Origin of the sequence: Flagellimonas meridianipacifica (assembly GCF_003001695.1) — a bacterium.
GTDB lineage: Bacteria > Bacteroidota > Bacteroidia > Flavobacteriales > Flavobacteriaceae > Flagellimonas > Flagellimonas meridianipacifica.
This window is the reverse complement of record NZ_PVYX01000002.1, coordinates 1-922746: the sequence shown is the minus strand read 5'-3', so window position 1 is coordinate 922746 and position 922746 is coordinate 1. Positions and strand designations below refer to the sequence as shown.

882 protein-coding genes, 6 tRNA genes, 2 other RNA genes, 3 pseudogenes and 1 riboswitch (1 of these 894 only partly in view) are annotated in these 922746 nt (G+C 39.6%); of the genes and pseudogenes, 475 read left to right on the top strand and 418 right to left on the bottom strand.

Features of this window, described 5'->3' with window-relative positions:
- From CLV81_RS14270 to CLV81_RS14245, 6 genes are all read right to left on the bottom strand, one after another.
- Nucleotides 1-330, bottom strand: partial view of a BspA family leucine-rich repeat surface protein gene (locus CLV81_RS14270; RefSeq protein WP_158259129.1) — the 5' end (the start) only. It extends 1002 nt beyond the left edge of the window; the window shows 330 of its 1332 coding nt (coding positions 1-330); its start codon is at nucleotides 328-330; the stop codon falls past the left edge of the window.
- A 195-nt stretch (nucleotides 331-525) separates the two neighbouring features.
- Nucleotides 526-828, bottom strand: coding sequence for a hypothetical protein (locus CLV81_RS14265; protein ID WP_170068336.1), 303 nt, complete (start codon nucleotides 826-828; stop codon nucleotides 526-528).
- A complete protein-coding gene (gene ligA / locus CLV81_RS14260; protein ID WP_106145769.1) occupies nucleotides 825-2822 on the bottom strand; it encodes an NAD-dependent DNA ligase LigA in 1998 nt (665 codons plus the stop codon). The genes CLV81_RS14265 and ligA overlap by 4 nt, the downstream gene beginning before the upstream one ends.
- A 1-nt stretch (nucleotide 2823) precedes the next feature.
- The gene (locus CLV81_RS14255; RefSeq protein WP_106147569.1) at nucleotides 2824-3405 is read right to left on the bottom strand and encodes an LOG family protein; all 582 of its coding nucleotides are present in this window, start codon (nucleotides 3403-3405) and stop codon (nucleotides 2824-2826) included.
- Nucleotides 3406-3407: 2 nt separating this feature from the next.
- Nucleotides 3408-4262 (bottom strand): peptide chain release factor N(5)-glutamine methyltransferase, encoded by an 855-nt coding sequence (prmC, locus tag CLV81_RS14250; protein WP_106145768.1) that lies wholly within the window; start codon nucleotides 4260-4262, stop codon nucleotides 3408-3410.
- Nucleotides 4263-4266: 4 nt separating this feature from the next.
- Nucleotides 4267-4752 (bottom strand): GNAT family N-acetyltransferase, encoded by a 486-nt coding sequence (locus CLV81_RS14245; protein ID WP_106145767.1) that lies wholly within the window; start codon nucleotides 4750-4752, stop codon nucleotides 4267-4269.
- A 29-nt stretch (nucleotides 4753-4781) separates the two neighbouring features.
- Between CLV81_RS14245 and ribD the strand changes: the two genes are divergently transcribed.
- The 4 genes from ribD to CLV81_RS14225 are packed head-to-tail and all read left to right on the top strand — an operon-like array spanning nucleotide 4782 to nucleotide 7908.
- Nucleotides 4782-5831, top strand: coding sequence for a bifunctional diaminohydroxyphosphoribosylaminopyrimidine deaminase/5-amino-6-(5-phosphoribosylamino)uracil reductase RibD (ribD, locus tag CLV81_RS14240; RefSeq protein ID WP_106147567.1), 1050 nt, complete (start codon nucleotides 4782-4784; stop codon nucleotides 5829-5831).
- Nucleotides 5828-6430 (top strand): HAD family hydrolase, encoded by a 603-nt coding sequence (locus tag CLV81_RS14235; protein WP_106145766.1) that lies wholly within the window; start codon nucleotides 5828-5830, stop codon nucleotides 6428-6430. Before ribD ends, CLV81_RS14235 begins: the two co-directional genes overlap by 4 nt.
- Entirely contained in the window at nucleotides 6431-7294 is an 864-nt protein-coding gene (locus tag CLV81_RS14230; RefSeq protein WP_106145765.1) for a DMT family transporter, read from the top strand.
- 8 nt (nucleotides 7295-7302) lie between these two features.
- Complete coding sequence (locus tag CLV81_RS14225; protein WP_106145764.1) at nucleotides 7303-7908, top strand: IMPACT family protein; 606 nt, start codon at nucleotides 7303-7305, stop codon at nucleotides 7906-7908.
- On the opposite strand, the gene CLV81_RS14220 is transcribed toward CLV81_RS14225, so the two are convergent.
- Nucleotides 7905-8303, bottom strand: coding sequence for an acyl-CoA thioesterase (locus tag CLV81_RS14220; RefSeq protein ID WP_106145763.1), 399 nt, complete (start codon nucleotides 8301-8303; stop codon nucleotides 7905-7907). The two genes, CLV81_RS14225 and CLV81_RS14220, sit on opposite strands and share 4 nt — an antisense overlap.
- Before the next feature lie 203 nt (nucleotides 8304-8506).
- On the opposite strand from CLV81_RS14220, the gene dnaA reads away from it, so the two are divergent.
- Genes dnaA through CLV81_RS14205 form a run of 3 tightly spaced genes read left to right on the top strand, consistent with a single transcriptional unit; the run spans nucleotide 8507 to nucleotide 11136 of the window.
- Entirely contained in the window at nucleotides 8507-9931 is a 1425-nt protein-coding gene (gene dnaA / locus CLV81_RS14215; protein WP_106145762.1) for a chromosomal replication initiator protein DnaA, read from the top strand.
- Nucleotides 9932-9947: 16 nt separating this feature from the next.
- Entirely contained in the window at nucleotides 9948-10400 is a 453-nt protein-coding gene (locus CLV81_RS14210; protein ID WP_106145761.1) for a low molecular weight protein-tyrosine-phosphatase, read from the top strand.
- 1 nt (nucleotide 10401) lies between these two features.
- The gene (locus CLV81_RS14205; RefSeq protein ID WP_106145760.1) at nucleotides 10402-11136 is read left to right on the top strand and encodes an SAM-dependent methyltransferase; all 735 of its coding nucleotides are present in this window, start codon (nucleotides 10402-10404) and stop codon (nucleotides 11134-11136) included.
- Between the two features lie 58 nt (nucleotides 11137-11194).
- Here the strand turns inward: CLV81_RS14205 and CLV81_RS14200 are convergent, their stop codons facing one another.
- The 4 genes from CLV81_RS14200 to dapF all read right to left on the bottom strand — a co-directional run bounded on the left by CLV81_RS14200 (nucleotide 11195) and on the right by dapF (nucleotide 14329).
- On the bottom strand, nucleotides 11195-11836 hold the full coding sequence (locus tag CLV81_RS14200; protein ID WP_106145759.1) for a lysozyme family protein: 642 nt from the start codon (nucleotides 11834-11836) through the stop codon (nucleotides 11195-11197).
- Nucleotides 11837-11995: 159 nt separating this feature from the next.
- Nucleotides 11996-13039, bottom strand: a complete 1044-nt coding sequence (gene mltG, locus CLV81_RS14195; RefSeq protein WP_106145758.1) for an endolytic transglycosylase MltG — start codon at nucleotides 13037-13039, stop codon at nucleotides 11996-11998.
- Nucleotides 13029-13562, bottom strand: coding sequence for a GNAT family N-acetyltransferase (locus tag CLV81_RS14190; protein WP_106145757.1), 534 nt, complete (start codon nucleotides 13560-13562; stop codon nucleotides 13029-13031). The genes mltG and CLV81_RS14190 overlap by 11 nt, the downstream gene beginning before the upstream one ends.
- Nucleotides 13556-14329 carry a diaminopimelate epimerase gene (gene dapF, locus CLV81_RS14185; protein ID WP_106145756.1) on the bottom strand — a complete coding sequence of 258 codons (774 nt, stop codon included), beginning with the start codon at nucleotides 14327-14329 and terminating at the stop codon, nucleotides 13556-13558. The genes CLV81_RS14190 and dapF overlap by 7 nt, the downstream gene beginning before the upstream one ends.
- Before the next feature lie 134 nt (nucleotides 14330-14463).
- On the opposite strand from dapF, the gene CLV81_RS14180 reads away from it, so the two are divergent.
- The 11 genes from CLV81_RS14180 (at nucleotide 14464) to CLV81_RS14130 (ending at nucleotide 27356) form a co-directional block, all read left to right on the top strand.
- Nucleotides 14464-15858 (top strand): trypsin-like peptidase domain-containing protein, encoded by a 1395-nt coding sequence (locus tag CLV81_RS14180; RefSeq protein WP_106145755.1) that lies wholly within the window; start codon nucleotides 14464-14466, stop codon nucleotides 15856-15858.
- 122 nt (nucleotides 15859-15980) lie between these two features.
- Complete coding sequence (locus tag CLV81_RS14175; RefSeq protein WP_106145754.1) at nucleotides 15981-17429, top strand: glyceraldehyde-3-phosphate dehydrogenase; 1449 nt, start codon at nucleotides 15981-15983, stop codon at nucleotides 17427-17429.
- A 105-nt stretch (nucleotides 17430-17534) separates the two neighbouring features.
- Nucleotides 17535-18137, top strand: coding sequence for a tRNA (guanine-N1)-methyltransferase (locus tag CLV81_RS14170; protein ID WP_106145753.1), 603 nt, complete (start codon nucleotides 17535-17537; stop codon nucleotides 18135-18137).
- A gap of 210 nt (nucleotides 18138-18347) precedes the next feature.
- Nucleotides 18348-18803, top strand: coding sequence for a GNAT family N-acetyltransferase (locus tag CLV81_RS14165; protein WP_106145752.1), 456 nt, complete (start codon nucleotides 18348-18350; stop codon nucleotides 18801-18803).
- Between the two features lie 15 nt (nucleotides 18804-18818).
- A complete protein-coding gene (trmD, locus tag CLV81_RS14160; RefSeq protein WP_106145751.1) occupies nucleotides 18819-19493 on the top strand; it encodes a tRNA (guanosine(37)-N1)-methyltransferase TrmD in 675 nt (224 codons plus the stop codon).
- A gap of 1 nt (nucleotide 19494) precedes the next feature.
- A complete protein-coding gene (locus CLV81_RS14155) occupies nucleotides 19495-19824 on the top strand; it encodes a hypothetical protein (protein WP_106145750.1) in 330 nt (109 codons plus the stop codon).
- 104 nt (nucleotides 19825-19928) lie between these two features.
- The gene (gene rplS / locus CLV81_RS14150; protein WP_106145749.1) at nucleotides 19929-20279 is read left to right on the top strand and encodes a 50S ribosomal protein L19; all 351 of its coding nucleotides are present in this window, start codon (nucleotides 19929-19931) and stop codon (nucleotides 20277-20279) included.
- A gap of 648 nt (nucleotides 20280-20927) precedes the next feature.
- Nucleotides 20928-23150 carry an NADP-dependent isocitrate dehydrogenase gene (locus CLV81_RS14145; protein ID WP_106145748.1) on the top strand — a complete coding sequence of 741 codons (2223 nt, stop codon included), beginning with the start codon at nucleotides 20928-20930 and terminating at the stop codon, nucleotides 23148-23150.
- An 89-nt stretch (nucleotides 23151-23239) separates the two neighbouring features.
- A complete protein-coding gene (locus CLV81_RS14140) occupies nucleotides 23240-24052 on the top strand; it encodes a DUF4249 family protein (protein ID WP_106145747.1) in 813 nt (270 codons plus the stop codon).
- A gap of 37 nt (nucleotides 24053-24089) precedes the next feature.
- Nucleotides 24090-26498: a TonB-dependent receptor gene (locus tag CLV81_RS14135; protein ID WP_106147565.1), complete on the top strand. Its 2409-nt coding sequence runs from the start codon at nucleotides 24090-24092 to the stop codon at nucleotides 26496-26498.
- Nucleotides 26499-26501: 3 nt separating this feature from the next.
- Nucleotides 26502-27356 (top strand): DUF4249 family protein, encoded by an 855-nt coding sequence (locus tag CLV81_RS14130; protein WP_106145746.1) that lies wholly within the window; start codon nucleotides 26502-26504, stop codon nucleotides 27354-27356.
- A gap of 5 nt (nucleotides 27357-27361) precedes the next feature.
- On the opposite strand, the gene CLV81_RS14125 is transcribed toward CLV81_RS14130, so the two are convergent.
- Nucleotides 27362-28687 (bottom strand): GntP family permease, encoded by a 1326-nt coding sequence (locus tag CLV81_RS14125; RefSeq protein ID WP_106145745.1) that lies wholly within the window; start codon nucleotides 28685-28687, stop codon nucleotides 27362-27364.
- Nucleotides 28688-28712: 25 nt separating this feature from the next.
- Nucleotides 28713-30524, bottom strand: coding sequence for a glycoside hydrolase family 3 protein (locus CLV81_RS14120; RefSeq protein WP_106147563.1), 1812 nt, complete (start codon nucleotides 30522-30524; stop codon nucleotides 28713-28715).
- A gap of 76 nt (nucleotides 30525-30600) precedes the next feature.
- On the opposite strand from CLV81_RS14120, the gene CLV81_RS14115 reads away from it, so the two are divergent.
- Nucleotides 30601-30834 (top strand): DUF6095 family protein, encoded by a 234-nt coding sequence (locus CLV81_RS14115; RefSeq protein ID WP_106145744.1) that lies wholly within the window; start codon nucleotides 30601-30603, stop codon nucleotides 30832-30834.
- Nucleotides 30835-30837: 3 nt separating this feature from the next.
- On the opposite strand, the gene CLV81_RS14110 is transcribed toward CLV81_RS14115, so the two are convergent.
- Nucleotides 30838-31521, bottom strand: coding sequence for a DUF4294 domain-containing protein (locus CLV81_RS14110; RefSeq protein WP_106145743.1), 684 nt, complete (start codon nucleotides 31519-31521; stop codon nucleotides 30838-30840).
- A 102-nt stretch (nucleotides 31522-31623) separates the two neighbouring features.
- Between CLV81_RS14110 and CLV81_RS14105 the strand changes: the two genes are divergently transcribed.
- Complete coding sequence (locus tag CLV81_RS14105; protein WP_106145742.1) at nucleotides 31624-32712, top strand: M42 family metallopeptidase; 1089 nt, start codon at nucleotides 31624-31626, stop codon at nucleotides 32710-32712.
- Nucleotides 32713-32715: 3 nt separating this feature from the next.
- Complete coding sequence (locus tag CLV81_RS14100) at nucleotides 32716-33333, top strand: NUDIX hydrolase (RefSeq protein WP_245912024.1); 618 nt, start codon at nucleotides 32716-32718, stop codon at nucleotides 33331-33333.
- Here CLV81_RS14100 and hisS read toward each other — a convergent pair.
- Nucleotides 33328-34704 carry a histidine--tRNA ligase gene (gene hisS / locus CLV81_RS14095; RefSeq protein ID WP_106145741.1) on the bottom strand — a complete coding sequence of 459 codons (1377 nt, stop codon included), beginning with the start codon at nucleotides 34702-34704 and terminating at the stop codon, nucleotides 33328-33330. The genes CLV81_RS14100 and hisS overlap by 6 nt on opposite strands.
- A 137-nt stretch (nucleotides 34705-34841) precedes the next feature.
- Here hisS and CLV81_RS20720 point away from each other — a divergent pair, with 137 nt between their 5' ends.
- Nucleotides 34842-35444 (top strand): collagen-like protein, encoded by a 603-nt coding sequence (locus tag CLV81_RS20720; protein WP_211298013.1) that lies wholly within the window; start codon nucleotides 34842-34844, stop codon nucleotides 35442-35444.
- 80 nt (nucleotides 35445-35524) lie between these two features.
- On the opposite strand, the gene CLV81_RS14085 is transcribed toward CLV81_RS20720, so the two are convergent.
- The 5 genes from CLV81_RS14085 to rpsF all read right to left on the bottom strand — a co-directional run bounded on the left by CLV81_RS14085 (nucleotide 35525) and on the right by rpsF (nucleotide 40499).
- Complete coding sequence (locus CLV81_RS14085) at nucleotides 35525-35998, bottom strand: DUF6495 family protein (RefSeq protein WP_106145740.1); 474 nt, start codon at nucleotides 35996-35998, stop codon at nucleotides 35525-35527.
- A gap of 76 nt (nucleotides 35999-36074) precedes the next feature.
- Nucleotides 36075-39293: a TonB-dependent receptor gene (locus CLV81_RS14080; RefSeq protein ID WP_106145739.1), complete on the bottom strand. Its 3219-nt coding sequence runs from the start codon at nucleotides 39291-39293 to the stop codon at nucleotides 36075-36077.
- Nucleotides 39294-39394: 101 nt separating this feature from the next.
- Complete coding sequence (gene rplI / locus CLV81_RS14075; RefSeq protein WP_106145738.1) at nucleotides 39395-39847, bottom strand: 50S ribosomal protein L9; 453 nt, start codon at nucleotides 39845-39847, stop codon at nucleotides 39395-39397.
- 12 nt (nucleotides 39848-39859) lie between these two features.
- The gene (gene rpsR, locus CLV81_RS14070) at nucleotides 39860-40156 is read right to left on the bottom strand and encodes a 30S ribosomal protein S18 (protein WP_106145737.1); all 297 of its coding nucleotides are present in this window, start codon (nucleotides 40154-40156) and stop codon (nucleotides 39860-39862) included.
- 4 nt (nucleotides 40157-40160) lie between these two features.
- Nucleotides 40161-40499, bottom strand: a complete 339-nt coding sequence (gene rpsF / locus CLV81_RS14065) for a 30S ribosomal protein S6 (protein ID WP_106145736.1) — start codon at nucleotides 40497-40499, stop codon at nucleotides 40161-40163.
- 236 nt (nucleotides 40500-40735) lie between these two features.
- Here rpsF and CLV81_RS14060 point away from each other — a divergent pair, with 236 nt between their 5' ends.
- Nucleotides 40736-41428: a LytR/AlgR family response regulator transcription factor gene (locus tag CLV81_RS14060; protein ID WP_106145735.1), complete on the top strand. Its 693-nt coding sequence runs from the start codon at nucleotides 40736-40738 to the stop codon at nucleotides 41426-41428.
- Here CLV81_RS14060 and priA read toward each other — a convergent pair whose 3' ends face one another.
- Genes priA through nadC form a run of 4 tightly spaced genes read right to left on the bottom strand, consistent with a single transcriptional unit; the run spans nucleotide 41429 to nucleotide 46150 of the window.
- A complete protein-coding gene (gene priA / locus CLV81_RS14055; RefSeq protein WP_106145734.1) occupies nucleotides 41429-43882 on the bottom strand; it encodes a replication restart helicase PriA in 2454 nt (817 codons plus the stop codon).
- Between the two features lies 1 nt (nucleotide 43883).
- On the bottom strand, nucleotides 43884-44336 hold the full coding sequence (locus CLV81_RS14050; RefSeq protein ID WP_106145733.1) for a DUF2147 domain-containing protein: 453 nt from the start codon (nucleotides 44334-44336) through the stop codon (nucleotides 43884-43886).
- Nucleotides 44314-45291 carry a YihY/virulence factor BrkB family protein gene (locus CLV81_RS14045; RefSeq protein WP_106145732.1) on the bottom strand — a complete coding sequence of 326 codons (978 nt, stop codon included), beginning with the start codon at nucleotides 45289-45291 and terminating at the stop codon, nucleotides 44314-44316. The genes CLV81_RS14050 and CLV81_RS14045 overlap by 23 nt, the downstream gene beginning before the upstream one ends.
- Nucleotide 45292: 1 nt before the next feature.
- A complete protein-coding gene (gene nadC / locus CLV81_RS14040) occupies nucleotides 45293-46150 on the bottom strand; it encodes a carboxylating nicotinate-nucleotide diphosphorylase (protein WP_106145731.1) in 858 nt (285 codons plus the stop codon).
- A 90-nt stretch (nucleotides 46151-46240) separates the two neighbouring features.
- On the opposite strand from nadC, the gene rlmH reads away from it, so the two are divergent.
- Nucleotides 46241-46714, top strand: coding sequence for a 23S rRNA (pseudouridine(1915)-N(3))-methyltransferase RlmH (gene rlmH / locus CLV81_RS14035; RefSeq protein ID WP_106145730.1), 474 nt, complete (start codon nucleotides 46241-46243; stop codon nucleotides 46712-46714).
- On the opposite strand, the gene CLV81_RS14030 is transcribed toward rlmH, so the two are convergent.
- From CLV81_RS14030 to CLV81_RS14020, 3 genes are all read right to left on the bottom strand, one after another.
- Nucleotides 46677-47609, bottom strand: a complete 933-nt coding sequence (locus CLV81_RS14030) for a type IV pili methyl-accepting chemotaxis transducer N-terminal domain-containing protein (RefSeq protein WP_106145729.1) — start codon at nucleotides 47607-47609, stop codon at nucleotides 46677-46679. The genes rlmH and CLV81_RS14030 overlap by 38 nt on opposite strands.
- A 123-nt stretch (nucleotides 47610-47732) precedes the next feature.
- A complete protein-coding gene (serA, locus tag CLV81_RS14025; RefSeq protein ID WP_106145728.1) occupies nucleotides 47733-49625 on the bottom strand; it encodes a phosphoglycerate dehydrogenase in 1893 nt (630 codons plus the stop codon).
- A 170-nt stretch (nucleotides 49626-49795) separates the two neighbouring features.
- Entirely contained in the window at nucleotides 49796-50248 is a 453-nt protein-coding gene (locus CLV81_RS14020) for a methyltransferase family protein (protein WP_106145727.1), read from the bottom strand.
- Between the two features lie 57 nt (nucleotides 50249-50305).
- Here CLV81_RS14020 and CLV81_RS14015 point away from each other — a divergent pair, with 57 nt between their 5' ends.
- The 4 genes from CLV81_RS14015 to CLV81_RS14000 all read left to right on the top strand — a co-directional run bounded on the left by CLV81_RS14015 (nucleotide 50306) and on the right by CLV81_RS14000 (nucleotide 55404).
- Nucleotides 50306-50887, top strand: a complete 582-nt coding sequence (locus CLV81_RS14015) for a non-canonical purine NTP diphosphatase (protein ID WP_106145726.1) — start codon at nucleotides 50306-50308, stop codon at nucleotides 50885-50887.
- Between the two features lie 141 nt (nucleotides 50888-51028).
- Nucleotides 51029-52771, top strand: a complete 1743-nt coding sequence (locus tag CLV81_RS14010; protein WP_106145725.1) for a DEAD/DEAH box helicase — start codon at nucleotides 51029-51031, stop codon at nucleotides 52769-52771.
- A gap of 75 nt (nucleotides 52772-52846) precedes the next feature.
- Nucleotides 52847-53623: a carboxypeptidase-like regulatory domain-containing protein gene (locus CLV81_RS14005; RefSeq protein ID WP_106145724.1), complete on the top strand. Its 777-nt coding sequence runs from the start codon at nucleotides 52847-52849 to the stop codon at nucleotides 53621-53623.
- Between the two features lie 95 nt (nucleotides 53624-53718).
- Nucleotides 53719-55404, top strand: coding sequence for an alpha-amylase family glycosyl hydrolase (locus CLV81_RS14000; protein ID WP_106145723.1), 1686 nt, complete (start codon nucleotides 53719-53721; stop codon nucleotides 55402-55404).
- A gap of 91 nt (nucleotides 55405-55495) precedes the next feature.
- Here the strand turns inward: CLV81_RS14000 and CLV81_RS13995 are convergent, their stop codons facing one another.
- The gene (locus tag CLV81_RS13995) at nucleotides 55496-59080 is read right to left on the bottom strand and encodes a M1 family aminopeptidase (RefSeq protein ID WP_106145722.1); all 3585 of its coding nucleotides are present in this window, start codon (nucleotides 59078-59080) and stop codon (nucleotides 55496-55498) included.
- A gap of 19 nt (nucleotides 59081-59099) precedes the next feature.
- Nucleotides 59100-59984: an ABC transporter ATP-binding protein gene (locus CLV81_RS13990; protein WP_106145721.1), complete on the bottom strand. Its 885-nt coding sequence runs from the start codon at nucleotides 59982-59984 to the stop codon at nucleotides 59100-59102.
- A gap of 274 nt (nucleotides 59985-60258) precedes the next feature.
- Between CLV81_RS13990 and CLV81_RS13985 the strand changes: the two genes are divergently transcribed.
- A complete protein-coding gene (locus tag CLV81_RS13985; RefSeq protein ID WP_106145720.1) occupies nucleotides 60259-61419 on the top strand; it encodes a sensor histidine kinase in 1161 nt (386 codons plus the stop codon).
- A complete protein-coding gene (locus CLV81_RS13980; protein ID WP_106145719.1) occupies nucleotides 61416-62120 on the top strand; it encodes a LytR/AlgR family response regulator transcription factor in 705 nt (234 codons plus the stop codon). Before CLV81_RS13985 ends, CLV81_RS13980 begins: the two co-directional genes overlap by 4 nt.
- A 99-nt stretch (nucleotides 62121-62219) precedes the next feature.
- Here the strand turns inward: CLV81_RS13980 and CLV81_RS13975 are convergent, their stop codons facing one another.
- Together CLV81_RS13975 and CLV81_RS13970 are read right to left on the bottom strand one after the other, a co-directional pair.
- Nucleotides 62220-62747 (bottom strand): SRPBCC family protein, encoded by a 528-nt coding sequence (locus CLV81_RS13975; protein WP_106145718.1) that lies wholly within the window; start codon nucleotides 62745-62747, stop codon nucleotides 62220-62222.
- A gap of 43 nt (nucleotides 62748-62790) precedes the next feature.
- Nucleotides 62791-63444 (bottom strand): TrmH family RNA methyltransferase, encoded by a 654-nt coding sequence (locus CLV81_RS13970; protein ID WP_106145717.1) that lies wholly within the window; start codon nucleotides 63442-63444, stop codon nucleotides 62791-62793.
- Between the two features lie 45 nt (nucleotides 63445-63489).
- On the opposite strand from CLV81_RS13970, the gene CLV81_RS13965 reads away from it, so the two are divergent.
- A complete protein-coding gene (locus CLV81_RS13965; protein WP_106145716.1) occupies nucleotides 63490-64191 on the top strand; it encodes an SIR2 family NAD-dependent protein deacylase in 702 nt (233 codons plus the stop codon).
- Here CLV81_RS13965 and CLV81_RS13960 read toward each other — a convergent pair.
- The gene (locus CLV81_RS13960; protein WP_106145715.1) at nucleotides 64154-64627 is read right to left on the bottom strand and encodes a heme-binding domain-containing protein; all 474 of its coding nucleotides are present in this window, start codon (nucleotides 64625-64627) and stop codon (nucleotides 64154-64156) included. The two genes, CLV81_RS13965 and CLV81_RS13960, sit on opposite strands and share 38 nt — an antisense overlap.
- 32 nt (nucleotides 64628-64659) lie before the next feature.
- Here CLV81_RS13960 and CLV81_RS13955 point away from each other — a divergent pair, with 32 nt between their 5' ends.
- Nucleotides 64660-65232 (top strand): adenylosuccinate lyase, encoded by a 573-nt coding sequence (locus CLV81_RS13955; RefSeq protein WP_106145714.1) that lies wholly within the window; start codon nucleotides 64660-64662, stop codon nucleotides 65230-65232.
- A 45-nt stretch (nucleotides 65233-65277) separates the two neighbouring features.
- Nucleotides 65278-66621 (top strand): adenylosuccinate lyase, encoded by a 1344-nt coding sequence (purB, locus tag CLV81_RS13950; protein WP_106145713.1) that lies wholly within the window; start codon nucleotides 65278-65280, stop codon nucleotides 66619-66621.
- Nucleotides 66622-66814: 193 nt separating this feature from the next.
- On the opposite strand, the gene CLV81_RS13945 is transcribed toward purB, so the two are convergent.
- The 9 genes from CLV81_RS13945 to CLV81_RS13905 form a co-directional block, all read right to left on the bottom strand.
- Complete coding sequence (locus CLV81_RS13945) at nucleotides 66815-67246, bottom strand: carboxymuconolactone decarboxylase family protein (RefSeq protein ID WP_106145712.1); 432 nt, start codon at nucleotides 67244-67246, stop codon at nucleotides 66815-66817.
- 53 nt (nucleotides 67247-67299) lie between these two features.
- Entirely contained in the window at nucleotides 67300-67881 is a 582-nt protein-coding gene (locus CLV81_RS13940) for a Crp/Fnr family transcriptional regulator (protein WP_106145711.1), read from the bottom strand.
- A 161-nt stretch (nucleotides 67882-68042) separates the two neighbouring features.
- The gene (locus CLV81_RS13935) at nucleotides 68043-69080 is read right to left on the bottom strand and encodes an alpha/beta hydrolase family protein (RefSeq protein WP_106145710.1); all 1038 of its coding nucleotides are present in this window, start codon (nucleotides 69078-69080) and stop codon (nucleotides 68043-68045) included.
- A gap of 93 nt (nucleotides 69081-69173) precedes the next feature.
- Nucleotides 69174-69989, bottom strand: a complete 816-nt coding sequence (locus CLV81_RS13930) for a mechanosensitive ion channel family protein (protein WP_106145709.1) — start codon at nucleotides 69987-69989, stop codon at nucleotides 69174-69176.
- Between the two features lie 140 nt (nucleotides 69990-70129).
- Nucleotides 70130-70669 carry a DUF4252 domain-containing protein gene (locus CLV81_RS13925; RefSeq protein WP_106145708.1) on the bottom strand — a complete coding sequence of 180 codons (540 nt, stop codon included), beginning with the start codon at nucleotides 70667-70669 and terminating at the stop codon, nucleotides 70130-70132.
- A 93-nt stretch (nucleotides 70670-70762) separates the two neighbouring features.
- Nucleotides 70763-71296, bottom strand: a complete 534-nt coding sequence (locus CLV81_RS13920) for a DUF4252 domain-containing protein (RefSeq protein WP_106145707.1) — start codon at nucleotides 71294-71296, stop codon at nucleotides 70763-70765.
- Between the two features lies 1 nt (nucleotide 71297).
- On the bottom strand, nucleotides 71298-71840 hold the full coding sequence (locus CLV81_RS13915) for a DUF4252 domain-containing protein (RefSeq protein ID WP_106145706.1): 543 nt from the start codon (nucleotides 71838-71840) through the stop codon (nucleotides 71298-71300).
- 10 nt (nucleotides 71841-71850) lie between these two features.
- Complete coding sequence (locus CLV81_RS13910; protein ID WP_106145705.1) at nucleotides 71851-72270, bottom strand: hypothetical protein; 420 nt, start codon at nucleotides 72268-72270, stop codon at nucleotides 71851-71853.
- Complete coding sequence (locus CLV81_RS13905) at nucleotides 72257-72766, bottom strand: RNA polymerase sigma factor (RefSeq protein WP_106145704.1); 510 nt, start codon at nucleotides 72764-72766, stop codon at nucleotides 72257-72259. The genes CLV81_RS13910 and CLV81_RS13905 overlap by 14 nt, the downstream gene beginning before the upstream one ends.
- Nucleotides 72767-72977: 211 nt before the next feature.
- On the opposite strand from CLV81_RS13905, the gene CLV81_RS13900 reads away from it, so the two are divergent.
- Together CLV81_RS13900 and CLV81_RS13895 are read left to right on the top strand one after the other, a co-directional pair.
- A complete protein-coding gene (locus CLV81_RS13900; RefSeq protein WP_106145703.1) occupies nucleotides 72978-74486 on the top strand; it encodes a S41 family peptidase in 1509 nt (502 codons plus the stop codon).
- A 315-nt stretch (nucleotides 74487-74801) separates the two neighbouring features.
- Entirely contained in the window at nucleotides 74802-75953 is a 1152-nt protein-coding gene (locus tag CLV81_RS13895; protein WP_106145702.1) for a T9SS type A sorting domain-containing protein, read from the top strand.
- Between the two features lie 78 nt (nucleotides 75954-76031).
- Here CLV81_RS13895 and CLV81_RS13890 read toward each other — a convergent pair whose 3' ends face one another.
- Both CLV81_RS13890 and CLV81_RS13885 read right to left on the bottom strand, forming a co-directional pair.
- Nucleotides 76032-76970: an ABC transporter substrate-binding protein gene (locus CLV81_RS13890; protein ID WP_106145701.1), complete on the bottom strand. Its 939-nt coding sequence runs from the start codon at nucleotides 76968-76970 to the stop codon at nucleotides 76032-76034.
- 16 nt (nucleotides 76971-76986) lie between these two features.
- Nucleotides 76987-78846 carry a TonB-dependent receptor plug domain-containing protein gene (locus CLV81_RS13885; RefSeq protein WP_106145700.1) on the bottom strand — a complete coding sequence of 620 codons (1860 nt, stop codon included), beginning with the start codon at nucleotides 78844-78846 and terminating at the stop codon, nucleotides 76987-76989.
- A gap of 69 nt (nucleotides 78847-78915) precedes the next feature.
- Nucleotides 78916-79132, bottom strand: a riboswitch (cobalamin riboswitch).
- 55 nt (nucleotides 79133-79187) lie between these two features.
- On the opposite strand from CLV81_RS13885, the gene CLV81_RS13880 reads away from it, so the two are divergent.
- From CLV81_RS13880 to CLV81_RS13855, 6 genes and pseudogenes are all read left to right on the top strand, one after another.
- The gene (locus tag CLV81_RS13880; RefSeq protein WP_245912023.1) at nucleotides 79188-80345 is read left to right on the top strand and encodes an ABC transporter substrate-binding protein; all 1158 of its coding nucleotides are present in this window, start codon (nucleotides 79188-79190) and stop codon (nucleotides 80343-80345) included.
- Entirely contained in the window at nucleotides 80346-81377 is a 1032-nt protein-coding gene (locus CLV81_RS13875) for a FecCD family ABC transporter permease (protein ID WP_106145699.1), read from the top strand. It abuts the gene before it with no gap.
- Complete coding sequence (locus CLV81_RS13870) at nucleotides 81377-82156, top strand: ABC transporter ATP-binding protein (protein WP_106145698.1); 780 nt, start codon at nucleotides 81377-81379, stop codon at nucleotides 82154-82156. The genes CLV81_RS13875 and CLV81_RS13870 overlap by 1 nt, the downstream gene beginning before the upstream one ends.
- A 60-nt stretch (nucleotides 82157-82216) precedes the next feature.
- On the top strand, nucleotides 82217-83560 hold the full coding sequence (locus CLV81_RS13865; protein ID WP_106145697.1) for a DNA recombination protein RmuC: 1344 nt from the start codon (nucleotides 82217-82219) through the stop codon (nucleotides 83558-83560).
- 3 nt (nucleotides 83561-83563) lie between these two features.
- Nucleotides 83564-83737, top strand: a pseudogene (locus CLV81_RS13860) (6-phosphogluconate dehydrogenase); the annotation flags it as partial.
- Between the two features lie 61 nt (nucleotides 83738-83798).
- Nucleotides 83799-85406: a recombinase family protein gene (locus CLV81_RS13855; RefSeq protein WP_106145696.1), complete on the top strand. Its 1608-nt coding sequence runs from the start codon at nucleotides 83799-83801 to the stop codon at nucleotides 85404-85406.
- On the opposite strand, the gene CLV81_RS13850 is transcribed toward CLV81_RS13855, so the two are convergent.
- Complete coding sequence (locus CLV81_RS13850; RefSeq protein WP_106145695.1) at nucleotides 85403-86587, bottom strand: hypothetical protein; 1185 nt, start codon at nucleotides 86585-86587, stop codon at nucleotides 85403-85405. The genes CLV81_RS13855 and CLV81_RS13850 overlap by 4 nt on opposite strands.
- Before the next feature lie 326 nt (nucleotides 86588-86913).
- On the opposite strand from CLV81_RS13850, the gene CLV81_RS13845 reads away from it, so the two are divergent.
- Nucleotides 86914-88521 (top strand): hypothetical protein, encoded by a 1608-nt coding sequence (locus tag CLV81_RS13845; RefSeq protein WP_146129902.1) that lies wholly within the window; start codon nucleotides 86914-86916, stop codon nucleotides 88519-88521.
- Nucleotides 88522-88728: 207 nt separating this feature from the next.
- Here CLV81_RS13845 and CLV81_RS13840 read toward each other — a convergent pair whose 3' ends face one another.
- From CLV81_RS13840 to CLV81_RS13830, 3 genes are read right to left on the bottom strand one after another with little or no spacing between them, the layout of a single operon-like run.
- Nucleotides 88729-89016: a hypothetical protein gene (locus CLV81_RS13840; protein ID WP_106145693.1), complete on the bottom strand. Its 288-nt coding sequence runs from the start codon at nucleotides 89014-89016 to the stop codon at nucleotides 88729-88731.
- 22 nt (nucleotides 89017-89038) lie between these two features.
- Entirely contained in the window at nucleotides 89039-89230 is a 192-nt protein-coding gene (locus tag CLV81_RS13835) for a hypothetical protein (RefSeq protein ID WP_106145692.1), read from the bottom strand.
- Nucleotides 89227-89976, bottom strand: coding sequence for a hypothetical protein (locus CLV81_RS13830; protein ID WP_106145691.1), 750 nt, complete (start codon nucleotides 89974-89976; stop codon nucleotides 89227-89229). Before CLV81_RS13830 ends, CLV81_RS13835 begins: the two co-directional genes overlap by 4 nt.
- Before the next feature lie 1303 nt (nucleotides 89977-91279).
- Here CLV81_RS13830 and CLV81_RS13820 point away from each other — a divergent pair.
- From CLV81_RS13820 to CLV81_RS13810, 3 genes are all read left to right on the top strand, one after another.
- On the top strand, nucleotides 91280-92458 hold the full coding sequence (locus tag CLV81_RS13820; protein WP_146129901.1) for a hypothetical protein: 1179 nt from the start codon (nucleotides 91280-91282) through the stop codon (nucleotides 92456-92458).
- Nucleotides 92459-92564: 106 nt separating this feature from the next.
- Nucleotides 92565-92855 carry a hypothetical protein gene (locus CLV81_RS13815; RefSeq protein WP_106145688.1) on the top strand — a complete coding sequence of 97 codons (291 nt, stop codon included), beginning with the start codon at nucleotides 92565-92567 and terminating at the stop codon, nucleotides 92853-92855.
- A gap of 99 nt (nucleotides 92856-92954) precedes the next feature.
- Nucleotides 92955-94379 (top strand): KAP family P-loop NTPase fold protein, encoded by a 1425-nt coding sequence (locus CLV81_RS13810; RefSeq protein ID WP_106145687.1) that lies wholly within the window; start codon nucleotides 92955-92957, stop codon nucleotides 94377-94379.
- 7 nt (nucleotides 94380-94386) lie between these two features.
- On the opposite strand, the gene CLV81_RS13805 is transcribed toward CLV81_RS13810, so the two are convergent.
- Entirely contained in the window at nucleotides 94387-94965 is a 579-nt protein-coding gene (locus CLV81_RS13805; RefSeq protein ID WP_106145686.1) for a recombinase family protein, read from the bottom strand.
- Between the two features lie 241 nt (nucleotides 94966-95206).
- Between CLV81_RS13805 and CLV81_RS13800 the strand changes: the two genes are divergently transcribed.
- From CLV81_RS13800 to CLV81_RS13785, 4 genes are all read left to right on the top strand, one after another.
- On the top strand, nucleotides 95207-95737 hold the full coding sequence (locus tag CLV81_RS13800) for a RusA family crossover junction endodeoxyribonuclease (protein WP_106145685.1): 531 nt from the start codon (nucleotides 95207-95209) through the stop codon (nucleotides 95735-95737).
- Between the two features lie 248 nt (nucleotides 95738-95985).
- The gene (locus CLV81_RS13795; protein WP_146129900.1) at nucleotides 95986-96867 is read left to right on the top strand and encodes an SH3 domain-containing protein; all 882 of its coding nucleotides are present in this window, start codon (nucleotides 95986-95988) and stop codon (nucleotides 96865-96867) included.
- Nucleotides 96868-96965: 98 nt separating this feature from the next.
- Complete coding sequence (locus CLV81_RS13790; protein ID WP_106145683.1) at nucleotides 96966-98042, top strand: hypothetical protein; 1077 nt, start codon at nucleotides 96966-96968, stop codon at nucleotides 98040-98042.
- A 260-nt stretch (nucleotides 98043-98302) separates the two neighbouring features.
- Nucleotides 98303-99142, top strand: a complete 840-nt coding sequence (locus tag CLV81_RS13785; protein ID WP_146129899.1) for a hypothetical protein — start codon at nucleotides 98303-98305, stop codon at nucleotides 99140-99142.
- Nucleotides 99143-99665: 523 nt separating this feature from the next.
- Here the strand turns inward: CLV81_RS13785 and CLV81_RS13780 are convergent.
- On the bottom strand, nucleotides 99666-99917 hold the full coding sequence (locus tag CLV81_RS13780) for a helix-turn-helix domain-containing protein (protein ID WP_106145681.1): 252 nt from the start codon (nucleotides 99915-99917) through the stop codon (nucleotides 99666-99668).
- Between the two features lie 109 nt (nucleotides 99918-100026).
- Between CLV81_RS13780 and CLV81_RS13775 the strand changes: the two genes are divergently transcribed.
- Nucleotides 100027-100404 (top strand): hypothetical protein, encoded by a 378-nt coding sequence (locus CLV81_RS13775; protein ID WP_106145680.1) that lies wholly within the window; start codon nucleotides 100027-100029, stop codon nucleotides 100402-100404.
- A gap of 45 nt (nucleotides 100405-100449) precedes the next feature.
- Here CLV81_RS13775 and CLV81_RS13770 read toward each other — a convergent pair whose 3' ends face one another.
- Entirely contained in the window at nucleotides 100450-101046 is a 597-nt protein-coding gene (locus CLV81_RS13770; RefSeq protein ID WP_106145679.1) for a hypothetical protein, read from the bottom strand.
- Between the two features lie 251 nt (nucleotides 101047-101297).
- On the opposite strand from CLV81_RS13770, the pseudogene CLV81_RS13765 reads away from it, so the two are divergent.
- Together CLV81_RS13765 and CLV81_RS13760 are read left to right on the top strand one after the other, a co-directional pair.
- A pseudogene (locus CLV81_RS13765) lies at nucleotides 101298-101507 on the top strand (6-phosphogluconate dehydrogenase); the annotation flags it as partial.
- A 2-nt stretch (nucleotides 101508-101509) separates the two neighbouring features.
- On the top strand, nucleotides 101510-102055 hold the full coding sequence (locus CLV81_RS13760) for an acyl-CoA thioesterase (protein ID WP_106145678.1): 546 nt from the start codon (nucleotides 101510-101512) through the stop codon (nucleotides 102053-102055).
- Here CLV81_RS13760 and pgl read toward each other — a convergent pair.
- Together pgl and zwf are read right to left on the bottom strand one after the other, a co-directional pair.
- Nucleotides 102047-102757, bottom strand: coding sequence for a 6-phosphogluconolactonase (pgl, locus tag CLV81_RS13755; RefSeq protein WP_106145677.1), 711 nt, complete (start codon nucleotides 102755-102757; stop codon nucleotides 102047-102049). The genes CLV81_RS13760 and pgl overlap by 9 nt on opposite strands.
- Before the next feature lie 61 nt (nucleotides 102758-102818).
- Nucleotides 102819-104351 (bottom strand): glucose-6-phosphate dehydrogenase, encoded by a 1533-nt coding sequence (gene zwf / locus CLV81_RS13750; RefSeq protein ID WP_106145676.1) that lies wholly within the window; start codon nucleotides 104349-104351, stop codon nucleotides 102819-102821.
- Between the two features lie 177 nt (nucleotides 104352-104528).
- Here zwf and gndA point away from each other — a divergent pair, with 177 nt between their 5' ends.
- From gndA to CLV81_RS13730, 4 genes are all read left to right on the top strand, one after another.
- Complete coding sequence (gndA, locus tag CLV81_RS13745; protein ID WP_106145675.1) at nucleotides 104529-105938, top strand: NADP-dependent phosphogluconate dehydrogenase; 1410 nt, start codon at nucleotides 104529-104531, stop codon at nucleotides 105936-105938.
- A gap of 9 nt (nucleotides 105939-105947) precedes the next feature.
- Nucleotides 105948-106451: a DUF1569 domain-containing protein gene (locus tag CLV81_RS13740; protein WP_106145674.1), complete on the top strand. Its 504-nt coding sequence runs from the start codon at nucleotides 105948-105950 to the stop codon at nucleotides 106449-106451.
- An 87-nt stretch (nucleotides 106452-106538) separates the two neighbouring features.
- On the top strand, nucleotides 106539-106871 hold the full coding sequence (locus tag CLV81_RS13735) for an ArsR/SmtB family transcription factor (RefSeq protein WP_106145673.1): 333 nt from the start codon (nucleotides 106539-106541) through the stop codon (nucleotides 106869-106871).
- Entirely contained in the window at nucleotides 106861-107319 is a 459-nt protein-coding gene (locus tag CLV81_RS13730; protein ID WP_106145672.1) for an SRPBCC family protein, read from the top strand. The genes CLV81_RS13735 and CLV81_RS13730 overlap by 11 nt, the downstream gene beginning before the upstream one ends.
- 19 nt (nucleotides 107320-107338) lie before the next feature.
- Here CLV81_RS13730 and CLV81_RS13725 read toward each other — a convergent pair whose 3' ends face one another.
- Together CLV81_RS13725 and CLV81_RS13720 are read right to left on the bottom strand one after the other, a co-directional pair.
- On the bottom strand, nucleotides 107339-108043 hold the full coding sequence (locus tag CLV81_RS13725; RefSeq protein WP_106145671.1) for a LytR/AlgR family response regulator transcription factor: 705 nt from the start codon (nucleotides 108041-108043) through the stop codon (nucleotides 107339-107341).
- Nucleotides 108036-109121, bottom strand: coding sequence for a sensor histidine kinase (locus tag CLV81_RS13720; protein ID WP_158259128.1), 1086 nt, complete (start codon nucleotides 109119-109121; stop codon nucleotides 108036-108038). Before CLV81_RS13720 ends, CLV81_RS13725 begins: the two co-directional genes overlap by 8 nt.
- A 208-nt stretch (nucleotides 109122-109329) precedes the next feature.
- Here CLV81_RS13720 and CLV81_RS13715 point away from each other — a divergent pair, with 208 nt between their 5' ends.
- The 8 genes from CLV81_RS13715 (at nucleotide 109330) to CLV81_RS13680 (ending at nucleotide 115180) form a co-directional block, all read left to right on the top strand.
- Nucleotides 109330-110622, top strand: coding sequence for a serine hydrolase domain-containing protein (locus tag CLV81_RS13715; protein WP_106145669.1), 1293 nt, complete (start codon nucleotides 109330-109332; stop codon nucleotides 110620-110622).
- A gap of 97 nt (nucleotides 110623-110719) precedes the next feature.
- Nucleotides 110720-111550, top strand: a complete 831-nt coding sequence (locus CLV81_RS13710; RefSeq protein ID WP_106145668.1) for an ABC transporter ATP-binding protein — start codon at nucleotides 110720-110722, stop codon at nucleotides 111548-111550.
- Between the two features lie 3 nt (nucleotides 111551-111553).
- Nucleotides 111554-112306: a hypothetical protein gene (locus CLV81_RS13705; protein ID WP_106145667.1), complete on the top strand. Its 753-nt coding sequence runs from the start codon at nucleotides 111554-111556 to the stop codon at nucleotides 112304-112306.
- 2 nt (nucleotides 112307-112308) lie between these two features.
- Nucleotides 112309-112677, top strand: coding sequence for a GntR family transcriptional regulator (locus CLV81_RS13700; protein WP_106145666.1), 369 nt, complete (start codon nucleotides 112309-112311; stop codon nucleotides 112675-112677).
- A complete protein-coding gene (locus CLV81_RS13695; protein ID WP_106145665.1) occupies nucleotides 112664-113221 on the top strand; it encodes a GIN domain-containing protein in 558 nt (185 codons plus the stop codon). The genes CLV81_RS13700 and CLV81_RS13695 overlap by 14 nt, the downstream gene beginning before the upstream one ends.
- Before the next feature lie 54 nt (nucleotides 113222-113275).
- Nucleotides 113276-113542, top strand: a complete 267-nt coding sequence (locus tag CLV81_RS13690) for a hypothetical protein (protein ID WP_106145664.1) — start codon at nucleotides 113276-113278, stop codon at nucleotides 113540-113542.
- 54 nt (nucleotides 113543-113596) lie between these two features.
- On the top strand, nucleotides 113597-114274 hold the full coding sequence (locus tag CLV81_RS13685; RefSeq protein ID WP_106145663.1) for a DUF4386 domain-containing protein: 678 nt from the start codon (nucleotides 113597-113599) through the stop codon (nucleotides 114272-114274).
- 72 nt (nucleotides 114275-114346) lie between these two features.
- Nucleotides 114347-115180, top strand: a complete 834-nt coding sequence (locus tag CLV81_RS13680) for a DUF2306 domain-containing protein (RefSeq protein ID WP_106145662.1) — start codon at nucleotides 114347-114349, stop codon at nucleotides 115178-115180.
- 5 nt (nucleotides 115181-115185) lie between these two features.
- Here the strand turns inward: CLV81_RS13680 and carB are convergent, their stop codons facing one another.
- The gene (carB, locus tag CLV81_RS13675) at nucleotides 115186-118038 is read right to left on the bottom strand and encodes a carbamoyl-phosphate synthase large subunit (protein WP_106145661.1); all 2853 of its coding nucleotides are present in this window, start codon (nucleotides 118036-118038) and stop codon (nucleotides 115186-115188) included.
- 102 nt (nucleotides 118039-118140) lie between these two features.
- On the bottom strand, nucleotides 118141-118299 hold the full coding sequence (gene rpmH, locus CLV81_RS13670; RefSeq protein WP_082433296.1) for a 50S ribosomal protein L34: 159 nt from the start codon (nucleotides 118297-118299) through the stop codon (nucleotides 118141-118143).
- A 139-nt stretch (nucleotides 118300-118438) separates the two neighbouring features.
- On the opposite strand from rpmH, the gene CLV81_RS13665 reads away from it, so the two are divergent.
- The 3 genes from CLV81_RS13665 (at nucleotide 118439) to CLV81_RS13655 (ending at nucleotide 121106) form a co-directional block, all read left to right on the top strand.
- Nucleotides 118439-119338, top strand: coding sequence for a DUF6263 family protein (locus CLV81_RS13665; RefSeq protein ID WP_106145660.1), 900 nt, complete (start codon nucleotides 118439-118441; stop codon nucleotides 119336-119338).
- A gap of 4 nt (nucleotides 119339-119342) precedes the next feature.
- On the top strand, nucleotides 119343-119885 hold the full coding sequence (locus CLV81_RS13660; protein WP_106145659.1) for a hypothetical protein: 543 nt from the start codon (nucleotides 119343-119345) through the stop codon (nucleotides 119883-119885).
- A 393-nt stretch (nucleotides 119886-120278) separates the two neighbouring features.
- Complete coding sequence (locus CLV81_RS13655) at nucleotides 120279-121106, top strand: FkbM family methyltransferase (RefSeq protein ID WP_106145658.1); 828 nt, start codon at nucleotides 120279-120281, stop codon at nucleotides 121104-121106.
- A gap of 12 nt (nucleotides 121107-121118) precedes the next feature.
- Here the strand turns inward: CLV81_RS13655 and CLV81_RS13650 are convergent, their stop codons facing one another.
- Nucleotides 121119-122078 (bottom strand): lytic transglycosylase domain-containing protein, encoded by a 960-nt coding sequence (locus tag CLV81_RS13650; RefSeq protein ID WP_106145657.1) that lies wholly within the window; start codon nucleotides 122076-122078, stop codon nucleotides 121119-121121.
- Nucleotides 122079-122104: 26 nt separating this feature from the next.
- Nucleotides 122105-122782, bottom strand: coding sequence for an alpha/beta hydrolase (locus CLV81_RS13645; RefSeq protein ID WP_106145656.1), 678 nt, complete (start codon nucleotides 122780-122782; stop codon nucleotides 122105-122107).
- Nucleotides 122783-122941: 159 nt separating this feature from the next.
- On the opposite strand from CLV81_RS13645, the gene CLV81_RS13640 reads away from it, so the two are divergent.
- On the top strand, nucleotides 122942-123235 hold the full coding sequence (locus CLV81_RS13640) for a GNAT family N-acetyltransferase (RefSeq protein WP_106145655.1): 294 nt from the start codon (nucleotides 122942-122944) through the stop codon (nucleotides 123233-123235).
- Nucleotides 123236-123278: 43 nt separating this feature from the next.
- Here CLV81_RS13640 and mtaB read toward each other — a convergent pair whose 3' ends face one another.
- The gene (mtaB, locus tag CLV81_RS13635) at nucleotides 123279-124607 is read right to left on the bottom strand and encodes a tRNA (N(6)-L-threonylcarbamoyladenosine(37)-C(2))-methylthiotransferase MtaB (RefSeq protein ID WP_106145654.1); all 1329 of its coding nucleotides are present in this window, start codon (nucleotides 124605-124607) and stop codon (nucleotides 123279-123281) included.
- 146 nt (nucleotides 124608-124753) lie between these two features.
- Entirely contained in the window at nucleotides 124754-124879 is a 126-nt protein-coding gene (locus tag CLV81_RS20865) for a hypothetical protein (protein WP_281258022.1), read from the bottom strand.
- On the opposite strand from CLV81_RS20865, the gene CLV81_RS13630 reads away from it, so the two are divergent.
- Together CLV81_RS13630 and CLV81_RS13625 are read left to right on the top strand one after the other, a co-directional pair.
- Entirely contained in the window at nucleotides 124871-125326 is a 456-nt protein-coding gene (locus tag CLV81_RS13630) for a Crp/Fnr family transcriptional regulator (protein ID WP_245912099.1), read from the top strand. The two genes, CLV81_RS20865 and CLV81_RS13630, sit on opposite strands and share 9 nt — an antisense overlap.
- Before the next feature lie 89 nt (nucleotides 125327-125415).
- Nucleotides 125416-126270 (top strand): SMP-30/gluconolactonase/LRE family protein, encoded by an 855-nt coding sequence (locus CLV81_RS13625; RefSeq protein WP_146129898.1) that lies wholly within the window; start codon nucleotides 125416-125418, stop codon nucleotides 126268-126270.
- A 77-nt stretch (nucleotides 126271-126347) separates the two neighbouring features.
- On the opposite strand, the gene CLV81_RS13620 is transcribed toward CLV81_RS13625, so the two are convergent.
- Nucleotides 126348-127523: a GlmU family protein gene (locus tag CLV81_RS13620; protein WP_106145651.1), complete on the bottom strand. Its 1176-nt coding sequence runs from the start codon at nucleotides 127521-127523 to the stop codon at nucleotides 126348-126350.
- Nucleotides 127524-127608: 85 nt separating this feature from the next.
- Nucleotides 127609-127875 (bottom strand): type B 50S ribosomal protein L31, encoded by a 267-nt coding sequence (locus CLV81_RS13615; protein ID WP_106145650.1) that lies wholly within the window; start codon nucleotides 127873-127875, stop codon nucleotides 127609-127611.
- Between the two features lie 156 nt (nucleotides 127876-128031).
- On the opposite strand from CLV81_RS13615, the gene CLV81_RS13610 reads away from it, so the two are divergent.
- The 8 genes from CLV81_RS13610 (at nucleotide 128032) to CLV81_RS13575 (ending at nucleotide 135291) form a co-directional block, all read left to right on the top strand.
- Nucleotides 128032-128550, top strand: coding sequence for a DUF4199 domain-containing protein (locus CLV81_RS13610; RefSeq protein WP_106145649.1), 519 nt, complete (start codon nucleotides 128032-128034; stop codon nucleotides 128548-128550).
- A 42-nt stretch (nucleotides 128551-128592) separates the two neighbouring features.
- A complete protein-coding gene (locus tag CLV81_RS13605; protein ID WP_106145648.1) occupies nucleotides 128593-129552 on the top strand; it encodes a glycosyltransferase family 2 protein in 960 nt (319 codons plus the stop codon).
- A 51-nt stretch (nucleotides 129553-129603) separates the two neighbouring features.
- Nucleotides 129604-131310 (top strand): phospho-sugar mutase, encoded by a 1707-nt coding sequence (locus CLV81_RS13600; RefSeq protein WP_106145647.1) that lies wholly within the window; start codon nucleotides 129604-129606, stop codon nucleotides 131308-131310.
- A 4-nt stretch (nucleotides 131311-131314) separates the two neighbouring features.
- Nucleotides 131315-133141, top strand: a complete 1827-nt coding sequence (locus CLV81_RS13595) for an ABC transporter ATP-binding protein (RefSeq protein WP_106145646.1) — start codon at nucleotides 131315-131317, stop codon at nucleotides 133139-133141.
- Nucleotides 133142-133190: 49 nt separating this feature from the next.
- Nucleotides 133191-133733: an RNA polymerase sigma factor gene (locus CLV81_RS13590; protein WP_106147557.1), complete on the top strand. Its 543-nt coding sequence runs from the start codon at nucleotides 133191-133193 to the stop codon at nucleotides 133731-133733.
- Nucleotides 133734-133765: 32 nt separating this feature from the next.
- Nucleotides 133766-134296 carry a hypothetical protein gene (locus tag CLV81_RS13585; RefSeq protein WP_106145645.1) on the top strand — a complete coding sequence of 177 codons (531 nt, stop codon included), beginning with the start codon at nucleotides 133766-133768 and terminating at the stop codon, nucleotides 134294-134296.
- A complete protein-coding gene (locus tag CLV81_RS13580) occupies nucleotides 134289-134729 on the top strand; it encodes a hypothetical protein (RefSeq protein ID WP_106145644.1) in 441 nt (146 codons plus the stop codon). The genes CLV81_RS13585 and CLV81_RS13580 overlap by 8 nt, the downstream gene beginning before the upstream one ends.
- Nucleotides 134730-134940: 211 nt before the next feature.
- Nucleotides 134941-135291 carry a DUF6515 family protein gene (locus tag CLV81_RS13575; protein WP_106145643.1) on the top strand — a complete coding sequence of 117 codons (351 nt, stop codon included), beginning with the start codon at nucleotides 134941-134943 and terminating at the stop codon, nucleotides 135289-135291.
- A 45-nt stretch (nucleotides 135292-135336) separates the two neighbouring features.
- Here the strand turns inward: CLV81_RS13575 and CLV81_RS13570 are convergent, their stop codons facing one another.
- Complete coding sequence (locus CLV81_RS13570; protein ID WP_106145642.1) at nucleotides 135337-136365, bottom strand: WD40/YVTN/BNR-like repeat-containing protein; 1029 nt, start codon at nucleotides 136363-136365, stop codon at nucleotides 135337-135339.
- A 72-nt stretch (nucleotides 136366-136437) separates the two neighbouring features.
- On the opposite strand from CLV81_RS13570, the gene CLV81_RS13565 reads away from it, so the two are divergent.
- The 7 genes from CLV81_RS13565 (at nucleotide 136438) to CLV81_RS13535 (ending at nucleotide 149471) form a co-directional block, all read left to right on the top strand.
- Nucleotides 136438-137649, top strand: coding sequence for an RsmB/NOP family class I SAM-dependent RNA methyltransferase (locus tag CLV81_RS13565; protein ID WP_106145641.1), 1212 nt, complete (start codon nucleotides 136438-136440; stop codon nucleotides 137647-137649).
- Nucleotides 137650-137923: 274 nt separating this feature from the next.
- Nucleotides 137924-141586: a phosphoribosylformylglycinamidine synthase gene (gene purL, locus CLV81_RS13560; protein WP_106145640.1), complete on the top strand. Its 3663-nt coding sequence runs from the start codon at nucleotides 137924-137926 to the stop codon at nucleotides 141584-141586.
- Between the two features lie 93 nt (nucleotides 141587-141679).
- Nucleotides 141680-143449: an AMP-dependent synthetase/ligase gene (locus CLV81_RS13555; protein ID WP_106145639.1), complete on the top strand. Its 1770-nt coding sequence runs from the start codon at nucleotides 141680-141682 to the stop codon at nucleotides 143447-143449.
- A gap of 127 nt (nucleotides 143450-143576) precedes the next feature.
- Nucleotides 143577-144026: a MarR family winged helix-turn-helix transcriptional regulator gene (locus tag CLV81_RS13550; RefSeq protein ID WP_106145638.1), complete on the top strand. Its 450-nt coding sequence runs from the start codon at nucleotides 143577-143579 to the stop codon at nucleotides 144024-144026.
- A gap of 13 nt (nucleotides 144027-144039) precedes the next feature.
- Nucleotides 144040-146445, top strand: coding sequence for a 3-hydroxyacyl-CoA dehydrogenase/enoyl-CoA hydratase family protein (locus CLV81_RS13545; protein WP_106145637.1), 2406 nt, complete (start codon nucleotides 144040-144042; stop codon nucleotides 146443-146445).
- Between the two features lies 1 nt (nucleotide 146446).
- Nucleotides 146447-147637, top strand: coding sequence for an acetyl-CoA C-acyltransferase (locus CLV81_RS13540; protein ID WP_106145636.1), 1191 nt, complete (start codon nucleotides 146447-146449; stop codon nucleotides 147635-147637).
- Nucleotides 147638-147659: 22 nt separating this feature from the next.
- A complete protein-coding gene (locus CLV81_RS13535; protein WP_106145635.1) occupies nucleotides 147660-149471 on the top strand; it encodes an acyl-CoA dehydrogenase family protein in 1812 nt (603 codons plus the stop codon).
- A gap of 60 nt (nucleotides 149472-149531) precedes the next feature.
- Here CLV81_RS13535 and CLV81_RS13530 read toward each other — a convergent pair whose 3' ends face one another.
- The gene (locus CLV81_RS13530) at nucleotides 149532-150791 is read right to left on the bottom strand and encodes a hypothetical protein (protein ID WP_106145634.1); all 1260 of its coding nucleotides are present in this window, start codon (nucleotides 150789-150791) and stop codon (nucleotides 149532-149534) included.
- Between the two features lie 54 nt (nucleotides 150792-150845).
- Here CLV81_RS13530 and CLV81_RS13525 point away from each other — a divergent pair, with 54 nt between their 5' ends.
- Complete coding sequence (locus tag CLV81_RS13525; RefSeq protein WP_106145633.1) at nucleotides 150846-152291, top strand: pyridoxal phosphate-dependent decarboxylase family protein; 1446 nt, start codon at nucleotides 150846-150848, stop codon at nucleotides 152289-152291.
- Here CLV81_RS13525 and CLV81_RS13520 read toward each other — a convergent pair.
- Complete coding sequence (locus CLV81_RS13520; protein WP_106145632.1) at nucleotides 152281-154086, bottom strand: glycoside hydrolase family 15 protein; 1806 nt, start codon at nucleotides 154084-154086, stop codon at nucleotides 152281-152283. The genes CLV81_RS13525 and CLV81_RS13520 overlap by 11 nt on opposite strands.
- Before the next feature lie 99 nt (nucleotides 154087-154185).
- Here CLV81_RS13520 and CLV81_RS13515 point away from each other — a divergent pair, with 99 nt between their 5' ends.
- From CLV81_RS13515 to CLV81_RS13455, 13 genes are all read left to right on the top strand, one after another.
- Nucleotides 154186-156396, top strand: coding sequence for a bifunctional alpha,alpha-trehalose-phosphate synthase (UDP-forming)/trehalose-phosphatase (locus CLV81_RS13515; protein ID WP_106145631.1), 2211 nt, complete (start codon nucleotides 154186-154188; stop codon nucleotides 156394-156396).
- Nucleotides 156393-157925 carry a nuclear transport factor 2 family protein gene (locus CLV81_RS13510; RefSeq protein WP_106145630.1) on the top strand — a complete coding sequence of 511 codons (1533 nt, stop codon included), beginning with the start codon at nucleotides 156393-156395 and terminating at the stop codon, nucleotides 157923-157925. The genes CLV81_RS13515 and CLV81_RS13510 overlap by 4 nt, the downstream gene beginning before the upstream one ends.
- A 9-nt stretch (nucleotides 157926-157934) precedes the next feature.
- The gene (locus CLV81_RS13505; RefSeq protein ID WP_106145629.1) at nucleotides 157935-158555 is read left to right on the top strand and encodes a TMEM175 family protein; all 621 of its coding nucleotides are present in this window, start codon (nucleotides 157935-157937) and stop codon (nucleotides 158553-158555) included.
- Nucleotides 158556-158557: 2 nt separating this feature from the next.
- Nucleotides 158558-159892 (top strand): M28 family peptidase, encoded by a 1335-nt coding sequence (locus CLV81_RS13500; RefSeq protein WP_106145628.1) that lies wholly within the window; start codon nucleotides 158558-158560, stop codon nucleotides 159890-159892.
- Complete coding sequence (locus CLV81_RS13495; RefSeq protein ID WP_106145627.1) at nucleotides 159889-161526, top strand: M1 family metallopeptidase; 1638 nt, start codon at nucleotides 159889-159891, stop codon at nucleotides 161524-161526. Before CLV81_RS13500 ends, CLV81_RS13495 begins: the two co-directional genes overlap by 4 nt.
- 19 nt (nucleotides 161527-161545) lie before the next feature.
- Nucleotides 161546-163084, top strand: a complete 1539-nt coding sequence (locus tag CLV81_RS13490; RefSeq protein WP_106145626.1) for a M20/M25/M40 family metallo-hydrolase — start codon at nucleotides 161546-161548, stop codon at nucleotides 163082-163084.
- A gap of 11 nt (nucleotides 163085-163095) precedes the next feature.
- Nucleotides 163096-163902 (top strand): arginase family protein, encoded by an 807-nt coding sequence (locus CLV81_RS13485; RefSeq protein ID WP_158259127.1) that lies wholly within the window; start codon nucleotides 163096-163098, stop codon nucleotides 163900-163902.
- Nucleotides 163899-164834 carry a carbon-nitrogen hydrolase family protein gene (locus tag CLV81_RS13480; RefSeq protein ID WP_106145624.1) on the top strand — a complete coding sequence of 312 codons (936 nt, stop codon included), beginning with the start codon at nucleotides 163899-163901 and terminating at the stop codon, nucleotides 164832-164834. Before CLV81_RS13485 ends, CLV81_RS13480 begins: the two co-directional genes overlap by 4 nt.
- Nucleotides 164831-165871: a zinc-dependent alcohol dehydrogenase family protein gene (locus CLV81_RS13475; RefSeq protein WP_106145623.1), complete on the top strand. Its 1041-nt coding sequence runs from the start codon at nucleotides 164831-164833 to the stop codon at nucleotides 165869-165871. Before CLV81_RS13480 ends, CLV81_RS13475 begins: the two co-directional genes overlap by 4 nt.
- 3 nt (nucleotides 165872-165874) lie before the next feature.
- Nucleotides 165875-166666: an ABC transporter substrate-binding protein gene (locus CLV81_RS13470; RefSeq protein ID WP_106145622.1), complete on the top strand. Its 792-nt coding sequence runs from the start codon at nucleotides 165875-165877 to the stop codon at nucleotides 166664-166666.
- Nucleotides 166656-167228 carry a YdeI/OmpD-associated family protein gene (locus tag CLV81_RS13465; protein WP_106145621.1) on the top strand — a complete coding sequence of 191 codons (573 nt, stop codon included), beginning with the start codon at nucleotides 166656-166658 and terminating at the stop codon, nucleotides 167226-167228. The genes CLV81_RS13470 and CLV81_RS13465 overlap by 11 nt, the downstream gene beginning before the upstream one ends.
- An 11-nt stretch (nucleotides 167229-167239) precedes the next feature.
- Nucleotides 167240-167914, top strand: coding sequence for a helix-turn-helix transcriptional regulator (locus CLV81_RS13460; RefSeq protein WP_106145620.1), 675 nt, complete (start codon nucleotides 167240-167242; stop codon nucleotides 167912-167914).
- Nucleotides 167915-167976: 62 nt separating this feature from the next.
- A complete protein-coding gene (locus CLV81_RS13455; RefSeq protein ID WP_106145619.1) occupies nucleotides 167977-168354 on the top strand; it encodes an antibiotic biosynthesis monooxygenase family protein in 378 nt (125 codons plus the stop codon).
- An 86-nt stretch (nucleotides 168355-168440) separates the two neighbouring features.
- Here CLV81_RS13455 and CLV81_RS13450 read toward each other — a convergent pair whose 3' ends face one another.
- Nucleotides 168441-169691 (bottom strand): MFS transporter, encoded by a 1251-nt coding sequence (locus tag CLV81_RS13450; protein ID WP_106145618.1) that lies wholly within the window; start codon nucleotides 169689-169691, stop codon nucleotides 168441-168443.
- 20 nt (nucleotides 169692-169711) lie between these two features.
- A complete protein-coding gene (locus CLV81_RS13445; protein ID WP_106145617.1) occupies nucleotides 169712-170236 on the bottom strand; it encodes a hypothetical protein in 525 nt (174 codons plus the stop codon).
- A gap of 159 nt (nucleotides 170237-170395) precedes the next feature.
- Here CLV81_RS13445 and CLV81_RS13440 point away from each other — a divergent pair, with 159 nt between their 5' ends.
- The 9 genes from CLV81_RS13440 (at nucleotide 170396) to CLV81_RS13400 (ending at nucleotide 180654) form a co-directional block, all read left to right on the top strand.
- Nucleotides 170396-173605 carry a VPS10 domain-containing protein gene (locus CLV81_RS13440; RefSeq protein WP_106145616.1) on the top strand — a complete coding sequence of 1070 codons (3210 nt, stop codon included), beginning with the start codon at nucleotides 170396-170398 and terminating at the stop codon, nucleotides 173603-173605.
- A gap of 13 nt (nucleotides 173606-173618) precedes the next feature.
- Nucleotides 173619-175538 (top strand): S9 family peptidase, encoded by a 1920-nt coding sequence (locus CLV81_RS13435; RefSeq protein ID WP_106145615.1) that lies wholly within the window; start codon nucleotides 173619-173621, stop codon nucleotides 175536-175538.
- Nucleotides 175528-176247, top strand: coding sequence for a DUF2490 domain-containing protein (locus tag CLV81_RS13430; RefSeq protein ID WP_313790296.1), 720 nt, complete (start codon nucleotides 175528-175530; stop codon nucleotides 176245-176247). The genes CLV81_RS13435 and CLV81_RS13430 overlap by 11 nt, the downstream gene beginning before the upstream one ends.
- Nucleotides 176244-177464, top strand: coding sequence for a bifunctional alpha/beta hydrolase/OsmC family protein (locus tag CLV81_RS13425; protein WP_106145613.1), 1221 nt, complete (start codon nucleotides 176244-176246; stop codon nucleotides 177462-177464). Before CLV81_RS13430 ends, CLV81_RS13425 begins: the two co-directional genes overlap by 4 nt.
- Nucleotides 177465-177959: a YdeI/OmpD-associated family protein gene (locus tag CLV81_RS13420; RefSeq protein WP_245912021.1), complete on the top strand. Its 495-nt coding sequence runs from the start codon at nucleotides 177465-177467 to the stop codon at nucleotides 177957-177959. It begins immediately after the preceding gene.
- Between the two features lie 97 nt (nucleotides 177960-178056).
- Nucleotides 178057-178791, top strand: a complete 735-nt coding sequence (locus tag CLV81_RS13415; RefSeq protein WP_106145612.1) for a superoxide dismutase — start codon at nucleotides 178057-178059, stop codon at nucleotides 178789-178791.
- A 107-nt stretch (nucleotides 178792-178898) separates the two neighbouring features.
- Nucleotides 178899-179270 carry a VOC family protein gene (locus CLV81_RS13410; RefSeq protein ID WP_106145611.1) on the top strand — a complete coding sequence of 124 codons (372 nt, stop codon included), beginning with the start codon at nucleotides 178899-178901 and terminating at the stop codon, nucleotides 179268-179270.
- A 55-nt stretch (nucleotides 179271-179325) separates the two neighbouring features.
- Complete coding sequence (locus CLV81_RS13405; protein ID WP_106145610.1) at nucleotides 179326-179856, top strand: RNA polymerase sigma factor; 531 nt, start codon at nucleotides 179326-179328, stop codon at nucleotides 179854-179856.
- On the top strand, nucleotides 179857-180654 hold the full coding sequence (locus CLV81_RS13400; protein WP_106145609.1) for an anti-sigma factor: 798 nt from the start codon (nucleotides 179857-179859) through the stop codon (nucleotides 180652-180654).
- A gap of 166 nt (nucleotides 180655-180820) precedes the next feature.
- On the opposite strand, the gene CLV81_RS13395 is transcribed toward CLV81_RS13400, so the two are convergent.
- Nucleotides 180821-181471, bottom strand: coding sequence for an OmpW/AlkL family protein (locus CLV81_RS13395; protein ID WP_106145608.1), 651 nt, complete (start codon nucleotides 181469-181471; stop codon nucleotides 180821-180823).
- Nucleotides 181472-181649: 178 nt separating this feature from the next.
- Between CLV81_RS13395 and CLV81_RS13390 the strand changes: the two genes are divergently transcribed.
- Nucleotides 181650-182189 carry a mechanosensitive ion channel domain-containing protein gene (locus tag CLV81_RS13390; RefSeq protein WP_106145607.1) on the top strand — a complete coding sequence of 180 codons (540 nt, stop codon included), beginning with the start codon at nucleotides 181650-181652 and terminating at the stop codon, nucleotides 182187-182189.
- A 64-nt stretch (nucleotides 182190-182253) separates the two neighbouring features.
- Here the strand turns inward: CLV81_RS13390 and CLV81_RS13385 are convergent, their stop codons facing one another.
- The 3 genes from CLV81_RS13385 to CLV81_RS13375 all read right to left on the bottom strand — a co-directional run bounded on the left by CLV81_RS13385 (nucleotide 182254) and on the right by CLV81_RS13375 (nucleotide 185048).
- The gene (locus CLV81_RS13385; protein ID WP_106145606.1) at nucleotides 182254-183528 is read right to left on the bottom strand and encodes a tetratricopeptide repeat protein; all 1275 of its coding nucleotides are present in this window, start codon (nucleotides 183526-183528) and stop codon (nucleotides 182254-182256) included.
- Nucleotides 183529-183601: 73 nt separating this feature from the next.
- Complete coding sequence (locus tag CLV81_RS13380; RefSeq protein WP_245912020.1) at nucleotides 183602-184336, bottom strand: hypothetical protein; 735 nt, start codon at nucleotides 184334-184336, stop codon at nucleotides 183602-183604.
- A 19-nt stretch (nucleotides 184337-184355) separates the two neighbouring features.
- Nucleotides 184356-185048 carry a DUF4331 family protein gene (locus CLV81_RS13375; RefSeq protein ID WP_106145604.1) on the bottom strand — a complete coding sequence of 231 codons (693 nt, stop codon included), beginning with the start codon at nucleotides 185046-185048 and terminating at the stop codon, nucleotides 184356-184358.
- 167 nt (nucleotides 185049-185215) lie between these two features.
- Between CLV81_RS13375 and CLV81_RS13370 the strand changes: the two genes are divergently transcribed.
- Nucleotides 185216-186406 carry an LETM1-related biofilm-associated protein gene (locus CLV81_RS13370; protein ID WP_106145603.1) on the top strand — a complete coding sequence of 397 codons (1191 nt, stop codon included), beginning with the start codon at nucleotides 185216-185218 and terminating at the stop codon, nucleotides 186404-186406.
- A gap of 89 nt (nucleotides 186407-186495) precedes the next feature.
- Here the strand turns inward: CLV81_RS13370 and CLV81_RS13365 are convergent, their stop codons facing one another.
- From CLV81_RS13365 to CLV81_RS13340, 6 genes are all read right to left on the bottom strand, one after another.
- The gene (locus CLV81_RS13365; RefSeq protein WP_106145602.1) at nucleotides 186496-187251 is read right to left on the bottom strand and encodes a LytR/AlgR family response regulator transcription factor; all 756 of its coding nucleotides are present in this window, start codon (nucleotides 187249-187251) and stop codon (nucleotides 186496-186498) included.
- Nucleotides 187252-187295: 44 nt separating this feature from the next.
- Nucleotides 187296-187604 (bottom strand): 2TM domain-containing protein, encoded by a 309-nt coding sequence (locus CLV81_RS13360; RefSeq protein ID WP_106147553.1) that lies wholly within the window; start codon nucleotides 187602-187604, stop codon nucleotides 187296-187298.
- 2 nt (nucleotides 187605-187606) lie between these two features.
- The gene (locus CLV81_RS13355) at nucleotides 187607-187915 is read right to left on the bottom strand and encodes a 2TM domain-containing protein (protein WP_106145601.1); all 309 of its coding nucleotides are present in this window, start codon (nucleotides 187913-187915) and stop codon (nucleotides 187607-187609) included.
- A gap of 35 nt (nucleotides 187916-187950) precedes the next feature.
- Nucleotides 187951-188229, bottom strand: a complete 279-nt coding sequence (locus tag CLV81_RS13350) for a 2TM domain-containing protein (protein WP_106145600.1) — start codon at nucleotides 188227-188229, stop codon at nucleotides 187951-187953.
- Between the two features lie 137 nt (nucleotides 188230-188366).
- Nucleotides 188367-189692: a 2TM domain-containing protein gene (locus CLV81_RS13345; protein ID WP_106145599.1), complete on the bottom strand. Its 1326-nt coding sequence runs from the start codon at nucleotides 189690-189692 to the stop codon at nucleotides 188367-188369.
- Between the two features lie 3 nt (nucleotides 189693-189695).
- Nucleotides 189696-190316, bottom strand: a complete 621-nt coding sequence (locus tag CLV81_RS13340; protein ID WP_106145598.1) for a tetratricopeptide repeat protein — start codon at nucleotides 190314-190316, stop codon at nucleotides 189696-189698.
- Between the two features lie 222 nt (nucleotides 190317-190538).
- On the opposite strand from CLV81_RS13340, the gene CLV81_RS13335 reads away from it, so the two are divergent.
- A complete protein-coding gene (locus tag CLV81_RS13335; protein WP_106145597.1) occupies nucleotides 190539-191150 on the top strand; it encodes an FMN-binding negative transcriptional regulator in 612 nt (203 codons plus the stop codon).
- A 4-nt stretch (nucleotides 191151-191154) separates the two neighbouring features.
- On the opposite strand, the gene CLV81_RS13330 is transcribed toward CLV81_RS13335, so the two are convergent.
- Nucleotides 191155-192900: a PorP/SprF family type IX secretion system membrane protein gene (locus CLV81_RS13330; protein ID WP_106145596.1), complete on the bottom strand. Its 1746-nt coding sequence runs from the start codon at nucleotides 192898-192900 to the stop codon at nucleotides 191155-191157.
- Nucleotides 192901-193210: 310 nt separating this feature from the next.
- Here CLV81_RS13330 and CLV81_RS13325 point away from each other — a divergent pair, with 310 nt between their 5' ends.
- Nucleotides 193211-193687, top strand: coding sequence for a GNAT family N-acetyltransferase (locus tag CLV81_RS13325; RefSeq protein ID WP_106145595.1), 477 nt, complete (start codon nucleotides 193211-193213; stop codon nucleotides 193685-193687).
- A gap of 10 nt (nucleotides 193688-193697) precedes the next feature.
- Here the strand turns inward: CLV81_RS13325 and CLV81_RS13320 are convergent, their stop codons facing one another.
- Complete coding sequence (locus CLV81_RS13320) at nucleotides 193698-195860, bottom strand: TonB-dependent receptor (RefSeq protein WP_106145594.1); 2163 nt, start codon at nucleotides 195858-195860, stop codon at nucleotides 193698-193700.
- Between the two features lie 211 nt (nucleotides 195861-196071).
- Between CLV81_RS13320 and CLV81_RS13315 the strand changes: the two genes are divergently transcribed.
- Nucleotides 196072-196491, top strand: a complete 420-nt coding sequence (locus CLV81_RS13315) for a DUF2141 domain-containing protein (RefSeq protein WP_106145593.1) — start codon at nucleotides 196072-196074, stop codon at nucleotides 196489-196491.
- Nucleotides 196492-196725: 234 nt separating this feature from the next.
- Nucleotides 196726-197667 carry a LysR substrate-binding domain-containing protein gene (locus CLV81_RS13310; protein ID WP_106145592.1) on the top strand — a complete coding sequence of 314 codons (942 nt, stop codon included), beginning with the start codon at nucleotides 196726-196728 and terminating at the stop codon, nucleotides 197665-197667.
- 40 nt (nucleotides 197668-197707) lie between these two features.
- On the opposite strand, the gene CLV81_RS13305 is transcribed toward CLV81_RS13310, so the two are convergent.
- Nucleotides 197708-197908, bottom strand: coding sequence for a hypothetical protein (locus CLV81_RS13305; protein ID WP_106145591.1), 201 nt, complete (start codon nucleotides 197906-197908; stop codon nucleotides 197708-197710).
- A gap of 226 nt (nucleotides 197909-198134) precedes the next feature.
- Here CLV81_RS13305 and CLV81_RS13300 point away from each other — a divergent pair, with 226 nt between their 5' ends.
- Nucleotides 198135-199313 carry a D-alanyl-D-alanine carboxypeptidase gene (locus CLV81_RS13300; RefSeq protein ID WP_245912019.1) on the top strand — a complete coding sequence of 393 codons (1179 nt, stop codon included), beginning with the start codon at nucleotides 198135-198137 and terminating at the stop codon, nucleotides 199311-199313.
- On the opposite strand, the gene CLV81_RS13295 is transcribed toward CLV81_RS13300, so the two are convergent.
- The 8 genes from CLV81_RS13295 to CLV81_RS13260 all read right to left on the bottom strand — a co-directional run bounded on the left by CLV81_RS13295 (nucleotide 199282) and on the right by CLV81_RS13260 (nucleotide 204366).
- Nucleotides 199282-199809 (bottom strand): peptide-methionine (S)-S-oxide reductase, encoded by a 528-nt coding sequence (locus tag CLV81_RS13295; protein ID WP_106147549.1) that lies wholly within the window; start codon nucleotides 199807-199809, stop codon nucleotides 199282-199284. The genes CLV81_RS13300 and CLV81_RS13295 overlap by 32 nt on opposite strands.
- Before the next feature lie 350 nt (nucleotides 199810-200159).
- Nucleotides 200160-200738: an NUDIX domain-containing protein gene (locus CLV81_RS13290; RefSeq protein ID WP_245912018.1), complete on the bottom strand. Its 579-nt coding sequence runs from the start codon at nucleotides 200736-200738 to the stop codon at nucleotides 200160-200162.
- Nucleotides 200731-201093, bottom strand: a complete 363-nt coding sequence (locus CLV81_RS13285; protein ID WP_245912017.1) for a DUF4406 domain-containing protein — start codon at nucleotides 201091-201093, stop codon at nucleotides 200731-200733. The genes CLV81_RS13290 and CLV81_RS13285 overlap by 8 nt, the downstream gene beginning before the upstream one ends.
- A gap of 54 nt (nucleotides 201094-201147) precedes the next feature.
- On the bottom strand, nucleotides 201148-201795 hold the full coding sequence (locus tag CLV81_RS13280; RefSeq protein WP_106145588.1) for a Crp/Fnr family transcriptional regulator: 648 nt from the start codon (nucleotides 201793-201795) through the stop codon (nucleotides 201148-201150).
- Complete coding sequence (locus CLV81_RS13275; protein WP_106145587.1) at nucleotides 201792-202445, bottom strand: DUF2461 domain-containing protein; 654 nt, start codon at nucleotides 202443-202445, stop codon at nucleotides 201792-201794. The genes CLV81_RS13280 and CLV81_RS13275 overlap by 4 nt, the downstream gene beginning before the upstream one ends.
- Nucleotides 202446-202509: 64 nt before the next feature.
- Nucleotides 202510-203307, bottom strand: a complete 798-nt coding sequence (locus CLV81_RS13270; protein ID WP_106145586.1) for a TIGR00266 family protein — start codon at nucleotides 203305-203307, stop codon at nucleotides 202510-202512.
- A 136-nt stretch (nucleotides 203308-203443) separates the two neighbouring features.
- Nucleotides 203444-203773, bottom strand: coding sequence for a YegP family protein (locus CLV81_RS13265; RefSeq protein ID WP_106145585.1), 330 nt, complete (start codon nucleotides 203771-203773; stop codon nucleotides 203444-203446).
- A gap of 137 nt (nucleotides 203774-203910) precedes the next feature.
- Nucleotides 203911-204366, bottom strand: a complete 456-nt coding sequence (locus CLV81_RS13260; RefSeq protein WP_106145584.1) for a DUF4442 domain-containing protein — start codon at nucleotides 204364-204366, stop codon at nucleotides 203911-203913.
- Nucleotides 204367-204534: 168 nt separating this feature from the next.
- On the opposite strand from CLV81_RS13260, the gene CLV81_RS13255 reads away from it, so the two are divergent.
- The 6 genes from CLV81_RS13255 (at nucleotide 204535) to CLV81_RS13230 (ending at nucleotide 209174) form a co-directional block, all read left to right on the top strand.
- The gene (locus CLV81_RS13255) at nucleotides 204535-205017 is read left to right on the top strand and encodes a DUF4870 domain-containing protein (RefSeq protein ID WP_106145583.1); all 483 of its coding nucleotides are present in this window, start codon (nucleotides 204535-204537) and stop codon (nucleotides 205015-205017) included.
- A 32-nt stretch (nucleotides 205018-205049) separates the two neighbouring features.
- Entirely contained in the window at nucleotides 205050-205520 is a 471-nt protein-coding gene (locus CLV81_RS13250) for a nuclear transport factor 2 family protein (protein ID WP_158259126.1), read from the top strand.
- Between the two features lie 129 nt (nucleotides 205521-205649).
- Complete coding sequence (locus CLV81_RS13245; protein ID WP_106145581.1) at nucleotides 205650-205979, top strand: PadR family transcriptional regulator; 330 nt, start codon at nucleotides 205650-205652, stop codon at nucleotides 205977-205979.
- An 8-nt stretch (nucleotides 205980-205987) separates the two neighbouring features.
- Nucleotides 205988-207721: a PspC domain-containing protein gene (locus CLV81_RS13240; protein ID WP_106145580.1), complete on the top strand. Its 1734-nt coding sequence runs from the start codon at nucleotides 205988-205990 to the stop codon at nucleotides 207719-207721.
- Between the two features lie 86 nt (nucleotides 207722-207807).
- Entirely contained in the window at nucleotides 207808-208530 is a 723-nt protein-coding gene (locus tag CLV81_RS13235; RefSeq protein WP_106145579.1) for a head GIN domain-containing protein, read from the top strand.
- Between the two features lie 197 nt (nucleotides 208531-208727).
- The gene (locus CLV81_RS13230; RefSeq protein ID WP_106145578.1) at nucleotides 208728-209174 is read left to right on the top strand and encodes a hypothetical protein; all 447 of its coding nucleotides are present in this window, start codon (nucleotides 208728-208730) and stop codon (nucleotides 209172-209174) included.
- A 71-nt stretch (nucleotides 209175-209245) separates the two neighbouring features.
- Here CLV81_RS13230 and trxB read toward each other — a convergent pair whose 3' ends face one another.
- The 3 genes from trxB to CLV81_RS13215 form a co-directional block, all read right to left on the bottom strand.
- Nucleotides 209246-210214 (bottom strand): thioredoxin-disulfide reductase, encoded by a 969-nt coding sequence (trxB, locus tag CLV81_RS13225; protein WP_106145577.1) that lies wholly within the window; start codon nucleotides 210212-210214, stop codon nucleotides 209246-209248.
- Between the two features lie 571 nt (nucleotides 210215-210785).
- Entirely contained in the window at nucleotides 210786-211196 is a 411-nt protein-coding gene (locus CLV81_RS13220) for an EthD family reductase (RefSeq protein ID WP_211298012.1), read from the bottom strand.
- Between the two features lie 137 nt (nucleotides 211197-211333).
- Nucleotides 211334-211594, bottom strand: coding sequence for a hypothetical protein (locus tag CLV81_RS13215; protein WP_106145576.1), 261 nt, complete (start codon nucleotides 211592-211594; stop codon nucleotides 211334-211336).
- Between the two features lie 329 nt (nucleotides 211595-211923).
- Here CLV81_RS13215 and CLV81_RS13210 point away from each other — a divergent pair, with 329 nt between their 5' ends.
- The 5 genes from CLV81_RS13210 to CLV81_RS13190 all read left to right on the top strand — a co-directional run bounded on the left by CLV81_RS13210 (nucleotide 211924) and on the right by CLV81_RS13190 (nucleotide 218181).
- Nucleotides 211924-212232 (top strand): hypothetical protein, encoded by a 309-nt coding sequence (locus CLV81_RS13210; RefSeq protein ID WP_106145575.1) that lies wholly within the window; start codon nucleotides 211924-211926, stop codon nucleotides 212230-212232.
- Nucleotides 212233-212560: 328 nt separating this feature from the next.
- Nucleotides 212561-213136: an ATP-binding cassette domain-containing protein gene (locus CLV81_RS13205; RefSeq protein WP_313790288.1), complete on the top strand. Its 576-nt coding sequence runs from the start codon at nucleotides 212561-212563 to the stop codon at nucleotides 213134-213136.
- Nucleotides 213133-214539, top strand: a complete 1407-nt coding sequence (locus CLV81_RS13200; protein ID WP_106145574.1) for an ABC transporter permease — start codon at nucleotides 213133-213135, stop codon at nucleotides 214537-214539. The genes CLV81_RS13205 and CLV81_RS13200 overlap by 4 nt, the downstream gene beginning before the upstream one ends.
- Nucleotides 214540-214541: 2 nt before the next feature.
- Nucleotides 214542-215972, top strand: a complete 1431-nt coding sequence (locus tag CLV81_RS13195) for a DUF3526 domain-containing protein (RefSeq protein ID WP_106147545.1) — start codon at nucleotides 214542-214544, stop codon at nucleotides 215970-215972.
- Between the two features lie 31 nt (nucleotides 215973-216003).
- Nucleotides 216004-218181: a DUF5916 domain-containing protein gene (locus CLV81_RS13190; RefSeq protein ID WP_245912016.1), complete on the top strand. Its 2178-nt coding sequence runs from the start codon at nucleotides 216004-216006 to the stop codon at nucleotides 218179-218181.
- A 35-nt stretch (nucleotides 218182-218216) separates the two neighbouring features.
- Here CLV81_RS13190 and CLV81_RS13185 read toward each other — a convergent pair whose 3' ends face one another.
- From CLV81_RS13185 to CLV81_RS13150, 8 genes are all read right to left on the bottom strand, one after another.
- Nucleotides 218217-220280: a TonB-dependent receptor family protein gene (locus CLV81_RS13185; protein WP_106145572.1), complete on the bottom strand. Its 2064-nt coding sequence runs from the start codon at nucleotides 220278-220280 to the stop codon at nucleotides 218217-218219.
- A gap of 141 nt (nucleotides 220281-220421) precedes the next feature.
- Entirely contained in the window at nucleotides 220422-223571 is a 3150-nt protein-coding gene (locus tag CLV81_RS13180) for a WD40/YVTN/BNR-like repeat-containing protein (protein ID WP_106145571.1), read from the bottom strand.
- 416 nt (nucleotides 223572-223987) lie between these two features.
- Nucleotides 223988-224554: a DinB family protein gene (locus CLV81_RS13175; RefSeq protein WP_106145570.1), complete on the bottom strand. Its 567-nt coding sequence runs from the start codon at nucleotides 224552-224554 to the stop codon at nucleotides 223988-223990.
- 132 nt (nucleotides 224555-224686) lie between these two features.
- Complete coding sequence (locus tag CLV81_RS13170; RefSeq protein WP_106145569.1) at nucleotides 224687-225814, bottom strand: RNA polymerase sigma factor; 1128 nt, start codon at nucleotides 225812-225814, stop codon at nucleotides 224687-224689.
- Nucleotides 225815-225817: 3 nt separating this feature from the next.
- Nucleotides 225818-226165 carry a YciI family protein gene (locus CLV81_RS13165; protein ID WP_106145568.1) on the bottom strand — a complete coding sequence of 116 codons (348 nt, stop codon included), beginning with the start codon at nucleotides 226163-226165 and terminating at the stop codon, nucleotides 225818-225820.
- Nucleotides 226162-226905, bottom strand: a complete 744-nt coding sequence (locus CLV81_RS13160) for a hypothetical protein (RefSeq protein WP_106145567.1) — start codon at nucleotides 226903-226905, stop codon at nucleotides 226162-226164. The genes CLV81_RS13165 and CLV81_RS13160 overlap by 4 nt, the downstream gene beginning before the upstream one ends.
- A 63-nt stretch (nucleotides 226906-226968) precedes the next feature.
- Nucleotides 226969-227841, bottom strand: a complete 873-nt coding sequence (locus CLV81_RS13155; protein ID WP_106145566.1) for a DMT family transporter — start codon at nucleotides 227839-227841, stop codon at nucleotides 226969-226971.
- Nucleotides 227841-229982 carry a carbohydrate binding family 9 domain-containing protein gene (locus CLV81_RS13150; RefSeq protein ID WP_106145565.1) on the bottom strand — a complete coding sequence of 714 codons (2142 nt, stop codon included), beginning with the start codon at nucleotides 229980-229982 and terminating at the stop codon, nucleotides 227841-227843. The genes CLV81_RS13155 and CLV81_RS13150 overlap by 1 nt, the downstream gene beginning before the upstream one ends.
- A gap of 88 nt (nucleotides 229983-230070) precedes the next feature.
- Here CLV81_RS13150 and CLV81_RS13145 point away from each other — a divergent pair, with 88 nt between their 5' ends.
- The gene (locus CLV81_RS13145; RefSeq protein WP_106145564.1) at nucleotides 230071-230967 is read left to right on the top strand and encodes a LysR family transcriptional regulator; all 897 of its coding nucleotides are present in this window, start codon (nucleotides 230071-230073) and stop codon (nucleotides 230965-230967) included.
- A gap of 135 nt (nucleotides 230968-231102) precedes the next feature.
- The gene (locus CLV81_RS13140) at nucleotides 231103-231492 is read left to right on the top strand and encodes a VOC family protein (protein ID WP_106147543.1); all 390 of its coding nucleotides are present in this window, start codon (nucleotides 231103-231105) and stop codon (nucleotides 231490-231492) included.
- 46 nt (nucleotides 231493-231538) lie between these two features.
- Here the strand turns inward: CLV81_RS13140 and CLV81_RS13135 are convergent, their stop codons facing one another.
- Together CLV81_RS13135 and CLV81_RS13130 are read right to left on the bottom strand one after the other, a co-directional pair.
- Nucleotides 231539-232279, bottom strand: a complete 741-nt coding sequence (locus tag CLV81_RS13135) for a LytR/AlgR family response regulator transcription factor (protein WP_106145563.1) — start codon at nucleotides 232277-232279, stop codon at nucleotides 231539-231541.
- Nucleotides 232276-233316: a sensor histidine kinase gene (locus CLV81_RS13130; RefSeq protein WP_106145562.1), complete on the bottom strand. Its 1041-nt coding sequence runs from the start codon at nucleotides 233314-233316 to the stop codon at nucleotides 232276-232278. Before CLV81_RS13130 ends, CLV81_RS13135 begins: the two co-directional genes overlap by 4 nt.
- 219 nt (nucleotides 233317-233535) lie before the next feature.
- Here CLV81_RS13130 and CLV81_RS13125 point away from each other — a divergent pair, with 219 nt between their 5' ends.
- The 11 genes from CLV81_RS13125 (at nucleotide 233536) to CLV81_RS13075 (ending at nucleotide 241741) form a co-directional block, all read left to right on the top strand.
- Nucleotides 233536-235950: a TonB-dependent receptor gene (locus CLV81_RS13125; RefSeq protein WP_106145561.1), complete on the top strand. Its 2415-nt coding sequence runs from the start codon at nucleotides 233536-233538 to the stop codon at nucleotides 235948-235950.
- Between the two features lie 84 nt (nucleotides 235951-236034).
- Complete coding sequence (locus CLV81_RS13120) at nucleotides 236035-236910, top strand: DUF2911 domain-containing protein (RefSeq protein WP_106145560.1); 876 nt, start codon at nucleotides 236035-236037, stop codon at nucleotides 236908-236910.
- Nucleotides 236911-237039: 129 nt separating this feature from the next.
- Entirely contained in the window at nucleotides 237040-237453 is a 414-nt protein-coding gene (locus CLV81_RS13115; protein ID WP_106145559.1) for a hypothetical protein, read from the top strand.
- Between the two features lie 67 nt (nucleotides 237454-237520).
- Nucleotides 237521-238096: a hypothetical protein gene (locus tag CLV81_RS13110; RefSeq protein ID WP_106145558.1), complete on the top strand. Its 576-nt coding sequence runs from the start codon at nucleotides 237521-237523 to the stop codon at nucleotides 238094-238096.
- Nucleotides 238097-238328: 232 nt separating this feature from the next.
- Nucleotides 238329-238652: an ArsR/SmtB family transcription factor gene (locus CLV81_RS13105; protein ID WP_106145557.1), complete on the top strand. Its 324-nt coding sequence runs from the start codon at nucleotides 238329-238331 to the stop codon at nucleotides 238650-238652.
- A 1-nt stretch (nucleotide 238653) separates the two neighbouring features.
- Nucleotides 238654-239112 (top strand): SRPBCC family protein, encoded by a 459-nt coding sequence (locus CLV81_RS13100; protein WP_106145556.1) that lies wholly within the window; start codon nucleotides 238654-238656, stop codon nucleotides 239110-239112.
- A gap of 11 nt (nucleotides 239113-239123) precedes the next feature.
- On the top strand, nucleotides 239124-239510 hold the full coding sequence (locus CLV81_RS13095) for a DoxX family protein (RefSeq protein ID WP_106145555.1): 387 nt from the start codon (nucleotides 239124-239126) through the stop codon (nucleotides 239508-239510).
- A gap of 3 nt (nucleotides 239511-239513) precedes the next feature.
- A complete protein-coding gene (locus CLV81_RS13090) occupies nucleotides 239514-240152 on the top strand; it encodes a YdeI/OmpD-associated family protein (RefSeq protein WP_106145554.1) in 639 nt (212 codons plus the stop codon).
- 41 nt (nucleotides 240153-240193) lie between these two features.
- A complete protein-coding gene (locus tag CLV81_RS13085; RefSeq protein ID WP_245912015.1) occupies nucleotides 240194-240892 on the top strand; it encodes a helix-turn-helix transcriptional regulator in 699 nt (232 codons plus the stop codon).
- Between the two features lie 36 nt (nucleotides 240893-240928).
- Entirely contained in the window at nucleotides 240929-241339 is a 411-nt protein-coding gene (locus CLV81_RS13080) for a DUF6157 family protein (RefSeq protein WP_245912014.1), read from the top strand.
- Nucleotides 241340-241345: 6 nt separating this feature from the next.
- Nucleotides 241346-241741, top strand: a complete 396-nt coding sequence (locus CLV81_RS13075) for a putative quinol monooxygenase (protein ID WP_106145552.1) — start codon at nucleotides 241346-241348, stop codon at nucleotides 241739-241741.
- Nucleotides 241742-241771: 30 nt separating this feature from the next.
- Here the strand turns inward: CLV81_RS13075 and CLV81_RS13070 are convergent, their stop codons facing one another.
- On the bottom strand, nucleotides 241772-242350 hold the full coding sequence (locus tag CLV81_RS13070) for a hypothetical protein (protein ID WP_106145551.1): 579 nt from the start codon (nucleotides 242348-242350) through the stop codon (nucleotides 241772-241774).
- Nucleotides 242351-242360: 10 nt separating this feature from the next.
- Entirely contained in the window at nucleotides 242361-243335 is a 975-nt protein-coding gene (locus CLV81_RS13065; RefSeq protein ID WP_106145550.1) for a GlxA family transcriptional regulator, read from the bottom strand.
- Between the two features lie 138 nt (nucleotides 243336-243473).
- Between CLV81_RS13065 and CLV81_RS13060 the strand changes: the two genes are divergently transcribed.
- The 15 genes from CLV81_RS13060 (at nucleotide 243474) to CLV81_RS12990 (ending at nucleotide 250329) form a co-directional block, all read left to right on the top strand.
- Nucleotides 243474-243887 (top strand): VOC family protein, encoded by a 414-nt coding sequence (locus CLV81_RS13060; RefSeq protein ID WP_106145549.1) that lies wholly within the window; start codon nucleotides 243474-243476, stop codon nucleotides 243885-243887.
- An 83-nt stretch (nucleotides 243888-243970) separates the two neighbouring features.
- Complete coding sequence (locus CLV81_RS13055; protein ID WP_106145548.1) at nucleotides 243971-244369, top strand: DoxX family protein; 399 nt, start codon at nucleotides 243971-243973, stop codon at nucleotides 244367-244369.
- Nucleotides 244370-244374: 5 nt separating this feature from the next.
- On the top strand, nucleotides 244375-244884 hold the full coding sequence (locus CLV81_RS13050) for a DinB family protein (protein WP_106145547.1): 510 nt from the start codon (nucleotides 244375-244377) through the stop codon (nucleotides 244882-244884).
- 32 nt (nucleotides 244885-244916) lie between these two features.
- On the top strand, nucleotides 244917-245339 hold the full coding sequence (locus tag CLV81_RS13045) for a VOC family protein (RefSeq protein WP_106147542.1): 423 nt from the start codon (nucleotides 244917-244919) through the stop codon (nucleotides 245337-245339).
- A 10-nt stretch (nucleotides 245340-245349) separates the two neighbouring features.
- The gene (locus tag CLV81_RS13040) at nucleotides 245350-245742 is read left to right on the top strand and encodes a DUF1801 domain-containing protein (protein WP_106145546.1); all 393 of its coding nucleotides are present in this window, start codon (nucleotides 245350-245352) and stop codon (nucleotides 245740-245742) included.
- A gap of 4 nt (nucleotides 245743-245746) precedes the next feature.
- On the top strand, nucleotides 245747-246136 hold the full coding sequence (locus CLV81_RS13035) for a VOC family protein (RefSeq protein WP_106145545.1): 390 nt from the start codon (nucleotides 245747-245749) through the stop codon (nucleotides 246134-246136).
- A 5-nt stretch (nucleotides 246137-246141) separates the two neighbouring features.
- Nucleotides 246142-246552 (top strand): SRPBCC family protein, encoded by a 411-nt coding sequence (locus CLV81_RS13030; protein ID WP_106147540.1) that lies wholly within the window; start codon nucleotides 246142-246144, stop codon nucleotides 246550-246552.
- The gene (locus tag CLV81_RS13025; RefSeq protein ID WP_106145544.1) at nucleotides 246552-246986 is read left to right on the top strand and encodes a class I SAM-dependent methyltransferase; all 435 of its coding nucleotides are present in this window, start codon (nucleotides 246552-246554) and stop codon (nucleotides 246984-246986) included. Before CLV81_RS13030 ends, CLV81_RS13025 begins: the two co-directional genes overlap by 1 nt.
- A 4-nt stretch (nucleotides 246987-246990) precedes the next feature.
- Nucleotides 246991-247365: a nuclear transport factor 2 family protein gene (locus CLV81_RS13020; protein WP_106145543.1), complete on the top strand. Its 375-nt coding sequence runs from the start codon at nucleotides 246991-246993 to the stop codon at nucleotides 247363-247365.
- Between the two features lie 38 nt (nucleotides 247366-247403).
- The gene (locus CLV81_RS13015) at nucleotides 247404-247793 is read left to right on the top strand and encodes a VOC family protein (RefSeq protein ID WP_106145542.1); all 390 of its coding nucleotides are present in this window, start codon (nucleotides 247404-247406) and stop codon (nucleotides 247791-247793) included.
- 16 nt (nucleotides 247794-247809) lie between these two features.
- A complete protein-coding gene (locus CLV81_RS13010) occupies nucleotides 247810-248199 on the top strand; it encodes a VOC family protein (RefSeq protein WP_106145541.1) in 390 nt (129 codons plus the stop codon).
- A 19-nt stretch (nucleotides 248200-248218) separates the two neighbouring features.
- Nucleotides 248219-248611, top strand: coding sequence for a VOC family protein (locus CLV81_RS13005; RefSeq protein WP_106145540.1), 393 nt, complete (start codon nucleotides 248219-248221; stop codon nucleotides 248609-248611).
- 54 nt (nucleotides 248612-248665) lie between these two features.
- Nucleotides 248666-249454 (top strand): helix-turn-helix domain-containing protein, encoded by a 789-nt coding sequence (locus tag CLV81_RS13000; RefSeq protein ID WP_106145539.1) that lies wholly within the window; start codon nucleotides 248666-248668, stop codon nucleotides 249452-249454.
- Between the two features lie 71 nt (nucleotides 249455-249525).
- The gene (locus tag CLV81_RS12995) at nucleotides 249526-249879 is read left to right on the top strand and encodes a cupin domain-containing protein (protein WP_106147538.1); all 354 of its coding nucleotides are present in this window, start codon (nucleotides 249526-249528) and stop codon (nucleotides 249877-249879) included.
- Between the two features lie 3 nt (nucleotides 249880-249882).
- Nucleotides 249883-250329: an SRPBCC family protein gene (locus tag CLV81_RS12990; protein ID WP_106145538.1), complete on the top strand. Its 447-nt coding sequence runs from the start codon at nucleotides 249883-249885 to the stop codon at nucleotides 250327-250329.
- A 477-nt stretch (nucleotides 250330-250806) separates the two neighbouring features.
- Here CLV81_RS12990 and CLV81_RS12985 read toward each other — a convergent pair.
- From CLV81_RS12985 to CLV81_RS12975, 3 genes are all read right to left on the bottom strand, one after another.
- Nucleotides 250807-250880, bottom strand: a tRNA-Pro gene (locus CLV81_RS12985).
- 75 nt (nucleotides 250881-250955) lie between these two features.
- The gene (locus CLV81_RS12980; protein ID WP_106145537.1) at nucleotides 250956-251252 is read right to left on the bottom strand and encodes a hypothetical protein; all 297 of its coding nucleotides are present in this window, start codon (nucleotides 251250-251252) and stop codon (nucleotides 250956-250958) included.
- Nucleotides 251253-251392: 140 nt separating this feature from the next.
- Nucleotides 251393-259708 (bottom strand): T9SS type B sorting domain-containing protein, encoded by an 8316-nt coding sequence (locus tag CLV81_RS12975; protein ID WP_106145536.1) that lies wholly within the window; start codon nucleotides 259706-259708, stop codon nucleotides 251393-251395.
- Nucleotides 259709-259855: 147 nt separating this feature from the next.
- On the opposite strand from CLV81_RS12975, the gene CLV81_RS12970 reads away from it, so the two are divergent.
- Nucleotides 259856-260974 (top strand): PQQ-dependent sugar dehydrogenase, encoded by a 1119-nt coding sequence (locus CLV81_RS12970; protein WP_106145535.1) that lies wholly within the window; start codon nucleotides 259856-259858, stop codon nucleotides 260972-260974.
- Nucleotides 260975-260976: 2 nt separating this feature from the next.
- Here the strand turns inward: CLV81_RS12970 and CLV81_RS12965 are convergent, their stop codons facing one another.
- Genes CLV81_RS12965 through CLV81_RS12955 form a run of 3 tightly spaced genes read right to left on the bottom strand, consistent with a single transcriptional unit; the run spans nucleotide 260977 to nucleotide 263065 of the window.
- Nucleotides 260977-261495: a hypothetical protein gene (locus CLV81_RS12965; RefSeq protein ID WP_106145534.1), complete on the bottom strand. Its 519-nt coding sequence runs from the start codon at nucleotides 261493-261495 to the stop codon at nucleotides 260977-260979.
- On the bottom strand, nucleotides 261492-262313 hold the full coding sequence (gene murQ, locus CLV81_RS12960; protein WP_106147536.1) for an N-acetylmuramic acid 6-phosphate etherase: 822 nt from the start codon (nucleotides 262311-262313) through the stop codon (nucleotides 261492-261494). The genes CLV81_RS12965 and murQ overlap by 4 nt, the downstream gene beginning before the upstream one ends.
- 2 nt (nucleotides 262314-262315) lie before the next feature.
- On the bottom strand, nucleotides 262316-263065 hold the full coding sequence (locus CLV81_RS12955) for a DeoR/GlpR family DNA-binding transcription regulator (RefSeq protein ID WP_106145533.1): 750 nt from the start codon (nucleotides 263063-263065) through the stop codon (nucleotides 262316-262318).
- Nucleotides 263066-263245: 180 nt separating this feature from the next.
- Here CLV81_RS12955 and nagB point away from each other — a divergent pair, with 180 nt between their 5' ends.
- From nagB to CLV81_RS12910, 9 genes are all read left to right on the top strand, one after another.
- Nucleotides 263246-265162: a glucosamine-6-phosphate deaminase gene (gene nagB / locus CLV81_RS12950; protein ID WP_106145532.1), complete on the top strand. Its 1917-nt coding sequence runs from the start codon at nucleotides 263246-263248 to the stop codon at nucleotides 265160-265162.
- 14 nt (nucleotides 265163-265176) lie between these two features.
- A complete protein-coding gene (locus CLV81_RS12945; RefSeq protein WP_106145531.1) occupies nucleotides 265177-268179 on the top strand; it encodes a SusC/RagA family TonB-linked outer membrane protein in 3003 nt (1000 codons plus the stop codon).
- Nucleotides 268180-268195: 16 nt separating this feature from the next.
- Entirely contained in the window at nucleotides 268196-269527 is a 1332-nt protein-coding gene (locus CLV81_RS12940) for a RagB/SusD family nutrient uptake outer membrane protein (protein ID WP_106145530.1), read from the top strand.
- 82 nt (nucleotides 269528-269609) lie between these two features.
- Complete coding sequence (locus CLV81_RS12935; RefSeq protein WP_106145529.1) at nucleotides 269610-271124, top strand: glycoside hydrolase family 10-like protein; 1515 nt, start codon at nucleotides 269610-269612, stop codon at nucleotides 271122-271124.
- On the top strand, nucleotides 271121-271603 hold the full coding sequence (locus CLV81_RS12930; RefSeq protein WP_106145528.1) for a GNAT family N-acetyltransferase: 483 nt from the start codon (nucleotides 271121-271123) through the stop codon (nucleotides 271601-271603). The genes CLV81_RS12935 and CLV81_RS12930 overlap by 4 nt, the downstream gene beginning before the upstream one ends.
- Nucleotides 271604-272884 carry an MFS transporter gene (locus CLV81_RS12925; RefSeq protein ID WP_106145527.1) on the top strand — a complete coding sequence of 427 codons (1281 nt, stop codon included), beginning with the start codon at nucleotides 271604-271606 and terminating at the stop codon, nucleotides 272882-272884. It begins immediately after the preceding gene.
- Nucleotides 272877-274496, top strand: a complete 1620-nt coding sequence (locus CLV81_RS12920; RefSeq protein WP_106147534.1) for a glycoside hydrolase family 3 protein — start codon at nucleotides 272877-272879, stop codon at nucleotides 274494-274496. The genes CLV81_RS12925 and CLV81_RS12920 overlap by 8 nt, the downstream gene beginning before the upstream one ends.
- Nucleotides 274486-275151 carry a class I SAM-dependent methyltransferase gene (locus CLV81_RS12915; protein WP_106145526.1) on the top strand — a complete coding sequence of 222 codons (666 nt, stop codon included), beginning with the start codon at nucleotides 274486-274488 and terminating at the stop codon, nucleotides 275149-275151. Before CLV81_RS12920 ends, CLV81_RS12915 begins: the two co-directional genes overlap by 11 nt.
- Nucleotides 275151-276230, top strand: a complete 1080-nt coding sequence (locus CLV81_RS12910) for an anhydro-N-acetylmuramic acid kinase (RefSeq protein WP_106145525.1) — start codon at nucleotides 275151-275153, stop codon at nucleotides 276228-276230. The genes CLV81_RS12915 and CLV81_RS12910 overlap by 1 nt, the downstream gene beginning before the upstream one ends.
- 4 nt (nucleotides 276231-276234) lie before the next feature.
- Here CLV81_RS12910 and CLV81_RS12905 read toward each other — a convergent pair whose 3' ends face one another.
- The 4 genes from CLV81_RS12905 to CLV81_RS12890 all read right to left on the bottom strand — a co-directional run bounded on the left by CLV81_RS12905 (nucleotide 276235) and on the right by CLV81_RS12890 (nucleotide 281016).
- Complete coding sequence (locus CLV81_RS12905; RefSeq protein WP_106145524.1) at nucleotides 276235-277446, bottom strand: multidrug effflux MFS transporter; 1212 nt, start codon at nucleotides 277444-277446, stop codon at nucleotides 276235-276237.
- Between the two features lie 87 nt (nucleotides 277447-277533).
- Nucleotides 277534-279075 carry an acyl-CoA carboxylase subunit beta gene (locus tag CLV81_RS12900; RefSeq protein ID WP_106145523.1) on the bottom strand — a complete coding sequence of 514 codons (1542 nt, stop codon included), beginning with the start codon at nucleotides 279073-279075 and terminating at the stop codon, nucleotides 277534-277536.
- A 6-nt stretch (nucleotides 279076-279081) separates the two neighbouring features.
- Nucleotides 279082-280524, bottom strand: coding sequence for an acetyl-CoA carboxylase biotin carboxylase subunit (gene accC / locus CLV81_RS12895; protein ID WP_106145522.1), 1443 nt, complete (start codon nucleotides 280522-280524; stop codon nucleotides 279082-279084).
- Nucleotides 280525-280530: 6 nt separating this feature from the next.
- Complete coding sequence (locus tag CLV81_RS12890; protein ID WP_106145521.1) at nucleotides 280531-281016, bottom strand: acyl-CoA carboxylase biotin carboxyl carrier protein subunit; 486 nt, start codon at nucleotides 281014-281016, stop codon at nucleotides 280531-280533.
- Nucleotides 281017-281210: 194 nt separating this feature from the next.
- Between CLV81_RS12890 and udk the strand changes: the two genes are divergently transcribed.
- The 11 genes from udk (at nucleotide 281211) to CLV81_RS12835 (ending at nucleotide 291488) form a co-directional block, all read left to right on the top strand.
- Nucleotides 281211-281819, top strand: coding sequence for a uridine kinase (udk, locus tag CLV81_RS12885; protein WP_106147532.1), 609 nt, complete (start codon nucleotides 281211-281213; stop codon nucleotides 281817-281819).
- Nucleotides 281820-282152, top strand: coding sequence for an FtsB family cell division protein (locus tag CLV81_RS12880; RefSeq protein WP_106145520.1), 333 nt, complete (start codon nucleotides 281820-281822; stop codon nucleotides 282150-282152).
- Nucleotides 282145-283518, top strand: a complete 1374-nt coding sequence (locus CLV81_RS12875) for a methylmalonyl-CoA mutase subunit beta (protein ID WP_106145519.1) — start codon at nucleotides 282145-282147, stop codon at nucleotides 283516-283518. Before CLV81_RS12880 ends, CLV81_RS12875 begins: the two co-directional genes overlap by 8 nt.
- The gene (gene scpA, locus CLV81_RS12870) at nucleotides 283511-285580 is read left to right on the top strand and encodes a methylmalonyl-CoA mutase (RefSeq protein WP_106145518.1); all 2070 of its coding nucleotides are present in this window, start codon (nucleotides 283511-283513) and stop codon (nucleotides 285578-285580) included. Before CLV81_RS12875 ends, scpA begins: the two co-directional genes overlap by 8 nt.
- A 135-nt stretch (nucleotides 285581-285715) precedes the next feature.
- The gene (locus CLV81_RS12865; RefSeq protein WP_106145517.1) at nucleotides 285716-286489 is read left to right on the top strand and encodes a ParA family protein; all 774 of its coding nucleotides are present in this window, start codon (nucleotides 285716-285718) and stop codon (nucleotides 286487-286489) included.
- Nucleotides 286490-287404, top strand: coding sequence for a ParB/RepB/Spo0J family partition protein (locus CLV81_RS12860; protein ID WP_106145516.1), 915 nt, complete (start codon nucleotides 286490-286492; stop codon nucleotides 287402-287404). It begins immediately after the preceding gene.
- Complete coding sequence (locus CLV81_RS12855) at nucleotides 287397-288047, top strand: DUF5683 domain-containing protein (RefSeq protein ID WP_106145515.1); 651 nt, start codon at nucleotides 287397-287399, stop codon at nucleotides 288045-288047. The genes CLV81_RS12860 and CLV81_RS12855 overlap by 8 nt, the downstream gene beginning before the upstream one ends.
- A gap of 3 nt (nucleotides 288048-288050) precedes the next feature.
- A complete protein-coding gene (gene dapB, locus CLV81_RS12850) occupies nucleotides 288051-288752 on the top strand; it encodes a 4-hydroxy-tetrahydrodipicolinate reductase (protein WP_106145514.1) in 702 nt (233 codons plus the stop codon).
- A gap of 47 nt (nucleotides 288753-288799) precedes the next feature.
- A complete protein-coding gene (gene lepB, locus CLV81_RS12845; RefSeq protein ID WP_106145513.1) occupies nucleotides 288800-290545 on the top strand; it encodes a signal peptidase I in 1746 nt (581 codons plus the stop codon).
- Nucleotides 290542-291168 (top strand): WbqC family protein, encoded by a 627-nt coding sequence (locus CLV81_RS12840; protein ID WP_106145512.1) that lies wholly within the window; start codon nucleotides 290542-290544, stop codon nucleotides 291166-291168. Before lepB ends, CLV81_RS12840 begins: the two co-directional genes overlap by 4 nt.
- Nucleotides 291168-291488 (top strand): DUF6122 family protein, encoded by a 321-nt coding sequence (locus CLV81_RS12835; RefSeq protein WP_106145511.1) that lies wholly within the window; start codon nucleotides 291168-291170, stop codon nucleotides 291486-291488. Before CLV81_RS12840 ends, CLV81_RS12835 begins: the two co-directional genes overlap by 1 nt.
- Here the strand turns inward: CLV81_RS12835 and CLV81_RS12830 are convergent.
- The 7 genes from CLV81_RS12830 to CLV81_RS12800 all read right to left on the bottom strand — a co-directional run bounded on the left by CLV81_RS12830 (nucleotide 291465) and on the right by CLV81_RS12800 (nucleotide 297660).
- Nucleotides 291465-292478 (bottom strand): endonuclease/exonuclease/phosphatase family protein, encoded by a 1014-nt coding sequence (locus tag CLV81_RS12830; protein WP_106145510.1) that lies wholly within the window; start codon nucleotides 292476-292478, stop codon nucleotides 291465-291467. The genes CLV81_RS12835 and CLV81_RS12830 overlap by 24 nt on opposite strands.
- A gap of 21 nt (nucleotides 292479-292499) precedes the next feature.
- Nucleotides 292500-293363, bottom strand: a complete 864-nt coding sequence (locus tag CLV81_RS12825; protein WP_106145509.1) for a rhomboid family intramembrane serine protease — start codon at nucleotides 293361-293363, stop codon at nucleotides 292500-292502.
- A gap of 1 nt (nucleotide 293364) precedes the next feature.
- Entirely contained in the window at nucleotides 293365-294099 is a 735-nt protein-coding gene (locus tag CLV81_RS12820; RefSeq protein ID WP_106145508.1) for a rhomboid family intramembrane serine protease, read from the bottom strand.
- Nucleotides 294100-295947, bottom strand: coding sequence for a DNA mismatch repair endonuclease MutL (gene mutL / locus CLV81_RS12815; RefSeq protein WP_106145507.1), 1848 nt, complete (start codon nucleotides 295945-295947; stop codon nucleotides 294100-294102).
- Nucleotides 295948-296232, bottom strand: a complete 285-nt coding sequence (locus CLV81_RS12810; RefSeq protein ID WP_106145506.1) for a riboflavin synthase subunit beta — start codon at nucleotides 296230-296232, stop codon at nucleotides 295948-295950. It lies immediately after the preceding gene.
- A gap of 180 nt (nucleotides 296233-296412) precedes the next feature.
- Nucleotides 296413-296895 (bottom strand): 6,7-dimethyl-8-ribityllumazine synthase, encoded by a 483-nt coding sequence (gene ribH / locus CLV81_RS12805; RefSeq protein WP_106145505.1) that lies wholly within the window; start codon nucleotides 296893-296895, stop codon nucleotides 296413-296415.
- Between the two features lie 6 nt (nucleotides 296896-296901).
- Complete coding sequence (locus tag CLV81_RS12800) at nucleotides 296902-297660, bottom strand: tetratricopeptide repeat protein (protein ID WP_106145504.1); 759 nt, start codon at nucleotides 297658-297660, stop codon at nucleotides 296902-296904.
- A 126-nt stretch (nucleotides 297661-297786) separates the two neighbouring features.
- Between CLV81_RS12800 and recF the strand changes: the two genes are divergently transcribed.
- The 3 genes from recF to CLV81_RS12785 are packed head-to-tail and all read left to right on the top strand — an operon-like array spanning nucleotide 297787 to nucleotide 299590.
- The gene (recF, locus tag CLV81_RS12795; RefSeq protein ID WP_106145503.1) at nucleotides 297787-298869 is read left to right on the top strand and encodes a DNA replication/repair protein RecF; all 1083 of its coding nucleotides are present in this window, start codon (nucleotides 297787-297789) and stop codon (nucleotides 298867-298869) included.
- A 1-nt stretch (nucleotide 298870) separates the two neighbouring features.
- Nucleotides 298871-299293 (top strand): lipocalin family protein, encoded by a 423-nt coding sequence (locus CLV81_RS12790; protein ID WP_106145502.1) that lies wholly within the window; start codon nucleotides 298871-298873, stop codon nucleotides 299291-299293.
- A complete protein-coding gene (locus tag CLV81_RS12785) occupies nucleotides 299294-299590 on the top strand; it encodes a DciA family protein (RefSeq protein WP_106145501.1) in 297 nt (98 codons plus the stop codon). It abuts the gene before it with no gap.
- Nucleotides 299591-299637: 47 nt separating this feature from the next.
- On the opposite strand, the gene CLV81_RS12780 is transcribed toward CLV81_RS12785, so the two are convergent.
- Together CLV81_RS12780 and CLV81_RS12775 are read right to left on the bottom strand one after the other, a co-directional pair.
- A complete protein-coding gene (locus tag CLV81_RS12780) occupies nucleotides 299638-300057 on the bottom strand; it encodes a nucleoside-diphosphate kinase (protein WP_106147530.1) in 420 nt (139 codons plus the stop codon).
- A gap of 49 nt (nucleotides 300058-300106) precedes the next feature.
- Nucleotides 300107-301153 carry an alkaline phosphatase D family protein gene (locus tag CLV81_RS12775; RefSeq protein WP_106145500.1) on the bottom strand — a complete coding sequence of 349 codons (1047 nt, stop codon included), beginning with the start codon at nucleotides 301151-301153 and terminating at the stop codon, nucleotides 300107-300109.
- A 78-nt stretch (nucleotides 301154-301231) separates the two neighbouring features.
- On the opposite strand from CLV81_RS12775, the gene CLV81_RS12770 reads away from it, so the two are divergent.
- The 4 genes from CLV81_RS12770 (at nucleotide 301232) to CLV81_RS12755 (ending at nucleotide 305139) form a co-directional block, all read left to right on the top strand.
- Nucleotides 301232-302248, top strand: a complete 1017-nt coding sequence (locus tag CLV81_RS12770; RefSeq protein ID WP_106145499.1) for a DHH family phosphoesterase — start codon at nucleotides 301232-301234, stop codon at nucleotides 302246-302248.
- Nucleotides 302245-302799: a gliding motility-associated peptidyl-prolyl isomerase GldI gene (gldI, locus tag CLV81_RS12765; RefSeq protein ID WP_106145498.1), complete on the top strand. Its 555-nt coding sequence runs from the start codon at nucleotides 302245-302247 to the stop codon at nucleotides 302797-302799. Before CLV81_RS12770 ends, gldI begins: the two co-directional genes overlap by 4 nt.
- A gap of 8 nt (nucleotides 302800-302807) precedes the next feature.
- On the top strand, nucleotides 302808-303920 hold the full coding sequence (locus CLV81_RS12760) for a peptidylprolyl isomerase (protein WP_106145497.1): 1113 nt from the start codon (nucleotides 302808-302810) through the stop codon (nucleotides 303918-303920).
- Between the two features lie 151 nt (nucleotides 303921-304071).
- Entirely contained in the window at nucleotides 304072-305139 is a 1068-nt protein-coding gene (locus CLV81_RS12755) for a DUF3810 domain-containing protein (protein ID WP_106145496.1), read from the top strand.
- Nucleotides 305140-305144: 5 nt separating this feature from the next.
- Here the strand turns inward: CLV81_RS12755 and CLV81_RS12750 are convergent, their stop codons facing one another.
- Entirely contained in the window at nucleotides 305145-305939 is a 795-nt protein-coding gene (locus CLV81_RS12750) for a DUF6503 family protein (RefSeq protein ID WP_106145495.1), read from the bottom strand.
- Between the two features lie 68 nt (nucleotides 305940-306007).
- On the opposite strand from CLV81_RS12750, the gene CLV81_RS12745 reads away from it, so the two are divergent.
- From CLV81_RS12745 to CLV81_RS12570, 35 genes are all read left to right on the top strand, one after another.
- Nucleotides 306008-306811: a TrmH family RNA methyltransferase gene (locus CLV81_RS12745; protein WP_106145494.1), complete on the top strand. Its 804-nt coding sequence runs from the start codon at nucleotides 306008-306010 to the stop codon at nucleotides 306809-306811.
- A gap of 3 nt (nucleotides 306812-306814) precedes the next feature.
- Entirely contained in the window at nucleotides 306815-308047 is a 1233-nt protein-coding gene (locus tag CLV81_RS12740; RefSeq protein ID WP_106145493.1) for a M48 family metallopeptidase, read from the top strand.
- A 44-nt stretch (nucleotides 308048-308091) separates the two neighbouring features.
- Nucleotides 308092-310296, top strand: a complete 2205-nt coding sequence (locus CLV81_RS12735; RefSeq protein ID WP_106145492.1) for a RelA/SpoT family protein — start codon at nucleotides 308092-308094, stop codon at nucleotides 310294-310296.
- 39 nt (nucleotides 310297-310335) lie between these two features.
- A complete protein-coding gene (locus CLV81_RS12730; protein WP_106145491.1) occupies nucleotides 310336-310791 on the top strand; it encodes a Fur family transcriptional regulator in 456 nt (151 codons plus the stop codon).
- A gap of 13 nt (nucleotides 310792-310804) precedes the next feature.
- The gene (locus CLV81_RS12725; protein WP_106145490.1) at nucleotides 310805-312073 is read left to right on the top strand and encodes an adenylosuccinate synthase; all 1269 of its coding nucleotides are present in this window, start codon (nucleotides 310805-310807) and stop codon (nucleotides 312071-312073) included.
- 185 nt (nucleotides 312074-312258) lie between these two features.
- Nucleotides 312259-312702: a hypothetical protein gene (locus CLV81_RS12720; protein ID WP_106145489.1), complete on the top strand. Its 444-nt coding sequence runs from the start codon at nucleotides 312259-312261 to the stop codon at nucleotides 312700-312702.
- 249 nt (nucleotides 312703-312951) lie between these two features.
- Nucleotides 312952-313503 (top strand): AAA family ATPase, encoded by a 552-nt coding sequence (locus tag CLV81_RS12715; protein ID WP_106145488.1) that lies wholly within the window; start codon nucleotides 312952-312954, stop codon nucleotides 313501-313503.
- 104 nt (nucleotides 313504-313607) lie between these two features.
- Nucleotides 313608-314063, top strand: coding sequence for a VOC family protein (locus CLV81_RS12710; RefSeq protein ID WP_245912013.1), 456 nt, complete (start codon nucleotides 313608-313610; stop codon nucleotides 314061-314063).
- Nucleotides 314064-314077: 14 nt separating this feature from the next.
- Nucleotides 314078-314713 (top strand): HAD family hydrolase, encoded by a 636-nt coding sequence (locus CLV81_RS12705; RefSeq protein ID WP_106145487.1) that lies wholly within the window; start codon nucleotides 314078-314080, stop codon nucleotides 314711-314713.
- 86 nt (nucleotides 314714-314799) lie between these two features.
- Nucleotides 314800-315618, top strand: a complete 819-nt coding sequence (locus CLV81_RS12700; RefSeq protein ID WP_106145486.1) for a DNA alkylation repair protein — start codon at nucleotides 314800-314802, stop codon at nucleotides 315616-315618.
- Nucleotides 315619-315798: 180 nt separating this feature from the next.
- Nucleotides 315799-316155, top strand: coding sequence for a VOC family protein (locus CLV81_RS12695; protein WP_106145485.1), 357 nt, complete (start codon nucleotides 315799-315801; stop codon nucleotides 316153-316155).
- Nucleotides 316156-316199: 44 nt separating this feature from the next.
- Nucleotides 316200-316901 carry a DNA alkylation repair protein gene (locus tag CLV81_RS12690; protein WP_158259125.1) on the top strand — a complete coding sequence of 234 codons (702 nt, stop codon included), beginning with the start codon at nucleotides 316200-316202 and terminating at the stop codon, nucleotides 316899-316901.
- Between the two features lie 139 nt (nucleotides 316902-317040).
- Complete coding sequence (locus CLV81_RS12685) at nucleotides 317041-317544, top strand: hypothetical protein (protein WP_106145483.1); 504 nt, start codon at nucleotides 317041-317043, stop codon at nucleotides 317542-317544.
- 1 nt (nucleotide 317545) lies between these two features.
- On the top strand, nucleotides 317546-318301 hold the full coding sequence (locus CLV81_RS12680; protein WP_106145482.1) for an isocitrate lyase/PEP mutase family protein: 756 nt from the start codon (nucleotides 317546-317548) through the stop codon (nucleotides 318299-318301).
- Complete coding sequence (locus tag CLV81_RS12675) at nucleotides 318301-319371, top strand: bifunctional transcriptional activator/DNA repair enzyme AdaA (protein WP_106145481.1); 1071 nt, start codon at nucleotides 318301-318303, stop codon at nucleotides 319369-319371. The genes CLV81_RS12680 and CLV81_RS12675 overlap by 1 nt, the downstream gene beginning before the upstream one ends.
- Nucleotides 319372-319533: 162 nt before the next feature.
- A complete protein-coding gene (locus CLV81_RS12670; protein WP_106145480.1) occupies nucleotides 319534-320100 on the top strand; it encodes a Crp/Fnr family transcriptional regulator in 567 nt (188 codons plus the stop codon).
- A gap of 79 nt (nucleotides 320101-320179) precedes the next feature.
- On the top strand, nucleotides 320180-320737 hold the full coding sequence (locus CLV81_RS12665) for a hypothetical protein (protein WP_146129897.1): 558 nt from the start codon (nucleotides 320180-320182) through the stop codon (nucleotides 320735-320737).
- A gap of 5 nt (nucleotides 320738-320742) precedes the next feature.
- Nucleotides 320743-321837 (top strand): DUF418 domain-containing protein, encoded by a 1095-nt coding sequence (locus CLV81_RS12660; RefSeq protein ID WP_106145478.1) that lies wholly within the window; start codon nucleotides 320743-320745, stop codon nucleotides 321835-321837.
- 133 nt (nucleotides 321838-321970) lie between these two features.
- Nucleotides 321971-322894 (top strand): helix-turn-helix domain-containing protein, encoded by a 924-nt coding sequence (locus CLV81_RS12655; protein ID WP_106145477.1) that lies wholly within the window; start codon nucleotides 321971-321973, stop codon nucleotides 322892-322894.
- A 121-nt stretch (nucleotides 322895-323015) separates the two neighbouring features.
- The gene (locus CLV81_RS12650) at nucleotides 323016-323990 is read left to right on the top strand and encodes an alpha/beta hydrolase (RefSeq protein ID WP_211298010.1); all 975 of its coding nucleotides are present in this window, start codon (nucleotides 323016-323018) and stop codon (nucleotides 323988-323990) included.
- Between the two features lie 25 nt (nucleotides 323991-324015).
- Nucleotides 324016-324861, top strand: a complete 846-nt coding sequence (locus CLV81_RS12645) for an oxidoreductase (protein ID WP_106145476.1) — start codon at nucleotides 324016-324018, stop codon at nucleotides 324859-324861.
- 9 nt (nucleotides 324862-324870) lie between these two features.
- Nucleotides 324871-325566 carry an SDR family oxidoreductase gene (locus CLV81_RS12640; protein WP_106145475.1) on the top strand — a complete coding sequence of 232 codons (696 nt, stop codon included), beginning with the start codon at nucleotides 324871-324873 and terminating at the stop codon, nucleotides 325564-325566.
- 86 nt (nucleotides 325567-325652) lie between these two features.
- The gene (locus CLV81_RS12635) at nucleotides 325653-326192 is read left to right on the top strand and encodes a GNAT family N-acetyltransferase (RefSeq protein ID WP_106145474.1); all 540 of its coding nucleotides are present in this window, start codon (nucleotides 325653-325655) and stop codon (nucleotides 326190-326192) included.
- Entirely contained in the window at nucleotides 326189-326599 is a 411-nt protein-coding gene (locus CLV81_RS12630) for a DUF6463 family protein (protein WP_106145473.1), read from the top strand. Before CLV81_RS12635 ends, CLV81_RS12630 begins: the two co-directional genes overlap by 4 nt.
- 116 nt (nucleotides 326600-326715) lie before the next feature.
- Nucleotides 326716-327762 carry a serine hydrolase domain-containing protein gene (locus CLV81_RS12625; protein WP_106145472.1) on the top strand — a complete coding sequence of 349 codons (1047 nt, stop codon included), beginning with the start codon at nucleotides 326716-326718 and terminating at the stop codon, nucleotides 327760-327762.
- Nucleotides 327763-327898: 136 nt separating this feature from the next.
- Nucleotides 327899-328738, top strand: a complete 840-nt coding sequence (locus CLV81_RS12620) for a CPBP family intramembrane glutamic endopeptidase (RefSeq protein ID WP_106145471.1) — start codon at nucleotides 327899-327901, stop codon at nucleotides 328736-328738.
- Between the two features lie 105 nt (nucleotides 328739-328843).
- The gene (locus CLV81_RS12615; RefSeq protein ID WP_245912010.1) at nucleotides 328844-330271 is read left to right on the top strand and encodes a nuclear transport factor 2 family protein; all 1428 of its coding nucleotides are present in this window, start codon (nucleotides 328844-328846) and stop codon (nucleotides 330269-330271) included.
- A gap of 114 nt (nucleotides 330272-330385) precedes the next feature.
- Nucleotides 330386-331396 (top strand): DUF6090 family protein, encoded by a 1011-nt coding sequence (locus tag CLV81_RS20925; protein ID WP_146129896.1) that lies wholly within the window; start codon nucleotides 330386-330388, stop codon nucleotides 331394-331396.
- 254 nt (nucleotides 331397-331650) lie between these two features.
- Nucleotides 331651-333330 carry an OstA-like protein gene (locus CLV81_RS12600; protein WP_417935441.1) on the top strand — a complete coding sequence of 560 codons (1680 nt, stop codon included), beginning with the start codon at nucleotides 331651-331653 and terminating at the stop codon, nucleotides 333328-333330.
- Nucleotides 333330-334526, top strand: a complete 1197-nt coding sequence (locus CLV81_RS12595; RefSeq protein WP_106145468.1) for an aspartate aminotransferase family protein — start codon at nucleotides 333330-333332, stop codon at nucleotides 334524-334526. The genes CLV81_RS12600 and CLV81_RS12595 overlap by 1 nt, the downstream gene beginning before the upstream one ends.
- A gap of 86 nt (nucleotides 334527-334612) precedes the next feature.
- Nucleotides 334613-336013: a tetratricopeptide repeat protein gene (locus tag CLV81_RS12590; RefSeq protein WP_106145467.1), complete on the top strand. Its 1401-nt coding sequence runs from the start codon at nucleotides 334613-334615 to the stop codon at nucleotides 336011-336013.
- Nucleotides 336014-336036: 23 nt separating this feature from the next.
- On the top strand, nucleotides 336037-336954 hold the full coding sequence (locus tag CLV81_RS12585) for a polyprenyl-phosphate transporter (protein WP_106145466.1): 918 nt from the start codon (nucleotides 336037-336039) through the stop codon (nucleotides 336952-336954).
- Nucleotides 336955-336976: 22 nt separating this feature from the next.
- Nucleotides 336977-338011 (top strand): DUF368 domain-containing protein, encoded by a 1035-nt coding sequence (locus CLV81_RS12580; RefSeq protein WP_106145465.1) that lies wholly within the window; start codon nucleotides 336977-336979, stop codon nucleotides 338009-338011.
- A complete protein-coding gene (locus CLV81_RS12575) occupies nucleotides 337983-338714 on the top strand; it encodes a shikimate dehydrogenase family protein (protein WP_245912009.1) in 732 nt (243 codons plus the stop codon). Before CLV81_RS12580 ends, CLV81_RS12575 begins: the two co-directional genes overlap by 29 nt.
- Before the next feature lie 143 nt (nucleotides 338715-338857).
- Nucleotides 338858-340918, top strand: coding sequence for a DUF349 domain-containing protein (locus tag CLV81_RS12570; protein WP_106145463.1), 2061 nt, complete (start codon nucleotides 338858-338860; stop codon nucleotides 340916-340918).
- 14 nt (nucleotides 340919-340932) lie between these two features.
- On the opposite strand, the gene rny is transcribed toward CLV81_RS12570, so the two are convergent.
- The 4 genes from rny to CLV81_RS12550 all read right to left on the bottom strand — a co-directional run bounded on the left by rny (nucleotide 340933) and on the right by CLV81_RS12550 (nucleotide 343316).
- Entirely contained in the window at nucleotides 340933-342504 is a 1572-nt protein-coding gene (rny, locus tag CLV81_RS12565) for a ribonuclease Y (RefSeq protein WP_106147523.1), read from the bottom strand.
- 52 nt (nucleotides 342505-342556) lie between these two features.
- Nucleotides 342557-342666: non-coding RNA, 6S RNA (gene ssrS / locus CLV81_RS12560), on the bottom strand.
- A gap of 54 nt (nucleotides 342667-342720) precedes the next feature.
- On the bottom strand, nucleotides 342721-343014 hold the full coding sequence (locus tag CLV81_RS12555; protein ID WP_106145462.1) for a cell division protein ZapA: 294 nt from the start codon (nucleotides 343012-343014) through the stop codon (nucleotides 342721-342723).
- A gap of 11 nt (nucleotides 343015-343025) precedes the next feature.
- Nucleotides 343026-343316: a hypothetical protein gene (locus CLV81_RS12550; RefSeq protein ID WP_106145461.1), complete on the bottom strand. Its 291-nt coding sequence runs from the start codon at nucleotides 343314-343316 to the stop codon at nucleotides 343026-343028.
- A gap of 165 nt (nucleotides 343317-343481) precedes the next feature.
- Here CLV81_RS12550 and CLV81_RS12545 point away from each other — a divergent pair, with 165 nt between their 5' ends.
- From CLV81_RS12545 to CLV81_RS12535, 3 genes are read left to right on the top strand one after another with little or no spacing between them, the layout of a single operon-like run.
- Nucleotides 343482-345173, top strand: coding sequence for a M23 family metallopeptidase (locus CLV81_RS12545; RefSeq protein WP_106147521.1), 1692 nt, complete (start codon nucleotides 343482-343484; stop codon nucleotides 345171-345173).
- Nucleotides 345148-347643: a TonB-dependent receptor gene (locus CLV81_RS12540; protein WP_245912007.1), complete on the top strand. Its 2496-nt coding sequence runs from the start codon at nucleotides 345148-345150 to the stop codon at nucleotides 347641-347643. Before CLV81_RS12545 ends, CLV81_RS12540 begins: the two co-directional genes overlap by 26 nt.
- A gap of 20 nt (nucleotides 347644-347663) precedes the next feature.
- Complete coding sequence (locus tag CLV81_RS12535; RefSeq protein ID WP_106147519.1) at nucleotides 347664-348332, top strand: hypothetical protein; 669 nt, start codon at nucleotides 347664-347666, stop codon at nucleotides 348330-348332.
- On the opposite strand, the gene CLV81_RS12530 is transcribed toward CLV81_RS12535, so the two are convergent.
- A complete protein-coding gene (locus tag CLV81_RS12530) occupies nucleotides 348310-349458 on the bottom strand; it encodes a cysteine desulfurase family protein (RefSeq protein WP_106145459.1) in 1149 nt (382 codons plus the stop codon). The genes CLV81_RS12535 and CLV81_RS12530 overlap by 23 nt on opposite strands.
- 99 nt (nucleotides 349459-349557) lie before the next feature.
- On the opposite strand from CLV81_RS12530, the gene CLV81_RS12525 reads away from it, so the two are divergent.
- The gene (locus CLV81_RS12525) at nucleotides 349558-350097 is read left to right on the top strand and encodes a hypothetical protein (protein WP_106145458.1); all 540 of its coding nucleotides are present in this window, start codon (nucleotides 349558-349560) and stop codon (nucleotides 350095-350097) included.
- Here CLV81_RS12525 and CLV81_RS12520 read toward each other — a convergent pair.
- Nucleotides 350091-350633: a Smr/MutS family protein gene (locus CLV81_RS12520; RefSeq protein ID WP_106145457.1), complete on the bottom strand. Its 543-nt coding sequence runs from the start codon at nucleotides 350631-350633 to the stop codon at nucleotides 350091-350093. The two genes, CLV81_RS12525 and CLV81_RS12520, sit on opposite strands and share 7 nt — an antisense overlap.
- 73 nt (nucleotides 350634-350706) lie before the next feature.
- On the opposite strand from CLV81_RS12520, the gene CLV81_RS12515 reads away from it, so the two are divergent.
- The 4 genes from CLV81_RS12515 to CLV81_RS20920 are packed head-to-tail and all read left to right on the top strand — an operon-like array spanning nucleotide 350707 to nucleotide 352071.
- Nucleotides 350707-351024: a DUF2752 domain-containing protein gene (locus CLV81_RS12515; RefSeq protein ID WP_313790287.1), complete on the top strand. Its 318-nt coding sequence runs from the start codon at nucleotides 350707-350709 to the stop codon at nucleotides 351022-351024.
- 11 nt (nucleotides 351025-351035) lie between these two features.
- A complete protein-coding gene (locus CLV81_RS12510; protein ID WP_106145456.1) occupies nucleotides 351036-351362 on the top strand; it encodes a CCC motif membrane protein in 327 nt (108 codons plus the stop codon).
- 36 nt (nucleotides 351363-351398) lie between these two features.
- Complete coding sequence (locus CLV81_RS12505) at nucleotides 351399-351683, top strand: CD225/dispanin family protein (RefSeq protein WP_106145455.1); 285 nt, start codon at nucleotides 351399-351401, stop codon at nucleotides 351681-351683.
- Complete coding sequence (locus CLV81_RS20920) at nucleotides 351670-352071, top strand: DUF2752 domain-containing protein (RefSeq protein ID WP_106145454.1); 402 nt, start codon at nucleotides 351670-351672, stop codon at nucleotides 352069-352071. The genes CLV81_RS12505 and CLV81_RS20920 overlap by 14 nt, the downstream gene beginning before the upstream one ends.
- Here the strand turns inward: CLV81_RS20920 and recQ are convergent.
- Nucleotides 352068-354269: a DNA helicase RecQ gene (gene recQ, locus CLV81_RS12495; protein ID WP_106145453.1), complete on the bottom strand. Its 2202-nt coding sequence runs from the start codon at nucleotides 354267-354269 to the stop codon at nucleotides 352068-352070. The genes CLV81_RS20920 and recQ overlap by 4 nt on opposite strands.
- 191 nt (nucleotides 354270-354460) lie before the next feature.
- On the opposite strand from recQ, the gene CLV81_RS12490 reads away from it, so the two are divergent.
- The 4 genes from CLV81_RS12490 to lptB are packed head-to-tail and all read left to right on the top strand — an operon-like array spanning nucleotide 354461 to nucleotide 357400.
- A complete protein-coding gene (locus CLV81_RS12490; RefSeq protein ID WP_106147515.1) occupies nucleotides 354461-355426 on the top strand; it encodes a KpsF/GutQ family sugar-phosphate isomerase in 966 nt (321 codons plus the stop codon).
- Nucleotides 355426-356262 carry a twin-arginine translocase subunit TatC gene (gene tatC / locus CLV81_RS12485; protein WP_106145452.1) on the top strand — a complete coding sequence of 279 codons (837 nt, stop codon included), beginning with the start codon at nucleotides 355426-355428 and terminating at the stop codon, nucleotides 356260-356262. Before CLV81_RS12490 ends, tatC begins: the two co-directional genes overlap by 1 nt.
- On the top strand, nucleotides 356252-356602 hold the full coding sequence (locus CLV81_RS12480) for a carboxymuconolactone decarboxylase family protein (RefSeq protein ID WP_106145451.1): 351 nt from the start codon (nucleotides 356252-356254) through the stop codon (nucleotides 356600-356602). The genes tatC and CLV81_RS12480 overlap by 11 nt, the downstream gene beginning before the upstream one ends.
- A 57-nt stretch (nucleotides 356603-356659) precedes the next feature.
- Entirely contained in the window at nucleotides 356660-357400 is a 741-nt protein-coding gene (gene lptB / locus CLV81_RS12475) for an LPS export ABC transporter ATP-binding protein (RefSeq protein ID WP_106145450.1), read from the top strand.
- Between the two features lie 5 nt (nucleotides 357401-357405).
- On the opposite strand, the gene CLV81_RS12470 is transcribed toward lptB, so the two are convergent.
- Nucleotides 357406-358122 carry a CDP-alcohol phosphatidyltransferase family protein gene (locus tag CLV81_RS12470; RefSeq protein WP_106145449.1) on the bottom strand — a complete coding sequence of 239 codons (717 nt, stop codon included), beginning with the start codon at nucleotides 358120-358122 and terminating at the stop codon, nucleotides 357406-357408.
- Between the two features lie 104 nt (nucleotides 358123-358226).
- Here CLV81_RS12470 and CLV81_RS12465 point away from each other — a divergent pair, with 104 nt between their 5' ends.
- The 9 genes from CLV81_RS12465 to CLV81_RS12425 all read left to right on the top strand — a co-directional run bounded on the left by CLV81_RS12465 (nucleotide 358227) and on the right by CLV81_RS12425 (nucleotide 371956).
- Complete coding sequence (locus CLV81_RS12465; protein ID WP_106145448.1) at nucleotides 358227-359402, top strand: lipoprotein N-acyltransferase Lnb domain-containing protein; 1176 nt, start codon at nucleotides 358227-358229, stop codon at nucleotides 359400-359402.
- Between the two features lie 14 nt (nucleotides 359403-359416).
- Nucleotides 359417-361291, top strand: a complete 1875-nt coding sequence (locus tag CLV81_RS12460) for an ABC-F family ATP-binding cassette domain-containing protein (protein ID WP_106145447.1) — start codon at nucleotides 359417-359419, stop codon at nucleotides 361289-361291.
- Nucleotides 361292-361293: 2 nt separating this feature from the next.
- Nucleotides 361294-361794, top strand: a complete 501-nt coding sequence (locus tag CLV81_RS12455; protein ID WP_106145446.1) for a hypothetical protein — start codon at nucleotides 361294-361296, stop codon at nucleotides 361792-361794.
- A 234-nt stretch (nucleotides 361795-362028) separates the two neighbouring features.
- Nucleotides 362029-362589: a cob(I)yrinic acid a,c-diamide adenosyltransferase gene (locus tag CLV81_RS12450; RefSeq protein WP_106147513.1), complete on the top strand. Its 561-nt coding sequence runs from the start codon at nucleotides 362029-362031 to the stop codon at nucleotides 362587-362589.
- 122 nt (nucleotides 362590-362711) lie between these two features.
- On the top strand, nucleotides 362712-362936 hold the full coding sequence (locus CLV81_RS12445) for a DUF2795 domain-containing protein (protein WP_106145445.1): 225 nt from the start codon (nucleotides 362712-362714) through the stop codon (nucleotides 362934-362936).
- 133 nt (nucleotides 362937-363069) lie between these two features.
- The gene (gene secA, locus CLV81_RS12440; RefSeq protein WP_106145444.1) at nucleotides 363070-366432 is read left to right on the top strand and encodes a preprotein translocase subunit SecA; all 3363 of its coding nucleotides are present in this window, start codon (nucleotides 363070-363072) and stop codon (nucleotides 366430-366432) included.
- 162 nt (nucleotides 366433-366594) lie between these two features.
- On the top strand, nucleotides 366595-367812 hold the full coding sequence (locus CLV81_RS12435; protein ID WP_106145443.1) for a sensor histidine kinase: 1218 nt from the start codon (nucleotides 366595-366597) through the stop codon (nucleotides 367810-367812).
- A gap of 41 nt (nucleotides 367813-367853) precedes the next feature.
- On the top strand, nucleotides 367854-370370 hold the full coding sequence (locus tag CLV81_RS12430) for a M14 family zinc carboxypeptidase (RefSeq protein WP_106145442.1): 2517 nt from the start codon (nucleotides 367854-367856) through the stop codon (nucleotides 370368-370370).
- 8 nt (nucleotides 370371-370378) lie between these two features.
- Nucleotides 370379-371956, top strand: a complete 1578-nt coding sequence (locus CLV81_RS12425) for an amidohydrolase family protein (RefSeq protein ID WP_106145441.1) — start codon at nucleotides 370379-370381, stop codon at nucleotides 371954-371956.
- Nucleotides 371957-371986: 30 nt separating this feature from the next.
- Here the strand turns inward: CLV81_RS12425 and CLV81_RS12420 are convergent, their stop codons facing one another.
- Both CLV81_RS12420 and CLV81_RS12415 read right to left on the bottom strand, forming a co-directional pair.
- A complete protein-coding gene (locus CLV81_RS12420; RefSeq protein ID WP_106147511.1) occupies nucleotides 371987-372223 on the bottom strand; it encodes a hypothetical protein in 237 nt (78 codons plus the stop codon).
- Between the two features lie 182 nt (nucleotides 372224-372405).
- Nucleotides 372406-373074 (bottom strand): peptidoglycan DD-metalloendopeptidase family protein, encoded by a 669-nt coding sequence (locus CLV81_RS12415; protein WP_106145440.1) that lies wholly within the window; start codon nucleotides 373072-373074, stop codon nucleotides 372406-372408.
- 82 nt (nucleotides 373075-373156) lie between these two features.
- Between CLV81_RS12415 and msrA the strand changes: the two genes are divergently transcribed.
- Complete coding sequence (gene msrA / locus CLV81_RS12410; RefSeq protein WP_106145439.1) at nucleotides 373157-373846, top strand: peptide-methionine (S)-S-oxide reductase MsrA; 690 nt, start codon at nucleotides 373157-373159, stop codon at nucleotides 373844-373846.
- 123 nt (nucleotides 373847-373969) lie between these two features.
- Here the strand turns inward: msrA and CLV81_RS12405 are convergent, their stop codons facing one another.
- From CLV81_RS12405 to CLV81_RS12395, 3 genes are read right to left on the bottom strand one after another with little or no spacing between them, the layout of a single operon-like run.
- Nucleotides 373970-375403 (bottom strand): hypothetical protein, encoded by a 1434-nt coding sequence (locus CLV81_RS12405; protein ID WP_146129895.1) that lies wholly within the window; start codon nucleotides 375401-375403, stop codon nucleotides 373970-373972.
- Entirely contained in the window at nucleotides 375375-375977 is a 603-nt protein-coding gene (locus CLV81_RS12400) for a hypothetical protein (RefSeq protein ID WP_106145437.1), read from the bottom strand. The genes CLV81_RS12405 and CLV81_RS12400 overlap by 29 nt, the downstream gene beginning before the upstream one ends.
- Nucleotides 375961-376503, bottom strand: coding sequence for an RNA polymerase sigma factor (locus tag CLV81_RS12395; protein ID WP_106145436.1), 543 nt, complete (start codon nucleotides 376501-376503; stop codon nucleotides 375961-375963). The genes CLV81_RS12400 and CLV81_RS12395 overlap by 17 nt, the downstream gene beginning before the upstream one ends.
- Before the next feature lie 150 nt (nucleotides 376504-376653).
- On the opposite strand from CLV81_RS12395, the gene meaB reads away from it, so the two are divergent.
- Genes meaB through CLV81_RS12380 form a run of 3 tightly spaced genes read left to right on the top strand, consistent with a single transcriptional unit; the run spans nucleotide 376654 to nucleotide 379552 of the window.
- Nucleotides 376654-377700 carry a methylmalonyl Co-A mutase-associated GTPase MeaB gene (meaB, locus tag CLV81_RS12390; RefSeq protein WP_106145435.1) on the top strand — a complete coding sequence of 349 codons (1047 nt, stop codon included), beginning with the start codon at nucleotides 376654-376656 and terminating at the stop codon, nucleotides 377698-377700.
- A gap of 33 nt (nucleotides 377701-377733) precedes the next feature.
- Nucleotides 377734-378696, top strand: a complete 963-nt coding sequence (locus CLV81_RS12385) for a glycosyltransferase family 2 protein (RefSeq protein WP_106145434.1) — start codon at nucleotides 377734-377736, stop codon at nucleotides 378694-378696.
- Entirely contained in the window at nucleotides 378677-379552 is an 876-nt protein-coding gene (locus CLV81_RS12380) for a lysylphosphatidylglycerol synthase transmembrane domain-containing protein (protein WP_106145433.1), read from the top strand. The genes CLV81_RS12385 and CLV81_RS12380 overlap by 20 nt, the downstream gene beginning before the upstream one ends.
- Here CLV81_RS12380 and CLV81_RS12375 read toward each other — a convergent pair.
- The 5 genes from CLV81_RS12375 to mazG all read right to left on the bottom strand — a co-directional run bounded on the left by CLV81_RS12375 (nucleotide 379549) and on the right by mazG (nucleotide 384271).
- Nucleotides 379549-381207 carry an ArnT family glycosyltransferase gene (locus tag CLV81_RS12375; RefSeq protein WP_106145432.1) on the bottom strand — a complete coding sequence of 553 codons (1659 nt, stop codon included), beginning with the start codon at nucleotides 381205-381207 and terminating at the stop codon, nucleotides 379549-379551. The genes CLV81_RS12380 and CLV81_RS12375 overlap by 4 nt on opposite strands.
- Nucleotides 381204-381773: a phosphatase PAP2 family protein gene (locus CLV81_RS12370; protein ID WP_106145431.1), complete on the bottom strand. Its 570-nt coding sequence runs from the start codon at nucleotides 381771-381773 to the stop codon at nucleotides 381204-381206. Before CLV81_RS12370 ends, CLV81_RS12375 begins: the two co-directional genes overlap by 4 nt.
- A gap of 2 nt (nucleotides 381774-381775) precedes the next feature.
- Complete coding sequence (locus tag CLV81_RS12365; RefSeq protein ID WP_106145430.1) at nucleotides 381776-382003, bottom strand: hypothetical protein; 228 nt, start codon at nucleotides 382001-382003, stop codon at nucleotides 381776-381778.
- 23 nt (nucleotides 382004-382026) lie between these two features.
- Nucleotides 382027-383403 (bottom strand): MATE family efflux transporter, encoded by a 1377-nt coding sequence (locus tag CLV81_RS12360; protein WP_106145429.1) that lies wholly within the window; start codon nucleotides 383401-383403, stop codon nucleotides 382027-382029.
- Between the two features lie 94 nt (nucleotides 383404-383497).
- On the bottom strand, nucleotides 383498-384271 hold the full coding sequence (mazG, locus tag CLV81_RS12355; protein ID WP_106145428.1) for a nucleoside triphosphate pyrophosphohydrolase: 774 nt from the start codon (nucleotides 384269-384271) through the stop codon (nucleotides 383498-383500).
- A 174-nt stretch (nucleotides 384272-384445) separates the two neighbouring features.
- Here mazG and bglX (CLV81_RS12350) point away from each other — a divergent pair, with 174 nt between their 5' ends.
- The 3 genes from bglX (CLV81_RS12350) to CLV81_RS12340 are packed head-to-tail and all read left to right on the top strand — an operon-like array spanning nucleotide 384446 to nucleotide 388891.
- A complete protein-coding gene (gene bglX, locus CLV81_RS12350) occupies nucleotides 384446-386635 on the top strand; it encodes a beta-glucosidase BglX (protein WP_245912005.1) in 2190 nt (729 codons plus the stop codon).
- 4 nt (nucleotides 386636-386639) lie between these two features.
- A complete protein-coding gene (locus tag CLV81_RS12345) occupies nucleotides 386640-387311 on the top strand; it encodes a GDSL-type esterase/lipase family protein (protein WP_245912004.1) in 672 nt (223 codons plus the stop codon).
- Complete coding sequence (locus tag CLV81_RS12340) at nucleotides 387308-388891, top strand: family 20 glycosylhydrolase (RefSeq protein WP_106145425.1); 1584 nt, start codon at nucleotides 387308-387310, stop codon at nucleotides 388889-388891. The genes CLV81_RS12345 and CLV81_RS12340 overlap by 4 nt, the downstream gene beginning before the upstream one ends.
- Nucleotides 388892-388900: 9 nt before the next feature.
- Here CLV81_RS12340 and CLV81_RS12335 read toward each other — a convergent pair whose 3' ends face one another.
- Genes CLV81_RS12335 through ruvX form a run of 3 tightly spaced genes read right to left on the bottom strand, consistent with a single transcriptional unit; the run spans nucleotide 388901 to nucleotide 390384 of the window.
- The gene (locus tag CLV81_RS12335; RefSeq protein WP_106145424.1) at nucleotides 388901-389326 is read right to left on the bottom strand and encodes a DUF5606 family protein; all 426 of its coding nucleotides are present in this window, start codon (nucleotides 389324-389326) and stop codon (nucleotides 388901-388903) included.
- Nucleotides 389327-389378: 52 nt separating this feature from the next.
- On the bottom strand, nucleotides 389379-389969 hold the full coding sequence (gene def, locus CLV81_RS12330) for a peptide deformylase (protein ID WP_106145423.1): 591 nt from the start codon (nucleotides 389967-389969) through the stop codon (nucleotides 389379-389381).
- A gap of 1 nt (nucleotide 389970) precedes the next feature.
- On the bottom strand, nucleotides 389971-390384 hold the full coding sequence (gene ruvX / locus CLV81_RS12325) for a Holliday junction resolvase RuvX (RefSeq protein ID WP_106147509.1): 414 nt from the start codon (nucleotides 390382-390384) through the stop codon (nucleotides 389971-389973).
- A 99-nt stretch (nucleotides 390385-390483) separates the two neighbouring features.
- On the opposite strand from ruvX, the gene CLV81_RS12320 reads away from it, so the two are divergent.
- From CLV81_RS12320 to CLV81_RS12275, 10 genes are all read left to right on the top strand, one after another.
- Entirely contained in the window at nucleotides 390484-391299 is an 816-nt protein-coding gene (locus tag CLV81_RS12320; protein WP_106147507.1) for a 2,3,4,5-tetrahydropyridine-2,6-dicarboxylate N-succinyltransferase, read from the top strand.
- Between the two features lie 255 nt (nucleotides 391300-391554).
- The gene (locus tag CLV81_RS12315; RefSeq protein ID WP_106145422.1) at nucleotides 391555-392415 is read left to right on the top strand and encodes a glycosyltransferase family 2 protein; all 861 of its coding nucleotides are present in this window, start codon (nucleotides 391555-391557) and stop codon (nucleotides 392413-392415) included.
- A gap of 213 nt (nucleotides 392416-392628) precedes the next feature.
- Nucleotides 392629-393738 (top strand): glycosyltransferase family 4 protein, encoded by a 1110-nt coding sequence (locus tag CLV81_RS12310; protein ID WP_106145421.1) that lies wholly within the window; start codon nucleotides 392629-392631, stop codon nucleotides 393736-393738.
- A gap of 1 nt (nucleotide 393739) precedes the next feature.
- Complete coding sequence (locus tag CLV81_RS12305) at nucleotides 393740-394816, top strand: glycosyltransferase (protein WP_106145420.1); 1077 nt, start codon at nucleotides 393740-393742, stop codon at nucleotides 394814-394816.
- Nucleotides 394809-395573, top strand: coding sequence for a glycosyltransferase family 2 protein (locus CLV81_RS12300; protein ID WP_106145419.1), 765 nt, complete (start codon nucleotides 394809-394811; stop codon nucleotides 395571-395573). The genes CLV81_RS12305 and CLV81_RS12300 overlap by 8 nt, the downstream gene beginning before the upstream one ends.
- A 1-nt stretch (nucleotide 395574) precedes the next feature.
- On the top strand, nucleotides 395575-396144 hold the full coding sequence (locus CLV81_RS12295) for an L-threonylcarbamoyladenylate synthase (protein WP_106145418.1): 570 nt from the start codon (nucleotides 395575-395577) through the stop codon (nucleotides 396142-396144).
- Nucleotides 396145-397575 carry a CCA tRNA nucleotidyltransferase gene (locus tag CLV81_RS12290; RefSeq protein ID WP_106145417.1) on the top strand — a complete coding sequence of 477 codons (1431 nt, stop codon included), beginning with the start codon at nucleotides 396145-396147 and terminating at the stop codon, nucleotides 397573-397575.
- Complete coding sequence (locus CLV81_RS12285; protein WP_106145416.1) at nucleotides 397572-398603, top strand: COX15/CtaA family protein; 1032 nt, start codon at nucleotides 397572-397574, stop codon at nucleotides 398601-398603. Before CLV81_RS12290 ends, CLV81_RS12285 begins: the two co-directional genes overlap by 4 nt.
- 26 nt (nucleotides 398604-398629) lie before the next feature.
- The gene (locus CLV81_RS12280; RefSeq protein WP_106145415.1) at nucleotides 398630-399130 is read left to right on the top strand and encodes an IS1096 element passenger TnpR family protein; all 501 of its coding nucleotides are present in this window, start codon (nucleotides 398630-398632) and stop codon (nucleotides 399128-399130) included.
- A 46-nt stretch (nucleotides 399131-399176) separates the two neighbouring features.
- Nucleotides 399177-400235: a nucleoid-associated protein gene (locus CLV81_RS12275; protein WP_106145414.1), complete on the top strand. Its 1059-nt coding sequence runs from the start codon at nucleotides 399177-399179 to the stop codon at nucleotides 400233-400235.
- A 2-nt stretch (nucleotides 400236-400237) separates the two neighbouring features.
- Here the strand turns inward: CLV81_RS12275 and CLV81_RS12270 are convergent, their stop codons facing one another.
- The gene (locus CLV81_RS12270) at nucleotides 400238-401305 is read right to left on the bottom strand and encodes a hypothetical protein (RefSeq protein ID WP_106145413.1); all 1068 of its coding nucleotides are present in this window, start codon (nucleotides 401303-401305) and stop codon (nucleotides 400238-400240) included.
- 74 nt (nucleotides 401306-401379) lie between these two features.
- Here CLV81_RS12270 and CLV81_RS12265 point away from each other — a divergent pair, with 74 nt between their 5' ends.
- The 4 genes from CLV81_RS12265 to uvrB are packed head-to-tail and all read left to right on the top strand — an operon-like array spanning nucleotide 401380 to nucleotide 406932.
- On the top strand, nucleotides 401380-402276 hold the full coding sequence (locus tag CLV81_RS12265) for an ABC transporter ATP-binding protein (protein WP_106147505.1): 897 nt from the start codon (nucleotides 401380-401382) through the stop codon (nucleotides 402274-402276).
- A gap of 13 nt (nucleotides 402277-402289) precedes the next feature.
- A complete protein-coding gene (locus CLV81_RS12260; protein ID WP_106145412.1) occupies nucleotides 402290-403123 on the top strand; it encodes an ABC transporter permease in 834 nt (277 codons plus the stop codon).
- 27 nt (nucleotides 403124-403150) lie between these two features.
- On the top strand, nucleotides 403151-404896 hold the full coding sequence (locus CLV81_RS12255; RefSeq protein WP_106145411.1) for a T9SS type B sorting domain-containing protein: 1746 nt from the start codon (nucleotides 403151-403153) through the stop codon (nucleotides 404894-404896).
- 47 nt (nucleotides 404897-404943) lie between these two features.
- On the top strand, nucleotides 404944-406932 hold the full coding sequence (gene uvrB / locus CLV81_RS12250; protein WP_106145410.1) for an excinuclease ABC subunit UvrB: 1989 nt from the start codon (nucleotides 404944-404946) through the stop codon (nucleotides 406930-406932).
- A gap of 91 nt (nucleotides 406933-407023) precedes the next feature.
- Here uvrB and CLV81_RS12245 read toward each other — a convergent pair whose 3' ends face one another.
- The 6 genes from CLV81_RS12245 to CLV81_RS12220 form a co-directional block, all read right to left on the bottom strand.
- On the bottom strand, nucleotides 407024-407449 hold the full coding sequence (locus tag CLV81_RS12245; protein ID WP_106145409.1) for an Hsp20/alpha crystallin family protein: 426 nt from the start codon (nucleotides 407447-407449) through the stop codon (nucleotides 407024-407026).
- Between the two features lie 116 nt (nucleotides 407450-407565).
- Complete coding sequence (locus CLV81_RS12240) at nucleotides 407566-407967, bottom strand: hypothetical protein (RefSeq protein ID WP_106145408.1); 402 nt, start codon at nucleotides 407965-407967, stop codon at nucleotides 407566-407568.
- A 113-nt stretch (nucleotides 407968-408080) separates the two neighbouring features.
- Nucleotides 408081-408410 (bottom strand): hypothetical protein, encoded by a 330-nt coding sequence (locus CLV81_RS12235; protein ID WP_106145407.1) that lies wholly within the window; start codon nucleotides 408408-408410, stop codon nucleotides 408081-408083.
- Nucleotides 408411-408818: 408 nt separating this feature from the next.
- On the bottom strand, nucleotides 408819-409154 hold the full coding sequence (locus CLV81_RS12230) for a hypothetical protein (protein ID WP_146129894.1): 336 nt from the start codon (nucleotides 409152-409154) through the stop codon (nucleotides 408819-408821).
- Nucleotides 409155-409349: 195 nt separating this feature from the next.
- The gene (sucC, locus tag CLV81_RS12225) at nucleotides 409350-410543 is read right to left on the bottom strand and encodes an ADP-forming succinate--CoA ligase subunit beta (RefSeq protein ID WP_106145405.1); all 1194 of its coding nucleotides are present in this window, start codon (nucleotides 410541-410543) and stop codon (nucleotides 409350-409352) included.
- Between the two features lie 62 nt (nucleotides 410544-410605).
- The gene (locus tag CLV81_RS12220; RefSeq protein ID WP_106145404.1) at nucleotides 410606-411244 is read right to left on the bottom strand and encodes an LON peptidase substrate-binding domain-containing protein; all 639 of its coding nucleotides are present in this window, start codon (nucleotides 411242-411244) and stop codon (nucleotides 410606-410608) included.
- 164 nt (nucleotides 411245-411408) lie between these two features.
- On the opposite strand from CLV81_RS12220, the gene lysA reads away from it, so the two are divergent.
- From lysA to CLV81_RS12205, 3 genes are all read left to right on the top strand, one after another.
- Complete coding sequence (lysA, locus tag CLV81_RS12215; RefSeq protein ID WP_106145403.1) at nucleotides 411409-412650, top strand: diaminopimelate decarboxylase; 1242 nt, start codon at nucleotides 411409-411411, stop codon at nucleotides 412648-412650.
- Nucleotides 412651-412652: 2 nt separating this feature from the next.
- Nucleotides 412653-413066 (top strand): DUF3995 domain-containing protein, encoded by a 414-nt coding sequence (locus CLV81_RS12210; RefSeq protein WP_106145402.1) that lies wholly within the window; start codon nucleotides 412653-412655, stop codon nucleotides 413064-413066.
- Nucleotides 413067-413135: 69 nt separating this feature from the next.
- Nucleotides 413136-413666 (top strand): thioredoxin family protein, encoded by a 531-nt coding sequence (locus CLV81_RS12205; RefSeq protein ID WP_106147503.1) that lies wholly within the window; start codon nucleotides 413136-413138, stop codon nucleotides 413664-413666.
- A gap of 6 nt (nucleotides 413667-413672) precedes the next feature.
- On the opposite strand, the gene guaB is transcribed toward CLV81_RS12205, so the two are convergent.
- Nucleotides 413673-415145: an IMP dehydrogenase gene (gene guaB / locus CLV81_RS12200; RefSeq protein ID WP_106145401.1), complete on the bottom strand. Its 1473-nt coding sequence runs from the start codon at nucleotides 415143-415145 to the stop codon at nucleotides 413673-413675.
- Between the two features lie 148 nt (nucleotides 415146-415293).
- Here guaB and CLV81_RS12195 point away from each other — a divergent pair, with 148 nt between their 5' ends.
- Both CLV81_RS12195 and CLV81_RS12190 read left to right on the top strand, forming a co-directional pair.
- Nucleotides 415294-415644, top strand: a complete 351-nt coding sequence (locus CLV81_RS12195) for a DUF6686 family protein (RefSeq protein ID WP_106145400.1) — start codon at nucleotides 415294-415296, stop codon at nucleotides 415642-415644.
- 161 nt (nucleotides 415645-415805) lie between these two features.
- Complete coding sequence (locus CLV81_RS12190) at nucleotides 415806-416051, top strand: hypothetical protein (RefSeq protein WP_106145399.1); 246 nt, start codon at nucleotides 415806-415808, stop codon at nucleotides 416049-416051.
- 9 nt (nucleotides 416052-416060) lie between these two features.
- Here the strand turns inward: CLV81_RS12190 and CLV81_RS12185 are convergent, their stop codons facing one another.
- From CLV81_RS12185 to CLV81_RS12150, 8 genes are all read right to left on the bottom strand, one after another.
- On the bottom strand, nucleotides 416061-418502 hold the full coding sequence (locus CLV81_RS12185) for a TonB-dependent receptor domain-containing protein (protein WP_313790286.1): 2442 nt from the start codon (nucleotides 418500-418502) through the stop codon (nucleotides 416061-416063).
- Nucleotides 418480-419841 (bottom strand): HTTM domain-containing protein, encoded by a 1362-nt coding sequence (locus CLV81_RS12180; RefSeq protein WP_106145397.1) that lies wholly within the window; start codon nucleotides 419839-419841, stop codon nucleotides 418480-418482. Before CLV81_RS12180 ends, CLV81_RS12185 begins: the two co-directional genes overlap by 23 nt.
- Entirely contained in the window at nucleotides 419841-421001 is a 1161-nt protein-coding gene (locus CLV81_RS12175; RefSeq protein ID WP_106145396.1) for an imelysin family protein, read from the bottom strand. The genes CLV81_RS12180 and CLV81_RS12175 overlap by 1 nt, the downstream gene beginning before the upstream one ends.
- Before the next feature lie 122 nt (nucleotides 421002-421123).
- Complete coding sequence (locus tag CLV81_RS12170) at nucleotides 421124-422431, bottom strand: DUF4856 domain-containing protein (protein WP_245912002.1); 1308 nt, start codon at nucleotides 422429-422431, stop codon at nucleotides 421124-421126.
- A gap of 137 nt (nucleotides 422432-422568) precedes the next feature.
- Entirely contained in the window at nucleotides 422569-423432 is an 864-nt protein-coding gene (locus CLV81_RS12165; protein ID WP_106145395.1) for a hydroxymethylglutaryl-CoA lyase, read from the bottom strand.
- A 20-nt stretch (nucleotides 423433-423452) separates the two neighbouring features.
- A complete protein-coding gene (locus tag CLV81_RS12160; protein ID WP_106145394.1) occupies nucleotides 423453-424109 on the bottom strand; it encodes a LysE family translocator in 657 nt (218 codons plus the stop codon).
- Nucleotides 424102-425157, bottom strand: coding sequence for a quinone-dependent dihydroorotate dehydrogenase (locus CLV81_RS12155; RefSeq protein ID WP_106145393.1), 1056 nt, complete (start codon nucleotides 425155-425157; stop codon nucleotides 424102-424104). Before CLV81_RS12155 ends, CLV81_RS12160 begins: the two co-directional genes overlap by 8 nt.
- A 55-nt stretch (nucleotides 425158-425212) precedes the next feature.
- Entirely contained in the window at nucleotides 425213-425632 is a 420-nt protein-coding gene (locus CLV81_RS12150) for a hypothetical protein (protein ID WP_146129893.1), read from the bottom strand.
- A 96-nt stretch (nucleotides 425633-425728) separates the two neighbouring features.
- Here CLV81_RS12150 and pepT point away from each other — a divergent pair, with 96 nt between their 5' ends.
- Nucleotides 425729-426958 (top strand): peptidase T, encoded by a 1230-nt coding sequence (gene pepT / locus CLV81_RS12145; protein ID WP_106145391.1) that lies wholly within the window; start codon nucleotides 425729-425731, stop codon nucleotides 426956-426958.
- 2 nt (nucleotides 426959-426960) lie between these two features.
- Entirely contained in the window at nucleotides 426961-427554 is a 594-nt protein-coding gene (locus CLV81_RS12140) for a YdeI/OmpD-associated family protein (protein WP_106145390.1), read from the top strand.
- 17 nt (nucleotides 427555-427571) lie between these two features.
- On the opposite strand, the gene CLV81_RS12135 is transcribed toward CLV81_RS12140, so the two are convergent.
- The 4 genes from CLV81_RS12135 to nusB form a co-directional block, all read right to left on the bottom strand.
- The gene (locus CLV81_RS12135) at nucleotides 427572-428921 is read right to left on the bottom strand and encodes a Gfo/Idh/MocA family protein (protein WP_106145389.1); all 1350 of its coding nucleotides are present in this window, start codon (nucleotides 428919-428921) and stop codon (nucleotides 427572-427574) included.
- 94 nt (nucleotides 428922-429015) lie between these two features.
- Entirely contained in the window at nucleotides 429016-429306 is a 291-nt protein-coding gene (yajC, locus tag CLV81_RS12130; protein WP_106145388.1) for a preprotein translocase subunit YajC, read from the bottom strand.
- Nucleotides 429307-429319: 13 nt separating this feature from the next.
- Complete coding sequence (locus CLV81_RS12125) at nucleotides 429320-429805, bottom strand: DUF1573 domain-containing protein (RefSeq protein ID WP_106145387.1); 486 nt, start codon at nucleotides 429803-429805, stop codon at nucleotides 429320-429322.
- Nucleotides 429806-429845: 40 nt separating this feature from the next.
- The gene (gene nusB / locus CLV81_RS12120; protein ID WP_106145386.1) at nucleotides 429846-430793 is read right to left on the bottom strand and encodes a transcription antitermination factor NusB; all 948 of its coding nucleotides are present in this window, start codon (nucleotides 430791-430793) and stop codon (nucleotides 429846-429848) included.
- 168 nt (nucleotides 430794-430961) lie between these two features.
- Between nusB and CLV81_RS12115 the strand changes: the two genes are divergently transcribed.
- The 5 genes from CLV81_RS12115 (at nucleotide 430962) to CLV81_RS12095 (ending at nucleotide 434941) form a co-directional block, all read left to right on the top strand.
- Nucleotides 430962-432713, top strand: coding sequence for an ABC transporter ATP-binding protein (locus CLV81_RS12115; RefSeq protein WP_106145385.1), 1752 nt, complete (start codon nucleotides 430962-430964; stop codon nucleotides 432711-432713).
- Nucleotides 432714-432793: 80 nt separating this feature from the next.
- Complete coding sequence (locus CLV81_RS12110) at nucleotides 432794-433165, top strand: PUR family DNA/RNA-binding protein (RefSeq protein WP_106145384.1); 372 nt, start codon at nucleotides 432794-432796, stop codon at nucleotides 433163-433165.
- A gap of 359 nt (nucleotides 433166-433524) precedes the next feature.
- Nucleotides 433525-434091, top strand: coding sequence for a thioredoxin family protein (locus CLV81_RS12105; protein ID WP_106145383.1), 567 nt, complete (start codon nucleotides 433525-433527; stop codon nucleotides 434089-434091).
- A 7-nt stretch (nucleotides 434092-434098) separates the two neighbouring features.
- Nucleotides 434099-434419 carry a cupin domain-containing protein gene (locus CLV81_RS12100; protein ID WP_106145382.1) on the top strand — a complete coding sequence of 107 codons (321 nt, stop codon included), beginning with the start codon at nucleotides 434099-434101 and terminating at the stop codon, nucleotides 434417-434419.
- A 3-nt stretch (nucleotides 434420-434422) separates the two neighbouring features.
- Nucleotides 434423-434941 (top strand): GNAT family N-acetyltransferase, encoded by a 519-nt coding sequence (locus CLV81_RS12095; RefSeq protein WP_106145381.1) that lies wholly within the window; start codon nucleotides 434423-434425, stop codon nucleotides 434939-434941.
- A 1-nt stretch (nucleotide 434942) separates the two neighbouring features.
- Here CLV81_RS12095 and CLV81_RS12090 read toward each other — a convergent pair whose 3' ends face one another.
- Nucleotides 434943-435485 carry a YfiT family bacillithiol transferase gene (locus CLV81_RS12090; protein ID WP_106145380.1) on the bottom strand — a complete coding sequence of 181 codons (543 nt, stop codon included), beginning with the start codon at nucleotides 435483-435485 and terminating at the stop codon, nucleotides 434943-434945.
- Nucleotides 435486-435651: 166 nt separating this feature from the next.
- On the opposite strand from CLV81_RS12090, the gene CLV81_RS12085 reads away from it, so the two are divergent.
- Nucleotides 435652-436290: a peroxiredoxin gene (locus CLV81_RS12085; protein ID WP_106145379.1), complete on the top strand. Its 639-nt coding sequence runs from the start codon at nucleotides 435652-435654 to the stop codon at nucleotides 436288-436290.
- Nucleotides 436291-436817: 527 nt separating this feature from the next.
- On the opposite strand, the gene CLV81_RS12080 is transcribed toward CLV81_RS12085, so the two are convergent.
- The gene (locus CLV81_RS12080) at nucleotides 436818-437750 is read right to left on the bottom strand and encodes a peptidylprolyl isomerase (protein ID WP_106145378.1); all 933 of its coding nucleotides are present in this window, start codon (nucleotides 437748-437750) and stop codon (nucleotides 436818-436820) included.
- Nucleotides 437751-437948: 198 nt separating this feature from the next.
- Between CLV81_RS12080 and CLV81_RS12075 the strand changes: the two genes are divergently transcribed.
- The gene (locus CLV81_RS12075; RefSeq protein WP_106145377.1) at nucleotides 437949-438371 is read left to right on the top strand and encodes a VOC family protein; all 423 of its coding nucleotides are present in this window, start codon (nucleotides 437949-437951) and stop codon (nucleotides 438369-438371) included.
- Between the two features lie 68 nt (nucleotides 438372-438439).
- Here the strand turns inward: CLV81_RS12075 and CLV81_RS12070 are convergent, their stop codons facing one another.
- Nucleotides 438440-439834, bottom strand: coding sequence for a M20/M25/M40 family metallo-hydrolase (locus tag CLV81_RS12070; protein ID WP_106145376.1), 1395 nt, complete (start codon nucleotides 439832-439834; stop codon nucleotides 438440-438442).
- On the bottom strand, nucleotides 439831-440715 hold the full coding sequence (locus CLV81_RS12065; RefSeq protein WP_106145375.1) for a PPK2 family polyphosphate kinase: 885 nt from the start codon (nucleotides 440713-440715) through the stop codon (nucleotides 439831-439833). The genes CLV81_RS12070 and CLV81_RS12065 overlap by 4 nt, the downstream gene beginning before the upstream one ends.
- A 172-nt stretch (nucleotides 440716-440887) precedes the next feature.
- Here CLV81_RS12065 and CLV81_RS12060 point away from each other — a divergent pair, with 172 nt between their 5' ends.
- Nucleotides 440888-441595 carry a hypothetical protein gene (locus tag CLV81_RS12060; RefSeq protein WP_146129892.1) on the top strand — a complete coding sequence of 236 codons (708 nt, stop codon included), beginning with the start codon at nucleotides 440888-440890 and terminating at the stop codon, nucleotides 441593-441595.
- On the opposite strand, the gene CLV81_RS12055 is transcribed toward CLV81_RS12060, so the two are convergent.
- The 10 genes from CLV81_RS12055 to CLV81_RS12010 form a co-directional block, all read right to left on the bottom strand.
- On the bottom strand, nucleotides 441596-442759 hold the full coding sequence (locus tag CLV81_RS12055; RefSeq protein ID WP_106145373.1) for a sigma-54-dependent transcriptional regulator: 1164 nt from the start codon (nucleotides 442757-442759) through the stop codon (nucleotides 441596-441598).
- Nucleotides 442760-442769: 10 nt separating this feature from the next.
- The gene (locus tag CLV81_RS12050) at nucleotides 442770-443660 is read right to left on the bottom strand and encodes a DUF6268 family outer membrane beta-barrel protein (RefSeq protein ID WP_245912000.1); all 891 of its coding nucleotides are present in this window, start codon (nucleotides 443658-443660) and stop codon (nucleotides 442770-442772) included.
- A complete protein-coding gene (locus tag CLV81_RS12045; RefSeq protein WP_106145371.1) occupies nucleotides 443644-444561 on the bottom strand; it encodes a mechanosensitive ion channel family protein in 918 nt (305 codons plus the stop codon). Before CLV81_RS12045 ends, CLV81_RS12050 begins: the two co-directional genes overlap by 17 nt.
- A gap of 6 nt (nucleotides 444562-444567) precedes the next feature.
- Complete coding sequence (locus CLV81_RS12040) at nucleotides 444568-445908, bottom strand: ABC transporter permease (RefSeq protein WP_106145370.1); 1341 nt, start codon at nucleotides 445906-445908, stop codon at nucleotides 444568-444570.
- The gene (locus CLV81_RS12035) at nucleotides 445901-446833 is read right to left on the bottom strand and encodes an ABC transporter ATP-binding protein (protein ID WP_106147500.1); all 933 of its coding nucleotides are present in this window, start codon (nucleotides 446831-446833) and stop codon (nucleotides 445901-445903) included. Before CLV81_RS12035 ends, CLV81_RS12040 begins: the two co-directional genes overlap by 8 nt.
- A gap of 182 nt (nucleotides 446834-447015) precedes the next feature.
- The gene (dnaJ, locus tag CLV81_RS12030; protein ID WP_106145369.1) at nucleotides 447016-448131 is read right to left on the bottom strand and encodes a molecular chaperone DnaJ; all 1116 of its coding nucleotides are present in this window, start codon (nucleotides 448129-448131) and stop codon (nucleotides 447016-447018) included.
- Nucleotides 448132-448140: 9 nt separating this feature from the next.
- Nucleotides 448141-448719: a nucleotide exchange factor GrpE gene (locus CLV81_RS12025; RefSeq protein ID WP_106145368.1), complete on the bottom strand. Its 579-nt coding sequence runs from the start codon at nucleotides 448717-448719 to the stop codon at nucleotides 448141-448143.
- Nucleotides 448720-448851: 132 nt separating this feature from the next.
- Nucleotides 448852-449814 (bottom strand): TIGR01777 family oxidoreductase, encoded by a 963-nt coding sequence (locus CLV81_RS12020; protein WP_106145367.1) that lies wholly within the window; start codon nucleotides 449812-449814, stop codon nucleotides 448852-448854.
- Between the two features lie 137 nt (nucleotides 449815-449951).
- Nucleotides 449952-450614, bottom strand: a complete 663-nt coding sequence (gene mnmC2 / locus CLV81_RS12015) for a tRNA (5-methylaminomethyl-2-thiouridine)(34)-methyltransferase MnmC2 (protein ID WP_106145366.1) — start codon at nucleotides 450612-450614, stop codon at nucleotides 449952-449954.
- A 2-nt stretch (nucleotides 450615-450616) separates the two neighbouring features.
- The gene (locus CLV81_RS12010) at nucleotides 450617-451087 is read right to left on the bottom strand and encodes a DUF4920 domain-containing protein (RefSeq protein ID WP_106145365.1); all 471 of its coding nucleotides are present in this window, start codon (nucleotides 451085-451087) and stop codon (nucleotides 450617-450619) included.
- A gap of 105 nt (nucleotides 451088-451192) precedes the next feature.
- On the opposite strand from CLV81_RS12010, the gene CLV81_RS12005 reads away from it, so the two are divergent.
- A complete protein-coding gene (locus CLV81_RS12005; RefSeq protein ID WP_106145364.1) occupies nucleotides 451193-452260 on the top strand; it encodes a branched-chain amino acid aminotransferase in 1068 nt (355 codons plus the stop codon).
- Between the two features lie 27 nt (nucleotides 452261-452287).
- On the opposite strand, the gene CLV81_RS12000 is transcribed toward CLV81_RS12005, so the two are convergent.
- A complete protein-coding gene (locus CLV81_RS12000; RefSeq protein WP_106145363.1) occupies nucleotides 452288-452674 on the bottom strand; it encodes a pyrophosphohydrolase domain-containing protein in 387 nt (128 codons plus the stop codon).
- 340 nt (nucleotides 452675-453014) lie between these two features.
- Between CLV81_RS12000 and CLV81_RS11990 the strand changes: the two genes are divergently transcribed.
- The 5 genes from CLV81_RS11990 (at nucleotide 453015) to CLV81_RS11970 (ending at nucleotide 456766) form a co-directional block, all read left to right on the top strand.
- Entirely contained in the window at nucleotides 453015-453194 is a 180-nt protein-coding gene (locus CLV81_RS11990) for a hypothetical protein (RefSeq protein WP_106145362.1), read from the top strand.
- A gap of 16 nt (nucleotides 453195-453210) precedes the next feature.
- A complete protein-coding gene (gene crcB / locus CLV81_RS11985; protein ID WP_106145361.1) occupies nucleotides 453211-453585 on the top strand; it encodes a fluoride efflux transporter CrcB in 375 nt (124 codons plus the stop codon).
- 269 nt (nucleotides 453586-453854) lie between these two features.
- Entirely contained in the window at nucleotides 453855-454193 is a 339-nt protein-coding gene (locus CLV81_RS11980; protein WP_106145360.1) for a P-II family nitrogen regulator, read from the top strand.
- Between the two features lie 29 nt (nucleotides 454194-454222).
- Nucleotides 454223-455506, top strand: coding sequence for an ammonium transporter (locus CLV81_RS11975; RefSeq protein ID WP_106145359.1), 1284 nt, complete (start codon nucleotides 454223-454225; stop codon nucleotides 455504-455506).
- Nucleotides 455507-455623: 117 nt separating this feature from the next.
- Nucleotides 455624-456766 carry an outer membrane beta-barrel protein gene (locus CLV81_RS11970; protein WP_106145358.1) on the top strand — a complete coding sequence of 381 codons (1143 nt, stop codon included), beginning with the start codon at nucleotides 455624-455626 and terminating at the stop codon, nucleotides 456764-456766.
- 56 nt (nucleotides 456767-456822) lie between these two features.
- Here the strand turns inward: CLV81_RS11970 and CLV81_RS11965 are convergent, their stop codons facing one another.
- Nucleotides 456823-457461: a DUF1684 domain-containing protein gene (locus tag CLV81_RS11965; RefSeq protein WP_106145357.1), complete on the bottom strand. Its 639-nt coding sequence runs from the start codon at nucleotides 457459-457461 to the stop codon at nucleotides 456823-456825.
- 82 nt (nucleotides 457462-457543) lie between these two features.
- Here CLV81_RS11965 and CLV81_RS11960 point away from each other — a divergent pair, with 82 nt between their 5' ends.
- Nucleotides 457544-458281, top strand: a complete 738-nt coding sequence (locus CLV81_RS11960; RefSeq protein WP_106145356.1) for a DJ-1/PfpI family protein — start codon at nucleotides 457544-457546, stop codon at nucleotides 458279-458281.
- Here CLV81_RS11960 and CLV81_RS11955 read toward each other — a convergent pair.
- Both CLV81_RS11955 and CLV81_RS11950 read right to left on the bottom strand, forming a co-directional pair.
- Nucleotides 458268-459680, bottom strand: coding sequence for an alpha/beta hydrolase (locus tag CLV81_RS11955; protein ID WP_106145355.1), 1413 nt, complete (start codon nucleotides 459678-459680; stop codon nucleotides 458268-458270). The two genes, CLV81_RS11960 and CLV81_RS11955, sit on opposite strands and share 14 nt — an antisense overlap.
- 80 nt (nucleotides 459681-459760) lie before the next feature.
- Nucleotides 459761-460201, bottom strand: coding sequence for an Lrp/AsnC family transcriptional regulator (locus CLV81_RS11950; RefSeq protein ID WP_106145354.1), 441 nt, complete (start codon nucleotides 460199-460201; stop codon nucleotides 459761-459763).
- Nucleotides 460202-460324: 123 nt separating this feature from the next.
- Here CLV81_RS11950 and CLV81_RS11945 point away from each other — a divergent pair, with 123 nt between their 5' ends.
- Entirely contained in the window at nucleotides 460325-460726 is a 402-nt protein-coding gene (locus CLV81_RS11945) for a hypothetical protein (protein WP_106145353.1), read from the top strand.
- A 9-nt stretch (nucleotides 460727-460735) separates the two neighbouring features.
- Here the strand turns inward: CLV81_RS11945 and CLV81_RS11940 are convergent, their stop codons facing one another.
- Nucleotides 460736-464194 (bottom strand): methylmalonyl-CoA mutase family protein, encoded by a 3459-nt coding sequence (locus CLV81_RS11940; RefSeq protein WP_106145352.1) that lies wholly within the window; start codon nucleotides 464192-464194, stop codon nucleotides 460736-460738.
- Nucleotides 464195-464336: 142 nt separating this feature from the next.
- Between CLV81_RS11940 and purU the strand changes: the two genes are divergently transcribed.
- From purU to CLV81_RS11925, 3 genes are all read left to right on the top strand, one after another.
- Nucleotides 464337-465185 (top strand): formyltetrahydrofolate deformylase, encoded by an 849-nt coding sequence (gene purU, locus CLV81_RS11935; protein WP_106145351.1) that lies wholly within the window; start codon nucleotides 464337-464339, stop codon nucleotides 465183-465185.
- A 69-nt stretch (nucleotides 465186-465254) separates the two neighbouring features.
- Nucleotides 465255-465971 (top strand): DUF4197 domain-containing protein, encoded by a 717-nt coding sequence (locus tag CLV81_RS11930; RefSeq protein ID WP_106145350.1) that lies wholly within the window; start codon nucleotides 465255-465257, stop codon nucleotides 465969-465971.
- A 355-nt stretch (nucleotides 465972-466326) separates the two neighbouring features.
- Nucleotides 466327-467850 carry a helix-turn-helix domain-containing protein gene (locus CLV81_RS11925; protein ID WP_106145349.1) on the top strand — a complete coding sequence of 508 codons (1524 nt, stop codon included), beginning with the start codon at nucleotides 466327-466329 and terminating at the stop codon, nucleotides 467848-467850.
- Nucleotides 467851-468016: 166 nt separating this feature from the next.
- Here CLV81_RS11925 and CLV81_RS11920 read toward each other — a convergent pair whose 3' ends face one another.
- Nucleotides 468017-468520: a hypothetical protein gene (locus CLV81_RS11920; protein ID WP_313790285.1), complete on the bottom strand. Its 504-nt coding sequence runs from the start codon at nucleotides 468518-468520 to the stop codon at nucleotides 468017-468019.
- 7 nt (nucleotides 468521-468527) lie between these two features.
- A complete protein-coding gene (locus CLV81_RS11915) occupies nucleotides 468528-469310 on the bottom strand; it encodes an alpha/beta fold hydrolase (protein WP_106145348.1) in 783 nt (260 codons plus the stop codon).
- A 176-nt stretch (nucleotides 469311-469486) separates the two neighbouring features.
- Between CLV81_RS11915 and CLV81_RS11910 the strand changes: the two genes are divergently transcribed.
- Complete coding sequence (locus CLV81_RS11910) at nucleotides 469487-469681, top strand: hypothetical protein (RefSeq protein ID WP_106145347.1); 195 nt, start codon at nucleotides 469487-469489, stop codon at nucleotides 469679-469681.
- Between the two features lie 9 nt (nucleotides 469682-469690).
- Here the strand turns inward: CLV81_RS11910 and pyrF are convergent, their stop codons facing one another.
- The 9 genes from pyrF to CLV81_RS11865 all read right to left on the bottom strand — a co-directional run bounded on the left by pyrF (nucleotide 469691) and on the right by CLV81_RS11865 (nucleotide 478539).
- Nucleotides 469691-470506 (bottom strand): orotidine-5'-phosphate decarboxylase, encoded by an 816-nt coding sequence (gene pyrF, locus CLV81_RS11905; RefSeq protein WP_106145346.1) that lies wholly within the window; start codon nucleotides 470504-470506, stop codon nucleotides 469691-469693.
- Nucleotides 470507-471583 (bottom strand): peptide chain release factor 1, encoded by a 1077-nt coding sequence (gene prfA / locus CLV81_RS11900; RefSeq protein WP_106145345.1) that lies wholly within the window; start codon nucleotides 471581-471583, stop codon nucleotides 470507-470509.
- A gap of 68 nt (nucleotides 471584-471651) precedes the next feature.
- Entirely contained in the window at nucleotides 471652-472941 is a 1290-nt protein-coding gene (locus CLV81_RS11895; RefSeq protein WP_106145344.1) for a DUF3570 domain-containing protein, read from the bottom strand.
- Nucleotides 472942-472947: 6 nt separating this feature from the next.
- The gene (locus CLV81_RS11890) at nucleotides 472948-473157 is read right to left on the bottom strand and encodes a DUF4266 domain-containing protein (protein WP_106145343.1); all 210 of its coding nucleotides are present in this window, start codon (nucleotides 473155-473157) and stop codon (nucleotides 472948-472950) included.
- 10 nt (nucleotides 473158-473167) lie between these two features.
- Entirely contained in the window at nucleotides 473168-474169 is a 1002-nt protein-coding gene (locus CLV81_RS11885; protein WP_106145342.1) for an FAD:protein FMN transferase, read from the bottom strand.
- Nucleotides 474166-474603: a thioredoxin family protein gene (locus CLV81_RS11880; RefSeq protein ID WP_106145341.1), complete on the bottom strand. Its 438-nt coding sequence runs from the start codon at nucleotides 474601-474603 to the stop codon at nucleotides 474166-474168. Before CLV81_RS11880 ends, CLV81_RS11885 begins: the two co-directional genes overlap by 4 nt.
- 2 nt (nucleotides 474604-474605) lie before the next feature.
- A complete protein-coding gene (locus CLV81_RS11875; RefSeq protein WP_106145340.1) occupies nucleotides 474606-475073 on the bottom strand; it encodes a QcrA and Rieske domain-containing protein in 468 nt (155 codons plus the stop codon).
- Nucleotides 475074-475127: 54 nt separating this feature from the next.
- The gene (locus tag CLV81_RS11870; protein ID WP_106145339.1) at nucleotides 475128-476306 is read right to left on the bottom strand and encodes an AIR synthase related protein; all 1179 of its coding nucleotides are present in this window, start codon (nucleotides 476304-476306) and stop codon (nucleotides 475128-475130) included.
- A 55-nt stretch (nucleotides 476307-476361) separates the two neighbouring features.
- Complete coding sequence (locus tag CLV81_RS11865; protein WP_106145338.1) at nucleotides 476362-478539, bottom strand: glutamine synthetase III family protein; 2178 nt, start codon at nucleotides 478537-478539, stop codon at nucleotides 476362-476364.
- Between the two features lie 214 nt (nucleotides 478540-478753).
- On the opposite strand from CLV81_RS11865, the gene CLV81_RS11860 reads away from it, so the two are divergent.
- On the top strand, nucleotides 478754-479764 hold the full coding sequence (locus CLV81_RS11860) for a glutamine synthetase beta-grasp domain-containing protein (protein ID WP_106145337.1): 1011 nt from the start codon (nucleotides 478754-478756) through the stop codon (nucleotides 479762-479764).
- A gap of 60 nt (nucleotides 479765-479824) precedes the next feature.
- Here the strand turns inward: CLV81_RS11860 and CLV81_RS11855 are convergent, their stop codons facing one another.
- Both CLV81_RS11855 and CLV81_RS11850 read right to left on the bottom strand, forming a co-directional pair.
- A complete protein-coding gene (locus CLV81_RS11855; RefSeq protein ID WP_158259123.1) occupies nucleotides 479825-481345 on the bottom strand; it encodes a carboxypeptidase-like regulatory domain-containing protein in 1521 nt (506 codons plus the stop codon).
- A gap of 102 nt (nucleotides 481346-481447) precedes the next feature.
- Nucleotides 481448-482386 (bottom strand): calcium/sodium antiporter, encoded by a 939-nt coding sequence (locus CLV81_RS11850; protein ID WP_106147495.1) that lies wholly within the window; start codon nucleotides 482384-482386, stop codon nucleotides 481448-481450.
- A gap of 150 nt (nucleotides 482387-482536) precedes the next feature.
- Between CLV81_RS11850 and CLV81_RS11845 the strand changes: the two genes are divergently transcribed.
- Nucleotides 482537-482896, top strand: coding sequence for a BlaI/MecI/CopY family transcriptional regulator (locus CLV81_RS11845; RefSeq protein ID WP_106145335.1), 360 nt, complete (start codon nucleotides 482537-482539; stop codon nucleotides 482894-482896).
- Entirely contained in the window at nucleotides 482896-484842 is a 1947-nt protein-coding gene (locus tag CLV81_RS11840; protein ID WP_106145334.1) for a M23/M56 family metallopeptidase, read from the top strand. Before CLV81_RS11845 ends, CLV81_RS11840 begins: the two co-directional genes overlap by 1 nt.
- A 73-nt stretch (nucleotides 484843-484915) precedes the next feature.
- On the opposite strand, the gene CLV81_RS11835 is transcribed toward CLV81_RS11840, so the two are convergent.
- A complete protein-coding gene (locus CLV81_RS11835) occupies nucleotides 484916-486217 on the bottom strand; it encodes a prenyltransferase/squalene oxidase repeat-containing protein (RefSeq protein ID WP_106145333.1) in 1302 nt (433 codons plus the stop codon).
- 891 nt (nucleotides 486218-487108) lie between these two features.
- On the opposite strand from CLV81_RS11835, the gene CLV81_RS11830 reads away from it, so the two are divergent.
- Nucleotides 487109-487255, top strand: coding sequence for an SsrA-binding protein (locus tag CLV81_RS11830; protein WP_106147493.1), 147 nt, complete (start codon nucleotides 487109-487111; stop codon nucleotides 487253-487255).
- Here the strand turns inward: CLV81_RS11830 and CLV81_RS11825 are convergent.
- The gene (locus tag CLV81_RS11825) at nucleotides 487252-487764 is read right to left on the bottom strand and encodes an adenine phosphoribosyltransferase (protein ID WP_106145332.1); all 513 of its coding nucleotides are present in this window, start codon (nucleotides 487762-487764) and stop codon (nucleotides 487252-487254) included. The genes CLV81_RS11830 and CLV81_RS11825 overlap by 4 nt on opposite strands.
- A 65-nt stretch (nucleotides 487765-487829) precedes the next feature.
- Between CLV81_RS11825 and CLV81_RS11820 the strand changes: the two genes are divergently transcribed.
- Nucleotides 487830-487903, top strand: a tRNA-Arg gene (locus tag CLV81_RS11820).
- A 315-nt stretch (nucleotides 487904-488218) separates the two neighbouring features.
- A complete protein-coding gene (locus CLV81_RS11815) occupies nucleotides 488219-489472 on the top strand; it encodes a site-specific integrase (protein WP_106147491.1) in 1254 nt (417 codons plus the stop codon).
- On the opposite strand, the gene CLV81_RS11810 is transcribed toward CLV81_RS11815, so the two are convergent.
- The 4 genes from CLV81_RS11810 to CLV81_RS11795 all read right to left on the bottom strand — a co-directional run bounded on the left by CLV81_RS11810 (nucleotide 489469) and on the right by CLV81_RS11795 (nucleotide 494778).
- Nucleotides 489469-490680 carry a hypothetical protein gene (locus tag CLV81_RS11810; RefSeq protein ID WP_106145331.1) on the bottom strand — a complete coding sequence of 404 codons (1212 nt, stop codon included), beginning with the start codon at nucleotides 490678-490680 and terminating at the stop codon, nucleotides 489469-489471. The two genes, CLV81_RS11815 and CLV81_RS11810, sit on opposite strands and share 4 nt — an antisense overlap.
- A gap of 150 nt (nucleotides 490681-490830) precedes the next feature.
- Nucleotides 490831-491607: an outer membrane lipoprotein-sorting protein gene (locus CLV81_RS11805; RefSeq protein ID WP_106145330.1), complete on the bottom strand. Its 777-nt coding sequence runs from the start codon at nucleotides 491605-491607 to the stop codon at nucleotides 490831-490833.
- A 31-nt stretch (nucleotides 491608-491638) separates the two neighbouring features.
- Nucleotides 491639-494011 carry an efflux RND transporter permease subunit gene (locus tag CLV81_RS11800; RefSeq protein WP_106145329.1) on the bottom strand — a complete coding sequence of 791 codons (2373 nt, stop codon included), beginning with the start codon at nucleotides 494009-494011 and terminating at the stop codon, nucleotides 491639-491641.
- Between the two features lie 170 nt (nucleotides 494012-494181).
- Entirely contained in the window at nucleotides 494182-494778 is a 597-nt protein-coding gene (locus tag CLV81_RS11795; protein WP_106145328.1) for a TetR/AcrR family transcriptional regulator, read from the bottom strand.
- A gap of 69 nt (nucleotides 494779-494847) precedes the next feature.
- On the opposite strand from CLV81_RS11795, the gene CLV81_RS11790 reads away from it, so the two are divergent.
- From CLV81_RS11790 to CLV81_RS11780, 3 genes are all read left to right on the top strand, one after another.
- Complete coding sequence (locus CLV81_RS11790) at nucleotides 494848-495963, top strand: DUF2652 domain-containing protein (protein WP_245911999.1); 1116 nt, start codon at nucleotides 494848-494850, stop codon at nucleotides 495961-495963.
- Between the two features lie 87 nt (nucleotides 495964-496050).
- Nucleotides 496051-497160 carry an SRPBCC family protein gene (locus CLV81_RS11785; protein WP_106145327.1) on the top strand — a complete coding sequence of 370 codons (1110 nt, stop codon included), beginning with the start codon at nucleotides 496051-496053 and terminating at the stop codon, nucleotides 497158-497160.
- 16 nt (nucleotides 497161-497176) lie between these two features.
- Nucleotides 497177-498013 carry a helix-turn-helix domain-containing protein gene (locus CLV81_RS11780; RefSeq protein WP_146129891.1) on the top strand — a complete coding sequence of 279 codons (837 nt, stop codon included), beginning with the start codon at nucleotides 497177-497179 and terminating at the stop codon, nucleotides 498011-498013.
- A gap of 7 nt (nucleotides 498014-498020) precedes the next feature.
- Here CLV81_RS11780 and CLV81_RS11775 read toward each other — a convergent pair whose 3' ends face one another.
- From CLV81_RS11775 to CLV81_RS11765, 3 genes are all read right to left on the bottom strand, one after another.
- Nucleotides 498021-498635 (bottom strand): DinB family protein, encoded by a 615-nt coding sequence (locus CLV81_RS11775; RefSeq protein WP_158259122.1) that lies wholly within the window; start codon nucleotides 498633-498635, stop codon nucleotides 498021-498023.
- 5 nt (nucleotides 498636-498640) lie between these two features.
- Nucleotides 498641-499369 (bottom strand): alpha/beta hydrolase, encoded by a 729-nt coding sequence (locus CLV81_RS11770; protein ID WP_106145324.1) that lies wholly within the window; start codon nucleotides 499367-499369, stop codon nucleotides 498641-498643.
- 66 nt (nucleotides 499370-499435) lie between these two features.
- Nucleotides 499436-499945, bottom strand: a complete 510-nt coding sequence (locus CLV81_RS11765) for an SRPBCC family protein (protein ID WP_106145323.1) — start codon at nucleotides 499943-499945, stop codon at nucleotides 499436-499438.
- Between the two features lie 138 nt (nucleotides 499946-500083).
- On the opposite strand from CLV81_RS11765, the gene CLV81_RS11760 reads away from it, so the two are divergent.
- From CLV81_RS11760 to CLV81_RS11635, 26 genes are all read left to right on the top strand, one after another.
- A complete protein-coding gene (locus CLV81_RS11760) occupies nucleotides 500084-500962 on the top strand; it encodes an RNA polymerase sigma factor (RefSeq protein ID WP_106145322.1) in 879 nt (292 codons plus the stop codon).
- Entirely contained in the window at nucleotides 500962-501483 is a 522-nt protein-coding gene (locus CLV81_RS11755; protein ID WP_106145321.1) for a DinB family protein, read from the top strand. The genes CLV81_RS11760 and CLV81_RS11755 overlap by 1 nt, the downstream gene beginning before the upstream one ends.
- 138 nt (nucleotides 501484-501621) lie before the next feature.
- A complete protein-coding gene (locus CLV81_RS11750; protein ID WP_106145320.1) occupies nucleotides 501622-502125 on the top strand; it encodes an SRPBCC family protein in 504 nt (167 codons plus the stop codon).
- Between the two features lie 19 nt (nucleotides 502126-502144).
- Entirely contained in the window at nucleotides 502145-502774 is a 630-nt protein-coding gene (locus tag CLV81_RS11745; RefSeq protein WP_106145319.1) for an SRPBCC family protein, read from the top strand.
- A complete protein-coding gene (locus CLV81_RS11740; RefSeq protein ID WP_245911997.1) occupies nucleotides 502774-503187 on the top strand; it encodes a nuclear transport factor 2 family protein in 414 nt (137 codons plus the stop codon). The genes CLV81_RS11745 and CLV81_RS11740 overlap by 1 nt, the downstream gene beginning before the upstream one ends.
- Before the next feature lie 103 nt (nucleotides 503188-503290).
- Nucleotides 503291-504172, top strand: a complete 882-nt coding sequence (locus CLV81_RS11735) for an RNA polymerase sigma factor (RefSeq protein ID WP_106145318.1) — start codon at nucleotides 503291-503293, stop codon at nucleotides 504170-504172.
- A gap of 90 nt (nucleotides 504173-504262) precedes the next feature.
- Nucleotides 504263-504766 (top strand): SRPBCC family protein, encoded by a 504-nt coding sequence (locus tag CLV81_RS11730; RefSeq protein WP_106145317.1) that lies wholly within the window; start codon nucleotides 504263-504265, stop codon nucleotides 504764-504766.
- 55 nt (nucleotides 504767-504821) lie between these two features.
- The gene (locus tag CLV81_RS11725) at nucleotides 504822-505175 is read left to right on the top strand and encodes a nuclear transport factor 2 family protein (RefSeq protein WP_106145316.1); all 354 of its coding nucleotides are present in this window, start codon (nucleotides 504822-504824) and stop codon (nucleotides 505173-505175) included.
- Nucleotides 505176-505378: 203 nt separating this feature from the next.
- Entirely contained in the window at nucleotides 505379-505852 is a 474-nt protein-coding gene (locus CLV81_RS11720; protein ID WP_106145315.1) for a hypothetical protein, read from the top strand.
- Between the two features lie 255 nt (nucleotides 505853-506107).
- Nucleotides 506108-506485 (top strand): hypothetical protein, encoded by a 378-nt coding sequence (locus tag CLV81_RS11715; RefSeq protein ID WP_106145314.1) that lies wholly within the window; start codon nucleotides 506108-506110, stop codon nucleotides 506483-506485.
- Nucleotides 506486-506533: 48 nt separating this feature from the next.
- Nucleotides 506534-508024 carry a S41 family peptidase gene (locus CLV81_RS11710; protein WP_106145313.1) on the top strand — a complete coding sequence of 497 codons (1491 nt, stop codon included), beginning with the start codon at nucleotides 506534-506536 and terminating at the stop codon, nucleotides 508022-508024.
- A gap of 137 nt (nucleotides 508025-508161) precedes the next feature.
- The gene (locus CLV81_RS11705) at nucleotides 508162-508689 is read left to right on the top strand and encodes an SRPBCC family protein (protein WP_106145312.1); all 528 of its coding nucleotides are present in this window, start codon (nucleotides 508162-508164) and stop codon (nucleotides 508687-508689) included.
- A 17-nt stretch (nucleotides 508690-508706) separates the two neighbouring features.
- Nucleotides 508707-509852, top strand: coding sequence for an SRPBCC family protein (locus CLV81_RS11700; protein WP_106145311.1), 1146 nt, complete (start codon nucleotides 508707-508709; stop codon nucleotides 509850-509852).
- 38 nt (nucleotides 509853-509890) lie between these two features.
- Nucleotides 509891-510751 carry a helix-turn-helix domain-containing protein gene (locus CLV81_RS11695; protein WP_106145310.1) on the top strand — a complete coding sequence of 287 codons (861 nt, stop codon included), beginning with the start codon at nucleotides 509891-509893 and terminating at the stop codon, nucleotides 510749-510751.
- A 13-nt stretch (nucleotides 510752-510764) separates the two neighbouring features.
- Entirely contained in the window at nucleotides 510765-511517 is a 753-nt protein-coding gene (locus CLV81_RS11690; protein ID WP_106145309.1) for an SDR family oxidoreductase, read from the top strand.
- Between the two features lie 18 nt (nucleotides 511518-511535).
- Nucleotides 511536-512027 carry an asparaginase domain-containing protein gene (locus CLV81_RS11685; protein ID WP_106145308.1) on the top strand — a complete coding sequence of 164 codons (492 nt, stop codon included), beginning with the start codon at nucleotides 511536-511538 and terminating at the stop codon, nucleotides 512025-512027.
- Nucleotides 512028-512033: 6 nt separating this feature from the next.
- Entirely contained in the window at nucleotides 512034-512951 is a 918-nt protein-coding gene (locus CLV81_RS11680) for a helix-turn-helix domain-containing protein (protein WP_106145307.1), read from the top strand.
- Between the two features lie 240 nt (nucleotides 512952-513191).
- Nucleotides 513192-514019, top strand: coding sequence for an RteC domain-containing protein (locus tag CLV81_RS11675; RefSeq protein WP_158259121.1), 828 nt, complete (start codon nucleotides 513192-513194; stop codon nucleotides 514017-514019).
- A gap of 273 nt (nucleotides 514020-514292) precedes the next feature.
- Nucleotides 514293-514571: a helix-turn-helix domain-containing protein gene (locus CLV81_RS11670; protein ID WP_106145305.1), complete on the top strand. Its 279-nt coding sequence runs from the start codon at nucleotides 514293-514295 to the stop codon at nucleotides 514569-514571.
- Nucleotides 514572-514579: 8 nt separating this feature from the next.
- Nucleotides 514580-515227: a hypothetical protein gene (locus CLV81_RS11665; protein ID WP_106145304.1), complete on the top strand. Its 648-nt coding sequence runs from the start codon at nucleotides 514580-514582 to the stop codon at nucleotides 515225-515227.
- Nucleotides 515211-515867, top strand: a complete 657-nt coding sequence (locus CLV81_RS11660) for a P-loop NTPase family protein (protein WP_106145303.1) — start codon at nucleotides 515211-515213, stop codon at nucleotides 515865-515867. Before CLV81_RS11665 ends, CLV81_RS11660 begins: the two co-directional genes overlap by 17 nt.
- Nucleotides 515868-516014: 147 nt before the next feature.
- Nucleotides 516015-516983, top strand: a complete 969-nt coding sequence (locus CLV81_RS11655) for a hypothetical protein (protein ID WP_106145302.1) — start codon at nucleotides 516015-516017, stop codon at nucleotides 516981-516983.
- A 176-nt stretch (nucleotides 516984-517159) separates the two neighbouring features.
- Nucleotides 517160-518818 carry an ATP-binding protein gene (locus tag CLV81_RS11650; protein ID WP_106145301.1) on the top strand — a complete coding sequence of 553 codons (1659 nt, stop codon included), beginning with the start codon at nucleotides 517160-517162 and terminating at the stop codon, nucleotides 518816-518818.
- A complete protein-coding gene (locus tag CLV81_RS11645; protein ID WP_106145300.1) occupies nucleotides 518811-520361 on the top strand; it encodes an ATP-binding protein in 1551 nt (516 codons plus the stop codon). Before CLV81_RS11650 ends, CLV81_RS11645 begins: the two co-directional genes overlap by 8 nt.
- A gap of 13 nt (nucleotides 520362-520374) precedes the next feature.
- Nucleotides 520375-521802 carry a hypothetical protein gene (locus CLV81_RS11640; RefSeq protein ID WP_106145299.1) on the top strand — a complete coding sequence of 476 codons (1428 nt, stop codon included), beginning with the start codon at nucleotides 520375-520377 and terminating at the stop codon, nucleotides 521800-521802.
- Nucleotides 521802-523751 (top strand): radical SAM protein, encoded by a 1950-nt coding sequence (locus tag CLV81_RS11635; RefSeq protein ID WP_211298009.1) that lies wholly within the window; start codon nucleotides 521802-521804, stop codon nucleotides 523749-523751. Before CLV81_RS11640 ends, CLV81_RS11635 begins: the two co-directional genes overlap by 1 nt.
- Nucleotides 523752-523836: 85 nt before the next feature.
- Here CLV81_RS11635 and CLV81_RS11630 read toward each other — a convergent pair whose 3' ends face one another.
- Entirely contained in the window at nucleotides 523837-524469 is a 633-nt protein-coding gene (locus tag CLV81_RS11630; RefSeq protein WP_245911995.1) for an N-acetylmuramoyl-L-alanine amidase family protein, read from the bottom strand.
- A gap of 208 nt (nucleotides 524470-524677) precedes the next feature.
- On the opposite strand from CLV81_RS11630, the gene CLV81_RS11625 reads away from it, so the two are divergent.
- From CLV81_RS11625 to CLV81_RS11585, 9 genes are read left to right on the top strand one after another with little or no spacing between them, the layout of a single operon-like run.
- Nucleotides 524678-524965, top strand: coding sequence for a hypothetical protein (locus CLV81_RS11625; RefSeq protein WP_106145297.1), 288 nt, complete (start codon nucleotides 524678-524680; stop codon nucleotides 524963-524965).
- A 2-nt stretch (nucleotides 524966-524967) separates the two neighbouring features.
- On the top strand, nucleotides 524968-525252 hold the full coding sequence (locus CLV81_RS11620) for a hypothetical protein (RefSeq protein ID WP_106145296.1): 285 nt from the start codon (nucleotides 524968-524970) through the stop codon (nucleotides 525250-525252).
- Nucleotides 525239-527641 (top strand): TraG family conjugative transposon ATPase, encoded by a 2403-nt coding sequence (locus tag CLV81_RS11615; protein ID WP_106145295.1) that lies wholly within the window; start codon nucleotides 525239-525241, stop codon nucleotides 527639-527641. The genes CLV81_RS11620 and CLV81_RS11615 overlap by 14 nt, the downstream gene beginning before the upstream one ends.
- A 4-nt stretch (nucleotides 527642-527645) precedes the next feature.
- Nucleotides 527646-528233 carry a TrbJ/VirB5 family protein gene (locus CLV81_RS11610; protein ID WP_106145294.1) on the top strand — a complete coding sequence of 196 codons (588 nt, stop codon included), beginning with the start codon at nucleotides 527646-527648 and terminating at the stop codon, nucleotides 528231-528233.
- A 2-nt stretch (nucleotides 528234-528235) separates the two neighbouring features.
- On the top strand, nucleotides 528236-529075 hold the full coding sequence (locus tag CLV81_RS11605) for a hypothetical protein (RefSeq protein WP_106145293.1): 840 nt from the start codon (nucleotides 528236-528238) through the stop codon (nucleotides 529073-529075).
- The gene (locus tag CLV81_RS11600; RefSeq protein WP_106145292.1) at nucleotides 529075-529689 is read left to right on the top strand and encodes a conjugal transfer protein TraK; all 615 of its coding nucleotides are present in this window, start codon (nucleotides 529075-529077) and stop codon (nucleotides 529687-529689) included. The genes CLV81_RS11605 and CLV81_RS11600 overlap by 1 nt, the downstream gene beginning before the upstream one ends.
- Nucleotides 529679-530626 carry a conjugative transposon protein TraM gene (gene traM / locus CLV81_RS11595; RefSeq protein ID WP_106145291.1) on the top strand — a complete coding sequence of 316 codons (948 nt, stop codon included), beginning with the start codon at nucleotides 529679-529681 and terminating at the stop codon, nucleotides 530624-530626. The genes CLV81_RS11600 and traM overlap by 11 nt, the downstream gene beginning before the upstream one ends.
- A gap of 11 nt (nucleotides 530627-530637) precedes the next feature.
- A complete protein-coding gene (locus CLV81_RS11590; RefSeq protein ID WP_106145290.1) occupies nucleotides 530638-531465 on the top strand; it encodes a DUF4138 domain-containing protein in 828 nt (275 codons plus the stop codon).
- A gap of 6 nt (nucleotides 531466-531471) precedes the next feature.
- Complete coding sequence (locus CLV81_RS11585; RefSeq protein ID WP_106145289.1) at nucleotides 531472-531837, top strand: nuclear transport factor 2 family protein; 366 nt, start codon at nucleotides 531472-531474, stop codon at nucleotides 531835-531837.
- A gap of 177 nt (nucleotides 531838-532014) precedes the next feature.
- Here CLV81_RS11585 and CLV81_RS11580 read toward each other — a convergent pair whose 3' ends face one another.
- The 18 genes from CLV81_RS11580 to CLV81_RS11495 all read right to left on the bottom strand — a co-directional run bounded on the left by CLV81_RS11580 (nucleotide 532015) and on the right by CLV81_RS11495 (nucleotide 547573).
- Nucleotides 532015-532602: a hypothetical protein gene (locus tag CLV81_RS11580; protein ID WP_106145288.1), complete on the bottom strand. Its 588-nt coding sequence runs from the start codon at nucleotides 532600-532602 to the stop codon at nucleotides 532015-532017.
- Nucleotides 532599-533102: an RNA polymerase sigma factor gene (locus tag CLV81_RS11575; protein WP_106145287.1), complete on the bottom strand. Its 504-nt coding sequence runs from the start codon at nucleotides 533100-533102 to the stop codon at nucleotides 532599-532601. Before CLV81_RS11575 ends, CLV81_RS11580 begins: the two co-directional genes overlap by 4 nt.
- Nucleotides 533103-533228: 126 nt before the next feature.
- Nucleotides 533229-533564, bottom strand: a complete 336-nt coding sequence (locus CLV81_RS11570) for a DUF1801 domain-containing protein (protein ID WP_106145286.1) — start codon at nucleotides 533562-533564, stop codon at nucleotides 533229-533231.
- Complete coding sequence (locus CLV81_RS11565; RefSeq protein WP_106145285.1) at nucleotides 533561-534094, bottom strand: DUF4199 domain-containing protein; 534 nt, start codon at nucleotides 534092-534094, stop codon at nucleotides 533561-533563. Before CLV81_RS11565 ends, CLV81_RS11570 begins: the two co-directional genes overlap by 4 nt.
- A gap of 78 nt (nucleotides 534095-534172) precedes the next feature.
- Nucleotides 534173-534601 carry a LuxR C-terminal-related transcriptional regulator gene (locus tag CLV81_RS11560; RefSeq protein ID WP_158259120.1) on the bottom strand — a complete coding sequence of 143 codons (429 nt, stop codon included), beginning with the start codon at nucleotides 534599-534601 and terminating at the stop codon, nucleotides 534173-534175.
- A 49-nt stretch (nucleotides 534602-534650) separates the two neighbouring features.
- Complete coding sequence (locus tag CLV81_RS11555; protein WP_106145283.1) at nucleotides 534651-536315, bottom strand: serine hydrolase domain-containing protein; 1665 nt, start codon at nucleotides 536313-536315, stop codon at nucleotides 534651-534653.
- An 82-nt stretch (nucleotides 536316-536397) separates the two neighbouring features.
- Nucleotides 536398-537276, bottom strand: coding sequence for an alpha/beta hydrolase family protein (locus CLV81_RS11550; protein ID WP_106145282.1), 879 nt, complete (start codon nucleotides 537274-537276; stop codon nucleotides 536398-536400).
- 201 nt (nucleotides 537277-537477) lie between these two features.
- On the bottom strand, nucleotides 537478-538341 hold the full coding sequence (locus CLV81_RS11545) for a DUF2262 domain-containing protein (RefSeq protein WP_106145281.1): 864 nt from the start codon (nucleotides 538339-538341) through the stop codon (nucleotides 537478-537480).
- A gap of 85 nt (nucleotides 538342-538426) precedes the next feature.
- Nucleotides 538427-538897: an OsmC family protein gene (locus CLV81_RS11540; RefSeq protein ID WP_106145280.1), complete on the bottom strand. Its 471-nt coding sequence runs from the start codon at nucleotides 538895-538897 to the stop codon at nucleotides 538427-538429.
- Complete coding sequence (locus CLV81_RS11535; RefSeq protein ID WP_106145279.1) at nucleotides 538894-539307, bottom strand: amino acid-binding ACT domain-containing protein; 414 nt, start codon at nucleotides 539305-539307, stop codon at nucleotides 538894-538896. Before CLV81_RS11535 ends, CLV81_RS11540 begins: the two co-directional genes overlap by 4 nt.
- Nucleotides 539308-539336: 29 nt before the next feature.
- Entirely contained in the window at nucleotides 539337-540158 is an 822-nt protein-coding gene (locus tag CLV81_RS11530; protein ID WP_245911993.1) for an AraC family transcriptional regulator, read from the bottom strand.
- Between the two features lie 189 nt (nucleotides 540159-540347).
- Complete coding sequence (locus tag CLV81_RS11525; protein ID WP_106145277.1) at nucleotides 540348-541937, bottom strand: type IV secretory system conjugative DNA transfer family protein; 1590 nt, start codon at nucleotides 541935-541937, stop codon at nucleotides 540348-540350.
- Nucleotides 541937-542965, bottom strand: coding sequence for a MobB family relaxase (mobB, locus tag CLV81_RS11520; protein WP_106145276.1), 1029 nt, complete (start codon nucleotides 542963-542965; stop codon nucleotides 541937-541939). The genes CLV81_RS11525 and mobB overlap by 1 nt, the downstream gene beginning before the upstream one ends.
- A gap of 41 nt (nucleotides 542966-543006) precedes the next feature.
- Nucleotides 543007-543357 carry a BfmA/BtgA family mobilization protein gene (locus tag CLV81_RS11515; protein ID WP_106145275.1) on the bottom strand — a complete coding sequence of 117 codons (351 nt, stop codon included), beginning with the start codon at nucleotides 543355-543357 and terminating at the stop codon, nucleotides 543007-543009.
- 382 nt (nucleotides 543358-543739) lie between these two features.
- Nucleotides 543740-544189, bottom strand: coding sequence for a JAB domain-containing protein (locus CLV81_RS11510; protein ID WP_106145274.1), 450 nt, complete (start codon nucleotides 544187-544189; stop codon nucleotides 543740-543742).
- A gap of 74 nt (nucleotides 544190-544263) precedes the next feature.
- The gene (locus tag CLV81_RS11505) at nucleotides 544264-544599 is read right to left on the bottom strand and encodes a single-stranded DNA-binding protein (protein WP_106145273.1); all 336 of its coding nucleotides are present in this window, start codon (nucleotides 544597-544599) and stop codon (nucleotides 544264-544266) included.
- Between the two features lie 510 nt (nucleotides 544600-545109).
- On the bottom strand, nucleotides 545110-545859 hold the full coding sequence (locus CLV81_RS11500) for a LytR/AlgR family response regulator transcription factor (RefSeq protein WP_106145272.1): 750 nt from the start codon (nucleotides 545857-545859) through the stop codon (nucleotides 545110-545112).
- A gap of 7 nt (nucleotides 545860-545866) precedes the next feature.
- Nucleotides 545867-547573 carry a tetratricopeptide repeat-containing sensor histidine kinase gene (locus CLV81_RS11495; RefSeq protein WP_158259119.1) on the bottom strand — a complete coding sequence of 569 codons (1707 nt, stop codon included), beginning with the start codon at nucleotides 547571-547573 and terminating at the stop codon, nucleotides 545867-545869.
- Between the two features lie 279 nt (nucleotides 547574-547852).
- Between CLV81_RS11495 and CLV81_RS11490 the strand changes: the two genes are divergently transcribed.
- The 6 genes from CLV81_RS11490 to CLV81_RS11465 are packed head-to-tail and all read left to right on the top strand — an operon-like array spanning nucleotide 547853 to nucleotide 553875.
- Nucleotides 547853-548389 (top strand): hypothetical protein, encoded by a 537-nt coding sequence (locus CLV81_RS11490; RefSeq protein ID WP_146129889.1) that lies wholly within the window; start codon nucleotides 547853-547855, stop codon nucleotides 548387-548389.
- A 14-nt stretch (nucleotides 548390-548403) separates the two neighbouring features.
- On the top strand, nucleotides 548404-549384 hold the full coding sequence (locus CLV81_RS11485) for a hypothetical protein (protein ID WP_106145269.1): 981 nt from the start codon (nucleotides 548404-548406) through the stop codon (nucleotides 549382-549384).
- A 2-nt stretch (nucleotides 549385-549386) separates the two neighbouring features.
- The gene (locus CLV81_RS11480; RefSeq protein ID WP_106145268.1) at nucleotides 549387-550430 is read left to right on the top strand and encodes a hypothetical protein; all 1044 of its coding nucleotides are present in this window, start codon (nucleotides 549387-549389) and stop codon (nucleotides 550428-550430) included.
- A 22-nt stretch (nucleotides 550431-550452) separates the two neighbouring features.
- On the top strand, nucleotides 550453-551640 hold the full coding sequence (locus CLV81_RS11475) for a hypothetical protein (protein WP_106145267.1): 1188 nt from the start codon (nucleotides 550453-550455) through the stop codon (nucleotides 551638-551640).
- A 4-nt stretch (nucleotides 551641-551644) separates the two neighbouring features.
- Complete coding sequence (locus tag CLV81_RS11470) at nucleotides 551645-552871, top strand: hypothetical protein (RefSeq protein ID WP_106145266.1); 1227 nt, start codon at nucleotides 551645-551647, stop codon at nucleotides 552869-552871.
- 5 nt (nucleotides 552872-552876) lie between these two features.
- Entirely contained in the window at nucleotides 552877-553875 is a 999-nt protein-coding gene (locus CLV81_RS11465; protein ID WP_146129888.1) for a hypothetical protein, read from the top strand.
- Nucleotides 553876-554254: 379 nt separating this feature from the next.
- On the opposite strand, the gene CLV81_RS11460 is transcribed toward CLV81_RS11465, so the two are convergent.
- From CLV81_RS11460 to CLV81_RS11450, 3 genes are read right to left on the bottom strand one after another with little or no spacing between them, the layout of a single operon-like run.
- A complete protein-coding gene (locus tag CLV81_RS11460) occupies nucleotides 554255-554677 on the bottom strand; it encodes a DoxX family protein (RefSeq protein WP_158259118.1) in 423 nt (140 codons plus the stop codon).
- Nucleotides 554678-554696: 19 nt separating this feature from the next.
- Nucleotides 554697-555542: a DUF5694 domain-containing protein gene (locus CLV81_RS11455; RefSeq protein WP_106145263.1), complete on the bottom strand. Its 846-nt coding sequence runs from the start codon at nucleotides 555540-555542 to the stop codon at nucleotides 554697-554699.
- A 6-nt stretch (nucleotides 555543-555548) separates the two neighbouring features.
- Nucleotides 555549-556802, bottom strand: a complete 1254-nt coding sequence (locus CLV81_RS11450) for a YncE family protein (RefSeq protein WP_146129887.1) — start codon at nucleotides 556800-556802, stop codon at nucleotides 555549-555551.
- A gap of 233 nt (nucleotides 556803-557035) precedes the next feature.
- Here CLV81_RS11450 and CLV81_RS11445 point away from each other — a divergent pair, with 233 nt between their 5' ends.
- Both CLV81_RS11445 and CLV81_RS11440 read left to right on the top strand, forming a co-directional pair.
- Nucleotides 557036-557824, top strand: a complete 789-nt coding sequence (locus CLV81_RS11445; RefSeq protein WP_106145261.1) for a LytR/AlgR family response regulator transcription factor — start codon at nucleotides 557036-557038, stop codon at nucleotides 557822-557824.
- Between the two features lies 1 nt (nucleotide 557825).
- On the top strand, nucleotides 557826-558941 hold the full coding sequence (locus tag CLV81_RS11440; protein WP_106145260.1) for a sensor histidine kinase: 1116 nt from the start codon (nucleotides 557826-557828) through the stop codon (nucleotides 558939-558941).
- 78 nt (nucleotides 558942-559019) lie between these two features.
- Here CLV81_RS11440 and CLV81_RS11435 read toward each other — a convergent pair whose 3' ends face one another.
- Nucleotides 559020-560162 carry a formylglycine-generating enzyme family protein gene (locus tag CLV81_RS11435; RefSeq protein ID WP_106145259.1) on the bottom strand — a complete coding sequence of 381 codons (1143 nt, stop codon included), beginning with the start codon at nucleotides 560160-560162 and terminating at the stop codon, nucleotides 559020-559022.
- A 231-nt stretch (nucleotides 560163-560393) separates the two neighbouring features.
- Here CLV81_RS11435 and CLV81_RS11430 point away from each other — a divergent pair, with 231 nt between their 5' ends.
- Nucleotides 560394-562208: a sodium:solute symporter family protein gene (locus CLV81_RS11430; RefSeq protein WP_106145258.1), complete on the top strand. Its 1815-nt coding sequence runs from the start codon at nucleotides 560394-560396 to the stop codon at nucleotides 562206-562208.
- Nucleotides 562209-562218: 10 nt separating this feature from the next.
- Here CLV81_RS11430 and CLV81_RS11425 read toward each other — a convergent pair whose 3' ends face one another.
- The 11 genes from CLV81_RS11425 to CLV81_RS11375 form a co-directional block, all read right to left on the bottom strand.
- Nucleotides 562219-562860, bottom strand: a complete 642-nt coding sequence (locus CLV81_RS11425) for a transglutaminase-like domain-containing protein (RefSeq protein ID WP_106145257.1) — start codon at nucleotides 562858-562860, stop codon at nucleotides 562219-562221.
- A gap of 62 nt (nucleotides 562861-562922) precedes the next feature.
- Nucleotides 562923-564176: an NAD(P)/FAD-dependent oxidoreductase gene (locus CLV81_RS11420; RefSeq protein ID WP_106145256.1), complete on the bottom strand. Its 1254-nt coding sequence runs from the start codon at nucleotides 564174-564176 to the stop codon at nucleotides 562923-562925.
- Nucleotides 564177-564209: 33 nt separating this feature from the next.
- Nucleotides 564210-565775 carry an aldehyde dehydrogenase (NADP(+)) gene (locus CLV81_RS11415; RefSeq protein ID WP_106145255.1) on the bottom strand — a complete coding sequence of 522 codons (1566 nt, stop codon included), beginning with the start codon at nucleotides 565773-565775 and terminating at the stop codon, nucleotides 564210-564212.
- Nucleotides 565776-565788: 13 nt separating this feature from the next.
- Nucleotides 565789-566706: a dihydrodipicolinate synthase family protein gene (locus CLV81_RS11410; protein ID WP_106145254.1), complete on the bottom strand. Its 918-nt coding sequence runs from the start codon at nucleotides 566704-566706 to the stop codon at nucleotides 565789-565791.
- Between the two features lie 45 nt (nucleotides 566707-566751).
- Nucleotides 566752-567264 (bottom strand): hypothetical protein, encoded by a 513-nt coding sequence (locus CLV81_RS11405; RefSeq protein WP_106145253.1) that lies wholly within the window; start codon nucleotides 567262-567264, stop codon nucleotides 566752-566754.
- Nucleotides 567265-567342: 78 nt separating this feature from the next.
- Complete coding sequence (locus CLV81_RS11400) at nucleotides 567343-567945, bottom strand: hypothetical protein (RefSeq protein ID WP_106145252.1); 603 nt, start codon at nucleotides 567943-567945, stop codon at nucleotides 567343-567345.
- Nucleotides 567946-568079: 134 nt separating this feature from the next.
- Nucleotides 568080-568355, bottom strand: a complete 276-nt coding sequence (locus tag CLV81_RS11395) for an ATP-dependent Clp protease adaptor ClpS (protein ID WP_106147485.1) — start codon at nucleotides 568353-568355, stop codon at nucleotides 568080-568082.
- A 37-nt stretch (nucleotides 568356-568392) separates the two neighbouring features.
- On the bottom strand, nucleotides 568393-569229 hold the full coding sequence (gene prmA / locus CLV81_RS11390) for a 50S ribosomal protein L11 methyltransferase (RefSeq protein ID WP_106145251.1): 837 nt from the start codon (nucleotides 569227-569229) through the stop codon (nucleotides 568393-568395).
- Nucleotides 569230-569235: 6 nt separating this feature from the next.
- Nucleotides 569236-569985: a triose-phosphate isomerase gene (gene tpiA / locus CLV81_RS11385; protein ID WP_106145250.1), complete on the bottom strand. Its 750-nt coding sequence runs from the start codon at nucleotides 569983-569985 to the stop codon at nucleotides 569236-569238.
- Between the two features lie 24 nt (nucleotides 569986-570009).
- The gene (locus CLV81_RS11380; protein ID WP_106145249.1) at nucleotides 570010-571104 is read right to left on the bottom strand and encodes a BT_3928 family protein; all 1095 of its coding nucleotides are present in this window, start codon (nucleotides 571102-571104) and stop codon (nucleotides 570010-570012) included.
- The gene (locus CLV81_RS11375; protein WP_106145248.1) at nucleotides 571101-571643 is read right to left on the bottom strand and encodes a DUF1599 domain-containing protein; all 543 of its coding nucleotides are present in this window, start codon (nucleotides 571641-571643) and stop codon (nucleotides 571101-571103) included. The genes CLV81_RS11380 and CLV81_RS11375 overlap by 4 nt, the downstream gene beginning before the upstream one ends.
- 93 nt (nucleotides 571644-571736) lie before the next feature.
- On the opposite strand from CLV81_RS11375, the gene folP reads away from it, so the two are divergent.
- Genes folP through CLV81_RS11360 form a run of 3 tightly spaced genes read left to right on the top strand, consistent with a single transcriptional unit; the run spans nucleotide 571737 to nucleotide 574170 of the window.
- Nucleotides 571737-572567: a dihydropteroate synthase gene (folP, locus tag CLV81_RS11370; RefSeq protein ID WP_106145247.1), complete on the top strand. Its 831-nt coding sequence runs from the start codon at nucleotides 571737-571739 to the stop codon at nucleotides 572565-572567.
- Between the two features lie 47 nt (nucleotides 572568-572614).
- Nucleotides 572615-573400, top strand: coding sequence for a diadenylate cyclase (locus tag CLV81_RS11365; RefSeq protein WP_106145246.1), 786 nt, complete (start codon nucleotides 572615-572617; stop codon nucleotides 573398-573400).
- A 2-nt stretch (nucleotides 573401-573402) separates the two neighbouring features.
- Nucleotides 573403-574170 carry a DUF3667 domain-containing protein gene (locus tag CLV81_RS11360; protein ID WP_106145245.1) on the top strand — a complete coding sequence of 256 codons (768 nt, stop codon included), beginning with the start codon at nucleotides 573403-573405 and terminating at the stop codon, nucleotides 574168-574170.
- A 1-nt stretch (nucleotide 574171) separates the two neighbouring features.
- Here CLV81_RS11360 and CLV81_RS11355 read toward each other — a convergent pair whose 3' ends face one another.
- Both CLV81_RS11355 and truA read right to left on the bottom strand, forming a co-directional pair.
- Complete coding sequence (locus CLV81_RS11355; RefSeq protein WP_106145244.1) at nucleotides 574172-575944, bottom strand: ABC transporter ATP-binding protein; 1773 nt, start codon at nucleotides 575942-575944, stop codon at nucleotides 574172-574174.
- On the bottom strand, nucleotides 575941-576684 hold the full coding sequence (truA, locus tag CLV81_RS11350) for a tRNA pseudouridine(38-40) synthase TruA (RefSeq protein WP_106147483.1): 744 nt from the start codon (nucleotides 576682-576684) through the stop codon (nucleotides 575941-575943). The genes CLV81_RS11355 and truA overlap by 4 nt, the downstream gene beginning before the upstream one ends.
- Nucleotides 576685-576770: 86 nt before the next feature.
- On the opposite strand from truA, the gene CLV81_RS11345 reads away from it, so the two are divergent.
- The 3 genes from CLV81_RS11345 to CLV81_RS11335 all read left to right on the top strand — a co-directional run bounded on the left by CLV81_RS11345 (nucleotide 576771) and on the right by CLV81_RS11335 (nucleotide 579167).
- Entirely contained in the window at nucleotides 576771-577265 is a 495-nt protein-coding gene (locus tag CLV81_RS11345) for a metallophosphoesterase family protein (protein WP_106145243.1), read from the top strand.
- A gap of 2 nt (nucleotides 577266-577267) precedes the next feature.
- Nucleotides 577268-578236, top strand: coding sequence for an MBL fold metallo-hydrolase (locus CLV81_RS11340; protein ID WP_106145242.1), 969 nt, complete (start codon nucleotides 577268-577270; stop codon nucleotides 578234-578236).
- 70 nt (nucleotides 578237-578306) lie between these two features.
- Nucleotides 578307-579167, top strand: a complete 861-nt coding sequence (locus CLV81_RS11335) for a DUF6503 family protein (protein WP_146129886.1) — start codon at nucleotides 578307-578309, stop codon at nucleotides 579165-579167.
- 75 nt (nucleotides 579168-579242) lie between these two features.
- Here the strand turns inward: CLV81_RS11335 and CLV81_RS11330 are convergent, their stop codons facing one another.
- Nucleotides 579243-579653: a DUF4293 domain-containing protein gene (locus tag CLV81_RS11330; RefSeq protein WP_106145240.1), complete on the bottom strand. Its 411-nt coding sequence runs from the start codon at nucleotides 579651-579653 to the stop codon at nucleotides 579243-579245.
- A 193-nt stretch (nucleotides 579654-579846) separates the two neighbouring features.
- On the opposite strand from CLV81_RS11330, the gene rho reads away from it, so the two are divergent.
- The 4 genes from rho to CLV81_RS11310 all read left to right on the top strand — a co-directional run bounded on the left by rho (nucleotide 579847) and on the right by CLV81_RS11310 (nucleotide 585217).
- Nucleotides 579847-581424: a transcription termination factor Rho gene (rho, locus tag CLV81_RS11325; RefSeq protein WP_106145239.1), complete on the top strand. Its 1578-nt coding sequence runs from the start codon at nucleotides 579847-579849 to the stop codon at nucleotides 581422-581424.
- Nucleotides 581425-581559: 135 nt separating this feature from the next.
- Nucleotides 581560-582234, top strand: coding sequence for a hypothetical protein (locus CLV81_RS11320; RefSeq protein ID WP_106145238.1), 675 nt, complete (start codon nucleotides 581560-581562; stop codon nucleotides 582232-582234).
- Nucleotides 582235-582250: 16 nt separating this feature from the next.
- Nucleotides 582251-582937 carry a hypothetical protein gene (locus CLV81_RS11315; RefSeq protein WP_106145237.1) on the top strand — a complete coding sequence of 229 codons (687 nt, stop codon included), beginning with the start codon at nucleotides 582251-582253 and terminating at the stop codon, nucleotides 582935-582937.
- Nucleotides 582938-583180: 243 nt separating this feature from the next.
- A complete protein-coding gene (locus CLV81_RS11310) occupies nucleotides 583181-585217 on the top strand; it encodes an LruC domain-containing protein (RefSeq protein WP_106145236.1) in 2037 nt (678 codons plus the stop codon).
- Between the two features lie 76 nt (nucleotides 585218-585293).
- Here the strand turns inward: CLV81_RS11310 and rpsT are convergent, their stop codons facing one another.
- From rpsT to proS, 4 genes are all read right to left on the bottom strand, one after another.
- Complete coding sequence (rpsT, locus tag CLV81_RS11305; protein ID WP_106145235.1) at nucleotides 585294-585545, bottom strand: 30S ribosomal protein S20; 252 nt, start codon at nucleotides 585543-585545, stop codon at nucleotides 585294-585296.
- An 18-nt stretch (nucleotides 585546-585563) separates the two neighbouring features.
- A tRNA-Glu gene (locus CLV81_RS11300) sits at nucleotides 585564-585635 on the bottom strand.
- Nucleotides 585636-585691: 56 nt separating this feature from the next.
- Nucleotides 585692-585763 (bottom strand) — tRNA-Glu (locus CLV81_RS11295).
- Between the two features lie 79 nt (nucleotides 585764-585842).
- Nucleotides 585843-587318 (bottom strand): proline--tRNA ligase, encoded by a 1476-nt coding sequence (gene proS / locus CLV81_RS11290; RefSeq protein ID WP_106145234.1) that lies wholly within the window; start codon nucleotides 587316-587318, stop codon nucleotides 585843-585845.
- Between the two features lie 95 nt (nucleotides 587319-587413).
- Here proS and CLV81_RS11285 point away from each other — a divergent pair, with 95 nt between their 5' ends.
- Together CLV81_RS11285 and CLV81_RS11280 are read left to right on the top strand one after the other, a co-directional pair.
- On the top strand, nucleotides 587414-588721 hold the full coding sequence (locus CLV81_RS11285; protein WP_211298008.1) for a hypothetical protein: 1308 nt from the start codon (nucleotides 587414-587416) through the stop codon (nucleotides 588719-588721).
- 38 nt (nucleotides 588722-588759) lie between these two features.
- Nucleotides 588760-590259 (top strand): OmpP1/FadL family transporter, encoded by a 1500-nt coding sequence (locus CLV81_RS11280; RefSeq protein WP_106145233.1) that lies wholly within the window; start codon nucleotides 588760-588762, stop codon nucleotides 590257-590259.
- A 55-nt stretch (nucleotides 590260-590314) separates the two neighbouring features.
- On the opposite strand, the gene CLV81_RS11275 is transcribed toward CLV81_RS11280, so the two are convergent.
- Nucleotides 590315-591763 (bottom strand): T9SS type B sorting domain-containing protein, encoded by a 1449-nt coding sequence (locus CLV81_RS11275; protein WP_106145232.1) that lies wholly within the window; start codon nucleotides 591761-591763, stop codon nucleotides 590315-590317.
- Nucleotides 591764-592065: 302 nt separating this feature from the next.
- On the opposite strand from CLV81_RS11275, the gene folE reads away from it, so the two are divergent.
- The 10 genes from folE (at nucleotide 592066) to CLV81_RS11225 (ending at nucleotide 601308) form a co-directional block, all read left to right on the top strand.
- Nucleotides 592066-592746, top strand: coding sequence for a GTP cyclohydrolase I FolE (gene folE, locus CLV81_RS11270; RefSeq protein WP_106145231.1), 681 nt, complete (start codon nucleotides 592066-592068; stop codon nucleotides 592744-592746).
- A gap of 14 nt (nucleotides 592747-592760) precedes the next feature.
- Nucleotides 592761-594242, top strand: a complete 1482-nt coding sequence (cysS, locus tag CLV81_RS11265; RefSeq protein ID WP_106145230.1) for a cysteine--tRNA ligase — start codon at nucleotides 592761-592763, stop codon at nucleotides 594240-594242.
- Between the two features lie 41 nt (nucleotides 594243-594283).
- Nucleotides 594284-594511, top strand: a complete 228-nt coding sequence (yidD, locus tag CLV81_RS11260) for a membrane protein insertion efficiency factor YidD (protein ID WP_106145229.1) — start codon at nucleotides 594284-594286, stop codon at nucleotides 594509-594511.
- A gap of 114 nt (nucleotides 594512-594625) precedes the next feature.
- Complete coding sequence (gene lgt / locus CLV81_RS11255; RefSeq protein WP_106145228.1) at nucleotides 594626-595588, top strand: prolipoprotein diacylglyceryl transferase; 963 nt, start codon at nucleotides 594626-594628, stop codon at nucleotides 595586-595588.
- 10 nt (nucleotides 595589-595598) lie between these two features.
- On the top strand, nucleotides 595599-596081 hold the full coding sequence (locus CLV81_RS11250) for a DUF192 domain-containing protein (RefSeq protein ID WP_106145227.1): 483 nt from the start codon (nucleotides 595599-595601) through the stop codon (nucleotides 596079-596081).
- Nucleotides 596082-596606: a GNAT family N-acetyltransferase gene (locus tag CLV81_RS11245; RefSeq protein ID WP_106145226.1), complete on the top strand. Its 525-nt coding sequence runs from the start codon at nucleotides 596082-596084 to the stop codon at nucleotides 596604-596606.
- A gap of 39 nt (nucleotides 596607-596645) precedes the next feature.
- Nucleotides 596646-597893: an ATP-binding cassette domain-containing protein gene (locus CLV81_RS11240; protein ID WP_106145225.1), complete on the top strand. Its 1248-nt coding sequence runs from the start codon at nucleotides 596646-596648 to the stop codon at nucleotides 597891-597893.
- A 74-nt stretch (nucleotides 597894-597967) separates the two neighbouring features.
- Nucleotides 597968-599437: a glycosyltransferase gene (locus CLV81_RS11235; RefSeq protein ID WP_106145224.1), complete on the top strand. Its 1470-nt coding sequence runs from the start codon at nucleotides 597968-597970 to the stop codon at nucleotides 599435-599437.
- 72 nt (nucleotides 599438-599509) lie between these two features.
- Nucleotides 599510-600979: a pyridoxal phosphate-dependent decarboxylase family protein gene (locus tag CLV81_RS11230; RefSeq protein WP_106145223.1), complete on the top strand. Its 1470-nt coding sequence runs from the start codon at nucleotides 599510-599512 to the stop codon at nucleotides 600977-600979.
- A gap of 2 nt (nucleotides 600980-600981) precedes the next feature.
- Nucleotides 600982-601308 carry a hypothetical protein gene (locus CLV81_RS11225; RefSeq protein WP_106145222.1) on the top strand — a complete coding sequence of 109 codons (327 nt, stop codon included), beginning with the start codon at nucleotides 600982-600984 and terminating at the stop codon, nucleotides 601306-601308.
- A gap of 47 nt (nucleotides 601309-601355) precedes the next feature.
- On the opposite strand, the gene secDF is transcribed toward CLV81_RS11225, so the two are convergent.
- A complete protein-coding gene (secDF, locus tag CLV81_RS11220; protein ID WP_106145221.1) occupies nucleotides 601356-604322 on the bottom strand; it encodes a protein translocase subunit SecDF in 2967 nt (988 codons plus the stop codon).
- A 182-nt stretch (nucleotides 604323-604504) separates the two neighbouring features.
- On the bottom strand, nucleotides 604505-605431 hold the full coding sequence (gene mdh, locus CLV81_RS11215) for a malate dehydrogenase (protein WP_106147479.1): 927 nt from the start codon (nucleotides 605429-605431) through the stop codon (nucleotides 604505-604507).
- A gap of 248 nt (nucleotides 605432-605679) precedes the next feature.
- On the opposite strand from mdh, the gene CLV81_RS11210 reads away from it, so the two are divergent.
- Nucleotides 605680-606051 (top strand): hypothetical protein, encoded by a 372-nt coding sequence (locus CLV81_RS11210; RefSeq protein WP_106145220.1) that lies wholly within the window; start codon nucleotides 605680-605682, stop codon nucleotides 606049-606051.
- An 81-nt stretch (nucleotides 606052-606132) separates the two neighbouring features.
- Here CLV81_RS11210 and CLV81_RS11205 read toward each other — a convergent pair whose 3' ends face one another.
- A complete protein-coding gene (locus tag CLV81_RS11205) occupies nucleotides 606133-607140 on the bottom strand; it encodes a DUF6588 family protein (RefSeq protein WP_106145219.1) in 1008 nt (335 codons plus the stop codon).
- 72 nt (nucleotides 607141-607212) lie between these two features.
- Nucleotides 607213-609153 carry a DNA topoisomerase (ATP-hydrolyzing) subunit B gene (gene gyrB, locus CLV81_RS11200; protein WP_106145218.1) on the bottom strand — a complete coding sequence of 647 codons (1941 nt, stop codon included), beginning with the start codon at nucleotides 609151-609153 and terminating at the stop codon, nucleotides 607213-607215.
- Nucleotides 609154-609760: 607 nt separating this feature from the next.
- Here gyrB and CLV81_RS20890 point away from each other — a divergent pair.
- Nucleotides 609761-609955 (top strand): hypothetical protein, encoded by a 195-nt coding sequence (locus tag CLV81_RS20890; protein WP_313790284.1) that lies wholly within the window; start codon nucleotides 609761-609763, stop codon nucleotides 609953-609955.
- Between the two features lie 94 nt (nucleotides 609956-610049).
- Here the strand turns inward: CLV81_RS20890 and asnB are convergent, their stop codons facing one another.
- Nucleotides 610050-611720: an asparagine synthase B gene (asnB, locus tag CLV81_RS11190; protein ID WP_106145217.1), complete on the bottom strand. Its 1671-nt coding sequence runs from the start codon at nucleotides 611718-611720 to the stop codon at nucleotides 610050-610052.
- A gap of 240 nt (nucleotides 611721-611960) precedes the next feature.
- On the opposite strand from asnB, the gene CLV81_RS11185 reads away from it, so the two are divergent.
- Nucleotides 611961-612500, top strand: a complete 540-nt coding sequence (locus tag CLV81_RS11185) for a DUF2911 domain-containing protein (RefSeq protein ID WP_106145216.1) — start codon at nucleotides 611961-611963, stop codon at nucleotides 612498-612500.
- A 49-nt stretch (nucleotides 612501-612549) separates the two neighbouring features.
- On the opposite strand, the gene CLV81_RS11180 is transcribed toward CLV81_RS11185, so the two are convergent.
- Nucleotides 612550-614172 (bottom strand): amidohydrolase, encoded by a 1623-nt coding sequence (locus tag CLV81_RS11180; RefSeq protein ID WP_106145215.1) that lies wholly within the window; start codon nucleotides 614170-614172, stop codon nucleotides 612550-612552.
- Nucleotides 614173-614220: 48 nt separating this feature from the next.
- Complete coding sequence (locus CLV81_RS11175; protein ID WP_158259117.1) at nucleotides 614221-615177, bottom strand: OmpA family protein; 957 nt, start codon at nucleotides 615175-615177, stop codon at nucleotides 614221-614223.
- Between the two features lie 300 nt (nucleotides 615178-615477).
- On the opposite strand from CLV81_RS11175, the gene CLV81_RS11170 reads away from it, so the two are divergent.
- Nucleotides 615478-615801 (top strand): carboxypeptidase-like regulatory domain-containing protein, encoded by a 324-nt coding sequence (locus CLV81_RS11170; protein ID WP_106145213.1) that lies wholly within the window; start codon nucleotides 615478-615480, stop codon nucleotides 615799-615801.
- 4 nt (nucleotides 615802-615805) lie between these two features.
- Here CLV81_RS11170 and CLV81_RS11165 read toward each other — a convergent pair whose 3' ends face one another.
- The 3 genes from CLV81_RS11165 to CLV81_RS11155 form a co-directional block, all read right to left on the bottom strand.
- Nucleotides 615806-616894 carry an OmpA family protein gene (locus tag CLV81_RS11165; RefSeq protein WP_106145212.1) on the bottom strand — a complete coding sequence of 363 codons (1089 nt, stop codon included), beginning with the start codon at nucleotides 616892-616894 and terminating at the stop codon, nucleotides 615806-615808.
- Nucleotides 616895-616987: 93 nt separating this feature from the next.
- On the bottom strand, nucleotides 616988-618739 hold the full coding sequence (locus tag CLV81_RS11160; RefSeq protein WP_106147477.1) for a porin family protein: 1752 nt from the start codon (nucleotides 618737-618739) through the stop codon (nucleotides 616988-616990).
- 10 nt (nucleotides 618740-618749) lie between these two features.
- Nucleotides 618750-621770: a tetratricopeptide repeat protein gene (locus tag CLV81_RS11155; RefSeq protein WP_106145211.1), complete on the bottom strand. Its 3021-nt coding sequence runs from the start codon at nucleotides 621768-621770 to the stop codon at nucleotides 618750-618752.
- A 147-nt stretch (nucleotides 621771-621917) separates the two neighbouring features.
- Between CLV81_RS11155 and CLV81_RS11150 the strand changes: the two genes are divergently transcribed.
- The 3 genes from CLV81_RS11150 (at nucleotide 621918) to ppgK (ending at nucleotide 623866) form a co-directional block, all read left to right on the top strand.
- Nucleotides 621918-622601 (top strand): cell division ATP-binding protein FtsE, encoded by a 684-nt coding sequence (locus CLV81_RS11150; RefSeq protein WP_106145210.1) that lies wholly within the window; start codon nucleotides 621918-621920, stop codon nucleotides 622599-622601.
- Nucleotides 622602-622603: 2 nt separating this feature from the next.
- Nucleotides 622604-623020 carry a hypothetical protein gene (locus CLV81_RS11145; protein WP_211298007.1) on the top strand — a complete coding sequence of 139 codons (417 nt, stop codon included), beginning with the start codon at nucleotides 622604-622606 and terminating at the stop codon, nucleotides 623018-623020.
- An 87-nt stretch (nucleotides 623021-623107) separates the two neighbouring features.
- Nucleotides 623108-623866, top strand: coding sequence for a polyphosphate--glucose phosphotransferase (ppgK, locus tag CLV81_RS11140; protein ID WP_106145209.1), 759 nt, complete (start codon nucleotides 623108-623110; stop codon nucleotides 623864-623866).
- On the opposite strand, the gene typA is transcribed toward ppgK, so the two are convergent.
- The 3 genes from typA to CLV81_RS11125 form a co-directional block, all read right to left on the bottom strand.
- A complete protein-coding gene (gene typA, locus CLV81_RS11135) occupies nucleotides 623863-625662 on the bottom strand; it encodes a translational GTPase TypA (protein WP_106145208.1) in 1800 nt (599 codons plus the stop codon). The genes ppgK and typA overlap by 4 nt on opposite strands.
- 105 nt (nucleotides 625663-625767) lie before the next feature.
- Nucleotides 625768-626301, bottom strand: coding sequence for a DUF3575 domain-containing protein (locus CLV81_RS11130; protein ID WP_106145207.1), 534 nt, complete (start codon nucleotides 626299-626301; stop codon nucleotides 625768-625770).
- Between the two features lie 51 nt (nucleotides 626302-626352).
- Entirely contained in the window at nucleotides 626353-628752 is a 2400-nt protein-coding gene (locus CLV81_RS11125) for a TonB-dependent receptor domain-containing protein (protein ID WP_106145206.1), read from the bottom strand.
- A 187-nt stretch (nucleotides 628753-628939) separates the two neighbouring features.
- Between CLV81_RS11125 and CLV81_RS11120 the strand changes: the two genes are divergently transcribed.
- Together CLV81_RS11120 and CLV81_RS11115 are read left to right on the top strand one after the other, a co-directional pair.
- On the top strand, nucleotides 628940-629998 hold the full coding sequence (locus tag CLV81_RS11120; protein WP_106145205.1) for a sensor histidine kinase: 1059 nt from the start codon (nucleotides 628940-628942) through the stop codon (nucleotides 629996-629998).
- On the top strand, nucleotides 629995-630717 hold the full coding sequence (locus CLV81_RS11115; RefSeq protein WP_106145204.1) for a LytR/AlgR family response regulator transcription factor: 723 nt from the start codon (nucleotides 629995-629997) through the stop codon (nucleotides 630715-630717). Before CLV81_RS11120 ends, CLV81_RS11115 begins: the two co-directional genes overlap by 4 nt.
- Before the next feature lie 3 nt (nucleotides 630718-630720).
- Here CLV81_RS11115 and CLV81_RS11110 read toward each other — a convergent pair whose 3' ends face one another.
- Nucleotides 630721-631278 (bottom strand): hypothetical protein, encoded by a 558-nt coding sequence (locus CLV81_RS11110; RefSeq protein WP_106145203.1) that lies wholly within the window; start codon nucleotides 631276-631278, stop codon nucleotides 630721-630723.
- Nucleotides 631279-631349: 71 nt separating this feature from the next.
- On the opposite strand from CLV81_RS11110, the gene kdsA reads away from it, so the two are divergent.
- Nucleotides 631350-632168 (top strand): 3-deoxy-8-phosphooctulonate synthase, encoded by an 819-nt coding sequence (kdsA, locus tag CLV81_RS11105; protein WP_106145202.1) that lies wholly within the window; start codon nucleotides 631350-631352, stop codon nucleotides 632166-632168.
- On the opposite strand, the gene CLV81_RS11100 is transcribed toward kdsA, so the two are convergent.
- The 3 genes from CLV81_RS11100 to CLV81_RS11090 are packed head-to-tail and all read right to left on the bottom strand — an operon-like array spanning nucleotide 632165 to nucleotide 635380.
- Nucleotides 632165-632536, bottom strand: a complete 372-nt coding sequence (locus CLV81_RS11100; protein WP_106145201.1) for a DUF1801 domain-containing protein — start codon at nucleotides 632534-632536, stop codon at nucleotides 632165-632167. The two genes, kdsA and CLV81_RS11100, sit on opposite strands and share 4 nt — an antisense overlap.
- A gap of 55 nt (nucleotides 632537-632591) precedes the next feature.
- Nucleotides 632592-633488, bottom strand: coding sequence for a DUF6999 family protein (locus CLV81_RS11095; protein ID WP_106145200.1), 897 nt, complete (start codon nucleotides 633486-633488; stop codon nucleotides 632592-632594).
- Nucleotides 633489-633499: 11 nt separating this feature from the next.
- Complete coding sequence (locus tag CLV81_RS11090; RefSeq protein WP_211298006.1) at nucleotides 633500-635380, bottom strand: beta-ketoacyl-ACP synthase III; 1881 nt, start codon at nucleotides 635378-635380, stop codon at nucleotides 633500-633502.
- Nucleotides 635381-635484: 104 nt separating this feature from the next.
- Between CLV81_RS11090 and CLV81_RS11085 the strand changes: the two genes are divergently transcribed.
- From CLV81_RS11085 to CLV81_RS11060, 5 genes are all read left to right on the top strand, one after another.
- Entirely contained in the window at nucleotides 635485-636090 is a 606-nt protein-coding gene (locus tag CLV81_RS11085; RefSeq protein WP_106145199.1) for a hypothetical protein, read from the top strand.
- A 3-nt stretch (nucleotides 636091-636093) separates the two neighbouring features.
- On the top strand, nucleotides 636094-636384 hold the full coding sequence (locus CLV81_RS11080; protein WP_106145198.1) for a winged helix-turn-helix domain-containing protein: 291 nt from the start codon (nucleotides 636094-636096) through the stop codon (nucleotides 636382-636384).
- A 51-nt stretch (nucleotides 636385-636435) separates the two neighbouring features.
- Entirely contained in the window at nucleotides 636436-636891 is a 456-nt protein-coding gene (locus CLV81_RS11075) for a hypothetical protein (RefSeq protein WP_106145197.1), read from the top strand.
- Between the two features lie 12 nt (nucleotides 636892-636903).
- Nucleotides 636904-638304: a DUF4153 domain-containing protein gene (locus CLV81_RS11070; protein ID WP_106145196.1), complete on the top strand. Its 1401-nt coding sequence runs from the start codon at nucleotides 636904-636906 to the stop codon at nucleotides 638302-638304.
- A 300-nt stretch (nucleotides 638305-638604) separates the two neighbouring features.
- Complete coding sequence (locus CLV81_RS11060; RefSeq protein ID WP_106145194.1) at nucleotides 638605-639240, top strand: DUF1361 domain-containing protein; 636 nt, start codon at nucleotides 638605-638607, stop codon at nucleotides 639238-639240.
- Nucleotides 639241-639249: 9 nt separating this feature from the next.
- Here CLV81_RS11060 and CLV81_RS11055 read toward each other — a convergent pair whose 3' ends face one another.
- Both CLV81_RS11055 and CLV81_RS11050 read right to left on the bottom strand, forming a co-directional pair.
- The gene (locus CLV81_RS11055) at nucleotides 639250-639510 is read right to left on the bottom strand and encodes a hypothetical protein (RefSeq protein WP_146129885.1); all 261 of its coding nucleotides are present in this window, start codon (nucleotides 639508-639510) and stop codon (nucleotides 639250-639252) included.
- Between the two features lie 101 nt (nucleotides 639511-639611).
- On the bottom strand, nucleotides 639612-640814 hold the full coding sequence (locus tag CLV81_RS11050) for an NAD(P)-dependent oxidoreductase (protein WP_106145192.1): 1203 nt from the start codon (nucleotides 640812-640814) through the stop codon (nucleotides 639612-639614).
- 320 nt (nucleotides 640815-641134) lie between these two features.
- Between CLV81_RS11050 and ssrA the strand changes: the two genes are divergently transcribed.
- From ssrA to CLV81_RS11040, 3 genes are all read left to right on the top strand, one after another.
- Nucleotides 641135-641533: a transfer-messenger RNA gene (gene ssrA, locus CLV81_RS11045) on the top strand.
- 526 nt (nucleotides 641534-642059) lie between these two features.
- The gene (locus tag CLV81_RS20580) at nucleotides 642060-642227 is read left to right on the top strand and encodes a hypothetical protein (protein ID WP_158259116.1); all 168 of its coding nucleotides are present in this window, start codon (nucleotides 642060-642062) and stop codon (nucleotides 642225-642227) included.
- Nucleotides 642228-642280: 53 nt separating this feature from the next.
- Nucleotides 642281-644392, top strand: coding sequence for an alpha-amylase family protein (locus tag CLV81_RS11040; protein ID WP_106145191.1), 2112 nt, complete (start codon nucleotides 642281-642283; stop codon nucleotides 644390-644392).
- A 79-nt stretch (nucleotides 644393-644471) separates the two neighbouring features.
- Here CLV81_RS11040 and CLV81_RS11035 read toward each other — a convergent pair whose 3' ends face one another.
- From CLV81_RS11035 to CLV81_RS11020, 4 genes are read right to left on the bottom strand one after another with little or no spacing between them, the layout of a single operon-like run.
- On the bottom strand, nucleotides 644472-646361 hold the full coding sequence (locus CLV81_RS11035; protein WP_146129884.1) for an ulvan lysase-like protein: 1890 nt from the start codon (nucleotides 646359-646361) through the stop codon (nucleotides 644472-644474).
- Between the two features lie 18 nt (nucleotides 646362-646379).
- Complete coding sequence (locus CLV81_RS11030; protein WP_106145189.1) at nucleotides 646380-648023, bottom strand: arylsulfatase; 1644 nt, start codon at nucleotides 648021-648023, stop codon at nucleotides 646380-646382.
- Between the two features lie 5 nt (nucleotides 648024-648028).
- Nucleotides 648029-649315 (bottom strand): mandelate racemase/muconate lactonizing enzyme family protein, encoded by a 1287-nt coding sequence (locus tag CLV81_RS11025; protein WP_106145188.1) that lies wholly within the window; start codon nucleotides 649313-649315, stop codon nucleotides 648029-648031.
- 1 nt (nucleotide 649316) lies between these two features.
- Nucleotides 649317-650765: a glycoside hydrolase family 28 protein gene (locus tag CLV81_RS11020; protein WP_106145187.1), complete on the bottom strand. Its 1449-nt coding sequence runs from the start codon at nucleotides 650763-650765 to the stop codon at nucleotides 649317-649319.
- Nucleotides 650766-651093: 328 nt separating this feature from the next.
- On the opposite strand from CLV81_RS11020, the gene CLV81_RS11015 reads away from it, so the two are divergent.
- Both CLV81_RS11015 and CLV81_RS11010 read left to right on the top strand, forming a co-directional pair.
- On the top strand, nucleotides 651094-652119 hold the full coding sequence (locus CLV81_RS11015; RefSeq protein WP_106145186.1) for a LacI family DNA-binding transcriptional regulator: 1026 nt from the start codon (nucleotides 651094-651096) through the stop codon (nucleotides 652117-652119).
- A 181-nt stretch (nucleotides 652120-652300) separates the two neighbouring features.
- Nucleotides 652301-653134 (top strand): sulfite exporter TauE/SafE family protein, encoded by an 834-nt coding sequence (locus CLV81_RS11010; RefSeq protein ID WP_106145185.1) that lies wholly within the window; start codon nucleotides 652301-652303, stop codon nucleotides 653132-653134.
- An 8-nt stretch (nucleotides 653135-653142) separates the two neighbouring features.
- On the opposite strand, the gene CLV81_RS11005 is transcribed toward CLV81_RS11010, so the two are convergent.
- The 3 genes from CLV81_RS11005 to CLV81_RS10995 are packed head-to-tail and all read right to left on the bottom strand — an operon-like array spanning nucleotide 653143 to nucleotide 657058.
- Complete coding sequence (locus tag CLV81_RS11005) at nucleotides 653143-654333, bottom strand: Gfo/Idh/MocA family protein (protein WP_106145184.1); 1191 nt, start codon at nucleotides 654331-654333, stop codon at nucleotides 653143-653145.
- 14 nt (nucleotides 654334-654347) lie between these two features.
- The gene (locus CLV81_RS11000) at nucleotides 654348-655679 is read right to left on the bottom strand and encodes a Gfo/Idh/MocA family oxidoreductase (RefSeq protein WP_106145183.1); all 1332 of its coding nucleotides are present in this window, start codon (nucleotides 655677-655679) and stop codon (nucleotides 654348-654350) included.
- Nucleotides 655680-655681: 2 nt separating this feature from the next.
- Nucleotides 655682-657058: a 3-keto-disaccharide hydrolase gene (locus CLV81_RS10995; protein ID WP_417935427.1), complete on the bottom strand. Its 1377-nt coding sequence runs from the start codon at nucleotides 657056-657058 to the stop codon at nucleotides 655682-655684.
- Between the two features lie 408 nt (nucleotides 657059-657466).
- On the opposite strand from CLV81_RS10995, the pseudogene CLV81_RS20915 reads away from it, so the two are divergent.
- Together CLV81_RS20915 and CLV81_RS10985 are read left to right on the top strand one after the other, a co-directional pair.
- A pseudogene (locus tag CLV81_RS20915) lies at nucleotides 657467-657637 on the top strand (NrtR DNA-binding winged helix domain-containing protein); the annotation flags it as partial.
- Nucleotides 657638-657693: 56 nt separating this feature from the next.
- On the top strand, nucleotides 657694-658917 hold the full coding sequence (locus tag CLV81_RS10985; RefSeq protein WP_106145180.1) for a mandelate racemase/muconate lactonizing enzyme family protein: 1224 nt from the start codon (nucleotides 657694-657696) through the stop codon (nucleotides 658915-658917).
- 115 nt (nucleotides 658918-659032) lie between these two features.
- Here CLV81_RS10985 and CLV81_RS10980 read toward each other — a convergent pair whose 3' ends face one another.
- From CLV81_RS10980 to CLV81_RS10955, 6 genes are all read right to left on the bottom strand, one after another.
- The gene (locus CLV81_RS10980; protein WP_106145179.1) at nucleotides 659033-660607 is read right to left on the bottom strand and encodes a DUF7133 domain-containing protein; all 1575 of its coding nucleotides are present in this window, start codon (nucleotides 660605-660607) and stop codon (nucleotides 659033-659035) included.
- 3 nt (nucleotides 660608-660610) lie between these two features.
- The gene (locus tag CLV81_RS10975) at nucleotides 660611-661216 is read right to left on the bottom strand and encodes a fumarylacetoacetate hydrolase family protein (RefSeq protein ID WP_106145178.1); all 606 of its coding nucleotides are present in this window, start codon (nucleotides 661214-661216) and stop codon (nucleotides 660611-660613) included.
- A gap of 75 nt (nucleotides 661217-661291) precedes the next feature.
- On the bottom strand, nucleotides 661292-662392 hold the full coding sequence (locus CLV81_RS10970; RefSeq protein WP_106145177.1) for a WD40 repeat domain-containing protein: 1101 nt from the start codon (nucleotides 662390-662392) through the stop codon (nucleotides 661292-661294).
- A gap of 95 nt (nucleotides 662393-662487) precedes the next feature.
- Nucleotides 662488-665508, bottom strand: coding sequence for a TonB-dependent receptor (locus CLV81_RS10965; protein ID WP_106145176.1), 3021 nt, complete (start codon nucleotides 665506-665508; stop codon nucleotides 662488-662490).
- 57 nt (nucleotides 665509-665565) lie between these two features.
- Nucleotides 665566-666519 carry a FecR family protein gene (locus CLV81_RS10960; RefSeq protein WP_106145175.1) on the bottom strand — a complete coding sequence of 318 codons (954 nt, stop codon included), beginning with the start codon at nucleotides 666517-666519 and terminating at the stop codon, nucleotides 665566-665568.
- A 71-nt stretch (nucleotides 666520-666590) separates the two neighbouring features.
- Nucleotides 666591-667655: a tartrate dehydrogenase gene (locus CLV81_RS10955; RefSeq protein ID WP_106145174.1), complete on the bottom strand. Its 1065-nt coding sequence runs from the start codon at nucleotides 667653-667655 to the stop codon at nucleotides 666591-666593.
- Nucleotides 667656-667912: 257 nt separating this feature from the next.
- On the opposite strand from CLV81_RS10955, the gene CLV81_RS10950 reads away from it, so the two are divergent.
- The 11 genes from CLV81_RS10950 to CLV81_RS10900 all read left to right on the top strand — a co-directional run bounded on the left by CLV81_RS10950 (nucleotide 667913) and on the right by CLV81_RS10900 (nucleotide 680836).
- Nucleotides 667913-668470, top strand: coding sequence for an RNA polymerase sigma factor (locus CLV81_RS10950; protein WP_106145173.1), 558 nt, complete (start codon nucleotides 667913-667915; stop codon nucleotides 668468-668470).
- A gap of 303 nt (nucleotides 668471-668773) precedes the next feature.
- A complete protein-coding gene (locus tag CLV81_RS10945) occupies nucleotides 668774-671611 on the top strand; it encodes a TonB-dependent receptor (RefSeq protein WP_158259115.1) in 2838 nt (945 codons plus the stop codon).
- A gap of 86 nt (nucleotides 671612-671697) precedes the next feature.
- The gene (locus CLV81_RS10940) at nucleotides 671698-672945 is read left to right on the top strand and encodes a mandelate racemase/muconate lactonizing enzyme family protein (protein WP_106145171.1); all 1248 of its coding nucleotides are present in this window, start codon (nucleotides 671698-671700) and stop codon (nucleotides 672943-672945) included.
- Nucleotides 672946-672948: 3 nt separating this feature from the next.
- Nucleotides 672949-674148 (top strand): mandelate racemase/muconate lactonizing enzyme family protein, encoded by a 1200-nt coding sequence (locus CLV81_RS10935; RefSeq protein WP_106145170.1) that lies wholly within the window; start codon nucleotides 672949-672951, stop codon nucleotides 674146-674148.
- Nucleotide 674149: 1 nt separating this feature from the next.
- Nucleotides 674150-675016: a creatininase family protein gene (locus CLV81_RS10930; RefSeq protein ID WP_158259114.1), complete on the top strand. Its 867-nt coding sequence runs from the start codon at nucleotides 674150-674152 to the stop codon at nucleotides 675014-675016.
- A gap of 89 nt (nucleotides 675017-675105) precedes the next feature.
- Nucleotides 675106-675984 carry a class II fructose-bisphosphate aldolase gene (locus CLV81_RS10925; RefSeq protein WP_106145168.1) on the top strand — a complete coding sequence of 293 codons (879 nt, stop codon included), beginning with the start codon at nucleotides 675106-675108 and terminating at the stop codon, nucleotides 675982-675984.
- Nucleotides 675985-676001: 17 nt separating this feature from the next.
- Entirely contained in the window at nucleotides 676002-676709 is a 708-nt protein-coding gene (locus tag CLV81_RS10920; RefSeq protein WP_106145167.1) for an HAD-IA family hydrolase, read from the top strand.
- A 1-nt stretch (nucleotide 676710) separates the two neighbouring features.
- The gene (dhaL, locus tag CLV81_RS10915; RefSeq protein ID WP_106145166.1) at nucleotides 676711-677355 is read left to right on the top strand and encodes a dihydroxyacetone kinase subunit DhaL; all 645 of its coding nucleotides are present in this window, start codon (nucleotides 676711-676713) and stop codon (nucleotides 677353-677355) included.
- 19 nt (nucleotides 677356-677374) lie between these two features.
- Entirely contained in the window at nucleotides 677375-678370 is a 996-nt protein-coding gene (gene dhaK / locus CLV81_RS10910) for a dihydroxyacetone kinase subunit DhaK (RefSeq protein ID WP_106145165.1), read from the top strand.
- Nucleotides 678371-678468: 98 nt separating this feature from the next.
- On the top strand, nucleotides 678469-679929 hold the full coding sequence (locus CLV81_RS10905; RefSeq protein ID WP_106145164.1) for an SLC13 family permease: 1461 nt from the start codon (nucleotides 678469-678471) through the stop codon (nucleotides 679927-679929).
- 622 nt (nucleotides 679930-680551) lie between these two features.
- Nucleotides 680552-680836, top strand: coding sequence for a DUF2188 domain-containing protein (locus tag CLV81_RS10900; RefSeq protein ID WP_106145163.1), 285 nt, complete (start codon nucleotides 680552-680554; stop codon nucleotides 680834-680836).
- A gap of 63 nt (nucleotides 680837-680899) precedes the next feature.
- Here CLV81_RS10900 and CLV81_RS10895 read toward each other — a convergent pair whose 3' ends face one another.
- Nucleotides 680900-681115, bottom strand: a complete 216-nt coding sequence (locus CLV81_RS10895; protein ID WP_106145162.1) for a helix-turn-helix domain-containing protein — start codon at nucleotides 681113-681115, stop codon at nucleotides 680900-680902.
- 103 nt (nucleotides 681116-681218) lie between these two features.
- Between CLV81_RS10895 and CLV81_RS10890 the strand changes: the two genes are divergently transcribed.
- Nucleotides 681219-681545, top strand: coding sequence for a hypothetical protein (locus tag CLV81_RS10890; protein ID WP_146129883.1), 327 nt, complete (start codon nucleotides 681219-681221; stop codon nucleotides 681543-681545).
- Here CLV81_RS10890 and CLV81_RS10885 read toward each other — a convergent pair.
- From CLV81_RS10885 to CLV81_RS10870, 4 genes are all read right to left on the bottom strand, one after another.
- Complete coding sequence (locus CLV81_RS10885) at nucleotides 681542-682837, bottom strand: hypothetical protein (RefSeq protein ID WP_106145160.1); 1296 nt, start codon at nucleotides 682835-682837, stop codon at nucleotides 681542-681544. The two genes, CLV81_RS10890 and CLV81_RS10885, sit on opposite strands and share 4 nt — an antisense overlap.
- 103 nt (nucleotides 682838-682940) lie before the next feature.
- A complete protein-coding gene (locus CLV81_RS10880; protein WP_106145159.1) occupies nucleotides 682941-683555 on the bottom strand; it encodes a response regulator in 615 nt (204 codons plus the stop codon).
- Nucleotides 683552-685309, bottom strand: coding sequence for a tetratricopeptide repeat-containing sensor histidine kinase (locus CLV81_RS10875; protein WP_106145158.1), 1758 nt, complete (start codon nucleotides 685307-685309; stop codon nucleotides 683552-683554). Before CLV81_RS10875 ends, CLV81_RS10880 begins: the two co-directional genes overlap by 4 nt.
- A 1-nt stretch (nucleotide 685310) precedes the next feature.
- Nucleotides 685311-685700: a hypothetical protein gene (locus CLV81_RS10870; RefSeq protein WP_106145157.1), complete on the bottom strand. Its 390-nt coding sequence runs from the start codon at nucleotides 685698-685700 to the stop codon at nucleotides 685311-685313.
- Nucleotides 685701-686164: 464 nt separating this feature from the next.
- On the opposite strand from CLV81_RS10870, the gene CLV81_RS10865 reads away from it, so the two are divergent.
- On the top strand, nucleotides 686165-686998 hold the full coding sequence (locus tag CLV81_RS10865; RefSeq protein ID WP_106145156.1) for a sulfite exporter TauE/SafE family protein: 834 nt from the start codon (nucleotides 686165-686167) through the stop codon (nucleotides 686996-686998).
- Here CLV81_RS10865 and CLV81_RS10860 read toward each other — a convergent pair.
- From CLV81_RS10860 to CLV81_RS10810, 12 genes are all read right to left on the bottom strand, one after another.
- Nucleotides 686940-688784: a carbamoyltransferase family protein gene (locus CLV81_RS10860; protein ID WP_106145155.1), complete on the bottom strand. Its 1845-nt coding sequence runs from the start codon at nucleotides 688782-688784 to the stop codon at nucleotides 686940-686942. The two genes, CLV81_RS10865 and CLV81_RS10860, sit on opposite strands and share 59 nt — an antisense overlap.
- A complete protein-coding gene (locus tag CLV81_RS10855; RefSeq protein WP_158259113.1) occupies nucleotides 688784-689137 on the bottom strand; it encodes an SxtJ family membrane protein in 354 nt (117 codons plus the stop codon). The genes CLV81_RS10860 and CLV81_RS10855 overlap by 1 nt, the downstream gene beginning before the upstream one ends.
- Before the next feature lie 23 nt (nucleotides 689138-689160).
- Nucleotides 689161-689310 (bottom strand): DUF5989 family protein, encoded by a 150-nt coding sequence (locus CLV81_RS20785; RefSeq protein ID WP_245911992.1) that lies wholly within the window; start codon nucleotides 689308-689310, stop codon nucleotides 689161-689163.
- 1 nt (nucleotide 689311) lies between these two features.
- Nucleotides 689312-691222: a GSCFA domain-containing protein gene (locus CLV81_RS10850; RefSeq protein ID WP_106145153.1), complete on the bottom strand. Its 1911-nt coding sequence runs from the start codon at nucleotides 691220-691222 to the stop codon at nucleotides 689312-689314.
- 100 nt (nucleotides 691223-691322) lie between these two features.
- Nucleotides 691323-692165 (bottom strand): endonuclease/exonuclease/phosphatase family protein, encoded by an 843-nt coding sequence (locus CLV81_RS10845; RefSeq protein ID WP_106145152.1) that lies wholly within the window; start codon nucleotides 692163-692165, stop codon nucleotides 691323-691325.
- Nucleotides 692162-693793 (bottom strand): sulfatase family protein, encoded by a 1632-nt coding sequence (locus tag CLV81_RS10840; RefSeq protein WP_106145151.1) that lies wholly within the window; start codon nucleotides 693791-693793, stop codon nucleotides 692162-692164. The genes CLV81_RS10845 and CLV81_RS10840 overlap by 4 nt, the downstream gene beginning before the upstream one ends.
- Nucleotides 693794-693803: 10 nt before the next feature.
- Entirely contained in the window at nucleotides 693804-694706 is a 903-nt protein-coding gene (locus CLV81_RS10835; RefSeq protein WP_106145150.1) for an alpha/beta hydrolase, read from the bottom strand.
- A gap of 4 nt (nucleotides 694707-694710) precedes the next feature.
- Nucleotides 694711-696984, bottom strand: a complete 2274-nt coding sequence (gene bglX, locus CLV81_RS10830) for a beta-glucosidase BglX (RefSeq protein ID WP_106145149.1) — start codon at nucleotides 696982-696984, stop codon at nucleotides 694711-694713.
- A 57-nt stretch (nucleotides 696985-697041) separates the two neighbouring features.
- A complete protein-coding gene (locus CLV81_RS10825) occupies nucleotides 697042-698430 on the bottom strand; it encodes a glucoamylase family protein (protein ID WP_106145148.1) in 1389 nt (462 codons plus the stop codon).
- 12 nt (nucleotides 698431-698442) lie between these two features.
- The gene (locus CLV81_RS10820) at nucleotides 698443-699897 is read right to left on the bottom strand and encodes a RagB/SusD family nutrient uptake outer membrane protein (RefSeq protein ID WP_245911990.1); all 1455 of its coding nucleotides are present in this window, start codon (nucleotides 699895-699897) and stop codon (nucleotides 698443-698445) included.
- Entirely contained in the window at nucleotides 699897-703040 is a 3144-nt protein-coding gene (locus tag CLV81_RS10815) for a SusC/RagA family TonB-linked outer membrane protein (protein WP_106145147.1), read from the bottom strand. The genes CLV81_RS10820 and CLV81_RS10815 overlap by 1 nt, the downstream gene beginning before the upstream one ends.
- Before the next feature lie 233 nt (nucleotides 703041-703273).
- Nucleotides 703274-706033 (bottom strand): helix-turn-helix and ligand-binding sensor domain-containing protein, encoded by a 2760-nt coding sequence (locus CLV81_RS10810; RefSeq protein ID WP_106145146.1) that lies wholly within the window; start codon nucleotides 706031-706033, stop codon nucleotides 703274-703276.
- Nucleotides 706034-706462: 429 nt separating this feature from the next.
- On the opposite strand from CLV81_RS10810, the gene CLV81_RS10805 reads away from it, so the two are divergent.
- The 3 genes from CLV81_RS10805 to CLV81_RS20900 are packed head-to-tail and all read left to right on the top strand — an operon-like array spanning nucleotide 706463 to nucleotide 709771.
- On the top strand, nucleotides 706463-708148 hold the full coding sequence (locus CLV81_RS10805) for a family 43 glycosylhydrolase (RefSeq protein WP_106147473.1): 1686 nt from the start codon (nucleotides 706463-706465) through the stop codon (nucleotides 708146-708148).
- A 31-nt stretch (nucleotides 708149-708179) separates the two neighbouring features.
- A complete protein-coding gene (locus CLV81_RS10800; protein WP_211298005.1) occupies nucleotides 708180-709514 on the top strand; it encodes a sulfatase family protein in 1335 nt (444 codons plus the stop codon).
- Nucleotides 709514-709771, top strand: a complete 258-nt coding sequence (locus tag CLV81_RS20900; protein ID WP_211298004.1) for a sulfatase-like hydrolase/transferase — start codon at nucleotides 709514-709516, stop codon at nucleotides 709769-709771. The genes CLV81_RS10800 and CLV81_RS20900 overlap by 1 nt, the downstream gene beginning before the upstream one ends.
- Before the next feature lie 552 nt (nucleotides 709772-710323).
- Here the strand turns inward: CLV81_RS20900 and CLV81_RS10790 are convergent.
- From CLV81_RS10790 to CLV81_RS10775, 4 genes are read right to left on the bottom strand one after another with little or no spacing between them, the layout of a single operon-like run.
- Nucleotides 710324-711970, bottom strand: a complete 1647-nt coding sequence (locus tag CLV81_RS10790) for a GH39 family glycosyl hydrolase (RefSeq protein WP_106145144.1) — start codon at nucleotides 711968-711970, stop codon at nucleotides 710324-710326.
- 27 nt (nucleotides 711971-711997) lie between these two features.
- Nucleotides 711998-713023 (bottom strand): aldose epimerase family protein, encoded by a 1026-nt coding sequence (locus tag CLV81_RS10785; protein ID WP_106145143.1) that lies wholly within the window; start codon nucleotides 713021-713023, stop codon nucleotides 711998-712000.
- 23 nt (nucleotides 713024-713046) lie between these two features.
- Entirely contained in the window at nucleotides 713047-713868 is an 822-nt protein-coding gene (locus CLV81_RS10780; RefSeq protein WP_106145142.1) for a glycoside hydrolase family 16 protein, read from the bottom strand.
- Entirely contained in the window at nucleotides 713855-715279 is a 1425-nt protein-coding gene (locus CLV81_RS10775) for a sulfatase (RefSeq protein WP_106145141.1), read from the bottom strand. Before CLV81_RS10775 ends, CLV81_RS10780 begins: the two co-directional genes overlap by 14 nt.
- 153 nt (nucleotides 715280-715432) lie before the next feature.
- Between CLV81_RS10775 and CLV81_RS10770 the strand changes: the two genes are divergently transcribed.
- A complete protein-coding gene (locus CLV81_RS10770; protein ID WP_106145140.1) occupies nucleotides 715433-716881 on the top strand; it encodes a family 43 glycosylhydrolase in 1449 nt (482 codons plus the stop codon).
- A gap of 10 nt (nucleotides 716882-716891) precedes the next feature.
- Here the strand turns inward: CLV81_RS10770 and rhaT are convergent, their stop codons facing one another.
- From rhaT to CLV81_RS10715, 11 genes are all read right to left on the bottom strand, one after another.
- Nucleotides 716892-717935, bottom strand: coding sequence for an L-rhamnose/proton symporter RhaT (gene rhaT, locus CLV81_RS10765; RefSeq protein WP_245911989.1), 1044 nt, complete (start codon nucleotides 717933-717935; stop codon nucleotides 716892-716894).
- A gap of 36 nt (nucleotides 717936-717971) precedes the next feature.
- On the bottom strand, nucleotides 717972-719387 hold the full coding sequence (locus tag CLV81_RS10760; protein ID WP_106145139.1) for an L-fucose/L-arabinose isomerase family protein: 1416 nt from the start codon (nucleotides 719385-719387) through the stop codon (nucleotides 717972-717974).
- A gap of 111 nt (nucleotides 719388-719498) precedes the next feature.
- Nucleotides 719499-720971, bottom strand: a complete 1473-nt coding sequence (locus tag CLV81_RS10755) for a sulfatase (RefSeq protein WP_106145138.1) — start codon at nucleotides 720969-720971, stop codon at nucleotides 719499-719501.
- 6 nt (nucleotides 720972-720977) lie between these two features.
- A complete protein-coding gene (locus tag CLV81_RS10750) occupies nucleotides 720978-723773 on the bottom strand; it encodes a family 78 glycoside hydrolase catalytic domain (protein ID WP_106145137.1) in 2796 nt (931 codons plus the stop codon).
- On the bottom strand, nucleotides 723770-726121 hold the full coding sequence (locus tag CLV81_RS10745) for an alpha-L-rhamnosidase-related protein (RefSeq protein WP_106145136.1): 2352 nt from the start codon (nucleotides 726119-726121) through the stop codon (nucleotides 723770-723772). The genes CLV81_RS10750 and CLV81_RS10745 overlap by 4 nt, the downstream gene beginning before the upstream one ends.
- Complete coding sequence (locus CLV81_RS10740) at nucleotides 726118-729288, bottom strand: glycoside hydrolase family 2 TIM barrel-domain containing protein (protein ID WP_106145135.1); 3171 nt, start codon at nucleotides 729286-729288, stop codon at nucleotides 726118-726120. Before CLV81_RS10740 ends, CLV81_RS10745 begins: the two co-directional genes overlap by 4 nt.
- On the bottom strand, nucleotides 729285-730697 hold the full coding sequence (locus CLV81_RS10735; RefSeq protein WP_106145134.1) for a sulfatase family protein: 1413 nt from the start codon (nucleotides 730695-730697) through the stop codon (nucleotides 729285-729287). Before CLV81_RS10735 ends, CLV81_RS10740 begins: the two co-directional genes overlap by 4 nt.
- Before the next feature lie 183 nt (nucleotides 730698-730880).
- Complete coding sequence (locus CLV81_RS10730) at nucleotides 730881-732671, bottom strand: PKD domain-containing protein (RefSeq protein ID WP_106145133.1); 1791 nt, start codon at nucleotides 732669-732671, stop codon at nucleotides 730881-730883.
- A gap of 52 nt (nucleotides 732672-732723) precedes the next feature.
- Complete coding sequence (locus CLV81_RS10725; protein WP_106145132.1) at nucleotides 732724-734187, bottom strand: RagB/SusD family nutrient uptake outer membrane protein; 1464 nt, start codon at nucleotides 734185-734187, stop codon at nucleotides 732724-732726.
- Nucleotides 734188-734197: 10 nt separating this feature from the next.
- Nucleotides 734198-737398: a SusC/RagA family TonB-linked outer membrane protein gene (locus CLV81_RS10720; RefSeq protein WP_106145131.1), complete on the bottom strand. Its 3201-nt coding sequence runs from the start codon at nucleotides 737396-737398 to the stop codon at nucleotides 734198-734200.
- A gap of 226 nt (nucleotides 737399-737624) precedes the next feature.
- The gene (locus tag CLV81_RS10715; protein ID WP_106145130.1) at nucleotides 737625-738677 is read right to left on the bottom strand and encodes a GntR family transcriptional regulator; all 1053 of its coding nucleotides are present in this window, start codon (nucleotides 738675-738677) and stop codon (nucleotides 737625-737627) included.
- Nucleotides 738678-738848: 171 nt separating this feature from the next.
- Between CLV81_RS10715 and CLV81_RS10710 the strand changes: the two genes are divergently transcribed.
- The 8 genes from CLV81_RS10710 (at nucleotide 738849) to CLV81_RS10675 (ending at nucleotide 751973) form a co-directional block, all read left to right on the top strand.
- Nucleotides 738849-740948: a bifunctional aldolase/short-chain dehydrogenase gene (locus CLV81_RS10710; protein WP_106145129.1), complete on the top strand. Its 2100-nt coding sequence runs from the start codon at nucleotides 738849-738851 to the stop codon at nucleotides 740946-740948.
- 84 nt (nucleotides 740949-741032) lie between these two features.
- A complete protein-coding gene (locus tag CLV81_RS10705) occupies nucleotides 741033-742313 on the top strand; it encodes a sugar isomerase (protein WP_106147469.1) in 1281 nt (426 codons plus the stop codon).
- A gap of 12 nt (nucleotides 742314-742325) precedes the next feature.
- On the top strand, nucleotides 742326-743726 hold the full coding sequence (locus tag CLV81_RS10700; protein WP_106145128.1) for an FGGY-family carbohydrate kinase: 1401 nt from the start codon (nucleotides 742326-742328) through the stop codon (nucleotides 743724-743726).
- On the top strand, nucleotides 743723-744874 hold the full coding sequence (locus tag CLV81_RS10695; protein ID WP_106145127.1) for an alpha-hydroxy acid oxidase: 1152 nt from the start codon (nucleotides 743723-743725) through the stop codon (nucleotides 744872-744874). Before CLV81_RS10700 ends, CLV81_RS10695 begins: the two co-directional genes overlap by 4 nt.
- Nucleotides 744875-744910: 36 nt before the next feature.
- On the top strand, nucleotides 744911-746320 hold the full coding sequence (locus CLV81_RS10690) for a purine-cytosine permease family protein (protein ID WP_106145126.1): 1410 nt from the start codon (nucleotides 744911-744913) through the stop codon (nucleotides 746318-746320).
- A 62-nt stretch (nucleotides 746321-746382) separates the two neighbouring features.
- Nucleotides 746383-749628: a beta-galactosidase, LacZ type gene (gene lacZ, locus CLV81_RS10685; protein ID WP_106145125.1), complete on the top strand. Its 3246-nt coding sequence runs from the start codon at nucleotides 746383-746385 to the stop codon at nucleotides 749626-749628.
- Nucleotides 749629-749740: 112 nt separating this feature from the next.
- Nucleotides 749741-750931: a galactokinase gene (galK, locus tag CLV81_RS10680; RefSeq protein WP_245911987.1), complete on the top strand. Its 1191-nt coding sequence runs from the start codon at nucleotides 749741-749743 to the stop codon at nucleotides 750929-750931.
- Nucleotides 750924-751973, top strand: coding sequence for a UDP-glucose--hexose-1-phosphate uridylyltransferase (locus CLV81_RS10675; RefSeq protein ID WP_106145124.1), 1050 nt, complete (start codon nucleotides 750924-750926; stop codon nucleotides 751971-751973). Before galK ends, CLV81_RS10675 begins: the two co-directional genes overlap by 8 nt.
- Before the next feature lie 281 nt (nucleotides 751974-752254).
- Here CLV81_RS10675 and CLV81_RS10670 read toward each other — a convergent pair whose 3' ends face one another.
- The 7 genes from CLV81_RS10670 to CLV81_RS10640 all read right to left on the bottom strand — a co-directional run bounded on the left by CLV81_RS10670 (nucleotide 752255) and on the right by CLV81_RS10640 (nucleotide 760282).
- Entirely contained in the window at nucleotides 752255-754006 is a 1752-nt protein-coding gene (locus tag CLV81_RS10670; RefSeq protein WP_146129882.1) for a patatin-like phospholipase family protein, read from the bottom strand.
- A gap of 393 nt (nucleotides 754007-754399) precedes the next feature.
- Entirely contained in the window at nucleotides 754400-755902 is a 1503-nt protein-coding gene (locus tag CLV81_RS10665) for a hypothetical protein (RefSeq protein WP_106145122.1), read from the bottom strand.
- A gap of 16 nt (nucleotides 755903-755918) precedes the next feature.
- Nucleotides 755919-757460, bottom strand: a complete 1542-nt coding sequence (locus CLV81_RS10660; protein ID WP_146129881.1) for a hypothetical protein — start codon at nucleotides 757458-757460, stop codon at nucleotides 755919-755921.
- 100 nt (nucleotides 757461-757560) lie between these two features.
- Nucleotides 757561-758781: a hypothetical protein gene (locus CLV81_RS10655; protein WP_106145120.1), complete on the bottom strand. Its 1221-nt coding sequence runs from the start codon at nucleotides 758779-758781 to the stop codon at nucleotides 757561-757563.
- A gap of 93 nt (nucleotides 758782-758874) precedes the next feature.
- A complete protein-coding gene (locus CLV81_RS10650; RefSeq protein ID WP_106145119.1) occupies nucleotides 758875-759222 on the bottom strand; it encodes a hypothetical protein in 348 nt (115 codons plus the stop codon).
- A complete protein-coding gene (locus CLV81_RS10645) occupies nucleotides 759219-759683 on the bottom strand; it encodes a hypothetical protein (protein ID WP_106145118.1) in 465 nt (154 codons plus the stop codon). Before CLV81_RS10645 ends, CLV81_RS10650 begins: the two co-directional genes overlap by 4 nt.
- Complete coding sequence (locus CLV81_RS10640; protein ID WP_106145117.1) at nucleotides 759680-760282, bottom strand: N-acetylmuramoyl-L-alanine amidase; 603 nt, start codon at nucleotides 760280-760282, stop codon at nucleotides 759680-759682. The genes CLV81_RS10645 and CLV81_RS10640 overlap by 4 nt, the downstream gene beginning before the upstream one ends.
- A 510-nt stretch (nucleotides 760283-760792) precedes the next feature.
- Here CLV81_RS10640 and CLV81_RS20860 point away from each other — a divergent pair.
- Both CLV81_RS20860 and CLV81_RS10635 read left to right on the top strand, forming a co-directional pair.
- Nucleotides 760793-760927, top strand: a complete 135-nt coding sequence (locus CLV81_RS20860; protein ID WP_281257996.1) for a hypothetical protein — start codon at nucleotides 760793-760795, stop codon at nucleotides 760925-760927.
- Between the two features lie 56 nt (nucleotides 760928-760983).
- Entirely contained in the window at nucleotides 760984-762345 is a 1362-nt protein-coding gene (locus CLV81_RS10635) for an exonuclease domain-containing protein (RefSeq protein WP_106145116.1), read from the top strand.
- A gap of 359 nt (nucleotides 762346-762704) precedes the next feature.
- Here CLV81_RS10635 and aceA read toward each other — a convergent pair whose 3' ends face one another.
- Together aceA and aceB are read right to left on the bottom strand one after the other, a co-directional pair.
- Nucleotides 762705-763982, bottom strand: a complete 1278-nt coding sequence (gene aceA, locus CLV81_RS10630) for an isocitrate lyase (RefSeq protein WP_417935426.1) — start codon at nucleotides 763980-763982, stop codon at nucleotides 762705-762707.
- Nucleotides 763983-764064: 82 nt separating this feature from the next.
- The gene (gene aceB / locus CLV81_RS10625; protein ID WP_106145114.1) at nucleotides 764065-765669 is read right to left on the bottom strand and encodes a malate synthase A; all 1605 of its coding nucleotides are present in this window, start codon (nucleotides 765667-765669) and stop codon (nucleotides 764065-764067) included.
- 127 nt (nucleotides 765670-765796) lie between these two features.
- Here aceB and CLV81_RS10620 point away from each other — a divergent pair, with 127 nt between their 5' ends.
- Entirely contained in the window at nucleotides 765797-767272 is a 1476-nt protein-coding gene (locus tag CLV81_RS10620; RefSeq protein WP_106145113.1) for a helix-turn-helix domain-containing protein, read from the top strand.
- Here CLV81_RS10620 and CLV81_RS10615 read toward each other — a convergent pair.
- The 3 genes from CLV81_RS10615 to CLV81_RS10605 all read right to left on the bottom strand — a co-directional run bounded on the left by CLV81_RS10615 (nucleotide 767269) and on the right by CLV81_RS10605 (nucleotide 770359).
- Nucleotides 767269-768045, bottom strand: coding sequence for an aldose epimerase family protein (locus CLV81_RS10615; RefSeq protein WP_106145112.1), 777 nt, complete (start codon nucleotides 768043-768045; stop codon nucleotides 767269-767271). The genes CLV81_RS10620 and CLV81_RS10615 overlap by 4 nt on opposite strands.
- 2 nt (nucleotides 768046-768047) lie before the next feature.
- On the bottom strand, nucleotides 768048-769028 hold the full coding sequence (locus CLV81_RS10610; RefSeq protein ID WP_106145111.1) for a PLP-dependent cysteine synthase family protein: 981 nt from the start codon (nucleotides 769026-769028) through the stop codon (nucleotides 768048-768050).
- A gap of 89 nt (nucleotides 769029-769117) precedes the next feature.
- Nucleotides 769118-770359, bottom strand: coding sequence for an ABC transporter permease (locus tag CLV81_RS10605; RefSeq protein ID WP_106145110.1), 1242 nt, complete (start codon nucleotides 770357-770359; stop codon nucleotides 769118-769120).
- A gap of 3 nt (nucleotides 770360-770362) precedes the next feature.
- On the opposite strand from CLV81_RS10605, the gene CLV81_RS10600 reads away from it, so the two are divergent.
- Entirely contained in the window at nucleotides 770363-771589 is a 1227-nt protein-coding gene (locus CLV81_RS10600; RefSeq protein WP_106145109.1) for an exo-beta-N-acetylmuramidase NamZ family protein, read from the top strand.
- Nucleotides 771590-771593: 4 nt separating this feature from the next.
- On the opposite strand, the gene CLV81_RS10595 is transcribed toward CLV81_RS10600, so the two are convergent.
- Genes CLV81_RS10595 through CLV81_RS10585 form a run of 3 tightly spaced genes read right to left on the bottom strand, consistent with a single transcriptional unit; the run spans nucleotide 771594 to nucleotide 773825 of the window.
- On the bottom strand, nucleotides 771594-772451 hold the full coding sequence (locus CLV81_RS10595; RefSeq protein ID WP_106145108.1) for an alpha/beta hydrolase family protein: 858 nt from the start codon (nucleotides 772449-772451) through the stop codon (nucleotides 771594-771596).
- 15 nt (nucleotides 772452-772466) lie between these two features.
- On the bottom strand, nucleotides 772467-773309 hold the full coding sequence (locus tag CLV81_RS10590; RefSeq protein ID WP_106145107.1) for a sterol desaturase family protein: 843 nt from the start codon (nucleotides 773307-773309) through the stop codon (nucleotides 772467-772469).
- A 21-nt stretch (nucleotides 773310-773330) separates the two neighbouring features.
- Nucleotides 773331-773825, bottom strand: coding sequence for a YkgJ family cysteine cluster protein (locus CLV81_RS10585; protein ID WP_106145106.1), 495 nt, complete (start codon nucleotides 773823-773825; stop codon nucleotides 773331-773333).
- Between the two features lie 66 nt (nucleotides 773826-773891).
- Here CLV81_RS10585 and CLV81_RS10580 point away from each other — a divergent pair, with 66 nt between their 5' ends.
- Nucleotides 773892-774614 carry a class I SAM-dependent methyltransferase gene (locus CLV81_RS10580; protein ID WP_106145105.1) on the top strand — a complete coding sequence of 241 codons (723 nt, stop codon included), beginning with the start codon at nucleotides 773892-773894 and terminating at the stop codon, nucleotides 774612-774614.
- Nucleotides 774615-774662: 48 nt separating this feature from the next.
- Nucleotides 774663-775583: a hypothetical protein gene (locus tag CLV81_RS10575; RefSeq protein ID WP_106145104.1), complete on the top strand. Its 921-nt coding sequence runs from the start codon at nucleotides 774663-774665 to the stop codon at nucleotides 775581-775583.
- 2 nt (nucleotides 775584-775585) lie between these two features.
- Here CLV81_RS10575 and CLV81_RS10570 read toward each other — a convergent pair whose 3' ends face one another.
- The gene (locus CLV81_RS10570) at nucleotides 775586-776218 is read right to left on the bottom strand and encodes a 7-carboxy-7-deazaguanine synthase QueE (RefSeq protein WP_106145103.1); all 633 of its coding nucleotides are present in this window, start codon (nucleotides 776216-776218) and stop codon (nucleotides 775586-775588) included.
- A gap of 48 nt (nucleotides 776219-776266) precedes the next feature.
- Nucleotides 776267-776722 carry a RidA family protein gene (locus CLV81_RS10565; protein ID WP_106147465.1) on the bottom strand — a complete coding sequence of 152 codons (456 nt, stop codon included), beginning with the start codon at nucleotides 776720-776722 and terminating at the stop codon, nucleotides 776267-776269.
- 56 nt (nucleotides 776723-776778) lie between these two features.
- Between CLV81_RS10565 and CLV81_RS10560 the strand changes: the two genes are divergently transcribed.
- From CLV81_RS10560 to CLV81_RS10545, 4 genes are all read left to right on the top strand, one after another.
- Nucleotides 776779-778290, top strand: coding sequence for a helicase HerA-like domain-containing protein (locus tag CLV81_RS10560; protein ID WP_106145102.1), 1512 nt, complete (start codon nucleotides 776779-776781; stop codon nucleotides 778288-778290).
- 8 nt (nucleotides 778291-778298) lie between these two features.
- On the top strand, nucleotides 778299-778847 hold the full coding sequence (locus tag CLV81_RS10555; RefSeq protein ID WP_106145101.1) for a hypothetical protein: 549 nt from the start codon (nucleotides 778299-778301) through the stop codon (nucleotides 778845-778847).
- 9 nt (nucleotides 778848-778856) lie between these two features.
- Nucleotides 778857-779222, top strand: a complete 366-nt coding sequence (locus CLV81_RS10550) for a cupin domain-containing protein (protein WP_106145100.1) — start codon at nucleotides 778857-778859, stop codon at nucleotides 779220-779222.
- Nucleotides 779223-779284: 62 nt separating this feature from the next.
- On the top strand, nucleotides 779285-779869 hold the full coding sequence (locus CLV81_RS10545; RefSeq protein WP_106145099.1) for a hypothetical protein: 585 nt from the start codon (nucleotides 779285-779287) through the stop codon (nucleotides 779867-779869).
- Nucleotides 779870-780082: 213 nt separating this feature from the next.
- On the opposite strand, the gene CLV81_RS10540 is transcribed toward CLV81_RS10545, so the two are convergent.
- Nucleotides 780083-780451 carry a winged helix-turn-helix transcriptional regulator gene (locus CLV81_RS10540; protein WP_245911985.1) on the bottom strand — a complete coding sequence of 123 codons (369 nt, stop codon included), beginning with the start codon at nucleotides 780449-780451 and terminating at the stop codon, nucleotides 780083-780085.
- A 150-nt stretch (nucleotides 780452-780601) separates the two neighbouring features.
- Here CLV81_RS10540 and CLV81_RS10535 point away from each other — a divergent pair, with 150 nt between their 5' ends.
- Both CLV81_RS10535 and CLV81_RS20705 read left to right on the top strand, forming a co-directional pair.
- Nucleotides 780602-781441, top strand: coding sequence for an alpha/beta fold hydrolase (locus CLV81_RS10535; RefSeq protein WP_106145097.1), 840 nt, complete (start codon nucleotides 780602-780604; stop codon nucleotides 781439-781441).
- Nucleotides 781442-781476: 35 nt separating this feature from the next.
- Nucleotides 781477-781899, top strand: coding sequence for a VOC family protein (locus tag CLV81_RS20705; RefSeq protein ID WP_158259112.1), 423 nt, complete (start codon nucleotides 781477-781479; stop codon nucleotides 781897-781899).
- A 2-nt stretch (nucleotides 781900-781901) separates the two neighbouring features.
- On the opposite strand, the gene CLV81_RS10530 is transcribed toward CLV81_RS20705, so the two are convergent.
- Together CLV81_RS10530 and CLV81_RS10525 are read right to left on the bottom strand one after the other, a co-directional pair.
- A complete protein-coding gene (locus CLV81_RS10530; RefSeq protein WP_106145096.1) occupies nucleotides 781902-782522 on the bottom strand; it encodes a DUF2306 domain-containing protein in 621 nt (206 codons plus the stop codon).
- Nucleotides 782522-784252 carry an alpha/beta hydrolase-fold protein gene (locus tag CLV81_RS10525; protein WP_106147463.1) on the bottom strand — a complete coding sequence of 577 codons (1731 nt, stop codon included), beginning with the start codon at nucleotides 784250-784252 and terminating at the stop codon, nucleotides 782522-782524. Before CLV81_RS10525 ends, CLV81_RS10530 begins: the two co-directional genes overlap by 1 nt.
- Nucleotides 784253-784413: 161 nt before the next feature.
- Here CLV81_RS10525 and CLV81_RS20570 point away from each other — a divergent pair, with 161 nt between their 5' ends.
- On the top strand, nucleotides 784414-784569 hold the full coding sequence (locus tag CLV81_RS20570; protein WP_158259111.1) for a hypothetical protein: 156 nt from the start codon (nucleotides 784414-784416) through the stop codon (nucleotides 784567-784569).
- Here CLV81_RS20570 and CLV81_RS10515 read toward each other — a convergent pair.
- The 4 genes from CLV81_RS10515 to CLV81_RS10500 all read right to left on the bottom strand — a co-directional run bounded on the left by CLV81_RS10515 (nucleotide 784562) and on the right by CLV81_RS10500 (nucleotide 789396).
- Nucleotides 784562-785449, bottom strand: coding sequence for a bifunctional 5,10-methylenetetrahydrofolate dehydrogenase/5,10-methenyltetrahydrofolate cyclohydrolase (locus tag CLV81_RS10515; RefSeq protein WP_106145094.1), 888 nt, complete (start codon nucleotides 785447-785449; stop codon nucleotides 784562-784564). The genes CLV81_RS20570 and CLV81_RS10515 overlap by 8 nt on opposite strands.
- Nucleotides 785450-785480: 31 nt before the next feature.
- Nucleotides 785481-786809 (bottom strand): signal recognition particle protein, encoded by a 1329-nt coding sequence (ffh, locus tag CLV81_RS10510; RefSeq protein WP_106145093.1) that lies wholly within the window; start codon nucleotides 786807-786809, stop codon nucleotides 785481-785483.
- A gap of 124 nt (nucleotides 786810-786933) precedes the next feature.
- The gene (locus CLV81_RS10505) at nucleotides 786934-787410 is read right to left on the bottom strand and encodes a hypothetical protein (protein WP_146129880.1); all 477 of its coding nucleotides are present in this window, start codon (nucleotides 787408-787410) and stop codon (nucleotides 786934-786936) included.
- Between the two features lie 183 nt (nucleotides 787411-787593).
- Nucleotides 787594-789396, bottom strand: a complete 1803-nt coding sequence (locus CLV81_RS10500; protein WP_106147461.1) for a hypothetical protein — start codon at nucleotides 789394-789396, stop codon at nucleotides 787594-787596.
- A 113-nt stretch (nucleotides 789397-789509) separates the two neighbouring features.
- Between CLV81_RS10500 and CLV81_RS10495 the strand changes: the two genes are divergently transcribed.
- The 3 genes from CLV81_RS10495 (at nucleotide 789510) to CLV81_RS10485 (ending at nucleotide 793602) form a co-directional block, all read left to right on the top strand.
- Complete coding sequence (locus CLV81_RS10495; protein WP_106145091.1) at nucleotides 789510-790007, top strand: RNA polymerase sigma factor; 498 nt, start codon at nucleotides 789510-789512, stop codon at nucleotides 790005-790007.
- Nucleotides 790008-790142: 135 nt separating this feature from the next.
- Nucleotides 790143-791057: a FecR family protein gene (locus CLV81_RS10490; protein WP_106145090.1), complete on the top strand. Its 915-nt coding sequence runs from the start codon at nucleotides 790143-790145 to the stop codon at nucleotides 791055-791057.
- The gene (locus CLV81_RS10485) at nucleotides 791035-793602 is read left to right on the top strand and encodes a TonB-dependent receptor (RefSeq protein WP_106145089.1); all 2568 of its coding nucleotides are present in this window, start codon (nucleotides 791035-791037) and stop codon (nucleotides 793600-793602) included. The genes CLV81_RS10490 and CLV81_RS10485 overlap by 23 nt, the downstream gene beginning before the upstream one ends.
- Here the strand turns inward: CLV81_RS10485 and CLV81_RS10480 are convergent.
- The gene (locus tag CLV81_RS10480; protein ID WP_106145088.1) at nucleotides 793599-794504 is read right to left on the bottom strand and encodes a Brp/Blh family beta-carotene 15,15'-dioxygenase; all 906 of its coding nucleotides are present in this window, start codon (nucleotides 794502-794504) and stop codon (nucleotides 793599-793601) included. The genes CLV81_RS10485 and CLV81_RS10480 overlap by 4 nt on opposite strands.
- 86 nt (nucleotides 794505-794590) lie before the next feature.
- Between CLV81_RS10480 and CLV81_RS10475 the strand changes: the two genes are divergently transcribed.
- A complete protein-coding gene (locus tag CLV81_RS10475) occupies nucleotides 794591-795331 on the top strand; it encodes a bacteriorhodopsin-like (protein ID WP_106145087.1) in 741 nt (246 codons plus the stop codon).
- A gap of 64 nt (nucleotides 795332-795395) precedes the next feature.
- Here the strand turns inward: CLV81_RS10475 and argS are convergent, their stop codons facing one another.
- Complete coding sequence (gene argS, locus CLV81_RS10470; RefSeq protein WP_106145086.1) at nucleotides 795396-797174, bottom strand: arginine--tRNA ligase; 1779 nt, start codon at nucleotides 797172-797174, stop codon at nucleotides 795396-795398.
- Nucleotides 797175-797278: 104 nt separating this feature from the next.
- Here argS and CLV81_RS10465 point away from each other — a divergent pair, with 104 nt between their 5' ends.
- From CLV81_RS10465 to CLV81_RS10455, 3 genes are all read left to right on the top strand, one after another.
- The gene (locus tag CLV81_RS10465) at nucleotides 797279-797704 is read left to right on the top strand and encodes a hypothetical protein (protein ID WP_106145085.1); all 426 of its coding nucleotides are present in this window, start codon (nucleotides 797279-797281) and stop codon (nucleotides 797702-797704) included.
- Entirely contained in the window at nucleotides 797701-799125 is a 1425-nt protein-coding gene (locus CLV81_RS10460; protein WP_106145084.1) for an SDR family oxidoreductase, read from the top strand. The genes CLV81_RS10465 and CLV81_RS10460 overlap by 4 nt, the downstream gene beginning before the upstream one ends.
- 110 nt (nucleotides 799126-799235) lie before the next feature.
- Nucleotides 799236-800735, top strand: a complete 1500-nt coding sequence (locus tag CLV81_RS10455) for a peptidase associated/transthyretin-like domain-containing protein (RefSeq protein ID WP_106147459.1) — start codon at nucleotides 799236-799238, stop codon at nucleotides 800733-800735.
- Here the strand turns inward: CLV81_RS10455 and CLV81_RS10450 are convergent.
- The 4 genes from CLV81_RS10450 to CLV81_RS10435 form a co-directional block, all read right to left on the bottom strand.
- Complete coding sequence (locus CLV81_RS10450; RefSeq protein ID WP_106145083.1) at nucleotides 800716-801123, bottom strand: hypothetical protein; 408 nt, start codon at nucleotides 801121-801123, stop codon at nucleotides 800716-800718. The two genes, CLV81_RS10455 and CLV81_RS10450, sit on opposite strands and share 20 nt — an antisense overlap.
- Nucleotides 801124-801430: 307 nt before the next feature.
- Nucleotides 801431-801928: a hypothetical protein gene (locus CLV81_RS10445; protein WP_106145082.1), complete on the bottom strand. Its 498-nt coding sequence runs from the start codon at nucleotides 801926-801928 to the stop codon at nucleotides 801431-801433.
- Between the two features lie 10 nt (nucleotides 801929-801938).
- On the bottom strand, nucleotides 801939-802871 hold the full coding sequence (gene ctlX / locus CLV81_RS10440) for a citrulline utilization hydrolase CtlX (RefSeq protein WP_417935425.1): 933 nt from the start codon (nucleotides 802869-802871) through the stop codon (nucleotides 801939-801941).
- Nucleotides 802872-802877: 6 nt separating this feature from the next.
- Complete coding sequence (locus CLV81_RS10435) at nucleotides 802878-803795, bottom strand: dimethylarginine dimethylaminohydrolase family protein (protein WP_106145080.1); 918 nt, start codon at nucleotides 803793-803795, stop codon at nucleotides 802878-802880.
- 285 nt (nucleotides 803796-804080) lie between these two features.
- Between CLV81_RS10435 and CLV81_RS10430 the strand changes: the two genes are divergently transcribed.
- On the top strand, nucleotides 804081-804548 hold the full coding sequence (locus CLV81_RS10430) for a hypothetical protein (protein ID WP_146129879.1): 468 nt from the start codon (nucleotides 804081-804083) through the stop codon (nucleotides 804546-804548).
- A gap of 54 nt (nucleotides 804549-804602) precedes the next feature.
- Here the strand turns inward: CLV81_RS10430 and CLV81_RS10425 are convergent, their stop codons facing one another.
- The 36 genes from CLV81_RS10425 to rpsL form a co-directional block, all read right to left on the bottom strand.
- Nucleotides 804603-805886, bottom strand: coding sequence for a citrate synthase (locus CLV81_RS10425; RefSeq protein WP_106145078.1), 1284 nt, complete (start codon nucleotides 805884-805886; stop codon nucleotides 804603-804605).
- 128 nt (nucleotides 805887-806014) lie between these two features.
- Entirely contained in the window at nucleotides 806015-807553 is a 1539-nt protein-coding gene (locus CLV81_RS10420) for a glycogen synthase (protein WP_106145077.1), read from the bottom strand.
- Between the two features lie 116 nt (nucleotides 807554-807669).
- Complete coding sequence (gene eno, locus CLV81_RS10415; RefSeq protein WP_106145076.1) at nucleotides 807670-808965, bottom strand: phosphopyruvate hydratase; 1296 nt, start codon at nucleotides 808963-808965, stop codon at nucleotides 807670-807672.
- Between the two features lie 118 nt (nucleotides 808966-809083).
- The gene (gene carA, locus CLV81_RS10410; protein WP_106145075.1) at nucleotides 809084-810196 is read right to left on the bottom strand and encodes a glutamine-hydrolyzing carbamoyl-phosphate synthase small subunit; all 1113 of its coding nucleotides are present in this window, start codon (nucleotides 810194-810196) and stop codon (nucleotides 809084-809086) included.
- A gap of 98 nt (nucleotides 810197-810294) precedes the next feature.
- Complete coding sequence (gene rplQ / locus CLV81_RS10405) at nucleotides 810295-810798, bottom strand: 50S ribosomal protein L17 (protein WP_106145074.1); 504 nt, start codon at nucleotides 810796-810798, stop codon at nucleotides 810295-810297.
- A gap of 60 nt (nucleotides 810799-810858) precedes the next feature.
- On the bottom strand, nucleotides 810859-811851 hold the full coding sequence (locus CLV81_RS10400; RefSeq protein ID WP_106145073.1) for a DNA-directed RNA polymerase subunit alpha: 993 nt from the start codon (nucleotides 811849-811851) through the stop codon (nucleotides 810859-810861).
- 18 nt (nucleotides 811852-811869) lie between these two features.
- On the bottom strand, nucleotides 811870-812475 hold the full coding sequence (gene rpsD, locus CLV81_RS10395) for a 30S ribosomal protein S4 (RefSeq protein ID WP_106145072.1): 606 nt from the start codon (nucleotides 812473-812475) through the stop codon (nucleotides 811870-811872).
- 97 nt (nucleotides 812476-812572) lie between these two features.
- Nucleotides 812573-812965 carry a 30S ribosomal protein S11 gene (rpsK, locus tag CLV81_RS10390; protein ID WP_106145071.1) on the bottom strand — a complete coding sequence of 131 codons (393 nt, stop codon included), beginning with the start codon at nucleotides 812963-812965 and terminating at the stop codon, nucleotides 812573-812575.
- 101 nt (nucleotides 812966-813066) lie between these two features.
- Nucleotides 813067-813441, bottom strand: coding sequence for a 30S ribosomal protein S13 (gene rpsM, locus CLV81_RS10385; protein WP_106145070.1), 375 nt, complete (start codon nucleotides 813439-813441; stop codon nucleotides 813067-813069).
- Nucleotides 813442-813443: 2 nt separating this feature from the next.
- Nucleotides 813444-813560, bottom strand: coding sequence for a type B 50S ribosomal protein L36 (ykgO, locus tag CLV81_RS10380; RefSeq protein WP_010519235.1), 117 nt, complete (start codon nucleotides 813558-813560; stop codon nucleotides 813444-813446).
- 4 nt (nucleotides 813561-813564) lie between these two features.
- On the bottom strand, nucleotides 813565-813780 hold the full coding sequence (gene infA / locus CLV81_RS10375; protein ID WP_011710675.1) for a translation initiation factor IF-1: 216 nt from the start codon (nucleotides 813778-813780) through the stop codon (nucleotides 813565-813567).
- Between the two features lie 3 nt (nucleotides 813781-813783).
- On the bottom strand, nucleotides 813784-815127 hold the full coding sequence (gene secY, locus CLV81_RS10370; RefSeq protein ID WP_106145069.1) for a preprotein translocase subunit SecY: 1344 nt from the start codon (nucleotides 815125-815127) through the stop codon (nucleotides 813784-813786).
- Between the two features lie 9 nt (nucleotides 815128-815136).
- Nucleotides 815137-815589: a 50S ribosomal protein L15 gene (gene rplO, locus CLV81_RS10365; RefSeq protein WP_106145068.1), complete on the bottom strand. Its 453-nt coding sequence runs from the start codon at nucleotides 815587-815589 to the stop codon at nucleotides 815137-815139.
- Between the two features lie 12 nt (nucleotides 815590-815601).
- Nucleotides 815602-815781 (bottom strand): 50S ribosomal protein L30, encoded by a 180-nt coding sequence (gene rpmD / locus CLV81_RS10360; protein WP_106145067.1) that lies wholly within the window; start codon nucleotides 815779-815781, stop codon nucleotides 815602-815604.
- A 10-nt stretch (nucleotides 815782-815791) separates the two neighbouring features.
- Nucleotides 815792-816316, bottom strand: a complete 525-nt coding sequence (gene rpsE / locus CLV81_RS10355) for a 30S ribosomal protein S5 (protein ID WP_106145066.1) — start codon at nucleotides 816314-816316, stop codon at nucleotides 815792-815794.
- Nucleotides 816317-816321: 5 nt separating this feature from the next.
- Nucleotides 816322-816675 (bottom strand): 50S ribosomal protein L18, encoded by a 354-nt coding sequence (gene rplR / locus CLV81_RS10350; RefSeq protein WP_106145065.1) that lies wholly within the window; start codon nucleotides 816673-816675, stop codon nucleotides 816322-816324.
- Between the two features lie 11 nt (nucleotides 816676-816686).
- Nucleotides 816687-817229, bottom strand: coding sequence for a 50S ribosomal protein L6 (gene rplF, locus CLV81_RS10345; protein ID WP_106145064.1), 543 nt, complete (start codon nucleotides 817227-817229; stop codon nucleotides 816687-816689).
- Nucleotides 817230-817247: 18 nt separating this feature from the next.
- Nucleotides 817248-817646 carry a 30S ribosomal protein S8 gene (rpsH, locus tag CLV81_RS10340; RefSeq protein ID WP_106145063.1) on the bottom strand — a complete coding sequence of 133 codons (399 nt, stop codon included), beginning with the start codon at nucleotides 817644-817646 and terminating at the stop codon, nucleotides 817248-817250.
- 19 nt (nucleotides 817647-817665) lie between these two features.
- Nucleotides 817666-817935, bottom strand: coding sequence for a 30S ribosomal protein S14 (gene rpsN, locus CLV81_RS10335; protein WP_054559724.1), 270 nt, complete (start codon nucleotides 817933-817935; stop codon nucleotides 817666-817668).
- A 1-nt stretch (nucleotide 817936) separates the two neighbouring features.
- Nucleotides 817937-818488 (bottom strand): 50S ribosomal protein L5, encoded by a 552-nt coding sequence (gene rplE, locus CLV81_RS10330; RefSeq protein WP_106145062.1) that lies wholly within the window; start codon nucleotides 818486-818488, stop codon nucleotides 817937-817939.
- Nucleotides 818489-818490: 2 nt separating this feature from the next.
- Entirely contained in the window at nucleotides 818491-818802 is a 312-nt protein-coding gene (gene rplX / locus CLV81_RS10325) for a 50S ribosomal protein L24 (protein WP_106145061.1), read from the bottom strand.
- A 13-nt stretch (nucleotides 818803-818815) separates the two neighbouring features.
- Nucleotides 818816-819184 carry a 50S ribosomal protein L14 gene (rplN, locus tag CLV81_RS10320; RefSeq protein WP_106145060.1) on the bottom strand — a complete coding sequence of 123 codons (369 nt, stop codon included), beginning with the start codon at nucleotides 819182-819184 and terminating at the stop codon, nucleotides 818816-818818.
- A 2-nt stretch (nucleotides 819185-819186) separates the two neighbouring features.
- Nucleotides 819187-819444, bottom strand: coding sequence for a 30S ribosomal protein S17 (rpsQ, locus tag CLV81_RS10315; RefSeq protein WP_106145059.1), 258 nt, complete (start codon nucleotides 819442-819444; stop codon nucleotides 819187-819189).
- A 13-nt stretch (nucleotides 819445-819457) separates the two neighbouring features.
- On the bottom strand, nucleotides 819458-819649 hold the full coding sequence (gene rpmC, locus CLV81_RS10310) for a 50S ribosomal protein L29 (protein WP_106147457.1): 192 nt from the start codon (nucleotides 819647-819649) through the stop codon (nucleotides 819458-819460).
- Between the two features lie 19 nt (nucleotides 819650-819668).
- Nucleotides 819669-820088 carry a 50S ribosomal protein L16 gene (gene rplP, locus CLV81_RS10305; protein ID WP_106145058.1) on the bottom strand — a complete coding sequence of 140 codons (420 nt, stop codon included), beginning with the start codon at nucleotides 820086-820088 and terminating at the stop codon, nucleotides 819669-819671.
- A gap of 21 nt (nucleotides 820089-820109) precedes the next feature.
- Nucleotides 820110-820832 carry a 30S ribosomal protein S3 gene (gene rpsC / locus CLV81_RS10300; protein ID WP_106145057.1) on the bottom strand — a complete coding sequence of 241 codons (723 nt, stop codon included), beginning with the start codon at nucleotides 820830-820832 and terminating at the stop codon, nucleotides 820110-820112.
- A 9-nt stretch (nucleotides 820833-820841) separates the two neighbouring features.
- Nucleotides 820842-821249, bottom strand: a complete 408-nt coding sequence (gene rplV, locus CLV81_RS10295) for a 50S ribosomal protein L22 (RefSeq protein WP_106145056.1) — start codon at nucleotides 821247-821249, stop codon at nucleotides 820842-820844.
- Nucleotides 821250-821256: 7 nt separating this feature from the next.
- Nucleotides 821257-821535, bottom strand: coding sequence for a 30S ribosomal protein S19 (gene rpsS / locus CLV81_RS10290; protein WP_106145055.1), 279 nt, complete (start codon nucleotides 821533-821535; stop codon nucleotides 821257-821259).
- Nucleotides 821536-821547: 12 nt separating this feature from the next.
- Nucleotides 821548-822372 (bottom strand): 50S ribosomal protein L2, encoded by an 825-nt coding sequence (gene rplB, locus CLV81_RS10285; protein ID WP_106145054.1) that lies wholly within the window; start codon nucleotides 822370-822372, stop codon nucleotides 821548-821550.
- 9 nt (nucleotides 822373-822381) lie between these two features.
- Complete coding sequence (rplW, locus tag CLV81_RS10280; protein ID WP_106145053.1) at nucleotides 822382-822672, bottom strand: 50S ribosomal protein L23; 291 nt, start codon at nucleotides 822670-822672, stop codon at nucleotides 822382-822384.
- 7 nt (nucleotides 822673-822679) lie between these two features.
- Nucleotides 822680-823309, bottom strand: a complete 630-nt coding sequence (gene rplD / locus CLV81_RS10275) for a 50S ribosomal protein L4 (RefSeq protein WP_106145052.1) — start codon at nucleotides 823307-823309, stop codon at nucleotides 822680-822682.
- On the bottom strand, nucleotides 823309-823926 hold the full coding sequence (gene rplC, locus CLV81_RS10270) for a 50S ribosomal protein L3 (protein ID WP_106145051.1): 618 nt from the start codon (nucleotides 823924-823926) through the stop codon (nucleotides 823309-823311). Before rplC ends, rplD begins: the two co-directional genes overlap by 1 nt.
- A 159-nt stretch (nucleotides 823927-824085) precedes the next feature.
- Nucleotides 824086-824391 (bottom strand): 30S ribosomal protein S10, encoded by a 306-nt coding sequence (rpsJ, locus tag CLV81_RS10265; RefSeq protein WP_007094989.1) that lies wholly within the window; start codon nucleotides 824389-824391, stop codon nucleotides 824086-824088.
- Nucleotides 824392-824404: 13 nt separating this feature from the next.
- Entirely contained in the window at nucleotides 824405-826534 is a 2130-nt protein-coding gene (gene fusA, locus CLV81_RS10260; RefSeq protein WP_106145050.1) for an elongation factor G, read from the bottom strand.
- 8 nt (nucleotides 826535-826542) lie between these two features.
- A complete protein-coding gene (rpsG, locus tag CLV81_RS10255) occupies nucleotides 826543-827019 on the bottom strand; it encodes a 30S ribosomal protein S7 (protein ID WP_106145049.1) in 477 nt (158 codons plus the stop codon).
- A gap of 23 nt (nucleotides 827020-827042) precedes the next feature.
- Nucleotides 827043-827417 carry a 30S ribosomal protein S12 gene (gene rpsL / locus CLV81_RS10250; RefSeq protein WP_031445118.1) on the bottom strand — a complete coding sequence of 125 codons (375 nt, stop codon included), beginning with the start codon at nucleotides 827415-827417 and terminating at the stop codon, nucleotides 827043-827045.
- Between the two features lie 499 nt (nucleotides 827418-827916).
- On the opposite strand from rpsL, the gene CLV81_RS10240 reads away from it, so the two are divergent.
- The 3 genes from CLV81_RS10240 to CLV81_RS10230 are packed head-to-tail and all read left to right on the top strand — an operon-like array spanning nucleotide 827917 to nucleotide 833977.
- On the top strand, nucleotides 827917-831189 hold the full coding sequence (locus CLV81_RS10240) for a SusC/RagA family TonB-linked outer membrane protein (protein WP_106145047.1): 3273 nt from the start codon (nucleotides 827917-827919) through the stop codon (nucleotides 831187-831189).
- Between the two features lie 16 nt (nucleotides 831190-831205).
- Nucleotides 831206-832918, top strand: a complete 1713-nt coding sequence (locus CLV81_RS10235; protein WP_106145046.1) for a SusD/RagB family nutrient-binding outer membrane lipoprotein — start codon at nucleotides 831206-831208, stop codon at nucleotides 832916-832918.
- Between the two features lie 15 nt (nucleotides 832919-832933).
- Nucleotides 832934-833977 (top strand): hypothetical protein, encoded by a 1044-nt coding sequence (locus CLV81_RS10230; protein ID WP_106145045.1) that lies wholly within the window; start codon nucleotides 832934-832936, stop codon nucleotides 833975-833977.
- Nucleotides 833978-834043: 66 nt separating this feature from the next.
- Here CLV81_RS10230 and CLV81_RS10225 read toward each other — a convergent pair whose 3' ends face one another.
- A complete protein-coding gene (locus CLV81_RS10225) occupies nucleotides 834044-834805 on the bottom strand; it encodes a hypothetical protein (protein WP_106145044.1) in 762 nt (253 codons plus the stop codon).
- A gap of 171 nt (nucleotides 834806-834976) precedes the next feature.
- Between CLV81_RS10225 and rlmB the strand changes: the two genes are divergently transcribed.
- Nucleotides 834977-835714: a 23S rRNA (guanosine(2251)-2'-O)-methyltransferase RlmB gene (gene rlmB / locus CLV81_RS10220; RefSeq protein ID WP_106145043.1), complete on the top strand. Its 738-nt coding sequence runs from the start codon at nucleotides 834977-834979 to the stop codon at nucleotides 835712-835714.
- A gap of 1 nt (nucleotide 835715) precedes the next feature.
- Here the strand turns inward: rlmB and CLV81_RS10215 are convergent, their stop codons facing one another.
- Entirely contained in the window at nucleotides 835716-836453 is a 738-nt protein-coding gene (locus tag CLV81_RS10215) for a rhomboid family intramembrane serine protease (protein ID WP_106145042.1), read from the bottom strand.
- A 119-nt stretch (nucleotides 836454-836572) separates the two neighbouring features.
- Between CLV81_RS10215 and CLV81_RS10210 the strand changes: the two genes are divergently transcribed.
- Nucleotides 836573-837850 (top strand): replication-associated recombination protein A, encoded by a 1278-nt coding sequence (locus CLV81_RS10210; protein ID WP_106147455.1) that lies wholly within the window; start codon nucleotides 836573-836575, stop codon nucleotides 837848-837850.
- Here CLV81_RS10210 and CLV81_RS10205 read toward each other — a convergent pair.
- The 6 genes from CLV81_RS10205 to radC are packed head-to-tail and all read right to left on the bottom strand — an operon-like array spanning nucleotide 837847 to nucleotide 843519.
- Nucleotides 837847-838770 carry a hypothetical protein gene (locus CLV81_RS10205; protein ID WP_106145041.1) on the bottom strand — a complete coding sequence of 308 codons (924 nt, stop codon included), beginning with the start codon at nucleotides 838768-838770 and terminating at the stop codon, nucleotides 837847-837849. The genes CLV81_RS10210 and CLV81_RS10205 overlap by 4 nt on opposite strands.
- 12 nt (nucleotides 838771-838782) lie before the next feature.
- A complete protein-coding gene (locus tag CLV81_RS10200) occupies nucleotides 838783-840243 on the bottom strand; it encodes a DUF5723 family protein (RefSeq protein ID WP_106145040.1) in 1461 nt (486 codons plus the stop codon).
- Nucleotides 840240-840794 carry a hypothetical protein gene (locus CLV81_RS10195; RefSeq protein WP_106145039.1) on the bottom strand — a complete coding sequence of 185 codons (555 nt, stop codon included), beginning with the start codon at nucleotides 840792-840794 and terminating at the stop codon, nucleotides 840240-840242. Before CLV81_RS10195 ends, CLV81_RS10200 begins: the two co-directional genes overlap by 4 nt.
- 55 nt (nucleotides 840795-840849) lie before the next feature.
- Nucleotides 840850-841536, bottom strand: a complete 687-nt coding sequence (locus tag CLV81_RS10190) for a YjjG family noncanonical pyrimidine nucleotidase (protein WP_106145038.1) — start codon at nucleotides 841534-841536, stop codon at nucleotides 840850-840852.
- Complete coding sequence (locus CLV81_RS10185; protein WP_106145037.1) at nucleotides 841529-842824, bottom strand: polysaccharide deacetylase family protein; 1296 nt, start codon at nucleotides 842822-842824, stop codon at nucleotides 841529-841531. Before CLV81_RS10185 ends, CLV81_RS10190 begins: the two co-directional genes overlap by 8 nt.
- A gap of 2 nt (nucleotides 842825-842826) precedes the next feature.
- Nucleotides 842827-843519: a RadC family protein gene (gene radC / locus CLV81_RS10180; RefSeq protein ID WP_106145036.1), complete on the bottom strand. Its 693-nt coding sequence runs from the start codon at nucleotides 843517-843519 to the stop codon at nucleotides 842827-842829.
- A gap of 255 nt (nucleotides 843520-843774) precedes the next feature.
- On the opposite strand from radC, the gene CLV81_RS10175 reads away from it, so the two are divergent.
- The 9 genes from CLV81_RS10175 to CLV81_RS10135 all read left to right on the top strand — a co-directional run bounded on the left by CLV81_RS10175 (nucleotide 843775) and on the right by CLV81_RS10135 (nucleotide 849586).
- On the top strand, nucleotides 843775-844320 hold the full coding sequence (locus CLV81_RS10175; protein ID WP_106145035.1) for a GNAT family N-acetyltransferase: 546 nt from the start codon (nucleotides 843775-843777) through the stop codon (nucleotides 844318-844320).
- 112 nt (nucleotides 844321-844432) lie between these two features.
- On the top strand, nucleotides 844433-844957 hold the full coding sequence (locus tag CLV81_RS10170) for a DinB family protein (RefSeq protein ID WP_106145034.1): 525 nt from the start codon (nucleotides 844433-844435) through the stop codon (nucleotides 844955-844957).
- 38 nt (nucleotides 844958-844995) lie between these two features.
- A complete protein-coding gene (locus CLV81_RS10165; protein ID WP_106145033.1) occupies nucleotides 844996-845355 on the top strand; it encodes a nuclear transport factor 2 family protein in 360 nt (119 codons plus the stop codon).
- A 178-nt stretch (nucleotides 845356-845533) separates the two neighbouring features.
- On the top strand, nucleotides 845534-846091 hold the full coding sequence (locus tag CLV81_RS10160) for a DUF1572 family protein (protein WP_106145032.1): 558 nt from the start codon (nucleotides 845534-845536) through the stop codon (nucleotides 846089-846091).
- Nucleotides 846092-846177: 86 nt separating this feature from the next.
- The gene (locus CLV81_RS10155; protein ID WP_106145031.1) at nucleotides 846178-846948 is read left to right on the top strand and encodes an MBL fold metallo-hydrolase; all 771 of its coding nucleotides are present in this window, start codon (nucleotides 846178-846180) and stop codon (nucleotides 846946-846948) included.
- A gap of 67 nt (nucleotides 846949-847015) precedes the next feature.
- Nucleotides 847016-847513 carry a GNAT family N-acetyltransferase gene (locus CLV81_RS10150; protein ID WP_106145030.1) on the top strand — a complete coding sequence of 166 codons (498 nt, stop codon included), beginning with the start codon at nucleotides 847016-847018 and terminating at the stop codon, nucleotides 847511-847513.
- 165 nt (nucleotides 847514-847678) lie between these two features.
- Nucleotides 847679-848392: a DUF4386 domain-containing protein gene (locus CLV81_RS10145; RefSeq protein WP_146129878.1), complete on the top strand. Its 714-nt coding sequence runs from the start codon at nucleotides 847679-847681 to the stop codon at nucleotides 848390-848392.
- 159 nt (nucleotides 848393-848551) lie between these two features.
- A complete protein-coding gene (locus CLV81_RS10140) occupies nucleotides 848552-849136 on the top strand; it encodes a nuclear transport factor 2 family protein (RefSeq protein ID WP_146129877.1) in 585 nt (194 codons plus the stop codon).
- A gap of 78 nt (nucleotides 849137-849214) precedes the next feature.
- Complete coding sequence (locus tag CLV81_RS10135) at nucleotides 849215-849586, top strand: DUF7079 family protein (RefSeq protein ID WP_106145027.1); 372 nt, start codon at nucleotides 849215-849217, stop codon at nucleotides 849584-849586.
- A 20-nt stretch (nucleotides 849587-849606) separates the two neighbouring features.
- Here CLV81_RS10135 and CLV81_RS10130 read toward each other — a convergent pair whose 3' ends face one another.
- Both CLV81_RS10130 and CLV81_RS10125 read right to left on the bottom strand, forming a co-directional pair.
- Entirely contained in the window at nucleotides 849607-850950 is a 1344-nt protein-coding gene (locus CLV81_RS10130) for a UDP-N-acetylmuramate--L-alanine ligase (RefSeq protein ID WP_106145026.1), read from the bottom strand.
- A gap of 65 nt (nucleotides 850951-851015) precedes the next feature.
- Nucleotides 851016-851828 (bottom strand): tetratricopeptide repeat protein, encoded by an 813-nt coding sequence (locus CLV81_RS10125; RefSeq protein WP_158259110.1) that lies wholly within the window; start codon nucleotides 851826-851828, stop codon nucleotides 851016-851018.
- Nucleotides 851829-852032: 204 nt separating this feature from the next.
- On the opposite strand from CLV81_RS10125, the gene CLV81_RS10120 reads away from it, so the two are divergent.
- The 3 genes from CLV81_RS10120 (at nucleotide 852033) to CLV81_RS10110 (ending at nucleotide 853574) form a co-directional block, all read left to right on the top strand.
- A complete protein-coding gene (locus tag CLV81_RS10120) occupies nucleotides 852033-852344 on the top strand; it encodes a cupin domain-containing protein (RefSeq protein WP_106145024.1) in 312 nt (103 codons plus the stop codon).
- Between the two features lie 2 nt (nucleotides 852345-852346).
- Nucleotides 852347-853132, top strand: coding sequence for an SDR family oxidoreductase (locus CLV81_RS10115; protein WP_106145023.1), 786 nt, complete (start codon nucleotides 852347-852349; stop codon nucleotides 853130-853132).
- A 67-nt stretch (nucleotides 853133-853199) separates the two neighbouring features.
- Nucleotides 853200-853574, top strand: coding sequence for a DoxX family membrane protein (locus CLV81_RS10110; RefSeq protein WP_106145022.1), 375 nt, complete (start codon nucleotides 853200-853202; stop codon nucleotides 853572-853574).
- Between the two features lie 140 nt (nucleotides 853575-853714).
- Here CLV81_RS10110 and CLV81_RS10105 read toward each other — a convergent pair whose 3' ends face one another.
- The 8 genes from CLV81_RS10105 to CLV81_RS10070 form a co-directional block, all read right to left on the bottom strand.
- Nucleotides 853715-854440, bottom strand: a complete 726-nt coding sequence (locus CLV81_RS10105; protein WP_106145021.1) for a LytR/AlgR family response regulator transcription factor — start codon at nucleotides 854438-854440, stop codon at nucleotides 853715-853717.
- On the bottom strand, nucleotides 854437-855495 hold the full coding sequence (locus tag CLV81_RS10100; RefSeq protein WP_106145020.1) for a sensor histidine kinase: 1059 nt from the start codon (nucleotides 855493-855495) through the stop codon (nucleotides 854437-854439). Before CLV81_RS10100 ends, CLV81_RS10105 begins: the two co-directional genes overlap by 4 nt.
- 43 nt (nucleotides 855496-855538) lie before the next feature.
- Nucleotides 855539-855877, bottom strand: coding sequence for a hypothetical protein (locus CLV81_RS10095; RefSeq protein WP_106145019.1), 339 nt, complete (start codon nucleotides 855875-855877; stop codon nucleotides 855539-855541).
- A gap of 3 nt (nucleotides 855878-855880) precedes the next feature.
- On the bottom strand, nucleotides 855881-856087 hold the full coding sequence (locus CLV81_RS10090; protein WP_106145018.1) for a hypothetical protein: 207 nt from the start codon (nucleotides 856085-856087) through the stop codon (nucleotides 855881-855883).
- A 252-nt stretch (nucleotides 856088-856339) separates the two neighbouring features.
- The gene (locus CLV81_RS10085) at nucleotides 856340-858589 is read right to left on the bottom strand and encodes a S9 family peptidase (protein WP_106147453.1); all 2250 of its coding nucleotides are present in this window, start codon (nucleotides 858587-858589) and stop codon (nucleotides 856340-856342) included.
- A gap of 222 nt (nucleotides 858590-858811) precedes the next feature.
- Complete coding sequence (locus tag CLV81_RS10080; RefSeq protein WP_106145017.1) at nucleotides 858812-859336, bottom strand: DUF4136 domain-containing protein; 525 nt, start codon at nucleotides 859334-859336, stop codon at nucleotides 858812-858814.
- A 62-nt stretch (nucleotides 859337-859398) separates the two neighbouring features.
- Entirely contained in the window at nucleotides 859399-860400 is a 1002-nt protein-coding gene (gene obgE, locus CLV81_RS10075) for a GTPase ObgE (protein WP_106145016.1), read from the bottom strand.
- Nucleotides 860401-860433: 33 nt separating this feature from the next.
- Nucleotides 860434-861543, bottom strand: a complete 1110-nt coding sequence (locus CLV81_RS10070) for an adenylate kinase (protein ID WP_106145015.1) — start codon at nucleotides 861541-861543, stop codon at nucleotides 860434-860436.
- A gap of 118 nt (nucleotides 861544-861661) precedes the next feature.
- Here CLV81_RS10070 and CLV81_RS10065 point away from each other — a divergent pair, with 118 nt between their 5' ends.
- The 8 genes from CLV81_RS10065 to CLV81_RS10030 all read left to right on the top strand — a co-directional run bounded on the left by CLV81_RS10065 (nucleotide 861662) and on the right by CLV81_RS10030 (nucleotide 868312).
- Entirely contained in the window at nucleotides 861662-862816 is a 1155-nt protein-coding gene (locus CLV81_RS10065) for a 5-(carboxyamino)imidazole ribonucleotide synthase (RefSeq protein WP_106145014.1), read from the top strand.
- A 3-nt stretch (nucleotides 862817-862819) separates the two neighbouring features.
- Nucleotides 862820-863311, top strand: coding sequence for a 5-(carboxyamino)imidazole ribonucleotide mutase (gene purE, locus CLV81_RS10060; protein ID WP_106145013.1), 492 nt, complete (start codon nucleotides 862820-862822; stop codon nucleotides 863309-863311).
- A 49-nt stretch (nucleotides 863312-863360) separates the two neighbouring features.
- Complete coding sequence (locus CLV81_RS10055; protein ID WP_106145012.1) at nucleotides 863361-865391, top strand: M3 family metallopeptidase; 2031 nt, start codon at nucleotides 863361-863363, stop codon at nucleotides 865389-865391.
- Between the two features lie 56 nt (nucleotides 865392-865447).
- Entirely contained in the window at nucleotides 865448-865951 is a 504-nt protein-coding gene (locus CLV81_RS10050) for a GbsR/MarR family transcriptional regulator (RefSeq protein ID WP_106145011.1), read from the top strand.
- Nucleotides 865952-866001: 50 nt separating this feature from the next.
- The gene (locus CLV81_RS10045) at nucleotides 866002-866442 is read left to right on the top strand and encodes a hypothetical protein (RefSeq protein WP_106145010.1); all 441 of its coding nucleotides are present in this window, start codon (nucleotides 866002-866004) and stop codon (nucleotides 866440-866442) included.
- A gap of 11 nt (nucleotides 866443-866453) precedes the next feature.
- Nucleotides 866454-867341, top strand: coding sequence for an SAM-dependent methyltransferase (locus CLV81_RS10040; RefSeq protein WP_106145009.1), 888 nt, complete (start codon nucleotides 866454-866456; stop codon nucleotides 867339-867341).
- Between the two features lie 181 nt (nucleotides 867342-867522).
- A complete protein-coding gene (locus tag CLV81_RS10035) occupies nucleotides 867523-868077 on the top strand; it encodes a sigma-70 family RNA polymerase sigma factor (protein ID WP_106145008.1) in 555 nt (184 codons plus the stop codon).
- A 4-nt stretch (nucleotides 868078-868081) separates the two neighbouring features.
- Nucleotides 868082-868312 (top strand): hypothetical protein, encoded by a 231-nt coding sequence (locus CLV81_RS10030; protein WP_106145007.1) that lies wholly within the window; start codon nucleotides 868082-868084, stop codon nucleotides 868310-868312.
- On the opposite strand, the gene CLV81_RS10025 is transcribed toward CLV81_RS10030, so the two are convergent.
- The gene (locus tag CLV81_RS10025) at nucleotides 868309-869130 is read right to left on the bottom strand and encodes a UbiA prenyltransferase family protein (RefSeq protein ID WP_106145006.1); all 822 of its coding nucleotides are present in this window, start codon (nucleotides 869128-869130) and stop codon (nucleotides 868309-868311) included. The two genes, CLV81_RS10030 and CLV81_RS10025, sit on opposite strands and share 4 nt — an antisense overlap.
- Nucleotides 869131-869254: 124 nt before the next feature.
- Between CLV81_RS10025 and gcvP the strand changes: the two genes are divergently transcribed.
- From gcvP to CLV81_RS10005, 4 genes are all read left to right on the top strand, one after another.
- Nucleotides 869255-872104 carry an aminomethyl-transferring glycine dehydrogenase gene (gene gcvP / locus CLV81_RS10020; RefSeq protein ID WP_106145005.1) on the top strand — a complete coding sequence of 950 codons (2850 nt, stop codon included), beginning with the start codon at nucleotides 869255-869257 and terminating at the stop codon, nucleotides 872102-872104.
- Between the two features lie 164 nt (nucleotides 872105-872268).
- A complete protein-coding gene (locus CLV81_RS10015) occupies nucleotides 872269-873324 on the top strand; it encodes a 3-oxoacyl-ACP synthase III family protein (RefSeq protein ID WP_106145004.1) in 1056 nt (351 codons plus the stop codon).
- Nucleotides 873325-873843 (top strand): class I SAM-dependent methyltransferase, encoded by a 519-nt coding sequence (locus tag CLV81_RS10010; RefSeq protein WP_106145003.1) that lies wholly within the window; start codon nucleotides 873325-873327, stop codon nucleotides 873841-873843. It abuts the gene before it with no gap.
- Between the two features lie 3 nt (nucleotides 873844-873846).
- Nucleotides 873847-874692 (top strand): glycosyltransferase family 2 protein, encoded by an 846-nt coding sequence (locus CLV81_RS10005; protein ID WP_106145002.1) that lies wholly within the window; start codon nucleotides 873847-873849, stop codon nucleotides 874690-874692.
- 6 nt (nucleotides 874693-874698) lie between these two features.
- Here the strand turns inward: CLV81_RS10005 and pafA are convergent, their stop codons facing one another.
- Nucleotides 874699-876369 carry an alkaline phosphatase PafA gene (gene pafA / locus CLV81_RS10000; RefSeq protein ID WP_106147451.1) on the bottom strand — a complete coding sequence of 557 codons (1671 nt, stop codon included), beginning with the start codon at nucleotides 876367-876369 and terminating at the stop codon, nucleotides 874699-874701.
- Nucleotides 876370-876466: 97 nt separating this feature from the next.
- On the opposite strand from pafA, the gene CLV81_RS09995 reads away from it, so the two are divergent.
- A complete protein-coding gene (locus tag CLV81_RS09995) occupies nucleotides 876467-877204 on the top strand; it encodes an MlaE family ABC transporter permease (protein WP_106145001.1) in 738 nt (245 codons plus the stop codon).
- The gene (locus tag CLV81_RS09990; RefSeq protein ID WP_106145000.1) at nucleotides 877204-877971 is read left to right on the top strand and encodes an ABC transporter ATP-binding protein; all 768 of its coding nucleotides are present in this window, start codon (nucleotides 877204-877206) and stop codon (nucleotides 877969-877971) included. Before CLV81_RS09995 ends, CLV81_RS09990 begins: the two co-directional genes overlap by 1 nt.
- Here the strand turns inward: CLV81_RS09990 and CLV81_RS09985 are convergent, their stop codons facing one another.
- The 9 genes from CLV81_RS09985 to porV all read right to left on the bottom strand — a co-directional run bounded on the left by CLV81_RS09985 (nucleotide 877972) and on the right by porV (nucleotide 887569).
- Nucleotides 877972-879426: a DUF389 domain-containing protein gene (locus tag CLV81_RS09985; RefSeq protein WP_106144999.1), complete on the bottom strand. Its 1455-nt coding sequence runs from the start codon at nucleotides 879424-879426 to the stop codon at nucleotides 877972-877974.
- Between the two features lie 2 nt (nucleotides 879427-879428).
- A complete protein-coding gene (locus CLV81_RS09980) occupies nucleotides 879429-880508 on the bottom strand; it encodes a mannose-1-phosphate guanylyltransferase (protein WP_106147449.1) in 1080 nt (359 codons plus the stop codon).
- 76 nt (nucleotides 880509-880584) lie between these two features.
- The gene (locus tag CLV81_RS09975; protein WP_106144998.1) at nucleotides 880585-881184 is read right to left on the bottom strand and encodes a SprT-like domain-containing protein; all 600 of its coding nucleotides are present in this window, start codon (nucleotides 881182-881184) and stop codon (nucleotides 880585-880587) included.
- A gap of 39 nt (nucleotides 881185-881223) precedes the next feature.
- Nucleotides 881224-881901, bottom strand: a complete 678-nt coding sequence (locus CLV81_RS09970; RefSeq protein ID WP_106144997.1) for an SDR family NAD(P)-dependent oxidoreductase — start codon at nucleotides 881899-881901, stop codon at nucleotides 881224-881226.
- A 41-nt stretch (nucleotides 881902-881942) separates the two neighbouring features.
- The gene (locus CLV81_RS09965; protein WP_106144996.1) at nucleotides 881943-882986 is read right to left on the bottom strand and encodes a M28 family metallopeptidase; all 1044 of its coding nucleotides are present in this window, start codon (nucleotides 882984-882986) and stop codon (nucleotides 881943-881945) included.
- 146 nt (nucleotides 882987-883132) lie between these two features.
- Nucleotides 883133-884770: a pyruvate dehydrogenase complex dihydrolipoamide acetyltransferase gene (locus tag CLV81_RS09960; RefSeq protein ID WP_106144995.1), complete on the bottom strand. Its 1638-nt coding sequence runs from the start codon at nucleotides 884768-884770 to the stop codon at nucleotides 883133-883135.
- A gap of 4 nt (nucleotides 884771-884774) precedes the next feature.
- On the bottom strand, nucleotides 884775-885773 hold the full coding sequence (pdhA, locus tag CLV81_RS09955; protein WP_106147447.1) for a pyruvate dehydrogenase (acetyl-transferring) E1 component subunit alpha: 999 nt from the start codon (nucleotides 885771-885773) through the stop codon (nucleotides 884775-884777).
- Between the two features lie 84 nt (nucleotides 885774-885857).
- Nucleotides 885858-886349 (bottom strand): cytidine deaminase, encoded by a 492-nt coding sequence (locus tag CLV81_RS09950; protein ID WP_106144994.1) that lies wholly within the window; start codon nucleotides 886347-886349, stop codon nucleotides 885858-885860.
- Between the two features lie 77 nt (nucleotides 886350-886426).
- Complete coding sequence (gene porV, locus CLV81_RS09945) at nucleotides 886427-887569, bottom strand: type IX secretion system outer membrane channel protein PorV (RefSeq protein WP_106144993.1); 1143 nt, start codon at nucleotides 887567-887569, stop codon at nucleotides 886427-886429.
- 380 nt (nucleotides 887570-887949) lie between these two features.
- On the opposite strand from porV, the gene gldJ reads away from it, so the two are divergent.
- The 11 genes from gldJ (at nucleotide 887950) to CLV81_RS09890 (ending at nucleotide 901349) form a co-directional block, all read left to right on the top strand.
- Nucleotides 887950-889605 (top strand): gliding motility lipoprotein GldJ, encoded by a 1656-nt coding sequence (gldJ, locus tag CLV81_RS09940; protein WP_106144992.1) that lies wholly within the window; start codon nucleotides 887950-887952, stop codon nucleotides 889603-889605.
- 64 nt (nucleotides 889606-889669) lie between these two features.
- Entirely contained in the window at nucleotides 889670-890947 is a 1278-nt protein-coding gene (locus CLV81_RS09935) for a UDP-N-acetylmuramoyl-tripeptide--D-alanyl-D-alanine ligase (RefSeq protein WP_106144991.1), read from the top strand.
- 103 nt (nucleotides 890948-891050) lie between these two features.
- The gene (locus CLV81_RS09930; RefSeq protein WP_106144990.1) at nucleotides 891051-891425 is read left to right on the top strand and encodes a thiol-disulfide oxidoreductase DCC family protein; all 375 of its coding nucleotides are present in this window, start codon (nucleotides 891051-891053) and stop codon (nucleotides 891423-891425) included.
- A 61-nt stretch (nucleotides 891426-891486) separates the two neighbouring features.
- Nucleotides 891487-891885, top strand: a complete 399-nt coding sequence (locus tag CLV81_RS09925; RefSeq protein ID WP_106144989.1) for a DUF2452 domain-containing protein — start codon at nucleotides 891487-891489, stop codon at nucleotides 891883-891885.
- A gap of 185 nt (nucleotides 891886-892070) precedes the next feature.
- Entirely contained in the window at nucleotides 892071-892520 is a 450-nt protein-coding gene (locus tag CLV81_RS09920) for a helix-turn-helix domain-containing protein (protein ID WP_106144988.1), read from the top strand.
- Between the two features lie 394 nt (nucleotides 892521-892914).
- Complete coding sequence (locus tag CLV81_RS09915) at nucleotides 892915-895938, top strand: SusC/RagA family TonB-linked outer membrane protein (RefSeq protein WP_106144987.1); 3024 nt, start codon at nucleotides 892915-892917, stop codon at nucleotides 895936-895938.
- A 12-nt stretch (nucleotides 895939-895950) separates the two neighbouring features.
- The gene (locus tag CLV81_RS09910; RefSeq protein WP_106144986.1) at nucleotides 895951-897372 is read left to right on the top strand and encodes a RagB/SusD family nutrient uptake outer membrane protein; all 1422 of its coding nucleotides are present in this window, start codon (nucleotides 895951-895953) and stop codon (nucleotides 897370-897372) included.
- Between the two features lie 77 nt (nucleotides 897373-897449).
- Nucleotides 897450-898148, top strand: a complete 699-nt coding sequence (locus CLV81_RS09905; protein ID WP_106144985.1) for a hypothetical protein — start codon at nucleotides 897450-897452, stop codon at nucleotides 898146-898148.
- A 77-nt stretch (nucleotides 898149-898225) separates the two neighbouring features.
- The gene (locus tag CLV81_RS09900) at nucleotides 898226-898636 is read left to right on the top strand and encodes a 6-pyruvoyl trahydropterin synthase family protein (RefSeq protein ID WP_106144984.1); all 411 of its coding nucleotides are present in this window, start codon (nucleotides 898226-898228) and stop codon (nucleotides 898634-898636) included.
- 30 nt (nucleotides 898637-898666) lie between these two features.
- A tRNA-Val gene (locus CLV81_RS09895) sits at nucleotides 898667-898741 on the top strand.
- 235 nt (nucleotides 898742-898976) lie between these two features.
- Nucleotides 898977-901349 (top strand): spondin domain-containing protein, encoded by a 2373-nt coding sequence (locus CLV81_RS09890; protein WP_106144983.1) that lies wholly within the window; start codon nucleotides 898977-898979, stop codon nucleotides 901347-901349.
- 134 nt (nucleotides 901350-901483) lie between these two features.
- Here CLV81_RS09890 and CLV81_RS09885 read toward each other — a convergent pair whose 3' ends face one another.
- Entirely contained in the window at nucleotides 901484-901966 is a 483-nt protein-coding gene (locus tag CLV81_RS09885; protein WP_146129876.1) for a hypothetical protein, read from the bottom strand.
- 35 nt (nucleotides 901967-902001) lie between these two features.
- Nucleotides 902002-902511, bottom strand: coding sequence for a Dps family protein (locus CLV81_RS09880; RefSeq protein WP_106144981.1), 510 nt, complete (start codon nucleotides 902509-902511; stop codon nucleotides 902002-902004).
- A 277-nt stretch (nucleotides 902512-902788) separates the two neighbouring features.
- On the opposite strand from CLV81_RS09880, the gene CLV81_RS09875 reads away from it, so the two are divergent.
- Nucleotides 902789-903304 carry a hypothetical protein gene (locus CLV81_RS09875; protein ID WP_106144980.1) on the top strand — a complete coding sequence of 172 codons (516 nt, stop codon included), beginning with the start codon at nucleotides 902789-902791 and terminating at the stop codon, nucleotides 903302-903304.
- 143 nt (nucleotides 903305-903447) lie between these two features.
- Here the strand turns inward: CLV81_RS09875 and CLV81_RS09870 are convergent, their stop codons facing one another.
- From CLV81_RS09870 to nhaD, 7 genes are all read right to left on the bottom strand, one after another.
- On the bottom strand, nucleotides 903448-904962 hold the full coding sequence (locus CLV81_RS09870) for an NADP-dependent isocitrate dehydrogenase (RefSeq protein WP_106144979.1): 1515 nt from the start codon (nucleotides 904960-904962) through the stop codon (nucleotides 903448-903450).
- 226 nt (nucleotides 904963-905188) lie between these two features.
- Nucleotides 905189-905263 (bottom strand) — tRNA-Val (locus CLV81_RS09865).
- Nucleotides 905264-905333: 70 nt separating this feature from the next.
- Nucleotides 905334-906545 (bottom strand): bifunctional folylpolyglutamate synthase/dihydrofolate synthase, encoded by a 1212-nt coding sequence (locus tag CLV81_RS09860; RefSeq protein WP_106144978.1) that lies wholly within the window; start codon nucleotides 906543-906545, stop codon nucleotides 905334-905336.
- A 4-nt stretch (nucleotides 906546-906549) separates the two neighbouring features.
- The gene (locus CLV81_RS09855) at nucleotides 906550-907428 is read right to left on the bottom strand and encodes an energy transducer TonB (protein ID WP_106144977.1); all 879 of its coding nucleotides are present in this window, start codon (nucleotides 907426-907428) and stop codon (nucleotides 906550-906552) included.
- A complete protein-coding gene (locus CLV81_RS09850; protein ID WP_055396910.1) occupies nucleotides 907428-907814 on the bottom strand; it encodes an ExbD/TolR family protein in 387 nt (128 codons plus the stop codon). Before CLV81_RS09850 ends, CLV81_RS09855 begins: the two co-directional genes overlap by 1 nt.
- Nucleotides 907815-907828: 14 nt before the next feature.
- The gene (locus tag CLV81_RS09845) at nucleotides 907829-908521 is read right to left on the bottom strand and encodes a MotA/TolQ/ExbB proton channel family protein (RefSeq protein WP_106144976.1); all 693 of its coding nucleotides are present in this window, start codon (nucleotides 908519-908521) and stop codon (nucleotides 907829-907831) included.
- Between the two features lie 59 nt (nucleotides 908522-908580).
- Nucleotides 908581-909966 carry a sodium:proton antiporter NhaD gene (gene nhaD / locus CLV81_RS09840; protein ID WP_106144975.1) on the bottom strand — a complete coding sequence of 462 codons (1386 nt, stop codon included), beginning with the start codon at nucleotides 909964-909966 and terminating at the stop codon, nucleotides 908581-908583.
- A gap of 232 nt (nucleotides 909967-910198) precedes the next feature.
- On the opposite strand from nhaD, the gene CLV81_RS09835 reads away from it, so the two are divergent.
- The 3 genes from CLV81_RS09835 to CLV81_RS09825 all read left to right on the top strand — a co-directional run bounded on the left by CLV81_RS09835 (nucleotide 910199) and on the right by CLV81_RS09825 (nucleotide 917647).
- Nucleotides 910199-911341, top strand: coding sequence for an acyl-CoA dehydrogenase family protein (locus CLV81_RS09835; protein ID WP_106144974.1), 1143 nt, complete (start codon nucleotides 910199-910201; stop codon nucleotides 911339-911341).
- Nucleotides 911342-911667: 326 nt separating this feature from the next.
- The gene (gene gltB, locus CLV81_RS09830) at nucleotides 911668-916173 is read left to right on the top strand and encodes a glutamate synthase large subunit (protein ID WP_106144973.1); all 4506 of its coding nucleotides are present in this window, start codon (nucleotides 911668-911670) and stop codon (nucleotides 916171-916173) included.
- Nucleotides 916174-916180: 7 nt separating this feature from the next.
- The gene (locus CLV81_RS09825) at nucleotides 916181-917647 is read left to right on the top strand and encodes a glutamate synthase subunit beta (RefSeq protein ID WP_106144972.1); all 1467 of its coding nucleotides are present in this window, start codon (nucleotides 916181-916183) and stop codon (nucleotides 917645-917647) included.
- Nucleotides 917648-917709: 62 nt separating this feature from the next.
- On the opposite strand, the gene CLV81_RS09820 is transcribed toward CLV81_RS09825, so the two are convergent.
- The 3 genes from CLV81_RS09820 to CLV81_RS09810 form a co-directional block, all read right to left on the bottom strand.
- Complete coding sequence (locus CLV81_RS09820) at nucleotides 917710-919443, bottom strand: T9SS type A sorting domain-containing protein (RefSeq protein ID WP_106144971.1); 1734 nt, start codon at nucleotides 919441-919443, stop codon at nucleotides 917710-917712.
- A gap of 558 nt (nucleotides 919444-920001) precedes the next feature.
- Entirely contained in the window at nucleotides 920002-920502 is a 501-nt protein-coding gene (locus CLV81_RS09815) for a hypothetical protein (RefSeq protein WP_106144970.1), read from the bottom strand.
- 196 nt (nucleotides 920503-920698) lie between these two features.
- Nucleotides 920699-922633, bottom strand: a complete 1935-nt coding sequence (locus CLV81_RS09810; protein ID WP_106144969.1) for a helix-turn-helix domain-containing protein — start codon at nucleotides 922631-922633, stop codon at nucleotides 920699-920701.
- Nucleotides 922634-922746: the final 113 nt, after the last annotated feature.

Genomic DNA, 922746 nt, shown 5'->3' with positions numbered 1-922746 from the left:
GTCCACACCATCAGTTACGCTTATGGTGAGTACATGTTGGGTTTTGGTAGCGAAACTCAAAGTTTTCCCGGTTGCCAGACTAAGTGCTCCCGTACTCGATAGCTCAAAAAGAGCATCGCTGTTCGCGTCCAAAGTAAACTCCAAAGAATCACCGTCTGCATCATTAGCATTTACCTGATAAATAATGTCGGTGTCCAGTATATTTTCACTGGTGCTTACTGTCTGGTTAGAAACTACAGGAGCCGTATTGGCTACTGTATTGTCGTCATTGCTGCAGGAGAAAAAAAGCAGAAGAATAAAGGCTGAAAGAATAAATTTTTTAGGTGTCATTTTTAACATTATTAGGGTTATGCATCGCAATTTCCCCTTAGTAAATGTTTATTTTGGGTATGAATTGACGGATGCCCAGTCCGAATTGACGATAGATGCTTTAGGAGCAATATCCAGTTGAAATGAAGCTTTTTTTGGATGAACTACCGGTTTTAAATGGAAAGCATTTGCTGGATACGGGTTGGAAAAGGTATTCTATTCTTCTAGAGCAGCTTCAATCAACCACCTCAATTCTTTTTCCAAACCATATTTAGGAAAAGGCTGTCCCGCTTGCCTATACCAGTAAGCCGCATTCCAATCATCTCCCTCTTTACGGTGCAAATAGGCATGTATCCAACTGCCCATTTGGGTGTGTAGATCTTGGGCAATATTGTGCGAAGCATTCCAGTCCCCTTTGGCATCATACCATAACGCTTTTAATGCTAAGCTCCAATCAGCGGAAGGAAATTTTTCTTCCAAGGTTTGTAGAAATATGGCATAATCTTTTGGACCTTTCATTGTAGCTTCTGCAAGAAATCCTGTTCAGAAATAATGGGAACTCCAAGGGTTTCTGCCTTGGTTTTTTTACTTGGTCCCATGTTGTCTCCAGCAACCAAAAAACTTGTCTTTGATGAAATGGAAGATGATACCTTGCCTCCATTATCTTCAATTAATTTTTTCAATTCGTTTCTACTGATACTTTCAAAAACTCCGGAAACTACAAAGGTCTGACCCTTTAGCTTTTCTGTTTGCCCCTCTAACTGTTCTTCAGAAAGGGAAAACTGTAATCCGTATGATTTTAAGCGGTCAACAATTTGTACATTGGCCAAATTATCAAAAAACTGAACCACACTTTCTGCGATTCTACCACCAATTTCATCAACAGCCACCAATTCTTCTTCGGAAGCATTCATTAGCGCGTCTATATTTTTGTACGCCTTGGCCAATTTCTTGGCAACAGTCTCACCCACGTAGCGAATACCCAATGCAAACAAAACTCGCTCAAAGGGTATGGCCTTGGATGCGGCAACCCCATTTACCAAATTCTCGGCTGACTTTTCTGCCATACGTTCCAAAGGCATTATCTGATTCTTGGTCAGAGTATACAAATCGGCATAATTGGCAATCAGCCCTTCCTTGAATAGCAACTCCACAGTTTCCCCACCCAATCCTTCAATATCCATGGCCTTACGGGATATAAAATGTTGAATGCGTCCTGTAATCTGAGGTGGACATCCTGTATCATTCGGGCAAAAATGCTGTGCTTCTCCTTCTTTTCGTATCAATCTTGTACCACATTCTGGGCAATGCGTAATATATTGTGTTAGAGTTAACCCAGCAGGTCGTTTTGAAAGATCAACGGCAATAATCTTAGGTATAATCTCTCCTCCCTTTTCTACAAAAACCGTGTCCCCTTCACGAATGTCAAGTTTTTCAATCTGGTCTGCATTGTGCAAGGATGCCCTTTTCACGGTCGTCCCGGCCAGCAGAACTGGTGTTAAATTGGCAACTGGGGTAATAGCACCAGTACGACCGACCTGATAGGTAATCTCATTCAGAACAGTTGAAACTTGTTCTGCCTTAAACTTATAGGCCATGGCCCATCTTGGAGCCTTAGCCGTATGCCCCAGTTCATCCTGGTAACGTAAGCTGTTTACTTTAATGACCACTCCATCGGTCTCGTAAGGCAAATCATGGCGGTGTACATCCCAATGTTCAACAAATTCCAAAACCTCATCAATAGATTTACATAATTTGGCAACAGTAGGTACCTTAAACCCCCAGGAGCGGGCATTTTCCAATGCTTCAAATTGAGATGTCAATCCTAACCTCTCCCCTGCTAAACTGTACAACAAACATTCCAATGGGCGCTGTGCCACTAGGGAGCTATCCTGCAACTTCAAACTGCCAGAAGCAGTGTTTCTTGGATTCATATAAGGTTCTTCACCATTGGCAATCCGTTCCCGATTCATTTTGGCAAATCCCTCTAAGGTCAAAATGATTTCTCCCCGAATATCAAATCTTGGAGGGTAATCTCCCTTCAATTGCAAGGGCACGGACTTAATGGTCTTGATATTAGTGGTCACATCATCTCCCTGAAAACCATCCCCCCTTGTGACTGCTTTTATCAATTTTCCATCTTCGTAAGTCAAACTAATGGAAGCGCCATCGTATTTCAACTCGCAAGTATATTCTACTTCTACATTGCCCAAAATACGCTGGATGCGCTTTTCCCAATCTTCCAAATCTTCTTTGGAATAGGAATTGTCCAACGAATACATGCGGTGTTGATGTTGAATGGTCTCAAAATTCTTGGTCACGGCCCCTCCTACCCGTAAAGTGGGAGATGTAGCATCATAAAACTCAGGGTGAGCCTCTTCCAAAGCTTGAAGCTCCTTGAGTTTCATATCAAATTCATAATCGGATATGGTGGACTTATCCAAAACATAATAGTTGTGATTATGCTCGCGAAGCTCATTTCTTAAAGAAGTTATTTTTTCTTGGGTGGTCATTCTATGTTTGCTCTTTTTCAATCCATTTAGTTACACGCTTTGGACTATATGATTTCATTTGTTCCAACAGGTCTTGATATGATTCAGATTGTAAAATCATATCTCGGTTTTCGTGTTTTAAGAACCCTTCTGACACCATATTGTCTAAGAATTGGAACATATGGTCAAAAAAACCTTTGATATTCAACACTCCTATGGGTTTTTGATGAAGCCCCAACTGTGCCCAGGTAACTATCTCAAATAGTTCTTCCAAGGTGCCAAATCCTCCAGGAAGTGCGATAAATCCATCAGAAAGTTCGTGCATTTTTGTCTTTCTTTCGTGCATGGTTTCCACTACAATAAGTTCTGTTAGGTCTTCATGAAAAATCTCTTTCGATTTTAGGAAGGTTGGAATGACACCTATAACCCGACCCCCATTTTGTAAGGCTCCGTCTGCAATTCTACCCATCAACCCAACTTTTGCCCCACCATAGATCAAAGTGATGTTTTGAATGGCAAAGAATTTCCCGAGTTCAGCAGCCTGTTCTGCTACTTGCTCATTCAGTCCCAAACTACTACCACAAAAAACAGCAATACTTTCCATATTCAATTTTGCTTCCCTTTTAGCATTCTGTCGTTTCCAAAAAAATCTTTGCGCAGTTCAATTTCCAAAAAATTATGCGCTTCTAAAAGTGCCTTTGTCTCTTGTCCTAAATATTGATTGATTTCCAAATACAAAAAACCTCCTTTTTTTAAGTTCCTATTTGCAAAGAGCGCTATAGCTTCATAAAACAACAATGGGTTGTCGTCTGGGACGAACAGGGCTTCATCAGGTTCAAACTCTTTAACGTTATTTCGCATTTGAGCTTTTTCTTGGTGACGAACATAAGGTGGATTGGATACGATAATATCAAATTTAGGCTCAAGTTTTAAGTTCAAATCAAGAATACTATGTTGGTGAAACGTAACTTCCGTTTTGTTTTTCGTAGCATTTTCTTTCGCTATTTCAAGTGCCTCCACTGAAATATCGAGAGCATGCATTTCAAGGTTTGGAAGATGCTTTGCCAAAACAACCGCAATACAGCCGCTTCCCGTACCGACGTCTAGAATTTTGATATCTGATGTTTGATAATTTATGTCATCAAGTATCCATTGAACCAGTTCTTCAGTTTCCGGTCGAGGGATGAGAACATGTTGATTTACATAAAATTCCAAACCCATAAAATGTGCCTTCTTTAAAATGTATTGAATTGGCATTTCCCGTTTTAAGGTGGAAAGGGTTTCAAAAAGAGGTTGTTCCTCATCTTTAGTTAGGGCCAGTTCGGGTTGCAAAACCAATATAAAGCGCTCCAATCCCAGATAATGCTCTATGGAAAGATAAAAGAAGTTATCTATCTCTTCCTTAGGATAAAGCTGTCCCAATTCTTTATGAAAAATTGACTTAATTTCTGATAATAGCATTCTGCTAAAGGTATTTAATCATGAACACCGGGCAGGAGTAATGTCCAGTATCACCTAACCGGTCTTCAATAAACTGAAAACCAAACTTTTCATACAGATGGTGGGCCGCTTTCATGTAAGGCATCGTTTCCAGGTAACAAGCTTTAAATTCAAAATCCTTGGCTGAATCCAAACAAGTTTGCATTAACTGTTTGGCCACTCCTTGACCACGCGCCTTTTGAGCTACATACATTTTTTGGAGTTCACAAATATTTTCCTCCACGTTTTGCAGAGGAGCTATTCCGGCACAACCCAAAATCTCACCACTTTTTTCCGCAACAAAATAACTGGACCTAACCTTAGCATACTCATTGTACATGTCATCAAGAGCCTTATCCTCATAGGCAGTACCTACTTTTGGCACACCCATATCCAACAAAATAGAGCGGATAAGAAGCGCAATTTTTTCATTGTCACCTTGTTGTATTTTACGAATTGTAAGCTCCTCCATGGTGTAGTTTAATGTCCTATTTTTGCGTTGTGAAGATACATGAAAAATACATCCGCAGATGTATTCAATTGGGTGAAAACGGATTGGGCAACACAGCCCCAAACCCTATGGTAGGTAGTGTGATTGTTCATAATGAAACCATTATTGGAGAGGGTTTTACCAGTCCTTATGGTGGCCCCCATGCCGAAGTAAATGCGGTAGCATCCGTTTTAGATAAAACCCTGTTGTCCCAATCGACCCTATATGTTACTCTTGAACCCTGTTCCCATTATGGTAAAACTCCACCTTGTGTCAATCTAATCGTAGAACATAAGATTCCGAAGGTTGTTATTGGTATTCAGGACCCTAATGATAAAGTTGCAGGAAAAGGGATTCAAAAATTAAGAGATTCTGGTTGTGAGGTAATGGTTGGTGTTTTGGAAAAGGAATGCCGTAAGCATCATAGACGATTTCTAAGTCTTCAGGAGAAAAAACGACCCTATGTTATTTTAAAATGGGCCGAGACCAATGATGGGTTTATGGCACCAGCATCCTATTCTCGAAGTGGAAATCCTGAGCCTTATTGGATAACCAATACCAACTCCAGGCAGTTGGTGCATCAATGGAGAGGTGAGGAACATGCCATTTTAGTTGGGACACAAACAGTTTTGGAAGATAACCCAAAACTAACCGTTCGCCATTGGACTGGGATCAATCCCATTCGAGTAGTCTTGGATAGAACCTTGAGAATTCCAGACCATTTCAACATATTGAATTCGGAAGCTAAAACCATAGTTTTTACGGAAATTGAAGATGATTCCAGATATGTCAAAGGAATTGAATATGAAATCATTGATTTTTCAAAAAACATGGTCCGTCAGATTTGTGATGTTCTTCAAAAGCATTCCATAACCAGCGTACTAGTGGAAGGCGGGGCCAAAACCCTACAGTCCTTTATTGATGACAGTATTTGGGATGAAGCCAGAATTTTCCAAGGAGATGGGAATTTTGGAGAAGGACTGCACGCTCCAAGAATTAAAGGAACACCAATAGCAAAGAAAAATATATTTTCAGACTCTTTAACCCTACTCGTTCCATGATTAAAAACATTATTCTGGACTTTGGTGACATTTTCATCAACTTAGACAAAGCGGCCACGGCCAAAGCCATAGAACCTTATGGTTTTAAGCAACTCACTCCAGGCTTGGATTCTTTATTTAAAGATTACGAAAAAGGAAGTGTTTCATCCAAGGAATTTCTATCGACGGTATCTACACATTTTCCATCCGCTACGCAAACAGAATTGATAAATGCCTGGAATGCCATTCTTTTGGATTTTCCCATACATCGTTTGGAATTTGTGGAACAATTAGCTAGTGATAACGCCTACAGATTGTTTTTGTTGAGCAACACCAATGACATTCATATCGAGTTTGTAAAACAGCAAATGGGCATGGAAAATTATAATCGGTTTAAGAATGCCTTTGAGGTATTTTATCTTTCCTATGAGATGGGAATGCGTAAACCTGATACTGAAATTTTTCAGTTCGTCCTTGACCAAAATAATTTAAAGGCTTCGGAAACCCTATTTGTGGATGATACCAAAGAAAACACGGATGCCGCGGCCAGTCTTGGTATAGTTTCTTGGAATCTTCAAGTGGGTGAAGAGGATATTACCCAACTCAAATCCCGTTTGTAAATGTTGGCTCTGATTCTTAGTGTGCTTTGCTCTACGCTAATTCTTGTGATATTTAAATTATACGCTACCTACGGCGTGCAGACCTTGTATGCCATTATCGTGAACTATATTACAGCTTGTAGTGCCGGCTTACTCTTTTACACCGGTTCAGTTACCGTTGGTGATATCTTAGAAAAACCATGGGTCTGGGGCACAGTGGCTCTAGGCGTTTTCTTTATACTAGTTTTCAACATTATTGCCAAGACTTCCCAAGTTGCCGGGGTTTCCGTTGCCTCAGTGGCCACAAAAATGTCTTTGGTCATACCTGTTATCTTCGGAGTCTTTCTTTATAAGGAGGAGCTCTCCATGATTCAAATTATTGGTATTCTTTTGGCACTGGCCGCAGTCTATTTTTCTTCTGTGAAAGAAAGTTCTAGACAAATTTCAAAAAAAGTCTTACTACTTCCCTTATTAGCCTTTTTGGGGTCTGGTCTAATTGATGCCTTTATCAAATATTTTGAAGAAATCCATCTAACCGATGAGGAACTTCCTATTTTTTCAGCAGTTGTTTTTGGAGCGGCTGCTCTAACTGGATTGGTTTTTATTGGGATTAATGCTTTTAAAAAACCACTGAAAATCAACACTAAAAATGTATTGGGAGGGATTACCTTGGGAATACCCAATTATTTTTCCATTTTCTTTTTGGTAAAAGCGCTACAGCACGAAAAATTCACCAGTGCCGCAATTTTTACCATAAACAATGTGGCAATTGTAATGCTCTCCACATTGGTAGGTGTTTGGTTCTTTAAGGAATCCATGTCATTCAAGAATTGGGGAGGCATTGTATTGGCCGTATTGAGTATAGTGTTGGTCGCCTTGTTTTAAAAGTTGGTATGGAGGATACATTTAAAACAATATCAAAACCTTCTCAAGAAGTTCTCCATAAAGACAGAAAGAGTAAATTCTTTGGGTATGCTTTTCCACTCTCCAAAGAAGACGAGGTAAAATCTATTTTAGATACTCTTAGAAAAAAACATCCCACGGCAAATCATGTGTGCTATGCCTGGCAATTGGGTGTTGAATCGGTTAAATACAGAGCCAATGATGACGGCGAACCCAATAACTCGGCGGGAATGCCCATTTATGGACAAATTCAATCGTTTGGGGTGACCAATGTATTGGTCGCGGTAGTTCGAATCTTTGGTGGGGTTAAGTTAGGAGTTGGAGGACTCATACAAGCGTATCGCGAAGGAGCTCGACTGGCTTTGGAAACTTCTGAAATTGTGGAAAGGGTGGAATATGCCAAAATCGACTTGATTTTTGAATATCCGGGCATGAATAAAGTCATGCGTATTTTGAAACAGCACCAAATCCACATTCTTTCACAAAAAATGGAACTTAACTGTGAACTGAAAATCTCAGTCCAAAAAAGCAAGGCAGACAAAATGATTGAAATCTTTCAAGAGGTTCAAGGGATAACCGTGAATAAACCCAACTAATCTTCCAACTTCTCTAAAATGTACTTTGGACATCTGGTAGGTTTTCCAGTTTCCATATTCATAAAAACCAAAACTGTATTCCCCTTCACCAATAGCTCTTTCTTTTCATTGAATATTTGATAGTCAAACTCAATTTTTACAGTTGGTGTTTTGACCAGATTGGTTTCGACCGTAAGCAGGTCATCATAGTATGCGGATTTTTTATATTCCAGTTGTAAGGAAATTACAGGTAACATGATTCCATTTTCCTCCATGCTCCTATAACTGATACCTAGAGCTCTTAACCACTCCACTCTACCCATTTCCAAGTATTGTGCATAGTTCCCATGATAAACCACTCCCATTTGGTCTGTTTCCCCGTAACGTACCCGAAAAGAAAATGAATTTAGTCGCATATATTAAGCGAAAAATTTTATATTTAGAGGCTTGGTTAACATTGAGGAAACATGCGAAAAAAAAACAAAACTTTCAACTGGAATTTGATTTTTTTTTTAAAAAGATTGTTCACATATTTGTCGCATCCAACGAGCATCTTTAAACCCTAGATGCTCTTAGCAAATTAGAAATTTAGCTAACCAACAAACAAGGAAAAACTTTTATGAGTGTTACTGCAAATTCCGTATGGAACAAATGTTTGGCTTTTATCAAGGATAATATCCAACCGCAGGCATTCAAAACATGGTTTGAACCTATTAAGCCTATCAGGTTAACAGATAATGCACTGAGCATTCAGGTACCCAGTAAGTTTTTCTATGAATGGCTTGAAGAACATTATGTGAAGCTTCTTAAAGTTGCGCTTACCAAAGAATTGGGAAAAAATGCCAAACTCATCTACATTATAAAGATGGAAAATAAATATGGCAATAAGGAACCTTTCACTGAGCAGATTCCAAGTTCAAATAGAACAGCCATGGCACCTCAGGAACTGGATGTGCCCATAACTTCCAAAAGTCCTGAATTAAAAAATCCATTTGTCATTCCAGGTATTCGAAATATCAAAATTGAGTCACAGCTCAACCCAAGCTACAATTTTGAAAATTTCTTGGAAGGCGATTCCAATAGATTGGCACGTTCCGCGGGTATGGCAGTTGCCAATAAACCTGGTGGTACGTCCTTTAACCCACTTTTGGTTTTTGGGGGTGTTGGTTTGGGAAAAACACACTTGGCCCATGCCATTGGGGTCGAAATAAAAGATAAGTATCCTGAAAAAACGGTTCTCTACATTTCGGCAGAGAAATTCACTCAACAATATATTGAGTCCGTAAAAAAGAATACGCGGAACGATTTCATCCATTTTTATCAGTTGATAGACGTATTGATTATTGATGACGTTCAGTTCCTTTCTGGAAAATCTGGAACACAGGATGTATTCTTCCATATTTTCAATCATTTGCACCAAAACGGGAAACAAGTTATTCTCACATCGGACAAGGCACCAGTAGATATGCAGGATATTGAGCAACGCTTGTTGTCACGTTTTAAATGGGGACTTTCAGCAGAATTGCAAAGTCCAGACTACGAAACTCGAGTTTCCATACTAAAAAACAAGCTTTATCGTGATGGTGTGGAGATGCCAGAGGAAATTGTGGACCATGTTGCTAAAAATATCAAGACCAACATCCGTGAGTTGGAAGGAGCCATTATTTCTTTGATTGCACAATCTTCCTTTAATAAACGAGAGGTTACCTTGGAATTGGCCCAGCAAGTGGTGGAAAAGTTTGTAAAAAACACCAAACGGGAAGTTTCCATTGACTATATCCAAAAAGTAGTATCGGACTATTTTGAAATGGATGTGGCCACGCTTCAGTCCAAAACCCGTAAACGACATATTGTTCAGGCGCGACAATTGGCCATGTTCTTTGCAAAAAAGTTCACTAAAGCTTCCTTAGCCAGTATCGGTTCTCAAATTGGGAAGCGAGATCATGCTACAGTGCTACACGCCTGTAAAACCGTGGATAATCTTGCCGAAACCGACAAACAATTCAGAAAATATATTGAGGACTTGAACAAAAAGTTCTCCTAATTCACTTCTCCAATTCATGAAAACCAAGGTCCTAATGGTCTGCCTCGGAAACATTTGCAGGTCACCATTGGCCGAAGGCATTCTAGCATCCAAAGTAGATAATGAAAAAGTATTTGTGGATTCGGCCGGAACCGCTGGATATCATGTTGGACATCCACCAGACCCCCGTTCAATTGCTGTTGCCAAAACCCATGGTCTAGATATTGGCCATCAAAGATGTCGAAAATTTTCTGTTGTTGATTTTGATGAGTTTGACCACATTTACGTTATGGATAAAAGCAATTTTTCTAACGTTCTTGGTTTGGCCACTGCGGAGCATCAAGCAAAAAAGGTAAAGTTGCTTTTGAGTGAATTGAAAAGTGGTCCCCAAGAAGTCCCAGACCCATACTACGGAGGTGATGATGGTTTTGAGAAAGTGTATCAGCTCATAGAGTCAGCTTGCGAAGAAATCATAAAAAAACTTGATTGAAATGGAGGAAAACAAGCCCAGTCCGAGTTTGGTCGCCGGGAAGGTCTATTTAATACCTACCACCTTGGGGGACAATGCTCCTTTGGAAGTGCTGCCCATTTCCATCAAAAGGACCATTGAAAATATAGACTACTATATTGTTGAGAATGAAAAAACCGCTCGAAGGTTCATCAAAAAGGTAAGCCCAGGAAAATCCCAAGGAGATATAGAAATAGAGACTATCAATAAATACACGGACCCCGCTGTTATCCCTTCATTTTTAGACCCTTGTATTCATGGGGATGATGTAGGTGTGTTATCTGAAGCAGGTTGTCCCGGAATTGCCGACCCAGGTGCGGATGTAGTGCGAATCGCACACGAGAAACGAATTCAAGTGGTTCCGCTGGTAGGACCATCCTCTATTTTGATGGCAATGATGTCAAGTGGTATGAATGGGCAAAACTTTGCATTTAATGGATATCTGCCCATTGAAGTCCCGGAACGCAAAGCCATGATAAAAAGACTGGAACGCCTTTCTCGAGAAACAGGGCAATCCCAAATATTTATGGAAACTCCCTATAGGAATGACAAACTGTTATCGGAACTTACCAAAACCCTTCAAAAAAGTACACGGCTTTGCATAGCTACGGATATTACCTTACCCACGGAATTTATCCAAACAAAAAGTGTTCATGAATGGAAGGAATTGACGATAGATTTGAACAAAAGACCCACCATTTTCATTATTCAGGCATAAAAAAACCCGGAATCAAAATTGAAACCGGGTTATCTCTATTTGTAAGAACGCTTTTGTTTTAAACTTTCGCGTTACGTTTTTGATGAATCTCTGAAACATCATAACCTCCAAATCTCTTCATGTAATAGGAAATTGTAGTTCCATAAGCGTCGGCAACATCCTTTTTACCATAGGACCTCAGGTACTTTTTCACATTACCTGCGCCCGCTAAGTGAGCTGCTGCTATGATACCCGATTCCGTTATTTCGATGCCACGGATGCGCTTACCATTAAACCGCTTAATGTCCCTTCTCAAAATCCATTTGTTCCGGGCCACATTTACTTCAAAAACCCTTTCCTGAAGTGAGGCGTTATTCAAAAAATCGTCGGTGTCATATACACCCATCAATTTCAAAGTGCTTCGTCCAAATTGGTACTTTCCAAGATATCCCAAAGTATTAACTACTTGGTAGCGTCCTTGAGACTCTTTAAAAGCCAAGGCTTCTTTGAAGCCGTTGTACGATTTGCCCAAAAAGGGCGGAGCAATAGCAGTTTCCCTTATCGAATCAAATTCGCTGGAAACCGTAGGTTCAGTTTCTAGTGTCACTCGGAGGTTGTCAGGAACTTTGGGGAATTCCTTCTTGGTTACCGAGTACGAGCCGAAACTCGTTAAAATGACAATCATGGCAAGATGCAAAATAAAACTAATCCATCTTTTCATAATTTACATATTTAAGATTTCAATGCTTAACGCACCGAAATTTTATTTTGGCCGGCAAATATAGTGGGAGACTTTTTGTTAACAAGGTTAAAGCTCCTAATATTTTCATAAATCGGCCCTAAATAACGTTAAATCGTTGAAAATTAACGGTGAAGAGTACTAGCGGTAGGTTTTTTGGGCATTTAGCCAACGAATGTATTGAGCCTTATTCCGGTTGTGTTGCGCTAAAGTTTCGGCGAACTTATGGTATCCAAAGTTCGAAACATCGGCAACAAAGAAGAGATAGTCATGTTTTTCACGATTCAAGACCGCATCAATGGAAGAAATATCTGGCATAGCAATAGGTCCAGGGGGTATACCTTTATATTTATAGGTATTGTAAGGGGAGTTAATTTCTAAATCCCGATATAAGACACGCTTGATAATTGTATCATAATTTCCTGTTTCCTTTTTTATGGCATAGATAACGGTAGGGTCTGCCTGTAGCAGAATTCCCTTTTCAATACGATTCAGGTATACTCCTGCCACCCTGGGTCGTTCATCCACCTTGGCTGTTTCTTTTTGAACTATGGAAGCTAAGGAAATAACTTGTAAGGGGGTTAGTTTCTGGGAATTGGCCTTATCAACACGGTCCTTGTTCCAAAACTTTTGATATTCCGCCAACATTCTATCCCGGAAGCCTTCCGCCGAGGTATTCCAGAAAAACTCATACGTATTTGGAAGATACATGGCTAACTTGGTGTCGTCCGAAAACCCATTTTCGTTTAAAAATGCTGAATTGTTGAAAGTATTGTACAATTGAACGCTGTCTGCCTCCAATTGCACACTTATTCTTCCTGCTAAAGAAGCAAGAGATTCTTGGTTATTGAAAGAAACACGTACCGGAGTATTATTGCTTCTTAGGGAATTGATAATCTCATTGTTGTTCATTCCTGGTGTCAATGGGAATTTTCCTCCTTTAATATTATCCAAATACCCTTTGCGCTTTGCCACTGCTTCGAAAGAAGTTATATCCTTCAATAGAGGTTCCAATTGCTGAGTCACCTCAGAGAATGTAGCATCCGTGGGAATGAAAACATAAGCCGTTTCATTATTGAACTGGGTATTAGGGCTGAAAATGGCAGAGTAAATTTGATAAACAACAAAACCACAGATAACCAAGCCAAGAATGGCTACTGCCCAAAGTATTTTTTTAATGTACATAAGGATTCAATTTTTGGTACATGATTTCATTTTTAAAGCCTTCACGTGTTCGTACCCATCCTTTTTTAGTTCCAATGACTTCAAACCCGAGCTTGGTGAATAGATTGATACTCCTTTTGTTATCCTCCAAGATGTTGGCGTAAATCTGATGCAGATGGAGCGTTGAAAAAGCATACTCACAAAAAAGCGAAATAGCTTCTGCCCCAATCCCCTTGTTTCTATTTTCTGGATTTGAAATGACAATGCCTATACCGGCTCTTGCATTTTTTGGGTCAAAATCAAACAAATCAATCAAACCCAAACAAACATCATCTGCATCACATATGCACAACCTCAACTGCTTCACCTCATAAATATCCAGATGGGCGTTTTCTAGGTAAGACTGTAGAACCTTTTTCGAATATGGTTTGGTAGTACCACTGATTTCCCAGATGGAGGTGTCGTTTTCCAGCTGATAGAGAAAATCGAGGTCCGAAGGCTCAAGCGCCCTAAGTTTAATTCGGGTTCCCTTCAAGTTTACCATTCCACTTCTCCTTTAAATACCTGTTTTGCGGGACCTTTTAGAAAAATATTGGAGTAAGACCCATTTTGCGTATCAAAACTCACCGTCAATTTTCCTCCGGGCATATTTATAAATACCGTATTCGATTCTGTTTTCCCCATTTTGTGCATCGCAATGGCAACAGCGGTCACCCCAGTCCCACATGAGAGGGTCTCATCCTCAACACCACGTTCATATGTGCGGGCATTAAAGGCACCATCCTTTGATTCTGAAACGAAGTTGATATTACTTCCCGTTTTGCCATACATACCATATCTGAGTTTGGCTCCTACCCTTTTAACATCAACCTCTTCCAAATCCTCCACAATCTGTACATGATGCGGCGACCCTGTATCCAAAAAACTGTAGGTAGGTTTTTCCTTTACCTCATCAACATTCCCCATCTTAAGATTGACGATATCTCCGTCAATGGAAGCATAGTGCAAACCATCAATAGCGTTAAAAGAGGTTTCTTTATCAATCATGCCCAAAAAGTGCGCAAAAGCCACGGCACAACGCCCACCATTGCCACAAAGGCTCTGGCTTCCATCTGAATTATAGTATACCATTATGAAATCGGACAATTTGTCATTTTCCAAAAGGATAAGACCATCAGCCCCTATACCAAATCTCCTATCGCAAAGTTGGCTTATAAGCTTGGTATTGTTTTTGGGGAAAATGTCTTGACGATTGTCTATCATGACAAAGTCATTACCGGTTCCTTGATATTTATAAAATTCGGCCTTCATACTTGCGTTCAAAAGAACAAATATAGGGCATTTCTTTAGGGAAATTTTTGTAGTTAAAAGGGAGTTAAACCGGTCAACTCAAAAGTGAATTAATTTAATTTTGTTAAAGCCAAATGTTAAATATTTATTGAATTATGAAGAAAATTGCAGGTTTATTTTTGGTTTCCCTATTTGCAGGAGCAATTACTTTAGGGACGTACATAATATTTTTTGAAAAAGACACGTATAAAATAGTTGAGAACACACAAGGGACCCCTTTTATCAGTACAAGTAGTTTAAGTACCTCACCTAAAGGTGCAGGAATAAATGAAGTTGATTTTACCCTTGCGGCAGAAAAAACGGTGAACTCGGTGGTACACGTAAAAAACTTGACCATTAGCAAGGGCTCCGGGAACAGTCTCTCCGATTTTTTCTACGGATTTGAAAGAAAGCAGACTCCCCAAATAGGAACGGGTTCTGGAGTAATCATCTCTCCTGACGGTTTTATCGTAACCAACAATCATGTTATTGCCAACGCAAGTCAACTTGAGGTTACCCTGAACAACAAGAAAACATATGAGGCCAAAGTAATTGGAGCCGATAAAGACTCCGATATTGCTTTGCTAAAAATCAACGCTGATGAAGCTCTGCCCTATCTTGCCTTTGGTGATTCTGATAATGCCAAGGTGGGCGAATGGGTGCTTGCTGTGGGAAATCCGTTTAGCTTGACCTCTACCGTTACTGCGGGAATTGTAAGTGCAAAAGCACGTTCTTTGGGAAGAGGACAGTCGTTTATCCAAACCGATGCAGCCGTCAATCCAGGAAACAGTGGAGGCGCACTTGTAAACACTAATGGAGATTTGATTGGTATCAACACTGCAATAACCTCACAAACAGGTTCTTATGTTGGCTACGCTTTTGCGGTACCCAGTAATATTGCTAAAAAAGTGATTGAGGATTTAATGGAGTTTGGTAACGTACAAAGAGGTCTTTTGGGTATTAGAGGAGGTGATTTGAATACTGAAATCGCAACTGAATTGGGCCTCGAAGAAATTGAAGGCGTGTATATTTCCGAAATAACAGAAGAATCTGGTGCTTCTGAAGCTGGATTAAAAGAAGGAGATGTCATTAAAAAAGTTGATAACATTTTGGTGCGCAAGTTTTCTGAACTGACTGGGTATATTTCTTCCAAAAGACCAGGGGATGTTATAGAAGTTATGGTGGATAGAAATGGGCAACGGCTTACCAAAAGTGTGCGACTAAAAAAGCAAGAGATTATTACACTGCCCGTGACCTATTTTACGGTTAAGAACCTTTCCAAAGAAGATGTAAAAGAATTTGGTGTGAAGGAGGGTGTAAAAATAATTGATGTCCCCGAAGGTTACAGCAGATATGACTTAAGGGACAAAGTTATCACCGAGGTGGATGGTAAGGAAATAACAAATATCGATGATGCCAAAGAAGTATTCAGTGAAATATCCAGATATGGACGAACCAGTTTCACCATGATAAACAAAAATGGTGAAAAAGAACGTTTGATTTTGCAATAGGCATTAAAAAAATACAAATAAAAAGACACCCTTTTTTGGGTGTTTTTTTATGGAAAAAAGGTTTCACGAAAACGTTTGAAATATCTAATTTTGCCGAAAATTTCTAAATACACAACCTAAAGATGAGCGACATCCGTTCCTACGAAAAAGAACTTGCCTTTCAGGCCGATAGAAGAAAAGCTACAACAGAATTCATTAAAATCATCAGCGACCTTTGGTATGACAAAGCCATAGAGGTCGTACTTTTCAAAAATCAGATTATTGACAAGAATGTAAGTGACATCATTAATCTGCATGAATATGCTGGAGAATTTGTACAAAAACCCATATCCATTTTTGATTCGGTTGAAATCTTAAGAGCCATAAATGATATTAACCTCCCTCCTGCCAAGTTGGATATTGGAAAACTGACTTACGAATATCACTCTGATGAAAACACACATCTTAACGTAAAGGCATTTGTACTTGATAAATTAAAGGATGCTCAAGCTTCCAAGGAGATTAAGCCCAAAGATGTAGTTTTATATGGTTTTGGAAGAATCGGGCGTTTAGTGGCTAGGGAGCTCATGACCAAAACGGGCCGTGGTAGTCAGCTTCGGTTAAGGGCGGTTGTGGTTAGAGGTGCTTTGTCAGAGGAAGTTCTTGAAAAAAGAGCTGCTTTGCTTAAGACAGACTCAGTGCACGGTCAGTTTATGGGAACGGTGGATGTGGATGCTGAAAACGAAGCCCTTATCATAAATGGGACCACGGTGAAGTTTATTAGTGCAGATACCCCTGAAAGCATAGATTATACCAAATACAGTATCTACAACGCCTTGATTATTGATAATACGGGAGCATTTAGAGATATGGCCGCTTTGTCAAGACATTTGGAAGCCAAAGGCGCTGGAAGAGTCTTGCTCACGGCTCCGGGAAAAGAGGTACCCAACATAGTTCATGGGGTCAACCAAAAGGAATTTGATCCTGATAAAACGAAAATCTATTCCGCAGCTTCTTGCACTACCAATGCCATTACCCCCATATTAAAGGTCATCGAGGATTCTTTGGGCATCAAAAAAGGGCATATTGAAACCATCCATGCCTATACTAATGATCAAAACCTTGTGGACAACATGCACAAGAAATATCGAAGAGGGCGTGCTGCCGCGCTTAACATGGTCATTACCGAAACAGGAGCTGGAGCTGCCGTGGCAAAAGCTTTGCCTGGATTAAAGGGTAAGCTTACGTCAAATGCAATTCGAGTGCCGGTACCCAACGGCTCATTGGCTATTTTGAATCTGGAGGTAAAAACCAAAACTTCAATTGACAGCGTAAACACCATTCTTAAAAAATACGCCTTGGAGGGAGATTTAGTGGAACAGATTAAGTATTCCTTGAGCAATGAATTGGTTTCTTCAGATATCGTGGGAGCCTCCGCACCTTCTATTTATGACAGTAAGGCTACCTTGGTCTCTGCAGATGGTAAAAGCTTGGTTCTCTATATCTGGTACGACAACGAATATGGGTATTCGCATCAAGTAATCAGGTTGGCGAAGTACATTTCTAAGGTAAGAAGGTATACGTATTACTAAACATTCTTTAGGGGTTAGGAAAAAAAGGCCTAACTGTTTTTTGATTTTTGGTTTATTACCGTAAATTCGCCCTACCCTCAATCTAAATTAACTTATAAACACACCATGAAGCGTTCTTGTTTGTTCATAACCACCCTTTTACTTTTTAGTTTTATTACAATCAATGCACAGCAATCCGATTCTACTGAAGAGAGTCAGAGTCTTGTTTCCCAATTTCAAGCTTTGGAAAAGAAGTCAGGAAATTATAGTGCAAACGGAATTCGCTACGAGGTCGTCCGGTTAACTGATTTGAACAGAATTAAAAAAAGCATCTTCGATTCCATCAATACAGCCAATGCTTCAATAAGACAACTCACTTCAACCATAGAGGGAAATACAAGTGAAATTGATGGGTTAAATGCCAAGCTCCAAGAAACTACAAGTAATTTGACCCAAGTGACCAACGAAAAAGATAGCATTTCATTCTTTGGAGCTCTTTTGAGCAAGGGAACTTATAAAGGTATTGTATGGGGCATTATCGCAATTCTGACATTGCTCCTTTTCTTGTTCGTATATAAGTTCAGAAACAGCAATTTTCTAACACAACAAGCTAAGAGTGCTTTGGCCGAATTGGAAAAGGAATATGAAGACCACAGGCGAAAAGCACTGGAACGGGAACAAAAGGTAAGTAGGAGACTGCAGGATGAGCTCAATAAGCAAAAGAAATAGTGAAAAGCTTCCTTCGGGAAGCTTTTTTGTTTGACCTCCCCAATCAAATCATCCAAACAGAGTTAATCCAGTTCACTTCCCAAAATATTTCATAGACCACAATTAACTATTTAACGGAACTTTTTAGAAAGGACAAACTCAAAACTTCACCGAAAGGTAAAACCGGTTCTGATGATGAATGCAGAATGGTGAATTGACTACATTTGCCCCATGGAGATAAAAACCGCAAGCCAGAAGGATTTAGAAAGTATAGTACCCTTATTTGATGCATATCGTATCTTTTATGGACAACCCTCTGACTTGGAAGCTGCCCGAACCTTTTTAAATGAACGTTTTGGTCGGAATGAAAATAAATTGTTTTTAGCCCAAAGCAAAGGAGAACCGCTAGGGTTCACCCAACTCTACAAGACATTTTCATCAGTTTCCCTAATGCCATTCTACATACTTAATGATTTGTATGTGGCTTCCAATCATAGAAACAAAGGGGTTGGTAAAGCCCTACTTGAGCATGCCCAATTATTTTGTAAAAAAGAAGGTTTTAAAGGATTGGCTTTGGAAACTGCATTGGACAATCCAGCACAAAAATTGTATGAAACCTTGGAATGGGAACTTGATAAATCCTACTTACACTATTTTTGGACCAATCCAAACCCATCGGGCGTTTAACATTTCCATTCCATTATGAGGATAGATATCATTACCGTATTACCCGAGCTATTGAAAAGTCCATTTGAAGCTTCCATTCTAAAAAGGGCGATTGACAAAGGCATTGTGGAAGTCCATCTTCACAACTTAAGGGACTATGGACAGGGTAACTACAAACAAGTGGATGATTATCAATTTGGCGGTGGGGCAGGTATGGTTTTGATGATTGAACCCATTGATAGATGCATTTCCATGCTAACGGAGCAAAGGGATTATGATGAGATTATCTACTTGACCCCAGATGGCGACACACTGAACCAAGGCATAGCCAATCAGCTTTCGCTGAAACAGAACGTAATCATGCTTTGCGGTCATTATAAAGGAGTGGACCAGCGTGTTAGGGATAAGTTTGTTACAAGAGAAATCTCAGTTGGCGACTACGTACTTTCTGGTGGTGAATTGGGGGCAGCCATTCTTTGCGATGCAGTAATACGCTTAATTCCAGGTGTATTGAATGACGAAACTTCTGCATTGACCGATACTTTCCAGGACAATCTTTTAGCTCCGCCCGTGTACACTAGACCTGCCGAGTACAAGGGAATGGAAGTACCTAAAATTTTGCTTAGTGGAAACACGCCCAAAATAGACGAGTGGAGAGAAGAGCAAGCGTTGCAAAAAACCCAAGAAAAAAGACCCGATTTATTGAAATGATATGAAAGATTATGAAATTCTATATCTGACCGGTGGAGTAATCAGTACAATTCTTCAACTAGTGGTCATTGTTGCGACAGGAATATTGTTGTTTAAAAAAAGAAGTCTGGCCGCGGGTCTTATGTTTATAGGCAGCCTACTTACTGTGCTCTTCTACGGATTTTCACTTTTTGGGAGCACTTTGGTAGCTAGACAGGGGGCTGAGGATTTAGTCAAATTCAATGCTATCTTTAGTATTGTCAATCAAATTCCACATATGCTGTTCGCGATAGGACTCTTACTTTTCATAATCGGATACGTAAAAAAAGGGAACGATTCCAAAAACATTTGATTTTCACTTGGGTATTCCTAAGAAAATGGTACTTTTGCACTCTCAAAATCAACCTCTGACGAAAGGCGTGAAAGTTGACTTTGTTAAATCACAAAAAAAGACCCATGGAATCTTTAGTAAAATTTATTGAAGACGAGTTTATCCAAAAAAAGGATTTTCCAGATTTCTCTTCTGGAGACACCATCACTGTTTATTATGAAATTAAGGAAGGTGAAAAAACTCGTACACAGTTCTTTAAAGGAGTTGTGATTCAGAGAAGAGGAACCGGTGCCACCGAAACATTTACCATTAGAAAAATGTCAGGAACCGTTGGCGTGGAACGTATTTTCCCAATCAACATGCCAGCTCTTCAAAGAATTGAAGTGAATAAGAAAGGAAAAGTACGTCGCTCCAGAATTTTCTATTTCAGAGGATTGACCGGTAAAAAAGCACGTATCAAAGAAATCAGGGGATAGAAAATTCTCCATGTTACCTAATTGTAAAGGGCGCTCGAAAGGGTGCCCTTTTCTTATGAACAATTGTTAATAACCATGGTTTATATATTGTTGATTTTTAAACGGTTATAAAATTTGGATTTTTCAACCTTTATGATAATTTAGTCAAAGAAATATGAAGGAGAGTTAATCAAATTCTTATTTCTTTTTAAAGTCTGACGTTCTTTAAAATTTGTTGTTTCTCTTTTAAATTAGTAACACTACTGATCTCAAAAAGAATTTCGAATTGTGATACGCTTTGGCTGGTCGCAAAGAGAAAATAAATAGATTTTATGTGCGGAAGGAATGCAAATTCTTTCTTGATAGAATCTTGGAGCAACAGACAAACTCTTTAGATGTTGTTTAGTTGAAAAATTAAAGGCATTTAGTGTTGAGTAAACGTCAAAGGGGGCAAAGGATGCAATCAATGGTTGCAAATTTGCGGAAACGTAAGTTTAAAGTCTAATGGCCCTTTTCAGAAAGCCATATCTATGTTCTACATAGATATGGCTTTTGTTTGTTTTGCACCTTCCTTATTTTCTTAGAATTATTTTAACTCCGACTACGTATCCAATAGTCATAAAATAGCCATAACATTGTATATTTGCACCCTCGAATAATTACACCTATATGGCCAATATTTTTTATACCAAAACAGACGAAGCTCCTGCTTTGGCAACCTTATCCTTCCTACCCATTGTAAAAGCATTCACACAAACAGCCGATATAACTATTGAAACCAAAGATATTTCTCTGGCTGGCAGAATTTTAGCCGTTTTTCCTGATTTTTTGAAAGAAGAACAGAGAATTACGGATGATTTGTCCGTTCTTGGTGAATTGGCCAAAACGCCAGAGGCCAATATTATTAAACTTCCAAACATAAGCGCTTCCATTCCACAGCTTAAAGAGGCCATAGAGGAACTACAAAGCAAGGGGTTTGCCCTTCCGGACTACCCCGACAACCCGAAGAATGACCAAGAAAAGGAAGTAAAATCCAGATACGATAAAATAAAGGGTAGCGCAGTAAACCCGGTACTACGGGAAGGAAATTCGGATAGAAGGGCTCCAAAAGCCGTAAAGAACTATGCCAAAAAAAACCCACACTCCATGGGTGCATGGTCTACAGACTCCAAGACCCATGTCGCAACGATGACCCATGGGGATTTTAGAAACAATGAGAAATCTTTGACTCTTCAACATGCCCAAGATGTGAGAATTGAGTTGGTGGGCGATAATGGAGAGAAGACAATTCTTAAAGAAAAGGTATCCCTTCAAAAAGGTGAAATAATCGACGCCACGGTGATGAGCAAAAAGGCTTTGGTAGATTTCCTTAAAACAGAAGTCCAAGATGCCAAAAGTAAAGGTTTATTACTTTCCCTTCATTTCAAGGCCACTATGATGAAGGTATCAGACCCCATCATTTTTGGTCATGCCCTGGAGACCTATTTTTCAGAAGTCTTTTCAAAACATGCAGACACGTTCAAAACCTTAGGTGTAAATCCAAATAACGGTTTGGAAACACTTTTTGAAAAACTACAGGAATTACCTGAAAACAAACGTAAGGAGATAGAAAAGTCCATTTCGGACGCCATCGAAAACGGTCCGGATTTGGCCATGGTGAATTCAGATAAGGGAATAACCAATCTTCACGTACCTAGTGACGTGATTATTGATGCTTCCATGCCTGCCATGATTCGAAATTCTGGAAAAATGTGGGATAAAGACGGAAAACTTCAGGACACTAAGGCAGTTATTCCCGATAGTAGCTATTCTGGAATTTATCAGGCCACTATTGATTTTTGTAAAGAGCACGGAGCATTTGACCCGACTACAATGGGAACCGTACCTAACGTAGGACTGATGGCCCAAAAGGCTGAGGAATATGGTTCGCACGATAAAACCTTTGAAATCCCATCCTCAGGAAAAGTACGAGTAGTACATGATTCTACTGACGAAATCCTTTTAGAGCATGGTGTCGATGAAGGTGATATTTGGAGAATGTGCCAAGTAAAGGATGCCCCGATTAAGGACTGGGTAAAATTAGCAGTTGGTAGAGCTCGTGCCACACAAACGCCTGCTGTTTTTTGGTTAGATCAAGAAAGAGCTCATGATGCTCAACTAATAGAAAAAGTAAATACCTATCTAAGGGAACACGATACGGAAGGATTGGATATTCATATTCTTTCACCTATTGAAGCGACCAAGTTCACGCTGGCGCGAATAAAAGATGGGAAAGACACGATTTCTGTTTCTGGAAATGTGCTTCGGGATTATTTGACGGACCTATTCCCTATCCTTGAAGTTGGAACCAGTGCCAAAATGCTCTCAATTGTTCCGTTGATGAACGGAGGAGGTTTGTTTGAGACTGGTGCAGGAGGTTCAGCACCCAAACACGTAGAACAATTCTTGGAAGAAGGCCATTTGAGATGGGATTCCTTGGGCGAGTTCCTAGCTCTGGGAGTATCCTTGGAGCACTTCGCCGAGAAGAACGGGAATAAGAAAGCTTTGATTCTTTCAGAAACTTTGGACAATGCTACTGAAAAATTTCTGGAAAACGATAAATCACCTTCCCGAAAGGTGAACGAGCGTGATACCCGTGGTAGTCATTTTTATCTTTGTCTATATTGGGCAGAAGAATTGGCAAATCAGGACAAAGACGAGGAATTGAAGCAAATTTTCGGCAATGTCTTTAACCAACTTGATTCCAACCAAGATGTCATTGACAAAGAGCTTATTGAATCACAAGGCTCCTCAATGGACATTGGTGGATACTATTTGCCAGAACCGGAATTGGCATCAAAAGCAATGCGACCTAGTAACACCTTCAACGGCATTTTGGAATCCTTGTCCTAGATTCATCCTTTAAGGATTAAGAAACTGTTAAACCGTGTTTTTTCCGAGTATGATTGTCTATTTTAGACCTTCATAAAATTGCACGTTTAATGCGTAAAGTCTCGCTTTTCATTGCGACCGCACTACTCTTTTTTTCCTGTGAGGATGTAATTGATGTCGAATTACCCACTTCCGAACCCAGACTGGTTGTTGATGCACTCATTGGATTCAACGCGAGCAACGGAGACCCGATAACGGTTGGAGAGGTAAGACTTACCTTGACGGCTCCATTTTTTGATGATGAAGTACCCCCGGCGGAAAATGCTTCGGTTACCATAACCGATGAACAAACCGGAGAGGTTTTTCCACTCACCGAGAGTGAGCCTGGCGTTTTCTCCACAGGATTCCCAACATTGCAGTTTGACAGAGACTATACCTTGACTATTTTATACGATGGTGAAACATATTCCGCGGTTGAAAGACTAAATTCATCTCCTACCATTGACAATGTCGTTCAAGGTGATGGTTTTCTTTTTGACGAAGAAGAAGAAACGGAAGTAATTATTACATTTACCGACATTTCAGGTGAGCGTAACAACTATCTGTTTTCCTTTGGGTTTGATAATTTTTTGGTGATTGAAGATGAGTTTTTTCAGGATAGCGAAATTACATTCTCATATTTCTATGAAGATGTTGAGCCAGGTGACCTACTGCCTATTACACTTTTTGGCATTGATAAAGAGTTTGCTACCTACGCTGAACTTGTACTCACTCAATCTGGTGAAAATGGCGGGGGGCCATTTGCAACTCCCCCAGCTACGATAAAAGGAAATATAGTCAATACCACAAATAGTGATAGGTTCCCATTTGGATATTTTGCTATCAGTGAATTCGATGCTCGATTTATTACCGTTACCGAATAAAATGAATCTAGGAAAACGTCTATCCATTAGCTTCTTCATGAACCATGTCCATCTTTCGAGGAAATGCTTGTCACTCCTTTTTTTTATAACATTTACCATAGTCAGCGCACAGGAGAAATTCACATTGAGTGGAACCATTTCCGAAGCTTCAAGTAATGAAACATTAATTGGGGTAACAATAGTATTTCCAGAGCTAAGGACCGGGGTTACCACCAACGAGTACGGTTTTTATTCAATTACTTTGCCCCAAGGGGAATACGAGGTTATTGTTAGTTATTTGGGTTTTCAGGATGTTAGGGAGAGTGTCAACCTAACGGAAGATATCAAAAAAGACTTTCGCCTAGTTGAGGAAATGTCCGAATTGGATGAAGTAGTGGTAACGGATGATGTGGAAAGATTGGATATCAAAAAACCACAGATAAGTGTAAACAGCCTGTCTTCGCAGACAATAAAGCAAATTCCTGTGGTTTTAGGGGAGGCTGATGTCATAAAATCTTTGATATTATTACCCGGAGTTACCAATGCGGGAGAAGCCTCTTCTGGATTCAATGTTCGAGGTGGGGCGGCTGACCAAAATCTTATTCTTTTGGATGAAGCCATAGTTTTCAATTCATCCCACTTGTTTGGTTTCTTTTCTGTTTTTAATCCAGATGCCATTAAGGATGTAAAATTGTTCAAAGGAGGAATTCCTGCGAGATATGGAGGACGCGTATCCTCGGTGCTGGATATTTTCCAAAAAGAGGGAAACAGTAAAGAACTCAAGGTAAGTGGAGGTATAGGTGCGGTGGCAAGTAGATTACTTGTTGAAGGACCTATTGATAAAGACAGGACTGCATTTCTAATTGGTGGTAGGGCTTCGTATGCCCATTTGTTCCTTCCTTTGTTCGATATAGACAATAGAGCATATTTCTATGATTTGAATACCAAGATAAATCACAGAATTAACGAACGGAACAGTATTTTCTTATCTGGTTACTTCGGTCGGGATTTGTTCAGTATTAACGATAGTTTTGTCAATGTATATGGGAATGCTGTGGGCAATTTTCGATGGAACCATCTTTTTTCGGACAAATTGTTTTCTAACCTTTCTGTAATTTATTCGGACTATTTCTACGGTTTGGAGCTTGATTTTGTTGGTTTCGAATGGGATTCAGGTATTCAAAACTTTAACTTAAAATATGACCTTAAGCATTACCTCAATGATAAGATTACCTTGGATTATGGCTTGAATAACATCTATTACGTTTTTAATCCTGGAAAGATAAAACCTAATCGGGAAGACTCTGGAATTGTTGAGGACCAACTCACAAAAAAGTATGCCAATGAAACTGCTGCGTATGTAAGCGTAGAGCATAAAGTCAGTGAACAATTGAGCTTGAACTATGGGTTGAGAGTCAGTCATTTCAATCGCTTAGGACAAGACGAACTTTTTGTTTACGAAAACGATAATCCAGTCATATTTGATCCATTTCTATTGGTATACAGAGAAGCTGTCCCAATTGATACCATCAATCCTGGAAGAGGTGGCAGCTTAGACAATTTCACGAACTTGGAACCCCGAGTATCTTTGGCGTATAATTTTCAGGGCAAGAGCTCTATTAAGGCAAGCTATACACGTTTGGCCCAATATCTACATCTACTTTCCAACACCAACTCCCCTACTCCTTTGGATGTATGGACTCCTAGTGGTCCATTTGTTGAACCACAACTGTTGGACCAATATGCCGTTGGGTATTTTCGAGACATCAATGAAGGTGAGTTTTCTTTGGAAGTTGAGGCATTTTACAAGGATATCCAAAATAGGATAGATTATATTGATGGAGCGGACCTTATTGCAAACGATGCCATAGAGCAAGTAATACTAAATGGAGAGGCTAGGGCTTATGGATTGGAATTGTTGCTAAGAAAAAACGAGGGTGTTTTCAAAGGATGGTTGGCTTACACCTTATCAAGGTCTGAACAAAGAACCCCGGGAAGAACGTTGCCTTTTGATAATGGTAGATCCAATTTGGAGACAGGTATTAATTTTGGAGAATGGTATAGTACTCCTTTTGACAAAACCCATGATATATCTGTTTTCGCAAGTTATGATGCTTCTGAAAAATGGAATTTCAATGCTAATTTTATTTATCAAACCGGCCAACCTACCAATTTCCCTGAAGGTCAATTTGAATTTCAAGGTTTGACCGTGCCATTTTTTGGACTTCGTAACCAAGAACGTTTACCCGATTTCCATCGTTTAGATATTTCCGCTACCTTAACACCAAAGCGTAACAAAAGAAAAAAAGTGCAATCGGAATGGGTATTTAGTATTTACAATGTTTATAATCGTATGAATGCTGCTTCAATTAACTTTCGGGAAAATGAAGATACGGGACGGAATGAGGCATTGAGGACCTCTATTTTTGGTATCATACCCTCGGTCACCTATAACTTCAAGTTTTGATCAATGAGAAACTTAGCGTTTACATTTATCATCCTGCTCTTCATTTCCTGTGAAGATGTTATAGATGTAGACTTGCCTGAGACGGAAATCAGATTGGTTATAGATGCAATTATAAGGGTAGACGAATCCCAAGAATTCACAACGGCAAGAGTGAAAGTCGCCTTGACAAGTTCTTTTTTTGAAACTAATCCGGTTACCCAGCTTTCCGATATCAACATTATCAATCTTGATGCGCCAACCTTAAACGATGCCAATGTTATCCTATTGACCGAAACTGAGCCGAACACAGGGATTTATGAAGGCATAAAAAATACCGATTTTTTTACTGAAGGGGAGTTGATTCTACAATTGGAACACGAAAACAGAAGATACTTTGCTCGAACCACCTACTCCCCTACAACTCAGATTGATGAGCTAGTTCAAGGTACCGAAACCCTATTTGATGAGGATGATACCGAGGTCAAGGTGACCTTTACGGATAACCCAGAAATGACCAACTATTACGTATTTGATTTTGGGTTTGGAGAGTTCCAAGTAGTGGACGATCAATTTTTTCAGGGGGAACAGTTCCAATTTTCATACTTCTATCAAACGACGCTTAATCCCGGAGATGAAATCAATGTAAGTATTCTTGGGGCAGACCTTGATTTTCATAATTATATGAATCTATTGATAGAGCAGACCGAAGATGATGGAGGCATATTTGACACACCTGTTGCAACGGCCCGTGGAAATATTTTTGATATTACAGATTTGGATAACATAACCGTAGTGGATAACGTTAGCCAACCCGATCTTTTTCCACTAGGATATTTCGCGGTAGTCCAGGAGTTTACCCAGAGCTTGACAATAGAATGAGTTACTTAAGAAAGTATTAAATGTAGAATCATTAAAGCTATCAAACCCGTTAAGCCTTGTATGAACGTAGCTAGAGTGAATCCTTTTAGAGCAGTTTTTACTTCCATATTGGAAAATTGGGACACCACCCAAAAGTAACTGTCATTAATGTGTGAAACCGTCATGGCTCCGGCACCTATTGCCAATACAACAAGAGCTTTATCCGCTTCTGAAACCAAACCAAAACTTGTTAACAAAGGAGCCACTATGGCCGAAGTGGTAATTATGGACACCGTGGAAGAACCTTGCGCTGTTTTTAAAGTAGCAGCTATGGCAAAAATAATAAGAAGGCTGCCCCAACCAGAAATGGAGCTTAGATTGAAGACTTCTGCAATATCAACGGTTCGAAGAACAGCTCCAAAAGCCCCGCCGGCACCTGTTATCAATACAATGGAACCTGCTTGTTTCAAAGCTTCTGGGACCCAATCGGACTTTTTGGCGTTTGGAACTTTTCTGGCCAATCCAAAGGCAAAAAAGACACCAATCAACAGGGCTAGAATTGGATTTCCAATAAAATCGAGAACTAAAAAAATATATCCCTCTCCCAAAGGATAACTCGGATGGTTAACAATGGATTTCATTGCAATCAACAGTATAGGCACCAAAAGGGGCAAAAAAGCCTGAAAAGGACTCAGTGAAAGCGCTTCAACAGGTTCTTCCCTAACCATTTTCTTCTCAACAGCGGATTGCTTCAAGGATTTCCCAGAAAATGTAGCCCATAAGTATCCAGTAAGCGAAACTGGAATGGCAACGCCCAATCCCATCAACAGAACCAAGCCAAGGTCAGCTTCCAAAATGGCCGCAGCGGCCAGAGGTCCCGGAGTTGGAGGAACAAAAACATGGGCAGCATATAAACCTGTGGATAAAGCAATGGCAAAGACCAAAACGGGAACCCCGCTTTTTTGGCTCAATGCTTTGTTCAATCTTGAAAGTATGATAAAACCGGAATCGCAAAAAACAGGAATGGAAACCACAAAACCAGCAAGGTTAATGGCCATGGGGGATTTCTTGTCTCCAACCAGTTTCAGAATCGTTCGCGCTAAAATCTGTGTGGCACCTGTTTTTTCAAGGTAAATGCCAATAATGCTTCCAAAGGCTATAACCAAAGCTATACCTGAAAGTGTCTTCCCTAGACCTTCACCCATACTTTTAACAACATCAGCCGGCGACATACCTAAAAAGAGACCTGCAGCGACGGCAGCAATTGTCAAAGACAACACCGGATGCATTTTAAAGCGGACCGTAGCTAGAATGATAAAGAAAATTGCACCTATCAGTATTAAAAAAATCACTCTTTAAATTAGTTTTATTTTGGATTTAATTATAGGTCATTCCGAATCCAAAAGGATATAGAGGTTTTTCTGAATCCTTGGGTACGTCTTCCAATTGAGATTCGACTGCTTCAATACTGGAAGGAATTTCAACTGGGAGCTTTCCGGAAGGAACAAATTCTCCAAAAACCAACTCCATCAAAATCTCATCCTGGCAATCAAAATCCACAATCAAGCCCTTGGTGGCCTTATTTATCTTCAGAATTACGGCCGGACGATGCATTGTAAATATCGAAATAGTCGGTTTTGTTTTGATTAACTCTAACATTGCATTCTTCTCCTCAGTTGGAAAATCCAATCTACCTTCTTGAAAAACTCGCTGCAGAAAATACCTTGGGCTCTCAACCGGTGTGAAAGGAGTACCAAACTTTAATATTATGACATCTGCTTCTTCGGGAGTATCAACAATTGTCGCATAGTTTTTTATAGCCAAAGAATCAATTCCTTTGGCAAATACCTTTATACCTTTTGACAATGGTAAAATTTTATTTTCATTTTTCAATAGAACTAAAGATTTACGTTGGGCTTCCTTTCCTTTCTCTTTGTAAGATTCGTTTTCAAAAATCTCCAAATTCTCTGGAACTAAATAAGGATTATCAAACAACCCTAAAACGAATTTGTCATGCAAAACTCTTCTGATGGATTCGTCAAGTCTTGACTCGCTTATTTTACCTTCCTTGACCAACTCTACAACCAATTCAGCGCAACTCTCACCTCCGAACATATCCACACCTGCATCAATTATTTTCTTAACTCTTTCTTTGGGTGAAAGATGCTCTACCCCCCACGCCGAAGCAGGTTTCGCCGGATTATCATTTATTAAGACCCAATCAGTGCATACAACCCCATTAAAACCTAGTTTTTTCCTTAGTAAATCCGTAACAATCTCCTTGTTAAAACCGAAGGCAACTTCTTCTTCCGTTACACCTATTGGTTGGCCGTAGTAAAGCATCAACTGAGCGGTTCCTGCTGGCAATGCTCCTTTCGTAAAAGGTATGAGATGATAATCAAACATTCCTCCAGGGTAAACTTGTTCTTTCCCAGTATCAAAATGGGAATCCATACCATCTTTTTGCGGACCACCTCCAGGGAAATGTTTCGTCATGGTGAGTACGCTGTGTGTTCCTAATTTTTCTCCTTGAAAACCTTTAATATAGGCTTTGGTTAATTTAGCACTTAAATCAGCATCTTCCCCAAAAGTAGTATAGACCCGATACCATCGCGGTTCGGTAGCCAAATCGGCTATGGGATGTAGTGCCAGTCTAATCCCCAACGCTTTGTACTCTTGCCGTGAAATATCTCCAAACTCCTTTATCAAATCGGCATCACCTATAGCTCCAAAACCAAGTTCGGAAGGCCATCTTGAATGAAATCGATTTTCCCCAGCAGCTTCATTGAATCGTAGACTATGCCTTGGGTCTGAATAAAAGGTTACTGGAATCCCAAGGCGTGTATTTTCCGCAATTTTCTGCAGTCGATTGTTAAGTTCCAAATTTGCCTTTGGGGTAGCCAACCCTGGCATGTTGATATGACTTATGTTTACCTTTGAAATTAAAGAATCCGCAACATAAACACTTTGTCCCATCTCCACTCCCCATCTGGCGTTGAACATTAAACCCGCTTTTTCTTCAATCGTCATTTGCGAAATCAAATCGTTCACTCTGTCTTGAAGAGGCTGGTCGATATCTTCATAAACATCTAAAGAACCGTTTCCATTTAAATCCCTAAAGCTGGTCTCAATTTTTGTGGAGTTTTTACAGTTGACAAACAAGGTAATTCCTACTAAACAAATCAACATTTTTTTCATGGAATTCGGCTATTTAAAGTTGTTTTATATGGATTTAATATAAAACAATATAATTACTTTAGTCTTTATGCGAACGGATAAGAAACTTTTGGTCAAGGGCATTAAATTTTTAGGGTATACGGCAGGGGTAATGTTCCTCGCCCCTTTTACGATTTATCAAGCCTTTAAGAATGAGGACCACCCTGCATACATTCCGGTTTTGATCATTGGAATCATTCTGGCCATAACCGCAATCTCCTTGGGCTTTTATTCCATGAAGATTTTTATGGACGCACTTTTTGGAAAGAAATCAAAAGAATAAAGGTCATTCCTTTTTTGGGGAAGATGTGTTTTTCCATTTATTGCTTAAAAGCGCATAGTCATAGTCCAGCACTGATTTCTGTCTTTCCAGTTTCTCCGCTGCAAATGCGCGTTGCAAAATATCCTCAATCAGGTAATCCTCGTGGATATATTCAGGATGAAACTCTTCTTTGATGCTTATTTTAAACGCTTTAGCAGTGGTGTTGTACCAGAAGGCCCGCCAACCACTACGCAATTCCTTTACCAGGCTAAATGCCGTTTTTCCTGTTTGTCGGTAAATTAGTTTAATAAGTATTTGCCCTTCGGTCCGGGTGAGTTTTTTCAGTTCTTCTGCAAATTCGCCTTCAATATATTTTTGAACTTTCTTGGTATATCGCTTTTTGTGTCGCCTCTTTTTAATTTTATCCAAACTGTCATTTAACTCTACCAATCGTTCAGCGGCCAATTTGGCATAGGGATAGACCTTTAAGGTCTTCCGTCTTAGAATGTAATAGCGAAGTTTTTCCCTTCTATCCGCAAATTCCAGTTTGCTGAAAATAAATACCTCATCAAGCTCAATGGAACTGCGCAAAATGGAATCCCCTTCAAAGCGGACATAATAATCCGTAACCGAGTCTTTTGATATTTCTTGTGAAAACACGGACCACACCAAAAGCGATACAATAGCGGTGATTTGGTACTTCAACATTAAAATTCTTTAACAAATGTTGGGTTAAAATTAAGGATAAAGCCAAAAATGCGCTATTAAATAAAAGTGAATATTGTTAAGTTTGTTGCTTAATCCGATTACATGTCAAAAGCTAAAATCATTACCGACCAGTCTTTAGAATTCTTTGAAAAATACCTAAATAATGCCTCACCCACAGGCTATGAGTGGGAGGGCCAAAAAATCTGGATGGACTATCTGAAACCCTATGTGGATGATTTCATCACAGATACTTACGGCACTGCTGTGGCGGTAATAAACCCTGAGGCCGAATATAAGGTGGTTATAGAAGGGCATTCTGATGAAATATCCTGGTATGTAAACTACATTACTGACAATGGGTTACTCTATGTAATTCGGAATGGAGGTAGCGACCATCAAATTGCACCCTCGAAGTGGGTGAATATCCATACTAAAAATGGAGTGGTAAAAGGAGTATTTGGATGGCCGGCCATCCATACCAGAAAGGCAGGAAAGGAAGAAGCTCCAAAATTGGACAACATCTTTATCGATATTGGGGCCAAAGACAAGGAAGAGGTAGAGAAAATGGGAGTGCATGTTGGGTGTGTAATCACCTATCCTGATGAATTTCATGTATTGAACAAGGACAAGTTCGTATGCCGGGCTTTGGACAACCGTGCGGGAGGCTTTATGATTGCCGAAGTAGCACGACTCCTTCATGAAAATAAGGTAGAGCTACCATTCGGGCTGTACATCACGAACTCCGTTCAAGAAGAAATAGGACTTAGGGGTGCCGAAATGATTACCCAGACCATAAAGCCCAATGTGGCCATTGTTACGGATGTAACCCACGACACCACTACCCCAATGATTGAGAAAAAGACCCAAGGAGATTGCTCTATGGGCAAAGGTCCTGTAATTTCGTATGCCCCAGCGGTACAGCAAAAGCTTCGCGAACGTATAATAGAAACCGCTGAAGCCAAGGAAATTCCATTCCAAAGGCAAGCATCGTCTCGGTATACCGGAACCGACACCGATGCATTTGCGTACAGTAACGGTGGAGTGGCTTCTGCCCTTATCTCCTTACCGCTACGCTATATGCACACTACGGTTGAGACAGTTCACAGGGACGACGTTGAGAATGTAATCCGCTTGATTTACGAAACCTTATTGACCATAAAATCTGGGGAGACTTTTAGTTATTTTGATTAAATCGTGATTCTCACAAAAGTGGGAATCCATATAAACATTTGGATTGCTGCCTACGTAGGAATGACAAAACAATTCAGTGTTATGGATGAATGGGTGGATATCTTGGATGCCGAAGGAAATCCCACTGGGCAATCTCTTTTAAAATCCGAAGCTCACCGACTGGGACTTTACCATCCCACTGTACATATATGGTGTTATGATAAAAACGGTTTTGTTTTGCTTCAACAACGTGGGCGAAACAAATCTTCTTTTCCATTGAAATGGGATGTATCCGTAGCCGGACATATTGGGACTGGAGAAACTATAAGTTTAGGGGCTGTTCGTGAGGTTCAGGAAGAAATTGGAGTTAAAATCTCAGCTGAGCTTCTGGAAAAAATTGCCGTCTTTAAAACCGAACATCAACATGCCAAAAATTTTCTAGACAGGGAATTCAATCACACTTTTTTATATCATTTATCCCGTCAAACTCCCTTACAAAAACAAGAATCTGAGGTTGAAAGACTGGAATGGTTTCCATTGGAAAGGTTTAAACAATGGGTAAAAACCAAACACAGCGATCTTGTTCCCAATCTAAATCAGAGATACGAAAAAGTAATCTCGGAAATTGAATCCCGTTTATAGCGTTTGAAAGAACGCTTTGGGATTGTCCAAAGCATAGGACTCTTGATTTCCTGTCTTCATATCTTTCACAATGAATTGGCCGGCATTCAGCTCTTTTTCACCCAACAAGATAACATAGGGCACCTTACGCTTATCCGCATATTTAAACTGTTTCTGCACTTTTGAGGTTGAAGGGTACAAATCGGCCCGCAAACCGAAATCACGAAGAGCACTGACCAATTTGAGAGAAGCGACACCTTCTTTTTCACCAAAGTTAAGACAAAGCACATCCAAGGAAGTTTCCAAAGATTCAGGGAACAAACCCAATTCTTCGAGCACCAGATAAATACGGTCCAGTCCAAATGATATACCCACTCCACTCACGTCCTTTAGTCCAAAAATCCCCGTTAAGTCATCATAACGACCTCCTCCTCCAATAGAACCCATCTTAACCGTAGACGGAGCGGCGACTTCAAAAATGGCTCCTGTATAGTAATTTAAACCTCTAGCCAACGTAACATCCAATTGTAAAGAAGCACTATTAAGCCCTAACTCTTCAACATGCGTTTGAATGGCTTGTACTTCCTCAACGCCTTCCATTCCAAGTTCAGACTCGGACAACAAACCACTTAAAATCTCAAGCTTTTCTTCGTTGGTGCCTATCATACTGAAAAGAGGGGCCGCTTTTGCAATGGCATTTTCTGAAATTCCCTTGCTTATCATTTCCGCCTTCACGGCATCCTCCCCTATCTTATCCAACTTATCAAGAGCCACGGTAAAATCTACTAGACGATTTTGGGCACCGATAACCTCTGCGATACCATACAGGATTTTGCGGTTATTGATTTTTATGGTTGTTCCTTCCAATCCTAAATCCGAAAAAACAGCGTCATACAATTGAATCAACTCCACTTCTTGCAATAAGGAATTTGCCCCTACTACATCGGCATCACATTGATAGAACTCTCTAAAACGTCCTTTTTGTGGTCTATCTGCCCGCCAAACCGGCTGTATTTGATAGCGTTTAAACGGAAAATCAATCTCATTTTGGTGCATAACCACATAGCGTGCAAAAGGAACCGTAAGGTCGTAACGTAATGCCTTTTCGGTAATCTTGGGAGCCAAAGAATTAGAATTCTTGGAACTATAGGTTACATCATCCACTTTGGAAATAAAATCCCCAGAGTTCAGGATTTTAAATATTAATCGGTCTCCCTCCTCCCCATATTTTCCTAGCAGGGTTTCCGAATTTTCAAATGAAGGCGTCTCAATAGGAAGAAATCCAAAACGTTCAAAGTGTTTTTTAACTACAGATATGATATGATTTCGTTTTGCAACTTCGGCTGGTGAAAAATCGCGCGTTCCCTTAGGAATGGATGGTTTTTGTGGCATGCATTTTATTTATTGTGCAAATATACATTGTTGAATTCTTCTTATTCATCAATTCGTACAAGGCACAGGTCAATTGAGCAAGAAACTCGCCTTTGATTCAAAGTACATTAGCCGATATAACCCATAAACAAAAAAATATGAAATTTAAATTCGTTTTATCTGTATTGGCAATCTCAACCATCACCCTAATCTCATGTTCAGGTGAAGATGGTGAACAAGGTATTCAGGGAGAGCAAGGAATTCAAGGAGAACAAGGACCGCAAGGAGAACAGGGAGAACAGGGAGTTGCAGGTGATGATGGCAATGCTAATGTGCAAAAACTGGAATTTAATCTTTCCTTTATTCCCGAAGGTGAAAGTGATATAGTGATTGATAATATCTCTGAGTTTACTACAGAGGCATTAGCAAACAATGTTTTGATTACTCACTTGGAATTATCTGATAGCAATGACATTGGCTACGTTTTAATTCCCGGTATTGTTAATATTTTTCAATTGAATATTTCTGTGGAATATATTGAGGAAACTTTGGCTTTGACATTTTACAACCTAGATGGAACCTTAGGAGCATGGCCGGATGTTCCAGAAAACATCACAATTACTTTGCACGTCACCATGGTCGAAACAAATACAGGTTCAATGTCTGGTAAAAGCAAACAAGATGTCCTAAAAGGTTTAAAGAACAGCGGTATAGATGTAAACAACTATCATGAAGTAATGCAGTATTTCGGTTTGGAATAAAATGAGCCTTTTAAGAACTCTTATATAATTTATTGTAAACAAAATCAGGGTTGTCCAAATGACAACCCGATTTTTTTAGTTTAGTGGTCCATAATCTGCTCAAACCATTGGTACAACTCGCCCTTGGTGATAACGGCACCTTGTTGTATTAGACCAAACTTATCTTGGTTTTTATCGGCGGAATACGCCTTGGAAGCTGTAAGGTATTCTACAAAGTCTGATTGAAAGTTGCGCTTAAACCAACCGAAGCCTTCTTGGGTTCTTAAATCAATTTCTGGGTTTAATACCTTGACCGAAAACAGTTTCATTTCCTTTTCGGTTAAATGAAAGAGGTGCATGTGCTGTTCCGAAATGTTTTCCAAGTATTCCACCTTAGCCAAAACGCCTTCCCAAATAAGGTCGCTGAACACGTCTAATTCCTCCTCGGCCACTTCTGGTTTTTCTTCTTTAAGATTAGTCCATTCTTCTGCTGTAATGGATTGGGTAGCCAAAAAATTGATAAATTCAGGATGAAGTTCTTCCAGTTGCTGCTGTGTCAAACGTGCATATTTCATCAAATCCGTTTTTTGATTCCGCAAAAATAAAAAAGGCCGCACTTACGTACGGCCTTATACCTAGTTTTTATTCTCTTTAAAAAATGTAACGTATCCCTACTTGGGCCTGCCATCTTGAAATCAAATCAAAATTATCTACAAAAGTTGAGGTTTGAGAAGGGTCAAAACTATACACTGGAGAAGGATTATCTTGGGAAAAATCAACGGATACTCCTATGGGTTGGGTAGATCTTGGTAACTGAACCACACCCCAATCGGAATTTAGTAAATTACCAAAATTCAAAATATCCACGCTAAGCTGTAACGTATTCTGTCCTTCACCCAAGGCATTGAAATTCAAGTCTTGCAATATTTTAATATCCCATCTGCCGGTCCAAGGTGTTGTGAGGTCATTTCTACCTGCAAAACCACCTCGTCGAGAGCTTAGGTATTCATCCTGTTGAATAAAGGCTTCAAATGCGTCACGCTGTTCCTGTACCGTTGGGTTGGTTGGAAACTGTGGTGCAGTAAAAGCCAACTGCTGCACTTCAGCAGTGGTAGGGATATAAATTAAATCGTTGGTAAACGAACCATCGTTATTGATGTCCCCGGAATATGTATATGAAAAACGCTGACCGGAAGCATACTCAAAAAAGGCACCTATAGAAGTTCCCCATTTTCCATTTCCATAAGACCATTGCTTATTAAGTTGCCCAATGATACGATGTTTGTTTCCAAACAAGCTCGGTGCCAAAGGTGCTTGGTTTACGTTGCCTCTAGCTGGATTCAAATCAAACAGGTCACTAGAAATCTCCGCAGACATAGAGTTCACGTCCAATGCTTCCAAGAAATTATAGGCTACCATTGCATATAAATTGTTCTCGAATTGCTTTTGCAGTTTAAAACTCCAGTTGAAGGAGCGACCCTCGTCTATATTCGAAATAACATAAGCATTGGTAGGTCCACCAAAAATTTGAGCACGGTCTTCAAGCTGATAAATAGGTCTTGAATCGGGACCTGAAAGTGAGCCAGTTGGATTGGCCAGACCAAAATTGTATGTTGTAGCGGCATTCAAATCCTTGGTAAAGATGATGTCGGTAGTTGCAATAATGCCATTATCAAATTTATAATCAATCCCTAAGTTGGAACGCCATACCTGTGGAAACTGAAAATTAGGATTGGTTGGTGTATAGAAAAAGAAATCGGTGTTCTGCACCTGATTTCCTACCCATACAAAGGGAAACCTTCCAGAAAAGATTCCACTACCCCCACGAAATTGAAAGCTTTGGTCTCCCCTGACATCCCAATTGAATCCAAGGCGAGGTGACCACAAAATTGAACTGTCCGGTAAATCAAAGCTATCCAAGAAAATTGGGTCTCCGTTTTCATCAAAATATTGTATGTCAGGAGCATAGGTACCTCCCTCTGACAACAGTCCCCCTTTTCTGTCGATATTTTCCTCAATCAGACCACGGGTGTTGAAATAAAGCGGACGATCCGCACGAATACCATAAGTCAATTTAAAGTTATCCGTGATGTCCCATTCGTCCTGAACGTAAAATGCCAATTGACCAACACTGGTCTCTGCTAAATTCCATCCTCCAGGAGCTCCAATAGGTAATTGGTTGTTTGCATTAAATGTAGCTTCGGCATTTGAAATCGCAGCTCCTATTAAACCATTGTCAACAGCATCCAAGAAAGCATCAACGCTTGCAAAATCCGGTGCAAATGTTCCGACGCCTCCATTTTCGTTGAAGAATACGTACGATCCTAGGTTAAATGAGTTAAAGAAATCAAACTTTTCATAGGAGAAGCCCACAGTTACCGTGTGATCCCCGGAGAAGAAAGTAAGGTTATTGGTTATTTGAAAGACATCTTGCTCCAAACGGTTGTTGATGGAAAAAGGTTCATGTCCTGCTACTATGGCGCGAACTCCATCCTGCAATATGTTAATGTCAGGAGCTGGCGTCGAGAATGGGTCTCGAAAATCATTAAAACTAGTGTATCCTATTTGCAGCTTATTTACTGCAGTACCATTTCCAAGCGTAGAGTTCAATTCTGCTAAAAAAGAGTTGATTTCGTTATTGATTTGGTAACCACTATTGGCAAATTGTAAGGTTGTTGCATCTGGACCCCTTCTACCAATAGCCAAAGGATTGGCCGTTAAATCCCTACTGGCATCCAAGAAATTATAAATCAATGCCAATCGGTTGTTATCATTAATGTTCCAATCCAGTTTAAGGATACCTTTTGTAGACTCAGAGCCCAATAGGTAGTTTTCAAAAGGACCGGTTTCATACCCAAGTCCGGCCAGAGCATCCGAAACCAATTGTAGGTCATCTGCACTGACCCGGGATACATTGTTACCGCCTTGGCCCCTGTCGGCAAAAAAGTTAGACCCCAAATCTTCCCTATCGTCTACTTCAAAATTGGCAAAAAAGAATAGTTTATTCTTTACTATCGGACCTCCAATGCTAATACCGTATTGTGTTTGGGTCAATTCCGGCACAAAAATATCCTCTCCAGACACCTTGCCTCCTGTCAAGTCCTCATTTCTGAAAAATCCATATACAGTTCCATGAAATTCGTTGGAACCACTTTTGGTAACGGCATTTACTGCAGCACCCGTGAATCCGGCCTGTCTTACATCATAAGGGGCCAACGATACTTGAACCTGATCAATCGCATCCAAGGAGATGGGCTGTGCATTTGATTGTCCACCCGGTGTTGGCGCATCCAACCCAAACGGATTGTTGAAGATGGAGCCATCCAACGAAAAGTTATTGAATTGATTGTTTCTACCTCCAAAAGAGATACCATCTGATGATGCCGTAGGTTCCAAACGTGTAAAATCGGCTTGGGAACGACTGATAGTTGGTAATCTACGTAACTCACGGTCTCCTAAACTTGTTTCCGCACCGGTTCGGTCACTACCAAACGTACCAGAAGCGTCTGAAACCACAACTACTTCATCCAAGGCTTGACTATCCGACACCATGGCCACATTATAGTTAAAGGTTTTACCCAAGGACAAGAAGATATCATTCTTGATAACGGTCTTGAAACCTACATAGGAAATAGTAACCTCATACGGTCCTCCAACACGAAGATTTAATAGGTTGTACCTACCGTCTTCATTGGTAATAGCTCCGTAGCGCGTACCCGTAGGAGTGTGCACCGCTACAACGTTTGCTCCAAAAAGAGGAACATTCTGATCATCAACAACAGCTCCCCTGATGTTGGATGTGGTAACCTGTGAAAAAGCGAGTGGGAAAGCCATTAAAAACAAGGCCCCCAAGAGTAAGATTTTTTTCATGATGAGTTAGTTATAATGCTTTTTGAGTAGCTACAAACATAGACAAAAAAAAGAGCTATGCACGCATAGCTCTTAACAAGTTATTAACTAAAACTTGACGTTTATTTCGCCTCAGCAATTACTTCAAAAGGAAAATCCACGATTACCTCTCTGTGCAGTCTTATCTGGGCATGGTAAGGCCCTACCCTTTTAATGGTACCACCTTTAATATTAATAAACTTTCTATCCAATTGGTGTCCTGCTTTTTCCAAAGCTGCAGCCAAGTCAATATTACTTACGGAACCAAACAACTTATCACCAGCACCTACTTTTGCAGGAATTCGGATTTCCAATTGTTTTAGGGCATCAGCCATAGTATTGGCTTCATCGATGACCTTCTTCTCTTTGTGGGCTCTCTGTTTCAGGTTCTCTGCCAAAACCTTCTTAGCCGAAGGTGTTGCCAATGTAGCCAAACCTTGTGGAATCAAGAAATTTCTGCCGTAACCGTTTTTCACTGTTACGATGTCATCCTTAAAGCCTAAATCTTGTACGTCTTCTCTTAAAATAATTTCCATGCTACTACCTTTTTATTTTAACATATCGCCAACGTAGGGCATTAAGGCCAAGTGACGGGCACGTTTTACCGCTTGTGCCACTTTTCTTTGATACTTTAAGGAAGTTCCTGTCAATCTTCTAGGAAGTAACTTTCCTTGCTCGTTTACCAACTTCATCAAAAAATCCGGGTCTTTGTAATCGATGTACTTGATACCTGATTTCTTAAACCTGCAGTATTTCTTCTGCTTGTTGGTCTCAATATTCAATGGGGTCAAATATCTGATTTCCCCATCTTTTTTTGCTTTCGCTTGTTGTTCTATTGATGCCATACCCTTATGCGTTTACTTTTAATTTAGTTCTTCTTTTCTCTGCCCAAGCAATTGCATGCTTGTCCAATTTCACGGTTAAGAAACGCATGATACGTTCATCCCTAATAAATTCCAGCTCGTACGGAGTGATTACACTACCGTCAGCGGTAAATTCAAACAAGTGGTAAAATCCACTTTTCTTGTGTTGAATGGGATAAGCCAATTTCTTTAGGCCCCAATTTTCTTTGGAGACCATTTTGGCACCATTCTTAATTAAGAAATCCTCGAATTTCTTAACTGTTTCCTCTATCTGGGTCTCAGATAAAACGGGATTCAAAATGAAAACAGTTTCGTAATGGTTCATATATACTTATTTTTAAAGGAGCGCAAAATTAATAATAATAAGTTCTCTGCGCAAGAAAAGGATGAAATCTTCGTTTAAAGTGCAAGAGTTATTAACATAATGAACCAAGCAAATCTATATAACGTATATAGCAAAGTACACAACAGAATAGACCATGTTTACATCTTTTGTTGCCTTTAAACGCCATTTTTATGTAATTTGCCGATGATTTAAAACCCTACAAATCACCCCATTCTATGAAATTAAAAAGTATAATAGTTGACGACTCCTCCATGCAGCGAATGGCAGTTGCCAAACTAGTGAACAACCATCCTCACCTAGCCCTGATTGCTGAGTACAGCAATGCCATTGAAGCCAAGAACGGACTCAAAAACCACGAAATCGACCTTATCTTCCTAGATGTTGAAATGCCAATCATTAGCGGTTTTGACCTTTTGGAAGCATTGGAAAACCCGCCTCAAGTAATTTTGATTACTGGTAAGCCTGACTACGCGCTTAAAGCATTTGATTACGATGTAACGGATTATCTTCATAAGCCCATCACTTTGGCGCGCTTTGAAGCTTCTGTGAAGAGAGCTGTGACCAAGTATGAGCAAATGAACCGCGTAGACGAAGATGAGGAGCATATCTTTGTAAAGAGTAACCTTAAAAAGCGTAAGGTTATCTTAAACGACATTAAATGGATTGAAGCATTAGGAGATTACATTAAATTGGTAACCGATGAGGCCAATATCGTAATCCTTTCAACCATGAAATCCTTTGAAAAGCAATTACCCGCTGAAAAGTTTCTTAGGATACATAAATCATATATCGTGAATCTGGAAAAAATTGAGAAGTTCAATAGTAAGAACGTAGAAGTTGGGGGCAGACAGATTCCATTAAGTAGAAACAAAAAGACTGAGCTGGCCGAAGCACTGGCCAACGTATAATTATATATGGTCTACATTGTAGACCAGTCTTACACTTTTATACTTGGAGATAGCATTAAAGGATTTTTCAATTCCTTTAATGCTATTTTTTGTTTGGGATATTGATTGGCTCTTTGGAACCTTAACCAAGATGTTTTTGAGATAGTCTCTGCGTATTCTTGAAACGGGTGGGTACTCTGGTCCTAAAACAGAACATTTCAAAACATTGGTCAATGATTGGGCAAACCATAGTGAAGCCTCGTTAAGCTTATTGAAGTCCTTATCCTTTAAGGTAATTTTTATGATTCGTACCACGGGTGGATATTTGAACTGCTCCCTTTCATAATATTGCTGTTCAAACATTTTGTCATAGTCATTGGTCGTCACTTGCTGGAGTATCTGATGGTAGGGATTGTAGGTTTGAATGAGCACCTTTCCTTGTTTCTGTGTTCTTCCCGCCCTCCCAGCAACCTGGGTGAGCATTTGAAACGTTCTTTCATGCGCACGGTAATCTGGGAAATTCAAAAGGGAATCTGCATTCATAACTCCCACTAGACTTACGTTCCTAAAGTCAAGTCCTTTTACCACCATTTGAGTACCCACTAAAACATCTAGTTCCTGCTGCTCAAAGGAAGTTATCAATTTCTCATAGGCATACTTGCCCCGAGTCGTATCCAAATCCATTCGTCCCACATGGGCTTCGGGGAAAAGGGTCTTTAATTCTTGCTCAATTTGTTCCGTTCCAAATCCTTTTTTGTCCAAAGTGCTACTACCGCATGCCTGACAAGCATTTTGTAGGGCCATATGATACCCACAGTAATGACAACGCAGCTGATTTCTGTTTTGATGATAGGTAAGGCTTACGTCACAATTTGGACATTGAGCCACATGACCACAAGTGGTACATTCCACAATCGGAGCAAAACCTCTTCGGTTTTGAAAAAGTATAATTTGCTCTCCTTGATTTAACGCTTCTTCAATAGCCAAGAACAAAGTTTCCGAAAAGTGGCCCTTCATTCGTTTTCTCTTGACAGCATCTTTTAAATCAACCAGTTTCACATCTGGCATCAGTACCTGACCGTACCTATATTGAATATGGGCATACCCGTATTTACCTTTTTTTACGTTATCCATGCTCTCCACACTAGGTGTTGCCGAGCCCAATATGCACTTTGCGCTATGCAGAGAAGCTAGCACCACCGAAGCATCCCTGGCATGGTATCGGGGTGCGGGGTCAAACTGCTTGAAAGAGTTTTCATGTTCCTCATCAACCACTACTAAACCTAAATCTGAAAAGGGCAAGAACAATGCGGAACGTGCCCCTATAACAATCTGTGCCTTTTCCAAGTTATTGAGCACATTTTGCCAAGCCTCCACCCGCTCATGTATGCTGTATTTTGAGTGATAGACAGCAATTTTATCTCCAAAATAGTCTCTTAACCGCCCTATTAACTGTGAAGTCAATGCAATTTCTGGCAATAAATACAATACCTGCCTGCCTTCTTCAATCACTTTTTCAATGCACTTAAAGTATACTTCTGTCTTGCCAGAAGAGGTAACTCCATGAAGCAAGGCAACCTTGCCCTCCTCAAAACTCGAATCGATGGATTCCAAAGCGTTTCGTTGATACTCGTTCAAAACCACCTCGAGATTAGTGGCTTCTCCATCAAAGCTAACACGGTCCTGTCTTAGCTCATATTCTTCAAGAATCAATTTTTTCACCAAGCTTTTTATCACAGCCCTTGAAACACCGCTTTCCTTGACCAATTCTTTTAGAGGAATTGGTTTTTTGGTTTTTGCGGTTAATTGAAACAGTGCCAACAACACCTTACTTTGCTGGGGTGCCCTTGAAAGGGTTGCAAGCAAAACTTCCAACTGTTCTTCTTGTTCAAAGTCAGGTGCCAACCGCACGAACTTGACCTGCTTAGGTTTGTATTGTTCGTAAAGTTCTTCTTTTAAAAGAACCACTTCCTTTTGAACCAAACGATTCACAAGGGGGAGTACATTTTTTTTGTCAACTATTTCAGCTACCTCAGAAATCTTGAGCAAGGATTGATGCTGTAAGGCTTCATATATCAAAAACTCGTCGTCCTTGAGTGCCATATCATCAATATCGGAATCCTTGTTTGGTAAAATCAAGGTTTCACTCTCCAGTAGAAAGGCGCTTGGGAGCGCAGAGCGAATAACCTCCCCCAAGGTGCACATGTAATATTCAGCAATCCATTGCCAATGCCTAAACTGTATTTCGTTCACCAGAGGGACCTCATCCAAAATTTGATATATGGATTTCGCTTCATAGGCTTCCGGCGCCCTATTATGGACCGAATAGGCCAAAGCAGTATATATTTTTGACTTTCCAAAAGGCACAGCTATGCGCATGCCCCTTTTGATGAATTTGGCTTCTTCTTGGTTAATTTGATAGGTAAAACGTCGCTCCAAAGGAATAGGGAGCACTACATCCAAGAACCATGACATACTATTTCCCTTCCTTTAACCTATGCCATGTTTGTGTACGATACAAAAAGGCTATGTACCCTCTTACTTTAAGCTTATCCGGGTTATCAGAATCCAGCCAAAGTTTACCACGATACGTGGTTCCGCTTTCTGGGTCCAATAGGTTACTGCCCTTATATTCTTGTGAACCGTTCTTTTTGAAGTCTTTGATGATATGCATCCCTTTTACCGGTTGATTTTTTAAATCCCCCTTACAGTTAATGCATACCGCATCTTCCCTACCCTTTTCCAAGACCTGGATGATTTTGGCATTGAGCAGCCCTTTATTTTCGTATACCTCTACAATAGCCTTGGCGACCCCCGTTTTATCATCAATGGTTTTCCATTTTCCAAAAATACCCTGTGCATACATGGACTGGGTCAATACAAAAAGTACGACAAATGCGCTATAATTATTCAGAATGCTTTTTTTCATGTTTCTTTTTCAATGAGTTCAATGTTGCGTTCAATTCAAATCCCAAAAGCAATATATTGGAGTTCAACCAAATAAATACCATAAGAATCAATAATCCTCCTAATGCACCATACAGCTCGTTGTATCGGGCAAACTTCTCCACATATACCCCGAAGAGGTATGATGTTAAGATAAAAAGAAGTGTAGTCATCAATGCTCCAGCCGAAAAGAATCGTGCTTTTTTACCCTCGGCCGTTCCGAAATAATAAAGAATTGCGGTAGTGAAATAGGACAAAATCATAAAAAACAGAATTTTGGCCACCTGTATTCCCAGGGTATCTCCTTTTTCTTGGTCGTATCCCAAGGTCTTTCCTAAATATTCGCTAGTGTACTCTACAACGTAGAATTCAAAATACACATAGGCTACCGCAGAAAAAATCAACAAAATGGAAAGGATGAGACCCACCATTAATGCGTAGGCGTACTGCCTAAAAAAATTACGGGTGAGCTCAACGTGATATGAGTTTTCAAAACCACTAAAAATAGCATTGACCCCATTGGCCACCAAAAAAATGGAAACCACAAAAGCAGATGAGAGCAGCCCTCCCCTTCTCTGGTCCTTGATTTGTTGGTAAATATCCCCAAAGTAATCACTCGTTGCTGTTGGTAGAAAAGATTCCAAAAACAACAGGAACTGACCATCAAAGTTTTCGTTCCCTACACTGGCATAAGGTATGATGAATGGCAAAAGCGTGATTAAAAAAATCAACAGCGGGAAAAGGGCCATGAAAAGACTAAATGCAATGGAACTGGCACGGCTGGACAACGTACCCTCAACAATACCCACCACATACATCTCCAACAAATCATAAAAGGAAAGTCCCTCAAAGGCCTTCAATTTTATTTTCTTTAGCAGCCTAACCACCCAATTGATAACTGGAATTTTTTCTAAGCGTTCTTCAATGGCTACAGACATGCTAGACCGCTTTTAAACTTAAATCCAGATTATGCACCGAATGGGTCAAAGCGCCTGATGAAATATAATCCACTCCGCATTCCGCATATTTTCTAATCGTACTTTCGTTTATTCCTCCAGATGATTCGGTCAAGCACTTATCGCCAATCAATTCGACTGCTTTTCGGGTATCTTCATAATTAAAATTGTCCAATAAGATTCTGTATACTCCGGATGATTGTAAAATCTCCTCCACTTCCTGCAAATTCCTTGCTTCAACAATTATTTTGAGGTCACGTCCTGTGTTCTTTAAGTATTCATGGGTCTTCGCGATTGCCTTGGTTATCCCACCCGCGAAATCAATATGGTTGTCCTTCAACATAATCATATCGTACAGAGCAAAACGGTGGTTTTCCCCGCCTCCTATTTTTACAGCCCATTTTTCCAAAGCCCTAATCCCTGGTGTTGTCTTTCGTGTATCCAAAATTTGGGTCTGGGTACCTTCCAATAAATCAACAAAGAATTTGGTTTTGGTCGCTACGGCACTCATTCGTTGCATGGCATTCAGAACCAAGCGTTCCGCTTTCAAAATGCTTTGCGAACTACCTTCAACGTAAAATGCAATATCACCCTGTTTTACAGTTGTTCCATCACGCAAAATCTCCTCTACCCCAAGATTAGCATCCACAAAAGCAAAAACCTGTTTTGCGAAATTTATCCCAGCAATGATTCCCTCATCCTTTACCAAAAGCTTTGCTTTTCCGTCAGCTGTCTTGGGTATGCAGGCCAAAGAACTATGGTCGCCATCTCCAACATCTTCTCGGATGGCATTCTCTATAATAAAGTCAATTTCTTTCTGAAACTGTTCTTGGGTGATCATTCTAATGGGGTTTGCACGAAAATACTAAAAACATAGTTCTCAAAAAGCGGTCCATTTACATTGTTTAATGGCAAACCTTTACTTTTGATTATGCAGATTACCGTATTGGCCATAGGCAAAACAGATTCCAAAGAACTTGCTTCGTTAATTGATGAGTACAAAAAGCGATTGGGTCGTTACATCAAATTTGAATTATCGGTTATCCCAGACCTAAAGAACAATAAGAATCTTTCGGAATCCCAACAAAAAACTAAAGAGGGAGAGCTTATTCTGACTCAAATTGAAACTTCTGATATGGTAGTACTATTGGATGAAAAAGGAAAACAATTTACCTCGGTTTCCTTTTCCAATTACTTACAGAAAAGAATGAACAGCGGCTTAAAAAGACTCGTATTTGTTATTGGTGGGCCTTATGGCTTTGGTGATATGGTATATGAAAGGTGCAATGAAAAAATCAGCTTGTCTTCCATGACGTTTTCACATCAAATGGTTCGATTGTTCGCTATTGAACAGCTGTACCGTGCGTTTACAATTTTACGGAATGAACCGTATCATCATCAATAGTTTCCTTTTCCTTTCCCGAGGGTTTATACTTATCCAAAAGATGCTCTACCTTACGTAGTATAAAATGATGGGGCTTTTCCTGTTTTGTAGTGTTTTCCAACGATTTGACCATGTTGTCCGATACTGTTTTTAGGTGATCGAGCTCTTCGGATATGAAGCCATAGATTTCTTTCTGTCTTTCCTGATTTTTTTCAACCTTCAGCACATACTGCAAATCGGAAATGTTTTTCATATGTGAGCTGAAAACATGGGACTGATGCCACGCAATTTCTGACAACTTTTTCTTTTGGTCCAAGATTCGATTTATAATAGGATTTACAATAAACAGGAATTCAAAAAGGATGATTAAAATGGAAAAGATGGCCAATTCCAACTCTACTACCATCATAGTGCGAATACCCTTTTCCGATTTTCTTTGAAACATGTTCACTATACCATCCATAATCACCAAAAAACGGTCAACACGATAGCGTACATCACTGAAATTGATAGTATCGAAACTTTTAAAATCCCTAAGTTCTGAATACAACCATTCTACATGGGGCTCTAGTCGGTTAAACTCTCTCAGGATTTCAGGGTCTTCCAATGGCAAAATCTTCAACCCTACACTACCTTCCTGTAAAATACCATTCATTTGGTACAACTTGGTCAGGGTAAGTTTCATTTCGGCATAATCACAGTTATGAAATCTACAAGAATAGAGTTCATTGAGCAATCGTTGGCTCAACATTCGTTGTCTACCTGCAAGATTTACTACCAACGCGGTAGAGCGTTGTTCGCTAAGCGTGTATTGTGTAAGGCTTTGGATTAAGATTGTTAGCAAAACCACGGAAACCACAAGTAAGTAATATGCCCTGAAACCTTTTTTGAAAAGCTTCATTCCCTTAACCTTCATTAATCTATTTTATAAGAATTTGCTTACAAAATAGTTCAAATAGGTCTGGTTGTCCTCAGAAATGTTGTGAACGTCAATTTTGAATAGGTGAAACCTGTTTTCGGAAAGTTTGGATTCTTCTAATTAGTACAATACTCTGAACTTAATCGTGTTTTCCACATTCTTTAGAGCTTTGACCACTTCTTTGTTGTAATCCTTGTCTAAATCTGAAATAACATATCCCACCTCACTATCGGTAGAAAGGTATTGTCCGGTGATGTTCATTTCATATTTTGCCAATACTTCATTGATTTTGGCCATAATGCCAGGCACATTTCGGTGAATATGAAGAAAACGGTGCGAATTGTTCTGTTTAGGCAATCGAATGTTAGGAAAGTTAACGGCATCCACGGTATTTCCTGAATTGATATAGTCCATAATCTTGTTTGGAACAAAATCGGCAATATCGCGTTGTGCTTCTTCGGTGCTTCCCCCAACGTGGGGTGTCAAAATCACATTGGAAAGTCCTTTGAGCGGCGTTTCAAATTCCCCATTGCTTCTTGGTTCAATAGGATACACATCAACAGCAGCACCTGACAATTTTTCTTCCTTCAAGGCATCTGCCAAAGCATCTATATCCACCACAAAACCACGAGAAAGATTGATTAGATACGCTCCATCCCTCATTTGGTTGATTTCGCGTTCTCCAATAAAGTTTTTGTTGGCCTTATTGTCATCCACATGTAGGGTAACCACATCAGAAACAGAAAGTAACTCCTCCAGAGTACTACATTTAGTAGCATTTCCCAATGCCAAACGGTCTGCAACATCGTAATAGTATACTCGCATTCCCATGGCTTCGGCCAATACGGATAATTGCTTTCCTATGTTTCCGTATCCCACTATTCCCAAGTTTTTACCTCTTACTTCCTTGGAATTGAGAGCGGTTTTGTTCCATTGTCCAGAATGTATTTCTGAACTTCGTGTAAAAACGTTCCGCATGAGCATAATGATTTGCCCAATGGCCAACTCTACCACTGAACGTGTATTGCTATATGGCGCGTTGAAGACTACTACTCCTTTTTTCTTGGCGTATTCCAAATCGATTTGAGTGGTGCCAATACAAAAGGCTCCCACTACCAACAGTTTGTTGGCGGCGTCCAGGACCTTTTGTGTTACCTGTGTTTTAGAACGAATACCAAGGACATGAACCCCTTTGATTTTTTCAATAAGCTCATCCTCGGGAATGCTGTTTTTGACCAATTCAACAGAAAATCCATCTTCTGAAAGATTTTCAAAGGCATCTGGATGTACGTTTTCCAACAACAGAATTTTGATTCTGTTCTTTGGGTAGGATAGGTTTCTAGGCAAGTCGTTCACAAAAAGAAATTCATCTAAATTAGGTGCTACATGGTCCGCATTATTGGCGGCTTTGTCCCGATGTACGTTTTCTGTGTAGGCAAAAAACTTATGGGCCAAACCAGCTTCACGCATTACATAATCGCTATATCCATCACCGATTACCTGAACTTCACCCTCTAAATGCAAGTGTTTCAGGCATTCTATCTTTCCATTATGGGAAGCGAGTACGTTGGCTTCATCAAATCCGACAATATTCCCATCTTCATCAAACTTGAATGTATTGGCATATACTCTTTCCGAAGGAATATTATACTCTTCTACAATAGGATCAATAAACTCTTTGAATCCACATGAAATTACATATATATCTTCAGAATACTTTTGAAAAAACTCCTTATTGGAAGCAATGGATTTTGATATTTTCTGACGTAGCTCAATCACCAAGCCATCTAGGTTATCCTTATGTGCATTTAGTAAACGTATACGCCTTTCCAATGATTCGGTAAACGAAATATCACCATCAATTCCCAAATTGGTAATTTCCTGAATTTCTTGAATTACCTCATCTTTATTTGATTTTCCTTGAAGTGTGATTTCCGCTAAAACATCAAGCGCTTCAACCCTAGTCAGGGTACTGTCAAAATCAAAAACGTATTTACGTGCAGCTCCTACCATGAATGCCTAAAGAATTAAGGGGTAAAATTAAGCTTTAATTCTTTTCAAATTCCTGTGAAGCGCAAAATCTGACACCGCTTAATAATTTGTCAAAAAAGCTGTCAAATTATTTGAAGATTTAAAATGTAAGCCCCATTATTGGCACTTCTTTTGAAGATTGCTCAAGAGCCTTAAAACCATCTACGTGTATTCTTTTTATAAATGGAATAGACCTTACCGTACTTTTTTTCCAGTGCCTCCTCCTCGAACCGAATTTGAAAGTGATTCATATAATACACAAAACCTGCTGCGACCAAGGTGTTGAAAGCGTTGCTCAATTTTAAGCCAAAAGCCAAAAGAATTAAAAGCATGGCCAAGTACATAGGGTTTCTAGAATACTTGAAAATGCCATGGGTCACCAGACTGCTTGTTTTTGACAAATCAATTGGGTTTGTGGTCGTTTTCACTTTTTTAAATTGGAAAAGGGCCAAAGCCATAACCAAGACAGCCAGTCCCAACAGTCCTATCGCTAGTTCTCTTCGTCCAAAAAAGTCAAATTGACCTACTGGTAAAAATTGGGCGAGGACATACATCGCTCCTGCAAAAAACAGCATGACCAAAGGGGGAATTATTTTTATTCGCATAGCAATATTCTCAGCTTTCTAAATTACTATTTTTACCCCTCTTTTATAGCCTTAGTTTTGAAACTCGTTTTTGCTACACATAATTCCAAAAAGCTGGAAGAGGTACGAGAAATTCTGCCCGATTCCATTGAATTGTTGTCCTTGGATGATATTGGTTGCCATGAAGAAATTCCGGAAACGGGAGATACCCTTGAAGAAAATGCTAAGCTAAAAGCCGATTACGTGACGCATAATTATGGTTTGGACTGCTTTTCCGACGATACAGGTCTTCTGATTGATGCATTGGATGGAGCTCCCGGAGTATACTCGGCCCGTTATGCCGGTGAGGCAAAAAATGCAGACGCCAACATGGATAAAGTATTGTCTTTGCTCAAAGACAAATCAAATAGAAAAGCACATTTTAAAACCGTTGTCCATTTAAATTTTCAAGGAGATAGTTTTGCTTTTGAAGGTTCTGTGCATGGTGAGATCACCGAAACGCGGATGGGCTCTGGCGGGTTTGGATACGACCCTATTTTTAAACCCGATGGCTATCAGGAAACTTTTGGTCTTCTTCCTTCGAACACAAAGAATAGCATCAGTCATCGTGGAAAAGCTATTCAAAAGCTTATGGGATTTCTAAAAAACCAGACGATTTAGTTTCCAACCTCATTAATTCGATTACCTTTGCCGCTTATTAACGCCGCCGGTATGGGCATGGTGTTGCAAGGGCTTCATAGAGGTATTAAAAAATCGCCCAGGACAACACATCATATTTGCGATTTTTAAATTATACACTTTATGTCAGCATTTGAAGTTTTAGGGCTGGACAAACCCCTATTGGATGCCATTACGGATTTGGGATTCGAAAAACCTTCCGAGGTCCAAGAGAAAGCAATTCCCCTTTTATTAAGTGAAGAAACCGATTTGGTCGCATTGGCACAAACCGGAACGGGAAAGACCGCTGCCTTTGGGTTTCCCATGATTCAAAAAATACAGGCCGAAAGCAGAACCACACAAGGTCTGATTCTTTCACCGACACGTGAATTGTGTTTGCAGATTACCAATGAGCTACAACTATATTCGAAATACATAAAAGGGTTGAATACAGTAGCCATTTATGGTGGTGCCAGCATAACCGAACAGGCCAGACAGATAAAACGTGGAGCTCAAATTGTGGTGGCAACTCCGGGTAGAATGAAGGATATGATTGGCCGTGGTATGGTAGATATTTCAAAAATCGACTACTGTGTTTTAGATGAAGCCGATGAGATGCTGAACATGGGATTCTATGAAGATATCAAAGACATCCTATCCAACACTCCCCAAGAAAAGTTTACTTGGCTTTTTTCGGCTACCATGCCAAAGGAAGTAGCTTCCATTGCGAAAAAATTCATGCACAAACCTAAAGAGATTACCGTTGGTGCTAAAAATGCAGGAGCAACGACGGTACAGCACGAATATTATACAGTAGGTGGTCGTGACAGATATTCAGCCTTGAAACGTTTGGCAGATGCCAATCCAGGGATTTTCTCAGTAATCTTTTGTAGAACCAAAAGGGATACCCAAAAAGTTGCGGAAAAACTAATTGAAGATGGTTATAATGCCGGGGCGCTTCATGGAGATTTAAGTCAAAACCAACGAGATTTGGTGATGAACGCCTTCCGAAAAAAACAGGTTCAGCTTCTTGTGGCTACGGATGTCGCCGCTCGTGGTATTGATGTTGATGATGTTACGCATGTTATCAACTATCAACTTCCTGATGAAATTGAGACCTATACCCACAGAAGCGGACGTACAGGAAGGGCTGGGAAGTCCGGGATTTCCATGGTAATAGTAACACGCTCAGAACTGCGGAAAATCAATGCTATTGAAAAGAAGATCAAGCAGGATTTCATCGCCAAAAAGATTCCTACTGGGATTGAAATCTGTGAGATTCAATTATATCATTTAGCCAATAGAATCAAAGACACAGAAATCAATTCAGAAATTGACAGTTATTTGCCGGCAATTAATGATGTTCTAGAAGGAATTGATCGCGAAGAACTGATAAAAAAAATTGTTTCTGTCGAGTTTACCCGTTTTTATAACTACTATAGCAAAACAAAGGATCTCAACACATCATCTGAAAGTCCGCGTGATAAATCCGGCAAAAGAGATAGTGGTTCTGGCTCAGTCCGTTACTTTATCAATATAGGAGAGCGCGATGGTTACGACTGGATGAGTCTAAAAGACTTTTTACGAGATACTTTAAATTTGGAAAAAGAAGACATATTTAATGTAGATACCAAAGGTAGTTTCTCATTCTTCAATACCGATGCTTCCCTTACAGAATTTATTCTGCAGACCTTCACCGATTTTAAAGTTAAAGGACGGTTTATCAACGTTGAAGTATCCACAAAACCTGGTGGAGGCGGAAAAGGCGGAAAACGTCGTGACAGAAAACAAGGGCATCGAAAGGGAGGAGATGGACAGTCTTTCAGAAGAGGAGGAAAAAACAATAAAGGAAGACGCGGCGGTAAGAAAAGACCGGGTTTTTATTAGTTAATTCTATATTAAAAGCATCGAGGCAACCATAAATTTTTCTTTGTTTAGTATTTTTATGGCCAGTAAGATTGCATGAAAAGAATTCTACCCTTATTATTTTTCCTATTTTCTTTTTTGGGTTTTTCGCAAAACGAGGAAGAGCCTACCATTGAAGGAGAAATTACTGCTAAGGTCATTAATGCCCAAACTAGTTTTCCCATGGAAAGTGTTCACGTAATTAACTTGAACAAGGTAGTGGGTACTATTACCAATCAAGAAGGAAAGTTTACCATTCCCGCAGCTGTTAATGACACTCTATATCTCTCTTTTTTAGGATTTAAGTCGCAAAAAGTTAGGGTTACCAATGATATGTTCAAATTTGAGGGTACCGAAATTGCCCTTACCGAATTGGCTTATGCTTTGGAAGAAGTAATTGTAAGGCCCTACCAACTCACCGGGTATCTGGAAATCGATGTGAAAAACCTTCCCATCAACAATTCGTATCAATATAGTATTTCGGGATTGCCCACCAGTTATGAAGCAGGTAGCAAAAATCCAAGTGCGGTCACCAAGGTGCTGGGAGCTATATTGAATCCTGCCGATTTACTCCGGAATCTCTTTGGTAAAAAACCCAAACAGCTACGTAAACTTCGACAGATGAAGGAAGATGAGGATATCAGAAATCTATTGGCTTCAAAATTTGACCGGGAAACCTTGACCGAACTTCTTCAATTGGAAAAAATGGACATCGATGATATTCTGAGTAACTGTAATTATTCAAAATCCTTTATCTCAACGGCCAATGATTTACAGATTTTGGATGCCATCTCCAGTTGTTATGAGGAATATAAGGTTCTAAACCGTAGATAGTTGGCTAGTTGCCACATATTTCCTCCATTTTCCATTTCTTAAATAAATTTTAAATTTTGCCTTTCATTTTATAGCTTTAGGCAAAATCCCAACGAATGAGAAAACTACTTACTGTTATGTTAGTACTATCTGCCATTTTCGGCTGCAAGAAAGCTGAAAAAAAACCTCAAAAACAAGATTTGATAGTTGAAGATATAACACCAAAAAAACAAGTACCATTTGTTTGGGAAGGAGCCAATGTCTATTTCCTTTTGACCGATCGCTTCAATAACGGTAATCCTGATAAAGATGTGAGTTTCGAAAGAACCGAGGAAACTGCAGTTTTGAGAGGTTTTGAAGGTGGTGATATGCAGGGAATCATCCAAAAAATTGAAGAAGGATATTTTACAGATTTGGGCATAAATGCCATTTGGTTTACCCCTGTGGTGGAACAAATTCATGCGGCAACTGATGAAGGAACTGGAAACACCTACGCGTATCATGGGTATTGGGCCAAAGATTGGACAGCCATAGACCCCAACTTCGGTACTCGAAAGGATTTGGAGAAATTGGTAAAAACCGCTCACGCCAAGGGTATACGTGTTCTTTTGGACGTTGTTCTGAACCATACTGGACCTGTTACCGAGAAAGACCCTGTTTGGCCTTCAGAATGGGTAAGAACAGACCCTGTTTGCGAGTTTACTACCTATGAGAATACCACGGCATGTACCTTGGTAAAAAACTTACCGGATATCTTGACTGAATCGGACAAGGCTGTGGAGCTTCCAGATGCTTTGTTGGCAAAATGGAAGGAAGAAGGTAGGTTAAGCCAAGAACTGGATGAACTACAGTTGTTTTTTGAACGTACAGGATATCCCAGAGCCCCAAGATTTTATATCATCAAATGGTTGACCGATTATATAAATGATTTCGGAGTGGATGGCTTTCGTGTGGATACCGTAAAACACGTAAATGAAAATGCATGGTCCGACCTATACAACGAGGCTACCTATGCTTTTGAGACATGGAAGAAAAAACACCCAGACCAGATTTTGGACGACAATCCTTTCTACATGGTCGGTGAGGTCTACAACTATGGTATTTCTGGTGGACGGGAATTCAATTTTGGAGATAAGAAAATAGACTTTTTTGATTATGGTTTTAAGAGTCTCATCAATTTTGATCTGAAGGTTGATGCCAATGATGACTACGAAAAGGTCTTTAAAAAATACAGCAAACTGCTTCATACCAAACTTAAAGGCAAAAGCGTGCTGAATTACCTCACCTCCCATGATGACGGGAGTCCTTTTGATAAAGAACGTAAGAGACCCATCCGTTCTGCCAATATGCTTTTACTTACTCCGGGAGCTTCACAAGTGTATTATGGAGATGAAACGTCCAGAAGTTTGGTCATTGAAGGAACTGAGGGAGATGCAACCTTGCGCTCATTTATGAACTGGGAAGATTTGGATAGTTTACCACAAACCCAAAAAATTCATAAGCATTGGCAGAAGCTTGGGAAATTTAGAAGAGACCATCCAGCTATTGGAGCTGGAAAACATAAAAGACTTTCCAAATCTCCTTATGTATTTTCACGAACCTATGCCAATGGAGATTATAAGGACAAAGTGGTTATTGGACTTGACTTACCCAAGGGTGAAAAGTCCTTATCCGTAAAAGGCTTCTTCGGTGATGGAACAATGCTCTTTGACACCTATTCCGGCGCGGAGGTAATGGTAAGTAAGGGAAAAGTTACTCTAGAAAACGATTACGATATTGCCTTATTGGAATTGAGGGAGTAATAGCATTTTACTGAATAGTCTGTTGAAATCTGATAAACCCTTTGATGAAATGAGTCAAAGCATTTAATCAATTGTTATTTCTTAGTCGTCCTTATTCTTTTTTCAAAGCGATATATTTAATGTTATCCTCATATACCTTGTCTATTAGAAGACGTCTTGGATCTATTGCAGCTTTAACAGGCAGTGAGTCAAGCTGTATGGTGATTGTTGTTTCTTTTGTATTGAATTTCAAACGCCTTTGTTGATATAATTGTTCTTCTTCTTTGTCCATAAAGAACCCAATGTCAATCCAATCATTAACAGCGGTTTTGGTTTCATTACCTAAACCGTCTGATTTTATTTTTGAACTCTCTATTTCTAGGGTTATACTGTATTTACCATTGTCCAACCTCTCATAATTAGCTTTCTTTAGACGATTGTCATGGAGCGTAATCTCTTTAAACCAATCTTTTATAAGGTGTCTTAGGGAATCCGGAACCTGGGGTGCCAAATGACGTAAAAAATCATGAGAGCTGGGATAAGGAGGTCCGGTGTATTTATATTCATCTAAAAAATTTCTCATAGCGGTATTCACCCTCTCTTCACCTATGTAATCTTGAAGAGCGAATAACACAATGCTCCCTTTGCCATAATGAACATAACCTTGGTTTTCTGTTTTATAAAGAGGGAATTCCTTTTCACGCTTTCCAGTTCTTCCTCGCAAATACCCATCGTGGTTATATTGTAAAAACTTACGCATTTTCATAGGGTTGTTGACGATACTTTTCTGTGTCATTAAAGATGAGTATTCAGCAAAACTTTCACTCAACATCTTAGCTCCCTGCATGTCGGCCCCAATAACTTGATGCGCCCACCACTGATGAGCCATCTCATGAGCAACTACCCAATCGATAACATTATTATCAGTTTCATTCTCAAGATTCATAATAAATCCAAAAGCTTCAGAATAGGGCATGGTGCCAGGGTATGCTTCGGCGAACTTAGCATATCGAGGGAATTCGATAATTCGCGCTTGCTTATGGTGGTAGGGACCAAAGTTTTTGGTATAATACTCTAACGAACGCTGTACTGCGTCAAGCATCATTTCGATGTTAACATGATGTTTTTCATCATAATAGATTTCTATATCAACACCTTTCCATTGACGTTTTGCAATTTTGTATTCAGCCGATAAGAAAGAGTAAAAGTTCAAAGAGGGTGTATCTATTTTGTAGTGGAAATAGTTTCTATTCTGTTCTTTCCATTGGTTTATTAGCGACCCGGGTGCAACGGCAATTTGGTCTGGGGAGGTGGAGATGACAGTTTCAATATTGATAAAATCAGATTCGCCCTTTAAACCATAATTACGCATGTGTGGTTCTCCAACTTCCTTGGTCAATTTAGGCATTCCTTGTTTGGGAGTTAGACCGTATTTTCTACGTGTGTTTTTATCAGTCAATTCCATTTCATCATTGTACCCAATAACCGGAAGAATATCCCTATTCTTGAGAAAGGTGCCATTATGAACAATTTTGGTATTGCCTCTATTGTTCTCAAAACCTTTGGTGATGTACTTGTTATCCAATTTCATTACTATTTTTTGACCAGGTTGTAATGGAGGGGTTAGCTCATAAATGTGATATAGATAATTCTCATCCGTGTATGCAATCGTGGCATTGGGAATTTCCACATTGGAATGCCAACCTTTATTGCCGTAAAGGTGCAAGGAATCAATTGGTTTTGAAGAGGTATTGGTTAATTCTATAACTGCCTTCGCATGCACACTTCTTTTAGAAGGAAAAATGTCGATATAATATTTGGCCTCAGTAATCTTGGGAGAGATAACATTTCTGTGTTTTTCATATTTCTTTTCATATTCGGCGGCTAATTGTTCGTTTGTTGAATTGGAATGATATGGATTTAAGATTTGGGTGTTGTAGTACACGAAACCTGCGACTCCCAACCAGGTAACGATTGTAATGATAACTAGACTTCTATAGCTTTTAGGGACTTCCTTGCTCGCTGCTTTTAGTCGTCTCAGAAAAAGACTTTTAACACCACGGTCCCATAGGGCTCCAGCTACTAGAAGACATATAAAGGCCAATAAAATCCAGTAAAGGTTATACCAAAGAGTTGCTTTAAGTCCTGGACCAAAACCGTCCATATCAGAGTATTGCAAAAAAGGGCCATTAATCATATTCAACATATTGGATTGCACGTCTAAAATTTGAAGTATACTTTCAAAGACAAATAGGATTAAAATAGCAATGAAATAACCTGCATATTTGTTGTTCGACAATACTTGAACCAATATTGTAATTGCGGAGAATACTATAAACAATGGAAGATTACTGTAGAAAAAGTCCAAGAGGTAAACATCCAGTTCAACACGGGTATAACCCTCAAGTAATTGGTAAGCGATTCCTATCCCAATAAAAAAAAGATTAAAAACAACTACCGTAAACAGTAGGGACAAGAATTTTGCAGCCAAAGCAATGAATGAAGTGTATGCGGTGGCATCAATGACTTCGTTAATCTTGGCATCCCTATCCTTCCAAATCAATTCTCCACTAAAGAAAATAGAAATAACAACAAGAAACAGTTTAGTTTTCCCTTCAATAGAATCGATAACTTTATACGTCACGGGATATGACCTTACTCCCAAGTTTTCAAAACCTCCTATAAGGTCAACAATCAAAATAATGGTACAAAAGAGAAATAAAATGATGAACGTGGTACTCTTAATAATACTTAAGAAACTTATGTGAAAAAAGCTTTTGAATTGAATCCAAGAGGTATTTGCAGTAAAGGAGGGATTCAACTTTGGTGAAGTAAAAATGATTTCCCTTTTGAAATCTTCTTGTTTGGCTTTCTTATCCTTTTTGTTTTGCCGCTTAAAGGAAAACGTAAAGTATGACCATAACAATACCATCACACCAAATGAGAACCAGATTAAACGATTTTGCAATAACAATCCTGAAAAACTGGGACTTATGGTATTCTTCTCCAGAGTTGTAAAATACTTGGTTTCAATGTTGTAGGTGTTAATTCCAAAAACATCCAGTAAACCCGCAATGGATTCAGTGTGTATATCAGAAGTAAGCGTAGTAGAAATCAGGTACATACTAATAATCAGTAAGCCTCCCAAAAAAGAAATAGCGGTGCTTCTCCATACATTGGCAAGAGCATAGATAATGGCTCCTGCCAAAAACATATTGGGTAAAATAAACAGCAGGTAATTATTCAAAAACATCTCGAAATTGAACGAACCAAAAAGACTGTTATCCATCCATCCAAAAATTGTATTCATGTAGGTGCCAGTTAGCATTCCAACAAATACACCCAACAATGGCAAAGTAGAAACCAATAATGCTCCAAAAAAACGTCCAAAAAAATACCCAGACTTATATAAAGGTGTTGAAAACAGTATTTCATCAAAACCGTTATTGAAGTCACGTAGCGCCGCATTGTTAAAGAATGTAATTACCATGACGAGAGAAAGCAAGCACAGTACTGTTACATGTTTAGTTAAAGTAAATGGTGAGTTTCGATGAAAATTACCAATTGCACCTCCTATCTGGACTGCATCGCTAACCATGGGAAAAAACTCCATCAACGCAAAAATGAATAGGAAAACGTAGACCAAAGGTTGTCTTAAAGTGTATTTTATTTCCGAAAAAAAGAAGGTTTTAAACATGATTTGTGGAGATGAATAACTATGAGGTTATATTTAGTGAATTGATTTTTGAAAAGAAGACATCTTCTAGATTCGGGTTGACCTGTTTAAAGCCGTTTTTCGGATGCTCCTCACTGAAGACGTGAATTAACGGTTGGCCGCCAACCATTTTATTGGAAATAATTCTGTGGTCTTTGATGTAATCTTCAAGATTATCCCGATGAACCACTTTCTGATATACTTTACCTTTTAGTTCATTAATCGCATTTTGAGGAGAACCCTGATAAACTATTTTACCATAGTTCATAATGGCCATTTTGGTACAGAGCTCCTGTACATCGTCAACGATGTGCGTGGATAGAATCACAATCACTTCCTTTCCCACATCAGCCAATAAATTGTAGAAACGATTTCGCTCTCCAGGGTCTAACCCGGCAGTTGGCTCATCTACGATTATAAGCTTTGGATTTCCAATCAACGCTTGGGCAATACCAACGCGCTGTTTCATCCCTCCAGAAAAGCCTTTCACGGATTTATTACGTTTCTGATATAAATTGACTTTATCCAACAGATGGGCTACCAAAGTTTTTCGTTGGGAGTTGTTAACGATACCTTTTAAAATGGCCAAATGATTCAAAAGTTGTTCTGCGGTAATATTCGGATATACTCCGAATTCCTGTGGTAAATACCCCAGTACTTTTCGAATATCGGCAGGTTGATTTAGAATATCTATGTGGTCCAGGGTTGCAGAACCTAAGTCAGCTTCTTGAAGAGTAGCCAAGGTTCGCATCAAGGAGGATTTTCCTGCGCCGTTGGGTCCAAGAAGACCAAACATGCCGTTTTCCAGTTTCAAGGTTACGTTGTCCAAAGCCTTAACTCCATTGGGGTATGTCTTTGATAAATTGCAAATTGTAAGGGTGCTCATTTTAAGAATACTTATTCAAATTTGACGGATTGTGATATTGTATTTCCAACTTTTAAATCGATTCAAACTTAAAATCAGGCGTTTTCAGCTTCTAATTTTTTTGAGGAGTCCTTTAAAAACTGACATACAAACCTTATAAATCAGGACATACTGGGTTGGGCTAAAAAAAGGTATTGTACAACATAAAAAACTGGGCGTTCGTCATAATTTATAACCAATAAATGAGGACAGTTTTATTTTTGTAATCATAAAGTATTCAATTTTCTCTAGAAAAATGTCAGAAGATTCCAATGTGTCTCAACTTGGTGATTTAATCAAAAAGAATAAACAATCTGTAGTAGTAGGATTTGTTATTACTATTGTATTAACTGTTGCTCTATTTGGAATTAACTTCTGGTATGCTCCCTTAAGCCAAGGAGAATTAAATCCAATTATTTTCGCAACTAGGACAATCGGTTTTCTTTTGATATGGCTCATTGTTACTTTTTTGATTGCCAGATTATCAATACTTAAAGTGCTCGGGGTATTATCGTTACTATTTATAGTGGTAATCACTACAGAATACCTCAGGCTCCCGGTTAACAACCCAATTACAATACCTGCTTTAATTCTTTTTTGGTTGGGTATCTCTTATTTGCTGCTACCGGGTTTTATGAAAAAACATAGGTATATTATCTCTAGTGTCCATGTAGCCGTACTTGTCTATTTTTATAGTTTTAGGACTTCTTCTAATTTTCAAGAAATCCATCTTCAAATTATTGTTTATTATATTACCATTTCCGTATCATTCACTTTTATCTTCTGGATATATCAACAGATAAATTGGTTAATTACGATTAGATTAAATCAAACAAAAACAGAATTGGCTTTATTAAAAAGTCAGGTAAATCCACACTTTTTTTTTAATACTTTAAACAATTTGTATGGTCTTGTTATGGAAAAATCAGATGAAGCCCCTATGGTTATGTTGAAGCTCTCAGATATGATGCGCTATACCATAGATATGGGAAATCAAGATGAAGTAAGCATAATGGATGAAATCGAATATTTGAAAAACTATATTTCCCTACACGAGATTCGTTATCATAAAAACGTGGATATCCAATTTGTTCATGAGGTGGATAAAAACGTTAAAGTAGCCCCTTTGCTTTTCATTAACTTATTAGAAAATGCCTTTAAGCATGGGGTTGAGTCTTCAGTTGGAAATGCCTATGTTCATATAAGCTTAAAAACAAGAAGAAATAAGTTGGCTTTTGAAATCAACAATACCTTTGATAATGCTACAATCCAAAAAGAGAATGGAACGGGTCTCGATAATTTAAAAAAACGATTGAATCATAGTTATCCCTATAGGCATACATTGAATATAGAACAAAAACGGGGTGTTTACGGGGTATATTTAGGTTTATCGTTAAATCCATTCCAGATAGTATGATTACATATGCCATAGTAGATGACGAGCCTATTGCCCATCGAATCATAGAAGGTTATTGTGTCGAATTGACACATTTGCATAAAATAGGCAATGCCTATAATGTCTTTGAAGCTTCTGAAATTATTTCCAAACATCAGGTAGATTTAATTTTCTTGGATATCAATATGCCCAAAATGACGGGATTTGAATGGTTGAAGATGTTGACTAAACCTCCAAAAATTATAGTTACCTCGGCCTACAAAGAGTTTGCATTAGAAGGTTACCAATTGAATATTGTGGATTATCTACTCAAACCATTTTCATTTGCACGCTTTTTAAAGGCCGTTAATAAAGCGAGCATAGTTAATTTGGATAACGGGTTCAAATCAGTAGCTATTTCAGATAATGTCAAAGACAACCGTTTGTTTTTAAAGGGCGATAAAATGTATCACCAAGTTCAAATTGACCAAATTCTCTTTGTTGAAGCCTATGGAAACTACTCCAAAGTATGTTTCGAAGAAAATAGTTTAGTAACCCATGAAAAAATTTCAGGTCTGGAGAACATACTCCCCAGAGAACAATTTTTACGAGTTCATAAATCTTTTTTGGTGGCGAAGGATAAAATTGAGATTATCCAAGGGAACCAAATTGTGATAGGAAAATATAAAATTCCTATTGGCCAAACTTTTAAGGCAAAGGTGAATAGCTTATTGAACAAATAACATCCATACTTCGCATTAAAAAGGATGGAACCTTCAACTAGGCAATCTCTGTTTCATTTTGAACCGATTAAGAACAGCTAAAGCTCAAATGAGAGGTCCCTAGTCTTCCATGATGGACTTTAAGTTGGATAATCCCTCTTCAAAATCACCTCCTACGGCTTTATCCATATTCATAAAGAGCATGAAAATACTTGCTGGGAATTTGTTTTTACCTGAAAAACCCCATGTTACCTTTGTACTGTTTGCTGTCAATTCCTCAGTAGTAAGGTAAGCATCCGAAACAGACTTCCATGGTTTTAAAAACCGAAGTTGAGATTCAATTCGCTCTCCAGCAACAATTTTGGTAATCTCTTGTTCACCTTCACCTACATCTTTATTGCCGTTCCAATAGCTCATGGCACCTACCTCACCATCGGTTCCAGTAAACTTCTTTTCCATATTGGGGTCCTTTTTGTTCCATGGAGACCAGGCATCCTGATTTTTTAAGAATCGTAAATTTTCGAAAACCTCTGCTTTGGGTTTTGATATATCAATAGACCGGGAAACATTATAGCTCTTTGGGGCAATTAATGCTAGAAAAAGAATAAGCAATACAATCCCCCCTAAAATGTAAAGTGCAATAGTCATTTGTTTGTTTTTGAATTGGTTACACCTAAAAATACAAAAAACATCATTCAGTGAGGTATCTGCTGATAATCCCTTCCACATCCTTAATGGACTTTTTGGTCCAATCCAATCGTTTTTCCAAAATTTCTATGGGAGACAGTTGCCAGGGCAACTGTGAGCCCCTCAGCTGTTGGGACAGCTCCTGGATGATAATGGCAGCAGAAACGGAAATGTTCAAACTTTCCGAAAAACCGACCATGGGGATTTTAAGGAACCCATCCGCCAATTGCATTACCTCTTCACTCAAACCTTCTTTCTCTGTCCCAAAAAAAAGGGCTGTTTTTGAGTCCAACCTAAAATCCCTCAAATAATTCGAATCATTATGTGGTGTGGTGCCTATTATTTTATATCCCATTTCCTTTAACGAATCTATACACTCCGTGGTTGTATCATATCGATGGACATCTACCCATTGTTCCGCCCCCATGGCAATGTTCTTGTCCAAACGTTTTCCAAAACGATCTTCCACTACATGCACATCTTGAATGCCAAAGGCATCACAACTGCGGATTACTGCACTGGTATTGTGCAATTGGTAGACATCCTCAATGGCTACTGTCAAAAAACGGGTACGCCGTGCGAGTACTTCCAAAAAACGTTTCTTCCGCCCTTCGGTCAAAAAGCGCTCCAAATAGACCAATAAATCATCCTTGAACATAAGGAACAAGTTAGCAAAAAATGAATTTGTTACTTTTAGGGTAATATGCTGGAAAAACAGAAAATAGTGGTCCTTACGGGTGCTGGGATGAGTGCCGAAAGTGGTTTAAAAACCTTCCGTGATGCCAATGGCCTTTGGGAGGGACATGATGTTATGGAGGTAGCTTCTCCACAGGGTTTTGCACGGAACCCAGAGTTGGTACTGGAGTTTTATAACCAGCGACGACGTCAATTGCTTCAGGTAAATCCCAATGAAGGACATAAAGCCTTGGTTGAACTGGAAGCCAAGTATGATGTAAGCATTGTTACCCAAAATGTGGATAATCTGCATGAACAAGCGGGTAGCAAGCATGTGGTTCACTTGCATGGGGAACTGTTCAAGGTACGCAGCATGGCAAATGAGAACCATATTATGGAATGGAAAAAAGACTTGGTATTGGGTGATTTGGACGAAGATGGTCATCAACTCCGGCCCCATATTGTATGGTTCGGTGAGATGGTTCCCATGTTGGAGACAGCTGCCTATATTACCCAACAAGCTAATATTTTGATTATTATTGGGACCTCAATGCAGGTATATCCAGCGGCTAGTTTAATTCATTATGCGAGTTCGGGAACTCCTATTTACTTCGTAGACCCAAAACCGAATGTTAATCCTTCGGATTTTAACAACCTGACCATTCTTTCCAAAACCGCTGTTGAGGGTGTACCTAGTTTGGTATCTGAGCTACTTGGTAACGTGTCCTAGCTTCGGTTGCCCAATCCATTAATGCCTTTATTTGGTCTTCAGTAAGTCTTGCATCCTTATGTGTCCAAGTGTATTCCTTAAGTGGCATTTCACCATTTTCAACATATTCTATAAATTCATCCAACTTGTGGTCTTTCTTTTTTGCTGTAAGGTTAGGCCACTCCGAAAAATCAAGGTGTTCCTTACCCTCCTCAATATGTCCGTTCATCCAGTAGGAGATTGGAGCAATATTACTATACCACGGATATCTGGTATTGGCACTATGGCAATCATAGCAGGCGTTTTCAAGGATTTTTTGAACTTCTTGACTTGGTTTCGTCTCCTGAACAAAGGCAGTCACATAATCGTTTTCTGCAAGGTTTTTCTCCGGTCGGTAAAACTGCATTCCAACAAAAACAATCAACAGAAAAATTCCTATTTTTTTTGCTATTTTCATGAGCTTAGGTGTTTTGGTAAAAATAGGGTTTTGTGACTGAACAACAATTGTACTCCATATTAAATTCGGGTAGACTATCAAAAGTGAAAATTGATAGTTTGGTCCGTGAGCTTGAAAAACATCCAGGGCTTACTCTACCTTTAATGTCCAAGGTATTTGAAGAAGACAAAATCGATGAATTCAACGCTAGTTGGGTCTTTGACCATCTTCTTAGAAAAAGATTGGTTTACCTACTCCCATATTTTGAAGAATTCACTTTAGGATTAGCCGAAATGAAATCGGAATCCTGTATACGCCCCATGGCACATATTTGCCAGATGGTAACCGAAGCCTATTTCAAGAAAAAGGATAAAACCTTTATCGAAAACATCAAACTCAACCAATTAGAGCGAATTATGACCGCTTGTTTTGATTGGCTTATTGGACAACACAAAATTGCGGCAAAAGTATTCTCCATGACCAGTTTATATTATTTAGGAATGCAATTTGATTGGGTGCATCCCGAATTGAAGCTCGTTTTGGAAGAGACCATAGCAAAAGGTACTTCGGGTTATAAGAATCGCGCCGCAAAAACATTGGATAAGCTAGTGGCCCTGGGATACTAAACTATTTAAGTTTGAGTATATTTGCCGCTTTAAAACCAGAGCCAAATGTCCTTGTCTTCCCTTAACGCCATCTCCCCCATAGATGGCCGGTATCAGAATAAAACAGAAACCCTTCAAAAGTTTTTTTCCGAGAAGGCTTTGATAAAGTACCGTGTTCTTGTTGAAATTGAATATTTCATTGCGCTTTGCGAAATCCCTTTGCCACAACTTGCGGATTTTGAAATCTCAAAATTCGAGGATCTAAAAGGAATTTATCTGAACTTCAGCGACGAGGACGCATCAGCCATCAAAGAGATTGAAAAAACCACCAATCACGATGTAAAAGCGGTTGAATACTTTATCAAACAAAAGTTTGATACGCTTGAGCTAGAAAAATACAAGGAATTCATTCACTTTGGCCTTACCTCTCAGGACATTAATAACACCGCCATTCCCCTCTCCATTAAGGAAGCCATGAATGAGGTGTATGTCCCTTTGTACTTTAAGGTTTTTGAAAAACTGAAGGTTCTGGCATCCGAATGGGCCGATATACCTATGCTCGCCCGGACCCACGGGCAGCCCGCCTCCCCTACTCGTTTGGGAAAAGAAATTGATGTTTTTGTAGAACGGCTGAAAGAACAACTCAATTTATTGAATGATATTCCCAGTGCCGCAAAATTTGGTGGTGCTACAGGGAATTACAATGCCCATAAAGTAGCCTATCCAGAAATAGACTGGAAAGCTTTTGGCAAGCAATTTGTTCAAGAAAAATTGGCGCTGCATCACTCATTCCCAACCACGCAAATAGAGCATTATGATCATATGGCCGCCCTATTTGATGGGTTAAAACGCATTAACACGATTTTGATTGATTTAAATCGAGATATCTGGACATATATTTCCATGGATTATTTCAAGCAGAAAATCAAAAAAGGGGAAATTGGTTCTTCGGCCATGCCGCATAAGGTAAACCCCATAGATTTCGAGAATTCGGAAGGAAATTTGGGCTTGGCCAATGCTGTTTTTGAGCATTTATCAGCAAAACTACCTATTTCCCGGCTACAGCGTGACCTAACGGATAGCACCGTTCTACGAAATGTAGGTGTTCCATTTGCCCATACCATGGTAGGGTTTCAATCCACTTTAAAAGGACTTAATAAATTGGTGCTCAACGCTGAGAAGTTCGAACAAGATTTGGAAGATAATTGGGCGGTGGTAGCAGAGGCCATTCAGACCATACTAAGAAGGGAAGGGTACCCCAATCCGTATGAAGCATTAAAGGGTTTGACACGAACGAACGAAAAAATCACACAAAAAACCATAGCTGATTTTATTGAAACTCTTCAAGTCTCGGTTGACGTAAAAGAAGAGTTAAAAAAAATAACCCCAGCGAATTACACCGGGGTTTGATTGGTTTGATGTTCGATACAAATTGCAACAGTTTCTTGGATAGATTCCACTTATTGGTTTGGATAGGAAAAATAGCGTGTCAGTTTACTGGATTTACATTATTAAAACTAAAGTGCAAGACTCAACGTTTTGCACTTAGCGAGTTATTTTTCAGATACATTCTTACATGCTGACATTACTCATTTTCTACTATCTATTGCATCCTTGTACTTATAGCTATTCTGTTCCAGGCATTTATAGTAGTTGTAGCCATAATAATTGCAATTAGGGTCTGATCAGTAAACAAATGTTGAGCGCGTTGGTATGTTTTATCAGTTAACCCATTCTGATTAATCAATGTAATTTCTTCTGTGATTTTGAGTAAGACTTTTTCCTCGTCCGAAAACAGGTTCGATTCTTTCCAAGCATTGAGCATATGTAAGCGTTGATGCGTTTCGCCAGCCTTAATAGCTTCTTCGGTATGCATATTAATGCAATAAGCACAACCATTAATTTGGGAAGCACGCATTTTAATCAATGAAATTTGTTGTTTGCTTAAAGGTGAATCGTTGAGAAACTGTTCTAAAGCAAACATTCCATCGTATGCTTTAGGTTCAGATTGATAAATATTAACTCTTTGTTCCATTTTGGTATAAATTTTAATTTGAACAAAGGTCACTATAGGAAAGGTTAATCTTCTTAAACCTGTTTAAGAAAAGCTTTTGTTCGAATTTCACTAACATACTCGGGTGTTAAACCAAGAAATGATGCTATAAGATATTGTGGAATTCGTTGTGCAAATTCAGGGTGATGTTTTATAAAATGAAAATAACGTTCCGCTTTGGACGCTTGGTACAAAAATTTGATTCGATATAACGAAGCGCCAAGAGCAATTTGATAAATAATCCTGAAATAACGTTCTACTTTGGGAAACTCAGCCAATAATTTTTCTTGATTTTTTTTTGAAATCGATAATATTCTACAATTCTCTACAGCCTGAATATAGAATACGCTTTCTTTATTACGATGTAAACTTAATAAGTCTGTAATCCACCAATTTTCAATAGCAAATTGAACAGATTGATTTTCTCCTTTTTCATTTATAAAATACATATGTAAGCACCCTTGGACTACAAAAAAGTTGTAGTTGGAAATATTTTTAAAGGAATTTAGATTCTGCTTTTTTTTGACTTCAAAGCATTCAAAATACGTTTCGATTTGCTGAAACTCTTTTTCAGATACTGAAATATATTCTCGTAAATGTTTTAGTAATTCTTTCAAGATTTTTGTTGTTAACTCAGTTTAGAGGTAACGCCATTAAGATAAGATTCGTTCAAATGAATCAATGACATCCACTAATAAGTGAAGTTATAGGTTTTAAGATTAAGAAGCCAACCGTAATGGATGAATACTTCCTTCCAATCCATGAATGAAACGAATTCTTAAAGATACTCCTCAAAAAACGCAAGTGCTAATTCCAATGTTTTTTCGTGTATTTCCCTTCGGTCAACCTCAGGATGGTCCATGGTAATAGCTGGCGCCACTTGTTTACCAAATTCTGTAGGTTCATTTAAGAACACGTAATGACCTACATTTTCATCGTATAAATGGAGTTTGCTGCTTGCAATTAAATTATGATAGTTAAGTGCATTACTCCTAATGGGGGTGTTCCTATCCCCTTTACCTGCTACAATATAAAGTGGCGCTGTGATTTTCTCTGTTTGGTTTTTGGAATAAAATCCAAACCCAACGGCTGGGGCCATTACAAAGAATGCCTTTATCCGACCATCCTTAACCTTATCTTTATACTTCTTATAAGACGAAACAATAAGACTATCTTTTTCGAAATCTATGATTTCATCAGTTTCAGGAAATTCGGGAGGCATTTGCCTATCCTCAGAACTTTGGTTTTCTCGTATGGTTCTATCCACGTATCCGCCTGCTAAAGCGATATTCGTATAACCTCCTAAAGAAAAACCTACGCCCCCTATTTTAGAAGTATCGACCTTTGCCCCTATTTCTTTGTCCTTAAGAATTTGGGTAAGCACATACTGAACATCAATGGCTCTTTCCCACCATTTCACAAATTCTCTGGGTATTTTATTAAAGGTAGAATTCCCATAATGGTCCAAAGAGACAACGATGTAGCCTTCTTTTACCATTTTTTCAACAAACCATGTCAATGAAAATCGATTCCCTCCTGTTCCATGGGAGACCAACAACAATGGAAATTTTCCATCCGCAGTTGAAGCATCCCGAACGGTCTGTATCGTTTTAAAGAGTTCCTTTTGATTTCCTTTGGGCACTGTCTCAGTCGGGCGTTCCAAAGTCGGATACCAAATTTCAGTAAGCAAAGGTCGATTTCTAGTCTCGTCGACATAAGTGACTGATTTTTGCCCAATATGGAATAGTTTTTCCTTCGGTTTGGCTGCCAAAACAAAGAAAACCACAGCCATTAAAGCCACAGGGGTTATTTTCATTTGTTTATTTTTAGGTTTATCAATAGACAAATAAAAAATAGGATTGTTACAGTCCCAAAGTCTTCCCGAAATCAAAAATAAATACTAAGCTACCTATGATTCTTTGTGAATCTCCACCTGATGTGGATATGGAATTTCGATACCCGCGGCATCTAAAGCCAACTTACAGTTTTCGTAGGTTCCAAAATACACATCCCAATAATCTTCAGGCTTGCAAAAGGGTCGCACCGCAAAATTTACAGAGCTGTCCGCAAGCTCCATTACATTTACAGAAGGAGCTGGGTCTTGTAATACCTTGGAATTGGAAGTCAATACATTTAGCAGAACTTCTTTGGTCTTTTTGATATCCTCTCCATAACCTACACCAATCACGGTATCCACGCGTATCTTGCCCTCGGCTGAATAATTGATGATATTTCCATTCGCCATGGCGCCATTGGGTACAATGGCTAATTTATTCTCAGGAGTAGTGAGTTTGGTGGTGAAAATTTCAATTTCCTTGACAACACCCAAAACACCCTGTGCTTCAATCAAGTCTCCTATACGGTAGGGTTTGAAAATCATAAGCAATACCCCTCCAGCAAAATTGGACAGGGACCCCTGCAAAGCTAAACCAACGGCTAAACCTGCAGCTGCGATGACCGCAGCAAAGGTGGTCACATCCACGCCAAGTTGGGAAATTACGATAATGATCAAGAATACCTTAAGTCCCCATGAGATTAGGTTGAGCAGAAACCTCTGCAAGGATTCATCGTATTTGCTTTTAGACATTACCTTTCCTGTGGCACCAATAATTTTTTTGATGACCCAGGAACCAATAATATAAATGAGGATGGCGGCAATCAATTTTAGACCGTATTCTTTGGCCAACTCAATTCCGTAACTTATCCATTCTTGTGCTTTTTCCATAGTACTCCGTTTTTGTTAGTGCTTATGTATGAGACACTAAGGTAGCAAGAAGGTCACAAAAATTCTGATTCCGCACTTTATTAAAAAGAAAAAACGCACTGCAAAAACAGTGCGTTTATTTTATTTCTTTTGACGGAGAATTATCCTTTTAGGAATTTCCCGATTTCTCCCAAGGCTGCTCCATCATAATCAGATTTCTGCAGGGCTTGCATGAGCTGAATGATATGGGCCGGGTTCATATCCTTTCCTAAAACCCGCACCAAGGCAAAGCCCATGTCTTTGCTATCACCGTAAATGATAACTTCGTCAATGGCATCTTCATCACCTAAGTATTTAATGACTCCCCTACCGTACTGCGAATTGATTTTCATTAGTTCCACAAATTCCTCATCCTTAAGAATTTCTTTCACCTTCGCCTTTTCTGCGCGATACTCGGCCACATTCTCCGATGTCTTCTTGAAAGCCAACATATTGAACTTTCGCAAGGATTCCACTGCTTCTTTCTGGGACGATGAAAGGCTTTCCTCATTTAATTTAAGTATACTCGCCGGAACATCCAAAGCAATAAAGTTGGGGTTTTCGGAATTGTCCACATAATACTCTTGAAGACTCTGTTGAGAGGAACAGGAGGCCAAAAGAATGGCTCCCGTTAGAAAAAATGTTTTTACTACATACTTCATTGTTACCTGTTTTTGATTGATTGATGATACTCCAATAGGTCAACATAAATATGTTGACCTGTCGAAGATTTTGTTACATTATTTATTCTTTTCTTAATTCTTTTTTGCCTTGTTCAGATGTTTAGGTAGATTCATTTTCTCTGTGAGGGAACCCACCTTGGTCAAATCAATATCCCCGCTCATGGTCAAAAGTACGGTTTCAACATCATGTTTTTTGTCCTTTTCATCAAGTCCTGTTGCGAACATCAGTAATTCCTCAACATGATTTTCATCTTTTCCATTTTTGATATAAAATCTGAGGTTCGTATCCCCATCTTTTATTTTCATCAATTCTTCCAACCGTGATTTTTTCACATATTGCTTCATTGTTGCCTGCATATCTGCAGAGGCACCTTCATCATCGGACATATATACTTTTATACCATTCACATTTTTAGCAATATCCACAAAATCCTGACTTTCCTCATCTCCATGTTCTTGCATCATTTCAGCAATTAAGGTAAGCATCCCTTTACTTATGGAAACTGTTCCTATTCGCTCTGAATCATCAAATCTATCGAATACTGACTGTGAAATTCCAAAAAATGGAAGAGTCAATACTACAAGCCCAACTACGCACTTTTTCATTCTAGTTGCCATTTTTACCTGCCTTGTTAAGCTCTTCAGGTAGGTTCATTTTTTTGGTCAGGGAATTGATTTTATTCAAATCAATGTCACCTGTCAAAGAAAGAATTACCGTTTCAAACTTTCTTCCATCTGCTTCCATATCCTTAAGACCAGTAACGAACATGAGCAATTCACTAACATGGTCAGAATCTTTACCTTCTTTAATATAAAACTTGACATTAGCGTCTTTATCCTTTACGCGCATCAACTCTTCCATGCGAGAGGATTTAAGGTAACTGCTCACGGAAGCCTTCATGTCGGCACCAATTTTTTCATTATCGGTAGTAAAAACCTTTAAACTCTTTAGGCTACTGGCAATATCCATAAAGTCCTGGGCTTCCTGGTCATCCACTTCCACATCAATCTTTGCCAACAAATTGAACATACTTTTGTTTACCACTACAGATGTAACATCGTCCAAATCCTCAAACTTGTCAAATAAGGACTGTGAAAATCCGGCAAAGGGAAGTACAGCAATTAGAAAAATTAAAATATACCTTTTCATTGTTTTTGTTTTAATCGTTATTGTAAATCTTTTGTTTAGCGGCTTCAAACTCTTGTAAATAGGCTACTTTTTCAGTGCCACGACCAAAGTTCTCTGCAAGAAGTTCAAAAGCCTTTTTGGTTTCTTGGTAAGCAATCTCTGCCTGCTTACGCTCTCGGTATTGATTACCAAAATAAATTCCGAAGGTTAGGATTGCCACCGCAGCAACGGACATCCATTTGTAATAGTTTCTTCTAGGTTTTAATGGCACCTGCTTGGTGAAACGTTCTTCCTTAGCAACGGAAAAATAATTGAACATTGGTCTATGCTGTTCCAAATGGGGTTCTATATTTTCTTGGGAAAAGTATTGCTTAAGTATTTTCTCTTCCGCAATTGTGGTGGTAGCCTCAAAATACTTTTCCAAAAGGTTTTCTATTCTATCCAATTCCATAACTATGTTTTTTTGCCAATTCTTCTCTTACCGTTTTTCGTGCCCGGGATAATGTTACCCTAACTGCTGTTGGTTTCATATCCAATAGTTCACATATCTCTTCAAATTCATATTGCTCTACATCTCTAAGTTGCAATACCATTTTTTGTTGCTCGGGCAGCGTATCCATTATTCGCTCCATCCATCGTACACTATCCTCAGCTTCCAACTGTTTTTGTAAAGAAGTGTTCTCATCTTGATAATTACTGTGCACCAACTTCAAGTTACTGGCCTGTTTCGATTTCAGTCGGTCCAGACAAAAATTCTTGGTCATGGTCATGGCAAAGGCTTCTACATTTTTATAGTCCGCCATACTTTCATTTTTTGACCATAACTTCAGCAACACTTCCTGTGTGGCATCTTCGGCCTCCTCTTTGGATATCAGTAACCGTTTTGCCAAACGATACAGTTTATCCTTAAAAGGCATTACCACATTTAAAAAATCACTTTGTTGCATTGGTTGTTTAGTTATCCGCCTATTTTATTTTAGGCTTCATTATCACGACGACACATATCGAAATTTGTTACAAAAAATTTGAAATGTCCTATTATGTATTTATTTTCAGCCATAAATTGCTAGAATATAGAAACTTCTACCTCTAATTTATAATCCGTTTCTGTTTTACTGGAACGATTGTTGAAGAACTTTCTTAAAAAAGATTTAAGCTATGAAGAAGATATTTAGTCTACTTTTCCTTTTTGCATTTATTTTACTAGGATGCTCTAGTGATGATGATAATGGAATTGAAAACCCAAACCCCAATCCGGTCACCTCAGCTGATTTCCCGGCTCAAAATTTTATGTGGAATGCTATGAATCTATGGTATTTTTGGCAAGAAGATGTTCCCGATTTGGCGGATGACCGATTTTCTACCAGTCAAGAATATACAACTTTCTTGTCCTCCGAATCTGACCCTGGAAGATTTTTCTTTTTGATTTGTAATCAACATGTGGAAATTGTTGGAGACCAAGCTGCAATTGACCGTTTTAGTTTCAGAAGATCTAACTACGAAGATTTAGTAAATAGTCTTTCGGGAGTTTCCAGAAGCAATGGCTTGGAGTTTGGAGTTTCCCGAATTACACCAGATTCTGATAATCTATTTGGCTTTGTATACTATGTAATTCCAGAATCTGACGCAGCGAGCCAAGATATAACTCGCGGTGAATTCTTTACTACAGTAGATGGCACCCAATTAACGGCAAGCAATTTTAGACAATTACTTTTTGGCGAAAATGTCACTTACACCTTGGGTATGGCTGATTTGGAAAATGATGGTTTCACATTAAATGGTAAAGAAGTTACCCTTACGAAAATTGAGAATTTTGTAGAAAACCCCATTCAAGTTGCCACTACACTTGATGTCAATGGCACCAAGGTGGCTTATTTAATGTACAACCGGTTTTTAAGCAGTTTTAATGAAGAGCTCAATGAAGTTTTTGGACAGTTTATCGCCGATGGAGCCACGGAATTAGTATTGGACATGAGATATAATCCAGGTGGTTCTGTGAACACTTCAAGATTGTTGGCCAGTATGGTTCATAGTACGGATTCTGACAAATTATATGTGAGAGAACGTTGGAACAGTAAAATCCAACCTCAACTTTCACCTCAAAATCTAGAAAGTAGGTTTACCGATAGAATTTCTGAAAGCAATCCAACTCCCATTAACTCTTTGGGATTAAGTAAAGTCTATATTTTGACCACCAATGATTCTGCATCAGCTAGTGAATTGGTCATAAATGGCCTCACTCCTCACATGGAAATCATTCAGATTGGAGAAACTACAAGAGGTAAGAACGAATTTTCAATAACCTTGGTTGATGACCCACAAGGTTCATTCATTTACAATCCTGACCGTGAAAATTTCATCAATCCAGATAGCCAATGGGGACTTCAACCCTTGGTTGGACGCAATGAAAATGCACTTGGTTTCTTTGATTATACTGATGGCTTAGCCCCAAACATTGAATTAGAAGAGGATTTGTTAAATCTAGGTACTCTTGGAGATGTTAACGAACCCCTTTTGGCAAGAGCCCTTCAGGAAATCAATGGTGCAATTGCAAGGAAAACATTTGATGTAAAAATGCCTGCACTAATGATGACCAGTTCTAGACTGGAAACTAACTTAAAAGATAATATGTTTCTGGATAGGCCAATACATTTTAAACAGGATTGATAAAAAAGTAGAACTTTTAAATCCTTTTATTAAATATTCTCTACTAACTTCTCGATTCTCTGTTATAACTACAAACATTTGCTGAAGGGTGACTCCAGTATGGCTGTTTTAAGGCCCCTATTGTTTTTTTATTCTTAATCTTAACTGTATACAGCGAACTTAGCTTATCTCTTGGTTAGATTATAATTGTAATACTTCCCGAAACAGGAGTACAATTATAGTACTGTATTTCAACGAAAAAATTGGAATTACATAGACAAATTCAATATTTGTAATAATTTTACTATAGTTGTTAACCCCAAAATTCTTACCAAAATGAAAAAAAGACTACTTTGCTTGTTTAGGATTACTGTACTACTTTCTTTCGTAAATACTTATTCCCAATTTGACGATTTCGGTGATTTTAGAGATGATGTATTTACCTTCCCAGGGGCATCACCCAGTGTTCAGAGCAAGACCACATCTATTGATTCTGAATGTGGACTCCAAAGTTTAACTATTAGATGGTTTCCCGTCCAACAAGAGTTTCGTTACGTAAACAGTTACAGTTTGCAAGTCTTGAACAACGGTTCATGGAGAACTTTAAAAACGGTCAATGCAACAGGTGGTTCATATAATGTCACCTTAACCTCCTTTGAGAATGGATGGAATGATTCCCAGGCAAATTTTAATTTTAGGGTAAGAGTCAATATTAACTTAAATGCTGCCGGCACTTATAATTATAACCAAGGGTCTACTCTCAAGGTAAAAGACTGGTGCTTTGGACCCTTAGCTAGTGTAAGCTTATCTAGTGCTACAATGACAAGTGGAAGTAGAACTTCAAACCTTTTGAATGGAGAAAAACCAACGGTTTATGTTAGCAATGTCGGAGCAAGAGATACGGAATATTTTACTATAGATACAAGATCTGTAATAGGTGGCACTAATGTGGGTTGGAGATCTCCTACTATCCGCACATATATATCTGATTGTCCTACACTGGGTTCGGGATGCAATGGTGGAGACATTGCAACTGTCGAAGTAAACAATGTGGATTTAATTACGATACCATTTCGTGAACCATCAGGCACATCCAGCTTTAGAAGAAGCAGAATAAGACTTAGGGTAAGCAATGGACTATTAATTTTAAGAAACAACAGAACATACTATATCCACGTACGCTATTCCATTAATGGTAATACGACTCGTGGTTTTGCTTGGCCATTTCGGGTAGAATTCAGAAATAATACCTCAGGAGGAGGTGGAGGATGTATAATTTGCCCTGTTCCTATTGAAGATGACTTCAGACTCACTTATGATTTGAATCAAACACTAGAACCATATCAAATTGATATCTACAACATGTCTGGAAGCAAGGTTACCTCCTCCACGGTTACTAGCAAACAACAGGAAAACGAATTGATAGCTGATTTGCCCAAAGCTATATATGTTATCAAAAGTAAAAATGGAACCAGAAAGGTGTATTAGTAATCAAATCATCTCATATTCAGTTCTATTTGCCTAAAAGAATAAAGAAAGCGGCCAATTGGTCGCTTTTTTTTATTCTTATTTCTGAACCAAATGGTTTTCGAGTTTTACATATTTATGTGACAACGTATCGGGAACATCCATTAGTTCAGGGTGAAACAGGGCCGCTAAAACCTCAATTCCATCGACCAAAGTGCCTGCAGAGGATTGGGTAAACATATCGAAGTCCACTACATAAACCAAATCATTCTTGACTGCCTTCAAATCATCCCAACCTTCTTTCTTGGTTAAAATATGAAGCTCCTCCAAGGCTCTATCTACCTTAAATCCACAGGGCGCCACAATCAAGACTTCGGGATTATATCTCACAATCTTTTCCCATGAAGTCACCATACTGTCACCTGAAGGATTGGATAACATATCTATGCCACCGGCATACGCAATCTGATGTGGAATCCAATGTCCGCAGTTGAAAATAGGGTCAATCCATTCCACTAACATGACCCGCTTTGGCAATGCTTTCGTTGCTCGCATCGTATCCACTACAGTATCAATTCTACTATGCAAACCACTTAGATAATCGTAGGCAAGCTCTTCCTTTCCCAAAGCAGTTGCAATGGTCACAGCTGATTGGAAGACATCATCCAAAGATTCTGGGCTTATGGAAATAAGTTCAGGTTGTTTCTTAAGATTGGCCACTGCTGCCGCGGTACAGGCCGTATCAATCTGGCATATATCACACATATCTTGTGTGAAAATGATATCAGGTGCTATACATTCCAACACGGGTTCATCAACATAGTAGAGGTCCATTCCTTGGTACTTACTTGCGGAAAAAAGTGAATCAATTTCTTTACTGGAAAGGTTTTTTCCCTCCAAAATGCACCGTACTACAGGCTCTTTTTCTCTCAAAGCCTGTTCAGGGCATTCAAATGTTACGCCATAAAGGTGGTCCTCCAAACCCATGTCATAGAGCATTTGGGTAACTGCAGGCATAAAAGAACAGACTTTCAACATTGCTCCTATTTAATAATTAAAAGCTCAAATTAAAGCCAGCATTTATGTTTCTTCCTCTGGTTGTAAAACCAATAACCTCAGTAAACTCTTCATTCAAGATATTATTGGCGTTCAAAAAAACTTTTAGCGTATTGGGTATTAACTCGTGGTCCATATACAGGTTAACCAACGAAAATGCATCCAATGCAACATCTTCAAAAATTGAAAAATCAGTATCAATCCGTTCTCCAGTATAGGCATATTGAAGTGAAACATTTGTGGATTCGCAAAGTTGATAGCCCAAAGTCAAATTCGCTTTGTGTCTAGGAATTCTAATCGCATTGTCCCCCTTGCGCTCCGTAAAGGTATAATTGGCATCAATGGTAAACTTCTCTATAGGAATCCACGATACTTCCACTTCTGCTCCATTAACATCAATTTCGTCCGAAATATTAATACTTACAAAGTTTTGATCAAACCCAATTCGATTCTTTTCATTTCTATCAAAGTATACAGCACTTAGTCGCAGTTTGTCGTTTACAAAATATTCCACTCCTCCTTCTAGGGTAGTATTTTCTTCTGGTTCCAACTCCTCATTCCCAAAACTTCCAAATAATTGAATCAAATTAGGTGTGATATAAGAAGTAGCATAGGTACCTAACAACTTTATATAACCATTTTCCGTTGGAAAAACATAAGACGGGTTAACATTATATACCACGTGATTACCATATTCTGAATGATTGTTTAATCGAATTCCGGTATTTAAATTCAAACCGAAATCATAAACATAGACTAAGTTCGCATATGGATCCACTATCGTAAAATTGACTCCATCGTTAAAAGAGGCTTCATCTCTTATATAGTTTACGCCTAAAACAGTGTAAAACTTTTCGTTGAAAACGTACTTGTTATATAGGTCAAAAACAAAGTTTTCCCCTTTGGAGATTGTTTCACCGAAGGTGTTTCTCGTATCAATATCGAAATCGGTATATGCGGCGTTTAATTGTATCGATCCTTTTCCATAACTAAATGTGGATGCAATACCCAAACGTTCTTGATCTTGTTCCAATTGGTTCGGGGCTTCAGCACGGTCAGCATCAAACTCGCTTCTAAACTCGGTCTTGTTTCCATAAATCGAAATATCCAATTTCTCTGAAAACTTATATCCTATGTTGACGTCTGTACTATACTGTGAAAAATCATCCTCTTCATTTTCCGGTGTCACAGCTGCAGAAAGTCCGTTGGAATATCGATTGGAGAAACTTACACCATAAGAGAATTTGTCCAATGTTCCGCTTACCCTGGCACTGTTGGCAAAGTTGGCAAGATTATAGTTTTGGTCCTCAGAAGTTTGGTTTGTACCAACCATCGATTCAAAATTACCAGCGATTTTGTTTTCCGAATTCTTCTTGGTGGTAATATTGATGACCGCTGTGGCAGCATTGGTACCATATATTGTACTTGCAGCGCCTTTTATTATTTCTATGGATTCCACATTGGCGGTTGATAAAAACCGTAAATCATACTCAACGGAAAAAGAAGAAGGATTGGTTACACGAACCCCATCGATTATAACCAATACCTGACGACCTCGACCACCTCTAGCAAATACCCCGAGAACGTCACCGTCCCTACCACGACTGGCCGCAATTTCAATTCCACTCTTCGTATTAATGACCTGAGCTACGGTCCTTCCCTGATTCCGTGCCAATTCCTCTGCAGAAATCCTAATAACGGTCTTACCTGAATTTTCACGTTTCAGTTCAAATCGTGAATCGCTGACCACTACCTCATCCAACTGTTGAACCGAGACAGAGTCTTGTTGTGCATTTTGGGCATAAAAAAATTGACCCGCAAAAAGTGTGGCGCACCACCACAAATGTGTTTTTTTCATTTCGTTTAAGTGAATAAACGGGAGAATAGTATGTGCTTCATACGTAAACCTTTATCCCGAAAGTTTAACATTGTTTGTTTGAATTTGGCAGGTCTCCTGACTTGTTCAATGCTATTCGGCCTTCCCATTCGTTTGAACAGTGGCATTGAAGTAAACAACACCCTCTTACGAGGTGCCAAAATAGGTTTGGCATAAACTTTACAGTTGCGGGAACAGTTCTGGATTTTCAACAGATTCCCTTTTAATCGTACAACGCATTGTACGAACCAAAATTCACGACGAAAGTAATCATTCTGTTTAATCTTTTTTTACAAAAATTAAATAATCTTACTTTTGATGGCATGATGAAAAAATCTTCATTCGGTTTAGTATCCCTTCTGATTTTTACACTATTATTTACTTCCTGTAAGGAAAAAAAGTCTGAATTAGCTCTTAAACAAAATCCAGACACCCCTTCAATTCAATACGCACAAGGTTTTTCCATTGAAAAAAATGCAGACTATACCGTTATCCGTGTTGTTTCAGCATGGCCAGGGGCTTCAGAAGAGTTTAGTTATGCTTTGGTTCCTAGAGAAAAACTAGCATCCATCACATTGCCAAGCGATGCGTATGATGCTATTGTACCAACCCCCGTCGACCGGATGATAGTGACTTCAACCACACATATCCCTGCGATTGAGTCTCTGGGTGCATTGAACACGTTGGTAGGTTTCCCCAGCTCCGATTTGATTTCCTCTACCGAAGCACGAAAGAGAATTGATGAAGGTTCCATTCGGGAATTGGGCACCAATGAAAATATTAACACTGAAATTGCACTTGAAATAAATCCCGAAGTGGTAGTTGGTTTTGGCATTAACGGTACCAACAAAGCTTATGAAACTTTGAAACTATCTGGCATTCCCATTGTGTACAACGGCGATTGGACGGAGCAAACCCCTTTGGGAAAAGCGGAATGGATTAAGTTTTTTGCTCCTTTTTATCAAAAAGAAGCAGTTGCCGATAGTATTTTTAAGACTATTGAATCATCGTATAAGGAGGCCAAGGTACTAGCTCAACAAGCGTTGGACAAACCAACTGTCTTAACCGGAGGGTTGTATAAAGATGTATGGTACGTTGCGGGAGGAAATAGCTGGATGTCTCAATTTTTAAAAGATGCAAACGCCAATTACCTCTGGAAAGACACAGAGGATACCGGCAGTATTGGTTTAAGTTTGGAAGAAGTACTCACGCAAGGACAAAAAGCTGATTTTTGGTTCAATCCATCACTGCATACCGCTTATGAGCAACTGGAAAATGCAAATCCTCACTATATTCAATTTGGCGCCTACATCAATCGTAAAGTCTTTTCCAATGCGGTAAGAAAAGGGGAAACAGGAGGTATTTTATTCTATGAATTGGCTCCTCAAAGACCTGACTTGGTTTTAAAAGATTTGATTTCAATACTTCACCCCGACCTGATGGAAGGGTACGAAACTCATTTTTTCAGCCCTTTGCAATAAATGTCTCCCTCACAGAAATATCGTATTTCATTTCTATGCGTTGCTTTGGCCCTATGTGTAGCTTGGGTCTTGAACATAAGTTCAGGATCAGTTTCCATACCATTTGATGCCATTCTATCTTCCTTTTTAGGAAAACCATTGGAAGTTCCAACTTGGGATTACATTCTTTGGGACTATAGAATTCCAAAGTCGTTTACAGCGATTTTAGTGGGTGGTGGGCTTTCGTTAAGTGGTCTTTTGATGCAAACTCTTTTTAGAAACCCCTTGGCAGGCCCATTTGTTCTGGGCATCAGTTCTGGAGCAAGTTTGGGAGCAGCCCTCTTGTTGATGGGAGCATCGTTGCTTTCTGCATGGGCTTCGTTCTCTTATCTAAATGATATCTCACTCGCAGTGGCTGCGAGTTTGGGAAGTTTTCTTGTACTTATGGTAGTCATTTTGGTGGCCAATCGAGTGAAGGATACCATGGCACTTTTAATCATAGGTTTGATGTTCGGAAGCATTACTTCAGCTATTGTAAGTGTTTTGGCCTATTTTTCAACAGCGGACAATTTGCAACGTTTTATTTTTTGGTCCTTTGGCAGTGTCGGCAATCTATCTCAATCACAAGTTTGGCTATTGACCGGAATCGTAGTTTTGGGAGGGGTGTTGAGCATTTTTTCCATCAAAGCCTTAAATGCATTTTTATTGGGGGAAAACTATGCGGAAAGCTTAGGTGTTTCCCTTAAAAAATCAAGATTTATCGCCATAGTGGCAACAGGCCTGTTGGCTGGGGGCATAACTGCTTTTGCAGGCCCTATCGCTTTTGTTGGGCTGGCCGTACCCCACCTTACCCGACAGATTTTCGATACTATGGAACATCGTATATTGATTCCGGCGGTTTTCCTTTATGGAGCTATTTTGATGTTGCTTTGCGATACCATTGCCCAGTGGCCCAACTCGGCCAACGTTTTGCCAATAAATGCCATCACTACCTTGGTTGGCGCCCCTGTTGTAATTTGGTTATTGATTCGTAAACGAAAAATGATTTTTTAATGGATGTGATAAAAAATCAAATTTTGAATGTTGATAATCTATCTATTGGTTATCCGTCAATTACCATTGCAAAAAACATTTCGTTTTCATTGGAAAAGGGTTCCCTATGCGCCATTGTCGGCATCAATGGTGTGGGAAAATCGACCTTGCTTCGTACTTTGGGAGGGCTTCAAGCCAAAAAATCAGGGGAAATTGAGATTGATAACCAGAAACTGGAATCGTTATCCACACTACAATTAGCACAAAAGCGTAGTATGGTGCTTACGGAGCAGACCACCTCAAAAAATCTCACCGTACAAGAACTGATAGCATTGGGCAGACAGCCTCATACCAATTGGTTAGGACGATTAAGTACAAATGACAAGAAACGTATTCAACAAAGCATCAGAACTTTTTTACTGGATAAATTACGTTACCGCAAATGCCATGAATTGAGTGATGGACAGTTCCAAAGGGTTTTGATAGCGAGAGCCATGGCTCAGGACACCCCTTTGATTTTATTGGACGAGCCCACCACGCATCTTGACCTGCACCACAAGGTTCAAATCCTAAAATTATTGCAGCAGTTGGCTCACGAGCAAAATAAAACCATACTTTTTACCACGCACGAAATTGATTTAGCCATCCAAACCTGTGATTCCATGTTGATATTGGATGGAAATCAGAATCCCTTTGGAGAACCTTGTCAATTGATTGAAGAGAAGCACTTTAATACGCTTTTTCCTTCGGACATGGTCCAATTTGATGCAACAACGGGGACTTACAAGGTTAAAAAGTAAGTTGAAATACCATTTCGCTGAAGTTCGGAATCCGTTATCTTTATCCGTAGAAAATACTGTATGGGTACTGAATTGATTTTTGTGTTGATTGGACTATTGGCCTTGATTGGAGGTGTACTTTTGGGTATGTACGTTCAAAAGCTCAAAACAAAATCTGTGGAAAGTGTTTGGGAAGAACGGGAATCTCAATTGAACAACAATATTTCCACGCTTAACCAAAAGTTAATGGATTCCGATGAAGGGAGAAGGCAGCTACAATCCGAAAAGGAACTACAAAGCAATCAAATTGTGCGTTATCAAGCTGATTTAGAAAATTTACAGCAAAAGCACTCGGAACAAAAGGAAGAACTTGAAAAACTTCAAGAGAAGTTTACCAAGGATTTTGAAATATTGGCTAACAAGATTTTAGAAGATAAATCCAAAAAATTCACGGAAAGCAACAAACAGAACATAGAAAATATTCTTACCCCTTTGAACAAAAAAATAAAGGAGTTTGAAGAAAAGGTTGAAAAATCCCAAAAAGAGAATATTAGCATTCATTCTGCGCTAAAGGAACAACTGCTCAACCTTCAAAATCAAAATCTGAAAATAACACAAGAAGCCGAGAATTTGACCAAAGCCTTAAAAGGTGATAGCAAAATGCAAGGAAATTGGGGAGAATTGGTGTTGGAGCGTGTTTTGGAAAAATCTGGTTTGGAAAAGGACCGTGAATATAGTGTACAGCAAAGTTTTACCCTTGAAGATGGTAGTCGCGTGATGCCGGATGTCATCATAAACATGCCCGATGGCAAAAAAATGATAGTGGATTCCAAGGTTTCGCTAACGGATTACGAGCGCTTTACCAATGCGGATGAAGAGGATAAGCCCAAGTTCTTAAAGGACCATATCAATTCCCTGAGAAAGCATGTGGAACAACTCTCCGCGAAGAAGTATGAGGATTTATATGAAATGGAAAGCCCCGATTTCGTTTTAATGTTTGTTCCCATTGAACCCGCTTTTGCCATTGCCATAAATGAAGATGTATCGCTGTACAACAAGGCTTTTGAGCAAAACATTGTCATTGTTACTCCCTCTACCCTACTTGCCACACTGCGGACCATAGATACCATGTGGAATAACGAAAAGCAGCAGCGCAACGCCATTGAGATAGCACGTCAGGCTGGGGCTTTATATGATAAATTTGAAGGTTTTGTGTCTGATTTGACCAAAGTGGGCAAAAAGATGGATGAGGCAAAGAATGAATATCGCGGCGCCATGAACAAATTGGTCGAAGGACGCGGAAACATAGTCACCAGCATTGAAAAATTGAAGAAAATGGGTGCCAAAGCCAAGAAATCCATTCCAGAGCCTATTCTAAAACGTGCCCAGGAAGACGATTACGAAGAACCCAAACTTGAATTATAAAGCATGCGTAAATTCTTGTTCATTTTAATAACCGTTGTTGTTTTTGGAATAGCAGGTTATTTTGCTTTCATCTATTACGTTCCTTTTAGTGAAGGCTATCGCTCAGGCGAACTCATCAAGTTCAGTCGCAAGGGAGTTTTGGCCAAAACCTGGGAAGGTGAAATCAGCCAATCAATTTGTTTTAAGGGGTAAAATTAATAATTTTGTTGAGATACGCAAGAATCTTAAACAATAGCTTATGCTTGCCATATACACCCGTTTGTCTCGTGAGGACGATGAGAGCAATTCTTTGGAGAACCAGTTAAGGGAAGGAAAAGAGTTTGCATCGAGACAAGATTTATCCTACGAACATTACAATGAGGGCATGGGCATTTCTGGTCAAGCCGACATATCGGACCGACCTGAACTGGAAAGGCTTTTTAAGGACATCAGGAGCGGTAAGATAACCAAGGTCTGGGCAAGGCATCAAAACCGTATAGAAAGGTCGCTAAGGACATTCCTGGACTTTACAGACCTAGTACAATCACATAACATCGAAGTTTGGTTTGCAGGTAAGCAAGTTGACTTTAGCCAGTCTGGTGAATACTTCCATTCTGGACTGATGAGCTTTGTCAATAAATACCAAGCAAGTCTCGCTTCCGAACAAATCAGAAAAGCCGTTGCCCAAAACTTTAGGGAAGGTAAAGCATCTGGGAATTGTCCATTCGGTTATAAGGCCGATGAAAAGGGATATATGGTGGTGGACAAGGAAGCCGCCAAGATTGTCAAAAGGATATTCTCAGATTACAACAAAAGGATTGGAAGCACAACAATATGTGACTGGTTAAATGATACAGGAGTACCCACCCAATCCAAAAGCACCGATAAATGGACACCATCCACAATAAGGTACATCTTAAAGAACCGTGTCTACATCGGGGAAAGAAAATTCAGGGACACCCACTACTCTATCGAACCCATCATTACCAAATCAGTTTTCAACAAATCACAAAAGATACTGGAAGAAAAGGGAGTGTTCATTAAGGGACGGGCCAACAGAGACTATCTTTTATCTGGTCTTGTAAAGTGTGGCGTTTGTGGAGAGAACTTTCATGGTAGAAAGCACAGCAACAAGGCCCATAGGACAGAATACGTCTACTACCGTTGCAACAGTATGAAGTACCGTGGTAAATCATGTGGCAACAAGGCCATAATGCAGAACCACCTCGAAGATTTCGTATGGCACATGGTCGTACTGCATGGTGACCTAGGCCGCAGGGTCGAAGAAAGTCTGGCAGATAACAGTAACAGGGAGAACCTTGAAAACAATATCAGGATTACCGAGAAGAAGATAGCATCACTTGAAACGGAATGGAAGAACATTAGGAGACAGGGCGCAAAAGGAATCTTGACCGATGACGAACTGTTTGAGGAGAAGAACCGAATAGATAGAGAGCGCAACAAGCTTGAAAAGGATATTGTCCATGATATGGAAGAACTATCCAAAATCATAAATGCACTTTCCACGTTGGAGTTTGACCCAACAGTAGTTAGCAAGAACGAAAAAAGCCGTTTGTTCCAAGAACTCATAAAATCGGTTACGGTGGAATACAAAGACAGTTTCTACCATATTACCATCGACTACAATCTACCCATAGAACCAGATACCTACAAAATAGAAAAAGATTACACTGGGGCTTGGAAAGGCGACCACTTAGTTGGATGGGTCGGTTCAAACTTGCATCCTGCCCGTGAAAAAAGAGCGTTGGCAAGAATAATCAAATCAAATGAACAAGATAGATTAAAAGGTATTCCAAGTCAAAAGGAAAAAATGGAAAAAGACATGTCAAAGGGTTTTTTGAATTAGTTGTAGGGAGGCATTTTATCATTAAGTACTCTTGCTAGCAATAATTGAAGTGCAAGTTTTGCTCCATTGGTCATTTCATTTTCCTTCATAAATCGTTTAACCTCCTTTTTCCCAGCCCTAATAATATCCAAACCATCTGTTTCAACTTCACCATCCTTAGCACAACTATAGAAGAATTCTAAATCTTCAAAAGCAAAATCAGGCAAATAGATTAAAGAGGTTATTCCCATCTCAAATTTTTCCCTGCTAAAAATTACATCGAAAAAATAAATGGTCTTTTTAGAAATCTTAGGATTTATGTTTAGCTCCTCCTCCAGACCACGAACATGACAATTAAACAAATCAGGCTGCTTATTATAATCAAAATCTGTTTGAGAAAATGCCTCGTTCATGGAAAAGTGCCACTTATTTTCACTGTGTGTAGTGTAAAGTGAGCGTTTAGCCAAAACTACTTCAGTTTGGTTGTAAAGCATTACAAAAGTACATAGGCCGAATGAACTTAAAAATGGTTTATATTTAATAATCTGCTCCCTTTTTGTTACCTGAGATATTGCATGCCCTTGTTCTTTCAATTCCCTGTAAATAGAGGCAAAAACTCTATAGGTAAAGAAATCTGTTTCATAAGTCCTTATTTTAAGCTTTCTATATTCTTCTTGATTGACGTTTATCGGCCTAATGTCAAATACACCTAACATTTCTCCATTAAAGACCAATCTCCCTGCAGTTTGTTTTTTAAGAAGCTCTTCCGCCACAATATTCGAGTGCCTTTCAATTCGTTCTCTCAGGTCTGGTATCCCCATTTCACTTATTGAATCTTCCATAGAGTATTCACTATCGAAATAGATAGAGTCTCTAAACTTAAAATTTGAGTCGTTACTCAGAAATTTCTCTTTAAACTTTTCTGGAATGACCACAATTAATTTCTTCTTTGAGTTCAAGACTTCAACATCCTCTGCTTTCCAAAAGGGAGTTCCATGTGCCAAAGCAAAAACATCACCATTGTTCATGGATTTCAATGAACTCTTGCGTAGCTTTTTCTTTAACCTATTGGTTTTATACTTGCTAATTACCTTTTCTAAAAGTTTCTCTAGCAGAAATGTTGAAATTATACCCGCAAAAAATATTATTATGGATGATTCAATGGGATAATTGTTAATTAATCGAGATAATTCTTTTATCATTTGAATTTATTTGCAATGCTGCTGTTACCTAACTTTCCTTGTCTTTATTTTAGGGCAAAATCATCTTGATGCCACATATTTCAATATTACAAGATTTAATTGAACCCTTAATGCTATAACTGATTTGTCCTATTCCATTTCGAAACATTCAAGAGGGCTAAAGATAGAATAGGTACTAGTCTTACTGAGATTTTAGTTTTTGATTTGAATCATTTCTATTCTCGAAACGAACTCATTGTTAATATTAAATCAAATTGCTATTAGTTACATATTTCTCATCATTAAAATTTGTAAATTCATGATAGCTGTTTTCCAATTTATTTTAAATGAGTTATTTAACCAGGTCTATAGGTTATCGAGTCCAAAAGCACTTTTTCCCAAAAACGATGGAAGCGAGTCGGGAATTGGCTCAAATGGATACTGCCAAAACAAACAAGGAACTAATTAGATTACAGCAGAAACAAATAACTATTGAAAATAGATATCTCGATAAGATTGATGCAAGCACGGAAGAATTAAGACAAATTAAGAGCATGTTTGCAGCCTACGCTTTAAAAAGCTATGAACAGCTCGAACAAATAAATCGAGGTCTCGGCGATATCAAGCTCGGTTTGGATGTTTTAAATGAGTCAATCCAAAAATCTACAGAACGTATTGTTGATAAATTAGAACTGTTCCAGCAAGAACTTTTGGAGTTACTCAAAAATCGTAGGATGACAGATGCAGATGCTCTTCGTCGATTGGGTAAGCAGCGCTTTGGGGCCACCATTAATTCTGATGGAGAAAATCAACGGGATTTAGAAGAAGCAATTGAATTTTACGAAAATTCAGTAAACGATTTTGTGGGAAAAACAAATCCCTTAAGTTGGTTAGAATTAGGACATACTTATGCGTATAAGGAAGACTTTAATAGAGCTAAGACAGCCTATTTGCAAGCAGATAGATTGAGTAATCAAGGGCATCGAATAATACTTGAAATACGCAACGAAGCCCTGTTTAATCTGGTATTGATAGAAATATCAGAAGAGAATTTTCAAAATGCTTATGAATATATTCAAAGAATAGTTAATTCAGATACCGACCATGATATTTCAATATTTCTGTTAAAAGGTCTAGTTGAAATGAAAATGGGGCTGCCAGTAGACAGTTTTCTAAATATTCAAAAAGCTTTATACAACAGGCCTGAATTAATAAGAGACCTATATACCTATGGAAGTGAAGGAATTTTAATTAACCACAATGATCGGGTATCATTAGTCAAGAGGCTTTGCAATTCGTTAAAAAGTGAAATAGAAGTAAAGTATAAATGGGTTAATAATAATCTTCCTGAATATAACCCGATAATTTCATCACATGGTGAAAGTACAACAACCCAAATTCCAAGGAAACTATTCGACCTGTTCAAAGAGGTTGGCCAAATAGAACCCTATGATTTTTTAGGATTACTAAGCATTTATAATAAGTTCAATTACGAGTATGTCAATTTCAAAAAAGAACTTAGAAGAGCCTTGGAGGCTGCTATTAAGTCTGAAGATTACAATCTTCAAATTGCCGAATCAAAGGTTGAAAATTACGGGTCTACCGAATCAAGAGCTCATCAATCTCTACAAAACGATGTAGATTCTTTCAATAGCAAATCTCAAATCGGGGCTTTTATAGGTTTTATTGTTTTAATGATTGTCCTGGATAGTAGATGGTATTGGCGAATAATTCTAGCTGGAATAATTCTTCTCATTCTTTATGTGATTGCTTATGGATTCTTCAATAATTATTACAATCAAGAATGGGAAGAAAATAAAATTATGCATGAAAATGAGCTTGAGTCTTACCAACAAGATTTGAATAATGTTCGGATTAGAAGAAACCACCTTTCAAAGTTGATGGAAAAACTTAACAAAACTGACTCGAATGAGAAGGGGTTAATCTTGACATAAGAATTTCTTCAAGCTAACATTAAGGCTTAAAAACTATTAATAGATAACTCTTCAATAAACTTTGATTGATTAATGGGTTTTGGTTGTTTGAGAATTCAATTTTGATGCGAACCAAAATTTAAGCCTACTTTAGAAACGGCTTGGTGTCTTTGCTTTAAAATTGACAAAAGTGTCTTAAATCTCTCATTGCGAACCTCAAAATGGACATTATGCCGCTGCCTCTTGTACTCTAAGAAGCTCAAACTTTAGTAAGGCAGCTTTAAGGGCGGATTTATGGTCTGCTCCTCTTGAAATACACCATGCCCATTTTCCAAACGCTTTGTCTGTGGGAAAAGAAATACAGTCGAAACGTCTGTTATATCTTCTTTCAAAAACCTCATAATAGATATGGTCAGTTTCCAAGTCAGTGACCTCATAAATATAGGCTTGGTCACTAATTCCAATTTGTTGAAAGGTTTTAGTGGCGTTGTAATATTTTTGTTTCAACTCTTGCACTTAACTCACTTTAGTTTAGTTACTATATTTTGATTTTGAATCTTTCTTGATCAAATTTTCCCATTTTCGATAGAAACACTTCAAATTCCTTTGCAGCTTCCTCTTCTTCATTAAAAAGACCTAGATATCTATCTTCAAATCTTGCTAACCATTTTCCATTAGGCTCATCCCAGAACACTCCTTCGTATCTGCTTAACTCCCTTGTATGGCTCATGCAGCTTTTATATCTGCCCACCGCCGTTGAACTGTTGAGATTCCCTTACCTGACCTTTTCGCCAATTCAACCTGGGTCATACCCTTTTTATAGATGCTTTTTAATAAGTCCAAAGTTGGTTGCCCTCTCTTTTTTCCAGTAAGTTGATTGGTAATTGTAATCCTTTGATTTAAGGTAAATTTCCGATAAGGATTAAATAGTATTTTATTCTCCCTTCTATAACCCTTTTTAGGGCTTAACCGAATGGCTTGTTGAACTATTTCGTCCAACCCTTCTCCTATAGTTCGCCAGAACTTAGCATAATTTGCATAAGTAATATTATCCTTCTGGATTTGCTTTGGTATTAGAATGTTGTGCTGAAATACCTTGAGTAACGACATCTTGATTTCAGATGGTGTCATATCATGATTACAATAGGTGATGGCACGTCCCACCATATCTAAATGAGGTTTCCAATAGTGGTAATTCACTTTAGTTTTTGGAAACAAGATTGGAGAAATATCAAAGTACTTGACTTTTTTTAGAATGGCATCGTCATCTCCTATTTCGTTCTTATATCTCTTTTGTAGGATGTGTAGGTTATTAACGAAGAAACCAAATCCATTATGGTAGCCATTGATAACCTTTGGGTTCTGTTTAGCTTCTTTATCCGTTCCATTTTCCCTTCGGTAGTTCTGCTGTTCAAAAGCTGCATAATCAGATTCAAATACAGGTACATCACTAAATATGTTCTTCCATTTAGGCATTCTAATAAGATTTGGGATTAATGTCAAAACTGATAATAGTTCAGATATTTAACATTATAGATGATAATACCGCAAATTTAGTTGTTAAAATGCCTTTCACATAATCAATAATTTTTTTTGTGATGACTTTATAACATAGGGGGTGCGAGTGTTTTACACTTTTCTTAATTCGATGTCAAAATTGCATCTTAGGGCTTAATAAAGTGTTAAACCATAAATTAGATTAAAACTAGGGGTATTGGGATTAGACTAAGGGGTGATTTTTTAAATCATTGTAATTCAATTATTTAACGTATTTATTTATAATAAGAGCTGAATGATGTGTTTTACATTAGATTGTACTGAGCATTATCGTAAGGTTTTGGCTAACGTGTATCTCGGACTTGTCAGGAGAGCAAAGTTGTACTTTGATAAATGCGGTGAAGACATTCGAGTGCCGCCAGGCACGAGATTAAGTGATTACACTCTTGGATTTCTGCAAGTTAGCCGTAAGGCTCCAGACTAATCAATCCAAATAATAGCACTTCTAATACGTTCACCGCAATCAAAATAGTACGTATTGGGTAAACCTTGTTATGGTTAGTGGAGCGTAGCGGAACGAATCTAACCGAACAACTAGATAAAACAAGCGAGGTTTACTTATCCAGGTTAACCAATTCTCAACAGATTTACCAAGTGGCGCATATCTTATCAATAAAGGCAAGATGTTTTGGAAATCAATGTCGAGTGCGCCATCAATCGAATCCTGTTTTAACATATTGAGTGAGAGTAATCTTAACTAAAATAGCTCTTTTTAGTTGGTGATAGATTTAAGGCAATTGTCAACCGAAATAAAGGGCCTTTGCATAGTAAGATGCTATGTCCTGATAATTTTAGAAAGAAAATGCTTACATTGTTGCATAGCCATTATCGAAGTATGAATGAAACATACAAAATAAGAGCTAAGGATTTAGTCGTCCAGCAACCTAACAAAGTTGGTATTACTCCAAACTGGGTAATGTCCTATACCCTCCGAAACGATATTTTTAGACTCGAGAGCAACTTAAGGACGGAGTCCGTACCAAGCATCGTTACTATCCAAATTGATAGTTCACAACTACAATATTTGATTTCGACAATTAGAGCGGTTCACAACAACCAAAGATTGAGTTACGAATTAGGTACACATGTTATTTTAGTCGATTCCCAAGTATAGAAAACCCCTAAAATTTTTAAGGTTTTTCTTTAGTCTGAATTCATCCAGAAGCAATATCTTTTAACCTCTCCCCCAACCACATATTATAAACCAAAACCAAACTAACACATGAGAAAACTCCTTTTTTTACTCATCACTCTTTTATGTTTTTCAGGATTTTCCCAAGAAAGATTCAAGCATAGGTATAGAATGAAAAGAAATATTCAACTAATTGATAATGACCAACAGAAGGTAAAAGAGAACAAGAAGAAAGAGCTAGAGGAAAAGCTAAGTGGACTGAAAAAAAAGCTAAATGGACTGGAAGAGCAATCTATGGATTATCTAAAAATGTTTAAAGAATACAAGGAAACTGTAGAGTTTTTGGAGAACGGAACAAAAAATTTAATGAAAGATGGCTTTACCCCATTTGAAAGTCTTGACCCAGTGGACAAAGCTTCCCTCAGAAAAAAACTTGATTTGGTCAAAAACAATGTAACCGCATCAACTGAACTTTTGGGAGTTGATGGAAATAAACTAACAATTAATAAGGAACAAGCAAATAATCCTGATATCGAAGATTTTATCGGACTTTCGAAACCTGTCGAAGCCGAATTGCCTTTCGACGAATGGTGTTTCGGAATTAAAGGAATATGGTGCCGTTGCTGGGAAAAAAAATGGAAAGGCAATGTACTTTTCGAAGAAGACAAACTTTATTTTAATCCGTGGAATTTCAAAAGCGGTAAGTACCCTGATGACAAACTACCACTCTACTATAAATTGGAGGACGGACAAACCATAAAACTCAACTTTCAAGAGATAACAGTAACAACACTAGCATTACCAATCAAATACAGATTTAGAGATGACCCAATAATGGTTCTTAAAGAAAGTGAAGATGGTATGGAACCCATGATAGAAGAAAGGGAAATACCCGAAACATTTTCTACTGGCATCAACATTTCCTTATTCGGTGGTTATACCTTCGGCTCGACAAAATTTAATCGGCGGATAAAAGTTAAGAATCGAGAGATTGTCAGAAAGGTCACTTTTGGTGTACTATTGGGAACGGGAACCGAAACATTAAAAGAAACAAATACTGATGGAACCGAAGAAGCACCTATGGGAAGTGATGAATTAACAATTGGTGTGGCATCCCTGGGCACGGGTTTGGTTTATAGTCGAAATAAATTGGCAATAGGACTTTTCTATGGATGGGATTTTGGTGTTGGCTCAACCTCAAATACGTGGAACTATGACAATAGACCTTGGATTGGTATTGGTTTGGGCTATGATATTTTTAAACTTTAGAAAATGGCACGAATCGAAAATTTCCTATCAGAAATAAAGAGCCGAAATGCTTTTGATTCAAGATTTGAAAAAGCCTCTCTAAAAGAACTTCAAAAAGAAAAGCTTTATGAATGATTCAAAAGCTCTCTTTGACTATTTAGAGGAACGTTGCGCAAGAGGGGAATTAACAAAAACCGTCAACGGCGGCGAAGAGAACCTTACGTACCAGAATACTGGAAAAAATATCCATAATGGACAATGCAATAGATACATTCATACTTACTACGAGAATGGAGAAGTTATAACGGTAATAGACGTAACAAGGGGTATATATCCCCAGTTTGTTTCATGGACTTGCATGAGACATTATGAAGGTGAAATTTTACCAGAGGTATTTGAATGGGCAAATAAAGATTAATAACAATGATTATTTCTGCTTCTTTCGGTGACATCAAATCCTTTATAAATGATTGCAATTCTGTAGTCCTTCTTTTTTTCTGTAAGCAAACTCAATTTTATGCATATAAAACATAGTGAAATTCAAGTACCAATAGATGGTACGGACCCTTATATCAATTGTAAACTTGATAGAAAACATTTGGGGGAAGGATTACTCGAAATCATAAGAGCATATAATTCAGGATTTGTACTAGCAATCGACAACGAGTGGGGTACTGGGAAAACCACTTTTGTCAAAATGTGGAGACAAAGCCTAGTAAATGAAAACTATACTACTATTTACTTCAATGCATGGGAAAATGACTTCCAGAACGAGGTTATATATGTTCTTTTAGCAGAGCTTAATAATCTAAAAGGTTCGGGAGAAGAAAAGTTCTCTAAAGTTCTGGAAAATGCCCTACCACTGTTAAAAAGACTATTCCCATTAGTGTTGAAACATGCGCTTAGTAAAGCCGTAGGAGATGATGCAATAGCCAGTGTTGCTGAAAGTTTTGGTGACTATTCAATCGAAGAATTAAGAAAGGGACTTGACTCTTATAAAGACCAGAAAAAAGCTATTGATAGCTTTAAAACGTCATTGCAAGAATACATAACTGAAATTGATTCTGACAAACCTATTATTTTTATTATTGATGAGCTTGATAGATGTAGACCAAGTTATGCGGTTGAAGTACTTGAAAGGATAAAACACATTTTTGATATCCCGCAAGTTGTGTTTGTTCTTTCTATTGACAAGGTCCAACTAGGAAATGCCATTAAAGGAGCTTATGGAAGTGAAAGTATCGATTCAAATGAATACTTAAGACGTTTTATTGATATTGAATTTAGACTACCCAATCCTAATATTTCAAACTTTACTAGACACCTTATCGATTATTTTCAAATAGATACCTTTTTTAAGTCACCAGAGAGAGGTCAATATCGTGGATTTGAATATGATTCTGAAAATTTCTATAAGATTTGCCTACTCATTTTTGAGAACTTCAAACTTTCTTTAAGGCAGATTGAAAAAATTTTGGGCCACGTTTCTATTGTGATTAAGACATTTAGAGAAAATCACTATGTTTTTCCCGCTCCTCTCTTGTTGCTAACCTACATAAATCTAACTCATAAAAAGATTTATGACGAAATATTAGAGAAAAGGTATTCCCTACAAGAATTTATATTGGCGATTGAGGGAATGTTTCGAAAAATAGTCACTGATGAAAACAGGCGATATTTTGTGTTTCTTCTTGGGCAAACCCTTTGCCTCTACTATAACCATATCAACGGATATCATAACAAAGATTTACTCATTGTCAAGAACAAAGAGACAAATGAAAATGACTTACTAGTAAAATCCAATCTTGATATTTCGGAAAATAATATTGACCTTAAAAATTTTATCGAAAGATTTTTTGTAAGCTTTGATTACAGTGATGTTGGTTTAAATCATTTGCTTTCTCGAATTAGTTTACTCGAAAACATAAAGATTCAGAAATAACAAATCTCTAAAGGACCGCTTTAACTTTTTGTACAGTTCCTAAACTTACATCACAAAGCTTAGCTGTGTTTCTTAGTGACTGACCTTCTTTAAGTCGTTTGATTACTGCAGGGTATTTTGACAAAAACTCATCCTTAGATTCTTTAGAACCTCGAATACGACCTTTGTACTTGCCCTTTGCTCTAGCCATTTCTATACCCTCTCTTTGACGTTCCAACATTGTAGTTCTTTCCATTTCTGAAATATTGGCAAGTACCGAAACGATTAAATTAAAAGCCTGGTTAGGCTTATTATTTACTAGGGACTCAATCCCAAGATTATCAACTTTAACGACCACCTTCTTTTCTTCGAAACACTTTAAGGTATTAAGTACATCCAAGAGGTTGCGACCGAGCCTATCAATTGAGTTTACGGAAATGTGGTCTATTTGTCCATCCGACAAAAGTTTGCTTCCCTCAAGACGCTCTGCAAAGGGGATAGCGCCGCTACAAACATCTATATACAATTTGTCATTTGGGTTTTGCTTAATCAACTGTCGTTCTAACTTCTGGTTTGGTGTACTTACCCTTGCGTATCTTGCTTTCATGTACTAAATATAGGGTGGTAATAATTAATACAAAAGAAAATCAGTATTAGCGTTCGAACTATTCGATTAAGTGTATTAAGAAAAGAGCATGGTTCTAACTTAATACAGCCATAGTCATGATTATTTTCTAATATTTCAACTCTTAAGAAAAAAACTGCATTATTCATTAAGATAATTCTTATTTTAAATTTAAATACGAGTATCTGTATTTTACATACAAGTTTTAAGCAATCCAGGTTAAATGCCAAATCAAAAGAGTCATGTAACGTTTTATCAAAATCCAAAAATTGATTTTCTATTTGGAATTTTTGGAGGGAAGCCAATTCCACCAAAACATGACCAATTCAAGGCAATAGATGCAATAGAAGTTGACGAAAATGGGAATGAAAAAATTTTGAAGGATTTCTATTTGAAAAAATCAGGGAAAAACACGGTAGCTGAATTTGAGAAATTACTTAAAAATACAGCTTCGGGAATTTTCAATGATGACACCCGAATAAGGAAACCAAATGAAGTAGAAGTTGTTATTTCGGTTTCAGCCTTAGAAAAACAATTCAAAATAGTGGATGTGGACAATCTAGCAAAATCAGTTTTAGATGGACTTACTGGAGTTGCATTTGATGACGATTCACAAGTGACCAATTTAATTGTGAATAAACATATCCACCCTTCAAAAACTAATGGAGTTTTTATCGGAATTACCAAATTAACTAAAGATAGACATGGAATATTAGGCAACATAAAACTCTTCCAACAAGAGAAATGGAAGTAAAACCTTCAAACAACAGATGATATACCTCATTAGTGCTTTTTGGGTAACTTTAAATCCCATAATCTGCGGTACGACTAGAATTCAAAAGAAAAAATTAATTGGGTTTTCTTACAATAGAAATCATAGCTGAGGTCTTTAACCAGTTGCTGAAAACGTTTTAAAATTTGGACAAGAAAATAGAAAATATCAAAACTTTGGCTGACACCTTGAAGACTGTTAACATTCATGGAAAGATTGGTGTATCCCCATTGATAAATGATTCTATTATAAAAATGTTGAAATCAGCAAAGTTGCAAAATCAAATGGTTGGTATAACAATTGAACCGAATTTGCTAAAAAATCTTTCTGGATTTAATACACAAATTAGCTCAATTATAAAAGAAAGCAATATTGAAAGATTAGCAGCCCTTCAATCCAACACAATATTTCCCAAAACAGTTTTGGAATCTTTCGCTAAAATAGGAGCTCAACATAAATCAATATTTGCCAGTTTTGATAATATCAAGAAAAGCTTACCCGACACAAGTCAGATAGCAAATCTACAATATGCGTTTACTGGAGTATCTAGCGAATTTGCAAAACTGGCAGTTACTCAGCAAAAGTGGAATTTAATTGCGGACTTTGAGCAGATTACCACTAAGGCAACCTCAATTAATGAGAAAATCGTTGATGACGAGGGTATAACGAAAGAAAATCTAAAAGAGTTAAAGGACTTTTTAGGTAGAATAGAGATTAAAGTTGACCAAATTGACAAGGATGGGGGCTCGATTATTTGGAAAATAATTACAATATTAAGTTTTCTCCTTGCCATTTCTGGCGAGCTAAGAAATTGGACTCCAAAACCTGAATTTGCTACTAAGGAAGAGATAAACGAAGTAATAAAATCCCATTTTATCACTTTTGAGGAAAAAATCAAGGAAAAGAAAGAATATAGAATAACAAGGACCAAATGCAAAGTGAGTCTAAAACCCAGGAAAAATACTTTGATTCTTGATGTTTTGCCAGCCAATTTTGAATTAATTGTGTTAAGCACAAATCATAAATGGGCGTTTGTAAGTTATACAGGCCTGGAAGATGGATTACCACGAACAGGTTGGATATTGAAAAAGTACCTTACGAAGAAGAAGTGAATTGGGAAGTAGGATGCCTCAATTAGAATATGATTCACTATTGGATTCTTAATAACTTTCAATCATGATAAATACTATTTGTAAACATTTAAAACAAAATGTTCTTTAAGAAAAAAATCAAAACATCTCTGGTTGAATTCATATCAGCTTTAAGTAATGGTCAAAGCTCTGTTCTTGATATTCTTGCTTTAAAAGAAAGCAGCTTCAAAAATGAATCCTATGACCAAATTCTAAATAACCCATCGGATATTGCATCTGGCGTAGTAGCAGTAAAAACTAAATTTAATATCAATGCCTTTGGAATATTTGATAGTATACTGATAAAAGAGCATGATAATGGAGATATAAAATACATCTTGTACACAAAAACTCGAGACTATAGTAAAATAATTGAAACCGCAGATACAATCCATTCAATTCTGGGAGAATCGTTGTATAATCCAGAATTACACAGTTCTTTCACAGAAAAAAAGAAAGTTTTGAACTTGACGCAGGGTGCCTACCAATCATTAAATGACGAATTGGTTGATGTCTGGGTGTTGGATAACATTACCATCTTACTGCAATACAGAATTGACCCAATGTTTGAGTTTTCACTTTTTGTAACGAAACATTTACAAAAAGAAATAAATAGGGCCCCGAGAAAAAACTGGACAATTGCCAAATACTTAAAAAATGATTTCAGTTATATCTTTTCAAACTCAGAAGAATCCAAAATTGAGGTTTTGTCAGAGGATGAAACAATTGCCTCCGTGAAATACTTTTATTTATTGGATTCAAAAGAGTTAAATGTATTTGACAAGTTAGAAATCCAACAAGGTGGACATCAGAAAGACTATTCTTTCAAGAAACCCACCCATTTAACATTTACTTCTTCAACGGACATATCATTAGTAAATATGGTAGAAGTAATTGAAAACTTAATAAAGATATATGGTCCAGATAATGGCGGACATGAAGAACTTGAAATCCATGAATTAGACATCCTGGAAGATAGACGCAACTGGACTGGAAGAAGCTGGGATTTTAATGACGTACATGGGATTTATGATTTAGATAATCCAAATGAGAATATGATATATTCTGTTTGGATTAACTATGATGATATTGAAACGGGATTAACCTTGACCATACTGTCATACCATAATTTGATTGAATACTTTGTTTCAGATTAAAATACTTAGTACCAATGACTGAAATTGGTTGTAGTTGTTTTCCAAATATTACAAAAGGCCATTCACAAAAAGGATAGATTTGGTTGGAATAATCATGTTAATGATTCCCCAACGAAGTCATAGCTTATTTCATTAGTAAAAAACTTCGAAACCGAACTACATTGGAAGCTAATTACAAAACTTTCTATAATTACTATTTAAAAGAATATCACGAAGTTCGAGCTATTTATTTAAATCACCTGTTGTCTAATACCGAAAGTTTGAATTCCATAATTCGAGAAGATGAACTTGGAATTGATGACTTCAAAATCCCTTTAACAAAAAACACAAAATTCATATTACAAGCCGATTTGCGACAGAATTATTTCCATTCTATAGAGACCTTTTTTGAGTTTTTTTTCGCTTTTCTGCCCAGAGATGGAAAGATACCTGATAACAGGAACGTCTTAAGAGCTCTTGTCAAATCGAATTGGAGAAAGAACTATAAAAAAATTGAATACATAGCCAATGGAAAATTTAAGATGAGTCTTCTCGACCAAATAGTTCAATTCCTCGACTATGAAGTAAGCATCGGACAGTACCTTTTTTATCTTGGTACTTTCTCAAAGGAAAAATTCGATGATGCTTACCAGGCTAAGGTTCAAGAAAGCATCGAGTCGATAAAAAAGATAATCAAGATTCTAGCTATAGACTTCTCCAAAAGGGATGAATATAATGCTTACAAACACACGATGAGAGTTTTCCCAAACTTCAGCTCGATACATTTTTTAGATGCCGAATCGCTAAAGGAGCAAATTACTTTTGACCTTTCAAACTCTGCCTCCTACCAACTCTATGATGATAATGAAAAAGAGACCATCGTCAAGACCACATTATTTGACCCAGAAAGAGACTATAAAATGACAAAATTGTGCAGTCGTTTAATTCACAATATGATTGAGTTAAGAAGTGCCGTTTTTCGTGACAGAAAGGCTACTGGCAAGAATGAAAAATTAGCAGTTGTATTATTTAACCAAGAAAATATTGAGGAGTCCATCAAGCACAACGTTGAAATACAAGATTTGAGTTTTAGCAGTAAGTTGATAAAAGGCAATGGATAACATTCGGCTTTTTTAACAGAAATAAGCCTTGATTTTCACAAAGCCAAAAAAATAAGTCAGGGGGGATACATCAAAAAAAAGGCTTATAAAATCATTAATGGTTACCAGTCGATAATGACACAATCCCTCAAGTAATTTTCAAAATCAAAAAACCTACAAAATCCCCATACGCACACAAGAGGCACATTTGCGCATAGAAAACAACGACATTTTAAGGGCAATTTTACCATTTTCAGCAAATCGGGGGTTATGATGCATTTTTGTCCATTTTTGAGGAAGTTTTCCAATTTTAGCAAAACCTACAAAAACCCTACCTCTGGTCTAATAGTTTTTTTGATAGATTTAGGTCATAAAACACTTAATATCAAATCTTTGAATCATTAAATTTTTAATGTTTAAAAAAGTGATATTTAACTACACCTCTTGTTTTTCTGAATGTAAAAAAGGGTTAAATCGAGGGGATGGAGGAGGATGCTCAGAGAATTGCTTAAAATTTACCTGAAATCAGTAGTATTTCAGGGTTTTATTCTGATTCTTCGGGTGGGTCTGAGAAAAATTCTGAGATTTCAATCTCTAATGCATTAGATATTTTTATCAGTTGTAAGAAATTTGGAATTCTCTCCCCTCGTTCCAATCGGCCAATCATATTATCATGAACCTTTGCCTTATGCTCCAACTCATCTTGCGTTAAATCACACTCTTTTCTCAATCGACGTAGGCGTCTACCAAAATCGGTTAGTAATTTGACGTCTTCCTTTGATAAATTTTTCGGCATATCCCAATTTGGGCTAACCGTAAATCAATAAAAAACACCATTTGGTGTTATTTTTATAATATTTTGAAGTTTTTTGAGTTTTTGGTAAAAAACATATTTAAATCAAGCCATGAAATCAAAATTCCTTTTCAAAATTATATCAGTAGCTACCTTTAGCGTTTTATTATTTGGTTGTAGTTCAGACAATGAGGACAATCCTGAGGACACCATTGAAATATCTAGAGAACTTCTCATAGGCACATGGACCAGAGATGATGCAGATATTATTCTAGAAGAAGATGGAACTGGTGAATCCGAAGTTTATGACTTTGAAAGTGGTAACAACGATTTACAATTTCGACCTTTAACCTGGCGCTTTGATTCCAATATCTTGACAATTAATTTTTCTGTGACGGGTACTTCTATTTTTCAAATCATAGAATTAGATGGAAGCAATATGCGTTTACAAGATTCTAACGGCGTGCGGAGGGATTATTCGAGAAAATAATAGTCTTTATCAATCTCTTCACGATTGCCCCATACGACTATTTGCTTATTCCAGAACACCCTTCCTCCAAATAAACAAAATTAAGTTTTGTAAGAAGTAGATTCCGTAATAGCACATGAGTATTATACTTATCAAGACAAATATTGCGTTCAGAGACTCGTCCAATTTTACAAGTTCCCAGCCGAATACATAGAACAAATAGGCCCAAAAAATAGTAATAAAGAAATATTGCCATTTCCCTTTGTTCAAATATCTAAAAAACAGATACCTATATAGTTTTAACTTTCTATCCTGGAATTTTTTAAGCTTAAAAAGCTTAATGATTTTAGTGTGAAAAGCATAATCCAAGAACCCCAGCTCATGTGGGAAAATCAAAACAGTTGGCATGTTGTTTAAAAAATAGACGTTAGTCTTTTTATCATATTCTTTTCGCTTTTCTTTAGTCGAATTGTATAGACCATAATACTCCACATAGACATCCAAATTATTCAAGTAAAAATCAACTACCCTATACTTTTTATCATCAGCTTTTAAGTTTTCTACCTTGAACTGTTCGATAAAATTAATGTTAGAATTTGACAAGTAATAAGAAATGAAATCCTCTTCACGAGTAGGTTTATATAGTTTGGCACTTTTCTTCATATAATCCTGAATAAGAGTAAAACTATCAATTAGTTTTCAACTGAAGTAGATTTGTTTTGAGGTTTTGTTTGCGAACTACTATATAAAATTGCAAGCATCATTAGCACTTTGTCACGCCTTTCAGAGTGAGGTAACTTCTGAACCTCCTTATATATTAATTCGATATCATTTTCCATTGTCAAATGATTTCATGTTACCTTTGATAGAAGTGTATGACTAATTCAGAGAATTTTTATTTTAACCCTATAAGTGAAATCAGTCAGGGTATCTCCGGGGCGCAAATCTTTAAATTTTCGGTTCAGGACAATGAACAGGAAGTTATCGAAAAGTTGAAAGATTTTCAGGGGCAGTACGTCAAAGTAACCTACAAGGAAAGATACGGTACCTTCTTTTGGTTGGGCGATACCAAGTATTTTATAATCGATGTGGTTCAGGAGCAATCTCCGCACTTTAGAAAATAACGATGAAGAAGTTTAAAACAGCTAAGGAATCCCGCGTTTCCATTACCGAACTTATGCTCCCGGCCCACTCCAATTTTGGAGGTAAGGTCCATGGCGGCTATATTTTGAGTTTGATGGACCAGATTGCCTTTGCCTGTGCCAGTCGACATTCCCAAAGTTATTGTGTTACCGCTTCGGTCAACCGTGTGGATTTTTTAAATCCCATAGATGTGGGCGAATTGGTTACCCTCAAAGCCAGTATAAACTATACCGGACGCACTTCAATGGTAGTGGGGGTTCGCGTGGAATCTGAAAATATTCAGACAGGAGAAGTAAAGCATTGTAACTCTTCGTATTTTACCATGGTGGCCAAAGATGAAAATGGTAATAATATTGAGGTTCCTGGTCTAATAGTTAAAGACAAACAGGGTATGCGACGCTTTGCCAGAAGTAAGGAACGAAAGCTATCTGCATACGACCGAGACTCTAAATATGCTTCCAAAGCATTTAAGGTAAACCAGTATTTGGAATTTTTGGAAGGCGAAAACGTGAAGTTGGACTTAGATTAGTGAAGCCGCATCCTTATCCAAAAACCAAAGAAGATTCCCAGAGGCTGGATTCACCAGTGAAGCTGGATACTTTTCAAATCCTTCTTTCTTTTGGGTAATTACCTCGATTTTTTCGGCTTTTCCGTGCCCAGTGACCAAAAAGGCCACTTCCTTTGTCGTATTGATAACCTTTCCATTTATGGAAACTCGTTTCTGTCCAGATTCAGGATGGGTGGCCACTACGCAGTGGTCTTCGGCTTCCCATAGTTCAATTTGATGTGGAAAAATTGAAGCGGTGTGGCCATCATCTCCCATTCCAAGAATCACCAAATCAAATTGGGGAACACCCTCCACCCTATCCAGATTGATTTCCAACAAATTGGCATAGCGCATAGCTTCCCCATTGGGGTCACTTTCGCCCAAAATTCGGTGAATGTTTTCTTTAGGTATCTGAATTTTTGAAAACAGATGGTCAACCGTCATTTTATAGTTGCTCTCGCTATCATCTGGAGGGACACAACGTTCATCTCCCCAGTAAAAGTGAATACTGGACCAATCCACTTCGTCTCCATACTTTGAGGCCAAAACATCAAAGACAATTTTTGGTGTACTTCCTCCGGACAATGCAACATGAACTTGGTCTTTGTCCTTTACAAAATCAGCGAAGTAAGACGAAAATGCTGTCGCAACCTCATTCTTGTCCTTATATATTTTTAATTCCATAAATACGTCATATTTGTTCTCTACTGCGCTCGAACTGACATCACATTTTAGACATCAGAATCTAACAAATCACACAATACCCTGGGTCATCGGCTAAATTCTCTCCAGGATTCCGCCAATATCCAAAATCCTCTATGAGTTCATCGGCATTTTCCGGCCCCCAAACTCCTGCAGCATAACCATACATACGCACATCCTTCCCATTTTTCCAATAGTCCAAAATTGGGTCTACAAACTCCCAAGCCGCTTCGACCTCATCGGCACGGGCATAAAGCGTTGCATCGCCTTGCATAGCATCTAGAAGAAGCCTCTCATAGGCTTCCATGACATAGGTTTCCGCCAAACTGGAATAGTAGAAATCCAAGTTGGCACGTTCCACTTTGAAACCTTGCCCGGGAACTTTCACGCCAAATTTCATCAAAATTCCTTCGTCAGGTTGAATACGTATAATCAGCTTATTGTCCTTACTGTTCAGTCCAGAATCACTAAAAATTTGATGATGCGGAGTTTTAAAGTGAATAATTACCTCCGTTACCTTGGTTGGCATTCTTTTAGCAGTCCGAACATAGAAAGGTACCCCGTGCCAACGCCAATTATCCACATAAAATTTTATGGCAGCGTAGGTCTCCGTAGTGGAATCAGAGTTTACTCCATCTTCCTCACGATATCCCTTAACCGATTCTCCATTGATTTCTGAGGCAACGTATTGGGCCCTTATGGTATTGCCAAACAAAGTCTGCTCATCGCGCATTATCCGTAGGGATTTCAATGCCTTCACTTTTTCATTTCGTATTTCTTCCGGTTCATTACCGATAGGAGGTTCCATGACTACTAAGGAAACAATCTGCATCAAGTGGTTCTGGAACATATCCCGGAGTGCACCTGATTTATCATAATATCCACCCCTTTTCTCAACCCCAACACTTTCTGCATTGGTGATTTCTACATGATGGATGTAATTGCGATTCCAAAGTGGTTCAAAAATGCTATTCGAAAAGCGGGTAACCAATAAATTCTGTACCGTTTCCTTGCCCAAGTAGTGGTCTATTCTATAAATCTGGGATTCCTTAAAATACTGCTGAAGACCTTTGTTGAGATTTTTGGCCGTTTCCAAACTGTATCCAAAAGGTTTTTCAACAATAAGCCTCTTCCAACCCAACTCTTGATTGTTAAGACCTACTTCCGCCAGATTTTTCGCAATGGGCTCATACAAACTGGGAGGTGTAGAAAAATAAAATATGTAGTTGCTATCAGTACCTTTTGAAGCATTTAGCGCTTCAATCCTCTTAGCCAATCCACTATATTCTGCGGTATAGTCACTACCCAAGTCTTCATAGAAAAACATGTTGGTAAATCCTTTCAGATAGTTTTCCTTGAGGTCTTCAATTTTAGATTTCAGGTAAGGACTGTCATATACTACTCTATTCCTGAATTCTTCATCTGACATATCGCTTCTACTTGCACCTAGTACTATAAAGTTTTCTGGAAGTTGCTTGGCCACATACAAGTTAAAAAGTGCCGGTATCAATTTTCTGGCAGTGAGATCACCCGAGGCACCAAAAATGACAAGCATTTGGTTATCTGTCTTTTTCATAAGTGTACTGATAGTTGTTGGATTGTTGGTCTTATTTCCCTACAAGTTATAATATGTATGGCAAATACAACCCATTATTTTTTTGAGCAAGACGAATATAACGTTTATTTTAGGTTCATAAATCGACAAATGATTTACTTAGTGTTGTCTTAACATAACAATCTCAAAAAATAGAGCATGGCAAATACTTACGATTTTGGCCTAGTGGGCTTAGGAGTAATGGGTAGAAATTTTATCCTCAACGTAGCCGATAATGGTTTTACTGCCTTCGGCAATGATTTGGATAAGGAAAAAGTAAATGCCCTGATAGAGGAAGGAGGCGATACCGACAAGGTCAATGCCGATGTTGATGCTTCCAATTTTGTGAGCGCCCTGAGCAAACCTCGTAAAATCATGCTTTTGGTGCCTGCCGGAAAAGTTGTGGATATTGTTATTGAATCTCTTTTGCCACACTTGGATGAAGGTGATATTATCATTGATGGAGGGAATTCATTTTTTACCGATACGGATAGAAGAGAAGCTTTTTTAAAAGAGAAAGGCATCAATTTTTTTGGAGCTGGAGTTTCAGGTGGCGCCAAAGGTGCAAGGAAAGGACCCAGTATTATGCCTGGTGGTTCAAGGGATGCTTACCAATACGTAAAACCCATTTTTGAAGCAGTTGCCGCAAAATACAATGGCGAGCCCTGTGTTACGTACCTTGGACCAAAGTCTGCCGGGAATTATGTGAAAATGGTACATAACGGCATCGAGTATGGATTGATGCAACTGACTTCTGAAATATATGACCTTCTAAAAAAAGCCGGAGGGCTTACCAACGAGGAACAACATAAAACCTTTGCTGAATGGAATTCGGGGCGGTTGCAGTCTTTTTTGGTCGAGATTACTTCCGAGATTTTGACACAGAAAGATGATTTGACAGATGGTGATTTGGTGGATATGATTTTGGACAAAGCCAAACAGAAAGGAACCGGAAAATGGACTTCACAAAATGCGATGGATTTGGGTATTCCAGTCCCAACAATAGATATTGCCGTAAGCATGCGGGAGATTTCAGCTCTTAAGGATGAGCGCATCAAAGCAGACGAAATTTATGATAGACCCTCTCCGGAATCCGTTGTAAAAGACACTTTGACCAGCAAAGCAGAAAAAGCGCTGTATTTTGCGTTTATCATGGCCTACGCCCAAGGGATGCATCAACTCGCAGATGCCAGTAAGGAATATGGTTACGAGCTGGACTTGGGAGAAATCGCTAAAATATGGAGAGCTGGTTGTATCATCCGAGCGGCTCTATTGGCAGATATTACCGATGCTTTTAAAGCGCAACCCGATTTACCAAACTTGTTGTTGTCACCTTCATTCACAGAAAAAGTAAAAGAAACTGTTGCCGCTACCCGTGAACTAGTAGCTTACGGGGCCACAAATGGCATACCACTTCCAGGGCTGTCCAATGCGTTGACCTATTTTGATGCTTACACCAGTAGCAGACTTCCTCTGAACATGATTCAGGCGCAACGGGATTATTTCGGCTCACACACCTATGAAAGACTGGACCGAGAAGGAATTTTCCATACGGAGTGGGAAAAGTAGAATGTGTCTATGGCCAAAATGACCCTGCCTTTTAAAGTCAATGATGACCCTGCACGGAAAGAATTCTTGGTAAATCAACTCATAGCAATTCTGGCGGACCTTGGTGAAGACTCGAAACCAAATTGGGGCAAAATGAGTCCCCAACAAATGGTGGAGCACCTAATTTGGACTTTTGACGTTTCTATTGGCCTAATACAAGTGCCCTGCTCTACTCCAGAAAATAAAATTGAAGCTTATAAAAGATTCTTGAAGAGCAACCTTCCAACAAGACAAAATTTCAGGAACCCCATTTTAGGGGATACCTTGCCTGAGTTGCACTTTGAAAACCTAAAAAATGCCATTGAAGGTCTTCAGAAAAAGATAGGGTTCTTTTACGATTCCAATCGCCCAAGTGCAAAAGAGGTACAGAACCATCCTATTTTTGGTCCCCTGAATTTAGAGGAATGGGAACGTAGCCATTACAAACATTGCTTTCATCATCTTCAACAATTTGGGCTCTTAGAAGCAGCATAACAAAAGGATATATTCAAATTTCACATTTAAAGATTTGCGTAACCGAATGATTACATATATGTTTGTAACCATTCAGTTACATTTATAATGCGCAGAGACGTTTTTCAAGCCATAGCGGACCCCGTTCGAAGAGATATCATTCAACACCTTTCACAAAAGGCAATGACCGTGAATGTGGTGGCAGAAAAATTTGATATCAGTAGACCCGCCATTTCAAAACACCTTAGGATTCTTGAAGAATGTGGAATTATTTCCATTGAACAAAAAGGTAGGGAGCGTTACTGCATGATTAATCCCAAAACCTTGATTCCGGCTTTTCTTTGGATTGACCAGTATCGTAATCTTTGGGAGGAAAAACTGGACTCTTTTGAAAATTACCTTAATCAATTACAAAATAAATCGGACAAAAATGAACAATGACAATCTGCCCAAAAACCGAACGTTGACCCTACAAAGAATTTTCGATGCTCCTCTTGAAATCGTATGGGCCGCTTGGACCCAACCTGAACATATCGCCAATTGGTGGGGACCAAAAGGAATGGAAACCACAGTATTGGAGCATAATTTTGAAGTAGGCGGAAGCTGGAAATATGCTATGAAAATGCCAGACGGAAACGAATTTATCGCGGATGGGGTATATTCTGAAATCGTACATCATCAGAAAATTGTTTCTAGCGCGAACTTTAAACCCATGACCGAAAATGTAGAAATCCACTCAATTTTTGAATCGGATGGTGAAAAAACCAAGTTTACCTTTCATTGTGTGCATGAAACCGAAGAATACTGTAAACAACAGGAACAAATGGGCTTCTACAACGGATGGGGCTCCGTTTTTGAGCGTTTGAACGAATTTCTTCAAAACACATAAAAGCAAAAACCTAAAAGTCCTACTGGTTTAGATTGTTTTTTAAATAGCTGAAGACGTATTCCTTGTACTTTCCACCAATGGGAATCTCGAGAGATGCTACTTCAATATCACGTGCGGTGTAGGCTGTTACTTTTTGAGAATTTATCACATAAGATCGGTGTACCCTAATAAAGTGAGAGGGCAAATCCTTTAGAATGTTACCAAGTTGTTCCTTTATCACTAAGGATTCGTTAGGCAAATGAATACGTATATAATCTTTGAGGCTCTCGATATGTGATATGCTATCAAATACTACTTTAACCTGTTTTTTATTGCTTGAAACAAACATATAATCCGGATTAGGATTTTCCGTTTCAGCATGTAAAACATTCTGCGTACCACGGACCAATTTATTGACCGCCTTTAGAAAACGGGAGAATGTAATTGGTTTCAATAGGTAGTCGACCGCTTCAAATTCATAGCTATCCAAAGCGTATTCCCGGTAAGCCGTGGTAAAGATAACCTTGGGAGGGTTAGATAACGTACTCAGAAAATCCAGACCGGTAAGTTTGGGCATTTGAATATCCAAAAAAACAACATCGACCTTCTTCTGGTTTAAAAAATCACTCGCTTCCAATGCATTTTTGAAAGAACCCAACAACTCTAAATAGGGTATTTCGGCAATGTGGCCCTCCAATAGAGAACGGGCCAACGGTTCATCATCAACAAGAATGCATCTAATCATTGGACGAAGCGGTGTTTATACATAATTTAACCTCATAACTATCACCCATATCTCGACTTTTAAAGCTGTAATCGCGGTAAAGTCGTTCCAATTGCTGCTTTAGATTGGCGACCCCTATTCCCTTGGTAAAACCGGTGTTGTCAGATACGCTGTTCAATTCTTTGGTGTTCTTGACTTCAAAGTAGAGAAATTCAGCTTTAAGATAAAGATGAATCTCAATTTTTGGTTGCTTCACTTGATTACTTGCCCCATGTTTAAAAGCATTTTCCACAACTGATAGCAACAACAAAGGTGCTATCCGCAATCCTTGATGTTTGCTTCTATCAAAATCGAATCTACAATCCAAAACAATGTCGTCGCCAAACCGAATTCTTTCCAACTCGATGTAGTTTTGTATCAATTCAATCTCGTTTTCAAGCGGAACGTATTTCTCGTTGCATTTGTATAAAATGTAGTCCAACATCTCCGAAAGTGATCCTACCATTTTCGGGGCTTTGTCCGATTTTTGAACCGTTAAGGCATAAAGATTGTTTAAGGTATTAAAAAGAAAGTGCGGGTGTATTTGTGATTTTAAAGCATCCAGTTCTGCTTTGTTTTTATCGCTTTGTAACTGAAGTTTCTCTCGTTCCATTTCATTTCTTTCATACGCCATTTTCGTGAAGGTCATCGCAAAGGTTGCCATAAGCAATGCAGGCAAATAACCAAAGAATAGGGAGTCCACATCTGAAAAAATTTCCAAAACAGATTCTTGTGTAAAGAGCCCTTTACGAAAAAGCGGCTCATATAGGTAGACATTCACAAGTCGGTCAAAAGCACTGGCAAAATAAAAAAGCGCTATGGAACTCAACGCAAAAAGAATGTACTTTTTGGTTCTATAAAAAGAGGGAACCAGATAATAATTGAACCCGTAAACCGCAAGAAGCATGGCAGGTAGTCTTTTGAGGTTTTGCAGCAGTAACAATAAGAGACTTTGGTCGTTGCCATCCTTGAAAAATTGTATCAGCGTGAAGCTGGACAGTAGAATGAGCCAAAACAGTACATGGGACGAGATTCCCTCACCCATTATTCGCTTTTTCATTTTAGTTTTCACTGACATCGAAACCCAAAAGTAGTTAAATAACACAGTGGTCATCCCATTTGTAGACCAATCACGAATTGCCGATGTCGAAATCGGGTTTATTGCTAACGAAACATATTAAACCACCCGAAACAATCATATGGGGGTACCAAAGAAGTAGCGGTCTATTTTTCAATTTGGCAAAGATGGAACGCTTCATATTTGGAGTATGAAAAAATTAAAACTCACCAAATTCTCTCGCAGGATATTGCGAGTATTTGGAACACTGTTCATTTTGTGGCTCGCTTGGAGCATTTACTATTACAGTACCTTCACCCGGTTTCCTGAAGCACAATTCCCAATCACGGAAGAAGTTTCGAATCCGGAATATCAGAACTCGATTCAACAGGCAAAAAAACATCTGCATGGAGTAAGCAAAAGACTTGATGTTCCCTCCTTTTCTATAGCGGTTGGTCATAATGGTAAGTTAGTTTGGTCGGCTGCAGAAGGGTATGCGAATGTGGAAGAGCCTATTGCAGCAACCACTTTAACCCAATACCGGGTGGGCAGTACTTCAAAAGCAATTACAGCTACTGGTATAGCCAAATTGGTGGATAAAGACCGGTTAAAACTCGACGCAATAATTGGCGACACCATTACGAACTGGACACGCAAAAAATGGGATTTTACACTTAGGCAATTGCTAAGTCATACCGCAGGTGTTGGAAACTACGAAGATTTTGGTTTGGCATCGGGAAGATATACCCTTTGCAATTGTAACCAATTCAATTCGGCTTCTGAAGGCTTAAAGGTCTTTGACCGATATCCTCTATTATATAAACCAGGCTCGGACTTTGCCTATTCCACTTTCGACATCAACCTCTCCAGCGTTGTTCTTGAGCAAGCTGCAGGTCAACCCTTTTTAGAATATATGCAGGTGCACCTCTTTGATACTTTAAAAATGGAGAGCACCTATGGTGACCATGCCCAACCCAAAACAAAGCACTTGGCCACTTTTTATGAAACCTTGGATGGTTACTATCGGGAATACCGTACTATGGGCATACGGCACGATGTTAACCTCAGCTACAAATGGGCTGGTGGCGGATTTATTTCCACTCCTACCGACTTGGTCAAGATGGGAAACGCATGGCTCGCAGACAGCACTTTTTTATCCATGGAAACCAAAAAGGAATTTTGGACACCCGTTAGGCTTTCGAACGGAAAGGTTAACAAACAAGAATATGCTCTGGGATGGCGTTCATGGCTCAAATACGAAAACGAATCCCTAATAGATGGAAAACCCATTTGGATGGTTCACCATGGTGGTGTGAGCAAGGGTTCCATGAATTTTCTGGTATTATTTCCTGAATATGGTTTAGTCGTAGACGCATCAATCAATGCTCGTGCAGAACACTTTGGCGATTTTGCCAAGGAGGTGAGAAAAATAGCCAATTGTTTTTTGAAGAATTTACCAAAGCAAGAATCGGTCTTGTTTCATAAAATAACTGAAAGTCCTTAAATCCAAATACCATATTCAACCATCTTGTACCAAAAAAATTTGGAGAATATAATTTAATTTGTACATTTGTAGTGTTCTAGTTAACTAATACACTATAATGTTAAACTGTAAACAACTTCAATTTAATTATCCTAAAAGCCGTCCAATCCTTAAATCGGTGGATTTAAACTTTGGCTCAGGAAACATTTATGGCCTGTTTGGAAAAAATGGTGAAGGGAAAAGTACTTTGATGAAATTAGTATGTGGACTGCTAACACCAGAGTTTGGGTATTGCACTTTATTTGGTGAATCGACCCATGCAAGAAGTGTACAAACTCTGAAAGATTTATTCTTTATTCCGGAAGACTTTGAGCTACCTGCTCTACCCATCTATACTTTTGAAAAAATCAACTCTGTTTTTTATCCCAATTTTTCCAGAGAGCATTTTTATACTCTTATTGAGGAATTTAGACTATACCGAAAACAGGATATATCAAAACTATCATTTGGTCAAAAGAAAAAAGTGTTGATTGCGTTTGGACTTGCCACCAATACTCCCCTCCTACTTTTGGATGAGCCAACCAACGGTTTGGATATTCCTTCCAAAAGTCAGTTTAGAAAAATATTGGCTTCCTCAATCAACGAAGATAAGTGCATAATCATTTCGACCCATCAAGTAAGGGACCTTCATAGCTTGATTGACCATATGGTCATTTTAGATAATGCCCAGGTCATTTTCAATCAGTCCCTATCAACTGTTTCTGATGCACTTTGGTTCGGACGACCTTCAAAAGAAAATGAATCGGAAGTTCTTTTTTCTGAATCCACCTTCGGTGGCAGGGTCATTTTGAACCGAGAATTCCAAGAAGAAAGTGAAGTGGATTTAGAGTTGCTATTTAACGGAGTTCTCTCGAATCCGGAAAAAATCAATTCCATTTTAAAGAACTAGATAATGGCCAAGGAATTTGATATTTCACGAATCGTACAATTCATTAAAAGGGATGTTACCCTTTTAAAGGGAAGCATTGTCACCGGATTGTTGGTATCCAGCATTTTACTTTTCTTATTCTGTCTTTTCAACATGGCATGGGACAAAAAACTATCGGCTGATGAATTTTTCGGTTGTTTTTCGTTGTGTTATTTCCCTTTAGGGGTTTTATACACTTATGCCATATGCCGTGAATTCCAGAACCCAAAATTGAATCATACCTATCTTTCGTTACCTGTATCAACTCAAGAACGTATAACAGCTAAATGGCTCAATGCGTATCTGTTGTACACTTTGGGCTTTTCCTTGTTGGCAATTACGGTAGGTATGTTCGCTATGATAGTGGGAACGATTATTTTCCGAGCGGACTTTACCATAACCTCCTTATTTTCCACGAATTATTGGAATGTGGTATTTCTGTATTTTTTCGTTCAGCCTATTTTCTTAGTTGGTGCATTGAGTTTTACCAAAAACCGAATAGGTAAGACACTATTGGTCTTGGGAGTTCTATTTATTGGATTTCTGATTTTCAATTTTATATGTTTTGGACTATTGAACCACGATTTTGGGATTTTCTCAGGAGAATCCACAGGTTCGCTTGCCTTTGATAAGGCCAGCAAAGACTTCTCTCTATTTGGAAGATGGTTCTACGGTCTAATTTTTGGCCCCTTAATGCTCTTGGTGGCCTATTATAAAATAAAGGAAAAGGAGGTGTAGAAATGGATTTTGACAATAGTAAGCCCATTTATCTACAGATTGCCGAGGTTTTTTATGAAAACATTCTTGAAAAACGCTGGAAGGAGGAAGAGCGAATCCCTTCAGTTCGAGAAATAGCTATGTTGGTTGAGGTAAATCCAAATACGGCGATTCGTGCCTTTAACCACTTACAGGACCTTGAGGTAATATATAATAAAAGGGGAATTGGATATTTTGTAGCGAAGAAAGGATTTTCAAAAGTTATGGAAATAAAACGTAAAGAATTCATGGAACACACTCTACCGGATGTTTTCAAAAAAATGAACATGATGAACATTCCGTTGGAAGAGTTGATTAACGCATTTAACCAAGAAAAAAATGAAAAAGAGTAATCTAATTCTTCTTGGTGCATTAGTTGCCATAGTATTTTTCACGCTAGCATTTCAGCTGACCACGCATCATTATGCAAAAGAAAACAACAGAAAAAAGACCTCTGCGATTAGACTGAGCCAAGACCGAACTTCAGTTTCATTTAAGGGTATTAAAACCAATGCGCCTTTGAGAATAATTCTGGAACAGGACAGTTTGCATAAGATTCAGGTCGAAGCTCCAAATTATCTAATCGATTCGGTAAAGACGTCTGTTCTAAACGACACTCTGCTAATAGAGACTCCAAAGAACGTTAGGAAAAGAGATAGTGTAGTCGTCAATATAAAACTTAAGTCACTTCATCATCTAAAACTAGATGGGCACAGTCTTGTAGTATCCAAAAAGGTTATTGTGGGTGAGGAATTACATTTAGCGCTAAGAGGTCATAGTTCAGCGCAGCTACAACTTCAATTTGAACATATGTTCTACAGTAACTCGTCAGACGGGACTGTGGATATAAGCGGTGATATAAAGAACATTGAAATCGTTAACCCACAAAAAGAGTAATCAGCCATTTATTCATCAATCAATCATCAATCATCATTCAAAAAACGAACAATCATGAAACATGTAATCACAATTTTATCCGGCCTAAGAGCCGTGGGAAAAGCTAAAAGGGCAACATTCCCCGTATGGGTCGTATTATTTATACTATTTCTTCATGCCGAATCCAGCGATATCCAGTCTAACTCAAAAGACATGCTTAAAGCTAAGCGGGAAACCCTGAAGGCATTCGACCTTATCTCCAATAACTGGAATAAAGGGATTCGAGCAATTAAGCACTTAGAGCAATTTGATACTACCCAAAATGAAATTATGAAGCTGTAGTTCCTTTTGCGCTTATCCAAAATTCATCAATCATCAATCAAAAAACGAACAATCATGCAATCAAACATCAAAATAGGTCGAACTGCAGGAATCCTGTTATTTGCCATAGTGGCACTAGGTATACCTGCATTGAATCTTAGAAGCTTTTCTTATTCCATGGGGTGGTCCCCCGGTCTTTTGGAACATGCCTTTGAAAATGATCTTCAAATACGCATCTCCGTTTTTCTCGACATTCTTGTTAGTGGAATATGGCTTGCTCTTGCCATTTTTTTAGTTCCCGTTATCAAACAATTTCGAAGTGGTTTCGCTTATTGGTTTTTTGGAATTTGGACTTTACATTTCGCCATTGTTGTTTTTGGAATTGTTTCGGAGCTGTCCTTCTTGTCCATTGCGGAAGTCTTTTCCAACCAACCAGAGCTTGAAGAGAATACGCTTGTTGCGCTTGGCACTTTGAAAGTGGAAGAATATTTCTGGATCCATTATTTTTCAATAATGCTTTTTGCTGTGGCCATGTGGTCCTTGTACTATGTTTTCTTCAGGACCAAATTAATCCCAAGATTACTTTCCGTATGGGGGCTTATAGCCATTTCAATTGTATTTGTGGCTTGCTGGTTGGCCATTTTCAATCAACAAATACATTTCGCTTTTTTTGGTCAAAACGGCGTACACCTATTACTATTAATTGGGTGGCTTATAGCCAAGGGGTTCAATGAAATTTCGATTGGACGTTAGCGGTTCGCCCAAGACATATTCATCAATCAATCATCATTCAATCATCATTCATCAATCAAAAAACGAACAATCATGTTATCAAAAACAGAAATCCTTGCAAGTGATTTATTCAAGAAAAGTTTTTATCCACGTGCGCTTAAAACCTCGGCAACTTTGTGGTTTTTAATCACTGTTTTAGGTCAATGGATGTTTGCCACCTACGTGGCGGCCTATTATGGCGGTGCTGCCATGGATAGAGACTTTATGAAATGGAATCGGGTTCTTCCCCATGGTTATGTAGAGGGGGAAACTATGGGTAACCTGGCCGTAGCAATTCATCTCCTATTTGCAGTTGTGGTCATGGTAGGTGGGCCACTTCAGTTCAGTACAAAAATCAGAAAGTGGGCTCCCCGCTTTCATAGATTTAGCGGACGAGTATACATAGGTTCCGCTTTTCTAATAAGTTTAAGTGGAATTTACATGGTAATTTCCAAAGGCACTATAAGTGGTATTGTTGGAGACATAAGTGTAAGTCTCAATGGCGTATTAATCCTACTTTTTGCTTATTTGGCCATAAAACGGGCCCTCCAAAAAAACTTTGTATCGCATAGTGAATGGGTACTACGATTATTTCTTGCGATGGGTGGTGTGTGGTTTTTTAGAATTGGGCTTATGTTTTGGCTTTTGGTAAACAATGGTCCAGTAGGTTTTGACCCCGTAACCTTCAGAGGCCCATTTCTAGTTTTCTTAGGATTTGGTCAATATTTGATTCCCTTGGCCATCGCCGAGATGTATATTCGCTCCAAGAAAACGAAAAAACCTAGTATGCAAATTGCCACTGCCCTTATTATTCTGCTATGTACCTTGATAACAATTGTAGGTACATTTGCTGCTACCATGGGCATGTGGTTACCCAGACTAAGTTAAGCGAGCTATTTACTCAAGTACATTTTCCTTCTTGAATACAGATTATAGAAATCGTCGTCTTTTAAGCTGTCAATAAAGAGAATGCTTTCCCCTGTGCTCTTCATCTCAGGTCCCAGATTTTTATTCACATTTGGGAATTTGTTGAAAGAGAATACAGGTTGTTTAATGGCGTAACCTTCCAGGTGTGGATTGAAATCAAAATCCTTGATTTTCTTTTCACCCAACATCACTTTTGTGGCGAAGTTCACGTAAGGTTCACCATATGCCTTTGCAATAAAAGGAACCGTTCTGGAGGCTCTTGGATTTGCCTCAATTATGTAAACCGTATCATCTTTTACAGCAAATTGGATGTTTATCAATCCCACAGTATTGAGGGCCAAAGCGATTTTATGCGTATGGTCCTTAATCTGTTGCATTACAAATTCGCCTAAGTTGAACGGGGGTAAAGTGGCATTGGAGTCCCCTGAGTGGATTCCACAAGGTTCTATGTGCTCCATAATACCAATAATCTTCACTTCGTCCCCATCACAAATAGCATCGGCCTCTGCTTCAATAGCCCCATCCAAATAATGGTCCAACAATAACTTGTTGTTTGGAATCTTACGCAATAAATCTACAACATGCGCTTCCAATTCTTCCTTATTAATGACAATCTTCATCCCTTGGCCACCTAATACATAAGAAGGTCTTACCAAGAGCGGGAAATTCAATTCCTCCGCCAATTCCAAGGCCTCATCAGCAGTTTCGGCTACTCCAAACCTGGGATATGGAATGTTATTTTCCTTTAGAAGTGTAGAGAAACTCCCCCTATCCTCTGCTAAATCCAAAGACTTAAAACTGGTCCCTATGATATTGATGCCATACTTATCCAATTTTTCAGCAAGTTTCAATGCTGTCTGTCCACCCAATTGAACAATAACCCCTTCTGGTTTTTCATGAAGGATGATATCGTAAATGTGTTCCCAGAAAACCGGTTCAAAATATAGTTTGTCAGCAGTATCAAAGTCCGTGGATACCGTTTCCGGGTTACAATTGATCATAATGGTCTCGTAACCACATTCAGCCGCGGCCAAAACTCCGTGAACACAGCAATAATCGAACTCAATCCCCTGCCCTATTCTATTGGGTCCTGAACCCAACACTACAATTTTCTTACGGTCGGTCACCTCGCTATCATTGGCAACATATCGTGTTCCGTCCGGTCTTTCTATCTCTTCTTCAAAAGTGGAATAATAGTAAGGAGTAACCGCCTTAAATTCAGCAGCACAAGTATCCACCAATTTGTATACTCTATTTATCCCCAGATTCGTTCTTTTCTTATGCACCTCACTTTCATAGCAATCCAGCATATGTGCAATTTGTCTATCTGCAAATCCCTTTTGCTTGGCTTCAAGTAATAGCGATTTGGAAAGGGTTTCAACAGTATATTTAGATATTTCCTTCTCCAAGTAGTGTAATTCCTCGTATTGTTTTAGGAACCACATATCTATTTTGGTAATATCGTGAATGGTCTTTAATGGTATGCCCAACTGAATGGCATCATATAGCACAAAAACCCGGTCCCAGCTTGGGACTTTTAGCTTGTGAATAATTTTATCATAATCCGTGTATCCTTTTCCATCGGCACCAAGTCCATTTCGCTTAATTTCAAGTGATTGAGTGGCCTTGTGCAAAGCCTCTTGGAAAGAACGTCCTATACCCATTACCTCACCTACCGATTTCATCTGCAGTCCCAATGTTCTGTCCGAACCTTCAAACTTATCAAAGTTCCATCTTGGAATCTTCACGATAACGTAATCTAAAGTAGGTTCAAAAAGGGCGGATGTAGACTTTGTGATTTGATTTTGCAGCTCATCCAAAGTATACCCTATGGCCAGTTTTGCAGCAATCTTTGCAATAGGGTATCCAGTCGCTTTGGATGCTAAGGCCGAAGAACGGGAAACCCTTGGATTAATTTCAATCGCGATAATATCCTCTTTTTCATCCGGACTCACCGCAAACTGAACATTACATCCTCCTGCAAAATCTCCAATACTGCGCATCATATGGATGGCCATATCCCGCATACGTTGGAATGTTCTGTCGGATAGGGTCATTGCTGGTGCCACTGTAATGGAATCTCCGGTATGAATACCCATAGGGTCCATATTTTCAATGGTACAGATAATCACTACATTATCATTCTTATCTCGAAGTAATTCCAGCTCATATTCTTTCCACCCCATCAAAGCCTTATCTATCATCACCTCGTGGATGGGCGAAACCTCAAGGGCGTGGCTTAATTGATTGTCGAACTTGTCGGGGTCATGCACAATGGAAGCCCCGGCACCTCCCAGAGTAAATGAGGCTCTAATCACCAATGGGAAACCAAATTCCTGAGCAATCTCCTTCCCTTTCAAGAAAGAAGTAGCAGAAGCTTGTGGAGGCATACCAATTCCAATTTTCAACATCAACTCTCTAAACTTCTCACGGTCCTCCGTAATGTTGATGGCATCAATATCAACACCTATAATTTCAACCTCAAAATCCTCCCAGATTCCTTTCTCGTCCGCTTCAATACATAAATTCAATGCGGTCTGCCCTCCCATAGTGGGCAATACGGCATCTATATTGGGATGCTTCTTTAAAATCTCAATAATTGATTTTGTATTTAGAGGTTTCAGATATACATGGTCCGCCATTGAGGGGTCCGTCATAATCGTGGCCGGATTACTGTTTATCAGAATGGTTTCTATACCATCTTCACGCAGAGAACGTAACGCTTGGCTTCCTGAATAATCAAACTCGCAGGCTTGTCCGATAATAATTGGACCTGAACCTATAATCAAAATGGACTTGAGATCTTTTCTTTTGGGCATTCTTTTTTTGTTAGTTGTATTTCAATCGCTAAAAATAGGTCAAAAAAAAGGTGCTAAACTTGGAAAGTAGCACCTTTTAATTTAAAAGTTATTGACAGCACATTATTTTTTGTGTCTTGGCTCAGATGAAACGGTTAATTTCTTTCTTCCTTTAGCTCTTCTACGAGCAAGAACCTTTCTGCCATTGGCAGTAGCCATGCGCTCTCTAAAACCATGCTTGTTTCTTCTCTTCCGTTTTGACGGCTGATACGTTCTTTTCATTTCCGAACTATTTTATAAGGATTTAAAAATGTGGAAAAGCTTCCAAAATTTCTGGGCGCAAATATACGAAGAGTTTTTACTTCGGCAAATGGTTTGTAAAAAATGTTTGTGTTAGTTTTGTCGCATCAATTTACACCTCATGAATTTCAAGAAATTTTTAGGCATCCTTGGACTTGTTTGTTTGGTCGGCTTGGTTCCTATTCAATCCCTAGGGCAACAAAAATTGGCCTATAATCTCAAAAAAGATGATTTTTTTAAGATAAAACAGGAGGCCAAACAGCTTATCACACAAGAATTGGAAGGCGCCAAACATGAATTGACCAATGATTTGGAAGCTATTTTTTCTTTCAACGTGGTTGGAGAAACAGAATCCATATATACTATTGAAATGGCTTTTGAGGATTTTGGGATGAAAACTACCTCAAACTTGCAAGGTGTACTTATCGATGTAAAAGCTTCGGAACCAGAAGCGGGTAATATGATGTCTGAAATATTTAGCGGACTCATTGGACATAAGCTACAAATGACCATGCAAAAAGATGGGAAAATCATAGAAGTGAGCGGAGGAAATGAGTTGGTCGAAAATATGATTACCAAAGCAGGGATTACTGATGATTTTAATAAAAATTTGATGCGCAAGTCACTGAGCAAAGAATTTAGCTCTGTAGGATTGGCCAAAAGCTTTGAGCAAATGACCTACTTTTATCCATCAAACCCCATTTCTGTTGGTGATACTTGGAATAATGAGTTTAGTGGTAAGTTAAATGCCAAAAACAGTTGGAAGTTGGAAGAATCGGGTTCGGAAGGTTCATCAATATCCGGAACTGCATCGATTACGGTTGACACGGAAGAAAATGGAACTATCATGACGCTTGCTGGTAACCAACAAACTTCCATAACTACAAATGCATCGAATGGTTTTATAAGGACCATTACCAGTGAGAGTCTGGCAGAGGGAATTTCAAAAGTTACCAATTTGGGTGATGTGGAAATACCTACTTCAATTAAATCAACAATTACCTACGAATTAATTCAATAGTTACATGTTTAATAAGAATATAAAACTGGTATTGGCCTTTTTAATAATTGCGTATGCAGGCTATCAGTTTGTAGAGGGTTACATTGGAAATGGCATAGCTTTGATTTTTCTTTCCCTCATTTTTGTCTTCCTTTATTTTAGAAATGAAATTATCCTATTAGCGTTTTTGCGCATGAGAAAGCAGGATATGGAGGGTACGCAGAAGTGGTTATCGAAAATTAAAAACCCTGAATCATCATTAATTAAAAAACAGCAGGGTTATTATAACTATTTACACGGCATCATATACTCCCAGAAGAATTTGACGCAGGCCGAAAAGTACTTCAAAAAGGCCTTAAAACTGGGGCTGACCATGCATTATGATGTGGCAATGGCAAAGTTGAGCCTGGCTGGAATTGCCATGCAGAAAGGTAGAAAACGTGAAGCAACCACATTGTTACAAGAAGCCAAAAAGTTGGACAAGAACAATATGCTGACAGAGCAGATTAAAATGATGCAGCAGCAGATGAAAAAAGGTCCACAGCAGGTTAGAACAAGGTATCGTTAATCTCTTGGTAGTAAATTAAGATGCAATAGCAGTAGAAAAGAATCCAAGGCTCAAATAGCTACACTGCTATTTATTTTTTTATATTACCTTGTTGCTTCTTCACAGTACTTTTTAAATTGGAAACAGAATCACCATTTTCCATCCAACGCCTTTTCTGAATGTAATTATACCATGGAGAGTCGGGTCCTTTAACTTTTTCCAAACTATCTCCCACATCAACACTTTTTACGTTCGTTTACTTGATTTAACAACTATATCCAAAAAATGTCTAAAACATAGATATTTGTTAATCAAGGTTTTCCTTTTTACAAATAGCAGTCTTTAACAAAAATTTTTGTTAAATTCCCCAGATTTTAGGTTTTTGGCCAGGCCAATACTATACCAACCACAAATATGAACTTTAAGAAAACCGTCAAAAACTTGACGTTGACACTTCTTGGATTGGATCCAGGATTTATGAAACTGTACTACAGATTCTTTTACAGACCCAAAGCAGGTTCAATTGCTCAAATCATGGAGGAAAGAGCTAAGGATATCAGCGAATTCTATTTTCTTCAAATAGGCGGTAATGATGGTTTTGTGAACGATCCTATTTTCAAATTAGTAAAGCGCCTTTCCTGGAAGGGAATTATTGTAGAACCCCAAAAAGAAGTCTTCACTAAAAAACTCTCCAAAACATATCGTTTTGAAAAAAATACAATTCTTGAAAATATAGCTATCGCTGAGAAAACTGGTGTCAAACAGCTTTACAAATTGGGGTTCACTAATTCACGTTGGGCAACAGGTTTGGCTACATTTAATTGTGACACCCTACAATATCAAATTGATAGGAACTACGTTTCAGACATGGCTAGAAAGGAAGGTATTCCACTTCCAGAAAACAAGGACGACTATATTGTCACTGAAGAAGTCAACTGTTCCACCATACATGACTTGTTGGCGAAGCATCATGTCAAGAAACTTGATCTTCTTCAAATAGATACCGAAGGTTTCGATTATGAAATAATCAAAAACATTGACTTTTCTTCTGTGAAACCCGCAATGATATCCTTCGAAAACGACCATTTAAGTGAATCAGATATTATGGAATGTGAGGAGTTGCTCACTTCCAATGGTTATAGCGTTGAACATATTGGAGTAGATTCCATAGCCCTATTGGATATTGAACCCAACAAAGAACAAAAGACAAGTCAAATGTCCTTGGATAAAATTGAAGCCTAAGGGGTATATAGCTTATCTTCCGGAACTTGTCTCTCGATAATATCCTTTGTTAGGTATTTCGACCACGTACGTTTTTCCGGATGCATTGTTCAAGTGAGGTTCGCGCAACCAGGGGTTATGTCTTTTTAAAATCTTGTAATTGATTTCGTAAAGGTGGGCGAAATCTGCCCAACTGGTCACCGAAGAATCAACTTCTACGGTAAAAGTTGGCACTGCATTGTATAAATCTTCTTTTTCTACTTCAAAACCGAATTTTTCAGGATTTGAAAGTATCTCTTTTATAGCCATGATACGAAATACATATCGTCCAGTTTCCTCTCCCAACAAAAGATCATAATAATCATCTGCTTTTTGAATGCGCATATATTTTTGGATTCCTGCGGGTCCAGCATTATAGGCTGCTGCAGTCAAAGTCCAACTTCCAAATCTACTTTTCCATTTCTTGAGATAATCACAAGCAACTTGAGTGGCTTTTTCAATATGATAACGTTCATCCACATTGGAATTTACCTCAAGACCATATTCCTTGCCCGTTGTTTTTAGTATTTGCCAGAATCCTCTGGCCCCTGCAGGTGATACCGCGTTTTGCAGACCACTTTCAGCAACAGCCAAATATTTGAAATCATCAGGGATACCGTTCTTGGCAAGTATAGGTTCAATTATTGGGAAATACTTGTGTGCCCTTTTCATCAAAAGAATAGCATTGGACTGCCAATAGGTGTTTACTAAAAACTCACGGTCCACACGTTCCAAAATTTCAGGGTCTTCTAGGGGTACTGTTTCCCCAGCGAAGTTTAGGTCTTCAGGAATCTCAATGGCACTGATTTGATAACCATCCGTTACATTTCTATCTAAGGTGATTGCTTTTTCCAAAGCTACTTTTTCCTCTGGGGTTGACTGTACGGCAAAAATCAAGCTACCCGCTACCACCAACAAACCAATACCCGCCAATATATTTTTTACGTATTTCATCTGCATCAATAATTTCAATAAAGATACTATATAGAACTCCCTTCTTCTAAAATAATTGCAGGAAGATGTTCATTGAACCACTTGGCTCGATAAACAATCATGGCATGCCTGCCATTTTTTACGGGAATACAATCTTTGATATTGGTTATTGGAAAGACATTATCCAAAGTACCATGAATATGAACGGAATTTAGAAGTGGCTCCTTTTGGTCCCAATTTACCATGTTATCTATAGACCAATCCATGTACCCTTTATCCCTGATGGACAGATACTTTTCATAGAGCTCCAAGCGTTTGGTGACGGTTTCACCAAAAGCGTACTTTGCCAGGACTTCAATATTGGTGACAATACCGGTTGGTAATAGTTTGTGCACCTTGGTGTGTTTGGCAAAAATCATCTTTTTTGGCATTTCGTTTTTGCATTTAACACTGGAGACTATCACTATTTTTCGGTAGGGGATAAGTTTTGCCATTTCCTGTACCAGCATGCCACCAAAAGAAACTCCTAACAGAACGGGAGCCTCATGATTTACCTTTTTCAACATTTGTTTTGCATAATCTTGAAGACTCATTCTTTTCTGTGGGAGAAACCAATCGAGCTTGTGCATTACAAATTGATTTTCAGGCAAGCGTAGACCATCAAAAATAGATGAATTGGCAGCCATTCCCGGCATAAGGTATACATGGATTTTATTGTCGGGCATTTCTCTCCAATTATCTAATTGGCTAGGAAATTAAGGATTTTTTGACTAATTTTGTATCCCTTTTTGCAATAGCCCCGCTGTTACACATCTTGCAAAAGATTAAAATGTACTTACCTAGTAGTAAGTCAGTTGCGTAAAGCCAATTTAAAATAGAATTATATGACAGAAATGGAAGTTAAGGACAATAGTTTCTTGCGTCAATTCGAAACTCAAGTGGATGGCCACTTAGCAAAAATTGAATATTCTTCTCAAGAACGCAAAGTCTTCTTGACGAAGTTGGTTATCCCAGAAGAAATTACCCAAGAAGGTTTCAAAGAATCCTTCATCAAAGAAGTTCTCCATCAAATTCAAGAAAGAAATTTAAGGGTTGTACCAACTAGCCCACATATTGCAGGTTTCTTGAGAAAGAACAGGCAGTACAAAGAAATGTTACCTGTTGGAATACGAATCTAACGGATAATGGAACAAACTGGAACCTCTCAATCGAGAGGTTTTTTTATGCTAATACTTTACTGGAAACAAACTCGAAGCGAACTAGGCCGTCCTCATCAATCTTGGTTAGTTCAACTTCATGCAAGGTATTTACCAATTCTGGATTCCATGGTGCTTTTACCTTAATATAATTCTCGGTGAAACCATGAATGTATCCCGATTTGTTCTCTCCTTCAAACAAAACGGTTCTAACACTTCCCAACTGGTTTTCATAAAAAGCCCTGCGCTTTTTAGCAGATAGCCCACGAAGCATTTTGCTGCGTTTGGCGCGTACGTTTTTGGGCACGACACCCTCCATTTCAGCTGCCAGTGTATTGTCTCGCTCAGAGTACGTGAAGACATGTAAATATGAAATGTCCAATTCGTTCAGGAAATTATAGGTTTCCAAAAAATGCTCATCGGTTTCACCTGGAAAACCGACTATGACATCCACCCCAATACAGGCATAGGGCATAGTGCGTTTTATTCGGGCAATACGTTCCACATAAAGATTGGTCAAATACCTCCTTCGCATTAATTTCAAAATGGTATCACTCCCACTTTGCAATGGAACATGAAAGTGCGGTACAAAAGAGTTGCTCTGGGCCACAAAGTCAATTGTCTCATTTTTCAGAAGATTCGGCTCAATGGAAGAAATCCGAAGTCTATGTATACCCTCCACTTGATCCAATGCCTTCACCAAATCCAAAAAAGTGTGTTCATGTCTTTTGTTCCCAAACTCACCTTTGCCATAATCACCAATATTAACACCGGTAAGTACAATTTCCTTTATTCCTTTTGATGAAATCTCAGCAGCATTGTGCATTACATTTTCTAAGGTGTCGCTACGCGAAATCCCACGGGCTAGAGGGATCGTGCAATAGGTGCATTTATAATCACAACCATCCTGCACTTTTAAGAAAGCTCGGGTTCTATCGCCAATAGCATAACTGCCTACGTAAAAATCCGCTTCATCAATTTCGCAGGAGTGCACCTCTCCCCTGTCGTTTTTTGTAAGGTCGTTAAGGTAATCCGTGATTTTGAACTTTTCTGTTGCTCCCAAAACCAAGTCTACCCCATCCACATCGGCTAATTCTTCTGGTTTTAACTGAGCATAACACCCTACGGCAATAACGAAAGCATCTGGATTGCCTTTTTGTGATTGCTTAACAATAGTCCTAAAACGTTTGTCAGCATTCTCGGTTACGGAACAGGTGTTAATGACATAAATGTCGGCCTCTTCAGAAAAATCCACCCGGTCAAAGCCCTCATTTTCAAAACTGCGGGCTATGGTGGAAGTCTCCGAGAAGTTGAGTTTGCAACCCAAGGTGTAGAAAGCAACTTTGCTACTCATTTAACTGCTTCAATTTGAGGGTGCAAAGATACACCAATCAAACAATTTGGTTTCATTGACAATACTGTCTTAAGAATCGTTAGAAAATGATATATTTCAAATGAATAAAAATCACATCTACATCTTTTACCTCTTTGCATCCATTACTACAACATATCAATAAACAAATAGTCCTTGAGGAAACGGATTTCAACGTATTCCTTGGTATTTTTAATACTAAGGAATACTCTAAAAATCATCTTCTTGTCCAGCCAGGCCAAAAAATTGAACATCAATATTTTGTTTTAAAAGGGTGTTTGAGAACGTACCTAATAGATTCTTCTGGAAAAGAGCATACAATGCAATTTGCGGTAGAAAATTGGTGGGTAAGTGACTATTTGGCGTACTATAAAGGAGGTGAATCAATCTTTTTCGTTGAGTGTTTGGAGGATTGTGAATTGATGAGGGTTCGAAAGGAAGATTTGGAAGGAATGTTCCTATCACTGTCCATCACAGAGACATATTTCAGGCTCCAACTTGAAAATGCATTTGCTGCTTTTCAAAAACGTATTTTATCTTCTCTTAACCTAACTGCAAAAGAGCGTTATTCACAATTCATCCAGATTTATCCAGATATTGAACAGAGGGTGAAAAATTATCAAATTGCCTCTTACCTTGGAATCACGCCTGAAAGTCTCAGCCGATTAAGAAAAAATCGTATCGCATCCGACGAATCCTAAATTCAGTTTTAATTTCTTACCATAGGTCAATTTTTTTCATCTGAGGGCCAAATAGTTTTGCCAGCAAATTTTAAACAAAACCAAGTAAGATGAAGAAGTTAGTTTTTGTCTCGATGACCCTTTTTTTAGTACAATGGCTCAATGCACAAAACCTTAAAAAAGACTGGGAAGTAGAGGGATTGGAAGCTCCCGAATCGGTAGTGTATCATAATGGTACGTATTACATTTCGAATGTATCAGGCCAACCTGCTGAGAAAAATGGGAAAGGATTTATTACCAAGCTAGATTCGAATGGGGAAATTGTTGGCTTGAAGTGGTTGGAAGGCTTCAACGCCCCAAAAGGCCTTGGCATTTTTGACAATTATCTATATGTAGCTGATATTGATCGCGTAGGGCTTGTTAACCTAAAAACAGGTGAAATAGAGAAATGGTACCAGGCCGAAGGAGCCACTTTCCTCAATGATGTGGAGATTAGCCCAAATGGTATAGTCTATGTTTCCGACACCTTCGGGGGAAATGCAATTTACAAGATTGAGGAGGATGCTATTGAGCTGCTAGTGAAAGATGAAAAATTGGATTACCCCAACGGTCTAAAATTGGATGGAAACCAGCTATACGTAGCCACTTGGGGTGTTGTTACGAATTCTGAAACATTTGGCACTGAAGTTCCGGGAGCATTAATTGCCTTAGACCTAAAGAACAAGTCAATTAAAAGTATAACCGATTCCTTTGGAAACTTAGATGGACTGGTTCGCTACGAAAATGGTTTTATAGTCTCCGATTGGATTTCGGGAGCCATATCTGTTATTGATGCCGAAGGCGGCGTAACTATTTTGGAACAGATAAATCCTGGTACGGCAGATATTGAATATCTAGAAGAAGAAAATATTCTTTTAGTTCCGCAAATGTTGGATGGAAAGCTGACTGCTTTCGTTTTAAATTGAACCGTTTCTTATATGAAAAAAAGCTCCTAATTAGGAGCTTTTTTTATTTCATGCTTCTAAAGTGATACGATTAAACATCAACTCTTTCTCCATTTTTTGGTCAACTCAAAAACATGGTTGAGAATTCCTTCTTCAACAGCATTAAAATCAACATGCCTTCGTTTCATCATTGCACTCGCAGCTTCATAGGCTTTTCTAGTTAGGTAGGTAGTAAACCCCGACGCTCCTCCCCAACTGAAGCTGGGAACAAAATTTCTGGGATATCCGCTTCCAAAAATATTGGCGCTTACACCAACAACGGTTCCAGTATTGAGCATAGTATTGATGCCACATTTACTGTGGTCACCCATAACAAGTCCGCAAAACTGTAATCCTGTGTGAGCAAAACCTTCAGTGCTATAATCCCACAACCTCACTTCGGCATAATTGTTTTTAAGATTCGAAGTATTGGTGTCGGCTCCCAGGTTGCACCATTCCCCGAGGACGGAGTTTCCCAAAAAACCTTCGTGGCCCTTGTTGGAATATGCAAATAGCACAGAATTATTCACTTCTCCCCCAACCTTGCAGAATGGACCAAAAGTGGAAGGACCATAAATCTTGGCTCCCATCTTAAGTATAGCGCTATTGCATAAAGCCAATCCGCCACGTACGATGCAACCCTCCATAATCTCGGCGTTTTTTCCAATATATATGGGACCTGTGGAAGCGTTCAAAATGCTAAACTCTACTTTGGCTCCTTCCTCCAAAAAAACTCTCTCCGGATTCACTACTTGATTGGTGGAGGATATAGGTAGACTTTTTCTTCCCTTTGTCAATAATTCGAAATCCGCTTCAACCGCTTCACCATTTTTGGAAAAGATGTCCCAAACATGTTCAATCTTCAAAGGAGCATAATCCAATTCGACCCTATTATAATCCGAAGTATCAAATTCCAAGGATGCACTGGCTGTTCGGTATGCAACAGGCATGTTATCGTAGTAAAGCGCCTCAGAAGGTTTTAGTTGCTTTATCTTTTTGACTAAATCAATATCTGGTAGTACGTTTCCAGTAATTACCACATTTTCTGAAGCTTCTTTTAAAGGAAACTTCTCGGATAGATAGGGTTCCGTTTTAAAGCTTAGACTCTCATTCAAGTGTTTTTCCCACTTTTCCTTTATGGTTAGAATCCCAATTCGAATATCAGCTACGGGTCTAGTGAATGTAAGCGGTAAAAAGGAATCCCTTTGGTTTCCATCGGAAAGGATATAGTTCATGGTTATTGCTTCAGTGATTCAAAAATAAAAAATGCCGCTGAGAGTGTCAGCGGCATCACGTATATCTTGAAAGAAAACCTTTACATTAGGCCTTCTTCTCTTCTTTACTGAACTTTTTGTATTTGTTCTTAAACTTATCAATTCTACCAGCAGTATCAATCAACTTGGTCTTACCAGTGTAGAAAGGATGTGAAGTTCTTGAAATTTCCAACTTTATCAATGGATATTCAACACCATCAACAGTAATGGTTTCTTTCGCCTCTGCAGTAGACTTGGTAATAAAGACATCGTCATTGGACATATCCTTGAAAGCGACTAGTCTGTAATTGGATGGATGTATATCTTTTCTCATGATTCGTAATCTCAAAAATTTCAGGGTGCAAATTTAATGATTTCTTTTGGACCAACAACTTAAAACGTCTAAAAAAGAAAAAATCTATCTTAAGGCTGTAACAAAAGTACTTTTTGTTTCACTAACCACACGAAACAACGCTAAAAATCAATTAAAATGGAAGTACAACAACCTAAAACCGGTAAGTTCTCGTTAAACTACGGCTTAATTCTTGGAGGGATAAGTCTGGTATTCGGAGTTTTACTCTACACTCAAGACCTCCATACATCTCAAAGTCCTGGTATTATGATATTTGGTATTGTGATAGCAGCAATCGTTACTTTCTTGGGTATTCAGGCATTCAAAAAGGCCAATGGTGGCTACTTGAGCTTGGGAGAAGCACTAAAAATTGGAGCTGGAGTAGCACTTATTTCAGCTATTGTTGCCATTATCTACAACTTGGTACTGGTGAATGTATTGGACCCGGATGCTCCTTCAAAAATTATGGATGCACGTCTTGGACCAGCCCTAGAAAGTGGGGAAATCACACAAGAACAGTTTGACCAACAAAAGGAACAGAGCATAAATTTCTGGTGGATGGGATATCCTATCATACTAATTTTCAATATTCTAATAGGTCTAGTGCTAGGTTTGATTTCTGGCCTTATCTTGAAAAAAGCCAAGCCCGCTTACTAAACCAAAAAATGCTACTTTTGAAGGGAATTCCAGAATCGAACAATGCAGATTTCCATTGTAATTCCCTTACTTAACGAAAAGGAATCCCTAAAAGAACTTCATGATTGGATTGTACGTGTAATGCAGTCCAATCATTTTTTATATGAAATCCTATTTATCGATGACGGAAGTACGGATGGTTCGTGGGATGTCATCGAAACCCTTTCCGCAGAAAACAAAAATGTTCGCGGTATACGTTTTCTTAAGAATTTTGGAAAATCTCAAGCATTGCACGCTGGATTCAAGGCTAGCAAAGGGGATGTGGTAGTAACCATGGATGCTGACCTCCAGGATAATCCTGAAGAGATTCCTGAATTGGTCTCCATGATTCAAAATGAAGGATATGAAGTGGTTTCAGGATGGAAAAAGAAACGCTACGATTCCATTATAACCAAAAACATCCCTTCCAAACTTTTCAATTGGGCAGCAAGAAAAACTTCAGGACTTAAGTTGCATGACTTCAACTGTGGGCTAAAGGCTTTTCGTAATGATGTTGTTAAGACTATCGAGGTTTCCGGCGAAATGCATCGCTACATACCTGTCTTGGCCAAAAATGCAGGTTTTCCCAAAATCACGGAAAAGGTGGTACAACATCAAGCCAGAAAATATGGAACTACAAAGTTCGGCGCAGAACGCTTTATTAATGGATTTTTGGATTTAATCACCATTTGGTTTGTCTCCAAATTTGGCCGGAGACCTATGCACCTGTTTGGAGCCTTGGGCGTGTTAATGTTCATTGTGGGCTTCGGATTTTCACTTTATTTGGGTATTGATAAACTTTTTATCAATAAAGCCGGTCGTCTAATAACCGATAGACCCCAGTTTTATATTGCTCTTACCGCTATGATAATAGGAACCCAACTTTTTCTAGCAGGATTTTTAGGCGAGATTATGGTGCGTTCCCGCAAAAACGACACTAGATATACCATAGCTGATAAAATTAACTTGAAGGAAACTTCCTAAGCAAGAATCTTTGTAATTTTACTTTAAGATTTTAAATAACCGAACGCATATATGGATGCAATTAAAGCGACCGCAGAATCTTGGATGACCGACTTTTTTGATTTGGAAACCAAAGAAGAAGTAAAAAACCTCATTGAGAATAACCCCGAAGAACTTAAGGAACGTTTCTACAAGAACCTGGAATTTGGTACAGGGGGTATGCGTGGTGTTATGGGTGTTGGTACAAATAGAATCAACAAATACACCTTGGGCAAAAACACGCAAGGACTTAGCAATTACTTAAAGAAAACCTATCCTGGCCAGGACCTTAAAGTGGTGATTGCTTATGATTGCCGACATAACTCGGATACTTTATCTAAAACAGTTGCCGATATTTTCGCTGCTAACGGGATACAGGTCTATCTTTTTTCCAAACTTAGAACGACTCCTGAGCTTTCTTTTGCAGTTCGTCATTTGGGCTGCCATGCCGGTATTGTTTTAACAGCATCACATAACCCTCCTGAATACAACGGATACAAAGTATATTGGGAAGATGGGGGTCAGATAGTTCCACCTCAGGACGGTGAAATCATTGCAGAAATCAATTCACTTTCTTTTGAAGACATTCAATTCAATGCCAACCCAGAATTAATTCATTTAATTGATACCGAGGTAGATGAAGCTTTCTTTGAGGCTTCGGTGAAAAATGGAAATTTCAATGCTGCTGGCAAAGATGATTTTAAAATAGTTTTTACTTCTTTGCATGGCACCTCGATTACAGCAATACCCGAGGTTTTAAAACGAGCTGGGTATTCCAATGTGACCGTTATTGAAGAACAAGCTGTACCCGATGGTTCGTTTCCCACGGTGGAATCACCCAATCCAGAAGAGCCAGAAGCACTATCAATTGCCATTAAAAAAGCTGAGGAAATTGGAGCTGATATGGTGGTAGGCACAGACCCAGATAGTGATAGATTGGGAATCGCCGTTAGAAATCTGGAAGGACAAATGGAACTGCTCAACGGGAACCAAACCATGGTCTTAATGACCAAATTCCTTTTGGACCAACACAAAGAAAAGGGATTCAAGGGCAACGAATTTATAGCTACTACCATCGTTTCCACGCCTATGATGGAACAGATGGCCAAAGCCTATGGAATTGAGTTCAAGACAGCACTTACTGGGTTTAAATGGATTGGGAAAATGATTAAGGATTTTCCAGACTCGTACTTTATTGGGGGTGGTGAAGAGAGTTTTGGTTATATGGTTGGTGATTTTGTAAGAGACAAAGATGCCGTTACCTCTACCCTACTGGCCTGTGAAATTGCCTCAGATGCCAAGGCAAAGGGGAGTTCTTTCTATGAGGAACTTATTAAATGCTATGTCCGTTTTGGTTTTTATAAAGAAAACTTGGTTTCTCTAACCAAAAAGGGAATTAGTGGCGCTGAGGAAATCAAACAAATGCTTAAGGATTTCAAAGAAAATCCAGTTGAATCGGTTCAGGGCTCGAAAGTAGTGTGGATTGAAGACTACAACACATCCATTGCCAAAAATGCGCAAACCGGAGAGGAAAAACCAATTGATTTACCCAAATCCAACGTGCTGATTTATGAAACTGAGGATGGCACACGTATCGCAGCTAGGCCCAGTGGAACCGAACCTAAGGTCAAGTTTTACATCAGCACAAACGCTAAGTTGGAAAACGAAGCGGATTTTAAATCCGTAAATTCGCAGCTGGATACCAAGATTCAAGGTATCCTGGCTGAACTGAATTTATAGCCTCATGAACTACTTTAAAAAGATACTCCAATTTGCGGTGCCCTATCGTAGATATGGATTTCTCAATATTTTTTTCAACATCCTTTATGCACTGTTCAGCGCACTCTCATTTGCTGCGTTGATTCCCATGCTGGACGTATTGTTCAAGCCGGAACAAAAAGTACTCGAAGAGCCTATTTATACTGGTCTGGGGAACGCTAAGAATTATCTTCAAGACTACATAAATTATCAGGTTACCGCCTATTCTGGAGATGATGAGATGAAGGGATTGGTGCTGGTCATAGGATTGGTGTTAATTTTATTTCTCTTGAAAAATGCTTTCAACTATCTGGCTATGTACTTCATCACATTTCTTAGAAATGGAGTGCTTAAAGATATCCGAAATAAAATGTACCAAAAGATAGTGGATTTGCCCATTTCCTTCTTTTCCGAAAAACGGAAAGGAGATGTTATTGCCAGAATTACTTCGGATGTATTGGAAATTCAACATTCTTTTCTTTCCGTATTGGAATTGATTGTAAGAGAACCCCTTACCATACTATTTACTATCCTAATCATGTTCGGGATAAGCACAAAGCTTACCATATTCGTATTTGTATTTATTCCGATTGCCGGAATGATTATCTCAAGAATTGGGAAATCGTTGAAGAGAAAATCGGATAAGGTCCAGCGAGAACAGGGAGAATTCCTTTCCATTGTGGAAGAAACCTTAGGTGGGCTCAGAGTAATTAAAGCATTCACCTCAGAAAACAAGTTTTTCAACACGTTCAAGGAATCCACCAATCGATTCTTTAAATTTTCAAATTCCTTACTGAACCGACAAAACCTTGCTTCACCAACCGGTGAGTTTTTAGGGATTTTGGTCATTGGCGTGTTGTTATGGTTTGGTGGTAGAATGGTTCTCATTGAAAAAACCTTGGATGCCTCTTCTTTTATTGCTTATATGGGACTGGCCTATAATATTCTTACTCCTGCTAAGGCCATAAGCAAAGCTTCCTATGGAGTACGTAAAGGCAATGCGGCGGCTGAACGGGTTTTGGAAATTTTGGAATCCGAGAATCCAATCAAGGACCCTGCTCAAGGATTGGCTAAAACAGATTTCACTACGGACATAGTATTCAAAAATGTGTCTTTTAAATATGAGGAGGATTACGTGCTGAAAGATTTCAACCTTAGCCTGAAAAAAGGACAAACTGTGGCACTGGTAGGTCAATCTGGTAGTGGGAAAAGCACAGTAGCCAATTTGGTATCTCGATTTTACGATGTTAATGACGGTTCAATTTTAATTGACGGCACCGACATCAAAAATGTTACGAAAGCATCTCTTAGGGGTCTGATGGGACTCGTAACACAGGATTCCATTTTGTTCAATGATACGGTCCGAAATAACATCGCTCTAGGCAAGGCAGATGCTACAGAAGAAGAAATTATTGAAGCCGCAAAAGTGGCCAATGCACATGATTTTATATCCGAACTACCGGAAGGCTATGACACGAATATTGGCGATGGCGGAAACAAACTCAGTGGGGGGCAAAAACAACGACTTTCCATTGCCAGAGCAGTTTTGAAGAACCCTCCTATCATGGTTTTGGATGAAGCAACCTCAGCTTTGGATATAGAAAGTGAGCGCTTGGTCCAGGATGCACTGGAAAAAATGATGCAAAACCGAACCTCATTGGTCATTGCACATAGACTTTCAACCATCCAAAATGCCGATTCCATAGTGGTCATGAACAAAGGAAAGATTGTGGAACAAGGCACGCATGAAGAACTGATGAAATCCCAACAAGGGTACAAAAAATTGGTTGAAATGCAGTCTTTTGCAGGCTGATTAAACCTTTTGACCATAATACTGTCTTAGCACCAAATTGTATAAGCAATTGATTGCTGAAGAAGCTCTAATAGATCAACTAAAAAGTCCCGAAACCCGGGAGAAAGCCTTTGCTGTATTGGTAAATACGCACAAGGAGAGACTCTATTGGCATATTCGGAGAATAGTTTTGAATCATGATGATGCGGATGATGTGCTACAGAACACCTTCATCAAGGTATACCGAAACATTGAAGGCTTTAAAGGGGACAGTAAATTATATTCGTGGATGTATCGAATAGCCACAAACGAATCCCTGACCTTCATCAAACAGCGGTCTAAAAAAAGTGGAATAAGTGATGAAGAATTGAAAAACAGGATGGTTGAAAATTTGGAAGCTGATGTATACTTTGAAGGAAGTGAAATACAAATAAAATTACAGAAAGCGTTGGCAACACTTCCAGATAAGCAAAAACTGGTCTTTAATATGAAATACTACCAAGAAATGAAATATGAAGAGATTTCTGAAGTGCTGGAAACTTCCGTTGGGGCGCTTAAAACCTCATATCATTTAGCGGTAAAGAAAATTGAAACGTATCTTAAGGCAGATTAAACCTTTGGGGAGATAATTGGTCAAAATACAAAATGGGGAAAAAAGACGAACATAACTTTAAAACACCGGAAGGCTATTTCGATAACTTTCATGAACGGCTCATGCAAAAAATAGATGCTGATGAGGATACGCAGAAGTTAACCTTTTTGCCGGAATCTGATGGATTCAGTCTTCCCAAGGGTTACTTTGAGCATGTAGCGGACAACGTACTTTCAACACTGGACAAAAAGGAGACCAAAGTGGTTTCTTTGAAATCCTATAAAAAGTACTACTATGCAGCAGCGGCAATAGCAGCAGTTTTTCTCATATTTTTTGGACTTAACACCCAAACAGAATCCCCTATAGCATTTGAAGATTTGGCCAACGCAGAAATTGATGCGTATTTGGAAAACGCCGAACTGGATTTAACGTCCTACGAATTGGCGGAGCTTGTCTCTTTGGAGGATGCCCAGTTAAACGATGTAATGGACACACCTTTGGAAACCGAAAATATACTGGAATATTTAGATGAGAATATTGAGGATATTGAAGAATTAAACCTGAATTTTGAAGACTATGAGTAAGAAATATATCATTGTATTGTTTTTGATTTTTCAGGCGGCCGGCATATATGCCCAAAGGCCGGTTCGAGATAAAATCAAGACCCTTAAGGTTGCTTTCATAACGGAGCGTTTGAGTCTCAGCAGTGAAGAAGCACAGACCTTTTGGCCTATTTATAATAAGCATGAGAAGCAATTGGAGACCATTCGCAGAAAAGAACGATTGCAATTGAAATCAAAAATTGGTTTGGTCGAAGATTTGACCCAAGCTGAATCATCATCACTTTTAGGAGAGTTTTTGGATATACAAGACCAAAAACATAAAGCAGAACAGGCCTATATTAGAGATTTAAAAAACGTGCTGCCTGCAAAAAAAATATTGCTTTTGCTAAAAGCTGAAGAAGACTTTAAAAAACGTTTGCTGCAACAATATAGAAGACGACAAGGAGGAGGTTGATAATCAACCTCCTTTTTTTATAGGATAGGGCTTCCCATAGCTCAACATATGTCTTACCCCCATTTCAAATCCTTCGGGATTTCATTTTCCACCCTTCTTTTCTTGCATTCTCCGTCCAACACCCAAAAAAATCGACAAAATGTATCATATGTCATTAAACCTTTGCCCATGCCTAAAGTCAAAAGAACAGAAACCCAAAATAATCTACATTATGAAAAACTTTAGAAATCTTATAATGGCACTTTTAGTTCTTGGTACTATGGCGGCATGTGGAGCACAAACCAAGGTAGTACGAGTATACCCAAAACATGGAACGGTGGTTACCACTATCCACAGACCTAAGGTGGTGGTTCATAATAAAACCAATTTCTACTTTGCTGATGGCATTTGGTACAAAGTACGTGGTAGAAGATACGTTGTTTGTGCTGCGCCAGTTGGAATTCGGGTAAGAACACTTCCAAGAGGTCATAAAATAGTATGGCGAAATGGAAGAAAACTATATAGTTATAAAGGTATCTGGTATAAAAAGACAGGACGGAATTTTGTTGTGGTAACGGTTTAGTTAGTTTGGTTAGTTGAGAAAAGGGCGGACAACATCCGCCCTTTTTTATTTAAACACCAATCGCGCAATTCTGTTTTTACCAGCGGCATAAGCAACATTTTCATCCAAAAAACGTAATGTGTAAAACCCTTCTTCACTGAGCTGAGTCCAAGTTTTTCCGCCATCACTCGAATAATCAATACCAGTAAATCCAACCGCTACCAATCCTGTTCCTTCTGAATTGGGAACAAATTGAACACAGCTTTTATATCCCGGACTGGAGCCATTGGCAGTTAACTCCCAATGTTTTCCACCATTAAAAGTTGCTATTTTGTTATACTTATTGACTTTAGGAGCACTAAAGTTACCTCCTATCGCAAAACCTTTGTTTTCATCATAAAAGTCAAGGGAATACAGACCATGATAGGGTGCAGTCAATTGGATGGGAGTATTTATAACTTCCCAACTCTGCCCCTTATCCGCTGAGTAAAGTAGTTGTTCTTTTGAAGTAATCACCCAAGTTTTACTTCTTATGACTTCAATATTGGTGTTACTGGCGGCATATGCCCCAACCTCCCCTTTTAGTTTTGGCAACTCTTCACAAGGTATTTTTTTCCAAGAGTTACCCCCATCTCTGGTAATAATAATCGCCATACACCCATTCTTTCCATCACCAATGGCAATGCCTTCCTTATCGTTCCAAAAAGTCATCGCGTCATAAAAAACATCTTCTCCATCTTCTCGATACACCAACTCCATTTTTCCACCATCCCCGGTCTTAAACAGAAGTGCGGGGTTTGCAACAGAGAGCATGAAAAAATCAGAGGAAGTATGGGCAACCGACCTAAACTCAGGCATCTTTCCTTCAAACTCCATTATGGACGACCTTATTTTTCCTGAAGGAACATCCAAGGAACCATAAACACCAGCGTTACCGGCAAAGGCAAGTGTCCTGTCATCCAAAAATTCAATGGCACGTATGCTCACCGAATCTGTAAATACAGTTTGTACTGTGACCGAAGTAAACTCTTTTGGTTTCTTATTCTGGGAACAACCAACAATCAGAAAAGCAAGAAATACCCCAAAATATCGCATGTAAAATGGCTTTCTCCAAAAGTAGCAGGAAAATAAGGGAAAGCCTACCTTTGCAATCCTAATTTTGCAAGTATGCGCCTCCACAGAAATCTTGTTTTTGCAGTAATCGATGCCCTCAACCTCATCTTCAATGAAAAAGAATATGCGGATAAGGTTATTGAAAAGGTATTGCGTTATGACAAACGCTGGGGCTCTCGAGATCGAGGTTTTATAGCTGAAACCACCTATGACATTGTCCGTTGGAAAAGGCTTTATGTGGAAATTGCTGAAGTACACGAACCATTCTCCAGACCACATCTTTTTAGGCTATTTGCCGTTTGGTGCGTGCTGCGTGGCATCAGACTGCCAGATTGGAAACAATTAGAAAACACACCTGAACGGCGCATTAAAGGACGTTTTGACGAACTTTCCAAAATCAGAAAATATAGAGAGTCTTATCCGGATTGGTTGGACGAGCTCGGAGAAAGTGCTTTGGGAGAGGAGCTTTGGACCAAAGAAAGCGCCGCTTTGAACCGGCAGGCGGAAGTTATCCTACGAACAAATACTCTGAGAACCTCCAAAAACACCTTGCAAAAAGCCCTTTCGGATGAAGGGATTGAAACGGTTTCCTTACCCGAATATGAAGATGCTTTGAAGTTAATGGAGCGCAAGAATGTTTTTACCACTGAAGCATTTAAAGATGGTCTCTTTGAAGTACAGGATGCATCTTCACAATTGGTTGCTCCATTTTTGGATGTGGCTCCAGGACAACGCGTAGTGGATGCTTGTGCAGGTGCTGGCGGGAAAACCCTACATCTGGCTTCCCTTATGCAAAACAAAGGTCAACTGATTGCCATGGATATTTATGAAAGTAAACTTAAAAAGCTAAAAATCCGTGCTAGAAGAAATGGGGTGCACAATATGGAAACCAGGGTCATTGAGAACAGTAAGGTAGTTAAAAAACTACATGGAAAGGCAGACCGTTTATTGTTGGATGCACCTTGTTCTGGATTAGGAGTTATTCGAAGAAATCCCGATAGTAAATGGAAGTTGGAACCGGAATTTTTGGAACGCATAAAAGGGGTACAACAGGATATTTTGCAGCGCTACTCCAAAATGGTTAAGCCAAAAGGTAAAATGGTATATGCCACATGTTCCATCCTTCCAGAGGAGAATATAGAACAAGTTGAAACCTTTCTAGATTCTGAGGCAGGGAAAGATTTTGAATTCATCAAAGACCAGAATCTATTTGCTTCCGAGCAAGGCTATGACGGTTTTTATATGGCACTACTTCAAAAAAAGTAATCCTTAATCCTTCCTCTTTTACCTTGAGTAGAAAAGTCTTTGGCAATCCATCTCTATATCTATAATAAGTACGTGTGTTCAATAAATTGAACATTCAAATCTTAAAATCATATTCCATTAAAGAAGCAGCCAGTAGGTAAAATGTTATTTAAAGGATAGATGGCTTAGATTTTTCGTTAACAATTCATTGAATAACTATCACATTGCAAAGAGGAAAAAAGCAAGGAATAGCTTAAATTCGCACTTTCTAAAAACCGTTCAATTCACAGTTTGTATGATTCATTTCTTTGGGGACGAAACTAAAAAGGTTTTTGCCGTCCAAACTACTCAAGAAATTGCACCTCAAGACATTGAAAAACTGATATGGTTGTTTGGCAACCAACCTAAGATACACGCGGCGTCACTTGACGCCTTTTTTGTTGGTCCTCGTGTCACTATGATAACTCCTTGGAGCACAAATGCCACAGAAATTACCCAAAATATGGGAATTCAAGGCATTTTAAGGATTGAAGAGTTCCAATCTGTGGCAGAAGGATTTTCAGACTATGACCCAATGTTGTCTCAAAAATATAAAGGCCTTCATCAATCTATTTTCAATATCGATATCGTTCCAGAACCTATAAAAGAGATTGATGATATTGAAAAGTACAATCAACAGGAGGGCTTAGCGCTCAACCCAGAAGAGGTTGAATATTTGGAAGAATTATCAAAATCCTTGGGTAGAAAACTTACGGATTCCGAAGTTTTTGGGTTTAGCCAAGTGAATTCAGAACATTGTCGACATAAAATATTCAATGGGACCTTTGTAATTGACGGAGAAGAAAAACCAAGCTCCTTGTTTAAATTAATCAAGAAAACTTCTCAAGAAAACCCCAATGATATTGTTTCAGCCTATAAGGACAATGTTGCTTTCATTAAAGGTCCCAAAGCGGTACAATTTGCCCCTAAAAGTGCGGACAAACCAGATTTCTACGAGGAAACAGACTTTGATTCTGTCCTATCTTTAAAAGCCGAGACTCATAACTTTCCTACCACCGTAGAGCCTTTTAACGGAGCGGCTACCGGCTCCGGAGGTGAGATTCGTGACCGGTTGGCAGGAGGAAAAGGTGCATTGCCCCTAGCAGGAACAGCGGTTTACATGACATCCTACTCCCGGTTGGAAGAAACTCGCCCTTGGGAAAAGGCATTCCCAGAGCGGGATTGGCTCTATCAAACCCCGATGGATATTTTGATAAAGGCCAGCAACGGAGCATCTGATTTCGGAAATAAGTTTGGACAACCTTTGATTTCAGGTTCGGTATTGACTTTTGAACATAAGGAAGACGCGCATCTCCTAGGGTTTGACAAGGTCATCATGCTGGCGGGCGGTATAGGATATGGCAAGAGTGAACAAGCCTTAAAGGATACTCCAAAAAAAGGAGATAATATTATAATTCTTGGCGGTGACAACTATCGGATAGGAATGGGTGGAGCTGCAGTTTCCAGTGCGGACACAGGGGAGTTTGAAGCTGCCATAGAACTAAATGCGGTTCAACGTTCCAATCCCGAAATGCAAAAAAGAGCAGCCAATGCCATTCGTGGGTTGGTTGAAAGTCATGATAATCCCATAGTTTCCATTCATGATCACGGGGCAGGTGGGCATTTGAATTGCCTTTCCGAACTTGTTGAGGATACCGGTGGGAAAATCTACTTGGATAAGCTGCCCATTGGTGACCCTACGCTATCATCCAAAGAAATCATTGGTAATGAAAGTCAGGAAAGAATGGGATTGGTTATTTCGGAAAAAGACCAAGAATTACTTCAACGCGTATCCGAACGAGAACGGTCACCCATCTACAATGTGGGTAAGGTTACAGGAGACCATCATTTTTCTTTTGAATCCACAGTAAAAAATGAAAAACCAATGGATTTGGAGCTTTCAGCCTTGTTTGGAAGTTCGCCAAAAACCATAATGGAGGATAGGACGGTCAAAAGCAATTTTGGGGAAGCATCGTACAGTTTGGAACATTTTCATGACTATTTGGAGCAAGTACTGCAGTTGGAGGCCGTAGCTTGTAAAGACTGGTTAACCAATAAGGTGGACCGCTGTGTTGGCGGCCGTGTAGCTAAACAGCAATGTGCAGGTCCACTACAGTTACCCCTCAACAATTGCGGGGTGATGGCTTTGGATTTTAAAGGAAAAGAAGGGATTGCCACTAGCATTGGCCACTCCCCTATTTCAGGACTCATCGACCCAGTTGCGGGAAGTCGAAATAGCATAGGCGAATCGCTGAGCAATATTGTTTGGGCACCCTTGGAAAAAGGATTGGAATCAGTTTCACTTTCAGCTAACTGGATGTGGCCTTGTCGTAATCCTGGAGAAGATGCTAGATTATACCAAGCCGTTGAGGCATGCTCAGAATTTGCTATTGCCTTGGGCATCAACATTCCAACAGGAAAGGATTCACTGAGCATGAAGCAAAAATATCAGGACAAGGAAGTTATTGCTCCAGGTACTGTAATTATTTCTGCGGGAGGACATTGTTCTGATTTAACGCAGGTTGTAGAACCCGTTTTGCAAAAGGAAGGCGGAGATATTTATTATCTCAACTTAAGTCAAGACCAGTTTAAATTAGGTGGTTCCAGTTTTTATCAAATATTGAATGCCGTTGGCACGGATGCACCCAATATAACAGATGCAGCTTATTTTAAAAATTCGTTCAACGCAGTTCAGGAAGAAATCAAATCAGGAAACATTTTGGCAGGACATGATGTAGGTTCAGGTGGCTTGATAACCACATTGTTGGAAATTTGCTTTGCCGATACCGATTTAGGAGCAGAACTTGACCTAACCACTTTGGGAGAATCAGATACCATAAAGCTTCTCTTTTCTGAAAATATAGGTATTGTATTCCAGACCAATGATTCAACAGCACAACGTTTAAACGCCATCAAAATTGGTTCTCCTCTAGCTAAGGGTGAACTAAGAATTAAGAATCATGGGGTTGAAATGGGCCTAAATGTGGCTTCACTTCGTGATACATGGTATAAGACTTCTTACTTATTGGATGAAAAGCAAACAGCCAAAGGATTAGCCAAAGAACGCTACTCAAATTATAAGAACCAGTCCTTGCATTATGTTTTCCCAGAATCATTTGATAGCTCGGTGTATTACCCAACTCCATCAAAAAGTGGAAAAAAGCCGATAGCTGCGATTCTGCGCGAAAAAGGAAGTAATTCAGAACGAGAAATGGCGCATGCCATGTTTTTGGCTGGCTTTGAAGTGAAAGACGTACATATGACTGACCTTATCTCAGGAAGGGAAACCTTAGAAGACGTTCAGTTCTTGGGTGCAGTTGGAGGTTTTTCAAATTCGGATGTGTTAGGAAGTGCCAAAGGTTGGGCCGGGGCCATACGTTACAACGAAAGAGCCAACAAGGCAATCAAAAAGTTTTTTGAACGACCAGATACGCTGTCCGTAGGCATATGCAATGGTTGCCAATTATTCATGGAACTGGATTTGATAAATCCTGAGCATGGGGAACGACATGGAAGAATGACGTACAATGAATCCCACAAGCACGAAAGCAATTTCACTTCGGTAAAAGTTCAGAAAAGCAATTCCGTGATGCTGTCTGGCTTGGAAGGAACAATTTTGGGGGTTTGGATTTCACATGGTGAAGGGAAATTTAGTTTACCTCTTCCAGAAGATAAATATGAAATCGTAGCGAAATATGGGTATTCCAGCTATCCCGCCAATCCAAATGGAAGTGACTATAATGTGGCTATGCTTTGCGATAATACAGGTCGCCACTTGGTGACCATGCCCCATATTGAAAGAAGTATGTTTCCATGGAACTGGGCTCATTACCCAAAGGATAGAAACGATTCAATCTCCCCATGGATATTGGCTTTTCATAATGCTAAAGAGTGGATTGAACAACAAAACCAAAATTAAACTTTTGGCAAATTTTTGATATTGATTTTAGGGATGCCATTTTAAAATCCCGCTTCCTTTCCCTATTTTGCAATTTCATAACAGTAACTTACTATGCAAAAAGTAACCCGACTCTTTGATTTCCCCTATCACCAACTGGAGAACAATCCTTTAAACAATGCTTTGGTGACCAAATATGGAGATAAATGGGTTTCCACATCCACACAAGAATATATTAATAAAGCCAACGCGGTAAGTCGTGGTCTATTACGACTTGGAGTTAAAGCTGGCGATAAAATTGCGGTCATATCAATGACCAATAGAACAGAATGGAACATCATGGATATTGGTGTGCTTCAAATTGGAGCGCAAAATGTACCCATTTATCCTACCATTTCGGAAGAAGATTATGAGTACGTACTGAATCATTCTGAAGCTAAATACTGCTTTGTTTCCTGTTCTGAAGTTTTGGAAAAAGTATTGTCCATTAGCTCTAATCTAAAAAAGCTGAAAGATGTGTACTCTTTTGATGACCTGGAAAACTGCAAAAACTGGAAAGAAGTTGTTGAATTGGGAGCAGATACTTCCAACCAAGAAGATGTTGAAGCACGCAAAGAGAAAGTACAACCTGGAGACCTGGCCACTTTGATATACACTTCGGGAACCACTGGAAGACCTAAGGGTGTAATGCTATCCCATAATAATATAGTGTCTAACGTAATCTCTAGTGAAGAACGAGTACCTTTTGAGTCCGGGGGAATAGCACTAAGCTTTTTGCCTGTTTGCCATATTTTTGAGCGAATGATTCTGTATCTCTATCAATATTGTGGTATTGAAATTCATTTCGCCGAAGGGTTGGATAAGATAAGTGACAATGTAAAAGAGGTGAAACCAGATGTGATGACAGTGGTGCCTCGTCTTTTGGAAAAGGTATACGATGCTATTATTGCAAAGGGAACAGCTCTTACTGGAATTAAAAAGAAACTGTTTTTCTGGGCCGTAGAATTAGGGCTTAAATACGAACCTTACGGTCAAAACGGTTGGTGGTACGAAAAAAGATTGGGTCTCGCGCGTAAGTTGATTTTCAGCAAGTGGCAAGAAGCCCTTGGAGGTAATTTAACTACAATGGTTTCGGGTAGTGCAGCTTTGCAACAACGATTGGCAAGGGTCTTTGCGGCAGCTGGAATGCCAGTGATGGAAGGATATGGACTTACCGAAACTTCTCCAGTGATTTCAGTAAATCAAGAGTCAGGAAAAGGATGGAAAATAGGTTCTGTTGGCCGCATTATTACTGATGTGGAGGTTAAGATTGCTGACGATGGCGAAATACTTTGTAAAGGCCCTAATGTAATGATGGGGTACTACAAGGATGAAACAAAGACTAAGGAAGTACTCAAAGACGGGTATTTCCATACTGGGGATATTGGGGAAGTGGACGAGCAAGGTTTTTTACGAATCACAGACCGGAAAAAAGAGATGTTCAAAACCTCCGGTGGAAAATACGTTGCTCCCCAGATTTTGGAAAATCGCTTCAAACAATCCCGTTTTATCGAGCAAATTATGGTTGTTGGCGAAGGAGAAAAAATGCCAGCCGCATTGATACAACCCAATTTTGAATTTTTATATGAGTGGGCCAATAGGCATGATGTCACTGTAAGTGAAAATTCTGATATTGTTTTAAACGATAAGGTAATTGCCCGAATCCAGGAAGAGGTGGATTTGGCCAATACTGATTTTGCTAAGTGGGAAAAAGTAAAACAATTTAGACTTACACCCGATGTATGGAGTGTGGATGATGGACATCTAACTCCTACTATGAAACTCCGGAGAAAGATTGTAAAAGAAAAGTACTTGGACCTATATAATAATATATACGGTCACTAAATCCATTTGATTTATTAGCTAAATCCTGCCTAACCGCAGGATTTTTCTTTTTAGGAAAATTCGTTTCACAAAAATTTATTATGCATGCATAATAAATTTTGCTATCTTTGAGAACCAAGAGAGTTCTATGAAAGATATGACCATTGACCACGCCCTTCGTGCCACTTGGCAAGCTGTAATAAAGATGTACAATGAAGAGGCCAAGAATTATGGATTGACCATGGCTTTAGGGTTTACCTTATTAAGCATTGACCCAAAAAAGGGAACACCTAGTACTGCTTTAGGCCCCAAAATGGGAATGGAAGCGACCAGCCTTTCCCGTATCCTAAAAAATATGGAGGAACGCGGTTACATTGAACGAAAACCCAATCCCAAAGATGGTAGAGGTGTGCTAATTCATCTTACGGGTCTCGGACTTCAAAAACGCAAGGATTCAAAAGATGTAGTACTTCGTTTCAATGATGTGGTGAAAGAACAGCTCAGTGAAGATGACTTGCATGGATTTTTTAAAACTATGGAAACCATCAACAAACTTATTCTGGATAAGAAAATTTATATAAAAACAACGACTAATTAATTTCAATTCTTAGATGAAAAGACACATCAATAAAGTCGCCGTAATTGGCTCGGGCATCATGGGAAGTGGTATTGCCTGTCATTTTGCCAATATCGGTGTCGAAGTATTATTGTTGGACATCGTTCCAAGAGAACTCAACGAAAAAGAAAAGGCAAAAGGTTTGAGTCTTTCCGACAAAGTAGTCCGCAATAGATTGGTGAACGATTCATTGACAGGGGCACTTAAATCCAAGCCGTCCCCTATTTATCATAAAAAGTTTGCTGACCGCATCACAACCGGTAATCTCGAAGATGATATCGCTAAAGTGGCCGAGGTAGATTGGATAATCGAGGTTGTCGTAGAACGGTTGGACATTAAAAAACAAGTGTTTGAAAACCTAGAGAAGTACAGAACTACAGGTACCCTCATTACTTCCAACACATCTGGAATTCCCATCAAATTTATGGGCGAAGGGAGAAGCGAGGACTTTCAGAAGCATTTTTGTGGAACTCACTTTTTCAACCCTGCACGATATTTAAAACTTTTCGAAATAATTCCCGGCCCCAATACCTCGACAGAAGTATTGGATTTTCTCAACGGATATGGTGAAAAGTTCCTAGGTAAAACATCAGTAGTTGCTAAAGACACCCCTGCTTTCATCGGCAATAGAATAGGAATCTTTAGTATTCAAAGTCTCTTTCATGCGGTAAAGGATTTGGGCATGACCGTTGAAGAGGTCGACAAACTCACGGGTCCTGTAATTGGGAGACCTAAATCGGCCACCTTCAGAACAGTGGATGTAGTTGGTCTGGATACTTTGGTCCATGTAGCCAATGGTATACATGAAAACTGTAAGGACGATGAGCGATTGGAGCTTTTCCAACTTCCAGATTTTATCAATACCCTAATGGAAAACAAGTGGTTGGGAAGTAAGTCAGGACAGGGCTTTTATAAAAAAGTGAAGAATGATAGTGGTAAAAGTGAAATTCTTACCCTCGATTTGGACTCGATGGATTATCGCTCCAAAAAGAGTGCAAAGTTTGCCACATTGGAACTCACCAAAACGATAGATAAAGTAATAGACCGTTTTTCAGTATTGGTCAATGGAAAGGATAAAGCTGGTGAGTTTTACAGAAAGAGTTTTGGGGCACTTTTTGCGTATGTGTCGCATCGGATACCCGAAATTTCCAATGAGCTTTATAAAATAGATGATGCCATGAAAGCCGGATTTGGCTGGGAGCACGGTCCTTTTCAAATTTGGGATGCCGTAGGCTTGGACAAGGGATTGGAATTCATTAAAGCCGAAGGCTTGGAAGCCGCCTCATGGGTTGCTGACATGAAATCTTCTGGTGTTACTTCTTTCTATTCAGTTAAAGAAGGAGCTACTTATTATTATGATATTCCAAAAAAGTCCATGGAAAAGGTTCCAGGACAAGATGCCTTCATCATTTTAGATAACATTAGGGAATCCAATGCAGTATTCAAGAATAGCGGGGTCGTTGTTGAAGATTTAGGAGACGGCATCTTAAATGTGGAGTTCCAATCGAAGATGAACACAATTGGAGGAGATGTCATTGCCGGACTCAACAAGGCAATCGACCTTGCAGAAAAGGATTTTCAAGGTTTGGTGGTTGGAAACCAAGCTGCCAACTTTTCCGTTGGTGCGAACATCGGAATGATTTTTATGATGGCCGTAGAGCAGGAATACGATGAGTTGAACATGGCCATCAAAGCATTCCAAGATACGGTGATGCGAATGCGTTACTCATCCATCCCTACCATTTCTGCCCCACATGGTATGTGTTTGGGCGGTGGTTGCGAGCTTTCCATGCATGCAGATAAAGTAGTGGCAGCAGCCGAAACGTACATTGGACTGGTTGAGTTTGGTGTAGGGGTTATCCCTGGAGGAGGTGGCTCTAAAGAAATGGCGTTGCGCGCTTCTGATACCTTCCGTAAGAACGATGTAGAGTTAAACGTATTACAAGAGTATTTCTTAACGATTGGAATGGCGAAGGTATCCACTTCTGCATATGAGGCATTTGACTTGGGAATCCTTCAAAAAGGAAAGGATGTAATTGTCGTAAATAAGGATAGACAAATAGCTACGGCCAAAGCGTATGCGAAGTTGATGGCTGAATCAGGTTATACTCAACCTCCTAGAAGAAAGGATGTTAAGGTTCTGGGAAAACAAGCCTTAGGAATGTTCCTCGTAGGTACCGATTCCATGGAAGCGGGTCACTATATTTCGGAACATGACAGGAAAATAGCAGATAAACTGGCCTATGTTATGGCCGGTGGAGACCTGTCCGAAGCAAGCTATGTAACGGAACAATACCTTTTGGATATTGAACGAGAAGCCTTCCTTTCACTTTGTACAGAAAGAAAAACGCTGGAACGTATCCAGCATATGTTGAAAACAGGTAAACCTTTAAGAAACTAAAATGAAAACAGCATATATAGTCAAAGCATATAGAACCGCGGTGGGAAAAGCCCCAAGAGGGTTGTTTCGGTTTAAAAGACCAGATGAATTGGCAGCGGAGACCATTGAACACATGATGAAGGAGTTGCCGCAATTGGACAAAAAACGAATCGATGATGTCATTGTAGGGAACGCCATGCCGGAAGCAGAACAAGGATTGAACATGGCCCGTTTGATTTCCTTAATGGGTCTGAATATTGATGATGTCCCCGGAGTAACGGTCAACAGATATTGCGCATCCGGACTTGAAACCATCGGAATCGCAACAGCCAAAATCCAATCTGGAATGGCAGATTGTATCATCGCCGGGGGTTCCGAAAGTATGAGCTACATTCCAATGGGTGGTTATAAACCCACTCCTGATTATGCCACTGCAAAAGAAGGTAATGAAGATTATTATTGGGGAATGGGCCTAACCGCAGAAGCGGTAGCACAGCAATTCAAGGTTTCTAGGGAAGACCAGGATGTATTTGCTTATAACTCCCATATGAAGGCTTTGAAAGCCCAAGAAGAAAATCGTTTTCAGGATCAAATTGTGCCTATCGAGGTAGAGCATACGTTCGTCAACGATTCTGGCAAAAAAGAAACTACCACATATACGGTCAGTAAAGATGAAGGGCCCCGAAAAGGAACTAATATTCCAACCTTGAATAAGCTAAGACCCGTTTTCGCTGCCGGTGGAAGCGTAACTGCAGGGAACTCATCCCAAATGAGTGACGGTGCCGCTTTTGTTATGGTGATGAGCGAAGAAATGGTAAAAGAACTCAATTTAGAACCAATTGCCCGTTTAGTCAATTATGCTGCGGCCGGTGTGGAACCACGAATTATGGGGATTGGTCCGGTAAAAGCAATTCCAAAGGCTTTAAAACAAGCAGGATTAAAGCAGGAAGATGTCGAATTAATTGAGCTAAACGAAGCCTTTGCCTCGCAGTCCCTTGCCGTAATACGAGAATTGGGATTGAATCAAGAGATAGTAAATGTGAATGGAGGAGCTATCGCATTGGGACATCCTCTAGGCTGTACTGGAGCTAAACTTTCTGTACAACTGTTTGACGAAATGCGCAAGCGGGAAATGAAAGGAAAATATGGTATGGTAACCATGTGTGTGGGAACAGGTCAAGGAGCAGCAGGTATTTATGAATTTTTAAACTAAAACAACACAATATTATATAGCTATGAGCACAGAAACCCTAAATAAAGAAATACTGAGAGGTGGTCAGTTTCTTGTTAAAGAGACAGACTGCGAAGATGTTTTTACCTTGGAAGATTTATCTGAGGAGCAGCAGATGATGCGCGAAAGTACCAAAGAGTTTGTGGACCGCGAGCTTTGGGCACATTGGGAGCGCTTTGAACATAAGGATTATGCCTATACGGAAGAGACCATGCGTAAAGCCGGTGAGCTGGGACTATTGAGTGTTGCAGTTCCAGAAGCTTATGGTGGAATGGGAATGGGTTTTGTTTCAACCATGCTGGTGTGTGATTATATTTCTGGTGCAACTGGCTCGTTCAGTACCGCTTTTGGTGCACATACTGGTATCGGAACTATGCCAATCACCCTTTACGGTACCGAGGAACAAAAACAAAAATATGTGCCAAAGTTAGCCTCAGGAGAATGGTTTGGTGCGTATTGCTTGACTGAACCTGGTGCAGGTTCAGATGCCAATTCTGGAAAAACCAAAGCAGTTCTTTCTGAAGATGGCAAGCATTATAACATTACTGGGCAAAAAATGTGGATATCCAATGCTGGATTCTGTAATCTTTTTATTGTGTTTGCCCGAATCGAAGATGACAAAAATATTACTGGCTTTATCGTTGAAAACGATCCAAGCAATGGGATTACCTTAGGCGATGAAGAAAAGAAATTGGGAATTCACTCCTCCTCTACCCGTCAGGTGTTCTTCAATGAGACCAAGGTTCCAGTAGAGAATATGCTTTCGGAACGTGGAAATGGTTTCAAAATAGCCATGAACGCCCTAAACGTGGGTAGAATCAAATTGGCGGCAGCATGTTTGGAAGCACAACGTCGCGTTATCAACGAAGCGGCCAAATATGCCAATGAGCGTATCCAGTTCAAGACTCCTATCATGAACTTTGGGGCTATTAAAGCCAAAATTGCGGACATGGCCACTAACGCCTATGTAGATGAAGCCGCGTGTTATCGAGCTGCCAAAAATATTGAGGATAGAATTGCAATTCGTGAAGCAGAAGGCAACTCTCACCAAGAAGCTGAGCTTAAAGGTGTAGAAGAATATGCTATTGAATGTTCTATTTTGAAAGTCGCTGTATCCGAACATGTGCAACATACCTCTGATGAGGGTATCCAGATTTTTGGAGGCATGGGCTTTAGTGCGGATACTCCCATGGAATCCGCTTGGAGAGATGCCCGTATCTCAAGAATTTATGAAGGAACCAATGAAATCAATCGCATGTTGGCCGTTGGTATGTTGGTGAAAAAGGCCATGAAAGGACATGTGGATTTGCTTGGCCCAGCTACTGCCGTAGGTGAGGAATTGATGGGAATTCCTTCGTTTGACGCACCAGACTTTTCTGAATTGTTTGCTGAAGAAAAGGATTTGGTAGCAAGGCTTAAAAAAGTATTCCTAATGGTTGCTGGTAGTGCGGTCCAGAAATTTGGTCCGGATTTGGAAAAGCATCAAATGCTTTTAATGGCTGCCTCTGATATTCTTATTCAGGTTTATCTTACCGAATCGGCCATTCTGCGTACAGAGAAAAATGCAAAAAGGTTTGGAGAAGAATCTCAAGCCACGCAAATAGCAATGTCCAAACTATATTTATACCGCGCGGTTGATATTGTAATTCAAAAAGGAAAAGAGGCGATTGTTTCTTTTGCTGAAGGAGATGAGCAACGTATGATGCTTATGGGACTCAAACGATTTACCAAGTATACAAATCAACCCAATGTCGTAGAGCTTCGCACGCAGATCGCGGATAAAGTTGCAGCAGATAATGGGTATACCTTTGACTAATTCAAATAACGCTTGAAACCAAGCTTATTTGGAAAACCGCTCTTTAAAAGAGCGGTTTTTTTATAAAGTATATCCTAAAGAAAGTGAAATCTGAGATAAAGAATCCCTTTGAAATAGTGCTCCCTGCACATCCCCATCCACTAAGTTTTGATTCAATAAATAGTTGAATCTTAAATATACTTTTTTGTTGTAAGAATACCCTATTCCAAATGAGGGTACAATATCATTACTTCTTGAAATTGGAGCAATTTCATTTACTTCATCTGGACGGTCTTCGAGCACTCCTCCGAACATTACGGACTCATTTAAACTTGCTTCCAAATAGAAGTTGGCCAACACAGCCACATCCAAAAAAACATCACTTTCAGAAGATAACGACAAGTAGTATCTAGCTCCTAAAGATGACTCTAAGGCGTTAACCTTTAAGGTGAAAACATCATTGGAGACCTGGTCAAATGGTAATTCTATACTATTTTCTATTTGCGAATATACCAAAGCCAAAAATGTAGAGAATTTCTTGGGACTAGAGCTACGAAAAAAACTCTCAATTTCTAAGCCTGCTCGGAATGATATCCCATTATCGAACTTAACCACTTGTCCAGAAGTAATGTTTCTGGCTTCATACCCAGTTTGATTAACCCCAATCCATAGTTTGGTTTTCAAAGATGTGAATAGTTTTTGATTTATTTTACTTTGGTAAATTGTAACCTCTGAATTTCCCAAACAGTTGTTTAGAGTTTTAAAGAAGGATAGCATAGATTTCCTTGTATATTCTAAAGACTGGATTTCATTACCCTTCAAGCAGCTGTATTCCTTAAGAATCTGGCGTTTAAAAATGTTGTTCCTTCTTACATAACCATCTTCGATATATTCTTTATAAGCAAGAACTGTAAGATTTCCTTCGTCGTTTAGTACCAAAAAAGCAGCCTCGCCATTATTTAATGTTTCATATAACGAAACTGTTCCTTCCATTAATACCTGGGCGAACTGGTTTTTCAAAACAAATCTTGGTTCCTTAGATTGGGTTTTGTCTACTACTTTTGCATCAGTACGAGGGATTTTCTCTCTAATCGATCGATAAACAACTTCTCCTTCTATACCAAACTCTTTGCAATTTTGAGGATTCAACTCCATTTCCGAGCCTTTTTCGTCTAGCTTATAAATAACTGTTCCCGGAGAGTTATCCCAATCTTGTAAAAGAAGTAAGCACTTCACTTTATTATTATCTCTATCAATGTAATAACCAGAGCTAAATTCAGCTTGACCAAAAGTAAAATGGGAAATAAAAATAAATAGAGAAAGAAAAACTGTACTTTTCATTCAGAAGAGAAATTAGAGGTTTGTAATTTTAGAGGTAAGAAACTATGTTTTTTTATGGAATCAAAGTCATTCGAAAAAATTTTTTCAAGTGTTACTTTTAAGGATAAAAGCCATCGCTTAGTAAACCTAATTTGTGAACATATAGAGGGAACGATTTCTGGAAAAGAGGATAAAGTTTTATCATGGAACCCGCCAGATAATGAGCTTCAATTTTGGAAGGACTTTTTGGAAAATGGAAATGAAGCTGACTTCTTTAAAGAAATTCTAAAAAGAACAACGCATACCCACAATCCAAAATATGTAGGGCACCAAGTAGGAGTTACCGCTCCCATAACCCTGCTATCGGGTATGTTGAGCAATCTATTGAACAATGGAATGGCAGTCTATGAAATGGGAATGTCCTCAAACGCCATTGAACGCATAGTTGCCGACAAAATCTGTGAAACCGTAGGATATGATTCCAAGTCCGGTGGTTTTTTGACATCTGGAGGTACTTTGGCCAATCTTACAGCACTCTTATCCGCCAGAAAAGCGAAAGTTGAACATGATGTGTGGAACGAAGGACATACCAAACCTTTGGGTATTATGGTTTGTGAAGAGGCTCATTATTGTGTCGATCGGGCGGCCAAAATTATGGGGTTAGGCGAAAAGGGAATTATTAAAGTCCCTGCCAACAAAAACTTTGGAATGGATGTTAACAAAATGGAGGAATATTACCGAACAAGTGTTTCACAGGGCATACAGGTTTTTGCCATTGTTGGGAGTGCACCATCAACAGCCACTGGAGCTTATGATGATTTGGAGGCCATACAGGCATTCGCCCAAAAGTATGACTTGTGGTTTCACGTGGACGGAGCACATGGGGGAGCGGCTATCTTTTCGGAAAAGTATAAGCATCTTCTAAAAGGCGCTGAAAAATCCGATTCCATGGTGATTGACGGTCACAAAATGATGTTGATGCCCACTATAACCACGGCTTTAGTGTTCAGAAATAGAATCCACGCCAATCACACATTTAGTCTTGATGCTGATTACCTTTTGAATGAAACCCAAGAGGACGAATGGTACAACAGTGGTCGAAGAACTTTTGAATGTACCAAAACCATGATGTGCATGCATTGGTACCTACTTCTAAAACTCTATGGAGAAGCGGTTTTTGACACCTACGTAACCCGACAATATGACCTGGCCAAGGATTTTGCAGAAATGCTTCTAAAAGAACCCGATTTTGAGATTGCCACATACCCTATGTCCAATATTCTTTGTTTTCGATATGTGAATCCCAATTTATCTCTTAAGGATTTAAACGAGCTTAATGCAATGGTGAGACAAGAACTGTTGGAAGAAGGCGATTTTTATATGGTGCAAACCACAATAAGAGGTGTGCATTATTTGAGAACCTCTTTGATGAATCCCTTTGCTACTGTTGAACACCTCAAAGTATTAACCAACAAAATCCGATCGGCTTCGGAAAAGCTATTACAGGAGATTAAGCAATAGATTCCAATATCTTTTCCTCACTCTTTTTTCTGGAAAAATTAATGGCACATTCAATCAATGCCAAATGGGAATAGGCCTGAGGGAAATTACCGAGCAATCTTTTGGTTTTAAAATCTATATCCTCACTGAACAATCCCAAATGGTTACTATAACTTAATAGTCGCTCAAAATGAGCCAAGGCCTTTTCCTCCTCCCCTATTTTGAACAAGCTATTGATGAACCAAAAGGTGCAAATAGTAAAAGACGAAGAAGGAAGACCAAAATCATCCTCATTTTTATAACGATACAGAAGCCCATCATTGCTCAATTCTTCTTCAATGGCGTGGACGGTGTTCACAAACTTGGGGTCTTTAGCATGAATAAATCCATAAGATTCCATCAAAAGCACAGAGGCATCCAAATGACTGGAACCGTACGACTGGACAAAAGCATTTTTCTCCGGATTCCATGCATGTTCATGAATGTCTGATTTTATCTCTTGCTCAATGGCCGTCCATTTTTCAATTTTTCTGGATTTACCAAATATCTTGGCCACTTTGATTGCTCTGTCAATAGCTACCCAACAAAGTACTTTTGAAAAGGTAAAATGTTGGTCCTCACCTCTAAACTCCCATATGCCCTTATCAGGTTCTCTCCAATGTTTTTCTACAATCCAAACAATACCCTTGGTAATGCTCCACAACTCCTCGCCATTCTCAATATCATTGCTAAACTTGACCAACTGCTCGTAAATTACATCCATCAAAATACCATAGATGTCGTTTTGCTTTTGCTTGTATGCCGCATTTCCTATACGTACAGGGCTGGACCCCTTATACCCTTCCAAATGGTCCAAGGTGTTTTCCGTAAGCTTCTTTTGCTTGTTGATACCATACATGATTTGGAGCTTTTCATCCTTATCCGGCATTAAATCGATGATAAACTGCAGGTAGCGTTTTGCAGAATTCTTGTGCCCCAATTCGGAAACTACTTTGATGACCATCGAAGCATCCCGAATCCAACAGAATCGATAATCCCAATTGCGAACTTCACCAATGGTTTCCGGCAAAGATGTAGTCGCCGCCGCTAGAACTGCCCCTGTTTTATCATAGGTAAGCATTTTCAGCGTAATGGCACTTCGAATAATTTGACTGTTGAATTTTTTATAAGTGGGAGTTCTATCCACCCAATCCAACCAATAAATCTTAGTTCTTTCCAGCTCCAAAGACATCTTATCCGTTGTGGGTTTCAAGATTTTCTCATTATAACAAATCATGAAATATCCGTCCTCCTTCAAGAGTATCTCTTCCCCATCCAATACTTTCTGCTTATCGAAAGATGTGTATAAAAACAAGGTATCAAACTTTTGCTTGCTGGTAAGACTTACAATGAAATCATCCTTTACATAGTTATTGGTTCTGCCAAGAGCATACTCCAATTTTGGATCATAAACAACACTGAAAGTTGGGGTTCCGGAGACATGCTTGATGTACCTGATGATTTCCGGTGGGGAATTGTATTTACCTTTCCCGTTCATCTTATAATACCTTGGCATAAAATCATGGACCTCAAAGGTATTTTCCCCATCAGAATAACGGGTAACTAGAACTGCGGTGTTTTTAGAATATTCCTGATGAATTACATAATTATACTTTGTCCTAATCTCAAAACTACCCCCCTTTTTCTCATCCAATAGTTTAGCAAATACCGAGGTTGAATCAAATTGAGGCAAGCAACACCAATCCAAAGAACCCGTATCTGAAATAAGCGCAGCACTTCGGCAGTTTCCAATTATTCCGTAATTTAGGTTATCCATAGTTGAGGATTATATTTCTGTTGAAAATTCAGGTTTTCACCTTATCATAAATCGAAAAAATAGGAATTTTATTACATTTTGTCCTAAAATCACCCATCCATGAGTAAAACTATAATTATTTCCAATAGACTGCCAGTACAATTGCAAATAAGTGATGGCGGCCTAAGTGCCATACCTAGCGTTGGTGGTTTAGCCACGGGTATGAAGTCTGTTCACAGTGGTGGTGAAAGTCTTTGGATTGGTTGGTCTGGATTGACTGATGAGGAAATTCCTGAATCTCTTGAAAATGAGATTGATAAGGCACTGGAAAATCATGGATGTTCCAAGGTACGCCTAACGGAAAACGATGTTGAGGGCTTCTATTTTGGTTTCAGTAATAGAACCATTTGGCCTTTGTTTCACTATTTTCTGGAATACTCAGAATTTGAACTTGATTTTTGGAACACCTATAAAGTGGTCAACCAAAAATTTGCAGACGCCATTTTGGAGCAAGCGGGTGACGAAGATATTATTTGGGTGCACGACTATCAGCTTATGCTGGTACCTCAGATGGTAAAAGAAAAACGTCCCAACACCTCTATCGGTTTTTTTCTTCATATCCCATTCCCTTCATACGAGATTTTCAGAACACTACCTTGGCGGGAAGAGGTGCTGCAGGGTCTTCTTGGCTCAGATTTAATCGGTTTTCATACGTATGACTATGAACGTCACTTTTTGAGTTCAGTGAGACGACTTTTGGGTCTGGATGTTAGTTTTAACGATATCTATCTGGACAACCGTGTCATAAAAGTCGATTCTTTTCCCATGGGCATTGACTATAAGAAGTTTAGAGATGCTGCAGTTGCCCACGAAGAACGAAAGGAAAACAACAAAAGCGACCTACAGCAAAAATTGGATAATCACAAAGCTTCCGCGCCAGATACCAAACTCATCCTTTCCATTGACCGATTGGATTACAGTAAGGGAATAGCAAAACGCCTCAATGCCTTTGAGTACTTTCTTAATAAATATCCTGAGTACAAAGAAAAAGTGCGCTTGATTATCCTAGCGGTACCCTCACGTTCCAATGTGCCCCAATATCAGCTTTTAAAGCGAGAAATTGATGAATTAGTAGGTCGTATCAATGGGGAACTATCAACGGTCAATTGGACACCAATCTGGTATTTTTACCGCTCTTTACCCTTTGAGAATCTCATAGACCTGTATACTTCCAGTGATATTGCTTGGTTGACTCCTTTACGTGATGGTATGAATTTAGTTGCCAAAGAATATGTTGCCACTCGAACCGATAAAACAGGAGTACTCATTCTAAGTGAAATGGCCGGTTCTGCATATGAAATGAACGAGGCGCTTCTCATCAACCCCAATAATTTTGAGCAACAAGCAGATACTTTGAAAAATGCCATTACCATGCCCAAAGAAGAGCAGATGGCGCGTAATATGTTTCTTCAAAAGAGATTGGAACGATACAATGTGGAAGTGTGGGCCAACGAGTTTATGAATGCCCTACACAAAAAGAGTGATGTTGAGGATGTCAATATTTCTCGAAAGCTTTCACCTTCCTTAACCCAAGAAGTTATTGAAGACTATGGAAAGGCCAAAAACAGATTGCTTTTCCTGGATTATGATGGTACACTGACAGGATTTCATAAAGATCCACAAAAAGCCTCGCCAGATGAGGAGTTGTACGAGCTTTTGGATAAGATCAACTCCCAAGAAAACACGACCCTATTTCTAATTAGTGGCCGAGACAAGCAAACCTTTACCAAGTGGTTCTTGCACAAAAAGTACAACATGATTGTGGAACACGGTGTTTGGATTTCCAAGGAAGGAGAAGAATTTAAGCTTTTGGAAAAAGTGAAAGACCAGTGGATGGAAAAAATACGGCCTGTGCTTGAGTCTTTTGTAGATAGAACCCCTGGTTCGTTTATTGAGGAGAAAAACTATTCCATGGCATGGCACTACAGAAATACCGACCCAGATTTTGGTCAAAAAAGAGCTACTGAATTGAACACCGTGCTTACCAGCCTTATTGGAAATGACGATATTAGTGTACTCAATGGGAATAAAGTAATGGAGGTCAAAAGCAGCAACGTAAATAAGGGGAGAGCCTCAGTCCGTATGCTTGGAGAAGCAGATTATGATTTTGTATTTGCCATTGGAGATGACTGGACGGATGAATTTATGTTCCAAGAATTGCCTGAAAGTGCAATAACAGTCAAAGTTGGACTCCAAAAAACCCAGGCCAAATATCATGTGGAAAGCACCAAAAGAGTCCGGGAATTGTTGAACCAATTCGCACAAATATGAAAAAAGGAATCTACTTTGTCCTTTTCTATTTTGCCATTTCGTCAATCCATGCTCAAGGTAACACCGAGGTTTATCTATTTGATTTGGAAAAGAGCAATGGAAAACTTGCTCTTTCAAACCCTAAAAATATTTCGAACAACCATGGTTATGACAATCAACCTTCTTTTTGGAACGATGATACGGTACTTTTTTCATCAACTAGAGCTGGACAAACCGATATCAAACAATTCAATATCACAAAAGGAAGCACATCAAAGTGGATTACAAATACGCCAATAGGTAGCGAATACTCTCCTTTACGCATTCCAAATTCCGATAATGTCTCCTCCATTCGTTTGGATTTAAATGGTCTACAAAGACTCTACGAATATGATATCAAAACAGGTGAATCCGAGGCTTTAAGTGATTTGAAAATAGGGTACCACGTTTGGTACAACGACCATATATTGATAGCGACTGTCCTTGTGAAAAACCGTATGGACCTAGTTTTGATTGACTTCAAGGAAGAATCCCAAATAACTGTGGATGAAAATGTGGGACGCTCATTGCATAAAATTCCAGGAAAAGACGAAATCAGTTATATCAAAAAAACATCTTCTGAAAAAGAACCTCGGCAAATCAAGTCTCTCGATGTAACTTCCAAGAAAAAAGATATCATACTAAGCCTTAAGTATCCTATTGAAGATATGGTTTGGCTATCAGATGGAACGATTCTATCACCAGATAATAATAGAATAGCCATGTTTCACCCAGAAAAAGATAGTGTTTGGACTGATTTTCATGTTTTCGACAAAGACCAAGTCTTTAAAATATCTCGAATGTCTGTAAATCCTAGTAGCACCAGATTGGCGTTGGTCACGGATGTTTCTCCAAAAGAAATCGTGCAGCGCCAAGTCGAAACGTTCAATCGAAGGGATTTAAATGGTTTTCTTTCCTGTTATTCCGAAGGAGTTTTGGCCCAGCGTTTTCCTACGGATACTATGTATGTTGGAAAAGACAAAATGTTGGATAGTTATGAAAGATTCTTTGCCAACACCAAAAACACCAATGTAAAGGTGATTAAGCGCATTGCATTGGGAAACTACGTGATAGACGAAGAAGTTACCATGGTTGACGGAAGACAAGGACATCAAGTGGCAATATATCAGATTACAAATGGACTTATCAACTCTATGAGTTTTATTTTTCCAAATCAGGAAATAGGCGATGCCGAAGCTGTAGTGAAGAAACAATTGGATGCTTACAACGCTAGGGACATAGATGCCTTTATGGATACCTATACCAATGACATTAAGCTATACGATTTCCCCAATTCCCTTTTTTCTGAAGGGGAAGAAAAAATGCGCGAAGGTTATGGTTCTTTTTTTGAAAATACTCCCGATTTAAACTGCGAAATTAAAAACCGAATGGTAATCGGGAATAAGGTGATTGATGAAGAATATCTCACCATGAATGGTTCAAATTTTAGTGCTGCCGCAATTTATGAAGTGGAGAATGGTAAGATTGCCAAAGTCACGTTCTTGCGTTAAGTTTTAAAAATGAAGTTACCTCATAATATTAGCCGAGTTGAAGCTTTTAGCGATGGCGTTTTTGCCTTTGCCGCAACTTTACTGGTGGTATCAGTTGGTAATGAAACCTCAGATTCCGCTCTTCAAATCAATTGGGTTGCCTTCTTGAGTTTTGCAGTGAGTTTCTTCGTATTGGTTGCTTTATGGTATACTCACTACAATTTCTTTCGACGAACAGATTATATGGACAATTGGATAATAGCTTTAAATGCCATCCTGCTTTTTGTGGTCCTCTACTATATTTTTCCTCTTAAATCCTTAATCAATACAGGAACCGGAACACTCACTATTAGTTTTGAAAGTTTCTCATCCCTTTTCCAATTATACAGCCTAGGTTTTTTATTGATTTTCCTATGTTTTTCTTTAATGTATCTTAGAGCATATAAAAAGAGTAAATCTGTTAGAAACGTCAACCTTCTTTTTTACACCAGACACTTCGCTATCTATGTTGGAGTTGCACTTATTTCTATTTTAATGGCCAAATATCAAATAGGTTTGCATTTTGGTCTGCCAGGAATTATTTACGCAGTTTTGGGTCCCGGTTGTTATTTTCATGGAGTTTGGTTTCGTAAAAAGTATAATCTCGAATAACAATGAAAAAATATCTACTATTCTTTTTTTCCTTAACCTCATTGATCATCCATTCCCAAACCGATTCGAGAATTTATGATATTATAGATTCTGTTTCTGCCGATAGACTTGAAAAGGATATCACCACCCTGGCCAACTTCGGCACTCGCCATACTTTGAGCGATACTGTATCACAAACTAGGGGAATAGGAGCGGCTAGACGATGGATAAAATCGGAATTTGAAAAAATCTCGGCTGACTGCGATGATTGTCTTGAAGTTTTTTATCAAAAGGACCTAGTAAAAAAGGGGGAAGGCAGGAGAATAACAAAAGATGTTTGGGTGGTAAACGTTGTGGCTATCCAACGAGGTACAAAATATCCTAATCGCTACATTATTATGAGTGGTGATATTGATTCCAGAGTAAGTGACGCCAATGATTTTACTTCAGATGCGCCCGGTGCCAATGATAACGCATCAGGTATGGCAGGTGCTATTGAAGCTTCCCGGGTATTGTCTAAGTACAAATTTGAGAACAGTATTATGTATGTTGGGCTTTCCGGTGAGGAACAAGGGCTTTATGGAGGACGCGGTTTGGCTGCCTATGCCAAAGAAAAGGGTTGGCAAATCATTGGAATCTTAAATAACGATATGATAGGTAATATTACCGGTGTAGATGGTGTGGTAAGTAATAGGGATTTCCGAATTTTTTCAGAACCTGTTCCTCCCAATGAAACCGAACAACAAAGAAGGGCCCGTCGTTTTTATGGAGGTGAGGTTGATGGAATTTCAAGACAATTGGCTCGATATGTTCATAAAACCACGCAACAATATATGCCTGAAATGAATCCGATCATGGTTTATCGATTGGATCGTTTTGGCCGTGGTGGTCACCACAGGCCGTTCAATGATGCTGGATTTGCCGGAATTCGGATTATGGAAGCCCATGAAAATTATACACAACAGCATCAGGATATTAGGTTGGAAGACGGCATTGCCTATGGAGATGTTCTGGAACATGTCAACTTTGATTATGCCGCTAAATTGACTGCTGTAAACGCTATTAACCTTGCTTCTATCGCTTGGGCACCCCCTTCACCAGAAACAGTGAAAATTGGAGGAATAGTTCAACCTTCCGTAAAATTGACGTGGAGCTCGGTGGAAGGTGCTACCGGCTATAAAATCTATTGGAGGGACACCACCTCTCCAACCTGGGACCATTCCAAATATGTCGGCAATGTAAATGGGCATGTTTTGGAGGGCATAGTAGTGGACAATTTCTTTTTTGGGGTGGCAGCCGTCGGAAAAGATGACCATGAAAGCCCAATTGTATTTCCTAATTCCATACTGCTTAGATGAGACTATTTATTAAACATACTTGGCTAATTTCTCTTTGCTTTCTTTATACATTCTATGTAAATGGGCAAACCTTTACCCGTGTTGACACTTTACGTGGAAGCATAACCCCCGAACGCGCATGGTGGGATTTGAACTATTATGACCTAAATATTAAAGTACAACCAGATAAGGAATTCATTGCGGGTTACAACATCATTCGGTATAAGGTCTTGGAAGAATCAGACGTAATCCAAATCGATTTGCAGAAACCCTTAAAAATAGATGCTGTTTCCCAAGATGGACAAGAATTGAATTATTCATCTGTTGGTCCTGCCCATTTCATCTACTTAAAGAAGAAACAAGTACCTGGAGAATACAACAAACTCTATGTTCAGTACTCTGGAAAACCCAAGAAAGCAATTCGTGCCCCTTGGGATGGCGGTTTTTCTTGGAAAAAGGATTCTAATGGAAAGCCTTTTGCAGCAACATCTTGCCAAGGACTTGGAGCCAGTGTCTGGTGGCCCAATAAAGACCATATGTATGATGAAGTGGATAGCATGAGAATAGCCATTGATGTTCCAAAAGACCTGGTTGCCGTAGCCAATGGAAGGCTAAGAGAAGAATATGAATACGAGTATGGAGGATACAAACTATATGAGTGGTTCGTTTCCAATCCAATCAATAATTACGGTGTAAATGTGAACATAGGTGATTATGTTCATTTTGGTGAAAAGTACGAAGGAGAAAAAGGCACCCTGGATTTGGACTATTATGTGTTACGGGATAATCTGGATAAAGCCAAAGAACAGTTCAAGCAAACACCAATGATGCTGGAGGCCTTTGAACATTGGTTTGGTCCATATCCTTTTTACGAAGACAGTTTTAAATTGGTTGAAGTGCCTTATTTGGGCATGGAGCACCAAAGTTCCGTTACCTATGGTAATCAATATCAAAATGGATATTTAGGGCGAGACTTATCCGGAACTGGTTGGGGTTTAAAATTTGACTTTATCATTATTCATGAGGCCGGCCATGAATGGTTTGCCAATAACATTACCTATAAGGACATTGCAGATATGTGGATTCATGAGGGGTTCACTGCCTATTCAGAGAACTTGTATCTAGATTATCATTACGGAAAACAAGCCTCGGCTGAGTACGTAATTGGAACCCGCAACAACATCCAAAACGATAAACCTATTATTGGCGTTTATGGGGTCAATCAAAGGGGTTCTGGGGATATGTATTACAAAGGGGCCAATATGCTACATACGCTGAGACAGTTAGTTGAAGATGATGAACTTTGGCGTAGTACCCTAAGAGGGCTGAACAAAGAGTTCTATCACCAGACAGTGACCACAGAGCAAGTTGAAAGTTACCTCAGCGAAAAGACCAAGAAGGACTTGAGTGCCTTTTTTAATCAGTATTTGCGCACTACAATGATCCCAAAACTGGAATATAAAATGGTAGGTAATGCCCTCACCTATAGATATGTGGATGTTGTGGAGGATTTTGATATGCCCATCCGCATTTTTGTTGACGAAAAAGAACATTGGATTTTTCCAAACTCAGAGTGGAAAAACGAAAAACTGGATGGCGAAAAACTTGCTTTCGATTCTAACTTTTACATAGAAACTTCAAAAGTAGAACCTTAGGCTTCATAAATATTAGCCCATGAAAACAAAAAATTGGATTTTTTCAAAAACAGGTATTCTCTTTTTTATAGGGATATCAACTATTCCCCATGTTGGTTTTTCCCAAAAACTTTCTAAAACTCAATTGGACAAAACCGCTTCAGATTTTGCCAAATCCTCTTTCCCCATATTGAGAGATATATTAAGCATCCCCAATGATGCTTTTTATCCAGAAGATATAGAGAAAAACGTAAAATGGTGTGAAACAGAGTTTTCCGCAAGAGCTTTTTCTACAACACGAATAAAAACCAAAGGTGCCCCCTTGTTATTGGCGGAGCGAAAACATAAGAAAGCAAAGAAAACCGTGCTTATCTACCTTCAAATAGATGGGCAACCCGTGGATACCACCCGATGGGACCAAAAAAGTCCATATCAACCGGCACTTAAAAAACAAGTCAACGGCAAATGGGAAGAAATTCCATGGGAATCTATTGCCAACTATGAGGATGATTGGCGGGTTTTTGCACGTGCCGCCAGTGATGCAAAGGGTCCTGTTGCCATGTTTCTAGCAGCGTTGGACGCCGCAAAACAAGAGAAGATTGTTCCCAATTTCAATATCAAGGTTATTATGGATTTTGAAGAAGAAATGGGCTCTCCCAACCTGCCACAGGCTGTTTTGGACAACAAGGAAATGCTTAAAGCCGATATGCTTATCATTTTTGATGGCCCAAGACACATCACCAACAAACCTACACTTACTTTTGGAGCACGTGGTATATCTACGGTTCAATTGACCACTTACGGACCTGTAGTACCCCAACATAGTGGGCATTTTGGAAATTACGCTCCAAATCCTGCCCTGCGTTTATCTAAACTTTTAGCCTCAATGAAAGATGAGGATGGTCTGGTAACCATCCCTGGGTTTTATGATGGAATCAACATTGGAGCAGAAACGGAAAAAATCTTGAAAGCCGTTCCGGATGATGAAGAACAAATAAAAAACAGGTTGCAAATTGCTACAACAGATAAGGTCGGAAAGTATTATCAAGAGGCCATTCAATATCCATCACTCAACATACGTGGTATGCAATCGGGATGGATCAATGAAAAAGTTCGCACCATCATTCCAGGTTGGGCCAGAGCGGAAATTGACATTCGATTAGTGCTGGAATCCGACCCAGAGCGATTAATTCAACTGGTTAAAAATCATATTGAAACTGAAGGCTATATCGTTTTGGACCGAGAGCCAACCCAAGAGGAGCGCCTGAAGCATGAAAAGATTGCCACTTTTACCTATGAAGTCTCCTATCAATCCTTTAGAACCGATTTTGATTCGGAAGTAGGACTTTGGTTAAGAAGTGCTTTAAAAGGAGCTTTTGATAAAGACCCTATCATGATTCGGATGAGCGGAGGTTCTATTCCTATTTCACCCTTTGTAACAACATTGGATATTCCTGCGGTTACGGTTCCAACAGTAAATCGGGACAACAATCAGCATAGCCCCAACGAAAACTTAAGATTAGGTAATTATCGAGAGGGTATCAAAACCATGATTGCGATTCTCTCAGAAAAACTTTAATCCATTATCTGTTGAAAATATATTTTCCACAATGGCAAGGCGCTGGTACCGGAGAAAAAATTGAAGATGGTGCCTTTGAAGTCCTGCAATATCTAGATGACCCAGATTTTGTAAAAATTCCACTTTCTAATATCCCAGCAGGAAAAAATGGTGAGCAAAGATTCAACATCAATAACTACGATGCCATTACCGAGCAGTTATCCCGTTTCAAAGAGTTTTTGGAAAAAGAACAGCCAACACAATTGGCAACAATCGGAGGGGATTGTGGACTGGAAATAGTCCCTGTATCCTATCTCAATGCAAAATATTCCAATTTTGGTGTTATTTGGTTTGATGCCCATGCTGACATCAACAAACCCTGCGACTCACCAAGCTGCAATTTTCATGGTATGCCGCTCAGAACGCTTTTAGGGGAAGGGGAATCTAAAATGGATGGTTTAATGTTCAGTAACTTAGTATCTTCCCAAATCCATTATATAGGACTTCGGGATATTGATGCCGCTGAGAAAATACGTCTTGAAGAAGGTAACATTTATCACCCCAGCAAAGTAAATATTATTGAACTCATTGAAACTCTAAAAGGTAAAGGCATTCAAAATTTGTATCTACATTTTGATTTTGATTGCTTGGAACCAAACGACTACGACAAAACCTATTACAATGTTCCCAATGGAGTTACCATCAATGAAGCGCTGACCTGTATCGAAGCCCTTCAGTCCAATTTTAATGTGGTTGGGACCAGCGTTTTAGAATCTATTACAGCTCAAACAGATGATTTGGTTCCCATACACGCAATCTTAAACACTTTGATGAAGTGAAAGTGAAAGTTGCCCTTATACAGGAAAGTCCCGTTTTTTTCAATAAGGAGAAAACCCTGCAAAAAGTAGCTTCCCTAACCCAAAAATATACCAAAGAAGGATGCCAGCTCATTGTTTTTCCAGAGTCTTTTGTTCCTGGATATCCTAGAGGATTCACTTTTGGAGCAACGATTGGTAAGCGCACCGAAGAGGGTAAAGAATTATATAATCATTATTTCCAAAATAGTGTTTGCCTTGAGGGAGCGGACCTGGAGTTTTTGGAAAAACTGGCCAAAGATTGCAATGCATATCTTGTGTTAGGAATAACAGAAAAGACCAATGAAAATGGTAGTCTTTACTGTTCCATGGTGTACTTCTCCCCTACCCATGGACTGCTGGGAGTTCATCGTAAAATAAAACCTACCGGAACCGAACGTATTGTTTGGGCTGAAGCCGCAGGAGAATCCTTAGTTACCTTTAAGACACCAATTGGAAAACTAGGTGGATTGATTTGCTGGGAAAACTATATGCCGCTGGCAAGAATGGCCATGTACCAAAAGAAAGTTGAGTTGTATATTGCCCCAACAGCAGACTCTAGACCAGAATGGACAGCAAGCATGCAACACATCGCTCTAGAGGGGCGCTGTTTTGTACTGGCATGTAATCAATTCTACACCAAATCCATGTACCCTGAAGCCTATCAACGTTTGGTTGCCAACGAAGATGAGGAAATTTGTCCCGGAGGTAGTTTGATAGTATCCCCCTCAGGAAAAATCATTGAGGGCCCTTTATTTGGAAAAGCTGGAGCCTTGGTTGCCGAATTGGATTTGGATGAAATCCATCAAGGTAATTTGGATTTTGATGTAGTGGGACACTATGCTAGGGATGATATCTTCAATTTACAGATTAATGGCCAGCCCGAAATGTTTGACGAAACCGATGATGATTTATGAAAGCCGTAGTATTTGAACAATTCCAAGGACCTTTGAGTCTACAAAAATTACCAGACCCCATGGTAAAAGATGATGGGGTCGTAATCCAAGTAACGGCGACAGGGCTTTGCCGAAGTGACTGGCACGGTTGGATGGGTCATGACCCAGATATCGTTCTGCCTCATGTTCCAGGACATGAGTTAGCAGGAATAGTACAATCGAAAGGTAAAAACGTAAAAAAGTTCAAAGTCGGAGATAGAGTTACCCTACCCTTTGTTTGTGGATGCGGTTATTGTCCGCGATGCGCTTCCGGTAATCATCACATATGCGATAGACAATCACAACCTGGCTTTACCCATTGGGGTTCGTTTGCAGAATATGTTGCTATCGATTACGCAGATACCAACCTTGTAGTACTTCCGGAGAGTATAGCGGATATTACGGCTGCAGCCCTAGGATGCCGATTCATTACTGCTTTTAGAGCCGTTGTTGAGCAAGGTCGAACCAAAGAAGGTCAATTCGTAGCTGTACATGGATGTGGTGGGGTTGGACAATCGGCCATTATGATTGCCAGTGCACTGGGTGCACAAGTCATTGCCATTGATATTCATGAGCCATCATTGCAACTGGCCAAGGACTTGGGAGCTTCTTTTTTGGTTAACGCTTCAAAAAGTGCTGACGTAGTGGCTGAGGTCGTTTCCTTGAGCAAAGGTGGCGCACATGTGTCATTGGATGCTTTGGGAAGTGCTGAAACCTGTTTTAATTCCATAGCCAACCTTAGAAAGCAGGGGAAACACATTCAAGTTGGGTTGATGACGGGAAACCATCAACATCCAAAAGTTCCAATGGACAGAATTCTAGCGGATGAGCTGGAAATATTGGGGAGTCACGGGATGCAGGCACATAAATACCCAGACATGCTTCAAATGATTGAAAAAGGACTGCTTCAACCTCAAAAATTGATAGAACGTACCCTTACCCTAGCCGAAACTGTTACCGAGCTTCCCAAGATGAATTCCTTTTCAAACTCTGGAATAATGGTTGTTTACCGTTTTTAATCTATGCAAAAGATACAGTTAAAAGACCAAATGGGTCGCGATGTGGTTCTAACTAAAGCCGTATCTCGAATTGTTTGTTTAAATCCTTCACAAACGGAAACACTAGTTGATTTAGGATTGGAAGAACATATCGTGGGAGTCACCAAATTCTGTGTACATCCATCTCATATAAGAAAAGTCAAAACGGTAGTGGGTGGAACCAAAAAGGTCAATTTCGATAAGATTCAAAAGCTGAATCCTGATATTGTTCTTTGCAACAAGGAGGAGAACACCCAAGAGATTGTAGAGACTTTGGAAAAGGAATATCCGGTTCACGTAACTGATGTTTCCAATCTTCAGGATACCTTAGAAATGTTACATCAGTATGGTCTGCTTTTCAATTGCAGTCAAAATGCGGAAAAGTTATGTGTTCGTATTCTTTTAGAAAAAAAGCAGTTTGACACATTTATGAAAGCCAAAACCAAAAAAAAGGTCGCCTATTTCATTTGGCAAAATCCATATATGGTTGCAGGCAAAGACACCTTTATTCACCATATGTTGGAAATCAACGGCTTTGAAAATGCATTTGCCCATCAGGATAGATATCCCACTGTTAGCCTTGAAGAATTATCAGATTTATCTTTAGACTTGATTCTACTTTCCACAGAACCTTTTCCATTTAAGGAAACTCACCAAAAGGAGCTTCAAGAACTGTTAGGGATTGAAGTAAAGCTGGTAGATGGGGAATACTTTTCTTGGTATGGTTCAAGAATGCTTGGGGCTTTTCAGTATTTTAGAAGTCTACATGGACATTGAACACTTTTATTTTAAAAATGATACCGAATGGCGGGAATGGCTTCATGAAAATCATGGGAGTTCGGCAGGTATATTCCTTATTTTCTATAAAGTGGACCATGAAATGGAAAGCATGCGTTGGGAAGAGGCCGTAAGGGTTGCTCTTTGTTATGGTTGGATAGACAGTACGGTTAAAAGCCTTGGGAACGGTAAAAGACGGCAATACTTCTGTCCAAGAAACGTAAAAAGTGTATGGAGCAAGGTCAATAAAATCCATATTAAAGAATTGTCCGCTGCCGGTTTAATGCATGAAAGCGGTTTAAAAAGTATTCAAATTGCAAAAGAAAATGGTTCTTGGACTGCATTGGATGATGTTGAAAATGGTGTTGTTCCTGAAGACCTGCAAAAAGCATTCAATAGAAATAAAAAAGCTTTTGGGAACTTCCAAAATTTCACTCCTGGTCAGAGAAAAAGCTATCTATACTGGTTAAATCAGGCAAAAAGACCAGAGACTCGTCAAAAAAGAATTAAAGAGATCATTGCTTTTTGTAGAGCAAATATTAAAAGCCGAAGTACAAGGTAATTGTCTATTTCATGAAACGTTTGCATAGACTCACATCCCTTTTGATAAAATTTCAAACCAAAAAATCACTCAAAGTCCGGGATTTAAGCGAACAATACAATGTTAGCACCCGAACTATTTATAGAGATATTAAAGCATTGGAGGAAGCCGGCGTGCCGATAGGGTATGAACCTGGAGAAGACTACTTTCTTTTGGAAGGTTATCAATTGCCTCCAATTCATTTTACTCTGGAGGAATCCCATGCGGTTGTAACGGCAAAAGCTATTATGGAACAGAACAGTGATTTTTCCTTGGTCAATAACTTCAATACAGTGGTAGAAAAAGTCAAAGCCGTTTTAAAAGCATCTCATAAAGAATCCACCTTTGAAATAGAATCGAGAATTGCTCCTTCCGTTAGCAAAAGGCAGTTTTCAAGTGATACCTTGGTAGATATTCAGAAAAGTATCACCGCGTTCAACGTTCTTCATCTTGATTATGAATCGGCAAATGGTGTGAGGACCAGCAGAAAAGTCAGACCCTTGGCCGTATATTTTACACAAGATCATTGGATTTTGGTAGGCTATTGTTTGTTACGGGAAGAAAATAGAGAGTTTCGATTGGATAGAATCAAAAATCTTAGCACCACCTCGGAATTTTTCCCGCCAAATCATTTTCGTTTGGAAGATTATTTTAAAAAACATTCTTAAATCCTTTTTTCGTGACATAGGGCTGTCATACTTCACATAGATCTTTGTTGAAACAATATTCAATGAAAATAATATTAACCGGGATTTTGGTCTTGACTTTTGGGCTTGGCCAAGCCCAAAAAGAAATTTCAATGAAACAAGTGAAATGTGTTGAGATGGTCATGTTCAGACCTCAAGAAAAAGTAAGTAACGACGAACTATTAAAGGCGATGACGGCTACGAATAAGATTGTCAAAAACTTTGATGGGTTTATTCATCGGTCTACATCCATCAACGATGACGGTGGTTTTTTAGACGTGGTCTATTGGGAAAGCAAAGAAGAAGCTTTAGAAGCTGCAGCAAAGGTCCAAAAAATACCAGAAGTCATGAAAAACTTTGCTTTGATTGACCCAAACAGTATCAAAATGAAACATTATGAAGTCTTCTCGGTTCAGGATTAGATAAACACTTTATCCTTTAGCATTCCGCAAGGGTCTCCTTGCGGAATACTATTATATCTCCCTTCCAAAACAGAGGCTGCGTATGGTTAATTTCTACCGTATTTTCTGTGATAAATGACTCCAGCTATACCGCCAACTAAGGAAAAACAGGCAAGCATTAAAAAAACAAGCTGGTGCCCTAGTTCTCCTGGATAAGAATCCAACAGATAACCTGAAAGCAAACCTGCAAAAATATCCGGAGTATACCCAACCAAAGAGACTAATCCGACAGCTGTTCCTGTAAGCACAATGGGTATTTTACCAATACGCATGACAGCAAAGTACAGACTCCTGCCGGCATAAACACCAACACCAACTATGGTGACCGATAAAAAATACAATAAGGTGGTTGTTGGTTCAATCCATCCTGATGCAAAAAGGAGTCCGCCAATAATACAAGCAACAAAACTGAATATCAACCATAACGTTATTTTGAATCGGTCTACAATTAAGCCAATAAGAACTCCCGTGATTGGTCGTAAAAACTGAAGAAATGTCCCAACTTGAGCCGATTCCACTTGGTCATATAGCATAACCTCTTCGGCATATTGGGAGATAATATCCGTAATCTTGTACCCCACATAAGCACAAAGAATAACGACCATTAACAGCCAAACCGAAGGTAACTTGAGCACCTGTTTTATTTCCTTTGTGGTAATTCGTTTCAGTACTAATTTGCTTTCATCTGAACCGGTCCTCATAAAAAACCAAGTCAATAGGCCTATCATGGAAATAATTAAAGAAGAAACATAAATCACATAGGTAAAGGCGTTCTTTCTTTCGTTTAGGGAAGCATCTTGAGGTACATCTATCAGGAAAAAGGAAAATATAAGCACACCAAGTAGACCAAACAGTGCTCCTGTCATTCCTCTACCCCCATCTAAAAACCCAAAGGCCCTCCCCTGAGAAGTGTCACCCCCCCAAACACGGGTAGCTTTTATCATAGGGGCCCAGAACAAAAAGATAGTGGTAAAGCCCCAATACCCATACAAGATTTTTAATGTAGTAAAACTTGGATATTGCGCATAAAGTATTCCTCCTAAGGCCGTCATCCAAAGAGCAATGGCAATTAGCTTTCGTGGAGGGTATTTATCCGCCAATGGGCCTCCAAATAAATAAGAGGGTATGGCTACTAATCCATAAACTGAAAAACAAAGACCAATTTCAACGTTGGTCAAGTCAAAAACATCGAGTACCGTAGGTCTAAAAATTCTAGGAAGTACAAAGGGAAGAATAAAAACGGCCTCACCAGAAAGTATCAAGAGAATAAGATAATACCACGGTGCCTTCTGTTTCATTGTGGCCAAGGTAAATAAAATTAGACCTTAATCCCAAGTAGTTTTTTTATGAATCTCCCTATGAGATAGAAAACGAAACAGACGAGGGCAAAAAGACTTCCAAAACCCATAGGTATCGCCGCACCAAAAGTAAAAGCGCTTCCCAATACCCACCCCAATAAAAATTCAGATTTATACAAAGGGAAAATAAAAGCCAATGCGAATATAATTAGCATGATATAGTCAATAATATCAATAGTAAAAGTGAAACAAAAGGCTATTATGATTGAGACAATCAATGCTGCTAAAAATCGAAGAACGACCAACTTCAAGTTTTCCTTGGAATCCGATGAGTTTACTCTTTTAGCAATGCGATACAACAAAAACCAGGTAAAAAATGGCAATGCCAAAGCGCCCAACCAATTGGGGATACCAGGTAAGTTTTTATCGTGAAGCAAATAGTGGGTGGGAATACCACCATTAAAATGGTCCCACAGAATATGGGTCAAGGCAAGCGCAGTAACTACAAGGGTAATAAGTATTCGGTGGTTTTTTGAAAATGTCATGGTTTGGTGTTTAGTAGAATGAAAGCTATTGTCATTATTAGACAATAGAATGTAAAATATGTTACGCTTTTAATCAAGAATTTAGACAACTACGTTAACACCTCTTTAAGAAATCCCCTTAGCGTTTTCCCTATCTTTAACCGACTAATTTTGCTAACGATGAAATACCTCTACACACTCGTGATGTGCTTCGCATCACTTTCTTTTTTTGCGCAAGATTTTAACATGGACCTGGTACAGGACATGAAACCTCGAAACATAGGCCCTGGAGGAATGAGCGGCCGTGTTACGGCCATAGATGTGGTCCTTTCCAATCCAGATGTAATGTACGTGGGTACGGCTTCGGGAGGATTGTGGAAATCTACTTCTGGAGGAATTAAATGGGAACCGATTTTCGACAAAGAAGTTACTGCTTCTATCGGAGCTGTTGAAATCCAACAATCCAACCCTTCCGTGATTTGGGTAGGAACGGGAGAAGGTAATCCTAGAAACAGCCTTAATGGGGGATACGGGATCTACAAATCTTTGGACGGTGGAAAAACTTGGAAGTCCATGGGGCTTGAGAAGACCCGACATATTCATAGAATTGTTGTTGACCCGACTAATCCAGATGTGGTTTATGTGGGCGCCATTGGTTCTCCCTGGGGTATCCATCCAGAACGTGGAGTATTCAAAACAACGGACGGTGGAAAAACTTGGAAGAAAATCCTTTTCGCCAATAATAAAACAGGGATAGCCGATTTGGTGATGGACCCTACCAATCCCAATAAATTGATTGCTGCTTTATGGGAACACAAAAGAGACCCTTGGTTTTTTAAGTCTGGAGGAGCTGGAAGTGGGCTTTACATCACCCATGACGGTGGCGAAAACTGGAAAAAACTAACTGATGAAGATGGACTTCCTAAAGGTGAGTTGGGTAGAATCGGTATTGCCATTGCAAAAAACAAACCCAACATTGTGTACGCCTTGGTAGAGGCTAAAAAAAATGCCCTTTATCGTTCCGAAGATGGAGGTATGAAATGGAAAAAGATTAACGATAAGAGTGATATTGGAAATCGTCCCTTCTATTATTCTGAAATTTACGTGGACCCTGAAAATGAAAATAGGGTATACTCCATTTTCACTTATGTAAATGTATCGGAAGATGGCGGGAAAAACTTCAAACAGTTAATGCCAGCCTACCAAGCAGACAATGGAGTTCATCCAGACCATCATGCTTGGTGGATTCATCCGGAAAATGGACAGTTTATGATTGATGGCAACGATGGAGGATTGAATATCACTAAAGATGGGGGAAAGACCTGGCGGTTTATTGGCAACATCCCAGTAGCACAGTTCTATCACATCAATGTGGATAATGAATTCCCCTACAATGTGTATGGTGGTTTACAAGATAACGGTTCCTGGAGAGGACCTGCATATGTCTGGAAAGACCAGGGTATTCGAAACGCATACTGGCAGGAAATTGCCTTTGGTGATGGTTTTGATGTAGTCCCTGATTTGGATAATAGTCAATATGGATACGCCATGAGCCAACAAGGTTTTGTAAGGCGATACGATTGGAAAACTGGAAATAATTATACAGTCCGCCCTACTCCACCAGATGCTGAGACTAAGTTGCGATTTAACTGGAATGCGGGAATAGGACAAGACCCATTTGATAACAGCACAGTGTACTTTGGAAGTCAATTTGTCCATAAATCCACAGACAAAGGACTGACATGGGAAGTGATTTCCCCAGATTTGACCACCAATGACCCTGAAAAACAAAAACAGAGTGAAAGTGGTGGGTTAACCATGGATGCCACCGGAGCAGAAAACCACTGTACTGTTTTGGTTATTGAGCCATCCCCAATAGAAAAAGATATGCTATGGGTGAGTACAGACGATGGTCGTGTGCATTACACCCAAAATGGAGGAGCTAATTGGACGGAAGTCACCAAAAACATTAAAGGATTACCAGCTGGCAGTTGGATTCCACAAATAAAAGCTTCAAAGAAGAACAAGGGAGAGGCTCTTTTAATTGCAAATGATTATAGAAGGTTCAACTATGAACCCTACGCCTACCGCACCAGAGATTATGGTAAAACGTGGACGCGCATTGTTGACCAGAACGATGTAGCCAGCTATACCCTTTCCATTGTAGAGGATGCTGAAAACCCGAATTTAATGTTCTTGGGGACAGATGACGGTTTATATCTTTCCTTAAATGCGGGAAACACATGGCAAAAATGGACTGAAGGATTTCCAACAGTGTCAACAAAAGATTTAGTAATCCATCCAAGGGAAAACGATTTAATCATTGGTACATTCGGGAGAGCGGCTTGGGTACTGGATGACATTCGACCTCTACGTGCTCTTGCAAGCAATACTGGTCTTATGCAAAAAGAAGTAGGCCTATTTCCAAGTCCGGATGCTTATTTGGCGGCGTATCAACAACCCAATGGTACTCGTTTTGGGGCTGATGCGCTTTACAATGCGGAAAACAGAAAGCGTGGTGCCATGATTACTTATTATATAAAAGAGGTGAAAAAGGATGTAGAAAAGAAAGATGACGACAAGGAAGAAAAAGAAGAATCCACAGATAAGAAGGAGTTAACGGGAGTTCAAAAGAAAGATTCCATTCAGTTCAATGTGTATGATGGCGGTCGATTAATACGAACCCTAAAATACAAAGCACCTAAAAAGGCTGGATTCCATCGTGTTTATTGGGGAATGGATGAAAAAGGACCGGATAGGCCTTCAAGAAAAATCAGCAAATCGAAAAAAGAAAACGGCGGAATCAATGTAAAACCTGGAAACTATAAGATCAAAGTTCACTTTGGGGAAGCCATGGATTCCACAATGGTAACCGTCAAAACAGACCCAAGGTTAAACGTTTCCACAAGTTCCATAAATGAAGTATATACCCTTGCAAAAAAATTGGATGGTCTTGTGCAAACTTCTGCAGATGCTGTAAAGCAATTGGTGGAAAACAAAGATTTAGCCAATAAGTTCGCAAAGGAGCTAAAGGAAATGGACAAAAAGAAGTATGAGGAACAGATCAAAGCTTCCAAAGACATTGTGAAAGAAATCGATTCTGTGGTAGCACTTTATATTGGAAAAGAGGACAAGCGCCAAGGAATTACCAGGAATCCAGAAGTTACGGTAATGCAGCGCTTAAACACTGCCGGTTTTTACGTAAGAACCCGTAAATCCGGAATCACATCAACAGAAAGGCAATTGGTACAATTTGCAGAAGATGACTTAAGCTCTGCCATAACAAAGACCAATGCATTCTTCGAAGAAAAATGGAAACCCTATAGAACCCAGATTGAAGCACTTGATTTATCACCCTTCAAAGAGACCAAAATCATTACTATTAACTAAATCAACAATCCCAATGAAAAGACTTTCAATTTTTATTTGCATTGTTCTGTTATGGAGCTGCAAAGAAGAACAAAAAGCCACCGAGACGGTCGAACCGCTTAAAACATACACCATTGCTCAAATGATGGATAACGAAGCTGTTGGTGGAGGCAGTTTTTCCCCAGACAATTCTAAACTATTGGTACACAGCAACCGTTCTGGCATCTACAATGCCTACACTATTGCAACTGCCGACGGAAATATGGAACCTTTGACGGCATCTGATAGTTCGTCTGTTTTCACAACTTCGTATTTCCCAAATGATGAACGTATTCTGTTGAGCAAGGACAATAATGGAGATGAAATATATCAGATTTATCTAAGGGATACCACGGGTACAATTACCAATCTTACCCCTTATGAAGGAGCAAGGGCCAATTTTTATGGTTGGAGCAAGGATGAAAAAAGTTTCTACTTCGGCTCAAACAAGAGAAACCCTCAGTACACCGATGTTTACAAAATGGATATCGAAACTTTTACGCCATCCCTAATCTATCAAAATGACGAAGGATTGGACGTGGGTGAGATTTCGGATAATGAGCAATATTTTGCATTGATAAAGCCCATAAATACCAATGATTCAGACCTTTTCCTTTATTCTGTTGCCGAAGGAGAGATGAAAAAAGTAAATGAAACCCAAAGTGGCAACTCCCCTGAGGATTTTTCCAAAGATGGAAAATACCTTTACTATACAACTGACGATGGTGGGGAGTTTTCATATCTAAAACGCTATAACATAGCCGATGGAACTTCTGAAAAAGTACTGGAGAAAGATTGGGACATCATGGGTTCTTATTTTACTCGCTCCGGAAAATATAGGGTTAGCTATATTAACGAAGATGCGAAAAATGTTATTGAGGTTTTTGATACAGCGTCCCAGCAAAACATAGAACTACCGCAGTTTGATGGTGGAGACATTACCAGCGTAGGCTTTTCCAAGGATGATTCCATGATGCGCTTTTACGTGGGTGGCTCCAATTCGCCTTCCAATTTGCACACCTTCAATCTTAAAACTAAGGAGCAGAATAAGTTAACTGATGTGCTTAATGAAGAAATAGTACCCGAGCATCTTGTAAAGGCCGAGGTTATTCGCTTTAACTCATTCGATGGAACCGAAATCCCTTCAATCTATTACAAACCTCATCAAGCTTCGGAGGAAAATCCTGTCCCAGCTTTGGTCTGGGTTCATGGAGGTCCTGGAGGGCAATCACGTCAAAACTTTAGCTCCTTAATTCAATATATGGTGAATCATGGCTATGCCGTATTGGCTGTGAACAATAGAGGAAGCAGTGGATATGGAAAGACTTTTTATCAAATGGATGATTTGAACCATGGCGATAAAGACCTAAAAGATTGTGTAGAGGGAAAAAACTGGCTGGCCCAGCAACCTGAAATTGATGGTGAAAAAATCGGAATTATTGGGGGGTCCTATGGTGGATACATGACCATGGCAGCACTTACATTTACTCCGGAAGAATTTGATGTTGGCGTAAACATTTTTGGTGTAACGAATTGGATTAGAACCTTGAAGAGCATCCCGCCATGGTGGGAATCATTTAAAGATGCGCTCTATAAAGAATTAGGGGATCCATACAGCGCAGATTCGGTTCGTTTGAAGCAAATTTCACCTCTTTTCCATACCAGTAATGTTACTAAACCCCTAATTGTACTACAAGGGGCACAGGACCCTAGGGTTTTACAGGTAGAGTCTGATGAAATTGTAGCAAGCGTCAGGCAAAACGGTGTCCCAGTAGAATATGTACTTTTTGAGGATGAGGGCCATGGATTTGTCAAGAAAGAAAACCAAATCACAGCTTACAGTAAAATTTTAGAATTCTTAGATACACATCTAAAGAAGGAAATAGAAAAACCAATTGAAGACAGTGATATTTAATATCAGAACGCTCCTCCTAGTCTTAATGGGAGGAGTTTTTTTTTGCAATGCCCAAGATACTGGAGAAGACGAACTGGGAGCATGGTACATGTATTTTGGTATGAACAGAATCTCGGAGCGCTTCAGTATCCATTCCGAGGCACAGTTCCGTTTTTACGAGTCCACTTCAAGTTTTAATCAACTTTTGCTCAGAACCGGATTAAACTATCATATCAATCCCAATGCAATAGCTACTGTGGGCTATGCTTACATTGATACGGACCCAACCTTTGAAAGTGACGAAAATTTGGTCAATACCATTTTGGAGCATCGGATTTTTGAACAGTTCATACTGACCAACAAAGTCTGGGAATTTCTTTTTGAACATCGGTATCGTTTGGAACAACGGTTTATTCGAAACAAATCGCTTCAACCTTTTGTAGAAGATGCTGTGGACTTGAGGCACAGGGCGAGATATCGCATTCAAATGACATTACCATTGACCAACACTTTTTTTCTGAATTTTTACGATGAGATTTTCATCAATTTACAGGATGACCTATTTGACCAAAATCGACTCTATGGAGCCGTTGGGATTCATCTTACGGAAAATAGTAATGTGCAAATAGGGTATTTGCGAAATCAATTCACCAATCAGGTTTTTGACCGCTTACAGATAGCTTTTTTCTTTAATCCCGACTTAAAGGGTATCTTTAAAAAGGAAAAATGAGCTTACAAAAAATAACTTTTGGCAACAAGGAGGGGCAGCAGTTGGTGGGACGTCTGGAACTGCCTGCAGACAGACACCCCCATAATTACGCAATTTTTGCACATTGCTTTACTTGTACCAAAAACCTGATGGCGGTAAAAAATATTAGCAAAGCACTTTCATCCAATGGGTTTGCCGTACTTCGATTTGATTTTACGGGATTGGGTGAAAGCGAAGGAGATTTTGCCGATACCAACTTTTCAGGAAATGTAAATGACTTGGTAGCAGCTGCGGATTTTCTTGCAGAAAACTACGAAGCTCCTACCCTAATCATTGGTCACTCTCTGGGTGGTGCTGCGTCTATTTTCGCAGCTGCAGAAATTGAATCCATTAAAGCTGTCGCCACTGTGGGTGCTCCTTCCAATCCTGTACATGTAAAGCACTTGTTCAAAAGTGGTTTGGAAGAAATTGTAGCCACAGGAGAGGCAGTTGTCAACTTAAGCGGCCGTGATTTCAAAATAAAAAAACAGTTTGTTGATGACTTGGAAACCAAGTCCCTTCCCGAAACTGCCAAAGCGCTCAGAAAACCTCTTTTAATCATGCACTCGCCACAAGATGATACTGTGGGCATTAAAAATGCAGAGGAAATCTATACCGCAGCGCACCATCCCAAAAGTTTTGTCTCATTGGATGGAGCGGACCATTTACTTTTCAATAAAGAGGATTCATTGTACGTAGGCGAGGTAATTTCCGGTTGGGCCAAACGGTACCTGCCCATCATGGAACGTATTGACTATTCTTTGAGGACCAAACATCAGGTAATGGCCAGTTTGGATGCTACAGATGAGTTTACAACACCAATGAAAGTTGGCAACCATTATATGTTGGCTGACGAACCAGAGAGTTTTGGAGGAAACGATTTTGGCCCTTCTCCCTATGAGTATGTTTCTGCCGGACTTTCGGCGTGTACGGTAATGACCGTGCAGATGTACGTAAAAAGAAAAGGATGGCCTTTAGAAAACATTGAAGTCCATACCTCATACAGCAAAACCCATGCGGAAGACTGCGAGCATTGTGAATCAGAATCGGCCAAAATAGACACCTTCCACCGTGAAATTAAACTTACAGGAGACCTCGATGAAAAGCAAAAAACACGAATACTTCAAATTGCAGACAAGTGTCCTGTGCACAGAACGTTACATAGTGAAACGAAGGTGATCACAAAACTGATTGACTAAATGGAAAGCCCTGGTTTTGAAGTAAGCATTGCGGGGGCATCCTACGGTATGCATGTAGTTTCAGTTCCAGAAGAAATTGCACAACCTTTTATTTCCAAAGGACACAAAAGGGTAAAAGTCATCGCTTCCTTTGAAACAAAGTCTATCGAATTCTATGCGGCACTTCAAAAAAGGCAAAACCTCTTCTATATAATTTTCAGTAAGAACCATCAAAAAAATCTTGGGATTTATCAAAACGACTATTTTACAATGCAGTTATTTGAGGACACATCCAAATATGGAGTTGAAATGCCCGAAGAGTTTGAAGCAGTATTATTGAGTGATTATGATGCCTATCAGATTTTTGAAGGACTTACCAGTGGCAAGAAGCGAGGAATAATCTATATGATTTCAAGATATAAGAATTCACAGACCCGGATAGATAAGTCTCTTCTGCTTTGCGAAAATCTAAAAAGGGGCATACGCGATGCAAAAGATTTGCTAAAACCCTTATAAAACAAACAGGTAATCTTAATGCCTTATCAATCGATTTTTAAAATTCATTGATATGGAACGTAATTATCCCTAACTTTAGAAAAGATAAAACAACATCATGAACAAGCGTAAATTCTTGAAACAAACCGTCATTGCAACAACGGGAGTGTCCGTTGTTCCATCTTTAATGCTCTCTTCCTGCAAAACTGAAACTAAAAAAGAAAAAACTATGGAAACTACAGAAAGTACGGCTGCTGCCGCTTCCTTCACTCTTCCCGAAATCCCTTACGGATATAACGCATTTCCAGACACCATAGATGCCATGACCATGGAAATACATCATTCCAAGCATCATCAGGGATATACAAATAAGCTTAACGCCGCCTTGGAGGCAGCAAATATCTCTGGAAAATCCATCGAGGAGATATTGACCATGGAAAATCTACCTACGGCCATACGAAACAACGGAGGAGGTTTTTATAATCACACGCTTTATTGGGATATACTTACCCCTGGTGGACAAGGTATGAGTGATGCATTCAAAGCTAAAGTGGTTGAAGATTTTGGTTCTGAGGAAGCGCTTAAAAATCAGTTGGCAGAGGCTGGCGCAAAAAGATTTGGGTCAGGCTGGGCATGGTTATGTCAAGATGCCGACAACAAACTACATGTTTGCTCAACGCCAAATCAAGATAATCCCTTAATGAAGGTTGCTGAAAGAATGGGTACCCCCTTGTTGGGAATTGATGTTTGGGAACACGCATATTATCTAAAATACCAAAACAAAAGAGGTGAATATCTTCAGAATATTTTGAAGATTATTAACTGGGAAAAGGTAGGCTCACGCATGTCGTAATCTGTTTACTTCAAAGCAAGCCGAACTGAATATAGCTTCACTTCTTTAGAATAAATCAGTTATTAATATAAGAGCGGTTCCATACCGCTCTTTTTATCTAAACCAATATGAAACTAGGTGCATTTTCAATCAGTTTGGCCGTTAAAGACCTAGCTGTCTCCAAAGCTTTCTATGAAAATTTGGGATTCAGTGTTTTTGCGGGTGAAATGGAACGAAACTATCTCATTATGAAAAACGGTAATGCTCTTGTTGGTCTTTTTCAAGGCATGTTTGAGCAGAACATTCTGACCTTCAATCCCGGATGGGACGAGAATGCGAATGCCTTGGACTCTTTTGATGATGTCCGGGATATCCAGAAAAGCTTAAAAGAAAAAAAGGTCGCATTGGCTTCTGAAACAGATGAGACTGGTTCTGGACCTGGTAGTTTCGCGCTGACCGACCCGGATGGGAATACCATTCTCATAGATCAACACGTTTAGTAGCTGAAACTTTCCGTAGCATACAATTTTGTCCTATTTTAGGTTCTTCAACCTTATGAACCTAGACGCGCTCATAGAGAATTTCCAGAAAAAAGATGTTTCAGCTTTTGAAAAGCTGTACAACATGTATGGGGAAAACATATGCGGTGTCATTAATGTTATTCTTAAGGATTCGGAGCGTTCCAAGGAAATATGTCAAGATGTTTTTATCAAAGTATGGAACAATTCATCAAGTTACGATGCTTCGAAGGGAAGATTCTTTACTTGGATTTTAAACATAGCACGTAACACGGCTATCGATGAATTACGCTCCAAATCGAATAAAGAGCAAAAAAGAAACCTGAGTATTGATTCCTTCGTAGGTATTTTGGAAGAAACGGAAGAGATGGGAAACCAGGTGGACGTAATTGGGTTGAAAAAGATGTTAAAAGGCTTAAAAGAGCTTTGTAGGGAGATAATCAGCCTACTATATTTTAAAGGGTACACCCAAAAAGAGGCTGCTGAAGAACTGGGTATCCCTTTGGGCACCGTGAAAACTAGAAATAGAAACTGTATCTCACAAATACGAAAAAACAACGCACTGTAAATGGATGTCGAAAAGTACATAGCATCTGGTATTTTGGAACTTTATGTTTCAGGAGCTTTATCTCCCAAAGAGAATGAAGAGGTACAGGGCTATGCACGTCAATATCCAGAAATCCAAAAAGAAATTGAAGCTATTGAAGCTACCATTTTGGACCTTACAAAAAAGGCATCTCCTGGAATGCCCCCTACCTCTTTTGAAAGTATAGCATCCAAAATAAAGAAAGACGACAGTCCGATTATTGAATTGGATTCAAAACCTAAAAGCGGTTGGGTCACTTATCTAGGATGGACTGCCTCCATCATTTTGGCCATTGGATTGGTTTGGACATATCTTCAGAACAACGAATTGAAATCTGATATTGAAGTGACCAACAAAACGATGGAACAATTGAAGGATTCTCTGTCAAACATAAAATTGGAGATAACCAACAAAGAAACCATTCTTGAAGAACTTAGGAACAAGGACGTAAGTGTAGTTTTGCTACAGGGTCAGCAGGTCTCGCCGGCATCATATGCCAAAGTATTCTGGAATGCTTCAAATGAAGTGGTTACCATCGATGCTCAAGGTCTCCCTTCACCGCCAGAGGGGTATGATTACCAGGTTTGGTCGCTTACTTTAAATCCATTAACACCGACTAGTATCGGACTTCTTTCCGATTTTGATTCCAATGAGGATAAGCTCTTTACTTTGGAAAACACCAATGAATCGCAAGCTTTCGGTATTACTCTGGAACCTGAAGGAGGAAGTGAAACTCCCACCTTAGAACAATTGTATACTTTGGGTACCGTAGGACCTTAAAGTTCATTAAACACATAAAAAAGCGGCTGTCTAAAAGTATGGTTGCGTCAACCTGAACTTGTTTCAGGTTCTCTTCAATATTCGTATTTGATAATATTGAGATTCTGAAATGAATTCAGAATGACGATACCCTCTCTTTTTAGACAGCCGCTTTTATTGTAAAACCCTATAATTTAACCCCTACGCCAAAACCGATAATCCAAGGATCGATATCCACATCGGCGCCAACTGTAGCTCCAAGCGCACTAGTTGCATCTACGGTTACATCCGTACTCAAGAATAAGCGCTTAACATCTATATTCAAGAACCATTTGTCATTGAGCATATAATCAAGCCCTCCCTGTAGTGCAAAGCCTAGGGACGAGTCGTAATCCACATCATCTGCCACCGGACCTTCATCCACTCCGTAGAACAAGGTAAAGTTGACCCCTGCACCCAGATAGGGAACGAAATCTCCTCCAGTAAAGTGATATTGCCCCGTAAGGGTTGGTGGAAGTAACCATACACTGCCCAAGTCTATATCTCCTGCAGCTGTTTCAACCGCTTCCACATCGTGTTTTGCCGTGGCCAAAATCAATTCCACAGACCAATTCTCATCAAAAAAGTAAGATATATCGAATTCTGGTACAAAAGCCGTAGAAATGGACGCATCACCCCCTATGGCCTCAATATCTGCACTTTCGTCTGGAGTTACCACAATACCCCTTAGACGAAATTGCCATTTACTAAAATCATCATTGCTGGGTTGATCCTGTGCCAAAACAAAATTGGCCGTACCTAAAAGTACCATCATCAAACAAATCCCTAGTTTTCTCATCGTTGCTTTTTTAAAGTTTTGTCAAAACTAGTTCACCATATATTCTAAGAATATGACCTTTATCATTGGTGAAAAATACAGCTTAGCATCTTTGCTGTCTTAAAAACCCAGATGTGGAATACCTAAAAAACAGACAAGAATTAATTGGTATTTTGCAGTCTACAAATTCGTATTGAATATGGAAGGATTGATGTCATACAAATTTCAGATTCTGATTACCATTTTATTATTGCTACTCATTTTTGCCATCAATTCTTTGGCCAAGAGAGCTATTAGAAGATTTGGAAAAATCAGTGCCATAAACATGAACAGTAGAAAGGTTATTTTCTATTTGAGCAATCTGTTTTTCTATGGACTTGCTTTAATAGCCATTACCTTAGTATGGGGTGTTGATTTAAAGGAATTCTCCGTTTTTATTTCATCAATATTAGCCATTGTTGGGATTGGTTTTGTGGCCCAGTGGTCCATTCTTTCCAATCTTACTGCCAGTGTGATTCTATTTTTTAGTCATCCTTTGCGTTTGGGTGATAGAATACGCGTTTTGGACAAGGATTTTGACTGGACAGGAAAAGTTGAGGATATAAGCGGGTTTTACCTTTATATGCGAACTGATGATGGCCGTAGCATTACCATACCCACAAACTTGGTCATTCAAAAAGGCATAGAAATTTTATCGCATGAAGATGAAGAACCTAAGGATGTATTGGAAAATGAATAAACGCCATAAGTATACCCTATGGCGTTCATCAAAACAATCCTAAACAAAACACTAGATTACTACATCATAATTCTTGAATGGCTTTTTCCATATTTGGACCCAATTCAAATGAAGCTTCCATTAATTCTTCTTTTAAAGCCTCAACATCATCAAGGTACCCATTAGCCTTATAAATCTGTGCCATATGATATTGTGCCATAGGCTCGAAGGTTTTTCCTTTCACATGCGTTTCCATTAATTCCATGGCCTTCGCATTCTTGCCATCCTGTAAATAGCTGTAAGCCAACAAATCATAGGTTTCCGGAGTAGAGCGATTGGTAATCTCTGCATTTGCAATCTCCAAAGCTTTATGTGTTACCTCTCCTTTTCCTAAATAGTATTCAATTTTATGGGTGTTGTACATAATCCCATAAGATGAATTTTGAACCTTGGTGTGGAAATCCTCAAGAGCTTTAGCTTTAATCTCTTCGTTTCCTATATATTCGGCGACTTCTGCTTTAAACAAATCTAAATCTGGAGATTGATTTGTTCTCTCCACCGCCTCAATAATGCGGAGAGCTTCCTGAGGATTGCGTTCGTATGAGAATACAATCCAAGCAATTCCCTTTTTTGCATAAGCATTATTTGAATCCAATTGAAGCGCCATAAGATAATGGCCGTATGCATCTTCAATCCGTCCATCATGCCCATAAAAATCTGCTAAGTTGGTGTACGCCCATAAACGCAGTCCTAGATTTTTTGAAGAATCTGCTTTCTCCTTGGCTTTTTCCATAAAACGGATGGCAGTTTCCAAATCTCCCTTATGGTCATTCCATTTTGCTACGCGAATGAGATATCCAAAATCTGATAGGTTTTGGATGCTGTCCAGATACTTTGATGCTGTTGTATAGTTCCCCAATTCCATGTGCAAATCGAACAAAAGACTTTGCGAAGCGTTAACACCACTTCCCATTTCTCTTGCTTTTTGGGCCAGTACCAAGGCTTCCTTAAATCGATGTTGAGCTATATAATTTCGGGCCAAGGCTCTTAAATATCCTGATTTTCCAATCGCAGCTTCATCCAATGCTTTTTTCAAAGCACGTTCCGCATTTTTCAAATATTCTATATCTCCCGATGTTTTGAAAAAACGGCCATACTCCTTTGCAACATTGCCAAGAGCCAGGGTCTGCAAACTATCGGATTTAATTTTACCATTCCACAGTTCAAAGAATTTTGATGTGTTCTCAACATCTGAAGTTTTCAGGTATTTATTGTAATCGTTGATATTGGTTATCGATGTTTTTTCTTTTGAGCAAGAAATTAGCAGAGCTAATGCCAGTAGTGTGAATATTCTTTTCATGATGTGACTTTTGTTTTAGTGGATAAAAAAGGGAGGTTCATAATGTCCCTCCCCTCTCTTTCATAGCAATTTCCTATTCAGGGTCTCCCAAATAAGGGAAATCAGTCGAGATATCGGCAGTCAATCCAACCCCATCCGATGTTAATCGAGGAAGGTCGGCAGTACCATCATCATCCAGATCCTGTCCGCTGAACCTATCCCCTTGGGCACCACCAAAGAACAGAATCAATGAAACATCAATTATATCGTCACTAGGAGTTCTTCCCGTTAATGCCACTTCATCACCATCAGGAACCAAAATGATTCCATCATTATCGAAATCCGTTCCTGGATTAAAGTACGTTGTTGGTAAATCTGGAGCCACATCCAAAGCATCTGCGGCCAGGACAGTGGTCAGTTGCTCAGCGGTAAGGCCTAAAATGTTGTTTTCATAATCCACCGCCATAGGGTCCAATCCCAACTTCAAGGCATATACATCGTGATATTGCTCCAATCGTGCTTGGAATCCAGGCTGGAAAGTGGCAACCATTTCGGAGGGGATGGTCACGTTATGTGCATCTTTTACACTAGGTTGTCCCTCCATATCAAAGCTCAACGTGGTATTAATTCCCGGCCTGCCCATATAATCTACTTGAGCGAAAGTTCCAGAAAAGTCAACTCCCATCATACCATCATCTTCCATCATCATTCCATCATCTTCCATTCCCATATCATCCGGTAGCATAACGTCATCATCATTATTACAGGACACCGTCAAGAGTCCCATTAAAAATGAGGCAAAAAATATCTTTATCAGTTGTGTTTTCATCTTTATGTTCAATTAGTAGTTATTGTTTTCTATTGGTGGTCACCCATGTTTTGTATACCGTCAGACCCAAAGGATTAGTAGCGGTTGGAGAACCTAAGAGCGAGTTTGGAATTTCAATGATTATAGAGAGTGTATTGGCTCCGTCAAAAGTATCTGTCGCCTCATCCGAGGGCAAAAATCCTCCTACTGCAGAATCCAGTTCTGGAGAAATCACGGCATTAAATTGAAAGAAATCAAAGAAAAAAGGGTCTTGCCTAGGTCCAGCAAACAAAGAAACACCGCTAGCAGTAGTTTCTACCACGGGTGTTGCGTCTGAAATCTCAACATCCCCAAGGGGAGAATCAGTAAGTACCTGGCTACTCAAACCGGTTTGAGCTGGTGATGCAGGTCCAAAAAAATACATTCTCCCATCTCTAGCTATGGCCTGGATGACTCTATCTTCAATCAAATCACCATCCAGGTCAATATTGATTTCGGTAAGTACATCTTCGTCAAAACTGCCAAATGGAAGTTCAGGGAGTACATCGGATTGCAGGTCTACTGCAAAAACGGTGTTATCTGAACCCTCCGAAGGTTCAAAGGCAAAGAAATCGGCAATATCCGATGTAGTTGCCGTGGAACTTGGCGCATCAATATGGTCTGCTGCTACAAAAATCGCAGAAACCAGTAGTAAGGCCAAAGCCCCAGTTAGAAGCTTAGTTGTTTTTTTCATTTTGTTATTTGGATTTTATATTAATACGCCCCTACCTACGGAAGTTTATTAGGGAGGGTTTGGTATTGGATTGTTAAAATTTTCTTAATAGAATTTTGATACGTTTCGATTCATTCCTTCAGAAAAATCTGCTATTTTGTACTCCCTAAGTGTAACCTGCTTGACCAATGAACCCTTCCGCAACAGGCTGGATAAACAAATTTGGCCATTTGGTCCAGAAACAACCTATACACCTCTCCGGTCAGGATGAGCTTTATCTGCACCTCAAAAAAATAGGTTTTGTATATGGAATCCATATTGATGTATTCCCACTCATATCAACAGAACTAAAGTTAACGGAAGACGAGATTGCCAAAATCAACTTACTGGTTGCACTGTATTTGACCTTTCAATTGGAGAGAAAAAACAACAATTTCAATGACTTTGTGGATATTGTTTTTGCTTATTATAAGTCATTGGAGGTGGGTAAAATATCATTTTTGAACAAGATATTGAGCGCAAAGCGCACAGAATCCCAGTTGGAAAAACTAATTGATTCACGCATTTATTTGGGAGGAAGCGCTTTCAGTAGGGCCTTTGGAAACAGTATAACCAATTCCTTGCTCTTTGTTGATGTTCTTATTTTTAGGACGTATCTCAACGGAAAAAAATCCGGAATGGAACATGCAAAACTACTCGAGTATGTTACCATGAACATTGCTTACCATAGTTTAAATTCCAAAGAGGCCAATAAAAATGATGCTAAATTCATTCAATTATTGGCTTCCTCGTTAACCTATGTTGACTTAAATGAAGCTGATTTTGATGGCACATATCGAGACCTTTTGGCGTTAAATTTTACCCAGGAAGAAAAGAACTATTTTTTGGATATGGCCTGTCTCACCATTTGGGAAGATAAGTCGATTGACCTAACAGAATCCAATTACATTTTTGAGCTGGGAAAGGACTTGGGAAAATCAATTATTGAGGTTGAAAACTCAATGAATTTGGTTATAAATTTCTTCGAAAAAAACAAGTCAAGAATCGGGTATCTAAGTGATAAAAATGTGGCTTTTCAGTTTTACCAAGGCATGTCCAAAAACGTGAGTAAATTAATTTTGCGAAACAGTAAAAGATTAAAAAAAGAACTTACAGAAAGTAAAGAATTGGTTTCACTTTTATCCAAATCCACGGTCAAAGAACTTACTCCCGAGGAGCGGAGAAAAATGCAAAATCAACTCCTGGATATTTTTAAAACCATACCATCATTGGCTATTTTTATGCTGCCCGGTGGTGCCGTTTTATTGCCTATTTTTATAAAATTAATTCCTAAATTGCTGCCCTCGGCCTTTGACGACAACCGAATAGAGGAAAACTAGAAAATTGGCTTAAATTTACAGGTATAAGAAAAACTTATAATAGTTTTTTACCTGTTTTAAATATTTGAATTCCAATTTATTATAAAATCTTACTCCAACCATAACTTGAAATCTTTTACTCGCTCTCTACTTACAATGATTTCTTGGTCGTTGAAGCGATTCAGCTTAATTTGAAGCCTAGAATTTGTGTAAGAAATGATATCTTTTATGTGGCTGATGTTCACATAAAACTTTCTGCTTACCCTAAAGAAAGTTTGTGGCGACAATTCTTCTTCAAGATTTTCCAAAGTTGTATCCAAGAGATAATTTCTTCCATCCAAAGTTGCCGCATAAGTACCCTTGTTCTCGCTATAAAAACATTCCACCTCATCTGCATTTATTATCTTAAGATGCTGCCCTACTTTAGCCGTAAATCTTTTTTTGTACTCACGTTCCAAAGGGTTGGTCAGCAACTTTTTTATATCGTTGAAATCAACAGAAATTTTTTGGTGCTCAGGCTTCAGTTCACGAAACTTTTTAATCGCGCTTTCAAGCTCTTCATCATCTATGGGTTTTAACAAATAATCGATGCTGTTCAACTTAAAAGCTTGTAGTGCATATTCATCATAAGCCGTGGTAAAAATGATGGCACTTTTTACCTCAATGATTTCAAAAATTTCGAAGGACAACCCATCGGATAATTGAATGTCCAAAAAGATAAGATCGGGGTGATGGTTGTTTTGGAACCAATCCACAGCTTCATCCACTGAATGGAGCATGGTCGACACCTCTACATCGAGTTCAGCCAATAACCTGTTCAATCGTCTTGCGGCTGGTTTTTCATCTTCAATAATGATTACGTTCATGTCTTTTTAAGAAATTTAAAAGTAATGGTGGTTTTTTCAGCAGCTTATCGTCTATACTTTTTGGCCTCCTCCCTATCCTCGTCCATAAACTTCTGTATTTGACGCTCTTCCCAGTTTTTCCCAAAAAAAGGATTGTATTTGAAGGTATGGGCTGCATGAAAGAGCAAACCTACACCCCATAAAACTGGTGTTACAAAATGGCCCCATTCCCAAAAGGAGTCAGACCTTGCAACAATATTGGCTAGGATAAATATGTTTACACCTACATAGACAGCCAAGTGTATGTAAAAGCCTTTTATCTCGTCTACCCTTTTTTTTGCCCGCTTGAATTTATCGTTTTCAAAATTTTCCATGATTATCTCCATTTTTTGATTTCGTTGTCCTCTTCTTTGTCCATATATTCCCTAATCTTCCGTTCTTCCCAGGCTTTCCCGAAAAAAGGATTCAGGTTGAATGCCTTTATCGCCTGAAAAAAAAGACCAATACCCCAACCAAAGGCAGCCCAAAGGAACCACATATAGCTCCATTCATTTAGATAATAATTTAAGGCCCCTAGACCTGTAATAACAACCAAATACCAAGTTAGACTCCCATAAAACTTACGCATTTTGGCTACACGCTCCTTGGCTTTAATATATTTGGCTTCGTTTGTATTAGGTTCCATGATGCTACGTTATTGGTTAGTTCTCTAAAATTACATTAAAATTGATCTTTCTCCATTAGTTCTTTAATCTTACGCTGCTCCCATCCTTTTCCTAGGAATGGGTTTTTATCATAAGCACTCATCCAATGACCCACTAATCCAATCCCCCATCCAATCGCAGGGAAAATAATCCAGGGGAAACTGCTGGTCATATAATTTAGATAAGCCAATAGGGGAATTACAATGGCATAAGCTGTGAGGTTCGAATAAAACCCTTTGATGCATTCTACTTGCTCTTTTGCTCTTCTATACTTGTAATCTGTGATGTTTTCCATTTTGATATGTTTTAAGTTTGATTTTTAATTACATACCAAATTTCATCATCTTTGGGAGGTTTTGGAAAAGGGTTTTACCGAATTGTAGATTTTAGGGGATAGATTGAAAAAGTAGAAGAATTCGCGTGATTTTGACCTTAAAAATCGTCCTTCTCCATTAGTTCCCTAATTTTTTTCTCTTCCCAACGCTTACCCCAAAGCGGATTATAGCCATAGGCTTCCATGCCATGGGCAATCACTCCAAAACCCCAACCAACGGTGGGGAAAATGGCCCAAAGGAAAGTGGTTGTTCTAAAATTGAGCCACCACAAAAAAGGAATAACAAAAATGTAGGATATTAGGTTTCCATAAAACCCTTTTAGGGTTTCCACACGTTCTTTTGCCTTCAAGTATCGTTTCTCTTCTATAAACTCTTCCTGTTTGGGCATAACAACGGATATCTGCTGGGTAAGCATTGGAAGTGACACTGCAAAATCTGAGTGTGTTTTATTGATACCAACACCCTTATCCGTAAGAATAGCATAGCGTTGCTGAATGTTTTGCAGCCCTACACCACTACTTTTTTTCACCACTTGTTTTTCCTGTAGATTGTTGCTTACCAAAAGCTCCCCTCCTTTTTCAAAAACTTTTATATGCAGTGGCTTTGAAGAAGTAACCACATTATGCTTCACTGCATTTTCCAAAAGAAGTTGAAGTGAAAGAGGGACAATTTTTGCGTCTGGATTACTGGCTTTTTCAGGAATATCGAAAACAATACTGTCTTCAAAACGCATTTTAAGCAGACTAACGTAGGTTCTTGCAAAATCCAATTCTTCATTTACGGTTACCAAATCCTTGTTTTTTTGTTCTAAAACATAACGGTACACCTTTGAAAGGGAAGTGGTGAACTTTTGAGCTTGTCTGGGGTCTTCATCAATAAGACTGGTCAACACATTAAGACTGTTAAACAAAAAATGGGGGTCCAATTGGTTCTTCAGTGCATCAAAGCGTGCCGAAGCAGTACCAGCTATAATTTGTTGCTTTTTTACCTCCTGCTTCTGTAAAGCCCTGTAGAAATAAAAAACATGGATAGACAAAGAAGCAATAATAGTAATTACCAAAGGAAAGATATAGGTATCAAAACTTTCTTCTTTCAAAAAAGTGATAAACGAAATTCCAGTAAAATATAGTTGGATGAGATATCGTAAAATTCCATAGGTAATTATGGTAAGTACAAAAGAACCGAGTGCTCCAACCAGCAATCGCATTTTTGGAGTTTTTTCCCAATTGTATCGTATATCTAAGCCATCATAGTAATACGAATTGACCACGGTAAGACCAAAAGAAAAAATAAAACTGATAATTGTGTCCCTTAAAATACTATCAAAGGAATAATCGCCATCCCCAAATACAAAAATGACTAGGAAGGCGACTATCAAAGTAATAATCAAAGAAAATCGTAAAACTTTTAGAAATTTCTTCATGAACTATGACTTACACTGCTCCAAAATCTGATTAGCTTCTTTTTTTCCCCATTTGGGATAAAAGGGAATATCAGATTTAAAGGTAGCAAAAAGTTCCAAGGACCTTTCCACATCCTTGCAATATGGAGCTGTGTCTTTTCCGAAATAACGGGCAGCTCCCATATCCCAACTAGCCTTGGAATAAACCACTCTCGGGTTGTTTGGAGCCAACTCCATAGCCTTTTGGTACAACTGTACATTTTTTCCAGATAATGTCATTCCATAGGTTGCTCCATCAAATGATATCCAAGCTGTATTGATTAAAGCTTCCTGTACCAACAACTCAGGATTATCCGGAGATATGGCTTTGGCTAAATCCAAAAACTCTTTGGCCTTTTCCAATTGCTGTGTTAGTTTTTCCTTGTCCTGTTCTCCAAAAGAGATAATCGTATTTATCTGGGATACATAATAGTGAGGCAACCAATTGTCTTGCTCGGCCATGGCAATTCGTTCAAATAGATTGGAGGCCTGAGTGGTTTTTTGGTCTTTCCATAGTGAGAATGCCTTCTCCATACCCTTGGTATATTGGTCTTGGGCTTGGGCCCATCCCACAAATAACAATGCTACGATAACTGTTTTTTTCATCTTTTCAATTGATTTTAATTTGTTTTAAGTTTTGGATTAAGGACTGTTTGTTTTTTGATTATAGGTTCAAATATCCAATGGGTGCAGGAAATCTTATAAAAGGAAATACCGAACTGTGCTTTTCTTAGGATGAATTGTAGGTGGAATCCAGAGAAGACATGATGAAACCTTAGATTATTCTCCCCTTTTTTGTGTTATTTTTAAACTTTAGAGCAGTTTTACATGTACATACCCCACTATTATAAAAATGAAAATGTTGCCGAAATCAAGGAGTTTATTGCCCAAAACAGTTTTGGCATTTTAGTCAATCAGCTGGATGGTAGACCTTGGGCCACACATACACCTCTTGAACTTGACAAGGACTCTGGCGGAAATGATATTCTAGTAGGGCATATCGCCAAAGCTAACCCTCAATGGAGAGGGTTTGACTCCGATTCAAAAGTACTCTGCATATTTAATGGTCCACATGCCTATGTATCGTCTTCTTGGTATAAGGAGGAAGAGGTCCCTACTTGGAATTATGTTGCAGTGCACATTTATGGTACGCTTAAGGTGTTGAGCGAAGAAAAAACCATGGCCTTTCTCCATAATTTGGTGGATAAATATGAAAAGGATTCGGAAAATCCCATATCCCTGCACGATATGTCCCCAAAAACTTTGAGACAAGTAAAAGGGGTTGTTGGTTTCACCATACAAATTGAAGAAATTCAAGCCGCTTATAAGCTTTCACAGACCCGCGCAGAGGACCACAATAAAATTATTGAAGAACTTGCGGGAAGAAACGATGCAGGGAGTCAACTCATTGCAAAAAAAATGAGAGAATCAGACCCCTAAGCGCCTACTCATTATCCAACCACTGACTCTTGGCCCAGTTGGAATACCTTGGGTTGTCAACATGCATAATCCAAATTTCATCCGTGTACTTACCATCCATCTTGGAACGATACGCTTCATAAGCACCTTCATTCTCTTGATATTTGGCCAGGTAGACATAATTAAGTCCGTTTTCTGGATTTTTAAAATAATTTGCAGTTAGACCTTGGTCCTTTAACTTTTGCATGAAACGTTTGAGGTACGCCTCATTTTTGAAGACATTGGCCACAATATAATGACCTTGACCCACTCCATCCAAGTTGATGTACTTTTCAATGGGTTTGAAGGCTCCTCCATTAAATGTGCCTTTAACTTCTTTCTTGGGTTCTTTGTTTTCCGCCAAACTGGATTTTGAATACTCCTTTTTTAGGGAATCTAAATCCGTCTTTTTTGCCAAATACAGGTTTTTTGCAGCTTCTTCTACATTAGGATTCTTATCCCCGGTCTGCTGTTTCACCATGCGCATGACCAATTCAAATCTTTGTTCAAATTCCTTTTGTCTATTTTCTTCCAAGGAATCCAATCTAAAAATCAATTCATTGATGACCGCATAATTATCTTCTTGTAGTGCCTGTAGCTTTTTTACCTGCTCTTCCCAATATGCCAAGTCCTCTTTATTGGACGGACGTAATTTGGTTTTGGCATTCAACTTATTCTTGGATGATTTCTTCTTTTCCTTTTCATCTCCCCCAAAAGTTCCTTGAACCACTTTCTGTGTTTGCTCATCATTGGAGGCCAAAGCTGCTGATTTCGTTGGAATGAATGAAAAAGCAATGGATACTTCGTGGGTAACCCCTAGATTGCTGAGATTATTATTGACGTTTTTCTCAAAATTATATCCAAAGGACAATCTTCGGTTAAGGTTGAAACCGGTACCAGCAGAAACACCGTAAAACTGGTCATATCCGCCTTGTAACCATCCTAATTTAGGAAGGTCCAAAATCAACCCTCCCCCAAAAATAGGGTCTTGAGAACCCTCAAAACGAGCCCTAGCCAAAGGAAGCAAACGGCCATCTTCAAAAACTCCTGCTCCATTCTGAAATTCATGGGCAAATTGAATATGACCTGAAAATGTTTTTTCATTAAATTCCGATAAGGACTCTCCAGTACGTATGTCATAGTCCAAAAGGTTCTGAGCAAAAACACCAAAGTCAAACTTTCCAAGGGATAAGTTGAGACCAGGTTGGAAAGAAATAATTGCACTTTCTGAGGCTTCACTCAAAACAGGGTCATCTTGTAAGGCAACTGCCCTATCCGCATCAAAACTGCTCACATAATAAGGAATGTTAACACCAAAGCTCAAATTGCTTTTTTCTCCCAATTGGACGCCATGGGCATAATTGGCCATAACACCCAAGTTGGTAATCACCCCTTCTTGTTGGTTGTATAAACTAAGTCCCAGACCAATGTTGTCTTTGATGCGACCGCTATAACTTAAAAAGTAATTCTGTCGATTATCGTTAAAGTCAGCTCCTTGACTTCTATGAAACAGGTTCACGTAGGTCTTGTCTTCCCTTACCGTGGAAAATGTAGGGTTAATCAAAAACCGATTGAATTTCAACAGATTCTGAAAAGGTACATCATAGCTTACATATGGATTAGCCTCTTGGGCATAAAATTGGGGGCTGTTGCCTGTAAAAAATAGGACTACCAATCCATATAAAAGCAATCTATGTATATGAGGTGTAGGGGTGAGTAGTTTTTTAACCATAGCCTTTCTTTTTTATGTAGGTTAAGCGGACCTGGGGGAACAGGTATGTCGTAATGTTGTTTTCTCATCAGTAAGTTTGGGACTTCTTGTAAGAGATTTTCTATTAACTTTATTGTAATGTTATTTATTTTTTCGGTAAAAAACCAATTTTATCGATGAACTGGTGTTAATTAACACTCTTAACAAGCATAACTAACACCCATCCATTAATAAAACGCTTCTTTTTATTAAGAATTGCATTGCAAAACACTGTGCGTTTGCCATTTATGCTTTTAATTTGATGTCCTAAACGACGATAAAACTTCTATTCATGCCTCCCAATAAGATTCAGATTGCACCTTTTGAGATGAAATATGCTTCCGATTTTAAGGAACTGAACGAAGCTTGGATTTCCCAATATTTTAAGATGGAACGAATGGATTATCAAGCTTTGGACCACCCGAAAGAGTACATTTTGGACAATGGTGGATATATCGCTGTGGCATTAAAGGGAGAAACAGTGGTTGGCGTTTGTGCCCTGATTAAAATGAAAGATTCCCAATACGATTTTGAATTGGCCAAAATGGGGGTCTCCCCTCTGGAACAAGGTCAAGGTATTGGATTTCTCTTGGGTACACACATTATAAAAAAGGCTGAACAATTAGGCGCCTCAACGGTTTACCTGGAAAGTAATACCAAGTTAGTACCAGCTCTTAAGTTATACAGAAAATTAGGTTTTGTTGAAATGGAAGGTTTTACTTCTCCCTATGAACGTTGCGATATCCAAATGGTATACACTATAGAGTAAAGGCCAGCTTCTATAAATTGTCCAACTGATTGCTCTTACCATCTGTGCTAATGGTCCAAAAGAACCCGACAAAAAAGAAACTATCTGCCGCCGGAGTAATGGCCCTCCTATCAAAAACACCATCCACATTTGGGGTGTTGGCATATTGATAGTTATTTATGTTTTCAAAGCCTAAAATGTTGTTTACGGATATAAACAAAATCTTTTGTTGGTCAATCAGATATGACCAGCTTAAGCTCACATTGTTGAAAGAACGGGTCTTTTCAGCCAAAAAAGCTTCAGTGTTAGGATTATCATAGGGTCTTCCTGAATTATAGTTGTAGGATAATCCAATTTGGGAACGCAAATCATCTACCCAATACTTGGTTACAATGGACAGGTTATGTCCAGGGGCAAAATTGGGCGTTGCGGTGTCCCTAAAGTTTCTATAGTCTCTTTCGGTATCTAAATATGAGTAAGAAACCCAGTAATCCAAATTATTGATACTCTTGTTGTCCCTCCAGAAAACATCCAACCCTGTTGCATAGCCCAAACCCGTGTTTGAAAAATCCGAATTAAACATAGGTTGCTCCGTATCAAACTTTACCAAATCATCATAATCCTTGTAATATGCCTCTGCTCTAAAGGTTCTACCTTCATTTAAATACTGATAATTTAAGATGTAATGTGATGTTCTTTCACTGTTCAGTTCTGGATTGAACCGCAATACTTCATTTAATGGGTTCTGGTAAAAGTCTCCATAAGCCAATGAAAACTGTCCTTTTTCACCTGTTTTATAAGCCAATGACATTCTTGGCGCCAAAGTGTAAGAATCAATGATGCTGCTCTGTTCACCACGCAGGCCCAACTTCATGGCAAATGAATTGCTGAAGAAAATATCCGCTTCCGCAAAACCTGCCCACAGGCGGTCATCGAAATTGTTTTGGGCCTCAAAGCCTGTATTATCGGAAAAATCTTCAGTATAGTTCTTAAAAAAGAATTCTGAGCCAAAACTGATATTGAACCTATTGCTAAATCCTTTTCTTAATTTGAATTTTAAATGTGATGCGGTTTCACGGGCATCCACATTACTTTCCTCCAATCCTATATCATTACCGTCCCTTGATATTGCCGCGCCGGAAGTAACGGTCCAATCGTTCTCAAAAAAATACTTGTAGGAGGTATTGAAATAAAGATTGCTATTGGTCAGTTGGAAACGGACAAAATCATCAAAATTGATATCCTCTTGTTCAATATCAAGATTCGCCCTATTGATACCGGTATACATTTTAAAAGTGCTCTTATCCCCTATTCTTCTAAAGACAGCCTCTCCGGCAATGGATTCATAGGGGCTGTTCCAACGAATGCCCTGGGTTGAAGGTATTAATGCTTCATAAGGAGATAGGTTAATATAGGAAGTGTTGACGCTCAAAGAAGTGTTTCCCCAAATTTTGGTATGCCCCACACCGCCACCTACTGACATAATTGAAATGTCTGTTTTATCTTGGTCGGGCAAATCAGTTGTGTTTAAAAGGAGTACACTCGATAATGCTTGCCCATATTCCGCAGAATACCCTCCGGTACTGAAAGTAATCCCCTTAAATAGGAAAGGGGAAAATCTCCCACGAGTAGGAATATTGTTCGCCGTTGCGTTAAAAGGTTGAAAAACGCGTAGCCCGTCGATAAATACTTGGGTCTCGTTGGCATCACCGCCCCTAACAAAAAGACGACCATCTTCGTTAACCGATGTGGTGCCCGGTAAGGTTTGCAGGGCCGCCACAAAATCACCAACGGCGCCGGCAGTAGTAACGATATCCAGAGGTTTTAAAGCGGATACTTTCGAATTGTCCCCGGCTTCAAAGGTCCCGGCAGTTAACGTAACACCGGTAAGTGAATTGACAGCTTCGCGAAGCTGAATTTTCAATTCCTTAAGATAGGTCACGTCTCCAACTTCATAATGTGCTTCGTATGAAAGCATGGATATCACAAGAGTTTGGGTACCTTCCTCAAAAGTTTCAAAATCGAAGCTTCCATTCTCTGTGGTCGATGCGCCATCATAGGTACCTTCAATATATACGTTTGCTCCTATAATGGGATTATTCTTGGTATCAGTAACTGTTCCCGAAATCACGGTCTGTCCTGATAGAATGTTGGCGCCTAATGTTGTAAGAAGAAAGAATACTAAGTTTTTCATGGCTGTTCGTTATTTGATGGAGCAAATTTGAAACAGCACATTCTCCTTTTCCAATTCAACTGACCCAACTGTAAAATTGGACGACTGAATTGAAGATGTCTTTTTTGATTACAATTCAGTCGGTAAAAACCACAACTCGGTCATTCTTGATTTGTATCCTCCCATAATAGAAGAATCTTTGGAGCATCATTAACAACAAAAACAACATATCATGAAATCTTTAGCTTTAGCACTCGCATTCTTTCTTGTTCAATTGATTGGTCACGCTCAAGAAACCGATGGCGTAAACATTACCATAACCATTGACAATGTTCTCAATGACAACGGCAAGGTGATGGCAACTCTTCATACGGAAGACACTTTTATGAAAGGACCAGGCATCCAAAATCTAGAAAGCAGCATTGAGGATGGAAAAGTCTCACTCACTTTTAAAAATGTTACACCAGGAACTTACGCTATCATGGCGTTACATGATACAAATGAAAACCGTAGAATGGACTACCAAGAAAACGGTATGCCCTCAGAAAGTTATGGTATGTCCGGTAATGAGATGAGTTTAGGCCCACCCAACTTTGTTGACGCAAAATTTGAGGTAGCACAGGAAGACTTAGAATTCAATATTCGATTTTAGAGTTCTCATTTAAGAATCCTTTTAAAAAGGGTATGCCATTGGCGTACCCTTTTGCTTTGTATCAAAACTCTTTTTTGAAGTAATACTAAACTCATATTGACAGGTAGAAATCAACCAAGCAAGGACGAGATTCTTTCGGTCATAAAACCATCGAAACTTTCTCAATTATTTTTTTGTTTAATCATAAGTGAAATCAATGGTTTTTTCTATTTTTATACTTAAATCTTATAATACATGACGATAACCCAATTACAATATGTATTGGCTGTAGCTGAACATAGAAACTTCACCTTGGCTGCCGAAAAGAGTTTTGTTACCCAACCTACTTTGAGCATGCAGGTTCAAAAACTAGAGGACGAATTGGATATTCTCATTTTTGACCGAAGCAAAAAACCTATTTCCATTACAGATGTAGGACAAAAAATAATAGATCAAGCGAAAAACATTGTAGCTGAGGCAGAGCGTATTAAGGATATTGTTGACCAAGACAAAGGATTTATAGGGGGAGATTACACCTTGGGCATTATTCCTACAGTTATGCCCACCCTACTTCCTATGTTTCTCAATACGTTCATAAAAAAGTATCCCAAGGTTAATCTTATTATTAAGGAACAATCCACAAATACATTGATACGGAATATTCTGGATGGACATTTGGATGCAGGAATAGCCGCAACCCCGCTTGAAATTGAGTTCATTAAAGAACGACCATTGTACTATGAGCCTTTTGTAGGCTACGTTCCTGAAAACCATAGACTTTCCAAGAAAACATCGCTAACCACCGAGGATTTAGATGTTTCCGATATTCTTTTATTACAGGATGGGCATTGTTTTAGGGATGGAGTAATCAATCTTTGCAAGACCCCAAAAAATCTGAAAGAAGAGCGATTCCAGATTGAAAGTGGCAGTTTTGAAACACTGGTAAGCCTGGCGGAAGAAGGTATGGGAATGACCCTATTACCCTATTTGAACACCTTGGAACTGGATTCTTCAAAAAGGGAAAAGCTTAAGCAATTTGACAAGCCCAACCCTGCACGAGAAATCAGTTTAATCTACCATAAAAGCGAGCTAAAAATTCAAATAACCGAAGCCCTGCGGGATGTTATTTCGAGTATTGTACGTGGAGCTATTCGTTTTCAAGATGTGAAAATAATTAGCCCCTTGGCAAGTGCCTAACTCCAAGTCTAAAACTAAAAAAGCCGCTAATGCGGCTCCTTTAGTTGTGTTTTATAAGTAGTAAAGTGGGTTGTAATTCTGGTTTGTCCAGTATAAAATGCTGTAACCAGATTTTTAATTCTTCAATTTCATTTGGCAATAGCCTTGAAACCGCTTTTTTCAATTCTTTTGCAAAGAGTTTCGCATCAAAACTCACCTTCTGAAGGACAGTTTTGGTGTAATCTAACATAGCTCTGGGCATAGAAAATAGCTTATTTAATTAAATGGTTGTTTGCTAAAATTAAGAAAAAAGCCACTTTTTAAGAAAACAACACAGTTAAAAATTGAATAAATTCGTGTTAAACATTAAACAAAAGTTGAATTCGTCTCATTATAGATACCTATATAAATCACTGTTTATCAGCATTTTTTGTTTGATTTTGTTTTTAGCAGGATGTTCTTCTTCCCCTTTATCGAAATTTTCTTCAGTGTCCACAAAAGAGCCCTTTGAGACCTCGTTTCATGGGCTAGTAGTTATAGATGCAAACTCTGGAAAAGTATTGCATAGCACAAACGGTGATAAATATTTTATACCTGCAAGCAATGTGAAAATTTTTACACTCTTTGCCGCCAAGAAAATGTTGTCCAAAAAGGCACCAGCGCTTAAATATGTATTTAGAAATGATACTACCTATATAAAAGGTACTGGATATCCCGCCTCGCTTCATCCTTATTTTAATGACAGCCTTGGAGTTTTTTTTCTAAAAAAGCAGCAAGGTATTTCTCTTTCGCTTCCCCAAAACGAAATACCCAGATTTGGTCCCGGCTGGGCTTGGGAGGATTACGACACCTACTTCTCTCCTGAAATTAATGATTTTCCGCTTTATGGGAACGTGCTTACCGCCTATCCTGAAAACGAAAAAAGAATCTACCCCAGTATTTTAAATGATAGTGTTTATGTAAAAAACAACCCGGTTGGCAGAGAAGAATTCTCCAATACGTTTTATATAAATCAAAATAATAATGACACCCTCACTATTCCTTTTATAACCGCTCCAATCTTTACCAAGAAAATGCTGGAGGATGTATTGAAACAAGATGTTTCCATATCAAAGGTATTCCCCAACAGTGAGCCACAAATTCTGGAAGGCATTGAAACGGACTCCATTGCAAAGCGAATGATGTACGTTAGTGATAATTTTTTGGCAGAACAATTACTTTTGATGTGTTCCTCAACCTTGTCAGACACGTTAAGCTCCAAAAAGACAATTACCCATATTCTGGAAAATGAACTTAGCGATTTGAAAAACCAACCTCGATGGGTAGATGGTTCAGGCTTATCGCGGTACAATCTATTCACGCCAGAATCGATGGTCCATGTATTGAAGAAATTGTATGAAGAGCTACCCTCCGAAAAACTCTTTGCCCTCTTTCCCTCCTGGAATAGAGATGGAACTATCGAAACTTGGGAGGAGCTGCAAAAACCAAGATATATTTTTGCCAAGTCTGGCGGTATGGGAAATACCTATAATTTAAGTGGCTACCTTAAGACAAAATCAGGCAAAATTCTCATTTTCAGCAGCATGAATAACCATTTCAGAGTGCCCAGTTCAAAAGTCAGGGAAGAAATTGAACTCATTTTGATGTCGCTTTGGGAGCGATACTAGCTTCTACTTTTTTGATGTTCGTCAACTTGCCATACTTTCTCATCAAAAGGGATAGTTTAGGAACGATGTAGGTGGTACAGAAAGGTTTTTCGGAATCGCTATAATAATAGTCCTTGAATTGTTTTTCTGACGGTTTGAATGATTTAAAATGTACAACTTGGGTCACCAAATCTTCTTCGAATTCCTTCTTAAGCTCATCCAAAATAAAGTTTGATTTTTCAAAATCCTCCAGATTAAAAACATAAATCGCAGAGCGGTATTTGTTTCTCATGGAGTGATTTGAAGTACTCTTATGGGTATACAGATGAATCTCAATAAGGTCCTTCAAAGAGATTCTAGCTTCATTAAAATGTACAATAACAGCTTCTGAGAATTCGGATTCTTCTACAGAACTGATAAAACCCTGTTCCACCTGAATGACATCTTTTAAAGATGAAAAAACAGCTTCCGTGCACCAATGGCACCCTCCGCCCAATCCAACTTTTTTTATGCTCATATCTTTCATCCGTATTGCAAGGTACCCACAAAAAAGATGGAACCGGAAAAATTCCCAGTTCCATCAAACAAAACAACTTAAAAAGCACGACAACTAGATCGCAACGATACCCAGTTCGGTATCTGTTGGATAATCATCAAACCCTTGACGACTATCTACATAGATTTTGTTCGATGAGCACTTTACCAGCTTACATCCTATTTTGAGGTTAGTCTAAAAGAGAAAAAATCCAATTCCAAATCAAACAGCTGACTATCAATATTTTACACGTATTTGTTTTATTTTTGTGATAGAATTGTTACAAAAAAATGATACATTTTTGGCCAAACTTTGCCTAAGAGAATGTTGGATTACGAAAAAATTCCATTCAGTTTTGCGAATTGAAGTAACATAATGGTCTTCGCATCTCGGATTTCATTGGAAGTCATCATTTGCCATGCTTCTGCGAAAGGAAGTTCCAGAACCTCAATATTTTCGGTTTCATCTGCTGCTCCCCCTCCTTCGCTGACTTTCATATGGTCTTCATATTCTCCAATAAAAAAGTAGAGGATTTCCGTCACTGAGCCTGGTGACATGTACGATTCAAATACTTTTTTAACGTTTTCGATTTTGTAACCTGTTTCTTCCTCTACCTCCATTTTAATGGTTTCTTCCGCATTGCCTTTCTCCAAAATTCCCGCACAGGCTTCAATCATCATTCCGTCCATATTTCCATTTAGGTAGGTTGGCATCCGAAATTGTCTTGTTAGCACGACCGTCTTTTTTTTAATATTGTAAAGAAGAATTACCGCCCCATTACCTCTATCATAGGCTTCGCGAATTTGGGTTTCCCATTCGCCATCTTGTCTTTGGTATTCAAAAGTCACTTTGTTCAAAGAATACCAGTTGTCCGAAAGCAACTCCTTTCGAATATTACGTACTTTACCCATTTGCCTCAGGTATTTCATCCAAGCTATAATACACCTTTAAACCCAGTTTCTTTGCCAATTCAACATCTTGGTCGGCACCCTTGGATGCACCCTCAATTCGAAGAATGCCATCGCACTTTGTAAGCAACCTATGTGCAGTTGGATATTGCAGTTCCTTAAAAATGGCATCGCCAACTTGCTTTGAGCCCGCTAGTTTTATCAATGGGTTGGCAACCCATTCTCCAATCATCGGCACATGTCCTTTGCGAAAGATAGGTAGCGCCATGGCTTCCAGTTTCTCCATATTTTGCTGTATCAACTTCGGGTCATTTCCCGTTCCACTTCTATAGGGACCGGCAATCATAATTAGCATCATTGCTTTTGTTTTTCCAAAGGAACGAATTTGTTCCCGGTAAAAGCTTAAGATAGTTTAAGACGGGATTCTATTCTTAATGGTGCTCAAAAATTCCGGGGTCACCCCCAGATAAGAAGCTATTTGTTTTTGGGTCACCATTTTGACGATTTTGGGGTATTTCTCCAGAAAATCCAGATATCTTTTTTCCAATGGTATCGAAATAGCGTCTAAAGCCCTTTGTTGCTCTCTAATGTAGGCTCTTTGGAACAGAATTCTAAAGTACTTCTCCAATTTTGGGATTACCTCAAGCAGCTTTTTCATGGATAGTGAATCAAGCTCAAAAAGCAAACAATCATCCAAGGTTTCCATAGAAATGCTTGCCGATTTTTCATTTAAAAAAGCGCCCATATCCGTAATCCACCAATCTTCCACTGCAAACATTACAGTAGACTCCTTACCCTCAATGTTGGTATGAAAGGCTCTCACACTACCTTTTTCCACAAAATAGAATTTTCTACATGCATCACCTTGTTGCAAAAACACAGCTTTCTTAGCGTAATTGACAGTTTTGAAAAAACTCCAAACCAATTCCTCCTCATCGGTATTTAAGTGCACATATTTTTGAATGTTGGAAAACAACAGAGACCCTGAAGAACTACTTGATAGATTATTCGTGCTTCTATCATTCATGGCTGGTTGATAATACTGCTTTTTGAAAATCATAAAAAGACCGCCTGATTCAAATACCTTCGAAAAGGGAGCATTTCCAGATAAACTTCTTTCATTTTTTCCTTGAAATTGGGCTTAAGAACATCCTCCTTATCCAATTCATGCACAACAGCAAAGGTTTTGTTTTTTAAAAGTTCAATATGGGGATGGTCCTTAGTGAAACCTTTTGGAGGCTTTTTTAGCCTCTCATCTTCATACAATTCGCCAAAAAACCTTTTGAACTTTGGTTTATCCAAAATGGCTTGCAGCTCTTCTCCATTATAATCAATTCCCTCGCGAATACTTCTTAGGGTTTTGGGCTCAGGTCTCCAAAATCCTCCAGCCAATAAACATTGCTTTACCCCTACCTCAATGTAAAAATCAGCTGAATTTGGAGCTTTGTCCAACCCTGCACCAAAATGGTCTTTGTAAACTGGTTTATTGGGATGGAACATAAGGTTGTTATTGATGCGGTTTATCCCTTTTTTACCAGGCGTAGGATAATACTCTTCATCCAATTTGGCCATGGTATAATCCAAATCGTCCAACCAAGCTATGAAATCCTTGCGAAGGGACGTATACCATTTTCTATTGGCATCCATCCATTCTTTGGAATTGTTCTGTTGTAACTGATGTAAAAAATCGAAGAGCTCTTTAAAGTTCATGAAGCGAACATAGCAAAAGAGCTCTTTAAAACCTTAGGTAATTCAGTATATTTTGAAAAAATGACTAGAAGCCTCTGTCTCCCATAACCATGTCTCCAAGGCCACCCAAAATACTGCCTTCTCCTTTATCTTTTCCACCTCTTGGAACTGCAGCTAGTACTCTTCCCGCCAATCTACTAAATGGTAAGGACTGCACATAAACGGTTCCTGGACCTCTTAACGTAGCGAAAAACAAGCCTTCACCACCAAAAATGGTGTTCTTGATGCCTCCCACAAATTCTATATCATAATTCACACTCTGGTCAAAACCTACAATACAGCCGGTGTCTACTTTCAAGACTTCTCCAGGTCCTAGTTCTTTTTTGGCCAAAGCACCCCCTGCATGCACGAAAGCCAGACCATCGCCTTCCAATTTTTGCATGATGAAGCCTTCTCCCCCAAACAAACCACGTCCCAGTTTTCTAGAGAATTCTATTCCCACCGAAACACCTTTGGCCGCGCATAGGAAAGCATCTTTTTGGCAAATGAACTTACCGCCTAGTTCTGATAAATCTATTGGGACTATTTTCCCAGGATAGGGCGAAGCGAAACTGACTTGTTTCTTACCGCCACCCACATTCAAAAAGGCGGTCATAAACAGACTTTCTCCTGTTAATAGGCGTTTCCCAGCTGAGAACAATTTGCCCAATACTCCGGAATCTTGTCCTGACCCATCTCCAAAAATGGTGTCCATTTTAATGTCGGTATCCATCATCATAAAGCTGCCGGCCTCTGCCACTACAGCTTCCTGGGGGTCGAGTTCAATCTCAACGTATTGCATTTCTTCCCCATAAATTTCATAGTCTATTTCGTGTGCGTTCATTTTTTGATTTTTAAGATTCGATATATTGGTGAGTCACTTTTACATTTTGTTACAGTACCTTCTTTAAAAGGAAGTCTAAAAATAAAAAAACAGCCCGTTGGACTGTTCTTTTATAAATTGAAATATGGATTAACTCTTATGAATTATCCACTACATCAGCATCAGGTGCATTTTTCTTTACAGAGGCTATTCCATTTTCCATGGCGTCTGTAGAAGAGTACATTTCACTCTTTCCAATGATTTGTCCATTGGTAGCTGTTAGGGTAAAGAAGGGGCTTCCATCTTTTGCCGTTTTACGCTCAAAACGTGCATCGTCCTGAGAATTCTTTTTCACAGACTCAATACCATTTTTACATCCATCCTTGCTTTCGTAGCTTTGACTGGTCAGTATTACCTGCCCATTGCCCGCCTTAAGGTTGAACATGGTTTTACCTGAGCTTCCTGTTTTAATTTCGAATTTTCCCATTTGGTGTTTAATTTCTAATTAGTGTATAGTTAAAGCTGAAATTACTAAAAATTTAGGGTTTCTCGCTTTTTCTTATCCGGAACCCCTATTTTCTTTTGTTTTTTTGACACATTTCTTATCAAAAGGTCACATAACACCTATTTTTTTAAACGAATGGTCCATTCAAAATTAAAGGTAGAAACCTCAACACCATCTTGATTCACACCAACAGATTTCATCCAAAACTTTTGCCCCTCCCCTGTTTCAATCGTTTTTGCAATGGCATCGGCAATCAAATGTCCATCCTCACACGTAAAGGTAATTCGTCCTGTGGCCTTTTTACCAAAATAGGCATTGTTGTTCTGTACCAACATAGATATTTTACGTCCACTTTGTTGAATCTGGTCAATGACCATGGCTCCTGTACTTAGCTCCGCTGCCATGCCTTGTACCGCCCAAAACATACTTTTAAAGGGATTCTGATTAACCCATTTATGCTTCACTGTAGTGACTGCCTTTTTCTCATCGATATATTTAAGGCGAACCCCGCACCACCAAGCAGATGGTAGCTTAAAAAAAGTGAATGTATTGAATTTACTAGGGGAAGCAGCCATAACGTATTTGTTTTGAGTTGAAAAATAGGCAAAATAATTCTAATTATAAATGTTAATAATATGTTAATTTATAGTACTTTGTTTTGCATAGTACCATCTTTTGGATATATATTTGCATCGTAAGCTAATGGGTAAACCCATATAACTGTTAAAATCATCAATCAAAAAATGGCAACTACATTAACCAAACATGAAAGGAATTTGTCGGCAATTATACATGCCTCCACTTTTTCCAAGTACTTTATCCCCTTTGGGAATTTCATTTTGCCGCTCATCTTATGGACGGCCAATAAGAAAGAGTATGAATTTGTGGATTACAACGGAAAACAAGCCCTGAATTTTCAAATCAGTATGTTTTTGTATTCTGTTGTGGTAAGCTTGATTACCATTCCTTTCTTTATTGGTTTTTTACCGGACCTGTTCGATTGGAATTTCTTGGGAATCCATCGACTTAGTGACCTTAACAATCTAAACATTCATATTAGCAGTGATGACTTTAGATTTGGACGTTTGTTCTGGCCTGCGGGAATTACCGGGCTCTTGCATGTGGCTTTGGTGATCATCAACGTGGTATACACCATTTTGGCCACTATTAGAACCAATGAGGGGCAGACGTTTAAGTATCCCTTAACCATAAAATTTATAAAGTAATGGTTAAGAAATGGTTCATAGCAATCTTATGTATGGCTTTTAGCCTAGTAGGGTTTTCACAGGTAGCTACAAGTTCAGAGTTGTATCAAACCTTAAAGAAAAAGGATAGTCTGTTGTTCAATGCAGCGTTCAACACATGTGAAATTGAAGTTTTGAACTCGCTTTTTGCAAACGACTTCGAGTTCTATCACGACAAAGTTGGAATAACCGATGGAAAGGACGCTTTTATTCAACCAATAGCTTCTGGTTGTGACAATTGGAAAGATAAAGCCCCCCAACCTGCCAAACGATATTTAGTAGAAGGTAGTCTTGAGGTTTATCCTTTGCGGAAGAATGGGACATTATACGGAGCCATTCAGCACGGAGTGCACAGTTTTGAATTCTTAAACGAAAACAAGGAATACCAAAAGGGAGATATTGCAAAATTCACCCATATCTGGATACTTGACGAAGGTAACTGGAAGCTAAAACGGGAACTAAGTTATAATCATCAATCACAATAATACATCAATCAAAAAAAGGAGTTTAATCATCAATCAAAAAACGAATCATCAATCAAATCATCATCAATCAAAAACGAATTGAATCATCAATCAAAAAACGAACAGTTAACAAAATAGAACCATGACGATATGAACATAGAAAACACAAAAGCGCAAATGCGAAAAGGGGTTCTAGAGTACTGTATTCTTTCGATACTAAAGGATAATGACAAATATGCTTCAGAGATTTTAGGGGCATTGAAGGATGCCAAGATGCTAGTAGTTGAAGGCACCATCTATCCTTTGCTAACGAGACTTAAGAATGCAGGTCTACTCAATTATCGCTGGGAAGAGTCCACATCCGGACCTCCTCGAAAGTATTATGCACTCACGGAAACGGGACATTTGTTCTTAAACGAACTCAACGGTACCTGGGATGAACTAAGAAATGCAGTAAATCTGGTAACCAACACAAAATAATATCAAAAATGAACAAAACAGTAAATATAAATTTAGCGAACACGCTCTTCCATATAGACGACGACGCTTACAACAAGTTGAGGCGTTATTTGGAGTCCATAAAACGTTCCTTTGCCGGAACTGCTGGGAGCGATGAAATCATTGCCGATATTGAGGCAAGGGTTGCCGAGCTTTTCTTGGAGAAAATGGAAAATGAAAGGCAGGTAATCACCAACAAAGAGGTAGACGCCGTAATTGCTGTAATGGGGCAGCCTGAAGATTACATGGTTGATGAGGATATCTTTGAAGACCAGCCTAGAAAAAAAGAACCCACAACCCGAAAAACCAAAAAACTATATCGCGATATTGACCAAAAATACATTGGCGGTGTCTGCGCAGGATTGGAGTATTATTTAGGCATAGATGCACTTTGGATACGATTGATTTTCATCCTGTTGGCCGTTTTCACCGGTTTCGGATTAATTGCCTACATATTATTATGGATATTGGTCCCAGAGGCCGCCACTACCTCGCAAAAATTGGACATGACGGGAGAGCCCATCAACATCAGCAATATAGAACGCAAAGTTAAAGAGGGGTTTGATGATGTTGCAGACAAAGTAAAAAACGTTGACTACGAGCAAGTGGGCAACAAGGTCAAAAGCGGCTCCAAGACCTTTTTCGACACCATTGGTGATATAATCATGTTCTTGTTCAAGGTGTTTGGCAAGTTTATCGGTGTGCTACTAATCATCATCGGTGCATCAACTTTAATTGGATTGTTCATAGCACTTTTTACGGTGGGCATCTTTGACGCGGTGAACGTTCCCGGGATTGATTTCTATGAAATAGTGGGCACATCAGGCGCTCCAGTATGGTTAATATCCTTCCTGGTCTTTTTGGCCATCGGTATTCCATTCTTCTTCCTCTTGTATCTGGGGTTGAAGATTTTGGTAACCAATCTAAAGTCCATTGGCAATATTGCCAAGTTCTCTTTACTTGGACTTTGGTTGATTTCAATTGGCATCCTGTTTGCCTTGGGCGTGCGTCAAGCGGCTGAATTTGCAAACGTGGGAAGCGTGAACATTACCGAAGAACTGGTTATGGATAGTCCCACGGACACCCTGACCATTAGAATGAATGATTCCGATGGATACTACGACCTTGGGGATGTACATTTTGGAAGGATGAGATTTGGTTTTGATGAAAACGATAAGCGTTTTCTGATTTCTGACGATGTGCGCTTCAAGATTCGTAAATCCGATGACAACAGTGTCAAGATCAATATTAGAAAGGACTCCCACGGAAGCAGCACCATTAAGGCCAGGGAAAGAGCAAAGAACATCAATTATGGATATGCTTTAAATCAAGGCGAAGTAGTTTTGGACGACCACCTAACCACAGACCTCTCTAACAAAGCAAGAGATCAAGAAGTTACTACCACTATATACATTCCCGAAGGAAAGGTGGTACAACTTGACGAATCCACTGTTGGGCACATTGGAAGAGGGATAAAGAGAGACCGAGATTTCTACAGAAATGACCTTGTGGAGTATTACTGGGTTATGGGAGAAGACGGTGAGTTAAAATGCCAGGACTGCCCGGAAAGAAAGGATTATGACACAGAAGACGAAGAAGGCGGGAAAATTATCATAGGTGAGGATGGAGTAGACATCAACCTCAAAGACGGTTCAGATTCATTTAAGATGAAAATTGACGAAGACGGGGTACGAATAAAAGCCGGTGATAAAAACGACAATTGAGGCCCCTTTTATTACAACTCAGTAAAAACAAATAGATAAACACATAAGAATTAAACAAATTTGATCAATCATTTAAATCAACAATCATGACAACACTAGCAAAAATCGCAATCGCAGTACTTATGGCCCTTTTGGCCTCGTCCTGCAATTTTGACATCAACTTTGGCAACGGAAAAAAAGGTAACGGAGTAGTTGTTGAAGAGACCCGAAACATATCTGAAGACTTTACAGTAGTTTCAGCTGCTGAGGGCTTGGACGTTTTTGTAACCCAGGATAGGGATTTCAGTATTTCGATTGAAGCGGACGAGAATGTAATAGACCTTATTGCCACGGATATCAGAGATGGTAAACTACGAATTCATACTACGGAAAATATCGGAAGAGCAACCAAAAAAATATATGTAACCCTACCTGAAATTGAAGGTTTACGCAGTTCAAGCGGAGCGGATTTAATTGTGCAAAACGTTATACAGGCAGATAAATTGGAACTGGATGCCAGCAGTGGTTCAGATCTTCACGTGGAACTCAATGCTTCAGAGGTTGAAGCCGATGCGAGTAGCGGGGCAGACATCAAGTTATCTGGAAAAGCCGATATGTTGTATGTAGACGCTAGTAGCGGTGCAGATATTAGGGCCAGGGATTTGGAAGTAAAAAAATGCAATGCAGAAGCTAGTAGCGGTTCAGATATTTCAGTGAATGTATCCGAATCTTTGGTCGCAGATGCAAGCAGTGGTGCTGATATTTCGTATACCGGTGAGGCCAGTGTCGAGAAAAAGAAATCAGTATCCGGAAGTGTACACAAATATTAAAAAGTCTTTTTAGCGTAGTTTCCTGAGCATGGAATTTAAGAGTTAGTCAACTAAAAAAACCAAACCATGCCAAAAGGCCCAGAAGTTTTCTGGGTCTTTTTTCCATATTATCAACATAGTTTATTGTTTATTAAACATTTAACAAAAATTGTTGTATCTTATTGCTGAAATATCACCAATAAATATAAAACGCTGCCATGAAGAAAATACTAGGATTAGTTCTGCTGATGCTTTTTTTGGTTTCCGCAACAAAATGGGCATCTCCCAAACCCGAAGCTCTTCACACTCTTGAGGGTACTTGGGAATTAGAAAGCTTTTATAGCTTTGATGGTCAAGATATAAGCGACACCATTCCCAAAGCTGACGGATATCGCCAAGTTAAAATGTACTCCAGGGGTAAAATTATGTGGACGCGATACGTGCCTGACAACCCAAATGGAAGATTTGGTTACGGTTCATATAGAATTACGGAAGACGAACTTATTGAAACCATTGAATATGGCGATAATGATATGATGAAGGCGTTAGATACCATGCGAAGTTTTACTTTCGAACTGATTTTAAAAGAAGATACATTTAGCCAAATTACTTTGGATGAAGAAGGCAATAGGACATCGTCCGAAAACTATAAGCGGATTGACTGAAAAACCAATCAAAAAACTGCAACAAAAAAGGCACCTATAAGGTGCCTTTTTTTATTCTTAATCTAAATACCTCAAGAAGCCACTGCCTCCTTGGAATCGACCAAAGCTAAATAACGTTCTGCATCAAGAGCGGCCATACAACCTGTTCCCGCTGCAGTAATAGCCTGTCTATATTCCTTGTCCTGGACATCACCACTAGCAAAAACACCAGGTTTACTGGTCTTTGTAGACTTTCCTTGGGTAATTACATACCCCGTATCGTCCATCTCTAACTGTCCTTTAAAAATATCCGTATTGGGTTTGTGCCCAATGGCAATGAAAAGGCCCGTAATTGAAATCTCTTCCTTCTCCCCTGTTTGGTTGTTCACCATTCGAAGTCCCTCTACCACTTGGTCACCAATGACTTCGTCAACCTCGGTATTGTATCGGATTTCAATGTTTTCCAGACTATTCACTCGGTGCTGCATGGCTTTGGAGGCTCGCATATGGTCTTTTCTGACCAACATGGTAACCTTTTTACAGATATTGGCTAAGTAGGAAGCCTCTTCAGCAGCGGTGTCTCCACCACCCACTATAGCCACCTCTTGACCTTTATAAAAGAAACCATCACATACTGCACAAGCGGACACTCCTCCACCCCTGAGCCTTTGCTCGCTGGGAAGGTTTAAATATTTAGCAGAAGCTCCAGTAGAAATAATCACCGTTTCTGCCTCTATTACTTTTGAATTGTCTACAGTAACCCTATGAATGCCCCCAGGCTCATCACTAAAATCAACTTCAGTAACCATACCTATTCTCACCTCGGTACCAAACCTTTCAGCCTGTTGCTGTAGCTGTACCATCATGGTAGGGCCATCTATTCCTTCAGGATATCCAGGAAAGTTATCCACTTCAGTAGTAGTGGTTAGCTGTCCCCCGGGCTCCATACCAGTATACATAACAGGTTTTAAATCTGCTCTAGCAGCATATATCGCAGCAGTATAGCCTGCTGGACCGGAACCAATTATCAACGTTTTTAATCTTTCTATTTGTTCTGACATAACCAAGTTCTCCGTGTATAAGTTGTTACTACAAAAGTAGGTTTTTTACCCAAAAACTTACAGTTGGTTTTCAACCTGTTGTTAACAAGTAGATTGCATGGATTTAGCTAAATAGAAATTTCAGAAGAAAAGTATACATAAAAAAGAGCCGTATTGGGGAACAGCTCTTTTTTAAACAAAATGTAGATTAAGTCACAAATTATCTTAGAAACCGAAAACCGTTACAACCAAGGAGCTCAACCTCAAAACCCCTTGGAGTAACGTAAATCTTCATCAGTCAGTTGTGTTAGGTAAAGAACACATATTTGGAGCTCAAATATTACCGCTGACATTGTTAACGAAGATTTGATGAACTAGAGTAATTGCTGATTACACTGTAAACATACTGCGCAATGGAAAGATGGAATACTGGGAATTAACAAATAGTGCTTCTCCATTCATGAATGACCATTTTGGATCAATACATTTTTAAGCAAACACTTTTTCCCACTATACAGAGGAAATAAAAATACTCCCGATTGTTTTTAATGGTTTAAAAAACAACCCAGATTGAAGAAATAAGATGAAGCTATTACTGAATTACTTCACTAATAAGCACAACGGGCTGTATATTGGTGTAGTTTGGAATGTCACCCAGGATTTTTTCTGCATTTGGCCCAAAAGCATTCCCATAATCCTCAACTGAGTCGAAATACAGATAACCAATGGCTAAGTAAGGTGGAGGATCATTTGGAGTTCTTCCAGAAATTCCCTTATCTATATGTATTTCCTTCAGAGCGTCACCAAATAAACTGTCTAGCAAAGGCATGTGTTTTGTGGAATAATACTCCATATCAAAAGTTTTTCCTTCTTCATTGGGATACATTATGGTCACTTTGACCATTTCCTTTTCAATCTCTGAAGCATTAGAAGTCTTATTTTGTTGAAAACCTGAAAGTATCGCAATAGCGACAAGAATCAATAGAATAGTTTTTGTTTTCATTTTAATAGGTTTAGGATTTCTTGAAATAGTTTAAGTTTTGGTAAGATAAAGGAAATAAGTGTTTCTGTCTTACCTAAGCCTTCTATCTGGTAAACTTTATTTTACGAGAAATTGATTTTAGGCCTATCTAAGAAGCATTAATGATTACTCTTAATCCTTAGGATTTCTGGAACAACCTTTTGGCCAATCATCTGAATAGCACTTTTCATAGCTTCATGTGACATGCCCACATCCATCTGAAAATTAAATCTGGAAATTCCGCCTAGGGTTTTATCATGTCGAACAATTTTGGCAGCAACCTCCGCTGGGTTTCCAATAACCATGGCACTTTTTTCATCATTGACCATTTCCTCAAACTGTTCCCTTGAACGAGCAACCCATCCACGTTCTTTGTTCATGGATGCGATTACATCATGGAATAACAACGAAGCAAGCCTTTTCGAACAACGAATACCTTAGTGTCCCTGTCCCCCTGACGCTGCAGGATCTGTCCTTTTTTTACCGAGATAGTTTTCATAGTGCCCAAACTTATTGTCGAAATCGTTGTTGGGCATTAATCCAAATTAAGAAATGCCTGGTGAGATATTGAAGATTACCTGTTGCCGGGCATGCTTAAAAAACCAATTGTTATAAACAGAAGAAGTATTTTTTACATTCCGCCTATTCCATGAAAATTATAATATCCTTAACATACAAACCCAGTACAAATCCTCTAGATTTGTGAGACTTGAAAGTTGTTATTAAACATATTAGCGTAGTGGCTTTTATTGGTTTACTGCTGATAAAGGCAACTTCTTTTCATGTTTACGAGCATCATCACGACGACGCGGAAGAACACCAGAATCAATGTGAACTTTGTTTTCTTACTCTATTTTCCCAACAAGCGGATAGTCTAACCATTTCAGTAGATTATGTTCCAAAGGAATTTACATTTGCTTGGCATAAGAGTAAAATCATTACTCTTGATTTCCCAGTCTTTATGGATTCTCCAAAAACAGATTTGTTTTCAAGGCCGCCGCCCTCTTTTTGTTCCTAATTCACATTTCATAACCAAAAGAACCTAATTTTCAAGACAATTCATTCCATATTGATCCATAGATTGAATCCCCTTTTTGGTTGAGGAATAGGAATTCTTCCTTTTGAATTTACAGATATTACTTTTCACGCCTTTTGCATAGAGTTGTGAAATGTTGGCAAATACCCTTTCATTTTAATCGCAAACCAATGATTATAACTAACGACCTGTCAAAAAAATACGGTGAGCAGACCGCACTGCACAAACTGAACCTTAATATAAAATCAGGCGAGATTTATTGCCTTTTAGGGGCAAACGGAGCAGGAAAACGACAACCATTAATTTGCTTTTGGGCTTTATCGAACCTAGTTCCGGTAGTGCCTTTATCAATCAATTGAACGTACACGAAAACATAAAGGCTACCAAAAGGTTCTTGGCATACATTCCTGAAAACCTGATGTTGTATCCCAACCTTACGGCCATTGAGAATCTTGATTATTTCTCTGGAATAGCAGGCAAAAAATTATCCAAATCACAACTTGTTGATTTTCTTGAAGAGTCTGGATTACAATCTGATGCCTTTGAAAAACGAATCTCAAGTTTCTCAAAAGGGATGCGCCAAAAAGTGGGAATTGCGATCGCTTTGGCAAAAGATGCCAAAGTGCTGCTCTTGGATGAACCTACATCCGGACTAGACCCCAAGGCAAGTAATGAATTTGGTTTGTTGTTACAGAAACTTCGTACCAAAGGAGTGGCTACTTTAATGGCCACCCACGACCTATTTCGAGCTAAAGAAGTAGCGACACATATTGGCATTATGAATGGTGGTCAATTAAAACAGGAATTGGTGGCCGCAGACATCACACTTCAAGAGTTGGAAAAGGCCTATCTCAACACTATGGAATACAAAGAATTGGTATTATGATTTTCAACACTTTTCTAAAAGAAACCAAGGAATTGATGAGAGAGGGCCGTGTTAGGATAGCCTTCTTTATAGTTGTTCTATTACTGGGAATAGCGGTTTGGATAAGCGCTAGGCAGTATCAAAATGTGAATGAGCAATATGAATCCGCTACTGCAACAGAACGTGGATTATGGGATAATCAGGGCGAAAAGAATCCACATTCCGCGGCACATTACGGCACCTATGCCTTTAAACCAAAGTATCCTTTGTCCTTGGTAGATCAGGGGGTGGACAAATATGCCGGAACTTCCATTTTTCTTGAGGCACATAAGCGCAATGAGGCTCAGTTCAGTGCAGCCACTGATCAGACGGGACTCGCCCGGTTTGGGGACTTAACCCCGGATTTTATCCTTTTATTTATCATACCACTTCTCATCGTTTTATTAGGCTATAATAGCTTTACCAAAGAACGTGAGATGGGAACTTTAACCCTTTTGAAGAGTCAGGGAATCTCCAATTGGAAATGGATGTTGGGCAAATGGACAGCTCTTTTCTTACCCATATTCACTATTACCTTACTATTGTTCTTGTTTGCAGGTATCCTTTTGAGCAGCTTAAAAGACTTTGGGGTTTTTAACTGGGGTTCACTTTTTATGATGCTCCTTGTTTTTACAATCTACTATATGATTTTCACCAATATAGTACTGCTCATTTCGGCTATGACCAAAAAATCGGGTATATCCTTGGTAATTTCACTTTGTGTTTGGATTGTTACCTGTTTGGCAGCTCCAAAAGCGGCGAGTAACATTGCTGAGAGCAAGCACCCCTACCCTACACGACAAGAATTTGCTGCCAACGTCTTAAAAGACAAGAAGGAGGGATTGGATGGCCATAATCCATGGAGCAAAGAGGCCAAACTTCTTGAACAAGAGGTTTTAAAGGAACATGGAGTGGACAGTCTTCATCAATTGCCCTTCAATTTCGATGCCTACCGTATGCAAAAAGGGGAAGAGCACGAAGCCGAAGTCTATTTTAAGCACTACAACTACTTAAAGGACCAATACACGAAACAATCCAAAGTGTACAGAAGTTTGGCGGCCATTTCACCTTATTTGCCTACTCGCTTTTTAAGTATGTCCATCGCACATACCGATTATGCTACGCACTGGGATTTTGCCGATGCCGCTGAAGAATATCGCATTGCCACGCAAAAGTTCCTAAACGATAACTTTGCTCAGAATTCGGAATATGGTAACTGGCGATATCAGGCGGATGCCGAATTCTGGAAAACCTTGCCCAAGTTTGAATATGACCCACCAGAGTTGAATGCCATTCTTTCAAGAAACTCTTCCAACCTATGGATTATGGGTGTTTGGCTTTCAGCATCTTTCGGATTCCTAGCTATCTCAATAAAAAAAATCTAACCATGTTATCATATAATTTCAAATACGAACTAAAACTGCTATTACGCAGCCGCTGGATACAACTGCTAAGCATTGTTCTTCTTTTGCTTTTCAGTTTTTCAACATATAACGGTCTGCAAAAGGTGGAAAAGCGCAAAAAGGATATAGCCGATGCTCATCTTGAAGTGAAAGAAAACGATGAGATGATGTTGAAGTTACTGGATTCTGTAGAACGTGGTATGCAGGTAAGTGCATCTCGATGGACCATACCGACGCAACCTATGGCTGTTGGAAACTATCACCCAAGAGTTGCCGCGATGGACCCACAGCCCATGACTTTCATAGCCACTGGACAAGGTGATTTGTTCACGCATTATGTAAAACCGAAAGTATCAGGTGATGATTTCACACTCAACTTTGCAGAAATGACCAGCCCCGTCCAATTACTTTTTGGGAGTTTTGACCTAGCATTTGTCATTATTTATTTATTGCCACTGCTGATTATCGCATTTTCGTACAATGTACTTTCGGCTGAAAGAGAGAGTGGTTCACTTCGTCTATTGGCCTCCCAACCTATTGGTATTCAGACTTGGGTTTTACAAAAACTGGGGTTACGGTTTTTTTGGCTTTCAATACTCGTCATTTTCACCTTGACTCTTGTTTTTTTCATAGTGGGTATTAACCCTTTTTCTCAGGTTACCTTGTTTTTTGGATTGTTGGCCTTAGTTATTACGTACATGCTCTTTTGGTTTGCGCTCACATTTTTGGTCAATCTTTGGGTGGGCAGTTCATCAAAAAATGCTGTCGTCCTTTTAGGACTTTGGGTAGTGTTTGTTCTTCTTGTACCTTCCATGTTGAATCAACTGGGGAATACCCTTTATCCAATGCCTTCACGTACCATTATGATTAATGAAATGCGCACACTCAAGGCTGAAGTTGCAGAAAGACAAGATGAGATATTGGATAATTACCTTCGTGACCATCCGGAATATGCCATAAATGATTCTACCCAATTCCGTGGGTTTTATCATCGGTATATGGCCTCCCAAAAACTGGTTAAGGAAGAGTTGTCACCACTTATCAATGCTTACGAGGATCAACTAAAAAAACAGCAAAGCTGGGTGGCTTCCTTCAAATGGGTTTCACCTTCCATAATTGTTCAAGAATCTTTGAACCAAATGGCTGGCACGTCTACCCAAGATTATGAGAGTTTTAGAAAGCAGGTAATCGCTTTTGCAGGAATATGGAGAGAACATTTTTTGCCGTTCTTGTACAACAACCAAGACTTTTCCCAAAACGATTATGCCGATTTACCTAAATTTCAGTATGAACAAAAATCGTTTGCCACCTTTGGTGTGATACCGATTTTGTTTTTAATTTCAATTGGACTCTTTGCGGTTGGCTTCCTGTTTTCCAACCAAACGAAAAAGGAAGGTATACTTGCCTCGAACTAGTATGAAAAGGATTCTTTTTTTAATTCTCATTATGAGTTCTTGGCTGGGAATAGCGCAGCAAGGTGTTGATAATTTCCCACCACCAGAGACTCCGGTTATTATTACAGCTTCTAGGGCCAATGGTATGATAACCGTAGATGGGCGATTGGATGAATCTGATTGGGATGTGGCACGGCCCATAACCAGCTTTTTCCGTGTTGAGCCCGTACAAGGAGGAGTTATAAAGAATCCGACAGAAGTACGCGTTCTGTTCGATGACAAAAACATATACTTTGGGGTTTTTGCAAGGGATTCCATGGGTAGAAAGGGCGTGCGTATGCAGGATTTGAGTCGAGATTTCAATGGATTGGAAAACGATGTTTTTGGAGTTCAAATCGATGCACAAAATACCAAGCAATATGCTGTTTCTTTTCAAACTACACCTTACGGAAATCAGCAGGACGTCCAGAATTTTAATGATAACATTAGGGATGAAGATTGGAATGCTTTATGGCGGGTTCGTACCCAAAGAACTGACAAAGGATATTATGCCGAATTTGCTATTCCTTTTAAATCGATACGATATGATAAACCCGTAGAAGGCGTCCCTGTAGAATGGGGCATTACCTTTTTTCGATTGGCGCGTAAAGACTATGAAAAAACCGTCTTTCCGGCTATACCACAGTCTTTTTCTGAAAATCGAATGACCTATGCAGCAAAACTAACTGGTCTACAAGTCCCTCCTCCCTCGGCCAATATTCGTATTGAACCCTATGCACTTTACCAATATGACGAAAATAGGGAAGGCGATGTTTTGGTTGATAAATTGAATAATCCAAAAGTTGGCGGGGATGTAAAATGGGCCATAAGCCCCAACGCCGTTCTCGATTTGACCATCAATACCGATTTTGCCCAGGCCGATGTGGATCAGGCGGTAAACAACTTGGAAAGGTTCAATATCTTTTTTCCAGAGAGAAGACAGTTCTTTTTAGAAAACTCAGGGATTTGGGCTGGTGCCGGCAACTCTTTTGTACGACCTTTTTTCAGCCGTACCATAGGTCTTTCAAATGCTTTTAACGCAGCTCCAGCTCCTTTGGATGCCGGTGCCCGGTATACGGACAGAAATGAAAATCGTACGCTTGCCGCACTAGCCGTACGTCAACGCGAAACCGATGATAGCCCCGGTGCCACATTTGGAGTGGCACGTTACATACATAACTATGGCAAGGAAAACAATATTGGAGCCATGATAACCTATCGTAGGGATGATGCCTTAAATGGTCTTGATTTGGAGAGTCAGAACAACACCACCATTTCTATTGATGGATTTATACGCCCTAAGAGTGAAATTACCGTTTCGTACTTGTTATCCACGTCAATAGATAGTGAAACCGAAGAAAATGGATATGCAGGAAGGTTTTTTGCAGGCACTACCACAAACGATTATTACATTGGCTATTTTAACAATTTTGTGAGTGAAGACTATACTCCAGATATGGGCTTTGTCCGTCAACGGAATGTTATGCAACATAGTCCCGGAGGGTATCCCATTTTACGCCCCAAGTGGTTGCCGTTTGTTCGTCGTTGGGATCCAGGAGCCTTTTTTAATCTTTTTCATGATTTTGAGGACTTCGGAAGCTTCCAACAGTCCAACCTTTATATTTTCCCAATCTACACCTGGTTTAAAGATAATAGTTTTTTAGAGGCTTCCTTTACACCCACCTGGCAAAACATCAATTTCGACTTTGCCCCTTTAGGGCTTGAAATTGACGAGGGCCGATATAGCTATACACGATATCTGGTCCGTTATAATTCCGACCGTTCAAAGAAGTTCTCTGGTTCTATTCGCTATGACTTTGGAAACTTTTATAACGGTACAAGAAACACGGTAATAGCTGGATTGCGTTATGCCCCCATACCTCATGTCGCTTTTAACGCGGATTATGAACACAATAATATTAATGGAGTAGGTATCTTATCTCAAGATTTAAACACCGACCTGTATACAACAAGTTTGCGTCTTGCTTTGAATCCCAGAGTTCAACTTTCAACTTTTTATCAGTACAATAGCTTTGATCAACAAGGCCGATGGAACGTTAGATTCAGTTGGGAATATATGCCCTTATCATTCATTTATATTGTACTTAACGATACCCAAACGGAAATTTTTGACCCTATACAACAGAGTACCCAGTTCATCAGCAAAATCACGTTTTTAAAGCAGTTCTAGCCTTCAATACACAAACATCCATAAAGAGAATAGGGTCAAAGGGATATTCTTAAACCTCCGTAGACGTTTATTCCCGGGGCAGGCTCAAAAAAGCGACCACCAAAGGCATTCAAACGAACATTGTCGTTGTACTGTGTATCAAATAGGTTATTAACACCAAAGTATGGACTCAAGTTCCATCCATCAAAACTCAATTTTTGGGATACGCTCAGATTGGAGATAACTGCGGATGCTTCTGTAACGGCGTTGCTGTCATTAGCAAAAAAGTCTCCCCTATACTGCATGTTCCATCGGATTACCAACCCTTTTTGCGAACGATACAGTCCTTGCAAAAAAGCAAGATGTTCAGGAATACCAGGTAGTCTGTTGCCATTAAAATTTCCTAAAGGAATTTCAAAACGATTATAGGTAAACCTAGACCACGCATATGAAGCATTAAATCGAATGGTATTGTTCAACCAAAAGACCGTAGCCACCTCGACTCCAAAACGTTCAGCGCTTCCGGCATTTCTAAAAAACGTTCGGTCTGGGAAGGCTTCCAGTTCAAAAGGGACAATGTCATCTTCCGTTTCAATATAAAAAACAGTGGTCTCCAATCTAAATTTTGGTTTGGAATATGTATACCCGCCTTCAAAGGTGGTAGATGTCTGCTCATTTAAATTCCGATTGAATCCACCGTCATCATTTGGATTGGCAGAAAGCTCGCTCAAAACCGGAGTTTCAAAACTGGTAGCAAAATTCGCAAACAAAGATTGGTTCTTATCTACCTTAAAACGTAAGCCTACGCTTGGATTAATGGTATTCAATACAATTCTATCCGAGGCATCTCCGTTCTCCAAAAAGGTGTCTTCCACCTCTAGTATGTTGTTGTCATAACGAATTCCTCCCCTAAAAATCCATTTCTTTATTTTGGATTGAAGAATAGCAAATGCTCCCAAATTTTGAAAAATTTCATTCTGCTGAAGCGTAACGTCACCTAAACTACCCAAATCATTTATAAATCTGGTTCTCCTATCATTTTGCGAAGCCAGTTCGTATCCTACTTGAGCTGTCAAAAGTCCTTTGTCCTTAAAAAAATCAAAGCTTGCATTTGAACCATGGCCCCAATAGTTACGAACCAAATCCACAGCTCCCCCGAACGAAAAGGGCAATTTGTTGGCAAAATCCCGATACGAATAATACACAAAAGAATTTACGTTCAGTTTGGAAGGCCGCCATTGTAGCGCAACCCCCGTTTTGAATTGTCTAACAGATTCCCCTGTATCAAAATCCACATTTCTGTCCCTTGCCAGGGTCCTGTCCATATCAACATCCTCTTGTGTAATTCCTCCTGCATCCTGAGCTATTGGACTGTCGGTATAGTTAAGTTGGAAGTTTAGACCTGTCTTGTCTCCGGTTTTCCATTTTGTCCTAAGATTGAATTGATTGGTTTCAAAACGGCTGTTGGCGCGAAAACCATCAGATGTGGTTCTATTGGCAAAAAGGACGGTTTTTGATTTTTTGTTTCCAATCCCCGCAATGGCTTGGAACGTTTGGAAGTTATAGCTTCCAATAGCAGAAGAAAGCTCAACAAAGTCTCGGGTAAAGTCGGATTTGGTACTAACATTAATCACCCCGCCCGAAGCGTTTCCGTATAAGGAAGAGGACGCACCTCGTAGCACCTCAATCCTTTCAATGAGACCTAAATTAAGGTTATCCACCTGTCCTTGCCCATCAGGTGTGGTTTCAGGAATCCCATCGATGACCAATCTGACCCCTCTTATCCCAAATGCTGAACGTGCGCCAAATCCTCGGATGGATATTCGGGTGTCTTGTGCAAAATTGTTACTGTTCAACACAAAAAGCCCTGGTATTCCCTGTAGGTAATCGTTTGCCGTAAGCTGTTGTAAATTTTGTTGTACGGCGCCAAATTCCTTTACTGAAACTGATGCGGGAAGCTCATCTTTGGAAACTTGCAATCGCGCTGCTTCTATTACAACGGTATCCAATTCAATGACAGGAACACTATCCTGCTGAGCTTTAGCGATGTAACCGAAAAACAATGTGAAAAACAATAAGGATAGTCTTATCCCGTATACTGATCTAGAAAAAACAATCAAGCCAAATGATTTTTGGATATACCATTAATGGCATAAATTTCCACTATTGTTTCCTTTTTATCAAGCTTTTGCTTTCCAAAACCAAAAGAACCGGAATCAATCCCAGATTTTGGGTATCATGCATTCCAGTTCCAGTTCGTTTTATCTTTCCAAAGAGATTATTCCCATATTATTGGCATCTACATGTCCATTTACCTTGGGAATGTATTCATCCATCAATTGGTTTAAGGCAGAAATCTCAACATTTAACTCCTTGGAAACCTCACTGAAGAATTCTTTGGCCTGATTGGTTGGCGGATAATCCCCACGTTGCGAATCTGTCATCAAAAATGCAAGCCTATTATTGATACGAATACCATAATTTAAGGGATCCTGTCTACTTTGATTTTTGGTCATGTGGATGTTGTTTTCAATAACGTCCAATTTCGACTCAAAATCGGATATCATATCCTTCAAATCCTTTTTCAATCCTGATTTTCCCTTGAGATAATCCAAATCTTTTTTAACTCTTCTTATGTCAATGATTGCGGTGTTAGCCTTGCTAACTTGATCTCTCACATCCATAAGAAAATCAAACTGTTCTTTATAATTATTCTCTGTGTTGGGCATTCTAGGGTCCTTCACAATGGTCAAAACCTCTTCCGAAGTTTGCCCATTATAACTCATCTTAACCTTATAATTTCCAGGTACGGCCTTAGGACCCAAATTTGGAGATGAATAGAATACCATACCCTTGAAAGTTCGGTAGCCCGGATACCTCATGTTCCAGATTAGTCTATTACCTCCTGATTTTACTTTCAAGGGTTTATCTGCCGATGGATTTAGTTTATCCCCTTTTTCCACTTTGGAGGAAAAACGTTGAATCAAAGTACCATCCATCTCCAATATCTCAATGGACACATCATCTGTTTCTTTTACATCCTTTACATAGTAATTGATGATTGCCCCATTTGGATGGTTTTCACCGACCAACTTCGTGTTTGGTTTTCGCCATCCTCCAGACTGCTGCATACGGTAGGCTTTGTCAGGTTTATAGAGGTAAAACTGTGAATCTGCCATTTCCTTTGAAAGCTGATGCAATGGTGTTAAATCATCAATCATCCAGAAACTACGACCATGTGTAGCAGCAATCAAATCGTTGTCCCTAACATGAAGGTCTCGGATGGAAGTGATAGGTAGATTCAATTGAAAAGGCGACCAACTTGCTCCATCATCAAAGGATACGTACATCCCCCATTCCGTTCCTGCATACAATAACCCTTCACGAACCTTGTCAGAACGAATAGCCCTAGTATAATAGTTACTTTTGATTCCTTTGGTAATTACTTGCCAAGTTTTGCCGTAGTCCGTTGTTTTATAGAGATAGGGAGTATAATCGCCAAACTTGTATGAAGTTGCCGCCACGTAAGCTGTTCCTTTTTTAAAGGGACTTGGGTCTATACAATTAATCATATTGAGTTTGGGACTCATACTTTCAGGGGGCGTGATATTCTCCCAATTGGCTCCATTGTCCCTTGAAATATGAATCAATCCATCATCGCTTCCAACCCAAATGACACCTTCCTCCAAGGGAGACTCGTTAATTGCAAAAATGTTGGAATAAAACTCAGCACCCGTATTGTCTTGAGTGATGGGTCCGCCGGATGATTTAATGGTTTCTGGTAAACCTCGAGTAAGGTCGGGAGAAATGGTTTCCCAAGATTGCCCTCCATTTGTAGTGGCATGTAGAAAATTCGACCCTACATATAATTTGCTATCATCATGAATACTGAATTTGACCGGAAAATTCCAGTTGAAGCGGTATTTCATCACTTCGGCACCTGAACCTGCAGGGTTATCCGGCCAAACATTAATGGAGCGGGTTTGGTTTACAGAATGATCTTGTCGCATCATATATCCTTTATAGGTTCCTCCGTAAACAATTTCATTATTATTGGGGTCAGGAGCCAAATGCGCACTTTCGCCTCCAGCGGTGGGCTCCCAATCCCGTTCAGTAATACTGGACCCAGAAGATCTATTGTTTATCCGAACCGTACTGTTATCTTGTTGTGCTCCATAAATCCTGTAGGGAAAAGAATTATCTGTGGTCACTCTATAAAATTGAGCTGTGGGCTGATTATGATAGGTTGTCCAATTCTCACCCCCATCATTCGAAACCTGCGCACCCCCATCATCTGCTATCACCATTCGATTATTGTTGTTTGGGTCAATCCATAGGTCGTGATGATCTCCATGTGGTGCATTCTTTAGGGTAAATGTTTTTCCACCATCAGTTGATACTCCATAACTCACATTCATCACATACACTTTGTCCTTATTCTGTGTATCGGCGTAGATTCTACTGTAGTACCATGCTCTTTGTCGTAATGCACGGTCCTCATTGATTTTTTTCCAAGTCTTGCCAGCGTCTTCAGAACGGAAAACACCTCCATCTTCAGCTTCTATTATGGCCCAAACTCTATTGGAATCTACAGGAGATACCGCAATACCTACAATGCCCCAGGGCCCTTTTGGCAATCCGGAATATTTTGAGATATCGGTCCAGGTATCCCCACCATCCGTGCTCTTGAACATTTTACTATCGGGTCCACCGCTATCCATTCGGTACCCGTTTCTTTTCATTTCCCAGGTTGCCGCATATATAATTCTAGCGTTGTTTGGGTCCAGAATCAAATCTCCAGCCCCTGCTTTATCACTTTCATAAAGTATCTTTTCCCAACTCTCGCCTCCATCCTTGGAACGATATACCCCTCGAGTTTCATTGGGTTTCCAGAGATTCCCAATGGCTGCTACATACACTAAATCAGGGTTTGTGGGATGAATTCTGATTCGTGAGATATGTTCTGAACCTTCAAGTCCAATAAACTTCCAGGTTTTTCCAGCGTCAAGACTTTTCCAAATCCCATTTCCAGAAGAGACATTTCCTCGAAGTGTTTGTTCTCCTTCCCCCACATAAATAATGTTTGGGTCGGATTCAGAAACGGCAACTGCGCCAATCGACCCTCCGAAATACCCATCGGAAATACAGCTCCATGTGTTTCCTGCGTCGGTAGTCTTCCAAACACCACCTCCAGCAGTTCCCATATAATATAGATTGGGGTTGTTCAAGACTCCGGAGACGGTTCCTGCACGACCTCCCCTAAAAGGTCCCACTAAACGCCATTGAATGGAACTGTAAAGGGATTCGTTATAATTTTCGGTAGTTGTTTTATTTCTTTTGCGTTGAGCCGAAATATCTTGGGTCTGAAATACAAAAAGTGCTAAAAAAAGGTAGAAGAAAAATCGTTTCATAGAGAGTAGTTGTTTTCGCAACCTAAAAATAACAATATAATTACTCAGTAGCTATTAAGCAGTTGTTTATCTTTCTCTTCGACTGAAAGACTTTGCCTTGCGACTCATTAAACAAAAAAGGTGAACGATTGTTTAGCTTTAAATGGTAGAGATAACTGAATTTCCCAGGGACATCCAGAGTAAGAAGTTGTTTGTGCCGATTTACTAAATATGTAAAAAAGACATACGAGATGCTATCAAAACTACCCAAATAAAATGGGTACTATTTAAGGTAAATCATAGATACTACTAAAAAAGACCCAGAATGGGACTTTCAATAATATGAAAATCGATTTAATCGATTAGTTGCATAAAACGGCCCTTTTAGGGGACATTTTTTTGACATAGACACCCTTAATGTTTGAATCGATAATCAATTAACTCCCATTACTCGTGCTAGAATGTCTCCCAATTTCAACTACTTGATTCCAATGTCGATTCTCATGCTCTATCAAGAATTCAATACAATCATCCAATTTGAACAATAGGTCCAAATGTCCGGGGTACCTTATGAATGTCTCTGACAAGAGTAAATCTTCGAAACCTTTTATGTGGTTCTTGAATTGAAGCTGGCTTTCCTCAAAATCTCGTAAAATATTCCTATCTATAAAACCCTTTTTGGGTTGCCAAATGTCCCAAGTGTTCGTGCGTTTAAGCCTTTGACGGCCAGTGAAAGGTTTCAGGGCAATCACCGATTCCTGGGCTTTGGTATCCAGATCTTCAATTTTTGGCAACGAATGGTTCCTATTGTGGATTTCCTCGAAATATTCAAAATAGGAACTGTTCAACAAAATAATATGCTCAATGTTCTGGGCTATGCTCCAAACCTTTTTTCCCGGTTTAAAGTTCATTTCTTCTTGGGTGAAATCAGAAAATGTCTCTTCGAACTTTTTGGAAACCAAGTCTATTTCTCTAATCCAATCCATTATGGTTTTCATATTCATATCTAACCGGTTGTACTAAGATTTTACCTTTTACCAACTATCAAGAGTGCTATTCTTTATGACAGTTAAATTCAAGTTTAAAGCTATATCCCTTTAACAAAGTGTTCAATTTAAAATAGTATCAGCCACTCTTCAAGAAAATATAGTTTTCATATTAAACTCAACAATAGCCTTCTTCAAAAGCTTTGATGAATTGAGGTATCTATTGTTTTTTAGGTTGTCAAATCGCTTGTGCGCTTGTATCATATCACCTGCATGATATAATGCTATAGCATAGTTGATTTCCACAAAAGGGTTGGGATGAATCTTGGACAAAACTTTGTAATATCTGCATATGGATTCCCAATCTATATCGAAGAATGAACTCGCCAAACAGTGTTTGTAAGCAATCACAGCTTCCAAATGATACGATGACAGATGGTTGCTTTCCGACAGCTCCAGATGGTTATGGCCAAGCTTTATCAGTTGGCGGTCCCATAACTCCCTGTTCTGATGTTCAATGCTAATTTGCTTTCCTTCGGCATCGAACCTGGATTCCAATCGCGCAATATTGAACAGCATCAATGCTTGCAATGCCAGTGTGTCGGTGTCACCTAGGGAACTATGTATCAATTCAGTATTCAAAAGCAGGGCTTCCTCACATAGTCCCTGCAATCTTTCATCGGCTTGAAATTCTTTCCAACCTTCAGTAAACAATAAATAAATCGCTTTGTGCACACTTGGAAGTCGCTTTTTGTAAACTTCATCTGGAAGATTATCCAACGGGATATCCTCTGATTTCAATTTTTGTCGTGTCCTGTAAAGCATTTTCTCGACAGCATCACCACTTATGCCAAAATGTTGGGCAATAGTTTCCGTTCTAAAGTCCAGAACATATTTAAGGGCCAGGACTATCCGTGTTTTTGGTGTTAAATTGGGATAACAGCAATCAAACAAGGTTTTTAACCTTCCATCCTTAATTTGATTTTCAAAGGTCTGTCTATTTTCTGCTTCGCCAAGTTGATCGTCGAAATATTCACCATTTTTTCTTGATCTATTGATAAGGTCAATGGCACTGTTCCTACAACATTGGTATAACCAACCTGAAGGGTTTTTTGGCAATCCTTTCCTTGGCCATTGTTCCATGGCCTTGGCAAATGCCTCTTGGACCAAATCTTCCACTGTTGCCAAACCCAGAAAACCGAATTTTTGCATCAACACGGTCGTAAGGTGACCATGGGATTCTTTGTAAATACCCTCTATTTCCCTTCTTACGTCCATTTTTTAGGTTAGCATATCAATAACGGGCCTTACCTCGCGTATGGCCATGCCAATCATAACCATTGGACAGCTTTGCGCAATCGCGGTGGCCTGTTCCAAATTTTCCGCCCAAATCAGGTCAAATCCAGAAATTCCCTCATTTGATTCTATGAACGGGCCATCCGATTGTACATAATCCTTGCCAACATATCGACCCTCGATCAACAATGGAGTGCCTGTAATATAGTTACCGCTTTCGATAAGGCCATCTATCCATTCCACCATATTAGGACTACTGGCAAATCGTTCTTCATCGGTCATTTTGCCTATTTTTTCAAGATCTTCCCTTACAATCAACATAAATTTTTTCATGGTTTGGTCTTTTTCGTTTCAATAATATTTAAAAAGTTCCAGACAATTCCAGCGTTCCAACTGAAATTGAATACATCAAAATTGGCCCAAAGTTTCTTGACCGCTTGAAATTGTATCTTAAATGGTAGTTTGATAAAATCAATGATCAAAAAGCTGTTGAAAAAAGAGCCTTTGGTATCGTTCTCAAAACTTAGGTAATTGATATCTGGGTTGAACAGGATGTTCAGGTTTTTATCGCTGTACAACGGTCCGAAAAACGGACCCAAAGAAAGAAAATGTCCTGATAAGGCTCCTGGGTCCAGTCCTTGGTTGTTTAGATATGTAAACCTAAATCCCATTTTTTTCCAAAAAACTGTTTCTGCACTTAGAATAAAACTAAGGTTTCGTTGGGCCACAATGATGGTCTTGGATAATGAATTTACATCTTCATAAAAAAAGAGGAAGGGATTGACCTCAAAAGTTACGTTATATTTTTCCTTCTTAACCAAAGCGTACTTTGTTCGAAGATTGAGCAACCAAGGCCTACCATTGAAACCCACGGCAATATCACTAGAAAGGTTCAGCCTATTCGTTTTTAGATTTATACTTGGATTGATAATAGGAGAATCGAAAGAAAATGCTGGAATAGGTGCAAAACCGATTGTATTGAACTTCAGTTTAGAACTTACTTGATAATATTGGGTTTCTTGACAAATAGCAAAAAAGGGAATCAAGGTAAAAGCAATTAAAGATAGTCTCATATAGGTAAGACTTATTAATTCTTAGATTCCGGACATTGAATTCGGCAAAAATTTCATGCGGCACTATCCCCTACGAATTAAATAAACACAAAGAAGAATACAAATCCCGGCCACTATAGTAGTGAGATTGACTTCCTCACCATCGAGCAATCCCCAGAAGACCGCCACAATTGGGATTACGTACGTTACGGAGCTAGCGAATTCGGTATCCGTTAATTTTATAATGGCATTTTGAAGATATTGCGCCAGCGCCGTGCCCAAGATTCCCAAAGTTAGCAAAGCCCACAAGGGTTTTAAGTCGTGGGCTTGGGTATCCAATCGATAACTTTGCCAATCTAATATTAACAATGGTAAAACAAGCAGCCCGGAAAAGAAAACGGACACCATTGCTATGGCAAATGCATCTATTTCTTTGAGTTTGGCCTTCACCGTATTAATATTGAGGCCGTATCCAAAAGTTGCCAATAGTATGAAAATTGCTAACTGGTTTATGGATAGGGTTTCGTCGCTACGTTTCAGGATTATTGTACCCACTGCAAAAAGACCGATTACAATGGCCAAAAAAGTGACCCTATTGATTGTCTTCCTAAAACCTAGATATCCAATTACTACAGTAAATATCGGAACGGTCGCATTTAGAATACCTGCTGTAGCACTGTTCACCTTTGTTTGTGCCAAAGCAAAAAGAAAAGAGGGTATTAAGGTACTTAACAGACCCACTACGATAACATAGCCTAATGACGTTCTTGATAATTGCCTTAAAAATTTTAGGGCAAAAGGAGCAACAAACGGCAATGTACAGCCCAACCGAACAACGGCCACCTGTATTGGGCTGTAAGCCTCCAATCCCAATTTAATAAGATAAAATGAGCTACCCCAAATCAGACATAACAAGGAGAAGAGTGACCATACCTTCCAATTCTTTCTTATCCCCATCAGAACTGCTTCAAAAAATTGATCTTAAAAATCAGGTCATTGTTCCTACCGGTGAAATCGGAATCGTTATTGTTGATGACGATGTAGAAAAACGATAAAGGGCTATATTCCCAAGCCAGTCTTGAATTCCATACGGTCTGGTCATTCAAAGTGTTTTTTTGAAAAAAACTGGTCAACTGTAACTGTGGGTTCAAAGCGAAACGAGCATTGAATTGCAAGAGGGAAACGTCCTCTGCAACGACTTGGGAAGGGAAATTGCTGAAGTCATTGTGTTCATATACCATCTCAAATGAGGCATGTGGCAATGGGGAATAGTTCACCCTACCACCGTATTGTTGTAATTCTCCATCATAAAAGCCCCCCGTATTGTACCGGGCCAAAAATGATAGTTTTTTTGATGCGTCGCTTGCATGGTCAACACCGTAAAGTACGTATTTGTAATCCCCAGGAGCGATGGTCAGTCCCAATGGGGTAAAGGAAGTATTGAGCACCTGCCTATTGGCCTCACCGAACAAACGAGTGCGTGCGCCACTTATGTAATTAATCTGTAAAGGGGCGGTGAACAATTTCCTTTCCTGCAAATTCCCAGTGGCAGGGTCATGATAAAAATCAGCGCTTATCCTTGGAGCAAGGTCACGAATCTGTAAGGGGAAAGGAATCCATTTTCCCCGTAGGTTCAATTCGATACCCGCCGTATTTCCTATTACGTTGTCGCGTGAGACAAAGCCAACCGATGGATTGTAGGTGTCCTCCACAAGTGTGGAAGTGAACCATCCCAGTACCCTGTCAGAGATATATCGATACTGGACATAGCCCGCAAAACCGCTATCCTCTTCTTCGGCATATGAGGCCAAAAAATTGACAAGATGTTTTTCACCCATACGAAAGAAGCCATCAAGGGCAATTGTCGATGAATTCTGGTCAGCTCTCCTATTGGTTCCAAGAAAGCCCAAACGTCCATACCTTCCGATATTTTCCTGATAGCGGAAAACGGCAAAATTAGTTTTGGAAAGTTCATCGGTGGCGGCTTGCTGAATGAACAGGGCGCCTATATTTCTAGATTTTGACCGATAAACGGACCTCCCCCCAAAATTAAGGGGAACGGGTTGATTGGTCCCGTCAAGTCCTATTCGCCGACTAAAGAAGGGAAACAGGGAAATACCACCGTTGAAACTGTTTTCACCACCTTGCAGACCAATTGAGAACAGGGAGGCGTTTTCTAGAAAAAACTGTCTCCTTTCGGGAAACAGAACGGAAAACCTGGAAAGGTTGTTGACGATTTGATCCACATCCGCTTGGGCAAAGTCAGTATTCACTGTGGCATCGACCACGAGGTTGGGAGTTGGGGCCCACTTCAGTTCACCCCCCGTCTTGACATCGGTTTGACCCTTGTTCCTTTGATTGACCAAGAAATATGGGTTTACCTGTAAATTGATTTTTTGTACCGGGGCATCTACATTTTCCAATTTTCCCGTGAACTCCATTCTGTTGAAGCCAACCGAGCGCGGATAGGCGGACCAGGCACTTTTCTCATTGGCACTGCGTTGCACGCGCTGAAAATTTATCCCGAAACGGGGAGCTTCACCTTCAATGAACCTATAACGTAAAGTTTTCCATGGAATCCTGAACTCTGCAATCCAAGCCCCATCGGTGCTTGTCGTCTTTACCTGCCACAAACCGTTCCATGCAACATCAAAGTAAGTATCATCAAAAGATTGGTAGTCCCGTTGTGCGCCATAAGTGTTGGTAAAAAAGGTAATACTGTTGCGCTTATCATTGAACCCATCGATGGTAATGCCCACCAGGTCGTGGTTCAGAAAATTAAAATCACGTTGAAGATTCGGCGCCTTGTAATTTTTGGAACCCACGGTATCGTAACAAATAATCCCAAAATAAAGGTTCTTTTCATCAAAAAGACATTTGACCTCAGTGGCAAAAGTGGCCGGTGCTCCGGGCCTCGGCTCAATCTGGGTGAAATCCGAAATAGTCTGTGCCTTTTTCCAATCCCCTTCCGTGAGTTCTCCATCGAGCTGTACACTGTTCGAGGTTCTTGAAGCCCGGAACGCCTTTATGGATTCCTGTCCAAGGGTCGGACATAGAGTAAGGAGGAGAAATAAGATGAAAACGAAATTGCGATGCACGTCTTTAGACTTTCCACAAAACTATCCTGCACAATTGATTAAAAAAAATACTTATTTTTAATTAATAAATCAAAATAATTAATCACTTATGACCACGGAACAGCTGAAAAACTTTTTGATTCTTTGCGAGACCATGAACTTTAGGAAAGCTGCGGAGAAGACCTATATTGCCCAGCCCGCCCTTAGTAGACAAATCCAGAATCTGGAAGAAGAGATAGGGGCCAAACTGTTTGATAGATCTAAACGACAGATTGTTCTAACGGAATCTGGAGATTACTTTAAACGGGAAATCAGCAAGGTACTGGAACAGATTACACAAATTGCACAAAGGACAAACGAAATCGACAAAGGGGATGCCGGTACAATTACCATTGGTCATGCGAGCTCGGCCATGCATTCCATAATCCCATCACTGCTCCAAAACTTAAACCAAGGAAATCCCAACCTAAAAGTATCCTTATTGGAGGGCAGTAACCAGTTCATTTTCGATAGATTGGAATCGAACGAGGCTGACTTCGGTTTTGTTCCCAACGCCCTAGTCCCCTCTAATTTCGATGCTGTTGAAATCTACCGCGAGAATTATTTTTTGATTTTGCCCCAAGAACATCATTTGGATGAAAATTCGTTCCGGGACTTGGGAGATTGTAGAAACGAAGATTGGATACTGCACCCTCAAGAGGGATATGGTTATATGGAAAGAATACTCCAAATCATAAACGGATTCGGTTACCTCCCGAACATCGTGCACCGTTCTCCTAACACTTCCTCTGTGCTCAGAATGGTATCGGCAGGTCTTGGAATAACCATGATGGGGAAATCGACCCTGAAAGGATTTGATTTAAATCTTAAGACCATCGAGCTTAAAGACTTGGACCATAAATTGGATATGAAATTGGTTTTCAAAAAAAGTAGAGATTTGGAACTCAATAATTATTTTAGTGTCATTATTGAGAATTTGGAATATTTGGGCACTAAAATACCTTAAGTCAAGACCTCTGGAAAATCGAACGCAAAAGCCTATTATCGGTGATGTTTATTCGATTTTGGAATTTTTTTTGGTGTGATTGATTTTGAAAAAAAAGATTGCACAACTTTCAATAATCTAAACAATATAAGCGCCATGGACAAAATACAATTTAGTGGGGGGCTCAACATCGCGATAAAAATCCCAAAATCAAAATATGAAAAAACAGTTGAATTTTATCGTGATGTACTAAAACTGATAGTAACTGAAAAGTCAATCGATAATCCAACTGTTTCACGTACCCACGAAGTCAAATTTGGTCAGAATATACTGTGGTTGGATTGCGTGGATAATTATACCCATTCCGAAACCTGGTTGGAATTGAAAACGCCAGATGTCGATGAAGCTACAAGATATTTAAAAGTAAACGGAATCGATACCTGTGACGAACTTGAACAGATTCCAAAAGAAAACCATTGGATAATGGACCCTGCAGGGACTGTTTTTATTATCGGCAAAGATAATGTTGAATATGATTTAGATTAATTATACAATGCTAGAAATAGACAGGACAGTCTAAAGCTATAGTGGCTCAGAATTTCCTTTCCTCAACACTTTTGAAAAAGGCCTGTTTATAATGTCTTCCAATGGGGATGTTCTTGCTTCCTATATTTATATAGGTATGATTAAACTTTGAAATATGGTGAAGCGAAATGATAAATGAACGATGTATACGTATAAAGTGTTTTTGCGGTAGTTTTTCTTCCATCTGGGAGATGCTCATGAGCGTAAGCAAAGTTGCTTTTTCAGTAACTACCTTGATATGGTTCTTAACGCTTTCTACGTATAATAGTTCTTCCAAGAGCACCTTAACGTACTCACGTTCACATTTGATGTAAATGAACGGAGCTGAAAAAACAGAGCTCTTTTCTATCTTCCCTTCCAACAACTGCGGTGTTGCATCTTCTCGTCCCAATTGGCTGTTCCTAAAACTGTAAGCTTTGGCCAAGGATTTCGCAAAGCGCTCAAAGGAAATGGGTTTTAAAAGATAATCGGTGATTTCCAGCTCATATCCATCTAGGGCATATTCCCTATACGCGGTAGTTAAAATGACCGCCGGCTTTTTGCTCAGGCTTTTTAAAAACTCTATGCCCGAGATTTTTGGCAATTGAATATCCAAAAACAAAATATCCACTTTCCCCTCCTGTAAAATTGGTAACGCATCCATAGTATTAGTATGGACACTATGGATTTCCAGGTCGGTAAAATGACTGATATGGCTTTCCAAAACCTTGATGGCAGGTTCTTCATCCTCAATTATCATGCATTTCATAAGTTGATTTTTAAGTTTACCAAAAAGGTTTCATTAGATATTATGTCCAGTTGGTAAGCTCCCGGATAAATAAGGTTTAAGCGTTTGCGCACATTTTCCAGCCCTATACCGCTTTTAAGGTCGGGAGTACTATCAGTTGGGGTGGCAATACTGTTCTCTATTTGAAAGGATAACTGGTTTGCACTTACCTGAATGAGTATGCGAACCCATGATTTCCCTTGGCTCTGGGAAACACCATGTTTAAAAGAATTCTCGACAAAGGGAATAAGCAGTAAAGGAGCGATTTTGTTTTCAGCTATGGCCCCTTCCACTTCAAACGATAGGTCCAGGCGTTCCCCATACCTGATTTTTTCCAGTTCCAGATAGTTCTTCAAAAGATCTATTTCCTTTTGTAGTTCGGCGCTGTCTACATTGCAATCATATAACATGTAGTTGATGATGTTTGATAACTGTATCAGGGCGCTACCTGCTTTTTTATCGCCATCTAAAACCAGACCGTAGATGTTGTTCAAAGTGTTCAATAGAAAGTGCGGCTGTAACTGGTTTTTTAACATCTGTAGTTCCGAACCAATTTTTTCAGCTTTTAAACGCTCATTCATCCGTTCTTGCCGAAAAAAACGCTGTATCATCTTCACCACCACTACCAGAGAGGCTACATAAATAAGATCGAGTGCCCTGAAAATACTTTTTGCTGACCAAAAAATCGAAGGTTGTCCACTTGCAAACTGAGGCAATACTTTAAGGAGTAACACCATGAACCCTACTCCCACAAATGCAAATAGCAGCACCAGGGCGAACAGTATTACATACCGCTTTCTTGGAAGAAACTTGGGAAACAAAAAATAAGCTACAAAATAGGCATAGGGAATCTTTACGGTCATGAACATCAGTTCCAACCACAACCATTGTAGGTACCCTGTCCTCTGGTATGCGGCATTTAATACACAATAAAAGGTGACCCAAAAACCCCAATACAGGATATGCCTTGTAATTCTTTCCAGCGACCAGCCATTATATTCCCTTTCTAGTGAAAACATTTGCCAATTGACTTCTCATATTCAAAAGAAGCGATTTTTTGGGGAAGTTCTGGTCTTTAAAGTACCAACCACATCATTTCTGTTTTAAAACACCGATGAAGCATTACAAACGACACTTAGCCAGTTCAATCTCGATCTTTTGCCCCCTGATAGGTTGTATATCCTTTTTTGCATTGACCCAAGAATCACGGAATATACTTTAGGGGAAACAATCTAAAAATGAGGAATCAACTTTTCCTTTTTATGGTCATCACCATCTTTGCCAAGACTGCCCTAATTGCCCAACAACCCATTACCGGATTGGTCATAGATGAACAAAATACCCCTGTGCCTTTTGCCAACGTCATTTTGTTAAAGGCCCGGGATACTACAATGATTAATGGTACCACAAGTACGGAGGAGGGTAAGTTTGAACTGATGAACAGTTCAGACAAACCTGTTCTGGTCCAAGTATCACTTCTAGGCTACAAGGATTTCTTTTCTGGATCTATAGCCCCAGACAGTGCCACTGACCTTGGCACCATACAGTTGGAGGTAGATACACAAATGTTATCCGAGGTGGTGATTAGGGGTGAACTCCCTTTGATCCAACAGAAAATCGACAGAACCGTTGTCAATGTACAGGGAGCCGTCTCAAGTGCAGGCAACACTACCTTGAACGTACTGTCAAAAGCCCCTTCGGTTACCGTGAACCGTTCTACGAATCAAATCAGCATGATGGGAAAACAGGGGGTGCTGGTCATGATGGATGATAAGCAGATGCGTATGGATATGCCTGAACTGATAAGCTTTCTCGATAATATGCCCGCTGACAACATAAATACCATTGAACTCATCACATCGCCACCGGCAAGCTATGATGCACAAGGGGTTGCCGGAATAATCAATATTACCACAATTCGAAAAACAGGAGAAGGCTGGGTAGGGAGTTATTCGGTGAACACCGCCTATGGGGACCATGCCAAGTATGGCGGTTCCTTGAACCTTAGCTACCAAAAGGACAAGATTTACTTTTTTGCCAATGCTTCGGGTAACTTGGGTAATCTCGTAGAAAATGTGGTGGTCTTTGCGGACTATGATACTACTGAAGAACAGGTCCTTATGGATTTGACCTCTGCAAGGCGTCCCTTTATGGGCCTCTACACGGGGGAGGCAGGACTGGATTATCAACTTAGTGAACGTACCACCATTGGGGTATTGGCCTCCCTTAATATCCGTGACTGGACTATGGATGCCATATCTGAATCCGATATACGAAGTACGGAAACTGGCAATTTCATAGAGATTATAGAGAGCGTTGAGGAAAACTTTCTCTTTAGGACATTATTGAACTTCAACTTCAGGCATAAATTTTCGGAAACTTCCAATATAAGCCTTAATTATGACAATATCGGTTTTGAACGCGAGAACCCAACGGATTATGACGCCATTAGGGTATTTGATGATGGCCGTGAAGAAACCAATGAGTTTATCTCAGATACGGAGACCCCACTGGATATCAACGTGTTCAAATTGGACTTCAGCACGGCATCCTCGGAAAAATTGACCTTGGAGACCGGAGCAAAGGCAGCCCTTTCCGAATTTCAGAACGATGTAGAGGTATCCAACCTTGTTGGAGATGTTTTTGTAGAGGATGACCGCTTTACCGATGTTTTTGAATTGGACGAGGATATTTATGCAGCCTACATTTCCACAGACTTTCAGGTCAATCCCAAATTCTTGATCAGGACAGGACTGCGCTATGAATACTATCATCTTGACCTTAGTGTACTAAACCAGGGACAAATCGTTGACCGTATCCAGAACAATCTTTTTCCCAGTATATCCTTGAACTATATGAAAAGTGAAGACAATGAATGGAACCTCTCCTATGTGCAACGTATTGAACGGCCCAGTTTCTTGAACTTAGCTCCCTTTTTCTACTTCTACAACCAAAATACCCTGTTCACAGGAAATCCAAACTTGATTCCAGCAATCTTAAACCAGTTCAAATTGGATTACCGGTACAAGAGACTGAACCTTAGTCTACAATATACGGACACCTCAGATCCTATTTTTAATTGGCAGGCCGTACTGGAAGGCAATCCCGAGGCATTGGTGTTCAAGGCACAACAAGGTGAGGAAAACCGGGTCGTGGCATTTACAGCTGACCTACCGTGGAAAATCAACTCCTGGTGGTCCAGCAGGTACAACCTTCTTTTGAACTATCTGGACCAAATACCAATCATAGATAGTGAACCAGTGACCGAAAGGAACACTAGTTTCATTCTGACCACGGTTCAAAGCTTTGATTTGGGCAAGGAATTCAATCTTGAGATTTCTGGTGAGCTCAACTCGGCACAATATGAAGGTCTCATTAGGACTGAACCTAGGCCTACCCTAGACGTTGGCATTCGTAAAAGATTCCAATCTGGTGCTTCCTTGGCCTTGAATGTCACGGATGTTTTCGATACCAGCAGCGAATGGAACTTTGTGGGGGACAATCCACAGGATGATATCTTTTATGATTGGTTGTTCGACAATGAGGGCCCTATTGTCAGGTTAAGTTTTTCAATGCCCTTTGGGAGCAATATTAAAAGGGATAAAAGAGAAAGGGAATCCGGTTCTGAAGAGGAACAAAGACGATTGAACTGAGGGGGTGTTAATCGTTAGAACTATTTAGAAGCAGATGCAAACATCTTTTGATAAAAAGAAAAGTAAAACCAAAAAGATTGAAGTATGAGTTTAATTTATCTAAGATTAAAATGTCTCGGATTGACGATTATTTTCCTTGTTTCCCACAAAGGCTTTTCTCAGGAAGTAGACTTGCCCAACCCCAGTCCGAAGCAGACCATTGTTCAAGACTTCGGACTATCCAGTATTGAGCTAACCTACTCTCGCCCCGGAGCAAAAGGTCGTAAAATGATCGGGCATGTTGAGCCAAACGGTTCTGTATGGAGGACGGGGGCCAACGCGCCGACCAAGATAAAATTTAATAGTACTGTGGAAATCTTGGGCAATACCGTTGAATTGGGGGAGTACGTATTATACACAATTCCTGACACACGTACATGGACCGTCATCATCAACAAAGGATTGGAAAATTGGGGATCTGACGGATATGATATCAAAAAAGACGTTTGTCGGGTGGAAGTTCCCATAGCAAATAGCTCTGATTACGTTGAGACTTTCACTTGTCAGTTTGCAAATGTAAAGCCAGAGGGTATCGATTTGCAATTGAGTTGGGAGAATTGGCAGATTACCATTCCCATAACAGCTGATGTGAAATCTACGCTTCGACAGCAATTGGATGTAAATCTAAGTTCCACCAAACCTCATTATTGGCATGCTGCTCAGTTTTACTATGAGTATGAAGCCAATTATGAGAAAGCATTGGAAATGATCAATGGAGCTATTCGAACCGGAGAAGCAAAGGGGTTGAAGCCTTATTGGTACTATCACTACAAGGCCAGGATTCTCAAAGAGATGGGTAGAAACAAAGAAGCAATGGAAGCAGCAAATATTTCAACGAACCTGGCCGAGGAACATGGAAACAGGAATAACTATCTGGTGCTCAACAAAGCGTTGATTGAGTCATTGGAGAAAGGCGGGTAGTAATCATAATCGCTTCATACCCACATTTATTGATTGAAGCAGAATTGATTTTTAAATGACATGTTTTTATTACACAAAGGAAGTCATCTTAATAATTTTAGTAACTCACGAAACATTAAATAAACTGATATGAAGCAGATTATCACTTTTTTTTTACTTGCAAGCACCTTTGGGGCTTTTGGACAATCCTTGCAAAGGGACAATTTGATTGGATTACACGTCATTAATGTTGAACTCAATGACGGAGTGACCATGGATGAGTTTCAGGAATTTTTTGTAAACAAATTAATTCCGGAATATGAAAAGCATTTTATGATAAGGGGCCATTTGGTCAAATCAGTCCGAGGAGAATATAAGGACAAATTTGGTTTGGTTTGGGTTTTTGCAACGGAACCGACTCGTGACTATTATTTCAATGATGACGGCACGCCCAATGATTATGAGCTTGAAGGTCTGGCCAAAGTCAAACCCTTTGAAGACGAGCTAAAAAGGAGATTTGGTTCCTACGAAGTAGATTACAAGGATGATTGGGTGGTTCAATAGTTTTTTTGCAATTAAAACTAAATTTAGGTCAATAATAGTTTCTGAAAGTTTTTAAAGAAAATCCAAGATGCTGTTTAAAAAGGAACATCTTGAAGGCATAAAAAAGGGAACCATACATTTGGCTTTTCGAAAATGGGAAAAGTTAAGGATAAGAAAAGGTACTATTTTAAAAACCGCTATTGGTTTAGTGAAGGTTCTTGATATTACCAAAGTAGAAGAAAGTTCAATTTCCAATGAAGATTTGAAAAATTCAGGTTTTCAGAGCAGGCTAGAACTCCTAAACTCGTTCTACAAGAATGCAAAAGGAGATATTTATAAAATCAACATCATTTATCATACGATAGACCCCCGGATTAAACTCAGAGAACAGACCGAATTGACAGAGCAAGAGACTTCCGAAATCTTAAGTAGGCTAAAGCGGTTGGACAAATTTAGCAGACAGGGAAAATGGACAAAACAAATACTTTTTACTATCAGGGATAACCCAAATTTTCACGCCCAAGGAATATCGGATATAACCGGTTTTGAAAAAGAATGGCTCAAACGGAATATTCGAAAACTAAAGGACATGGGCTTGACAATCAGTCATATGGTTGGTTATGAACTATCTCCGTTGGGTAGCGTAATAGTAGATCGTTTGTAACTTAAAAGCAGAATTAGTTTTGGTGTAATAGGGCATCCCGTTCAATACCTGAAAACGGTCTTTGAGAAAAAACATCTTAACCGGTCCGTCACAACGGTAAAAACTTACCGTAAAAGATTAACGTACTTGGCTGAGCACCAAATTCCTTTTCAAAGCAATATGAAGTAACGAAACAAAAAAATATGCAGCCATATAACTGCATTTTATATATTTGCAGTCAAATAGCTGCACAATGAAGTTAAGACGGGATGTATTCCAGGCCATAGCAGACCCAACCAGAAGAACAATCATATCACTTGTTGCCTTACAAGCAATGACCCCAGGGGCTATAGCTGAAGAATTTAATTTTTCAAGGCAGACCGTTTCAAGGCACATTCAAATACTGACCGAATGTGAGATACTGAAACAGGAACAGACTGGTAGGGAGATATACTATCATCTAAATCCTGAAAAGTTGAAGGTTATTGCAGAATTCATCGAACCTTATCGCAAAATGTGGGATGAACGTTTCAATACGCTTGAGGCCATTATGAAAAACCAACCAAATAACTTATAGTATGGAACAAAAGACCAAAGTAGTAGCCGACGAAGGCAAACAGGAAATACGGATTTCAAGAGTGTTCGGGTTGCCGTTAGAATCGCTTTTTAAGGCCTATGTAGTTCCTGAAATCATTGAACAATGGATGGGAACAAAGGTGATAAAGCTGGAATGCAAAAGACACGGTAGCTATCATTTTGAAACTACAGACCCAAAGGGCAACAAGCACGGTTTTAACGGGACCATCCATGAATTTGAGTCCAACCAAAAAATTACGCGCACCTTTGAAATGGAAAACACAACGTTTCCTGTACAATTGGAGTTTCTCGAATTCCAGGACATCAATGAAAACAATAGCAAGCTTGATATCCTTATTGTCTTTAAATCCGTTTCCGATAGGGACAACCTGCTAAAACTTCCGTTTGCTTTCGGTCTCAATATGGCGCACAACAAACTGGAGGAGCTGTTTTCCAACTAAAACTATTTGACATGAAAAAAAGGAATAAAATAATTTATTGGGTAGCTACTGTCTGGCTCTCCTTGGGAATGGTCTCCACTGGAATCGTTCAATTGATTCCATTGGACGAAGAAGTAGAAAAAATGACCCAATTAGGCTATCCTCTTTATTTCCTCACCATCATAGCAGCATGGAAATTATTAGGTGTTATTGCAGTGTTGATACCCAAACTCCCAATTGCCAAAGAATGGGCTTATGCTGGTTTTGCCTTTCTCATGTCCGGAGCTATCTTTTCCCATCTGGCGGTAAATGATGGATTGATGGAATATTTTGGGGCGTCACTACTCCTGATTCTCACAGTGGTTTCCTGGTACTTCAGACCAGAAAGTCGAAAACTTATATCAAGAACAAATAGCTAACTCATGAATCCAAAAGTCGATAATTATTTAGAACAGGGATGTATGCGTTGCGAGTTAGGCGGAACTCCTGACTGCAAAGTCCATGCGTGGACTGCTGAACTCGAAAAATTACGAACGATTGTCTTGGACTGCGGGCTAAGGGAAGAACTAAAATGGGGGGTGCCATGCTATACCATTAATGATGGTATTGTTTTGACCGTAAGTGCACTTAAGAACTACTGTGCCATTGGGTTTTTTAAAGGTGTGTTGCTAAAAGATGAGGATAACCTTCTTGAAAGACCAGGGCCAAATAGTCAGGCCGCACGCTTGATCAAGTTTACCAGCGCGGATGAAATTCCTGAACTTGAACCAACGTTGAAAAGGTACATTTATGAAGCCATCGAAGTAGAAAGAGCGGGCCTAAAGGTCCAATTCAAAAAGAATCCCGAGCCCATGCCTGAAGAACTGGAACGGAAGTTTAAAGAAGACCCTGTCCTAAAGTCTGCATTTGAATCGCTCACCCCGGGAAGGCAACGGGGCTATATCCTTTACTTCTCCCAACCCAAGCAGTCCAAGACCCGGGAATCAAGAATTGAAAAATGCACCGGAAAGATATTAAACGGGGAAGGCCTTCATGATAAATACAGTAGCAGAAAGAAATAGCCCAATTGCCTTATTCAAGTAACATATCCAGACTGTCAAGATTGACTTCAATTCTACTTCAACTGAAATCAAAGTCAGTGGTAAAGGTCAAACAGTTGGCAAGTTTGTATGGAGTAAGCAAAAGAACCATATACAGGGACTTAATCGCTTTGGAACAGGCAGGAGTGCCCATAGTCTCCCTGGAAGGAGAAGGCTACACCTTAGTGGAAGGTTATGTTATTCCACCGGTAATGTTTACCGAATCCGAGGCCAACGCCTTGATTTTTGGCAAAAAGTTGATTGACAAGACCAAGGATGAATCCTTGATTCGAGAATTCAACAGAGCCATTGATAAAATAAGGTCCGTATTAAATAAAAGGGAAAAAGAGAAAGCGAATTTTCTTGCCCATAGGACCATCATTGGAAAAAACTGGCAGGATAAAATAACAAGTGATTTTTTATCCGAAATTCAAAAGGCACTTACCAATTTTCGGATTGTCCAAATTCAATATAAAAAAGAGGGAGAAAAGAAAATCAGTACAAGGGATATCGAGCCTTTTGCCATCTACCACAACATGGAGGAAAACTGGATGGTGATTGCCTGGTGTCGATTGCGTGAGGAGTTCAGGAATTTCAGGATGGATAGAATTCAAAAAATGACATTGAAAAACGAGCATTTTTCTCCCCATAAAATGACGTTGGAAGACCATGAAAGGATACAAAGGGACAAACATTTCAATTTACCTGTGACAAAGGGTTGACACAAGATCTATTTATTTTTGTCAAAAACCATATAGATGCATTCCATAAACTATTATAACACTTTTATAGAAATAGCTCCTGACAGCCCGACGGCTAAAGCGGAAATCCCCCCTCTTAAGGGAGAAAGGAAATCGATTGCGAACCTACAGTTCGAAATGCTCTATGAGAATCCCTACAAATATACTTCAGATGATGTGCTATTTGGTGTTTTTGCCACAAGGCAAAATTTTGATGAACACGAGTTGGAAGAACAAAGGGAGCATTATTTCTCAAAGGGGCGTCCTTGTTTTCGAGCTTCACCATTGACCAAAAAATTCGGCTGGGGAGTACATGCTAATGAAGAAGGCAAAATAGCCATCTACGGTGCAGAAACCAAGGAGTACAACGATTTTTTAGGAGATGAATCCATAAAGAAAGTGAAAGCAATGCGTACCAAACGTAATTAGATCTATATGAAAAATGTCTTTTACATAATCCTGTGTGCAGCACTCTTCATACAGTGCTCACCACGAGTGAGTTTTACCAATTTGGAAAACAATACATCCTATGGCCTACATGGAAAGTTGACGGCCAAGGAGGGAAAAGGGAAAGAGCTTGCCAAAATACTACTTGAAGCCTCTGAATTGATGGAATCGGCAAAGGGTTGTCGATTATATGCGATAAGCATGGACCATACGAATCCGGACGATGTATGGGTAACGGAGATTTGGGATAACAAACAGGCTCATGACAATTCTTTGAATATTTCTGGGGTGAAGGAGTTGATTGGAAAAGCAATACCCATACTCGAAGGAAGCCCACAAAAAGTACAGGAATTTGAAGTAATTGGGGGGTTGGGAATCAAATAATCATAAGCTAAAGCAACCTTTTTGGCGAGGTTAATTTCCGGTCTGCTGCGAATCGATCCCTTCCAGTTCCCTGAACAGTTTTTCCAATTGGTTTTCGGAATCGATGATGTCGTTAAGGAGCACTTTGAAAATTGTTTTCTCATCCTCTCCGGTAGCGTTAAGGTTTTGATATAAAAAAGAAGTGGCGTAATCTATTTTACTTTCAAAGGCTTTTTGACCTTCCTCAATATCGGAAAGTATTTTTAGGGTTTTGTAATCCATCAATTCAATTTTTGACCCCGTCAGCGCTTTCCACGAGGCATTTTTTATTGCTGGAATCTTGAATCCTCCCGATTTCGATAAAATCTGTAAGATTGTCGTACCATTGTCATTCAAATGATTTTCCACGTTTTCCATTAGCTTTTCTTGCCTTGGCCGTATTACACTAATTTCTTCAAGATTGACTTTGTTCTCACTTTGTACGGATTGCATGATCCGTTCCAAAAATTGCCTGTCCCGCTTATTCTCATTCCAATTGCTCACCCAGAGCGCTATCCAAATACCAAGAATTACAGGAACCATTTCCCAAATGATTTTTTTACCATTTGATATGAGCTGTTTTGTTTTCATGGATTGGATTTTAAATAGCTGGCATATACTTTACTTGATATTGTCTGGGAGACATGGAGGTAATTTTCCGGAACACATCCCTAAATGCTTTGGCATCATTATATCCTACTTCATACATCACTTCATTGACTGTTTTTCTGCCTTTTTCCAATTCCTTTTTGGCAGCCTCTATCTTGACACGCTGTAAATACTCGAGCACCGTATTGGAAGTGGCGCTTTTGAAACGACGCTCAAAAGTCCTTCGGCTCAATGCCATGTTTTCACAAAGGTCATTGACCGAAATCTTATCCTTGTAGTTCTGCTCGATGTATTCCTGTGCTTTGAGCACCATGTCGTCCTTATGGTTCTTTTGGCCGGAGAACACCATAAAAGGAGACTGACTGCCTCGTTCAATATCAATCATAAAACCTTTGGCCGCCATCACTGCTGTTTCCCTATCAGCATACTTTTCAATAAGGTAAATGACCAAATTTGTAAAGGCATAGGCACCCCCACTGGTATAGATTCCATCCGAGTCGGTTACAATCCGCTCATCTGTCAGTATGGCCTTGGGAAAGTGTTCTTTAAAAACATTGGCAAACTGCCAATGGGTGGAACAGGGTTTTCCATCCAGCAATCCCGTAGCGGCCAAAAAGAATGACGATACACATAGGCTAACGATTTCTGCTCCCTCTTTGTAGTGACCGACAATCCAAGGCATGAAGTCTTTGTTTCTTTTAACAACCGTTTCAAAATCATCATGAATGGCGGGTATGATGATAAGGTCGGTCTTTTTGACATTCTGAATACTAATTTCCGGTCTCGTTGCAAAAAGCCCTCCATTTTTATCCGCCTCCATGTCCAGTCCTACCAACTGGATTTGAAACAGTGGGTCCCTACCTGTTTCTTTACGGAACTCGTTCACCCAAGTCAACATTTGATGGGTTCCCGCAATATTGACCACACTGACATGGCCCTTCGGAATCAAAATGGATATGTGCTTCATCACCGGTTTTTTTGATGCTTAAATATAGTTGAAATGAATGCCGCAATCAACCCGCCAAATTGACGGAATCATAATGTCGGATTCCCGTTTTAGTCCAGTATCTTTATAACAACCCTTTGAACAACAAACCAATAGAAAATGAAAACAATCTGGCTGAACCTACCTGTAAACGACCTTCAAAAGTCCAAACAGTTTTTTAGGAACATCGGTTTTCGCGAAAACCCAATGCACAAAAATGCAGAACATTTAGGTAGTTTTATTATTGGGGAACATGATTTTGTACTGATGCTGTTTCCGAAGGAGCAAATGGGTCAATGGCTTAATAAGGACGTCACGGATACCGAAAAAAGCAATGAAATGCTTATCAATATCGACGCCGAGAGTAAAGAGGAAGTGGATGGATTTGCGGATAAAGTCAAGAAAGCAGGAGGCAGCATTTATGAAGATCCGCAACTTGTAGATGGTTGGATGTACCTGTTCAGTTTTGCCGACCCCGATGGACATTGCTGGAATATGCTGCATATGGATACCGATAAAATGCCAAAATCATAAAATCGGTTAGCTTTTACGATACTTATGGTCACTTTTGAAAACCTTTATATATCACAATATTAACCCATAAAATTCTATTAGAAATGGAAGACAACAAACCGACCTCGAAAGCACGCCTTTGGATATCGTATATCTTACAAGGGCTTATTTCGATTATGTTCTTAATGGGGGCTGTAATGAACCTATTACAGACCGAGCAGGCTGTGGCAGGCGCCACGTCCTTGGGTTACCCGGAAAGCTCGGTGGTGTATCTTGGTTTAATCCTATCAATAAGCACGGTACTATATATCATCCCCCAGACCTCAGGCTTTGGCGCTGTTATTCTCACGGGCTGGCTCGGTGGTGCCGTAGCTACCCATATCATTCATGGGGATTCGGCTTTTGAAACCTTGTTCCCTGTACTGTTTGGTATTGTACTTTGGCTAGCCATATGGTTACGGCTGGGCAAGGTGCAAGTATTCGCCTTATTTAACAAGTACTGAAAATAATGCTGGCAGAATTAAAAAATAGCCTATGGCAACAGTTTGGAGCAAGTATCGACATGCTGTTAAATGCAATCGAAGCCTGTCCTGAAACCCTGTATTGGAACAACAAGCGATTTTTTTATACGGCCTATCACGTAGCCGTTTTTCTGGACTATTACCTGACCCTTCCCCCAACAGATTTTGAACCGCAACTGCCGTTTACCATTGTAGAACAGGAAAACATGCCCGAGGAGGCCTTGGATGATGTGCTGCCCAATGAGCATTACCCCCAAGAACAACTTTTGGACTACCTCAAATTGAGCAAGAAGAAATGTCACAGTGTGATTACGGGTCTTGAGGAAAACGGGAATCCGCGTTTTGTTGAAGATGTCGAGGTTGGCAAAATGGATTATTCCCTTATTGAAATCCTGTTGTATAACCTCCGGCACGTTCAGCACCATTCCGCTCAACTGAATGCTATATTGAGAAAAGAAGGACTTGACCCCCCAAAATGGGTGGCAAGAGTATATTAAAACAACAATCAAAAACCAATAAACACGAACAAATGAAAGTAAATCCCTATCTCAATTTTGACGGCAATACTGAGGAAGCATTCCTTTTTTACAGATCCATTTTAGGTGGAGAATTCACTTCGCATATGAAAATGGGTGATGCCCCAGATACAGACAAGTTACCGGAAGCAGAAAAAAACAGAACCATGCATATCTCTCTGCCCATAGGCAACGACACAATCCTCATGGCTTCGGACATTCTGCCCTCTGTGGGACATAAGCTGAACCTAGGGAACAATAGTTATATTTCCCTTCACCCTACATCCAGGGAAGAAGCGGATCGGTTGTTCAATGGACTATCTGCAGGTGGCGACATTGAAATGCCCATGGAAGACCAGTTTTGGGGAGATTATTTTGGTTGTTTTACCGATAAGTTCGGGGTGATGTGGATGGTAAATTTTAACCCTGGTTTCTAGAAATAATTGAATGGTACAGGAAATCATAACATACCATGAAGCACAGACGGCTGGTGACCAATTGATATGCGAGAAACTGGAACAAATCATATTTAAGAACTTACCTGAAGCAAATGCCAAAATTTGGCACCGGCATCCGGTTTGGTTCTTGGATGAAAATCCCATTGTGGGCTACAGTAAACAGAAACCAGGGATACGGCTCATGTTTTGGAGCGGAGCAAGTTTTGAAGAAGAAGGCCTGAATGTCTTGGGTAAAAAGTATAAAGATGCCTCCATCTTTTATACCGATGCTGTTCAAATAGATGGAAAAGCTCTTCAAAGATGGCTGGAAAAAGCTCGTGAAATCCAGTGGGATTATAAAAACATATACAAGCGCAAAGGAGAATTAATTCGATTAAAATAAGCTTATGAAAACAAACTTTAAACCAGACGGATACAATTGTGTCTCCCCATATTTTATTGTTGATAACCCACAAAAGTTCATCGATTTTCTGAAAACAGTTTTTGATGGAGAATTGACTCGATTCTTTAAAAAAGGCGATGGACAAATCAACCATGCCGAAGTCAAAATTATGGACTCTATTATCATGCTGAGTGGCACAACCGAAGATTATTCTGCAAATAATCTTTTGCTTCATGTATATGTCCCAGATGTTGACCAGGTTTATGAGAAGGCCTTGAAAGCGGGTTGTCCAGGCATTGAAGCTCCTAAAGTTAAGGACGATGACCCTGACAAAAGGGGAATGTTCCAAGATTATATGGGAAACACATGGGCAATAGGGACACAAAAAACATAAAGATTATGAAAAAAATCACGGTAGAAACAAAAGTTAAAGGTAGTATTGATAAAATCTGGGAGTTTTGGACCAAAGCGGAGCACATCGTCAACTGGAATTTTGCCATTCCGGAATGGCACTGTCCACAGGCGGAAAACAACCTAGAAGTTGGCAAGTCGTTCCGCTTTCGAATGGAAGCTAGGGATGGTAGCATGGGCTTCGATTATGAAGGAACCTATACCCAGATTGAACCCAAAACAACAATTGAATATGCCCTAGGTGATGAAAGAAAGGTCAGCATCGATTTCAAGAAAATGGGCAATGCCGTTTCTATAGTAGAAACTTTTGAAGTGGAAGACACGAATACCCTGGAGCAACAGCAACAGGGCTGGCAGGCCATTTTGGATAATTTTAAAAGCTATGTAGAATCAAATTGATGAAAAACCAACTCTCAGGAAGGCTACTTGATATTATTGAGGCTTTGCCCTTATTTCCTGGGGTAAGGATACTTGAAATTGGATGTGGTCCTGGGGCTTTGGCGAGGGTTGTTTCAGAAAGAATAGGTAACGGATATATTCTTGCTATTGACCGTTCCGAGAAGGCGATTGAAAAAGCAATACTTAATTCGCAACAACAAATGGCTTCAGGAAAGTTGGAATTTCGTCAGGTTGCCATTGAAGATTTTCAATTAGGTAATGGAGAAATACCATTCGATATTGCCGTTGGGATTCGAGTGGGGGCCTTGGATGGACGACATCCAGAAATAGAAGAAAAAGCATTGAAAAAAATAAAGAAAGCGCTTTCAAAGAATGGAAGAATATTTATTGATGGTGGAAATCCTTTGAAAGAAATCAGTTTAAAAAATATTTGAGAATATGACCAAAATAAATTTACATGCCGATTGTGGTAATTCACCAAGAAAAGAATTCTTAAAAGATTTGAATGTTGCCTTTGCCAAAGGTAATGCTGATTTCATTGTGGAACATGCCAGCGACGATATGGTTTGGACCATTTATGGCGATAAGAAAATTGAAGGCAAGGACGCTTTTGCCAAGGAGGTACATGCGATGAAACAATATACAGCCGAAGAAATGACATTGCACAGTATAATTACCCATGGAAGGGATGCGGCGGCCAATGGTGAAATGCGTATGGGAGACAATACCTATGCCTTTTGTGATGTTTACAAATTCACTAATACAACGAGCACTGTTTTGAAGGAAATGCAATCCTACGTCATCAAACTTTGATTTGCTACCATGGAGAGGACAACCAAAAAAAATGAACAATGAACCCTGTAGTACACTTCGAGTTTCCCTATAAAAATGGGGAAAGAACATCAGAATTTTACAAGACCGTTTTTGGATGGGAATTGAGCCCTTTAGGAAAGGAATTTGGCGGCTATATTTTGGCCACCACAGCAAAGACCGATGCCAAACCGGGTACACCAGCTGGCACCATAAACGGAGGATTCTTTCCCATTGACCCAAATAGACCAGGACAATATCCATCGGTAGTAATAGGTGTGGGCGATATTGAGGAATCCATGAAGGCCATAAATCAATATGGCGGTGAGGTTTTGGGTGAACCCCATAACATTCCAAATTTTGGGTTGTATGTCGCCTTCTTTGACACAGAAGGCAATAGAAACAGTATTATCCAGCCAATTGGAATGTAATTAACTTAAAAACCAGATGACCGAAATTGACCCGATCATAGCCGTGAAAAATGTGGAAGCCAGCGCCAAGTGGTATGAGGCTGTCTTTGGATATAGCAGAAAACATGGAGGGGATGTGTTTGCTGTATTGGTAGACAGGAACGACAAAATCATGCTTTGCCTACATAAGTGGGGAGCTCACGAGCATCCCACTATGGTAAATCCGAATATCAAGCCTGGAAATGGACTCATCTTGTATTTCCGGACGGAAAGCATGGAAGAGGTACGAAAAAATGTTGAGCGGATAAAGCATCCCGTTGATGAAGAAATCCATGTTAACCCAAGCTCAACGAAAAAAGAATTTTCTTTGCGTGACCTTGATGGATATTATCTTACGATTACAGAGTTTCACAGATATAATGGATAGTCAAATAAGGTAGGAGCCGATGCTAAAAGAAAGTTACACGTTCAATTCCTATTCAACCAACGACTTGGAATCTTCCAAAAAATTCTATGGAGAAACGCTAGGTTTGGAAGTCGTTGAAAACGAAATGGGAATTTTGGAAATCAAAGCGGGTGGAAGCAATAGATTCATCATTTACCCCAAAGAAAACCATGAACCAGCAACATTTACGGTACTCAATTTTGAGGTCAATGATATTGGAAGTGAAGTGGATAGCCTAGCTGCCAAGGGGATTACTTTCGAGCAATACCAAGCACCTATGGAGACGGATGAAAGAGGTATTTGTTGGAGCTCTGGCGAAAACTCTGGGCCAAGTATTGCTTGGTTCAAAGACCCTGCGGGAAACATTTTGTCGCTGATTCAGGAAACTAGGTGAAAACGATAAACACCTTTTTTGACAAAAAAACAAAACAGGAAAAAACACTGGGCAATGATTTCCATTGATAGACTTGAACATATCCAACCTTATGCCCCAAAAAGGGAGAAGAAGTATATACTCTTATGGTGCACCTCTGGAGATTTGTTGTTGCGGGTAGATGACAAGAAGCTCCGATTGTCCAAAAGTGAGTTGTTGACCATTACCTCAGGGCAATATTTTGGCATTTTGGAGCAGAACAAAGCAATGGGTTTCATGCTGGATTTCACGCTTGATTTTTTCTGTAAGACAGACCATGACATTGAGCTTGTTTTTCAAAACGGTCTGTTCTGCCATTTTGATGAGAATGAATTGATTGCCATTCCAAGTCCAGAACAGATTTCTGGAATATTGGAAATGATTTTCAAGGAATTTTTTGTTCAGCCCTATCAATATCTCATTTCAATCCATTCGTATGTTTCGCTGCTACTGGTTGAAATCAATCGAGCCCGGATTGTCAATGGATATGAAATCTGGAAACCAGATGCCCTTTTTTTGAGATTTCTTGAACTGGTCCGAAATGATTTTGGAGAATTCGTTTCCCTAAAGGAATTGGCACAAAAACTTGGTACAACAACCGTACGTCTCAATGAGCTTTCCAAGTCATATACGGGAAAGACAGCTTTGACCGTAATTTTTGGTTTACAGATTTCTGAGGCCAAAAGGCTAATGTACTATGAGAACTTATTGATGAAAGAAGTGGCCCAACGTATAGGATTTGAAGATCAGTACTACTTTTCCAAATTTTTCAAAAAGCAGACAGGGTATTCTCCCACTGCCTATTTGAAAACAATTGCTTCCTAGAATTGTACAAATGATTTCGCATATTTTCCATTGATGTGTTCAAAATAAGCATGGAATTTTGTAATAAAAACATGGCAATAGCAGATTACATTACCAAGAGTAAAAGCAAAGAATGGCAACCATTGATTGAAAAGGGTTTGCGTTACGAAGGTGTTTTTGTGAAATCACTACGTTTTGATGAACCTACCAACCGCTCAAAAACCATTCTCCTCAAATTTGAAGCCGGTGCGTCTTACCCCTATCATAACCATCCAGCCGGGGAGGAGATCTTCGTATTGAAAGGCAGTTGCGAAATTGAAGGTGAGCAATTGGAACAGGGCGATTATCTTTGCACACCACCAACAGGAAAACATGGTGTAAAGTCTTTGACGGGTTGTACTTTGTTCCTGATGATTCCCGAAGAAGTTGAAATCATTAAAACCTAAAAGATGAAAACACTGCATTTTGAAATCAAAATCAATGCACCAACATCAAAAGTGTATCAAACAATGTTGGACAAAAATACCTTCGAGGAATGGACGGCTGAGTTTAGCCCTACCTCCCGTTATAAAGGAAGTTGGGATAAAGGCTCAAAAATTCTCTTTTTGTCCGATGATGCCGACGGGAAAGCCTGTGGAATGGTAAGTCGTATCAACGAAAACCGTGCTAATGAGTTCGTAAGTATTGAACATACTGGAATTTTAGAGGACGGAGAAGAAATAATTGTAGGGGAAAAAGTGGATGCCTTTGCAGGGGCTCTGGAGGAGTATACGTTCATTTCAGAAAACGGTACGACCATTCTTAAGATACGAATGGACTCCGCTCCAGAATGGGAAGACTACTTCAAAGAATCTTGGCCAAGGGCTTTATCCAAACTCAAAGAAATTACCGAATAGAAGTTTGCTGTTTGTCCTTTAAATGGAAGGTTTTATAGGACATATTTCACTTCTCTATTTGATGCTTATCCTCAATCTTAATTCCCAATAATAATTCGCGGAAAATCAAAAAACACAACGAACATCCACTTCCAAGGTTTTACGAAGAAATGAGTCGGTACGTCAGCCCGACGAACCTCATCGCCAAATTGAAACAAATTGGCATTAATTGTATGAATGAACCAAAAAATTACCGTGATTGAATGCTATTAAGTATCATAAAATCAGATGTTTAGATAAAAACAGACGTTTTGCGACCTGGTTGCCCGACACCCAAAGCCCTTGAAACCCAGGAAACACGGGCCATCCCAAAGCAGGGGAAAAAGTAGGTAACCGAATAGGTAACTTTTAAGAGTGTTTTTGCATACTTTTGGGATTCTTTCAAAAAAACTAAAGTCCTGGCAATCAGGACTTTAAAATGTTAAAATTATGTAAAAGTCGGGATGACTGGATTCGAACCAGCGACCACACGCACCCCATGCGTGTACGCTACCAGACTGCGCCACATCCCGAAAATGGATTGCAAAAATATAAATTTTACTGAATTAAAAACTTTCTTTTAGGCAATTGACCGATTATCCTAAAATTTATTTTCCAGATAAGAATTCCCGAATTTCCAAGCTCAATGCTTCTCTAGCTTCAGGGGAATCATTGATTGGATTCAATAAGAAATAACTCAAGGTTTGGTCTTGACAAAATTCTTCCAGATTTTGGCCTCCCCACAGATAATAACTTGTAAGAACCGTATGATAATCAATTTTGTAAGGTTTGTACGCTTCGCTATATCCGCTCAGATAGAGATTAAGACGAAAAATAGAATGGTTAAAATTTAGCGTTTCATCAAGAAGAAAAGAAGAAATTTGGGTGTTTAGGTTTTTATTCATTTCTGGTTTACTGTCCTTTGCTTCCCGAAAACTATTTTTCTTTTCAGGGACAAAAGAAATTAGGTCAATATTGGTTTCTCAATTGGTCTAAGACCAGCATTTTTAATATTCTCTAAATATAGTATAAAAAACGCTTTTGATTACCTAAGTAGTGTGAAATGTCCTACGAACTGTTGCTTTTCTGAGTCGTTTGCATTTACCACATACCAATAATCACCGGTTGGCAGGGGTGACCCCTCATAAGTACCGTCCCATTTTCTCACTTGATCCAATCGTGCTACTACCCTACCGTAGCGGTCGTAGATAATGACATCGATGTTTGGGAAGAACTCTCTGTTCTGTGGGTACCAGAAATCGTTCATATTATCACCATCCGGAGTGAAAAAGGGAGGGAAATCGGGCATACCTTCAAAATTGAATGGCAATACAAAGTTGGCAACACAACCGTTTTGGTCAACCACCATAATATTTACCGTCGCATCTTCAATAATATTGAACACGTTATTTTCCCCTGTAGATTCTCCTTGGAAGAAGTATTCATACCCGCCAAATCCTCCAGACGCCGTAGCCGTAATTTCATTGGGACCTGTTTTTTCTGCTTCTAAAACAAGAGGTTCGTAGGCATCAATTTCGAATTCGACGAAGGTTATACAACCATTTTGATGGTAGATATACACAGTATGTTCGCCGGGAGCTAAGTCAGCAAAAATTCGCTGGTCTGAAGCTAACTGAACATCTTCTACATCTAAAGAAAACAGTAAATTGGGTAATAACGAACTATCCTGAACCGAAATTGTAGTGGTACTATTGGGGAAGATACCTTCACAACCATACTCCACTATGGGTTCCGCCATAATCTCGATACCAAAATCAATATCAGCAATTACCTGGGTCTCACATCCGTTGGCATCTCTTACGAATACAACGTAGGTTTCACCTCCTGCAAGATTATCAAAGAACATTGTATCATTTTGGACAAAATCCGCATCATCTGCAGAATTGACACTAGTATAATATGGTGCAGTTCCTCCAGTAACAGATAGCGTCATGGTTCCATCTTCATCTCCCAAACAGGTCTCTGGGGTTGTGGAAACCACTCCGGCAAGAAGTTCCATCGGCTGGGTAATCTCAACCGTACGGGTAATGGTACAACCCAAATCATCCTGAATAATGATATCATAGCTTCTAGGAGGTAAATCTGTAAACGTTCGTCTGTTCGGATGTACAGGGTCATCCCCCACAAAGAATTCACTCAAATTGTCCGAAATGGAATAACGTATAGCTCCTGTACCTCCACTGGCTTCGATTATGATTTGACCATTGCTATCTCCAGCACACAATACCGGTACAGCTTCTAAATACTCCAATACCAACGGTGGCTTAGGTTCAATCACGATTGGTGTTGAAATGGCCTCACAACCACCACTTTGGGCATAAACGTAGTAAGTTCCGGGTGCAAGATTTCTAAAAATACCTGAACCTTGGGCAGATCTAACCGTATTTGTGGCCGTCGGGTTGGGAGGTGTATTGGAATTCAATAAGGTATACATATAGCTACCAATACCTCCAAAGGCTTCTGAACGAATAATACCTGTCGCTTCACCAGCACAATTGATTGTAGCATTCGTCAAATCGAGCGCAATGACCAACGGAGCCGCTGGGTCCAATGAAATCTGATTTGAAAGTTCAAATGGACAACCATTGGAATTCTGAACATCGTATTGGAAGGGACCTGGGTCCACAGTAATGTCTGCCAATATTTCAATACTTGTCATACCTACTCCGAAAGGGGTAAATGGGTCGGCAGTACCTGATCTCCTATAAAAATAATCCACTCCAACCTCAGGGTTTGTTACCGTAAGTTCCATTCTACCCAAATCTCCACATCCTGGAGGTTGAAGCTCAACCAATTGGGCAATCACAATTTCTGGGTCTTGCACTGTAATCGGTATGGTGGTAAAACTACAGTTCCATCCATCGAAAATGGTTATGGTATAATCCCCTGCTGAAAGATTAGCGAAGGTAGGTGTGGTTTGAAGACCACTGTTTGTGCCATCTGTAATTCGATTTAATTGATAGAGATAGTTTCCTGCCCCTTGCCCTCCAGCAACGTTGAACGCTTCTATTATTCCATCGTTATCATTGTTACAACGCAAGGGTTGTACGATTTGAATATCCGCGGTAATAGGGGTTGGCAGCGGCAAATTAATGGTGCTGAATCTTTCACATCCTTCTGCATCCCTAATATTTACACGATAAGTACCTGTGGACAAACCTTGAAAAATAGGATTTGTGTTCGGATAGTCCACTAAAACGGTTACTCCGTCTGGGGCAATAAGTTGATACTCATAGCCACCCCAGCCACCATCTCCTGCAGCTGTTATCTCACCAAAACCTGGTACATTACAGGTAACTTCACCTGTTTGGACCAGAGGAACTGTCAATTCCCGGTCCGGAGATCTTACGGTAGTCACATTACTTACCACATCACAAAACGGTGTATCCAGAGCTTCGACGCGAACCACCAAATTACCAGCAGGCAACCCTGTTATTATCTCAGGCGTGTTTATAGGGGCATTGGTATCAAAACTTCCTATAACTCCGGTAGAGGTTTCTACACCAGCATTGTCCCGCATAAAGACTTCATAATTGTATTGACCACTATAATGGTTTACCTCCAAACTTATTTCGCCATCATTACCATTGAAACAAGTAACTGGGCGCACTTCCGCAATAGTGGCTTCAATGTTGTTGTACTCCGGCATGGTCACTGTGGGGGTAAGGTAAGTACATCCGCCACTACCAATATCGGTAACCGCAAAGATGTAATCTCCAGGTGTGGAAATATCCCACGTTACCCTATCGGTTCCACTAGAATTTCTAGCAGGCTCGGAGCCCAATGGTAAAATCTCTACCTCGTAATTTCCTGGTCCTTCGTTTATTATGATGTCGATAGAACCTGGACTTACTCCTGTCCCCGTGGCATCACAAGTAATCTCGTTTACACTGAAACTAAACGTTATATCCGTTGGTGTGTTGATAGTCACGGTAGCGGTGTCTTCACAACCATTTTGGTCTCTTGCTGTTAGAATTATGGTTTGATTTGTACCATTATCAATTACTTCGAACGTGTTACTGGTTTGGAAGTTGGTACCATCAAATTGAGGTGTTCCATCATTCATACTGTAGGTGTACGGCCCCGTACCTGTTGCCGTACCTGTACCATCTCCATTGGAATCGGTGAAAATGGTAATTGTCGCTGTACTGAACTGATTACTCGCAGGATTACAGGTAAAATCGGTATTAATCGCATTGGCCAATAGTTCAGTTGGTTCTGTAATGATTACGTTTCCAGAACGATCTGAACATCCCCTATCCGAAACAACTTCGACTTGATACGTGCCAGGCGCCAAATTATCAAACAAAGCCATAGGCTGCGGTCCTGCTACGATTGTCGTGGTTGCACCATCATATAAAACATAGCTCAAAGGAGTGTCAGTATCACTTCCAGGTTGTAATTCTACTGCAATGGTACCGTCACCTGCATTATGGCAACTTACATTTGTACTTGGAGTAGCCGTAATAACGGGAGTGTTTACAAGAGATACATTTACAACTGCCTCATCAGTACATAAGGGTGTTGTATTGGAACTTAAATCCGTCACCAAAATATTATAGTCTCCAGGTAAAACATTGATAAAGGTGTTGGAAGTTTGAGCAGCTCCAATATTAGCTAAAGTGACAGCATCTCTTAGTTGAAATTCAAAATTTCCACTACCTCCTGTGGTATTGACTGTAATCTCACCATCACCCGCGTTACACGTAGGTAAAGAAGTGGCGTCTGCAGTAATCGCGAAGAAATCAAAAACATCCGCATTTACCGTGGTCGTACAACCATTACCATCTCTTATCGTAATTACATAGCTCCCCGGATTGGGAACAACGAAGTTGGGGCTACTCTGAAAACCACTTCCAATATCGTACTGAAAAGTAGTTTCAGGGGCGGGTCCAGTTGTTAGAGGTGCTATTACATTTATTTGGTAACCACTAGTAGCCGTACATTGATTGATTACATCGATTGCTGGTGTAGGTATACCTGGGTCTTGAGTGACCGTCGCAGTGGTAAAAGCGGTACATCCATTGGCATCCCTTACATAAAAATCATAATCTGTTGGATAAGGAGCTCCTATTTCAAAAGTAGTATCCGTTGAAAAAGTGGAAGGAGTTGGGTCTCCTGTTGGCACATAGGCATATTCATAAGGCCCTGTGCTTCCAAATCCTCTTACAGTAACAAATGCACCAGCGTTACAGGTAGCGTTCACATTACTGTCCACTGCTATAAAAGGAGAATTTAATCCAATAAAAACCAAGGTACTTCCGGCACAACCTGTATCCGTGTCGGTTACAATGATTTGATAGTTTCCTGGAGCTAAACCGGTAAAGGTATCACTAAAGGGCATCGCTTGACCTGAATATGTTTGCGGCCCTGATATTGTCGCTCCAGTATCTGTGTTTTCTAAAGTAACCTCAAAGTTTCCACCAGGAATTCCAGTTACATCATAGTCAATCACACCGCTTCCGGAAATATTACAGGATGCCGTTGTAGCCGTAGCAGCAACCGCTACAGGGTTAGCCGGTCCAATAGGGTCAATTTCCTCTATATAGGTACATCCATTTGCGTCCCTAACTTCAACAAAGTAGGTAACGCCAGGAACTACCTGTCCGGTAAAATCATATGTGTCCCCAGGCACTGGAGCATTGTCGGCTGGGTTAAAGGTGGGTTGACCTACAAGTCGGAACTCGTAAGGCGCCGTACCACCAACAGCCCTTACCCGATATGGAAACGACGTATCATTACACAATAGTGGGTCAGGATCTAAGGGTATTAAATCAAGCTGGTTTTGGTCAATCACAAAATCATCCCGGTCTTCACATCCTTCAGAATCGCGAGTTACTATAGTATAGTTACCCAATGGCAAGTTTGGAAAGGTAACCGTTGTACTTGTTGTTCCAATTGATGAGGCAATTAACCCGCCATTCGCGTCAAACAGCTCGTAATCAAAAGGAGCAACACCGTTTGTGATTGTTGTGGATACCGAACCTTCAACTGTACCTGAAGAACATACTGCATCTACAGGGGTTGGTGTAGCATCCAAGGGTGTACTGCTTCCAATAGTAACATCATAAACTGGACTTACACATCCCCTACTATCTCGTATTACGAACCCTGTTTGCAAACCCGGTCCATATCCCGAAAAGATGTTCTGGCTACTAAACGTTGCTCCTCCATCATTACTGAATTCATATGGAGGCACCCCTTGGGTTGTATCAGGAATTAATTCCACAATACCGCTGGTCAAATCACCACATTGCGTGTCTGTTCCCACAACGCTACCCGCGATGGTTTCTGGAGGAGTAATGGTAACCACGTTGGTTTCTGTGGTACAGCCCTGACTGTCCGTTACCAAAAATTGGAATGTGGTATCGGAAGTAATTGAGCCATCATTGGGAATGTTATACACAAATGAATTCCCGGTAATATTGTTGCTGTTTGAAGTATAGGGAGCTCCATTAATACTGACCTCATAAATATCATAATCCCCACCTGAAGTATATCCATTACTGATGTCAACTTGGATTTGAGCTGGAGGCCCCGCACAATCCAATTCTTGAATAATTGTAGCATTCGCCACTACCTGAGGTTCTATAGTGCGAGTAACGGTATCCCTACAATCATTGGCGTCAACAACTTCAATGGTGTAAGTTCCTGGGGTAAGCCCATTAAATGTATTGCTTGCTCCCAATGGCCCACCATTAATTCGATATTGATATGGTGCCGCTCCCAAAGAGGCATTTACAACCAAAGTGGCCGCATTGAAGTTATCGTAACATAAATCAGATGAACCTAAATCCAAAGTTAAGGTCGGAGCATCCAATTGGGTCAATGTAAAACTGTCGGTTACAGTACATCCATTAGCATCCGTTACGCTAACTTGATATAAACCGTCTTGGGAAAGATTGGAAAACACGGGACCATTTTTTGGACCTCTAGTGGAACCATCTGGCTGGGTTAGGGTATAACGGTTACCTCCCCATCCACCAACGGTGTTTACACGAACTGCACCAATGTTACCATTTTGGCAGCTCATCGCTGTAACATCCAGACTGGAAATGGCAAATGCAGTAGAAGGTTCTTCTATAACCAAAGTAGACGTATCCGTACAATTGGTTTCCTCATCCGTTACGGTAATCACGTAACTTCCGGCGGCAAGACCTGTTAGTGGTATAATACTATTTGTTTGACCTGTGAATACGGTTCCTCCATCTATACTATAGCTATAGGTCAAATTAAAACCATCAACCAAGTACCTACCCTCTCCATCGGAATCACCCACACAGGTAACCACTCTGGTCTGTTGCGCTTGGACGCCAATGGAACTAATATCCGTTATGGCATAGTTCTCATCATAAGAACATCCTTCAGCATCAGTTACCCTGAAGGTATAAGTTCCCAATCCCAAACCAACAAAACTATTGTTGGTTCCATTGTTAATTGCGCTAGCTGCTGGAGCAATAATTTCATAAGTATACGGTGCCGTTCCGTCAGTTACTGTTACATCAATGGTAGCCGTAGTGGTTATACAGTTTAGACTGGAAATGGCAAAGTCCATATCCGTCGGCTTATCCAAAGTATTGAAAACGATATCTGGAAGCGGTTGCACACATCCATTGGCATCCCGAACTAATGGTGTATAGGTTCCAACCCCTAAATTGGGAAATACGGGATTGGTTCCAAATCCCGCTCCAATACTAAATTCATAAGGTCCTGTACCTCCAGAAACACCAGAAATTGTGATTTGCCCTCCAGTTTCATTCAAACAGGTCGGAGCAGAATCCGCATTGGCCGTAGCCGTAATATTAGAAGGTGTTCCAATGGTTGCTACCTGAGGTGTGGTGGTACAAACAAATGTATCCTGCTGATATCTAAGAACAATATCATAAGTTCCTGGAGCAAGGTTTGAGAACACGTTACTAATCTGAAAAGTAGCTCCATTATCAGCGCTATATTCGATTTCATAACCAAATCCATTTACAATATTAACGGTAATACGGCCATTATTGGAGCCTCCACAATTGGCGTCTTCTTCTGTTAAAGTATACGTTGGGGGTGGTATGTCTTGTACATCTACCAGTGCACTTCTTTGGCATCCATTGGCATCCTCTACCAAAACGGAATATGTTCCAGAAGTAGTTACCGGAAATGAACTGGTTCCCGTGTAGGTTGGCCCAAAAGGACCTCCATCTACACTAAAGCGATAAGGTGCAGTACCTCCCGAAGTGGCAACGTCAACATCTATGGAAGTGGCGCCACATCCAAAACTGTCGGAAGCTGTTGCAGAAACATCCAGCGGACTAATTCCACTACCAATTTCGATAGGGTCACCATTTACATCCAAATTGATAGTCTCCGAACAATCATTTGTATCCACTCGAATACTGTAGACTCCAGTACCCACATTTGCGAAGGTGTAAGCATCCGCTGCATTTGGCCCAAAGGTGTCAACAGTGACTCCATTTTTAATCAAACGATAGGTATAAAATCCTGGAACACCCGATACCTGCACATCAATACTACCCAACTCACCACTACAAAGAATATCATTCGCAGTAACATCCACGTTAATGTTCAAATCTTGAACGGTAACCATATTGGATGGGAAAACACACGCACTTGAAGGTGAATTTCTCAAACGTACAAAAACCCGATAGTCGCCGGGCGCAGTAATATCGAAAAATGGGTCGTCTTGATACGGACCTCCAGCATTGTTAAGACTATACTCGTAGCCAGCTGGCACATTGGTCACTTCTACCCTGCCTGGATTTCCACAAATAATATCCTCGTGGATTAATTGAGGATCTAACGGGTTTAACGTGGACTTGAAATAAAAATATTGACCCGAATCTACACGGACCCTAAACTCTCCATTAGTAGCCAGAACAAATGTTGGATTGGTACCAACTGTATTCCATGTACAAGAAGCATTTATCGTAGGACAGTCTTCCACCACAGTAGGGGCACAAGTATTGGGGTCTAGCTGCTGCCATTCATAGTTGGAACCTGATTGGGAAAGACTAAGGGTTCTTGTATCGCTAGTACCACAAAGAAAGAACTTGGCTAAAGTACTTCCATCATTTGGACAAACCACCTGTTCATCTGCACCTTGAATAATGGTCATAAACATGGGACTTGCCATGCTGGAGAAACTACCATTCAGGGTACTCTGCTTACTTTCTAATACTGTGGATTCTTTTTCTGCAGTAGACTCAGAAATAACGGAGACCGCCTTGGAGATAAGTCCATCGACACTTGTTTCCGCCAATACCGTGGTTCCATATATTGAGGCTGATATGAACAACACGGCATAGATTAAATGCCTTGTTTTTCGAGGAAGCATAGGTTAAGTCTTGTTATGGCTAGAATATTAGATTTGGGACCTGATATTCTATCAATTGTAATTTTCTAAACTTATAATAAACTATTTGTCGTTCGACCGCAATTAGCCGTATTTTGTCTACATTATCTAACTTTTCAACGTAAAACTATGAAAAAAAGTGCGCTAGTTCCCTATTTTTTCGTTGTACTGCTCACTTCTTCATGTGCCCAAAAGACGGATAATAGCCTAAATCTTCCTCAAAAAGCCCTTTTTACACTGGAATCTGTAGTGGATGGAACTAGGAATCCATGGGGTATGGCTTTTCTTCCGAAAGGGGCTATATTGATTACGGAAAAGAGTGGAAAATTACTCTTAGTAAAGTCAGGGAAAGTTACTGAAATCCAGAACCTTCCTAAAATATATGTTCGGGGACAAGGAGGGCTAATGGATATAGAATTACATCCTAACTACAGGGAAAATGGTTGGATATATCTCTCTTATTCCTCCAACGATGGTAGTGGTTATGGCGGAAATACAGCTATTATGCGCGCCAAGCTGAAGGGAAATCAACTTATAGATAAACAAGTGCTCTACAAAGGAGTGCCCAATACCACAAGGGGGCAACATTTTGGAAGTAGATTGGAATTTGACAATGAAGGTTTCCTCTATTTCTCCATTGGAGATAGAGGTAATCGAGAGGTAAACCCACAGGATATTACCAGAGATGGTGGCAAAATCTATAGAATTAAGGATAATGGAGGCATTCCGGAAGATAATCCATTTGTAAATAGTAGAGGTGCGAAAACCGCGATTTTCAGTTATGGACATCGAAATCCACAAGGTCTGGTAAAACATCCCATTACTGGAAAAATCTGGGAACATGAGCATGGACCTAGGGGTGGTGATGAAATTAACATCATTGAAAAAGGAAAAAATTACGGTTGGCCCGTAATTACATATGGCATCAACTATATTGGGACAAAAATTACCGATGAGACCGAAAGACCAGGGATGGAGCAACCCATTTATCAGTGGACACCTTCAATAGCTCCCTGTGGGATGACCTTTGTAACCTCTGAGAAATATCCCGAATGGGAGGGAAACCTTTTGGTGGGTTCACTTTCTTTCCAATATTTGGAACGCTTGGTACTAAAAAATAACAAAGTGGTTTACCGAGAAAAGCTATTGGATGGACAAGGAAGGCTTAGAAATGTGAAACAAGGTCCTGATGGATATATTTATGTTGGTATTGAAGGGAAAGGTATCTTCAGACTAGTTCCAAAATAAAATTAGGTCAATTCTTTTCGGGTTTTTAAGGCCTTTTTTGATACCGATTTTCGTTCATCCTGGGCCAATCGATTTAAATATGGGAGAAGCCATTTTGTTAACACTTCGTCCTTTTTTGCCCATTTTCCTAAGGTTTCAATGGTTTGGTTCAGAACAATCCAATCCGAATGTGTTATCAGATTTGTTTTAAGTATTTCCTGAGCGTGAGCCTTTTGGGATTGAGATAAGTCTTTTTCCAACATCAAAAACAGCTGGGCCAAAGTCCATTTGGTTGAAGCTTGGTCAATTTTTGAAATTTCATCCAAAAGTCTGTCCACATAAGGTAAAACAATGGACATATCGGTTTTACAAATCCGTTTCATGCCATTGGAAACGCGAAGTCGCACTACTTCGTCTTGACTAAAATAGCAATTAAAGAAATCGTCGAAAAGTTTGGGGTTTTGTAATACTTCCTCTACTACTTCAATGGTATTTCCGAGTGAATTCGGATGGCCGCCTGAAAGTCGCTCTTCAAAACTCATTGTTGCTTTAAGGCCTCCATGGCCTTTTTAACCGACCCATATTTTATGAGTGCTTTTTCAGCCTCATCATAGCTAAGCTCCAGTTCTTCCACCAAATACCGGGTTCCTCGATCCACAAGTTTGGTATTGCTCAACTGCATATTGACCATTTTGTTACCCTTTACCCTTCCAATACGAATCATAAGCGCCGTCGAAATCATGTTAAGGACCATTTTCTGGCTGGTACCGCTTTTCATGCGTGTGCTCCCGGTAACAAATTCAGGTCCAACCACCACTTCAATGGCAATATCGCTTTCTATGGCCAATGGAGAACCTGGATTATTCGTAATACCTGCGGTAAGAATACCATTACTTCTAGCATCATGAATTCCTCCCAATACATAAGGTGTAGTTCCCGATGCCGCTATTCCTACTAGAACATCATTTTCATCAATATGATATTCCTTCAAGTCCTTCCAGGCTTGTTTTGTGTCGTCCTCTGCAAATTCAACGGCTTTTCGAATTGCGCTATCTCCTCCTGCAATAAGACCAATGACCCGGTCATGAGGCATCCCAAAAGTTGGTGGAATCTCAGAGGCATCCAAAATACCCAATCTGCCACTTGTCCCTGCCCCTATGTAGAATAAACGACCTCCTTTTTCGAATCTAGTAGTAATTTCATCGACCAAATGGGAGATTTTTGGAAGTACTTTTTCTACAGCCTCAGCTACCTTTTTGTCCTCATTATTGATGCTGGATATAATATCCAAAGTATCCATTTGTTCCAACTCATCGTAATGAGAGGCTTCTTCGGTTATCTTCACATGTTTTTCGTTCACAATCACAGTAATTGTAAGTTCATAGTTTTAAAGGCATCAAGCTTAATGTCCCAGGGTTCCAATTCGGTAATTAAAACATCTACATCTTCCGTACCACATATCTTATACCGTTGCAAAGATCCAATTTTTTCTGATATACAAGGTGAAACCACTTTTCTGGAACTGTGGATCATAGCCTTTTTCATTTGTACGATTTCCCAATCAAATTCGGTCAATCCTTGCACAGGATGAATGGAGTTGGTGCCCAAAAAGCAAATATCCACTTTTATTTCTGACAACATATTGATTGCACTACCACCAACGGTGATTTGAGAATCTTTTGAAAGTCTTCCCCCTATAAAAATTACTTCAACATTCGACTTGGTCAGTAACTGGACAGCAATTGGGAGACTGGGAGTAAAACAGGTAAGTTTCATTTTGGAAGGAAGTCTACGGGCCAATTCCAAATTTGTAGTACCACCACTTAACAGAATTACCTGTCCTTCCTTTATTAAAGTAATTGCCTTTTCGGCTATTTGAGATTTCTTTTCCAAGGAATAGACTTTCTTCCCAACCGGACTATATGTATTAAACCCAAGGGAAATTGCTCCACCATGTACCTTCTTAAGTTGATCGGTATTGTGAAGTTCCTTAATATCGCGTCGCACCGTATCCACAGAAACCTTCAACAAATCAGCTATATCCGTAAGCAATACTCTATTGTGAATTCTTACTTCATTTAGTATGAATTGATGTCTTTCTTCCTTTAGCATACGGAGCGCAAAGTTAAATAAATCTTAAAACGAACTTCAATTACAGCAAAATATGGCAAATATGACAGAAAATTAAACAAAAATCGACAAATATTGCAAATAATCGTACTATTTGCTGTTTTTTGCATACATTTGAAAAGAGTATTTCGATTTTTTGCAAGAACACTATAGCTTATTTACATGAATCCTAATCTACTCGAGGACCGGCGGTTTGAGAAAATCCATACCATTATCCAGGAAGATTCCAAGAAGGCGTCTCTTTTTGTGGCCAATGAAATTGCGGGACTAATCCAAGAAAAACAAAAAGAGGGTAAAAAAGCCGTCCTTGGGTTGGCAACAGGGTCTACACCAACTAAGGTATATGATTATTTGGTTCAGTTTCACAAAGAAGGAAGACTGAGTTTTAAAAACGTAATCACCTTTAATCTGGACGAATATTATCCTATGCAACCAAACTCTTTGCATAGTTACGTTCGGTTCATGAATGAGCATCTTTTTAATCATGTTGATATAGGTGCCGAGAATGTCCATATCCCTGATGGGAGCCTCTCACCAGAAGAAATACGGGATTATTGCTTGGATTATGAGAAAAAGATTGAAAATGTAGGAGGAATCGATATCCAAATCTTGGGTATAGGCCGAACTGGGCATATAGGTTTTAACGAGCCTGGGTCTTCTCTTAACAGTAAAACAAGGCTCATTCGATTAGATCGTGTAACCCGATTGGATGCTGCTAGTGACTTTTTTGGACAAGAGAACGTTCCCATGCGCGCAATAACCATGGGTGTTGGAACTATATTATCTGCCAAGAAAATAATTTTGATGGCATGGGGAGAAGGAAAAGCAGATGTGATACAGCAATCTGTGGAAGGCCAAATTAAGGAATCCATTCCCGCAACCTTTTTACAGCACCACAACAATTGCGACTTTGTTTTGGATGATGCTTCTTCATCCAAACTTTCACGTATCCAGACCCCTTGGTTAGTCACAGAATGCAAATGGGATGACCATTTGATCAAAAGTGCGACCATATGGCTTTCGGAAAAACTGAATAAAGCAATTCTTAAACTCACGAATGAGGATTACAACGAGTATGGGATGGGAAATCTTGTAGCCGAAATAGGCTCTGCAGAGCAGATTAACCTAAAAGTATTCAATCAGCTCCAGCGCACCATAACAGGTTGGCCCGGCGGTAAACCCAATGCCGACGATAGTCAACGTCCAGAGAGGGCAAACCCCCACCCAAAGACTTCTTTAATATTCAGTCCGCATCCTGATGACGACGTAATTTCTATGGGTGGGACTCTGCTGCGTTTGGTGGACCAAGGTCACAATGTTCATATTGCCTATCAAACTTCAGGGAATATCGCCGTTTTTGATGATGAAGTAATCAGATTCTTGGACTTTGCCGCTACCGTTCAAGAAGATAATGTAGAATTAGACAAAAAACTGAAGGAGGTTAGGGAATTTTTGGCCTCCAAGAAACCAGGACAGGTAGACAGCGAGGAAATACAAAAATTCAAAGGGCTAATACGAAGAGGGGAAGCTTTAGCAGCCTGCCGCTACTGCGGCGTAGAGGAAAAGAATGCCCACTTTTTGAATCTTCCTTTTTATGAAACGGGAACTGTAAAAAAGAGACCACATTCAGAAGAGGATGTAAAAATCACTTACGATTTACTCAATAAAATAAAACCCGAGCAAATATTTGCGGCAGGGGACTTATCGGACCCACATGGTACACACAGGGTTTGCCTTGAAATCATATATCAAGCCATCGATTTACTGAAAAAAAATCGGCAAGATTGGATAAACAATTGTTATGTATGGCTTTATAGAGGAGCTTGGCAAGAATGGGAAGTTGCCGATATGGAAATGACCGTGCCCATTGGACCAAAAGATATGGCACGTAAGAAAAATGCCATTTTCAAACATCAATCCCAGAAGGACAGTGCCATGTTCCCTGGAAATGATGAACGAGAATTTTGGCAAAGAGCCGAACAACGAAACAAAGAAACTGCTAACCGTTACAATGCCTTGGGTATGGCCGAGTATGAAGCCATGGAAGGGTTTGTACGGTATCATTTTAATTTTAACTAAAAACTAACTTCTGTATGCGAAAACTGTATGATCATTTGAAAAAAACAGGGTTCCTGTTCGCGGTGTGTTGCTTTTTAACCTCATCATCGATGTGGGCACAAAACCAATACACTTTTACTGGAACCGTAACGGAAAGTGGGACAAACCAACCTTTGTCCGGAGCGTCCGTTTTCATTGAAGGCACCTCATTCGGAACAATTTCCGATTTTGACGGTAATTATAGCTTTACCGCTACTTTGGAACAAGGTTCGGTAAATCTAAGCATTAGCTCTTTGGGTTTTACAACCCAGGCAATTCCGATTGACTTAGGTTCAAATCTAACCATCACAACCAACGTGGTCCTGGAAGAAGATTTACTCAATTTGGACGAAGTGGTCGTCACCGGTAATCCTGTTGGGGTAAACAAAAGAACCTTGGGTAATGCAATTTCATCTGTAAAATCTGAAGATTTGGTGAACAACGGTGCAATTGCTGTGGACCAAGCCATTTCAGGTAAGATAACCGGTGCCTTGGTACAACAGAACTCTGGTGATCCCGCGGGTGGAATAAGTATCCGTCTTAGGGGGCCAAGTACCGTCTTGGGAAATTCAGACCCACTATATATTGTTGATGGAATAATAATTAGCAACTCCAGTAACAGTAATGATTTGGTGGACTTAGGAGGAACCTCCCAAAACCGTTTGGTGGATTTAAATCCCAATGACATTGAACGAATTGAAATCATAAAAGGAGCTGCCGCGGCAGCCATTTATGGTTCTCGAGCCAGTAATGGTGTAGTTCAGATTTTTACCAAAAAAGGACGAACCGGAGAGCCAAAATTTAACTTTTCAACCAATGTCAGAGTTAATGAATTGCGTAAGGAAATTGATTATAATACGGTACCTCTTGCCTGGGTAGATCCTTTTGACCGCACCAATTTGGAGACTGTTCCTGTTGAACGTTTTAATTATCAAGATGAATTCTTTGAATCAGGATTCGGTATTGAAAACTTTCTTTCAGTAAGTGGCGGTAACGAAAAAACCTCCTATTACATTTCAGGATCTTTCCTCGACAATGAAGGAATAATTAAAAACACTGATTTCCAACGAGTTGGTTTTAAAACCAATATCACCCAAAAGGCATGGGATTGGCTCGAAATCAATGCCGGGCTTAACTACACCCGAAGTGTAAGTAATGATGTGCCTAATGGAGGCATCAACGTAGCTTACGGAGCCATTACCGGTTTTGTCTTCAGTGATAATTCCGTGAATCCCAACCCAGATGAGTCCGGTGTATATCCAGTGACCTCCTTGTTGGTACCAAGAACCAACCCATTGGAGGCGGTGGATCGCTTTGATTTTGGCCAAAAAGTGAATCGTTTTATTACCAGTATTGGTTTGAACGCTAAAATTACGGACAAGTTAAGTGCCAGTTATTTGTTAGGGCTTGATTTCTTCAATCAATCGGCTACCGGCTTCATTCCCATAAACAACACCTCTCCTGTAGGTGGCGGCTTTAGCAGACGAGCTGATATCAATAACTTTCAATATAATAGTGATTTAAATTTAGCCTATAAAACCCCTATTACGGAAGATATAGAGTCGACTACTACTTTAGGAGGTTCCTGGCAATATGAAGAATTTGACCGGATTGCTATAGACGCTGAAGGCTTGGTCCCTATTGTACAAGTGGCAAATACAGGTACAATTTTTAGTCAAGGTGAAACTCGATCTCAAATTTCCTATTGGGGCTCTTTCTTACAGCAGTCTTTTAGTTTTAATGATAAATTATACCTCAATGGTGCAATTCGTTTGGACGGTGCTTCTACTTTTGGGGAAGACGAACGGAACCAGTTATATGCCAAAGCCAGTTTATCTTACATTATCTCTGAGGAAGATTTTTGGAAAAATACATTTGGTGATGCATTTAACACCTTTAAGTTAAGAGGTTCATGGGGACAAGCAGGTAACCTGACGGCGCTGACCGCGTTTCAAAGATTTACTGTTTTTTCTCCATTTTCAATCAATGGAACCCCCAGTTTAGTACCGGCTGGTGATGATGTTCTAACTAACGCTCCAGACCAAGGTGACCTGGATATTGCACCAGAGCGTCAAGAAGAAATTGAATTTGGTTTCGATGCAGGATTGTTGAACAATCGTATTGGAATTGAATTCACCTATTACAAACAGGATGTTACTGATTTGCTTTTACCAAGAGAGCTTGCTCCTTCCACTGGATTCGGTTCTAGAATAGAAAATGTAGGGGACTTAGAGAATGAAGGTATCGAAATTTTACTACGTGGTGCCCCTATAAAAACCAATGATTTTTCTTGGGATGTTACAGCTACCTTCTCGCAAAACGAAAATGTAGTGACTCGAGTTGCTGGTGGAGGTCAATTTGCTCTACCAGATAGTTTTTCAACAAACTTTGTGATTGAAGGACAGCCTTTAGGAGTATTCTTTAGACAATTCTATGCAAGAGATGCAGACGGGAGCATTTCTTTAGATGAAAATGGTTATCCTTTTGCAGGTACTACTGAAGACGGTGCAAGCTCTAAAGTTATTGGAGACCCAAACCCAGATTGGTTTGGTTCTTTAATCAATGAATTTGCCTATAAGAACTTTAAATTGAGAATCCAACTGGATGCCGTTCAAGGTTTTGATGTTTTCAACTGGAACCGAAGACTTCTGGACAACGTAATTTTCGGTGGAGGATTTAATGTGGGTCAAGAGTTATTAGGCAATAGACCCAAAGGATTTGGAGGTGCCCAAGCAGGTATCTTTGAAGAATTTGTGGAAGATGGTTCTTTTGTAAAATTGAGAGAGCTGGCTATAAGCTATGATTTCAGACCTCCAATCAAAGGAGTTGAAAACGTTCAACTTAGTTTAGTTGGAAGAAATTTGATATCATGGGACGATTACTCAGGATGGGACCCAGAAATAAATACGGCTGGACAAAGCAATGGAGTGAGAGGTTTCGATTTTGCCGGAGTGCCAATTCCTAGAACGTATCAGTTAGGAGTCAACGTAAGTTTCTAATTAAAAAACAAAGACGATGAAAAAATCAATTATATACTTTATCATTTGTGTTTCACTTACACTAGGACTTTTTTCTTGTGAAACTGATTTCGAAAATCCTAATGCCGCTACGGAAGAACAAGTTTTTTCCTCTAGAGAAGGAGTTTTCGCGGCAGCCGTAGGTCTTCAGCAATTGTATTCTGTTGTTGGAATACGTTGGATTGTGGAGACACCGGCAATAACCACTCGTGAAGGAGGGATAACCACTACATTCCAAAACATGATTGAATTGGAAGATGGGGGAACGGTGCTTCCCAATTTCAATTCCAATGTACAGGGACTTTGGTCAACTATGCTGAGAGTTATCGAAATAGCCGAAGATATAGAAAGTAATGCTGACAATATAGAATTGGATGCCGGTACCCGAAGTGGGTTGATCGCACATGCGAAACTTTTTAAAGCACTGGCCATAGGAAGTCTCGCCCAGAATTACGAACAAGTAATTGTAGCAACAAGCAATGATAATGATGCTACTTTCGTGTCTAGAATACAGGGGTTTGAAACAGCAATCACACTATTAACGGAAGCCGCGACCCAACTATCAGGCACAGCTGCCTCTGAAGAGTTTATAAATGGGGTAACCTTGGGAAATATCGATTTAGTCAACACGATTACGGCTTACATAGCACGTTACAATCTTTTTGCAGGAAATTATGAAGCCGCACTTGCGGCAGCTGGCAATGTAGATTTAACTTCAACTTCGGTTTTTGCTTATGATACCCAAAATCCAAATCCCATTTGGGCCAGGATTGTTCAAAACAATACTCCAAATTTTAAACCTAGGGATAATTTTGGTTTACCTGTAGAATTTGTTTTTGACCCCGCAGACGGAAGATTGGCATTTTATCTGGTTCCTTTGGATGAAACCAATCAGAATGGACTACCTATTGAAGACGTAGATGGTTTTTTTAATGAAATATCAGAATCCATTCCGGTATACTTACCGGACGAGATGAATCTTATAATTGCTGAAGCCAATCTTAGAATTGGGAGTCCAAATTTAGCGGCGGCGACAGCTGCATTGAACGAGGTGCTTACCGATACAGATGATCCATTTGATGTCAATGCCAACGTTGCTGCCTACTCTGGTGACAACACGGTTGATGCACTACTCAATGAAGTGTATCGAAATAGAAGAGCAGAACTTCTATTTACAGGAATGAGTTTGGAAGATAGTAGAAGATTTGGAAGACCGCAACCCAGTGGTACAGCCATGAATTATGACGAAGAGCGTAATAGAAATTTCTATCCGTATCCAGATTTGGAACGAAATAGTAACCCTAATACACCTGATGATCCATCCATTTAATTGGTAAAATTGAATTTGTTAGTTTAAGTTAATTGAGCCTAAAGGCCTACTTTTAATCTTCGGGTAGGCCTTTTTCATTCCTATGAAATCAAGTTATTACTTCATTCTAGTTCTTTTCGCTTTTGCATCTTGCGCATCTTCCAAGAACTTGAAAAACACACCAAGAGAAGAATTCAGAGGGGTGTGGGTAGCTACTGTGGTAAATATTGATTGGCCCAAAAATGGAAATGATTCAACTTCCAAACAAAAAAGGGACTTTATCGAAATACTGGATTTCTATGAAAACTTGAATTTCAATGCGATAATCGTCCAAGTGAGAACGGCAGGTGATGCTTTATATCCTAGCCAATTGGCTCCATGGTCTAAATATTTGACCGGCCAACAGGGAAAAGCCCCTAAAGGTTTTGAAGACCCGCTGTCTTGGATGATTCAGGAAACCCACACCAGAGGTATGGAATTCCATGCTTGGTTAAATCCATACAGGGCCACTTTTGACATGGACACCTTAAGTTTGGATGTAACCCATGATTTCAATCAACATAGGGATTGGATGATAAAGTATGGTAAAAAGTTCTACTATAATCCTGGATTACCTCAGGTTAGAAACAAATTTGCCAAAGTTGTGGAAGAGTTGGTAGACAACCATGACATAGATGCCATTCATTTTGATGATTACTTTTATCCATACAAAATTAAGGATGAGACTTTTGACGATTCCTTGACGTATCAATCCAACAAATTAGTAAACCAAAGCTTGGATGATTGGAGAAGAAGCAATGTGGATTCTTTGGTTAAGCAAGTCCATAGTACCATAAAAAAATCCAAACCATGGGTGCAGTTTGGTATAAGTCCTTTTGGTGTTTGGAGGAACAAGGATGTCGACCCAAAAGGTTCCGATACAAAGGCCGGACAAACCAATTATGATGACCTCTATGCCAATCCTTTACTTTGGATGGAGAAGGGATGGATAGATTATATAGCTCCCCAAGCCTATTGGAGTATGGACTATCCACCTGCTTCGCACAGAAAGGTTTCAGAATGGTGGTCCATACAGAAAGGGATGGTAAATCTTTATATGGGCAATGGCCCTTATAAAATCAAAAATAACAGCGATAAGGCCTGGAATAAATACAATGAAATCCCAAAACAGCTAAAGTTTGCCAGGTCTTTACCAAAAGTAAATGGCAACATTTTCTTTAGTGCTAAGTCCTTATTGAACAAGCATCCAAAAACGGTAAAAAAAATCCGAAAACTATATGCTAGTCCAGTACCTAATCCAACGTTAAAAACACCTAATAAAAGGACATTGGAACCCCTAAAGATTGAAACAAAAAAAATACAAGATGACAAAGTCCAGATACGTCTAAATCACTTTGACAACATACCCCGATTTGCTTTGTTCTACGTAAACAAGGGCAAGAAAAAAGGAAGGTTGCCCTTATTCAAAAAAAGCTATCTTTCATCAAGAAAAGATAATATCCAGGTTGACGTCCCAATCTCTGGTAAAACAAAAAGGCAAGGGATACTAATTGTAATTCAGGATGTCTATGGAAACAAAACCCAACCCATAATACTAAATCCAAAACAACTCCAATGAAAGACATGCTGGTCCGACTTGTGGATTTACCCGATATCGGTTCCGAAGAAAAACAACTTTTTCAAGAAGAAAATATGGTCTTCAGAAAGCCAATTGCGGCTGAAAAAAGCTTGATTTTGGAATGGGTTGAAAAAAACTTTAGCATCAACTGGAAAGATGAGGTGGATGTTGCATTTTCGAATGTACCTGTCACCTGTTTTATTGCGCAAAGAAATCAAGATATTTTAGGTTTTGCCTGTTTTGAATGTTCGTCAAAAAATTTCTTCGGACCTACTGGGGTACTTCCTTCGGAACGAGGAAAAAATATTGGTAAAGTACTTTTGGTAAAAGCCCTACAAGCTTTAAAAGAGCTGGGATATGCGTATGCTATAATAGGCGGTGTCGGACCCATTGAATACTATGAAAAGGCAGTTAATGCAAAAGTCATTGAAGGTTCCGAAAAAAGCATTTACGAAAACCTTTTAAAACATAAGAAGTAAATGAAAGTGGCCGAAAAAGATACCAGGGCTTGGGCATGGATTCCCACCTTATATTTCACACAGGGGATTCCGTACATCATTGTGGTAGTCGTCTCGGTCATTATGTACAAACGTCTTGGAATTAGCAATGCGGACATAGGCCTTTATACAAGCTGGCTTTACTTACCGTGGGTCATAAAACCACTCTGGAGTCCCATTATAGATTTAAATGGTACAAAAAGAAAATGGTTTTTGGGTATGCAATTATTGATTGCCCTTTCATTTCTTGGTATTGGTTTTTTTCTCCCTACCAATGCTTTCTTTACCATTACTCTGGCTTTCTTCTGGATGTCCGCTTTTGCCTCCGCTACGAACGATATAGCTTCTGACGGCTATTATATGATTGGCCTAAGCCAACAAAAGCAGTCCTTTTTCATTGGACTCCGAAGTACTTTCTACAGATTGGCCATGGTCACTGCCCAAGGTCTGTTGGTAATACTGGCCGGTTTTCTGGAGAAAGAATTCGGTGATAATACCAAGGCGTGGTCAATCACCATGATTTGCACGGCAGGTCTTATGTTCATTCTGACAGTGACAAACTTTTTTGTTACCCCAAAATTTGAAGACCCCAAAAGTGAAAATGAGGAAAAACCCACTAGTTTTTTAGAAGTTTTTGTGACTTTCTTTCAAAAGAAACAAATCGGGATAGCTATCCTCTTCATTCTCCTATATCGGCTTGGGGAGTCCCAATTGGTTAAAATGGCCTCTCCTTTTCTTTTAGATGAAAAACAAGTTGGGGGACTAAACCTCAGCACTGAAGCGGTTGGAACCATATATGGAACTGTGGGCATTATTATGCTTTCTTTAGGCGGAATTGTCGGGGGTATTTTAATTTCAAGAGACGGACTCAAAAAATGGATGCTTCCCATGCTCCTTGCCCTTAATCTTCCCAACGCTTTGTATGCAATACTTGCTTACACCGAAACCCAAAATCTGATAGCGGTTGTAGGAACAGTGGTTGTGGAACAATTTGGCTATGGATTTGGCTTCGCTGCTTTCTTGATTTTCCTGATTTATATTGCCGAAGGGGCATCCAAAACTTCACACTATGCCATTGCTACTGGTTTTATGGCCCTTGGGATGATGTTACCTGGAATGTTGAGTGGTTACATTCAGGAATGGCTGGGGTATCCCGGTTTTTTTACTTGGGTAGTCGTCGCTGCACTACCGGCTTTCTTATTGCTTCCTTTCCTGAAATACCCGCCAGAGTATGGCAAAAAATCGGCAGATTCCAATGAGTAAAAGGCTAGAACAACATATAGAACTAGGTTCGACCCATGATTTCAGCCTAAAACAAAAAGTGGGGCAGTTGTTCATGATTGCCGTTTTCATAAATGATTCCGAAGAAAACATTCAACAAACGGAAAACTTAATTCAAGAACACCATATCGGTGCTTTATGTTTTTTTCATAGTAGAGCCAGCGCAGCTACTAATTTTGAGGGCAAAAAGAAGGTGGTTTATAATGAAAATAGCTATGAACGGCTCGTTTCTCTCATCAAAAGATACCAAAAAGCCTCCTCCATTCCCCTTCTCATTGCCATGGATGCCGAATGGGGTTTGGCCATGCGCATTGAAAATACCCATCAATATCCCTACGCACTTACATTGGGGGCACTTCAGAATGGAGAAGACTTAATCCATGATGTAGGTTACAAAATTGGTCTGGATTGTCTAGAAGCTGGAATCCATTGGAATCTAGCTCCTGTACTCGATATAAACAGCAATCCTGAAAATCCCGTTATTGGATACAGGTCATTTGGAGATGATAAAGAACAAGTCACCAAAAAAGCAAAGGCTTTTATAGCGGGAATGCGTGAAGCAGGTGTTTTGAATTCATTAAAGCATTTTCCCGGTCATGGAGATACAAATACGGATTCACATTTAGCTTTACCGGTTATAGATAAATCAGCAGAAAATCTGCTTGAAAACGAATGTTATCCCTTCACGGTGTTAATGCATGAAGAAGCGGATTCCATCATGATAGGACACCTATCCATTCCTGCTTTGGATTCATCTGGAAAACCAGCTACACTTTCCAAAATCATACTATCAGACGTTCTTCGGAAAAAAATGGGGTATCAGGGATTGCTTATCTCGGATGCCATGAACATGCATGCCGTATCCAAAAGGTTTGAAGAAAAGGGAGCTTTGGAATTGGCAGCTTTCCATGCTGGACTGGATATGTTTTGTTTTTCGGAGCACCCAAAAGAGGCAATTGAAAAAATTGTTTTGCAAGGTGAGGGTCAAAGGATTGAATCGAGCTTCGAACGTGTTTGGGAATTGAAGGAAAAAGCCTTCAATCAACCCAGTAACATTGTGAAAACAGGAATTGCTCCTAACGAATTAAATAAAGAAATAGCTCGGGCCTGTTTGACCGAACTCTTCAAGGGTACTAAAAACAAAATGCCTGGTTCATCACAAGGTCTTCAACATATCATTCTGGGCAAACCAACAACTAACATCTTCCCTGAATATTTGGAGCAAAAACTCAAAATCAAAACTTCTTCAGTGGGTGATATGACATCAGAAGAAATTCAAGATTTGATCCATTTTCAAAAAACAACGGTTATTTCCGTCTTTCCACCCTCTGTAAAGCCCAAAAATAGATTTGGATTTGCGGAAGAAGAACTTGAGATATTAAATGAAACGCTCAAGAAGGGCAATTGCATTTTATACCTATTCGGTAATCCATTTCTTATCCATACGTTGCCCCTCAATAAGCAAAACTCTTACATCATACTATATCAGGACTTCCTTGAATTTCAAGAAGCGGCCCGCTCACACTTTGAAGGAAAACTTCTTCCTCAAGGAAAACTTCCATTTCAACTAAAAACGGACATCAATGAAAAGTGAAATCATAGACTCTTGGGAAAAAAACGCCAAGGAATGGAGCAAAATCATCCAAAACCATGGAATTGCTTCTCGAAAATTCACAAACAAGGCAATTCTTAGTGCCATAATGAATACAAATGCCTCAAAAGTTGCTGATTTTGGCTGTGGAGAAGGATGGTTGACGCGGGAAATGAACAAAATGGGCATGGTAGCTTATGGGTTTGATGCCATCCAAGCATTGCTTGAAGATGCCAAACAACATGGACCTGGAGAGTATCACCAACTTACCTTTGAAGATGTTATCGCTGGAAAACCGATTCCACACAGCACATTTGATTTGGGAGTTTTCAACTTCTGCATCTATCTTAAAGATGGACTTTCCCAGCTGATTGAAAATACCTTGGACGTCATCAACCCAAAAGGATTTATCCTTATCCAAACACTCCATCCTTTTTTCCTAATTCAAAATGAAATGGAGTACAAAGGTCAATGGATATCGGATTCATGGAAAGGGCTTCCAGGAAATTTCATTGAAGGTCATTCTTGGTACGCTAGGACCCTCGAAGATTGGGTTTCTGTTTTGGCTTCCATTAAAGAGGTAGACTTTACCATTAAGGAAATAACCAATGATGAAGGACAACCCATTTCACTTATCATCCAAATTCAAAAGTTGTGATGGGAGAATACAAAGTATTGGGAATGATGTCTGGGACCTCGTTGGATGGTCTTGATATGGCGCTATGTCACTTTTCAAAGAAAAAAGAGAAATGGGATTTTTCAATTGAAAAAACCAAAGCAATTTCTTACGATGCTACTTGGAAAGACCGCCTAAAACACGCCATTCATTTAAGTGATGAAGATCACAGCATTCTCGACCAAGAATATGGGATATGGTTGGGCGAACAAGCCAAGCTATTTATAGAAGAAGCTCAAATTGAAGTGGATTTCATTGCCAGTCATGGGCATACTTCCCACCATAGACCAGAGGAAGGATTCACGTTTCAATTGGGCCATGGGCAGTTACTTGCGAATACATCGGGCTATAAGGTAATCTGTGACTTTAGAACAAAAGATGTGAAACTAGGCGGACAAGGAGCTCCGTTGGTTCCTATTGGCGACCATTTGCTCTTTGGTGAATATGATTTTTGTTTGAATTTGGGGGGAATCAGTAACGTTTCCTTTGTAGTGGATGGTAACCGGAAAGCCTTGGATATAGGTATGGCAAATATGCCCTTAAATTATCTTACCCAAAAAATCAATTTGGAGTATGATGAAAATGGACAATTGGCCCGTACCGGAAATCTGATTCCTGAACTTAAAACCGCTCTGAACAACTTGGAATACTACAAACTTCCCCATCCAAAATCTACAGGCTATGAATGGTTCCTTCAGGATGTGGTTCCCCTGATTGAAAAGTCGGAAGCAAGTATACCCGATTTGCTCCATACCATAACTCACCACAACTGTGAACAAATTGCTCTAGAGATTGATAAATTTCGTTCAAAGTCAAACAACACAATGTTAGTGACTGGAGGAGGTGCTTTCAATTCATTCTTTGTCGATACCCTAAAACAGAAACTTGGAAATTCCCTTACATTGAAGATTCCCAGCAAAACTTTGATTGCCTTTAAAGAGGCTTTGGTATTTGCTTTAATGGGCGTTCTCCGAGAAGAAAACAAAACCAATATTTTCGCATCAGTTACAGGTGCAAGCCAAGACAGTTCTAGCGGAAAAGTTTTCTTATCTGAATCATAAGAATCTATTTGGCAGTGGCTAGTCTTCTCGACCTTTTCGCCATCCAAAAAATAACAACTGATATAAGTCCGCAAATAGCCAATCCCATAAAAAGCGGAAGAACCTCATCCTCAACATAGCTTCCTATAAATGTCGCGATGGGAATTGAAATAACGGTGGAAACAAAACCATTAATTGCCGCCCCTATTCCCGCAATGTGGCCAATAGGTTGCATGGCAATTGAGCGAAAGTTGCCCCACATAAAACCCAGACAGAAGAATTGAAGCGATAAAAAGATAATCAATGCTATGACGCTGGGATTTCCGGTCTGCCAAAATAGTACAACAAACAAAATGGCCACTCCGCAAAAAGCAAGCAAAGCCATATATGAAAGCTTCCACATGCCATAACGTAACACCAAGGTACCATTTGAAAAGGTAGAAACACCAATGGAAATGGACAGACCTGCAAAAATGTAGGGAAAGGAATCCTTAAGTCCGTACAAATCTTCAAAAATATGCTGGGAAGCACTTAGATACACCAAAAAAGAACCCGTTATAAACCCTGAAGCCATGGTAAAAGCCACTGTTTCTTTGTATCTCATGAACTCTTTCAGTCCATCAATAAAAACATGTCTGGAAAATGGAATTTTGTATTCGGGTCTAAGTGTTTCCGGTTGACGTTTCCAAAACCAAAGTCCAACCATAAGTGTACATACTAGTTGTACATAAAAAATAGCTTGCCAGTTGGAAACATCCAAGATGATTTTCCCTATTGATGGAGCAATAACCGGTACTAGAATAAAGAAGGCGGTGACAAAAGACATGACCCTAGCCATCAAATCTCCACTATACGTATCCCGAATTATGGAAATCGCAATGCTTCGCGCCACTGAAAGTCCAATCCCCTGAAGGATACGGCCCACAATCATCCATTCCAGATTTGGAGCCCAAAGACATATAAAACTGGCGATGGCGAAGACAAGCATCCCCATATAAACTACAGGCTTTCTTCCATAGCAATCGGAAAGCGGTCCAAAAAACAACTGACCTACTCCTAACCCCAAAAAAATCATGGTTATCAGCTTCTGATTTTCCGTGGGGTCAAAACTGTTTATGGTTTCACCAATATTTGGAATAGCAGGCAGCAAGGTGTCGATAGACAGGGCGACAATCGACATTAGTGCCGCCATCAGTGCCATAAATTCGAAACTTGGTTTCTGGTTTTCTTTTTGCATTCGGCAAAATTAGTCAACCTTGAAACACCAAATATCCTTTAGGGAAAGTATTTACCTTAAGTTAATAACAACTCTGTTCTGAAATCTTTACAACGGAATGTTCCCGTGTTTTTTCTTTGGAGTTTGTACTTCTTTTTTCTCCAGCATGGCGAAGGCCTTGAGCAACTTCCTACGTGTATTTTCGGGTAGAATCACCTCATCAATAAAGCCTCTTCTGGCTGCACGATATGGATTGGCAAACTTGTCTGCATACTCGGCTTCCTTCTCTTTTAACTTAGCCTCGGGGTCATCAGCAGAAGCAATCTCTCTTCTAAAAATGATTTCACTAGCACCTTTGGCACCCATTACAGCAATCTCTGCAGTTGGCCATGCAAAATTAAAATCAGCTCCGATGTGTTTGGAATTCATCACATCGTAGGCTCCGCCATACGCTTTTCTGGTAATTACAGTGACTCGTGGAACGGTAGCTTCACTCAAAGCATACAACAGTTTTGCACCGTGCATAATTATCCCATTCCACTCTTGGTCAGTACCTGGAAGGAATCCAGGAACATCCACCAAAACCAGCAGAGGTATGTTGAAAGCGTCACAGAATCGTGTAAAACGAGCCGCTTTTTGAGAACTCTTCGTGCCTAGGACACCAGCCAAAAACATCGGTTGATTTGCTATGATTCCTACACTTCTGCCTCCCAAACGGGCAAAACCAACAATAATATTCTCAGCATAATCTTTATGGATTTCATAAAACGAATCATAATCAATGATACCGTTTATGACATCATGCATATCGTATGGCTTGTTCGGATTGTCTGGAACAATACTGGAAAGTTCTTCTCGTACCTCTTCCCCTAACTCATAGGGCTTGTGTTTTGGGATTTCCTTGTTGCTCTGCGGAAGATAATCCAAAAGTTTCTTGATATCATCCAAACAAGCAGCATCGTTATTTGAAGTTTTATGCGCCACACCCGATTTTACAGCGTGGGTGCTGGCACCTCCAAGCTCTTCCGAACTTACTTCTTCATTGGTCACGGTTTTTACCACATTTGGCCCCGTCACGAACATATAACTGGTTTCCTCTACCATTATAATAAAGTCGGTCATGGCTGGGGAGTACACTGCTCCGCCTGCACACGGTCCCATAATAGCCGAAATTTGAGGTATGACCCCTGATGCTTGGACATTTCTGTAGAAAATATCCGCATAACCTCCCAAAGACTTCACACCTTCTTGAATTCGTGCCCCACCAGAATCGTTCAATCCAATAACAGGCGCACCCACCTTCATGGCCAAATCCATGACTTTGCAGATTTTCTCCGCATGGGTTTCTGACAGTGCCCCGCCGAAAACAGTAAAATCTTGAGCATACACATACACCAATCTACCATTGATAGTTCCATACCCTGTAACCACTCCATCGCCAAAATAGATTTCCTTGTCCATACCAAAGTCGGTGGTTCTATGAGTCACCAGAATGCCCATTTCTTCAAAGGAACCTTCATCCAATAAATATTGAATCCGCTCCCTTGCGGTTAGCTTTTTCTTGGCATGCTGTTTTTCTATTCGCTTTTCACCCCCTCCTAAATGGGCTTGGTTTATTCGTTCTTGTAGGGTCCGTAATTTGGAATCCATAGTCTATTAGTTTGTTGGGAGTTGAATTGTTTTTTGGTCTTCGAAATAAAGTTTAAGGGCTACCATAGCTGCAACTTCGGCTTCACTGGCGCTTTTTTCTTTTATAGCTTCGGGAGAATAATAATTCTTCACAAAATGGGTGTCAAAATTCCCTGAGCGAAAGGCATCATGTTCAAAAACAAAAGTCCCAAATGGCAATGTGGTCTGAACTCCTTTTATTTTGTAATCTTCGATGGCTTTTAGGATTAATTCAATGGCCTCCTCCCGGGTTTTCCCGTAGGTAATCAATTTGGAAAGCATGGGATCGTAATAAATGGGCACATCCATACCTTCCTCAAATCCATTGTCTACACGTACTCCCTCTCCTTCTGGAAGTCTGTAGGTTTCCAACTGTCCTACACTAGGTAAAAAGTCATTTAACGGATCCTCGGCATACACCCTTAGCTCCATAGCGTGTCCTTTAATGGACAAATCGCTTTGTTTTAAGGGTAACTCTTCACCCCTGGCGACCTTAATTTGTAGTTCAACCAAATCAACTCCTGTAATCATTTCCGTAACGGGATGCTCAACCTGTAGACGGGTATTCATTTCCAAAAAGTAGAAATTCATATCAGCATCCATCAAAAATTCCACGGTACCTGCCCCAACATAATCACAGGCCTTTGCCACTTTGGTTGCTGCCTCACCCATTGCGTTACGAAGTTTCGGCGTCAACAACGAGGATGGCGCTTCTTCAACCACCTTTTGGTGCCTTCTTTGGATACTACATTCCCGTTCGAAAAAATGAAGAACATTTCCATGTGTATCTGCCATTACCTGAATCTCTATATGTCTTGGTGATGTCACATATTTTTCCAAAAAAACAGAACCATCACCAAATGCCGAAGTGGCTTCACTTATGGCACGTTCCATCTGTGACTCAAAATTCGCCTCATTATCTACAATGCGCATACCTTTTCCACCTCCCCCCGCTGAAGCCTTTATCAAAATTGGATATCCGATTTCAGAAGCGATTTGCTTTGCGGCTTTAACATCCGTAATAGCTTCATCAATACCAGGGACCATGGGGATATTATAGCCTTTCACCGCTTCCTTGGCCTCTAACTTACTACCCATTATTCGGATAGCTTTGGATTTAGGTCCGATAAAAGTGATTCCATTCTTTTCTACTGCTTCCGCAAAAGCCGCGTTCTCACTCAAAAAACCGTATCCAGGATGTATGCCGTCAACGTTTAGCTTTTTGGCCACTTCAATAATCTTATCGCCCACCAAATATGACTGATTGGAAGGTGCTGGACCTATACAGACCGCTTCATCTGCGAAACGAACATGCGGGGCATTACGGTCCACTTCAGAAAAAACCGCCACTGTACCAATTCCCATTTTCTTTGCAGTTCGCATCACCCTTATGGCTATTTCTCCGCGATTGGCTACCAATATTTTTTTCATGGAAATCTATTCAAATGTTAGCAAAACCTGTTTTTTATCCACAGCATCTCCTTTTGTTACAGAAATGCTTTTAATAACACCATTTCTAGGGGATGTAATACTGTTTTCCATTTTCATGGCCTCAAGAATCAATAGGGGGTCATTTTCGTTTACCTCTTGCCCTTCTTTTACAGAAATGTCCAAAATAAGTCCTGGCATAGGCGCTTCAATGGAAGCGACGTTTTTGGCCCCGTTAACAGCAAATCCCATCTTGTCTATTAAGTGCAGTAAAGGGGTTTTTACTGAGGTGCGATAGTCCGTCCCGTTCACCTTAATAATATACTCAAGGTCATTGAAATTGCCTTCTACAACCTCTATATGGAATGACTTTCCATCTTTCAAGACATGGAAGCCATTATCTCGGGTTTTTAGAATATCCAACGGGTAAATCTGGTCTTTGGTAAGTTGAAATTCATGGTCTTCGTTAACCATGATGGAATAGGATTCTTCCATGGAGTAATTGGCCTTTTGTTATTTAGTTAAAGATACGGTTAAAGCGATAATACAGCACAAAACTAGGTCTAGAAACTTTCTCATTTCATGATAGGCGTCATGAATTTTTAGAAAAACAAATCCTAACTATGCAAAGTCATTTGGATGGATGAAAAATGTATCAAATGCTTACTTTTGGTATTAAATTTTTATCAATGCTTATCATAGGAATTGCGGGAGGTACAGGCTGTGGGAAAACCACGGTCGTCAAACAAATTGTGCAGGAACTCCCAGAAAATGAGGTTGGGGTTATCTCACAAGATTCATATTACAATGACCTTGCCCATCTGAGTAAAGAAGAACGAGGGCAAGTTAATTTTGACCATCCCAATTCCATTGATTTTGATTTATTGATTTCCCATCTGGAATTGCTCAGGAAAGGGCAATCCATTGAAAAGCCTATTTATTCTTTTGTTGAGGAAACCCGTTTAGATGAGACCATAACAGTTCACCCTAGAAAAGTTATTATCGTAGAGGGGATTTTGGTATTGAGCAATCCCAAGCTACGTGAAATGTTTGATATGAAAATCTATGTCCATGCCGATTCGGATGAACGTTTGATACGAAGATTACAACGGGACATAAAGGAGCGCGGACATGATTTGGAAAAAGTATTATATCGATATCAGAACGCGGTAAAACCCATGCATGAACAGTTCATTGAGCCCTCAAAAGAGTTTGCTGATCTTATAATACCCAATAACCATTACAATACGGTTGCGGTGGATATGGTGAGAACCATAATTAATGACAAGTTGCAGTAAATGGACCTGAAGGAACTGAAACAAAAAAAGTGGTTTAAGCTAATGACCAATATGTATATTCTGGTGCTTACCATTTTTGTGATTTGGATGGCTTTTTTTGATACCAATTCCATGTTGATTCATTTGGAATTGAGAAAAGAAATCAAAAAATTGGAAAAACAGAAGGAGTTTTTAAAAGATGAGATTGCCAAGGATAAAGAAGTTCTTGAAAAACTATCCGACTCCAGCGAGTTGGAAAAATTTGCCCGCGAAAAGTACTATATGAAAAAGGAGAACGAGGAGATTTTTTTAATAGAGTACGAAGACAGCCTAAAGACCAAAAAAAATGAGTGAATCGCATTTATTTAATGAGTTTCCAGAAGTTTCCTCCAAACAATGGAAACAAAAAATACAGTATGACCTTAAAGGAGCCGACTATAATGAAACCTTGGTATGGGATTCACCAGAAGATATAAAAGTAAAGCCTTTCTATCATGCTGAAGATTTGGTTACCTCCTCCGGTCCATCATCAAAAACCAAGGAATGGTATATCGCTCAATCCATTTATGCGGGCGATGCTGGCAAAGCCAACATCAAAGCTAAGGAAGTCGTTGGGAAAGGAGTGGAAAGCTTGGTTTTCACGATTCCAAATGAAAAAATCAATTTGATTGATTTGCTTCAAGATATTGATATTGAAAATATTCCCCTTCATTTCCACTTCCAACACTTAGATTTGGGAGTTATCGAAAAACTGCTTTCCCATCTTAAGAACAGTACCGCTCAGATTTATCTGCATCTTGACCCCATTGGAAATTTAGCCAGGACAGGTAATTGGTATCATTCAATGAAAGAGGATTTTCTGGCCATTGAGAAGCTCGTTGAACTTACTTCATTTTCCAAAACTATCCTTCCAATTGGCATTGATGTTTCATTGTACCAAAATGCTGGTGCGAACATGACGCAACAGCTGGCTTATGGCCTTGCCCATGCCCATGAATACCTAACCAACTTTCAATCCATCGCATTTGCTCCGACTTTCAAAGTGGCTGTTGGGGGGAACTATTTCTTTGAAATAGCCAAAATAAAGGCTTTAAGATGGCTTTGGAACACGCTTAGTTCCGAGTATGGTATGGACGGGGACTGCCATATAATGGCGATTCCGTCAAAAAGAAACAAAACGCTGTATGATTTTAACGTAAATATGCTTAGGACTACCTCCGAGAGTATGTCGGCCATTCTTGGGGGAGCAGACACCATTTGCAATCTATCTTATGATGCACTTTATCACAAAGACAATGAGTTTGCTGAGCGGATTGCCAAAAACCAATTGGTCTTGTTGAAAGAAGAAAGCTATTTCAAGGAAGTTTCACATGCCGCAGAAGGTGCATATTATATTGAATCGTTAACACATCAGTTGGCGGAAAAAGCATTGGATCTATTCAAACAAATTGAAGCATCGGGCGGATTTTTAGAGGCACTGACCAAAGGGAAAATTCAGCAAAAATTAAAGGAAAGTGCTGCTAAGGAGCAAGTGCTTTTTGATGAAAACCAAACAACCTTGGTTGGGACCAACAAGTTTCAAAATCCCGATGATAGAATGAATCAGGATTTGGAACTCTATCCTTTCATGAAAAAGAGGGCTGAAAAAACTCAGATTATACCCATTATTGAAAAACGCTTGGCGGAGGAATTGGAACAAAAAAGATTGGACAATGAGTAGAAAAAATCTTCAAGAACTAAGTCTTACAACGGGACAATCCCAAACAAAAAAGCTGCAATATCATCAGAATTTTGCCGCTGGCATACCTCCTTTTCTGCGTGGTCCCTACTCTACCATGTATGTTAGACGACCATGGACTATTCGGCAATATGCTGGTTTTTCTACAGCGGAAGAAAGTAACGCGTTTTATCGCAGAAACTTGGAAGCAGGCCAAAAGGGTCTTTCCGTAGCTTTTGACCTTCCTACCCACCGTGGTTATGACAGTGATAATGAGCGTGTAGTTGGCGATGTGGGTAAAGCAGGTGTGGCGATTGATTCTGTGGAGGATATGAAAATTCTGTTCGACGGTATCCCATTGGATAAGATGTCGGTATCCATGACCATGAACGGAGCCGTTCTACCCGTGATGGCATTCTATATTGTGGCTGCCGAGGAACAAGGAGTATCTATGGAAAAACTGGCCGGGACCATTCAGAACGATATTCTGAAAGAGTTTATGGTAAGAAATACCTATATCTACCCCCCAATGCCTTCAATGCAAATTGTGGCTGATATTTTTGAGTTTACGAGTAAGCATATGCCCAAATTCAACAGTATTAGTATTTCTGGTTACCATATGCACGAAGCAGGCGCCCCTGCAGCAATGGAATTGGCCTACACTTTGGCCGATGGAATCGAATATATCAAAACAGGAATAAAGGCTGGTCTTCAGATTGATGACTTTGCTCCTAGACTTTCTTTTTTCTGGGGAATTGGCATGAACCACTTCACTGAAATTGCCAAAATGAGGGCAGGTCGAATGCTTTGGGCAAAATTGGTCAAAGAGTTCAATCCCAAAAATGAAAAATCATTGATGCTTCGAACACACAGCCAAACCAGTGGTTGGAGTTTAACAGAGCAAGATCCGTTCAACAATGTGGCCCGAACAACCATAGAGGCGATGGCCGCAGTTTTCGGAGGTACCCAAAGTTTGCACACCAATGCTTTGGATGAAGCCATTGCGCTTCCAACGGATTTTTCTGCACGTATAGCCCGTAACACACAGATTTACTTACAACAAGAAACCAATATCACCAAAACGGTTGATCCTTGGGCTGGAAGCCATTTGGTTGAAAAATTGACAAAGGAAATCGCAGATGAAGCTTGGGAGCTGATACAAGAAGTTGAGAAATTAGGAGGAATGACCAAAGCGATTGAAGCTGGTATTCCCAAAAAACGTATTGAAGAGGCTGCCGCAAAAAAGCAAGCTAGAATTGACAGCGGGCAAGACACTATTCTTGGTGTTAACAAGTATCAGCTTGAAGATGAAGATGATCTTCAAATATTGGAGGTGGACAACGCCATGGTGAGAAAGCAGCAAATAGAACGTCTTAATCACATCAAATCAACTAGGGAGAATTCATTGGTTAAAGAAGCCCTTGAAAAAATCACCGAGGCTTCCAAAAAAGCTATGAACCAAAATTCAGAGCGTGAAAATTTATTAGCTTTAGCAGTTGAAGCTGCACGGAACAGGGCTACCCTTGGCGAGATTAGCGACGCCATGGAATCGGCATTTGGAAGATACCGTGCGAAAATACAATCGTTCACAGGCGTGTATTCCAAAGAAATCAAAAACAATGAAAGTTTCGAAAAAGCCAAAAAAATGGCTGACGAATTTGCCTCAAATGAAGGGAGAAGACCACGTATCATGATTGCCAAAATGGGTCAGGATGGACATGACAGAGGTGCAAAAGTAGTTGCCACGGGCTATGCTGATTTGGGATTTGACGTCGATATTGGACCTCTTTTTCAAACACCATCTGAGGTAGCCAAGCAGGCTGTGGAAAACGATGTACATATCTTAGGGGTTTCTTCCTTGGCTGGAGGGCACAAAACTTTGGTACCGGCAGTTATCAAAGAATTGGCAAATTATGGTCGTGAGGACATTGCTGTGATTGTTGGCGGGGTTATTCCTAAACAAGATTACAATAGTTTGTTTGAAAGTGGGGCGGTAGCGGTTTTTGGACCCGGTACAAAAATTAGCGAAGCCGCCATTGAAATCTTAAATATTTTGATGGATTAACACCACTTAACCATCTTATAATTAAAACTTTAACTTTCTTTAACCTCTAATGTTAAGGTTATCCACTTTCTGTTAACAAAATACATTTTTTGGCATCGCAAATAATCGTATTTTTAGCCCCTAACTTACTTTGAAATGGGCAAAATCATTGCTATTGCCAATCAGAAAGGTGGTGTGGGAAAAACCACTACCACGGTTAACTTGGCCGCATCCCTTGGAGTACTTGAAAAAAAAGTATTGCTAATTGATGCTGACCCTCAGGCCAATGCAACATCTGGTTTAGGTATAGATGTGGATAGTGTGGAAAAAGGGACTTACCAGCTTTTGGAACATACTTTGGGGGTTGATGATGTGATTTTGGAAACGGATTCCCCTAATGTAGATTTGATTCCTGCGCATATTGATTTAGTCGCTATTGAGATTGAATTGGTAGACAAGGACAATCGAGAATACATGTTAAAAGAGGCCCTTAGGGGTTTAGGGGATAGATATGACTATATTCTAATAGACTGCGCTCCCTCCTTGGGGCTATTGACCCTAAACGCACTTACTGCGGCCGACTCGGTGATGATTCCAATACAATGTGAATATTTTGCACTCGAAGGTCTTGGTAAACTATTGAATACAGTAAAAAGCGTCCAGAAAATACACAATAACGATTTGGATATTGAAGGCATGCTGTTGACCATGTACGATTCAAGGTTACGATTGTCGAACCAAGTTGTTGAAGAAGTCAAAAAGCACTTTGCAGATATGGTCTTTGATACCATTATACAAAGAAACGTTAGGCTGAGTGAAGCACCCAGTTATGGAGAAAGCATTATTAAATATGATGCCAGCAGTAAGGGTGCCACAAATTATCTCAACTTGGCCAACGAAATTTTAAAGAAAAACAAGGAGAAAGTTTAGATGGCGAAAGCAACCAAAAAGCAGGCTTTGGGTAGAGGCCTGTCCGCTCTTTTAAAAGATCCTGAAAATGACATTCAATCGGTTTCAGACAAAAATGCGGACAAGGTTATTGGTAATGTGGTGGAATTGGATCTTGGAGCGATAGAAGTAAATCCATTTCAACCTCGTTCCAACTTTAATGATGAAGCACTGGAGGAATTGGCCAGTTCCATCAGGGAATTAGGCATTATCCAACCTATTACGGTAAGAAAACTCGACTTCAATAAGTACCAGCTAGTTTCGGGGGAAAGACGATTCCGCGCATCCAAAATGGTAGGACTTGGGACCATTCCAGCTTATATAAGAATTGCAAACGACCAGGAATCTTTGGAAATGGCTTTGGTCGAAAACATCCAACGTCAGGATTTGGACCCCATAGAAATTGCACTTTCCTATCAACGGCTGATTGACGAAATTGAAGTTACCCAAGAAAAGTTGAGCGACCGCGTGGGGAAGAAACGCTCTACCATCACCAACTATCTCAGATTATTAAAACTTCATCCCATCATCCAAACTGGAATGCGTGATGGGTTTATCAGCATGGGACATGGTCGGGCTCTAATCAATATAGAAAAGAAAAAGGACCAAATAGATTTATACGAAAATGTGGTTTCCAACAGTCTCTCCGTGAGGGAAACAGAACAGTTGGTCAAAGCATATCAAGAATCCAAGAAAGACCCTTCATTGCTGAACAAGAAAGTTCAAGTATCCAAAGAAACACCAGGGTACATCTCAAAGGGTATTGACAGCCTTAAGGAACATCTTTCCGCTAAAGTGGATGTTAGTACTTCGGCAAATGGTAAGGGAAAAATAGTTATTCCCTTCCATTCCAAAGAAGAATTTCAACGTTTAAGAAAATTGTTGACAGGTGAATAAGCCTTTTTTCTTAGTATTCTTTTTCATTTTACCATTCATCAATCTATTTGCCCAAGAAGAAGGCGAAGGAGAGCTACCACCAACGGCCGTGGACACATTGGCACAACAACTGGAAGGTCAAGGGGTAGTCATTCAGGAAGTAACCTATGTGAAAGAAAAAACCAATCCTTTAGCTCCAAGCAAAGCAGCTTTCTATTCTGCTGTATTGCCCGGTTTGGGGCAGCTTTACAATAAAAGAGGAGCTTGGTGGAAAATACCAGCAATTTATGGCGGTCTTGCAACCGGGGTAGGCTTGTACACCTTTAACAACGATGAATTTCAGAGAGCACGGGACGCTTTCAAAAGAAGACAGGCCGGATTTACGGATGATGAGTTCTTTGATGTGAATGGTGATGGTGAAGGGCCTGATCAATCTCTAGAATCACTTCAAAACGTTCAAGAGAATATACAACGTACCCGCGATCTATGGTTGGTATTGACACTTGTTTGGTATTCTCTGAATATAATTGAAGCCAACGTTACTGCGCATCTGGCCCAGTACAATGTCAGTACGCAACTAAGTTTTGATTTTCAACCCTATTTAGAATTGAATCCCATTACCAATGATCCCAATTATGGTATGGCATTGGTTTTTAAATTTTGAATCATGAAAATAGGTCTGTTTGGTTATGGTAAAATGGGTAAGATGATTGAAAATCTTGCCGTTGAACGAGGTCATGAAATTTCGGCGAGAATTGATGTGGAGAATAAAGAAATTGACTTCTCTTCCTTCGATATAGCCATTGACTTCAGCACTCCAGATTCTGCGTTTCAAAATATTACCTCTTGTTTTCAACATGGAATACCTGTTATCTCTGGGACCACGGGCTGGTTGGAAAATTTTGATAAGGCCGTATCCATATGCAATCAAAATAATACAGGTTTTATCTATGCATCAAACTTTAGTTTGGGTGTAAATATTTTCTTTGAGTTAAACGCGCAATTGGCCAGGATGATGGCCCAACTGGAGCAGTACAACGTGTCCATGGAAGAAATACATCACACCCAAAAGGTGGATGCTCCAAGTGGAACCGCAATAACGCTTGCGGAAGGGATTATGGCGAATACACCTTACAAGAGTTGGAAACTTGATGAAAATGGAGAAGACATCGTGTCCATACATTCAAAAAGGGAAGGTAGCGTTCCGGGGACACATATAATCGATTATAGTAGCGAGGTTGACAGTATTGAAATAAAGCACACAGCCCACAATAGAAAAGGATTTGCGCTTGGCGCAGTTTTGGCCGCTGAATGGCTAATTGGAAAAAAAGGGGTGTATACCATGAAAGATGTGCTTAATTTGAGTTAAATCCGTAACATTTAGCACTAAAATAGGTCTAAGAAACAAAACAGTTTATGAACGGTACACATTGGTTGATTTTTATTTTGATAATCCAAGTCATTCATTTCTTAGGAACTTGGAAACTCTATGTAAAGGCCGGGAGAAAAGCATGGGAAGCGGCAATACCTATTTATAATGGGGTCGTTTTGATGAAAATCATCAACAGGCCTTGGTGGTGGATACTCTTATTGTTCATTCCAATCATTAATTTATTGATGTTTCCCGTTGTCTGGGTAGAGACCATCCGAAGTTTTGGTAAGAACAAATTATGGGATACATGGTTGGTTATCCTTACCCTGGGCTTTTATATTTATTATGTAAACTATGTTGAAGATGTTTCTTACATCGAAGACCGCAGCTTAAAACCAAGGACCGGACTTGGAGAGTGGGTTAGTTCCATAGTTTTTGCCATTGTTGCAGCTACTTTTGTACATACCTACTTTATCCAGCCTTATGTAATTCCAACAGGATCACTTGAACGAACCTTACGTATTGGAGATTTTCTGTTTGTAAGCAAGTTTCATTATGGAGCCCGTGTCCCTATGACCACTTTGGCTGCACCCATGGTCCATGATACCATACCAGGAATAAAAAAGCGCTCGTATTTGGCTGATGTGAATCCTGAGACATACAAAAAATCATGGATAAACAAATTACAATTACCCTACTTACGACTCCCTGGATTTCAGGAAATCAAAAAGAATGATATTGTAGTTTTTAGTTTACCATCAGATACTTTATATCAATTCTTCAAAGCGGAAAAAGCAGTAAAAAAACCGATTGACAAGAAATCCAACTACGTAAAACGCTGCGTGGGCACTCCTGGGGACTCTTTACAGGTTATTGATGGATTCGTACATATCAATGGAGAAAAATTGCAACTCTCAGACCGGGCCAAGGTAATGTACGACTACACCATATATTCCAAAAAAGGAGTCTCAAGTAGATATTTAGCCGAAGTGGACGCTTCAGACTATACAAGGAAGTATTTCACTGATGCTATTAGTCGAGAGCAATACAATGCTTTACTACCATATATCATAGGTTTTAACAATAGTTCAAGCTCAGGGAAAAACGAAATATATACATTGGAAAAAGGAATTCCCACAGAGGTTATTAGACAGCTACGTTTGGCATTGACCGAAGAGAAACCACTTTCACGTGTCGCAAATATGACGGATGAAATGGTGGCCCAGTTGCGCTCAAACCCTGCAATTGATTCTGTTGTAAGAACTAATGAAGAAAGAGGAGTATATGGTGGGGCATTCCCCCAAAAACCAAATTTTTACCCATGGAACAGTGACAACTTTGGCCCTATTTACCTCCCAGAACGTGGAGCTACAGTCAAAATTGATTTTAAGACCATTCCGCTCTACAAAAAGATTATTAGGGATTATGAGTTCAACGACGTCAAAGTAGATGGAAACACAGTGTACATTAACGGAGAGGTCGCAGATTCCTATACGTTCAAGCAGGATTATTATTGGATGATGGGGGACAACCGTGACCATTCTGAAGACAGTAGAGCCTGGGGCTATGTACCGGCGGATCACATTGTTGGGAAACCCGTTTTCTTATGGATGAGTTTTGACAACTTTAATGAGGGAATTTTCAACTGGCGGCCTAGAGGAGAACGTATTTTTACTACTGTTGGCGGTAGTGGAGAACCAGTTTCTTACAGGTGGTATTTCTTGGCCCTGGTTGTTGGCTGGTTTGTTTTCGACTTTTTCAGGAAAAGAAAAAAGAAAAAGAATACTTGAGCGTAGTACTGCATCCCACATATTTTCCCAGTATTGCCACGTTTGCGGTAATCGCCCAAAAAGAGATTATTTGGGAAGTATTTGATAATTTTCAGAAGCAGACCTATCGGAATCGATGCTATATCTGTACGGACCAAGGCAGACATATGATGAATATACCCATAAAGCATGTAGGCGTTAATGAAGGGAGACAGTTGTACTCGGACGTTGTTTTGGATAAAAGCACTCCGTGGCAAAAACAGCATTGGAGAACCTTGGAAACCGCTTATCGAACCTCTCCATACTTTGAGTTCTACGAAGATGACATAAAACCTCTGTATGAAAACACGGAGGAACATCTTTTCAATTTCAATGTAAAGACCGTTGAGACCATTTTAGACTGTTTAGGAATCCAAAAAGAATTTGGAACTACATTGAAGTACAATGCTCAACTGGAGCATATGGCAGATGGTAGGTTTTTGGTGGAGGCGAAAAAAGACATCGAGATTCAATATCAAGAATACGAGCAGGTGTTTGGAGATAGGCATGGCTTCATTAACAACTTAAGCATTTTGGACCTGCTCTTTAACGAAGGACCAAACACCGTGGATTACTTAATGAATCAATCCTTGAAGTTTTTATAATGTTGCGGTTCATAATACATTATGGAATTCACTTTTTGATTCCAATACTCATTGGGTACGGTTTGTTTAAAGAGGATAAGCTTAAAATCACTCTAATTTTGCTATCTGGAATTTTCATAGACCTGGACCATTTGTTGGCTACGCCAATCTTTGATGCCAATAGGTGCAGTATAGGATTCCATCCTTTGCATAGTAGTTGGGCAATTCTAGTTTATGCCATATTACCCTTTTTTCCAAAAACCCGAATTCTGGGTCTTGCTCTTCTAATCCACATAATTGCAGATACCGCAGACTGTTTATGGATTGGGTTTCCTTCTTAAAGTGGCCTTGACAGGAAAATGATCGGATAGTCTATTCTTGTAGTTTTTATGCTCGATGACTTCAAATGAAGAATCGGGAAATATATAATCAATGCGCAGGGGCAATCCGAAGAGACTATAGGTTTTTCCAAAGCCTGACCCCTGTTCAAAAAAAGTGTCCTGCAAATCACCCCGCAGCTGTTTGTACACATTAGAAAACTGAGTATTGTTCATATCCCCACATACGACATAAGAATAAGGACATGACTCACGGTGCACATCAAAAATCTTAGCCTGTTCCATCTGCTTATCAAAAGTTTTGACTAATCGCTTATAGTTCTTTTCAGATTCCTCTTCAGAAAATGATTCCCGGGACGGGACAATCTTGAAGGATTCCAAATGAATATTATATATGCGAATGGTATCCTCCTCAATCAAAATATCAGCATAAATGATATTATTTTTTGACCTAGGCAAGTCAAGAGACCCTTCTGAGACTATGGGATATTTTGAAAAAATAGCTTGTGTTGTTCTGGGAACATGGTATGGAGGAGTCTCACTTCGGTAATTAAATTGTCGCAACTGTTTATACCTCATCCTACTATGTTCCTGAATGCAAATTATGTCTGGATCTTCCTCTTTTATAAAATCGATAATTTTATCTCCAATATTAGAGTCTTTTATCCATCCGTTTTTATTGAATCTCCATGCATTAAAAGTCATTATGTTCAAATCATCTGGAGATACTTCTCCTTTTTCATTGAACATGGCATAAAAAGAACCAAAAAAAAGATACCCAACAAAGAGAGTTCCTAAGGGTAAGATTAGTTTTCTCGATTTTCTGAACATCCAAAAAACCAAAAACAAAAGATTAATCAAAAACAAGATGGGGACAAATAAGCTAAAGACTGAAAAAAGGGAAAAGCTCTCTAAATTAAAATAATAAGACAGTGACAGGATTAGTAAGAGTCCTGAAAAAAGAATGTTGACAACGAACAAAAACTTGGTCATACCAAAAGAGGTCGTTAATGGCTAGTCTTCTTTACCTGCTTTAAACAAAAAATCTTTTTCGGCTTTGGATAGACTTTCATAACCCGATTTGCTTATTTTATCCAAAATGGCATCTACTTTGCGTTGTCGGGCTTCCTTATCATAGTCAAAATTTCCCTTTTTAGGGTTACCCTTTTTATATACTGTTTTAAGGGGACCTTTTCTTTCCCTTTTCTTGAACATATTACCCAAACCACTGAGCATTTTGGTAAAACCCGATCCAATATCCTTTCCGTTCAATAGCTGTCTTGCATAAACATAACCTAAAAGTGCACCACCTAGATGAGCTAGCCTTCCTCCAACATTTCCGCCGTAAGGTATTTGTATTAGGTCTATCAAAACAAAGAAAGCCCCTACATACCACAGTTTTACATTGAAGAAAATAATCCGAACTTCTTGATTGGGAATATATGCACAAATAAATATCAGAACTGCTGTAACTCCCGCTGATGCGCCTATCAATGCGGTATTCGTGTTCAATAAGGTTGGGAAGATGTTATAACTTGATAGAAAAACAAGTCCGCCAACAATAACCCCCAAAAAGTATACAGCGATAAATCTTTGATTATCGAATAGATTCAGGAAAATACGTCCCGTAAAATAGAGCATGAGCATATTCCAGAAAATATGTCCCAACCCGGCATGAAAAAAAGAGTAGGTAACCAAAGACCAAGGTTGGCCTAAAAACTCACCTAAAGCCTTGGGCAAATGGAACCAATCCGATACTGACCCTCCCAAAAGAGCTAAGGCCAAACCGTCCAAAATAAAGACGAGTACATTGACAGCTATCAGCTTTTCAGCTATGTTCAGTCGAGCAAAGTTGTATTGCAATCCCCCATTTGCCATATTAATCCCAACGATTTTGGTTAAACTGATTCTTCTTCCAGTACCACATCATGATAAATCCAATCAAAGCACCACCAATATGGGCAAAGTGTGCCACGCCAGTATTTATGTTTCCAATACCAAAAATCAAATCCCCAGCTAGTAATAAGGGAACAAAATACTTTGCTTTTATGGGTACAGGCAAAAAGATTAACATCAATTTAGCTTCGGAATACATAAACGCAAAGGCAACCAGTATTCCGTATATAGCTCCTGATGCTCCCACTGCCGGGGTATTGTAGGCAGTCAAAAAATTATCAATGGTGCTTCGTGAAGCAATGTCGTACCAATCAGGACTATACTGACCTTTGGATATAATATCCAAAACCTGATTTTCGGTCATTCCCGCATTTACCAAGGCCTGAAGCCCCTCATTAAACAAATAATAATTTACACTGGAATGAAGAAGGGCTGAGCCCAATCCTGCCGAAAAGTAAAAGAACAGAAATTTGTTTCTGCCCCAAACCCGTTCCAAAGGTGTGCCAAAAGCCCACAAAGCATACATATTGAACAAGATATGCATCAGATTACCGTGCATGAACATGTGGCTGATCACCTGCCACCAAGCAAAATTGGTGTTCTTCGGAAACCAAAGGGACAACCACTGATACAACAAATCACCGTACAGTTGGGTGGCAAAAAACAAAATGACATTTACAATCAGTAGGTGCTTAACAGCTTCGGTCAATCTACCCATTTATAGCAATTTTTTATCTAAATCCCCTTCGGAGATGATTGTATAGGTTTTTTTTAGGTTCGGACTCAAAGTAGGTTCCTTGCAAGCAAACAAATCATGTACCAAAGCCATTTGGGACTCATTGTCCAATGCTTCACCCGATTTTATGGCCAAATTTTTAGCTAAACCGTGGGCTAGGAGCTCGGCTTGCGATAGTGATTTATCCCTAAATCCCTCTTTATAGTCAGCAATTAAATGGTCCAATACCGTGCCAATCTTACTTTCAGATATCAAAGCGGGTACGGCTGTCACTTTTACAGTTTCTTCCTCCAAATTCTCAAATTGGAATCCGACATTGATTAAACTATCTTGAATTTCACTGACAATAGCACGTTCTTGGGGCGTAAAATTGACTTCCAACGGAAACAAAAGTTGCTGCCCCAAACCCTTTTCCACTGTTATTTCACTCAAAAACTTTTCAAAAAGTACCCGTTCGTGGGCTCTATTCCGGTGAATCACCAAAAGTCCGGATTTTACCGTGCTCACAACATATTTCCGTTGTAGCTGAAAAGTAATGCCCGTTTCTTGTGATATTCCTTCCTCAGCATATAAAGACGACTGGATTTCGGTCTCCGATTCAATCTCGAAACTTGAAAAGTCCTGCTCCGGATTTAATCCTTCCAAACCTTCATACATACTTTCCCAGCCTTTGGCACTTTGTTTTTGATAAGAAATACCCTCCTTTCTTTTCGCAACAGTAGTATCAAAAGGATTGAATGATGCGTCAACCGTCACCCTCGGCAAAATGGCCTCCTTCCTTTCAAAATCGTAAGGCGTATCCAGGTTGGAATCCCGTTCAAAATCCAAAACAGGGGCCACACTGAATTGTCCTAAACTGTGTTTTACCGAGGAACGCAGAATGGCATAGAGCGTATGCTCGTCGTCAAACTTTACCTCAGTTTTTGTGGGATGGATATTAATATCGATGGTTTTGGGGTCAACTTCCAAATACAAAAAATAGCCAGGGTAGGTTTCTGGCTTTATCAATCCTTCAAAAGCGGCAACAATGGCATGATGTAGGTACGGACTTTTTATAAAACGGTTATTGGCAAAAAAGAACTGTTCACCCCTACTCTTTTTAGCGAATTCGGGTTTACAGATAAAGCCAGAAATATTGACCACCTCGGTCTCTTCCTGGACCGGAACAAGACGTTCATCCATTTTGTTTCCAAAAATATGTGAAATACGCTTTCTTGAGGATGCAGCGGGAAGGTTGAACATTTCCGAACCGTTGTTGTACAAATGAAATGCCACATTGGGATGCACCAGGGCCACTCGGTGAAACTCATCCATAATATGGCGTAATTCCACTTGATTTGATTTCAAAAAATTACGTCTAGCAGGAATATTGAAAAAAAGATTCTTTACTGAAATGGAAGTTCCAACAGGCGTAGCGACCACTTCCTGTGAAACCACTGCACTCCCCTCAATCTTAATATGCGTCCCCAACTCCATATTGTCCTTTCGAGTCTGCATATCCACATGGGCAATTGCAGCAATCGATGCCAAAGCTTCCCCACGGAATCCTTTGGTTTTGAGGTTAAAAAGGTCTTGTGCATCCGATATTTTCGAGGTAGCATGACGTTCAAAAGAAAGTCGGGCATCGGTTTCGCTCATTCCTACTCCATTATCCACCACTTGAATCAAGGTTTTACCGCCATCTTTCACGATAAGCTTGACCAAAGTGGAACCGGCATCAATTGCATTTTCCAACAGTTCCTTAACCACCGAAGCAGGACGTTGGACAACTTCACCCGCTGCTATTTGGTTGGCAACATGGTCTGGTAAAAGTTTGATGATGTCGGCCATTTAAGGATTAAAGAATATGGATAAATCGAAGTCTATTATGAAGAGAAACAAAAGAATTAATATAACTAGGATGACTACAAAACGAAGTCTCAAGTTCCTGTCCCCTTCATTCTTCAAATCATCAAACGCCCAGGAAACTTTGTTTTTGATACCCTTTTGCGTGTGAGCAGTACTTCTAAATTTATCAAGTTTGTGTTCTATCTTAAAAGGACTCCCCTCTCCTTTGTAATATCTTGGAGTATAGTTATAGGTTTTGTTTTTTCTAAGCTTTAGCGGATTGCGCATTTACGTCCTTTTCATTCCAGATATAAAGGTACTTAAAATCGAAATATAGCTTAAACAGGTCCTCCCAAAAAATGTTAACAGTTTGGAGAAGCTCAAGTGCAACTATTTAAGTTCAAGTGTAATATCAAAAAAAAACTATGTGTTCTGGATTTGAGGTACGCTTTAACTCGAGCTTGAGCTTCATTTACCCAATACCGCCATCTTGATGGCGGCTATTGCCGCTTCTGTACCTTTGTTCCCATGCTTTCCCCCACTACGGTCAATGGCCTGCTGTAGGTTGTTATCGGTTAGTACGCAGAAAATAGTTGGCACATCAAAAGCAACATTTAAATCCTTAATTCCTTGAGCCGCGGCGCTACAGACAAAATCAAAGTGACTGGTCTCACCGCGAATCACACTTCCAATAGCGATTACGGCATCGACATTTTGGGTTTGAAGCATTTTTTTTGCACCAAATGTCAATTCATAACTCCCAGGCACATTCCATCGAAGTATATTCTCTGATTTGGCCCCGCAATCTAATAGGGCATCAACAGCACCCGTGTATAGGCCTTTGGTTATGGTATCGTTCCATTCAGAAACAACAATCCCGAATCGCAAGTCTGATGCATTCGGGATTTCATCTTTATTGTAGGCGGATAAATTTTTGTTCTCCGTTGCCATTAGTTCTTAATTCTTGGATAATCCAATAACCACATCAATATTGTTTGCCTCTTGTGCTGAGGAAAAGTCATTTTTGATGCGCTCAAAGTAACCAAGGGCTTTATCCTTTTGCCCTAAATTTAAGGCCACAACCCCGGCTTTGTATAGAAAACGTGGTGTAGTATAATCATTAGCATCATGATTGAACGCCTTTTCATAATACTCCAAGGCATCTTCTTTTTGGTTCAGTTGTGCAAAAGCATCACCAATACCTCCCTTGGCCATAGCTCCCAAAATGGCATCATCCGAAGAGAAATCTTCCAAGTAGGATATTGCATCCTGATATTGTTGAAGGTTCAAATAGGCCATACCTGCAGAATACTTGGCCAGATTTGCGGCCTTGGTACCTTTATATTCCTCCATAATGTCAAGAAAGCCATACTTACCCTGCGCCCCGTTCAATGCCAAACCAAAAAGAGAATCTCTTTCCGTTTCGTTGGTCAAAGCTTGGTCAAAATACTGTTGTGGATAAAACAATTCGTTAGCTGCCGAAGCTTCTTTTGGCTTTTGAATGAATTCATTATACCCTAAAAATGCCAATACGCCCACAGCAACTATACCAATGGCACCTAAAATATAGCTTTGGTTTTTTCGGACCCAAGCCTCCGTCTTCGAGGCACTTTCATCCAGCGTACTAAAGACTTCTGCCGTAGTACTGTCTTCATCTATCCTAACTTCCTCTACTTTATTCTTCGGTTTAAAGCCCCGCTTCTTATATGTAGCCATTCTTTGTTTTATTAATCGCGCAAAAATAAAGTTTTTATCCAAAATCGAAAGGCTATTTATTCGTTATTTTTGGAATCTTTAAATCGTCGACACCTTGTTGATTGTTATCGGAAGACTTCTTACAATATGTTTTTAAAACGCTTGTCCTTAGTTAATTACAAAAACTTTGATTCCATTAATTTGGAATTTGACCCGGTCATTAATTGTTTGGTGGGAAACAATGGAGTGGGCAAGACAAACATCTTGGACGCCATTTATCATCTTTCCTTTGGAAAAAGTTACTTCAATCCCGTATCTACCCAAAACATTAAATACAATGCTGATTTTTTTATGCTCGAAGGTGAATTTGAGAAAGAGGGCAGGAACGAAAAGATTACTTGTGGTTATAAGAAAGGATTGAAAAAGGTCATCAAACGTAACGGCAAGGCATATGAAAAGTTTTCAGAGCATATTGGCTTTTTACCCTTGGTGATTATATCTCCGGCGGACCGTGATTTGATTATTGAAGGCAGCGAAACCCGGCGAAAGTTCATGGATGGGGTTATTTCCCAATCCGATAAAGTCTATCTGCAGAACCTTATCAAGTACAATAAGGTATTATCGCAAAGGAACTCTCTTTTGAAATACTTTGTGGCCAACAATACTTTTGATGGAGATACCCTGGCCATTTACAATGAGCAACTTCATACCTTAGGTACCGATATCTTCAGCAAAAGAGAAACTTTCATTCAAACCTTCCTTCCTATTTTTCACGAACAGTATGCTCATATTTCCGAAAAAGGTTCTGAAAAAGTTGATTTGATCTATGAAAGTCAATTAACCAGCGCCCCACTAAAAACACTATTGGAAAATTCTGTGGAAAAAGATAGAGCACTTCAGTACACCAGTGCTGGGATTCACAAAGATGACTTGAGCTTTACCATTGAAGGACATCCAATCAAGAAGTTTGGAAGTCAAGGACAACAAAAATCATTTTTGATTGCCTTGAAATTAGCACAGTTCCATTTTATTAAAGAGCAAGCTGGCACCACCCCTATTCTGCTTTTGGATGACATTTTTGACAAACTGGATGAAAATCGGGTGGGGCAAATTGTGGCTTTGGTCAATAACGAAAGCTTTGGACAGTTGTTTATTAGCGACACACATGCCGATAGAACCGAAAAAGTGGTAAGCAACATCCAACAGAGCTATAAAATCTTTACTTTGTAGTATGAAGCGATTGGTATTCTTGGCATCCCTAGTTTTGTTGATTTCCTGTGCTGACCAAAAGGTCAATAAAGAGGATTTGCATCATTTAAATGGGTATTGGGAAATTCAGAAAGTGGAATTCCCAAACGGTCAAATCAAAGAATACAAAGCCAATACTGTGGTGGATTACATTCAAATAGATGGCGAGAAAGGAATGCGAAAAAAAGTACAGCCCAAGTTGGATGGTACTTTTATTATCACTGAAGATGAAGAATCTTTTGATTTAATCGCTAAAAACGAGGGCTATTCCTTCCACTACAATAATGGTTTAAGTGAGCGACAAGAGAAATTGACAACATTGGATTCCCTATCCTTCTCCACTCAAAATGAGGAAGGCATACGTTATTTTTATATTAGATTTGAACCTATTTCAATCCAGTTTTAAATGGCCAAAAGACAAAATTCATATCTTCCTTTGAATGAGGCGCTGCAGGAGTTTATCAAGGAAAGTAAACTTCAAAAAGGGATGGATAAGGTTGATGCCCGAAGAGCTTGGGAAGAACTTATGGGAAATGGGGTCAATAGCTATACCAATGCTGTTGAATTAAAAGGAGATACCTTGTACGTTTCCTTATCCTCATCAGTTCTTAGGGAAGAGTTGAGTTTGGGAAAAACCAAGATTATCTCTATGCTCAATGAGGCTTTAGGGCAAGAGTTAATTCGAAAATTAGTACTTCGATAAACAAAAAAAGCCGCTCTATCGAGCGGCTTTTTTAGTATAGGTTTTGTTTAGAATACTTCTCTTCCAGAAAAGTGAAAAGCACCTTCAATTGCAGCATTGTCATCACTATCTGAACCATGCACAGCATTTTCAGCAATATTGGATGCATACAACTTGCGAATAGTTCCTTCTGCGGCTTCTTCGGGGTTAGTAGCTCCAATGAGCGCTCGGAAATCTTCAACAGCGTTGTCTTTTTCCAAGATTGCCGCTACAATAGGACCGCGAGTCATGAATTCCACCAATTCGCCAAAAAATGGTCTTTCTTTATGAATAGCGTAGAACTCCTCAGCATCTCTCTTGCTCAATTGTGTATATTTCATTGCCACAATCTTAAAGCCAGCACCTGTTATTTTTTCCAAAATTGCACCAATATATCCGTTTTCAACGGCATCTGGTTTAATCATGGTAAACGTTCTATTTCCAGTCATTTTTTCAAAATTTTGCGCAAACATACGCTTTTTCGTTCAAGGTACAAGGCTAATAGGCTTGTTTCAATTCCTGGTAAACCTTTCCGTTTTCGCCCATAATTTTCATGACGGCCGTCTTTTTGTCCATATTCAAGTGTATGATGCCATAGCTTGGTACAGAAACCACCTCTCCTACTCTATATTTATTGGGTTCAGAAGTAAAGCTGGAATATGAATGGGTAAGACCACTACTGGTAAAATCAATTAGGGGATAGGTCAGACCAGGTAAGTTAGTTTTTGAAAACTCAGAAATATGACGATCGCCTGAAAGCACCATAACTCTTCTGGCTCCAGAGTCTGAAATAAGCTTTTTCAATTTCTCTACTTCTGACGGAAAATTGCCCCAAGTTTCAAAACCGTGCTCCTTGGAAAGAAATTGAATACTGGTCACTATTAAATTAAAATCAGCAGTTGAATTCTGAAGTTCCTTTTCCAACCATTCCCATTGGTCTCTCCCCAGAACTGTTGATTCTGGTGAGGTGTTGATTTTGTATCGTCTTCCCGCAGCCCTATCTTTTTCTAAATTGCTCCGGAAATAACGTGTATCCAAAACAATTACTTTAACCGTCCCTTTTGGATGGGTAAACATATGCGAAGCGTAAACTCCTTTTCGTTCCCTACGAATATCCTCTTCTGGCACTCCCATAAAATCCAGAAACAATTGTTGACTAGGTTCCTTCATGACATACTCTATCCCTGCATCGTTTTTTCCATAGTCATGGTCATCCCAAGTTCCAATAACCGGAACTGCGTTCAACAAGGCTTTATAACCTGGATTGCTCAATTGTTGATTGTACATGGATTTCATTTCTTCCATGTTTTCAGTATCGGCATAAATATTGTCCCCTCCCCAAATCCAAACGTCCGGATTCTCTTTTAAAATATCATCCCAAAAAGGATTTTCAACGTTTTGCTTGTTACAGGAACCAAAGGCCACTACAAAGGGTGATACCTCTTCTTTTTTGATATCTGTATTTTTTTCAGAAGACAGCTTTTGAGCTGATTTACAGCCTATAAAAAGCCAAATCAGAAAAAAACAGGATACAAAGTTTTTCATTTCAAGGAATATTTGACGGTCAACAAAAATAGCCTTTCGCAAGTTACCTCTATATTATATTATTGTATATTTGGCCGCATGAATTTAGAAGATATCTCGACCGTAAAGTCGCTTCTTTCCACACCCCAAAACATCGTTATTGTACCTCACAAAAACCCAGATGGAGATGCTATAGGTTCTTGTTTGGCTTTGTATATTTTCCTCAAGGAAATGGGTCAAAAATGTAGTGTTATCTCACCTAATGACTATCCCAAATTTTTAAAATGGATGCCAGAAAATGGTTCTATTTTAAATTATGAAAAGTCGCAAAGCAAATGTGAAGAAGTTTTCAAAGAAGCTTCTTTGATATTCACTTTGGATTTCAATGATTTTTCAAGGACCGGGGCTTTGGAAAGTATATTACAGAAGAGTAATGCAGATTTCATCATGATAGACCATCATCAACAACCAAGTGATTATGCTAAAGTCACCTATTCGGATGTTTCCATGAGTTCTACCTGTGAGATGGTTTATAATTTCATCCTGTATGTGGATGGAGGTGATAGAATCAACAAGTCCATAGCCACCAACCTTTATACGGGAATCATGACTGATACGGGTTCGTTCAAGTATAGTTCGACCTCCAGCAAAACGCATAGAATTGTTGCCGATTTGATTGACAAAGGAGCGGAGAACATGAGAATTCACAGTCAGGTTTTTGATACAAATTCCCCGTCACGCCTTCATTTACTCGGAGTTGCCTTAAAGAATATGGTGATTCTGAAGGATTATCGTACCGCTTTTATTACGCTAAGTCAAGAGGAGTTGGATGCAAATAACTTCAAGAAGGGGGACACAGAAGGTTTTGTCAACTACGGTCTTACTTTGGAAGGTATAGTGCTTGCAGTGATTTTCATAGAAAATCGAGAAGAAGGCATTATAAAAATATCCTTCCGTTCTGTGGGTGATTTTTCGGTCAACGAATTCGCAAGAAATCATTTTAATGGCGGAGGACATACCAATGCTGCGGGGGGAAGAAGTAACATATCACTTGAAGAAACTGTTGCTAAATTCAAAACCGTTTTGGCAGCGTACGAAAATCAGTTGAAATCATGAGAGCATTATCCATTTTGATGTTAGCCTTAGCGATGGTTGCTTGTGGAGGTCCAGAACCTCGTCGTCCCATTAAAGTCAAATCGGGAAGTTTCTTCAAGGAATCAGTGGAACGTAACAAGTTGTTGTTGGCCAAGGAAGAAAAAATCATCCAAGAAATTATCAGCAAAGACACGCTGCACGAATATGCTACCAGCCCCAATGGTTTCTGGTATTATTATGATGTAAAAAATGATACTGCCCAATACACCCCAAAAACGGATGACCAAATCTTGTTCTCTTACAACATCAGAACATTGGAAAATGATACGGTTTACAGTATGCAAGACATTGGTCCTACGTCATATACAATAGACAAGGAGCAATTGTTCCCAGGGCTTCAGAATGCAGTAAAACTTTTGAAAGTCAGCGAAAGGGCCACATTTGTGTTTCCCTCCTTACAAGCCTATGGATATTTGGGTGATGGTGAAGCCATTGGACCCAGAACACCCATAAAATCAACTATCGAGCTCCATACAATAATAATCAATCAGGATAGTTTAAATCTTAAATAACAAATCAAATGAAAAAATCCCTTTTTATCATCAGCCTACTGGTATTGACCTTTTTGGGTTGCAAATCGAGTAAATATGCTGAGTTGGGTGATGGTGTTTTTGCCGACATACAAACTAACCAAGGCGACATCGTTGTAAAACTGGAACACCAAAAAACTCCGGTCACCGTTGCAAATTTTGTATCGCTAGCGGAAGGAAACAGTCCATTTGTAAGTGAAGACTATAAGGATAAGCCATACTACGACGGTCTCATTTTTCACCGCATTATCAAAGACTTCATGATTCAGGGTGGCGACCCTACCGGAACAGGTAGTGGAAATCCGGGTTATAAGTTCAAAGACGAATTTCACGATTCATTGTCCCACTCCAAAAAAGGGATTTTATCCATGGCCAACTCTGGACCAAAAACTAACGGAAGCCAGTTCTTCATTACCCATAAAGAAACACCATGGTTGGATGGAAGACACACCGTATTTGGCGAAGTGGTTTTAGGAATGGATGTAGTAGATTCGATTGCAAGTGTGGAAACGGGAACCGCAGGAAGGGATAGACCCAATGTGGATGTAATTATGAACAAAGTGGAAATTGTTCGTCAGGGAAAAGAAGCTAAAAAGTTTGATGCACTTCAAATTATGGCAGATTACTTCGAGGAGGAGAAGCAAGCCGAAGCCGCCTTTAAAAAAATGATAGAGGACTTGGTAGCGGGATTTGAACAGCAAAAACAAAGCGCAGAAGAAACTTCAAGTGGACTTAAGATTCAAAAACTAACCGAAGGAAATGGGGAACAACCCAAAGTAGGACAAAACGTCTTGGTCAATTATGCAGGGTGGCTTGCCGACGGAACTCTTTTTGATAGTAATGAAGAGGAGATTGCCATCAAATTCAATAAGTTCGATAGCCGAAGAAAAGAGCAAGGGGGCTATTTTCCAGTACCAATGCAATACAGCCCTGAAGCTAGGTTGATACCTGGCTTCAAGGAAGGATTACAGACCATGAAGGTTGGGGATAAAATACGTCTATTTATTCCTCCACATCTAGGCTATGGTGCACAGGGAGGTGGACCCATTCCTCCAAATGCAGATTTAATCTTTGATTTAGAGATTACGGGAATCCAAGAATAGTCATTACTCAGAACATATAAAAGCCACCTTAATTTGGTGGCTTTTTTATTTTCGAATGGTCAGACTTAAAGAAATCTAAATTAATTGTTCATCCCAGATTTAAAGGCTAGTTTAGGAATTGAAAAACTTTACAAGGAGTCTTACTTTTTTCATGAGAAAGAGAACAAAAACAGTTTTATTGTGGTTCTTCCCGATACAAATAGCGCTTGTGAAATGGGCTTCATATAACCCCGATTTTATCGAGAACTACTATAGCAATGGCATTTATCCGTTTATTTCCAAAGCGTTGCGCCTTTTGTTTGGTTGGATCCCTTTTTCAATAGGTGACATTCTATATTTTGCTTTGTTTGTTTTTGTTGTTCGATACTTTTATAAAAACTGGAAGTCAATAAAATCCAAACCCCTTTATTTACTTAAGGACATCGGAGTTTTGCTCTCTGTGGTTTACTTCTTGTTTCATTTTCTCTGGGGCCTTAATTACCATCGGCAACCTATAACTTGGAAATTGGGATTGGAACGAGAGTATTCAAAGGAGGAGTTGGTTTCTTTCATCCATTATCTTACCCAACGATCAAATGCTTATCAAACAAATATTACGGGAGATAGCCTTTCTCCGGTACATGTCCCTTATTCCAAAAAGGAAATCTTTCAGGGAACGGAACTTGGTTATGAACAACTAAAAAAGGAACATCCAGATTTTGAATATTCCTTTTCAAGTCAAAAGTCTTCATTATTCAGTATACCCCTAACGTATATGGGATATGGGGGCTACTTGAATCCTTTCACCAACGAAGCACAAGTAAACGGAATTACCCCAAAGTTCAGGCTGCCCACAGTGAGCGGGCACGAAGTGGGCCATCAATTGGGTTATTCCGCAGAAGATGCCACCAATTTCATAGGTTTTTGGGTAGCTTCAGTGAATGAGGACCCTTATTTTAAATATGCTGCCTACTCCCATGCCTTGAGTTATTGTCTTTCCGATTTAGCTAGAAAAGACGAAAAAAAGTTCAAGGAAATGATAAAACTATTGAATCCAGGAGTCCGCGAAAACTTTAGGGAACTTTCACGATTCTGGTCCAAATATGAAAACCCGTTAGAGCCCGTTTTCAAATCCATTTTCAATACCTTCCTGAAAGCGAACAATCAAGATGAAGGTATAGAAAGTTATAATTCGGTGGTAGGCTTACTCATCAGCTTTCACAAGAAATACGGTTTTTAAAAAAACTAGTTCTTCTTTATCTCAACAAATTCAGCACCTTCAGGTTTTTCATAAAAATCGGCTTCTTTAGCATCAGTAGACAAAGAAACAGATTCAAAAGTCAAAGTATTCGCTGGTTCCAAAAGCGTTCTTCCTTCATATTTGTACCATGAGATTGAATTGGGCAATACTACACCATTAATGTCGGTCCAATCATCATATCGAATCCATTTGACATTATCCGAAACTTCGCCACTGCGATAGGTTACCGTATAGCCCAACCAAGCCATTTCATTAGTATCAGGGTCATAATGAATAAAGTACTGGTCTTTAGAGGAGGCACCTACTCCACTTTCATAACTGATTTCAATGCCAGGATAGTTCTTGCCTTCAAATTCCAAATCCTCGGTGTCCCCATAAATAATGCCTTCATCCGCCAGAACAAAGGGCATGGCATAGAAGTAGAATATTAGATTATGGTAAAACCCAACGTTACCGGTGTACTTCTTTTCGGTATCCAATAACCAAGCTTGCTCACCGTCAAATCCCATTGAAAAGATTTCAGTGTCAATTCTATCCTTTCTTGAGTATAAATCAATAGTATGCACCTCCTTAAAATTTGGTTTTTGTAAAGCATACGTCATGGTTCTCTTTTGTCTCCAGGCATCCATCCCTCCATGTCGTTCAAGTACTTTGCCCAAAGCTTCTGGGTACTTAGGTTTTTCAATTTCTACAATTTCTTCCTTTACCTCCTCTTTCTTAGGGGCAGGTTTACAGGCCGCAATGGCCAAAATCAATACTACAATACCTATTTTTCTCATTTTTAAGTTGTTTTGCGTTTTGTCGGATATGGATATACAAGATTACAAGAAAATGTACTTTTGAAACCATGATTCATGATAAACTGATAAGCAGTATCCAGAATCCTTTGATAAAAAAGATAAAGCTGCTCCAAGAAAAATCCAGAGAGCGCAAAAAAACAGGTCTTTTTGTAATTGAGGGAAAACGGGAAATACAATTGGCGAAAAAGGGTGGGTATACCATTGACCAACTACTGTATTCCAAAGAAATTATTGATTTTTCCATTGAAGATTTTATAGCAGATTTTCCCGAAACTTCATGTGTTGAAGTTAGCTATGCAGTTTATCAAAAACTTGCCTACAGACAGTCAACTGAAGGGATTTTAGCTGTTGCACAAGGTAAATCCCATACCTTGGAGAATATTCATTTTTCCTCCAAAAACCCACTTGTTTTGGTTGCCGAAGCTCCCGAAAAACCGGGTAATATAGGAGCTTTACTTCGCACAGCAGATGCGGCTAGATTAGATGCTGTTTTAATCGCAAATCCAAAATCGGATGTTTACAATCCCAATATTATACGTTCTAGCGTAGGCTGCGTTTTTACTTCTCAGATAGGATTGGGAAGTACCGAAGAAATTATATCGTTATTAAAAAACAACAGAATCAGTATTCGTTGTGCGGCCCTATCGGCTTCAAAAACCTATACGGAATCCAATCTTACTGGACCATTGGCACTAGTGGTCGGCACGGAATCTTCAGGTTTGACCGACGAATGGTTGAAAAATTCCGATGAAAATCTAATTATCCCTATGAAGGGCGAAATAGACTCCATGAACGTATCCGTGTCGGCCGCAATTCTTATCTTTGAAGCTGCGCGTCAAAGAGGATTTTAGCCTATGGGAGAAACTACGCTATTCTACATTATTATCTTTATTCTTGTGGCGCAATATCTGGTTCACCAGCTGTTGGAATACCTAAACGCCCAACGTTTTTCTTCTACTGTGCCCGAAGAACTTAAAGATGTTTTTAACAACGAGGAATACCAAAAATCGCAGCGATACAAGCGTACCAAATATCGATTTAGTCTCTTTTCGGATGGATTTTCACTGGTTTTCACTTTAGCCTTTCTATGGTTTGGAGGGTTTGAGTGGATAGATTCATTGGTACGCTCCGTTATCGAGGACGTAATACCCATGGCATTGCTTTTCTTTGGTCTCATAGCATTGGGAAGCAATATTGTCGGCATCCCTTTTTCATATTACCAGACATTCACCATTGAAGAAGCCTATGGTTTTAACAAAACGACCAAGCGTCTCTTTTTTGTGGACATCCTGAAGGGCTGGTTGTTGACCATTCTGATTGGAGGAGGCATTTTAGCATTGTTCATCTGGTTTTATCAATGGACAGGTCCTAAGTTTTGGATATACACCTGGATTCTCTTTGCCGTGGTTATTCTGTTCATGAATCTGTTTTACAGTCGCTTTTTTGTTCCATTGTTTAACAAACAGACACCACTAGATGACGGCAGTCTGAAACACGCCATTGAAAACTATGCGAAACAAGTGGGTTTTGAGCTGAACAAGATTTTCGTGATAGATGGTTCCAAACGTTCAACCAAGGCAAATGCTTACTTTTCCGGTTTTGGACGGGAGAAGCGAATAACCTTGTTCGATACGCTTATCAATGACTTGAATGAAGAAGAAATTGTAGCTGTCTTGGCGCATGAGGTGGGACATTACAAAAAGAAGCATATCATTTTCAATCTGGTGGCTTCCCTGGCACTAACAGGATTGACTCTTTATGTTCTTTCCCTTTTCATAAATACTCCGGAGATTTCGTTAGCAATTGGAGTGTCCCAACCAAGTTTTCATGCAGGGTTGGTAGGTTTTGTTTTGCTGTACAGCCCTATTTCAGAAATCACGGGATTGGCCATGAATTATTTATCAAGAAGGTTTGAATTTCAAGCAGATGACTATGCCAAAATGACATTTGCTGCGACACCATTGATCACTTCACTCAAAAAACTGTCTAAGAATAGTTTGAGCAATCTCACGCCACACCCAGCCTATGTGTTCGTTCACTATTCACACCCACCTTTGGTGGAACGCATACGTAACTTAAAGGCATAATTTTTGTTGTTTACATTTTGGGATTGTGGTAACTTTAATTTACTATGACGGAGGCAGCTATAGAAAAAGAGAACAAAGAAATTGCAAAGCAATACAAGGAATTGCTACGCATCAGCTACCAGACCCTCACTCCAGAGGATAAAAAGCTGATACGCTCGGCATTCGATGTTGCCGTGGACGCACATAAGGACCAGCGGAGAAAATCCGGTGAAGCTTATATCTTCCATCCTATTGCTGTGGCCAAAATAGTTGCTTCAAAGATTGGTTTGGATGCAGTTTCCATTGCTTCCGCCCTACTCCACGATGTTGTTGAGGATACGGAATACACCTTGGATGATATTGAACGTATGTTCGGAGAGACCGTAGCGCGCATAGTAGACGGCCTTACAAAAATAGCACACCTAAAAAAGGATAAGGACATTAGTCAACAAGCAGAGAATTTTAGAAAAATGCTGTTGACACTCCATGATGATGTACGGGTTATCATTATAAAAATTGCCGATCGCTATCACAATATGCTCACTATGGATGCCATGCCTGAGCACAAACAAGTGAAAATAGCTTCGGAAACACTTTATATCTATGCTCCGTTGGCTCATCGCATTGGGCTTTACAATATCAAAACACATCTGGAGGACCTGAGCTTAAAGTATACCGAGCCCGAGGTGTATAAAGACATTCAAGCAAAGATTGAAAATACAGAGGAAGAGCAACTCGCCTATATTGAGGATTTTTCGAATGTAATTAGAAATTCTTTGGACAAGGAAGGGCTCAACTACGAGATTAAGGGTCGAATGAAGTCCACTTTTTCCATCCGCAGGAAAATGAAGGCTCAAAATGTGTCTTTTGACGAGGTATACGACAAGTTTGCCATCCGTATTATTTATAAGTCTGATAGAAAGAATGAAAAGTTCCTTGCGTGGAAAATCTATTCCATTGTAACGGATCACTTCACCCCCAACCCAATCCGTTTAAGGGATTGGATAACCTCCCCAAAATCGACGGGTTATGAAGCACTGCACATTACCGTTATGGGGCCCGAAGGAAAATGGGTAGAAGTACAGATTCGCAGTGAGCGAATGCATGAAATTGCAGAAAAAGGATATGCGGCCCACTTTAAGTACAAGCATGGAGAACAAAAAGAGCAGGGTATAGAAGAATGGTTGAACCGCTTACAAGAAGCCCTGGAAACTTCCAATGGGAATGCGGTCGACTTTGTGGAAGAATTTAAGCTCAACCTGTATTCCAAAGAGATTTTTGTGTTCACTCCCAAGGGTGATTTAAAATCCATGCCCAAAGGTGCCACTGCGCTTGATTTTGCCTTCCATATACATACAGAAATTGGGATGAAGACCCGTGGGGCTCGGGTAAATGGAAAATTGGTACCATTGGGAACCCCACTTCATAGTGGAGACCAGGTTGAGATTATCACCTCAGAAATTGCAAAACCCAACCAGAGCTGGCTGGATTACGCCCAAACCGCTCGTGCTAGAGCTAAAATTCGGTCTTCCCTTAGCGAAGAGAAAAAGGCCATTGCAGCTGAAGGGAAGGAAATTTTGCGTAGAAAGCTGAAATCCCAAAAAATCGACCTCAATGAGGATACAGTCAACAAGTTGGTACAGTATTTCAAACTAAAGACCAGCTTGGACCTTTTCTATCGTGTAGGTATCGGGGTTATTGACAACCAAAAGCTGAAAGAATTTGCTTCTACCTACCACAACGCTTTCTTGAATTTTTTCAAGAACAAAATCCGAAGAAATCCAGCTCCCAAAGATGTCAACAAAGATGAAATTACTGCCAAATACGACATGCTTGTTTTTGGCAAGGAGGAAGAAAAGCTTGCATACAAACTCTCTCAATGCTGCAATCCTATTCCAGGGGATGATGTTTTCGGCTTTTTAAGTGTAAGCGATGGCATTAAAGTGCACAAAAAAAACTGCCCGAATGCCATTTCCATGCAGTCGAACTACGCATACCGCATAATGCCTGCCAAATGGATAGATTCCACTCAAGAGGAGTTCACAGTAGATATTGAACTGACCGGAATTGACAATCTGGGTCTAGTAAACGAGATTACCAACATTATCTCGGATAATATGCACGTGAACATGCGCAACCTCAATTTTAGTGCGGATGGCGGAACATTCAAGGGAAAAATTGCACTGGTCGTAAAGAATAACACCATTTTGAAAAAGCTTATCAACAATTTGAAACAGATTGAGGGAATAGACAAGGTGGACAGAATTTAAATTTTAGCGTACCTTTGTCCTTTAGTTTTGGAACGAACCATGGGGAACAGTAAAAATCAGGAAATTGTAAAGAATGTCTTCACTTCTTTTTTGGAGGAAAAGGGGCACCGAAAGACTCCAGAACGCTATGCCATTCTGCAAGAAATCTATGATAGTGACGACCATTTTGATGTAGAATCGCTTTACATCAAAATGAAGACCAAAAACTACAGGGTAAGCCGTGCCACGCTCTACAACACCATTGAACTCTTATTGGACTGCAAGTTGGTTAGAAAGCATCAGTTTGGTAAAAATCAGGCCCAATACGAAAAATCCTATTTTGACCATCAGCACGACCACGTAATCCTTACCGATACAGGAGAGGTGGTGGAATTCTGTGACCCGCGTATCCAATCCATAAAAAAAACCATTGAGGAGGTTTTTGATATCAAAATAAACAACCACTCGCTTTATTTTTACGGAACCCGAAACAAAGAAGAAAACCTAACCGACTAACCACACACATTTCATGGTAGATTTACTGCTTGGTCTCCAATGGGGAGACGAGGGAAAAGGAAAGATTGTTGATGTTCTTACCAAAGATTACGACATCATCGCCCGCTTTCAGGGAGGACCCAATGCAGGGCATACTTTGGAATTTGATGGTATAAAACATGTGCTCCACACCATTCCCTCCGGTATTTTTCATGAAAATGCAATGAACGTAGTGGGTAATGGGGTTGTAATAGACCCGGTTATTTTTAAAAGGGAGCTGGACAATTTGGAAAAGTTTGACCTGGACTACACTAAAAAGCTTCTGATATCTCGTAAAGCACATTTGATTTTACCAACCCACCGCCTTTTGGATGCTGCATCTGAAACGGCCAAGGGAAAAGCGAAAATAGGTTCAACCTTAAAGGGTATCGGTCCCACCTACATGGACAAAACGGGAAGAAACGGTTTGCGTGTGGGAGATTTAGAGTTTGATACCTGGAAAACCAAGTATCGTAATCTGGCCAATAAGCATGAGGCCATGATTGACTTTTACAATGTGGATATCCAATACGACCTAAAGGAACTTGAAGACGAATTCTGTGAAGGTGTGGATACCCTAAAAAAACTCACCTTTATTGATAGCGAAGAATACATTTTCAACGCCCAGCGCGAAGGCAAAAAAATCTTGGCCGAAGGCGCCCAAGGTTCTCTTTTGGACATTGACTTCGGTACATATCCATACGTAACCTCATCCAATACCACGGCTGCAGGAGCTTGTACAGGACTGGGAGTAGCCCCTAATAAAATTGGGCGAGTACTAGGTATTTTTAAGGCCTATACCACTCGTGTGGGCAGTGGTCCTTTCCCTACCGAACTTTTTGATAAGGACGGTGAAACTATGGGACGCGTAGGCAATGAATTTGGTGCCACTACCGGGCGCCCCAGACGCTGTGGTTGGCTGGATTTGGTTGCCCTTAAATATGCAGTACAAGTTAACGGGGTTACGGAACTTATGATGATGAAGGCAGATGTGCTGAGCGGTTTTGAAACCCTAAAGGTATGTACAGCCTACAAGTATAAAGGTGAAGAAATACAACATTTGCCCTACAATATTGAAAGCGACAATCTTTCCCCTATCTATAAAAGTTTAAAAGGCTGGTCCAAGGATTTGACAAAAATGACCAAAGCTGAGGAATTACCACCAGCCCTAAACGATTACATCGCTTTTTTGGAAGAAGAGTTGGAAGTACCCATCAAGATTGTTTCTGTCGGGCCAGATAGATTACAGACTATACACCGCTAGGTCATAGAATCGGAGGGCAGTGTTAACACCCCGATGGGCGGTGAATACATTTTACATCTTTCCCTCGAAACATGTCTTCCTTCTGGTAAAAGAATATCTTTTTGAGTGTTAAAAGAACAATAGTTTATCATACTCTTAACACAACCTTCCTTGTTTTTTGACGTCTAGACTAAAAATCAAAAAACATGATCAATAGTAACAAACTTTTTCTAGCAACTCTTTCTCTTGTATTATCCCTTTGGCAGACTTCCTGCAACTCTGATGATGATGCCAATGATGATACGAACGCCCAATGTGAAGAGACCATTTGCACGCTGGTTTTTATCCGAATCAACGTTTCGGTAACGGATCAAGATGAAAATCCAGTTGCATTGGACTCATTTACGGTCACCAATTTGGCCAACGGAAATGATATGACCATTTCCCTTTCAGAATCCGAAAGGATCGCTGCCAGAGAAACTGGACTGTACCCGTTGACTCAAGACGGCATACTTGACCTCAATGAGGAGAGACAAATTCAGTTTAAAGGATTTATAAATGATGAAGAGGTTGTGAGCAGCGATTATACAGTAAGTACGGATTGCTGCCATGTAGGCTTGGATTCTGGTGATTTACAGCTCACATTCTAAGGTTTTATTTCTATTACCGGATTGATCTTTACACTTGAACCTTGTTTTGTTTCAACGCTTCAAGGTTCAAGGTTTCAACAAAAGTTTCTTTATCTATCATTTTGGTGGTTTTCTAAAACTTTAATACCCTAACCATACCCACTCCCCCATAAAGCCTGCTATGATTGGCGAATTGATGTTTCCGTTTGACGTATCTTTATAAAAACCTTGTAACCCACATAGCCAAACCAATAATAATAGTCCTTTAAAATGAAAATATTGCTTTTTGGAGCGTCTGGTTCAGGAACAACGACTTTAGGGAATGAAATCGAGAAAAGGACAGATTTTAAGCACTTGGACGCTGATGACTATTATTGGAAAAAAGCCAACCCGCCTTTTCAAGAAAAAATACCTCTAATTGAAAGGAATAAAAATCTGAAAGTGGACTTCAAAAAGTTTGCTAATGTTGTAGTTACCGGCTCATTGGTAAGTTGGGGTAAGGAATGGGAAACTGCGTTTGATTTAGCCATTTTTATTCGAATGGAAAGTACTAAACGAATGGAAAGGCTGAAAAAACGGGAAATTGAACGGTACGGAGAAAAACTTTTGACTGATAAAAAAATCCAACAAAACTCAAAAGCATTTCTGGAATGGGCAAACCAATATGAAAACCCAGACTTCGATGGTCGTTCTTTAAAAGTTCATAACAATTGGATGGAAATACTGGATTGTAAAGTCTTGCAATTAAACGGAGCAACTGAGTTGAACAACAAAGTGGAAATAATACTGAACGAAATAAAAATGTGTTACAACAATGCTTAATGGAAAATTAAAATACATAACCCTATCCCTGATAGTTATATGAAATCACTAGCGATAACTTGAGAGAATTATGGAACATATCAAAAGTTATAACAAGTACTGCAATGCTCACCTGTTTTCTTATGATGACTATGATTTCTTGTAAAACCGACCATTCAGAGAATACGATGAAGGAAACTAAGCGAACGTTTGAAAATCCAGTGGTATACTTTGAAATACCTGTTTACGATATTGACCGTGCAATAAAATTCTATGGTTCTGTATTTCATTTTGATTTTGATAAACAAATTATTGACCACAACGAAATGGCTTTGTTTCCATTTAAAAATGGACAGTTTGGAATTACTGGCGCATTGGCAAAAGGTAAAACTTACAAACCGACCAAAGATGGTGTAATTATCTACTTTAATACCTTAGACATAGAAAACACACTGGAAAACATTGTGGAGAATGGTGGGACGATTCTCTATCCAATTACATCGATTGGAGAACTCGGTTCTGTAGCAGAGTTTGAAGACAGCGAAGGGAATCGAATTGCACTGCACCAAAAGAACAACTAAAAACCAAAAGTCTATTGAAATATAAATGCATAATTTTTGATTGTGACGGAATACTCGTCGATAGTGAAGAAATTTCAAATTCGATTCTTGTAGAGATGGCGAATGAAATCGGAGCAAAAATTGAAATGGAATACGCTCTTGAAAGTTTTGCAGGAAAATCTTTAAAAAGCTGTCTCGAATATATTGAAAAGCGAATTGAAAAGCCTCTCCCTAATGAGTTTGAAAAGAAATTTAGGAGTCGGACTTTTTCAGCATTTAAAACGGATTTAAAACCGATTGAAGGAATACATAACCTACTTGACCAAATTGAAATACCTTTTTGTGTAGCATCAAGCGGACCAGTGGAAAAAATAAGATTGAACTTAACAACAACCCATCTGATTGAAAAGTTTGAAAATCGAATATTTAGTTCTTATGAAATTGGAAGCTGGAAACCGAATCCAAGGATTTTTGAGTATGCCGCTGAAGAAATGGGATTTAAACCAAATCAATGTGCAGTTATTGAAGACAGTATGGTAGGAATTAAAGCTGGATTAAATGGTGGGTTTGATGTTTACGCACTTGTCAATCAAAAAAATAAGGATGAATTCAAAAAAGCCGGAGCACAGGTGTTCTTTGGAATGAACGAACTATACGAATTATTGAATTGAATACATACTAACGGTAACAATGGCTATAAGTAATTGCTTCGTAACTATTCATAGCCGAGACTGTTGTAGCCAATCAAAGCGAACAAATGAATCCAGAAATACTAAACAGAAAAGGGGCAAGAAAAACTCAAGATATTCCCACTGAAGTTATCGAGTTGCTAAACAGTGGAAAAATCGAAACGGTAAATCTGACCGAATGGTTAGGAGTTGATCACTTAAAACTTATCGAAATAGTATTTGCTGAGCTGGGATTTGACCAAGGAGAAATCAATCTGATTTCAAAGGAAATTAAATCACAAAAGAAACCTTCCACAATGAACACAACAAAAGTGATAGGTTCAACACTGTATCAGCTATACTTCAAAACCGAAAAACTGGATGAAGTGTTCAATAAATTAAGTTCCCATTCATCCGATTCGATTCGTTGCTATTCACCCTATTTAATTGGACTCAATGAAAACCTGACTATTGATGAGAAACTAGCTAAGTCCCAAAAATTAGTGGCAGACAAGCATTTTGGAGTGAGAGAAGTGGTTTGGATGGCTTTACGACCGGAGATTGATAAGAATTTGGAGAAATCTATTACAGTTTTATATGAATGGACAAGTAGTGAAGACGAAAATATAAGAAGGTTTACCACTGAGTCAACTCGGCCAAGGGGTGTTTGGTGCAAGCATATTGAAAGACTTAAAAAAAATCCCGAAATAGCCTTGCCGATTTTGGAAAACTTAAAATCCGATAGCTCAAAATATGTTCAAGATAGTGTTGGGAATTGGCTGAACGATGCTAGTAAAACAAAGCCCGAGTTTGTGATAAACCTTTGTGATAGATGGAAAATAGAATCCCCAACCAGGGAAACCGAAAAGATTATCAAAAGAGCAAAAAGAACCATTGACAAAAGATAAGAGACTGCAGCAATGGCCGTAATTTATTATGATGTATCACACCAATAACAAAAACTTACAGCAAACGGTTGGAATTCAGCAAAGCAAACACACCTTGACCGCTCGCCACCCCAGTCATTGTCTCGAACAAACCGTCAGAACATAATAGTATTCGGGACCATTTGCCTTAATTTAGAAAACATGAAGAGAACAGTAGTACATTTTGAAATAGGATGCAGTGATATTGATAAAACATCTGCCTTTTATCAAACAGTTTTTGATTGGAGCTTAACGAAACATGGAAATTCTGCCATAATTGATACTGGGAAAGAAGACACATTAAGCGGACACATCAATCAATTGGGGCCAAATGACCCCCAAAATTATGTCACGGTTTATATTGAAACTGATTCCCTTCATTCTGATTTAAAAGCCATTGAATCAAATGGGGGTGAAATATTTGTAAACCCTATAAAACTGCCTGATGGTCGGGAGTTTGCGTGGTTTAAGGATGTGGCGGGCAACCTAATCGGACTAATTACACCCTCCACAAAATAAGACTAATTCAATACCAATCAGTAAACGGAGCCTTAGCAATGAATATGAAAAGGTTAATAGAAGATATTCAGCAATCACTTGAAGAGTTTGCAGATGAAAAACGGATTGAATTTGCCAAAAAATCATATCCTACTAGAATGCAAGTCATCGGGGTAAGTGTTCCCAACTTAAAAATCGTACTTAAGGAGTTAAAAAAGGAGACCAAACTATTCGAGACAAAAGAGAAGTTGGAATTAATCAAAGGTTTGGTTGACAAAGAGATTTTTGAACTACAACAGATTGCATTTGAATATCTTCAATCACAGAAAGACCTTTACAATTCATTGACCAAAGGGTATATTGAAAGCATAGAGAAGAATCTGGATAATTGGCTATCCGTTGACAGCTTCGCCATTATGATAGTGGGATGTGCTTGGAGAGAAAATTCAATCGGTACAGAAAAAGTTGAACACTATTTAACATCTGACAATCACTGGATGAGGCGAATAGGAGTTGTAGCAACAGTTTCGTTAAATCTAAAAGCAAAAGGAGGACTTGGTGATAGCAAACGGACATTGGCCATTTGCCGGAAGGTTGTTGATGATCATCACGACATGATTGTGAAAGCTCTTTCATGGGCTCTTAGAGAATTGTCCAAGACAGATAGGGAATCCGTTGAGTTGTTTCTTGAAGAATATGAAGATCGTTTGCACAAAAAGGTATTGAGAGAGGTTAGAAAAAAGCTGGACACTGGACTAAAGAACTAACCAAAATGAGTTGTAAATCAGTCTGAGTTACAAATAACACCTCCAAAACATAAAGACTGTTCTGGACCTTTAGGTACTAAAAAAAATACTTGTCCAATTTTCGGTTGCCAATACGATTTCATCAGTTCAATTTTGCTGTATGAAATCAAAACCAAGTTATTTTCTATTGGCAGCAGTAATGATTCCTCTTTGGTGTCTTGCCCAAGACCTAAAATCAAATTTGTTTTTACGCACCCCTCAGGTAGTCAACTATAACTTCAACCAAAGTGAAATAAGCTATAGTCCCATAATCTCCATTGGAACTGGGTTTTCACATAAATCAAAATTCATTGAGATAGCCACATTTATGGGCAGCAATGACATTTATGGATGTTATACTTTTTTCGGGACAACCCTGAAAACAAAGAAACTTCAGTCAAACTTAAATCTGAACATCAACTGGTTTGGGGAAGTAACCTTTGTTCCCAACCAAGACCAAAATTCAGATTCCCTAATCTACACCTCTGGAATTTGCTTTTTTCTCAACCATGGTTTCGAATGGGGTTCCATTGGTATCCCATTGTGCCTTGGAGCAGCATTTAACAACAAAACAATAAGACGAAACACAAGAACTATTTTCAACCTATCGCTCAATCTTAACTAATATGGATTTTAAGGACTTACATTTTCAAGACGAACCTCTATTAATTGCCAATGTCTGGGACGTTCCCAGCGCCATGGTGGCCGAAAAACTAAACTTTCAGGCAATTGGAACTTCAAGTTCGGCAATAGCTTCACTTTTGGGATATCAAGATGGTGAGGAAATGTCATTTTCCGAATTGGAGTACATCGTAAAACGAATAACAGTAAATTCGAGTCTACCGCTTTCTGTTGATTTGGAATCTGGTTACAGTCGAAATCCAAAGGAAATTTCGGAGCATATCAAAAGTTTAGCAGACTTGGGAGTAGCTGGAATTAATATTGAGGACAGTATCGTCAACAAGACCAGAACTTTATTGGATGCAGAAACATTTGCACGGGCGCTTTCTGAGGTAACCCAAATCCTTAAAGAAGAAAAGATTGAGATTTTCATCAATGTGAGAACGGACGTTTTCCTTTTGGGTCATCCAACGCCAATTCAAGAAACCAAAAGAAGAATAAAACTATATGAAGGTGCTGGAGCAAACGGAATTTTTGTTCCATGTCTCGAGCAAATTTCAGATACAAAGGAAATAACACAGAGCACCAAGTTGCCAATCAATGTAATGTGCATGCCTAATCTTCCTAATTTTAAGACATTGCAGGATATAGGCGTCAAAAGGATAAGTATGGGCAATTTTGTTTTTGACCATATGTACAATCAATTTAAGACCGTGACCAAAGATATTTTGACCCAACAATCCTTTAAAACCCTTTTTTAATGCGAATTACAGAAAACAAGACCATTGATAGGTATTATAAGGCCTTATTGGAAAGGAAGAAAGACTTTGTAGGTATCTTTTTTGTTGGTGTAAAAACCACCTCTGTCTTTTGTATTGCAACCTGTAGGGCAAGAAAACCTAAAAAAGAAAACGTAGAGTTTTTTACCACGGTCAAAGATGCTTTGGACAACGGCTATAGACCTTGCAAGGTGTGTAAACCTACCGAAAATGCGAACGAAGCACCGGAAAAAGTTCAGAAAGCAATACAATTGGTTCAGGAAAATCCTAAAAATAAGATAACTGATGAGCAGCTTCGCCAAATGAGGATAAGTCCAGAAATTGTTCGGAGATGGTTCAAAAAAAACTATGGGATTACGTTTCAAGCCTACCAAAGAATGTATCGAATCAATGTTGCTTTTCAGGAGCTCAAAAATGGAAAAAAGACAACGGCAACAGCTTTTGATTCGGGATACGAATCTTTAAGTGGATTTGGTTACACATTTAAAAAATTGCTGGGTAATTCGCCAATAAACAGCAAAACCGAGAATGTAATTCTAATAAGTCGTTTAACAACACCTCTAGGTCCAATGTTTGTCTGTGCCACGGAAGATGGCGTATGTCTTTTGGAATTTGTAGATAGAAAAATGCTGGAAACCGAATTCAAAGATTTGCAAGGACGATTAAAAGCCAACATTATCACTGGAGAGAATGAACACATCAAACAATTGAAAAAAGAAATTGCTGAATACTTTACGGGAAAAAGAAAAGATTTCGAGGTAAAACTGGTAACCCCAGGAACAGATTTTCAAAACTTGGTTTGGAAACACTTGCAAAAAATCGAGTACGGAAAAACCTCAACGTATCAACAACAGGCAGAAAAAATGAGTAATCCAAAAGCGGTACGAGCAGTGGCCGCTGCAAACGGTCATAATCGGATTTCCATCCTTATCCCTTGTCATCGAGTTATAGGAAAAGATGGTAAAATGACCGGGTATAGCGGTGGAATAGAACGAAAAAAATGGTTGTTGGAGCACGAAAAGAAAAACGCCCTCATACCACTGGACCTGTAATTTCTAATCACAATTCACTAACTTCAAACTTATGGGTAGATTTTGGCTTTTTTTTAATCTGAAAGCCATTCGATTACTAATCGTTGAGATAAATCTCAACATCGAATATTTACACCGACTAAACAGGAAAAAAACCTCCAATACCAATCGTTAAAATAGAGAATGGTAAAACATTTTGAAAAGATTGAGCAACTCGTAGCTTCATTGGATTTAAAAACTCAACTTTTTCTTGATAAGATAGAGAAAACCAAGTTTTTTAATAAAGGAGATATTTTACTGAGCGCCGGGAGCGTGTGCCGTAAAAGTTTTCATGTTCGAAGTGGTATTGTTCGTAAATACTATATTCAAAATGGGAAGGAGATCACTACCGACTTTTGCTTTGAGGACGATATCGCACTGGCATATACAAGCTACACTTTTCAGCAACCAAGTACCGAATTTATTGATTGTTTGACGGATGTAAAGGTGAGCATAACACATCGGGAACAATGGGAAGCCGCGAAGAAAAGGTTTCCACGGCTACTGGAGCTAGACTTGCTACTAACAGAAATTCATGCAGGTGCGTTGGAGGAAGACCTTCTGGACCTTAGAACATTAACTGCTACGGAACGTTATGAAAAGTTGCTTACTCAAGCCCCGGAATTGCTTCAGCATATTAAACTCACGCATATCGCTTCCTATTTGAACATTTCGCTTGAAACTTTAAGTCGAATTAGGGCTAAGTTCTAATTTTTTGATGTAGGTCAAATTTTGGGATGATTCATTTGGCGTCCTTCGCCGTAGAATTAATCCAATAAAAGATACTACCATGCGATTTCTTGCTAGCTGTATATTATTTATCTCTTTATCTGTTTTTCCCTTAAGCACTGTAGCGCAAACAGCATCAGATTCACTTAATCTACCAACGGTTCATATGGTAACGTTTGAACGTGTTTCAAGTAGAAACTATCAAAGTTGGTCCATACAGTATAGGGAATTTGAAAAGCAATCGGAAGAATTTGTCATACCGATAACATTGAGTTTCGGAAATACCACTATTGATGGAGACTTTTTGGAAAACAAAGATATAAAAGAGGTAGATACCTATTCCCTAGGGTTTGGTTTTGATGGATATGAATATTTAGGCAGCGGGTTCTACTTCAATCTTGGATTAGGTGCTTTTCCCGGTGTAGAAACCATAGAAAGTCAAAACGGCGATAGAACTACGCGGTTTCTGATTGGAGGTACGGCCAGTACCGGTTTTCTTTTTATCCCCTTTCCTGAATTTGGACTTGTCCTGGGCCTCAATGCAATAGGCAGACTTTCCAACTCAAATGTGATTAGCAGTTCCATAGGGTTCGGGATTGAGGCAGGATTCAACTTTTGAACAAAATGACTTCATTTAAAAAGCCATCCACAAGAATAATAGGATTGGATGTGGCTAGAGCACTGGCCCTATTTGGTATGATTGTGGTCAATTTCAAAATGGTCTTCGGAGCAAAAGATTCTAGCGGTATAATAACGGTCATAAACATCTTGGATGGAAAAGCAGCTGCAACTTTTGTGTTTTTGGCCGGAGTTGGAATGGCACTAATTACTAAAAAAGTCAACAAGAGCAAGGACTTAAAAGAATGGAGAAATATCAAAAAAAAGATATTGAAAAGGGCGATTCTTCTTTTTTTAATCGGAGTCTCTTACCTAAACATTTGGCCTGCGGATATTTTACATTTCTATGGTATGTATATGATAGTGGTAATTGTGCTCCTAAAAAGAACAGAACAATTTATCCTGCTATTCGGTTTTGGGCTCATATTCATTTATCCTTTTTTAATGATGATATGGGATTATGAAATGGGTTGGGATTTCAACTCCCTGACCTATAATGATTTTTGGACAATCAGAGGATTCATCAGAAACCTGATTTATAATGGTTTTCATCCCGTTATTCCGTGGTCTGCATTTATGGTTTTTGGATACTGGCTTGGCAAGCAAGATTTACAAAACCTGAAGTTTGTCAAAAAACTACTTCTTCTTTCTGTTCTTGCCTTCGTTGTCATTCAAATCACGTCCACCTTCCTAATAAACCTATTATCCAATATAAGTCCACAAACCTCAAAAGAAATAAATGAGTTATTTGGGACGAGCCCTATGCCTCCATTGCCAATTTATATGCTCAATGGAATTGCCATTGCCTTTACTATAATATCAGCCTCTATTCTGATAACAGGAGCAAACACGAACAACAGAATAGCAATCGCTTTGGCCAAAACCGGACGACTAGCCTTGACCTTCTATGTTGCGCATGTGATTTTGGGAATGGGTATCGTGGAATCGATAAATCCAGATAGGATTGGGAAATATCCGTTACTTTTTTCGGTTGGGTACGCTTTGGTTTTTAGCTTTAGCTGTGTCTTGTTTGCTTGGGTTTGGTTAAAATACAATAGAATTGGTCCTTTGGAATGGATATTTCGTAGGATAACGAGATGAGATAATCTGTTGATTACTATTTTCAAGCTCAATAAGAAATCACAAGGAAAACAGGGAGGTTTGGAGTATCTTGTAATACGAAAAAGAGTCGCCAATTTGTCGTTCAACTGGTTAGAAGACGATTGGCGACCCATTGAAAAAGAAAATTGAATTGATTCATTTTTCCACATTAAAAGAATACTGTGAGGGTATAAACATACCATCTCCCAGACATCATGATTATGACGTTCGTAGTTTTCAGGAAAATATGAAAACCGTGCATCATAAAATGTCTTTGCACAAACATGAGTTTTATGCATTGGCATTAAAACTTGAAGGTTCCGGATACACGAAAACAGGTAATTATTCCACCAAAAATCTGGAGGCCACCCTTTTTTTCAATTCACCTTATCAAATCACATATTGGGACATTTTACCGGACTGGGAAGGGTACTACATCATGTTTACCGAGGATTTTTACATTGAAAAAAATCCCACAGCGCAGATAGGACAAGAATTTCCTTTCCTTCTTGTGGACAACACCATTCCTTTAGACATTGCCAAAGAAGACATACCCACCTTCTTGAGTATTTTCAAAGAAGCCTTCAATGAGTACAATAGTGGAGCTGATTTTAACAAAGAGATTATTTACCACCATACCAAAGCCCTTCTCTACAAAGCGGCCAGACTGTTTAAAAAACAAATAAATGAAAGTGAACTTCAGTTTACACAACGGGATGGTGATATCATTTTAGTCAGCAGATTTAAAAATCAGATTGAAACCAGTTTTCATCCTGGGCAAAGTTTTGAGAATGCCGAACCACATAAAGTTCAGTTTTACGCCGATAGGTTATCTGTTCACCCTAACCACCTGAACGCCCTTTGCAAACGCATCACTTCACATTCTGCCTCTGAGCTCATCTACAAACATATTTTGAGTTTGGCCAAATCTAGACTGGTAAATACGGATAAATCGGTGAAGGAAATTGCCTTTGAGCTCTACTACAATTATCCCAACCATTTTGCCAAATTCTTCAAAAAACAAACTGGAATGACCCCTGGAACCTTCAGAAAATAGCAAAAACACCCCTAGTTTTTGCCAATTATTTGAATTGTATACTTCACACTTTGAATTGTGTAGTTCACACCCCCTATCCGGCCCATACTTTTGTATCATAATCTTTTAAAAACTAATTGTTATGAATACAAAACTCTTTTTAATCACTGTTCTATCGGTTTTCGCTTTTGCCAATGCAAAACCAAATGATAACTCTAAAAAAACAATTCAAATGGAAAAAGTAACTTTCAACGCAGATGGTTTAGTTTTATCAGGTCATCTATACAAACCTGCAAATTTTGATTCTTCAAAAAAGTATCCAGCAATAATCACAGGGGGATCATTAACTTCTGTAAAGGAGCAAATGGCTGGTACCTATGCGCAAAGACTAGCTGAAAAAGGCTTTGTAACCTTGGCATTCGACTATCGTAATTATGGAGAAAGCGAAGGACAACCTCGTCAGTTTGAGGACCCGGAGTTAAAACTTAAGGATTTGCAAGCAGCCACTACCTATCTCCTATCGCTGTCTTATGTGGAAAATGTCGGGGCCCTGGGTGTTTGTACATCAGCAGGCAATGTAGCTTATCTCGCCGCCGAGGATGACAGAATAAAAGCCGTGGGCACTGTGGCAGCTTGGCTTCCAGATGAAAGTGTTTTACCTATGCTCTATGGCAGTGAAGATACTATACAGAAATTGCGTGAGGTTGGGTTAGAGGCAAAAAAGAAGTTCGCCAACACTGGGGAAAACGATATTATCTTAGCATATCACAACGAAGATAAAACTGCTTCTCACGTAGGACCTATGGAATACTATATGGACACTACAAGAGGCGGTGGCGTGAAGGAGTGGAAAAATGAATTGTCGGTAATGAGCTGGGGACCTTGGTTGGATTTTGACCCCATGAGCAAGGCAAAAGAGATTAAGACACCTTTCATGATGGTACATTCAGATGGTTCTGCATTACCAGACAATGTCAAGAAGTTTTACAACGACCTTCAAGGTGAAAAAGAGCTTATCTGGGGAGATGGATATCACTTTGATTACTATGACCAGCCAAAACAAGTCAATCTAGCAGTAGAAGAAGTAAGTGCCTTCTTTTCAAAGAACCTGAATTGAAAATTAATCATCAAAATATTAGAAAATGGAAAATACAGATAACAACAAAGTATGGTTTATCACTGGGGCCTCATCTGGTTTTGGTAAAGCAATGGCAGAATATGCCACCTCCAAAGGCTATAAAGTAGTAGCTACAGCACGTAGAAAAGAAAAACTGGATGAATTGGCAGCGACCGCGCCGGACCAAATCAAGGCAATCTCAATGGACGTTACCAATCGCCAACAAGTAAAACAAGGAGTTAAAGAAGCAATAGACGCTTTTGGCCATGTTGATGTTCTTATCAACAATGCAGGTTACGGCATCGTTGGAGCATTGGAGGAAACCCCTGAGGAAGAATTCCGAAATCAGATGGAAACCAATTTCTTCGGAGCCGTTTCAGTAACCCAAGAAGTGCTACCCCATCTTAGAAAGCAAGGTAGTGGTGCCATTGTCAACATGAGCAGCATGGGCGGTAATATGAGTTTTGGTGGTTTCAGTGCCTATTCAGCTTCCAAATTTGCATTGGAGGGAGCATCCGAAGCATTGGCCCAAGAAGTAGCGCCCTTTGGCATAAAAACAATGATAGTGGAACCTGGAGCTTTCCGAACCGAATTTGCAGGAAGTGCCTTAAAGCACATGCCAAAAATTGAAGCCTACGACGAGATTGTAGGAGGTACTCGAGATTTTGCGAAAGGAATGGATGGCACACAAGAGGGTGACCCACTGAAAGCGGCACAGGCCATTGACCAAGCATTACAGGTGGAAAACACTCCCTTGCGTCTACAATTGGGTGCTGATGCGGTCGAAGCCATAAAAGTTCATGCCGAACAACTTCTGAGTGATTTGGATAGTTGGAAAGAAACCGCACTTAATACTTCGTATAATAGTTAAATCCTAAAAATGAACAAAATAGCTCTTGTAACCGGTGCCAATAGAGGCATCGGTTTTGCTGTTGCAGAAGGCCTTTTAAAAGAAGGAATAACTGTCATTGTAACTAGTAGGAAAGAAAAGGATGGTAAGGTAGCGGTTGAGCGTCTTTCTACTTTTGGTGATGTAATCTATCATCAACTCGATGTAACCGACGTTTCAAGTATTAAAAGTGTGTTTGATTTTATAAAAACAAAATACGGAAAACTCGATATTTTGATAAATAACGCAGGTATCAACTACGATACTTGGCAAAATGTTCAAAATGCCGATTTAGACGAAGTCCGTAAAACATTGGAAACAAATACGATTGGGCCTTGGCAGACTATCCAAATACTATTGCCAATATTGAAAAAAAGTCAAGCCGCCCGAATTGTCAATGTCAGTAGTGGAAGTGGAAGTTTATCAAGCCAAACCGGAAACACCCCAGGTTACAGCCTTTCAAAACTAGGCTTAAATGGCATTACGCTTCAATTTGCAAACTCGCTTAGGTCTCAGGGAATTTTGGTGAACTCTGTATGCCCTGGTTGGGTACGAACGGATATGGGCGGCAGTGGGGCAACTAGGAGTCCTGAAAAGGGCGCAGAAACCATAATTTGGGCATCCTTACTGGACAGCAATGGTCCCACAGGAAAATTCCTTAGAGATAAAAGAATAATTGAATGGTAAATTGATAGCTTAGTAAACCTCTAACGGAAAGCTATTTAAATCAAGTTATTAGATTTTACCCAACAACCTCCAGAACATAAATCAATATGTATACGAATCTTGCAACCGAAAGATTGAGAATTAGACCTATACATTTGAAAGATGCTGAATTTATTTTCGAATTGGTCAATTCGGAAGGTTGGTTAAAATTTATTGGGGATAGAAATGTTTCCAATACAAGAGATGCTGAGAATTACATACAAGAAATCCTGAACAACGATAGTTATTACTACAACGTATTTGAGCTTAAAGAATCCAGAAAGGCCATCGGGGTGGTAACATTTCTAAAACGGGAAGAAGAAATGTTTCCAGATATTGGATTTGCCTTATTGCCCAAGTTTGAGAAAAAAGGATATACCCTTGAAGCAAGCAAATGCTATCTGGAAAGAGTTAAAGAACTTGGAAAGCATGAGAACATAATCGCCATAACCCTACCTAAAAATAAAAGGTCAATCAACTTATTACAAAAACTTGGATTACGGTATCAAGGTGATTTCCAAAAAGGTGAAAATCTATTATCGTATTATAGTTTGAAAAGCTTAGGGAAAGAAAATAAAAACATATCAAACAAAAAGGACAAATCATGAAAATCACGAATGGAAAGATTTTAATTTTTTTTGGAATCATTCATCCGCTTTTAGGAATTTCTCCATTTGCATTTGGAAAACAATTTGCAGTATTTGCCGATAAATTCTTTTTCAAAATAAGTGAGGGACTGTTGGAATTCCCTTTACTTAACGGAGAAATGAACTATGAGAATTTTGCTGCCTTTTGGTTCTTCTATTATGGCCTGTTGCTCATTCCACTTGGAATCCTTGTTAACTACGTGGAAAAAACCAGTGGTCAAATCCCAAAAAACTTCATTTGGGCCTATTTGATTATTGTACTGGTTGGAGTTTTTATGATTCCTTTTTCAGGAATGACCTTTTTGATGCTACCGCATGCAGTTTACATGTTGATTCAAAGAAATCGCAACAGCAAGGTAAGCGTTTAGAGCTAAGAATGACCCATAGGATTTAGCTTCTGTATATAGTGTAACAATTCCACTCCTATTTCGTCATCAAACAAACCTATTGAACAGATAGGGAAAACTCTAAATGCATCAATCAAATGAAATCAATTTACTTTTCGAGCTTACTCGTATTACTTTTTATCAGTGTAAAAGCCCAAGATTCCCAAACTATTGATAACACAACAGAAGAGCAACAGGTAAGTAATTGGCTTGGCGAAACCAATGTTCCTGGTATTGCAATCTTAAAAATTGAAAATGGCAATGTTGCCAAAACTATTGTGAAGGGGATTGATGGAAATGGAAACAAAATCACCAACTCAACGCTATTTGATGTAGCCTCCCTTACCAAAACCATAACTACACTTACAGCTCTGAAACTTGTGGAAAATGGCAATTTGGATTTGGACGAACCTTTATATAAATATTGGATAGATCCAGATGTACAGGAAGATAGCAGGCACCAAAAGCTAACTTCGAGAATTGTTCTGAGTCATAGAAGTGGCTTCAAGAACTGGAGATATATGTATGAGGACAAAAAACTTTCCTTTGATTTTGAACCGGGTGAAAAAGTCCAATATTCCGGAGAAGGGTTCGAATACTTGAGAAATGCCTTGGAACATAAATTTGATACCCCATTGGAAAAGCTGTCAGATTCATTGCTTTTCAAACCCATTGGAATGGAAAACAGTGCTTTTGTCTGGAATAAAAAAATGGAAAGTTTTGATTTTGCGGGTTCTCACGACAAGGAGGGTAAGGCTTATGAGTATCAAAAAACATACGAAGCCAATGCAGCAGACAATCTCTTGACCACTTTATCGGACTTTGGTAAACTCTCTGCCGCTTTGCTCAATAACTCTTATCTGAAGAACACACTTTTTGAAGAAATGGGCCAGCCGCACTCTGAAGTTCGCGAAGGTATAGATTTTGGATTGGGATGGATAGTGTTTCAGAACCTACCCAATGAAGAGTATGCCCTATTTAATGCAGGCAGCGACCAAGGAGTGAATTCATTGGTTGTTCTTTTGCCCAAATCAAAGACAGGACTCGTAGTTATGACCAATGGAGATAACGGTAGAGGATTGGCCATGAAAGCCATCAAAGTATTTTTAAACGAACCTGGCGGAGAGATATTGAGACGTTTTTGATTACAGTTCACCAGTACGCCACAAAACAAAAACAATATTTAGATGCATATGATAAGGTGAATTGTAAACTGAGAAAAGGAAGTGTAGTTGATTCACAAAAAAATTTATGCAACAAATAATCTGAACTAACCAAAAAATGAACAAAACCAAAAACAACAATAGGCCCAATGTTTTCTTATACTTTGTTCTAACATTTACTATTTCATGGTTACTTTGGAGCCCTTTATATTTCAATGAAGAAATAAATGAATTTTGGGTTCTTCCCGGTGCATGGGGACCGTCCATTGCTGCGGTCTTTTTGACATGGTTAAATACAGGAAAAGCCGGGATTAAAAATCTGCTCAAAAAATTGTTCATTTGGAGAGTCCATCCTAAATACTACTTGTTTTCTGTTTTTGGAATTCTTCTTATCGGTTTACTTTCCGTAAGCATTTATGGTGTTTTTGGAGGTCAATTACCCGAGATTGGGATAATCTTGAAAGGAATGGGCTTAACAAAAGAAAACTTTGGGCTAGCTTTGTTATTGCTCCCTATCTTTTATTTGATCAACACATTGTTGGGTGGTCCAATTGCCGAAGAATTGGGTTGGAGAGGTTATGCACAAGGTTTGCTACAAAAAAAGTATTCTCCGAACATATCTGGTCTAATACTTGGTTTTTTATGGAGTATGTGGCACTTGCCTTTGTTCATTTTTTTGCCAAAAGCTGTAGGCTCAATGCCACTGTGGGCCTATATCCCTTTGATGACCGCTATGGGCGTAACATTCTCTTGGTTATACAATCGTACCAGAGGAAGCGTGCTATTAGCGATTCTACTGCACGGTGGTATGAACTTTACACACGGATTTCTTGGAGCAGATGTTTTCAGTAATCCAATATTGCTATCAATTCAGGTATCCCTTATAATCATTTTGACAATTTTTCTATCAAAAAGAAATAAGGACTACACCCATAATGGACCGCCTGTACATTCATAAATACTATTTGAATTATTAAGTTGGACAACACGGCACGTCTGGTTGTTATTTTCTGGTAGTAATCAAAAGAATTTAAGAACTTGTGGTCTTCATGTATACCATACTATGAGACGATTCACCACTTTTCTATTCTTATTATTACTACATACCGCTTTTGGCCAAAATATCTTTCAAAAGGCCTTCAATACGGACATAAGACCTTTTCGAGAAGATTTAAGCATCAGTTTTAAGGACAAGGATGGAAATGAAACTTCTATGCCCTTTTCCATCATTAAAGGAAAAACTGACGGACCAGTCTTTACAATAATTGCCGGAATACATGGTTTTGAATATCCGCCAATAGTTGCAGTTCAAGCAATACTAAAAGAGATTGACATTGACCGGTTAAAAGGAACCTTAATCGTTGTCCCTATCGCCAACACTACCTCATTTTATGCTCGAACCCCCTTTATCAATCCATTGGACAGGAAAAATCTGAACAATGTTTTCCCTGGCAAAGAAGATGGAACCATTTCAGAAAAAATAGGCCATTTTATCACTTCCAGTATAATTCCGGTGAGTGATGTTTTCCTTGATGTGCATGGCGGGGATGCTCCTGAAGATTTAATACCCTTTGTCTGTTACTACAACAATATTAAAAAACCAGAACAAACATTGCTGGCCAAAAAACTCTCTGAAAAAAGCGGGTTTCAGTATGTGATTTCCTATCCCTACACTCTTTCGGACACGGATGCGGCCAAGTATACATTTAAACAAGCCGTGCAAGATGGAAAAACAGCTTTAAGTATCGAGTGTGGAAAACTAGGCAATGTTCAAGAAGAAAATGTGAACTTGATAAAAAAGGGGATTTACAATATGCTCGCTACGATGAACATGTATCAAAATGGCACTGGACCTCACCCAAATATGATTTATTACAATAACCAAAGTTATATTCGTTCAAGCGCGAAGGGAATTTTTTATAGTGATTTCAAGGCTGGGGATTCCGTTAAGAAAAATGAGGTTGTTGGGTATACAACCGATGAATTCGGTACTGTTTTGGAAGAATACAAATCGCCAAAGAATGGTATTATCCTGTATAAACTGGCAACTCCACCCATCAATGTTGATGATATGGTGATGTGCATCAGTTCCAATACAGATATCAACAACGAATATCCTACATTTGACAAAATAACCAACATGACCACGAGCTCAAGAAAAGAACTGTGTAAGTTATATCTGCAAAGGTACGCCCAGAAGGATTTAGCCGGAGTTGAAGCCATTTTTGCAGAGGACATCATCTTACGTGATTGGAAAATTCGAGTGGAAGGCAAAAAAAAGGCATTGAAGGAAACGAAAAAAAACTTCGAAGCTGCCAAATCCATCGAAATCGAAATCTTGGAGATGCACCAAGATAAAGATACTGTTGCTGCCGAACTAAAAATCACAGTGAACGAGACGGAGGAGCTCTATGTCGTAGATGTAATAACCTTTAACTCGCAAGGTTTGATTACCTCGATTAGGGCCTATTTAGGTAGAGGGGATGAATGAATCCCAGTACATAATTAAAGATTCTTTACAAATTGATTCGAATTACCTTAATACTAAACCGCATTTTGCCATACTATCATGATCAATTTTTTTAGAAAGATTAGACAAAAGCTTATGGCAGAAAACAAAATCAGCCAATATCTATTTTACGCGGCTGGTGAAATTGTATTGGTTGTCGTTGGGATTCTACTGGCGCTTCAAATAAACAATTGGAACGAAAAAAGAAAGCTGGAAGAATCCATTCTCAATCTCTTCGGGGTTCTACAAGACGAACTACAGCAAAATATTAATACTGCCAATTCATCTATTGAAATGGGCCTGGAATTGGATGCAAGATTTAGGTTAGTATTCGAGACCGAACTGTCCGTTGAACAAATGAGTGATTTAGGCGCCCTAATAGAGCTAGGTACATTTTCCGAGAACTTTCTGGACGATAATCTTGCCAAAATTATCGAAAAAGAGAAGGAAATTCCATTAGAATATAAAAACCTGATTCCCCACTTGAAAGAACTACAGAGAAGGATTACTTCTCAGAGAAAATGGGAAAGCATTATTTTGGATATGGTCTATGAACATAGGACTGAGTATTCCAAAAAGTTGGATTGGCTACATAAAAGAGATTCCCTCTCCCTAGCCAAATCCACCGAATTTATGCTTACCGATGCCATTTTTAAGAATCAACTGAAAAATTGGTCAAGGACCATGCTTAACGAAAACTTCTGGGATATGTCATTGATACAGAGCAGTTCCGTTTTTCTTCTTTGGAAGATAAAGGAAATTTGGAATTCGGACGTAAACATTTCCTTTGAGGAATTTATGATGAAAAATGGAATGAATCCAATGAAATCTTTCGAATGTAATGAAGAGCTATTCGTTACAAACCCTACATATGAATTCAGAATCAATACCACCATATTTAACAACACAAGTGAGAGGGTTACTCTAGATGTAGTAAATCAAACCAAGGATGAAATATTTACGATTTCTATACCAGCAAACGACCTATTCATCAATGAGTTGAATTTAGGAGCAAACCAGAATTATGGTTATCTAAAATTGAAAAAGGATGATAAGTGTAGTCAAATTTATGCGTTTGCCCCCAACGGGTTTTTAGTATTAAATTGAGTAACACTTTACAAAATTTCAATCCATCCAATTCCAAAAAGATATCCTAGCAATTTCCTGTTTTCAAGTTCCAATACTAAAATTGGATAAATAAATTTGACAGAACTAAGTTTGTATACTTGGAATATCCTCCTTCTTTTTAGGGAATTACAAGAACCATTTCCATCTATTTGAAAAATTAAAGCTTTCTAAACAGGTTGTGCCACTTCCTGCAAAAAACCTACTTTTGAGCAAAATTTGTTGACTTGAAAAGCATCTTATTTCTGCTAGTAATCCTGTTTTCCCTAGGCCTCCAAGCCCAACAAACAGAAGGAAAACAAATCAATATTATCTATGGCGCTAACTTTACTAAGGATGAAGCCCAATTCCCAGGTGCTTCCATTTTTAGTAAAGATGACCAACGCCAAGTACAGTTTGAACATCAAGGCGCAGACCTTTGGTGTGATATAGCCATTTTCTATGCACAGGAGAATAAGCTGAAGGCCATTGGTAACATTAGATTACAACAAGGAGATTCCATAGAGTTGAATAGTGGAAAGATAGACTATGACGGCAATACCAAACTGGCAAAAGCATGGGAAAATGTAGACCTCACTAACGGACAAATGACCCTTACCACAGATACCCTCTATTTTGATAGGGAAAAACAGGAATCCTATTACCGTTCAGGGGGTAAGGTAGTGGACTCTGCCAATGTACTCACCAGTACGATCGGCACATACTTTATGACCCCTAAAAAGTACCAGTTCCAAAATGAAGTGCATATTGACAATCCCGAGTATACAGTTGATTCGGAACAGCTGGATTATTATACCACCTCAAAAAATGCCTACATGTACGGGCCATCTACGATAACAGGTGAAGAATACAAAATATATTGCGAGCGTGGGTTTTATGACACCAAAATTGAGAGAGGCTATGGCATAAAAAACACCCGTATTGATTATAACAACAAAATTATTGAAGGTGATAGCCTGTATTTTGATAAAATAAGTGCATTTGCCTCTGCTACCAATAACATTAAAATAACCGACACCATCAATGATGGGGTTATACGGGCACATTATGCAGAAGTTTTCAAGGATAAAGATTCCGTTTTTGCCACAAAGCGTGCAGTTTCCATAAGTCTAGTGCAACAGGATTCCCTTTATATTCATGGGGATACCCTTATGGTAACGGGGAAGCCTGAATCTCGAATTTTGAGGGCTTTTCGAAATGCGAAATTTTATAAAACTGATTTAAGCGGTAAATGTGATTCCATACATTTTAACGAAAAAACGGGTATAACCGAGTTGGTCACTGACCCAATCATGTGGAATGTGGAGAATCAAATTACGGGAGACAGCATTCATCTCATATCCGATTTGGAAACCGAAAAACTGGATTCGCTAAAAGTACTGGAAAATGCCTTTATCATTTCATTGGATACCATTAGCCGGGAAGGATACAATCAAGCCAAAGGAAAGGACCTGTTCGGGAAGTTCATCGAAAACGAATTGAAAATCATAGACCTGGTCAAAAACACTGAGGTCATTTACTACATGTACAATGATGATCAGGAGCTCATCGGCATTGATAAGACGATATGCAGTAAGATACGCTTGCTGATGGCCAATAACGATATTGAAGACATTACCTTTTTTGTTAATCCAGACGGGGATATTTTCCCAGAGAAAGACCTTCCAATTGAAAGCAGAAAACTTAAGGGATTCATTTGGCGGGGAGATGAACGGATTTTGAACAAGGATGACATTTTTGATGAGGATGACAATACTATTACTTTGGTTAAGATACGGGGGATAGAGAATCCAATTGACATTGATGCAGAGGAGAAAGAACGCAGTAAGAACGAAAACGACCCTGTGAACAACATTCCTCCATCCAAAGCAACACAACCCAAGGAAACCAAAGTTTCCAAAGTACAATCGCCCTAATGCTCAAAGACGATTTTTTCAAACATCAGGCCCAAACCACTCCACATCCTTTAGGTCTTGTTGTAGCCAAGGCCAAGGGCAGCTATATCCATGATGAAGACGGGAATGCCCACTTGGATTTTGTGGCTGGGGTGTCTGCATGCAGCCTTGGGCATTGTCATCCTCGAGTGGTAAACGCTGTAAAGGAGCAAGCAGAGCAATACATGCATGTAATGGTATATGGCGAATATGTACAAAATCCTTCAGTTACCTATGCAAAACTTTTGGCCCGCCATTTACCTCCAACTTTGGAAACCACGTATTTGGTCAATTCCGGTACTGAGGCCATAGAAGGAGCCATAAAATTAGCAAGAAGGTATACCGGAAGGTCACAACTTATAGCTGCCAACCACGCCTATCACGGGAACACTATGGGCAGTTTAAGCCTTATGGGCTACGAGGAGCGTAAAGGTGCTTTCAGACCATTGATTCCCGACGTCTCCTTCATTCAATTCAATGAGGAGAAAGAACTTGAACGCATCACCACAAAAACAGCAGCAGTAGTATTAGAAACCATACAAGGAGGAGCGGGCTTCATCTTGCCTAAGAATGAATATTTGTCCAAAGTAAGAGAACGCTGCGATGAGGTAGGTGCCCTGCTTATTTTGGACGAAATCCAACCTGGATTTGGAAGAACGGGCAAATTATTCGCCTTTGAGCACTTCAATTGCATCCCAGATATTTTGGTTATCGGCAAAGGAATGGCATCGGGACTTCCAGTCGGGGCTTTCGTCGCTTCCCAAAAGATGATGGCCAGCTTGCAGGACAATCCAAAACTCGGTCATATTACCACTTTTGGCGGAAATCCGGTAATTGCTGCTGCCAGTTTGGCTACTTTGCAAGAATTGACGGAAAGTAAGCTGATTGAACAAACCCTGGAGAAAGAAAAACACTTCAGAATGCTTTTGGTACATCCTTTGATTAAAGAAATAAGAGGAAAAGGATTGATGTTGGCCTTGATTATGGAAAGCGACGAAATAGCAAATTATTTGGTGCTTTCCGCGGCAAAAAAACATTTGATTCTTTTCTGGTTGCTTTTCGAACCCAAAGCGGTTCGGATATCTCCACCGCTCACTATTTCCATAGAAGAAATTGAGCATGGATGCAAGCAAATTATTGAGATTTTAAACGAGTACGAGCCGCGGTCTGTTAACTAATTTGTTGATAACATACCCAAAATACGGCTTTAATGAAGAAAGCAAAGGGCTAATTTTAAGTCCATAGTAAAACCAAATACGTTCCTATGGCGTTAGATTCTAACGGAAATCCTGACAAATCAATAAGCAAATTTGAGTCAATGCTCAAGACAGATGATGTCTATTTTTTCGATGCAGAGGACTTTGAGGACATTATTCATTACTACTTAAATAACGGAAAAATCGCTTTGGGGAAGAAAGCCATCCAAATTGGCTTGGAACAGCACCCAAATTCTCTAGAATTAAAACTATTACGGGTTGAAGTCCTTGTTTTTGAGGACAAGTTTGAAGCAGCAGAACATATTTTGGATGAACTTCAAGACTTTGATGCCTTTAATGACGAAATCTATATTCAGAGGGCCAATATCTGTTCCAAACAGGATAATCACCAAGAGGCGGTCAACCTTCTTCTGGAAGCATTACATCATGCAGAAGATTCCTTCGACATACATTCATTATTGGGCATGGAGTATTTGTTTATGGATGACTATGAGAAAGCCAAGCGAAGTTTCATGAGATGTGTGGAGTTTGATGAAAGTGATTATTCCTCTCTTTATAATGTGGTATACTGCTTCGAGTTTTTGGAAGACTTTGAGGGTTGTATTCATTACCTGAATGACTATTTGGAACGCAACCCCTATTGTGAAGTAGCCTGGCATCAACTGGGTAAAATGTACTTCGCCCAAAACATGTATCAAGAGGCTTTAACAGCTTTTGATTTTGCAATCATTTCTGACGATTCGTTCATAGGTGCCTATTTTGAAAAAGGCAAAGTGTTGGAGAAATTGGGAAGGTACAATGAAGCCATTGAAAACTATGAAGTCACCATAACCATTGATGATCCTACCTCCCATGCATACCTCCGTATTGGAAAATGTCATGAAAAGTTGGGCAATGACGACTTGGCCAAATATTACTACTATAATACGGTACACGAAGACCCCTTATTGGATAAAGGGTGGTTGGCCATTACAGACTTTCATAGTAGACAGAAAAACTTTGAAAAAGCACTGTTTTATATTAATAAAGCCATCAATATCGACGGAGAAAATCCATTATACTGGAAAAAAGCTGCTAAAATTTATTTTCAATTGGGTAATTTGGATGAGGCCGACTTTGCTTACAAGCAAACGGTGGACTTAGGAAATTACGAACTGGACACTTGGATGGAATGGTCCGAAACGTTAAAAAGGGTAGGAGATTTTAACTCTTCCATTCAAGTACTCGTTCAGGGCATTGAGTTTTATCCCGAAGAGTCTAAATTGATTTACAAGTTGTCCGGTGTCTACTTAAAAAATAAGGAACTTGAAAAAAGTAAAGAAAAGCTCATGCAAGCCTTACAACTGAATTCTGAAAATCTCCATTTGTTTGAGAGTGAATTTCCTGAGTTTAAAAATTTCCACGGCTTAAAAATGCTTTTGTCAGAGTTCAAAAAGGCATCTACCTAACCTTTTTTCACCAATACATTTCTATGAAATCAAGAAAAACACTTGATTATCTATTCATCACCCTTAAGGGTATGGCTATGGGCGCTGCGGACGTAGTCCCTGGGGTCTCTGGAGGGACCATTGCCTTCATCTCCGGTATCTATGAAGAACTCATCACTTCCATCAATTCCATCGACTTATCTCTTTTCGGTACGCTCAGAAAAGAAGGAATCAAAGCTTTTTGGAATAAGATCAATGGAAATTTTTTATTGGCCCTATTTGTAGGGATTTTTATTAGCGTTTTCTCATTGGCCAGATTTTTAAGTTGGTTATTGGAAAACCAACCTGTTTTGTTGTGGTCGTTTTTCTTCGGATTGGTATTGGCCAGCGTTTTCTTTGTCGGAAAGGAAATCAAGAAATGGAATGTTGGAACAGTTGTGATTTTTTTAACAGGTGCAACGGTAGCCTATATAATTACAGAGCTACCTCCAAATGAGAATGTAGAGAGCCTCCCCTATTTGTTCCTTTCGGGTGCTTTAGCTGTTTGCGCCATGATTTTACCCGGTATCTCGGGAGCCTTTATATTGGTTTTATTGGGGTCTTATAAAACCATTTTGGATGCTGTACATGAAAGAGATATTAAAATAGTGCTAACCGTGGGAATAGGGGCCATTTTTGGGTTGTTGAGTTTTGCCCGACTCCTAAAATGGATGTTCAGCCACTATAAGAATTTGACTCTTGCCCTACTTACTGGCTTTATTTTAGGCTCTTTGAACAAAATATGGCCTTGGAAAAAAGTCTTGGAGACCAAAACTTTTGGTGACAAAACCATCGTTACCGACGAAATGAATGTATGGCCATGGAGTTTTGAAGGGGACAATCAATTGGCATTCGCTATTCTTTTAGCCATAATAGGTTTTTCGCTTATTTTTATCCTGGAAAAAACCGCTTCCAGAAAATAAAGCGAAAGGACACTACTACTGCATGCATCAAAGCCGGTCACTTTTGGACAACTTCTTTTTGGTCATAAAAGGCCTTTGCATGGGTGCTGCCAATAAAGTTCCTGGGGTATCTGGTGGAATCGTAGCATTTGTGGGCGGTTTTTACGAGGAATTTATTTACTCATTGCAAAAAATCAATTCAAAAGCAGCTAAATTACTCTTTAATGGTAGATTCCGAAGCTTTTTTCAATATACCAATGCCAAGTTTCTTTCATTACTGATATTGGGTATGCTCATAAGCTATTTTAGCATTTCCCGTGTTTTGGACTATTTTTTGGAAACCAAGGAACTTTTTGTGTGGGCCACTTTTTTTGGAATGATATTAGGTTCCATATACTACATTTCCAAAGATTTTGACCATTGGAACAAAAAGACCGTTATAGCAGGAATAATTGGTTTGGCGGTGGGTATCTCCATAAGCTTTCTGAGTCCCGCGACCCAAAACAATAATCTTTTTTTTATTTTTTTCTGTGGAATCATAAGTGTGTCTGGAATGACCTTACCCGGACTTTCGGGTTCATTTATCCTGATACTTCTGGGCAACTATGTGCTTCTTTTGGTAGATTCCGTCAACGCCCTTTACGACACCTTGGCAGAGATTCTATCTGGAGACTTTAGCTTTACAAAGAACACAGAACGCATGGAAACCCTTAAAATACTAACGGTCTTCACCTTGGGTTCTGCAGCTGGGCTTGTCACCTTTTCACATTTGCTCAGCTATTTGCTGAAGCATTTTAAAGAGATTTCCAATGCAGTGATTATAGGTTTCATTACAGGTTCTCTTGGGGTATTATGGCCATGGAAAAAAACCTTGTATAAAAAGGACGAAGCTGGTAATTTACTCAGAGATAGCAACGGTAACGAAGTAATTGCCAACTATGAACGATTTCTTCCTGATATGCAAAGTATGGAAACGTGGTGGGCCATTGTTTTTATAGTTTTGGGAATTTTGGTGTTGTTGGTATTGGACTGGTATGGAAAAAACAAAGATGAAAAACAGGTACGGACTGCTAGGTAAAAACATTTCGTATTCTTTCTCAAAAGGATATTTTACCGAAAAATTCAAATTGCTGGGGCTGCACGATCACAGCTATGAGAATTTTGACATCAAAACCATTGAAGAATTTCCAAGTGTATTGCAAGAATCCAATTTAAAAGGACTTAACGTAACCATTCCTTACAAGGAATCCATTCTTTCATATCTTTCGGAAATTGATTCGGATGCAAAACAGATTGGTGCAGTGAATACCATAAAGTTCACTGAAAATGGACTCAAAGGCTTCAATACAGATGCCTACGGGTTCCAAAAATCTTTGGAACCTTTTCTTAAAGCATATCACAAAAAAGCGCTTATTCTTGGTACTGGAGGAGCTTCAAAAGCCATCCGTTTCGTTTTGAACAATTTGGGTTTGGAAACCCAGTATGTTTCTAGAAATAAACAAAAAGATACGCTCACTTATAATCAATTGGATGATAGTGTATTAAATGAATTTACGGTAATCATTAACTGCACCCCTTTGGGTACTTTTCCAGATATAGACAAAAAGCCAGATATACCTTACGAATACCTAACCAATAGGCACTTTTTGTTCGATCTTGTGTATAATCCATCAAAGACCACTTTCTTAAAACTTGGACAAGAAAAAGATGCTTCTATTTGTAATGGACTGAAAATGCTTGAATTACAGGCAGATAGGGCTTGGGAAATATGGAATTCCTAATTCTGGGCTTCAAATGGTACAGAATAAGCTTCAAACTGTACAATGTCATAGTTAAACAAAAGAAGTATGGATACTTTTGCGATTAGCTAATTTAGTTGTTAACTTGGCTATAATTTCATCAATCCAAAGGAAAAAGACTACTAATGCAGGAAAATGAACGAAAACTTCAGGAAACTGAAGCTGGTGCTGAGCAAACTTCGGATAACATAAAGACATCATTGGAAGAAAGCCCCATTTCTGAACCAGGATTATCCGAGAAGACAGCTACGCCCGAGACTGAACCAGAATCCTCCTTGGGCGATACCGCTCCAGAGGAAGAAAAAAACACCCCAAAAGAGGTTGCGAAAGAGGAAACTGAAAAAGTAATTGAAGAAATAGAGGAATCCAACGCCGAGGATGCAGAGGATACCGATAATGAAAAAAGACATCACATCCCCTTTCTGGACTACCACGCCATGTCCATTGAAAACTTGGTGGGCGAACTGCAACGTTTGGTTAAAAACGAGAAAGTACAGGCCATAAGCAAACATGTAAGTGGCATCAAATATGAGTTCGACCAAAAATTCCAGGAGTTTTTAGACCACAAAAAAGAAGAATTTGTGGCCAACGGAGGCAATGAGATAGACTTCCGATACAATTCGGTAACTAAAAGGCAATTCAATGAGGTAATTGGCGAATACCGTGAAAAAAGAGACCACTACTATAAGCAACTTGAACAAAACCTTAAGGTTAATCTAGAAAAACGCCTTGAAATCATAGAAGAACTTAAGGGTCTGATGAACGTGGAAGAAGATATCAATAACACGTACAGAAACTTCAAAGACCTTCAGGAAAGATGGCGCAACGCCGGGCCAATACCGCGTAATAATTACAATGATGTATGGCGGACCTACCACCATCATATGGAAATCTTTTATGATTTCCTTCACCTAAACCGAGAACTCAGAGATCTTGATTTCAAGCATAATCTGGAGGAGAAGCTTAAACTGGTGGAAAAAGCCGAAGCCCTCGCAAATGAGACTGATTTAGGAAAAGCGTTCAGGGAATTGCAGACCCTTCACAAAATCTGGAAAGAAGATATCGGACCTGTTGCCAAAGAGCAACGCGAAGAAGTTTGGGAACGTTTTAGTAATGCTACAAAAGCACTGCACGAAAGGAGACAGGAGCATTTTAAGGAGCAGGAAATAGTATACGAAAAAAACCTGGAGAAAAAGGAAGAAATCATAGCTTCAATTATTGGTATTGCCGATAATATCTCCAATAACCATAAAGCACTGCAACAGCAAATCCGAGAAATTGAATCATTGCGGGAAGATTTCTTCAAGGCAGGCAAAGTTCCACAAAAGGTGAATGAGCAAACATGGAGTTCGTTCAAGGAAGCCGTGCGGAAATTCAATCGAGGAAAAAATGCTTTTTACAAAAACCAAAAAAAGGAACAACACCTAAATCTAGAGCGCAAGAAAGCCCTCTTAGACTTGGCTATATCATTAAAGGATAGCGAAGATTGGGATATGGCCACTCCTGAAATGAAGCGCATTCAGAGTGAATGGAAAAAGATTGGCCACGTTCCTAGAAAATACTCGGACAAAATCTGGAATGAATTTAAGGATGCTTGCAATCATTATTTTGACCGCTTGCACGCTGGAAAGAACAAAACCCATCAAGAGGAGTACAAAAACCTCGAAAAAAAGAACGAGTGCATGGACCGACTACGTGCGTTCCAGCTTAGTGGTGATAAAGAAAAAGACCTCGCGGATATAAAACAATTCATTGCCGAATGGAAAAGCTATGGCCGTGTACCTTTCAACAAAAAGCACTTAAACAGTAAGTTCAATAAAATCATTGATGCCCTATTTAAGAAAATTGGTGTTGGTCGCCAAGAGTCTGAGCTTATAAAATATGGCGATAAAATGAAGCAATTGGCTTCCACTGATGATAATCGTGCCATTCAGAACGAACGGACCTTTATCCGAAGAAAAATATCGGAAAGCAATGCAGAGATTCGGCAATTGGAGAACAATCTTCAATTCTTTTCCAGCGCTTCGGAAAACAACCCACTGGTAATGGATGTTGTGAAAAACATTGACCAACACAAGAAGGCGCTTGAAACCTGGAAGGCCAAATTAAAAAAGCTCAATATTCTAGAAAACAATAGAAGTAAAGGTGTTGTAGAAGAAGAAACCCCTAATTCTGAGGAAGAATAAGGGGTTCTTTTTTATTATTTTGCCACATTCACCGAACGTGTTTCTCTAATTACGGTTACCTTAACCTGACCAGGATAGGTCATATCGGTTTGAATTTTTTGTGAGATTTCGAATGAAAGCTCAGCAGCTTTATCATCGCTTACTTTTTCACTTTCCACAATCACACGCAATTCTCTACCAGCCTGTATGGCATATGCCTTCTGTACGCCGTTGAAGCCAAATGCAATATCTTCCAAATCCTTCAATCGCTGAATATACGAGTCCAAAACTTGACGTCTTGCCCCGGGACGGGCTCCACTAATCGCATCACAAACTTGAACTATGGGCGATATCAAAGTTGTCATTTCAACTTCATCATGGTGTGCTCCTATGGCATTGCACACCTCTTTTTTCTCTCCATATTTCTGGGCCCATTGCATCCCTAAAATAGCATGGGGAGTCTCAACTTCTGTTTCGGAGTTGGGCACTTTTCCAATATCATGCAAAAGCCCTGCTCTCTTGGCCAACTTCGGATTTAGGCCTAACTCTGCCGCCATAATCCCACAAAGTTTTGCCACTTCTCTGGAATGTTGCAATAAGTTTTGACCATAGGAAGAACGATACTTCATTCGACCAACCGCCTTTATCAACTCCGGGTGAAGTCCATGAATTCCTAGATCAATGACCGTTCGTTTACCAATCTCGGCAATCTCCTCGTTGATTTGTTTCTCGGTCTTTTTAACAATTTCTTCTATTCTAGCTGGGTGAATACGACCATCTGTTACCAATCTATGCAACGATAATCGAGCTACTTCCCTACGTACAGAATCAAAACAGGAAAGAATAATTGCCTCAGGTGTGTCATCTACAATGATTTCAACTCCCGTTGCAGATTCGAGTGCCCGAATATTTCTACCTTCACGACCAATGATCCGACCTTTAACATCATCAGATTCCAAATTGAATACAGAAACACAATTTTCAATGGCTTCTTCAGTGCCAATTCGCTGAATGGTGTTAATGATAATTTTTCGGGCTTCTTGTTGGGCGGTCAACTTGGTTTCCTCCAAGGTGTTTTGTAGATAGGCCATGGCATCTGTCTTTGCTGTTTCTTTCAAAGATTCCAACAATTGGCTTTTGGCCTCGTCAGCAGAAAGTCCGGAAATGACCTCTAACTGCTGCACTTGACTTTTATGAAGCTTTTCTACTTCTGTCTGTTTTTTTTCAAGAACCTCACTTTTATGGTTTACATCCTTGATTTGAACGTTGAGCTGTTCATTAAGCTTTTTATTCTTGGCCAATTCGTTGCTGACCTGGGATTCTTTGTCCCTTGTTCGCTTCTCAGCCTCTGCAATCTTCTTATCCTTGTTTATGATTACTTTTTCATGTTCGGCCTTCAATTCCAAAAACTTTTCCTTGGCCTGGAATATTTTGTCTTTCTTAATGCTCTCACCTTCCTTCTTTGCCTCTCTTACAATGTCTGCTGCCTCCTTTTTTGCGTTGGACATGGTTTTTGTCGCTTTCCCCTTCTCCATCATCTTAGCCACTAAAAAACCAATTAGCAATCCAACCACTCCAGCCACAATGATGAGTGTCGTGTTATCCATTTCTATTTGTGTTTGGTTATAAAAAAAGCCCACATTGGCCGAAGTTTTGTACAAACTCCTAATTACAGGTTTAGGGCTAACAAGTTGCTCAAAAATCCCTATACGAGTAGGGCCCGCTTTCACAACCTAAACTCACCCTTTTCAAATATAATAGTGTTGAGTTTGTCAAAAAATAATTACCAATGTGGGCAGTAACATTATTTTATTTAAAAGAACTTATTCGCCCAGTTTTGAATGTACCAAATCGTCAAGTGCCTTTAATCGCTCAAAGGCTGCTTTGCTACTTTCAGAACGGTCTATTCCGCTTTGCTCTATTTTGGACGCAAATTGCAGGGCACACATGGCCAAAACATCTTGTTTATCCCTTACCGCATAGTTCTGCTCAAACTTCTTGGCCAGACTTTCAATATTCTTGGCCGCCTTACGTAATCCCTCCTCTTGTTTGGGATCTATTGTCAAAGGATAAACCCTATCAGCAATGGAAAGCTTTATTTTTAGCTTTTCCTCCATATTGTAAACCACTAATCTGCAAGCCTTGCTATGCAAACGTCAAGTTCGCGAATCAATGTATTTATCTTGAGCTTAGCTTCTGTTTTATTTGTATTACTACCCAACATACTGTTTGCCATTTTTAGGGAATTATATTTTTCTTCCCATTCAGAGGCAATTTGCTGTTCTTTCGTCTTCTCTTTATGAGCCATTTCAAGCTCATTTTTTAGTTTGGAGTTGGTCTGTTGCAGCAGTTCCAATCGATGGAGCAGCTTGCTTACCTTATTCTCCAGTGAGTCAACAATCTCAACAAGTTCGCTCATATGCAAACAGAATGTGTAACATACAAATTTAACCATCCTAGGCTTACCTCGCAATTTTTTGGAGGATATTCTTCTTTTCACCAAGTAATATGGCCAAAGCTTTCCAAATCACTTTTTACACATAAAAACATTGGTTACATTCGTATTGAACTTATACCATACAACATGCGTATTTATGTTTTGGGGATTTGTGTTCTGCTTTCCAAAATTGCAATGGGACAGGAAAAATACCCCAAAGATATTTTCCAATCCCCGATGGACATCCCCCTTGTTTTGGCTGGAACTTTTGGCGAACTGCGTTCCAATCACTTTCATGCGGGAATAGACATTAAAACCCAAAGAAGGGAAGGATTGCCCATTTATGCCATTGCTGATGGAACAGTGACCCGCATCAAAATCTCTCATTGGGGATATGGCAAGGCACTGTATGTCGCTCATCCTTCTGGACATACTTCGGTATATGCGCATCTCCAGAAATTTGGTCCGGGAATAGAGGAGTACATCAAAAAGGCCCAATACAAAAAACAGTCCTATGAAATTGAACTGTTTCCGGATTACGGTGAACTTAAAGTGGAAAAAGGCAACGTTATTGCCTATTCAGGAAATTCTGGAAGCTCTGCCGGTCCCCACCTACATTTCGAAATACGAAACAGCGTCACCGAAAAACCAACAAACCCACTTCTTTACGGATATGAAGTCAGGGATGCCACCAACCCAACGCTAATCAGCCTCTTTGGTTACCCTCTTTCCGATGATGCTGTTGTCAATCAAAGTGCCAAAAAGGTTCAATTGAATTACAGTAAACAAGCTGATGGTAGTTTTTTGGCAGACAAAGTGAACGCCATAGGAACCATAGGTTTTGGTTTTAATAGCTTTGACCGCCAAGATTTAGCGGCAAACAAAAACGGGGTTTACTCCGTGAAACAAAGGGTCAATGGCAAAATCTTTTCGGAATATGACTTTGAAACTTTTTCTTTTGCAGAGACTCGCTATATAAACACGTTGATTGACTACGAACATTTCGGAAAATATAAACAACGCGTTCAAAAAGCCTTCAAGGAACCTTCAAACCGACTTTCCATCTACAATACTATGCACAATGATGGGAAAATAACCATTCAAGAAGGTTTGAGCTACACTGTTGAATTGCTTATTTCCGATTATGAAGACAATGAAATAAAACTTGTTATCCCCGTTGAAGGAAAAAGAGAGGAGATTAAAATCCCTAGAAATGATGATAAAACCGAGAATTTTGTCATTGCCAGCAAACCCAACAATTATGATTTGGGTGCCGCCAAAGTCTATTTTCCGTCCAACACCTTCTATGAAGACTTTTACATCAATTTGAAAAAAGGAAAGGATACAATCACCATCCATGACAATTCGGTGGCCGCACATCGAAATTTCACGATTAGTTTTGACGCCTCTCCTTACAATGCTTCAGAAAGAAAGCAAATGTTCATTGCCCGTTTAGACCTTAAGGACAACCCCAGATACCATAGAACATACAAAAGGGACAATGCCTTTACTACCAGAACCCGGTCCTTTGGGAGGTACACCTTGGCCAAAGATACCGTGGCACCAACCATTAAACCCAGAAATTTTAAGGAAAAACAGTGGTTAAGCAATTACAGCTATCTTAGTTTGGAGATAAGTGATGACCTCAGTGGAATTTATAGTTACAGGGCCACTTTAAACGGTAAATGGATTTTAATGGAATACGAACCCAAAAAGAAGACCATAACCTATAATTTTGACGATAACATTTTGGATAAGACGCAATGTGATCTTAAAGTTATCGTTACTGATAATGTGGGCAATACAACTACCTTTGAACAAACCTTCTTCCGTAAATAATGCTTCGCTTTTTAGGTCTTTTTTATTAGGGTGGCTTTTTTTTGCCTCTTTCATTTGCAAAGCTCAAGATGCCATCATTACCGGTATTGTACTGGATGAAAATCAGATTCCCCTTTCCGGAGTGAACATAGCCTCCAATAATGAAGGAACGAGTACAGATGAAAGTGGATATTATCTGCTTCGAATAACCGCCGAAGTAAAAACCACCGTAAGTTTTACCCATATTGGGCACAAAGAAGTGGTTTTGGAAGATTTGGTTCTTACCACCAACGAAACATTTGAGTTTAATCCAGTTATGAAAACGGATGCTATTCAAATAGCAGGTGTTTCGGTTTCTCCTTCGGGGGACAAAAGAGTGGATGGAATAACTACAATTGCACCTGAAATAGTGCGGAACATTCCTGGAGCAAATACTGGGGTTGAAAATATTCTGAAACTGCTTCCGGGTGTTTCTTTCAACAATGAACTAAGCACACAGTATAATGTACGAGGTGGTAATTTTGATGAAAACTTGGTGTATGTTAATGGTATCCAGGTGTATCGCCCCTTTCTGGTCAGGTCCGCACAACAGGAAGGTTTAAGCTTTGTAAATAGTGACATGGTAACCGATGTTTCCTTTTCCTCGGGAGGATTTCAAGCTAAATATGGTGATAAAATGTCATCAGTTCTTGATATTTCATATAAAGAACCTGCTGATTTTGGCCTTCGTGTTCAAGGAAGTCTCTTAGGAGCAAGCTCTACTTTGGAAACCATTTCAAAAGATAAAAAATGGACCACTTTGACCGGGGTTAGGTATAGAGACAACAGCCTTTTTGTGAACAGTCAGCAGACCAATACCAATTTCAATCCCTCTTTTCTGGATTTGCAAAATTTTATGACCTACCGCTTTTCCAAAAAATTCCATTTTAGCTTTTTGGGTTCCTATGCTATCAACAACTATGAAAATGAACCCCTCAACAGGCAAACCAATTTTGGCACGATCAATGAACCCAGGGCACTGATTATTTTTTATGAAGGCCAAGAAAACAATCGCTACGAAAATGCCTTAGGTGCGATTAAAGCAGATTTTTTTGTCAATAAGAACACAAAAATGGATGTTGCGGCTTCAATCTACCATACCCAGGAAGAAGAATTTTCCGATATTATAGCGTCATATGAATTAGGTGATATAGATACCAATTTGGCAAATCCCTCCTTAGGGGAAGTTACTACTTCTAGAGGGGTGGGGTCTCAACAGTCCAGAGCAAGGAACCATTTGGACGCCTTGATATTCAATCTAAACCATCAAGGGCGATATCAAAAAAATGGAAATGCTTTGGAATGGGGTGCTCGATTCACACATGAAGATTTTAGGGACCAGCTAAGAGAAGCAGAATTTCTGGATTCTGCTGGTTTTTTTATAAGACCCCCCAATCCGGAATTTATAAACAACCAACCTGAAGAACCTTTTGAAGGGGACATTGAGCCTTTTGAAAGTGTACGTGCTACTAACTTTACCAAAACCAACCGCCTAGCGGGTTTTCTTCAGTATAGCAAACAAACCTTATGGAGAAATCATGATGTTTACTTCAATATTGGGTTTAGACTTCAACATTGGATCTTGAGCGGGGATGGTTTTGAACGGAATGCACAAACCCTGTTTAGTCCAAGGGCCCAATTTGCGATAAAACCAGATTGGAAAAGTGATATTCTGTTTCGATTGGCCATTGGCAGCTATCAACAACCTCCTTTGTATAGAGAGCTGCGTGACCTTACCGGAAACATCAACCCAGAGGTTCGTGCCCAAAAATCAATCCACTATGTATTAGGAAGCGAATACAGTTTTAATCTCTGGGACAGACCGTTCACTCTTATGGGTGAAGCCTATTACAAGGATTTGCGTGATGTGAATCCCTTTACCATTGAAGATGTTCGCATCCGCTATGCGGCACAAAATAATGCTGTAGCTTATGCCGCTGGTTTTGACTTCCGTTTAAATGGTGCTTTTGTTCCCGGAACAGAATCTTGGGTAAGCCTGGGTTTTTTGAGAACTGAAGAAAACATTGATGGTCGTGGTTACATTTCTCGACCCACGGACCAACGATTTAAACTTGCTGTACTCTTCCAAGACTATGTGCCCAACATACCAAGTTTGAGAATGTATCTGAACCTGGTTTACCAAACAGGTGTTCCAGGAGGTTCACCCAGCAATGCAGACCCCTATGATTTTCAGAATAGATTAAGAGATTACAGGAGGGCAGATCTAGGAATTTCATATATTTTTGCAGACGGAAAAACCAGCCACCCCAAAGGACATTGGTTACATAAAATCAAAGAGTTGAGTGCAGGTTTTGAAATTTTCAACATGTTCAATAATCAAAATTCCATTACAAATACCTTTGTTCGGGATATTGATACACAACAACAATTTGCCGTGCCCAATTTTCTCACTAGTAGAGTTTTTAACCTTAAGTTTGCCCTTAGGTTGTAATGCAGACCTTTAAGCTGATGATGAAGCGTATTTTTTTCTTGTTTGTGCTAATGAGTGTAGTTCAAGTTTCTGCACAAAAGAATATCTATGAAAATCGAAGATTTGACGAACTAACGGAGAATCATGAAGTTTTGGCTATTGTGCCTTTTATAGCCAACTTGGATTTGGAACAGGAAATTCCACCTATGGAACTTAAGAAACTCGCAGAAAAAGAGGGGTATGCCGTACAAAATGCTTTGGAAACCTATTTCTCACAAAGAAAGAAAAGAAAAAAATTCAATGTAGATTTTCAAAATATTAAAGACACGAATGCCGTGCTGAATCAAAATGGTATAGATTATGGCAATTTGGACATCTACACCACAAAACAGCTCTGTGAAATCTTGAAAGTGGATGGGATAATAAGCGGAAACTTAAATCTAAACATATTGCTCTCCAAAGGTGTTCCAACTGATTTTAGTTTTTTGGATTATTTCAGCGGTAATGCGGACTATGGCCGAATAGGGGTAAAAGTTAGCGATGGCGAAACCGGTAAGTTGCTTTGGAAGTATGAAAAAGCCATAACCAAAAAAACTGGTAAAAATACCATTGAATTAATTGATAAAATGATGAAGTTGGCCTCCAGAAAGTTTCCCTACGACAAAGAAAAAAAGCGAAAAAAGAAGGCTAACCAGCAGCAAACTCCTTGAGTACACCAATGGTATAATCCAACTCTTCCTTGGTGTTGTATTTAGAAAACGAGAAACGAATGGAGGGTTTCTCCAATTCTTCGGCCGTCAAAATCTCCCGAAGCACATGAGACCCCATATTACTTCCGGACTGGCACGCACTTCCCTTGGAACAAGCTATTCCCTTCATATCCAAATGGAATAGGAGCATTAATGCTTTCTGTTTGTCAAATGGTAATCTCACATTAGCCAAAGTGTATGTACTTCTTTCTAGGTCATCAGAAAGGCCATTGAATTCCACTTCAGGTAGCTCAAGCTTTATCTTTTCCACAAAATAAGCCTTCAATTCCTTGACCACCTTACTTTCTTCTTCCAAGTTCTCGTAAGCTTTTACAAAGGCTTCCTCTAAACCAACTATGTTATGAAAAGGTTCTGTACCTGCTCTATAACCCCGTTCTTGGGATCCTCCAAAAATTAAAGGTTTCAATCCAGAATTTTTACGAATGAATGCAAAGCCAATACCTTTTGGTCCATGAAACTTATGTGCCGCAGCGGTAAAAAAGTCTATTGGAGTCTTAGTAACATCCCATGGATAATGCCCCACAGATTGAACCGTATCTGAATGGAACAAAGCTCCATTTTCAGAGCAAAGTCTTCCAATATGCTCTATGTCAATAATATTTCCAATTTCATTGTTGACGTGCATGAGACTGACCAACTTTTTGGAATCATCTTGTTTCAATAAAGCTTCTAAATGACCCATTTCGGGATTGCCTTCCATATCCAATTCCACAAATTGTAGCTGGATTCCATACTCTTTTTCCAATTCTTCTGCGGTATGCAATACTGCATGATGCTCAATTTTGGTCGTTATAATGGTCTTTACACCCAAATCTCGTACCGCGCACCTCAAAATCATATTGTCCGCTTCTGTTCCTCCTGAAGTAAAAATAATCTCCGAAGGGTGTGCATTCATCATTTTTGCAATGGTTTTCCGAGCCTGCTCCACTTCCGTTTTTGCAGTTCTACCAAAACTATGGGTTGAAGAAGGATTTCCGTAATGAGCCCCCAAAGCCTCATGCATACGCTGTATTACCTCTTCCCTAATTTGGGTAGTGGCGGCATTGTCCAAGTATACTTTTTGCATCGACTAGCTATCAAATTTGATTTTTCAAAAATAGGTCAATTGCGTTAATTTCTTTTAAAGAATTCCTTGGTTTGATATGTATTCAATTAAATTTGGCCCATGAAAAAAATAGTGCTCTCCTTGGTATGCTTCGGATGTTTAATTGCCTGTAGTGACGGTGACTTGCAAATTGAAACCATCGATTTCAATAGTGTTTCCGTCCAATCTTGCGACAATCCGGTAACCACCTCAACTACACTTTTGTTTAAAATCAACGATAGTGAGGCCCTCATTCTAGAGTTACAAACCGGAGTTTTGGACAATGGTGTAGTTGGAGAGACGATTACTACAGAAAGTTCAATTCCAAGCCAATCCTCCCTCACTTATCGTATTTTTTCCGATGGTATTACGTCCAGTTATTTTTGCGATGCCATTCCTCCAGCTACTCCTGTGGTAGTGCAAGAAGTAGAAGCACAAGATGGCATGGTCATAATTCAGACTACCGCAAATACGGATAGCACAAGTTTCGTACATACGCTAAGCTTAAGTGGTATTTCTTTTGTGAACGAAGCCGGGGAAAGAATAACCAACCTGGCAGTTGATGAATTTGGTGAGGTGACCACAGCAATACCTGCCGAAACAGCTGCAACCAATCAGTAATTCTGATAAATGTAGACCTCAGTAGCCCCTAAACCATATTTTTGATATTCGGCATCATAAAATTTTAGGTTTTCGTACTTATTGAAGAGGTAATGCAGTTCTTCTTTCAAAACTCCCTCACCTACCCCATGAATGAATACAACCTTTTGGATTCGGTTTTTTATCGCAAAGTCCAATTGACGTTTTGCTGTATCGATTTGTACATTCAAAATATCAAAATTGGACATACCCCATGTGGATTTCACTAAATGGTTGATATGAAGGTCCACCTCCATTTTTGGCATATTCCTTTCTTTGGGCTTTACTGTTGCCAATTTCCTTTTCTTGGGGATTTCTTTCTCTTTCTTAACCTTTGCCACTTCATAATTGGACACAGCAAATGTTTGTCCTGTTTTGACCAGCTCTGAGGCATGGAAATCCATAGAAAACCCATCTTCAAGCTGCACTTTGATTAAATCACCTTGCACGGCTTCAACAACTCCCTGGAGAGAATCATCCAGCACTTCCACTTTGTCACCCACTACAAAATCCGACATCACAACAGTTTGTTAAAAAAAAACAATAGAAAGTGTAAAAATAATGGTAATTTTCGATGCCTAAGTTCATGTGATGAAACCAATAATAACCACATTGTTAATTCATAACGAAAGGTACATGATGCCATGCCTGAACAAAAAGCTGTTTGGTGTGGAATGCCCGGGATGTGGTTTACAACGTTCGTTAGACTTATTATTACAAGGCGAATTTTTGGCTGCTTTTAAAATGTATCCAGCGATATATCCAATAATTTTTCTAATTCTCTTTTTGGGCTCTACTTTATTTATAAAGTTCAAGCACTCTGTATTTTTAAAATGGTTCTTTGCGACTCTTACGGCAGGGACCATCATCGTAAGCTACTTAATAAAAATGTATAATCTTTACAACTAAAACCAATACAAATGGAACAACAAAAACTGCCAAACTCAACATTAATATTAGTCTTCGGTATCATATCCATTGTCACATGCTGTTGCTATGGGGTACTTGGACTTATTTTTGGTGTCATAGCTTTGGTTTTGGCCAACAAGGCCCTAAAACTATATGCCGAAAATCCTGAAATGTACGATGGTGTTAAAAATGTAAAAACTGGAAAGACTTTAGCTATCATTGGTATTGTTTTAAATGTGATTTACCTGCTAATGACTATTTGGGCCATTTCTACTTTTGGTTGGGAAAATCTTCAGGATCCAGAAAGAATTCAAGAACTATTAGAGCAGTATCAATAAATTAATAAATCACCTTTTAACCAATAATTTCATCTTATGGAAAACAATTCGGGTTTGCCGCCAAAACCAAATAATTATCTGGTATGGGCTATTTTAAGTACTATTTTTTGCTGTCTACCAACTGGAATAGCCAGTATTGTTTATGCGAGCAAAGTGAACGAGGCCTATGCGAGGGGCGAATACGAAGAGGCTGAAAAAGCCTCTAAAAATGCAAAAATGTGGGCTATGATTGGAGCAGGTGTTGGTCTACTTGTAACAATAGTCTATTTTATCTTTTTTGGATTTGCCATTTTTGCCAGTGCTGCCGATGCAGGTTTTTAAAAGAATAGGTTTTATGACATTGGGAGTGCTGCTTGTTTTCGCAGCACTCCATTTTTTTTCTCATAATCCAGAAAAGACCGAAACCCGCTACTTTTTTCCAAAATGCCCAGTAAAAGAGCATCTGGGTATATACTGTTCTGGCTGTGGTTCGCAAAGAGCGGTACACGACCTCTTACATTTTCGGATAAAGGATGTATTCAGCCACAATTTCTTGTTTCTTCCCTTCTTGCTATTGGTATTTCAGCATGTTTTAGCAAAAAACAAGCTTGGATTCTCAAAAAGTCTTATTGACTATCGACACGCCCCGATACTCATTCTTTTTGTAATTGTGGGTTTTATGGTTCTAAGAAATATCAAGGGTTATCCGTTTGAGTATTTGGCCCCCTAGTTCGCCACCTCACTTATGAACTTAAGGCGGTAGAGACGCAGCTCTTCATCCTCATAATCTCCTTCAAATTCCTCGACCGCTTCAGAAATGGAATCCGTATCTGCTTCCAGAAAATAATCGTGGATTTCTTCTTGTTGGTCCTCATCCAAAATCTCATCAATCCAATATGAAATATTCAGTTTGGTACCACTAAAGACTATTTGTTCCATTTCCTTGATAAGTGCCGGAAGTTCCAGTCCCTTGGCTGATGCTATATCATCCAAAGGCAGTTTACGATCTACATTCTGGATAATGTACAGTTTGAGTCCTGAATTGGCCCCTGTACTCTTTACGACTAAATCATCTGGTCGGATAACCTCATTTTCCTCAACATAACTTGTAATTAACTCAACGAAAGGTTTTCCGTATTTCTTTGCCTTGCCTTCACCTACCCCATGTATGTTTAGGAGTTCCTGCATGTTGATAGGATATTTTAAGGCCATATCATCCAACGAAGGGTCCTGAAAAACCACAAAAGGAGGTACTTGCAGTTTTTTAGCCTCCCTTTTTCTGAGGTCCTTAAGTAATTTCAACAAGTTTTCATCTGCTGCTCCCCCACTCGATTTACCCGCTGTTATAATACCATTGTTGGATTCTTCGGTATACACATGATCTTGTGTCATCATGAAGGAAGAGGGATTTTCCAAAAAGGTTTTGCCCATTTCTGTTAAGTGCAAAATACCATATCTCTCAATTTCCTTCTTTAGCAATCCTGCTACCAATACTTGTCGAGTTAGAGCCATCCAAAACGCTTCATCCTTTGCCTTACCAATGCCGAAAAAGTCTTTTTCATCCGTTTTGTGGGAGGAAATCATAGCGTTGACCTTACCCACCAATATTTTTACGATTTCTTTGGTTTTAAATTTTTCGTTGGTCTTTTGGACCACAGTAAGTAGCTGAAGAACTTCTTCCTGGGCTTCTTCCTTTTTCTTGGGATTACGGGTATTGTCGTCCATATCCGCGCCCTCTCCATTCACCTCATCAAATTCTTCGCCAAAATAGTGTAGGATGAATTTTCTTCGAGACATGGATGTTTCCGCATAAGCCACAATCTCTTGTAGCAATGCATTCCCTATTTCCTGTTCTGCCACAGGTTTTCCAGACATAAATTTTTCCAGCTTTTCCACATCCTTGTACGAGTAAAAAGCCAAACAATGTCCTTCTCCGCCATCTCTCCCAGCACGTCCGGTTTCCTGATAATAGCTTTCTATACTTTTTGGAATATCATGATGGATGACAAAACGCACATCCGGTTTATCGATTCCCATTCCAAACGCAATGGTGGCCACCACGACATCCACCTCTTCCATAAGGAACATATCTTGGTATTTAGAACGCGTTTTGGCGTCAAATCCCGCATGGTATGGCACAGCGCTCACGCCATTCACCTGAAGCACTTGGGCAAGTTCTTCCACTCTTTTTCTACTCAAACAATAAACAATACCCGATTTTCCTTGATTCTGCTTTACAAAACGGATAATATCGGCATCAACATTTTGAGTCTTTGGTCTAACTTCATAAAAAAGATTTGGTCTATTAAAGGATGCCTTAAAAACCTTGGCATCAGTTATCCCCAAATTCTTGATGATATCTTCCTGAACTTTGGGTGTTGCCGTAGCAGTAAGTCCAATTATGGGAATGTCGTCCCCTAGCCTGGCAATAATACTTTTCAGATTTCGGTACTCAGGTCTAAAATCATGGCCCCATTCCGAAATACAATGCGCCTCATCTACAGCAACAAAAGAAAGTGAGACCGAACTTAGGAAATCAACATTCTCTTCCTTGGTCAAGGATTCTGGTGCTACGTACAAAAGCTTGGTTACCCCATTACAAATATCCTCCTTGACTTGTTTGACCTCAGTTTTGGTAAGTGAAGAGTTCAATACATGGGCAATGCCGTGTTGTTCGGAAACACCGCGAATGGCATCCACCTGATTTTTCATCAAGGCGATAAGGGGAGAAACCACTATGGCAGTACCTTCCTTCATTAAAGCTGGAAGTTGATAGCAAAGGGATTTACCGCCTCCCGTGGGCATGATTACAAAGGTATTCTTGTCGTGAACGATATTTTTGATTACATCTTCTTGAAGCCCCTTGAACTGCGAAAATCCAAAATATTTTTTGAGGGACTCAAGTAAGTCGGAATTTGTAAGATTCATTTTCCGTATTTCTATTTAAACCTATCAACCAATAAAGAAGAGTTTCTCTCTAACATTCTTAGACCCTACATAAAAAAAGGGTCACTTTCCTCAACACATAAATAGTCTGGTAAAAGATAGTTTGTTTAGTTTTGTAATCTTAAATATAAGACATTCTTTTAGGAATGCAACCCAATAAACTTTTAATTAACTTGAGCGACACGCAGTCCATTTTATCCATTGCCAAACGTACTATTGAAATTGAAAGCAAGGCCATAGCCAATCTTGTGGATTACCTTGATGATCAATTTGCCGAAGCCGTCCAACACATTTTGGAGTGCAATGGTAGGGTCGTAGTTTCCGGTGTTGGAAAGAGTGCCATAATCGCTTCCAAGATTGTGGCCACCTTAAATTCTACAGGAACTCCTGCGATTTTTATGCATGCTGCAGATGCCATACATGGTGATTTGGGAACGGTTCAACAGAATGATGTGGTCATTTGTCTTTCAAAAAGTGGAAACACGCCAGAGATAAAAGCCTTGATTCCGCTTATCAAACTGAGAAAAAACAAATTGATTGGGATTACGGGAAACATGGATTCCATTTTGGCCAAGCAAGCCGATTTTACACTGAATACTTTTGTAGAAAAGGAAGCTTGTCCCAATAACTTGGCTCCCACAACAAGCACTTCTGCCCAAATGGCCATGGGCGATGCTTTAGCGATTTGTCTTTTGGAATTGAGAGGTTTTAGCCGTGATGACTTCGCCAAATATCATCCAGGAGGCACTCTAGGGAAAAAGTTGTATTTACGGGTTTCCGACATAGCATCGCAAAACCAAAAACCCAAAGTCAGCGTTAACTCCAGTGTAAAGGAAGTTATTGTTGAGATTTCAGAAAAAATGTTGGGAGCAACGGCGGTTATAAATGAAGACAAAGTTGTAGGTGTAATTACGGATGGAGATATTCGAAGAATGCTGAAAAAATATGATAATATTAGCACCTTGACTGCTAAGGACATTATGACCCAAAATCCCAAATCCGTCACTAAAGATACCTTGGCCGTAAAGGCATTGGAACTGCTTCAGGAAAAAGGAATAACCCAGCTTTTGGTATTGGACGGGGATGAATATCATGGTGTGGTGCATATCCATAATCTCATAAACGAGGGAATTCTATAATGGCAAAGACTACGACCCAAGACCCTAACGAAATGTCCTTCTTGGACCATTTGGAAGAGTTACGATGGCATTTGATTCGCTCCACGCTGGCTATCGTTTTGGTTGCCTGTGGAGCCTTTGTAATGAAGAGTTTTATTTTCGATACTATTCTGTTCGGACCGAAGAACCTGGATTTTCCTACCTATCAGTTTTTCTGTCGAATTGCCACTTTTTTTGGTATTGATTCCGATTTTTGTGGGGAATCGTTGCCCTTCACTATTCAAAGTCGACTGATGGCGGGGCAGTTTTCGGCCCATATCTGGACCTCCATTTGGGCTGGGTTCATTATTGCTTTCCCCTATGTACTTTTTGAAATGTGGCGATTCATAAGCCCAGGGTTGCACGCGAATGAACGGAAGTATTCACGGGGGTTCATTTTGGTAGCATCATTTCTATTCTTTTTAGGGGTCCTCTTCGGATATTATGTAGTGGCCCCACTATCCATTAACTTCTTGGGCACCTACCAGGTAAGTAAAGAGGTTACAAACGAAATCGATTTGGCCTCGTATGTTGCCACGGTAAGGGCTTCGGTAATTGCCTGCGGAATTATGTTTGAACTACCCATTATTATCTACTTTTTGACAAAAGTAGGATTGGTGACCCCCGAAATTCTTAAAAAATACAGAAAGATTGCCTTGGTACTGGTGTTGATACTTTCCGCTATTATAACACCTCCAGATGTTGCGAGCCAAATTGTCGTGGCAGTCCCCGTACTTATCTTATACCAGGTTAGTATTTACATTTCCAAAGTTGTTTTACGAAACGAAGCGAAAAAAGCGAAACAAAATGCCAAATAAAGTAGAAGAGTTCAATGCCTATCGTTCCAAAATGAACGAGAAGATATTGGCAGACAATAACAAAATCATCAAGCGTATTTTCAATCTGGATACCAATGCTTTTATGGAAGGTGCTTTGGATGTTAAGACGAAAGAATTATTGGGTTTGGTAGCTTCTGCGGTTTTGCGATGTGACGACTGTGTAAGTTATCATCTGGAAAGTGTCAAAGATGCAGGAGCCAGCAAAGAAGAGGTAATGGAAACCTTGGGTATAGCCACCCTAATAGGAGGCACAATAGTGATTCCACATCTAAGAAGAGCCTACGAGTATTGGGAAGCGCTTGAGGAAACGGATTCCTAAAAAGATGATAAAACCCACCCCTTTCATGTGGAATATGATTAGATTTGGCAGGTTTTTATGAAGCTTAGGGCAGAAAATATAATGAAAGCCTATCGTGGGCGGAAGGTGGTAAAAGGCATCAGCCTTGAGGTAAACCAAGGAGAAATTGTTGGCCTCTTAGGTCCTAACGGTGCTGGAAAAACAACCTCTTTTTACATGATTGTTGGTTTGATTAAACCCAATGGCGGTAAAATCTTTCTGGACGACATGGAAATCACCACTTTCCCCATGTATAAAAGGGCGCAAAACGGTATTGGTTACTTGGCCCAGGAAGCATCTGTTTTTAGGAAGCTGAGCATTGAAAAAAACATACTAAGTGTACTACAGCTAACCAAACTGAGCAAAAAGGAGCAGCACATGAAAATGGAGTCGCTCATTGACGAGTTTGGATTGGGCCATATTCGTAAAAACCGTGGGGATTTGCTTTCGGGTGGGGAGCGTAGACGTACTGAAATTGCGAGGGCTTTGGCAACTGACCCCAAGTTTATATTGTTGGATGAGCCTTTTGCAGGGGTAGACCCTGTAGCTGTAGAAGATATTCAACGTATCGTAGCCCAATTAAAAAATAAGAACATAGGCATCTTGATTACCGACCACAATGTACAGGAAACACTGGCCATTACGGAGCGCTCCTACTTGATGTTTGAAGGGGGAATCCTCAAGGCAGGCATCCCCGAGGATTTAGCCAAAGACGAAATGGTTAGAAAGGTGTATCTGGGGCAAAACTTTGAGCTCAGAAAGAAAAAGCTGAATTTCTAATTTGTTCAACTTGTCTTTGCCAAAAGGGACATAAGAATATACAGCACTATAATAATGGGCACGGCTAAAAACTTTAGGGTCAATAGCAATACAAGACTTCCAATTAAAAAGAGATAGCGTACCTCATTTCCCTTAAATCCCCAATGCTTAAACTTTAAGGCGAACAATTCAATCTTAGCATTTAAAAGAAATGCACTCAGCAAGGTGAGCACAATTAAAAACCATTCGTTGAGAATAATCTCGTTTAAAGCATCATTGGAATGATAAAAAAGAATAAGAGGTAAAGAAAGAATGAGCAACGCATTGGCTGGAGTAGGTAATCCTGTAAATGAGCTCACTTGATTCTCATCAAGATTGAACTTAGCAAGACGATATGCGGAAGCTAAGGTAATTACAAAACCAAAAAATGGTAGTAATGCCATTTCACTTCCCAAAAGACCAGTACCCCATCCCCCTGTTTGGGACATATTCAATAACTGAAACATTACGATTCCAGGAACAACACCACTGGTAACCATATCCGCCAAAGAATCCAGTTGAACCCCTATTTCACTCCGTACGTTGAGCAAACGAGCTGCAAGACCATCCAAGAAGTCAAAGAAAATCCCTAGAAACACAAAAAGTGCGGCCAATTCCAGTTTGTTGAGCACAGCGAAAACAACCGCTATGCATCCACTAAAAAGATTTAAAAGGGTAATGAAATTGGGAATGTGTTGTTTCATGAACGGTTAGATTTTGGTAAAAATAACCTAAAAAACATAGTGTGATAACCTAAACACTAGGCTATGTTGGTTTTATTCTGATATTTGCCAAGTCAACAGCGCTTATGAAAATTCGCATATTACTTTCCATACTCTTACTGTGCGCATTCAACCTTGGGTTTAGTCAGGCTCCAGGACTTTCAGATAACTCCCAAATCAGTGTGCTTACCTGTGCAACCGGTGATCAACTTTATTCAACATTCGGGCATACAGCGATTCGGGTTCAGGACCCTGTTTTGGAAATCGATGTGGTTTATAATTATGGAACTTTTGATTTTGATCAGCCCAATTTCTACTTAAATTTTGTCAAAGGCAAGATGATATATTCCCTATCCAGAAGGTCTTTTGATAATTTCCTGTTTGAGTACGAATTGGAAAAAAGATGGGTAAAAGAACAAATTCTGGATTTGACTCTAAATCAAAGAAATGAATTCCTGGTCTTTTTAGAAAAAAATTATCTACCTGAGAATCGTGATTACTTATACGACCCTTTGCTGAACAATTGTTCCAGTATTACAGGAGATATTTTAGAAAAGCTATTTGGAGATGCCGTTGCCTTTGGAGAATCGCATTTGGAAAAGCAATTTACATTCCGCCAATTGGTAAGACAATTTTTAAATATCAATTCGTGGTCCGCTTTTGGAATAGACTTAGCCTTTGGTTCGGTTGTTGATCGAGAAGCTACAGTAAGGCAACACATGTTCCTTCCCTATTATACCTTGGACCAATTGGACAACACTACGATTAATGGTAAGCCTTTGGTGAAAAGACAGCGGAACGTCTTGGACTATTCTGAGCAAGAACAAAACGGATATTTCCCGCTATCTCCCCTTTTTTGGTTTTCTCTGTTTTTGGTTTTTGTAGCTATTATAACGTATTTGGACGTAAGACATAAAACCAGAAGCCGATGGCTTGATTTTTCCATGTTGCTGATTTCTGGCTTGGTAGGTTTAGTATTACTGCTGCTTTGGGTGGCCGCGGATCATACTTCTACTCCTTACAATTATAATATTCTTTGGGCATTTCCATTGAATTTAGTCGTTGCATTCATTCTCGTTTTTCAGCCACAACTCCCTGAGTGGACTCCTCGTTATTTCATAGTGGCCATAAGTTTAATCGGGTTGGTCTTACTGTTTTGGATTTTTGGGGTTCAAGCCTTCTCCCCTGTTTTGATTCCTCTATTCTTGGCTTTAGGGATTCGATATTGGTATTTCCTTCGTTGCTATAGATTAAAGTATTGAAATCACAACATTGAATGAATTTGCTTACGGTAGAAAATATTGCAAAATCCTATGGTGAATTAGTATTGTTCTCCAATCTTTCCTTTGGAATAAATAAAGGTCAGAAAATTGCATTGGTCGCCAAAAACGGCAGTGGTAAGACCTCAATATTGAATATTATTTCCGGTAAAGATGTTCCAGAAACGGGTCAAGTCACCAAGAGAAAAGGAATAAAAGTGGCCTTTTTGGAACAGGAACCCGCTCTTGACCCAAATTTGACTGTGGAACAATCCATTCTCAGTTCCGAAAACCCCATCTTAAAAACAATATCCAATTACGAAAAGGCATTACAAGACCCTGACGATTCCGACAAATATCAAAAAGCCTTTGAGGCTATGGAACAGAGCAACGCCTGGGATTTTGAAACCCAGTACAAACAAGTTTTGTTCAAGCTACATTTATCCAATTTGGATGTGAAAATAGGTGCGTTATCAGGAGGGCAAAAGAAACGATTGGCCCTCGCCAGTGCCCTGCTCAACAAACCTGATTTATTGATTCTTGATGAGCCAACCAACCATTTGGACTTGGATATGATTGAGTGGCTGGAAGCTTATTTTGCCAAGGAAAACCTTTCCCTTTTCATGGTCACCCACGATAGATATTTTCTGGAAAGGGTGTGCAATGAAATTCTTGAATTGGACAACAAGCAATTGTACAGTTACAAGGGCAATTACTCCTACTATTTGAGGGAAAAAGAAGCTAGGCAAGAACGGGAGGCCGTAGAGCAGCACAAAAACAAAATACTTTTCAAGAAAGAATTGGATTGGATGCGAAGGCAACCCAAGGCTAGAACTACCAAATCCAAATCCAGAATTGATGATTTCCACGAAATAAAGCAAAAGGCAAAAAAAAGAAGGGAAGACCATCAGGTACAGTTGGAACTTAATATGGAACGTTTGGGAAATAAAATCCTTGAACTCCATAATATTTCCAAATCTTTTGGGGACAAAACCATTCTCTCCAAATTCAGCTATAACTTCATCAAAGGTGAACGTCTTGGGATAATTGGACAAAACGGAACGGGTAAATCCACTTTCCTCAACATGCTTACCCAAAGTGAGGGTATGGACACCGGTAAAATTGTTGTAGGAGAAACCGTAAAGTTTGGATACTACACCCAGAAAGGTATTTCAATAAAAGAGGGGCAAAAGGTTATTGATGTCATTCGGGAATTTGGTGACTACATTCCTCTTAAAAAAGGTAAGCAGATTTCCGCTCAACAATTGCTGGAACGTTTTCTATTTGACCGCAAAAAGCAGTACGATTTTGTAGAGAAACTTAGCGGAGGTGAAAGAAAACGGCTTTACCTCTGTACGGTTTTGATTCAAAATCCCAATTTTCTTATCCTGGATGAACCTACCAATGACTTGGACATCGTGACCCTAAATGTTTTGGAAAGCTTCCTATTGGATTTTCCAGGTTGTTTGGTAATAGTTTCACACGACCGCTATTTTATGGACAAAATTGTGGACCATCTTTTTGTGTTTAAAGGAGATGGTGTTATTGAAGATTTTCCGGGAAACTATTCGGACTACCGAGCTTATGAAAACAGTCGTGTCGTTGAGGACCGAAAGAATAAGGAAACTTCAGAAAAGGAAGAGAAGATTCATTGGAGACAACGCGATACTTCGGGAAAGCTTTCGTATCAAGAACAAAAAGAACACAAACAATTGGAGAAGGACATTCAGAAACTGGAAGAACAAAAAGTAGTCCTACAAAACCAATTTTCCAATCCTGAACTCTCCCCAGAAGAAATCAAAAAGCTTTCTATTGAGCTCAGCGAGGTAACAGACGCTCTGGATAAAAAAACAGAAAGATGGTTTGAATTATCCGCAATCTTAGAAGGGTAAGGATGATTTTTAACATCAAATCATACTTAAAATTTCTGCTGAAATCCACCAATGAGCACGGAATACATTCCCCTTTTGTTTTTGATTACTTGACCAAATGCCTGTATCAGAAACCTCAAAAGTCAAAAGATAAGGTAATCAATGTGCTACTAAAAAGCATCGCATATTTCAATGCCAAGTCCATTTTGGTAAAGGGAAACAATTCACTCAAGAAAGAATTGGAAAAGAATTTTCAAGGGGTACCGGAAAAGAAACCCCCCATTGATGTCCTATATTTTGAATCCCCTATGAGTCAAAATCCGGACAACGTATTTTCGAGTTTTCCATTACACAACGATAGCCTTATACTCTTTCGAGGTATTTATGAATCTAGAGAAACATTTTTACATTGGATGGAGTTCACAAAAAGTGAAAAGGTTACCGTAAGCATGGATTTGTTCTACTGCGGATTGATTTTCATAAGAAAAGAACAAGTAAAGCAGCATTTTACGATTCGGATATAAAAAGGTAATTTTAGTTAAGAAAGTTTCATTATGGATTATACCATTTACATCATTTTAGGAGGTTTGGTCATAGTATATTTTGTAGTGTTCTTTACCAATAAAAGAGGCCAAAAAAGGAGAAAATCCAGAAAATTTATGGATGGAAAAAGAAGGCACAATGAACAATGAACAATCTGCATGTAACAATTATGATTGGCTTATTGTGAGTTGGTAATTGATAACTTGGAAAGAAGAATGAAGATATACACAAAGACAGGAGATACAGGCAATACATCACTTTTTACCGGGACTAGGGTCCCCAAACATCACATCCGAATAGAAAGCTACGGAACCATCGATGAACTCAATTCGGTTTTAGGTTTGGTTCGTGATCAAGAAATGGATAATCATTCCAAGGAGAGTTTAGTCCATATTCAGGATAAACTTTTTACCGTCGGTGCTATTTTGGCAACAGAACCAAAAAAAGACAACAGACTCAAAATTCCACGCATCAACGCCGAGGATATTGAATTTTTGGAAAAAGAAATCGATAAAATGAATGAGGAGCTTCCTCCTATGACTCATTTTATTCTTCCTGGCGGACATCCTACCGTGTCATACTGTCATGTTGCACGTACAACTTGTAGGAGGGCCGAACGTATGATATCCTATTTGCATGAAAAAGAACCGGTCCCAGAGAACGTAATCGCCTACATAAATCGCCTTTCTGACTACCTTTTTGTATTGGCACGGAAGTTGTCCAAGCAATTGAACGCAGAAGAAATCAAGTGGATTCCTAAAAAATTAGACGAATAAAACCTTATTTTTTGCGTTACAGAATTAGCAAAGTCAAAATAATTTTTAAATAATGACGATTTTACTTGACTAATTCGGTTTAAAAATTATTTTTGCAAAAATTTTAAAATCAAACCGTTACTATGTACTGGACATTAGAATTAGCTTCATATTTAAGTGATGCGCCTTGGCCAGCCACCAAAGACGAACTTATAGATTACGCCATTAGAACAGGTGCCCCCTTGGAAGTTGTGGAAAACTTACAATCCATGGAAGAAGAAGGAGGCGAAGTGTATGAATCCATTGAGGAAATTTGGCCTGATTATCCTACGGAAGAAGATTACCTCTGGAATGAGGACGAGTATTGATTCCGCAATCATAAAGCAAACTAAAAAGTCTCATCTGAGGCTTTTTTTTATGTAATTTTGACACCCTTGCAGAAGAGTTCCTAACCACTTTTGACAATGGAACAGCTTTTGCGACCCAAAAGAAAAACATTTCATGAGTTTTATTAATTCCGTACTAAAGGTTTTTGTAGGAGATAAATCTGAAAAAGACGTAAAGGCGCTTCAACCTTTGGTAAAAGAAATAAAATCCTTTGAGCAACAACTTGAATCCCTCTCTTTGGATGACCTAAGACAAAAAACGGTTGACTTCAAGTCTAGGATAAAAGAAGAACGAAAAGATATAGATGATAAAATAGATGCCTTAAAAGAGGAGGTTCAAAACTCTACGGATATTGACCGAAATGAGGAAATCTATACTGAAATTGACAAGCTTGAAGAAGAAGCCTATGCCATTTCGGAAAAAACCTTGAATGATATTCTACCTGAAGCTTTTGCCGTAGTAAAAGAAACGGCCAAACGCTTTGCAAACAACGAGACTCTTGAAGTAACGGCCACAGAATATGACCGTTCCCTTTCGGGCTCCAAGGATTATGTCACCTTACAAGGAGATAGTGCGGTTTGGAACAATTCATGGGATGCAGCAGGAAAAGAGGTTACCTGGGACATGATTCACTACGATGTCCAATTAATAGGTGGTATCTCTCTTCACCAAGGAAAAATTGCCGAAATGCAAACGGGAGAAGGAAAAACTTTGGTAGCCACCCTCCCACTCTACTTGAACGCCCTGGCCGGAAAAGGTGCACACTTAGTGACCGTTAATGATTATCTGGCCAAAAGGGATAGCACCTGGATGGCCCCCCTTTTTGAATTCCATGGCCTTACCGTGGATTGTATAGATAAGCATCAACCCAATTCAGAGGGAAGACGAGCTGCATACAACGCAGACATCACATATGGAACCAACAACGAATTTGGTTTTGATTACCTGCGTGACAATATGGCCCATTCGCCCAACGACCTGGTGCAACGGCCACACCACTATGCCATTGTGGATGAGGTAGATTCAGTGTTAATTGATGACGCTCGTACACCATTGATTATTTCCGGACCTGTTCCTGAAGGGGACCGTCATGAATTCAATGAATTGAAGCCCAAGGTTTCAGATATTGTCCAAAAACAACGTCAGCATCTTACTGGTGTTTTGGCCGAAGCTAAAAAGCTTATCAAAGAAGGTGATACGAAAGAAGGAGGCTTCCTATTGCTTCGTGTATATCGTGGATTACCAAAAAACAAAGCGCTCATCAAGTTTTTGAGTGAAGAAGGTGTAAAACAACTCCTTCAGAAAACCGAGAACTTCTATATGCAGGACAATAATCGGGAAATGCCCAAGGTAGATGCCGATTTACTGTTCACGATTGATGAAAAGAATAACCAGATTGAATTAACCGATAAAGGAGTTGATTACCTTTCTGGGGAAGAGAACAAGGATTTCTTTGTAATGCCAGATATCGGTGGGGAAATCGCCAAGATTGAAGAACAAAATCTTGAAATTGAAAAAGAAGCTGAACTCAAAGAAGAACTCTTTAAGGATTTTGCCGTAAAAAGTGAGCGTATCCATACCATGACCCAATTGCTAAAGGCGTATACCCTTTTTGAAAAGGATGTGGAATACGTGGTCATGGACAACAAAGTCATGATTGTGGACGAGCAAACGGGCCGTATTATGGACGGTCGTAGGTATTCCGACGGTCTGCACCAAGCGATTGAAGCCAAGGAAAGTGTGAAGATTGAGGCCATGACCCAAACTTTCGCCACAGTTACCCTCCAGAATTATTTTAGGATGTACAAAAAGCTGGCAGGTATGACCGGTACGGCGGTTACAGAAGCTGGAGAGTTCTGGGAAATTTACAAGTTGGATGTCATGGAGATTCCAACGAATAGACCCATCGCACGTGATGACCGAAACGATTTGATTTACAAAACCAAACGGGAAAAATATAACGCTATTATTGAAGAGGTAACCGATTTATCCAAAGCAGGCAGACCTGTGTTAATTGGTACCACTTCGGTTGAAATTTCGGAACTCTTGTCAAAGCTGCTTAGCGTAAGAAAGATTCCTCACAATGTATTGAATGCAAAGCTTCATAAAAAGGAAGCGGATATTGTTGCAGAAGCCGGGAATCCTGGCGTGGTGACCATCGCCACAAACATGGCCGGTAGGGGTACCGATATTAAGTTGACTGATGAAGTGAAAAATGCAGGTGGATTGGCCATCGTGGGTACGGAAAGACACGATTCGAGACGGGTGGACCGTCAGCTACGAGGTCGTTCCGGACGTCAAGGTGATGTGGGAAGCTCCCAGTTCTATGTTTCCCTTGAGGATAACCTTATGCGCCTGTTCGGCTCAGATAGGGTTGCCAAAATGATGGACCGCATGGGCTTGGAAGAAGGTGAGGTCATTCAGCATTCCATGATGACAAAATCCATTGAGCGTGCCCAGAAAAAGGTAGAGGAAAACAACTTTGGTATCCGCAAGCGTCTTCTGGAATATGATGATGTAATGAATGCCCAACGTGAAGTTGTTTACAAGCGAAGACGCCATGCTCTGCAAGGAGAACGATTAAAGGTGGACATTGCCAACATGATTTATGATACCTCGGAAGTTATCGCTGAGACCAATAAATTGGCCGAAGACTATAAAAACTTTGAATTCGAGCTCATAAAATATTTCTCAATTACTTCACCTATTTCTGAAGAAGAGTTTAGAAAATTGAGCTTTCAGGAAATTGCCAATCAGGTATACCAAGCCGCGTACAATTTCTATCAAGAAAAAATGCAGCGAAGTGCAGGAGTTGCTTTCCAAGTCATTAAAAGGGTTTATGAGGACCAGTCCAATAAGTTTGAGCGCATTATAGTTCCTTTTACGGATGGTATCAAAACGCTTAATGTGGTCACCAATTTGGAAAGTGCCTATCAGAGTGAAGGTAAGCAGTTGGTCACCGACTTTGAGAAAAACATCACTTTGGCAATCATTGATGATTCCTGGAAAACGCACTTGCGTAAAATGGATGAGTTGAAACAATCCGTTCAGTTGGCAGTCCACGAGCAAAAGGACCCTCTTTTGATATATAAGTTTGAAGCCTTTGAGCTTTTCAAAGAAATGATTGATAAGGTGAACAAAGAGGTAATATCCTTCCTATATAAAGGGGAACTGCCTTCAGAAAGCACCAATCAAATACAAGAAGCGCGAACTGTGCGCAGACCTAAAGAAAAATTACAGACGACCAAGGAAGAGATCCCAAACAGTGATGAATTGGCTGCACAAAACCGTGCCGCAGGTCAAACACAAGGGAGAAGACCCCAAGTTACTGAGACAATTGTTCGCGAAAAACCAAAAATTGGACGCAATGACCGGGTCACCATTAAAAATGTTATGTCCGGAGAAAGCAAGACAGTAAAGTACAAACAAGCTGAGCCTTTGATAGATAAGGGCGAATGGGTGCTTATTGAAGACTAATTGTTAAAAACAATGTAAAAAAACGGCGGTCAAGAATGACTGTCGTTTTTTGTTTATAAAGAAAACATAGTTAGATTTACAACTATATTACCCCGTACAATTAACCTAAACTATAGCCTCGACCTCTTTTTATAGTACCAGGTGAAGAACTAATCGCAGCACATGAAGATTCCTGTCAAGGATAAATATCGTTTACGAGATAAAATTGATTTGGTACTAAGAGTTAACTATAGTTCTTCTTTGTTTGCAGTGCTGTTCGGTGCAATATGCTTTTTCTTTTTGGATATAAAGGAAATTATCCCAATAACCTGTTTGGGCTTCGCATGCATTAACGTATTGAACACCTTATTCTACAAACTGCATAAAAACATACTTTTAACGTATAATATAACCTCCATGTTATCCATGGTTGGGGCCATTTTAGTTACCCTTTGCAGTGGCGGAATACAGAGCCCGTTCATATTTGTCCTTGCTATAATTGTTTTTGCCGGATATGTCACAACAAAGATTTACGGGCATTTTTACCTCATTATCAATTTGGTGGTTCTTGCCATATTGTTTCTATATGATTTAGGTGATTTCCGAATCTTGGAAAACGTAATTCCTGAAAATTCCAAGAAATGGTTTGCCTTTATAAGTTCGGTTTTTGCGGTATACCTTTTAGGCGGAGTATTTGGGAAAAACCTATTGAAAGCCCATCATAAACTGTACAAATCACGTAAAGAAATCCTTGAACGAATAAATGAAAAGGAAACCTTATTAAAAGAGGTACATCACCGGGTAAAGAACAATCTACAAACCGTTTCAAGTCTGTTGAGTTTGCAGTCAAGGTCTATCGCTGATGATAAAATCAGTGGTATTATAAAGAGCAGCCAAAATAGAGTGGTCTCCATGGCAATGGTACACGAGATGCTCTACAAACGTGACGACTACTTATCAAAAATTGAGCTAAAACCTTATATTAAGGAGTTGTGCGAATACTTGGTACGCTCTGTAAAAGGAAGTACCGATAGTGTCAAAATGCACATGGACATTGAAGATAACAAGCTAAGTATAGATACTGTTATTCCGCTTGGTTTAATCATCAATGAAACCATTACAAATGCCCTTAAATATGGCATCACAGAAGATGACAAAGGAGAAATAACCATTTCCCTAAAAAAACTTCCTGATAATCGTTATGAGCTTTATCTGGGCGATAACGGAAAAGGGTATTCCCATAATTTTGACCCAAAAAATTCAAAATCCCTAGGTTTAAAATTGATATACAATCTCACCAGACAATTACGGGGAACCATTGCTAGGGATATGTCCAAAAAAGGCACGTATTATAGAATTGAATTCGAGGAAATAATTGAAGAATTCAATTCTGTCGATTAAAAGCTTTTCCTATCTTTAAAGGATTAACCAATCCTGCACGAATGTTCAAAAAATCTCTCTTGGGACTGCTATGTTTTTTTAGCATTTCCCTATCCGCTCAAGACTATTTTTTAAAAAAATTTCACCCTTTTGATTCCAATATCCAATCTCCAGAAGAATTTCTGGGATATGGTATCGGAGAAAGGCATACTAGGCATGATTTGATTGTGGCTTACATGGACTATCTGGCCCAAAACTCTGAAAGAGCTTCTTATTATGAGTATGGAAAAACTTATGAAGGTCGAAAGCTGGTAATACTTACGATCACCTCTGGGGAAAATTTAAATAATCTAGACGCACTTAAAGAAAAGCATCTGGAATATACCGACCCATCAAAATCCCCTTCAGATTATGATGGATTACCCGTTTTCATCAATTTGGGCTATAATGTGCATGGAAATGAACCCTCAGGAGGGGAAGCCGCCATACTAATGGCCTATACACTCGCAGCGTCAAACAGTCCGGAAGTTCTAAACTATTTGAACAACAGCGTCATTTTTGTTGACCCAACCATCAATCCTGATGGTAGGGATAGGCATACCCAATGGGCCAATATGTATCAAGGAAATCCGTTGGTTGCCGATCCACAGGATGCAGAACATAATGAGTATTGGCCTCGTGGACGAACCAATCACTATTGGTTTGATTTAAATCGTGATTGGTACCTGGGAATTCATCCCGAAAGTCGTGGAAAATTGACTTGGTATCACCAATGGTATCCCAATGTGGTAACTGATTTTCATGAAATGGGTACACAAAGCACTTATTTCTTTGAACCCATGAAAGCAAATGGTTCTCTAGACCCTATTATGCCTAAGGAAAACTATGAGGATTTGAACAACCTATTTGGCGACTACTTTGCAAAAGCCCTTGACAGTATTGGATCATTCTATTTTACGAAAGAAGTGTTCGATGGTACTTATCCCGGGTATGGTTCTTCTTACCCTGACCTTCAAGGAGGCTTGGCCTTGTTATTTGAGCAAGCAAGTTCGAGAGGTCACAAACAAACCACGGCCTTTGGGGAAATCACTTTCCCGTTCACCATTAGAAACCAATATGTATCCAGTATTGCTACGGTAAAGGCAGCCGTTGAAAATAAAGCTACCCTCAGAAAGTACCAGCAAGATTTCTTCAAAAGTGCTTTGACCAATGCCTCACGCAGCAAAATCAAGGCATATACTTTTGAAAACAAATTTGATGCTAACAGAACCAAAGCATTTTTGGATAAGCTATTGCTTCACAAAATTGACGTTTACAAAAATGGAGATAAGTACACCGTCCCGACCAGACAACCGCAATATAGAATGGTACAGAGCGTATTTGAAACCTATGAAAAGTTTCGGGATAGCGTTTATTATGATGCCTCTGCTTGGTCTTTAGCGAATTTTTATAACGTCGATTACAAATCCACATCTTCTCTTAATCTCGGTGAAAAGCTAACCAATTTGAGTGGTTTAACGAATCCCAGGATGGTTCAAAAAACGGACTACGCCTACATAATGGATTATGACGATTATAATGCAGTAGCCGCACTAAATCACATGCAAGAACAAGGATTAGTGGTCTCTTCGGCCTTTAAGCCTTTCACGGCAAAGACTACCGATGGAGATAGAAAATTCAATTATGGTGCCCTTATGGTACCTGTAAGCCTTCAGAAAAAGGATGCCAATGAAGTATATTCAATAGTAAGCGAGGCCCAGAAAGTGTATCAAGTTCCAGTATACGCGGTCAATTCTGGATATAGTCTTCAAGGAATTGATTTGGGAAGTCGTCATGTCCAACCGGTAACTCGCCCGAAAGCGGCAATGCTCATTGGAGATGGAGTTCGTTCCTATGAAGCTGGTGAAGTTTGGCACTTGTTGGATACCCGAGTGCATATGCCCATAACCAAAATTCCAATGCGCAACTTTGACAGGGCCAAATTGGACAAGTATAACACCTTGGTAATGGTATCTGGGAACTACAGATTCTCTGAAAAGACTATGGATAAAATCAAATCTTGGGCCAGTAAAGGAAATACCCTAATCACTATTGGGAGTGCAACCAAATGGGCCATAGAGAAGAAGTTGGTAAAAGAAAAACTAACCGACGCCGAAAAGGATACAACAGAGACAGTACAACGTAGACCTTATGTGGATGCTTCCGAAAACTTGGGTAAGGAAAGTGTGGGAGGTGCCATTTTTAAAGTGGATTTGGATGTAACCCATCCCCTAGCATTTGGTTATCGAAATTCTTCCATCCCAGTATATAAAAACAATACTGTTTGGTTGGCTCCTAGTAAAAATGAATACGCAACGGTTGCCAAATATGCAGCTGATCCACACATTGATGGTTTTATTACCAAAAAGAACCTTGAAGAAAATCTAAAACCCTCAGCTTCCTTGGTAGTGAGCAAAGTGGGTGCAGGTAGGGCCATACTTTTTGCTGACAATCCGAATTTTAGGGGATCATGGTACGGAACCAACCGTTTGTTCTTAAATGCACTTTTCTTGGGTAACAAAATCAGAATCCCAGAATAACAAAAACTATGAAAAAACTACTCATCCTCTTAATTGCATACACCTTTAGCTCATCCTATGGCCAGGAAGAAATGAGCGAAGGTCCTTTTTCCCAACTTATCATCCGTGGTGTCACTTTAATCAATGGGAATGGTTCACCTCCTAGGGGCCCTATTGACATTGTTGTGGAAAAGAACAAGATTGTGGACATCAAAGTTGTTGGTTATCCTGGAGTGGCCATTGATGAATCCAAACGTCCAAAGTTGAAACCAGGAGGTAAGGAGTTGGATTGTTCGGGCATGTACCTTTTGCCTGGTTTTGTAGATATGCATGGCCATATTGGAGGGGTTGCCCAAGGTGCTGATCACGATTATGTTTTCAAGCTATGGATGGCACATGGAATCACAACCATAAGAGAACCCAGTGGAAGAAGTATCGATTGGACTTTGGATTTGAAACGAAAAAGCGAAAGGAATGAGATTATTGCCCCAAGAATCTTTGCCTACACAGGATTCGGACAAACCACAAAAGATTTCAATCCACTTAACGATATTCCCATAAGTACTACTGAGCAAGCTAGAAAATGGGTGAGAGCCAATGCAGAGCGAGGTGCCGATGGCATCAAATTCTTTGGTGCACCACCGGAAATAATGGCGGCGGCATTGGACGAAAACAAGAAATTGGGACTCCGTTCGGCCTGTCATCATGCCCAAGTGGATGTAGCCCGATGGAACGTGCTAAATTCTGCAAGGGCGGGATTGACCAGCATGGAACATTGGTATGGACTTCCTGAAGCGCTGTTTGTTGATAGAACGGTTCAGGATTACCCATTGGATTATAATTATCAAAATGAACAGAATCGCTTTGAGGAAGCCGGCAAACTTTGGAAGCAAGCTGCAAAACCCCATTCTAAGCATTGGAACAAGGTCATGGACGAATTGATTGATCTTGATTTTACCATTGACCCCACTTTCAACATCTATGAAGCAAGTAGAGATTTGCACCGAGCACGAAGGGCAGAATGGCATGAGGAGTATGCACTGCCCACTGTATGGGCTTTTTTCCAACCCAGTAAAATATCACATGGTTCATACTGGCATGATTGGGGAACCGAACAGGAAGTTGCCTGGCGCGATAACTATCGGTTGTGGATGACTTTTATCAACGAATACAAAAATCGAGGTGGCAGGGTTACTACGGGCTCCGATTCTGGTTTTATTTTCCAATTGTATGGTTTTGCCTATATACGGGAAATGGAATTGTTACGAGAGGCTGGTTTTCACCCAATGGAGGTTATTCGTTCAGCAACTTTGAACGGTGCAGAAGCATTGGGAGTTGCGGATAAAATAGGATCGGTTGAAATAGGAAAAATGGCGGATTTTGCCATTGTGGAAGAAAATCCACTCAAAAATTTAAAGGTACTCTACGGGACCGGTGCTATTCGACTTACCGAGGACAATGAAGTTGTACGTGTCGGTGGTGTCAAATACACTATAAAAGATGGTGTTATTTTCGATTCGAAAGCACTTTTACGCGACGTAAAAGCAATGGTAGCCGAAGAAAAACAAAAATTAAACTACACGATAAAACAGCCAGGAATGAAGTAGAAAGCATATGTTTGGTTTGAGGATTTCGAATTAAGCAAGTTTAGCTCTGTTTCTTTTTGTTCTAAAAGACAACGCTTTTTTGATTCGAGAGTTTTTGAATCGATACAGTCTGGCAACCTTGGTTTCCTTTTTGGAGTCAGTATCAATTTGAATATCCAAAGTAACAGTATAAGCTACGGTATCTACTTTTGTTTCCGTGGAAGCACTTTGTGCCATAGTCAAAGTTCCGAAGAAGATTACTGCGATTGTGGTTAAGATTGCTTTCATGTCTTGGGTCATTGTTACATGGTAAAATTACCCTCAGACCAAGCCTAGTGCGGATTTATCTCGCTTAACTTCCTTTTTTTCTCGGTGTTGGAATCTTTTTAAGTTGAAGTGTATTTTATCCTCGACGAACGTTTTTAAGACCTAAAACACCCTATCGAGACCAAGTGCATTTCATCGATCTTTTAGATTTTCATCTTGAGTAAAAGGTTGGGATTTGGACAGTTGTTTTTGTAGAAATCCAGTTCTTTTTGAGAACAAACCCCAGGATAGTCGCCCTTGTACCCCTGAATATCTTTGATAATTTGAAAGTGCAGGTGTGGGGCATAGTTGACATTGATTTCAGGAGTGCCCAAAGTGGCCAGAGTCTCTCCTTCTCGAAACACCTTCCCTTTTTGCAAACCATTCAAAGATTCTAAGGACAGATGCCCGTATAACGTATAAAAGGTCAAAGAATCAAAATGATGTTCCAAAACAATGGTGGGACCATAGTTCCCAATATCTTCGTTGTTTCTAAAACTATGAACTTTGCCATCAATAGGAACATGCACTTTAGTTCCCGCCCCATGCCAAAAATCCATTCCTAAATGGATATTGCGCTGTTCTCCCTCATCAAACCGACCAAACGAATTATATATACCACGTTGCTCCAAATATCCCCCAAATGCCACTTTCTTCCCTTCTTTTTCTAAAACCTCATCTATATAGCTCTGACATCCTACCGGTGTGGTCATTTCGTATTTGTCAATCTCTTTGTTTTGTACCGATATATCAAGAGGCACATAATCCGACAACAGAATGCGGTTGTCAAGAATTGGACCAGGATGATGTTCTTTCAAAAAATCTTCAAGCATTAAATACGGATTAGATTAACATTTTTTAACAAGGGCTGCAGTAATAGTTAGTATCTTGGAGCTACTAAGCATAAAAACCATAATGAAGATATTAAGAATTCCTTTTTTGGCCATCATTTTATTGATATCGGCCAACTGTCAGCCTAAAAACTCAAAAGCTGAAAAAACTGTAGCACAAGAAACCTCTTCTGTACCTGTTAAGGTAATGCTCTCCTCAGAGGATTTACAGGAGTATGAGACAGCATATTTTGCGAGTGGATGCTTTTGGTGTGTGGAGGCCATTTTTGAAAGTGTGAAAGGTGTAAAAGAAGTCCATTCCGGATATTCTGGTGGCAAGGAAAAAAATCCCACCTATGAAGAAGTCGCCTACGGAAGAACGGGGCATGCCGAAGCAGTTGAAGTCTTTTATGACCCAAAGGTCATCAGTTTTACCCAACTTGTACAGGTTTTCTTTGGTTCCCACGATCCTACCTCCCTAAATAGACAAGGGCCGGACCGCGGCGCTCAGTACCGTTCGGTTGCTTTCTATAAAAATGCCGAAGAACAAAAAATCATTCAAGACTATATTTCACTTCTTGAAACTAAAAAGTTATACAATCGACCTATTGTGACCCAAGTAGCTCTTTTTGAAGTATTCTATAAAGCAGAAGAATACCACCAGGATTTCGAGCGTAAAAATCCATATAACTCTTACATCCGCAACGTTTCTATCCCGAGATTAAACCGATTTAAGGAAAACTTTCAGTCGTATTTAAAGGAGGATTCTCACTAGCACGGATTAGCCCTGTACATTAAAAGAAGTAGAATTTGAAAGGCTGGAGGTTGTTTGCTTGCTAAAGTAAGTAGAAGAAGAAAATAAAATGGAAGTTGTTTTGGGACATTATTTTTAAATGGATTACTGTTTCAAAACAACTTCACTGTATTTGGAGTTGATATTGATGGATTTTTTTCCGTCATCCCTAATGTAATACCCTTTGTATACGTTGGTATTATAGTTTTTTGATTTGCCAATTTCCAATACTTGCGGATACCTGATATCAGAAGTGGTCTCATTAACGTAAATGTTGAAGGGAACAGAGGGCATTTTAAAATCCACCTCCCCATTCTCGACCGAAATATCGATGGTATTGAAGCCATTGGCAACAGAATTGACATGTAACTTTCCCAGGTTGTTTTTCACCAAGGCTTTATCGACCAAATGCCCAATGACTACTTTCGAGGATACTGAGTTTAAAGAAAGTTCCTTTACCTCTTTTAAATCAACACGATCGGAATAATTGGTCCGCAATTGACCATAGTTCCATTTTTGGACCACTACTGGCGAATAGGAAACTTGAATATCGGTTCTATCCCCATCAATTGTTGAAGCAAGCAAGCTTGCGTAGGACAAGCTTGCTTTTAAGTTTTTGGTGTTTGCCGCTAATTTCACTTCACCATGACGTACGTTCATTTTTAGTTTGATTGACTTCGGCATTTTAATCTTAATGCGCTTTTTCACCTTATATTTCTTATTCTCCCCATTTGTTGAAAAATAAAATTCGTTGGAGCTACCATCATTCTGTAATCGAATTACGCGTTGAGACCTGGATTTGTTTCGTTCCTCCCTAAGCTCTTCTCTTTTCTCCCTAGCCTCTTCTCTTATGGCACGTGCCTGTTCCCTTATTTCTTCTCGTTGCTCTCTAAGTTTTGCGCGTTGTTCTTCGCGCTCCTCGGCCAACTTCTTCACCCTTTCACTCCATTCTTTATAGCGAACCTTATATTTTTTGTCAAAATTCTTATCAAATTCTTTCTTCCACTCCTCAAGATATTCATCACCCCTTTCTCTGTAAGCATCATAGTCAAAATTAATTTGGGGGATTGGTGGCATTGGGGGTAATTCTGGAATAACCAACACCTCTGGTAACTCCGGAATCTGAAGACTTTCAATTAGTGGCTCCACAAAAGCCACATGCGGTAGCACTTCCACATTATAGTTATAATCAAAGTCCCAGTCCCCATCACCGGAGTAAACGCTCCAGCTTCTTCCCTTGGTGCTAACCTCAATTTCCTTGCTGTTTCCTACAATCTGTACTACATCTTTTTTGAGGTAGTTTTCAGCTTCTTCCTCTGTAGCGCCTTCTAATTCGACCACGGCAGTAATTTCCACTTGGTTTTTGTTCCAAGTTTCAAATTCTATGTCTGCGTGACTGGTGTCAATGTCCAACACGGCATCCGGATTGACGGTGAAAGTTTCCTTGTAGGTCTTTGATTGGGTATCTTGCCCATGCAGGTACAATCCATGTACCAAGAACATGCATAGACTAAATACTATAAGACGATTCCTGTTCATTTTTTGATGATTTTAATTGATTCAACTTAGTTTTCAGTTTTTGCAACAACTGCAAGCGTAACTGTAAATTATTTATTAGGGCACTGATGGTATCATCGTTGGGACCCAACTCATTCAGTTCCTGATTTAATCTGTTGTATTCTCCATCCAATTCGGCCAGCTGTTCCATGTATGCGTCTACCAAGGCCTTGTTATCGTCATTGAATTCCAATTCTGAAAGCTGCAAATTGATGCTTGCCACATAGTAGTCTTCTATTTTCTTTAAATCCGGTGAAAGATCTCCAAGCGATATAGGAATTTCATTTTCCTTTTCAGTATTTACATTAACCACATTAGTGTCTGGTGTATCTGGGTCTTGGGCAATATTTCCTGACTGCGTAATGAAGTATATTCCCAAACCGAACAATACAACAATCGAGGCAGCCATAGAAAACCAAAACCGATAGTTTCTTTTAGTGTTAAGCGGAAGTTCTTTATCCAGTCGGTCCATAAAGCGGTCCTCATGACCCGATTTCATGGAATACTTCCTTTCCTTTCGTTCCTTTTCAAATAACTTTTTAAGATCCTGTGCCATACGCCGTATCTTTGAGCATTTCTTTTAATTGTGTCTTCCCTCTCAATAACCGAGTTCTTGACGCTGTTTCGGAAATATCCAATATTTCCGATATTTCACTATGATCATATCCTTCAACCAAAAAAAGCTGTACCACATACCTATATTTTTCAGGTAATTCTTCAATAGCTTTTTTCACATCTTCCACATTTACTTGGTCTTCAACAGTCCAATCCCCATCATCTTCTATATGAAGATATCCTTCGTTTAGTTCTACAGTTCGATGTTTTTTTGATTTCAAAAAATCAATACTACGATGCACAACTATTTTCTTTAACCAAGCACCAAAAGTCACTTCTCCCTTAAACTGGTCTATCCGCTGAAAGGCCTTGATAAAAGAATCCTGCAAAACATCTTCTGCGTCATCTTCATTTTTCAAGAAACGCATGGCAACGCAAAACATACCGTCACAGTACTGTTCGTACAGCTGCAGTTGAGCCTTTCTATTATTGGCCTTACATTGTTCTACCAGTTCAATTTGAAACATGGTCAGCTTCGATGTTGGTTTTTGGTGTTGTTCAAGTTAAGGACGATAAAAAAAACAACACGTGGCAAAATGGATTCATTTTAATTGAATTTTAACACTATTGTCTCTACCCAAAACTTTTTACCTTCGTAGTCTCATTACCTTATTGAATTGGACCGCAAACAGAACATTCCAGCCAATACAGCATCAAAAATACGGGCCTTGAGGAAGGAAGCCATTGACCCAAACAAACTTGTAGAGGGGATTTTAAAAGTGAACAAAGCCTCTTTGGGAAAAGCCATTACCTTATTGGAGAGCGCAAAACCTGAACATGTTTCGCAAGCAGATGAGATTATTGAAAAGTGTCTGCCATATGCTACAAAGAGCGTACGGATTGGTATAACGGGGGTACCGGGGGTAGGAAAAAGCACTTTTATTGAGGTGTTCGGCAAGACATTAACCAATCTGGGCAAAAAAGTGGCTGTTCTGGCCATAGATCCATCCAGTTCTTTGTCTAAAGGGAGTATTTTGGGTGATAAGACCCGAATGGAGGAACTCTCCAAAGACCCTAATGCCTTTATTCGACCTTCGCCATCCGGGGAATCTTTGGGAGGCGTTGCCCAAAAAACAAGGGAGACCATTATTCTCTGTGAGGCGGCTGGATATGATGTGATTCTGGTTGAAACCGTAGGTGTTGGACAAAGTGAAACTGTTGTCCATAGTATGGTCGACTTTTTTCTCTTACTAAAACTATCAGGGGCTGGTGATGAACTTCAAGGCATAAAAAGAGGAATTATGGAAATGGCCGATGCCATTGCCATCAATAAAGCGGACGGAAAAAATAGGGAACGTGCCAAATTGGCCCAAACGGAGTTTTCTAGGGCCCTTCATTTGTATCCACCCAAAGAAAATGATTGGATACCTAAGGTATTGGCCTGTTCTGCCACGGAAAATTCCGGTATAACCGAAATTTGGAATACTATTACGGAGTTTTTGGATAAGACGAAACGAAACGGACACTTTCGGCTTAAACGGAATCATCAGAACAAAAATTGGTTTTTGCAATCCTTGAATCAACAACTGACTCAGATTTTACAACAAAATGAAGCTTTTAAGAAAGCCAAGAAAACCATGTTGGAGGCGGTTGAAAAAAACACCGTTTCCCCTTTCAAAGCAGCCCGTGAGGTGCTTAAAATAGTCCATGACCAACTTAAATAAAAGCACTACATTTGCCCCAATTAGACCTGGCAGATGAACACGGTTACCGACTCCCTCCTATCCATAGTAGTTCCATTGTACAATGAGCAGGATAATGTGGTCCTTCTCACTGAGAAAATACACGAAAGCCTTAAGGGATACAATTATGAGATTGTTTATGTAGATGATTTTTCGACCGACAATACTAGAAAAGTCGTGAAGGAAATGAATGATGGACAAGTGCACCTGATAGAGCTCAAAAAGAACTATGGGCAAAGTCTAGCCCTTGCCGCTGGTATTGACTACGCCAAGGGGGAATATGTAATCACTATGGATGGGGATTTGCAAAATGACCCTTCGGACATTCCATCCATGCTGAACTACGCGACAACAGATGACTACGACGTAGTAACGGGTATCAGACAGAAAAGAAAGGATTCCCTGGTCAAAAAAATCCCTTCTAAGATTGCCAATTTTATGGTTCGCCGTGTTACCAAGTTAGATATTAAGGATAACGGATGCGCACTCAAAGTATTCACCAAGGATATTGCCAAGGGGCTGAACTTGTACGGAGAAATGCATCGTTTTATAACCCTTTTAGCTCATTTGGAAGGCGCCCAAATCAAACAAGTTCCAGTAAAGCATCATGCCCGTCATGCCGGGGTTTCCAAATATGGATTGGAACGGGTATTTAAGGTAGTGGCGGATATGATGCTTTTGCTCTTTATTCGTAAGTACTTCCAGCGTCCCATACACCTTTTTGGAATTTTTGGGGTTCTGCTCATAATCTTGGGTGTGTTTATCAACATATACCTCCTTATTGTCAAGCTAGGTTTTGGTGAGGATATTGGGAACAGACCCTTACTGATTTTTGGAATGATGTTCATCTTGGGAGGAATTCAATTGTTTACCATAGGTATTGTAATGGAATTACTGATTAGGACCTATTATGAATCACAACAGAAAAGACCATATCGAGTCAAAAAAATTAGCATAGGTGCCAGAGAAGCTGCGTAAAAAATTGCTTACCCTGTTGAAGATTGTCATTAGTGGGGTGCTCATCTATTTTATTTTTACCAAAATCAATTTTAAGGATGTCGTGGATACCCTAAAAACAGGGAACCCATATTACTTGGTAATTGGAACGCTGTTGGTGATTATTTCCAAGGTCATAGCAGCTTTCCGACTCAATCTTTACTTTCATCAAATTGAAGTAAAGATTACCCAAAAAAGCAATCTTAAGCTTTATTTTCTAGGTATGTTCTATAATCTCTTCCTCCCTGGAGGTATTGGTGGAGATGCGTATAAGGGGTATATTATTCAACAAGAGTTTAAATCGGGTACAAAACGCGTCGTTTCCGTTTTATTATTGGACCGTTTGAGTGGTATGCTGCTCATTTTTGTATACACCTGCGTTCTAGCAATTTTGATGAACCATGAACTGTTTCGTTCTTTCCAGATACTTTTATATCTAGCAATTCCTATTAGTGTTTTAACTTTCTGGTGGGTCAATAAACGATTTTTTGGATATACCCTTCCCATTTTTTGGAAGTCGTTGAGGTATTCTGCCATAGTCCAGCTTTCTCAGCTGGTCTGTGTGTTTTTCATTTTGGAATCGTTTAGTGTTTCACTTCAACAAACGGAGTATCTTTTGGTTTTTCTTATTTCATCCATTGTTTCCGTGATTCCCTTAACCATTGGGGGGATTGGGAGTAGAGAAGTGACTTTCTTGTATGGCGCTACATGGCTCGGATTGAATGAAGAGATTTCTATTGGGGTAAGCTTTGTATTCTTTTTGATGACTGCCCTAATCTCCTTTTTTGGTATTGCATACCATTTTAAGAAACCAAAGCTTGAAGTTTTAAAATATTAATCCAAATAAACCAAGTGCATTTGGTTGAGTACTTTCTGACGGGTATGAGGATTTAAGAATTTAAGCTGAAGACGCGTAATTCTAAACTGGTCCACCGAAATCTTCTCATGCCAGTGAAAACCCTTGTTTTCGAGAAGTTCCAATTCCTCATCGTTTGCATACACCCAAACCTCATGCTTGGTCATTAATTCATCAATAGTGACTATTTGAACCGGTTTTCTATTGTAGAAATCGAGTGACCAAGTAAATCGTTCAGAGACCTTGTACACCTTATCAACTGGTATTTTTTGCTCCTTAATTCTTTCCGCCATGGTAGATCCGCCTTGGTATTTTAATAATTCAGGATAAAAATGCGTATTCATTACCCCATTTAAAAGTAATGAGCTATACACGGAAAGAGTAATGATTCGCATGTAATATGCCTCTCGTTTTAGGCAGAAATAGGTAATCAATCCTAAGAGGGCAATCAGGATGATATAGTTGTAGATTTTATCAAACTTGAAAAAATGGAAGCACACCAAAAGTGCGAAAATGAACACCAAACTCAATATAAAGTATTGAATGCCCAAAATTACCTTGATAGATATATTTTTTGAAAATCTGTACAAACTGTGAAGGTATGAAGCCGACAAAATAGAATAAAGCGGAATCAAAATATTCATATAATGCGGCAGCTTAAACTGAGCGAAGCTTATGATAAAAAACAAGATGGTGATTCCTCCCAAGGTAACAAATTCATATTGGGGCAAATACCTAAAACGTAACTTGATGAAAGTCTTTACCCTTCTCCAATAGGCTATGAGCGCCAATACTGTCCAAGGAAGAAACACCCAAAGAAAAGTGTGGAAAAAGAAAAAGAAGTCGCTGCTGTTTTTTCCATGCCCTTGACCACTTAGTCTTTCAAAACTCTGTTCCCAAAAGATGAAGAAAATCCCACTTCTATCGGATTTGCCGCGTATGATTTTTTCTGGATGTAAATCAAATTGTTGATAGTAGGCATAGAGCATTGGAGAAATGGTCAACCCAAAAACCAGGAGGGCTAGAATCAATTTCCAACTCAACAGACTTTTCCATTTTCGGGTATAAATCAAATGGCATAACACTGATATTCCTATAACCAATAATGCAATTTGGCCTTTGGTTGAAAAGGCCATCCCTGCACCAAATGCACCTAGTACAACACCCCAGAGACTTCCTTTTTCAATATATTTTACCAACTGCCAAATAGAAAAGATGGTAAATCCAGTCAATACTGCATCGGTCCTTACATCAATATTGGAAAGAACAATGGTTTGCGCGGTCATAAAAATTAGTGCAGAAAACTTCCCAATGTCCTTGTTATAAAAAAGCTTTCCTAAACCATAACAACTATATGCCCCCAACAAAGTAGCTAAAATAGCAGGAATTCTATATGCCCAATCATGTATGCCAAAAATCTTAAATGAAAGTGCCGCTAACCAATAATGCATATGGGGCTTATCCAAATATTCCTGGGTTCCTTTGAAAAGATTGGTAAAGTCATTTTCCTGCACCATTCGCATGGCCATAACGGCGAATTGAGCAGAGTCGTTTTCAAAAAGAGTGACAAACATACCGGCGATGTAGACAGCAATCACAAGACCTACTAAAAACCAGTATCTTACCGAAGAAATCATGTCCCAAATTTTTGGAATGCAAATATAGATAACTTGGCAAACAACCAGCCGAAAAGAATACCTATAAAACTACCAGTAATGACATCCAAGGGAAAGTGAACTCCAATATATATTCTACTATAGGCAACTAAAGAGGCCCATAAAAACAAAAAGAATCCTATTTTCTTTAAGTTGGGCTTGAGCATTACCGTAAAAAACGAAGCCAGAGCCATGCTGTTTGCCGCGTGTGCAGAAAAGTAACCAAATTTACCTCCACAGGATTTTTTTACCAATCTGGCCAACATGTTTACCTCTTCATCATGACATGGGCGTAGGCGCGCAACACCATATTTAAAAAAATTTGCCAATTGGTCTGTTGCTGTAATCAATAAGCCTACAAATAGAAGTACTATTAAGGTTCGCTTAAAGCCAAGATATCGATATGTAAAAAATAGCAAGGCAGCATATAGTGGAATAGAGCTTAATTTATCGGTAATAAACAACCAAAAGCCATCCCAAGTTTCGGTTCCTAGTCCATTGAGGAAAAGGAAGAGTTCTTTATCCCATTGAACCAATGTGTCAATCATGCCTAGTCTTCGTATCTGGAAACTTCCCTATCATAAAATGCGGTTGCAGCCTCAATAAGACTTTCCGTCTCATTGGCCAATTCTTCCTCATCTTCCTTCGAAAATTCCTCGAACCACTCAACCTCGTCATTCTCAAGGTTGATAATGAATCTAGGATATTCGGTATGCACAATAAAAATAGAAGAAGGATGGTCCGTGTTATCAGCTAAAAGAAACTTGGGTATTTCCATTGTTTAGAAAAGTAATACAACTGTTATTGAGTCTGTTTTGAAATCAACTTGTTTGTGAGATAATTGAATCGAATATACAACATTACCGCTGAAGCCGTAAGTCCAAGCAAAAGGCCCATCCAAATCCCTGAGCTTTTGTATTCCGTGAACAATCCAAAATAGTAGGAAACAGGAAAACCTATGAGCCAATATGCGATGAAGGTAATAAGCGTTGGTATTTTGACGTCTTGAATTCCGCGAAGTGCACCCAGAACCACAACTTGTATGCCATCGGATATTTGAAAAAAGGCTGCAATCAGCAATAGTTTGGCTGCAATTGCAATCACCTTGGTATTGTCAGTCAAGTTTATGGCATCATCAACATCCAAATACAACGTAGGCAACCAATGTCGTCCAATAAGAAAAAGTGCAGCAAAAACAATTTCCAATAGCAGAGTCAATACGAATATGGACTCTCCTATTCGCTTCAAATCTCTAAAGTTTTTCAGCCCTTTCTGATTACCCACTCGCACCATGGCTGCAACACCAAGCCCCATGCCCACCATAAAGGTCATACTGCTCAAATTCAAAGCAATTTGGTTGGAAGCCTGAGCATTCTTACCAAGTACTCCACTTAGCCAAATAGCCGCGGTAAAGATGGCAACCTCAAAAAACATTTGAAGGGCCGAAGGAAAACCAAGTCCTATTATTTTATTGATGACGGCCCTTTCAATCTTCCTAAAGTTAAAATTGGTCACAAATGGTTCAAATTGCTTCTTTCGTCGAAGTAAATAATAAATATATCCCACCATAATGAATCGGGAGGCCAACGTTCCAATTGCCGCTCCCACAATGCCCAACTTTGGAAAACCAAAGGACCCAAAAATCAACAAATAGTTTATGGTAATGTTGACCACATTGGCCAGAATAGTAGCGTACATGGGGTATTTGGTCTGAGACATACCTTCCGAAAACTGCTTAAAGGCTTGAAACATAATCAAAGGAACCAAGGAAAATGCTACCAATTCAAGGTAGGGAATGGCCAATTCCACCACTTCTTCAGGTTGTTTCATACTGTGCAACAAAGGTTTACACAACAGGATAATTCCGAACAGGGAAACACCCAATAAGGTGCAAAGCACAAGCCCATGCTTTAAAGCACTTTTGCCATCGGTACGATTATTTGCTCCATCGGCTTCTGCCACCAAAGGTGTGATAGCGGTAGAAAAACCTATTCCCAATGACATGGCAATAAACACGAAACTATTTCCCAAAGAAACTGCAGCCAGTTCTGCAGTACCCAACTGCCCCACCATAATATTATCGGCAAAGGCAACAAAAGTATGCCCCAACATACCCAAAATTACGGGATAAGCCAGTTGCAAATTATATCTGAATTCTCTGGTATATTGGTTGAACAAGTTGAAAAATTAGAGGGCCTCAAAGATAGTTGGATTCTGATGCAAAAATGAGTCTGATTTCAACATTTTATGCACAAGAATATGTGGGGAAAATTTACAGGCTCTTTGCTTGTTCCCAGAACACATCCATCTCAGCAAGCGACATGTCCTTTAGCGCTTTTCCAGAAGCCTTAGCCTGTTTTTCGAGATATTGGAAACGTTTTATGAACTTTTTGTTCGTTCTTTCCAAGGCATTCTCAGGATTTACATTTAAAAATCGAGCATAGTTGATCATTGAAAAAAGAACATCACCAAATTCTGCTTCCAGTCTGTCTGGGTTTTGGTTCTTTACTTCCTCCTGAAATTCGGACAATTCTTCTTTTACCTTTTCAAAAACTTGCGCTGGTTCTTCCCAGTCAAATCCCACTCCAGCCACCTTTTCTTGAATCCTATTGGCTTTTACCAATGCTGGTAAGCTGTCTGGAACACCCTCCAAAACACTTTTCTTACCTTCCTTCAATTTGATGTTCTCCCAATTCTGCTTAACCTCATCCTCATTTTCAACTTTGATATCACCATAAATATGTGGATGGCGGTTTATAAGCTTTTCGCTTATCCCATGAGCCACATCAGCAATATCAAAATCTTTGGTTTCAGAACCTATTTTTGAGTAGAAAATGATGTGCAAGAGTAAATCTCCCAATTCTTTTTTGACTTCATCCAGGTCGTTCTCCAAAATGGCATCACCAAGTTCATAGGTTTCCTCGATGGTCAAATGTCTTAAAGATTGCATGGTTTGTTTCTTGTCCCAAGGGCATTGCTCCCTTAGTTCATCCATAATGCTTAGCAATCTATCAAGGGCTTCCAGTTGTTTTTTTCGGGAGTGCATAAGAGATTTAAATTTTAAATAAAAGTACGAAGACTAAAAGCTAGCAAATACTATATTTTTGAGTTATTTTGTCATGCTATCAACGACTTTTCAACACAACCTGACAATATGAGGCGCTTTCTTGTTTACATTCTTATTTTTTCAATTTCTTTGTGGTTTCCTAATTCTGAGCTTATGGCCCAAGAAAAAACGATAGACCAAAAAGTAGAATCCCTATTACAGCAAATGACCTTAGAGGAAAAGGTAGGACAAATGAACCAATACAATGGTTTTTGGGATGCTACCGGACCAGCACCTCAAGGCGGGAACGCAGCTATTAAATATGAGCATTTAAAAAAAGGTTGGGTTGGCTCCATGTTAAATGTAACAGGAACTGAAGAAACCAGAAAGTTGCAAAAATTGGTTGTTGAAGAATCAAGATTGGGTATTCCGCTCCTTTTTGGATTTGATGTAATCCACGGGTATAAAACACTGGCGCCAATTCCCTTGGCAGAAGCGGCAAGCTGGGATATGGAAGCCATTGAAAAATCGGCAAGAATTGCAGCAGAGGAAGCTTCAGCTGTTGGGCTTCACTGGACCTTTGCTCCCATGGTTGATATTTCAAGAGACCCGAGATGGGGGCGTGTAATGGAAGGCGGTGGTGAAGACACTTTTCTTGGATCTCAAATTGCCAAGGCGCGGGTAAACGGTTTTCAAGGCGATGACCTTTCCCAACACAACACCATAGCTGCTTGTGCCAAGCATTTTGCAGCCTATGGATTTGCAGAGGCTGGAAAAGAATACAACACGGTTGATATTGGTACTTCTACCCTATTCAATACCGTCTTACCTACATTTAAGGCAGCGGTGGACGCTGATGTCAAAACCGTGATGAACGGATTTAACATCCTTAATGGTATTCCTGTTACTGGAGATGTTTTTCTACAACGTGATGTTCTTAAGGGAAAATGGGGATTTGAAGGCTTTGTGATTTCCGACTGGGCTTCTATTGCCGAAATGGCACCACATGGTTTCGCAAAAGATTTAAAACATACTGCTGAATTAGGTGTCAAAGCTGGTTCGGATATGGACATGGAATCTTCATCTTATGTCAATCATTTGGTTCAAAACGTACAAGAAGGAAAGGTAGACGAAGCTTTGGTCGATGATGCAGTGCGAAGAATTCTGAAAGTAAAGTTTGAACTAGGTCTTTTTGATGACCCCTACAAGTACTGCAATTCCGAGCGCGAAAAAGAAGAGCTCTACCATGAAGATCACAGGGCAGGTGTTTTGGAAATGGCCATGAAGTCCATTGTCCTTCTTAAAAATGAAAACAATTTGCTGCCATTGGCAAAAGATCAGGCCAACATTGCGGTTATAGGTGAGCTCGCGGATGATAAAAACAGTCCTCTAGGTAGTTGGCGCATAGGGTCTGATGACAATACGGCGGTCTCCTTTTTAGAAGGATTGAAGAGTTATACCAATAATGTTACCTACGCTTCTGGACCTAAAGTGTTCAATAAGGACGCTAATTTTTTGAATGAAGTTCAAGTAAATGAGTCTGACACTTCCGGAATGGAAGAAGCTGTGACCTTAGCCAAGGAATCAGATGTTGTTCTCATGGTACTTGGCGAACATGGATTCCAAAGTGGTGAAGCAAGAAGTAGAACAAACCTCAACTTACCTGGACTCCAACTGGATTTATTAAAAGCGGTTTACGAGGTTAATCAAAATGTTGTTCTCGTTTTGATGAATGGTCGCCCACTTACTATTGAATGGGAAGCTGAAAACGTGCCGGCAATTTTAGAAACATGGCAACTTGGAACAGAAACAGGAAATGCTATTGCCAAAGTGCTCTTTGGAGATTATAACCCTAGCGGGAAACTGCCCATGACCTTTCCAAGAAGCATTGGACAGATTCCTATCTATTATAATCATTTCAGTACTGGAAGACCCGACCCTCAGCCCAACGTGTTCTGGGCACATTATAGCGATGAACAAAATTCTCCTCTTTATCCTTTTGGATATGGCTTGAGCTATACCCAATTTGAGTACAGTGAATTGAAGATAGATGCTTCAGATCAAAGTGCCATAAAGGTCAGTGCGACTATAAAAAATACAGGAAGTGTTGCTGGTGAGGAGGTTGTGCAACTTTATATAAGAGATAAAGTGGCCAGCGTGACCCGTCCAATAAAGGAGTTAAAAGGATTCAAAAAGATTAGTTTACAACCTGGAGAATCTAAAGTAGTGGAGTTTGTTTTAACCGATGCTGAACTTGGATTTTATAATCATAATTATGATTTTGTAGTAGAACCCGGTGAGTTTGAAGTGATGATGGGAACAAACTCTCAAGAAGTACTTAGTCAGACCTTTGAAAAACAGTAATATTTTGAAGCAAATCCTATACCACCTTTCTTTTCTAATGTTTCTATTTATCTGCATTGGAACCTCCTATGGACAAGGCTCATTGCCCTTTTATGGAGAGGTAAAGGAAATTCAAGAAAGAATGGATACGATTTGGGACAGGTCCAAACCCTCTATTCTGTTTACAGGAAGTTCCAGTGTTCGGTTATGGAAAGATTTACAAGAACGTTTTCCAGAAAATCAAGTTTTGAATACAGGTTTTGGAGGCTCACAAACTTCTGACTTGGCCAACTTTCTAAATGAGCTTATTCTTGATTACAATCCAAGTAAAGTATTCATTTATGAAGGAGACAACGACATTTTCGCAAAAAAAAGACCGAAAAAAATCATTGGAACTTTTGTACAAGTTTTAGATACGCTTCAACAACAGAGACCAGACATGGAAATTGTATTGATTTCTGCAAAACCTAGTATATCCCGCTGGAAGTTTAGGTCAAGATATAGACGTCTCAACCGAAAACTTAAAGCCTTGGCATCTGAAAGAAGTAAGATTTCCTATGCTGATGTATGGTCAGTAATGCTGAACAAAAGAAAACTAAAAAGAGATTTGTTCATTGAAGACGGTCTTCATATGAATTCTAAGGGATATGATCTTTGGGAAGAAGCCCTAAAGGATTTTGTTACCTTAGGGAAATGAAACCTTATTTCTACCCCTTACTTATTTTTCTTCTTTTGGTTTTCTGTTCTTCATGCGAAAAACAGAAAGAGAAGATTAATTTCCCCAAAACAGACCTTGGTCAATCTGCCTTAATTCCCAAACCATTAAACATCCAAGCATCTTACAATGCCTTTGGGTTAGGAAAAAATACTGTCATCTATACGGATAAACAGGATACATTGTATTCCAAAGTAGGTCAGTTTTTATCCAAAAAGATTCAGTTTAGAACTACGCTCTCTCTTCCCTTGAATGCATCAACTGAACCCGAAAACCAAGATGCTCCCGAAAACTCAATTTTCATTCTGGAATCAAAGAACACTGCGTTATCTGCATCAGAATCCTACGAGTTGGAAATCAAACAAGATTCCATCTTAATTCAAGCCCCAACACCTGAAGCAGCATTTAGAGGTGTTCAAACCCTATTGCAGCTTATTCCAGAAAAGAGTAATGATACCCTCACAAATTCATCTTTATGGGTAATACCAGCTGGAAAAATTACGGATAGACCAACCTTCGGATATCGTGGAACTATGTTGGATGTGGCACGTCACTTCTTTACTGTTGAAGAAGTAAAAAAGTACATTGACCTTATTGCCTACTACAAATTGAATGTACTCCATTTGCACCTGACCGATGACCAAGGTTGGCGGATTGAAGTGAAATCATGGCCAAAACTTACAGAAATTGGTGGGAAAACAGAAGTTGGTGGGGAAGCTGGAGGGTTTTATACCCAATCTGACTATCAAGAAATCGTGGAATATGCTGCCGAGCGTTTTATTACCATCATTCCTGAAATTGATATGCCAGGACACACCAATGCAGCTAGTTTAAGTTATCCGTTTTTGGACGGAACTGGAAAGCCTTTAAAGTCCTATACTGGCACTCGGGTAGGTTTTAGCTCTTTCAACACCAGAAAAGATACGGTCTATTCATTTTTGGATGATGTGATTCGAGAACTGGCTGCCATCACTCCTGGGCCATATATTCATATTGGGGGCGATGAAAGCTTTGTTACCAAGAAAAAGGATTATAAATATTTTGTAGAGCGTGTTGAAGGCATTGTGCAAAAACATGGTAAAAATATGATTGGTTGGGACGAGATTGTCGAAGCTGACATTAGCCCGAAGACTATTGCGCAGCATTGGAGAACAGAAGAAAATGCTTTGAAAGCTGCAGAAAAGGGAAATAAGGTTATTCTTTCACCTGCTAAAAAGGCCTATTTGGATATGAAATATGATTCTTTGTCAAAACATGGATTGGACTGGGCAGGTCATATTACTGTAGATTCCGCATACATTTGGAATCCATCAACTTTTGTAAAAGACCTTCCCACAGAAAGTATTCTGGGCATTGAAGCACCCTTGTGGTCCGAAACCATTAGTAATTCATCAGAAATGGAATATTTGGCGTTTCCTAGAGTTATTGGATATGCAGAATTGGGTTGGTCCACACCGGAGAATCGCAATTGGGAGGATTATAAAACGAGACTTGCAAGACAGCTCCATTTCCTAGAAAAGAATAATGTAAATTTTTATCGCAGTCCCCTTATCGAGTGGTGAAGAACGTTCTTATTCTTCTTCAGAATGAACATCTTCAGTATCTCCTTCAGAGAAATTGGTAATACCATTATCCAAAAGTATATTATACCACTGGACAATCTTTTTGATATCACTGGCATATACACGGTCCTCATCATAGTTTGGTAAGATTTCAAAGAAATACTCCTCCAACTGAATCTTTTCGGCCTTATGACTTATGGATGTCTTTTTTCCTTGTTCTTTTTCCTTTATCTTCTGAAAAACCTGTCTAAGCGGGATTTCTTCTTCCAAGGTATATATCGCAATTTCAGAGAGCACGCTAACATTATTTCGCATTCCCACACTTACTCTCTTTCCATCCAACAGAGATTCGCCAACAAATCCTGTTCTAGTTTGGGTCAGAAGCTTAAATAAACCTGGTTTTCCTCCAATGGATAAAATCTTGTCCAGAGCCATATTTTATTTTTTATGCGCGCAAAATTATACTTTTCTTGAGTACTAGAATGACCTATCTGCTTTTTTTAAGATTTGGAAAACGCATTTTGTAGTCCACTTTGATTTTTCCTTTGGATATTTTATCCAACCTACTTTTCAAAAGTCGTTTTTTGAGAGAAGAAAGTTTATCCGTGAAAAGGATACCTTCAATGTGGTCGTATTCATGCTGAATAACACGGGCCAATAGACCATCATAAGTTTCCGTATGCGAATTGAAATCCTCGTCCAAATAAGTGATGGTAATAGTCGGTTTCCTTTTTACATCTTCCCTCACATCCGGAATACTCAAGCAACCTTCATTAAAATCCCACTCTTCTCCTTCTTCTTCCTCGATGTTGGCATTAATAAAAACTTTTTTAAAACCGTTCAAGGCTTTTTGTTCTTCGGGAGATAAATCTTCGTCATCAGAAAACGGGGTAGTATCCACTAAAAACAAACGAATGGGCAGGCCAACTTGTGGTGCTGCCAGACCAACCCCATGGGCATTGTACATCGTGTCCCACATATTATCAATAAGCTCACTAAGCTTGGGATAATCAGCATCTATTTGTTTAGCTTGTTTTCTAAGAACAGGTTCTCCGTAAGCAACTATAGGTAAAATCATACTATACTTTTCTTTCTAAATAGGCTTGTAAAATTAGCGTTGCACTAATTTCATCTACCAAACCTTTCTCTCTTCTTTTGCTTTTTTTTATTCCGCTGTCCACTAAGGATTGAAAGGCTATTTTGGAAGTGAATCTTTCATCTTGTCTCTCAACAGGGATATCGGGGAACTGCTTTTTAAGCTTGTCCAAAAACGCTTGAATCATTGTTTCTGATTCCGAAGGCGTATTGTCCATTTGTTTGGGAAGTCCCATCACAAAAAGCTCTACCTTCTCCTTTACAATATAATTCTGCAAAAAGGAAATCAAGTCTTTCGTTTCCACTGTGGTCAATCCAGATGCGATTATCTGCATTTCATCAGTAACGGCAATTCCCGTACGAACTTTTCCATAGTCAAGGGCCAAAATTCGAGCCAAACCGTAAAATTTTGCCAAAAATAACCCTAAAAATGTTATGAGCTTAAAATGGTTAAGAATATTACCTTTTACACAATTATATTTGCCAAAATTTTTGACATGACCGAATTAAGAGCACTGATAGAAAATGCATGGGAGAATAGAGAACTTTTGAAAGAATCAATAACCCAAAATGCAATACGGGAAGTTATTAACCTGATTGACTTAGGGCAACTACGTTGTGCTGAGCCTAATGGTGATTCCTGGCAAATTAACGAGTGGGTCAAAAAAGCGGTCGTGCTATATTTTCCAATTCAAAAAATGGAGGTGTTGGAAGCAGGAATTTTTGAGTATCATGACAAAATTCCTTTAAAAAAAGGGTATCAAGAGAAAGGTATTCGTGTGGTTCCACATGCCGTTGCAAGACATGGAGCTTACATCTCATCCGGTACAATACTCATGCCCAGTTATGTAAACATTGGTGCATATGTTGATGAAGGCACTATGGTTGATACATGGGCCACAGTAGGAAGCTGTGCTCAAATAGGCAAAAATGTTCACTTAAGCGGCGGTGTAGGAATTGGCGGTGTGTTAGAACCTCTTCAGGCTGCGCCAGTAATCATAGAAGACAATGCTTTCATTGGCTCACGTTGCATTGTAGTGGAAGGAGTAAGAGTAGAGAAAGAAGCAGTTTTGGGAGCAAACGTAGTACTAACTGCTTCTACAAAGATTATTGACGTTACTGATGGTGAACCTGTCGAAATTAAAGGTAGGGTGCCCGCACGTTCCGTTGTCATTCCAGGAAGCTATACAAAAGCCTTTCCAGCCGGTGAGTACCAAGTACCTTGCGCACTGATTATTGGCAAGCGCAAAGAAAGTACGGACAAGAAAACATCTCTTAATAATGCGTTGCGCGAGCATGATGTAGCCGTTTAAATAATCTAGTTTATCTGTTTTCATTTTTGATACTTTTGCAGTTTCGTACTTAGCTTTCCGCATTTTTTTGATAAAAAGAAGCAACCTATTGACTTTTCGATTATCTTAAAAATAACAACCTAAAATGTTAAAATTTTGCGAAAAAGTAGGGTTTAAGCATTCCGAATTGTTTTGTAAGAAAATAACCTCACAAACAATTTTTACCCCATTTTTTTGTTATAGTTTTGTAAACATTAGAGCGAACACCAATAAATTATGGCAACATTAGCCAATTCAAAACTCTCTGCCCTTGTCATAACCTATAACGAAATAGGATACATTGAAAGATGTTTGGAATCCATTTCGTTTGCTGATGAGATTTTAGTGGTTGATTCTTACAGTACCGACGGTACTTACGAATATCTACTAAAACATCCTAAAGTCAAGGTTTTACAACATCCATTTGAAAATTTTACTGCTCAAAAGTCTTATGCATTGAGCCAATCCACTCATGATTGGACACTTTTTGTGGATGCTGACGAAGTGGTTACACCAGCTTTAAGGAAAGAAATACAACAAACTATACGAAAACCAAATGCTTGTGAAGCATATTGGTTTTACAGAAAATTCATGTTTAAGAATCAACCCCTTAGATTCAGCGGTTGGCAAACAGACAAGAACCATAGGCTTTTCAGAAAGAGCAAGGCAAAGTATACTGATAAAAAAATTGTTCATGAAACCCTTGAAGTAGATGGAAAATCAGGTATTCTAAAAAACCGGTTAACACATTATTGCTTCAAAAACTATCAGGACTACAAAGGAAAAATGCTTAGATATGGTGGTTTACGTGCTCAAGAAGAGTTTTTAAAAGGTAAGTCTTTTAACTATTTTAAGTTATGGGCAAAACCAACGTGGAGATTTTTGTACAATTACATTGTAAGGCTCGGAGTATTGGATATGGAAAGGGGAGTCCAGATTTGTTGGTTGAATGCCCTTAGTGTACATGAACGTTATAGAATGCTGCACATTATGAAAACCCGAACCGTATATCAGACCAAGACGTTACCAAACTTTAACCAAAAAACTAAATCAATCAATACGAAACCTAACAAAAAAGTCTCTTTACTGGCTTCATAGTATATTTTATCTCTGCAGTTGTTTATAGTCTAAGGGTATGAGTTTTTCGACCCATAAGACCTTCAGTTGTTTTTGATGATTGTTATGTTCTTGGATATTTTGAATCATTGTAATAAGTGGTTTCTTGGTTTTAGGGAAGACGATTGGATTTAGAAGTATGTATGGTTATTTTAAATTACTTTTACGAATCATCAGTTAAAACTAAAGTAAGGAATGCGAATTAGTTATGATGCAAAAAGGATTTTCCATAATAATACCGGTTTAGGAAATTATGGAAGAGAAGTTGTCCGTATTTTACATCAGAATTCAAACATCGAGCGTTTTTTCCTGTTTAACACAAAAAAATCAAGTTTTGAGAACATTCTTCCTCAAGACAAGATTTCAATTATTTATCCCAAAGGTTGGTTTTGGAAAAAGCTTTCCTCCCTGTGGAGAATGTTTGCGATTAACAAACAAATTGTTTTGGATAATCCTGATATTTATCATGGCCTATCGGGAGAAATTCCGATTGGATTATCAAAAAACATAGCTTCTATAGTAAGTATTCACGATTTAATTTTTCTAAGCCATCCTCATTACTACAATCCTTTTGACAGGCTTATTTATAAGCTAAAATTTAAATATGCTGCTCGTAGGGCAGATTTAGTCATTGCAATTAGTGAACAAACCAAAAGGGATATAATAAAATATTTGAAGGTTGAAGAAGACAAAATAGAAGTGGCATACCAAGGCTGTAATGCCGCTTACAAAGTCCAGTACAATCATAATCAGAAAGAAAATATAGTCAAAAAATACGGGCTCCCCTCAGAGTTTGTTCTAAATGTAGGCACAATACAGGAACGCAAAAATGTATTGACCCTCGTGAAAGCCATTCATCATACAAATTTACATTTAGTAATTATTGGTAGTGAAAAGAAATATGCAAAAAAGGTTCACAAGTATGTAAATGATCATGACCTCAGCAACAGAGTTCACTTTTTAAAGAATGTGCCCTTGGCGGATTTGGCCATAATATATCAATTAGCAAAAATTTTTTGCTACCCTTCCATTTGTGAGGGGTTTGGAATACCAATAATTGAGGCACTATTTAGCAAAACCCCAGTAATAACTTCCCAAGGGGGTTGCTTTCCTGAAGCAGGAGGGCCCAGTACGGCATATATCAATCCAAATGATAGTGATGCCTTAAAGAAAAAACTTGAGGAATTGACAAGTGACGAATCCCTGCGCAAATCTATGATTGAGAAAGGATACGCCTATGCCCAAAGGTTTTCAGACGAAAATGTGGCAAACCATTTGATTGAACTTTATAAATCGGTTCTGTAAAATGGAAAAGTTGTGCTTTTTTAATACCGCCAAAGCATGGGGCGGTGGGGAAAAATGGCATTTTGAAGTTAGCAGTTATTTACATCAAAAAGGACATAGTGTTTTGGTAATAGCTCATAGCGAAAGCGTACTTTATGATAAATTGTTGAAAGCTGGAATTCCTTGTCAAGGAATAGGATTGACCAATCTTAGTTTTTTGAATCCACTGAAGCATGCGTCAATTAAAAATCTGCTGAAAAAAAACAATGTTAGGACAATAATAATGAATCTTTCACGCGATGTAAAGATTGCTGGGCCATCAGCTAAAAAAGCAGAAGTTAAGCGCATAATATATCGTCGCGGAAGTGCTATTCCTATTAAAAACAGTTTCTTGAACCGTTTTTTATTCAAAAAAGTAATCTCGGAAGTTCTAGCAAATTCCATAGCCACAAAAAAGACCGTTCTGGAAAATAACCCAAACCTAATCCCTGAAGAAAAAATCAAGGTTATATACAATGGAATTAATATCGTAGATACCAATACAAAAATAAAACAGGCCTCTGAAAAAGAGTTTGTTTTGGCCAATCTTGGTAGGTTGGAATATCAAAAAAATCAGAAGTTTTTGATTCCATTAGCTATTGAATTGAAGAAAAGGGGACTTATTTTTAAGGTAATTATCGGAGGTGAAGGTCGTCTCAGAAACGAATTGGAAGCCATGATAAAAGAGCATGGCTTGGAAGAACATGTTTTACTATCCGGTTTTGTTCATGATCCAATATCTTTTCTCTTTCAGGCGGATGTTTTTGTTTTACCCTCTCTTTGGGAAGGATTCGGTTACGTTTTGGCCGAGGCAGCCCTATGTAAAAAACCAATTATAGCGTTTGATATCAGTAGTAATCCAGAGTTAGTGGTACACGGGAAAACTGGATATCTTTTGAACGTAAACGACATCGAGGCTTTTGCCGATAAAGTTGTTGATTTATATGAAAATAAAGATTTACGAACCCAAATGGGATTAAATGGATTTATAAAAGTTAAAGAGAACTTTGACAGGAAAAAACAACTCAGGAAAATTGAAGACTATTTGGTGAATGGATAAGGCAAAAAATGATATATCGGCTCTTCTGATTACCCTCAATGAAGAGGATAATATTGATGCGGTATTAGAAAATCTGAGCTTTGTCAATGAAATTGTTGTGGTCGATTCATACAGCTCCGATGCAACAGCAGAAAAAGTCCAAAACCACAAAGGGGTAAAACTAATACAGAGAGAATTTAAGAACTATACCGACCAAAAAGAGTTTGCTCTTTCACAAGCTAAAAACGATTGGATTTTGTTTTTGGATGCCGACGAACGAGTTACCCCTGAGTTGAAAAATGAAATCCTTGAAGTCACAAATGGGAGCAATACAGCTTCTGCATACTATTTTTTAAGGAAGTTTATGTTCCAAAACCAGGTCTTACGGTTCAGTGGGTGGCAGACTGACAAAAACTATAGACTGTTCAAAAAGAGTAAAGTACGTTTCGACCAAGAAAAAATTGTTCATGAAACACTTATAGTCAACGGAGATTCTGCCACACTTAAGAACAAATTGATTCACTACTCCTATTCCAATTATGAAGATTATAAGGGAAAAATGATTAAGTATGGGGAGATGAAGGCAATGGAGGAATTCAAAAAAGGAAACAAAGCAAGGTTTTATCATTTTCTATTTCGCCCTTTTTATAAGTTCTTCAATAATTACATCCTACGATTGGGAATTTTGGATGGTAGAAAGGGAATCATTATTTGCTATCTAAACGCTCTTGGAGTACACAGCAGATACAAGAAATTAAAAGAGTTGAACAACAAGTAGTTTGGAAAAACATAAAGAACACATATCCAAAGCAACTGAAATTCTATCCAACGGCGGGTTGTTACTATACCCAACAGATACAGTTTGGGGAATTGGCTGCGACGCTACTAACGAAACTGCAGTCCAGAAGGTGTATGCACTTAAAAATCGGGATGACAGCAAGGCACTGGTATGCTTAGTTGCCCATCAAGCCATGTTGGAAAGATATGTAAAACAAGTGCCAGATGTGGCTTATGATATTATGGACTTCGCCACAAAACCTACCACAATTGTATTTGATGAACCTATTGGCATTGCCAAAAACCTGATTGCCGAGGATAACACCTTAGCCATTCGTGTAGCTTCGGACGTATTTTGTCAACGTATGATTCAAAAGTTCGGGAAACCGATTGTATCTACCTCTGCCAACATTTCAGGAGAACCTACCCCTACAAACTACGAATCGATTAGTCCAAAAATTTTAAAAGGAGTGGACTATGTGGTAAATTTGCCTTTGGAGAACAAAAACGCTCCTCCATCGTCCATCATTAAGCTAAGTAATGATGGGCAAGTAAAGGTAATCAGGGAGTAGATGACGAAGGAATTCCATAAAAAACCCATACAACATCCTATTTTTAAGTTAATCGGGAAAACCTCGGAAGAGCTGGGTATGGATTCCTATGTAATCGGAGGTTTTGTTAGGGATTATCTCTTAAATCGTGGTACACCCAAGGATATTGATATAGTTACCATTGGTAGTGGAATCAAATTGGCGCAAAAGGTAGCCACTAAATTGAAAGGAAATCCACAAGTATCTGTTTTCAAAAACTTTGGCACCGCTATGATTAAGCATAAAGACTTTGAGCTTGAATTTGTGGGAGCCCGTAAAGAAAGTTATCAGCGTAGTAGTAGAAAACCAATTGTAGAGGATGGTTCGCTTAAAGACGATCAAAACCGTAGGGATTTTACTATAAATGCCATTGCTCTAGCCTTAAATGAATCAAACTTTGGAGAGTTGCTAGACCCTTTCAATGGAAGAAAAGATTTGGCTCAAAAGATTATCCGAACACCTTTAGACCCTAAAATTACCTATTCCGATGATCCTTTACGCATGATGCGTGCTATTCGATTTGCTTCACAACTAGATTTTAAGATTGAACTTTATTCTCACCAAGCGATTTCAGAAAATAAAAATCGTATTAAAATCGTATCAAAAGAGCGGATTGTGGATGAGCTTCATAAAATTTTGATGAGTCCCAAACCATCCGTAGGTCTCAAGTTATTGTATCAAACTGGTCTTTTACAATTAATCTTACCCGAACTAATAGCGCTTCAAGGAATTGAAGAAGTGGAAGGACAACGCCATAAAGATAATTTTTGGCATACCCTTGAAGTTGTGGATAATATTGCCAAGACCACGGATAACCTATGGTTACGGTGGGCGGCTCTCTTGCACGATATCGGAAAAGCGCCTACAAAAAAGTTCAGCAAAAAAGTGGGTTGGACCTTTCATGGTCATGAGTATGTAGGTTCCAAGATGGTTTACAAACTGTTTAAAAGACTTCGTATGCCCTTGAATGATAAAATGAAGTTTGTACAAAAAATGGTTTTGATGAGTTCCAGACCCATTATTCTCTCCGAAGATTATGTCACAGATTCGGCGGTAAGACGTTTGGTGTTTGATGCTGGTGATTATGTCGAAGATTTGATGACACTTTGCGAAGCAGATATCACTACCAAGAATCCAAGGAAACAAAAAAAGTACAAGAATAATTTCAAGATTGTTCGGGAGAAAATTGTTGAAGTGGAGGAACGCGACCAGGTTCGGAACTTTCAACCACCAGTGACTGGGGAAGAAATCATGGAAACATTCAATCTTAAACCTTCAAAAGAAATCGGAGTAATTAAGGAAGCTATAAAAGAAGCCATCCTCGAGGGAGAAATTCCCAATGAACATGAAGCAGCTTTCCAGTTCATGTTACAAAAAGCGGAATCGCTTGGACTCAAACCTGTTTCATCATGATTATTTCTTTTAAAAAGCTGGCCAAAATAAGTTTGGTCTTGGTGTATCTGGTCATTGTTGCGGGGGCCGTAGTTCGAATGACCGGCAGTGGGATGGGTTGCCCAGACTGGCCCAAGTGTTTTGGATATTACATTCCCCCTACAGAAGAAAAAACCCTACAGTGGGAGTCCAATAGGGACTTTAAGAAAGGGCAGGTAATTATCAAAGATGAAGGGCTACTAATAGCAAAAAAGGATTTTAATACTAAGGACTCGTTCAACCCTGAGAACTGGAATACCTACACCAAACATGATTATGCCATTTTCAATGTTTGGCATACATGGATTGAGTACATAAATCGATTACTTGGTGCTTTGGCTGGATTAGCTACTTTGTTACTTGCATTTTACTCATTTAAGTTTTGGAGAACCCAAAAGAAAATAACTCTCTTTGCATGGATAGTGGTGTTTGGCATGGGTTTTCAAGCATGGTTGGGGGCTACAGTAGTGTATTCTGTGCTTGAACCTGTAAAAATCACATTGCACATGGTGATGGCCTTGGTCATTGTTGCCCTTTTGATTTACCTTATTCATCTTACAAAACCAATAAAGGAATCATTGCATGTCCCCCAGCTTAGAATTTTCTTAGTTGGAGCGCTGCTACTGACTTTGGTTCAAATCATATTGGGAACACAGGTCCGTCAGTTCGTGGACGAACAAATTGACTTGGTTGGAGAAAATGCAAAAAATCTATGGCTTCAAGACCCAACGCTTCAGTTTTATGTGCATCGCTCACTTTCCATTATGGTCCTACTTGTAAATGGATACATATGGTGGTTGATGAAGAAAAAACAAATCAACCTTGCACAAATCAATTGGATTATGGCGATAATTGGATTAGAAGTACTCACAGGCATTAGCATGTACTATATTGATTTCCCCTTTGGTAGTCAGCCTGCACACTTGGTTTTGGCCTCCGTACTTTTTGGATTTCAATTTAGTCTGGTTTTGAACGCGCTCAGCTCCAAAACTACCATCAAAACTTATTAACTTTGCACTCACTCAAAATTTTTGGGATGATATATAAAATCAGGATTATCCTTGACGCCGAGGAGGATATTTTTAGGGATATTGAAGTCGAGGATACCGATACTTTGGAGGATTTTCACAATGCTGTTACCCAAGCTTTTGGGTTCATGGGAAATGAAATGGCCTCCTTCTACACATGTGACGAAGAATGGAACCAGGACGAAGAAATTGCGCTTTTTGATATGGGCGAAAATGGTTCCAATGTACGTTTGATGTCCAATACTTTGCTCAAAGATGTGCTGACCGAGGAAAGTCCAAAGCTCATCTATGTCTATGATTTTCTAAGTATGTGGACTTTCTTTGTTGAATTGGCGGACGTTGTTGAAAAAGAGGATGGAAGAACGTATCCAAATCTATTATTCAGTTTCGGAGAGTTACCTGATTCACCCCCTGAAAAGAGTTTTGAGTCCAATCCCAATCCCATGATGAATTTAGATGACGACATAGATAGCTATGAGGATTTGGATTTTGACGAAAACTGGAACTAGCTATATTTAATAACTATACTTTAAAAACAATACCCAAGGAATATTCATGCTTAACCTGTATTCTACTCAAATTGAAAGCATTTCCCTTCACCGGGTAGGGAATAAAAGTAAAAACGAACCTATTTTTTTGTCCAACTCCCCTTTCTCTCTTTCTGATGAAATGGCTGGATTGCTCAAAGAGTATTTCTTTAAGCCTTTTAGAGAAAAGGAGGAAAACTACTATCGATTTTTTAACGAGGTCGACGTAGAGTTCAATGAGGTTTTCAAGTTAGTTTCGGAGCTTTTCTTGAACCCTTCAAAGTCTCACGAGGTTTCAAAGAAACTAACACAACACCTGTATCAACAATCCAACCATCCCCATATAAAAAGTGGTGAGGTCTACATTGCCCACTTTAATGATGTAGTGCTTGACAATCAAAAGACAGATGCTATTGGCATTTTTAAGAGTGAATTAAAGCATGATTTCCTTGAGTTTGAAGAACGAACGGATAACCTTGAAATCTTGGTGCGACAAGGAATCAACATCAATAAGTTGGATAAAGGTTGTATTATCTTCAACACTGATAAAGAAGAAGGGTACAAAGTATTGTCAGTGGACAGTAATCGGTATGATGCCAAATATTGGCTGGAAAACTTCTTGGGACTTGTTCCACTAACGGATGAAAATTTCTACACCAAAAACTACTTGAAGTTCTGTCAAAATTTTGCCAAGGATGTAGTTCTACCGGCAGAAGACAAACAACAGGAAGTGCTTTTTATGAATCGCGCTGTGAACCACTTCGCAAAGAATGATGCCTTTGAGGAAAGTTCCTTCTTGAACGAGGTCATGGAAAATCCGGAATTAATTCCCGAGTTTAAGCATTACAAGGTCGAAAAAGGACCTAAATACAGCATTGAAGATGTATCCAACTTCGATATTGCCAATAAGGCGGTTTCCGATGCACGTAAAAAAATGAAAAACGTGATTCAGTTGGACACGAACATCCAGATAAAAATGGATTTCATCAATCCAGAATCTGCAGAAAAATTTGTGGAAAAAGGTTGGGATGAAGAACGTCAGATGTATTATTATCTGGTCTATTTCAACAAAGAGCAGAAAAGCTAAAACTACCCAAAAATCTGGGTCATGTTTACATCCTGATAGTTTCGTTTTACAAAATCAAGAGCAAGGGATAGTACCTCTCCCATGGTATTGCATTTTTTGAAATTGAGGTCTTTGGTGAGCTCATAAATCTCCATCTTGAGCTTTTCAATGTTTTCTTCAAGGGAAATATCATCCGTCTTGGAAATTCCTACCAGACGTTTAATTCGGTTTCCTGAACTGATAATTCGTTTGGCAACAATGGAACGTTCTTCGATTTTATATTGATCCACAGAGTTTTTTTGCAGTTTGGAACGCACCAGTTCCACCATTTGGAAGTTCTCTTTGAAGAATTGAGGGCGATATACCTTGAGTTTACCCTCGAAACACTGCTGATCAAAATCTATGGCTCGTATTTTATAGACTACGTGATCAAAATCATGTACAGGAACGATTACGTAATTATAAGATCTCATATCACCTAATAAGCGAATCATGCAGCGCTCGTTGAATTTCACAAACTCTTTGGCCAACTGTGCTTTTTCTGCCTCCGTACATTTTGGTAACATATCGTGGATAAAAACGTCACCGGGGATTCCGGCAATATGTTCTTCAATCAGTGTATCCCCGTAAACCAAAAAGTTCAGATTATAGGGCGATAGCATATGTTCAAGCTCCAACCCATAAACTCGTGAAGCATCGGTCTTTTTCACATAGAAATAGGTGTAGTTATCGTTTAGAATGTTTCTGATTTTTATCCTAAAAGGTTTGGAGTTGCCAAAGGTACAGTAATCAACAGCATCAACGGTTAAGTAATCCAAAATACGATCTGACCCATCGGAGTGTAAGATGGAATAGACTTTCTTCAAACTGATATCTATTTCTTCCCGTTCAAAATCAGAATAATACACCCTTACCCATAACGTATCTTCTCCTTCGGAATCATAGACGATTATGGACCCGGAAAAACGAAGTAGATCTTCATAGAAAATTGGAATCTCAATTTTACGACTGTACCGGCTCAGGTATCCATCCAATTTTTTGTTCACTGGATACGCCGGTTTTTTCTTTGACATCATTTTTTCTTCTGACATTCCTCCTCTATTTTGTAACAAAAACGAACATATCTCGTCAAGTTACTACAAACAAATCAAAAAACGACGTCATTTTGAGCACGATACTCACGGTTAACAACCTAACCAAAAAATTCGGATACCTCACTGCGGTAAAGAATCTTTCTTTTTCTATAGAGAAGGGTAACGTTTATGGTATTCTGGGACCTAACGGGAGTGGAAAATCCACTACTTTGGGAATAATCTTGAATGTAGTTAACCGAACTTCAGGAGATTTCAGCTGGTTTGATGGACAGACTTCCACTCACGACGCCTTAAAAAAAGTAGGGGCCATAATTGAACGCCCCAACTTCTATCCCTACATGACCGCCATTCAGAATCTAAAACTGGTCTGCAAAATAAAGGAGGTATCAGAAGACAAAATCCAAGAAAAACTGCAATTGGTTGGACTGTGGGAACGAAGAAACAGCAAGTTCAAGACCTATTCCCTGGGTATGAAACAACGATTGGCCATTGCCTCTGCCCTATTAAACGACCCAGAAATCCTGATTTTGGATGAGCCAACAAATGGATTGGACCCACAAGGTATCCACCAGATTCGAGAAATCATCAAAAAAATTGCCAATCAGGGCACTACAATTCTTTTGGCATCACACCTCTTGGATGAAGTGGAAAAAGTATGTTCCCATGTTGTCATCCTTCGAAAAGGTGAAAAATTATACTCGGGCCCAGTAGACGAAATGCTGGCCAGCCACGGATTCTTTGAGCTTAGAACCAGCGATATGGATAAACTTAAAGATATCCTTGACAAACATGCCAGTTTTGGAAAAATCAATCAGGAAAATGGCACGCTTACCGCATACTTAAAACAAGAAATGAATGCTGAAGCCTTGAACAAGCTGCTCTTTGATGAGGGTATGGTACTTTCCCATTTGGTAAAACGTAAAGAGAGCTTAGAGGAGCAATTCCTTGCCCTAACCAAAAACAACTAATCAAAAAAAACGAATGGTACGCTTATTACAAATAGAATTCATAAAGCTTTTGAACAATAGGGCCAGTAAGATTCTTATATCTTCCTATTTTGTGTTACTGACATCCATTGCGCTAATAGCTGCGATTAAATTTGATATTGGTCCCGTAAAATTTCATCTGGCTGACCAGGGGATTTTTAATTTTCCCTATATCTGGCATTTCAACACATTTATGACGGCCTTGTTCAAGCTTTTCCTTGCCATCGTCATTGTTTCAATGATGGCCAATGAATATAGCAACAAGACCATAAAACAGAATCTAATTGATGGTTTGTCCAAGAAGGAGTTTATACTATCCAAGTTTCTGACCGTCATTTCTTTCTCATTGATTTCTACGGTTTTTGTATTTGTAGTATCTCTGATTTTAGGATTGATTTATTCAGATTACAACGAAATCAGTATCATTTTTTCGGATTTGGAATTTCTACTTGCCTTTTTCGTAAAGCTGGTTGGATTCTTTTCATTCTGTCTGTTCCTTGGCATTTTTGTAAAGCGTTCCGCTTTTGCACTCGGATTTTTGATTCTTTGGGCCATTTTGGAACAAATTGTTTTTGGACTTCTAGGATGGAAGGTAATGAGTTGGGATGCAGCCAAACGAATAAAGGATTTCTTTCCTTTGGAATCCATGACCAATCTAATAAAGGAGCCTTTTACACGTTTGTCGGCAGTACAGAACATTGGACAACAGATTGGAGAAAACATGAGCTTTGATTATCAGGTCTACTGGTACGAGTTCCTTATTGTACTCCTTTGGACTAGCCTTTTTATCTATTTATCCTACGCATTATTAAAAAAGCGCGATTTGTAGTACCTTGTAGTATTTGATTTTGGTCAAATGCTTAAAGGATTGCTATTTATTATTTGGGTTTTTTCACCCTTTTGGATTATCGCCCAAGGTTGTCCCCAGATTTTGAGCCCTGTTCCTGGTTCAAACAATGTCCCTGTGGATGTTACTATAAGCTGGCAGGAAGTATTTGGTGTACCCAGCTATAATATTTCAATTGGAACAACTCCAGGCGGTAACGATATAGTAGACGATGTACCATTAGGCACAAGTACTTCATACAAACCTCCTTTAGGTTTACCTGAAGACACCCAGATTTTTGTCACAATCACCCTATTTTTCTTTAGTAATCCCAGTGCCAACATTACTTGTCCTAGCATATCTTTTAGGACAGAGGACATCACTACTCCACCAAATTGTACCCAATTACGTCTTCCAGAGAATGGGGATTCAGACGTAAATTTTAGAACCAACTTAAGATGGAATCTTGCTCCAGGTGCGACATCTTATCTGCTTCGTATTGGCACAACTCCAAATGGAAGTGAAATTTTACCCGAGACGAATGTTGGTAATGTCCTGCGGTTCGATCCACCAAATGATTTGCCAGTTAATTCGGAGATATTTGTCCAAATCACCCCATTGAACGAAAATGGACAAGCCGTAAATTGCGCAGTCGAATCATTCAGGACGACAGTTGTAGCACAAAGTTTAGATTGTACCCGACTTACATTTCCTGTAAATGGTGCCACAAATGTTCCTCTAACCCCATTGCTACAATGGGAGGAAGTCCCTGGTGCAACAGGATATCGTGTGACTATCGGTACTACACCGGGAGGAGATGATCTTGTCCGAGAAAGAGAATTTACATCCACCTCTACTTTTGTAATTGATTTTGAACCGAATGCCCTACTGTTTATTTCGATTGTACCATTCAATGATTTTGTTGAAGCAACCGATTGTGGTTCGGAAAGCTTTTCTACGGCAGTTGGGTGTGGACCTTTTTTTGACCCCTCCGTTGGAGATTTTGTATCTCTCTTCCCAGAATTGGACTTTCCAGAAAGTTTTGTGCTATGTGAAAATTCAGAACCCTTGACGCTTTCCACAAATACTGTAGCCGAGAGCTATCGTTGGGCAAGTGTTACATCACGAGGAACAGAGATTGAGTTACTTTCCGAAACCTCCGAAGTACAGATAAGCGAAGGTGGAATCTATCGACTGGATGTAACGGATTTTGTAGATTCAAATGGAAATAATATTCCCTGTACCTCTTCTCAAACGTTTACCGTGAACGTGGCACCAGGGCCTACAGTAAATTCTGTGGATGTAGAACGTATCGGTGATAATTTGACGCTAATGGTCAATGTTAGTGGTAACGGAGTATATGAGTATGCCATAAATGATATAAATGGCCCATATCAAAACAGCAATGTGTTTACAAACGTACCGCGTGGTAATAACATAGTGTATGTTCGGGATACCAGTCTAGATGGGTGTACATTGCCTGTAGATGTATCCCAAGATTTGGTGTCAGAGGGTTTTCCCAAATTTTTTACTCCGAACGGAGACGGAATAAATGATTTTTGGCGATTTGAGCTTCCTCCAAATGCGGAAGAGGTTCAATTTGCATCAATATCTATTTTTGACAAGTTTGGTCGACTCTTATTTCAAATGCTTCAAAGTTCGGAAGGATGGAATGGAACATTCAATGGTCGACCTTTACCTTCTTCAGATTATTGGTTTAGGGCTATTGATACAGATAATAGAGTTTTTCAAGGTCATTTCACCCTTAAAAGATAATCCCTTCCTTCCTTTATTTTGGCTCAATGCTTTCGTAATTTTAAAGCATGAAATTTCAAGTAGTATCGGAGTTCAAACCCACTGGCGACCAACCTCAGGCTATTAAGCAACTGGTTACCGGAATCGAACAGGGCGAACCTCATCAAACCCTTTTGGGAGTTACCGGATCAGGGAAAACTTTTACAGTGGCCAATGTGGTTGAATCCGTTCAAAAACCTACGTTGGTTCTGGCTCATAACAAGACTTTGGCAGCCCAACTTTACTCAGAGTTCAAGCAGTTTTTTCCAAACAATGCCATAGAATATTTTGTTTCGTATTATGACTACTATCAACCTGAAGCCTATATCCCCACTAGTGGACTTTATATAGAAAAAGACCTATCTATAAATGAAGACATTGAAAAACTGAGATTGAGCACCACTTCTTCTTTATTGTCAGGTAGAAGGGATGTTCTTGTAGTGGCATCAGTTTCTTGTTTATATGGTATTGGGAATCCCATCGAGTTCCAAAAAAATGTGATTTCCATCCATAGAGATCAGGTCATTTCCAGAACAAAGTTTTTAAAACAACTGGTTCAAAGTCTGTATTCCAGGACAACTGCCGATTTCAGAAATGGAAACTTTCGAGTAAAGGGGGATGTAGTTGATGTTTTTCCAGGATACGCCGATCATGCTTTTAGAATTCACTTTTTTGGCGATGAGATTGAAGAAATTGAAGCGTTGGACCCCTTTAACAACAACGTTATTGAAGTCTACGAAAATCTCAATATATATCCAGCTAACATGTTCGTTACTTCACCGGACATTCTTCAAAATGCTATTATCCAAATACAAGATGATTTGGTAGGACAAATCGATTACTTCAAGGAGATTGGAAGGCCTTTGGAAGCCAAAAGGTTGGAAGAACGCACCAATTTTGATTTGGAAATGATTCGGGAATTGGGGTATTGCTCGGGAATAGAAAACTATTCAAGGTATTTGGACGGCCGAGAACCCGGAACACGCCCTTTCTGTCTTTTAGACTACTTCCCAGATGATTACCTGATGGTCATTGATGAAAGTCATGTTACCATCCCACAAGTACATGCCATGTATGGTGGAGACCGCTCGAGAAAGGAAAATCTAGTAGAATATGGATTCCGCCTTCCCGCTGCATTGGACAACCGCCCCTTAAAATTTGAAGAATTTGAAGCACTCCAGAACCAAGTGCTATACGTAAGTGCCACGCCTGCGGATTACGAACTCCAGCTTAGTGAAGGAATTTATGTGGAACAGGTAATACGGCCCACAGGTTTACTAGACCCTGAAATTGAGGTACGTTCCAGCAAAAATCAGATAGACGATTTAGTGGAAGAAATACAGCAGCGTGTTGAACTGGATGAACGCACTTTGGTAACCACTTTGACCAAACGTATGGCCGAAGAATTGGCCAAATACCTTGCACGGATTGAAGTTCGTTGTAGATACATTCATAGTGATGTTGATACCTTGGAACGTGTCGAAATTATGCAGGACTTAAGAAAAGGTCTATTTGATGTTTTGATTGGGGTCAATTTGCTTCGTGAAGGATTGGATTTACCAGAAGTCTCTTTGGTCGCTATCTTGGACGCGGATAAGGAAGGCTTTTTAAGAAGCAATAGATCATTGACTCAAACCGTAGGTAGGGCAGCAAGGAATCTCAATGGAAAAGCTATAATGTACGCGGATACCATAACCGACAGTATGCAAAAGACAATTGATGAGACAAACTATCGTAGAGATAAACAAATGGCCTATAACAAAGAAAATAACATCGTTCCTAAGGCCCTCAAAAAGAACTTAGACAATGCTCTTGCCAAGAATTCGGTTTCTACGTATCATTTTCAGAAAGAAGAATTACGCGCAGCTGAACCTGATTTAGAATACCTAACACAAGACCAAAAAGAAAAATTGATTCGGGAAAAACGAAAGGCCATGGAAAAAGCGGCCAAAGAACTCAATTTTATGGAGGCGGCTAAATTGCGTGACGAAATCAAATTACTCCAAGAACAAGACTGAAAAGAAAGCGCGCCCATAAATGGGCGCGCCTTCAAACTAACCAACTAAACCAATCATCATGAAACACCTACGTTGGTGTTTTTTATTTACCCTACCCTATTTCAATGAATCTTTTGGGTTTGGGCAAAGCTTCTTCTTTTTTGGGTAATGCTAATTTCAGAATTCCATCTTCATAGGTTGCGTCAATTTTGGAACCATCAACGGTCTCCGGCAAAGTGAATGCTCTTTTAAACGCAGTATAAGAGAATTCTTTTCTTGTAAAGTTTTCCTTGGTCTCAACATTTTCAGTTTTTCCTTCGCTGGAAATGGTAAGTACGTCATTGTCCACTTCAACTTTAAAATCTTCTTTTTTAGCTCCTGGAACGGCCAACTCCAATTCATAGCCAGCTTCGTTTTCTTTAATATTAACGGCAGGAAGGTTTGTGTGCAATTTATCTACTCCCCCGAACCAATCAGGTCCAAAAACATCATTTACGAATGAAGGAAAAAACAGATTATTTCTTTTTACAATACTCATGGTAAATCAATTTTATGTTTAGAATTAAAACCGTAATATCATGTTCAAATGCCGTACCAACACATTTTTAATGTCATTTTGGCATTTTATTAACAAAATACAATGACACTATGTCATTAATTGTATTGTGCTTTAAAAATATCTATTAGGACTTTTGGAGGAACAATCTTGTTGGGGTACTTGTGCATTACCTTCAGGACTTGTGCGATTCCGGTTGGAGGCAATCCCATTTTAAGGCCCATAGTGTGAAGTGAATTTATTTCTTTTTCATGTTGCTCCTCATCAATGTTCATTAATAAGAGGAGTCTATGAAATTGAACGATACGTTCTGCTTGGGATTTTAGAACAGGCTTTGTGGTTTTCTTTTTCAACAATTCATCAAAGGTAGCTTTGTCTATACCAAGATTGGAAGCTACTTTTACCAAAAACTGATATTCCGAATCCTTGATGGACTGGTCCACCCTAGCAAAAGCAATCATTTCAGACAAAATATTTAATTTTTCTTCGTATGAATCCATAAGGTAAATTTAGAGCTACCTCCTATAGGATAACTCAATTCCTGTAGTTTTAGTGTACAAAAAAATCCTGGATGAATTCCAGGATTTTTTGACCGACTCAAAGAATTCAAACTCTAAGCCATTACTCGGACGGGAACTGTATAAATTTTCCCTTCTTCTATGTTTGCTAACTCAACTTTTTGGTAATTCAACCTACCTTTCACAAAACCTTCCAAGGTAAGATGCTCGGTATCTACAGAAAGTACAACGATTTCACCTTTTTTATTAATGGTAAAACGCACTTCCGCTTTTATCTCGCCTTCTTCCAACTGAAAAGAATTAATGTTCAGCATCTCTTGAATCTGAACAGAAAGCTTTTTAACAGGCTTGTTCCCTTCATTAGCTCCAACATTTACAGTTGAAAGCAATAACATGGCCATAAAGGCTAAACTCATTTTTCTCATAATGACATTTCGTTTTTTTGATTTGTTTATATATAATTGATTTTACTGGGAAATAGACGTTTTGAAGTTCCTTTTCAAAAGCCCAAACCCGAGATTTTGAAGAACGTATCTTTTTGAAAGACACATCAAAGTTAAACCCAAATATTGCCGCAATAGGTTCATAAAAGTTTGATTTAACCCATTATTAAACTTACTAACATGACGCTAATATTTGGTTACGGAACAATTTGAAACTCCAATGATGAATTTTATTTATTAAAGTTTCTTAATATGTTTTTTGAAAATGAAAGAATGGTTTGTAAAACATTTTTTCTTTCACACAATTCCGAGATATTCAAAGGATACCAGAAAAGGGTAATGTTAACTGAACATTACCCTTCCTCGGATAAAAGACCTAACACAACACCATCACGAAGTCAATCTTACATCAACTACAAACTGTTCCCCAACCTCAAAATGGGTTATGTCCACTTTCTTTTTATCCAATCTTCTATTGAGAAAACCTCTCACATCCCAATACTCTGTTTTAATGGCCAAAATGACAATACGTTTGTCTTCGGTTAAAGTAAATAGAACTCTTGCGGTCAAATCCTCCTTTTTTACGTAGATGGAGTTGTCGGATAGAATTTCCTGAATTTGTTCCGATAAGGTTTTTACCTCATTATTTTCCTCCGGAGGGGTAGCCCAAACACTACCAGACACTAACATGATAGCCATAGCTATCGTTAAACTTAATTTTCCCATACTGTTTTTTGATTAATGATGAATATTTAATTGATATGAATTGTATCATCAATTTTCAAAATTGTTTCTAGAAAAAAGAGCGTTTAACACAAGTTTGGTATCGATTTGGGATTTCTTTTTGAGATTAATAAAAAATTATCACAAAAAAAGGGCTTGAAAAATCAAGCCCTTCTAAAAATGTTATGTTTCTGCTTCTTAAGCCAGTACCTCTTTAACCTTATCTGCAGCTTCCTTGAATTGCACAGCAGAGTGTACCGCCAAACCTGAATTGTCAATAATCTCTTTTGCCAATTCCGCATTGGTCCCTTGCAGTCTTACAATGATTGGCACTTGAATGGAGTCTCCCATATTTTTATATGCATCCACAACACCTTGGGCAACTCTATCGCAACGAACAATTCCACCAAAGATGTTAATCAATATCGCTTTTACGTTAGGGTCTTTTAAGATTATCCTAAAAGCCTCTTCTACACGTTTAGCATCTGCGGTTCCTCCAACGTCCAAGAAGTTGGCGGGCTCACCACCCGCCATTTTAATCAAATCCATGGTAGCCATGGCCAAACCAGCACCGTTTACCATACAACCCACATTACCATCAAGGTCTACATAATTCAGTCCTACTTCACGAGCTTCCACCTCAATCGGATTCTCTTCACGTAAATCGCGCATTTCTGCATAGGTCTTTCTTCTATACAAAGCATTGTCATCAATAGAAACCTTAGCATCAACTGCCATGATTTTATCATCCGATGTCTTTAGTACCGGATTGATTTCAAAAAGACTTGCATCGCTTTGCTCATAGGCTTTATATAAAGCAGAAACAAACTTGAGCATCTCTTTAAATGCCTGACCGGAAAGGCCAAGATTAAAAGCAATTCTACGAGCTTGGAAAGGAAGTAAGCCCGTTGCTGGATTAATCTCTTCCGTGAAAATCAAATGAGGTGTTTTTTCGGCAACCTCTTCGATATCCATACCACCTTCTGTGGAGTACATAATCATATTTCTGCCTGTTCCCCTATTCAAAAGAACGGACATATAGAACTCGTTGGTTTCGCTATCCCCAGGATAGTATACGTCTTCCGCAACCAATACCTGATGTACTTTCTTCCCTTCTGCTGAAGTTTGAGGGGTAACCAAATTCATTCCGATTATACTTCCTGCCAACTCTTCTACCTCTTTCAAATTCTTGGCCAACTTGACTCCTCCACCTTTTCCTCGGCCCCCGGCGTGAACTTGGGCTTTGATAACGTGCCATCCAGTTCCAGTTTCTTGGGTCAATTGTTTGGCTGCATCCACAGCTTCTTTGGCATTTCTGGCTACGATGCCTCGTTGGATTCGTACACCAAAACTTGCCAAAATCTCTTTTCCTTGATATTCGTGAAGATTCATGTTAGAAGTAACTTTAAATTGCTGACAAAAATAGAAAACGAAAGGTAATTACCCTAAAGAACTTATACTTTAAAATCCTTAAAATCCAGAGGGTCAAAATTCTTGAAGTGACCATTCATTTCTATCATGGACTTCGTACGATTTATGCTTTCCAAAACTTCAGAAGTTGTCTCCAAATGTCGCTTTATAAATAACAGCCTATCCGTTTCCTTGGCAATCTGTAGCAGCTGATATTCTTGTTGAAAGGACAATCCCATTTTATGGGCAAGGGAATAACTATTGAACTGTTTCGGTGAGATTTTCGTAAAAGGCACCTCCATTAAATCGTACAGTTTTTCAATTTTATCCAAAACGGTTTCCCTGAGCTCATCATCGGCATCATTTTCCATATCCAAAAACTCAACTTCACCGCCAGCATATAGTTTTCCTTCCATCTGGTTCTCGAAAGATAGCACTCGAAACACCTGTCGGGCAATGCACACCACATCCATTTCACCTCCTTCGTAAGTATTTACCACTTCAACCAATTGAACCTCGGTTCCGAAGGCAATGGAGTTATCAATATAAACGGGGATTCCGAAGGTAACGGCCTCGTTTCTGCAATCATTGATAAGCTGTTTATAACGTTCCTCAAAAATATGTAGGGGAACCGTTTCTCCTGGAAAGAAGACCGATTGTAATGGGAATAGGGGTAATGTCATGCTGGTATTTTGTTCTAAATGTACAATGACCTCCTAGAAGTGGCAAGGATTTACGTTTTATTGTTATGTTATTTTTATAACAATTTGTTATATTAATATTAATTTCAAAATGTGTTCTTGTAGAACTTAGTTGCTTCTGTTAGATTTGTCAAAAGTTTATTTTTATGGATTCCAATACCTTATTAGAAATCACCAGAGAATTTGATGCACCTTTATATGTGTATGATGCCAATAAGATTGAGTCTCAGTTCAATCGCTTGAACAATGCATTTTCTGGAGTGGGCAAACTTCGTTTGAACTATGCCGCTAAAGCGCTTTCCAATATTGCTGTGCTTCGTTTGATGAACAAGCTTGGTGCAGGTTTGGATACCGTTTCCATTCAAGAGGTGAAATTGGGCTTGATGGCAGGGTTTCAACCGGAATCCATAATCTTTACTCCCAACGGTGTTTCCCTTGAAGAGATTGAGGAGGCGGCCGCTCTTGGGGTTCAAATAAACATTGACAATCTGTCCATTCTGGAACAATTTGGGAACAAATTTCCCAATATTCCGGTATGCATCCGAATCAATCCACATGTGATGGCGGGTGGAAATTCAAATATTTCCGTAGGGCATATTGATTCCAAATTCGGAATCAGCATACATCAAATACCACATTTGTTGCGTATAGTGGAGCTTACGAATATGAACATCAACGGAATCCACATGCATACGGGAAGCGATATTTTGGATATTGATGTTTTCCTGTATGCTTCTGAAATTTTATTTGAAACTGCCAAAAACTTCAAAAATCTCGAATTCATAGATTTCGGGAGTGGGTTCAAAGTACCCTATAAGGCTGGGGACATTGAAACCAATATCGAGGAATTGGGCAAGAAGCTTACCACTCGTTTCAACCAATTCTGTGAAGAATATGGAAAGGAACTCACTCTAGCGTTTGAACCTGGTAAATTTTTGGTCAGTGAAGCAGGATACTTTTTGGCCAAAGTAAACGTCGTAAAACAAACCACATCTACCGTTTTTGCAAGTGTTGATTCCGGTTTCAATCATTTGATTCGACCTATGTTATATGGTTCTAACCATGAAATTTCCAACATTTCCAATCCCAAGGGAAGGGAACGCTACTATTCTGTTGTAGGATACATTTGCGAAACCGACACTTTTGGTAGCAATAGAAGAATCAATGAGATTTCGGAAGGGGATATTCTGTGTTTCAAAAATGCAGGGGCCTATTGTTTTACAATGGCCAGTAACTACAATTCAAGATATCGCCCCGCCGAAGTACTGTGGTACAACGGAAAAGCACATTTGATTAGAAAAAGGGAGACTTTTGATGACATACTTCATAATCAAGTGGATGTCCAAGAATTATTTGATAAATCCACCCCAAAAGCCATTGTAAAGTAGATATGGACGTACTGGCCATATTTATATCCATTACATTTATTTTTTTGGCCGGGCTGCACTTTTATTGGGCCATATTTGGAATAAAGAATCCTGAAAATGTGGTGCCAACCATTGGAGTCGAGAAAAAGGTAAAAACTCCCGGAAAACTGGCAGCTGCCTTTGTTGGTCTAGTCTTATTAGGTTTTGCCCTTGTTTTTTTAAATAGGGTGATTCTTTACTTTGATTTTCCTTGGCTCAGATACGTTTCCATTGGAATAGGCGTAATTTTTATTATAAGGGCACTAGGTGATTTTAAATACGTCGGTTTTTTTAAAACTTCAAAGAACAGCAAATTCTCTGCTTTGGATACTAGGTACTATTCGCCACTATGTTTGCTAATGGGGACGCTTATCCTAATATTGGAACTAATCTCTTAAACACTAATTTGGCATAATTTTCGTTAGTTTTGATAGAGTCTTTGGACTAAACCCTCAAAATCAATGCTTATGCGTTCTATTTTTACTCTATTTTCCCAAATCAGTTTATTGCTCATCCTGTTATCCGGATTCAATGCCCAGGCCCAGGCCGTTCAATGGATTAGTTGGGATGAAGCGGTACAGCTTGCCCAAAACGAATCCAATCCGAAGAAGATTTTTATCGATATATACACTGATTGGTGTGGCTGGTGCAAGAAAATGGATAAGGACACTTTTCAAAACCCTGAAGTGGCCGCCTATATGCAAGACAACTTTTATATGGTGAAGTTTGATGCCGAAGGAAAGGACCCTATAGAATACCAAGGAAAAACTTTCAAATACGTGCCTTCCGGAAGAAGAGGGTATCACGAGTTGGCAGCTGCCCTGCTTCAAGGTAAAATGAGCTATCCGACTGTAGTGTTTCTTGATGAAAAATTAAACATGCTTTCCCCTGTTCCAGGATACCAAAAAGCCAAACCCTTTTTAAAAATCGCTCGATACTTCGGTGACGATATTTACAAAAACCAAGACTGGAAAGAATACGATAAGGCGAGCAAATAATTAATCTTATCTGCTATAATTCGGACTTTCTTTGGTAATGGTAACATCGTGAGGGTGACTTTCGTTGATACCACTAAAGGTAATTTTCACGAAGCGTCCACTCTCTTTTAAGGTTTCAATATCCTTGGCTCCGCAGTATCCCATTCCTGCGCGCAACCCCCCGATAAATTGGTGCATGCTCTCATACAAATCTCCCTTATAGGGAACACGGCCCACAATTCCTTCAGGAACCAATTTTTTGATATCATCTTCCACATCTTGGAAATAGCGGTCTTTACTACCTTCTTTCATGGCTTCCACCGAACCCATTCCACGATAGGATTTAAACTTTCGTCCTTCATATATAATGGTCTCGCCCGGAGATTCTTTTGTACCAGCCAACAAAGAACCTAACATTACGGTATCTGCTCCAGCTGCAATGGCTTTCGGAATATCGCCGGTATATCGAATACCCCCATCAGCAATGACAGGTACTCCAGTGCCTTTTATGGCTGCAGCTACCTCCAACACAGCTGAGAATTGAGGGAATCCAACCCCTGCAACTACCCGGGTTGTACAAATGGAACCAGGTCCTATACCTACTTTCACGGCATCAGCTCCGGCTTCCACCAAATACTTTGCGGCTTCACCGGTAGCGATGTTACCTACAATTACGTCAAGCTCCGGAAATTTTTCTTTTACTGCCTTTAAAGCACCTACCACTCCTTTTGAATGCCCATGTGCCGTATCAATCACAATGGCATCCACGCCAGCGTTGACCAAGGCTTCTGCCCTATTCACTGAGTCTGGAGTTACTCCAATAGCCGCTGCAACCCGAAGCCTGCCGTATTGGTCTTTGTTGGCCGTCGGTTTTTGCGTGAGCTTGGTTATATCCCTAAAGGTTATGAGTCCCACCAACTTATTATCGGCATTTACTACAGGAAGTTTTTCAATCTTATTTTCTTGTAGAATTACTTCAGCCTCAGTTAAAGAAGTTCCTTCACCTACAGTAACCAGATTTTGAGACGTCATGACCTCAGAAATGGGTCGGTCATTGTTTTTTTCGAAACGTAAATCACGGTTGGTGACAATTCCTATTAGCTTCTGTTCATCATCAACTATGGGAATACCTCCAATGCTATGCTCCTTCATACTCGCTTTGGCATCTCTCACGTAAGAATCCCTTGGTAGAGTCACCGGGTCCATAATCATCCCGCTTTCTGCCCTCTTTACTTTTCTTACTTTGTTGGCCTGCTGTTCAATAGACATATTTTTGTGGAGCACACCAATACCTCCTTCACGGGCCATAGCAATGGCCATTTGTGATTCGGTAACAGTATCCATTGCTGCAGAGACAATAGGAACGTTAATATTTATGTTTCTTGTGAACTTGGTTTGAATACTTACTTCTCGGGGAAGTACTTCGGAATAACCTGGAACTAGTAGGACATCATCATAAGTAAGTCCTTCGCCAACAATTTTTGAAAGATGAGCTTCCATTGCAATTACGGATTAATTGCGTGCAAATATACCATATTTTATATGAAGTCCCACTTGCATCACAAACGAAGGATTCCAATTCAAATTCTATTTATTTTTATTTAGACTTGTTTTAAATAATAGTATATTTGAGCATCAATTCAACAGTATGAATACAACACTCAAATTTTTGAACCAGACAAAGAACGGATGCTTTACCTTTTGTGATAGCTCCAAACTGTTTCAGATTACCTTCAACAATTTGTGCTTTGAGTTCTACGAATGGGAATTGGAGAGTTTTAAATCCTACATATCCGTGCTTATGCAGAACAAATGGGACTCTCCCCATGCTGACACGTTCCGCTCAAAAAAGATTCCCATTTCCGTGGGTAATAAATATTTTGTTATACTTGTCTCAGAGGAAGAGCTTTTTGAACTCCATGTTTTACTCAGTTTTGAGACCAAAAAGATACCTATCCTTAAAGTAAAAGACATCAACTATAGATTCATAGAAAACTAACTTCCTAAGTGTTCTCAGGAGTTAGTAGGTTTGAAAGCGGCAACAGGATTCTGCCGCTTTCTTTTTTTAATCAATCTAAATACAAATATCTGAAATACAGTTATTTAAATTGGTTCTAAGACGTAGTGATTCTAATTTTGAGTAACTAAAAAAAGATTGTTATGCCTATTAGACTTGCTACAAACTGTACGAATTGCACAAACTTTATGGAAGGTAATACTTGTGCACAACACAACATTCCAGTATCCGAGAGACACACCTGCGATAGTTTTTCCATGATGGATGCCCTGAAGGACAATATGAATTGCGGAACTTGTTCTCGTTTCAGCACACCTACCTGCCCTCACCCTGGAAAAGCATCCAAGGAAATGTTATGTTCCAAATGGGCGCCTCAGGCCACTGCGTAAAGGAAGTTTCTACAATTTCACTTGTAAAGTAGTATAAAACGTCCTTGGTTCAGCGGGTATTATCCCTGGCCCTGGATATCCGGTCGCTCTACGAGTGAAATATGAATTATCCAAAACATTATTGATTCCGGCTTCAAGCCGGAATTTTTTATAGGTATACGAAAGGGATACATCCAAAATATCATAAGAAGGAATGCTTCCGATAATTCCAGCGTTTCTAGCATCTTCAAATAAGGGAGGTGAATTGGTAGCATCAGTGAATTGTTCATCTATAAAAGTGTATTGAACGCTACCCAACAGGTTCCCATAACCAAAATTCAATCCACTTTTCAAATTGATATTTGGTATAAACTCAACTTTGTTCCCTTCTACGTTGTTTTGGTCCGATTCTGTGTACTCCGAATCCGTAACTGCAATGTTGGCGAATACATTCAATCTCAACTTTTCCTCATTGGGTGCCAATAGATTTTTAATGCTCAAATCACCAAATCCTTCAAAACCATAAATAAAAGCTGTACCGATGTTTCCCCTTAGGGTACCTACGCCATCCTCTGGGTCTACGGTTTCACCGATACGATTATCGTAAAGGAGGCCAAACACACTTGCATCATAGGACAACACATCATCAAGCCGCCCCCGTACTCCAAAGTCTGCAGTAAACCCGGTTTCATCGGTTATATCCTCATCTATACGCTGGGAATCATTTGTGATTCTAATGTCATTGAAGGTCACCGAACGATAATTCTGTGAGAAGTTGGCATACACTTCAAAAGTAGTGCTGGGTTTATAGGACGCTCCCACTCCTAAAATGACAAAACCTCTTTCAAAATCTCGATTTTCTGGAATCTCCTCGTTGGATAGGGGATTCCCGGCCAAATCCAAAACAATTTCCCGAAAACTCCCAGAGCTCTCTGTTTTTATGTATTCGAATCGAAAACCTGGGGTTATAGAAAAGGTATCGGATAAGTTGAAAATATTTTCTCCAAACAAGGCCAAATTTAAATTTGGAAACGTAAACTGGGCTTGATTGACAAAGTTTGGGAATTCATCATCCCGCAATACAAAATCAGCATTACCTGATGCACTCCCAGGACCTTGAAGTTGGTTGTTATTACTTTGGTAATATTTTGAACCTATCAAAAGAACAGCACCCTGGTTCTTAATTTTATACCGCGTCAACAAACGAGCTTCAGCTCCCCAATTTTTAAAATTGTCAATGAGCAGCTCCCTAGGTTCATTTGGGTCATCAACCAAATCTACTCTATTGGTTCGCAAGCCGATAGCGCTACGTGAGGCGTCCAGTGTGAAAAGATTTAAGCTGAAGTCAGTTTTGCTGGAAAACTTATGGTCCATTCGTAAGGAGAACAATTTCCAATCTACATCAAACCAGTTACGTGGACGATTGCTAAAAGTAGGGTCTTCATTAAATTGTAAGTCGGTCAAACCCCCAGGCTGCTGGGCCAAATAATTGAACAATGTGGCTTCAAAAGTCAGTTTTGTTTTATCCGTTAGTTGATACCCAAAATTCCCAAAGTAATTCCTGCTATTGAAACTGGAATTGGGCCTAAATCCATTTCCTTCTTTATAATTGAAATAGGTATAATAACTGAATTTGCCAACGGTACCACTTAGACTGTTGAAACTGGTGCGTAAATCAAAAGACCCTAACGTTTGTCTGGATACCCACTCAATTTCTTTGTTCGGATTGGGTTTTTTGAACTTAAAATTGATAAGTCCTCCAAATTGAGGACCGTACTGTAGGGAAGCAGCACCACGAACCACCTGAATTTCTTGAAGCGCTTCCGCGGGCGGAGTATAATAGCTCTCTGGATATCCCAATGCATCAGCACTGATGTCATATCCATTCTGGCGTACATTGAAATTGGCCGTTCGATTGGGGTCCAGTCCCCTACCCCCGACATTTAGTTGTAGCCCCGCATCTCCATTTTCATATATATTGAGCCCTACAACCTGGCTATAAATCTGTCTGGGATTGTTTGCTGCCAAGTTTCCGGTAATGTTGTCCAACAAAACCACTTCGCTTTTCTTTCCTGCATAAATTGCAGTACCCTCAACTTTTTTTAATTGTTGTAACCCAAACACTTTTTCACGTTCCTGGGTGAGCACCACTTCGGACAACTGCTCACCAAGTGGCTCAATAGAAATGCTAATTTCCTGATTTGACGACAATTGTACCTCCTGTTCCCAAGTTCTGTATCCAAAGGCAAAAACAATCAGTTTGAAGTTACCTTGCGGCACATCCTCAAAGTAAAACTGACCCGTAGTGGAGGTTGTAGTTAATAATTCCAACTGTACCAGGTATACTTCAGCATTGGAAATGGGATTATTTGTATTATCCGTAACCACACCTGAAAGGGTGACTTGACCATGGGCCAAAAACGTAAAAAAACATAAAACAAAAAAACTCCTAAAGGCCTTTAATATCATCATTGAAGGGTAATATCCACGATTTGTGTTTAAAAGAATCGTGTACTTGTGTCAAATCTACTTTTGGGTCAATATAGGGTTGGCTCAACCTTCCGTTGAGTGCCACATAACTCTCTACAAAAATGGCAATGTTTTTATGTCCGTCCTTTTCAAAATGCTCTTTGAGAAAATGCGCGTACTCAATGATAAAATCGGGTTGAAAAGACATTTGTTTCTCTTGAAAAGGAGTAAGAAAATCATCATTGTTCACGTAAAACCAACGGCCGTTTGACTTATCGACAATCTTAAACTGTGCATAGCCGGATTTCTCCATGAGCATGACACGCCAAGAGAAACGAAATCCTTCCTCTGTCCAGAACAGTTCACCTGGGTATAATACATAACGCCATGGAAATAGCACTTGGATACCAAAAAACAAGGCGAGAACCCCCAATAGTATTGACCGAGCGGGCTTTTCAAATTTTAAAGCCTTTCCGTTATCAAAGTAAGACTTTGTAATTTTTAATCTTCTGGACAACCAATCCAATATCTTGTGATGCAGTTTGGCATCAAAAAAAATGAGTGCCGACACGATCATAATATACGGAAACATCCCTATTGGAAACAATACCCGTGTTAATACATGAAATACCACTACAAGAAAGAATGCTACATATCGCGTTCTGGAATACAATAGCAAAAAAGGAATGGTAAGGTCATAGATGGCCCCGGCCCAACTGAAACCATAATGTAACCATTCTTGACCCATTAAGTTACCTATCAAAGGGACATCGAACTTAGATGGCAACCAAATTTTAAGAGGCATGGCGTCGAACAACCAATCTGAATTGAGTTTGGCGAGCCCAGCATAGAAATAGACTATCCCTAACATCAACTTAATACTGTCCACACACCATCTAGGAACGTATTGATAGGCGCGGTTTGGGCTTCTTTTGGCGTCAAGGGAATAATAGGCCGACGCTGGTAGAAAAATCATCAAAAAAGAAAGTAGGCTTATAAAGTAATAATGATTAAGATAGGTGGTCTTGTCCATCAACTCGATATACGTGAAGGATAGAAAGAACAAGATAATGGAAGGTCGATATCGATAGCCCAGTGCAACTCCCAAAGCTGATAGACCACAAAGAACAAAAATCCCATAAGTTGCGACACCTATGGGTTTTATCCATTCAAAACCGTAGTATGAAAAATGGAACTGAGGTTCTAGATATAGTTTCTCAATCCAGCCGTAAGACCAAAAGCGTATGATGCTTGCAAGCATCATGACACCAAAAAAAATACGAAAGACCGCCAAAGGGGCGGCCTCCACACTTAAACTAAAATATCTAGAAATACTTTGCATTAATCTCCATCGGCATCCACAAAATCGATACTTATGCTCATGGCGGATACCATATCTACTTTTAATAGGGGCACAGCTCTCTGTACCTCATCATAGGCCATCAACATATCTGTTGGCGGACTGTTATTTTCAATTTCATTTCTAAATGTATCCAGACCATTCACCATTTCCGCGGCCAAATCGAATTGGTCATTGATTACTTGGTCCAGAGCGACACCATCTTTGATTTCATTCAAAAACCGGAGATAAGAAGCTAAACTTTCACCTGTTGCACTTGAATCAAAATGCTCTCCGTTGAAAAAATCCTGTACGGCATCCAATCCGGTCAAAAACAAAGTTCTACTTACATCTGCCTTGTAGAAAGCCTCAATAGTATTTGGAGCGGTAGTACCTGTAAACACCCCAAGAGGTATTCCCATTTTCCCTGCACGTAAAAACTTTTCATAATAGAAAATAAAATCGTTTACGAACCTATCTGTTGAAGCTGTAGCCGAGGAGCCATCATTACTCACAAATGAGTTGCGAAAAGAGCCTTCCCACTCCTGTAAAACCTGGTCGGTCAATGCAATCATATCGTCAAGGATGTCACTGATGTAGGCCAATCTATTTGTGGCGTCAGAATCGGTATCAAATCTTGATACCAAAGCTATGTCATCAGTTTCCAAACCATTTAATAAATAATCCAAGGCAGGGAAACCTTTTACGTCTCGATTGCTGGGTAAAGACAAATCATAAGAACCTGAAGCTACAAAAGACTCCAACAATACTGTATCGGTAGGATACGTATTCATATTCAAGCGATATCCAACGGTTTCCGCAGGGCCGGTCTCAAACATGGAAACTCTTTGCCAAGCAATGTAGGCATCTAGCCAAGCTTGACGAAACGCCACTAGGTTATCCACCGTTCTATTGGCTGAAAAAGCATCAAAAGCTGTGTTAAGTTCCGTCAATTCCGAAGAAAACGAAGTATAAGCCGGAATAATGATATTGTCTGCCCAGTTTGTTAGCATTGCTCCTCTATCAAACATAGCTGGTGCTACATCATCATCCATGCCTCCCGTGACATCATCTGTTCCTGGATCATCCGAACTATCTGAGGAACAAGCCCAAATAAATAGGGCAATAAATACAGGTAGTACCCAAAAAAATCTTCTTTTCATTATATTTTTTTTAAAGCAAAAAATTAAAACAACAAAAACAAAGGATGCAATGGGTTATTGTATTGCATCCTTCTTCTATTTAAATCATATATTTTTTATTCTCATCTTTTGATACATAAGCATTAATCCACCTCTTCAACGGTAAAACTAAATTTATCGGCAATTGCTTCAGCAACCGTATCAAGATTTTCCTCTGTCACATTCCAAAAACCATTGGTTGGTGTGTTATAAATTATATCAAGAAAACCTAATGCCTCATCGCGTGAGAAATAGAATTCGGTAGCGGTACCTGGTCTTCTCAGGAATTGTAGACTATAAATAAATCCATACGCCTCAGACAAATCATGAAAGGTAGTACCCGGCTGGGGGCCGCCTAGACCAACTTTTCCTGCTTTTAGATAATGAACCGCCCTTACCGCTACTAGGATGGCAATTTTTTCCCTTAAAATATCGGCCTGTGCATCACGCTCAGTATAATCTTTATTTATTATAGCTGTCCTACCTGCTCTGTATGCATCAAAAATGTCTTGGGCTATTCCCGGGAAATTGGCTTCAACATTATCTAGGTATTTTGCTAAGAACTCGTCAGGATTATCATCAACCGCGTCTATGTCAGCTATCGGATTTTCACTGTTTTCAACAACACCGAAGAAATATCCATAAGCTTCATCCCAATCATGCTCCATATCCGTATAAGATTCACCCTCTACAATGACCTCATTGTCATTGTCGTCCTCAAATTGTGCCAATTGGTTGGGGTTGGTATAATTGTTAACGATTTGATCTACTACAAAGGCGCCTGTTAAACCTTTTATGAAAGCTTGGTCCAATTCCAAACCTCTTCCGTTTACATAACGTGTTGAAGAACCATCAGGCAATTGACCCGCACTACCTTCAGTAGCTACCTGATTCCAAAAAGGAAATACATCTTCTACTTGCTCAGTAATGTACCCGTCAAAATCTGCCTTGACATTGATTAAGGCAACCGAAGGAGCCACTTGACTAAAGAAGTAAGACCCAGCGGTTTTATTTCTGACTTGTTTGTCGGAAGCATTCAAATCTGCATCACTAAAATTTTCTGTATCCTGCTCATGGTCGAACGCCGCATCTATTTCAGCTTTTGTAGAGTTATTATCCCTTAGTTTTGAAAGAATCTCACTTGCCATCAACAAACGGGTTGTTTGTCCGCTAAAGCTTACCGTCGAAGAACCATCGCGTTCAAAAACATAAGTTGCAGGAATTTCTACCGCTGTAGTACAAGGAGCACAGGCACTTCCGCCGCAGTCCACTCCTTCTTCATCTCCATTTTGAATATTATCGTCACAAGTGGCCACCACCATATCATCATCCATATCGGCATCATCGTCGTCCGAACATGAGGCAAAGACTAGAGAAAATACTACTATTAGCAGAAGATTTCTTGAAAACATTATTGTTTATTTAGATTAAATATATGTTAATTGAGCCGCTAAAGTAGAATCATCCTGCCACTTAGGCAAGAATTATTTGGAATAAGTTTAAATAAAATTAAGATTTAACAATTCGGTAATACCTAGACTACAGGACGTCAATGATATACGGAAAATAGTTCTGTAGCTTTGTTGTAGGCAGCTTCAAAAACCATCCAATTCACCCCTGAATCCACTTTTTGTGATGTAAAGTAGGACAACATTTTTTCTGTGGGCATGTTTCCGGTCAATTCATCTTTGGCCATGGGACAACCGCCAAAGCCTTGAACGGCTCCATCAAATCTTCTACAACCCGCCTGATAGGCAGCTTCCACTTTTTCATGCCACTTGGTCGGAGTAGTATGCAAGTGAGCACCAAATTCAATATCCGGATATTTTGGAATTAGATTGGAGAACAAATAATCAATTACCTCTGGAGTCGAACTCCCTATGGTATCAGACAAAGACAAAATCCCAACACCCATTGCAGCCAATTTTTCGGTCCACTCCCCCACTATTTCAACATTCCAAGGGTCTCCATACGGATTACCAAAACCCATAGAAATATAGGTCACAACTTCTTTTTCCGTGTTATTGGCAATTTCCAAAATGCCCTTTAAAGTTTCCACGGATTGCGAAATGGTCTTGTGTGTATTACGCATTTGAAAGTTTTCCGAAATGGAGAAAGGATACCCCAAATAGTCAATTGCCTCATGTTGTGAAGCATCAGCAGCCCCTCTAATGTTGGCCACTATGGCTAAAAGCTTACTGGTGGTTTTTGATAAATCCAACCCACGTAAGACCTCTGCCGTGTCCACCATCTGTGGAATAGCCTTTGGGGAGACAAAACTTCCAAAATCTATGGTATCAAAACCGCACCCCAAAAGGGATTGGATGTACTTTACTTTTTCCTTAGTGGGAATAAAAGTTTTGATGCCTTGCATAGCATCACGTGGACATTCTATAAGTTTTACCTTAGACATAGTGGAAAGTAAAAATACCACTATTTATCTGATAGCAGGAGATAGACTGCAATACCCACAAAAACAAGAATCTGTGTCCATTTCAATATTGTTCCTGCCTTGGTATTTTTTGTAACAAGGTTTGAAATACTTCCAGAAAGCAGGGCAATACTGCCAAAAATAACCAGTGTCACCGCAATGAAAAGAAAGCCCAACACATAAAACTGAAGCACATGGTTCATATCCGTACTGAATAAAAAACCAGGAAAAAAGGCCAAAAAGAATATTGTGACTTTCGGATTGAGCACGTTCATTGTAAAACCTGTCCAGAACAACTTACTTGGAGCCTTTTTGAACGTTTTTGAAGCTGATATCTCAATTTGCGCTTCACTACGAAAAACCTTGAAGGCCAAATACAATAAGTATACTACCCCAAAAAGTTTTATGAACCAAAAGAGAGTATCGCTCCTCTTTATAATTTCTGATACCCCAAAAGCCAATAATGTAGTATGTACCAAACATCCTGAAGCCAATCCCAAAACAACAGCGAGACCAGATTTGACCCCATGCGCTAAACTTTGGGTCAAAACAAAAATATTATCAGGTCCTGGAGAAATTCCCAAAATGGCGGTTGACAAAACAAATCCCCCCAGTATGGGATAACTTATAGTCAGTGCAATGAGCAAAGCCTCAAGCATGAACAGCTTTTCTGGCTCGTTCCAAAATGGCCTGATTGATTCTCTTGATTAAACCAGGACCTTCATAAACAAATCCTGTGTACAGCTGAATCAAATCAGCTCCCGCATCCAACTTTTCAAGTGCATCTTCTGGTGAATGTATACCCCCCACTCCAATGATTGGAAACGATTTGTTACTGTTTTCCGCCAAAAAACGAATAACCTCTGTGCTTCGCTTTGTAAGTGGTTTTCCACTCAACCCCCCTTTTTCTTCAGTCAAAATCAAAAGAGATTTTAAGTCTTTTCGTGCAATGGTGGTATTTGTAGCGATTACACCATCTATTCCAGTTGTGGTAACTATCTCGATTATGTCCAACAATTGGTCTTCAGTCAAGTCCGGGGCAATCTTAAGTAGAATAGGTTTTTGTTTGGCAGCTTGCTTCTTGGCCATCTTTACATTTTGTTGCTTCAATTTGTTCAACATATAGGTCAAAGGGCCTCTATCCTGTAATTCTCTCAACCCCGGTGTGTTTGGTGAACTAACATTTACCACAAAGTAGTCAACATGCTCGAACAAGGCTTCATGACATATAAGATAATCCCTTACCGCATCTTCATTCGGTGTAGTTTTATTTTTTCCAATGTTTCCGCCAACAAGCACACGGTGTTTTTTCTTAAGTTGGTCCACGGCTTCGAATACGCCTTTGTTATTGAATCCCATTCTATTTATAATAGCTTGGTCCTCAATTAATCTAAAAAGTCGCTTTTTGGGATTTCCCGGTTGCGGTTTTGGGGTTAAGGTGCCTATCTCAACAAAACCGAATCCATAATCAGAAAATTCATTGTACAATTTGGCATCTTTATCAAATCCTGCGGCCAAACCAACCGGATTCTTAAACTTGAGTCCAAAAACCTCCCGCTCCAGTAGGGAATCCTCTATCACAAACTTTTTACGCATAAGCCCTCCCACTCCCAGCTTGGAAAGTAGTTTTATCATGGTAAACGAGAAGTGATGGGCGCTTTCCGCATCTAGCAAAAAAAGCAGAGGACGAATAAGGAGTTTGTACATTCAGAAAAACTTTATGCAAAAATAGGAACTCTAAAAACCCAACATAGCGAATCTGCTATTTTTCGTTAACGGAATTATTAACCCGCATCGGGCTCATGGATATCATGCTGCAAAGCTCAACGTACAAATCATATTGTTTTTGGTTGAAAGTTCCCAGCAAACGTCGGTCAATCATTCGAGAATTACTTCGCATACTATCCAAAAGTTGTCGATACTCATAAGACATTTCCATTAGAACGGTAGGCGGGCTTTCTTGGTGCCTATTCAAAAGGGACTTGGCTTTATCCTTTAAGTAGGTATTTCTAACTTCAAGTTCCGCACTCCAATTTTTCAAGTTCTCTGTTTGTTCTTCATTCAGCTGGAAAACCTCTATAATCGTCTCATTGTCTTTTCCTCCAACTCCCAAAGTACAGTCGATTTGAGCCGAAGAAAAGAAGAAAGAGAACAATAGGGGAAATAGTAGTAGTTTTTTCAAATAGCTGTTGTTTAGTAATCAGAAAGATAGGGGCTACTCCTTGAGTTTAATCAAAATCACGATTGAATAAGCGTTATTTTTGTTGAAAAGCACTTTATGGAGCAATTATTACCCCGTTTTCTGGAATATGTAGGCATTGACACTCAAAGCGACCCCTATTCCAAAAGTACCCCCAGTACCGAAAAACAGCTTAAACTTGCCAAAAAATTGGTTACCGAACTGCATACCATTGGGATGGAGGAAGTCTCCATTGATGCGAACGGATATATTATGGCCACACTTCCCAGCAATATGGAAAAAGAGGTGCCCACAATTGGCTTTATAGCCCATATGGATACCACTCCAGATTTTACTGGTAAAAACGTTTCTCCCCAAATAATAAAAGAGTACGATGGCGGGGATATTGTCCTTAATAAAGGAAAAGAAATTGTGCTTTCGCCCGATTATTTTCCCGAATTATTACAGTATAAAGGGCAAACTTTAATTACTACAGACGGCACTACACTTCTAGGTGCAGATGACAAAGCGGGAGTGGCTGAAATTATTACCGCCATGGAGTATTTGCGCGAACATCCCGAAATAAAACATGGTAAAATTCGGGTGGCCTTTACCCCAGATGAAGAAATTGGGAGGGGTGCCCACAAATTTGATGTTAAGAAATTTGGTGCTGAATGGGCCTACACTATAGATGGCAGTCAAATTGGGGAATTGGAATTTGAAAATTTCAATGCGGCCAGTGCAACGATAAAAATAAAGGGTAAAAGCGTACACCCGGGCTATGCCAAAGATAAAATGGTCAATGCCATACATATTGCCAATCAATTTTTAAGTCTTCTACCCCCTAATGAAGTCCCTGAAAAAACAGAGGGCCGAGAAGGTTTCTTCCATGTTCATAAGATTAAAGGGGAGATTGAGGAGGCTGAGATAGAGCTCATTATACGCGATCATGATGCCCAACATTTTGAAGCTAGAAAACAATTATTAAAGGATATTGCGGGCAAACTCTCCGATAGGTTCGGTGATTTTATTGAATTAAACATTGAAAATCAGTATTTTAATATGCGAGAAAAGGTGGAACCTGTTTTTCACATAGTTGAAATTGCTGAAGAGGCCATGAAATCCTTGGACATAGAGCCTATACTAAAACCCATACGGGGTGGAACCGATGGCTCACAATTAAGCTTCATGGGATTGCCTTGCCCCAATATCTTTGCTGGAGGGCATAATTTTCATGGAAAATACGAATACGTTCCCTTAGAAAGCATGCAAAAAGCTGTGGAGGTTATTGTAAAAATCTGTGAGTTCACCGCAATTCAAATCAAATAAATATGACAGCATCAGAAAAAGTGGAAGCATACTATGAAAAGGAGCATCCATTCAAGGAGGGGATAGCTATTCTTCGGAATTTGGCAAAACAAACCCAAGCAGAGGAAAGTTATAAATGGAATTTTCCGGTGTATACCGTATCCAACAAAAACGTATTGGGTATCTGTCGATTCAAAAATCACTTTGGAGTTTGGTTTTTTAATGGAGCATTATTGAAAGACCCAGAAGAAGTATTGCAGAATGCACAAGAAGGCAAAACCAAGGCAATGCGTCATTGGAAATTCGACAATCTTGAAGAAATAGACCAGGAAAACGTACTGGCTTATATGAACGAGGCCATAGAAAATCAGAAAAGTGGCCTTGAAATAAAAGCGGAGAAGAAAAATGTTGAAATTATGGTCCCCGAGTTACTTCAGGACTATCTCAACGAGCATTCCAGCATCAAAAAGACTTTTCACGAATTTTCAAAATACAAGCAAAAAGAGTTTTGTGAATACATCGGCGAGGCAAAACAGGAAGCTACCAAAAAGAAACGTCTGGAAAAAGTATTGCCCATGATTGAGCAGGGCATCGGGTTAAATGACAAATATCGCTAACTGGCAACGTCCTAAAATCATATTTTAGGTATTTTCCAACCGTTGTGATAGGTTGTCTTAATAAACTGATTTGCTTTTTCTTCGGTAAATTTATTTTTTTCTTCGTCCCAATATATTCGGTTTCCTGTTTTATAAGCCACGTTGCCCATATGTGAAACTACTGCTGTATCATACCCAACTTGTATTGGGGCATTTAAAGTGGTGGAATCCCTGTTTTTTACCGATTCAATGAAATTTTCGGTATGTAAATCCAATCCGCTTACTCCATCATTTGTTTTTAGAGGTATCCGCTCCATTCTATCTATACCTTCCTTATCCCAACCTTGAAATTCTTTTTCCGGAATGACTTCCCATCCGTTTCTATCCAAAACCAATGTACCCATATTGCCAATGAAAGCTATTCCATGGTTTCTTCCATAATTACCTCCATCTATTCCGGTAGCATGTTCCCAAAGAACGGAAAACTCATCGAACTCAAAAACCGTCTGTAAAGTGTCTGGTGTTTCAGAGGCATCATTGGGATAAGCAAACTTTCCGCCCAAGGCCATAACTGATTTAGGACGGGAAGCCTTCATTCCATAGAGCGCATAATCCAGTAAATGAACTCCCCAGTCGGTCATTAGCCCTCCTGCATAATCCCAAAACCATCGAAAATTAAAATGAAATCTATTTTGGTTAAAAACTCTTTTTGGAGCAGGTCCTAGCCACATGTCATAATCAACTCCGGCTGGTACAGGACCATCGGCAACAACAGTTACGGGTTTCATCCACCCCTGATAGGCCCAAGCTTTGGCCAACCGTATTTGACCCAATTTTCCTGAATGGACAAAATCGATGGCTTCGAGAAAGTGTGGTTGACTTCGCTGCCATTGCCCAATCTGTACCATTCGGTCACTGGCGTTTACATGCTTGAGCATCACTTCGCATTCTTGAATTGAATTGGCAATGGGTTTTTCGCAATACACGTCTTTTCCCGCCATTAGTGCTTCTGTCAATTGCAAGCAATGCCAATGGTCTGGGGTGCCAATAATGACCAAATCAATATCTTTGTCTTCAAGCATCTTCCTGTAATCACTATAAAGCTTTGGCTTTTTGATATTAGCCTTTTTAAGTTCCTCTACCCTAGACTTGAGTACATTTTCGTCAATATCGCATAGAGCAACCACTTGTACACTGCTTATTTTTAGCATAGAAATCAAATTGGCAAAGCCCATCCCCTTACAACCAATAAGCCCAACTTGAATATAATCATTAGGACTTGTACGTTTTCTAAGGGTAGCTAATACTTCAACAGGAAAAAGAAGTGATGCTCCCATCCCAGCGGTAGACAATACGCTCTTTTGTATGAAGTTTCTGCGAGTAACCATAATCAACCATTTGTTGCTTCAAGTTATCCTTTTTACCACTAAACACAAAAAACGCCGGCATTTGCCGACGTCTTATTTTTTATGCTTCGTAAAATTATTTTTTTGCAGGAGGGGCACTCAACTTCTTGCTCATTTCCATGGAAATAGCGGAGCGATCAAATTTTAGGCGACCCGCCATTGTCTCAATGACACATGAAAAATCCTTGTCGTTCAACTCAACTACTTTTCCGTACAATCCGCTTTTGGTGATAATTTTATCCCCTTTCTTCAATTCCGAAGCAAACTTTTTCTCATCCTTCTGACGTTTGATTTGAGGGCGAATCATAAAAAAATATGCCACTACAAAAATCAATATCAGCGGTAAAAACTGTCCTATATTCTCCATCTATGGTAATGTCTTATTTTACAGGACCAGCTTGTATTGGAGCTGCATCTTTTGGATTTACAAATGCCTTGATTCTGAGAATTTCAGAACCTTTTTGCGTATTTGCTGTAACCGTAATCGTTTTTGTTACCTGATTTTGTCCAGAACCATTGAACTTAACCAATAACTCACCACTTTCTCCTGGAGCTATGGGTGTATTCTTTGGGTATTCGGGTACTGTACATCCGCAGCTGCTTTTGGCATCTGTAATAATCAAAGGTGCTTGACCAGTGTTGGTGAACTTGAAGCGAGTTTCTTGTGGCGTACCTTGTACGATAGTACCAAAATCATGTTCAGAAGATTCAAAACTCATTACTGGTAAGTTCTTTTGAGCTGCATCCCTTGTTGAAGCGTTGTCTACATTATCAGCTACAATTTTACTGGAAGCCTTGTCCTTACATGAAAGACCAACAAGAGCCACTACCATGACCAAGCTAAAGATTGTCTTTATTCTTTTCATTCTTAAGATTTTGTTTTTTCAAAAATAATCAATTAAAAAATTATTGAAGACCCCTACCCATTTTTTGCAATCTTCCTTCGTTCTTATACTCCTTGGCCAACTTGTCCAAAACCCCATTGATGAAGATGCTACTTTTGGGCGTAGAATACTCTTTGGCAATTTCAAGATATTCGTTCAAGGTCACTTTTTCGGGTATGGAGGGAAAATTGAGAAGTTCGCATATTGCCATTTTCAAGATGATGGAATCAATCTCCGCTATTCGGTCATTGTCCCAGTTCGGGGTTTTCCCTTCTATTTCCTTTTCCCATTGAGCATCGTTTAAAAGGGTCTTGGTGAGCAATTTCTTAGCAAAATCCAGGTCTTGCTCATCTTTCAACAATCGAGGCAGAAAATAACTCTCCCTAGCACTTGCGTCCGCTTTTTTCAAACGTTTTAAAAGAAAAGTGTTCACAATAGGGAAGTCATCAATCCAAGTAAGTTGATCGTCCTCAAAATATTCGTAAATCTTTTCGTTGGGCGCTATCACATTCTTGAACAAATCCAATACCAGCTGTTTGTCTTCATCATAGCTGTTCTTGCCACTGGTCATGTAAGACTTGTAGAAAGAACTCGCCAAAACATCCTTAAGGATGATTTTCACATAGTCTTCATTCAAATACCAGTTATTGAGTTTTCGTTTGGAGATGTAATCCTGTAAAAGTGAATTCTGGGCAATTTGAGCCAAAAGCTGATTTTTGACAAACTTTTCTGGATTGGGATAATTATCCTCCTCGGTGGCCAAATACTTTTTCGAAGCGAGCTGTAGATGTTTTTCGGCCAAAGCATGCAGCTCTTTCATTAAGCTAAGCATCAATATATAGAGCACATACATATTGTCTATACTCATCTTTAGGAATTTCTCCTGTTTTTCCAAAGATTCATCCTTGGATTGAATCAATGCATAGATACATTGCATCACTTTTACTCGGATATGCCTTCTTGTTAGCATTTAAAAGAACTTTAAAGTCGATTTATGGCTTTCACAGCGCAAAAATAATCTTATATTTCAATCCTTCGCACTGAAGTTCCTTTCTTATCAGTTTTATAACATTCATTTCAATATTGATCATCTATATTTGCCCCGCTGTCTTAAAAACCGTGACCACCCTTTCTCCTAATGAAGGAACTGAAGCACCTAAATAAATATTTTAAGAAATACCGACTCAAACTATTACTCGGTATTGTAATTACCATAATTGCCCGATTGTTTTCATTGGTAGTTCCCAATTACGTGAACCAATCCATTGGGGTTATTGAAAACTATTTTGGCGAAGCTATTTCTTTGTCGCAGGCCAAGTCCACATTGTTTCAGTATATTTTGATAATTGTGGGGACAGCTTTGCTTTCCGCTCTGTTCACCTTCTTAATGCGGCAGACGATAATAAATGTATCTCGCTACATTGAGTATGATTTAAAAAACGAGGTGTTTGACCATTATCAAATTTTGACTCTCGATTTTTATAAAAAGAATAGGATTGGCGATTTGATGAATCGTATCAGTGAAGATATCAATCAAGTCCGTTTGTATGCAGGTCCTGTTATTATGTACGGTATGAACACGGTCACTATTTTCATATGTGTCATAACCATTATGTTCATTAAAGCCCCAACTCTAGCGGCTTATACGCTCATACCTCTACCCGTTCTGTCCATTTTGATTTATCAAATTAGCAAGATCATCCATTTGAGAAGCACAAAAGTGCAAGAGTTCCTGTCATCACTTTCCACATTTGCCCAAGAATCTTTTTCTGGGGTTGCGGTGATAAAGGCATATGGTATAGAACCACAAGTAAATCAAGAATTACAAGGCTTAGCTATAGAAGGAAAGGATACTAGTATGGACTTGGCCAAGGTGAATGCTTGGTTTTTTCCTTTGATGATTCTTCTTATTGGCATCAGTAATATTATCGTCATCTATTTTGGCGGACAAATGTACATTGATGGCAAAATAGCTTCCTTTGGGCTAATAGCCGAGTTTATCCTATACGTGAATATGCTTACCTGGCCCGTTGCGGTTGTAGGGTGGCTTACATCAATTGTTCAAAGGGCGGAAGCCTCCCAAAAACGCATCAATGAATTTTTGAAGGTAACACCTGAAATTCAAAATGAAGTAACCACCAGCTCCCCAATCAAGGGAAACATAGAATTCAGAAATGTATCATTTACTTACGATGACACTCAAATAACTGCCCTAAACAATGTTTCTTTTTCCATAAAAGCGGGGCAAACTGTTGCAATTTTAGGGAAAATAGGTTCTGGGAAGTCCACTATTTTGGATTTGGTGGCCCGTCTCTATGATATATCCGAAGGGGAAATACTGATAGATGGTAAACCAATTAAAGAACTTAATTTAAACGATTTGCGAAAAGCCATTGGTGCGGTACCACAAGAAGCTTTTCTTTTTTCGGATACCATCGAGAACAACATTCGTTTTGGAAACGAAGAGGCCAACCTGGAAGAAATTATCGAAGTGTCCAGGAAAGCTGTGGTTCATGACAACATTCAAGGATTTGCCCAAAAATATGATACCATTTTAGGAGAAAGGGGAATAACATTGAGTGGGGGTCAAAAACAACGGGTTTCTATTGCCCGAGCTCTTTTGAAGGACCCTAAAATTTATCTGTTCGATGATTGTCTCTCTGCTGTGGATACAGAAACGGAAGAAGAAATCCTAAATAATCTAAAACAGGCTTCGAAAGACAAAACTACTTTAATTGTAAGCCATAGAGTATCCTCCGCCAAAAATGCAGACCATATTATTATTTTGGACCAAGGTGAAATTATCCAAGAAGGGACTCACGAAGAATTGAACAACAAGGAAGGTTACTACAAGGAACTCTATCAAACCCAACTCTCCGAGAAAGAATAGCAAAAAGTTGCTGAATTAGCATTTTTTTTACATTTTTGGTAGAATTATTCGCCAAAGCGCTAAACACATACATTTACTTTATGAGTGATAAAGAAATTATGGACCAGGAGGAAATATACTCCAAGGTCCTACGGGCAGGGAGGAGAACCTACTTTTTTGATGTTAGAAGTACTAAAGCCGGTGATTATTATTTGACCATAACCGAGAGCAAAAAATTTACCCACGATGATGGGTCTTTCCACTACAAGAAGCATAAAATTTATCTGTACAAGGAAGACTTTACTGCCTTTAAAGAAATCATGGAAGAAATGATGGACTACATCATAGATGAAAAAGGAGTGGAAGTAATTTCCGAAAGGCACAAGAAAGATTACAAAAAAGAGGACAATAACATTGAAAGCAATAGCACAGCATCAGGGAACTTCACTGATGTGAGTTTTGATGATATTTAACTCAACCTTAAAACCTTAAAAACGGTCTGCTTTGCGGGCCGTTTTTTGTTTTTAGCACACACTAGGTCAATTTGACCGATTTGTGCTAAGAGAATAACCTTACCTACAAATATCAAGCTCTATCTGAAGCCTTTTAAGGGGCAGCCATAATAATTCCAATAGCATATCAATAATCCGCTGTAAAGTGATTATATTTCTGAAAGGAATCCAAGCGCTATTAAAACCGAGATTGTATTCAAAATATCCCAATTGAGATGGTATGGCTTTATCTTCTTTTCGGGTAGTACGTTTTAGTTTTCTTTGTTGAGAAACGACATTCTCTTTTGAACGAACGATGTAAACACTAAATTCTAAATCACATGGCAAGAACACCAAGTAATATGCTCGCATTAGGCACAACCGCCCCAGCATTTGAACTTCCTGATACCATTACGGATACCATGGTCCCTTTAGATTCGGCCAAAGGGGAAAAAGGTACTGTGGTGATGTTTATCTGTAATCATTGCCCTTTTGTGATTCATGTAAACCCAGAAATTTCTCGTTTGGGGTTAGAGTATCAAAAAAAGGGAATACGATTTGTGGCCATTTCCAGCAACGATGTGGAAAATTATCCTCAAGATGCTCCTGATTTAATGAAGGTAAAGGCAAAAGAGGAACATTACTCTTTCCCCTATTTGTATGATGAAACCCAGGAAGTAGCCAAAGCATACGATGCAGCCTGCACACCCGATTTTTATCTATTTGACGACGACTTAAAGCTGGTGTATCGAGGGCAATTGGATGATTCACGACCAGGTAATGGACTTCCTGTTACTGGAAGGGATTTAAGAAACGCTATGGATGCTTTATTGACAGGAACTACCATAGACGAACTTCAGAAACCGAGTATCGGTTGCAACATCAAATGGAAAAACCAAAAGCTATAAAATCCCAATGAAAGTTAGCACCTCTAAAGCCTTGCAAAGACTCAGTGAAGATAAATCACTGTTCCTCAATGTATTTGAGCATGGTACGCTTCAAGTTGAAGTATATAAACCAGACCAGATAGACCTCCAAGAACCGCATAGTAGGGACGAAGTGTACATTGTCATTTCCGGAACAGGAGAGTTCTTAAATGGGGATAAACGCCATACGTTCGCTCCAGGAGATTTTTTATTCGTTCCTGCAGGGGTAGAACATCGTTTTGAAAATTTTACCGAAGACTTTTCAACTTGGGTACTTTTTTATGGCCCGGAGGGAGGTGAAAACCCATAGACTATGGTTCGTTTGCAATCGGTTACCCTAGATTTGGTTGATGTATACATAGCTGTGGGCTTGGAATCCTACAACCAGCATTATCTGCATTTATGGAAAAAACGGGATCCAACACCATACATTTCCAAAAGTTTCACTACCAAAATTCTTGAAAAGGAATTGGAGGATGATAATGTCGAGAACTTTTTAGTAAAGGTGGATGAAACCGTCATTGGAGTGGTGAAACTGATTAAGGATCAGGCCTTGGACACTCATGAGGCTAAAACATCACTGCTCATTCAAAAAATCTATCTGCTAAGTGAGTTCTCAGGAAAAGGATATGGACAAGAACTGATATCACTTCTCGAGACTCATGCTAAAAAACTTGAGAAAAAAGTAATCTGGCTGGACACTATGCAAAAAGGTAATGCCCTGAACTTCTATTTAAAAAACGGCTTTACCATTCATAAAGCTTCAAGACTGGAGTTACCTCATGCAGTAGAAGAAGAAAGACCCATGTGGGTTTTAACAAAGACTCTCTAGTTTACCACCCTTCCCTTTCAATTAGGTTTTGAAGATGTGCAAAGTGGTGATTACTATGCCACGCGTAACGCCCAATATTTTCTGCCAGGGTGCTCTTTACATTTCCTTCGGGATGAACAAAGGTTCGCTCTAACTGTTCTTTGGTCAATCCTTTCAACAAATAGACCAATTTAGCATGCACTGCTTTCAGATGATCCAAAGACATTTGTACCGGAGCAGATTTAGAATCGAACAATTCCGACCATTGTTTTTCAAAGTAGGCTTTGATTAACGGATTTTCTTCTGTCAGTCCCCACTTGAAGCGAACGTAACTGTTATGGTGACTGTCCGAAATATGATGAATCAATTGCCTAACCGTCCAACCTTCCGGTCGATATGGTGTTTCCAATTGCTCCTCCGTCAAGCCAGAAACCGCATTTTCCAAACGTTGGGGGAGTTTTTCCAAAACACTTATCCATTTTTTTAAATGTTCATCTGTTATAGGCTCGGGCACCTCATATTTTCCGATGGGATAGCGTAGTTTTTCCAAATGCTCTTTTTCCATGACCTAAAAATACTAAAGATTTACAGATTAAAATGATTTCAATCAACAAACGAACATCAACTCATATCAAAACTTTAATACACTTTTAACTGCCTAAAAATGGGTAGGAAATCTCATCAACTAACTTTGTAAGTCGTGAATTATAAATCAATAAAAAACAAATAATATGGCTACGATTCGATTGGGAGACACCGCTCCCGATTTTACAGCAGAAACTTCCCAAGGAACACTGAATTTTTATGATTATTTGGGTGATGGATGGGGTATTCTTTTTTCGCACCCAGCCGATTTCACCCCCGTATGTACCACAGAGTTGGGGACGGCTGCCAAGTTCAAGGATGAGTTTGAAAAAAGAAATGTGAAAATGATAGCTCTAAGTGTAGATGGTGTAGAATCACACTCTGAATGGATACAGGATATCAACGAGACACAACATACCACCGTTAATTTTCCAATAATTGCGGATGTGGACCGAAAAGTATCTGATTTGTATGATATGATTCATCCTAAAGCTGATGATACACTTACCGTGCGTTCCGTCTTTATAATAGCACCAGATAAAACGGTAAAACTAATTCTAACCTACCCCGCTTCAACAGGTCGCAATTTCTATGAGTTGCTTCGTGTTATTGATTCGCTTCAATTGACAGCATATCATAAAGTAGCTACTCCCGCAAACTGGGAACATGGTGACAAGGTGGTGGTTAGTCCTTCCATTCCTACAGAGGAAGCCAAAGAGATGTTTACAGCAGGTGTTGATGAGATTAAACCTTATCTGCGTCTTACTCCTGACCCTACGGCTTAATCTACCATCAGATAACGATTCGAAAAGCTCTCCAATAGGAGAGCTTTTTGTTTGAAGCTGAGCTTAAAAAATTAAAACGGCATTTTTTTCTTACACACGCAACCTCTACTACTTTTTATATCTAACCAATAGACAACCTCTACAACAATAACCTTTAAATCGACAACACTAATGAATACCTTCTTCGGAGTACTATTATTGCTAATACTTATTAATATAATTCTATTGGTTCTCAGTGTAAATCGCGTAAATAAGTGACTTTTTCACTTTGCTTCGTGTCCAAAAAACTAAAAATCAATACAATACAAACAATAAGTAGGGTTTAATGCCGTTCAGTTGTTATACTAAACAAAAAGCAGCCCCCATTTCATTAACAAACAAGCACCTATGCAAACTTTTTTCACTGTACTATTGTTTTTGCTTATCATAAATGCCTGTTTACTGTTGGTAAGCGTAAACCGATCCAAATAACAAAAAGCTCCCATAAGGGAGCTTTTCTGTTTTACTTCTTTATTTGGACAACGTTTTTATTTCACATCCATTAGCTCTACATCAAAAATGAGGGTTGCGTCTGGGGGAATTACCCCACCTGCTCCAGCACTACCGTACGCCAAGTGAGACGGGATTACGAATCTTGCCTTATCGCCAACCTTTAAAAGACCTATTCCTTCATCCCAGCCTGGGATTACCTGTCCCACTCCCAAAGAAAAGTCAATAGGTTGGTTCCGGCTATAAGAAGAATCAAATACCTGTCCGTTAGTAAGGCTTCCTTCATAATGAACGGAAACAGTCTTCCCTTTTTGCGCTTCAACACCACTACCTTTTTGAATAATCTGATAACGCAACCCGCTCTCTGTTTTTTCAAATCCGGCTGCCAACTTTTCCATTTCAGCTTCCGCTCTAGCTTTAGCCTCTGCAATTCTTTTTTCACGAGCGCCTTCAAAAACCCGAAAAGCCTCTATGGCATTCCAATTCTCTGCTTCAGAACCTACACGTACAATTTCCAATGAATCAATGGAATCTCCCTGTGCAATGGCATCCACAACTTCCTGTCCGGCTTCAACATGACCGAAAACTGTATGTTTATTGTCCAACCACGGGGTTGGCCCATGAGTTATAAAAAACTGACTTCCGTTCGTGCCAGGTCCGGCATTTGCCATAGAAAGTATTCCAGGGGTATCGTGCTTTAAATCTGGATGGAATTCATCATCAAATTTGTAGCCAGGGTCGCCCGTACCTGTTCCCTGTGGACATCCTCCTTGAATCATAAAATCGGCGATTACCCTATGAAATTTTAGTCCATCATAGTAGGGTTTACCTTGAGGTCTGGCAGAGTTATCCATATTTCCTTCTGCCAAAGCCACAAAATTTCCAACCGTTCCAGGTGTTTTATCGTGGGTTAATTTTACCAGTATCTCTCCTTTCCCGGTATTGAACTTCGCATAAATTCCGTCTTGCATATCTAAATTTCTTAACTAATTTGTTCTGTTTCTGCTTTTGTTAAAGGCTGCAAAGATACAAGTTTTTGGAGGTATTATGGTCTAAACAATACCTTGAAAAAGTGACCCTTAGACTATTATTTAATATAGAAGCATTACCTTTTACATCCCAACATTGCCTCCAATTCCATATACTATTGGAGCTACCAATCTCAAAAAATGGAACAGCGATTGACCATTGTTACCCTAGGAGTTTCAGATTTGAAAAAATCGACTCGATTCTATGAAAATCAATTCGGTTGGACGAAATCAAATGCAAGCAACGAAAACATTTCCTTTTTTACTTTGAATGGAATTCTCCTCTCTTTGTATGAGAACAGCGAATTGGCCCATGATGCCGAGGTCAGTGCAAACGGAAATGGTTTTAAAGGATTCACGCTAGCCTACAACACCAATTCTGAACACGAGGTAGACTTAATCATAAAAAAATTTAAGGAGAAAGGAGTGAAAATCGTCAAGGAGCCACAAAAGGCTCATTGGGGAGGGTACAGTAGCTACATATCCGATTTAGATGGAAATCTTTGGGAGATTGCCTTTAATCCCTTTCTCAAACTGGATGAAAAGGGAAATGTGTTGGAATAATTAAATACGGACCACGAAGCTTCAATACTGAGTACAGGTAAATAAACTGCTTGAGAGGTTCCTATTACCTAGCCTTTTATCTTCTTTGTTAGTACTGGTCCATACTTATCCATCAAATAAACCAAACTGGCCATCGTAGCGGCACCTAATTCCAATTCACGTTGGTTTACGTGCTCAAAGGTGTCATTCTCTGCATGGTGGTGATCAAAATACCTTTGGGAATCTGGGCGTAAACCAGCCAAAACAATACCTTCGTCTTTTAACGGACCAATATCAGCACCACTTCCTCCTTTCACGAACAAGTGAATCAGATAGGGTTCAAACAGCTCTTTCCAGCCGAGAATTTGTTCAAAATCTTCTTCAGAACAATCAAAAGAAAATCCTCTTGGAGTAAAACCTCCTGCATCGCTTTCCAAAGCAAATACATGCTTTTCGTTCTTTTGTTTGGCAACTTCTGCATATTTTCTTCCGCCGCGTAATCCATTTTCTTCATTCATAAAGAGTACCACACGTAGGGTGCGCTTTGGCTTGTATCCTGTTTCCTTTAACAATCTCAGCACATCCATGCTTTGCACGCAACCAGCTCCATCGTCATGGGAACCGTCTCCTAAATCCCAAGAATCTAAATGCCCCCCAACAATCATCACTTCATTTGGGTACTCGGAACCCCTTATTTCCCCAATCACGTTATAAGATTCAACATCTGGAAGCTGTTTGCAATTCTGTTTGAAATAGAATTTGATATCTGGGTTCAAAGCCAATGTTGTACTTAACAATTCGGCCCCTTTAGTACTAATAGCAGCAGCTGGAATGCGATCATTTACCGGGGTATCCCCATAACTCATGGAACCTGTATGGGGGAAATCATCCAACCGAAGGTTCATAGACCTTACGATAACGCCCAGTGCACCATATTTTCCTGCTTCTGCCGCTCCTGAATAGCGTTGATCAACACAGCTTGAGTATGCACTAAAGGTGCTTATTTGGGTGGGGTCCATAGGTCGATTGTAAAACACAATCTTGCCTTCAATTTTATCCCTTCCTAGTTTTTCCAAGTCTTCTATTCCCTGTACTTCAATAACACTGGCCTTAATTCCTACATCTGGTGTTGCAACAGAACCACCTAGGGCGCAAATTGGGACGTTAGTTGTTAAGCCAGGTTTAGTTTCGAAATAAGCAAATTCCGGCGCACCTCTTACCCATTTTGGTACCATTACCGGTTGTAGCCATACTCTATCCAAATTCAAAGAATCTAATTGACCCTTGGTATACTCCACAGCTTGTTGGGCCTCCACTGAACCAGACAAGCGTCCTCCAATTTGATTGGAAAGGTGATTCAACCAATCGTAGGCCTTGCCATTGGTTAAAGCAGTATCATAAATAGCCTTAAGCTGTTTTTCGTCTTCGGTCTGTGAGAAGGCAAAAGTGCCCATCAGCAGACATAAGAGTAGTGTTTTCTTCATTTGCTTTCCTTTTCCAATTCTTGCTTAAAGGATTCTAAGTTAGCCTTTATTTCATCCTCCAACTCAGGTTCTTCGATATCTTTAAATTTTTTTAACGCTTCCAATAAAACTGAGGCAACAATAACCCTTGCCGCTTTTTTATTGTCCGCAGGAACAATGTACCAAGGTGCATAAGGTTTTGATGTTTTATTGATGGCTTCCTCATAACACTCCTGATAAGTGTTCCAAAGTTTTCTTTCTTTTAGGTCTCCTGGTGAAAACTTCCAATTTTTCTCCTTCAAGCGCAATCGCCTCAACAACCTCTGACGTTGTTCTTCCTTGGATAGATGTAAAAAGAACTTAAATATGAGGGTTCCGTTTTCCGCTACGTGTCTTTCGAAGTCATTGATTTGACGATATCGTTTCTCCCAGAACTCGGAATCGATATCATCCACAGAATCCACACCAGGAATGTTTTCTGAAAGAATGTAATTTGGGTGCACCTTGGTCACCAATACATTTTCGTAATGGGTTCTATTGAATACACTGAACTTTCCACGTTCGGGAAGAGCAATGTAATGCCTCCATAAATAGTCATGTTTAAGCTCTAAATCAGTGGGTACCTTAAAACTATGCACCTCGACTCCACGTACATTGAAATCTTTAAAAACCTCTCGAATCAAGCTATCCTTTCCAGCAGTATCCATTCCTTGCAAACAGATTAGAACCCCATATTTGCCATGGGCATATAGAGTATCTTGAAATTCTCCCAATTCTTTCCGAAGTTCATTCAAATCCTTCCTCAGCTCTTTGTCAGATTTTCCAAAATCTTCCAGAGTCGCTACCTCGGCAAGGCTTTTTTCATTTTCTACCCTGTATGTCTCTGATTTAATGTATTCCATGAAATGAATATACTGTTTTTTAAGTATCTCGGTAAATACTTTAAAAATTGCAGTTTATCGAGGCAATGACATTTGATAGTTTTACTTCGTTTTTTATCGATTTTATTGAATTTCAGTTCAATTGTGCCGTAACTTAGTGGATAACTCAACGAGTAGTCCCAAATCTGCCGTTATGAAATTTTGGAAAAAAAACCTATTTATTATCTCTCTGCTAGGTATTCAAAGCCTTTCTTTGACGGCCTCGTTCAAGGCAACCAATGCTTGTGAATATGCCAATTCCAATATGGAATACATTAAGGACCAGACTGAAACGGCGATTTCCTCACCTGAACTTCAAATTACAAAGTATTACGCCTACAAAGCGATAAATGGCATAGAGAAAACCCGTTCCAATTTTAATGCTTGCGGATGCCAAGAAGCAATCTCCAGTCTGGATGACGTTCTTATAAATCTTAAAGAAGCCACTAAAGCAGATACCCACTCTTCTTCAAAACAAGCTCTGCAAAAAGCATTGAAAAATACTCTAAAAGGAATTAGGGAACTCAAAGATTTTGGCTTAACTGTCAATAATGTTTATGGAGATAACATGTTGGTTTTGAATACCAAAGAAGTATTGGATGCCCAAGGAGGAATACTTTTGCCAGAAGGTAAACAATTGGAACAGCAAATACATAATGGCCTCAGGAATTTTGAGATATCCATAGATAACATTATAAAGCAATTAGACTGCGATGAGGCTAGGAGGTTCATTAAAAAAACATATGAAAATGCCAGCATCAAATTGTTGGACACCGATTTGACCAAACCAAAGAAGATCTATCATCAAAGAGTAAAAACCATTACCAAGAATGCCCTTGCCAAGATTGAGGATTGCCAATAGTTATTTACTGGCAAACAACTTTACATCTTCCTCAGAAACTTCTTGACCACCCAGAATAATAAGTCGTTCAACCACGTTTCTTAATTCACGCACATTTCCGGTCCAGTCGTATCCCCTCAATAGTTCTGTAGCTTTTTTGGAAAATCCTTTTATCGCCGTTCCTTGCTCTTCCGCTATTTTCTTAGCAAAGTGCTCAATTAGCATAGCGATATCGTCCCTTCTATCGTTCAAGGCCGGGACTTTTATCAATATCACCGCAAGGCGATGGTAAAGGTCTTCCCTAAAATTGCCCTCAGCTATTTCTTTTTTAAGGTCTTTATTGGTTGCCGCCAATACTCTAACATCAACCTTGATATCTTTGTCTGTCCCAACCCGTGAAATCTTGTTTTCCTGTAGTGCCCTAAGCACTTTGGCTTGAGCCGAAAGACTCATATCCCCTACTTCATCCAGAAAAATGGTTCCTTTATTGGCCGCTTCAAATTTTCCTGCTCTATCCTTAACCGCAGAAGTAAATGCACCTTTTACATGACCAAAAAGCTCGCTTTCAATAAGTTCAGAAGGAATTGCGGCACAGTTGACTTCAATAAAGGGTGCAGAAGAGCGCGCACTCTTTTGATGTAGCCAATGGGCCACTAGTTCTTTTCCGGTTCCATTGGGCCCGGTAATCAGAACCCTCGCATCTGTAGGGGCTACTTTTTCGATCATATCCTTGATAGCGCCTATCTCTTTGCTTTCCCCAACCATTTCGTAATTCTTGGAGACCTTCTTTTTCAGGATTTTGTTTTCCACCACCAATTCCTTTCTATCCAAGGCATTGCGGACCGTGGTTAAAAGGCGATTAAGGTCGGGCGGTTTTGAGATATAATCAAATGCACCCAATCGCATTGTGTTCACAGCGGTATCCAAATCGCCGTGACCTGATATCATGATAAAAGGTATTTCAGGTTTTATTTGCCTTGCAGCCTCCAAAACTTCCACACCATCCATTTTAGGCATTTTTATGTCGCACAAAACCAAATCGAAGTCTTCTTTTTTTATGATCTCCATCCCCTTCAATCCGTCTTCCGCTTCAAAAACTTGGTAGGCATCATTTTCCTCGCTCAATATCTTTGTCAAAACCCGCCGTATTGCAGATTCATCTTCTATCACCAATATTCTGGACATAATTTTCTATTTAAAAGATTCCGATTTTGAAACCTGTTCTAATATAAAGATTTGCTTCATCATTCAATAAAAAAACAGCGCTTCTATCATCATTTCTTAGTTCCCCCACTTGTTCTATGGAACGGCCCACCAAGGCAAATATCGAAGTGCGTTTAGAAATATGATATTGATACCCAAAAGCTCCAACTAAAGCGGAAAGTGAAATCTTGGAACCTATCTGATTATCTGGTAGTGCAATGTCGTTCTGAATATTGATGAAATATCCATCCAAAAGCATGGTAAAGCCAAAAGTATGCTTGGGAGAAGGATGGTACTCAAATCTTGAACGAGGAATACCTAAGGTATAGGACCACCTAGGGTGGAACCTACGATAATAGCTAACCAATGGAAGTGGAAATGGCAAACCTGTAGTGCTATTAAAGGATAAGCCCAAAACCAATCGAAATGGCTTGTTGGCTTTCATGTTTTCCTTCCATAACGTAGCTGTGGCATTGATGAAAAAATCATCTGTTTGAGCGCCATTGGTAAAATTAGATGCCAATCTGGGGGTGAGAAGACCTACAAAGTTCCAATTTTCATTCCATTTGGTAATAAAACCCAGATTCAAATCCACTACGTGAAACCGATTCAGTTCAGTTTGATCGAAAGGAAAATTTTGAGAATATCCCACATCAAATCGATTATATTCAATACCAGTGACCAAATAATCCTTCTTCTCGTTCAGTTTTATAGGAAGATTGAACAAAAACTTGTATCGCTGGGTTTTGATTCCCGTATCGTTCTCAGGAATATTAAGGTACTCCAGACGCAAAATATCCGTACTCTGTCCAAAAGAAACATGAGTAAGAAAAAATCCCATAAGGCTTAAAATTCCTAAAAGCCCTCTATGGGTTATCGGCATCCGTATTTTTTTGAGGTTTTTGATGTTGAAATATATGGATATCTCTTTGAGGGAAAGGGATGATTACGTTATTTTCCTTAAACTTTTTGTTGATACTATATCTGATATCACTTTTGATTCGAGGGTCCACAAAACTATCATTTATAAAATAGTTTATGGAAAACAAGAGTGCTGAATCTCCAAAATCATTAAAAAGCACAAAAGGAACAGGTTTTTTAAGCACTTTTTTATGTTCCTGAACCGATTCTTCCAACAGCCGGGTAACCAATTCAACATCACTTCCATACGCAACACCCACGTGAACACTTTCTCGAGTGGTCCTATGGTTTTGGGTATAGTTGTAAACAATGTCACTTATAAACTTATGGTTAGGAATGACCACCACTTTATCATCACGCGTGAGGGCCCTTGTGGTACGCAATTTAATTTCAAACACCTTACCCACTTTTCCATCAACCTCTACGATGTCACCTACTTGAAGGGATTTGTCGATAATAATAAAAATGCCTCCCAAAATATCCTTGAAAAACTCCTGGAGGGCCAATCCCAATCCTACAAAAAGAACGGCAGAAGCGGTAATGATGAGGGTAATGTCAATACCTGCTCCACTTAATGTCAACAGTACAACTATGAGATAAATAACATAGTTTACAAACTTGAATACACTTGAGAACTTTTGCTTGTCCTCTGGCTCCATTTTTCGGGTGACCAGATACCGAGACCACTTTAGTAAGAGTTTTGTGGCCACAATAGAAACGGTAAGCAACAATAAAAGCCCCAGGGTAAGGTGAATGGATTTTTCACCTTCTCCTATATGGATACCCCAATTGAGGAACTCTTTCACTGAGCCCCAAATGTCCTCCTGAATAATTTCCTTTATTTCCTCAGTACCGTCCTGCATAGTTTTCTAGTACTTCAACCATTTAAAAAGTTCTTTGTACGTGGGTCGCTTGCCGTACATTAATATTCCAACTCTATAAATTTTGGAGGCCAACCAAACTATACCCAAAAATGCCCCAATCAATAACGCAATAGAGAGCAAGAGTTGCCATAAGGGAACACCTCCTTCCCCGATACCTCCAGGAAGCCTCATTAGCATTACTATGGGTGAAGTTAAGGGAAACAGTGAGAAACCAACAGCAATAGGTCCATGTGGATTGCTAAAAACCGAGAAAAAACCCACATAAATGGCCAACATTAAGGGTAAAATGATGGGAAATATAAATTGTTGGGTATCTGTCTCATTATCAACGGCCGCCCCAATCGCCGCATAAATGGAACTATAAATAAGGTAGCCAAGAATGAAATAAATCAAAAACGAGCCTATGAGAAGTCCCCAAGGAATGTTAAGAATTTCTCTGGTGTAGGGTAATAGGTCTTCATCTACAATAGCTGAGAACTCCGATGCACTGCGCACTGGTCCAGGAGCAATAGAAGTTTCACCACTCAATACACTTAAATCAATACCAAAAAATAGTACAACCAAAAACAGAAGTAGTGAGGCAGATACTATCCATATAATAAACTGTGTAAGACCTGCCAATGAAGTCCCAACGATTTTACCCAACATGAGTTGAAAGGGTTTTACCGATGAGATAATCACCTCAATAATTCGACTTGTTTTTTCTTCAATCACACTGCGCATTACAAAACCGCCATAAATAATGATGAACATCATAATGGCGTAACCAAAGGCCCCTCCTATAAATGCCTTGATTTCGGTTATACCTTTAATACTTCTCTCACCATCAAAAGTGGCAAGATTCATAACAAAGGGTTTTTCAATCCCGGTAAACTCATCAGATGAAACGCCTAGTAGCTCCAGTCGTTTTAATCGTAATGTTTTTTGAAAAAGGCGTTCCAAACCTTCTGTTACGGTGGTATTTGGATTTTCTTTGGTAAATAAGTAGGTGGACTGGGCCACTTCTTCCATATCATCCCCCTCAGGAATATGCAATAAACCAAAATAACCCAAGGTCATGGTCGAATCCTTTGCCTGGCTCAAAGAAATATCCCTTAAATGAACATAGGAGATACCTCGCGTTGGTTTGAACTCATTGTTAAAAAAAGAACTTTCGTTCAACACGGTAATAATCCTTTTTTCCCCATCGTTCACTTTGGTAAGGTATACTATCAAAAGAATCATTCCCACTATCAGTATTGGACTCAAGATGGTCATGATGATGAACGACTTGTTCCTCACTTTAGCCAAATACTCCCGCTTTACTATAAGTCCCAGCTTATCCATGGTGCTCTTTTCCGTTAACAGTTTTGATAAAAATATCGTTTGCTGATGGAATTACCTCTTCAAACTTGCTTACATTCCCATATTTGGAGAGTTCGGCCAAGACACCTTTGGTATCTGTTGAAGGAAGCTGAATGGATATTGACCAATTGCCTTCATCAGCGCTGGAAGAGAGTATATTGAATTTCTCTAAGGAATCTTTCAGTAAACCATTTTTAGGTTCTTCAGTTTGTAGAAGCACATTGAAAACGTTGTTTTTGTAGGCATTTTTTATTTCTGATAATTTGCCGTCCAAGATTTTTTCGGATTTGTGTATCAAAGCAATGTATTCACAAAGCTCTTCAACGGATTCCATTCTATGTGTTGAAAAAATGATGGAAGTACCTTCCTCTTTCAATCTTAATATTTCATCTTTGATAATATTGGCATTAATCGGGTCAAAACCACTAAAAGGTTCATCAAAAATCAAAAGTTTGGGTTTATGCAATACTGTTACTATAAACTGTATTTTTTGGGCCATCCCTTTAGAAAGCTCTTGAATCTTTTTATCCCACCATTCTCCAATTTCAAAACGTTCGAACCAGTCCTTTAATCTTTTTTTGGCTTCCGTTCTGGACAATCCTTTGAGTTGGGCCAAATACAAGGCTTGTTCACCAACCTTCATACTTTTGTAAAGTCCACGTTCTTCTGGGAGATAACCAATTGTTGCAATATGTTCCGGGGCAAGAGGTTTACCATCAAATATCAACTGCCCAGTATCTGGATAGATAATTTGGTTTATGATTCGAATAAAGGTGGTTTTTCCAGCTCCGTTAGGACCTAGTAGCCCGTAAATTTTATTCTCCGGAATTTCTAAGGATACGTTGCTCAACGCTTTAAAGTCTCCATAGGATTTTGAGACATTTTGGGCAACTAAAATGTGATGCATCCAAACAATTTTTTCAAATATATGTATTTGTACATTAAGAGGTATGCCCCTAAAAACAAAACCCACCCTTAAAAAATTCTAAGGATGGGAAAAAAATTGCTATGAAAAAGAAAATTAGATATTGGTTTCCCAACATCAGTTTCAAATATACGTTTTTTATTTGAACGGGAAACTTTTAATCGCTATGAGAACATATCTTTAACCTTTTCAAAGAAAGATTTATCAGATTTTTGAGGTTTTGGAATAAAATTGTCATCATTCTGCATTCGCTCAAAAAACTCTCGTTGCTCTTTATTTAACTCTTTTGGCGTCCAAACATTGACATGGACAAGTAAATCACCACTTCCATAACCGTTTATGTTAGAAATGCCTTTTCCGCGTAATCTCAATATTTTTCCTGATTGAATTCCGGGTTCCAGCTTGATTCGCACTTTACCGCCTACAGCGTCTATCTCCTTGGAACTTCCCAAAACAGCTTCAGAGAAACTAATGTATAGATCATAATGAAGGTTGTCCCCTTCTCTTTTTAGTGTTCCGTGCTCTTCCGTTTCAATTGCGACTAACAAATCTCCCGGTATTCCATTACCAGGAGCTCCGTTTCCTTTTCCGGAAACCTTAAGTTGCATACCCTCTTCAACTCCTGGCGGTATTTTAATAGATACCGTTTCTTCAACCGCTTTAAGTCCCTGTGCATCTGCTCCACTAGGCCGATTATCAAGTACCTGTCCAGACCCTCCACAAGTGTTACAGGTAGTGGAAGTTTGCATCCTACCTAATATGGTATTGGCAATCTTGGTAACTTGACCGCTTCCATTACAGGTGGGGCAAGTTTTATAGGTGACCCCATCAGCCTGAACCTTTCTTCTGACTTTAACTTTTTTCTCAACTCCATTTGCGACTTCTTCCAAAGTCAACTTTACACGAATACGGAGGTTGCTCCCCTTTACGCGACGCTGACCTCCTCCAAATCCACCAAAACCGCTAAAACCTCCACCGAAAGCACTGCCAAAGATGTCACCGAACTGGCTGAAAATATCATCCATGTTCATGCCACCACCGCCAAATCCTGCTCCACCTTCAAAAGCCGCATGGCCAAACTGGTCATATTTGGCACGTTTGTCAGGGTCACTCAAAACCTCATAGGCCTCCGCTGCTTTTTTAAACATTTCCTCAGCCTTGGCATCCCCTGGATTTTTATCCGGATGATATTCTATGGCTTTCTTGCGATATGCCTTTTTTATCTCTGCAGCAGAAGCGCCTTTGGCAACGCCCAGTATTTCGTAAAAATCCTCCTTCATAGGTTTTGTTTAGTTACCGACCACCACTTTTGGATGTCTTATAATGCGTTCTCCCATTTTAAATCCTTTCTCAATCACATCGATGATTTTTCCTTTCATCTTTTTGTTGGGGGCTGGTATTTGGGTTATCGCCTCGTGTACTTCCGCATCAAAAGCATCTCCATGGCCAACTTCAATTTGCTCCAAACCTTTATTCTTCAAGGTTTCTTTGAACTTGGTACTTATGAGCTCCACACCTTTGTACATTTCTTTATCTTCAGACTTGGAAAGCTCTTTTAATGCCCTGTCAAAATCATCCATAACCGGCAACAAAGCAACCATTACCTCTTGTCCAGCAGTTTTAAAAAGCTCCATTCTTTCTTTGGAAGTACGCTTTTTGAAGTTTTCAAATTCAGCAAAAAGGCGTAAAAACTTATCTTTTTCCTTAGCAAGGTCCTCCCTGAGCCTTTCCTCCTCGGAAAGTTTATTTTCCTCTACGGCACCATTCATATCTTCTGCTGTAGTATCATCGTTCAGTTCAGGGGTTTCAACAGATTGAGAATCCTTTATTTCTCCTTCCATTTCCTCAACTTTACTTTTCTTATCCATATTTAGGGTTTCATTTATCGTTTTTGAAGTGGCAAAAGTACTGCCATTTGCACGAAAATGTCAAAATGTCACGGGAAAACAAGAAAAAACCGCCAAAAGGCGGTTAACATATATATGATGGTGTAATGCCAGCTAAACGTATTCCTTATCCAGAGAAACTAAAGCGTCCTCTTGGCGGGGCCGACTTGACCCCAAAAGATTTTCCAAAGCTGACCCAATATTGGGATATGTAAAGACAAAACCTTCTTTTTCAATGCGTTTGCTACAAACACGCTGACTGGCAAAGAGCAAATAAGACATTTCCCCCAGCACCAATTTCATAATTGATTTAGGTACATTGGGCAGAATCAATGGTCTTTTCAGCACTTTGGCCAATTCTTTGGTCATTTTTGCATTGGTAACCGGATTGGGTGCAACCGCATTGTACACCCCCTTAAGATTATTGGTGGCAGCAAAAACAAACATCTCTGCCAAATCATCTATATGAATCCAAGACTGCCATTGTTCCCCGCTTCCCATGGCTGCTCCAACAAAGTTTTTTATTGGTTTCGCCATTTTAGGAAGTGCCCCTCCTTCATGGGACAATACGATACCAATTCTCATAGTGGCAATATTGAAGGGATATTTTTTAAATTCATTTATTTTTTCCTCCCACTTTTGAACTACTTTACCCAAAAAACTGTCATCTACACCAACATCTTTTTCATCGCATAAATCGATTTGTGAACTAGGATAGATACCTATGGCCGAAGCAGAAATAAAATGTTCAATTTGAGATGAATCTACCTTCGCCAAACCAAGATTCAAAGTAGATAGGCTATCTATTCGACTGGAAAGTACTTTTTCTTTGTAAGAATGGGTCCATTTTTTTGCAATTGTAGCTCCAGCCAGATTGATTATTGAAGTTACCCCATCAAAACAGGCTACATCTATTTCTCCTTCCGAAGGATTCCAGTAATAACCTTGATATTTTTCAGAGGATACTATTTTCTTCTTACTTGTGGTGAGATAATGCACTGGAACATCATGTTGATGCAAAACCTTGGTAATCGCTTTGCCAACCAATCCTGTTGCTCCAGTTATCAATACTTTCATAGCTTGTGTTTAAAACAAAAATAGATGTTTAAGTCACTGTTTTTGAGGGATTAATTCAGCTTTAACACAAATGTTTAAACTTTAAGTAAAATTATGATAACAGCCTTATTTCACTTTAACAGTCATTTGACAGTATTTCAAATTTTCGTCGCCCGCAACATTTCTCTTTTTCCTGGTGGACCTTCTAACCTTTCCACCAAAAAACCTACCTCTTGCATGGCCCGCCTTACACTACCTTTGGCCGAATAGGTAACCAAAACCCCTCCTGTTTTCAATGCATCGTACATAATTTGAAAAACATCCTTTGTCCAAAGTTCCGGCTGCACTCTAGGTCCAAATGCATCAAAATAGACTAGGTTGAACAAATTGACGTCATTTACTTCCCTGAAATCCTTTTTCTGCTTGTTCAACACAAAATTCTTTGTAAGAATAATCTCTTCTTCCCAAGGTGAGCGATGCATTAAATCAAATTTCTCCTCAAACTTTTCAGCAGATAAAGTTGGAATATAGTTTAACTGATGTACTTCATCCAAAGAAACTGGAAATTGTTCCACACCCACATAATTTAGCTGAATATTCTTTTTTTGAGATTCAATTAAAGTAATCAGTGCGTTGAGTCCCGTTCCAAAACCTATTTCAAGAATAGACAGGTCATCACCGTTGACATGCTCCAATCCATGTTTGATAAAAACATGATACGCCTCTTGAACCGCCCCATGTTTGGAATGATATTGTTCCTGCCATTCATCAAGTTGTATGGTCTTGGAACCATCAGCGGTTTCAATAATGCGGCGTTTCACTTTTAATTATGGATTAAAACACCATCGGCCTCAAAACGCAACTGTTTTTTTGGTTTGGATATTTTGGCGATTTCAGCGGCAGTAGCTCCTCCATCTTCAGCGTAATGTTTTTGATCTTCAACCGATATTTCGGAAGTAAAAACGACTCCATTCAGGATGACTTCTTTATCCGATGAATCCGTAGGTACAAAAAAGCCATAATCCTTAAAACGAACAAAAACTTCTTCGTTGTTTTCCAGGGCCACCTTCATCCAACATCCCTTAACTTGACATACTTCTTTGATTTTGCCGGTCAATTGTGTTTGAATCGTGTCTTGTGAATTCAGTTGATTAGAGATGGATTTAATGGATTCAACTTCTTGACTCACCTTGAACTTTGCTCCATAAAAATTATCGTCTTTATCTTCCTGGGCATGTGTCACCGTGCAGAAAAGCATTAAGAAAGTAGCAGTAAAAATGTTAAAATACCTCATAATTGATAAGTTTTGAATCTATCCCAAATAAGGATAACAATTAGAATTAGGGGTTACGCCAAAACTAACAATAAATGGCTAATTTTATGGACTAATTTGTAAGTTATGGATGCAATGGTAAACAACATTTCTGTGGAAAAAGCAGCCACTTCCAAGATTCATAATGTGGATTTTGATAATCTTTCATTTGGAAACACCTTCACCGACCATATGTTGGTCTGTGATTATGAAAACGGGGCTTGGAACTCACCTAAGATTGTACCTTATGGACCTATCGCTTTAGAACCGTCATCCAAAATCTTTCATTATGGGCAGTCCATTTTTGAAGGAATGAAAGCTTACAAGGATGAAGCTGATGGTGTGTGGTTGTTCAGACCTTTGGAAAATTGGAAAAGACTGAACAAGTCTGCCAAAAGACTTGCTATTCCTGAACTACCAGAAAGTCACTTTATGGATGGTCTGACTTCTCTATTGAGATTGGAAAAGGATTGGATTCCAAAAAATCCGGGTAGTTCACTTTATGTTCGCCCCTTTATGTTTGCTTCTGGAACTGGATTTCATGCTTCTCCAGCGGACAAATACAAATTTATCATTGCCTTGGCACCATCGGGAGCCTATTTTTCTGGAAAGGTAAAGGTGAAGATTGAGGAAACCTATTCCCGTGCTGCAAACGGAGGTGTTGGATATGCAAAGGCTGGGGGTAATTATGCAGGCCAGTTTTACCCAACACAACTTGCTGTAGAAGAAGGGTATCACCAAGTTATCTGGACTGATGACAACAATCATGAGTTTATTGAAGAAGCCGGCGCAATGAACGTGTTTGTACGTATCAACGACACACTTATTACTGCACCTACAAACGATAGAATTCTAGATGGTATTACCAGAAAAAGTATTCTGGATATAGCCCAAGCCGAAGGAATTCCGGCGGAGGTGCGAAAAATATCAGTCAAAGAAGTGGTGGAAGCGGCTAAAAATGGTTCTTTACAGGAAATGTTTGGGGCTGGTACCGCAGCAGTTGTTTCTCCAATTGCAGCATTTGGCTACAAGGGGGTTGATTATGAACTTCCCGAAATCCAGAATAGCTATGCATCCCAACTCAAAAAACGCATAACTGATATACAGTATAACAGGGCCGAAGATAGTTTTGGATGGCGTTTTAAAGTATCATAAAAAAAGGAGCACTTAAGTGCTCCTTTTTTATTTGTCCAATACTGCTTGAATGTCTGGTTTAAAATAGTTGGGGCCCTTAAGAACCTTTCCATCTTCCCTGTAAATAGGTTTCCCATCCTGCCCAAGCTTACTCATATTGCTTTTCTGAATTTCTTCGAACACTTCTTCAATTTTATACTGCATACCGTGCTCCAAAATAGTGCCACAAAGGATATACAGCATATCTCCCAAAGCATCTGCCACTTCAACTAAATCACCATCATTTGCCGCTTCTAAATATTCCTCATTTTCTTCACGCATAAGTTTATAGCGTAACATATTTTTTTCTAGGCCTAAATTGGCTTTTGGGTTATGCAATACACCTAATCCGAATGCATTGTGAAATTCTTCAACAGCTTCTATCTTTCTTTTCATGGTTTTAGTAATTGACTTAATTTTGCTAAAAATAGGAAATATGTTCAGCTCAGGACAACTCATTTTTGCCAGTTTATTTGTAGTAGTTTTTGTTGGAGTCATGATTCTCTCATATAGAAAAGACAAAAAACTTCACAAAAAAAATTATAAAGGTGTAATCTGGGTTCTATTTTCCTTTATGATATTCGTGGTTTTTCTGTTTTTGATTAAGCATTTCCTTAAAAATTAACGGATATATTGATTTCCCTACAAAAATTAACGTTTTTACAACTTATATAAGAAGTTGAAGCGTTAACATTAAGAAAACACGTACTTTTGTCTAAGAACAACCGCTGGATAAATGATAGCTTTTTTTTCCATTCTATCTATTTTATTAATTATCAATGCCGTATTGTTGGTTTTCAGCGTAAACGGCGCCAAAGAAAGTTTCAGGAAACCTGTAAGGAGGATTACAGAGACATCCATTCCTAAACTGTTTCTTAAGGAATCTTCTGAGACCAAATACAAAAAGGCTGTTTAGTTTGTACCTTTAAGGTATGAAACAGACTCTTCTTGTTTTTCTAGGTGGCGGCTTAGGCAGTATGTTACGCTATCTTATTTCAAAACCTCTTAACGCACTTCACGATAATTTTTATCTGGGCACTTTTACCGTAAACATTGTAGGATGCTTGCTTATTGGAGTGATTATGGGTATAGCTTCCAAAAATCAAGTAATCTCCCAACAAAGCGTTCTCTTCTTTGCAACCGGATTATGTGGGGGCTTTACTACGTTTTCTGCGTTTGCATTTGAAAAACACACTTTTCTAAAAGAAGGTGAGTTCCTACCTTTTCTCTTCTATCTTGCTTCCAGTATTATTCTAGGAATTCTTGCTGTGGCTTTAGGTACTTGGCTAGTCCGTTCTTTCAATTAGTTATAAAATCATATTTTTCTGTTAATTTTTGTTAATTACTGTACATTTTTCATTGAAAACCTCAATTATCAATGAAAAATATACTTTAGGAGGCTTTTGTGTTAAGAAAAAATCATCAAATCTTTAAAAAAAGTATTTTGAAAATAGTATACCCCTAAAAATATAGGGGTATTTTTTTTATACACATAAAAATACACTGCATAACCTATAATTTTTCATGGTCTCATATCAATTCATATATATTTGACTCATCAATTAACTACTTAAATATGAAAAAAGTCGAGGCAATTATTAGAAAATCCAAATTTGATGAGGTGAAAAAAGCACTTCATGAAATTGAGGTAAACTTCTTCAGTTACTGGGATGTAACTGGAGTGGGCAATGAGAAACAAGGTCATGTCTATCGTGGCATTTCGTACAGTACCACCGATATCCAAAGAAGGTATTTGGTCATTGTGGTTTCTGACGATTTTTTGGAACGTACCGTTAACACCCTCCTGGATGCTGCCGGCACAGGAAACGTAGGTGACGGTAAAATCTTCGTTTCAGATGTCATGGAAGCCTATCGTATTAGAACCAAGGAAAGCGGTAGCGCAGGTATTAACTAAGATAAAAACTAACTAACAATATTTAGATTATGATTGTTGAACAACAAGAAGCAATAGATAAGGCCGTTGAAGCAATCAACGGTGATATGGGGGCTTTGTGGATAACACTAGCAGCCATTTTGGTATTTTTTATGCAAGCAGGATTCACCCTATTGGAAATTGGATTCACGCGTAGCAAGAATTCCGGTAATATAATAATGAAAAATGTCATGGACCTAGCTATAGGTTCCTTAATGTTCTGGGCCGTAGGTTATGGTCTCATGTATGGAAGTGAGCTAATAGCAGGAGGCTGGCTGGGAAGAACCAGTCCGTCTGACCAGGGATATTTCTTTTTTAGCGCTACGGATTGGTACAACTTATTTTTTCAAACTGTTTTCTGTGCCACTGCGGCTACTATCGTATCAGGAGCAATCGCAGGTAGAACCAAGTTTTCTACATACTTGATTTTCTCCGCTGTGCTTACCACAATAATCTATCCTATTTCTGGTAGCTGGTATTGGCCATTTGATGATGATGCTTGGTTGAATACCGCCGGTTTTGTGGATTTTGCAGGTTCTTCCGTGGTACATGCCGTAGGTGGTTCGGCTGCTTTGGTAGCTGCTATCTTAGTAGGTCCTAGAATTGGAAAATACGTGGATGGCAAAGCTAAAGTAATTCCAGGTCACAACATGGCATTCGGTGCTTTGGGTGTTTTCATCCTTTGGTTGGGGTGGTTCGGATTTAACGGAGGTTCTCAATTAGCTTGGGGAGGAGACGATACTGTTGGTGCCACCAGCGTAATCATCAATACAAACCTCGCAGCTGCAATTGGAGCCATAGCTGCTCTATTTTTCACCTGGATTAGGTATGGAAAAGCAGATATTTCAATGACTTTAAATGGCGCATTGGCTGGTTTAGTTGGTATTACCGCAGGTTGTGGAGCTGTCAACGCCTGGGGTGCACTGGCAATTGGTCTAATCTGTGGGATTGTTGTAGTACTTTCTATTGAATTCATAGACAAGAAGCTAAAGATAGATGATCCTGTAGGTGCTATTTCAGTTCATGGTGTATGCGGATTCTTAGGAACCGTATTGATTGGACTGTTTGCTCTAGATGGAGGACTTCTTTATGGAGGTGGTGGAAAGTTACTTTGGGTGCAAACCTATGGTTCCCTTGCTTATATCATTTGGGCTGCCCTATTCACATTTATCGTGCTTTTCATATTGAAAAAGACTATCGGTCTTCGGGTTTCCGAAAAAGAGGAATTGGAAGGTTTAGATATTCATGAGCACGGAATGGAAGCTTACCCTGAACACATTACAACACAGAATTAATTCATAAAAAGGAAACGGAGCGTTTGGCAGAACGCTCCGTAGTATAACCTTTTCACAAAGTAAACTCAAACAAAACAATTAAATGTTCCAGAAAAGGAACACCTAAAAGATGTAATTATGAAAACGATTATAAATACAAATTACGCAAAAAAAATAGCTTTTGCCGTTTTGGCGCTAGTATCCGTATTCGCCATTGGGCAGGAGGAAGAAGAAGAGAAAAAGTTCGAATTTAGCGGTACTGTAGATGCATATTACCGTGCAAATTTTAATGGCTTGAACAAAGAAGTTCCTGTGCTGGACACAGGAGGTGTACAAACCGGGGTTTTGCTTCCCACCGCCCCAGGAACATCATTTGCCAACGACCCAGGCTTTGCTTTGGGTATGGTTAACCTAATTGCTTCTTATGAAGGTGAAAAAGTAGGTTTTGTGGCCGATTTGGTATTTGGGCCTAGAGGGGAAGATGCCGTGTTCGGTTCTCCCTTTGGTTCACCCAATATTGTTAACCAATTGTATGTGTATTGGAATGTGAGCGAAAGTACTACCCTCACCTTTGGTAACTTCAATACGTTCTTGGGATATGAAGTGATTTCTCCGGCTTCCAATTTCAACTATAGCACATCCTATATGTTCTCTTACGGACCATTCTCCCATGCTGGATTAAAAGCTGATTTTGATTTGGGGAATGATTGGAGCGCTATGCTGGCTATCTTGAATCCTACAGATTTCACTGATGTAAATCCATTTGGCGAATTATCTTTTGGAGCCCAACTAGGATACTCAGGACAATACTTGAACTTCTTGTATGGAAAACAGGGCTTTAACGAGGTACTTGATGGAGCAGACCTAGTGGATACTGATGTAGAAGCCCTATTCCAAGTGGATTTTACAGGAGGATTCAATTTGTCTGAAGATTTCTTTCTTGGAATCAACGCTACCTATCAAGATACGGATGGCGTAGGGTTTTATGGGGCGGCTTTATACCCTCAATTGACCACTTCTGAAAATTTTGCAATTGGTTTGAGAGGTGAATACTTCGCCACTATGGAAGGATTCGGAAACGTTGCTGGTATTGGTGCTGATGCAGATGGAGATGCCAATGTTTTTGCGGTTACCCTAACTGGTAATGCCAAAGTTGGAGATTTGACCATTATTCCTGAAATAAGACTGGACAGTGCTTCTGAAGAAGTATTCCTGAACGGTGATTTGGAATTCAATGAAAGCTTGGCTTCCTTCTTACTTGCAGCCGTTTACTCGTTCTAGGTCATAACGAATTTTAATACAGAAAGGCCTTATTCCGAAAAAGGAGTAAGGCTTTTTTATTCCTTGACAAAGTCTTTCACTCCTGCTCTCACTTTAGTTCTCAAATAATTTTGCCTTGGCACTAGAGGGCAGGAGTACTTTTTATTATACACACAATAGGGATTGTACGCCTTATTAAAATCAATTAGAATAGAATCTCCTTGAGGTATGGTCAAATCAATATAACGCCCTCCTCCATAGGTTTCATCACCGTTGGTTTCATCCAAAAAAGGTAAAAACAGATAATCTTCATATCTCTTTTCGGTAACAAGAGCCGGAGTTTGATAAACCTCCAATTGATGTTGCCTCCCATTTAGTTCAAAATGTGCTATCCCATATACAACTTCAATTGTTTGCTCATCAGTGGTCGAGGGCATTAAAAAAGGAACGGCATCTGGTGTTCTTTCAAACCTAGCTTTGATTCTATAGGCGGTGTCTGCTTCAAAAAACGATAATGATTCAAAATTCTTGCGCAATCTATCCGGTAATGGTGAGGTTTCCGGGTCCCTGAAGGATTCGTTCAACTCTTCCTGAAATTCAATTATATCCAATAACTCTGCCGTTGCAACATCCAATCGTTTTAGCTCATCATGATATTTCTTTCCTCCATTGCATGAAATAAATATCATCAATATCAAAAACCAATATCTCCCCATCTTGTTTTAATCTCTTTAAATTAAAATTATTCAAAGGTAATGCTATCTTAGCAACACTTGTTCCAATACAATTTTTTCAACCATGTCAAATAAGTGGCTTTTTCCCGTTTTAATCCTTTTATTTTTTTGTTGTTCCCCAAAAGAGGAAGGACCCAAACACAAAGAACAAAGTTCAAGGACCTACCCTGATTTAAAACCCAATAGATATAATGTTGCCTTTTTGATTATGGACGGGGTATACAATACTGAGTTTACTGCACCTTACGATATTTTTCAACATACACAGTACCGCGAGAATATAAAGGCCATGAATACATTTACAGTGGCCAATACATTAAATCCCATTACCTCTTTTGAAGGGGTACGAATACTACCAGATTATGATTATACCCAAGATTCCATTCCTAAAATAGACATCTTGGTAGTTCCCAGTGCTGAACATCATTTGGATACGGACTTACAGGATTCCACAATGCTGAGTTTCGTGAAAAGAGTTGATAAAAATGCTTTGTTCATAACCTCACATTGCGATGGTGCCTTTGTATTGGCACAAGCAGGACTACTGGATGACGTACTTTCCACCACCTTTCCAAGCGATATTGATACGTACAAGAAAATGTTCCCGCAACTCAAGGTTAAAGACAGTGTCCTATTCGTTCATGATGGAAAATATATCACCTCTGCTGGAGGAGCGAAGAGTTTTGAGGCAGCACTTTATTTGTGCGAGCACCTATACGGAAAGGAAATTGCCAAATCCTTGGCAGGTGGACTAGTTATAGACTGGGATTTACAAAAAATATCAAAGGTTATTCCTCAATAATCCGGTAACGGGCATCTTTCAGATATTTGGATACCAAAGCATTAAACTTTGGGTTTATTCGCAGTAAAGCGGTATTTTCCAAACTATATAGCTTTTCAGTATCCTTAAATCCTGTTTTCAAAGCTTCCTCTAAATAGAAAAGTGATGTTCCGAAATCCTCGTTTTTTGCACTGAGGGAAATAATTTTCATGTAGAAATCAAAATTATCTGGTTCCGTAATGGTCTTCAGCATAAATAAAAATGCTAGGGCATCCTCATCTATTGTCTTATCCGATTTAACCAATTCAATATTATCCTCTGCAAGAGCATTGACAAAACCTTTAAGTCGGTTACCCATTTGTCTTTCATAAATTGAACCTTTACTTATAAATTTATCTAACTCTTCCATTTGATATTTCCACCAGCCCAAATTGTTGAAATTATGGGTTTGCACATCCTCTTCCATATCAAATACATATTCGTCCTTCAAAAGGGATTCTTTAAAAAAGGTTGAATTTTCCGTTCTTCTCATGGCTTTGAACATTTTATTCTTACGAACTTCTTTCAAAATTAGCCTAAGGGAATCCAAGTTTTTATGCATGCCATAAATTGAAAGCATCTCGCCCAGATATTGTTCTGCCAATAACATATTTTGTTGGCTCCTTAAAGCATTTACCTTCTGAACATCCTCATTGTAAGCCTTTTCTATATATGAAGAATCTTTTGGGACAATCTTGTTGCCCATTGCCCTAAGGGTAAAAATTTGGAGTGCCTTTTCTACCAAAGCATTATCAGGTAGTCTTTTGTTTTCTTTATATACCAATACCTGATTGGGAAACTTTAACCGAGTCAACACCTTTTCAGTGGATAACAAATCGGTGTAAGCATAATCATTTTTTCCTATGATACCTATAAAATGAAAAGGTCTTTTCAGATTCAAAACATCCGTGTTGGAAACCGAACTACCTATTGAAACCACTCCGTTAACTAAATTTAAAAAGAGTGGAGTTAACGAAGCGTATCTGGCCCCAGACCCATTCCCAGCTACATAAATCCTGCTTTTATGTATGGGTAATATCTGTGAAACCCTTTCCAATACCTGACCCGTTTTCACCATGTTCTTTGTTAAACTAAGAGAATCCTCAATACGAACCGCGGCAATGACGTAGCCTTCTTTTTCTGCCGCCTGAGCAAACCAAGTTGCAACCTGTTTTTCTTTTTTTTCCAAATCAATTACCAACAACAAAGGCCAGTTTTTGGTGGCATCAAATTTCTGGGGTAGATACAGGGAGTAAGTGTCAGGAATGGAATCGTTAATTTTTAGGGAATCGATAATTTTGCTTTTCTTCAGGACAAGCTGCTGGCCAGCTACCATTTGAATGAAAAGACAGGTCAAAAGGAGCGGAAGATTTTTTTTCATAGCTTTTTCATAACAAAAATCCGGCCAAAATCCCGAATCATTGCGGACAATATAAAGTTACATTAATATAGCTAGTAAACCTAGTTAGCTTTAATTGGGGAATTTGAAATAACATTTGACAGCACAATATGTGTGTGACATTCTCCATATACGATAAGCTCATCAATAAATTGTTCCAAGTGACCTTGATCTTTTAGAATAACCTCCATTATGATGTTTTCATTTCCGGTTATTCGATAGCAGTTTACGACTTCATCAAAAGATTTCACTTTTTCCAAAAATGGTTTTAGTTTGCCCAAAAAGGCCTTGAGCATAATAATAGCTCTAAGCTGATGTCCCAATTGGACATGGGATACTTTGGCAAAATAACCTTCAATGAGTCCGGCATCCTCCATTTTTTTTACTCTTTCTGCTACAGCAGGTGGTGTTAGGCCCACTTTTCTACCAATGCTTGCATGAGAAGCACGGGCATCGGTCTGTAAATAGTTAAGAATTTCCCAATTTAACCTGTCAACTTTCATAATTAAGTAAGATTAAACAATAACTTTAAAATCAAAAGTAATCATTGTACTTTGCTTTAAAAAATAAATCCAATTTCATCCATTCATTTTTAATTTTATAGTTACAAAATTGCTTTGATAATTATGGGACCTGCTTCCTTTGATTCACAAAATATATATAGTAAATCCTTAGCGCTTCAGGACTTAAGTAAGGCCATTGCGGCTTACTTTTCTTCCAATAGGGACGGGTTTGCCCGTAAGCGTTATGGCAGTTTCCGTGATGATATTTCCAAGTCCTTGGTTACCGATGCCAACTTGATCACCAAACAAATCCGACTAGCTTCTTCAAGTAGCTCCTATAGTACAAGAATGAAGAGTTTGGCTTTCATTAACGTGATGACTCAAAATATCCTGGCATATTGTAATGGCCTTGAAAGGGATGGTGTTAAGGAAAAGGAGTATTTGAACCTTTTACGAAAGGAAATTAGAAGTTTTCGAGTATCCTTTAAGAAATGGAGAAAGTCTTTCCAAAACGGAACAGACTAAAATCCAGCACTACATATTTCTTCTATATTGTCCCCCAACCTGAAAAAGTGCTTTGGTTATTTGACCCAAAGAACAATATTTGGAAACTTCCATTAGTGTATTGAACATATTCCTATTTTCAATAGCAACTTGCTGAAGTTCGTGTAACAGTTTCTCTGATTCGTCACTATTCCTCTGATGAAGATTTTCCAACGTTTCAATTTGATTCTTCTTCTCCTTCTCTGTAGCACGTATCACTTCATTAGGAAGGATGGTAGGCGAACCCTTTGAACTTAAAAAAGTATTCACACCAATAATGGGATATTCTCCAGAATGCTTCAAAGTTTCATAGTGTAGGCTTTCTTCCTGGATTTTTGAGCGCTGATACATAGTCTCCATTGCGCCAAGGACTCCACCACGTTCGGTGATTCTGTCAAATTCCAATAGCACAGCTTCTTCTACCAAATCAGTAAGTTCCTCAATTATGAAGGATCCCTGTATCGGATTCTCGTTTTTCGCAAGGCCCAATTCCTTGTTTATTATTAATTGAATGGCCATTGCTCTACGGACCGATTCTTCCGTTGGAGTCGTAATAGCCTCGTCATATGCATTGGTATGCAGGGAATTGCAGTTGTCATAAATGGCATATAACGCTTGAAGCGTGGTTCTTATATCATTAAAATCAATTTCTTGGGCATGCAAGCTACGCCCCGATGTTTGAATGTGATATTTGAGCATCTGCGCTCTAGGGTCCGCTCCATATTTGTCCCGTAACGCCTTGGCCCAAATTCTTCTGGCCACACGCCCAATTACTGCGTACTCGGGATCCACTCCATTGGAAAAGAAAAAGGAGAGATTGGGACCAAATTTATTGATGTCCATCCCTCTGCTCAGATAGTATTCAACATACGTGAATCCATTGCTCAAAGTAAAGGCCAACTGTGTAATAGGATTTGCTCCCGCCTCGGCAATATGGTATCCTGATATGGAAACTGAATAGAAGTTACGAACTTGATTATCTATAAAATATTCCTGAACATCACCCATTAAACGTAGGGCAAACTCTGTTGAAAAAATACAGGTATTCTGTGCTTGGTCCTCTTTTAGGATATCCGCCTGTACTGTTCCTCTTACTTGGGAAAGTGTGTTCTTTTTAATTTCTGTATACACTTTTGCCGGCAACACCAGGTCTCCAGTAACTCCGAGCAGCATTAGACCCAATCCATTGTTACCTTGGGGCAGTTCGCCGTTGTACTGCGGTCTGGATACCCCTTTTTTCTTATAAATGGCCGTAATCTTAGCCTCTATTTCTTTTTCCAATCCATTTTCTACAATGTACTTTTCACAGTTCTGGTCAATGGCTGCATTTAAAAAGAAGGCTAGCAACATCGGGGCAGGCCCATTAATGGTCATACTTACCGACGTCATCGGGTCACTCAAATCAAATCCGGAGTACAACTTTTTTGCATCATCCAAACAACATATGGATACTCCGGCGTTTCCAATTTTTCCGTAAATATCCGGTCTGTGGTCTGGGTCGCTTCCATACAAGGTTACAGAATCAAAAGCTGTGGAAAGCCTTTTAGCAGGCATATCCAAACTCACATAATGGAATCGCTTATTGGTACGCTCTGGTCCTCCTTCCCCTGCGAACATTCTGGTAGGGTCTTCACCTACTCTTTTAAATGGATATAATCCCGAAGTATAGGGGAACTCCCCAGGTACGTTTTCTTGTAGCATCCAACGTAGTAAATCACCCCAAGCTTCATATTTGGGCAATGCCACCTTCGGAATTTGACTATGAGATAAAGACTCGGTATGGGTATCAATATGTACCTCCTTACCTCTTACCTTAAACGTATAAACAGGGGATTTATATCTAAAAACTTGCTCCTCCCATCTTAGAATCAAATCCCAATTATAAGGGTCTAAATCCATTTTGACTTTGTCAAACTCCTTGAGAAGAATAGTTACTATTTCCTTGTCATTATCCTTTGAGCAGAGTTCTCGCAACTTGACATCATCCAGACCAGATTTTGAAAGAAATTGGGTTTGCCCTTCCTTTAAATCAAGTCCGATAACTGATGTAATGGTCATAAAAATGCCATATAATTTTTGGGCGGTCCTTATCTGTGCATCCGCTTTTGTATCATAGGCTCGGTTGTTCTCAGCTATTTCAGATAAATAACGTGTACGAGCAGGAGGAATTACAAAAACCTTCTCCATCATTTCGGTAGAAACCTCAAAATTGGAGACTAAACTGGAGTTCGCCTTACTTACAAGCGTTTCCATAATGGCCTTATACAATTTGTTCATTCCTGGGTCATTGAACTGAGATGCAATGGTTCCATAAATGGGAAGGTCATCCATATTGGTGTCCCATAACCCATGATTTCGCATGTACTGTTTCTTTACATCCCGAACTGCATCCAAAGCGCCCCTTTTATCAAATTTGTTAATGGCGACTAAATCTGCGAAATCGAGCATATCAATTTTTTCCAGCTGGGTTGCAGCGCCAAACTCGGGTGTCATAACATATAAAGAGACATCGCTATGTTCCAGAATTTCAGTATCGGACTGTCCTATGCCCGAAGTTTCCAAAATAATCAAATCGTAATGGGCCGCCTTAAGTATTTCAACCGCTTCCGAAACATGTTTGGAAAGTGCCAAATTGGACTGCCTTGTAGCCAGAGAACGCATGTACACCCTATTATTGTTAATAGCGTTCATACGTATTCGATCTCCTAAAAGGGCTCCACCTGTTTTTCGCTTGGATGGGTCTACTGAAATAATTCCGATGTGTTTATCAGGAAAATCCATCAGAAACCTTCGTACCAACTCGTCCACTAAGCTTGATTTTCCCGCGCCACCGGTTCCCGTAATTCCCAAAACAGGTACAGTTGCTTTTGATTTCTCTATCTGAGCTTGATAGGTGGCATATACTTTTGGTTTATTTTCAGCCAATGAGATTAATCTGGCAATAGTATTGGTTTGCTTTTCTTGAAGAAGTTGCGGCAAATCCTTGTTCTCCGGGATACAAATGCCAGGGACCTCTGAATCACTACGCTGTACCAAATCATTTATCATTCCCTGAAGTCCCATCTCCCGCCCATCATCTGGCGAATAAATACGTTCCACTCCATGTTTCATCAAATCCTCAATCTCTCTGGGAAGGATGACACCACCACCGCCACCAAAAATCTTGATTTGACCAGCATTTCGCTCTTGAAGCAAATCATACATATACTTAAAATACTCATTATGACCTCCTTGGTAGGAAGTCATTGCAATGGCGTTGGCATCTTCCTGGATAGCGCAATCCACTACTTCCGCGACACTTCGGTCATGTCCCAAATGGATGACCTCTACCCCAGTGGATTGAATTATCCTTCGCATGATATTGATGGCAGCGTCATGTCCATCAAAAAGTGATGCTGCGGTTACAATTCGTATTTTATTTTTGGGTTGATAGGGCTTTGGTTGCTCCATTGTCAATTTAAAGTCAAAATTCAACTTGCAATTTACGGAAAATGCAACAAAAATTGGATTTTAATCCATATTTTATAAAAATATTAAACTTAACCCTTTACTTTTTTTTGATATCATAATTTTGGAGGGTAAAACTCAACCCATGAAGCTTACCATACTTATCCATTGTCCGGATCAATCTGGGATTATTCATTCCACAACAGGGTTCATCACAAATATAGGAGGGAACGTAATCTATTTGGATCAACATGTGGACAAGCAAGCCGAAGTGTTCTTTATGCGTTTGGAATGTGAGTTTTTAGCAACGTTGGATTTACCCACTGTTAAAAATGATTTTGAGCATAAAGTAGCAAAGGTGTACCAAATGGAATGGAGTGTGTTCACCGATGCTGAAAAACCCAGGATGGCCCTTTTTGTGTCAAAATACAATCACTGTCTTTATGATTTGTTAAGCCGGTATCAATCGGGTGAGCTTTTGGTAGATATTCCCTTTATTCTAAGCAATCATAAAGACCTAGAATACATTGGTAAGCAATTCAATATTCCCTATTACCATGTTCCAGTTACAAAAGAATCCAAGGAAGCTGCTGAAGATGAACAGCTTTCTTTTTTGGAGGAACATAATGTGGATTTTATAGTCCTAGCCCGTTACATGCAGATTGTATCTCCAAAAATCATAGACAAGTTTCCAAATAGAATTATTAATATTCATCATTCCTTTTTACCTGCATTTGCGGGAGCAAAACCCTATCATGCAGCTTTTGAACGGGGTGTAAAAATTATTGGTGCTACTAGCCATTACGTTACAGAGGAACTCGATGCAGGACCTATTATTGAACAGGATGTAGCTACAGTGTCCCATACGCATTCCGTGAAGGATTTTATTGCTAAAGGAAGGGATTTGGAAAAAATTGTTTTGGCAAGGGCTGTCAAACTTCATTTGTCTAGAAAGACTATGGTTTACAATAACAAGACGGTCATTTTTTCTTGATTTTAGCTTAAAAAAGAGAATTTCTTATTGAGAAAATGTACATTAAGGTCACTTTAAACACTTACCCATATGAAACGAATATTATTACTTGCATTTCTCATTTTAACGACATCGGCGTGCAATGAGCTTCAACAAGTAGTTAATCAACTACCCCAAGGAACTACAGGTATTGGTAATGCTGAAATTGCACAAGGACTCCGTGCAGCACTTGACCAAGGCATAGACAAACAGGTGAAAAAACTGTCATTAAAAGATGGATTTTTTAAAAATGAATTGGTAAAAATTCTATTACCAGATGAATTGAAAAAAGTAGATAAAACGCTACGTGATGTGGGCCTTGGGAATTTGGCCGACGAAGGTTTACGAATTCTCAATAGAGCCGCGGAGGATGCAGTTGGTGAGGCCACTCCTATTTTTGTGGATGCCGTAAAACAAATCACCTTTGGGGACGCCAAACAAATTCTTCTAGGGTCTAACAATGCTGCTACCCAATATTTGGAACAATCCACGAGCTCCCAATTATATAGTAAATTCAAACCAAAGATAGACGCATCTTTCAAAAAAGTTGGGGCTGATAAAATCTGGAACTCCCTGATAACTAAGTACAATACGCTTCCATTAACGACTGATGTAAACCCAGACCTTACGGAATATGTTACCCAAGAGGCTCTTGACGGCGTATACACTATGATTGCAGTGGAAGAGAAGGAAATTAGGACCAAATTGTCTTCCAGGACCTCAGACTTATTGAAAAGGGTTTTTGCTCTTCAAGATAGTAAGCAATAATTCTTACTCACACAATATCAACAATATACCTCCGTTATATTTATATCAGAGCAAGGGAAGAATAACATAATCCTAATGTTAAATTAACCTTTGCAAGCTGGTTAAAAAGGAATTTTGTAACCAATTATCTGAGTTAGCATTTTTTTGAGTTAGTTAGTTTTAACCGGTGTTCGCACCGGTTTTTTTTGTTTCAAATATTTGTTTTTCAAGCATTTGTATTGGAACAAAATTCCTCTTCACACCTATTTTCAAGAAGTAAACTATTATCGGGAATTACGGGATTTAGGACATTTTTAACAACTTGGGCTCCTTAAATAAGTAAATTGAATACAAGCTAATTCACTCAATCAATAAAATGGGGAGGCCAATAACCATTTTTGTCCTGTCATTGTCTGTGTTTTTCGGATATGCCAACCACACTCCTTTTAAGGAGAAAACTTTGGCATCATCCATCGCTTCCTATCAAGATTCAATAAAGTGGGCAGATTATTTTTACAACATTCAACGATATAACAAGGCAATACCTTTATATCAGAAGAACTTAGAAAATCCCAATATTCCAAAAACTCGTATTCTTAAACGGTTGGCCTTGAGTCAAGCGGGAATGGGCAACTCATTCAAGTCAACGGAAAACCTTAATAAGTACTTGCAGTTGGAATTCAATCCAAATTTTTTATTAAATGAAGGCTTTGACCCAATTCGCGAAACCAGTGAATTTAAAAGGATAGAGGAACGCGTAATACCTAAGGTCACCACTTGGTCCGTAATTTATCTTTTTGTGGCGATTATAGGATTTTATGTGGTGCTTCTCATAAGCTTGAATCAACAAATTCATCCAGTGTCTCGCATCCTCATTGGGAGTTTTATTTTTATTCACTCTTTTTTCATTCTCCATATCAGTATTAATGCAGCTAATTATTTCTTTGAATATGCCCATACTTACCTGATGTCTACATGGGGAACTTTTTTGTATGGCCCATTACTTTATTTCTATATAAAGAGAACTTCTCAAAAATACGCGTTCAAATTATCTGACCTATTGCATTTGGCGCCAACAATTATTCTTTTGGCTTATTTAATTACAGAAGTGTACACTATGTCTGCCCAGAGTAAAATTGTTTTAATGCTTTCCCGAATGCAAAATGGATTGGGCCCTCAGGACTCGAATCGCCTATTTGTACTTGTAGTATTGAAAATAACTTCGTTGACCCTTTATGGTCTTTTTATTGCAAGAGCCTATAATAAAGGTAAAAAGGAAAAACTACTGGATTCAAAAAGTCTTAAATGGCAAAAAAATCTATCTATAATACACATCGTTTATGTTCTCACCTATACTGCGTATGGAATTGTAATTGTCAACGGTTATTCAAATGGTTGGCTATACGATGTTTCAACAGCCAGCATGGCGCTAATGGTGCTTTATGTTGGATATTCAGCCAATATTCAACCTGACGTTTTCAACGGTATTTATTCATACAATACCAATAAGTTATTCCCTAAATATGAAAAATCAGGGTTGACCCCGAGCCTATCTTTAGAATTAAGGGAAAGTCTGGTACACCTTTTTGCAGTAGAAAGAATTTACAAGGAAAACACCATAAACCTTGATATGGTCGCCGATAGATTAAATACAACACGACATAATGCTTCGCAGGTTATCAACGAGCATTTTAATGTAAGTTTTCATGAATTCGTAAACATGTATCGGATAAAAGAAGCCAAAGAACTTCTAACAAGCGAAGACAAAAAACTGAATATTATCCACGTAGCATATGAAGTGGGCTACAACAATAAGGTTACATTCAATAAAGCCTTTAAAAAAGATACCAATCTAACACCGACCCAATATCTAAAAACGGTCGCTGAATCCGCTTCGTAAAGGTAATTATTGTACGGGTGGGGGTAATGGTTTATAAGGATTGGTGCAATTCTTTGAATAGCAGCATATCTTTAATTCAAGAAAACAGCCCACCATATTCTTCACAAACTGCTTTGTCTCAAGAATTGGGTTTTTGAATTAGTCAGCAAAATATCCTTGGGCTGTTTTATTTTCTTCGATACAATCCATCAAATAGTACAGATACTACATCATCTCCATTTAGTACTTCCCAAAGTTGGCGTACGGTACCATCTTCATTCTTGAACCAAGTAATCCTATTTTTCAATGTTTTCCCATCTTTTGTGAATTCTTCTGAAGACATGACCATTGTATCGCCTACCCTATTTCCCTTTAACTTCAAAAATGCCCCTGAACTATCTACCCATAATTGTTCCCATTGCTGGTTGATTCTATTGTAAAAATTAATACTTGTACCTGTATATCCCTGTTTAGCACTTGTCCAATTTTCACGAAGTACACATCCTTGCTCTTCCTTTATTATTCTATTCTCCCCAGCGGGACTATCATTGGCATTGGTCACTGTCCATTCTCCTACCCAAAAATCAAAGGCCAAATGATTTTCAGAGCAACACGAACAAGTATTTGTATTTTGGGCTATTGCCCCTTGAAAAAGAAATAGAATAAGAACTGAAGCAAATGATTTCATCATAAATGGTTTATGATGCAGTATATAAATAATCAATCACTTTTTGGTTAAAAATCAGCGGCTGCTCCACGTTTACCACATGCCCGCAATTTTCGACGACATACAGACTGGATTCCCTATGAGTCTTGACCACTTTCTGTATGGTAGGAAGAAAAAGATAATCTTCTCCTCCCATAATATAGAAAGTAGGTATACGTATATCAGCTCCTCTAAAAAATCGGAGTAATGGGTTAATTTCAGAAGTTAGCTTGAACCATCTAATAAACTCCTTCTGATATAATTTTTTAGCCTCCCTAACAAAAAGTAAACGGGATTCTCTGTGATTTTTATTGGGCATTATGATAAAAGCGAAAAACTTATAAAGCCACAAATAGGGTACCACCGATTTAAAAATGACTCCTAGGCGCATAAGTACTTGCGACCTAAAATTTAACTTCATTATTGCTCCACCCATAACCATACTTTTAACTCGGTCTGGGTAGTTTTCGGCCAAATTGCGAATCAATATGGTACCCAGGGAAATTCCAATAAAATGGGACTTTTCTATTTTCTCAAAATCAATAACCTCAACTATGTCTTCGGTAATCGAATCAAAAGTGTAACGGTCATTAAAGGCATCCTTCAGGTTGGGTTTAGAATTGCCATGGCCTCGCAAATCCAAAAGAAGTACATTAAAGTGTTTTTTAAAATCCCTGACTTGCTTGTACCAAATAGTGGAACTACCTCCCGCACCGTGCACAAAAGTCACCCACTCTTTGGAAGTTTCATGTATGTATTTGGTATAATGTAGCACAGTGATTTTGTCTAAAAGTACGTTAATTTTTTTCGAAGAAAATGTAAATACGGCTCAATCTAGGGTGTTTATTGTTAAATATTAGATAAAGTGCCTGATTTATAGGTGTATACACCTCTTTCAACTCATCCAAAGAAGCAATTTCAACGTATCTTTACTATAACAAATCTTTAATCATGCACAATCAGTATTGTAAAGTCGGTACGGTAACTCCAATCACAAGTGGAAACCACGCTATCAACGTTTTAAGGTTCAGATATCAAAGCTTCATGGAGAAAGCTTCAGATGCTACCTACATAAACACCAATTTAGGTGAGTTCTTTAATCGTAAAGCGCAAGAATTAAAGAAGGTACTTGATAGCCTGTCCTAACCGCAATTCTCACCTCTGTAAATAGTTTTCCATCTCCTTTTGAAGCTTTAATGCTTCTTTTCTAGCACTTTGGTCAAACTTTTCATCTTTGGATGCATAAAGTATACCCCTAGATGAGTTGACCAACAATCCTATTTGGTCGTTCATCCCATATTTGCATACCTCCTCTAAACTACCTCCTTGTGCTCCAACTCCGGGGACAAGAAAAAAGCTATTTGGTACTATCTTCCTAATTTCTGCCAAATAAGAAGCTTTAGTAGCTCCAATTACATACATTAAATTTTCTGAATTCTTATACCGACTCGAAGTTAAAAGAACTTCTTTATACAGTTCTTTCTGTTCCAGCATCCTTGTTTGAAAATCGAAAGCCCCTTCATTAGAGGTCAAGGCCAGAAGAATCGTGTGCTTATCTTCAAAAGTCAGAAATGGTTCTACAGAATCCTTGCCCATATAAGGGGCAACAGTTATGGAATCAAAGTTCAAGGTTTCAAAGAAAGCTTTGGCATAACGGGTAGATGTGTTACCGATATCCCCTCTCTTCGCATCGGCTATTGTGAAAATCTCAGGATGATTTTCATTTAGATAGGCCATGGTTTTTTCCAATGCTTGCCATCCTTGTAGTCCATAAGCCTCGTAAAATGCAATATTGGGCTTGTAAGCTACACATACGTCGTGTGTAGCATCAATTATAGCCTTATTAAACGAAAAAATAGGGTCTTCCTCTTCCAATAAGTGTAAAGGAATCTTATCAAGGTCCGTATCCAGTCCGATACAGAGGAAGGATTTTTTCTGCTTAATCTGATTTACTAGAAATTCTGTGGTCATTTAGAATATCTCTGAGGCCTCCTTCAGTTTTTCAGTATTTTCAACTAACATCAACTCATCTATTATTTTCTGAACATCGCCATTGATAATGTTTTGTAAATCATATAAGGTTAAACCAATGCGATGGTCAGTAACCCTACCTTGAGGGTAGTTGTATGTCCTAATCTTGGCAGAACGGTCACCACTACTTACCTGTGAATTACGTTTGGCAGCATCTTCTTCTTGCTTCTTGGCCAATTCCAAATCATAGAGTCGTGAACGAAGCACTTTAAAGGCTTTCTCCTTGTTTTTATGCTGAGATTTTTGGTCCTGACATTGCGCGACCAATCCCGTGGGCACGTGAGTAAGTCGTACTGCAGAATACGTTGTATTTACAGATTGCCCTCCAGGACCTGAAGAACAGAAATAGTCAATTCGAACGTCTTTGGGGTCTATTTGCACATCAAAATCCTCAGCTTCCGGAATTACCATTACAGTGGCGGCGCTGGTATGCACTCTTCCTTGGGTTTCCGTTTGAGGTACGCGCTGCACCCTATGTACTCCAGCTTCAAACTTCAAAGTCCCATACACGTCTTCACCAGATACTTCAAAATGGATTTCCTTGTACCCCCCACTGGTCCCTTCGTTTAAATCGATGATATTGGTTTTCCAACCTTTGGATTCGCAATATTTTGCGTACATGCGATACAAGTCCCCAGCAAAAATACTGGCTTCATCTCCTCCGGTTCCTGCTCTAATTTCCATCACCACGTCTTTTTCATCTTCTGGGTCTTTTGGAATCAAGAGAAACTTTATCTCCTCCTCGAGCTTGGGCAATGCTTCCTTGGCCTCATCCATTTGCATTTTGGCCATTTCTACCATTTCGGCATCGCTTCCATCCGCAATAATCTCCTCAGCTTCTGTAATATTATTGGTCAATTCTACGTACAGTTTGCGTTTGTCCACCAATATTTTGAGGTCTTTGTATTCCTTGTTGAGCTTTACATATTTTTTTTGGTCAGATATGATATCGGGCTGAATAATCAAATCCGAAACCTCATCAAAACGTTGCTTAACAATATTCAGTTTATCGAGCATAAATCAATCTTCGTTGAAGGCACGAAGTTACAATTTTTGATGGGATTGTTTTCTTGCTTATAGAACCCTTAGTTCCCCACAAAAGTGGTGCCCAGGGTAACAATGGAAGCACTAAGTCCATTGCTTCTATCGTATTGGTTGAATCGTACATCTATACTTTTCAATCCAAAACTCAAGATTTGGGCCTTGCCCAGGATGTCCTTGTACTGGACTCCTATTCCATATTGATGCGCATCATAGTCGGACAAATCAAAATCGGAAGTGTAAAACTCAAAAGTGGATAGTGCCACTTCCTTAGGAAAGAAATAATCCGCCGCAGTTTGGTTGTAATAACGATAATTGGGATATACGGTAAACTTATCGGACAATTTAATAGGTGTTTCAATACTGGCCGTATGAGAGACAATACCCCAATCATCCCAGTAAAAACGATAATATGAACGGAGTACGACAAAATCATTCAGGTAATAGTTTAACCTTCCTCCCAAGGGTAGTTTCAATCTGCTGTCAGGTAAGCGCTCCACATCATCCGCTAGTTGGAAGTCATCAATGAAAAAGTCGTCAACATCGCCAAAGTAAACTCGCTGGAAAGGAGTGCTCAACAAACCGTTCTGAGAAACTACATCAGCAAACAAGGCCCCCTGCAATCGTTTGCTCAATATTTGGGAAAAATTAAGTGAAACCGAATATGAATTCCGGTTTTCGCTATCAAACTCTGTAAACACTGGGTTATAAACCCCATTCCCTTCTATCCTATCATCAAAAAAACCACCGCGCAGCTCAATGGGATAAATTGCATCCCACTTATCCAAAAACACTCTTGCCGAAACCGTGAGCTCTGTGTTCTTTTGATTGAAAAGTCGGGTATAGCTCCCTCCAAAACCAACAGACACATAGTCATACTCATTGGAAAAATACCCATTAACACTCCAAATGGAATTTCTATCATCCGAGCTGTGTTGATAGGTGGGGTTGATATAAACGAGCTGGTCTCTTCTAGATTCTCCGGATGAAGCATCAAAAGGAGTCACATTCAAATTTGTACCATCCAGGGGGTTTACATTACTTGAAGAAGCTGATGTATATGCAGAAAGGCCAACATCCACGGTTAGGATGTCATTTTCGTTCATAGGCAATCGCAATACCACTGTGGATGTAGCATCTGTAAGCTCCTCAGTTCCTTCACCACCGGTTACCGCTGCATTATCTCCATCTTGGGAGTAATAACTGAAGAGGAAATCTATCTCACTACTTTCGAGAACTCTTTTCGTGTAGGTAGCATCGGTCTGTTGTGCGGAAAGCCATCCCGAACAAAGAAAAAGTAGAAACCCAAATACCTTTTTTGGAGTTAATGCCATGTTTATTTAGTTACACCCGCAACCTCCACCGGTTTTACCTCCATTGGCCCCTGCGGATGCTTCTCGATATATTTGAAAATTGGTTTCAAAACGTTCCATACCCTTGGCGCCCAATTGCATCTCCGTGTCGTTCAAGTAAATCATATCATACTCCCTTACCGCAACACATGAGCTTGAGAAAATAAAAACCAACACCAAAACAACCAGTATCCGCATATTCTTAAAGTTATTGATTTTGTTCGAAAACCACACCAGAGCTTTTGTGTATTTTGTTCTCGGAATCGACCACGACCGCTTCTACACCGTCCAATTGATTTATCATGTGCAAGCCTGTATCTCTCCCCATAACAAAAACTGCAGTGGCCAAGGCATCACAGAGTTCCACCTTTTTTGCAAAAATGGAAACACTATTTACTCCAGATGTTGGGTATCCCGTTCTTGGGTCGATGATGTGGGAGTATTTCTTTCCTTGAAACACAACATATTTCTCATAATTACCAGAGGTAGCCACCGAAGATTCAACAACAGGTAGCCAACTAAACACTTTTGATTTATCCAAAGGATTGGAGATACCTACCATCCAATTGCCACCATCTGCTTTGGTCCCCCAAGTGGTTAAATCCCCCGAAGCATTTATAATACCCGCTTTTACTTGTTTAGAAACCAATAATTCTTTTGCCTTGTCAGCGGCGTATCCTTTTCCAATAGCTCCAAAACCAATTTTCATACCTACCTGGGTAAGAAAAACTGTTTGGTTTTCGTTGTCCAACTTAATTCTATCATATCCAATCTTGGTGACAGACTGCGTGATTTCATCATGGCTTGGCATCCTGCTCATGCTTCCATCAAACCGCCAAATTTTGTCAGCGGAAGCATACGTTATGTCAAACGCTCCGTCCGTTATCTCAGAAACACGAACAGCGCGGTCGATTAAACTAAAAAGCTCTTTTGATACTTTTACGGGCTTAATTCCCGCGTTTCGATTGATTAAAGAAGTTTCTGAATTCTCGTCCCAGGAGGAAATCATCTTTTCAATACGCTTGATTTCCGAGACAGCTTCGTCAATATTGATATAGCCAATATCCTCGTTTGGGGCCACAACCGTTATTTCAAAACGTGAGCCCATCAATTCCAACGCCTTTGTTACCGAAACATCATTGCTTTCCTGAGCCATACCCCCGAACAGCGACAGAAAAAAACTGACTAGGAGTATGTTGGAAAGTTTCATTTTAGGTAACCATTAAAAAGATCTAAGTATTTTTCTGGGGATTTTCTCTTATCAAATCCAGTCTTTCCCAAGATAGATTCATTTTTGTCCAATACCACTACCAAAGGAAAGTAACCCTTTGGGTTATACTTCTCTGCTAGACCTTTATTGTCATTCAATTTCTCCTGAGAAAGTGAGTTCTTCTTTTTTCTTGGGAAATCTGCATTATATAAGACGTAATTATTCGTGGCAAATCCAACAAATTCTTCTGAATCCAGAATTTTTTTCTTGAAACGTATGCATGGCCCACACCAATCCGAGCCTGAAAAAACAAGAACTATGGGCTTATCTTCAGTATTGGCTTTGTTCAATGCATTCGTATAACTATCCTCCCATACCTGTGCTTTGGCAGCAAGTCCGAGAAGTAAGCATATCAAGAAAATTCCCTTTTTCATTTTTAGGCCATTAACGTTTCAAATACCCGTAAAGTGTTGTCATCCACCAGTTCCGTATTGAACACTCTTAGTGGATTGGATGTAACGGAATTTAGAGGTGTCCCATCTTGGTCAAATCGAGAACCATGAGTGGAACATCTGAAGATACCTCCATCTTCAGAGATAAAACGTACCTCCTCGGTTTGTTGATGACTACATATTTGACTAGCCGCAATCAATTCGCCTTGAAGGTTGCGAGCTACAACAATATCGGTATAGCCCAAACTTGGATTTGAGCTGACTAAAATGAAACCTCCGTTAGTAGCTAAAGGGGTAGCTTCTGCTGAAGTTAAATCAACTGTGAAATCAACACCATCTGGTTCGGGAAATTGCTCTAAATCTTCTGAATTGGAACATCCATTTAAGCAGGGAAAAGTCAAGGCAAAGGCCGCACCCGCACCAAGACTTCGTAAAAAATCTTTTCTTTCCATAGCGTAATTAAAGGGGTTATTGTTAAAGAACGTGGAATTTGGGCAAATCGTATGCTAATATTCAAACCTACCAAAAGGACTTTCAATCGTGAGCCTTTTACTATTAGATTCTTCCACTCTACCAATAATCTGTGCTTCTACATTGAATTCTTCCGAAATAGATATTATGTGTTCTGCGACTGCGGGCTCTACATATAATTCCATACGGTGTCCACAATTAAAAACTTGGTACATTTCTTTCCAATCCGTTCCGGACTGCTCTTGAATCAGTTTAAACAGAGGAGGAATTGGAAATAGATTATCCTTAACCACGTGTAGGTCATCAATAAAATGAAGAATTTTGGTCTGTGCTCCCCCACTGCAATGTACCATTCCGTGGATTTGGGTATTGGAGTATTTATCCAATATTATTTTGATGATGGGTGCGTAAGTACGGGTAGGTGATAACACCAATTGACCGGCATCCAAGGGAGAATCTGGAACTGCATCCGTCAAACGTGTTTTCCCAGAATATACAAGCTCTTCTGGGACTTTAGCATCAAAACTCTCAGGATAACGCTCTGCCAAATATTTTGAAAAAACATCATGTCTTGCCGAGGTAAGACCGTTGCTCCCCATGCCCCCATTATATTGGTTTTCGTAGCTCGCTTTTCCATAAGAGGCCAATCCAACAATAACATCCCCAGCTTGAATATTGGCATTATCAATGACATCTTCACGTTTCATTCTAGCTACCACGGTTGAATCAACAATGATAGTCCTCACCAAATCACCTACATCGGCTGTTTCACCACCTGTAGAATGAATGGTAATCCCATGTTCGCCCAAATCAGATATCAACTCTTCCGTACCGTTGATAATCGCTGAAATAACTTCGCCTGGAATCAAATTCTTATTTCTTCCAATGGTCGATGAAAGCATGATATTTCCGGTTGCACCTACGCAAAGAAGATCATCAATATTCATAATGAGGGCATCCTGGGCGATTCCCTTCCATACCGAAAGATTACCTGTTTCTTTCCAATACATGTAGGCCAAAGAGGACTTGGTCCCGGCACCATCCGCATGCATAACCATGCAATACTCTGAATCACCTGTAAGATAATCCGGAACTATTTTGCAAAATGCTTTGGGAAATAGCCCCTTGTCAATATTCTTAATCGCATTATGGACATCTTCTTTGGATGCGGAAACACCACGTAGATTGTATCGCTTGCTATTTTCTGAAGACATAAATCAGGTTTGGACAAAAATAAATGAAACAGAAGTAAATGCTGACTTCATTCTGTTATTTGGTAAACAATAATTCCGAGTATTTTGCAAAGGGCCACAAATCATCAGCTATCAGCTTTTCAAGCATATCGGATTGTTCCCGAATCGACTCGAAATACGGTTTCACGTTTGTGCAATACGCCTGCGCCTTTCGGCCAATGGTTGAAAGAGAGTTGGCCCTCTTTCTAGCCGTGGTCATTTCTTCGGTCATTTTCCGGATATCCGTGATATGGTTCCCCACCTGTTCCAAAATATTCAACTGGGTTTCAGCCACTTTCTTATGGGCCGCTCCATAGACTTCCTTAAGACCTTTAATATTGTCCAACAGTTCATTTTGATATCGGATGGCAGCAGGTATTATGTAGTTGTACACCATTTCTCCCAGGACCCTTCCTTCTATTTGAAGCTGAAGGATATATGTCTCCAACTCGACTTCCTGATGCGCCTTGAGCTCAACTTCGCTCATCACATCCATGTCCTTGAACAAGGTAATACTAGTCTTATCGGTAAGGATTTGTACGGCTTCTGGAGTATTTTGGTTGTTACTTAGCTTTCTTCTCTTTGCCTCTTCTTGCCATTCCTTTCCATATCCATCACCATCAAAACGAATGCGCTTGGATGTCTTGATATACTCTCGGAGCACATTGAAGACAGCTTCATCTTTTTTTAGGTTCTTCTTGTTGATTAACGCATCCACTTCCTTCTTAAAATCAGTGAGTTGTTTGGCCACAATGGTATTTAGTATGGTCATGGGCTTGGCGCAGTTGGTCTTTGCTCCCACTCCTCTCATCTCAAATTTGTTTCCGGTAAAGGCAAAAGGCGAGGTTCTGTTTCTATCCGTATTGTCCAGCAAAATCTCAGGAATCTTCCCAACTACATTCAGCTTAAGCTCTGTTTTTTCTTGGGGTGAGAGTTTTCCTTTGGAAACCCCTTCCAGTTCGTCCAAAACATCCGTTAATTGTTTACCAATGAATATTGATAAAATGGAAGGTGGTGCTTCATTGCCACCCAATCTATAGTCATTACTTGCCGAAGCTATTGAGGATCGCAACAATTCTTCATAGGTATCCACAGCCTTGATCGTATTCACAAAAAAGGTCAAAAACTGAAGGTTCTTCATTGGTGTAGTACCTGGGCTTAGTAGATTAACCCCCGTATCTGTGGCCAAAGACCAGTTATTGTGCTTTCCAGAACCATTGACTCCGGCAAAGGGTTTTTCATGAAAAAGAACCATAAAACCATGACGGTCTGCCATTTCCTCCATAACATCCATCAAAAGTAAATTGTGATCTACGGATAAATTAGCCTCTTCATGAACGGGGGCCAACTCAAATTGATTTGGAGCCACCTCATTGTGTCTTGTTTTTACGGGTATACCCAACTTGGTGCATTCCTTTTCCAAATCACTCATAAAACCTAAAGCCCTATTTGGAATCACCCCAAAGTAATGGTCATCCAATTGTTGCCCTTTGGGAGCCCGACTTCCCACCAATGTTCTACCAGCCATGACCAAGTCTAAGCGCGATTGACCCAAAGCTTTGTCCAACAAAAAATACTCCTGCTCCCAGCCCAATGTGGCATATACCTTTCTTACATTTTTATCAAAATATTGGGCAACAGCCGTTGCCGCTTCATCCACCGCATGCAATGCCCTTAATAAAGGGGCTTTATTATCCAAAGCTTCACCCGTATAGGCTACAAAAATTGTGGGTATACATAGAGTGGTTTTATAAATAAATGCGGGTGAAGTGGGATCCCAGGCGGTATATCCTCTCGCCTCAAAAGTATTTCGTATTCCTCCGCTGGGAAAGCTTGAGGCATCGGGTTCTTGTTGTACCAATTGCCTTCCGCCAAACTTTTCCATGGCACGACCATCAGCCATAATATCAAAAAAGGCATCGTGCTTTTCAGCAGTTGAACCGGTTAAGGGTTGAAACCAATGCGTATAATGGGTAGCTCCCATGGATAAGGCCCAAGCCTTCATCCCTTCTGCAACCTGGTCAGCTATTTTACGGTCAATTTTTGTTCCTTGAAAAATTGCAGACTCCACTTTTTCCATGGCTTCCGATGTCAAAAACTGACGCATTTTTTCTTCATTGAATACATTCTTCCCAAAAAGTTCAGAACGTTTTCCTGTTTCCTCTACGGATTTATAGTGTCGTTGACGGCTCTCTGCCAAAGCATCAAATCTCATTATGGTTAAAATTGTTTAGGCGACAAAGCTACAATTAACAATTTAATAATATATGGCAAAAAAATTACTTTTTTCTCAATCAACCCTACACAAAACAGGGGTAACATAAAATATTGACCCCACTTTGTTAATTTACCCCTTTAAAAGGAATATTATTAATTGAAAAATATATTTTTGTCAATCATAAATTTGAGAACAAATAACTACCGGGATTATGAGCAAATCTAAATTAGAGTACATCTGGTTGGATGGTTATACACCGACAGCCAATATGAGAAGTAAGACAAAAATTGAAAAAGACTTTAGTGGAAAACTAGAAGACTGCCCAATGTGGTCTTTTGATGGAAGTTCCACGCAACAAGCTGAGGGTGGTTCTTCTGACTGCCTACTCAAGCCTGTAGCAATTTATCCTGATCCAGCACGTAAAGATGGTTATTTGGTAATGGCAGAGGTATTGAATCCTGATGGAACTCCTCACGTTTCCAACTCCAGAGCAACAATTGATGATGAAAACGATGATTTCTGGTTTGGGTTTGAGCAAGAATACTTCATTATGGATACTGAAACCCAATTGCCATTAGGTTTCCCAATTGGAGGATATCCTGGTCCACAAGGTCTTTACTACTGCTCTGTTGGTGGAAAAAACACTTGGGGCCGTGAATTGGTTGAAAGACATGCAGATTTTTGTCTTGAGGCTGGACTGAACTTTGAGGGTATCAACCAAGAAGTAGCTGCCGGGCAGTGGGAGTTTCAAATTTTTGCCAAAGGTGCGAAAAGTGCGGGAGATCAAATTTGGGTAGCCCGTTACATGCTGGACAGATTGACCGAAGAGTATGGTTTTTACATCGATTATCACCCAAAACCCATTAAAGGGGACTGGAATGGTTCTGGTATGCACGCTAACTTCTCAAACTCTGTTTTGAGAACTGCAGGTAAAAAAGAAACCTATGAAAAGATTTGTGAAGCCTTTAGACCTGTTACCAAAGAACATATTGAAGTATATGGTGAGTTTAACGACCAACGTTTGACCGGCCTTCATGAAACTCAATCCATTAACGAATTCAGTTACGGAGTTTCCGATAGAGGAGCATCAATCCGTATTCCAATCGCAACCGTTGAGAGTGGTTGGAAAGGATGGTTGGAAGATAGAAGGCCAGCTTCCAATGCTGATCCATATAAAGTTGCTGCAAGGATTGTCAAGACTGTAAAGTCGGCAGAAGTATAGGAATAGATAGATTAGTTGTTGATTATAATTAATTACCGCCTCAATGAGTGAGGCGGTTTTTTATTGTCCTGATTTTAAGGGAGTGTTCATCCAATATTCGTCAAAGTTATCTGGGCGAACAATGGGTTGATCTTTGAAAATTGGACTGTTCTTTTTCATTAACAACCCATCTTCGGGAACTATTACAGAATCTATAATTATTTCCTGGGCAAAAAACTCCCTATACTGTTTGTAGTCTTCATAAACGAACTTGTTAAGTACGTTTCCATATTGATCTACAATATTTGAATACTCAAACCGGAAAGAATCTGCTGTAACAGTCTCGTCAGTACTGGTATTTAAATCGAAACTGTTTAAAACTTCATCCATTTCCGTATCATCAGGATAAACAAGAATTCCATCGTGGGTGTTTTCTATCTTCTTAACTGCTGTTTTCCTATTTTCATTTAGAAGTATAACATTTGGCTTGCCATTCTCTACAAGAAATATTGGAGAGTTGTTTGTTTTGATGATAAAACACTTCTTTACCAAATCAAAAATTACGTCTTCAACATAGAAGCGAGTTTTTCTTAACTTAAAAGTGTTATGTAGAGAAAGATAGTTTGGATACATTTTTCCATCATGTTCTTTATACTCGACTGCTATTTCATATAACAATTGGTTGTTTGACTTTTTAGTAACTCTTTCAGACCTTTTACTTCCTGTAAAGTCAAATACCCTATACACCATTTTATGTATGGCATATGAAGATTGGGAAATGTAAATCTCCCCTTCAGCTTGAATATTCCCAATAACTTTACGCTTGGTGTACCCATCAGTAATGGCAGTGGAATTAGATCCCTTTAAGCTGATGACAAACATTTTTTCATCATCCAGTGAAACATCCTTTTCTCTGGATAAGCTATGGTTCTTTACAATATCCTTTTCAAAGACATCTACATAGGAAAATGTCTTTGTCTTATAATTTCGAATAGCATCGTGTATCCGAAGGATATAAAATTCATTTCCATCAAAAGAAAAAAGCTCGGCGTTGTTGATTACTTTGTTTCTGGTCACGTAGTCATAAGGTATATTCGCAACACTATCCCTTTTAAAATCCAAATTTTTGCTATAGTCATAAATTTGAGACTGGGTATTGAGGAAATCATTTTTTTCAAAACCTGAATCAAATACTTTAAGTATAGCCTCATTTAAGTTTAAATACTCATCATTTTTTTCTTGATAATCCCGATAGTATCCAACATAAGAGAATGCTTCTGCAGGATAATTCCCAGGTATCTTCTTGATGGCTCTCTGTATTATCTTTTTTGGCGTAAGTGGTCTCTTTCTTTTTGCTGTCACAGTGGTTTCGAGTAGTTCGAAAACACCAGTTTTCAACATGATTGTGTTTACCCGATTCATCGCTAAATCAGAAAAAGAGATGTCTTTTTTTTCATATCCTATACAGGATATTTCCAGTCCCTCTCCTTCAGTTTGGAATTCTAGAGGAACCCTAAATCCGCCGTCATCATTTGAAATCACTCCAAGATTTTTCCCAATGACCTTTATTGTGGCGAATGGTATTGGTTGTCCGGTCTCCATGTCCACAATTCTTACAAGAAGGAAATCTTCGCTTTGAGAATAAGCCGTGTAACTAATGAGGCAAAAAAGGCCAATTAAAAGAGACTTGTATTTCATTATTGATCATACAATGGTCATGTAAATGAAGATACTATAAATCCCTAATAACACCAATCCATCCCTCCAACCTAAACGAAGGCCTTTTGGGAAGAAAACAAGGGGTAAAATCAAAAATGATATTCCCAGCATCCAGAAAATATCGCTAGCAAGCAATCCTTGATCCAAGACTGAAATGGGGGTAATAATGGAAGTAATGCCCAGTACCGCCAGTAAATTAAAAATGTTGGAGCCTAAAAGATTTCCCAAGGAAATGGCTTTTTCCTTTTTCATTACCGCTATTACTGAAGCAGCAAGTTCAGGAATACTAGTTCCCACGGAAACTATTGTAATACCGATGACTCGATCACTTACTCCCAGAGTGGAAGCCATGCCTACGGCACCATCAATAAGTAATTCCGAACCGCCCCATAAGGCTGTACCACCCAGACCAAGGAACAATGCAGTTTTGTACAACGGTAAAGGAGTATCGTCCTCCGGCATTTCATCGACCACCGCGCTTTTCTGAAAGCGGAGTAGGTAGACTAAAAACAAGAATAAGAATACAACCATTATGATTCCTTCATAACGTTGTAGTTGTCCATCGAAATAGATAAACCCAACAAAAAGTACAGATGCCACCATCATTACCGGCCAATCTGTGGTATAGAAGCTTTTCCGGACGTTAATACTTCCCAAAATCACGGTAACGGCAAGGACCAGCCCCAAGTTGGCAATATTGGAACCAACTACATTTCCTAAAGCTAGGTCGGGAAAACCATCAAGGGCCGCCTTGATACTCACTATCAACTCAGGAGCAGAAGTTGCGAAAGATACGACTGTCATCCCAATAACAATTTTAGGAATGGCCAACCGCAGGGAAAGTGCGACTGCTGCTTTCAGTAACCAATTCCCCCCAATTATCAGCAAAAAAAGTCCTAGAAGTATAAAAAATAGGTTTCCCAAATCCTGAATTTGCAGCAAATATAGACCATGTATGCATCAAAAAATACCGCCCAGAGGAAAAATAAAAACTATCAAAATAGTTAAATAACTATAAAAATAGTTGTTTAACTAAAAAAATAGGAATATGTTTAACCACAAATTTAAAAGGATATGCAAAAATTGACCAACAAGGAAGAGGAAATCATGAAAATTCTCTGGAAATTAAAGAAGGCCTTTGTCAAGGAGGTAATGGTGGAGATGAAAGAAGGCAAACCTCATTACAATACACTTTCTACCATTATTAGAAACCTTGAAGAAAAAGGGTTTGTTGGTCATGAGGTTTTTGGCAACACACATAGATATTACCCCATTGTCAGCAAAGAAAATTACAGAAAGACTTTTGTAAACGCCACAATTGCCGATTACTATGGAAACTCATACAAAAGCCTGGTCTCATTTTTCGCCAAAGAAGAAAAAATATCCGTAGAAGAGTTAAAAGAGATTATAAAACTTATTGAAAATAAAAAATAATGGAAAGCTTTTTTATACTTCTACTTAAATCCTCTTTGATTCTTCTATTGTTTTTGGTTTCATACCATTTCTTTTTGAGAAGAGAGACCTTTTTTACCAGTAACCGAATGTTCTTAATTATTGGATTGACAGCATCATTGATAGTACCTTTTATCACTATTACCAAAACCACTTATGTTCCGAGAGCGACGATGTCTTCGGGAAACTATATGGTCCCATCCGAAATTACTGCCCAACTTGATACTGGAACATCATTGAATTGGCTCAATTTGGTATTGGTGATTTATCTTATGGGTGCGCTGTATTTTGGTTTGAAGTTGCTATTTCAAATTCGAACCATTCAAAACATCAAGAAAAATGGAAAGGTCCACACAGAAGATAATTGCCATCATGTAAGAACTTATTCCCAGATATCTCCATTCTCATTTTTCAAATACATTTTTTACAATCCAAGACATTATTCCCAAAATGAATTGAACACTATTATCAATCATGAAAAGGTTCATGTTCGTCAATTGCACTCCTTGGATATTCTTTTTACGGAAATTATCCTGATTCTTCAATGGTTCAATCCAGTGGTATGGTTTTACAAAAGTGCTTTGAAACAAAATCTAGAATATATAGCCGATTTGGAAGCATGTAATTCCCACCAAAACAAAAAGGAGTATCAATATTTAATGCTAAAACAAGCAACAGGGAATAGCGATATAACCATCGCAAACCCTTTTTTCAATTCAATAATCAAAAAACGAATAGTCATGTTAAATCAAAGTAAATCGAAACGAATCAATCTTTTAAAGCTACTTCTTGTACTACCGTTACTCGGTTTGTTTTTAGTAGGGTTCAACACTGAAGAAATCGTTGAGTTCAGTTATACCAGTCCCAACGAGGAGAGCATAAACAAACCATCTATCTCATTTATAAGTCCTATTAAAGCTTCGGATATCAAAAAAGTATCATCAAGCTTTGGACCTGCTCGAAATCCGTTCACAAAAAAAATGGATTTCCATAATGGAATCGATTTGGTCGCCGAAAGCGGAAAAAATGTTTTAGCAAGCGCCGATGGAAAGGTTGAACTAAGTGCAACAGGCACGGACAATGGAAATTATATTGTAATTAAACATAAAGATTCATACAGTACTAAATACCTTCATTTAAAAGACAGGATGGTAGAAAATGGTGACAAAGTCTCTAAAGGACAGATTATTGGTCATGTTGGGAGTACTGGAAAGTCCACAGGACCTCATCTACATTTTGAAGTGCTTCAGTTCAAAAAACCCTTGAACCCAGAAAGTCTAATTCCTTTTAAAACAACTGCAAGTCGAAATAACGCTAAAAAAACACCTCCCAATCAGCTTTCCAAAACCGAAAAGGATTTTGAGTTTGTCATTGATAAAAGGACCTCAGATTCGGAGCTTTCCGAAAAGAAAGCATATTTAGCAAAAAACGGTATTGATTTCTCCTATACTATAGTTCGTAATAAATCCAAAGAAATTATTGACTTGGCATTTCATATATCTGGAGAAGGATTGAAGGGTAATACCTTCAACAATTCCTATAGCTCATCTAACGATAAGGGAATATCTCCATTAATGGTCTCTATCGATAAAGAACGCAACAAAGTTTTCATTGGGTCTAAGACTTATCAAAGCTCACAAAATACATCCATCGGCTCTAATGGTAATCAAGTTTGGCTTAGTTCTGTTGATGACAATGACATTACAGTGATTTCTGAAAATGAAGGTTTTTTCTTTATAGATACAGATGGAGATAAAGCTCCCCTATATTTTATAGACGAAAAAAAATCAACTCAAAAAGCCGTCAGAGACCTTTCTCCTAATGAAATTGGTTCTATCAACGTGCTAAAAGGCGAAGCTGCGAGAACAAAATATGGCAAAGCAGCTAAGAATGGCGTGGTAGAAATTACTACGAAAGATGAAAAATAGTTGAATTTAGATTTGTCTAAATGAAATAACCCGGTCAAAGACCTGGTTATTTCATTTATGACGTTTCCCTTTTTTATTCTTCCTCACCTATTTTTTGTAAAATGTCAATGTCAGCTTCCACCGTTAGTAAAAGTAAGCTCGTTGCGGTGCAAAAGACAGGACTGGTAATACAATGATGTCCATTCCAGCTTCCGTCTTCATTTTGAATTTTTAAAATTCGCCCACTCATATTATCATACCAATTTTTCCAGTCCTCATCCTTACTAACCAAAAGCGATTCTCCGGTTTGCAGGTAGCTTAAAAATTCTTCTCCGCCGTTATTTCCAAAACCATCTAGGACTTCATCCTTTTGAGCCACTTTTTTGGCGGATTTATATACGTTGTAAGCCGTACCATACATTTGGGCTTCTCCCCTTGCATAACCTATTTCTTCAAGGGTTTCAGCATTAATTTCTGCGTCTTCGCTTAGTTTGCCTTCTGCTTTTGCTTTATCAATATCTGATTTAACCTTTCTCGCTTCCTTGGCACTTGCCCTTACACTACCACTCACAGAATACAACATAATTCCTGCACCATCATCTGTCTTAACAGACCCGTCTTTCTCATTATAATTGTCCTTTTGATATTTTCTGGACTTTTCCAAAATCATTTCATCCACCTCTACACCGGCGGCCTGAGCAGATTCTAAAGCGCTATTGGCCATTCCACTTTGCAATACACCTGCCCAGCCTGCACCTCTTTGTCTACCATCTTCATCGGTCCCCTCTTGAATTCGGGCGATACAGATATCCAAACAAAGTACAATTCTTTTTCGGTCCATACCATCTAAATTCCTTTCCAAAACATTTGAAAGGAACTGCGCTGCTAGGACAGCATCAATATTCTGACCCAGCTTGGTCTGTATTTGGGTATTTCTCACAGATGTAATGTATTTGCCCTCACCTCCATCGCTTTCAATAGTTTCCAACAAAAAGTCTAATGCCTTTTTAAGGTTAGTTGCATAAGTTCCTTTTTCCAACGTCGTACCACTACGAAGTAAAGCCATCCCAACCATAGCTGTTGTAGCAGGGTCTGCTTTTACGGCATGGGAATCTCTAACATGTTGCGCTGAATGGCTTCCCGCTCCATACCCCCCATTGGGCAATTGTGCTTTAGAAAGCCAATCCAGACCGTCACGTACCGCCAATTGTATATTCTCATCTGATTTATAGCGATTAAATCCATTAGATGATTGCTCACCCATTACCGTCATAAATACGCAACCTTTCTCAGGTTGTATCGTTCTTTTAGGCTTTGAAGCGGTCAAAGCTGTGTAGAGTAAAATCCCAGTCCCGATAATCGCAGGAAGAAGTAGGAAATGCATTTTTGATTTCATCTTGTATAGATTTTGAATTTAGGGTGAAAGTAAATCGCATTGCACAACCAAAAAACAAGCATTGAGCTAAGCCTATTTATGGCTGAGCGAACAGGTAAACTTGTCGAGCGAAGACCCTAAACCGGGATTTGTTTTTTTCCATTCATCAAACGAAAAAGCGAAAAAGGCCCCATTTTTAAACGAATGGCCCCTTGGTTTAAGAAAATGCTTCAAAAAACCCCCTTCGATTATTACATTATATAGTTAAAAATGTATTTATGGTTATTTTTTATAACATTTTTCAAGTTAGTCACATATAACTTAACACTTATTCCATTTTTTTTACTACAATCTCGTATTCAATTTCATAGATTTTGATATAATTCTTTGGAAACATGATGATTGTCATTCTATATTCGAATCCGTAACCGGTTAACAACAATAGTATCAACCCTTAAAACATCAAAAAGAATGATTGCCATTGCAAAGTTTTTAGTCAATTTACTTGTAACCCTTATTGAAGTGATATTGTTTTAACTGTGCTCATCACACAGTAAAGAATTAGTCAATAGACCGGTTATTAAAATACATCATCAATCGAAAAATCATCAATCAAAAAACCATCAATCAAAAATCATCAATCAAGTTTGACCAGTCAAAAACGAAAGCACCAGAATAGAGTTCACCAAGAATTTTATTCATTGGTGCTTTTTCTTTTTTATCCGAATTATTTGGAGAAGTCTTGAGAGGTGCTGTAGTTATTTGTATCGGCACTTTGTCACTTTAAACTCCAGAAGATAATTCAGAAAAGAATTGAGAATCTTTTAGCTCCTTTTCTTCTTCCTTGGAGTCTCTTAAATGGCACAATCCTTTTTTGATGCCTATATTTGTATAAATCACCACATAGATAAAATGCTTTACAAGTTTTTGGCCAAATTGAACAAAGTTCTTTTGCCTTCGTTCACCAAAAAAGGGCTAGACCCTGCAAAGGCTTCAAAATTACAATTGGCTATTATAGGGTGGCGATATTATGTGACGACCAGGGCACTGGACAACTAGTACTGCATCAAAGAAGCGACCTCTAGTCCTTCAAGCTTGTCCCTTCCGTTCAAAAATTCCAACGTAATCAAAAAGTTACATTGTACCACTTCTCCTCCTAACTTTTCAATTAGTTTTTGAACCGCCGCTGCTGTACCTCCCGTGGCAAGAACATCATCGTGTACCAATACCCTTTCACCTGGGGATATGGCATCAACGTGAATTTCCAGCTCATCCGTTCCGTATTCCAATCCATAACGTTCACCTATAGTATCGTAGGGAAGCTTACCTTTCTTGCGAACAGGAACAAAACCAGCATTTAATTGCGAAGCCAACATGGGAGCGAAAATAAAACCCCTACTTTCCATCCCCACTACTTTATCCACGTGGTGGTTATTGACCAGTTTCACCAGCTCTTCTGAAGCTGTTTTTAAGGCTTTGGCGTTGTTAAAAAGTGGAGTAATATCTTTGAAAACTATTCCGGGTTTTGGAAAATCGTTGATATCTCGAACGAAGGATTTTAGATTCATCTATTTTGAAGACAAGGTTTTGTAGTAAAGGTAAAAAGAAATATATTTGCAGCCCTTAAGAATTAGGCCTCCTAGCTCAACTGAATAGAGCACTTGATTACGGCTCAAGAGGTTGCAGGTTTGAATCCTGCGGAGGTCACAAGGACAAGGGTTTAAACCCTATCGCGGTCACGAATAGGTGGTTTGAATACTGCCGTGGTCACTAAAGGCAGTTTAAATCCTGCCGAGGTCACTAGGAGGAAACTCCGACTAAAACTAAAACCTTGCAAAATCTATGATTTGCAAGGTTTCGTTGTTTTTGGACTATCATTTTATTTGAATTGATTTGGTTTTAAACGTCAACAAATCGGTCAACAGATTTTTAATCGGTCAACACTGTTGACCGAATAGCTAAAAACGCAAACCATAGTTGATTTGACTTTCATCTTAATGTTTAACCTTAAAGATGACAACTATGAAAACATCGCACACATTTTCAATCCTCTTTTGGATTAATTCTTCGAGAGCAACAAAAGGCAACGCAGAACTATTTGCTAGGGTAACCGTAAATGGCAAACGGGCTAACATCGGATTAAAGCGAAAGGTTCCTATTTCACAATGGGATTCTAAAACCAAAAAGGTCTCTGGAACTGGAGTACCTTCTAAACAAATTAACAATCATATTGAACAGGTAAGAGCTAGGTTGTACGATATATACCAAGAATTGAAATATAAGGATGAGTTTATTACAGCTCAGCTCATCAAAGCCAAATACAATGGTGAGGATGATAATTCGAAAACATTGCAGGAAATTCTAAAATATCACAACCGAAAAATTGAAAAAACACTTGCACCAGGTACAATTCGAAATTTTGGCATTTCAGAAAACTACATAAACAGATTTCTTCAAAAGAAATTAAAGACCTCAGATATCTATTTGAGAAAGCTTGACTATAAGTTTATTTCTGACTTTGAAACTTTTTTGGCGGGGTATTACCCAGCTGGACATCCAAAAGCCATGGGTAACAATACGGTAATGAAACATCTTCAACGATTGAAGAAGATAATAACTCTTGCTTATCATTTGGAGTGGATTGACAAAGACCCTTTTATAAGATGGAAACCTACTTACGAAAGTACACAACGGGAGTTTTTAAGCTCCAATGAGTTATCCAATCTGGAAACGTATCCATTGCCGTTAGAGCGATTAGATAGAGTTCGTGATTTGTTTGTTTTTAGCTGCTATACAGGCATTAGCTATGCAGACATCATCAAATTAACTTCAGATAATATTGTTTTAGGAATAGATGGAAGTAGATGGATTGTGACCAAAAGGCAGAAAACAAAAGTTCCCGTTAAAGTTCCACTTCTTGATAAAGCCGAGATTATTATCGAAAAATACTCTGAACACCCAGTAACATTGATTTCGGAAACACTACTTCCAGTGCTTACCAATGAAAAAATCAATCTTTATTTAAAGGAAATTGCTGATGCCGTGGGTATCAAAAAGAACTTGACCTTTCACATGGCAAGGCATACGTTTGCTACAACGGTTACGCTTTCCAATGGAGTTCCCATTGAAACTGTTTCCAAACTATTAGGTCATACCAAATTGGCTACGACCCAAATTTATGCCAGGGTACTTGATAAAAAGATTAGTGCCGATATGAATAACCTAAGACAAAAACTGAATCATAAAAAAGAAGAACAGAAAGTAAGCTCTAATTAAAAAAATCTTGAAATAGCGATTCGCAAAAAGCTGTCCTGCCTAAAATTGGCAAGAATGAGCTCTGAATCATCGATGTTGGAAAAGATACGTGCCTCTATCTCTGCAGTCCAATTGCTTCCAAAACGACGGGATGCTTCCATACTGAAGATGGTGCTACTTTGTTCCAGGTCTTTGATTCCCCCCAACAGAATGGACGTATCTTGCACATCGTTGAATGCGATTCGACTTCCAAAAAAGATATCATTTTGTAGTGCTGTCAAGGCTAATTCATCCCTTTCGTCATACAGATATTCTCCCAGCACACCAATGTCCAAACCATTGCCGTCAATATTGCTAAATGTGAACTCTAGTCCGGCAGCAAGGGCGAAAAAATCCTGCGCATCGGCGTAGCGATAGATGGACTCTAACTTCCATAAAAAAGCATTGTGGGTAATCTGAAGGTCAAGCCCACTTTGATGTATCACAGGGTAAAATGCATCTATTTCACCCGTTGGGGTAAAGACAAATAAGGGTTCCCTGCCATTGCCATAGAAATGTGACAACCCTATGTCAAAGGCTCCGACATAATGCTTCCATCGAATCGCAACATCTTGCCTCCATTCCTCGGCACCGCTCTCATAGCCAAGGTCGCCCTGGTCGATGACCGTACCAAAACGCAATCGCCCTTCTTCGCCCGGGAATGTTCTTTTTCTATGAAACGGAAGGTAGAAGAAATCAAATGTGCCCAGCTTATTCGTTATCAGGCTAAATTGGACCATTGGTTGACCTAATTTTTCTTCTCCGTCAAAAGTCTCAACGGCATCTGTTTGGTTGATGACATCCACCAAATGATTACTTTCAATAACGCCCCAATAAACTTTCTTCAGCCCAACACTCAATTCCCAGTTATTCTTGGCTTTTTGATAATAGAGTTCTCGGATGTCCCAGTGTGTACGCTCATTATCCCTATCCCATCTAAAGAACCCTTTAAAGTTGATGCTTTGATAGCCCTTGTCCCATTCTGCTGAATATTCAGGACGGAAAGCAATGGATGGATAATGGTCTTCTTGACCTTCAAATTGTGACTCTTCATAAAAGAAGCGATACTCGCCTTCAACTTCAAGTTCTACATCATGGGATACTTTCTTATTTTCTTCTTCTTGTGCATTTAGGCCAAGAATCATAAAAAAGAGGGTAACAAGTAATCCTAGTTTAGAATGTCTTTCCATAGTTATCAATTGTGCCAAATGACCACATTACTGCCACCTTAGAGCATACACTAATGTGGTATTTGGACTTTAAAATTTAAAAGAAAGAAAGGTCAGTGGGGGATTAAAAAGCACTGACCTTTCGACACCAACCATCAATCAACGAAAAAACTAACTTCCTGCTCTTTTGAGTGCCACTTGGGTAAAATCATCGTCTGAAAGTCCTACCCCAAAATTGTAATCACTGAATTCAAGTAAGGTCTCCTTATTACTTTGGTGGTTGACCATATTAAAGGTGCTGGCTCTCCAAAACTTATTCTTGTACAATTTGTAACCGGAATAGGTCAAGGTCTTTAGAAGAGCGTTTTTTCGGTCGTAGAATTCGATTTTTTCAATACGATACCCTTTTTCCTTGTTGTACGAAACTACCCGACGGGTATATCCTGATTTTGGGTCTACAGGGTCTTGTTCCACAATTAGTAGAGGCCCCTCTTCACTGAGGAATTTATAACTATACTTTTCCACTTCTTGGGAAGAAAGGTCTTCATAGGCAAACTCACTGCCCACAAATGGCCCTGATTTGTTATTTGACGAAATACGTTTCACCCTTGCAATGGAAGGCAAATACAGCCACTGGTCGTCACTGCCCACCTTATGGGTGAAAGTAAGTGTGGCTGTTCCCTTTACATCTTTCGGGCTGTTGAACACAATCAAGGATTTGTCACCATCCTCGGTCAATTCGAGAGTTTTGTTTTCCAAATAGCGTTCTGAGGTCTGCCCATTCTTATTCTTTAAGGTCATTTTTAAGGTCACGGTAGAACTCCCGAAACCAAGGTCTGCTTCTTCTGCAGCCTTGGCAATTTGCAAGCCACGTTCCTCTGCAGTTTGAGCATTTCCAAAAGCAACTGCCATAATAAGTGCTATGCTAGATAAAATCTGTTTTTTCATTTGTCTTGTATTTATATAATTGATGATTCTATTATTTGTCTAATTGTATTTCAGGTCTAAGTTCCCGTGCAGAGACATTTTCTTTATTGTCTCTGCTTATCAGTACCAGCAAGGAAGGGAGTAGTAAAAAATCGATGACCAAAGCCGAAATGATTATTATCACAGTGATTTGAGCCATATAACTGTTTAGTGCGAAAGGCGATGTTGATAACACGGCAAAACCTGCAACGAGAACCACGGTCGTTGTAACGAGTGCACGACCTACAGTTTCAAAGGCATATATCACAGCAGCCCTGGAGCTGTACCCGAGTTCTCTACGCGCCCTTAAAAATTTGCTCATAAAGTGTACTGTATCATCCACGATGATTCCGAGTGTCATACTAAACACGATGACCATTCCTGTATTAATGGTTCCCTTGTACAACCACCATAAACCGAAGCCAACCAACACCGGAGCCACGTTGGGAATAATACTGAGTAACCCCAGTTTAAAGTTTCGCAACGCGAGCATCAGTACCAACGATATAAGGATGAGGGCAATGATGTTTCCATTGAACATGCTATCTGCCTGACGGAAATCCAATTTTGAGAACATCAGCGTAGGACTCACTCCAATGGCGTGCATTGGTTCAGGTGTATTGTCCTTTAACCATTGCTCTGCACGTTCAGCAAACGCTACCATTTCAACACTTGAGTTGTTTTCCAATGTTGCGGTAACACGCGTCTCTGATTTGTCCACATTTATTTGATTGTTCAAATCCAACCCAAAGGGCAGGGACAGTTCATATAGCAAAAGGTACTGTGCAGCCTCTTCCCGGCTTGTAGGGACTTTATAATATGATGGGTTATCACCATGCATAGAGCGATTTACTCTTCTGGCGACCTCACTAAATGCATTTACATGCACTACTTCTGGTTGCTCTTCCAACCAATTTTCAAAAGCATTTAGCTTGGCTAAATATTGAGGATTGTTGATGCCGCCGCTTTCTCCACTTCCGACCGAAAACTCTACATTGTAGAAGCCTGTGAGGTTTTCATTGATGAAATCACTGTCCTGACGGAATTTTACCGAGGTGTCGAAATATTCTACAAACTCGTCATTAAAAACATTGAAGGTGGCGATATAGGCCAGTCCGGCAATGATAATCAGTGAGGTTGCCGTAATGACTTTAGGTCTACCCACAACCCAAAGGCCCAAGTTGGTGTACCAACCCAACTTATCCTTTTTCTCAAGTGCCTTCTTTTTGTTCCAAAGCGGGAAAATGGCCATTAAAGCAGGAAGCAATGTCGTGGAATACAAAAAGGCCATGGCCATGCCGAAGGCAACAATGTTACCCAAGTCCCAGAAGGGCGGTACATCACCAAAATTGAAGGTCAAAAAACCGAAGACCGTGGTAATACTTGTTATAAATACCGGCATGAAATTAAGTCGCATGCTTTCTACCAGTGCCTCTTTCTTTCCAAGTCCGTCCTTTCTTACTTTTTGTAAATAGGTAATAAGAATATGAATACTGTCTGCCACTGCAAGTGTCAAAATCATAGTGGGGAAAACAGCCGAGGGTGGGGTAAGCTTAATTCCCAGCAAACCGATAAAACCGAAGGCACTCATGAAAGAAAACATGAAAACCAATAATGTAGATAGCATCGCAAAGAAATTGCGTGTTAGCAAAAGGGTAAGTACAAGCACGATAAGAATCATAAGACCCACCCTGGCAAAATCTTTTTCTGAATGCTCAAAGAAAGCGGCATTCAAAGGGACCAGGCCAGTGGTATAGACGTCAAATTCAGGATGCTTTTCCTGAAAATCACCAATCATTTTTCTAGCAGCGGCTGTCACTTCAGGAATTTCAACTGCACTATCCTCTCCGGGAAGTCGAACCGTTACATTTATGGCCGTAACACTGCCATCTTCATTTATAAGGCGGTCTACCAACAATGGTTCCTTTAGGGCGGTTGCTCTAATCTGGTCGATTTCTGCGTCGGTCTTAGCTGCCGATTCATAGGAAAGGTCATCTACATATAAATCGTCACCTTCAGCACGTGTGTGTTGAAAATTGGTAATGGCATCTACTCTAGAAGAATACGGCGTGTTCCAAGCTTCAGCTGTAAGCTCTTCAATGGCAACCAAATTTTCACGGGTAAATACATTCTTGTTCTTGGGGGCCAGTACAATGACAATATTATCATCTTTGGTGTATTTGTCCTGAAGGGCATCAAAGGCTTCTAACTCCGGATTGCTCTCCGAGAAGAATACGTGATAATCGCCATCAAACTGCATCTTCCCTTGAGAGCCCAAGCCCATTGCCAAAAGTATACAGCCAATGAGGACAAACCATTTATACCTAATTACAAATTCGGCCCATTTTGTAGCGAAGGTGTTACCCGTTTTTTTTATTGCATTCATTTTTATACAGTTTTGGTTTTGTTCTTTTATTGAGTATGACGTTCTAAATTCTCTAAATTGGACATTTTAGTTGACCGGTCAGCTATTATTATCGTATACCCCTTCTATTTTTATATTTGACTGCACACTATTTATAATTGACCAGTCATCTATTAGTGGTGCAAAAAAAATTACGCCCTCAATAAATGTTTTATCATCATTGTAAAATTATCAATGGGGTAACAATCATTCATTTCCTTCATACTAACCATAGCGCCCCTACCTGCATCTTCCATAAAGTTCACTAAATCCAATGCAGCGATACTGTTGTCAATTTCTCCATATTCTTGTGCCAATTCTACCACTTCGGTGATGTGCCCTTTCACTTTCTCCGTCTTATTCTCAATGGCCTTCCGAATAGGTTCGCTATGCTCGCCCATTTCATTGGCCAGATTACACCCCATACACCCCATCTTACAGTTGAACTCTTCCTTAAGGATGTGCGCTCGAAACTCATAAAAATTGATGAGCCGTTGCTTGGGACCTACTCCATTGTTTTGAAGTATTTCGAGAGCTGGTGGAAACATTTGATTAAAATATTTGTCAATAGCCTTCACAGCGAAATCTTCCTTGCTATCAAAATAAAAATAAAAGGAACCCTTAGGCACATCGGCTGCCTGCACAATATCATTAACACTGGTAGCATTGTAACCTTTGCTCCATACGAGCATCATCCCCCTTTCAATGAGATGGTCCATTTTGACCTCGTGCTTTTTTGTTTTAGGCATGCTAATTACAGTTTCTCGGCCAAATATAATTAAAAAATTGACCAGTCGTCTATAAATTAGTAATTTTGTGTGAAATCAACAGATATTTTGACACAATCTTTACTTTTTATACCAGATATTTCTGGATTCACCCATTTTGTTCAGACCACTGAAAAACAGCATAGCGAACACGTCATAGCAGAACTACTCGAGGTGCTGATATCGGCCAATACCCAGAATATGCGATTGGCCGAGGTTGAAGGTGATGCCCTTTTCTTTTACAAGGAGAACCACATTCCTTCGCAGGAAAAACTATTGGCTCAGGTAGAAACCATGTACACTGCCTTTTACAGCCATTTAAAGATGATGGAAACCAATCGCATCTGCCCATGTCAAGCCTGTGCCACGGCGCCGAACCTCGAACTTAAAATTGTGCTTCATTGTGGTGAGTTGCAATTTTTGACGGTTCAGGGAAATAGAAAACCCTTTGGTGAAATGGTGATTGAAGCACATCGACTTCTAAAAAATTCCGTTGGGAGTGATAACTATGTCTTGATAAGCAGGAAACTTGCCGACAAAATTGGATTGCAGGCCACTTACGAAAGTATGTTGTTCAGCTTTGGCGAAGGTCAGGATACATATGATGGCAGGCAACTGCCCTATTTGTTTGCGGTCATTGATGTCTCAAAACTGAAACTGCTCGGTTTCGAGCCACCAGAAATGGTGGTTACCAATCGCCCACCTGATTTTGTAATGGAATGGTCAATAAAAACGGATGGCTATGAGGTTTTTGAGATGTTAACCAACTATAGATTTCGCCATTTGTGGGTTGATGGTGTGGAAGAATTTTTATTCAATGAAAACGAAGTAACACGTGGTGGTACTGAGCATGTATGCGTTATCAATGGAAAGCATTTCAATTTCTCTACAGTTATTAAAGAAGCTCCTGTCAATCAATTGGTGTATGGCGAACTTACTTCAGACCCACCACCAGTGCACAAGCTCTATCAGTTTTACATCATTGAGCCTATCGATGAAAACCAATGTGTTTTGAGGGTTGAACAGTTTTGGAAAACGAAAACGTTGTTACAAAAACTCCTGATGGCCACTATAGGTAAAAAACAGTTGACCCAAGGACTTAAATCTTCAATTGATAAGCTCCAAAGAGTTATGGAGGATAAAAATTTTCAGATGACTCAACTCTGATTGGTCTGTTATTACATTTAATTGGCCTATTATTCCAAATTCCTTTTAAGCCATTCCCTGAATTTTGTTTTCGTAAAAACTGAAAATATGAAAACGAAAATCTTTTTAATCTTCCTTGCAGTGCTCTCGAGCGTTCAGGGACTCAAAGCTCAGGATATGGAACGAAAGCAACCTAACATTAAGGCCACATACCAAATTGAAATCGATGCTCCCATTGATGAAGTATGGGATGCCCTAGCTGTCGATTATGGAGGAATCGGAAAGTGGGCCTCGGGTGTGAACCATGTGGTAGAATTCAGTGGTGAGGGAGCAGATGCAAAACGATTTTGCTCTATCAGTGCCGCCGGTTTCAATGACACCCGTGAAAAGGTGATAAAATGGGACCCTGAAAACTATTATTTCGAATATGAACTGTACGAAGGCTTACCGGGTTTTGTACGATACTCTATAAACAAGGACAAACTTACACCAAAGGGAAACAAGACCATATGGACCTCGTATAATGACATGCGAGTTGGTGGTTTCATGGGTCTGACCATGAAATGGATGATGCGCAAGCAATTGACAAAAGTACTTCAGAACAAGGCAGAAGAATTAAAACACTTTGTTGAGACAGGAGAAGCCCATCCTCGCAAAGTTGAAATCATGGAAAAAAAAGCAGCTAAGGATGCAAAAATGCGAAAGAAAGTTGCCTTTGTAGAAGTCGAGCAAGAAATCGATGCACCCGTTGAACGTGTATGGGAAATCATAGGAGAAGGCTTTGCCGATATTGCGGATAGTAACCCAGACTGTCCATATTCTGAATGGTCACCGGGCCACAACGAGGCCAAGGTCGGTGCCATGCGTATCATGTACATGACCGACAGTAAGGAGAAAAAGTACTTTGTCGACAAAATAGCAAAATATGAGCCCGAAAACCATCATATTACCATAGAGATTGCCGACAAGAAAGGTTTTGGAAATCTCAATATCGATTATACTTGGGTAAATATGGATGCCACCGATTTGGGCAACAATAAGACCTTGCTTAAGATTCGTTTTAATTATCTTACAAAACCAAGATTCTTTAAAGGTTTAGCCAAAGGCCCAATGAGAAAGGCCTTTCAGCGTTATGCGTATGGAATAGATTACCATGCGAAGACTGGCGAGAAGGTAACCGAGGAGAAATGGAAAGAAATAAAACATTTGTATAAATAGAAAGAAGGATTTGATTTTGAAACAGAGACATCTTGAATTAGGTGGAAAGGCCGTTATCAGCCATTTCACCTTTTCTCCTCCTTTGGTGGCAGCTTCCGACTTGGACAATTCGGCCTGTTTTATCTTTCCCATAAATACGAAAGGTAGCCTCTATCGGGCCGATGGTAAGACCAAGGTTGACGAAAGCCAAGGGGTGTTGATGAAATGTGGTACCTATGTCAACAAATGGTATGGTACAGCAGAGGACAAGGTGGCCGAGGTGGTTATTTTGAGGTTGCACCCTGAAGTAATGCAGTCAATCCTTCAGTCAGAGGTAGCAACACGTTTGGATGTTTTTGAGGCATCAAAAAAGACCAATGCTGTGGTAGACCTTGACGAACTACTCAAAAAATATTTGGACAGCCTGTTCTTTTATTTTGATAATCAAGAGTTGGCGACTGAAGAGTTGGTCGCATTAAAAATCAAAGAATTGACCTTGCTACTCATTAATAGCAGAAACCCGAACCCAATTCTTGAGCTGCTTTCGTCATTGTTTAACAGGGAGAGTCATACACTACATGAAATAGTTGATGCTAACCTTTATGAAAATATATCCCTAGATGATATGGCTGCCATTGCCAATATGAGTTCTTCAACCTTTAAAAGAAAATTTAAAACTGAATTTGGTACTACCTTCTCTCGCTACGTTATTGCTAGACGATTAGAAAGAGCTCGTTCACTTCTAAGTACTTCAAAAGATACAATTTCAGAAATCGCATATGATTGTGGTTTCAATGACCCGGGCTACTTTTCAAAGCTGTTCAAAAAGCATTACCGTTCATCTCCCTCTATTTACAGGCAAAAACCAGTTTAAAAGATACTTACAAATACTTACCTCGAATTACGTTAAAATGGTGTTTTTGATGGCCGGAAAGACACATGGCAATCATCCGTACCGACACCCTGAATCCATCAAGAGTACCCTCGGTGGTCAATTCTTCCATGCTTAAATTGGTGAAAGAATTGGTAGTGATGGCCCGTACTTTCTTAAATTCTTCTAACAGCTCTTGCTTTGTCTTATTGCCCGCAGGTGCCACTGTAGTAGACTGATTGTAGTAGCGGGTGTATTTTTGCTCAATGTCCTTTCCCGCTACAATAAGTGCCCTTTCATGCATTATCTGCTCATAAGATATGACGTGTTGTATCACTTCGCGTACTGACCACTTTCCGCTTTTATAACGATGGTCCAACTTATCATCGGGCAAGGCCTCGATAAACGAAATCATGGCAGATGTGGAATTATCGAGCACTTCTTCAAGAGTATTACCCGGGTACGACCTATCTGAATAGTATGAGATAGCTCGACTGTATTCTTCGTCCGGTATGGTATTTAGATACATATTTGATTCATTATTTTTGGTTTCTTGCCCTTGACATGATGTAAGGATAAGGGTACTGAGTATACACAGCGCTATGAATTTTTGTGATTTTTTCATTGTTATTACTTTAAAAGATAGGCCAATACTACTTCCCATTGTTTATTCCAATTGTCAAAATCGTGTGCCCCATCTGTTTTATGCACCTTAACTTGATAGCCCTTTCCCTCGTAACTTGCTTTTAACGGTGGCAAATATCTTTCAGCGTCATTTGTACCCGTGGATAGGAAGATTTTCAAGTCTTTGTTTTTGGAAAAAGCAATATGTTTCATCAATTCTTGCTGGCAAGGATATGTAACAGGAGATAGTATACCATAACTTTGAAAAGATGTCGCGGTGGCTGAAAAATAAGCTGCGTTCAACCCGCCAAAAGAGATACCCACTAAGCTACGCTCTTTTGACTTTCGCTTCCTCCCAAGAGGAAATACGCTTTCCTCAATATGTGGAATAAGCTCCTCTTCAAAAAACCTTCGGTAATTCTCATTGCAGAAAAAGTATTCGTTCCTGAAATCGACACCGGAAGCCTCATCTATAGTACTCACAAAAACGTAAAATGCAACAGGGACCTTATTCGCTCTTGTTAACGTCTCAATTACATTCAAGCTACCGTTTTCTATCATCTTTTGCCCATCTGTCAGATACACGATGGGTTTATCACGAACTTCTGGAGCGGTGTCAAAAGCGGTAATGCTTATAGACCTATTCAAGTGGAGGCTTTCCAGCAAGAATTGGGTGGTCTGAGCGTTAACGCTAAGAGAAAACAATACCGAGAATATGACATTGGAATACCTCATGAACAAAAGTATAGGGGGCTACACCGAATCCGTAGCCCCCAATAACACCATCAACCAATAAAAAATCTATTTTGAAGCTAATGCTGCAATATTGTTTATCATTTCACCAGAGGCCTGATTAAGAAAACCATTGAATTGTTCTTCGTTCATTTGCGGGTTTTGCATAAACTTCTCATAGGTAGATGTCCAAACAATCATCGATTTGTTATAGCCTAAATCAACTACTTTGAAGTTGCTCACCATACCAGCTGCAGGCACCCCTTCTACCACAGCGTAGGTGTAGCTTCTTGTAGCATCGTCAAAGGCCAGGATGTTTTCTTTGAACTTACCCTTACCATCTGGAGCAGTACAAACTCGGGTTCCACCTGCCCCCATAGGACCAGTGAATTCTACCTTGCCTACAAAACTTGATATTTCATCAATGTTATCCAGTTTACGAAGCTCCGCCCAAACCTTGTCTACTGAAGCCTCGACTATTTTGGTCTTTGTAATTTTTGCATCAGCATTTTGGGCACTAATTTGTGTAAAACCGAAAACTGCAAAGGCAACTACGGCTATCATTTTTGTGATTCTCATTTTTTATTGTTTTAGAAATTATTACCCTACTTAGATTCAAAACCTACAACACTGTGACAGGTTTTCTGTTTTTTTGCTTATTATGCTCTAAGTTGTCACACATTCCCATCTTGCACATCTAAATAAAAATACTATGCCATGGAAAACCCTTTTTTAAAAGAATATACAAGTGATAAAACGGACCACCAGCTAGTTGATGAGGCCAATAAGGGCAACAAAAAGTCTTTGGAAGACCTTATCTTAAAACATCAGCCCTATATCTATAATATTGCCTGGAAAATGGTTCACAATCCTACGGATGCAAAAGACCTTACTCAAGAGGCCATGATAAAAATCATTACCCATCTTTCCAAATTTGAAAACAGGAGTGCCTTTAGGACCTGGGCTTACAGAATTGTGGCCAATCATTTCCTTATGTCAAAAAGAAGACCTAATGAATCCATTTTTGAAAGCTTTGACAAAATGGCCCAAGGACTCGATATGACACCCGACCAACCTCTTACACCACTGGAACAAGAGGAAAAGAGGGAATTTATTAAAGAGATGAACTACAGCTGTATGAGCGGAATGCTATTATGCCTTACGCGCGACCAACGATTGGTGTACATCTTGGGTGAAATGTTCAATGCAGACCACACCATAGGTTCTGAGATTTTGAATATTTCCAAGGACAACTTTCGTAAAAAACTCTCCCGTGCCCGCAGAGACATCTTCAATTTTATGAATGACAAGTGCGGCCTAGTGAATAAAGCCAACCCCTGTAGGTGTCATAAGAAAGTAACTTTTGCCTTGGACAATAAGGTCATTGACAGCAAGAACCTCCTTTTTAATCGAAAAGAGTTTTCGAATTTTAAACAACACATTCGCAAGGATGCTGATGAGATGCTTGACATTGTGGACGAGAAATATGCAGAGCTCTACGGTCAATTGCCTTATAAAGACAATTTTGATAAAAAGACATTTTTGCAGGATATATTGAGTGATGACCATATCAAAAACTTAATGAAACTAGACTGATGCGGCTATCCAAACAATTATCCGCCTTACTTACACTTTTATTCACTTCATGGATGCCTATGAATGCACAGAAAAGCTCATTCAAAACCGAATTTTTAAAAAAATGGGAAAACAGCTTGGAATATACCTTAGAGGTGGCCAAAGAAATGCCCGAAGAACATTTTAACTTCAAACCTGCAGAAGGAGTTCGCTCTTTCGGCGAGCAACTGGTCCACATAGGAGAAGGAATCGCATATATTGGCAACTCGGCATTAAAATTTCAGACTTTTCCACAACCAGGCAATACAAATGACAAAGAAGCCATAGTATCCTATTTAAAACTTCAGTATAGCGCTTTACAAGAAGCTGTTAAATCAAAAGAGGCTTCATACTTTGAAGAAACCACCTCTTTTTGGGCAGGTAGAATGACCCGAAGAAAAATATTGAATATCGTTTTTGACCATTGCACGCACCACCGGGCACAAGCCATCGTACATCTGAGGATAAATGGAAAAAGACCGCCGGACTATATGGGTTGGTAATCCCCAAACTAGAAAAGCCTGAGCCAAAACTCAGGCTTTTTTTATGCAAAGTTGTCACAGGCTCTTTCGCTTTGAATCTAAGTAGAAATTGTTTTCAAGAACAACTTGTTTTCTCTAAAACATAAATTTCAACAACCCATGAAAATCAAAAAAACACTACTAATAAATGCTCCCGCCACCAAGGTTTGGGAAACACTTTACACCAATTATGCCGATAGTTGTGACTGGGCAAGTACGGTAAATGAGTCAAAAGAACGTGAAGTCGCTGGCAGCGAATATATGGGCAGAACCTGCTCTACGGTCTTTGGGGACGTAAGTGAAATCATAGATAAGGCAGATGAAGAAAAGATGGAATTGCAGTACCATCTTGATGACACTCCATTCATTATGAAGGCTGCGAATGCCAACTGGAAGGTTAAACCTCTGAGTGTTAATACTTCAGAAGTCACAATGGACCTGGATGTTACCCTCGCTACCCTTCCTGGTCTTCTGATGGGCTGGATGATAAAACCCAAGATGCGAAAAGACCTGAACCAAACCCTTGAAGACTTGAAATACTACATAGAAACAGGAAAGCAATCTGAAGCAAAAATAAAATCGGACAAAAAATACTTTAAAAAGAAAGGCAATAAAGCCGCATAACACTTTAAAATCAAAAACAATGAAAATAGCAATAAAATCTACGATGGCATTGATGGCATTGATGGCATTAGTATTCACAAGCTCATTTGTAAATGCCCAAAGTATGAGCAAAAAATTCAAGACCATTAAGGTTGAAATAGAAATCAATGCTCCGGCTGAACGGGTGTGGGAGGCAATGGTCGAAGACTATGGAGAAATTTCAAACTTCTCACCCTATATCTATACCTCCGATTATATCAACGGTTCGGTAAAAGGAGTTGAAGGAGCTACCCGAAAATGCTCTTTCAACGAAAAAGGCTCTCGATGGACCCATGAACGCATTGCAGAGATTGATAAAGAGAATATGACCATGCGAAATATTGTTATCGATGCGCAAAAGTTTCCACTTAATATGGACAATTCACAGGCCTACTATACCGTACGAGATAATGGTGATGGTACCTCTACCGCAGGGTATGAGTTTCAGTACAGAACAAAACCGGCCTTTATGGGTGGCTTTGTGAAAGGCCAGTTCAAAAAACAATTGGGTGGGACTTTGGTGGGCCTAAAACATTATATCGAGACTGGTGAGATTGTACGAGGTGGAAATGGAAAATATGATGAAATAAAGGACAAGTACCCAAAAGCGACAGTTATTAAAACAAAATAATGGGCAGTTGTTCTAACATACGAATGCTCCAATTAAATCAACTTAGAAAGAAAATCGATATGACAAATCAAGAAATAGCAAACAGATTGGTAGCTCTTTTAAGAGAAGGAAAGTTCAATGAAGTATATGATGAGTTGTTCCATCCCGAAGCGCACCACATTGAACCACAGAGCGAACATTTTGCCAATGTAAAGGGAGTGGAGGCCATAAAGGCAAAAGATGCCGCCATGGGCGAACATTTGGCGGGAATCGAATCAATGGAAGTAGGAGAAGCCATTGTAGCTTCAAAACATATTGCGATTCCCTACAAATTGACGGCCAATCTTAAAGATGGCAATCAAATGGCGTTGGATGAGATTATTGTCTATGAGGTCAAAAATGGGAAGATAGTGAGCGAGCAGTTTTTCTATTAGGGCTTTTTAGCTAAAAACAATGACTTTATTTTCCAAGTATTTGCCTATTTAATCCATTTCAAGAAGAGTTGAAAACCCGAAATTGGGGGATAAACTTGTCATAATGAATAATCCGTTTATAAAATCCAATCATGCAACTAAGAAGGAAGATGTTGATTTGGTAGTTAAGGCACAATCTGGGAACAAAAAGGCACTAAATTCCTTGATAGATAAGCACAGAGTGTTCATATATAATATTGCATGGAAAATGGTTCGCAACCAAGCAGATGCCGAAGATTTAACACAAGAGGCATTAATCAAGGTCGTTACTCATTTAGGGCAATTTGAGGGAAGAAGTTCCTTTACTACTTGGTGCTACCGTATAGTGACCAACCATTTTTTAATGTCGAAACGTAAGAAAGATGAAATCACCTTAACCAGTTTTGATGAAATGTCTGAGGCGTTGGAAAATACACCGGATAAAACCTTGACAGAGCAAGAGAAAAATGAAAATAGAGCACTAATTAAAGAGATGAATTATTATTGTATGAGCGGCATGTTGCTCTGCCTCACCAGGGAGCAAAGACTGGTTTATATTCTTGGCGAGATGTTCAATGCGGACCATACTATTGGGTCAGAAATACTGAACATATCAAAAGGTAATTTTAGACTTCGACTTTCCCGTGCCCGTTCAGACCTCTATAATTTTATGAATAATAACTGTGGGTTGGTTAACAAATCCAACCCTTGCCGATGTCACAAAAACGTGACTTTCGCCGTAAACAATAAAATCATAGATAACAGGAATCTACTCTTTAATCAAAAGCATTTTGCCAGTTTTAGAAATGCCCTACATAAAGACGCAGATAAAATGGTTGACATAATTGATGAAAAGTATGCCAAGTTATATGGAGAATTACCATTTAAGGAAGATTTTGAGAAGAAAACTTTTTTGAAAAATATTATTGAGGATAAGCAAATTAAAGATTTAATGAGATTGAATTAACAACTAGCACCGACCATAAGTTGTAACACATCTCTCTTTTTTGAATCAAAAGTGTAAAACCGCTTTGTAAAGCGAATAAAACACTTTCCTATGCACATTCTTATAACAAAACAAGTAAATGCTCCAGCTGAAAAAGTTTGGGAAGTACTTTGGCATAATTACAACCGCTCTTGTGATTGGGCCAGTACTGTTAATCATTCTGAGGCCAGAGAAGATTTAACCGAAAGCCTCGGAGGAAGAAAATGTCATTCATCCTATGGCGAAGTAAGCGAAATTATTGATTATGTAAATGATGATGAAATGAACCTTAAATATCATTTAGACGGAACCCCTGCCATGATTAAATCGGGGAAGGCTAATTGGAAAGTCAACCCAACAGGAACTGACACAAGTGAGATTGTTATGAATTTGGATGTTGAACTGGCATTGATACCCAGACTATTGATGACCTGGATGATAAAACCGAAAATGCATAAGGACATGAATCAGACAGTTGAAGACTTAAAGCATTTTGTTGAGACTGGAAAACAGACCGAGGCCAAGAAAAAGTCGGACGCCAAATTCAAAAAAAAGAAAGGTAACAAAGCCGCATAACACTTTAAAATCTATTAGAAATAAAATATTTATCAATAAAATTAATTCGTAGCAAATGACAAATCAAGAAATAGCAAACAGATTGGTAGGCCTCTTAAGAGAGGGAAAGTTCAATGACGTATATGATGAATTGTTCCATCCCGATGCCCACCACATTGAACCACAGAGTGAACATTTTGCCAATGTAAAGGGAGTGGAGGCCATCAAGGCAAAAGATGCCGCCATGGGTGAACATTTGGCCGGAATCGAGTCAATGGAAGTAGGAGATGCCATTGTGGCTTCAAGACATATTGCGATTCCCTATAAATTGACGGCCAATCTTAAAGATGGCAATCAAATGGCGTTGGATGAGATTATCGTCTATGAGATAGATAATGGAAAAATAGTTAGCGAGCAGTTTTTCTATTAGGGCTTTTTAGCTAAAAACGACCTTAATCTCCATGGATTCGACCATTTTGACCCAACCTGGCAATCAAATTCTTTGGATTTTGGTTGTGTAAATTAAAATAGGGTCTCATGGATAAATAGAGATTTAACAGCTATCTAATACTGGTTTTGAGTATTTTCTTGTATAATGGATAAGCGTTAAAAATCAAAAAACATAGCTCAATCATGAAAGAAAAATTAAGGTCTAAGGCATATTATATAGCTGCACTAGTATTTCTTATCGCAGGCTGTCAGCAGCCAGTAAGTGGAAAATGGCAACTGGTATTTCAAACGGACAAATCTGGGAACGTGGTGCATGGCACAAAACAAGAGTTGATTCAATATGTTCGTGATGGGCATCCCATTCGTATTGGATGGGAGTCTATGGGAAAGACCTCTGTTGAGCATACCATTGATGTACGGTTTTTGACCATTGCCAATGAGAAGGAGGTCTTTGCAATGTTGGAACCGTTTTGGGCGCAACGACCTGACCTCAAAAGTGATACATTGAGTATTGTCCCCGTTGGAAGTGAAACCAACTGGATTTTGAGCAGCAACGGTTTGCGTAGCAGCATGATGGTGGATAAAGCAAATGACACCATCATAAACTATAAGCCCGATTTATTTGGCCTCCCGATTAAATGGTTTGTCAAAAAGTGATTTAATAAAAATGATGTGAATCCCACCGCTATTTGATGAAATATGTGTCGCTTACCGCACTCTTTTCTTTGGTTTTCATAGCTAACCTGTATTCTCATATCCCTTTTTAGGTAAAATTTACCCAAAGTTATCACACATGCTTTGATTTGGCATCTAAGTATAAAATAGGGTTTGACCTTATTTTACAAGAATTTGCCCTTTTTGTCAAAGTCAAATTTCTTGATTTCAACTAGTTTATCATCAATAAACAAAGGCATGGAAATTACTTTTACCGAACCCATAGACAAACCCAGCAAAAATGTTCAGTTAGCTCTGGAGGAAGCCTACAACGTATTCTCGCAATCAGGTTTTATAGAAAACGGAAGCATCTCTAAAAAATATCAGCTTTATTTTGCTTGCCTTAAAAACGGTAGTCTTTACCAAAAAATGCGAAACACTTTAGTATTAGCGCGGGTAAGGCCACAACCACGTTCAAAATCTGCTTCAGAATTGGAGGTTACTTTATTATTTAATTTTGATAATGCCACGGTCGTGTCAAGAATCCGTTATTGGCTATGGGAAAGGAAAATATGTAGGGTAATCGTGAAAAAAGTTATTCGCGATTTCAGAAAAAGAGTCGAGAAATGGACCTAATTCAGAACTTGAATCATCTATTGTCGTTGTTAATAACAGCAATTCAAAATGAGAATACAAAAATTAGCAATACTACTTTTAATCTGTCCTCTTTATTCAATCGGACAGTTAAAAATAACGAAAGAGGAAGCAAAAGAAGATGTAGTTTGGTTACAGAAAGCATTGGAGTATGTACATCCTCGAATCTATAAGTATAACACTAAAAAGTCCTTTGACTCAATTTTTGGTAAAGCCCATAAAAAAATTGAAGCGTCCAATAATTCCATACTGGCGATAGATGTCTTGAGCGAAGTCAGTAAAATAAATGCGCATATCAATTGTGGTCATTTATATACAATCCCTCAATTTGAACTGGAGCAAGAGATTTTGGCTAAAAAAGTTATGCCATTTCATGTGAAAATTCTACAAGACGAAATTTTTATTATCAATGATTGTAGTGATGCAGCTGGTAAACTTAATGGAGCTAAACTGCTTACGGTAAATGGTAAAAGTTCAGCTGCAATCCTCCAAGAAATGAAGGAAGGTATAGCAACAGACGGATATATAGACACTAGAAAGAACAGGTTGATTGAGCATTATTTTAGCACTACCTATTATGGTTTTGACCTTTACTATTACTTACACGTAGATAGAAGCCAAACGTTCCAAATTGAGTACGAGGAGTATGGAAGTAAAGAGATTAAAAAAGTAACGCTTTCGGGCATCAGCAGTTCCGATAGAGCAAATATCTTGCTTAAAAAGTATCATTTAGACGAAAGAACCTGGTTTAAAACACCTTCTCCAAGATTTGAAATCAGCGATAGCAATAGGTTTGCCCTCTTGACCGTATCTCGCTCCTTTTATAATGCCAAAATAGACCCTGACTTTGATGAATTGTTAGATGATGCTTTTCGACAATTGAAAGAACGAAAAATACAGAATCTAATTCTTGACCTACGGAATAATGGTGGAGGAAGTGAACACCAGCAAATGGAACTAATTTCGTATTTGTATGATAAGCCCTTTAAGCTCTATGACAATATTTACCTCAGTCATTTAGATTATCGCCCGCTTAAGTCAATAATTATCGAAAGAGATTCAGTTGACCTGGTGTTTAACAATGATGACGAGTATATGCGAAAGTTTTCAAACGATTTATGGGTTAGCAACTATAGGTACGGTAAGAACCTGCAACTTCAACCTCCAAAGAAGAATGTATTCAAAGGCAACCTGTATGTGCTAATCAATGGAACAACTTTTTCAAGTGCAGGAGATTTAGCCTCTGATATTAGAAAAACAACAGATGCAGTTTTTATTGGGGAAGAATCAGGAGGTACTTTTGAAGGTCCTACTGGTGGTGCCAACATTGTAGTGCAGCTTCCCAACAGTAAAATAATGGTTCGAATATCGCCAAATATCCAAATGGGGTACATGTATTCAAAGCACCCCATTGGTCGGGGAGTAATACCCGAACACAAAATTGTATACTCCATTGATGATGTTCTGCGGAATGAGGACTTAGAGCTAAAAAAAGTACTACAGCTAATTGAGAATAATTAATTCTTAGGATGTAAAACCATTCTACAATTAGGTACAAAACTCTATCTACTGTTTGACCCTATTTTCCAAGTTCTTGCTGTTTTTGACCAAGTGATTTTTCTGATTTACTGGCAATTTTATGTTGTAAAAATTACCGAATGCCCAGTAGTAAATCAAACATAAATGTTCATCAAACAATTCTAGTAGATGCTGGGATAAACGAAGTCTGGAAGGCATTGGCAGAAGACTTTGACAAAATCGGGGAATGGTCATCTGGAGTCAATCACTCAGAAGGTTTTGGAGAACCTGTCAATGGTTCTTTGTGTGGTGAAAGGGCTTGTAAAATCAATGCGCCCGGATTTAGCAATGCCAAGGAACGAATAACCGTGTACGACAAAAACTCATACATGCTCTCCTATGACTTGTATGAAGGTGTACCATCTTTTGTAAAGAGCGCGGAAATCACTTGGATGTTGATGCCAATAAAAGAGAAGACCCAAATGCGGGTGGTTTCTAAAATGCGGGCAACTGGTCTTCTTGGTTTTCTAATGCGTGGTTTTATGCGTTCAAGCACAAAAAATGCACTACGCTCCATGTGCGAAGAACTTGCCTACTACATCGAAAATAATAAGCCGCATCCTAAAAAGATGAAAGCAATAGAAAAATTCAACAAAAAGAAAAAGTAACAGTAAAGTATATCGTTATGAAAGCTAAAAAGAAAATTTATACAAGCTACACATTGATTGCCCTAATAGCAGCCTTGATGCTCATACCAGGTTCTTCAAGGGCAACCAATGTAACCAAAGACAAAAAGAAAAAGCCCAATGTTGCGGCCAATGCAGAAATCTTTATAAAAGCCCCGGCAAAAGATGTATGGGCAGTTTTTGCCGAAGACTTTGCAGGGATACAGAAATGGTCTTCTGGGGTATCCCATTCTGAGGGCTTCGGTGAAGCCATTGGAAGCTCTCCTTACAGCGTTCGTGCTTGCGAGATTACGGCTGCAGGTTTTGGTGATGCTCGAGAGGAAATCTTAAATTTTAACGAAGATGACTATGAGATACGCTATGCATTGTATGAAGCCATTCCTGGTTTTGTGAAAGATTTCATCAACACCTGGAAGTTTAGGGAACAAGATGGCGGCACTTATGTATCTGCACAATCTGAAATGCGAGCGACAGGTGTTATGGGGTTCATGATGAAAGGCATCATGAAAGGAGCCACCAGAAAAGCTTTGGAAAGTATGTGTGAGGAATTAAAATACTATATAGAAAATGGTGAGCCACATCCAGAGAAAGTTGCCTCAAATGAGAAAATCGCGACCAAGGATGCTAAAATGAAAAAGAAGGTAGTTTCTTTTGAGATAGTACAAGAAATTGATGCTCCTGTTGACCGAGTTTGGGAAGTAATTGGAGAAGGCTTTGCCGATATCGCCAATAGCAATCCGGATTGCCCTAAATCTGAGTGGTTTCAGGGTCATACCAAAGCAGAGCTCGGAGCCAAACGCATCATGTACATGAAGGAGAATGAGAAGAAATATTTCATCGATAAAATTGCCAAATGGGAACCTGAGAACCATCATATCACCATTGAAGTAATCAAGAAAAAAGGCTTTCCTATCAATGCCGATTACACGTGGGTAAATATGGATGCCACCTCCATGGGCCCGAACAAAACCAGGTTGAAAATTAGAATGAACTACCTGACCAAACCACGGTTGTTAAAAGGTATGGCCAAAGGGAATTTAAAGAAAACTTTTCAGCGTTATGCCTATGCCATTGACTATCATTCTGAGACAGGTGAAAACGTAACTCGCGATAAATGGAAGGAAATAAAAGGAAATTATAAGTAGGCTAACTTTGTAGTTACCATTTTCCAAAACTAGAATTTATGTTCTTAGAGCACCAACATTTTGACATATCAGATAAACCTGTCTTACAAAGGTTCAAATTCAATACCCCATTAAAACTGCCTGTTTCTATGGACAATGAGGCGTGCTTCATTTTGGCAGTTCACGGTAGTGCATCCATTTACTCAAGAACCAATGTTGTTGATGCCAATGGCGAACATGCTGTTCTGGTGCGTTGTGGAAAATACATCAATAAATGGAAAAAGGTTTGTGAAACGGGCGTATCGGAAGCCATTATAATTCGCTTCTACCCCAAACTAATGAAAAAGATATTTACGGACGTCCTTCCCAAAGGAATACATGACAAGCTTTCCAGAAAAAAGACAGGGTCAGCAAAACACAACGACGTTCATAGTTTTAAGGTAGATAGACTACTTAAGGCCTATATAAAGAGCCTCATGTTCTACTTTGAGGCACCAGAATTAATGACTGACGAACTCATCGAGCTTAAACTGAAAGAACTCATACTCTTACTGGTAAATTCTGAACGTTCAGGCGATATTGCTGATATTCTATCACAAATTTTTGACAACGAAGAATATTCTCTCAAACAAATTGTCGAAACCCACCTTTTTGAAGACTTAATGATGGAAGACTATGCTAGCCTGTGCAATATGAGTCTGTCCTCGTTTCAAAGGAAGTTTAAGAAGACCTTTGATGAGACTCCGGGGAGATACATACTAATTAGACGTCTTGAGAAAGGAGCAGAACTTCTTAAAGTTTCAAAGGATTCGATTTCTGCTATCGGTTATCAATGTGGTTTTAGTGACCCTACGTATTTCACAAAGGCTTTTAAAAAGAAATTTGGAAAATCTCCACGAGATTTTAGAACTGTAAAATGAAAAATATAATAATATGACTAAACAATTGAACAATAAAATAGCACTGATAACTGGAGGGAGTTCAGGAATCGGTTTGGCCACAGCACAAAAGTTTGTAGAACAAGGAGCCCAAGTAATTATAGTAGGCAGAAAAGAAGAGGCCTTAAATACTGCCGTATCGCAATTGGGTGAGCAGTCTTATGGAATCAGGGCGGATATTTCAAATTTGAGTGATTTGGATAATTTATACAATGAGGTAAAAACCAAGTATCAAAAGTTGGACATCTTATTTGTTAATGCCGGTGTTGCAGGATTCTCACCCATCGACGGAACCGATGAGGCAAAGTATGACCACCTTTTCGATATTAATGTAAAGGGTGCATACTTTACCATACAAAAGGCATTACCACTTATTCCAGAAGGAGGCTCCATAGTTTTGACCACCTCTGTGATTAATGGGAAAGGTCTGCCCGGTACGAGTGCCTATTCTGCGACTAAAGCCGCAGTGCGTTCATTCGCCCGGACATTGGCAACGGAACTGGCTCCAAGAGGTATACGAATCAACGCAGTATCTCCGGGTCATACCGCGACTCCTATTGTTACGAAAATTGAAATGGACGAAGATGCAATGAAGGCCATGGAAAATGAGGTGAAGCTAAAAACACCATTAGGTCGAATGGGGCAACCGGAAGAGATTGCTTCCGTCGCTACATTTTTAGCTTCGCCAGAGAGCTCATTTGTCACGGGAGCTGAATTTCCCGCTGATGGCGGATATGCCCAGATTTGATAGTCGTCTAAATACCTTATGATTACCATTTTAACAACCGGGGGAACTATCGAAGGGCTTGAATATGATAAAATTGACAAGGCCCCTGAGAAAGCCCCCATTAGTATTGAAGACCATTTATCACGTATTGATATTGCTCCTGAATATGACATAAAAGAAGTGTTTTCGAAAGACAGCCGTTTTGTCAATAGACGGGACCGTGATTTGTTGTTACGGGAGATAGAGTTTGCTGAGAATGACAAAATTATAATCACTCATGGCACGCTTACCATGGTAGAGACAGCACTTTTCTTAGGCAAACTCAATCTGGATAAAACCATTGTTCTCACAGGAGCCTTTGTGTTGGGGACAGACCCAAAAACAGATGCTTTTGAAAATCTATCCTTTGCCCTGACCAAAGTCTCTTCCGTGGAAAAAGGAGTCTATATAGCAATGCATCAGACCCTATTTCCTTGGAACAACGTTCAAAAGAACATGCAGGAAAACCGATTCGAAAACATCAAAAAGTGATGAGAGATGTTTGGCACTTCGATACATTGGACAACCTTCTTCTATCTCTTATTGGATATTGGAATTGTACTCTTTACTGCCTATCTCACAACAAAATCAAGGCGTAACAGTCTTCATAGATTCTTGTATTTAGGATGTCTATTCATAGCGTATAATGCAACAGGAGGTTTTTTGCCAATGGATAATTTTCCAGGGCCTGAAATTATACAATACGTCATCACCTATGGAGTAGCCATAGCGCTCTGCGTATATATTGTTTATTATTTATACAAAGAGTATGACATCATCGTTTTGAAGTTTCACTCTTCGGTTAGAAACCTTGCACTGATTACGGCAAGTGGATTTATAACACTCTATCTGATTCCCTATTTTCTAACCTATTCCCTTCATTTATCAAAACTACTTTTTACGATACCTTTTTCTGTTCTGGCGTTTATTTTTCTTGTCATTTTTTATCGTAGAATTTCTAATCCTTCAAACCCAAATAAATTCATCAAACGCCGTAACAAATTATCTATGATTAGCGTAAGTGCAATCGCTTTGCTTCCTGTTTGTACCATGATAGGAGATTATCAGTGGTTAACTTTCACTATAATGAATAGTGCATTTTTTGCGATAACTATTATTGAGATTGACAGGCATCTCTATTTTCTGGAAAACAAGAACAAAATGTTCGAGGTTTTCTCTCTTTACCAAGAAAACAAAGGCAAACTTATTGAGCCAAAACTCATTTATCAAAGTCTTACGAGAAGAGAGATTGAAATTGCTATTTCAATTTTAAATCGAAACTCTTACAAAGAAATAGGTAAAAGTTTTTTCATCGCAGAGAGAACAGTGTCCAAACATGCATCCAACATCTTCAAAAAAACAGGTGTAAAAAATAGAGTCGAATTTTTGAAGCGTTTTAGTCAAAAGAAAAGGTAGTACGTACGAAAATACGTGTTATACCGTACATATATACGCCCTACTTAGTGTGCTGAATACATCACTTCCTCTATTTTTGAAATTCAACTCTTTAACCTAAAAGTATTGTGGAAAACAAGGATGTAATGAGGCATTGCCTCCCATTCCTACTGTAGTCTGGGTTTGATTTTCGTAAAACTCCGTACTGACCTTCAAAAGTTGGCTTTATATGCAGTGGAATGTCTAATGCTACGGAGTACTATGGATTATAAGTTATTAGCAGATAATTTACTTGGGGAATTGGACCAAATCAAGCGGTCAATCCCCTCTATACTGAAACAGTCGCTTCAAAGTATACAAGCTTGCAGAAAATTACTCGTCGCCCTCCGAAAAGAAATAATCACTAATGGCTTCCACTCTGAGCCTGAAGAAATTGAGTTTTTTAAGAGTATCAAACAGGTGCCACAGTCACAATTAATTTACTTCAAAGAGGTATATAAGATAGAGGCTTATTTGCCCAGGGGCACAATAAACAGACGAAAGAAATTCATTAAGGAGCAGCTTGAATCCTATAACCGGTTTTTCCTTCGACATATTGATTTTGGTTTGTATATACAAATAGGTTCAACCCATTTTGACAAACACTATTATACCCGAAAAACAGTTGAAGAGTTCCCAATACTAGGATACGACAACTATATGGAAGACCCTGAATTTTGTACTCCGAAAGACCTAACCCTGGCCAAATTCAAAGCTTATGGTCGACTAACAGTCTATTTGAATGAGAAATTACATTCACTATCCCAGGAACCAAATGTAGCCAATGACAAACCTCCAAATCTGCGATGGACAGGCAACAAAATAGACTTGATTGAATTGATTTATGCCTTAAACGCTTCCGGCTCAATAAAAGGCCGCGGCGGCATTAAAGAACTTGCCGCTTCATGCGAATCTCTGTTCGATATTGACTTAGGGAACTACTACCGTAAATTCATTGAGCTTCGCAATCGGAAATTGGTTGAGCGAACCCGTTTTCTGGACACCTTAAAATCAAGTCTCATTCAGCGAATGGAAGAGGCGGATGACTGACCCGAATTCTTCACAAGTTGTGTTCGTCTTGTGAAACCCAAAATCCTGGAAGATTTAAGGTCAAAACTCAATCAAAATTGGTTCCCCTAGTCATAAACTGCATCATTTTGAACCATTCAAAATGCGTTAAAAATCTTTCACAAGTTGCGTTTGACTTGTGAACAAATCTCATCAAAGCCCATCAATTTTGTGCAACGAAAGTCAAATCAGTAAAGAGACCATCAAATTGGGTGACAGCGACGAGGTGGTCTCTTTCAAAAAACAACTATTTCTATGCCAGCAAGTATTGTGACCACAGACGACCTTCGAGATTTCAAGACGGAATTGCTCGATGAATTCAAAACCCTTTTGACAAAGCAAGCAGAAGGTAAATTGAAACGCTATCTCAAATCCAACGAAGTTATGGAGCTGTTGCAAATTAGCCCAGGCACGTTACAGAACCTTCGCATCAATGGTACGTTGCCTTACACCAAAGTGGGCGGTATCATTTTTTATGATTCGGAAGAGATTCAAAAGGTCATGGCCGATAACCGGGTCCATCATAAATTCTAGAACGATGTATGAACTATATCAAACATCTCAATGGTGTCTTTCAGGCCTTCGCCAAAGATTCTCGATTAAATGCCACCCATATCAGTTTGTACATGGCACTCTTTCAGTATTGGAATTTAAACCGCTTTCCCGAACTGTTCTTTATCAATCGAGAGGAAATCATGCAGCTTTCCAAAATTGGTTCCAAGGCCACCTATCATAGATGTTTACGAAATATGGACGATTGGAATTATATAAAATATCTGCCTTCCCATAATCCCTACAAAGGAAGCCAAATCAAGATGCTCATTTTTGGCACAACTACTGAACAAGCTGTAAACCAGTCTAAAACCAGTAGTGAACAAGTAGTGGTATCTAATACAAACTATTACAAACAGGAAGAAAATATAGATAAACGTAAGTTACCAAAAACTGAAATTGAAGTTGTAGAATTTTTTAAAACGAAAGAATGGCCAGCCCTTGAAGGGCTGAAATTTTTTAACCACTACCAGGCCATTGGCTGGAAGTTGGGCGGGAAAATGAAGATTACCGACTGGCATGCTACCGCCAGTAGTTGGATGCTCAAGGCAAAAGAGCTACAAACCGTAAAACAGCTGTCTCAAAATCAGGACAACTTGAAAACCAGTACCGAAAAGAATTATGGTGAACCCCTCTAAAATACGGGAAGGTGCCGTGGAGTATTCGCTCGGCAACTTTGATGGTAAAAGCGTGTCCTACGACTTTGACAAAATACTCATCTACCTCAATGTGAAAGGGAAGTTGCTTTTTGGAAAACATTTCAAAATCTATGAGGAAGACCGAGACATCATCTGGAAGCTGGCCAACTATTTTGTGAAGGATTATGAAAATTGCGCAAAACACAAGATAGACCCGGATAAGGGTTTGCTCCTCTCCGGACCAGTAGGCTGTGGCAAGACCAGCTTAATGAAATTGTTAAAATACCTTGTTCCCCATCAACGCCCCTACTCCGTTATTCCCTGTAGAAACATAGCCTTTTCATTCAACCATCTAGGGTATAAAACCATTGACGATTATGGGAACTCCCAATCCTATTGTTTTGACGATTTGGGTGTAGAACCCATTGGGCGCCACTATGGTAAAGATTGCAATGTAATGGGTGAAATTTTGCTCTCAAGACATGAGCTTTTCTTAAAGCATAACATAAAAACCCATGCCACAACAAATCTTAATGCCCAGGAACTGGAAAACCTTTATGGAGTTCGCGTTCGTAGCCGGATGCGACAGTTGTTTAATTTGGTGGCTTTTGATGTTGGAGTGAAGGATAAAAGGAAATAAATATGTAAGAAAAAAAATTATAGAAAGTAAGATTAAATGAATAATTGATAAACAAATAATCAAAAAAAATCTATGATATAGACAGAAAAAATGCTATTTTGACCAGTTTATGTTAAAATGTGTTAAACGTAAACTTTTCAATAATTTGTGAACGGAATTTTAGACTTTATTGCCAAGCAGACAGACGGTTATTCATACAAATCATTCAAATATTGCATTGACTCGATAGCAGTGCCTCAGTTGCAATATGACGATAAACAAGACATATCCGCAACGAAGAGGGGCGAAACACAAATCTTAAAAAGTGCGGTTAATTTAGAATCGCTTGTCAAAGCAGAACAGGCAAGAGGTCGTCCAATATTTAAGTTTTTTTTGGATGGTTCTAGACGAACTTATAAAGTTGATGATTTGGCATATGGCCCACGGTTGTATCCCGCGGTAGCAGGACAAATCGGGATAGCTTGTTGTGAAAGAGAAAGCAAAGACGATTTTAAACCTGTTCAATTCGAAAGGTCATTAGTCTTATCAATACCAAATTCAGCTAATCCTGGTTCGCACCAGCATTTTTTCTCAAATCTGTTAAAGAAGTTGAATCAAGAAGAATATCTTAAAAAGAGAGGTTTGCAATTCAGCAAAATTCTCAACTATAAAGAAAAAGATGGTGACGAGTATGAGAAAAAAGCAATTGCAACTATTCAGAACGAAATGGTTGACCAAGAAAAGAGATTGGTTGGTAGTTTAGCTCAGAACAAAATATTATCGGCATCAGGTTATTTGATAAAAGACGGTTCTCTTGAGTATGGTAAAATGCCAGAAATGGGCGAGTTTGGTCTTTTGGGAAAGGTAAAGTCAAATTACAAATATGTTGTTGGTGTTTCAAAGGCATTCAACCCAGAATCTATGGCGAAAACTGAACCAAAAATTTCGAAGTCGATTGCAGGATTGCCTCTAAATCATAGAACTCCTGTGATTAAATATACGGTTGATAGAGTTGGCCAAGATGTCTGGTTTGCTGTGTGGTACCTAAGAGTTAGGCATATTAAATATTGCCATAGTCCCTATGACGGGGTTGTCAAAGTTGAAAAGATTTTAGTATCTGAAAAAGAAACCGAATAGGGATTGGAAACAGATGAAGTAAACCTAATAAGTGCGAATATTATAAATGAGAGTTTTCCTGTGTGTTATGGACATGACACTAGATGGGCCAAACATCTTTATCCTATTTATTTAACAGAATCATATGCTAAATCCAAATACATAAGCGATTTACATTTTATAAACCTATTTTAAAGATGAGCAGAACTATTGGCAAGGTAGCCGCTACTGAAAAGGCTCCAACTACGATTGACGAATTTTATTTTTGGACCGATAAGAAATGCATCTTAAGTCCTTTTGATGTTATAAAAGTCAATCATATTAATGAATCCATCACTTATGGTGTGGTAGAAGAAATATCACACATCACAGACTCGTCGAGCTATCTTTCTAACTATATTTCTAATGACTTTGGTGATGTAAATCTAGAAGCAAATATGCATAGGATTGGCATGAACTATGTAAAGGCGAAGGTTCTGGGCAACTCCGAGAATATTTATACCCCGGTTTTAAACGGAAGTACAGTGGGCTTGGCATCAGAGAAAGAGATAAGTGAAGCCTTAGGGCTGGACAAAATTAAAAACCCCCTTCCATGTGGTTATCTAGAAATGTATGAGGGTGATGATAAAGTAAAACTTCCGGTGTTCTTCAATTCTCATTTTTTGATTGGGCCTGAAGGAGCACATTTGAACATATCAGGAATATCTGGTCTTGCTGCTAAAACATCATACTCAATGTTCCTTCTCCGTGCCATTCAGGAAATGACTGAAAAAGAAGATTCAGAAGACATCTCGTTTGTGTTTTTTAATGTTAAGGGTCGAGACCTGCTTGCCGTTGATGAAAAAAATGAAGCACTGCCAGAATCTGATAGAAAACTTTATCAAGACTTGAACCTTTCAGGTTTACCATTCAATAATGTGAGTTATTACTATCCATATACTGAAGACAACCAAAGCAATGTTTACAGTCATGTCGACCCTGATGATTTTGAACTTCAGCGTTCAGCTGAAAAGGCATTCAAATACAAATACGTATATGAGAATGACAAAGACAATTTGGATTTGCTATTTGCCAATATTGATGATTCCACGGGTACAATGGAGTCAATAATAAATTTCATAATAAGTGGACAAGGCAACTTTGGTAGTCTAAGGGACTGGCATACTTTCAAAGAGGAAATATCACAATACGCTAGTAAAGGGAATACAAAGACGGATAAAGAAATAACACTTGCTTCTTGGCGTAAATTTAAAAGGGTGATTAGCAACGCGTTGAACCAACCAATATTTGGCGGCAGGGTTGTTTCGGATAAAAATGAAGTCAGAATAGCAGATGCCGTGAAAAATATTGGTAAAAATGAAGTCAAGGTGATTGATATTGCCAAATTAGACATAGATACCCAAGCATTCGTTTTTGGAGATGTAATTAGAGCTCTTTATGATATGAAACTTGGACAGGATAATCGAGAGGACTCCCAAATACCTTCAAAAATCATAATTTTTGTAGACGAATTGAACAAATACGCTTCGAGCGACGTACCAAAAAATTCTCCTATCCTCAAACAAATATTGGACATTACTGAACGCGGAAGGTCACTTGGCATCATTTTATTTTCTGTTGAGCAATTTAAGAGTGCTATACATGACCGTGTTAAAGGAAATTGTTCCACCCACGCTTTTGGAAGAACCAATGCCATAGAAATAAGCAAGCCTGATTATCGATTTATACCCTCAGTATATAAAAATATGATGACGCGCTTAAGTCAAGGAGAATATATTGTTGAGCACCCAATTTTTAGGTCATTGTTGCACATAAAATTCCCAAGAGAAGTATACAAACAATTTAAGAATGGCTAAAAAAACCAAAATAGGAAAAGATGTAATCGACTCATTGGCTCTTAGTATGTATGAGGATGCTAGATTCGTCTTTCGCGAGTACATCCAAAATTCTGCTGACCAAATTGATATCGCAGTTGTAAAAGGTTTGTTCAAATCAAAAAAGGACGGACTCATTAATATTCACATCAACAAACCCAAAAAACAGATTTTAATTGCAGACAATGCGACAGGTATAGAAAGCTCTAAAGTTGAAAGTGTCCTCAAAAATGTTGCGCAGTCTTCTAAAAGACTAGGAGTTAACAAAGGGTTCCGGGGTATTGGGAGACTAGGAGGTATTGGGTATTGTAAAGAACTTGTGTTTGAAACTACTTTTAAGGGAGAAAAAACGAAAACCATTTTAAAATGGGATGCGGATTTGCTCAGTACAATTATTAATGACAGAAGTAAAAATGAGGAAGCAGTTGAAGTCATTGATAAGGTTACTACAGCATACACCGAAAAAGAAAAGGCTTCGGAGCATTACTTTAAGGTCTATCTAATCGGAGTAAAAAGCAATGAACTTCTTAATGTTCAAAATGTAAGAGAATACTTGTCAATGGTGGCCCCTGTGCCCTATGAAAGCCACTTTATACTTTCTGATAAAATCTATGAAAAATGTAAAGAATGGCGAATAGACCTTGATGAATATCAAATTATAGTTAATGACGACCAAATCTTCAAAGCCTATACCTCTACGGTTTATGAGCCAGACAGGGATGGAAAAAAACGAGTGGATGAGATTAAAGACCTAAAGTTTTTTGAGATTTATTCTTCAAATAAAAAAAGTAAGCTGGCCCTTGGCTGGTATGGGATATCCAATTTCGAAAAACAAATACCATCGATAAATCTAGCCCGCGGGATGAGATTAAGAAAAGATAACATCCAAATTGGAGATTCTGGAACATTGATAAAATTATTCAAAGAGCCAAGAGGCAATTACTACTTTTTTGGAGAGGTCCTTGCAGTGGACCAAAACCTAATACCAAACGCCAGAAGGGATTACTTTCGAGAAAATGAGACATTAAAAGCTTTTGAACAGGAGCTTCGCTACCTGCTACATAACGAGTTGCACCAATTGTACTACTATGCCTCCCAAGTAAGAAGTGCTACCAAAAAAATTGAAAAGTTAGCTGTATTTAAAAAGGATTTTGAAGAAAAGGCAAAGAATACAGGCTTTACAAACGACAAAGAAAAAGAAAAATTAGAATTGGAATATGAAAAACATAGAACCAATGCTGAAAAAGCCGAAAAAGAGTTAGATAAGCTATCTAACAAAATAACCAACCCACATGACCCGAAAAATCGGATATTTAAAAACATAACTGCAGAAAAGAAAAAGGTGGCTGATTTGATTAAATCAAAACCCGCAAGTGGTAAGACCAAATATGCTACCGATGAATTAAGTCGTTTGAGTTTAAAAGACAGAAAGTTGGTTTCTAAGATATTCGGGGTTATAGACAAGGTATTAACACCTGATTTATCAGCCAACCTAAAAGAAAAAATTAAAGAGGAGTTTAAGTAATTGTATAAAAATTTTGAGCAATAACCATAACCAAAATAACAAGTTTGATGATTTTCAACTAGAGGAATATAAGAATATTTCAACTTCACATTTTGAATCAATAAAGCAAGTATCCGTTTTTTTTAGGTACTATTTGTTGCTCCTGTCTGCTCCTGCACTTTTATTAACACTAGTTGGTACTGGTGAAGGCAACATGAGTACATTTTTCAAGGGCAACCTAGATAAGACAACTTATGATATAGTTTTCGCTTATCTCCTTCTGATTTCGGCTGCAGGATTATGCATTTTTCTGTTTATCATTAATATAAGACACGATGCTATACTATATGCCCGAAAAGTAAATAAGGTTCGGAAGTACTTTTACGAGAATTCATCTTTAAAGGTTGATGATTACCATAAGTATCTTGGACTACCAATAGTAGAATCTAAACCAAGATATACTGATAATACTATCTTTTTTCCTCTAATTATAGTTTTTACACTGATAAATTCTGCGTTTCTCTTTTCAGCATTTTATTTTAGAATGCTGCATTCAGATTATGTGTTTAACACAACGCTCTTTGAATTAGATTTGCCGCTATCTAGGATATACCTGTGGATAGTGTTTTTTAATATCCTAGGTCATATAATCCTTTGGAAATACTTGTCGTACCGAAGGGAAAATTTTTATCTAAAGTCATTCGCCTTTGGTGTTGATATCGACGGTGTTGTAAATAATCAAACAGAACATTTTGCTGAGTGGCTTTATAAACTGAGAGGTAAAAGAATCGATACAGAAAAAATCAAAGAAATACCTGTTAGACTAAATAAGGGGCTGAACGTAGATGACTTCGATGAGCAGGTTGTATTCAATTGTAAAGAGTATTGGGAAGGGCTTCGCGAGAAGGAAAATGCTTTAAAAACAATAAATGATATCCATAAGAAATTTGGCTATAAAATCTTTGTTTATACCTATCGTCCCTGGGGACAGATGAGCGATAAAGTAAAAAATGAAATAATAAAACAGAACTACACTCCTCTCTTAAAAAATGATATAGTAAAAATCACCAAGTCTTCATTTAAGAATGTGGGTATAAATACATTTATTATCAATAATTGGTTTAGTTCAATTCTTTACTGGTTTATACCTACTTTTTTAAAAATTAGAACCAGAGTAACAATTGAAAAAGGGAACTCAAATATTTCAGACACACGGTTCAGCTTCATTGTTAGAAATCAAACTTTACTTTTAAATCGATTCCAAGGGGCAAAAAGAAACAGATTAAAGTTCTTTATTGAAGATACTCCCGAAAACGCTATAAAATTAGCGAACCTTGTAGATTATGTATTCCTTATGAATCAACCATATAACAATGACGAGAACAGATATCGTTTTCAAAAAAATATAATTAGAGTAGATAGTTGGAACGAAGTATATAGTCACCTTAAACAACTAAGCTAATGAAAAAGAAAAGAAACATATTATTACTTGAACCCAACTATAAGAATAAGTATCCGCCTATCGGACTTATGAAAATCTCCTCTTACCATAAAATGTTAGGAGATTCTGTGACGTTTTACAAGGGCGAAATGAAAGACTTTATAGTAAATGAGATTTACAATGAATGTTTGGAAAAAATTTCAACCATAGATTCGGATACCACGTGGTACAAGAAAGAAAAGGAAATCAAACTATTTCTAAAAACAAAACGAAGAAGTATCCTTACCGACCTTACTTCAGGTAATGAAAATCAACCACTCTTAAACGAATGGTTTTCTTATTATTCAGACTACTATAAGAAGAAAAAATACCTTGATAATAGAAAATGGGATAGAGTCTATGTGACCACGCTGTTTACCTTCTATTGGAAAAAAACGATAGAGACAATCGAATATGCAAAACTCCTCGTAAGGGACCAAAAGCATCTTATGGTAGGCGGTGTAATGGCTTCGCTACTGACACATGAAATAGAAGTAGAAACAGGCATTAAACCTTTCAAAGGCATATTGGATAAACCAGGCATGATTGATGACAATGATATCATTATTGATGAACTGCCCTTAGATTACTCTATTCTTTATGAAGTAGATTACAGATATCCCACGGGCAGTGCCTATTTTACTTTTATGACAAAAGGGTGTACGCGAAAATGCGCCTTCTGTTCCGTTCCAATTTTAGAACCCACGTATAAAGAAAAGGTGGAAACCATCGATAAGTTTCTTCAAATAAAAGAACTCTATGGAGAGCAACAACATTTGTTGTTAATGGACAACAATGTACTGGCATCGCCAAAGTTCGACGAAATTATTGACGAAATCAAAGAAATGGGATTCTACAAAGGTGCAACTTTTGTTGAGCCAAACCAGTATGAGATTGCAATCACCAACCTAAGGTCTGGGTTTAATAATAAGGGTTACACCAGAAGGGCATTTTTTCTCTTGCACGACTTATTACAACGACGTTTGAAAAGAAATAAAAAAGTTGCGGAACAATTTTATGACATCCTTGATGAGCACTCCCTATTAGAATTGCCTGAGGTGACAGAAGAGAATCTGATTAAATCGCATGATTTGATATCTCCAATTTTTGAAAAATATCGTGACAAAGCCCCAAAACAACGCTATGTCGACTTTAATCAAGGCACCGACGCTCGCTACGTCACCGAAGAGTTTATGAAAAAAATGAGCGAGATTCCTATTCGGCCACTTAGAATTGCTTTCGACTATGTTGGGATGAAGAAGAAATATGTCGAAGCTGTTAGGCTGGCGGCTAAATATGGGATTAAGGAACTTTCCAATTATTTATTGTACAATTTCAAAGACAAACCTGAGGACCTTTACGAGAGAATGAGAATCAACATTGAATTATCAGAAGAGTTGGAACTTCACATTTTCTCTTTTCCCATGAAATACATCCCCTTGTTTGGTGAAGATGCCAAGCATAGACTTTATGTAGGCAAACACTGGAATAAGAAATTCATTCGTGCAATTCAATCTGTATTGAATGTATCAAAAGGTATTGTGGCCAGTGGAAGAAGTTTTTTTGAAAAAGCATTTGGCAAAAATGTTGAGGAGTTTTATGAACTTTTGTATATGCCAGAAACCTACATAGTTTATCGCAGTGTTTTTGAAGAAGCTAGTCTAAGTCAAATATGGTTACAAGAATTTAGAGCAATAAAAAAATCCGAAATATGGGAAGAGGTCAAAATAATCCTTGAGATAAGCGATTTCAAAAATGCCCATACTCTAACAAATAATCCGGATATCCTGGCTTTCTTAGAGCATTATACAATTACAAGAGACAATGTAAAAGAGCAGAATTCAGAAATAAACAAAATCAGACAACGATATAACAACTTAATAAAAAGGGATAGGTTTATAGAATTGACATTAACCTACGACTTCGAATAAACCCAGCTAATTCTTATCTGGGTTTTTTCCTCCTTTTAAAATTACCAAACAGGTAATTAAAACTTCTCTTACAATCCTAATAACCTCAATCCCCAACTCTTTCATATCTATCTAAATTTTTAATTAAACTCTCCAATAGTACCAAAGCTACGGACTGGTATGATTCCGGCTTTTGGTAATGGTTACTCTCATCTGCGTTGCTCAAAAAACCAAGTTCTACCAAAACCGCAGGCATTGCATTGGCAGTTTCCCTCAGCACTTGAAAATTGGCAAACTTTACGCCTCTGCTTCTAAATCCTAGTTTTTCTTTAAACCGTCGCTGCAGCTCATAACCCAAATAGATAGATTCATTGCCGAAGTCATAGTTTCCAGAGGCCACATAAACCTCAATCCCTTTGGCATTGGTATTAGTAGCATGATTACAATGCAGTGATATAAATACATCTGCATTAATAGCTTTAGCCAATTTGGGCCGGTCACCCAAGCCAATTAAAGTATCCGCATAACGTGTCAAATAGATGTCTAGCTTGTCGTTAAATATGGCCTTATTCAGTTTTACTATTTCTTCTGCGACAAGTAAAACGATTTCTTTTTCAATTGTATTTTTTTGGCCAATTGCACCACTATCTTTTCCACCGTGTCCAGGGTCAATGACCACTCGATTTTGGGCACTTAAATTCCATCCAAAAACCAAACAAGTTTTTAGCAGTAAAAACATAAATCTGACGTTTTTGGGTCTCACTTTCATTTTTACTAAAGCACTTTTCAAAAATTATTAGTGTGAAATTCATAGTATTTGATATCAAATAACATCAAACAAAATCATCCCAATTCAAATAATATTTTATTCACAAATAATTGATTTTCAATAATTTATATTCAAATATAAACTAAATTTTGAGTAGTAAAAATCAATGTGTTTTCCTATGAAAAAATTAGTTTATTCAACCGTTCTTTTAATGCTCTTTTCTACACCCGCTTTTGCTCAAATTGGTGGGATTGAAGATTCCGTTAACGATGTTTCCGACACCATTCGGGCCATCTTTCCCATTATCCTTGGGGTTATTTTCCTGATTGGGTTCCTCTTTAATGCAGGGCACTTCTTTGGGGAGAACGCCGACCTCAAGAAAGGGATAACCCGAGTGTTAGTTTTCGTCCTTATAGCTGGGGCTGTAGTGGGCATCTTCACTTATCTCATTGGAATCGTAGTATAGCAATGAAACGGTTCGAGGTCTATAGAAACATCCGAAAACGGGCAATGATATTTGGGCTTCCCATAGCATTGTTCGCTTTGATGATGGTGGCCGTTATCGGCTCACTTTTAATCATCATATTCTCCTTCAGTTTCGGAATCATCATTGGAGTATTGGTTTTTAATCTGGCACTATATGCTGGGTTACTCAAATTCTCACGAACACCACAGCTCTTTCAAATGTCCTCACCCTTTCCCAAAAGCATCAGTAACAAAAACCCAACTCCACTCTGGTATGAACAAGATTAGTATGGCATCCCATTATCCCATTGCAGATATTCAAGACAACGTTCTGTTTGCCAACAACGGCAATGTGGTCTTATGCTATGAAGGCTTCCTGCCAGAAATCTATTCGCTGGCAGAAAAAGACTTTGAAGACATTCATGGAGCCTGGTTTCAGGCCGTAAAAACCTTACCATCGGGTACGGTAGTGCATAAACAGGATGTGTACCTGAAAAGGCAATTCACGGCAAACAACCTATCAAACAATACCTTTTTGGAGAAAGCCACCCATCAACATTTTAAAGGTCGGGAGTATATTGAGCATCGGTGCTATTTGTTCTTTACGCTTACCAAGAACAGGGCGTTGAACAATTCCAAATACGTCAATCCTTTTAAAAAACCGAATGCAAAGCTGCCCAAGCTGATGGATATGGCCGTACACAATTTTGTGGGTGCAGTGACCGATGCGGTTTCCTTTATCAATAACAGTCGCAAGATGAAGTTCGAGCCACTGGATGCCAAAGCCATCCAACAATTGACCAACGCTTTTTTCAACGGGTACAACGAGGGTTTTGATACCGATATTCTTCTGAATAAATCCAATATCAATATTGGCGAAAACTACTTTGATTGTCTCGCGGTGAATAGTGAATTGTGTCTTGGTGAGACGGTTTACAGCAGCAAAACCAATGAAAAATTTACATCAGATGATTTTGTATTCCACCAGGGCTTTATTGACGGACTTGGACTAACCCTAAATGAAAACCATATTGTCAATCAAATCATTTACTTGGATGACAAACAAAAGTGGCGCAAGATACTGGACAAGAAAATCGAGGAACTGAACAAGAGCTCCAATTTCGGTTCCATGAACAAGGTGGTGTTGAAGAAAATTCAGCACATTCAAAATCAAATCAATACCGATGATAGTGCACGAGTCGTTCGAGGACATCTAAATGTCATTTATTGGGGTCGGGAAGCCGGACAGCTAGAAAACATAGCTTCACGGATAAAAACCGAATTTAAGGAGCTGGACATTACACCTTATTATCCTCGCGGAGAAGAACGCAAAAACTATATCCTAAACAGCTATTGTGCTTTTGCTTCCAATTTCTCCAATGAAGATTTATACGTCACCGATTTAAAACACGCCTTGTGCTTGCTCATCAACAATACCAATTATGAATCCGATGAGACGGGTATCATATTTAATGACCGAGAGCATAATATTCCTGTACTCAAAGATGTCTGGGATGAACACAAAAGGCGTATCAAGGCAAGGAATTTTGCCATTTTCGCTCCCACCGGAGAAGGTAAATCCTTCTTGGCCAATAACATCTTGCGTCAGTATTTTGAAAGCGGTGTTCGCTTAGTCATCATCGACTTGGGTGGTTCGTACACCAAGTTTGCCAAACTCTACCCAGAGACCCATACCATTTTGCGCTATGAGAGCGGAAAAAATTTGGGTATTAATCCATTTTATATTGCCTCTGAAGCTGACTTGACACCAGAAAGATTGGAAGACTTATCCATTTTTCTTTTTGAGCTATTTGCTTCGGAGGGAAAGGTTGGCAAAGCACAATCAGTGGCTATCAAAAAAGTGCTGCTCCATTATTATCAAAAGGTCAGAAAAGACCATTCCTTAGATAGTTTTTATGCCTTTATAGAAGGGTATCAGGAAAATCTTCTAGAGCAATTAAAAATTCAAAAAGAGTACTTCAACATTCCCAACTTCCTGCACATTATGTCAGAGTATGTGGGTGATGGACTGTACAGCTTCCTTTTTGAAATGAGCGAAGACCAGACCTTCAAAATTGAGGACAAGCGGCTTATCATTTTTGAACTGGATGAAGTAAAGGACAATAAGGAAATCCTCTCGGTAATGCTTAAACTCATCAAGTCAGCCATCCAAAGAACCATTTGGAGAAACCGAGCTGAAAAAGGGATTATCCTATTTGATGAGTTTGCAAAACAATTAAAGTTTGACAACGTACTGGAAAGCGTTGAATTCTACTATCAGGCAATTCGAAAGCAAAACGGTGCCATTGGTATCATTCTGCAATCTATCAATCAACTGCCCAATAACCATACATCAGCGAGTATACTAGAAAATACCCAGGTCATCTACAGTCTGAACAATGAAAAGGGCTATGACGAATTGGTGAAACGCTTAAACCTTTCGAGTCACGATTTAAACCAACTCAAATCCATTAAAAATAACCTTTCCGGACCTAGAAAGTATACAGAAATGTTCATCAAGATTGGAAAGGAGAGCAACATCTTCCGATTGGAAGTACCCAAAGAAGTCTATGCGGCTTACCTGACGGACGGAAAAGAAAACGAAGCCATAATGGCCATTTACGAACGAACCCAAAATATGGAACAAGCCATCAAAGAATTCACATCTAAAATCTAATAATATGAATCCAAAATTAAAATCATTTATCTATGGATTACTACTGGTAATCGCCCTCTTGATTTACGGTAAGTCCAATGCCCAGGGGATGCCGGTGTATGACAACACCAACTTTATCAGTCTTGCCAAACAATTGATAGAGTCGGCAAAACAGACCTCACAACTGCTGCAGACCGTGGAATTTCTCAAACAGCAAAAAGAGAATATCGAGAAGGTCAACAATGTCATTCGACAACTCAAGGCCGTTCGTGAAATTCAACGTAACAATCAACGCTTATTTGATATTGTACAGAATGATTTGCGGGATATTCTGAATTCGCCCTATGTGAAGCCAGAGGAAGTCAGCCGCATTTCAGAATCCTTCAACAACATCATCGAAAATTCCCTCGACAACTTCGAGTATATCGAGCGCATCCTGTCCAGCGATTTCTTAAAAATGACGGATGCCGAACGTGCGGAAGTGTTGAAGGAAATGGAGTTGCAATCCAAAGAGATGGTGGCCGAAATCAATAAAAAGACCGAACGCTATAACGACATTATTTCCTTCAGAAAGATGCAGGACCGAATCAATAATCGTGAAACCAATTACTAAAAATGGCGGGCTTCTTTTTGGGCATCGGATTGGAATATGTGGACACTGTTTTTCAAATCATAAAGGACAGTGATTTCTCCCAATACACCATTGCCGGAATGAAGACCCTCGCTGTGCTGTTTTTCCTAATCAATATCCTCAAAAAATATAATGAGGGCGTAGCCGAAAAAGATGGGTACACTTGGGGATTGAGTCCAGGAGAACTTGCCAAAAACTTTATGGTGGTTCTCCTGGTTATTTTCTCCACCCAAATACTGGGTTTCTTTGATGGTATTCTGGTCGCTATTGAGGGGCAATACAGAAACACGGCTCCTGCGCTCCTTCCGCTTCAGATGCAGGACATTCCTTTGGAAGAGGATGTGGGCGCATTGGAAGCCGCCAAAAAGGCTCTAGCTCTCTTGTACGAAGCTTTGGTTACGCCTTTATTCGGATGGAAAATCTTGGCTTTCATTGTTAGCCTATTCCTATGGATAATGGACTTGTTTATCTATCCATTATTCTTGGCCGAACGTTACTTTTTGTTGGGCATCATGCAGGCCTTTTTCCCATTAGTAATAAGCCTTGCGGTCTTTGAGAAGTTTCGGTCTATGGCCTATAATTTTTTCAGGTTATACGCAGCTGTGTATATGTTGGTACCGGCCTTCTTTTTGGTCAACGTGTTTATCAATGCACTGTACACCGAAATCAACATCAATTTCTGGACGTCCCTTTTCGGAACTGATGTGGGCAGCAATTTCTTTGCTCCTGTAGTACAATTGGGTTCCGTGCTCTTTATCGTCATTCTCAAATTCAAGCTCTACCACAGGGCCATTTCATTCACCCTAAGACTCTTTACGCAATAATGAAAACATCCTATAAAAACATCTATGCTGTATTATCCATCAACCGATTCATCGTTTTGACGGTATCTATCTGCGCTTTGGGCTCTTCTGCTTTCTGTGGATGGATTGTTTATGACATTCACCAAAAAGCTTTGAACAGCTCATTTGCCATTAATACCGATGGCTCCGTCATTCCGCTTAAATGGGTCAACCAACAAGAGAACTTGCTTGTGGAAAGTCTGGCACACTTGGAGTTGTTCCACGCCTATTTCTATGACATTGATGCCAGCAACTATGAAAAGAACCTGGAAAAAGCACTATGGCTGGGCAACAGTTCCGTGGACAATCTGTACCGTCAAAAAAAAGCGGATGGAGTCTATAATCGATTGCTGCAATATTCTCTGGTACAAAAAGTAGTCAGTATCGAATCTCAGGTCGATTTACAGCAATCGCCGTATGCCTTTAAAACGACAACCGTCTTTGAGATTAATCGGGGAACCGTGATTGACAGATATGAATTGGTTTCTACGGGAAATCTCATAATCGTAGACCGCAATTATCCCCACAATACGCACGGGTTATTGATTACCAATTATTTCGAAAACACTTTAAAGAAAATATCCAATGAAGATTGAAAAGAACAAAATTGTATTCGGTTCCGTACTCGCCATCGTGGTCATTTTCATCATCAGCTATTCCATGATGGTGATGGGCGATGATGAATCAGAAACCGAAAACTTGAAACAGCCTTTAGTTCCTGAACTGGAACAAGAACAAGAAGATTATTCCTCAAAACTGAAAGCCATTGATGACCTTAAGGAAGTTAGGGAAACCAATGCTCCAAGTATTTACGATGAAAAGCTCATCGACACCTTAGGCTTCTATGACCCCTATTTGCCAGAAAAGAACAAGCAGCGCATCATTGACAGCATCTACGCTGCTGGTCGTATCAATTATACGGAAGGCACTTATCGCACGGCTAAGACTGTTAGAAACCCTAATCCTTTACCTATGAAAAAGTCCAAAGACACCTTATCAAAAAACACTGAAGAAAATGAAATCAAAGGCCTGGAAATAGGCCTGGAGCATGAGTTGTTCTTTGCCTCAAATCCTAAAGTGAATGACATTCAAGTCCATCTTGATACCGACCCTGAAGTCTTTGTAACCGTAGATGGCACCCAAGTGGTCAAAAGTAACTACCGCCTTCGAATGCGCTTGACCAATGATGCGGTCATCAATGGGCAACTTATTCCCAAGAACACGCCTGTATTTGGCTTTGTGACCTTTCAGCCCAACCGTACATTGATTAGTATTGAAAACATCAATCATAAGCCTGTCACCTTTAACGCCTACGACCTTCAGGATGGTAGTGAAGGCATCTATATCGAGAACAGTTTTAAGGCTGATGCAAGTCGCGAAGTACTCGATGACATCGTGCAGGATGTGAACGTTGCCGGACTTCCCCAAGTAGGTGGCATCAAACAAGTATTTCGCAGGAACAACCGCAATGTAAAGGTTACCATCGTCAATAATTATCAACTCATTTTAAAGCCTCAAAGAGGCCTTAATTAAAACTCACTCTTATGAAAAAGTATATCACCATAATGGTTTTTAGTGTCTTTGCTTTCGCGAAAGCACAAACTATAAAATTGGACACCATTTATGCCAATGATAAAAAGAATGTAGCCCTTTTTTTTCCTGAACCTATTCGACAGGGAATCACGGGCGCATCTCATTTTGTATTTACCTACAATCGTGAAAAAGAACAACATTTTGGATTGCTTCAGGCACAGCCGGGAAACGAAAGTAATCTACTGGTAATCAGCAAAAATGGTGCTATTTTTTCGTATATTGTAAAGTATAGGAAGGAGCTTAAAGAGCTGAACCATTTTATCGCTGAAAGTGCCTCGATTGGCAATGAAATTCCAAAAAAGATTTCAGAACCCATCAAAGAAAAACCGCTTTCAGAAGTCCTGAATAGAGAGCTGTACTATCAGCGTTTTTGTTCTTATCTGCTGACAAGAAAAACACCATCCGCAGGATTGCGTAAACGCAACAACGGCGTGGTGATGGAAGTTGAAAATATCGTTTTTGACAGGGAAGAATTGTACTTCGTCATCAAAGTAAAAAACAAGTCAACCTTGGACTATGACATCAATTTCCTGAATTTCTCCGTAGATACCCGTAAAAAGGGGCGTAAAAAGTCCTTACAGCGATTGCATCAAGCTCCTTTGTACCGACACCTACTTCCTGAACGTATTGAGGAAGGAAAAACGACCCGAGTGGTCTATGTGCTGCCTAAGTTCTCATTGAGCGACGATAGATTGTTGCTGCTCAGATTGAATGAGAATAAAGGAGAGCGAAACATCGAGCTTAAGATACCGGCCCGAAACATCAATAACCCAAATTAGAACACGATGAAAAAAATCTTAATCCCCTTGCTAAGTTTATTGTTTGTGGCTTGTAGTGGCCAAACCACATCTTCCCCAGCTGAAGTTGCAGAAACGGTCGTTGTGAGTTTTTATACCCAAGACAATGGCACACTCCAAAAACATACCACAAAAGTGAGCTACGAATCCTTTATGACCGTTCAGGCTCTGCTTACCGCTGAGGAAAAGAAAGCATCAGAATTCAAAGTCCTGGATGAACGGATAGATGCTGATGTCGCATGGATAAAATTTACCTCTTCCTATTCCGATGCACCGGAAACATTTAAGCTAGTAAAGCAAAATGGGCAATGGAAAGTGACCGAAAAAGATGAGGGTGAGAAAGGGCCTTTTTGATTAAACCGCTATTTTTTATATGCGTTGTTGCCATTAGTACTTTTTATTCCTAATTTGATTTCTCTTTTGTTTGATTGTTTCTCTTCTTGTTTTTGAAGTTGAAAAACTCAAAATTTTTGACAATTGTTCTATGAAGTTTGTTGAAACTTTTGATGGTCTATATTTTGATGTCATATGCTATTCTTCTATTTCGCTTATTAATTCATTAACTCTACCAATTCTTGGGGTTATTTCTCTTTTTATTCTTTTTTTATTTAAGAAATACCCATAAATACCCATTCCGATTGTAGCCACATTAATAATGACAATCAAATGTACTGGAACTTTTTCCCAAACGCTGATAGTGAACAACAACATTATTGGGTAAACTGGCAATATTCCCCAATAGAAGTATGTTTTAAGAAATTTCTTTTGTGCATGAAGATATTCCCTGTTTTTTTTGAGGTAATTGAGATAATTATTTTCCAAGTCACTAGGCTGAAACTTTTTGATACCTCGATATTTTATAATTAAATAAACTGCACAAATAATCATTAAAGCCAATGCTATTTTTGTCAGAATGAATGGAATCTTGAATAACAAAAAAGTAGATAATAAAACTCCAAATACAGCTAAAATCGTTTCTGAAAGTTCTATATAGTTCCACCATCTGTCTAAACGCTTTAAACTCGATTGTAATTCTATCATTAACTTTGATTTCTCAAATTTTATACGCTCTTGATTACTGGACGTTTGCCAGATTTTGATTAATTCATCTTCTATCATAACATTCCATTTATACAGTTCAACAATTTTGATTTAATCCGCTTGATTTTTACGGCTACGTGATTTTCAGATAGTCCGAGTATGTCTGAAATTTCTCGGTATGCTAATCCCTCCAAGTACAGAGCAATTATTGCCTTGTCTCCATCATTCAATTTTTTAACACACTTTCTTAAAGCTATTAGTTTTTCATCCCTTTTTTCATTTTCTACTTGAGAACCGATATTACAAATAGTCATACTATCCAATCTTATAAATCGGTTTTGGTGTTTTGTGTATTTTGATTTGAAACGAAGACAAACATTTAATGCTATCCTAAATATCCAAGTACCAATAGATGAATTACCTTTAAATGAACTCATCGACTTCCATATATTAACTAAAACCTCTTGGAACAGGTCTTTTGAGTCTTCATTATTATCAGAATATATTGAACAAAGCCTATATAATTTATCTTGGTTTTTCTCAAGTGTAGAAAGAAATAGGCTTTTTTGTTTTTCCATTTTTAGTTCGTCCCTTTACCTCTTTAGTTACCATAGTTTAAGAAATATGACACTTTAGAGAATATTTTTTTTGAGAATGCCTCAAGACTTTATTTGACATCCAGACGAATACGCTTTCACACTTTCTCAAGTTATTTCTTTCAGCCATTGCGAAATTTGCTTCTTTAGATTTTCACCCAGGGAATTTATTTTCACATGCCTTAATGTATTCCCCTCTCCTTCCAATAAATTGTTTGGGTCGCTGAGTCTATCAATATTGTAAAACCCAAGTGTAACGTGTTTTTTGGCAAAGCGCAGATAAGCAAAGTCCTTTCCATTATTGAAAACAGGCATTTTCCATTTTAGTTCTTCCTTGACATTTTCAACAGAGGTATGTACCAACTTCCTTAATTCTTCCAACAAAGCGACCTGCTCGTCGGTAGCTTTAGATATGTAATCAGTTATTTTCTTGTTATAATTCATCTTTCTTTACTTGTTTTTAGAAAGAAGCTTAACAACAATGTAAAAGCTCCTCCTGTTATAAGGTTTCCAATAAAGGAGAACATACTTTGCGTTGAAGTACTTAAATATGCCTCTTTTTCCTCCAGTTTAGCGTTTAGCTTCTCTACAGGAACACCAGAACTTTCCATTTTCAGCCTAAGTGCCTCAATAGTGTCAGCCACATAAGATGGATACAGCAATTCGTAAAAAACAATTGTAAAAACAACACTGAATACTGCTGTAGATAAGCTAACCACAAATCCTTGAATCAGGGCTTCCTTGAATTGGATGCCTCTCCCTAGAACATCTTTTCTCTTCTTGATGGCAAAGTAAATGGCGAAAAGCAATAAAAGGTATAACATTAAGAAGAGGATGGTTCCTCCGGTCATTTCATTTTCCAGAGCGATAGCCTTGGGGCCAAGTAATTTGAGTGCTAAAAGTGTCAGCATTAAAATGCTTCCGGCGAGTGCAACTACAAATCCGTAAACAATAGGTGTTTTTAATTTTTCCATTTTGTATTTTGATTTTCTACAAAATTCACGGACAAAATGGTAATTCTCAATTAAAAACGGTTGGAAAAAAGGGTGGATTTATTGGTTTCCACTCTTTTGTAGTACCCTCTTGCCATAGAATTTCAACTCCCTACGATTTTTCACACCGGTCTTTTTGTAAATTCGGTTGATATGCGTCTTAATTGTTGTAATATCAACAAATAGTTCATTTGCTATATCCTGATTCTTTTTGCCTAAACAAATAAGCTCGATAACCTGCTGTTCACGTTCCGACAGCTGGTTTTGATAGGCGTTTTCGATTTCATCGGTATTCTTGGTCGTGCCCAATACCATTCCTAGCCCACATACCAACAAGATGAAAGGCACTAACAATAGCGAGTTTACATTGTTAATTTCAACGATTCCATAGCTGGTAGAATAATGGAACACATTAAAAACCAGGACTCCCAAAGTAACGAGCACAGTCAAGAAAATCAAGAGTTTATTCTCTCTTATAATTTTTATCATGGTCATGAAGCTTATCTAACCCCACTTTAAGGGATTATGTGTTCTAATATTAAATCCTTTCAAATTCCACATCCTTAATTCTCGAGGCATTGACCTTCAGATGTTTTTTATCATCTGCAAAGAAGAATACCCCAAAATCGGCATTACTGCTTACAAACGTGCCCTTAGCAATTGGCTTTAGAGTACTCATTTTGTTATGGTTGATGAACAAGGTTAATTCTTCATTCTGAATCTTTATATCGTAGGTGACATTCAAGTCTTTACTGTAATAGTTCCCTTCAAAAGGCTGTAATTCATCTGCAGCATAAACTCTGGGCTCGAATCTTTTAAATAGCGTGGTCTTTCTTCCATCATTGACAAATCTAAAAGCTTGTCTGCCCTGTTCGACCTTTTCGAAAGCAATACCGAATTGTCCGTTACCCCTGCTCACTATTTCAAAATCAGTTTGGCTAAATGGTACAAGTTTATCCTTTCTATTTTCAGACCGAACATAGAACAAAGTGTCATTGCTCATTTCAATGGAGCGGACACGCCCTGAATATTCATCAATATAATCGCCAACAAATTTGGAAAGCTTGTTCGATTTCAAGTCTAAGAAAGACTTTGCTTTCCGCGTTTCGCTTTCACTCAAATAATGCTCCTCTAGATATAAATCTGCTATCTCTCTGGCCTTAGTATTATAGTTGGTATCAGACCTATTCGACAACACTATAACAGAAAAGTTTTGGTCAGGAAATCGCATTATCTGCGTTCTAAACCCACCGTGGGAACCTCCATGACTGACTTCGGTAATACCTTTGTAGGTATCTACCTGAATCCCTGCCGATTCTCCGGTTGACCCGCCATTATTCAATCGCCCCACCTTAAGCAACTTGTTGATGATTTTTTGTCCTCCTTCACCTAACTTATTGTTGTAAAAATTCTGGTCCCACTTATAAAGGTCCAATACCGTGGAGTACACCCCACCAGAGCCCACAAGTTCAAACCTTCGTATAGCATTATCAAAACCACCATCGGCCCTTTTGTAATAACCGAAAGCCCGGTTTTTGATAAGGTCTTTATGATTGTCGAGAAATAAGGTATGCTCCATGCCAAGTGGGTCAAAAATATGCTCCTTGGCAAAATCTTTTAGGCTTTTTCCCGCAACTCGTTGAACAATTTCGGATAATAAGAAATACCCGCCATTGCTATATAAAACCTCCTCTCCTGGGGGAAAATTGATACGGCTTTGTCTTTTGAGCATTTCATAAGTCTCCGCAGCTGTAATCAAGTCGAAATAGCTTCGCCCCTGTAAGTCCCATAAGGATGAATAATCACGGATTCCACTGGTGTGGTACAACAGATTTTCAATGGTTATGGGAGACTCATACTCGGGAAAGTCAGAAAGGTATTGTCTAATGTCGTCCGTCAATTTTAGTTTTCCCTGCTCTTCCAGTAACAAAACACAAAAAGCGGCAAACTGCTTTCCATTGGAGCCGATATAGAACACAGTTGACGGAGTATTGGGAATGTCATGCTCCAAATCGGCCAATCCATATCCTTTGAAAAATATGAGTTCTCCATCTTTTACGATTCCGACCGACCCTCCTGGCACATTAGTTTCATTCCATTCCTTAAAGACAAAATCTATTTGAGATTCTTGAATTTGGGCAGCCCCGTAGAAGGGTGAAAAACCAAAGAAACAACAAAAACATATAAGGGTTAATTTTTTCATTTTTTTAAAAGCGTAACAGGCCTTTAATTTACGAATTACCTATCACACTCTTGGCGTAAGAAACAATAAGATGCGTAATGCCTTAATTGGTCATATTGTTATTCACAAATCCCAAAACGTCTTTTTCATATTGCTTGAGTGTTTCTTCACTCGCTCCTTGGTAGGCCGTGAAAGCAATTGTATCACCGCGTTTTACCTCTACCTTTTCAAGTGGGCCTTCGAATAACAAATGCCCTGCATCCTTGTAAAAAATGAATTTGACAGGATGCTTCTTTTCGCGTTGTGATTGCACCCAATTCTCAATAGATATAGGAGAATTTGGATATGTTCTGGTCCAAACATAATCCGTTTCAGACTTACCGGCCCAAGTATCCAATTTCCCAAATAAAATAATGGTAGGAATAGTAACATCTCCCAGTTCATATCCTGAACCTGCTGGAGCTTCCGAAATAATGCCCTTGACTCTTTCGTTTGCCAGTTCACCTCCAGCATACAAAACTGTACGGCCGCCATTCGATGCTCCATAGAAAAAGATGTTTTGATTGTCCCAATCGTTTCCATTTAAAGCGTATTCCACTGCTCCCTTAAAAACACCCCAAATCAAGTTCTGCTTACCCGTGTTTGTTACTCTACGTGTTACAAATTTCCAATCCAATCCGTTCATCTCATAGGCATCGAATGAGATGGTGGCAAAACCATTACGGCGAAACATTTCCACACGTGCTTGGTCATCCTCTCGATACCCAGCTCCCCCATGGGCATACACAATCACCGGTGGCTTTTTTATGTTTTTGGGTGTCCAAATCTCTACAGACTTATGTTTGGGATTGAACGCAGCAAATGGTTCTTGGGTTGTATACCAACCCCTTGTGCCTACTTCTTTTAGCTTAGCGGTTTGAGAAAACACCTTACAGCCACAAATCATTAGAACTGTGAAGGTGACCAGAAAGAGTTTTTTCATCTGTAGAATCTTTAGAAGTACTCTAAAGACGATGGAAATTTAAGTGTGTGACAAGACTATCCATCATTGGTCTTGTGTATGAGAAGTAGCGGACTTTTATGCAAGCACTTTTCGGATTACAATATACTTTAATTTATACAAAAACGGTTCAGGTCTGCACCTAAACCGCTATTGTTTAAATACCTCGTTGTACGTAGTTTTTCACCCTGCAATATTAGCCGAATCAATTCCTGTTTCTATATTTCCTGATACATCTATTGTATGTCCATAAAACATATTATCATCATTATAATATGCCGTAAAGTCTCCATCGAAGTGTACAACAAGTTCAGATAGGCTCATTCTGTTTATAAAATCGTTTTTTGTTATTTCTTCATTTTCATCTTCTAACCAATCGTTCGCTAAATAAGTGAGTTCTTCTCCTGAGAATTTTCTTAAATCCAAATCGATTTTTTCTTGTTGGTCATACAAATAAAGTAACTTATCCAATGCTTTTGTCCAGGTTGCGTTATCATTAATATCTACACCTAATGAAACAGAAACTTTTTTACCTCGCCAATCAATTTCTCCGTAGAAATTTGCATAATCTTTATTAAGTTCAAACTTGCCCAATATCTCATTACTCATTATTACGGGTTTTTTATATTCTTCCAATATTTCGAGTAATTCATTATTTTGAAAACTTTCCTTAATAACTTTTACAACCATAAAACGATTATAAAAAGAAGCCAGTCGTCCTTCAGGAATTGTTTTATCTTTCAACTCTTTAACTTTAAGGTGGTAGATTGTTCCTCCTTTAAAATGATAAGGATATGAAGTACCGTGCTCTTTATATTGTTTATCCGTTAAAACCCAATTTATTCTTCCATCCCCCTTTATAAGTTTATTTGTATTTATGTCAAAATATGCTAAAAAATACTGTGAAACATACCAAGAGTTATGTAGTTTCCCTGCCACACTTGGTTCGTCATTTGTAAGCACAAGTATTTCTTTTTCTTCCTCTAAATATTCACTTGAAAATGCTTCAAAATCCTTATCCCTTTTTCTTCTAAAAAAAATTTTCATTTTGAATTATACGCTCATTAGTTAAAAACAAAGTCTCCTGTATTAAGAGTAATAAATTTATATACATTATTGGCGATACATTTTTTTATGCAATTGAACAACTCGGATAATGATTTACTTTAAAGCTTACTGAATTTGCAATAAAGCAAAGCTCATTAGCTTTTTTATGTAATTCAACTGCTTTTTTCATCATCGAACTTTCAGCAACTACAACTTTTGGATTTAAAGTAACCTCTAAAAAGTATCCACTACCATTAGATGTTTCAATCATAATTCCAGTCGCGTTATCTAAATATTCTGTAACAATGATTTTAGATTCTGAGCACAAATGCAAATACCAAAGCATATGGCAAGATGATAGTGACGCAAGTAAAAGTTCCTCAGGATTGTATTTTGTTCTATCACCTCGAAAAGCAGGGTCAGAAGAGCATAAAATATCAGGCTTTTTATCGATAGATACAATATGACTTCTCTCGAACTCTTTGTAACCTGAAGTTCCTTTACCTTTATTACCAGTCCATTCTACGGTTGTTCTATAATTATGTTTTTTTGTCATACTTTATAATTTTCATTACTCCACCATCTTTTCATCCATTTATCGGACACGATTTTTGCTTTTTCGTAATTGTCAACAACGACTATTAGTTGATTAGAATGGTCGCTATATTGTGTCAAGATATTAACATTGGCATTAGATAATTCTTTGCAAAACGCTCCCAATTGACCAGGTACATCTTGTCTAAGCTTCTGAATTATTACATCATTTATTTTTGTAACCTTTATTCCGACTTTTGCTAGCTCCGCCTTTGCTTTAACCGCCTCCTTGACCAAAAAGTGAGCTATTGAAAAATCTCCATTTTGAAAAACTCCACCGCCTTCTAGACTAATTTTGTTTTTTCCAAGTGTTTCTCCCATAAGAGCCAATTGCCCGATTTTGTTTTCAAATAAAATTTCTATGTCTTTCATTTATTAAAATATTGTGTGTACAGCGTTTTTTATTCAATCGGTATGCAAAAGTCAACAATTGCTTTTCTTTGAGGATGTTCATTAAAATTGTTATGGTAAATCTCAAAAGGTTCTCGGTCAACTTTTTTATATCCGTTTTCGTTCATCCAGACAAATAATCCAGTCCACGACTTTTCAAATTCGTTTAAACCGATTTCAAAACTTCCAACAATAAATTTTCCAGATTCAATAGTTGTCAGTCCAATTTCTCCTTCTGTTTCGATTGGTTTATCCAATAGGACTGAAGCACTCATTCTCACTTTATCTGCTTCTGTTACTTTAAAACTGTCATGATAAACCGTAATCATTTTTGTTTGGTCATTAATCAAGCCTTTTGGTGTTGCCCATTGCATTAGTTTTCCATAAGCCATCTCAAGATTTTGAGGTCCAATACTTGAAACAAAAGCCAAATCCATTTTTGGCATTTCTTTAATTTCAATTTTTGCGTTCATTTTTATCCAATTTTTAAGATTATTAATGACGCAAATGTATTTTTCATAGTCAGGATATTCTTGTCCATTCTTGCTTTCAAGTTGGCGAATCTTGCTATGTCTATTTGGGTTTTGTTTTTTAAATTCAGTTGGGCTTACTCCAAAGTATTTTTTGAATGTTCTTGAATACGAAGAGTTATCACTAAAGCCAAATTTGTGGGCTATTTCAGTTGTTGTACCGTTTTTATGAAGTAATTCGGTTGCCGACTTTTCAATTCTTTTTCGCGTTACATATCCATTTAGAGTTTCTCCTGTAACGAATTTGAATACTCGGTGAAAATGAAATGGCGAGAAAAAAGCAATTTCTGAAACTGTGTTCAAGGATAAATCCGATTCCAAGTTTTGGTCAATGAATTTAAAAACTCGGTTGATTCTATTTCTATAATCTGCTTGTATTTCTTTATCAATATCTGTCATTCGTCAAATGCTGTACAACTTGTTATATCACTTATAAAAGTAACATTATACCAAAATTAATTGGGATAAAAGAAACTTTCATACATTTTTACACTACTTAAATATCGACCTGGCCTCTTCAAAAATCCTTTCATAATTCTCCAGAATGTCTTGTTCTGAATATTTCTCTTGAGGAACAGGGCGAGCCTTTAAAATTTTTGGGGTTTTGAATTGAACTTTCTTGTCCATGCCATCGGCATAGGTAATAAACTCACCTTGTTTTAGTTTGAAGAAAATAGCTGCTCGATTCTTGCTCACCTCGCGTTCTCCGGTAGTAATTCGAGTATCAAAATTAAGATTGTGACTCCGGTTGATACTCGTAGTTTCTCGCTTAATGATTTCAAAGAAACGCTCATAATATTTAGCGGTATCGGGGTCATTGACCTTGCCAAAGAATTGATAGGAAAGGTTACTAAGAATGGCCCGACTCGCCTTGTCACCATACATCATATCATTTTGTACTTTATCCTGCATCACGTAGACCGTGCAGATGTCATAGCTTCTTAAAGTTGCTGGAATACGGTGCATATTGAGCAGTCGAATGGTAGGTGCTTCTTCCATCATTAGAAAGGAATGCTTTTTGCCCCGAACGCTCATTTGCTTGGTGATGGTATGGATAATAGCAGCTATTGTAGGTGAATATGCCGTTTCATATTTCGGATTGTTGACCACGGAAACTACCATTGGTTTGTCCAGCCCATTTATGTTCAGAGGAACTTCATCAGCACTCAACGCCATAAACAATTGTTTGGAACTTATCTTTTTAAGCGCGTTGGCCAGGGTGCTCTTTACACCAGCAGTTTGCCTGTCAGAATCTTTACCACCAATAAATGCACTGGCCATAGCCTTGGCGATTTGGTCGCTACTCAGAAAGGCAATTAGACTATCCGTATCAAGCAATTGATAAATGGCTATTAGGTGTGGCAACGTACAATACTTCTTGTACTTAGAGCGTAATTTCCATATTAATCCTGCTATCAATCCTTCCGCAGCATCATTAAAGAACTTACTCGTCCCGAAAGCTCCTGACTCTTTCTGCTCCAACAAATTTTCGATAAGCACTCGTGCCACTTCGTTGACACTTTCCTCGTTGGGCAAATACTTGGGAGCAATGGGATTGACACGTTGGTATATTTGGTCAAAAGCAATAGTATATACGTCAATTCCAGCCTTATGGAACAATGGGTACGCCATTTCGGTGATTTCAAAATCCTTGTAATCATGAATGACTCCACAGAATTGATGTTTTGCAAAATGTTGTAACAAGCCGTAAACCACACTTTCCGTCTTACCGCTACCCGCCGAACCTATGATGGAAATTCCCCTCCGGATGTTTTCCAAGTGAACAGGCTGTTTTGTTGTTTTGAGTTGCACATAAAATGGTCGCTTCTTGGAAGTACCACCATTTTCTTTGGACAAGAAAACATATAAAACCGTATTTAAAAGCATCAACGGACACCCTAAAAGCAGAAGGATTCTTGAGATACCAAAATGGTATCTGCCCAACTGTATTTCTGCCCAAATCAAACTCAGAATTAGCAGCATATTGATGCCAAAGGCATACCGAAAGAGCTTGTGGGTACTCCAAAACACAAGAGCTAACCCAAGCAATATTCCTATGATATGTAATTCAATGGCCACCATTAAATCCCAATTGAGCCAGAACGCAGTGCAACATCGACACCTCGTTTTAAGCGTTTGAAGGTTTTAATAGCCAGTTGCACCTTATTGGTGGGAATATTGAGTATGGGCACACCCGATTTACCCAAAATCTTAAAGGCCACTGCTTTTTCATTGGCTGGTAGCCCCATCAATACTGAAAAATAGAGCTTTGGATTTTTCAGGAAATCTTTTCGGGAACGATAGCTTTCTGCATAGTTTCGTTTATATCCAAAGGTTTTGTCAAAGGTCTTTTCCGCTTTCGCAAAAAAGGAATCACGGTCAAAACCCCGTTTCACTTTTTTGCCATTCATCATTACTTCTGAGGCTTTGTATTTACTTCCAGGAGAAAGGCTTACCGAATTGGAAATGTCTTTTCGACTAACGATGATATGAATATGGCTTTGATTGCCTTCTTTCTTCATTCCCTGGACTATACGCTTACCGTTTTGTTGATGTGGAGCTTCGTGTTCCAATCGCCGTATTTTTCGTTGAAGTTTTTGAATATTGCCCATTTCCTTTCCTGTGGATATTCTCCGGATTTGATGCTTGAGTTCCAAGATTTGATTCGCAAAGGGTTGATTTTCCCGAACTTGCTTGTCCGTTCCCTTAAACGTGCGTTGATGTTCTATTTTAGCGAAGTATAAAATATCATCAACCGTTACCGTTCTACCATTGATTTCCCGATTAAAAGAAGCAGCATAATCCTTCATTATCTCACGGGTATATTGTTTTAAGGCATTTTTATTGTCCTCTATTTGTCTTAACTCCCTTGCGCTTGGGCTCACGGTTATGGAATAAAACTTGGGTTCTCGTTTTTTTAATTTGGCCGTATTTTTATCAATGGCTTCAGTCACTTCTTCAGCGGAGAATTGTTCTCCATATTGATTAAAAAAATATTGCATCTCCAAAGGCTGTACTTGCTCATTTTCTTTTTCCAGATAGGCAACAAAGTCCGCAGCACTTTGTGAAAAATTGCCATCTGTTTTTTGTGCGGTTATGGTGATATACATTATAAATCCCTTTGATTGCGTTCTACAAATTTGATGGGTTGTTATTTGCTCTTACTGTCTTTCTCTAAGAGTAGTTCTTTCTTATCGGGTTCCACACCTTCAAATAAAGATTGCATCATGGCCACGGTGGGTTTGGTTTGGTTCTTTTCAATATCCCGTACAATGGCAATGACCGCATTGATGCGTTTTTTGAGTAAGCTTTCCAGGGTCTTTATATTGGGGCCTAACCGTTCTTCTGGGGAAAGTCCTGTGGCTTCAAAAAACTCTAACATAGCAAGCAAGCTCATCGACTGCGATTTGGAAATTGCCCTGGAGTACCGCTTGAATTTTTGAGCTACCGAGGATTTGATTTTCAAGGTCTCAAACTTCTCTTTTTTAAATTCTCTATCCATTTTTTAGTAAAAAAATTGCCATGTTATAAGGGGTGACAGCGTTTTTTAGTAAAAAACGAATCCAATTTTTTAAGAAGTCGATTTAAAATTCGTTGAAAACCCTTGTAATAAAAGGGCTTTAAGAAAGGGCATCAAAAATGAAACATCGCGAAGCGTGTTACCCTCTTGCTTCTCCTTTTTGTGAGCCGATGCTCACAAAAAAATCGAACAACATGGCGTACCGCCAGTTGCTTACATCTCTTAAAAAATGGTCGTTTGCAGTTATCCTGTGAAAGTCAAAAAGGTGGGATAACCGTAAAAAAGAAAGCCGAAAATCATGTGATAAATTTACGGCTTTTTGATGGATAATTGATTTGGTTTAACTGATAAAATACTGTTGAATTTAGAGCAGCCCATTATCCGCAAAACTGTAATAGTTTCCATTGGGCGCCAACAGAATATGGTCTAGAACTTTGACGTCAAATAATTCTGCCGCCCTTTTGATTTTGTGCGTTAAATCTTCATCCGCCTTGCTTGCCCGTAACGTTCCGCTCGGATGGTTATGCGCCAAAATAATCGCAACGGAAAGGCTCTTAAGAATAACGGCAAATAAAATTCTAAGGTCTACCATAGTACCTGTGATACCACCTTTGGAGACTTCATAAATTCCCTTTATTCGATTGCCATTGTTCAAAAGAACTACTTTGAAGGTTTCGTTCAATTGTATGGTTTCCCTGTCCCAATAGCGATACAACACTTCGGCCACGGCTTGGGAAGAGTTCACTTTATATCTAAGTCTTACAGGAATCTTTTCACTGTAACTCACCTTTATTTCACTAACTTTACTTCTCATTGTTCTAATCTTTAGGGATATAGGAATAATGAAGAAGAGGGTGCTACTTTCCAGAGGAACACCCTCTTTCTTTTTTAATTACCGTTCAGCAGTAAAATTTCACTTGCTACAACTTCTGTGGCATAGCGTTGGTGTCCATTGTCATCGGTGTAAGTTCTCGTTTTTAGCTTACCAACTACGGCAATTTTCTTGCCTTTCGTGACGTACTTTTCGATGATTTCGGCAGTCTTGCCCCAAGCCACGACAGTGTGCCAATTGGTCTCGGTCTGTTTTTCACCGTCTTTGTCCTTGTAGTTCTCATTGGTCGCCATTGATAACCGGGCTACTTTTTTCCCGCTGTCAAGGTTCGTTACTGCGGGGTCATCCCCAAGGTTTCCGATTAACTGTACATGATTTTGAATAGAACTCATAATATTAAAATTTAAAGGATTAAAAAATTGATTTACTTATTGTATCTAGAGCGTTTTCCTTTTTTGATTTTTTGGATAGCCTTTGATATGTTTTTTGAAATGATTTCATTGTTCTGATTTTAGATTTACTTCCCGTAGAGCCGTCGCTGTTACCTTTTTTGATGCTTTACGATTAAGCAATATCCAAGGGAGGTAAGGCGTATAAAAAGTGGAGGGTAACGCAACGGTTTATGCCGTCGTCCGACAGCGGATGTTGTAGTTTTGCGAGCAAAAAAGAAGTAATAGTGGCGGCTCGGAAGTGAACTTAAAATGAAGGATGGGAAGTTTCGGAATAAACAGAAGGCTATCCTAAATGGGTATTAGAAAGGAATTAATTGCAGCCCAAGCGAGAGTTTAAAATATCGGACGAAACATTGCTTCTACGTATCATTCTACAGTTGGTTATTCAAGACCATCTAACTTACCCTTTTTGGAAATTGCCTTCATGGTTTTAGGATTTCAACCAATTTGTCATATTGTCTTTAGTTTCTGAAGCAGTAAATCTTTACGCCTAACTGCAACTTCCAATTTTGAACCGTTTGACAATACTACATAGCCTCCCTTTCCCTTTATGTATGAAACAACGTACTTTAAGTTTACCAAATGCGACTTATGGGTTCTAAAAAATTGCTGAGGGTCAAGTATTTCCTCAAAGAATTTTAGGGTTTTGGAGGTTGTTATTTTAGTGTTGGTGGCAATGAATATATGAGTGTAGTTCACATCTGACTGTAAACGTATAATTTTATCGACATCGACCATAACCAAGCCCTCCATGGTAGGAATCGCAAGCTTTTTAGAATGACCTATTTCTCTTTTAAAATTGTGGAACAATGTTTCTATGCGTTGGGAAGTGTCTCTTAAGCCTGTTTGCTTTATAAGTTTTTTTACTGCTTGCTCCAAATCATCTTCAGCGATGGGCTTTAATAGATAATCCAAAGCCGAAAATTTAAAGGCTTGAATAGCATAGTTATCAAAGGCAGTAGTAAAAATTACCTCAAAATCAATACGCTCGAATTGGGACAACAAATCAAAACCAGTGTCTTCATTCAATTGGATGTCTAAAAAAACTACATCTGGCTTTAGCCGGTCAATTTCTTTTTTTCCTACTTCAACCGAAGAGTAACTGCCTAAAACCTGAATGGTTTCTGAATGGTTGCCAAGAAGCAGCTGCAACCTATCAATGCAATGCTGTTCGTCGTCAATGATAATGGCTTTCAACATATTTCAGTTAGAATTGAAGTTCAAATGGAATCATCATCTCTACCCGAAATCCTCCTTCGATATCCAATAAATCTATCTTTCCTTTGGTTTCTTCGAGTGTGTTTATAATTTCTAGACGGTTGCGGGTAATCTTAACACCCATCGAGCTTTTACCGTCTTGGATGGGTAAGGTTTTGGAACGGCCTACTCCATTGTCCTCGACTACACAATGAATCAAGCCATCACCCTTTTTCATTGTGATGTTAATGTGACCTCCTTCAGGTTTCTTGGCCAATCCATGCCAAATGCTGTTTTCAATAAAAGGCTGTAAAATCAGCGGCGGAATGAGCGTATCTTCAACAACGATATCATCATCAACTTGAAAGGTGTATGATAGTTTATTCTTCAATCTAAGTGATTCGATTTGCATGTACAGTTCCATGAGCTCTTGGTCCTCTTGTACGCTAATCCATTTCTTTTCGGAATTTTCCAAAATTGACCTGGTGAGCTTTGAAAATTTTATCAAGTATTCATTGGCATTTTCAGTATCGTTCTTGGTGATTAAATCACTGATGGAGTTTAGGGAGTTGAAGATAAAATGGGGATTCATCTGCGAGCGCAGTGCCTTTAACTCTGTTTCAGCCACTTTTGCCTTGAAATCGGATATTTTTTTCTTTTCAATCTCATCCCGCCTACGTTTGTAGAAAAAATATCCGGCAATACCGAGAATGGCCAGTAAAATGGCTCCGGTAAGATACCCGTTTTTAACTAGTTGCTGATGCTCTATTTCCTGGGCCGCCGCTGTCTGCTGCTTCTCCATTTCAAACTGCATCTCTTTTCGGGCCAACTCGGCCTTTTTTTCCTCATTTAGCACACTGTCCCTATAACTAATATGCTTTTTGTATGCATCGAGAGCATCAACCGAGTTTTTTTGATGTTCATAGACTTTGCTCAGCACCTCCCATGAATCGGCTTGCCACTCTATCGTTCCTGTTTCCTGGGACAATGATAGTGCTTCCTTGCCTGCTTTTTCAGCAGCATCGTAGTCTCCCAACAGAATGTTGACCTTCCCAATGCTGTTTAGAGCAGATGTCAATATGTACTTGTTGCCAATGCTCTCTGCAATTCCTTTGGCTTCATGATAGTACTCCAAAGATTTTTGATACTCCTTCAGCCCTTTATATCCCAGGGCCAGATTATTGATTATGGCTGCTTGAAAGAAATCGTTATCCTCTTGTTCCGCCAGTTTTAATGCTTTTTCAAGATAGGGCAAGCCTTCTTCGTAGTTTTCAAGGTCATTGTATACTATGGCAATATTGGACAGGCCCCTTATCTGATTGGGTATATTGTTCGATTCTTCGGCAAAAGTCAAGAACGCATTATACCGCTCCAAAGCCTTGTCGTATTCCTTTAAGTCGGCATGAATATGGCCAATATTACTATTCAATGTTGAACTGAGCTCATCATCACCCAAATCAACCGATAACCTAAGGGCCTTTTGAAAATGGTCCAGTGCCCTCAGATTGTCTGCCTGAACATAGTAAAGATTTCCTTTTTGCCTTAAGGCCAGGGCTTCTCCCTTTTTCCAATTGGTCTCTTGCGATATGACCAATGCCTCATCAGCATAAGAAAGTCCTGATTTGGGGTGGGTATAGGTCAGCTCTGCAGAGGTACTTATCAGGGTTTTTATCCGAAGTGTATCTCTAGTCGTATTCTCAATGAGCTCATTTTTCAAAGAGTCAAGTGTTGATTGCGCATGGCAAACAGCAACTATTAGAAATAGCAAGAGGAAGGAAAAATATCGCTTAAGCTGGTAAGACATGGCTGGTACTGAAAAACAACAAATTTAACATTTAAAAAACTGAAAATGAAACAATTTCGGTCTTAGTTATCAAGTACGAAAAAATCTTGAATAGGTACGTTAACCCGCGTATTTGTTACGTTAAATAAATAGTCATTGTTTGATAAACGAATTCCACATAGATTATGAAAACAAATGACAAATCTTACCATTATGAAAATTATTCAGACCCTGCCGCTTCTATTTATTTTGGTATTGGGCATAGCTTGCGGTACAGATGATGAAGCAGCAAGCGAGAGTCAAGAAAATGCGGTGCTGGGCACCATACTTCTGAGCGGTGAGGAGACCTCAGAATTTGGCACCTCTCTCACAATAGGGAATATTGAGGTGGGCAATTCCGCATTGACAGGAACCGACAAATCTGTAGTCTTGCTTTCGGAAAACATTACTGTCGAAAACAATGAGCTGGTTTTTGATGAAAGTGACCAGAATGGTTTTGTCATTGTTGCCGCTGACTTCACCACAGGGGGCTCACCGAATATTGAGAAGACCATTTCAATGAACATAACTTCTGATGGTGAAGAGTTTTTGTATGCCTGCACATCGCCTTTTCAGAATTTTTTCATCGCTTGTGGTGAAGTTTATTCAGTGGATTTTGAAGCGAAGACAGCCACTTTTGAGAATACTACCGTCATCAATACAGAGAATGATATCGTACTGACGATGGACGGTACTGTAACCTGGGAATAAAAATCCTCCACAAAATGAAAAAAAGATATTGGTTTGGTCTCGTAGTTCTGTTGGTTTCATTCGCCCACGGCCAAACCTCATTGGGAGAAGATAAAGCTATTCTCTACAAATCTCCCTCAAAAAAGTTTCATGACATCACCTTACAGGCGCACAATGGCCTGCCACGATTTGGAGTACCCAACAATTATCTGCCAGTAGGTCAAAAACAAACACGGGGAGCCTATACCCCCGAAATACGTAAAAAACAGGCTTTGACAAACACAGGTTATCAGAACTATTCCATCATGGTTAGCCTAAAGTACTTAGAACCTTTTATGAAAGATTTAGATACTGACCGATTGACAATAACATCTGGAAATAAAACAGAAACTCAAAGGAACTCCGCCTTTCTGCAGAGTTTTTTGAGAAATGAAGTAGGCACGAGCATCTGCGCTACCGAGGATTGCAAAAATGTAGGACAGGGAAAGAATGAATTTGAACGACTCAGAAATTACAAAGCGTTTGTAGAAAGTTGTCTTGCACCATTGAGACAATGGAGTACTACTTTTTTTGAGAACGACGAAATCGTCGCTTACCACGTTTCTCAAATTGGTATTGGACGTAATTATGATTTTGACCAAAGAGGATATTGGGTGAGTCATAACTTCGGCCTGAACAATATCTTTAGAGGAGGAATCAAAAAGGTGATTTTTAAACCACAAACACCTTATGAGCATACTCTAAAAAACAAATTGGGCAGAGGGTTGGGCTTGCAATTCCTACTGGAATTGGATGAAAAAGAGGCAGAAAAGTATCAGATGTCGAGTATTAGCAGACTCTACTTGGTGAAAAAAATAAGATTAAAATACGTAAAGAAGGAGCTAACAAATGCCCAAAAGCCTGTAGAGTTCAACTATTCGCACGAAAGTCCTGAATTCGCAGTATACGAAGACGCAGCATTGACAAAGCTGGTCACCAAACTTTCTTTGAAAAACCTAATCCTCAAAACCAACTAGCCATGACCAAGATTGCACCAGTATTGTTTTTATTATTTCTAGGGGTTATGAACGGTCAGAATACGTCAAACAATGTAACGACCATTACCTATGAACCCCCGAGCATATCGTTTATTGCCCTAGAATTACAAACCTATAATGGCAAGTTGCGATTTGGAGAACAAGACAATTATTATACGAACCCAGACGGCAGTTATGTAAAGCACAACGATGGTAACTATCCAGAAATTGACAAAAAATCCAGTCACAACGTGCTGAGTCAATATGCGTTCAGACAGCTTTTAAAAATCAGGCATCAGCAAGAAATTTTTGATGCTATGGACAAAGAGTTGTTCACGGTTCGAAAAAATGATATGTATGACAAAGAGCTGAAATCCCTTACCGCACAAGAACAATTGCTCGTGCTTGCCAATACTTTGCTTTCCACAGAAGAACAGTGCCGTTTGTTCTGCAATGAAAAACAGCAGGATTGCGCAGCCCAATTCAAAGATGATGGGTACTACAGACCCTATACTGATATTGCTCCTTGGGGTGGAAAAGGAGCTACCGAGTTTCAACAATTGCGGGCTTTTAAAACGGTTGCCAATGAGTTTTTTCCAAAAATGCAGCAATGGGGCAATTCGTTGTACCCAGAAAACAAAATCGATGGATATTATGTCGGTAAAACCCGCTTAGGCACTTATGATTTTAAAAGCGGGGGGTATTGGTTGGACACCAATCAATTTCACAATCAAGGTTTTCTATTGCGATGGTATAACCTTCAGCCCAAAACCACATCAGAGCGAAAATTGAAACACCCCAATGGCTCTCAACTACTTCTCGAGCTCTCTCCGGAAAAAGCGGAAGCGTTTTCTGAGAAGTACGATAATCTATATCTGGTGTTTGAGGTAAACGTTGCCTTAAATGGGATTGAAAACTATAGAATGAATCGTTTAAAAACGCTTTTTACACTGGTCAGCCCAACTATTTCACTATATGTTGATGATGGCCTAACAAATAAGGTTGGAGAGCTTGACTTAGGTTCTGCAACCATAAAGACTAGATAAAATGATAAATAGAGCATTTACTATGAAAGTACTGGTGACCTTCCTTTTGTTAGGAATGACCCAAAACATACAAGGGCAATTTCTGAAAAAGCTAAAACAAAATTTGGAGGATAAAGTTGAAAAAAAAGTGGATAAGGAAATAAACGTACTTCTGGATGACAAAAAACCAACAACGCCTGAACAGGAAAATAAGGTAGGTCAAGTAAAAAAAGTGCCACAGGAGAACAAAACGGTTTCCAATACAACAAAAGGTGGAGTTAACACGATTAATGAAACCAATATCATCACGTATAAAGCCCCATCTTCAGATTTTATTGACATTGTCATACAATCCCACAAAGGGTTGCCAAGGTATGGCGATATTCATTACAGGAGAGGAGTAACAACACCTGTCAATAAAAATGGATATAAAGCGCTGGTTGAGTTAAAGTATTTAAAAAAAACATACGCAGATATCAATCGTTCAAAATTAACCTCCTATCAGGAAAAAAGTTCAGGGGACCAGAAACAAGAGAACTCCTATTTTGCACAGAGCCATTTGAAGAACCTTGCAGGCTACACCTGTTCGGAAGAAGTGCTCAAGAAATACTTTTGTGATGAAAGCGATAATTCTTCCAATCTGCAGAATAAAAATAAAGTCAAAAGAAAAATCCCTTGCGAATTTGTTGACCGATATGGAGATAGGAGACCACCTTCATATTGGGGAGGAAGCCGAGGCAATGAGTTTCAACAACAAAGAAGCTATAAAGGATTTCTTGAGAATCACTTACAGGCTTTGCAGTCATGGGCCGATACCTTTTATGAAAATGATGAACAAATAGTCTACTATGTATGTGGAAGTGGAATACAGGGTAAATATGATTTCAAGAACAAGGGTTATTGGCTAGCGGGCCTTATGGGAGGTGGTAGTTTTATGCTGCATTCGTCAAACTTTTTGGCGTATTCAGAAAATGAAAAGAAAATCAAAAACAGCCGCCAGCAGTTCTTTTTTTCCATAGACCCTCAAAAAGCCAAGGAATTCAACCTTCAAGAAAGAGTACCCGTGAACTGCGTATTCAAGGTGAAAGTATTTCCAAAAGTAGTGAACCATACGCAGGTTCAACTTGAGTTTGAACTGGTTGACCAGACTATAGAAATCTACAGTAAAAATCCGGCCTTGACTGAGAAGCTTGGTGAGATAAACATAGAAAACATCCAATCCAAATATTAAAATTATGAGGAAAAGAAATTATATAATCTTTGTTTTGGGTATTTGCTTTTTGGCCACCACAGAGAATTCCCATGCGCAATTCCTAAAAAAACTGAAAAAAAAGACCGAGGCAGAACTCCTCCAAAAAACCGAAGAGGTTGCAGGTAAGGTTCTTGGTGATGACAAAAAAAATGAACAGAAAGAAAATACAAAGTCCGAACCAAAAGATAGCACTCAAAGTTCAAGTAAAGGAGAAGGGCCAATTACGGTACAGGACCCTGGAATATTGACCTACGACTCGCCAAACCCCCTGTTTAGAGATATATCGGTACAGCACTACAAGGGAATACCTAGGTTTGGTTCCTGTGATTTTTATTTCAAGTCACCTAACCGACCTGATGGCTCACCCGAAGGTAAGGCCAAACGAAAACTTATGGAAGCAGGCTACACCGGCTTTATGCAACTGGTGCAGATAAACCTTTTAAACGACCTCTTTAAATCAATAGATAAAGAGGCCTTGACGCCAAGACCCAAAACCTTGAATGAGGAAGAGATTAAATCACACAAGGCGCAGCAAATGCTGGCAAATTTTGTTTTTGCCGTTGGTAGCGAAAGCCTACAACAGCAGTATTTTTGTAACCCGGAAGAAAACTCAGGAAATTGTCGTGTTGTCAACACTTGGGGAGGCTTCCGAGCCGACGACTTCACCGAAAATGAGAAATACGTAGATTTTGTGGACAAACATCTTGACCCGATTTTGGAGTGGAGTAAATCCTTTTTTTCCGATGGAACGCAAACGGTTTATTTAGTTTGGCAGCTGAAGGATTTGGGGACTTATGATTTTGAACGAAACGGTTTTTGGATATCATTGCCGCACAAAATCCGAAATGGTCGCGGCTTTGATTACAATAGTACTAGAGAGAGCTACTTTTTTACTTTTCTGCCCAAGACTGATTATGGGCAGCAAGTGCTCAGCAAAACTAATCAAGTTGAGTACATCAAGGGGAAAGTCTTATTTAAGATTGAACCAGATAAAGCTGAAAAGCTAATAAATGACAGGTACAAAGACCTTCAAATAGTGTCAAAGGTCAAAATTGTTTTTGAGGGACTTGAAGAGGCGAACAGATTTAGCTTTACACCTACTTACAGCTACCATTTTCAAGACCCCATCGTTGAAATTTTTGAGGACATTCAGCTGACCCAAAAACTGGGGAGCTTAGACATGCGGCAATTGGTTTACAAGGAAAATTAAACGCTATGAGAATAAAAAGTACTCTTTTGGGATGCCTAGCTTGGATGGTCATGACCTCTTTTCTTTCAGATTCTGTTGAAGTTCCAGCTCTCTCACATTCCGTTTCACAATCCTTGGAATTAAAGACAGAAGGGTTATACTATGCTGAATTCTTTGATTATATCTTTAGGGGCCATTTTGAAAACGTTGAAATGACAAGGGAAGACTTGCAGTTCTCTATGATTTTTGAGCAGTACCTCAGAGCTTTTGGCGGCCAATGTCCAGATGTATTACCAGATGACAAAGTCGAAATAATGGAAGATGTGTGCGCAATGGAAGAGGTCACTACAAACGGTTATGGAATTGAGACCAGTAGAGTCTGTGTACAATGGAAAACAGTTGGCACGGGACTTTACGCCCGACCCGAACTCTATAATGCAAAACTGGCCGTTGAACGTCTTCAAAACGCTGAGGCCTTTCGAACGGTAATTAACATGGTCAGTGACCCAAACGCTATGGGAAATTCCGTTGACATGATACATAAGGCCAAAGGACTAAAAAATGACATGGCACAGATTTTTAATCTCAATTCATGTAATGGTCAGGCAATACGTCGTTTCGAGAAAAATCTTCGATTGTACGCCTTGGACAAACCTTCCATTAGGATGAAAGAACCAAGCAAATATGAAAAGATGAAAAAATCTGGCGGTCCTTCCGGTGAGCAAAATTTTAATAAGTTAATCGATGATTTAGTAGCAGACCAGGCAAAAACATGGGCTTTTAATCGGTATATATCTGGAAGTGTTTCGAATGTGAAAAAGTATACAAATTCCAATGGAGTACCCAACGAATTAAGTGCAAACTACCGGTATAAAGGCTTTAGTGGCAGCAGCCCTGGTTCGGTTAGGATTACCTTTGAAAATGGCTTGCCCAAGTGTATTTACTTTTTTGATTTTCCCAACAACTGTAAATCTCCAAACAGTGGTATCTTGGCTACTTACGCCCAAGGAGATTATGCGAAATAGGCACTAAAAATAAGAACGGTTAATGATACTTCATAGATATGTTACTATCCTTTGTTTTAAAACTTAGGAAGTTTATCTTTGACATGAAAGTCAAATGGCACCATTTGCTATCAAATAGACCGTCAACAATTCGGTCAACAGATTTTGTAAAGTATTTTTTAGAACCTATAAAATCTCTACATACTCTAGAAAGCTAGAACCCTGTGGAGGTCACAGAAAGTAGAAAACCCATCGCGATTTGATGGGTTTTTGTTTTTTAATGAATGTCAGACAGCGTTTCAAATATTCTCAAGAAAGAGAACATCTGCTGTAAATTGGAGCATCTATTGTAATGTTCGGGTCCAAAAAAGGAAATAGGCGTACATTTTAAATCATTTCATCATTTCCTTTTTCCAAGTAGTTTTATAGTAAAACATCCGTCTCCATTTAGAAGTATAAAAATTGATGCGCTAAGCATCATGATGGCTGGAAACTTGTTCTGGTAAGGGTCTGTTAGATGCACCAATCCAATGGCAACTATAAAATTGATAATCATAGTGATTGAAGCCCATTTGGTTTTCCAACCAATAATAAACAAGACACCGCATACAAATTGGGCATAAACAGATAAGTGAGCTGCTATTAACGGCATAGGAACATCCAAGTTCTTTAAAAAAGCCTCAAACTCCAACATCCTTTCCCAAGAAAAAATGTTATCAGCCACTCCATAAATTAAATGAAAGCCAATTGGAAAACGAATGAATAAATCGGCATATGTTTTTGATGAAGGATATTGTTGAATAATCACAAAGTTGCTGTTCACTAGTTTAATCCGTATTTGTTCATTGCAAATAGTTTGCTATTTCTTCGTAATGAACATCGTTTCTAGCTTTATAGAAATCTTTAAGTACAGCTCGATGGGCACCACCAATCAAAACCAATACTCTATCTGTATAGCCAATATGTCTGTCTATATTTGACATGATATGAAAATTCCGCTCCCACCAGGTAGAAACAAATTTGATTCCAATATAAGTTGAGTCAGAAACAAACTTTGCTGTTTCTTGAATATATTGCCTCTTGTTTTTTTGGTCTTCCTCGTCACTATTTTTAAAGGCATAATATTTTTTAAGTGATTTGGCAGCAAGCACTTTTGAATCGTTTTCGTCATTCCTTTCAATACTTGCCAAAAAACTCAAGAACTCTGGTTTCATATGTTTTTCGGCAAAATTTGATAAGGAATCCAAAGGCACAGGCAGTTTATAATCAATGCAATAGATGGTAGTATGATTTAATTCAGATGCCAAACGAAACCCTATTTGTTCTCTTTCGTCCATTTTTAATTGTGTTTGACCATTGATGTAATTCATATAGGCTTCCTGAAAAAAGGCCTCATCTTTCAGGGTACATTCCAAAAGTATTTTTGTTGGTTTAAACTTTTTTAGAGCCTGCACGAGTTCCTCCATTTCCTTTTGTCTTTTCTTGGAGTCGAAATTGTCCATGTCCATGGAAGAGTAATCAGTGGTTTCTCCAAAATGAAAAGTCCCCAACAATGCAATTTTGGGATTCGAGGTCACCTCGTTTTCTTTTTGATTCGTTTTGCAAGAAATCAATAAAATTGAGAAGACTATAAGCGTCAAGTGTTTCATAGGTCTAATTAAAAATGATGAAAGGATGGACTCTTTCATACTTTACTATTGGTCAAGAAATGTATCAGTGCGTATCTGAAGTACCTTTTGTTCTTCCCACTTTTCAAAAATCGCTTCACCGTTTTTATTATAATGGGGCCATGAACTGTTTGCTATATAGAGAAATCCGAGTTTTTCATAATATTTGCCATTAGTGGGCTCGCTAGTCGTGTTAAGATTATTGTCCAACAATCTTACAGTTTCAATAGCCGAACCATTCACACTTAATTGAATTACTCTTTTCGGACTTGAATTGTTCTGTATTGCCAGTAACTTATTTCCCTTAACATGTGCCAGCCCATCGATTCCCTTCAACAAAAAGCTATCGGATTGGAACCATGTAATTTGGTAATCGTTCGCAATATCAACCTTTGCTACCCCTTTAATATAATCTGCTACGTACAAGATATTCCTGTCCAAATCAATGGTAATTCCTTGTAGATTAAAACCGTCATCCACAGGTAACTTTTGCTTTATAGTATTTGTTTTGGTATCGATAATGATGATTTCGGATTTAGAGGAGTTCGATATGTATAAGTTATCATCTTTATCAAATACCATGCTTCCAGCTACAAAATCATCATCTAGAGGTACCCTTGATTTTAATTTTCCCTTAAGAGCATCGATTTCAACAATTTCCGGAGTATTTGAAGGAATACCCTTTTTCTTGGATTGGTGTATTTTAGCAGTGCTTACCCAAACTGAATATGAATCAGGTTTGGAAGCCAAAGCCAAAACGGGTAGGTCAAACTCTTTTACTACGACAACTTCATTTTTTTTCGTGTTGTATTTAAGCAATTCGCCATGATAAACATCAGTGGCGAACAAAAGGGAATCCAATAATACTAAATCTTCCAAATGCCTTTTGCCCTTGAAAAGGGCAAAATCATATCCAACTCCCTTTACCTGTCCATAATAGTTGACCAAAGAGTCCAAAGATTGGGTATACCTATTCGATAGCAAGAGATTATTGAAGTCAGCATCTTTTTGATAGTCTATTTTGTTATTCCAGCTCAGTAGCTTTTTTAGAATTTGGTATGTGTTTTCTAAACTATCGGTGAGGCTATATCCAGTGGCCAGATTGTAAAGAAAAGTTGGCTGTGATGGATGCAAATTAAGTGCTTCCTTGTTGAGGGCCACAAATTTGGTATAGTCTTTACTTTTATGGGCCTCTATACTCTCCTTATAAATCGAATTTAAATCCTGTCCATAGGAAAAAAAGGTAAGGATGGCTAAAACCATCAAGAAACAACATCTCATCCACAAGTGATTTATCACAATGTATTGAATTCGCTACTCCTTCAGTTAAATATGATACGGATGGCCTATTTTTAGATAAGTATGGCATGATTGCTCTATGGATTATTAAATATCTTGCTCCGTGATAAGTACCTGAGAATAGCAATTGTCTCCTGACTCATTTTCGGAGTTTGCCTTCTAAAGATAAACCTATAGATTTTTTAAAACAAGTTCAATTTAATGGAACATGATAGATGAAAGTTTTAGTTGTAGATGATGAAAAGCTGGCTCGAAAAAGGATCCTAAAAATTCTTCAGAATAGGAAAGGTATATCATTATTTGAAGCAAGTTCCGGCACCGAGGCGGTTTCCAAAATTAAGTCTGAACTCCCGAATATCGTGTTCTTGGATATCAAAATGACCGATTTTTCCGGATTTGAAGTGCTAAAAAAAATAGATCCATCCATACTACCGATTACCGTTTTTGTTACCGCTTTTGATGATTTTGCAATTGAAGCTTTTGAAATTCAAGCTATCGACTATGTATTAAAGCCTTACAAGGAAAGTAGAGTGTTGGAAGCTTTGGAAAATGCGGTCCTAAACGCAGAAACAAAGCAAAAAAGCGATTATTATGATGAAATGCATTCAAGGTTTGACCAATTATGGAATCATCTACAAGAGGTGAAAAAATCCTCAAAAGGCTTTCTTGAAAAAATTGTCCTTAAAGTGGGTAGAAAATACTTGTTCGCCTATACAAAGGATATTAAATACATCACATCTTCAGCTTACTATGCGGAACTATTTATGATGGATGGCAAAAAGCATATCCATAGAACTTCCATGACCGCTTTGATGGAAAAGCTCGACCCCAGTTCATTTTTAAGGTTAAATCGTTCAACCATCGTACAGATTGCCCAAATTAAGGAAGTAATCAGTGAGGGATATGGAGATTATTGTGTGATAATGAGGGACAATCAGAAATTCAATGTTTCAAAAAGTTACAAAACTGCTGTTGTAAATCAATTGAATCTTAGGAAATCTTAAAATGAAAACTAGGGCATATACATTTCTTGACCGCAGATTGTTTCAGATACTCCTGATATATTATTTAGTGGCCTATGTAATTGATTTTGCGGCGACTGTACTTATCTACAATCAAGATGAGACCTCCAACAATGTTTTGGGCCAGTTAGCCATTCAATATGTGATTTTTTTTGTTGCAAAGTTGTCCTATGTCATAGGAGCGCTGCTGTTAACTAAAAAGTTTTTCGAAAAAGGGACACTACATTGGAGGATAGTTATGATTCATTTGGCATTGGCCGCATTGCTCTCATTTTATACCGCTTTTATAGGATTGTTGGTAGAGATTGAATTGTTCTCAAAAGCAATCACACTTACGATAGAGAGCATTTACATCAGAGGTTTGGGTGGATTGAGCTTCAATTTTTTCTTGTACTTTTCAATGATAGCCATCGTCTACGCCTATGACTATTTTCAAAGAAAAAAGGCTGATGATTTAAGAGCTTCAACGCTAAAAGCTGAACTTCTTGATACAAAAATCCGGGCTTTGCAAGCACAATTAAATCCACATTTTCTTTTTAATTCTTTGAACGATATTTCTTCATTGATAGATGACAATCAAACCAAAGCCCAGAATGCAATTGCTGACTTGAGCGACCTGCTCAGAAAAACGTTGAGTCTAAAAGATTCCAAGTTAATCTTACTAAAGGATGAACTTTCCCTTTTGGACACTTATGCGAAAATGGAAAAATTGAGATATGATGATAAGTGGGAATTGGTAAAAGTAATTCCAGAAGGCCTTGAAGAGTTCCTCATCCCTCCACTCCTTTTTCAGCCCCTGTTAGAAAACACCATTAGGCACGGATTTTCCGAAAAACATCAAAAAATCAAGGCCCTATTACGCATAAGGAAAACCAATGATTTTCTTGAGATTGAGGTAATCAACAATGGAAAACCCTTGCAATCCCAATCACCTTTAATTGGGAATGGTATTGGAAACGTTTTGGAAAGACTTGACTCTTTATTCCAAGGAAATTATGAATTTGACCTCTCTGACTATACTATTGATGACGAGTATTTTTGTGGCTCCTTTGTTGTTGTCAAACTTAAATTACCTGCTTTAAAAAAGTATGCTAACTAAGGTTCAAAGTTATTTCTATATCCTCACTGGAGAATCGATGCCAATTACACCTTTACAATACACTTTCAAACAGATTTCTCAATCCAACATATCAAGGGAAAGAACTGTGCGAAACCCCAAATGTTCCAACGAAGAGTCTTCTGTAGAGGCCATTCTAGAGGATATACGGTAGTTGGCACAATAGGTAACGCTACACAGAAATGAACCCCCTTTAATCACCCGCTCCTTGGTTCGAGGATTGAATGGATTGTAAGCAGATTTGGCTCCTTTTGGATTTAATACCTCTCCTTTTTCATATAGTGTTTGATAATACTTTGCATGATACCAGTCACTGGTCCACTCCCATACGTTACCGGACATGTCATGAAGCCCAAAGTTATTTGGCTTAAATGAACCCACCGGAGCCCTCAGTGCAAAACCATCTTGTAGCGTATTGGTCATTGGAAAGTTTCCTTCCCAAGTGTTCGCATTGGAGTTTAATTGCGCCACATCGTTCCCCCAATAGTAGATGGAAGTAGGCTTCTTACCGCGAGCTGCATACTCCCATTCAGCTTCTGTGGGCAGTCTTCTCCCAGCCCATTTACAATAGGCCAATGCATCTTCAAAAGCGATATGCACTACAGGATGCTTTTCCTTTCCATCAATATTGCTACCGGGACCATTGGGATGTTTCCAATTTGCTCCAATTGTCCAATTCCACCATTGGGAATAGTCATGAAGGTTAGAAATGGAAGTGACATTTTTCTTGAACACCAATGAACCTGGTTTAAGTAGGGCATCTTCTGGCTTCGGGGTGTTAGCGGGAAGTTGTTTTTTCATTTCTTCCCAGTCCACCTTTCTTTCCGCCACTGTAACATATCCCGTTTCCTTAACAAATCGGGCAAATTGAGCATTGGTCACTTCATGCACATCCATAAAAAACCCATCTAACATCACACTATGTGCAGGCTTTTCATGAGCCATTGCCAAAGTATCACCATTAACAGCGCCTTGTTGAAATGTTCCTCCAGGTATCCAAACCATTCCTTTTGGTGTAGTTATCGAATCAGGTTGCTCCATAAGCAATTGAACTTCAGTCACCTTTGTTCCTTCGGTTGGCAACTTTTCTAAGTTGTTTTTTCGCTTTTTAGAGCATCCAACATAGAAAAAAACCAACGTTAGTGCCTGAATTATAAGTAAGAATGGAGTATATTTTTTCAGGATTGAATTCCTCAAATTCATAGTATCAAAGTATAGGTCTAATTTAACCAATATTCCGGGCTTGGGTCATAAATAAATTACAGTATTCGATAGTTGGCACGTGTTTTTGAACATCACTTTTTTTCCTTTTAATTACATTCTCAAAACAATCAATAAAAAGAAAACACAAGCATTCATGTTGAAATACTTGTATATTCACCTTCATAAAGAAGGTTTTGATTCAAGACTAACCTGTCTGTAAAATAACTAACCATGGAGCTGAGCAATCTGGACTACGGGATTATTATTGTTTTTTTTCTGGCAACCTTGATAATTGGGCTTGTAGTAGCCAAAAAATCTGGAAAAAATACTTCTGAGTACTTTCTTTCTGGACGAAATATGCCATGGTGGTTATTGGGATTTTCAATGGTTGCCACTACGTTCTCCACTGACACCCCTAATTTGGTAACTGATTTGGTTAGACAGGATGGTGTTGCAGGCAATTGGGTGTGGTGGGCTTTTTTGCTTACTGGTCTATTGACTGTCTTTATTTATGCACGCTTATGGCGAAAATCCAACGTCAACACGGATATGGAGTTCTATGAAATTCGTTATTCGGGAAAACCAGCACGTTTTTTACGGGTATTTCGTTCCTTTTATTTGGGTTTCTTGTTCAACATTTTGGCAATGTCCGGAGTCACTTTGGCCGCAATTAAAATAGGTCAAGTAATGCTAGGGATTTCTGCTTGGGAAACTGTTGGCTATGCTGCATCTGTTACCCTGTTGTTTAGTGCAGTAGGAGGATTCAAAGGTGTGGTGTATTCTGATTTCCTACTGTTTTTTGTGGCTATGGCAGGTGCCATTGGAGCCGCATATTATTGTGTAAACCTACCGCAGATAGGCGGACTTGAAAACCTAATTCAGCATCCAAATGTCCAAGATAAATTGGCATTGGTCCCGGAAAAGAACGACACAAATGCCATTATTACCTTATTGGCCATACCTCTGGCAGTACAATGGTGGAGTTCGTGGTATCCCGGCTCTGAACCTGGTGGTGGAGGTTACATTGCCCAGCGAATGTTGGCCGCTAAAAATGAAAATCATGCCATAGGAGCTACCTTCTTTTTTAATATCATGCACTATGCCCTTCGCCCTTGGCCATGGATTATTGTAGCGCTATGCTCTTTAATCATCTTTCCAGAGCTTTCAAACCTAGCAGATGCATTCCCTGGCATTACCGACGATAAACTAGGGCATGATTTGGCATACCCTGCCATGTTGACCTTCTTGCCGTCTGGTCTATTGGGTTTGGTGGTCGCATCCATGGTGGCTGCCTACATGTCCACCATATCAACCCATCTCAATTGGGGAGCTTCTTATTTGGTCAATGATATTTACAAAGAGGTTATTGATAAAAATGCATCAGAGAAAAAATTGGTTGCTGTGGGCAGAATCTGTACAGTAATCCTTATGCTGGCAAGTACCTCAATTGCTATGGTGTTGACCAATGCAGTACAGCTTTTTAAGTATATCCTGATGTTTGGTGCGGGCACTGGACTTATATTCATTCTAAGATGGTTTTGGTGGCGCATCAATGCTTGGAGCGAGATTTCCGCTATGTTCGCCTCCGGACTCATTTCCATCATCATAAGTATCCCTGTAATAAACTCAGTTATGTTTTCAGGAGAGGAAGCAATTTTCCCTGGCTGGTTTGAGTTTCCGTTTGTGGTATTGGTGTCTTCCTTGGTTTGGTTGTCGGTCACTTTTCTGACAAAACCGGACAATGAACAAAAGCTTTTTGATTTTTATAAGCACATTCAACCTGGCGGAAGAGGTTGGAATAAAATTGTAAATCTTGCTCAGGAAAAGAATATTTCCATTGTTTCGGATACGGGTAAATGGATGGTTCCAAAGGGTATTTTAGCCATGATTCTGGGTTGCTTGTTAGTATACTGCATTCTTTTTACAACAGGAATGTTTATTTACGGAAAAACGAGTACCGCTTTTATCATGATGGGAGTGGCTTTGATTCTAGGATTTCTTCTATTCAAAGTCTGGCGACAAATTGGTAAAAAGCTGCTGGTTTGAATTCTCAAGGTCAAGAGATCTTAATTTCTTCTTTTCCTTTATACAACTCATATAGCTTAGGGTAGTTTTCTTTAAACGTCTTTTTTATAAAATCAAGAGGGACATCTGAGAAGCTGCCATAATCCTCTAAATACTCCATAAATTTTTCACTGTCTTTGTTGTATTCCTGGAAAATAGAGTCTTTTTCACCGTTGAATTCCAATGGTTCCACATGATACATTTCGCACAGTTCTTTATTAAAGGCGGGAGAACACTTTGCCCATTGGCCGTTATGAAAGACCTCTACCAAACCGTGAGGTGCTATCTCATTTGACCCTAACTTCGCTTCCAGTCTTTCCGTAGCAATATGGTTAGATACTTTTGCCAAACGTAACCGGGCGGGAATACCCAAACCCCTTAGTGCCGAAACATATAAGATGGCTTTGTCCACGCAATGCGCTTGTTCCTTTGAATAGATATGACTGGATTTGTAATACTTGTCAGTAAAGCCAATATGATATGGATTATATCGCCACGAATCCCTTACCTTGATGTACAGACCTGAAATCTTCTCTTTTTCAGATGAAAGAGATTTAAACTCCGAAATCAAATCCTGAATTTGAGGGCTGTTAAAATCGAAAAAATAAGATTCTTTTAAATATTCCGCTTGCATAAGCGCAAGATATCTTTTTATATTGATTCAATCGATTTGTAAAAGTATTTGGGATTATTCTCTTAGAATCTGTCCAACCGAAATGCGAACAAATCCATAGATGGTTTTTTCTGCATTATTACTTCGCTCAGCAGTTTTCCCGTAATAGCTCCTAGACTCAACCCCATCATTCCATGCCCTGTTCCAACATACAAATTACTTAGGGCTTCCGATTTTCCAATATAGGGCATACCGTCAGGAGTACAGGGCCTATAACCCTTCCATATATCTTTATCATCCGTAAAGGGTAACTCTATATTTTTATAATACCTGGGTATACTTTCCTTTATTCCTTGAATTCTTTTGGTATTGATTTGCGGAGATATGCCACTCATTTCCAACGTGCCGCCAATTCGCAAATCATCGCCCATTGGGATAACAGCTACTTTCGCTTCGGATAGAATTGTTGGAATTTGCGGTCGAGTTTTGGGTTTTTCTAAGGTGATGCTATACCCTTTTCCATCTTGAATGTAGATTTTTATGTTGGCTTTTTTCAATAAAGTTGCTGTCCAACTTCCTGAAGCTACAACCACATTTTTTACCGGAATAGTATCTCCATTCTCGCTAATCAGGGCTTCAATTTGTGATCCTTTAAAACTAAAATCCGAAACGGAAGTATTGGTTAGGAAATGAACTCCTTTTTGTTTTAACACTCCAACCAATTGAAACATGAGTTTGTTGGAATAGAGATGGGCATCACCTGGAAAATAAAGGCCGCCCAATACATCCAAATCCATATTGGGTTCTAATTTGCCCAATTCTTTTGAATCCAAAATTTCTGCCTCTAACCCTATCTTTTTTGCCTGTTCAGCCGTTTTCGCCTCTTTTTCTGCTTGCTTTTCCGACTTATATAACATCAACAAGCCTTTTTCCTCAAAACTAAAATCAAAATTCTCCAAACTAGATAATTCTTGATACAAATCCTTGCTGCGTTCATTGAGTTCATATAAAATGGGCATCGCCTGCTTAACATGCTGGTGATTGGATGAGCGATAAAAGTGCCATAACCATTGTACTAAATCCTGATTTAGTCTAGGTCTTATGTAAAATGGACTTTTACTGTTGAGCATCCATTTTAAACCCTGAGCCACAACTCCAGGATTTGCCATGGGGACAAAATGACTGGGAACAATCATTCCTGCATTGCCAAAGGAAGTTCCTTCTTTCAAGTCACCTTTATCAATTACCGTAACAGCGTACCCCTCCTTTTTTAGATACCAAGCAGCACATAATCCAATAATACCTCCACCAATTATATGTACCGTATCATTTCCCATTTGAAAACTCGTCAAAATGAAATATAAAATCTGTTATGATTTGGTCAATTCTCCGTTAACGGTTCGCCATATACCCAAGGAATTATCGTTTTGCAATTCACTTGGCAAAAGGTTGTTGGGCATATTTTGAAAAGCGACAGGTCTTGTAAATCTTTTAATGGCATCCGTGCCCACAGAAGTAAAAAGGGCATTTGAAGTTGAAGGAAAAGGACCTCCGTGATGCATAGCTGGACAAACCTCAACACCTGTAGGGACTCCGTTACAAATTAATCTCCCTACTTTTTCAATCAGTATCTCGATTAAGTCTTTTGATTCTTCAAAATCCTTATTCGTCCCCATTAAAGTCCCTGTAAGTTGACCATTCAAACTATTGGCCACTTCCAACATCTCTTTCCTATTCCTGCATAGTACTGCAATAGTAAACGGTCCAAATACTTCTTCCTGTAAATGTATATTATCCATAAAGGTCGAAGCCGATACCTTAGCAATGGCAGGTCCCGCTTTCCAAGAATCAGAAATATTTTCAAAAAGCATGGAAACTCCATTTGAATTTGAGAACTCACTTTTCTTTTGAAGGTATTTGGAATGTATACCTCCACTCAACATGGTATCAGACGGTAGTTTTTCGAAGGTTTTGGTTAAATTTTCGAGAAACATTTCAGTAGTTTCACTTTGTTCCATTACCAGAATACCTGGATTGGTACAAAACTGCCCGGCTCCTAAGTTTACCGAGTTGGCAATGGTTTCAACCATTTGCAGACCGTGATTCCTCAGTTTTTCGCTCAAGATGAATATTGGATTGTTACTGCCCATTTCGGCATAAACGGGGATTGGCTCAGGACGGCTATTTGCTAAATCAAACAGTGCTCTCCCACCGGAATATGAACCCGTAAAACCAACAGCCTTTATCAAGGGATGCTTTACCAACTGTTGCCCCGTTTCTATTTCACCATTAAGTGACGAAAACACTCCGTTGGGTATGTTACATTTTTCAATCGCGTTGACAATTGCGTTGGCGACCAAGGCATTGGTTCCTAAATGTGCAGGATGGGCTTTTACGATTACCGGACACCCAGCAGCTAAAGCTGAGGCGGTATCCCCACCCGCGGTAGAAAAAGCCAGAGGAAAATTGCTTGCAGTAAAAACAGCTACTGGCCCCACAGGAATCAGCATTTTACGTATATCCACTCGAGGTAAGGGTTTACGCTCAGGTAAAGCTTCGTCCATAGTGGCATTGACCCAACTTCCTTCTTCCACCAAATCCGCAAATACTCGTAATTGATTGCAAGTTCTACCGCGCTCCCCAATAATTCTTCCTTCAGGCAGTCCTGTTTCGGACATGGCCCTTTCTATCAAAACATCACCAAGATTTTCTATTTCCTCCGCAATCCTTCTCAGAAAAACGGACTTTTCTTTACCCGATTTATTTTTATAAGTTTCATGGGCCTTATTGGCTTCCAAACATGCTTTTTCAATTTCCCCTTGTGTTGCGACGGCAAATCTTTCGGGCAATGAATTTTGGGTCAAAGGATTTACCGATTGCATAGTTGCCTTCCCTTCAGAACTTAGTGTACCGGCTATTAAGTTTTCAGTTATCATAGTTTGAGGCTGATTAAATGTTTAAATAGTCAGGCAATTGCGGTCTTGTAGCTAATCCTTTTTCTAAGATAGCTAGAACACGAAGTCTTTCATCTCCTTTTAACGCTTGTCGAGGCGCTCTTACATGTTCGGTACCAATTCCTGTTATAACTTCCGCCAGTTTAATGTTCTGGACCAATTGTGGGCTTATATCCAATTCCAATATTGGCAAGAACCAACGATAGATTTTGAGCGCTTCATCAATGCGTCCTGCTTTGACCAAGCGATAAACTGCTACCGTTTCTGCCGGAAACGCGTCCACCAAGCCTGCCACCCATCCATCGGCGCCCATCAACAGTTCTTCCATGGCCAAGGTATCCACACCACAAAGTATCTTGAATCTATCCCCAAAGTGATTCTTCATCCGAGTCACATTGGAGATATCACGAGTACTCTCCTTTACCGCATTAATGTTTTCTATTTCTTTGAGTTGCCCAAACATCTCAATGGTAACCTCAATTTTGTAATCAACCGGGTTGTTGTAAATCATAATAGGTAGTTGAGTACTCTGGGCAATCGAAATAAAATATTCAAGAACTTCTTCATCCGTTGGTTTGTACATCATTGGAGGCAAAAGCATTATGCCATGTACACCTATTTCACTTGCTCTCTGGATTAATTCAATTGCGTTATGGGTAGCTCCCTCAGCCACATTCAAAATCACATCGATTTTAGCACCTACACTTTCTAGAACAGCTTTGGCCAGTTCCAATCTTTCATCATGGGTAATGGTACTGCTCTCACCTAAAGAGCCGCCGATGACCACTCCATCAATTCCTGCTTTTACTTGGAATTCAATGTTTTTTAAAAAAGTGGGAATATCCAGTTCTCCATTTGCCTTGAATTTTGTGGTAACCGCTGGATATACACCATTCCATTCTACTTGTCTCATACTCAGATTTTATTGGTTGGTTTTTATGGAACAACCGCGATTCCATCATTTTTTCCATAGAGGCATGGCATTTTCGCTTTGCCCATTTCCTTTTTTAACAAACCATGAAACATTCATGTTTCTTTGATTCTGACTTAGAATCGTGTCTTTATTAAGACTCATGGTCAAACGGTCGGAAAAACCATTGGTGCCTACTATAATGTTCCATTGGGTGTTCCTAAAACGAATGTTGGTGGTATCCTTTTCAATCAATGGATTTTGTCCAATTATTGGAGACATTTGGGCATACACCTCCGAATCATTCAAAATTGTAAAAAAATGAGCCTCAAAAACGTGTTCAATGGTAAGTGTCGTATCTCTACGTATTTGGCCTCCATAGCCGACTTTCACAAGATTTCCATTACGAATGGCATTCAACAAATCCTGTTTTTCTCCAAAAAGTGTTTTCCCGTTGGAGTCATTTCTATAAATCAATTGCCATTCACTTTCTTTTATAGATGTGGAGGGCCCACAGGATAAAAAAATAACCAAAAGGAGTAGTAAACCATTGTACTTCATGATAGTCTGTTTAGAAACACCAAAAGGTAGTATTTTTTGAACATCCTAACTAAAGAAAACCCATTGTAATTTGATGATTCAGTTCTTCAAAGAATCAATCACGGCTTTAGCCTTTTCCAGTTCTTTTGTCAACTTTTCATTTTCCAATCTATGTTGGGATTGAACTTGTTCAAGCTTTCGTTCAAACTCATCCATGGGAACATACTGAGGTTCCAAAAAAGCATTTTTCAAAATGCTGTATAAGGTAAAAAGGAAGCTAACAACAACTGCTGCAATAAGAATGGACAATAGGTTTTTTTCCCGCTTTAGCGAAGGTGAATTCTTCTTGAGTAACTTCTTTTCATCTTTTGAAAGCTTCCTGCTCCCTGAAAGTTGATTCAAAAATGTATCCCATTTTTCCTCCTCCTTCACATGCATGTCCAAAAAGCCTCCTTCAATCAGGAAATCCTCAGTTTTAGGGGTGGAGGCCAACATGAAAATTTCCGAACCATTGCCACTCATAATGTCCAAAAGACTTGGATTATAATCCCGAATCTCTCTAATCAGCTTTTTAGCAAAATCAAGGCTATAGTTGGGACGAAGAAACTCATCGTAAAGTACCCTTACTTCGAAGTAGTCCCTACGTTCAAGGGCATATTGAAGAAAGCGGTCTTTAAGTTCAGATTTAAAAAATTCGCCCATGCCAATAATGGATTTTTTGAAAGACCCTAAATTTAAAGCAAAACTTGGATTGAAGTCTACCCTATCGGTAATTTCACAAAGAAATAACCCTTGAGAATGGTTTCCAGTTTTTTAACCTTTTGGTAAAGTGGGGTTTATACAATTTCGGCACTTAGCCCAGCTTGAAGCAGTCTAGAACATCTAGGCTTTAAATCATCATAATCACCGGTCTTAACCGTGCATTTTCCATTGTAATGCACAATCAAAGAGCACTGCTCTGCCTGTTCGGGAGTATGTTCGCATACATCGATTAATGTAGAGATGACATGGTCGAACGTATTAACATCATCATTAAAGAGAATGATTTCCGATTGTTTCAGGACTTCTTCTTCCAGTAATAGCTCTTCCGATATTTTTTCCTTGTTTGCCAAAGCTCCCAATTTCTAAATCTAATATACTAATTTTCAGCTACGAAAGTTGAAAAAGGGCCGACACCCAGTTGTTTTTTTCGAGATTGTCAATATAATCCAATTTTATTGAGGTACAAGCATCTTTGATGCCTTTTAAATCCTCATTGTAAAATCCACTTAACAATAAAAAACCATGTTCTTTAAGTGATTTCCCATATCTGGGAATGTCTTTAAGCAGAATATTCCTGTTTATGTTGGCAAGAATCACATCGTATTTTTTGTCTTCCAGAAGGCCCACATCACCGTGAAAAGCATGAATCCCAGTGCATTGGTTCCGTTCAATGTTTTCTTTTGTGTTGATATAACACCACTCATCAATGTCTATGGCATCCACATAATTAGCACCTTTCATACAGGCCAAAATAGCTAAAACACCTGTTCCACAACCCATATCCAAAACGGTCTTCCCATCAAAATCCATACTAAGCATCCGTTTTAACATCATATATGTGGTTTCATGATGACCGGTTCCGAAACTCATTTTAGGTTCAATTACTATATCATATTCTACATCTTCAGGAGGATGGAAGGGTGCTCGCACAGAACATACTCCATCAACATCTATAGGATGAAAGTTTTTTTCCCATTCTGCGTTCCAGTTTTGTTGAGGGATTTCCTTTTGTTCCCATGAAATGGATACTTCTGGATTTTGGATTACAAATAGGTCTTCCAATATGCCAGCTTTCCAATGTAATTCCAAGATGTAGGCCAGAATACCAGAATCGGTTTCCACAAAACTTTCAAAGCCCAGTTCCCCCAATTCTGCGATTAAGATATCAGAAAAGGGTTCACGCGGAGAAACCGTAAAATCAAATTCAATATAAACCAATGGCATTGAATATTATATTGCCTTGATTATGGCAATAAAATCGTCTGCTTTTAGCGAAGCACCTCCAATAAGGCCACCATCCACATCTGGTTTGGAGAAAATGTCTGCAGCATTTCCAGGTTTTACACTGCCTCCATATAAAATGGAAACATTGTTTGCAATACCATCGTTATAAGCTTCGGCGATGGTTTTTCGTATAAAGGCGTGCATTTCCTGAGCTTGTTCGGGGCTTGCCGTTTCACCGGTTCCAATCGCCCAAACAGGCTCATAGGCCAATACTATTTGGCTCCATGCCTTCTCTTCTAAATGAAACAAAGCTTCTTTTAGTTGGTTTTCCACAACGGAAAAATGATTCCCTGATTTTCTGTCATCCAACTCTTCCCCAAAACAAAAAATAGCGGTCATCCCTTTTTCAATTGCCGTATTCATTTTTTTGGCCAGTAGAGCATCATCCTCGCCAAAAAGTGACCTTCTTTCAGAGTGTCCCAGAATCACCGTGTCCAATCCTATATCCAAAAGCATATCCGCAGATATTTCACCCGTAAAGGCACCATTATCGGCAAAGTGCATGTTTTGTGCAGCAACCTGTATTGTGGAAGACTCAAGACTATTTTTTGCTGAGACCAAATTAACAAAAGTAGGTGCAACAATAACTTGGGCATGCGTATCCGGAACTTTCGCAGATAATTCTGAAAGTAGGACCTCCGTCTCGCTCATTGTTTTATTCATTTTCCAATTTCCTGCAACTATTTGGGTTCTCATAGTAGTATGGTTTGATATGTTGTTTTATAGTTTAAGCTTATCTATGTCGTTGTAATGTACTTTTTGTTGAATAGTTCCCCGCTCCAAGACCAAAATAGCAGGATTGGACCTGACGATGGTTTTTAAAGCAGTTTCATCAGTAAAATAAAAGTCAAAATCTAAATCATGTTCCTCTCTAATTGCATTAGCTCTATCAATGCTTGAAGCTGACATTCCAATCACTTTATATCCGTTTGAGGCCGCTTTTTTGGTTACCACAGCCACATCTTCAAAAACTTCTTGATTGCTCTTAGCTAAATCGTAAGCAATCACCATAACCAACTTATCTTCTTCCAACAGTTGGGCACTCAGGTCTTCTCCATTTTGCTCAATCGTAAAGTCGTGAATTGGAGGTTCGTACCCTTTTTGGATTTCCGTGGTTTCAACCCCAACGAACTCTCCATCTACTGAAGGGTATTCCCCATTGGTCACCACTACTTTGTCTTCTCCATTTACTTTGAATTGCCACGCATATTCGTAAATCGGTTTTGGGGCATCTTCGGGAACGGACATTCCCTCTTGAATGTTAGCTCCAATTTTATAGGGTCGGAAATCAACAGAGGGTAGGTGATTCAACACATGATTTGCAAAGATTGCACAGGCCAAAACCGTAATTCCTGCCAAAATCCAGCTGGTCCTTGTTTGAAACAATGGCTTAATAAATCTTTGTCCCTTAAAAAGAATCAAAACAAAAACCAACAAAATGATATCCTTGGTAAATGATTCCCATGGAGTCAATTTTATGGCATCGCCGAAGCAACCACAGTCGGTTACTTTATTGAAATAGGCGGAGTAAAAGGTTAGAAATGTAAAAAAGACAATCATCAGCAGTAGACTCCATACCGTAAACCGTGGTTTGAATCCCAGCAATAAAAAAACACCTAAAACCACTTCCAAAATCACAACAAAAATGGAAATTCCCAGGGCCAAAGGCATTAAAAAAGGTAAATCCAACACCCCTTGACTAAAGTATTCTTCTAATTTGAATGAAAAACCAACAGGGTCATTCAGTTTTATCAGCCCACTGATTATGAACAAGACACCAACAAATACTCTGGAAAACCATACTAGATATCTCATATTCCAGCGTTTAAATGAATCAATGCAAATACGGCATAATTGACCATATCCTGATAATTGGCATCTATGCCTTCGCTTACCAAGGTTTCACCTTGGTTATCCTCAATTTGCTTCACCCGAAGCAATTTTTGAAGTATTAAATCCGTAAGCGAACTTACACGCATATCTCTCCAGGCTTCACCGTAATCGTGATTCTTGTTTTCCATTAAGGTTTTTGTAATGCTGACTTGCTCATCGTATAGGGCTATCGCTTCTTCCTCTGTCAAATCAGGCTGTTCAGAAACCCCCTTATCCAATTGAATAAGAGCCATAATGGAATAATTTATTATTCCTATGAATTCTGAATGCTCCCCTTCATCTACCATGCGGGTGTCATTCTGTTGTAGGCTTCGGATACGCTGAGCCTTAATAAAAATTTGGTCCGTCAAGGAAGGAAGTCGCAGAATTCGCCACGCTGTTCCATAGTCCTTGGTCTTTTTGATGAAAAGCTCCCGGCATTGCTGTATGACCTTGTCATACTGTTGGGAAGTCTGCTGCATCTATTCTTCTTAATTTATGTAAATTTCGTTCAAAGTCTGACTGCAAAAGCAGTTTGCCAAAGATAATCAAACCCATAAAAGCACCTCTTTTTTATGACGATAAACTGTAAGGGAAAGCTTGTAGACCTAAGCATACCAAAAGTGATGGGAATCCTTAATCTGACCCCCGATTCCTTTTATGATGGAGGGAAGTACAAAGATGAAGGAGCCATTTTGAATCAAGCGGAGAACATGCTGGCTGAAGGTGCCACATTTATAGATTTGGGTGCCTACAGTTCCCGTCCTGGGGCCAATCATGTCCCAGAAGATGAAGAAAAGAAGCGAATTTTACCGGTGTTGGAATTATTGCTGAAACATTTTCCAGAAACTTTTTTTTCAATTGACACCTTTAGAAGTAGCGTTGCCAGTCAATGTTTGGAAATGGGAGCGGCTTTGATTAATGATATTTCCGCTGGAAACTTGGACCCGGAAATGTTCAATGTTGTTGCGCGTTTCCAAGTTCCCTACATCCTAATGCATTTAAAAGGTACTCCTCAATCCATGCAGAAAAAGGCTGTTTATGATAATTTGACAAAGGATTTGCTATTGTATTTTTCAGAAAAAATCGAAAAGGCCCATGCGCTAAAAATCAACGACATCATAATAGATCCTGGGTTCGGTTTTGCCAAGACTTTGGAACAAAACTATCATATGTTGTATCATCTGGACATCTTCCAAACTTTAAATAAACCTATATTAATTGGGCTTAGCAGAAAATCCATGATTTACAAAGCCTTAAAATCATCAGCAAAGGAGGCGCTAAACGGCTCTTCGGTTTTACACGGTATTGCCTTGCTTAAAGGAGCGAACTTATTGAGAGTTCACGATGTTAAGGAAGCCCAAGAATGCATAACACTCCTTGAAACCTTAAAGGCCAATGCCTAACCCATTTCGATTTTTCTATTTTTGTTAATTTTACAAAAACAGCGCGGTTGGATTTCCTCAATTTCCTCGAATTTAAGATTACGGATTTCATCGATATAATCCTTGTCGCTGCTCTCCTCTATTACATCTACAAACTGGTCAAGGGAACTGTCGCCATCAACATTTTCATTGGGATTGTTATCATTTGGGCACTTTGGAAATTAACGGAACTACTTCAAATGAAGATGATAAGCAGCATGGTTGGAGGGTTCATGAACATTGGTTTGATTGCGTTAATCATAGTTTTTCAACAAGAAATACGAAAGTTCCTGCTCATGATTGGTTCCACAAACTTTGCCACCAAGAGGAATTTTGTGAGGCATTTTAAATTCCTAAAACAGGAAGCGCTTCCTTCCATTACCAACGTCACTGCCATTGTATCTGCTTGCGAAAAAATGGGAGTTTCCAAAACTGGGGCGCTGATTGTTATAGAAAGGAACAGCCCTTTGGACTTTGTAAAGTCTACAGGTGATCAGATGAATATTGAGATTACCCAACCTATTTTGGAAAGTATTTTTTTCAAAAACAGCCCATTGCACGATGGGGCAGCCATAATTCAAGATAATTACATAACGGCTACCCGCGTTATTTTGCCTGTTTCCAATGACCGGAACATTCCCCTACGTTTTGGTCTTCGTCATAGAGCCGCGGTTGGCATCACAGAAAAAACTGATGCGCTATGCTTGGTTGTAAGCGAAGAAACTGGCGCTATTTCATATATAAAGAATGGTGAGTTTGTTCCTTTTAAGGGAACAACCCAGCTAACTTCATTAATTGAAAAAGACCTAGAGTAACTATGGTTTGTAAAAATTGTGGTGCTAGTCTAAGATCGGATTTCAGATATTGTCCGGAGTGTGGAGCCAAAGTGATTCGTAATCGGTTAACACTTAAAAACATATGGCAGGACTTAAGTTATCAGGTATTCAATTTAGATAATACCCTATTCAAAACGTTTAAGCACCTATTTACCCAACCCGAAATTGTTGTTGAAAGCTATATCTCCGGTATCCGTAAAAAATATATGAACCCCATAAGCTATTTTGCCATTGCCATTACCCTATCTGGAGTTCTGTTCTTTGTTCTAAGAAATGTGTATGAAATTACCCTGACTCAAAACAATGCGATTAATCCCAATGCCCCCAACTTGGATTTCATTTTTGACTATCAAGGGTTGATGTCCTATCTTTTTATGCCCATCTATGCGTCAATAACATGGATTTTATTTTTGGATAAGGGAAAAATGAACTACACCGAACATTTGGTGGCAAATGCCTACATCACTGCTCAAGCATCATTTGTCCAGGTAATGGTATGCCTACCCCTCTTTGGTTTTTTTGATATCCAATACGATATTTTCAATTGGATTTATCTGTTTTTCATAACCGCCTATTTGTTTTTAGTATTTGGCAGAATACACAAAATTGGATTTTTCAACACTTTTATCAGGTCTCTTGGATATTTAGTGCTTTTTGCAATCATGATGCTTATAGTAGGGATAGCAATAGCCGCAATCTTTTTTATTACAGGACAACTCAATATTGAGGATTTTGCCCAAAAAAAGTAGTTTAAGCTACCTCTTCGGCCATGAACTGAGCTTCGTACAAATCACTATAATACCCACCTTTTTGAAGTAACTCTTTGTGGGTACCAATCTCAACAATTTTTCCAGCTTCCATCACGATGATTTTATCTGCCTTTTTTATGGTAGCCAAACGGTGCGCTATAATAATTGAAGTTCTCCCTTCTGTTATTTTCTCCGTAGCTTTTTGAATAAGCTGTTCAGAATAGGTGTCTACCGAAGAAGTGGCCTCATCTAAAATTAGAATGCTGGGATCACTGACAAAAGCTCTCAAAAACGCAATCAATTGACGCTGTCCACTGGACAACATGCTCCCTCTTTCTTTTACATTATATCGATAGCCTCCCGGTAGGCTTTGAATAAACTCATGTACCCCGATCTCCTTAGCGGCTTCATCTATCACTTCTTGAGTCACTTCTTCATCCTTAAGCGAAATATTGTTTGCAATGGTATCGGCAAATAAAAAGACATCTTGTAGCACGATAGCGATATGCGACCGGAGGGATTTAAGTGTGTACTGCTGAATCTCCGCCCCATCTATATAAATATGACCGGAATCAATTTCATAAAATCGATTCAATAAGTTGATGATTGTTGATTTACCTGCACCAGTAGCCCCTACTATTGCAACAGTTTCTCCAGCATTTACTTTGAAGGATATACCATGAAGCACTTCTTCGTTTTCCACATAAGAGAAGCGTACATTGGAAAACTCAATATCACCTTTAACATCTGATTTTTCCAAAGTACCGGTATCCGGAATATGGCTTTCCGTATCCAGAATTCGAAATACCCGATTGGCCGCTACCATTCCCATTTGAAGCGTATTGAACTTATCTGCGATTTGACGTAGTGGTCGGAACAAGAGGTCCATAAGGAAGAAGAATGCAAATATGGAACCCGTATCATTTAAACCGGTGTTTTCAATGTTCTGAACAACCCCAAAATACACAACTAATCCAATACCAACTGAATACGAGATTTCTGCAATAGGAAAGAATATGGAATTGTACCAGACCGTTTTCAACCATGCATTTTGATGTTTCTCGTTAATGCTCCTAAATTTTTCCTTTTCAATTTCCTCCCGATTGAACAGCTGTACAATTTTCATACCCGCTATGCGCTCCTGGACAAAAGAATTCAAGTTTGCCACCTGTGCTCTTACTTCAATGAAAGCCACTTTCATGGCTTGTTGAAAGAGTCTGGTAGCAACTAGAATAACAGGCAATATCGCAAAAACAATAAGTGCCAACTTCCAATTGGTAATTGTCATAATTGCTGCTGCCGATACCATTTTCAACAAATCCGCCACTATCACGAAGAACCCCTGACTGAAGATTTCCCCGATACGCTGCATATCAGCTACCGCTCGTGTAACCAACACCCCTATGGAAGAGTTGTCAAAATAGGTCATCTTAAAACCCATCATACGTTTGAACAACCTGATACGAATATCTTTTATCACCGATTCTCCCAAGAGATTGGCGAAATAATTAAATAGTAACTGGGTTATTACCTGACCAAATAAAACTCCTAGCATGGCCAATACTAAAAATAACAATAAATCACTATCCTTCAAAGTGAGGGCCTTATTGATAATATCTCGAACAAGAACAGGTGTAAGTATTGCAAAACCAGCGGATAAGATAGCAGCCAAAGCCACCACCCAAAAAATGGTTCGATATGGTTTTGTATGTGCAAAAACTCGTCTAAAAAGACCAAAATCAAACGCTTTGCCTATCTCTTCATTCTGGCTCATGCATAAATATTTTCTGGGTATAAAACCTGGGTCAAATATAGTCCTTTTGCGGGCACGGAAACTCCCGCTTCAGACCTACTTTTACTTTTAAGGATTTCCTTCATTTCAGCTGGTTTACGCTTTCCCATACCTACTTCCAATAAAGTCCCAACGATTGCACGTACCATATTGCGCAAAAATCGGTCCGCCGAAATCGTAAAAACAAGCTTATCCACTTCCGTTGACCATTCTGCTTTACGGATATCACATATAAAGGTCTTCACGTCCGTGTTGGATTTGGAAAAACTTTCAAAATCTGAGTGTTTCAAAAAAATAGAAGCGGCCTCATTCATTGCCCCGATATCCAAATCTTGTTTTACAAAATGAGCAAAATCGCTATAAAAAGGGGCTTTTTCTTGAACCACCCAATACTCATAGGTTCGTTCTACAGCATTGAATCTGGCATGGGCATCCGATTCTACTGGAGAGATATCCCGAATCGCAATATCTTCCGGCAAAAACGCATTCATTCTATGTATCAATTCACCCGAATCTTGAATGGATTCAACATCAAAATGTGCAAACATTTCTTTGGCATGAACCCCAGTATCCGTCCTCCCTGCCCCTACCACTTCAATAGGTTCCCGTAGAAGGGTCGACATACAATCTTCCAATACCTCTTGAACCGTAATCGCGTTCGGTTGGCGCTGCCACCCATGATAGTTTTTTCCGAAATAAGAGAACCTTATAAAATATCTCAAGGAATCCTGTACTTTTAAAACGTTAAATATAGTTGAATCCTGCACAGCGGTAGTTACCAGTAAACTTTTTAGCAAATTTTTAGCGTATGACCAAAATTCTATTGCTTTCTGATACCCATGGCCATATGGACGAAGCTATATTGAAGTATGCCAAACAAGCCGACGAAATATGGCATGCAGGAGATATTGGAAACTTAGAGGTAACGGATTCACTGAAGAAAATTGCACCACTTCGAGCAGTTTTTGGGAATGTTGATGACCATTTAATTCAAAGGGAGTTTCCCGAGCATGATCGTTTTTATTGCGAAGAAGTGGATGTTTGGATTACCCATATAGGCGGATATCCCAATAAATATAACGTGCGGGTTCGGGAAGAAATAAAAAAAAATCCACCAAAGCTTTTTATCTGTGGACATTCCCATATTTTGAAGGTTATGAATGATAAAAAGTTGGGATTGCTACATATGAATCCAGGCGCTTGTGGAAAACAGGGTTTTCATCCCATACGGACCATGCTACGCTTCAAGATTGACAAAGACAAAATATCAGATTTGGAGGTAATTGAACTAGGAAAAAGATGATAATGATAAATCGTGTTACTTTTCTTTTGATGTTTTTAATTCTAACTGGTTGTAATCATCCTGAGAAAACCAAAGAAAAGGAATCCGTTGATCCTGTTTTTCTCAAAAAAGGAATAACACTTCATGTTCTGGGCACAATTCAAGATGGAGGTAGCCCGCATATAGGTTGTGAAAGAAGTTGTTGCCAACATCTTTTTAAAAATCCCGATAAAACTCGGAAAGTTGTGAGTTTAGGTTTGGTGAACCATAACACTAAGAAAACATATCTATTCGAAGCCACACCCGATCTACCAGGCCAACTAAGTTTACTCAGTGAGGTGGCAGGCAAAGCCTCGGACAGTCCCAATGGAATTTTTGTAACCCACGCCCATATGGGGCATTATACTGGCTTAATGTATTTAGGACGTGAAGCTTATGGCGCAATGAACATTCCAGTTTTTACCATGCCAAAAATGACTTCATTTTTAAATACAAATGGGCCTTGGAACCAATTGATTGAATTGAACAATATTGTATTGGAACTTCTTGAAAATCAAAATGCGGTCAAGCTTTCTGATGAATTGACCGTTATCCCTTTTTTGGTTCCGCATCGTGATGAGTATTCAGAAACGGTAGGTTTTAAGATTATGGGACCCAATAAGACCGTCCTGTTCATTCCAGATATCAACAAATGGAGTGTCTGGAACAAGAGCATTGCCGAAGAAATCAAAAAAGTGGATTTTGCCTTTTTAGATGGCACATTTTATAGTGGTGAAGAGCTGAACCACCGGGATATTTCAGAAATTCCACATCCGTTTGTAATTGAGAGTATGGATTTGTTTAAAAGTCTGCCTGAAAAGGAAAAAAAGAAAATTCATTTCATCCACTTTAACCATACCAATCCTTTATTGGATAAAAACAGTGATGCCTATCAGACCTTAATTAATAATGGTTTTCAGATTGCTTCTTTTATGGATGTTTTTAATCTTTAGTATTAGTGGAAGGAAAAAGTAAGTACCAAATCATGTTCCCGTCTAACTGAGCAAACAACAGTACAACAACATGAAAACACAAAACTTACAACTACTGGTTTTTGCATCTATTGTTCTATTGACTTCATGCGTGCAGAAAACAAAGGAAACTGAGAAAAATGCTGAACAACCTGAAAAAATGGTTGAAAAAGCACCTGTTTACGATACCAATCAACCCGAAACCTTATTGAAAGCCGTGGCATATGCTCATGGAGGTTGGGGAGATTTATGGAAAAAAGCCGATGTACAATATACATATGACTATCGCTCTGCGGATGGGAAAGCCGATGTCTCATTGGAGCGCTACATTTTTGGGAACGAGGCCTCGCTAGGAAAATATATCCAACATGAAATTAATGTCATGCCGGGTGAAGATGGTGAGGTGATTCAATATTTTAATGGCCAAGAAACTGTGGTAATGGTTGATGGAGAAAAAGCAGAAAATCCGCAATTGTTGGGAGTTAGTGATTTTTTGAGAAGGGCCAACTACTTTTGGTTTACCATGCCTTATAAATTAACCGATAAGGGAACCATAATCACCTATCAAGGTCAAGAGGAGTATGCTGGTAAAACATATGACAAGGTTCATGTTACTTACGACCCGGAAATAACGGGCAAAGAACAGAATGACATTTATGTACTTTATGTTAACCCAGAAACCAAACTAATAGACCGTTTTTATTTCTCACTGCCATTCCTAGGAGTTAATGAGCCAGTGATTATCGCTAATTATGAATACGAAGATGTGGAAGGACAGTTAATCGCTACAAAACGTACTTATTTTTTGCCTAGCGAGGAAGGATATGCTGATGAGCCCAATATTGTCCAAACCCTTACAGATATAACTTTTGATAACGGGTTCACTACGGAAAACATGATGGAGAATTTATAATTCTTCATATCTCAAAAAAACAAAACCCCGGCCTAGGCCGGGGTTTTTCGCACTAATACTACTAAGATGTTAGGTTTAACGTAAGCGATCTACAGATTTTACAAGATCTTCATCCTTTTTGATAGCCCTGTTGGCCAGGACAAGAAAAACGATAGAAAATACAGGAATCAGCATCCCAATACCCTTCTCAGAAACCTCAGCTTCTCCGGATAAGCTTAGTGATCGGTAAACGAAAAATCCTAGTAAAAAAAGATTCAATATCATATTCAATCTGTTCAACACAAATTGGTTTTGTCGTTTTTTGTACATAAAAATGGCAGTCAGAGCTAGAATAGCCGAAACCATGAAACCAAGCATGGCCACTATACTTTCCAGCGCAAATACCTCTGTCCCATTTATATCTGTCCAAAGACTTAGGAAAAAGGGTAGAATCCCTGCTAGTATAGCCACTACCGTTAAAAAGAACGTTTGAATCCGTTGAATCATTGTACAATTTGGATTTCGGACTGCAAAAATAAAGGTCTTTTTCACAAATAACCCAGAATGTTGAAAAATTATTTGTATACTTGTTGCGTTATTTGAGTAAAGCTCACCCAGGGATTCTTTTCCCCCTTGCAGTACCCCAATAATTTTTCACTTCGATAAAGTATACAACTACGTTTAACTTATTTACAACTTAATGTTTGAGATTTCAGACCTAAAAGCTAAAAAGCTTCCAGAGCTTCAAGAAATTGCCAAAGATTTAAAAGTCCCCAAGTTTAAATCCTTAAAAAAATTGGATTTAGTTTATCAGATTTTAGACCTTCAAGCTTCCAACCCAAAAGCGGTTGCAGAAAGTGCACCCAAATCTGAAGAGAAAACCGAAGCCAAACCTAAAAGAGCCCGAGTTTCTCGAGAGAAAAAAGAAGAAAAGCCAACCCAAACCCAAGCCTCTGATTCTGCTGCCACACCAGAAAACAAAGAAAAAAAGGACGAAAAGGGACCAGTTCATCAAAATAAACGCGACCACAAACAAAATGGTCAACAAAAGAACCAAAACAACCGAAGAAACAATCAACACAGTCGAGGCAATCAACAAGAGAAAAAGAGCAGCAACTTTGATAAGGATTTAAAAAATCGTTACAAGGAACCTGAATTCGAATTCGATAGCATCATTGAAAGTGAAGGCGTATTGGATATTATGCAAGATGGTTACGGTTTCCTTCGCTCTTCAGATTACAATTACTTGTCATCTCCAGACGATATCTATGTTTCCCAATCCCAGATTAGACTCTTCGGACTTAAAACCGGGGATACAGTTTTAGGAAACGTTAGACCCCCAAAAGAAGGTGAAAAGTATTTTCCGCTAATTAAGGTGACCAAAATCAATGGCTTGGACCCTCAAGTAGTTCGAGACCGGGTTTCTTTTGAGCACCTTACCCCTCTTTTCCCTAAGGAAAAATTTAGATTGGCCGAAAAACAAAGCACAATATCCACACGAATTATTGATTTGTTCTCTCCTATTGGAAAAGGGCAAAGAGGTATGATTGTTTCCCAGCCGAAAACCGGTAAAACAATGCTTCTAAAAGATGTGGCCAATGCCATTGCAGCCAATCATCCAGAAGTATATCAAATTATATTGCTTATTGATGAACGCCCTGAAGAGGTGACTGATATGCAACGAAACGTGCGTGGTGAAGTAGTGGCTTCAACTTTTGACAAGGAAGCAACAGAACACGTTAGAGTAGCCAATATTGTAATCGAAAAAGCCAAAAGATTGGTAGAATGTGGTCATGATGTGGTTATTCTGCTTGATTCCATTACACGTTTGGCCAGAGCATACAACACCGTACAACCAGCCTCCGGAAAGGTATTGAGTGGTGGTGTGGATGCCAACGCGCTTCACAAACCAAAACGTTTCTTTGGAGCGGCACGAAATATAGAGAATGGAGGTTCACTGTCTATTATAGCAACAGCACTTACAGAAACAGGTTCCAAAATGGATGAAGTGATTTTTGAGGAATTTAAAGGAACCGGTAATATGGAACTTCAGTTGGATAGAAGAATCTCCAACAGAAGAATATTCCCTGCCATTGACCTAATTTCTTCTTCTACAAGAAGGGACGACCTTCTTTTGGATGAAAACACCATTCAACGTATGTGGATTATGCGCAAATATCTAGCGGATATGAATCCGGTAGAAGCCATGGAGTTTATGGAACAAAGAATAAAACAGACCCGGAACAACGAGGAGTTCCTACTCACTATGAACGAGTAGGCGTTCACCATTGTTTTGATTAAAAGATTTAAAAACCCTCCAACGCATTTGGAGGGTTTTTACATATTGGTATTAAAGAAAAGACATATCTTTAGTACAGTTTTCCCACACACTAAACTCTAAATTTATACCACTATGAAAAACACCAAGAAAAATGGCCTCTTGCTAGTTTTGGGAGGATTGCTCCTAATTGGAACATCCTGTCAAGAAAGATCTAAACCCTCAGAAGAACCAGAGCAAGAAGAAAAAGAAACGGTTAAGCCACCTTCTGATATCATTTCTATTGAACAGTCCAAATCCCTTTATGACAATTACACCAGAAATCGGATAGCCCCTATAATGGCTTTTGAGAAAGAAATGAACGATGATGAAGAATTTGAGGCGGCCCGTTTTGTAGATTTTGACTACGATACCATGAAGCAATACATTGCCTATGTGGAACAGGAAGCGAAAAAAGCAAAGGTGGATGTTTCTACCTTTCGTTTGTATTTTGCCAACTATCCGAATTCTGAGAAATTTCGTGATGGAAAAAAGGTGGTACACCCCAGACAAAATTCAATTTTTATCCTACCCACTATGATGAAGAATGGGCAAAACATGGGATTTTATATAGGAGCCGATGGACAAGCCCAGCTAATACGGAACACTGTTAAAAGAAATGAGCAGGGTTATGGAGGTATTCAGGATAAATCACAGAGATCCCAAGCCAGTTTTGTCCCTTCTCTTTCTGCTCCTTTATCATTACAAGAGGAACTAAGTTTAATAATGAACCATGGCAGCTCAGGACCTCCACCCGGAGGAGATTTTTGATTGTTTTGATTAAAAAATGGAACCCCAAGAGTTTATTATGCTTTTAAAGGAGTTTTTCTTTATACCTATATATATTGTCACCCTGTTAGTGGCTATGTTGAATTACAAGAAATTCTTTGATACGGCCCTAAAGCATTTTCCTCTTTTAATTGCATACACTTTTTTTAATGAACTCTTGGGTAGTTTTATTAGATACAACGAAAGCTTCGCATTTTTCCCAGAAACAACCAATTCCAACCAAATAATCTATAACATATACATAGTTGTTTTCTTCCTATATTTTTTCAATGTCTATCGAAAAATGATAGAGGACATAAAAATCAAAAAGTTTATAAAATGGGGAAGCGTTATAATGCTATTGGCCTATCTAATCAACTCCTTTTTTCAGAATCCTTTTATGAGTGATCTTATATATGCAAATGCTATAGGATCTTGGCTTTTGGTAGCATGGGGTGTTATTTATCTGAAAAATCTGGACCCACCCTATAAATGGAATAGAGATAAGCGAAATCTTATGTTTTGGACAACAGTAAGTCTGATTGTTTTTTATTTCTTTTTCCCAATCCTTTTCCTGGTAGGTTACCTACATTTTGAGACCTGGGTCCTTTATAAGTTCAAATTAGTACTTAAAGTCCTGATAACCCTCATGTACGCTCTATTCTGTATTGGGTTCATTGCCTCCCATCAAAAATCGTTTCGCTAATCGACACCTTTACCCACTAAACCACTTGCCTTTACTGTTTCACAACAAATAGACGGCAATTCGTCGATATAATATATGTTTTTGTAGGTTTTTTCGTTCATTTTTTAATCCAAATACTTTAATCGATAAATAAATGCGGTTTATCGACAGTAAATAGTTCATGGACCACAAACAAAGAAAATGCTGAAACCTTAAAACTAGTTTTATCATAAATTCTGAATAGAACTTACAAAATCTACAAAAATGAAAACGTCCCAAATTGCCCATTGCATTGCTGTAGTCTTCTTTACATTAATATTAGCTTCTTGCGTAAAGGATGAGTTAGACAATCCCACTGACCCCGATTCTCAAGAAGAACCCGATACACCTAGGCCAGTTGAAGAACTGGGTATTACTGAACTAGAGATTCCCTCCGGCTTCGAGTTCAAAACGGAAAGATCTGTGGAATTGACAATCAATGACAATTCTAGCAATGTCAAGTATGATGTTTATGCTTATCAAATAACCTCTACCAGCGGGCAGATATCTTATGTTAATGAAGATGATGAGGAAGTTACAGGGACAGATTATATTGTGGACAATCTGAATCATCTAATTTTCAGTGGTGCACCTTCCGGAGGAAAAATTGAGCACACATTTGTGGTTCCAGATTATTATGATCAACTATACATAAGAAGAAAAGAGGGTTTCGCCTATTCTTCAGAAATTGTAAATATTACTTCGGACCAGGTAGATTATACCTATTCTCCATCAAGTGCAAAAAATGCCTCTTCGGCCAAAGCCATGGTTGAAGATTATCTATACTGTGTCAACGGTAGTGCTGAATTGTTCCAAGTAGACCCCCTTAGTGGAGATTACACCTTTATTTCCACCATGCCCATGGGGAGTTATACGGCTGCAATTGACCAACAAAACAAAGTTTTATACTCAATCGGACGTTCGAACCCCAATCCATTGATGAAATACGATATCGTAAATGATACTTGGACCACTGTAACCAATCTGAGAATAGGTGGACCCAGACTGGACTATAATACTCAAGACGGATTACTCTATTTCTCAACTAGAGACAAGCTCTATTCAATAGATCCTACAAATGGTTCTATTCTATCCCAATGGGATATCAACGGTCTTGACCGAACGCAGGGTGGGGATTTAGCATTCGCTGCAGATGGTACTCTATTTGTGTGTACTTTTTCTGGGCTTTATCGACTTGAATTGAATGTAGAGGGTGACTATGACTCTACCAGGATCAGTGGTGAAGACCTACCGTTCAATCCAACCTCCATGACATTTGACTCCAATAATGAATTATGGCTGGCCAATAATGGTAGTAACAGTAATTTGATTGTTATGGATACGCAAACCGGTGGTTGGGAGTATAGATACGGACCTAGTTCCAATTCAGGTATCTCTTTCGACAGAACTATAAATGATCTAACCACTTTTCGTGTTTTTAACGAAGAAGCAGTGGACCCGGACACAGATGGAGACGGTATTACAGACAGTAATGATGATTTTCCCGAAGATGCTGAAAAAGCCTTCGAACAATTTACACCAAGTAAATATGGTTGGGGAACAGTTGCATTTGAAGATTTATGGCCTTTCTTAGGCGATTATGACTTTAACGATACAACAATTAACTACAGGTTCGTTGCCGTCCTTAACTCGGACAACATGGCTGTTCAATTGGACATTTATTTTGAGGTAAGTTCTGATGGGGCCGGCTTTGTGAATGCTTTTGGAATCGAACTGGAAAGCATAGCACCTAGTTTGATAGAATCCGTTACAGGTACAGTTTTGACTGAAAGTTACATTAATGTAGCATCCAATGGTGTTGAGCAAAACCAGGATAGGGCAGTTATCATCCTATTCGACAATCATGAGACCATGTTGGGAATACCCTCCAAAGTAGAGGTAAAATTCACAACGCCTATAACCACCAATCAATTGGGACTTGCTCCATTCAATCCATTTTTGATTGTGGATAGGAACAGAGAAAACGAAATACATTTGCCCAATAGGTTCAGAACAAGCTTAGGGTCAAATAACCCTTCAGCGGAAGGTGTTAACCGAGATGAAGATGGTAATTATCAAACCGAATCAGGACTACCATGGGCCATCAATATTGTGCATAATTTTAAACCCCCAAAGGAGAATGTTCCAGTGAACCAAGCTTATAACTTTTTTAATGAATGGGCTACTTCAGGAGGAACCGTCTTTCAAGATTGGTACAAGGACTCCAGTGGTTATAGAAATGAATCCGTTTTGCAAGATTGAAATAGTACAATGCAAAAAAGAAAGCGCCCCGTTCAACAACGGGGCGCTTTTCTTTATCTATGCTTTTAGCTAACTATTACATTGCAGCAACTTTGCTAGCCAATTTGCTCTTTAGGTTAGCCGCTTTATTCTTATGAATAATGTTTCGTTTCGCTAATTTATCTATCATTCCCACTACATTGGGCAAAAGCTCCTCAGCAGCCTTTTTATCCTCTTCGTTACGCAATTTTTTGATTGCATTACGAACAGTTTTATGCTGATACCTGTTGCGAAGACGTACGGCTTCGTTTCTTCTAATTCTTTTTAATGCTGACTTATGATTCGCCATTGTATCTAATTGTTTTCGTAGCCCGTAGGGGAATCGAACCCCTGTTACCAGGATGAAAACCTGGCGTCCTAACCCCTAGACGAACGGGCCATTATTTATTTGTACTGGCTAAACCCAACATTTACGTTGGTATTTAAGCACTTTAGTAGCCCGTAGGGGAATCGAACCCCTGTTACCAGGATGAAAACCTGGCGTCCTAACCCCTAGACGAACGGGCCGTAAGGTCGCATAATTGCGGATGCAAAAATACAACTATTTTTAAGTATTGCAACTGTTACCGTTATTTTTTAGACTGTTTTAATATGCCTTGGCAAATAACACTCTTTGTACCGATGGATTCCCGGTTACCATACAACTTCCTTCCTCCTTTTCTGGTGGGAAAGGAATACAGCGAATAGTAGCTTTTGTTTCATTCTTGATGCGTTCTTCCGTTTCGTTTGTTCCGTCCCAGTGTGCCGATATAAATCCACCTTTTTCCTCTAATACGTTTTTGAATTCTTCGTACGTATCCACCTTAGTAATATGGTCACTTCTAAAATCCAATGCCTTTTGGTAAATATTCTTTTGAATATCTTCCAAAAGCGCTGTAATTCTATCCACAATTTCTTCAGCTTTTACCGATTCCTTCTCCAAAGTATCCCTTCTTGCCACTTCAAACGTACCACTTTCTAAATCGCGCTGACCTACAGCCAATCGCACCGGAACCCCTTTCAATTCATACTCGTTGAACTTAAATCCTGGTTTATGTGTATCGCGTTTATCGAACTTCACAGAGATTCCTTTTTCCCTCAACGATTTTATCAAGGGTTCTACGCGCTCGGCAATAGCGTCCAATTGCTCCATACCTTTATATATGGGAACAATCACCACCTGAATTGGAGCAAGTTTTGGTGGTAGTACTAACCCATTGTCATCACTATGGGTCATTATCAGGGCACCCATCAATCGAGTAGAAACCCCCCAAGAGGTAGCCCATACAAAATCTTGTTTTCCTTCTTTGGTAGCAAACTTAACATCAAAGGCTTTTGCAAAGTTTTGCCCCAAAAAGTGAGAGGTTCCAGCTTGAAGTGCCTTGCCATCTTGCATAAGAGCTTCAATACAAAACGTCTCCTCTGCGCCAGCAAAACGTTCACTTTCCGTTTTAGTTCCCTTTATCACAGGTACACCCATATAACTCTCGGCAAAATCCGCATAGACATGCATCATCTGTTCCGCTTCATCCATGGCTTCTTGCCTTGTTGCATGCGCGGTGTGACCTTCTTGCCATAAGAATTCGGCTGTACGTAAAAACAGTCGGGTACGCATCTCCCAACGGACCACATTGGCCCACTGATTTACCATAATTGGCAAATCCCTATAAGATTGTATCCATCTCCTGTACGTATCCCAAATAATGGTCTCTGATGTTGGTCTAACTATTAGCTCTTCTTCCAACTTGGCCTCTTCATCCACTACAATTCCACTACCATCCTCCGCATTCTTCAAACGGTAGTGGGTAACTACAGCACATTCTTTGGCAAAGCCCTCCACATGGCTGGCTTCCTTGCTTAAATAGGATTTTGGAATAAATAAAGGAAAGTATGCATTTTCATGGCCTGTTTCCTTGAACATTTTGTCTAATTGAGCTTGCATCTTTTCCCATATGGCAAAGCCATAGGGCTTGATAACCATACAACCTCTAACGCCAGAGTTTTCAGCCAAATCTGCCTTAACTACCAATTCATTATACCAACGGGAGTAATCCTCGCTGCGACTCGTTAAATTTTTACCCATTTACCATAGTTTGGCACAAAACTTGTGACTTTGTACGTGAAAATAATTCGGTAAAACTAGTTATTTTTAGTATGTTCAACAATAAAAATTGCGACATGATAAAGTCTTTACAACTCCACAACTTCCGCCTCCTTTTTGCACTTTCCATTGTCTTAATTCTTTCTTCCTGTGGGTCATACCAGCAAGCTTCATATCATGAAGATGATGGCATTTATTCTAGAGGGAACGAAGTAGTAAGAGTGGAAAAGAAAACCCCTCAGGCCGTACGCGTTGAAAATCAGGAAAGTAACATTTATGGCGATTATTTTGGCCAAAAGGCGGATGAATATGGAGAAATATTGGAAGATGAAATCTTTACCGATGTAGATGGCTACTCGAGCAATAGCCCTATTGACAGCACAGCTGTTGGGGTCCAAACCGATTATTTTGATACAGGTAACACCTATAATGGCAATGCAGGTTGGGGGGACAATCCCAATAATGTAACCATCAATGTTTACGATAACTGGGGCTGGGGCGGTGGCTTTGGCTGGGGTTGGAACAACCCTTGGTTATGGAACGGATGGGGCTGGAACAACTGGGGCTGGGGCGGCGGCTTTGGCTGGGGTTGGAACAACCCATGGGTATGGAACGGCTGGGGCTGGGGTGGCGGCTTCGGTTGGGGCTGGGGCGGTGGCTTTGGCTGGAATAGGTTTGGATTTGGTTATGCTGGATTTTATGGCCCTTACTATGGAAGAGGTTTCTATGGACGTGGTTTCAATAGAGGCGTTGCTTTCAACAGAACCCGAAGAGGATATGCCTCAAGAACTATTCCGGGAACCACATTACGTACTGGTCGGTCTAATTTAGCATATAGCGCGGTTAGAAGCTCCGCTTCTCGAAGTAGGGCTGGTGTATCTAGAACAGGGACAAGTCGAAGTTCGGTGGCGTCTCGAAGCAGTAGAACCTATAGAAGCAATAGTACAGCACGAAGAGGTGTAAGTGCAGATGCTGCGGCTAGGAACAGAAGCTACCGTTCAAGTCGAAGTACAAGAACTGCACCAAGATATGGTTCAAACTCAAGAACCTATCGTTCTTATGGATCATCGCCAAACTCAAATAGTAGAACCTATAGAAGTGGTAGCTCTGCAAGAAGCTCTTCACGCTATAATTCCTCAGGAAGAAGCACACGAAGCTATCAAAGCAGGACCGCACCAAGAAGTGGAACCTATAGTCGCTCCAGTGGTGGCTCAAGAAGCAGTGGAACATATAGAAGCTCTGGCAGCAGAAGTTCTAGGAGTTCAGGTAGCTTCAGAAGCTCTGGAAGCAGGAGTTCAAGAAGCTCAGGTAGCTTTAGAAGTTCTGGAGGAGGACGTTCCTCAGCTGGAAGATCATCTGGAGGCAGAAGTAGAGGAAGAAGATAAATTCCCAAAAACCTTATCGACTAAAAAAATTATTCAAAATGAAGAGATTATTAACTTTCATCGTGGTACTGTCATGCGCTTTTGTAAGTGCCCAGAACATTAATGACGTACTACGTTACAGTCTAGAAGAAACACAGGGAACAGCCAGATTTCAAGCTCTTGGTGGTGCCTTTGGAGCTGTTGGAGGCGATTTATCAGCCTTGAATGTCAACCCTGCGGGGTCCGCCATATTTAATTTTAGCGAATTTACCCTTACAGGCTCTAATTATAATAGGGACAATGAGGCATTATTTGGTAATTCCCAGAGAAATACAAACATCAATTCTGTAAAGTTGAACCAAGTTGGTGGTGTTTTTGTATTTAAATCCAACGAAAGCCCATGGAAAAAATTGACTCTGGCATTTAACTATGACCAAGTAAGAAACTTTGATAATGAGTTTGTGGCCTCAGGAACTACCACTCAGGGAATAGACAACTACTTTCTCAACTTTGCACAAGGGGTGGAACTAGGTCCACTACGCGTACAACAAGGTGAGTTTATCGAAGACGCATACTTGGATATCGGTTCCTCCTTAGGATTTGGTGCACAGCAGGCCTTTCTAGGATTTCAGGCCGGCTTAATTGAACCCACTGCAGATGAAGACACCAACACATCCTATGTGTCAAATGCAGAATATAGTGCGGTCAATCAAGATTACTTGCAAAGCACATCTGGATTCAACAGTAAATTTACCGCAAACTTTGCTGGTCAATATCAAGACAACCTATTTATTGGAGCTGCTTTAAATTTTCATTCTGTGCTCTTTGAGCAATTGACCTTGTTGGATGAGAATGGATATGACCCTACCTCCCCCGTTCAGTTCACCACGTTTGACAACTTCTTACGGACCGAAGGTTATGGCTTCTCTTTTAGTGTGGGCGCCATCGCAAAATTAAATGACAATATTAGAATTGGTGGTAGTTACCAATCTCCTACGTGGTATAGACTTACCGATGATACGTCTCAAAGAATCAACTCCACTTTGGCAGAACCGGATATTAACTTTATTGATTTCAACATTGTTAATCTATTTGAAGAATACAACATCAAAACCCCTGGAAAAATAACAGGAAGCGCCGCGGTGGTTTTCGGGAAGGATGGATTCTTAAGTTTTGACTATGGGTATCAAGATTTCTCTCAGGCCGAACTTACACCAAATGCAGACCCCAACTTTGCAGCCGAAAATGATTTCATTGCCAATACGCTTGGAATTGTCAATTCCTACAGGATTGGAGGAGAGTTTAGAATTGATAACGTCAGCCTAAGAGGTGGTTATCGTTTTGAGGAAAGCCCTTATGAAAATGGGGAAATAATTGGTGACCTTACCGGATATTCCGGTGGTATCGGTGTTAGCTTCGGACCTAGTAGACTAGACCTTGCCTTTGTAAGAACTGAGCGCGATGTGAACGAATTGCTTTTCGCTTCAGGTCTTGATAGCTCTGTGGACATCAATCAAATAAATACAAATATTACTTTGGGTTATAGCTTTAAGTTTTAGAAAACTCAAAAAAATGCTAAGATGAAAAAAGCCAGGAAAATTCCTGGCTTTTTTGCTATCTAATCAACGAAAAATGTCTTCTTACTGACCGGGCCACTAAAACGCCCTCATCATCTCTTTCATAGTCCAGACGAAACCAATAGTCTGAAGAAGGTAAAGGTCTACCATTGAAGGTGCCATCCCATCCCAATGAATTGATATCCAATTGTTTTAAAAACTTACCGTATCTATCAAAAATAAAGATACTGGGATTGGTCAAGGTTTCAACCCCGAGAACATTCCAGTTGTCATGTATGCCATCGCCGTTTGGGGTAAAAAACTTAGGGTATCCCACTACCAAGAATTCAATAGGTTCGGTAGTTCCACATCCATTCACATCATTTATCACAACAGTATTTACACCTGGGGGCACATCCAAAAAGACAGGGTCATCTTGAAATTCACCTCCATTTATAGCGTACTCGTAGTTACCATTTCCCAATACCGAAATCTCAATGTTGTAAGGGTCGGTTTGATCACTATTAACCAAATCATCCAATACCCGCACTTCATCTAGTACTGGTACACCAAAGAAGGTGATGAGTATGTCGTCAGTGATAATTGTAGCAAAAGTGGTCTCAATGGTAACGCGATAACGCCCAGAATTGGGACTCGTGACCGTAAGCTCTGTTGCACCGGCACCAGTGGCCAAAACTTGATCGTACACTCCATCGTCTTCCAGGTCCACTTCCCATGTAATATTTGCGATATTCGGCCCAGCAGGAGAGTTCAATGCACTTAAAACAATATCGGGATCGCCCTCACAGGCAATAATGTCCAATCCCAAAAACTCGTCGCGCAGAGTACAATCCAAAGCCGTATTTTGGTCGGCATCTACAGAACTTCCAGTAAATGTCAACGAAAAGGGTTCTGGATCACCGTTAAAGTTTGTATTGAAATTATTGATGAAAAGGTAGTAAATCTCACCCTGTTGCACATCCAACCATTCATCATAAGTGTTTTGACTTGCACGAACAAATGGCGCTCCCACCTGTCCGCTTATCGGGTTTACCCCTATTCCGGTAAATCCTGTGTCATTAATCTCGTAATTGCATCGAATAGGAATGTCAGAACCGTTACCTATTGTGGTACAAAAATTTGAACCCAATGTTTGGTCGAAGGGTCCGTACAGAGCAAAATCAATTTCTGATGTAACTATTCCTCCAGGAGTTACGGGCAATGCTTCAATATCAAAACCTATTTGACCATCTGTACCCGCCCTAAAAACATACCATGAAGTATTATTTTCGATGTTAGCGGAAGCTACACTTCCTTTTTCCAAACATCCAGTTTGGGTAATTACATCAGGGTCAAAGTCATCGATATCACCACTCCCATCGGTAGCCGAAAGAATGGGCATATCCGCACAGACCGGGATAGCTGTTCGACAATCCCCAGAATTCTGGGCACTCATTTCCATAAAAAACAGGGAAAAACAACAGATAGCGCAAAATAGAGCTCTCATACGGTTTGGGGCTAAAGGTTATGCTGCATTTTATCTAACCATAACTGATTTTTCACCCCTTTTAGTATCCTTCAACCCAAAAAATATACACTTAATCGACAAAATGCATTGCAAATGACCATTTCCATTTCTAAAAACCAATCCAATTAACGAGATAATTCAATGTGAGTGCAGAACTACAATTTTGACAAATAGCGTATTACATTGCTTCAGCTTAACAATAATTTATAGATGCTAAGGTAGGCTTCCAGACCTGACATAGGCGTTTATTACATATCTTTGCACCCTTGAAGAAAAAACAAATGAAACTAGAACAGGCCTTGGAAGAGCAATACGAAGAACGAGGGGATGGACACATAGGTTCCGCTTCGGAAACTCCAATACGGGAGGATGCTTTTGCGTTGAGCGATCAAGAGAAAATAGAAAAGATACAGGAAAATGTAAGGGACATTATGCAAACTCTTGGCCTCGATTTGACGGATGATAGCCTCAGTGGCACCCCAAAAAGGGTGGCAAAGATGTTCGTAAAGGAGATTTTTGGGGGATTACATCCCGACAGAAAGCCCAAGTCTTCCACCTTTGAAAACAAATACAAATACGGAGAAATGTTAGTGGAAAAGAACATTGTGGTCTATTCCACTTGTGAACACCACCTTCTTCCCATAGTAGGACGTGCCCATGTAGCTTATATTTCAAATGGAAGGGTTGTGGGTCTCTCTAAAATGAATCGTATCGTGGATTACTATGCCAAGCGTCCACAGGTCCAAGAACGTATGAACATCCAGATTGTCAAAGAACTACAACGTGTTCTGGGTACGGAAGATGTAGCCTGCGTAATTGACGCCAAGCATCTATGCGTAAATTCAAGAGGAATTCGAGATATAGAAAGTAGCACCGTTACTGCCGAATACGGCGGTAAATTCAAGGAAGAATCCGTACGTCGCGAGTTTTTGGATTACATCAACCTGGATACCGAGTTTTAACTTCAACCAAATCCATGCAGCTTTATAAAAATCAACAGTTAAAAGTTCACAACTCTCTTACCGGAAAAAAGGAAAATTTCAAACCTATAAATGAAGGCCATATTGGCATGTATGTTTGTGGCCCTACGGTTTATAGTAATGTGCACCTAGGTAACTGCCGCACTTTTATGTCTTTCGATATGATGTTCCGGTATTTTAAACATCTGGGATATAAAGTTAGATATGTTAGAAACATAACGGATGCCGGGCATTTGGAAAATGATGCAGATGAGGGTGAGGATAAAATTGCAAAAAAAGCAAAACTGGAACAGATTGAACCTATGGAAGTGGTTCAGCGTTACACTGTTGATTTCCATAATACCTTAAGACAATTCAATTTTTTACCTCCAAGCATAGAACCCACCGCAACGGGGCACATCATTGAGCAAATTGAAATTATAAAGGAAATTCTGGAAAAGGGTTTTGCCTATGAAGTAAATGGCTCTGTGTATTTTGATGTACAAGAATTCAACAAAACACATGATTATGGTAAGCTAAGCGGAAGAAAGTTGGAAGACATGATTGCCAATACTCGCGAACTTACTGCCCAAAGTGAGAAAAAAAATCCTCAGGACTTTGCACTTTGGAAAAGAGCTGATGAGCAACATATCATGCGATGGCCTTCACCCTGGGGAGACGGGTTCCCAGGATGGCATTTGGAATGTACCGCCATGAGCACAAAGTATTTGGGTGAAACCTTTGATATTCATGGAGGCGGAATGGATTTAAAATTTCCTCACCATGAATGCGAGATAGCTCAAGCCGAAGCATGTTGCGGCAAATCTCCAGTGAATTATTGGCTACATGCCAATATGCTAACCCTTAATGGGAAAAAAATGTCCAAGTCCACCGGTAATAATGTGTATCCACACGAGATATTTAGTGGAGACAATGATTTACTAAGTAAGGCATATGCCCCGGCTGTGGTACGCTTTTTTATGATGCAGGCCCACTACTCCAGTATTTTGGATTTAAGTGACGATGCCCTTCAAGCATCTGAAAAAGGATATTACCGACTTATGGAGGCTATTTCCGTTTTGGAAAAATTAGATAAGAGTACAAAATCAGATTTTGACGTTCAAGTATGGCAACAAAAATGTTATGATGCAATGAATGATGATTTCAATACTCCAATCTTAATTGCTCAACTATTTGACGCTGTAAAACATATTAATCAAATAAAAGAAGGTAAAGAATCGATAACCAAGGAAGATTTGGCATTGATGACCAGTACTTTCCAAATTTTTGTAAACGATGTTTTGGGCATTGAACTTATTGCCCAGTCCAATGAGGATTCCAACACCTTGAATGGAGTGATGGATTTATTGATTGACCTAAGGAATCAGGCTAGGGCCAACAAAGACTTTAAAACTTCCGATAAGATTAGGGACGAACTTACTAGTTTGGGTATCCAACTGAAGGATGGTAAGGATGGAACGACTTTTAGTTTAAAATAACTGATGGGTATTAATGGCATTTTGCTTGTAAATCAAAAAAAATGACCTTAAAAAAGGTTCTTATTGCTCCTTTCGTTTTTCTGGTGCGCGCCTATCAGTTACTTATTTCACCTTATACCCCTGCTACTTGCAGATATTCACCCACTTGTTCAGCCTACACTCTGGAAGCCCTTAAAAAACATGGCCTTTTCAAAGGAGGGTGGCTGTCATTAAAAAGAATATTCAGTTGTCATCCCTGGGGAGGCAAGGGATATGACCCGGTTCCTTAAGTCAACTAAAGAATAATTCCTTATTTCTGAAGGTATATTTACATAATGGTAAAAAACCGTAAATCGAGCTTTCCAACCATTCAAAGTGGTTATCTTAGTCCAAAATTTTAACCTATGTTTTTTCTAGGCTTTAATTGGAATCCTGACGATACTCTGCTCAAACTCGGTTTCATTCAAATCAAATATTACAACCTGCTTTGGATTGCAGCTTTTGTTGCCGGTTGGTTCCTTATGAAAAAGATATTCAAGAAGGAAGACAAGTCTATGGAAAAATTGGACTCCCTATTTATCTATTCTGTGGTTTCCATTATGTTGGGAGCACGATTGGGCCATGTCTTCTTCTATGATTGGGATTACTACAAGGACCACTTGATTGAAATTCTTTTACCCATTCGTGAAAGTGCCAATGAGTCCCTCTTTGGTATCATCAATGGTTATGAATTTACAGGATTTACGGGCCTAGCTAGCCATGGGGCCACCATAGCCGCCATAATAGGTATTTGGCTGTATTGCAGAAAGTGGAAAGACATAAAAATGCTTTGGCTATTGGACAGAATGGTTGTAGTATCTGCCATTGGCGCCTGTTTTGTTCGCTTGGGCAATTTTTTCAATTCAGAAATCAATGGAAAAGTCGTAGATGGTTCTTTTGCCTTGGCGACTCGCTTTATACGAGATTCTGACGACATGCCCGCATACAAGGCAATGTCATTGACCAGTGAAAAAACTCCAAGCGCTGCCTATAAGGCCATTGAAACAAATCCTGATTTTGCCAGTGTTTTGGAAACTATCCCCTATCGTCATCCTGCACAATTGTATGAGGCCGTGGGGTATCTCATTCTTTTTATCATTTTGTATCAGTTGTATTGGAAAACGGACAAAGGAAACAAAGTAGGATTCCTATTTGGACTTTTTATGGTAGGTTTATGGACCATTAGATTCTTTGTCGAATTTGTCAAAAAGAGTCAAGGTGGTTTTGAAGATTCTCTTGGAGATTTGCTCTCCACAGGCCAGTGGTTAAGCATTCCCATGATTCTTCTTGGACTGTACTTTATGTTCAGACCCACCAAAGCAACTTAAGCCGATTTTTATGCGAAGTGTCTTAAAGTCTATTTTGATTGTTCTACTGTTTTTCGCTTCCTGTAAGACTGAAAACAAACAGGAAATTAAAACCGAATCCATTGCATTCACCAAGGAAGGGCAGCTTACCATTACCCAAAGCGAATCAGGAAAAGTACTTGCTCAGTTGGATATTGAAATTGCGGATACGGAATATGAAACCCAAACTGGATTGATGTACCGGGAAAGCATGGAAGATTCCCAGGGGATGCTTTTCGTTTTTAAAGAAGCCGCGGAGCATTCTTTTTACATGAAAAACACCCAATTTTCTTTGGACATTATTTACATTGACGAGAACCTTAAAATTGCCAGCTTTCAAAAAAACACAACCCCGTTTGATGAAAGCAGCCTGCCTTCAGGTGTTCCGGTACAATATGTTTTGGAGGTAAAGGGAGGATTATCCGATGTCTGGGGACTTAAAGTTGGAGATAGTATTGCATTCAACAAGATATAAATGCAAAATTATCTTCTAGAAGGACAGTCAACGGATAGGTTGCTATTTAGAAAGGTGGTTCCTGCCGATTTTGATGTGTGGCTTCCCTTTCACGAGGAGCCTCTATCATCCCAATATTGGGAAGGTTTACCCTCCAATCCCAAAGTGGCCTGCCAACAACAATTTGACCGTATTTTTGAACGCTACGAGCATAATTTGGGAGGAATGAACGCACTTGTTCTAAAGGAAAACTCCAAAATGGTTGGTCTTTGTGGACTTTTGGTTCAAACCATTGACAACAATGAAGAGGTAGAAATTGGGTACTCCATATTACCGGATTATTGGCGTAAGGGACTTGCATTTGAAGCCGCACAAAAATGTAAAAACCATGCTTTTGGTAATAATCTGGTTGAATCGCTTATTTCCATTATTCATATTGATAACGTGCCTTCCCAAAAAGTAGCCATTAAAAATGGGATGAAATTGGATAAAACTACGAGCTATAGAGATAATCCAGTTCATATTTTTAGGGTGAATCAGTCATAATCGCTACTTTCATTATTTAAGTTTTTTCTTCAGAAGAGTATGCCTAGACACTATGCCATTTTTGTGGATAACCAATCGCAAATAGAACAGTTGGCATTCCAAATTCAAAAGGGCATTCCTGAAGAATACTTTGGGGATTTGTCATCGAAAAAAGGTGCGATTTTTTCAAATACCGAAATTGAACGCTTTATTTGGGAAGAAGAACAACACGATTTAAGGGAACTTGCAACCAAAAGACCTCAACCGCTCCGGTCGCTGAGTAGTGGTGAGCGAAAAAAGGCTTTGTTAGAACATGTTCTGGGTCAGAACCTTGATTTCTTAGTTTTGGTCAATCCTTTCGATAATCTGGATGTTGCGTTCCAAAAAGAACTACGGAAAAGTCTACATACCATTTCAGAATCTGTGAAACTTATTCAACTGTTGAATAGAGCTGAAGATATACTTTCAGATACAAATCTCCTTTTAGCCTTTTCTAAAGGTGAGTTTTTACCACTTGAGAATACTGAAGCATTAAAGTCTTTGACCAAAAAAGATAATTCCAATGCATTGGGAGATATTCCTCCGCCTTTGCATGAAAATAATTCCATTTTGGAAGAGAAATTGGTTGAGTTCAAAAATGTCACGGTAAGCTATGACCAACGATGTATTCTCAAAAAAATCAATTGGACTATCCGGAAAAATGAATTCTGGCAACTCATCGGGCCCAATGGCAGTGGAAAAACTACTTTATTGACTCTAATGACCGGGGACAATCATAAAGGATATGGCCAAGACCTGACCTTGTTTGGAAGAAAAAAAGGTAGTGGGGAAAGCGTTTGGGACATTAAAGAACATATCGGATACTTCACTCCCTCGATGATTGACCAATTCAGAGGATACCATAAAGTAATACATATGATTGTGTCCGGGTTACATGATTCGGTAGGGCTTTACCAAGAACCTACGGATGCAGAATTGAGATTGGCTATGTCTTGGCTTCATGTTATCCAATTGGAGCATAAAAAAAATGTTCAGTTCAGGGAGCTGAGCAATGGAGAAAAACGACTCGTGATGTTATCACGCGCAATGATAAAACATCCACCTCTTTTAATTTTGGATGAACCCACCGCTGGACTGGATGATAAAAATGCAGCTTTCTTTGTGGACTTGGTAAACAGAATTGCAAAGCAAAGCACCTCTACCCTTGTTTTTGTTTCGCATCGGGTTGAAAAGAATCTCGATCCCATGTCCGTTCTAGAACTTATCCCTTCAGTAAATGGTTCATCTGGAATAACAAAGAAACCATAAACTATGACTTCTGCTCTGTTTAGTCTCCGGGTTTTTCCTATCTTAAAGGAAAACCAACAGACAAACGTTACAGTATGCAAAAGATTCAGGTAAAACCCGGTGCCAAACTTAACGATTATAAAGCCTATGGTTCCCTTTACTCTTTGGTCCTAAACTTTCTTGAGCAGACCAAAGATGCCATTGCCTCAATTGAAGGGAAAACCATTTGGATGATCAATTCCACAGCTATCGGTGGAGGGGTTGCTGAAATGCTTCCCAGTCAAATGCGTATCCTTCGTGAACTCGGAGTTTCCATAGAATGGTTGGTTATTGAAGCCAAGGAAGATGCGTTTTTCGACCTCACTAAACGAATTCACAATGCTATACATGGAAGTGGTGACGGGAAATTTACCGAGGCAGATAGGGAAGTCTACGAGGCCGTAAACAAGCAGAACCTTACAAAAGCGTTGGAACTTATTAATGATGGTGATATTGTGGTAGTGCATGACCCCCAGCCCATGCCCTTGGCTGCAATGATTAAAAAAATAAAAAAGGTACCTATTATTTGGCGTTGTCATATTGGACTGGAAGAAGATACTGAGGTCACTGATTCGGTTTGGAAATTTTTATCTCTCTACACGGATGATTACGACCATTTTATTTTTAGTTTACCGGCTTATGTGCCAAAATCATTAAAAAGCAAGACTAGTATTATCCCGCCAGCCATCGACCCTTTAAGTCATAAAAACAGGGCGCTCCAATTGCATAAATCCATTGGTATTCTGTATCAATCAGGCATAACCGATGATCATGAGGCAATTTTATACCATCGCTATAATCATTTAGTTAGAAGAATATTACCCGATGGTTCCTTTGGACCACCAAACCAGACCAGTAAACTTAATCTCATATATCGCCCCTTCGTAACAGAGATTTCGAGATGGGATAGATTAAAAGGCTTTAAGGAATTGATGGATGCTTTCATCAAAATGAAAAAAGACAATCTAAAGCATGGAGACCCTGAAAGTCTTGAATACAAAAGAATCAAAATGACTTTATTGGTCATGGGTGGTCCAGACCCCGCTTTTGTTTCCGATGATCCAGAAGGTCAAGAGGTTCTGAGGGAGCTTACGGAAGCCTACCAAGAATTGGATAGGGATATGCAAAATGACATTGCCATTTTATTGCTTCCCCTAGACAATCCCAAGGAAAATGCACTGATAGTCAATGCGCTCCAACGTGCATCCAGTATTATTGTTCAAAATTCCATTCAAGAAGGTTTTGGATTAACCGCTACCGAAGGTATGTGGAAAAGAAAACCACTACTGGTTTCTGCAGCCGCTGGACTAAAGTTTCAGGTAGAGCATCGAAAAACAGGATTGATAAATGAAGATCCCACGGACATTGAAAGTCTTTCGAAAGCCCTTGCTTATATGCTCAATCATCCTAAAGAAAGAGATAAATGGGGGTTTAATGGGCAGTCCAGAGTTATTCAGAATTTTACACTTTTCAGCCAGTTGATTTCTTGGTTGGAGGTTTTTGCCAAAGTCAAAGAACATGCTTAAAAAGACCCATTATCTTTAATGGCTTGAAAATCCAATTACCCGTATCTTTAAATCTCATTTGATAACAAAACTATGAGCGAAGAGACCCTTGATTTTTCGAATGGTGAATTCAAACAGCTTTTGAATCAAAGCAGTGAACTGGTCCTAAGGCAATTTGAAAATATTCATAACCAAAAAGGATACAACGACCATCCACAAAAAGAAGTAGAACAGTGGTTTGATGAAGAACTTCCTGAAGAAGGTTTAGACCCTTCAAAACTTCTGGATGAGGTAGAAACCAAAGTGCTTAATACGGCAACAGGCAACTTAGGACCTCACATGTACGCATACGTAATGTCAGGAGGGAACCAAATGGCTATTATTGCCGAAAAGTTGGCCAATACCATTAACCAAAATCAGACGAAGTGGCATTTGGCTCCAGCCATGAACGAGATTGAAAAACGTGTAATTCGTTGGACCGCTCAGATGTTGGGATTCCCAATGGATTCCGGTGGAGTTTTGGTGAGCGGAGGCTCCGCAGCGAACCTGACCGGATTAACCGTGGGAAGAAATGTCTTCTTCGAAAAAGAAGGAATTCGGAAAACAGGACTCTTTGGGATGAAACCCTTTGTGGTTTACGCATCGGAAGAAGTCCATAGCTGTGTGGATAAAAGCGTTGAGCTTTTAGGCATCGGTACAAACCATTTGCGAAAAATCACAACGAATGCTTCATTTCAAATAGACTTGGAAAAATTGGAAAATCAAATTAAGGTTGATTTGGCCCAAGGTCTGCAGCCCTTTTGCATCATAGGGAATGCAGGAACCGTAAATACGGGAGCGATTGATGATTTGGAAAGCCTATCCAAACTGGCAAAACAATATGATATGTGGTTTCACGTAGATGGAGCCTATGGGGCATTAGCAGCATTATTGGACGATTTGAAACTGGAATATAAGGGTATGGAGCTCGCAGATTCCATTGCCATCGACTTTCATAAATGGCTCTACCAGCCCTTTGAAGGAGGATGTACGTTAGTCCGAAATTGGGATAATCTACGTAGGACTTATTATAAGAAAGCTGCGTATTTGGATACCGAGCTGGCTAACGATGGAAATCGCTTGGAATACAATGAGCATTATTTCCAGTTATCACGAAACGCGAAGGCATTCAAGGTATGGATGAGCATAAAAGCCTATGGCATGAAAAGGTTAAGGGCCATGATACAAAAGGATATTGACCTGACGGATTACCTTAATGAACAGGTAAAAAAATCAGAAGACTTTGAACTGGTCGCCGATTCCAAATTAGCAGTTTCCTGTTTCAGGTACGTTGGAAACATGGAATCAAAAGAAGAGATTGTCCAGTTTAACCGTCTACTGATGCCCGAACTAGAAAAAGATGGTCGCGTGTTTATTATGGGAACCCAACTCAAGGGGGATTATGCCATCCGTGCTTGTTTTATCAACCATAGAAAATCGGAAGAGACCACGGACTACCTCCTGCAAGTCATCCGAGAGGTTGCAGAAAAAATGATTGTTCAAAAAAAGCAATTAATCGCATAGTAATGACAAGGGAAGAGGTAATACAAATACTGGATGAGGTGGTAGCAAAAAATCCCAATTTTGAAAGAAAGGGAAAAACCATGCCCTATACTTCGGCAAATGGACATATGTTTTCCCAAGTTAACAAGGCGGGGGAATTAGGCATTCGATTATCTAAAACGGATACCGAGGACTTTGATGCCAACTACGGAGCAAATCCGTTTTTATCCTATGGAGCCACCATGCGCGAGTATGTCCTGATTCCTCAGAATCTTCTTCAGGACAAAGACCTGATAGGTACCTGGTTACAAAAAGGATATGAACATGTAATGTCCCTTCCTCCAAAATAAAAAAGGCCGCTTAAAGCGGCCTTTTTTATATCAATTTTATCAAAATCTTAGGCCGTAGCCAAAGAACCTATTTTCTTTTTCAGGGCATCAAACATGATTGGGGTTGCGATAAATACCGACGAATAGGTACCAACCAATACTCCAATAATCATTGCAAACATAAATCCTCTCAAACTTTCACCACCAAAAACGAAGATAGCCAAAAGTACTATCAAAGTAGTAAGGGAGGTATTCAATGTTCTACTCAAAGTACTGTTCAACGCTTGGTTGATGTTTTCACCATTGTTCCATCCTTTCAAAGTCACAATTTCCCGGATACGGTCAAACACAACCACGGTATCGTTCAAGGAGTATCCAATTACAGTAAGGATTGCTGCGATAAAGGCTTGGTCAATTTCCATATTGAAAGGCATGATTTTACCTGTCAATGAGAATATACCCAATACAATCATTACATCGTGGAATACCGCAATAACAGCTCCCAAAGAAAACTGCCACTTTCTAAAACGGAACAAGATATACAAAAACACTACCGCCAAAGAACCAATGATGGCCAAAAAGGCATTCTTTTTAATATCATCCGCGATTGTTGGTCCAACTTTTACAGATTGTAAAACACCTATGGATTTCTCCGAAGCACCTACCGTGAAGTCTTCAAAAGATGTTCCATCTGGTAAATACTTTTGAAGTGAGGTATATAGCTTATTCTGGATTTCCGCATCTACTTCAATACCTTCTACGTCCACTTTATAAGGTGTAGTGACTTTTATTTGATTCGCTTCCCCAAAGGTTTTCACATTGGTTCCGCTTCCAAAAACAGTATTCAGTTCCGAAGTAATCTCAGAAGGATTAACCGCCTTTTCAAAACGAATTTGATAAGAACGACCTCCCACAAAATCCACACCTTGCTGAAGCCCTGTGGTGAATAAAGAGAAAGCTCCTACTCCAACTAAAATAGCCGAGATGACATAGGCAATCTTTCTTTTTCCCAAGAAATTGATGCTGAGATTTTTAAAGAGCCCCTTGGTTACAGGTGTGGAGAACTCCAAGCTTCTTCCCTTTTTGGAGATATAGGAATCCACCATTAAACGTGTAATGAAAATTGCCGTGAACAAGGAAGTAACAATACCTATTAAAAGGGTTGTTGCAAAACCTTTAATGGGTCCGGAACCAAAAATGAATAGAATAATAGCTGTAAGACCCGTAGTAATGTTGGCATCCAAAATGGAAGATAACGCATTGCTAAATCCATCGGCAACGGCTTGTGCCTTCCCTTTTCCACGCGCCAATTCTTCTTTGATTCTTTCAAAAATAAGAACATTGGCATCCACTGACATACCGATAGTCAATACAATACCCGCAATACCAGGTAAAGTAAGTACTGCACCAAGACTGGTCAATACGCCAAAAATCAGAACTATGTTGAAAATCAAGGCGATGTCAGCAAAAATACCTGCTTTGCCATAGTAGAAAATCATCCATAACAAGACAAAGCCCATAGCAATCATGAAGGACATAAAACCACTATCAATGGCTTCCTGACCCAAAGATGGTCCAACCACCTCAGATTGAATTATTTCCGCAGAAGCAGGAAGTTTACCTGCTCTTAATACATTAGCAATATCCTTCGTTTCATTTACGGTAAACGTACCCGTAATCTCAGAACGACCACCTGAAATAGGTCCTGTGGAAACTCCGGGAGCGGTGTATACTTTATTATCAAGAACTATGGCAATACCGGTTTGGTTATTGAAAGCGTCCCCTGTCAACTTCTCCCATTCCTTCGCACCTCGGGTATTCATCGTCATGCTTACCGCAGGCTTATTGAACTGGTCGAAAGTATCTTGTGCATCTGAAACAACGTCGCCACTGATACGTGGCACTGCATCTCTATTGGACTTTAATGCGTAAAGTTCAGCTACCTCAACATCTTTTGCTGGTCTCTCCCAGAGGAATTTTGCAAACTGTACGTCATTCGGTAACAACCTTCTTATTTGTGGCATTCTTAAATACCCTCCTATTTCAGCGGTATCGCTGACCAATGCTCTTGCAATGGCATGGCTCCCTGGGCTCGCAGGAATTAATTTGCTCAATAATGGATTTACCTCCGGAGTCAAATCCAATGAATCCTGGGCAACATCAGATAATAACGAGTCAATCTCAGATTCAGGTTTTGAAACCTCTTCTTCCTGCTCTTCTGGCTCCAGAATTTCTTTTAAGCGCTCATTTGCATTAACGAAAAATTGACCTAAACTTTGATTGCTTTGAGGATACGTTTCCCAAAACTCCAATTGTGCCGTACTTGAAAGAAGCTCCTGGGCTCTTGCAATGTCCCGAGCGCCTGGTAATTCAACCAAAATACGTCCAGAATTTCCCTCTCTTTGGATATTGGGTTGTGTAACTCCAAAACCATCTATACGTTCTCGTAATACTTCAAAAGCGGAGACAATGGATTCATCAATCTTTCTTCGAATTACCGGTTTTACTTGGTCATCCGTCATTTGAAAATTGATATCATCACTCAGTCCCTTGTTGGCAAAAATGTCGGGAGATGCCAATTTGGTTTCTCCTTTAATATTATCAAATGCCTCGAAGAAGAGTTCCAGATAGGTATTATCACTATTTTTTGAAGCGGTATCGGCATCAGCCAATGCCCTATTGAATACAGGATTTTTGGTGTTATTGGCCAATCCTTTAAGGATATCCTTTACCGAAATCTGAAGGGTCACATTGATACCTCCTTTAAGGTCGAGACCCTTGTTCAGTTCCTTAGTTTTGGCGTCTTCGTAGCTCGTGAATCCGAAAACAGATGCAGGCCCGATAGAATCCAAATACGATGCTTCTAAAGCCTCACGCTTAGCTACATAGTCCTCCTCTGCTTCCGAAATTTGGCTAATGGCATACGTTTCAGCATCGCCCTCCAGTTTACTTGTGATAAACGTAAAGGAAAGCTGATAGATACTTACCACACCAAAAAGGATTGCGAAAAGCCTTATAAGTCCTTTATTTTGCATTGATTACTAAAATTTTAGAAGTTTTCTTAAACAGCGTGCAAATATATCATTTCCAATAAGATTTGCCAATAGAAATTATGGGAATTGCAACGCCCCCTGCTCTAGGAAGGTGTTAAAATAAAAATTGCCATTTCTCGTCCTTTGGATTCGAAATGGCAATCTTATGTCCTTTTATCAGGCTTTTACAGTTGAAGCAATCCGTTGGTTTTGCTTACACCTTCAGCGCTTTCCTGCATTTTAGCCTTTTCGGCGTCACTTAACTCAATTTCCACCACTTTTTCAATACCGTTCTTCCCTAAAAGAACTGGTACACCGATACAAATATCATTCAATCCGTATTCGCCTTCCAGATATGTGGAACAAGGGAACATTTTCTTTTGGTCGCATGCAATGGCCTGCACCAAACCAGAAACTGCCGCACCAGGAGCATACCAAGCACTGGTACCCAATAGCTTGGTCAAAGTGGCTCCCCCTACTTTCGTTTCTTGAACCACATAATCCAGCTTATCATCGCTCAAGAATTCAGAAACTTTCACGCTATTCCTTGTTGCATGTCCGATTAACGGCACCATACCTTTATCACTATGTCCACCGATTACCATCCCGTCCACATCGGAAATAGGTGCTTCCAAAGCTTCTGCCAAACGATACTTAAAACGAGCACTGTCCAAAGCACCACCCATCCCAATGATTCGGTTTTTTGGAATATCTGTGGTTTTATGTACCAAATATGTCATGGTATCCATTGGGTTACTTACGACAATAATTATGGTATTAGGAGAATGTTCCAATAAACTTGTGGCCACGGTTTTCACAATGCCCGCATTGATTCCTATCAATTCTTCACGGGTCATACCTGGTTTTCTTGGAATACCGGAGGTTATTACTGTTATGTCGCTACCAGCTGTTTTGGAGTAGTCGTTGGTGCTGCCGGTAATTTTGGTATCAAATCCATTCAATGATGCGGTTTGCATCAAATCCATTGCCTTTCCTTCGGCGTATCCTTCTTTGATGTCCAACAATACAACTTCTGACGCGAAATCCTTCATCGCGATATATTCAGCGCAACTTGCGCCAACGGCTCCTGCCCCAACAACGGTAACTTTCATGATTTTCGGTTTAAATTTTAACAGCTCCAAAAATACGGCATTTGAAGGAGAAAAAACCTGACTTTTTCCCATTTTACGATATCACAATATGGGAATGAAAACCGTATGTAAATTCTTCCCAATGTTAAAAATCTGAGTCATTCAACGAGAAAACACAAAACAGATGAACCATACATCGATTTTGCAACAATAGATCATCTCTTTTTGACGTTCTCTTAGTCCCAAATTTTACCTAATGTGATTGACCTATGAAGAAGCTCTTTTCTTTGCTGTTGATTGTACTAATAATTGCCGTGAGCAATTGTACGGATATTCCAGAAAACAATGACCCAATTTTGGGCATCTGGGCACGAACAGCCACCGTATCCGAGGATTCTAAATCCACATCCTCCATAAAAGAAGAATGGATTTTTAATGATGTCTACTTAGGCAGATACCAAAGATATTCCAATAATACTCTCGCTTTCTATACTGACTTTAAATGGTCCAATGAAGATGGTATTTATACGATTACCTATTCGGGAACCGATATTGAAGAAGTAACTGTTAGTTTGGAAGTGGGCAATGAGCCCGAAACACTGGCGCTTGAAGACGGAGCTGTTTTCGCTACTAGAGAGTAGACGGAGACCTGCACTCTATGAAAACAGGACGCCCCGGCAAATGCCGGGGCGTTCATGTTTATAGAATTTTCTTTTTCGTTATTATCTGAAACCGAAGTTAAGTCCAAAAGTAAAGGTGCTGAACTCTGAGAGGTTATATTCGGCATTGAGTCTAAAGAATCCCAACTTTATTTTAGTACCCAAATTAGCAGACACACCATTCGCATCTTGAGAAACTGTAAAAGGATCAATAACGGTAACGGGTAAGAATGGGCCATTGGCCTCATAAGTTCCTAATAAATCAATATCGGAACTACCAGTAATATATCCAATCCCACCATAAAAATTAATCACTGGAATCTTCCTTGTGGAAACCACGGCACTGAAATTCCAAGTTCTAAAAGAAACGTCAAGACGTTGATTACTTCCGTCAATTACCCCAGTATCCGTAAAATCATAATCTCCATTAAGGTTCGTGTATCCGATTACTGCAGAAATGGCCACAGGGAGTACCTTGTCCGCTGGAAGTAGTTTAGTGAACTCGTATTGAATACCTGCACCAAACAAGCCAACGTTGGCCTCATCTATCTCAATCTTAGGTAAAAATCTTGCCTTAACTTCCAAACCTTTTACGAGTCCAACACTGGCTTGAACAAATGGTGTAGGAATGAAATTAAAATCTTCCGCGGCAAGTCCGGCTGGCAATTCAAATTCTTCCCTGAATAAACCTGATTCATCTTCAACAACAACAATAACGCCTTCAATATCTCCTAAAGCTGTTGAAACCGGCCTTGCTTGGCCAGGGTTGGTAACAAAATCCAGGTTTTCGTAATCACTTGGATTGAGAATGAAGCTCCTTTTATCATCCTTATTCCTAAATCCCGTTAAATTACCAATTATTGAAATTTCAAAACCTCCAAGAGGTTTTGCGTCCGCAGTATTATACCATCCATTTGAAATACTAAAAATACCCGCTTCTGCAACAGGTCCCAAATAGGCATTGGCAAAACGCTCTGCGTCATTTACACCGGAAACAAATAAATTATTGAGGTCTTGAGCCGTACCCATAGTACTTATGAATAGGACCACTACGACTAAAAGTCTTTTCATCTTGTAAAATTTTTCTTAAAACTAAAAAACTCGCCTTGCAAGGGCGAGTTTTTGTTGTGAAACAAACGTTATTTATACATCTATGTTCGCATAGACGGCATTTTTCTCAATGAATTCTCGCCTTGGGGGCACTTCATCACCCATCAACATAGAGAAAATCCGATCTGATTCAGTGGCGTTTTCAATGCTAACTTGGCGTAAAGTTCGAAACTCCGGATTCATGGTGGTATCCCAAAGTTGCTCTGCATTCATTTCCCCTAAACCTTTATAGCGTTGAATACTGGCACCACCTTTCATTGATTCAATAATCTCGTCTCGCTCTTGATCATTCCATGCATATCTTCTTTTAGCACCTTTTTTGACCAAATAAAGGGGTGGAGTTGCTATATAGACATGACCTCCTTCAATCAGCTCTCTCATATATCTAAAGAAGAAGGTAAGAATCAAAGTCTCGATGTGGCTACCATCGACATCAGCATCACACATAATGACTACCTTATGGTATCGGAGCTTCTCCAAATTCAATGCTTTGCTATCTTCTTCGGTGCCAATGGTTACACCAAGTGCGGTATAGATGTTTTTGATTTCTTCGTTTTCAAACACTTTGTGCTGCATGGCCTTTTCCACGTTGAGGATTTTACCTCGAAGTGGTAAAATAGCCTGAAAGTTTCGATCTCTTCCTTGTTTGGCAGTACCTCCTGCAGAATCACCCTCTACCAAGAACACCTCACATTTTGTTGGGTCTTGTTCCGAACAGTCTGATAGTTTTCCTGGTAACCCTCCAACGCTCATTGGATTTTTACGCTGAACCATTTCACGTGCCTTGGCGGCCGCATGTCTTGCTTGCGCGGCTAAAATCACCTTTTGAACAACTGACTTGGCATCATCTGGATGCTCCTCCAAATAATTGGTCAACATTTCAGAAACCGCTTGACTTACCGCACTGGTAACTTCCCTGTTTCCTAATTTCGTTTTGGTCTGCCCTTCAAACTGTGGTTCGGCCACTTTGACGGAAACAATCGCTGTAAGTCCTTCTCTAAAGTCATCACCAGAAACTTCAAACTTCAGCTTATCCAGCATCCCTGAAGAGTCTGCATATTTTTTCAATGTAGAGGTCAGACCTCTTCTAAACCCCGATAAGTGGGTTCCTCCTTCATGGGTGTTGATGTTATTCACATAAGAATGTAGGTTTTCGGAAAAACCTGTATTATAAATCATAGCCACCTCTACTGGAATTCCATTCTTCTCCCCTTCCATAGAAATAACACTTTGAATAAGCGGCTCCCGGGTCTCATCCAAGAATTTTATGAATTCCTTCAAACCTTCATTAGAGAAGAAAGTTTCAGCTACAAACTCCCCCTTTTCATCTTTATTACGTTTATCTGTAAGCGTTATGGTAACCCCTTTGTTCAAATAAGCCAATTCACGCATACGATTTGCCAAAGTATCGTAGTTGTACTCCGTGGTTTGGGTAAAAATGGATTTATCGGGCTCAAAAGTGACAACAGTCCCTGTAATATCTGTATCGCCAATGCTTTTTACAGGATATAGGGTTTTTCCGCGCTCATACTCCTGCTCCCATATTTTTCCCTCCCTGTGGACCGTGGCCTTTAAATGGTCGGATAATGCATTTACACAAGAAACACCAACTCCGTGGAGTCCCCCGGAAACTTTATAAGAATCTTTGTCAAACTTACCCCCAGCACCAATTTTCGTCATAACCACTTCCAAAGCGGAAACCCCCTCTTTTTTGTGCAACCCTACTGGAATTCCCCTACCGTTATCCTGAACCGTAATTGAATTATCCTCATTGATGGTAACGCTTATGGTATCGCAATGACCTCCCATAGCCTCATCAATGGAGTTGTCCACTACTTCATAGACCAAGTGATGCAATCCTCTTGGCCCTACATCTCCGATATACATGGAGGGGCGCATTCTTACGTGTTCCATCCCTTCAAGGGCTTGGATACTGTCCGCAGAATACTGGTTTTTCTTTGCTTCTTCGCTCATATATATTCGATATGTTATTTTGTAAATTTCAAATCTTACAAATATAAGCAAAACCCAGTAAAATTAGGGCATTGAACTGCTTTTAAGATTGAAGTTATCAACAGATTTCTGTGGAAAAGTAGCATATCAAAAAGGATGGTAATTATTCACTAAAAATGGTCTTAAAACGTGTTTTTTAACGCTTAAAATCACTCTACTGCATATTTGGACTTAGGACCAAGTCAAATGTGAGAAATTACATATTTTTTAAACAGAAAATAATGTAAGAAATGGATTCCGGACCTATTTTTGAGTAAACAATAAAATCTATACCATGAAAAAAATCAAATTTTCACTTTTAGCAATCATTGGGTTTATGTTTGCTGTCCAGGCCCAAAACGGAAGTCAAACCAGTTAAGGAAATTGGTTAATTGAAGCCAATACCGGGTTTGGGCTTGTTTCATCTGGAGACGCTACGATATGGAGTATTGGTGCCGAAGGAGGATACTTTCTTGCCGACGATTTAGCCATAAAGGCAGGACTTGGTTATTCTGATTTCGACGGGACTACTATTTTTACTTATAAGCTAGGGGCAAAATACTACGTTATAAGCACCATTCCTGTTCAATTGGATATTACAGGTGCAAGTTTTCAAGATGCCACTGAGAACCCACTCTGGGTGGGCTTACAAGGAGGTTATGCCATCTTTCTTTCGGACCATATTAGTGTAGAGCCGGGCCTGCGCTATAACTTTAGTCTTAACGAGGATTTTACCGATGAGGGAATCTTTGAATTCAGAATAGGGTTTGCACTCTTTTTCTAAAGAACACAAAAAGCCCCTTTAAAAAGGGGCTTTTCCGACTAATTGAAAATGAACAAAACCTCATTCATCTACCGCACGAAACTATCTTTAAAACTTACTTCACATAGGCATCTTCGTGAACATGTGCCACAGCCCTACCTGAAGGGTCATTCATATTTTTAAATGCTTCATCCCACTCCAACGCTATCTGCGTACTACATGCCACAGAAGGTTCTTGGGGAACACTTAATGCAGCTGCATCTGAAGGAAAGTGTCCTTCAAAAATGGAGCGATAATAATATTCCTCTTTAGTGGTTGGGGTTTGTATTGGGAACTTAAAATGGGCATTTTTCAATTGCTCATCCGAAACCTCTTCTTCCACCAACTGTTTTAAGGTGTCAATCCAGCTATATCCAACACCATCTGAGAATTGTTCTTTTTGACGCCAAGCCACACTTTCTGGCAAATACGACTCAAACGCCTTGCGAACCACCCATTTTTCCATGCGCTCTCCATTGATCATTTTATCCTTTGGGTTGATACGCATCGCCACGTCCATAAATTCTTTGTCCAAGAAAGGAACACGACCTTCGATTCCCCAGGCTGCCAGAGACTTGTTGGCACGAAGGCAATCATACATATGGAGTTTATCCAGTTTTCTTACTGTTTCTTCATGAAAGTCCTTTGGACTTGGTGCCTTATGGAAATACAGGTACCCCCCAAAAAGTTCATCTGCACCTTCACCGGATAAAACCATCTTTATTCCCATGGATTTAATCACCCGGGCCATCAAATACATGGGCGTGGATGCTCGTATGGTGGTAATATCATAAGTTTCCAGATTGTAGATTACATCCTTAATGGCATCCAATCCCTCCTGGATGGTAAACTTGATTTCATGGTGAATGGTTCCTATATGGTCGGCTACTTTTTGGGCGGCAGCCAAGTCCGGAGAACCTTCCAAACCTACCGAAAATGAATGCAGCTGAGGCCACCAAGCTTCTTTGGTGTCACCAGATTCTATTCGCATCTGAGAATACTTTTTGGCAATGGCAGAAGTAACCGAGGAATCCAATCCACCAGATAACAATACTCCGTAAGGAACATCGGACATTAACTGGCGATGGACTGCAGCTTCAAGGGCATCCTTCAATTCTTGAATGCTGGCAGCATTCTCTTTCACCGCTTCGTACTCCATCCAATCGCGTTGATACCATCTTTTGAATTCGCCATCCGAGCTATGCATGTAATGCCCTGGAGGGAACAATTCTATTTTGGTACAAACACCTTCCAACGCTTTCAATTCCGAAGCTACATAAAAGGTGCCGTTTCTGTCCCAGCCAATATATAAGGGAATAATACCCATATGGTCCCGCGCAATGAAATACTCGTCCTTCTCGCTATCATAAATGGCAAAACCAAAAATCCCGTTCATTTCATCCACAAAATCAACTCCCTTTTCTTGATAGAGCGCCAAAATTACCTCACAGTCAGATTGGGTCTTGAATTCATACTGCCCTTCAAATTGCTTTCTTAACTCCCTATGGTTATAGATTTCACCGTTTGCTGCTAATATTAGTTTACCATCTTCACTTAACAGAGGTTGCTTTCCCGAAGCTGGGTCAACAATGGCCAATCTTTCGTGAGCCAAAATGGCCTTATTATCTGCATATATTCCACTCCAGTCCGGTCCACGATGCCTCACTTTTTTGGACATTTCCAACAACTGGGGTCTTAGTTTATCTACACTTTCCTTTATATCAAAGGCACATACAATTCCACACATAATCCTTTTCTTTTATTCTATGGTGAAACAAAAATGAACCCTTAATATTAAAAATGAAACTCAAAAGAATTATTTAAATACAAAATGAAACCTTAAAGTGGTTATTTGTTGATATTCGAAAGCATTATGTAACAGAATTCATTTTTTTTGAACATTTTGAAAGGTTGTTAAAATTTAACGTCTCTTTATAAGTATCCCGGAGATATACCTCCTAGTTTTGAACGCATAAATTTTATAAACATGAAAAAACTAATTCTATTTTCTTTTTTAACCCTTGGTTTAGTTTTTACTACTGAAGCTACGGCACAAAAATTCAGTGGTCTTGACAAAAGTCCGGCTGATATTGCCTCTTACCCTACAAGTTATAGGGAAGCAGATAAATCCGTACGCGTGGTTTATAGCAGACCTCAACTTAAGGGAAGAAATCTTTCTGACCTTGCTCCTGCCGGAAAAGTATGGAGAACAGGAGCGAATGAAGCTCCCGAAATCACTTTTTACAAGGACGCTACTTTTGGAGGCAAGTCCGTGAAAGCTGGAACCTATGCCTTGTTCACCATACCTGGTGAAGGTGAGTGGACCGTTATTTTGAACAGCAACTTGAATCAGTGGGGAGCCTATTCCTATGATAGTGCAGCCGATGTTACGCGTGTAACAGGAGCAGTTTCTACAGATTCTGAGTCTTTGGAAGCTTTCTCTATTGCTTACAAGGACGTTGACGGTGGAGCCCATATGGTTATGGGGTGGGGAACTACTCGTGTGGCCGTGCCTGTTTCTTTCTAAAAAGAGAATTTTGAAAAAATTAAAAAGCGAGCCTTAGGCTCGCTTTTTTTTACTTTACCTGTTTTCCCCCAACAAAAACCTGCTCTGCTTTTAGGTCTGGAATGTCTTGTTCGGGTACAGTCATAATATCTTCACTCAGGATAACGAAGTCTGCCATTTTACCAACCTCAATACTTCCCTTTTCATCTTCCTCAAAATTGGAATGTGCGGCCCAAATGGTCATCCCTTTAAGGGTTTCTTCTCTAGAAAGTGCATCCACCATTTGAAATCCGCCTTCTGGATAGTTATCCAAATCTTTTCTGGCCACTGAGGCATAGAATGTAAGGAAAGGACTTACTTGTTCCACTGGAAAATCGGTGCCCAAAGCAACGGTTCCTGATTTTTCCAGTAGCTTTTTAAATGCGTAAGCACCCTTTATGCGTTCAGGACCCAATCTATCTTCCGCCCAATACATGTCACTAGTGGCATGGGTAGGTTGCACTGAGGGTATAATGCCACTTTTAAAGTAATCGAAGTCCTTTTCGGAAACCACCTGGGCATGTTCCACTTTCCAACGTCTGTCCGCTTTACCTTCCAATACTTTTTGATAGGTTCTTAGAATCACTACGTTGGCCGAATCGCCAATGGCGTGCGTATTCATTTGGTAATCCGTTGCTGCGATACGTTCTGCAAGACCCTCAATCTGGTCAACGGGGGTAATCATCGCACCAAAATGACCTTCCTTATCTGAATATGGGGCTTTCAGTGCCGCACCACGAGAACCCAAAGCGCCATCGCCATAAACCTTTATGGAGCGTACGTTAAGCCTATCTGTTTTGATAATTCCTTTATTCAAATAGTAGTCTAAGTTTTCCGGAGTATTGCTAACCATGGCGTACACCCTAATTGATAAATCCCCCACCTGATGTAGACTGTCTATAAGTTCTATGGTAGAACGATGCAGACCAGCATCGTTTACTGTGGTAAGCCCATATTCAAAACAAAGCTTTTCCGCTTCTTGCAATGCTTGAATTTGTGAAACACGATTGGGTTGGGGCATAACAGCATCCACCATGGCCATAGGGGCATCCACAAGAACCCCAATAATTTGACCATTTTCCTTTACAATTTCGCCTCCTTGCACATACGTAGAGTTATCTATACCTGCCATTTTAAGTGCCTTATGATTCACGAGATAGGCATGTCCGTCCACTCGTTCCAAAACCACGGGGATATCAGGAAACATTTTATTAAGGGCTTCATTAAAGGGGAATTCCTTGACTTCCCAATCATTTTGGTCCCAACCTCTTCCCAGTATAACATTAGACGGATTTTTTTCATGGAAATCAGCTACTCTTTGAAGAACTTCATCATAACTTTTGGTTCCAACCAAATCCACAACTTGTTGGTTAAGTCCCAATCCATAAAAATGGCAATGCGCATCAATGAGCCCGGGAACAATGGTTTTCCCCCCAGCATCAATTTTCTGGTCCGCAGAAAAGCTTTCTCCGATATTCACTTTTTCAGAAATGGCAACAAACTTTCCATCTTTAATTGCCAACGAAGAAGCTTTGGAAAAGCCACTATCAACGGTATAGATGTTTGCATTGTATACTATGAGGTCTACCTCTTCTTTTGAGTCACAACCAAGAAGAAAAAGGGATAGTAAAAGAAAGGTAATAGACTGTTTCATATGTAATGGGTTTCCCCAAAAATAGGAAAAGTCTAGAGAGAAATATTCTTAACGATTATCGAACTTGGTCATAACAAACTCTACCCTACCATCTTCAAAATCTTTTGCTTTTAGCTTACCATTCCGAAGTGGCTTTGTATCCCCAACACCTTCCCAAACAATACGGTCTTCCGCAATGCCCAGCTTTTTTAAATGAAGTGCTACGGCCCTAGCCCTCAAGGAAGAGATGAACTTGTTGTATTCCGTAGTTCCAATGTTTTCGGCATGTCCAGTAATCTTCATTTGTACTTCGGCATTTTCCTTTAGGTATTTGAAAATCTTCTGAACACTAGCCAACGCCTTTGCATCCAATTCGTACCCTTTGGGCTCGAAAGGATTTTGCTCCATCACATATATCTTGTCTTGCTCATAATTCACTCGTGGCAGTTCTTCCAGGATAAAATTGTCTATATAGTAGTACGAGAAGTCACTGGATGACGGTAGTTTTGCGGCATTCAAAAGTTGGGTATTCCCATTGTTATGGAAATTTCCAATCAAGATATGGCTCTCAAAGCCCCTGGCATCGAACTCAGCGGATAACGTAACCCATCCCGAAGTATCTGCCATAGAATTGTCGGCCTTTAATTGGACTTCATGAAATTCCAAATCCTTTTCCAAATCCAATCTAGACTTCGTCAGAACTGAGGAGTTTGGCACTTTTACCTTACGGTTTACCAATAGAATTGACATGGATTTCAATGCCAAATTGGAGTTTTCTGCCAAGCTCACTTGAAACGATATCTTATATGGATGTTTTTCGCGGAGTTTTTTGGCCGTATTCAATTGAGCGTACTCCCTATAATCATTCAGTGCATAAAAATACAATCCAATGTATGCTGAACCTTCAGCGGCAGACTGATTTCCCTTAAAATTGGAAGGAACACCAAAGTCTTCGTTAGCACATTGATTGAAATAATCTCCTGAGCTGGACGTTGGCAAGGATACATCCTCAATTAAGACATCCATTGGAGACATATAGATTGGACAATCCGAAAAATTCTCAAACCCTGAATTAAGAATAAGGTTTTGAGCAGAAAGTACAGTGCAAAAAAATATACTGAAGCTAAAAAGAAATAGTCTACGGGCACCCATTTTGTGTTTTTTTTGTTGTTTTGGTTCCCGTTATGTTAATTAACGCATAACTCACCTCCGTATTGCGGTTTGCTTGTGTATTGGACCATTTATGTTGTCAACAAAGTATCCTTGTATGTGAGTGTATACTAAAATTGGTTTTAAGCCGTTATCAATAGTCCAAATCTTACTGTAATGCGCAAAGGAACCTTTACGCTTATACTTTTTGCTATTCCCATTTTTGGCTTTAGTCAAAATACTGTTACTGGGAAAATTATTGATGAATTGGGGCTTCCCATTTATCTGGCAACGGTGGAGATTAACTCAACCGAGGATACTGCCTATACCGATTTTGATGGAGTTTTTACCATTGAAAGTGAAAAGGACTTTCACTGGAAGATAAACATCAGCTCCAAGGGTTATAAAACGGAATCTTTCTTTGTTCTAAGTGGAGGTAGTGCAGGAGAAATTGTTCTAGAGTACAATGAGGAAATGAGAAAGCTTTTGGAAGGTAAATAACCTCTCAGTTGTCCTCAAATTTAGTCATCACAAATTCAACCCTTCTATTCTTTTTTCTTCCTTGGTCCGTTAATGTGCTATCCAAAGGTTTCGTGTTGCCGTAACCTTTGTATGAGATTCTGTCCTTATCCAGCCCTAACCGAATCAAATATTTGGCCACTGTATTCGCACGTTGTTTGGAAAGTACACTGTTGTACTCTTCGGAACCCATATGGTCTGTGTGACCGCTTATATCTACTCTTAGATTAGGATGTTTCATCAAATAAGAATAAACTTCTCTCAGATTGTATTTAGCCTTTGGTAAAAGCTCAAACTTATCAAAGTCAAAGTTTACATGCTCCAAGACATAGCTTTGATTGGGCTTGTATTCGGGTCCTAAATATTCCAAAACCACATTATCTACATAATAATAGGCATAGCCTTCTGGTTTTGTCTGGTCTTTTTTGAAGTCTAAATATTTAGTTCCACCATTGCTCTTAAAATTCCCAAGAATCAAATTTTTCTCAAATCCCTTCGCTACAATGTCCAAGCTTATTTTCATCCAGTCTTGTTTATCTTCATAAAAACCAGAATTGGAAAAAGATTTCGAATGAGTGGTTTTCACACTTTGGGAAGACAACATGGCGTTTGAAAGTTGTCTTTTTGTATGTATGGAAAGTGGTTTCGCCGAAAACACAGCGCCCATATCCATAACAGCTCCATCTGATTTTTCGGATAGGCTTAAAGAAAGACTTAATCGATAGCGGTGCCCTTTTTCTAAGGTTTCCGTTAGTAAAACTTGAATATATTCCCTGTAATCTTTTGGGGCGAACAAATAAAGTCCTATGTAGCCATGCCCTTCAAAAGCTTTTTGTTTTCCCTTGAAGTTCATGGGAATACCAAGCTTGGTCTTGCTACAAACATTAAAATAATCGGTAGTACCCAAGGTGGGGGCATTCCAATATTCTGTGTCCTTGTTTAAGTTGCTCATTTTGACGGGGCATTCCACAAAATCTTCAAAGCCTCCGTTATGTACAAGATTTTTCTCTTCTTGTGAGCAGATACCTAAAGTATACAGGCAAAGGACCAATAAAAGTATGAACTGTAATCGCATGATTTCATGTTCAGATTTGGGTCTCTAGACCACAAAAAACCATCGTCCAGAGGCTATCATAACGATTTTCTTAACTTTTTATTGTGTTTTTACCTACAAATCAAACTTATAGGACACGCCTGCCAGAGCTTGAAAAGTCTGAACTCTAAAGTTCGCCCAACGCTGATAATCGTTATTGGCAATGTTGGAAGCTTTTACAAAAATGGAAAGTTGTTCATTGAATCGATACCCCGCATGAGCGTTTACATCAAAGAAACCATCTAAAGTCAGAATTACATCCGAAGGTATGGGAGGCAGTGGACCTGCAATGACCTGCCTATCCAAATCTTCACGCTCACCTACATAAAATAAATTGGCGCCAAAGAACCATTGTTCTGAAATTTGATAATCCATGAACAAGGATCCTCTAATAGAGGGTAAATTCCATGCCGGATTATCGGTTTCGGTATCATAATCATAGAATTCAGCATTGACGCCCAAAGAAAAATTACGATTTACATCAACATTCAGCTCCCCGAAAACACCTAAGGTTTTAACATCATCATAAAAAACTTGAAACGAATTGCCCAAAAAATAGCCTTCTTCTTCACTTCTGGCCAGATTCTCCGGGTTCAACAAAAAGAGTGGTCGCCTGTTTTCAGCGGTATAGGAACCCTTTATATTATACCCCACACTTGGCAACAGTTGACCTTTTAGACCCAGATACCCTTCATACTGTTGGTCCGTAGGTTGAATATCCAATGTAGGTGAAACATATGGATTCTCCTGAACAAAATCATAATATGAGTTCTGTCTGAGTTCGCCTTCAATCCCTCCATAGGCAATTACGGTTTCATCAACCAAGCGATACGAAGCGGTTACTGCTGGATAGATAAAAAAATTACCATCCGAGTTTTCGGTATCCAACCCATATACAATATTTGCTCCTAAATTTAGTGTCAAATCATCTCTCAGTATCAACAAACTCGGATTTACCCCTACCTGAAAATGACTGTAATCAATCCCTGATTCATTCGTTGCACTGTTCAAAGAAGAATTTTCAAAACTACCGCTCACATAATCAAACTTGGTCTTTATAGTCACCAATTCTTCTGTTATGGGTAACTCAATCGTTGGTTCCAGTACCACTCTATTTTCTCCAGAATCCGTTGCATCCCAAAACCTGCGCAACAAAACAGTTCCATTCTTAAAAAAAGAATCCTCCAGGCTTAAATTACCCGTAACCTGGGCATTAAAGTAATTCTGGGTTTCGTCCAAGGGAATGAGTATGGTTTCATCAAACTCTTCCAGCTCTATACCATACCAATTATATAGTTGATGTTGAACACCAAGTCCTAGGTCCCAATCCACATCCCTATCTTTCTTGGCATAGGAAACATCCACTTTTGTATTGTAAAAATCGGCGTCCAGTGGTGTAGACTCTATATCACCTCGGGACGAATGATGGCTTAGACCTACATCAAACAAATTCTCACCTCTATTGAACTCACGACTCGTATATAAATCCACCATGGCATTGTTGAAATTTCCCAAACCTATTGAAGCATAGGAATTATACAAGGTAGGTGGGGGCGTTTTCTTAACTCTCGATGCCCTGCCTTTGGCGGGGGTAAAGGTAGAAGCCACAGGTACCGAAAAAATACTGTAATTGATTTTCTTTTTTTGAAGCACAATGGAATCATCCAAAGTAGGGCTTGATTTTAGTTTAAAGGCATCTGAAACAGTTGGGGAGTAGGGCTTAACAACCGTTACTGTTTCAGTGCCTATATCCTTGGTTTCTTGGGCCAAAACAGGGCCCAAAAGGCTCAAAAAAATTATGGAAAATATAGTGGTTCTCTTTCGCATCGTATTTTGATTAATTGCCATTAGGGTCCACAGAAGAATTTCGTTGTGACTCTCTGGATTTGATTATGGACAATTCTCCTTGGGCTTCCGCTACCAAATCTTCGTATTCCGAAAAATTGGAAATGACACTTTCCAGAATATAAGTAGCCTGAAACGCGTCGTCCAAGGCATAAAAATTCTTCGCCATAATAACGAGTCCCTTTCCTGCCCATTCCTTGTAAGTGGCATAATCCTTAGCCAGTTTCTGTACCGAAGCGTTTGAAGCTTCAAAGTCCTGTGCCTTGTTTTTAAAGTAGGCATCATAATACCATGCCTCCGCAGCCAATTCTCCAGTTGCTATCTTCTTCACTTCTGCAAAGGCAGTTTCTGCAAGGTTTTCATCTCCAGTCTCAATAGCGGACCTTGCTATCATTATCTGGGCATCACTTTTAATGCGATTATCAATTTTAGAGGCTCCCAATACCTTTTCGGCGTATTCAATGGTCAAATCATAGTTCTTCTTTCCGTAAAAGCCCTTCATTAAATTGGACTGGGCGAAAGTTCTATTTTGAGATATTTCCGCTGTTTCTTCCAATTGTTCCAAATAGGGAATTGCGCTGTTGTAGTCTCCGTTCCCCACATAAACTTCGCAAACCCGGGTCAGTGCCTGTTCCTGATACTCTCCTCCACTATCTGCCACCTTCTTAAAAAAAGGAAGTGCTTTTTCCTTTTCTCCTTTTGAAAAATAGATTTGGGCAATGTTGAAATTGACCTGAAGCGCATGGACTCCATTAGGGAATTCTTTAATGTAATCTTCAAAACCATTTAGGGCCGTTTCGGTCTTTCCTTCGGCATATTTTCTATCTGCTGCTTCAAAGCTGGCATTTTCCAATTCTGAATCAGTGACTTCCACAAAATCCAGATTTCTTGCCCATGCTGCATACTCGCTTACCCTACCCTCATCTATGTAGACCAATTTGGCCGTTGTGACTGCTTGTTTTGCTTCTGCGGTTTTTGGATATTTTTCCACAACACGCTTTAATTTAGTGAGCGCTTCATCATTTCGATTAGCATTATAGTGCACTAAACCCTGACGCAACAGCGCTCTTGGGGCGAACTTGCTTCTAGCATATTCATCGACAAGTCTGTCATAAATATGTAAGCCCTCACTTTCCTGACCGGACTTCACATAGGAATTTCCCAATTCGAAAAGTGCGTCATCCCTAAGGGATGATTTTGGATTTAAACGAAGGAAATCATTCAAGCCTGCAATTTTGGCCGACCCATTACCCAGAAAACCATCGCACAAGGCTTTTTGAAAAGCGGCATAATCCCTTTCTGGACCATTCAATTTTGAACCTGAATCATAGGCCTTTTTGGCCAAGCTATATCTACTTGTCACAAAATAGCTATCTCCCAATCTGAGATAACTGTCTGCGAGTTTGACATCTTCAATGTTTCCAGAACTTACCATCCTTTTAAATAAAGTGACGGCATTGTTGTAATCTTTTAGCTTAAAATGACAGTATCCTAAATTATAATCCAATTCTTCGTACTCACTCATGTTTTTGGCCGCTGGCAACTTTTGAAATCTTGTAAAGCCGGACAACGCATCTTCAAACCTATCAAGGCGATACGCGGATTCAGCTTGCCAAAACTCAGCTCTAGCCTCAAAAGATTTGTTTTCAGGGTTCTTTAGGGATTTTGAAAACCGTTCAATGGCATTTTCATAGTCGCCATCCAAAAAAAGCTCGACCCCTCTATAAAAAGCTACTTTTTGATACGTTTCTTTACTGGCATAATTCTGATTCTCTTCCAAAAGGGTCATAGCCCCCTCAAAATTTTTGGAAGTGATATATGAATCCACCAATAATTCCTGAATTTCTTGCTGATATTCATCCTTAGGATAAGCATCCAAATAAGACTTTAATACCTGAGGAACTGGCTCATATGGATTTCCGATTTCGTAGCTCAATCGGCCATAGTTCAACAGAGCATCCTTTTGTATTTCGGGACTGAACTCCATCTCTGAAGCGTTTTTGAATGCATTGAGAGCCTCGGTTTTTTGGTCTAGGTTCAAATAGCATTCAGCCAAATGATAATACGCATTTTGGGACACATTGTTGGTCCCTCCTATGATCTTATTGAACTGTTTGATTGCATTTTCATAATCCCCTTGCTTGTAAAAACTATATCCAATCAAGTAGTAATCAGTATTGCTAAAACGACCACGTTTTCCCCTATATTTTTGTAAATAGGGAATGGCCTCGTCATACTTTTTTAAATTAAAATAGCTTTCCCCAATAATTTTATTAAGCTCTGATATCTCTCTTCTATCCGATTTGGCAAGTTGCTTCTTGGCCATGGCAATGGCCTCTTCAAAATTTCCCAATTTGAAGTTAAGATCCGCCTGATAATACGACAGTTTTTCATTGAGCAACTCCTGGTCAGTTATTTGGTCAAAACGTGCACTTGCTTCATTATAGTCATCCTGTTCGTACGCAATGTATCCTAGATAATACTTCGCTTGGGAACCATATTTTTGGGAGTTGCTTACTCTGCTGAGATATCTTTCGGCTTCTTTGGGTCTTTTGGAAGCATATAAGGAGTAGCCGTTGTTGAAGTTGAACCGCTCTTTGTCTTTTGAAGACATGGTAGAAACATCCACTTTCTTGTACCACTTTAACGCGTAGGGATATTTTCCTGTTTCAAAATAATAATCGGCCACATCCAAAAATGCCGAATTCCGTTTTGTGGAAGTAGGGTATCGTTCTACAAATTCCTCCATCATTTTATCCGCCCCGCGCTGATTTAGGCGAATTGCGGCATTGGCGGAATAATACGCACTATTTGCCTCGGTTTCCTCATCCTTGGTGGTTGATTTAACCTGTTCAAAAATAGATTGAGCCGCTTGATATTGCTGATTATTATAGAGGTTTAGAGCATCTTGAAAATCCTTATCCTCGTGATAAAAAACTTTGGTTTCCTGAGCAGTGGCAGCAAAAAATATACCCAGAAGAACGGGTACAAAAAAGAGGTTTTTTCGATACATAGTGTTCTACGCTGTTTCTCGATTGACTGTTACCATAACGTCAAAATCCACGCCAAAGTATGCAATTGCACTTTTGAAAATCAATTTGGTTATTCCGAACCGGAAATAATCCTAGAACTTAGTACCTTTATTTTTTAAAGCTCCATTATGTCTGAAACCATTGTACAATTAGAGGATGTTTCCGTTTTTCAGCGAGAAAACCTAATTCTGAATGAAATTAACCTTGAGGTTAAAAAAGGGGAGTTTGTTTATGTAATAGGTAAAACTGGGAGCGGTAAAAGTAGCTTCATGAAGACCCTTTATGCCGATTTGCCTTTAAAACAAGGGAAGGGCAAGATTGTAGATTTTGACCTCAAAACGATGCAAGAAAAAGACATCCCCTTTCTACGCAGAAAATTGGGCATTGTTTTTCAGGATTTTAAGCTATTACTCGATAGAAACATCAACAACAATTTAAAATTTGTACTTAAGGCCACCGGATGGACGGATTCCGGTAAGATGGAAAACAAAATAGAGGAAGTTTTGGAAAAGGTAGGTATGAAAACCAAAGGCTTTAAATTTCCACACGAACTTTCTGGTGGAGAGCAGCAACGGGTGGCAATTGCCAGAGCTTTGCTGAACGACCCTGAGTTGATTCTAGCTGATGAACCTACAGGGAACCTGGACCCACAAACCAGTGTAGAGGTCATGAAAGTATTACAGGAAATCAATGAGAATGGAAGAACAATTATTATGGCCACCCATGACTACGCATTGATTCTCAAGTATCCACACAAAACTTTAAAATGTGATGGAAGTAAGATTTTTGAAGTCATACAAAAAGCAATTTAACCATGATTTTAAAGCATCAGGATTGTAAAAGGGATAAGAGCGTAAATCCATTTATTGGCATTCTTCTTTTTCTTATCTCCATTGTTTTAATGGCTCTCACCGGACCACTAGGATTGGTTTATGGTTTTTTGAGACAACTCTTCACCCAGGGTTTTAAGGGTGTCGGGGAATTTGCCCTGGAATTGGCGATTTCCATTGACCAATTAGGCAATGTTCTGATGCAGCATTTGTTCAATACCCTTTGGATAACCAAAACAGGTTACAAGTTTGGCAACCGTGACGAAACCATTTCCAGTGCATTGGGAAAAAACAAACAATTGGGCACACTAACCGGTTTTGGCAGAGCAATTGACAAAATACTTGATTTTATAGACCCCAATCACTCGTTGAATTCAATTGATTACCATATTGAACCTTAAGTCTCTGTTGGAAAACACCTTATCGGATATTCTTTTGACTTTTAAAGATTTTTGTTTCTTTGCCGTATTCAAAAACAAAACCATTCCATGGAAATTTTAGGCATCGATATTGGCGGCACCGGAATAAAGGGAGCTTTAGTCAATGTGGAGACAGGTGAAATGATAACGGAAAGACATCGAATCCCTACCCCATCTTCCAGAAAACCGGAAGAAATGGCTGAGGTGGTAGCTCAAATCGTGGAACATTTTAATTACAAAGGTCCCGTGGGTTGTGGCTTTCCAAGTATTGTTAAAGATGGTGTCTGCAAATCGGAAGGAAATCTTCATAAAAGCTGGGTAGGAGTAAATATTGATGAGCTTTTTACTAAGGTTTCAGGACAACCTTTTACCGTTTTGAACGATGCTGATGCCGCTGGTTATGCTTCCATGAACTATGGTGTTGGAAAAGGTCGTGAAGGTTTGGTCATTATGATTACCATAGGTACCGGACTGGGAAGCGGTGTTTTTCATAATGGTGTGTTGCTCCCTAATTTCGAATTAGGTCAAATTCCGTATAAAAAGTATAAGAAAATTGAAGATTGGGCAGCGGCTTCTGCAAAAGAAAGAGAAGGTCTCTCTTTTGAAAAATGGGGTAAGCGATTTAACAAATTCCTTAAAATTGTTGAACTGATTACTGCTCCAGACTTGATTATTTTAGGAGGTGGAACCTCTAAAAAATGGAACGAATTCAAGCATCTGATTGATGTGGATTCTGAAGTGGTAAAAGCGGAATTGATGAACAACGCCGGAATTATAGGCGCCGCGGTTTCCTGTCTACGGGAACAGCACCACGGCCACGTGGTCTAGTCTATTTTATTTCGTTTTCTGTCAACCTCTTTCAAGAATATTTTACGAATACGAAGGTGATTTGGAGTTACCTCAACATACTCATCCTTTTGAATGTACTCCAAAGCCTCCTCCAACGAGAATTTAATGGCCGGTACAATTTTGGCTTTATCATCAGCACCTGCAGACCGAACATTAGAAAGCTTCTTGGTTTTGGTAACGTTAATGGTCATGTCGTCTCCGCGTGAATTCTCACCGATTACCTGGCCTTCGTAAATATCCTCTCCTGGATCTATAAAAAACTTTCCTCTTTCTTGAAGTTTATCAATAGAATACGGTATGGCAGTTCCGTTTTCCATGGAAACCAATGAACCATTGATCCGCTGCGCTATTTCTCCTTTTAAAGGCTGATACTCCAAGAAGCGGTGAGCCATAATGGCTTCCCCCGCAGTGGCGGTCAACAATTGGTTTCGCAGACCGATTATTCCCCTTGATGGAATTATAAACTCGCAAAGCATGCGTGACCCTTTGGCTTCCATACTGGTCATTTCACCTTTTCTTATAGATACCATCTCAACGGCTTTACCCGAAACTTCCTCTGGCAAATCAATGGTCAAATGCTCAACAGGTTCACACTTTACTCCGTCAATTTCTTTGATGATCACCTGTGGTTGTCCGATTTGAAGCTCATAACCCTCTCGTCTCATGGTTTCAATCAAAACAGACAGGTGCAGAACGCCCCTACCAAAAACCATGAACTTATCTGCGCTATCCGTTTCTTCTACACGTAGCGCCAAATTCTTTTCCAATTCTTTTTCCAGACGTTCTTTGATGTGCCTTGAGGTCACAAACTTGCCATCCTTCCCAAAAAATGGGCTATCATTAATGGTGAAAAGCATGCTCATAGTAGGCTCGTCTATGGCAATGGTCTTCAATTTTTCTGGATTCTCAAAGTCCGCTACGGTATCCCCTATTTCAAAACCTTCCATTCCCACAATGGCACAGATATCTCCAGCAACAACTTCCTGTACTTTTTGACGACCCAAGCCTTCAAAAGTGAACAATTCCTTCACTTTAGTCTTGATGATGGAACCATCTCTTTTTACCAGGGAAATTTGTTGCCCTTCTTTGAGGGTTCCCCGCTGCAAACGACCTATAGCGATTCGTCCAGTAAAAGATGAAAAATCCAAGGATGTGATCAACATCTGGGTAGAACCTTCTTCAGGTTTGAACTCTGGGATGTGCTCGATGACCATATCCAAAAGGGGTTCAATATTATCTGTGGGTTTTTGCCAATCTTCGCTCATCCAATTCTGTTTGGCAGAACCATAAACGGTAGGAAAATCCAATTGCCATTCTTCAGCACCCAATTCAAACATTAGGTCAAAGACTTTCTCATGTACTTCTTCCGGGGTACAATTCTCTTTGTCTACTTTATTGATGACCACACAAGGTTTCAAACCCAAATCAATGGCTTTTTGAAGTACAAATCGGGTTTGAGGCATAGGTCCTTCAAAGGCATCAACCAAAAGTAAAACCCCATCGGCCATATTCAATACCCGTTCCACCTCTCCACCAAAATCGGCGTGACCTGGGGTATCTATAATATTGATTTTGGTGTCCTTATAAATGACAGAAACATTCTTTGAGACAATGGTAATTCCACGCTCACGTTCCAAATCATTATTATCTAAAATTAAATCTCCCTTATTTTCATTATCCCTAAAAAGCCGACAATGGTACATAATTTTGTCAACCAAAGTGGTCTTACCGTGGTCAACGTGGGCAATGATGGCGATATTCTTGATTTTGGACATTTTTTCCCGTTTTAAGCCCGCAAAGGTACTGCGATTTCCCTTTACGATACAAATAGGAATGTCTTTTTTATGTTATTGATTATTAGGAGTTTTGCATACTCTTTTTTATCGCCAACCCTTGCCAATAACCCATCCGATACTAAAACTCGCGGTTGGGCCAAAACCATCGTCATCCAAAAAATTGTCAAAATAATAGCCTACTCCCAATTCTGCACTGAAATTAAATCCACTTCGGTAGGTTCTCTGAAAGCCATACACAGGTCCGACAAATCCAAAATAGCCATTGCCTGATTCTAAATCTCCAATGATTACTTCTTCCACAAATAAAGTTCCCGAAGCGGCTAGATAATTTGCTGAATTTCCCCTAACCTGTTTGTTTCTTTCCAAACGTCTATTAAAATTGTAATAGTAGCGATACTGACCATTAAGTGCAGGGAAAAAAGCGTATCCATTGGAATTCACTCCAAACTGTAACCCGGCACCAAAATTCAAAGTTTGGCTTTGGGCTATTCCTACTTCATACTCTAAACCTGGATTTATAAAATTCACCTTGAATTGGCTGTCCTCTACATTTCTCTGACCTTGTGCACTGATAAAAAGACTGCACAGAAGGAATAGGATGGTTAATGTTTGTCTCATTAATGAAGTTTTTTAGTTTCATCAGTATTCGACAAACTTCATACCAAACTTTTAACTGCCAATACGTTTATTTTCATCTTCTAGGCCAGTTTTTCTTTTTCTGGACTTTTTAATCTCGTTTCTTCCAAAATCGTATGTCAATCCGAAGGCGACTCTCCTGGAATCGCTGCCTCCACTACCGTCTATGAACAATTCACCAAATTGGGTAATTCCACTCCATGGAGAAGTAAACAAAATATCATTCACAGCCAATCTGGCGGTAAAGCGCCCATCCATGAACTTCTTCTGTACCGCGGCGTTTAAAGACCCTAAGGAATCCGTTTGGTAGGTTCCGCCCCAGATTGAAGGAGAATTATACCAACCCGAAACCTCAAACCTCCAATCATTGCGTAAGGTAAATGTATTCTGACCGTAGAAGTTGAGCGTTTCTTGCCGAACCGGTAAAAACTCAGGACTGGTAGCTTGGTAATCACTGATGAAAGCATTTACACTCACATACACATCCCACCAAGAGAAAAGTTTTTTTGGATAGGAGACCCCTAGATTAAACACCTCTTGATTTGCCACATTCAGTGTAGTCAAGTTGCTTATACTTTCACTTTCTTCCAAGGTAACTCTTGCAAAAAAATCAGTAATTCGGCTGTAACTAATGGACGTTGTCAATCGGTAATTGAAAGTATGGGAAAGCTTTACATTGTTGGTATATTGAGGTTGCAAAAAAGGATTCCCTTCACTGAAAGAAAGCTCATTCAACCGAAATTGAAACGGATTAAGGGATTGATAATTAGGTCTTTGGATTCTGCGACTGTAATTCAGTGCAAATTGATTCTTTCTGTTTAATTGATACGTAAGTCCACCTGATGGAAAGAAATCCGTAAAGTTTCGTTCAACTCTGTTGTTTTCATTTTCTTGTGTACTTTCTAAATTCCCGTCGGATACCGTGTTTTCGACACGAAGACCAAACTGTAGGTTCCATTTACCCCATTTTCTATTGTAATTGAAATACCCTGCATTGATATTTTCCGTATACCGAAACTCGTTGCTCTGGGTATCGTCCAATACGTTTTGCCCATTGATTTCATTGAAAAAGTTAAAAGTATTATCAGTATCCACATAGGAAAATTTAAAGCCTACCCCCAACTTTCCTTTTAGGAAGTTTTGTTCATAATCTACTTTTGCTGTACCTATCTCAATATCGATAGGCGTTTCTTGGAAGGTAATCGTTTCCCGAAAAACCACGGACTCCGAAGGATCAAAAAAAGTATTGGGCTGAAACGCATTTCTATCACTATTGTACCCTCCATAATCCAGGTCCACATTAAGGCTACGACCTAAGGTATCCGCGTACTTATAATTGATGTTTGCATTAATGTTATAGGATGTATTGTCCACTTGATTTAATGCTACCAGTACGCTATCCAGCTCTGCAATCCCAGCTGGACGTATGGGTGTACGCGTATTATTTGTGTTGAAACTGTTGTTAAAATTTCCATTAAAAATGGCACCGATGGTATGTTTTGAATCCAGATAATAATCGTAACCCAACTTTATGTTGTTACTATTTCGGTCATAAATACTTGTAGTGCGGGCATCAAATTGAGTATTGGATTGAGTCCGAAGCAGGTTAATAAATCCTGTAGTCTTTCCAAATCGATTACTATAGGTACCATAAAGGTTACCTTTTTTCCCTCGATTGTTGAAATTAATACTAGAATTGTATCGCGCAAAATCACCTGTGGTCACTCCAGTATTGTAGGTTCCGTTGGTTCCAAGGCTCTTATCCTTTTTAAGCTTGATGTTGATGATTCCCGCGTTTCCTGCAGCATCATATTTTGAAGAGGGTTGGGTGATGATTTCCACTGCTTCAATATCCGTAGCTTGAAGACTTTCCAAAAAATTGATCAAATCTTCTCCTTGAAGTATGGATAACTTTCCATCAATGAATATTTGTACTCCGGTTTTTCCCTCAACAATAAAACCTCCATCGTTGTCAACTATAACTCCTGGAGCTTTTCTTAATAATTCAAAAGCGCTTGTGCCTGTTGCATTGATTGTATTTTGGACATTAAAAACAGTTTTGTCGGCCAAAACCTGAACCATTGGTTTTTCGGCCACCACTGTCACTTCTTCCAAGTTTTGTGCAGCCTCGGTCATTACTATCGGTTTCAATACCAAATCCCCCCCGACGTAGTTTATTTTTTTGTTGTGATCCGAATATCCAAGAGCAGATACGTTAAATAGGTATTCACTAGGAAGCATCCCAACCAGCGCAAAGGTTCCATCCTCATTGCTTATGGTAGCTTTTACTAAAGAAGAATCCAATGGAGAGTTGATGGTGACCGCGGCATATGGAATGGGTTCATCCAATGCAGATTTGAGGGTTCCCGATATTTTTTGCCCAAAAGAAAATGTGGCAAAAAACGATAAAAGTAAAGTCAAAATGGTTTTCATGATCGTCGTTATTTAAAATTGAATACCCAAAAATTTGAATTTGGTTACAACATTGAAAGTGCAACCCGACGAGTTGACCCATATCTCCATGAATGGTCCAAGGGCCATTCATCGACCTATAGGTCAATTCAACTTTTATGTATATTTAGGAAGCTGGTTTTAAAAGTATCTTTCCAAAAAAACCGACATGAACAGAAAAATCATTTGGGGCATTACTTTAAAGGAACTTTTAATGGTCCTTGCCTTTTATATGGTGTCTGCTTTTTTTTATCACCTTACCGTTTGGTTAAGTGTTATGGATGTTCGCAAAGAATCAAGTTCCTTATTTGGTCTTTATGCCTTCATTGATGGTGGTGCTTTGCAGTACTGTATTTTCTTCCTTTTTACTATTCCAATTTGGTGGTTTCTATTCGTTCACCTAAAAAACTCAAAGCTTTGGGAACGATTGGTTCTGCACATAATTTTTCTCCCCTTTTTCATTTTTGGTTCGCAGAAAATCTATTATGAGATTAGCGAAGCCCTAGGATGGTTTCATTTAGAGGGTTCTAGCTCCGTATGGGATTTATACATCCCTGGACTGTTCTATTTGATTCAATTTGGTATTTTTCACGCGTACGAGCATTATCGTGAAAATCAGAAAAAGCTCAAGCTTGAAGGAGAACTTAAACAAGCTGCATTAAAAAGTGAACTTGCAGCCATCAAAGCCCAACTCAATCCGCACTTTCTGTACAACGTCTTCAATACTATTAATGCTTCAGTACCGCCCAAACAAGAAAAGACAAGGAGGTTAATTGCTACTTTGTCCGATTTGTTCCGTTATCAATTAAAAGCCACTAAAGAAGAATGGGTACCATTGGAAGAAGAGCTTGAGTTTGTAAAAAAGTATCTGGAACTGGAAAAAGCAAGGTTTGAAGAACGTTTGAACATAGAAATCAATGTATCCCCGGATTTATATACCGAAAAAATCCCGCCTATGCTTTTACAACCATTGGTTGAGAATTCCGTAAAACACGGCATCGCAAACGAATTAAAGGGTGGGAAAATCTCTATTTCCATCTTCAAGGATGGAGAAAAATTGAAGTTTGAAATAGCGGATACGGGAGCGGGAATAAAAGACAAGGAAAGTATTTTTGGCAGAGGAGTCGGTCTGACCAATACGCGTTTACGCCTACAAAAAATGTATCAATCCCATTTGGAAATCCTTGACAATGAGCCCCAAGGGCTTAAAATTCGTTTTGCCCTGTGAAAAAAGTGCTCATTGCAGATGATGAAAAGGCAGGTAGGATTCTTATAAAGGAGTTCCTTGAAGATTACCCAAACTTGGTTTTGATTGCAGAAGTCAACAATGGTGTGGACGCCATCAATGAAATCAATCGATTTAAGCCCGATTTGGTCTTTTTGGACATTCAAATGCCTGGGAAAACTGGATTTGAGGTATTGAACCATTTAGAAGAAATTCCAGACATTATTTTTTCTACCGCCTATGATGAATATGCTTTGAAAGCATTTGAAGTCCATGCGGTGGATTATTTATTAAAACCTTACACAAAAGAGCGCTTCAAAACAGCTGTGGAACGATTGAATTCAAGTATTTCGAAAATTGGTGAATTGGCCCAGAGCGTTTTTATGGAAGATACGGCGTATCCCAGTCGCGTATTGGTTCAGTACAACAAGAAGCTGATTACCATAAAGTGCGAACACATTGTTTGGGTAGAGGCCTATGGGGATTATTCCAAGGTACACACACATGACCAGGCTTACTTAAGCAATTTTGGAATCGGCGATTTGGAAGAAAAACTGGACCCCAAACTTTTTTTACGAGTACATCGTTCCTCCATTATTAATTTGGACCGAGTGAAAGAGCTAAAAAGATACGGGAAAAGTTATGATGTGACCATGGATAATGAAGAAATAGTGAGGGTCAGTCGGGGATATATGGATGCCATAAAAAAAATAATGCTCTAAGCTCTATCGCCCAACGCACCATCTTTTTTCACTTACAATCCAACCGATACTCAAATTAAAAACTGGATATATCCCTCCATTGAACTCACCCAGGTAATAGGCCGCACCAACATCCACGGAGAAGCTTAAACCTGAATTGTAACTTCTTTGTATTCCCGTGACCAAACCTGCTGTGGCAAAGGTACTTCTAGGAATATCATCCCCTGTAAAATCATCACCGGCAAAAAAAACCGAAGCGGAAGGAGCTATATAATTGGCGGAATTTCCATAAATCTGCCTACCACTAGTGGCCCGTCTATCGAAATTGTAATAATATCTATTCTGAAGTGTTATTGCCGGAAACAACTTGTAATTTTCAATAGGCTCAGCAACAAATGGGTCCAGTGAAAATTGATAGGCCACACGGGCATCCAAAGTTGAATTGACCCCCAAACTCATTTCATACTCAAGACCGGGGTGGAACATATTGATTTTGATTTGCCGCACTTCACAGTTTTTCCCAAACTGGGCCAGTGCCAATTGGGTGCTCAGAAACCCAAAAAGAAGTATAAAGTTTCGCATAGTAGGTGTATTTGGGTGCTTAGTGATAACAGAAACTTTTTCAAAATAGTATTTTTGCCAAAACTAAACGTATGCAGTTAAGTCGCATTCCCCAGATAAAACATACAACGGAGGATAATTTCTTTTTGCTGGCCGGTCCCTGTGCGGTTGAAGGTGAGAATATGGCTCTCCGTATTGCCGAAAAGGTTGTTGAAATTACAGATAAGCTTAAAATTCCCTATGTATTTAAAGGCAGTTTTAAGAAAGCCAACAGAAGCCGTATTGATTCCTTTACCGGAATTGGGGATGAAAAAGCACTGAAAATCTTGAAAAAGGTATCAGAAACCTTTGAAGTTCCTACCGTTACGGACATTCATGAAATCAATGATGCCGAAAAAGCAGCAGAATATGTGGATGTACTCCAGATACCAGCGTTTTTGGTACGACAAACGGATTTGGTCGTAGCTGCGGCAAAAACCGGTAAGGTTGTAAATCTGAAAAAGGGGCAGTTTATGAGTCCGGAAAGTATGAAACATGCAGTGAAAAAGGTTACTGATTCCGGAAATGACCAAGCTTGGATAACGGACAGGGGCACTATGTTCGGTTACCAAGATATGGTTGTCGATTTTAGAGGAATTCCTACCATGAAAGAGTATGCACCCGTAGTCCTGGACGTGACCCATTCACTTCAACAGCCCAATCAATCTTCCGGGGTTACCGGGGGGCGTCCAGCACTTATTGGAACCATGGCACGGGCCGGAATCGCCGCGGGAGTGGATGGACTTTTTATGGAAACGCACTTTGATCCTGCGAATGCTAAAAGTGATGGTGCAAATATGTTGGATTTAAGTTTGTTGGAAAAACTACTTAGCGATTTGGTGGCAATACGACAGGTGGTTGCCCAACTTTAGCTTTTTTTGTAAAATCCCTTTTCTTTAAGGGAACTTGCCTCATTGAGTACGTCCATTAAAACCTCATTATTAATTTCTTCCAAACTACTATAGCGAAAGGACTTAACCACTTTTCTTTTTTCACTGAACATTAGTTCCACATGTTTGGTCAAATGGGCAGAGTTCCAAAAGGCAATGTCTACATATTTACCTTTATACGAGGCATTCAGATAACAAATAGGATGTTTTCCCTCATAAAAGCATGGTATGCTCCACTTAAACTTCATATCCACATTGGGAATAACCGATTCTATGACCGCCTTAAGATGTAACAATATACTTCTGTAGGGCTCCGTCCTTGACAATATGTATTCTTCAGCCGGGTTCATGTTTTAAAAATAGAAAAACCTTGAAATGGTATGTTTCACCATAATTTTAAAGTTACTATGCCACTGATTTGCCCTGTTGCGCTAACTTCTTTCCATCCACCAATAGGGCATGTAAAATTTCGGTAGAAAGCCCATGAAGAGTCAAACGAAAAGCAGCACCGTAGGTTGGAAGCGGAATCATTGGATGTTTATTGTTAAGCCCTACAAGCTTTTCCGGACAATCCATAATCGTAGAAGCATAAATTCCAATTACCTCATCTAACTGCAAAGAATTACTGGCCCTCCAAAAATCATTATCCGTAAGAAAGAATTGATATACCGGGGTAAAGATCTCAATGGCAGAAGACAAATCCATAAAATTGGTCCATTTATCCCGAAACTCTTCAAAAGGAATCTCTCCCTCTGTCAATGCATCAAAATTTGGAGTTGCTACCTTTTCTACCTTCAGCCCTTTTTCCGCTATGGCCTTATTCAAATTAATGATGAAATTATAGAGGTTTAAATCATGCTCTAAAAAAAGGTTGTCCTTTACATCTTGCACGGATAATGGCTTTAAGGGATTCATAGGAATCTCTTCACTTCCCTTGACATTATCCTTAATAAACTTTAAAATTTCGGAACCTAAGTAAAAGTGTCTCAATATTAAATAATTCGCTTCCGGACTAATCCAATATTTCATTCCCAAATACAAACACTTGTGCAAGGTCTTAGGAGCGTTGATGAGGTTGGGCGAAAAAACTTTGAACACCTGCAATATGATGATAAACAGTCTTGAGAAAACCCTTAAAAAGGGCAACAAAAACTGTCTTGACTTTCTATTGGAATCGTAAAGGAAAGCGGCTTTGGCATCGTCACTAAAGGGGATACTCTTATCAAGATAAAGGGTATGCCAATGACTGGGGTCGCGAGGGTCATGCTCCAAATTCTTGAAATACTCACTTTTATGCAACATTGCTTTAGGGTTTAGTAATTTCCAATTTCTGCCAACTGCATTCGGTACAATTTTGCTACCACCTTGGCGGATTTAAGAATCTTTTTGGCCAACTCTTCCGTCAGTGCATCCGAATTGATGGCATTTTCAAATCGTTCAAAATGATTTTCATTGCTATCACTGATTTCATGATAGGTAAAAAAGGATACCTGCTCCTTAGTCAAATTTAGTAATTGTTGGACAGCCCTGCCCCATTTACCCGCAATTCGATTTCCCAAACCTTCTATGATAAACATGGCACCCAACAAATCAAAAGGGTTGGGTTTGCTTGCTGTATGGAACATGTAAGCACTTAATGCTTCGCTTCCTATATTTTTCTCTCCAGCGTAAAGATCATTCTTATCCCCTCCACAGTTGATATAGTTCTTTTCCAACAATTGATAATCTCTATGCTCGTCCCTAGAATGTGAAATGAAAGATGATCGAACATCAAAATATTCCATGCTAACGTTTGAGGCGGCCCTCGCTATCCATTGGGAACCATCCACCACTTGCTGCCGTAAATTCAATAACAAAAGACGATATTCTTCAAGGGTAATGGTACCATTATATATTTTTTCGATGATGGGTGTGTGGCGTAGTTCTTTTTCAAAATCGACCCAAACTGAGGTTAATCCACGGACCAGTTTTTCTTGTATAGGCCTACCTTCAGTTGCAATGGTCGGTGCAATAATCTCGTCTTCATAAGTTAAGGGCAACTCTTTTTTGGTTTCTGAAGGAGCAACCACTTTTAACATCATAAAGGAAGTAATGAAACGACCACTCTCCGGAACCATACACAAAATTTGCTGCCCATCTTTGAGGTCAGCTTTGTACAACAATTCTTCAAGCATTATAAATATGGATGCAGAACCTGTATTGCCCTTGGAATGCAGGTTGGTAAACCACTTTTCTTCGGGAATTTCCACACCTCCTTTTTGCAATAGGTCCAAAATAGGTTGCTTGAAATATTCTGAAGAATAATGACATAAAAACCAATCCAAAGATTTGGTATCGATTTTACCAGCATCCACCAAATTGAAAAAGTGTTGAACACCGAGCCCCACAATATTGTTTACCAAGCGAATATCCTGTTTCAGATTAATGGCCCCTGCCCTATCTGCAGCGCTAAAACTATCAAAGTCTATCCAACTTGGACCCTGCTCGCCTTCCTTGGTTTTATTCATCCCAGTATACATACACGGTTCGAAATCGGTAGCATGAGACTTAAGGTCTATCCATTCAATCTCCAGGGAAATTGTTTTTTTATCTGGTTTATCCTGAATTAAGAAGGCGCCAGCGCCATCGGAGAGCATCCATCGCAAAAAATCGGTATCTAAAGGCAGAGAGCCTTTTTCCGTAATCGCATCTTGACCTTCAAATCGTTTTGCCTTGAACATTCTACTGGCGAGTTCTCCGGCACATGCCACAGCATTTTCAATTTGCCCGGATTGAACGTTTAAAAAAGCACTTTTAATCGCCATCATTCCCGCGGTGCATACGCTCTGGTGACTTGTAATTTCGCATATTGGTAAGGTAGATGCCCCATGAACCATACTTGCAAATCCAGGTATGGGAAGGTCACCCTGTGTGGTTCCTGCACTTAGAAATTGAATCGCTTGTTGACTCAAGTTGGCCTTACCAAAACAATCGTCTATTGCTTTAACGGTCATACCGGCAACTGATTCAGTAGATTCTTGGTTCTTGTTCAGTGCATAATACCGTTTTTTAATTCCGTTTTGGGTAAGCATTCTGGTTTTACTTCGTGATGGCTGCCCATTTATCATACCCAAGTATGCTTCCATTTCTTCATTACCAATGGGTTTGCCTGGTAGATATTTTCCAATTGCATTGATATATACTGAACTCTTCATTGCCATTTGCTTTCTGGTCGATTGTTGTTGTTCAACGATTTTAATCAAAAAAAGTGAAATATATTCAAATAAATTATAACTTTGAATTTCAAAGTACTTTCAAAATGGATTCAAAAAAATATTTAGAAGACATCTCAGAAATCAAAAATATGATGAGCCGTTCATCACGGTTTATATCCTTAAGTGGCCTCTCCGGTATACTTGCTGGAGTATATGCACTTATTGGTGGATATTTGGGATATCTGATTTTATATCCAAGTAGTTGGACGTTTGATACCTATGAGGAAATAAAGCTGTCGATTTTATCCGTGGCGGCGGGAGTTGTTTTTTTTGCTGTAATCACTGCTTTTATACTGACGTATAAGAAAGCGAATAAAAGTGGTGAGAAGATTTGGGATGCCTCTTCAAAAAGATTGCTTGTGAATTTTCTGATTCCATTGATTACCGGTGGTATTTTTATTCTATTGCTCATACGATTGCAGTATTGGGTTCTGATTGCTCCCGCCACTTTGATATTTTATGGTATGGCCTGCCTCAATGCCAGTAAATACACTTTGGGAGATGTACGCTATCTTGGCATTACGAATATCATATTAGGTTTGATTTCTGCTTATTTTATCGGTTACGGATTGTGGTTCTGGATATTGGGGTTTGGAGTGTGTCATATTATCTATGGAACATTGATGTATTTTAAATATGATAGAAGATAGGTTGTGAGCATAATCAATAACATAAACAAAGCTTTTGACCATCGTATACGTCTGGGCATTATGAGTATTCTTATGGTGAACGAACATGCGGATTTCAATCGCTTGAAGGAGTTGTTGGGTGTTACCGATGGTAATCTGGCCAGCCACACCAAAGCCTTGGAAAAAGAAGCCTATATTTTGATTGAAAAACAGTTTATCGGGAAAAAGCCGAACACACGTTACTCAGCAACCCCCCTCGGGAAGATAGAGTTTAAGAAGCATATTGACGCACTTGAAAAGCTTATTGGAAAATAAAATTTTTTATGTATTTACTTTGAATTTCAAAGTACTTTTAAAGTAAACGAAATGAGAGCTGTTATTCTAGAACATTTATATGAGTGGAGCAAAAAGCCCTATCAAAAATTCTTAAAAAAGAACTGTGCTTGGAACATATCCGTAACAGAACTTGTTCACTATCCTGAGCATAGTTTGGGCTTTCATTTGGGGGCTTTTCTTTTAAAACACCGTTTTGAGATACAGCCAAAATTGGAAAACCATGATGTTTTTCATGTATTGACCAACACCGGTATTTCGGTGCCGGAAGAAATCAGTATGCAATATTATCTTTTGGGAAATGGAAAAAAGAGTCTTTACCTCTTTACTGTCATAGGCATCGGAACATTTTTATATCCCGACTGTTACCAGCTTTTTAAAAAAGCATATCAAAAAGGCAAATCGGCCTATAGATTTCATCACCTCGATTTTTCCAAAATGCTCGAACAGCCACTTGGGAAAATCCAATCCGCATTTTTAATCCAATAAAATCATTTAGTCATGAATATTCACATAAAATCTATTTTAGGCGCCCTCTCCTTTAGTGTTTTACTGTACAGCAAAAGTTTTGGTCTCAACCTTGTTTTACTTTCCATTATTGTATTCCTGATATTGCTCTCGGTCAGAAAGGAACGACCCGTACCATGGCCTTATATCTGCGCCTACCTTTTTGCTGCCATAATGGTCTTTATGGACCCCACTTCCTATAAAATATTCATCTATTTCATGTGCTTTTTTGTTCTTATGGGTAAATCCATAACATCAAAAGCTTCACTCTATCTAAGTGGGTTGATAGGAATTGTGAATATGATTATCGCATCAATTCTAAAATTCAGTGAACGAGAGAAAAATCCTAAGAAGCAAGAGAAAAGATGGTCAAAGAGAACCACGGATACTATTAAAGGGATTCTTTTGGCGGCTATTGTATTGGTTCCGTTTACCCTTCTTTACCAGAATGCCAATCCTATTTTCAGCAATTTGATTGGAAGTATCAATTTGAGTTTTATTAGCATTCCTTGGCTGTTTTTTACACTTTTAGGATATATATGCTTTTTACACATCATAGCCCCTTACCATCCAAAAGAGCTCATAAAATTAGATGCCCAACAAAGCAATGACTTAAATCCGCCCAAGGAACCATTCTCAATCCCAACCCTGGAAAAATTAAGAAGCCAGCAAACCTTGGGGAGCATCATATTCCTTTCACTTAACGTACTATTGTTATTCTTTTTGACGACTGACTTTATCTACCTATATAAGTCAGTAGAGATAAGCAATTCTGGACATTCCCAAGCGGTTCACGAAGGGGTCTATGCTCTCATGTTCTCCATTGTCTGTGCCATTTTGATCATCCTATATTTTTTTAGGGGCGACCTCAATTTTTATAAAGGGAACGGACGCATAAAAAGTTTAACCTATATCTGGGTGGCTCTTAACATCATCCTTGTTGTCTTTACTTGGTATAAAAACCATCAATATGTGGAAGCCTTGGGCTTTACCTACAAACGTATCGGTGTTTTTGTATATCTATTGCTCACATTAATAGGTCTGATTACAACATATTTGAAAGTAGCACAGGTACGCAGCTTTATTTTCCTTTTACGAGCGAATTCCATTGTGGCCTTTTATTGCTTGATTATCAGTGCTAGCATTCCTTGGGACAAAGCCATTACTTGGTACAATATCGAGCATATTGAGAATCCAGACCTTGATTACCTCATTGGTCTTGGCAATACCAACAGTCAACAATTATATCACTATTCCATTGAGAATGATGCATTGATAACTTCATACCAAAAACAACGTATTGAAGAAAAAGCAAAAACATTCATCACGGCACAAAACGAACGTACCTGGCAAGAGTACACCTATTATCAACTAGCGAATTCGAGGCAAAAATGATGGCATATTTCACATATAAAATGAATAGGGTTGTCGTTTATTGCAACCTCATCTATTTCGCAATAGGAACCTTGTTGTTTCTTTTATTACTTATTAAGCAATCCGATTTCTTGATTGGCCTATCAATGGTTTTTTTTGTTCTAGCCAGTATTGTGAATGCTCTCATGCTGCTACTAGTATTTGCAAATACGCTATTGAACCCTAAGGACATTGAGCAACACTTTCTTGCATTTGTAATAGCCTTGTTCAATTATCCCATTGCCATTCTATTTATACATTTTTTGACTTAAAACAAGCCTAATGAAAATCAGTTTATCTCCATTAAAACCCTATACCCATCTTATACTATCTGTAGTCTTTGCCTTTGTATTGATTGTTTTCCGAATAAACGTTACACATAGCGGGCCGTTCCTTTTTCTGGTATGGAATCTTTTCTTGGCAGGAATCCCATATGCCATAACACAGGCCCTTCTTTATGTAAAACCAATGCAATCAAAAATCATGTTCTTTCTAGGTTTTACGAGTTGGCTTTTGTTTTTGCCCAACAGTCCATACATCATAACCGACTTTATTCATCTACAGCACAAGGGTTCCCATTTATTCTGGCTTGATATCATTATTATATTTGCCTTTGCTTTGAATGGATTATTATTCGGGATACTGTCCTTGTTTGATATGAATAAGCTGCTTTCCGAACAACTCCCAAAAAAGGTAGTTGATTTCATCTTATTCGCTATATGCATTTTGAGTGGTTATGGAATCTATTTGGGACGATTCCTACGATTCAATTCTTGGGATTTATTTCTGAAACCAGCAACACTGTTCTCAAAAATGAGCATCAGTTTGGGTTACACCAGTACATGGCTGATAAGCATAACTTTTGGTCTTTTCCTATGGGTTAGTTTTTCCTTGTTCCGGAGGTTGGGAAAACCATGAAGATATGAATCAAGCAACCGAGAACAGATGTGAGCCATTTATCTCGATGTCAAAATCTTCCTTAATGCGCTCAATATAGTCCTGTGGGGTTTTTTCGGAAATCCAAATCCACTGATTCTTGATATCCACATCGAAATGAAAACAGGTAAAATCGCCACAGCATTCAGCTTCTAAACGGGACATTAAGAATTTGGTGATTCTAGGTCGTAGTCGATATTCTAAATCGATACAAGCTCTTTTGATGGAAGAGTCCGTTTGTTTGGTTATCAACCAGTTGAATTTCACTGCTTTGGCTATAAAGGAGCAACAATATAAGAAAAATTAACCTTAGCCGAGCATGTAAGTTATTCACATCGGTAAAGCGTGCCGGACTATCCACCATCTACATAATCCTGTAAATATTTGAACCTTGTAGTGAGTTTACCACCCGATGTCATTCTTGCCCGTTCCAAAATACCATCTTTATCTCCATTGAAAAAAGCCGGAATCACATATTTTGAAAACGCCTCACCAAAACCGTTGCTGGCATCTCGAGGCAACTCGGCAGGCAAATTGTCCACGGCCATTACTGCAATGGCGTTAGGGTTTTTAAAGTCTATTTCGGTTTCAGAAACCGGGTCGTACCCATAAATAGGGTTTGCAATAGTACTAGGTTTTATGGTTGTAGCCACGGGACCATCAATATCGCAACTTACGTCGGCCACTACTTTTATATTGAAATCTTGATGTTTGGCATCTTCGCGAGTATAGAGGTAAGGAGCACCATCTCCATAAAAGTGTCCAGCGATATAGAAATCGGTCACTTTGGCAAAGCGAAAGAAGTTGGATTTGTACTCCTCGGGATTGGCAAAAAAATCGGTTTTATTGCCACGAACACCATCTTTACGTTTGTTGTATTCCGAAGCATCTATTTGGCAATACACCGGTTCGTTGAAAGTATCCGAAAGGTATTCTGACACATTTACTTTTTTGAGTCCCATGGCATCCAACATTTCCTTGGCGCCATTGCCTACCCTACCCTTACCTGTTAATAAGATTTTGATATTAGGCAATTGTATTTTTTGAAGCTCATCTATCAAGGCTTGTTGGTCACGTAGGGTTTCTGCTTTGGGCAGGTTGAAGGTCCTATATTTGAGTCCATAGGTCCGTACTCCATTATACGCCCCTACAATGCCCGCATAACGACCGAAAGCCACCAAGCGTTGTCCTTTAGGATTGGTTATGACCTCATGGTCGTAGAGCTCAATATTCTTATCCAAAATAGCTAACAGCAAATCCCGATTATAGGGTTGTTTTTTTATGGTGTGGGAAAAGAAGAAGTATTTTTTGTTGGGAATCAAAGCATCGATAGGGACTTCCTTTACACCAAGCATTACATCACAATCTTCCACATTTTGATGGACGGAAAACCCTGCTTTTTCGTATTCGGCATCGGTAAATACCCGAATGGGTGAAGTTTCCACCTTGATTTTGGCGTCGGGGAATTGATTTAAGACATTTTGGCATTCGGTTGGAGAAAGGACCACCCGGCGATCGGGTGGATTTTTGCGTTCTTGTATGATTCCGAACTTCATCAGTGATTTGGTATAATTGTTGACCTAAAATAAGGGGTTTGGAAAGGGTAAACAAACTTTTAATTAACTTTGGCGCCCGCGTTAGGGATAGAGGCGACATCCTCTCTTTCACTACGGAGTAGTTACAGAGAGATATAGCTGAAAGCCCGGTGCTCCGAAACCTTGGTGAAGGAGCAAACGCCCACTGCTCGATACATCATGCACGCATGATACTTGAAGTGACGCTGGTTCTTTGATAAAAAAATGAGATAGGATGAGGTCCTGAAACAAGTTCAGGACGTAATTCGTTTGCGGTAAGCAAAGCTTACCTAACTCATTACGGGGCCGACTGGTTTTGACAGCAAGACCAATGGTAATGTAAGCATGCCGAGCTATGGAATCGATGCTCGTTAATCTCTGTTCCAACTTTTTAAATGGCGAAAATAACTACGCTTTAGCTGCTTAATTGACTGAATTATAGTAAGTCCAAGCCTAGTCCCGCCAGGCGGGAAAGCTGAATGTTCCTTGGTAGCCCTTGTTGATGGCGACCTTTTTAGGAGCACCATAAAAGTCAACATAGCGTTTTTACGGCTTCGGTAAGAGCGTAAACCTAAAGAAGCTAAGGGTATGGTAGGCGGTTTTTGGTCAGCCTTACCACGAAAACCGAACAAAAACTAAGCATGTAGAAAGCCTTGCAATTGCTTGTTTGGACGAGGGTTCGAATCCCTCCGGCTCCACTGAAATAACACCATTTCAAATCATTAAACCTGTAAATTACTGATTTACAGGTTTTTTCGTTTTGTTTACTTTCATTTAATAGTAAACAATGTCTTATTTAAAGGGCTAAATCGAGACTACTTTTTAAAATTAAATAAATGGTCTCGATTTCTTTGTAGTTTATTATTTCTTCTGTGTGTATAGAAAAATGCTTTTAGAGCTAAAGTAGATTTAAAGATGCTGTTTTATTTAGAATATACTCTGGTCAAGTTAAACCCCTATGAAACCTTCTACGACTTCAACCTCACGACAAAACACTTCCGAGGACCCGAATCACGTGTCTAATCCAAGTGGTCAATTTTAGCGAAGTAATAATCTGAACCATTTTACCCTAAACTTTTTTATCTACACAATAACGATTAAAGTATTAGGGTGGTCATGAGCATTTAAAACCTTAAGAATAGGATGATGAATGAAATCCACTTTGTCAAAAAAGTTGCCAAAAGTGATTTCCCATTTAGGGATGTGGTTAGCTGAAGCGTTGTATGGATGTTGTATGGATTAGGTGAGGATAGTGTGGCGATTATCTATTTAAACGAGATGTTTTCGCTCAAAACCCTTATGGTTCTGGTTCAAGCTTTGAACGCATTGCTTTATCGACCCGAAGCAGCCAAAAAGTTTGACCAGAAATGGAAATCGTTGCTGAGCGTGCCGTAAATAAAAGCCTCTACGAAAGCATATGACCATATACTTAATCGATAAAGGGACAAATGAAACGAAAAATTGCACTATTCTCATGGCTTATCATACTGGGAGCGAAACCGCTTTTGGCACAAGACAATAACAACATTGATTGGTGGAAAGCACCACACCGTTTCCTTCAGTTCAATCTACAGGTAAAAGATGCCCCATTAATCGATGCTGAAGAACTGATTCTTTATGCTAAAGATACTCTTCGTGCCGAGGGCATCATGTTGCAAACGGCAGGCATTTATGCATGGTATCCTACAGAGGTGCCCTACCATAACAAGAATCCATATATGAAAGGTCGAGATGTATTTGGTGAACTTAATGCTGCAGCCAAAAAGCATGGTCTTAAGGTATTGGCTCGTACCGATTGGAGCAAGACCACACAAGATACCTATGTGGACTTCCCCGAATGGTTTGTGCTTGATTCAGAGGGCAGTCCGAGTTACAACACCTTGAAAAGGCCAGGGCTCTTCGACAAGCTCATCGATACCGATGGGGCGGGCCCTTATCGCAATGAAGCCGTAGCAATACCTGCTATGCAGGAAATTATTAAAAAATACGCTCCTGATGCCTTCTTTTTCAGCTTTGCCAGCCATAAGCTGTCCTATGGCCCATATTCCAGGACGCTATTCAGGAAATGGTATGGCAAATCTATGGCCCAAGGATCCAAAAAAGAATTGAGTGAGTTCAGAATAAAAAGTTACTACGAGACATGGAAAAACTGGCATGCGGGCATCAAAGCCGTGAATCCAAACACGGTGCTGGTCGGGCGTTTGAAATTAGAGCAACGGGAAACCATTGAATTCATGAGTCAATATTGTGATGTGAACTCTACCCAGCCACGCGATGATTACAAAGATGGATGGTCAATGCAGGACCCACGTTGGAAAGCTACAGTGGAGACCAATTTTGCCCGGGCAACGCACAACAATGGCGAACGCCCTTTGATACTCACCAACACAGCCCCAGGCCTGAAATGGCGACATGCAGCACTACCCAAGGGTGAGTTTGATTTTTGGACGGCCCAAATCATTTCGAACGGCGGTAATTGGTTGCCCTCGACCACTGGTTTCCCCAAAGTGATGGAAGATAAAACGACGTTGGAGCTAGTGCGTGATTTCAATCGTCAAATTGAAAAAATACAGCCTTATTTAAGTGCTAACATCAAACAAGCAAAAGTGGGTGTGCTTAATGGTGTGATGAACTTTAAGGAAGCAGAGAACGAACTATACGGATTTTTTGAAACGCTCATCAATGCACAGGTACAGTTTGACGTGCTCTCAGAATACAATATAAAGAAAGACAAGTTGGAGGGATATGACCTATTAATACTGCCCAACCAAAAAAAGATAAGCAATGCGGTTTATGAAATCATTTCTGATTTTGCAAAAAAGGGAGGAAAAACGCTCTCATCATTTGAAACGGGCCTTGATGACGAAAATGGCAAAAAGCGCGAAAAGGTGTTCTTTGACCAGTCCCTAAACATAGAGAAACGGTATCAAACCGTGCCCAATCCAGTAGGGGCCTATTACCGCATTGAGGATACTTTGCATCCGCTTTTTAAGGACTTTGGCAATACAAAATTGATTCCCTACGGAGAGGAGGCCATTAAAATTGAAAGTGATGCGCAACCTTTAATGACATTGGTGCCTAATTTTTCCCCTGAGAACAAATGGGGCGTACCTCCGGAGCGAGCTTCTTTGAGGAAACAATCCTCTTTGTTTCAGCTTGGTTTTGCAAACGCAAACCATATTTATTTTCCGGGCCGTGTCGGGCGATTTGCTTGGGAACATCGTTTGCCCATAAGCTCACAACTCCTAAGAAACGCCATTATGCACCTTGCTCCCAACAGTGCGCCGGTAATAACTATAAATCATGAAAAGGTCATGGTCAATATCTTCAAAAAAGGTAGGGGCTACCTCATTTTCTTAGTCAACAATGAAGGGGAACGACCCATGCCAAAAGCCACCGTGTTAAAAAATTTGGAGCTACGATGGAATACTTCCAAAAACATCCAATCAATGAAATCCATTTTGTACGACAATGATATTTCCTTTGAAAAAAAGAATAACTCGTCCGTGTATTTTACCCTGGACAAATTGAACACTTGGGATGTTCTGTATGCAGAATAGGTTTTAAGTATCCAGACAAAATTGAAAAACCCTAAAACCCATATATTTTTTGGTGTCGAGAATGGTAACTCGAAAACAACTATCCTTTCTCAAAGGAATAGGAAAATGAAATTTCTTCCTTAAAACCTTCTACCGGTGTCGTTATTTTTAGGGTAATGGGATTTGCATACAATCCTGGAAAGGGAAACCAATTGTTGTCTTTATTTTCTCCTACGACCAGTTCAACATTGCCTTTCAATACTTTGAACAGTATACTTTTTTCTGAGGATGTTATCCGAACGGTTCTGGCATCTATCCTTGTCAGTGAGACACCCTCGCTCAAGATAATGGGTTCCACTATTTGAACATCCGGTTTTCGGTCATGATATCGAATCGAGACGTGCTTTATAAGAGTGTTTTCACTAATGTCATAATCATAATGATAGGCCACGCCCCCAGGCAAAAAATTACTGTCTGATAGTTCCCCACTAGTACTTATTTGAACACTTTCGTTTTCTTCTTCAATGGTAATATTCGATTTGTTATCGTATAGATTGGTAAAATATCCATTTTCATTCCTGAATTCGATACGAGGTGTCAACGGAACTATGGAATCTTTCATGGGAGGCATGTGTATCTCTTCGCCCCTAACATATTTCGTCTGTGAAGCAGCATGAAGTATACCGAATCCATCGGCATACGCGTTGAGCATAGCACCACCACGTGGGAAATGACGGTATTTGTCACCACCCCAACTGGTGTAATCATGGTAATCATAAGCGGATACGGTGGCCATCCATGGCCCTTTTCTCAGCGTGGCCACTTTGATGGTTGGAAAATATTTTACCCAATCGCCCTGTTGCCCGGGAAAGGGTTTGGACTCCCCCTTCTGATGTCGTCCGAACTCCAACGCCATTGCAAGGTTTTTAGCTCGTGCAAACGTAGGGTACAGGTTAGGCTGACCTGTTTTGCTGGCAAAGGCCCATACATCACGGCCATAGCCCACTAACCCATTTTTGATGGAACTGCGCAGGTATTCCAGATTTTTTAAGGCAGCGGTCTGGTATGCAGGGTCTTCATCGGCAAAAAGACTGAACAACACTTGTGAACCATCGGCGGTTTTGGTGCCATAACCCGTCCATTTATAAGAACGGGCGCCCCAGGAACCATCAATTACTCCATTGGGATATACAAAATGGATGACCTTGGCCAACGATTTTCTTGCGTAGTCCTCTGCAGCCTTATCGCCCGTGATTCGAGCATAAAGTGTCAAACCCCAAAGCGACATATCCATTTGATAGCTTAAATCGACCCCGTATTTCACTCCATGCACTCTAGCGGCCTCACCGTGTATAAATTGGTCCTCGTCCATTTTGGCAATGGTCTGCCATGCCAGTGTTCTTGCTTTGTTTAAAAAAATATCTTCACGGGCCACGTTCTGCCAAAGCATGGCCAAAGTGCAAGCCGAAGTGGGCACGTAGTTGATGCTTGCGTAATCGGGACTCATTTTTTCAACAAGGTACATGCCAGCCTTACGCATGGAAATCTCCCAAATTCCCCGCTCTTTTTTGCTCAGGTATTTTTTTAGCTTAGGATAAGCCGCCGCCATCATCAACAATTGGTCGGCGGTAGTACCATCCCATTCCCACGGATTTTCTATCCACTGACCTGCCTTTTCTTGTTTGGTAATGAGCCAATTTCCCAAATCAATTGCGGCCTTGCGGTACTTCCTCTCTCCAGTATGTTCATACATGATGACAAAAGGATACAGGGCTTCTGCAGCCCTGGTATAATATATATTGTTCTCAGGATCCAGCAATCCGCCGTATTCTAGGCTTGATTTGTCAGTGTTTTGTTGCTTCAGCAAGGCTTGCGAAAGATTGGCCAAAGTTTTAAAATATTCCTTTTCCGCTTCTGTATTGAACTGTTGGGCAATACCCATGAACGAAAAGGCCATCAAAACAAGTGCGGTCATTATTCTATCAATCATTTGAAAATGGTTTTTGTACTAAGAATCCAATTGCCAACAATTCTCTTCGTATTTGGCGGCTTCGCCCTCAAGTATAATCGGTGACTGTGCTTCCATGCGTTCTTTCCACGAGTTAAAGAGTTGCACCATTCGTTCCAATTCTTGGGTGTGTGTCCGTGCCAAGTTATTGGTCTCTCCAGGGTCGGTGGCCAAATGGTACAGTTCCCAATCGTCCCCCTCACGGACAATTTTCCAATCGCCTTTACGTGCAGCCGCGCCCGTTGACCATTCAAAGAATAAAGGGCGATCAGGAACGGTATCCTTACCTCTTAGGATGGCTTCAAAACTGATACCTTCCGTTGGGAGTACTTTTTCTTGGACTTCATACGGATGGTCGATCAACCCCAGCAAGGTGGGAAAGACATCAATAAAATGTCCATAGTATGTATGATGGATGACGTTTTGGTTGTTTAGTTTTGCCCAGTTAATTATGGCAGGGCTGTTGATACCTCCTTCATAGCTGTTGTTTTTGTACATACGAAAGGGCGTGTTGCTTACATTGGCCCAATCACCTCCAAGGCTTGTCCATTGTCCAACGGTCCCTATTTTTCCGTCCCCTGAAAGCTCAACCACTTCAGCACTACTGCCATTGTCAGAGATGAAGAGGATTATGGTATTTTCCAATTGCCCTAAATGTCTCAAAGTGTTCATAACCCTGCCAATGTTTTGGTCCAACCTATCAACCATGGCCGCATAGATAGCCATCTTCAAGTCTTCGGTGTCTTGTTCAGCTTCGGAAAGTGTATGCCAAGGCACATGGGTGGGTTCGTACAACTCAAAATCCTCTGAAATAAGGTCTAATTCCTTTTGTCTTTCAAAACGCCGCTGTCGAATGGTTTCATAGCCCACTTTATATTTGCCGCGATATTTGGCAATATCCTCAGGCCAAGCCATCAAAGGGTCGTGGGGTGCCGTATAGCTCAGGTAAAGAAAAAAAGGGTATTCTTCTTCAACCGCCTCAGTGATATACTTAATTCCCCAATCGGTAAAGGCATCCGTGGAGTAATAGGTGCTATCGGGCGTATAGGGTTCATATCGCTGACCATCCACATAAAAGGGTCGTACCCGTTTTTGGGCCGGTTTTGGTTCTCCTGGACGTTGCTCACCAGGATTGAATTGATTATGCGAACCGCTCAACAACCCGTAATAAGCGTCAAAACCCAATAAGGAATCGGTAGGTACATCAACACCATGGTGCTTGCCTGCCATATAGGTTCGATAGCCCTTATTTTTCAATTCGGCAGCAATAGTGGTGCACTGTTTCCAGTTGGGTTTCCAGCTTCTGCCCACTCCCACCTGCTGGGCATATAACCCCGTTAACAATGCCGCCCTCGAAGGGAAACACTTTGATGTATTGTAAAACTGGGTAAAGCGATGCCCCGTATATGCGAGACTATCAAGTACGGGCGTATTAATTTCACTACCGTAGCACCCCAAATCACTCCAGCCCATATCATCGGCCAAGATGAGAACAATATTGGGGGAATTATCTTCTGAGTCGGTTCCAATACCTTTTTCTTTTGTGTTACAGCTCAGAAACAATACGGAAAGACCAAGAAGGAGAATTTTCATTTTGGTTTCTTTCAATTTATGGCGATTGTCCAAAGGACTATATTCGAGCATAGGTTTTAGACTTTTGAACTCCAGAACACTTCTTCCTTTTTCCAGATATCCGTATCATACTCGATGCCTAACCCAGGAGCAGTAAAGATTTTCATATTGCCATTTTTTGGGAGCACAGGGGAGTGCCAGTCCCTTTGGCTTTTCTCACCGCCTACCCGATATTCTTGGTGGTGGGATAGCGTGGGGCAAACTGCAAAAACCTGGGTGGGGGCCGCGGCCATGGGCCCAGCCTTTGGGGAATGGGGCGTAAACCCTACTCCATAATAGTTTGCCAAGTGTGATATTTTCAAGGTGCGTACCATACCACCGTGATAATAAACATCTGGCTGTAGCGTGTCCATAGCTCCGATTTCGGCCATCAATTTAAACTGGTCAAAACTGAAATCTTGTTCCCCACCTGCAATGGCACAACTTGTTGCGGCGTCCTTGACCAATTTATGCGACCATAGGTCTTGCCAGTAACATGGCTCTTCAAAGAACTCCACCTTATGATCTTCGAGCATTCTAAGCACCTCAATGGCCTCATCAGCAGTATAGGAACTATTGCCATCAACGTACAGTGTAATGTTCTCTCCAGCCCTTTTCCGCATATAGGGCACCCATTCGTTGGTTCGGGTAATGTAGGGCTCTGTATTTTTCATTCGCCCCCCAACCTTGAACTTGATGGCTTCAGCCCCAGTGGCCTCAATAGTCTTCAAAATTTTATCAGTTTCGCCTTCGTAAGGGTCTTCACGCTCCAAGCTCGAAATATATACAGGATATTCGGTTCGCACCTGTTCCCCTAGAAAAGTATGGGCAGGGGTATTCGCCAACTTGCCCAACAAATCCCAAATAGCAATCTCAACGGTACCAATACCATTCCAATAGGGCAGACCGACAAACTTGTAGTTTCTGCCATACTTTAGCAGTTCGTTTGGCAAATTAGCTACTTCCCTAGCATCCTTGCCCACAAAGTTCTTGGCCGCCAATTGGGTAAATATGGTCTGCGTGGCCATAAAACGCCCCTTGTTCATGGACGTCACCCCTTGATTGCCCTCAACATCGGTAACCCTTAAAAAGAAACGCTTTTTAGTATCGACCACCTCAATCTTATCAATTATTATCGGAGAGGCAAATGCTGCCTTTACCCTTTCGGTGATATCGGCCTCCAAGGTTCCCCCGTCATACGGTTTTTTGATATTTTTTGGAGTCTCCATCGCCTTAGCCGCATCGTTGCAGGCCGTAATGGGCAGCGTAATGGCTGTAGCACCCGCAATGGTGGTCGTTCTTAAAAATTTTCTTCTATCAAACATGCTATTTTTGTTTTTCAGTAGTGACGTCTTTTTTGGTTATGGTTTTTCCGTTGATTGATACGTTTTTCAGCACTAAATCCTCAACATGATTCGCAATCATGGGCGCAAGAGATTTCTTTATGGTAATGTTTTCCATGAATACCCTGTGGATGTTTTCTTCTTCCCTACCGTTTATTTTAATTGAAATCTTTGTAGCTGCTTCCATTTCGATATTTTGAAAATAAAAATCGTTGTATTTCACAAAATGTTCATTGCCACGCCAACCTGCATAGTCAGTGGTAAACTCAAAACCATAAGATACAGGGGCCATAACCTTCATATTTCGCATGTAGACCTGCTCGATAAAACCGCCCCTATCAGGGTTGCTCTTAAACTGAAACGCATGTTTTTCGCTACCGCGCAATGTGTTGTTCTCTACAAACACGTTGCGGACCCCACCACTCATTTCCGATCCAATGCAGAATCCACTACCTACTACGTTTGTAAAATCATTATCACGTATTATGATGTTTTCTGAGGGTGGATAGTCCCATCCATCTTGGTCCCTGCCCGCTTTGATGGCTATGCAATCATCCCAGGTGTTAATCGTGCACTTTTCAATAAGTACGTTCTTGCAGTGTTCCGGGTCGATGCCATCATCATTACGGACGCCCATTTGGATGTTGAGCCTGCGCGCAGTTATATTTTCTGAAAGCACAGGATGAATAGTCCAGAACGGGGTATGATGAATGGTGAAATCCTCAAGCAAAATATTCTTGCACTCAATAAACTCAATGCCCGTCGGTCTCAGATAGTGGCCATCACCAAAAATCCTTTCGGAAAGTGGTACCTTATCATTGCCGTATTGTCTTATAGTCTTTTTATCAGGATTTTGTTTGGGTTTCCATTGCCCCCAAGTGTCCTGGCAGTTTCCATTGATTTCCCCCTTTCCAGTGATAGCGATGTTAGTCTTGCCCATAGCATAAATCAAAGGAGAATAGTTCATGGCAAAAGTACCTTCCCAGCGGGCCTTGACCTCAGGAAGGTAGTCATCTGGATTGTTCGAAAAAATCAGCTCTACGCCTTCTGCGAGATTAAGATTGATATTGGAATCAAGTAAGACAGGTCCTTTCACTTTGTAAACACCTTCTGGGATGTGCACAACACCTCCACCTCTTTTGGAAAGAATTACGATGCTATCATTTAGACGCTCAACGAATCGATTACCATTCGTAACGATGACTGTATCAGTTTTGAAGCTAGGAGGAAATATATTCTTCAATATTTTGGGCATGGTTACGTTCCATGCGGAATCCAAATGTTGTTCAATAGTGGTCTCAAAATCAGTTTTCTTCAATTTAGGTCCACAACTGCCTAGGAAGAGGTAAAACACACATAAACCAAAGGTACTTACCTTAAATAGACTTCGATGAAATCGATTTCTGTTTGCAAATTCATAGACTTTTTCCATGCTTTTATTTTTGATTCTCTATTAGTTAAAATAACGCTGCCCAAATAGGTTTTATAACTTTCGGCATTCCTCAGGTATAGTGTTAAAATCTTCATCCAAGTTTATGCAATCGATTGCGCAAATTATGACAATTATCCATCGGCAAAAAAACAAATGTATTGAATGTAATTTATTTATTTTACGACTTCTTTGGCCATTTTAGGGTTTACTTTGACATTATGCAATCGATTACATTAAAATTCATACATTTAATTCGACCATTTTCGGTAAAAGCAAAGTAAATTGAAACACCCTCATCTGTTACGTTTAATTTTTTTCCCAAACATCCATGAAGTCTAAAAAAGCAACCATCCATGATATTGCTAAGAAACTTAATATCACGGCTTCCACTGTTTCGCGGGCACTAAAAAATGATCCAAGAATCAGTAAGGCTACTAAAAAGGCCGTTACGGATAAGGCCAATGAGCTAGATTATCAACCCAATCATATTGCCTCAGCCCTAAGAAGTGGGAAAAGCCAACTTATAGGTGTTGTGGTACCCATAATTGACAGGACTTTCTTCTCAGCCGTTATTCGCGGCATTGAGGAGGTAGCTTACGGTTTGAATTACCGCGTGGTGGTTAGTCAATCCAATGAGATTGTAAAACATGAAGTCTCCACCATTAACGCCCTACTTCATGCAAGGGTGGATGGGATAATAGCTTCTTTGGGAAAGAACACCAGAGATTTGGAACATTACCAAAATGTGATTGACAAAGGTGTTCCCTTAGTTCTTTTTGACAGGACCACGGACGACCTGCTAACCAACCAAGTGATTATCGATGACTACCTTGGAGGATACATGGCTACTGAACACCTTATTAAGCAAGGATATCGTAAAATAGTCCATTTTACAACGGTAAACGCAGTAAACATATACAAAAAGAGGTTCAGTGGCCATAGACAAGCACTCAGCGATTATGGTATTCCATTTGATGAAGACTTGGTAAGTCGAGGGGATATGCAGTTAGAGGACGGGATTCAAGGGATTACTAAAATACTTGAACAAGGCATAGCGTTCGATGCTATTTTTTCTTCCAGTGACTATGCCGCTGCGGGTGCTATGCAAGTCCTTAAGAAAAAAGGAGTACGTATTCCCGAGGATGTAGGCGTAGTAGGTTTTAGTAACGAACAATTTACAGACTTGACAGACCCACCATTGACTTCCATCAAACAATTTCCTATGGAAATGGGCCATGTAGCCGCACAGCTTTTTTTCGATGCGTTGGAACACCCTAATAAAAAACCCCATCCAAAAAAAACGGTTTTACAACCAGAATTAATCGTAAGAGCCTCCTCACTTAGAAATGATTGATTTTTGTGCCAAGCAAAGCCAGAGAAAGAAACTTCATGAAAAACTTTGTCACTCGGGACTTTTCACTGACCAATGATTTTACCAGAATCCCTCATCATGAAAATACTGCAAACTACTCTACAATAGACTACCTCAACCGTCCTTCACCCGAAAACAAGGCAGTAAATAAACAGTTTCTTATATGAGTTTAGAGCTTCTTTTGTTACTGGTTCTTCTGGGTATGGCCACCGGTTTTTACTCCGGATTGTTGGGCACAGGCGGAAATGTAATACTTATACCAGCATTCGATATGCTTTTTATGAAATACGCTATTGAATCACAGGAAGCAGTAAAATTCATTATTGCGCACTCATTGGCCATTACTGTATTCAACGGGCTCTTTGTAAGTTACCGTCAATTAAGAATTCGAAACTTTCATTATAAAGAAACCCTTTGGATTGGTGTTCCAGCAGCCTTAGTAGGCTTTTGTTTGTCGGAAGTGGTGAAAAACGCGCAATGGTACAATAAACTGTATTTTGATATACTCTTCGCTTTCTTGGTGCTATTGGTTTCCATTCGTTTTCTTTTTTATCGGAATATCGGTTCGGAATCGTATGAGAAAACTAAGTCCTCTAAACCGAAAAGTGCCTTTGCCGCTGTTGGAATCCTTACAGGTGCCACCACTGCAATGTCTGGTTTTGGTGGTGGTATTATTGTTATACCGGCCTTAGCAGACCTGTTCAAAATGGCAATTAGAAAAGCAAGTTCTATATCCATCGGAGTTATCACACTACTGGCCACTGCAGTGAGCTTAAGCTATCTCAATGTCTTTTCTACAACGGTGATTGATGTTATTCTTCCCAATCAATTTGGGTATATCTCTTTGAGCTTGGTTGCTCCGATATCTCTTGGGATTTTATTTGGGGCACCACTTGGTGTGAAAGTTGCACAAAAAGCCTCCGCAAACAGTCTGCGGATTGTATTCGGTATGGTCATGGGCGCCTTATGCCTTAAAATGGTATTTGGGCTATTGTGAGATGCCGATTATCTAGGTAATGCATTGGAATTCCAATGCACAATGCGTTGTTCATACATAGCATCCAACCCCATTTGAACACATACGGATGCAACAGCTCCACTATGGACATTTGAAATGGGTTGTGTATTACTATGGATGCTATCCCTAAAATCCATCAATGCCTGAGTACTTGGACTTTGGTGTTCCAACTCTACTGGAATCCCCTTGCCTTGTTCCCAATTAAGCGTAGCACCTGAAACCCCATCGACTTCTCCTAACTCCTTTTCTTCATAGGTCTCTGGATGATACCATGCCTTAGTGTAGTCCAAGGTAAAGCTTCCCTTGTCTCCCATCACCCGTATTTTATAATCGCCCATGGCGTTACTGGTTAAACAGGTAAAAGTTGCCTTTACCCCTTTGGGATAGCTGTATATTAAGTGGATATTATCGTAGGTCTCTCGTCCGTCTTTCCAGTAATCCACGCCTCCGATGCCCATAACCTTCTCCGGCTTGTCTTCCAAAACCCAGTTCGCAAAGTCCAGCTGATGGGAACAAAGTTCTGCCAGCAATCCACCGGAAAATTCCCGATACATACGCCAGTTGATCATCCGTTCCCACTTTGGGTCAGGTACAGGCCTACGCCAGTTTCCATTTCGATTCCATTGACATTCGATAGCGGTAATCTTTCCGATTCTACCTTGTCTTGTCTCGTTCACCACATGGTTGTACAAACGCGAACTGTGATACTGATGGCCTGTTTGAAAAATCACATTGGAGGTTTGCACTTTTGCGACCAAGTTCTGTGTTGCTCCGTACCCTTTTCCCATGGTCTTTTCGCAATACACATGTTTTCCCGCATCCACGGCATCCATCGCTATTCGAGCATGGGTGCTAAACGGTGTTGCAATTAAAACCGCATCTATCTGTTTATTATCCAGTAGTTTTCGGTAGTCCTCGTAACCTTCTGTCTTTCTTTTGGATAGCGACAAACCTTGCCGTAGACGGAACGGAATAGTATCGCAGCAAGCCGTAACCCTAAGCTTTGGAATTTCGTTCAAAATCGGAATAAGGCCACCTCCGCGATCACCAGTGCCAATTACACCAATATTGATTGTATCGTTGGCACTATGTATATTGCCCATACTGAAAACAGAAGTAGCACAGACCACTGTAGATGCTGCTAGCCCCGTTTTTGTTATAAAATCCCGTCTTTTCATCAACGCTTACCTTCCTATAATTTAGGTTCCCAACCATTTTCATATTCCCGCTTCCAACTTTGCATCACCTTTTTATTATTTAAAACTTCACCAGTTTTCAGATCTATTTTTAACGTTTCCCCTGCGTCCTGCGCCATATTTCCTAAATGACAGAGCATTGTGGAAATACTGGCATCATTGATATCGGAATTCAAGGATTCATCTTTTCGGATAGCATTGAAAAAGTTGCGAACATGATCCACATCGAGCCCACCGATACCTGTAGTATCCGTTGAGGCGCTCTGTTGTGAATTTTCGGACTCAATCTTTATCGGATTTCCTCCAAGATCGTAAACCTTGTAGGAATCCCTGCTGAGCTCTATGCTACCTTTGCTACCATAAACTGTGGCACCTCTGCCCGGACGTTCCGGTTTCATTGTACCACGACTATGACCTGTCCAAGTTAGGAATTTGTTTCCTGGAAAGGTATAAGTCACCTGTTGATTGTCCACAAACTCCCAATCGTCATCGTAGGTATATTTTCCTCCAAAGGACGTAACGGTTTCTGGAAGGTCCACTCCTAATGCCCATCGGCAAATATCGATTTCATGTGTACCGTTATTATGTATTTCACCTGTTCCCCAACTACGAAACCAATGCCAATTATAGGGGTGTAAATTATTCCGATAATCCTCCCTTGGCGCGGGACCTTGCCACAACTCCCAATCCAATGTAGGTGGCGCCACTAACTTTTGACCTTTTCCGATGCTACCTCGATTGTTGGAATAATACGCTTCGCCTTTGTATACTTCCCCAATGATTCCCTTTTTTATGTCGGAAACAGCAGAAATCGAAGTACGAGCGGAACGCTGTTGGTTGCCCATTTGCACCTTTAGACCGTATCGATTTTGTGCTGAAACCAACAATTGGTTCTCGTATGGATTATGGCTACAAGGTTTCTCAACGTAGACATGCTTCCCAGCTTGAAGTGCCATTATGGCCATAGGGGCATGCCAATGTTCCGGAGTAGCTATAAAAACCGCATCCACATCTTTATCTTCTAAAATCTTTCTGAAATCCTTTTCCACTTTGGGAACATACCCTATATTTTTCTTACACCAATCATTATGTTCCAAAATAATGGTGTCGTCTACATCGCAATTGTAAAGAATCTTCGCGTTCGGGTCCTGTTGAATAGCCAACACATGCGCCTTGGCCCTACTACGTACACCGATAACCGCGCAATTGATATGATCATTAGCCCCAATAACCCTTGCGTTGGCAAAGTTTGGAAGTACCATACCCCCAAAAGTAACGGCAGCAGTACCTGCCGTGGTTTTTTTTATAAAATCCCTTCTAGATGTCATCGCTATTGGTTTTTGACTATTGGTCTGATTTTTATATTCTTGAAACTTACGCGATCACCATGATCTTGTAAGAGGATGTGCCCTGTATCCGCTTCTCCAAAGTTGCGCCAAGTTTCGTATTTGCTCTCCGCTACAAGCTTTCGGTACTCATCACTTTTTCTAATATACTCAAGCACCTTTACTCCATTAAGCCAGTGTTCCACCTTACCCTCTTGGGAAAGGATACGAGCCGTATTCCATGAACCAATTGGATTGGCCGGTTTTTGAGGACTGGCTTGAATAAGATCGTAAAGTGACGCTAAGGTTCGGCTGCCTTCATGATTTCCCAGTTTAGCATCGGGGTGTAATCTATCATCCAAAATCTGGTATTCCAATCCTATCGAAGATCCGGGACCTTTGTTCAAGTCAGTATCAACATAGTATTTAATACCACTATTAGCACCTGGGGTCAATTTAAAATCAACTTTAAGCTCAAAATCCCCATATTTTTTCAAGGTGACAATATCACCCCCGGCAGCAGATTCCGCCCCTCCGGATGCCAAAACGGTAAGCTCGCCATTTTCTATTTCCCAGCCGTTTTGGGGAAAGCTATCCAACCTTGCCCCACGCCATCCTTTGGTAGTCTTTCCATCCCAAAGTAATTGCCATCCTTTTTTTTGCTCATCAATGGTCAATTGATTCCTGGTGATGATGGGTTTCAAAGGTGATTTCTTGACATACTTTTGAAGACTATCCGTCAAAATCTTGATGTTTCTCCAGGCAATTTCGGTTCCCGGCGGTTGTTCTTTTTTAATACTATGTACTTGGAGGGCGATGAAACCACTAGCAGTCTTATCATCGATAAGATAGGAAGCAGGTACACCATTAATCCAAGTTTGAAGAGTATCTCCAATCGCTTGAATCCGATAATGGTTCCATTCGTTTTGTTTGAAAGCTTGTTGGGCTTCTAAATTTCCATCGAGCGTATTTAGCCAACCTCTTCTAGCCTCGTCATAGATTCCAGCGCTCCAAGCCCGTTCGGAAGGGTCTATTTCCACTTGATATCCGTGTACTCTTCCATCCCGATAGTATGAAAAACTGTTACTTCTAATCTGTATCCCCGAATTCATGGAAGGGTCTACCTTAAATTCCAATTCAAGTATAAAATCATCATACATTTTGTCCGTGGTCATAAAAGAATTGGGTGAGTCGTGGACCGTAGTCCCAACAATACTACCATCCTTTATCGAATACGTTGCAGTTCCTCCCTTTTGGGACCATCCGTTCAAGGTTTCGCCATCGAAGAGTGACACCCAGGGAATTTCTGGTTCCGTAGGCTCGGCACAAGCTGCGAGTAAGAACAATAGAACAGAGGTTAGTTTAAATCTATATTTCATCATAACATGGGTAGAACGCTTTTTTGTTATAAAATCCCTTAATTCCGAATAAGACAAAATGTTTTTTTTCGAATTCCGACTTTTTGAGTTTACTTTTTATGCCTTTATAAATTTAGCATATTCATCACAACAAAAGGATAAAATCCAATGCTCTCCTATGGAGCATCAAAAACTCTTTAAGAACTCTTAGGTACGACCCGACCCTATGAGTGTTCCATAACCAACGACATTTCTGTATTTACATATATCGCTTTACGGTAGAAGGTTTTACTCTCCAAACTTTCCATTGGTAATTCACCAACCATTGCTTCTCGGTGGAATCATAGAAGCCAATGAAATCCTTGAGAACCTGGTAAACAAAGTACTTTTTGCCTTTATTGATTTTAAGGGAATAGTTACCACAAATTCACCCACACAGAACTACAGAAACTATATGAGAACATCCCAGGTCTTAAACTTGATAAGTGTAACTTCAGAAAATGCATTTTTCAATTGGATATCCAAAGGAATAAAACTGCAATCAAAGAGGGCTACAATTGTATTAGTTATAAAAGATACAGTCCTCATTTGCCATTTCAATAAAAAATATCCTCGTTAAGGGTAGGTATGCTAGTTTACGTATTACTCTAAACTATTTAATGGAACAACGAAGAAAATTTCTTAAAAATCTGGGACTCGGGGCTGGAGCACTTATGGCAAGTCCTGCGATGGCCGGTGAACGTTATACGGAGCATGTGGAACCCAGTCTTAAAAGTTCTGTTAAAGATGCTATACAATACATTAGCATTAAAGATGTTGAAATCGTTAAACTAAGGTTTCCCAAGAAAACGCCGAAGACCTGGAATGCCATAAAGTCTTCCGGAGGAGGATATCCCACCAGTTCGTTTTTAAAAATAACCACCAACGAAGGTATCATCGGTTGGTCCGGTATGAAAGGGGTCTCTTCGACCACTCTGGGGTTTGCTAAAAAAATCAAAGGGCTCAACTTGATGAATACTGAACAGGTTTGGCATCATATGTTCTTTCACGATAGAAAACCAGTTGCCAAAGGAAAGGAGATTCATGCCATAGGTTCAGTAGACCTCTGCGTTTGGGATATTGTTGGAAAGGCCCTACAACTTCCTGTACATAAGGTATTGGGAAATTTTAGAGAGCAAATCCCTGTTTATGCCGCTGGGGGTTATTATGCTGAAGGAAAGACCAATGCGGATTTGGTAAAAGAAATGGAAGGCTATGTTAAAGAGGGGTACAATGTGGTAAAGATGAAGGTAGGCTTTCTAGATGCTAAGGAAGATGCGCAACGAGTAAAAGAAGTGGTCAAAGCCTTAGGTAACGATGCGAGGGTGATGGTAGACGCCAACAACGGCTATGACACGGCCTACGAAGCAATCCGGTTTGGTAAAATGGTAGAGGACCTTGATTTGTATTGGTTTGAAGAACCCGTGGCCCCGGACGATTGGCGCGGGAATGCCGAGGTAAGGGAAGAACTGAACATACCAATAGTAGCCGGCGAAAATGAATACACAAGATGGGGGGCCAGGGATTTGGTCGAAAACCACTCTTGCGATATTGTCAACATCGACACTATTAAAGGTGGTGGACTTACAGAGATGCGAAAAATTGCAGCAGTTTGTTCCGCTTATCATATTGAGATTGCACCTCACGGATACGCCCACATGAATGTACATGCTGTAGCTTCAATACCCAATGCCAAAATACTGGAGACCTATCCATCCAAAGCAAGGGATTTCAATCCTACACTACAGCCATTTCCGATAAAGAATGGTATGATAGATGCTCCCACAGAAGTTGGTCTGGGAATGGATCCCGACCCATCACTAGTAAAAAAATATAAAGTTTGATTAGTTAGCTCTTTTCAAGTGCAATCGCCCTATTCAATTCGTTGGATGGGGCTTTTTTGGAATTGATGCACTTCTCATGCCTACTAGCTAGATAGCTTGTCTGGGTAATAGGAATCTAATCTCCCCATTTTGTAGTTTTCTTGGAATAGCTTATGCGATAAATAACACCTGCGTAGTCATCGCTCAACAGCAGCGAACCGTCGGGAAGTTGAAGAATATCAACCGGTCTTCCCCATGCATCGTTTTTGGATTCGTTGAGCCATCCAGTGATAAAAGGTTCATAAGAAGTGACCTTTCCATCCTTCTCCGTCAGTTTCATTATGCGATATCCTTGTTTTTTGGTCCTGTTCCAGGAACCATGTTCCGATACCAAAATAGAATTCCGATAGTCTTTTGGAAACATTTCTCCCGTATAAAACTTCAAGCTAACGGGTGCAGCGTGCGCTACAAGGTCAAAGGTGGTGTGAACAAAATCCGTTGAGGGTCTTTTATCCCCATAATCGGGATCTTTGATTTTGTTTCCGTGCCAAAAGGGAAATCCGTAGTGGTCTCCTTCGCGTTGCATTACATTGATTTCACATGGGGGGAGGTCATCTCCCATAAGATCCCTTCCATTATCGCTAAACCAAAGTTTTCTAGTGTTGGGATGCCAATCATATCCCCTACTATTTCTAACGCCATGGGCAACAATTTCAAAATCCTTACCGTCTGGTGTTATCCTTGTGATTGAGGAGAAAATCGGGTTCTTTTCCAAACACACGTTACATGGGGCACCCACAGGCACATATAGTTTACCATCTGGCCCAAAACGAATGTACTTGTCCCCATGCTTCTTTTCTGGCGGATAGTTGAAAACAAGTTCTGGAGCCGGAGGATTTTCCAAGTAATCCTCGATGTTTCGGAAACGTACTATTCTATGAATTTCCGCCACATACAAATCTTTACCGAGTATGGCTACCCCCATTGGATTCCATTCTAATCCATTTGAAATTTTTCGAATACTATCTGCCTTACCATCTGAGTCTATATCTCGGATTGCATAGATAAAATCAGTTTCGTTACGCCGCGAACCAACAAATACGGTTCCATTTTCACCTAGAGCTAGCGATCTTGGATTTTCCAACCCCTCTGCAAAAACCTCAATTGCAAAACCTTCGGGAACGTCAATCTGGTCCAATCGCACCTTTTTTTCTTTGTAAGCACTACCCACTCTGCTTTCTATGCGTTCTTTACGTTTTCGGTTTGCATAATCGGTAACTGGGGTGACAGTAGAAAGGTCCGGAGGTTCGTTTAAGGATTTGCCAGCCCTCACCACCGACACTTCCTCCATTGTAATATTGGTGGCCTCATTCCCAAAACTATTTCGCACATAACTTAGCACATTGGAAATCTCTTCATCAGTAAGTGTTGGGATTGCGGGCATTACATTTTCATAAATCTCTCCCTTAACGCGTATGCGTTCCTCTAATCCGTGAAGTACAATATTGATGAGACGCTCTTTGCTTCCATTGACCCATGGTGTATTGGAAACAGGAGGATGCACTCCCTTAATACCATTACCATCCAACTGATGGCATACGGCACATTTTACTTCGTACAATGCTGCTCCGGCTACCAAATCCACTTTTTTAGTCTCTTTTTTACATGAAGTAAAGCAGAATATGGTTATAACAAAAATTAGAGTACGCATGTATTACACTACTTTAAAATCCAATAGTTTATGGTCTCCAATATATCCCTCACAGACATCACCAATTTGAATTGGTCCTGGGGAAGGAGGAGCACCGGTCATAATAAGGTCCCCTGGGTTCAACGTCATAAATTTTGAACAATACGAAATAATCTGGCCAAAATTGGCTTTCAAATCTCTAGTATTCCCTTGCTCAACCACTTGACCGTTAATCTTGAAAATGAGGTCTATTTGGTTCACATTTCCAAAGTGGTTTACAGGAAAGAAGTCGGAAAGAAAGGTAGCCTCATCAAACCCTTTCGCAAAAGCCCAAGGCCAGCCTTTTTCCTTAGCTTTTAATTGCAGGTCTTTTGCTGTCCAATCCATACCCAAAGCTATCCCATCAAAGACGTTGTGGGCTTCCTTTTCCGATACGTTTTTGAGTTTTTTACCGATTCTAAGCACAAGTTCCATCTCATGCCAGACGTTTTGACTCCATCTAGGGTAGTGAAAAACGTTTCCTTTCGCGAGTGAGGATGGCACTTTAACAAAAATGTTGAGGTCTTTTGGCAGTGGTTGCCGTGGCGCATCCTTATTATAAAAATTGGCAGCAATACCCAATATTTTCATTTACAGATTTTTTTGGTTAAAACCGTCTATTCTATATCGATTGTACTAATCATTAAAGGCTTGATAATTATGCTTTTATTTTTTCTTGGCATCACTTTGAGTCTTTTTCACAGCTTTATGCATAATCGCGTTGACCCCTTGGTCTTCGCTCATCCATGTCCATAACCGTACGGTACCATCCTGGTGTGCACTGGTCAAAAAACTGCTATCGGCATTGAAATCGATATATTCTGCCTGATCGTTGGCGTGTACGGCATATGCAATGGGCACCTTGCCCACTGGATTTAGTATTTGCGAAGTACGATACACACGAATGTAGGAATCATTGCCAGCCGATAACAAATACCGTCCATCCGTAGTAAAAGCCAAGGTCTCTATCTTGCGACCACTTGTGTTCCATTCACGGAGCAGTTCACCCGTAGCAAAATCCCATAAAAAAATATCTCCCTCAAAACCTGAGGCGACTACGTATTTACCATCGGGAGAAAAAAAGCCACACACAAAACCAAATTCACGGCCCGGGGTGAGGGTCCTAATCAATTTACCGGTGTCGGTTTCCCATATTTTAACCTCGGAATTCATACCCGCGCTCAAAAAATAGGTGTCATCCGCGGTAAACTGAATCTCGTTCACGGTCTCACCGTGATTTACTTTGTACATCAATTCTCCAGTCTCCATATCATAGGCTCTTATATAGCCTATTTTTGTTCCGTCTTTTTGTTTTATTTTTTCTTGACCGGATACAAGAATGTTCTTTGTATTGGCAAACGCGAGACCATCTGCTGCTGTTTCGAGCTCAATTCTTCTAATTTCTTTACCGGTATCGGCATCATAAAAGGTAATTAGATAGTCTTCACTTACACCCGCCACTATGCTGTCATCTGCTGAAAAAGCTACCCGCTCAATCTCTTCTGAAGCATAGGCCCGCCAAAGTTCGGAACCATCACTGGTACGCCACATAATTACACTATTATCAAATTTAGTCCCCGTAACGATACGAGTGCCATCTCTTGAGAATTCAGCACTTTCAACGGAGCCCTTTTCTCCATTCACATCGGCAACGCGTACCCAAACAGGCGATAATCGTAACTGTGCTTCACCGGTTATCTGGCCCACTTGGGCATGAATGGAAAATGAAAAGTGAAATAAAACAACAATACTCAGTAGTTTTTTCATGAAAATGGTTTTAGATACAGTGTTTACAACATGTATTTGAGATATATTACGTATGAATGGACTACGGTACTTAAGTGAAGGAATTGATTTGAAAACTAAAATTTGTACCCAATACCAAAACGCACCCACCACGAATAGACTTCAAGTTCGCTTACCCTTTGGTCACTGCCAAAAAAACCACGCAGAGGCTGGTCGCTCAAGTTGATGCCCTCAGCATAAATCTTGAAATGCTTCCCGATGTTCTGCGATATGTTGGCGTCTATTTGGTAGCGGCTATCGAAAAGAAAGTCTTCTTCACGGGTATTGCCAATTGAAAAGACAAAATCATCTATATAATTGAATGCCAAACCAGCTGAAAATCCTTTTTTGTTATACGAAAGAATCATGTTACCAAAATTCTGTGCCTGCCCAGGAAGCCTAAAAACCTCACCCCTTTCTGCAACCGCTTCTGAATGGGTTAAACTTATATTCCCTGAAACGGAAAAATATTTCAAGAAGCCGGGTAAAAAGTTTAGACGTGTTTGGGCGGTAAGTTCCAAACCCCAGAGATTGGCATATTCGCCATTTTCAAAAGATGTCAGTTCGTAATCGATAAAGTTATCAGCATTCTCCCACTCATCGCCAACCACTGTTCTATCAATCTGATAAATGAAGTCTGTAATGCGTTTATAAAAACCCGAAGCGGATACATAACCAATGTCACCCAAATAGTACTCGTATGCCAAATCAAGGTTGATGGAACGGGTTGGATTAAGATTTGGATTCCCCAAAAAGACCTCCCTATCTTCAATGTCTATCACCCTGCTTGGTGAAACACTGTTGTATTCTGGTCTGGTAAACCCATTCGTTAGGGCGAATCGTGCCTGTGATCGTTCTGACAACTCATATTTGACTTGAAAATTAGGTAATGGTATTGTATATTCTTTTTGGCTTACAATGGGATTTATTACTGGAGACCCATCATTGTTTGTCACCACTTCGTTTGCCCTGTAAGTTCCTCTGTTTTTTTCTAATCGCAATCCTGTGAGCACATCCCATGATCTTCCTTTAAAAGTGGCCATAGCATACGCAGCCATAATATCCTCTTCGGCTCTGGTAAAGAATTCTGATATGACTCTTGCACTTCTGTTTTGGTTTACTGAAAATTCAGTTTGATTCTCGTTGAAGTAATCTACCAATGTGCCTGTATCTATTCTACTGTCAAAATTGAGGTTTCCCTGCATAAAATCATTATCTGGGACAGATATGGAGGTAGTTGAAAGATTCAAGGGATCACTACTACTATTTTCATAGATAGATACCCAGCGTTGACGACCGTTTTTCAACTTCCTATACTTCAATCCTGTTTGTAGTTCACCCTTGCCAAAAAAGGTGTTAATAGGTTTTTTGAAATCCATACGAAAGACCAAGTTTTCCCCAGTTACCGATCGTAGGTCGCTCGGACGTATCGATTCTAAAGTATATAGTGAAACGTCGTCCAAATCAACCATTGCCCCGTTTACTTTAGGATAATCAGTATTGACCTCCGAAAGCAATAAATCAACATCCTCAAATTCAAATGTGGCCCTTATTGATTCGTCTGTACGGTCCGTCATGGTATAAAAGAAAGATGCATCAAATTTCCAGTTTCCGATATAAGAATCAATCCCCAAATTGACGGAAGTGTTTTTACGTATCTTCCTCCTATCCCTTAAGTCACGTTCTACCCTAGCATCGTCAACACGGGTTGCATTGACATAATTTCCCTGTAACGGGCGGTATCGAATCCTGTTCCTGATTTCATCATCTGTCAGGTTGTTGTACATCAAATGGGCATATAGCCTGCCATTGCCACGCAGCTTATAATCTATAGAGGTGTTGTAGCCCGAGCGGGTACGCTCGTTCTGTAAATCACGCCAATTATAGTTGTTGATAAGAATGGATTGATTACCATCGGATAGTGTTTTTCTGTCCCAATCAATCTCCAATCGATCACGCCCGTTGTCAGTGCGGTAATAGTTACCCCCCACTTTAATACCGAGTCTGCCTTCAGGATATTTTTCATTAACCAGATAGCGTTTTTCTAAAGTGAGCATTCCCGTGAGATTATAGCCTTTTGAAAGGTTATTGTAGCCACTACCCAATTCTGCTTTCAATGCCAGCTCTTTAGACAATGAAAACACTGGAATCAAGTTCACAGATCCTCCGATGGCATCACCATCAGTATCTGGCGTTTTAGTCTTAATCACTTGAACGTTTTCTGATTGATCTACTCCAATGCCCGCCACTATCGTATTTCTTCGTCCGTCTATTTCTGTAGTTGGTAAGTTTTCGCCATTGTACTGTATGGTGGTATAACTAATAGGGGTTCCGCGTATTGCCACCGTATTACCCTCACCATAACTACGGCCAATTGTAGTGCCTGTCATACGTTGTAGGGCCTCACCCATATTCTGGTCTGGTAGTCTATCTTTGGTATCCGATGCCAGTACCTGAATCTGATTGATTGCATTTTTTTGTGCATTTACTTCTTTAAGGTTTTTTTTCACTCTGGCATTGACAATAACTTCAGATAGTTCAAAAGTTTCAGGAATCAATGCTAACGAAATCGATTTCGAAACCTTTGATAAAGAAATAAGGGTATCTATGGAACGATATCCCAAATAACGCACGTTAAGTGGTAGCTCGTCTTTCTCTGAATAAAAGGAAATAGAAAGCGTGCCTTCATGATTGGAGACACCGCTTATCCTTTTATTCTCTGACTGTACCAAAGCTCCCAATAGTGGCTCATTGGACAGGCCATCGAAAATCCTGAATCTCACGGTCCAAAGGCTTTCTTCCATTGTATTGGGTAGTTGAGATTTGTCCTCTCGGAAAAGAACTATAGTATTGTCCAAAATTCGATAGCCCACCGTACTATCCTTGAACAGTCCATCCAAAAGTTCCCTGATATTGGAGTAGGGTTTTAAGAAAACCCGTTTTCTGCCATCGATAATAGTAGAATTGTAAAAAAAGTGGTACGGTTCGTTTCGCTCTATTAGTCGTATCGCTTTTCGTAAAGAAGTGGAATCTTTTGAAAGGTACTTGGTTTCTTGCGAATGAGTAATTGAGGTAGAGCAACACAAAAAAAAGGTCACGATGAATTTGAGACTATTATGAGGGAAATCGCACCATTTTTTTTTGTAAAACACTCATTACTTTTTACTCAAGCTCACGTTATCCCTAGATATGGTGAAATTGATATTCTCAGAAATACTAAGGTTTTGAAGGAAAACATCCAGCCCCTTGTCCAAATTAACCGATGCCGTGTAAGGAATTGTATCTATCGTAGTATCAGAGATAATGTTGATTCCGTACCAAGATTCGATATCCATGAAAATCAATTCTAACGGCACACTATCATAGACCAATCGCTTCTGCATCCAGGAGGTATTGTGTTCATTGGCTTCACTTTTATGCAATGCCAGAGCACTGGAAATCGCTTGTTCATTCTGTACAAGAACCATTTGATGATTACCATTATCCACTTGGACCTTGCCCGACCTTACACTGACCACCGTCTCTTCCGAATTTATTGCCTTGACATTAAAAGAAGTTCCCAGAACGGTAACTTCTGTATGCCTAACTGTGATTACAAAAGGTACTTTCTCGTTACGGGCAACATCAAAAAAAGCCTCGCCTGACAGCAGGACTGCTCTTTTACCTTCTTCTTCTGTATATGAAATATTGCTGTTGGCATTCAACGTAACCTCTGAGCCATCCGGTAGGGTTACCTTTCTAATTTCCATGCCGCCACTGGAGAACTGCATGACGGATGCATCCTCCTTTAGCTGAAAAATGATGCCCAAAGCCAATAGCAAAGCCAACGAAGCCGCAAAGGCTATCCATTTATACGGCAAACGCTTGGCGTTCCGCTCATGCTTGGGTTCCATCTTTTCCTGAAGCTTTGCAAACGACTCAGCGGAATCCACCTTCACAGCTGATTCCTGATCTGCGGAAAACTGCGTTTCGAACAGTCTTTCCATGACCTCATCAGCTTCCCCTTGCTCCATGAGAGATTTGAGCCTGATATATGCTTCTTCAGAGCTCTTGCCCTGAAAAAAATCTATCCATTCCTCATCTGTTGGCTTGCGGTCTTGCTTGGACATTATGGATGAGTTTTCATGGCTATAAATATATTTGTTTTAGGCAAAAGAAGTTCGGATTCCCGATATAATTCCTAGATCTCATCTAAAATGGCGTTTGCACATTCCAAGGTGGTAGCCGTTCCTCCCATATCCCTGGTCTTCCCCGATTGATGCTTCACCACTCTTTCAATGGCCCCAAGAATAACATCATGACCTTCTTCAAAGCCAAGATGTTCTAGCATCATGGCTCCTGCCCAAATTGCTCCGATAGGATTGGCTATACCCTTGCCGGCAATGTCGGGCGCAGAACCGTGTACTGGTTCAAACATGGACGGAAACTGACCTTCCGGATTGATGTTAGCTGAAGCTGCTATCCCAATAGTTCCTGCCACTGCGGGTCCTAAATCGGAAAGGATATCGCCAAATAAGTTAGACCCTACCACTACATCGAACCATTGTGGATGCTGCACAAAATGTGCAGTCAGGATGTCGATATGGAACTGGTTTGTCTGTACTTGGGGATATTTTTTCGCTAAAATGGCAAAACGTTCATCCCAAAAGGGCATGGTATGCATAATTCCGTTGGATTTGGTAGCCGAAGTTAATTTTCCTTTACGACGAGAGGCTAAATCAAAAGCATAGTGCAAAATTCTATCGACTCCCTTTTTGGAAAAGAGGGTTTGCTGGGAGACCACCTCAGCATCTGTCCCTTGAAAAATTCTCCCACCGATTTCCGAATACTCGCCCTCATTGTTTTCCCTGACTACTACAAAGTCCACATCACCTGGCCCTACTCCTGCCAGAGGAGAGGGCACCCCTTCAAACAACCGAACAGGTCGTATGCAGGCATATTGCTGAAAAACCCTTCGTATGGGAATAAGCAATCCCCATAGCGAAACATGGTCTGGGACTCCAGGATAACCCACTGCCCCAAGATAAATCGCATTGTGTCTTTTTAACTGTTCCAGACCATCTTCGGGCATCATTTTACCGGTTTTATGAAAATGCTCACAGCTCCAATCAAAGTGCTCCCAATCGAAGGAGATTCCCAACTGCCCGGCCACTTTTTCCAAGACCCGTATACCTTGTTCGATTACTGGTTTCCCTATTCCATCACCAGGAATTACTGCAATATTGAAGTTGGTATTTTGTGTCATCTCCCCCGATGTTTTATTTTGAAATTACCTGACCTCGGAAAACACCGATGTGTAAACCTATTGGTCATCCATAATACGATACAAGGGCCACATACCCTTATTTGAAAGCATCTTCATACAAAAGGATTAAGTAAAAATTACCGTATACATCTTTTTTTAAGGCAAATCTTACTAAATCCTAATTTTTAACAGAAATAAAATGATAATTTTACAATAATTTCTATATTTGATGCAATCGATTGCACAGAACTAAACTAATGCTCACTTCATCTCCTCCCTCTGACAAAATACTAATAGCGGCCATTAATCAGGATTGCACTGAATCCTTCAAGATTTTATTTGAACGGTACATCGAACCGGTCACCAATTATGCCTTTTACATTTGTGGCAACAAGGAAATGGCCAATGATATAGCCCAGGAGGTTTTTTTGAAAGTTTGGGAGAAGAGGGCCGAGTTGGACCGTGATAAATCCATAAAGTACTTCCTTTTTGTTTTGGTGAAGAACAAAATCATTAGCGATTTTAGAAAATTAAACAGCTACAGAAAGTATTGCGACCACTTTAATGTGGTTACAACAAATGCAGAGCATTCACTCGAAAAACAATTGGAGGTCAAGGAACTCTCACAACTTATCAATTACGCTATTGATTTGCTTCCTGAAAAACGCAAGATGGCCTTCAAGCTTAGTAGGGACGAATCTCTTAGCTATAAGGAAATTGGTGAAAAAATGAATATATCCCCAAGAACCGTGGAGGTTCATATAGCTCTCGCCATGAAGAACATCAAGGAATACCTTCATGTGCAATATTCTTAGTTAGGCCCCTTACCTTCTGCATACTTACCTCAATAAACTGCCTATTCCCTTAGGATACATGATTTTGATAAGGCTTCAGTAGCATAGATTCCTTCCCTTCCCAAATTGCTTTAAAGCGATTATGGGATTCCGATATTCAAGGGGTTCAATTTTTGAAAATGATATTTTTTTCAACCTTATGTTAAGGGAACATCAATTATGGGGCGTTTTAATGCCAAATCCATATTTGAACCGGTAATCACAAGCTACCATTTCAGCTCTTTTGGATTTAAACAAGAGTATCGGAAAACTAAACCAAACAAAATGAAAAAAGTATTCAGAAATCATTTAAGGCAAGTGGTAATCCTTTCCACACTAATGCTTTTTACCGCGGGTGGTCTTCGGGCACAAGAAATCTCCGGAACCATATTGGATTCGCAAACCAATATACCTTTGGCAGGGGCTTCTGTTTTCATCAAAGGTACCTCAATTGGGGTCATCACCGAATTTGACGGTGCATTCCTAATTCAGTACGACAATGCACAATCGGCAACCCTGGTGGTCAGCTACTTGGGGTTCGCGGATGAAGAGGTAGACCTTTCACAAGTACAGGACCTTACGAACATTATCGTGAAAATGGATGAAACGACAACTAGCTTGGACGAAGTTGTGATTTCAGCAAACCTTGAAGGTCAACAAAAGGCATTGAACCAACAACGAGTAGCGGACAATATTAAAAATGTAGTCTCAACCGATTTGATTTCACGTTTTCCAGACCTGAATGTTGCAGATGCACTGCAAAGAATACCGGGTATCAATATTCAGTTGGATAATGGGGAAGGCGCACAGGCTTTTATTAGAGGTACTCCTGCCAATTACACAACCGTAACAATCAATGGAGAACAAATACAAAACACGGGTACATCCTTTGACCGTACTCCCCAACTTTTTCAGTTTCCTGTTGATCAATTGGGTCAAATTGAAGTGACAAAAACCATAACTCCAGCACAAGATGGAGATGCCATCGGGGGTACTATAGATTTATCCACTCCCGTAGCAAAAAGGCCTACATGGAACATTAAAACTGAGTTGGGCGCGGGCTACAATAGCCTTACCGACGGTGAAAACTATCGTGCCAACCTCAATTTCAACAAACGTTTTGCCGTTAATGAAAAAAATCCAAATGGGGCGTTTGGTATGCTTTTCAGCTATTCGTATAATCAAACCGACCAGACCCAAGACGAAACATCTTCAGATTGGCGAACAGATGATGAATTTGAAAACAATCCTGGCGAAGATCAATGGTATAATAGAGAACACTTTTTGGTTGCCAGACCTCAGACTAGGACAAGGCAAGGTGCAAGTATAACTTCGGATTATCGGTTTGACAATGAAAACTTTGTTGTAGCAAAATTCAATTACGCTACCATAGAAGAGGATGAGGACCGTCAACGTAAAATATTTCGACCAAGAAATGGTGATTTTGTATCTCCAACAGAATTTCCTGATGCTCGGATTAGACAAGATTTTCGTGATCGCGTAGTAACCCGATTTACAGCATCTTTCAACATTGATGGTAATTTTAAGATTGGCGATTATAGATTATTTGGTGGATATGCATATTCAGGTGGTCAACGTGATGAAAATGGTTTTGATGGACGTTTTGAAGGACGTGGGATTGACTTGGGTATTGAAAACCTGAATACCAATTTTCCGATATTTTTCCCTTTGGACGGACAGCCAGGTGATGACTTTAATCCAGAAGATTTTGATCGTTTCGATAGAATTAGATTACTGGATAGACTCGTAGAATCAAATGCCAGTACGGCCAAGATAAATGTACAGCGATCTTTTAATATCGGGAATTCTCTACTAGTACTACAAGCGGGCTACAAAAATAGAATCAATAATTCAGCTGCTAACCGAAACAGAAGGCGCTTTGATTTTGAAGGAGATGATGATGTTACCTTGGCCGACTTTTTGGGAACGGGTTTTGTTCGGGATAACTGGTTGCGAAACGAAGTACCTTTCGGTTTTGAAATAGTTCCCGGAGACATTCTGGACTATTTCAATAACAATCCCGGCCAGTTTGAGGCCAATTTAGATGAGGACACCATAGCAAAGGCAGAATTTGACTACGATGCTGAAGAAAATACCAATGCCGGTTATTTTATGGCAACACTACGTACTGGAAAGTTTAACATTCTTGCTGGAATCCGTAACGAAGATGTAAAGGTGAGTTATAGTGCCCAGGATGTTCAAGTGGATGATGACGGAGAAATCATAAGTATTTCACCGATTACGGGCGGCAATAATTATAGTGTGCTATTACCCAACCTTCAGATAAAATATGAATTGGATAACCTAACCAATTTTAGGGCGGCATATACCAGGGGTTATGCCCGACCCAATTTTGTAAACCTGCTACCTAGGGTAAACCGAAACATTATTGACCTTGAGGCAACCTTGGGAAATCCAAATTTAGAAGTGCCTACTTCCAACAACTTTGATGTTTTCTTTGAGCGTTACCTTGGTAATGTTGGTATTATTTCTGCTGGTGCTTTTTATAAAAAAATAGACGGGTTTATTTGGGAACAAACGTTTCAAGATGTTGTTGGGAACGAATTTCCTAGAGCCGATCAGTTTATTGGTTATAATGAAGTAATACAACCTCAAAACGGTGAAGATGCAACCTTGTTTGGTATTGAAGCCAACATCCAAACCAACCTGGCATTCATTTCGAACGCTATACGTCATTTTGGAATCTATTTCAACTATACCTACACGGATAGCGAAGCAATAATAGAACCTGGAGCTGAAGAAAATCGACTGCCCGGTCAAGCGCCGCATACCATGAACAGTGCTCTTACTTTCGATAAAGGAGGATTCTCAGCACGTATCAACATGAACTTTCAAGATGATACGGTAGAGGCGATTAGAAGCGAGAGGATCGTTGCTGGAGACAACAATGTAATTCGAGATAGAAGAGTGCAATTTGATGCCAACGCTTCCTATACATTCAAGAACGGTTTACGATTTTTTACAGAATTGGTAAACTTTACCAACGCTGAACAACGGGAGTTTGTTGGTGACCCCAGTAGGGTATCTGATTACAGGGATTTTGGATTTCAAGCGCGTTTTGGAATCTCATTTAACTTGTAACCATACTAAAAACATTCAAAATACAGCCTCGCTCGTTAAAGTGGGGCTGTTCTTTTTTGAAGACAAATAACTAATAAAAAGCTTTTATGAAAAGACGAAAGTTTTTAGGGAGTACTTCCTTGGCTAGTGCCTTTGCCCTTTTGGGGCCGGAAAAGATGACTGCAGCTTTGAAGACATGGGATAACCTAGCTACCATTGAGGACAGTTTTGGATTAAAAATTACCAAAATCACACCCATAGTTGTTCCGTATGCTTCTTATGTAAAAGTGGAAACTAATGCTGGAATAACGGGTTGGGGAGAATCGGACAAGGATTTTCGACCCTTAGGGAAGATTTTTTTGGAAGAAGTGGTTATCAAACACCTGATTGGCAAGAACCCCATGTCCATAGATTCCATTTGGAACTATATGTATTTTAAGTCATATGATGAAGGTGGTTACGGGCTCGTTGCAGGTGCGTTGGCAGGTATAGACAACGCTCTTTGGGATATAAAAGGAAAGGCTCTGGGTGTACCCGTTTCCGATATCATAGGTGGGCGTTTTAGGGACAAAGTCAAATGCTATGGCAGTTTTGGAGCGAACGTGTACTCCCATGAAAAGAAAAAATATGAGGGTAGAAAGAAAAAGACTCCTCTTGAAATGGCCAAAATCGCTTCCGGTTTTGCAGAATTGGGATATACGGCCATCAAAGTAAGGATGCAGATTAGGCAATTGAACATAGATCCTAATCCAGACCCTAGCTTCGATACGGTAAAAGAAGTGAGGGCCGCTGTGGGTGATGACATGACGATTTTTTTCGATGCCAACAATGGCTATACACCACATAGGGCCATAGAGGTAGGAAAAAAACTAAGGGAGCTTTACAACATTGCCACCATTGAAGAACCAGTTACCATGAACAACTATCATGCATTAAACGAAGTTTCCACGGCTCTGGATTTCCCAATAACCGCTGGTGAACATGAATATACCCGTTGGCAGTTCAGGGATTTGATACAAATTGGTCATGTGGATATCATCAATCCGGATTTACTCAAAAGCGGCGGTATGAGCGAATGTTTAAAAATAGCCCAGATGGCCTCGGCCTTTGACAAACGTTTTATGATTCACAGTGCTTACCCCATGATTGGTACTTCGGCCGGACTACAATTCGCCGCAAGCCAGCCTAATGCCATGGAGTACCAGGAGTATGTTGGACCAAGACCTTGGATGGGGCTCCAGAAATATTTCAAAAACGATTTAGAGTTCCAAAACGGGTACCTAAATCTACCTACAGGACCCGGTTGGGGTCTAGAGATGGATGAAAAAATACTTCTTAAAGACGCTTTGAATTAATCCATGATGAAATCAAAAGAAACCTATACAATGACCCGAGAACAATTTTTGGGAACATGGGTCCGAGACAACAACTTCGGCCTGGAGAATCAGGCATTATCGCAAACCAAGATAAAATCTGTGCGAGCTTACTTGCTCCCAAAAGCTCTTTTCGTAAGGGTTGAATCAGACAGCGGCGCTGTGGGTTGGGGAGAAGCTAGCAATAAGTTTCCAAAAACTACTATAGAGCTCATCATCAATGAAATGGCCCCCCGTTTAAAGGGCAAAAGACCCTTTGATACGGAACCGATATGGAATCACCTCTTCTTCAAAGCTATTGACAGTGGTCCCAACGGGATTATGCTCGGAGCCATGGCAGGGATAGATTACGCCCTTTGGGATTTAAAGGGGAAACTGCTGAACCTACCGGTCTATCAACTTCTCGGGGGGCCTTACGATCAAACTATAAAGGTGTACGGAAGTTTTGGGAGAGGAACCAAGAATCCTATGACACCCAAAGCTTGTGCTGAAAAAGCATTGGACTTTGTAAAAAAGGGATATAAAGCCGTAAAAATTCGAATGCAGATCCGGCAATTGAATATCAATCCGAGACCAGATCCCAGCTTTGAGACCGTAAAGGCGATACGAGATGCCATTGGTTATGATATTCCCTTATTTTTTGATGCCAATAACGGCTATTCACCCTATCGGGCCGTACAAGTGGGAAAGGAACTCTATGAAAAATATAACATTGCCAGCATGGAGGAACCCATTGCGGAACATAATTACGCTGCCTTGGCCCAAGTTGCCTCTGAGCTCCAAGTTCCAGTCACTGCAGGTGAACATGAATATACCCGTTGGATGTTTCGTGATTTGATCACCATTGGAAAAGTGGATATCATCAATCCCGATTTCTTCAAATCGGGTGGCGTAACGGAAGGAAGGAAAATTGCGGCTTTGGCTTCCTCCTTCGATATTCCTGTAATGTGCCATAATGTAAGACCCACCCTGGCCACTGCAGCAGCGTACCACATCATTTCCAGCATTCACAATGCTGCCGAATTCCAGGAATTTGGTGGCGAACGAAGGGAATGGGACTTGCAGAAATACTTTAAGAACAATTTGGAGTTAAAGGAAGGACAGATAAAACTATCGGATGAGCCGGGCTTCGGTCTGGTTCCGAATGAAGAAAAAATCGTCCGTGACGCACAAAAATTCGAATAAATTGAAGCTATTACTGATTCTGACACTTAGCTTATCCACTGGCTATGCCTCATTTGCGCAAAAGGAGTACAAGGGAATCGATATCCTAAAAGACCCATCCCGCACCGCTCCTCCTATGGACAAACCTAGACCCATCCCGCTTCAAAAAGAGCTGTTGCTCAAAAATATGACCTGGATGGAAATCAGGGACCTTATAAAACAGGGATATACTTCCGTAATTATAGGTACAGGAGGGTTGGAAATGAACGGTCCTTACATGGTTACGGACAAGCATAACATCATTATGGAAAACCTAGCTAAGGGCATTGCGTCACAATTGGGAAACACCCTTGTAGCTACCATTGTTCCCTATGTTCCCCAAGGGGATTTGAAAGGTCCAAGTGGTTTGTTGCGTTATCATGGAACCCTAGGTGTTTCGCAACAAACTTTCGAACACCTTCTTAGGGACATCGCTATCAGCCTTAAGCACCATGGTTTCACGGAAATCATCCTTTTGGGAGATAGCGGAGGTAACCAGAGAGGGCTCAAAACGGTTTCGGAAGAATTAAATCAGAACTGGAAAGGCAAACCGGTAGTACGGTACATTCCTGAATATTTCGATTATGAAAAGTGGATTGGATTTCAAGAACGCAATGGTATTTTTGAAGTCTCCGAAGGTATTCATGACATCTTTAGGGATACTGCGCTACTCTTACTGGACAATCCAATTCACATCCGGAAAAAGCAACGTTTGGAAAACAACCTCTTTAGCGTGAACGGTATCGACCTAACTGATACGATAGGTATTAAAAGAATAGGACGTGCCTTGTTCGATTACCAAGTCGGAATCACTACGGATGCCATTGAACTGGCAAGAAAGAACGATTAGACTTTCGATAATCATGGAAAAATCTTTAATCTGCTTACGTATTGAGACCTATTTGTACGTAGTAGCATAGAACTATAAACATTCTCAATATGGCCCTTGTTAGCATTAAACCAATGCTGAAAATAGCACAGCGAGATAAATACGCCGTTGCCGCATTCAATCCGGTCGACTATGCCTCCATGAAGGCCATGATCATCGCGGCACAGGAATGCGATGCTCCGGTGATTATCCAAACTTCTGCCAAAACCATTCGCTACTATGGTCACGAAACCCTTTTCTCATGGTTTGAGCCTTTGGCCAAAATGGTCAATGTTCCAGTTGCACTGCATTTGGATCACGGCAAAGATTTGGATATGATAAAAAGATGTATCGATATCGGATGGACAAGTGTTATGATTGATGCATCGGACAAACCTTTTGAGGAAAACCTACGAATTACCAAAGAAGTGGTTTCTTGGGCAGATACAAAAGGGGTTGGGGTCGAAGCGGAAATCGGTGAAATCGGAGGGGTCGAAGAGGATATTGTGGTGGCAGAAGAAGATGCACATCTTGCCAATCCGGACGAGGCCGAACGTTTTTGCAAGGAAATTGACTTGGGCGTGTTCGCCGCGGCGATTGGTACCGCACATGGCTACTATCACGGAGAGCCGGATGTCCAGTTTGATTTAATAGAGGAAATCAATCAACGAACAGGTACCCCTATGGCTTTGCACGGCGGGACTGGATTGGATGAGGAAACCATCGCTAGGTGTATTGCCCTGGGATGTGCCAAAGTGAATATTTCCACCAATCTGAAACACGTTTTCATCGATAGCTTCGTCGATCATAAAAAGGAAAATCCAAACGATTATGAACCCCTGAGTTACCTAAAAAAACAGTTTGAGTCGCTAAAAACCCTTTTCAAGGATAAAATAACCGAGTTCGGCGGGCAAGGTAAAGGAGCACAAATGTTGAAGGAAATAAATTAAGAAAACGACCAAAACCTATGCAAGCATTGATTTTTGACTGTGACGGTGTACTTGTGGATACTGAGAGAGACGGGCATCGTGTGGCATTTAACGAAGCATTCCAAAAACATGGATTGGATGTGGAATGGGATGTGGAACAATATGCCGAACTCCTGAAAGTAGGTGGTGGAAAGGAGCGTATGAAGCACTATTTCGACCAAAATGGATATCCTGAAGAAGTCAACGACCAAGAGGCCTTTATTAAGACACTTCATGCGGACAAGACCGAAATCTTTATGGACCTCATTAAAAGCGGGAAGTTGCCGGTGCGACCTGGAATCAAAAGAATCATAGATGAAGCCCTGGGCGAAGCTATTCAGGTGATGATATGCTCTACCTCCAACGTCAAGGCCGTAACTGCCATCGCGGAGACCCTTGTAGGTATAGAACGAAAGAAAAGAATGAAAGGCATTTTCGCTGGGGATATGGCAAAAAAGAAAAAGCCCGATCCTGAGATTTACAATTTGGCGAAAACCACCCTAGAACTGGACCCTAAGCAATGTTTGGTAATTGAGGATAGTAGAAATGGATTGCTGGCCGCTAAGGCGGCAGGTATGCATTGTCTGGTGACCCTCAGTACCTATACGATTCACGAAGACCTTAAGGAAGCCGATAGGATTGTACCTGATATGGAAAACGATGGCGAACCGCTAACCTTGGAAGATTTAAAGAATTTAATAATATAACATGGCAAATAAGAACATAACCCTAGTGGAAGTTGAGAAAGCAGTCCAGGTAATTATGGATACTGCTTTCGAGAACGAAGATTATTTTTCCGAACTGGATGGACTCGCAGGGGACGGAGACTTTGGGAATAGTCTTGCCACAGGATTTCAAGTAATCCGAGAACAATGGGACACCCTTCCCCGAACCAACATCAATGCCTTTCTTATGAAAGTGGCCATGTTAACCACTAGCCATGTGGGTGGTAGCTCGGGACCCATTTGGGGAACTGCTTTTATGCGTGCTGCGATTTACAGCCGAGAGAAGGATGATTTGAATCTAACGGATATCGTGAACATTTTCGATAGTGCTATCGAAGGTATCATGCAGCGAGGAGGGGCGCAGCCTGGGGACAAAACCCTAATCGATGCCCTAATCCCCACCAGAAATGCATTGGCACAAGTTAAATCCGATGCTCCCGATTGTTGGAAAAGAGCCTTGAAAACCGCTTCGGAAGCCGCTACGCAATCCATAGAGGATACTAAAAACCTTCAGGCCAAAAGAGGCCGTCAATGTTTCACTGGCGAACGTTCCATTGGTACCGTAGACCCTGGCATCGTTGCGGTGGCGACCATTATGAACAACATGAACAAGGCATTCACCCAATAACGGAATCAAAACTAGAAATATGAACAAGTTCTTTAACGATCCGAACAATTTTGTTCCAGAAATGTGCGAAGGCCTCGTGATGGCCAATCCGGATACTTTAAAATACGTACCTGAATACAATATGATATACAGAAGTGATATGCCCTCCAATGACAAAGTTGCTATTGTCCAAGGGTCCGGTAGCGGCCATGAACCCGCTCATATAATGGCAGTGGGCAAGGGCATGCTGGATGCCGCATGTCCTGGAAACGTATTTGCGGCCCCTCCGGTGGATTTCTGTTATGAATGTATCAAGCGTATGAATGGTCCTAAAGGGGTACTGTACATTGTAAACAATTATCAAGGGGACAAAATGGCATGGCAAATGGCCGAAGAAATGGCTCTTGCCGAAGGAATCAATGTAAAAGGTATAATGGTCGATGACGATGTATCTGTAAAAGATAGTACCCATACTATAGGCAGAAGAGGCGTAGCTGGCAACTTTTTTGTCATTAAGGCTGTAGGGGCAGCTTCAGAGCAAGGAGCAGATTTAGATGCTTTAGTCAAACTTGGAAATAAGGTAAACAGTTTGGTACGTACCATGGGAGTTGCACTGACATCTTGTACACCGCCTGCAAAGGGAAGTCCCATTTTCCAAATAAGTGATGGTGAGATGGAAATGGGCGTAGGTATACACGGTGAACCTGGGAGAAGACGGGATAAAATGAAGGCTGCCGATGAAATTATCGAAGAGCTTTTCAACGCAGTGGCGGATGACCTTCCTTTTCAATCTGGGGACCGCGTAGCATTAATGGTCAATGGCCTTGGAGGTACACCTATCAGTGAATTGTACATCCTTTACAGAAAAGCCGCTGAGATGGCCAAAGCAAGGGGCTTGACTATTATTAAAAATTATGTAAATGAGTATTGCACCTCACTCGAAATGGCAGGTGCCTCATTGACGCTGTTAAAACTAGATGATGAGCTTGAAGCTCTATTGAATGCTCCCGCGGAAATACCTATAAGAGTTTTTTAATGATAACGAATTTAGTTTGAGTTAGTTTGTTGAAAGACTGCCCGTAACTGGGCAGTTTTTTTAGAATCATATGCTACCGATACCAGTAAAATCATGATATGATCTTTAACGGAAAAAGAATAGGGTTTCTACTTGGCCCTTTATCATTCTTCATTATACTTTTTCTTTTTAATGTGGATGGCTTGTCGAACGAAGGTAAAGCCACTTTAGCGACCGCAGCATGGATATCCATTTGGTGGATAACCGAAGCCATTCCTATTTCAGCCACAGCCCTATTACCTTTTGTGCTTTTTCCGTTAACAGGAGTGATGTCGGTAAAAGATACTGCGGGCGCCTTTGCCAATCAAATGATTTTTCTGTTTCTCGGAGGCTTTATCATTGCTGTGGCCATTGAAAAAACCAATCTACATAAACGTATCGCCCTCAACATTATAAATGCTATTGGTAGTAATTGGAACAAGGTCATACTTGGTTTTATGATTGCCACAGCTTTTTTGAGCATGTGGATTTCAAATACTGCAACGGCTGTAATGATGCTACCTATAGGGCTAGCCGTAATCTCACAAATAAATGCGGAGGAAGCATTACAAAAAAAGATGGGTATTTCATTAATGTTGTCCATCGCCTATGGATGTTCCATTGGGGGCATTGCAACCATCATTGGTACTCCTACAAATGTAATTTTTGTTGGTATTGCAGAAGATCTTTATGGTGAGTCCATTACTTTCGCGCAATGGATGCTCTTAGGGCTACCCTTCTCAATGGTCATGTTGTTACTGGGTTGGCTATACTTGACCAAAGTAGTTTTTAAAGAAAAGGTTGAGGGCATTCCTGGTGGCAAGAACGCCATAAAAGCACAATTGAAGGCTCTGGGAAAAATCAAATATGAAGAGCTTATGGCCCTAATTGTTTTTGCAGTTGTTGCATCCTTATGGATTTGCAGTTCCTTCTTGTTGAAAAAGCTATTGCCTGGAATCAACGATACCCTTATCGCTATTGTTGGGGCACTGGCACTGTTTATTATTCCCTCTAAAAGAGGAAGACAATCTGGTATTATAGATTGGAAAACTGCGGAGACCATTCCTTGGGGCATCTTGCTTCTTTTTGGTGGCGGACTGGCATTGGCGGAGGGATTCAAAACGTCTGGCCTTGCGGAATGGATTGGTAACCAATTAACCCTTTTCGAAGTCTTCCCTGCTATACTGTTGGTTTTGGCCATTATAATAGTAGTCAACTTTCTGACCGAGATCACTTCAAATGTAGCAACTGCTGCCATGTTGATGCCAGTTTTGGCCGCATTGGCAATTACTATTGATGTGCATCCTTATTTTTTGATGATAGCCACCACAATAGCGGCTTCTTGCGCCTTTATGCTTCCGGTTGCCACACCTCCTAACGCTGTGGTTTTTGGGTCTGGACTGCTCACCATACCCAAAATGATAAAAGCGGGACTATGGATGAATCTCATAAGCATTATCATCGCAACGGTAATAGTCTACTTTTTACTACCTCTTGTTTGGGGATTGGAAATTTCAAGCTTCCCGAATGGTTTTAAGTGACGGATCACATACCTCAATTCTAAAATGAATAAAAGTTCTTAAATCATAAAAAATTGAATGAACAATTCTCTCTTACTTTATGATGAGCTTAATAATATTAGTAGACCTTTTTCTTAAAAATGAAAAAGAGCGAGTAAATACATTTAGGTCCTAAAAGACATGCTTGAGATAATTTACCGAATATTATAACATATCCTGTAAAATGAACCATGCTTGGGAAACAAACATCTTAACTAAACACTAACTATATTACTAAAGTTTGTGCTTATTTGAATTTACTTATGGACCCGAAGCCTTATTTTCAAAATAGGGTCACCTATTCGGTGAGCATCTTTTTTAAAGAGTCCAAAGTGCCATTATTTATTGGGCTTTTGAAAGTTAGACTCAAGTCCCTCCGGCTCCACTTCAAAAAAGCTACCATTTGGTAGCTTTTTTTCGTTACGCCTTCAGGATTCGAAAGCCAACACGCCAGCTCGCTCCTTCGCGAAAAAGGTCTGCCAGACCTTTTTTGACGCTCGGCCGGCTCCAGCTCCACCTACACCCTCCGTGGCTTGAGCATAACGAAATCCAAGGAAGGAATGTCGGCGATTACCTGTATATTGGAAGCTGACTAAACAACTTTATGTCTAAAAGTAAATCTTGGTTACGAACCCTTATAGAACTCATTGAGGTCTTTTTTAACAGCGCCCAGCAAAATAACAGGGGACGTACCTGGCACCAACATGTGGTGCCTTATGAAGAGGGTTGGGCCGTACGACGCGAAGGGAACCAACGTATAACCAGCAAACACCGAAAGCAGAGTACAGCCATCCGCAAAGCCAAAAGCTTGGCCAGAAAATACAAGGCAGACGTCATAATCCACCGAGCCAGTGGGGGTATTCGGGAACGGATATCGTATGGTGAGTGAGGAATTTAAGTCAAATAATCTATAATATTTAGGAACAAAAGATTGATTTAATACCCTAAAATTCTAGAAATTTATGAGTTCTGAAAGAGAAATTTCCAATGCCGAAGCTACTTCTTGAAGTGTGTACAAAGTCGGATTCACTTTTCCATTTTCAAGCTTTTCCATAGCTTGACGATCTTTTCCACAAGCTCTGGCCAAGTCGGATTGATTCCACCCTTTTTGGGTTCGCAGTTCCACAATGCGTTTTCCTATCTTGTTTTTGAGTTCTTCTTTCGTCACAAAACAAATGTCAACGGATGAAATGATATTTGTGTCATACAAAAGTTTGACAAACGATTTGATCCCCTATATTTGTCATATAATTAGCTTACAAATTCTCCCTATGAAAGCCAACAAAACCCTAGACCTTTCCCATTTGGAACTTCCGCTTGAGGCCTATTTTAGTTCGCTTACTCCCCAAAAAAGTGGTTTTGGTGCCTCCAAACTTAAAGTCAAAGATTACCGCGACCTGCTTTTTACTTTGGAGTCCCTACTCAATGTTTGCATTTTGGCCTTAGACAATGAGAATTCGGCCAATCACCCTCATATTCCTGAACCGGATGTTAACATTCAAGCTGTTTTGGAAATGGCCGTTCAGCTTATTCCTTTTCTGAGGCGGAGTTTTTGGATGAGTTACCAAACCGTGATAAATAAAACTTCAAATTCCTAATCATTTTTATCTTCGGATTTGTTTGAGTCTAAAAGAGAAGTAATATTGAACCTTTTTGATAGATTAATTACCACAAACGGGTTTTGATTTGCGTTAAAATATTTACGGATTTCTCCGCTCAACTTAATTCCATGTTTTTGTTCCAACAAATGAAATTGTGCTAAGAAAAATGATTTAAAAGTTCCATCTCGGGAAAATCTATCACCGGTATCTCCAAATCCAAAAACTGGGTTAATGAAAATCTCTATGGATTTACTTGAATACAATAATGGCGTTCCTAACCCAAAAAATGAACTATAGAACTTTTCTGTTCTTGGACCGTTGGAAAGTATACGAGCTTGTAACGCTCTATCTAGCCGCAAGGAATCTTGTGTGATTTGAAATTGACCCAAGTCAAGAAAGTTTCCTTCCTCAAACTCTGTTGTTATTGTCCTTTCAATTAATTCAGCATGAAAAGCAAGAAATGCTTGAAAGTTTTTCTTCTCGTTTTTATACATGTTAAACAACAATTCTCCGTAAAAGCCTAAATTACTTGAGGATACCCTAGGTGTCTGACGTACATTTCTTTGTTGTAGTGTCAAAGTATCTCCAACAGTCAAACTATCCAAAACCTGAAAAACATCTCTGGAAAAACTATTCTCTAGTAGTCTACCAACACTATTGTTTTTATAGAGGCCAGCCCTAACACCCAAAAAGTTGTTTTTCCTTTTTAAAGGAATCAATTCCTTTAAAAAAACATCAATTTCGGCATAATAGCTTTCGGTACTCAATTGGTTTTGCAAATCAAAATTTGCTCCTATAAAAAAATTGTAGTCATAGTCTTTCGTTTTTTCTTTGTTTTCGATTTTAACTATCATCTCGTCATCAGCAAGTTCAATTTTCACTTCTTTCCCTTCCACTTCGAACTTATCACGACTTGTTTTCCTTATAGCAACCTTAATCAGTCGTTCACTTTTTATCAAAGTATCAACAATCCCTTTAAGTTTGACCAGAGGATATTTTTCATCTTTGAAAACTAATGTATCTAACACACTTGACCTATCTAAATCATATTCCTGTTTAACCAAAAATTCGTTCAAAATTTCCATATTGGTCAATACTTTCACCTTTATGTTATCTTCTTTTGATGGAAGATAATTACCCACTAAATCAATCTTTATTGGAATCTTTAGGTCTTCTTTGAAACCAAAGGTTTTAACATTTTCCGTCCCAGATAGTTTTAGGGTTATTTGTGCGTTAATTTGTGACAGACAAAAACAAAGTAGAAAAAGGGTAGTCGGTATAGTTTTCATTTTAAAAGGGTTATTTGGTTTAATCCAAAACTATCCGATGAATAGGCACAAAAAAATCCCCATTAGTAGGGATTTTAATCATAACCATTTGAAAACAAAGAGATTAAAACTTATACTTCTTTTCCACCGCATACCGCAATAGCTCCCCTGCACCACTAAGACCTAGTTTCCGAATCATGTTTTTACGATGGGTGTCAACAGTACTTTTTCCAATAAAAAGTTCATCTGCAATTTGATGGGAGGTACGGCCTTTGGCTATGAGTTGAAGAATCTCCCGTTCCCTAGAGGAAAGCACACTTTTGGAGCTGTTTTTCTCAGCGCTGGGTTGGTGAATTTTTTTATCGTAGTATGTTTTTTCAGAAGACACCGTACGGATGGCTTCCAAAACCACTTCCAAACTACTATTTTTTAAAATATAGCCTTGGGCACCAGCAGCTAACATTTGCTGTACGGCCTCTTCTTGGTCAAACATGGTAAAGGCAATCACCTTGGTATACGGCAGTTCTTTGAGGATTGTTTTTGTGGCTTCTATCCCATCTAACTTCGGCATGCGAATGTCGCAGAGCACCACTTTGGGTTGTTTTAATCGAACCAATTTGAGCAGTTCCTCCCCATTGTTGGCATGGCCAACAATGCTAATATCATCCTCATATTTGATATACGAACGGATACCATCAATCAATGCTTGATGGTCTTCGGCTATGGCTACAGTTATCATACCGGAATATCAATTAAGATTGAAGTTCCTTTCCCAAGTATGCTGTCCACGGTAAAGTTTCCCTCCAAGTGTTCCACACGTTTTTCGATATTGGTCAATCCCATACCATCGGATTCTTTATCCAATTGTGAACGGTCAAATCCCTTTCCGTTGTCTTCCACAATAATGTTCAGGTTCTCTTCATGTTGGGTCAGCTGAATATTGACCTTGGAAGCTTCCGCATGTTTAATAGCATTGGCCACCAACTCCTGTATCATTCTAAATATGGAGAGCTCCAGCGAATTTTCCATACGTTCGCCCAGTCCAAAATCTTCCACCACGACCTCCATGGCATTGGTCTCCCCAATGGTTTTGGCCATCTTTTTAATAGCTTGTAGCAAACCCTGATTACTCATTAACCCAGAATTTTTATTATGAGCCATGCTACGTACTTTCTCATAGGCTTCCTCCAAAAGTCTTTGTGCATGTTGCAAGGCCGGGTCTTGATTGGCAATTTTCGCCTGATCAAAATGAAGTTTTATAGTGGCCATCATGCTCCCTAAGTCATCGTGGAGTTCTCCAGCTACTTTTTGACGCTCTTTTTCCTGACCGGCAATCATGGCGTCAATGCTGACCAACTCTTGTTCTTTTAACAGATTATCTACCCGCTGTTGTTTTAAAATAGCTTCCTGCTCAGCCAATTGACGTTTTTTGGTGGTGTTTTTTTGGAGAAGTATAGCCAAAGACCCTACAACAATTAGCAAGCCAATCGCGGCGAACAAAAAATTTCTGTTTTGGATTCTTCTTGCTTCGCTTTCCAAATTATCTGCACGAAGTTTTTCATTGTCATACTTTTCTTGTATATCCAGCATTACTTTATTTTGTTCGTCCTCACCTATGCTGTCTTTATAGGCTAAGTGGAGTTTCAAATATTTAGTTGCATTTTCATAATCTTTGTTCCTTTCATATGCATCTGAAAGAAAACCATAGAGAAGTTTTTTGTTGTTTTTCCGATACTCCTTAATCGGAAGAGAATCCGCTTTTAGATAGTTTTGAATAGCTTTTTTATAGTCATTTTGCTTCTTATATACCGTCGCTTTATTATTGTAGATATAAGAAATGTAATCTATTAGATTTTGCTTTTTATACTGCTTCAAGGCGAGATCATAATGATAAACCGAGGAATCTAAATGGGGAGTATGTTCCGCAAAAAGTACACCAATATTGTGATGGATTTTCGCTGTCATTAAGCTATCTGTTGTTCTTTGATTTTCTTCGGCAGCCTTTTTAAAGTAAAGAATGGTTTTCTGGGGGTCTAAGTTTATAAAGCATTTTCCTACTTGCATATAGGCGCGGGACAAAAGGTTGGGGTCATTCTTTTGCTCTGCAAAAGTGACGTACTCTTCCAAAAAGGGCCGATAATCTAACGATTTATTTTTCGACGCATTTAACAATTGAACTATTTGAAGATTTACCTTGGCCACATGTTCTAAACTATCAATTGCTGCATATACGTCTTTTGCTATTAGGTAATTGCCAAAAGCCAACTCTTCTTGATTATTTAATGTCTGATTTCTGCTTAACAGTTCGTAATATCGAGCCTTATTGTAGCTAGACAAAGAGGTAGTGTCCATGTTATTTAGTGCTCTAAAAGCCTGGTTTATTTGCTTAAAATTGACCAAACTATCTACAGTGTTTAATTCTGACTGCTGTGAAAAAGAAAAATCAGCAAGTAAAAGACTTGCTGACAAAAGAGCTATTCTGAAAACACTCATTTCATGTTCCGACTAAGATGCTTCCACCAGAAGTCTCTGGCCTTAAAAATTTTATTTCGTCTATCAAAGAATACCAAATTATATTTATGGCTACGAAATTTTTATACTCTATATTTGTCCCTGACAAATCAATACTAACTTTTTTCTTACCACGACTTTGTCTAAAAATTTCAGATCTTGATTGTCCTTTTTTTCCAAATTTGAGGTTAACTTTAATTTCGATTCCTTGAATTGATGGTATCACCTGTGATGATTCAATTTCAGTTTTTCCAGGGGCGAAAACCCAAAAATCAATCTTGTCGAAATAAGTTTTTCCATTGGCTTCTCTTATTTGGAATGGATTTTCTTTATAATGAATCCCACAAACACGATAAAATACTTTACTACTCATAATTATTATTTAGTTCGTTAAATAGTTCTAGGCTCTAACCTAATATGAATTACAAATCATAAGAATCCCCATTCCTAGGGATTTTTACCAAAACAGTAAGAAAAGTGAATGGAAGGAAATCTGAAGCTCTTGAATTTAACAAATCAAACTCAAATTTGATTGCAGATTTCCCTTAGAAAAACTGGGGTTTTCCCGTAAAAAGTTTAGCTGACGTAAAGTCCCCAATTCGGGGAGTTGCAAAAATGATATCCTTAAAAACCAATTATTAAAGTAATTCCAAAGTTAGGTTCAGGAGTTTATACATTATCCAAATACAAAATGCCCATCAGGATTGTACTCGATATACATATCCACTGATGTTATGTGAATAGGCAACCCAGGTTTTGGTTTAAAGCTGATGTAATCCGCGAAATGGAATGTTTTCAATGGTTTTTAAGGTACCTTTAAGCTAATAGAGAAAAGCCATGACTCTTTCCCTTTTCATTATTTTATGCGCGGTTGGACTCCTTAACGGGTTTTACTCTGGACTTATGGGTACTGGTGGAAACATTATTTTGATTCCCGCCTTAGATTTGGTCCTTGTCCCCTTTGGTTTTGAAGACCAAGAACTAGTAAAATATATTATTGCCCATTCACTTTTTATTACTGTTTTCAATGGTTTCGCCGTTGTTTTGAAACATTATAGGATAAAAAACCTTTATCCAAAGAAAATTCTATTTGTTGGCATTCCAGCAGCCCTTACCGCATTTTTAGTTTCGGAATGGATAAAAACATCGGCGTGGTATTCAAAACTGTATTTCGACATACTCTTCCTTTTTTTGGTTCTTACCGTCTGCATTCAGTTCCTTTTTTTTAAACCAAAGATTGAAATTTCGGCCAGCCAACAAAAAATACAGGACAGTAAATGGTCTTACCCAGTTCTTGGTAGTTTTACTGGAATGATTTCAGCACTATCAGGTTTTGGTGGGGGTATCGTTTTGATTCCGGCTTTAACCGATATTTTCGGAATACCCTTCAAAAGAACTGTTTCCGTTTCAATCGGAGTGGTAATGTTATTGGCCTTGTCGGTGAGTATAAGCTATCTAAATATTACTTCGGACCAAGGTATCGTGAAGCGCCTGCCGATTCAATTCGGATATATTTCTTTAGGCCTTGTTGGCCCTATTCTACTTGGCATTTTTCTTTCGGCTCCATGGGGTGTTCGATTAGGGCAGAAAATGGAGACAAAGTGGTTACGACTTATTTTCGGTCTGGTGATGGTGGTTCTTTTTTTAAAGACTCTTTTTGGGGTTTTGTAAAAATAGTATTTCCTAAAACCAAGATGTCCATTCCGGTTTGTTTGAAACATCGAATGGCATCTGCTGGGGTACATACTATTGGTTCATCTTTTACATTAAAACTGGTATTGATGAGTATCCCATATCCGGTTAAGTCTTTATATGCCTTTAATAGTTTCCAAAATAAGGGATTTGAACTCTTGCTCACTGTCTGTATTCTGGCCGAACAGTCAACATGGGTAACAGATGGAATATCTGAACGTATTTGGGACAACCGTTCCATTAAGCCCACTTCATTTTTCGCATTAACTTTTAACCGATAGGCTTTGACCTTTTGAACAAGCAACATATAGGGTGAAGCTTCATCCAATTCAAAGTACTCTTGGGCATCCTCTTCCAGAACACTTGGTGCAAAGGGTCTGAAGCTTTCTCGGAACTTAATTTGACTGTTGATTTTTCTTTGCATTTCAGGATTTCTGGGGTCTGCCAAAATGCTTCGGTTTCCAAGAGCTCTAGGACCAAATTCCATCCTGCCCTGAAACCATCCCACAATCTGACCCTCCGAGATTGCTTTGGCAGTAATGAATAAAAGTTCGTCTTCGTCTTCTATCTGTTTTGGGTTTAATTCTGGGTGTAACTTACTCATGTTGAAAACATGTTGTTGGGTAAACGCTGGTCCCAAATACCCAAAATTCATGTGGTCTGTATTTAAAGCCTTTCGCTCCTTTCCCATATGGATGTGCCAGACCGCCAATGCAGCTCCTAAAGCCCCACCCGCATCACCTGCTGCAGGTTGTATCCAGAGCTTACCAACCTCAGGGTTTTTTAGAAGTTTACCATTGTTGACAGAATTTAGGGCAACTCCCCCCGCCATAACTAAATTGGGGCATCCTGTAAGGCTTATAGCAGTTTGAACCAGTTTGGCTGTGCACTCTTCCAACACTAGTTGAACGGCTAATGCGAGATTTGCATGTTTTTGGGTTAATTCTTGATCCCTTTTCCGACGCGTCAACCCAAACAGACTTTGCCATTTTTCGTCTTTCGTCATGGTTAAATTCACAGCAAAATCGAAATAGTCCATGTTTAAAAGTAAAGAGCCATCCTGCCTAACATCCACAAGTTTTTCTGAAATCTTTTGCACAAATGTCAGGGTTACCTCAGCGTCAGGGTTTCCATAAGACGCCAAACCCATTACCTTATATTCCCCACTATTCACTTTAAAGCCTAAAAAGTAAGTGAACGCGGAATACAGCAAACCCAAAGAATGCGGATAATGTTGTTCCCTTAAAATCTTTATGCTGTTTCCATCACCCATTCCAATGGTCATGGTGTTCCATTCACCAACACCATCCACTGTAAGAATGGTCGCTTTATCAAAAGGGCTGGGATAAAAAGCACTGGCGGCATGGGAAAGATGGTGTTCAGGAAAAAAAATAGGAACCCCTTCAAAACCAATCTCTTTAAAATGCTCCTTTATTTTTTTTCGGATAAATAGTTTGTCTTTTAGCCACAGAGGCATAGCCTTTAAAAAACTTTTTAAACCCTTTGGCACAAAGGCATGGTAATTCTCCAATAATCTTTCAAACTTTAAAAGTGGTTTTTCGTAAAAGGCCACGGCATCAAGTTCTGCAGATGTAATATTGGCCTCTTGAAGAACATAGGCTATGGCATTTTTTGGAAAAGAAGCATCTCCTTTAATACGGGTAAACCTTTCTTCTTGGGCTGCTGCAACGATTTCTCCATCAATAAGCAATGCCACTGCACTGTCATGAAAAAAAGCAGAAAACCCCAATATGACGGTTGCCATTAAAATGTATTTTTTAAATCATCGGGGCCAAAGACGTGTTCTCGAACGAAGAAAACCGACTCCCTTGATTTTTTGAATCGCTTCAATCTTAATTCGTCCTTACCCAAAAGTTTTCGAATATATCCAACCGGAATTACTAATAAAAAAAAGGTTATGGTAAGTAATACTCTTGTTGAAACCAATCCCAACACTTTTCCAAGCCCAAACCATAAAAAGGCCAAAGGCTGAAAAAACTTGGGCAACAAAAGAACCAGTCCAAGGGATGAAATAGAAATCCATATCCATATCACATTTTCAGAATAGAAAAGGTAAACTATCAAACATAAGAGAGCCCCCAGAACACCGACTTCCATACACTGTTTTGCGGAAATCTTCATTAGAACAAAGAATATATGAAGGGAGCCAAAGCCGAACCTGCTGTTATCACAACAACGATACTTATCAAAAGAAGAACCAAAAGCAAGGGAATGAGCCAATACTTTTTTCTAGTTCGAAGAAACTGTCCAAATTCTCTTAGGGTTTCCATATTAATTAATAGTATTCAACAACTGCAAAGCCTTTTCATTATTCGGGTCTTTATCCAAGGTTGTATTCAATATTTCAATGGCCTTGGCTCTTTTTCTTAGAAGCAGATAGCTTTCGGCCAAAGAAACACCATCTTGTTGGTCTTTATTCAATATCGTCTTGACAGCTCCATAGATTTGGGAAAACATTCGATTATCTGGCAACTTTTCCATTGCATATTCCAAATACGGCAAAGAAAATTCAAAGGCCTCTGCCTCTACTAAAGTTAAGGTAATTCTTCTAATATTTTCTTCAGACGGGTCAAGTTCAAAAGCTTTTTTGAAATGATATTGGACTTTGTCCATTTTCCTTAGTCTCAAAGACAAAAGAGCAGTCTCAACATAGAATCTTGCCTCATAAGGATATTCAAGAGTCAAGCCTTCCGCAACTTTCAATGCACTTTCCATGTCTCCTAAATTTTGATAATGCCTATAGAGCGTCTGCATAGCATCATCCCAACTGATCAAATTTGTAGCGAGTTTTCCTCCCAACTGCTCCAGCATATCCAATGTGTCCTTATTGATTTTTGGTATGGGTTCATAAAAAGGCCATCCCTCTTTAAGTTGTAACATCTCGTACTTCCCAGCTATTTCATCCACTTCTGTGATGGGCATTTGTTGTTTCAAATCTGACCAAGAAAGTGCATATCGATATTTAGAATCCACCAATCTAGACGCCAGTATTTCTTCGTAAAACGAATGGGCCACAAGAGAATATCCTTCTAACTTCGGATGTACGTGTTCCCACAGAAGGGCATTTCCAATGATTCCATTATCTGATACAGATTCAAATCGACATTGGGTATCCACAAAGTATATGTGGGAAAATCTCAGGGAAAGTTCCTCTATTTTATCATTAATGGCCTCTGGAGCCCTGAACCGAAGCTGATCGTATTCTTTGGCAAGAATATAGTTTTTCTTCGTCTCTTTCACATTTCCTTTCTGATAAGCTTCATCGGCCAATTCAAAATAATGATTTGCCGAGGTTTCTTCGTTCGTGCCATTACCAATAAAAGGTTTTAAACCCTTTTCATTACTTACCAATGAAGATAGAAATACAGGAATGCCGGCCTTTTGTGTTAGCTGGGCTATTCGTTCAAAGTTATAGTTGAATTGATAAATTCCCTTTTTGTATTTCTTTGACTCATAGACAATCTTTCGATCTTCAGCCATCTTCTCCATTAAGGTTGCTCTATCTTTCTTTTTTCCAGCAGTTGTGTGGGCTATATTATCAACTATGGATTCTGCTAATTGAATCAATCGAAGCTGCTTAAGCTGTATACCTATATTGACCCATCTTGGGTTTTGCACCAGTGTGTTGGACCTTCCAACGCCCAAAGCTCCATAATACTCATTATGCCCAGCATAAATCAATAGAGCGTCTGGCTCATAATCGATAAGCTGTTTTGTGAAATCCAACAACGTGTAAGAATTGACCGCGGTAAGGGCAAGATTGATAATTTCAATTTTTTGATTTGGATACGATGTGTTGAGGGCAAACTGCAACCACCTATGGAACGACCCGTTTTTCCTGTAAGGGTATCCCACAGCAGTCGAAGCGCCTAAAACGAAAATGCGAAAAGTTTCAGAATCTTTATCTTCTTTGAACAACTCTTGGAATCCAACAGTAGCATTTCCAGAGTTTCCAAAATATTTCTTTGCAATTTCTGGGTTCATTTTCACCCAAGTGGCTTCCATTTCGTCTGAAACAAAAAGAGGGTAATCCGTTCCATATCCCGAAAAGCGAAGAGCTACTTCCAAAATCATAAAAAATGTAAACACCAAAACAACAGCAAGAACCTTGAACAGAAGGGCTTTTTTCTTGCCTATGTGTAAAGATGAATTTCCTTTTTTTTCTGACTTTCTATCTTTCATATCATTGATTCTACCTAATCATCTTATCTGCGATATTGATATTCCGGCCAATGAAAAAGGGCTCCAGGAATTTGTTTTGATTTCAAATTTTTCATGTCACCTATTTAAAATCAAATTCTGCGTGTACTGGAAAATGGTCAGAAGGGTACCGCCCTTTCATGGAATCACAAATAATCTCACTGGTAATTGCTTTAAGTCTGGAATCATCAAAAAAGATATAGTCAATTCTTCGGGTGATGGGCTTATGGGCATCGAATCCGTTAAAAGTTCCTTGAATCCTATTTGCTTTGTGATTTGAAACACTATGTGCATCTTTCATTTCTTTCAAAACCAACCGTATTCCTTCACTATCGGGTTCAAGATTAAAATCGCCCATCAGCAGTATCGGTAACCCATTCGGATTTAGCTGCTTCATTTTTTCCAAGATTAATTGGGCACTTTCCAATCGGGCCGTCTCACCCACATGGTCAAAATGGGTATTGAACACCATAAAACGGTTGCCATTCCTTGAATCTTCAAAAAGTCCATAGGTACAGATACGTTTGATTGCCGCATCCCATCCTTTGGATGGTCTTTCGGGAGTTTCAGATAGCCAAAAAGTATTATTCCCCAATAATTTCACTTGGGTAGTATCAAAAAAGATGGCCGCATGTTCTCCTTTTTCTTTTCCATCATCCCTTCCCGCTCCTACATAGGTATATGATTTTAATTGGTCGTCTAAAAAATCAATTTGATGACGCAATCCCTCCTGGGTTCCAAAAACCGTAGGGTGATATGAATTAAGTTGGGATGCAATCCATCCTTTCCTTGAATCCCACCTATTAAGTCCGTCCGAAGGGTTATCAAACCTAATGTTATAGGTCAGAACGCTGAGTTGCTGGCCGAATGCACAGCAGATGAAACCTACTAACAAAGTCGGTAAAAGAAAGTTTCTTTTTTTCATTTCATTGGTTCACCCCTCAATTTTTCAAAAGTTTCAAAGGCCTTGTCCACTTTTTCTTTGGGAGCTTGTTCAAATTCTTTTTCGGTCACCTTGTAAAGCTTTTGCATCGAATCGAGTCTGGTTTTCATCCTATCAATAATATCGAGGTACGCTTCATCATCCATCTTGTTATCCAATTCTTGTGGATCTTCCTTAAGATCATAGAACTCCCAACTATCGATATCGTCATAAAAGTGCATCAGTTTGTATCGTTTTGTGCTTACTCCATAGTGTTTCTTTACCATATGAAATGCAGGATAATCGTAATAGTGATAGTAGATAATATCCCTAAAATCTTCTTCTTCCATTGTATTGGTCAGGAGTGGTACCAAAGACTCTCCTTGCATTTCTGAACTGTACTCCCTTCCTCCCGCAAAATCCAATAGGGTCTGGGCAAAATCGAGATTCTGAACCATAGCCCCAACCTGTTTGCCTTTTTCAATAACTCCTGGGTACTGTATCAAAAGTGGTGTCCTAAACGATTCCTCGTACATAAAGCGTTTGTCGAACCAGCCTTTTTCTCCTAGGTAAAAGCCTTGGTCTGAGGTGTAAATCACAATGGTGTTTTCATCCAGGCCCGATTCTTCTAAATAATCCAAAATTCTTCCGACACCTTCATCCACAGAGGCAACAGTGGCCAGATAATCTTGAAGGTAACGTTGTCCTTTCCAGATGGCCAGTTCCTTTCCGTCAAGATTTGCTTTGTGAAAGACATCATTCTTTTTCTTATACGCGTCATTCCACTGGGCTCGTTGTTGTTCGGTCATCCGTTCAAAATCAGAAGGCCATGGGTTGTTGGCCAGTTCCAAACTACCTTTAGCCTTCGTCAACTTAAGGTCGTGCCCTTCATACATATCCTTATATATGGTCTGCTGTTGCTCCAGCGCGGCTTGTTGATTCTCATGCTTCGAAAAATAAGTATCCGGAAGGGGAATGCTAATACTATCAAACTTGTTGGCATGTCGAAGTGCGGGCATCCAGTTTCTGTGAGGGGCCTTGTGTTGCACCATCATAAGAAAGGGAGCACTATCGTTCCTTTGTTTTAGCCAGGAAAGTGCCTTATCGGTGATGATATCGTTCGCATAGCCCTCCACCGTAATGGAATCCCCATTGTCTATAAAGTTTGGATTATAATAATTGCCTTGACCCTGTAAAATGTTCCAATGATCAAATCCTTGAGGCCAATCATGAAGGTGCCATTTCCCTACAATTGCCGTTTGATAACCCATGGCTTTAAGATACTTGGGCAAAGTGGGCTGAGACCCATCAAAACGCTCACCATTTTGCCGAAATCCATTAAGGTGACTGTGTTTACCCGTAAGTATTACCGCTCGGCTAGGACCACAAATTGAATTGGTAACATAGGCCCTTTTGAACATTGCACCGTTTTCAGCAATACGGTCAATGTTGGGGGTGGGTGCAATTTTTCCAATCTCGTGACCATAAGCACTAATAGCTTGATAGGCATGATCATCAGACATTATGAAGATAATGTTTGGTTTTTTTCTCTCCGATTCAATCTGCCCTTCCTTCTCTTTACAAGAAAACAAACCAAACAAAACTAAAAGAGTCAATAGCTTAATCTTCATAACAGCTTACCTAATCCAAACGAATTTTTGATTGTGTAAAAACTCCATCAAGGACTACCTCCTTGATAAATTCCGAAATCTCATCCGTGCGTTTATATGCCAAGTTTGCCCAATCATGATTTCCCTTGGGGTCATACATCAGCACATACGAAGTATCCTGTTGACTCAACTTTTTGGCTATGGCCTGGGATCCTCCCAGAATCAAATATCCCTGTGATTCCGGATTGCAGTAGTGATGTGGCGCAGAACCATATGGCACCAATCTATCCATCTTACCGTGGTAAAGCAATGTTGGGATTGCTGTTTCCTTGGTAATGTAACCAGTACCCAATACCGCACCTGCGAACGAAACCACACCTACAATTCTTTCCTTGGGAAAGGCTATGTCTTTAAAATCATAATGATTTTGCATAAAAACAGTATTCAAAACAGCTTCTGCTCCTGCACTGCTGCCAACCAGAATAATCTTTTTTGAATCTAAGCCCAATTCATCCTGCTTTTCACCCAAAAAGTTGACGGCATACGCTACATCTTGAGAGGCCTGTTTAAAGGTCTCTATTTTCTCCGTAGATGGGCAATCGCATCCAAAAGACTTTCCCTTACGCGTTAGGTGGTAACTCATGGAAGCTACCACATAGCCTCTGGAAGTCATATCCATACAAAACTTTTTCTCCAACGGATTGTCTCTTTTACCCGAAGCAAAACCTCCACCATGAACCAAAAGCACCAAAGGTCTTTGTTTAACAGTATCTTTTTTGGGAAGGTAAAGATCAAGTTGTAAAGTATCTTGATAGGTAAATGTCGATGTACTAATATCAGAAAAGAGTGAATCCTTATAACGAACCTGTCCATGACTGGCAGAGAAGAAACATGAAAATATGAATAAGGTTATCCAAGAATAGGCTCTTTCCATGATACTATTTTAACACAAATGAACCCGAAAGTTCGGCATCGGAATTTGGGCCAACATATACCACAAACTCTCCTAGTTCTGCCACAAAATCCAAGTCGCTGTTGTAAAACTTAAGGTCTTCTTCCGTTAAGGTTAAAGTTACTTCTTTTCGCTCACCCTTTTTGAGCTTAACTTTCTTAAATCCTTTGAGTTGACGTTTTGGGGGAGTAATGCTTCGAACCACATCACTGAGATAGAGTTGTATAATTTCTTCACCGTCATAATTACCCGTATTTTTGACTGTCACAGTTACATTTAGAGTTTCTCCAGCACTAATTTCCAGTTTATCCAATTGTAGGTTGGAATACTCAAAGGTGGTATAGCTCAATCCATATCCAAAGGGAAATAACGGAGTGTTGGGCATATCCAAATAATTTGACTTAAACTTTTCATACCCTTCCTTTGGGTTTGGTCTCCCAGTATTCTTTATGCTATGATAAATGGGAATTTGTCCCACGTTTCTAGGCCATGTTGTAGTAAGTTTTCCTGACGGATTATAATTGCCAAAAACAACATCAGCAATGGCATTGCCTGCTTCCACACCAGAATGCCAAACCTGCAAAACAGAGACCGGCATTTCATACTCCTCAGGAATCGTAAGGGGACGGCCGCTCATCAAGACAAGAGTAACCGGCTTACCCGTGGCAACCAAAGCCTGAATCAACTTTTTTTGACTTTCCGAAATAGAAATATCTGTACGACTGGCTGATTCACCACTCATTTCGGAAGCTTCGCCCACAACAGCCACCACTACATCCGAAGAATTTGCAGCATCCACTGCTTCCTTTATCATGGCTTCAGGAGTGCGTTTGTCAATTACAACCCGGGGGCCAAAGACATTCACTTTTTTAGCCAATTCTTTATCATCAGTAATGTTGGCACCTTTTGCATAAGAAATGGTAGCATTGGGAGCTACCTTTTTAAATCCTTCAATAACCGTTACCGCCAAATCTGGATTTCCGGTGGGTGCCCAAGTTCCCAACATGTTATTTCGGCTGTCGGCTAAGGGACCCACCAAAGCAATTTTAGCGTTCTTCTTTATTGGCAAAATACTCTTGTGATTTTTGAGCAAAACAAAGGAGCGTGCTGCCACCTCTCTGGCAAACTGCCGATGTCCTTGCGTAAGAATATCCTTTTTAGGTCTGTTGCTCTCCAAATACCGATATGGGTCGTCGAAAAGTCCCAACTTATATTTCGCTTCCAAAATTCTTCGACAGGCTTGGGTTATTTCTTCTTCCGTTACTCTGCCTTCTTCTACAGATTTCTTCAATGTTGTTAAAAAGCCCTCACCTACCATATCCATGTCCAAACCTGCTTTCAAGGAAAGCGCCGATACATCTTGAAGATTTCCCAAGCCGTGGGGAATCATTTCGTTCAAAGAAGTATAGTCAGAAACCACAAAGCCCTTAAATCCCCAACTATCTCGTAACAAATCGGTTAATAGCCATTTGTTACCCGTTGCCGGTATTCCATCAACATCATTAAAGGAGGTCATTATAGATGCTACCCCGGCATCTATTGCAGCTTTGTATGGAGGTAAGTATTGATTAAACATTTTCACCTTACTCATATCCACGGTATGATAATCACGCCCTGCTTGAGACGCTCCATAGAGCGCAAAATGTTTTACGCAAGATAGCATCGTGTTCGGTTCAGACAGGTTAGTTCCCTGATATCCCTTAACCATTGCACTTGCGATAGCTGACCCCAGATAGGGGTCTTCCCCTGCGCCCTCTGCAATACGACCCCATCTGGGGTCTCTGGCAATGTCAACCATGGGAGAAAAATTCCAATTAATGCCATCAGCGGTTGCCTCTACTGCCGCGATTCGTGCAGATTTTTCAATCAAATCCAAATCCCAGCTGCATGACATCCCCAAAGGAATTGGAAATGTGGTCTTATAACCATGGATAACATCAGAACCGAATAACAGAGGTATTTTTAAGCGGGTGTTGTTAACTGCAAGTTCTTGGGCAACTCTTACTTTATCAGGTCCGGATACACCAAAAAGACCTCCAACCTGGCCAGCTTTTATCTTTGTTTCCACATCTTTGCTGACCACGGAACCCGTGGCTACTGCGCCACCAGGGGTAAGCAGGTTAAGCTGGCCTATTTTTTCATCCAGAGTCATCTTGTCCAAAAGTTCTTGGATCACTGGAATGGTACTTTTTTCTTGCGCGTGCAATTGTATAAAAGCAAAAAGCAGAAAAAAAATAACGTGTTGCTTGTTCAAGTTCATGTAGGTTTTTTTCTTGGGAGGTAATATCAGTTACTATAAAATTTGTCTTTACATCTATTATTGCTCGTAGGTAAAACCCAATTTGGCAAGTCCTCTTAACACATCTTCATTTTTCATAAACCATTTCCACAATAGACCGGTTCTATAATTTTCAATCATAACAGGAATAGGGCCTTGGTCAATTGCCAGATATCTGGGTAGATACCAATCATGTTCAAAACTAAAAGCATCATACGGACCGTACTTGCCAATTAAACTGTCCTGTTCCTCATACATAAACCTTAGAAAAGCAAGACTTTCTTTTGGAGTATACGGCATCGATGACAAAGCGGCGGTTGGGGAAATCACCCCTAAATCCTTATCCGGTCTGTGCCCCGCATAGCCGTCCATGGAATAGCTGGAAGTTAGACCCCAACATTCTGCTGAATACCCTTCATAATCGTTTGGATTTTCAACGCAGTGCCTATGATGAATTTGAGCATGATGGGAATTAAGCTTCCAAAAATCACCGTACGGATCTTTAAGACCTGTGGGATTTAATCCCAAATAGGAATAATGCGCCCAAAATAGAGGTCCCACTGGAGCTGTATCCCTTGGATAGTGGTCCAACTCCGTATCCAAGCCATAGTAAGTTACACTGTTGGATATCTCACCATTCCTTGCCCAGCCAATATCATAGACCTCTTTGGAAATTGGATGTGTTGGCGACGCTGCTGCCAAAACGTACATAATAAGGGTCTCATTATAACCTCTAACCAAGAAGTTCATTTCCCAACCAAAGTTTGGTGACCAATGCCAAAACAAGCCGTTTCCTCCTTGGGTGTACCAATCCCATTTTACTTCCTCATATAACTTTTGAATATTTTCCGCGAGTTGTTTTTCCCTCTCATTGCCTTCTTTAAAATATTCCTTGACAGTGAGCAACCCTTGAATAAGAAATGCTGTCTCCACCAAATCCCCACCATCATCTTTTGGGCTGAACGGTTTGGTTTCTCCAGTAGTACCATAAAGCCAATGAGGCCATGCCCCATGAAAACGATCGGCCTTATTGGCCAAAAAGTCCACTACTTTTTCGTATCGCTTTAGCGCATCATCCCGAGAAACAAAGCCGCGTTCGATTCCAACCAAAATAGCCATTAGGCCAAAACCCGACCCTCCCGTAGTAACTACATCACGGTCATTAGAAGGGTAAATGCCATCCATATGAATTCTTTCCCGAGCCAGACCCGAAACAGGTTCAGCTCCTTCCCAGAAATAGTTAAAAGTTTCTCTTTGGACCAAGTCCATTAGAGCTTCGTCCGAATAATTGGAATAGTCACTGGAAGAATTATCTTCATCCTCCACAGCATTAGTTTCCTTTTCAGAAGTTTTTTGGCCATTGCACCCTGCTACTAAGGATACAACGGCCAGTACTAAAACTAAACTTAACTCAAATAATTTTTTCATGCTGCACAGTTGCTACCATCCCGGGTTTTGTTCCATATCCGGTGTTTGTATCAACTGATCATTGGGAATGGGATACAACTCATGTTTCCCAATCTCAAAAGGCTTACCATGAGCAATCATAACTTCTGCTGCCCTTCCCTGTCGTAAAAGATCGTACCAGCGATCATGTTCCATGGCCAATTCCAATCTTCGTTCTTTCCAAATAGCCAATCTTAAAGCATTTTGGTCGGTGACCGCTACATCGGGGAGACTTACTCTACTTCGTACCCTATTTAATGGTATAAGTGCATCCCCAGACTGTCCCAATTCGTTTAATGCCTCAGCCCTAATCAAAAGAATCTCTGCAAAACGAAGAATACGAATGTTTTTATCTCCGTCGGGTTGGCCTGCATTTAGGCTCGAATACGCCTTTTCATTGTATCTTGGATTTTCAACGCCGGGATTGATCTCACGGCCATCAAACATGGTTTCTCCTGCAAAAATGATTGTGGCATCTCGTCGAATAGCATCACCTTCTGCCTCAAAGGCATTCAATAAATCTTCAGAAGGGGTGTTAAATCCCCAACCAAAACCATCTGGGCCCCTGGCACCTTGAGTGGAAGAGTATTGCTGAATGCCATGTGCAATAATCTCTCCACGACCTTGAAGCTCAAAAATTGATTCGATACCATTCTCTGTAGTCGCTCTCCACACAGTAGCGTAATCTGGTTCCAAATCATACTCTCCTGAGTTGATGACATTATTCGCCATATCGGCAGCTTCTTGCCATTTTTCTTGATATAAGTATACTTTCGATAATAGAGCTTGCGCCGCTCCTAGGGTCGCTCTTCCTAAATCCGGTGCCGCATACTCACTTTTTAAAGGTAAGGCAGCAATGGCCTCGTTTAAGTCCTGCTCGATAAAAGCATAAACCTCGGCAAGCGGAGCTCGATTAAGAATATCTACATCTTGAAGAGGTACATCGCCAAAGGTTCGGACCAACCAAAAATAATTAAGGGCTCGTAAAAACTTACATTCGCCTATCAGCCGTGTTCTTAGACTTTCATCAATAGGTTCGAAAGTCTCGGTAAATTCTATTGCAAGAGAAGCCCTGCCGATGGCTTTATACCATTGTGTCCACATTGCCCTTATGGAAACACTTGATGGGGTATGGGTAAGCCCGTCTAATTGGTCCTTGTCAGCACCTGTATCCGTAGGTGCGCTTCCTTTATCCGAATTGTCCGAAATAATCTCAGTAATTCCCAAATAAGAAAAGGCGTAAGCGAAGTCAGTGTGTCTTCCATAGACTCCGGTCACAAACTGTATAGGTTGAAAATCCTCTCCACTTTCTTCAGCTGTGGGTGTTACCACATCGACCTCTTCTACAAAGTCATCACAACCGAAAAAAGTCGAAACAATTAAAACGGCCAAAATTAAGGTTCTTATTTCTGCAATCATCGTGTTTATTTTTTTTAGTAGTGCTTTCATTAGATTTGTAGGTTTAAACCAAGGATGAAGGTTCGGGTAGTTGGATAGGCATTCAGTTCTATTCCCGTTTGTTCACGTGGATTTCCAAATTCTGGATTTCCGGCAGCATCCGTTCCACTTCGATTCAGCTCAGGAGTAAATCCTGAATAATTAGTGAAAATAAAAGGATTTTGGGCTGTGAAATAAATTCTAGCTCTGTCCAAGAAACCCATTTGGTTGATGGTATATCCCAGAGTTATATTATTGATCCTAAAAAAATCCCCATCTTCCAACCAAAAGGAAGAGGCCAAAGCATCCCGGTCGGCTCCAGGGGATGAATTGGTAGATCCTTCACCTGTCCAACGACTATTGAAGATTTCCTCTGAAATGTTGACACTTTGTAAACGGGTATTTGCCAATCCATTGTAGATTTTATTTCCTCCAACGCCAAAACCGTCTAAACTAAAATCAAAGTTCTTATACTGAGCCCCAATAGTTACACCATAGTTAAAGGTTGGAACGTAGTTATCAAAGAATCTTTTATCCCTATCATCTATTACTCCATCTTCATTCTGATCAACATATCTCAAATGTCCAGGACGGGCATTTCCTACGGAAGGATTGTTGTCAATTTCTTCTTGGTTTTGCCAGACCCCATCTGCCTCAAATAACCACCAAGCAAATAAGGGTTGGCCTTCCTGTAGTCTTTTGGTAATTTGACCATTACCCAAACCTCCACCAACTTCACCATCAAATCCCGGCACTACATTTTCTACCCGGTTCCTATTTGTGGAAAAATTGACACCAACGTTATAACTAAAGTCTTCCCCTACCCTATCTCTCCAATTTACCAAGACTTCTACCCCAGAATTGGAAACTTCTGCCGCCTGTGCCAAGAAGTTGCCTTCTGCGGCTGAGTTTAAAGTGTTCTGAACATTTATTATTGCATTTGTATTGTTTCTATCGTAATACGTAAACGTACCTGATAGTTTGCGATCTAACATGGCGAAATCGAAGCCAACTTCAAATTCCTCCGTTACCTCCCACTGTAGAGGAAAAACCGGACTTCCAAAAGCAGCTCCGAAAATCAAATCTTGAGTGGGCCCGAAAACGTAGTTTTCGTTACCAGATGCAGCGTCAGTCTCTATTTGTTGTACGTTTATTGGAACATTAGCGTTTCCTAATTGTCCCCAGCCACCAAATACTTTAAAAAAGTTTATGAGTTCGTTATCTTTTAAGAAGTTTTCTTCAGTCAACGTCCACCCCAAACTAAAGGCTGGAAAATTATCGAAGAAGTTTTCCCCTGTTACAAAATCACTGGTGCCATCTCGTCTGATTACCGCCCTGACGAAGTATTTTTCCGCAAAATCATATTCAGCCCTAGCAAAATAAGATTGAAGGTTTGTTGATTGATTAAAAATCTGGTCAACGGTATTGGCAAAAAAGGAAGAGGTTTGCCTACCCAAACTACGCAACCTAGGTTCATCAAACACATCAAAACCCTCGGCTATCACAGTTTCCCTACCTCCAAAATTCTCACGGCTCAATCCTACTGTAGCAGACACATTATGCTTATCAAAGGATTTATCGAAGGTCAAGAATGCTTCAATATTCCATCTAAAGAATTCTTCATCCCTAACGTTCAGACGATTGTTTGCAAATTCTGTTGAAATAACACCATCTCCATCCAAATCAGCCCTACCTTCCTCAAATTGTTCAACAGTACGTATGGGGTCGGCGTTTAACCATTCTTGTCGAATAGGTTGAAAATCCGTCCTTTTGAGAAATCCTTGGGTTGCACCAAATCGGGCTGTTGCCGTCAAATAATCAGTTACATCAAATTCTGCAGTAATCTGGCCCTGTAAAGTGGTAGTACTCTGATCTATATCCTCAAAAAACACTTGGGAAACTGGATTCCCCGCACTGTTTAGACGCCCAATAGATTCTCCTTCAGCAGCTTCAAACCCTACAATTCCGGTTGTTTGGTTATAAAAGGATTGTCCAAATCGGCCATTATCATAAAAAACCGGAACTAAAGGAGACTGACGATAGGCGTTGTTGAATGCACCGAAGGGTTTGGGCGCTTCATTGGTATACGTAACGTTCAAGTTCTGAGTAATCCTAAACCGATCATCAAACAACTTAAAAGTATTGTTACTTCTTATGTTACCTCTGCTAAACTTAGCATCCTCCAAAATTCCTTCCTCATCATAAAAATTATAACTCAAAAAATAGTTCACCTTTTCAGAAGCTCCTGAGACAGAAAAATTGTAGTTCTGTACCGTCCCTGTTTGTAATAATTCATCATACCAATCCGTATCATAGCGTTGATTTGGTTGTAACTGTGGTCCTCCAATTGCTGCATTTTCTTCGTTGAAAAATTGGGTATATTGAGACCCATTGGCCATATCAACCCGATTTAGAACAGATCTGAGGCCAAAGAAACTATCAAAGTTAAACGTCAACTTTCCTTCCCTCCCTTTTTTGGTGGTAATCAGAATTACTCCATTTGCTGCTCGTATACCATAAATATTAGCATAGGAGGCACCTTTTAAAAACTCTATTGATTCTATGTCAGCAGGATTGATACTTCGAATATCTTGAAGGGGTTGTCCGTCCACAACATAGAAGGGTTCTCTTCCAGCAAGTGCCGTACCAACACCACGCACAATAACGGTCGGTGTAGCACCTGGGGCATCATTGGCGACAATATTCACCCCTGCCACCTTACCCTGGATGGCTTGTACTGCCGTTAAAGTTGGGAGTTTTACAATCTCCTCGGACTTCACAGAAACTACAGCTCCAGTAATATCTGATCGTTTCTGCTCACCGTAACCTACTACGACTACCTCATCCAATCTTTGAGTGTCCTCTTGAAGAGAAACACTTATTGAGGTCAGATTGTTAACAGGAATTTCTTGCCCTATATAGCCAATATAGCTAAAAGCAAGTGTTGCATCGGTTGGAACATCGTTTAGTACGTAATTACCATCAAAGTCGGTTTGTGTACCAATTGAAGTACCAATGATAACAACAGCGGCACCTGGTAAAGGCTGTCCACCCACCTCAGTAACCGTTCCGGAAACTGTAATTGTTTGCTGTGAGAAAACGGCTACACTACTCAGCAATAGAAAGATTACTAAAAATACACTCTTTTTTTTCATAATTGTTTAGCAAAGGAGTTAGTTTTTTGCTAATTTAACAAAGACCCTATTCGAAATCTATGTAGTGGTCTACATAAAAACTACATCACTCCTTTTTGGAATCAATAAGGGTCGAAAACAAGGCGTTTGCAGTAGTTAAACAAAAAGAGTGCTAATAAATAATTAACATAGTGATGTAATTATGATGTAGTATGGTATTGGTTACGTTCCTTTGAAAAGTATGGTTTTTCAAGCTATGAGAAGGTAATAAGGAAGTTGGAAAGGTTCTTTGTGCTCTCCAATCTTAGTTTCTTACGTAGTCTGTACCGGTGGATTTCCACACCTCGTATCGTAATTCCCATTAAAGGTGCAATTTCCTTCGTGGAAAGATTCATTTTAAGATAAGCGCAAAGTTTGAGATCCTTTGGAGTGAGTTCAGGGTATTCCAACAACAACCGTTCAAAGAAATCCTCGTGCAGTTCCTTAAAACTGATTTCGAACCTCTTCCAATCCTCAGTGTCCTTTACCGAATTGTTTAACTTTCTAATAAAAGAGCGATAACGATGTGAGTTCGGGAATTTATCCTTATTCAGTACCAACATGTTTTTTAGTTCCAAAATCATCTCATTTTTTCTGGCGATGTTCAAAGCGGTGCTGGCCAACTCATTTTGCTTTAACTTCACTTTTTTCGCCAATTCCTCCCTTTCCATCTGAGCGATTCTTTTATCCTGTTCTTTCTGCATCTGCTCTTCAAGCTCTCTTTGTTTTCTCCTCAACTTTGCCCGGTTATATCTCCTCACCAAAATCACGGAAGCAATCAGTAGTACAAAATAAATGGCAATACTTAGGTTCGACAAAAACCATGGCGGAGCAATTTCGAATTCAAAAGCATTTACCTTGGATTCATTATTGTCTATGCCCACAGTTGATATCTCAAATTTGTAATTTCCATAGGTAAGGTTTTGAAAGGAAACAAATCCTTCCTCAACATACCCGCTATGATTTTCAGCACCGGAAAGTATATAATGGTAGCGAGGTTGAATAGATTTTGGAGTTGCAAATTCGATAGTTATGATTCTTGATTTTTTAAATGACAGTGATACTAAATCCTTTTCGCTAGGAACATATGAATTATCCTTGTCCTCAACAGAAGTTAACTCTGGCATAGGTAGCTGATAATCACCCAGCTGTTTTTGCAATTGGGATGTATTTACTTTAGCAAATCCATCACTAAGGGTTATAAAGGAAATTGTATCGTTGGTCTTAATCATTCTTTGGGCGTCCGGAACTAATCGTCTACGTAGAGGTAAATCCGCAATCACCATGCTATCTGTCTTTAAATTTGTTCTAATGACATGCTTATTTCTTTCACCATCCACAAACCAAAAGTGCTCATCTTCAAAACTTAACAATTCTTGATTGTTGAATGGTTCAAACTCCAAGAAAGGAACAATTTCCCCAAGAATAGCATCATATTTGTACCAGCCACCCTGGCTGCAAAACACGATTTGATTTTTGATTTTGTAAATCTTAACATTGTAGCTACTTGGAACACTTTCACCATCAAATACATCAATCTTAACAACTTCGGTGTAATCCTCATTTAAGTGAACCCGATAAAACCCTTTGTAAGGATGTGCTACCCAAACAATACTAGGATTTTCAAAACATAACTGTTTTATAGGAAAACCAATCCCTGCAACCTTGGTTACTTCCCAAGACTGACTCGCTTCTTTGCTGTAGGTAGCAAGTCCCGTGTAAAGTCCTTGCATATAGACATTCTTCTGCTCTGGTATTCTCACAATTTCGTATCCTCCTGCGAAAGGAGATAAGCGTTTGAACTCGTTCTGTTCAATCGCATAAGTTCCAGTATTGTGACCACAGACCAAATCACCATCAATAATTTCCAAATCCCATACATGTCCTTGGGAACCGTTGACAAACTTCAATTCATCAGAATCAAAGTAGAATACCCCAGTGTTACTTCCTAAGTACATTTTTCCTTTATACAATGCAATGTCATACACCATTCCCAAGGCACCAGAATAATCAGTAAAGTAAGTGATGGAATTATTTAGTTTTACTCTGGCCATTCCATAATCAAGTCCCAGCCAAAGTTGATTTTCGTATTGATGCATTGATAATACCGTATTATTGCCCAAACCGGTCTGCTTGTTCAAAATCTGTGAAGTTCCTGTTCCAGAATCGTACAGATAAACTCCATTTTTTATAGTACCAAAAGCTAGTTTGCCATTTGTAAGATTCAGTAATTTATTAAGTTGATGGGATTTGAGTTCTGTATTTAGCGTGTTCTGCCACGTCTTTACTTTATTGCCATCAAAAGTGAAACAGCCATCCAATTTGGATCCTATCAATAGTTTTTCATCCACCTCAACTATATCAGTCAAGGTTTTGTTTCTCAGGAGTTCCTGATTCTCCAAAGGTTCTAAAACGTTGTTTTTCAAAACGAAAAGACCTTTGCTTCCAGTTGCTACAACCAGTCTGCCTTGGTATTCTATAAAATCAGAAACAATATGGGGTGGGTTAATTACTCTTATTTGATTCTTTTCGTAGACATAAATTGAAGAAAAAGAACGAAAAAAAATGGCCTCTCCCACAGGGAGAATTTCCCAAAACTCTTCACTTGTGAAGGTATGGTTCTTTATAAGATGGGTTAATGAATGGTACTCAAATATGTCTTCTTCGTTTTTTTGCCAGTATCCAAACTCTTCATAGGAACCCGTATATACTCTCTCTCCCAGTGAGAGGATAGAACGAATTATCGTGTTGTTGGGCAACTTGTACAGGTTCCATTCCTCACCATTAAAATGAAGCATCCCCTTGTTGTTCGCAACAAACAACTCCCCGTCTTTATTGGTTGTTAAATCCCAATTTTTACCAGCACCGTTATAATCCAACAATGAATAGTTATAAACCGGAGGCAATAGATTTTGTGCTGAAACCAATACTTGGAACAGGACAAATAGGATAGTTGTTTTAATACACTTGGTCATCTAAACAAATATTGCTTAAGTACTAGAAAACCTTAAGTTAGCCTTAAATCAATATACAAAACTAGGTATTGAAAAACTGAAAAGACACTTCATGTACACTAACAAAGTAGGTTTTTCTACATCAATACTACATCAATTTGGTAAATCATAACAAAGCCTTCAAAAAAAGCACAGTGCAGCCTTTTAGTTTCAATGCTTTTTGAGTGATGTATTTAATATGTATTTGCCCCCCTTTTTTGCTTATCCATATTTTCTATCTTGAAAATCAACCTAGGCCATAAAATTTTCGATTTGATAAAAAGTCCTTCAATAGTTTCCACGGTCGTTTGTGTTTTTTTATTGACGATTTTTAACGCATTTTCCCAAAGTGGACATTCAACAAAAAAATACCTTACGTACTGCAACCCAATAGATATTGATTACTCGTACATGTCCCACTACAGGGCCAAAAACAATGTTTCCTATCGTTCCGGTGCCGACCCAGCAGTTGTAAACTTCAAAGGCAAATATTATATGTTCGTAACGCGTTCACATGGTTATTGGAGCTCGGACGATATGAGTAATTGGACTTTTATTAGACCGCAAAGCTGGTACTTCAATGGTAGCAACGCCCCAGCTGCGGCCATAAAAGATGATAAAATCATACTATTGGGAGACCCTTCAGGGCGGGGCGCGGTAATCGAAACCGAAAACCCTGAACTGGGAGATTGGAAAACAAATTTTGCAGTAATTAATATGCCTGGAGGTGTTCAGGATCCAAATCTTTTTGTAGATGATGATGGCAAAGTTTACCTGTATGAAGAGTCATCCAACAAGTGGCCGATAAGGGGTGTGGAATTGGATGCCAAAAACTTTTTTATCCCCAAAGGAGAACAAATAGACCTTTTTAATCTTCAACCTGAAAAGCATGGGTGGGAACGTTTTGGCCAAGATCACCGCTCAAACTTAAAACCTTTTATTGAAGGCCCCTGGATGATAAAACACAACGATACCTATTATTTAGAGTATGGTGCTCCTGGTACCCAATGGAACGTATACGCAGATGGAGTTTATACTAGCAAAAGCCCCCTAGGCCCCTTTGAATATGCTCCTTATAATCCCATTTCATATAAACCAGGCGGTTTTCTTAAGGGCTCAGGACATGGAAGTACTGTAAAAGATAATTATGGAAACTATTGGCATTTCGCCACCATGGCCATTTCAGTTAACTATAAATTCGAACGCAGATTGGGTATGTATCCTGCTGGTTTTGAGCCCGACGATGGTCAAATGTATGTAAATACGGCTTATGGGGATTACCCTCATTATTTACCCGAAACCAAGGTGAACCATCATAAAAATCGTTTTACCGGATGGATGCTATTGTCTTACAACAAACCCGTAAAAACCAATTCCCCATTGGTGGAAGGCTTCCCTAATATAGTAGACGAAAGTGAAAAAGGCTACATGCAAGAGCAGATTACCGATTTTGGAATCAACCGAATCAATGATGAGGAGATTCGTTCATACTGGGTTTCCCAAACGAATAACGATTCCATCTATGTAGAAATTGATTTGGAAAACTCCAGTAAGGTTAGGGCCATTCAAATCAACTTTCAGGATTATAAGAGTACTATTTTTGGTCGCCCCGATACGCTACGGCAACAGTTTAGGATTAAATCCTCCCTTGACGGAAAAAGCTGGAAAACCATTGTAGATTACTCAAAAAATCAGCGTGATATGCCCCATGCATACATAGAGTTAGAAAGTCCTGAAACCGCAAGATACATCAAATACGAACATGTGTTCTGTACAAACAAGTATCTCGCTATCTCAGAATTGAGGGTTTTTGGCGAGGGCAGTGGAAGGCCACCACGAAGTCCGAAAAACTTTACGGTTGCCCGACAAGAAGATAGAAGAAATGCCAATCTCAGCTGGAACCCTGTGAAAAGCGCAACGGGATATGTCATCTATTGGGGCATCTATCCAGAAAAACTCAACCTTTCAGCCCAAATATACGATTCCCCTAACTATGAGTTACGTGCATTAAACGCAGAACAGAAGTATTACTTTCAAATTGAAGCTTTCAACGAAAATGGTATATCCGAACGGAGTAAGATACTCTCAACAGAGTAAAGTTCTCAAATCTACAATAATCATTCTTTGCATGCTATTAACTATTTATGTAGAAGCACAAAGAAAAAAATCATTTCCCAATATAGTCTTCATTTTAGCAGACGATTTGGGTTACGGTGATTTGGGTTGTTTTGGGGCCGTCGCCATAAAAACACCCAATATTGACCGTCTGGCCCAAGAAGGAATCAAGTTTACCAATTTCTATTCTGCTTCTTCCATTTGCAGTCCTTCAAGGGCGGCATTATTGACAGGAAGATATCCGCAAAGAATGGGCATAAACAATGTATTCTTTCCCGATAGTTTTACGGGCATGCCTCAAAGTGAGATTACTATTGCAGAATTATTAAAAGAAAAGAATTATAAAACTGGAATCATTGGCAAATGGCACTTGGGTCATCGAGAAAGATTTTTGCCACTACAACAGGGGTTCGACCATTACTTTGGGATTCCGTATAGCAATGACATGTCCAGCGTTGTTTATATCAAGAACAATGAGGTGGTCGATTATCATGTAAATCAAAGGGAACTGACCAAGACATACGCCAAACAAGCGCAGGATTTTATAGAGAAAAACAAGAACAGTCCATTCTTTTTATATATCTCGCACAATATGCCTCATGTCCCCCTCTATGCGTCCAAAGATTTTAGAAACATATCACAAAAAGGGTTGTACGGAGATGTTATTGAAGAGTTGGATTGGAGTGTGGGTATTATCTTGACCAAATTAGAATCATTGGGACTTCTTGAAAACACCTTAGTTATCTTTTCAAGTGACAATGGACCCTGGCTAGTAATGGAAGAACAAGGTGGAAGCGCTGGGATACTCAGGGAAGGAAAGCAGTTTACTTTTGATGGGGGAATGCGTGTTCCAACTATGGCTATGTGGAAGAAAAGGATAAAACCAGGAACTATTTATGACGGTTTGGCCACTCAAATGGATTGGTTTCCCACCTTTGCCCATCTTTTGGACATTCCCCTTCCTGGTAATAGGCTTATTGATGGTTCGGATATTTCCAAGGTTCTGTTTCAAAACGGAAAACGTGAAGGGGATACATTTTTGTTTTTTGAAGGAAGTCAACTCCAAGGATTTCGTCAAGGTAAATGGAAAATTAAAAAGCCGTATATGGGGACAAAAGGTAGTCCCTGGCAAAAAGCAGTTGCTGCTCACGATACGCTGTTATTCGATTTGACTAAAGACCCCGGAGAAACCTTAAATCTCTATCCAGAAAAAAAGTATTTAGCGCTGGAGCTGTTTTCAAAAATGGAACAAGAATATAAAAAACTAGGGCCCTTACCTGAATCTTTAATAGTCACAAGTGGAAAGGACAACAGTCATTTTGAATATCTAAAGGACAATGAAAACTAATGCATTCAAAAAGTAGCTTTGGCATCCTGTTGTGCCTCATCTCATGTTTGTTCGCATACACATTTATTGTAGCACAAACCAACAAGCCCAATGTTATCATTATTAATGCAGATGATTTAGGCTATGGAGACATTGGCATCCAAGGTGCGACAAAGGTAAGGACCTCGGCAATGGACCTTCTGGCTTCAGAAGGTAGACGATTTACTGATTTTCATGCTGCATCCGCTGTTTGTTCCCATCAAGCTACGCCTTGTTGACCGGACAATATCCAGCTAAACAGAATTTTTGGAGCCCAATTTTTTTGAAGACCCCGTTGCAGGTAGATATCAATCGTATGACCCTGGGCAGTCTTAAGAAAGAAGCAGACTACAAAACAGCGGTAATCGGCAAATGGGATTTGGGATTTGGTAACTAACGACCTATAGATTGGAACAAACCTTTAAAACCTGGCCCTTTGGAACTAGGTTTTGACTACTATTAGAGAGTTTCTTTAGTCGAGATGACCGGCTTCGGAAATAAAATTCAATCCTTTGAATAACAGTGTTTTAGATTTCTTATTGGAGTCTCCCATAGAACTTCAATTAACGAAACCATTAAAAAAGACCGAGATTGGGACAGAATAAATAAAAGAATAGTTCCAACAAATCTGTTCCGTAAAACAGCAGTTTCACAGGATAGTTCTTGGAATTAATGTTTATGAATTATAAATATTGACTTGATGGGGTAAAACTATATTTTCAGATACTGAATCAGCTATCTTTTAAGTGAATTAAGACATTTTTTCTTCTTTGAAAGCCTTAAACGCTCAATTACTTTGGATCAAGTAGAATAAATTGCACCGAAGGAGATTCCACTTTCAGCTCAAAAACAAACTCACCTTCCGCTTGCCCATTTTTAAAAGATTGATTGGGTAATCCTAAGGGTTTACTTGAAGCTAACAGTTTTTCGTATTGTTGTGCATTGGGATATGGCGGTTTGCCCAAATCAACCCAGGTTCCATAAGGATTGGTGCTTTTTGAATCAATCTTGTAGGTTATGACTGAAAGTTCCTCAAAAGATAGCCCTTTGATTCTTAGCGCCAAATCCAACATCTCGGAATCCATAAGTGCTTCTTGTTCTTTGGTGATTTCCGGCATATCGGTTCTAGCATCATGGGTGTTGGGGTCAAAAGAGGTCTTATTATATATCATGATCATCACAGAACCATTTTTATGTTGTGTAGCGAAAACTCCAAAGTGTTTCTGATACTGCTCTGGAATTTGCACGTCAACGTAACGGTTGCCGAGTAAGCCAACCAATTCCATAACTGAAAACACAGGTTTGGGTACCAACTTAAATTGTGAACTATCACTTTCATGTTCAAACAGCATATGTGATGTTCGAGCGTGCCATCCTCCCAAGAAGGCATAGTCATTGCTATGAATTTGATAGTTGACCTTTGCAGAATCAATGAGTATTTTTTGATGAATATCTATATTTTGACAAACAAAGGCCGCATACCAAGCACCACGACGCCACCAAAAATCCCGCGACCACCCAGCTAAAGGGTCAGTCTCATCATTTACAAAAGGAATGTCAGCATACTTTGGATGGCGTTTCTTGATATAATCCATGGTGACCAACTCCCTTTCTAACATATCAAAAGGATCATCTTTAATGTGCACTGAAATAAAATCAATCCGAACTCCTTTTTCCCCAGTAAATAAATTAGTCCCTGTATCACAATGCTTTAGCAAAGCCTTAAAAACAGGTACCGTATCATTTGCTGTTCCCGGTCCTCCAAACCTCAATAGGCTATCCGCTGCTTTCAACCCCTCCGAGGAAGCATCATAATAGTTAAGGAATGTGGGGATGTCATACTTCCAGAAGAATTTCAAGTCAGGTTCATTAGTGGTTTCAAAATACCAGGAACGTACTATCTCCTTGCCATATCTCGATTCCAGATGAACACCCAAATCATGAACAAATCGTTTCCATAGAAAGATTTGATTCATATCCTCCAAATTGTCAAAAACAAAGGATATCTCAGAATCCTCTTCTTGTTCGTTGGTATAGTAAGGAGAACCCATCAATTCAAATATCAACTTTAAATCATTGGCTACGATTTCATCTAGAACCGCATCCAGCTTGGACCAATTATATTGTGGAATCTCAGAATCCACATGGGTCACGGAAACGAGATTCAGTAAATAATGGGGCCTGATATATGTGATCCCTTTACGCGGAAGATTCCCAAAATCCTTCAGGACCGCACGCATACGTGGATTTTCTACAATTTCTGCTGGAGAGAAACCTGTTGAATTCCAAAAAACCTTTACTTCTTTGGAGGGCTTATTGAAGTCGACCAATAGCTCTAAATCTTGTTCATTTACCTGCTTGCAAGTGGTTAAGCCTAGGATGAGTACAAAAAGGAACATTACAAGTGACCAAAAAAGGTAATTTCGATTTCTAAGCATTTTTAATCGTTTGTGTTTAATACCGAATCAGTAATGATTAATAAGTGTTTTGAAATCCATTACCACCTCATTCGTGTAGATTTCCCCTGGCCTTAAAACACAATTTGGAAAATGAGGGTGGTTCGGGGCATCTGGGAAATTTTGTGTCTCAAAACAAATGGCAGGGAATACACTATAAGTTGCATCATTTTTAAATTCCATATTCGGGAATTCAATGGGCGTATAAACAACAACAGCCGGTTGTTTTGAAAATACCTTCATGCATATTCCACTCTTCTCAGAATACAGTCCAGCCGAAAAGGGTTTATGATTCAGCACATAAACGTCATCAAGTCCCGACGAAGGTATCTTTTTGATTTTTCCCTTTTCCACAAAATCATAATATGTTTGCGAACAATTCAATATTTTCCCAGTAGGAACCTTTCTTTCGTCCAACTCTAGTATTTTGTTACTATTAATCTGTAGGTAGTGTTCAGAAACACTGCCTTCCCCATTAAGATTATAATAAGTATGATTTGTTAAATTGAGTACTGTGGTCCGGTCAGTTATAGCAGTATGTACAATTCGCAGCGCGTTTGATTCCAAAAGTTCGTATTCCACCGTAATTTTCACGTTCCCGGGATAACCACCTTCCATATGCTTGCTCAATAAACTGAATTTCACACTGTTGCTACGACTGTTTTTAGTAGAAATCACCTCCCAAAGTTTTTTATCGAATCCTGCCCTGCCACCATGTAGATGCGCTCCATTTTCATGGTCCAAATTGTACTTCTTACCTTCCAACTCAAAGTATCCTTTGGATATACGACCTGCATATCTGCCTACCGTACATCCCAGATATAAATTGTATTCTTGATATTTGGGAGATGCATAATCCTCTGCACTATCCAGTCCCACTACTACATTGACCAAATGATTATTACAATCCGGTACTTTTAACGATATTAAGGTGGCACCATAGCTGCATACTTCCATTTTCATTCCTTTGGAATTTGTCAATTCGATTACCTCCATAATCATCGGTCTATTTTCCTTGGCAACATTGGCATTCATTATTCCGCGATAAGACTATAAGTTCAATGATTAGATTGATAAACCCTTACATAATCGACTTCCAGAGTTTGTGGTAAGAGCTCATCCTCAATATCAAAACCTGGCCAATTACCCCCAACCGCAAGGTTGATTATCAAATAAAAAGGTTGGTCGTAAGGCCAATTTTCTTCTGTCTTTTCCAATGGTTGATAGCTAAAAGAAAGCGTATCATCCACATAAAAATCAATCTTTTCCGCATCCCAATACATGGTATAGCGGTGAAAGGCATCTGAAGCACTTGCCACTTCCAAGCTGCCGTGATATTCATGGGCTCCATGAGCCATTTTGTTATGAACGGTCGCATATACGGTATTCTGTGTCTTCCCCACGTGCTCCATGATATCCAGTTCTCCACATCTTGGCCAGCCCACCTTTTCAATATTGTTTCCCAACATCCATAATGCAGGCCATAAACCGTTTCCCTTGGGCAATTTAGCACGGAACTCTATTTTCCCATATTGGAACCATTGCTTTCCATAGGAATTTATTCGCCCAGAGAGGTACTCCTCTCCTGACTTTTTTGCGGTTATCACTAAGCTTCCATCCTTAACGGCTATGGTTCCTTCCTTTACATAGGTTTGTAATTCATTGTTTACCCAACCGGGTTTTGCCTCACGGATATTCCAGTTTGTAGTGTCCAAGACACTACCGTTAAATTCGTCTGACCAAATAAGGTTCCAAGAAGTAGATACACTGTCTCTCTTGGAAATGGTGTCGGGAATACTTTGACTGCTACAATGTAATCCATAAGAGCAAAGCGCCAGCAAAACTATTATTCTGGAGGTTTCGGTGTTATTCTTCCACATAATCTGGATTTGGTTCAGGGAACTTTGCTCCAAGTTCGTGTAGCATTTGTTTCATATTTGCCTTTAGTTCCTTCAATTTTTTCGGCTGGTTTTCCCCTAAGTTGATTGATTCCGAAGTATCCTCCCTCAAATTGAATAGTTCATAACTATTATCCTCGTAGTGGTGAATTAATTTCCAATCACCCTCTCTGTAGGCAGTAGAAGGTTTTCCATGTTGCGGACTGTAATGGGGTAAATGCCAAAGTAAACCACGGTTTTGCAACGTATCGCCCTTAAACAAAGGAACCAGACTTATCCCATCTGAAGTAGTATTCTCCAAACGGCAAATTGCCATAAAGGTGTTGAACAAATCTTGGGCCACTACAGGAGTTGTTTCTTCCCTTTCACCATCAATGAAAGCTGGCCAGCGAACGAGTAAAGGTTCACGAATCCCCCCTTCATAGACATATCCCTTTCCCTCACGAAGTGGACCATTATCCGTAGGGGGTGTATGTTTGGCAAAAGCAGGTACCTCTTCCACCGACAATCCTCCATTATCTGAAGTAAAAACGACAATAGTATTTTCATCAATGTCCAATTCTTTCAATTTGCTCAAAACCCTTCCCACATTTATATCGATGCTCTCGACCATAGCAGCATAGTGTATGTTTGGGAGTTCAGTTCCATAATCACCTTCACGCTTTTTTCGGTACTTTTCCACCAAACTGTCCTTAGCTTCAATAGGAACATGCGGCGAATAATAATTCAAACTCATGAAAAAGAGACCATCCTTTTTTTCAGTGATGTAATCAAGTGCTTTATCAGTTAACACATCAGTGAGGTAATCCCCTTCCGTAGACGTATCTTGAATTTCAGGCTTTTCTCCAGGTGAAAAGAACGGATAAAAGAAACTTTGGGGCAGTCCGTTCCAAGCACCTGCTATATTCAAATCGAACCCCTGCTTCTCCGGCTTAAACGCTCCACCACCCAAATGCCATTTACCAATGAAAGCGGTACTATAATTCTTCTCCTTTAAAGCTTCGGCTATGGTGATAAAAGTAGTATCCAACTGTTGGGCAATGGGAGGTGTTTTTAGTTTTTGACTGGGTCCAGGAGGATGATTACCATGGATATGTTCTGTAATATTAACAGTGACTGGATGCAATCCTGTAATTAGACTGGCCCTAGAAGGACTACAAAGTGGGGCCGCTGCATAAGCGTCCGTAAATAGAATACCTTCGAATGCCAACCTGTCTAGATTAGGAGTCTCTATAAAATCATTACCATAACAACCGAGGTCATACCAACCCAAATCATCAGCGACAATCATAATAATATTTGGATTCTCGGGCATTCTTCTTTCACCACAAGAGATTAGAAAACATAAAACTATTACTGCTTTTAAATAATTCGAACCAGAACGGACTAGCATTTGGATATGGATTGGATTGAATCTTCAGTAGTTAAATGTAGTGAAGCGCATATGAAGTTGCATCATGTACTCTCCTGCATAATGATACACAGTATGCCACAGGATACTTATAAAAGAATAAAACCAGATTTTTAAGCTCTAAACTCTTGCGCTATGAAAGCTTTATCAAGAAATGTCTTTTTAGCATTTCTATGTTTCTATCCTTTGTTTCTAATTGGGCAAAAAATTACAGTGGACAACGCTCTACCCAGGTTGGATGAAAAAAATCAGATTGTTGATGCCCATGACGGAAGGGTTATTCAATTTGGTGATACTTTTTATTGGTATGGCACAGCATATGAAAACACAAATGGATTTACGCCACAAAACCACTATAGATGTTACAGTTCAAAAGATTTGATGAACTGGAAATATGAAGGAAAACTATTGGAGGACCAGCCTGAAGGGGTATACTACAGACCCCATGTGATTTACAATAGAAGCACCAAGAAATATCTATTATGGTATAATTGGTATCCCAAGCTTTGGGAAGGACAATTTGGTGTAGCCATCAGTGATACTCCCCAGGGCCCTTTTAAAATTGTGAATGAAAATGTGCAGATGCACAATTCAGAAATTGGTTTGGGAGATTTTGGTCTTTTTGTTGATGATGATGAAACAGGATATATAAGCTATAACACCATAAAGAACCACCAGGTGTCCGTTGAAAAATTGAGTGATGACTACTTGTCATCTACTTTCGAAAATGGCGGCACTATCTCCAAGCACATGGAAGCTGGGACCATGTTCAAAAAGGATGGCTATTATTATTTGCTCACGGACTATACCTGCTGTTTTTGTAATTATGGTTCCGGAGCGAGGGTCTATATATCCAAAAATCCTCTAAAAGGCTACACCTTAACCACGAACATAAATCGTAATCCAGGAAGGTATACCAATTTGTTAAACGATGGGCTAACTCGGGGTACCCTTTATGAAACCTTAATCAAAAACGAGGATAATGCTGATGCCATTGAAGTCAATTTTGATAAAAAGCAAAACATTGACAAGGTAACCTTACATATCTTTACAGGAAACCGTCCCGAGAACTGTGGCGATGTCAGCAATCCTAGAGTACATCCTGAAATTAAAACCTCTGAATTCAATGTCTTTGTCTGGGCATATGACCAATGGGAAAAAATCGATATTGAAAATCAAAATGTATCAAAATCTGCGCTCAAGGAAAGAATTCAACTTGAATTCAAACCAAGGCTTTCCAATCGCTTTAAGATTATTCCTGCGGAAAGTGAGATGAACATGTATGTGAATGAGGTCGAATTATTTCATGGAGAAGTCCCTAAAAACTCCGAAGGGCATTTTTTTATTACCGGACCTAAAATCCCTCAGAAACCCATAATTCCTGCGCAACAATCTTATGTGATGAAACTGGATACTGCTGAAGGTGAGAAATTCATTTGGATGGGAGATTTATGGGGTTCAGCTTCTGACAATATTAAAGGGCATGACTATCAGTATTGGAGCGCCCCTTTGCAATTCAACACAGATGGAACCATAAAATCCATGCAATGGACGGATTCTTGGTTTGTTGAATTAAAAAAATAGTAGTTTGCTATTATATTTGAGCAAGTTGATTTCCAATTCCAATGAGGATTGTGGAAGCAATCAAAATGGCCAGGCCAAAGGTCAATACCAGAATTGCTTTTTTGCTTACGCCCTTCCACTCTTTCGTGATTAAACCCCACATTGTACTAAAGATGATAATAAAGGCCATGTGCAATGTCCAACTGGCAAAATCATGCTCACTCATTTGCGTGGTTCCCATACCGTAAAACATGAATTGACAATACCAGGTGCTGCCGGCAATGGCAGCAAAAAGGTAGTTTATTTTTAGAGGTGTTGTCTTGTCACTATAATCTTTATAGCTCTTCTTTTTAATATTCAAATAGCCACACCAAATCAAATTGGAAGTAAGCCCTCCTGCAAGGATAACAATAAAAATAGGGCCATTTTGCCATAAGACTGGAGCATTATTCTGAACCGCCAATTCAGAAATTGGGCTTCCTGCTGCAATCCCGAAAGCAAAGCACGCACTCATAATACCCGCAAAAATGGCCACGACAATTCCCTTTTTGAGGTTGAATTCTTTGACACCCTTTTGTTTTTCTTCAGCAGAAAGCTCTCTGTCCTTAAGAATACCGGCCCTTCCGCAAATAACAATCCCGATAAGGCATATTCCAATTCCCATTAACACTACTTGGCCTGAAGTGGTTTGTAAAAGTGAATTGAATTTTCCTTCGTAAATGGGAGGTATTAAGGTTCCAAAAGCTGCTGTAAGTCCCAAAGCCAGTGCCATCCCCAGAGACATTCCCAAATAGCGCATGGTCATTCCGAAGGTTAACCCCCCTATTCCCCAAAGTACTCCAAAGAAATAGGTCCAAAAGAGCGTGGAAAATTCAGTTTTGGATAAAATAGTTACGGTTTCCGGTACGGTAAGCAAGGAAACCAGCCATGGAACGATTAACCAGGCAAAGAAACCGTTAACCAGCCAACCGCTTTCCCAAGACCACTTTTCAATCTTTTTAATAGGAAGGTAGAAAGAGCCCGCGGCAAAACCACCAATCGCATGAAAAACTATTCCTAATACTGAATTAATCATGAAATGTATTATATGAGGCTATTGGTTCTTGTATCCTTAACAAATGTTGATATGTCTGATGTTCAACAAATCTGCAATCTTTCCAATAGTTGAAGATTTATGCCCCACACCTATTGCACAATGATGTGATGGACCTGCCATTGACCATTGATTTATGAATTCCCGTATGGAAATGGAAAATTTGTATCGAGAATTCGTATTTCCAATATGCAACGTGGGACCATCTACCGAAGCACCCTCGGCGGTAAGCAGATAGATCTCTCCTATACTGTTTTGGCATACGGATAATAGTGTTACGGGACCGCTAGCAACCTTCATCTGAATGGACAATCCTTTTCCTGGCTTTCCATGATATACGGGTACAGGTACCAAACCTACTTTGCCCTCGGCTATCGTAAAATGGGCTGGGCCATCGTGGCCAAGCAAAATAACATCATCTTCAAAATCCATAGCATAAAACTCCGAAAAGGAGCCTCCGGAACCCAAAGCATCCATAATCTTCATCGCCTGAACATTTTTTATTTCACATTCTCCGGCCACGGGTACATTTTTCCCTGTGAGTAAGGTGAATCCAGGAATCAGAGAGGTTACTATATCTTCATAAGCAGAGTCTCCATCTCCCTCATAATAATATGCCAAGGACCCTAATTGGAATGCGTCGACCAATGCATCCAGTGCGACCGAGGTTTGAGCGGCCCTTCGCACTTCATCAGGGTCACATTCGGGCGAAACATCAAACAGTTCCTTGAATTCCTCGGTCTTTTGCAGAATCTCTTTTTCGGATACATTGTCCCGTAATTTTTTTAACGTTCCGAACTCGAGGATTTCAAAATGATTTCCAAAAGTAGCAGCCTGTTGGGTAAGATCGCTATAGACATCCAGCATTCCATTGTAGTAATGCCCCAAAACCCCTACCCGATTATTATTCATCGTCTTGACAACTTCTAGGGCATCCATGAATTCTTTGATTTCATTCCACACATAATCTTCATCCAGATATCCAGAAATCAAATGAAACTTGATATTGGCTCTATTAAAGACACTGGCTATCTCTGGTGCCACACAACTTTGGCAATAGGCAAGCCATTCTCCTGTCATTTTACCTCTATCACCTATAGCATTGATTTTTTTATAATCGATGGCTTTTTCTGGCTGAAGATTAAGGACAATAATGGGCACCTTGGTCTTTTGCGCTAGGGGCAATACGTTCTGGGAAGGCGCGTAGGTGGAAATAAAAAGAAAAATACAGTCAACATCACTTGTATTAAAGAGAGCAGCAGCCGTATTTGCTTTGTAGGGATTATCCACCATTCCTGCATCAATGACTTCCACTTCAAAACCTTCAATTCTTTTCTTTATGATACTCTGATATTCAATCAATCGTTCTTGTAATCCTTCAAACTGTCCCCAGTAGGTATCCAACCCTATTCCAAATAGTCCAATCTTAATCATAAATCGAAATTTTTAAATTATCGGTTACCGCTTTCATAGCAAAAAAAGAATTGCTCTGATATCTCTATTTGTTTCATTGACAAGAATGGTGAGATACTCGACCATTCGAATTTATTCTGAACCGCTTTCACCAATGTAATCCGGATTAGGCTCAGGAAATTTTGCGTTCAATTCCTTTAGTTCTTTGTTCATTTTCTGTTTTAATTCTTCGAGCTTTTCAGTTTCCACGTTGGATAAATCCTTGCTTTCAGAAATATCTTTCTTTAGATTGAATAGCTCATAAGTATCGTCTTCATACGAATAAATAATCTTCCAATCCCCTTCGCGGTAGGCCGTGCTGGGCTTACTTCCCTGATGATTGTAATGCGGAAGATGCCATAACAGCCCACGTTCTTTCAATTGTTCGCCTTGAAAAATGGGCAATAGGCTCATTCCATCTGATGTTTGCTCTAAACCAACAATATCCATGAACGTGTTGTAAAAATCCTGAGCTGTTACAACCGTTGAGTCTATACGAGCATTTTTGATAACCCTAGGCCAATGTATAATTAGTGGTTCACGAATCCCACCTTCGTAAACATATCCCTTGCCTTCTCGAAGCGGTCCATTGTCAGTTGGTGGGGTATGCTTAATAAATTCAGGTAGACTAGGCACATGCAGTCCGCCGTTATCCGAAGTGAATACAATCAGAGTGTTTTCATCTAAATCCAGGGTTTTGAGCGTGTTAATAATTCTGCCCACATTTTCATCAATGGATTCTACCATGGCTGCGTAGTGGATATTGGGCATGGTCTCTGCGGTAGTATCTGCTCCCCTCTTTCTTCTATATTTTTCCACGAGCTCGGGTTTTGCCTCAATGGGTACATGGGGCGAATAGTAGTTGAGGCTTATGAAGAAGGTAGAATCCTTCTGCTGCTCAATGTATTCAATGGTTTTGTTGGTAAGTACATCTGTTAAATAGTCTCCTTCTTTTGATGTGTTTTGTAGTTCGGGTTTTTCACCTGGGGTAAAGAAGGGATAAAAAAAGCTTTTCGGAAGTCCATTCCAAGCTCCCGCAATGTTTAAGTCGAAACCTCGCTTATCCGGGGTGAATTTTCCCCCACCCAAATGCCACTTTCCAAAGAATGCCGTTTTATATTTCTTCTCTTTCAGCGCTTCTGCGATTGTTTTGAATTCCAGCCCTAATTGTTGCGCTATGGGAGGCGTCTTTAACTTTTGATCAGGTCGTGCCGGTGGATTCCCATGAATATGTTCAGTAATGTCAACACTGATTGGATGTAAGCCGGTAATGATACTAGCCCTAGAGGCACTGCATAGAGGTGCCGGTGCATAGGCATCCGTAAATCGTATACCTTCGTTGGCGAGTTGGTCCAAATTAGGGGATTCAATAAAATCATTTCCGTAACAAGTAAGGTCGTACCAACCCAAATCATCGGTTACAATCATGATGATATTAGGGTCTTCGGGTCGTTTTTCTTTACAAGAAATCAGACAAACGAAAAAAAGAGGAAAGGAAAGGTATCTCCAATTAAAGTTTTCCAGAATTTTCATATAAAAGTAGTATAGTCCGTTAACTGCAAGCATGTTTTTTCATTCTTCTTTCATCCGAAGTACCAAATCATACACCCCCGAAGTGATTTCAAAACGATTGGCATCTGGAAGCGGTTTTATCCAGGTATCATAGTTCGCAGCGTTTTGAATAGTAAATTCTTCAGGTAGTTTTAGCAAAGCCTCGGTATTTACAGGTATTTCAATATGATAATACACCTCATTATTCTTGTTTTCCCAATCACTTACAATGGTACCTTGAAGGGAATTACATGAGGTTTTAACCCAATCAAGGTCTGTTTCCAGGCCTGGTTGCAAGGTAATTTCTTGTTTGTTTGAATAGTCTATCTTGATGCCTCCGAGGTGTTCGTACAGCCAAAATCCAATATTGGTGGCAAAGGGATGGTGATTGGTTCCGTATCCCGCAGCATTCAAATTTTCACCCATGGTACTACGCTCGTCTTCCACAAAATGTAACCACCCTGGACTTTCTTCTTGCAGAACCATCCGGTACATGATATCCTTGTATCCATGCTCTGAAAGGTATTGTATCAATGGCCGTACTCCGATAAATCCAACTGAGGTGTGATAATCATTGTCTCTTATCGCCTCAAGAAGTCTTTCAACGGCCTTCTCTTTCATTTGCTCTGGTACTAATCCATAAAAGAGCGCAACCGCTTGTCCGGTTTGTGACCGATTTCCGTACCAACCTGTTTCTCTATCCAAAAACCTGTTGTTGAAGGCTTTTTTTATCCTTTTGGCATGATTGGTATAGGCTACGGCATCTTCTTGCTTTCCCAGCATTGAAGCATGTTTCGCCGTGATTTCACATAGATAATGATTAGCCGCTGTGCTGGTCAGTTCAACTGGGGTCAAACCAGGGCCCCAACCTTTCGAGCCGTGGGTTAAATCCAACCAATCGCCCAATGACCAATACACAATATCATCCTGTGCAGTGGACATTACAAAATCCGTGTATTGCTTAACAGGTTCGTAAGCTTCTTTGATGATGGTCGTGTCGCCCGTATTTTCAAAAAGTTCCTGGGCCACGTAGGCTATGGTACCCCCCCACCATGGGTCGTCATATTGAATGGTGGTATCTTTTTGTGCCTTGGTTTTTTCCAAAAATCCCCAGCCATTGGTTGGGATAATGGGTGGTACGTGTCCCGTAGGCCCTTGAGCGTCAATGTGGTCTTTTAAATATTTTTTGTAGGTGTTGATGGCGTCAAAATTATACAGGTAGGATTCCATGGTGTTCATTCCTCCATCATAGGTCCAGCCCATTTTTTCTCGGGTGGCCTCTTCACCAGGCATGCTATGCACCGAGTTGAGCAGGGTGCGTTTTACCGCGGCGTGCAGTTGATTCAGTCTTTTATTGGAGCTTTCGAAAGTACCTATCTCCTGCAAATCGGTATGGACTGATTTGGCTTCAATAGATTTGATAGCTTCCGTTGGAACGCCTTCAACTTGAACGTATCGAAACCCATGATAGGTGAATCGAGGTGAAAATGTGTCCGCCTCTTTTTTACTTAAAATCAACTTCCCGTGTTGAAACCTGCCCCATGTGTGACCTGAACTATGTTTTACGTTCAACGTCCCGTCCGGATTCAAAACTTCATTAAAGAAGATATCCACAAGGGTGCCTGATTCACCTGCGATTTCAATATCAGCATATCCCGTGATGTTTTCGCCGAAATCAAAAACCGTGATGTTTTCTTTGGGACTCCAAGTACTGTCTGGCTTGAAGCTCATGGTTTCCCTAAGTGGAGGCATATACTGATAAGACAATTTGCCTAACGGCGCGGGAACCTGCTGTACCTCCTTCCATTGGGAAGGGTCAAAGACCATAGCATTCCAACCTTCAATATCAATTCTTGCGTCGATGGTTTCCCCTCCACGAATACTATTGTAAACGATAGGTCCATAAGACCATTTCCAGCTACTGTCCGAAACAAATGTCTCAGTTTCCCCATTTTCATATTGAATGCGCAATTGACACATCAGCTTAGGTGGTGTTTTCCAATTGGCCTTTTCCATCTGAAAAAGGTCACGCTCGGTATGATTATAGAAACCGTTGCCTAAAACAATGCCTATGGTGTGGTTAACGTTGTTTTTCAAATCTTTGGTGACATCATATGCCGCATATTTCACTGTTCGCTGGTAATCGGTAAACACAGGATCCAATACACGGTCACCTATCTTTTTCCCATTTAGGTATAGTTCGTAATACCCTAGTCCCGAAACGTATACAGTAGCTTTGGAAATCGTTTTTTTAGTTTCAAACTCTTTTCGCATATAAACAGCCAAGGAGTCTGCACTGTTAAAGGTTCTAGTATCATCATATAGACTAAAGGGCTCACGTCTATCGCTAACTTCGGCGTATTTGTTCGATATCCAGCTTGCCTCCCAGTCCTTGGAGTCAAGCGGCCCAGTTTCAAAGAAGCTAGGTTGACTCCATGCACTCACCTTCCCTGTTTCGTCCCAAATACGAACTTTCCAGAAATACTCTTGGAAGGCTTTAAGCTTGACCTTTGTGAATCTGATGTTCATGTTTTGGGAAGAGGACACTTTAGCCGAGTTCCAGATATCTGCATCGACATCGGTAAGAAGCGTATCGGACGAAGCCACCAAAATCTGATAAGCCGATTGCGACTTGGCTCGTTCATCGGACGACATTTTCCAACTTAACAGGGGACTCTTACGGTCAATGCCAATGGGGTTATTTAGGTATTCCACAGTGAGCGTATGGACCTCAATGGAACTTGATTTGTTGCATGCCGAAATAATTAAGATTAAAAAAACGAGGGAAGCAAGTTTCGTACTAATTTTTATCATCATTCGGCTTTAATGGTGTACTTCCCCGAATCAACTTCAAAGACTTTGTATCCTTCGCTTTCTTTTGGCCGCAGTTCTTCTCCATTTACGATGATTCTCTCATAAGTTGAAAGAATGTAAATAGTTGTTTTTGTCCCTACCGGAACTTCTATGACCAACTGATAGGTTTCTTCATTTTTCAATTCTACCTTAACGGTTCCCTTTACCGTAGGAACCACGGCAGAAATATGTTTTAAAAATCCCGGTTGGGGTCTCACCTGAAATGTTTCCCATCCAGGGGAAGTAGGTACTATACCTGCAGCATACTGATACAGCAAAGTAAGGCCTCCACCACTCCATGCGTGATTGGTGGTTCCTCCACCAAAACCTTCCACACCAATACCCCAGCCTTCCCACAAGGTGGTATAGGTGGTATCGCGTACCATTTTGGAAAAGCGTTCTTTCATGCGACGCAAGGCAAAATCCTCGTAACCCATCTTGTACAAAGCTTCAAGCACATATTTTTCCATATAAGGACTGGCATGTTTTTCAGTTTGAAGCACTTGATGGATGGCTTCGTATTTGTTAGAATCTGCCAAGCCAGAAACGACTGCAAGACCCTGGGAACGATCATCAGTTTTTCCCTTATAATCTTTTGACCGATAATGGTCCCTCTTCCAAAATTGTTCGTTAAAAGCAGTTTTGAACCCCTTCATAAGATATGCCACGGAATCGGTTTCTTTTTGCCGTCCTATGGCTTCCGACATTTTGGCGTAGCCCTTAAGTGCCAAATAATACTGGGTATTCATTAAAAGAGGAATATCCCGGTTGTCGCCCCAGTCACCCCAGGTCCAACCCCCTTTTCGAATAGTTACCGTACCATCATCTTTAAGTTTCCAAAGTGATAGATAGCGCCTAACCGGTTCATGTACTTTTTTAATCGTTTCAAGATCACCCGTGTTCAAGTAATAGTTCCAAAAGCCATAATAACCAATACTCATAAGCATTTGCCCAGGTAATTCCTGATTCCAATTTCCAGCGGGCATGGGAGAAAAAATGGTACTATCTGGACGTTGCCAGTTCATTAGTTCCAACATTCCTTTGCGCATCAATGCATCTGCCGAGCGACTTAAGGCATAAAAGGCTTCACCACTTTCCAATACCACATCGCCCCACCATTGGGCACGCTCACGGCCTGGAGTGTCCATATAATTGTCTCGCATGGTCACGTATAGCGTACGGACTGCTTTCTTGCACATTTGATTGTAAAAATCATCATCCACATGAATGCTGCCGGCGAGTTTAGTGTCATATCCAGTTTCGCGATATTTTAAATCAAGGACTTCAATATCCTCAGGAATTACGTAGTACATTACATGCCCATTAATCCAGCCTAAGGATTCATGGACTTGCTCTCCTTCTTTAGTGATGTACTCAGCCCGTACGTTATATTCCGAGCCCCCTTGGTAATTATCGGTGAGCATCGTAATTTTTTCACCTGCTTTTGCATTGACTTTCAAGAAGGGCGTGGCCTGTGTGTTGTAAGGTAGCTTACACTTGATGGTGTCTCCTTTGCTGATAAAAGGAAAGCTAATTTTGTTTTCATAGGCTTTTAATCCGGAATCCTTCCAGAATGGAATGGGTCTTTTGACAAGATTGTTCCAAGGCGTGGTGATCCCTGTTCCGAGTGTTTTTGCAGAAGGCCAATTGCTATCATCAAATTTGGGATTTGTCCATACTGAAATATCTTCCCTTGCATCAAAAACCACGTTGGATTCGGGTAATCGCCAGTTGGGTTCGGGGTCTGCACTTTCAGAAATGTATGCAGGGTGGGGTATTGCTTTCCAGGTATCATCCGTTTGGACCATCAACTGACCGTTTTGATACAATTCGGCTATCATTCCTGCCTGACCACTAGATTTATGGGTCATTCCTTCTTTACCAAAATACCAAACCAACAGGGCCAAGGTATTTTTCCCTTTTTGAAGTTTTCCACTCAAATCCACTTCATCATAATAGGTGTCGTTAGGCGTTGGACCTCGTTTTAAACCACCCTCAAAAAGGATTATTTCACCATTGAGGTACAACCAGTATTTGGAATCGACTGCGATACGTAAAATTGTGGAAGCCTCTACATTTTCAACTTCAAATTGTTTTCGAAATGCAATCCAAGCGTTTTTTTCCGATAAAACCTTTTGAGTAGTAATCCAACTGGCTTGCCATTTCTTCGTTATGATTGGATGATAATCGTATTGCTTTGCATAGGATTGTTTTTGGGTCTCCTCTTGTAAATCACATGATCCGAGCATCAATAAGAGCATGAACAAGTAACAAGCCCTAAATTGAATCCTATGTGATTTAAATATTTTCATTGTAAAGGAATTATCTTAAATGAGTAGCTATACGGTATTGCATCGACCCAAAAAGCCTTATGCGGACGTGCATCCAAATTCCAGGTGTTATCTCCACCAACTCCCATTTGTTTGTGGTCGATGTTCAAGGTAATCGTTTTTCCGAAAGTCAATTCTTCTATGCGATTGGCCTTTTCAATCTGTTTTTGGGTGAAGGGCCAGGCACTGAAACTTACCGGATTATCAACGGATTCAATTCGGAGGCCCTTTCCTTCCGGATTTGTTAATTCCGCCCAGTATACTTCAGCTTTGTTACTGCTTTCCTGAGGACGAACATAGTAGGTAAAATCATTCTTAACCGATTCTTCATAATTTCCAAAAAAGGCACCTGTTTTTTTATCGGAATAGCTTTCCAAGGGTCCTCGTCCAAACCATTGCAGTCGGTCATATTCCGAAGGAATCTGTAACTGCCAACCCAGTCTTGGCATTTCAGGTATATTGGCTTCAGGCTGGAATTGGTAGTTTACCTGTAGGACTCCTTGGCCATCAATTTGGTGAGACTGGGTAACTATAGCGTTGGAGTCGGCCAGCCTATGTGTTGTAATGACCTCAATGCCATTTTCGGTACTTAAGGTGATCATGTTCAGAAGCTCTTGATTCTCGGAGTCTGTTTTCCAGATGCCCTGCCTTTTTTCCATCCCTGACGCTCCATCGTTATCTGTCGGCGGTCGCCAAAAGTTTGGTTTGGGAGCCGTGCTGACCATATTTTCCCCATCAATTGCATAGGTGATCAAACGACCCTCTTTTTTATCAAAGACTACTTTTATGTTGTTGGTGCTTATGGTAACCTCAAATGCTGATTCAACGAGCCTTGGAGATACTGTTTCCTTAACCATTTTTGAGCTAGGGATATAAGCCAAGAGAAACTGCTCGCCGGCCACTGCATAGCCTTTCTTCGCCCAAGGCCGGTCTTCTTTTAAAATGAAGGAAATGGTAAGGTGGTATCGAAGCCCTTCTTTGGCTTCAAAAACTGGTAATTCTAATTGTATTGCTCCTTTTTGACCTGCTTCAATATCGGGTGAAGCTACCGAACCTTGATGAAATGCCACACCATCCACTGTGATTTCCCAAACCACGTCATAAACGTCCAAGTTTGTTCTGAAATGACGATTTTCAACGGTGAATAGGCCTTTGGAAATGCTATCCTTGGTAATTTTGACCCGCTGCCATACATATTTGGCCTGCCATCCCCCTGATTTTATTTTTCCATCAGCAGAAATCAGTCCCTTTTGAACAGGATTTAAATCTGCTTGTGCCTGGCCGAAATCTTCACCATGTTTCCACAATGGCTTTGCATCCTTACTTTCCTTAAAAACCAATTGGTCCCTCCAATCCCATACGAACCCTCCTACAAGTCTCGGATGTTTCCGAATAGCTTTCCAGTAGCCTTCTAAATCCCCTGTGGAATTGCCTTGGGAATGCGCATATTCGCACCAAATCACCGGTCGATTGTCATCAGATTTTGTGGCCAAATCAGTCATGTCATCGGTAAGGCGGTACATTCTACTCAAAAAATCGGTGTAAACACGATCTTTTGGTTCAGGTTTCGGCCAGTTATAGCCATAGATGTTTTGAGCACCTTCGGCGTGTACCGGCCGAGTGGGGTCAAATTCCTTAATCCAGAACGAAAGTGCAGCATGATTGGGTCCAAAACCCGCTTCATTCCCAAGGGACCAACTCACAATACTAGGATGATTCTTATCCCGTTCCACCATCCGGATGCCACGTTCCAAAAAAGTGGTATGCCAAGCGGGAATGTTACTGAACAAAGAGCCTTTACCATGACTTTCAATATTGGCTTCATCCATCACATAAATGCCGTACTCATTACAAAGCTCATACCAATATGGCGGATTTGGATAGTGGGAGGAACGTGAAGCATTTACATTGAGCTGTTTCATAAGTTCGGCATCCCGGCGCATAGCTTCTTTGTTTTCAGCCTTTCCCATAAGTGCATCCCAATCATGGCGATTCACACCGTAGAGCAACACTGGGATTCCATTTACTTTAAACTGTCCGTCTGAAATATCAATCTCTCGGAAACCTACACGGGTACTGCGTGCTTCTACAAACTTTCCTTTTTCATCTTTCAACGAAAGAACCAAGGTGTACAAGTTGGGAAACTCGGCCGACCATTTTTTGGGATTCTTTACATCAACCTTCATTAAGTTTTCGAAGGGTCGGTTTCCAATTTGCGGATAATGCTCTTTCAAAATCTTTTCTACAGTAATTTCCAAAGGTTCTGAGAGCACTGCTTGTTTGTTCTCATCATACAATTGTGCAGAAACTTTCCAGTCCTGGGTATCTTGCTTTTCAAACTTGACTATTTCGGGACGAATCTGAAGCGTAGCATGTTCATAATTTTCGTCCAAATCCGTTCGAACTTCAAAATCAAACAACTGTACTTTGGGTGCTGCTTCCAGATAGACTTCACGCGTAATTCCGCTCATACGCCAATGATCTTGATCTTCCAAATAACTACCATCACACCATTGCATAACCTGTAGCGCAATTAGATTTTCTTTTTCCGTCAGAAATGGGGTAATATCGAACTCGGCCGGAAGGCGATTGTCTTCGCTGTACCCAACATAATTTCCATTGACCCATACCTGAAGTGCAGACGATGCAGCCCCCACATGCAAAGTTACTTGCATATGTTTCCAGCTTTTGGGAATGGTAATACGCTTTCGGTAACTCCCGGTCGGATTGTAATCTTCAGGAACATTGGGTTGGTCCACCCCTTTCTTTTCCCAAATCTGATGGGTCAACCGGTGCCATGGTTTACCATAACCATGTAGCTCCCAGTTGGACGGTACAGTCAATCCTTTCCAATTACTATCAGGATAGGACGGTAGAAAAAAGTCCAGTGGTGCTTTGGATGGCGCCTCAGCAAAGTGAAACTTCCAAGTCCCGTTTAACGACAGTTTTCTTGGCGAAGCATCTCTATCTGCCAAGATGGCCAATTTTTCATTAGGATAGGATATGGATGTAGCTCTTGCAGGTAGTTTATTGACATTGACCACCTCAGGATTTTGCCAATGGGGAATCTGCTGTCCATTAGCTACCGTGATTATCGCAAGAGCGCAGATACAAATAAGATGTAAAAGCGACCAATACCCTCTTCTCATTCCGCCATTTTTTTAAGAATGGAATAGGTGTTCTTCATCTCTTTTTCCAAAGAGTTTGCTTCAGGATTTCCAATCAGATTCTTGATTTCCAAGGAGTCCCGTTCCAAATCGTACAATTCCTCAAAAACAATATCTGTCGTATCGCGGTTCATAAAGTATTTCATGTATTTTTTTTCTCCTCTTACTACACCTTCCGTACTTGGAATGTAATAGGCGTCTGATGATTGCCAGAGATGTTCATAAAAAAAAGCATCGCGCCATTCCATTTGAGGATTTTCTATTAGCTGGGTAAGGTCTTTGCCTTGCATGGAATTAGGTGGCTTTATCCCAGCCAAGGATAAAATGGTTGGGGCCACATCGATGTTCAATACCTTTTGCGAAAGCTTTTTTCCTTTTTTCGCATTGGGTCGGGAATCATATATAATCATAGGAATGCGAATTGCTGGGTCGCTGCCGTACCATTTACCTGCAAATCCATATTCCCCTAAATAAAAGCCATTATCGCTGGTATATACAATAATCGTATTCTTATCCTGACCTTTTTCCTTTAGTTTTTCCAAGATACGGCCTACAGTAACATCCACCCCATGAATTAATCTGTAATAGGCCTTAATCGATTCTTGTTGCTCTCTTGGAGTGGCAAATCGTTGTTTCCAGCGATTTGTAGCCACATTGTTTTGGACAAACCTTTCAGGAAAATGATTTTGGAAATCTGGAGAAGATGTTACAGGAACTTCAACGGTATCTTTTACGTATAGATTTTGGTACTTTTCATCGAAATGGAAATAGCCGTACCCATTGCTTTCATCCACATGTGGAGCCTTAAAGCTTACGGACAAGCAAAAAGGTTGCGTTTTGGACGCAGCCATGTCGATAAACTCCAATGCCTGATTTCCCATCTTTTGGGTCAGGTGTAATGAATCCCCTTTTTCATCCACAGCTTGGTATGTGCCTTGTCCTGGAAAACCCCTCCAATAATCGAAGTGCCCCTTAGGTAATTTGTTTCCCACGCCATACTTGCCAATGAAGCCTGTCTGATACCCTGCTTTCTTTAGTAGCAATGGATAGGTGTTTTGAAGTTGTTCCTCTGAAAAGTTCTTAGCAAAGCCCCAGATATTGTGCCGTCTGGCATATTGTCCGGTTAAGATACTTGCACGGCTCACCGCACAAATGGAAGTAGTTACATAGGCATTCTCAAAGTATACCCCATTTGTTGCCAATGTATCCAAATGTGGCGTTTTGAGTGTAGTATTCCCAGCGTAGCTGAGCGCATCCCAACGCTGATCATCGGTAAGAAGAAAAATAATGTTGGGTTTGGCATCCTTACCGACCTTCTTTTGGGGTTTACAGCCCAAACCAATACAGCAAACTATCCAAGCTATTTTTATGTAAGACCAAAATGTTTTCATGTATAAGCTAAAGCGGCACAACCCTTTTTGGATTGTACCGCCAAGTTTGAAACTAAACTAACTCAAATTACTTATTGAGATTCTCTTTACTACTATTCTGGAGTCTGTTGAAATCCAAATTTCTGTACTTGATCATAGGTAACTCTTATAAAGTGCTTTTGTTCATATGTACTTCTATATTTTCTAATAGTTTTCAGGTGTAACATCTGCAAAGCGAAAACCTAAGTAGATGTCATCAATCTTAGCAGTTGTGGCACCTCCACTAAATTTAAATCCGATGCCCTGCCAACCACCATTGAGTTCAGGAGCAGCAAAGGATACTGCTTCTGTTCCGTTTGCAGGTTCGTTGCCCGGAGTAGGATTGACAAACACTCTAACTAGATCAGGGTCGGCGGTTCCATTGGTTTCAATCTTGGCAACCAGCCATAGTGGACCATCTTCTACTGACACGTCTGTTGCGTCTATGTTATTGAAGGGTCCGAAGGTCATTATACCAAGAGGAGCCCCTGGGGATATGGTTTTACCGATGCCTAAAAATTGACCATTTGGTCCACTACCGACAAAGTCTTCTGTATCATTATCGACTAGCATAACTATCAATTCACCGGTGTCATCGGTTGCACCAGCAAACTCTGCTTGAAAAGCAAACCAGTACGTACGCCCATCATCCAGATATGTTTCCGACAATCCCCTCTTGTATCGCGTTGCGCCAACGCTTGCATCCAGCAATAAGGAATTACCTGTTGTTTCTACTGCGAGTGTGCTATTCTCAATTCCTCCTGCCACTACATTTACGTCGCCCCCTGATAATCTAGCCCATGGGCCTGACCATCCATCCTCAGCAACACCTTGTCCTTCAACGGTAGCATCAACAGTATAACTATCAAAGATTTCAAAAGCTACAGGTGGAAGGTCCAGATAATTTATGGGGGTAACATCCTGATACGAATTGCCTACATAAATGTCATCAATTTTTACTGAAGAGGCGTTTCCGCCGCTGTACTTAAAGCCAACTCCCTGCCATCCACCACTGAGTTCAGGAGCAGCAAAGGATACAGCCTCGGTACCATCCGCAGGTTCGGTCCCAGGGGTAGGATTTACAAACAATCGGACAAGGTCGGGATCAGCGGTTCCATTTGTCTCAATCTTAGCCACCAGCCATAGCGCACCATCCGCCATGACATCGGCCGCCTCTACATTATTAAAGGGTCCAAAAGTCATTATGCCTAAGGTACTCGGGGTAATGGTTTTACCAATACCCAAAAATTGGCCATCTCCACCACCTGCTCCGAAACTTTCACTATCGTTATCGACCAGCATCACCTGTACTTCACCACCATCTAAATCTGTATTGCTAAACTCTGCTTGAAAAGCGAACCAATAAGTATTACCATTATCTAAATAGGGTGTTGAGAAATTACGTTTGTAACGTGTATTGGCGCCGCTTGCGTCCAATAAGAGAGCATTTCCGGAAGACTCAACTGCAAGTGAATTATTTAAAATTCCGTCAGGTACCACACTTACATCATCTCCGGTCAATCTTGTCCATGCACCTGCCCACCCATCGGCGGCGATACCCTGTCCTTCTACAGTAGCATTGGCTGTGAAACTATCGAATGTTTCAAAAACTACCGGTGGTAGTGGCTCTTCAGGTTCAACAACTGTAACTGTCCTTTCAAATTGGTCCTCTCCAGAACTATTGCCACTTGTCAAAACAACAGTGTACGTGCCTCCCTCTCCATAGGTGTGGGTGGGGTTTTCTTCGGCAGATGTTTGCCCATCACCAAAATCCCAACTGTAACTTTCAGGATTATCCACCGATTCGTTTCTAAATGTGACAGTTAAATCGGTCACATTGAACGTAAACAAGGTGTATGGCTCACTTACGCTTGGGTCATCTTCATCACACCCAATCAAAATAACGATTGTTAGGATTGAAAGAAGAATCAGCACAGAATTAAGTTTGGTCTTCATTTTATAATGTTTTGTATCGAGTTATTAAGTATAGTTTGGTAAAAACCGTTCACTACCAGCCTTCATTTTGCCTAAAACCAAATTCCTCTACTTGGCCTAATGGAATTCCTAATAAAGTTCTGATATTCGTATAAGCTTGAGGTGGATCTGTTGCTCTTTGCGCACGCTGTTCAACCCCATGAGCAGTCATGACTTCAACCGCTTTACCTGTTCGCAACAGGTCAAACCATCTATGGTTTTCAAAAGCGAGTTCCCTGCGCCGCTCATCTGCAATGGTCTGTTCTAAATCTGCCTGTTCCTCTGGACTTAGACTGGCATCTGTAAGAGCCCTGGCACGTACTTGTTCTAGCAAGACTACAGGATCTCCACCTCCTATTTCGTTATATACCTCGGCCAATAATAAGAGAACATCCGCATAACGGAACATTGGAAAATTGACATCTTGGGTATTGTTGCCTTGAGCTTCAAATCCAAAATTGTATTTGCTCATCCATGGCTCTATGGTCATTCCATCGTCATAGAAGGATATGTTGTGTAAAAAACGAGCATCGTCTGGGTCGTAGAGATTTATCAAATCTTGGGTGGGTTGATTTTGTCCTGCTCGTGAACCGGCTGGACCATTTTCTCCCAAGATATCGTTACCGCTATTAAAGGGTACAAAACGGGAAACAAAGTTGGACCCCTGTCCTAGTGCAAAAGAATACTGAATTTCAAAGATGGACTCGCTATTGTTTTTGTTTGCTGGATCAAAAACGCTTGGATAGGTGGCCTGTAAAGAGTATCCGAGGTCTTGTATCTGTTCCAATAAAGGTCTAGCTTCAGCAAATTCTTGTAGGACCATATGCATTTTTGCTTTTAACATCAATGCTGCTCCCCTGTTGGCTCTTCCGGTTTCTGTGGCACCCGGGGCAGGAAGAAGGTCGATTGCAGTCTGTGCATCACCCAAAATATTGGCATACACCTCTGCTACTGGTATTCTCTCCAAAAACTCATCGGAAAGAATTTCGTCGGGAGAATCTCCAGCTGAGGTTACAAAGGGAACATCTCCAAAAAGCTGTACTAAATTAAAATAGAACCAACTTCTAAGAAACAATACTTCGCCACGTCTAATGTCCCTGTTTTCTTCATTAATGAATTCAACGTTATCGATATTTTCCAATACAAAGTTAGCTCTGGAAATGCCCGAATATGCCGTGTTCCAATAGGAAGACAAATTCCCATTCGCAGACAGCATCAAGAAAAGATCTACGTCTTCGTTCCCTTGTCCCCCGCGGTCTCCAGGATTGAATTGAAAAGAAGAATTATCCGACCTGTTTTCCCCAAAACGCCAATGGGCTCCATCATTTAATCCCCTATTCGTGTTATAAATGCCCGCCACTGCTTCGTCTATCTGAGCCTCGGTCTGAAAAAAGGCCTGCGGGGTCTGAAAGGTTTCTGGGCTTTCCTCCAAAAATTCGTCACAACTGACAGCTACCAAAGCGACTGTAATCATGTATAGTGATAATCTGATTTTCATGCTGATATTTTTAAAAAGTTACATCGAGTCCCAACGTGAATACCCTTGCTATCGGAAAGGCACCATAGTTAACATTACGTACCAAGGCAGTATCTCCAGACCTATTGATTTCTGGATTGCCATTTTCGTATTCCGTAAAAAGAAATGGATTTTGTATGCTGGTGTAAACACGTGCATTCCTAAAGAAATTACCGGAATCTTCACCGTTTATATTATATCCTAAAGTAATATTACGAACCCATAGGTAATCACCATCTTCTACATAAAATGTATTGGGTTGACGAAACCTCTGACGGCTTCTGGCACTAGCTGTTCCAGGAATACCACCCAAAGCTGGGTCTTGCCCTGGCCGCCATCTTTCCAATTGTCTGGTGTCTACATTAAACACCCCGTCTTGGTTGCCGTTAAACTGCGTAAAACCATTGAATATTTGTTGACCTACTGTCCCAACAAAAATCATACTTAGGTCTAGGTTTTTATATCTGAAGGTATGGACCATTCCATAATTAAAATCTGGGTTTGGGTTCCCGATAATCATGAAATCTTCAGCGTCACCCAAAATACCGTCGCCATTACCATCTTCATATTTCAAGGAACCTACCTGTTGTGAATTATCATCATATTTAGGCACATCGGGGTTATCCAAATCCTCTTGGGTAAATAACCCGGTAACTTTGAACCCACGGTATAATCCCACTTCCTCACCAACAGCGGTTTCAGTAAATTGACGAGCGATCACACCACGCCTAATAAATCCTGCGTCTGCGGACAGCTCCAATACCTCACTTCGATTACGGGTAAAATTAAGGTTGGCGTCCCATTGAAATTCCTTACCGCCAAAAACGTTTTTCAATTGTAACTCAATTTCTATACCTCTATTTTGGATACTTCCCAAATTTGTCAATATAGAGCCAAAGCCAGAGGTGGTTGGTAATGGTAAATCTTCTAAAAAGCCTTCCGTTTCAATATTATAATAATCTATGCCCAAAAAGATTTTGTTGTTCAAAAAGCCTAAATCGACCCCAAAATTGGTTTCTTCGGCTTCTTCCCAAGTCAATAAGGAGTTTGGGAGACTGGTCACTGCACTTCCTGGAGCGTTATTTCCTCCAAAAACATAATCAGGCCTAGGTGTATTGGGGTTGGATGGATTGATTCGACCTTGTGCCTGAAAATTTCCAATATTGGCATTGCTACCACTAATACCATACCCACCTTCTATTTTAAATTCTGAAATAGTGTTTTTAATATTCTTCCAAAAGGGTTCGTTTGAAATACGCCAGGCAGCTGCTACTGAAGGAAAATTACCAAAACGTGTATCAGCACCAAAACGTGAAGAACCGTCACGGCGTATTGTACCAGTAACATAATATTTATCCTTATAAGCATAATCCAATCGGCCTATAAAGGAAACCAGTTTATTTTCACTAGCTTCTCCTCTTCCTGTGAAATTATTAATGTTCTCGGGATTAACATTGTCAGAATTGGGAATCCGAATGGATTGGTCAATAATATCTACGGCACGGATAATGGTATTATCCGAACGTCTTACCTCTAAATTAGCCCCAATCAAGGCGTCAATACGGTGATCTTCGGCAATGGTGGTAGAGTATCTCAAGGTATTTTCCCAAATCCAATTAAAATTGGTCAATTCGTCGATGCCTGCCCTTGCTTGCCTAGTTCCCAATAAATTGGGTGTCAAATTGCTACCCGGAAAATCCGAAGGTTCAAAGAAGGTGTTTCTACGATCGATATACTGTATTGATCCGAAGGTTTTAGCCGTGAGCCCTTTTATTATATCCAACTCTAAAAACCCTCCTGCCAAAAGTTGGTTGGTACGGCGGTTATCTTCTCTTGCAGTCAAGAGGTATACTGGGTTTACATTAAAAAAAGGCAGCACATCTCCCCGGGCGATATTGGTCAACTCGCCATTCTCATCAAGTACAGGAGCGGAGGGGTCCAGCCATCTGGATAAAGGTACTGCATTAAAAATTTGGAAGTTCACACTACCTGCATCTGTGCGCCCCCCCGTGGCAATGGTCTGGGTAGGTGCTAGGTTAAGGCCTACCCGAATATTGTCGGTCACGTCTATATCAATATTAGCTCTGATGCTATATCGTTTAAAATTAGTATTGATTAACGTACCATCTTGGTTGGTATAATTGGTGGAAATATTGTAGCGAACATTTTCGGTACCCCCGTTTACGCCAACATTGTATTCGGAAATCAGTGCACTTCTTGTAATCTCATCAAACCAATTGGTACCTTCCCCCAAATCGCCCAATGCAATCAATCGGTCTAATTCTGCTTCCTCACCTGCCCCCAAAGAACCTGTGGCGAAACGCTGGTCCTCAAAGATTTCTATTCTATAACGCCGCAACTCTTCAGCATTCAATATATTGGGTTGCTCAAATTCAGGGATGCTTTGAAAACCTGTGGATACTCCAAATGTAATAGTCGGTTTTCCTATTTTTCCACGCTTTGTAGTTATCACCACTACCCCATTGGAAGCACGAGAACCATAGATAGCCTTTGCCGAAGCATCTTTTAAAACACTTATGGACTCAATACTGTTCGGGTCAATGGAACTCAATACAAAGTTATCCCGTTGGCTGTTGACATTGCCCAAAGGAATTCCATCAACTACATATAAAGGAGCGTTGTTATCCCCAGTAGAGGCGACACCCCGAATCAAGATTTCAGGTCCCCCACCGGGTGCTCCGTTTTGTCGAAGTTGGACCCCAGAAACCTGACCAGAAAGGGCTTGTTCAAAAGTAGTTATGGGTTGATCTTCAATGGTTGCAGCCTGCACCGTAGAAACGGCACCCGTCAAGTCTTCTCGATTTCTGGTACCATAACCAATTACAACTACTTCATCGAGTTGGGCAGTATCTTCTGTTAAAACGATGTCTATTGTGTTTCTTCCATCAATGACCACCTCCCGTGCGACATAACCTATGTAAGAGTACACAAGAGTAGAACCCTCCGGTACACTAATAGTATATCGACCATCAAAATCTGTCTGTGTCCCATTTGTAGTACCCTTTTCGATAACTGTGGCACCAGGTAAGGGCCCGCCGGTTTCAGCTGTAATGGTGCCCGTTATGGTCCTATTTTGACCAATAGCCGAAAAACTATTTAGGACAAGTGCCAAAAGCACTAAAAGGAAGGAAAGATATTTAGAAGTAGCTTTCCCGATTAGATTTTTTTTCATCCGTTAGTTTTGTTTAGTTGTTTGAATTTTCTTAAAAAAACCCTGAAATATGTCTCAAAAATTTTCATGTAATCAAAAACTTACATGAATTAATGCATATTTATCAATACTTAACAATAATATTACACGATGAAAAACTATCCATCCTGTACTGTACTGTGGGGTATTTTGCCAAAATACTGAGGCGGTAAATGAAGAAATTATCTAAACCCTAAAAGGAAAAGTATCAAACCGAATGTCGGTCGATAAGATTAAAGTCGTTCTTTTTGGTAATCTTTTTGTTCTCCAAAATCATATCTGCTGCGACGGTGCCCATTTTTGAAAAATCAGTACTGATTACGGTTATTCCCAAAAGCTCTTTCAGAGGGGTATCATTATAAGAAATTATGCCAATATCCTCTCCAAATTTGTAATGACGATCCCTTAATTGTTTAACCAGATTAACTAAGTCGGATTCTTCAATTATAATAAAAAGATCATGAAGTTGAAGTTCCATACTATCATAAATCTCATCAAGAATTTCGTAGTCCATGGAATGCTCTGAACAGAATTTAATGAAACCGGAAACAATACCCTTGGGGTAGGGATAAATGGATTTGGAAGGGTAGACCAGAATTATTTTTTGATACTTTTTTACCTTATCAAGTCCTGACGATAGAGAAATATAGATATCCTCGGAGAAGTCTTGATAGATTCGTCCCACTTTCATCGACAGGCTCAAAATATTGCGGTCCATAATGATGAGTTTGTCTTCTGGGATTTGTCGTATTACATCGAGAATCTCATCCGTACACCCCATATGCTTTAGATTCTCGTTCTTAAAGTGAGGCATGATTACAAACTGATCGTACTCTTTTATTCTTTTCGATAGAATGTCCTTGAAAACTGAGGGCTCACAATGATAGATAAAGAGATCTACCTGCGCCTTTGTCCCCAATGCCTGTACGAAAGAGTTAAAGATCCTCATTTTGTAAGTACTTAGCTTGTTGATGAGGAACAGCACCTTAATCTTTGAGGAAAAATCCGCCCTAGCGACATAAAAACCTTTTCCCTTCACAGATTCAATGATGTTTTGCTTTCTTAAAATTCCATAAGCCTTCTCCACGGTATCCCTTGAAAGCAAACATTCTTCGCTCACCTCATTGATGGAAGGTATTTTTTCACCTTTTTGTAAATAACCTCTTCCGATTGCCTCCATTATGGAATCAACTATCTGTTTATACTTGGGAATTCTAGAATTTACGTCTACCTTAATATGTTCGATGCTTTCAGCCGCCATTTTGTTCCAATCACTAAATAAATCCTGTAGTTATTTGAATCTTAAATGTATTAATTAAAAAATAGATTCATAAGTTTTGCCTATCTTGACGAGACAGTATAGTACAGGATGCCAGAACACATCTGTTATTCTATTTTCGTCTTGAAAGTGGTATAAAAACACTTCAAAAATATGCAAACAAGAACTTTTGATCATGTTGATTATTTGTGGGAGGACGAAAAAGCTGATGCCCTGGGTGATGACCAGTTGGCATTGTTCCTATACCGTTCAAATATTTTAGGCGCCGACCTACGAATCACTAATTATGGTGGTGGCAATACAAGCTGTAAAACCATAGAAAAAGACCCGTTGACCAACCAAGAAGTAGAGGTAATGTGGGTAAAGGGTTCAGGAGGTGATATAGGCACACTGACCCCACAAGGGATTGCTGGATTATATACTGAACGTCTCAGAGACTTAAAGGGTGTGTATCGAGGACTTGAACATGAAGACGAAATGGTAGCCCTTTTCAATCACTGTCTTTTTGACTTAAATAGTAAAGCGCCTTCTATAGATACGCCTCTACACGGATTGCTACCGTTCAAACATATTGATCATTTACATCCTGATGCGCTTATTGCTATTGCAGCCACAAAAGACAGCAAAAAAATTACTCATGAAATCTGGGGCGACACCATGGGATGGGTCGCTTGGCAACGGCCAGGTTTTGATTTAGGGCTTCAACTTGAAAAATGTTTAAACGAAAATCCTGGGATTCGCGGTATTGTGTTGGAAAGCCACGGTTTGTTTACTTGGGGCAATACATCATACGAGTGCTATATGAATAGTCTTGAAGTCATTGAAATGGCTTCGGAATACATTAAAAAACACATCGAAAAGGAAGGTCAAGTCTTTGGTGGAAAAAAAATAGAAAGTCTACCATCTGAAGAGCGAAAGGAAAAAGCTGCAACCTTAGCACCCCTTTTGCGCGGTCTTTGTTCTAGCGAAGAACCGATGATTGGTCACTTTACTGATGATGAAAGAGTATTGGAGTTTATTAATAGTAATGATTTAGAAAAACTGGCTCCCCTAGGCACATCATGCCCTGATCACTTTTTACGTACTAAAATTCAACCATTGGTGCTCTCCCTTGAGAAATCTGATGACCTTAGCCAAACAGATGAGGTCTTAAAAAGGCTTAAACCTCAGTTTGAAACCTATCGAGCAGCCTATAAGGAGTACTATGAAACTTGCAAGCATGACAACAGTCCTGCCATGCGCGACCCGAATCCAGTGGTCATCATTTATCCAGGTGTAGGCATGTTCACTTTTGCCAAGAACAAACAAACCGCGAGGGTTGCCAGTGAATTTTATATAAACGCCATTAATGTAATGCGTGGGGCCGAAGCAATTTCTACCTACATAGCCTTACCAAGACAAGAAGCGTTTGACATCGAATATTGGTTACTTGAAGAGGCAAAACTACAACGTATGCCTGAAGAACGCCCTCTTTCTAGAAAGGTAGCGGTCATCACTGGCGCTGCTGGGGGAATTGGCAAAGCTATTGCCGATAAATTAATCGCTGAAGGCGCAAATGTTGTAATTACCGATGTCAATGAAGATAACTTAATGGGCATTAGTGGTTCTTATAATAAAGATATCGCCAGTACTACGATTTGCGATGTCACAGACCCTTTCTCAATAGAAAATACCTATAAGAAAGCCTGCCTTGATTTTGGCGGTGTTGATATTGTTGTGCACTCCGCTGGGTTAGCCATTTCAAAATCGTTGGAAGAGACCACTTTAGAAGATTGGAATCTCTTGCAGAATGTTTTGGTGAAAGGACAGTTTATGATGATACAAAAAGGAGTCGCTATTATGAAAAAGCAAAATCTTGGTGGCAACATTGTGAATATTGCCAGTAAGAATGGACTTATGGCAGGTCCCAACAACGTTGGATATGGTACTGCCAAAGCAGCACAACAGCACATGACACGCTTGTTGGCAGCCGAATTGGGATATCAAAAAATTCGTGTAAACACTGTGAACCCAGATGGGGTCATTGTGGGAAGCAGAATTTGGGAAGGCGATTGGGCCGAGGGCAGAGCAAAAGCCTATGGTATCTCGGTAGAAGAGCTTCCAAAACATTATGCGAAACGCAACCTATTAAACGAAATTATACTGCCTGAAGATATTGCCAATGCTGTTTTCACATTGGTCGCTATTTTGGATAAGAGTACAGGCAATACGATTAATGTCGATGGAGGTATGGCCAACGCTTTTGTGCGATAAATCTTTTAACCAAATAGACTATCGGATGTCATAAATTTGATAACATCCTTCGATAAGAAAACGAATCAAGACAGCTTAATTACCATGAAACTGAGTGTCGAAAAAATCATAGAACAAAATCAAAAATGGTTAGAGACCCATGAAGCTGCCTATAATTTTCTAGCAGAAAAACTTGAAAAGAACGGAACCGATGTTGAGCATATCTTAAAAAAGCTGAAAGATTTGCAAGTGGCTATTCCTAGTTGGGCTCTGGGAGCAGGAGGAACGCGGTTCGGAAGATTTTCCTACAAAGGAGAACCGGCCACTTTGGAAGGTAAAATAAGTGACGTAGGCTTGCTTCATTCATTGACCCAATCGGCTGGAGCAATTTCCCTTCACATTCCTTGGGATATCCCGGAAGATGCCAATGCTATTAAAGAATTCGCTGCTTCTTTGGGTATTGAATTTGACGCTGTCAATTCCAATACATTTCAAGATCAACCAAGAATGAAAAAAAGTTACCGGTTCGGTTCGCTGTGTAACTCAGACCCCTCTGTTCGAGAACTTGCCATCCAACACAACCTTGATGTCATTAATATTGGTGAAAAACTAGGTTCCAAAAGCCTAACGGTATGGTTAGCTGACGGAAGTAATTTTCCCGGGCAACACAATTTTCAGGAAGCCTTGCAAAACACTCGGGATAGCTTGCAACACATTTATAAGTCCATAAGAGATGATTGGAAGCTCTTTATTGAATACAAACCGTATGAGCCCAACTTTTACAGTACAGTTATCCAAGACTGGGGCACCTCTTTAATGCTAGCAGAAGCTTGTGGTGACAGAGCATATACATTGGTCGATCTTGGACACCATTTACCCAATACCAATATTGAACAAATTGTGGCCACGCTAATGATGAAAGGAAAACTGGGAGGTTTTCATTTCAACGACAGTAAATATGGAGATGATGACCTTACCGTAGGATCTATAAAACCGTATGCCTTGTTCTTGATTTGGAATGAATTGGTCTATGGCATGGAACACAACAAAAATAATCCATCACCGGCTTGGATGATTGATGCCAGCCACAACATCAAAGATCCGTTGGAAGACTTACTACAATCTCTTGAAGCCATTCAGATAGCGCATGCGCAAGCCTTGCTTGTAGATCAAAATGCTTTGCGAGAAGCCCAAAAACAACAGGACGTAGTCTTATGCCAAGAAATCCTACAAGATGCATATCGTACAGATGTAAGACCGCTTTTGAGAGAGGCACGATTGCAAAGCAATGCCGCTATAGAACCCATAGCCACCTACAGAGCTTTGGATGTTCGCAACCAGATTATCAAAGAGAGGGGATTGCATTCTGTGGCTTCTGGACTTTAAGGATTATTTTGTATGGCAAGGAAAGAAGTGACAGCTGTATTTGATATTGGAAAGACCAATAAAAAATTCTTTCTTTTTGATAGGAACTATAAGGAAGTTCACAAAGAGTATATACGGCTTGATGAAATTGAAGATGAAGACGGTTTTCCTACGGAAGACCTTTCCGCTCTACAAATGTGGTTAACGCAATGCTTTGACCGAATCTTAGGCGCGAAAGATTTCAATATTACTGGCATCAATTTCTCCACTTATGGCGCCAGTTTGGTGCATCTCGATAAACATGGTAAGATACTAACACCTTTATACAATTATTTAAAGCCCATTCCACCAGATATCTTGGAGGAATTCTATACTAGACATGGAAATGAAGATGTCATTGCTGCTGAAACAGCTTCACCACAATCGGGCATGCTCAACTCAGGGCTACAATTGTTTTGGTTAAAGCGAACAAAGCCGGAAATTTTTCAAAAAATTCGTTACTCACTGCACTTCCCACAATATTTGTCTTACCTATTTACGGGAATACCTGTAAGTGACTACACCAGCATTGGTTGCCACACCAATCTCTGGAACTACAATAAGCAAGATTATCACCGATGGGTATATGCGGAAGGTCTGGAAAGCATACTTCCGCCTGTTGTTTCCACAAAGACCAGTATAAACTTCCACTATAAAGGGAAACCATTAAAAATTGGAGTTGGAATTCACGATAGCTCTGCTGCTCTACTCCCCTACCTTTTGGGTGAACACAAACCATTTTTATTGCTCTCTACCGGTACTTGGTCGGTGGCCATGAATCCTTTTACTGAAGATTCACTGACGACTGAGGATATCAAGTATAACTGCTTGAACTACATGCGAATTGATGGGAATCCTATACGAGCATCGCGCTTTTTTATGGGAAATGAGTACAAACTACAGGTGAAAAAATTGACTAAGCATTTTAACAAAACCGAAGGGTATCATCGAGGGATGAAGTTTGATTTCAATATCTATCAAAAATTACAAGCAAGTACTCGCCCATGTATTAAGTTTGAAGGTATTCAATTAGAGCATGAAAGGGCCGAAAAAACCAATTTGAGCATATTCGACAATTTCGAAGAAGGGTATCATCAGTTAATGTTCGAGTTGTTACAATTGCAGTATCAAACCATAGAACGTGTCATAGGCAATACACCCATTAAGAAAATCTACATAGATGGTGGTTTTACCGATAATGACATTTTTGTGAAATTGATTGCGAATCATTTTACCCAATACAAAGTGCGAACCACACAGTCGCCATTGGGTTCCGCCTTGGGCGCTGCCATGGTAATGGGAAATGAAAAATTGGACAAAGGTTTTTTCAAAGAGCACTACCGTATGAAGAAGTTGATGCCCTTACAAATTCTAGCGAATAACAAACAAACATGACCTGGAACTACAACAAAAACTATCCTTCTATCGAAGACCTCCGACAAAAGGCAAAGAAACGTATTCCCAGATTTGCTTTTGAGTATTTGGATGGCGGTTGCAATGAGGATGTCAATCTCCATCAAAACACCGCACAACTGCGTAAGATAACCCTAAGGCCCAATTATCTGACGAAGCATACACATTCTAACATGAAGACCCGTCTTTTTGGCGTGGAGTACGATGCCCCTTTCGGTATTGCTCCGGTAGGTTTACAAGGATTGATGTGGCCAAATTCACCAGAAATATTGGCAAAGGCAGCCATAAAACATAATATCCCTTTTATACTCAGTACAGTAACCACCAGTAGTATTGAACGCATTGGTGAGCTTACCGAAGGAAAAGCTTGGTTCCAACTGTATCGGCCTGCCAAAGACGAATTACGGGATAATATCCTAAAACGTGCTGAAGCATCAGGCTACCCAGTTTTGGTCTTGCTTTGTGATGTGCCCACATTTGGTTACCGCCCACGAGATATTCGCAATGGCCTGGCCATGCCACCAAGTATGTCGGTAAGGAATATCCTTCAGATTCTTGGAAGACCGGCTTGGGCTATGGAAACCTTGCGAATTGGACAACCCAACTTTGAGACTTTGAAACCTTACATGCCCAAAAATCTGGATTTAAAACAATTGGGACAATTTATGGACCAAACGTTCAATGGAAGATTGAACGAAGAACGCATCAAACCCATTCGTGATATATGGAAAGGCAAAATCGTTTTAAAAGGTGTGGCCAACGAGGAGGATGCTAAAAAGGCAATTGATTTGGGATTGGATGGCATTATTGTCTCTAACCATGGTGGTCGACAATTGGATGCGGGCGAGGCTTCTATTCATCCTTTGACAAGAATTGCAGCCAAATATGGCGAAAAAATCACGGTAATGATGGATAGTGGTATTCGCTCTGGACCCGATATTGCCAGAACGCTAGCCAGTGGTGCCAAGTTCACTTTTATGGGGCGTTCATTTATGTATGGCGTCGCTGCTTTAGGTAAGCGGGGTGGCGACCATACCATTTCTATTTTAAAGACCCAGTTACAGCAGGTGATGGAGCAACTTTGTTGTGAAGAAGTCAAAGATTTTCCTAAACACTTGATACACCCATAAGCTTGCCCATTCTAACTTTTTTAGAGGAACAAAACTATGAGTCAATTCAATATTGAAGAAGAAATTGAAGAAAAAGCTGGGGGTGAATTTGAACGAACTCCGGTACCGAAGAAGCATTGGAAAAGCTGGAAAAGCTTTTTGGGCATGTATGCTGGCGAACATGCCGCTGGTACTGAGTTTATGATAGGCCCACTCTTTCTAACGGCGGGCGTCAGTGCCTTTGACTTAATCGTCGGACTCCTTATTGGTAATTTTTTGGCCGTATTGAGTTGGCGTTTTTTGACTGCAGAGATTGCCGTTAAATATCGATATACCCTATACTATCACCTCGAAAAAATATGTGGTAAAAAATTGGTCGTCGGCTACAATCTTGCCAATGGCGTCTTGTTCTGTTTTTTGGCTGGCGCTATGATTACGGTATCTGCCACGGCCATAGGTGTTCCTTTAGAGATTGAGATGCCCAAACTCACAGACACCATGCCGAATAGCCTCACTTGGATTATCGTAGTAATTCTTGTGGGCGCCGTGATTTCGATTATTGCCGGAAGAGGCTATGACACGGTATCCAAAGCCGCCAACTGGATGTCCCCTGTTATTGTGATAGCTTTCATAGCATGTGGCATTGTGGCGTTGGGACAGTTAGAAGTCAAAAGCTTTGCTGATTTTTGGAATATTTGGGGTGAAGGGAGTGAACCCTTTCCAGGGCAAGTAAAATACACCTTCTGGCACGTAGTTTTATGGTCATGGCTTTGTAATGCGGCCATGCACATAGGCATGAGTGATCTTTCTGTTTTCCGTTTCGCCAAGAAACCTAGCTCTGGTTGGACAACTGCTGCCGGTATGTATGTGGGCCACTACATGGCTTGGATTGCAGCCGCACTCTTATATGCCGTGTACCTAAAATCACCTGAAGCACGAACCTTCCTAGCAAACAATGAGGCACCACCGGTAGCTCCCGGACCATTAGCATATAATGCTATTGGTTTCTTTGGAATCATTGCTGTAGTGTTGGCCGGCTGGACCACTGCCAATCCTACTATCTATCGGGCAGGTTTGGCTTTCCAGGCCATCATTCCTAAGCTTTCTACGTTTTGGGTCACCATAGTTGCGGGTAGTGTAGCAACCGTGGCAGGAATTTTTCCAGCTTTTGCCATGAAATTATTGGGCTTTGTTGCACTGTATGGATTTATATTGGCCCCCTTTGGCGCAATAATTGTTTTTGAGCATTTTTTTGGTAAGAAATTTGGTATACAACCCTTCTACGCGGAAAGGACCAAAGCCCCATTCAATATTTCCGTATTGTTGGCATGGAGCGTCAGTTTTGGCATCTTTTACGCTATCTCGTTGTATTTTGATGTCTTCTTATCATTTGTAACGTTACCCGCTTGGATTTGTTGTGGCCTGCTTTACTTAATCTTGAGCAGAACGCTTCAAAAACGTCAATAATATATCACCACACAGGAGAGTACAGGATAAGTAGTCTTTAAAAGGGGACTACTTTTATTTTTATGAAAAAGTTCCATTTACTCTCGGTTCAAAATACCCTTTGTATTGCGTCTTGCTTATTGTTTGCAGTGCATGCTTTTGGCTTTCAACAACCTAATTTTCAAGTATTTGAAGACCCTACCATTACCTCGATGAATCGACTTCCTTCACGGAGCACTTCGATTTCTTACGAAACTGAAGCAGCTGCCCTTAAGGCTGATAGAAAAGCTTCTAAACGCTATAAATCCTTGAATGGAGATTGGAAGTTCAGTTGGGCGCCTATTCCCGAGCAAGCTCCGAAAGATTTTCATAAAGTTGGTTATGACGACACGGATTGGAAAACCATCCCTGTACCTTCCAATTGGGAGCTTCAAGGGTATGGAACGGCAATCTACACGAACATTCGCTATCCGTTCACACCCGTAAATCCACCCTATGTACCAGAAGATGATAATCCTACAGGAAGTTATCGCACCACTTTCGAAGTTCCTTTACAATGGAAAGACATGCAGATTACCTTACAATTTGGCGGGGTAAGCTCAGCCTTCTACGTTTGGGTCAACGGCGAGCAAGTGGGGTATGGACAAGATAGTATGTTGCCTTCAGAATTTGACATTACGCCGTTCATCAAGGAAGGACAAAATTCATTGGCTGTGCAAGTGTATCGTTGGAGCGATGGCGTATACCTAGAAGACCAAGATCATTGGAGACTTAGTGGTATCCAACGGGATGTATTTATTACCGCTTCTCCCAAGGTTCAGTTGTATGATTTTTTTGTAAAAACCAGACTTAATGACACTTACGAAGATGCCCAATTGCAAATTCGGCCAAAAATCAAAATCTATGACAACCAAAATATTGAGGATTGGTCGTTGGAAGCACAGCTTTTTGATGAAACGGGAAAAACAGTTTTAAAAGAAACCCTCACCAAACCAATCAAGGATATTGTATATGAATATTATAACCAAAGGGGAAAACCAAAATTTGGTTTGTTGGAAGCAAGTATCAAAAACCCTAAAAAGTGGAATGCAGAACATCCTAATCTGTACACGCTGGTCTTTTCTCTGAAAGATAAAGAAGGTAACATTCAAGAATATCGAAGCACCAAGATAGGCTTTAGAAAGGTTGAGTTGATAGACGGTGAATTGTTTGTGAATGGCGCATCGGTCCTGCTCTATGGTGTTAATAGACATGACCATGATCCGATTAAAGGAAAGGTCGTAGATGAAACCTTGATGTTAAAAGACATAAAGACCATGAAGCAGTTCAACATCAACGCGGTGCGAACTTCTCACTATCCCAACGACCCACGATGGTACGAACTCTGCGATGAATATGGCATCTATCTAATGGACGAGGCTAATTTGGAAACCCACCAACTGGGTGGATATTTGAGCAATCGTTCTGAATGGGGCAGTGCATTTCTGGAACGTGCCACCCGAATGGTAGAGCGTGACAAAAACCATCCTTCCATCATCTTTTGGTCATTGGGCAACGAATCCGGTTCCGGTCCAAACCACCAAGCTATGGCAGGGTGGATAAAGAATTATGACGACACCCGCTTTGTCCATTATGAAGGAGCACAGACCTTAAACCATCAGGGAAGTGAGTTTCTTAATGACCCCGATTACGTGGATATGATGAGCAGAATGTACATGCCCATTCAACCTATGGTAGACATGGCTAATCTGAATGATGACCCAAGAGCGGTGATTTGGTGTGAATATGCGCATTCCATGGGAAATTCCACAGGTAATCTATTCAAATTCTGGGATGCCATTCGCGCCAACAAACGGATGATTGGTGGTTATATTTGGGATTGGGTGAATCAAGGCTTACTACAAAAGACAGAAGACGGCATTCCCTATTATGCCTATGGCGGTGATATGGGAGATACCAAAATCAATGATAAAAACTTTTGTCTGAATGGCATCGTGGACCCTGACCGTAAACCACAACCTTCGCTTTGGGAGTGCAAAAAGATATTCCAACCTATAGCAGTAAAAGCTGTTGATTTGGAACAAGGACGTCTTATGGTAGTAAATCATCACGATTTTACCAACCTAAATCGCTACGACCTTATTTGGGAGGTGCAAGAGGACGGCATCAAAACACAATCTGGAGAAGTGAACAATCTGAATATTGCTGCCAAAGCTTCAAAAGAAATCGTATTACCCATAAAAAAACCAAGGCTTAAAGCCGGTAAATCCTATCATTTAACGGTTTCCTTTCTATTAAAAAACAACACCCCTTGGGTCTCTGCAAAACATGAGGTCGCTTGGGAACAGTTCAATCTCCCTTTTGAGAAGCCACTACCTGATTTTACCCTAAAGAAGAATGATCAAATTTCGGTGGATGAAACCTCAAATGGTATCTCATTTTCCACAAAAGATTTTGAGGCCAAATTCAAAAAGGAAACGGGTGCATTGACCGCATATATTTACAAGGGTGTCCCGTTGGTTACGGGAGATTTTATTCCTCATTTTTGGAGACCTACTACCGACAATGATCGTGGAGGTGGGCGAACGCCAAAAAAGCTTGCCGTATGGAAAGAAGCCAGCGAAAATCGAAAATTATTGTCCTTTAAAAACACTGAAGTGGATAAGGACCATCAACAAGTAGAAGTCTCCTATTCGCTTGCAAAAGGAATGGTCACCTTGAACTTGAAATATGACATTTTTTCGAATGGTGTTATCAGAATTGAAAATAAAGCCCAAATTGCAGAAGATGCGGAACTACCCATACTTCCCAAATATGGGATGCAGGTACAGCTTTCCAAAGAATTGGACGCTTTACAATGGTTTGGTCGAGGTCCCCATGAAAATTATAGCGATCGTAATCATGGAGCTGCAATCGGTTTGTATCAGGAATCTGTCTCTGAGGACTTTTATGAATACATCAGACCCCAAGAGAGCAGCAACAAGACCGATGTGCAATGGCTTACCATTAGCAACTCAAAAGGCCTAGGGTTTTATGTAGCAAGTGATAGTAACGACTTAAGTGTAAGTGCATGGCCGTACACTACCAAAGATATTGATGAAGCCTTGCATACCTATGACCTTAAACCGCGTGATTTCATTACGTTGAACCTAGACCTTGCTCAAATGGGTGTTGGAGGCGATGACAGTTGGTCTAAGAACGCTTTACCACAAGAGGAGTTTAGGGTTCAACCAGAAAATCATCAGTACAGCTTTGTGCTTATTCCGATTGAGAATGCACAAATTAAGCAACGATATGCCCTTCCTGGTGAGGCAGCAAAAACAAACTAAATATTTTACCTTTTTTAAGTAACCTTATGAACATATTTTGTTTTTCAGGACTCGCTAAAACAGGTGAATTGATACTCACTTTAGCTACTTTCATTTATGGATACTTTGCCCAATGATTGAAATGCATTACTCGAAAAAACTTAACGAAGAAGTACAACAAAAATTCAAAGAGCATTACGGAAAGGACTGCGGATTGCTGTTTTCTCCCGGGAGAATTAATATCATTGGTGAACATACCGATTACAACTCCGGATTTGTAATGCCAGGAGCCATTGACAAGGGTATCCATTGTGCTTTTGCAAAGAACAATTTGAACTCCATCCGAATGTATTCTTTGGATTTTGACCAGGAGCTGATTATAAGCACGGACCACACGGAACCTGTTGCCACTCAATGGGCAAATTACATTTTGGGCGTCTTTGCCATCTTAAGGGATAAAAAGCTTAAAGTTTCGGGTTTTGATATGGTGTTCGGAGGAGATATCCCGATAGGGTCTGGGCTATCTTCTTCAGCAGCTTTGGAGAATGCCGCAGGGTTTGCCTTGAATCAACTTTTCGACCTTCAACTCAATAGCGTAACCCTTGCAAAGGTGGGGCAACAAGCAGAACATGAATACGCAGGTGTACGTTGTGGTATCATGGATCAATTTGCAAGTGCTTTGGGAAAAGAAGACCACGTACTTCAACTGGATTGCCAATCATTGGAATTTGAATACATCCCAGCCCATTTTGGTGAGTACGAAATCATATTGTTCAATTCGAAAGTAAAACATTCACTGGCCGAATCAGAGTACAACATGAGAAGGGCAACATGTGAAGAAGGTGTTCAACTGTTACAAAAGTTCTTTCCCCAAGTGAAAAGCCTAAGGGATGCTACTTTGGAAATGTTGGAACAAGAAAAGCACGAGTTTTCTTCGGAAACACTCAACTGCTGTTCGTATGTAATTGAAGAAAACGAAAGAGTAAGCCAGGCCAGTGAAGCGCTCAGAAAAGGACAATTACAAAAGCTTGGCTCATTGTTGTTTGCCTCACATCAGGGCCTTTCAGAAAAATACCGTGTGAGTTGTGACGAACTGGATTTTTTAGTAGATCTGGCCGCCGTGTATCCAACTATTATCGGTGCTCGAATGATGGGTGGTGGTTTTGGGGGATGCACAATAAATTTGGTCAAAAAAGCCGCTAAAGAAAATATCATTCATGACTTCCAAAAAGCTTACCGCGCTAAATTTCAGATAGAACTGGAATCTTACGAAGTACGATTAAGTAAAGGAACCCATATTATCAATTCACAAAACTATGAGTGATTTTAACTTAGCAGACCATCCCCACAGACGCTATAATCCATTATCAGGCGAATGGGTTCAGGTTTCTCCCCATAGGGCAAAACGCCCATGGCAAGGTCAAGTGGAAAAGGTTTGTGAAACCAATAGACCTACTCATGATGCCAGCTGTTATTTATGCCCAGGGAACACGCGCGCCAATGGCAAACAAAACCCAAATTATGAGCACACATTCTCCTTTGTGAACGATTTTGCTGCCTTGCAACCCGACATTCCTTCAGGAAATGTAAACGAAGATTCACTTTTTATAGCTAAGAGCGAACGTGGGATTTGCAAGGTTATCTGTTTTTCTCCAAGACACGACTTGACCATCCCTGAAATGGATTTGCCTTCCATAAAAAAAGTAGTTGATCTTTGGGTGGAAGAATACGATATCTTGGGCAAACTTGATTTTATTAGTTATGTACAAATTTTTGAGAACAAAGGTTCAGTAATGGGTTGTTCCAATCCACATCCCCATGGACAGATATGGGCACAGGAATCTATCCCGGATGAACCCAAAAAGAAAGGCGAGCAACTTTTGGATTATTTTAATAAACACAAAAAAACGCTTCTACAGGACTATCTAGCAAAAGAATTGGAAAAAAATGAGCGTATCCTATTTGAAAACGATCATTTTGTTGGTTTGATTCCGTTTTGGGCCATTTGGCCCTTTGAAGCTATGATTATTAGCAAACGTCCTGTAGCGAACCTCCTAGGATTCACAGAAGAAGAGCGGGCTTCATTAGCAGACGCCTATAAAACGTTGACCACCTTATACGACAATTTATTTGAGGTCTCTTTTCCATATTCCGCAGGTATTCATCAAGCCCCCACCGACAATCAATCACATCCAGAATGGCATTTTCATATGGTTTTTTACCCACCATTGCTCCGTTCGGCCACAGTTAAAAAGTTTATGGTAGGCTATGAAATGTTGGCAAATCCCCAACGGGATATCACACCTGAACAGGCTGCGCAAACACTTAGATCACTTGACCTTGAACACTATCGGACAAGAAGGTAAATGCAAATGTCCCATTTTCACCATGTACCATAGGGTTATGTTTTTTTAGCAATCCCCTCCGGTTTCTCATTCAGTTTCATCTAACTAACCTTTTTTGGAACAATAACATTCTTAATTAAGCAATGAACGTAATACTAGATTTGTGCCTATTTGAGGTTGTGTAAGGACTCGAACCTTGTTTTCTCGGATGGGTTAACCTATTTGGAGAGCGAAATTTCCAAGCACCTCAAAATACCTTTATTTAAAGGGCTTTTGAACTACAGGTTCTAGTCCCTCCAGGTCTATGTCTCAGGATTAAATAGACTATTGTGCAGAAAACCAGGGTCATCTTTAAATTTCATCCAATCTTCTTTTGTCTTGTTATATAAAGCTTCCAGTCCATTCTTTGCCTCCCGGTCTAATTTTTCAAACCCGTTCCCTTTTGTGTATATAAGCTTATCCAAATAAATCATTAGATTCTGACAACAGGTGACTTGTCCACTTATTAACAAGGACACTAAAATTTCATTTAATTTATCACTATCCGTAAACCACAGGGTTGTTCCAAAAGTTGCGGCTTCGTCTATATGGCCCACAAGTTTTTCTCCCATAATCTCATCGTAGTCATTACCCTTGAGCATGGAAAGGTTTTTAGACGCCTTGCTATAATCTTCTTCAATCTTCTTTTTGAAATCTAATTTTGTAAGTTCTTTGACCAGACAGGTCATCCTTCGGTAGCTATACGCATCATCTTCATAAATTCGATTATAGTGCAATCGACGGATTTGTTTTAGAAATACTGTAGGCAGAAGTAATTTAAGGGAGTTGAATCTATCTAAAGCCAATATTTCCAAATGCTTCAACTTGAAGTGTTCCAACTTAAATGAAGGCAGACGTTTCTCAAAAAAATCAGGAATCAATTGTTTTAGGTAATTCCAAGTGTTGTTCACCCTTACCTTAAGCATGGACTTAAGAATATGGTAAATCACTATGGTACCTATTCCTATTCCTGTGATTGAAATACCAACCCCAAAACGCCATGTAAGAAGCTCAATATCCAGCAAAGCGAAAACCAATCCGGCCAAGGTGAAAAACCACAACGAATAATAAAAGATTCTTTTCTTTCTCTCGTAAGATGCTAAAAGCTGATTTATGGTCATCTCACGAACCTCTCCAGATTTTTCTGAAACAAAGGAAAAAGCATCGATATAAGGAGAAGATACATCGCAAATCATGATAAGGTCAAATTGGTGCTCTTTTGCATTATCCTGAAAATCTTCTATACTACTGATTCCTTGATTGTCATATATCCCACCGTCCATTAATCCAATGGAGGTGCCTTGGTAACCGCTATGGGATTCAAAATAACTGTTATGCTCAGAATCAGGGCCAAAAAAATCACTCGGCATTGCTATGGGCTCAAACCCGCCAGAAAATGCAGAAGAGGAGGCAACAATATCACTTAATCTGATTTCGTGGTAAACTTGTTTTTTAAGGTTTAATTCATAGGCCCCGACATAGCTCTGCCTGGCTCCCTTAGCAATTTGAAAACGGAATCGGAGTCCTTTCTTGAATTCCGTAGCATTAAAGCAAACATACTCCAGATGGGATTTGTTCCAAATACCGTCCAAGTCTCCTAAACACATCCCGTTTGTAAGGGATTCGTCATATAATTCAGCAAAGGCGTTTATTAAATTCTTTCTTTTATAAGTATGATTCCATACACCATCCTTGCTCACTTTTTCCAGCCCCTCCTGAACAAGGTCTTTCTTTGACAACCATCCAAGAAGAGTGTTATAAATTGTTTCAAAATTTAGTCCTTTTGCCAACATGGACGAATAGGTGACGCCAGTAATGGTTCCCCCCGAAACTGTGGATATGGCCTTCACATGGTTTAACAGGGTATTCTCGCCATACTTGACGGAATTCAGGTATGAAAGAATCCCCAGCTGAAAAACGGCAGAGCGATACCCTCCTCCAGACATACAAATGGCTATTCGGTTTAAAGGGTTATTTGGTATCCGGGGTTCTTCTTTTTCTCTTTTTTTCTTCAAGTCCTAAGTTCGATTTTTGCTTCTGGCATAGCATTAAAATATCCAGATTTTAAATACCTCCTACAAATAGTAAACTTCGTAATCACAGATAAGCTCATACGGATATGGACCTTACTATTTCCAATATTCCTTCTTCTTACCGGCAATAGCTGGTTGATTACTATCTAACCCCCAAAACATCCATATATTAAGGAAAGAGTTTTTAGAGGAAGGCATCAAGCAACTGGTTTCCTTAAAATTAGATGATTATTCTTTTCTGACAAATACTATTGATTACAATTATAATAGATGTAAGTATTTTAATATTCAAATCTCCACAATATCAAAAGAGTTTTTAGCTAGTTCTTCTAAAAGGGTATGATTACCAAATGATCATGGTAGTTTATGCCATTTTCATACATAATCAGCATTTTTAATTGGAGTTGGAAAAGCTTCCAGCTCTTTGGAGACTACCCCGATAAGTTGAAAAGATTCCTGTTCGGCTTTTTTTTGAGAAGCAGTTTCGGCAGTTTTAGCTCTAGGAATTGAAGTTATTCTTCTAGAAGTGGAGGGCACTGCTCTGCTTCGTGCCGTTTTTTTTATCGGACGACTTCTCAATGGTTTTCTATTCCCTAGCGATCTAACCCTCCCGGCCAACGCCACAAATTGTTTTCGTTTTTGATTAACCACTGGTTTTGCTCTTCCAGACTTTCTTTTTCGGTTCAGTTTGGCCCCTACATCTAAAACGGTGTGCCTATCCAAGTTAAGTGCTTTATTCACCGAGTGAAGCTTAAACTTCCCTGTTTTGTCAAGACTATCCGAGTCTATGATAAATGGGCCAGCAGATTTCTTGGCCACACTTTTTACCAACTCCTTATTCACATGCAACGCTTCTGGCGCTTGAAATTCAACATTTCTGATAAAAATGAGCTTACTGGTAAATCTAGGGATAGCAATATCTTCTTTGCTCAAAATGTTTATATCCCAGAACGGGGATTCCAAAAGGGTTTCATCAAACCACGCTCTGGTTATGCTTGCAAAGAGCAACTCGAAACTAATAGATTCTACAGCCAAATCCGAAAGCTCTTCGGAATCAATAATGTCATTATATGTTTCGGTCTTCATTTTTTCCAACAAATCATGTATTTCTTCTTTGCCAATTGTGATTTTTTTCCACATAAAATCATCCCCTTTATAAAGATTGTTTGGCGTACATGAGGTCAAATAAAAGTCTGAACCCGTTCCGGCATGTGTACGAACCAAGGTTTCTAATTGTCCTTTGGTCTTCACCAACTTGTTCAGGAATCTTTTGAACTCATCCTTAATGATTCCCAAGACCTTTATTTCTGTCTGTTCTTTATTTCCATTCAGTTTCCAACCGGCTTCGGTTTGCTCCAATTCCCTCTGATTCTCTTTTAGCTGCGCTTCTATTTCTTGCTGATTCAGACTGCTGGGTTTTTGAAGAAGATTATCCCTCGTCCTCATGAGTTCGGTCCATTTCAAATGATACATTCGGTAAGTATTTTGAGATTTTCCGCCGATTGCACTCAGTGCTTTTTCAAAAATGGGATGACCGCACAACATTGCAGTGTTCAATGTATCAACATCAATTAATTTAAGGGTCTGGACTATATTTCCATATGGAAAGAACAAATAGTCCTGTTGGTCCGATATTGTCCAATAGTTCTTTTCCTTGGGAATGGTGTTTGCAATCTGTGAAAATTCCAAAAGCTCATCCATATATTTTTGCGCATTTTCAGATGCAGAATTTGAGTCTAGGAACAAGAAATCATCATAAGTGAACCCAGTGGAAAAGGGAGAAAAAATAAGTCCGTATTTCTCCCTATCCTCATTTTTAATTTGGTTCTCAAAAAAATCTTCCTTGATTTTCTCGAATATGGTAGCTAATTGGAACATTTAATACTTCTGGAAATTAAACCCACTCTGAAATATTTGCTTTTGGGTCCGGGGATTTTTTAAGGACATGGCACTTAAAGCCAATCAGCTGCATTCCCTTTATTTTGATTCCCTGCGATTCGCTTTGGGATTGCATATTCCGTTGTTGTTTATGAGTTTCATAATGGCCTCCTGCATGAAAAGGACCCCAAGAAATGCTTCCCCCTCCACCAGCCTTATCCATCTCTGCTTTAATCCGGGTATTGCGCTCACCAAAGTGTAAATGAAGGTCTTTTACGAATATGGCTGTGGTCGTGAATGCGGGTATCATACCTTCTGGCGGAGAAGCACCATCTGAAACCATATTGTCTTTGAACTCTGTATTGTTTTGATCAAATCTCCAATATTTACTTGTCAAAAAGTTTATTTTGAACCACGGTCTACTAATTGGCACTTGACATATTTTGAATCGAAGTTTGAACGTGGAAACGTCTATTTTTTTGGAAGTTTTTCGTTTCTCTCGACTTCCACGTCCACCAATGCTCAGGGCGCCCAAGGATAGAGAACCTCCGCCTCCACCTTTTTTGGAATCGAATTTATAGTTTGAAGCAAAATCACTTTTACCGAAACTGAATTCTGTCCAACCATTATCGGTTTCTGCAAAACCTCCCGGCAACAAGGATGTGTAAAAGAAATCTGAACCCGAAGAAGGTCCGGTCAGTCTTGCCTTATCAAAATCATCCAAATATTGTTGTTTTAGAGTAAGCATGCTTCTCCCTTCTACCTGAGCGATGTAAGCCGCAATTTGGTCATACTCTTCTTTGTATCCATTGGTAATCCAATCATTTTTGGCGGCCATTACCTTGCTTCTAAGGATACTGGCATTCATTGCCCAAAAATGGACGGCAGCAGGGTCTTTCCCCGCAAGCGCATTTACTCTATGGTTGTTGTACTCCAGAGCTATATTGAGATAATTCTGTAGTTTTTCATTATACTTCTTCACCAATGCAGTCTCTTCCAACACTTCCTCCTCTTCCTCAGTAACAAGGTTCTTTTTTATTTTTTTCTCTTGAAGCAGTCCACGTAAACGTTCAATCTTTTTCTTGGTTTTTTCATCAGGCTCAAAGTTTGCAACTTGACTGAACTTTAATATATGCTGATATGCCAGACTGAGGCTGTTTTCCTGTTCCCATTTATTCATGGTGACCTTACCTTTTACCCCGCTGGTATCTGGAATCATATCACATAGTCTTGATAGATTCTCCGCTTGCATGTATCTACGGGTTACATCTTGAGCCAGAAGCTGATTTATTTCTTCTGCCGTTTTTTCCCTAGGTTCTGGAGAAGGCTGCTCCCCTTGTCGAACTCTCCTTCGCTGGGGTTCATGCTCTCTATAAATACCCGTAAAGCCAGTGGACAGAAATTCCAATTCTTCCTTTGGAAAAGGCATCCCAACTGGTAACCAGGCCAAATAATTATCATCCGATTTTGGGACAACATCATCCCCATTTGTCAAAACGTCATAGAGTTTTCCTAAAACAGAATTCATTAAAACCTCTGGTAACACTTCTTTATCCATTATCATGTATTTATCTGTTAAACTTGGTCCTAAAGCATAGGACTCATTATGTATTTGTCAATTGTCCCTAATGAAGCAGAGGTTTTTTTATTCCAAGAGTTCACACGGTTTCAGCCGGCAACGCCTGTTCCATTATCAGATAAAGACAGTTTGCCGTCATCGCACTTTCTCCCCAATAGGTCTGATGTGTTTTAAAACTCAATATTTTTAGGTGCTTCCAAAGACCGAGAGTTTTGGTATTTATGAGGTTGTATGGCAAGTTTTTAATTGGAATACCCAATTCTCCTATATTTAGGAAGTTTGCGCCGTTCGAGGTCGAGATATCATAGTTTGATGATAAAATATCCGTATCCGAATATATGTTATACCAACTTTCGAGTGCGATATCCTGAAAGGTTCCGCGGTTTTTAAAGTAATCAGGATAATACGTAGAGATGAAATCATAAGGGCATCTTATCGTCACCACTCTCTTTATTTCATTCGCCATGCGATAATTTGGGATATTGCCATACGGAAATATGGAATCAATAAGAACAATTCCACCAAAGCCGTAACTATGCAATTCAAGAGAATCGGGATTATCCTCTTCCAAAACTGCTTCGACCAAGCTTTCCACTTTACCGGTAAGCTCCAATTTATTGTTTCCCATGGTCAGATACGAATCCATGCAGAGAAAATCCGTGGCTTTTTCAGAAACAGTATTCCTAAACTTAGGAAAAGCAACGGTCACAATAGCTAGGCCTGCCGTTATCCAATGGGAGACAGCGACCCATGGCGCTATTTTTTCATGTATTGTTCTGGATAGTTCCGAATCTTTTGGAAGCGCATTTGTTACAATATCGGTAATCGAAGTAAGTACCGCAGGAAACAATATCAAAGCAAAGATGGAAATCAACAACAAGAAAAATAGGAAGTATAAAATCTCCAATTTCTTTTTTCCACTAATGGTATTTTTTAGAAAAAATGCTTTCATCAGTGTTCCCGTTTTTGAAAGAAGGATTATTAAAACAAGTCCCAGCTTTTGAATGGCATTCTTTTTTTCAAACTTTTTGGTAAAATTCTCATCATATGAGCATTCATAGATTTTACAGACCTCAACCGCCTCTTCCTTGTTTTTTGAGTTGTATTCAAATATGGATGTGACAGAGGTGGTAAAGGTTCCACCAAGACCAAAATGAAAATCTTCCTCTTCCAAATAGTATTTTTTGAACCTGTCCCAATCCATTCTATCCATAGAGTACAGATATCTTTTAGCGTACTCTTTTGCGGAATCACTATGCTTTTTTCCTAAAACACCAGGTAAGTAGATTATTGATTTCATGGACAGCTTGCTTTTATTGTGAGGGTATGCTTTAGGGATGGAAATTGTATCTATGTTTTAATCCTTTTTCTGAAATTGATTATTTTCCATTGTTCATATATTCTTCTTTACCAAACTCTTACCAATATCTAGAACGGCCTTGATAGTATTCTTTCTTAGTTGCCTTATCCTCATTTTTGAAACACCCGCTTTTTCAAGTTCATTAAAGACAAACAACTCTTTCTGACTTTTAACCAACCATTCATATTCATCCAGAGTTATTTGTTTTTTCGAAAGTAGTGTAGTCCATCTTTCAAGCTTGTTTTTGGATGCCCGCATGAAAGTTTCTATGTCTTTTTTGGTTTCCTCTTTAAAATTCACATACTCTTTTCCAAAAATTTGAAAGAGTACTGTTTTTACTTCATTTAATCCCTCCGTTATGTCTATTGGTTTTTTAATCATTGACTTCCTAGAATTAGTGTCTGAAGGTTGTTTTTGGTTTGAGTATCTTTTTTGAGTTCAAATTGTATTAAGAGATTCATTGCTTCTAAGACCTGGAGTTTTGCCTCCTCTACAAACAGCGGAGAAAATTGGCCCCTATCGTTCCATCTATGTATAAATCCACCAATAAAAGATTTGCTTTCGTCTTCGAACATTTCCCACATTCTAGATGAAGTTTCATTATTTGCCTTGTTTCTCTCATACTGTGCCATTTCCCTAATTTCAATGAGTAGATTGTTGGCTTCTTCCTTATGATTTTCATATGGCTCTGTAGCCTTATCCATAATCACAAGTATCTTGGTTCTTAAATCAACAGCCCTTTCATAGGAGTACTGATCGTAGGCGGCTACCTTTGTGGAGGTGCAGTTTACTAACAAAACACAAATTCCAATTAAAGGGAAAAACGTTGAGAATTTTATCATGTATTGAATACTTGCTGTTTTACCTTCAAAATGGCATTCAAATGATACTGTGCTATCTTATCCCTTCCTTGGCGTGTCATTAAAATAGATTTGCACTCTTGTTCATTATCCATGAAAAAGCTTTCCGTCAAGATTGATGGCATTTTGGTGTGCGTGAGCACGTAAAACCTTTGCTCTTTATCCAAATCGTTGTCAGTATGGTCCGCTCGAAGTGTTTTATCAGGAAAAACGTTCTGATACTCAATTCCAAAAATCTCGGCTATCTTGTCACTTTTATCATCACCTGGACTCGTGAATACTTCAAAACCACACCCTCCTCCTGAATTTGAATGGACACTTAGATAAAAACATGGTGCATTGGCATAGCGATTTGCTCTTTCTACCCTGGTTTTCAAGCTTACATCGTGATATTCTGGTGCAATGTTTACGTAATTGACCCCTAATCCCGTTAAAGCCTCAACAATTCGGTTCACTACAGCACGATTAAACTCTCCTTCAAATAACTGTGACCCATCCTTCCAAATTGGACTTCTTTTACCTGGTGTTTGATAAACACCTTCGATTATCCCCCCATGTCCATTGTCTAGAAGTACCAACATATACTTCGCTTAGTAGTTAAATTAAAACTGTTCTGTTATGATTTAAGTCTTCAGATTATACGCTAACCTTTAATTGCATCAGGCTACCATCGCTGCTTTTGGGAGGTTGTGTAAGTCATAACAGCGAACACGGTGAAAGTAAAAATTGTAACTAAATTACTGACCTTGTCTTTGAGGGATGACCTTTTTCAATGGATGGATGGTTTCTTTGGATATATGATTCCGTTTTTAGTGAGTTGATTTTACTTAAATGATCGTATTGGATGGTTACATAGGATAAAAGTTCGCCAAACTATAAGATAAAAATTAACTCAATTCCTTGGTTTATAACGTTTAACTCACTCTTTTACTCGACCAAGCAACCCTTGCAGATTTAAGAAAAATAGGTGAAGGACCACATTTTTCGGTAAAACAAATAAGGATTACCGTTTATCCGAACTTCTTTGCTTTAAGCGATAGTTTTTAATCCGGTCATAGTGTGTTATCACCTTTGATTTAAAGTAATCCCCTATGAAAGTCTTATTACTTCGTGCCAAAAAAGAATTTTCCGTTCAGGACAACCGCGTAGCAGCTATTAGTTGTCTCATTATTTCCATTACCGTATTCTTCATCATGTCCGTGTTGGGTAGGAACATACTGCTGTAACAATCGCTTGACATTTTTGCCTTCTTGTATCGATATTTTCTGGCTAACTTAGTCATGTGTACACTATAATCGATATAGAAACCACGGGAAACGGTATCAAGGGCAACCGGATTACCGAAATTGCCATATTCAAGCATGATGGTCAAAAGATTATTGATGAGTTTACTTCTCTGGTGAACCCTCAATGTCCCATCCCATATTTTATAACCGGACTTACGGGCATTGACAATCAGATGGTTGCCAATGCGCCACTCTTCTCCGATATAGCAGATACCGTGTTGAATCTTACCCAAGACAGCATCTTTGTAGCTCACTCCGTTAATTTTGACTATGGAGTCGTTAAAGAAGAATTCCGACAACTGGGAGTAGCTTTTGTTCGCAAAAAATTATGTACTGTCCGTCTATCTCGAAAACTGATTCCTGGCCTACGGTCTTATAGTTTGGGAAAACTATGTTCTTCTGTTAACATACCGCTTTCAGACCGGCACCGTGCCCGAGGGGATGCCCATGCTACCGTACTGCTTTTTGAAAAGCTCTTACAAACACCCACTTCACAAACCGTATTTCAAACCTTTTTACATGCGCGAAGCCAAGAGGCAACACTTCCACCACATTTAGACAAATCTGAGATTGATGCCATTCCTCAAAAACCTGGCATCTACTATTTCAAGGATAGAAATGGCACTATTATTTATGTGGGCAAAGCCATCAACCTAAAAAAAAGAGTCCTCGGTCATTTTTATGACAAAAGTGAAAAGGAGATTCGATTGTGCAGAGAGACCGCCCACATCGATTTTGAACTCTCTGGAAGTGAATTAGTGGCACTTTTGATGGAATCTGCAGAAATCAAAAAGCATTTTCCATTGTACAATCGAGCGCAAAAAAGGAATATCAAACAATTCGGAATATTCTGTTATGAGGACCGAAAGGGCATAAAACATTTGGCTTTCAATACCTTAAAACACATTCAACAACCTATAAAAGTGTTTTATAACCTGACTGACTGTAGACTCTTTTTAAAACAAATCTGCTCGACGTATCAATTATGTCCGAAATTCTGTCATCTGCAATTGACCGAATCGAATTGTTCTTTTTATGAAAGTACTTCTTGTGAAGGGATTTGTTCCGGGAAGGAGCAAATAGACGGCTACAATGAAAAAGTAGACAAAGCCATAGCTGATTTGGCCAAGGAAAAGGCCGGTGTGAAAATTCTAAAAGAAAAAGGAAGACATGTAAACGAGAACGCCTTTGTACTTGTTGACGATGGGCAATATAGAGGATATGGTTTTATTGAAGATACCTTAGAAATTAATTCCAAAACGGACATTGAAGCTTTCCTTATTCCTCAAAAAAACACGCTAGAGACACAGCGTATTGTGGAAAGTAGAATGTCAAAAATAAAGTGTTTGGAATTGTAGATTGATTGAAAGAACTACACTTTCTTTTTTATTCTTCGATACATTTTTACCATGAAAACAATCCACGCAACAACTATTAAAGCTGCAATGCTGATATAGAGAACGATGACATCCATAAAGTAGATTAAAAATTAAAAGCCCCTACACCAGAATCCCGAAGGAAATCGTATTGTTTCTAAAAGAAAAGTTCTAAGCAAAATGGCTGAACAGAAAAATCCAAGCTGTATTGCTTAATGCAAAATTAACAAGAAAAAAGACATCAAATGTTAAAAAATTATGATTTTTTTAACTTTTTTGTTTAAGTAAAATAAATGCCCCTTTTGACAGGGGCATTTACAAACCAACTAAATTAGAATGCATCAGAATTGAGCGGTCTCTGTGCTTCCTTTCATAGCTACCGTACTGGATGTACCTGAGGTAACAATATTCTGGACTGTATCGAAATAACCTGTACCTACAAATCCTTGATGTTTTACGGCTTTAAATCCAAACTCCTGCAATCCAAACTCTCTTTCCTGCAATTCGGAGTAACCTGCCATACCTCTTTCCTTGTATGCCTTGCTAAGCTCAAACATACTCGTATTGAGCGCATGGAACCCGGCTAGGGTAATAAATTGGAACTTATAGCCCATTTCGGCCAATTCCTCTCTAAACGTCTCCATCTCTTTCACACTTAGTTTAGCTGCCCAGTTAAAGGATGGTGAGCAGTTATACGCCAGCATTTTATCAGGGTATTGTGCGTGAATACCTTCGGCAAACTTTCGTGCTTGTTCTAAATCTGGAGTGGAAGTCTCCAACCAAATTAAATCAGCGAATGGTGCATAACTCAAACCTCGGTCTATTCCTTGCTCCAGACCATTCTTCACGTAAAAGAACCCTTCCGGAGAACGCTCTCCCGTAATGAATTTATGATCTCTCTCGTCAATGTCACTGGTGAGCAGATTGGCCGCGTCTGCATCCGTTCGCGCTATAATCACCGTGGGAACTCCCATAACGTCTGCTGCCAAACGGGCTGCAATCAGTTTGTTCACCGCCTCTTGAGTGGGCACCAATACCTTACCTCCCAAGTGTCCACATTTCTTGGCAGAGCTCAATTGATCTTCAAAATGAACTCCTGCAGCACCACTTTCAATCATGGATTTCATCAATTCAAAAGCGTTCAGATTTCCTCCAAAACCTGCCTCAGCATCAGCAACAATGGGAACTAAATAGTCTTTCTTGTCTTCGGTACCGTTTACTACCTGAATCTGATCGGCTCGAAGCAACGCATTGTTGATTCGTTTTACCACCATAGGAACACTATTGGCAGGATAAAGGGATTGGTCAGGGTACATTTCGCCAGACAAATTTGCGTCTGCCGCCACTTGCCATCCACTCAAGTAGATGGCCTCAAGACCAGCTTCAACCTCTTGAATGGCCTGATTTCCGGTTAATGCACCTAAACCTGCCACAAAATCCTGACCGTTCAGTTTATCCCAAAGCTTCTCAGCGCCCATTTGGGCTATGGAATAATCAATTTCATAAGACCCGCGCAGTTTTATTACTTCTTCTGCCGTATAAGGTCTTTCAACTCCTTTCCATCTGGGATTAATCGTCCAATCCGTCAATAACGCTTGAATCCTTTCTTTTTTTTCCATAATTTTAATTTTTCGAATTTGATATGAATCCCATGTAATGTTCGCGCATTCTTGGGATTTTTTAGTTGTTGATAATACTTGTTTATGCGATTTCCCGATAAGCTTTTAAGGTTAGAAACTCTTCAAATTCCCTACTTCTAACCAGCTTATCAAATAGTTCAAATGCTTTTTCAAATTGTGTGTTCCCCATGTTGGCCTCACCCACTAAATGAATGATTTTTTCTTTCTCTTCCTCAAAAATCTTTGAGTACAGGGCATCGTTGAATTTTCTACCATCCTCAAGCTGAGCATTAAACTTGAGCCACTGCCACAACTGGGTTCTTGATATTTCGGCGGTTGCCGCATCTTCCATCAAATTATACAATGCAACACAGCCGTTGCCTCGCAACCAAGCTTCCAAATACAGAATCCCAACATTCATGTTTTTACGAATCCCCGTTTCCGTAATGGTTCCTTCAGGGATAGCAATCAAGTCTGATTCCAAAATGACGTCCGTTTCCCTCAATGCTGTTTCTATTTGATTGGACTCAGGCATGTGCTTGTTGAATTCATTCATGGCAATGGAAACCAATCCTGGATGGGCCACCCAGGTACCGTCATGTCCATTTAGCACTTCCCTTTCCTTATCCAAACGTACTTTCTCTATAGCAGCTGCGTTGGCAATAGGGTCGCTTTTAATTGGAATTTGAGCCGCCATTCCTCCCATGGCATGAATGCCTCTTTTATGACATCTTTGAATAACCAAGCGGGAATAGGCGTCCATAAATGGAACGGTCATGGTTACTTGGTCCCTGTTGGGCAAGATAAAACTTGGGTGGTTTCTAAATTTTTTGATGTAGGAAAAAATATAGTCCCAACGTCCACAGTTCAACCCAACAATATGATTTTTTAATTCATAAATAATCTCATCCAATTGGAAGCTAGCAGTGATAGTTTCAATCAAGACGGTTGCCTTAAAAGTTCCTACCGGTACGCCCAGGTATTCTTCAGAAAAAGTAAAAACTTCATCCCACCATCTTGCTTCCAAATAGTGCTCCAGTTTTGGCAAATAGAAATAAGGTGCTGAACCTCTATTCATTAGTGTTCTTGTATTATGGAACACATAAAGAGCAAAATCAAAAAGGCTTCCCGATGTTTCCTCTCCATTTATCAAAACGTGACGCTCATTTAAGTGAAGCCCACGAGGTCTTACCAACAGTACTGCTACTTCATCATTCAGTTTATAGGATTTATCTTTTTTCGAATCGTAAAAAGATATCTTCCGAGTATTGGCATCAATTAAATTCTGCTGCCCCTGAAGACAGTTGTCCCATGTTGGAGCATTACTGTCCTCAAAGTCTGCCATAAAAGTCTTGGCTCCAGAGTTCAGGGCATTAATGACCATTTTTCGTTCTACCGGACCGGTAATCTCAACCCTACGGTCAAGCAGGTCTTCCGGAATATGCTTTACCTGCCAATCGGTATTTCGGGTTTCCTCAGTTTCCAGTGGGAAAGAAGGCATAATTCCACGATCGAACTTGGCTTGCTGTCTCAAACGCTTATTCAGTAGTTGTAAACGTTCCCTATTGAACTTTTGATGTAGCTCAATAACAAATTCCAAGGCTCCATCCATAAGTAGTTCTGGATAGTAATTGGTCACTTCTTTTGAAAACTGAAGGTTGGTGGGTGATGCTATAATATTTTCCATGACAAACTGATTTTGTTCATACAAGGATAAATCAAAGTTTTGAAAAAAACAAGCGAACGTTCGCTAAATTATATAAATACGCTATTTTTACATTATTCGCAAAATAGCCTATATTTGATTGCGAAAAATGGAAGAAGAATACATCAAACTTATCTTTGGATTAAAGCTCAAGCAGATTAGGGGGCGAAAAAACCTATCCCTGTTTGGACTTTCCAAACTTACCGGACTTTCAAAATCGTATTTAAACGAGATTGAGAAAGGAAAAAAGTATCCGAAAACGGATAAGATTGCACTACTGGCAGAAAAGCTGGAGATACCGTACGACAATTTGGTATCCTTAAAACTGGACAAAAATTTAGCCCCAGTCGGAGAATTGCTTCAATCCAAAATCCTTAAAGAATTACCTCTTGACCTTTTTGGCATTAAGGAGAGTGACTTAATTGATATTGTGGCCAATGCCCCAGCTAAGGTCAATGCCTTTATCAGTACCATTATTGAAATTGCCAAACATTATGATTTTGGAAAAGAAAGCTTCTTCTTGGCTGCGTTACGATCATACCAGGAAGCCAACCAGAACTTCTTTCCTGAATGGGAAGCTGCTGTGGTGAAGTTTGCAGAGGCATATCAAATCAACTTGGATAAATCAGTTTCTTCCAAGGAATTGGAAGAAATACTCATAGAGGAGTATGGCTATACCATAAATAACGAAGACCTAATAAAACATAGCGAGCTCGACAATCTTCGTTCCATTTTTGTCCCAAAAACCAAAACGCTACTTATAGCCGACCATGTTGATGAGGCTCAACGCACCTTTATATATGCCAAAGAAATAGCCTATAACTATCTGGATATCGGTGAACGTTTATACACCTTCACATGGATTAAGTTTGAAAGCTTTGACCAAGTACTGAACAACCTAGCGGCCTCTTATTTTGCAGGTGCATTGATTATTCCCCGAAAGCTTTTGGGACAATATCTTGACCGGTTTTTGCAAAAACCCAACTTCGACAAAACCTTTTTGGCTCGTATGACCAAACGTTTTAATGCCTCTCCTGAGTCATTATACCAGCGTTTGACCAACATACTCCCTACCGATTATAAAATGGAAAATCTCTTTTTTCTGAGGTTTTCCCATCAAAAAGGAACCCAACGTTTCGATATTACCAAGGAACTCCACCTAACACATCAGCATTCGCCACATGGCAACGAAACCAATGAAAAGTATTGCAGAAGGTGGGCTTCCATACGAGTATTGCAGGAAATTGAAAAAACGGGAAACGAACACCATATTCAGGTTCAAATCTCCCACTACCCCAATGACCAACTTTCATATCTCATTTTCGCATCGGCTACCAAAGACCCTTTTAAAAAAGACCTCTACCGAAGCGTCGGTATTGGTTTACTCATCAATGATCAGCTGAGAAAGAAAGTGAACTTTTTAAATGATTCCTCCATAGCCACTTATAATGTAGGGGTTACTTGTGAGCGTTGTCCCATTTCTGATTGTAAGGAACGTATGGCTCCACCATCTATCTTAGCACGAAAGGAAAAGGATGCTAAAATAGATACTGTTGTTGCAGAACTCAACCAAAAATTTAGTTAGATACTTATCGACAAAAACACCTTAAACTGCGCCTTCTCTTTTAGTTGTTGAAAACCTTCGTGTAGGTTTTTCTCTTCAACGGCATAGGGATAAAAGCTTATAGGTTCTATGCAGACCATGTTCCTTACCTCAGTCCAACACATAAAGTGACCAAAACCTTCGGTAGAAATGGTAATTTCCCCTTTGTCCTTTAGGGTGATAGACGTACAGTTGGCAACTTGCAACGCTCTGCTTCCAACAGCCAAAACCTCATCCAAAGTAATTTGTTTTTCTCCGGCAATGATTGTTGGTTTATCCACGTATAACTTAAACGCTGGATGATACCCTAGCATAAAAGGCATCCCTTCTTCCCCTGTAATTTTGAAGGAGATTTCAAGTCCTTCGGAAGTTAGCGTATAATGCTTTTCGAACTCGAAATCATAGGGCCATATCAAATACTCAGCATCCGATTTTTCAGGATACTTTTTGTTTTTAACAGGAGTATCTGCCACATACACTTTTTTAAAAACAGCATGCGTATCACTGATGGAAACTAAATCGTAGTCCATTAGTCGCAGATGACCATGTTGGTCCATTACCCCATTGCCTTTAGGTGTTTCCACAAGATAGTTGGCTTTTGCAACAGGACCAATGATGGGAAACATCTCGGTATCGGTACTGCCCCAGCCAGGACTTCCTTTTTGGTGGATGTATTCATGACCATTAACCTCAAAACCTACCAATTCTCCCGCATCGATTCGGACAATTTGATTGTCAAGCACTAATTTTTCCATAGCTATTTAATAAAGCCTTGTTCACGCATCCAGTCGTCATTGAACATTTTTCCTACATAACGACTTCCATGATCATGAAACAACACGACCACAACATCATCTTCTTTAAAGTGTTCTTTTAACTGCAATACTCCTTTGATTGCGGCTCCAGCTGAATTTCCCAAGAACATTCCCTCTTCTTTTGCCAATCTCTGGGTGTAAACGGCAGCATCTTTGTCGGTCACTTTGGTGAAGCCATCTATAATATGAAAATCCACATTTTTAGGGAGGATATCTTCGCCTATACCTTCGGTGATATAGGGGTAAATCTCTTTCTCGTCAAAAATCCCGGTCTCATGGTATTTTTTAAATACTGAGCCATAGGTGTCCACTCCCCAAACCTTTACCCTAGGATTTTGTTCCTTAAGGAATTTTCCAACTCCAGATATGGTTCCACCGGTTCCAACCCCAACAACAAAATGGGTGACCTTACCATCCGTCTGTTCCCAGATTTCGGGACCCGTACTCAAGTAATGTCCTTTGGCATTGGAAGGATTATCATATTGATTGACATACCAAGAATTTGGAATTTCCTCTCCCAATCTTTTTGCCGTGGAATAATAGCTTCTCGGGTCATCTGGTGCAACATCGGTTGGACATACATGAACCTCGCTACCCACTGCCTTTAAAATGTCGATTTTTTCTTTGGACTGCTTGTCCGTTGTGACACAAATCATTTTGTAACCCTTAACGATTGCTGCCAAGGCCAAGCCCATCCCTGTATTTCCGGATGTTCCTTCAACAATGGTTCCACCCGGTTTTAATCGTCCATCAGCCTCAGCGTCCTCAACCATTTGCAAGGCCATACGGTCTTTTACAGAATTCCCTGGGTTAAACGTTTCATATTTTGCAAGTACCAAACAAGGTAAATCAGCAGTCAATTTATTCAACTTAACCAAAGGGGTGTTCCCAATGGTTTCTAAAATATTTTTTGCGTATTCCATAATCGGCACAAAGATAGTTTTTTGGGAAGGTCAACCATCTGTTTTAAGAGAAATTGCTGTTGATTATTATGAAAAATCAGGAAAAGCCATTATTCAAACTTCATGGCCTTAACAGGGCTTATTTTTGTGATGATATAGGAAGGTATCAGCAACATCAACAAACAGAGCAGCATAACTCCTAAGTTCAACATTATCACGGTAGGAACATCTATAAATATGGGTATGTATTCAATATAGTATTCTTCAGGATTTGGGAATTTAAAAAGACGATAACGATGCTGAACATACAGCAAGGATAACCCTATGAGATTGCCCCAGAACAAACCAATGGAAATCAAATAGGCCGCATTGTACAGAAACACCTTTCGGATACTCCAATTCTCCGACCCCAAGGCTTTTAAGACACCTATCATTTGAGTGCGTTCCAATATCAATACCAAAAGTGCCGTAATCATATTGATTCCCCCAACAATGACCATTATGCCAATGATGAGCGCAATATTGAAATCGAAAAGTCCTATCCACTCGAAAATGCGAAAGTATTTTGATTTGATATTTTGGGTATCCAGACTTGAGATGGTCTTTCCATAAATCTCGTTGGTCTTTGCTTCCATTTCATCAAAATCGGAAAGGAAAACCTCAAAATTACCAATCTGGTTGGCCTTCCATTTATTCATGCGCTGAATATGTCGGATATCCACAAAAACATAGGTTGCATCAAATTCTTCAAAACCACTGTCATAAATGCCAACAATTTTAAATCGACGATTGTTAGGCACTTTGGAAGGATCATCTTCCTTTAGGAAAAAGGAAAAAAAAGAGTCTCCTACCTTCAATTGCAAGCGATTGGCCATTAAACGGGAAACCAATACCTCATCGTTGAGTTTACCTGTATAACTCGGTAATCGACCATCTACAAGATACTCTTCAAAAACAGTCCAGTTGTAGTCAGTGCCTACGCCTTTTGCAAGCATCCCTTCAAAGGTATCTTCGGTGCGAATAATGCCTCCTTTGGTTGCGACGGCCTGTACGTGGTCAATTCCTTCCGCAATATCAAAATCGGGATAAAACTCTTGTTCCAGCGAAACAGGCACCACCGATACTTCTGATGCATTATTGTCGTAGTTGGAGATTTGAATATGACCATTGAACGCCGCCACCTTCTCGCGAATCTTATGTTTAAGCCCTACCCCAGTGGCAATGGCAATGAGCATCATAACTATACCAATGGCAATAGCCGTAATGGCAATTTTTATTATAGGAGCGGAAATACTAATTTTATGTTCCTTTCCTGTAATCAGGCGCTTGGCAATAAATAGTTCTAAATTCAACGGATGCCCAATTTATCGGTTCTCAAAAGTACATTTTTCTGTTTGTTTTTGCTCATTTCTGCGTGCAAAGGAAGAACCCAAAACCAAGACACCATTGTCGCGGTTTCTGAAAAGGAAACCCACAAGAGTATCATTGTAGCAGCCAATAGAACCAGCCAATACCTTCCCTTGCTAAAAAATAAAAGTGTAGCCATTGTTGCAAATCCCACCAGTGTTATTTTCAAGGATGAAGGATACACCCATTTGGTAGATTCACTGCTTTCCCATCAAATCGAAATCAAAAAAGTATTTGCACCCGAGCATGGATTTCGTGGAAAAGCAGATGCCGGCGAGTTAGTGGCCGATGGGTTAGATAGAAAAACAGGGTTGCCGATTGTTTCCCTTTATGGGAAAAACAAAAAACCTTCAAAAGAGCAACTTGAGGGTTTAGATGTTGTTGTGTTCGACATTCAAGACGTGGGAGTACGGTTTTATACCTATATCGCAACCTTACAATTGGTTATGGAAGCTTGTGCAGAAAACAACGTACCTATTATTGTTTTGGATAGACCCAACCCCAACGGACATTATGTAGATGGACCCACCATGCAAAAAGAGCATATTAGTTTTTTGGGAATGACGACGATACCTTTGGTATACGGAATGACTGTTGGTGAATATGCACAAATGCTAAATGGAGAGAGCTGGTTGTCCGATGGAATAAGAGCTGACCTAACCGTTATTTCTTTAGAGAACTACACACACCAAACTCCCTATTCTTTACCTATAAGGCCTTCACCCAATTTGCCCAATGATATTTCTATTAACTTATATCCAAGTTTAGGCCTTTTTGAAGGAACAAATGTTAACGCAGGGCGAGGAACAGAATACCAGTTTCAACGCTATGGGGCTTCATTCTTGGATAGCATGGCCTACGATTTTAGTTATATTCCAAAACCTAATTTTGGTTCAAAATATCCTAAGGAAGAAAACAAAAAGTGTTTTGGAGAAGACCTCTCTTCTCACAACAGGATGAATTCCATTTCCCTTAAATGGCTCATTGAAGCGTATTCAAATTCTGTGGACAAATCAAAATTCTTTAAAACGGATTCGTTCACCAAACATTCAGGAACTTCAGAGCTTCAAAAGCAAATTGAGGCAGGTCTTTCTGAAGAAGAAATTAAAAAATCTTGGTTGGAAGAACTTGTAACCTTTAAACAAGTGCGCAAAAAGTATTTGCTTTACGAATAGTTTTTCAGTGGTTCTCAAACCATATCAACGTTTTTGTCCATAATGTCTCCTTGAATTTCCTTCGGAAGAAACCAAAATGACCTATTTCTTTTTCATTGATATCGATAGGTCTGACTGTTTCCCAAGTTCTATGAGCATTTTCAAACAAAACATGGATTCGTTTCAAAGCAGGTTCAGTTCCAATTGGATCGTCTGATATTGCCAGGGTAAGAAGGTCTCTTTTATACTTTGCGAAATAGGTATTTATCCCTTTAGACTCAAGTTGCTTTATCATGCTGGGATTCTTGCGTCTAGCGTGCCATTGTTGCACCACTCCTTTGGGAACATCTTCAAGCAAGCCGAGTTTCTTCCCGGGAAAATAACCTACCAAGTCGGTCACCAAGGGAAAAACTAAATGCCATAGAAAGTATAATTTCAATCGTCCTTTTCCCCAATCTTTATAGAATGCAGTTTGGGCGCCTATGGTCATTGCCTTATCAATTAAATCTGACCTTGGAGTCATGCCTATCAGCGTACCTCCAATACTATGTCCTAAAATATTGATTGGAAAATTTGGAAAATTCTCTTTTGCATAGACTAAGACCGAACTTACATCCTTTTCACCCCAATCGGTGAAAGAAGTATAAAATCCTCTAAGTTTTTTCGGCCTTGACTCGGCAATACCACGATAATCATAGGTAAGGACATGGAATCCATTTTCTGCCATGAACTGAGCATAATTGGCGTAAAGATTCTGACCTACAGCCGTTGCAGAATTGATTATTAGAATTTTACCCTTTTTATCTTTTTCTGGAGAAAAAAGACGTGCTTTGAGGACAAACCCATCTTCACATTGAATTTCCTTTTCCTGAAATTGCGCCAAAAGAAAAAATGGGTATTAAGAAGCCTCTGCCTTCTCGGTAGTAGGTCTTCGATATTTGTGAAATGGCTGTTTCAATAAACCAATGACACTGGCATTTTCTTTTTCATCCGGAAAAGTGTCCACCCCGTAAACAATTTTATCAGAATCCAAAGTCATATAGGTACCAAAAAGTCTATCCCAAATGGAAAAGATATTCCCGTAATTAGAATCGGTATAAGGCAATTGGTAGTGATGATGCACTTTGTGCATGTCTGGACTTACAATTACCCAACTAATGGCATCATCCACCTTTTTGGGCAATTTAATGTTGGCGTGGTTAAACTGGGACAATACCACTGATAAACTTTGATATAACATGATTATTCCGATGGGAGCTCCCACAACAAAAACACCTATGAGAGTAAACGTGTAGCGAATAAGGCTTTCCAAAGGGTGGTGCCTATTGGCGGTAGTGGTATCCACATTATGATCTGAATGATGCACCAAATGAACCATCCATAGTGGTTTTACCTTATGTTCAACCCAGTGCGCCGTATAGGCTCCTATCAAATCCAAAAACAAAACACCCAACAAAACGTAAAGCCAAAGAGGCATTTCCGGCAACCAATTTATAATTCCAAATTCGTTGACCACCGCCCAATCGGACGTTTTTAGCAACAAAAAAGCCAAAGGAAAATTGACAATAATAGTAGTGAGTGTGAAGAAGAAATTGGGGACTGAATGTCTCCATTTTTTATAAGGGACATTGAAAAGAGGGACAATTCCTTCCAGAATCCAAAAAAAAGTGATGCCTCCGACCAATATCAAACTTCTGTGCAATGGAGGAATTGTTTCAAAGTAGGTAATAATCTGTTCCATATTCTCAAAGATAAGAAATCGCTATATCTTGATTCTTCTCTTCATTTCTTCCACAATATTATACGCTGCCGGGCATATTGCTACGTTTTTTAAGGTGAGATGGGAGATTTGATGGAACTTCTTTCTGTCGGTATGTGGGAACTCACGGCAAGCCTTGGGCCTAACTTTGTAAATGGAACAATAATTATCCGCTCCCAAAAAAGCGCAGGGTACCTGCTGAAGTACATAGTCATTCTCTCCATCTACGCGAAGGTATTCATCTATGAATTTTGAAGGGCGTATTTTTAAGTGTTTGGCAATGCGCTCAATATCCATCCGGGTAAAGAGAGGCCCTGTGGTTCTACAACAATTTCCACAATCGAGACAATCGGTACTCTGGAACTCTTGTTCATGAAGCTCCTGCATAAGATAATCCAGCTGCTTTGGAGGTTTCTTTTTGAGTTTTGCAAAGAATTTCTTGTTTTCCAAGTGCTTTTCACTAGCTTTCTCGCCCAATTGCTCCAATTCTTCTTTCATATAAGCAAACTTAAAAAACTGATTTCATTTAAACCTTAAGCAACTAATACGGTCTTATTTCATCATATGGAAGTGCTTTTCAATAAAGATATTTTAGGGAATGCCCTGTTGGACTATCATGATGGTAGGTATTCTGAGGACATTGTGACTCTTTCTTCTCTAGATGAACAGGATGTCATTCCACTTCCCTATTTGTTTAGAACCTTTGAACAAATGCCCAAAATAGAACAACGTGCATTAGAACTTGCATTTGGAAAAGTGTTGGATGTAGGTTGTGGAGCAGGCTCGCATAGTCTTTATTTACAGGAAAAGGGTCATACTGTTACCGGGCTAGACTCGTCTTATGGAGCTATTGAAGTTTGCAAACTTAGAGGGCTCAAATCAGTGGTTCACTCTGAAATCCAAAACTATAACGATAAACAATTTGACACCCTGCTGTTATTGATGAATGGAATAGGTTTGGCAGGGAAGTTATCATGTTTGGAAGGGTTTTTGAAGCACTTAAAAGAATTGCTCAAACCCGATGGTCAAATCTTATTGGATTCCAGTGATATCATTTACATGTTTGAGCAGGACGAAGATGGTGGTATATGGATTCCGGGTGATACAGTGTACTACGGAGAAGTCACTTTCTCTATGGAGTATAAAGGTCAAAGAGGAGAAGCATTTGATTGGTTGTATCTGGATTTCAACAGTTTAAAGGAATGTTGTAATTCTATAGACCTGAAATGTGAACTTGTAATATCTGGAGAACATTACGACTATTTAGCTAAACTTTCTCTTAAATAGGGAATAAACTCTTATAAAATTGCGTTTAGAATTGAAATAATCTCTGAAATGAAAAAGAAAAATCTATTTCTCCTTTTGGTTCTTTTAGGACTTTTTATTGGATGTTCCTCTGATAGCGATACTTCAGAAATCCCACCAAACTCGGGGACAGGAACCCCAGCACCTCCTCCACCAAATGTAGATAGGTCAGGTAACCTTTTGGCAACCGGGGCTTCCGCCAATGATCTTTTGGCCAATACCAACTTTGATAGGATACAAGTTGAAATTGCACATCAGCCCGGTTTTAGACCTACTGCCGAAACCATTTCAAATTTTCAGGATTTTGTGAGACTTCACTCTTTTAAAGAAGATATTGAAATTATATTCAATCAATTCCCATCCCCAAACCAAGAAACTCTCACCTTACAGCAAATAGACAGTTTGGAGCAAGCCAATAGAACGGCTTTCAACAATGGAAGAACTCTAGCTGTGTATATTTATTTTGCCAATGCTCCTTCTGATGAAGATGATGAGGAAGAAAGTACGGTTACCCTAGGAGCTGTTTTTAGAAATACTTCAATGGTGATTTTCGAATCTACTATACGAGAATTGGCCCCACCTGATAATAGCGGCGCCCCTGTTACGCTGACTGATGTTGAGACGGCTACTCTCAATCATGAATTTGGGCATCTTTTCGGATTGGTCAACTTGGGTACTGAACCAATCAATGACCATGAGGATATGGATGCACCGAATCATTGTAATGTACCAGGTTGTCTCATGCAAGCCCGATTAGAATTTGGAAGTCCCGCTGCGAGAGGGTTGGTAGCTTTAACTGAAAAAGGAGAAACTTTATCCTCCGCCTGTACTTTGGATGGAAATGCCTTAATGAAAATTTTACAGGACAGGACGTTGGCGCGCACATCAGATGTCGTTCCTTTATTGGATGATGAATGTATTTTGGACTTGCAAGGGAACGGGGGTCGCTAACCCTAGGGAATATTCAAATATTTGTGAGTTTGTAGAGACACCTTCCATTTCGGGTTTTTCATGACATACTCCACTATTTGAGGAATCATTTTTTCTCTAACACTCCATTCAGGTTGAAGATAAAGTATGCAATCTTGAGATACTTTAGCGGCCTGTTCTTCGGCAAAGATAAAATCGTGCTTGTTGTAGATTATTACCTTTAGCTCGTGGGCTTTATTATATATTTCGCCCACCGGCAATTTGTTCTTTTTGGGAGATAGACAAATCCAGTCCCAAGTACCTGTCAGCGGATAGGCTCCAGAAGTCTCGATATGGGTTTGCAAATTCTGGGCTTTCAACCCTTGGGTCAAAGGATTCATGTCCCAAGTCAAAGGCTCTCCTCCCGTTACCACAATAGTATCCGAATGTTTAGTTGCGTTTTCGACAATGGCATCGACGGAGATGGGTGGATGCGTTTCGGCATTCCAACTTTCTTTAACATCACACCAATGGCAACCCACATCACAGCCTCCAACTCGTATAAAATAAGCTGCAGTACCCTTGTGGTAGCCCTCTCCTTGGATAGTGTAAAACTCTTCCATCAAAGGGAGCATTGTCCCTTGATTTACCAAGTCCATAATTTCTTCAGAAACCATTCAGCAAAGATAAGGCTTAAAGGGTTGTAAGTTGCAGCTATTTGTGTGCTATTCTTTAACCGCAATCACATCAATTTCAATCTTCGCATTGGCTGCCAGACCGGCCGCAGCATAGGTTGTACGGGCGGGCTTTTTTGTAAAATATTTCACATAAACTTCGTTAAATGCCCTAAAGTCATTTATATCGCTCAAAATAACCGTACATTTTACCACATTGTCCAAAGTCAAACCATGCCTTTTTAATACGCCTTGAATATTTTTAATGGCCTGCTCGGTTTCACCTTGAATACCTCCTTCCGCCAATTTGCCCACACTTCGGTCCATTCCAATCTGCCCTGCCAAAAAAAACAGATTACCTGCCTGAACCGTTTCGCTAAATGGCGCCTTTTGCCTTTTTGGGTCCGGAGATTTGTGAAAGATGATTTCATTACTTTCCTGAGCATGAACGGAGAATATCAAACCAAATAAGGTAAAGAACAGAAATAAAGATGGTTTTTGTTTCATTTTGGCATTTTTAGAATTCTTTAAAATTACCCTATTTTTATCGGAAAATGAACTCGATGAGTCGGAAAGAGGATTTCTTATCACATATAGAAAAGGGGTATACCACCAAAGGTGATTACGTAACCATGGGCGCAGGCATAGTTGATGGAGAGACCGTAAAAAATGCCTTTGTAAAAGTGCCTTTAAAAACGTTAAATCGGCATGGACTTATTGCTGGAGCAACTGGAACAGGAAAAACCAAAACGCTTCAGGTTATTGCTGAAAATCTTTCCGACAAGGGAATTCCCGTGCTTCTAATGGACCTCAAAGGAGATTTAAGCGGTATCGCCCAACCCAGCCCGGGGCATCCCAAAATCGATGAGCGCCATGAAAAAATTGGATTACCCTTTGAACCCAAGGGTTTTCCGGTTGAAATTCTCACACTTTCAGAACAGGATGGAGTTCGGTTAAGAGCAACAGTTTCTGAATTCGGCCCTGTGCTTCTTTCCCGAATTTTGGATTTGACCGTGACTCAAGAGGGGATTGTGGCAGTGGTTTTTAAATATTGTGATGATAATAAGTTGCCATTACTCGACCTAAAGGATTTCAAAAAAGTGTTACAATATGCCACAGGTGAAGGGAAAAAAGAATTTCAGTCCCAATATGGAAGAATTTCCACCAGCTCAACAGGTACCATCCTAAGAAAAATAATAGAGCTGGAACAACAAGGGGCCGAGCTTTTCTTTGGAGAAAAATCTTTTGAAGTGGATGACCTGGTACGAATAGATGAAAATGGCAGGGGATATATCAATATCATCCGTTTGACCGACATTCAAGATAGACCCAAGTTATTCTCAACCTTTATGTTGAGTTTGTTGGCAGAGATTTATGGCACGTTCCCTGAACAAGGTGATAGCGACAGACCTGAACTCATTTTATTTATTGATGAGGCCCACCTTATTTTCAAGGAAGCTTCCAAGGCTTTGCTGGACCAGATTGAGAGTATCGTAAAACTAATTCGCTCTAAAGGAATAGGGCTCTATTTTGTAACTCAAAACCCAACCGATGTTCCTGATGACGTTCTGGCACAACTTGGACTGAAAGTACAGCATGCTCTTCGCGCATTTACTGCCAAAGACAGAAAGGCTATCAAATTAACTGCGGAAAACTATCCAGATTCTGAGTTTTATGATACCAAGGAAGTTTTGACCTCCCTTGGAATTGGAGAAGCCCTCATTTCCGCTCTGGACGAAAAAGGAAGACCCACCCCATTGGCCGCTACTATGCTAAGAGCCCCAATGAGTAGAATGGACGTGCTTACACCTGCCGAACTGGATGAGGCGATTGGAAAATCCAAACTGGTCAAAAAATACAATGAAGAAATTGACAGGGAAAGTGCCTATGAGGTATTGAATGAAAAAATTGAAAAAGCTGAAAAAGAGGCCGAAAAAGAAAAAGAGCAAAAAACCAAAACACGAAGGACCTCATCCCGAAGCCGAAGTACTCGTATGAACCCGGTAGTAAAGGTATTGACCAGTGCTACTTTTATCCGTGGGGTTCTTGGAGTATTGAAAAAAGTTATCCGATAAAATCAACCATGAAAAAAATATCTTTCGTATTCACCATCCTATCGGTAATACTAGTAACCTCTTGTGCCGAAAAGGACGAAACCTTTCTAATTCGTGAGAATAAAATAGGTCCATTGTCAAAAGAAACTCCTATAGCGGATATTGAAACTGTTTTTGCCTCAGATTCTGTAGTTCGAGATAGCTCTAATACTAGAATTGGAGATGCTTTCAATAAAATCGAGGTTTTTGAAAAAGGAGGGAAACATCTTTTGACGCTAACTCCAAATCAGGATAGTGTCCCTACGGTTGAGAATATCCGAATTTTTGATTCCCGATACCTTTCTGAAAAAGGAATTGGACTTAAAAGTACCTTTAGGGATATTAAAGCCAATCATCCGATTAAGAAAATAGTTACCACTTTTAACAGCGTGGTCATATTTCCAAAGGAAAGCAATCTCTACTTTACTTTGGATAAAGCAGAACTTCCGGCCAATCTTAGATACACTACTTCAAACATCGAAGAGGTTCAGATTCCTGAGGATGCAAAAATCAAATACCTTATGCTTGGTTGGGATTAAAATTAGGATATGAGTAAAAAATACACTCTCCAACAAACCCCTTTCATAGTTCCTACGAATGACGGTAAACATATTGCGGAGCATTTCGGGCTTGCCACAGATGGGAATGGCAACTTAAGCATTGCCCATATGATAGCGCCTCCAGGATGGAGCGAACCTTTTCAAACCCCGGAGTTTGATGAATATACTTTAGTGGTGCGAGGCAGAAAACAGTTTATAATTGATGATGAAAAAATTGTTCTTAAAGCTGGTGAATCCATTAAGGTCAGTAAGCATACCCGGATTCAATACTCCAATCCATTTAATGAAGAATGCGAATATGTAGCCATTTGCTTGCCTGCTTTTAGTATAACAAAGGTTCATAGGGAAAGCTAGAATCGATGCTTTTTTTGTGATTAAGGATTTATTGGTAATTTGTGATAATCAATCAAAACAACATGAAAGTTCAATCTATCCTTCTTTTTTTATTGTTTCCAATTTATACAAGTGCACAGTTCATATATGAACCTTCGGAAGTAAATCCTTATGGCTTGCCAAACCCAGAAGCACCAACGCAACTTTTGGACTTTGCCCCATTGATTGGGGAATGCCATTGTAAATCAGAAACTATAAAGCCTGACCGAACTTGGGCAGAACCCGAAGACATGGTTTGGAAGTTCAAATATATTATGAATGGAACTGCTGTGCAGGATGAAACCCTGAAAAAAGATGGAAGTCACTCTGGCAGTATAAGACAGTTTATTCCAGATAGCACAAAATGGTACGTACATTATTATAGCACTTCGGCTCCCTCGCCAACATTGCCTACATGGGAAGGCAATAAAAAGGAGGATGGAAAAATAGTATTGTATAGAGAACAAAAGGCTCCAAATGGTATGGATGGGTATTACAGATTATCCTTTTATGATATCGATGATAAAGGGTTTAAATGGATTGGAGAATGGGTTGACAAAACGGAATCGGTAGTGTTTCCAACATGGAAAATTGATTGCTCCAATGGTAAATTGCTATCCAAAGACTAATCTCAAAAAACCAAAGTACAACAGGCCGTTCAAAATTTCTCCAAAGTTTATATAAACAAAGACTATGAGACTATGGCACAAAGCTACACCTAAAATATCAAAATGTTTCCTAACAACCTACCTATTGTTTTAGGAAGGAAAACATGTAGTGGTTTGGAAAAAAGAGGGTGGAGATTGGAAAATGTTCTTGGATATCTGGAATCGAGTACGTGACTAGAGCAACCCGTATTTCTCTCGATTTGCCATCACCTTAGGACAGTTCATTTGCATCCATTCCGTCAATTCGAGCAACTTTTCCACATAAGAATGCCCAAATTCTGTTAAGCTGTACTCCACGCGAATCGGAACCTCAGCATATGCTTTACGGGAAATATAGCCATCGGCTTCCAAAACTTTTAGGCGTTGGCTCAGTACTTTATTTGAAATGCCATAGACGTATTTCTTAAGTTTATTGAAACGAAGTGTTTCAAAATAACCCAGCCACAAAATAATCAATACACTCCACTGGTCTGAAGCAACGGACATTACATCCCTAACTGGGCAAAGCTCCGGAGGGTTCTTGTAATCAATGTGTCCGAACATTTTTTCTAACTTTTTTGTAATTCTAACTTTCTGATTATCAATTGTAGTTTCCATTTTATCACTTGATTCTATGCGGGTTACTTTGAAAAAAATCAAAAAATACTCTTATTTTTACTCTCTATAGAAGAGTAAGTTACAAAAAGTAACCATATGAAAAAAATCATCACCAAAATTCTGCCCCCGCTCTATGGTCAGTATTTTAACTTTCTGTCCTTTTTTGCACCACAAAAAACAGCGCACAAAGCGTTTGTTTTGTTTTGTACGGTTAGAAAAGGAAGGGTTTTGCCCCAACAATCGGAATATCTGGAAAATGCCAAGAATGGAGTAGAAGAAGTTTCAGAACATCAATTGCAAACCTATTCTTGGCCTGGTTCAAAGGAAACTGTCTTGCTGGTTCACGGATGGGAGAGCAATACTTTTCGTTGGAGAAATCTCATTAAAAAACTTAGAGAGGCTGATTTCAACATCATTTCTTTTGATGCACCCTCGCACGGGCATTCTTCTGGAAAGCTATTGTACGTTCCCTTGTACGAAGAAGCTGTGCATCATATGATTCAAAAGCATAACCCAAAATACGTAATAGGCCATTCGGTGGGCGGAATGACTTTGATGTTCAACGAGTATAAAAATCCAAATCCCAAAGTCGAAAAGATGGTAACTATTGGGGCTCCCTCGGAATTTCACGAGATAATGGATCAATATCAAAGCATTTTGAAATTCAGTGACCGGTTTATGGGACATATAGATAGCTACATATATAATCGATTTGGATTCCGCATTAGAGAGTTTTCCACCTCGGAATTTGCCAAATCCAATGCTAAGAAAGGCCTATTGTTCCATGACCGTTTGGATGCCATTGCTCCTTATCATGCTTCAGAGAAAGTGCATCAAAATTGGAAAAACAGTCAGTTGATAAGTACCGAAGGATTGGGTCATTCCATGCATCAAGAGGATGTAAACAATCAGATTATAGATTTTTTGCAAGCTTGAAAAAGAAAGGGTAAATTTCCCTAAAAGAGTTTGTCATGTCCACTATTACACCCTTCCATGTTGCCATTCCAGTGCATAATTTGAATGATTGCAGAACTTTTTACCGTGAAGTCTTGGGTTGCGAAGAAGGACGCAGCAGCGATCATTGGGTAGATTTTAATTTATTTGGACATCAGCTGGTCATTCATTACAAACCAAAATCTGAGGAAGAGCTGCATACGAACCCTGTTGATGGAAAAAACGTCCCTGTTCCCCATTATGGCGTGATCTTGCCTTGGGATGTTTTTCAAACCTTTAGCACCGAGTTAAAAGAAAAAAATGTGGAGTTTATCATTGAACCCTACATTCGTTTTGAAGGTGAGGTAGGCGAGCAAGCTACTATGTTTTTTCTGGACCCCGCTGGAAACGCATTGGAGTTTAAAGCCTTCAAGGATATGGGACAGTTATTTTCGAAATAAGCTCATCCTATCTGTATTCCCTTTTTTCGTATCCAGTAATAGGCGAAAATCATATTGGGAACCCAGCACAACCATGCCACTATTTTGTAGGCAATGATGAAGCTTCCTAGTGTTGCAGTCAACAGAGGCAACCATATTCGCAATGTAACGGCCGCAAAACAGGCGGCATAACTATAAATCATCATGCCCTGGTGCAAGGACAAATCCTTGTTTCCAATAGCCAAATAGGCCTTCGTCGTGGTAAACAACCAAATCACTCCTAAGGCAATAAAACCAACAGAGGTTACCACTCCACCCGTAGCATAAAAGCCAATATACACTCCGCATATTCCACTGATCAAAGCAGAGACTACATATACTTTTCCAAGATTTCTATGCAAATGGAGCCTTTTCTTTCTCAGCTTTTGGCTGAATTGAGACCAGCCAGTGAGCAACGCGATTCCACCAAAGGTGATATGGCCGTAAAAACCAATATTCCACAGGGTATTTGCCAAAAGTGCGTCACTTTTGCTTAATAACAGTCCCATTTTGCCATCTGACACAAGATAGAGCAATGGGTATAGGCCAACACCTATGGCCAAAAAAGCAAATACAAACCACGCAACTTTATTCGACCTGTTCATTATTGATACCTCCAACTGCTTAAATCTGCACCTTGGGGGGCAGACTCTATAATCCGTTTCATAATTTTTGGCACGTACATGGAGTTGTATCGCAACCTACTAATATGATTAGGGTTTTCATGGTCTCCATTCCAACAGTGTTCTGCCCTATCGCCATAATCCACCTCACCCTCATAGTAAGGCTCTGTGGTACTTTCCAAAAAATCTTCCATCAAATACACGGCATTGTTTAGATAATAGTTATCCATATCCCCGCAATAGATGTGAATCTTACCCTTTAGCTTCTCTCCCAATTTATCCCAATCTCGCTCCAAAATATATCGTAAATCATAATTCTCTTTCCAGTATTCGGCCACCTCATGATTGATATCCCCAGTCATTTTGTCCCACAATCGTTCTGGATAACCATCCTCGCCCTGAGGGGAGTAGGTCGCTTCCCAAATATCCCATTGTTGGCCTGAGCGAGATTTTGTGCCCAATACCAATTCCAAATGATTGTACTCTCTGGTACTGTTTTGAACGTGCCCTAAATAATCGCGATGACCTGGAACTTCTGTTTTTTTATGTTCAGAAGGGTAGAAATACGCGTTTTTATCTTCATAGATATCTGTTAAGCAATAGGCCCTAAAATCAATAGGGTCCGGACAAGCAGCAAAACAACCATTGTATTCATCCGGATATTTGACCTGAACAGCCAAAGCTTCCCAGCCACCTGTGGAACCGCCATACAAAAAGCGCGACCAGCCCTCGCCCATTCCCCTAAACTCTTTTTCAATATAAGGGATAAGCTCATGGGTTATGGCATCACCATAAGGTCCTTGGCTAGCTGAGTTGACAGCATAAGAGTCATCATAATAAGGTGTGGGGTGTTGAATCTCAATGATTAAAAACCTAGGGAAATCGGGTTCATTCCAACGTTTGTAAAAATCATATGCTTCCTGTTGCTGGATAATATTATAGCCTTGTACATCGAACCTTGCCGAATAATCTGGTTTTAAGTCCGGGTCAGGAGGAGTGGTCCTAAAACCTCCAAAGTCGGAAGGAAAATGACCATGGAAAATCATAAGGGGGTATTTGGCTTCAGGATGTTCGTCAAACCCTTTGGGCAAAAGAATGTGCGCTCCCAGGTACATATCGCGTCCCCAAAACTCTGATAGCTTTTCGGACTTTATCTTAATGTGTTTTATCCATTCAGTATCCTCAGGCTCTTCTATTGGGGGAATTATCTCATCCATAACCAATTCCATTGGTGGAATCTGCCCATTGTTTATTTCAACCTTTATCGGTTTACTATAAATATTTCCTGGAGAACGATTCCATTGTTGCCCTTCTCCATTGTCCATAGGTAATTTGACGGTATGGCCAGTTGACAAATCAAATGTTTCATAAATGTGTAAAAGGGCTTGAACATAATACTCTCCGTCTGGAAGCTCCTTCAAGCTTGTATATGGAAAACCAAAAATAGAACTATCAAATGTTTTCTTTTCATTGGGTTTCATGCCTTCCACGTCCATTCCAAAAATCGGTTGCGCATTCAATCCTGCGTTGATTTGGAACCGAGGCTCTTTAGTTTCATCTGAAGCAAACATTAATAACAAACGACCATCTAAACCTTCGTCATTTACAGTATCTGAAAAAGAAACTTCTACAATGGCTCCTGTGTCATTCTTTGGTTGGCAAGAAAATAGAAAAACGGCAATAAGAAATGATAGGGTTAGCTGTGATTTCATGTTTAGGTTGTTTGATTTGAAGATACGCATTTTAAGCGTAGATTTTTACAACTCAAATCAAGCCCCACATACTCCGTTCATCGAAAAGTGCTGGTTCTGAATATGAAACGACCTGTATTGGCGTTCAAATAAGTATGGTTATACCCCAAAAATTACCAAACATGAAAACTATTCTACTATTGGTTTCTTTGATTTTCGCTGGTTTTGCCATAGGAAGTTGCACAAATGATGAGGGCGAAACCGAGTTCGAAGTGTTGACCCCGGATGAAGAGGAAGGTAGCGTTTTACTTAAATCAGAAGAAAAGGTTCCTAACTAGCCTTAGCCCTATGTCTCTCTCTGGCCAACAAGGTGTTTTTTAACAACATTGCAATGGTCATAGGACCTACCCCACCAGGCACGGGTGTGATATACGAAGCTTTCTTGCTTACACTTTCAAAATCTACATCACCGGTGATGTAATACCCTTTTTCTTTGGTTTCATCAGGTACACGGGTAATCCCCACATCAATAACTACAGCTCCATCCTTTACCATATCTGCCTTTACAAAATGGGGAATTCCCAATGCGGAAATCACAATATCCGCCTGGGCAATAACTTCCTCAATATTATTAGTACGGCTATGGGTTTGAGTTACCGTTGAATTTCCTGGAAATCCTTTTCTGCCCATCAATATGCTCATGGGTCGACCCACGATATGACTACGACCAATGACTACAGTGTGTTTCCCTTGGGTTTCAATCTTGTATCGTTCCAATAATTCCAAAATCCCAAAAGGTGTGGCTGGAATGAACGTACTCATATCCAGTGCCATCTTTCCAAAGTTTGTAGGGTGGAAACCATCCACATCCTTATCTGGATCTATGGCCATGATGACTTTTTGGGTATCTATTTGGTCCGGTAATGGTAATTGAACGATAAAACCATCAATATCTGGATTGGTGTTGAGTTCATCTATGGTTTTTAATAACTCAATTTCGCTAGTGGTATTGGGCAATTGAATGAGTGTGGATTCAAACCCGATACGCTTACAAGCACGAACCTTGCTTCCTACGTAGGTCAAGCTAGCTCCATCGTTTCCAACAATAACAGCGGCCAAATGAGGAACCTTTTCTCCCCGTTCCTTCATTTTTTTTACCTCAGCGGCTATTTCATCCTTGATGTCGTTCGATACTTTTTTCCCGTCCAGTATTTCCATCGTGTTTTTGTCTCTATTTGGAATTTGCTATCTATCGCATGTTTTGCATCATCTGCATCATCTTTTTGCCCCCTCCACCTTGCATCATCTTCATCATTTTGCTCATTTGCTGAAATTGTTTCAGTAGTTGATTCACTTCTTGAATGGACCTTCCACTACCCAAAGCGATTCGTTTTTTGCGGCTCGCATTAAGCTTGGAAGGGTTGGAGCGCTCATCCGGGGTCATGGAATGAATAATCGCCTCAATGTGCTTAAAGGCATCATCATCAATATCCATCCCCTTCATGGCCTTGCCAACGCCAGGAATCATTCCCATGAGGTCCTTCATGTTCCCCATTTTCTTGATTTGCTGAATCTGGCTTAGGAAGTCATCGAAACCAAAACGGTTTTTCGCAATTTTCTTTTGAATCTTTCGAGCCTGTTCTTCATCAAATTGTTCCTGGGCTCTTTCCACCAACGAAACCATATCACCCATGCCCAAAATACGGTCAGCCATCCTTGAAGGATAGAAGACGTCAATCGCCTCCATCTTCTCACCTGTACCAATGAACTTGATAGGTTTGTCAACAACCGATTTAATGGAGATGGCCGCACCACCACGTGTATCACCATCCAGTTTGGTGAGAATTACCCCATCAAAATTCAGCACATCGTTAAAAGCCTTTGCAGTGTTCACTGCGTCTTGACCCGTCATGGAATCCACTACAAACAAAGTTTCTTGTGGTGTAACAGCCTTATGGATGTTCGCAATTTCGGTCATCATCTGCTCGTCAACCGCCAATCGCCCTGCGGTATCGATAATCACTACATTGCATCCATTGCTCTTAGCATGCTGGATACCCGCTTTGGCAATCGCAACCGGATCATTATTCCCTCTATCCGAATATACCTCTACTCCTATTTGTTCACCAACCACGTGTAATTGGTCAATTGCTGCAGGTCGGTAGACATCACAAGCCACCAAAAGTGGTTTCTTGGTCTTTTTGTTTTTAAGGTAGTTGGCCAATTTACCGGAAAAAGTGGTTTTACCCGAACCTTGAAGACCTGACATCAAAATCACGGAAGGGCTTCCCGAAAGGTCAATGCCTTCTGCTTCACCACCCATAAGTTCAGTTAACTCATCCTTTACAATCTTGACCATGAGTTGGCCCGGCTGTAGGTTGGTCAATACGTTTTGGCCCAGAGCTTTTTCCTTGACCTTATTGGTAAATTCTTTGGCTATTTTAAAGTTGACATCCGCATCCAACAGAGCCCTTCGGATTTCCTTAATGGTCTCCGCTACGTTTATCTCTGTTATTTGACCATGGCCCTTGAGTACGTGTAGGGCCTTATCGAGCTTATCACTTAAATTATCGAACATCTACTTATGTCATTTTTGAAGAGGGACAAAGTTAAGAATAACCTCTGGGAAGCACAATTAGCTGTCTTGAAATAAAAAAGAGCGCTTTTAAAGCGCTCTTTTATGATAATTGTATTGCAGGTATCTACTGTATGATTTCGAAAGTCAACAAATCATCGTCGTCATCGTCATCATCATCTTCCCTCAAGCGCAATCGGTTGGTACTGTATTCGATTACGTACCAGTCTTCGCTTAAATCATCAAAATCATTGGATAGCGAAAATGATATTTCGAATTCAAGTTCATCTAGATCATCATCGTCATCATAATCACTGTCATCCAACTCAACGGTCCATGTACCGGTGAAGGCATCCATACCATCTTCGACGTCAATAGAGCCATCTGCGTTAAACGTGAATATGACTCCATCAAAATCGCTGGTCTCATCCTGACCGTCATCAATAAATTGGGTAATACGCCAAGTTGCGTTACTTACGGCACTTGTCAAAGCCGTTACATCTGTACTGTCAAAGTTTCCGTTTCCGTTTGAGTCGTCATCGTCGCTGCACGATACTAAATTGAGGACTAGAATAGCAAGGAATAGGTTTTTTAAGTGTTTCATTTTCATTTTGTTTTGTGTTACAGCAATTGTTTACTCTTCGCTGAGATTTTACTCTCTTGTTCCTATGAAACGTTTTAAATATTAAAATCCCTACCTCGCTTCCTTGGTTTGTGAAATATTTAACAAGCAAAAAGGACAGCCTTGGGGAGGACTGTCCTTTTCGTGACTATTGGGGAAAATTGGTTATGGTTTTTCAAAAACCAAAGTTTCGGTTGCTTCTTCATCCTCGTAAGCCAATTCAATTCTGTTGCTTTCTACAGAAACGATATACCAAGCGTCTGTCAGTTCGGCTAAAGTTGCATTTTCTTCAAGGTTTATGAAGAACTTCAATTCTTCATCCGTATCTCTCAAAACTCTCCATAGACCTACCGCTATTGGAACATCGTTTACGGAAACTTCCAATTGATGCATATTGGAAAAGTTAAAGTCCATATCGTTGAAATCTGCAGTCATATCCATTCCATCCTTGACATAGCTAGCTACGTTCCAACCACCTCCCAAAGCGATGTTTCTTATTTCAGCGACATCATTGTCATCTGCGTTGTCGTTACAAACTTTTTCAAGGACCATCTTATAGTCGGCATTTTCATCCTTGAACACTAATCTTGTCGTTCCAACGATACTTGGTCCATCAATTTCGGTCAACGGCCAATCAAAAGATACCGCAGCCTCATCACCTATGTTTATTTTCAAAGTACGAACGTTATCATCATTGGATACTATCTCCCAATTTCCTGAGAAAGATGTGATACCATTACCTATGGTCAAAGTACCATCTTCAACAAAGATGAATTCGTAACCTAAAAGCCTTTCAATCTCTTCTCCTTGATTGGTAACTTTTTTAATAATCCAATCACATTCCAATAAGGCGTTTGTCAAAGTTTCTACGCTGATAATACCATTACCGCCATTGCCATCATCTCCATTACCGTCATCTGGACAATGTTGTCTCAATACGATTTTGTTTCCGTCATCGGAGTACAGTTTTATTTTATGGTCTCCAATTTCATATACAATCCATTCCAAAGTGAAGTCCGTCAATTGTTCAAACTCAAGATTTAGCGCTATACCGTTATCGGTAACTCTAGTTGACCATTCACCTGTAACCATACCTCCTGTTGGAGATTGATAAGTAACGCTACCGTTTTCAGCGAATGTCAAGGTGTTTTCAAGATATTGTCCAGTTTGATCCATGCTCATACGAATCACTTCACGGATTTCCCATGGGCATTCTACCAATAAATGGTCAAGTCTTTCTTTAGTGAAGTCATCATCGTTGAAATCGTCATCATCATCTTCATCACATTCATCCTTGGCACGCTCTAAAGCTGCTGCCAATTCTGCATTGCTATCCACAACGATTTCGGTTCCATCAAACTTTTTCAACGTCAAAGGAAATTGAATACTTACTAGTTCATCATCTTCCAAACCAGCGAAGAACCTTCTCAATTCCATGTCACTGCTTACAGTAACTTCTCCAGTCTGTTGCTCGTTAATATCAAATGTGAACAGCGTAATGGGATATACAAAGTCAATACACTCTATATCATCATCATCCCCGCCTTCAGTACATTGGGCAGCGAGTTCACGTAACTGCTCAAAGTCTTCTATAACCAATTCCGAAAAATCACCAAGTGTAATGGTAATAGGGAAAATGATATCTAAGATATCGTCATCGGTATCAATTTCATCAAAGATTTCCTCAATGATGTGCAAGTCTTCTCTGGAGTCTATGGTGATTTGAATACCATTTACTTCTACAGTATAGGGAAATTTAATGGCCAAGCAACTTGCTCCGTCAACAATATTGTCAAAGGAACCATCATTGGTTGCCGTGTTTTCTATCAGAACAGCCGTATTTGAATTGGCAGCGATAGTTTCTTGGGTGTCTCCTCCAACTTCTTCAAATTCTTCTTGACAAGAAGTAAATAGCAAGGCTATAAAAAGGAGATTTGTTAGTACTAGTTTGTTGAATAGATTTTTCATAACGATTTGGATTTTTGTTTCCTGGTACACTTCTAGAACAATCATCTAAAAAAAAACCCTACTTGGCCTTCCATTTTTTTAAAATATATTTGAATACCAACACACCGCTATAAATGAGCAATGTTTGTGAAGACCAGGTATATAGCTCGATTTTCAGAGCTAACTCAAAAACGCTGTTTAACTTCATATATTATAAGTTCGGTAACGAAGAGAAGGCACATGATGCCGTACAGGAGGCTTTTGTAAAACTTTGGGAGAACTGCAGTAAGGTTTCTCCCGAGAAAGCGAAATCGTATTTGTATACCGTGGCCAACAATATGTACTTAAATGTTATCAAAGCGGAGAAAGTGCGATTAAAATATGCTGAACCGAATAAAGAACAATCCAATGAATCCCCAGAATTTTTGCTTGAAGAAAAAGAGTATAAGCAAAAATTGGACAATGCACTTAACCGTTTGCCAGAAAATCAGAGAACCACTTTTTTGTTAAATCGAATCGATGGAAAAAAATATGCCGAGATAGCTGAAATGGAAGGGGTTAGTGTTAAAGCTATTGAAAAAAGAATGCACCTGGCGTTAAAATCGCTTAGAGAAGAGATTGATGGAATTTGAACAATTTACAATTTCAATTACCCGACAAATGGTATTTCAGAAAAACCGTTTTTAATCACATATTGAATATTGTTAATTGATTGAGGTAGGGTATTTTAAAACTGAGTTGTTATATTAAGGTAAAGCCTAGAAATCATGCAGGATAATTATTTGGCAAAATGGCTTAATGATGAACTTTCGGAAGAAGAACTTATTAAGTTCAAAGCCTCCGAGGAGTATGCTTCATACAAAAGACTTAAAGAGGTTTCCGCTTCTTTAAGAGCTCCCGATTTTGACATGGAAGAAGCATTAAATCGTTTACAGACAGAACGTTCGGAGAATACACCTAAGGTTATAGCACTGAAACCTTATAAAAGATTCTTGCGTATTGCGGCTGCCATTGCCATCTTAATTACAGGTTCTTATTTGTACCTTAATCTTTCCAACACCTCATACTCAAGTCAGCTTGCGGAAAATACCGAGGTTGTACTCCCAGATAATTCTGAAGTTATATTGAATGCTGATTCTAAAGTCACTTTCAATGAAAAAAACTGGGATACCCGTAGAAAAATCAATTTAAAAGGTGAAGCTTTCTTCAAAGTAGCGAAAGGAAAGAAGTTTACGGTCAAAACCTCCCAAGGAAGCGTCTCCGTATTGGGAACGCAATTCAATGTGGAAAATAGGGATGGTTTCTTTGAAGTGAATTGTTACGAAGGCCTTGTACAGGTGACATTTGAGGACATCACAAAAAAATTACCCGCTGGAACCTCATTTTTGGTGATAGATGGTAAGGTTATGGATGTGGAGAAATCCGATGCTTTACAACCTTCTTGGACCAGAAACGAGAGTTCTTTTGACGGCATTCCCTTAAAATATGTCTTCAATGAGCTTGAAAGACAATTCGATATCTCAGTAAATACCGAAAATGTAGACACTAATCTACTTTTTACAGGTACGTTTAGCAACACAGACTTAAAAATGGCGTTAAAAAGTATAGCTACCCCATCTAGAATCAAATTCAAAACTGAGGGTAATAACGTACTTTTCTATGCTGAGAACACAAATCAGTAGTTTTAGAAGGTTCTGCTTTGCACTTGTGTTGTTTTTGCCGTTTTCTTTAGTGGCACAGACTTCACCCAACTCTTCACGCCCTGTGGTTAACATATTAAAGGACCTTGAAGAGCAATTCAACATAAAGTTTTCATACATAAACCAAGACATTGAGGACTTCAATACAACCATTCCTAGCAACCTTGTCGCTTTGGAAGATGTTATTTCGTACTTGGAAGCCGAATTTCAAATAAAGCTTGAAAAACTAAGTGACCGATATTATTCAATAGTCAAGGAAAGTTTGGTTGATGTCTGTGGAAGAGTGCTGGACAATTTTGCTGAAAATACCGTCATGGGGGCGACAGTCGAAGTTTTGGATTCAGAAATTGCCCTCACCACCGATATGGAAGGTAATTTTCAACTTAGGGATGTTCCGAGAAAGGCTTCATTAAAAATTCGATTTTTGGGCTATATCACCCAATATGTTTCGGTTGAAAAATTGATTTCAGGAAAAGATTGTCCAAAAACATTGATGGCCCAGAATTACCAACAGCTTAAGGAGGTTACGGTTTACAAATTTCTGACCACGGGCATAATCAAGGAAGAAGATGCAAGTATTACCCTCAACACAGCAGACTTCGGTATCTTACCAGGCCTTATTGAACCAGACGTGCTTCAGACCGTGCAGGCTTTGCCAGGTATTAAAAGTATAGATGAAACCGTTTCTGACATTAACGTTCGCGGTGGTACCAATGACCAAAATCTAATTCTTTGGAATGGCATTAAAATGTATCAATCCGGACACTTCTTTGGACTGATTTCTGCGTTTAATCCTTACTTAACGGATAAAGTCACTATTATAAAAAATGGAACTCCTGCGAATTATGGTGATGGTGTGAGCAGTGTTATCCAGATGGAGACCAACAATGAAATATCGGACACTTTTTTTGGTGGAGCTGGTTTTAATTTTATAAGTGGCGACCTTTATGGTCAAATCCCATTGAAGCAGAATCTGGCGTTTCAGTTTTCCGCACGGCGTTCCACTACAGACTTTTTGAACACTCCTACCTATGATCGCTTTTTTGATAGAGCTTTTCAAGACAGTGAGGTAATTGATGAAAACAATATGAGACGGGCCCAAGCATTTAGCAGGGAAGAAAATTTTTTCTTCTACGATTTTACGGCCAAGCTACTCTATGACATCAATGAAAGTCATAAACTGCGCTTGAATTTTATCAACATCAATAATGATTTGAATTTTGAGGAAACCAATCTGGACAATGATGAAACTACCAACAGTCTTTTAGACCAGACCAATTTTTCAGCGGGAGCTCAACTAGCGAGTCAATGGACAGATAAGTTTTCAAGCAATCTCAACTTTTACTATACCAATTATAACCTGGATGCTCAGAATCTTTTTGCCAATCAAATTCAGTTGTTGTTTCAAAACAATCAGGTAGAAGAAACAGCATTAAAACTGGGTTCGTCTTATACAATCGCAGAACGCTTGAGTTGGAACAACGGATATCAATTCATTGAGACGGGAATCAGAAATAGAACTATCATCAATCAGCCTCAGTTTTCGAGCAATGTTAAAGGCGTAATCCGTATTCATGCTCCCCACACTGATTTGTTCTATTCCACAGAAAACAAACACTTTATTGGGAGGATTGGTGCTCGTGTCAATTATATTGAAAACTTAGGCACTTTCAATAGGTTTCTGATAGAACCAAGACTAAATATCAATTTTAGAGTGGCCAACTATTTAAGGGCACAAGTATTGGGTGAGTTCAAAAGTCAGACCACCAATCAAGTTGTGGATTTGGAACAAAACTTTCTGGGTATTGAAAAAAGGCGGTGGGTGCTATCAGATGACAATGCGCTTCCAGTAACTCAGAGCAAACAGGCATCAGTAGGGCTTAATTATGAAAAGAACGACCTTTACGTTGGCATAGAAGGGTTTTACAAGCGAGTGGACGGTATTAGTACCAGCACCCAAGGATTTCAAAACCAAAACCAATTCAATGGTGAAATCGGTCTTTATGATGTTCAAGGAGTGGAGCTACTTATCAACAAGCGTGGTGGAAACTACAGCACTTGGTTCAGCTATACGTTCAATAAAAACGATTACACTTTTACCACAATCGACCCCAATAGCTTTCCCAATAATCTGGACATTCGCCATACGCTCACCTTTGCAAGCACGTATACCTACGAAAAACTCAAATTGGGTTTAGGAATCAATTATAGAACCGGTAGACCCTTTACTGAACCACAAGAGGGTGATGAAGCACTGAATACTTCGGTCTTTCCGGCACAAATTAATTTTCAAGAACCAAATTCAAGTAGATTACCAGAGTATCTTCGAGTAGATGCTTCTGCGATTTATAAGTTTGATATTAGCCGACGTGTCAAGGCCAATGCGGGAATCTCTGTCTTAAACCTGACCGACCGTAAGAATATCTTGAATACCTACTATAGAGTGGCAGATGACAATCAAATTGAAACGGTAGAGAACATCTCATTGGGCATTACTCCAAACCTCAGCTTTAGAGTGAGTTTTTAGGGTCTTTTCTCCAATTTGGACATTACAAATACGTGAGGAAAGGTTATGGCCGCTAAAAAATAGATTAAAATTGCGACCATGTTTTCCGAACTATCCTTAAGAAACCAGAGAAGCATCAATAATCCTATTATGGACACGGCCCAATATAGGATAGAATCCTTGATGTATTTGCCAAAGGTTCTCCAACTTGACTCTCCATACAGATAATCCATTTGGTCCTTCAAAGAAGGTATACTGTGCCAAACAATAAAATAAATACAGAACCCCCATAACAACGAAGCGGTTTTAAAGATGACAAAGAAGACCAACAAAACAAAAAGCTCTTCCCAAAGATTACTCTTAACCAAGCCCTTGTTGTAGTAGAAAATTCCAAAAACCAACAGGCTAAACCCGCTAAAAAGGAGGGTATAGCCCAAGACCTCAGTCACTACAGAAATCTTTAAAATACCTTCTAATATAGGTATTACTTGTTCACTCTTTAGGTAAAAAATCATAAACAAAATGAACAATCCATAAAACGTATAAAAAAGTACATTCCAAGAAGAATGAACCAAAAGACTTTTGGACCAATGCTGTTCTCCAAAATGATACCCACTAATAAGAACAAACAAACCAAGGGCCAAAACAGGTAAGACAAAGAACAGGGTCAAAATTCCAGCAACTACAAGAACATAAGCTAGTACAACCCTTATAAATGCTGATTTTGAGTTATTTGAAGTAACACTTTGAATCAATCGGATGTCATTGGCACCATGCAAAACACCGAAACTCATAATCAATACATATGAAAGTACCGTTTCCACATAATCATCAAAAAACACAGAAAACCAAAGCGCGAAAACGGTAACCACTATCATGCTACCCTTCAGTTTCGCAAAATTCAATGTCTTTTGTTGAATCATTCGTAAAAAAATATAGACAAAATTATGAAATTATGTTTAATTTTTATTAGATTTGCTTGAACAAAAACTAATAACTTAATATATATATGGAAAATTTATTCAATTTACCTATGGTGGCTAAAATCGCTACCGATGATTATGTAGGCTTTACGTTCTTTGTTGGATGTATGGCCATGATGGCCGCTTCGGCCTTTTTCTTTTTATCCATGAATGGCTTTGACCGTAAATGGAGGGCTTCAATTTTAGTATCCGGTATAATCACATTTATCGCCGCGGTACACTACTGGTACATGCGTGATTACTGGGCTGCCAATGGCGAATCGCCCACTTTTTTCCGTTATGTGGACTGGGTACTTACGGTACCGTTAATGTGCGTTGAGTTCTATCTTATTCTCAAGGTAGCAGGTGCTAAAAAGTCATTGATGTGGAGACTTATTTTCCTTTCTGTGATTATGTTAGTAACTGGTTATTTCGGAGAAGCAGTTTACAGAGACCAAGCACAAATTTGGGGTCTTATCTCCGGTATCGCATACTTCGTTATTGTATATGATATCTGGTTAGGAAAGGCGAAGAAACTCGCTCAAGAAGCAGGAGGAGCCGTATTGCAAGCACACAAAACATTATGTTGGTTTGTGCTAGTGGGATGGGCAATTTATCCAATCGGATATATGGCCGGTACCCCAGGTTGGTATGAAGGTATTTTTGGCGGATTAGCTCTTGATGTTGTCTACAACATTGGAGACGCCATTAACAAAATTGGATTTGGTCTGGTTGTTTATAATCTTGCCGTTACAGCAACAAAGTCGGAAGAGGCAGCAGCAGCATAAAACAAATCCATAGTTAATTTAGTTGGTTATGGAAAAAGCCATGTGGATACCACATGGCTTTTTTTTACATCCTTTCGGGAACGTTTATCCCCAATAGTTTAAATGCAGATTGGATAATCTCGCCCACTTTCTTTGAAAGTTGTACTCGGAATTGTTTCTTCACTGAATCCGATTCACCCAAAATGGTGACTTGTTGATAGAAGGAGTTAAACTCTTTGACTAAATCATACACATAATTGGCGATTAAAGCCGGACTATAGTTTTCAGCCGCCAATTGAAGGGTTTCAGGGAAAAGTTGAATTTGCTTCAACAATTCTTTCTCTTTTTCATGTAATTCAAAAGTCATGTCGAGCGCAGTCGAGACATCAAAATCTGCCTTACGAAGAATCGATTGGATTCTGGCATAGGTGTATTGAATAAAAGGCCCAGTGTTTCCTTGAAAATCCACTGACTCCTCTGGATTGAAAAGAATCCTTTTTTTAGGGTCTACCTTTAGGATATAATACTTGAGCGCACCTAGCCCAATAGTTCTATATAGTTTTTGCTTCTCTTCGTCGGAATAGCCATCCAGTTTTCCCAGTTCTTTGGAAATTTCGCCAGCAGTCTCTTCCATATTCTGAATCAGGTCATCGGCATCTACCACCGTACCCTCCCTACTCTTCATTTTACCACTTGGCAAATCCACCATACCGTAGCTTAGATGGTATAATTGTTCTGCCCAGGAATAACCAAGTTTCTTCAGAATCAAAAACAGGACCTTAAAGTGATAATCCTGCTCATTCCCTACGGTATATACCATCCCGTTTACATCTGGAAAATCCGTTACCCTTTGAATTGCAGTGCCAATATCTTGGGTCATATATACCGCCGTACCATCTGCACGAAGTACAATCTTTTCATCCAATCCCTCATCACTTAAATCTATCCATACGCTCCCATCGTCTTTTCTAAAGAAAACCCCTTTTTGCAGACCCTCATCCACAACATCCTTTCCTAACAGATAGGTATCACTTTCGTAGTACAACTTGTCAAAATCCACTCCGAGGTTGTTATATGTGGTATCGAAACCTTCATATACCCAACCATTCATCAGCTTCCAAAGTTTAACCACTTCTTCTTCCCCAGCTTCCCATTTTCGAAGCATGGTCTGAGCCTCCAATAGAATAGGGGCGGTTTTTTCCGCTTCTTTTTTATCCTTTCCTTCAGCAACCAACTCTTCTATCTCGGCTTTATATGCTTTATCGAACGCCACATAGTATTTCCCGACCAAATGATCGCTCTTTAACCCAGAGCTTTCAGGGGTTTCCCCATTACCAAAACGTTGCCATGCCAACATACTTTTACAGATATGAATACCTCTGTCATTCACAATTTGGGTTTTGTACACCTTATGTCCAGAGGCTTTCAATATTTCTGCAACCGAATACCCCAACAAGTTGTTTCGGATATGTCCCAAATGAAGTGGCTTGTTTGTATTGGGCGAAGAATATTCCACCATAATGGCATCCTTGCTATTGGGCATGGCAAAGCCATAGGCGGCTTTATCTTTTATAGTATTGAAGAAATTCAAATAATACACATCTGAAACCACAAGATTCAAAAAGCCCTTGACCACGTTGTATTTGCTGATTTCCGCTACATGTTCCTGTAAATACTCGCCAATCTTCGTCCCTATCTCAACTGGATTGTCCTTTACATAGCGAAGCATAGGAAAAATGACCACGGTAATATCTCCTTCAAAGTCTTTTCTTGTGGGTTGAAATTCCACAGATGGAACTTCAACACCATATAACTTTGCTACGGCTTGCTTCACCTTTTCTACCAACAAGGGCTGTAAATCCATAAAACTCGTTTTGAGGCAGCAAAACTACATATTTTTTGTCCGTTTCCACCAAGAATAATGGGCTTTACCCATAGTAAACCGGTCGATTTTGGTTAATTTTAAACATGCTTCTAAACGTCTCTTACAACGACAAAAAAATCACGCAAAAAATTGATGCTGAAGTAGGTAAGCCCTTTACCCTCAAAGAACGTTTTGCTTTAGGCGGGATTGGCTCCCCGAAACTGAACATTACCGAAACCAGCCTGGAAATCCAAAATCTACTGATTTTGGACAATAACTTGAACACATGCAATATTGAAATGCGACCAAAAGGCATCATAGTCCGATTCCGTTCTTTGCTGGAAACCTATGGTTTGGTCATTCCCTATTACAAATTGACCATTTACAAAGGTGATTTTGCAGTGTACTCTATTTATCGCGACCAGTATTTCATAAAAGTAAAATCGGACACCAAGGCCATTCAGAAATACTTTAAAAAGTTACTGGATTATAAGGCGGACAATGCGCCTACTTCAATCGAAGACCTATGAAAATCCTCCTCACAGGTGCTAACGGCTATATCGGTATGCGATTGTTGCCCAAACTTCTTGAAATGGGTCACGAAGTTGTATGTGCCGTACGGGATGAGACACGATTATCTGTTGATAGGGAAACCCGCAAAAAAATAGAAGTCGTTGAAATCGATTTCCTTCAGGAGGTAGTTCCAAATAAACTTCCAAAGAACATTGATGTCGCTTATTTTCTGATTCACTTGATGACAGTGACCACCAAGAATTTTGATGAACTGGAAGCCCAGGCCGCCAGAAACTTCAATGAGTACGTGAAGGAAACCAACATCAAACAAGTGATTTATCTCAGTGGCATTGTGAATGATAAAAACCTGTCCAAGCACCTGTGGTCCAGAAAAAATGTGGAAACCATCCTCCAAGAGGGGCCTTTTTCATTAACGGTTCTACGTGCTGGAATTATCGTAGGCTCCGGAAGTTCTTCTTTTGAGATTATTCGTGATCTCTGTGAAAAACTGCCCCTTATGGTTACCCCAAAATGGGTCTTGACCAAAACCCAACCTATTGCTATTCGGGATGTTATCAAATTCATGTTGGGCGTTTTGGGCAATGAAAAAACCTATGACGATTCCTTTGACATAGCCGGACCAGATGTCCTCACCTACAAGGAAATGCTCCATCAGTATGCAGAGTCCCGGGGTTTCAAAAATTGGATATATACGGTTCCTGTAATGACTCCAAAGCTTTCTTCGTATTGGCTCTATTTTGTAACATCAACCTCCTACAAGTTGGCCCTGAACTTAGTGGATAGTATGAAAATTGAGGTCATTGCCGAGGACACGCGCCTTCAAGACCTTTTGGGCATCCAACCCCACACTTACAAAGAGGCCATTGATATGGCCTTCAAAAAAATAGAACAAAATTCCGTGGTGAGCAGTTGGAAGGACAGCATGGTGAGTGGTAACTTCAATAAGAATCTGGAAAAGTACATTCAAGTACCCAAGTTTGGCGTGTTGAAAGATGTGCAGACGCTAAAGGTGGAAGACGAGCATAAAACCTTGGAAAATATCTGGAAAATCGGCGGGGAAACAGGTTGGTATTATGGCGGTTGGCTCTGGAAAATTCGAGGGTTTCTGGACAAACTTAATGGCGGACCGGGTTTGCGAAGAGGTCGTACCCATCCGGATAAAATCTTTCCGGGAGACGCATTGGATTTCTGGCGCGTGCTTTTGGCCGATAAAAAAAAGAAACGCCTGCTGCTCTTTGCTGAAATGCGTTTACCGGGAGAAGCATGGTTGGAATTCCATATAGACGACAACAAAGTCTTGCACCAAACAGCCACTTTCCGTCCCAAAGGTCTAAAAGGGCGATTGTATTGGTACAGCGTGCTTCCCTTTCACTTCTTCATTTTTGGTGGCATGATTCGCAACTTGGCGAATTCTTAAAATATTTTAGGCTCATTTCTGTTATAAAATCAAGTTAAAATCGTCTAAGGAGAGGCAACCCTTTGCCTACTTTTGATGTCTTTATGTTGATGATAGCCAAAAACAACCCTATGTGCACACATAAACCCCTTGTCTTTTTTGTAATAGCTTTTGTTACCATGCCGGTATTATTGGCCCAAAACGTAAGCTCAAGACTTATTGACGCCAAAACAAAAAAAGGCATTCCCTACGCTACTGTTCAGTATGGGGAGAATCAAGGGGTGATTACCAACGAGGAGGGCCGCTTTAGCTTTATCTTAGAAAAAGATTCCCTCACCATAGATTCTGTGTACATATCTTCCTTAGGTTATGAAAAAATCGGATTTACCCTTGAGCAGCTTGAGGATTCGGTTGTGGTGGTAAAACCCAAAAATATTGAACTGAGCGGGGTCTATCTTTTTGATAAGGAACTCGAGGTGGACGATATCATGAGAAAAGTAAAGGAACGCTTACCTCAAAACACCAACGACCAGCCCGTAAAACAGCGCTACTTCTTAAGACAATCCATTTTTGGAAACATCCACAAAGTGGATTTAGGCTTTGAAAAATCATCCATTGAAGAATTGGACAAAGAGCTTATTGACAGTATTGCTGGGGTCATTCCCCGAAACTCCTACCATTATACCGAAGCTTTGGGGGACTTTTATAAAAACAAAGGCGAATACAAGGCCGAGGTATTGCGCGCTGCAGAACTGTACGACAAAAAGGACATTGGCTCCTTTGAAGACTTAGGCAAACGTATGGAGGCCATGTTCAAACAGAACGTAAAGAAAGACTCATATCTAAAGATAAAGTCTGGTCTTTTCAGCCAAAAAGTGCAGGTGGATTCCATTTTATCCGATATAGAGGCCGAGGAAGCCAAAGAACTTGAAAGGGAATTGGGAAAGGATACCGTTTCTGGTTTGGTGGATGGCCAAAAACGCATATTTAAAGAACTGTTGAGCGAAGTATACTACGCCGAAGACAGCAAGCTCAATGTGATTGACAAAAGCCGAAAGTACAAGTTCACGCTGGATGGTTACGCCGATATTGACGAGAACGGGGTCTACGTGATTGGTTTTGAACCTAAGGGTAGTGCCGATTTTAGAGGCAAACTCTATGTGAACATTGAGGACTTTGCCATTATGCAGATTGACTTCGAAAACCTGAAAAACCTGCGTAATTTCAGGCTTTTGGGGATTTATTATCGCGAAACGGTGTATAGGGGCACCATGCGCTTTGCCAAACTGCCCAACAATAAATACGAACTTAAGTTTGTGGACTTTAGTTTTGGACGTTGGTTCCGGTTTGACCGCCCTTTGGATGTGATTGAAAAGAACAAAAATGTAAAAGGTCGCCGTAAGCAGAATGAGCTTAGGCTCAACATTGACTTTCGAATGGCCAATACCAACAAATGGGAACTAGTGGTCTACAACAATACTCTGATAGACAACAGCCAGTTTGAAAGTCTAAAAGAAGACAAAAGCGTGAAAGCCACCTATATGCCAGCCTATAATCCCGAGTTTTGGGAAGGATATACGATTATGGAACCGAACCAAGCCATACGCGAGTTTACGGTTGAGGAGGAGTAGTTTTATCTCCTTCTTCCACTATTTCAACATTAACGGTAGTATCATTATAGTGATAAATTGTCAATCCTATCACAAGGAGTACTATTTGGAGGAATAATGGCCCAATTAAGCTTACAATATCTTCTTCAAAAAAAATCTTAATAGTCTTTCCTAAAATGGATAAACCTGGGCCAATAATTAATAAAATGGACCATACTTTTATGGCCATTTTAGCGCCTTTATCCCTTGTCAATACAAAAGCGAGCACAATCGCTTGTACCAATAGTGGGACAATAGTGAAGTAATTTTTTACTAACACAAGAGTATAAAGGTTCCAACAAATAAATAAGCTTAGTGCAACTACAAGAAGGACATGAAAAGTTTCATTCTTGAATACAGTTTTTTCCATAAAGTTGTCATTAATGACATTTAAGCTTTCTAAAATAAGCCTTTTATTGCTCGATATGAAAACACTATGTTAAAAGAAGATATTCTAAAAAACTGGATTGAAGATACCTACGGTTCACCGGAAAAATTGACCCATGTATTGAATTTGGCATAGAAATGCTCTTTTATCTAGAAGAAGATACTTTTCTAAAAAGAGAAGTGCAGGACGTGGTGAGTGCGTTACATGGAATCGTCAAGGAACTTAGGCATTAAACTATGCAAGTGTTATTTCGAAATGACACAAGAAAAGAAAAGACCCCTAAACCAGTTCAGCGTGACGTAACTTCTTGGGCTTTGAGCAGTCGCTTCAATTCGGTAAAAGCCTTGTTTCGCTCATAGGTGTACGCAAAATATACTAAACCTATGCCGAACAAAAACATGGCTCCCGGTATTGCCAAAAAAATAGCTTCGGCATCCCCTGTGCTGTAGGAGATTATGGAAAAAACCAAAAATAAGCTTACCATACCCAGCCAAATGGCCATAAAAACAATCACAAAAATCAGCATTTGGAATTTCAGGTAGACCTTAGTCCCTGAGCTAGTTTCTTCCAAACTGCAATATATTTTAGGAAGAAAGGAATTCCTATGGTTGATAGCTCTCTGGATTTCAAAACGGTTGCCCTCAAATGTACCTTCAAAGTATTTTGTCGGTTTTTTTCGACGGAACCGCTCTTCCATAGTTCGTTTAGGCTGAACATTTTCACGTAGAACTTGAAGTACTTCTTCCTTTTGTAAACGACTTCGTAATTCTCGTTTTTCTGAAAGCATAATTTAGGATTCAGTCATTTCTAGGCAAAAACACCTCAGCCATCATACAACGGGCAGAGCCACCTCCACAGGTTTCAATGGTATCCAATGGGCTGTGCACAATCTTACAATATTCGGTTATGGCATCAATCTGGTCTTGACGCAAGCTATTGTAGGCTTGGGTGCTCATGACCATTAGGCGTTGGTCGTTGGCACCAATTACCTGTAACATATTCCCAGCAAAGGCATGCATTTGGGCCTCAGTGATGGGAATGACCTGTTTTCCATCTTTTTTTAGGTGCTCTACCACGTTTTTACGCTCCTTTTTATCGTCTATGCTATCCAAACAAATCACGGCAAAGGTCTCCGCCATGGCCATCATTACGTTGGTATGGTAAATGGGTTTTCGTTCTCCTTCTACAGTCTGGTTCGCTGTAAAAAGTACCGGGAAACAATCAAAATCCTCACAGAATTCAATAAAAAGTTCTTCATCCGCACGTTCGGAGAGGGCACAATAGGCCTTTTGGTGTACACGATCTTTTAGGATACTACCGGTACCCTCCAAAAATAACCCTTCCTCTTCGGCAGAGGTATAGTCCAAAATATCATCTATTCGAAAATCATGTTGTTCTAATACCTCAAAAATCTCTTCCCGACGTTCCAGTCTGCGGTTTTTAGCAAACATGGGGTACACCGCAACCGTACCAGTGGCATGGAAAGATACCCAGTTGTTGGGAAAAATGGAATCTGGTGTATCCGGTTCTTTGGTATCCTCTATCACAATCACCTCTACGCCATGGCTTCGGAGTACTTCCACAAAAGTGTCAAATTCCTGCTGGGCCTTTTTATTGATTTCGGCGTTGGTAATCTCAAGGGTCTCTTGGAAATAGTTGTTCACGGCGGTCTGCTCGTTCATACGAAACGCAACAGGACGAATCATTAAAATGGTATTGGTAATCTGCATGTTCATCTAGTATTCGCGGATAAGGGGTAAGGTACTGCAACGTAAAAGCCCTTCTTGCTTGGCAATCTCGGCATATGGGATTTCTTCAACGGTAAATCCTTGGTCCCGCAGCCAATTGTTCAATCGGGTGAAATTCTGTTCTGAGACTACTACTTCTGGTGAAATGGAAAACACATTGCTAAACATTTGGTACATCTCCTCTTTATCAATTTCAAAAGTGTTTTCCTTGCCGAAGTAATCCACCAACCATTGATACTCTTCCTCCACTAAAAATCCATTTTTGTGTAAAATGGCCTTATCCTTCCCAACAGGTTGAAAACAACAATCCAAATGAAGGGCGTTTTCCTTTGCATTAGTATTGGATTTTCTCAACTCAAAAGACTTTACGGTTTTGTGCGGGAAAAGTTCCCTAAGGTATTCCACAGCCTCTTTATTAGTCCTTGCCGTGATATAGTCCGGATAGTCCTCTCCGGTATAGGTGCCCACAAAAATGTAGTCATTCCATGGCATTACATCACCACCTTCTATATGCACTTCTTCTGGGGGGCGGATAATTTTATTAGGGTCTATCTGTTCCAAAATTGGTCCGATTGCTTCAAACTCGCGTTCCCTATCAGGTAAAATATTGGAATGGAACAGTTTATCCTCAATTACAAAAGCGATATCTCGCGAAAAGATTTGGTTACAGTCTTGGATAACCTCTGGGCGGAACAATTTCACACCATGTTGCTCAAAAACTGCAGCAAAAGCATCCATCTCCTTTACCATATCGGCTTCTTTAGGGTAGGTGCCATTCAGAATATGCTCCAAAGATTTTGGATCATACGCTTCCTCAGGTTTTGGTGCAGGTCCGCAACTTTCTGCAGTACCTAAAACCACTGCCTTCAAGGGTGCCGTTTCATCAATTATGTGGAGCTTCATCATAAGTGCAAGGTGAGTTTGAATGGTTAAAACTTCCTAGAACAGAAAAGAAAAACCTTATAATTTTAGGGGCAAATCTAGTGTTTTACGTTTGATTTTCCCCAAGAAGGAAATAAAAAAACAACACCTTCATTTAAGTGTATCCCCTAACCTCTTCAAGGCTTTCTTTTTTCATTTAACTATCTGATTAGTAAATAGTTAAATATAAATGATTTTACTCTTTTTTCTGACAAAAAATGCAGCTCCATTCCCAGATTTTACTACATTTAGGAGGATAATGATTTCAAGATGAAGCGATTAATAATAGTTCTCCCCATAGTTGCATTGAGCTGTGTGTTTCTTTTACATATGAATGCCAATCGTGCCAATCCCTTCTCTTTAGGGGTGGCTTCCAAAGCACCGGAAACGATATCCGTATCAATTACCAAATATGAGGATTGCATTCAAAAAGAGTCTCTAATTACCATAAAAGCGTTCTTAAAGCGAGAAAATAGATTGCCAGTGGGTAAAAACCTTTCTAAGCTGGATGGCCAAATAAGGAAGTATCAAACATCCCTGGATTCAACAATTCATAATTTGAACGCCATTGATGCGCATAGCTTTTTGCACGACGAATTCAGAAGATGTAAAGAGCTCATCTTGTCTTCTGAAAGTTCATCTTTCCTTACTTACTATCATTTAAAAATAATGGAGGCTTGCTACGAAAAGGACAAAATGCTAAACGAGAGTTCACAAAACAGTTTAGCGAACCTATAAACCAAAAAACGCCCTTTGAGGGCGTTTTTTCTATTTGGTACAATCTTCTATTCTTTATCGTTTGCTAACCTCTACGAAAGGTCTGTGATTTTCACCAATGTAAATCTGTCTTGGCCTTCCTATGGGTTCACCACGTAAACGCATCTCTCTCCATTGTGCAATCCATCCTGGAAGTCTTCCCAGAGCAAACATTACCGTGAACATCTCAGTAGGTATTCCTAAAGCGCGGTAAATGATTCCAGAGTAGAAATCCACATTCGGGTACAGTTTACGCTGTACGAAGTACTCGTCTTCCAAAGCTTCCTTTTCCAGACCTTTAGCAATATCCAAAATAGGGTCTTCAATCCCTAAATTACCCAGTACTTCATCCGCCGCTTTTTTAATGATTCGCGCTCGGGGGTCAAAGTTTTTATAGACTCTATGCCCAAAGCCCATCAAACGGAATGGGTCGTTCTTATCTTTTGCTTTGGCCATGTATTTTTTAGTGTCTCCACCGTCAGCTTCAATCGCTTGAAGCATCTCCAATACCGCTTGGTTGGCACCACCGTGCAGAGGTCCCCAAAGTGCAGAAATACCCGCAGAGAGTGAAGCAAAAAGCCCTGCATGCGAGGAGCCAACGATTCGTACAGTGGAGGTAGAACAGTTTTGTTCGTGATCCGCATGTAAAATCAATAGTTTATCAATTGCATCGATGGCAATTTGGTCCTTTACATATTCTTTGTTCGGTCTCTTGAACATCATTTTATGGAAGTTCTCCACATAGCCCAAGGTATCGTCTCCATAATTTAACGGAAGTCCCTTTTTCTTACGTTGTGTCCATGCCACTAAAACTGGAAACTTGGCCAAAATGCGTACAATGGAATGATACATGGCCTGCTCTGAAGAAACATCCACAGAAACCGGATTGAATGCCACTAAAGCACTGGTCATTGAGGATAAAACTCCCATGGGATGCGCTGCTTTTGGAAAAGCTTCTAAAATCTTTTTCATTTCCTCATCCACATCCGCTTCTTCTTTAATGTCGTGATGAAACTTTTCCAACTGTTCCTTATTGGGCAATTCGCCAAAAATAAGTAGGTAGGCCACTTCAAGAAAATCAGCCTTTTCGGCCAAGTCCTCTATGGAATAGCCGCGATATCTCAAGATACCTTTCTCGCCATCCAAAAAGGTAATGGCGCTCTCACAAGACCCGGTGTTCTTGTACCCAGGATCAATGGTTACCATACCACTTGCAGACCTTAAAGTTTTGATATCTATGGCCAATTCGTTTTCACTACCCTTTGTAACTGGAAATTCGTAGCTGTTGCCAGCATATTGAAGTGTTGCTTTATCCGACATTGAAATTTTTAAAAGATTATTAGAATAGAGGCGCAAAATTACGAAAAAGCAAAGGCATTAACAATTTCCCGATGCTATTTATATCCTTCTTAACAGATAGGCAAACACTAGAAATTTATACCTGATTTCTACTCTAGATTATAGAGCAATTCGTAATATTTGTCCACTGACTTTTTCCAAGTAAACCGCTTCCGTTTTGCATTGGCCTGAATTTTCTTCCATTTCTCCTTGTCATTGGAGAAGACATCCAAAGCCGTATCAAAAGCAGCTAACATGTTCTTTATTTTCTCGTCATAGGTATCCCCATCGAAAGTGAAGCCCGTTTTCATGTGGCTTACGGTATCCTTTAGGCCTCCCGTATGATGTACCAAACATGGGTTACCATTACGCATGGATAGCATTTGGCTTATCCCACAAGGTTCAAAAAGGCTGGGCATAAAGTATAAATCGGACTCCAAATAAATGGAATCAATAAGGTTTTCCGATTGACCGTTTGTAAAAATGAAGTTTTTGTGCTCATAGCTCAATTGTCTGAACAACTCCTCATATTCCGGAGCGCCGGTACCTAAAAGCATAAAAATTCCATCAACTTTTTCCAGCTTTTTCAGGATTTCTACAAACGCTTCGGGAGAACGCATAAAGAAATAGAACTTCTGTTCGGTCAAGCGAGCCACACTGGAAGCAATGAATTTGGGTCTGTTGCCCACATATTCCATAATCTTTTCGCCCGTGTGGGCCAAAAAGTCCGCTTTGTATTTCTTGTCTTCCATCTGCAACCAACCGAAGAGGGCCTTTACCGTATTGCGATAAATAAAGCCTTTTTCTTCTTGGTTGATGTTTTTGTAGTTGCACCCATTCAGGATACCTATAAGCCGACCTTCTTCATTGGCCTTCTGCAAATCCAATTCCAAGCCTTCTCCTCCAATAAATTCTGGAGGTGAGCTGGGTTTGAGCACATCCTGTTTATAAGATGGTGAGACGGTATGTACGGAATCGGCAAACCGAATACCAACCGCCATAAGGTTGATACAATCCGTATATCGGTAGTCTTTAAGAGCGTCATAATCAAACCGTACATTAGGAAACCAATTTTCTACAGAAGAATAGTTGTCCCCAAACGGACGTATACCTTGGATAGCCAAATTGTGTATGCTATAGACAAACCGAATGTCTTTCAAAACAGTATATTCCTCATGGTATTCCCGAAGAAACAATAGTAAACTAGAGTGCCAATCATGCAAATGTATGACATCCAAATCCCCAAAAGCACCGCGTTTCACTGCTTCCGCCACTGCGGTACAAAAAATGAAATACTTAACCGCATCGGTATAAAAGGGTTCTTCAGGGTCATTATGGTAAATATGAGCAATATCTCCTGCTTCAATCTCAGGATGATGAATCACATAATGGATAATGTTCGGGAACTCTTTTTTGGGTTTTACCTCATAGAGTTCCGCCGCATAACCCATCCCGCGTAAATTGAAATACAGACTTGTTTTAAAAATACCATCTTGATGTAATCTTCCATAGGACGGTACTACAACATGAACCTTATCGCCATGTTCCGAAATTTGCCGAGGAACATCACGGACCACATCACCCATTCCTCCTGCCTTGCAATCTGGAATGGCATCATTTTCCGCAGAAACAAAAAGAAAATTGTTCATTAGGGGTACTTAGGTTAGGTGGTTTAGGTTTTGAGTTTAAGTTACCTAAACTTATTCATTAGAGCAAAAAAAAGCCTTTCCGTGGTTAGAAAGGCTTTTACAATGATAAAAAAACATTATGCTTTTACTTTAAAGGCTTTTTCCTGTGGATAGTAGGCAGTTCCTCCCAATTCTTCCTCAATACGAAGTAATTGGTTGTATTTGGCCATACGGTCACTTCTTGACGCAGAACCCGTCTTAATTTGTCCAGTATTCAAGGCTACAGCTAAATCTGCAATGGTGTTGTCCTCAGTTTCACCGGAACGGTGGGACATTACTGAAGTATATCCGGCATTTTTGGCCATGTTAACGGCGTCAATAGTCTCGGTCAATGTTCCTATCTGGTTTACTTTAATTAGGATAGAATTGGCAATGCCGTTTTCAATTCCTCGAGAAAGACGCTCTACATTGGTCACAAAAAGGTCATCACCTACCAACTGAACTTTATCCCCAACTTTGTCAGTTAACATCTTCCAACCGTCCCAGTCGTTCTCATCCATGCCATCCTCAATGGAGATTATAGGATATTTTGCACAAAGGTCAGCCAAATATTGCGCTTGTTCTTCGGATGTTCTTACCACACCCTTATCTCCTTCGAATTTAGTATAGTCATATTTGCCATCCACATAAAATTCCGCGGAAGCACAATCCAAAGCTATCATAACATCATCCCCCAATTTATACCCGGCTTTATCCACAGCTTTTGTAATGGTATCCAAAGCATCTTCAGTTCCACCTTCCAAGGTAGGCGCAAAACCACCTTCATCTCCAACAGCTGTACTCAGACCTCTATCATGCAGTACTTTTTTAAGGTTATGGAAAATCTCAGTTCCCATTTGCATGGAGTGGCTGAAATCTTTTGCCTTTACGGGCATTACCATAAACTCTTGGAATGCTATTGGGGCATCAGAGTGAGAGCCTCCATTTATAATGTTCATCATAGGAACAGGCAAAGTATTTGCACTTACACCCCCTACATAGCGATACAATGGCATGCCTAATTCTTCAGCAGCAGCTTTGGCCACCGCCAAAGAAACTCCCAAAATGGCATTGGCGCCCAATTTTGATTTGTTTGGAGTACCATCCAAATCAATCATGGTTGCATCTATATAGTTTTGCTCAAATACGGAAGTTCCCACCAATTCTTCGGCAATAATCGTGTTGACATTGCTCACGGCTTTGCTTACACCTTTACCCATAAAAGAGTCTCCTCCATCTCGTAATTCAACTGCTTCGTGTTCACCAGTTGAAGCGCCTGAAGGTACAGCCGCCCTCCCCATTATTCCGTTTTCTGTGGTTACATCCACTTCTACCGTAGGGTTACCTCGTGAATCTAATATCTGTCTTGCATGAATGTTGATGATAATACTCATATTAAAGCAAATTGGTTTGTTGAAATTAATTCGGCTAAGATATGAAAAGACAGTCTTTTAGGCTTTATTTTAATTGGAATAAAGCCCTCATCATAACCTAAAAATAAACTACATCGTTTTAGTTACGTCCAGTTTGAATCACCTCAAAAAACTGGTCGAATAAGTATTCGGCATCATGAGGCCCGGGACTTGCTTCCGGGTGATATTGTACGGAAAATACATCCTTGTCCTTCATTTTGATACCAGCAACGGTGTTGTCATTTAAATGTACGTGTGTTATTTCCAAGTCTTTGTTTGCCTCGGTTTCTTCCCTGTTAATGGCAAAACCATGATTCTGCGAAGTGATTTCCCCTTTCCCAGTTACCAGGTTTAATATAGGATGATTGATTCCCCTATGCCCGTTGTACATTTTATATGTAGACACCCCATTCGCCAAGGCCAACACTTGATGGCCCAAACAAATTCCAAACAAAGGCTTATCGGACTGAATCATTTCCTTGGCTGCTTCAATTGCATCGCTAAGTGGTTCTGGGTCACCAGGACCGTTGGAAATAAAGTATCCATCAGGGTTCCACTTCTTCATTTCAGAAAATGCGGTATTGTATGGGAATACTTTAATATAGGCTCCTCGCTTGGCCAGATTACGCAAAATGTTCTTTTTAATGCCAATGTCTAAGGCAGAGATTTTTATTTCCGCATTTTCGTCACCGTAATAGTAGGGCTCTTTGGTAGATACCTTGGAAGAAAGTTCCAAACCTTCCATGCTTGGGACTTGTTTCAGCTCTTCTTTAAGCGCATCTATTTCATCCACCCGGGTAGAAATCAAAGCATTCATAGCACCATTGTCCCGAATGTAACTGACCAAAGCACGAGTATCTACATCCGAAATGGCAAATAAATCGTTTTTGTCCAAGAACTCCAGAAGGCTCATATCCGCACCTGGCCGCGAAAATTCGTAGCTAAAGTTTTTGCAAATCAATCCGGCAATCTTGGTGCCATCGGACTCCACTTCATCACTCATAGTACCGTAGTTTCCGATATGGGCGTTGGTGGTCACCATTAGCTGTCCATAATACGAAGGGTCCGTGAATATTTCCTGATATCCGGTCATCCCCGTATTAAAACAAACTTCGCCTACAGCGGTTCCTTCTTTCTTTCCTACAGACTTCCCGTAAAAAATAGTTCCGTCTGCCAATAATATGAGTGCTTTCTTTTTTGAGTGGTATTTCATAGTCAGTTAAAAAATTTCAATTTCACAAAAGAACATAAAAAAAGGATACGTTTTCACGTATCCTTTTTCTACTATTCCAATAGTTAATAACATAGTTATTATTCTTCTGAATCGTCTGCTTTGGTTTCAACAACCGGAGCCGCAGCTTCAACCTTTTTGCCTCCTCCTCTTCTACTTCTTCGAGTAGTTTTCTTCTTGGTAGGTTTACCGGCGTTGTATAATTCGTTGAAGTCAACCAATTCAATCAGCGCCATGTCTGCGTTATCCCCAAGTCGGTTCCCCAATTTGATGATACGGGTATATCCACCTGGTCTATCTCCAACCTTTTCCGCAACAGTGCTAAAAAGCTCAGTAACCGCATGCTTATTTCTCAAGTTGCTAAAAACAACTCTTCGGTTGTGCATACCTTTTTCAGCCGTTTGGTTATTCTCTGTTTTTGATTTTGTAATAAGCGGTTCAACAAACTGCTTAAGCGCTTTGGCTTTGGCAACGGTAGTGTTGATACGCTTGTGCTCAATCAAAGAACAGGCCATGTTAGCCAACATCGCTTTTCTGTGCGCTGCCGTTCTTCCTAAATGGTTGAATTTTTTTCCGTGTCTCATTGTCTTTGTTTTATCATCTTGCTACAAGACCCATTCTTTTGGGGAGCAAAATATGATTACTTAATCTTTGTCTAATTTGTATTTGGACAAGTCCATTCCAAACTGAAGGCCTTTGTTGATTACCAACTCCTCCAATTCGGTCAATGATTTTTTACCGAAGTTTCTGAACTTCATCAAATCGTTCTTGTTGAAAGAAACCAAGTCACCTAAAGTATCCACTTCAGCAGCTTTCAAACAGTTCAAGGCACGTACTGACAAGTCCATGTCAACCAACTTGGTCTTCAACAACTGACGCATGTGCAATGACTCTTCATCATAAGTTTCTGTCTGTGCAATTTCGTCAGCTTCCAAAGTGATGCGCTCATCAGAGAACAACATGAAGTGGTGAATTAACACCTTCGCTGCCTCTGTCAAAGCGTCTTTTGGGTGAATGGAACCATCAGTTACGATTTCAAAAACCAACTTTTCATAATCGGTCTTTTGCTCTACCCTGAAGTTCTCAATGCTGTATTTTACATTCTTTACAGGTGTATATACTGAATCAACAGCGATACTCCCTAGAGGAGCATTGGATTTTTTGTTCTCTTCAGCAGGAACATATCCACGTCCTTTTTCTATGATGACCTCCAAGTTGATGCTCACTTTGGGGTCCATATTACAAATGACCAAATCCGGGTTCAACACTTGATAACCAGAGATAAACTTCTGGAAATCACCAGCGGTCAATTGTTCTTTTCCACTTACTGAAACTGATACGGTTTCGCTTTCAACATCATCAATCTGTCTTTTGAAACGTACTTGTTTCAGATTCAATATAATTTCTGTTACGTCTTCCACTACACCTGGAATAACAGAAAACTCATGCTCAACACCATCAATACGAACTGAGGTGATGGCAAAACCCTCTAAAGAGGAAAGCAAAACTCTGCGCAATGCATTTCCAACAGTTAATCCATAACCAGGTTCCAAAGGGCGAAATTCAAATTTCCCTTCGAAATCTGTTGAATCTATCATTATAACTTTATCGGGCTTCTGAAAATTAAGTAATGCCATATTGGACTAATGTTGTTTTTATTTAGAGTATAACTCGACTATTAACTGCTCTTTGATATTTTCAGGAATCTGAAGTCTTTCGGGAACAGTTACAAAAGTACCTTCCTTCTTTTCGGAGTTCCATGTAATCCATTCGTAAACGCTGCTATTAGCATCCAAAGAGTTTTGGATTGCCTGAACAGACTTTGATTTTTCGCGTACTCCTACAACATCGCCTGCTCTCAAGGAATAGGAAGGAATATTTACAATCTCGCCATTTACGGTAATGTGTCTGTGGGAAACCAATTGTCTGGCTCCACGTCTTGATGGAGAAATACCCATTCTGTAAACTACGTTATCCAAACGGGATTCGCACAATTGCAACAATACCTCACCGGTTACTCCGTCACGTCTTTTAGCTTCTGTAAACAGATTTCTAAACTGACGTTCCAAAATACCATAGGTGTACTTTGCCTTTTGCTTTTCCATCAACTGGATTGCGTATTCCGATTTTTTACCACGGCGTCTGTTGTTACCGTGTTGTCCTGGAGGGTAATTTTTCTTTTCGAACGACTTATCGTCTCCGAAAATCGCTTCTCCAAACTTTCTAGCGATTTTTGTTTTTGGTCCTGTGTATCTTGCCATCTTTTTTGTTTTTAGAAAATGCGATTATGAATTAAGGCTTATCCTTCGATAATCTTCCTGCACCTTCAAGGCCATAAGGCCGTTAGTAAATAAATAATTAAACTCTTCTTCTTTTTGGAGGTCTACAACCATTGTGTGGTAGTGGCGTTACATCCACGATTTCAGTAACTTCAATTCCTGAGTTGTGAATGGAACGGATTGCAGATTCTCTTCCATTACCTGGTCCTTTGACATACACCTTTACTTTGCGAAGACCAGCTTCGTGAGCTACCTTGGCACAATCTTCGGCAGCAACCTGGGCAGCATACGGAGTGTTCTTTTTAGAACCTCTAAAGCCCATTTTACCTGCAGAAGACCAAGAGATTACGTCTCCCTTTTTGTTTGTCAAAGAGATAATGATGTTGTTGAAAGAAGCTACTACGTGAGCCTCACCTGTAGACTCTACGATTACTTTACGCTTCTTTGCCGTTTTTGTATTTGCTTTTGCCATATTTTTTAGTTCCTTGCTGTTAGTTCTTTGTTATTGGAATCCTAGACTTTTACATTTCAAACAGATTCTTCTAACGCCTGAATACTAATGACTGCTATTTATTATTTAGTTGCTTTTTTCTTGTTCGCAACTGTCTTACGTTTTCCTTTTCTTGTCCTAGAGTTGTTTTTGGTACGTTGACCCCTTAACGGTAATCCAGATCTGTGACGAATTCCTCTATAACAACCGATATCCATCAATCGCTTGATGTTCAATTGAGTCTCTGAACGAAGCTCCCCTTCAATTGTATAGCTGGAAACCGCTTCCCTGATTCGACCAATTTCATCATCGTTCCAATCAGAAACTTTAGTGTCCTCACTTACTTGGGCTCTTTCCAAAATTTCTTTGGCTCTACTTTTCCCTACACCATAGATATAGGTAAGTGAGATAACGCCTCGCTTTTGTTTTGGTATGTCTACACCTGCAATTCTTGCCATAATTACCCTTGTCTTTGTTTAAATCTAGGATTCTTTTTGTTGATCACATACAATCTGCCCTTTCTGCGAACTATCTTGCAATCGGCACTTCTTTTCTTTATGGATGCTCTTACTTTCATCGTATTAGTATCTATACGTAATTCTTGCTTTTGTTAAATCATATGGACTCATCTCCAACTTCACCTTATCTCCTGGAAGTAATTTGATATAGTGCATACGCATCTTTCCAGAGATATGGGCCGTTACCACATGTCCATTTTCCAATTCTACTCGAAACATAGCATTGGATAATGCCTCGATAATAGTTCCGTCTTGTTCTATTGCCGCTTGCTTCGCCATAGGTTATGCTACTTTTCTGTTTTTACCTGTTTTCATCAAACCGTCATAGTGTCTATTCAACAAATACGAATTTACTTGCTGTACTGTATCAATAGCCACACCTACCATAATCAATAGGGAGGTTCCTCCGTAAAACAATGCCCAACCTGCTTGTACATCCATCAACTTAACGACTACCGCTGGCAATACCGCCAACAAAGCCAAGAAGATAGACCCAGGGAAGGTTATCAAAGACATGATTTTATCCAAGAAATCACCAGTTTCCTTTCCAGGTCTGATTCCAGGAATAAATCCACCACTTCTTTTCAAATCATCTGCCATTTTGTTGGTAGGTACTGTAATCGCAGTATAGAAATACGTGAATATGATAATCAATACACCAAACAAAATGTTGTATGCCAATCCGAAGATGTCTGCAAATTGGACTTCCATCCACTGACCAGCAGCGGTATCATTGAATGTTCTACCAATTAAACTAGGCGCGAACATAATTGCTTGTGCAAAAATGATAGGCATTACCCCAGAAGCATTCAACTTTAATGGGATATATTGTCTAGACCCCATCATGTTCTTTTCATATCCTCCGGAAGCTGTTCTTCTTGCATATTGTACCGGTACTTGACGAATAGCCATTACCAATAGTACACTAGCCAAGATAACCAAGAACCAAATAATCACTTCAATCAACATGAACATGATTCCACCGGTGTTGTTGGTGGTTCTAGAAATAAATTCCTGAACAAAGGACTGTGGCATAGTTGCTATGATACCAATCATAATCAACAAAGAGATTCCATTACCGATTCCTTTATCCGTAATTTTCTCTCCCAACCACATCGCGAAGATAGTACCAGTTACCAAGATGATTACCGATGGGATGATGAAATCAAGACCTTTACCTAGAATAAAAGCACTTTCAGGAACACCCAAAGCACTCAATCCATATAAGTATGCTGGAGCCTGAACCACACAAATACCGATGGTCAACCAACGGGTAATCTGATTTATGGTCTTTCTTCCGCTCTCTCCTTCTTTCTGTAGTTTTTGTAGATAAGGAATCGCTATCCCCATCAACTGGACCACAATGGAAGCAGAGATATAAGGCATAATTCCCAAAGCAAAAACAGAAGCGTTAGCGAAAGCCCCTCCTGTAAATGCATTAAGGATACCTAAAATACCCTGTTCTGTATTTGATGAAAGTTCTGCCAATTGGGCAGTATCAATACCTGGAAGTACTACCTGTGCTCCAAAACGGTACACCAAAAGCAAACCCAAGGTAACCAAGATGCGTTGTCTTAGTTCCTCAATTTTCCAGATATTCGATATGGTCTCTACAAATTTCTTCATGCGTTGTTCTTATAAACTTATTGCTTCACCACCAGCAGCTTCGATTGCAGCTTTGGCAGATGCAGTAAATTTATGTACTGATACTTTCAAAGAAGCTTTTAGCTCCCCATTTCCTAAAATCTTTACTAAGTCGTTTTTGTGAGCCAAGCGGTTTTCTACCAACGTATCCAACGTTACTTCCTTCTTCACCAATCCTTTATCCACTAATTCTTGCAACTTGCTCAAGTTTACGCCTTGGTATTCTTTTCGGTTAATGTTTTTAAAACCGAACTTAGGAACACGTCGTTGTAACGGCATCTGACCCCCTTCAAAACCAATTTTCTTGGAATATCCAGATCTAGACTTTGCACCTTTGTGTCCTCTTGTGGAAGTACCTCCTTTTCCGGAACCTTCTCCTCTACCTACACGTTTTCCTTCTTTTTGTACAGCACCTTCGGCTGGTTTAAGATTATGCAATTCCATTACCAACTATTTTTAAGCTTCCTCAGTGGAAACCAAGTGTTTTACTTTATCAATCATTCCAAGGATATTTGGCGTTGTATCATGCTCAACTACCTGTCCTATTTTACGAAGTCCCAAAGCCTCCAAAGTTCTTTTTTGGTTTTGTGGCCTTTTGATGGCACTTCGAACTTGTTTTACTTTAATCTTTGCCATGCTATCCTATTTATCCTTTAAAGACTTTTTCCAAGGAAATTCCTCTTTGATTTGCTACTGTTTGTGCTCCTCTCAATTGAAGAAGGGCGTCAAAAGTTGCTTTTACCACGTTGTGTGGATTGGAAGAACCTTGGGATTTTGACAATACATCATGTACACCTACTGCTTCCAACACTGCACGTACAGCACCACCAGCAATTACCCCGGTACCTTGTGATGCAGGTTGGATATATACTCGCGCACCGCCATACTTACCTTTTTGTTCGTGTGGCAATGTTCCTTTGTTCAAAGGAATGCGTACCAAATTCTTTTTAGCATCCTCGATAGCCTTAGCGATAGCCGTGGCAACTTCTTTGGATTTACCCAAACCGTGACCTACAACACCGTTTTCATCTCCTACTACAACTATGGCAGAAAATCCGAATGCACGTCCACCCTTGGTTACCTTGGTAACTCTTTGAACTCCAACCAAACGATCTTTCAATTCCAGACCCCCTGGTTTAACTATTTCCACATTTTTATACTTTCCGTACATAGTTATTAGAATTTAAGTCCTGCTTCTCTGGCACCTTCAGCCAATGATTTTACTCTTCCGTGATATAGGTTACCTCCTCTGTCAAAAGAAACAGCTTCGATACCTAACTTCTGTGCTTTTTCTGCAATTGCTTTTCCAACAGAAGCAGCAATATCTGATTTTGTGCCTTTGGCATCGATTCCTTTGTCTCTGGAAGATGCAGCCGCCAATGTAACACCTTTATTGTCGTCTATCAATTGCGCATAGATTTCCTTGTTGCTTCGGAAAACAGATAGTCTAGGTCTAGCTTCTGTACCGAAGGAAATCTTACGTATTCTTCTTCGTATTCTTAACTTTCTATCAGTCTTGGATAATTTCATTGTACTACGTATTACGCTGATTTACCTGCTTTTCTTCTCAATTGCTCACCAACAAACTTCACACCTTTTCCTTTGTAAGGTTCTGGCTTACGGAAGGAACGGATTTTAGCCGCTACTTGTCCAACCAATTGCTTGTCATGTGATGTCAATTTCACAATAGGGTTCTTTCCTTTTTCAGAAACGGTCTCGATTTTGATTTCAGGAGCAATATCCAATACGATATTATGTGAAAAACCAAGCGCCAAATCCAATTTTTGTCCTTGGTTGCTGGCACGATAACCAACACCAACCAATTCCAATTCCTTGGTGAAACCTTTGGAAACACCTTCAACCATATTGGAAATCAAAGCGCGGTATAGTCCGTGCTTAGCCTTGTGTTCTTTAGAATCAGAAGGTCTCTCTACAACCACATTACCTTCCTCTACCTTAATGGAAACTCCTGAAAAATCTTGTGTCAATTCTCCAAGTTTACCTTTAACGGTTACGTTGTTGCCGTTTACCTCAACTGTAACTGCTTCTGGAATTGCAACTGGACTGTTACCTATTCTTGACATTTCTCTATTCTTTTATCATTAATAAACGTAGCACAATACTTCGCCACCTACGTTTTCTTGCTTGGCTTGCTTGCTGGTCATTACTCCGTGGGAAGTAGAGACGATTGCAATACCCAAACCATTCAATACTCTTGGCAATTCACCTGAACCTGCATACTTGCGAAGACCTGGTTTACTTACCCTTTGAATTTTTTTAATCACGGGCTCTTTGGTAAACTTATCGTACTTCAATGCGATTTTGATGTTTCCTTGAACCTCATTCTCTTCAAACTTATAGCTCAAAATGAATCCTTGATCAAAAAGGATTTTAGTCATTTGTTGCTTCAAGTTGGAAGCTGGAATGTTCACTACCCTATGACCTGCCTTGCTGGCATTTCTTATTCTGGTCAGATAATCTGAAATTGGATCTGTAAGCATTTCTTTTCTTTATATCGGTTTACCAACTAGCCTTTTTAACTCCTGGAATCAAGCCTTGATTGGCCATCTCTCTAAAGGTTACCCTTGAAATACCAAAAGTTCTCATATATCCTCTAGGTCTTCCTGTCAACTTGCAACGGTTGCGCATTCTTACCGGTGAAGCGTTCTTAGGAAGCTTCTGAAGTGCTTCATAATCTCCTGCTTCTTTCAAAGCTTTTCGCTTTGCCGCGTATTTGGCTACCGTTTTTGCCCTTTTTCTTTCACGGGCTTTCATTGATTCCTTGGCCATATTAGTTCTTTTTAAAGGGTATTCCCAATTCGCTTAATAATGATTTTGCTTCTTTGTCCGTCTGTGCAGAAGTAACAAAGGTGATATCCATTCCGTTGATTCTATTGATCTTGTCAATATTGATTTCTGGAAAGATGATTTGTTCTGTAATCCCCAGGTTGTAGTTCCCTCTTCCGTCAAAACCGTTGGCCTTCACTCCTTGGAAATCACGTACCCTTGGAAGCGCAGTGGTAATCAATCTATCCAAAAACTCATACATACGCTCACCTCTCAAAGTTACTTTGGCGCCGATTGGCATACCTTTTCTCAACTTGAAGGAAGCAACGTCTTTTTTGGATAATGTTGCTACTGCTTTTTGACCTGTGATATTGGTAAGTTCCTCCACCGCATGGTCAATTAATTTTTTATCTGAAACTGCAGCACCTACACCACGGCTAACTACAATTTTCTCCAATTTAGGAACCTGCATAATGTTCTTGTATCCGAATTCATCGGAAAGAGCTTTCATCACGCGCTCCTTATATTCTTGCTTAAGTCTAGGAATATAACTCATAACTAAAGTACTTCATTGGATTTTTTAGCAACGCGAACCTTCTTCCCATCTCTTACTTCAAATCCAACTCTGGTAGGCTCACCAGATTTAGGATCGATCAAGGATAGATTGGAAATTTGGATTGGTGCTTCTTTTTTCACTATTCCTCCTTGAGGGTTCTGAGCACTTGGCTTCTCGTGCTTGGACACCATATTGATACCCTCTACGATAGCTTTGTTCTTTTCACGGTCAATTTTTACCACTTTTCCTTCAGACCCTTTGTGGTCTCCAGCAGTAACTACAACCGTATCCCCTGTTTTTATCTTTAATTTCATCTCTCTTCTACTTTTAAAGTACCTCTGGGGCCAATGAAACAATCTTCATGAACTGCTTGTCCCTAAGCTCTCTGGCTACAGGTCCAAAAACACGAGTTCCTCTCATCTCTCCGGTAGGGTTCAACAATACACAAGCATTATCATCAAAACGGATGTAAGAACCGTCAGGTCTTCTTACCTCTTTTTTGGTTCTAACCACAACAGCGGTAGAAACTGAACCTTTCTTTACTGTTCCATTCGGAGTAGCTTCTTTTACAGTAACTACAATTTTATCTCCCAATGAAGCATATCTTCTTTTTGTTCCTCCCAATACGCGGATGGTCAAAACTTCTTTTGCACCAGTGTTATCCGCAACCTTTAATCTAGATTCTTGTTGTACCATGATTATTTAGCTCTTTCAAGGATTTCAACCAATCTCCAGCACTTAGTCTTACTCAATGGTCGGGTTTCCATTATTTTAACGGTGTCACCTTCGTTGCAATCATTCTTCTCATCATGGGCAACATATTTCTTGGTTTTCAAAACGAACTTCCCGTACATTGGGTGCTTTACTCGTTTTACCTCTGCAACAACAATGGATTTTTCCATTTTGCTACTGGTAACAACCCCTATTCTTTCTTTTCTTAAGTTTCTTTTTTCCATAAGGCAAAACCAATTATTGTACTTCCCTTTTAGTTAATTCTGTTGCCAATCGTGCTACAGTTCTTCGTGTACTGCGAATCTGCATAGGATTTTCCAATGGTGTCACTGCATGTGCCATTTTAAGGTCTTCATGCTGTTTTTTCAACTCGGTTAGCTTTTCTCTAAGCTCTTCTACCGAAAGTTCTTTTATTTCTGACTGTTTCATTTTCTTACCCATTAAAAGATTAAGCGGAATAGTCCCTTGCAACTACAAACTTTGTTTTCACAGGCAACTTTTGTGCTGCCAAACGAAGTGCTTCTTTAGCAATGTCATGTGGTACTCCAGCAACCTCGAACATGATTCGACCTGGCTTAACAACAGCCACCCAATATTCAGGTGCACCTTTACCTTTACCCATACGTACCTCAAGAGGTTTCTTGGTGATAGGCTTGTCTGGGAAAATCTTAATCCACAATTGACCTTGTCTTTTCATGTATCTTGTCGCAGCAATACGTGCAGCCTCTATTTGACGGGCAGTGATGAAGTGTGAATCCAAAGACTTGATTCCGAACATTCCATTGGAAAGTTGGTGTCCTCTTTGGGAATTTCCTTTCATTCTTCCCTTCTGCGCTTTACGAAACTTTGTTCTTTTTGGCTGTAGCATGTTTCCTCTACTTTATCTTAATTACTTTCTACGGCGTTGTTGTCTCTTTCCTCCACCATCTTGCTTTCCACCTTTTCCTTGGCTCTTGGATAGTCCAACTAGGGGAGAAAGCTCTCTCTTTCCGTACACTTCACCTTTCATAATCCAAACCTTGATACCCAATCTACCATAGGTAGTGTGAGCTTCAACTAGGGCATAATCCACATCAGCTCTAAACGTTGATAATGGAATTCTACCTTCCTTATAGGACTCTGAACGTGCCATTTCAGCTCCATTCAAACGTCCAGAGATTTGAATTTTGATTCCTTCAGCATTCATACGCATTGCAGCAGCAATCGCCATTTTAATGGCTCTACGGTATGAAATTCTACTTTCAATCTGTCTGGCAACACTCGCAGCAACCAAGTTGGCATCCAACTCTGGTCTTTTGATTTCGTGAATGTTGATTTGAACTTCTTTGTTGGTAATTTTCTTAAGCTCTTCCTTAAGTTTATCAACCTCCTGACCACCTTTACCAATAATGATACCTGGACGAGCCGTAGTAATGGTAATTGTAATCAATTTTAAAGTTCTTTCTATAATAACCCTAGACACACTAGCCTTGGCCAAACGTGCGTGGATATACTTTCTGATTTTGTCATCCTCAGCCAGCTTATCGCCGTAATCATTGCCTCCGTACCAGTTGGATTCCCATCCTCTGATAATTCCTAAGCGATTTCCTATCGGATTGGTCTTCTGTCCCATAATTCTGTTCTAGCTTTGAACGTTATTGTTAGCTTCCAATACCAAGGTTACATGGTTGGAACGTTTTCTAATTCTATGCGCTCTACCCTGAGGTGCTGGACGCAATCTTTTCAACATAGTTCCACCGTCCACACGGATTTCCTTGATGAAAAGGTCTGCATCTTCAATGCTAGCTTCCTCATTCTTAGCTTCCCAATTGGCAATAGCTGAAAGCAATAGTTTTTCCAATCTTCTTGATGCCTCTTTTTGGTTGAACCTCAAAATAGCCAAAGCCATTTCAATTTGCTTTCCTCTGATCAGGTCAGCTACCAATCGCATTTTTCTTGGCGAAGTTGGGCAATTGTTCAACTTTGCAAAAGCAAGTTGCTTTTTCTCAGCCTTGATTCTTTCGGCCATTTGTCTTTTACGAACTCCCATTGCTTACTTACTTTTTACCTTTGTTTTTAGCTCCTGCATGACCTCTAAAAGATCGTGTAGGTGAAAATTCTCCTAGTTTGTGACCTACCATGTTCTCAGTTACATATACAGGAACAAATTGTCTCCCGTTGTGCACTGCGATGGTTTGTCCTACGAAATCAGGAGTGATCATTGAAGCTCTTGACCAAGTTTTGATCACGGTCTTCTTTCCTGATTCTATATTGTTCTGTACTTTCTTTTCCAGACTGTGGTGAACGTATGGTCCTTTTTTTAATGAACGTGCCATTTCTCTTTACTTTTATTTCTTTCTACGTTCTACAATGTATCTATTGGAATCCTTGGTCTTAGAACGAGTTCTAAATCCTTTAGCTGGAATACCGTTCTTAGATCTTGGGTGACCTCCGGAAGCCCTTCCTTCACCACCTCCCATTGGGTGATCAACTGGGTTCATGGCTACTGGTCTAGTTCTTGGTCTTCTACCTAACCATCTGCTTCTACCTGCTTTACCAGATACCAACAATTGGTGGTCAGAGTTGGAAACTGCCCCGACAGTAGCCAAGCAATTGGCCAATATCATTCGAGTTTCACCAGAAGGCAATTTAATAGTAACAAACTTTCCATCCTTCGCCATCAATTGTGCAAAAGTACCAGCACTTCTTGCAATAACAGCACCTTGACCAGGCCGAAGTTCGATACAGGAAATAATTGTACCTAAAGGAATTTCGCTCAATGGCAACGCGTTACCAATTTCTGGAGCAGAGTTGGAACCGGAAGAAATCTTCTGGCCTACCTGCAATCCGTTTTGTGCAATCACATATCGCTTCTCACCATCTTTGTACTCCACCAATGCGATAAAAGCTGTTCTGTTGGGATCGTACTGGATAGAAACTACAGTAGCTTCAACACCTTGCTTATCTCTTTTGAAATCGATAATACGATACCTTCTTTTATGACCCCCACCTCTGTGGCGCATGGTCATTTTTCCTTGACTGTTCCTACCACCCGACTTTTTTAACGGAGCGATCAAACTCTTCTCCGGCTTATCAGTAGTAATCGCGTCAAATCCGTTTACTACTCTAAAACGCTGTCCAGGGGTTATCGGTTTTAATTTTCTAACTGACATCTCTTGTCCTTATAGATTGCTGTAAAAATCAATAATATCTCCTTCGGCAACATCCACAATCGCTTTTTTCAAAGCGTTGGTTTTACCGTGTTGGATACCTGTTTTTGTATATCTAGACTTACGGGTTGGACCGTAATTCATAGTTCTTACTTTTTCCACAGATACACCATAAGTGGCCTCAACCGCTTCTTTGATTTGGATTTTGTTGGCACTTGGGTCAACGTAGAATCCATAACGATTGAAAAGCTCGCTATCCGCGGTCATTTTTTCCGTAATGATTGGCTTTATCAACACACTCATGATACTCTTATTTCTTTAAGTTCGATTCAATTCCTTCCAAAGCACTCTCGGTCAACACAATGCTATTCGCATTTACTATTTTATAAGTGTTCAATTCAGAACTGTTGATTACCTCGGAACGTTCCAAGTTGCGTGAAGACAAATACACATTGTCATTTGCACCTCCCAAAACGACCAAAGACTTGTTATTCTCAATTCCCAAAGAAGTCAAGAACGATACGAAATCCTTTGTTTTAGGGGCTTCAAAATTGAAATCCTCAACTACAACTAAAGATTTCGCTTTAGTTTTTTGGCTAAGAGCAGATTTTCTGGCCAAACGCTTCACATTCTTGTTAAGCTTTTGGTTATAATCTTTAGGTCTAGGACCAAAGATTCTACCACCTCCTCTAAAAACAGGAGACTTGATGCTACCTGCACGAGCCGTACCAGTACCTTTTTGCTTCTTGATTTTTCGAGTACTTCCAGCAATCTCAGCTCTTTCTTTGGCTTTATGATTACCTTGTCTCTGGTGTGCCAAATATTGCTTTACATCCAAGTAAATAGCATGCTCATTAGGCTCTATTCCGAAAACATCGTCAGAAAGGTCAACCTTTCTTCCTGTTTCTTTTCCCGTAATATCTAAAACTGCTACCTTCATTACTTCTCGATTGTTACGTAAGCATTTTTGTGACCCGGAACAGCACCTTTCACTACGATAAGGTTTTTCTCAGGAACCACTTTCAATACTCTTAAGTTTTGAACTGTAACTCTTTCTCCACCCATTCTACCGGCCATCTTCATTCCTTTGAAAACGCGAGCAGGATACGATGCAGCACCAATGGAACCAGGAGCTCTCAATCTGTTGTGCTGACCATGGGTTGCTTGTCCAACACCTCCAAAGCCATGTCTTTTAACGACACCTTGAAATCCTTTTCCTTTTGATGTACCTACTACATCAACAAACTCTCCTTCAACAAATAGATCAACACCAACAGTGTCTCCCAATTTGTATTCACCTTCAAAATCACGGAATTCAACGACTCTCTTTTTTGGAGAAGCACCTGCTTTTTTAGCATGACCTAATTCGGCCTTGTTTGCACGTCTTTCTGCCTTGTCATCGAAACCGAGCTGAAGGGCACTGTACCCGTCTACCTCTTCGGTTCTGACTTGGGTAACCACGCATGGTCCTGCTTCCAAAACGGTACATGGGATGTTCTTCCCATTCTCGTCGAAAATGCTGGTCATGCCGATTTTTCTTCCTATTAACCCAGACATATTATTACTTATTTATTATTCAGTTTTAAAAGCCAATTTCTTGGCAAAAAAATTGGGTCAAAGAAAAGATTCTGTGACCCAGATATTTTTCTTTTTCCCGTTTTTCCCTCGCCCGCAGCTCAGGACATGTTCACCCCTATTTTCTAAGGGCGTGCAAATCTACACTTTTATTTCGACTTCTACACCACTTGGAAGCTCTAATTTCATTAAAGCATCAATAGTTTTTGAAGAAGAACTGTAAATATCAAGCAATCTCTTGTATGAACTCAACTGAAATTGCTCTCTAGATTTCTTGTTCACGTGAGGTGAACGTAAAACTGTAAATATCTTTTTGTGCGTTGGTAATGGAATTGGTCCAGTTACAACAGCACCTGTTGTCTTTACCGTTTTCACAATTTTCTCAGCAGATTTATCCACCAAATTGTGGTCGTAAGACTTTAATTTAATTCTAATTTTTTGACTCATCTTGCTGAATATTTTAAGCGGTTACCCCTTTTACAGATTTGATTACTTCCTCTGCAATGTTAGAAGGAGTTTCTGCGTAATGTGAAAATTCCATAGTAGACGTTGCTCTACCTGAAGACAACGTTCTCAAAGAAGTTACGTATCCGAACATTTCAGATAATGGTACTTCAGCTTTTACAACTTTAGAACCAGCTCTATCATCCATATTGTTTACTTGACCTCTTCTTCGGTTCAAGTCCCCTACGATGTCACCCATGTTTTCTTCTGGAGTCAATACCTCCAATTTCATAATAGGTTCCATCAACACAGCTCTTGCAGCTCTTGCAGCTTCCTTGTATCCAAGTTTAGCAGCAAGTTCGAAAGAAAGAGAATCAGAATCCACAGGGTGGAAAGAACCATCTTTTAGGGTAATCTTCATACTATCCATCTCGAATCCAGCCAAAGGACCATTCTTCATAGCCTCCTTGAATCCTTTTTCTACGGATGGGATATATTCTTTAGGAATGTTACCTCCTTTTATCTCATTAATGAATTCCAAACCAGCACCAGCCTCTTCACTTGCAGGCTCCATAACAAACACAATGTCCGCGAACTTACCACGACCACCGGTTTGCTTTTTGTATACCTCTCTGTGATTCGCAACTGCAGTCAAGGCCTCTTTATATTCAACCTGAGGCTGACCTTGGTTCACTTCAACCTTGAACTCACGTCTCAAACGGTCAACAATAATATCCAAGTGAAGCTCACCCATACCAGAGATAATGGTTTGACCAGAAGCTTCATCAGTCTTAACTTGGAATGTAGGATCTTCCTCAGCCAATTTGGCCAAAGACATACCCAATTTATCTACATCAGCTTTAGTTTTAGGCTCAACCGCGATACCGATTACGGGATCAGGGAAATCCATACTTTCAAGCACAATAGGATGCTTCTCCGAAGACATGGTATCACCAGTCTTGATATCCTTAAATCCTACAGCAGCTCCAATATCCCCGGCTTCAATATATTCAATAGCATTCTGCTTGTTGGAGTGCATTTGGTAGATACGTGAGATGCGCTCTTTCTTACCTGAACGGTTATTCAAGATGTAAGAACCAGCATCCAAACGACCAGAGTATGCTCTAAAGAATGCCAAACGACCTACGAAGGGATCAGTAGCAATCTTAAACGCCAAAGCAGAAAAAGGCTCTTTTGGGTCAGGCTTTCTGGTGATTTCCTCACCAGTAGCAGGATCCGTACCTATGATATCATCCTTATCCAAAGGAGAAGGTAAGTAACGGCAAACTGCGTCCAACAAGAACTGCACCCCTTTGTTTTTAAATGAAGAACCACAAACCATAGGGATGATGGCTCTATCCATGACCGCAGCTCTCAACGCCGCATGCACTTCCTCTTCTGTTATAGAATCTTCATCTTCGAAGAACTTTTCCATCAAAGCTTCATCGTACTCTGCTACTGCTTCAATTAAAGCGGCTCTATACTCTTTTACCTCAGCTTCCATCTCAGCAGGAATATCGATAACATCAAACGTAGAACCAAAGTTGTCGTCGTGCCACACAATAGCCCTGTTCTTAGCAAGGTCAACAATACCTTTAAAGTCAGCTTCTTCACCAATCGGTAACACAATTGGCACCGCATTAGAGCCCAACATCTCACGAACCTGCTTACACACATTCAAGAAGTTGGAACCTTGACGGTCCATTTTATTTACGAAACCGATACGCGGTACTTTGTAGTTATCAGCTAGCCTCCAGTTAGTTTCCGATTGTGGCTCAACACCGTCAACCGCACTAAACAAGAAAACCAACCCATCCAAAACACGTAAAGAACGGTTCACCTCAACGGTAAAGTCAACGTGTCCGGGAGTATCAATAATATTGAAATGGTAGTCTTTGGCATCAGAAGTAGGTTTACCCTGCTCCGTTGGAAACTGCCAGGTACAAGTTGTAGCGGCCGAGGTAATGGTGATACCACGCTCTTGTTCCTGCTCCATCCAGTCCATTGTTGCAGCACCATCATGCACCTCACCAATCTTGTGACTAACACCTGTATAAAAAAGAATACGTTCTGTTGTTGTGGTCTTACCAGCATCAATATGAGCTGCAATACCAATATTCCTTGTGTATTTTAAATCTCTTGACATTGTATTGACTAGAATCTAAAGTGTGAGAATGCTTTATTGGCCTCAGCCATTTTGTGTGTATCTACTCTTTTCTTAACTGCAGCACCTTCTTCTTTGGCAGCAGCCAAAATCTCAGCAGCCAATTTTTGAGCCATGGATTTCTCATTACGCTTTCTAGCATAACTAATCAACCACTTCATAGCAGTAGAAATTTTTCTATCAGGACGAATCTGCATTGGTATTTGGAATGTGGCTCCACCTACTCTTCTACTTCTTACCTCAACGTGTGGCATAACATTTGAAAGTGCATCCTTCCAAAGTTCAAGAGCAGTTTTTTCTTCGTCCGTGTTCTTTTCGTCAACGATGTCTATGGCATCGTAAAAAATTCTGTAGGCAACGGATTTTTTTCCGTCCCACATCATCATATTGACAAAACGTGTTACCAGTTGGTCATTGAACCTTGGGTCTGGCAACAACGGTCTTTTTTTTGCCTGTCTTTTTCTCATCTCTTCTTCTTAAAAGTGTTTAATTACTTTTTAGGACGCTTTGCACCATACTTTGATCGTCTTTGGGTTCTTCCTGCTACTCCAGCAGTATCCAAAGCCCCTCGAACAATGTGGTATCGCACACCAGGCAAATCCTTTACTCTTCCACCTCTTACCAATACTATCGAGTGCTCTTGGAGGTTGTGACCTTCTCCAGGGATGTATGCATTTACCTCTTTACCGTTCGTTAACCTAACCCTAGCAACTTTACGCATTGCAGAATTTGGTTTTTTTGGCGTAGTAGTGTAAACACGCGTACAAACCCCTCTTCTTTGAGGACACGAATCCAAAGCAGCCGATTTACTCTTCTTGGTAATTGTGACTCTTCCTTTTCGTACTAATTGTGAAATTGTTGGCATTAAAATTTCTTTATAAAATCAAAACAACCCTCGTTTTGAGGGGTGCAAATGTAGTGATTATTAGGAATAAATCAAATGGTCCTTATCTTTTTTAGAAGAATAATTAATAGGTAGCAGACCATTTAGCACTTGGTTTAAAAAACATTGAATGATTTGGTGAATATCATCTCAGAATTAAAACCTTGATTTTAAGAAGAGGAAACAGTGGTTTTATCCTTTCAGGCTTTCAATTATTACAACCCAAAAATTCAAAACTATACCTTATATATTTATTCTATCTGAGGTTAAAAGAGCCCCGTATTTAAAAAAAGTGGGGATCCCCCGTCTTTTTTGACAAATCCTCAAAAAGAAGAGCGACAATTGTGTTTTTTCTAAACTTTGCGAACTTTTTTGATTCCTTTCCAAATTCTTAAGGAATTCTAAAATTTTATCTAAAATCCTTTGGATTATTAACATGAAATTATGACTTTAGGGCCAGCTAATTCAAATAATTAAAGTAATGAGAACAAAACTTAATGGATTGTTAACGCTACTATTGGCGTTTGTTGTGCATCTTTCCTTTGCACAAGACAAGACGATTTCAGGTACGGTTACAGATTCCGACGGTCTGCCGCTTCCTGGAGTTAACATTGTCGTAGAAGGTACCAGTAATGGTACTCAAACAGATTTTGACGGGAATTACTCTATTTCGGCAAGCGTGGGCCAGACACTTCTTTTTACCTACATTGGTCAAAAAGAGGTAAGACGTACTGTTGGTGCTGGAAATACCGTCAATGTCCAAATGGAGGAGGATGCCCAAGCTCTTGAAGAGGTAATCGTTACAGCCCAAGGTATTAAAAGAGAGAAACAAGCTCTGGGATATGCTGTATCAGAGGTGGGAAGCGAAGCCTTAGAGCAGAGAACAGAAGGTGATGTTGGTAGAGTTTTGACTGGTAAGGCTTCTGGTCTTAACATTACTCAACAAAGTGGTTTATCAGGTTCTGGAACCAATATCATCATCCGTGGCTTTAGTTCCTTTAGCGGGAGCAACCAACCACTCTTCATTGTTGATGGCGTACCGTTTTCCAGTGACACTAATAATGTAGGGGGTATCGATGGTGATGATGATGATGACTTTATCGATGGTAACTCAGGTTCAAGCCGATTTTTGGATTTAGATCCGAACAACATAGAGAGTGTAAACGTTCTTAAAGGTTTGGCTGCAGCAACTCTTTATGGTACTTTGGGACGTAATGGTGTAATATTGATTACTACAAAGAATGGTTCCTCTGCAGGGGCGGTAAAGAAAAATGAGATTACCGTAACCTCCTCCCTTTTCTTTAATGAAATTGCATCCTTGGCAGATTATCAAAACCAGTTTGGAAATGGTTTTGACCAAGCTTTTGGATGGTTCTTCAGTAACTGGGGACCTAGTTTTGAAAGAGATGGTGTCGCAGGTTGGATTAATGGTGTAGATTCAAGAGACAATGTAGGTTTTAATGACGATGGTACCTTGGCTCACCCATACTCTACCGCTGCAAGCGCCACTGGTATTCCTGATGCGTTCCCTGAGTTTGCAGGAGTTCGATATGAATGGAGACCTTACAATAGTGTTCCTGATTTCTTTAGAACTGGAACCGTTAAGTCCAACTCCATTAATATTAGAGGAGCTTCTGACGATGGAAAAGTATCATATAACGCTAACTTCGGTCATTTAGATGATGAAGGATTTACTCCTGGAAATAATCTTAGAAGATATACAATAGGACTTGGGGGTAGAGCTATCCTTTCCAACAAGTTCACTGTAGCTGGTACATTGAACTTCTCAAACACGGATTTCCGTACTCCTCCAGTTGCGGCCAGTGTGGGTAACGGAGCATTGAACCAGGCAACGGGTTCATCGGTTTTCGGAGAATTATTCTTTACGCCTAGAAGTGTGGATTTAATTGGATTACCTTTCCAAAACCCACTTGATGGTTCAAGTGTTTACTACAGACAGAATAACAGTATTCAACACCCATTATGGACCGTTGCCAACGCTAAAGTGCAGCAGGTAACCAATCGTGTATTTGGTAATATGTCCTTGACCTATAATTTTAATGACAACCTTAATTTATTATACAGATTTGGTTTAGATGTATTTAGTGAGAATAATGTAAACCAACAAAATGCGGGAGGAAGAGGCCAACCAAATGCAGAACTGATAAGTGGTTTCTACCAAACTTGGAACAATACCAACACCATCTTGAACCATGACCTTATCTTGAATGGAGATTATGACCTTACTGACCAAGTAGGTATGACATTCAACGCTGGTATTACTTCCAGAAGAGAAGTTTTGGATAGAAATGGTGTAGCAAGTAGCGGTCAGCAAGTATTTGATGTTTTTAGACATGTGAACTTTGCCAACCAAAATGAGATTCAGTTCTTTCAAGAAAGAAATATTGCTGGAGCTTTTCTTCAAGCAGATTTTGATTATGACAGATGGATTTTCTTGACATTGGCAGGAAGAAATGACTGGGTATCAAACTTGGATATCGAAAATCGTTCAGTTTTTTATCCCAGTGCGAGTGTGTCCTTCATTCCAACAACTGTTTTTGACGGTTTGAAATCCGAAAAAGGAATAAATTACTTAAAACTTAGAGCAGGTTTTGGGACATCTGCAAACTTCCCAACTGGATTCCCTGTTGCTACAAACCTTAATATCAACACACAGTTCTTCCAAGATGAAGGTGTGGATATCGTAACAAACTCGGTAGGAAACAGACTTGGTAATCCTGACTTGCAGCCAGAACTTTTGCAGGAGTTTGAAGTGGGTATTGAGACCAGGTTATTCAACAATATAGTTTCGTTGGAAGCTTCATATTACAGTAGAACTACGGAAGATTTGATTGTAGACAGACCGTTAGATCCTTCCACTGGATTTACAAGACAGCAGACCAACGTTGGTGAAATCAAAGGTGACGGTTTGGAGATTGACTTAGGATTAAATCTGTTCAATAGTCAGGATGAAGGTGGTTTCAGCTGGAACGTGAATGGTAACTTCACTACCAACAATGCAACCGTAGAAGATTTAGGTGCCGACACAGACATCATTGTATATTCTGGATTCAATGATATTGGTAATGCGGCCATAGAAGGAGAACAGCTGGGTGTTTTAGTAGGTACTCGAATAGCCCGTAATGAAAATGGAGAATTCTTGGTTGATAGTGCGGGTGATTATATTGAAGAACAAGGACAGTTTGTGATTGGAGATCCAAACCCAGATTGGATTTTGAATGTGAACAACAATATTTCTTACAAGAACTTTACATTCTCATTCCTGTTGAACTATACGCAAGGAGGAGACATCTACTCTAGAACAATTTCAACTCTACTGGGTAGAGGTTTGACTACTGATACAGTGGATAGAATCAACACCTTTATCCTACCAGGGGTTCAGGAATCCGATGGAAGTCCAAATACTAAGCAAATCAATAACTCTACATTCTACTTCAATAATGTTTTGTTTGGTCCGGATGAGTTAGGGGTTTATGACGGAACTGTAATACGTTTACAAGAGGTTTCCTTAGGATATTCCTTGCCTAAAAAGTTCTTGGATAAGACACCTTTTGGATCTTTGAGCATAACAGCAACTGGTTTGAACCTGTTCTATGATGCACTTAACGTTCCAGATGGAACTAACTTCGATCCTAACCAAGCTGGTTTGGGTGTAGGTAACGGTAGAGGATTTGATTTCTTGGCTGGACCTAGTGCAAGAAGATATGGTCTAAGTGTAAAAGCCACATTCTAAATTAAAAAGATTAACAATGAAAAGAATATTTAAAAAATTTGGTTCAAGTGCACTCATCGCAACCTTGCTACTAGTAGGTTGCGAAACCATTGAACTTGATCTAACAGATAATCCAAACGAATTGAGTTTGGATCAATCGAGCGCAGACCTTCTTTTGAATTCAATTCAAGTAGACTTTGCAACGTTTGTAGAACTAATGGGTCAAAATGGCGGCGACTTGGTACGTATCGGTTATTTAAACGGACGTAACTATCAGAACATTGCCAACCTGAATCCTGTACAGCTCAACTTGGAATGGAACATCGCTTACCAAGGTGATAACGGTGAAACCTTACCTTCTGGCCTAGAGGTAAACGGTATATTGGCCGATATTAGAGCATTAGCTCCGGTAGCAGAAGCTAATGAACTGTTTAGACATACGGCCATTGCCCAATTTATCGAAGCCTATACTATCGTGACTTTGGTGGATTTCTTTGGAGATATACCATATACAGAAGCAATTCAGGCTACTGCTGAAACTCCAATACTTAATCCTAATGTGGATTCTGGAGCTAGTATTTATGAAGCAGCTTTGGGGTTACTTAGCTCGGCCATTGCCAATTTTGAAAGAGATGTAATCACCGAGCCTCAAAATGATTTTTATTACGGAGGTACTTGGAGTAACTGGGTTAAAGCTTGTAATACTTTGCGAATGAAAATATATTTGCAAAGCAGATTGGTTGATGGAAGTGCAGTAGCTAGTTTTAACGCTATTGTTGCAGAAAACAACTTTATTGATGAAACCGCAGAGGACTTACAGTTCCAATGGGGAACCAATTCCATTCTTCCAGATGCCAGACATCCAAGATATGCTGATAACTACACACCTTCTGGAGGTGCAGATTATTTGCCAAACTGGTTGATGAACCTTATGGACACATCTGATGATCCTAGAATTCGTTATTATTTCTACAGACAGGTTAATGCTGTTCCAGGTGCAGAGATTCCACCTAACGAGGAGACTTTAGCATGCGGATTGGAGCCAATACCTGCCCATTATGCAGATGGTAATTTCACCTTCTGCGTGCTTCCAAACGGATATTGGGGTAGAGATCATGGACAGAATGCTGGTATTCCACCTGATGGGTTCACAAGAGCCGTATATGGAGTTTATCCTTCTGGTGGTATTTTTGACGATAGTAGCTTTGAAGGACTCTCTGTTGGTGATGGTGGCGGTGGTGCCGGTGTCACTCCAATAATGCTAGCCTCATGGGTTGACTTTATGCAAGCTGAGGTAGCGATGGTTGAAAATGATACTGATGGAGCAAGACAGTTCATTTTAGACGGTTTAGATAAGTCAGTAACTAAGGTTCAATCCTTCATCTCTTTGGATGCATCAGCTAACGGTGCTTTTGCTCCTTCAGACATGGATATTTCAGACCACAGTAGCGACATTAGTGATCTTTTTGATGCTGCGGATATGGATGGAAAATGGGATGTTCTTGCAGAGCAATTTTTGATAGCGATGTTTGGTAATGGTATTGATGGGTACAACTTCTACAGAAGAACTGGTTTCCCAACAACCTTTCAGCCTAATCTAGAACCAGAACCAGGATCTTATATTAGGTCTTTGAACTACCCGGCGGACTTTGTGAACAACAATTCTTCTGTGGATCCAAAGCCAAATCAAACGATTCAAGTCTTTTGGGATAACAATCCGGCTTCACCCACATTCCCAATAGCTAACTAAAATTTGACGCAGACAATGAAAACAAACAATAATAAAATAGCAGTATTAAGTTTAGCACTAGCTACACTATTTGCCTGTGAATCGGACGACAAGATTGTTGATACCATTTTGGAGGAAGTTGGCACCGGTGCTATTATTAGAACTATAGATGAAGACAATGATTTGGTCTACAATGACATCACTACTTCTTTTGATGCAGGATCAGTATACACCCTTGTACTGGAAGAGCAGGATGAGGAAGAAGGAGCTTTGCTTGAAAGTGTAGAAATCTTTGTTAACTTCGATGACCGCTCTTTTGAGGAAGCTGGCGATGCCGACGATATGACTACCTCGGAAGTGCCTTTACGTACTCTGCAAGCCAGTGACTTCAGTACTGGAGATAGAGGACTACCTCAAATAACGGTAACTTTTACATCGGACGAATTAGTTTCTACAACAGGAATTGATGAAACAATGATTATAGGTAAAGATCGTTTTGAGTTTCGTTTGGTACTTAATTTAACCAACGGAGAGACTTTTACGAACACAGATGTTGGTGGGCCAGTAAGTGGTGGTGCTTTCTTCTCAGCGCCATTTGAGTATTTTCCAGTAATTGAATGTTCTATTACCGAAAGTTTGGCTGGAACGCACTCCTACGTAACGACAGGTATTCTTCCTGCTCCCGGTGGAGGCGGTATGTGCTCTGGGGCAGACTTGAACGGTACTGTAACTTGGACTGAGGATTCAAGTGGTGTTTATATTTCCTCAGACATGAGTTTTGGACAATTTGAGGATTGTTATTCAGGAAGAGGAGCTGCAACAGGAGAACAGATTACTATTGAATGGGACTGCACAGAATTGACACCAGATGGTGAAGTGGTTCTCAATGAGGGTGTTGTTGTCCCCAATGATGATGATGATTCTGACACAGAGTTGACGTATTCCTATAGCATTACCAATGTTACTGGTGCGGATATGACCATTGAATTTTCAAATTCAGCCGGTGATAGAGGAACTGTTGTGTTGACCAGAGAAGGTGGTGCAGATTGGCCTGTTATCTTTACTGCAAATAACGAATAACCATTTTTTTAATACCAACAAAAAAGGCCATCCACAAGGATGGCCTTTTTTATTCTCTCTAGTTTTCTATAATGTATTGTAATACCTAAACACTTTGGCGACGTCAGCAGTTTCTTTAAGGTTCAACCTATTTTTAGAAACAAACTGTTTTATTTTTTTACTGGCCTCAGGTTCATTATCGAACAGCGCATATACTTCCTTCTTTGAAGTTTTAAAAAATTGTATTTCTTCTTCATCCCCATTTTTCTTACCCAAAAACAACTGTCGCGATTCAACAAAACGATTGGGTACATTAAGTTCTAAAGAAGTTCTTGCCTCTTTTCCTTCTTTAAAAAGTTTTGTCTGTCTTTCATATAGAATCATATCTTCTAAATCTGCCAAGATAAAAAGATAACCTTGCTTAAACTTTCCTTTCTTGTCATTATAGCTTTTGAATTTAGCTGTTTTTCCATCGAGTACGCAATATATGTCCTCACGCGGAAGTAGGACTTGGGTCTCTTCATTATTGGTTGTAGGTTTGATTTCGAACTGATCTCGAAAACCATCATATCTTAGAAACAAGACTCCTTCGATTCCATCCCCACTGTAAATTGAAGCTTTCCTATAGTCCTCATGAAAATAAGCAGAACCTTGTATCTTGATTTTCTTTTCTATAGGTTTTTGATTCCTTACTTGTTGAAACGCAAAATCCAGTCTCGGATTCCTTCCTGAAGCATCCAAATCTGCATTGGATGCACTAAAATTTGATGCTCCCAACTGGGCGGTTGATATCGTACTGACCGCCAATGCCAATGACAGCAAGTAGACTTTTCCATTTACTCTTTTCATTTTGACCGTGTTTTTAATCTGAATTAGCTTGAGTAGAACTGAATGGACAAAATATATCTACTATAATTGCCCTTTGTTGCTTTACTTTGCATTTTAAGGTACAAATTATCCCAGTTATTCTATTTAATTGAATGTTAATAAAACTCGGTCACCGAATCTAGTGTAGAAAAAATGGAAAAAAAATCCCAAGTATACGGGTTGCGGGCAATCATCGAAGCAGTTGAAGCAGGACAGGCAATTCAAAAAGTATACCTGCAAAAAGGTCTTAAAGGAACTCTCGCACAAGAACTGGAGTCTTTGCTTCGCAAAGAAAATATTAGCACCTCTTATGTACCTGTTGAAAAACTAAATCGATTGAGCAAAAACAATCATCAAGGGGCGATTGCCAATATATCACCTGTTTCGTTCAGCGACTTTGAAACAATGGTGGAAAAAGTGGTTCAAGAAAAAAAAGAACCATTTTTCCTATTGTTGGATGGTGTAACCGATGTGAGAAATTTTGGAGCTATTATTCGTACTGCCGAGTGTTGCGGAGTGGATGGTATTGTTATTCCCAAACAAGGTTCCGCACCTGTCACTGATGATACAGTAAAAACATCAGCAGGAGCGGCGTTCAGTGTACCCATTGCCAAGATAGGCCATTTGAAGGATGCCATTTTTTACCTACAATCAAATGGAATAAACATTGTTGCAGCAACCGAAAAATCCAAAGATGATTTGTTCGATTTGGATGTTTCTGGACCATGCGCTATTGTTATGGGTGCTGAAGACACTGGGATTTCACCATCTATATTAAAAGCGGCTGACAAAAGGGCCAAAATTCCCCTAATGGGCAAAATCGGCTCACTAAATGTTTCCGTGGCCTGTGGTGTTTTTTTATACGAAGTGGTAAGACAACGCCTGAATTAAATCATGGCTCCTTATCCTCACCAGGCTTAAAATGATACCTTATTTCAAGTTGGTCGTTAGTTCTCTCCAGCTTTTCTGATGTACCTATAAAATTGCCATCGGCATCAAAATGCTGTAGAAATGGATCACTTTTCTCATCGAAATCCTCCTTTTCCCAATCGTATTTTTTCTCTTGGGGTGCATAAACTTTAAGGAGCAAGGCCAACAAAAGACCTGTTAGAAAACCTGAAAGATGACCTTCCCAAGAAATACCGTCCTTTACAGGGAAAATGTACCATATCATACTTCCGTACACAAAGACCACAATTAGTGAAAGTGCTACCAATCGGTAATGTTTCGTAAAAATACCTTTGAAGAAAATAAAACTGGCCAGTACATAAATCAAGCCACTTGCCCCAATATGGTATGATGGCCTACCAATGACCCATGTTAAAATCCCAGAGCCCAAAACCCCAAGCAACAATACACGGAAAGCTACTGTTCTATAAAAAAGAAAGAGAAAAAAAGTCAATACCGCCAAAGGAATGGTGTTATTGTACAAATGCTCGACCGAACTATGGATAAAGGGACTAAAAAATACCCCTTTCAAACCTGAAGGACTTCTAGGCTGTATACCCCAGTGGTTGAAATTGAAATCAAAACGTACTTCTGCCCAATATACCATCCAGATTGCTAAGACCGCAAATAGCGGTACCAAGAGCGTCTTTTCCGATATCTTGAGCATTTTAGAGTCTTTCATCTCAGTATTTGTTTCAATTTCCTTTCCACAGTAGTGAAATGGACAAATTGTCGGTTTTGATGATTTGTCTTACCAAACTACTAAATCCTAGAGTAAAAAATTGTTTTACTTTTAGTATTATGAACGAACCACTAGCGGAACGCGTACGGCCCAAAACACTTGAAGGTTATATTAGCCAACAACATTTGGTGGGTGAAAATGGAGCTCTTACCCAACAAATAAAGAATGGAACCCTTCCGTCCTTGATTCTTTGGGGACCGCCTGGAACGGGTAAAACTACTTTGGCTCAGATTATGGCAAACGATAGTAAAAGGCCATTTTATACCCTTAGTGCCATAAATAGTGGAGTAAAAGATGTTAGAGAGGTAATTGAAAAAGCCAAACAGAGTGGTGGCCTTTTTACTGCTAAAAATCCGATTCTGTTCATTGATGAAATTCATAGATTCAGTAAATCCCAGCAAGACTCATTATTAGGTGCTGTGGAGAAAGGATGGATTACCTTAATCGGTGCAACGACAGAAAATCCAAGTTTTGAAGTAATACCGGCATTATTGTCCAGATGCCAAGTTTATGTACTGAACCCCTTTACCAAAGAAGATTTAGAAGCCTTACTAAAAAGGGCGATTCAATCGGATGTGCTCTTAAAATCCAAAGAAATAAAATTAAAAGAAACAGAGGCTTTGTTGAGATTATCGGGTGGCGATGGAAGAAAACTGCTGAACATCTTCGAACTTATCGTCAATTCTGAGACTTCGGAACCCATTACCGTTACTAATGAAATGGTATTGCAAAAGGTTCAAAAAAACACGGTGCTCTATGACAAAACCGGAGAACAACATTACGATATCATATCTGCGTTTATCAAATCCATTCGTGGTAGTGACCCCAATGCAGCGGTGTATTGGCTAGCGCGTATGATTGAAGGTGGTGAGGACGTAAAGTTCATAGCCCGAAGGATGGTGATTTTGGCGTCCGAAGATATAGGAAATGCCAATCCAACTGCCTTAGTACTGGCCAACTCAACATTTCAAGCCGTAAATACCATTGGTTACCCCGAAGCACGAATCATTTTAAGCCAATGTGCGACCTATCTTGCCAGTTCCCCCAAAAGCAATGCAAGCTACATGGCCATAAATAAAGCTCAACAGACTGTCCGTCAAACAGGAGACTTATCAGTTCCTTTGGAAATACGAAATGCTCCCACACAATTGATGAAAGAGCTTGAATATGGAAAAGGGTATCAATATGCCCATGACCATGAAAACAATTTTGTGGAGTTTGAATTCTTACCTGAGGAGCTTTCAGGTACTACATTCTACAACCCAGGAGGAAATCCGAGGGAAAACGGTATGCGTAATTTTCTGAAGGAACGATGGAAGGGAAAATACGGATACTAGAACTTAATAGTAAGTTCTTCAACCATCATTACCCCATTTTCAACATATTCTAAACGCCATTTCCCATCTTTTTGAAAAACAACCCCTGCTTTGTCACCTTCTGAGACCAAGTAAAAATCCTTAACAGAAGTCTCCACCAGTTTATATCTAATTTTTGGAGAACTGTCCACCAATTGAAATCCATTTTGAGTGGGTTGGGCGTACAATAGACCCGATATGCCAGATTTAGGTTCTATAGCTTTATAGGTTTGATTCTCCGTTGTATATTCATGTTCAAGTACCACTTGTTTTGATTCTTCGGCCTCAGCGGTTTCTTTGGCTTCGTCATCCATCATTGCTGGTTTAGGTTTAATAGCCTTATAAACTTGTTCTTCCTGAGTTGCCTTTTGTTCCAAAATAACATCTTTCGATTCTTTTTTCAACGTTTTGACATCGTTTTTGAAATTCAATATCAAAGTTTCCTCTTTCGAAGATTCCGTTTTTTCATTCCTTGGTTGATATTGGTAATTTATGCCGTCCAAAGAAACAAAAGCTTGTTGGATAGCTTCCGAATAAGCGGCCCTAAACTCTTTCAACTTACTTTTGCCTTCAACAGTCCTAAATACTTCAACAGACCGACAATCCTTGAATACGATAGAAACTCTAGTGGCAAAAAGTGAAGAAATATCTTGCAAGCTAGCTATCAAACCTAGGCACCTATCGCTAAACAAATCATCAGGTAAGGCATCATCATATACCACATTAAATCCTTTTTCAGTCAACCAATACTTTATATAAGTGCTAGTTTGATGCATGTTCTCTTTTCTAAAGTTATCAAACTTTTTAGGCACAATAATGTACTTGTAGTCATTGAACTGAGCGAATACACTACAACTCATTACTATTGTAAACACTAGGGATACGAAACATTTGGTTTTCATGATAAACGGTAATCAATTACCGTTCCAAGATATGATATTAAATCCAAATTGGAGGGATGCGTAGTGACTATCCGCCACATTTCTGTATGCCAAGAGATTATCCCCTAGAATATAGAAATTGATAGGCCCTGCCTGAAGATTTAAACCCAATCCAACATTTGAGAATGAATATTTATCGACAGTGTAAGCCCCTTTTATGGATAATGACCTGCCAAATCTTCGTTGATAAAATCCGGTAACTGCTGGTTGTATTCCTAAAGGTCTTTTTTGAAGAAATAACTGCCCTCCAATACTATTGCGATAATACTGTTCACTCCTTCCCCCTACTACGTTTATTGCACAACCACAGTCTATTGTTGAAGTCTTGGAGCTACCTTCGCCAAAATCGTATCGGATTGAGCCATAAGCCTTAACCGGCCTAAAGGAAATGTAGCCATTGCTATTCTCATCGTAAGGGACCGCTGCCTCTATTTCATCTATCAACTCTTGCCATAAATCCGTTCCTAAGTTATCAACGTCCTCAGGTAAGAAAACATTGATTCCTTCATTGGATGCAGCACCTTCTAAAGTGAAGTTTCTTACATCTTTCGTATTGTAGATGAAACCTACATCCAAGATACTTGCAGTTATTGTAGTCTGTTCGTTCAGTTTATAGGTAAATCCGGCATCGAAGCCCAACCCAAGGTTTCCTCCCAGCAATGCCCTTCTGGTAAACAAGTTTCGCGTGTCTCTCCTTCTAGTACCAGTACCTTGATCTATGATATCCAAAAATTCATCCACTCCGGCGGTTTGAAGTTGCATATCGGCCTCAATTGAGTTTTCTAAAATGTTCTGTTCTCCTGGAGAAGTTCTGAATGATCCCGAATTATTGGTGGACTTAAAATTGAAAATACTGGAATATAGCTTAGCCCTGACCCCTACAGTAAGTTCCGAATCTATTTTCCGGTTGATGCCAAAGTGGAGCACGTTCAACATTTCTCCCCGCACGTTAAGGTGACCCAGGTCAAAGCTGCTACCAATATTGGCCCCTCCATTGCCTTCAAAGGCGAGTATGGCCAAATCTCGAGGCCAGTATACTATAATATCGGTCTCACCATACATACCAAAACTGTAGTAATCATCAGGCCTGTTTCTACCCCTGAAACCAACATTGAAAACCTCTATTTGGCTCGTGCTGCTAAAATCATCACGACGGCTCAAGGAATTAATTGCTCTTTCCCTTACTTTGATATTAAAATCTATACCGTCATTGGCAAATAAATCATTTACCGTTACGCCACTAGTTGCCGCTTGGAAAGAAATTCCGGATAAAACGGGAATGCCAACATGCCATTTTTCATTGGCTTTGACCCCAGGATTTACCATTAGGGATTGGGGAATTTCATAGAAATCGTAAAGTAGTTGCTTGTTTTGAGCACTTAATATGTAGGTTCCAAGCAAGGGAACCAATGCCAGACACTTTAACCACCTCATTCCACTAATTCGAATATAAATTCAGCAGCCGATTGCATGGTAACCCTAGCGTCTTGTTCTGGTGAGACACTCACGGTATCACCAAGGTTTCTTCCCGTTACCCGAATACTTGCAGTGTTGATTAAAATATCAAGTGGTTTTCCGTTTGGACCGTATTCCACATTTCGAGTTTGCGTTTCATTGGGGCCTTGGGCAATATTGAAATTTTCAAAATCCAACACATTATCACCAGCATCCAAAAACTCTACAATTATATTTAGGGGTTTGCTGGTTGTGTTCTCAAACTCATATGTTATGGTACCTTCGAGCAATCTTTCTGCAACAAATTGTTCACTAAACGCCTCAAAAATGAAAGTTTGGGTATAAAAAGTGTTAACGGCCGTTAATGTGTTTATAAAGTCCTCATCTGCTACAAACGAAAAAATACTAGAGGCAACGGCAGGATTGATGTTTAAATCATCAAATTGGTCAAAATCTTGTTCCTCCGAACAAGAAAGGCATAAAATCAAGGGAATCACCAAGGTGAATAGTAAGGACAAGGTGGGTCGCATGGTCGCAATTCTTTTATAAAAAACAAATAGGCTTTACTACTACCCTACTATAACTCTATAAAAGGTTTTTTATTTCGTCCAAATTGTTAATGATTCTACACAATTGGTGCTTAGGTTCATTGTGAAAATTAAAATGAAGTGCCTGCATACCTAGGGCTTGCGCTCCCATAATATCAGCTTCACGATTATCCCCTATCATTAACGACCTCTTTGCTGAGGTATCCGCCAATTTCAATGCTGCTTCGAAAATTTGAGGATGTGGTTTTTTCACCCCTGCGGTCTCAGAATCAATGATTTCATTAAAAAAATGTTGAATGTTGGAGTTTCTTATCTTACTTCTTTGGGTTTCGCGAAACCCATTGGTGATTATATGTAGATTATATTTTGGAGCCAAATACTCAAGCACTTGCCTTGCATTGGGAATAAGATTGCCAAAAGTGGATAAATAATTGATGTATCGCTCAGAAAGGATAAATATCAATTCATCCGAAGCTTCATATCCGAGGGCATCAAACGTTTCTTTCAATCTGTTGTAGCGCAAGTCTTCTTTGCTAATCCTGTTTTCCCTATACACTTTCCAATAGGAGAGATTTATAGGTCTATACACCTCTAAAAAAGAAGTTATTTCCACATCGACCTCATTTTCAACCAATATTTTTTTGAAAGTAAGGGCAGAATTCAATTCAAAGTCCCAAAGCGTATGATCCAAATCAAAAAAAATATCCTCAACTCCTTCAAACATGATAACGTTTCAATAGATTTTCATAGAGCAAAATCCAAGGGATTCTATGTTTGCTCCCTAGGAGTTCATTGGAAAAAATGACAACAAAACTGCCCTTTACCTCTTTTGTGTTTCTAAAGATAGTATCCAATTTATCGAATACCTCATTGGGTTTTTTACAATCCAGCAGGGCGTAATCATGTATTGCAAAAGGATGAACCTTTAGGGGCTGCTTGGATTCAAGACTAATGTCATAAAAATGAAAAGGGGTACAAGTACCTGCCCTAAAACCAATCTGATGTGTATAACCCATAGAAAAATCATCAGTGAACTCTGATTCAATCAGAGTACGATAGGTATTGGGCACATTTACACGATTATAACGGAGTCTTGCATACTTTATGGGTCTATGAATCAAACCGCCAAGACCTTTTTTCTCCTCAATAAGAACCGTTTTGTCCGTAGATGATAAAAACGAGGTGCTCAGTGATACAACACTATAATCGGCAATGGATTTAATTAAGTACCGGAACTTGTTATTGTTCGGTGAAATGTTTTTATCGTGGGCAGAATACTCGGCAAATTGAAAGAAGAACATACTTTTTGCCTTAAATCTTTTATGTATCTGGACCAGTTTTTCAAAGTTGTCATATGGGTCTTTGGAAAGGCCTAATAGTACGGTAGTACGTTTGACCATTCTTCTAAAACGAAGCTTTCCAAAATCCAGTAAATATCCTCCCAAAGAACGGACCAAACCGCGATGTGCATAGCAATGGGATGCTGTTACATTGACTATACTGGTGAAATTGTACTTCCTTTTTTTGGATTGGATATCAGGGAAACGTACTTTGAGCAATCTGAACAACTTATAGGCCCAGAGGTCCACAACCGGTATCTCTAAAAACTTATTCCTGAAAGCCAGACTTTCTTTCGCAGGGTAGCGGCCAACACTGTCCTTAACATGTGGAAGGTATTCTTCGTACCGACTTAACAGAAAAAAACTAGCTGAAAAAATATCATAGGGTATGGCGCTTTTCTCATCGGTGGCAAAAAAACAAGGAACACCCTCCCAATCAGAAACACGAATGTCCAAATCATTGATACCCTGTTCAAACAAAAGGTCATTGCTGCGCATAAAAAATTCGTTCTGTAAGGCCTGCTTAGTATAGGTTATTTTGGGACCTGCATGTTTTATAAAATCTTCCACCCTGGTGGTCAGTGTGGTATCAACCCCCAAAATTCCCTCAAAAATCTGTTTGGTCACATAGGTAAGGCGGTTGGTGATTTTATGGCTGTATATGAGCAACATGTTCAAAGTATTCCTTTATCGGCAAAGCTAAGATACTCGTGTTGGGCTAAAATTAGGTGGTCTAAAACCTTTAAATCCAAAGCTTCTGCCGCAATTTTTAGCTTTTTGGTTATCTGTTTGTCAGATGTGCTTGGTTTTGTACTCCCGGAGGGGTGGTTATGTGCTAAAATAATGGCTACCGCACCAAGCTCCAACGCTCGTTTCAGTACCAAGCGTACATCTACCAAGGTTCCCGTAATGCCCCCCTTGCTTAACTGGGATTTATGAATCACCTTGTTGGAGTTGTTCAAATAGACTACCCAAAACTCTTCATGTTCTAATTCTCCGATAAAGGGATACAACAATGTAAAAGCATCATGGCTGCTGCCAATTTTTTCTACTTTGATTCCTTCCTTACCCTGTCTACGACGGCCTACCTCCAAGGCTGCCGCAATGGTAATGGCCTTAGCCTCTCCTATTCCTTTGAATTTTTTTAGTTGATCAATGGACAGTTTTCCGAGTTCGCTTAGATTGTTGTCCACGGTGGAAAGAATACGTTGAGAAAGTTGTACCGCAGTCTCACGTCTGTTGCCTGACCCAATTAAAATAGCCAAAAGTTCTGCATTTGAAAGTACAGAACGTCCTTTTTGTGCCAACTTTTCTCTGGGTTTGTCGTCATCAGCCCAATTTTTGATGGAAAGGCTCTTTTCTTGCATGCACTAAATATAGTAGTTTCCCAATTATGGTGGCAATAAAAAACAAATAGTCGTATGTAATCAAATCTGAAGTAAATCATTGAAAAACAAAGGGTTTACTATTCATTTATAAAAAGAAATGTTTGTACTCAATTGTACTTGAGTACAAATGCGTAATTTGTTTTATCCTCGCTGCATTTATAGAATTGCTAAAGGTTTTTATAAAGATTTAAACAACCGAATCTTTATCACCGTTGGGTTCAATTAAAATGACTAATGAAACCATTTAAAGTCTTAAATTCCGATAGAACTGCAATCCGAAGATTGGAGTTAAGAGACAGGGAAAAGCTTGTTGAATTGCTTTGCAATAAAGCTGTAACCCGACATATGACTTTTCCTGAAGAAATATTGACGGAAAAAGGGGTTTCGGATTTACTTGAAACCACTATTGGCCTATATGAATCAGAAAAACCACTTTTGTCCTATGCTGTCACACAAGACCAGAACAACGAGTTTATTGGCGTTTCAGGATTCACTCTTTTGGAAAACGAAGAAGTCGAAATCTTTTGTGCCTTTCTTCCAGAATATTGGGGAAAGGGATTTGCTACCGAAGTATTAAAAAAGCTTTCTGATTATATATTGGAAAGCGGAAATTGTGAAGCAGTTGTTGCACCAATTGCAAGGGCCAACAAAGCCTCCACAAGAGCAGCAGAAAAAGCTGGATTCATTAATCTTGGTTTACTTCAGCATCCAGCATATGATGATTTGGTGTTTATGTTTAAAAAAACAAAAAGTGGGCAAAAAGATGAACACCACCCATAGCTGTGCATAACTTGATTTTTTGTAGTTTCATTTTACTAAAGAATATCTGTGCAGACCACAAAGCCCTAGCCAATAAAATCGCGCTCGCAAAGCAGAATTCAAAACCAATAAAATGACAGAAATCCAAATCCTCACCAAACAAACGAAAACCGCATTTGAGTGGACTAAAAAGTTGATTTCCCCTGTACCACATGAGAAATGGGATACCCTGGCAAACGGAATTGACTCAAATTTAAGTTGGCAGGTCGGTCATCAAACCATCAGTATTTATTACCATACAGTTATGACTACAGTAGGGCATATTCCTGAAGTAATTGAAAAGCTGAATTTACGTCTCTATACCGAAATGTGTAACTATGACACCCTTGCGAAGGATATGGTAGGAAAAACCAATCCCAAGCAGCTAACGGAGCATTTGGAGTATATGCAATTACGGTCTTTAAAAGTAATTGAATCACTATCCGACAACGACTTGAAAAAAGCCGTCAAACCGACCAAAGTTCCTCATCCGATTGCTAAAACCATATTTGACACAATAGATTGGAACATAAAACACACCATGTGGCATTGTGGGCAAATTGCCACCATAAGAAGGATAGTGGACAGTTCCTTTGATTTTGGAATTGGAAAGCCCTAGAATCCTTTATAGTAAACTAACAGAACGAACTTACATCAATGCGACCAAAACAATTAATCGAAGAATGGGTAAAGGCTTTTAACGAAGGAAACGCTGAAAAGATTTCAGAGTTTTATCAAGATGACGCTATTAACCATCAAGTGACTCATCAACCTGTGGTTGGAAAAACCGCTATCAGAGAAATGTTTCAAAATGAGTTTAATCAAGCGGATATGACTTGTATAATTGAGAATATCTTTGAGGATAACGATTGGGGTATCTTGGAATGGAAAGACCCATTGGGACTGCGTGGTTGTGGATTCTTTCAATTTGAAAATGGGAAAATAAAATTTCAAAGAGGATATTGGGATAAGTTATCTTTCCTACGGCAACATAATTTACCGATACCTACCGAATAAACAGAACGGAAGCCTAACCATAGCCATAATTTATACTCACAATTTGCTAACTTCAAATTGAGAAACCAGCAGCAGCTATGTTTACCGTATTTTTAAATACGCCTAGGGTGAAGCGTGAAATATCCTAGGTTTTGTGGAGCACAAATCATAGAAAGACTGTTGTGGTGAACAAAAAAACATGGAAGAAAACTACCTAAATAGCGTCTTAAAGCAATTTGAGTACTACAAAATACTTGGAGAGAAAACTTTCGCTCAACTTAATGAACAGGAACTGTTTTGGCAGTTCAACGAAGAAAGCAATTCGATTGCAGTTGTTGTCAATCATCTTTGGGGAAACATGAAATCCAGATGGACCGATTTTTTAGTTTCCGATGGAGAAAAAGAATGGCGAGATAGAGACTCGGAATTTGAATCAGTAATTAAATCAAAGGAAGAATTGCTTAAAAAGTGGCATGATGGATGGTCCTGTCTTTTCCAAGCAATAAACTCGGTTAACACTAATAACTTTCAGACTGAAATCCTCATTAGGAATCAAAGCCATTCCATAGTTGAAGCAATAAACAGGCAGATGATGCATTACGCCTATCACATAGGGCAAATTGTGTACATCGGGAGAATGATCAAAGGAAAAAAATGGCAAAGCTTGTCCATTCCAAAGGGTAAGTCCAATGACTTTAATACCGAAAAATTTTCAAGGGGAAAGCATAAAGGGCATTATACGGACGGCTTAAAGTAAAACGAATGGAATAGGTGTATATAAAATAGGTAACCCCGTGGCAGTTTTAGCTCCAAATAATAAACGGATAAGTAATACGTGAAAAAATGAAGATATATCACTTGCGAAATGCAACAATGGTAATAGAAACTAGCGAGTCAACCATTTTAGTTGACCCAATGCTGGCCAAAAAGGGAAAAGCAGGCCCTCCATTTACCCTTTTCAGATTTAAACCTAGAAGGAATCCGATTGTAGATTTGCCCTCGAATGCCATGAAAATTGTAGAAAAAACGACCCATTGCCTAATCACACACCTCCATCCTGACCATTTGGACAAAAAAGCTGAAGAATTTCTTCTTTCAAACCAAACCCCTGTCATTTGCAGCGTGCTGGATGAGTCGATTTTGAAAAAAAGAGGTTTGAATGTTGTTCAAACCGTAGACTATTGGGAAGAAACGGATTTTTTGGGAGGTAAGATTCGTGGAATCCCAGCAAAGCATGGCTATGGATTTGTTTCCAAACCCATGGGGAATGTGATGGGCTATTATTTAAAATTGCCAAGTGAAAAATCCATTTATTTAAGCTCTGATACTATATACACGGAAGATGTTCATAAGGTATTGACTGAATTGAAACCAGATATTTCGGTAGTTGCGAGTGGAACTGCGCAATTAGATATATTTCAACCATTGTTAATGAGAATGGATGATATCTTAAAGTTTGTCAAGAACGCTCCGGAAACAGTGATTGCCAATCATTTGGAGGCTGTAAATCACTGTCCCACAAAAAGGAGCTATTTAAGAAATGAAGTTGAGAGTATCAGTCTATCGGGAAAAGTGTTTATTCCCGAAGATGGGGAAAGTATTGAGTTTGAATAGAAAATTACTATCAAAATTGTAAATAAGCCATAACCTTCTGTTCTAGCCAATTTTAGATAATCATATTGTGAAAATCATAATCCGAAAAGCTGAAGAAAGAGATGTTACCGAAATTTTGGATATCGTGAATTACGAAATCCTAAATTCTACAGTGCTCTATGATTATAAAAAAAGGACTTACCAGCAGCAATTGGTGTGGTTTGAAAAAAAGCAAATTGACAAAATGCCAATAATTGTTGCCGAAATTGAGAATCGAGTTGCAGGATTCGGGACTTATGGAATCTTTAGGCCATGGGCAGCCTATCAATTTAGTGTTGAACATTCTATCTATGTTCATAGGGATATGAGAGCTAACGGAGTTGGAAAAAAGCTTTTGTCAAAACTTATCGAATTGGCAAAAGACAATGGTTTTCATACAATGATTGCCGGAGTTGACGGTTCGAATGAAAAAAGTTTTGAATTTCATAAAAACTTTGGATTTGAGGAAATAGGGACTTTTAAGGAGATTGGATTTAAATTTGACAAATGGCTGGACTTGAGATTTTTGCAACTCTTTTTAAAATAAAAACCAGCTACAATAATGGCTATAAGTAATTGCTTGTTATCGCCTTCTTCTTAAAATCCCTATGGATTTTCAGATTATTGTGTTTTGCAAAGTTAAATACTAAACCTTGCAACTACTCATAGCCTAGATCGGTTACAACTGATAGATGAATAGTTAAAATCATACGTGAAAAGTGTTCAATCAGAAATATCAATACGTATAGCTGCAAAGGTTGCAGGTTATGCACTTTTGTTCATGACCATAGCAGCAGTAGCTGCTACCGATCTTACGATTGGCCCTTTAATAGAATTGGAAAATCCCACAGCTTCAATCAATAACGTAAAAAGCAATCAGATGCTTTTTAGGTTGGGTATTCTAAGTTGGATAGTAGTCCTGATTTGTGATATACTTGCTGCCTGGGGGTTATATGTTTATTTAAGCCCCGTCAATAAAAGAATTTCCTTACTTGCCGCTTGGTTAAGAATAGTTTATACCGCTATTTTGGGAACCTCTATCTTAAACCTCAACCATGTCCTGGAACTAATTGGCTCGGAATATCATTTAACGACAATTGGTTATGCGCACTTCGAGTCACAGACCTGGTTATTTCTTAGGAGTTTTGATTCTTCATGGTCCATAGGGCTAATAATTTTTTCGCTTCATATCTTTTTTCTTGGATACCTTGGGTTAAAATCCAATTATGTACCCAAAATACTCTCCATCTTCCTATTAATAGGATCTTTTGGATATATACTTATTCATTTGTTCAATCTGCTAAGTCCTCAATTTCAAAGCTTAATACAAATACTTGGGTGGATATTCATCATACCCATGCTATCAGAGGTTGCATTGGGTTTATGGTTGCTGGTTAAAGGAAAAAATGTGACGTTCAAGAAATAGGGATACTCCTGATATCTGCTAGAATTTGTGGCTGTAATTTATTAACTTTCAGCCTACAAACCCCCGCGAACTGGATTTGTCCAGGTGGTAAAATTCATTATCCTCCTATACCACCGCAAATCACAGCAAAAACCAATAGATAACATAAATCCATCAACTATGATACGAGTATTATCGTTTTTAGTAATGTTCGCATTGAGCATTACTGCCTATTCCCAAAAAGACAGTTTATCAGTAAGTAATGAACTGGACAAGAACAAAGAAATTGCACGTAATTTTTATCAAGACCTTTGGTTTACCAACAATACTGATAAATACATTGACTATGTTGCCAAAGAATACGTTGTTCATGATATCGGTGACAGAAAGGGGGTTACCGAGCCGGCTATAGAGCAAAAAATAATAGCGGACCGCTTTTGGGATAACGGAACTTGGGATTCCAAAATTAATTATCAAATAGCCGAAGGAGACCTTGTCGCTACCCGATGGGAGGCTACCTATAAACCTTCAACTTTTTTAGGCAAAGTAGTCTTCGGGTCAGGGACAATTCCGATAATAAATGTTTTTAGAATTAATGACGAAGGTAAAATTGTAGAAATATGGAATCATAGACACGACATTGACACGCCACAAACCATGAAATTTACAACCCAGGGATTGTTAATTGGATTGTTGATTGCTCTGATTCCTACAATTATTGCATTTAGATTGAAAAGAAAACTAAAGGCAATGCAAAAACAATAAAAATCGCTCGAACATTATTGTGGTGGACTTTGATACAAATATGCTGAATATCATCACATACATTTAATAAGTGAAAATTTGAATATAGAAGAGAGGAAACCTATTTGGATTGCGCTGTCTGATTTTTACCTTGATACCGAACTTCAAGAATCGGATTTCATACATATAGCCCATAAAATAATTGAAAGTCCCTATTCTTTCGAGAAAGTAAGGGAAATAGACAAATACGAGGTTTTTCCTATCCTTCAACCAAACTTAATGAACGTGGCTGGAGAATGGGCCGGTTTCGATGAAGAATGGTTGGTTAATCAAATTAAAGAATCACTATCGAAAAGGGATATGGCAAAAAAAATTGGAATCGAAAGTTCGTATTTAACCCTAAAATGGATGTGCGAGAAGTATTGGGAAAGACTTGAAAAAGTTTATAATGAGATAAAATCAAAATCCTAAACCAAACCAAATATCTGTTCTTATTTCAGCTGGTCAAAATCAAGTCCCCCATAATTGCCAGAGCTCATGAGCAATAAAGCTGTATCATCCAAGTTTTTGCCGAAAAGGAACCGTTGAAACGCGCTAGGGTCAGTATAAACCTTAAGGTCTTGGTTTTTGAAAGCATCCCGAATCTGGGATTCGGTGACTTCTTCCAGTCCCTTAATTCTAACAGCATCCGGAGAATAAAAAACAACTGCCTGGTCCGCCTCATCCAAAGCGCCTTCGTATTCCTTTAAAAATTCAGCATTTAAACTGCTATAGGTATGCAGTTCCAGACAAGCCAACAATCTTTTATCAGGATACTGTTCTTTCACCGCAGAGGTAGTGGCTCTAACCTTACTTGGAGAATGGGCAAAATCTTTGAATACTACTGTGCTACCTCTTTCCGCTATCTTCTCCATCCGTTTTGAAGCACCTTTAAATGAAGCAATAGCTTCATAGAAATCGGCCTCATCCACTCCCATCTGTTGACAAATCCATTTGGCACCGGCCAGATTGTTCAAATTATGCTTTCCAAAAATTTCAATAGGCATTTCACCCTCTGGGGTATCCAATAAGGTAAGCCCATCCTCAACTTTGTATTCTGGAGTTTCATATGGAAACTTGCGTATAGTGTTTTCAGAAGATTCAACCACCGCCTTCAAGGTTTTATCCTCGACATTATAGGTAATGCTACCTCCTTTGACTATTCCGTCAACAAAAATCTTGAACTGCTCCACATACCCCTCAAAAGTTGGGAACACATTGATATGATCCCAGGCAATTCCGCTCAATAGGGCAATATTCGGTTGATACAAATGAAATTTTGGTCTTCTATCAATGGCAGAGGACAAATATTCATCGCCTTCAAGCACAATAAAATCATTGGTAGTGGTCAGATGCACCATCCTATCAAAACCTTCCAACTGGGCACCAACCATGTAATCCACTTCTATGTTACAGTATTGGAGCACATGCAGAATCATGGAGGTTATTGTGGTTTTCCCATGGCTTCCACCAATGACCACGCGGGTCTTATCCTTGGATTGTTCATACAAAAACTCTGGATACGAATACATGGGAACTCCAAGCTCTTGTGCTCGTATTAATTCCGGATTATCGGCTTTTGCATGCATTCCCAATATGACAGCATCCAATTCTGAGTGGATTTTATTAGGAAACCATCCAAATTCAGCGGGTAATATGCCTTTAGCAGCTAGTCTGCCCTTCGAGGGTTCAAAAATCACATCATCGCTGCCCGTTACCTCGTATCCCTTATCTGCCAAGGCGAGGGCCAAATTATGCATAGCGCTACCGCCAATGGCTATGAAATGAATCTTCATAAATTGAATTTACCCGCCAAAGATAGCTATTGCACCAAAAAATATTTTGAAGTTTTTACCTCGCCTTAGAGCATATTGATGATTTTTCGCTCTTCCAAAGCCAGTTTGGATTTTGAATCCGATTGTAATGCCTTTTTTATCCAGATACTGGCTGCTGGTCTATCGCCCTTTAAGCGATATAGCTTTGCCATTTGATAGTATGCTTTTGAAACAGGCACTCCATCCTTTACGCCATAATCTTGAATGTAGGTTTTCATCCGTTCAATCCCATTCTCCAAATCCACATTAAAGTCACCACACACCTTTCCAATAAGATAGTTGAGCTGATTTCGCTCTACGGTTTGCAGGTTTTTAAAATATGGGACGGTCTTCCTTAAGTTTTCTTGGGCCTTTTGTGGTTCATCTTCCAAATCATACAGGTATGCCAAAGCGAAATGACCTTCAAGCGGAGATATTTTCAAAAGCTCCCTGGCACATTGAAAAGCCTTGGAGGTACTTCCACCTAGAATAGCCGGTACTGTGGTATAAAATTCAATCAAGCCCCATCTTACGTCAATGTGCTTGGGGTTCAAATCCGCGGATTTTAGAAAACTCTTCTTGATTTTCCCGACCAACATCAACGCTTTTACCCTGCTACCACTCTCCGCTTTTCTGGCCATAACCCCTCCATATTTGAACTGTAGTTCTGCATCCCTTGGAAATAGGGCCACCAAATCTTCATATAAAGCTATGGCTGCGTCCCATTCTCGCAGATTTCCATGGGTTTCTGCCAAAAGCGCTTTCACCTCGGGAGAGGAATTCTGTTTTACCTCATCCTGCAGAATAGCTTTTACTTGCTGGTATTTTTTTTGGGCAAACAAACTCGAAGCCCTTTCCATTTGCGATTGTTGACTAAAAATCGGGAAAGCACTCAAAAAAATAAGTAAGAATACAAGTCTCATAAAAGGGTTAAAACACAAATAATGTCGTTTGTATTTGGGTTTCCTTAAGCTGGGACACTGTTAATTTTAAGATAAGAGGGAGGAGTTGGCCTTAATGGCCTATTTCAGTATTTTTAGCTTTATAGAAAAACAATAGTGCAAATGAATCTATCTGAAATTCCCTCAAAGGAAATAATGCCTGGATACCATGGCAAACTTGTACATTCTGAAAGCATGACATGGGTTTTCTGGGATGTGGAAGAAGGGGCCGCAGTACCCGAGCACCATCATGTCAATGAACAGATAATGCATGTGGTTGAAGGTGATTTTGAGTTTACCTTAGATGGAAAAACCGCGATTTATCATGCCGGTGATGTTGTGGTAATTCCTTCGAACGTTCCGCATGGCGGCAAAGCTCTGACACCTTGCAAATTGATGGATGTTTTCAACCCGGTACGAGCAGAATATAAGTAGATATGAATATTTCTTTACTCGGTAAAAATGCCCTAGTGGGAGGCAGTAGCAAAGGCATTGGAAAGGCAATTGCCTTACAGTTGGCATCTAGCGGCGCCAACGTTACCGTAATGGCCCGAAACGAAGAGGCTCTAAAAACGGTTGTGGACGAAATGGATACCACCAAAGGCCAAAACCACCAGTATTTGGTAGTCGATTTTTCAGATTTTGACGGGTTTACTCAAAGAATATCCATGTTTTTTGAAAACCAAACCGTAGATATTTTGGTAAACAACACCCAAGGTCCCGAAGCCGGCGGGGCACTGGAAAAATCCGTTTCTGACTACCAAAAAGCATTTGATTTACTATTTAAGTCGGTTGTGCTGACCACTGAACACGCACTTAGGGGAATGCTTCAAAAAAAATGGGGCCGTATTATCAATGTAGCTTCAATTTCGGTCAAGGAGCCATTGAATTATTTGGCACTTTCCAATTCAATTCGAGCAGCAATGGTTACTTGGGCCAAAAGTCTGGCCTATGATGTAGGTAAGGACAATATTACTGTAAACAGCGTATTGACTGGTTATTTTGATACCGATAGGATTGCCTCACTTAATGCGAAGAAGGCAGAGAAAATGGGGATTTCTCCTGACAAAGTAAGAAGTGCCATGGAAGAGCAGGTTCCAGCGAAACGCATCGGTAGGCCCAAAGAATATGGGTTTCTGGTCACCTTTTTGGCTTCGGAACAAGCTGGTTATATTTCGGGCACCAATATCCCCATAGATGGAGGACTCTTGAAATCCATGTAACCACCCATCTTTCAGTAGGTTGATAAAAATTAAGTACATTTAGTATCTAACCTAAAAATTCAAACTGATGAATTCAAAAATTTTTTTGGTGGTTCGATTGCTCCTTGGCATCGTGATGCTGGTTTTTGGAGTAAACAAATTCTATGAGTTTTTACCCCCCTTTGAACTTACTGGACCTCCCCTAGATTATTTTATTTCCCTTTCAGCAAGTAAGACGCTGGATTTAGTGGGTCTTGTTGAAGTTTTAGCAGGATTGGCCCTTGTTCTCAACCGTTATGGAGCGCTTATGGCGATTGTTTTGATGAGTGTCTCTGTGAACGCAGTACTTTTTCATGCCACGCTTGCTCCTGCCGACATTGGTCCGGCTATAGGAATGCTCGTTTTGAATATTATTGTACTTATTGGATATAAGGACCGATATAAGGATATACTCAGGGCTTAACTTAAAAGAGGCTATCTTAAAAATAAAGTTTCGTCAACCTGAACTTGTTTCAGGTTCTCTTAAATATTTCAATTTCATAATATTGAGATTCTGAAATGAATTCAGAATGACGATTTTCACTCTTTTAAGATGGCCTCTTTCTATAGACTCATTTTGTCTTTGAAAATATAGGATTGTCGTCTGGAAACTTCTATTTCGTCCCCATTCTTCATTTTCAATTTTAACTTCCCATTGAACCAAGGTACGACGCTCTCAATATAGTTGGTATTGATTATCTGCTGTCGATTTACCCTAAAAAAGGAATCTTCGGGTAGTTTTTCCTCAATTTGGTTCAAAGATTTGTAAAGTAGTGGTCTTTTATCCTGGAAAAAGACACGCGTATAGTTTCCAACAATTTCAAAATGGGAAATCTCACCTATTTTTATGAGCCAGCAGGCTTCCCCATCCTTTATAAAAATTTGACTGTCTGCCGAAAGACGATTTCCTTTGGCATTTTGCGACTTTTTTTCATTCAGTTTTGCTTCTGCCTTTTCTAGGGCCAAGGCAAAACGCTTTGCGTTTACGGGCTTTAACAAATAATCCAAAGCATTGTATTCAAAGGATTTTATCGCATATTCATCAAAGGCTGTGGTAAAAATGGTGATAGGGACATCATCCAGCATTTCCAAAAGTTCAAAGCCATCCTTTTCTGGCATATTGATGTCTAAAAACAAAATATCGGGATGCTCATTCTGGATCAACTCATACCCTGAATCCACATTTCCTGCCTCCCCTATTAATTCTACCTCGTCATGTTGCTTTAGCAACTCCTTAAGTTCCTGACGGGCCAAACGCGAATCCTCAACAATCACAGCTTTCATTTTCATGCCAAGGGAATTTTAATAAGTGCTACAACCTCGTCTGCTATCTCGCTTAAATAAAAGGATGCTTTATCAGCATAAAGCAACTTCAAACGTTGCCTAATATTTTTTAATCCTAGCTGAGTAGTGTTATGCGCAATCTGTAGTTTGCCGGTATTCTTTACCTCTATCTTTAATAATTCGGCATCCTTCTTTATACTCAATATGATTTTTCCACCGTGTTTTAAATTGGAAATGCCATGTTTCACGGCGTTTTCTACTAAGAGTTGTATTACCATGGGTGGAATATCAAGCCCTAAAGTACTTGAATCAACATCTTTTATAAATTCCAATCGGTCTTCAAATTGAATCTTGCTTAAATCAATATAATTATCCACCACTTCAAGTTCTTCCTCAACAGGGATTGAATTGATGTTGTTTTTGGTCATGGAATACCGAAGAATTTCCGATAATTTGGTTAGCATTTCACGGGATTTATCAACATCTTCCAACATAAGACCCCTAATATTATTAAGACTATTGAACATGAAGTGGGGGTTGATTTGCCCTTTAAGCGTATTGAGCTGTGCCTGCTTAAGATTAGTGTTCAACTCCAGTCGTTCTATGCGGTCCCTGTTCAGTTTGAGCAATAGTTTGATTACCAAATAGGTAACAAGCCATGCACCAACCATAAAAAGGGCGTTGATAATCTGAAGCCACACCGCATTATAGGCCTTATACAACTGGATTTCCGCGTCCGTATGTTCCGGTCCAAACTTTCCATAAAGGTATCCAAAGGCATAATTCATACCCCCAAAGAGGAAACAAGTAACCAAAAATGAAACGGTAATCTTAAAAAAATCCTTTACATCGAACGATTCAAAACTTACATTTCTCTTCAAGTACCAGCGAAGAAGGGAGGTTGTAGAAACACTTATGAAAATACCAAAGACAATGGAGTAAACCATTAAAGAGGTGTTCTTCTCTTTTACCACAAAAAGTGAAAGACTATTGATGAAGCCCCACCCCAAAAACTGGAGCACCCAAAAAATGGTATTTTGATTTTTCTCGGTAATATTCATCCGTAATTATTTCGACATCAAATATATTGACTTTAGGAAGTTTTTAGTGGATAACGTGGTATAGAAGCTTCCCAACACCAAAACCAATACCGAAGCATATAACTACAGCTAAAAAGGTTATAAAAGCTACTTTAACCGCTTGATTCCGATTTAAAACTGCTTTACCGTCGCCTGCCACCATGCTTTTTGATTCGTTCTTGATTGTGGAAAACGAACAAGAGGACAATATCTTCCTTCCGAAAGCCTGATAAAAAAACAATGCAGCGGTCAAAAATGAAAGCCCAGCTAAAGCCCTATTTTCAGATTGGTCAATTTGAAAAAACCCAACTATGGTGAATGTAAAGGATGCTAGAACTGCGAGTACTTTTTCTTTCCGTTCCATAATCTATTTTCTTTTGGATTCTGTATTCTTTCGCTTTGCCCTACAAGAACGTCTGTCATTTATAAATGCAATCCAAATCATGGAAGTTCCTGCATAAAAAATTGGAAAGAACTTACTGTACCCAGACTCAGTACTCCTTAAATATAAGGCGATTGCAACACAGGCCATTCCCAATCCCAGTACAATCCATTGATCTTTTCTTAGTTTCATTTTAATAAGGTTTAGAAGATTATTAGAAAAAGTGAGGTCAAAAGTGTCATTATCAATTTTGCTAGAGTTATCATATCTGGATTTTAAGTTGTTCTATACGGCTAAACTATCACAAGAACGGCGGGCACAAAACCAATTTATGACCAGTGGCAAAAACAAATGCTTAAACGGTAACCACCTGTTTGACCTAAACTAAAAAAGTAAAAAAGGAGCCCGAAGGCTCCTTTTCATTTTTTGATTGATGTGTATTTGTTAATCCTTCAAAGGTTTTGGGATTTCCTGATTACCCAAATGTTTGGCATAAAAGCCCATCATTGCCTTGTATAGCTCTATCCGGTTCTCTTCTTTTCCAAATCCATGGCCTTCATCATACTTTACCATATAGGGAACATCAAATCCTTTGCCTCGTAAAGCACTCACAATCTGGTCGGATTCGTCAATGTTTACTCTGGGATCATTGGCCCCCTGTACTACGAACAAAGGCTTTTTGATCTTATCAATTTGATAGACCGGGGATACTTCCTCCATAATTTTCTTTTCTTCTGGAATGTCTTCATCATACCAAATCTCTTTGATAATTTTTAGGTAGGGCTTCCAGTAAGGCGGAATGGTCTCCATAAAAGTGAATAGATTGGAGACTCCCACATAGTCCACTCCGCATGCATACAAGTCTGGTGTTTTGGTAAGTCCTCTAAGTACTGCATATCCTCCATGGCTTCCTCCATAAATAGCCACTTTGCCAGGGTCTATCCAGCCTTGATCGATAACATATTCAACTCCATCCTCTACATCGTCCATCGCTTTTCTTCCTATCTGCTTGAATCCAGATTCCAAGAATTCTTTACCATATCCTCCCGAAATTCTGAAGTTTACCTGAAGTGTTGCATAACCTCTACTAGCAAACAATTGAGATTCCGGGTTAAAACCCCAAGAGTCCCGTATTCCCTGTGGCCCACCATGCGGATTCACAATCAATGGTACTTTTTCACCAGCCAAAGCAGCTTTCGGTAAGGTAATATACCCGTGCAATGTGAGTCCATCCCTGCTTTTGAAGCTAATTGGGCGCATTTCGGACATATCTTCTTCCTTTAGCTGAGGCATTAAGTTGTATAGGAATTTGAATTCATCCGTGTTCTGATTGTATGAGTAGTACTCCCCATAGAGTTTGTCGCTTTGGATGAAAATCAAGAATTGGTCCTCTTCATCAGTAAAGTCGGCTATAGAATATTGCTTCCCGGGAAAACGGTCTATGATTTTCGCATGGAACTGTTTATAGAAGTCGCTTACAGGTACAATTTCTGTTTTCTCCCCCTCATATTGAAAATAGTCCATTTCGTAACCCCTCTTCCTTGAGATTCCCATATCCTGCACATCGTACCTGTCGTTTGAGAACACTTTTTTTAGAATCTTGCCTTCTTTTAAGTCATATAAGATCACTTCAGCTTTATCATTATCCAAATTGGAAACCATATAAGCATCATTGGGGTTGTCCGAAGCATAGTTAAAGTCAAGAATGGAGAAAGCGTCCTTCCAATTCAAACTCTTAATCACCTTATAACCTCCATTCCCATCTTCGTAATAGAGGTCTTGTTCAACGCCATCCCTAATCTTAGTATAGGCCTTCAAATTTCCATCCTTATCAAAGTTATAGCCTACAATGGGATTGGCGGGGTCTTCATTGGAAAACAGTTGTTTTAACTCCCCTGTATTCACATTTACCTTGTAAGGTTCAAAAACCTGTGCATTGTTTTTATTCATGGAAACAATAATGTGGTCCTTGTCTTCTTTTAGGAGTTCAGTAAACTGCGCTTGAACTCCATCAAAAGGGGTAAGGTCTTTCAAATTGCTCCCATCCAAATCAACAGCATAGATGTGGTAATTCTCATCCCCGCCTTTGTCCATTGCATAGACAAGTCTATTATTGCTTATCCAGCCGTAGCCACGCACCAACTCTTCTTTCTCCTCAATGGCTCTTTTTACCTCTCCCGATGCTATTTCCTTCACCATGATATGTCTTTTGCCGTTTTCATCTTTCTCACGGTACGACATATATTTTCCGTCCGGAGAAAACCTAAAAGTGGACGCTTTAGGGCGAGCAAAATAATCCTCAACTTTATAGCGATAATCCCCTTGGTCCAATGAGGCCAATTCCAATAGCTCAGCCTCCGAGCTCACCAAATCAGGATTTCCTGGAATTGTTTTTTCCTTTTTTTCAAGATTTAATGGTAATTCCATACCGCCTTGAAAAAATGTACCTTCCATTTTATCGCCGCTTGCTGTTCCCACGTATTTGATGCCAGCTTGCTTAAAAACTACTGTAAGTTGACTGTCTTCAAAAGTGGTCTCATCCATTGGGATTCCAGTTGCTCCTTGGGAGGGACTGTCCATAGTAGCTGATAAAACCCCCTCTTCTTCTGAAACATTGAATACCAAAGGCATTTCCGCTCCTTGCACTTCAATTGTACCATGCCAGGACCCCACAACTTCCTGAGCTTGGGACATAATACCAAAAGCCAAGAAAAATAGGGTTCCAAAAATCTGTTTCGTTTTTTGTGTTTTTTTCATTCGTAGTAATTTAATTTTCTCTGTTAAGAAGTAGTTTACCTGAAATAAGACTCATCCTAGTGAGTGTTTGTTACAAACTTCGAGGACAAAAATATGAGAGGAGACTCCCTACAGGTAGTTAAATATGACAAGCGGTAATTTCTGAAGCTTTAGCGGGAGTCATTTCTTCTCTGGTGGGTACTTGGAGAACACTTTTTTGACCACAGCCCGAAGTTTATCTTCCCTCACACTTGGAGATCCATTGTCTCTATAGCCACTTTCACTGAAGGCCTGCCAAAAAAGCGCATCACGATCAGCGTCTACAAAATCAAATTGAATCATGCGTTGCAAACTGGAATTCCCCACAGGTATTCCAAGTGAAACCCCACCCCCAACATTTCTCCCGGTGCCACCAATACCGACACCTACAGCATTGTTTGGAGCACTACGGAATTCATTGCTTAAAATATTAATAAAGAAGTCAGGCTCTTCGGCCAATTGATAGCCTTTTGTTTTCAAGGTGGAATCCAAAACCCGAAGCAATCTTCTTTCGTCCAATTGGGTCAATCCGGTTTCCATATCTGAAAAGTAGTTGTAGGTAGAATATTTGGAGAAATCCACATTACGATCAAAATCATAGTCTACCCTTACCGCACTGCAAGAGACAATCAACATCAAAATAGCCAACCCAAGAACAAATCGCATTCTTTTGAAATTTATATACTAAAGTTACTGAATCTATGCCTTTAAAAGCAATCTTGTAAGGGTTAATCGTTTAAAAGCGCCCAGAGTTTATCCTTTAACTCCTGAATCCCCATTTGAGCTACGGAAGAAATAAACAAATAGGGCGTACCCTTGAGGTCTTTATCCAATTCCACCTTCATTTCGGCCATTAGTTCTTCATCCAGCATGTCACATTTAGATATGGCCACTAACCTATCTTTATCCAAAAGTTCTGGGTTGTAGCGCCTTAATTCATCAAGCAAAATTTCATATTCCTTTGAAATGTCATTGCTGTCCGCAGGAATTAAAAAAAGTAGGGTGGCATTTCGCTCAATATGTCGAAGAAAATAATGTCCCAAACCTTTTCCTTCCGCGGCCCCTTCAATAATTCCTGGAATATCGGCCATCACAAAGCTCGAAAAATCACGGTGTTGCACAATACCGAGATTAGGTTTTAAGGTGGTGAACTCGTAGTCCGCGATTTTGGGTTTAGCCGAAGTCATAACGGATAGAAGGGTTGATTTTCCAGCATTTGGAAAACCCACCAAACCTACATCAGCCAAAACCTTTAATTCAAGGGTTACTTGGGTTTCTCCCCCTGGGATTCCCGGTTGTGCGTATCTCGGAGTCTGATTGGTAGGACTTTTAAAGTGCCAATTCCCTCGGCCTCCCTTACCACCCTCCAAAATGATTTTTTCTTCCTGATCATCCGTAATCTCAAACAACACCTTATTGGTTTCGGTGTCTCGAACCACTGTTCCTAAAGGAACTTCCAAATACACATCTTCACCGTCCGCTCCTGTGCTGCGGTTTTTGCTACCATGTTCTCCATGGCCTGCTTTGAAATGCTTTTTGAATTTGTAATGGATCAATGTCCAAAGATTCTTGTTGCCTTTCAGAATAACATGACCTCCACGACCGCCGTCCCCTCCATCGGGACCTCCCTTGGCCACATATTTTTCACGGTGTAGATGCGCAGAACCTTTGCCCCCATTCCCAGAGGCAACATGCACTTTCACATAATCGACAAAATTACCCTCGGTCATCGTATATCAAAAAAATGTAAAGAAGGCTAGGAATTACTCCAATGAATCAATCACTTTGCCCAAACGCTCTGTGATTTCCGAAATCTCACCGATTCCATTGACCGAATGAAACTTTCCTTGTTTTTCGTAGTAGGCGCGCAAGGGGGCTGTTTTCGCATTGTATTCGTCAAAACGATTTCGGATTTTATCTTCATCTTGGTCATCTGAACGTCCACTTTCCTTTCCACGTTCCAACAAGCGGGCCACCAAAATATCATCTTCTGCTTCGAGTGCAATGGTAGCATCCACTTGCATGTCCTTGGACTCAAGGAAATTATCCAATGCTTCGGCCTGTGCTGCGGTTCTTGGGAATCCGTCAAAAATGAATCCTCCAGCCTCAGGGTTTTTCTCCACTTCGTCCTTTAACATATCAATGGTGACTTCATCGGGCACCAAATCCCCTCTATCAATATAAGACTTGGCGAGCTTTCCCAATTCGGTACCATTCTTCATGTTGTAACGAAAAACATCCCCAGTGGAAATATGTTTTAGGTTGTATTTTTCTTTTAAAAATCCGGCTTGGGTTCCTTTTCCAGCTCCTGGCTTTCCGAATAGCACTAGGTTAATCATATGTGATTCATTAAGTTGATATATTTCCCTTAAATTACGCCCCAATTCATTGTAATCCAATCCATATCCTACAATAAAGTTATCCGGGATTTCCAAACCTACATAGTCGATTGTATATTCTCCATTATATACTTCAGGTTTGTAAAAAAGAGAGGCAATTTTAAACTCTTTTACATTGGTATTTGAAAATAGATGCACCAACTGTTTTAAGGTTCTTCCGGTGTCAATAACATCTTCAAGAATAATGACACTTTTCCCATCAACATCCTCAGGAATGTCCAATAGGCTTTCCACAATACCTGTAGATGTCAACCCCTGATATGAACTCAAACGAACAAAAGATACTTCACAAGGATGTGGATAGGCCTTCAAAAAATCGGCAACAAACATAAAAGCCCCATTGAGCACACCCACAAAAACAGGTACCTTATCCTTATAATCTTCCGCTATTTGATGGGCAATCTTATCAATAGCTTCCAGAATCTGAGCTTCTCTTAAAAAGGGTTTGAAGTACTTGTCGTGAAGTCTAATCAAAGCTATGGTTAGTTTTTATCAGGTTGGCAAAGATAACATTTTATGAGGTCTTTCTGGCCAAGGCTTTTACCGCTTTCATGAATTGACGTATTTTTGCTTCCATTCGAATAAGAAGTCAATGCATTTTTTCTCTTCAAACTTTAAATTAGGTATTTTGGGCGGTGGACAATTGGGCAAAATGTTGCTATACGAAACCCGTAAATGGGACATTCAAACCAAGGTAATGGACCCTTCTCCCGAAGCTCCGTGCAAAATTGCCTGTAATGAATTTGTTCAAGGGGATTTAATGGATTTTGATACCGTTTGTGCATTCGGAAAGGATGTGGACGTCCTCACCATAGAAATAGAGAATGTAAATGTAGATGCGCTTGAAAAATTGGAAGAGGATGGCATAACCGTTTATCCTTCATCCCATACGCTCCGTACTATACAAAACAAGGCAAACCAGAAGTTGTTTTATGTAGATCATAGTATTCCCACTTCACCTTTTACGCGATTTGCATACACTTCGGAAATTGCGGATAGTATTTCTAAAGGAGGACTGCAGTTACCTTTTGTATGGAAAAGTGCCCAGTTTGGGTACGATGGACAAGGAGTGAAGATTGTACGTCAGCTTGATGATTTAAAAGAATTGCCCAATGTAGAATGTATTGCCGAGCGGTTGATAGATTTTAAAAATGAGCTTGCCGTAATCGTAGCTAGAAATGCGGAAGGTCACATTCAAACGTATCCTGTTGTGGAAATGGAGTTTCATCCCGAGGCCAATCAAGTGGAATACGTAATTTGTCCAGCAAGAATCGATAATCAAGTTGCTGAAAAAGCTAGAGAAGTCGCTTTAAAAGTATCCAAACAAATGGAGCATGTAGGCCTTTTGGCCGTGGAAATGTTCCAAACCCAAGATGATGAAATTTTGGTAAACGAAGTGGCTCCAAGACCCCATAATAGTGGTCATTACAGCATTGAAGGAAGTTATACCAATCAATTTGAGCAACACATAAGAGCCATTTTGGGTCTGCCCTTGGGAAAAACAGATAGTAAGGTAGCAGGAGTAATGGTTAATCTTGTGGGTGCAGAGGGACATACCGGGCACGTTATTTATCAGAATATGAATGAGATTTTGAAAATGGAAGGGGTTACCCCCCACGTGTATGGTAAAAAGCAGACACGCCCGTTTCGGAAAATGGGTCATGTTACTATTGTAGACAAAGACATGTCCAAAGCCAGGGCCAAGGCACAAGAAGTAAAAGAATTAATTAAAGTGGTAAGTCAATAATATATGAGCAAAGTAGCCGTAATCATGGGAAGCACCAGTGACCTTCCTGTAATGCAAGACGCTGTAGAAATCCTGAAAGGGTTTGATATTCCAGTAGATGTGGATATTGTTTCTGCCCATAGAACCCCTGAAAAACTATTTGATTTTGGAAAGAACGCCCACAAGAACGGCTATTCTGTAATCATTGCTGGTGCAGGGGGTGCTGCGCATCTTCCGGGTATGGTGGCCTCTTTGTCACCTCTTCCAGTAATAGGTGTGCCCGTAAAAAGCAGCAATTCCATTGATGGATGGGACTCGGTACTCTCCATTCTTCAAATGCCGGGAGGTGTTCCAGTTGCCACAGTTGCCCTGAATGGTGCAAAAAATGCAGGGATACTTGCTGCACAAATTATTGGATCATCGGACAAGTGTGTACTAGATAAAATTGAAGTCTACAAACAAGGCCTTAAAGAAAAAGTCATCAAAGGCGCAGAAGAAGTAAAAAACAAAAAATAGAATTGCCAGTTTCATTGCGATTGAGAACTATTCCCTATAAAATTTTTTAATGAGCAACCCCTTATTATCCCCTTTCGATAAAGCTCCCTTTGAGCAAATAGAAAACGAACATTTTAAACCCGCTTTTCTTCAGGCAATTGAAAGTGCAAGACAGGAAATCGACCAAATCACTCAAAATCCAGAACCTCCTTCCTTCGAAAACACCTTGATGGCATTGGATTTTTCTGGTCAGCAGCTAGATAGGATTTCTAGCTTGTTTTTCAACCTCAACTCAGCAGAAACCAATGAGGAAATCCAAAGAATTGCTCAGGAGATTTCTCCTCTGTTATCAGAGTTTAGTAATGACATCACCCTTAATGAAGCTCTCTTCGATAGGATTAAAACGGTATATGAACAACATAATTCCCTAGAGCTTTCTGAAGAAGAGAAAACACTCTTGGAAAAGCGATACAAAAGTTTTAGTCGCAATGGAGCCAATTTGGATGAAGAAGACAAAAAAAGACTGCGGGAGATTGATAAGGAATTGGCCCAGCTCAAACTAAAGTTTGGAGAAAACGTATTGGCGGAAACCAACAAATATGAAATGCACCTAGCGGAAGAGGAACAGCTAAAAGGACTTCCCGAAGGTGCCAAAGAAGCCGCAGCGCAATTAGCTAAATCAAAAGAGAAAGAGGGTTGGCTGGTGACTTTGGATTATCCAAGCTACATCCCTTTCATGAAATATGCTGAGAACAGAGCATTGAGAAAGGAACTTTCTTTAGCTTTTGGAAGTAAAGGTTTTCATGAAGATGAACTGGATAATCAGCAAAACGTGCTAAAAATTGTGAATCTGCGACATGAGAGGGCCAATCTGTTGGGCTATGAGTCCCATGCACATTTTGTTTTGGAAGAACGTATGGCCGAGACACCCCAAAAAGTACTCGACTTTTTAAATGAACTTTTGGAAAAAGCTAAGCCAGCCGCTGAAAAGGAGTTTGCTGAACTGGAGGCATTTGCCAAAAAATTGGATGGTATTGAACGGCTGGAAAAATGGGACAGTGCGTATTACGCCGAAAAGTTGAAACAAGAGAGATTCGATTTGGATGATGAAAAACTGAAGCCCTATTTCAAATTGGAAAATGTAATTGATGGTGTTTTCAAAGTGGCTGAAAAGCTATTTGACCTCAACTTCAAGGAAGTATTTACTATTGAAAAATACCATGAAGAAGTAAAAACCTATGAAGTTTACGATAGCAATGATAATTTGGTCTCACTTTTTTATGCAGATTTTCATCCTAGGCCAGGAAAACGGGGTGGTGCATGGATGACTTCCTATAAATCCCAATACATCCTAAACGGGGAAAATAGCAGACCACATATTTCAAACGTCTGTAATTTCACAAAACCGACCGAAACCAAACCTTCTTTGCTCACGTTTAATGAAGTAACTACACTCTTCCATGAATTCGGGCATGCTTTGCATGGAATGTTGGCCAACACCACTTACCCAACCCTCTCTGGAACTTCAGTGTATTGGGATTTTGTAGAACTACCCAGTCAGGTAATGGAAAACTGGTGTTATGAGAAGGAGGCTTTGGAACTGTTCGCACATCATTATGAAACGAGAGAACTGATTCCAATGGAATTGGTTCAAAAAATAAAGGATTCTTCTACTTTTCATGAAGGAATGGCCACGTTGCGCCAACTGAGTTTCGGATTTTTGGATATGGAATGGCATGGCGCAGACCCATCTGATATTACAAACGTAAAAGACCATGAAAACAAGGCTTTTGAATCGACCCGCTTGTTCCCTGATACACCTGAAACCTGCATGAGCACAGCATTTTCCCATATTTTTCAAGGGGGATATTCTTCAGGATATTACAGCTACAAATGGGCAGAAGTTTTGGATGCCGATGCCTTTGCCTACTTTAAGGAGAATGGCATCTTCAACAAAGAGGTTGCCGATAAATTCAAAAACCATGTACTCTCCAGAGGAGGTACTGAAAACCCTATGATTTTATACAAGCGTTTTCGTGGGGCAGAGCCTAAAATTGAACCTTTATTGGAGCGTGCGGGGTTGATAAAGCGAACTGCATAATATTTTCAAACTTTCAATAATTTTTGAAAATACAAAAATAATGCTATCTTTGTCTTATGGAATATCAAGAGGCAAAAGATAAGTTCATTAGTACCTGGGGTAGTCTGGGTACACTATGGGGCATCAATAAAGCCATGGCCCAAATACAAGCTTTGCTTTTTATTTCGACAAAATCCTTGACCACCGAAGAAATTATGGAGGAGCTTCAGATTTCCAGAGGTAATACAAGCATGAATGTCCGCCAACTCATTGATTGGGGTATTGTAAAGAAGGAATTGAGGGCCGGTGAGCGCAAGGAGTATTTTTCTACGGAAAAAGATGTGCAGGAATTGGCGCGTATCATTGCTGAAGAAAGAAATCGCAGGGAAATTCAACCTGTTATCAAAACCCTTAAGGAAATCAGTTCAATAGAAGATGATGGTACTGAGAAAACCAAGGAACTCATCAAACAAACGAAAGCCTTACATGATTTGGCCAAAACAGCTGATTCACTTTTGAACAAGGCCATTCATCATAAACAAAACTGGGTAAGCTCAACGCTACTAAAAATCATTAAGTAATTTTTTTAATACATACTTTCAATATTTTCTGAAACTTTAAAAATATAAATATGAACTATGAAACTCCACAATGGCTGATTATTCTGGGCGGAATAGGTCAAATATTCACAGCTCTCATTTATCCTTATATACGGCATAAGGTATTTGATTGGTATACGGATGTAAAACAACTGAAACCTCTAAATCAAGAAATAGCCAAAACCTATGGTCACTATATTCAAGGACTCAATTTTTCTTTTGGCTGTATCGCAATTCTCCTTGCAGAAGATTTACAGAGCGGCACACGGCTCTCCATTGCTTTAACGGGGCTTGTCGCAGCGTACTGGGTAGGTAAGGTCGCAACACAAATCGCCTATTATCCCATGTATACTATACCTCAAAAACCCCTCTTCAAAGTAGGAAGCTATCTTATGAATACCCTATTTGTGCTGTTTGCAGTGGTATTTTCTTGGTTGCTCATCAATAATTGCCTGATTTATTCAAATTCTTAAAAGTTATAGTTATGAAAGATTTGATTTTCGAAAAACAACATGATTTAACCGAAGAAAAATTAAGAAGTCACGTAGATATTGTTGATTTCTATAATGAGGCTACCGAAGATTATCAATTCTGGAGCAAAGATTTCAACATGCATTTTGGCTACTATGATTTTTCTAGAACAAATCCATTCAAAAGAGACCAAATGCTCAATGAAATGAACAAGCAGGTTTTAAACAGGTTGAATCTTGATAACGAAAAGGGTCTCTTGTTGGATTTAGGTTGCGGAATGGGTGGTACCATGAGATATGCGCTAAAGAAAAGACCAAAACTTTCGGCCATTGGGGTTACCTTATCAGATTTTCAAGTTAAAGAAGGCAATAGGCTTTTAAACTCAATGAACGGAGTCATTCTAAAACAGAACTATAACAATACTTCTTTACCTTCTGACGCTGCTGATGGTGTCGTGGCCATTGAAAGTTTTTGTCACTCGGGCCACCATATTTCAGCGTTTAAAGAGGCATATCGCACCTTAAAGCCCAGAGGGAAATTGGTAATTGCAGATGCCTTTTTGAAAAAAGAAGCAGATGAACTCTGTCCTGGAAGTCTAATGGCTTATAGAAAATTATGTAATCACTGGAGCTTGGAAAGATTAGGTAATATACATCAGGTAGTTCGCGAACTTAAACTAGTTGGATTTAAAGAAATAAAGGCCGAAGACATTTCATTTAGGGTCGCACCATCCGTATTGCATGTGCCTTTTGCCATATTAGGTTTCGTTTTTAAAAAACTTTTTAGAAACAAAGTTTTAAAGAAAGAAAGTTTGCATAATCTAAAAGGTTCTTTTTATGCATTACTATCCGGTTTACACATGAAAAGTTTTGGATATTATCTGATAAGCTGTTCAAAGTAGCCTTTATTATCTAGTTAGAGTATTACCATATTTGTTTTGCAGCATATTTCAGTCAAAAAATCTTAACAAATAGCTAAATACGCATTTCATGAACATTTCGTGATACTTTTTGAAGTCGTTTGTAATGGACAAAACATGAAATCATTAACTAAAATCCATTATTTTTGGACTTCGAACAGATATGGCAGCTTACAAACTCAATCCCGACAGCTGGGTAGATTTATACGCAGACTACCTTTTCAACTATGCCATCGCAAGAGTCAGCGATGCTGAAATAGCTAAGGATTTAGTACAGGAAACTTTTTTTGCTGGACTAAATTCGGCAAAAAACTATAAAGGTGATGCCGCAGAGCGCACGTGGTTAATTGCAATTTTAAAACGAAAAGTGATTGACCACTATCGCAAAATCAACTCCAACAAAGGAAAGGCTGAGGTTCGCATCAATTATAATGCATCGTCAGAATCTGAAGGTGATTGGCTGGAAGAACAAGTTGCAGACCCTTTTAGTAAGGATGGGGACAATACCATTGAAAATGAGGAGTTGGGACTCGCAATTGAAGAGTGTATTTCCAAATTGCCCAAAAAGCAGTCCTTGGTTTTTAAGATGAAAACCATTCAGGGAATGAGTACGGAAGATATTTGTAATGAATTGGGAATTAACCCGTCCAATTTATGGGTTATGATCCATAGAGCGCGTACATCGCTCATGGGTTGTATGAATCAAACATGGTTTTAGACGTATGAAAATATCTATTGAAAAGGCAAAGCAAATTTGCACCAAAAGTCAATATGGGGAAGCTACCTGGTGGGAATTGCTGCAACTCAATGTGTATTTGCTATTTAGCAAAGAGTGTTCTGATTTCTCTGCAAAGAACAAGAAACTTACTTCCTTATGTGAACGTGCGGGTTTGGATACACTATCCGAAGATGACAAAGACGATATGAAGAAAAAGCTAAAAGAACTCTCTTAGCACAATTCCCGAAGAACTACAATTGAAATAGCCCAGAATATGGGTACCGCCTCAATCCAAAAAGACGTAAAGTATTTGGATTTTTTTTTGGATGCCAGAAGCATGGGTATCAAAACAACTCCCAATAGAACCCTGGATACTAGTTCTTTTTCAGCAAGAATATCCTTAAAAAAAGTAAGCAGGACAAAAAGCAAGGTAAGTACAACTCCCAATACCATGGTGCGTCGAATTCCAATAAGCTGAGGGATGGTCCATAATTCTTTATAATCTGTTTCCATATCCCTTATTTCAAAAGGAAGCATTAGAACGATGACCAAAAGGAATCGTTGTAGAAGCATGACTCCAATGTCCCAACTAAATGGAGTTTGGTTTTGAACTACAGGCAATAAGACGGTAAATCCTGCCCACACCAAAGCCACAACATAAATCTTAAAGCCGGCAAGGTTTCTAAGATTCTTGGTTTTGGGTAAAAATGGAATGGCATATAGGCCAGACAATATACTGAGTGTAGCAATGGAAACTAAAACTTCCTGCCTCAACTGAGATGCGAAAAAAACGGCTGGAACAAAACTCAAAAAACTAAATACTTGAATTTTCCTGTGATACGTTTTAGAAACGATGAGGTACTTTTTGGCCTCTACCCCATATTTGATAAAGTTATAGCACACAATAGTTGAAAAAAATGAAAAGCCCAATAGTGCTTTTTCGACAGGAATGTTTAACAAAAGAGAAGATACGAAAACCAGTGCGGTAACCGCCAAACCCACATGAACGCTGGCATCCAAATAAAAGTCAAAAAGGGTCCGAAGTGAGCGCATTAAACAGAACTTAGGAATTGCCCTAAAGGGTTAATTTAAAGTTAACAACTTTGAAGGGCTATAGCTCAAAAATGCCCATTTTCATTGAATTAATCGCTAATTTTGTGGACTTTATAAGTTGACTATGAATACAGAGGTGTTTGCATCCAGGCACAACGGAATAACTGAAAGAGATTTGCCACATATGTTCCATACCATTGGAGTGGAAAATATGGAACAATTGATTCAAGAAACCATTCCAAATGACATTAGATTAAAATCTCCCTTGGACTTGCCTGAAGGTATAAGTGAGCATGAGTTTTTGAGTCATATCCAGAAGCTATCCGAAAAAAATAAGGCGTTCAAAACCTATATCGGATTGGGATATCATGAATCATTGACCCCTTCAGTAATCAAAAGAAATATTCTTGAGAATCCAGGTTGGTATACTGCCTATACGCCATATCAGGCAGAAATTGCCCAAGGACGACTGGAAGCACTTCTCAATTTTCAAACCACGGTTTGTGACCTCACAGGAATGGAAATTGCCAATGCATCTCTTTTGGATGAAAGTACGGCTGCTGCTGAAGCCATGACCATGCTTTTTGATGTTCGTAGTAGACAGCAAAAAAAAGAAGGAATTCTTAAGTTTTTTGTTTCCGAAGAAATACTGCCCCAAACACTAAGTTTGCTGGAAACCCGTTCGCATCCCTTAGGAATCGAATTGGTAGTTGGCAATCATGAGGAATTTGATTTCTCAACTGATTTTTATGGAGCATTGCTTCAATATCCTGGAAAACATGGACAGGTTCATGATTACGCTTCCTTTGTAGAAAAAGCCAAGGCAAATGATATTAAGGTTGCCGTCGCTGCTGATATTTTAAGTTTGGTTTTATTGACCCCTCCAGGGGAATGGGGTGTTGATGTAGTAGTGGGTACCACCCAACGTTTTGGAATTCCACTTGGGTATGGTGGACCACACGCTGCCTTTTTTGCCACAAAAGAGGACTACAAAAGAAATATCCCCGGAAGAATCATTGGTGTGACTAAGGACACGGATGGCAATCGTGCACTTCGTATGGCATTGCAAACCCGTGAACAACACATAAAAAGGGACAAGGCTACTTCAAACATTTGTACGGCTCAGGTATTACTGGCAGTAATGGCTGGAATGTATGCGGTCTATCATGGACCTAATGGACTTCGATATATTGCCCAAAAAGTACACAATCAAACAAAAGCATTGGCCCAAAGTCTTACGAAGATGGGTTGCATTCAAGTAAATACTGCTTTTTTTGATACCATAGAGGTCCAAGTAAGTGATAGTGCAAAACTGAAAAGCATTGCTGAGGACAAAGAGATAAATATAAATGTAGTCAATGGAAAAACCGTTTCCATTTCAATAAACGAAGCTACTTCCCAAACCGATTTAGAGAACTTAGCTTCCTGTTTTGCAAAACTTGCTGATGCAGAATTTCAAAATTTGGAACAAGGCCATTATGAGGCAATTCCAGCTTCCTTGCAGCGCAAAACCCCATTTTTGGAACATGAGGTCTTCAATTCCTATCATTCCGAGACAGAGTTGATGCGTTACATCAAAAAATTGGAGCGCAAAGATTTGGCCTTGAACCATTCCATGATTTCATTGGGAAGCTGTACCATGAAGTTGAATGCAGCTTCTGAAATGCTTCCCCTAAGCTGGACCAATTGGGGAAATATCCATCCTTTTGCACCTCTCGACCAAGCTGAAGGCTATCAAATTGTTCTTAAGGAATTGGAAAAACAATTAAATGTGATTACCGGATTTGCAGCTACCTCCCTTCAACCCAATTCTGGGGCACAAGGTGAATATGCTGGATTGATGACGATTCGGGCATATCATAAATCCAGAGGCGAAGAGCATCGCAATATTTGTATCATTCCGGCTTCCGCACATGGTACCAACCCTGCATCCGCTGTGATGGCTGGGATGAAAGTTGTGGTTACCAAAACGGATGATCAAGGAAACATTGATGTCGCTGACTTGGAAGAAAAAGTTCTTCTTCATTCCGAAAACTTAGCGGCTCTTATGATAACTTATCCTTCAACGCATGGGGTTTTTGAATCATCTATCATAAAAATCACAAAGTTGATTCACGACCATGGAGGCCAGGTGTATATGGACGGTGCCAACATGAATGCCCAAGTTGGATTGACCAATCCCGCCACCATAGGCGCAGACGTATGTCACCTTAACTTGCATAAAACGTTTGCCATTCCACATGGTGGAGGTGGTCCAGGCGTAGGTCCTATTTGTGTGGCTGAGCAGTTAAAACCTTTTCTTCCAACCAATCCTGTTATCGAAACAGGGGGGGAAAAGGCCATAACGGCAATTTCTGGTGCCCCTTGGGGTAGTGCCCTGGCATGCCTTATCTCGTATGGATATATAAAAATGCTCGGCACCCAAGGATTGACAGATGCCACTAAAATTGCCATTTTAAATGCGAACTACATCAAGGACCGCTTGAGAGGGAAGTTTGATGTGCTCTATACGGGCGAAAGAGGTAGGGCGGCCCATGAGATGATTATCGATTGTAGACCTTTTAAAGCACATGGCATTGAAGTGACCGATATAGCCAAAAGGTTGATGGATTATGGTTTCCATGCTCCCACGGTCTCTTTTCCTGTCGCGGGAACTATTATGATTGAGCCCACGGAGAGTGAAAGCTTGCCTGAGCTTGATAGATTTTGTGACGCTATGTTGGCTATTCGCGAAGAAATTGACGAGGCCAATCCCGCTGATTCAGACAATGTTTTGAAAAACGCACCTCACACCTTGAATATGGTCACTAGCGATAGTTGGGAGTTTCCCTATACACGACAGAAAGCGGCTTTTCCATTGGAATATGTAGGAGAAAACAAATTTTGGCCCACAGTTAGAAGAGTAGATGAAGCTTTTGGGGATCGTAATTTGATATGTACCTGCGCACCTATAGAAGCATATGCAGAAGCTTAGATAAAGTACTGTTATCATTGAAAAAAAGCACTGGATTATCCCATAGTCCAGCGCTTTACTTTTTATTAATCTGGATTTGTTTCCTCTTGAACGTCATACAAATTATTATGCATGCATAATATAGTGTGCAATCGAGGTTATTTTAGAAGCACTAAAACCTCAATATGAAGATTGGTATCACTGGAACTGGAAGTTATATCCCATCCGTAGTCACGAAAAACGAAGATTTCTTGGAGCATGATTTTTTGGGGACTGATGGTTCTTCCTTTGAGGTAGAGAATGCCGTTATTATTGAAAAATTTAAATCCATCACAGGTATTGCCGAAAGGCGATATGCAAAGCCTGAACTGAAAACCTCAGACTTGGGGTACCTTGCTGCCGAAAAAGCATTGGAGAACTCAGGAATTGATAAAGAGGAGCTGGACTATATCATCTTTGCCCATAATTTTGGTGACCTCACCGTTGGAAAGAGTCAGGGAGATACCTTACCCAGTTTAGCAACGCGAGTGAAGCATCTGCTTCAAATAAAAAACCCGAAATGCGTTGCTTACGATACGATTTTTGGCTGCCCTGGCTGGATAGAAGGTGTAATTCAAGCTTCGGCCTATATCAAAAGTGGGATGGCCAAAAAATGTTTGGTTATTGGTGGGGAGACCTTGTCCCGAGTAATTGATGAACATGATAGGGACAGTATGATTTATTCTGACGGGGCAGGTGCGGCCATAATTGAAAACAATGCTTCGGGAGAGATTTTAAGTCACACCTCCGTTACGCATGCCAACGGAGAGGCCTATTTCCTGTTTTTCGATAAAACCTATAATGAAGAAGGCTGTTCGGATACCCGTTACATAAAAATGCATGGACGCAAAATCTACGAGTTCGCGTGCACCCACGTACCCAAGGCCATGGCAGATTGTTTAGAAGACAGTGGTGTTTCCATTGAAGATGTAAAAAAAATATTCATACATCAAGCCAATGAAAAAATGGATGAGGCCATCATCAAGCGTTTTTATCGAATTTATGGAAAAGAAGCACCTAAAGATATTATGCCCATGAGCATTCATAAATTGGGCAACAGTTCGGTGGCCACTATCCCCACCCTCTTTGATTTGGTTAGAAAAGGGGATTTAGAAGAACATGAAGTACACAAAGGAGATGTTGTTATCTTTGCAAGCGTTGGCGCTGGTATGAATATCAATGCCATTGTTTACAGATATTAAATGTACGAGAACAACTTTCCAAACAAAAGATACAAGCATACCCTAGCCTTTTTACAGAAACATGTACCCGTTTCAGAAACCATTCTGGATTTGGGCGTGGATAATCCATTTTCCAATATTATGAGGGAACAGGGTTTTAGTGTAGAAAATACCAAAGGTGAGGATTTAGATATCGATTTTTCAAGTGTTAGGCAGTCAAAGGCCGAAGTGGTGACGGCCTTCGAAATATTTGAACATTTGGTTGCCCCTTTCAATGTGTTAAAGGAAATCAAGTCCAAGAAACTTGTAGCCAGTATACCCATGCGCTTGTGGTTTTCATCTGCATATCGAAGTAAAACCGATCCATGGGATAGACATTACCATGAATTTGAAGATTGGCAGTTTGATTGGCTTTTGGAGAAATCGGGATGGAAAATAAAGGATACCGCAAAATGGACCAATCCTACCAAGAAAATAGGGGTAAGACCTCTATTAAGGCATTTTACCAATAGGTATTATATTGTTTACGCCGAGCGCTAGCCTATGCGAATAAGCATTATCATCCCAGCTCATAATGAGGAGGAATATCTTTCCCAATGCTTGGGGTCTTTTGTGAACCAAACACAAAAACCAAATGAGCTCATCATAGTGGATGATAACTCGAGTGATGATACTTATGAAATTGCATCAACATTAGCAAAAAGCCATAAATGGATAAAAGTCCTTCAACATAAGTCCTTAAATAAGCACGTTCCCGGTAAAAAAGTGGTGGATGCTTTCAACTTTGGATTAAAACACGCCTCGGATTATGATTTGATAGGTAAGTTTGATGCCGATATCGTTCTCCCACCTAACTACTTTGAAGTTATGTTGAACCATTTTCAGGGCAATTGGAAATTGGGTATGTGCAGCGGTCTGCTATTTGTCGATAAAGGAGAAAATTGGGTCTATGAAAACATTGCGGATAAATCTCACGTTCGTGGTCCCATAAAACTTTACTTCAATGCATGTTTTCAGAAAATAGGGGGATTGCGCCCCGGCGTGGGTTGGGACACTGTTGATGTTCTTTTAGCTCAATTCCACGACTTTGAAATCCATACGGACCCCTCGCTTAAGGTAAAACACTTACGTCCAACAGGGCATGGATATAGCAAAAAGAGTTATCAGTCAAAAGGTGAAGCACTATTCAAAATGAGATATGGTCTTCCCCTGACCAAATTAGCTGCGCTCAAAATGGCTTGGCAAGCAAAAAGTATATTGCTTCTTTTTCAAGTTCTTAAAGGTTACTGCAAAGCTGTCTTCCTTCAATCACCTCGTTATGTTACTGAGGAAGAGGGAAGTTTTATCAGAAAACACCGGTGGAAGGGGATCTTTTCTAAGATTTTTTAGAAAGTCCTATTTTAAAACCTCACCAATTGGATTACCGGTGGTCCCATTGGGAAAAGCTATCCCCAATAAAGTTGAAATGGTCGGTGCTATGTCCACAACCTCGGTTCGGTTGGTAGTGGCGCCCTGCTTGATTCCGTTTCCAAAGAATAACAGTGGCATATGGGTATCATATATCATAGCTGCATCTTTGGTAAAATCCGTTCTTCCATATTGGGCAAAACCAGGCTTGGGTACAAGGAAAATATCGCCGGAACGTTTTTGATGATACCCTTTTTGCAAAAGATAAGGAATACCCGAGGTATATTCATTTTGCCACATTTGAAATGCTGTGTATACTTGGTTCACTTTATCATACCCTAATAATTCCAAAGCAATTTCTTCTTGCGCATCACCCAAGTCAATATCTAAATTTTCTATCACCCTGTGATTTAAAAAGACCTGGAAATTAGAAATGTTTTGTACCACATCAGTTGTCCCGTATTTATACCTCAAAAACTCATTGAACTTTCCGCGCATCTCTCCAAGGTCAATATATCCTGCTGGGACCTTTTGGTCCCTTAAGTAGGCTGGCTCACGAACCCCTCCATAATCTGAGGTCAAAAACAAAGTATATTGCCCTACCCCCACTTTCTCATCCAAAGCTTTAAGCATGCGTTCCAAATCCAAATCCAATCGTAAATATGTATCCTGGATTTCTTTTGAATTCAAACCAAATTTTTGACCAACGTAATCCGTACTGGAAAAACTTATCGCTAAAAAATCAGTAGTGCTGTCAACACCCAAACTCTCCTTTTCTAGGACTTCCAAGGCAAAATCAGTTGTGATATTGTTTCCATAGGGTGTGTACTTCAATACATCAAAATCTTTTTCCTTGCTTAAAAGACTTGGAGTATTATGGGGAAATATTGGACTTGCCTCATTTTCAAAAGGGGTTTCATAGACGTTGTTATCAGGACCACTTTCAACGTAAGAACCAATGTCCTTTAAGGTATTCCATTCCTTTTTATACTTCTTAATAGCATCAGATGAGTTAAAATCACTAACCCATTGGGGAAGTTGAGACATGTAATAGGAACTCGTTATCCACTTTCCCACTTCGCCTCCATCAAACCAATAGGCCGCATTTGTCATATGTCCTCCTGAGAGCACAGCTGCTACATCCTTTAAAGCGACCGCTATTACTTTTCCCTGCTTCTGGGTGTGCAAACGTAATTGATCGGTAATGGTTGTAGAAAGCATGCGATGAGGCGACATTTTTCCTGCATTTGAAAATGTTCCAACAGAGCTGTACTCTTTATCCTCGACACCGTACACTTCCATATCTTGGGTTTTATCGTACCAAGTATTCCCAATGATACCGTGAATAGAAGGTGTAGCGCCTGTATAAATGGATGCAAGGCTTGGTGCTGTGCTGGTAGGGGCGTGATTAATGTGATGATTTTTACAATTGAACCCTTCTTTTATCAATCGTTTAAACCCTCCTTCACTATAATGGTTCCAAAAACGGGTTAAATAATCATACCGCATTTGTTCCACTATAATGCCTACAACTAATTTGGGTACTTGCTCAGCTTCAATAGGTTTTGGCTCAGGAGTTTTTTTCTTATTACGCTGTGCTTGAAGACCTACACAACTGAAAAACACGAAGACTAAAAGTAGAAAGTAGTTTTTTCCCACAGTTTCTTTTTTAAACAACCATGACAAAGCTATTTATTATTCCAGTTTAAAATTGAATTGAAGGTTAAATACAATGCAATATTCTTATTTTTATCAAATGAACTATCTGGAAGCGATTGGAAGATACTTCATCATGGTATGGGAAGTATTTAAAAAACCTACCAAATGGCCAATCATGAGGTCCCTGATTCTCAAAGAAATCGACGAACTAATATTCGGGTCTCTAGGTATCATTATTTTCATTTCATTTTTCATTGGAGGAGTTGTCACCATTCAGACAGCTCTCAATCTAAACAGTCCACTTATTCCAAAAAGTTTGATTGGATTTGCCACTAGACAGTCGGTTATTTTAGAGTTTGCTCCTACCTTTACCTCCATCATCATGGCCGGAAAAGTGGGTTCTTATATTACTTCAAGTATTGGGACGATGAAGGTTACAGAACAAATTGATGCCCTTGAAGTGATGGGAGTCAATTCGTTAAACTATCTGGTTTTTCCAAAAATCATTGCCATGTTGATGTATCCCTTTGCCGTGGCCCTTGCCATGTATGTTGGTATTTTTGGTGGATGGATTGCCGGAGCTTTCGGAGGCTATGCTCCAAGTGGAGAGTTCGTGAAGGGGCTTCAACTAGACTTTATACCATTTCATGTTACCTATGCTTTTATTAAAACCGTTGTTTTTGCTTTTATTATTGCCACTATCCCTTCATATCACGGTTTTTACATGAAAGGCGGTGCTTTGGAGGTAGGAAAAGCCAGCACCACATCTTTTGTTTGGACCAGTGTGGTCATTATTATTTTGAACTATATTCTCACACAATTGCTTCTGGGCTAATGATTCAAGTTGAAGATATACACAAGTCGTTTGGAGACACCCACGTTTTAAAGGGTATCACCACGAGTTTTGAGCAGGGAAAAACCAATTTGGTAATTGGACAGAGCGGTTCTGGAAAAACGGTGTTCCTTAAATGTCTTTTGGGACTTTTTGAACCCGAAAAAGGTCAAATATGTTATAATGGACAGTTTTATTCCGAGCTTTCCATTAGCGAACGAAGAGACCTGCGCCAAGAAATGGGGATGGTTTTTCAAGGAAGTGCGCTTTTTGATTCCATGACAGTTGAAGGCAATGTTATGTTTCCCCTGGAAATGTTTACCAAACAGAGTAGAGCAGAAATGCAAGACCGGGTCGATTTCGTGCTGGAACGTGTGAATTTGGTGGATGCCCATAAAAAATTCCCTTCAGAAATATCTGGGGGTATGAAAAAAAGGGTAGCCATTGCAAGGGCAATTGTAATGAATCCAAAATACTTGTTTTGTGATGAACCCAATTCTGGACTCGATCCAAAGACGGCAATATTGATAGACAATCTAATTCAGGAAATTACCCGAGAATATAACATTACAACGGTAATCAACACCCACGACATGAATTCAGTTATGGAAATTGGAGAGAAGATTATTTTTCTTAAAAATGGATTTAAAGAGTGGGAAGGTACCAACAAAGAGATTTTCAAGACAGACAACGAGGCCGTCACAAATTTTGTCTATTCTTCAGAATTGTTCAAGAAGGTAAGGCAAATGTATATAGAGGAAAGAAACTGACTACGGTTCCACTTCTTTGACCACAACGGTAGTATCGCCCAAACGTATTTTTAACCAATCATTGATTTTTTTAAGTTCAGTTTCGCGCTGTTTTTTTCGAACATTTTTGTCCCATTTCAGCTCAAAGACCGGAATAGTATCCGTTTTCTTGAAATCCGTTTGTAACTGATAGGAGAAACCCATTTGATTTACGTTCTGATAGTTGGCTTTCAACTCTTGCCCAATGTTTCCAAAAGGTATTCGTTTTGAAGCATTTTTGGTCAAATCAGCAACGGTTTCCTCTAACAAACGAATCTGCTCATCCTTGTTCAGTAGCTCTGCCTTGTTCTTTTCATAAAGCTCACTGACGTAGTTGAACTTTTCTTCCGAATCATCCCTTCCTCCTTGCAAAATCCGAAATTCCGCATCTTGAAGTCTGGAGTATTCGTTTTTTTGCGTGCGCCAGGTATTGATTACATTCTCTGGAATCAATTCATCTCCCATGCAAACCAATTCTATTAAGGGCGTTTCTCCATCCCTAAACTCTAACTTGGTTAAGTTATCTACATACCGACCTGACGTGCTGAATTGATAAACTTCTATGGTCTCTCTTAAAAACTCCTGAGCCTGTTTTTTAAACAACGACTCTTGAAATACCTGGTAAAAGGTGATTCCTGCGGGAATCATTACCGCAATCCCCGCTACCGAAGCCACTCTGGCAATTAATCGACGTCTTTGGGAATTGGCATAGCGTACCATTGGAAATCTTAAGAACTTAACCACCAAAAACGTAGCCAACCCAATAAACATCGTATTAATGATGAACAAGTACATGGCACCCCAAGCGTACTCCGGTTTCCCAATCGCCAAACCAAAACCGACCGTACACAATGGTGGCATAAGGGCCGTGGCAATGGCCACACCAAATATAACACTAGCGATGGTTCCCTTCTTCGCTCGTGCTATCACTAAGGCCAACCCTCCAAAAAAGGCAATTAAAACATCACGAATATCTGGTTTTGTGCGGGCCAATAACTCTGAAGATTCATCCCTCAAAGGGAATAAATAGAAAAACAAAAATGCAGTAACCACACTGAGCACCACCATGACAGCGAAGTTTTTCAAAGACCTTCTGAGTGTATCGATGTCATTTATGGCCAGAGATAAGCCCATGCCTAGAATTGGGCCCATTAATGGAGAAATTAACATAGCTCCGATTACTACTGCCGTGGAATTGGCATTCAATCCAATGGAAGCTATAAAAATGGAACAAATAAGAATCCATGACGTATGTCCCTTAAATGGGATATCGGCAATAATGGATTCCTTGGTAGCTGCGGCATCCGTATTGGAGCGTATTTCCAACAGGTCCGAAAGAAACCTTCGACCACTACCCAGAAGCCCTTTAAAATCTCTTTTTACTTCATCCCCACTATCTTGTGGTTGTGGGTCACCAGCAAATAAATTCTCACTCATTCTTATGTGTATTCTTCTCCAAACTGCTCCTTTACTTTATCGAGCACTTTTTTGATATCCTGCTGTTTGGATTTGGGGTATATAAGAAGGACATCCTCCTTATCGACAATGATGTAATCCTCCAAACCGTCCACTACCACAACTTTGTTTGAAGAAGTTCTAATCATGTTGTTTTGGGCATTCACCAATAACGTCCGACAATTCACGATGGCATTCTCCGCGTTGTCCTTTTCCAATTTATCGTACAACGCTCCCCAAGTGCCTAAATCGTTCCAATCAAAGCTGGCAGGCAAGGTGTATATGGACTTGGATTGTTCCAAGATAGCATAATCAATGGAGATGTTCTCGGCCTTGGCATAGTTTTCCTGAATAAATTCAGTCTCATCAGGGGTATTGTAGCAAGAAAACCCACCTTGAAACAAATCGTATTGACCAGGTTGATATTCTTTAAATGCGTCAACAATCGTTTTCACGCTCCACATGAATATTCCAGCGTTCCATAAAAAATTACCCTGTTCCAGAAACTCTTTGGCGGTTTCATAATCAGGTTTCTCTCGGAATTGAGACACTTTTTTGAGCTTTTGGTCACCTTTCTTTTCAAATTCAATATAGCCAAAGCCTGTATTGGGAAATGTGGGTCGAATACCAAGGGTGCAAAGCGCAGACTCCTGTTCACACTTATCAAAACACAGTTTTACATCATTTGCAAAAGCGGTCTCGTCCTCAATCCAATGATCACTGGGTGCCACGACCATAACCGCATCTGGGTTCATTTTTTGAATCTTTAAAGACGCATATAAAATACAGGGAGAAGTATTCCTCATGGCTGGTTCCAAAACCACTTGGTCCTGTTTTACCATGGGCAATTGTTCCAATACCAAATCATTGTAACGCTCGTTAGTGAGGATTAGAATATTCTCTGTGGGAACAAATTGATTGAGTCGGTCAAACGTTTTTTGGATAAGTGTTTTCCCGGTGCCCAACATATCATGAAATTGCTTTGGATATGAAGATGTACTTACAGGCCAAAATCGGGAACCTACCCCACCGGCCATCAAAATGGCATAATAGTTTTTGTTCATGTTGGTTTTCTTCGCCATTCCTGTTTTCACAGGAAATTGTTATTACTCGAATTCAATGTCAATGGCTGAATTGCAATTACTTTATAAATTCAACCTCTGCATTGGGTTGAAACAAATATACTTTGCCTGTGGCCAATTCCACACATTCGAATCTCTTAATTCGTTTTTTGCCCTTTTTAAACAACTTTCCATTATACAAACGAAATGTACTTCCCATGGGCAGCTCAAACACATATTGATTTTTCCGCTCTTCAGGGTCAAAAGCTTTTAACGCAATGGACAAACGGGCATCCGTACTACTACTCGCTTTAGGGTTTTTAAAATGACTGGCGATAATGGGTAGCAATTGAGATGGAAAAATTTCCGGTCGGATAAATGGAAGCATCAGACGCTGAAAGGTTTGTTTCCATTCCACTCCGTGAGGTTTAATGTAGCGGCCATAAGTCTCAAAAGCTACCAAGTGGGCTATTTCGTGGACCAGTGTGATGAGAAATCGGTAGGAGTTTAGCGAGGCATTTACGGTGATTTGATGCCCACCATCAGGTAGTTTCCTATAATCTCCATGGCGGGTCACCCTATGATTCACAATTTTTAAATGAACTCCATAGGATTTGATGAGTTCAAAACAGGGCTCTACAGCTCTCTCAGGTAGATATTCACTCAAAGTATCATTCACATAACCAAAAGTACATCTTTCTCTTAAGGAAAGTAGCTTTTAAGGGGTACTATTGCTCACCTGTAACAGCTTCCCATTGTAAAACTGATGGCCTGAAAGTGCGAAGCTTTTAATATAGTTCGCCATTTCAGATGCAGTGACAGGAGCTTCATAACCCGGGAATGCCTCTGCCAGCATTTCTGTCTGTACAGCCCCTATCGCTAAGACATTGAAACTTGGGCCGGTTTCCTTAAATTCTTCCGCCCATAATTCCGTTAAAGTAATGACAGCTCCCTTACTTGAACTGTACGCTGACAATCCTGGGAATTTAAGACTGCCTTGGACTCCACCCATAGAACTAATGGTAACAACATGTCCATTTTTTGGCATTTTTGGGAGTATATTTTTCGTCATTTCAGCCACCCCGAAAACATTGACTCCATATACTCTTTTAAAGTCTTCCATTTCAGTTTCAAGAAGGGGTTTGTTCAAAAAACTCCCCGCATTGTTTATGAGCACATCCACAGAAGACCAATTCTTCAAAACATCTTTTAATTGATTGAAATCTTCTGGGCTGCCTAAATCAAAAGGGAAAGCTTCAACATTGGATAATCCCAAGTCCAAAACTGGTTTGGCATTTCTTGAGAGCGCCAAAACCTTATGTCCCTCTTGGGCAAAAAGCTTTACCAATTCAAAACCGATACCCCTGCTTGTTCCTGTGATTATAATGTTGGCCATACTATTTAGATTGTCAATTGAGCTTAAGGTTATTTATTGGTTCAATTCGCTTTTACTACTTGTGTAGGAGCATTCGAAATATTTTCAACAACAGGAATAAGCTTGTTAACTAGGGTTGCCATATGCTCAAAATCCATCAGCTCATTCTCATCTCCAACACGATGGTAGAACATAAAATTGGTGAAGTCAAACGTACAAAAGGTATGTGAAGGCACTCCAAACTCTTGGTAAAAGGGATAATTATCAGAACGTTGGAACAAATTAAATTCTTTTGCGGTTGGCAGAAAGCCTACCAAATTTTCCTCGGCATATCTGTTTATTACCTCAGCCAAATTCGATTTTTTATATCCTGTAATATAAGTGAGGTAATCCTTTCCTCGTAAAGGTACACCTGTCATCTCAAAATTGAGCATGGCATACAGATTAAGACCTTCTTGCTTCATGTTTTTGGCCATATGCTTAGACCCAAGTAACCCTTTTTCTTCTGCGCTGAATAGGGCAAAAATCAGTGTTCTTTTGTTCGTCTTCCTAGTTCCAAAATATCTTGCCAATTCCAGTACCGATGTAGTTCCAGAGGCATTGTCGTTGGCACCGTTGGCAATAGCATCCCCATTTTCAATTTTGATGATTCCAATATGGTCGTAGTGGGCTCCAATCATGATGTATTCCTTCTTCAATTCTGGGTCTGAACCTTCAACAACACCCAAAACATTATAAGATGTTCTTTTATAATTGGTCAAGGTATCTCTATAGGATTCGTAGTATGGAGCTACTTGATTAGATTGAAGAAAACCTTCAATGTACTGAGCTGCTTTTTCAATCCCTTCACTGCCTGAATCACGACCTTTCAAATCGTCCGATGCGAGAAAACTCATGTGAGCCTCTATCGCTTCAGTGTCAACAAATGCCAATTTGGATATTTCATCTTTGTCAGCCTTAAGACCCTCAGGACCACCCATATTTTGGGCAGATGGTTTCCAAGTAGGATTTATAGGGTCGGTTTCAATACGATCAATGCCTTGAGTACTTTTACAGGAAATCGACACCACAAACAAGACTACCCATACGAGTTTTTTTAAATTCATAATCTATCCTTCTTAAATTTAGATTTACCACTTTAAGTCAGTTATATTGGTAAATCAGATAAGTTTTATTCTCTATCAAATCTAAAACAAAAAAGTATCCCTATCATAGAGATACTTTAAAGCATGTAATATTATCAAGATAAATCTTAAGCAAGCATGGTCACTGGATTCTCCAAATATGCCCTAAGCGTTTGAAGAAACTGTGCCCCAGTTGCCCCGTCTACGGTTCTGTGATCACAAGCCAACGTAATTTTCATGGTGCTACCCACAACGATTTCACCATTCTTGACCACTGGTTTTTCAACAATGGCCCCTACGGATAAAATCGCTGAGTTAGGCTGATTGATTATGGAAGTGAATTCCAAAATACCAAACATACCTAAGTTGGAAACCGTAAAAGTGCTACCTTCCATTTCGTCAGGCTTGATTTTTTTAGTGCGTGCTCTTCCCGCCAAATCTTTTACCGACGCTCCGATTTGAGTTAAAGTCAGTTGGTCCGCAAATTTGATTACTGGAACAACCAATCCTTCATCCACTGCTACGGCAACCCCCATGTGTACATGATGTTTGTACACAGTTGTATCTCCATTCCAAGTAGTGTTTACTTGAGGATGTTTTTTTAACGCCATCGCACATGCCTTTAACACCATATCGTTGAATGATACTTTAGTGTCAGGTAAACTATTGATTTGCGCCCGGGATGCTTTTGCGTTATCCATGTCCACCTCAATTGTGAGGTAGTAATGTGGCGCCGAAAACTTTGATTCTCCCAAACGTTTGGCAATAACTTTACGCATGGTAGAGTTTTTCACTTCTTCCATACTTTCTTCTCCCACTGGTAGGTTTATAGGAGCAATTGCAACTGGAGCAACTTGTTCCGCAGGAGTAGAAACTGGTGCGGGTGCACTCTTTTCGGAAGGTTGATAGTTCTCAACATCCCTTTTCACTATTCTGCCATTATCGCCAGAACCTTTGATGTCGGCAATATTAATGCCTTTTTCCGCAGCAATCTTCTTGGCCAATGGTGATGCAAATACACGCTGACCATCTTGAACAGCAATAGTCTGGCTAGCTGGCTGACTCTCTTGTGGCTTAGCTTCTTCTTGGGCTGGCACGACCGTACTCCCCGAGCTTGGGGTACTGGTTGGCGCATTCAAAATAGCGTTAACGTCGGTTCCCGCAGGGCCAATAATCGCCAACAATGAATCTACAGGAGCACCTTCCCCTTCTTGAATGCCAATGTGCAGCAACGTACCGGAATAGAAGGATTCAAATTCCATAGTTGCCTTATCTGTTTCTATTTCGGCAAGTATATCTCCTTCTTCAACCGTATCACCCACATTTTTCAACCATGCAGCAACCGTACCTTCTTCCATAGTATCACTCAATCTTGGCATATTGATGATTTCAACACCTTCTGGAATAGCAGCTGCTTCGGACGGAGCTGAAACTGGGGTTTCAATAACGGATTCCTCAACCTTGGGTTGCTCTTCTACGGGTGTAGAGGCCGCACCACTACCATTTAAAAGGGCCGAAATATCTTCTCCTTCATCACCGATAATGGCTAAAAGCGAATCCACTGGCGCGCCATCGCCTTCTTCAATGCCGATGTGCAAAAGGGTACCTTCATAGAAAGATTCAAACTCCATGGTAGCCTTATCCGTTTCTATTTCAGCTAGGATATCTCCTTCCTCTATCTTGTCCCCTACTTTTTTGAGCCATTTTGCCACGGTTCCTTCCTCCATGGTATCGCTCAATCTTGGCATGTTGATTACTTCTGCCATTTACCTATAATTTATGTTGTAAAAATGGATAGTCTTCTTGTTCGTATACTGTATCGTATAATTGTTGAATTGGAGGAAAATCCGAATCCTCCGCAAATTTCTCACATTCAGATACCAAATCCTTTACTCGCTTGTCCATTACTTTAATCTCTTCCTCAGTGGCATATCCTTTTTCAAGAATTACATCTTTTACCTGAGTAATGGGGTCAATCTTTTTGTATTCCTCAACTTCTTCCTTGGTTCTATAATGTTGCGCATCAGACATGGAATGACCACGATAACGATATGTCTTCATTTCCAAGAAAGTAGGTCCTCCTCCAGTTCTTGCGCGTTCTATAGCTTTGTCAACCTCTTTTGCAACTATAGCAGGGTCCATTCCGTCTACCGGTCCACAGGGCATTTCGTAACCCAATCCCAATTTCCATATATCTGTAGAATACGATGTTCTGGCTACTGACGTACCCATTGCGTATCCATTGTTCTCGCAAATAAAGACTACTGGAAGCTGCCACAACATAGCTAAATTGAAAGCTTCATGTAAGGAACCTTGGCGAACTGCACCATCACCCATATAACACAAGGTAACGGCATCTCTTTTAAAATACTTATCGGCAAAAGCCAATCCAGCTCCCAATGGAATTTGACCTCCTACAATTCCATGCCCTCCGTAAAAACGATGTTCCTTGGAGAAAATGTGCATGGAACCTCCCATCCCTTTCGAAGTTCCAGTGACCTTGCCATAAAGCTCAGCCATAACCTTACGAGGGTCCACTCCCATACCGATAGGTTGCACGTGGTTACGGTATGCCGTTATCATTCTATCCTTAGTTAGGTCCATTGCATGTAACGACCCTGCCAAAACGGCCTCTTGCCCATTATATAAATGAAGAAATCCTCTAACTTTTTGTTGAATATATACGGCGGCAAGTTTGTCCTCGAACTTTCTCCAGAACAACATGTCCTCATACCACTTTAAATAAACTTCTTTGGTAATCTTTTTCATCAATGGTTGAATTAATTGAATTTCCCCAATAGTGGAGGAAAGCAAAAATACATATATAAATCTTTTGGAAAAAAGATTTACTATCTAAGAATCCCCTAAAAATGAATTGCCAAATGCCAGGGGCAATATGTCTTTAATAGAGGTACATTTAAAGACTGGCCCTTCCTGCCCTTGAAGCAATAAAGAAATAGGAGATCTTTGTTTGATTTCATATTCCATGATAGACTGTCTGCAGTTACCGCAAGGGCCTGCCGGTAAATCCAATATATAGTTTTTGGAAGCTGCACTAATGGCAATGGCCAAGATTGCCACTCCAGGATACAGTGCTCCAGCTTGAAATACTGCAACTCGCTCAGCACAAAGCCCAGAGGGATACGACGCGTTTTCTTGATTATTACCAATTACCACCTCACCATTTTCCATGAGTACCGCTGCTCCAACCTGAAAATTGGAATAAGGCGCATAGGCATTTTTTCGTGCTGAAATGGCCCTTTCCAAAAGCCTTCTTTCCGATGATGGCAATTCTTCTATTCCTTCATAGATATAAAGGTCAAAACCAATATGTTGTTTTTTCATAAACTGAATGGCTGGATATCAAAAATAAGAAAACCTGCCAATGAGCAGGTTTTCAAAAGTTTATTTATAAATAAATCTTAGTCGTTCAAGTACTCTTCTCCAAAATTGAAGGAAAGCGAGAAGCGTAACGTATTCTCCAAGGGGTTACGTACTTGTGAAGTAGAGAAAAGATAGGACAAATCGATTTGTGCCGCTTTGAATTTAAATCCAGCACCCAGGGTGAAAAATCTCCTAGCTCCTTTTTCTTCATTCTCGTTAAAGTATCCTCCACGTAGCATAAACGCTTCTTGAAATCTATATTCCGCACCAAGCGCCCATGTAATTTCTTGAAGCTCCTCACTAAATCCGTCAGGGGCATCTCCAAAAGATTCAAAAGCACCGCTTAAAAATCCAATCTGCTGGTACTCATCATTATCCTCTGGGCCAATAATTCCATCACCCGTAAAGTCACGTGGGGTTGGAACCAAAAGCTTGTTGAACTCGGTATGTACTCCCAAAACATTGTCTTGGTCAAAAATAAAATCAAACCCAGCTCCAAATTTTAAATTGGTAGGCAAAAAGTTTTCTTGACCTCCAGCGTCATATTGAATTTTATTTCCAAGGTTGGATATATTAAAACCAGCTCTCCACCTTCCATCAAAACTGTTGTATGCAATTTCCCTCGACCTATAAAAACCTGCGATATCCACTGCAAAAGCATTGGCAGCCTGCGAATCCTGAGTTGCATCTTGAAATCTAAGATTGGAACTGATAAATCTACCAGCTACCGCCATAGAAAAGGTGGGACTCAATTTCAAAGAATATGACCCATCGATTGCAAACTCATTAGGATTGACTAGAGTAGCTTCTTCATCTATAGTTTGGCGCAGTTCAATCTCACCTAATCCAAAATACCTCACCGAAAAAGCAAAAGCATTTCTATCATTAAGCTTGTTGTAATAGCTAGCATTTAGTAATGAAACATCATTTACGATAGTTTCCAAATAAGGAGTAAAACTTGCTGCAACACCACTTTTTTGTGTGGCAAACGCAAATTTTGCTGGATTCCATTGCTGAGAGAAAATATCAAAGGTGGTAGCGACCCCCATGTCACCCATACCGGCCGCACGGGCATCTGAGGCAATGGTCAAGAAAGGTACCGCAGTAGTAATCGCCCTTTCTTGTTGTGCTTTAACTTGTGCAGCAATCAGTACAATCACTGCCAGTAGTAACTTCTTCATTTTTTGGTTTTAGCGTTAAAAATGTCGGGGCTATAACACCCTTAAGCCTAAAATGGTATTCAACATATTACATGTAAACGAGCTTTTCCTTAAATTCTTGTAAAAGAAACCTCTTTTTTTCCTGAAATCTCGATGAACCGAATAAAGGATGTAAGAAAGTTCTTCGGAAAGGTAAACATTGTAAGCGTTAAAACACATACCTGCCATACTAATTTTCCAAACCAATCGTTTTGTCTACAAATCCACCAAAGAATTGGCCGTTATTATTGATTTGATAAAATATAATGGGTATTCTTTCGTTCTAGGATAGTAAAATTAAAATCAAATTGAAGTAGGAAAGGGTGCAAACCCTTGAATAAAAAAGTACTCAAGCCCAAATTATGAAAAAACATCTTATCAAAGTTGTACTTTCTTGTGCTGTTATAGTTGGAGGTATTTCCAGTTGTAAAAAGTCATCGTCCTCGTCTAAGAACATTTCGAGAGCCACAGGATGGAAGATTAATGCCAAAGAAGGAGGATTCCAGTATAATTCTGACTTCAAGGAACAAGAAACCCCGCCGGGTACCGTATTTATAGAAGGAGGTACTTTTACCAAAGGTAAAGTGCAGGACGACATAATGCACGATTGGAACAATACCCCTACCCAACAGCATGTTCAGTCCTTTTATATGGATGAGACGGAAGTTACCAACGTAATGTACTTGGAATATTTGGATTATTTAAAGGCAGTATATCCTCCTGAAAATCCAAATTATGCCAATATCTATAAAGGAGCACTACCAGATACCTTGGTATGGAGAAATAGATTGGGCTTTAATGAGACCATGACAAACAATTACCTAAGACACCCTGCATATGCAGAATACCCGGTAGTAGGTGTTAACTGGGTACAAGCTTCCCAATATGCGGAATGGAGAACTGATAGAGTTAATGAAGCTATGCTCGAGCGTGAAGGTTTCTTAGCTCAAGATGCCAAATATCAGGTGCTTAATGGCGAGATTGGAGGTACTTTCAGTACAGAAGCATATCTGAACAATCCTGAGTCTGTATATGGTGGTCAAATAGATTCTCTTCAAGGAAAGCAGAAAAAAGATTCCATAAATACCTTCGCCAAGCGAAGCAGTGGTGTTATTCAACCCGAGTACAGGCTTCCTACCGAAACCGAGTGGGAATATGCAGCACAGGCGTTGATTGGTTCAAGAGAATACAACAACTATAGAGGTAGAAAAAAATATCCTTGGGAAGGTGATTACACCAGAAACGGACAACGTGTGGGTAGAGGTGACCAATTGGCCAACTTTAAACAAGGAAAAGGTGATTACGGCGGAATTGCAGGATGGTCCGATGATGGCGCCGATATAACCGCTCAAGTTAAATCCTATAAACCCAATGATTTTGGTCTTTACGACATGGCTGGTAACGTATCTGAGTGGGTTGCCGACGTATACCGACCTATAGTTGATGATGAAATCAGTGACTTCAATTACTATAGAGGTAACGTTTATTTGAAAAAGGCTATTGGTGAGGATGGTAAAGTAGAAATCTTGAGAGATGAAATTGTATACGATACCCTTCCTAACGGAAAAATAGTAGCGGTCAATCTTCCAGGTGAAATCAAGGAAGTCCCCGTAGGTGATGAAGAAACTTACCTAAGAACCAATTTCTCTTCTAGTGATAACCGTGGTTATAGAGATGGTGATCCTGGTTCCTCAAGATTCTTTGAACGCTTTAGTGATGAGACAGACAATCGTAAAATGTACGATTCTCCAAAACATAAGGTGGAGCGAGATTCTACAGGAAAACTACTTCGCCAGTACGATACTTCAAACTACAGAACTTCTTTGATAAATGATGAAGTAAGGGTATACAAAGGAGGTTCATGGAGAGACAGAGCTTTCTGGTTAGACCCAGCACAACGTAGATATTTACCACAATATATGGCTACAGATGATATTGGATTCCGATGTGCCATGTCCAGAGTGGGGTCGAAGTCAAAATCTAAGAACAAAACGGTACGTCACAAAAAGGCGAGATAAATTCCGATAAAAAAATAGCAAAAAAGCCCTGACAGATCATCAGGGCTTTTTTTATCTTCGGACCATGAAGATTACAGAGCTGTACCAAATATTTTTAGAGCATCCTGAAGTAAGTACGGACACTAGGAAAATTAATCCCAACTGTCTGTTTTTTGCTTTAAAGGGGCCTAATTTCAACGGAAACGAATTTGCCAACCAAGCTTTGGAAAAAGGAGCTGCATATGCGGTTATTGATGAGGCCAAATTCAAGGTATCCGACAAATATATTTTGGTAGACAGCGTTCTGGAAACATTACAAAAACTGGCTACCTATCACAGAAATCAGTGTAGTGCCAAAATCATTTCCCTAACGGGCAGTAACGGTAAAACCACAACCAAAGAGCTTATTTTTAGTGTTCTTTCAAAAAAATACAACAGTATTGCTACGCAAGGAAATCTCAATAACCATATAGGTGTTCCCCTTACCCTACTTTCCATTAAAAGCGATACGGAAATGGCCGTGGTTGAAATGGGAGCCAACCATCAAAAGGAGATTGCCTTTTTGAGTTCAATTGCGCAACCAGACTTTGGATACATTACTAATTTTGGCAAGGCCCATCTTGAAGGCTTTGGTGGGGTTGAAGGCGTGATTAAAGGAAAAAGTGAACTTTACGATTTTCTTATCGCTCATGATAAATATGTTTTCATGAATGCTGATGACCCCATTCAACTGGAAAAGCTGGGAACTTATGTGAAAAAGATAGGATATAGTGCTTCAAATCCCCAGTACTATTCGATACAGCTAAAAGAAAGCAGTCCCTTTGTAATATTAGAGGTTGAAAAAACGAGGATATCCACTCAACTTACCGGTGCTTATAATTTTACCAATTGTTGTGCTGCCATCGTTATGGGCAAATACTTCAACGTCCCTTTAGAAGATATAAAATCTGCTTTGGAAGGGTATTCCCCAGAAAACAATCGTTCCCAAATAATTGAAAAGGGTAGAATCAAAATAATATTGGATGCCTACAATGCAAACCCTACAAGTATGGAGATGGCCATTCGAAATTTTGATAACATGAAAACTCCTGATTCTTATTTAATCTTGGGAGACATGTTCGAATTGGGAGATGTCTCTGCCGAGGAGCACCAATCCATTGCGGATTTGACAAAAACTCTGGGATTCACCAACGTTCTTTTGGTTGGCAATCATTTTTATGGAGTACAAACCCCATTTTTAAAGTTTCAAACTTTTGAAGAAATAAAAAACTATTTAGAATCCCATCCGGTAGAAAAAGGAAATATGCTCATCAAGGGTTCAAGGGGCATGGCCTTGGAACGAATCTTAGACTATCTTGGATAGCCAAAATAAATCATAAACTTTTCCAAAACTTCCATTATCCATACCACTTCTTTGAAATGAAGACGGTATTATTTCGAACTAAGAGGTATCAACAGTTTTGGATATGGAAAAAAGTATTATAGTATTCGATGGGGAATGTAATCTATGCAACGGCGTTGTTGGCTGGTTGCTAAGAAACACGGATATGGATATCTTCAATTTTGTTCCATTCCAATCCAGTTATGGACAGGAAATTCTGAAGAACAATGGTTTCGAAACCAATACGTTGGACACCGTGGTACTTTTGGATGAAGAAGGAGTCCATACACTTTCCGATGGATTTTTAAGAATAATAGCTAAAATACCCGAATGGAGAGCTGTTTCCCATGTTTTTAGTTTAGTACCAAGATTTATTCGGGATGGTGTCTACAAGCTTTCGGCCAGAAACCGAGTACGTTGGTTTGGAAAATCCCAATTTTGCACAGTAAATCTTCATTAGGCTAACTATTACCTATTTCTTTTGAACCCATCAATTTCCAGAGAGGTTGTATTTTTGGTCTATGAAAAAGAAAAAACCAGATAACATTGTATTCAATGAAGAAGAACAAGAATACGATGCCTTCCTTAAACCCTATGCCACTCATCTAGGCTCTCCTAAAATACAATCCAACAATCTCTCCCCCTGGAAAAATAGCAATATCCGAAAGGTGAATAACTCGCTCAAGGCAGAATTTGATGAAGTTAAAGCCCAGTATGAGCAATTAATGGAGAGATATGAGTACAACAACTTGGTATATGCCGCTAAATTTTCCTTCCAACCTCTAGTGGGAGAAACCTATCATTTATATCGAAATAAGAATAGTGAAGCATTCCTTTCCATATTAGCTCCCAACGAATGTACCTTTGAGCACTTAGGTAGTTTTAGATTAGGTTCAGACCATATGTGGGAAAAGCTATAAACCTCTATCGCAATTACGTTTTATTTCTTCGCTTTGAAACTTTTGGGAAAAGTTTCACCTACTTCGCATGCCATAAAGGTAAAGTCCCCCGAACATAGTTTACGAAAACACTTATCGGAAAAAACCACAACCTAGTCAAAATATGGTAACTAGTAATCGTATTACAACCTAAGGGGCTAGGACTCATGAAAAAGTTTATCTCGGCTATTTTTAACAATAGAAAAGTTTCGTCGACGCAAGATGAAAACACTTTGTTATCAAAATATCAGAAATCCGGCCTTAAATTATCGGAAGCTCTTGAGATAAAAGAAAAAGTACGTTTGGCGTTTGAATATGATAAAATATACAAAAACAATGCACTCGGACTTAATGAGCTATCATCTCATATAGTTATGGATCGCTACAAAGTATCCCAGGTAATAAACGAATACATTTCCGTTAACTTTTATACGCTTCTTAATCAATACAGGGTAAAAGATGCTAAGAATCTTTTAATTCACAATCCAAACCTCAGCGTTAAAGCTATCATGTATGAAGTAGGTTTTAATAGTAAGACCTGTTTTTACAGCGCCTTCAAAAAAGAAACAGGCCTTAGTCCCAATGACTTTAGAAATTTGGTCAAATTTGCCTCCTAATTTTCGTAGATAATACGTCTCTAGTTTACTTCTAAACCATTTCTTTGAATCATTATTCCGCTCCATCAATTTCTTCTTACGGAGTTGAAAGAATACTCCATAGCAACGTCCTTAAAAACCTAAACTTTGTTAAAAAGGGTTCTTCCCGTTGGGGCCGTCAATTTTTGAAGTTCCTCCCGTTTTAGAAGTACCTCCCCCGTATTGTTTTCCAATTGTTTTGTTATTGCAATTGTAAAGGTAAGGCGGTGAGAGGCTTTACTACCTTAAAATAGACTTTCCATTAAGTTTTGTTTTCGTGCAAGGGAGTGTTATTTGAATTAGCTATCAAACTACTTCTCCCGCCTACCTTTCTCAGTTGCGCTAACTCATTATTACTAACAAAACTTTTAACTCTATGAAAGTACAGAAACTGTTTGGGACACTTTTCATGCTACTGCTGACAACGGTAGCTATGTCCCAAGAAAAAACAATTACTGGTACAGTGATTGACCAAACTGGGGTTCCACTACCCGGAGTGAATATTGTGGTGGAAGGAACGTCGAACGGAACGCAGACCGATTTTGACGGAAACTATGCCATTACTGGAAATGTGGGGCAAGTGCTTCTTTTTACCTATTTGGGGCAGAAATCAGAAAGAAGAACCATAGGTGCCTCAAACGTAATCGATTTACAGATGGAGGAAGATGCCCAAGCACTACAAGAGGTCGTAGTAATTGGTTATGGTAACCAGGAAGAACGTAAAATCATCCAAAATGTGGGTATTGTTAAGCAAGAAGCTATCGAAAACCTACAGGTGGTTTCAGCCGATCAATTGCTGCAAGGCCAATCCGCAGGTACCCAAATTGTAAATGCATCGGGGGTTCTCGGTTCGGCGGCGGTTATTCGAGTGAGAGGTGTGAATTCCATAAACTCGGGTAGTCAACCCTTAATCGTAATTGATGGAGTTCCAATCACGGATACTGCTGGCAACACCCTTAATAGAGGTGGTAATACCGGAATAAATCCGCTTTCCTTTGTAAATCCAAATGATATAGAATCCCTAACTGTCCTTAAAGATGCGGGTGCAACCTCCATTTATGGATCCAGAGGTGCCAATGGGGTTATCCTAATCACTACCAAAAGAGGTAGAAAAGGGGAGAATACCACAGTCACTTTGGATGTTAGTACTCAGTTTTCGCAATCCACTGACGTTCCTGACATCTTAACTGCTGATGAATTCAGACAATTCAAATCCGATATAGCCACTATCCAAAATGGAGGAGTCTTCGTTTCTCCCGAGGACCTTGGTCTTGGAGCCATTGGTTCTGGAGGGACGGATTGGCTTGGAGGAGTTCAACGGACAGGAATTTCCCAAAATTATAACCTCGGTGCGCGAGGAGGTAGTGAAAAAACTTCTTTTTTCTTTGGGCTTGATTTTCAGGATACTGAGGGCTTTATCATCGGAAATGACCAGCAAAGAGCAGGTGCTCGGATAAACATAGACACCCAGGTAAACGACTGGCTAAAGGCAGGTATGAACCTTGGGATTACCAATAACCGCCTAAATCGTGTGGGTATTGAAAACAACATCAATGCACCGTTTACCACTGCTTTTTTACAAAGCCCCGTGGTCCCCGCTTTTGATGATGAAGGGAACTTTGTTCAATCAGGTTCATTTATCCCCAATATTTTCGCAAGGGTGGCATTGAATACCGATGAAGTAAAAACGTTCCGGGTAATTGGAAACGCCTTTACTGAGATAACCCCACTACCTGGACTTACCTGGCGGTCTGAGTTTGGTATTGACAAATTGAACCTAGAGGAGTTCGTTAGACAAGCCGAGTTCAACACACCAGGAGGTTTGGCCCAACAGATTTGGGTGAATGAAGACCGTTGGCTGACAAACCAAACAATCAATTATTCAAATACTTTTAATAATGATCACACCCTGACTGTGTTAGCAGGTCTTAACTACGAAGAGACCTTAAGGACCCGGTCCAATGTGTCCTCAACCGGATTTCTGACTGATGATTTAAGAAATCTTGGTTCTGGTGCTACTCCTCAAGTGCTCAACGGTGACCGTTTCCCTTCACGACTCTTCGGACTCTTCTCAAGGGTATCTTATGATTACAAGGGCAAATATTTGGTAGAAGGTTCCATAAGACGTGATGGTTCTTCTCGATTTGGAGCAAATAACCGCTTTGGGTATTTCTGGTCTGCTGCCGCAGGTTGGGTATTATCTGAAGAATCTTTTATTCAGGATCTGAACTTTTTTGACTATCTATCCTTCAGGGCAAGTATTGGTACAGTCGGTAATGATAGACTAGGCACGTTCCCATCGTTAGGGTTGTTCAATGCAGGAGGTTTTGGCGATTACAATGGAGAATCAGGGGTGGTTCCAGCACGAAGGCCCGCAAATCCTGACCTTAAATGGGAAGAAAGTGAAACTTTGGATATCGGCTTGAAGTCTACATTTTTGAACGGGCGTGTGAATTTCAATATGGCCTACTTCAAAAAGACTACCAGCGATCTTTTACTGAACCAAATTCTTCCTCCGGGTACCGGATTCAATAGCATAAGCCGAAACGTTGGAGAAATGGAAAACAGAGGTTGGGAGTTTGAGTTGAGCACGGTGAATGTTCGTACGGAGAACTTTGAATGGAGAACCAACTTCAACCTAACAACCATAGATAATGAGGTCTTGGCTCTTAACGAAGATGCTGCAACGGACCCTCAGGGTAGAAGAATTATTGATGGCCCAATTCAAAGAGCTATTGAAGGAGAGTCATTGAACAACTTTTTCCTAATCAGATATGTTGGTATTAATCCTCAGACGGGCGATGCAGAATGGCTGGATGTAAATGGAAATATAACCAATAATCCAGGCTCAGGAGACCGTGTTGTTACGGGGAGTCCGCTTCCGGATTTTTCAGGGGGTATGACCAATACATTTACATATAAAGGTTTTGATTTATCCGTATTGATGAATTATTCCTACGGAAATGAGGTTGTCATAGATGGTCTTCGATTCGCAGACGGAAATGACGCCATTGGCGGTATTGTGAACGTTAGAAGACAAAACTTAAATTTTTGGAGGCAACCAGGTGACAATGCATTTTTGCCTAGTCCCAATAGTTCCACCTTTGACCTATTTAATCAAAGGTCTTCACAGCAACAATTGGATGCTTCTTACTTAAGAATTAAGAATGTGACTCTAGGATACAATTTACCTCAATCCGCTTTGGATAGGCTAGGTGGCCTCTTTACGGGTGTGCGATTTTACTTAACGGGAACCAACCTACTGACCATAAAAGCGGACGAAATGGACGGAATTGATCCCGAGGTAACTGATGATATTGACCCACTATTCCAAGGAGAGTCATTTTTCACTGCTCCCCAAGCCAAACTGTATTCATTCGGAGCAAGGTTAACATTCTAAAAAAAAGGAAATATGAAAACGATAAAAATAATAGCATTAATTCTTGGTCTTTGTTTCACTTTTTCATGCGAAGATCAACTCAATGTGGTGCCAGAAGATAATGTAGCGTCCAATACAGTTTTTGGAAGTCTAGCAACCATTAATGGTGCCGTTGTAGGGATTTATAGTAAAAACCAAAGTGGCGACCTCAACGGTATGCCACAATTGATATCGGAATTTATGTCCGATAACGTAAACTTCGTCGGAAGTTTTCCAGCACTTCAGGATATAGATCAATTTGAGACCTTGGCAACGAATGGATCAATAGATAATATTTGGATTGACGCTTATGAGCTAATTGGAGCTGCCAACAACATCATTGTAAACCTTCCGGATGTGAGCACAGAAGATGTCACAGGTTTAACTGAAGCTGATAAAGCACGATTCGTTGGCGAAGCCAAATTTTTAAGGGCACTTACCTATTTAAGGTTAGTAAATCATTTTGCCCAGCCATTTCAGTTTAATGGAGGATCCAATCTAGGAGTACCGATCATAGCAATGCCATTTGAGGGAGGAGACATTTCAGAATTCCAATTGGAACGTTCTACGGTTAATCAAGTACATTCCTTTATTGAACAAGATCTTTTGGATGCTATAGCCTCCCTTCCAGCGGATAACGGGGAAAGGGCAGAGTCTGGAGCAGCAAGAGCATTGTTGGCTCGTCTTTATTTACTTCGGGAACAATGGACCGAGGCAGCAGATTTTGCCAATCAAGTGATTACTTCCGGGGAATATTCCCTTGCTGCAAATTATGATTTTTATGACGATAACCCTACATCAAGTGAGCATATTTTTGTGGTCATAAATACCCCAACCGATGGTCCTCAAGATGAATCAGTTCCAGGTTCTGATGAAGTATATGTAAACTTTTTCAACCCAGCACCTGGAGGACGTGGTGATGCACCATTCAGTCAAGATTTAATTGATGCTTTTGCTGCGGAACCCGGTGATAGGAGATTTGATGAGCTTTCCCAAGCGGCTTCAGACGCAGGAGGGAATGATACCTTCTTCACCACCAAATATCCAGACATTGTAAACAACGCTTCTGACGGCATGGAACTAAGAATTACTGAAATGTATCTTATTCGTGCTGAAGCCAATTTTAGAAATGGTTCCTCCGTGGGCGACACCCCGCTCAACGATATCAATATGTTGCGCAATAGAGCAGGGTTAGGCGATTTGGGGACTGTGGATTTGGACGCCATTGCTTTGGAACGCAGAAAAGAACTTTGTTTTGAAGGGCATCGCAGAATGGACTTATTGCGAAACAACTTGAATTTAAGACCAGGAGGTGGTCCGGAGTCTGCTCCTGGAGCAAACAAAGTCATTTTTCCTATTATTGACGACGAAATCGTAAACAATCCAAATATTACCCAAAACCCAGGTAGTTTTTAAGATTGATCATAGCCACAAAATACCACTGTCTAAAGTATAGGGCAGTGGTATTTTACTTTAACGGTAATCTTTATACCATGAAAAATACATTCGGTATCTTCCTATCGTTCATTTTTATTACATGTTCACTTCAAGGACAAATCGCCCAAAACAACATCAGCTCATTTGATGATATCTCATTTTTTGTCAATGTAAATAATCCTAAATACAACAATGCTGAGGGTACAAAATACCTAAACGATAATTTTACTCCTTCAAAAATCAATGAACTGGAAAAACTATATCCCATTCGATTTGATTTGGTTGACAATATCATGGAGTTCAAGGAAAATGATCAAGAAATCATGGGTTTATCTCCTACTAGGGATTATAGAATTGTTTTAACCGACGACTCAAACCAAATATTTGTCTCCAATACGATTATCAATGAATCTGGAGATTTACAGAGACTATTTCTAGAAGAAATTAAGGTAACTCAAGCCTACTCCTTGTATAAAAGGGAGCGTATTAAGTTCGTACCGGCCAAACCTGCGAAAAGTAGCTACGAACCAGAAGTCCCTGCTGTTTTCAAAAAAATGAATGATTCATATTACGTAGACTACGTTGATGATGGTATCGACTACCTTTTACAAATACCAAAAAACAAAAAGAAAATCAAGACTTTTTTTGGAAATCATGGCCCAGAAGTCCTCAAGTTTGCAAAAAAGGAAGGATTAAAATTTGATATACAGGAAAACCTTATCGCAATTTTAAATTATTATGTTGAAAAACGTTAACTCTCCCGTTTTGTAAAGCCGTATGTAGGTTTTCACTGCTTAGATGATTAAATTCGCAGTCCCAAAAAACATTTGGTATGATTGCCACAATTTGCAGAAAAGCCCATTTTAATGCAGCACATAGATTGCATAATCCCAATTGGAGCGACGAAAAGAATATTGAGGTATTCGGAAAATGCAATAGTCCCAATTATCATGGCCATAATTTCGACCTAGAAGTCCGGGTAAGGGGAGAAATAAATACCGATACCGGTTTTGTAATGGATTTGGCAGACTTGGGTGCTTTGATTAAAAATGAGATTGAAGCCCGTTTTGACCATAAGAATTTAAATGAGGATTGTCCAGAATTCGAAAACTTATTCCCTACTACGGAATATTTTGTAAAAGTGATTTATGACATTCTAAAACCTAAACTACCGCAAGGTCATTTACTTCATATTACACTTCATGAAACCCAAAAGAATTCGGCGGAGTATGGAGATTGGTAACAAATTTCCGATATTGCGGCACTTATTTATGGGATATTAGCTCAGTTGGTTTAGAGCGCTGCCTTGACAGGGCAGAGGTCACTGGTTCGAATCCAGTATATCCCACGTAATTGGGCTCCTTCTCTTTATTGGTCGGAGCCCTTTCCTATTTAAACACATCTATTTCTTTTCTTCCTAAATGTTGCATTTGCCGGGCTTAAAAAATTCCTTTTTAAACCCATATTTTCCCCTTCCCATACTTTTTTTGGTCTTAAGCACTACTTCCATTGTTCATTTGTGGCAGCAACCAAAAAACAGAACAAATTTTTCACAATTAACTTTTTAAAAATCTAAAATTATTATGAAAAGAAATGTTTTGAAGGCCGCAGTCTTAACCCTACTGTTAGCCTCTTGTTCTGAAGATGATTTTGTGGGGGACACTCCTGACCCTATTGAACCTAACCCCACGGGAGAAGCCTCTGTTGTGCTCAACGAGGTGGAGTACTTGGGCAACCGTGTTGAGATTTTCAACAACGGTGAAGTAGATGTTGACCTGAGCGGTTATTTCCTATGTCTTGGCCCGGGCACTTATCGCCAGATTGGAGACCTAGAAACACAAGGTAATACTAACCTAGGCCCTGGAGAGTATTTGGTGGTTTCTTATGACATGCCAAATGCCGAAGGTGGTCTTGGCCTGTACGTGGATAACTCCGGATTTGGAGATGCTTCCACCCTTGCGGATTTTGTCCAATGGGGTGCTGCCGGAAGTCCCCGTGAGAATGTTGCCGTTGAAGCTGGAATCTGGACCGCAGGTGAATTTGTGCCAGTACGCGGAAACGAGAACTACAGTATTATTTTCGATGGTGAAGGTACTGGTGTTGCAAACTGGTCTGAAACTACGACAGTCACTTTTGGTGCTGAAAACGTCTTGACGATGCCTGCAGAACTTAGGCGTAGCATTGTTTTAAATGAGGTACAATACGCTAGTGACGATTTGGTAGAAATCTACAACAACGGTGAAGTTGCCGTTGATTTAAGTAGCTACTGGTTGTGCCTAGGCCCAGGTACTTATGTACAATTGGGCAATGTAACCCCAGAAAGTGGCAATCTTCAGTTAGAGGCTGGAGGGTTCTTAGTGGTGCCTTATGCTATGCCCGATGTTGCCGGCGGTTTGGGACTTTACTCAAATAACGCGTTTGGCAGCGCGGATGCCATCGTCGATTTTGTTCAATGGGGTGCTGGAGGAAGTCCCCGTGAGAATGTTGCCGTAGAAGCCGGTATTTGGACCGCTAATGATTACGTTCCAACCGTTACCCTCAGTAGCGCCAGTATTGAATACGATGGCGAGGGAGACGCTTCCACAGATTGGAATCAAGAAATCAACCCTTCTTTGGGACTTGCCAACGATACACAAAATGCCACAACTACATTCAATGTAACCATAAGCAACGTTATCAACTATTTGAACGTACATATATTAAATGAGAATTCAAGAACAGGAAGCCCTGGTCCTTTGACTCAAAACGGGGATTCGTATGAAATCACATTCCAAGCTGTTCGAGGAACAAAACTGACGCCCGTTACTATGATGGGAAACAGCAATGACTGGTTCTTGGCTCCTGAAGATTTAGCTGGAATCGATTTATATCCAAACGATTCTCCACTTAATGGTGTGGATATAGCCAGTGAGCTAATTCTTTATGATTTGGGAACCGAGATAGACAATGAGCCATCTTACTTTCCTCCTGCCGGCGCCAATGTGGGTCCAGCAGACCCAAATACATTGGTAAGAGCGGTCAACCGAGGAGTTCGAGGTGATTTTTACCTCACGGCATACATTACGTATAAGCCAGGTGATGGACAATCTGCAGGAACTTTCACATTGACAATAACTGCTATCAACACGCCAGACCCAAGCAAACCAGCAAGTTCTACAAATGGATTTGTGGTTACTCCAGGTATCGCAGTGCTTCATGCCCTGCCCGAGCCATTGTTTACTTTAGGAACTGAAGATAGAGGTGTTGGACTCGAGGCAATTGCCGAAGATGGAAATCCAGGTCCTTTGTATGATTGGTTCAATGAAACTGGTTCCCAAGGGGCTCCTTTGAGATTATCTTCCACACTTAGCGTTTTTTCTCCCGGCTTGGTCTATGCCTTCAATACGGATAGTGACCCATTCTTTACCCAAGGTGCCACCGCAAATCCAGAAAGTGGACTTGAAGAATTAGCTGAGGATGGAAACAACGACGTTGCCGTTTCTTACTTTGAAAATCTTGGCTTACCTGTAGCTGCCAGTGAGCAAACTGCTCCTATTGGTCCTGGAGAGGATTTGACCTTCACTATTGAAGTTCCCCAAGGTCAAGATTATAAACTGGGAATCGGTACCATGTTAGTTCAAACCAACGACTGGTTCATTAGCTACAACAATGACGGAGTTGCATTATTTAACGATGCTGGTGTACCCTTTTCTGGTACCGGAGAGAGTGATGAAGCATATCTTTTTGATGCAGGTACTGAAGAAGACGAACCTGTTGGATTTGGAATTTACCAGGCGCCTAGACAGGCTGGTCCAAATCAAGGTCCTTCAGATGACAATACCACTATCCGCAGACAGGCTTCCCTAACAGATGTCCAATTTGGAAAAGGTACCATAAACAGTGCTCCAGGTGTAGTCTACCTCCAAGACCCTAGAGGAGGATACAACTTGGTACGTGTGGACATCCAACCACAATAAGAATTAGTGTTTCGGAGTATTTTAGATGCTTTAGTTGATCGAGGGCCGGGAGAAATCTTCCGGCTTTCTTTTTTAAATGAAAAAGCCGTGTCTATACACGGCTAATTCATCAATCAAAAAACGAAAACGGAAAACTATCCTAGTTCTCTAAATTCTTCAATACTAAAAAAGTCTTCATCCTTGTTGTTAATGAAGTAAATCCCTTCTTTTTCTATTAGCTTTAAAGTTTTGTCATCAACTTTAACTGCAAATCCGCCTTTGGTCGGCACTACTTGAAACTCATCTGAAATCGACTTTCTATACTTTAACACAAAGTATTGCTCATATTGATTATCGTTATTTTTATCAATAGCTATTAATTTGGTAACCTTGGCCGCTTCATATTTATGGCCTTGATTGATATCACCTTTATCCGTTTTGTTCCACTTCATAGGATACCTTCTATGTTCCATTACCTTTACATTGTATTGGATTTCAGTACCATCTTTTTCAATGGAAAAAGTTTTATGTATTGTTGCATTCATTGAGCCTTGATTACCAACTTGCGCATATGTAGAAGCAGTCATCAATGTCAGGCTTAACATCGTTATAATATTTCTCATCACTATTTTTTTCATTATTAATTCTTTTACTTGGCGTTTAAGCAAACTTTCTATTTTAAGAAAGAAGTGAACATCCAATTTCTTTTTTCCAATCTTCTTAAAAAATCGGTCAACATTTGTTCCGTAGCAATGTCTCCTGTGTCCAATGAAGCTCCTACCGCAGAAATCATATTATCATGTAAAATTTCAAAGTCTTTAATAACTTCTTTTACCATTTCCAAAGCTGTTCTTTCTCTTTCTGATTCTTTGATTTCTGCAAGTTCTAAGCTCTTCCTCAATGTAAAATTGGGTTTTATTCCAAATACCCGAATGCGCTCTGCCAATGTGTCGATATTCTTTTTCACCTCATTATATTCATTTTCAAATTGTTCATGAAGCTCAAAAAACTCTGGCCCCTCGACATTCCAGTGAAAATTTCTGAGTTTGTTGTAAAACACTTGATAATTGGCTAATAAGGTGTTGAGATGCACTACTATTTCTGCAGTTTCCAGATAAGTGAATCCTAGTTTTTTGTATTCCTTGTTTTTTTCTATTGTATTGTTTGTTTTAATAATTTCCATTGTTTTCTTTTTAAATAAGTTTTTACTTGAATTAATCCATGAGTTTACATGGATTCAAGAATTAAAAAATAACTAACTATTGCGGTGGTTGACGTAAAGCACGTCACAAGAAATGAAGCCGATTACTCGACTTAGAAAACAAATGGTTTGAAGATGTGTACTAAATGTTTCATACTTTTAATATACAGTTTAATCCGGGAAAGTCAAGTATTTAACAGGGTTTAACAGTCACGACATACTCATTAACAAGTCTTTTGGACTTAATTGCATTTTAAAAATGAACAATCGCCCATCTTTTATTAAAAAGATTATTGTCCCTAATTTAACTGTACTCCTGTTTGTTGTGGTTGGTATTTGGGTTTTATCTGCAATTCTAATCCTTGTCTTCTTGGATGATTGGGAGTCGAGAGGAACCTTTGGAGACCTTTTTGGGGCTGTAAACGCACTTTTTTCGGGGATGGCGTTCGCCGGCCTTCTTTATACCATTATACTTCAAAAACAGGATATCAACCTTCAAAGGGAAGAGATTATAGCCAATAGACTGGAGTTGAAAAAGTCTGCCAAAGCGCAACAGAACTCAGAGAAAGCACTTAAAGAACAGGTTGAGCAAATGAAAATCACCTCTAAGCTTAATGCGCTCAATACCATTATCAATTTTTACAATCTACAAATATCCAATCCGAACAATAGCGAGGAAATCATTTCAAAATCTAGAGAAAAAAGGCGCAAAGCGATTAAAGAAATAGACGCCCTAATCGATTGGGTAGGTGATGATGATTATGACGGAAATTAGGTCATGTAATCAGGAAAACTCTAATTATCACTTTATTCACTATTTCCTTTCAAGTAAAGTATTTTCCAAAATAAAAGAGAATGCACCAACCCGGACAATAAATAGGCTGATGCATTCACGACTAAAAATGGAGCCAAAAGGCTTTACTCACCCTGACCTAGAGAAAAGCCCCGTTTTCCGTCAAATTCATATAAGTTTTCAGTTTTAATCACATCATATCCCAAATTTCCAAGTTTGGACAATAAGGCAACCACACGCTCAAAATCGATGGAAGCATAAGTGGGTTCTTTGGTGTTTATTTTGGCATCGTCTCCTACAAATCGGCAACGCCAGTGGTCTGTACAATAAGTTTCTTTTAAGCCTTTGGGATATACTTTAACACCTCTGTTGGTAATCATCTTTAGCTTCAAGCGATAGATATCCAATTCCGAAAGAGCATCGCCCAATTCATTGGGGTCATTCCCTTGCCAATCTAGAAAAACATCTACCCCTACCAACTCCTTGTGCTCAGTTTTACGCACATAATCCGGAATTTGAACAGCTCCTTTACCATGGGCCAAGACACTTTTGGCAAGCTCAGAAGGAGTTTGTCCAAGATTGGAGATTACTTGATTCGCGAATTCCTGAGCCCCAACCTTCTTTAAGCTAATTCCTTCTTGATAAATATCAGCGGTATGGTACCCTTCTTCCAAAGTGGTCAACCAAGCATTTTTGACCTTATCCCCTATTTCCGATTGTCCAATATGTGCCAACATGGCGACAGCCGCGTTTATCAACCCAGAAGGATTTGCGATTCCTTGTCCGGAGATATCCGGAGCAGAACCGTGAATAGCTTCAAACATAGCAACATTCTTCCCAATATTTGCGGAACCGCACATTCCTACCGAACCTCCAATTTCTGCAGCGATGTCAGAGATAATATCACCATATAAATTAGCAGTGACTATTACATCGTATTGTTCAGGTTTGGCAGCCAATCTGGCTGAGCCTATGTCGATAATCTGAACGTCGTTTTCTATTTCAGGATATTCCTTGGCGATTTCATCAAAGACGGTATGGAACAATCCATCTGTAATCTTCATAATGTTGTCCTTGACCATACAGGTCACTTTCTTTCTTCCAAACGCCTTGGCGTACTCAAAAGCGTATCGGACAATGCGCTCACAACCGGGTCTTGTAATCAACTTCAAACACTGGTAAACATCTTGTGTTTGCCTATGTTCAATCCCCGCATATAAATCTTCCTCATTCTCACGAATAATCACTACATCCATATTTGGAAAGTGAGTAGGAACGAAAGGGTGCAAAGCAGTTACCGGTCTTACATTTGCAAAAAGACCCAAAGACTTTCTAAGTGTTACGTTCAAACTTTTGTATCCCTTTCCTTGAGGAGTTGTTATAGGGGCCTTAAAGATTATTTTATTGTTACGGATAGCATCCCATGCATTGGCATCAATACCAGAAGTATTTCCAGATAAATACACCTTTTCACCTAGCTCAATGAACTCTGGTTCAATGTTGGCACCGGCAGCTTCCAAAATACGAAGAGTGGCCTTCATGATTTCTGGGCCAATACCATCTCCTTGGGCAACGGCCACTTTCACGGGTGTATTTAGTTGTTTCTTACTGGGTTGTCTGGTCAATACTTTTGTATCCATAGAAAATTAAATTAGATGTTGATGCCACAAATAACGTAAGAATTTCATATAAATTATTATTTAATCTATTTACCATTTACATAAGTAATATTTATATTTTTTATGTTGATACCTGACTTTCAGAACAATAAAGAGGATAGGACTAAGAGTTGGAAAAAGGTTTCAAGGTGATATCTTGAAAAAAGAAAGGGACACATTTTGCCAATGTATCCCTTTTCCATAGATGTGGGCGCGAAGGGATTCGAACCCCTGACCCCCTGGGTGTAAACCAGGTGCTCTGAACCAACTGAGCTACGCGCCCATTCGTTTCCCAAATGGGTGTGCAAATATAGTATCATTTTCTGTTTTGCAAAAAGAAAACACCTAAAATATTAAAGTACCTCCGCAACCACAAAAGTGCTGCCGCCGATAAAGATAAAATCGGATGTGCTTGCAGCTTTTTTTGCCGCCTTCAATCCCTTTTTAACCGAAGAATATGATTCACCCTTAAGCCCAAAAGAACTTGCTTTTTCTTGCAAAACTGCTTCGGAAAGTCCTCTTATCACATCAGGTTTGACAAAGTAATAGGTTGCCTTTTTAGGAAAAAGTGATAGTAAAGAACTTAAAGTCTTATCAGAGACAAATCCAAGAACGATATGCAAATTTTCATACTTCTGCTTTTTAAGTTGACTTAAGACCTCTTCCAAACCTTCTTTGTTATGCGCTGTATCACAAACTACGCTGGGGTTTTTCCCCAGAACCTGCCATCTTCCCAAAAGCCCAGTGTTCCGGATTACCCGAGATAAGCCTTTTTTGATATGTTTTTTACTAACATCAAAACCTTTCAGCTTTTTGATAGTAACCACTACACCTTTGATATTCTTTTTTTGATATTCCCCTAACAAGTCCATAGCATAATCCTCAACCTGTTCATCTTGGGCGAAGAACAATGGAGACTGTTTTTGAGCAGCAATCATTTGAAAAATACCTGTAGTTTCTTGTTGTTTTTCACTTATCACTACGGGAACTTTCTTTTTTATGATTCCCGCCTTTTCCAGGGCAATTTTCTCCAAAGTATCTCCCAAAATATCCATGTGGTCATAACCAATATTTGTGATTAAAGAGACTTCAGGGGTTATGATGTTTGTGGAATCCAAACGACCACCAAGACCCACCTCGATAACAGCGATGTCTATATTCTTTTCAGCAAAGTAAGAGAAGGCCATCCCTACCGTCATTTCAAAAAATGAAAGAGAATTAGCTTCCAAAAAGTCCATATGGGTGGAGATAAAATCGGTTACAAAGTCCTTACCAATCGGCTTTCCGTTGATTCGTATACGTTCGCGAAAATCTTTTAAATGCGGTGAAGTATACAGACCTACATTATAGCCCGCCTCTTTCAAAATAGAGGCAATCATATGACTCGAAGAGCCTTTGCCGTTAGTACCAGCCACATGTATGCTCTTAAACTTTGTGTGGGGAGTATCTAAATGTTGACTAAAATTCAGAATGTTGTCCAACTTGTGCTTCAAGGCTGAAGCTCCCTTTTGTTGATACATAGGTAACTGGGCAAACATCCAGTCAATGGTCTCTTTATAAGTCATAAATCTACTGACCCAACTTAAAGTTAACCACTACGAAACCTATTTGTTGAGAAGGTGCTTTCGAGTCTAAATTCCATTTGTGGAGTAACGCAGTTTTCCTTGCTGGCTCTAAAAGACATGGAGCATTATTTGTAGTCCCCTTGACTCCTGGCGTTGCTTTAACGACCTTTCCGTTGCGATCTACCACTATTCGAACCACAACCCTGCCATCCTCATTACATTCTTGGCGAACGGCCCCTTTGCTTACCAAAGAACGACCATTGAGTCCATATCCACCAGTTCCACTTCCGCTTCCAGGAGCTCCATAATAGCTAGTAGCATATGGATTCCCAGCTGGGTCTCCCTTATCTCCTTGTCTAGAATCATCCCCTTCACTTCCTGTCGTCGTTCCATCCGATTTTCCTATACCGCCTATCAAAGCATCCAGATTTTTCTTTTTGTCCTCTTGTTCCTTTCTTTTTCGTTCTTCTGCTGCCCTTTTTTCATTCGCTATACGTTCTGCCTCTGCCTTTTTCCTTTTGGTGGCCTCTTCCGCTTTACGTCTGGCTTCTTTTTGTTGATTAATCTTTATGGTTTCTTGATCGTTGCTTGTCAACACTTTTTCAACGGGTTCATTTGATGTAGTTTGTTGGGGTTCTGCAGGTGGTGGAGTTTCCTTGACAGGTTCAGGTTGCACTTGCTTGGGCTCTTGCCTAACTTTTTCTTTAGGTTGCACCTTGCCGGACCCGAAATCAGTCGTACCGAAATTAATGGCTATGCCATTTTCAATGGGAGGGTCCAAATAGGTCAACCCAATGTAAAAAAGCAGCAATAATAAAGCGCTTAATAAGAGTGTGGTAAGCGTAAAGGATTTTTTCTTGTGTCTCGTGTCTAAAAATGGCATTACTTGGGTCGCACTGCCAAGATAACCTTATAACTGTTTCTGTTGGCAATATCCATAACGTTGACAGCTTCCTTGATTGCAACGCTCTCCTCTGCCCTTAGAATAATGGTAGGCTTCTCTTGCCCTTCCAGTGCTTTTTTTAATTCAATTTCAATGTATTCCTCGTTAATCTGCTCATTGTTCACAAAATATTCCAGATTCTTGTTTATGGTCACCGAAACATTTTGAGTATTTGTCGATTTCCCTTTGGCTTTGGGCAGCAAAAGGTCCAATGCATTTGGCGCGTTGGAAGTCAGCATGAAAAAAACCAATAACAGAAATACAATATCTGTCATGGATGACATGCTAAACTCTGGACTTACTTTATTTCTTCCCTTTAGTTTCATACCGAAGATTTCCCTTAAATCGGTTCATTTAACAAATCCAAAAACTCCACAGCGTTGGCTTCCATCTTATGTACCACTTTGTCAGTTCTGTTCACCAAGTGATTATAACCAATGTAGGCTATAATACCTACAACCAATCCTGCAACAGTAGTGGTCATGGCAGTATAAATTCCCGAAGCCAATGAGCCCATTTCTGCTTGGCCGCCACTTGAGGCCATTTCATGGAATGCCAAAATCATACCAATCACGGTTCCCAAGAAGCCTATCATGGGCGCTGCTCCAGCTACTGTAGCAAGTACACTAACATTTTTTTCAAGCTTATATACCTCAAGTGTACCTGCGTTTTCGATGGCCGTATTGATATCATCAAGGGGTTTCCCAATTCGAGCTACTCCCTTTTCAGTGAGCCTAGCCACCGGAGAATCTGTTTGAGCACAAAGTAATTTCGCAGCTTCCAGTTTTCCGTTCATCACATGATCGCGAATCTGGTTCATGAAATTCTTATCAATCTTAGAGGCCGCCTTAATGGCAAAAATGCGTTCAAAATAAATATAGAGTGCAACAAACAATAACACAAAAAGCACCATAATTATTACAATACTTCCTGTACCACCGTTAACAATTAAATCAATTACGGAAAGTGTCTTTTCCTCTGAAACAGCTTCGGCAAGTTCTGCGGCCGTTTCCACTTCTTGATACAAATTCATATAAAATCCCCAATTTTAAGTTGCAATAATAACGGAGATTTTTTTGTTAAAGTATCTCTTTAAAGGAAAAATCGCATTGCGATAAAACCGATAGCTCCGGCAATGAAACCTAAAAGCGCCAACCATGCTATCTTTTTCAGATACCAGAAAAAGTCAATCTTTTCCATACCCATGGCCACAACGCCAGCTGCTGAGCCGATAATAAGCATACTACCCCCTGTCCCAGCAGAATAGGCAATAAAGTGCCATAAAGGATTATCCAAAGGTTCAGAGAACATTCCCAAACTGGCGGCAACCAAAGGCACGTTGTCAATAACAGCAGAACCGACACCTAGAATCAGTACAACCAAATCGGAAACTTCGGTACCCTCCAGTTCCGTACCAATCAAACCAATACCTTGCTTTAGGCCCTCAGCAAAATTGAAAAGTAGACCTAAGGACTCTAGAGCGGCAACTGCCATCAAAATTCCCAAAAAGAATAAAATACTGGGCAACTCAATTTTAGTCAATGCACTATGCACCGGACTATGGTGGGATCCGGCATCACTTTCATGGTTTACAGAAGAAATGGAAATCTTAGTTTGACTATATATTTCTGCAAAAGTGGCGACTACGGCAAGAGAGAGCATCATACCTACGTAGGGTGGCAAATGCGTCACTGTTTTGAATATGGGTACAAAAACAATGGCTCCTAATCCCAAGTAAAGCATTCTTGCTCCAAACTTTGATTTGGATGGTGTGGCATCTTCAACCTCAATTTCTCCTTTGAAAGGAGTCAAAAAAGACGCAATGAATGTTGGAACCAACATACAAATTAAGGAAGGTAGCAATAGATAACTTATGAGTTTTCCAGTGGACACTTTGTTTCCAATCCAAAGCATGGTAGTCGTAACATCTCCAATAGGCGACCATGCACCACCGGCATTGGCAGCAATTACGATTAAACCTGCATACCAAAGTCTGGAATTCCTATCATTCACAATTTTTTGTAGTATGGAAATCAAAACTATGGTTGCAGTAAGGTTATCTATTATAGCGGAAAGGATGAAGGCCAAGAAGGCAAAAATCCAAAGTATCTTTTTCTTGCTCCGTGTCTTTATAAATGTTTTGATAGTTGCGAAACCATCGAAATAATCAATAATCTCAACAATGGTCATGGCCCCTAATAGGAAAACCAATATTTCAGAAGTCTTTCCTAAATGATGCAACAAGGTTTCTTCCAATAAGTGCATCTTGTCTTCATGCCCCAATGCTCCGAAATTATCAAGCAAAGCATGTTTCCCAGAATCAAACCAAGAAGTAAACCCGTCGATTCCAAAAGCCATCATAGCCCATAAAATGGCCATCATAGCCAAAGCTGGAATAAGCTTATCAATTTTAAGGTTATGTTCTAAAGTAATGGCAAGATATCCAAGAACAAAAATGACTATCAGTAAGGTTTCCATAGGTCAGTTGGTTTATTTTGTTGTTAAGTCTACAATACTAAGTCTAGTTTGCTAAAGATATTCAAAATGAGTTTGCCCACATAATCTCATTGCAGAAAAATACAAATCGAGCAGAGCTACCATTCTGTAAACCCAATTCTTTTAAACCATTCTCAATTATGCGTCCATTCCTTTAGAAATTCCCTACCTAAACACTATATTTGCAAACCTTTTTTAACTATTTTTCAATATTATGGATTTCTCTCTTTCTGAAGAACATTTGATGATACAGCAAGCTGCCAAAGATTTTGCAGAAACTGAATTGCTTCCCGGAGTTATTGAACGGGATGAAGCACAGGAGTTTCCAGCGGAACAGGTCAAAAAAATGGGAGAGCTTGGATTTATGGGGATGATGGTGAATGAAAAATACGGAGGTAGCGGAATGGATACGCTTTCCTACGTTTTGGTTATGGAAGAGTTATCAAAAATTGATGCTTCGGCATCCGTAGTGGTTTCTGTAAACAACTCTTTGGTTTGTTGGGGACTGGAAACCTACGGCACGGAGGCACAGAAAGAAAAATATTTATCAAGGTTAACCACAGGAGAGGCCATTGGTGCTTTTTGCCTATCTGAACCTGAAGCGGGAAGCGACGCAACATCCCAAAAGACCACCGCTTTGGAAAATGGTGACCATTATATTCTTAACGGTACCAAAAACTGGATTACCAACGGAAATTCTGCTGAAGTCTATCTGGTCATCGCCCAAACTCATATTGATAAAGGACATAAAGGAATCAATGCTTTTATCGTTGAAAAGGGAATGGATGGTTTTGAAATAGGTCCAAAAGAAAACAAATTGGGCATCCGTGGAAGTGACACACATTCTTTGATTTTCAATGATGTCAAAGTACCAAAAGAAAATAGAATTGGTGAAGATGGATTTGGTTTCAAATTTGCCATGAAAACCTTGGCCGGAGGAAGAATTGGTATTGCCGCACAAGCCTTGGGAATTGCCGCAGGAGCTTATGAACTCGCAAAAAAATATTCAAAAGAAAGAAAAGCATTTGGTACGGAAATAAGCAATCATCAAGCCATAGCTTTCAAATTGGCCGATATGCATACCAAAATTGAAGCAGCCAGACATTTGGTTTACAAATCAGCTTGGGATAAAGATAATGGCAACAATTACGATTTATCCGGAGCCATGGCCAAATTATATGCATCCGAGGTAGCTATGGAAACCGCAGTAGAAGCCGTTCAGGTACATGGAGGAAATGGATTTGTTAAGGATTATCATGTGGAACGCTTAATGCGAGATGCCAAAATCACTCAAATCTACGAGGGTACTTCAGAAATCCAAAAAATTGTGATTTCTCGTAGTGTTCTTAGGGATTAGTATAAACCGTGTTTTATTAAAAAACCCAACCTCTAAAAAAATAAGGGGCGGTTGTTCAAAGAGTATATGTTTTTTATAAAACACCTCCTTTTTTATAGGGCATTTGTCACTTTATTTTTTTTACAATAGCCTTATCCCCTTATTTTTTAAGACTTGCCCTGTCTAGAATGACCTGTTTTGAGATAATGATAATTTAACATCTCTCTTTTTTTTGTATTCCGTTATTTTTAACGATTTAATTCAATACCTACATATTTTCTATACATTTTTAATATATGCTGATATTATCTCATCTCAAATGATATTTTTGAAGAAATGTCGCAACGATGAGATTGAAAAAACAAGGATTATATCTGCCGGAATTTGAACATGACAACTGTGGAGCAGGTTTCATATGTAGCCTAAAGGGAAGAAAGTCCAATGATATTATTCACAAAGCTTTAGAGATTTTAGATAAACTGGAGCACAGGGGTGCGGTTAGTGCCGATGGCAAAACAGGTGATGGCGCTGGTATCCTTATTGATATCCCACATGATTTTTTTACTGAGGTATGCAAATTTGACCTTCCTCAACCTGGAGAGTACGCCGTAGGCAACGTTTTTTTACCTCAAAAAGAAAATCAAAGGAAGTTTTGCATAGATACCTTTGAAAATAACTTAAAAGAGCAGGGATTGCAACTTTTAGGATGGCGGGATGTTCCAGTAAACCGTTCCGTTCCTGGAAGAATAGCCAAAGAAACCGAGCCTTATGTAAAACAGGTATTTGTTGCTAAGGGCAATGCTTTGGATGATTTTCAATTTAATTTGAAGCTGTTCATTGCAAGGAAAGTCACGGAACATGCCATCATAGAAAGCAAACTATCCCAATCACAGTTCTTTTATTTACCTAGCCTTTCCACAAAGATTATCATCTTCAAGGGGCTGTTGGTCCCGCAGGATATAAGCAAATACTATGAAGACTTACTGGACCCTAGGGTAGTAACACGATTGTCTTTGGTCCATCAACGTTTTTCCACTAACACATTCCCCACTTGGGATTTGGCCCAACCCTTTAGGTATATGTGCCACAATGGGGAAATCAACACGCTTCGTGGAAATGTTTCTCGAATGCGTTCCAGAGAAGAACTTTTGCAAAGCGATTGGTTTGGTCAAGATATTAAACGAATACTTCCCATTGTGTTACCTGGCAAGTCTGATTCCGCAAGTATGGACATGGTAGTGGAATTGCTCTTAATGACAGGTCGCTCCTTACCTGAAGTAATGATGATGTTGGTTCCAGAAGCTTGGGAGAAGAATGAAGAAATGTCGGAAACCAAAAAGGCCTTCTACGAATATAACTCTTGCCTTATGGAGCCCTGGGATGGTCCTGCTTCGATTCCTTTTACAGACGGAAACTATATCGGTGCCGTTTTGGATAGAAATGGTCTGCGTCCCTCTAGATATTCGGTCACTAAAAAAGGATATGTAATTATGTCCTCGGAAACGGGTGTGGTTGATTTAGAACCTGAGGATATAGAATTCCACGGTCGACTGGAACCTGGAAAAATGTTCTTGGTCAACATGGAAGAAGGCAGAATTGTTAATGATGAAGAAATCAAGGAATCCATTGCCAAAAAGCATCCGTATAAAAAATGGCTAAACGATAATCTAGTACACCTAAAAGATATTCCTTACAATGATTGTCCAGTATTTTATGGTGAATTTCCATTGGAGACACGTACTTCCGCTTTTGGGTATACTTTAGAAGATATAAATACCATTATCCTGCCGATGGCAAAAAACGGCAAAGAACCTATTGGTTCTATGGGGTCTGATACACCCATCGCAGTGCTCTCGGAAAGGCCTCAACTTATATACAATTACTTCAAACAGCTTTTCGCACAGGTGACCAACCCTCCTCTAGATGGTATTCGGGAAGAATTGATAACGGATATTAGCCTCACCTTGGGTAGCGACCATAATATTTTTGATTTTTCCGAAGTGCATTGCCGAAAACTGAAAATCCAGAATCCTGTCATTTCCAAGGAAGATTTGGATAAGATTAAAAATTACGACAGTAGCCCTGACTATAAAGTGGTATCCATATCCATGTTATATGAGGTAAATAAGGGCCATAATGGATTGGAAGAAGCTTTGGATTCGATTTTGCAACAGGCTTCAACCGCCATTGACCAAGGAGCCAATATCATTATTTTGTCCGATAGAATGGTCAGCACGGAAATGGCAGCTATTCCGGCTCTGTTAGCGTGTTCTTTTGTGAACAGCGGCTTACGAAAAATGGGCAAGCGTTCCAAGTTGAGTATTATTGTGGAATCTGCCGAACCAAGGGAAGTTCATCATTTTGCCTTGCTTTTTGGATTTGGTGCAAGTGCCATTAACCCCTATTTGGTCAATGAAATAATAGGGCAACAAATCAAGGAAAACGATATTACGGAGTACACTTTCGATGAAGCCATCAAGAATTATAACAAAGCCATTGGTAAAGGTATTCTTAAGGTGATGAACAAAATCGGGATTTCTACCTTAAACTCCTACCGAGGTTCACAATTGTTTGAATGCATTGGGATAAATACCCAAGTGGTAGAAAAATATTTCCCCAACACCCCTACACGTATTCAAGGAATTGGATTGTACGAGATTGAGAAAGAAATCGCCAAAAGACATAACAAGGCATTCAAGAAACAGGAGTTGGCCGCAAATCTTGATTTAGAGATAGGTGGAGAGTATCGCTGGAGAAGAGACGGGGAAAAGCACATGTTCAACCCGCTCAGTGTGGCCAAACTGCAAAAGGCGGTACGAAATAACGAACCGGGAACTTATAAGGAATACTCAGAATTGGTCAATGAGCAGTCCAAAAATCTAATGACCATTCGAGGATTGTTCGAGTTCTCCAACTATGACCCTATTCCAATAGAAGAAGTGGAACCATGGACAGAAATTGTTAAGCGTTTTAAAACAGGTGCCATGTCTTATGGAAGTATAAGCAAAGAGGCACATGAAAACTTGGCAATAGCCATGAACCGAATTGGAGGAAAGAGCAATTCTGGCGAAGGAGGTGAAGATTCCACCCGTTTTTACAAGAACCAATCCGGGGATTGGAAAAACAGTGCTATAAAACAAGTGGCCTCAGGTAGATTCGGTGTTACTTCCAATTACTTGACCAATGCTCAAGAAATCCAGATAAAAATGGCCCAAGGAGCGAAGCCAGGTGAAGGTGGACAGCTGCCAGGACCAAAAGTAAACCCGGCGATAGCCAAAACAAGGAATTCAACTCCCTATGTAGGCCTGATTTCCCCACCACCCCATCACGATATCTATTCCATAGAAGACTTATCCCAGTTGATTTATGATTTAAAATCAGCGAACCGAGAAGCACGAGTGAACGTGAAATTAGTCTCGGAAGTTGGTGTTGGAACAGTCGCTGCCGGGGTCTCGAAAGCTAAGGCCGATGTTATTTTAATATCAGGTTTTGATGGAGGTACGGGAGCTTCCCCACTAACCTCATTAAAACATGCCGGATTGCCATGGGAATTGGGTATTGCCGAGGCACAACAGACTTTAGTCCTTAACGATTTGCGGAACCGTGTTGTCTTGGAGTGCGACGGCCAGCTAAAAACCGGAAGAGATGTTGCCATAGCTTGCCTTTTGGGAGCAGAAGAGTTCGGATTTGCAACAGCCCCATTGGTTGCTTCCGGTTGTGTAATGATGCGCGTTTGTCATCTGAATACCTGCCCTGTCGGTATAGCCACACAGAATCCTGAGCTACGCAAAAAATTCAAGGGTAAACCAGAACATGTGGTCAATTACATGTATTTCGTTGCCCAAGAACTTCGGGAGATTATGGCCAAACTTGGTTTCCGAACAGTCAATGAAATGGTGGGGCAAGTACAAAAATTGGATAGAAAGAAAGCAATTGAGCACTATAAGGCTTCAGGTATCGATTTAAGCCCAATTCTTTACCAAATAGACGTTCCAGAAGGGACCAAACTATACAATACTGAGAAACAAGAACATTCCGTGAACCATTCCATAGAGTTCGACATAATTGCCAAAGCACACCCTGCCTTGTTTAGGAAGGAAAAAACCACTTTAGATTTCCCAATTCACAATACTGATAGAGCGGTAGGTGCCATCATAAGCAATGAAATATCCAAGATTTATGGTGCGGACGGACTGCCGGAAAATACCTTAAAGTTGAATTTTACGGGCTCCGCAGGGCAAAGTTTTGGTGCTTTTGCCACTAAAGGTCTTACAATGGTAGTCAATGGAAATACCAACGATTATCTGGGCAAAGGACTTTCCGGAGCGAAACTTATTATCAAGGTTCCTTACAAATCCACGTTGCAACCTGAAGAAAACATCATAACGGGTAACGTCACACTTTATGGTGCCACTTCGGGTGAAGCTTATATCAATGGTAAGGCTGGAGAGCGTTTCTGTGTTAGAAATTCTGGAGCAAAAGCAGTTGTGGAAGGCATTGGCGACCATGGCTGTGAGTACATGACGGGAGGGGTTGCAGTAATTCTCGGGGCCGTAGGCAGAAACTTTGGTGCCGGAATGAGCGGGGGAATTGCCTATGTCTATGATATTGACGATTCTTTCAGACAAAGATGTAATGGAGAAGCTTTGAATCTTCTTTCAGTGGAAGAAGAAAGTGATATCCAAGAACTAAGGCAGCTTATCGAAAATCATTATAATGCCACCCTAAGTCCTATTGCCCAAAACATTTTAGAAAATTGGGAGAGTGCCTTGCCCAAGTTCATCAAGGTATTCCCTGAAGAGTATAGACAGGCGTTAATTCGTTTGGAACAGGAAAAATTACAAACCTTATAATTTTATCATGGGAAAAATAACAGGATTCATGGAGTTTGACAGAAAGGTGGAATCCTACACCCCTGTCAAGGAGCGTATAAAAAACTATAAGGAATTCACCCAACCTCTAAAAGAGGGTGAAATTAAAAAACAAGGGGCTAGATGTATGGACTGTGGTATACCGTTTTGTCACAGTGGATGTCCTTTGGGAAATCTTATCCCCGATTTTAATGATGCAGTGTATCGCGGAAAATGGGAAAAAGCTGCTGAAATTCTACATTCAACCAATAACTTTCCGGAATTTACTGGACGGTTGTGCCCAGCACCTTGTGAAGAGGCTTGTGTCTTGGGAATCAATGAAGATCCCGTATCCATTGAGAACATTGAAAAGAACATCGTGGAAACTGCGTTTGACAAGGGATGGGTAAAACCAATTTTGCCAAACAAAAGAACAGGTAAAAAAGTGGTAGTTGTTGGTTCGGGTCCGGCAGGATTGGCTACGGCTCAACAATTAAATCGTGCAGGGCATAGTGTAACGGTCTTGGAAAGAGATGAGAAAATCGGGGGGTTGCTCCGTTATGGTATACCAGACTTCAAAATGGAAAAGCATATCATAGATAGACGTTTGGAGATTATGGAAAAAGAGGGAATCATTTTTGAAACTGGAGTCAACGTAGGAGTTGACATCCTTGCCAATGACCTCAAACATGTATATGACGCGATTGTACTATGTGGTGGAGCTACGGTAAGGCGCCAACTTCCAATTCCTGGAGCAGATTTGAAAGGAGTCGTCCAAGCCATGGATTTTTTACCTCAAAACAATAGAAAAGTGGATGGCATTCCATTTAAAGGGGAAAATCTTTCTGCGGAAAGCAAACAAGTAATCGTGATTGGTGGAGGGGACACAGGTTCGGATTGTATTGGAACTTCAATACGACACGGTGCAAAAAGCGTTACCAATTTTGAGATTATGCCCAAGGCCACTTTAGATAGACCCGAGGGACAGCCTTGGCCTTTTTGGCCCATGCGATTGCGGACCAGCTCTTCCCACAAAGAAGGGGCAGAACGTGTATTTAGTATAGCCACAAAAAAATTCATTGGGGATGACAAGGGTAACCTGAAGAGCTTGCTTACCGTGGAAGTGGAATGGGTAAAAGTTCCTGGAAAAAGACCTCAGTTAAAAGAAATTGAAGGAACGGAAAAAAAGTGGGATTGTGATTTGGCTTTACTAGCATTAGGTTTCACAGGTTCAGAAACCACAATAGCCGAGCAATTAGGCCTTGAAATGGATGTAAGAACCAATATCAAAGCTACTTCAAAAGACTACAAAACCAATGTCCCTGGCGTTTTTGTGGCTGGTGATCAGCGTAGGGGCCAATCTCTAATTGTTTGGGCTATTTCAGAGGGGCGTCAGGCAGCCCATCATGTAGATGCCTATTTAATGGGAGTTTCCAATCTACCACTAAAAGGAGAAGGAGATTTACCAAGAGTATAGGTCCTTTAAAACAAAAACTCCCTTCATAGAGATGGGAGTTTTGCTTCTTCATTTATCAATCCTTATCGTATAATCAAACGATGAACTTCAGTTTTCTCTGGGGTTACTAATTTTAAAAAATATAGTCCCGCTCTAAACTGCTCTACGTTAAAAGAGCTGCCAATACTGTAATTACCGTTGTACACAATCTTTCCGTCCAAGGAAATCAGCTGCATATGTACTTTTTTATAACTCGCATTTTCCAATCTGAAAGTGGAACTCGTTGGATTAGGGTAAAACAAAGTTCTTGCCTCTTGTTCTTTTGATAATCCATCAAACAATTCAATATCCTCCGGAATACCGGCTAGTAATGCAGTACTTGACAAAAACTCATAAGCTCCAATATCAAAATTTGAACCAGATGGTCTTGCGGTATTATCCATATCAAAAGTAATACCCCAGCTGGTGAGGTTAGAACCCTGGTCAACAACTGATGATGAGGATGAACTTGGACTATAATCGTGGTTAACGGTATCTGTTAAGCCTAGTGTATCGATTTGACGTGTCATTATGTTTGTATAGATGTTGGTTAACAAACTATCCCTAGTTTCACGCTCATTGAAGTCAAAATAGCTCTCCTGATTTTGTTTCCAAGTGTTTCCCCCTTCAAAATCGTATCCTGGGTCTACAACTAGATTATTCACAAAATGGGATGGTACTTCGCTCTGATTTCTATAGAGGTCAGCTGGGTCTACTGGATGAAGCACGGTGGTATTATAATGGACTCCGGCGCGTTCAGGTTCAATGATGGTATTGTTCGCGATATAATATCCTTCGGTGATGTCTTCGAACTCATGACGATTATGCAAAAACACACCATGCATCTTGGGTTTAATGAATACATTGTTGTATACCTTAGTACCGCTCTCTCCATTGATGATCTGCATGCCCCAACCTTTCTCCAAGGGTCCGTTTTCGATGAAGTTATTGTAAACATCATAGGTGCCACCACCTAGACTCATGGCAAAGGCCTGCCCCCATCTCCCATCAGTTCCATAATTGTAGATGGTGTTATCGTATATTTTTCCATTCTCTCTAGTTAGATTCACTTGAATGGCGTCCCATCCTGTATTCTCGACTACGTTGTCATATATTTCAACATCTTCGAGCCAATGACCATATACCATGGTACCACTGCAATTTCTTCCATCATCTAGTTTATACCCTATGGTGAATCCAATGTACATTCCTTCCCCACCGGTATCATGAATATAATTATCATGGATATCAAGGTTTTTCATTATAAACCCATTTGACCTCCATGTTTCAGATTTATTGCAATCTGGATCTGTTTTCGCCATTAAGCCTGCGAAACCTGCTGATGCCACTTCAATATGATCTATTTCAACATCAGTACTCAATGCGCTAAGTACAACTCCCATGGACCAAGAACCTGTGCCGGTTATTTTAATCCCATAGTTCACTGAAGAATCTCCGGTTCCTGTCAAATGAATGTACTTGCTATTCTTGAACTCTAAAGCAGAATAGGCAGTTTCATTTAGCGTGACTTGACCACCACAGTTCTTAAACACAACCGGATTACTTGCATCACCTTCAAAATCGTAAAATCGAATTCCAGCATAGTTCCCTGAAGGAATACAAATGGTATCCCCAGGAGAATAACTGATTTGTGAAGCCCAGACTAAATTTAGGGTTGTAGAAGACAATCCAGATAAGGTCACATCGCAATTACAGGACTGACCATTTACAATGGTAAATGATAGAAAAGCAAAGAAAAATAGTAACGGTTTATTCATAGTATTCAGATTAATTGGTTACTTAAACGAATACCATAACAGCACTTGATTTTAGCAAGTGTTTCGGTTGGGGAAATTGAAATTGTAAGTTGAGACGGCTCAAAAATACATATTAACATGTATTTACCTACAAAAAAGTGATGATTTGCTAATTATTTTGTTGGACACTTGTGGTTTTGCCTAAAATCCCATCCTAGAAATAAATAGTGACCCTACAAGGTTGAGCATCATGGCTATCTTTAGAGAAACAAGGTCACTGATGAAGTCTATCATAATACCGCGCATTAAAACTCCAGCTAACAAACCATAATAATCTCTTAGCGATTTCAACACCAAAGAAATTGCTAACAGCAAAAGCACCTACTATTTCAAATCAAATCCACGATGGTTTTGTAAGTATTTTGACATCCACCACGAAATACCTTGTATACCTTCCACATTTCAACAAGAAAATTAAACCCATTGCCAAGAAACAATGTTGATTTAACTCTATGCTCTACTTTAAAAGCAGAAAGACCCCGTATGATTATACGAGGTCTTTTTTAATAAAATCTCCGATTATAGCTCCAAAAGATCTATTGTTACCCTTTTTGTTCTACCTTCCTTTGAAAGTTTTAACTTATAAACCTTGGTCTTGACTTTTTCCTTGTCATACATACTAATGTATTTGTTACCAACAATTTCCCATCCTTTGAAGTTCTTTGCCACCAATTTTTGAATGCTTTTTGGCGGTGCCACATCCCGAAATCGTTCCCATGAAGTAACAACTTGGCCCATTTTGTTGTATACAGTGGATATGTAACCATTTGTAGCTCGATGTATTACTTTAATACCTTCCGAATCATAGCTCTGACCATCCGCTAATTCCCGGACATCGTAATTTGCAGCTTTTAATTGTAAACCTTGTACAATTTTTGGAGTGTTCTGGTCTTTCACCTCGTAGAGATAAGAGCTGTTAGTTAAGGTAACATCTTCAAATGATTTTTTAAATGAATCCCCTTGTGAGTAACCAATTTGAAAAACTGTAAAAATCGCAAAACTTAAAACTAAACTTTTCATGACATAAATTTTAAATGATTAATAAATTATTTGATGTCACAAATATTGAAAGTCACGTAGCGCAACACATATTAACTATGTATCCATGTGTTACAAGTTTAATTGTAAGTCATTTAAAAAAAATTGAAAGTGTTTAAATAATGTATCATCTAAGGAATATCCGTTGCATTTATGGCCTTTTTGTGTGTTTTTATGTTTAGAAAGCTGGCTGCTTACCAAGGGGAGCAACTGGAAAACCCACTTTTTTATGGAGCTCTAAATAGCGTGCATCTTCCCTAATTGGTCTCAATAAGGGCTCAGAATGTAACCATACCATTTCATTTTCATGATTGTCGTAGGATTTGTTCAGCCAATAAAAGGCAGTATCGTATTCCTTTATATGACAATAATAAAGGGCAGTAAACCAGGCTGGGCTACCAGGCTTATTTTTTCTTTCAAAATCTTTTAGTAGCTCCAAAATTTCATTCACCCCCTCATCTTGCCCCAAAGATTCGTTGATTACTGCATGAAGCCAAATTATTATTGGCGGTCGATCAGGGGAAATCCTCATCAAATTATCCAGCCATTTTCTTGCTATCTGATATTCGCCCATGTGATACAGATATTTTACAGCATTTCTAACCCATTCAAAATCATCATTGTAGATAGCGTAATAATCTTTATACAAATCCAATGCCTCTTCCATTCTATTATTATAAAAAAGGGTTTCTGCGTACCAATAAATGTATAAGTTCTCATCTGCCTTTTTTAAGTCGTCAGCATTTTTCATGTAAACCAACGCTTCTTCATATTTCCCAGTATATAAAAGATACAGAGGGGCGATTAGGGTTTTATGGTAGTCCTCTTCTAACATGGCAAAATCCCATTCATTAAATAGCGCCATCCTCAGTCTTGCATCAATAACTTTTTTATTATTTGGCGCTACTTGCCCTGCTTTTAGAAGGTATTTTTTGGCTATCTCTCTTCCATCGCGACTATAGTAACCCCAATAACTAGAACCAAAATGCCATACAAGACTTAAATTCACATAAGCCTCTACAAATGTCGAATCTATTTGTACAGCTTTATTGTATAACCTTTTTGCATTGTCATAGCCGAGTTTAGTACCTTTTGACCATTCATAGTTCGCCTGTAGGTATAAGTCATAGGCCTGTTTATTGGAAGTAAGTATGGAAGCTATTTCATTTTCTTCAGTTTCGGTTATTTCTACCCCTATAGTTTCTGAAATGTTTTCCGCTACCATGGCTTGAAGTTTAAAAAGCTCATCGCTTACCCAGGTTTCATTATATTCTTGGTCCCAAAATTGTTGCTCACTTTCACCATCTATCATCTGCAGCTTGATACTTACGCTGTTTCCCGCTAACTGAAAGCTCCCTTGTATAACATTGTTTACGCCCAGTTCTTGTGCTATTTCTTTGATGGATTTGTCAATGACTTTGTACCGTGCTACAGATGTGTATGGAATCACTTTATCTATGGATTCTATTTTTGCCAACTTGTTTATGATGGCATCGGTCATTCCATCTGAGATATAATCTAAATTCTCATTACCACTCCAGTTTTTAAGAGGCAATACAGCGATGGACTTTTTTTCACTTCCATCCCTACCCTCCAAAGCAACTCCCATTTCGGCCTCTTGACTTCGACCCACATTCTTTCCTATTTGGATAACACCATAGAACAAAGCAATACTAATAATGGCCCCTATGGAATAAAAGACCCATTTTCTCTTTTGTGGTTGTTTCACATTTGAAGAACCGACTTGTACTATATCTTCCAAGTCATCTATGTTGTTTCTTATTTTTACCTCTCCAGGGGAATATCCCATGTAGTTCTTGAAACAAGTATTGAAATAAGTAGGGCTCGCAAAACCTACCTCATAGGCAACCTCCGAAACAGTCAAATCGGTTTCTCTCAATAGTTTCAGTCCCTCGTCAAGGCGAACCTCCCGTATGAACTGACTAACCGATTTACCAATACTCTTTTTGAGTTTTTTATGAAGTTGTGAACGACTCAATCCATATTCAGTGGCAAGGTCTTCCACGCTGAATTGTTCTTCCCTCAAATTGTCAAGGACAATTTGCCGGAGTTTGGATATAAAGGATGGGTTATTTCCCTCATTACCATTCATGGTAGAGCAATTTTAGTTCATTGGGGGGAGTGAATACCTTAAAATTACCTAAAACAGAGCAAAAATGGGTTGTGAATTAATCTAAAAGTAACTATTTGGGAAAGGTTCACATA

Coding starts and splice junctions, on each gene's coding strand:
- CLV81_RS14265 (WP_170068336.1), bottom strand. CDS start 828: ATGAAAGGTCCAAAAGATTATGCCATATTTCTACAAACCTTGGAAGAA.
- ligA (WP_106145769.1), bottom strand. CDS start 2,822: ATGACCACCCAAGAAAAAATAACTTCTTTAAGAAATGAGCTTCGCGAG.
- CLV81_RS14255 (WP_106147569.1), bottom strand. CDS start 3,405: ATGGAAAGTATTGCTGTTTTTTGTGGTAGTAGTTTGGGACTGAATGAG.
- prmC (WP_106145768.1), bottom strand. CDS start 4,262: ATGCTATTATCAGAAATTAAGTCAATTTTTCATAAAGAATTGGGACAG.
- CLV81_RS14245 (WP_106145767.1), bottom strand. CDS start 4,752: ATGGAGGAGCTTACAATTCGTAAAATACAACAAGGTGACAATGAAAAA.
- CLV81_RS14235 (WP_106145766.1), top strand. CDS start 5,828: ATGATTAAAAACATTATTCTGGACTTTGGTGACATTTTCATCAACTTA.
- CLV81_RS14230 (WP_106145765.1), top strand. CDS start 6,431: ATGTTGGCTCTGATTCTTAGTGTGCTTTGCTCTACGCTAATTCTTGTG.
- CLV81_RS14225 (WP_106145764.1), top strand. CDS start 7,303: ATGGAGGATACATTTAAAACAATATCAAAACCTTCTCAAGAAGTTCTC.
- CLV81_RS14220 (WP_106145763.1), bottom strand. CDS start 8,303: ATGCGACTAAATTCATTTTCTTTTCGGGTACGTTACGGGGAAACAGAC.
- dnaA (WP_106145762.1), top strand. CDS start 8,507: ATGAGTGTTACTGCAAATTCCGTATGGAACAAATGTTTGGCTTTTATC.
- CLV81_RS14210 (WP_106145761.1), top strand. CDS start 9,948: ATGAAAACCAAGGTCCTAATGGTCTGCCTCGGAAACATTTGCAGGTCA.
- CLV81_RS14205 (WP_106145760.1), top strand. CDS start 10,402: ATGGAGGAAAACAAGCCCAGTCCGAGTTTGGTCGCCGGGAAGGTCTAT.
- CLV81_RS14200 (WP_106145759.1), bottom strand. CDS start 11,836: ATGAAAAGATGGATTAGTTTTATTTTGCATCTTGCCATGATTGTCATT.
- mltG (WP_106145758.1), bottom strand. CDS start 13,039: ATGTACATTAAAAAAATACTTTGGGCAGTAGCCATTCTTGGCTTGGTT.
- CLV81_RS14190 (WP_106145757.1), bottom strand. CDS start 13,562: ATGGTAAACTTGAAGGGAACCCGAATTAAACTTAGGGCGCTTGAGCCT.
- dapF (WP_106145756.1), bottom strand. CDS start 14,329: ATGAAGGCCGAATTTTATAAATATCAAGGAACCGGTAATGACTTTGTC.
- CLV81_RS14180 (WP_106145755.1), top strand. CDS start 14,464: ATGAAGAAAATTGCAGGTTTATTTTTGGTTTCCCTATTTGCAGGAGCA.
- CLV81_RS14175 (WP_106145754.1), top strand. CDS start 15,981: ATGAGCGACATCCGTTCCTACGAAAAAGAACTTGCCTTTCAGGCCGAT.
- CLV81_RS14170 (WP_106145753.1), top strand. CDS start 17,535: ATGAAGCGTTCTTGTTTGTTCATAACCACCCTTTTACTTTTTAGTTTT.
- CLV81_RS14165 (WP_106145752.1), top strand. CDS start 18,348: ATGGAGATAAAAACCGCAAGCCAGAAGGATTTAGAAAGTATAGTACCC.
- trmD (WP_106145751.1), top strand. CDS start 18,819: ATGAGGATAGATATCATTACCGTATTACCCGAGCTATTGAAAAGTCCA.
- CLV81_RS14155 (WP_106145750.1), top strand. CDS start 19,495: ATGAAAGATTATGAAATTCTATATCTGACCGGTGGAGTAATCAGTACA.
- rplS (WP_106145749.1), top strand. CDS start 19,929: ATGGAATCTTTAGTAAAATTTATTGAAGACGAGTTTATCCAAAAAAAG.
- CLV81_RS14145 (WP_106145748.1), top strand. CDS start 20,928: ATGGCCAATATTTTTTATACCAAAACAGACGAAGCTCCTGCTTTGGCA.
- CLV81_RS14140 (WP_106145747.1), top strand. CDS start 23,240: ATGCGTAAAGTCTCGCTTTTCATTGCGACCGCACTACTCTTTTTTTCC.
- CLV81_RS14135 (WP_106147565.1), top strand. CDS start 24,090: ATGAACCATGTCCATCTTTCGAGGAAATGCTTGTCACTCCTTTTTTTT.
- CLV81_RS14130 (WP_106145746.1), top strand. CDS start 26,502: ATGAGAAACTTAGCGTTTACATTTATCATCCTGCTCTTCATTTCCTGT.
- CLV81_RS14120 (WP_106147563.1), bottom strand. CDS start 30,524: ATGTTGATTTGTTTAGTAGGAATTACCTTGTTTGTCAACTGTAAAAAC.
- CLV81_RS14115 (WP_106145744.1), top strand. CDS start 30,601: ATGCGAACGGATAAGAAACTTTTGGTCAAGGGCATTAAATTTTTAGGG.
- CLV81_RS14110 (WP_106145743.1), bottom strand. CDS start 31,521: ATGTTGAAGTACCAAATCACCGCTATTGTATCGCTTTTGGTGTGGTCC.
- CLV81_RS14105 (WP_106145742.1), top strand. CDS start 31,624: ATGTCAAAAGCTAAAATCATTACCGACCAGTCTTTAGAATTCTTTGAA.
- hisS (WP_106145741.1), bottom strand. CDS start 34,704: ATGCCACAAAAACCATCCATTCCTAAGGGAACGCGCGATTTTTCACCA.
- CLV81_RS20720 (WP_211298013.1), top strand. CDS start 34,842: ATGAAATTTAAATTCGTTTTATCTGTATTGGCAATCTCAACCATCACC.
- CLV81_RS14085 (WP_106145740.1), bottom strand. CDS start 35,998: ATGAAATATGCACGTTTGACACAGCAGCAACTGGAAGAACTTCATCCT.
- CLV81_RS14080 (WP_106145739.1), bottom strand. CDS start 39,293: ATGAAAAAAATCTTACTCTTGGGGGCCTTGTTTTTAATGGCTTTCCCA.
- rplI (WP_106145738.1), bottom strand. CDS start 39,847: ATGGAAATTATTTTAAGAGAAGACGTACAAGATTTAGGCTTTAAGGAT.
- rpsR (WP_106145737.1), bottom strand. CDS start 40,156: ATGGCATCAATAGAACAACAAGCGAAAGCAAAAAAAGATGGGGAAATC.
- rpsF (WP_106145736.1), bottom strand. CDS start 40,499: ATGAACCATTACGAAACTGTTTTCATTTTGAATCCCGTTTTATCTGAG.
- CLV81_RS14060 (WP_106145735.1), top strand. CDS start 40,736: ATGAAATTAAAAAGTATAATAGTTGACGACTCCTCCATGCAGCGAATG.
- priA (WP_106145734.1), bottom strand. CDS start 43,882: ATGTCATGGTTCTTGGATGTAGTGCTCCCTATTCCTTTGGAGCGACGT.
- CLV81_RS14050 (WP_106145733.1), bottom strand. CDS start 44,336: ATGAAAAAAAGCATTCTGAATAATTATAGCGCATTTGTCGTACTTTTT.
- CLV81_RS14045 (WP_106145732.1), bottom strand. CDS start 45,291: ATGTCTGTAGCCATTGAAGAACGCTTAGAAAAAATTCCAGTTATCAAT.
- nadC (WP_106145731.1), bottom strand. CDS start 46,150: ATGATCACCCAAGAACAGTTTCAGAAAGAAATTGACTTTATTATAGAG.
- rlmH (WP_106145730.1), top strand. CDS start 46,241: ATGCAGATTACCGTATTGGCCATAGGCAAAACAGATTCCAAAGAACTT.
- CLV81_RS14030 (WP_106145729.1), bottom strand. CDS start 47,609: ATGAAGGTTAAGGGAATGAAGCTTTTCAAAAAAGGTTTCAGGGCATAT.
- serA (WP_106145728.1), bottom strand. CDS start 49,625: ATGGTAGGAGCTGCACGTAAATACGTTTTTGATTTTGACAGTACCCTG.
- CLV81_RS14020 (WP_106145727.1), bottom strand. CDS start 50,248: ATGCGAATAAAAATAATTCCCCCTTTGGTCATGCTGTTTTTTGCAGGA.
- CLV81_RS14010 (WP_106145725.1), top strand. CDS start 51,029: ATGTCAGCATTTGAAGTTTTAGGGCTGGACAAACCCCTATTGGATGCC.
- CLV81_RS14005 (WP_106145724.1), top strand. CDS start 52,847: ATGAAAAGAATTCTACCCTTATTATTTTTCCTATTTTCTTTTTTGGGT.
- CLV81_RS14000 (WP_106145723.1), top strand. CDS start 53,719: ATGAGAAAACTACTTACTGTTATGTTAGTACTATCTGCCATTTTCGGC.
- CLV81_RS13995 (WP_106145722.1), bottom strand. CDS start 59,080: ATGTTTAAAACCTTCTTTTTTTCGGAAATAAAATACACTTTAAGACAA.
- CLV81_RS13990 (WP_106145721.1), bottom strand. CDS start 59,984: ATGAGCACCCTTACAATTTGCAATTTATCAAAGACATACCCCAATGGA.
- CLV81_RS13985 (WP_106145720.1), top strand. CDS start 60,259: ATGTCAGAAGATTCCAATGTGTCTCAACTTGGTGATTTAATCAAAAAG.
- CLV81_RS13980 (WP_106145719.1), top strand. CDS start 61,416: ATGATTACATATGCCATAGTAGATGACGAGCCTATTGCCCATCGAATC.
- CLV81_RS13975 (WP_106145718.1), bottom strand. CDS start 62,747: ATGACTATTGCACTTTACATTTTAGGGGGGATTGTATTGCTTATTCTT.
- CLV81_RS13970 (WP_106145717.1), bottom strand. CDS start 63,444: ATGTTCAAGGATGATTTATTGGTCTATTTGGAGCGCTTTTTGACCGAA.
- CLV81_RS13965 (WP_106145716.1), top strand. CDS start 63,490: ATGCTGGAAAAACAGAAAATAGTGGTCCTTACGGGTGCTGGGATGAGT.
- CLV81_RS13960 (WP_106145715.1), bottom strand. CDS start 64,627: ATGAAAATAGCAAAAAAAATAGGAATTTTTCTGTTGATTGTTTTTGTT.
- purB (WP_106145713.1), top strand. CDS start 65,278: ATGTCCTTGTCTTCCCTTAACGCCATCTCCCCCATAGATGGCCGGTAT.
- CLV81_RS13945 (WP_106145712.1), bottom strand. CDS start 67,246: ATGGAACAAAGAGTTAATATTTATCAATCTGAACCTAAAGCATACGAT.
- CLV81_RS13935 (WP_106145710.1), bottom strand. CDS start 69,080: ATGAAAATAACCCCTGTGGCTTTAATGGCTGTGGTTTTCTTTGTTTTG.
- CLV81_RS13930 (WP_106145709.1), bottom strand. CDS start 69,989: ATGGAAAAAGCACAAGAATGGATAAGTTACGGAATTGAGTTGGCCAAA.
- CLV81_RS13925 (WP_106145708.1), bottom strand. CDS start 70,669: ATGAAGTATGTAGTAAAAACATTTTTTCTAACGGGAGCCATTCTTTTG.
- CLV81_RS13920 (WP_106145707.1), bottom strand. CDS start 71,296: ATGAAAAAGTGCGTAGTTGGGCTTGTAGTATTGACTCTTCCATTTTTT.
- CLV81_RS13915 (WP_106145706.1), bottom strand. CDS start 71,840: ATGAAAAGGTATATTTTAATTTTTCTAATTGCTGTACTTCCCTTTGCC.
- CLV81_RS13910 (WP_106145705.1), bottom strand. CDS start 72,270: ATGGAATTGGATAGAATAGAAAACCTTTTGGAAAAGTATTTTGAGGCT.
- CLV81_RS13905 (WP_106145704.1), bottom strand. CDS start 72,766: ATGCAACAAAGTGATTTTTTAAATGTGGTAATGCCTTTTAAGGATAAA.
- CLV81_RS13900 (WP_106145703.1), top strand. CDS start 72,978: ATGAAGAAGATATTTAGTCTACTTTTCCTTTTTGCATTTATTTTACTA.
- CLV81_RS13895 (WP_106145702.1), top strand. CDS start 74,802: ATGAAAAAAAGACTACTTTGCTTGTTTAGGATTACTGTACTACTTTCT.
- CLV81_RS13890 (WP_106145701.1), bottom strand. CDS start 76,970: ATGTTGAAAGTCTGTTCTTTTATGCCTGCAGTTACCCAAATGCTCTAT.
- CLV81_RS13885 (WP_106145700.1), bottom strand. CDS start 78,846: ATGAAAAAAACACATTTGTGGTGGTGCGCCACACTTTTTGCGGGTCAA.
- CLV81_RS13880 (WP_245912023.1), top strand. CDS start 79,188: ATGATGAAAAAATCTTCATTCGGTTTAGTATCCCTTCTGATTTTTACA.
- CLV81_RS13875 (WP_106145699.1), top strand. CDS start 80,346: ATGTCTCCCTCACAGAAATATCGTATTTCATTTCTATGCGTTGCTTTG.
- CLV81_RS13870 (WP_106145698.1), top strand. CDS start 81,377: ATGGATGTGATAAAAAATCAAATTTTGAATGTTGATAATCTATCTATT.
- CLV81_RS13865 (WP_106145697.1), top strand. CDS start 82,217: ATGGGTACTGAATTGATTTTTGTGTTGATTGGACTATTGGCCTTGATT.
- CLV81_RS13855 (WP_106145696.1), top strand. CDS start 83,799: ATGCTTGCCATATACACCCGTTTGTCTCGTGAGGACGATGAGAGCAAT.
- CLV81_RS13850 (WP_106145695.1), bottom strand. CDS start 86,587: ATGATAAAAGAATTATCTCGATTAATTAACAATTATCCCATTGAATCA.
- CLV81_RS13845 (WP_146129902.1), top strand. CDS start 86,914: ATGAGTTATTTAACCAGGTCTATAGGTTATCGAGTCCAAAAGCACTTT.
- CLV81_RS13835 (WP_106145692.1), bottom strand. CDS start 89,230: ATGAGCCATACAAGGGAGTTAAGCAGATACGAAGGAGTGTTCTGGGAT.
- CLV81_RS13830 (WP_106145691.1), bottom strand. CDS start 89,976: ATGCCTAAATGGAAGAACATATTTAGTGATGTACCTGTATTTGAATCT.
- CLV81_RS13820 (WP_146129901.1), top strand. CDS start 91,280: ATGAGAAAACTCCTTTTTTTACTCATCACTCTTTTATGTTTTTCAGGA.
- CLV81_RS13815 (WP_106145688.1), top strand. CDS start 92,565: ATGAATGATTCAAAAGCTCTCTTTGACTATTTAGAGGAACGTTGCGCA.
- CLV81_RS13810 (WP_106145687.1), top strand. CDS start 92,955: ATGCATATAAAACATAGTGAAATTCAAGTACCAATAGATGGTACGGAC.
- CLV81_RS13805 (WP_106145686.1), bottom strand. CDS start 94,965: ATGAAAGCAAGATACGCAAGGGTAAGTACACCAAACCAGAAGTTAGAA.
- CLV81_RS13800 (WP_106145685.1), top strand. CDS start 95,207: ATGCCAAATCAAAAGAGTCATGTAACGTTTTATCAAAATCCAAAAATT.
- CLV81_RS13790 (WP_106145683.1), top strand. CDS start 96,966: ATGTTCTTTAAGAAAAAAATCAAAACATCTCTGGTTGAATTCATATCA.
- CLV81_RS13780 (WP_106145681.1), bottom strand. CDS start 99,917: ATGCCGAAAAATTTATCAAAGGAAGACGTCAAATTACTAACCGATTTT.
- CLV81_RS13775 (WP_106145680.1), top strand. CDS start 100,027: ATGAAATCAAAATTCCTTTTCAAAATTATATCAGTAGCTACCTTTAGC.
- CLV81_RS13770 (WP_106145679.1), bottom strand. CDS start 101,046: ATGAAGAAAAGTGCCAAACTATATAAACCTACTCGTGAAGAGGATTTC.
- CLV81_RS13760 (WP_106145678.1), top strand. CDS start 101,510: ATGAAGAAGTTTAAAACAGCTAAGGAATCCCGCGTTTCCATTACCGAA.
- pgl (WP_106145677.1), bottom strand. CDS start 102,757: ATGGAATTAAAAATATATAAGGACAAGAATGAGGTTGCGACAGCATTT.
- zwf (WP_106145676.1), bottom strand. CDS start 104,351: ATGAAAAAGACAGATAACCAAATGCTTGTCATTTTTGGTGCCTCGGGT.
- gndA (WP_106145675.1), top strand. CDS start 104,529: ATGGCAAATACTTACGATTTTGGCCTAGTGGGCTTAGGAGTAATGGGT.
- CLV81_RS13740 (WP_106145674.1), top strand. CDS start 105,948: ATGGCCAAAATGACCCTGCCTTTTAAAGTCAATGATGACCCTGCACGG.
- CLV81_RS13735 (WP_106145673.1), top strand. CDS start 106,539: ATGCGCAGAGACGTTTTTCAAGCCATAGCGGACCCCGTTCGAAGAGAT.
- CLV81_RS13730 (WP_106145672.1), top strand. CDS start 106,861: ATGAACAATGACAATCTGCCCAAAAACCGAACGTTGACCCTACAAAGA.
- CLV81_RS13725 (WP_106145671.1), bottom strand. CDS start 108,043: ATGATTAGATGCATTCTTGTTGATGATGAACCGTTGGCCCGTTCTCTA.
- CLV81_RS13720 (WP_158259128.1), bottom strand. CDS start 109,121: ATGAAAAAGCGAATAATGGGTGAGGGAATCTCGTCCCATGTACTGTTT.
- CLV81_RS13715 (WP_106145669.1), top strand. CDS start 109,330: ATGAAAAAATTAAAACTCACCAAATTCTCTCGCAGGATATTGCGAGTA.
- CLV81_RS13710 (WP_106145668.1), top strand. CDS start 110,720: ATGTTAAACTGTAAACAACTTCAATTTAATTATCCTAAAAGCCGTCCA.
- CLV81_RS13705 (WP_106145667.1), top strand. CDS start 111,554: ATGGCCAAGGAATTTGATATTTCACGAATCGTACAATTCATTAAAAGG.
- CLV81_RS13700 (WP_106145666.1), top strand. CDS start 112,309: ATGGATTTTGACAATAGTAAGCCCATTTATCTACAGATTGCCGAGGTT.
- CLV81_RS13695 (WP_106145665.1), top strand. CDS start 112,664: ATGAAAAAGAGTAATCTAATTCTTCTTGGTGCATTAGTTGCCATAGTA.
- CLV81_RS13690 (WP_106145664.1), top strand. CDS start 113,276: ATGAAACATGTAATCACAATTTTATCCGGCCTAAGAGCCGTGGGAAAA.
- CLV81_RS13685 (WP_106145663.1), top strand. CDS start 113,597: ATGCAATCAAACATCAAAATAGGTCGAACTGCAGGAATCCTGTTATTT.
- CLV81_RS13680 (WP_106145662.1), top strand. CDS start 114,347: ATGTTATCAAAAACAGAAATCCTTGCAAGTGATTTATTCAAGAAAAGT.
- carB (WP_106145661.1), bottom strand. CDS start 118,038: ATGCCCAAAAGAAAAGATCTCAAGTCCATTTTGATTATAGGTTCAGGT.
- rpmH (WP_082433296.1), bottom strand. CDS start 118,299: ATGAAAAGAACGTATCAGCCGTCAAAACGGAAGAGAAGAAACAAGCAT.
- CLV81_RS13665 (WP_106145660.1), top strand. CDS start 118,439: ATGAATTTCAAGAAATTTTTAGGCATCCTTGGACTTGTTTGTTTGGTC.
- CLV81_RS13660 (WP_106145659.1), top strand. CDS start 119,343: ATGTTTAATAAGAATATAAAACTGGTATTGGCCTTTTTAATAATTGCG.
- CLV81_RS13655 (WP_106145658.1), top strand. CDS start 120,279: ATGAACTTTAAGAAAACCGTCAAAAACTTGACGTTGACACTTCTTGGA.
- CLV81_RS13650 (WP_106145657.1), bottom strand. CDS start 122,078: ATGAAATACGTAAAAAATATATTGGCGGGTATTGGTTTGTTGGTGGTA.
- CLV81_RS13645 (WP_106145656.1), bottom strand. CDS start 122,782: ATGCCCGACAATAAAATCCATGTATACCTTATGCCGGGAATGGCTGCC.
- CLV81_RS13640 (WP_106145655.1), top strand. CDS start 122,942: ATGACAGAAATGGAAGTTAAGGACAATAGTTTCTTGCGTCAATTCGAA.
- mtaB (WP_106145654.1), bottom strand. CDS start 124,607: ATGAGTAGCAAAGTTGCTTTCTACACCTTGGGTTGCAAACTCAACTTC.
- CLV81_RS20865 (WP_281258022.1), bottom strand. CDS start 124,879: ATGTTCAATTTTTTGGCCTGGCTGGACAAGAAGATGATTTTTAGAGTA.
- CLV81_RS13625 (WP_146129898.1), top strand. CDS start 125,416: ATGAAGAAGTTAGTTTTTGTCTCGATGACCCTTTTTTTAGTACAATGG.
- CLV81_RS13620 (WP_106145651.1), bottom strand. CDS start 127,523: ATGAACTATATCCTTTCCGATGGAAACCAAAGGGATTCCTTTTTACCG.
- CLV81_RS13615 (WP_106145650.1), bottom strand. CDS start 127,875: ATGAGAAAAGATATACATCCATCCAATTACAGACTAGTCGCTTTCAAG.
- CLV81_RS13610 (WP_106145649.1), top strand. CDS start 128,032: ATGGAAGTACAACAACCTAAAACCGGTAAGTTCTCGTTAAACTACGGC.
- CLV81_RS13605 (WP_106145648.1), top strand. CDS start 128,593: ATGCAGATTTCCATTGTAATTCCCTTACTTAACGAAAAGGAATCCCTA.
- CLV81_RS13600 (WP_106145647.1), top strand. CDS start 129,604: ATGGATGCAATTAAAGCGACCGCAGAATCTTGGATGACCGACTTTTTT.
- CLV81_RS13595 (WP_106145646.1), top strand. CDS start 131,315: ATGAACTACTTTAAAAAGATACTCCAATTTGCGGTGCCCTATCGTAGA.
- CLV81_RS13585 (WP_106145645.1), top strand. CDS start 133,766: ATGGGGAAAAAAGACGAACATAACTTTAAAACACCGGAAGGCTATTTC.
- CLV81_RS13580 (WP_106145644.1), top strand. CDS start 134,289: ATGAGTAAGAAATATATCATTGTATTGTTTTTGATTTTTCAGGCGGCC.
- CLV81_RS13575 (WP_106145643.1), top strand. CDS start 134,941: ATGAAAAACTTTAGAAATCTTATAATGGCACTTTTAGTTCTTGGTACT.
- CLV81_RS13570 (WP_106145642.1), bottom strand. CDS start 136,365: ATGCGATATTTTGGGGTATTTCTTGCTTTTCTGATTGTTGGTTGTTCC.
- CLV81_RS13565 (WP_106145641.1), top strand. CDS start 136,438: ATGCGCCTCCACAGAAATCTTGTTTTTGCAGTAATCGATGCCCTCAAC.
- purL (WP_106145640.1), top strand. CDS start 137,924: ATGATTCATTTCTTTGGGGACGAAACTAAAAAGGTTTTTGCCGTCCAA.
- CLV81_RS13555 (WP_106145639.1), top strand. CDS start 141,680: ATGCAAAAAGTAACCCGACTCTTTGATTTCCCCTATCACCAACTGGAG.
- CLV81_RS13550 (WP_106145638.1), top strand. CDS start 143,577: ATGAAAGATATGACCATTGACCACGCCCTTCGTGCCACTTGGCAAGCT.
- CLV81_RS13545 (WP_106145637.1), top strand. CDS start 144,040: ATGAAAAGACACATCAATAAAGTCGCCGTAATTGGCTCGGGCATCATG.
- CLV81_RS13540 (WP_106145636.1), top strand. CDS start 146,447: ATGAAAACAGCATATATAGTCAAAGCATATAGAACCGCGGTGGGAAAA.
- CLV81_RS13535 (WP_106145635.1), top strand. CDS start 147,660: ATGAGCACAGAAACCCTAAATAAAGAAATACTGAGAGGTGGTCAGTTT.
- CLV81_RS13530 (WP_106145634.1), bottom strand. CDS start 150,791: ATGAAAAGTACAGTTTTTCTTTCTCTATTTATTTTTATTTCCCATTTT.
- CLV81_RS13525 (WP_106145633.1), top strand. CDS start 150,846: ATGGAATCAAAGTCATTCGAAAAAATTTTTTCAAGTGTTACTTTTAAG.
- CLV81_RS13520 (WP_106145632.1), bottom strand. CDS start 154,086: ATGGATAACCTAAATTACGGAATAATTGGAAACTGCCGAAGTGCTGCG.
- CLV81_RS13515 (WP_106145631.1), top strand. CDS start 154,186: ATGAGTAAAACTATAATTATTTCCAATAGACTGCCAGTACAATTGCAA.
- CLV81_RS13510 (WP_106145630.1), top strand. CDS start 156,393: ATGAAAAAAGGAATCTACTTTGTCCTTTTCTATTTTGCCATTTCGTCA.
- CLV81_RS13505 (WP_106145629.1), top strand. CDS start 157,935: ATGAAGTTACCTCATAATATTAGCCGAGTTGAAGCTTTTAGCGATGGC.
- CLV81_RS13500 (WP_106145628.1), top strand. CDS start 158,558: ATGAAAAAATATCTACTATTCTTTTTTTCCTTAACCTCATTGATCATC.
- CLV81_RS13495 (WP_106145627.1), top strand. CDS start 159,889: ATGAGACTATTTATTAAACATACTTGGCTAATTTCTCTTTGCTTTCTT.
- CLV81_RS13490 (WP_106145626.1), top strand. CDS start 161,546: ATGAAAACAAAAAATTGGATTTTTTCAAAAACAGGTATTCTCTTTTTT.
- CLV81_RS13475 (WP_106145623.1), top strand. CDS start 164,831: ATGAAAGCCGTAGTATTTGAACAATTCCAAGGACCTTTGAGTCTACAA.
- CLV81_RS13470 (WP_106145622.1), top strand. CDS start 165,875: ATGCAAAAGATACAGTTAAAAGACCAAATGGGTCGCGATGTGGTTCTA.
- CLV81_RS13465 (WP_106145621.1), top strand. CDS start 166,656: ATGGACATTGAACACTTTTATTTTAAAAATGATACCGAATGGCGGGAA.
- CLV81_RS13460 (WP_106145620.1), top strand. CDS start 167,240: ATGAAACGTTTGCATAGACTCACATCCCTTTTGATAAAATTTCAAACC.
- CLV81_RS13455 (WP_106145619.1), top strand. CDS start 167,977: ATGAAAATAATATTAACCGGGATTTTGGTCTTGACTTTTGGGCTTGGC.
- CLV81_RS13450 (WP_106145618.1), bottom strand. CDS start 169,691: ATGAAACAGAAGGCACCGTGGTATTATCTTATTCTCTTGATACTTTCT.
- CLV81_RS13445 (WP_106145617.1), bottom strand. CDS start 170,236: ATGACATTTTCAAAAAACCACCGAATACTTATTACCCTTGTAGTTACT.
- CLV81_RS13440 (WP_106145616.1), top strand. CDS start 170,396: ATGAAATACCTCTACACACTCGTGATGTGCTTCGCATCACTTTCTTTT.
- CLV81_RS13435 (WP_106145615.1), top strand. CDS start 173,619: ATGAAAAGACTTTCAATTTTTATTTGCATTGTTCTGTTATGGAGCTGC.
- CLV81_RS13425 (WP_106145613.1), top strand. CDS start 176,244: ATGAGCTTACAAAAAATAACTTTTGGCAACAAGGAGGGGCAGCAGTTG.
- CLV81_RS13420 (WP_245912021.1), top strand. CDS start 177,465: ATGGAAAGCCCTGGTTTTGAAGTAAGCATTGCGGGGGCATCCTACGGT.
- CLV81_RS13415 (WP_106145612.1), top strand. CDS start 178,057: ATGAACAAGCGTAAATTCTTGAAACAAACCGTCATTGCAACAACGGGA.
- CLV81_RS13410 (WP_106145611.1), top strand. CDS start 178,899: ATGAAACTAGGTGCATTTTCAATCAGTTTGGCCGTTAAAGACCTAGCT.
- CLV81_RS13405 (WP_106145610.1), top strand. CDS start 179,326: ATGAACCTAGACGCGCTCATAGAGAATTTCCAGAAAAAAGATGTTTCA.
- CLV81_RS13400 (WP_106145609.1), top strand. CDS start 179,857: ATGGATGTCGAAAAGTACATAGCATCTGGTATTTTGGAACTTTATGTT.
- CLV81_RS13395 (WP_106145608.1), bottom strand. CDS start 181,471: ATGAGAAAACTAGGGATTTGTTTGATGATGGTACTTTTAGGTACGGCC.
- CLV81_RS13390 (WP_106145607.1), top strand. CDS start 181,650: ATGGAAGGATTGATGTCATACAAATTTCAGATTCTGATTACCATTTTA.
- CLV81_RS13385 (WP_106145606.1), bottom strand. CDS start 183,528: ATGAAAAGAATATTCACACTACTGGCATTAGCTCTGCTAATTTCTTGC.
- CLV81_RS13380 (WP_245912020.1), bottom strand. CDS start 184,336: ATGAAAACACAACTGATAAAGATATTTTTTGCCTCATTTTTAATGGGA.
- CLV81_RS13375 (WP_106145604.1), bottom strand. CDS start 185,048: ATGAAAAAAACAACTAAGCTTCTAACTGGGGCTTTGGCCTTACTACTG.
- CLV81_RS13370 (WP_106145603.1), top strand. CDS start 185,216: ATGAACCCTTCCGCAACAGGCTGGATAAACAAATTTGGCCATTTGGTC.
- CLV81_RS13365 (WP_106145602.1), bottom strand. CDS start 187,251: ATGAACGTAATCATTATTGAAGATGAAAAACCAGCCGCAAGACGATTG.
- CLV81_RS13360 (WP_106147553.1), bottom strand. CDS start 187,604: ATGGAAAATTTTGAAAACGATAAATTCAAGCGGGCAAAAAAAAGGGTA.
- CLV81_RS13355 (WP_106145601.1), bottom strand. CDS start 187,915: ATGGAACCTAATACAAACGAAGCCAAATATATTAAAGCCAAGGAGCGT.
- CLV81_RS13350 (WP_106145600.1), bottom strand. CDS start 188,229: ATGGAAAACATCACAGATTACAAGTATAGAAGAGCAAAAGAGCAAGTA.
- CLV81_RS13345 (WP_106145599.1), bottom strand. CDS start 189,692: ATGAAGAAATTTCTAAAAGTTTTACGATTTTCTTTGATTATTACTTTG.
- CLV81_RS13340 (WP_106145598.1), bottom strand. CDS start 190,316: ATGAAAAAAACAGTTATCGTAGCATTGTTATTTGTGGGATGGGCCCAA.
- CLV81_RS13335 (WP_106145597.1), top strand. CDS start 190,539: ATGTACATACCCCACTATTATAAAAATGAAAATGTTGCCGAAATCAAG.
- CLV81_RS13330 (WP_106145596.1), bottom strand. CDS start 192,900: ATGGTTAAAAAACTACTCACCCCTACACCTCATATACATAGATTGCTT.
- CLV81_RS13325 (WP_106145595.1), top strand. CDS start 193,211: ATGCCTCCCAATAAGATTCAGATTGCACCTTTTGAGATGAAATATGCT.
- CLV81_RS13320 (WP_106145594.1), bottom strand. CDS start 195,860: ATGAAAAACTTAGTATTCTTTCTTCTTACAACATTAGGCGCCAACATT.
- CLV81_RS13315 (WP_106145593.1), top strand. CDS start 196,072: ATGAAATCTTTAGCTTTAGCACTCGCATTCTTTCTTGTTCAATTGATT.
- CLV81_RS13310 (WP_106145592.1), top strand. CDS start 196,726: ATGACGATAACCCAATTACAATATGTATTGGCTGTAGCTGAACATAGA.
- CLV81_RS13305 (WP_106145591.1), bottom strand. CDS start 197,908: ATGCCCAGAGCTATGTTAGATTACACCAAAACTGTCCTTCAGAAGGTG.
- CLV81_RS13295 (WP_106147549.1), bottom strand. CDS start 199,809: ATGAGCATAAAAAAAGTTGGATTGGGCGGAGGGTGCCATTGGTGCACG.
- CLV81_RS13290 (WP_245912018.1), bottom strand. CDS start 200,738: ATGGGTAAAGTACGTAATATTCGAAAGGAGTTGCTTTCGGACAACTGG.
- CLV81_RS13285 (WP_245912017.1), bottom strand. CDS start 201,093: ATGATGCTAATTATGATTGCCGGTCCCTATAGAAGTGGAACGGGAAAT.
- CLV81_RS13280 (WP_106145588.1), bottom strand. CDS start 201,795: ATGATTTTCAAAAAGCAGTATTATCAACCAGCCATGAATGATAGAAGC.
- CLV81_RS13275 (WP_106145587.1), bottom strand. CDS start 202,445: ATGAACTTTAAAGAGCTCTTCGATTTTTTACATCAGTTACAACAGAAC.
- CLV81_RS13270 (WP_106145586.1), bottom strand. CDS start 203,307: ATGAACGCACACGAAATAGACTATGAAATTTATGGGGAAGAAATGCAA.
- CLV81_RS13265 (WP_106145585.1), bottom strand. CDS start 203,773: ATGGGAAAATTCGAAATTAAAACAGGAAGCTCAGGTAAAACCATGTTC.
- CLV81_RS13260 (WP_106145584.1), bottom strand. CDS start 204,366: ATGGCTGCTTCCCCTAGTAAATTCAATACATTCACTTTTTTTAAGCTA.
- CLV81_RS13255 (WP_106145583.1), top strand. CDS start 204,535: ATGGCAACTACATTAACCAAACATGAAAGGAATTTGTCGGCAATTATA.
- CLV81_RS13250 (WP_158259126.1), top strand. CDS start 205,050: ATGGCTTTTAGCCTAGTAGGGTTTTCACAGGTAGCTACAAGTTCAGAG.
- CLV81_RS13245 (WP_106145581.1), top strand. CDS start 205,650: ATGAACATAGAAAACACAAAAGCGCAAATGCGAAAAGGGGTTCTAGAG.
- CLV81_RS13240 (WP_106145580.1), top strand. CDS start 205,988: ATGAACAAAACAGTAAATATAAATTTAGCGAACACGCTCTTCCATATA.
- CLV81_RS13235 (WP_106145579.1), top strand. CDS start 207,808: ATGACAACACTAGCAAAAATCGCAATCGCAGTACTTATGGCCCTTTTG.
- CLV81_RS13230 (WP_106145578.1), top strand. CDS start 208,728: ATGAAGAAAATACTAGGATTAGTTCTGCTGATGCTTTTTTTGGTTTCC.
- trxB (WP_106145577.1), bottom strand. CDS start 210,214: ATGTCAGAACAAATAGAAAGATTAAAAACGTTGATAATTGGTTCCGGT.
- CLV81_RS13220 (WP_211298012.1), bottom strand. CDS start 211,196: ATGAAAACAAAAACTATTCTATTGATTCTTGTCGCTATTGCGATACTT.
- CLV81_RS13215 (WP_106145576.1), bottom strand. CDS start 211,594: ATGAACAAAGAACGTGGATGGGTTGCTCGTTCAAGGGAACAGTTTGAG.
- CLV81_RS13200 (WP_106145574.1), top strand. CDS start 213,133: ATGATTTTCAACACTTTTCTAAAAGAAACCAAGGAATTGATGAGAGAG.
- CLV81_RS13195 (WP_106147545.1), top strand. CDS start 214,542: ATGTTATCATATAATTTCAAATACGAACTAAAACTGCTATTACGCAGC.
- CLV81_RS13190 (WP_245912016.1), top strand. CDS start 216,004: ATGAGTTCTTGGCTGGGAATAGCGCAGCAAGGTGTTGATAATTTCCCA.
- CLV81_RS13180 (WP_106145571.1), bottom strand. CDS start 223,571: ATGAAACGATTTTTCTTCTACCTTTTTTTAGCACTTTTTGTATTTCAG.
- CLV81_RS13175 (WP_106145570.1), bottom strand. CDS start 224,554: ATGAATATGAAAACCATAATGGATTGGATTAGAGAAATAGACTTGGTT.
- CLV81_RS13170 (WP_106145569.1), bottom strand. CDS start 225,814: ATGGACGTAAGAAGGGAAATAGAGGGTATTTACAAAGAATCCCATGGT.
- CLV81_RS13165 (WP_106145568.1), bottom strand. CDS start 226,165: ATGAAAAAATTTATGTTGATTGTAAGGGAAGATCTTGAAAAAATAGGC.
- CLV81_RS13160 (WP_106145567.1), bottom strand. CDS start 226,905: ATGAGACTATCTTTAATTGCTTTTACCTTGATTCCCTTTTTTGCTATT.
- CLV81_RS13155 (WP_106145566.1), bottom strand. CDS start 227,841: ATGGGGATAAGAAAGAATTGGAAGGTATGGTCACTCTTCTCCTTGTTA.
- CLV81_RS13145 (WP_106145564.1), top strand. CDS start 230,071: ATGACCACGGAACAGCTGAAAAACTTTTTGATTCTTTGCGAGACCATG.
- CLV81_RS13140 (WP_106147543.1), top strand. CDS start 231,103: ATGGACAAAATACAATTTAGTGGGGGGCTCAACATCGCGATAAAAATC.
- CLV81_RS13135 (WP_106145563.1), bottom strand. CDS start 232,279: ATGAAATGCATGATAATTGAGGATGAAGAACCTGCCATCAAGGTTTTG.
- CLV81_RS13130 (WP_106145562.1), bottom strand. CDS start 233,316: ATGTTTTCACTAGAAAGGGAATATAATGGCTGGTCGCTGGAAAGAATT.
- CLV81_RS13125 (WP_106145561.1), top strand. CDS start 233,536: ATGAGGAATCAACTTTTCCTTTTTATGGTCATCACCATCTTTGCCAAG.
- CLV81_RS13120 (WP_106145560.1), top strand. CDS start 236,035: ATGAGTTTAATTTATCTAAGATTAAAATGTCTCGGATTGACGATTATT.
- CLV81_RS13115 (WP_106145559.1), top strand. CDS start 237,040: ATGAAGCAGATTATCACTTTTTTTTTACTTGCAAGCACCTTTGGGGCT.
- CLV81_RS13110 (WP_106145558.1), top strand. CDS start 237,521: ATGCTGTTTAAAAAGGAACATCTTGAAGGCATAAAAAAGGGAACCATA.
- CLV81_RS13105 (WP_106145557.1), top strand. CDS start 238,329: ATGAAGTTAAGACGGGATGTATTCCAGGCCATAGCAGACCCAACCAGA.
- CLV81_RS13100 (WP_106145556.1), top strand. CDS start 238,654: ATGGAACAAAAGACCAAAGTAGTAGCCGACGAAGGCAAACAGGAAATA.
- CLV81_RS13095 (WP_106145555.1), top strand. CDS start 239,124: ATGAAAAAAAGGAATAAAATAATTTATTGGGTAGCTACTGTCTGGCTC.
- CLV81_RS13090 (WP_106145554.1), top strand. CDS start 239,514: ATGAATCCAAAAGTCGATAATTATTTAGAACAGGGATGTATGCGTTGC.
- CLV81_RS13080 (WP_245912014.1), top strand. CDS start 240,929: ATGCATTCCATAAACTATTATAACACTTTTATAGAAATAGCTCCTGAC.
- CLV81_RS13075 (WP_106145552.1), top strand. CDS start 241,346: ATGAAAAATGTCTTTTACATAATCCTGTGTGCAGCACTCTTCATACAG.
- CLV81_RS13070 (WP_106145551.1), bottom strand. CDS start 242,350: ATGAAAACAAAACAGCTCATATCAAATGGTAAAAAAATCATTTGGGAA.
- CLV81_RS13065 (WP_106145550.1), bottom strand. CDS start 243,335: ATGAAGCACATATCCATTTTGATTCCGAAGGGCCATGTCAGTGTGGTC.
- CLV81_RS13060 (WP_106145549.1), top strand. CDS start 243,474: ATGAAAACAATCTGGCTGAACCTACCTGTAAACGACCTTCAAAAGTCC.
- CLV81_RS13055 (WP_106145548.1), top strand. CDS start 243,971: ATGGAAGACAACAAACCGACCTCGAAAGCACGCCTTTGGATATCGTAT.
- CLV81_RS13050 (WP_106145547.1), top strand. CDS start 244,375: ATGCTGGCAGAATTAAAAAATAGCCTATGGCAACAGTTTGGAGCAAGT.
- CLV81_RS13045 (WP_106147542.1), top strand. CDS start 244,917: ATGAAAGTAAATCCCTATCTCAATTTTGACGGCAATACTGAGGAAGCA.
- CLV81_RS13040 (WP_106145546.1), top strand. CDS start 245,350: ATGGTACAGGAAATCATAACATACCATGAAGCACAGACGGCTGGTGAC.
- CLV81_RS13035 (WP_106145545.1), top strand. CDS start 245,747: ATGAAAACAAACTTTAAACCAGACGGATACAATTGTGTCTCCCCATAT.
- CLV81_RS13030 (WP_106147540.1), top strand. CDS start 246,142: ATGAAAAAAATCACGGTAGAAACAAAAGTTAAAGGTAGTATTGATAAA.
- CLV81_RS13025 (WP_106145544.1), top strand. CDS start 246,552: ATGAAAAACCAACTCTCAGGAAGGCTACTTGATATTATTGAGGCTTTG.
- CLV81_RS13020 (WP_106145543.1), top strand. CDS start 246,991: ATGACCAAAATAAATTTACATGCCGATTGTGGTAATTCACCAAGAAAA.
- CLV81_RS13015 (WP_106145542.1), top strand. CDS start 247,404: ATGAACCCTGTAGTACACTTCGAGTTTCCCTATAAAAATGGGGAAAGA.
- CLV81_RS13010 (WP_106145541.1), top strand. CDS start 247,810: ATGACCGAAATTGACCCGATCATAGCCGTGAAAAATGTGGAAGCCAGC.
- CLV81_RS13005 (WP_106145540.1), top strand. CDS start 248,219: ATGCTAAAAGAAAGTTACACGTTCAATTCCTATTCAACCAACGACTTG.
- CLV81_RS13000 (WP_106145539.1), top strand. CDS start 248,666: ATGATTTCCATTGATAGACTTGAACATATCCAACCTTATGCCCCAAAA.
- CLV81_RS12995 (WP_106147538.1), top strand. CDS start 249,526: ATGGCAATAGCAGATTACATTACCAAGAGTAAAAGCAAAGAATGGCAA.
- CLV81_RS12990 (WP_106145538.1), top strand. CDS start 249,883: ATGAAAACACTGCATTTTGAAATCAAAATCAATGCACCAACATCAAAA.
- CLV81_RS12980 (WP_106145537.1), bottom strand. CDS start 251,252: ATGAATAAAAACCTAAACACCCAAATTTCTTCTTTTCTTCTTGATGAA.
- CLV81_RS12975 (WP_106145536.1), bottom strand. CDS start 259,708: ATGCTTCCTCGAAAAACAAGGCATTTAATCTATGCCGTGTTGTTCATA.
- CLV81_RS12970 (WP_106145535.1), top strand. CDS start 259,856: ATGAAAAAAAGTGCGCTAGTTCCCTATTTTTTCGTTGTACTGCTCACT.
- CLV81_RS12965 (WP_106145534.1), bottom strand. CDS start 261,495: ATGAGTTTTGAAGAGCGACTTTCAGGCGGCCATCCGAATTCACTCGGA.
- CLV81_RS12955 (WP_106145533.1), bottom strand. CDS start 263,065: ATGCTAAAGGAAGAAAGACATCAATTCATACTAAATGAAGTAAGAATT.
- nagB (WP_106145532.1), top strand. CDS start 263,246: ATGAATCCTAATCTACTCGAGGACCGGCGGTTTGAGAAAATCCATACC.
- CLV81_RS12945 (WP_106145531.1), top strand. CDS start 265,177: ATGCGAAAACTGTATGATCATTTGAAAAAAACAGGGTTCCTGTTCGCG.
- CLV81_RS12940 (WP_106145530.1), top strand. CDS start 268,196: ATGAAAAAATCAATTATATACTTTATCATTTGTGTTTCACTTACACTA.
- CLV81_RS12935 (WP_106145529.1), top strand. CDS start 269,610: ATGAAATCAAGTTATTACTTCATTCTAGTTCTTTTCGCTTTTGCATCT.
- CLV81_RS12930 (WP_106145528.1), top strand. CDS start 271,121: ATGAAAGACATGCTGGTCCGACTTGTGGATTTACCCGATATCGGTTCC.
- CLV81_RS12925 (WP_106145527.1), top strand. CDS start 271,604: ATGAAAGTGGCCGAAAAAGATACCAGGGCTTGGGCATGGATTCCCACC.
- CLV81_RS12920 (WP_106147534.1), top strand. CDS start 272,877: ATGAGTAAAAGGCTAGAACAACATATAGAACTAGGTTCGACCCATGAT.
- CLV81_RS12915 (WP_106145526.1), top strand. CDS start 274,486: ATGAAAAGTGAAATCATAGACTCTTGGGAAAAAAACGCCAAGGAATGG.
- CLV81_RS12910 (WP_106145525.1), top strand. CDS start 275,151: ATGGGAGAATACAAAGTATTGGGAATGATGTCTGGGACCTCGTTGGAT.
- CLV81_RS12905 (WP_106145524.1), bottom strand. CDS start 277,446: ATGCAAAAAGAAAACCAGAAACCAAGTTTCGAATTTATGGCACTGATG.
- CLV81_RS12900 (WP_106145523.1), bottom strand. CDS start 279,075: ATGGATTCCAAATTACGGACCCTACAAGAACGAATAAACCAAGCCCAT.
- accC (WP_106145522.1), bottom strand. CDS start 280,524: ATGAAAAAAATATTGGTAGCCAATCGCGGAGAAATAGCCATAAGGGTG.
- CLV81_RS12890 (WP_106145521.1), bottom strand. CDS start 281,016: ATGGAAGAATCCTATTCCATCATGGTTAACGAAGACCATGAATTTCAA.
- udk (WP_106147532.1), top strand. CDS start 281,211: ATGCTTATCATAGGAATTGCGGGAGGTACAGGCTGTGGGAAAACCACG.
- CLV81_RS12880 (WP_106145520.1), top strand. CDS start 281,820: ATGGACCTGAAGGAACTGAAACAAAAAAAGTGGTTTAAGCTAATGACC.
- CLV81_RS12875 (WP_106145519.1), top strand. CDS start 282,145: ATGAGTGAATCGCATTTATTTAATGAGTTTCCAGAAGTTTCCTCCAAA.
- scpA (WP_106145518.1), top strand. CDS start 283,511: ATGAGTAGAAAAAATCTTCAAGAACTAAGTCTTACAACGGGACAATCC.
- CLV81_RS12865 (WP_106145517.1), top strand. CDS start 285,716: ATGGGCAAAATCATTGCTATTGCCAATCAGAAAGGTGGTGTGGGAAAA.
- CLV81_RS12860 (WP_106145516.1), top strand. CDS start 286,490: ATGGCGAAAGCAACCAAAAAGCAGGCTTTGGGTAGAGGCCTGTCCGCT.
- dapB (WP_106145514.1), top strand. CDS start 288,051: ATGAAAATAGGTCTGTTTGGTTATGGTAAAATGGGTAAGATGATTGAA.
- lepB (WP_106145513.1), top strand. CDS start 288,800: ATGAACGGTACACATTGGTTGATTTTTATTTTGATAATCCAAGTCATT.
- CLV81_RS12835 (WP_106145511.1), top strand. CDS start 291,168: ATGTTGCGGTTCATAATACATTATGGAATTCACTTTTTGATTCCAATA.
- CLV81_RS12830 (WP_106145510.1), bottom strand. CDS start 292,478: ATGACCAAGTTTTTGTTCGTTGTCAACATTCTTTTTTCAGGACTCTTA.
- CLV81_RS12825 (WP_106145509.1), bottom strand. CDS start 293,363: ATGGCAAATGGGGGATTGCAATACAACTTTGCTCGACTGAACATAGCT.
- CLV81_RS12820 (WP_106145508.1), bottom strand. CDS start 294,099: ATGGGTAGATTGACCGAAGCTGTTAAGCACCTACTGATTGTAAATGTC.
- mutL (WP_106145507.1), bottom strand. CDS start 295,947: ATGGCCGACATCATCAAACTTTTACCAGACCATGTTGCCAACCAAATA.
- CLV81_RS12810 (WP_106145506.1), bottom strand. CDS start 296,232: ATGCGCAATCCGCTAAAGCTTAGAAAAAACAAAACCTATAACTATACT.
- ribH (WP_106145505.1), bottom strand. CDS start 296,895: ATGGCAACGGAGAACAAAAATTTATCCGCCTACAATAAAGATGAAATC.
- CLV81_RS12800 (WP_106145504.1), bottom strand. CDS start 297,660: ATGGCTACATATAAGAAGCGGGGCTTTAAACCGAAGAATAAAGTAGAG.
- recF (WP_106145503.1), top strand. CDS start 297,787: ATGTTTTTAAAACGCTTGTCCTTAGTTAATTACAAAAACTTTGATTCC.
- CLV81_RS12790 (WP_106145502.1), top strand. CDS start 298,871: ATGAAGCGATTGGTATTCTTGGCATCCCTAGTTTTGTTGATTTCCTGT.
- CLV81_RS12785 (WP_106145501.1), top strand. CDS start 299,294: ATGGCCAAAAGACAAAATTCATATCTTCCTTTGAATGAGGCGCTGCAG.
- CLV81_RS12780 (WP_106147530.1), bottom strand. CDS start 300,057: ATGACTGGAAATAGAACGTTTACCATGATTAAACCAGATGCCGTTGAA.
- CLV81_RS12775 (WP_106145500.1), bottom strand. CDS start 301,153: ATGAAAAACTTTGTATCCTGTTTTTTTCTGATTTGGCTTTTTATAGGC.
- CLV81_RS12770 (WP_106145499.1), top strand. CDS start 301,232: ATGAATTTAGAAGATATCTCGACCGTAAAGTCGCTTCTTTCCACACCC.
- gldI (WP_106145498.1), top strand. CDS start 302,245: ATGAGAGCATTATCCATTTTGATGTTAGCCTTAGCGATGGTTGCTTGT.
- CLV81_RS12760 (WP_106145497.1), top strand. CDS start 302,808: ATGAAAAAATCCCTTTTTATCATCAGCCTACTGGTATTGACCTTTTTG.
- CLV81_RS12755 (WP_106145496.1), top strand. CDS start 304,072: ATGAGAAAGAGAACAAAAACAGTTTTATTGTGGTTCTTCCCGATACAA.
- CLV81_RS12750 (WP_106145495.1), bottom strand. CDS start 305,939: ATGAGAAAAATAGGTATTGTAGTATTGATTTTGGCCATTGCGGCCTGT.
- CLV81_RS12745 (WP_106145494.1), top strand. CDS start 306,008: ATGATTCATGATAAACTGATAAGCAGTATCCAGAATCCTTTGATAAAA.
- CLV81_RS12740 (WP_106145493.1), top strand. CDS start 306,815: ATGGGAGAAACTACGCTATTCTACATTATTATCTTTATTCTTGTGGCG.
- CLV81_RS12735 (WP_106145492.1), top strand. CDS start 308,092: ATGACGGAGGCAGCTATAGAAAAAGAGAACAAAGAAATTGCAAAGCAA.
- CLV81_RS12730 (WP_106145491.1), top strand. CDS start 310,336: ATGGGGAACAGTAAAAATCAGGAAATTGTAAAGAATGTCTTCACTTCT.
- CLV81_RS12725 (WP_106145490.1), top strand. CDS start 310,805: ATGGTAGATTTACTGCTTGGTCTCCAATGGGGAGACGAGGGAAAAGGA.
- CLV81_RS12720 (WP_106145489.1), top strand. CDS start 312,259: ATGATCAATAGTAACAAACTTTTTCTAGCAACTCTTTCTCTTGTATTA.
- CLV81_RS12715 (WP_106145488.1), top strand. CDS start 312,952: ATGAAAATATTGCTTTTTGGAGCGTCTGGTTCAGGAACAACGACTTTA.
- CLV81_RS12710 (WP_245912013.1), top strand. CDS start 313,608: ATGCTCACCTGTTTTCTTATGATGACTATGATTTCTTGTAAAACCGAC.
- CLV81_RS12700 (WP_106145486.1), top strand. CDS start 314,800: ATGAATCCAGAAATACTAAACAGAAAAGGGGCAAGAAAAACTCAAGAT.
- CLV81_RS12695 (WP_106145485.1), top strand. CDS start 315,799: ATGAAGAGAACAGTAGTACATTTTGAAATAGGATGCAGTGATATTGAT.
- CLV81_RS12690 (WP_158259125.1), top strand. CDS start 316,200: ATGAAAAGGTTAATAGAAGATATTCAGCAATCACTTGAAGAGTTTGCA.
- CLV81_RS12685 (WP_106145483.1), top strand. CDS start 317,041: ATGAAATCAAAACCAAGTTATTTTCTATTGGCAGCAGTAATGATTCCT.
- CLV81_RS12680 (WP_106145482.1), top strand. CDS start 317,546: ATGGATTTTAAGGACTTACATTTTCAAGACGAACCTCTATTAATTGCC.
- CLV81_RS12675 (WP_106145481.1), top strand. CDS start 318,301: ATGCGAATTACAGAAAACAAGACCATTGATAGGTATTATAAGGCCTTA.
- CLV81_RS12670 (WP_106145480.1), top strand. CDS start 319,534: ATGGTAAAACATTTTGAAAAGATTGAGCAACTCGTAGCTTCATTGGAT.
- CLV81_RS12665 (WP_146129897.1), top strand. CDS start 320,180: ATGCGATTTCTTGCTAGCTGTATATTATTTATCTCTTTATCTGTTTTT.
- CLV81_RS12660 (WP_106145478.1), top strand. CDS start 320,743: ATGACTTCATTTAAAAAGCCATCCACAAGAATAATAGGATTGGATGTG.
- CLV81_RS12650 (WP_211298010.1), top strand. CDS start 323,016: ATGAATACAAAACTCTTTTTAATCACTGTTCTATCGGTTTTCGCTTTT.
- CLV81_RS12645 (WP_106145476.1), top strand. CDS start 324,016: ATGGAAAATACAGATAACAACAAAGTATGGTTTATCACTGGGGCCTCA.
- CLV81_RS12640 (WP_106145475.1), top strand. CDS start 324,871: ATGAACAAAATAGCTCTTGTAACCGGTGCCAATAGAGGCATCGGTTTT.
- CLV81_RS12635 (WP_106145474.1), top strand. CDS start 325,653: ATGTATACGAATCTTGCAACCGAAAGATTGAGAATTAGACCTATACAT.
- CLV81_RS12630 (WP_106145473.1), top strand. CDS start 326,189: ATGAAAATCACGAATGGAAAGATTTTAATTTTTTTTGGAATCATTCAT.
- CLV81_RS12625 (WP_106145472.1), top strand. CDS start 326,716: ATGAAATCAATTTACTTTTCGAGCTTACTCGTATTACTTTTTATCAGT.
- CLV81_RS12620 (WP_106145471.1), top strand. CDS start 327,899: ATGAACAAAACCAAAAACAACAATAGGCCCAATGTTTTCTTATACTTT.
- CLV81_RS12615 (WP_245912010.1), top strand. CDS start 328,844: ATGAGACGATTCACCACTTTTCTATTCTTATTATTACTACATACCGCT.
- CLV81_RS20925 (WP_146129896.1), top strand. CDS start 330,386: ATGGCAGAAAACAAAATCAGCCAATATCTATTTTACGCGGCTGGTGAA.
- CLV81_RS12595 (WP_106145468.1), top strand. CDS start 333,330: ATGCTCAAAGACGATTTTTTCAAACATCAGGCCCAAACCACTCCACAT.
- CLV81_RS12590 (WP_106145467.1), top strand. CDS start 334,613: ATGGCGTTAGATTCTAACGGAAATCCTGACAAATCAATAAGCAAATTT.
- CLV81_RS12585 (WP_106145466.1), top strand. CDS start 336,037: ATGAAATCAAGAAAAACACTTGATTATCTATTCATCACCCTTAAGGGT.
- CLV81_RS12580 (WP_106145465.1), top strand. CDS start 336,977: ATGCATCAAAGCCGGTCACTTTTGGACAACTTCTTTTTGGTCATAAAA.
- CLV81_RS12575 (WP_245912009.1), top strand. CDS start 337,983: ATGAAAAACAGGTACGGACTGCTAGGTAAAAACATTTCGTATTCTTTC.
- CLV81_RS12570 (WP_106145463.1), top strand. CDS start 338,858: ATGCAGGAAAATGAACGAAAACTTCAGGAAACTGAAGCTGGTGCTGAG.
- rny (WP_106147523.1), bottom strand. CDS start 342,504: ATGGATAACACGACACTCATCATTGTGGCTGGAGTGGTTGGATTGCTA.
- CLV81_RS12555 (WP_106145462.1), bottom strand. CDS start 343,014: ATGGAGGAAAAGCTAAAAATAAAGCTTTCCATTGCTGATAGGGTTTAT.
- CLV81_RS12550 (WP_106145461.1), bottom strand. CDS start 343,316: ATGAGCGAACTTGTTGAGATTGTTGACTCACTGGAGAATAAGGTAAGC.
- CLV81_RS12545 (WP_106147521.1), top strand. CDS start 343,482: ATGCGTATTTATGTTTTGGGGATTTGTGTTCTGCTTTCCAAAATTGCA.
- CLV81_RS12535 (WP_106147519.1), top strand. CDS start 347,664: ATGAAGCGTATTTTTTTCTTGTTTGTGCTAATGAGTGTAGTTCAAGTT.
- CLV81_RS12530 (WP_106145459.1), bottom strand. CDS start 349,458: ATGCAAAAAGTATACTTGGACAATGCCGCCACTACCCAAATTAGGGAA.
- CLV81_RS12525 (WP_106145458.1), top strand. CDS start 349,558: ATGAAAAAAATAGTGCTCTCCTTGGTATGCTTCGGATGTTTAATTGCC.
- CLV81_RS12520 (WP_106145457.1), bottom strand. CDS start 350,633: ATGTCGGATTTTGTAGTGGGTGACAAAGTGGAAGTGCTGGATGATTCT.
- CLV81_RS12515 (WP_313790287.1), top strand. CDS start 350,707: ATGAAACCAATAATAACCACATTGTTAATTCATAACGAAAGGTACATG.
- CLV81_RS12510 (WP_106145456.1), top strand. CDS start 351,036: ATGGAACAACAAAAACTGCCAAACTCAACATTAATATTAGTCTTCGGT.
- CLV81_RS12505 (WP_106145455.1), top strand. CDS start 351,399: ATGGAAAACAATTCGGGTTTGCCGCCAAAACCAAATAATTATCTGGTA.
- CLV81_RS20920 (WP_106145454.1), top strand. CDS start 351,670: ATGCAGGTTTTTAAAAGAATAGGTTTTATGACATTGGGAGTGCTGCTT.
- recQ (WP_106145453.1), bottom strand. CDS start 354,269: ATGAATCTTACAAATTCCGACTTACTTGAGTCCCTCAAAAAATATTTT.
- tatC (WP_106145452.1), top strand. CDS start 355,426: ATGGCAAAGACTACGACCCAAGACCCTAACGAAATGTCCTTCTTGGAC.
- CLV81_RS12480 (WP_106145451.1), top strand. CDS start 356,252: ATGCCAAATAAAGTAGAAGAGTTCAATGCCTATCGTTCCAAAATGAAC.
- lptB (WP_106145450.1), top strand. CDS start 356,660: ATGAAGCTTAGGGCAGAAAATATAATGAAAGCCTATCGTGGGCGGAAG.
- CLV81_RS12470 (WP_106145449.1), bottom strand. CDS start 358,122: ATGAAACAACACATTCCCAATTTCATTACCCTTTTAAATCTTTTTAGT.
- CLV81_RS12465 (WP_106145448.1), top strand. CDS start 358,227: ATGAAAATTCGCATATTACTTTCCATACTCTTACTGTGCGCATTCAAC.
- CLV81_RS12460 (WP_106145447.1), top strand. CDS start 359,417: ATGAATTTGCTTACGGTAGAAAATATTGCAAAATCCTATGGTGAATTA.
- CLV81_RS12455 (WP_106145446.1), top strand. CDS start 361,294: ATGATTTTTAACATCAAATCATACTTAAAATTTCTGCTGAAATCCACC.
- CLV81_RS12450 (WP_106147513.1), top strand. CDS start 362,029: ATGAAGATATACACAAAGACAGGAGATACAGGCAATACATCACTTTTT.
- CLV81_RS12445 (WP_106145445.1), top strand. CDS start 362,712: ATGTACTGGACATTAGAATTAGCTTCATATTTAAGTGATGCGCCTTGG.
- secA (WP_106145444.1), top strand. CDS start 363,070: ATGAGTTTTATTAATTCCGTACTAAAGGTTTTTGTAGGAGATAAATCT.
- CLV81_RS12435 (WP_106145443.1), top strand. CDS start 366,595: ATGAAGATTCCTGTCAAGGATAAATATCGTTTACGAGATAAAATTGAT.
- CLV81_RS12430 (WP_106145442.1), top strand. CDS start 367,854: ATGTTCAAAAAATCTCTCTTGGGACTGCTATGTTTTTTTAGCATTTCC.
- CLV81_RS12425 (WP_106145441.1), top strand. CDS start 370,379: ATGAAAAAACTACTCATCCTCTTAATTGCATACACCTTTAGCTCATCC.
- CLV81_RS12420 (WP_106147511.1), bottom strand. CDS start 372,223: ATGAAAGCAATCTTAACCACAATCGCAGTAATCTTCTTCGGAACTTTG.
- CLV81_RS12415 (WP_106145440.1), bottom strand. CDS start 373,074: ATGCTTGAAGATTTTTTGAAAGAACATCATCCTGGTCCAATTCTTGAC.
- msrA (WP_106145439.1), top strand. CDS start 373,157: ATGAAGATATTAAGAATTCCTTTTTTGGCCATCATTTTATTGATATCG.
- CLV81_RS12405 (WP_146129895.1), bottom strand. CDS start 375,403: ATGAACAGGAATCGTCTTATAGTATTTAGTCTATGCATGTTCTTGGTA.
- CLV81_RS12400 (WP_106145437.1), bottom strand. CDS start 375,977: ATGGCACAGGATCTTAAAAAGTTATTTGAAAAGGAACGAAAGGAAAGG.
- CLV81_RS12395 (WP_106145436.1), bottom strand. CDS start 376,503: ATGTTTCAAATTGAACTGGTAGAACAATGTAAGGCCAATAATAGAAAG.
- CLV81_RS12385 (WP_106145434.1), top strand. CDS start 377,734: ATGAACACGGTTACCGACTCCCTCCTATCCATAGTAGTTCCATTGTAC.
- CLV81_RS12375 (WP_106145432.1), bottom strand. CDS start 381,207: ATGATTTCTTCGGTAAGATACTGGTTTTTAGTAGGTCTTGTGATTGCT.
- CLV81_RS12370 (WP_106145431.1), bottom strand. CDS start 381,773: ATGATTGACACATTGGTTCAATGGGATAAAGAACTCTTCCTTTTCCTC.
- CLV81_RS12365 (WP_106145430.1), bottom strand. CDS start 382,003: ATGGAAATACCCAAGTTTCTTTTAGCTGATAACACGGACCATCCTTCT.
- mazG (WP_106145428.1), bottom strand. CDS start 384,271: ATGCACTCCCGAAAAAAACAACTGGAAGCCCTTGATAGATTGCTAAGC.
- bglX (WP_245912005.1), top strand. CDS start 384,446: ATGGCCCAAGAAAAAACGATAGACCAAAAAGTAGAATCCCTATTACAG.
- CLV81_RS12340 (WP_106145425.1), top strand. CDS start 387,308: ATGAAACCTTATTTCTACCCCTTACTTATTTTTCTTCTTTTGGTTTTC.
- CLV81_RS12335 (WP_106145424.1), bottom strand. CDS start 389,326: ATGGCTCTGGACAAGATTTTATCCATTGGAGGAAAACCAGGTTTATTT.
- def (WP_106145423.1), bottom strand. CDS start 389,969: ATGATTTTACCTATAGTTGCTTACGGAGAACCTGTTCTTAGAAAACAA.
- CLV81_RS12320 (WP_106147507.1), top strand. CDS start 390,484: ATGACCGAATTAAGAGCACTGATAGAAAATGCATGGGAGAATAGAGAA.
- CLV81_RS12315 (WP_106145422.1), top strand. CDS start 391,555: ATGGCAACATTAGCCAATTCAAAACTCTCTGCCCTTGTCATAACCTAT.
- CLV81_RS12310 (WP_106145421.1), top strand. CDS start 392,629: ATGCGAATTAGTTATGATGCAAAAAGGATTTTCCATAATAATACCGGT.
- CLV81_RS12305 (WP_106145420.1), top strand. CDS start 393,740: ATGGAAAAGTTGTGCTTTTTTAATACCGCCAAAGCATGGGGCGGTGGG.
- CLV81_RS12300 (WP_106145419.1), top strand. CDS start 394,809: ATGGATAAGGCAAAAAATGATATATCGGCTCTTCTGATTACCCTCAAT.
- CLV81_RS12290 (WP_106145417.1), top strand. CDS start 396,145: ATGACGAAGGAATTCCATAAAAAACCCATACAACATCCTATTTTTAAG.
- CLV81_RS12285 (WP_106145416.1), top strand. CDS start 397,572: ATGATTATTTCTTTTAAAAAGCTGGCCAAAATAAGTTTGGTCTTGGTG.
- CLV81_RS12280 (WP_106145415.1), top strand. CDS start 398,630: ATGATATATAAAATCAGGATTATCCTTGACGCCGAGGAGGATATTTTT.
- CLV81_RS12275 (WP_106145414.1), top strand. CDS start 399,177: ATGCTTAACCTGTATTCTACTCAAATTGAAAGCATTTCCCTTCACCGG.
- CLV81_RS12270 (WP_106145413.1), bottom strand. CDS start 401,305: ATGTCAGAAGAAAAAATGATGTCAAAGAAAAAACCGGCGTATCCAGTG.
- CLV81_RS12260 (WP_106145412.1), top strand. CDS start 402,290: ATGGTACGCTTATTACAAATAGAATTCATAAAGCTTTTGAACAATAGG.
- CLV81_RS12255 (WP_106145411.1), top strand. CDS start 403,151: ATGCTTAAAGGATTGCTATTTATTATTTGGGTTTTTTCACCCTTTTGG.
- uvrB (WP_106145410.1), top strand. CDS start 404,944: ATGAAATTTCAAGTAGTATCGGAGTTCAAACCCACTGGCGACCAACCT.
- CLV81_RS12245 (WP_106145409.1), bottom strand. CDS start 407,449: ATGAGTATTGTAAAAAGAAATAATCTGTTTTTTCCTTCATTCGTAAAT.
- CLV81_RS12240 (WP_106145408.1), bottom strand. CDS start 407,967: ATGGATTCATACGAAGAAAAATTAAATATTTTGTCTGAAATGATTGCT.
- CLV81_RS12235 (WP_106145407.1), bottom strand. CDS start 408,410: ATGAGAAAAATGAGTTTAGCCTTTATGGCCATGTTATTGCTTTCAACT.
- CLV81_RS12230 (WP_146129894.1), bottom strand. CDS start 409,154: ATGGGAAAATTAAGTTTAACGATAGCTATGGCTATCATGTTAGTGTCT.
- sucC (WP_106145405.1), bottom strand. CDS start 410,543: ATGAATCTTCACGAATATCAAGGAAAAGAGATTTTGGCAAGTTTTGGT.
- CLV81_RS12220 (WP_106145404.1), bottom strand. CDS start 411,244: ATGACATTACCCCTATTCCCATTACAATCGGTCTTCTTTCCAGGAGAA.
- lysA (WP_106145403.1), top strand. CDS start 411,409: ATGGATTCCAATACCTTATTAGAAATCACCAGAGAATTTGATGCACCT.
- CLV81_RS12210 (WP_106145402.1), top strand. CDS start 412,653: ATGGACGTACTGGCCATATTTATATCCATTACATTTATTTTTTTGGCC.
- CLV81_RS12205 (WP_106147503.1), top strand. CDS start 413,136: ATGCGTTCTATTTTTACTCTATTTTCCCAAATCAGTTTATTGCTCATC.
- guaB (WP_106145401.1), bottom strand. CDS start 415,145: ATGGAAGCTCATCTTTCAAAAATTGTTGGCGAAGGACTTACTTATGAT.
- CLV81_RS12195 (WP_106145400.1), top strand. CDS start 415,294: ATGAATACAACACTCAAATTTTTGAACCAGACAAAGAACGGATGCTTT.
- CLV81_RS12190 (WP_106145399.1), top strand. CDS start 415,806: ATGCCTATTAGACTTGCTACAAACTGTACGAATTGCACAAACTTTATG.
- CLV81_RS12185 (WP_313790286.1), bottom strand. CDS start 418,502: ATGATGATATTAAAGGCCTTTAGGAGTTTTTTTGTTTTATGTTTTTTT.
- CLV81_RS12180 (WP_106145397.1), bottom strand. CDS start 419,841: ATGCAAAGTATTTCTAGATATTTTAGTTTAAGTGTGGAGGCCGCCCCT.
- CLV81_RS12175 (WP_106145396.1), bottom strand. CDS start 421,001: ATGAAAAGAAGATTTTTTTGGGTACTACCTGTATTTATTGCCCTATTT.
- CLV81_RS12170 (WP_245912002.1), bottom strand. CDS start 422,431: ATGTTTTCAAGAAATCTTCTGCTAATAGTAGTATTTTCTCTAGTCTTT.
- CLV81_RS12165 (WP_106145395.1), bottom strand. CDS start 423,432: ATGTCTAAGGTAAAACTTATAGAATGTCCACGTGATGCTATGCAAGGC.
- CLV81_RS12160 (WP_106145394.1), bottom strand. CDS start 424,109: ATGCTTGAGGCTTTGCTCATTGCACTGACTATAAGTTATCCCATACTG.
- CLV81_RS12155 (WP_106145393.1), bottom strand. CDS start 425,157: ATGTACAAACTCCTTATTCGTCCTCTGCTTTTTTTGCTAGATGCGGAA.
- pepT (WP_106145391.1), top strand. CDS start 425,729: ATGGAGCAATTATTACCCCGTTTTCTGGAATATGTAGGCATTGACACT.
- CLV81_RS12140 (WP_106145390.1), top strand. CDS start 426,961: ATGACAGCATCAGAAAAAGTGGAAGCATACTATGAAAAGGAGCATCCA.
- CLV81_RS12135 (WP_106145389.1), bottom strand. CDS start 428,921: ATGGTTACTCGCAGAAACTTCATACAAAAGAGCGTATTGTCTACCGCT.
- yajC (WP_106145388.1), bottom strand. CDS start 429,306: ATGGAGAATATAGGACAGTTTTTACCGCTGATATTGATTTTTGTAGTG.
- CLV81_RS12125 (WP_106145387.1), bottom strand. CDS start 429,805: ATGAAAAGAATAAAGACAATCTTTAGCTTGGTCATGGTAGTGGCTCTT.
- nusB (WP_106145386.1), bottom strand. CDS start 430,793: ATGCTAACAAGAAGGCATATCCGAGTAAAAGTGATGCAATGTATCTAT.
- CLV81_RS12115 (WP_106145385.1), top strand. CDS start 430,962: ATGAAGGAACTGAAGCACCTAAATAAATATTTTAAGAAATACCGACTC.
- CLV81_RS12110 (WP_106145384.1), top strand. CDS start 432,794: ATGAGTGATAAAGAAATTATGGACCAGGAGGAAATATACTCCAAGGTC.
- CLV81_RS12105 (WP_106145383.1), top strand. CDS start 433,525: ATGGCAAGAACACCAAGTAATATGCTCGCATTAGGCACAACCGCCCCA.
- CLV81_RS12100 (WP_106145382.1), top strand. CDS start 434,099: ATGAAAGTTAGCACCTCTAAAGCCTTGCAAAGACTCAGTGAAGATAAA.
- CLV81_RS12095 (WP_106145381.1), top strand. CDS start 434,423: ATGGTTCGTTTGCAATCGGTTACCCTAGATTTGGTTGATGTATACATA.
- CLV81_RS12090 (WP_106145380.1), bottom strand. CDS start 435,485: ATGGAAAAAGAGCATTTGGAAAAACTACGCTATCCCATCGGAAAATAT.
- CLV81_RS12085 (WP_106145379.1), top strand. CDS start 435,652: ATGGCTACGATTCGATTGGGAGACACCGCTCCCGATTTTACAGCAGAA.
- CLV81_RS12080 (WP_106145378.1), bottom strand. CDS start 437,750: ATGCAAGACGGAATTTATGCGAAGTTCAATACCGGGAAAGGAGAGATA.
- CLV81_RS12075 (WP_106145377.1), top strand. CDS start 437,949: ATGGAACAGCGATTGACCATTGTTACCCTAGGAGTTTCAGATTTGAAA.
- CLV81_RS12070 (WP_106145376.1), bottom strand. CDS start 439,834: ATGAAGAAAACACTACTCTTATGTCTGCTGATGGGCACTTTTGCCTTC.
- CLV81_RS12065 (WP_106145375.1), bottom strand. CDS start 440,715: ATGGAATACATTAAATCAGAGACATACAGGGTAGAAAATGAAAAAAGC.
- CLV81_RS12060 (WP_146129892.1), top strand. CDS start 440,888: ATGAAATTTTGGAAAAAAAACCTATTTATTATCTCTCTGCTAGGTATT.
- CLV81_RS12055 (WP_106145373.1), bottom strand. CDS start 442,759: ATGTCCAGAATATTGGTGATAGAAGATGAATCTGCAATACGGCGGGTT.
- CLV81_RS12050 (WP_245912000.1), bottom strand. CDS start 443,660: ATGCCGATAACCCATAGAGGGCTTTTAGGAATTTTAAGCCTTATGGGA.
- CLV81_RS12045 (WP_106145371.1), bottom strand. CDS start 444,561: ATGCAGGACGGTACTGAGGAAATAAAGGAAATTATTCAGGAGGACATT.
- CLV81_RS12040 (WP_106145370.1), bottom strand. CDS start 445,908: ATGGATAAGCTGGGACTTATAGTAAAGCGGGAGTATTTGGCTAAAGTG.
- CLV81_RS12035 (WP_106147500.1), bottom strand. CDS start 446,833: ATGCATCACATTTTAGTTGCCCAAAATGTCTCAAAATCCTATGGAGAC.
- dnaJ (WP_106145369.1), bottom strand. CDS start 448,131: ATGAAGGAGGATTTTTACGAAATACTGGGCGTTGCCAAAGGCGCTTCT.
- CLV81_RS12025 (WP_106145368.1), bottom strand. CDS start 448,719: ATGGATAAGAAAAGTAAAGTTGAGGAAATGGAAGGAGAAATAAAGGAT.
- CLV81_RS12020 (WP_106145367.1), bottom strand. CDS start 449,814: ATGAAAGTATTGATAACTGGAGCAACAGGATTGGTTGGCAAAGCGATT.
- CLV81_RS12010 (WP_106145365.1), bottom strand. CDS start 451,087: ATGAGGTATTTTAACATTTTTACTGCTACTTTCTTAATGCTTTTCTGC.
- CLV81_RS12005 (WP_106145364.1), top strand. CDS start 451,193: ATGGATGCAATGGTAAACAACATTTCTGTGGAAAAAGCAGCCACTTCC.
- CLV81_RS12000 (WP_106145363.1), bottom strand. CDS start 452,674: ATGAAAAGAAAGATAGAAGCTGTTGAAGAATTTCACAATGCATTCGGA.
- CLV81_RS11990 (WP_106145362.1), top strand. CDS start 453,015: ATGATAGCTTTTTTTTCCATTCTATCTATTTTATTAATTATCAATGCC.
- crcB (WP_106145361.1), top strand. CDS start 453,211: ATGAAACAGACTCTTCTTGTTTTTCTAGGTGGCGGCTTAGGCAGTATG.
- CLV81_RS11980 (WP_106145360.1), top strand. CDS start 453,855: ATGAAAAAAGTCGAGGCAATTATTAGAAAATCCAAATTTGATGAGGTG.
- CLV81_RS11975 (WP_106145359.1), top strand. CDS start 454,223: ATGATTGTTGAACAACAAGAAGCAATAGATAAGGCCGTTGAAGCAATC.
- CLV81_RS11970 (WP_106145358.1), top strand. CDS start 455,624: ATGAAAACGATTATAAATACAAATTACGCAAAAAAAATAGCTTTTGCC.
- CLV81_RS11965 (WP_106145357.1), bottom strand. CDS start 457,461: ATGGGGAGATATTGGTTTTTGATATTGATGATATTTATTTCATGCAAT.
- CLV81_RS11960 (WP_106145356.1), top strand. CDS start 457,544: ATGTCAAATAAGTGGCTTTTTCCCGTTTTAATCCTTTTATTTTTTTGT.
- CLV81_RS11955 (WP_106145355.1), bottom strand. CDS start 459,680: ATGAAAAAAAATCTTCCGCTCCTTTTGACCTGTCTTTTCATTCAAATG.
- CLV81_RS11950 (WP_106145354.1), bottom strand. CDS start 460,201: ATGAAAGTTGACAGGTTAAATTGGGAAATTCTTAACTATTTACAGACC.
- CLV81_RS11945 (WP_106145353.1), top strand. CDS start 460,325: ATGGGACCTGCTTCCTTTGATTCACAAAATATATATAGTAAATCCTTA.
- CLV81_RS11940 (WP_106145352.1), bottom strand. CDS start 464,194: ATGGAGCAACCAAAGCCCTATCAACCCAAAAATAAAATACGAATTGTA.
- purU (WP_106145351.1), top strand. CDS start 464,337: ATGAAGCTTACCATACTTATCCATTGTCCGGATCAATCTGGGATTATT.
- CLV81_RS11930 (WP_106145350.1), top strand. CDS start 465,255: ATGAAACGAATATTATTACTTGCATTTCTCATTTTAACGACATCGGCG.
- CLV81_RS11925 (WP_106145349.1), top strand. CDS start 466,327: ATGGGGAGGCCAATAACCATTTTTGTCCTGTCATTGTCTGTGTTTTTC.
- CLV81_RS11920 (WP_313790285.1), bottom strand. CDS start 468,520: ATGATGAAATCATTTGCTTCAGTTCTTATTCTATTTCTTTTTCAAGGG.
- CLV81_RS11910 (WP_106145347.1), top strand. CDS start 469,487: ATGCACAATCAGTATTGTAAAGTCGGTACGGTAACTCCAATCACAAGT.
- pyrF (WP_106145346.1), bottom strand. CDS start 470,506: ATGACCACAGAATTTCTAGTAAATCAGATTAAGCAGAAAAAATCCTTC.
- prfA (WP_106145345.1), bottom strand. CDS start 471,583: ATGCTCGATAAACTGAATATTGTTAAGCAACGTTTTGATGAGGTTTCG.
- CLV81_RS11895 (WP_106145344.1), bottom strand. CDS start 472,941: ATGGCATTAACTCCAAAAAAGGTATTTGGGTTTCTACTTTTTCTTTGT.
- CLV81_RS11890 (WP_106145343.1), bottom strand. CDS start 473,157: ATGCGGATACTGGTTGTTTTGGTGTTGGTTTTTATTTTCTCAAGCTCA.
- CLV81_RS11885 (WP_106145342.1), bottom strand. CDS start 474,169: ATGAAACTTTCCAACATACTCCTAGTCAGTTTTTTTCTGTCGCTGTTC.
- CLV81_RS11880 (WP_106145341.1), bottom strand. CDS start 474,603: ATGAAAAAGGGAATTTTCTTGATATGCTTACTTCTCGGACTTGCTGCC.
- CLV81_RS11875 (WP_106145340.1), bottom strand. CDS start 475,073: ATGGAAAGAAAAGATTTTTTACGAAGTCTTGGTGCGGGTGCGGCCTTT.
- CLV81_RS11870 (WP_106145339.1), bottom strand. CDS start 476,306: ATGTCTTCAGAAAATAGCAAGCGATACAATCTACGTGGTGTTTCCGCA.
- CLV81_RS11865 (WP_106145338.1), bottom strand. CDS start 478,539: ATGAGATTTGATGCTTTGGCAGAGAGCCGTCAACGACACTATAAATCC.
- CLV81_RS11860 (WP_106145337.1), top strand. CDS start 478,754: ATGAGCAAATCTAAATTAGAGTACATCTGGTTGGATGGTTATACACCG.
- CLV81_RS11855 (WP_158259123.1), bottom strand. CDS start 481,345: ATGGAGACCGGACAACCAATACCATTCGCCACAATAAAGGTCATTGGG.
- CLV81_RS11845 (WP_106145335.1), top strand. CDS start 482,537: ATGCAAAAATTGACCAACAAGGAAGAGGAAATCATGAAAATTCTCTGG.
- CLV81_RS11840 (WP_106145334.1), top strand. CDS start 482,896: ATGGAAAGCTTTTTTATACTTCTACTTAAATCCTCTTTGATTCTTCTA.
- CLV81_RS11835 (WP_106145333.1), bottom strand. CDS start 486,217: ATGAAATCAAAAATGCATTTCCTACTTCTTCCTGCGATTATCGGGACT.
- CLV81_RS11830 (WP_106147493.1), top strand. CDS start 487,109: ATGCTTTACAAGTTTTTGGCCAAATTGAACAAAGTTCTTTTGCCTTCG.
- CLV81_RS11825 (WP_106145332.1), bottom strand. CDS start 487,764: ATGAATCTAAAATCCTTCGTTCGAGATATCAACGATTTTCCAAAACCC.
- CLV81_RS11815 (WP_106147491.1), top strand. CDS start 488,219: ATGAAAACATCGCACACATTTTCAATCCTCTTTTGGATTAATTCTTCG.
- CLV81_RS11810 (WP_106145331.1), bottom strand. CDS start 490,680: ATGGAAAGACATTCTAAACTAGGATTACTTGTTACCCTCTTTTTTATG.
- CLV81_RS11805 (WP_106145330.1), bottom strand. CDS start 491,607: ATGAAAAAACAGATTTTATCTAGCATAGCACTTATTATGGCAGTTGCT.
- CLV81_RS11800 (WP_106145329.1), bottom strand. CDS start 494,011: ATGAATGCAATAAAAAAAACGGGTAACACCTTCGCTACAAAATGGGCC.
- CLV81_RS11795 (WP_106145328.1), bottom strand. CDS start 494,778: ATGCCTAAAACAAAAAAGCACGAGGTCAAAATGGACCATCTCATTGAA.
- CLV81_RS11785 (WP_106145327.1), top strand. CDS start 496,051: ATGAAAACGAAAATCTTTTTAATCTTCCTTGCAGTGCTCTCGAGCGTT.
- CLV81_RS11775 (WP_158259122.1), bottom strand. CDS start 498,635: ATGAAAAAATCACAAAAATTCATAGCGCTGTGTATACTCAGTACCCTT.
- CLV81_RS11770 (WP_106145324.1), bottom strand. CDS start 499,369: ATGAGGTATTCCAATGTCATATTCTCGGTATTGTTTTCTCTTAGCGTT.
- CLV81_RS11765 (WP_106145323.1), bottom strand. CDS start 499,945: ATGAGAATCACAAAAATGATAGCCGTAGTTGCCTTTGCAGTTTTCGGT.
- CLV81_RS11760 (WP_106145322.1), top strand. CDS start 500,084: ATGGAAAACCCTTTTTTAAAAGAATATACAAGTGATAAAACGGACCAC.
- CLV81_RS11755 (WP_106145321.1), top strand. CDS start 500,962: ATGCGGCTATCCAAACAATTATCCGCCTTACTTACACTTTTATTCACT.
- CLV81_RS11750 (WP_106145320.1), top strand. CDS start 501,622: ATGAAAATCAAAAAAACACTACTAATAAATGCTCCCGCCACCAAGGTT.
- CLV81_RS11745 (WP_106145319.1), top strand. CDS start 502,145: ATGAAAATAGCAATAAAATCTACGATGGCATTGATGGCATTGATGGCA.
- CLV81_RS11740 (WP_245911997.1), top strand. CDS start 502,774: ATGGGCAGTTGTTCTAACATACGAATGCTCCAATTAAATCAACTTAGA.
- CLV81_RS11735 (WP_106145318.1), top strand. CDS start 503,291: ATGAATAATCCGTTTATAAAATCCAATCATGCAACTAAGAAGGAAGAT.
- CLV81_RS11730 (WP_106145317.1), top strand. CDS start 504,263: ATGCACATTCTTATAACAAAACAAGTAAATGCTCCAGCTGAAAAAGTT.
- CLV81_RS11725 (WP_106145316.1), top strand. CDS start 504,822: ATGACAAATCAAGAAATAGCAAACAGATTGGTAGGCCTCTTAAGAGAG.
- CLV81_RS11720 (WP_106145315.1), top strand. CDS start 505,379: ATGAAAGAAAAATTAAGGTCTAAGGCATATTATATAGCTGCACTAGTA.
- CLV81_RS11715 (WP_106145314.1), top strand. CDS start 506,108: ATGGAAATTACTTTTACCGAACCCATAGACAAACCCAGCAAAAATGTT.
- CLV81_RS11710 (WP_106145313.1), top strand. CDS start 506,534: ATGAGAATACAAAAATTAGCAATACTACTTTTAATCTGTCCTCTTTAT.
- CLV81_RS11705 (WP_106145312.1), top strand. CDS start 508,162: ATGCCCAGTAGTAAATCAAACATAAATGTTCATCAAACAATTCTAGTA.
- CLV81_RS11700 (WP_106145311.1), top strand. CDS start 508,707: ATGAAAGCTAAAAAGAAAATTTATACAAGCTACACATTGATTGCCCTA.
- CLV81_RS11695 (WP_106145310.1), top strand. CDS start 509,891: ATGTTCTTAGAGCACCAACATTTTGACATATCAGATAAACCTGTCTTA.
- CLV81_RS11690 (WP_106145309.1), top strand. CDS start 510,765: ATGACTAAACAATTGAACAATAAAATAGCACTGATAACTGGAGGGAGT.
- CLV81_RS11685 (WP_106145308.1), top strand. CDS start 511,536: ATGATTACCATTTTAACAACCGGGGGAACTATCGAAGGGCTTGAATAT.
- CLV81_RS11680 (WP_106145307.1), top strand. CDS start 512,034: ATGTTTGGCACTTCGATACATTGGACAACCTTCTTCTATCTCTTATTG.
- CLV81_RS11675 (WP_158259121.1), top strand. CDS start 513,192: ATGGATTATAAGTTATTAGCAGATAATTTACTTGGGGAATTGGACCAA.
- CLV81_RS11670 (WP_106145305.1), top strand. CDS start 514,293: ATGCCAGCAAGTATTGTGACCACAGACGACCTTCGAGATTTCAAGACG.
- CLV81_RS11665 (WP_106145304.1), top strand. CDS start 514,580: ATGAACTATATCAAACATCTCAATGGTGTCTTTCAGGCCTTCGCCAAA.
- CLV81_RS11660 (WP_106145303.1), top strand. CDS start 515,211: ATGGTGAACCCCTCTAAAATACGGGAAGGTGCCGTGGAGTATTCGCTC.
- CLV81_RS11650 (WP_106145301.1), top strand. CDS start 517,160: ATGAGCAGAACTATTGGCAAGGTAGCCGCTACTGAAAAGGCTCCAACT.
- CLV81_RS11645 (WP_106145300.1), top strand. CDS start 518,811: ATGGCTAAAAAAACCAAAATAGGAAAAGATGTAATCGACTCATTGGCT.
- CLV81_RS11635 (WP_211298009.1), top strand. CDS start 521,802: ATGAAAAAGAAAAGAAACATATTATTACTTGAACCCAACTATAAGAAT.
- CLV81_RS11630 (WP_245911995.1), bottom strand. CDS start 524,469: ATGTTTTTACTGCTAAAAACTTGTTTGGTTTTTGGATGGAATTTAAGT.
- CLV81_RS11625 (WP_106145297.1), top strand. CDS start 524,678: ATGAAAAAATTAGTTTATTCAACCGTTCTTTTAATGCTCTTTTCTACA.
- CLV81_RS11620 (WP_106145296.1), top strand. CDS start 524,968: ATGAAACGGTTCGAGGTCTATAGAAACATCCGAAAACGGGCAATGATA.
- CLV81_RS11615 (WP_106145295.1), top strand. CDS start 525,239: ATGAACAAGATTAGTATGGCATCCCATTATCCCATTGCAGATATTCAA.
- CLV81_RS11610 (WP_106145294.1), top strand. CDS start 527,646: ATGAATCCAAAATTAAAATCATTTATCTATGGATTACTACTGGTAATC.
- CLV81_RS11605 (WP_106145293.1), top strand. CDS start 528,236: ATGGCGGGCTTCTTTTTGGGCATCGGATTGGAATATGTGGACACTGTT.
- CLV81_RS11600 (WP_106145292.1), top strand. CDS start 529,075: ATGAAAACATCCTATAAAAACATCTATGCTGTATTATCCATCAACCGA.
- traM (WP_106145291.1), top strand. CDS start 529,679: ATGAAGATTGAAAAGAACAAAATTGTATTCGGTTCCGTACTCGCCATC.
- CLV81_RS11590 (WP_106145290.1), top strand. CDS start 530,638: ATGAAAAAGTATATCACCATAATGGTTTTTAGTGTCTTTGCTTTCGCG.
- CLV81_RS11585 (WP_106145289.1), top strand. CDS start 531,472: ATGAAAAAAATCTTAATCCCCTTGCTAAGTTTATTGTTTGTGGCTTGT.
- CLV81_RS11580 (WP_106145288.1), bottom strand. CDS start 532,602: ATGATAGAAGATGAATTAATCAAAATCTGGCAAACGTCCAGTAATCAA.
- CLV81_RS11575 (WP_106145287.1), bottom strand. CDS start 533,102: ATGGAAAAACAAAAAAGCCTATTTCTTTCTACACTTGAGAAAAACCAA.
- CLV81_RS11570 (WP_106145286.1), bottom strand. CDS start 533,564: ATGAATTATAACAAGAAAATAACTGATTACATATCTAAAGCTACCGAC.
- CLV81_RS11565 (WP_106145285.1), bottom strand. CDS start 534,094: ATGGAAAAATTAAAAACACCTATTGTTTACGGATTTGTAGTTGCACTC.
- CLV81_RS11560 (WP_158259120.1), bottom strand. CDS start 534,601: ATGATAAAAATTATAAGAGAGAATAAACTCTTGATTTTCTTGACTGTG.
- CLV81_RS11555 (WP_106145283.1), bottom strand. CDS start 536,315: ATGAAAAAATTAACCCTTATATGTTTTTGTTGTTTCTTTGGTTTTTCA.
- CLV81_RS11550 (WP_106145282.1), bottom strand. CDS start 537,276: ATGAAAAAACTCTTTCTGGTCACCTTCACAGTTCTAATGATTTGTGGC.
- CLV81_RS11545 (WP_106145281.1), bottom strand. CDS start 538,341: ATGAAAATTTTTTTTAGAAGAAAAAGGGATAAGGATTTTGAAGCATTT.
- CLV81_RS11540 (WP_106145280.1), bottom strand. CDS start 538,897: ATGACAAAAAAACATAATTATAGAACAACCGTAGAATGGACTGGTAAT.
- CLV81_RS11535 (WP_106145279.1), bottom strand. CDS start 539,307: ATGAAAGACATAGAAATTTTATTTGAAAACAAAATCGGGCAATTGGCT.
- CLV81_RS11525 (WP_106145277.1), bottom strand. CDS start 541,937: ATGGTGGCCATTGAATTACATATCATAGGAATATTGCTTGGGTTAGCT.
- mobB (WP_106145276.1), bottom strand. CDS start 542,965: ATGTATATCACCATAACCGCACAAAAAACAGATGGCAATTTTTCACAA.
- CLV81_RS11515 (WP_106145275.1), bottom strand. CDS start 543,357: ATGGATAGAGAATTTAAAAAAGAGAAGTTTGAGACCTTGAAAATCAAA.
- CLV81_RS11510 (WP_106145274.1), bottom strand. CDS start 544,189: ATGAGAAGTAAAGTTAGTGAAATAAAGGTGAGTTACAGTGAAAAGATT.
- CLV81_RS11505 (WP_106145273.1), bottom strand. CDS start 544,599: ATGAGTTCTATTCAAAATCATGTACAGTTAATCGGAAACCTTGGGGAT.
- CLV81_RS11500 (WP_106145272.1), bottom strand. CDS start 545,859: ATGTTGAAAGCCATTATCATTGACGACGAACAGCATTGCATTGATAGG.
- CLV81_RS11490 (WP_146129889.1), top strand. CDS start 547,853: ATGAAAATTATTCAGACCCTGCCGCTTCTATTTATTTTGGTATTGGGC.
- CLV81_RS11485 (WP_106145269.1), top strand. CDS start 548,404: ATGAAAAAAAGATATTGGTTTGGTCTCGTAGTTCTGTTGGTTTCATTC.
- CLV81_RS11480 (WP_106145268.1), top strand. CDS start 549,387: ATGACCAAGATTGCACCAGTATTGTTTTTATTATTTCTAGGGGTTATG.
- CLV81_RS11475 (WP_106145267.1), top strand. CDS start 550,453: ATGAAAGTACTGGTGACCTTCCTTTTGTTAGGAATGACCCAAAACATA.
- CLV81_RS11470 (WP_106145266.1), top strand. CDS start 551,645: ATGAGGAAAAGAAATTATATAATCTTTGTTTTGGGTATTTGCTTTTTG.
- CLV81_RS11465 (WP_146129888.1), top strand. CDS start 552,877: ATGAGAATAAAAAGTACTCTTTTGGGATGCCTAGCTTGGATGGTCATG.
- CLV81_RS11455 (WP_106145263.1), bottom strand. CDS start 555,542: ATGAAAGAGTCCATCCTTTCATCATTTTTAATTAGACCTATGAAACAC.
- CLV81_RS11450 (WP_146129887.1), bottom strand. CDS start 556,802: ATGAGATGTTGTTTCTTGATGGTTTTAGCCATCCTTACCTTTTTTTCC.
- CLV81_RS11445 (WP_106145261.1), top strand. CDS start 557,036: ATGAAAGTTTTAGTTGTAGATGATGAAAAGCTGGCTCGAAAAAGGATC.
- CLV81_RS11440 (WP_106145260.1), top strand. CDS start 557,826: ATGAAAACTAGGGCATATACATTTCTTGACCGCAGATTGTTTCAGATA.
- CLV81_RS11435 (WP_106145259.1), bottom strand. CDS start 560,162: ATGAATTTGAGGAATTCAATCCTGAAAAAATATACTCCATTCTTACTT.
- CLV81_RS11430 (WP_106145258.1), top strand. CDS start 560,394: ATGGAGCTGAGCAATCTGGACTACGGGATTATTATTGTTTTTTTTCTG.
- CLV81_RS11425 (WP_106145257.1), bottom strand. CDS start 562,860: ATGCAAGCGGAATATTTAAAAGAATCTTATTTTTTCGATTTTAACAGC.
- CLV81_RS11420 (WP_106145256.1), bottom strand. CDS start 564,176: ATGGGAAATGATACGGTACATATAATTGGTGGAGGTATTATTGGATTA.
- CLV81_RS11415 (WP_106145255.1), bottom strand. CDS start 565,775: ATGATAACTGAAAACTTAATAGCCGGTACACTAAGTTCTGAAGGGAAG.
- CLV81_RS11410 (WP_106145254.1), bottom strand. CDS start 566,706: ATGAGACAAGTAGAATGGAATGGTGTATATCCAGCGGTTACCACAAAA.
- CLV81_RS11405 (WP_106145253.1), bottom strand. CDS start 567,264: ATGAAGTACAATGGTTTACTACTCCTTTTGGTTATTTTTTTATCCTGT.
- CLV81_RS11400 (WP_106145252.1), bottom strand. CDS start 567,945: ATGGGCGAATTTTTTAAATCTGAACTTAAAGACCGCTTTCTTCAATAT.
- prmA (WP_106145251.1), bottom strand. CDS start 569,229: ATGCCATTGGTTTATATTGAATTTGATTTTACGGTTTCTCCGCGTGAA.
- tpiA (WP_106145250.1), bottom strand. CDS start 569,985: ATGAGAACCCAAATAGTTGCAGGAAATTGGAAAATGAATAAAACAATG.
- CLV81_RS11380 (WP_106145249.1), bottom strand. CDS start 571,104: ATGAGATATCTAGTATGGTTTTCCAGAGTATTTGTTGGTGTCTTGTTC.
- CLV81_RS11375 (WP_106145248.1), bottom strand. CDS start 571,643: ATGCAGCAGACTTCCCAACAGTATGACAAGGTCATACAGCAATGCCGG.
- folP (WP_106145247.1), top strand. CDS start 571,737: ATGACGATAAACTGTAAGGGAAAGCTTGTAGACCTAAGCATACCAAAA.
- CLV81_RS11360 (WP_106145245.1), top strand. CDS start 573,403: ATGGTTTGTAAAAATTGTGGTGCTAGTCTAAGATCGGATTTCAGATAT.
- CLV81_RS11355 (WP_106145244.1), bottom strand. CDS start 575,944: ATGAGCCAGAATGAAGAGATAGGCAAAGCGTTTGATTTTGGTCTTTTT.
- CLV81_RS11345 (WP_106145243.1), top strand. CDS start 576,771: ATGACCAAAATTCTATTGCTTTCTGATACCCATGGCCATATGGACGAA.
- CLV81_RS11340 (WP_106145242.1), top strand. CDS start 577,268: ATGATAAATCGTGTTACTTTTCTTTTGATGTTTTTAATTCTAACTGGT.
- CLV81_RS11335 (WP_146129886.1), top strand. CDS start 578,307: ATGAAAACACAAAACTTACAACTACTGGTTTTTGCATCTATTGTTCTA.
- CLV81_RS11330 (WP_106145240.1), bottom strand. CDS start 579,653: ATGATTCAACGGATTCAAACGTTCTTTTTAACGGTAGTGGCTATACTA.
- rho (WP_106145239.1), top strand. CDS start 579,847: ATGTTTGAGATTTCAGACCTAAAAGCTAAAAAGCTTCCAGAGCTTCAA.
- CLV81_RS11320 (WP_106145238.1), top strand. CDS start 581,560: ATGAAAAACACCAAGAAAAATGGCCTCTTGCTAGTTTTGGGAGGATTG.
- CLV81_RS11315 (WP_106145237.1), top strand. CDS start 582,251: ATGGAACCCCAAGAGTTTATTATGCTTTTAAAGGAGTTTTTCTTTATA.
- CLV81_RS11310 (WP_106145236.1), top strand. CDS start 583,181: ATGAAAACGTCCCAAATTGCCCATTGCATTGCTGTAGTCTTCTTTACA.
- rpsT (WP_106145235.1), bottom strand. CDS start 585,545: ATGGCGAATCATAAGTCAGCATTAAAAAGAATTAGAAGAAACGAAGCC.
- proS (WP_106145234.1), bottom strand. CDS start 587,318: ATGGGTAAAAATTTAACGAGTCGCAGCGAGGATTACTCCCGTTGGTAT.
- CLV81_RS11285 (WP_211298008.1), top strand. CDS start 587,414: ATGATAAAGTCTTTACAACTCCACAACTTCCGCCTCCTTTTTGCACTT.
- CLV81_RS11280 (WP_106145233.1), top strand. CDS start 588,760: ATGAAGAGATTATTAACTTTCATCGTGGTACTGTCATGCGCTTTTGTA.
- CLV81_RS11275 (WP_106145232.1), bottom strand. CDS start 591,763: ATGAGAGCTCTATTTTGCGCTATCTGTTGTTTTTCCCTGTTTTTTATG.
- folE (WP_106145231.1), top strand. CDS start 592,066: ATGAAACTAGAACAGGCCTTGGAAGAGCAATACGAAGAACGAGGGGAT.
- cysS (WP_106145230.1), top strand. CDS start 592,761: ATGCAGCTTTATAAAAATCAACAGTTAAAAGTTCACAACTCTCTTACC.
- yidD (WP_106145229.1), top strand. CDS start 594,284: ATGACCTTAAAAAAGGTTCTTATTGCTCCTTTCGTTTTTCTGGTGCGC.
- lgt (WP_106145228.1), top strand. CDS start 594,626: ATGTTTTTTCTAGGCTTTAATTGGAATCCTGACGATACTCTGCTCAAA.
- CLV81_RS11250 (WP_106145227.1), top strand. CDS start 595,599: ATGCGAAGTGTCTTAAAGTCTATTTTGATTGTTCTACTGTTTTTCGCT.
- CLV81_RS11245 (WP_106145226.1), top strand. CDS start 596,082: ATGCAAAATTATCTTCTAGAAGGACAGTCAACGGATAGGTTGCTATTT.
- CLV81_RS11240 (WP_106145225.1), top strand. CDS start 596,646: ATGCCTAGACACTATGCCATTTTTGTGGATAACCAATCGCAAATAGAA.
- CLV81_RS11235 (WP_106145224.1), top strand. CDS start 597,968: ATGCAAAAGATTCAGGTAAAACCCGGTGCCAAACTTAACGATTATAAA.
- CLV81_RS11230 (WP_106145223.1), top strand. CDS start 599,510: ATGAGCGAAGAGACCCTTGATTTTTCGAATGGTGAATTCAAACAGCTT.
- CLV81_RS11225 (WP_106145222.1), top strand. CDS start 600,982: ATGACAAGGGAAGAGGTAATACAAATACTGGATGAGGTGGTAGCAAAA.
- secDF (WP_106145221.1), bottom strand. CDS start 604,322: ATGCAAAATAAAGGACTTATAAGGCTTTTCGCAATCCTTTTTGGTGTG.
- mdh (WP_106147479.1), bottom strand. CDS start 605,431: ATGAAAGTTACCGTTGTTGGGGCAGGAGCCGTTGGCGCAAGTTGCGCT.
- CLV81_RS11210 (WP_106145220.1), top strand. CDS start 605,680: ATGAAGAAGCTCTTTTCTTTGCTGTTGATTGTACTAATAATTGCCGTG.
- CLV81_RS11205 (WP_106145219.1), bottom strand. CDS start 607,140: ATGAAAAGACTTTTAGTCGTAGTGGTCCTATTCATAAGTACTATGGGT.
- gyrB (WP_106145218.1), bottom strand. CDS start 609,153: ATGAGCGAAGAAGCAAAGAAAAACCAGTATTCTGCGGACAGTATCCAA.
- asnB (WP_106145217.1), bottom strand. CDS start 611,720: ATGTGTGGAATTGTATGTGCCTTTGATATAAAGGAAAGTGTAGATAAA.
- CLV81_RS11185 (WP_106145216.1), top strand. CDS start 611,961: ATGAAAAAACTAATTCTATTTTCTTTTTTAACCCTTGGTTTAGTTTTT.
- CLV81_RS11180 (WP_106145215.1), bottom strand. CDS start 614,172: ATGAAACAGTCTATTACCTTTCTTTTACTATCCCTTTTTCTTCTTGGT.
- CLV81_RS11175 (WP_158259117.1), bottom strand. CDS start 615,177: ATGGATGTCTTAATTGAGGATGTATCCTTGCCAACGTCCAGCTCAGGA.
- CLV81_RS11170 (WP_106145213.1), top strand. CDS start 615,478: ATGCGCAAAGGAACCTTTACGCTTATACTTTTTGCTATTCCCATTTTT.
- CLV81_RS11165 (WP_106145212.1), bottom strand. CDS start 616,894: ATGCGATTACAGTTCATACTTTTATTGGTCCTTTGCCTGTATACTTTA.
- CLV81_RS11160 (WP_106147477.1), bottom strand. CDS start 618,739: ATGCGAAAGAGAACCACTATATTTTCCATAATTTTTTTGAGCCTTTTG.
- CLV81_RS11155 (WP_106145211.1), bottom strand. CDS start 621,770: ATGTATCGAAAAAACCTCTTTTTTGTACCCGTTCTTCTGGGTATATTT.
- CLV81_RS11150 (WP_106145210.1), top strand. CDS start 621,918: ATGTCTGAAACCATTGTACAATTAGAGGATGTTTCCGTTTTTCAGCGA.
- CLV81_RS11145 (WP_211298007.1), top strand. CDS start 622,604: ATGATTTTAAAGCATCAGGATTGTAAAAGGGATAAGAGCGTAAATCCA.
- ppgK (WP_106145209.1), top strand. CDS start 623,108: ATGGAAATTTTAGGCATCGATATTGGCGGCACCGGAATAAAGGGAGCT.
- typA (WP_106145208.1), bottom strand. CDS start 625,662: ATGTCCAAAATCAAGAATATCGCCATCATTGCCCACGTTGACCACGGT.
- CLV81_RS11130 (WP_106145207.1), bottom strand. CDS start 626,301: ATGAGACAAACATTAACCATCCTATTCCTTCTGTGCAGTCTTTTTATC.
- CLV81_RS11125 (WP_106145206.1), bottom strand. CDS start 628,752: ATGAAAACCATTTTGACTTTACTTTTATCGTTTTTTGCCACATTTTCT.
- CLV81_RS11120 (WP_106145205.1), top strand. CDS start 628,940: ATGAACAGAAAAATCATTTGGGGCATTACTTTAAAGGAACTTTTAATG.
- CLV81_RS11110 (WP_106145203.1), bottom strand. CDS start 631,278: ATGCGAAACTTTATACTTCTTTTTGGGTTTCTGAGCACCCAATTGGCA.
- kdsA (WP_106145202.1), top strand. CDS start 631,350: ATGCAGTTAAGTCGCATTCCCCAGATAAAACATACAACGGAGGATAAT.
- CLV81_RS11100 (WP_106145201.1), bottom strand. CDS start 632,536: ATGAACCCGGCTGAAGAATACATATTGTCAAGGACGGAGCCCTACAGA.
- CLV81_RS11095 (WP_106145200.1), bottom strand. CDS start 633,488: ATGTTGCATAAAAGTGAGTATTTCAAGAATTTGGAGCATGACCCTCGC.
- CLV81_RS11090 (WP_211298006.1), bottom strand. CDS start 635,380: ATGAAGAGTTCAGTATATATCAATGCAATTGGAAAATATCTACCAGGC.
- CLV81_RS11085 (WP_106145199.1), top strand. CDS start 635,485: ATGGATTCAAAAAAATATTTAGAAGACATCTCAGAAATCAAAAATATG.
- CLV81_RS11075 (WP_106145197.1), top strand. CDS start 636,436: ATGAGAGCTGTTATTCTAGAACATTTATATGAGTGGAGCAAAAAGCCC.
- CLV81_RS11070 (WP_106145196.1), top strand. CDS start 636,904: ATGAATATTCACATAAAATCTATTTTAGGCGCCCTCTCCTTTAGTGTT.
- CLV81_RS11060 (WP_106145194.1), top strand. CDS start 638,605: ATGAAAATCAGTTTATCTCCATTAAAACCCTATACCCATCTTATACTA.
- CLV81_RS11050 (WP_106145192.1), bottom strand. CDS start 640,814: ATGAAGTTCGGAATCATACAAGAACGCAAAAATCCACCCGATCGCCGG.
- CLV81_RS20580 (WP_158259116.1), top strand. CDS start 642,060: ATGTTGTATGGATTAGGTGAGGATAGTGTGGCGATTATCTATTTAAAC.
- CLV81_RS11040 (WP_106145191.1), top strand. CDS start 642,281: ATGAAACGAAAAATTGCACTATTCTCATGGCTTATCATACTGGGAGCG.
- CLV81_RS11035 (WP_146129884.1), bottom strand. CDS start 646,361: ATGATTGATAGAATAATGACCGCACTTGTTTTGATGGCCTTTTCGTTC.
- CLV81_RS11030 (WP_106145189.1), bottom strand. CDS start 648,023: ATGCTCGAATATAGTCCTTTGGACAATCGCCATAAATTGAAAGAAACC.
- CLV81_RS11025 (WP_106145188.1), bottom strand. CDS start 649,315: ATGTTTGATAGAAGAAAATTTTTAAGAACGACCACCATTGCGGGTGCT.
- CLV81_RS11020 (WP_106145187.1), bottom strand. CDS start 650,765: ATGGAAAAAGTCTATGAATTTGCAAACAGAAATCGATTTCATCGAAGT.
- CLV81_RS11015 (WP_106145186.1), top strand. CDS start 651,094: ATGAAGTCTAAAAAAGCAACCATCCATGATATTGCTAAGAAACTTAAT.
- CLV81_RS11010 (WP_106145185.1), top strand. CDS start 652,301: ATGAGTTTAGAGCTTCTTTTGTTACTGGTTCTTCTGGGTATGGCCACC.
- CLV81_RS11005 (WP_106145184.1), bottom strand. CDS start 654,333: ATGAAAAGACGGGATTTTATAACAAAAACGGGGCTAGCAGCATCTACA.
- CLV81_RS11000 (WP_106145183.1), bottom strand. CDS start 655,679: ATGACATCTAGAAGGGATTTTATAAAAAAAACCACGGCAGGTACTGCT.
- CLV81_RS10995 (WP_417935427.1), bottom strand. CDS start 657,058: ATGATGAAATATAGATTTAAACTAACCTCTGTTCTATTGTTCTTACTC.
- CLV81_RS10985 (WP_106145180.1), top strand. CDS start 657,694: ATGGAACAACGAAGAAAATTTCTTAAAAATCTGGGACTCGGGGCTGGA.
- CLV81_RS10980 (WP_106145179.1), bottom strand. CDS start 660,607: ATGCGTACTCTAATTTTTGTTATAACCATATTCTGCTTTACTTCATGT.
- CLV81_RS10975 (WP_106145178.1), bottom strand. CDS start 661,216: ATGAAAATATTGGGTATTGCTGCCAATTTTTATAATAAGGATGCGCCA.
- CLV81_RS10970 (WP_106145177.1), bottom strand. CDS start 662,392: ATGAAAAAACTACTGAGTATTGTTGTTTTATTTCACTTTTCATTTTCC.
- CLV81_RS10960 (WP_106145175.1), bottom strand. CDS start 666,519: ATGTCCAAGCAAGACCGCAAGCCAACAGATGAGGAATGGATAGATTTT.
- CLV81_RS10955 (WP_106145174.1), bottom strand. CDS start 667,655: ATGACACAAAATACCAACTTCAATATTGCAGTAATTCCTGGTGATGGA.
- CLV81_RS10950 (WP_106145173.1), top strand. CDS start 667,913: ATGCTCACTTCATCTCCTCCCTCTGACAAAATACTAATAGCGGCCATT.
- CLV81_RS10945 (WP_158259115.1), top strand. CDS start 668,774: ATGAAAAAAGTATTCAGAAATCATTTAAGGCAAGTGGTAATCCTTTCC.
- CLV81_RS10940 (WP_106145171.1), top strand. CDS start 671,698: ATGAAAAGACGAAAGTTTTTAGGGAGTACTTCCTTGGCTAGTGCCTTT.
- CLV81_RS10935 (WP_106145170.1), top strand. CDS start 672,949: ATGATGAAATCAAAAGAAACCTATACAATGACCCGAGAACAATTTTTG.
- CLV81_RS10925 (WP_106145168.1), top strand. CDS start 675,106: ATGGCCCTTGTTAGCATTAAACCAATGCTGAAAATAGCACAGCGAGAT.
- CLV81_RS10920 (WP_106145167.1), top strand. CDS start 676,002: ATGCAAGCATTGATTTTTGACTGTGACGGTGTACTTGTGGATACTGAG.
- dhaL (WP_106145166.1), top strand. CDS start 676,711: ATGGCAAATAAGAACATAACCCTAGTGGAAGTTGAGAAAGCAGTCCAG.
- dhaK (WP_106145165.1), top strand. CDS start 677,375: ATGAACAAGTTCTTTAACGATCCGAACAATTTTGTTCCAGAAATGTGC.
- CLV81_RS10905 (WP_106145164.1), top strand. CDS start 678,469: ATGATCTTTAACGGAAAAAGAATAGGGTTTCTACTTGGCCCTTTATCA.
- CLV81_RS10900 (WP_106145163.1), top strand. CDS start 680,552: ATGTCTAAAAGTAAATCTTGGTTACGAACCCTTATAGAACTCATTGAG.
- CLV81_RS10890 (WP_146129883.1), top strand. CDS start 681,219: ATGAAAGCCAACAAAACCCTAGACCTTTCCCATTTGGAACTTCCGCTT.
- CLV81_RS10885 (WP_106145160.1), bottom strand. CDS start 682,837: ATGAAAACTATACCGACTACCCTTTTTCTACTTTGTTTTTGTCTGTCA.
- CLV81_RS10880 (WP_106145159.1), bottom strand. CDS start 683,555: ATGATAACTGTAGCCATAGCCGAAGACCATCAAGCATTGATTGATGGT.
- CLV81_RS10875 (WP_106145158.1), bottom strand. CDS start 685,309: ATGAGTGTTTTCAGAATAGCTCTTTTGTCAGCAAGTCTTTTACTTGCT.
- CLV81_RS10870 (WP_106145157.1), bottom strand. CDS start 685,700: ATGAGTAGTAAAGTATTTTATCGTGTTTGTGGGATTCATTATAAAGAA.
- CLV81_RS10865 (WP_106145156.1), top strand. CDS start 686,165: ATGACTCTTTCCCTTTTCATTATTTTATGCGCGGTTGGACTCCTTAAC.
- CLV81_RS10860 (WP_106145155.1), bottom strand. CDS start 688,784: ATGGCAACCGTCATATTGGGGTTTTCTGCTTTTTTTCATGACAGTGCA.
- CLV81_RS10855 (WP_158259113.1), bottom strand. CDS start 689,137: ATGGAAGTCGGTGTTCTGGGGGCTCTCTTATGTTTGATAGTTTACCTT.
- CLV81_RS20785 (WP_245911992.1), bottom strand. CDS start 689,310: ATGGAAACCCTAAGAGAATTTGGACAGTTTCTTCGAACTAGAAAAAAG.
- CLV81_RS10850 (WP_106145153.1), bottom strand. CDS start 691,222: ATGAAAGATAGAAAGTCAGAAAAAAAAGGAAATTCATCTTTACACATA.
- CLV81_RS10845 (WP_106145152.1), bottom strand. CDS start 692,165: ATGAAAAAAAGAAACTTTCTTTTACCGACTTTGTTAGTAGGTTTCATC.
- CLV81_RS10840 (WP_106145151.1), bottom strand. CDS start 693,793: ATGAAGATTAAGCTATTGACTCTTTTAGTTTTGTTTGGTTTGTTTTCT.
- CLV81_RS10835 (WP_106145150.1), bottom strand. CDS start 694,706: ATGGAAAGAGCCTATTCTTGGATAACCTTATTCATATTTTCATGTTTC.
- bglX (WP_106145149.1), bottom strand. CDS start 696,984: ATGAACTTGAACAAGCAACACGTTATTTTTTTTCTGCTTTTTGCTTTT.
- CLV81_RS10825 (WP_106145148.1), bottom strand. CDS start 698,430: ATGAAAAAATTATTTGAGTTAAGTTTAGTTTTAGTACTGGCCGTTGTA.
- CLV81_RS10820 (WP_245911990.1), bottom strand. CDS start 699,897: ATGAAAGCACTACTAAAAAAAATAAACACGATGATTGCAGAAATAAGA.
- CLV81_RS10815 (WP_106145147.1), bottom strand. CDS start 703,040: ATGAAAAAAAAGAGTGTATTTTTAGTAATCTTTCTATTGCTGAGTAGT.
- CLV81_RS10810 (WP_106145146.1), bottom strand. CDS start 706,033: ATGACCAAGTGTATTAAAACAACTATCCTATTTGTCCTGTTCCAAGTA.
- CLV81_RS10805 (WP_106147473.1), top strand. CDS start 706,463: ATGTCCCACTACAGGGCCAAAAACAATGTTTCCTATCGTTCCGGTGCC.
- CLV81_RS10800 (WP_211298005.1), top strand. CDS start 708,180: ATGCTATTAACTATTTATGTAGAAGCACAAAGAAAAAAATCATTTCCC.
- CLV81_RS20900 (WP_211298004.1), top strand. CDS start 709,514: ATGCATTCAAAAAGTAGCTTTGGCATCCTGTTGTGCCTCATCTCATGT.
- CLV81_RS10790 (WP_106145144.1), bottom strand. CDS start 711,970: ATGCTTAGAAATCGAAATTACCTTTTTTGGTCACTTGTAATGTTCCTT.
- CLV81_RS10785 (WP_106145143.1), bottom strand. CDS start 713,023: ATGAATGCCAATGTTGCCAAGGAAAATAGACCGATGATTATGGAGGTA.
- CLV81_RS10780 (WP_106145142.1), bottom strand. CDS start 713,868: ATGTGGAAGAATAACACCGAAACCTCCAGAATAATAGTTTTGCTGGCG.
- CLV81_RS10775 (WP_106145141.1), bottom strand. CDS start 715,279: ATGCTAGTCCGTTCTGGTTCGAATTATTTAAAAGCAGTAATAGTTTTA.
- CLV81_RS10770 (WP_106145140.1), top strand. CDS start 715,433: ATGAAAGCTTTATCAAGAAATGTCTTTTTAGCATTTCTATGTTTCTAT.
- rhaT (WP_245911989.1), bottom strand. CDS start 717,935: ATGATTAATTCAGTATTAGGAATAGTTTTTCATGCGATTGGTGGTTTT.
- CLV81_RS10760 (WP_106145139.1), bottom strand. CDS start 719,387: ATGATTAAGATTGGACTATTTGGAATAGGGTTGGATACCTACTGGGGA.
- CLV81_RS10755 (WP_106145138.1), bottom strand. CDS start 720,971: ATGCTTGCAGTTAACGGACTATACTACTTTTATATGAAAATTCTGGAA.
- CLV81_RS10750 (WP_106145137.1), bottom strand. CDS start 723,773: ATGATGATAAAAATTAGTACGAAACTTGCTTCCCTCGTTTTTTTAATC.
- CLV81_RS10745 (WP_106145136.1), bottom strand. CDS start 726,121: ATGAAAATATTTAAATCACATAGGATTCAATTTAGGGCTTGTTACTTG.
- CLV81_RS10740 (WP_106145135.1), bottom strand. CDS start 729,288: ATGAGAAGAGGGTATTGGTCGCTTTTACATCTTATTTGTATCTGCGCT.
- CLV81_RS10735 (WP_106145134.1), bottom strand. CDS start 730,697: ATGAAAACATTTTGGTCTTACATAAAAATAGCTTGGATAGTTTGCTGT.
- CLV81_RS10730 (WP_106145133.1), bottom strand. CDS start 732,671: ATGAAGACCAAACTTAATTCTGTGCTGATTCTTCTTTCAATCCTAACA.
- CLV81_RS10725 (WP_106145132.1), bottom strand. CDS start 734,187: ATGAAAATCAGATTATCACTATACATGATTACAGTCGCTTTGGTAGCT.
- CLV81_RS10720 (WP_106145131.1), bottom strand. CDS start 737,398: ATGAAAAAAAATCTAATCGGGAAAGCTACTTCTAAATATCTTTCCTTC.
- CLV81_RS10715 (WP_106145130.1), bottom strand. CDS start 738,677: ATGGCGGCTGAAAGCATCGAACATATTAAGGTAGACGTAAATTCTAGA.
- CLV81_RS10710 (WP_106145129.1), top strand. CDS start 738,849: ATGCAAACAAGAACTTTTGATCATGTTGATTATTTGTGGGAGGACGAA.
- CLV81_RS10705 (WP_106147469.1), top strand. CDS start 741,033: ATGAAACTGAGTGTCGAAAAAATCATAGAACAAAATCAAAAATGGTTA.
- CLV81_RS10700 (WP_106145128.1), top strand. CDS start 742,326: ATGGCAAGGAAAGAAGTGACAGCTGTATTTGATATTGGAAAGACCAAT.
- CLV81_RS10695 (WP_106145127.1), top strand. CDS start 743,723: ATGACCTGGAACTACAACAAAAACTATCCTTCTATCGAAGACCTCCGA.
- CLV81_RS10690 (WP_106145126.1), top strand. CDS start 744,911: ATGAGTCAATTCAATATTGAAGAAGAAATTGAAGAAAAAGCTGGGGGT.
- lacZ (WP_106145125.1), top strand. CDS start 746,383: ATGAAAAAGTTCCATTTACTCTCGGTTCAAAATACCCTTTGTATTGCG.
- galK (WP_245911987.1), top strand. CDS start 749,741: ATGATTGAAATGCATTACTCGAAAAAACTTAACGAAGAAGTACAACAA.
- CLV81_RS10675 (WP_106145124.1), top strand. CDS start 750,924: ATGAGTGATTTTAACTTAGCAGACCATCCCCACAGACGCTATAATCCA.
- CLV81_RS10665 (WP_106145122.1), bottom strand. CDS start 755,902: ATGTTCCAATTAGCTACCATATTCGAGAAAATCAAGGAAGATTTTTTT.
- CLV81_RS10660 (WP_146129881.1), bottom strand. CDS start 757,460: ATGGATAAAGAAGTGTTACCAGAGGTTTTAATGAATTCTGTTTTAGGA.
- CLV81_RS10655 (WP_106145120.1), bottom strand. CDS start 758,781: ATGAAATCAATAATCTACTTACCTGGTGTTTTAGGAAAAAAGCATAGT.
- CLV81_RS10650 (WP_106145119.1), bottom strand. CDS start 759,222: ATGATTAAAAAACCAATAGACATAACGGAGGGATTAAATGAAGTAAAA.
- CLV81_RS10645 (WP_106145118.1), bottom strand. CDS start 759,683: ATGATAAAATTCTCAACGTTTTTCCCTTTAATTGGAATTTGTGTTTTG.
- CLV81_RS10640 (WP_106145117.1), bottom strand. CDS start 760,282: ATGTTGGTACTTCTAGACAATGGACATGGGGGGATAATCGAAGGTGTT.
- CLV81_RS20860 (WP_281257996.1), top strand. CDS start 760,793: ATGAAAGTCTTATTACTTCGTGCCAAAAAAGAATTTTCCGTTCAGGAC.
- aceA (WP_417935426.1), bottom strand. CDS start 763,982: ATGGAAAAAAAAGAAAGGATTCAAGCGTTATTGACGGATTGGACGATT.
- aceB (WP_106145114.1), bottom strand. CDS start 765,669: ATGGAAAATATTATAGCATCACCCACCAACCTTCAGTTTTCAAAAGAA.
- CLV81_RS10620 (WP_106145113.1), top strand. CDS start 765,797: ATGGAAGAAGAATACATCAAACTTATCTTTGGATTAAAGCTCAAGCAG.
- CLV81_RS10615 (WP_106145112.1), bottom strand. CDS start 768,045: ATGGAAAAATTAGTGCTTGACAATCAAATTGTCCGAATCGATGCGGGA.
- CLV81_RS10610 (WP_106145111.1), bottom strand. CDS start 769,028: ATGGAATACGCAAAAAATATTTTAGAAACCATTGGGAACACCCCTTTG.
- CLV81_RS10600 (WP_106145109.1), top strand. CDS start 770,363: ATGCCCAATTTATCGGTTCTCAAAAGTACATTTTTCTGTTTGTTTTTG.
- CLV81_RS10590 (WP_106145107.1), bottom strand. CDS start 773,309: ATGGAACAGATTATTACCTACTTTGAAACAATTCCTCCATTGCACAGA.
- CLV81_RS10585 (WP_106145106.1), bottom strand. CDS start 773,825: ATGAAAGAAGAATTGGAGCAATTGGGCGAGAAAGCTAGTGAAAAGCAC.
- CLV81_RS10580 (WP_106145105.1), top strand. CDS start 773,892: ATGGAAGTGCTTTTCAATAAAGATATTTTAGGGAATGCCCTGTTGGAC.
- CLV81_RS10575 (WP_106145104.1), top strand. CDS start 774,663: ATGAAAAAGAAAAATCTATTTCTCCTTTTGGTTCTTTTAGGACTTTTT.
- CLV81_RS10570 (WP_106145103.1), bottom strand. CDS start 776,218: ATGGTTTCTGAAGAAATTATGGACTTGGTAAATCAAGGGACAATGCTC.
- CLV81_RS10565 (WP_106147465.1), bottom strand. CDS start 776,722: ATGAAACAAAAACCATCTTTATTTCTGTTCTTTACCTTATTTGGTTTG.
- CLV81_RS10560 (WP_106145102.1), top strand. CDS start 776,779: ATGAGTCGGAAAGAGGATTTCTTATCACATATAGAAAAGGGGTATACC.
- CLV81_RS10555 (WP_106145101.1), top strand. CDS start 778,299: ATGAAAAAAATATCTTTCGTATTCACCATCCTATCGGTAATACTAGTA.
- CLV81_RS10550 (WP_106145100.1), top strand. CDS start 778,857: ATGAGTAAAAAATACACTCTCCAACAAACCCCTTTCATAGTTCCTACG.
- CLV81_RS10545 (WP_106145099.1), top strand. CDS start 779,285: ATGAAAGTTCAATCTATCCTTCTTTTTTTATTGTTTCCAATTTATACA.
- CLV81_RS10540 (WP_245911985.1), bottom strand. CDS start 780,451: ATGTTCGGACACATTGATTACAAGAACCCTCCGGAGCTTTGCCCAGTT.
- CLV81_RS10535 (WP_106145097.1), top strand. CDS start 780,602: ATGAAAAAAATCATCACCAAAATTCTGCCCCCGCTCTATGGTCAGTAT.
- CLV81_RS20705 (WP_158259112.1), top strand. CDS start 781,477: ATGTCCACTATTACACCCTTCCATGTTGCCATTCCAGTGCATAATTTG.
- CLV81_RS10530 (WP_106145096.1), bottom strand. CDS start 782,522: ATGAACAGGTCGAATAAAGTTGCGTGGTTTGTATTTGCTTTTTTGGCC.
- CLV81_RS10525 (WP_106147463.1), bottom strand. CDS start 784,252: ATGAAATCACAGCTAACCCTATCATTTCTTATTGCCGTTTTTCTATTT.
- CLV81_RS20570 (WP_158259111.1), top strand. CDS start 784,414: ATGAAAACTATTCTACTATTGGTTTCTTTGATTTTCGCTGGTTTTGCC.
- CLV81_RS10515 (WP_106145094.1), bottom strand. CDS start 785,449: ATGGAAATACTGGACGGGAAAAAAGTATCGAACGACATCAAGGATGAA.
- ffh (WP_106145093.1), bottom strand. CDS start 786,809: ATGTTCGATAATTTAAGTGATAAGCTCGATAAGGCCCTACACGTACTC.
- CLV81_RS10505 (WP_146129880.1), bottom strand. CDS start 787,410: ATGAAACACTTAAAAAACCTATTCCTTGCTATTCTAGTCCTCAATTTA.
- CLV81_RS10500 (WP_106147461.1), bottom strand. CDS start 789,396: ATGAAAAATCTATTCAACAAACTAGTACTAACAAATCTCCTTTTTATA.
- CLV81_RS10495 (WP_106145091.1), top strand. CDS start 789,510: ATGAGCAATGTTTGTGAAGACCAGGTATATAGCTCGATTTTCAGAGCT.
- CLV81_RS10490 (WP_106145090.1), top strand. CDS start 790,143: ATGCAGGATAATTATTTGGCAAAATGGCTTAATGATGAACTTTCGGAA.
- CLV81_RS10485 (WP_106145089.1), top strand. CDS start 791,035: ATGCTGAGAACACAAATCAGTAGTTTTAGAAGGTTCTGCTTTGCACTT.
- CLV81_RS10480 (WP_106145088.1), bottom strand. CDS start 794,504: ATGATTCAACAAAAGACATTGAATTTTGCGAAACTGAAGGGTAGCATG.
- CLV81_RS10475 (WP_106145087.1), top strand. CDS start 794,591: ATGGAAAATTTATTCAATTTACCTATGGTGGCTAAAATCGCTACCGAT.
- argS (WP_106145086.1), bottom strand. CDS start 797,174: ATGGATTTACAGCCCTTGTTGGTAGAAAAGGTGAAGCAAGCCGTAGCA.
- CLV81_RS10465 (WP_106145085.1), top strand. CDS start 797,279: ATGCTTCTAAACGTCTCTTACAACGACAAAAAAATCACGCAAAAAATT.
- CLV81_RS10460 (WP_106145084.1), top strand. CDS start 797,701: ATGAAAATCCTCCTCACAGGTGCTAACGGCTATATCGGTATGCGATTG.
- CLV81_RS10455 (WP_106147459.1), top strand. CDS start 799,236: ATGTGCACACATAAACCCCTTGTCTTTTTTGTAATAGCTTTTGTTACC.
- CLV81_RS10450 (WP_106145083.1), bottom strand. CDS start 801,123: ATGGAAAAAACTGTATTCAAGAATGAAACTTTTCATGTCCTTCTTGTA.
- CLV81_RS10445 (WP_106145082.1), bottom strand. CDS start 801,928: ATGCTTTCAGAAAAACGAGAATTACGAAGTCGTTTACAAAAGGAAGAA.
- ctlX (WP_417935425.1), bottom strand. CDS start 802,871: ATGCAGATTACCAATACCATTTTAATGATTCGTCCTGTTGCGTTTCGT.
- CLV81_RS10435 (WP_106145080.1), bottom strand. CDS start 803,795: ATGATGAAGCTCCACATAATTGATGAAACGGCACCCTTGAAGGCAGTG.
- CLV81_RS10430 (WP_146129879.1), top strand. CDS start 804,081: ATGAAGCGATTAATAATAGTTCTCCCCATAGTTGCATTGAGCTGTGTG.
- CLV81_RS10425 (WP_106145078.1), bottom strand. CDS start 805,886: ATGTCGGATAAAGCAACACTTCAATATGCTGGCAACAGCTACGAATTT.
- CLV81_RS10420 (WP_106145077.1), bottom strand. CDS start 807,553: ATGAACAATTTTCTTTTTGTTTCTGCGGAAAATGATGCCATTCCAGAT.
- eno (WP_106145076.1), bottom strand. CDS start 808,965: ATGAGTATTATCATCAACATTCATGCAAGACAGATATTAGATTCACGA.
- carA (WP_106145075.1), bottom strand. CDS start 810,196: ATGAAATACCACTCAAAAAAGAAAGCACTCATATTATTGGCAGACGGA.
- rplQ (WP_106145074.1), bottom strand. CDS start 810,798: ATGAGACACGGAAAAAAATTCAACCATTTAGGAAGAACGGCAGCGCAC.
- CLV81_RS10400 (WP_106145073.1), bottom strand. CDS start 811,851: ATGGCATTACTTAATTTTCAGAAGCCCGATAAAGTTATAATGATAGAT.
- rpsD (WP_106145072.1), bottom strand. CDS start 812,475: ATGGCAAGATACACAGGACCAAAAACAAAAATCGCTAGAAAGTTTGGA.
- rpsK (WP_106145071.1), bottom strand. CDS start 812,965: ATGGCAAAAGCAAATACAAAAACGGCAAAGAAGCGTAAAGTAATCGTA.
- rpsM (WP_106145070.1), bottom strand. CDS start 813,441: ATGGCAAGAATTGCAGGTGTAGACATACCAAAACAAAAGCGAGGCGTT.
- ykgO (WP_010519235.1), bottom strand. CDS start 813,560: ATGAAAGTAAGAGCATCCATAAAGAAAAGAAGTGCCGATTGCAAGATA.
- infA (WP_011710675.1), bottom strand. CDS start 813,780: ATGGCGAAGCAAGCGGCAATAGAACAAGACGGAACTATTATCGAGGCA.
- secY (WP_106145069.1), bottom strand. CDS start 815,127: ATGAAGAAATTTGTAGAGACCATATCGAATATCTGGAAAATTGAGGAA.
- rplO (WP_106145068.1), bottom strand. CDS start 815,589: ATGGAATTGCATAATCTTAAACCAGCCGAAGGTGCTGTACAAAAAGAA.
- rpmD (WP_106145067.1), bottom strand. CDS start 815,781: ATGGCAAAGATTAAAGTAAAACAAGTTCGAAGTGCCATCAAAAGGCCA.
- rpsE (WP_106145066.1), bottom strand. CDS start 816,316: ATGTACGGAAAGTATAAAAATGTGGAAATAGTTAAACCAGGGGGTCTG.
- rplR (WP_106145065.1), bottom strand. CDS start 816,675: ATGAAATTATCCAAGACTGATAGAAAGTTAAGAATACGAAGAAGAATA.
- rplF (WP_106145064.1), bottom strand. CDS start 817,229: ATGTCAAGAATAGGTAACAGTCCAGTTGCAATTCCAGAAGCAGTTACA.
- rpsH (WP_106145063.1), bottom strand. CDS start 817,646: ATGCTTACAGATCCAATTTCAGATTATCTGACCAGAATAAGAAATGCC.
- rpsN (WP_054559724.1), bottom strand. CDS start 817,935: ATGGCCAAGGAATCAATGAAAGCCCGTGAAAGAAAAAGGGCAAAAACG.
- rplE (WP_106145062.1), bottom strand. CDS start 818,488: ATGAGTTATATTCCTAGACTTAAGCAAGAATATAAGGAGCGCGTGATG.
- rplX (WP_106145061.1), bottom strand. CDS start 818,802: ATGAAATTAAAGATAAAAACAGGGGATACGGTTGTAGTTACTGCTGGA.
- rplN (WP_106145060.1), bottom strand. CDS start 819,184: ATGGTACAACAAGAATCTAGATTAAAGGTTGCGGATAACACTGGTGCA.
- rpsQ (WP_106145059.1), bottom strand. CDS start 819,444: ATGGAAAAAAGAAACTTAAGAAAAGAAAGAATAGGGGTTGTTACCAGT.
- rpmC (WP_106147457.1), bottom strand. CDS start 819,649: ATGAAACAGTCAGAAATAAAAGAACTTTCGGTAGAAGAGCTTAGAGAA.
- rplP (WP_106145058.1), bottom strand. CDS start 820,088: ATGCTACAGCCAAAAAGAACAAAGTTTCGTAAAGCGCAGAAGGGAAGA.
- rpsC (WP_106145057.1), bottom strand. CDS start 820,832: ATGGGACAGAAGACCAATCCGATAGGAAATCGCTTAGGAATTATCAGA.
- rplV (WP_106145056.1), bottom strand. CDS start 821,249: ATGGGAGTTCGTAAAAGACAAATGGCCGAAAGAATCAAGGCTGAGAAA.
- rpsS (WP_106145055.1), bottom strand. CDS start 821,535: ATGGCACGTTCATTAAAAAAAGGACCATACGTTCACCACAGTCTGGAA.
- rplB (WP_106145054.1), bottom strand. CDS start 822,372: ATGTCAGTTAGAAAATTAAAACCGATAACCCCTGGACAGCGTTTTAGA.
- rplW (WP_106145053.1), bottom strand. CDS start 822,672: ATGAGTGTGTTGATAAAGCCAATCATTACGGAAAAAATGACCGCGGAT.
- rplD (WP_106145052.1), bottom strand. CDS start 823,309: ATGAAGGTAGCAGTTTTAGATATTACGGGAAAAGAAACAGGAAGAAAG.
- rplC (WP_106145051.1), bottom strand. CDS start 823,926: ATGTCTGGGTTAATAGGAAGAAAAATCGGCATGACCAGCATTTTCGAC.
- rpsJ (WP_007094989.1), bottom strand. CDS start 824,391: ATGAGTCAAAAAATTAGAATTAAATTAAAGTCTTACGACCACAATTTG.
- fusA (WP_106145050.1), bottom strand. CDS start 826,534: ATGTCAAGAGATTTAAAATACACAAGGAATATTGGTATTGCAGCTCAT.
- rpsG (WP_106145049.1), bottom strand. CDS start 827,019: ATGAGAAAAAGACAGGCAAAAAAAAGACCGTTGTTGCCAGACCCAAGG.
- rpsL (WP_031445118.1), bottom strand. CDS start 827,417: ATGCCAACAATTTCACAATTAGTACGAAAAGGAAGAGTCACAATTACC.
- CLV81_RS10240 (WP_106145047.1), top strand. CDS start 827,917: ATGAGAACAAAACTTAATGGATTGTTAACGCTACTATTGGCGTTTGTT.
- CLV81_RS10235 (WP_106145046.1), top strand. CDS start 831,206: ATGAAAAGAATATTTAAAAAATTTGGTTCAAGTGCACTCATCGCAACC.
- CLV81_RS10230 (WP_106145045.1), top strand. CDS start 832,934: ATGAAAACAAACAATAATAAAATAGCAGTATTAAGTTTAGCACTAGCT.
- CLV81_RS10225 (WP_106145044.1), bottom strand. CDS start 834,805: ATGAAAAGAGTAAATGGAAAAGTCTACTTGCTGTCATTGGCATTGGCG.
- rlmB (WP_106145043.1), top strand. CDS start 834,977: ATGGAAAAAAAATCCCAAGTATACGGGTTGCGGGCAATCATCGAAGCA.
- CLV81_RS10215 (WP_106145042.1), bottom strand. CDS start 836,453: ATGAAAGACTCTAAAATGCTCAAGATATCGGAAAAGACGCTCTTGGTA.
- CLV81_RS10210 (WP_106147455.1), top strand. CDS start 836,573: ATGAACGAACCACTAGCGGAACGCGTACGGCCCAAAACACTTGAAGGT.
- CLV81_RS10205 (WP_106145041.1), bottom strand. CDS start 838,770: ATGAAAACCAAATGTTTCGTATCCCTAGTGTTTACAATAGTAATGAGT.
- CLV81_RS10200 (WP_106145040.1), bottom strand. CDS start 840,243: ATGAGGTGGTTAAAGTGTCTGGCATTGGTTCCCTTGCTTGGAACCTAC.
- CLV81_RS10195 (WP_106145039.1), bottom strand. CDS start 840,794: ATGCGACCCACCTTGTCCTTACTATTCACCTTGGTGATTCCCTTGATT.
- CLV81_RS10190 (WP_106145038.1), bottom strand. CDS start 841,536: ATGTTTGAAGGAGTTGAGGATATTTTTTTTGATTTGGATCATACGCTT.
- CLV81_RS10185 (WP_106145037.1), bottom strand. CDS start 842,824: ATGTTGCTCATATACAGCCATAAAATCACCAACCGCCTTACCTATGTG.
- radC (WP_106145036.1), bottom strand. CDS start 843,519: ATGCAAGAAAAGAGCCTTTCCATCAAAAATTGGGCTGATGACGACAAA.
- CLV81_RS10175 (WP_106145035.1), top strand. CDS start 843,775: ATGAAACCATTTAAAGTCTTAAATTCCGATAGAACTGCAATCCGAAGA.
- CLV81_RS10170 (WP_106145034.1), top strand. CDS start 844,433: ATGACAGAAATCCAAATCCTCACCAAACAAACGAAAACCGCATTTGAG.
- CLV81_RS10165 (WP_106145033.1), top strand. CDS start 844,996: ATGCGACCAAAACAATTAATCGAAGAATGGGTAAAGGCTTTTAACGAA.
- CLV81_RS10160 (WP_106145032.1), top strand. CDS start 845,534: ATGGAAGAAAACTACCTAAATAGCGTCTTAAAGCAATTTGAGTACTAC.
- CLV81_RS10155 (WP_106145031.1), top strand. CDS start 846,178: ATGAAGATATATCACTTGCGAAATGCAACAATGGTAATAGAAACTAGC.
- CLV81_RS10140 (WP_146129877.1), top strand. CDS start 848,552: ATGATACGAGTATTATCGTTTTTAGTAATGTTCGCATTGAGCATTACT.
- CLV81_RS10130 (WP_106145026.1), bottom strand. CDS start 850,950: ATGAAGATTCATTTCATAGCCATTGGCGGTAGCGCTATGCATAATTTG.
- CLV81_RS10125 (WP_158259110.1), bottom strand. CDS start 851,828: ATGGAAAGGGCTTCGAGTTTGTTTGCCCAAAAAAAATACCAGCAAGTA.
- CLV81_RS10120 (WP_106145024.1), top strand. CDS start 852,033: ATGAATCTATCTGAAATTCCCTCAAAGGAAATAATGCCTGGATACCAT.
- CLV81_RS10115 (WP_106145023.1), top strand. CDS start 852,347: ATGAATATTTCTTTACTCGGTAAAAATGCCCTAGTGGGAGGCAGTAGC.
- CLV81_RS10110 (WP_106145022.1), top strand. CDS start 853,200: ATGAATTCAAAAATTTTTTTGGTGGTTCGATTGCTCCTTGGCATCGTG.
- CLV81_RS10105 (WP_106145021.1), bottom strand. CDS start 854,440: ATGAAAATGAAAGCTGTGATTGTTGAGGATTCGCGTTTGGCCCGTCAG.
- CLV81_RS10100 (WP_106145020.1), bottom strand. CDS start 855,495: ATGAATATTACCGAGAAAAATCAAAATACCATTTTTTGGGTGCTCCAG.
- CLV81_RS10095 (WP_106145019.1), bottom strand. CDS start 855,877: ATGGAACGGAAAGAAAAAGTACTCGCAGTTCTAGCATCCTTTACATTC.
- CLV81_RS10090 (WP_106145018.1), bottom strand. CDS start 856,087: ATGAAACTAAGAAAAGATCAATGGATTGTACTGGGATTGGGAATGGCC.
- CLV81_RS10085 (WP_106147453.1), bottom strand. CDS start 858,589: ATGTCCCAAGCTCAGGAAGTTGTGGGGTCCTGGCATGGTACAATTGAA.
- CLV81_RS10080 (WP_106145017.1), bottom strand. CDS start 859,336: ATGCGATTTGTTCTTGGGTTGGCTATTTTGATGTTGATTGTCTCTTGC.
- obgE (WP_106145016.1), bottom strand. CDS start 860,400: ATGACCGAGGGTAATTTTGTCGATTATGTGAAAGTGCATGTTGCCTCT.
- CLV81_RS10065 (WP_106145014.1), top strand. CDS start 861,662: ATGCATTTTTTCTCTTCAAACTTTAAATTAGGTATTTTGGGCGGTGGA.
- purE (WP_106145013.1), top strand. CDS start 862,820: ATGAGCAAAGTAGCCGTAATCATGGGAAGCACCAGTGACCTTCCTGTA.
- CLV81_RS10055 (WP_106145012.1), top strand. CDS start 863,361: ATGAGCAACCCCTTATTATCCCCTTTCGATAAAGCTCCCTTTGAGCAA.
- CLV81_RS10050 (WP_106145011.1), top strand. CDS start 865,448: ATGGAATATCAAGAGGCAAAAGATAAGTTCATTAGTACCTGGGGTAGT.
- CLV81_RS10045 (WP_106145010.1), top strand. CDS start 866,002: ATGAACTATGAAACTCCACAATGGCTGATTATTCTGGGCGGAATAGGT.
- CLV81_RS10040 (WP_106145009.1), top strand. CDS start 866,454: ATGAAAGATTTGATTTTCGAAAAACAACATGATTTAACCGAAGAAAAA.
- CLV81_RS10035 (WP_106145008.1), top strand. CDS start 867,523: ATGGCAGCTTACAAACTCAATCCCGACAGCTGGGTAGATTTATACGCA.
- CLV81_RS10030 (WP_106145007.1), top strand. CDS start 868,082: ATGAAAATATCTATTGAAAAGGCAAAGCAAATTTGCACCAAAAGTCAA.
- CLV81_RS10025 (WP_106145006.1), bottom strand. CDS start 869,130: ATGCGCTCACTTCGGACCCTTTTTGACTTTTATTTGGATGCCAGCGTT.
- gcvP (WP_106145005.1), top strand. CDS start 869,255: ATGAATACAGAGGTGTTTGCATCCAGGCACAACGGAATAACTGAAAGA.
- CLV81_RS10015 (WP_106145004.1), top strand. CDS start 872,269: ATGAAGATTGGTATCACTGGAACTGGAAGTTATATCCCATCCGTAGTC.
- CLV81_RS10010 (WP_106145003.1), top strand. CDS start 873,325: ATGTACGAGAACAACTTTCCAAACAAAAGATACAAGCATACCCTAGCC.
- CLV81_RS10005 (WP_106145002.1), top strand. CDS start 873,847: ATGCGAATAAGCATTATCATCCCAGCTCATAATGAGGAGGAATATCTT.
- CLV81_RS09995 (WP_106145001.1), top strand. CDS start 876,467: ATGAACTATCTGGAAGCGATTGGAAGATACTTCATCATGGTATGGGAA.
- CLV81_RS09990 (WP_106145000.1), top strand. CDS start 877,204: ATGATTCAAGTTGAAGATATACACAAGTCGTTTGGAGACACCCACGTT.
- CLV81_RS09985 (WP_106144999.1), bottom strand. CDS start 879,426: ATGAGTGAGAATTTATTTGCTGGTGACCCACAACCACAAGATAGTGGG.
- CLV81_RS09980 (WP_106147449.1), bottom strand. CDS start 880,508: ATGAACAAAAACTATTATGCCATTTTGATGGCCGGTGGGGTAGGTTCC.
- CLV81_RS09970 (WP_106144997.1), bottom strand. CDS start 881,901: ATGGCCAACATTATAATCACAGGAACAAGCAGGGGTATCGGTTTTGAA.
- CLV81_RS09965 (WP_106144996.1), bottom strand. CDS start 882,986: ATGAATTTAAAAAAACTCGTATGGGTAGTCTTGTTTGTGGTGTCGATT.
- CLV81_RS09960 (WP_106144995.1), bottom strand. CDS start 884,770: ATGGCAGAAGTAATCAACATGCCAAGATTGAGCGATACCATGGAGGAA.
- pdhA (WP_106147447.1), bottom strand. CDS start 885,773: ATGAAAAAGATTACCAAAGAAGTTTATTTAAAGTGGTATGAGGACATG.
- CLV81_RS09950 (WP_106144994.1), bottom strand. CDS start 886,349: ATGAAAAAACAACATATTGGTTTTGACCTTTATATCTATGAAGGAATA.
- porV (WP_106144993.1), bottom strand. CDS start 887,569: ATGAAGAAGTTACTACTGGCAGTGATTGTACTGATTGCTGCACAAGTT.
- gldJ (WP_106144992.1), top strand. CDS start 887,950: ATGAAAAAACATCTTATCAAAGTTGTACTTTCTTGTGCTGTTATAGTT.
- CLV81_RS09935 (WP_106144991.1), top strand. CDS start 889,670: ATGAAGATTACAGAGCTGTACCAAATATTTTTAGAGCATCCTGAAGTA.
- CLV81_RS09930 (WP_106144990.1), top strand. CDS start 891,051: ATGGAAAAAAGTATTATAGTATTCGATGGGGAATGTAATCTATGCAAC.
- CLV81_RS09925 (WP_106144989.1), top strand. CDS start 891,487: ATGAAAAAGAAAAAACCAGATAACATTGTATTCAATGAAGAAGAACAA.
- CLV81_RS09920 (WP_106144988.1), top strand. CDS start 892,071: ATGAAAAAGTTTATCTCGGCTATTTTTAACAATAGAAAAGTTTCGTCG.
- CLV81_RS09915 (WP_106144987.1), top strand. CDS start 892,915: ATGAAAGTACAGAAACTGTTTGGGACACTTTTCATGCTACTGCTGACA.
- CLV81_RS09910 (WP_106144986.1), top strand. CDS start 895,951: ATGAAAACGATAAAAATAATAGCATTAATTCTTGGTCTTTGTTTCACT.
- CLV81_RS09905 (WP_106144985.1), top strand. CDS start 897,450: ATGAAAAATACATTCGGTATCTTCCTATCGTTCATTTTTATTACATGT.
- CLV81_RS09900 (WP_106144984.1), top strand. CDS start 898,226: ATGATTGCCACAATTTGCAGAAAAGCCCATTTTAATGCAGCACATAGA.
- CLV81_RS09890 (WP_106144983.1), top strand. CDS start 898,977: ATGAAAAGAAATGTTTTGAAGGCCGCAGTCTTAACCCTACTGTTAGCC.
- CLV81_RS09885 (WP_146129876.1), bottom strand. CDS start 901,966: ATGAAAAAAATAGTGATGAGAAATATTATAACGATGTTAAGCCTGACA.
- CLV81_RS09880 (WP_106144981.1), bottom strand. CDS start 902,511: ATGGAAATTATTAAAACAAACAATACAATAGAAAAAAACAAGGAATAC.
- CLV81_RS09875 (WP_106144980.1), top strand. CDS start 902,789: ATGAACAATCGCCCATCTTTTATTAAAAAGATTATTGTCCCTAATTTA.
- CLV81_RS09870 (WP_106144979.1), bottom strand. CDS start 904,962: ATGGATACAAAAGTATTGACCAGACAACCCAGTAAGAAACAACTAAAT.
- CLV81_RS09860 (WP_106144978.1), bottom strand. CDS start 906,545: ATGACTTATAAAGAGACCATTGACTGGATGTTTGCCCAGTTACCTATG.
- CLV81_RS09855 (WP_106144977.1), bottom strand. CDS start 907,428: ATGCCATTTTTAGACACGAGACACAAGAAAAAATCCTTTACGCTTACC.
- CLV81_RS09850 (WP_055396910.1), bottom strand. CDS start 907,814: ATGAAACTAAAGGGAAGAAATAAAGTAAGTCCAGAGTTTAGCATGTCA.
- CLV81_RS09845 (WP_106144976.1), bottom strand. CDS start 908,521: ATGAATTTGTATCAAGAAGTGGAAACGGCCGCAGAACTTGCCGAAGCT.
- nhaD (WP_106144975.1), bottom strand. CDS start 909,966: ATGGAAACCTTACTGATAGTCATTTTTGTTCTTGGATATCTTGCCATT.
- CLV81_RS09835 (WP_106144974.1), top strand. CDS start 910,199: ATGGATTTCTCTCTTTCTGAAGAACATTTGATGATACAGCAAGCTGCC.
- gltB (WP_106144973.1), top strand. CDS start 911,668: ATGAGATTGAAAAAACAAGGATTATATCTGCCGGAATTTGAACATGAC.
- CLV81_RS09825 (WP_106144972.1), top strand. CDS start 916,181: ATGGGAAAAATAACAGGATTCATGGAGTTTGACAGAAAGGTGGAATCC.
- CLV81_RS09820 (WP_106144971.1), bottom strand. CDS start 919,443: ATGAATAAACCGTTACTATTTTTCTTTGCTTTTCTATCATTTACCATT.
- CLV81_RS09815 (WP_106144970.1), bottom strand. CDS start 920,502: ATGAAAAGTTTAGTTTTAAGTTTTGCGATTTTTACAGTTTTTCAAATT.
- CLV81_RS09810 (WP_106144969.1), bottom strand. CDS start 922,633: ATGAATGGTAATGAGGGAAATAACCCATCCTTTATATCCAAACTCCGG.